Source organism: Paenibacillus sp. FSL K6-1217, assembly GCF_045040735.1.
Lineage (GTDB): Bacteria > Bacillota > Bacilli > Paenibacillales > Paenibacillaceae > Paenibacillus_AQ.
Window position 1 is genome coordinate 6,106,811 of the sequence record NZ_CP150271.1, and the last position, 922,746, is coordinate 7,029,556.

The 922,746-nt window shown below is 53.7% G+C and carries 769 protein-coding genes, 6 tRNA genes, 5 pseudogenes, 1 CRISPR repeat array, 4 riboswitches and 2 other annotated features (2 of these 787 only partly in view); of the genes and pseudogenes, 568 read left to right on the top strand and 212 right to left on the bottom strand.

Translation table 11 applies throughout. The features are described 5' to 3' along the window. Positions 1 to 1,235 carry the end of a glycosyl hydrolase 2 galactose-binding domain-containing protein gene (locus MHH28_RS26965; protein WP_405107326.1) on the top strand. Its footprint begins 1,339 nt before the window's first position, so the window shows 1,235 of its 2,574 coding nt (coding positions 1,340-2,574); its start codon lies off the left edge, out of view; it ends in the stop codon at positions 1,233 to 1,235. 294 nt (positions 1,236 to 1,529) lie between these two features. Here MHH28_RS26965 and MHH28_RS26970 read toward each other — a convergent pair whose 3' ends face one another. Next, positions 1,530 to 2,447: a DsbA family protein gene (locus tag MHH28_RS26970; RefSeq protein WP_405107329.1), complete on the bottom strand. Its 918-nt coding sequence runs from the start codon at positions 2,445 to 2,447 to the stop codon at positions 1,530 to 1,532. A 178-nt stretch (positions 2,448 to 2,625) separates the two neighbouring features. Here MHH28_RS26970 and MHH28_RS26975 point away from each other — a divergent pair, with 178 nt between their 5' ends. The 13 genes from MHH28_RS26975 to MHH28_RS27035 all read left to right on the top strand — a co-directional run bounded on the left by MHH28_RS26975 (position 2,626) and on the right by MHH28_RS27035 (position 16,874). Then, on the top strand, positions 2,626 to 2,970 hold the full coding sequence (locus MHH28_RS26975) for a winged helix-turn-helix transcriptional regulator (RefSeq protein WP_405107332.1): 345 nt from the start codon (positions 2,626 to 2,628) through the stop codon (positions 2,968 to 2,970). 110 nt (positions 2,971 to 3,080) lie between these two features. After that, on the top strand, positions 3,081 to 3,575 hold the full coding sequence (locus tag MHH28_RS26980) for a CYTH domain-containing protein (RefSeq protein WP_405107335.1): 495 nt from the start codon (positions 3,081 to 3,083) through the stop codon (positions 3,573 to 3,575). A gap of 99 nt (positions 3,576 to 3,674) precedes the next feature. Continuing rightward, a complete protein-coding gene (gene thrC, locus MHH28_RS26985; protein ID WP_405107338.1) occupies positions 3,675 to 5,063 on the top strand; it encodes a threonine synthase in 1,389 nt (462 codons plus the stop codon). 1,019 nt (positions 5,064 to 6,082) lie between these two features. Beyond that, positions 6,083 to 7,069 carry a Gfo/Idh/MocA family protein gene (locus MHH28_RS26990; protein WP_405107340.1) on the top strand — a complete coding sequence of 329 codons (987 nt, stop codon included), beginning with the start codon at positions 6,083 to 6,085 and terminating at the stop codon, positions 7,067 to 7,069. Between the two features lie 51 nt (positions 7,070 to 7,120). Then, a complete protein-coding gene (locus MHH28_RS26995; protein ID WP_405107343.1) occupies positions 7,121 to 7,996 on the top strand; it encodes a radical SAM/SPASM domain-containing protein in 876 nt (291 codons plus the stop codon). Positions 7,997 to 8,114: 118 nt separating this feature from the next. Continuing rightward, a complete protein-coding gene (locus MHH28_RS27000; RefSeq protein WP_405107346.1) occupies positions 8,115 to 8,789 on the top strand; it encodes a response regulator transcription factor in 675 nt (224 codons plus the stop codon). Next, positions 8,786 to 10,153, top strand: a complete 1,368-nt coding sequence (locus MHH28_RS27005) for a sensor histidine kinase (protein ID WP_405107349.1) — start codon at positions 8,786 to 8,788, stop codon at positions 10,151 to 10,153. Before MHH28_RS27000 ends, MHH28_RS27005 begins: the two co-directional genes overlap by 4 nt. Positions 10,154 to 10,277: 124 nt before the next feature. Next, positions 10,278 to 11,216 (top strand): alpha/beta fold hydrolase, encoded by a 939-nt coding sequence (locus MHH28_RS27010; RefSeq protein WP_405107352.1) that lies wholly within the window; start codon positions 10,278 to 10,280, stop codon positions 11,214 to 11,216. Positions 11,217 to 11,357: 141 nt separating this feature from the next. After that, positions 11,358 to 13,508, top strand: coding sequence for a class I SAM-dependent methyltransferase (locus MHH28_RS27015; protein WP_405107354.1), 2,151 nt, complete (start codon positions 11,358 to 11,360; stop codon positions 13,506 to 13,508). Beyond that, a complete protein-coding gene (locus tag MHH28_RS27020) occupies positions 13,505 to 14,197 on the top strand; it encodes a response regulator transcription factor (RefSeq protein ID WP_405107357.1) in 693 nt (230 codons plus the stop codon). Before MHH28_RS27015 ends, MHH28_RS27020 begins: the two co-directional genes overlap by 4 nt. A gap of 94 nt (positions 14,198 to 14,291) precedes the next feature. Then, on the top strand, positions 14,292 to 15,215 hold the full coding sequence (locus MHH28_RS27025; RefSeq protein WP_405107358.1) for an ABC transporter ATP-binding protein: 924 nt from the start codon (positions 14,292 to 14,294) through the stop codon (positions 15,213 to 15,215). Beyond that, a complete protein-coding gene (locus MHH28_RS27030) occupies positions 15,208 to 15,945 on the top strand; it encodes an ABC transporter permease (protein ID WP_405107360.1) in 738 nt (245 codons plus the stop codon). The genes MHH28_RS27025 and MHH28_RS27030 overlap by 8 nt, the downstream gene beginning before the upstream one ends. A gap of 26 nt (positions 15,946 to 15,971) precedes the next feature. Beyond that, a complete protein-coding gene (locus tag MHH28_RS27035; protein WP_405107362.1) occupies positions 15,972 to 16,874 on the top strand; it encodes a sensor histidine kinase in 903 nt (300 codons plus the stop codon). 90 nt (positions 16,875 to 16,964) lie between these two features. Here MHH28_RS27035 and MHH28_RS27040 read toward each other — a convergent pair whose 3' ends face one another. Beyond that, on the bottom strand, positions 16,965 to 17,324 hold the full coding sequence (locus MHH28_RS27040; protein ID WP_405107365.1) for a nuclear transport factor 2 family protein: 360 nt from the start codon (positions 17,322 to 17,324) through the stop codon (positions 16,965 to 16,967). A 177-nt stretch (positions 17,325 to 17,501) separates the two neighbouring features. Further along, positions 17,502 to 18,419, bottom strand: a complete 918-nt coding sequence (locus tag MHH28_RS27045; protein WP_405107368.1) for a helix-turn-helix domain-containing protein — start codon at positions 18,417 to 18,419, stop codon at positions 17,502 to 17,504. A gap of 126 nt (positions 18,420 to 18,545) precedes the next feature. On the opposite strand from MHH28_RS27045, the gene yicI reads away from it, so the two are divergent. Together yicI and MHH28_RS27055 are read left to right on the top strand one after the other, a co-directional pair. After that, the gene (yicI, locus tag MHH28_RS27050; RefSeq protein ID WP_405107371.1) at positions 18,546 to 20,867 is read left to right on the top strand and encodes an alpha-xylosidase; all 2,322 of its coding nucleotides are present in this window, start codon (positions 18,546 to 18,548) and stop codon (positions 20,865 to 20,867) included. A gap of 553 nt (positions 20,868 to 21,420) precedes the next feature. Continuing rightward, the gene (locus MHH28_RS27055) at positions 21,421 to 22,614 is read left to right on the top strand and encodes an SGNH/GDSL hydrolase family protein (protein WP_405107373.1); all 1,194 of its coding nucleotides are present in this window, start codon (positions 21,421 to 21,423) and stop codon (positions 22,612 to 22,614) included. Here MHH28_RS27055 and MHH28_RS27060 read toward each other — a convergent pair. Next, positions 22,611 to 24,464 (bottom strand): helix-turn-helix domain-containing protein, encoded by a 1,854-nt coding sequence (locus MHH28_RS27060; RefSeq protein WP_405107376.1) that lies wholly within the window; start codon positions 24,462 to 24,464, stop codon positions 22,611 to 22,613. The genes MHH28_RS27055 and MHH28_RS27060 overlap by 4 nt on opposite strands. Continuing rightward, positions 24,461 to 26,299 (bottom strand): histidine kinase, encoded by a 1,839-nt coding sequence (locus tag MHH28_RS27065; protein WP_341187019.1) that lies wholly within the window; start codon positions 26,297 to 26,299, stop codon positions 24,461 to 24,463. The genes MHH28_RS27060 and MHH28_RS27065 overlap by 4 nt, the downstream gene beginning before the upstream one ends. Before the next feature lie 133 nt (positions 26,300 to 26,432). Between MHH28_RS27065 and MHH28_RS27070 the strand changes: the two genes are divergently transcribed. The 3 genes from MHH28_RS27070 to MHH28_RS27080 are packed head-to-tail and all read left to right on the top strand — an operon-like array spanning position 26,433 to position 29,511. Beyond that, entirely contained in the window at positions 26,433 to 27,314 is an 882-nt protein-coding gene (locus MHH28_RS27070; RefSeq protein ID WP_341187020.1) for a sugar ABC transporter permease, read from the top strand. Further along, positions 27,314 to 28,147, top strand: a complete 834-nt coding sequence (locus tag MHH28_RS27075) for a carbohydrate ABC transporter permease (protein WP_341187021.1) — start codon at positions 27,314 to 27,316, stop codon at positions 28,145 to 28,147. The genes MHH28_RS27070 and MHH28_RS27075 overlap by 1 nt, the downstream gene beginning before the upstream one ends. A 59-nt stretch (positions 28,148 to 28,206) precedes the next feature. Beyond that, positions 28,207 to 29,511, top strand: a complete 1,305-nt coding sequence (locus MHH28_RS27080; protein WP_341187022.1) for an extracellular solute-binding protein — start codon at positions 28,207 to 28,209, stop codon at positions 29,509 to 29,511. A gap of 197 nt (positions 29,512 to 29,708) precedes the next feature. Here the strand turns inward: MHH28_RS27080 and MHH28_RS27085 are convergent, their stop codons facing one another. Beyond that, complete coding sequence (locus MHH28_RS27085) at positions 29,709 to 30,548, bottom strand: AraC family transcriptional regulator (protein ID WP_341187024.1); 840 nt, start codon at positions 30,546 to 30,548, stop codon at positions 29,709 to 29,711. Positions 30,549 to 30,667: 119 nt separating this feature from the next. Here MHH28_RS27085 and MHH28_RS27090 point away from each other — a divergent pair, with 119 nt between their 5' ends. After that, positions 30,668 to 32,698 (top strand): beta-galactosidase, encoded by a 2,031-nt coding sequence (locus MHH28_RS27090; protein ID WP_405107382.1) that lies wholly within the window; start codon positions 30,668 to 30,670, stop codon positions 32,696 to 32,698. 220 nt (positions 32,699 to 32,918) lie between these two features. Here MHH28_RS27090 and MHH28_RS27095 read toward each other — a convergent pair whose 3' ends face one another. From MHH28_RS27095 to MHH28_RS27105, 3 genes are read right to left on the bottom strand one after another with little or no spacing between them, the layout of a single operon-like run. Further along, positions 32,919 to 34,103: a Ger(x)C family spore germination protein gene (locus tag MHH28_RS27095; protein WP_341187026.1), complete on the bottom strand. Its 1,185-nt coding sequence runs from the start codon at positions 34,101 to 34,103 to the stop codon at positions 32,919 to 32,921. Continuing rightward, entirely contained in the window at positions 34,096 to 35,199 is a 1,104-nt protein-coding gene (locus MHH28_RS27100; RefSeq protein WP_341187027.1) for a GerAB/ArcD/ProY family transporter, read from the bottom strand. Before MHH28_RS27100 ends, MHH28_RS27095 begins: the two co-directional genes overlap by 8 nt. Positions 35,200 to 35,227: 28 nt before the next feature. Beyond that, a complete protein-coding gene (locus MHH28_RS27105; RefSeq protein WP_405107385.1) occupies positions 35,228 to 36,895 on the bottom strand; it encodes a spore germination protein in 1,668 nt (555 codons plus the stop codon). A gap of 248 nt (positions 36,896 to 37,143) precedes the next feature. Between MHH28_RS27105 and MHH28_RS27110 the strand changes: the two genes are divergently transcribed. Beyond that, positions 37,144 to 37,701: a DUF1273 domain-containing protein gene (locus MHH28_RS27110; RefSeq protein WP_341187028.1), complete on the top strand. Its 558-nt coding sequence runs from the start codon at positions 37,144 to 37,146 to the stop codon at positions 37,699 to 37,701. A 109-nt stretch (positions 37,702 to 37,810) separates the two neighbouring features. On the opposite strand, the gene MHH28_RS27115 is transcribed toward MHH28_RS27110, so the two are convergent. After that, positions 37,811 to 39,268: an amidase family protein gene (locus MHH28_RS27115; RefSeq protein ID WP_341187029.1), complete on the bottom strand. Its 1,458-nt coding sequence runs from the start codon at positions 39,266 to 39,268 to the stop codon at positions 37,811 to 37,813. A gap of 210 nt (positions 39,269 to 39,478) precedes the next feature. Between MHH28_RS27115 and MHH28_RS27120 the strand changes: the two genes are divergently transcribed. Next, complete coding sequence (locus tag MHH28_RS27120) at positions 39,479 to 40,411, top strand: DUF6612 family protein (protein ID WP_341187030.1); 933 nt, start codon at positions 39,479 to 39,481, stop codon at positions 40,409 to 40,411. Between the two features lie 95 nt (positions 40,412 to 40,506). On the opposite strand, the gene MHH28_RS27125 is transcribed toward MHH28_RS27120, so the two are convergent. The 4 genes from MHH28_RS27125 to MHH28_RS27140 form a co-directional block, all read right to left on the bottom strand. Further along, positions 40,507 to 41,244, bottom strand: coding sequence for a hypothetical protein (locus MHH28_RS27125; protein WP_341187031.1), 738 nt, complete (start codon positions 41,242 to 41,244; stop codon positions 40,507 to 40,509). Between the two features lie 160 nt (positions 41,245 to 41,404). Continuing rightward, positions 41,405 to 41,920, bottom strand: a complete 516-nt coding sequence (locus tag MHH28_RS27130) for a hypothetical protein (protein WP_341187032.1) — start codon at positions 41,918 to 41,920, stop codon at positions 41,405 to 41,407. Between the two features lie 176 nt (positions 41,921 to 42,096). After that, on the bottom strand, positions 42,097 to 43,509 hold the full coding sequence (locus tag MHH28_RS27135) for a HAMP domain-containing sensor histidine kinase (protein ID WP_341187033.1): 1,413 nt from the start codon (positions 43,507 to 43,509) through the stop codon (positions 42,097 to 42,099). Beyond that, positions 43,497 to 44,177: a response regulator transcription factor gene (locus MHH28_RS27140; RefSeq protein ID WP_341187034.1), complete on the bottom strand. Its 681-nt coding sequence runs from the start codon at positions 44,175 to 44,177 to the stop codon at positions 43,497 to 43,499. The genes MHH28_RS27135 and MHH28_RS27140 overlap by 13 nt, the downstream gene beginning before the upstream one ends. Positions 44,178 to 44,322: 145 nt before the next feature. Between MHH28_RS27140 and MHH28_RS27145 the strand changes: the two genes are divergently transcribed. The 6 genes from MHH28_RS27145 to aroB all read left to right on the top strand — a co-directional run bounded on the left by MHH28_RS27145 (position 44,323) and on the right by aroB (position 50,946). Then, positions 44,323 to 45,039, top strand: coding sequence for a YceI family protein (locus tag MHH28_RS27145; RefSeq protein WP_341187035.1), 717 nt, complete (start codon positions 44,323 to 44,325; stop codon positions 45,037 to 45,039). A 148-nt stretch (positions 45,040 to 45,187) separates the two neighbouring features. Beyond that, positions 45,188 to 45,976, top strand: a complete 789-nt coding sequence (locus MHH28_RS27150) for a hypothetical protein (RefSeq protein ID WP_405117265.1) — start codon at positions 45,188 to 45,190, stop codon at positions 45,974 to 45,976. Between the two features lie 97 nt (positions 45,977 to 46,073). Beyond that, positions 46,074 to 47,072 (top strand): Gfo/Idh/MocA family protein, encoded by a 999-nt coding sequence (locus MHH28_RS27155; RefSeq protein ID WP_405107393.1) that lies wholly within the window; start codon positions 46,074 to 46,076, stop codon positions 47,070 to 47,072. A 36-nt stretch (positions 47,073 to 47,108) separates the two neighbouring features. Further along, positions 47,109 to 48,035 (top strand): ADP-ribosylglycohydrolase family protein, encoded by a 927-nt coding sequence (locus tag MHH28_RS27160; protein WP_341187038.1) that lies wholly within the window; start codon positions 47,109 to 47,111, stop codon positions 48,033 to 48,035. 801 nt (positions 48,036 to 48,836) lie between these two features. Beyond that, positions 48,837 to 49,721, top strand: coding sequence for a hypothetical protein (locus MHH28_RS27165; protein WP_405107396.1), 885 nt, complete (start codon positions 48,837 to 48,839; stop codon positions 49,719 to 49,721). Positions 49,722 to 49,800: 79 nt separating this feature from the next. Continuing rightward, a complete protein-coding gene (gene aroB, locus MHH28_RS27170; protein ID WP_405107399.1) occupies positions 49,801 to 50,946 on the top strand; it encodes a 3-dehydroquinate synthase in 1,146 nt (381 codons plus the stop codon). An 85-nt stretch (positions 50,947 to 51,031) separates the two neighbouring features. Here aroB and MHH28_RS27175 read toward each other — a convergent pair whose 3' ends face one another. Continuing rightward, entirely contained in the window at positions 51,032 to 51,835 is an 804-nt protein-coding gene (locus MHH28_RS27175; RefSeq protein WP_405117266.1) for a hypothetical protein, read from the bottom strand. 135 nt (positions 51,836 to 51,970) lie between these two features. On the opposite strand from MHH28_RS27175, the gene MHH28_RS27180 reads away from it, so the two are divergent. Beyond that, complete coding sequence (locus MHH28_RS27180) at positions 51,971 to 52,303, top strand: hypothetical protein (RefSeq protein ID WP_405107402.1); 333 nt, start codon at positions 51,971 to 51,973, stop codon at positions 52,301 to 52,303. Positions 52,304 to 52,736: 433 nt separating this feature from the next. Here the strand turns inward: MHH28_RS27180 and MHH28_RS27185 are convergent, their stop codons facing one another. Genes MHH28_RS27185 through MHH28_RS27195 form a run of 3 tightly spaced genes read right to left on the bottom strand, consistent with a single transcriptional unit; the run spans position 52,737 to position 55,661 of the window. Then, positions 52,737 to 54,536, bottom strand: coding sequence for a hypothetical protein (locus MHH28_RS27185; RefSeq protein WP_405107405.1), 1,800 nt, complete (start codon positions 54,534 to 54,536; stop codon positions 52,737 to 52,739). Between the two features lie 56 nt (positions 54,537 to 54,592). Then, positions 54,593 to 55,516 (bottom strand): hypothetical protein, encoded by a 924-nt coding sequence (locus tag MHH28_RS27190; protein WP_405107408.1) that lies wholly within the window; start codon positions 55,514 to 55,516, stop codon positions 54,593 to 54,595. After that, the gene (locus MHH28_RS27195) at positions 55,509 to 55,661 is read right to left on the bottom strand and encodes a hypothetical protein (RefSeq protein ID WP_155991665.1); all 153 of its coding nucleotides are present in this window, start codon (positions 55,659 to 55,661) and stop codon (positions 55,509 to 55,511) included. Before MHH28_RS27195 ends, MHH28_RS27190 begins: the two co-directional genes overlap by 8 nt. Before the next feature lie 244 nt (positions 55,662 to 55,905). On the opposite strand from MHH28_RS27195, the gene MHH28_RS27200 reads away from it, so the two are divergent. The 16 genes from MHH28_RS27200 (at position 55,906) to MHH28_RS27275 (ending at position 83,468) form a co-directional block, all read left to right on the top strand. After that, positions 55,906 to 57,726, top strand: a complete 1,821-nt coding sequence (locus MHH28_RS27200) for a vWA domain-containing protein (RefSeq protein WP_405107411.1) — start codon at positions 55,906 to 55,908, stop codon at positions 57,724 to 57,726. A gap of 86 nt (positions 57,727 to 57,812) precedes the next feature. Beyond that, a complete protein-coding gene (locus MHH28_RS27205) occupies positions 57,813 to 61,202 on the top strand; it encodes a tubulin-like doman-containing protein (protein ID WP_405107414.1) in 3,390 nt (1,129 codons plus the stop codon). 4 nt (positions 61,203 to 61,206) lie between these two features. Then, positions 61,207 to 63,633 (top strand): transcription initiation factor TFIID, encoded by a 2,427-nt coding sequence (locus tag MHH28_RS27210; protein WP_405107417.1) that lies wholly within the window; start codon positions 61,207 to 61,209, stop codon positions 63,631 to 63,633. A gap of 502 nt (positions 63,634 to 64,135) precedes the next feature. Beyond that, entirely contained in the window at positions 64,136 to 64,450 is a 315-nt protein-coding gene (locus MHH28_RS27215; RefSeq protein WP_340750738.1) for a helix-turn-helix domain-containing protein, read from the top strand. 5 nt (positions 64,451 to 64,455) lie between these two features. Next, positions 64,456 to 65,388: an IS3 family transposase gene (locus MHH28_RS27220; RefSeq protein ID WP_405107420.1), complete on the top strand. Its 933-nt coding sequence runs from the start codon at positions 64,456 to 64,458 to the stop codon at positions 65,386 to 65,388. Positions 65,389 to 65,735: 347 nt separating this feature from the next. After that, positions 65,736 to 67,007 (top strand): vWA domain-containing protein, encoded by a 1,272-nt coding sequence (locus MHH28_RS27225; protein ID WP_405107422.1) that lies wholly within the window; start codon positions 65,736 to 65,738, stop codon positions 67,005 to 67,007. A 30-nt stretch (positions 67,008 to 67,037) separates the two neighbouring features. Then, the gene (locus MHH28_RS27230; protein WP_405117267.1) at positions 67,038 to 67,673 is read left to right on the top strand and encodes a beta-mannanase; all 636 of its coding nucleotides are present in this window, start codon (positions 67,038 to 67,040) and stop codon (positions 67,671 to 67,673) included. 91 nt (positions 67,674 to 67,764) lie between these two features. Continuing rightward, entirely contained in the window at positions 67,765 to 69,027 is a 1,263-nt protein-coding gene (locus MHH28_RS27235) for a hypothetical protein (RefSeq protein WP_405107424.1), read from the top strand. Beyond that, positions 69,024 to 72,284, top strand: a complete 3,261-nt coding sequence (locus MHH28_RS27240; RefSeq protein WP_405107426.1) for a hypothetical protein — start codon at positions 69,024 to 69,026, stop codon at positions 72,282 to 72,284. Before MHH28_RS27235 ends, MHH28_RS27240 begins: the two co-directional genes overlap by 4 nt. Positions 72,285 to 73,087: 803 nt before the next feature. Continuing rightward, positions 73,088 to 73,286, top strand: a riboswitch (cobalamin riboswitch). Positions 73,287 to 73,479: 193 nt separating this feature from the next. Further along, positions 73,480 to 75,642, top strand: a complete 2,163-nt coding sequence (locus MHH28_RS27245; RefSeq protein WP_405107429.1) for an S-layer homology domain-containing protein — start codon at positions 73,480 to 73,482, stop codon at positions 75,640 to 75,642. 419 nt (positions 75,643 to 76,061) lie between these two features. After that, the gene (locus MHH28_RS27250) at positions 76,062 to 76,970 is read left to right on the top strand and encodes a DUF4430 domain-containing protein (RefSeq protein ID WP_405107432.1); all 909 of its coding nucleotides are present in this window, start codon (positions 76,062 to 76,064) and stop codon (positions 76,968 to 76,970) included. After that, a complete protein-coding gene (locus tag MHH28_RS27255) occupies positions 76,967 to 77,911 on the top strand; it encodes an energy-coupling factor transporter transmembrane component T (RefSeq protein WP_405107435.1) in 945 nt (314 codons plus the stop codon). Before MHH28_RS27250 ends, MHH28_RS27255 begins: the two co-directional genes overlap by 4 nt. Then, positions 77,827 to 79,551 (top strand): ABC transporter ATP-binding protein, encoded by a 1,725-nt coding sequence (locus MHH28_RS27260; protein ID WP_405107438.1) that lies wholly within the window; start codon positions 77,827 to 77,829, stop codon positions 79,549 to 79,551. The genes MHH28_RS27255 and MHH28_RS27260 overlap by 85 nt, the downstream gene beginning before the upstream one ends. Beyond that, entirely contained in the window at positions 79,524 to 80,210 is a 687-nt protein-coding gene (locus MHH28_RS27265) for an ECF transporter S component (RefSeq protein ID WP_405107441.1), read from the top strand. The genes MHH28_RS27260 and MHH28_RS27265 overlap by 28 nt, the downstream gene beginning before the upstream one ends. 191 nt (positions 80,211 to 80,401) lie before the next feature. Further along, positions 80,402 to 82,111 (top strand): methyl-accepting chemotaxis protein, encoded by a 1,710-nt coding sequence (locus MHH28_RS27270; protein ID WP_405107443.1) that lies wholly within the window; start codon positions 80,402 to 80,404, stop codon positions 82,109 to 82,111. Between the two features lie 226 nt (positions 82,112 to 82,337). Continuing rightward, positions 82,338 to 83,468, top strand: coding sequence for a TolB family protein (locus tag MHH28_RS27275; protein WP_405107446.1), 1,131 nt, complete (start codon positions 82,338 to 82,340; stop codon positions 83,466 to 83,468). A 202-nt stretch (positions 83,469 to 83,670) separates the two neighbouring features. Here MHH28_RS27275 and qoxD read toward each other — a convergent pair whose 3' ends face one another. Genes qoxD through qoxA form a run of 4 tightly spaced genes read right to left on the bottom strand, consistent with a single transcriptional unit; the run spans position 83,671 to position 87,569 of the window. Beyond that, positions 83,671 to 83,964, bottom strand: coding sequence for a cytochrome aa3 quinol oxidase subunit IV (qoxD, locus tag MHH28_RS27280; RefSeq protein WP_405107449.1), 294 nt, complete (start codon positions 83,962 to 83,964; stop codon positions 83,671 to 83,673). Position 83,965: 1 nt separating this feature from the next. Then, positions 83,966 to 84,562: a cytochrome (ubi)quinol oxidase subunit III gene (locus MHH28_RS27285; protein WP_405107452.1), complete on the bottom strand. Its 597-nt coding sequence runs from the start codon at positions 84,560 to 84,562 to the stop codon at positions 83,966 to 83,968. Continuing rightward, positions 84,559 to 86,508 carry a cytochrome aa3 quinol oxidase subunit I gene (qoxB, locus tag MHH28_RS27290; protein WP_076157033.1) on the bottom strand — a complete coding sequence of 650 codons (1,950 nt, stop codon included), beginning with the start codon at positions 86,506 to 86,508 and terminating at the stop codon, positions 84,559 to 84,561. The genes MHH28_RS27285 and qoxB overlap by 4 nt, the downstream gene beginning before the upstream one ends. 44 nt (positions 86,509 to 86,552) lie before the next feature. Then, on the bottom strand, positions 86,553 to 87,569 hold the full coding sequence (gene qoxA, locus MHH28_RS27295; RefSeq protein WP_405107456.1) for a cytochrome aa3 quinol oxidase subunit II: 1,017 nt from the start codon (positions 87,567 to 87,569) through the stop codon (positions 86,553 to 86,555). 529 nt (positions 87,570 to 88,098) lie between these two features. Between qoxA and MHH28_RS27300 the strand changes: the two genes are divergently transcribed. The 5 genes from MHH28_RS27300 to MHH28_RS27320 all read left to right on the top strand — a co-directional run bounded on the left by MHH28_RS27300 (position 88,099) and on the right by MHH28_RS27320 (position 93,363). After that, positions 88,099 to 89,214, top strand: coding sequence for a polysaccharide deacetylase family protein (locus tag MHH28_RS27300; RefSeq protein ID WP_405107459.1), 1,116 nt, complete (start codon positions 88,099 to 88,101; stop codon positions 89,212 to 89,214). 185 nt (positions 89,215 to 89,399) lie between these two features. Next, on the top strand, positions 89,400 to 89,789 hold the full coding sequence (locus tag MHH28_RS27305) for a GntR family transcriptional regulator (RefSeq protein ID WP_405107462.1): 390 nt from the start codon (positions 89,400 to 89,402) through the stop codon (positions 89,787 to 89,789). Further along, the gene (locus MHH28_RS27310; protein ID WP_405107465.1) at positions 89,782 to 90,684 is read left to right on the top strand and encodes an ABC transporter ATP-binding protein; all 903 of its coding nucleotides are present in this window, start codon (positions 89,782 to 89,784) and stop codon (positions 90,682 to 90,684) included. Before MHH28_RS27305 ends, MHH28_RS27310 begins: the two co-directional genes overlap by 8 nt. Continuing rightward, positions 90,638 to 92,668, top strand: coding sequence for a hypothetical protein (locus MHH28_RS27315; protein WP_405107468.1), 2,031 nt, complete (start codon positions 90,638 to 90,640; stop codon positions 92,666 to 92,668). Before MHH28_RS27310 ends, MHH28_RS27315 begins: the two co-directional genes overlap by 47 nt. 173 nt (positions 92,669 to 92,841) lie before the next feature. Further along, entirely contained in the window at positions 92,842 to 93,363 is a 522-nt protein-coding gene (locus MHH28_RS27320; protein WP_405107471.1) for a mismatch-specific DNA-glycosylase, read from the top strand. 832 nt (positions 93,364 to 94,195) lie between these two features. Here MHH28_RS27320 and MHH28_RS27325 read toward each other — a convergent pair. Further along, entirely contained in the window at positions 94,196 to 95,155 is a 960-nt protein-coding gene (locus tag MHH28_RS27325; protein ID WP_405117268.1) for an MraY family glycosyltransferase, read from the bottom strand. A 94-nt stretch (positions 95,156 to 95,249) separates the two neighbouring features. On the opposite strand from MHH28_RS27325, the gene MHH28_RS27330 reads away from it, so the two are divergent. Continuing rightward, positions 95,250 to 95,939, top strand: coding sequence for a YjjG family noncanonical pyrimidine nucleotidase (locus MHH28_RS27330; RefSeq protein ID WP_405117269.1), 690 nt, complete (start codon positions 95,250 to 95,252; stop codon positions 95,937 to 95,939). Between the two features lie 108 nt (positions 95,940 to 96,047). Next, positions 96,048 to 96,740: a hypothetical protein gene (locus MHH28_RS27335; protein ID WP_405107474.1), complete on the top strand. Its 693-nt coding sequence runs from the start codon at positions 96,048 to 96,050 to the stop codon at positions 96,738 to 96,740. A 105-nt stretch (positions 96,741 to 96,845) separates the two neighbouring features. Here the strand turns inward: MHH28_RS27335 and MHH28_RS27340 are convergent, their stop codons facing one another. Then, on the bottom strand, positions 96,846 to 97,829 hold the full coding sequence (locus tag MHH28_RS27340; protein ID WP_405107477.1) for a ring-cleaving dioxygenase: 984 nt from the start codon (positions 97,827 to 97,829) through the stop codon (positions 96,846 to 96,848). A 222-nt stretch (positions 97,830 to 98,051) separates the two neighbouring features. On the opposite strand from MHH28_RS27340, the gene MHH28_RS27345 reads away from it, so the two are divergent. From MHH28_RS27345 to MHH28_RS27370, 6 genes are all read left to right on the top strand, one after another. Continuing rightward, positions 98,052 to 98,888, top strand: coding sequence for an AAC(3) family N-acetyltransferase (locus MHH28_RS27345; protein ID WP_405107480.1), 837 nt, complete (start codon positions 98,052 to 98,054; stop codon positions 98,886 to 98,888). 88 nt (positions 98,889 to 98,976) lie between these two features. After that, a complete protein-coding gene (locus MHH28_RS27350) occupies positions 98,977 to 99,909 on the top strand; it encodes a manganese-dependent inorganic pyrophosphatase (RefSeq protein ID WP_405107483.1) in 933 nt (310 codons plus the stop codon). 159 nt (positions 99,910 to 100,068) lie between these two features. Next, on the top strand, positions 100,069 to 100,644 hold the full coding sequence (locus MHH28_RS27355; protein ID WP_405107486.1) for a hypothetical protein: 576 nt from the start codon (positions 100,069 to 100,071) through the stop codon (positions 100,642 to 100,644). A 22-nt stretch (positions 100,645 to 100,666) separates the two neighbouring features. Further along, positions 100,667 to 101,368, top strand: a complete 702-nt coding sequence (locus MHH28_RS27360) for a pirin family protein (protein ID WP_405107488.1) — start codon at positions 100,667 to 100,669, stop codon at positions 101,366 to 101,368. A 38-nt stretch (positions 101,369 to 101,406) separates the two neighbouring features. Further along, on the top strand, positions 101,407 to 101,736 hold the full coding sequence (locus MHH28_RS27365; protein WP_405107491.1) for a hypothetical protein: 330 nt from the start codon (positions 101,407 to 101,409) through the stop codon (positions 101,734 to 101,736). Between the two features lie 4 nt (positions 101,737 to 101,740). Continuing rightward, the gene (locus MHH28_RS27370) at positions 101,741 to 101,932 is read left to right on the top strand and encodes a hypothetical protein (protein ID WP_405107494.1); all 192 of its coding nucleotides are present in this window, start codon (positions 101,741 to 101,743) and stop codon (positions 101,930 to 101,932) included. A gap of 30 nt (positions 101,933 to 101,962) precedes the next feature. Here MHH28_RS27370 and MHH28_RS27375 read toward each other — a convergent pair whose 3' ends face one another. The 3 genes from MHH28_RS27375 to MHH28_RS27385 form a co-directional block, all read right to left on the bottom strand. Continuing rightward, positions 101,963 to 102,649, bottom strand: coding sequence for a peptidylprolyl isomerase (locus tag MHH28_RS27375; protein ID WP_405117270.1), 687 nt, complete (start codon positions 102,647 to 102,649; stop codon positions 101,963 to 101,965). 150 nt (positions 102,650 to 102,799) lie between these two features. Next, positions 102,800 to 104,113: a voltage-gated chloride channel family protein gene (locus MHH28_RS27380; RefSeq protein ID WP_405107497.1), complete on the bottom strand. Its 1,314-nt coding sequence runs from the start codon at positions 104,111 to 104,113 to the stop codon at positions 102,800 to 102,802. A 69-nt stretch (positions 104,114 to 104,182) separates the two neighbouring features. Then, a riboswitch (Fluoride riboswitch) is annotated at positions 104,183 to 104,244 on the bottom strand. A gap of 120 nt (positions 104,245 to 104,364) precedes the next feature. Further along, complete coding sequence (locus MHH28_RS27385) at positions 104,365 to 104,973, bottom strand: hypothetical protein (protein ID WP_405107500.1); 609 nt, start codon at positions 104,971 to 104,973, stop codon at positions 104,365 to 104,367. Positions 104,974 to 105,242: 269 nt separating this feature from the next. Between MHH28_RS27385 and MHH28_RS27390 the strand changes: the two genes are divergently transcribed. Beyond that, complete coding sequence (locus tag MHH28_RS27390) at positions 105,243 to 107,138, top strand: ATP-binding protein (protein ID WP_405107503.1); 1,896 nt, start codon at positions 105,243 to 105,245, stop codon at positions 107,136 to 107,138. A gap of 115 nt (positions 107,139 to 107,253) precedes the next feature. Next, entirely contained in the window at positions 107,254 to 109,164 is a 1,911-nt protein-coding gene (locus tag MHH28_RS27395; RefSeq protein WP_405107506.1) for an ATP-binding protein, read from the top strand. A gap of 18 nt (positions 109,165 to 109,182) precedes the next feature. Here MHH28_RS27395 and MHH28_RS27400 read toward each other — a convergent pair whose 3' ends face one another. Together MHH28_RS27400 and MHH28_RS27405 are read right to left on the bottom strand one after the other, a co-directional pair. Then, the gene (locus tag MHH28_RS27400) at positions 109,183 to 109,422 is read right to left on the bottom strand and encodes an NHLP leader peptide family RiPP precursor (protein WP_405107509.1); all 240 of its coding nucleotides are present in this window, start codon (positions 109,420 to 109,422) and stop codon (positions 109,183 to 109,185) included. An 83-nt stretch (positions 109,423 to 109,505) separates the two neighbouring features. Continuing rightward, positions 109,506 to 110,447, bottom strand: a complete 942-nt coding sequence (locus MHH28_RS27405; RefSeq protein WP_405107512.1) for a hypothetical protein — start codon at positions 110,445 to 110,447, stop codon at positions 109,506 to 109,508. A gap of 221 nt (positions 110,448 to 110,668) precedes the next feature. Here MHH28_RS27405 and MHH28_RS27410 point away from each other — a divergent pair, with 221 nt between their 5' ends. Both MHH28_RS27410 and MHH28_RS27415 read left to right on the top strand, forming a co-directional pair. Further along, positions 110,669 to 111,745 carry a Gfo/Idh/MocA family protein gene (locus tag MHH28_RS27410; RefSeq protein WP_405107515.1) on the top strand — a complete coding sequence of 359 codons (1,077 nt, stop codon included), beginning with the start codon at positions 110,669 to 110,671 and terminating at the stop codon, positions 111,743 to 111,745. A 359-nt stretch (positions 111,746 to 112,104) separates the two neighbouring features. Then, a complete protein-coding gene (locus tag MHH28_RS27415; protein ID WP_405107518.1) occupies positions 112,105 to 114,354 on the top strand; it encodes a glycoside hydrolase family 9 protein in 2,250 nt (749 codons plus the stop codon). Between the two features lie 217 nt (positions 114,355 to 114,571). Here MHH28_RS27415 and MHH28_RS27420 read toward each other — a convergent pair whose 3' ends face one another. Then, the gene (locus MHH28_RS27420; RefSeq protein WP_405107521.1) at positions 114,572 to 116,851 is read right to left on the bottom strand and encodes a helix-turn-helix domain-containing protein; all 2,280 of its coding nucleotides are present in this window, start codon (positions 116,849 to 116,851) and stop codon (positions 114,572 to 114,574) included. A gap of 313 nt (positions 116,852 to 117,164) precedes the next feature. Between MHH28_RS27420 and MHH28_RS27425 the strand changes: the two genes are divergently transcribed. The 4 genes from MHH28_RS27425 to MHH28_RS27440 are packed head-to-tail and all read left to right on the top strand — an operon-like array spanning position 117,165 to position 122,452. After that, positions 117,165 to 118,058 carry an ABC transporter permease subunit gene (locus tag MHH28_RS27425; protein WP_340944750.1) on the top strand — a complete coding sequence of 298 codons (894 nt, stop codon included), beginning with the start codon at positions 117,165 to 117,167 and terminating at the stop codon, positions 118,056 to 118,058. 16 nt (positions 118,059 to 118,074) lie between these two features. Continuing rightward, positions 118,075 to 118,941 carry a carbohydrate ABC transporter permease gene (locus tag MHH28_RS27430; RefSeq protein WP_405107524.1) on the top strand — a complete coding sequence of 289 codons (867 nt, stop codon included), beginning with the start codon at positions 118,075 to 118,077 and terminating at the stop codon, positions 118,939 to 118,941. A 40-nt stretch (positions 118,942 to 118,981) separates the two neighbouring features. Further along, the gene (locus MHH28_RS27435) at positions 118,982 to 120,547 is read left to right on the top strand and encodes an extracellular solute-binding protein (protein WP_405107527.1); all 1,566 of its coding nucleotides are present in this window, start codon (positions 118,982 to 118,984) and stop codon (positions 120,545 to 120,547) included. 24 nt (positions 120,548 to 120,571) lie between these two features. Next, positions 120,572 to 122,452, top strand: a complete 1,881-nt coding sequence (locus tag MHH28_RS27440; RefSeq protein WP_405107530.1) for a glycoside hydrolase family 20 zincin-like fold domain-containing protein — start codon at positions 120,572 to 120,574, stop codon at positions 122,450 to 122,452. 78 nt (positions 122,453 to 122,530) lie between these two features. Here MHH28_RS27440 and MHH28_RS27445 read toward each other — a convergent pair whose 3' ends face one another. Further along, positions 122,531 to 124,462 carry a beta-N-acetylhexosaminidase gene (locus MHH28_RS27445; protein ID WP_405107533.1) on the bottom strand — a complete coding sequence of 644 codons (1,932 nt, stop codon included), beginning with the start codon at positions 124,460 to 124,462 and terminating at the stop codon, positions 122,531 to 122,533. Positions 124,463 to 124,546: 84 nt separating this feature from the next. Here MHH28_RS27445 and MHH28_RS27450 point away from each other — a divergent pair, with 84 nt between their 5' ends. The 23 genes from MHH28_RS27450 to MHH28_RS27560 all read left to right on the top strand — a co-directional run bounded on the left by MHH28_RS27450 (position 124,547) and on the right by MHH28_RS27560 (position 155,639). After that, positions 124,547 to 125,401: an AraC family transcriptional regulator gene (locus MHH28_RS27450; protein WP_405107536.1), complete on the top strand. Its 855-nt coding sequence runs from the start codon at positions 124,547 to 124,549 to the stop codon at positions 125,399 to 125,401. An 843-nt stretch (positions 125,402 to 126,244) separates the two neighbouring features. After that, positions 126,245 to 127,690: a sensor histidine kinase gene (locus tag MHH28_RS27455; RefSeq protein ID WP_405107539.1), complete on the top strand. Its 1,446-nt coding sequence runs from the start codon at positions 126,245 to 126,247 to the stop codon at positions 127,688 to 127,690. A 23-nt stretch (positions 127,691 to 127,713) separates the two neighbouring features. After that, the gene (locus tag MHH28_RS27460) at positions 127,714 to 128,349 is read left to right on the top strand and encodes a response regulator transcription factor (RefSeq protein WP_173136668.1); all 636 of its coding nucleotides are present in this window, start codon (positions 127,714 to 127,716) and stop codon (positions 128,347 to 128,349) included. Between the two features lie 691 nt (positions 128,350 to 129,040). Further along, entirely contained in the window at positions 129,041 to 129,781 is a 741-nt protein-coding gene (locus MHH28_RS27465; protein WP_405107543.1) for a YveK family protein, read from the top strand. After that, positions 129,765 to 130,406: a CpsD/CapB family tyrosine-protein kinase gene (locus MHH28_RS27470; protein WP_405107546.1), complete on the top strand. Its 642-nt coding sequence runs from the start codon at positions 129,765 to 129,767 to the stop codon at positions 130,404 to 130,406. The genes MHH28_RS27465 and MHH28_RS27470 overlap by 17 nt, the downstream gene beginning before the upstream one ends. Before the next feature lie 46 nt (positions 130,407 to 130,452). After that, on the top strand, positions 130,453 to 131,343 hold the full coding sequence (galU, locus tag MHH28_RS27475) for a UTP--glucose-1-phosphate uridylyltransferase GalU (RefSeq protein WP_405107549.1): 891 nt from the start codon (positions 130,453 to 130,455) through the stop codon (positions 131,341 to 131,343). 78 nt (positions 131,344 to 131,421) lie between these two features. After that, positions 131,422 to 132,114, top strand: coding sequence for a sugar transferase (locus tag MHH28_RS27480; RefSeq protein WP_405107552.1), 693 nt, complete (start codon positions 131,422 to 131,424; stop codon positions 132,112 to 132,114). Between the two features lie 24 nt (positions 132,115 to 132,138). Then, complete coding sequence (locus MHH28_RS27485; protein ID WP_405107555.1) at positions 132,139 to 133,074, top strand: glycosyltransferase; 936 nt, start codon at positions 132,139 to 132,141, stop codon at positions 133,072 to 133,074. A gap of 14 nt (positions 133,075 to 133,088) precedes the next feature. Continuing rightward, on the top strand, positions 133,089 to 134,435 hold the full coding sequence (locus MHH28_RS27490; RefSeq protein ID WP_405107558.1) for an O-antigen ligase family protein: 1,347 nt from the start codon (positions 133,089 to 133,091) through the stop codon (positions 134,433 to 134,435). Then, the gene (locus tag MHH28_RS27495; protein WP_405107561.1) at positions 134,432 to 135,205 is read left to right on the top strand and encodes a WecB/TagA/CpsF family glycosyltransferase; all 774 of its coding nucleotides are present in this window, start codon (positions 134,432 to 134,434) and stop codon (positions 135,203 to 135,205) included. The genes MHH28_RS27490 and MHH28_RS27495 overlap by 4 nt, the downstream gene beginning before the upstream one ends. Positions 135,206 to 135,235: 30 nt before the next feature. After that, positions 135,236 to 136,735, top strand: coding sequence for an O-antigen ligase family protein (locus tag MHH28_RS27500; RefSeq protein WP_405107564.1), 1,500 nt, complete (start codon positions 135,236 to 135,238; stop codon positions 136,733 to 136,735). Next, a complete protein-coding gene (locus MHH28_RS27505) occupies positions 136,701 to 138,080 on the top strand; it encodes an oligosaccharide flippase family protein (protein WP_405107567.1) in 1,380 nt (459 codons plus the stop codon). Before MHH28_RS27500 ends, MHH28_RS27505 begins: the two co-directional genes overlap by 35 nt. 261 nt (positions 138,081 to 138,341) lie before the next feature. Next, a complete protein-coding gene (locus MHH28_RS27510) occupies positions 138,342 to 139,196 on the top strand; it encodes a glycosyltransferase family 2 protein (protein WP_405107570.1) in 855 nt (284 codons plus the stop codon). Then, on the top strand, positions 139,183 to 140,373 hold the full coding sequence (locus MHH28_RS27515; protein WP_405107572.1) for a glycosyltransferase family 4 protein: 1,191 nt from the start codon (positions 139,183 to 139,185) through the stop codon (positions 140,371 to 140,373). The genes MHH28_RS27510 and MHH28_RS27515 overlap by 14 nt, the downstream gene beginning before the upstream one ends. After that, positions 140,370 to 141,509, top strand: coding sequence for a glycosyltransferase family 4 protein (locus MHH28_RS27520; protein WP_076078990.1), 1,140 nt, complete (start codon positions 140,370 to 140,372; stop codon positions 141,507 to 141,509). The genes MHH28_RS27515 and MHH28_RS27520 overlap by 4 nt, the downstream gene beginning before the upstream one ends. Positions 141,510 to 141,610: 101 nt before the next feature. After that, positions 141,611 to 142,711, top strand: a complete 1,101-nt coding sequence (locus tag MHH28_RS27525) for a glycosyltransferase (protein ID WP_405107575.1) — start codon at positions 141,611 to 141,613, stop codon at positions 142,709 to 142,711. A gap of 4 nt (positions 142,712 to 142,715) precedes the next feature. Beyond that, positions 142,716 to 144,056 carry a UDP-glucose dehydrogenase family protein gene (locus MHH28_RS27530; RefSeq protein ID WP_405107578.1) on the top strand — a complete coding sequence of 447 codons (1,341 nt, stop codon included), beginning with the start codon at positions 142,716 to 142,718 and terminating at the stop codon, positions 144,054 to 144,056. Between the two features lie 821 nt (positions 144,057 to 144,877). Further along, positions 144,878 to 146,251, top strand: coding sequence for a sugar phosphate nucleotidyltransferase (locus MHH28_RS27535; protein ID WP_405107581.1), 1,374 nt, complete (start codon positions 144,878 to 144,880; stop codon positions 146,249 to 146,251). Between the two features lie 137 nt (positions 146,252 to 146,388). Continuing rightward, positions 146,389 to 146,469, top strand: a riboswitch (cyclic di-GMP riboswitch). Positions 146,470 to 146,483: 14 nt separating this feature from the next. Then, positions 146,484 to 148,829 carry a PA14 domain-containing protein gene (locus MHH28_RS27540; protein ID WP_405107584.1) on the top strand — a complete coding sequence of 782 codons (2,346 nt, stop codon included), beginning with the start codon at positions 146,484 to 146,486 and terminating at the stop codon, positions 148,827 to 148,829. A gap of 252 nt (positions 148,830 to 149,081) precedes the next feature. After that, positions 149,082 to 150,548: a glycosyl hydrolase gene (locus MHH28_RS27545; protein ID WP_405107587.1), complete on the top strand. Its 1,467-nt coding sequence runs from the start codon at positions 149,082 to 149,084 to the stop codon at positions 150,546 to 150,548. Between the two features lie 76 nt (positions 150,549 to 150,624). Further along, entirely contained in the window at positions 150,625 to 153,309 is a 2,685-nt protein-coding gene (locus MHH28_RS27550) for a discoidin domain-containing protein (RefSeq protein WP_405107589.1), read from the top strand. 161 nt (positions 153,310 to 153,470) lie between these two features. Continuing rightward, a complete protein-coding gene (locus tag MHH28_RS27555; RefSeq protein ID WP_405107592.1) occupies positions 153,471 to 154,949 on the top strand; it encodes a potassium/proton antiporter in 1,479 nt (492 codons plus the stop codon). Between the two features lie 234 nt (positions 154,950 to 155,183). Next, entirely contained in the window at positions 155,184 to 155,639 is a 456-nt protein-coding gene (locus MHH28_RS27560; protein WP_405107595.1) for a Dps family protein, read from the top strand. 83 nt (positions 155,640 to 155,722) lie between these two features. Here MHH28_RS27560 and MHH28_RS27565 read toward each other — a convergent pair whose 3' ends face one another. Then, a complete protein-coding gene (locus tag MHH28_RS27565) occupies positions 155,723 to 156,427 on the bottom strand; it encodes an AIM24 family protein (RefSeq protein ID WP_036723116.1) in 705 nt (234 codons plus the stop codon). Positions 156,428 to 156,439: 12 nt separating this feature from the next. After that, complete coding sequence (locus MHH28_RS27570; protein WP_405107598.1) at positions 156,440 to 156,928, bottom strand: hypothetical protein; 489 nt, start codon at positions 156,926 to 156,928, stop codon at positions 156,440 to 156,442. A gap of 216 nt (positions 156,929 to 157,144) precedes the next feature. On the opposite strand from MHH28_RS27570, the gene MHH28_RS27575 reads away from it, so the two are divergent. The 9 genes from MHH28_RS27575 to modB all read left to right on the top strand — a co-directional run bounded on the left by MHH28_RS27575 (position 157,145) and on the right by modB (position 163,480). Further along, a complete protein-coding gene (locus MHH28_RS27575; RefSeq protein WP_405107601.1) occupies positions 157,145 to 157,831 on the top strand; it encodes a M50 family metallopeptidase in 687 nt (228 codons plus the stop codon). A 187-nt stretch (positions 157,832 to 158,018) separates the two neighbouring features. Next, the gene (locus MHH28_RS27580) at positions 158,019 to 158,702 is read left to right on the top strand and encodes a hypothetical protein (protein ID WP_405107604.1); all 684 of its coding nucleotides are present in this window, start codon (positions 158,019 to 158,021) and stop codon (positions 158,700 to 158,702) included. Between the two features lie 233 nt (positions 158,703 to 158,935). After that, on the top strand, positions 158,936 to 159,901 hold the full coding sequence (locus MHH28_RS27585) for a helix-turn-helix transcriptional regulator (RefSeq protein ID WP_405107606.1): 966 nt from the start codon (positions 158,936 to 158,938) through the stop codon (positions 159,899 to 159,901). A gap of 265 nt (positions 159,902 to 160,166) precedes the next feature. After that, on the top strand, positions 160,167 to 160,721 hold the full coding sequence (locus MHH28_RS27590) for an RNA polymerase sigma factor (RefSeq protein ID WP_405107608.1): 555 nt from the start codon (positions 160,167 to 160,169) through the stop codon (positions 160,719 to 160,721). Next, positions 160,722 to 161,042, top strand: coding sequence for a hypothetical protein (locus tag MHH28_RS27595; protein WP_405107611.1), 321 nt, complete (start codon positions 160,722 to 160,724; stop codon positions 161,040 to 161,042). Continuing rightward, a complete protein-coding gene (locus MHH28_RS27600) occupies positions 161,020 to 161,397 on the top strand; it encodes a PLDc N-terminal domain-containing protein (RefSeq protein ID WP_405107613.1) in 378 nt (125 codons plus the stop codon). The genes MHH28_RS27595 and MHH28_RS27600 overlap by 23 nt, the downstream gene beginning before the upstream one ends. Before the next feature lie 19 nt (positions 161,398 to 161,416). Continuing rightward, entirely contained in the window at positions 161,417 to 161,797 is a 381-nt protein-coding gene (locus MHH28_RS27605) for a hypothetical protein (protein WP_405107615.1), read from the top strand. Between the two features lie 247 nt (positions 161,798 to 162,044). Continuing rightward, on the top strand, positions 162,045 to 162,788 hold the full coding sequence (modA, locus tag MHH28_RS27610) for a molybdate ABC transporter substrate-binding protein (protein ID WP_405117271.1): 744 nt from the start codon (positions 162,045 to 162,047) through the stop codon (positions 162,786 to 162,788). 29 nt (positions 162,789 to 162,817) lie between these two features. Then, entirely contained in the window at positions 162,818 to 163,480 is a 663-nt protein-coding gene (modB, locus tag MHH28_RS27615; RefSeq protein ID WP_405107618.1) for a molybdate ABC transporter permease subunit, read from the top strand. A gap of 83 nt (positions 163,481 to 163,563) precedes the next feature. On the opposite strand, the gene MHH28_RS27620 is transcribed toward modB, so the two are convergent. Both MHH28_RS27620 and MHH28_RS27625 read right to left on the bottom strand, forming a co-directional pair. Continuing rightward, complete coding sequence (locus MHH28_RS27620; RefSeq protein ID WP_405107620.1) at positions 163,564 to 165,180, bottom strand: helix-turn-helix domain-containing protein; 1,617 nt, start codon at positions 165,178 to 165,180, stop codon at positions 163,564 to 163,566. Then, complete coding sequence (locus MHH28_RS27625; protein ID WP_405107623.1) at positions 165,167 to 166,972, bottom strand: sensor histidine kinase; 1,806 nt, start codon at positions 166,970 to 166,972, stop codon at positions 165,167 to 165,169. Before MHH28_RS27625 ends, MHH28_RS27620 begins: the two co-directional genes overlap by 14 nt. A gap of 223 nt (positions 166,973 to 167,195) precedes the next feature. Between MHH28_RS27625 and MHH28_RS27630 the strand changes: the two genes are divergently transcribed. The 4 genes from MHH28_RS27630 (at position 167,196) to MHH28_RS27645 (ending at position 172,898) form a co-directional block, all read left to right on the top strand. After that, on the top strand, positions 167,196 to 168,761 hold the full coding sequence (locus MHH28_RS27630; protein ID WP_405107626.1) for an extracellular solute-binding protein: 1,566 nt from the start codon (positions 167,196 to 167,198) through the stop codon (positions 168,759 to 168,761). Positions 168,762 to 168,840: 79 nt separating this feature from the next. Continuing rightward, positions 168,841 to 169,749, top strand: coding sequence for an ABC transporter permease (locus MHH28_RS27635; RefSeq protein WP_405107629.1), 909 nt, complete (start codon positions 168,841 to 168,843; stop codon positions 169,747 to 169,749). 24 nt (positions 169,750 to 169,773) lie between these two features. Next, on the top strand, positions 169,774 to 170,643 hold the full coding sequence (locus MHH28_RS27640) for a carbohydrate ABC transporter permease (protein ID WP_209992080.1): 870 nt from the start codon (positions 169,774 to 169,776) through the stop codon (positions 170,641 to 170,643). Between the two features lie 20 nt (positions 170,644 to 170,663). Then, positions 170,664 to 172,898: an alginate lyase family protein gene (locus tag MHH28_RS27645; protein ID WP_405107632.1), complete on the top strand. Its 2,235-nt coding sequence runs from the start codon at positions 170,664 to 170,666 to the stop codon at positions 172,896 to 172,898. A 48-nt stretch (positions 172,899 to 172,946) separates the two neighbouring features. Here MHH28_RS27645 and MHH28_RS27650 read toward each other — a convergent pair whose 3' ends face one another. From MHH28_RS27650 to MHH28_RS27670, 5 genes are all read right to left on the bottom strand, one after another. Next, positions 172,947 to 173,738 carry a hypothetical protein gene (locus MHH28_RS27650; RefSeq protein ID WP_405107634.1) on the bottom strand — a complete coding sequence of 264 codons (792 nt, stop codon included), beginning with the start codon at positions 173,736 to 173,738 and terminating at the stop codon, positions 172,947 to 172,949. Then, a complete protein-coding gene (locus MHH28_RS27655) occupies positions 173,738 to 174,736 on the bottom strand; it encodes an ABC transporter substrate-binding protein (protein WP_405107637.1) in 999 nt (332 codons plus the stop codon). Before MHH28_RS27655 ends, MHH28_RS27650 begins: the two co-directional genes overlap by 1 nt. Before the next feature lie 81 nt (positions 174,737 to 174,817). Next, positions 174,818 to 176,455 carry an AraC family transcriptional regulator gene (locus tag MHH28_RS27660; RefSeq protein WP_405107640.1) on the bottom strand — a complete coding sequence of 546 codons (1,638 nt, stop codon included), beginning with the start codon at positions 176,453 to 176,455 and terminating at the stop codon, positions 174,818 to 174,820. A 117-nt stretch (positions 176,456 to 176,572) separates the two neighbouring features. After that, positions 176,573 to 177,595 (bottom strand): substrate-binding domain-containing protein, encoded by a 1,023-nt coding sequence (locus MHH28_RS27665; protein ID WP_405107643.1) that lies wholly within the window; start codon positions 177,593 to 177,595, stop codon positions 176,573 to 176,575. Positions 177,596 to 177,712: 117 nt separating this feature from the next. After that, on the bottom strand, positions 177,713 to 178,489 hold the full coding sequence (locus MHH28_RS27670; RefSeq protein WP_405107646.1) for a polysaccharide deacetylase family protein: 777 nt from the start codon (positions 178,487 to 178,489) through the stop codon (positions 177,713 to 177,715). A 191-nt stretch (positions 178,490 to 178,680) separates the two neighbouring features. Here MHH28_RS27670 and MHH28_RS27675 point away from each other — a divergent pair, with 191 nt between their 5' ends. The 3 genes from MHH28_RS27675 to MHH28_RS27685 all read left to right on the top strand — a co-directional run bounded on the left by MHH28_RS27675 (position 178,681) and on the right by MHH28_RS27685 (position 182,572). Next, the gene (locus MHH28_RS27675) at positions 178,681 to 180,090 is read left to right on the top strand and encodes a deoxyguanosinetriphosphate triphosphohydrolase family protein (protein WP_405107649.1); all 1,410 of its coding nucleotides are present in this window, start codon (positions 178,681 to 178,683) and stop codon (positions 180,088 to 180,090) included. A 199-nt stretch (positions 180,091 to 180,289) separates the two neighbouring features. Further along, a complete protein-coding gene (locus MHH28_RS27680; RefSeq protein ID WP_405107651.1) occupies positions 180,290 to 182,074 on the top strand; it encodes a methyl-accepting chemotaxis protein in 1,785 nt (594 codons plus the stop codon). A 339-nt stretch (positions 182,075 to 182,413) separates the two neighbouring features. Continuing rightward, positions 182,414 to 182,572 carry a hypothetical protein gene (locus MHH28_RS27685; RefSeq protein WP_405107654.1) on the top strand — a complete coding sequence of 53 codons (159 nt, stop codon included), beginning with the start codon at positions 182,414 to 182,416 and terminating at the stop codon, positions 182,570 to 182,572. Between the two features lie 432 nt (positions 182,573 to 183,004). Here MHH28_RS27685 and MHH28_RS27690 read toward each other — a convergent pair whose 3' ends face one another. Next, on the bottom strand, positions 183,005 to 183,961 hold the full coding sequence (locus tag MHH28_RS27690) for a D-2-hydroxyacid dehydrogenase (protein ID WP_405107657.1): 957 nt from the start codon (positions 183,959 to 183,961) through the stop codon (positions 183,005 to 183,007). Positions 183,962 to 184,051: 90 nt separating this feature from the next. On the opposite strand from MHH28_RS27690, the gene thpR reads away from it, so the two are divergent. Beyond that, positions 184,052 to 184,657: an RNA 2',3'-cyclic phosphodiesterase gene (thpR, locus tag MHH28_RS27695; RefSeq protein ID WP_405107659.1), complete on the top strand. Its 606-nt coding sequence runs from the start codon at positions 184,052 to 184,054 to the stop codon at positions 184,655 to 184,657. A gap of 83 nt (positions 184,658 to 184,740) precedes the next feature. Beyond that, a complete protein-coding gene (locus MHH28_RS27700) occupies positions 184,741 to 185,646 on the top strand; it encodes a cell wall hydrolase (protein WP_405107662.1) in 906 nt (301 codons plus the stop codon). Positions 185,647 to 185,850: 204 nt separating this feature from the next. Here MHH28_RS27700 and MHH28_RS27705 read toward each other — a convergent pair whose 3' ends face one another. After that, positions 185,851 to 187,053: an MGDG synthase family glycosyltransferase gene (locus MHH28_RS27705; protein ID WP_405107664.1), complete on the bottom strand. Its 1,203-nt coding sequence runs from the start codon at positions 187,051 to 187,053 to the stop codon at positions 185,851 to 185,853. Positions 187,054 to 187,363: 310 nt separating this feature from the next. Here MHH28_RS27705 and MHH28_RS27710 point away from each other — a divergent pair, with 310 nt between their 5' ends. The 5 genes from MHH28_RS27710 to MHH28_RS27730 all read left to right on the top strand — a co-directional run bounded on the left by MHH28_RS27710 (position 187,364) and on the right by MHH28_RS27730 (position 198,006). After that, positions 187,364 to 187,939, top strand: coding sequence for a TetR/AcrR family transcriptional regulator (locus tag MHH28_RS27710; RefSeq protein WP_405107667.1), 576 nt, complete (start codon positions 187,364 to 187,366; stop codon positions 187,937 to 187,939). 234 nt (positions 187,940 to 188,173) lie between these two features. After that, a complete protein-coding gene (locus tag MHH28_RS27715; protein WP_405107670.1) occupies positions 188,174 to 190,528 on the top strand; it encodes a YhgE/Pip family protein in 2,355 nt (784 codons plus the stop codon). Between the two features lie 375 nt (positions 190,529 to 190,903). Then, positions 190,904 to 195,499, top strand: coding sequence for a glutamate synthase large subunit (gltB, locus tag MHH28_RS27720; RefSeq protein WP_405107673.1), 4,596 nt, complete (start codon positions 190,904 to 190,906; stop codon positions 195,497 to 195,499). Between the two features lie 799 nt (positions 195,500 to 196,298). Beyond that, positions 196,299 to 197,225 (top strand): ABC transporter ATP-binding protein, encoded by a 927-nt coding sequence (locus MHH28_RS27725; RefSeq protein WP_405107676.1) that lies wholly within the window; start codon positions 196,299 to 196,301, stop codon positions 197,223 to 197,225. Then, positions 197,218 to 198,006: an ABC transporter permease gene (locus tag MHH28_RS27730; protein ID WP_405107679.1), complete on the top strand. Its 789-nt coding sequence runs from the start codon at positions 197,218 to 197,220 to the stop codon at positions 198,004 to 198,006. The genes MHH28_RS27725 and MHH28_RS27730 overlap by 8 nt, the downstream gene beginning before the upstream one ends. Positions 198,007 to 198,030: 24 nt before the next feature. Here the strand turns inward: MHH28_RS27730 and MHH28_RS27735 are convergent, their stop codons facing one another. Beyond that, entirely contained in the window at positions 198,031 to 198,480 is a 450-nt protein-coding gene (locus tag MHH28_RS27735; RefSeq protein ID WP_405107681.1) for a polymer-forming cytoskeletal protein, read from the bottom strand. A gap of 28 nt (positions 198,481 to 198,508) precedes the next feature. Then, positions 198,509 to 199,786 carry a M23 family metallopeptidase gene (locus tag MHH28_RS27740; protein WP_405107684.1) on the bottom strand — a complete coding sequence of 426 codons (1,278 nt, stop codon included), beginning with the start codon at positions 199,784 to 199,786 and terminating at the stop codon, positions 198,509 to 198,511. 276 nt (positions 199,787 to 200,062) lie between these two features. Here MHH28_RS27740 and cls point away from each other — a divergent pair, with 276 nt between their 5' ends. After that, on the top strand, positions 200,063 to 201,493 hold the full coding sequence (gene cls, locus MHH28_RS27745; RefSeq protein ID WP_405107687.1) for a cardiolipin synthase: 1,431 nt from the start codon (positions 200,063 to 200,065) through the stop codon (positions 201,491 to 201,493). 167 nt (positions 201,494 to 201,660) lie between these two features. Beyond that, positions 201,661 to 202,569 (top strand): YitT family protein, encoded by a 909-nt coding sequence (locus tag MHH28_RS27750; protein ID WP_036693693.1) that lies wholly within the window; start codon positions 201,661 to 201,663, stop codon positions 202,567 to 202,569. A gap of 175 nt (positions 202,570 to 202,744) precedes the next feature. Here the strand turns inward: MHH28_RS27750 and ligD are convergent, their stop codons facing one another. Further along, positions 202,745 to 203,641: a non-homologous end-joining DNA ligase gene (gene ligD / locus MHH28_RS27755; RefSeq protein WP_405107690.1), complete on the bottom strand. Its 897-nt coding sequence runs from the start codon at positions 203,639 to 203,641 to the stop codon at positions 202,745 to 202,747. Between the two features lie 188 nt (positions 203,642 to 203,829). On the opposite strand from ligD, the gene MHH28_RS27760 reads away from it, so the two are divergent. From MHH28_RS27760 to MHH28_RS27770, 3 genes are all read left to right on the top strand, one after another. Next, on the top strand, positions 203,830 to 204,405 hold the full coding sequence (locus MHH28_RS27760) for an RNA polymerase sigma factor (RefSeq protein ID WP_405117272.1): 576 nt from the start codon (positions 203,830 to 203,832) through the stop codon (positions 204,403 to 204,405). After that, positions 204,369 to 205,565 (top strand): hypothetical protein, encoded by a 1,197-nt coding sequence (locus MHH28_RS27765; protein ID WP_405107693.1) that lies wholly within the window; start codon positions 204,369 to 204,371, stop codon positions 205,563 to 205,565. Before MHH28_RS27760 ends, MHH28_RS27765 begins: the two co-directional genes overlap by 37 nt. A 162-nt stretch (positions 205,566 to 205,727) precedes the next feature. Then, positions 205,728 to 206,555, top strand: a complete 828-nt coding sequence (locus MHH28_RS27770; RefSeq protein ID WP_405107695.1) for a hypothetical protein — start codon at positions 205,728 to 205,730, stop codon at positions 206,553 to 206,555. Positions 206,556 to 206,921: 366 nt separating this feature from the next. Here MHH28_RS27770 and MHH28_RS27775 read toward each other — a convergent pair whose 3' ends face one another. After that, entirely contained in the window at positions 206,922 to 207,920 is a 999-nt protein-coding gene (locus MHH28_RS27775) for a DNA ligase (protein ID WP_405107698.1), read from the bottom strand. Continuing rightward, a complete protein-coding gene (locus tag MHH28_RS27780; RefSeq protein WP_405107701.1) occupies positions 207,913 to 208,893 on the bottom strand; it encodes a Ku protein in 981 nt (326 codons plus the stop codon). The genes MHH28_RS27775 and MHH28_RS27780 overlap by 8 nt, the downstream gene beginning before the upstream one ends. Before the next feature lie 141 nt (positions 208,894 to 209,034). Between MHH28_RS27780 and MHH28_RS27785 the strand changes: the two genes are divergently transcribed. From MHH28_RS27785 to MHH28_RS27820, 8 genes are all read left to right on the top strand, one after another. Beyond that, a complete protein-coding gene (locus MHH28_RS27785; protein WP_405107704.1) occupies positions 209,035 to 209,217 on the top strand; it encodes a hypothetical protein in 183 nt (60 codons plus the stop codon). Positions 209,218 to 209,231: 14 nt separating this feature from the next. Further along, positions 209,232 to 209,417 (top strand): H-type small acid-soluble spore protein, encoded by a 186-nt coding sequence (locus tag MHH28_RS27790; RefSeq protein ID WP_209993287.1) that lies wholly within the window; start codon positions 209,232 to 209,234, stop codon positions 209,415 to 209,417. A 255-nt stretch (positions 209,418 to 209,672) separates the two neighbouring features. Continuing rightward, positions 209,673 to 210,164, top strand: coding sequence for a tRNA (adenosine(37)-N6)-threonylcarbamoyltransferase complex ATPase subunit type 1 TsaE (gene tsaE, locus MHH28_RS27795; RefSeq protein WP_405107707.1), 492 nt, complete (start codon positions 209,673 to 209,675; stop codon positions 210,162 to 210,164). Further along, positions 210,161 to 211,003 carry a tRNA (adenosine(37)-N6)-threonylcarbamoyltransferase complex dimerization subunit type 1 TsaB gene (gene tsaB, locus MHH28_RS27800; RefSeq protein ID WP_405107710.1) on the top strand — a complete coding sequence of 281 codons (843 nt, stop codon included), beginning with the start codon at positions 210,161 to 210,163 and terminating at the stop codon, positions 211,001 to 211,003. The genes tsaE and tsaB overlap by 4 nt, the downstream gene beginning before the upstream one ends. Further along, complete coding sequence (gene rimI, locus MHH28_RS27805; protein ID WP_405107713.1) at positions 211,000 to 211,524, top strand: ribosomal protein S18-alanine N-acetyltransferase; 525 nt, start codon at positions 211,000 to 211,002, stop codon at positions 211,522 to 211,524. The genes tsaB and rimI overlap by 4 nt, the downstream gene beginning before the upstream one ends. Beyond that, positions 211,521 to 212,570, top strand: a complete 1,050-nt coding sequence (gene tsaD, locus MHH28_RS27810) for a tRNA (adenosine(37)-N6)-threonylcarbamoyltransferase complex transferase subunit TsaD (RefSeq protein ID WP_405107716.1) — start codon at positions 211,521 to 211,523, stop codon at positions 212,568 to 212,570. The genes rimI and tsaD overlap by 4 nt, the downstream gene beginning before the upstream one ends. 54 nt (positions 212,571 to 212,624) lie before the next feature. Then, positions 212,625 to 212,969, top strand: a binding site (T-box leader). A 47-nt stretch (positions 212,970 to 213,016) separates the two neighbouring features. Then, positions 213,017 to 213,308 (top strand) — a binding site (T-box leader). Positions 213,309 to 213,383: 75 nt separating this feature from the next. After that, positions 213,384 to 214,946: a 2-isopropylmalate synthase gene (locus MHH28_RS27815; protein ID WP_405107719.1), complete on the top strand. Its 1,563-nt coding sequence runs from the start codon at positions 213,384 to 213,386 to the stop codon at positions 214,944 to 214,946. A 271-nt stretch (positions 214,947 to 215,217) separates the two neighbouring features. Then, on the top strand, positions 215,218 to 215,475 hold the full coding sequence (locus MHH28_RS27820; protein WP_405107722.1) for a hypothetical protein: 258 nt from the start codon (positions 215,218 to 215,220) through the stop codon (positions 215,473 to 215,475). Between the two features lie 271 nt (positions 215,476 to 215,746). On the opposite strand, the gene MHH28_RS27825 is transcribed toward MHH28_RS27820, so the two are convergent. Beyond that, entirely contained in the window at positions 215,747 to 217,702 is a 1,956-nt protein-coding gene (locus MHH28_RS27825) for an ABC-F family ATP-binding cassette domain-containing protein (RefSeq protein WP_405107725.1), read from the bottom strand. Positions 217,703 to 217,918: 216 nt separating this feature from the next. Here MHH28_RS27825 and MHH28_RS27830 point away from each other — a divergent pair, with 216 nt between their 5' ends. From MHH28_RS27830 to groL, 7 genes are all read left to right on the top strand, one after another. Next, a complete protein-coding gene (locus MHH28_RS27830) occupies positions 217,919 to 218,581 on the top strand; it encodes a 5-formyltetrahydrofolate cyclo-ligase (protein WP_405107728.1) in 663 nt (220 codons plus the stop codon). After that, positions 218,572 to 219,048 (top strand): cyclic pyranopterin monophosphate synthase MoaC, encoded by a 477-nt coding sequence (gene moaC / locus MHH28_RS27835; RefSeq protein ID WP_405107731.1) that lies wholly within the window; start codon positions 218,572 to 218,574, stop codon positions 219,046 to 219,048. Before MHH28_RS27830 ends, moaC begins: the two co-directional genes overlap by 10 nt. Positions 219,049 to 219,140: 92 nt before the next feature. Then, the gene (locus MHH28_RS27840) at positions 219,141 to 219,626 is read left to right on the top strand and encodes a molybdenum cofactor biosynthesis protein B (protein WP_036693720.1); all 486 of its coding nucleotides are present in this window, start codon (positions 219,141 to 219,143) and stop codon (positions 219,624 to 219,626) included. Positions 219,627 to 219,760: 134 nt separating this feature from the next. Beyond that, a complete protein-coding gene (gene tatA / locus MHH28_RS27845; RefSeq protein WP_405107734.1) occupies positions 219,761 to 220,003 on the top strand; it encodes a twin-arginine translocase TatA/TatE family subunit in 243 nt (80 codons plus the stop codon). A 132-nt stretch (positions 220,004 to 220,135) separates the two neighbouring features. Next, positions 220,136 to 220,900: a twin-arginine translocase subunit TatC gene (gene tatC / locus MHH28_RS27850; RefSeq protein ID WP_076157173.1), complete on the top strand. Its 765-nt coding sequence runs from the start codon at positions 220,136 to 220,138 to the stop codon at positions 220,898 to 220,900. Positions 220,901 to 221,206: 306 nt separating this feature from the next. Further along, positions 221,207 to 221,488: a co-chaperone GroES gene (gene groES, locus MHH28_RS27855; protein WP_036723192.1), complete on the top strand. Its 282-nt coding sequence runs from the start codon at positions 221,207 to 221,209 to the stop codon at positions 221,486 to 221,488. A gap of 68 nt (positions 221,489 to 221,556) precedes the next feature. Then, positions 221,557 to 223,191, top strand: a complete 1,635-nt coding sequence (groL, locus tag MHH28_RS27860; protein WP_340756507.1) for a chaperonin GroEL — start codon at positions 221,557 to 221,559, stop codon at positions 223,189 to 223,191. Between the two features lie 157 nt (positions 223,192 to 223,348). Here groL and MHH28_RS27865 read toward each other — a convergent pair whose 3' ends face one another. Continuing rightward, positions 223,349 to 224,326, bottom strand: coding sequence for a tRNA dihydrouridine synthase (locus MHH28_RS27865; RefSeq protein ID WP_405107739.1), 978 nt, complete (start codon positions 224,324 to 224,326; stop codon positions 223,349 to 223,351). A gap of 273 nt (positions 224,327 to 224,599) precedes the next feature. Between MHH28_RS27865 and MHH28_RS27870 the strand changes: the two genes are divergently transcribed. The 10 genes from MHH28_RS27870 (at position 224,600) to MHH28_RS27915 (ending at position 243,727) form a co-directional block, all read left to right on the top strand. Beyond that, positions 224,600 to 226,246, top strand: a complete 1,647-nt coding sequence (locus MHH28_RS27870; RefSeq protein ID WP_405117274.1) for a clostripain-related cysteine peptidase — start codon at positions 224,600 to 224,602, stop codon at positions 226,244 to 226,246. 14 nt (positions 226,247 to 226,260) lie between these two features. After that, complete coding sequence (locus tag MHH28_RS27875) at positions 226,261 to 233,079, top strand: hypothetical protein (RefSeq protein WP_405107742.1); 6,819 nt, start codon at positions 226,261 to 226,263, stop codon at positions 233,077 to 233,079. Positions 233,080 to 233,082: 3 nt separating this feature from the next. Beyond that, positions 233,083 to 238,773, top strand: a complete 5,691-nt coding sequence (locus MHH28_RS27880; protein WP_405107745.1) for a hypothetical protein — start codon at positions 233,083 to 233,085, stop codon at positions 238,771 to 238,773. Continuing rightward, complete coding sequence (locus MHH28_RS27885; protein WP_405107748.1) at positions 238,770 to 240,383, top strand: S-layer homology domain-containing protein; 1,614 nt, start codon at positions 238,770 to 238,772, stop codon at positions 240,381 to 240,383. The genes MHH28_RS27880 and MHH28_RS27885 overlap by 4 nt, the downstream gene beginning before the upstream one ends. Before the next feature lie 270 nt (positions 240,384 to 240,653). Beyond that, positions 240,654 to 240,908 (top strand): hypothetical protein, encoded by a 255-nt coding sequence (locus MHH28_RS27890; RefSeq protein ID WP_405107751.1) that lies wholly within the window; start codon positions 240,654 to 240,656, stop codon positions 240,906 to 240,908. Then, positions 240,905 to 241,081 (top strand): hypothetical protein, encoded by a 177-nt coding sequence (locus MHH28_RS27895; RefSeq protein WP_209993309.1) that lies wholly within the window; start codon positions 240,905 to 240,907, stop codon positions 241,079 to 241,081. The genes MHH28_RS27890 and MHH28_RS27895 overlap by 4 nt, the downstream gene beginning before the upstream one ends. Then, positions 241,068 to 241,430: a hypothetical protein gene (locus tag MHH28_RS27900; protein ID WP_405107754.1), complete on the top strand. Its 363-nt coding sequence runs from the start codon at positions 241,068 to 241,070 to the stop codon at positions 241,428 to 241,430. Before MHH28_RS27895 ends, MHH28_RS27900 begins: the two co-directional genes overlap by 14 nt. Positions 241,431 to 241,574: 144 nt before the next feature. Further along, a complete protein-coding gene (gene msrA, locus MHH28_RS27905; RefSeq protein ID WP_405107757.1) occupies positions 241,575 to 242,531 on the top strand; it encodes a peptide-methionine (S)-S-oxide reductase MsrA in 957 nt (318 codons plus the stop codon). Between the two features lie 73 nt (positions 242,532 to 242,604). Beyond that, positions 242,605 to 243,336: a ZIP family metal transporter gene (locus MHH28_RS27910; protein WP_405107760.1), complete on the top strand. Its 732-nt coding sequence runs from the start codon at positions 242,605 to 242,607 to the stop codon at positions 243,334 to 243,336. Between the two features lie 94 nt (positions 243,337 to 243,430). Continuing rightward, on the top strand, positions 243,431 to 243,727 hold the full coding sequence (locus MHH28_RS27915) for a hypothetical protein (RefSeq protein WP_405107762.1): 297 nt from the start codon (positions 243,431 to 243,433) through the stop codon (positions 243,725 to 243,727). A 77-nt stretch (positions 243,728 to 243,804) separates the two neighbouring features. Here MHH28_RS27915 and MHH28_RS27920 read toward each other — a convergent pair whose 3' ends face one another. The 3 genes from MHH28_RS27920 to MHH28_RS27930 form a co-directional block, all read right to left on the bottom strand. Continuing rightward, positions 243,805 to 244,713, bottom strand: a complete 909-nt coding sequence (locus MHH28_RS27920) for an aldo/keto reductase (protein ID WP_405117275.1) — start codon at positions 244,711 to 244,713, stop codon at positions 243,805 to 243,807. A 219-nt stretch (positions 244,714 to 244,932) separates the two neighbouring features. Beyond that, positions 244,933 to 245,922 carry an aldo/keto reductase gene (locus MHH28_RS27925; protein WP_405107765.1) on the bottom strand — a complete coding sequence of 330 codons (990 nt, stop codon included), beginning with the start codon at positions 245,920 to 245,922 and terminating at the stop codon, positions 244,933 to 244,935. Between the two features lie 94 nt (positions 245,923 to 246,016). Next, the gene (locus tag MHH28_RS27930; protein ID WP_405107767.1) at positions 246,017 to 246,859 is read right to left on the bottom strand and encodes an AraC family transcriptional regulator; all 843 of its coding nucleotides are present in this window, start codon (positions 246,857 to 246,859) and stop codon (positions 246,017 to 246,019) included. Positions 246,860 to 247,127: 268 nt separating this feature from the next. Between MHH28_RS27930 and MHH28_RS27935 the strand changes: the two are divergent. The 4 genes and pseudogenes from MHH28_RS27935 to MHH28_RS27950 form a co-directional block, all read left to right on the top strand. Then, positions 247,128 to 247,622 (top strand): annotated as a pseudogene (locus MHH28_RS27935) (general stress protein); the annotation flags it as partial. An 863-nt stretch (positions 247,623 to 248,485) separates the two neighbouring features. Continuing rightward, a complete protein-coding gene (locus tag MHH28_RS27940; protein WP_405107770.1) occupies positions 248,486 to 248,857 on the top strand; it encodes a lactococcin 972 family bacteriocin in 372 nt (123 codons plus the stop codon). 93 nt (positions 248,858 to 248,950) lie between these two features. After that, entirely contained in the window at positions 248,951 to 251,173 is a 2,223-nt protein-coding gene (locus MHH28_RS27945; protein ID WP_405107773.1) for a DUF1430 domain-containing protein, read from the top strand. 4 nt (positions 251,174 to 251,177) lie between these two features. Next, the gene (locus MHH28_RS27950) at positions 251,178 to 251,819 is read left to right on the top strand and encodes an ABC transporter ATP-binding protein (protein ID WP_405107776.1); all 642 of its coding nucleotides are present in this window, start codon (positions 251,178 to 251,180) and stop codon (positions 251,817 to 251,819) included. A 71-nt stretch (positions 251,820 to 251,890) separates the two neighbouring features. On the opposite strand, the gene MHH28_RS27955 is transcribed toward MHH28_RS27950, so the two are convergent. Then, on the bottom strand, positions 251,891 to 252,841 hold the full coding sequence (locus MHH28_RS27955; RefSeq protein ID WP_405107778.1) for a DMT family transporter: 951 nt from the start codon (positions 252,839 to 252,841) through the stop codon (positions 251,891 to 251,893). 261 nt (positions 252,842 to 253,102) lie between these two features. Here MHH28_RS27955 and MHH28_RS27960 point away from each other — a divergent pair, with 261 nt between their 5' ends. Both MHH28_RS27960 and MHH28_RS27965 read left to right on the top strand, forming a co-directional pair. Next, positions 253,103 to 254,527, top strand: a complete 1,425-nt coding sequence (locus MHH28_RS27960; RefSeq protein WP_405107781.1) for a PLP-dependent aminotransferase family protein — start codon at positions 253,103 to 253,105, stop codon at positions 254,525 to 254,527. 64 nt (positions 254,528 to 254,591) lie between these two features. Further along, positions 254,592 to 255,290: a hypothetical protein gene (locus MHH28_RS27965; RefSeq protein ID WP_405107784.1), complete on the top strand. Its 699-nt coding sequence runs from the start codon at positions 254,592 to 254,594 to the stop codon at positions 255,288 to 255,290. A gap of 661 nt (positions 255,291 to 255,951) precedes the next feature. Here MHH28_RS27965 and cysC read toward each other — a convergent pair. The 9 genes from cysC to MHH28_RS28010 all read right to left on the bottom strand — a co-directional run bounded on the left by cysC (position 255,952) and on the right by MHH28_RS28010 (position 264,526). Further along, a complete protein-coding gene (gene cysC / locus MHH28_RS27970; protein ID WP_405107786.1) occupies positions 255,952 to 256,506 on the bottom strand; it encodes an adenylyl-sulfate kinase in 555 nt (184 codons plus the stop codon). Continuing rightward, on the bottom strand, positions 256,503 to 257,414 hold the full coding sequence (locus MHH28_RS27975; protein WP_405107789.1) for an STM4011 family radical SAM protein: 912 nt from the start codon (positions 257,412 to 257,414) through the stop codon (positions 256,503 to 256,505). Before MHH28_RS27975 ends, cysC begins: the two co-directional genes overlap by 4 nt. Then, positions 257,411 to 258,799 (bottom strand): STM4012 family radical SAM protein, encoded by a 1,389-nt coding sequence (locus MHH28_RS27980; protein ID WP_405107791.1) that lies wholly within the window; start codon positions 258,797 to 258,799, stop codon positions 257,411 to 257,413. Before MHH28_RS27980 ends, MHH28_RS27975 begins: the two co-directional genes overlap by 4 nt. Before the next feature lie 30 nt (positions 258,800 to 258,829). Continuing rightward, entirely contained in the window at positions 258,830 to 259,615 is a 786-nt protein-coding gene (locus tag MHH28_RS27985; protein ID WP_405107794.1) for an STM4013/SEN3800 family hydrolase, read from the bottom strand. A 15-nt stretch (positions 259,616 to 259,630) separates the two neighbouring features. Further along, positions 259,631 to 261,058, bottom strand: coding sequence for an STM4014 family protein (locus MHH28_RS27990; RefSeq protein WP_405107797.1), 1,428 nt, complete (start codon positions 261,056 to 261,058; stop codon positions 259,631 to 259,633). After that, a complete protein-coding gene (locus tag MHH28_RS27995) occupies positions 261,058 to 261,903 on the bottom strand; it encodes an STM4015 family protein (protein ID WP_405107800.1) in 846 nt (281 codons plus the stop codon). Before MHH28_RS27995 ends, MHH28_RS27990 begins: the two co-directional genes overlap by 1 nt. A gap of 253 nt (positions 261,904 to 262,156) precedes the next feature. Next, the gene (locus MHH28_RS28000; RefSeq protein ID WP_405107802.1) at positions 262,157 to 263,566 is read right to left on the bottom strand and encodes a nucleoside recognition domain-containing protein; all 1,410 of its coding nucleotides are present in this window, start codon (positions 263,564 to 263,566) and stop codon (positions 262,157 to 262,159) included. After that, complete coding sequence (locus MHH28_RS28005; protein WP_405107805.1) at positions 263,544 to 264,275, bottom strand: FeoB small GTPase domain-containing protein; 732 nt, start codon at positions 264,273 to 264,275, stop codon at positions 263,544 to 263,546. The genes MHH28_RS28000 and MHH28_RS28005 overlap by 23 nt, the downstream gene beginning before the upstream one ends. After that, positions 264,272 to 264,526 carry a ferrous iron transport protein A gene (locus MHH28_RS28010; protein WP_405107808.1) on the bottom strand — a complete coding sequence of 85 codons (255 nt, stop codon included), beginning with the start codon at positions 264,524 to 264,526 and terminating at the stop codon, positions 264,272 to 264,274. Before MHH28_RS28010 ends, MHH28_RS28005 begins: the two co-directional genes overlap by 4 nt. A gap of 258 nt (positions 264,527 to 264,784) precedes the next feature. Between MHH28_RS28010 and MHH28_RS28015 the strand changes: the two genes are divergently transcribed. Together MHH28_RS28015 and MHH28_RS28020 are read left to right on the top strand one after the other, a co-directional pair. After that, positions 264,785 to 264,955, top strand: coding sequence for an AraC family transcriptional regulator (locus MHH28_RS28015; RefSeq protein WP_405107811.1), 171 nt, complete (start codon positions 264,785 to 264,787; stop codon positions 264,953 to 264,955). A gap of 95 nt (positions 264,956 to 265,050) precedes the next feature. Then, positions 265,051 to 265,308, top strand: coding sequence for a hypothetical protein (locus MHH28_RS28020; RefSeq protein ID WP_405107813.1), 258 nt, complete (start codon positions 265,051 to 265,053; stop codon positions 265,306 to 265,308). 132 nt (positions 265,309 to 265,440) lie between these two features. On the opposite strand, the gene MHH28_RS28025 is transcribed toward MHH28_RS28020, so the two are convergent. The 6 genes from MHH28_RS28025 to MHH28_RS28050 all read right to left on the bottom strand — a co-directional run bounded on the left by MHH28_RS28025 (position 265,441) and on the right by MHH28_RS28050 (position 272,125). Then, entirely contained in the window at positions 265,441 to 266,547 is a 1,107-nt protein-coding gene (locus tag MHH28_RS28025) for an endospore germination permease (protein ID WP_405107816.1), read from the bottom strand. Positions 266,548 to 266,556: 9 nt separating this feature from the next. Further along, a complete protein-coding gene (locus tag MHH28_RS28030) occupies positions 266,557 to 266,790 on the bottom strand; it encodes a hypothetical protein (RefSeq protein ID WP_405107818.1) in 234 nt (77 codons plus the stop codon). 12 nt (positions 266,791 to 266,802) lie between these two features. Beyond that, positions 266,803 to 268,035, bottom strand: a complete 1,233-nt coding sequence (locus MHH28_RS28035; RefSeq protein ID WP_405107821.1) for a Ger(x)C family spore germination protein — start codon at positions 268,033 to 268,035, stop codon at positions 266,803 to 266,805. Further along, positions 268,032 to 269,135 carry an endospore germination permease gene (locus MHH28_RS28040; protein ID WP_405107824.1) on the bottom strand — a complete coding sequence of 368 codons (1,104 nt, stop codon included), beginning with the start codon at positions 269,133 to 269,135 and terminating at the stop codon, positions 268,032 to 268,034. The genes MHH28_RS28035 and MHH28_RS28040 overlap by 4 nt, the downstream gene beginning before the upstream one ends. Further along, a complete protein-coding gene (locus MHH28_RS28045) occupies positions 269,132 to 270,754 on the bottom strand; it encodes a spore germination protein (protein WP_405107827.1) in 1,623 nt (540 codons plus the stop codon). Before MHH28_RS28045 ends, MHH28_RS28040 begins: the two co-directional genes overlap by 4 nt. A 204-nt stretch (positions 270,755 to 270,958) precedes the next feature. After that, positions 270,959 to 272,125 (bottom strand): phosphodiester glycosidase family protein, encoded by a 1,167-nt coding sequence (locus MHH28_RS28050; RefSeq protein ID WP_405107830.1) that lies wholly within the window; start codon positions 272,123 to 272,125, stop codon positions 270,959 to 270,961. Positions 272,126 to 272,321: 196 nt separating this feature from the next. Between MHH28_RS28050 and MHH28_RS28055 the strand changes: the two genes are divergently transcribed. Beyond that, entirely contained in the window at positions 272,322 to 272,900 is a 579-nt protein-coding gene (locus MHH28_RS28055) for a histidine phosphatase family protein (RefSeq protein WP_405107832.1), read from the top strand. Between the two features lie 142 nt (positions 272,901 to 273,042). Beyond that, on the top strand, positions 273,043 to 273,933 hold the full coding sequence (locus MHH28_RS28060; RefSeq protein ID WP_405107835.1) for a diguanylate cyclase domain-containing protein: 891 nt from the start codon (positions 273,043 to 273,045) through the stop codon (positions 273,931 to 273,933). 176 nt (positions 273,934 to 274,109) lie between these two features. Here the strand turns inward: MHH28_RS28060 and MHH28_RS28065 are convergent, their stop codons facing one another. Beyond that, entirely contained in the window at positions 274,110 to 274,844 is a 735-nt protein-coding gene (locus MHH28_RS28065; RefSeq protein ID WP_405107838.1) for a glycerophosphodiester phosphodiesterase, read from the bottom strand. Positions 274,845 to 275,000: 156 nt separating this feature from the next. Beyond that, complete coding sequence (locus MHH28_RS28070) at positions 275,001 to 275,678, bottom strand: sensor domain-containing protein (protein WP_405107841.1); 678 nt, start codon at positions 275,676 to 275,678, stop codon at positions 275,001 to 275,003. Between the two features lie 351 nt (positions 275,679 to 276,029). Between MHH28_RS28070 and MHH28_RS28075 the strand changes: the two genes are divergently transcribed. Further along, on the top strand, positions 276,030 to 276,725 hold the full coding sequence (locus MHH28_RS28075) for a copper homeostasis protein CutC (protein WP_405107843.1): 696 nt from the start codon (positions 276,030 to 276,032) through the stop codon (positions 276,723 to 276,725). Here the strand turns inward: MHH28_RS28075 and MHH28_RS28080 are convergent. Both MHH28_RS28080 and MHH28_RS28085 read right to left on the bottom strand, forming a co-directional pair. After that, positions 276,722 to 278,413 carry a helix-turn-helix domain-containing protein gene (locus MHH28_RS28080; protein ID WP_405107846.1) on the bottom strand — a complete coding sequence of 564 codons (1,692 nt, stop codon included), beginning with the start codon at positions 278,411 to 278,413 and terminating at the stop codon, positions 276,722 to 276,724. The genes MHH28_RS28075 and MHH28_RS28080 overlap by 4 nt on opposite strands. Before the next feature lie 136 nt (positions 278,414 to 278,549). Then, on the bottom strand, positions 278,550 to 279,557 hold the full coding sequence (locus MHH28_RS28085) for an ABC transporter substrate-binding protein (protein ID WP_405107849.1): 1,008 nt from the start codon (positions 279,555 to 279,557) through the stop codon (positions 278,550 to 278,552). A gap of 264 nt (positions 279,558 to 279,821) precedes the next feature. Here MHH28_RS28085 and MHH28_RS28090 point away from each other — a divergent pair, with 264 nt between their 5' ends. After that, entirely contained in the window at positions 279,822 to 280,877 is a 1,056-nt protein-coding gene (locus MHH28_RS28090) for an SPFH domain-containing protein (RefSeq protein WP_405107852.1), read from the top strand. Further along, on the top strand, positions 280,874 to 281,857 hold the full coding sequence (locus tag MHH28_RS28095) for a sugar kinase (RefSeq protein WP_405107855.1): 984 nt from the start codon (positions 280,874 to 280,876) through the stop codon (positions 281,855 to 281,857). Before MHH28_RS28090 ends, MHH28_RS28095 begins: the two co-directional genes overlap by 4 nt. A 120-nt stretch (positions 281,858 to 281,977) precedes the next feature. On the opposite strand, the gene MHH28_RS28100 is transcribed toward MHH28_RS28095, so the two are convergent. After that, on the bottom strand, positions 281,978 to 282,577 hold the full coding sequence (locus MHH28_RS28100; RefSeq protein ID WP_405107857.1) for a hypothetical protein: 600 nt from the start codon (positions 282,575 to 282,577) through the stop codon (positions 281,978 to 281,980). 256 nt (positions 282,578 to 282,833) lie between these two features. Here MHH28_RS28100 and MHH28_RS28105 point away from each other — a divergent pair, with 256 nt between their 5' ends. The 7 genes from MHH28_RS28105 (at position 282,834) to MHH28_RS28135 (ending at position 289,019) form a co-directional block, all read left to right on the top strand. Beyond that, a complete protein-coding gene (locus MHH28_RS28105) occupies positions 282,834 to 283,739 on the top strand; it encodes a L,D-transpeptidase family protein (protein ID WP_405107860.1) in 906 nt (301 codons plus the stop codon). 357 nt (positions 283,740 to 284,096) lie between these two features. Further along, positions 284,097 to 284,459 carry a hypothetical protein gene (locus MHH28_RS28110; protein WP_405107863.1) on the top strand — a complete coding sequence of 121 codons (363 nt, stop codon included), beginning with the start codon at positions 284,097 to 284,099 and terminating at the stop codon, positions 284,457 to 284,459. A gap of 22 nt (positions 284,460 to 284,481) precedes the next feature. After that, positions 284,482 to 284,793, top strand: coding sequence for a hypothetical protein (locus MHH28_RS28115; RefSeq protein ID WP_405107866.1), 312 nt, complete (start codon positions 284,482 to 284,484; stop codon positions 284,791 to 284,793). A 116-nt stretch (positions 284,794 to 284,909) separates the two neighbouring features. Next, on the top strand, positions 284,910 to 285,662 hold the full coding sequence (locus MHH28_RS28120; protein WP_405107869.1) for a DUF4309 domain-containing protein: 753 nt from the start codon (positions 284,910 to 284,912) through the stop codon (positions 285,660 to 285,662). Between the two features lie 252 nt (positions 285,663 to 285,914). Then, the gene (locus MHH28_RS28125; RefSeq protein ID WP_405107872.1) at positions 285,915 to 287,069 is read left to right on the top strand and encodes a winged helix-turn-helix domain-containing protein; all 1,155 of its coding nucleotides are present in this window, start codon (positions 285,915 to 285,917) and stop codon (positions 287,067 to 287,069) included. A 79-nt stretch (positions 287,070 to 287,148) separates the two neighbouring features. Beyond that, the gene (locus MHH28_RS28130) at positions 287,149 to 288,429 is read left to right on the top strand and encodes an MFS transporter (RefSeq protein ID WP_405107874.1); all 1,281 of its coding nucleotides are present in this window, start codon (positions 287,149 to 287,151) and stop codon (positions 288,427 to 288,429) included. A 20-nt stretch (positions 288,430 to 288,449) separates the two neighbouring features. Beyond that, complete coding sequence (locus tag MHH28_RS28135) at positions 288,450 to 289,019, top strand: histidine phosphatase family protein (protein ID WP_405107877.1); 570 nt, start codon at positions 288,450 to 288,452, stop codon at positions 289,017 to 289,019. A gap of 437 nt (positions 289,020 to 289,456) precedes the next feature. Here MHH28_RS28135 and MHH28_RS28140 read toward each other — a convergent pair whose 3' ends face one another. After that, positions 289,457 to 289,765 carry a Dabb family protein gene (locus tag MHH28_RS28140; RefSeq protein WP_405107880.1) on the bottom strand — a complete coding sequence of 103 codons (309 nt, stop codon included), beginning with the start codon at positions 289,763 to 289,765 and terminating at the stop codon, positions 289,457 to 289,459. Between the two features lie 165 nt (positions 289,766 to 289,930). Between MHH28_RS28140 and MHH28_RS28145 the strand changes: the two genes are divergently transcribed. Then, the gene (locus tag MHH28_RS28145) at positions 289,931 to 290,779 is read left to right on the top strand and encodes a helix-turn-helix transcriptional regulator (protein WP_405107883.1); all 849 of its coding nucleotides are present in this window, start codon (positions 289,931 to 289,933) and stop codon (positions 290,777 to 290,779) included. Positions 290,780 to 291,012: 233 nt separating this feature from the next. Here the strand turns inward: MHH28_RS28145 and MHH28_RS28150 are convergent, their stop codons facing one another. From MHH28_RS28150 to MHH28_RS28160, 3 genes are all read right to left on the bottom strand, one after another. Continuing rightward, a complete protein-coding gene (locus tag MHH28_RS28150; RefSeq protein WP_405107884.1) occupies positions 291,013 to 291,786 on the bottom strand; it encodes a TatD family hydrolase in 774 nt (257 codons plus the stop codon). Between the two features lie 30 nt (positions 291,787 to 291,816). Continuing rightward, positions 291,817 to 292,938, bottom strand: coding sequence for a stalk domain-containing protein (locus tag MHH28_RS28155; RefSeq protein WP_405107887.1), 1,122 nt, complete (start codon positions 292,936 to 292,938; stop codon positions 291,817 to 291,819). 187 nt (positions 292,939 to 293,125) lie between these two features. Beyond that, complete coding sequence (locus MHH28_RS28160) at positions 293,126 to 293,701, bottom strand: TetR/AcrR family transcriptional regulator (protein ID WP_405107890.1); 576 nt, start codon at positions 293,699 to 293,701, stop codon at positions 293,126 to 293,128. A gap of 150 nt (positions 293,702 to 293,851) precedes the next feature. On the opposite strand from MHH28_RS28160, the gene MHH28_RS28165 reads away from it, so the two are divergent. From MHH28_RS28165 to MHH28_RS28205, 9 genes are all read left to right on the top strand, one after another. Continuing rightward, positions 293,852 to 295,072, top strand: coding sequence for an MFS transporter (locus MHH28_RS28165; RefSeq protein WP_405107894.1), 1,221 nt, complete (start codon positions 293,852 to 293,854; stop codon positions 295,070 to 295,072). Between the two features lie 365 nt (positions 295,073 to 295,437). After that, positions 295,438 to 296,520 (top strand): LolA family protein, encoded by a 1,083-nt coding sequence (locus MHH28_RS28170; RefSeq protein WP_405107897.1) that lies wholly within the window; start codon positions 295,438 to 295,440, stop codon positions 296,518 to 296,520. Between the two features lie 180 nt (positions 296,521 to 296,700). Then, the gene (gene alr, locus MHH28_RS28175) at positions 296,701 to 297,882 is read left to right on the top strand and encodes an alanine racemase (RefSeq protein ID WP_405107900.1); all 1,182 of its coding nucleotides are present in this window, start codon (positions 296,701 to 296,703) and stop codon (positions 297,880 to 297,882) included. A 211-nt stretch (positions 297,883 to 298,093) separates the two neighbouring features. Beyond that, positions 298,094 to 298,375, top strand: coding sequence for a CopG family ribbon-helix-helix protein (locus MHH28_RS28180; RefSeq protein ID WP_036697455.1), 282 nt, complete (start codon positions 298,094 to 298,096; stop codon positions 298,373 to 298,375). Between the two features lie 3 nt (positions 298,376 to 298,378). Then, complete coding sequence (locus MHH28_RS28185) at positions 298,379 to 298,729, top strand: type II toxin-antitoxin system PemK/MazF family toxin (protein ID WP_019913013.1); 351 nt, start codon at positions 298,379 to 298,381, stop codon at positions 298,727 to 298,729. A 112-nt stretch (positions 298,730 to 298,841) separates the two neighbouring features. Then, positions 298,842 to 299,531 carry a TetR/AcrR family transcriptional regulator gene (locus tag MHH28_RS28190; protein ID WP_405107904.1) on the top strand — a complete coding sequence of 230 codons (690 nt, stop codon included), beginning with the start codon at positions 298,842 to 298,844 and terminating at the stop codon, positions 299,529 to 299,531. Positions 299,532 to 299,603: 72 nt separating this feature from the next. After that, positions 299,604 to 300,815, top strand: coding sequence for an MFS transporter (locus MHH28_RS28195; protein ID WP_405107907.1), 1,212 nt, complete (start codon positions 299,604 to 299,606; stop codon positions 300,813 to 300,815). 237 nt (positions 300,816 to 301,052) lie between these two features. Beyond that, positions 301,053 to 303,215: a Tex family protein gene (locus tag MHH28_RS28200; RefSeq protein WP_405117277.1), complete on the top strand. Its 2,163-nt coding sequence runs from the start codon at positions 301,053 to 301,055 to the stop codon at positions 303,213 to 303,215. A gap of 386 nt (positions 303,216 to 303,601) precedes the next feature. Then, positions 303,602 to 304,516 (top strand): GNAT family N-acetyltransferase, encoded by a 915-nt coding sequence (locus tag MHH28_RS28205; RefSeq protein WP_405107910.1) that lies wholly within the window; start codon positions 303,602 to 303,604, stop codon positions 304,514 to 304,516. Positions 304,517 to 304,626: 110 nt separating this feature from the next. Here the strand turns inward: MHH28_RS28205 and MHH28_RS28210 are convergent, their stop codons facing one another. Then, complete coding sequence (locus MHH28_RS28210) at positions 304,627 to 305,598, bottom strand: S-layer homology domain-containing protein (protein WP_405107913.1); 972 nt, start codon at positions 305,596 to 305,598, stop codon at positions 304,627 to 304,629. 295 nt (positions 305,599 to 305,893) lie between these two features. Between MHH28_RS28210 and MHH28_RS28215 the strand changes: the two genes are divergently transcribed. From MHH28_RS28215 to MHH28_RS28230, 4 genes are read left to right on the top strand one after another with little or no spacing between them, the layout of a single operon-like run. Further along, complete coding sequence (locus MHH28_RS28215) at positions 305,894 to 307,528, top strand: ABC transporter substrate-binding protein (protein ID WP_405107915.1); 1,635 nt, start codon at positions 305,894 to 305,896, stop codon at positions 307,526 to 307,528. A gap of 28 nt (positions 307,529 to 307,556) precedes the next feature. Beyond that, on the top strand, positions 307,557 to 308,510 hold the full coding sequence (locus tag MHH28_RS28220) for an ABC transporter permease (protein ID WP_405107917.1): 954 nt from the start codon (positions 307,557 to 307,559) through the stop codon (positions 308,508 to 308,510). 12 nt (positions 308,511 to 308,522) lie between these two features. Further along, positions 308,523 to 309,452, top strand: coding sequence for a carbohydrate ABC transporter permease (locus MHH28_RS28225; RefSeq protein ID WP_405107920.1), 930 nt, complete (start codon positions 308,523 to 308,525; stop codon positions 309,450 to 309,452). Between the two features lie 55 nt (positions 309,453 to 309,507). Beyond that, a complete protein-coding gene (locus tag MHH28_RS28230) occupies positions 309,508 to 310,443 on the top strand; it encodes a helix-turn-helix domain-containing protein (protein ID WP_405107923.1) in 936 nt (311 codons plus the stop codon). Between the two features lie 305 nt (positions 310,444 to 310,748). Here the strand turns inward: MHH28_RS28230 and MHH28_RS28235 are convergent, their stop codons facing one another. Next, positions 310,749 to 311,744 carry an S-layer homology domain-containing protein gene (locus MHH28_RS28235; RefSeq protein WP_405107926.1) on the bottom strand — a complete coding sequence of 332 codons (996 nt, stop codon included), beginning with the start codon at positions 311,742 to 311,744 and terminating at the stop codon, positions 310,749 to 310,751. A gap of 77 nt (positions 311,745 to 311,821) precedes the next feature. Next, positions 311,822 to 312,661, bottom strand: a complete 840-nt coding sequence (locus tag MHH28_RS28240; RefSeq protein ID WP_405107929.1) for an aldo/keto reductase — start codon at positions 312,659 to 312,661, stop codon at positions 311,822 to 311,824. 940 nt (positions 312,662 to 313,601) lie between these two features. Between MHH28_RS28240 and MHH28_RS28245 the strand changes: the two genes are divergently transcribed. From MHH28_RS28245 to MHH28_RS28345, 21 genes are all read left to right on the top strand, one after another. Continuing rightward, entirely contained in the window at positions 313,602 to 314,345 is a 744-nt protein-coding gene (locus MHH28_RS28245) for a helix-turn-helix domain-containing protein (RefSeq protein ID WP_405117279.1), read from the top strand. A gap of 174 nt (positions 314,346 to 314,519) precedes the next feature. Continuing rightward, the gene (locus MHH28_RS28250) at positions 314,520 to 314,975 is read left to right on the top strand and encodes an SRPBCC family protein (protein WP_405107932.1); all 456 of its coding nucleotides are present in this window, start codon (positions 314,520 to 314,522) and stop codon (positions 314,973 to 314,975) included. A gap of 7 nt (positions 314,976 to 314,982) precedes the next feature. Beyond that, positions 314,983 to 316,305, top strand: a complete 1,323-nt coding sequence (locus tag MHH28_RS28255) for a beta-ketoacyl-[acyl-carrier-protein] synthase family protein (RefSeq protein WP_405107935.1) — start codon at positions 314,983 to 314,985, stop codon at positions 316,303 to 316,305. Next, on the top strand, positions 316,302 to 317,549 hold the full coding sequence (locus MHH28_RS28260) for a beta-ketoacyl-[acyl-carrier-protein] synthase family protein (protein ID WP_405107938.1): 1,248 nt from the start codon (positions 316,302 to 316,304) through the stop codon (positions 317,547 to 317,549). The genes MHH28_RS28255 and MHH28_RS28260 overlap by 4 nt, the downstream gene beginning before the upstream one ends. Positions 317,550 to 317,609: 60 nt before the next feature. Further along, entirely contained in the window at positions 317,610 to 317,828 is a 219-nt protein-coding gene (locus MHH28_RS28265; RefSeq protein WP_341149271.1) for a phosphopantetheine-binding protein, read from the top strand. Next, positions 317,825 to 318,205: a holo-ACP synthase gene (gene acpS / locus MHH28_RS28270; protein WP_341187244.1), complete on the top strand. Its 381-nt coding sequence runs from the start codon at positions 317,825 to 317,827 to the stop codon at positions 318,203 to 318,205. Before MHH28_RS28265 ends, acpS begins: the two co-directional genes overlap by 4 nt. Before the next feature lie 20 nt (positions 318,206 to 318,225). Further along, positions 318,226 to 319,425, top strand: coding sequence for an MFS transporter (locus MHH28_RS28275; protein WP_405107943.1), 1,200 nt, complete (start codon positions 318,226 to 318,228; stop codon positions 319,423 to 319,425). Between the two features lie 10 nt (positions 319,426 to 319,435). Next, on the top strand, positions 319,436 to 319,816 hold the full coding sequence (locus tag MHH28_RS28280) for a cupin domain-containing protein (protein ID WP_036697305.1): 381 nt from the start codon (positions 319,436 to 319,438) through the stop codon (positions 319,814 to 319,816). Positions 319,817 to 319,866: 50 nt separating this feature from the next. Further along, the gene (locus tag MHH28_RS28285) at positions 319,867 to 320,832 is read left to right on the top strand and encodes an amidohydrolase family protein (RefSeq protein ID WP_076161951.1); all 966 of its coding nucleotides are present in this window, start codon (positions 319,867 to 319,869) and stop codon (positions 320,830 to 320,832) included. A gap of 8 nt (positions 320,833 to 320,840) precedes the next feature. After that, positions 320,841 to 321,602: a cyclase family protein gene (locus MHH28_RS28290; RefSeq protein ID WP_405107948.1), complete on the top strand. Its 762-nt coding sequence runs from the start codon at positions 320,841 to 320,843 to the stop codon at positions 321,600 to 321,602. A 64-nt stretch (positions 321,603 to 321,666) separates the two neighbouring features. Beyond that, positions 321,667 to 321,975 (top strand): TIGR04076 family protein, encoded by a 309-nt coding sequence (locus tag MHH28_RS28295; protein WP_209878724.1) that lies wholly within the window; start codon positions 321,667 to 321,669, stop codon positions 321,973 to 321,975. A 16-nt stretch (positions 321,976 to 321,991) separates the two neighbouring features. Further along, positions 321,992 to 323,368 carry a radical SAM family heme chaperone HemW gene (hemW, locus tag MHH28_RS28300; RefSeq protein ID WP_405107950.1) on the top strand — a complete coding sequence of 459 codons (1,377 nt, stop codon included), beginning with the start codon at positions 321,992 to 321,994 and terminating at the stop codon, positions 323,366 to 323,368. Between the two features lie 14 nt (positions 323,369 to 323,382). Continuing rightward, positions 323,383 to 323,700: a carboxymuconolactone decarboxylase family protein gene (locus MHH28_RS28305; RefSeq protein ID WP_051493801.1), complete on the top strand. Its 318-nt coding sequence runs from the start codon at positions 323,383 to 323,385 to the stop codon at positions 323,698 to 323,700. Then, positions 323,690 to 325,069: a radical SAM family heme chaperone HemW gene (gene hemW / locus MHH28_RS28310; protein WP_405107954.1), complete on the top strand. Its 1,380-nt coding sequence runs from the start codon at positions 323,690 to 323,692 to the stop codon at positions 325,067 to 325,069. Before MHH28_RS28305 ends, hemW (MHH28_RS28310) begins: the two co-directional genes overlap by 11 nt. Next, positions 325,069 to 326,511 carry a U32 family peptidase gene (locus MHH28_RS28315; RefSeq protein WP_405107957.1) on the top strand — a complete coding sequence of 481 codons (1,443 nt, stop codon included), beginning with the start codon at positions 325,069 to 325,071 and terminating at the stop codon, positions 326,509 to 326,511. Before hemW (MHH28_RS28310) ends, MHH28_RS28315 begins: the two co-directional genes overlap by 1 nt. After that, positions 326,508 to 327,686 (top strand): flavodoxin family protein, encoded by a 1,179-nt coding sequence (locus tag MHH28_RS28320; RefSeq protein ID WP_405107960.1) that lies wholly within the window; start codon positions 326,508 to 326,510, stop codon positions 327,684 to 327,686. Before MHH28_RS28315 ends, MHH28_RS28320 begins: the two co-directional genes overlap by 4 nt. Before the next feature lie 39 nt (positions 327,687 to 327,725). Continuing rightward, on the top strand, positions 327,726 to 328,484 hold the full coding sequence (locus tag MHH28_RS28325; protein ID WP_405107962.1) for an alpha/beta fold hydrolase: 759 nt from the start codon (positions 327,726 to 327,728) through the stop codon (positions 328,482 to 328,484). Positions 328,485 to 328,486: 2 nt separating this feature from the next. Beyond that, on the top strand, positions 328,487 to 329,770 hold the full coding sequence (locus tag MHH28_RS28330) for a B12-binding domain-containing radical SAM protein (RefSeq protein ID WP_405107965.1): 1,284 nt from the start codon (positions 328,487 to 328,489) through the stop codon (positions 329,768 to 329,770). Between the two features lie 20 nt (positions 329,771 to 329,790). After that, positions 329,791 to 331,080 (top strand): B12-binding domain-containing radical SAM protein, encoded by a 1,290-nt coding sequence (locus MHH28_RS28335; RefSeq protein ID WP_405107968.1) that lies wholly within the window; start codon positions 329,791 to 329,793, stop codon positions 331,078 to 331,080. Positions 331,081 to 331,084: 4 nt separating this feature from the next. Beyond that, on the top strand, positions 331,085 to 332,383 hold the full coding sequence (hemW, locus tag MHH28_RS28340; protein ID WP_405107971.1) for a radical SAM family heme chaperone HemW: 1,299 nt from the start codon (positions 331,085 to 331,087) through the stop codon (positions 332,381 to 332,383). Between the two features lie 12 nt (positions 332,384 to 332,395). Next, the gene (locus MHH28_RS28345; protein ID WP_405107973.1) at positions 332,396 to 333,202 is read left to right on the top strand and encodes a hypothetical protein; all 807 of its coding nucleotides are present in this window, start codon (positions 332,396 to 332,398) and stop codon (positions 333,200 to 333,202) included. A 1,259-nt stretch (positions 333,203 to 334,461) separates the two neighbouring features. On the opposite strand, the gene MHH28_RS28350 is transcribed toward MHH28_RS28345, so the two are convergent. Continuing rightward, positions 334,462 to 335,370, bottom strand: a complete 909-nt coding sequence (locus tag MHH28_RS28350; RefSeq protein ID WP_405107976.1) for a ketopantoate reductase family protein — start codon at positions 335,368 to 335,370, stop codon at positions 334,462 to 334,464. Between the two features lie 148 nt (positions 335,371 to 335,518). Here MHH28_RS28350 and MHH28_RS28355 point away from each other — a divergent pair, with 148 nt between their 5' ends. The 14 genes from MHH28_RS28355 (at position 335,519) to MHH28_RS28420 (ending at position 346,188) form a co-directional block, all read left to right on the top strand. Next, entirely contained in the window at positions 335,519 to 336,070 is a 552-nt protein-coding gene (locus MHH28_RS28355) for a TetR/AcrR family transcriptional regulator (protein WP_405107978.1), read from the top strand. 505 nt (positions 336,071 to 336,575) lie between these two features. After that, the gene (locus tag MHH28_RS28360) at positions 336,576 to 336,995 is read left to right on the top strand and encodes a VOC family protein (RefSeq protein WP_405107981.1); all 420 of its coding nucleotides are present in this window, start codon (positions 336,576 to 336,578) and stop codon (positions 336,993 to 336,995) included. A gap of 12 nt (positions 336,996 to 337,007) precedes the next feature. Next, a complete protein-coding gene (locus tag MHH28_RS28365) occupies positions 337,008 to 337,466 on the top strand; it encodes a RidA family protein (RefSeq protein ID WP_405107984.1) in 459 nt (152 codons plus the stop codon). Positions 337,467 to 337,613: 147 nt separating this feature from the next. Continuing rightward, the gene (locus MHH28_RS28370) at positions 337,614 to 338,534 is read left to right on the top strand and encodes a helix-turn-helix transcriptional regulator (RefSeq protein WP_405107987.1); all 921 of its coding nucleotides are present in this window, start codon (positions 337,614 to 337,616) and stop codon (positions 338,532 to 338,534) included. A gap of 93 nt (positions 338,535 to 338,627) precedes the next feature. Next, positions 338,628 to 339,545, top strand: a complete 918-nt coding sequence (locus MHH28_RS28375; RefSeq protein ID WP_405107990.1) for a DUF2785 domain-containing protein — start codon at positions 338,628 to 338,630, stop codon at positions 339,543 to 339,545. Continuing rightward, positions 339,542 to 340,204, top strand: coding sequence for a Type 1 glutamine amidotransferase-like domain-containing protein (locus tag MHH28_RS28380; RefSeq protein WP_405107993.1), 663 nt, complete (start codon positions 339,542 to 339,544; stop codon positions 340,202 to 340,204). The genes MHH28_RS28375 and MHH28_RS28380 overlap by 4 nt, the downstream gene beginning before the upstream one ends. A 146-nt stretch (positions 340,205 to 340,350) precedes the next feature. Beyond that, positions 340,351 to 341,340, top strand: a complete 990-nt coding sequence (locus tag MHH28_RS28385) for an HD domain-containing protein (protein WP_405107996.1) — start codon at positions 340,351 to 340,353, stop codon at positions 341,338 to 341,340. A gap of 103 nt (positions 341,341 to 341,443) precedes the next feature. Further along, a complete protein-coding gene (locus tag MHH28_RS28390; RefSeq protein ID WP_405107999.1) occupies positions 341,444 to 341,929 on the top strand; it encodes a ferritin-like domain-containing protein in 486 nt (161 codons plus the stop codon). 1,063 nt (positions 341,930 to 342,992) lie between these two features. Then, a complete protein-coding gene (locus tag MHH28_RS28395) occupies positions 342,993 to 343,637 on the top strand; it encodes a hypothetical protein (RefSeq protein WP_405108002.1) in 645 nt (214 codons plus the stop codon). A 2-nt stretch (positions 343,638 to 343,639) separates the two neighbouring features. Then, entirely contained in the window at positions 343,640 to 344,164 is a 525-nt protein-coding gene (locus MHH28_RS28400; protein ID WP_405117281.1) for a GNAT family N-acetyltransferase, read from the top strand. Positions 344,165 to 344,443: 279 nt separating this feature from the next. After that, on the top strand, positions 344,444 to 344,752 hold the full coding sequence (locus tag MHH28_RS28405; protein ID WP_405108005.1) for a hypothetical protein: 309 nt from the start codon (positions 344,444 to 344,446) through the stop codon (positions 344,750 to 344,752). 72 nt (positions 344,753 to 344,824) lie between these two features. Beyond that, positions 344,825 to 345,205, top strand: a complete 381-nt coding sequence (locus MHH28_RS28410; protein WP_405108008.1) for a hypothetical protein — start codon at positions 344,825 to 344,827, stop codon at positions 345,203 to 345,205. 132 nt (positions 345,206 to 345,337) lie between these two features. Then, the gene (locus MHH28_RS28415) at positions 345,338 to 345,802 is read left to right on the top strand and encodes a GNAT family N-acetyltransferase (RefSeq protein WP_405108011.1); all 465 of its coding nucleotides are present in this window, start codon (positions 345,338 to 345,340) and stop codon (positions 345,800 to 345,802) included. A 155-nt stretch (positions 345,803 to 345,957) separates the two neighbouring features. After that, the gene (locus tag MHH28_RS28420) at positions 345,958 to 346,188 is read left to right on the top strand and encodes an HAD hydrolase-like protein (RefSeq protein WP_405108014.1); all 231 of its coding nucleotides are present in this window, start codon (positions 345,958 to 345,960) and stop codon (positions 346,186 to 346,188) included. A gap of 33 nt (positions 346,189 to 346,221) precedes the next feature. Here the strand turns inward: MHH28_RS28420 and MHH28_RS28425 are convergent, their stop codons facing one another. Both MHH28_RS28425 and MHH28_RS28430 read right to left on the bottom strand, forming a co-directional pair. Then, positions 346,222 to 347,130 carry a stalk domain-containing protein gene (locus tag MHH28_RS28425; RefSeq protein ID WP_405117283.1) on the bottom strand — a complete coding sequence of 303 codons (909 nt, stop codon included), beginning with the start codon at positions 347,128 to 347,130 and terminating at the stop codon, positions 346,222 to 346,224. 118 nt (positions 347,131 to 347,248) lie between these two features. Beyond that, entirely contained in the window at positions 347,249 to 348,016 is a 768-nt protein-coding gene (locus MHH28_RS28430; RefSeq protein WP_405108017.1) for a hypothetical protein, read from the bottom strand. Between the two features lie 361 nt (positions 348,017 to 348,377). Beyond that, positions 348,378 to 349,543: a CRISPR direct-repeat array (repeat unit 32 nt; unit sequence GTCGCACTCTATACGAGTGCGTGGATTGAAAT). A gap of 108 nt (positions 349,544 to 349,651) precedes the next feature. On the opposite strand from MHH28_RS28430, the gene MHH28_RS28435 reads away from it, so the two are divergent. Next, complete coding sequence (locus tag MHH28_RS28435; RefSeq protein WP_405108019.1) at positions 349,652 to 350,011, top strand: SH3 domain-containing protein; 360 nt, start codon at positions 349,652 to 349,654, stop codon at positions 350,009 to 350,011. Between the two features lie 70 nt (positions 350,012 to 350,081). Here the strand turns inward: MHH28_RS28435 and MHH28_RS28440 are convergent, their stop codons facing one another. Continuing rightward, on the bottom strand, positions 350,082 to 350,315 hold the full coding sequence (locus MHH28_RS28440) for a helix-turn-helix domain-containing protein (RefSeq protein WP_405108022.1): 234 nt from the start codon (positions 350,313 to 350,315) through the stop codon (positions 350,082 to 350,084). Between the two features lie 114 nt (positions 350,316 to 350,429). Here MHH28_RS28440 and MHH28_RS28445 point away from each other — a divergent pair, with 114 nt between their 5' ends. From MHH28_RS28445 to MHH28_RS28470, 6 genes are all read left to right on the top strand, one after another. Beyond that, the gene (locus MHH28_RS28445; protein WP_405108025.1) at positions 350,430 to 351,071 is read left to right on the top strand and encodes a hypothetical protein; all 642 of its coding nucleotides are present in this window, start codon (positions 350,430 to 350,432) and stop codon (positions 351,069 to 351,071) included. Between the two features lie 619 nt (positions 351,072 to 351,690). Further along, positions 351,691 to 353,961 (top strand): CRISPR-associated helicase Cas3', encoded by a 2,271-nt coding sequence (gene cas3, locus MHH28_RS28450; protein WP_405108028.1) that lies wholly within the window; start codon positions 351,691 to 351,693, stop codon positions 353,959 to 353,961. A gap of 41 nt (positions 353,962 to 354,002) precedes the next feature. Continuing rightward, on the top strand, positions 354,003 to 354,668 hold the full coding sequence (gene cas5c / locus MHH28_RS28455) for a type I-C CRISPR-associated protein Cas5c (protein WP_405108031.1): 666 nt from the start codon (positions 354,003 to 354,005) through the stop codon (positions 354,666 to 354,668). Between the two features lies 1 nt (position 354,669). Beyond that, positions 354,670 to 356,577, top strand: coding sequence for a type I-C CRISPR-associated protein Cas8c/Csd1 (gene cas8c / locus MHH28_RS28460; protein WP_405108034.1), 1,908 nt, complete (start codon positions 354,670 to 354,672; stop codon positions 356,575 to 356,577). After that, positions 356,577 to 357,440, top strand: coding sequence for a type I-C CRISPR-associated protein Cas7/Csd2 (cas7c, locus tag MHH28_RS28465; RefSeq protein WP_405108037.1), 864 nt, complete (start codon positions 356,577 to 356,579; stop codon positions 357,438 to 357,440). Before cas8c ends, cas7c begins: the two co-directional genes overlap by 1 nt. Positions 357,441 to 358,094: 654 nt before the next feature. Beyond that, positions 358,095 to 359,228 carry a GGDEF domain-containing protein gene (locus MHH28_RS28470; RefSeq protein WP_405108040.1) on the top strand — a complete coding sequence of 378 codons (1,134 nt, stop codon included), beginning with the start codon at positions 358,095 to 358,097 and terminating at the stop codon, positions 359,226 to 359,228. Between the two features lie 68 nt (positions 359,229 to 359,296). Here the strand turns inward: MHH28_RS28470 and MHH28_RS28475 are convergent, their stop codons facing one another. Further along, a complete protein-coding gene (locus MHH28_RS28475; RefSeq protein WP_405108043.1) occupies positions 359,297 to 359,869 on the bottom strand; it encodes a CGNR zinc finger domain-containing protein in 573 nt (190 codons plus the stop codon). Between the two features lie 172 nt (positions 359,870 to 360,041). On the opposite strand from MHH28_RS28475, the gene MHH28_RS28480 reads away from it, so the two are divergent. Both MHH28_RS28480 and MHH28_RS28485 read left to right on the top strand, forming a co-directional pair. Then, positions 360,042 to 360,536 (top strand): DinB family protein, encoded by a 495-nt coding sequence (locus MHH28_RS28480; RefSeq protein ID WP_405108046.1) that lies wholly within the window; start codon positions 360,042 to 360,044, stop codon positions 360,534 to 360,536. Between the two features lie 111 nt (positions 360,537 to 360,647). Next, complete coding sequence (locus tag MHH28_RS28485) at positions 360,648 to 360,818, top strand: hypothetical protein (RefSeq protein WP_200869223.1); 171 nt, start codon at positions 360,648 to 360,650, stop codon at positions 360,816 to 360,818. Positions 360,819 to 360,928: 110 nt separating this feature from the next. Here MHH28_RS28485 and cmpA read toward each other — a convergent pair whose 3' ends face one another. Next, positions 360,929 to 361,066 carry a cortex morphogenetic protein CmpA gene (gene cmpA, locus MHH28_RS28490; protein WP_405108050.1) on the bottom strand — a complete coding sequence of 46 codons (138 nt, stop codon included), beginning with the start codon at positions 361,064 to 361,066 and terminating at the stop codon, positions 360,929 to 360,931. Positions 361,067 to 361,185: 119 nt separating this feature from the next. Next, positions 361,186 to 361,545, bottom strand: coding sequence for a hydrolase/acyltransferase (locus MHH28_RS28495; protein WP_405108053.1), 360 nt, complete (start codon positions 361,543 to 361,545; stop codon positions 361,186 to 361,188). Positions 361,546 to 361,666: 121 nt separating this feature from the next. Here MHH28_RS28495 and MHH28_RS28500 point away from each other — a divergent pair, with 121 nt between their 5' ends. Next, entirely contained in the window at positions 361,667 to 362,152 is a 486-nt protein-coding gene (locus MHH28_RS28500) for a SprT family protein (protein ID WP_405108056.1), read from the top strand. Here MHH28_RS28500 and MHH28_RS28505 read toward each other — a convergent pair. After that, positions 362,149 to 362,790, bottom strand: coding sequence for a pentapeptide repeat-containing protein (locus MHH28_RS28505; protein ID WP_405108059.1), 642 nt, complete (start codon positions 362,788 to 362,790; stop codon positions 362,149 to 362,151). The two genes, MHH28_RS28500 and MHH28_RS28505, sit on opposite strands and share 4 nt — an antisense overlap. A 26-nt stretch (positions 362,791 to 362,816) precedes the next feature. Further along, positions 362,817 to 363,050, bottom strand: a complete 234-nt coding sequence (locus MHH28_RS28510) for an Lrp/AsnC ligand binding domain-containing protein (protein WP_405108062.1) — start codon at positions 363,048 to 363,050, stop codon at positions 362,817 to 362,819. 83 nt (positions 363,051 to 363,133) lie between these two features. Here MHH28_RS28510 and MHH28_RS28515 point away from each other — a divergent pair, with 83 nt between their 5' ends. The 6 genes from MHH28_RS28515 to MHH28_RS28540 all read left to right on the top strand — a co-directional run bounded on the left by MHH28_RS28515 (position 363,134) and on the right by MHH28_RS28540 (position 367,574). Further along, positions 363,134 to 363,886 (top strand): MBL fold metallo-hydrolase, encoded by a 753-nt coding sequence (locus MHH28_RS28515; protein WP_405117285.1) that lies wholly within the window; start codon positions 363,134 to 363,136, stop codon positions 363,884 to 363,886. Positions 363,887 to 364,011: 125 nt separating this feature from the next. Beyond that, positions 364,012 to 364,087 (top strand) — tRNA-Asn (locus MHH28_RS28520). A 6-nt stretch (positions 364,088 to 364,093) separates the two neighbouring features. Then, a tRNA-Ser gene (locus tag MHH28_RS28525) sits at positions 364,094 to 364,182 on the top strand. A 320-nt stretch (positions 364,183 to 364,502) separates the two neighbouring features. Continuing rightward, complete coding sequence (locus tag MHH28_RS28530) at positions 364,503 to 365,507, top strand: Gfo/Idh/MocA family protein (RefSeq protein ID WP_405108065.1); 1,005 nt, start codon at positions 364,503 to 364,505, stop codon at positions 365,505 to 365,507. Between the two features lie 48 nt (positions 365,508 to 365,555). Beyond that, positions 365,556 to 366,479, top strand: a complete 924-nt coding sequence (locus MHH28_RS28535; RefSeq protein WP_405108068.1) for a helix-turn-helix domain-containing protein — start codon at positions 365,556 to 365,558, stop codon at positions 366,477 to 366,479. A 12-nt stretch (positions 366,480 to 366,491) separates the two neighbouring features. Continuing rightward, on the top strand, positions 366,492 to 367,574 hold the full coding sequence (locus tag MHH28_RS28540; protein ID WP_405108070.1) for a Gfo/Idh/MocA family protein: 1,083 nt from the start codon (positions 366,492 to 366,494) through the stop codon (positions 367,572 to 367,574). A gap of 358 nt (positions 367,575 to 367,932) precedes the next feature. On the opposite strand, the gene MHH28_RS28545 is transcribed toward MHH28_RS28540, so the two are convergent. Next, entirely contained in the window at positions 367,933 to 368,763 is an 831-nt protein-coding gene (locus MHH28_RS28545; protein WP_405108073.1) for a type II CAAX prenyl endopeptidase Rce1 family protein, read from the bottom strand. A gap of 549 nt (positions 368,764 to 369,312) precedes the next feature. Between MHH28_RS28545 and MHH28_RS28550 the strand changes: the two genes are divergently transcribed. From MHH28_RS28550 to MHH28_RS28615, 14 genes are all read left to right on the top strand, one after another. After that, positions 369,313 to 370,218 carry a branched-chain amino acid ABC transporter permease gene (locus MHH28_RS28550; RefSeq protein ID WP_405117286.1) on the top strand — a complete coding sequence of 302 codons (906 nt, stop codon included), beginning with the start codon at positions 369,313 to 369,315 and terminating at the stop codon, positions 370,216 to 370,218. An 11-nt stretch (positions 370,219 to 370,229) separates the two neighbouring features. Continuing rightward, complete coding sequence (locus tag MHH28_RS28555; RefSeq protein ID WP_405108076.1) at positions 370,230 to 371,198, top strand: branched-chain amino acid ABC transporter permease; 969 nt, start codon at positions 370,230 to 370,232, stop codon at positions 371,196 to 371,198. After that, positions 371,167 to 371,949 (top strand): ABC transporter ATP-binding protein, encoded by a 783-nt coding sequence (locus MHH28_RS28560; RefSeq protein ID WP_405108079.1) that lies wholly within the window; start codon positions 371,167 to 371,169, stop codon positions 371,947 to 371,949. The genes MHH28_RS28555 and MHH28_RS28560 overlap by 32 nt, the downstream gene beginning before the upstream one ends. Positions 371,950 to 371,953: 4 nt before the next feature. Then, the gene (locus tag MHH28_RS28565; protein WP_405108082.1) at positions 371,954 to 372,655 is read left to right on the top strand and encodes an ABC transporter ATP-binding protein; all 702 of its coding nucleotides are present in this window, start codon (positions 371,954 to 371,956) and stop codon (positions 372,653 to 372,655) included. Positions 372,656 to 372,731: 76 nt separating this feature from the next. Continuing rightward, positions 372,732 to 373,928: an ABC transporter substrate-binding protein gene (locus MHH28_RS28570; protein WP_405108085.1), complete on the top strand. Its 1,197-nt coding sequence runs from the start codon at positions 372,732 to 372,734 to the stop codon at positions 373,926 to 373,928. 50 nt (positions 373,929 to 373,978) lie between these two features. Then, positions 373,979 to 375,112: an alanine dehydrogenase gene (gene ald, locus MHH28_RS28575; RefSeq protein WP_405108088.1), complete on the top strand. Its 1,134-nt coding sequence runs from the start codon at positions 373,979 to 373,981 to the stop codon at positions 375,110 to 375,112. Between the two features lie 141 nt (positions 375,113 to 375,253). Further along, a tRNA-Glu gene (locus tag MHH28_RS28580) sits at positions 375,254 to 375,328 on the top strand. 4 nt (positions 375,329 to 375,332) lie between these two features. Further along, a tRNA-Leu gene (locus MHH28_RS28585) sits at positions 375,333 to 375,415 on the top strand. A gap of 114 nt (positions 375,416 to 375,529) precedes the next feature. After that, the gene (locus MHH28_RS28590; RefSeq protein ID WP_405108091.1) at positions 375,530 to 375,802 is read left to right on the top strand and encodes a hypothetical protein; all 273 of its coding nucleotides are present in this window, start codon (positions 375,530 to 375,532) and stop codon (positions 375,800 to 375,802) included. 173 nt (positions 375,803 to 375,975) lie between these two features. Beyond that, positions 375,976 to 377,520 (top strand): response regulator, encoded by a 1,545-nt coding sequence (locus MHH28_RS28595; RefSeq protein ID WP_405108093.1) that lies wholly within the window; start codon positions 375,976 to 375,978, stop codon positions 377,518 to 377,520. 2 nt (positions 377,521 to 377,522) lie between these two features. Beyond that, positions 377,523 to 379,253: a sensor histidine kinase gene (locus MHH28_RS28600; RefSeq protein WP_405108096.1), complete on the top strand. Its 1,731-nt coding sequence runs from the start codon at positions 377,523 to 377,525 to the stop codon at positions 379,251 to 379,253. A 144-nt stretch (positions 379,254 to 379,397) separates the two neighbouring features. Then, positions 379,398 to 380,744, top strand: a complete 1,347-nt coding sequence (locus tag MHH28_RS28605; RefSeq protein ID WP_405108099.1) for an ABC transporter substrate-binding protein — start codon at positions 379,398 to 379,400, stop codon at positions 380,742 to 380,744. Continuing rightward, positions 380,744 to 381,676, top strand: coding sequence for a carbohydrate ABC transporter permease (locus tag MHH28_RS28610; RefSeq protein WP_405108101.1), 933 nt, complete (start codon positions 380,744 to 380,746; stop codon positions 381,674 to 381,676). Before MHH28_RS28605 ends, MHH28_RS28610 begins: the two co-directional genes overlap by 1 nt. Further along, a complete protein-coding gene (locus MHH28_RS28615) occupies positions 381,673 to 382,485 on the top strand; it encodes a carbohydrate ABC transporter permease (protein ID WP_405108103.1) in 813 nt (270 codons plus the stop codon). The genes MHH28_RS28610 and MHH28_RS28615 overlap by 4 nt, the downstream gene beginning before the upstream one ends. A 216-nt stretch (positions 382,486 to 382,701) precedes the next feature. Here MHH28_RS28615 and MHH28_RS28620 read toward each other — a convergent pair whose 3' ends face one another. Continuing rightward, a complete protein-coding gene (locus tag MHH28_RS28620; protein WP_405117288.1) occupies positions 382,702 to 382,899 on the bottom strand; it encodes an XRE family transcriptional regulator in 198 nt (65 codons plus the stop codon). A 147-nt stretch (positions 382,900 to 383,046) separates the two neighbouring features. Between MHH28_RS28620 and MHH28_RS28625 the strand changes: the two genes are divergently transcribed. Together MHH28_RS28625 and MHH28_RS28630 are read left to right on the top strand one after the other, a co-directional pair. Next, positions 383,047 to 383,409, top strand: coding sequence for a helix-turn-helix domain-containing protein (locus tag MHH28_RS28625; RefSeq protein ID WP_405117290.1), 363 nt, complete (start codon positions 383,047 to 383,049; stop codon positions 383,407 to 383,409). 87 nt (positions 383,410 to 383,496) lie between these two features. Further along, a tRNA-Leu gene (locus MHH28_RS28630) sits at positions 383,497 to 383,579 on the top strand. 151 nt (positions 383,580 to 383,730) lie between these two features. On the opposite strand, the gene MHH28_RS28635 is transcribed toward MHH28_RS28630, so the two are convergent. Beyond that, the gene (locus tag MHH28_RS28635; protein ID WP_405108106.1) at positions 383,731 to 384,210 is read right to left on the bottom strand and encodes a glutathione peroxidase; all 480 of its coding nucleotides are present in this window, start codon (positions 384,208 to 384,210) and stop codon (positions 383,731 to 383,733) included. 187 nt (positions 384,211 to 384,397) lie between these two features. Between MHH28_RS28635 and MHH28_RS28640 the strand changes: the two genes are divergently transcribed. The 13 genes from MHH28_RS28640 (at position 384,398) to MHH28_RS28700 (ending at position 396,796) form a co-directional block, all read left to right on the top strand. Beyond that, positions 384,398 to 384,817 (top strand): organic hydroperoxide resistance protein, encoded by a 420-nt coding sequence (locus MHH28_RS28640; protein ID WP_405117292.1) that lies wholly within the window; start codon positions 384,398 to 384,400, stop codon positions 384,815 to 384,817. A 279-nt stretch (positions 384,818 to 385,096) separates the two neighbouring features. Next, a complete protein-coding gene (locus MHH28_RS28645; RefSeq protein ID WP_405117294.1) occupies positions 385,097 to 385,375 on the top strand; it encodes a hypothetical protein in 279 nt (92 codons plus the stop codon). Between the two features lie 127 nt (positions 385,376 to 385,502). Beyond that, the gene (locus MHH28_RS28650; RefSeq protein WP_405117295.1) at positions 385,503 to 385,901 is read left to right on the top strand and encodes a thiol-disulfide oxidoreductase DCC family protein; all 399 of its coding nucleotides are present in this window, start codon (positions 385,503 to 385,505) and stop codon (positions 385,899 to 385,901) included. 195 nt (positions 385,902 to 386,096) lie between these two features. Further along, positions 386,097 to 387,257 (top strand): hypothetical protein, encoded by a 1,161-nt coding sequence (locus MHH28_RS28655; RefSeq protein WP_405108109.1) that lies wholly within the window; start codon positions 386,097 to 386,099, stop codon positions 387,255 to 387,257. Beyond that, positions 387,254 to 388,525, top strand: a complete 1,272-nt coding sequence (locus MHH28_RS28660; protein WP_405108112.1) for a CpaF family protein — start codon at positions 387,254 to 387,256, stop codon at positions 388,523 to 388,525. Before MHH28_RS28655 ends, MHH28_RS28660 begins: the two co-directional genes overlap by 4 nt. Positions 388,526 to 388,578: 53 nt before the next feature. After that, positions 388,579 to 389,379 (top strand): type II secretion system F family protein, encoded by an 801-nt coding sequence (locus MHH28_RS28665; protein WP_405108115.1) that lies wholly within the window; start codon positions 388,579 to 388,581, stop codon positions 389,377 to 389,379. A gap of 18 nt (positions 389,380 to 389,397) precedes the next feature. Beyond that, complete coding sequence (locus tag MHH28_RS28670; protein ID WP_405108118.1) at positions 389,398 to 390,270, top strand: type II secretion system F family protein; 873 nt, start codon at positions 389,398 to 389,400, stop codon at positions 390,268 to 390,270. Positions 390,271 to 390,283: 13 nt separating this feature from the next. Beyond that, positions 390,284 to 390,472: a Flp1 family type IVb pilin gene (locus MHH28_RS28675; protein ID WP_405108121.1), complete on the top strand. Its 189-nt coding sequence runs from the start codon at positions 390,284 to 390,286 to the stop codon at positions 390,470 to 390,472. After that, positions 390,469 to 391,134 (top strand): TadE/TadG family type IV pilus assembly protein, encoded by a 666-nt coding sequence (locus tag MHH28_RS28680; protein ID WP_405108124.1) that lies wholly within the window; start codon positions 390,469 to 390,471, stop codon positions 391,132 to 391,134. The genes MHH28_RS28675 and MHH28_RS28680 overlap by 4 nt, the downstream gene beginning before the upstream one ends. A 202-nt stretch (positions 391,135 to 391,336) precedes the next feature. Beyond that, positions 391,337 to 393,496 carry a hypothetical protein gene (locus MHH28_RS28685; RefSeq protein WP_405108126.1) on the top strand — a complete coding sequence of 720 codons (2,160 nt, stop codon included), beginning with the start codon at positions 391,337 to 391,339 and terminating at the stop codon, positions 393,494 to 393,496. Between the two features lie 14 nt (positions 393,497 to 393,510). After that, the gene (locus tag MHH28_RS28690; protein ID WP_405108129.1) at positions 393,511 to 394,512 is read left to right on the top strand and encodes a TadE/TadG family type IV pilus assembly protein; all 1,002 of its coding nucleotides are present in this window, start codon (positions 393,511 to 393,513) and stop codon (positions 394,510 to 394,512) included. Positions 394,513 to 394,537: 25 nt separating this feature from the next. Next, positions 394,538 to 395,047: a prepilin peptidase gene (locus MHH28_RS28695; protein ID WP_405108132.1), complete on the top strand. Its 510-nt coding sequence runs from the start codon at positions 394,538 to 394,540 to the stop codon at positions 395,045 to 395,047. A 39-nt stretch (positions 395,048 to 395,086) separates the two neighbouring features. Beyond that, a complete protein-coding gene (locus MHH28_RS28700; protein ID WP_405108135.1) occupies positions 395,087 to 396,796 on the top strand; it encodes a DUF6382 domain-containing protein in 1,710 nt (569 codons plus the stop codon). Between the two features lie 41 nt (positions 396,797 to 396,837). Here MHH28_RS28700 and MHH28_RS28705 read toward each other — a convergent pair whose 3' ends face one another. Next, positions 396,838 to 397,740 (bottom strand): TIGR01777 family oxidoreductase, encoded by a 903-nt coding sequence (locus tag MHH28_RS28705; RefSeq protein WP_405108137.1) that lies wholly within the window; start codon positions 397,738 to 397,740, stop codon positions 396,838 to 396,840. A 50-nt stretch (positions 397,741 to 397,790) separates the two neighbouring features. Beyond that, entirely contained in the window at positions 397,791 to 398,255 is a 465-nt protein-coding gene (locus MHH28_RS28710) for a DUF2621 domain-containing protein (RefSeq protein ID WP_405117297.1), read from the bottom strand. A gap of 172 nt (positions 398,256 to 398,427) precedes the next feature. On the opposite strand from MHH28_RS28710, the gene MHH28_RS28715 reads away from it, so the two are divergent. From MHH28_RS28715 to MHH28_RS28780, 14 genes are all read left to right on the top strand, one after another. Then, positions 398,428 to 399,555 carry a deoxyribonuclease IV gene (locus MHH28_RS28715; RefSeq protein ID WP_405108140.1) on the top strand — a complete coding sequence of 376 codons (1,128 nt, stop codon included), beginning with the start codon at positions 398,428 to 398,430 and terminating at the stop codon, positions 399,553 to 399,555. Positions 399,556 to 399,600: 45 nt separating this feature from the next. Next, complete coding sequence (gene purU / locus MHH28_RS28720; RefSeq protein WP_405108143.1) at positions 399,601 to 400,497, top strand: formyltetrahydrofolate deformylase; 897 nt, start codon at positions 399,601 to 399,603, stop codon at positions 400,495 to 400,497. Between the two features lie 277 nt (positions 400,498 to 400,774). After that, positions 400,775 to 401,563 carry an SAF domain-containing protein gene (locus tag MHH28_RS28725; RefSeq protein WP_405108146.1) on the top strand — a complete coding sequence of 263 codons (789 nt, stop codon included), beginning with the start codon at positions 400,775 to 400,777 and terminating at the stop codon, positions 401,561 to 401,563. A gap of 32 nt (positions 401,564 to 401,595) precedes the next feature. Then, the gene (locus MHH28_RS28730) at positions 401,596 to 402,660 is read left to right on the top strand and encodes a hypothetical protein (RefSeq protein WP_405108148.1); all 1,065 of its coding nucleotides are present in this window, start codon (positions 401,596 to 401,598) and stop codon (positions 402,658 to 402,660) included. Then, positions 402,657 to 404,231, top strand: a complete 1,575-nt coding sequence (locus tag MHH28_RS28735) for an ATPase, T2SS/T4P/T4SS family (protein WP_405108151.1) — start codon at positions 402,657 to 402,659, stop codon at positions 404,229 to 404,231. The genes MHH28_RS28730 and MHH28_RS28735 overlap by 4 nt, the downstream gene beginning before the upstream one ends. Before the next feature lie 15 nt (positions 404,232 to 404,246). Next, positions 404,247 to 405,296, top strand: a complete 1,050-nt coding sequence (locus MHH28_RS28740) for a hypothetical protein (protein WP_405108154.1) — start codon at positions 404,247 to 404,249, stop codon at positions 405,294 to 405,296. A gap of 11 nt (positions 405,297 to 405,307) precedes the next feature. After that, complete coding sequence (locus tag MHH28_RS28745) at positions 405,308 to 406,177, top strand: hypothetical protein (protein WP_405108156.1); 870 nt, start codon at positions 405,308 to 405,310, stop codon at positions 406,175 to 406,177. A 100-nt stretch (positions 406,178 to 406,277) separates the two neighbouring features. Then, positions 406,278 to 406,487, top strand: coding sequence for a hypothetical protein (locus MHH28_RS28750; RefSeq protein ID WP_342548621.1), 210 nt, complete (start codon positions 406,278 to 406,280; stop codon positions 406,485 to 406,487). Positions 406,488 to 406,492: 5 nt separating this feature from the next. Beyond that, positions 406,493 to 406,636, top strand: a complete 144-nt coding sequence (locus MHH28_RS28755; protein WP_155991580.1) for a hypothetical protein — start codon at positions 406,493 to 406,495, stop codon at positions 406,634 to 406,636. 15 nt (positions 406,637 to 406,651) lie between these two features. Beyond that, positions 406,652 to 407,032: a hypothetical protein gene (locus MHH28_RS28760; protein WP_339254249.1), complete on the top strand. Its 381-nt coding sequence runs from the start codon at positions 406,652 to 406,654 to the stop codon at positions 407,030 to 407,032. Between the two features lie 20 nt (positions 407,033 to 407,052). Further along, a complete protein-coding gene (locus tag MHH28_RS28765; protein ID WP_405108161.1) occupies positions 407,053 to 407,550 on the top strand; it encodes a hypothetical protein in 498 nt (165 codons plus the stop codon). A 121-nt stretch (positions 407,551 to 407,671) separates the two neighbouring features. Further along, entirely contained in the window at positions 407,672 to 408,271 is a 600-nt protein-coding gene (locus MHH28_RS28770; RefSeq protein WP_405108164.1) for a hypothetical protein, read from the top strand. A 133-nt stretch (positions 408,272 to 408,404) separates the two neighbouring features. Further along, positions 408,405 to 410,558 (top strand): hypothetical protein, encoded by a 2,154-nt coding sequence (locus tag MHH28_RS28775; RefSeq protein WP_405108167.1) that lies wholly within the window; start codon positions 408,405 to 408,407, stop codon positions 410,556 to 410,558. Between the two features lie 737 nt (positions 410,559 to 411,295). Then, entirely contained in the window at positions 411,296 to 414,451 is a 3,156-nt protein-coding gene (locus tag MHH28_RS28780) for a hypothetical protein (RefSeq protein WP_405108170.1), read from the top strand. A gap of 100 nt (positions 414,452 to 414,551) precedes the next feature. On the opposite strand, the gene MHH28_RS28785 is transcribed toward MHH28_RS28780, so the two are convergent. Then, positions 414,552 to 415,169: a hypothetical protein gene (locus MHH28_RS28785; RefSeq protein WP_405108173.1), complete on the bottom strand. Its 618-nt coding sequence runs from the start codon at positions 415,167 to 415,169 to the stop codon at positions 414,552 to 414,554. A 330-nt stretch (positions 415,170 to 415,499) separates the two neighbouring features. Here MHH28_RS28785 and tkt point away from each other — a divergent pair, with 330 nt between their 5' ends. Further along, the gene (gene tkt / locus MHH28_RS28790; protein ID WP_405108176.1) at positions 415,500 to 417,551 is read left to right on the top strand and encodes a transketolase; all 2,052 of its coding nucleotides are present in this window, start codon (positions 415,500 to 415,502) and stop codon (positions 417,549 to 417,551) included. A gap of 135 nt (positions 417,552 to 417,686) precedes the next feature. Beyond that, positions 417,687 to 418,004 carry a pyrimidine/purine nucleoside phosphorylase gene (locus tag MHH28_RS28795; RefSeq protein ID WP_405108179.1) on the top strand — a complete coding sequence of 106 codons (318 nt, stop codon included), beginning with the start codon at positions 417,687 to 417,689 and terminating at the stop codon, positions 418,002 to 418,004. A 106-nt stretch (positions 418,005 to 418,110) separates the two neighbouring features. Here the strand turns inward: MHH28_RS28795 and MHH28_RS28800 are convergent, their stop codons facing one another. The 4 genes from MHH28_RS28800 to MHH28_RS28815 all read right to left on the bottom strand — a co-directional run bounded on the left by MHH28_RS28800 (position 418,111) and on the right by MHH28_RS28815 (position 421,872). Continuing rightward, positions 418,111 to 418,902 (bottom strand): ABC transporter permease, encoded by a 792-nt coding sequence (locus MHH28_RS28800; RefSeq protein ID WP_405108182.1) that lies wholly within the window; start codon positions 418,900 to 418,902, stop codon positions 418,111 to 418,113. Positions 418,903 to 418,911: 9 nt separating this feature from the next. Continuing rightward, positions 418,912 to 419,742, bottom strand: a complete 831-nt coding sequence (locus MHH28_RS28805; protein WP_405108184.1) for an ABC transporter permease — start codon at positions 419,740 to 419,742, stop codon at positions 418,912 to 418,914. A 19-nt stretch (positions 419,743 to 419,761) separates the two neighbouring features. Beyond that, complete coding sequence (locus tag MHH28_RS28810) at positions 419,762 to 420,577, bottom strand: ATP-binding cassette domain-containing protein (RefSeq protein ID WP_405108187.1); 816 nt, start codon at positions 420,575 to 420,577, stop codon at positions 419,762 to 419,764. Between the two features lie 389 nt (positions 420,578 to 420,966). Then, complete coding sequence (locus MHH28_RS28815) at positions 420,967 to 421,872, bottom strand: NAD(P)-dependent oxidoreductase (RefSeq protein WP_405108190.1); 906 nt, start codon at positions 421,870 to 421,872, stop codon at positions 420,967 to 420,969. A 284-nt stretch (positions 421,873 to 422,156) separates the two neighbouring features. Here MHH28_RS28815 and MHH28_RS28820 point away from each other — a divergent pair, with 284 nt between their 5' ends. The 3 genes from MHH28_RS28820 (at position 422,157) to MHH28_RS28830 (ending at position 424,856) form a co-directional block, all read left to right on the top strand. After that, entirely contained in the window at positions 422,157 to 423,512 is a 1,356-nt protein-coding gene (locus MHH28_RS28820) for a glucose-6-phosphate isomerase (RefSeq protein WP_405108193.1), read from the top strand. 126 nt (positions 423,513 to 423,638) lie between these two features. Continuing rightward, positions 423,639 to 424,271, top strand: coding sequence for a YigZ family protein (locus tag MHH28_RS28825; protein WP_405117299.1), 633 nt, complete (start codon positions 423,639 to 423,641; stop codon positions 424,269 to 424,271). A gap of 3 nt (positions 424,272 to 424,274) precedes the next feature. Next, on the top strand, positions 424,275 to 424,856 hold the full coding sequence (locus MHH28_RS28830; RefSeq protein ID WP_405108196.1) for a TetR/AcrR family transcriptional regulator: 582 nt from the start codon (positions 424,275 to 424,277) through the stop codon (positions 424,854 to 424,856). A 143-nt stretch (positions 424,857 to 424,999) separates the two neighbouring features. Here the strand turns inward: MHH28_RS28830 and MHH28_RS28835 are convergent, their stop codons facing one another. Continuing rightward, positions 425,000 to 425,401: a secondary thiamine-phosphate synthase enzyme YjbQ gene (locus MHH28_RS28835; protein WP_405117301.1), complete on the bottom strand. Its 402-nt coding sequence runs from the start codon at positions 425,399 to 425,401 to the stop codon at positions 425,000 to 425,002. A gap of 194 nt (positions 425,402 to 425,595) precedes the next feature. On the opposite strand from MHH28_RS28835, the gene cysT reads away from it, so the two are divergent. The 7 genes from cysT (at position 425,596) to MHH28_RS28870 (ending at position 432,957) form a co-directional block, all read left to right on the top strand. Further along, positions 425,596 to 426,411, top strand: a complete 816-nt coding sequence (cysT, locus tag MHH28_RS28840; RefSeq protein WP_405108198.1) for a sulfate ABC transporter permease subunit CysT — start codon at positions 425,596 to 425,598, stop codon at positions 426,409 to 426,411. After that, the gene (locus tag MHH28_RS28845) at positions 426,408 to 427,205 is read left to right on the top strand and encodes a sulfate ABC transporter permease subunit (RefSeq protein WP_405108201.1); all 798 of its coding nucleotides are present in this window, start codon (positions 426,408 to 426,410) and stop codon (positions 427,203 to 427,205) included. The genes cysT and MHH28_RS28845 overlap by 4 nt, the downstream gene beginning before the upstream one ends. A gap of 2 nt (positions 427,206 to 427,207) precedes the next feature. Beyond that, the gene (locus MHH28_RS28850; RefSeq protein WP_405108204.1) at positions 427,208 to 428,272 is read left to right on the top strand and encodes a sulfate/molybdate ABC transporter ATP-binding protein; all 1,065 of its coding nucleotides are present in this window, start codon (positions 427,208 to 427,210) and stop codon (positions 428,270 to 428,272) included. 30 nt (positions 428,273 to 428,302) lie between these two features. Further along, on the top strand, positions 428,303 to 429,376 hold the full coding sequence (locus MHH28_RS28855) for a sulfate ABC transporter substrate-binding protein (protein ID WP_405108206.1): 1,074 nt from the start codon (positions 428,303 to 428,305) through the stop codon (positions 429,374 to 429,376). Positions 429,377 to 429,579: 203 nt separating this feature from the next. Further along, positions 429,580 to 430,362, top strand: coding sequence for an MBL fold metallo-hydrolase (locus tag MHH28_RS28860; protein ID WP_405108209.1), 783 nt, complete (start codon positions 429,580 to 429,582; stop codon positions 430,360 to 430,362). Between the two features lie 89 nt (positions 430,363 to 430,451). Continuing rightward, a complete protein-coding gene (locus MHH28_RS28865) occupies positions 430,452 to 430,799 on the top strand; it encodes a VOC family protein (RefSeq protein WP_405108212.1) in 348 nt (115 codons plus the stop codon). 394 nt (positions 430,800 to 431,193) lie between these two features. Then, a complete protein-coding gene (locus MHH28_RS28870) occupies positions 431,194 to 432,957 on the top strand; it encodes an ABC transporter ATP-binding protein (protein ID WP_405108215.1) in 1,764 nt (587 codons plus the stop codon). A gap of 4 nt (positions 432,958 to 432,961) precedes the next feature. On the opposite strand, the gene MHH28_RS28875 is transcribed toward MHH28_RS28870, so the two are convergent. Both MHH28_RS28875 and MHH28_RS28880 read right to left on the bottom strand, forming a co-directional pair. Beyond that, positions 432,962 to 433,318, bottom strand: a complete 357-nt coding sequence (locus tag MHH28_RS28875; RefSeq protein ID WP_405108217.1) for a hypothetical protein — start codon at positions 433,316 to 433,318, stop codon at positions 432,962 to 432,964. 106 nt (positions 433,319 to 433,424) lie between these two features. Next, a complete protein-coding gene (locus tag MHH28_RS28880) occupies positions 433,425 to 434,237 on the bottom strand; it encodes a Cof-type HAD-IIB family hydrolase (RefSeq protein ID WP_405108220.1) in 813 nt (270 codons plus the stop codon). Between the two features lie 388 nt (positions 434,238 to 434,625). Here MHH28_RS28880 and MHH28_RS28885 point away from each other — a divergent pair, with 388 nt between their 5' ends. Next, on the top strand, positions 434,626 to 435,336 hold the full coding sequence (locus MHH28_RS28885; protein WP_405108223.1) for a metal-dependent hydrolase: 711 nt from the start codon (positions 434,626 to 434,628) through the stop codon (positions 435,334 to 435,336). A 90-nt stretch (positions 435,337 to 435,426) separates the two neighbouring features. On the opposite strand, the gene MHH28_RS28890 is transcribed toward MHH28_RS28885, so the two are convergent. After that, complete coding sequence (locus tag MHH28_RS28890) at positions 435,427 to 436,431, bottom strand: lipoate--protein ligase (RefSeq protein ID WP_405108226.1); 1,005 nt, start codon at positions 436,429 to 436,431, stop codon at positions 435,427 to 435,429. Between the two features lie 742 nt (positions 436,432 to 437,173). Between MHH28_RS28890 and cobD the strand changes: the two genes are divergently transcribed. The 13 genes from cobD (at position 437,174) to MHH28_RS28955 (ending at position 450,986) form a co-directional block, all read left to right on the top strand. Then, entirely contained in the window at positions 437,174 to 438,265 is a 1,092-nt protein-coding gene (cobD, locus tag MHH28_RS28895) for a threonine-phosphate decarboxylase CobD (protein ID WP_405108229.1), read from the top strand. A gap of 249 nt (positions 438,266 to 438,514) precedes the next feature. Continuing rightward, entirely contained in the window at positions 438,515 to 439,588 is a 1,074-nt protein-coding gene (locus tag MHH28_RS28900) for an adenosylcobinamide amidohydrolase (RefSeq protein ID WP_405108232.1), read from the top strand. Positions 439,589 to 439,628: 40 nt separating this feature from the next. Continuing rightward, entirely contained in the window at positions 439,629 to 440,594 is a 966-nt protein-coding gene (cbiB, locus tag MHH28_RS28905) for an adenosylcobinamide-phosphate synthase CbiB (RefSeq protein WP_405108236.1), read from the top strand. Between the two features lie 5 nt (positions 440,595 to 440,599). After that, the gene (locus MHH28_RS28910) at positions 440,600 to 441,364 is read left to right on the top strand and encodes a histidine phosphatase family protein (RefSeq protein ID WP_405108239.1); all 765 of its coding nucleotides are present in this window, start codon (positions 440,600 to 440,602) and stop codon (positions 441,362 to 441,364) included. 12 nt (positions 441,365 to 441,376) lie between these two features. Beyond that, positions 441,377 to 441,586 carry a hypothetical protein gene (locus tag MHH28_RS28915; protein ID WP_405108242.1) on the top strand — a complete coding sequence of 70 codons (210 nt, stop codon included), beginning with the start codon at positions 441,377 to 441,379 and terminating at the stop codon, positions 441,584 to 441,586. 409 nt (positions 441,587 to 441,995) lie between these two features. Beyond that, complete coding sequence (locus tag MHH28_RS28920) at positions 441,996 to 443,456, top strand: PLP-dependent aminotransferase family protein (protein WP_405108245.1); 1,461 nt, start codon at positions 441,996 to 441,998, stop codon at positions 443,454 to 443,456. 9 nt (positions 443,457 to 443,465) lie between these two features. Next, entirely contained in the window at positions 443,466 to 444,506 is a 1,041-nt protein-coding gene (locus MHH28_RS28925) for a D-alanine--D-alanine ligase (RefSeq protein WP_405108248.1), read from the top strand. 5 nt (positions 444,507 to 444,511) lie between these two features. Continuing rightward, positions 444,512 to 445,759 carry a pyridoxal phosphate-dependent aminotransferase gene (locus MHH28_RS28930; protein WP_405117303.1) on the top strand — a complete coding sequence of 416 codons (1,248 nt, stop codon included), beginning with the start codon at positions 444,512 to 444,514 and terminating at the stop codon, positions 445,757 to 445,759. Positions 445,760 to 446,473: 714 nt separating this feature from the next. Then, a complete protein-coding gene (gene cobT, locus MHH28_RS28935) occupies positions 446,474 to 447,535 on the top strand; it encodes a nicotinate-nucleotide--dimethylbenzimidazole phosphoribosyltransferase (protein WP_405108251.1) in 1,062 nt (353 codons plus the stop codon). Beyond that, positions 447,532 to 448,089: a bifunctional adenosylcobinamide kinase/adenosylcobinamide-phosphate guanylyltransferase gene (gene cobU / locus MHH28_RS28940; RefSeq protein WP_405108254.1), complete on the top strand. Its 558-nt coding sequence runs from the start codon at positions 447,532 to 447,534 to the stop codon at positions 448,087 to 448,089. The genes cobT and cobU overlap by 4 nt, the downstream gene beginning before the upstream one ends. Before the next feature lie 2 nt (positions 448,090 to 448,091). Next, the gene (gene cobS, locus MHH28_RS28945) at positions 448,092 to 448,898 is read left to right on the top strand and encodes an adenosylcobinamide-GDP ribazoletransferase (protein ID WP_405117304.1); all 807 of its coding nucleotides are present in this window, start codon (positions 448,092 to 448,094) and stop codon (positions 448,896 to 448,898) included. A gap of 142 nt (positions 448,899 to 449,040) precedes the next feature. Next, positions 449,041 to 450,657 (top strand): cobyric acid synthase, encoded by a 1,617-nt coding sequence (locus MHH28_RS28950; RefSeq protein ID WP_405108257.1) that lies wholly within the window; start codon positions 449,041 to 449,043, stop codon positions 450,655 to 450,657. Between the two features lie 2 nt (positions 450,658 to 450,659). After that, positions 450,660 to 450,986: a YnfA family protein gene (locus tag MHH28_RS28955; RefSeq protein ID WP_405108260.1), complete on the top strand. Its 327-nt coding sequence runs from the start codon at positions 450,660 to 450,662 to the stop codon at positions 450,984 to 450,986. 170 nt (positions 450,987 to 451,156) lie between these two features. On the opposite strand, the gene MHH28_RS28960 is transcribed toward MHH28_RS28955, so the two are convergent. Continuing rightward, positions 451,157 to 452,767 (bottom strand): methyl-accepting chemotaxis protein, encoded by a 1,611-nt coding sequence (locus MHH28_RS28960; RefSeq protein ID WP_405108263.1) that lies wholly within the window; start codon positions 452,765 to 452,767, stop codon positions 451,157 to 451,159. A gap of 379 nt (positions 452,768 to 453,146) precedes the next feature. On the opposite strand from MHH28_RS28960, the gene MHH28_RS28965 reads away from it, so the two are divergent. After that, the gene (locus tag MHH28_RS28965) at positions 453,147 to 453,854 is read left to right on the top strand and encodes a queuosine precursor transporter (protein WP_405108266.1); all 708 of its coding nucleotides are present in this window, start codon (positions 453,147 to 453,149) and stop codon (positions 453,852 to 453,854) included. A gap of 121 nt (positions 453,855 to 453,975) precedes the next feature. Here the strand turns inward: MHH28_RS28965 and MHH28_RS28970 are convergent, their stop codons facing one another. Continuing rightward, the gene (locus MHH28_RS28970; protein WP_405108270.1) at positions 453,976 to 455,070 is read right to left on the bottom strand and encodes a M24 family metallopeptidase; all 1,095 of its coding nucleotides are present in this window, start codon (positions 455,068 to 455,070) and stop codon (positions 453,976 to 453,978) included. A 173-nt stretch (positions 455,071 to 455,243) separates the two neighbouring features. Between MHH28_RS28970 and MHH28_RS28975 the strand changes: the two genes are divergently transcribed. The 3 genes from MHH28_RS28975 (at position 455,244) to MHH28_RS28985 (ending at position 458,032) form a co-directional block, all read left to right on the top strand. Beyond that, entirely contained in the window at positions 455,244 to 456,449 is a 1,206-nt protein-coding gene (locus MHH28_RS28975) for a PQQ-dependent sugar dehydrogenase (protein WP_405108273.1), read from the top strand. 133 nt (positions 456,450 to 456,582) lie between these two features. Next, on the top strand, positions 456,583 to 457,425 hold the full coding sequence (locus tag MHH28_RS28980; RefSeq protein WP_405108275.1) for an SDR family oxidoreductase: 843 nt from the start codon (positions 456,583 to 456,585) through the stop codon (positions 457,423 to 457,425). A 103-nt stretch (positions 457,426 to 457,528) separates the two neighbouring features. Beyond that, on the top strand, positions 457,529 to 458,032 hold the full coding sequence (locus MHH28_RS28985) for a GNAT family N-acetyltransferase (protein ID WP_405108278.1): 504 nt from the start codon (positions 457,529 to 457,531) through the stop codon (positions 458,030 to 458,032). Positions 458,033 to 458,067: 35 nt separating this feature from the next. On the opposite strand, the gene MHH28_RS28990 is transcribed toward MHH28_RS28985, so the two are convergent. Beyond that, positions 458,068 to 458,421, bottom strand: a complete 354-nt coding sequence (locus MHH28_RS28990; protein WP_405108281.1) for a winged helix-turn-helix transcriptional regulator — start codon at positions 458,419 to 458,421, stop codon at positions 458,068 to 458,070. Positions 458,422 to 458,512: 91 nt separating this feature from the next. On the opposite strand from MHH28_RS28990, the gene MHH28_RS28995 reads away from it, so the two are divergent. The 8 genes from MHH28_RS28995 (at position 458,513) to MHH28_RS29030 (ending at position 466,098) form a co-directional block, all read left to right on the top strand. After that, the gene (locus MHH28_RS28995) at positions 458,513 to 458,773 is read left to right on the top strand and encodes a YqkE family protein (RefSeq protein WP_405108284.1); all 261 of its coding nucleotides are present in this window, start codon (positions 458,513 to 458,515) and stop codon (positions 458,771 to 458,773) included. A gap of 403 nt (positions 458,774 to 459,176) precedes the next feature. Further along, positions 459,177 to 460,616, top strand: a complete 1,440-nt coding sequence (locus MHH28_RS29000) for an RtcB family protein (RefSeq protein ID WP_405108287.1) — start codon at positions 459,177 to 459,179, stop codon at positions 460,614 to 460,616. A 2-nt stretch (positions 460,617 to 460,618) separates the two neighbouring features. Beyond that, the gene (locus tag MHH28_RS29005) at positions 460,619 to 461,905 is read left to right on the top strand and encodes an AAA family ATPase (protein ID WP_405108290.1); all 1,287 of its coding nucleotides are present in this window, start codon (positions 460,619 to 460,621) and stop codon (positions 461,903 to 461,905) included. 422 nt (positions 461,906 to 462,327) lie between these two features. After that, positions 462,328 to 462,831, top strand: a complete 504-nt coding sequence (locus MHH28_RS29010; RefSeq protein WP_405108293.1) for a sigma-70 family RNA polymerase sigma factor — start codon at positions 462,328 to 462,330, stop codon at positions 462,829 to 462,831. Next, on the top strand, positions 462,824 to 464,047 hold the full coding sequence (locus tag MHH28_RS29015; protein WP_405108296.1) for an anti-sigma factor: 1,224 nt from the start codon (positions 462,824 to 462,826) through the stop codon (positions 464,045 to 464,047). The genes MHH28_RS29010 and MHH28_RS29015 overlap by 8 nt, the downstream gene beginning before the upstream one ends. Before the next feature lie 334 nt (positions 464,048 to 464,381). After that, positions 464,382 to 464,888: a metallophosphoesterase family protein gene (locus MHH28_RS29020; RefSeq protein ID WP_405108299.1), complete on the top strand. Its 507-nt coding sequence runs from the start codon at positions 464,382 to 464,384 to the stop codon at positions 464,886 to 464,888. A 12-nt stretch (positions 464,889 to 464,900) separates the two neighbouring features. After that, positions 464,901 to 465,362 carry a GNAT family N-acetyltransferase gene (locus tag MHH28_RS29025; RefSeq protein ID WP_405108302.1) on the top strand — a complete coding sequence of 154 codons (462 nt, stop codon included), beginning with the start codon at positions 464,901 to 464,903 and terminating at the stop codon, positions 465,360 to 465,362. Between the two features lie 22 nt (positions 465,363 to 465,384). Next, the gene (locus tag MHH28_RS29030; RefSeq protein ID WP_405108305.1) at positions 465,385 to 466,098 is read left to right on the top strand and encodes an HAD family hydrolase; all 714 of its coding nucleotides are present in this window, start codon (positions 465,385 to 465,387) and stop codon (positions 466,096 to 466,098) included. Positions 466,099 to 466,391: 293 nt separating this feature from the next. Here MHH28_RS29030 and MHH28_RS29035 read toward each other — a convergent pair whose 3' ends face one another. Further along, on the bottom strand, positions 466,392 to 467,501 hold the full coding sequence (locus MHH28_RS29035) for an FAD:protein FMN transferase (RefSeq protein ID WP_405108308.1): 1,110 nt from the start codon (positions 467,499 to 467,501) through the stop codon (positions 466,392 to 466,394). A 164-nt stretch (positions 467,502 to 467,665) separates the two neighbouring features. Here MHH28_RS29035 and MHH28_RS29040 point away from each other — a divergent pair, with 164 nt between their 5' ends. Then, positions 467,666 to 468,238, top strand: coding sequence for a TetR/AcrR family transcriptional regulator (locus tag MHH28_RS29040; protein ID WP_405108311.1), 573 nt, complete (start codon positions 467,666 to 467,668; stop codon positions 468,236 to 468,238). A 245-nt stretch (positions 468,239 to 468,483) separates the two neighbouring features. Next, a complete protein-coding gene (locus MHH28_RS29045; protein ID WP_405117305.1) occupies positions 468,484 to 470,238 on the top strand; it encodes an SGNH/GDSL hydrolase family protein in 1,755 nt (584 codons plus the stop codon). Between the two features lie 141 nt (positions 470,239 to 470,379). Here the strand turns inward: MHH28_RS29045 and MHH28_RS29050 are convergent, their stop codons facing one another. Beyond that, a complete protein-coding gene (locus tag MHH28_RS29050; protein WP_405108314.1) occupies positions 470,380 to 471,312 on the bottom strand; it encodes a glycosyltransferase family 2 protein in 933 nt (310 codons plus the stop codon). A 326-nt stretch (positions 471,313 to 471,638) separates the two neighbouring features. Between MHH28_RS29050 and MHH28_RS29055 the strand changes: the two genes are divergently transcribed. Further along, entirely contained in the window at positions 471,639 to 472,361 is a 723-nt protein-coding gene (locus MHH28_RS29055) for a DsbA family oxidoreductase (protein WP_405108317.1), read from the top strand. 627 nt (positions 472,362 to 472,988) lie between these two features. Here MHH28_RS29055 and MHH28_RS29060 read toward each other — a convergent pair. The 8 genes from MHH28_RS29060 to MHH28_RS29095 all read right to left on the bottom strand — a co-directional run bounded on the left by MHH28_RS29060 (position 472,989) and on the right by MHH28_RS29095 (position 481,074). Then, entirely contained in the window at positions 472,989 to 474,569 is a 1,581-nt protein-coding gene (locus MHH28_RS29060) for an oleate hydratase (RefSeq protein WP_405108320.1), read from the bottom strand. Between the two features lie 302 nt (positions 474,570 to 474,871). Further along, on the bottom strand, positions 474,872 to 475,267 hold the full coding sequence (locus tag MHH28_RS29065) for a hypothetical protein (RefSeq protein ID WP_405108323.1): 396 nt from the start codon (positions 475,265 to 475,267) through the stop codon (positions 474,872 to 474,874). A 24-nt stretch (positions 475,268 to 475,291) separates the two neighbouring features. Beyond that, on the bottom strand, positions 475,292 to 475,807 hold the full coding sequence (locus MHH28_RS29070) for a hypothetical protein (RefSeq protein ID WP_405108326.1): 516 nt from the start codon (positions 475,805 to 475,807) through the stop codon (positions 475,292 to 475,294). Positions 475,808 to 475,870: 63 nt separating this feature from the next. Then, the gene (locus tag MHH28_RS29075) at positions 475,871 to 476,842 is read right to left on the bottom strand and encodes an RluA family pseudouridine synthase (protein WP_405108328.1); all 972 of its coding nucleotides are present in this window, start codon (positions 476,840 to 476,842) and stop codon (positions 475,871 to 475,873) included. 83 nt (positions 476,843 to 476,925) lie between these two features. Further along, entirely contained in the window at positions 476,926 to 477,111 is a 186-nt protein-coding gene (locus tag MHH28_RS29080; RefSeq protein ID WP_405108331.1) for a CLC_0170 family protein, read from the bottom strand. A gap of 39 nt (positions 477,112 to 477,150) precedes the next feature. Next, a complete protein-coding gene (locus MHH28_RS29085; protein WP_405108334.1) occupies positions 477,151 to 478,377 on the bottom strand; it encodes a Ger(x)C family spore germination protein in 1,227 nt (408 codons plus the stop codon). Then, positions 478,374 to 479,480, bottom strand: a complete 1,107-nt coding sequence (locus MHH28_RS29090) for an endospore germination permease (protein ID WP_405108336.1) — start codon at positions 479,478 to 479,480, stop codon at positions 478,374 to 478,376. The genes MHH28_RS29085 and MHH28_RS29090 overlap by 4 nt, the downstream gene beginning before the upstream one ends. Further along, complete coding sequence (locus tag MHH28_RS29095; protein ID WP_405108338.1) at positions 479,464 to 481,074, bottom strand: spore germination protein; 1,611 nt, start codon at positions 481,072 to 481,074, stop codon at positions 479,464 to 479,466. The genes MHH28_RS29090 and MHH28_RS29095 overlap by 17 nt, the downstream gene beginning before the upstream one ends. 187 nt (positions 481,075 to 481,261) lie before the next feature. Between MHH28_RS29095 and recQ the strand changes: the two genes are divergently transcribed. The 6 genes from recQ (at position 481,262) to MHH28_RS29125 (ending at position 487,759) form a co-directional block, all read left to right on the top strand. After that, a complete protein-coding gene (gene recQ, locus MHH28_RS29100; RefSeq protein WP_405108341.1) occupies positions 481,262 to 483,088 on the top strand; it encodes a DNA helicase RecQ in 1,827 nt (608 codons plus the stop codon). 15 nt (positions 483,089 to 483,103) lie between these two features. After that, positions 483,104 to 485,128, top strand: a complete 2,025-nt coding sequence (locus MHH28_RS29105) for a B12-binding domain-containing radical SAM protein (protein WP_405108344.1) — start codon at positions 483,104 to 483,106, stop codon at positions 485,126 to 485,128. 131 nt (positions 485,129 to 485,259) lie between these two features. Next, positions 485,260 to 485,793, top strand: a complete 534-nt coding sequence (locus MHH28_RS29110) for a GNAT family N-acetyltransferase (RefSeq protein WP_405108347.1) — start codon at positions 485,260 to 485,262, stop codon at positions 485,791 to 485,793. Continuing rightward, entirely contained in the window at positions 485,786 to 486,034 is a 249-nt protein-coding gene (locus MHH28_RS29115; protein WP_405108350.1) for a nucleotidyltransferase family protein, read from the top strand. The genes MHH28_RS29110 and MHH28_RS29115 overlap by 8 nt, the downstream gene beginning before the upstream one ends. 27 nt (positions 486,035 to 486,061) lie before the next feature. Continuing rightward, a complete protein-coding gene (locus MHH28_RS29120; RefSeq protein ID WP_405108353.1) occupies positions 486,062 to 486,598 on the top strand; it encodes a histidine phosphatase family protein in 537 nt (178 codons plus the stop codon). A 294-nt stretch (positions 486,599 to 486,892) separates the two neighbouring features. After that, positions 486,893 to 487,759: a hypothetical protein gene (locus tag MHH28_RS29125; RefSeq protein ID WP_405108355.1), complete on the top strand. Its 867-nt coding sequence runs from the start codon at positions 486,893 to 486,895 to the stop codon at positions 487,757 to 487,759. Between the two features lie 400 nt (positions 487,760 to 488,159). Here MHH28_RS29125 and MHH28_RS29130 read toward each other — a convergent pair whose 3' ends face one another. From MHH28_RS29130 to MHH28_RS29145, 4 genes are all read right to left on the bottom strand, one after another. Then, on the bottom strand, positions 488,160 to 489,122 hold the full coding sequence (locus tag MHH28_RS29130) for an alpha/beta fold hydrolase (RefSeq protein WP_405108358.1): 963 nt from the start codon (positions 489,120 to 489,122) through the stop codon (positions 488,160 to 488,162). A gap of 107 nt (positions 489,123 to 489,229) precedes the next feature. Next, positions 489,230 to 490,198, bottom strand: a complete 969-nt coding sequence (locus tag MHH28_RS29135) for a type I phosphomannose isomerase catalytic subunit (protein ID WP_405108361.1) — start codon at positions 490,196 to 490,198, stop codon at positions 489,230 to 489,232. Between the two features lie 79 nt (positions 490,199 to 490,277). Then, positions 490,278 to 490,874 carry a class I SAM-dependent methyltransferase gene (locus MHH28_RS29140; protein ID WP_405108364.1) on the bottom strand — a complete coding sequence of 199 codons (597 nt, stop codon included), beginning with the start codon at positions 490,872 to 490,874 and terminating at the stop codon, positions 490,278 to 490,280. Beyond that, positions 490,874 to 491,830: a TIGR01212 family radical SAM protein gene (locus MHH28_RS29145; RefSeq protein WP_209879751.1), complete on the bottom strand. Its 957-nt coding sequence runs from the start codon at positions 491,828 to 491,830 to the stop codon at positions 490,874 to 490,876. Before MHH28_RS29145 ends, MHH28_RS29140 begins: the two co-directional genes overlap by 1 nt. A 244-nt stretch (positions 491,831 to 492,074) precedes the next feature. Here MHH28_RS29145 and MHH28_RS29150 point away from each other — a divergent pair, with 244 nt between their 5' ends. Both MHH28_RS29150 and trmB read left to right on the top strand, forming a co-directional pair. Then, positions 492,075 to 492,257: a hypothetical protein gene (locus MHH28_RS29150; protein WP_405108368.1), complete on the top strand. Its 183-nt coding sequence runs from the start codon at positions 492,075 to 492,077 to the stop codon at positions 492,255 to 492,257. 203 nt (positions 492,258 to 492,460) lie between these two features. Beyond that, positions 492,461 to 493,177 (top strand): tRNA (guanosine(46)-N7)-methyltransferase TrmB, encoded by a 717-nt coding sequence (gene trmB, locus MHH28_RS29155; RefSeq protein WP_076160578.1) that lies wholly within the window; start codon positions 492,461 to 492,463, stop codon positions 493,175 to 493,177. On the opposite strand, the gene MHH28_RS29160 is transcribed toward trmB, so the two are convergent. Beyond that, positions 493,174 to 493,428, bottom strand: a complete 255-nt coding sequence (locus tag MHH28_RS29160; protein ID WP_405108372.1) for a hypothetical protein — start codon at positions 493,426 to 493,428, stop codon at positions 493,174 to 493,176. The two genes, trmB and MHH28_RS29160, sit on opposite strands and share 4 nt — an antisense overlap. A gap of 64 nt (positions 493,429 to 493,492) precedes the next feature. Further along, positions 493,493 to 494,020: a phosphatase PAP2 family protein gene (locus tag MHH28_RS29165; protein WP_405108375.1), complete on the bottom strand. Its 528-nt coding sequence runs from the start codon at positions 494,018 to 494,020 to the stop codon at positions 493,493 to 493,495. A gap of 424 nt (positions 494,021 to 494,444) precedes the next feature. Here MHH28_RS29165 and MHH28_RS29170 point away from each other — a divergent pair, with 424 nt between their 5' ends. From MHH28_RS29170 to rplT, 4 genes are all read left to right on the top strand, one after another. After that, entirely contained in the window at positions 494,445 to 495,686 is a 1,242-nt protein-coding gene (locus MHH28_RS29170; RefSeq protein ID WP_405108378.1) for a glycosyltransferase family 2 protein, read from the top strand. A gap of 285 nt (positions 495,687 to 495,971) precedes the next feature. Further along, entirely contained in the window at positions 495,972 to 496,469 is a 498-nt protein-coding gene (gene infC / locus MHH28_RS29175; protein WP_405108381.1) for a translation initiation factor IF-3, read from the top strand. A 57-nt stretch (positions 496,470 to 496,526) separates the two neighbouring features. Next, positions 496,527 to 496,727 carry a 50S ribosomal protein L35 gene (gene rpmI / locus MHH28_RS29180; RefSeq protein ID WP_036696104.1) on the top strand — a complete coding sequence of 67 codons (201 nt, stop codon included), beginning with the start codon at positions 496,527 to 496,529 and terminating at the stop codon, positions 496,725 to 496,727. A gap of 31 nt (positions 496,728 to 496,758) precedes the next feature. Further along, positions 496,759 to 497,118, top strand: coding sequence for a 50S ribosomal protein L20 (gene rplT / locus MHH28_RS29185; protein ID WP_036649386.1), 360 nt, complete (start codon positions 496,759 to 496,761; stop codon positions 497,116 to 497,118). Positions 497,119 to 497,202: 84 nt separating this feature from the next. Here the strand turns inward: rplT and MHH28_RS29190 are convergent, their stop codons facing one another. Then, a complete protein-coding gene (locus MHH28_RS29190; protein WP_405108386.1) occupies positions 497,203 to 497,745 on the bottom strand; it encodes an acyl-CoA thioesterase in 543 nt (180 codons plus the stop codon). 307 nt (positions 497,746 to 498,052) lie between these two features. Between MHH28_RS29190 and MHH28_RS29195 the strand changes: the two genes are divergently transcribed. The 5 genes from MHH28_RS29195 (at position 498,053) to MHH28_RS29215 (ending at position 503,419) form a co-directional block, all read left to right on the top strand. Beyond that, on the top strand, positions 498,053 to 499,135 hold the full coding sequence (locus tag MHH28_RS29195) for a BMP family protein (RefSeq protein WP_405108389.1): 1,083 nt from the start codon (positions 498,053 to 498,055) through the stop codon (positions 499,133 to 499,135). A gap of 180 nt (positions 499,136 to 499,315) precedes the next feature. Further along, complete coding sequence (locus tag MHH28_RS29200; RefSeq protein WP_405108392.1) at positions 499,316 to 500,854, top strand: ABC transporter ATP-binding protein; 1,539 nt, start codon at positions 499,316 to 499,318, stop codon at positions 500,852 to 500,854. Continuing rightward, positions 500,847 to 501,923, top strand: coding sequence for an ABC transporter permease (locus tag MHH28_RS29205; protein ID WP_405108395.1), 1,077 nt, complete (start codon positions 500,847 to 500,849; stop codon positions 501,921 to 501,923). The genes MHH28_RS29200 and MHH28_RS29205 overlap by 8 nt, the downstream gene beginning before the upstream one ends. Continuing rightward, positions 501,924 to 502,880 carry an ABC transporter permease gene (locus MHH28_RS29210; RefSeq protein ID WP_405108398.1) on the top strand — a complete coding sequence of 319 codons (957 nt, stop codon included), beginning with the start codon at positions 501,924 to 501,926 and terminating at the stop codon, positions 502,878 to 502,880. Between the two features lie 182 nt (positions 502,881 to 503,062). Continuing rightward, a complete protein-coding gene (locus MHH28_RS29215) occupies positions 503,063 to 503,419 on the top strand; it encodes a hypothetical protein (protein ID WP_405108401.1) in 357 nt (118 codons plus the stop codon). Positions 503,420 to 503,441: 22 nt separating this feature from the next. On the opposite strand, the gene MHH28_RS29220 is transcribed toward MHH28_RS29215, so the two are convergent. Further along, positions 503,442 to 503,888 carry a GNAT family N-acetyltransferase gene (locus MHH28_RS29220; protein ID WP_405108403.1) on the bottom strand — a complete coding sequence of 149 codons (447 nt, stop codon included), beginning with the start codon at positions 503,886 to 503,888 and terminating at the stop codon, positions 503,442 to 503,444. Positions 503,889 to 504,509: 621 nt separating this feature from the next. On the opposite strand from MHH28_RS29220, the gene ilvB (MHH28_RS29225) reads away from it, so the two are divergent. From ilvB (MHH28_RS29225) to MHH28_RS29240, 4 genes are all read left to right on the top strand, one after another. After that, positions 504,510 to 506,261: a biosynthetic-type acetolactate synthase large subunit gene (gene ilvB / locus MHH28_RS29225; protein WP_341187466.1), complete on the top strand. Its 1,752-nt coding sequence runs from the start codon at positions 504,510 to 504,512 to the stop codon at positions 506,259 to 506,261. Positions 506,262 to 506,266: 5 nt separating this feature from the next. After that, positions 506,267 to 506,746 carry an acetolactate synthase small subunit gene (ilvN, locus tag MHH28_RS29230; protein WP_405108407.1) on the top strand — a complete coding sequence of 160 codons (480 nt, stop codon included), beginning with the start codon at positions 506,267 to 506,269 and terminating at the stop codon, positions 506,744 to 506,746. A gap of 186 nt (positions 506,747 to 506,932) precedes the next feature. Next, positions 506,933 to 507,925, top strand: a complete 993-nt coding sequence (gene ilvC / locus MHH28_RS29235; RefSeq protein WP_405108410.1) for a ketol-acid reductoisomerase — start codon at positions 506,933 to 506,935, stop codon at positions 507,923 to 507,925. A gap of 109 nt (positions 507,926 to 508,034) precedes the next feature. Next, positions 508,035 to 509,576, top strand: coding sequence for a 2-isopropylmalate synthase (locus MHH28_RS29240; protein WP_405108412.1), 1,542 nt, complete (start codon positions 508,035 to 508,037; stop codon positions 509,574 to 509,576). Positions 509,577 to 509,650: 74 nt separating this feature from the next. On the opposite strand, the pseudogene MHH28_RS29245 reads toward MHH28_RS29240, so the two are convergent. Continuing rightward, positions 509,651 to 510,616: pseudogene (locus MHH28_RS29245) on the bottom strand (IS3 family transposase); the annotation flags it as partial. Then, positions 510,526 to 510,828 carry a transposase gene (locus MHH28_RS29250; protein ID WP_405108415.1) on the bottom strand — a complete coding sequence of 101 codons (303 nt, stop codon included), beginning with the start codon at positions 510,826 to 510,828 and terminating at the stop codon, positions 510,526 to 510,528. The pseudogene MHH28_RS29245 and the gene MHH28_RS29250, both read right to left, overlap by 91 nt. Before the next feature lie 400 nt (positions 510,829 to 511,228). Here MHH28_RS29250 and MHH28_RS29255 point away from each other — a divergent pair, with 400 nt between their 5' ends. Beyond that, positions 511,229 to 516,190, top strand: coding sequence for a SpaA isopeptide-forming pilin-related protein (locus MHH28_RS29255; RefSeq protein ID WP_405108417.1), 4,962 nt, complete (start codon positions 511,229 to 511,231; stop codon positions 516,188 to 516,190). A gap of 157 nt (positions 516,191 to 516,347) precedes the next feature. Here the strand turns inward: MHH28_RS29255 and MHH28_RS29260 are convergent, their stop codons facing one another. Then, positions 516,348 to 517,496 carry a response regulator gene (locus MHH28_RS29260; RefSeq protein WP_405108420.1) on the bottom strand — a complete coding sequence of 383 codons (1,149 nt, stop codon included), beginning with the start codon at positions 517,494 to 517,496 and terminating at the stop codon, positions 516,348 to 516,350. A gap of 300 nt (positions 517,497 to 517,796) precedes the next feature. On the opposite strand from MHH28_RS29260, the gene MHH28_RS29265 reads away from it, so the two are divergent. From MHH28_RS29265 to MHH28_RS29280, 4 genes are all read left to right on the top strand, one after another. Continuing rightward, the gene (locus MHH28_RS29265) at positions 517,797 to 518,339 is read left to right on the top strand and encodes an RNA polymerase sigma factor (RefSeq protein WP_405108423.1); all 543 of its coding nucleotides are present in this window, start codon (positions 517,797 to 517,799) and stop codon (positions 518,337 to 518,339) included. Further along, complete coding sequence (locus MHH28_RS29270) at positions 518,336 to 518,806, top strand: anti-sigma factor family protein (protein ID WP_405108426.1); 471 nt, start codon at positions 518,336 to 518,338, stop codon at positions 518,804 to 518,806. Before MHH28_RS29265 ends, MHH28_RS29270 begins: the two co-directional genes overlap by 4 nt. A 63-nt stretch (positions 518,807 to 518,869) precedes the next feature. Continuing rightward, the gene (locus tag MHH28_RS29275) at positions 518,870 to 519,370 is read left to right on the top strand and encodes a hypothetical protein (protein ID WP_405108428.1); all 501 of its coding nucleotides are present in this window, start codon (positions 518,870 to 518,872) and stop codon (positions 519,368 to 519,370) included. Positions 519,371 to 519,386: 16 nt separating this feature from the next. Further along, a complete protein-coding gene (locus MHH28_RS29280) occupies positions 519,387 to 520,478 on the top strand; it encodes a LiaF transmembrane domain-containing protein (protein ID WP_405108430.1) in 1,092 nt (363 codons plus the stop codon). Between the two features lie 87 nt (positions 520,479 to 520,565). Here MHH28_RS29280 and MHH28_RS29285 read toward each other — a convergent pair whose 3' ends face one another. Then, the gene (locus MHH28_RS29285; protein ID WP_405108433.1) at positions 520,566 to 521,546 is read right to left on the bottom strand and encodes an aldo/keto reductase; all 981 of its coding nucleotides are present in this window, start codon (positions 521,544 to 521,546) and stop codon (positions 520,566 to 520,568) included. Positions 521,547 to 521,775: 229 nt separating this feature from the next. On the opposite strand from MHH28_RS29285, the gene leuB reads away from it, so the two are divergent. From leuB to MHH28_RS29310, 5 genes are all read left to right on the top strand, one after another. Continuing rightward, positions 521,776 to 522,858, top strand: a complete 1,083-nt coding sequence (leuB, locus tag MHH28_RS29290; RefSeq protein ID WP_405108435.1) for a 3-isopropylmalate dehydrogenase — start codon at positions 521,776 to 521,778, stop codon at positions 522,856 to 522,858. A 336-nt stretch (positions 522,859 to 523,194) separates the two neighbouring features. Then, positions 523,195 to 523,734, top strand: a complete 540-nt coding sequence (locus MHH28_RS29295; protein WP_036727686.1) for a peroxiredoxin — start codon at positions 523,195 to 523,197, stop codon at positions 523,732 to 523,734. A 223-nt stretch (positions 523,735 to 523,957) separates the two neighbouring features. Continuing rightward, complete coding sequence (locus tag MHH28_RS29300; protein WP_405108438.1) at positions 523,958 to 524,365, top strand: hypothetical protein; 408 nt, start codon at positions 523,958 to 523,960, stop codon at positions 524,363 to 524,365. A gap of 333 nt (positions 524,366 to 524,698) precedes the next feature. Continuing rightward, positions 524,699 to 525,802, top strand: coding sequence for an ATP-binding protein (locus MHH28_RS29305; RefSeq protein ID WP_405108441.1), 1,104 nt, complete (start codon positions 524,699 to 524,701; stop codon positions 525,800 to 525,802). 130 nt (positions 525,803 to 525,932) lie between these two features. After that, positions 525,933 to 527,465: a leucyl aminopeptidase gene (locus tag MHH28_RS29310; RefSeq protein WP_405108443.1), complete on the top strand. Its 1,533-nt coding sequence runs from the start codon at positions 525,933 to 525,935 to the stop codon at positions 527,463 to 527,465. 127 nt (positions 527,466 to 527,592) lie between these two features. Here MHH28_RS29310 and MHH28_RS29315 read toward each other — a convergent pair whose 3' ends face one another. The 4 genes from MHH28_RS29315 to MHH28_RS29330 form a co-directional block, all read right to left on the bottom strand. Next, a complete protein-coding gene (locus tag MHH28_RS29315) occupies positions 527,593 to 527,724 on the bottom strand; it encodes a hypothetical protein (protein WP_256707444.1) in 132 nt (43 codons plus the stop codon). A gap of 111 nt (positions 527,725 to 527,835) precedes the next feature. Beyond that, positions 527,836 to 528,018: a FeoB-associated Cys-rich membrane protein gene (locus tag MHH28_RS29320; protein ID WP_405108445.1), complete on the bottom strand. Its 183-nt coding sequence runs from the start codon at positions 528,016 to 528,018 to the stop codon at positions 527,836 to 527,838. A 43-nt stretch (positions 528,019 to 528,061) separates the two neighbouring features. Beyond that, positions 528,062 to 530,074 carry a ferrous iron transport protein B gene (gene feoB / locus MHH28_RS29325; protein ID WP_405108448.1) on the bottom strand — a complete coding sequence of 671 codons (2,013 nt, stop codon included), beginning with the start codon at positions 530,072 to 530,074 and terminating at the stop codon, positions 528,062 to 528,064. Further along, the gene (locus tag MHH28_RS29330) at positions 530,071 to 530,313 is read right to left on the bottom strand and encodes a FeoA family protein (protein ID WP_339222940.1); all 243 of its coding nucleotides are present in this window, start codon (positions 530,311 to 530,313) and stop codon (positions 530,071 to 530,073) included. The genes feoB and MHH28_RS29330 overlap by 4 nt, the downstream gene beginning before the upstream one ends. Positions 530,314 to 530,531: 218 nt before the next feature. On the opposite strand from MHH28_RS29330, the gene MHH28_RS29335 reads away from it, so the two are divergent. From MHH28_RS29335 to MHH28_RS29345, 3 genes are all read left to right on the top strand, one after another. Continuing rightward, positions 530,532 to 531,491 carry an aldolase catalytic domain-containing protein gene (locus MHH28_RS29335; protein ID WP_405108451.1) on the top strand — a complete coding sequence of 320 codons (960 nt, stop codon included), beginning with the start codon at positions 530,532 to 530,534 and terminating at the stop codon, positions 531,489 to 531,491. 187 nt (positions 531,492 to 531,678) lie between these two features. Next, positions 531,679 to 533,802 (top strand): putative bifunctional diguanylate cyclase/phosphodiesterase, encoded by a 2,124-nt coding sequence (locus MHH28_RS29340; protein WP_405108453.1) that lies wholly within the window; start codon positions 531,679 to 531,681, stop codon positions 533,800 to 533,802. 78 nt (positions 533,803 to 533,880) lie between these two features. Next, a tRNA-Gly gene (locus MHH28_RS29345) sits at positions 533,881 to 533,954 on the top strand. A gap of 277 nt (positions 533,955 to 534,231) precedes the next feature. Here MHH28_RS29345 and MHH28_RS29350 read toward each other — a convergent pair. After that, positions 534,232 to 535,587: a dipeptidase gene (locus MHH28_RS29350; RefSeq protein WP_405108456.1), complete on the bottom strand. Its 1,356-nt coding sequence runs from the start codon at positions 535,585 to 535,587 to the stop codon at positions 534,232 to 534,234. 299 nt (positions 535,588 to 535,886) lie between these two features. Here MHH28_RS29350 and MHH28_RS29355 point away from each other — a divergent pair, with 299 nt between their 5' ends. The 3 genes from MHH28_RS29355 to MHH28_RS29365 all read left to right on the top strand — a co-directional run bounded on the left by MHH28_RS29355 (position 535,887) and on the right by MHH28_RS29365 (position 537,882). Next, positions 535,887 to 536,855, top strand: a complete 969-nt coding sequence (locus tag MHH28_RS29355; RefSeq protein WP_405108459.1) for a TRM11 family SAM-dependent methyltransferase — start codon at positions 535,887 to 535,889, stop codon at positions 536,853 to 536,855. A gap of 51 nt (positions 536,856 to 536,906) precedes the next feature. After that, positions 536,907 to 537,524: an NUDIX hydrolase gene (locus tag MHH28_RS29360; protein WP_405108462.1), complete on the top strand. Its 618-nt coding sequence runs from the start codon at positions 536,907 to 536,909 to the stop codon at positions 537,522 to 537,524. A gap of 202 nt (positions 537,525 to 537,726) precedes the next feature. Continuing rightward, complete coding sequence (locus MHH28_RS29365; RefSeq protein WP_405108465.1) at positions 537,727 to 537,882, top strand: hypothetical protein; 156 nt, start codon at positions 537,727 to 537,729, stop codon at positions 537,880 to 537,882. Positions 537,883 to 537,979: 97 nt separating this feature from the next. Here MHH28_RS29365 and MHH28_RS29370 read toward each other — a convergent pair whose 3' ends face one another. Further along, complete coding sequence (locus tag MHH28_RS29370; RefSeq protein WP_405108468.1) at positions 537,980 to 538,408, bottom strand: ASCH domain-containing protein; 429 nt, start codon at positions 538,406 to 538,408, stop codon at positions 537,980 to 537,982. Between the two features lie 83 nt (positions 538,409 to 538,491). Continuing rightward, the gene (abc-f, locus tag MHH28_RS29375; protein ID WP_405108471.1) at positions 538,492 to 540,447 is read right to left on the bottom strand and encodes a ribosomal protection-like ABC-F family protein; all 1,956 of its coding nucleotides are present in this window, start codon (positions 540,445 to 540,447) and stop codon (positions 538,492 to 538,494) included. Between the two features lie 456 nt (positions 540,448 to 540,903). On the opposite strand from abc-f, the gene MHH28_RS29380 reads away from it, so the two are divergent. The 16 genes from MHH28_RS29380 (at position 540,904) to MHH28_RS29455 (ending at position 561,291) form a co-directional block, all read left to right on the top strand. Further along, on the top strand, positions 540,904 to 541,281 hold the full coding sequence (locus MHH28_RS29380) for a PH domain-containing protein (RefSeq protein WP_405108474.1): 378 nt from the start codon (positions 540,904 to 540,906) through the stop codon (positions 541,279 to 541,281). Between the two features lie 182 nt (positions 541,282 to 541,463). Next, on the top strand, positions 541,464 to 543,041 hold the full coding sequence (gene ggt / locus MHH28_RS29385; RefSeq protein ID WP_405108477.1) for a gamma-glutamyltransferase: 1,578 nt from the start codon (positions 541,464 to 541,466) through the stop codon (positions 543,039 to 543,041). A gap of 488 nt (positions 543,042 to 543,529) precedes the next feature. Next, positions 543,530 to 544,909 carry an amidase family protein gene (locus MHH28_RS29390; protein ID WP_405108479.1) on the top strand — a complete coding sequence of 460 codons (1,380 nt, stop codon included), beginning with the start codon at positions 543,530 to 543,532 and terminating at the stop codon, positions 544,907 to 544,909. 504 nt (positions 544,910 to 545,413) lie between these two features. Then, a complete protein-coding gene (locus tag MHH28_RS29395; RefSeq protein WP_405108481.1) occupies positions 545,414 to 546,988 on the top strand; it encodes a PucR family transcriptional regulator in 1,575 nt (524 codons plus the stop codon). 45 nt (positions 546,989 to 547,033) lie between these two features. After that, positions 547,034 to 547,663 (top strand): NTP transferase domain-containing protein, encoded by a 630-nt coding sequence (locus MHH28_RS29400; protein ID WP_405108484.1) that lies wholly within the window; start codon positions 547,034 to 547,036, stop codon positions 547,661 to 547,663. A gap of 211 nt (positions 547,664 to 547,874) precedes the next feature. Continuing rightward, entirely contained in the window at positions 547,875 to 549,050 is a 1,176-nt protein-coding gene (locus MHH28_RS29405; protein WP_405108486.1) for a BMP family ABC transporter substrate-binding protein, read from the top strand. Between the two features lie 105 nt (positions 549,051 to 549,155). Further along, positions 549,156 to 550,688, top strand: a complete 1,533-nt coding sequence (locus MHH28_RS29410) for an ABC transporter ATP-binding protein (RefSeq protein WP_405108489.1) — start codon at positions 549,156 to 549,158, stop codon at positions 550,686 to 550,688. Continuing rightward, positions 550,685 to 551,800, top strand: a complete 1,116-nt coding sequence (locus MHH28_RS29415; RefSeq protein ID WP_405108492.1) for an ABC transporter permease — start codon at positions 550,685 to 550,687, stop codon at positions 551,798 to 551,800. The genes MHH28_RS29410 and MHH28_RS29415 overlap by 4 nt, the downstream gene beginning before the upstream one ends. A gap of 30 nt (positions 551,801 to 551,830) precedes the next feature. Continuing rightward, complete coding sequence (locus tag MHH28_RS29420; protein ID WP_405108494.1) at positions 551,831 to 552,760, top strand: ABC transporter permease; 930 nt, start codon at positions 551,831 to 551,833, stop codon at positions 552,758 to 552,760. A 52-nt stretch (positions 552,761 to 552,812) separates the two neighbouring features. Further along, the gene (uraD, locus tag MHH28_RS29425) at positions 552,813 to 553,331 is read left to right on the top strand and encodes a 2-oxo-4-hydroxy-4-carboxy-5-ureidoimidazoline decarboxylase (protein ID WP_405108497.1); all 519 of its coding nucleotides are present in this window, start codon (positions 552,813 to 552,815) and stop codon (positions 553,329 to 553,331) included. A 48-nt stretch (positions 553,332 to 553,379) separates the two neighbouring features. Then, positions 553,380 to 553,766, top strand: coding sequence for a hydroxyisourate hydrolase (gene uraH, locus MHH28_RS29430; RefSeq protein ID WP_405117307.1), 387 nt, complete (start codon positions 553,380 to 553,382; stop codon positions 553,764 to 553,766). Between the two features lie 62 nt (positions 553,767 to 553,828). Then, complete coding sequence (gene allB, locus MHH28_RS29435; protein ID WP_405108500.1) at positions 553,829 to 555,226, top strand: allantoinase AllB; 1,398 nt, start codon at positions 553,829 to 553,831, stop codon at positions 555,224 to 555,226. Then, the gene (locus tag MHH28_RS29440) at positions 555,223 to 556,581 is read left to right on the top strand and encodes a Zn-dependent hydrolase (RefSeq protein WP_405108503.1); all 1,359 of its coding nucleotides are present in this window, start codon (positions 555,223 to 555,225) and stop codon (positions 556,579 to 556,581) included. Before allB ends, MHH28_RS29440 begins: the two co-directional genes overlap by 4 nt. Before the next feature lie 248 nt (positions 556,582 to 556,829). Then, positions 556,830 to 558,062 (top strand): pyridoxal-phosphate-dependent aminotransferase family protein, encoded by a 1,233-nt coding sequence (locus MHH28_RS29445; RefSeq protein ID WP_405108506.1) that lies wholly within the window; start codon positions 556,830 to 556,832, stop codon positions 558,060 to 558,062. Between the two features lie 370 nt (positions 558,063 to 558,432). After that, positions 558,433 to 560,241: an adenine deaminase gene (locus tag MHH28_RS29450; RefSeq protein WP_405117308.1), complete on the top strand. Its 1,809-nt coding sequence runs from the start codon at positions 558,433 to 558,435 to the stop codon at positions 560,239 to 560,241. A 621-nt stretch (positions 560,242 to 560,862) separates the two neighbouring features. Further along, the gene (locus MHH28_RS29455) at positions 560,863 to 561,291 is read left to right on the top strand and encodes an IDEAL domain-containing protein (protein WP_405108509.1); all 429 of its coding nucleotides are present in this window, start codon (positions 560,863 to 560,865) and stop codon (positions 561,289 to 561,291) included. A 64-nt stretch (positions 561,292 to 561,355) separates the two neighbouring features. On the opposite strand, the gene hemH is transcribed toward MHH28_RS29455, so the two are convergent. Further along, the gene (gene hemH / locus MHH28_RS29460) at positions 561,356 to 562,384 is read right to left on the bottom strand and encodes a ferrochelatase (RefSeq protein ID WP_405108512.1); all 1,029 of its coding nucleotides are present in this window, start codon (positions 562,382 to 562,384) and stop codon (positions 561,356 to 561,358) included. A gap of 485 nt (positions 562,385 to 562,869) precedes the next feature. Here hemH and MHH28_RS29465 point away from each other — a divergent pair, with 485 nt between their 5' ends. Both MHH28_RS29465 and MHH28_RS29470 read left to right on the top strand, forming a co-directional pair. Beyond that, positions 562,870 to 565,191: an FMN-binding protein gene (locus MHH28_RS29465; protein WP_405108514.1), complete on the top strand. Its 2,322-nt coding sequence runs from the start codon at positions 562,870 to 562,872 to the stop codon at positions 565,189 to 565,191. Positions 565,192 to 565,510: 319 nt separating this feature from the next. Further along, the gene (locus MHH28_RS29470) at positions 565,511 to 566,467 is read left to right on the top strand and encodes a 3'-5' exoribonuclease YhaM family protein (RefSeq protein WP_405108517.1); all 957 of its coding nucleotides are present in this window, start codon (positions 565,511 to 565,513) and stop codon (positions 566,465 to 566,467) included. 180 nt (positions 566,468 to 566,647) lie between these two features. Here the strand turns inward: MHH28_RS29470 and MHH28_RS29475 are convergent, their stop codons facing one another. Next, positions 566,648 to 568,039 carry a TerD family protein gene (locus tag MHH28_RS29475; protein WP_405108520.1) on the bottom strand — a complete coding sequence of 464 codons (1,392 nt, stop codon included), beginning with the start codon at positions 568,037 to 568,039 and terminating at the stop codon, positions 566,648 to 566,650. Between the two features lie 144 nt (positions 568,040 to 568,183). On the opposite strand from MHH28_RS29475, the pseudogene MHH28_RS29480 reads away from it, so the two are divergent. Both MHH28_RS29480 and MHH28_RS29485 read left to right on the top strand, forming a co-directional pair. Then, positions 568,184 to 568,705: pseudogene (locus tag MHH28_RS29480) on the top strand (TerD family protein); the annotation flags it as partial. Positions 568,706 to 568,912: 207 nt separating this feature from the next. Beyond that, positions 568,913 to 569,578 carry a vWA domain-containing protein gene (locus tag MHH28_RS29485; RefSeq protein WP_405117309.1) on the top strand — a complete coding sequence of 222 codons (666 nt, stop codon included), beginning with the start codon at positions 568,913 to 568,915 and terminating at the stop codon, positions 569,576 to 569,578. Positions 569,579 to 570,421: 843 nt separating this feature from the next. Here MHH28_RS29485 and MHH28_RS29490 read toward each other — a convergent pair. Next, a complete protein-coding gene (locus MHH28_RS29490) occupies positions 570,422 to 570,988 on the bottom strand; it encodes a GNAT family N-acetyltransferase (protein ID WP_405108523.1) in 567 nt (188 codons plus the stop codon). A 297-nt stretch (positions 570,989 to 571,285) separates the two neighbouring features. Here MHH28_RS29490 and MHH28_RS29495 point away from each other — a divergent pair, with 297 nt between their 5' ends. The 10 genes from MHH28_RS29495 to MHH28_RS29540 all read left to right on the top strand — a co-directional run bounded on the left by MHH28_RS29495 (position 571,286) and on the right by MHH28_RS29540 (position 581,085). Further along, positions 571,286 to 572,173 (top strand): LysR family transcriptional regulator, encoded by an 888-nt coding sequence (locus MHH28_RS29495; RefSeq protein WP_405108526.1) that lies wholly within the window; start codon positions 571,286 to 571,288, stop codon positions 572,171 to 572,173. A 122-nt stretch (positions 572,174 to 572,295) separates the two neighbouring features. Then, entirely contained in the window at positions 572,296 to 573,165 is an 870-nt protein-coding gene (locus MHH28_RS29500) for a transporter substrate-binding domain-containing protein (protein WP_405108529.1), read from the top strand. A gap of 34 nt (positions 573,166 to 573,199) precedes the next feature. Then, positions 573,200 to 573,982, top strand: coding sequence for an amino acid ABC transporter permease (locus MHH28_RS29505; RefSeq protein ID WP_405108532.1), 783 nt, complete (start codon positions 573,200 to 573,202; stop codon positions 573,980 to 573,982). Then, a complete protein-coding gene (locus MHH28_RS29510; protein WP_405108535.1) occupies positions 573,982 to 574,692 on the top strand; it encodes an amino acid ABC transporter permease in 711 nt (236 codons plus the stop codon). The genes MHH28_RS29505 and MHH28_RS29510 overlap by 1 nt, the downstream gene beginning before the upstream one ends. Beyond that, positions 574,689 to 575,441 carry an amino acid ABC transporter ATP-binding protein gene (locus MHH28_RS29515; protein WP_405108537.1) on the top strand — a complete coding sequence of 251 codons (753 nt, stop codon included), beginning with the start codon at positions 574,689 to 574,691 and terminating at the stop codon, positions 575,439 to 575,441. The genes MHH28_RS29510 and MHH28_RS29515 overlap by 4 nt, the downstream gene beginning before the upstream one ends. An 11-nt stretch (positions 575,442 to 575,452) precedes the next feature. Further along, positions 575,453 to 576,469 carry an LLM class flavin-dependent oxidoreductase gene (locus MHH28_RS29520; RefSeq protein WP_405108540.1) on the top strand — a complete coding sequence of 339 codons (1,017 nt, stop codon included), beginning with the start codon at positions 575,453 to 575,455 and terminating at the stop codon, positions 576,467 to 576,469. A 41-nt stretch (positions 576,470 to 576,510) separates the two neighbouring features. After that, the gene (locus MHH28_RS29525; RefSeq protein WP_405108543.1) at positions 576,511 to 577,710 is read left to right on the top strand and encodes an amidohydrolase; all 1,200 of its coding nucleotides are present in this window, start codon (positions 576,511 to 576,513) and stop codon (positions 577,708 to 577,710) included. Next, complete coding sequence (gene solA, locus MHH28_RS29530; RefSeq protein ID WP_405117310.1) at positions 577,703 to 578,851, top strand: N-methyl-L-tryptophan oxidase; 1,149 nt, start codon at positions 577,703 to 577,705, stop codon at positions 578,849 to 578,851. The genes MHH28_RS29525 and solA overlap by 8 nt, the downstream gene beginning before the upstream one ends. Before the next feature lie 325 nt (positions 578,852 to 579,176). Then, a complete protein-coding gene (locus tag MHH28_RS29535; protein ID WP_405108546.1) occupies positions 579,177 to 579,692 on the top strand; it encodes a DinB family protein in 516 nt (171 codons plus the stop codon). A 55-nt stretch (positions 579,693 to 579,747) separates the two neighbouring features. Further along, on the top strand, positions 579,748 to 581,085 hold the full coding sequence (locus MHH28_RS29540) for an LLM class flavin-dependent oxidoreductase (RefSeq protein ID WP_405108549.1): 1,338 nt from the start codon (positions 579,748 to 579,750) through the stop codon (positions 581,083 to 581,085). Positions 581,086 to 581,205: 120 nt separating this feature from the next. On the opposite strand, the gene MHH28_RS29545 is transcribed toward MHH28_RS29540, so the two are convergent. Then, positions 581,206 to 581,871, bottom strand: coding sequence for a PspA/IM30 family protein (locus tag MHH28_RS29545; RefSeq protein ID WP_405108551.1), 666 nt, complete (start codon positions 581,869 to 581,871; stop codon positions 581,206 to 581,208). Positions 581,872 to 581,938: 67 nt separating this feature from the next. Further along, the gene (locus MHH28_RS29550; protein ID WP_405108554.1) at positions 581,939 to 582,160 is read right to left on the bottom strand and encodes a PspC domain-containing protein; all 222 of its coding nucleotides are present in this window, start codon (positions 582,158 to 582,160) and stop codon (positions 581,939 to 581,941) included. A 300-nt stretch (positions 582,161 to 582,460) separates the two neighbouring features. Between MHH28_RS29550 and MHH28_RS29555 the strand changes: the two genes are divergently transcribed. Continuing rightward, positions 582,461 to 583,090 carry a YfbR-like 5'-deoxynucleotidase gene (locus MHH28_RS29555; protein WP_341346890.1) on the top strand — a complete coding sequence of 210 codons (630 nt, stop codon included), beginning with the start codon at positions 582,461 to 582,463 and terminating at the stop codon, positions 583,088 to 583,090. Here the strand turns inward: MHH28_RS29555 and MHH28_RS29560 are convergent. Beyond that, positions 583,065 to 583,709 carry a CPBP family intramembrane glutamic endopeptidase gene (locus tag MHH28_RS29560; protein ID WP_405108557.1) on the bottom strand — a complete coding sequence of 215 codons (645 nt, stop codon included), beginning with the start codon at positions 583,707 to 583,709 and terminating at the stop codon, positions 583,065 to 583,067. The genes MHH28_RS29555 and MHH28_RS29560 overlap by 26 nt on opposite strands. A 67-nt stretch (positions 583,710 to 583,776) precedes the next feature. Between MHH28_RS29560 and MHH28_RS29565 the strand changes: the two genes are divergently transcribed. Continuing rightward, the gene (locus MHH28_RS29565; protein ID WP_405108560.1) at positions 583,777 to 584,343 is read left to right on the top strand and encodes a hypothetical protein; all 567 of its coding nucleotides are present in this window, start codon (positions 583,777 to 583,779) and stop codon (positions 584,341 to 584,343) included. Positions 584,344 to 584,378: 35 nt separating this feature from the next. Here the strand turns inward: MHH28_RS29565 and MHH28_RS29570 are convergent, their stop codons facing one another. From MHH28_RS29570 to MHH28_RS29595, 6 genes are all read right to left on the bottom strand, one after another. After that, positions 584,379 to 585,074 (bottom strand): response regulator transcription factor, encoded by a 696-nt coding sequence (locus MHH28_RS29570; protein WP_405108563.1) that lies wholly within the window; start codon positions 585,072 to 585,074, stop codon positions 584,379 to 584,381. Beyond that, complete coding sequence (locus MHH28_RS29575; RefSeq protein ID WP_405108565.1) at positions 585,071 to 586,513, bottom strand: sensor histidine kinase; 1,443 nt, start codon at positions 586,511 to 586,513, stop codon at positions 585,071 to 585,073. Before MHH28_RS29575 ends, MHH28_RS29570 begins: the two co-directional genes overlap by 4 nt. Positions 586,514 to 586,584: 71 nt before the next feature. Further along, entirely contained in the window at positions 586,585 to 587,757 is a 1,173-nt protein-coding gene (locus MHH28_RS29580; protein WP_405108568.1) for an ABC transporter permease, read from the bottom strand. Then, positions 587,754 to 588,449, bottom strand: coding sequence for an ABC transporter ATP-binding protein (locus MHH28_RS29585; protein WP_405108570.1), 696 nt, complete (start codon positions 588,447 to 588,449; stop codon positions 587,754 to 587,756). Before MHH28_RS29585 ends, MHH28_RS29580 begins: the two co-directional genes overlap by 4 nt. Next, a complete protein-coding gene (locus MHH28_RS29590) occupies positions 588,446 to 589,642 on the bottom strand; it encodes an efflux RND transporter periplasmic adaptor subunit (protein ID WP_405108572.1) in 1,197 nt (398 codons plus the stop codon). The genes MHH28_RS29585 and MHH28_RS29590 overlap by 4 nt, the downstream gene beginning before the upstream one ends. Next, on the bottom strand, positions 589,639 to 592,197 hold the full coding sequence (locus tag MHH28_RS29595; protein ID WP_405108575.1) for a hypothetical protein: 2,559 nt from the start codon (positions 592,195 to 592,197) through the stop codon (positions 589,639 to 589,641). The genes MHH28_RS29590 and MHH28_RS29595 overlap by 4 nt, the downstream gene beginning before the upstream one ends. A gap of 296 nt (positions 592,198 to 592,493) precedes the next feature. Here MHH28_RS29595 and MHH28_RS29600 point away from each other — a divergent pair, with 296 nt between their 5' ends. Together MHH28_RS29600 and sigK are read left to right on the top strand one after the other, a co-directional pair. Beyond that, on the top strand, positions 592,494 to 593,303 hold the full coding sequence (locus MHH28_RS29600) for a protein phosphatase 2C domain-containing protein (protein ID WP_405108577.1): 810 nt from the start codon (positions 592,494 to 592,496) through the stop codon (positions 593,301 to 593,303). Positions 593,304 to 593,441: 138 nt separating this feature from the next. Continuing rightward, the gene (gene sigK, locus MHH28_RS29605) at positions 593,442 to 594,143 is read left to right on the top strand and encodes an RNA polymerase sporulation sigma factor SigK (RefSeq protein ID WP_036691086.1); all 702 of its coding nucleotides are present in this window, start codon (positions 593,442 to 593,444) and stop codon (positions 594,141 to 594,143) included. Between the two features lie 195 nt (positions 594,144 to 594,338). On the opposite strand, the gene MHH28_RS29610 is transcribed toward sigK, so the two are convergent. Beyond that, entirely contained in the window at positions 594,339 to 594,566 is a 228-nt protein-coding gene (locus tag MHH28_RS29610; protein WP_405117311.1) for a TetR family transcriptional regulator C-terminal domain-containing protein, read from the bottom strand. Positions 594,567 to 594,808: 242 nt separating this feature from the next. Beyond that, on the bottom strand, positions 594,809 to 595,630 hold the full coding sequence (locus tag MHH28_RS29615; protein WP_405108581.1) for an AraC family transcriptional regulator: 822 nt from the start codon (positions 595,628 to 595,630) through the stop codon (positions 594,809 to 594,811). Positions 595,631 to 595,810: 180 nt separating this feature from the next. Here MHH28_RS29615 and MHH28_RS29620 point away from each other — a divergent pair, with 180 nt between their 5' ends. From MHH28_RS29620 to MHH28_RS29660, 9 genes and pseudogenes are all read left to right on the top strand, one after another. Beyond that, complete coding sequence (locus MHH28_RS29620) at positions 595,811 to 597,994, top strand: alpha-galactosidase (RefSeq protein ID WP_405108583.1); 2,184 nt, start codon at positions 595,811 to 595,813, stop codon at positions 597,992 to 597,994. Between the two features lie 101 nt (positions 597,995 to 598,095). After that, positions 598,096 to 599,880: a sensor histidine kinase gene (locus MHH28_RS29625; protein WP_405108586.1), complete on the top strand. Its 1,785-nt coding sequence runs from the start codon at positions 598,096 to 598,098 to the stop codon at positions 599,878 to 599,880. Beyond that, complete coding sequence (locus MHH28_RS29630) at positions 599,873 to 601,417, top strand: response regulator (RefSeq protein ID WP_405108589.1); 1,545 nt, start codon at positions 599,873 to 599,875, stop codon at positions 601,415 to 601,417. Before MHH28_RS29625 ends, MHH28_RS29630 begins: the two co-directional genes overlap by 8 nt. 85 nt (positions 601,418 to 601,502) lie before the next feature. Continuing rightward, positions 601,503 to 602,459 carry an ABC transporter permease gene (locus MHH28_RS29635; RefSeq protein WP_405108592.1) on the top strand — a complete coding sequence of 319 codons (957 nt, stop codon included), beginning with the start codon at positions 601,503 to 601,505 and terminating at the stop codon, positions 602,457 to 602,459. A gap of 78 nt (positions 602,460 to 602,537) precedes the next feature. Beyond that, the gene (locus MHH28_RS29640) at positions 602,538 to 603,374 is read left to right on the top strand and encodes a carbohydrate ABC transporter permease (RefSeq protein ID WP_405108595.1); all 837 of its coding nucleotides are present in this window, start codon (positions 602,538 to 602,540) and stop codon (positions 603,372 to 603,374) included. A 49-nt stretch (positions 603,375 to 603,423) separates the two neighbouring features. Beyond that, positions 603,424 to 605,127: an ABC transporter substrate-binding protein gene (locus MHH28_RS29645; RefSeq protein WP_405108598.1), complete on the top strand. Its 1,704-nt coding sequence runs from the start codon at positions 603,424 to 603,426 to the stop codon at positions 605,125 to 605,127. A 173-nt stretch (positions 605,128 to 605,300) separates the two neighbouring features. Beyond that, the gene (locus MHH28_RS29650) at positions 605,301 to 608,846 is read left to right on the top strand and encodes a glycosyl hydrolase (RefSeq protein WP_405108601.1); all 3,546 of its coding nucleotides are present in this window, start codon (positions 605,301 to 605,303) and stop codon (positions 608,844 to 608,846) included. 82 nt (positions 608,847 to 608,928) lie between these two features. After that, the gene (locus MHH28_RS29655; protein WP_405108604.1) at positions 608,929 to 609,903 is read left to right on the top strand and encodes a glycosyl hydrolase; all 975 of its coding nucleotides are present in this window, start codon (positions 608,929 to 608,931) and stop codon (positions 609,901 to 609,903) included. Positions 609,904 to 610,033: 130 nt separating this feature from the next. Further along, positions 610,034 to 610,171 (top strand): annotated as a pseudogene (locus MHH28_RS29660) (sigma factor-like helix-turn-helix DNA-binding protein); the annotation flags it as partial. A gap of 30 nt (positions 610,172 to 610,201) precedes the next feature. Here MHH28_RS29660 and MHH28_RS29665 read toward each other — a convergent pair. After that, entirely contained in the window at positions 610,202 to 611,065 is an 864-nt protein-coding gene (locus tag MHH28_RS29665; RefSeq protein ID WP_405108607.1) for a helix-turn-helix domain-containing protein, read from the bottom strand. A gap of 139 nt (positions 611,066 to 611,204) precedes the next feature. Between MHH28_RS29665 and MHH28_RS29670 the strand changes: the two genes are divergently transcribed. From MHH28_RS29670 to MHH28_RS29725, 12 genes are all read left to right on the top strand, one after another. After that, positions 611,205 to 614,288: a glycoside hydrolase family 2 TIM barrel-domain containing protein gene (locus MHH28_RS29670; RefSeq protein ID WP_405108609.1), complete on the top strand. Its 3,084-nt coding sequence runs from the start codon at positions 611,205 to 611,207 to the stop codon at positions 614,286 to 614,288. Positions 614,289 to 614,506: 218 nt separating this feature from the next. Beyond that, on the top strand, positions 614,507 to 616,303 hold the full coding sequence (locus tag MHH28_RS29675; RefSeq protein ID WP_405117312.1) for a sensor histidine kinase: 1,797 nt from the start codon (positions 614,507 to 614,509) through the stop codon (positions 616,301 to 616,303). 39 nt (positions 616,304 to 616,342) lie between these two features. Beyond that, entirely contained in the window at positions 616,343 to 617,950 is a 1,608-nt protein-coding gene (locus MHH28_RS29680; RefSeq protein ID WP_405108612.1) for a response regulator, read from the top strand. A gap of 367 nt (positions 617,951 to 618,317) precedes the next feature. Then, a complete protein-coding gene (locus MHH28_RS29685) occupies positions 618,318 to 619,505 on the top strand; it encodes an ABC transporter substrate-binding protein (RefSeq protein WP_405108615.1) in 1,188 nt (395 codons plus the stop codon). 74 nt (positions 619,506 to 619,579) lie between these two features. After that, positions 619,580 to 620,464: a carbohydrate ABC transporter permease gene (locus MHH28_RS29690; RefSeq protein WP_405108618.1), complete on the top strand. Its 885-nt coding sequence runs from the start codon at positions 619,580 to 619,582 to the stop codon at positions 620,462 to 620,464. 82 nt (positions 620,465 to 620,546) lie between these two features. Further along, positions 620,547 to 621,293, top strand: a complete 747-nt coding sequence (locus tag MHH28_RS29695; protein ID WP_405108620.1) for a carbohydrate ABC transporter permease — start codon at positions 620,547 to 620,549, stop codon at positions 621,291 to 621,293. Between the two features lie 54 nt (positions 621,294 to 621,347). Beyond that, positions 621,348 to 626,906 carry a sugar-binding protein gene (locus tag MHH28_RS29700; RefSeq protein ID WP_405108623.1) on the top strand — a complete coding sequence of 1,853 codons (5,559 nt, stop codon included), beginning with the start codon at positions 621,348 to 621,350 and terminating at the stop codon, positions 626,904 to 626,906. A gap of 55 nt (positions 626,907 to 626,961) precedes the next feature. Further along, positions 626,962 to 628,005, top strand: coding sequence for an S-layer homology domain-containing protein (locus MHH28_RS29705; RefSeq protein WP_405108626.1), 1,044 nt, complete (start codon positions 626,962 to 626,964; stop codon positions 628,003 to 628,005). A gap of 501 nt (positions 628,006 to 628,506) precedes the next feature. Then, on the top strand, positions 628,507 to 628,824 hold the full coding sequence (locus tag MHH28_RS29710; RefSeq protein WP_405117313.1) for a PH domain-containing protein: 318 nt from the start codon (positions 628,507 to 628,509) through the stop codon (positions 628,822 to 628,824). 16 nt (positions 628,825 to 628,840) lie between these two features. Next, positions 628,841 to 630,250, top strand: a complete 1,410-nt coding sequence (locus MHH28_RS29715) for a PH domain-containing protein (protein WP_405108629.1) — start codon at positions 628,841 to 628,843, stop codon at positions 630,248 to 630,250. 117 nt (positions 630,251 to 630,367) lie between these two features. Beyond that, on the top strand, positions 630,368 to 630,670 hold the full coding sequence (locus tag MHH28_RS29720) for a hypothetical protein (RefSeq protein ID WP_405108630.1): 303 nt from the start codon (positions 630,368 to 630,370) through the stop codon (positions 630,668 to 630,670). A gap of 582 nt (positions 630,671 to 631,252) precedes the next feature. Next, entirely contained in the window at positions 631,253 to 631,702 is a 450-nt protein-coding gene (locus MHH28_RS29725; protein ID WP_405108632.1) for a hypothetical protein, read from the top strand. Between the two features lie 48 nt (positions 631,703 to 631,750). Here MHH28_RS29725 and MHH28_RS29730 read toward each other — a convergent pair whose 3' ends face one another. Genes MHH28_RS29730 through MHH28_RS29750 form a run of 5 tightly spaced genes read right to left on the bottom strand, consistent with a single transcriptional unit; the run spans position 631,751 to position 637,216 of the window. Then, positions 631,751 to 632,761, bottom strand: a complete 1,011-nt coding sequence (locus MHH28_RS29730) for a glycoside hydrolase family 130 protein (protein WP_405108635.1) — start codon at positions 632,759 to 632,761, stop codon at positions 631,751 to 631,753. A 36-nt stretch (positions 632,762 to 632,797) separates the two neighbouring features. Next, positions 632,798 to 633,748: a DUF1861 family protein gene (locus tag MHH28_RS29735; RefSeq protein WP_405108638.1), complete on the bottom strand. Its 951-nt coding sequence runs from the start codon at positions 633,746 to 633,748 to the stop codon at positions 632,798 to 632,800. A 33-nt stretch (positions 633,749 to 633,781) separates the two neighbouring features. Next, positions 633,782 to 635,329 (bottom strand): extracellular solute-binding protein, encoded by a 1,548-nt coding sequence (locus MHH28_RS29740; RefSeq protein WP_405108640.1) that lies wholly within the window; start codon positions 635,327 to 635,329, stop codon positions 633,782 to 633,784. Between the two features lie 60 nt (positions 635,330 to 635,389). Next, positions 635,390 to 636,262: a carbohydrate ABC transporter permease gene (locus tag MHH28_RS29745; RefSeq protein WP_405108643.1), complete on the bottom strand. Its 873-nt coding sequence runs from the start codon at positions 636,260 to 636,262 to the stop codon at positions 635,390 to 635,392. Between the two features lie 18 nt (positions 636,263 to 636,280). Next, positions 636,281 to 637,216, bottom strand: a complete 936-nt coding sequence (locus tag MHH28_RS29750; protein ID WP_405108646.1) for an ABC transporter permease — start codon at positions 637,214 to 637,216, stop codon at positions 636,281 to 636,283. Positions 637,217 to 637,436: 220 nt separating this feature from the next. Here MHH28_RS29750 and MHH28_RS29755 point away from each other — a divergent pair, with 220 nt between their 5' ends. Further along, positions 637,437 to 639,761: a helix-turn-helix domain-containing protein gene (locus tag MHH28_RS29755; RefSeq protein WP_405108649.1), complete on the top strand. Its 2,325-nt coding sequence runs from the start codon at positions 637,437 to 637,439 to the stop codon at positions 639,759 to 639,761. A gap of 271 nt (positions 639,762 to 640,032) precedes the next feature. On the opposite strand, the gene MHH28_RS29760 is transcribed toward MHH28_RS29755, so the two are convergent. From MHH28_RS29760 to MHH28_RS29780, 5 genes are all read right to left on the bottom strand, one after another. After that, positions 640,033 to 640,749 carry an ABC transporter permease gene (locus MHH28_RS29760; RefSeq protein WP_405108652.1) on the bottom strand — a complete coding sequence of 239 codons (717 nt, stop codon included), beginning with the start codon at positions 640,747 to 640,749 and terminating at the stop codon, positions 640,033 to 640,035. Further along, entirely contained in the window at positions 640,749 to 641,699 is a 951-nt protein-coding gene (locus MHH28_RS29765) for an ABC transporter ATP-binding protein (RefSeq protein ID WP_405108655.1), read from the bottom strand. The genes MHH28_RS29760 and MHH28_RS29765 overlap by 1 nt, the downstream gene beginning before the upstream one ends. 125 nt (positions 641,700 to 641,824) lie before the next feature. Beyond that, positions 641,825 to 642,868 carry an ATP-binding protein gene (locus MHH28_RS29770; protein WP_405108657.1) on the bottom strand — a complete coding sequence of 348 codons (1,044 nt, stop codon included), beginning with the start codon at positions 642,866 to 642,868 and terminating at the stop codon, positions 641,825 to 641,827. 1 nt (position 642,869) lies between these two features. Then, entirely contained in the window at positions 642,870 to 643,565 is a 696-nt protein-coding gene (locus tag MHH28_RS29775) for a response regulator transcription factor (RefSeq protein WP_405108660.1), read from the bottom strand. 168 nt (positions 643,566 to 643,733) lie between these two features. Continuing rightward, complete coding sequence (locus MHH28_RS29780) at positions 643,734 to 646,853, bottom strand: amidase family protein (RefSeq protein WP_405108663.1); 3,120 nt, start codon at positions 646,851 to 646,853, stop codon at positions 643,734 to 643,736. Positions 646,854 to 647,262: 409 nt separating this feature from the next. Here MHH28_RS29780 and sbnA point away from each other — a divergent pair, with 409 nt between their 5' ends. From sbnA to MHH28_RS29835, 11 genes are read left to right on the top strand one after another with little or no spacing between them, the layout of a single operon-like run. Next, positions 647,263 to 648,234 (top strand): 2,3-diaminopropionate biosynthesis protein SbnA, encoded by a 972-nt coding sequence (gene sbnA, locus MHH28_RS29785; RefSeq protein WP_405108666.1) that lies wholly within the window; start codon positions 647,263 to 647,265, stop codon positions 648,232 to 648,234. Between the two features lie 6 nt (positions 648,235 to 648,240). Continuing rightward, positions 648,241 to 649,368: a glycoside hydrolase family 88 protein gene (locus MHH28_RS29790; protein WP_405108669.1), complete on the top strand. Its 1,128-nt coding sequence runs from the start codon at positions 648,241 to 648,243 to the stop codon at positions 649,366 to 649,368. Beyond that, complete coding sequence (locus MHH28_RS29795) at positions 649,365 to 649,637, top strand: hypothetical protein (protein ID WP_405108672.1); 273 nt, start codon at positions 649,365 to 649,367, stop codon at positions 649,635 to 649,637. The genes MHH28_RS29790 and MHH28_RS29795 overlap by 4 nt, the downstream gene beginning before the upstream one ends. Further along, on the top strand, positions 649,634 to 650,362 hold the full coding sequence (locus tag MHH28_RS29800; protein ID WP_405108675.1) for an HpcH/HpaI aldolase/citrate lyase family protein: 729 nt from the start codon (positions 649,634 to 649,636) through the stop codon (positions 650,360 to 650,362). Before MHH28_RS29795 ends, MHH28_RS29800 begins: the two co-directional genes overlap by 4 nt. 9 nt (positions 650,363 to 650,371) lie before the next feature. Beyond that, on the top strand, positions 650,372 to 651,610 hold the full coding sequence (locus MHH28_RS29805) for a hypothetical protein (RefSeq protein WP_405108678.1): 1,239 nt from the start codon (positions 650,372 to 650,374) through the stop codon (positions 651,608 to 651,610). Continuing rightward, positions 651,610 to 652,542, top strand: coding sequence for a triphosphoribosyl-dephospho-CoA synthase (locus tag MHH28_RS29810; RefSeq protein ID WP_405108681.1), 933 nt, complete (start codon positions 651,610 to 651,612; stop codon positions 652,540 to 652,542). The genes MHH28_RS29805 and MHH28_RS29810 overlap by 1 nt, the downstream gene beginning before the upstream one ends. Next, the gene (gene citX, locus MHH28_RS29815; protein ID WP_405108684.1) at positions 652,505 to 653,020 is read left to right on the top strand and encodes a citrate lyase holo-[acyl-carrier protein] synthase; all 516 of its coding nucleotides are present in this window, start codon (positions 652,505 to 652,507) and stop codon (positions 653,018 to 653,020) included. Before MHH28_RS29810 ends, citX begins: the two co-directional genes overlap by 38 nt. Then, a complete protein-coding gene (locus MHH28_RS29820; RefSeq protein ID WP_405108687.1) occupies positions 653,017 to 654,255 on the top strand; it encodes an MFS transporter in 1,239 nt (412 codons plus the stop codon). Before citX ends, MHH28_RS29820 begins: the two co-directional genes overlap by 4 nt. Next, positions 654,243 to 655,430: an ATP-grasp domain-containing protein gene (locus MHH28_RS29825; protein WP_405108690.1), complete on the top strand. Its 1,188-nt coding sequence runs from the start codon at positions 654,243 to 654,245 to the stop codon at positions 655,428 to 655,430. The genes MHH28_RS29820 and MHH28_RS29825 overlap by 13 nt, the downstream gene beginning before the upstream one ends. 15 nt (positions 655,431 to 655,445) lie before the next feature. Then, a complete protein-coding gene (locus tag MHH28_RS29830) occupies positions 655,446 to 656,687 on the top strand; it encodes an ATP-grasp domain-containing protein (RefSeq protein WP_405108693.1) in 1,242 nt (413 codons plus the stop codon). A 12-nt stretch (positions 656,688 to 656,699) separates the two neighbouring features. Beyond that, positions 656,700 to 657,674, top strand: coding sequence for a 2,3-diaminopropionate biosynthesis protein SbnB (locus tag MHH28_RS29835; protein WP_405108696.1), 975 nt, complete (start codon positions 656,700 to 656,702; stop codon positions 657,672 to 657,674). A gap of 125 nt (positions 657,675 to 657,799) precedes the next feature. On the opposite strand, the gene MHH28_RS29840 is transcribed toward MHH28_RS29835, so the two are convergent. Both MHH28_RS29840 and MHH28_RS29845 read right to left on the bottom strand, forming a co-directional pair. After that, on the bottom strand, positions 657,800 to 658,006 hold the full coding sequence (locus MHH28_RS29840) for a hypothetical protein (RefSeq protein WP_405108699.1): 207 nt from the start codon (positions 658,004 to 658,006) through the stop codon (positions 657,800 to 657,802). 103 nt (positions 658,007 to 658,109) lie between these two features. Further along, positions 658,110 to 658,499 (bottom strand): MerR family transcriptional regulator, encoded by a 390-nt coding sequence (locus MHH28_RS29845; protein ID WP_405108701.1) that lies wholly within the window; start codon positions 658,497 to 658,499, stop codon positions 658,110 to 658,112. A gap of 108 nt (positions 658,500 to 658,607) precedes the next feature. Here MHH28_RS29845 and MHH28_RS29850 point away from each other — a divergent pair, with 108 nt between their 5' ends. Then, on the top strand, positions 658,608 to 659,657 hold the full coding sequence (locus MHH28_RS29850) for an NAD(P)-dependent alcohol dehydrogenase (RefSeq protein ID WP_405108704.1): 1,050 nt from the start codon (positions 658,608 to 658,610) through the stop codon (positions 659,655 to 659,657). Positions 659,658 to 659,764: 107 nt separating this feature from the next. On the opposite strand, the gene MHH28_RS29855 is transcribed toward MHH28_RS29850, so the two are convergent. After that, positions 659,765 to 661,045 carry a glycoside hydrolase family 27 protein gene (locus tag MHH28_RS29855; protein WP_405108707.1) on the bottom strand — a complete coding sequence of 427 codons (1,281 nt, stop codon included), beginning with the start codon at positions 661,043 to 661,045 and terminating at the stop codon, positions 659,765 to 659,767. Between the two features lie 108 nt (positions 661,046 to 661,153). Beyond that, positions 661,154 to 662,035, bottom strand: a complete 882-nt coding sequence (locus MHH28_RS29860; RefSeq protein WP_405108710.1) for a helix-turn-helix domain-containing protein — start codon at positions 662,033 to 662,035, stop codon at positions 661,154 to 661,156. A gap of 175 nt (positions 662,036 to 662,210) precedes the next feature. On the opposite strand from MHH28_RS29860, the gene MHH28_RS29865 reads away from it, so the two are divergent. Further along, complete coding sequence (locus tag MHH28_RS29865; protein WP_405108713.1) at positions 662,211 to 663,278, top strand: GDSL-type esterase/lipase family protein; 1,068 nt, start codon at positions 662,211 to 662,213, stop codon at positions 663,276 to 663,278. Between the two features lie 7 nt (positions 663,279 to 663,285). Here the strand turns inward: MHH28_RS29865 and MHH28_RS29870 are convergent, their stop codons facing one another. Continuing rightward, positions 663,286 to 665,208, bottom strand: coding sequence for an ATP-dependent DNA helicase (locus MHH28_RS29870; RefSeq protein ID WP_405108716.1), 1,923 nt, complete (start codon positions 665,206 to 665,208; stop codon positions 663,286 to 663,288). Between the two features lie 282 nt (positions 665,209 to 665,490). Between MHH28_RS29870 and MHH28_RS29875 the strand changes: the two genes are divergently transcribed. The 3 genes from MHH28_RS29875 (at position 665,491) to MHH28_RS29885 (ending at position 673,865) form a co-directional block, all read left to right on the top strand. Next, the gene (locus MHH28_RS29875) at positions 665,491 to 666,780 is read left to right on the top strand and encodes a DUF1963 domain-containing protein (RefSeq protein ID WP_405108719.1); all 1,290 of its coding nucleotides are present in this window, start codon (positions 665,491 to 665,493) and stop codon (positions 666,778 to 666,780) included. 88 nt (positions 666,781 to 666,868) lie between these two features. Next, positions 666,869 to 668,071, top strand: a complete 1,203-nt coding sequence (locus tag MHH28_RS29880) for an ATP-binding protein (protein WP_405108722.1) — start codon at positions 666,869 to 666,871, stop codon at positions 668,069 to 668,071. Positions 668,072 to 668,156: 85 nt separating this feature from the next. Next, entirely contained in the window at positions 668,157 to 673,865 is a 5,709-nt protein-coding gene (locus MHH28_RS29885) for a HAMP domain-containing protein (protein WP_405108725.1), read from the top strand. A gap of 105 nt (positions 673,866 to 673,970) precedes the next feature. Here MHH28_RS29885 and MHH28_RS29890 read toward each other — a convergent pair whose 3' ends face one another. Beyond that, positions 673,971 to 675,011 (bottom strand): LacI family DNA-binding transcriptional regulator, encoded by a 1,041-nt coding sequence (locus MHH28_RS29890; protein ID WP_405117315.1) that lies wholly within the window; start codon positions 675,009 to 675,011, stop codon positions 673,971 to 673,973. A 322-nt stretch (positions 675,012 to 675,333) separates the two neighbouring features. On the opposite strand from MHH28_RS29890, the gene MHH28_RS29895 reads away from it, so the two are divergent. Continuing rightward, positions 675,334 to 676,866 carry a DUF5605 domain-containing protein gene (locus tag MHH28_RS29895; protein ID WP_405108728.1) on the top strand — a complete coding sequence of 511 codons (1,533 nt, stop codon included), beginning with the start codon at positions 675,334 to 675,336 and terminating at the stop codon, positions 676,864 to 676,866. 1 nt (position 676,867) lies between these two features. Beyond that, positions 676,868 to 677,911 carry a Gfo/Idh/MocA family protein gene (locus MHH28_RS29900; protein WP_405108731.1) on the top strand — a complete coding sequence of 348 codons (1,044 nt, stop codon included), beginning with the start codon at positions 676,868 to 676,870 and terminating at the stop codon, positions 677,909 to 677,911. Positions 677,912 to 678,618: 707 nt separating this feature from the next. Here the strand turns inward: MHH28_RS29900 and MHH28_RS29905 are convergent. The 3 genes from MHH28_RS29905 to MHH28_RS29915 form a co-directional block, all read right to left on the bottom strand. Then, a complete protein-coding gene (locus MHH28_RS29905; RefSeq protein WP_405117317.1) occupies positions 678,619 to 679,491 on the bottom strand; it encodes an IS3 family transposase in 873 nt (290 codons plus the stop codon). Next, the gene (locus MHH28_RS29910) at positions 679,488 to 679,784 is read right to left on the bottom strand and encodes a transposase (protein WP_405105070.1); all 297 of its coding nucleotides are present in this window, start codon (positions 679,782 to 679,784) and stop codon (positions 679,488 to 679,490) included. Before MHH28_RS29910 ends, MHH28_RS29905 begins: the two co-directional genes overlap by 4 nt. A 409-nt stretch (positions 679,785 to 680,193) precedes the next feature. Beyond that, positions 680,194 to 681,936 carry a dipeptide ABC transporter ATP-binding protein gene (locus MHH28_RS29915; protein WP_405108734.1) on the bottom strand — a complete coding sequence of 581 codons (1,743 nt, stop codon included), beginning with the start codon at positions 681,934 to 681,936 and terminating at the stop codon, positions 680,194 to 680,196. Positions 681,937 to 682,065: 129 nt separating this feature from the next. On the opposite strand from MHH28_RS29915, the gene MHH28_RS29920 reads away from it, so the two are divergent. From MHH28_RS29920 to MHH28_RS29935, 4 genes are all read left to right on the top strand, one after another. Beyond that, complete coding sequence (locus tag MHH28_RS29920) at positions 682,066 to 683,505, top strand: ABC transporter permease (protein ID WP_405108737.1); 1,440 nt, start codon at positions 682,066 to 682,068, stop codon at positions 683,503 to 683,505. A 15-nt stretch (positions 683,506 to 683,520) separates the two neighbouring features. Next, positions 683,521 to 685,029 (top strand): ABC transporter permease, encoded by a 1,509-nt coding sequence (locus MHH28_RS29925; RefSeq protein WP_405108740.1) that lies wholly within the window; start codon positions 683,521 to 683,523, stop codon positions 685,027 to 685,029. A 79-nt stretch (positions 685,030 to 685,108) separates the two neighbouring features. Further along, positions 685,109 to 686,950 (top strand): ABC transporter substrate-binding protein, encoded by a 1,842-nt coding sequence (locus MHH28_RS29930; protein WP_405108743.1) that lies wholly within the window; start codon positions 685,109 to 685,111, stop codon positions 686,948 to 686,950. A 171-nt stretch (positions 686,951 to 687,121) separates the two neighbouring features. Further along, entirely contained in the window at positions 687,122 to 687,787 is a 666-nt protein-coding gene (locus tag MHH28_RS29935) for a serine/threonine protein kinase (RefSeq protein ID WP_405117318.1), read from the top strand. A gap of 65 nt (positions 687,788 to 687,852) precedes the next feature. Here MHH28_RS29935 and MHH28_RS29940 read toward each other — a convergent pair whose 3' ends face one another. Beyond that, complete coding sequence (locus MHH28_RS29940; protein ID WP_405108746.1) at positions 687,853 to 688,749, bottom strand: helix-turn-helix domain-containing protein; 897 nt, start codon at positions 688,747 to 688,749, stop codon at positions 687,853 to 687,855. A gap of 657 nt (positions 688,750 to 689,406) precedes the next feature. On the opposite strand from MHH28_RS29940, the gene MHH28_RS29945 reads away from it, so the two are divergent. The 5 genes from MHH28_RS29945 to MHH28_RS29965 all read left to right on the top strand — a co-directional run bounded on the left by MHH28_RS29945 (position 689,407) and on the right by MHH28_RS29965 (position 696,742). Further along, positions 689,407 to 692,889, top strand: coding sequence for a DUF5107 domain-containing protein (locus tag MHH28_RS29945; RefSeq protein ID WP_405108749.1), 3,483 nt, complete (start codon positions 689,407 to 689,409; stop codon positions 692,887 to 692,889). 21 nt (positions 692,890 to 692,910) lie between these two features. Beyond that, complete coding sequence (locus MHH28_RS29950; RefSeq protein ID WP_405108752.1) at positions 692,911 to 694,746, top strand: glycoside hydrolase family 2 protein; 1,836 nt, start codon at positions 692,911 to 692,913, stop codon at positions 694,744 to 694,746. A 1-nt stretch (position 694,747) separates the two neighbouring features. Then, a complete protein-coding gene (locus tag MHH28_RS29955; protein WP_405108755.1) occupies positions 694,748 to 694,888 on the top strand; it encodes a hypothetical protein in 141 nt (46 codons plus the stop codon). Between the two features lie 28 nt (positions 694,889 to 694,916). Further along, positions 694,917 to 696,203, top strand: coding sequence for a cellulase-like family protein (locus tag MHH28_RS29960; protein WP_405108758.1), 1,287 nt, complete (start codon positions 694,917 to 694,919; stop codon positions 696,201 to 696,203). A gap of 143 nt (positions 696,204 to 696,346) precedes the next feature. After that, positions 696,347 to 696,742 (top strand): DUF488 domain-containing protein, encoded by a 396-nt coding sequence (locus tag MHH28_RS29965; protein ID WP_405108761.1) that lies wholly within the window; start codon positions 696,347 to 696,349, stop codon positions 696,740 to 696,742. A 70-nt stretch (positions 696,743 to 696,812) separates the two neighbouring features. Here MHH28_RS29965 and hmpA read toward each other — a convergent pair whose 3' ends face one another. Beyond that, positions 696,813 to 697,994, bottom strand: a complete 1,182-nt coding sequence (hmpA, locus tag MHH28_RS29970) for an NO-inducible flavohemoprotein (RefSeq protein WP_405117320.1) — start codon at positions 697,992 to 697,994, stop codon at positions 696,813 to 696,815. A 495-nt stretch (positions 697,995 to 698,489) separates the two neighbouring features. On the opposite strand from hmpA, the gene MHH28_RS29975 reads away from it, so the two are divergent. Next, positions 698,490 to 698,978 carry an RrF2 family transcriptional regulator gene (locus MHH28_RS29975; protein WP_405108764.1) on the top strand — a complete coding sequence of 163 codons (489 nt, stop codon included), beginning with the start codon at positions 698,490 to 698,492 and terminating at the stop codon, positions 698,976 to 698,978. Here the strand turns inward: MHH28_RS29975 and MHH28_RS29980 are convergent. After that, positions 698,935 to 699,351 carry a hemerythrin domain-containing protein gene (locus MHH28_RS29980; RefSeq protein ID WP_405108767.1) on the bottom strand — a complete coding sequence of 139 codons (417 nt, stop codon included), beginning with the start codon at positions 699,349 to 699,351 and terminating at the stop codon, positions 698,935 to 698,937. The genes MHH28_RS29975 and MHH28_RS29980 overlap by 44 nt on opposite strands. 312 nt (positions 699,352 to 699,663) lie before the next feature. Between MHH28_RS29980 and MHH28_RS29985 the strand changes: the two genes are divergently transcribed. The 12 genes from MHH28_RS29985 to ilvB (MHH28_RS30040) all read left to right on the top strand — a co-directional run bounded on the left by MHH28_RS29985 (position 699,664) and on the right by ilvB (MHH28_RS30040) (position 714,827). After that, positions 699,664 to 703,338: a nitrate reductase subunit alpha gene (locus MHH28_RS29985; protein WP_405108770.1), complete on the top strand. Its 3,675-nt coding sequence runs from the start codon at positions 699,664 to 699,666 to the stop codon at positions 703,336 to 703,338. After that, entirely contained in the window at positions 703,328 to 704,899 is a 1,572-nt protein-coding gene (narH, locus tag MHH28_RS29990) for a nitrate reductase subunit beta (protein WP_405108773.1), read from the top strand. Before MHH28_RS29985 ends, narH begins: the two co-directional genes overlap by 11 nt. Next, positions 704,892 to 705,458 (top strand): nitrate reductase molybdenum cofactor assembly chaperone, encoded by a 567-nt coding sequence (narJ, locus tag MHH28_RS29995; protein WP_405108776.1) that lies wholly within the window; start codon positions 704,892 to 704,894, stop codon positions 705,456 to 705,458. Before narH ends, narJ begins: the two co-directional genes overlap by 8 nt. After that, positions 705,455 to 706,141 carry a respiratory nitrate reductase subunit gamma gene (narI, locus tag MHH28_RS30000; protein ID WP_405108779.1) on the top strand — a complete coding sequence of 229 codons (687 nt, stop codon included), beginning with the start codon at positions 705,455 to 705,457 and terminating at the stop codon, positions 706,139 to 706,141. The genes narJ and narI overlap by 4 nt, the downstream gene beginning before the upstream one ends. A gap of 53 nt (positions 706,142 to 706,194) precedes the next feature. Further along, positions 706,195 to 706,653 carry a GAF domain-containing protein gene (locus MHH28_RS30005; protein WP_405108782.1) on the top strand — a complete coding sequence of 153 codons (459 nt, stop codon included), beginning with the start codon at positions 706,195 to 706,197 and terminating at the stop codon, positions 706,651 to 706,653. Then, a complete protein-coding gene (locus MHH28_RS30010; protein WP_405108785.1) occupies positions 706,653 to 707,696 on the top strand; it encodes an ATP-binding protein in 1,044 nt (347 codons plus the stop codon). Before MHH28_RS30005 ends, MHH28_RS30010 begins: the two co-directional genes overlap by 1 nt. A gap of 28 nt (positions 707,697 to 707,724) precedes the next feature. Continuing rightward, positions 707,725 to 708,372, top strand: coding sequence for a response regulator (locus MHH28_RS30015; RefSeq protein WP_405108788.1), 648 nt, complete (start codon positions 707,725 to 707,727; stop codon positions 708,370 to 708,372). A 23-nt stretch (positions 708,373 to 708,395) separates the two neighbouring features. After that, entirely contained in the window at positions 708,396 to 708,923 is a 528-nt protein-coding gene (locus MHH28_RS30020) for a hemerythrin domain-containing protein (protein ID WP_405108791.1), read from the top strand. 366 nt (positions 708,924 to 709,289) lie between these two features. After that, entirely contained in the window at positions 709,290 to 710,780 is a 1,491-nt protein-coding gene (locus MHH28_RS30025) for an MFS transporter (RefSeq protein WP_405108794.1), read from the top strand. Positions 710,781 to 710,792: 12 nt separating this feature from the next. Beyond that, positions 710,793 to 712,073 (top strand): gephyrin-like molybdotransferase Glp, encoded by a 1,281-nt coding sequence (gene glp, locus MHH28_RS30030; protein WP_405108797.1) that lies wholly within the window; start codon positions 710,793 to 710,795, stop codon positions 712,071 to 712,073. Between the two features lie 32 nt (positions 712,074 to 712,105). Continuing rightward, positions 712,106 to 713,122, top strand: a complete 1,017-nt coding sequence (moaA, locus tag MHH28_RS30035; protein ID WP_405108800.1) for a GTP 3',8-cyclase MoaA — start codon at positions 712,106 to 712,108, stop codon at positions 713,120 to 713,122. A 28-nt stretch (positions 713,123 to 713,150) separates the two neighbouring features. After that, positions 713,151 to 714,827 carry a biosynthetic-type acetolactate synthase large subunit gene (gene ilvB / locus MHH28_RS30040; RefSeq protein WP_405108803.1) on the top strand — a complete coding sequence of 559 codons (1,677 nt, stop codon included), beginning with the start codon at positions 713,151 to 713,153 and terminating at the stop codon, positions 714,825 to 714,827. An 86-nt stretch (positions 714,828 to 714,913) separates the two neighbouring features. Here the strand turns inward: ilvB (MHH28_RS30040) and MHH28_RS30045 are convergent, their stop codons facing one another. After that, positions 714,914 to 715,627 carry a YwiC-like family protein gene (locus tag MHH28_RS30045; RefSeq protein WP_405108806.1) on the bottom strand — a complete coding sequence of 238 codons (714 nt, stop codon included), beginning with the start codon at positions 715,625 to 715,627 and terminating at the stop codon, positions 714,914 to 714,916. Positions 715,628 to 715,825: 198 nt separating this feature from the next. Here MHH28_RS30045 and mobB point away from each other — a divergent pair, with 198 nt between their 5' ends. The 14 genes and pseudogenes from mobB to MHH28_RS30115 all read left to right on the top strand — a co-directional run bounded on the left by mobB (position 715,826) and on the right by MHH28_RS30115 (position 730,201). Further along, positions 715,826 to 716,392, top strand: coding sequence for a molybdopterin-guanine dinucleotide biosynthesis protein B (gene mobB / locus MHH28_RS30050; protein ID WP_405117321.1), 567 nt, complete (start codon positions 715,826 to 715,828; stop codon positions 716,390 to 716,392). 24 nt (positions 716,393 to 716,416) lie between these two features. Beyond that, positions 716,417 to 716,863: pseudogene (locus tag MHH28_RS30055) on the top strand (molybdenum cofactor guanylyltransferase); the annotation flags it as partial. Positions 716,864 to 717,028: 165 nt separating this feature from the next. After that, complete coding sequence (locus MHH28_RS30060) at positions 717,029 to 717,514, top strand: molybdenum cofactor biosynthesis protein MoaE (protein ID WP_405117322.1); 486 nt, start codon at positions 717,029 to 717,031, stop codon at positions 717,512 to 717,514. An 18-nt stretch (positions 717,515 to 717,532) separates the two neighbouring features. After that, positions 717,533 to 718,240, top strand: coding sequence for a DNA alkylation repair protein (locus MHH28_RS30065; protein ID WP_405108809.1), 708 nt, complete (start codon positions 717,533 to 717,535; stop codon positions 718,238 to 718,240). 106 nt (positions 718,241 to 718,346) lie between these two features. Further along, the gene (locus tag MHH28_RS30070) at positions 718,347 to 718,838 is read left to right on the top strand and encodes a pyridoxamine 5'-phosphate oxidase family protein (RefSeq protein WP_405108812.1); all 492 of its coding nucleotides are present in this window, start codon (positions 718,347 to 718,349) and stop codon (positions 718,836 to 718,838) included. Between the two features lie 173 nt (positions 718,839 to 719,011). Then, a complete protein-coding gene (locus MHH28_RS30075; RefSeq protein ID WP_405108815.1) occupies positions 719,012 to 719,566 on the top strand; it encodes an RNA polymerase sigma factor in 555 nt (184 codons plus the stop codon). Then, positions 719,548 to 720,696 (top strand): DUF4367 domain-containing protein, encoded by a 1,149-nt coding sequence (locus tag MHH28_RS30080; protein ID WP_405108818.1) that lies wholly within the window; start codon positions 719,548 to 719,550, stop codon positions 720,694 to 720,696. Before MHH28_RS30075 ends, MHH28_RS30080 begins: the two co-directional genes overlap by 19 nt. A 315-nt stretch (positions 720,697 to 721,011) precedes the next feature. Next, complete coding sequence (locus MHH28_RS30085) at positions 721,012 to 722,361, top strand: extracellular solute-binding protein (protein WP_341187592.1); 1,350 nt, start codon at positions 721,012 to 721,014, stop codon at positions 722,359 to 722,361. 280 nt (positions 722,362 to 722,641) lie between these two features. Next, the gene (locus MHH28_RS30090) at positions 722,642 to 723,604 is read left to right on the top strand and encodes a carbohydrate ABC transporter permease (RefSeq protein ID WP_405108823.1); all 963 of its coding nucleotides are present in this window, start codon (positions 722,642 to 722,644) and stop codon (positions 723,602 to 723,604) included. Next, positions 723,601 to 724,446 (top strand): carbohydrate ABC transporter permease, encoded by an 846-nt coding sequence (locus tag MHH28_RS30095; RefSeq protein WP_341187594.1) that lies wholly within the window; start codon positions 723,601 to 723,603, stop codon positions 724,444 to 724,446. The genes MHH28_RS30090 and MHH28_RS30095 overlap by 4 nt, the downstream gene beginning before the upstream one ends. A 102-nt stretch (positions 724,447 to 724,548) precedes the next feature. Next, on the top strand, positions 724,549 to 726,312 hold the full coding sequence (locus MHH28_RS30100; RefSeq protein WP_405108827.1) for a sensor histidine kinase: 1,764 nt from the start codon (positions 724,549 to 724,551) through the stop codon (positions 726,310 to 726,312). A 43-nt stretch (positions 726,313 to 726,355) separates the two neighbouring features. After that, positions 726,356 to 727,960, top strand: a complete 1,605-nt coding sequence (locus tag MHH28_RS30105; protein WP_341188099.1) for a response regulator transcription factor — start codon at positions 726,356 to 726,358, stop codon at positions 727,958 to 727,960. A gap of 28 nt (positions 727,961 to 727,988) precedes the next feature. Continuing rightward, on the top strand, positions 727,989 to 729,155 hold the full coding sequence (locus MHH28_RS30110) for a Gfo/Idh/MocA family protein (RefSeq protein WP_405108829.1): 1,167 nt from the start codon (positions 727,989 to 727,991) through the stop codon (positions 729,153 to 729,155). 365 nt (positions 729,156 to 729,520) lie between these two features. Next, positions 729,521 to 730,201 (top strand): hypothetical protein, encoded by a 681-nt coding sequence (locus MHH28_RS30115; RefSeq protein WP_405108832.1) that lies wholly within the window; start codon positions 729,521 to 729,523, stop codon positions 730,199 to 730,201. Positions 730,202 to 730,649: 448 nt separating this feature from the next. Here MHH28_RS30115 and MHH28_RS30120 read toward each other — a convergent pair whose 3' ends face one another. Both MHH28_RS30120 and MHH28_RS30125 read right to left on the bottom strand, forming a co-directional pair. Continuing rightward, positions 730,650 to 731,702: an ATP-binding protein gene (locus tag MHH28_RS30120; protein WP_405108835.1), complete on the bottom strand. Its 1,053-nt coding sequence runs from the start codon at positions 731,700 to 731,702 to the stop codon at positions 730,650 to 730,652. Next, positions 731,699 to 732,373 carry a response regulator transcription factor gene (locus tag MHH28_RS30125; protein ID WP_405108838.1) on the bottom strand — a complete coding sequence of 225 codons (675 nt, stop codon included), beginning with the start codon at positions 732,371 to 732,373 and terminating at the stop codon, positions 731,699 to 731,701. The genes MHH28_RS30120 and MHH28_RS30125 overlap by 4 nt, the downstream gene beginning before the upstream one ends. A 241-nt stretch (positions 732,374 to 732,614) precedes the next feature. Between MHH28_RS30125 and MHH28_RS30130 the strand changes: the two genes are divergently transcribed. Continuing rightward, positions 732,615 to 734,993, top strand: a complete 2,379-nt coding sequence (locus MHH28_RS30130) for an ATP-binding cassette domain-containing protein (RefSeq protein ID WP_405108841.1) — start codon at positions 732,615 to 732,617, stop codon at positions 734,991 to 734,993. A 188-nt stretch (positions 734,994 to 735,181) separates the two neighbouring features. After that, positions 735,182 to 735,523, top strand: a complete 342-nt coding sequence (locus MHH28_RS30135) for a hypothetical protein (RefSeq protein WP_405108844.1) — start codon at positions 735,182 to 735,184, stop codon at positions 735,521 to 735,523. Positions 735,524 to 735,567: 44 nt separating this feature from the next. On the opposite strand, the gene MHH28_RS30140 is transcribed toward MHH28_RS30135, so the two are convergent. Then, positions 735,568 to 735,858, bottom strand: coding sequence for a hypothetical protein (locus MHH28_RS30140; RefSeq protein ID WP_405108847.1), 291 nt, complete (start codon positions 735,856 to 735,858; stop codon positions 735,568 to 735,570). A 159-nt stretch (positions 735,859 to 736,017) separates the two neighbouring features. Then, a complete protein-coding gene (locus tag MHH28_RS30145; protein ID WP_405117324.1) occupies positions 736,018 to 737,448 on the bottom strand; it encodes a DHA2 family efflux MFS transporter permease subunit in 1,431 nt (476 codons plus the stop codon). A gap of 299 nt (positions 737,449 to 737,747) precedes the next feature. Here MHH28_RS30145 and MHH28_RS30150 point away from each other — a divergent pair, with 299 nt between their 5' ends. From MHH28_RS30150 to MHH28_RS30165, 4 genes are all read left to right on the top strand, one after another. Then, on the top strand, positions 737,748 to 738,329 hold the full coding sequence (locus MHH28_RS30150; RefSeq protein WP_405108850.1) for a TetR/AcrR family transcriptional regulator: 582 nt from the start codon (positions 737,748 to 737,750) through the stop codon (positions 738,327 to 738,329). A gap of 115 nt (positions 738,330 to 738,444) precedes the next feature. Continuing rightward, positions 738,445 to 739,272 (top strand): metallophosphoesterase family protein, encoded by an 828-nt coding sequence (locus MHH28_RS30155; RefSeq protein ID WP_405108853.1) that lies wholly within the window; start codon positions 738,445 to 738,447, stop codon positions 739,270 to 739,272. Positions 739,273 to 739,419: 147 nt separating this feature from the next. Continuing rightward, positions 739,420 to 739,881, top strand: a complete 462-nt coding sequence (locus MHH28_RS30160; protein ID WP_405108855.1) for a VOC family protein — start codon at positions 739,420 to 739,422, stop codon at positions 739,879 to 739,881. Positions 739,882 to 739,922: 41 nt separating this feature from the next. Further along, positions 739,923 to 740,621, top strand: a complete 699-nt coding sequence (locus tag MHH28_RS30165; RefSeq protein WP_405108858.1) for an SDR family oxidoreductase — start codon at positions 739,923 to 739,925, stop codon at positions 740,619 to 740,621. Positions 740,622 to 740,649: 28 nt separating this feature from the next. Here the strand turns inward: MHH28_RS30165 and MHH28_RS30170 are convergent, their stop codons facing one another. After that, positions 740,650 to 741,861 (bottom strand): sugar efflux transporter, encoded by a 1,212-nt coding sequence (locus MHH28_RS30170; protein WP_405108861.1) that lies wholly within the window; start codon positions 741,859 to 741,861, stop codon positions 740,650 to 740,652. A 275-nt stretch (positions 741,862 to 742,136) separates the two neighbouring features. Between MHH28_RS30170 and MHH28_RS30175 the strand changes: the two genes are divergently transcribed. Next, positions 742,137 to 744,959 (top strand): glycoside hydrolase family 3 C-terminal domain-containing protein, encoded by a 2,823-nt coding sequence (locus tag MHH28_RS30175; RefSeq protein WP_405108864.1) that lies wholly within the window; start codon positions 742,137 to 742,139, stop codon positions 744,957 to 744,959. Between the two features lie 442 nt (positions 744,960 to 745,401). Here MHH28_RS30175 and MHH28_RS30180 read toward each other — a convergent pair whose 3' ends face one another. Both MHH28_RS30180 and MHH28_RS30185 read right to left on the bottom strand, forming a co-directional pair. Further along, positions 745,402 to 745,791: a hypothetical protein gene (locus MHH28_RS30180; RefSeq protein WP_405108867.1), complete on the bottom strand. Its 390-nt coding sequence runs from the start codon at positions 745,789 to 745,791 to the stop codon at positions 745,402 to 745,404. Between the two features lie 43 nt (positions 745,792 to 745,834). Beyond that, positions 745,835 to 746,746 carry a helix-turn-helix transcriptional regulator gene (locus MHH28_RS30185; RefSeq protein WP_405108870.1) on the bottom strand — a complete coding sequence of 304 codons (912 nt, stop codon included), beginning with the start codon at positions 746,744 to 746,746 and terminating at the stop codon, positions 745,835 to 745,837. Positions 746,747 to 746,929: 183 nt separating this feature from the next. Between MHH28_RS30185 and MHH28_RS30190 the strand changes: the two genes are divergently transcribed. After that, positions 746,930 to 750,082 (top strand): alpha-mannosidase, encoded by a 3,153-nt coding sequence (locus MHH28_RS30190; protein ID WP_405108873.1) that lies wholly within the window; start codon positions 746,930 to 746,932, stop codon positions 750,080 to 750,082. After that, positions 750,073 to 751,212, top strand: coding sequence for a glycoside hydrolase family 105 protein (locus MHH28_RS30195; RefSeq protein ID WP_405108876.1), 1,140 nt, complete (start codon positions 750,073 to 750,075; stop codon positions 751,210 to 751,212). The genes MHH28_RS30190 and MHH28_RS30195 overlap by 10 nt, the downstream gene beginning before the upstream one ends. A gap of 445 nt (positions 751,213 to 751,657) precedes the next feature. On the opposite strand, the gene MHH28_RS30200 is transcribed toward MHH28_RS30195, so the two are convergent. The 7 genes from MHH28_RS30200 to MHH28_RS30230 form a co-directional block, all read right to left on the bottom strand. Further along, positions 751,658 to 752,011: a hypothetical protein gene (locus tag MHH28_RS30200; RefSeq protein WP_405108878.1), complete on the bottom strand. Its 354-nt coding sequence runs from the start codon at positions 752,009 to 752,011 to the stop codon at positions 751,658 to 751,660. A gap of 1 nt (position 752,012) precedes the next feature. Next, positions 752,013 to 752,942, bottom strand: a complete 930-nt coding sequence (locus tag MHH28_RS30205) for a phosphotransferase enzyme family protein (RefSeq protein WP_405108881.1) — start codon at positions 752,940 to 752,942, stop codon at positions 752,013 to 752,015. A gap of 76 nt (positions 752,943 to 753,018) precedes the next feature. Continuing rightward, on the bottom strand, positions 753,019 to 753,471 hold the full coding sequence (locus MHH28_RS30210; RefSeq protein WP_405108883.1) for a GNAT family N-acetyltransferase: 453 nt from the start codon (positions 753,469 to 753,471) through the stop codon (positions 753,019 to 753,021). 37 nt (positions 753,472 to 753,508) lie between these two features. Next, positions 753,509 to 753,964 (bottom strand): DinB family protein, encoded by a 456-nt coding sequence (locus MHH28_RS30215; protein ID WP_405108886.1) that lies wholly within the window; start codon positions 753,962 to 753,964, stop codon positions 753,509 to 753,511. Positions 753,965 to 754,027: 63 nt separating this feature from the next. Further along, positions 754,028 to 754,540 (bottom strand): GrpB family protein, encoded by a 513-nt coding sequence (locus MHH28_RS30220; protein WP_405108889.1) that lies wholly within the window; start codon positions 754,538 to 754,540, stop codon positions 754,028 to 754,030. Between the two features lie 46 nt (positions 754,541 to 754,586). After that, positions 754,587 to 755,453, bottom strand: coding sequence for an alpha/beta hydrolase family protein (locus tag MHH28_RS30225; protein WP_405117326.1), 867 nt, complete (start codon positions 755,451 to 755,453; stop codon positions 754,587 to 754,589). A 180-nt stretch (positions 755,454 to 755,633) separates the two neighbouring features. Continuing rightward, the gene (locus MHH28_RS30230) at positions 755,634 to 756,620 is read right to left on the bottom strand and encodes an alpha/beta fold hydrolase (protein ID WP_405108892.1); all 987 of its coding nucleotides are present in this window, start codon (positions 756,618 to 756,620) and stop codon (positions 755,634 to 755,636) included. A gap of 192 nt (positions 756,621 to 756,812) precedes the next feature. Here MHH28_RS30230 and iolG point away from each other — a divergent pair, with 192 nt between their 5' ends. The 18 genes from iolG (at position 756,813) to MHH28_RS30320 (ending at position 782,782) form a co-directional block, all read left to right on the top strand. Further along, entirely contained in the window at positions 756,813 to 757,865 is a 1,053-nt protein-coding gene (iolG, locus tag MHH28_RS30235) for an inositol 2-dehydrogenase (RefSeq protein WP_405108895.1), read from the top strand. 39 nt (positions 757,866 to 757,904) lie between these two features. Beyond that, positions 757,905 to 758,735, top strand: a complete 831-nt coding sequence (iolB, locus tag MHH28_RS30240) for a 5-deoxy-glucuronate isomerase (RefSeq protein ID WP_405108897.1) — start codon at positions 757,905 to 757,907, stop codon at positions 758,733 to 758,735. Between the two features lie 265 nt (positions 758,736 to 759,000). Next, positions 759,001 to 760,014, top strand: coding sequence for a LacI family DNA-binding transcriptional regulator (locus tag MHH28_RS30245; protein WP_405108900.1), 1,014 nt, complete (start codon positions 759,001 to 759,003; stop codon positions 760,012 to 760,014). Positions 760,015 to 760,887: 873 nt separating this feature from the next. Continuing rightward, positions 760,888 to 761,898, top strand: coding sequence for a 5-dehydro-2-deoxygluconokinase (iolC, locus tag MHH28_RS30250; RefSeq protein ID WP_405108903.1), 1,011 nt, complete (start codon positions 760,888 to 760,890; stop codon positions 761,896 to 761,898). A 49-nt stretch (positions 761,899 to 761,947) separates the two neighbouring features. After that, positions 761,948 to 763,408, top strand: a complete 1,461-nt coding sequence (locus tag MHH28_RS30255; protein ID WP_405108906.1) for a CoA-acylating methylmalonate-semialdehyde dehydrogenase — start codon at positions 761,948 to 761,950, stop codon at positions 763,406 to 763,408. Positions 763,409 to 763,431: 23 nt separating this feature from the next. After that, a complete protein-coding gene (gene iolD, locus MHH28_RS30260; RefSeq protein WP_405108909.1) occupies positions 763,432 to 765,456 on the top strand; it encodes a 3D-(3,5/4)-trihydroxycyclohexane-1,2-dione acylhydrolase (decyclizing) in 2,025 nt (674 codons plus the stop codon). 82 nt (positions 765,457 to 765,538) lie between these two features. Continuing rightward, a complete protein-coding gene (iolE, locus tag MHH28_RS30265) occupies positions 765,539 to 766,435 on the top strand; it encodes a myo-inosose-2 dehydratase (protein WP_405117327.1) in 897 nt (298 codons plus the stop codon). A gap of 612 nt (positions 766,436 to 767,047) precedes the next feature. Further along, positions 767,048 to 769,315 (top strand): AraC family transcriptional regulator, encoded by a 2,268-nt coding sequence (locus tag MHH28_RS30270; RefSeq protein ID WP_405108912.1) that lies wholly within the window; start codon positions 767,048 to 767,050, stop codon positions 769,313 to 769,315. Positions 769,316 to 769,724: 409 nt separating this feature from the next. Further along, positions 769,725 to 771,338, top strand: a complete 1,614-nt coding sequence (locus tag MHH28_RS30275; RefSeq protein WP_405108914.1) for an extracellular solute-binding protein — start codon at positions 769,725 to 769,727, stop codon at positions 771,336 to 771,338. Positions 771,339 to 771,476: 138 nt separating this feature from the next. After that, positions 771,477 to 772,316 carry an ABC transporter permease gene (locus tag MHH28_RS30280; RefSeq protein WP_405117328.1) on the top strand — a complete coding sequence of 280 codons (840 nt, stop codon included), beginning with the start codon at positions 771,477 to 771,479 and terminating at the stop codon, positions 772,314 to 772,316. 25 nt (positions 772,317 to 772,341) lie between these two features. Next, the gene (locus MHH28_RS30285; protein WP_405108917.1) at positions 772,342 to 773,214 is read left to right on the top strand and encodes a carbohydrate ABC transporter permease; all 873 of its coding nucleotides are present in this window, start codon (positions 772,342 to 772,344) and stop codon (positions 773,212 to 773,214) included. Positions 773,215 to 773,251: 37 nt separating this feature from the next. Further along, positions 773,252 to 774,196, top strand: coding sequence for a sugar phosphate isomerase/epimerase family protein (locus tag MHH28_RS30290; RefSeq protein ID WP_405108920.1), 945 nt, complete (start codon positions 773,252 to 773,254; stop codon positions 774,194 to 774,196). A gap of 61 nt (positions 774,197 to 774,257) precedes the next feature. Next, positions 774,258 to 775,997 carry a hypothetical protein gene (locus tag MHH28_RS30295; RefSeq protein WP_405108923.1) on the top strand — a complete coding sequence of 580 codons (1,740 nt, stop codon included), beginning with the start codon at positions 774,258 to 774,260 and terminating at the stop codon, positions 775,995 to 775,997. A gap of 478 nt (positions 775,998 to 776,475) precedes the next feature. Further along, the gene (locus MHH28_RS30300; protein WP_405108926.1) at positions 776,476 to 777,852 is read left to right on the top strand and encodes a radical SAM protein; all 1,377 of its coding nucleotides are present in this window, start codon (positions 776,476 to 776,478) and stop codon (positions 777,850 to 777,852) included. Positions 777,853 to 777,928: 76 nt separating this feature from the next. Further along, positions 777,929 to 778,063, top strand: coding sequence for a hypothetical protein (locus tag MHH28_RS30305; protein ID WP_341187632.1), 135 nt, complete (start codon positions 777,929 to 777,931; stop codon positions 778,061 to 778,063). Positions 778,064 to 778,138: 75 nt separating this feature from the next. After that, on the top strand, positions 778,139 to 779,509 hold the full coding sequence (locus MHH28_RS30310) for a radical SAM protein (RefSeq protein ID WP_405108930.1): 1,371 nt from the start codon (positions 778,139 to 778,141) through the stop codon (positions 779,507 to 779,509). Between the two features lie 28 nt (positions 779,510 to 779,537). After that, the gene (locus MHH28_RS30315; protein ID WP_405108933.1) at positions 779,538 to 781,493 is read left to right on the top strand and encodes a B12-binding domain-containing radical SAM protein; all 1,956 of its coding nucleotides are present in this window, start codon (positions 779,538 to 779,540) and stop codon (positions 781,491 to 781,493) included. A 41-nt stretch (positions 781,494 to 781,534) separates the two neighbouring features. After that, positions 781,535 to 782,782 (top strand): MFS transporter, encoded by a 1,248-nt coding sequence (locus tag MHH28_RS30320; protein ID WP_405117329.1) that lies wholly within the window; start codon positions 781,535 to 781,537, stop codon positions 782,780 to 782,782. Positions 782,783 to 782,943: 161 nt separating this feature from the next. Here the strand turns inward: MHH28_RS30320 and MHH28_RS30325 are convergent, their stop codons facing one another. Both MHH28_RS30325 and MHH28_RS30330 read right to left on the bottom strand, forming a co-directional pair. Beyond that, positions 782,944 to 783,252, bottom strand: a complete 309-nt coding sequence (locus MHH28_RS30325; RefSeq protein WP_405108936.1) for a hypothetical protein — start codon at positions 783,250 to 783,252, stop codon at positions 782,944 to 782,946. A gap of 158 nt (positions 783,253 to 783,410) precedes the next feature. After that, on the bottom strand, positions 783,411 to 784,718 hold the full coding sequence (locus MHH28_RS30330; protein ID WP_405108939.1) for a helix-turn-helix domain-containing protein: 1,308 nt from the start codon (positions 784,716 to 784,718) through the stop codon (positions 783,411 to 783,413). 119 nt (positions 784,719 to 784,837) lie between these two features. Between MHH28_RS30330 and MHH28_RS30335 the strand changes: the two genes are divergently transcribed. The 8 genes from MHH28_RS30335 to MHH28_RS30370 all read left to right on the top strand — a co-directional run bounded on the left by MHH28_RS30335 (position 784,838) and on the right by MHH28_RS30370 (position 794,675). Beyond that, the gene (locus MHH28_RS30335; RefSeq protein ID WP_405108941.1) at positions 784,838 to 787,117 is read left to right on the top strand and encodes a glycoside hydrolase family 3 C-terminal domain-containing protein; all 2,280 of its coding nucleotides are present in this window, start codon (positions 784,838 to 784,840) and stop codon (positions 787,115 to 787,117) included. Positions 787,118 to 787,234: 117 nt separating this feature from the next. After that, a riboswitch (guanidine-I (ykkC/yxkD leader) is annotated at positions 787,235 to 787,348 on the top strand. Between the two features lie 58 nt (positions 787,349 to 787,406). Continuing rightward, positions 787,407 to 787,766 (top strand): DMT family transporter, encoded by a 360-nt coding sequence (locus MHH28_RS30340; RefSeq protein ID WP_405108944.1) that lies wholly within the window; start codon positions 787,407 to 787,409, stop codon positions 787,764 to 787,766. Position 787,767: 1 nt separating this feature from the next. Continuing rightward, the gene (locus MHH28_RS30345; RefSeq protein WP_405108947.1) at positions 787,768 to 788,082 is read left to right on the top strand and encodes a DMT family transporter; all 315 of its coding nucleotides are present in this window, start codon (positions 787,768 to 787,770) and stop codon (positions 788,080 to 788,082) included. 111 nt (positions 788,083 to 788,193) lie between these two features. Beyond that, positions 788,194 to 789,057, top strand: a complete 864-nt coding sequence (locus MHH28_RS30350) for an aldo/keto reductase (RefSeq protein WP_405108950.1) — start codon at positions 788,194 to 788,196, stop codon at positions 789,055 to 789,057. A gap of 410 nt (positions 789,058 to 789,467) precedes the next feature. Beyond that, on the top strand, positions 789,468 to 790,907 hold the full coding sequence (locus MHH28_RS30355) for a PTS mannitol transporter subunit IICB (protein WP_405108953.1): 1,440 nt from the start codon (positions 789,468 to 789,470) through the stop codon (positions 790,905 to 790,907). Between the two features lie 105 nt (positions 790,908 to 791,012). Next, on the top strand, positions 791,013 to 793,079 hold the full coding sequence (locus MHH28_RS30360) for a BglG family transcription antiterminator (RefSeq protein ID WP_405108956.1): 2,067 nt from the start codon (positions 791,013 to 791,015) through the stop codon (positions 793,077 to 793,079). 16 nt (positions 793,080 to 793,095) lie between these two features. Further along, complete coding sequence (locus MHH28_RS30365) at positions 793,096 to 793,530, top strand: PTS sugar transporter subunit IIA (protein ID WP_341019648.1); 435 nt, start codon at positions 793,096 to 793,098, stop codon at positions 793,528 to 793,530. After that, positions 793,530 to 794,675: a mannitol-1-phosphate 5-dehydrogenase gene (locus tag MHH28_RS30370; RefSeq protein WP_405117330.1), complete on the top strand. Its 1,146-nt coding sequence runs from the start codon at positions 793,530 to 793,532 to the stop codon at positions 794,673 to 794,675. The genes MHH28_RS30365 and MHH28_RS30370 overlap by 1 nt, the downstream gene beginning before the upstream one ends. Positions 794,676 to 794,783: 108 nt before the next feature. Here the strand turns inward: MHH28_RS30370 and MHH28_RS30375 are convergent, their stop codons facing one another. Beyond that, the gene (locus MHH28_RS30375) at positions 794,784 to 795,857 is read right to left on the bottom strand and encodes a M42 family metallopeptidase (protein ID WP_405108958.1); all 1,074 of its coding nucleotides are present in this window, start codon (positions 795,855 to 795,857) and stop codon (positions 794,784 to 794,786) included. Between the two features lie 148 nt (positions 795,858 to 796,005). On the opposite strand from MHH28_RS30375, the gene MHH28_RS30380 reads away from it, so the two are divergent. The 17 genes from MHH28_RS30380 to MHH28_RS30460 all read left to right on the top strand — a co-directional run bounded on the left by MHH28_RS30380 (position 796,006) and on the right by MHH28_RS30460 (position 809,799). Further along, entirely contained in the window at positions 796,006 to 796,182 is a 177-nt protein-coding gene (locus MHH28_RS30380) for a hypothetical protein (protein WP_405108961.1), read from the top strand. Between the two features lie 133 nt (positions 796,183 to 796,315). Further along, complete coding sequence (spoVAC, locus tag MHH28_RS30385; RefSeq protein WP_340026770.1) at positions 796,316 to 796,813, top strand: stage V sporulation protein AC; 498 nt, start codon at positions 796,316 to 796,318, stop codon at positions 796,811 to 796,813. Between the two features lie 3 nt (positions 796,814 to 796,816). Then, positions 796,817 to 797,851 (top strand): stage V sporulation protein AD, encoded by a 1,035-nt coding sequence (gene spoVAD / locus MHH28_RS30390; protein WP_405108965.1) that lies wholly within the window; start codon positions 796,817 to 796,819, stop codon positions 797,849 to 797,851. Next, entirely contained in the window at positions 797,848 to 798,198 is a 351-nt protein-coding gene (gene spoVAE, locus MHH28_RS30395; protein WP_036697920.1) for a stage V sporulation protein AE, read from the top strand. The genes spoVAD and spoVAE overlap by 4 nt, the downstream gene beginning before the upstream one ends. Positions 798,199 to 798,420: 222 nt before the next feature. Then, a complete protein-coding gene (locus MHH28_RS30400) occupies positions 798,421 to 799,377 on the top strand; it encodes an AAA family ATPase (protein WP_405108968.1) in 957 nt (318 codons plus the stop codon). Between the two features lies 1 nt (position 799,378). Then, a complete protein-coding gene (locus MHH28_RS30405; protein WP_405108971.1) occupies positions 799,379 to 800,629 on the top strand; it encodes a DUF58 domain-containing protein in 1,251 nt (416 codons plus the stop codon). Beyond that, positions 800,626 to 802,869: a transglutaminase family protein gene (locus MHH28_RS30410; RefSeq protein WP_405108974.1), complete on the top strand. Its 2,244-nt coding sequence runs from the start codon at positions 800,626 to 800,628 to the stop codon at positions 802,867 to 802,869. The genes MHH28_RS30405 and MHH28_RS30410 overlap by 4 nt, the downstream gene beginning before the upstream one ends. Positions 802,870 to 802,962: 93 nt before the next feature. Continuing rightward, positions 802,963 to 803,487, top strand: coding sequence for a YqeG family HAD IIIA-type phosphatase (locus MHH28_RS30415; protein WP_405108977.1), 525 nt, complete (start codon positions 802,963 to 802,965; stop codon positions 803,485 to 803,487). Between the two features lie 8 nt (positions 803,488 to 803,495). Continuing rightward, a complete protein-coding gene (gene yqeH, locus MHH28_RS30420) occupies positions 803,496 to 804,617 on the top strand; it encodes a ribosome biogenesis GTPase YqeH (RefSeq protein WP_405117331.1) in 1,122 nt (373 codons plus the stop codon). Positions 804,618 to 804,638: 21 nt separating this feature from the next. Further along, on the top strand, positions 804,639 to 805,517 hold the full coding sequence (gene aroE / locus MHH28_RS30425) for a shikimate dehydrogenase (protein WP_405108980.1): 879 nt from the start codon (positions 804,639 to 804,641) through the stop codon (positions 805,515 to 805,517). Positions 805,518 to 805,568: 51 nt separating this feature from the next. Next, positions 805,569 to 805,862, top strand: a complete 294-nt coding sequence (yhbY, locus tag MHH28_RS30430) for a ribosome assembly RNA-binding protein YhbY (RefSeq protein ID WP_036697934.1) — start codon at positions 805,569 to 805,571, stop codon at positions 805,860 to 805,862. Positions 805,863 to 805,874: 12 nt separating this feature from the next. After that, entirely contained in the window at positions 805,875 to 806,465 is a 591-nt protein-coding gene (locus MHH28_RS30435) for a nicotinate-nucleotide adenylyltransferase (RefSeq protein WP_405108984.1), read from the top strand. Beyond that, positions 806,449 to 807,027, top strand: coding sequence for a bis(5'-nucleosyl)-tetraphosphatase (symmetrical) YqeK (gene yqeK, locus MHH28_RS30440; RefSeq protein WP_405108988.1), 579 nt, complete (start codon positions 806,449 to 806,451; stop codon positions 807,025 to 807,027). Before MHH28_RS30435 ends, yqeK begins: the two co-directional genes overlap by 17 nt. After that, entirely contained in the window at positions 807,024 to 807,371 is a 348-nt protein-coding gene (gene rsfS, locus MHH28_RS30445; protein ID WP_405108991.1) for a ribosome silencing factor, read from the top strand. The genes yqeK and rsfS overlap by 4 nt, the downstream gene beginning before the upstream one ends. Continuing rightward, positions 807,368 to 808,291, top strand: coding sequence for a S1 RNA-binding domain-containing protein (locus tag MHH28_RS30450; protein ID WP_405108994.1), 924 nt, complete (start codon positions 807,368 to 807,370; stop codon positions 808,289 to 808,291). Before rsfS ends, MHH28_RS30450 begins: the two co-directional genes overlap by 4 nt. Before the next feature lie 22 nt (positions 808,292 to 808,313). Next, on the top strand, positions 808,314 to 809,084 hold the full coding sequence (locus tag MHH28_RS30455) for a class I SAM-dependent DNA methyltransferase (RefSeq protein WP_405117333.1): 771 nt from the start codon (positions 808,314 to 808,316) through the stop codon (positions 809,082 to 809,084). 319 nt (positions 809,085 to 809,403) lie between these two features. Next, complete coding sequence (locus tag MHH28_RS30460) at positions 809,404 to 809,799, top strand: hypothetical protein (protein WP_405108997.1); 396 nt, start codon at positions 809,404 to 809,406, stop codon at positions 809,797 to 809,799. Between the two features lie 73 nt (positions 809,800 to 809,872). On the opposite strand, the gene MHH28_RS30465 is transcribed toward MHH28_RS30460, so the two are convergent. Both MHH28_RS30465 and MHH28_RS30470 read right to left on the bottom strand, forming a co-directional pair. Next, a complete protein-coding gene (locus MHH28_RS30465; RefSeq protein WP_036697952.1) occupies positions 809,873 to 810,031 on the bottom strand; it encodes a hypothetical protein in 159 nt (52 codons plus the stop codon). Between the two features lie 118 nt (positions 810,032 to 810,149). Continuing rightward, complete coding sequence (locus MHH28_RS30470) at positions 810,150 to 811,109, bottom strand: ArsR/SmtB family transcription factor (protein WP_405108999.1); 960 nt, start codon at positions 811,107 to 811,109, stop codon at positions 810,150 to 810,152. Positions 811,110 to 811,570: 461 nt separating this feature from the next. Here MHH28_RS30470 and MHH28_RS30475 point away from each other — a divergent pair, with 461 nt between their 5' ends. From MHH28_RS30475 to MHH28_RS30510, 8 genes are all read left to right on the top strand, one after another. Beyond that, on the top strand, positions 811,571 to 812,968 hold the full coding sequence (locus MHH28_RS30475) for a sugar ABC transporter substrate-binding protein (RefSeq protein ID WP_341187654.1): 1,398 nt from the start codon (positions 811,571 to 811,573) through the stop codon (positions 812,966 to 812,968). A gap of 189 nt (positions 812,969 to 813,157) precedes the next feature. Continuing rightward, on the top strand, positions 813,158 to 814,048 hold the full coding sequence (locus MHH28_RS30480; protein ID WP_076155493.1) for a carbohydrate ABC transporter permease: 891 nt from the start codon (positions 813,158 to 813,160) through the stop codon (positions 814,046 to 814,048). Between the two features lie 24 nt (positions 814,049 to 814,072). Continuing rightward, positions 814,073 to 814,909 carry a carbohydrate ABC transporter permease gene (locus MHH28_RS30485; RefSeq protein WP_076155496.1) on the top strand — a complete coding sequence of 279 codons (837 nt, stop codon included), beginning with the start codon at positions 814,073 to 814,075 and terminating at the stop codon, positions 814,907 to 814,909. 31 nt (positions 814,910 to 814,940) lie between these two features. After that, on the top strand, positions 814,941 to 815,909 hold the full coding sequence (locus tag MHH28_RS30490; protein ID WP_405109004.1) for a family 43 glycosylhydrolase: 969 nt from the start codon (positions 814,941 to 814,943) through the stop codon (positions 815,907 to 815,909). 283 nt (positions 815,910 to 816,192) lie between these two features. Next, positions 816,193 to 816,786 carry an RNA polymerase sigma factor gene (locus MHH28_RS30495; RefSeq protein ID WP_036725686.1) on the top strand — a complete coding sequence of 198 codons (594 nt, stop codon included), beginning with the start codon at positions 816,193 to 816,195 and terminating at the stop codon, positions 816,784 to 816,786. Continuing rightward, a complete protein-coding gene (locus MHH28_RS30500) occupies positions 816,743 to 817,672 on the top strand; it encodes a hypothetical protein (RefSeq protein ID WP_405109008.1) in 930 nt (309 codons plus the stop codon). Before MHH28_RS30495 ends, MHH28_RS30500 begins: the two co-directional genes overlap by 44 nt. Before the next feature lie 142 nt (positions 817,673 to 817,814). Continuing rightward, positions 817,815 to 818,117: a transposase gene (locus MHH28_RS30505; protein WP_405109010.1), complete on the top strand. Its 303-nt coding sequence runs from the start codon at positions 817,815 to 817,817 to the stop codon at positions 818,115 to 818,117. Then, on the top strand, positions 818,039 to 818,806 hold the full coding sequence (locus MHH28_RS30510) for an IS3 family transposase (protein WP_405117334.1): 768 nt from the start codon (positions 818,039 to 818,041) through the stop codon (positions 818,804 to 818,806). The genes MHH28_RS30505 and MHH28_RS30510 overlap by 79 nt, the downstream gene beginning before the upstream one ends. Positions 818,807 to 818,905: 99 nt before the next feature. Here the strand turns inward: MHH28_RS30510 and MHH28_RS30515 are convergent, their stop codons facing one another. The 9 genes from MHH28_RS30515 to MHH28_RS30555 form a co-directional block, all read right to left on the bottom strand. Then, positions 818,906 to 820,213 carry a DUF4179 domain-containing protein gene (locus MHH28_RS30515; protein WP_405109013.1) on the bottom strand — a complete coding sequence of 436 codons (1,308 nt, stop codon included), beginning with the start codon at positions 820,211 to 820,213 and terminating at the stop codon, positions 818,906 to 818,908. Next, entirely contained in the window at positions 820,152 to 820,748 is a 597-nt protein-coding gene (locus MHH28_RS30520; RefSeq protein ID WP_405109016.1) for a sigma-70 family RNA polymerase sigma factor, read from the bottom strand. Before MHH28_RS30520 ends, MHH28_RS30515 begins: the two co-directional genes overlap by 62 nt. Before the next feature lie 166 nt (positions 820,749 to 820,914). Next, a complete protein-coding gene (locus MHH28_RS30525) occupies positions 820,915 to 821,523 on the bottom strand; it encodes a helix-turn-helix domain-containing protein (protein ID WP_405109019.1) in 609 nt (202 codons plus the stop codon). Beyond that, the gene (locus tag MHH28_RS30530) at positions 821,442 to 821,771 is read right to left on the bottom strand and encodes an AraC family ligand binding domain-containing protein (protein ID WP_405109021.1); all 330 of its coding nucleotides are present in this window, start codon (positions 821,769 to 821,771) and stop codon (positions 821,442 to 821,444) included. The genes MHH28_RS30525 and MHH28_RS30530 overlap by 82 nt, the downstream gene beginning before the upstream one ends. 85 nt (positions 821,772 to 821,856) lie before the next feature. Next, entirely contained in the window at positions 821,857 to 823,938 is a 2,082-nt protein-coding gene (locus MHH28_RS30535) for a serine hydrolase domain-containing protein (protein WP_405109024.1), read from the bottom strand. A gap of 193 nt (positions 823,939 to 824,131) precedes the next feature. Further along, a complete protein-coding gene (locus MHH28_RS30540) occupies positions 824,132 to 824,704 on the bottom strand; it encodes a hypothetical protein (protein ID WP_405109027.1) in 573 nt (190 codons plus the stop codon). A gap of 56 nt (positions 824,705 to 824,760) precedes the next feature. Further along, a complete protein-coding gene (locus MHH28_RS30545) occupies positions 824,761 to 825,033 on the bottom strand; it encodes a hypothetical protein (protein WP_405109031.1) in 273 nt (90 codons plus the stop codon). Between the two features lie 80 nt (positions 825,034 to 825,113). Further along, positions 825,114 to 827,711 carry a beta-L-arabinofuranosidase domain-containing protein gene (locus MHH28_RS30550; RefSeq protein ID WP_405109034.1) on the bottom strand — a complete coding sequence of 866 codons (2,598 nt, stop codon included), beginning with the start codon at positions 827,709 to 827,711 and terminating at the stop codon, positions 825,114 to 825,116. Positions 827,712 to 827,944: 233 nt separating this feature from the next. Beyond that, on the bottom strand, positions 827,945 to 828,472 hold the full coding sequence (locus tag MHH28_RS30555) for a hypothetical protein (RefSeq protein ID WP_405109037.1): 528 nt from the start codon (positions 828,470 to 828,472) through the stop codon (positions 827,945 to 827,947). 278 nt (positions 828,473 to 828,750) lie between these two features. Between MHH28_RS30555 and MHH28_RS30560 the strand changes: the two genes are divergently transcribed. The 5 genes from MHH28_RS30560 to MHH28_RS30580 all read left to right on the top strand — a co-directional run bounded on the left by MHH28_RS30560 (position 828,751) and on the right by MHH28_RS30580 (position 836,503). Next, the gene (locus MHH28_RS30560) at positions 828,751 to 830,181 is read left to right on the top strand and encodes a transcriptional regulator (RefSeq protein ID WP_405109040.1); all 1,431 of its coding nucleotides are present in this window, start codon (positions 828,751 to 828,753) and stop codon (positions 830,179 to 830,181) included. 247 nt (positions 830,182 to 830,428) lie between these two features. Beyond that, positions 830,429 to 832,033, top strand: a complete 1,605-nt coding sequence (locus MHH28_RS30565) for an ATP-binding protein (protein WP_405109043.1) — start codon at positions 830,429 to 830,431, stop codon at positions 832,031 to 832,033. Between the two features lie 258 nt (positions 832,034 to 832,291). Further along, positions 832,292 to 834,058 (top strand): sensor histidine kinase, encoded by a 1,767-nt coding sequence (locus tag MHH28_RS30570; protein ID WP_405109046.1) that lies wholly within the window; start codon positions 832,292 to 832,294, stop codon positions 834,056 to 834,058. Then, positions 834,045 to 835,676 (top strand): response regulator, encoded by a 1,632-nt coding sequence (locus tag MHH28_RS30575; RefSeq protein ID WP_405109048.1) that lies wholly within the window; start codon positions 834,045 to 834,047, stop codon positions 835,674 to 835,676. The genes MHH28_RS30570 and MHH28_RS30575 overlap by 14 nt, the downstream gene beginning before the upstream one ends. 113 nt (positions 835,677 to 835,789) lie before the next feature. Continuing rightward, on the top strand, positions 835,790 to 836,503 hold the full coding sequence (locus MHH28_RS30580; protein WP_405109051.1) for a helix-turn-helix domain-containing protein: 714 nt from the start codon (positions 835,790 to 835,792) through the stop codon (positions 836,501 to 836,503). On the opposite strand, the gene MHH28_RS30585 is transcribed toward MHH28_RS30580, so the two are convergent. Beyond that, complete coding sequence (locus MHH28_RS30585) at positions 836,490 to 837,998, bottom strand: FAD-dependent oxidoreductase (protein ID WP_405117335.1); 1,509 nt, start codon at positions 837,996 to 837,998, stop codon at positions 836,490 to 836,492. The two genes, MHH28_RS30580 and MHH28_RS30585, sit on opposite strands and share 14 nt — an antisense overlap. 235 nt (positions 837,999 to 838,233) lie before the next feature. On the opposite strand from MHH28_RS30585, the gene MHH28_RS30590 reads away from it, so the two are divergent. The 15 genes from MHH28_RS30590 to MHH28_RS30660 all read left to right on the top strand — a co-directional run bounded on the left by MHH28_RS30590 (position 838,234) and on the right by MHH28_RS30660 (position 858,850). Next, positions 838,234 to 839,457 carry a hypothetical protein gene (locus MHH28_RS30590; protein ID WP_405109054.1) on the top strand — a complete coding sequence of 408 codons (1,224 nt, stop codon included), beginning with the start codon at positions 838,234 to 838,236 and terminating at the stop codon, positions 839,455 to 839,457. 144 nt (positions 839,458 to 839,601) lie between these two features. Beyond that, on the top strand, positions 839,602 to 841,014 hold the full coding sequence (locus MHH28_RS30595; RefSeq protein WP_405109056.1) for an ABC transporter substrate-binding protein: 1,413 nt from the start codon (positions 839,602 to 839,604) through the stop codon (positions 841,012 to 841,014). A gap of 67 nt (positions 841,015 to 841,081) precedes the next feature. Continuing rightward, positions 841,082 to 841,981: a carbohydrate ABC transporter permease gene (locus MHH28_RS30600; protein WP_405109059.1), complete on the top strand. Its 900-nt coding sequence runs from the start codon at positions 841,082 to 841,084 to the stop codon at positions 841,979 to 841,981. A 16-nt stretch (positions 841,982 to 841,997) separates the two neighbouring features. Continuing rightward, positions 841,998 to 842,897, top strand: coding sequence for a carbohydrate ABC transporter permease (locus MHH28_RS30605; protein ID WP_405109061.1), 900 nt, complete (start codon positions 841,998 to 842,000; stop codon positions 842,895 to 842,897). A 36-nt stretch (positions 842,898 to 842,933) separates the two neighbouring features. Next, positions 842,934 to 843,944, top strand: coding sequence for a glycoside hydrolase family 130 protein (locus tag MHH28_RS30610; RefSeq protein ID WP_405109064.1), 1,011 nt, complete (start codon positions 842,934 to 842,936; stop codon positions 843,942 to 843,944). A 28-nt stretch (positions 843,945 to 843,972) separates the two neighbouring features. Beyond that, a complete protein-coding gene (locus MHH28_RS30615) occupies positions 843,973 to 845,361 on the top strand; it encodes an FAD-dependent oxidoreductase (protein ID WP_405109067.1) in 1,389 nt (462 codons plus the stop codon). A gap of 23 nt (positions 845,362 to 845,384) precedes the next feature. Beyond that, the gene (locus MHH28_RS30620; protein WP_405109070.1) at positions 845,385 to 846,455 is read left to right on the top strand and encodes an SGNH/GDSL hydrolase family protein; all 1,071 of its coding nucleotides are present in this window, start codon (positions 845,385 to 845,387) and stop codon (positions 846,453 to 846,455) included. 33 nt (positions 846,456 to 846,488) lie between these two features. Further along, entirely contained in the window at positions 846,489 to 846,761 is a 273-nt protein-coding gene (locus MHH28_RS30625) for a hypothetical protein (RefSeq protein ID WP_405109072.1), read from the top strand. Between the two features lie 785 nt (positions 846,762 to 847,546). Further along, positions 847,547 to 849,355 (top strand): sensor histidine kinase, encoded by a 1,809-nt coding sequence (locus MHH28_RS30630; protein WP_405109075.1) that lies wholly within the window; start codon positions 847,547 to 847,549, stop codon positions 849,353 to 849,355. Positions 849,356 to 849,357: 2 nt separating this feature from the next. After that, positions 849,358 to 851,007, top strand: coding sequence for a response regulator (locus MHH28_RS30635; RefSeq protein WP_405109078.1), 1,650 nt, complete (start codon positions 849,358 to 849,360; stop codon positions 851,005 to 851,007). A gap of 202 nt (positions 851,008 to 851,209) precedes the next feature. Next, positions 851,210 to 852,598 carry an ABC transporter substrate-binding protein gene (locus MHH28_RS30640; protein WP_405109081.1) on the top strand — a complete coding sequence of 463 codons (1,389 nt, stop codon included), beginning with the start codon at positions 851,210 to 851,212 and terminating at the stop codon, positions 852,596 to 852,598. Between the two features lie 105 nt (positions 852,599 to 852,703). Further along, the gene (locus MHH28_RS30645; protein ID WP_405109084.1) at positions 852,704 to 853,606 is read left to right on the top strand and encodes a carbohydrate ABC transporter permease; all 903 of its coding nucleotides are present in this window, start codon (positions 852,704 to 852,706) and stop codon (positions 853,604 to 853,606) included. 14 nt (positions 853,607 to 853,620) lie between these two features. Continuing rightward, complete coding sequence (locus MHH28_RS30650; protein ID WP_405109087.1) at positions 853,621 to 854,457, top strand: carbohydrate ABC transporter permease; 837 nt, start codon at positions 853,621 to 853,623, stop codon at positions 854,455 to 854,457. A gap of 66 nt (positions 854,458 to 854,523) precedes the next feature. After that, positions 854,524 to 855,525: a glycoside hydrolase family 130 protein gene (locus MHH28_RS30655; RefSeq protein ID WP_405109090.1), complete on the top strand. Its 1,002-nt coding sequence runs from the start codon at positions 854,524 to 854,526 to the stop codon at positions 855,523 to 855,525. 7 nt (positions 855,526 to 855,532) lie between these two features. Beyond that, positions 855,533 to 858,850 (top strand): glycosyl hydrolase, encoded by a 3,318-nt coding sequence (locus MHH28_RS30660; protein ID WP_405109093.1) that lies wholly within the window; start codon positions 855,533 to 855,535, stop codon positions 858,848 to 858,850. Between the two features lie 619 nt (positions 858,851 to 859,469). Here the strand turns inward: MHH28_RS30660 and MHH28_RS30665 are convergent. Next, positions 859,470 to 860,675 carry an ROK family protein gene (locus tag MHH28_RS30665; RefSeq protein WP_405109096.1) on the bottom strand — a complete coding sequence of 402 codons (1,206 nt, stop codon included), beginning with the start codon at positions 860,673 to 860,675 and terminating at the stop codon, positions 859,470 to 859,472. Between the two features lie 208 nt (positions 860,676 to 860,883). After that, the gene (locus MHH28_RS30670; protein ID WP_405109099.1) at positions 860,884 to 861,339 is read right to left on the bottom strand and encodes a CBS domain-containing protein; all 456 of its coding nucleotides are present in this window, start codon (positions 861,337 to 861,339) and stop codon (positions 860,884 to 860,886) included. Between the two features lie 119 nt (positions 861,340 to 861,458). Here MHH28_RS30670 and MHH28_RS30675 point away from each other — a divergent pair, with 119 nt between their 5' ends. Both MHH28_RS30675 and MHH28_RS30680 read left to right on the top strand, forming a co-directional pair. Then, on the top strand, positions 861,459 to 861,893 hold the full coding sequence (locus tag MHH28_RS30675; protein ID WP_405109102.1) for a MarR family winged helix-turn-helix transcriptional regulator: 435 nt from the start codon (positions 861,459 to 861,461) through the stop codon (positions 861,891 to 861,893). 70 nt (positions 861,894 to 861,963) lie between these two features. Next, a complete protein-coding gene (locus tag MHH28_RS30680) occupies positions 861,964 to 862,431 on the top strand; it encodes a MarR family winged helix-turn-helix transcriptional regulator (RefSeq protein ID WP_405109104.1) in 468 nt (155 codons plus the stop codon). Between the two features lie 87 nt (positions 862,432 to 862,518). Here MHH28_RS30680 and MHH28_RS30685 read toward each other — a convergent pair whose 3' ends face one another. Then, complete coding sequence (locus tag MHH28_RS30685; protein WP_405109107.1) at positions 862,519 to 864,153, bottom strand: MDR family MFS transporter; 1,635 nt, start codon at positions 864,151 to 864,153, stop codon at positions 862,519 to 862,521. Between the two features lie 340 nt (positions 864,154 to 864,493). On the opposite strand from MHH28_RS30685, the gene MHH28_RS30690 reads away from it, so the two are divergent. The 11 genes from MHH28_RS30690 (at position 864,494) to MHH28_RS30740 (ending at position 888,466) form a co-directional block, all read left to right on the top strand. After that, entirely contained in the window at positions 864,494 to 864,862 is a 369-nt protein-coding gene (locus MHH28_RS30690) for a MarR family winged helix-turn-helix transcriptional regulator (protein WP_405109109.1), read from the top strand. A gap of 370 nt (positions 864,863 to 865,232) precedes the next feature. Beyond that, positions 865,233 to 869,159, top strand: a complete 3,927-nt coding sequence (locus MHH28_RS30695; protein ID WP_405109112.1) for a X2-like carbohydrate binding domain-containing protein — start codon at positions 865,233 to 865,235, stop codon at positions 869,157 to 869,159. Positions 869,160 to 869,416: 257 nt separating this feature from the next. Next, positions 869,417 to 871,705 (top strand): helix-turn-helix domain-containing protein, encoded by a 2,289-nt coding sequence (locus MHH28_RS30700; protein ID WP_405109115.1) that lies wholly within the window; start codon positions 869,417 to 869,419, stop codon positions 871,703 to 871,705. 392 nt (positions 871,706 to 872,097) lie between these two features. Next, complete coding sequence (locus MHH28_RS30705) at positions 872,098 to 872,982, top strand: ABC transporter permease (protein WP_405109118.1); 885 nt, start codon at positions 872,098 to 872,100, stop codon at positions 872,980 to 872,982. Positions 872,983 to 872,997: 15 nt separating this feature from the next. Beyond that, the gene (locus MHH28_RS30710) at positions 872,998 to 873,903 is read left to right on the top strand and encodes a carbohydrate ABC transporter permease (protein ID WP_405109121.1); all 906 of its coding nucleotides are present in this window, start codon (positions 872,998 to 873,000) and stop codon (positions 873,901 to 873,903) included. 92 nt (positions 873,904 to 873,995) lie between these two features. Continuing rightward, entirely contained in the window at positions 873,996 to 875,675 is a 1,680-nt protein-coding gene (locus tag MHH28_RS30715; protein WP_405109124.1) for an ABC transporter substrate-binding protein, read from the top strand. 154 nt (positions 875,676 to 875,829) lie between these two features. Then, positions 875,830 to 877,014 (top strand): SGNH/GDSL hydrolase family protein, encoded by a 1,185-nt coding sequence (locus MHH28_RS30720; protein ID WP_405109126.1) that lies wholly within the window; start codon positions 875,830 to 875,832, stop codon positions 877,012 to 877,014. 224 nt (positions 877,015 to 877,238) lie between these two features. Next, complete coding sequence (locus tag MHH28_RS30725; RefSeq protein ID WP_405109129.1) at positions 877,239 to 879,308, top strand: alpha-galactosidase; 2,070 nt, start codon at positions 877,239 to 877,241, stop codon at positions 879,306 to 879,308. A gap of 3 nt (positions 879,309 to 879,311) precedes the next feature. Next, the gene (locus tag MHH28_RS30730) at positions 879,312 to 881,663 is read left to right on the top strand and encodes a glycosyl hydrolase family 95 catalytic domain-containing protein (protein WP_405109132.1); all 2,352 of its coding nucleotides are present in this window, start codon (positions 879,312 to 879,314) and stop codon (positions 881,661 to 881,663) included. Between the two features lie 214 nt (positions 881,664 to 881,877). Then, positions 881,878 to 883,416 carry a response regulator gene (locus MHH28_RS30735; protein ID WP_405109135.1) on the top strand — a complete coding sequence of 513 codons (1,539 nt, stop codon included), beginning with the start codon at positions 881,878 to 881,880 and terminating at the stop codon, positions 883,414 to 883,416. Positions 883,417 to 883,546: 130 nt separating this feature from the next. Beyond that, entirely contained in the window at positions 883,547 to 888,466 is a 4,920-nt protein-coding gene (locus MHH28_RS30740) for an S-layer homology domain-containing protein (RefSeq protein ID WP_405109138.1), read from the top strand. Positions 888,467 to 888,909: 443 nt separating this feature from the next. On the opposite strand, the gene MHH28_RS30745 is transcribed toward MHH28_RS30740, so the two are convergent. Then, positions 888,910 to 890,664: a sensor histidine kinase gene (locus MHH28_RS30745; RefSeq protein WP_405109140.1), complete on the bottom strand. Its 1,755-nt coding sequence runs from the start codon at positions 890,662 to 890,664 to the stop codon at positions 888,910 to 888,912. 362 nt (positions 890,665 to 891,026) lie between these two features. Here MHH28_RS30745 and MHH28_RS30750 point away from each other — a divergent pair, with 362 nt between their 5' ends. From MHH28_RS30750 to MHH28_RS30760, 3 genes are all read left to right on the top strand, one after another. After that, entirely contained in the window at positions 891,027 to 891,839 is an 813-nt protein-coding gene (locus MHH28_RS30750; protein WP_405109143.1) for an ABC transporter permease, read from the top strand. Positions 891,840 to 891,866: 27 nt separating this feature from the next. Continuing rightward, complete coding sequence (locus MHH28_RS30755; RefSeq protein ID WP_405109146.1) at positions 891,867 to 892,757, top strand: carbohydrate ABC transporter permease; 891 nt, start codon at positions 891,867 to 891,869, stop codon at positions 892,755 to 892,757. Between the two features lie 99 nt (positions 892,758 to 892,856). Beyond that, positions 892,857 to 894,488, top strand: a complete 1,632-nt coding sequence (locus tag MHH28_RS30760) for an extracellular solute-binding protein (protein ID WP_405109149.1) — start codon at positions 892,857 to 892,859, stop codon at positions 894,486 to 894,488. 126 nt (positions 894,489 to 894,614) lie between these two features. Here the strand turns inward: MHH28_RS30760 and MHH28_RS30765 are convergent, their stop codons facing one another. Continuing rightward, on the bottom strand, positions 894,615 to 897,239 hold the full coding sequence (locus MHH28_RS30765; protein WP_405109152.1) for a glycosyl hydrolase family 95 catalytic domain-containing protein: 2,625 nt from the start codon (positions 897,237 to 897,239) through the stop codon (positions 894,615 to 894,617). A gap of 314 nt (positions 897,240 to 897,553) precedes the next feature. Between MHH28_RS30765 and MHH28_RS30770 the strand changes: the two genes are divergently transcribed. Further along, entirely contained in the window at positions 897,554 to 898,417 is an 864-nt protein-coding gene (locus tag MHH28_RS30770) for a helix-turn-helix domain-containing protein (protein ID WP_405109155.1), read from the top strand. Between the two features lie 100 nt (positions 898,418 to 898,517). Here MHH28_RS30770 and MHH28_RS30775 read toward each other — a convergent pair whose 3' ends face one another. Both MHH28_RS30775 and MHH28_RS30780 read right to left on the bottom strand, forming a co-directional pair. Continuing rightward, complete coding sequence (locus MHH28_RS30775; protein WP_405109157.1) at positions 898,518 to 900,023, bottom strand: amidase; 1,506 nt, start codon at positions 900,021 to 900,023, stop codon at positions 898,518 to 898,520. A gap of 104 nt (positions 900,024 to 900,127) precedes the next feature. Further along, entirely contained in the window at positions 900,128 to 900,709 is a 582-nt protein-coding gene (locus tag MHH28_RS30780; protein WP_405109160.1) for a TIGR00730 family Rossman fold protein, read from the bottom strand. A gap of 580 nt (positions 900,710 to 901,289) precedes the next feature. Between MHH28_RS30780 and tyrS the strand changes: the two genes are divergently transcribed. Beyond that, positions 901,290 to 902,549: a tyrosine--tRNA ligase gene (gene tyrS / locus MHH28_RS30785; RefSeq protein WP_405117337.1), complete on the top strand. Its 1,260-nt coding sequence runs from the start codon at positions 901,290 to 901,292 to the stop codon at positions 902,547 to 902,549. 498 nt (positions 902,550 to 903,047) lie between these two features. On the opposite strand, the gene MHH28_RS30790 is transcribed toward tyrS, so the two are convergent. Beyond that, complete coding sequence (locus tag MHH28_RS30790) at positions 903,048 to 903,536, bottom strand: YfbM family protein (RefSeq protein WP_405109162.1); 489 nt, start codon at positions 903,534 to 903,536, stop codon at positions 903,048 to 903,050. Positions 903,537 to 903,578: 42 nt separating this feature from the next. After that, positions 903,579 to 903,764 (bottom strand): hypothetical protein, encoded by a 186-nt coding sequence (locus MHH28_RS30795; RefSeq protein ID WP_405109165.1) that lies wholly within the window; start codon positions 903,762 to 903,764, stop codon positions 903,579 to 903,581. A 221-nt stretch (positions 903,765 to 903,985) separates the two neighbouring features. Between MHH28_RS30795 and MHH28_RS30800 the strand changes: the two genes are divergently transcribed. The 3 genes from MHH28_RS30800 (at position 903,986) to MHH28_RS30810 (ending at position 906,499) form a co-directional block, all read left to right on the top strand. After that, positions 903,986 to 905,017 (top strand): FIST signal transduction protein, encoded by a 1,032-nt coding sequence (locus tag MHH28_RS30800; RefSeq protein WP_405109167.1) that lies wholly within the window; start codon positions 903,986 to 903,988, stop codon positions 905,015 to 905,017. Positions 905,018 to 905,187: 170 nt separating this feature from the next. Next, a complete protein-coding gene (locus MHH28_RS30805; RefSeq protein WP_405109170.1) occupies positions 905,188 to 906,207 on the top strand; it encodes a methyl-accepting chemotaxis protein in 1,020 nt (339 codons plus the stop codon). A 70-nt stretch (positions 906,208 to 906,277) separates the two neighbouring features. Then, complete coding sequence (locus MHH28_RS30810) at positions 906,278 to 906,499, top strand: hypothetical protein (protein WP_405109172.1); 222 nt, start codon at positions 906,278 to 906,280, stop codon at positions 906,497 to 906,499. 132 nt (positions 906,500 to 906,631) lie between these two features. Here the strand turns inward: MHH28_RS30810 and MHH28_RS30815 are convergent, their stop codons facing one another. Then, a complete protein-coding gene (locus MHH28_RS30815; RefSeq protein ID WP_405109175.1) occupies positions 906,632 to 908,623 on the bottom strand; it encodes a beta-galactosidase in 1,992 nt (663 codons plus the stop codon). Positions 908,624 to 909,107: 484 nt separating this feature from the next. Between MHH28_RS30815 and MHH28_RS30820 the strand changes: the two genes are divergently transcribed. The 9 genes from MHH28_RS30820 to MHH28_RS30860 form a co-directional block, all read left to right on the top strand. Then, a complete protein-coding gene (locus MHH28_RS30820; protein ID WP_405109178.1) occupies positions 909,108 to 910,079 on the top strand; it encodes an ABC transporter permease in 972 nt (323 codons plus the stop codon). A gap of 16 nt (positions 910,080 to 910,095) precedes the next feature. Then, entirely contained in the window at positions 910,096 to 910,980 is an 885-nt protein-coding gene (locus tag MHH28_RS30825; RefSeq protein WP_405109180.1) for a carbohydrate ABC transporter permease, read from the top strand. Positions 910,981 to 911,016: 36 nt separating this feature from the next. Further along, a complete protein-coding gene (locus MHH28_RS30830; RefSeq protein WP_405117339.1) occupies positions 911,017 to 912,624 on the top strand; it encodes an extracellular solute-binding protein in 1,608 nt (535 codons plus the stop codon). A gap of 90 nt (positions 912,625 to 912,714) precedes the next feature. Then, the gene (locus MHH28_RS30835) at positions 912,715 to 915,072 is read left to right on the top strand and encodes an AraC family transcriptional regulator (RefSeq protein ID WP_405117341.1); all 2,358 of its coding nucleotides are present in this window, start codon (positions 912,715 to 912,717) and stop codon (positions 915,070 to 915,072) included. Positions 915,073 to 915,200: 128 nt separating this feature from the next. Continuing rightward, on the top strand, positions 915,201 to 918,041 hold the full coding sequence (locus tag MHH28_RS30840; RefSeq protein WP_405109183.1) for a hypothetical protein: 2,841 nt from the start codon (positions 915,201 to 915,203) through the stop codon (positions 918,039 to 918,041). Further along, positions 918,038 to 918,733 (top strand): DUF1961 family protein, encoded by a 696-nt coding sequence (locus tag MHH28_RS30845; RefSeq protein ID WP_405109185.1) that lies wholly within the window; start codon positions 918,038 to 918,040, stop codon positions 918,731 to 918,733. Before MHH28_RS30840 ends, MHH28_RS30845 begins: the two co-directional genes overlap by 4 nt. 3 nt (positions 918,734 to 918,736) lie before the next feature. After that, entirely contained in the window at positions 918,737 to 918,883 is a 147-nt protein-coding gene (locus MHH28_RS30850; protein WP_405109188.1) for a hypothetical protein, read from the top strand. 118 nt (positions 918,884 to 919,001) lie between these two features. Beyond that, a complete protein-coding gene (locus MHH28_RS30855; RefSeq protein ID WP_405117342.1) occupies positions 919,002 to 920,198 on the top strand; it encodes a hypothetical protein in 1,197 nt (398 codons plus the stop codon). Next, positions 920,195 to 922,746: the 5' portion of a glycoside hydrolase family 105 protein gene (locus MHH28_RS30860; RefSeq protein ID WP_405109191.1), read on the top strand. The gene runs 109 nt beyond the window's last position; 2,552 of the gene's 2,661 nt are visible here — the first part of the coding sequence; the start codon lies at positions 920,195 to 920,197; the stop codon falls past the right edge of the window. The genes MHH28_RS30855 and MHH28_RS30860 overlap by 4 nt, the downstream gene beginning before the upstream one ends.

Here is a 922,746-nt window from a genome sequence, read left to right on the forward strand (position 1 = left end):
GCTGGAAGGAGAAGCTGAATGCTGAGATTCGCCAGAGCTTATGGACTGCCTATGAGGAAATCTTCCACCGGATTCTGCCGGAAGCTGTGGCCGCGAACCATCCGGGTATGGATTACTGGCCATCCTCGCCGCTGCGCGAACTCACAGGTGGTCAGGATCAGCATGCCACGCGGATTATGGGTGACGGAGATATCCACTATTGGGGCGTCTGGCACGCCAAGGAGCCGTTCGAGAACTATAATCTCAAGGTAGGCCGCTTCATGAGCGAATACGGCTTCCAGTCCTTCCCGGAGCTGAAGTCGGTGCTGAGCTATGCAGAGGAAGCGGAGCTGGCGCTGGAATCAAAGGTCATGCTGGCCCATCAGAAGAATGGAGCGGGCAATCAGCTGATTAAGGAGTATATGGATATGTATCTGCCGCAGCCGAAGGATTTCCGGGGCTTCCTGTACATGAGCCAGGTGCTTCAGGCCGAGGCGATCCGCATGGCTATGGAGAGTCACCGCCGTAACAAGCCTTATTGCATGGGCACGCTGTACTGGCAGATGAATGACTGTTGGCCGGTAGCTTCCTGGGCGGGCATGGATTATTACGGGCGCTGGAAGGCGTTGCAATATACGGTGCGCCGCAGCTTCCAAGAGGTGCTGTTGTCTGTAGACAGCACGGATGAGGAGAGCGTCAAGGTCTATGGGGTGTCTGACCGGCGGGAGGCATTGGACGCAGAGCTGGTTCTGCGGCTGCATGATATCAGCGGCCTATTGCTGCGCGAATGGTCACAGCCGGTAACCCTTGCTGCGGATTCATCGGCTGTGCTCTTCACACTGCCGCTGGCCGAAGTGTTGGAGGGCCGCGAACCGGCTCAGGTGCTGCTGATAGCTTCCCTGCTGGAGAGCGGGCAGGTGATCGAGCAGGGGCCGGAGACAAGGCAAGTGCTGGAGCGCAAGGAGCATTACTTCGCAGCTGCCAAGGATATTCCGCTGCGCCAGCCGGTTATTACCGTGACCGAGGTGCCGGGAAGCGGCGGCAAGAGCTTCACGCTGAGCAGCGATGTGCTGGCGCGGGGCGTGCACTTGACTGTAGAAGAAGAGGGCATCTTCTCCGATAATTACTTCGATCTGCTGCCGGGCGAGCCGAAGACGGTCGGTTTCCTGCTCAGAAGCAGCGGCAATGGAGGGGGCGACTTTATTCCGGCAGCTCCGACGGGGCTTGTAATCCGCTCGATGGCGGATTATATGTAGGAATAGGCTTGGCGGACTGACATGACCTTATTATTCATATACTGTCCTGATTTCTGCTCTTGCGGACTCAGCGGCCCTTATTGTCTTCCGGACTGGCCGTTTCAGGGCGAAATCGCAAGCATAAGGGCTCCTGAGTCCGTGTGATTGGGCAAAAGCGGCTATTTACGCGGAATAGCGGATTTTCAGTCCGCATGGGCATCATGCTTCGGTATATGGGCATTATGATTCAGTATCATCCAACAAACAGCGGTCCTCCGATGACGGGGGACCGCTGTTTGTTGGATACGGCCGTCTTCAGGCCGGTTCAATGTACATCTCACCCAGGATCTGCCGGGTGCGGTAAGAATGCTCTGGAAGCGCAGCGGCGGTGAAGGCCTCCACTTGCTCTTGCCCGATATCGTACATGGCCTCGATTTCTCTGGCGAAGAGAAGCTGTCCTTCGGCCAGCAGCTCCGGCATAGCCGGGAGAGCAGCAGGAACAAGCGGTTCCGTGATAAGCTGCTGTAAGGCGTCTACGTAGTTTTGCAGGGTACGGGACCCGACAAGCTTGACTCCTTGGTTCTCTTCATTGACCATGATCAGGGTCGGGAAGCCGCGTACGCCGAGCTGGGCCACCTTCTGGAAATCTGCCTCCAGCAGCTCCTGCGCCGCTTCCAGACCTGCGGCCTGAACGATCTCTTCACCGGGTAATCCAAGGCTGTTAACGATATCGGTGAGCACCTGATCTTCTCCGATATTCCGGTTGAAGACGAAGACAGCTTCTCTGGCACGCCGCAAGTAGGCGTGTTCCTTCCCCGGATGGCTGTTCTGAATGACCTTGAACACCCGGGAGGGCGGATAAGAGGACATGACCGGGTTGTTCAGCCATAGGGTGCCGTCAATAGGCATACGGTAATGCTCGCCGACTTCCTTCCAGTGTCCCGCTACATCGGCTGGCTGCTGTATTCCATTCGCCTTGTCAGCGAAGCCGTTCCAGCCAGCCAACAATCCGCCCATAAGGAGCTGTACTTTGAAGTATTGACCGTATTGGCGGATGAACCGGTTCAGGGTAGGCTCGATCGCCCAGCAGTGTGAACAGATCGGATCCGTCGCATAATAGAGTGTAATTGCGGGCTGCTGCTGCGCATTGAAATCTATCATTTGTGTATGTTCTTCCTCGCTGACCCCGCAGACACCTGTCTTCAGGTCACAGATCATAGGATTGGTATTCATATATTGTTTACCTCACTTTCTTTTATAGAATATAAAAAGCGCTGAAACGGTACCGCCTGTTAAAAGGACGACAAAGCCGTTTCCACTTGTAGTATGATTATAATATCTGGGAGCAGATTAACAAGTACTATTGTTTTTAATACCTGGTATACTATTTATACTATTGGAGGAATTCCTGATGAAATATGAGATTGACTTAACACAGATGTGCCCCGCTACCTTTGCTTTTCAGGTTATCGGCGGGAAGTGGAATCTGCCTATCCTGGCTTTGCTGAGCGAAGGCGGGCCGATCCGCTATAACGAATTAAAAAGAAGGCTGCACGGCATCACCGGAACAACGTTAACGAACAGTCTTAAGGATCTCATCGATTACGGGATTATCCATCGTGAGCAATATCATGAGGTACCGCCGCGCGTCGAGTATTCCCTTACCCCCTCCGGGCAGGAATTGGTTCCGCTAATTGAAGAGATTGTAGCCTGGGGAGCCAATAATATACATGCACCGGGCGCGCGGAAGGGATAGCCATTTTTTCCCCGAGAATCTGTTGACTCCGGTTGACTTGCACAGGACCCGCCCCTATGATGATAAATAATATGTAACATCAACGCTCGCACACAGAGGAGAGAAACAGCATGGCTATGGAGATTGAACGCAAATTCCTGCTGCCGGAATACCCGGAGAAGCTGATTGAAGCAGGACAGCTGAAGGTGCTGACCCGTCACAGTATTGACCAGACGTATCTTGCCATTGAGGACGGGCAGGAGCTGCGGGTGCGGAAGATCACCGATCTGGACACCGGCGAGGTTACTTATACGCATACGTTCAAGGATGGCAAGGGCATCAGCCGCCAGGAGATTGAATATTTCATTTCCGCAGGCATCTATAACCAGATGATTGAGGCTGTGAAGGCGGTCCCGCTGGTCAAAACCCGTGTTACAGGTGTATGGAACGGTACAACAGTGGAGATTGATCTCTACACCCAGCTGGAGCTTACGGTACTTGAGGTTGAGTTCGATTCGCTGGAGGAAGCGGAAGCCTTCGCGGCCCCGGAGTGGTTCGGCCAGGATGTCAGCACAGAGAAGAAGTACAGTAACAAAACCGTCTGGAAAGAGCTTCAGGGCAAATAGCCCCGGGAAGCCTTAATCGCACAGAATCAGCGGACTTTAACGCGTAAACGTGGTACTATGTAGAGTAACTAAAGAGGGGTTCAGGAGGATGAGACGGGTATGGAGTATATAAGCACAAGAGGCAAGGTAGCAGCCAGAGGCTTTATTGATACGGTTCTGATGGGGCTGGCGGATGACGGCGGGTTGATGGTGCCGGCTGAGATTCCGGTGATTTCCCCGGAGAAGCTGGAGGCTTGGAGAAGTCTGAGCTTCCAGGAGCTGTTCCTTGAGATTTTCTCTTACTATACCAATGATGAAATTCCCCATGAGGATCTGCGCGCGATGGTCTACACCAGCTACGGCAACTTCCGCGCTCCGGAAGTAACGCCGCTGCACCAGGTGAACGATTCCCTGTACGTGCTGGAGCTGTTCCATGGGCCGACGTTTGCCTTCAAGGATGTGGCGCTGCAGTTCATGGGTGAGCTGTATTCCTATATTGCCAAGGTGCGGGGCGAAATTATCCATATTCTCGGGGCGACCTCCGGCGATACCGGTGCTGCGGCCATTCAGGGCGTGCGCGGCAAGGAAGGCATCAAGATCTGTATTCTTCATCCGCACGGCAAGGTCAGCAAGGTGCAGGAGCTGCAAATGACCACGGTTGATGACAGCAATGTGCTGAACCTGTCCGTAGAGGGTAACTTCGACGACTGCCAGAAGATTATCAAGGAGCTGTTCGCCGACCTCGACTTCAAGGGGCGGTATCACCTGCGGGCGATTAACTCGATTAATTTCGTGCGCATTCTGGCCCAGACGGTCTATTACTTCTATGCGTATCTGCAGCTTCCGGCGAGCGATCAGAAGAAGGTGAATATCAGCGTGCCTTCGGGCAACTTCGGCAATATTTTCTCAGGCTTCCTGGCGCAGAAAATGGGTCTGCCGATCCACAAGCTGATCATCGCCACCAATGAGAATAACATCCTCGAACGGTTCGTGTTAACCGGCGAGTACAAGCCTGGCAGCTTCACGGGCACCTATAGCCCGTCCATGGATATTCAGGTGGCCAGCAACTTCGAACGCTATCTGTATTATCTGCTGGATGAGGATGCGGAGAAGCTGTCCGGGTACATGGCCGCCTTGCAGAGCGAGGGCGCGATTAAGTTGGATGGCGAGCTGCTGGACCGGGTACAGAAGGATTTCTCCGCGCTGGGTGTGAAGAACGCACAGTGTCTGGAGATGATCGGCAAGTACCAGCAGGAATCCGGCTATCTGCTTGACCCGCATACGGCGTGCGGCGTAGCGGCTTATGAGAAGTTCAGCGCAGCGGATGAGACAAGCATTGCCTTCGCTACAGCACATCCGGCCAAGTTCGACGAGGCGATTGCCTTGACCGGCATCAAGCAGGAGTTCCCGGCGCCGATCGCCGCCCTGTTCGAGCAGCCGCAGCATCAGGTTGTGGTCGATCATGATAAGGCGGAGATTGTCCGCCAGCTTGTGGCTTTTTACGGTTAAAATAGGGTGCGGGTCCAGTTAGGCCCGCGCAGGATATAGACAGCCCCCGCCGGGATGAGCGGGGGCTGTTTGCTGCAGCTTGTATTGTGGGACACTGGATAGTGGGCGCGCTGTTCGCTGTAGCTCGTATTGTGGGATACTGGAATAGTACGCGCGCTGTCCGGTTGTAGCGCATCAGATGTGAATTTGTGAGAACGACGTTAAGCAATCGCTGACTGGGGGGTGCTGTGCCCACTACCAGTGCTCTCTGCTCATTGCTCACCGCTCACCGCCCACTGCCCACTGCCCACTGCCTACTGCCCACTGCGCCTAACCTGCTTCCACCAGCTGGGTGATTGCATTTTGTGCAATAGAAAGTCTCCAAAACACCTTTAAAATCGATTCTAATGTATTTGATACAGCTGATTTATGGGAGAAGGCCTGCTACAGGCCCAAACTCCGAATTCTGTTGTACGAAATACAGCAGAATGGCAAAATGGGAGCTTTACACCGGATTCTATTGTACAAAGTACAATTGCAGGCACTGCTGTGGGGAATGCAAGGCTAGGTTGGATTGGAGTGGCCCGGCTGTGGGGAATGCAAGGCTAGGTTGGACTGGAGTGTGCCCGGCTGTGGGGTATGCAAGGCCAGGTTAGAGTGGAACAGCTCTGCGGGAGTATATGCATGGCTCCACTGTGGGGGATGATTCCGCCAGTGATTAATGCATAGCCCCCAGCAGGTAACGGCTGGATGAATGGCCTCATGGTCCGAGGGGCGTTGGACGAATCAAGGTGAATCCTATGCTTATCCTAAGGTGCTTTTTTTCACAAGCGAAATCTAGCGGAATTTGTCGGAAATTACGGTATATAAGTGGACAACCCTATCATGGAATGAGAAAATAACAGTTATAGCTTAACTTTCAAGTGGAAACGGCTTTGCCGTCATTTTAAAGGACGGTACCGTTTCGGCGAGAAAAAGAAGGATAATGTATAGCGTGAAACATATAAATTCTTATATTTTGAAAAAGGACGGGATCATTCATGACTATTCGTTTCGGGGTTGTAGGGACTAACTGGATTACAGACCGCTTTGTGCAGGCGGGACTTGAGAATGAGGAGTTTCTGCTCACGGCCGTATATTCCCGCACAGCGGAGAAGGGACAGGCTTTTGCCGCAAAGTATGCGGGAGCTTCGATCTATACGGATCTGGAGGAGATGGTATCCAGCGCTGAGGTGGACGCGGTCTATATCGCCAGCCCCAACTCGATGCATGCGGAGCAGTCATTGATCTGTCTGAACCACGGCAAGCATGTAATCTGTGAGAAGCCGGCGGCCTCCAACAGCAGGGAGCTGAAGGCGATGATTGAAGCAGCGCGCAGCAATGATGTGCTGTTCATGGAAGCGATGAAATCCACGTTCATGCCGAATTTCGGCGTGATCCGGGATAACCTATATAAGCTGGGTCAAGTACGGCGGTATTTCGCCGGCTATTGTCAATACTCCTCAAGATATGATGCCTACCGGCAGGGGACGATCCTTAATGCCTTCAATCCGGAGTATTCCAACGGTTCGCTGATGGATCTAGGCATCTATTGCTTATATCCGATGGTGGCGTTGTTCGGCAAGCCGGATTCGGTGAAGGCCGTAGGGCTGATGCTCGCTTCGGGAGTGGACGGGGAAGGCAGTATGGTCATGCGCTACCCGGACATGGATGCGGTGGTTATGCATTCCAAGATTGCCGATTCGTATCTGCCCGCCGAGATTCAAGGCGAGAACGGAACGATGGTGATCGACAAGATCAACCAGCCGTATCAGGTCAAAATCCACTACCGCGACGGAACCGTCGAGGAGCTTACGCTGCCGCAGGTGTTCGAGCCCATGTATTATGAGGTACAGGAGTTCATTCATCTGCTGAAAAGCGGACAGCGGGAGAGCGCGACCAACAGCCACGCCAATTCCCTGGCGGTTGCGGAGCTGATGGAAGAGGCGAGAGCCCAGATCGGGCTTCGTTATGCCTCGGATCTGTAGCTATACGGGCAGACACAGCCTGCATCATTCATGTGAAATGGGGAGCGGAACTTGAAGACGTTCAAAAAGGTATACATTGAGATCACAAGCGTCTGCAACCTGGCCTGCAGCTTCTGTCCGCCCACGGAGCGGCAGAAGAATTTCATGAAGCTGGAGACGTTTGACAAGATCCTAGATGAGATCAAACCGCATAGCAATCATATCTATCTTCATGTCAAAGGCGAGCCGCTGCTGCATCCGAAGCTGGGCGAGCTGCTGGATGCAGCGCATGCCAAGGGCTTCAAGGTCAACATTACGACCAACGGCACGCTGATCCGTAAGGCAGGACCGAAGCTGCTTGGCAAGCCGGCGCTGCGGCAGATGAACTTCTCGCTGCACAGCTTCGACGGCCATGCAGGCTCGGAGAACCGCGAGGGCTATCTCGCGGAGATCATCCAGTTCGTCCGGGAGATCTCCGCGAGCGGCGTCATTGTTTCGTTCCGGCTCTGGAACCTGACGGAGGACAACCGGACGAATCTGGAGAAGCAGCGCAACCGCGAGACGCTGGCGCTGCTGGAAGAGGCCTTCGGACTCGACTACAGGATTGAGGAGAAGGTCGTGCCCGGCAGCGGGGTGAAGATTGCTCCGCGCGTATATCTGAACCAGGATCATGAGTTCAGATGGCCGGCGCTGCATGAGCCGGAGGATGACGGCAAGGGCTTCTGCCATGCGCTGCGCAGCCAGGCGGCGGTCCTGGTGGACGGCACCGTTGTGCCGTGCTGTCTGGATGGCGAAGGGGTGATCAACCTCGGCAATATTCATGAGCAGCCGTTCTCCGAGATTGTCGAGGGGGAACGGGCGAATAATCTGTTCTACGGCTTCTCGCGCCGGGAAGCGGTTGAAGAACTATGCCGTAAATGCGGCTACCGGCAGCGCTTCGGCACCTAGCCCTGGCAGAATGCCGGGGTGGGTGCCGGACCAGGTGCATACCGGCAAGGCTGCGGGGTGAGACTGTAGGTAGATATAACCAGACCATACAGCCGGAACATACGAAAAGAGGGAATCGATGCCTACTATACTTGTTGCAGACGACGATGCGAATATCCGCGAGCTTGTCTGCCTATTTCTGCGCAATGACGGATTCGACACCGCCGAAGCGGCAGACGGCCAAGAGGCGCTGGCGGTCTATGCCAGAACGCAGGTTGATCTGGTCATTCTGGATATTATGATGCCGGTGATGGATGGCTGGGCGCTGTGCAAGGAGCTCCGCAGAGCGGACCCGGAGCTGCCGCTGTTGATGCTGACGGCAAAGGGTGAGACCTGGGAGAAGGTGAAGGGCTTCGAGCTGGGAACCGATGACTATCTGACCAAGCCCTTCGATCCGCTGGAGCTGACGGTCCGCGTCAGGTCTTTGCTGAAGCGCTCCGGGATCGGCAAGTCGCATACGATCCACATCGGGGAAGTAACGCTAGACCGGCAGACCTACAAGGTGATGAACGGGACAGAAGCGCTGTCTCTGCCGCTTAAGGAATTCGAACTGCTGTATAAGCTGGCGGGAACACCGGGGCAGGTCTATACCCGCGAGCAGCTGATCGACCAGATCTGGGGGATTGATTACTCGGGGGATGACCGGACGATCGATGTACATATCAAGCGCCTGCGTGAACGGTTTGCGGCTTCGCCGGATTTTCGGATCGAGACTGTACGCGGTCTGGGGTACCGGCTTGAGGTTAATGAATGATCAAGTCCTTATATACCCGTGTGGTCCTGACCTTTCTGGTCTCCGTCATCGGGGGGACGGTGATCTCCTTCAATCTGTCGATCTGGATATACAAAGATGAATTGAACGAGAATCTGCAGGTGCTCATGCTGCGCTTCGCACAAGATGTCGTACAGATCTATGATACCTTCCCGCTGAATGAAGCCGACAAGCTGGTATCGGGCCTGAAGCAGCTTGAGACCTACCATGTGCGGATTTATGATGAGAACGGCGGGGTCCGGTCTTATGGCGGGCCTGACAGTCTTAAGCTGGAGACCGTAACTAGGGGGCAAGTGGAGCAGGTGCTGGCCGGCGGCATCGTTAAGGTTAATCCGTCAGGCATCTCGGTCAGCCTCCTGGGACTGCAATTAACTACGGAGACGGGCACAGAAGCATTGTTCGTAGAGCCTGTCGGTCCCCCGTCTACCGAATTTGTGGTGAAATGGCTGCTGAATTTCGCGCTCTATTCGCTGGTATCCGGGAGCCTTGTGATTCTGGTGGCCGCGATGTTCCTGGTCCGCCCGATCAAGAAGCTGACCAATGCGACGCGTAAGATCGCAGCCGGAGACTTCAACGTGAAGCTGAATATCAAGCAGAACGGGGAGCTCGGCACCCTCGCGCGCAGCTTCGAGGAGATGACGCGTGATCTGCAGCAGCTGGAGCAGATGCGCCGTGAGTTCGTGTCGAATGTATCCCATGAGGTGCAGTCACCGCTCACCTCCATCTCGGGTTATGCCGTGGCGCTGAAGCAGATGAATATCCCTGAGAGCGAGCGCAGCCGCTATCTCGATATCATTATCGGTGAAGCCGAGCGGATGTCCAAGATGAGCGACAGTCTGCTGAAGCTGAGTCTGCTTGAATCGCAGTCCCAGCAGCTCCGGTTCACTGCCTTCAGCCTGGATGAACAGCTCCGGCGCGTAATTGTTGCCCTTCAGCCGCAATGGTCTGCCCGCCGTATTACCTTCGATCTTCAGCTGACGCCTGCCGTGCTGACGGCGGATTATGACCTGCTGAGCCAGGTATGGACGAACCTGCTGGGGAACAGCATCAAGTTCTCCGGCGATGGGGGAGTAATTAGTGTCCATACGAAGCAAGATAATAAAAGTGTGACCGTGCGTGTATCCGACACCGGCATCGGGATTGCCCCCGAGGACCAGAAGCGGATCTTCGAACGCTTCTTCAAGGCCGACCGCTCCCACAGCCGCAAGTATAACGGCAGCGGGATGGGATTGGCCATCGTGAAGCAGATCGTCCTGCTTCATCAAGGCGACATCCGGGTGGAGAGTGAGCTTGGCGCAGGCACAAGCTTCATCGTCACCCTGCCGCTTCAGGTGCCGGCAGAGTAGTCTTTTCTCCCTGTTCATTCTCCGTTCATATACCCGTCACGGGGAGTACATTTTCATTGTGTACACTATCCTTAGCAGTTGATTAATGCAGCACATTCGATTCATAAGGACAGGTGATTGTATAATGAAAAAAGGACTCAGAATCCTGCTTAAGTCTATAGCGGCGTTGATGATTGTAATCGTCCTGTTTTTTGCCGTAGTATTTGTTGTCAATATCATCAGCAGCAAATCGGAGCTGAAGAAGATTGAGCCCTACGGGCAGCTTGTGCCAGTCGATGGCAAGAAGATGAATGTATTCATCCAGGGAACGGGCCCGGAGACCGTGGTGCTGCTGACGGGGTATGGCACAGGTGCGCCTGCACTGGACTTCAAACCGCTGGTGGACGAGCTGTCTCCTAACTACAAAGTAGCTGTGGTGGAGCCGTTCGGCTATGGCTTAAGTGACCGGACCGATAAGGAACGGACTTCAGCGAATATTGTCAGTGAGATTCATGAAGCGCTGCAGCAGCTTGGAATCAAGCGTTACACGCTGATGGGACATTCCATCGCCGGAATCTACGGACTGGATTATGTGAACAAGTATAAGGATGAAGTGACGGCCTTTGTAGGAATCGACAGCAGTGTGCCCAACCAAGGGGGCTTGGACGATAAAATACCGGTGGGAACACTGAAGTTCCTCGACAAATCTGGTATCATGCGATTGCTCCAAAAGATAGGCGGCGACGCATATGCCGGGCTTTCGTTCGACGAACACACCAAGCAGCAGATGAAAATGATCGCCACCAAGAATTCAAACAATGACACTGTTGTGAATGAAATCGAGCATTTTAAGGAGAATTTCATTGCAGCCCAGTCGTTGACCTTCCCTAAAGAGCTTCCACTGCTGCTCTTCGTACAGTCGAATAATACCGATGTGGAGGGCTGGATGAAGCTGCATGAGGAGCAGGTGAAGGATTCGGTGTACGGTAAGCTTGTGCCGCTTGAAGGCGGTCATTATCTGCACCATACGCTGTCGAAAGAGATTGCCAGGGATTACAGGGAGTTCATGGCAGGCGTGAAATGATATAATTGAACAAGTGCTCTCCGCAGCCGCAGGCTTCTATCCAGAAGCTTGCGGTTTGTTCAATTCTGCGGCCCCACTGATTCAAACCCTGAGCACATGGGCTATTGTATATAGATTGTTATTACATAGGGAGGCATGCACATGCTGCAATCATTACAGGCTATAGAGGCATATCGTGAAGGAGGGTGGCCTGCCGGAGAAGGCTATCCGTGGCTGGAGTATATCGTGCAGGCGGAGCAGACGATTGTTAACCTGGAGCGGATAGAATCGCTGCAGGAGCTTGCGCAGCAGAATCCGGTGCTGGATTATGTGGAGCGGAGCCTGCGGGTGCTGGACAGTCTGCCGCTGTCCTATTGGATTAAGGAACTGGCCGAGGAGACGCTGATCTGGTCGGAGGCGGCTAAGGGCGGCACCCTCCGTCAGCGCCGGAGCTGGCAGGAAGAGAGCGTTAATATCTTCGTTCACAATATCGGGTCCGCGCAGCTATACCAGCGGTATGCAGACAGCGTTCTGCAGGAGGAGGCAGGCTCTGCGGAGAAGAGACGGGTCATACATACATTGATCGAGACCCACGGGCTCATTGGACAGCAAATCCGCGGCGAGGTTCCGCCCGCCGTCAATCTTCCGTTGTCCGGGCTGGTGGAGCAGGGCCTGCTGAGCGCCGGGGAGCTGGAGCGGCTGTTGTTCGCACTGAATCACTGCATCATTGCTGCGGTCTCCCCGGAGCTGTGGCAGGAGGTCCGCCTGCAGGTCATGGAGCTGATTGCTGTAATCGCCTCCGGGAATCTGCAGCCTGAGGTCCCGATGAAGGAGCGTCTGCGGAGAATGCGCGCCGGGTCCATTGCGCAGGGGGAGGATTACGAGACGGAGTGGGACCTGCTGGTGCAGGAGGGCTTCCTTCCGGGTGCGCTGGAGCTGCTCCAGCCCGCCACCTTCTGGTATGTGGAATCGGCGCTGCAGACCTTCTCGCTGGAGCAGTTCCTGAAGGTCATGAGTCTGGTGGCCGCCAGCGGCCCGCTGGAGTTAAGCCATCTGAGCTTCGAGGCGGTCATGAACAGTATTCATTATGACTATAAGGGCAGCAAGAAGATCAATGTATATAAGAAACGGATTATAGAGAAGTATCTCTCGGAGCTGAGCTGGGAGGAGATCTACAGCGGAGCGAAGCCTTCCGGCGGCAACCCGCATCTCACGCACCGTCTGCTGGGCAAGGAGCATCTGCCGGATACGCTGTTCTTCCATTTCGAATTCTCGGCGGCGGCGGAGAAGCTGATTGAGTTCTGCATGGAGGCCGAGAAATCGGCGCTGTATGAACGGGCCGTTCTGCTGCTGTTCGATCTGTTTGATCTGCGGCGGGATGCCTTCGACCGCTTCCATAACGAGGACACCTACTTGAGCCAGATGAATGATACGGCTGATTATAAGGCGGTGATTCTGGACTACGTCACCGGACGCAAGGTGCTGGACATCGGGCCGGGCGGCGGGGTGCTGCTCGATCTGATTGAGGAGCGGATGCCGGAGGTCGTGGCGGTGGGGATCGATATCTCCAGCAATGTGATTGAAGCGCTGCGCCAGCGCAAGCAGCGTGAAGACCGCCGATGGGAGGTACTGCAGGGGGATGCGCTGAACCTGAAGGAGGATATCGAGCCGGGCACGGTGGACACGGTGATCTTCTCCTCCATTCTGCATGAGCTGTATTCCTATGTGCCGCTGGACGGCCGGAAATTCAATCACAGCACCGTAGCGGCAGCCCTGAGCAGCGCCTTCGGGGTGCTGGCGGACGGCGGTACGATCATTATCCGCGACGGGATTATGAGCGAGCCGGAGGATCAGCAGCGCCGGGTACGGTTTCTGGAGGCGGACGGCATGGCGTGGCTGGAGCGGTACGCGAAGGATTTTGCCGGACGGAATATCCGTTATGAACCGCTTGGCGCACAGGAGGTTCTGATGCCGGTGAACGACGCTATGGAATTCCTCTACACCTACACCTGGGGGGAAGAGGCCTACATTCACGAGGTTCAGGAGCAGTTCGGCTACTTCACACCCTCGCAGTACGCCGCATTCATTGAGCAGACGCTGGGGGACCGGGCCAAGATTGAGGTCTTCCGTCATTACCTGCAGGAAGGATACACGGAGGCGCTACAGGACCGGGTTGAGATTATGGATGAGCACGGCGAGCCGGTGCCGCTGCCGGACAGTACCTGCTTTATCGTGATTCGTAAGGCAGACGGGACAACCGCTGCTCCCTCAGCACCTGCGACCGATCATGAGAACTGGAGGCAGCCGAAGTGAACAATGCGAATCTCAGTGTACTTGTGGTAGAAGATGATGCCGACATTAACCGCCTGCTGTGCCGTATGCTGACAAGTGAAGGACTGACGGCCGTGCCTGCATTCTCAGGGAGCGAAGCCTCCCTCCGAATGTCGCTTGAAGACTACCAATTGATCCTGATGGACCTGATGCTGCCGGGCATGACCGGCGAATCGCTGATTGCGCAGATCCGTGAACAGTCTACCGTACCCATTATTGTAATCTCTGCCAAAAGCACGCTGGAGGACAAAGTGGGCCTGCTGCGTCTGGGAGCCGACGACTACATCACCAAGCCCTTTGACCAGGAGGAGGTGATGGCCAGAGTGTCCGCGCAGCTCCGCCGGCTGCAATACGCACCGGCCGCAGGTCCTGACGGCGAGATGCTCAAGGTACGCGGGCTGGTCATGGACAAGCAGCGGCGGGAGGTAATGCTGGACGGCCAAGTCCTGGCTTTAACCAAATACGAATTTGAGCTTCTGGCGGTGCTTCTGTCGAGGCCTGATCACATTTTCTCCAAAAGCGAGCTGTACCGGCAAATCTGGCAGGGCACTTACCTTGGGGACGATAACACCATTAATGTACATATCAGCAATCTGCGTGCCAAATTTGCCGCAATCACGGAAGAGGAGTATATCCGTACCATTTGGGGCATCGGGTTCAAGCTGGTCTAGCGGATTTCTTTAAAGTTTCTTAAGACTTTGCTTAAAGCTTATTAAAAGTGTTCTTTATACAATGGAATTATCAAACGGCAAGGGAGTCATAACGATGATGCATTGTATATTGGAGATTAAGGCGCTCAATAAGACCTATCAGGAAGCTTACGCGCTCCGGGATATTAACCTGCAGATTGAATCAGGGGATATCGTGGCACTGATCGGTAAAAATGGCGCAGGCAAAACCACGCTGTTCAAATGTATCACAGAGCAGGTGTTTCCATCGAAAGGCACGATTGCGCTATACGGACACCAGGATGATGCCGGTCTGCGGAAGGGGCGCCGGAGCATCGGGGCGATGATTGAAGAGTCAGCGTTCTTCCCGGACTTCACGGCCAGGCAGAACCTGGAGTATTTCCGCCAGCAGAGGGGTCTGGCCGGTAAGGATTCCATTGATCAGGCGCTTAAGGATGTCAATCTGCTTCATGCCGCAAACAAGAAGTTCAAAGCCTTCTCCCTCGGGATGAAGCAGCGGCTGGGACTCGCGCTTGCGCTGATGACCCGCCCCGAGCTGCTGATTCTGGATGAACCGACCAATGGCCTTGACCCGGAGGGGAAGGCGGAGATCCGCCAGCTCCTGCAGACGCTGAATGAAGAGAAGAAGGTCACAATTCTCATCTCAAGTCACGTATTGTCTGAGCTGCAGAGTGTGGCCACGCGTTATATTTTCATGGACCAGGGGCGGATTGTGGAGCAATTGACAGCAGAAGAACTGCAGCACAAGACCCGGAAAAACGTGGAGATTGTGGTGGATGACAGCGGCAAAGCGTCCACCGCTCTGGAGAAGCATTTCCCGGGTATCCCTTACCGGATCCTGCCGGGACACCGGATTCTGCTCTCCGGCGGTATGGATAAGACCGATCAGCTCAACCGGGTGCTTCATGCCCAGGGCGTCAGCGTGTATTCCATTGCGGCCACCGGCGGGGATCTGGAAGAATACTACCTGGGTCTGCTGGGAGGTGAGCGTCATGCTTAATCTGATGAAAAGTGAGCAGTACCGTTTTGTCCGAACCAAGAACTATTATTATTACGGGCTGCTCTGTGCGGTGTTAATGGCCGGTGCTGCGGTGACGCTCACTGTTTTTCATCATTCTGATCCGGGTTTCCCCTATGGGAATGAGCGCTTCTTCTACCGCAATGTGCTGGCTATGATGCCGGTGTTATTCGCATTGCTTACGATTTTTACCGGAATCCTGATGGGGGATAACAAGCATGTGCTCAAAAATACCGTAGCCTATGGCTTCAGCAGGCGCTCGATCTACACCGCCAAGCTGCTGGTTACACTTGCCGGCTTCCTGCTGTTCGCGCTCGTTCTGGTCGGGATTTCTGTCCTGCTCGGCACGAGGCTGCTGCTGCGCAGCTATGAATATGCGCTTACTGAATACTGCAAGATACTGCTGGGTATGTTGCCTGTTATGATTGCCGGGGTAACCACCTACTTCTGCCTCACCGCTGTGATGAACAAGAATGCACAGGTAACTACCGTATTCCTGCTGATTTATTTCCTGCCCTACATGATTCTGGGCGCTCTGAAAGGCAAATATGTATGGGCGGCCTGGCTCCACAGCCATAGTCCGGCTTATTATTTGTTCAATGCCTATGATATGGGGACTTATCCCGCCTGGGAGCCTTGGATTACAGGAATGGTGTATACGCTGTTCTTTTATCAATTAGGGTTGTATCTGTTCAATAAAGAAGAGTTCTAACAGGTGCAGCTAAGGAGGGAGGACGTATGTATCTTGCTATAGTCATCATTGCCGCTCTAGCTGCTGCAGGTATACTCCTTGTGTATCTGCTGCAACGGCAGAGCATTATTCAAGTGCGGCGGCAATTGGCGGAGGCGGAGGCGTCATCCCGGCAGCACCTGCATGTCAAACTGCCTCTGCCTGGGAAGGAGATGGAGCGGCTTATCGTGGCTATTAACCGGCTGCTGGATCAGCGCCAGAAGGAGCGGGTACTTCACCGGTCGAGAGAGCTCACAGTGAAGGAAGAGATTGCCAATCTGTCCCATGATCTGCGGACTCCGCTGACGTCCATGCAGGGATATGCATATCTGCTGAAGGATCCCCTTGCTTCCGAGGCTGAACGGCAGCAATATATGGAGATCATCATGCATAAGATGGCGGTTATGAACAATATTGTAGAAGCGTTCTATGAATTGTCCAGTATAGACTCTGGGGACACTCCTTTGGACAGCCAGCCGGTCTATCTCTATAGTCTGCTGAGCGAAGTGATTCTGGCGTTTCATCCGGACCTTATGCAGAAGGGCATCGAGGTGCAGCTTCATCTGGATGAGAATGTCAAGTCCATCCCGCTGGATGAGAAAGCCATGATCCGCATCTTCTCCAATGTGCTCCAGAATGTGCTCCGTTACGGTAAAAACCGCTTGACCGTCTCCCTCTATACGGAACAGCAGCAGGTTAAGCTGAAGTTCGTTAATGAAACGGAGCATATCCGCGAGCAGGATCTGCCCAGGCTGTTCCAGCGGACGTACACCAGCGATCCTTCGCGGTCAAGCGGCCAGCTTGGTCTCGGTTTGGCCATTGTTAAGCAACTGGTGGAGAAGCAGGGAGGTACGATTGCCGCTGCTCTGGAGGGCGGAGAGTTTCAATTGTCCATAGCATTCGGGGAATAGAAGTGAAGGGAGCCGCTAGTCTGCGGCTCCCTTCGTGCGTAAATCTATCGGAATTCCAGATAGAAGTTGGTATAACCTGCAGTAGCGTTGCTACTTATCCTGCTGAAGTGTGATGTTTAAGGAGCTGATTTTGCCGCCTTGTACCTTGAATTCATGTCTGAACAACTGCGGGGCAGGGACGCGATTCTTATTGAATTCGCCCTCCATCTCAGCCGTCACCGCAATGCGGCCTCCGGCTTCCTCAATCTCCATAATGGTGAAGCGGACCTTGGCCGAGAATAGCTCGGATTCTCCCCAAGCCGCTATGGCTTCAGTGCCTTCGGCCGATTTCCCGTTATCCTTGACGGTAGCGCCGGGAGCGAACAATTCAATCAGAGCATCGGGCTGGTATTGGTTCACTGCATTGTAGAAATCCTGTACCTCAATTGGCAAGGTAACATGTTGATTCATGAATATCTGCCTCCTGTAAGTGGATTGGTGGGGGGACGGCTCGCTGCCCAGGCAGCTTGTCCCGGAATGAGCCATTAGGCTACCGCTGAAGCGGCAGGTGCCGTGGTCATCCTTACAGGGTACTTAAACGTATCCGCACATCCGTAAGCAGGCAATCGCAGGGGTCCGTGGACAAGCCTAAGGATAGAGCTGGCTCTGCCCGGCGTAAGGACCGGCATCCTTGCGGAATTCGGAAGGCGAGCAATTCATCATTTTGCGGAACACTTTGATGAAGTAGCTGACATTGTCGAAGCCGACATCCATGGCGATGTCGGAGATTTTGCGGTCCCCCTGCTTAAGCAGGGCTGCGGCCTGGCGGACCCGGTAGGAGTTGATGTAATCCACGGGCGTTTTGCGTGTCATGCTTTTGAAGAACCGGCAGAATTGCCCTTCGCTCATCGGAATCAGTCCGGACAGGTCGCGGGTACGAATCGGCTCCTGATAGTTGTCCTGAATATAGAGAATTACCCGTTTCAGACGGTCAATCTTCGTAGGTTCGGCACCCTCCGACTGGCTGTGGTTGACCGAACGTCCCGGCAGCGCAAGCTGTGAGAGCATAATGAGCAGGGTTCCTTTCATGAAGGCTTCGAATCCGGGCATTTGTTGGTCATATGCCTTCATCATGCTGTTCAGATGCAGCAGCAGCTCCGCCTGCCAGGGGACGGAAGGGATGAGGTGGCGCGGAAAGCTCTGGCGTTTCTCCTGAAGCGGCAGAATGATGCTCTGCTGGATGGTATCATATTGGGCGCTGGCCAGCAGGTCGGGGTGGAAGACAAGAGCGCAGAACCGGCAGGGTGCTTCCGTAAGCGCGTATGCGGCATGGATATCGCCCGATTCAATGAAGACCGCCTCACCGGGGCGAAGCGTGAAATAGTCTGTGTCCACCTGAAACAGAATTTCGCCTTCCAGCAGCAGGAAGAATTCGGCTTCCTCATGCCAGTGGGTATCCAGGACATGTGCTCCGGCGGGAAGGTCGATCCAGTAGGCAGCGAGGGGGAACATAACATCCCCGTGTTCGCGGTCTTCCTTGAGCAGGCGCTGCGAGGTACGGTCCATTAGGGGCCTCCTTATCAGATGACGTCAGAATAGTGTTATAAATGAGCTATATATTATTAGTTTTGAGCTTTTGTTATCGGTATAATGCAACTATATACACCAAATCGAAGGGTGGCAAGTGCACATATGAAATTTACAGACGGCTTATGGCTGGTTCGTGATGGAATTACAATCAATGGTGCAGTGCAGAACTATGTAGTAGAAAAAACAGAGGAAGGCCTGACTGCGGTTACGCAGACGACTCCAATTACAGGACGTTCGGCTACGCTTAACTCGACGCTGCTGACCGTGAAATTCCACTCCCCGCTTCCGGGCGTAGTAGGAGTTAAGATTATTCATAACGACGGCGTGATTGAGCGCGGGCCTTCGTTCGAGCTGACCGAGGGCACCGGCGATCATGTGGAAATCGAGGAGACGGAAGCGCAGACGGTGCTGATCAGCGGCGGACTCCGCGTAGTCATCAACAAGGGCACTCATTGGTCTGTAGATTTCTACCGCGGCGACGAGCGCATTACCGGCAGCGGTTACAAATCGATGGCCTATATCACGGATCAGGACGGCAACACCTTCATGCGTGAAGAGCTGGATCTGGGCGTGGGCGAATTCGTGTATGGTCTGGGCGAGCGCTTTACGGCTTTTGTCAAAAACGGCCAGGTGGTCGATCTGTGGAACAAGGATGGCGGGACAAGCTCCGAGCAGGCCTACAAGAACGTTCCGTTCTATGTAACAAGCAAGGGGTACGGTGTATTCGTGAACCAGCCGGAGCTGGTCTCGTATGAGATTGCATCCGAGAAGGTGAAGAAGGCCCAGTTCAGCGTAGCCGGAGAGAGTCTGGAATACTTCGTGATTGAAGGGCCGACGATTAAAGAGGTCATCACCAAATACACCTCCCTGACCGGCAAGCCTGCGCTTCCTCCGGCCTGGACCTTCGGCCTGTGGCTGACGACTTCGTTCACTACGGACTACGATGAAGCTACCGTTAACTCCTTCGTGGAAGGAATGGCGGAGCGCGATCTGCCGCTGCATGTGTTCCACTTCGACTGCTTCTGGATGCGCGAATATCAATGGACGGATTTCCAGTGGGATTCCCGCGTGTTCCCGGACCCGGTGGGCATGCTGAAGCGTCTGCACGACAAGGGGCTGAAGATCTGTGTCTGGATCAATTCTTATATCGGGCAGCGTTCTCCGCTGTTTGAAGAAGGCCGGAAGAACGGTTATCTGCTCAAAAAAGCCAACGGCGACGTCTATCAGACGGACCTCTGGCAGGCGGGCATGGGACTGGTGGACTTCACAAACCCTGCCGCTTGTGAATGGTATGCCGGTTACCTGCGCGACCTGGTAGATATGGGCGTAGACAGCTTCAAGACCGACTTCGGCGAACGGATTCCGACGGATGTTGTCTATTTCGACGGCTCCGATCCGTACAAGATGCACAACTATTATACCCAGTTGTATAACAAGGTAGTGTTCGAGGTGCTCGAAGAGAAGCTTGGAAAAAATGAAGCCGCCGTCTTCGCACGCTCCGCCACCGCCGGCGGGCAGCAGTTCCCGGTTCACTGGGGCGGCGACTGCTATGCCGACTATGAATCCATGGCAGAGAGCCTGCGCGGCGGCCTGTCGCTCGGCTTGTCCGGCTTCGGCTTCTGGAGCCATGACATTGGCGGATTCGAGAACACCGCTCCGGCGCATGTCTTCAAGCGCTGGCTGGCCTTCGGCCTGCTCTCCAGCCACAGCCGCCTGCACGGCAGCACCTCGTACCGGGTGCCTTGGGCTTATGACGATGAAGCTGTCGATGTGACCCGCTTCTTCACCAAGCTCAAATGCAGCCTGATGCCATACCTGTATGATGTAGCCGGACAGGCGCATGAGCAGGGCTGGGCTTCGATGCGGGCCATGGTGATGGAGTTCCCGGAAGATCCGACCTGTGAAGTGCTGGACCGCCAGTACATGCTGGGCGATTCCCTGCTGGTCGCTCCGATCTTCCAGGAGAACGGCGAAGTGAAGTATTACCTGCCGGCCGGCCGCTGGACACACCTGTTAAGCGGTGAGACCGTACAGGGCGGAGCGTGGCGCAAGGAGAAGCATGACTTCTTCAGCCTGCCGCTGTTCGTCCGCCAGAATTCCCTGCTTGCCGTGGGCAGCGAGGACAGCCGTCCGGATTATGATTTTGCAGACGGCGTGAAGTTCGGTCTGTACTCCCTGGAGGAGGGTACCGCTACAGCAGCGACTGTACGCGATATCCACGGCGCACCTGAGCTGAAGGTAGAAGCTGTACGCAGCGGCAGCACTGTAACCGTAACTGCTGAAGGCAGCGGCAAAGCGTTCACCTTCGCGGTGAAGGATCTCGGCGCTATCGCTTCCGTGGAGGGTGCGGAGCAGGTGGATGAGACTACGGTGAAAGTGGACGCTGGAGCGAAGTCCGTATCGTTCACAATTACGCTGAAGTAGGACACCCGCAAGACTGAATTAACAGACTCCAACACTGGCTTAGCCCATGGCTGTGCCTTTAAGTAACCAGGCTCTCTGATGACAGGGGACATTCGTCTCCTGGATCGGGGAGCTTTTTGGGGATTGGCGGCGGTGGGGGAGGATTGTTGTACGCAATGGCGCAAAATGGGCTAAATCCTGCAAGAAATGCAACATTCCCCTCAGCAGGATCAGGGCTATGGCGAAATGTTGTCAAAAATGCAGCATTTCAGTTTCTCAGAGCGAACAAGTGGCGAAATTGCTGCATTATCTGCAACATTGTACTAAAATAGTGGGTTTCACAGGCATCAGTGTTGCAGATAATGCAACATTAGTCGGGCAGGAGTCGGGGCAAAGTTTGGTCAAAGGCGAGCTACAGTCGGGAGGAAGCCGGGCAGAAGTTGGGCCAGTCGGGTCGAAGTCGTGTCAAAGTTGGGCCAAGTTAGTGTCGAGTTAAGTTTCTGTACAGCACCAGCCGCCCTACCCACCACCCATCAGCCAGAGAAGCAACATCAGAATAAAGGAGTCGATCACTATGAACAATATTGAGAACCGTTCAAGCGGAGTGCTGAGCCAGCCGGAGTTCAGCTCGGCCACCGCGCTGTCTACTGCCGCCAACTATATTATGAATTCACCGGAGCTGTTCACCCGTACATACCGCACCTATATCCGCTTGCGGGAGAATGGCTGTCTGACGCTGAAGTTCTGGCACAGCAATGCTGTGGATTCAACCTGGGACTTGGGCGTGGACGCCAATGCCAGCGAGCCGGGCGGGGAGTGGAGCATCGAAGCGGCGTATGTTGCCGATGGCGGAGCTATGCCGGACGGCAGCGTTGTGCCGGGGTCGCAGGTTCCGGTCACCTTTGGCGGCGACCTGTCGCGGCAGGTGAAGTCGGGAGAGCAGTTCTGGAGCGATGAGTTACTGCTGGAGCTGCCGGAGGGCCATCTGCTGGCCTTCACCTGGACCTTGAAGACAGCTGGTGCAGGCAAGTCATTCCCCTTCAATGTGGAGGGAATGCTGGTGTCCGGCTACGATGCGCCAGGCACTCTGGCTGCTCAGGAGTCGGCGTCCGGGTTCAGTGAATCGGACAAGCTGCAGGTCCTTCCAAGCTTCCTGGGGTACAAGAAGGACGTAACGAAGAAGCTGGTCTTCCTGGGCGACTCGATCACACAGGGGGTGCGGACCGCCAAGGATCAATATGCGCACTGGGCAGCGAGAATTGCGGAGGGGCTGGGAACACAGTTCGGACTGTGGAATATCGGCTCCGGCTGGGGCCGGGCCTACGATGTGGCCACGGATGGTCCCTGGCTGCACAAGGCGCAGCAGGGCGATGAAGTGCTGATCGTGCTGGGAGTGAATGATCTGGATATCGGCCAGCGCCCGGCAGATGAATTGCTGCGGGACCTGGCACACATCATCTCCAGGATCAAGGAAGCCCGGCCGGAGGCAGCGGTTATTCTCAGTACGGTGCCGCCGTTCAACTTCGAGGGCGGGGGGCGGGAGACTCATTGGCGCAAAGTAAATGATTGTATCCGCACGAGCCCTCCGGCTGGTGTGGACCGCGTGTTCGACATGGCTGCCGTGCTGTCTGTTCCGGCTCCCGCCGATCACAGAATCAAGCCGGAGTATATGAGCGACGAGTTCGACCCGCATCCGAACGGTGCCGCAGGCAAGGCGGTGGCGGATGCTTTTCTGGCATGGTACGGGGACGTCCACCAGAGTGCCTAATGCTCCGCCTGGCCCCGGTAGTCCTTCGGTGAATGGCCAGTCTGCTTCTTGAAGACCTTACTGAAGTATTTGACGTCGTGGAAGCCGACCATCTCCGAGATCTGGGCCAGCTTGAGGCCCGGATTCTGCATCAGCAGCTTGGCCTTCTCGATGCGGACGCTGACGATGTAGTCGGAGAAGTTGATGCCGTATTCCTGCTTGAACCGGCGTGAGACATATTCGCGGCTGACCTGGAATTTGCCGGCAACCTCCTGCAGGGAAAGATCCGACGGGTAGTTCTGCTCGATGTATTTAACGATCTCAGTCATCGGGTTCCGCTCTTTCTGCTGTCTGTCCGCCAGCGCCCGGGATAACTGCTGCATGAATGCAAGAGACCAGTCACGCCAGGCGAACAGGGAGAAGGAGTAGCCACTCGGCTGCGGAGAAGGGTTCTGCTGGTCGCCCTGCTCCAGCTCAGCCAGCACGCGAGCCGACTGGCTGCCCAGCGCTTCACGGACCAGCCGTGCGCGCAGCAGCAGCGCGTCCGCCTTCCAGGCGTTCAGCATCTGCGGGGTAACGACACCCCGGCGGCTAAGCTCCTGGGTCCAGTGCTGAGCCGCCGCGGTCAGGGCTTCGGGCGTCCCGCTGATGACCGCCATCCGCCAGTCCTCCTGGACATCGGCGAAGCTCAGCGGGCCTGCGGTCTCCCGCTTATCGCGCTGCTCCCTACCCGGCAGCGACCCCGCTCCTGTGCCTGTCAACCTGCCTGACATCGCGCCTGCGCCCGTGCCTGGCAACCCGCCTGACATCGCGCCTGCTCCTGTGCCTGTCAACCCGCTTGCCATCGCGCCTGCTCCCATGCCTGTCAACCCGCCTGACATCCCGCCCGTCAACACCTCCGTGCCTGTCAACCCGCCCGGCCCTATGTCCGCACTCCGGACGGATTCAGCGGCCGCATAATGGCAGTAATCCTCATGCCTAAGCAGATTCCGCCGCAGCAGGGCTTCGGCGGCTTCGGTGCGTCCTGCCGGCAGATGCGCGGGGAAGGCTCCCGGCGTGCTGATTCCGAAATGCATGCGGAACTGCAGCGTAAGGAAGATCCCCTGATTCATCCGGCTGATCAGCGAGGTGACGGATTCATGCGGCTCCCAGAGCAGGATGGCAATCTCCGGCGGACCGCCCCAATAGCGGAAGGCGATGCCGTTGCCTTGCTGCTGCAGAAATTCGTTGCAGATGTTCACAATGGCGTAGTAGAGCAGTTCGCTGTCGCCGCCGAAGCGCCGCAGCAGCGGATTATTGCCGCTGTCCGTCTGCACGAGGATCAGGCGCGAAGTCTTGATGTCCGGCGGAATGATGCCGTCATGGATCAGGCGGCGCAGCGAGGCCTCGGCGTTCACCCTGTCATCGATCAACGCGGAGAGCAGCTTCTCCCCGAAGATCGGCTTGATCTCATTCAGCCGCAGGCTCTGGCGCTGGCGGAGATTGCGTTCCGCCTCCTCGGCCCGCCAGGCGGATACCGCCTTGGATACCGCGCTGTTAATCATATCCGGCTCAATCGGCTTCAGGATATAATCGATGCCGCCGTGGCGGACGGTCTGGCGGACGAAGTCGAAATCATTATGCCCGCTGACCACAATGAATTTGGTGCTGCCTGCGAATTCATCGACCCAGGTCATCAGCTCCAGGCCGCTCCCCGACTCCATCATCATATCCATTATGACCAGCGCGGGCTTCTCCCGGCGGATCAGGGCGATGGCCTCGTTGCCGTTGCCGGCCTCCAGAATCTCCTCAATCTGATGGGCCTCCCAGTCCACCAGCAGGCGGACCGCCTTCCTGACTCTTGCTTCGTCGTCTACAATCAGTGCCTTCATATCCGTTCACTCTCCACTACGATATCGATTTCCAGGCGGATGATTACTCCGCCTTCCTTCAGATTATCCACCGTCAGCAGGGCATTATCCCCGCAGACCAGCCGCAGCCTGGCCAGCACATTCCCTAGGCCGATGCCCGCCCCCGGAGCATCGCGTCTGCTGTAGCTGTCCTGGCCGGCATTCTGGAGCAGCTCCCTTTCCTCAGCGGACCGGGGCTGCTCCAGCTCCTTGCGCAGCGCCTCCAGTCTGCCTGCCGGAATGGGGAGGCCATTGTTGGCGATGCTGATCTCCATCCGCTCCGGGGTTAACCCGGCCACACTAATCTCAATACATCCGTCCTGGCGGTCAAGCTGGAAGCCGTGCTTAAAATAATTCTCCACAATCGGCTGGAGAATCATCTTGGGCATCAGCGCCTGGAGCAGCGGCTCCTCCATATCGTAGCGGAAACTGAACTTATTCTCAAAACGCTCCTTTTGCAGCTCAATATACGCTTTGACATGGTCCAGTTCGTTCTGGACCGTCACGATCTTCTCATCATTGTACATGCTGTAGCGCATCATCTTGGCCAGCGCGGAGAGCAGGCCGTAGATCTGCGGCACCTTCAGCTCCAAGGCGAGCGTACCGATAATCTGCAGCGTGTTGTTCAGAAAATGCGGGTTAATCTGCGACTGCAGCGCCCTCAGCTCATTGGTCTTGTTCGACAGCTCCAGCCGGTACTCCCGCAGAATCAGATTGTTGATCGTGTCCATCATACTGCGGAAATGCTCGGTGACGACGCCGATTTCATCTTTTCCCGCCGGGCGGATATCGATCTCAAGATTCCCGGTCTGGACCTGATTCATGTACCGGGTCAGCTGCTTGATCGGGGCGGTGATCCGGAAGGAGACAAGAACGGTCAGGACAATGATCGTAATGAGCAGCAGGACCAGCAGTAACACGTTGATCCCCGCAGCCTCTTTGGCTTCCCGGAACAGATATGAGACAGGAATTTGCTTGACCAGCGTCCAGCTGAGGCCAATGCTGTCGATTTGCTGATAGATGAACACAGCGCCGTCCTGCTCGAAATACCCCTGGGTCCCGCTGCGGTCCGCGATCTGCCTGTTGTACCACGCTGCATCCAGCGGTTGGCCCAGAGCAGCGGTGTCCTGGCCGTAGACCAGTCTGCCGCTGCTGTCCAGCAGGTAGATCTGCTCCTGATCCCGCTCGTACAGCTGGTCCACAATATCACCGATTGCGGCCAGCTTGACATCAATCGACAGATAACCGAGGGCCTCTGAGGAGGGGATACGCTCAATCCGGCGGTGCATCGTAAAAACCGGCTCCGGCACGAACTGTGTTAACGGCAGGTTCAGCCCGTAAGCGTTGCTCAGATGCGTGCTTTGTACCTCCACCGGAGTGCTGCCCGTGACCCTCGATTCCCGGTATGGCGTATTTCTCAGCCAGCGCTTGGGCGTGGTATTGTCTGTAATCAATGTAGCTTTCGCGTCTTTCACACCATATAAGTACACCTGCGAGATATTCGGGAGCGAGGTGGAGATATAGCTGAGCGAGTTATAGATGGCGATATCGGAGGACAGGTCGTCATATCCTGCTTCAAGCAGCCGGTAAAAATCGCCGTCCGAATACACATTTAGCGACAGACGGTTGATCTCCTGGAGCAGGCTGTCGATGTTTTTGTAGCCCTGATAGAGCAGATTCTTGTTCTCTTCAACCGCCCGGTCCCTCAGTGACTTGGTGGTGTGGGAATAGCTGACATACATCGTAGCCATAATGCAGATTAAGGTGGGTACGAGCAGGAAGACGATCAGCTTCGTGCGGATACTGGTCCATTTCATGGGGCGGGTCACATCCAGGTCAATATTTTACACCCTAAAGATCACTTGCGTAGGTGTAAGCGGCTCTGCAAAAAACAGATAATATCTTTAGATCATAAACAAGTGAGTGAGTAAAAGAAAGGGGGGCCATAACATGCGCGGCAATAAATTGTCCCAGTTCGGTCAGCAGGTATTTTTCGTTGGCCCGGCATTATTGTTTTTTACCTTGATCATGATTATTCCGTTTCTGATGGGGATGTACTACTCCTTCACAGACTGGAACGGCGTATCAGGTAATGTGAGCTGGGTCGGCTTTGAGAATTTTAAAAGTATTTTTACGAATGATCGCGATTTCTGGTCATCCTTCTGGTTTACCGTGAGGTTCACCGTGCTGGGTGTGATATTGACCAACATAGTAGGCTTCTTCCTGGCCTATCTGCTGACCAAACCTTTGAAGACACGCAATATGCTCCGGACCATATTTTTCATGCCGAATGTGATCGGGGGTCTGCTGCTGGGGTTCATCTGGCAGTTCATCTTCATCAAAGGCTTCGCCACCATGGGTGACCTTACAGGCCTGTCCTTCTTCAACCTTCCCTGGCTCGGGGATGCGACCACCGGCTTCTGGGCGATTGTCATGGTATTCATCTGGCAGTCCTCCGGCTATCTGATGGTCATCTACATCGCTTCGCTCAGCAATGTCTCCAAGGAAGTGCTGGAAGCTGCCGAGATTGACGGCGCCTCGCGGATGCAGGTGCTGCGCAACATCATCTTGCCGCTGATTATGCCTGCGGTTACGATCGGACTGTTCCTGGCGATCTCCTGGTCCTTCAAGATGTTCGACCTGAACCTCTCGCTGACCAAAGGCGGACCGTTCAAATCGACGGAATCTGTAGCGATGAACATCTATAACGAAGCCTTCCTGAACAACCGTTATGGTCTGGGTACGGCAAAGGCGCTGTTATTCTTCCTCATTGTAGCGCTGATCACTGTCATTCAGGTCCGTATAACGAAGAGTAAGGAGGTAGAAGCTTAATGAATGCCAAGACCAAAAACAGATGGAATATCGGGATTGAAGTAATTATGATCCTGCTGGCGCTTCTGTTCCTCTCTCCGTTCTACTTCCTGCTGGCGAACTCGGTGAAATCCTTCGGCGAGATTCTGAGCGATGCGGCCAGCTGGCCGCAGAGCTTCATGTGGGAGAACTATGCGAATGCGTGGAAGCTGGCCCGGTTCTCCGAGGCCTTCCGCAACTCGCTGATCATTACGATCATCAGTGTAACGCTCATCTCGCTGTTCAGCGCGATGGCGGCGTACCGCATGGTGCGTGCCAATACCCGGTTCAACCAGATTCTGCTGCTGCTGATGGTAGCGGCGATGGTGGTTCCGTTCCAGACCATTATGATTCCGATCCTGAAGGTTGTGAATGTCCTGGGCGTGAACAACTCCTTCACAGGTCTCATTATCTCCCATCTGGGCCTCAGCATTCCGATGGCGATCTTCCTGTTCCACGGCTTCATCAAGTCGGTACCGCTGGAGATTGAAGAGGCGGCTACGGTGGATGGCTGCAACCCGATCTCGGCGTTCTTCCGGATTGTATTGCCCCTGCTGAAGCCGATGCTGATGACCATTATCGTGCTGAATGCGCTGGGGATCTGGAATGACTATCTGTTGCCGTCCCTGATTCTTCAGGCACCTGAACTGCGGACGATTCCGCTGGCGACCTTCTCCTTCTTCGGCCAATATACGAAGCAGTGGGATATGGCGCTTCCGGCCCTGACCATCGGGATTGCCCCAATCGTCATCTTCTATCTGTTCATGCAGCGTTACATTGTTGAGGGAATAGCGGCCGGCTCGGTGAAGGGTTAATTCACCGGGCTCCCGTTCCACATAAGAAGCAGTTAAATTATTCAAGGGGGAAATATCTAATGAAGAAGAAACATTCTGCACTGATGATGTCATCCGTAATGCTAATGTCAGTAGTGCTCGCGGCTTGCGGCGGCAATGCCGATAAGTCTGCCTCAAATAATACTTCGAATGGAAGCGCTGGCAACAGCGGAGCCGTGAAGACGGTTAAGATTTTCCAGTTCAAGACAGAGATTGTGGAAGGCCTCAATGAGCTGAAGGTGGAATTCGAGAAGGAGCATCCGAACATTAAGCTGGATATCCAGACGGTCGGCGGCGGCGCAGACTACGGTGCAGCCCTGAAGACGAAGTTCGCTTCCGGCGATGCTCCTGATATTTTCAGTAACGGCGGGTATGCCGAAATGGCACTGTGGGCAGACAAACTGGAAGACCTGTCTGACCAGCCTTGGGTGAAGGATCTGATTCCACTTGCAGCAGAGCCTATGACCAAGGACGGCAAAACCTACGGGATGCCAATGAACCTTGAAGGAATCGGTTATGTGTACAACAAGGACCTGTTCGCCAAGGCCGGGATTACAGAGACGCCCAAAACCATTTCACAGCTTGAAGAAGCAGCTAAAAAGCTGCAGGCGATTGGCGTAACTCCGTTCGGCAACGCCTATCAGGAATGGTGGCTGCTGGGGATTCAGGGGATTAGCGTAGCTTTTGCACAGCAGGATAATGTGGATGAATTCATCAAGGGCCTGAACGACGGAACTGCATCCATTGTAGGAAATGAGAAGTTCAAGGATTGGAGCAATCTGCTGAACCTGACGGTAAAATACGGCCAGAAGAATCCGCTGACCACCGATGCTAACACTCACCTGGCGCTGTTCGCCAAGGGCGAAACGGCTATGATGCAGGAAGGCAACTGGGCACAGACGCTGGTAGATAACATTACGCCGGACATGAACATCGGGATGTTCCCGATGCCAATCAACGACGATGCGGCGATGAACGATAAGCTGTCGGTGGGCGTTCCTGCGAACCTGGTAGTCAACAAGGAATCCGGCTCCAAGGAAGAAGCCAAGACGTTCCTGAACTGGCTGGTGACTTCGGATATGGGTAAAGAGTATATCGTTAAGAAATGGAAGTTCATTCCTGCGCTGTCGACCATTCCGGCAACCCCTGAAGATATCGGTCTCCTGGGTGCGGATGTCTGGAATTATGTAAAAGAAGACAAGGTATACGGACTGCAGGCGTCCAAATTCCCGGATGGTGTCACTCAGGAATTCGCCAGCTCCATTCAAGAGCTGATCGCCGGCAAAGTTGATGAAGCAGGCTGGGAAAAGAGTATGCAGGCTGCCTGGGATAAGCTGAAGAAATAACAAATAGATTCAAATGGATCGGCCCGGACGCTTCCGTCTATCTCTGCATATGAGGTGGGCGGGAGCGTTCTTTCCGGTTGGGCCCCGAAGCGGCGGACAGGTCAGGTGTTGCGGCGGAGCTGCGGAGCAAGAGCGGGAAGAGACGGGAGAGAGTAGAGATACCAGAGAGACGGGAGAGACGGGAGAGACGGCTATGGCTAGTGCAGCTTCCTGAACTGCTCCGGCGTGACCGCCGACTGCTTGCGGAAGGTGGCCACGAAATGGCTGACGTCGCGGAAGCCGACCTGCTGTGAGATGGCCTTGACGGTTAGCCCAGGCTTAGCAACCAGCAGCTCCTTGCTCTTGCGGATACGCAGCCGTACGAAATAAGCATAGGGCGAGAGGCCGAAGGTCTGCAGGAACAGGCTGTTCAGATATCTCCCGGACACCCCAAGCTGCGAAGCGAGATCGTTCAGGCCTATTTCGGGATCGCCGTAATGGTTGTCCATCCATTTCAGCAGCGGCTGCAGCTTGTCTACATTACGGGAGATCGCCGTGTTATTATGCAGCTGTCCGTATTTGTTCAGAGTCAGCAGGAACCGGTAGGCATCGCTGGATTCTCCCAGGCTGAACATGTCGCTTGAAGCATCGTGGCGGTCCAGCATCTCCTTCAGCATCATGCGCAGCGGAGCCTCACTCTCCCAGCGGTAGAACAGGCTGGTATTCATCCCGAGCGAATCCAGAATATACCGGGCTGAGGTCCCGCCGAAGGTGAGATAATAGGTGCGCCACGCCACCTCGGAGGAGAGAGATTCATAACGATGCGGTGTACCCGGCATCAGCAGAATGCCGCTGTCTCCGGTGAGGGTGAGCTTCTTATTGTCGAAGTGAATAATTCCTCCGCCGGATGCGGTCTGCAGCCAGTGATAGGTGTGATAGCCTTGCGGGCGGGAGACTTTCTCCTGATCGGGGTTATAGCCCATACTGTCTAGCGTAATGGGGAGCAACTGGCCGCTCTCCTGGGCGAATACGATTCTGCGGACGGCATCCACTGACATTGCTGCTTCACTCCTGTTGTTCCATATTATTATACTCAAATTCATTAATATTATATTTATAGTGACCCGGATAGATCTTAAAATAAGAATATACTTATACTATAAAGGATGTGCTAAGTGTGATCAACGAGAAGTTACCTAAGATATGGTACGGTGGAGATTATAACCCGGAGCAATGGGATGCCCCGGTATGGGCTGAGGACGAGCGGATGTTCAAGCTGGCGGGAATTGACGTTGCCACCATTAACGTGTTCTCCTGGGCGTTGATCCAGCCGTCTGAGGATACGTACGATTTCACCGGTCTGGATGAGTTAATCGACCGCTTATATAAGAATGGAACCTATGTATGTCTGGCTACCGGTACAGGTGCGCATCCGGCCTGGATGGCCCACCGTTATCCTGAGGTTACGCGCGTGGATGTCCAGGGCAGGAAGCGTAAATTCGGCGGACGCCACAACTCCAATCCGAACAGTGCAGTGTACCGCAAATATGCAACATTGCTGGCAGGCAAGCTGGCTGAACGCTATAAGGATCATCCGGGCCTGATGGCCTGGCATATCTCCAATGAATATGGCGGATATGATTACTCCGAGCAGTCCGAGGCTGCTTTCCGGGTCTGGCTGAAGAAGCGTTACGGTACGCTGGAAGCGCTCAACAGAGCCTGGAATACCCGGTTCTGGGGCCATACCTTCTATGATTGGGAGGAAATCGTAGTCCCGAATGAGCTTAGTGAAGAGTGGAACGGCAACCGGACGAACTTCCAGGGGATTTCCCTGGACTACCGCAGATTCATGTCGGATAGCCTGCTGGAATGCTATATCCTTGAGTATGAGGCCATTAAGCAGCACAGCACGGATATCCCGGTTACGACCAATCTGATGGGCTTCTACCCGGAGCTGGATTATTTCAAGTGGGCCAAATATCTCGATGTGATCTCCTGGGACAACTACCCGTCCCTGGACACGCCGGTCAGCCACACGGCCATGACGCATGATCTGATGCGCGGCCTGAAGAACGGCCAGCCGTTCATGCTGATGGAGCAGACGCCGAGCCAGCAGAACTGGCAGCCCTACAATACGCTGAAGCGTCCCGGCGTCATGCGCCTGTGGAGCTATCAGGCGGTAGCGCGCGGTGCAGACACCGTGCTGTTCTTCCAGCTCCGCAGGTCCATCGGAGCCTGCGAGAAGTATCACGGAGCGGTGATTGAGCATGTGGGGCATGAGCATACCCGGGTATTCCGTGAATGTGCCGAGCTTGGCCGGGAGCTGGAGCAGCTTGGCGATGAGCTGCTGGATGCACGCAGCGCGGCGCAGATCGGGATTATCTACGACTGGGAGAACCGGTGGGCTCTTGACCTCTCCAGCGGCCCGTCTGTTGCGCTGAATTATGTGAATGAGGTTCATAAATATTATGATGCGCTTTATCAGCAGAATATCGAAGCGGATATGATCGGCGTGGAAGAGGACCTGTCGAAATACAAGGTTGTCATTGCACCGGTGCTGTATATGGTGAAGCCGGGGTTTGCCGAGAAGGTCGAAGCCTTCGTTCAGGCCGGCGGAACCTTCATTACGACTTATTTCAGCGGCATAGTGAATGAGAATGATCTGGTCACGGTTGGCGGTTACCCTGGAGAGCTGCGCAAGGTTCTCGGCATCTGGGCAGAGGAGATCGACGCCCTGCTGCCGGGCATGAGCAACGAGATCGTGATGAACAAGGAATGGGGAGCACTGAACCGTTCCTATGGCTGTGATCTGCTCTGTGACCTGATTCATACCGAAGGCGCAGAAGTACTGGCCGAGTATGGCACTGACTTCTACAAAGGGATGCCGGCCCTGACTGTGAACAGCTTCGGCGCAGGCAAAGCCTATTATGTGGCCACAAGCCCCGATGCCGCCTTCCTGCGCGGATTCCTGGCTAACCTGTGCGGGGATAACGGCATTGCCCCGCTGGTCAGCGCACCGGAGGGGATCGAGTCTGTCCGGCGGGTGAAGGATGGCGTATCCTACCTGTTCCTGCTGAACCATACCGCCGGGGAGCTTAGTGCGGACATCGGCACCGGCGAACGGACCGATCTGCTTACCGGCCAGAAGTTCAGCGGTTCCACTGTAGTTCCCGGCCGTGGAGTGCTGATTTTGTCAGACAAACCGTAATTGGCTGCACCTACGTTAAAAAAGCAGCGATTCTCCCGTAATAGGAGAATCGCTGCTTTCTAGTTTCTGGTCCATTGCTGCTTGCTTCAATAGATTATGGGCGTACGAAAGTTGGGTCGTTGCCGGTTTGAAGAGACGAATAGACTCACTGAGTATAATTGAAGAACCTTTTTCCGTTCACGCAGCGTCCATCCAAGCGCTTAAGTTGATCTTGCTTGTGTTATGACGTAAAGGAACCGAAGTCCGTAATCTTCAAATCAACCTCAAGATGGATGGGAGTCCGGCTGAACACCTCATCCCAGTTATCCTCCAGCTTGCGCCATAGGGCGGGTTTCTGAATCTTGAGCATGCTTGAGAATCCGATGGCATCTGCTTTGTAATCGGACTGTACCTTGTGGAACAGGCTCTGCATCATCTGCTCCAGCCGTTTTTTGAACAGCTGTTCTGCTTTTTGGGGGAGATGAGTGGCCGCAGGGTATTCCTCGACGTTCCAGGTCTCACTTAGCCGTCCCTCCGTTGAAATCTTGACATCGAAGGACAGATGGTCATCGTCTACTTTGGCAGTGATTTTAGTTTTCATGGCCTTGAGTTCATAGGTTATCGGCTCATTGCTCCAATCATAGGTTTTGATGACACCGCTCTGCCCCCTGTTGGTCAGCCAGGACAGGCATTCGGTATCCTCCTGATTCAGCGCTCCCACCCAGCGCCCGGTACCTCCCTTGATCACCCCGGCTCCAGAGAATTCAACCTCGCCGTTCGCCGACACCAGGTTCTGCAGCGCATAACTGCGTTTGGAGTACATGAAGGAATCCAGCTTGGATAAAATAACCGGGTCGAGCACCTTGCTGGTTCTCTTCTGATTACGCAGCATATCTCTGATGTGAAAGGAAGGGATGACACTCTTTTGCTGGGAAATCATCGTATCCTCCGCCCGGCCCTGGCTGATGAATACCATCGTACTGGGGCGGATATCATTGTCCCGAAGCACAAAATCCATTAACTGGTTCATGCTCTGCTGCTTGAGCAGCTCGGTGGACACGACAATTACCTTGAGGTGATGCCCGATAATCGGCCGGTCACGCAGGATGGAGTACTGCCGGAAGATCTCCAGCACAGAGTCTCCGGTTCCTGTTACATTCAGATAAGGGGCTTGGTTGCTGTTCGTATTCTCTGCGCCACCTACCGAATTAGCCGGAACCACCTGAACCGTAGCTGTAATCTTATTCCGCTTGGTATAAGTCGCGCCTTGCTCCTCCAGCTTCTGCTCTGTGGGCGACAGCTCCGCACTATCCAGAGCCAGCCCTGAGTATAGGGCCAGATCCTCAATCTCCTTGCTGCTCCAGCAGGAGGTCTGTGTAGCAAGGATCAGCAGGCTGCACAGCAGTACCAGAATTCGTCTACACACGCTGCTTCAACCCCTTCGTCCGGATGAGCCACACTATCGAGAGCAGGACAGGCACGAGCAGGAACAGCACCGCGCCCATCCTGCCGATGGCATCCCCAAGTGCAAACAGGTCGCTTAAGGACTTCGGCACCATCGCCGAGATGAACAGGAGCGGAACCAAGGCATAAATAATCGGATGGACCTTAAGCTTGAAGATCTGTGAAATGCCCAGCGAGGCCTGGAAGAAGAAACTGCTGAAGTTGCAGAACATCTGCATCAGCCAGATGACCATGAACGGGAATTCCATCCGCTCGAAGAAAAATCCCGGCACCTCAAAGCTGCGCATCAGGTCGATGGTGGGCCAGGTGCTGGTTCTGGCGGAACCGATAGAAATCCCGCCGATGACTATAATAACAGTCAGGAGGTAGATTGCCGTCAGAATGGCCATCCCTCCAAGGATAGCTTTGACAGCTTGCTTAGGGTCCTGCATGAACGCTACGAGCGTCATAGTAACTTCGCAGCCCGTGAATACAAGCACTGTGGATTTCAGTCCTGCGAATACGGGAGCTACTCCATTGCCGAGTACAGGCCGCAGATGCTCGGGATCAAATATCCGCAGACTGAGCACGAAGGAGATCAGCAGAATCATAACACTGATCGGAAACACAATGGTATAGACACGGGCAATAGAATTGATTCCTCCGCATACCAGATAGGTGCTCAGCCAGAGGAAAGGCAGAATAACCGCCCAGATGGGGGTCCCTTCCAGCAGGAAGAACAGGGTGACCTCGGCCAGGGTGCGGATCTCAAAGCCGGCGATAGTGACGAAATACAGAATGAGCAGCAGGGACAAGATTCCACCGATGAACCGGCCGGTGAGCCGGCGGGAATACTGGAAGACGGTTTGCCCCGGGAACTGCTGGCTGATCTTCACCATGACAAGTACAGCGAGCATCACAATCGCTCCGCCCAGCAGGACGGAAATCCAGGCATCCGGAGTTTTGACACTCTCGCTTACACTGCGCGGTAGCGTGAGAATTCCCGCGCCCAGCAGCGTATTGTTCAAGAAAATGGCCGTTTGTGCAGCAGTGATTTTGTCATCAGTGCGTATGAACATGATACGTCCTCCTTACGCGCAGGCGCGGTTATGACTTTCGTTTGTTCTGCCGGGTCTTCATCATGAGAGGTCTGCGTTTCATCAGAGCCATCGGAGCGCGCAGGAACAGATCCTTCCAGTCACTGAGCCGGAAAGGGGAGATCGGCGACAGATAAGGTACGCCGAAGCTCTTGAGCTTGCTCAGATGGCAGCAGATCAGCAGGAAGAACAGAATGGTACCGTACATCCCCAGCACTGACGCAAACAGCATGCCAGCGAAGCGCAGCAGCCGCAGTGTGATCCCCGCGCTGTACATGGGAATGGAGAAGGAAGAGATGGCAGTCACGGCAACCACAATAACCAGGAACGGACTGACAATACCCGCCTGTACCGCAGCATCGCCGATAATCAGACCGCCGACGATCCCCATCGCCGGACCGATCGGCTTCGGCAGCCGGATACCGGCTTCGCGCAGGATCTCGATGGAGACCTCCAGAATCAGCACTTCAATCAGTGAAGGGAAGGGTACGCCCTGCCGGGTCTTGATGATCGTAATCGCAAGCTCCGTAGGAATCAGTCCCGGATGATAGGAGATGAACGAGATGTACAGGGCCGGAGCCAGCAAGGCAAGGAAGGAGGCGGCGAACCGCAGCATCCGCAGCAGGGTGCCCGGAAGCCAGCGCTCATAATAGTCTTCGGGCGACTGCAGGAGCATACTGAAGGTCACCGGTGCGATGAGCACGAAGGGCGTGCCGTCCAGCAGAATGGCAACCCGTCCTTCCAGCAGGGCGCTGATGACTCTGTCCGGCCGTTCTGTATTCTGGAGCTGCTGGAAGGGACTAAGATAATTATCCTCAATCAGCTGCTCGATATAACCGGATTCGGCCAGGAAATCAAAGTCGATTTTGCAGATCCGGTTCTGGACCTCCTCCAGCAGGTCGGGATTGACGATATCCTTCATATAGGCGAGCACAATGTCCCGTTCAATCGTGTTGCCTGCCCGGTAAGTTTTCATCTCAAGCTGATCGCTCAGGCCCTGGCGGCGGAGCATGGCCGTATTCTCGCTGAGCACCTCGGAGAAGCCCAGCCGGGGCCCGCGGAGCAGTGCTTCGGAGACTGGCTCGCCAATCGTGCGGTTAGCAGATCCGGGCAGCTCTATCAGGAGCCCGCAGGGCAGGCCTTCAATCAGCAGGCCGCCGTGTCCGAAGAGAAGAAGTTTATTGAAATTGTCTATAGCAGCCTCTTCCTTAAGCTCACTGAAGGGTAGCAGCCGGTCTGTAATGTCTGCGGAAGCCACAGGTCCGGCGGGCAGGCCGTACATCAGAAACTGCATAATCTTCATATTCAGCACCCGGTCATTCTGCATGCCGTTAATATGGATAAGCACAGCCCGGGCTCCGGCATTCGCAATCGTGAATTCTCTGAAATGCACATCGCTGTTGCCTCCGATGGCAGCCTTCACTGCAAGCAGGTCTGTATTATAGTTGCCGCTGAAGGAAGCCGGGCGTGGCGCGTCAGAATGCGCTGGAACCGGCGGCTGTGACTGGCGGGCGGTTTTGGTACCATAGCCAATCTGCCCCCGCCCGCTTCCTACGAACCGGTAGAGCGATCTATATATAAATCTAAGGAACAATGGAACAAGCAGAGCCGCACCCGCCTGTCCAAAGACTGCCCAGCCGGGTACAAACGATATAATGGTAGCGAACAGTGTGATCATCCCCAGCCGTAAGAATTGAACATCCGTGTTGACAGAATATCTGTGCTTATGAAGTTTCCCAAAGTTTAATTGATTTTACTCATTCTGGAGGAAAAAAGTTCTGGCAGAGACAGTTTGGGCGATTATCTATAAGCAGGGCGGCATATCAAAGTGAAGTAGAAGGATAATTGATAGAAGTGGTATATAATTCATAATAGAACAGGCTGTTTAAGGCAGCAGGAATGAAGCAATCAGGAAAGAGGCAGCGCATGAGAACCTTACTGGTCACAGGCTACCGGGCCCATGAGCTCGGCATTTATGACAGCAAGCACCCGGGCATTCCCTATATCAAAAAAGCACTCGCAAACCGGATTATCCCGCTGGTGGAGGACGGGCTGGAATGGGTCATCACTCCGGGACAATACGGTGTTGATCTGTGGGCTTGCGAGGTTGTGCTGGAGCTGAAGCAGCAATACCCGGGACTTAAGCTGGGTATTATCACCGCACATGCCTCACCGGAGGAGAAATGGAAGGAGGAGAAGCAGAATGAATACCGCCGGATTGTGGCCGGTGCCGACTACTACGGAGCCGTAAGCAATGCCCCCTATGACGGGAGCTGGCAGTTCAAGGCCAGAGATGATCTGCTGCTGCGCAAAAGCGACGGGATTCTGTTGTTCTACGACGAGGATGCAGCGGAGAGCAGTGCGAAATTCACCAAAGAGCGGGTCGTCAAGCTGCATGCCGAAGGCGATTATGAGCTGCACCTGATGCATGCCGAGGAGATTCAGAGCATTGCCGATGAAGAGAATCGGCATGATTATGATTGAGAAGGGGCTGCGCACCTGGGGCCTGTCCCGTGAAGGCAACAGGCATATGGGCATAGCCGCAGATTAGGCATTGTATCAAGAAGAATAGAGTACTTGGAATTGAAAGTGGTCAGATAAAGCTCTGGAGCGAAGGTGCCTTGCGCACCTTATAGTTCTGTTCGTAAGCGTAGGCCAGTCTGATAAGCACCGGTTCTTCATAGGCCCGGGCGGAGAAGGTTACGCCGAAGGGGGCGCCGGCTGAGGTATAGCCTGACGGCACCACGATGGACGGGTATCCGGCTCTTGATGTAATCCGGGCGCCGAAGTCGGCCGGGAACAGCAGGGCATCGAGCTGATGCTCGCGCATAGTGGCATCGATTCCCTGCTCCTTGCAGAGCCTGAGATCGGTCATCCGGTCACGCAGATATTGCGGCTCGGTGAAGGTGCCCGAGGTCGTAAGTTCGGCATCGAGCAGGGTAGCTTGCCCGAACTTCAGCGTCTCGGCCGGATGGGCATGATTGAAATCGATAATATCCTTCAGGGTGCGCATTGGGGCCCCCGGACCCAGGCGGGCGAGGTAGGCGTTCAGCGATGTTTTGAATTCATTCAGCACCACGGACGAATAGCTGATCTCCCGCGCCGTTGTAATCTCGGCCGGATCAATGATCGTGGCTCCAAGCTCCCGCATGCTCTCCACCGAGGCATTGAACAGCGCAAGCTGCTCCTCTGTCAGCTCCTCGAAATAATAATCCCGCGGAATTCCGATCCGTGCCCCCTGAAGCCCGCCCGCATCCAGGAAGAGGGTGTAATCCTCATGAACCTTACCTCTGTTCGTGCCCATGGCCGCATCGCCGGTATCCTGGCCGAGCAGCGCATTCAGCAGCAGGACGGCATCCCGTACGGTTCGTGCCATGGGCCCGGCGGTATCCTGTGTGCTGGACAGCGGCAGAATGCCGGAACGGCTGATCAGCCCAACCGTGGGCTTAATGCCGATAATGGAGCCAAGGTTGCCGGGGTTGAGGATGGAGCCGGAGGTTTCCGTTCCAACCGAGACCGTGCAGAAGTTGCAGGCCACCGCTACCGCAGACCCGGCGCTGGAGCCGCCTGTCGGAGTGGAGATATTGTATGGGTTAAGCACCTGGCCGCCCCTGGAGCTGTAGCCGGAGGGCATGCCGTTCGTCATGAAATTGGCGAATTCCGTCATGTTGGCTTTGCCCATAATGACAGCCCCGGCCTCGCGCAGCCTGCTGACGATGAAGGCATCCTCTCCTGCAAAAGAATCCGCTAAAGCGAGCGAGCCCGCGCTGGTATGCATGTTATCCCCGGTATTAATGTTATCCTTCAGCAGTACCGGTATACCATGCAGCGGACCGCGCGGGCCTTGATGCAGCCGCTCGGCATCCAGAGATTCAGCGATGAACAGCGCATCCGGATTAAGCTCCAGCACCGAGTTGACGGTCAGGCCGCTTTTGTCATGATCGGCTATCCGCTCCAGATACATCAGGACTAATTGTCTGGAGGTGATCTCCCCGGAATCCAGTGCAGCCCCAATCTCATCTATAGTAGCCTCTACGATTTCAAAACTCATGCGGGTCCACCTTCTTCCCTTTAGGATTTTGAAGTTTTCTTCCTCATCTAAGCACAGTTTTGCCTGTGTTGATAGTGTTCTTTTACCGCCCGGACAACCATGACTTTCGATGTAACTTTTAAACAGGTGATTAAAAGGGGGGCTCCTGTGGTTAAATACATCACAAGATTTAACAATACTACTTGCTGATATCATTAGGAGGAATCGAACTTGAAGAAATGGACTACGGTATTCATGGGTGTTATGCTATCTGCTGCCTTGGCTGGCTGCGGAAATAAAGAGGAGCTCAAACCATCAGAAGGGGCTGCCACCGCTCCAGCTTCAGCTGCTGCAACTACGGCTCCGGAGGCTTCTGCATCGGCAGCGCCGGCTGAACAGACATCAGACGGCGTTCCAACGGTGGAAGAACTGATCCAGAAGACGGCTGAAGCGGGAGCTGAGCTGAAGGGCTTCGCCATGGAGTCGCAGGTGAAGCAGAAGATTAAGATTAAACAAGGGGACCAGAATACAGAACAAGACACTGATATGACAATGAAATCCCAATACACCAAAGACCCGCTGCAAATGCATCAGGAAGTGGATATGAAGACCAGTCAAGGCGACCAGAAGATGGAGCAATATGTTACGGCTGACGGCTTCTATTCCCAGGTGGGCGGACAATGGATGAAGATGCCTTCTTCGATGACGGAGCAGGTCGTAACTGCCATGAAGCAGTCTGCAAGCCCTGAGAAGCAGCTGGAGCAATTCAAGGCGATCGCCGGGAAGACGAAGGTCACCGAGGATGGCGACAATTACCTGCTGGCCGCAGAGGTATCGGGCGATGATGTCAAAGAACTGGCGAAGACTTATATGAACCAGGGCGGCAGTTCCGATCCGCAGATGGCTGCCATGATGGAGCAGATGAACATCAAGAGCATGAATATCGCTTATGCGGTGGATAAGAAGACCTATTATCCAACCAAGACGGATGTGACCATGGTCATGGATATGACCAGCGGAGAGCAGACTGTATCGATTGATATGGATATGAAGGCGACTATCAGCGATCATAACAAGGTTACGGAAATCAAGATTCCGCAGGAAGTACTGGATGCCAAGGAATTTGAAATGCCGGCAGCACCGGCTGCCCCAACCACTCCGTAACAGGCATACCCAGCTGAATACAAGTGCAACACATGCAACCGGCGCTGCCGCCCCTACTAAGGACGGCAGCGCCGGTTTTGGTGTGCGTTGTCATTTTACAGATTAAACGAGTTGCTGATCATCCCAAAGGCTGCTCCGGCAATGACGGAGGTGATCAGCTTGTAGAAAATATATCCGGTCACAATATTGGCGATGGCAATCGGGTAAAAGGTGTCGATTCCCCGGCTGCCGCCTGTGTTCAGCGGATACTGAAACAGAACCGTATTCATGCTGATGAAGACGAACAGGAAGGCGAGCGCAAGCAGTGTGGTCGAGAAGGACAACAGGCTGACCGTGAGCGACAGGATCGCCAGCACCAGCAGCGCCACGGCCGGAACCAGCAGCGTCCCCAACCGGGTAATCAGCAATTTAAAGTCGAAGCTGACCTTCTCCAGCCGGAGTACGGCATAGACAGCTCCGCAAGCAACGGCAAGACCGGCTGCCGTTAACAGCAGCGGCTTCAGGAAGCCGGGGCCAAAGATGGCCGAGACATCCCATTTGATGAACAAGATGAGGAAATATAGAGCTGTCAGTAATGCGGTAAGTCCCATAGTGATCAGGCTGTTTATGAAATGGGCCGCAGGAATGTCCCTCATCGTACTGTAAGGGCGGGCAACGGCTCTCAGGTAGAAGCTCCAATACTGTTTGCCTACCGCCTGTGCCTGCTGTACACGTTCATCTTTGAGCAGGTTATTAAACTGCTCGGTTACCTTGCGCTGAGGCTGCGGTTGCCCAGGCTGGTTGTTTGGCCCCTCAGGATTTGTGAAGGGTGCTCCGCCTTCCGGATTGTTCATTGTGATTGATTCCTCCTTGTGAAATTTATGGAAAATGCCATTGGCTTTAGTATAAGGGGACTCACCGGTAAATTCTATAAATTTGCCGGAATATGCAGTAATGCACGCAAAAAAGCCCGTAAATCGCCGATAAGTGTCGATTTACGGACCTGAGCCCATTCTATTCCAGTGGTCCGTCCTCTACCCGGCCAAAGCCCTCTTCAGCCAGATATTCCTCCGCTTCTGCCGACGTCTCGAAGGCCATCTCCAGCTGTAGTCCGGCATAGAGATACCACAGATCCTCCTCGAATCTCAGGCTCAGCGTATGCCCATCCTCATTCTTCCACAGCGATTCAGCTTCCGCTCCGCCTGCCTGCGCTTTTTTCTTTCTTTTGGAAGGGGCAGGGGCCTGGGGAATGTACGTCAAGAGAGAAGTGATGGACGCATCCAGCAGCTCGCGCAGCGCCGCCTCCGAATAATCGCGGATATTGACCAGTCCCTTATCATCCGTCTCATAGCCCCGCAGCAGCCCGGCATAGACGAAGCCGTTCCCGTTAGGGTGAATATGCGAAGCCACCGTCTTCTTGTCATGGCGGCTCTGCTCCAGATGATAATTCACCCGTCCGAGCGAGACCTTCCGCGCCTCCAGCTGGGGATAGGAATCGAGTATTGCTAATTTCTGTTCAAAAGTAAGCATAGACAGCCTCCGGTTCACTTGAAATATAAAAATGTATAGGTTTCACGTTATACATTAGCCTTCTATTTCTCGCGGAAACGGTACCGTCCTTTAAAAGGAAGGTACCGTTTCCGCTTGTAGTCAGTTGATTATAGCATGCAGCGGGACAATGGACTACAGCGCCTCTCCCTGGCTTGTTACTCTGCCAGCGGCAGCCGCAGCACGAAGGAGCAGCCCTGCGGCGGGTTGCTGCCCAGCTCCAGACTGCCGCCCATGGCCTCGGCCAGCAGTCTGCTGAAGGTCAGGCCCAGCCCGAGTCCGCGGAGCAGGCTCTGCTTGTCCGAGCTCCGGTAGAAAGCCTCGAAGATCCGTTCCCGGCTGTCCGGATGGATGCCCGGCCCGTTATCCGTCACGGTGATCTCGGCTTGTCCCTGCGGCGTAACGGTAAGCGCAAGCTTCAATTGCAGCTTGCGGTCCGCTGTCTTCGCCTGCACACTGTTGCCAAGCAGATTCACGATAATCTGCTGGATGCGCAGCGGATCACCCCGCAGAAGGAGCGGGGCTTCCGGCAGATGAAGGATGGGCTCACAGACCTCCTCGCTCTGGGTCAGCATCCATTGATAGACAATCTCCTCCAGTAGCGGGGCCGCTGCAAGCTGATCATGCCGGACGGCAACCATGCCCGCTGTCAGCGCATTGTAGTCCAGCAGATCGGCGACCATATGCTGCAGCCGTTCGGTCTCAAGCAGAGCGATATCGAGGAATTCCCCGGCCTCCTCGCCTTCGACAACCCCCTCGCGTACCGCATGGAGCAGTCCTTTGATCGAGGTGACCGGAGTCTTAAGCTCATGGGACACGCCCGCCAGCATGATGGCCCGTGACTGCTCGAACTGCTGCAGCTTGCCCGCCATCTCCTGGAAGGAGACGAGCAGCTCGTGAATCTCGCGTTCCTTGGCCCCGGTCTCCAGCACGATATTATACTGGCCGCTGCTGATCTGCGCGGCGGCGGCCGCCACCCGCTGAACCGGCTTGGCCAGCTTGATCGACAACAGATAGATCGTCAGCCAGCTTAAGATAATCAGGAAGACGATGATGATGGAGAAGAAGGTGATCTCCTCCGTGGGGATGTGGCGCAGGGAGCGCTTGGACTGCATGACCAGCACTTGCCCCAGCGTGCCCTGGTCCCCCTGGATCTGCGCAGCAGCGGCTTTATATTCCGAAGTCCGCGAATCGGTCAGGCTATCATTGAGCTTGTACCGCATCTCCTCGTTTGTCATCGGGGGCTGGGAGTACAACAGCTCGCCTTCTGGTCCGGTGATGATTACGCACATCTCCTCAGTTACCTTGAAGAAGCGTTTGCGGTCCTCCACCAGCTTGTTCAGGCTTGGGGTAATGGCCAATTGACCGTCTGCGTCCACGCTGCGGTCAGCAATCTCCTGCGCCAGCAGGCCTGTCGTCTGCATCCGGTTGTTCATCGCCTCCTGCTGAATCCACCAGAAGGTGAACAGCGCCGTCAGCAGCAGCCCGATGCTGATGATCAGCAGATACCGCAGAGTCCAGTAAGTGAGAATGGAGGTGGTTTTCTTCTTGCTCTTATTTATGTTGTCCATAATTGATAGCCTGTTCCTCTCAGTGTGCGGATCTCGCCCTCACTGTCCGGCCAATGCGACAGTGCCTGGCGGAGTCTCTTGATGGACAGATCGACGGCCCGGTCGCTTCCCTCGTAATCCATCTCCCACACATGCTCCAGCAGCTGGTCGCGGGTGCAGATCTGATTCGGGCGCTCGGCCAGGAACAGCAGCACGGACATGTCGCGCGGGCTGAGGCTGACCTCCGCCCCGTTCAGAAAAATACTGCGCGCCGAGAAATCGATGAACAGGCTGCCGAAATGACGCTTGCGGCTGCCGTCCGACCACTGCGAGGGACGGCGCAGCACGGCGTTCACCCGTGCGACCACTTCCTCGGGAATGAAGGGCTTGGACATATAGTCGTCGGCTCCGCCATCCAGTCCCGCTAGCCGGTCGTTGATGCCGTCCCGGGCGGTGAGCATGATGACCGGGCAGCTGCTCTTCTCGCGGATCAGCCGCAGGAGCTGGAAGCCGTCCATCTCCGGCAGCATGATATCGAGCAGAACCAGCGAGGGCGGCGCTTCCTCGAAGGCTTCCAGGGCGCTCCGGCCGTCTGCGGCACGGGTAACGTGGAAGCCCGCTTTTCGCAGATACGCACTGAGCACCCTTGCGATAGCCTCTTCATCCTCAACGATTAGAATCGATTTCATGAGCTTCAGTCTCCTAGTTAAAATTACGACAATTCTATCATACTTGCGGGCCGGTGTGCTTTGACTTATTCCCGACATATTCCTTTGTTAGAATGGGAACCAAGCCAGACAGGCATAGAGATCATATTTAGGATGGAGGAATACGATGAAGAAGAAAACAATCGCCTTAGCCGCAGCTGTAGTGGTTATCGCAGGAGCTGTCACAGCATTCCTATTACTTAACAAGAGCCTTGGCAATAATGTGGAGATCGAATCGGTTATTCCTGCGCAGAGCCAGGGAACTGAGACCCAGAAGGCAGGAACTGCAAATGCGGCGGCAGCAACAGGTGCTGCGGTTACAGCAGAGCAGCTTAATGGTACCTGGACCATTGCCGACACCTCCAAGGTCTATTGGTCTGTAACCACATCCAAAGAAACGGTGAACTTCGTTGATCCGTCCGTGAAGGGGACCTGGAATGTGAACCTGGAGGATGCCAGCGCCATGAAGGGCGAGGGAACGGTAGAGATGAGTGCGCTGGATTCCGGCAACGGCCAGCGGGACGAGCATGTCAAGGGAACGGACTTCCTCTCAGTCACAGAGTTCCCGCAGTCCACCTTTGAAGTCAAATCGTTCTCGGAGCTTCCGAAGGAATGGACAGAGGGTACGGCGGTGCCGGTGAAGCTGGAGGGTACACTGATCGTCAAGGGTGTCCAGAAGGACGTAACTTTTGACTCGCAGGCCTTATATAGCGGCGGGCAGCTTATGCTGTCGGGTACAACCATGGTAACCTTTGAAGATTTCGGCATGAGCAATCCGCATTCGATCGTGCTGGATACCGAGAATAATCTTGAGGTCCGCCTGGAGCTTACATTAAGCAAATAAGATAAGGCTGTGGCCTTCATCATACGAGACTCTCCCTGTTACCGTGGATTCGCGGCTGGCGGGGAGAGTCTTTTGACGTTGCAAACTTTGTCTTAAGGGTTAAGTATAAGAGATACATAATCATTGATCAGGACGGAGGCTGATGAATTTGGACAAGAGAGCCACAACCATTCTGCAAAAATCTTTCTGGAGCGCGAACGGCTGGAAGGGGACATACGGTCCTTTTTCCGGTGAAGATTTCGACTATGCGAAGAGCAAGGGGGTTATGTTCGACCCCCTGACGATCACCCACGATGAGCTGGTGGAGAAGCTTCAGGAGCTGCACAGCGGAAGCGTGACCCGGGACAAGGTAGCGGCGGCCTTCCTGCACAGCCTGTCTACGCGGAAGGTGCATCTGCGGAGCGCCTTGTCCAGCTGGGCCTTGACCTCGGAGCTGCCTGTGCATGCCTACGCCCAGCCCCCGGCAGAGCAGCCAAGGTACAGCGGCTGTGCTGCCTGTGATGCCGGGCGGCTGATGTCTGACCCGCTCACCCATGAGGATCTGAATGTGCTCAATTTCGAGCGGGTCAAATGGGGCGGCATACGGCTCAATAAGCTGCTGTATTGCTGGCTGGATCTGGAGCTGTTCAGCCGGCAAGAGGAGGTGGAGGCTACTCCGCAGGATCTGCGTATTTTGCAGGATATGGCCGAAGCTGTTAAGCTTTGCGGCAGCAAGGATGGGGCACGGAAGCTGGAGAAGCTCTGGAAGGATATCTTCCCCTCGAACCGGCACGAACGGGATGTGATCATGGAGATCTGGGGCTATGCCGGTATACTGGTGCCGCAGGAGGAGCCGCGCCAGGGGCGGGGCGGAGGCAATGACTTCAATTCTGTAGCCAACTGGCGCGGGGAGGACGGTTACTCGCAGGAGCGGCTGCGGTTTCTGTTCGGGCTGTAATCCGGGGCAGATCGCTGCGGGCGGGAAGCGTGTACAGAGCAGAGAGATTTTGATAGAATCAGAGGGACCTGAGCTTCATTAAGAGGAGGATATATCAATGGCAGAAGATAACGCTTACACGATAAAATGGGGCATTCTCAGCACAGGCTGGATCGCCCACCAGTTCGCTACAGATCTGGCCCATGCCAGCAATGGCATAGCTTATGCCGTAGGCTCGCGCACGCAAGAGAGCGCGGATAAGTTCGCGGCGGATCATGGCATTCCTGTGGCATATGCCACCTACGAAGAGCTTGTGAGCGACCCGGAAGTGGACGCAGTATATATCGGAACACCGCATCCGATGCACAAGGAGAACGCGCTGCTGGCGCTGCGTGCAGGCAAAGCTGTGCTGTGCGAGAAGCCTTTTACCGTGAACAGTGGTGAGCTGGAGGAGGTAGTGGCCTATGCCCGGGAGCATAAGCTGTTCCTGATGGAAGCGATGTGGAGCCGGTATATTCCGGCTCATGTGAAGGTGAGGGAATGGCTGGCCGCCGGGCGCATCGGTGAGGTGAAGCTGGTGAAGGCAGACCTTGGGTTCCGTTCCGACTGGAAGCCGGAAGGACGCCTATTGAATCCGGCTCTCGGCGGGGGAGCGCTGCTGGATGTCGGCATCTATCCGGTCTCCTTCGCCTCGATGGTCCTCGGACCCCAGCCTGAATCTGTCGCCAGCACAGTCCATATCGGGGAGACCGGCGTGGATGAGCACTTCTCGCTGCTGTTGTCCTACGGGAATGGCGTAGCTGCTTCACTTAACGCAGGTATCCGCCTGAATCTGGACGATGAAGCCTATATTTATGGAACGGAAGGACGTATCGCAGTCAAAGGTACCCTGGTCAATCCGAAATCAGCCGAGCTCTACGTGAACGGCGAATTGGAGGAGACGTTCGAAGATGACCGCACCTCGGTCGGATACTGCTTCGAGGCGGAAGAGGTAGGCCGTTGTCTTCAGGCCGGACTGACCGAGAGCCCGGTGATGCCGCTGGATGAATCCGTAGCCCTGATGAAGCTGCTGGATGAAGTCCGGGCGCAGTGGGGACTGAAGTACCCCGGCGAATAAGTGCAGGCAGGAAGCTTCCGGGAAGGGGGAGAGCAAGTGACATTGACGAAGGACCGTTATCAGGGCTGCCTCCAGGGGCTGGCCGCCGGGGATGCGCTGGGAACAACTGTAGAGTTCCAGGCACCCGGAACCTTCAAGCTAATGACGGATATGGTCGGCGGCGGGGTATTCGCCTTGCAGCCGGGACAGTGGACGGACGACACCTCGATGGCGCTCTGTCTCGCAGAGAGTCTGCTTGCTGTGCAGGCCTTCGATCCGGCGGATCAGATGGAGCGTTATGTGAAGTGGTACCGCGAAGGCGCGCTCAGCAGTACCGGCCGGTGCTTCGATATCGGCAATGCGACGCGCGAGGCGCTGCACCGGTATGAAGCCAGCGGGGAGGCGTACAGCGGTTCAGAGGACCCGTTCTCTGCCGGAAACGGCTCGATTATGCGGCTGGCTCCGGTAGTCATGTACTACGCGGAGCAGCCCGCCGAGGCGATCCGCTATGCGGCAATGAGCTCAAGAACGACACACGGGGCCGCCGAGTGTCTTGCGGGCTGCCGCCTGCTCGCGGCGTATATTCTCGCCGGACTGCACGGGTGGAGCAAGCAGGAGATGCTGGCGCCGGATGCTTTTGGCGAATGGCTGGATGAGGATGATACCCTGACCCCGTCTATGCTGAACATCATGCAAGGCACCTACAAGATGAAGGAGCCGCCGCAGATCCAAGGCTCGGGCTATGTCGTGGAGTCGCTGGAGGCGGCGCTGTGGGCATTCCATAAGTCTGCCAGCTTCGCGGAAGGTGCGCTGCTCGCCGTGAATCTCGGCAATGACGCCGACACCACCGGTGCCATCTACGGCCAGATCGCCGGGGCGTACTATGGCCTCAGTGGCATTCCGGCGGAATGGAGCCGCAAGCTGGCAATGCGTGAGCTGATCAGCGACTATGCGGGGCGGCTGTTTACGGAGCGGGTGCAGTAAGCGGGAACTATAAGCTGCATGAGGCAGGCTGGATGCATGTGTTGAGCGCCCAGCCTGTTTGTTGTGCAGAGCGTGAGGTAGAGGTTGTGGTAGAGTATGAGGTTACGTTCGAAGCGTATATGGGAGACAAGTGTATTCTGTACAATTAAAACCGTTGAAAAAGCAGACTTTCCTCCTCTAATTGTAGTCTGTACAACTAAATTTGCCCGAATGGTTGAGAACCGGGGGATAGAGGTATTTTAGATGTACGAAATACAGCTAAGCCGCGATTCGATGGTACATCAGAGGATATAGTTGTACAGAATGCACTTAAGCTAACCGCTTGTACCTTAATGGGGGCATGAATGATGATATTAGGCAGATTCTGCACCCATCGCCGACTTCTACGCTTGAATTGAAAGTAGCCGATTGTATTTCCTGCAATAGAAAACGCATAGTTGATTGTGAAATGAGGTTCTGTTGTATTTCGTACAGTAGAATGTTGCGTAATGAGCGAAAAGTGGCCTTTATTCGACATTTTAATGTACCGAATTCAATAGAATCTATTTCGATGCCATTTTAGCAGCATTCCATTGTACAAAATACAGTTACTACTGTTCCAGCGCCTACAGCATACATATGACTGCCGCGGGAATGAGACACTTGTTATCTTTTTCGGAACAAGGCCGTCCATAGTAACCCATAATACAGTATGAGACAATCCAGACAGTAACCCTCCTAAATTATGTTATAATATTCCGGAAATATGTTCTGTGCGGTTGGTTGCAGGGAGCGGAAATTCTATGAGAGGGAGGGGAGCGTATGCTCTGGACGGCAAGTCTATCCAGTCTGCTGCTGAAGCCGGATAACCGGCAGCGGCACAGCGAATTACTTCAGGAGATCGCCAGCTACATAAGTACGCATATTCTGAATCACCCGCTGCTTGCTGAAGATTACGGGAATATCAGCATCCTGCTGGATGGATCAACGGCCTTGGGGATTGTGGACGACAGCTCGGATATCGATCTGATTCTGGTCTGCCGTGACGAACACTATGAGCCGATTACGAGCCGGTTTGAACAGGCCGGGCTGATCCCGGAGAGAAGCAGCTTGTTTGTAGATGTTCATCTGCCCAGCGGCAAAACAGGACACTACACCCTGCTCAAATTATCGGAGCTGGAGCAGGCGCTGGGGAAGGGACAACTGGACTGGCTGTGGAACGCAGCGGTCTGCTGTATCTATCATGACCCGCTGGACCTGAAAGGGTTGTTCGCGTATGCCGTTCCGCTTCCTCCAGAGCTTCTGATGAGCCTGCGGAGGAGAGCGTACATAGACCTTAGGAGTGCTGCTAAAAGCCTGGATAATCCCGTGCGCCGGGGAGAGGCTTTCCCGATTCTTTTTCAGGCGGTGGAGGTGTTTAAGCAGTCTTTACGTTGTGCCATCACGGTTGAGGGCTACCCCTATCCATATGACAAATGGCTTGTACAGGTAGCAGAGCAGCTTCCAGTAGGGAAAAGGGTGCTTGATTGCATGAAGGATTTCCGGCGCTACCTATCAGATGATCTGTCCTACGCGCCAATGTACCAGGAGGATAACAGCTTTGTGAAGATGGAGAAGCGGGTCCGACAGGTGCTGCTGGAGGAATTCCGCCTGCGCGGCGTAGATGAGCCATGGCTGGTGGAATGGTGGAAGTACTTCGAGGATTGACGGAAAAAGAAGCGCAGGAGAAATTTGGAACTGTAGGAGCTATACAGTCTATAGAAGATAGAAGAAAGGGGCTAAACCCGTGTCCAAGAGCTTTGAAGTGGTGCTTCGAAAAGTAGTCGATCACTCTTATCCTATTGAAATTGGTGAGCATCTGTTCAGTTCCCTAATCCGCGATTTGCAGCAAGGGTTGATAAAGGGAGTCAGCAAATATGCTATCATTACAGACTCTACGGTGGAGCCGTTGTATGGCCGCCCTTTACTGGAGCTGCTGCGGCGTGAGGGGTTCCAGGCGGACTTGTTCTCTTTTCCGGCGGGGGAGAGCTCGAAGACTCGTGAGACCAAGGCGCTGCTGGAGGACCAATTGCTAAGCCATGCCTACGGCAGGGATTGCTGTATTATTGCGGTGGGGGGCGGAGCGGTGACGGATCTGGCGGGTTTTGTGGCGGGAACCTTTGGCCGGGGAGTACCTTCTCTGAATTATGCTACCACCTTGCTGGCAGCAGCGGATGCCTCTGTTGGCGGCAAAACCGGCGTGAACACCCCTGTCGCTACCAACCTGATCGGCGTCTTTCACCAGCCCCGTAAAGTATACATAGACTTGGCTGCTTGGCGCACACTCCCGTCCCGTGAATTCAGAAGCGGTCTGGCCGAGACCATCAAGCACGCCTGTATGAGCGATGAGCAGTTCTTCAGCTACCTGGAAGCGAACATGGACAGAATTATTACAGAGGATGGGGAGCTGATCCTGGATGCCGAAGTGTGCGAGCATATTGCGCTGACGAACTGCCGGATCAAATATGAAGTGGTGGAGCAGGACGAGCATGAGCATAATCTGCGGCAGATTCTGAACCTGGGGCATACGGCAGGCCGGGCGCTTGAGGCGCTTAGCGGGTATCGGCTGATGCATGGCGAAGCCATTGCTGTGGGACTTGTCATCCAGGCGAGACTGGGGGCGAAGTACGGATATATGACGGAGGAAGAGGCTGATCGTGTAGCAGCTCTGCTGAAGAAGGCCGGTCTGCCGACAGAGATTCCTGAGGACATTACAAACCGGGCGCTCCTGGATAAGATGTACACGGACAAAAAAGTGCGCAACGGCCGCATCCGCTTCGTCTTCCAGGACGGTATCGGGGCGATGAAGCGTTTTGAGGACGGCTCTTATTCTGTTCCGGTAGAGGAGTCAGAGGTGATGGAGCTGCTGGAGGAGTTACGCGCAATCCATTAATCACTCTCGATTTCGTTTATGATGAACACGGGCCAACTCGATTTTCACTCTGCAAAAGTTGAGTTGGCCCATTCCATTCTCCTTGCTATAAATAAGCTCCAAAATAATACTCTACCTTCTCTTTCGCATAACGATCTATGCCAAGCCATGTATCTACGGATACAAAGTCCGTCCCTCTGCCGCGTTCAGGTCCAAGCCGTTCCTCAGAAGCTAATATACCTGCAAAACCCCATATCTCCATCATAGCATCCCGTTCATACTGGTTGGAGGATAATACATTCTTCCAACGCTTCTCTAATTTACGCGCGGAATCAGTCTCAGCGCAAGCATCCACCTCTGCCAGTAAACTTTTCAGAATCTGAACATCCTCAGAGGTCACCTCTACCGGCTCCTCCTTCGCTAGCAGTTCTATATCCATCCAGCAATAGAGGAGCCAATTTAAGCGGACACCACCCCATTTTACCCGTTCAAAATTTAAAATATTAATATCGGCATTATTCCATTCCTCATGAGTCATTAATTTATGATCGTTACAATAGAAGCAATGGCTGTAGCTGGCACGCTCCAAAAGCTTGTCACTATATTTATGCAGGGTAAGATTGCTGGTTAATGCATAGCTGGATAACCCGCTTCTCAGATGTACTTTTCTTGTGGATAAGCTATGTAAAAAGGCAGTAGCTACCCTGTCCTTCGTCACCTCATGCTCCAGCAAATGACGGATTCTCGACACACACTCATCATGCGTCATCGTCACAGGATCGAACATGACCCCTTTGCTTTTAGCATATTCAAACTCTTCTCCTGCAAAAGGCAGTCTTGACCCGGCAGGCTTCCATCCCTGTGCAGACCAAAACGTTTTGTTTAATATTTTTTTCGCTTTTGCGTCCATCATTTCCCTCCAATTCATTTAATTATGTTATATAGTATCATCGTGATCATTAATCTTTCAATATCAGGTGAACTGAATTCCGCCTCCTCCATTCTGGGTAATATAGAGCATGAGATCTTAGAAGGAGGGACGATCATGGGCAACCCGCTGAAGGAATTCAAGAACAGCATTGATGGCCTGAAGCAGTCGCTGGACGGTGTGAAGCAATCGGTGGACGGGCTGAAGGCGCCGGTAGATGAGTTCAAGACGAATGTGCAGGAGACGGTGGATGAAGCGAAGCTGAGATCGGACGGGGTGAAGTCAGAGCTTGGGCGGATGAAGCGGTCGGTCAAGGAGACCCAGGCGGTGCTCGGTGAGGTGAAGGAGACGCTTAGCGCATCAGCGGAGGTGCTGTACAAGAGGAAGCGATATCTAAGACTGTTCAGCCGCAAAAGAAAAAAGCAAACGGCCAAGGCCCGCCGTTTGTAACCCACACCTACTTGTGCGGGACATATTCCACGCGCTAAAAGAAAACGCAAGAGTCAGTGCGGGATCCATACCGCCTCAACTCTTGCGTCTTTGTGTTCCGGTCCATGCGGACTGGAGGGCCGCTATTTCAGCGGTTTATGCCTTTTCGCAAGCTACGCGGACTCAGATGTCCTTAATCCGCTCGTTTCGCCTTATTTTCAGCGTCAGTGCGCCTTTTAACGGCCTCTCAGTCCGCAGCGAGGCAGAAAAGTTGTCTTTTTGACCAAATAGGGTCCTCTCAGTCCGCGAAGCATCCAGTTGGCCGCCATCAGTCCACACCACGCCACACACCGCTCCACCACGCCACTCCTTGATGCCTCTCAGAAACGGTGCAACACCCGGCGATGACAACGCGGCCGTTCCTCAGTAGCCTGTGATCTTAGGATTCCGCACATCAAGGCGCCATCAGGCTTAAGCTCTGGGCGGAATCGACCACAAACACAGGCACAGACTGTACCCCAAGCTCCGTCTCCACCTCTCCGAATTCATTCCCGAACTGGCCGCTGACTGTGGCGGGGCCGGTAAACAGCGGCACCTCGCCCTGAAGCAGCAGATCACGCCCGTTCGCCCGGGCGACTGCTCTTCCAGAGGCGTCGATAGAGATCTCGCAGGACAGCATCACTTTCTCATAAGGGAACAGCTCAAGCTGTGTAGCATCTATAGGGGTGTAAGTGAACTCCTGATAGAGCTCCGAGAATTCATATGCCCCGTTCACTTGGCGGAAAATAGCGGTCTGGTCAGCAGCACCATTCGCCAGATCCGTGTTCATTACGCGGATGGAGCCATCCTCCGCCATTAGCTCATAGCTGCTGCCTGTGAAGCTGAACAGCCGGGAGATTCCCTCCGGCCGGATGGCATAGCCTGTGAAGATGCTGCGCCCATCGGTAGCAATACCGTTAGCCACAACTACGGGAACTTCAGAGTAAGCCGCCAGCGGCTCGTCAAAAGAAAGAGCGCTCAGCGCCGCCGCCTCAGGGATCACATCCCCGCTCCGGGTCGAGACCGTGCCGTCTCCGCTCATCTCGGCGTAGACCAGCTTGCCGCCAGCGTCTACTCCGGCTACGGCCACCTTGGCACCGTACTTGTCAGTGACGGAGGCGGTAAGGGAGTAGCTGCCCTGCACTTCGCCGCCCGGCAGCAGCCGGAGCGGCTCGGCCAGGTTCCAGGCCAGCGTTGCGGTTGCGGTCTCCCCGGAGGTATCCTGTACCGGGGCCAGCTCCGAATAGAGCCTGATGGCATCCGCATACCGGCCGCCGCGTACATGGCGCGTGCCCTCGCGCAGCAGCCGGGCGATGCTGCTGTCGATCTGCTTCAGCACCTTCGAGGAGGTGATGCCTGCTGATGCCGCGTAGCTGCGGTAGCGGGCGGCGTGTCCGGCGAAGGCCGCGGTGTGGTCACCGTCCAGGTCCTTGTTCAGGATCAGCGCGGCGCTCTTCTGAACCTGCTTGCCAAGCCAGGGTGCGGTATAGCTATGGCTCTTATAAGCTTCTTCCATAGAGAGGGCGCTGTCCAGCATAGGCCCGAAGCTTCCTGCTGCGGCCAGTGCCTGAAGTCTCGCAGTATCATAGGCCTTGAATCTCGCTGCCAGCAGCTTATCCTTGGCGGCAGTTCCCCCGTAATAGTCTGCCGGAATCTGCAGCAGGCTCCATTTGAGATTGTCCGTACTGCCGCTGTCCGCCCCCGAATCTGCCCCCTTAGAACCTGCGGCAAGTCCGGCCAGATACTCATCCTTGAACTGGCGGAACCCGGCTGTCATCTTGTCTGAGAGGCCTGAATCCGCCGAGAGCTGGCGATAATAGGCTTCATAGGGTCCGCCCGGGTTCATATACTTGCTCTTCAGACTGAGCAGGGAGGCATAGCTCTCCATAATCCCCGCGAAATCCTTGACAGTCAGCTGATCCTCCAGCGTTAAGGACAGCCGGCTTAGACTGCTGCGGATGCCCGTGATGGGAGCAAGCTCGGTTAGTCTTGCTGAAATTACTTCTTCTTGATAGCGAATTGCGTGATTGGCCGATGCCAGACGGTACCGGTTCTCGGCAGCGATAAGCTTCCCGGCAGCGTACAGTTCTCCGGCTTCCCGTACGTCCTGAATTTTGTTCTTTATCCCCAGAGCCTTCTGGCCCAGCGGGATCAGCATCAGGATACACAGAATGATCATAATATTCCGCAGGGTTATAGCCTGTTTGATCGTCATATAATATAGCCCCTTTATTCATATATAAGGATTAGAGCGGCAGTCTGCTTCTAACCTTATACTTCAGGGTCCCAGCGGTACTTAAGCTCACGGATCTCATCCACCTTGGCATCCAGGCCGTTCCACGGCTCATAAGGGTTCGCGGCAATCAGTCTGGATAAGCGCAGGAACCGGTCCTTGGGCAGCTCCTGCACATACCGGCCGATCATGCCGGAATAGAGCAGCGCGTAGCGTTTCATGCGGACAGCAGCACTGGCAACGGCGGTCATAATGACCAGCCCCCGGTCCATTTCGAGAATCTGCACCTCGTAATTCTTGACATAGCGCAGCGTGCGGTCTTTGATCAGCTCCGGCCGGACCCTGGCGATCTCGCCGATGTATTCAGCCAGCAGCGGCTCGAAGTCCTTCAGCAGCAGCTGCTCCAGCTCCAGCGTCATGTCCCTGCGCAGCTGGAAGCCGTGCAGCAGGGCGACACGCTGGCGGGAGATCCTGTCTCCGCGCAGCAGCACGGAGATCTCGCGCAGCTTCTCATAAGCGAGCACATCGTTCTCACGCAGTACCGTTACGGCTTCCTGACGGTTCAGCTCCAGATCTTCCTTGATGCTATAGATATTACGGCCAAGCAGTTTGTTCAGTGCGTACAGATTTTCGTTCTGCCGTACTTTCCGCTGCGTATAGTAGACCAGTCCGGCTAATACAAGACCGCCTGCACCGCACAGTACCATCTGCTGCAGATTCTGCCCGAAATAGATTCCGGCCAGGGTCAGCAGGAGAATAACGAGTAGCCGGGTCTGGACCTTGCGTCCGGCCAGAGATACTGCATACTTCTCCACCGGAGTCAGCGAGGCGCGGCCGCAGCGGGTGCAGCGTTCCTCGCCCAGCGCGGTGTAACGGTGGCAGCGGCGGCAGATGCGCAGCTTCTCGAAGGCGTAACGGGGAGCCTTGAAGGGACGGAAGATCACCGGTTTCTTTTTACTCACGGGCTGTATCTCCTCCGTTCAATGCTGCCAGCAGGCGCTCGTCGATATCCTCACGGGTGAGCGGCTTCCGCTGGCGGGAAGCATATAGAATGATCTGAATCACAGCATAGAGAAACGTTATCCCGAGTATGGCGTATGTAATCATGGAACTCTTCCTTTCTGCTCTGGTTACGGTCTTTTAATCAAATATTCAGGAATGCAGCGTATACTTAGAATAGTCTATCCGGCTCAGGATGGCGATTGCCACTAGCGGAAGTGCCGGTCCAGCGGTCACTATGTTGAAGTTTACAAGGTTTAATTATATCATAATGGCATGCTATTGACAGAATTTAGCTATGCGTTACGGATCTGCCATATCCGCCTAATTTCACACAAGAGGAGCCCTATTTATGCTTCGTACCGAACGTGATTACAGCAAGGCCAAGAATAGACTGCAGCGCATATTGCCTGTATTGCTCATGATCTTATGCATCACTGTATCTCCATATGCTGCTTCGCGAGCCAGCGCGGCTTCAGCCGCACCGTCACATATTGACGCTGTGCTGCTGATCGATGTCAGCAACTCGATGAACAAGAGCGACAAGAACAAGATAGCCAATGAAGCGATGAAGATGTTCATAGATATGCTGTCCACCCAAGGAGATAAGGTAGGCATTGTGGCCTACACCGATAAGGTACAGCGCGAGAAGGCGCTGCTCGGCATCAAATCCGCCGGCGACAAGGAGGATTTGAAGAATTTTATCGACGGGCTTAGCCGCGGACCCTACACAGACCTGGCGGTCGGGATGGAAGAGGCAGTGAAGGTGCTGGAGAACGGCAGCGATCCCGGCCATGAGCCAATGATTGTCATGCTGGCGGACGGCAACAATGACCTGAATGAAGCCAGCGGCCGGAAGCAGTCCGATTCCGACAAGGAGCTGAAGGCGGCAGTAGAGTCTGCCAAGCAGAAGGGGTATCCGGTATATACCATAGGGCTGAATGCGGACGGCAAGCTGAACAAGAATATTCTGGCCGGACTGTCCACCGAGACAGGCGGCAAGGCGTTCACCACGAATTCTGCCGATGATCTTCCGCAGATTCTCAGCGAGATTTTTGCCAGCCACTTGAAGCTGAAGGTGGTGCCGGTGCCGTCTATTACGGCAAACGGCGATTATCAGGACGTAACGGTGAACGTGCCGAACAGCAGCGTGCTGGAAGCGAATATCTCCATTATGTCCTCGAAGCCGGTGACGGCGAAGCTGAGCGATCCTTCCGGGAAGGAAGTCGCCATTCCCTCGGATAAGGTGCTGCTGTCGAAGTCGTCCACCTACACACTGATCAAGCTGCTCGCGCCGGAGCAGGGGGACTGGAAGCTCCAGGTCAAGGGCGTGCCCAAGGACAAAATCGACATTAATCTGGTGTTCAACTACGATCTGGAGCTGAAGCTGGATGCTCTCCCCTCCAAGTCTTACGGCAAAGGCGACAAGGTGGAGATCTCTTCTCATCTGTACAGCAACGGGGCGGAGGTAACGGAAGGCAGCCTGTATCAGGAGATGAAGGCGGTGCTGCTGGCGACCGATGTCGATACCGGCCAGGTGCAAGAGATTCCGCTAGACAATTCGGGTGCTGCGTTTAAGGGCACTTTTGAGATACAAGACAGTCATGAATATAAGCTGAAGGTCCGGGCCGAGGAGAGCAGCTTCTACCGCGAGAGCGACGAGCTGACCATCAACGCCAAGACGGGAACAGTGGCGACCACCCCGCCGTCAGCAGGCACTCCTGCGGGTGAAGAGCCAGCCGCTGAAGAGACCTCGAACACGCTGTACTATATCATAGGCGGAATTGTGCTGCTGCTGGCTGCTGCTGCCGCATTCTGGCTGCTGCGCAGCAAGGCTAACCGGGGGTTCGTCGGACAACTGGTAGTGGAAGTGGTGGACGGCAACACCGGAGAGAAAACCTATCCGCAGTACAAGAAGCTCGCCGCCTTCCGCGGCAAGTTCACTCTGCACCAGCTCCTGCAGCTTGCTCCTGAGCTTAAGGAGAGCGAAAAGCTGGTCTTCACCCCGGGAACCCATGACCGGCTCCTGCTGCGCGGGGGTGAAGGCCTGTCTGTAGAGCGTTCGGGGCGTGCCACCGATACTTCACGGGGTCTTGAGATGAAGAGCGGGGACCGGGTAACGGTCACTCTGCAGACGGTAGATAAGACGATTCTATTGGAATATTTGATCTGATAAGCAGACTAAGTGTATGCCGCTGAAGCGAGTTGTGCCATTGGATTCAGGACGCGTATGCTATCACAACTTTTGGGGGAGAACCTATGAAACCGGTAGTAAGAGAACATATTCAGCAGCTGGATGTATCGCTTGGCGGAGGGATCGTCAGCGACAAGATCAGAGTGGATACCATCGACAACCCGATCCTGATTATCGGGCTTGGCGGCACGGGCATCGATGCCCTCCTGCGGCTCAAATACCAGATTAACCGCCGCTTCAAGCTGCCCGAAGATCCATTGTCCAAGAAGAAGCGGGATAAGCCCGACAACGTGGAATTCCTGGCGTTCGAGACCAATGAACAGGACCGCGGCAAAAAATACAAGGGCATCGGCCTCGACCCGCAGAATGAATTCGTGCTGCTGGCCAATGCCGAGATTGGCGGGCTGCTGCAGAACCGCAGCATTCTGGATTCCTACATTACAGACTGGCTGTCGCCGGAGCTGAGTATTACTGACGGCATGAACGGGGCCGCCGGGGTGCGCCAGGCCGGACGCCTGCTGCTGTTCACGAAGATCAACCAGGTAGTTGCCGCCATCGACAAGAAGATCAAGACGCTGTCTGTCGGCACCAGCAAGAAGCTGATGGTCTTCCTGCTCACCGGACTGTCCGGCGGAACAGGCAGCGGGTCCTTCCTGGATATTGCCTATATCGTGCGCGGTATTATTGAACGCGACTACGGCGCAGCCGGGATTGACCGTGTCAATACGCTGGGGTATCTCTTCACACCGGACGTCAATCTGTCGAACAAGAGTCTCAGCGAGCATACCCGCGAGTATATCCGCAAGAACGGGTATGCCGCGCTCAAAGAGCTGGATTACTGGATGAATGTGGACAGCCGGGGCGAACGCTTCCAACAGAAGTATGGCAATATTCTGAGCGTAAATTCGCCGCTGCCTCCGTTCAATCTCTGCCATCTGATCTCCGCAACCAATACGGAGGGCAAGCTGCTGGAGAATGCCTACGATTACTGCATGAACGTGACGGCTGAGAATATCACCAACTTCATGGCCAGTGAAGAGAAGGCCTCCGGCGAGGAATTCGCCATCCATGACTATATCAGTAACATCCGCACCAACATCGCCCAGATGAACAAGACCTATCCTGCCAACTATGAATACAACATTATCGGGGCATCCTCGGCCGTACTGCCGATTGAAGAGATGACCACATACCTGGCCTACCGCCTCTTCGACAAAATGGACAAGATGTTCCATCACGCCCCGAATCAGGAGGATGTGGAGAAGATGGCGCGCAAGCTCGGCATCGATCTCGATACGATGATCAAGACGTTCGAATCCCGTGTGCCGGAGCCGCTGCCGGGCTATCAGAACAGCGAGCGTCTCAGCCATGCCAATGTGGTCAAGAATCAGGTTGTCAGCATGGATACGGAGCTGGAGCAGAACTTCCTGGCCCGTGCGCGTGAGGAATATATCAAATCCAAGAAGCAGCTTCCGGGCGAGATTGCCGGACGGTTCGGCGAAGAGCTGGAACGCATCTTCCTGCATCCCGAGCAGGGGCCGTTCTATGTGTCGCGGCTGCTCTACACAGAGAAGGGCTTCTGCATCCTGAAGCTGATCCAGTCTTATATTGAAGCGCTGCGCGAGAGCCTCTTGCGCCTGCCGCGCGATATTGAGACCGCACAGGAGAGTGCAGAGGATAAGCTGGGCGATGCGCGGAGCGCTTTTGTGTCCAAGGAGAAGAAGAAGAATGCCTACATTGAGGCCAAAATCAATGAATACTGGCTGCACGCCGATGTCGAGCGCACCGAGCAGATGATTCAGTTCTATGAGGATCTGTATGAGCTGCTGAACGAAGAGAACAGCCGGATCTACGGGGTATTCACCGAGATCCTGACCGCGCTCAGCTCGATCTTCGAGAAGAACGGCGACATTCTGATTAACGGCGAAGAGCAGGCAGACCACAAGGGCAACAAAACCTACTACTGGAATATCGTCAACGTGCCGGATATCTCTGCGACCATCTCCAAGGTCATGGACCAGAAGGACGGCGATGATCTCATCCGTGACTTCACGCGCGAGATGCTGAAGCATTCCGGGCGCTGGGTCAAGGAGCAGGAGATTGATATTGTCCGCTCCATCTCCGAGTTCCTCAGCGACAAGTTCGGGGATCTGATTACCCGTTCCATGGAGGATTTCCTGGTGATGAAGTACGGGCGGGATGAGCCGCTGGATAAGTTCGTAGAGCGGATTATTGCCGGACGTCTGGATGAGGATGCGGTGCCGATCTTCCACCTCAGCAACAGCTCCGGCAGTCTGCACTTCCCGTCCTGGGGCTTCGTCTCCGTGCCGGTGAAGGCGCCGGGGATTCTGAAGGGTGTACGGAATTATCAGAACAATGCGCTGGGCAAGTCGCAGTTCACCATTAAGGAGAGCGAAGTCAAGAACCGGATCTTCTGGCTGAATACACGCAACGGTGTACCGCTGTTCGTCTACACGCCGCTGCGGGTGTTCGAGGAGAATTATGAACGGACCATCCTGGATAAGGAAGGGATCGGCCGCCATCTGGTAATGACCGACAAGGACAACTGGACCTATCTGCCTTCGCCGATTCCGGAGAAGTCCTGGGGCGATACGTATGCCAATCCGCGGGTCCGTGAGTACAATGCCAGAGTGCGTGCAGACTTTGGCCGGGCGCTGGAGTCCGGTGTGATTATCGAGAAGGGTGTAGATGAGAATACCAGCAGCCGCTTCTTGGTGATCTTCACGAAGCCGCTGGATCTGGGCAAGCTGCTGGGTTCTTATGATCTGCAGCTGGATGCGCCGCGTCCGAATCTGGGTGAAGTGCGCAAGGCCGCTGAGGAGCTCAAAGCGCTCCGCACAGGAGGTCTTGAACGCGAAGCCGTGAAGGATATCTTCGGCAGCATTAATATGGAGATGGCCCAGGAGAACCTGATCCGTTCCCCGCAGCTCATTGCCCGTGTCCGTGAGGAACTGGCGAAATACGATGCGCTGGCGGCCAAATCTGCGGAACTGGAAGCACTGGTGCATCAGCATCTGGATGAAGACAAATGGCTGGACCAGTTCATTGAAGCATTGTACACCGATACGATCACCAAAAAAGGTGCGCTCTATGTCTACGACCGTGATGAGGACGAGGATGCCTGGGAGCCGTTCGCCAATCTAATGAAGGAACGCAGCTATGTGGAGTATGCGGTCTACCGCCATTTCCGTGAGCTCGATGAGAAGAGCCGCAGTCTGCTGCTGCGCAAGGCGGCGCGCCGGGCGGGAGAGATGACCGCAGCCGAGGATGTAACTCCGCTGCTGTATAAGCTGGAAGGGATGTATGTCTCCTTCCTGGAGGCGCGCGATACTCTGGAATATGAGCGGGTTGAGCATGCCAACGGTGATGAAATGTACGGCTTCTACAAGAGCCTGACCGGCAAGCTTGGCAGTATCCGCAGAAAGCTGAAGTAGGCCTATGATCAGAGATCAGGCCTTACAATATGCCGAGCAATACGCTGCCCAGGAGGAAGCGCAGCATCACAAGGGGGATGGGCGCAGCAGCATCCATTACCCTGCGTTGTTCCTGTTCCTGGGCGACAAAGTGACGCCTGCTATCGGTCCGGTGCTGGAACGCTGCCAGCGCAAATGGGACAATGCCGGCGGCGTCATGGCGCTGCATGCCGGTTCGCATAACGGCAGCGGCAGTACCCAGGAGAAGGAGGGAGTCCAGGGGCGGATCGGAAGCGGAAACAGCAGCGTCCATGAACGCGTGATGCACATGACCCTGCCGGATACGGCAGGGCGTGATCCGCGTACGGTCCGGCGTGAGCTGTACCGCGAATTTCATGAGGATAGCCAGTACTTGGCCGGAATGAACCGGACGCTGCGTCAATTAAGCAACAGCATAGCGGATTACGGGCGGCTGTATTCTTCTTTTGACGTCATCCATCTGTCCGTCATTACACGGGTCGATGACCCGCAGAATGTGCTGCTGCCGGAGATTATGCTGCTGGCCCGTGCGATTCTCAGCCAGTCGTTCAAGTCGGTGCAGACGGATCTCTATGCACTGATTAACGAACGTGAGCAGGGGGATAACTTCGGCTATTCCAGCTCGGTCGGGCTGGCTTTTCTGCGTGAGCTGGACGGGATGCAGGCGGCGGACTATGCCTTAAGCGCTCCGCTGCTGGTTACGGAGGAGGGACTGTCCATTCCTGTGGTACATGGCCCCTCGGCACTGTTCGACCTGGTCTATCTGCTCTCCGACAAGAATGAGCGCGGATTGATGTCAGTCCATGGAATGGACGACAATTATGAGATTATCGCCCACATCAGCCTGCTGAAGAACCGGGTCCGGCCTGCGGCCGATCAGGCCTCCGGGCACGGCGGCTACAATAATATGACGTTCAAAAGCGGCATCCGCGGCAGCACCGGAAGACAAGGCTACGCTTCTGCCGGGTTCTCGGCAGTACGGCGTCCGAATCGCCAGATCGCGCTGGCGGTGCTGTACCATGCGCTGCATTATCTGTCCGGGAAGCTGCGTGCAGACCATACCCGCAGCCTTAAGGAACGGCAGTCGCTGCTGGGTCTTGGAGCGGATACCCTGCGGGACCGCGCGGCGGAATTGCTGCCGGATGCGTCCGCTCTCGCGGAGATGACCGGGCTGATGAGCCACGGGCGTCCCTCCTATTCACAGCTCCGCATGCTGTCGCTGCGCGAGGCCGAGGAGCTGCTCTTCGGGGAAGGGGCGCAGGCCTACTTCCGCAGCAATTTTGCGGAGGTGTCCGCGAGAAGGGCGGCGGGCATTGATCCGGCCCGGGAGTGGGCCGGAGTGCTGGCTGCCGAGGAGGCGGGAACCTCTCCGGTCACCTTCTACCAGCTGGCGGAATGGACCAGTGAGAAGACAGGTGAGGGAGGCAGCGTACTGCAGGCCTTGCGCCAGCATATGGGCGGCCTGCGCTCCGCCCTGCTCTCGGCGCAGGAGGAGCTGGAGCGGCTCTATGCGGAGAGTGTGGAACGCCAGCCGTTCCAGAGGGTACCGCTGCTGGATAAGCGGACGGTACGCAATTTCATTCATTATCTGTTCGAGTCCGTCTACGGCAAGAAATATGAGATTCTGTTGCTGGAGAGCGAGCTGGCCCTCTGTCTCCGTTATGATGCTGCACTGGAGCAACTGCAGGAGGACAGCAGAGCGAAGGTTGCGGCGATGGAAGCATTGGAGCAGGAGCTGCAGCGAGTGGCTCTCGCCAGCATTGGCCGCAGCAAGGAGACCGTGGACCAGAACATCATGGAGTATTACCGCAGTGTGACGGATGAGGTGATGAAGGATATCGAGACCCGGCGCGGTGTGGGGATATTCTTCAGCGAGCGGTTCATGGGCAGCCTGTCCGGGCTGCTGCTGCGCGGGGGCGGCGAGGCGGTTGCCGAGCGGCTGATTGAGCTCTGCCGCCGGGAGGTGCTTACGGCGGAGCCGTTCACGCTTCCGTTCGAGGAAGAGCTGCTGCGGCGGGCCAATGTCGCAGCCGCCTACGAGAACCGGGACATCGTCTCCAAGGAGGAGCTGTTCAAGCAGCTCTACCGCAGTCTGGAGGAGGAGGCGGCGATGAATGTCCGCCTGTTCGAGTATACGCAGGAGCACCGGCATGAGGAGAAGTACTTCTTCGGGGACAGCTCCTCCGAATTCCTGCGGTATGCCTTCAGCTTCGATGAGACGACCCGCATCTACAGGCTGGGCTTCGTGGATGAGCAGCGCCGCAGCGGCGTGGAGAAGCTGAACCTGATGGGCGGCTTCCACCTGGAAGACCTGCTCTATTACCGCAACGGGAAGGTATACTACGAGACGTATGCCGGCAACGGCTACTCGCTGCACGGTCTGGAAGAGGAGCAGCTGCCGGAGATGAGATGAGTGGAGTGCTGATGAGCGGAGATGGGATTAGATGAGTGGAGTGCTATGACAAACTATTATTTTAGGTCAGGCTACCTCAGCCGGAGGATCAATAATTCGCGCGAGTTCGGCGGCTGACGGGGTGGCTGGTGAGAAGGGGAAATCCCTCTGATGCTGCTGAAGGTGGCAATAGCTCACCTGATTTCACCAAATGCCCGCCGAACCACCAAATGAGGAGCATTAGTGCACCTGAATTCGCCGAAAGTGCGCCAAACCACCAATTGAGGAGCATTAGTGCACCTGATTTCGCCGAAAGTGCGCCAAATGAGCAAATGAGGAGCATTAGTGCACCTGATTTCACCAAATGCCCGCCGAATCACCAAATGAGGAGCATTAGTGCACCTGAATTCGCCGAAAGTGCGCCAAACCACCAATTGAGGTGCATTAGCTCCACAGCCCCCTAATGAAGTTGGAGTCCTCCCCCACAAAAAGGTAGACTAGATACAGGAGGAGGATGAACACTATGGGACACCTAACGGGAACAAGAGAGAAGGCAGCGCAAGAGGTGTTATCTGGCATTAAGGCGGCGGTGGTTGCCCGAAAGTATGGGGTGACTCCGTCCACGGTGAATCAGTGGGTGAGGGATTACCGGGAAGCCCATGGAGAACAAGATCATCCGTACCCCCAGGAGCAGGTAGAGGAACTGAAGCGCCTGGTAGAGGTCGAGCAGAAATATGAGAAGGCGGTGAAGATGCTCGGTGAAAAGGAGTTAGAGATTGAGATTCTGCGTGAACTGCTAAAAAAGCCCACCCCTGCTTATCCGAAAAAATCGAGGTAGCCGAGATGTTCATTAAGCAGGGATATTCCGCAGCGTTGGTACTACGTCTCATCGGGCTCGCAGAGTCCACGTACTACGACCGTAAGAAACGCAAGTCACAGGATGCACAGGCCGTACTCCAGGGGCGCGGAAGACCCGTACCCGGCTACTCTCTGACCGAATCGGGAGAGAAGATTAGCGACGAGCAGATCCAGGAAATGCTCCTGGAACTGGTCGCTGGAGAAGAGCACGTGTACGGGTACAAGCTGCTGGCCAAGTGCTTGTGGAACCAGCACCAGCTGAGGCTCAATCACAAGAAAAGCTACCGGCTATGTCAGGCGCTGGAGATCCTGCAGCCCCAGCGTCACAAGCGCTTTAAGCATCCCCGGAAGCTGCCGGAGAACCGAGTCATTACCGGCCCGGGCCAGCTCTGGCAGATGGACATTAAATACGGATATGTGGCAGGACGGGACCGGCATTTCTTCGTTCTGAGCATTATCGATGTGTTTACCCGGGTCATCGTCGGTTATCACCGCGGATCGTCGTGTGAGGCCAAGCACGCCTGCCAGACGCTGGGACGCGCCATGGAGCAACACTGCGCCCCTGGCAGCGCGCGCCCGGTGATCCGCACCGACAACGGCCCCCAGTTCGTCAGCCATCTGTTTGGCGACATGTGTGAAAGCTGGGAAATGACCCATGAACGCATTCCGCCTCGAACGCCGGATTTAAATGCTTTTATTGAATCGTTCCACAGTAATATCGATCGGGATTTGTTCCGCAAAGAGGCCTTCGACACGTTCGAAGAGGCCTATGAAGCGGTGGACCGGTACATGGACTTTTACAACAACCGCAGAATGCATACGAGTCTTCGCAACATGCCGCCAGCTACCTTTGCGGAGTGGGTCCTGACCCTAGAAGACCGCTCCAGCTTCTTCTGGCCGAGAGAAAAAGCGAAATAAAGAGCAAGACTACGACAAGTACTGATTTTATATGGAGGACTCCGGGATAAGGGGGTCGCACCGTTAGTGCACCTGATTTCGCCGAAAGTGCGCCAAATGAGCAAATGAGGAGCATTAGTGCACCTGATTTCACCAAATGCCCGCCGAACCTCCAAGCGAGGAGCCATAATGCACCAGAATATCACCAGACGCTAACGGATATAAACAGGCGGATGAACAATAGCGGGTGTTTTTTGTACAAACAGGGTTCGTAGGACAATTCTCATTCATTCCGCTGCCGGAAGTGCACTAGAATGGAATGGGGATTCACATGATGATCAAGTTTTTCCCGGAAAGGATGGAGTTCAATGCAGCGAAAAATCAATCTGCTCCTGCTGCTGTTCAGTCTGCTCGGTGCCGGTGTAGCCTTTGTGCTCGGCGAGCTGCTGCTGGACCGCAGGCCGTATGATTTGCCCCAGATGGTGCTGGTCGGCATCTATTTTGCCATCGTGGCCTTATGTGTTGGAATAGGCGCTCTGGTGGCAGAGACGATCTCGCCCAAGCTGTGCGGGCAGTCCTGGAAGCTGCGTTACCTGGGCACCTCGTGGAAAATGTTCCCGCTGATGGTCGTGCTGCTGCTCGGCGTGGGAACGCTGACCGAGTTCGTGTATGAGCTGAACTTTGGCGGCAGCAAGCCGGTTAAGAATGTCGTCATGGTGATCGATGATTCCGGCAGCATGATGCAGAGCGACCCCTCGGACAGACGCTACGCGGCGGCCAAGGATCTGGTGCAGCAGCTCAAAAAAGACAACAAGGTGGCCGTAGTCACCTTCAGCAATGAGGCTTCCGTAGTCCAGCCGCTGCTCCCGCTCTCCAAAGCGGCGAACCGCGAGAAGGTGATGGAGGTCATCAGCAGTCTGAAGACCACCGAAGGCGGAACGAACATCAGCGGCGCGCTGGCCGAAGCGATGAAGGTGATTCACGAAGACGGCGCAGACCGCGGGGCAATGGTCATTCTTTTATCCGATGGCGTCAGCCAGTTCAATACCTCTACAGAGCTGACAGACTATGTGGAGCGGGGGATAAAAGTGAATACGATCGGGCTGGCCCTCGATGATCCGTCCGGCGCAAGTCTGTTGCAGAATATCGCCAGCGGCACCGGCGGACAGTATTATGATGTGGCAGATGCGAACCGGCTTGGCTACGTATTCCAGCAGATTTACGACCGCCTGGGAGACCGGACTCTGCTGACCGAGCGCAGCGACCAGACCGCAGATAGCCCTTATTATGCTGTGGTGCGTGTGCTGGCCCTGATGCTGCTCGGCACAGCGCTGGGTCTTGGGCTGGGAATCGTGTTCGATAACCGCCATCTGGCCCGAAGCTTCAGCATCGGGGGAGCGGTATCGGGACTCGTTGCGGGACTGATTCTGGAATCCGGTCTGAACGGCGACACGCTCTGGGACCCTATCACCCGGCTGGTGGCTCTGCTCGTTCTGGCGGCTATTCCAACCTTGTTCACGTATATCGTGCCTGTAGGGGAAGGTCGCCTGTCGCGCCGGGGAAGAGCTGCCGGAGCTGCCAATGCGCCTGCGGACAGTATTCAATCACCGCGCCGTAACCGCGGCAGCAAAGGGTTCTAAAGCCATATGCAGGGAAAGGGGCTGATTGCCATGAAGTTCGCCGAGGCTGATGCCGTAGCGCCGGTTATTGCCGAAGTTGTATCCAGAGTGGAGGACCGGTTCTGTACACTGCGCTGGCGCTGGCCGGATGGCGTACAGGCGGTATATATCCATAAGGCCTCTGCGGAGGCACCGGACCATCAGGAGCATCCGCCCCAGGGCATGAAGCTCTATACTCGTGAAGAATACAAAGCGAATAACGGCTACCGGGACCGGCTGGATGAGATCGGGATGGTGGCTTATACCATTTACGTACGGCTTAGTGAGAATGGGGAGACGCTGCTGGTCCGCCAGCAGGATGGCGGTAACCGGGCGCTCGTCAGTGCGGGCAAAGCGAGGATCTATTACGCGGTCCAGCACAAAAAAGGGTTATTCAGCAAGCTGAAAACCGTTCAGATGACGATCACTGCCGAGGTGCCGGTGCCGAAGGAAGTGCTCTGCTATGTCAAAAAGCGGGACGCGCATCCCTCCTCCAAGGAGGACGGCGCACGGTTCCCGTTCGTTCAGGACTTCGCCCCCGGGCGCAACCAGCTCCCGCCGATTGAGGTCGGCAAAGACGACTTCATCCGTATTTTTTTCACCGACGGGCGCAAGTATGGAGCGTATTATGAGCTGGTTCCCGAGTGAGCGGGAGCGGCAGTTCGAAGCCAGTTACGCAAGCTGCTCTATCAAGCCGCTCAATCCTGAGCGGAAGGCAAAGCTTTAAGGAGGATATGACATGTCTTTTTTTAGCCGTTTCATGAAAAAGAATCAGCCCGCAGCGAGGCCGCTGTATTACGATATTGTCTGCCCGTTCTGCTTCACGCGCTTTGAGCCGGAGGAAGTGGTGTTCCGGGCTATGCACAGCCGTGAGGATGATGAGAATTATGCACTTGGTGAGGATGATCTGCTGAATAAATACCGGGAGCGCTTCGGTCTCGATACGGTGGACGATATGGAAGCGATTCTGAATCCGGCAGATATCCCGGAAGAGTATCATCACTACACGGACCATGTGCTGACCGGCGTCACCGACCGCTATGGGGTGATGACCCGCAGACGGCTCTGTCCGTCCTGTCATAACGAGCTGCCTGTTACGGCGGGCAAGGTGCCAAGCAATATTATCTCCATTATCGGGGCTTCCCAGGTCGGGAAGTCTGTCTATATGACCTCGCTGATCCATACGCTCCAACATACGACAGCAGGGCATTTCGACGCAGCCTGTATGCCGCTGAATGCCGAGATCAGCCGCAAGTTCCGCACTCTGTATGAAGAGCCGCTGTTCGAGCGGGGTGATCTGCTGGCTTCTACCCAGAAGGAGAAGATGCAGGAGCCGTTTATTTTCCAGTTCGTGTTCAAGGATGAGTCCAAGCCCCCGCTGACACTGGTGTTCTTCGATGTGGCCGGGGAAGGAATGGTCGATCAGGATTACCTGGGCCTGCACGGCCAGCATATCAAGAACTCCGCAGGGATTCTGTTCATGGTCGATCCGCTGCAGATCCGCTCGGTCCGGGAGAAGATCCGCATCAACTTCGGTGACCGTCCGGGCGAGTGGGTATCGCAGTATGATGAGCCGCGCGATGTGGTGCTGACCATGTTCGGTGATTTCATCGCCTATCAGGAGAAGAGTAAGACCGAGATTCCGACCGCTGTCGTACTGGCCAAAAGCGATATGCTGCACTCCCTCAAGGATGAGGACGGCGACTACATTAAGTCGAACAGCAATGTGTTCAACAACTATGTGCACCGCAAAACGCTGAACCTGAATGAGTTCCATAACATTGACGGTGAAATCCGCCGCTTCATTGAGAAGGTGGACCGTCCGTTTAAGGATACGATGGATGTATATTTTGCCAATACCGGGTATTTCGCCGTGTCCGCGCTGGGCAGCAATCCGGTCAATCAGAAGGTGGAGGGTGTGGTCAGTCCGATCCGGGTCGATGAGCCGTTCATCTGGCTGCTGCACAAGCTGAATTATATTGAGGGGAGCGACGGGCCGTGAACAGATTGTCAGGGTCCATGATCACCCAGCAGATGTATACCCGCGAGCGCCGCGGCGTGTACCGGGCGACAGAGGGCTTCGATACGGTAGCGAAATCGGAGAGTCTCGACAACAATTTTGTCAAAAAAATTCTGCACCCCTTCTGCCTCTACGATGCCCCGGCTGAGCTTACGGCACGCGGTGAGAAGGATGAGGAGCAGTATCCCGCCGCGCTGCACCTGTTCCATACGGAGAGCAATGAGACCGTGATCGGTCAGAGCCGTTATCTGGCGGCGGATTTCACGGGGCAGCGGAGCGCTTTTTTTGCCCATAATTTCGTGGTGCCGCCTATCCGCTCGGAAGAGATTGTCGAGGGGTACGGGAGCTGGCTGCATGCGGGGTTTGCCCGTAGCTATGAGGGGGAGCCTGGCGGAACACTGCCTGAGCTGGGCTCTATTCCGGTGGAACACCGTGAACGTATAGAATCGGCAGACCCGGCAGACCCGCGTACAGTCCTGAGCGGCCTCGGGTTCACGGAAGAGCTGTTCAAAGCCCTGCTGCAGGCAGTAATGCTGTCCGTAGCCGGGAAGAAGAAGATTTATGTAGCGCTGGATGTGCCCATCAGTGAGTTGTCGCAGCGTGCGGTGGAGCTGACGGAGGTCCTCTACGCTTCATTGCCGTATGACTTCCGCCGCAGGCTGGGAGTGATCACTTATGCCAAAGAGCCGCAGAGCCGCAAATACATCCACCTGACCTTCGTGGAGAAGGGCTCGCTGCGTCCGGGTGACCGGAATATTGAGAAGGATTATATCTTCGATCTGGCCGGCTCCCGGATTCTGAATGCCGACTTCGGCGAGTCGCGGCAGATCTATGCCGATCTGGCCTGGAAGACGCTGGTAGAGAAGGGCGGAAGCCTCCGCGATTTCGCTAAGTTTGCCGATGCGCTGCTGCTAGGGGAGAGTGCGGACCGCAAGCTGTCGCTGGCGCTGTACAACGAGCTGGCGGTCTTTTATGAAATTGAGCAAGGCAACGAAGCCCTATATGCAGACAACAAGAATGCTATACTCGGCGGCCTGCTATCCTATCTGAAACCAGAGGGGAAGCTGGACTCGCGGGTGCGGCTGAATGATATGTTCCTGGAGCGGTTCGACCGCGAATATGATCTGATCCGTAAGAAGGGGATTCCGGCCGTGGAGATCCTGGAACAGTTCAAGGATTATTACGCACTGCCGGGCCACAATTACCGGGTGAAGATTGTCGATTACTTCATCAACGGGATGCTGAACTGCCAGTCCGGGGGCCGGGAGGATGTGCTGGCGGCGGCTTACGGGATTATTGAGAGCGATGCGGCACTTAGTGAGGCGTTCTTCAAAAAAGTGCTGTCGCAATCGCTCTTCCGCAGAGCGCTGTTCGAGCCGTATCTGGAATCCCGGCTGGCGGCGGCCGCCGGAACAGCGGATGTGCTCCGCATCGTGGGCCACTTCGGCCGGAGTCTTCCGGAGGTGCTGGAGCAGGCTGCGGTACGCGACACCTTCAAGGAATACCTGCTGGAGAAGCTGCAGCGGGAGCCTGATCCGGTAGCGGCGGTAACCGCCGTTCATGAAGCGGTCCAGCAGGCGGAGAAGCAGCGCCGCAGAGGCGGCGTACACCCGGAGGCCTTGTCTGTTATAGAGGAGCTGGGCACGGTTGCCGACCGCTTCCTGCTGAACCGGCTCTCGCTGGACGAGCTGACGATGGAGCAGCTGCTGGAGATATCGTTCCTGCGCTACCGGGACACGGCAGACTGGCAGCCGCCGCTCGACGCGATTGCGAAGCGCAAGGCGAATGCCCTGCGCGCGGCCTACCGCTGGTTCGGGGAGGAGTCGCCGGATGAGGAGATTTTTGCCGGACTGACGCCGCGTGAGCTGGACGATGTTCAGCTGCTGGGAGCGCGGTGGCTGAAGGAATCGCGGAGCCTGGAGCCGTTCGACCGGCTGCCGCTGGCCTTCTATCATAGCAGTGAACGTGAAGGCGGACCGCTGGATTACGATGCACTGCTGGATCTGGTGGCCCGTAAGGCTGGCAATGACAAGGAACTGGTCTACCGGTTCCTGGACTGGTCGCAGCATAGCTGGCTGTTCGCAAGCTCCGGCAAGAAGCTGTGGCCGAATTACAAGCGGGCCGTGCTGCGGTATTTCCTGAAGAGCGACCGCGAGGCGTTCAAGAACCGGGAATTCCGCAAAACCCATCTCGAGACAGCAACGCCTGCTATGCAGACTGTCTACAATGAAGCCCGCGCCCAGCTGGCTTCGCCGCTGGCGCGGTGGGTCAGCCGCAGCCGATTTCAAATCCTGATCTCAGGGAGCATCCTCGGGATCATTCTAATTGCGGCTGTCATCCTTATCAGCCAGCTTGGGGGGCGCGGTAAGGATATAGCCGCGCCGGTATCCAGCCCCAGCCCGCTTCCGGCAGTGACCGGAGAGGCCGCTGGAGCAGCCCCGGTCTCGGTCCGGCTTATCGGCGGTGACGCCGGAACCGGAGGAGATGCGGGGACTGGCGGGAACAGCGGCGGTGATGAGGGAACTGGCGGGAACAGCGGCGGTGATGAGGGAACTGGCGGGAACACGGAAGGCGGGACAGCGGGTAAGAACAACGGCGTGAAGCTGTTGTTCAGCTTCACCGACGCCGTAGAATGCTCCGCCTTCAAGCCGGAGCGGATCGGCGTGGAGTCCGGCAGCGGCGTTACGGACTACGAGGTTAAGGCAACGGTTAACAGTTGCCAGATTAGTGCAGGCGCCGGAGCGGACGGCGGTGCGAAGGGTGAGGGCGGCGCCGGAGTTGACGGCGGCGCGAAGATTGAAGGCGGCGCCGGAGCGGACGGCGGTGCGAAGGTTGAAGGCGGCGCCGGAGCGGACGGCGGTGCGAAGGTTGAAAGCGGCGCCGGAGCGGACGGCGGCGCGAAGGGTGAAGGCGGCGCCGGGGCGGACGGCGGCACGAAGGTTGAAGGCGGCGCCGGAGTTGACGGCGGCGCGAAGATTGAAGGCGGCGCCGGAGCGGACGGCGGCGCGGACAAGGGAGCCACCACCTCTCCGGCGGCGGCGGGGACTCCGTCACGCGTACACGAGGTGACGGTGGAGCTCGCAGCGGGCGCGAAGCTGGCGGCAGGTGATATGATCACCGCCGGACGCTACACGCTGAAGCTGCATGCAGACCCGGGCAGCGTCCCGGACGCTACCGCTACAGCGGCGCCTAGTGCGGAGCCATCCGCTTCCGCAAGCCCGGAAGCGGACGCGGAGTAAAGCCGCGGGGATAAGCGGACAGGCTGTCAGGCTTTCGTTCAAAGCGAACCTCCAGAGACAGGTGTATTCTGTACAACTAAAAACAGTGAAAAGCAAGACAAACCTCTCCCAACTGTATTCTATACAACTAAATTCGCACGAATAGGCGAAAACCCGTGTATAGAAGCATTTTAATTGCACGAAATACAGCTAAAAGGACATTTGCCAGTACATCAGACGGTTTAGTTGTACAGATTACATTTAAGCATACCGTTTGCACCTTAATCGGGGCATGCCATCCCTCAGCAAGCCACGGGTTAGTGCGCGGGTGTCGGTAAGCTACTCAACTGAACTTTATTTCGCTCTATTGCACTTTGTACACTAGAATCAGGTATATCGAGCTTGATATGGCGTTCTGTTGCATTTGGTACATTAGATTGTCCGGATTTGGCCTGGCTGAGGAGGAATTGGCGCAATCAATGGTATGAAATGCAATAGAATGCGTTTCCGGCTGCTTTTATACTAATTCTGATGTACATAATACAATCGGTCTTCTGCCAACGTCTCATAGGTGAGTCGATATGTCGAATAGCAGCAGAAGTGTGACTCCATAGTCCTGAATAGCAACATGTGCCGGGGAGCGGGTGTGTGCTGTTCAGGATTTTTTGGTGCGGGCTGGGCAGGGCCTGAGGTTAAGGTTAGCTGAGCTGTAATAGAAATAGCTTGTCTATAGACATACAGGGGAATAGTAGATATGATTGGTTCAGAATATTAAAATTTAATAAGCTTTGGGAAAAGGTGCGGATTTCCTTGGAGGCCTGGCGCTATCGCCATCAGATGCTGGCAGAGCTATGTCTAGGAGAGAAATCTGCTTAAAAGGGAAGCCCGGTGCAAGTCCGGCGCGGTCCCGCCACTGTAAATACGGAGCGACTCCTGAGAAGCCACTGTCTGTTCACTGGATGGGAAGGCAGGGGAAGCGGTGAAGTATGAGCCAGGAGACCTGCCTTTTTCGTTGTTGTTCCTATTCTTCGGGGGTAAGAATGTGGAAGCAGATGCTGAGGTCGACGAGAGCTGCAGGTATGAGAGCAATCACTCACTTCAGCCGCCCTGTGCCCGATTCTTCCCCGGCCGCCCTGCACAGGGCGGTCTTTAGGTTGCCGCGTGATTTGCGGAGGAAGCAGGATTCATCCATTCTATTTCAGGAAAGAGGTTAGTTATGAAGAACCATTCTTTATCATCCCGGCTCGCACGGCTGGGGCTTACTGTTATTATGCTGTTCGCTATGCTGGGAGCAGCCGTGGCCCCGGCAGGACAAGCTGCTGCACAGACAGACGGAGCTTCCGCACCAGCGGTAGCTGCTCTGCCCGCAGGTACGGCGGCCAGCGTAACCGATGCAGTCTATGCCACTGCCGAGTTAATACTGAAGAACGGAGTCCAGTCGGACTGGCAGGCCATTGGCCTTGCACAAGCGGGCTATAAGGTTCCTGCCAGCTATCTGAAGGCGCTTGAGGGCAAGGTAGCCGAGGCTAAGGGTGTTTTGGCCAGAGCTACGGACTATGCCCGGACCACGCTTGCCGTCAAGGCACTCGGCGGTGATCCGGCGAATGTGGCAGGCTATAACCTGATCGAGAAGCTGTACAATAACGATAAAATCACCGGCCAGACGCTGAATAATCCGGTCTATGCACTGCTGGCTCTGGATTCCGGCAGCTATACAATCCCGGCAAATGCGAAATGGACACCGGCCAAGCTGCTGGCTGAGATTCTGGCCAAGCAGAACCCGGATGGCGGCTTCACCCTGACTACGGGTGCGAGTGATCCGGATATGACCGCGATGGTGCTGACTGCACTGGCCGGACACCAGAAGGAAGCGGCAGTGAATGCTGCCGGTCAGCGGGCGGCAGCCTGGCTGGCTAAGGCACAGGACAAGAACGGCGGATATGGCGACAGCAGCGAGAGTGTAGCACAGGCTATCATTGCGCTGTCTTCCTTTGGCATTGATCCGGCGGGAGCGGAATATACCAAAGGCCAGATCAACCTGGTCAGCAAGCTGCTGAGCTTCAGCGCAGCAGGCGGCGGGTTCGCCCACACCGCAGGCGGCAGCTCGAATCCGCTCTCCACGGAGCAGGCGCTGGAGGCTTTGGTAGCGTACAAGCTGCTCGGTACAGGCGGTAAGCTCTTTGACTTCAGCAGCACCCCTGTAAAAAATCCTCAAGTGAATGTCTCGGTAACGATTGAAGGTCCGAATGCAACCTTGGCTGAAGGCAGCGTCTACGCTGGAAATGTGCTTAAGGCACTGGAAAAGACAGCAGCGGCCAAGCGCCTGGCCCTGGTCAATGAAGCAGGCAACTATGTGACGGGGATCGGCGGCGTGAGCGCGGGCGCTTTTGGCGGATATGACGGCTGGATGTATGTAGTCGCCCGCGGCGGAGCATGGATCTATCCAAGTGTAGGCATGGGCGAGTTCGCGCTGGAGGAGAATGACCGCATCGTAGTCTATTATGGCGGAGACAACACGCAGGTGGTAGATTCCATAACCGTTACTCCTGCGCAGCCGCAGCCAAAGCAAGATCTGAAGGTGCAGGTGAACCAGAAGAAGTGGGTATGGAATGAAGCTACCTTCACCTCCGATCCGGTAACCTCACCGGCAGCAGGCGTACAAGTGACCGTAGGGGGCAAAACGGCAGTTACAGATGCCGCAGGCCTGGCGGTTGTTGCCGGCGGTCTGCCAGCCAATAAATATACCTTGACGGTTACGGGCTATCTGAAGGATAAAACCCCGGCAATCGTCCGTCATACGGCCCCGGTAACGGTGGCTTCTGCTGCGGCGGACCGTCCGGCTTTTGGCGATGTGAAGTCGATCTCGCCTTGGGCGCTGGAGTCGGTATACACGGCATATGACCGTAAGCTGATGAATGGTGTGAGTAAGGGCAGTCTGGTATTTGCACCGAAAAAGAATATTACCCGCGCTGAATTTGCAGCGCTGCTGCTGCGCTTAACCGGCAACGAGCCGTCTGCGGCGGCTTCCGCTGCGGCCTTCAGTGATGTTAAGGCCGATGCATGGTATTATGGAACAGTGAACCGGGCGAAGGAACTGGGAATCATCAGCGGCGTGACGGGCAAGACGTTCAAACCGGACGGCCTGGTGACCCGGCAGGATATGGCTGTGATGATGGTCAGAGCTTTTAAGCTGGATGCGGCATCAGCCGGAGCCGGAGCAGGGAAGTTCAGCGATGAAGACCAGATTAGTGACTATGCCTTGTCTGCTGTCCGCACGGTGACAGGACTTGGATATATGAGCGGCACCGGCGGCGCCTTCGAGCCTTCTGCGGTTGTAACCCGTGAGATGGCCGCTGCTGTGGCGGTTAGATTGCCTTAGCTCTTAGTTCATAGTTGAGCAGGAAGCAGACTATATGCTGGAGCCGACGATAAGTGGATCAATGACAGCTAATTTGTTGGAATTTGCTGCGGATCGGGAGCTAGTTGGATAAACTACACTTATTCAAGCCCGAAGCTGCATAGTGTTGAGGTACGGGCAGAATTAAGTGTCATTAATCCAACTACATTCTGTGCAGCTGCGTAATACGGATGATTAAGTGTAGAAAATCCAACTAACGTACCAGCTCGGCTGAGCAGTTGTGAGTATAGGATTGCCATGCGTTGTTTGGCTCGTTGTACGGGCGAATTTGCTTGAAATTCGTTTAGATATGTGTTGAAAAGTAAGCTTAGGTGTATGGAGGAACGGGGAACAGGCTGACTGCCCCCGTTCTTTTCCCTTTTTGTGGAGGTGTGCAGGTAATGTTCAATCTATGCAAAACAAGCCGGGGAAGGCTGGCTCCGCTGCTTCTCCTGCTGATGGTATTGCTGCTCCCCGGCTGCTCTTCTTCGCAGCCGGAGCAGGCAGACGGCGGCCCGCAGCCGTCCGCCGGAACCCAGGCCGCGCAGACGCCGCGGCCTGGAGACGAAGCGGCTCCGCAGCCGGGAGCCGCTGAGGGCACTGCGATACCTTCCGCCACGGCGGAAGGTATCGCAGCTCCGGCGTCGCCAGGCGCAGCCGCGACGCAGCCTCCGGCGGGCGCAAGCGAGCCCGCCGCGCATGCCCCGGCGTCGCCAGGCGCAGCCGCGACGCAGCCTCCGGCGGGCACGGGCAAGCCCGCCGCGCGTGCATCGGCGTCGCCGGGCGCAGCCGCGACGCAGCCTCCGGCGGGCACGGGCAAGCCCGCCGCGCATGCCCCGGCGTCGCCGGGCACAGCCGCGACGCAGCCCCCGGCGGGCACGGGCAAGCCCGCCGCGCAGTCTCCGGCGGCCACAGCTAAGCCGCCTGCTGCCAAGCCGCATCCGGCGGCCACACCCAAGCCGGACAACGTGGTCACCCTCTCCATTACCGGAGATGAGGAGCATGGTGTGATTCTGGCCGCTGCCCCGTATGAGTTTGTGAAGGGCGAGAGTGTGCTGGAGCTGCTGAAGCGGATTACGCGGGGGCAGAAGATCCAGATGGAATATCAGGGCAGCAAGACGTTTGCTTATGTGGAAGGTATAGATAATTTGTACGAGAATGATCACGGGTCAGAGAGCGGCTGGATGTATAAGGTGAATGGAGAGTTTCCATCCAAGGCTGCGGGCAGCTGGATTGTAGAGCCGGGGGATACCATCGAGTGGCTGTATACGCTTGATCTCGGCAAAGACCTGGGGGCCAAAGCGCCATGAGCAGCGGCTTCCGTTCCATGCATCCTGTAGTAGCCCTGCTGTATTATGCAGGACTGCTGCTGTTCGCACTGCTGGTCTTCCATCCGTTATTTCTGGCTACGGAGATAGCCGGACTGCTGGCACTTCTGCTGCTGCAGGGCCAAGGGCGGCTGCTTGTGAGCGGCTTGCCTTTTATACTGCTGATGGCAGCTTCGGTGGCTTTGCTGAACCCGCTGTTCTCGCATAGAGGGGCGCATATTCTGTTCTACTGGCTGGATCAGCCCATTACACTGGAAGCTGTACTGTACGGACTGATGATGATGACCATGCTGCTTACCATTTTTATCTGGTTTGTATCCTATAATTACACGGTAACTACAGATAAATTCATGTATTTATTCGCGGGGGTTGCACCGAGAACGGCACTGCTGACGCTGATGGCCATCCGGTTCGTGCCGCTATTCCAGCGGCGTCTGCGCCAGATTACGCTGATCCAGCGTCTGCGCGGGGTGGATACCGGCACGGGAAGCCTTAAGACAAGAATGACAGACGGCATGACGCTGCTCAAAGTGCTGCTGACCTGGTCGCTGGAGGAAGCCCTGCAGACAGGGGATTCCATGACAGCTCGCGGTTACGGCAGCACCAGACGCAGCACCTATACGATATACAAGGCGGATCTGCAGGATAAGCTCGTTATGCTGCTGTTAACCGTTAGCGGTGTGGTTACACTGCTGTTCTGGGTGCAGGGCTACGGCAAGCTGGAGATCTATCCCCGGATGAGACGAATGGAATTCGGCTGGCAGGAGGCCGTAATGTACGGCAGCTTCTGCCTGTTCGTGCTGATTCCTGCGGGACTGGAAGGAAAGGAGAAATGGTTATGGAGATCCTCAAAGCACAACACGTATCCTTCCGATACCCTGAAGAAGACAGGGACACGCTCCATGAGCTATCGTTCATCATAAAAGAGGGGGAATTCGTCGTACTGTGCGGACCGTCCGGCAGCGGCAAAACCACCCTGCTGCGCCATCTGAAGCGGGAGCTTGCCCCGGTAGGTTCGATCAGCGGAAGCTTAACCTACAAAGGGCAGCCTCTGTCCGGGCTTCCGGCAGCGGTGGCCGCGGGAGAGATCGGGATGGTCTTCCAGAACCCGGATGCACAGATTGTCATGGATACGGTCTGGCATGAGCTGGCTTTCTCCATGGAGAATCTGGGGATACCGCCTGCTGTCATGCGGACCCGGCTGGCGGAGATCTGCGGCTTGTTCGGGCTGGAGCCGCTGCTCTACCGGCCGGTCCACGAGCTGTCAGGCGGACAAAAGCAGCTCCTGAACCTGGCCTCGGTGCTGCTGCTCCAGCCCAGAGTGCTGCTGCTTGATGAACCCACCTCCCAGCTTGATCCGGTTGCTGCGCGGGAATTCATTATGGCGCTGCAGCGGCTCAATGAGGAGATGGCGGTCACGGTGATTATCAGCGAACATAGGCTGGAGGAGGTGCTGCCGCTGGCTGACCGCGTGCTGATGCTGGAAGGCGGCAGGCTGCTTGCGGATGCCGCCCCCCGCCTGTTCGCCCGGCAGGCCGGCAGCGGAGCCCTGAGCCCGGCTGGGCGTTACCTGCCGGCCGCCTCGCGCCTCTATTTGTCGCTGTCGCCGGAAGCGCATTCGGCTGCGCCGGAGAATATTCCGCTGACCGTGCGCGAAGGCAGACGCTGGCTGCATTCTTTGCAAGCGTCTACGGCCGCTGCGACCGATTCCTGTCCCGCCGCAGGGGCGGATTCACCTGAATTGCCCGCCGGAGTGTCGTCCGTGAAGACCTCCTCAGAAGGACTCCAAGCTGCCGGAGCTGAGCCTCTGCTCACCTGCCGTGAAGTGAGCTTCCGCTATGAGAAGGAGAGCCGGGAGGTCCTGAAGAAGCTCTCGCTGACACTTAAGCAGGGGGAGTTCCTGGCAGTCATGGGCGGGAATGGTGCGGGCAAGTCCACGCTGCTGCATGTGCTGAACGGGCTGATGAAGCCGCAGCGCGGCAAAACTGAGCTGGCCAAGGGCAAGACAACCGGCCTGCTGGCGCAGAATCCGCTGCTCTATTTCAGCTTTGATACGGTGGCTGAGGAGCTGCAGCATATGGCAAGCTACGCCGGGTTATCTCCTGAGGCAGCAGCAAGCAGGATCGAAGCTTTGCTCGAAGTGTTCGAGCTCCGGGAGGTGCTGCAGAGTCATCCGCATGACCTCAGCGGCGGCCAGCAGCAGCAGACCGCTCTTGCCATGATGCTGCTGATGAAGCCGGATATTCTGCTGCTGGATGAGCCGACCAAGGGGCTTGATCCGGCTGCCAAAGACAGGCTGGCCGCCCTGCTTCAGCAATTGCGCATGCAGAGGATTAGTATCCTTATCGTGACGCATGATGTCGAGTTCGCGGCTAAGCATGCTACGCGCTGCGCACTCTTGTTTGACGGGGGGATTACGGCGGAGGGAACACCAGCTGAATTCTTCAGCAGCAATTACTTCTATACCACGGCAGTCAACCGGATAGTGCGGGACTGGCTGCCGCAGGCATTGACAATGGAGGATGTGATTCGTACATGGCCCGCTTCCGCTTACCGCTGCTGATAGCCCTGGGGTTATTCATTGCCGGGCTTGCGCTTACCGCAGCATTCACCGACCGGCATTATGTGCTGCTGAGTGTGGTATTGCTGCTGGCTGCCCTGCTGCCGCTGTTCATCCGTCTGGAGCGCCGTCCGCTACAGTCCCGTGAGCTGGTGCTGCTGGCTGTATTGTCCGCGATCGCTGCGGTCAGCCGGATTCCTTTTGCCGCGCTGCCGGGGGTGAAGCCGGTGTCGGCAGTGGTCATCCTCTCGGCCTATGTCTTCGGGGCAGAGGCGGGCTTCGTCATCGGGGCCGTCGCTGCACTGGTCTCCAATATGTATTTCGGGCAGGGGCCCTGGACGCCATGGCAGATGTTCGCGTGGGGCATGACCGGACTTACAGCCGGGTGGCTGCGGAGGAGCCGGCTGCTTAGCCGGCGGGCCGGACTTCTGGTCTTCGGCTTCATCTGGGGCTTCCTGTTCGGCTGGATTATGAATATCTGGGTCCTGCTCAGTCTGCCGGATGCCTTTAGCTGGCGGCTGGTTGCCGTTACGTTCGCCGCAAGCTTTTATTTCGATCTGGCCCATGCCTTGTCGAATGTGTTCTTCCTGGCTGTGCTGGCCGGAGGGTGGACCAAGGTGCTGCAGAGATTTCGCAAGAAGTACGGACTGCTTCAAGAGTGAACGGCGGCGGTCATCCAGGGGTTCAACGTAGTGCCGCCAGCGCTTCAAGAGTGGATTTTAAGTGCGACTTATATAAAACGATAAATTTCTTCTTTTTTCGACAAATTTCTTACAAGGGCCATCAACAATTCAATGTTATTCTCCGATAATTAAGGTTACAGCTAGATATCGAGAAGGCGGGATAACAGGAAATGAGACATCTGAAGATTAAGCATAAAATGATTGTACTGATCGCAGTGGTTATCCTTCTGCTGATCGGGATTGGAACCACAGGTATCCTGACGACAACCCGAATGGCTGAGAGGTCCGAAGAGACTTACCGGCAGAATCTGCAGCCTATTTATTTCGTAACGGAGATCCGCGGGAATAACCGGGCGATTGAGTCTTTTCTGCTGGAGGATCTGATTACTACGGATGACGCGAAGAAACAGGAGCTTAAGGCTAGAATTCAGGAGAACATCCAGACGAACAATGAGCTGATGGCCGAACTGAAGAAGATTGAATTTAACAATGACAAGATTGCCGCGTATGTGAACGAGTATTCCCTGCTGCTGCCGGATTACCGCTCACAGCGGGATAACATCATCCATCTGGCCGATAACAATCTGAACGATGAAGGGTACCAGGTGTATACGGGCCGGACCTTTAACGAGCTGCGTGACAAAATGGTCAGACTGCTTGAAGAGACCGCAGCGCTGTTCATCCAGGATGCGTCTGCCCATAATACACAGACCGTAGAGAGTGCCAGGAGCTCCGTTACGCTGAGCAGTGTGCTGATTACGCTGGCCTTGCTGCTCAGTATTGTCCTCAGTATCATCATCACACGGCTGATTACAAGACCGCTGAAGGAATTGCAGGGGCTGATGAAGCGGGCGGAAGCGGGAGATCTGACGGCCTCGGCCGCGTACCGGTCCAGGGATGAGATTGGCCAGATCAATACATCGTTTAATACCATGCTGGACGGCTTGAAAAATATGATGCGAGGCGTGTCGGAGAGCGCCGAGATTCTCTCGGCCTCCTCCCAGCAGATGAGTGCCAGTGCCGACCAGACCGCACACGCCTCACAGATGATCGCCGAGACCTCGGGCGAGATCGCCGCCGGATTCGATGAGCAGGCGGAGAGTATTGCACTGACTGCACAGTCTGTGCGGACGATGTCCTACGATATTGCCGAAGCCCGGCATAGCGGCAATGAAATGGCCCGCCTGATGGAGCAGGCCGCGTCCTCCACAGAACGCGGTGTGGATGCCGTAGAGCAGATTCTGGCCCAGATGCGGGAGATTGACTCCAGCGTCACGGAGAGCCGGCAGATTGTCGGCAACCTGGGCAGCCTGTCGGAAGAGATTAATACGATCATTACGACCATTAACGAGATAGCGACACAGACCAATCTGTTGTCCCTTAACGCTTCCATCGAAGCCGCCCGGGCGGGAGAGCATGGCCGTGGCTTCGCAGTTGTTGCCGGTGAGATCCGCAAGCTGGCGGAGGCTACCGGAACAAGCTCCCTGCGGATTACCGAGATCATTAACCATATCCGCCAGCAGACCGCCAGTGCCGTTGAATCGATGGAGCAGGGCTCCGAGATTGTCTCTCATGGCGTAGCGCAGAGCGAAGTGGTGTCGGCAGCCTTTACGGCGATCCAGACCTCCATTCAGGCCGCCAGTGAGCAGACAGAGCAGATTACAGAGGTCATCGGACATGTCGCGCAGGAATCGGAGGGAGTAGCCAAGTCGATGACGACGGTGAATGAAATCTCGCGCAAAGGTGCTGAAGACGTTCAGGGCACCAGCGAAGCGAGTCTGGAGCAGCTGACTGCGATGGGAGAGATGTCGTCCTCCGCACAGTACCTGGCTACCCTTGCCGAAGACCTGCAGAAGCATCTGGCCCGGTTCCGGCTGTAACAGCTATAACAGCTATAATCGTCACCACCCTGGCCCGATTCGGCCGGAGAACCCAGGAGATTCCCGGGCATCTTCTGCTGAGCCGGGCTTTTGAGCGTATAGCGGCGGGTGTGGGCTGCTACACTAAGCAACATGCAACAAATGCCATCCGGTTAACGTCATTAATGTAGCCCGGAGGCAAAATACGGGTATTAGTTAGCATTACCCTAAGGAGGATAATCCTGTAATGAATAATCGAACATGGAAGCTGGCAATAGCTCCAGCCTTGTTAATGGCACTTGCAGCTTGTAGCTCGAATCAGGGCAGCGCTCCGGCGGTCAGCCCCAGTCCGGGGATAACAGCGGCTCCCGTAGAAGCTTCTGCCCAGCCGACCGAAGGACCGAAGGTTACACCGGCACCTGCTGAAGCTGCGGATGTAACAGTAGGGGAAATTAAACAATATGAGAAGATAGCAATCTCCGACTGGAAGGACGATAATACGGTTGTCTTGTCCAAGGCGAACGATAAGCTGGGACCGATCAACTCGGGAGAGCTGAAGGGTTCCTATCCGCAGAGCCTGTATTTCTTCCATCTGGATACGGGCGAATTCGAATTAATTGCAGAGAAGGAGAAAATGATGCTGGGGGATGCCAAGCTGTCCGCCGATCAGTTGTTTCTGCTCTATAGTGAATTCTCCCTGGGTGATCCTGCCTACAATGTAATGGACCTGGGGTCCAAGAAGACCTTCACCATCAAGGGCGATACCATTGGTGGGGCCATGGGCGCCGAGTGGGCGGATAAGGATACGGTAGTGGGTCCAGCGTACAGCGGCGGTGCTTATACAGCCACTACTTCCATGAAGATTGCTCCGGTGGAGGGACTGGACGGGGAAGGCCTGATTGTTGTAAGACAAATCAAGGATAAGATCTACTATACTTCTAATTCCAGCAATGCCTTGCAGACCCTGGACCTGAATACCAAGGAGAAGGCTGCCTTGCCTATTGATCCTGCCGGCAACGTGATCCCTTCGCCGGATGAAGAACAAATGCTGGTCCTGCAATATAAGGAGAATACCCAGTCGCTGCTCCTCAGCGGCACGGACGGTAAGAATCCGCGGACCCTGGTGGAAGGGGCCGAGCTTGGGGCGATCTCGTGGTCCCCAGATCAGCGGCTGATTGCCTATAGTGTAGCTATTGAAGACAATGGTACAACGAAGAATACCTTATATGTCTACGATCTCTCCTCTGACAAGTCGGTCCAGATTGCGGAGAGCAACGGGACGATGACCACCTCATGGAGCCCCTCGGGCAAGCAGCTCGCTTATACGGAGCGAGATGACAGCGGCAGCAGCAGCAGTATAGTGCAGTTAAAATATTAAAAGCTCTTGTAGATTTTGAACTTGAACAGACCATGCCAGGGTGGAAGTGACGGAGGGGAAGTTCAAACATTCCCTGCAGTTACGACTACATCACAATGCTGAATTCAAAAAAAAGCGGTCCGTACCGGTAAATCTACCGGATACGGACCGCTTTTATTATAGATTACTAGAAGGAGCATAACGCCCCTCTGCTTCTTACATGCTAAGCATACCAGCCCCATACGAAGATGAACAGGGTGCCGAAGATCGTGACCAGAGCCACGAACATGGCGTATGCGATGTTGATATACAGTTCTTTCTTGGAATCGGCCGATTCTCCGATGTGCATGAACACAAACAGCTGCAAGGAAGCCTGGATCAGCGCTGTGATTAGCAGCACAACCATATTGGCAGTGGAGGATAGATCTCCGTAAATTACAATCAGTGCAGCGGCAGAGAGGACCAGAGAGGCTACATAACCCATCACATGCTTAATTGGGAATAGTTGCTTCATCATATCACATCAGTCCTTTCAGATAGACGAAGCTGAAGATAAAGATCCAGACGACGTCTAAGAAGTGCCAGAACAAGGAGAAGATGAACGTTTTGTTGGCGGTAGCGGGCGTAATGCCGCGCTTCCACAGCTGAATCATAATGCCGATTCCCCACAGCAGACCGAAGCTGACGTGAAGACCATGCGTTCCCAGCAAGATGAACAGACTGGAGAGGAAGCCGCTGGTCTGCAGAGTAGCTCCTTCATGCACATAAGTGAAGAACTCATCGATTTCGATGCCGACAAAAGCAAGACCCATCACCAGCGTAATCGCCATGAAGACCATCATTGCTTTCTTGTAGCCAAGCCGCATGGCATGGACGGCCAGACCGATGGTGAAGGAACTCGACAGCAGCAGGAAGGTCTCCATCAGCACCGGGCCGATCTCGAACAGCTCGCTGCCGCTCGGCCCGCTGGCGAAGCGGTTAACCATTACGAAATATACAGTGAACAGCGTAGCGAAGAGAGGGATCTCGGCTCCGAGAAAGACCCAGAAGCCGAAGATCTTGTTACTGTTCTCTTCCGTTGAATATTCGAGCGGCTTGGACGCATCTATTTTCATACAGTCTCACCCCGCATCAGTTTCTTTTCGGTAGCTGCAATCTCTTCTACAGGAATGTAGTAGCCCTGGTCCTTATCGAAGGACATGAAGGCCAGCACGACCAGAATTCCAATCCCCGAGACGATCGCCGGAATCCACATGCTGAAGACCAGGAAGAAGCCTAGGAAGAAGAAGACTACACCCAATATGAACGGTTTGCCGGTATTGCTTGGCATATGAATCTTGGTGTATTTGGTGTCTGTATACAGCGGAATATTCTCGTGCTTCGCAGACCATAGAGCATCGCGAGTCTCTACCTTAGGCACAATCGCAAAGTTGTAGAGCGGGATCGGGCTGTGTGTAGCCCATTCGAGCGTCCGGCCATCCCAAGGGTCGTTGGTCGTATCTCTCGGCATGTAACGTGTACTCCAGTAGATATTGTAGACCAGGATCACGAAGCCGATGGCGAGCCCGACAGCCCCGACGAAGCTCAGCATATTGAGCGGACCGAAGCCTGATTCCTCAGAGTACGTATACATACGCCGCGTCATTCCCATGAGACCCAGGAAGAACAGCGGGAAGAAGGTTACGTTAAAGGAAATGATGATCCACCAGAAGGCATGCTTGCCCAGCCGTTCGTTCAGGCGGAAGCCGAACACTTTAGGGAACCAATAGTGGAACCCGGCGATGACGGCGAATACGGCACCCGGAATCAGCACATAGTGGAAATGCGCAACCAGGAACATTGTGTTGTGGTACTGGTAATCGGCGCTGGCCATCGCCAACATGACGCCCGTTACCCCGCCGATCGTGAAGATCGGGATAAAGGCGAGCGTATAGAGCATCGGTGTCGTGAAGGTAATCCTGCCCTTTCGCAGGGTGAATAGCCAGTTGAATATTTTGACCCCGGTAGGTACCGCTATGGCCATCGTTGTGATCGAGAAGAAGCTGTTGACCATAGCACCTTGACCCATCGTATAGAAATGGTGCGCCCATACGAGGAAGGACAGGAGCGAGATGATCAGCATACTGAATACCATGGAGGTATAGCCGTACAGGTTCTTCTTCGAGAACGTGGCGATAATCTCGCTGTATATCCCGAAGGCCGGCAGTATAACGATATAGACCTCCGGATGTCCCCAGACCCAGAACAGGTTGGCCCAGAGCATATCCATCCCGCCGTTGGCCATCGTGAAGAACTGGGAGCCGAACAGGCGGTCGAACATCATCATCGCCAGTGCTACGGTAAGTACCGGGAAGGCGAAGACAATGATGACGTTGGTGATCAGTACGGACCAGGTGAACATTGGCATCTTCATCAGCGTCATGCCTGGTGCGCGCATCTTGAGAATCGTTACGATAAAGTTAACCCCGGTGATCAGCGTACCGATACCGGATATCTGCAAGGCCAGAGAGTAGTAGTTGTTACCTACGGTCGGGCTGAACTCAAGGCTTGCCAGCGGGAAGTAAGCGGACCAGCCCGCATCCGGTGAACCGCCGATGACGAAGGAAATGTTCAGCAGCATGGCACCCATGAAGAAGAGCCAGAAGCTGACGGCGTTCAGCCGCGGGAAGGCGACGTCACGTGCCCCGATCTGCAGCGGAATAATGACATTCATCAGACCGATGATGAACGGCATGGCCATGAACAGAATCATGATCAGACCGTGTGTAGTGAATACCTCATTGTAATGCTGCGCATCGAGGAATTTCATTTCCGGCGCAGCCGTCTGCAGACGCATCATCATCGCATCTACACCGCCGCGGAACAACATCAGCAGCGCCGCGAGGATGTACATGATCCCGATTTTTTTGTGGTCAACGGTGGTCAGCCATTCACGCCACAGGTATCCCCATTTCTTGAAATAGGTAAGCCCTACGAGAATCCCGATGGTTGCCAGCGCGATACTGATCATGGCCCCGTATATCAAGGGTTCGCCGTGAACCTTAAATTTGTCCAAATCCATTAGGGTAGCTCCTTTCAGTGTGTTGCATTAAGCTCTTCAGAGAGCTAGTGTCCTTCATGTGTGCTTTCATCCACAGGGGAGCTTGGCAGCGGCTGATCGACTTCCGGATCAGGCTTGCTGTCGAATTCCGTTCCGCTGGACGGCTCGGGAGACGGATGGATTTCCTTGTTATCCTGATGCTCCGGATTGCCGTTGTCCATATCCATCTCCTTGCCGCCGCCGCTCATATGCTCGCCGTGGTCTCCAGGAGGCGGGCTGAACTCCAGATGGGTGGAGGAATAGGTTTTGCGTCCGAGGTAGTCCGTGGCCAGCAGGCCCTTGAATTCTTCCTCAGTCAGCTTAGGTGCAGTTTCCTTCACTTCCTTCACCCAGTCCTCATAACCCTTATTACTGAGAACAAGCGCTTCGAATTCCATGTGGGCGAAGCCTTTACCGCTGAAGTTGGCATTCTTTCCGATATAAGAGCCTTCCGTATCAGCGGAGAGATGAAGCGTTGTCAGCATGTCGCTCATGGCGTACTTTTGACCAGCAAGCTGTGGAATCCACAGACTGGTAATGGTGCCGAATGAGTACATTCTGAATTCTACCGCACGATGCACCGGCATATTCACGTAGTTCACCGTCTCGATGCCTTCCTCAGGGTAGCTGAAATGCCATTTCCAGTTGGAAGAGGAGGCATAGATGACCAGCGGAGTCTGATCTTTATAGTCCGCAGCCACATTTTCCACTTCAGTGGTTGTTTTGACAGTTACAACGGACAGGAAGGCTACGATAATAATCGGGATGATAATCCAGATGGCCTCCAGTACCTTGTTGCCTTCCTCATGTTCAGGGATGTAGCCCTCATTACTCTTCTTCGCACGATATTTCACCAGTACAAAGATATACAGAATGTAGACAACAGCCAGAACCCCGAGCATAACAAGAATAGAGAGCAAGATGGTGTCAGATAACGTCCTTGCAGACGGCCCCTTCGGGTTCAGAACAGCGATTGAGCTGCATCCCGGCAGGAGAAGGATCAGGCTTAGAAACAAAGCGTATAACGGTCCCTTTTTCTTCATATAGAACTCCTTCCTTCAATACTACTTTTCATTCGCCGTTCATTAACGGGAGTACATTGATCTGTATCTATAGTAAGAACTACTTACCCATAATGCAAAATACATATTTTGTATAAACATATAAAATAGACCTTAAAAATGGCGAACAAGTTAAATATGTGTGATCAAATTGTTACAGCTGTCTAAGAGTATGATAAAGATCACTGTAGTGGCGCCCTTTAGCTAATTTTAAGGTTGTTCAATTTTTGTTCATAATTCCGATATTGTTATTAATTTTGTCACAATTATTCTGCGCCAAAAACCGCTAATTTAACCGCCCAACGCCTGGTGTGACAGCATTCGACGTTTATTGCGTTCTTTCTGAAAATACTGGCGCAACTTCATTTATCATTGCATAAGAGTAACAATTTCTTAGCTTGCGGTTACAATCTCTCAAATTACGTTAAAAGGTTATGTGATAAAGTGATAGACAAATATACATAGATTGGAGACTGCTGCTGTGCGTATCAAGAAAACTCTGCTTTTATTCATGTCTTTATTCCTAATGATGGGGCTTGTGCAGGTCCCGGCTAACGCCAAAGCTACTAGCACTACACTTAAACTCGGAGTCAACGATAAATTAAGTGCGATTGAAGCTGTATCCGTAAAAGGTACCTATTATGTACCGCTGCGCTCGCTGGCGGATGAACTGAAATGGACCCTCACCGGACTCAAGGAAGGCATTCACATATCCGGCGGAACCGGTTCGCTGACCCTTCTCAGCAAGGATGGAGGCGCGGTGCTGAAGGACGGCCAGACTGTGCCAATGAGTACTTTCCTGCAGGACGGCAAACTCATGGCTCCGCTGAAAGTCAGCGGCTACCTCGGGTATAGCATTTCCTATGCAGGAGATAAATATTTACTCCGTGTGAAGGACGGCTCGGCGCAGCTTACCGATGCGGCGTTTACCGATAAATATGCCGCTGAGCTGAAGCCGAAGGCTCCAGTGACTCCAGTCACTCCGGTTCAGCCCGCTGAGCCGGGCAAGCCTGGCCGGACCGTATACCTGACCTTTGACGATGGCCCGTCAGCTACAACTGGCCAGCTGCTGGATATCCTGGGCAAATATGATGTACAGGCGACCTTCTTCATGCTGGGGAACAACATGAACCAGCACCCCGCCCAGGTGAAGCGGACTGCGAAGGAAGGCCAAGGCTTAGCGCTGCATGGTGTGACTCACCGGCAGGAGAAGTTCTACGCCTCCCCTTCAGCGGCGCTTGCCGAGATGTCAGCGGCAAATGCGACACTGAAGAAGCTGACAGGGGTCAGCACCAGCCTGATCCGTACACCCTACGGAAGCAAGCCCTATTTCACCAAGTCCTTCCGCGATAAGGTCCTGACTCAGGGGTATCATCTCTGGGACTGGAATGTGGATTCCTATGACTGGAAATACAAACAGAACAGCGACAGAATCTATAACACCGTAATGGATCAGGTGAACAAGTTGAAGGCGTCCAAGACCAATCCGGTCATTCTGATGCATGATCAGAAGGCAACACTCAAGGTGCTGCCGCGTATTCTGGAGAAGCTGAAGAAGGATGGCTATACCTTCAAGCTCATTACGAAGGATATGGAGCCGCTTAATTTCTGGAAGGATAAACGCTGATTCGTAAGAGTTAATAGAGAAGAGCAAGCTGCGGGCTACCCTGCGGTCTTGCTCTTTTTTTGCGCTGAATCGAAATAACTTAAAAAGTTAATGATTGACATTAATCTTCAGCTGTATTAATAATAGTAGTACAGTTAATACACTATGATACTGCAGCCGGAGTATCAGATGAAAGGAGGACTGTCATGTTCGAGTTGGATGTACGCAGCCGCAAGCCGATCTATGAGCAGCTGACCGACAAGGTGAAAGAGTTGATTATGCATGGTATTCTGCGGGCGGATGAACAGCTGCCTTCGGTGCGGGCGTTATCCTCGCAGCTTACAGTCAATCCCAATACGATCCAGAAAGCCTACCGGGAGCTTGAGCGTGAGGGGTATATCTATTCACTGCAGGGCAAGGGCAACTTCATAGCCGCGCTGCAGCAGGGGCAGAGTGAGAGCAAACGGGCAGAGCTGAAGGAAGAACTGCTGCGGCTGATGGCAGAAGCAGTCTACCTTGGGTTCACGGAGACGGAGATCAGTTCCTTGTACCGCCAGGCGCTGGATATGAGAAGAGAGGAGAGCAGCCATGATTGAGATACGCGGAGTGAGCAAGATTTTTCAGGAGGAAAAGGCTGTGAACGGCCTCTCGCTGACGGTACCCAAAGGGGCTATCTACGGATTGCTGGGATCTAACGGGGCAGGCAAAACCACGCTTCTTAAGATGCTTGCGGGCATCTATCGTCCAGATAACGGGAATGTCAAGGTAGGCGGGCAGCCCGTCTATGAATCACCGGAGGTCAAGCGAAGTCTGTTCTTCATGCCGGACAGCCCGTACTTCTTCCCGCAGGCTACAATGAAAAGTATGGCGGAATTCTACCGCTCAATCTATACAGGGTGGAGTCAAAAAAGATACGAGGAGCTGGTTACAGTGTTCCGGCTCGATCCCCGGCGCAGACTCAGCCGCTTCTCCAAAGGGATGCAGCGGCAGGCCGCCTTCCTGCTGGCGCTTAGCTGCAAGCCGGATGCGCTGATTATGGACGAGCCGATCGACGGCCTGGACCCGGTGATGCGCCGCCAGATCAAGAATCTGCTGTTCCAGGAAGTCGCCGAGCGCGAGCTTACCGTGCTGATCTCTTCGCATAATCTGCGCGAGATTGAGGATCTGTGCGACCATGTTGGCATTATGCATGAGGGCCGGATGCTGGTGGAGAAGGATCTGGACGATCTGAAGGCCGACACGCACAAGATTCAGGTCGCTTTCCGTGACGTGCGTCATGCGGCGGCGCTGGAATCCAAGCTGCAGATTCTCCATCAGGAGCAGCGGGGAAGCGTGAGCCTGTACATTGTAAAAGGAGAGCGGGAGCGGATCAGTCAGGCTTTTCATGTCTATGACCCGTATGTGTATGACCTGCTTCCGCTGACGCTGGAGGAAATCTTTATTTATGAAATGGGGGATGCCGGTTATGACGCGCAGCCGATTATTCTGTAACAGCAGCATTATCCGCCAGAACCTGCGCCAGTATGGCTGGATAGGAATTTTGTACACACTTGCGCTCTTATTCATACTCTCGCTGCAACTGTTCATTAACGGAGAAGGGCTAAGGGAGCCTGTCGTATTAGAGGGACTATTCGATCTTGGCATGGACATTGCTGTAATTGTTATTCCTTTTCCGATCATCACCGGATTGTTCCTATCCCGTTACCTGCAGTCCAGAGGCTCCTCCGATCTGATGCACAGCCTCCCGCTGCGCCGCTCGCATCTGCTGTCTTCCTATATGCTGAGCGGTCTGCTTCTGCTGCTGCCGCCCATCTGGATTACAAGTGTGGTTACGATGCTGGTCCGCCCGCTGGAGGGCAATATGTATATCTATCACGGAGCGGAGGTCTGGCAGTGGTGCCTGACCCTTACTGTGCTGACCCTGTTCTTGTTTGCCTTCACTGTTTTTGTGGGCATATGTGTGGGGCAGACCGTCCTGCAGGGTGTGGTGATTATCATTTTGCTGGTTCTCCCGGCGGCAATCCTGACATTTATCGATATGCATCTGAGCAGATATTTGTACGGGTACCCGGATAGAATGGGTTCACGGACAGATACGACGGATTGGGCGCCGATGCTGCGGATTGTAGATATGTCCTACAAGCCTTTTAGCCATACTGAGCTGTGGGTCTATGCTCTCCTGACCGCTGCCTTCGTATCGCTGTCCTTCGTGCTGTACCGTAAGCGCCACAGTGAGAAGGCGAGCCATGCGATGGCCTTCACCTATTTCGATCCGCTGTTCAAAGCCGGGGTAATGCTCTGCAGCATGCTGCTTGCGCTCAGCTACTTCGGAAGTATCAAGCAGGGAACGGGCTGGATCATCGGCAGTGTCATTGCCGGAGGAATTATCGGCTACATCATAGTAGAGATGGTTCTCCGCAAAACCTGGCATATTCTGAACCGCAAGCTGCCGCTTGAATTGACAGTATACAGTATCCTGCTTGGATTGCTGATCTATGTTCCTGTATCGGGCTTGACCGGATATGAGACCCGGGTTCCGGCGAGTGATAAGGTAACTGCTGTATTCGCCGGTGGCAATTATGAAGACCTGATGCAACGCCCGTACGGCGCTCAGAACATTACACCTGCGGAAGAGGCTGATATCTACTCCAAGGACCCGAAATATATTGAAGCGGTAACTGCGCTACATCGTGCAATAGTCATAGCTAAGCCGGACCAGAAGAAGGGTCCTTGGAGTGAGTATTCTAAGACCCGGAATTTTACACTGGTGTACCGGCTGGAGAGCGGGCGGAAGCTATTGCGGACCTACAATGTTCCTATATTGGGCTACGAGCCGGAGCTGAAAGCGGTCATGGAGCATGAGGAATACAAGCGTGACAGGTATCTGATCAACCGGATGAATGAGAACATTGAGAGCTTCAGGCTGAATCACAGGAACAAGACAGTCGTCATTTCCGACCCGCAGGAAGTACTGGAATTCACGGCGCTTCTGAAACGGGAGATTCTTAATAAATCCTTTGAGGATGAGATCTCTGATCAACGGGAGAAGGCATCCATTCAAATCGTCTATAAACCGGATTCATCGCAGTTCCCGCAGAACTCCTATACGTATAACTGGAATCCTTCCTACAAGGAAATGACCGCCTGGTTGGAACAGAAGGGCTATGCGGATAAGCTCAAAGTTACAGCAAAGGACGTGGTATCCGCTGAGATGTTTAGAGATATCCATCATAGTGCTATCCCCTCCCGGCAGCTTTACAATGCGAACTCCCGTTTGCAACTGGCGCGCGATGAGAAGCGTTCCGTTATCATTACAGACAAGACCCTCTTGGATGATATTCTGCTGCACCAGCGTAAATTTACCAGCCAAGAGGGAAGGTATGTAATGCTGATAGAATATAAGAGCGGAAATAATGATTTTGTTTCACTGGACGAACAAGAGATGACGCCGGCACTTAAGGCCCTTCTTCCATAGTTTGCTTATCCTATTGAAGTGAATAACAGTCCAATCTATGCCCCTGATCACTGGTGAATTTCCTGTGCAGGGGCATTTCTCTGTTATACCCCGGGGACAAGCAGCGCTTAAATATGGGTTATATTAAGTGAAGGATATTGATTATAATGTGTTCTATGTAAGGAGGGACAGAAATGGAAGAGGTACAGGATCATCTGGATCACGGACTCCAGATTGTCTTCATCGGATTTAACCCCAGCATTCGCTCCGGGGAATTGGGGCATCACTATGCCAATCCGCGCAATAATTTCTGGCGCATACTGCATAAGTCCGGGCTGACGCCGCGGTTATATGAGGCCTCCGAGGACGGGGAGCTGTTAAAGCTGGGGTACGGATTCACCAACATCGTTGCCCGCCCCACCGTAGGCGCTGAAGATATCACCCGGGAGGAGTACGCCAAGGGCCGCGCGCTCCTGCGGGCCAAGCTGGAGGAATACCGCCCGGAGATTGCCTGCTTTGTCGGCAAGGGCGTGTACACAGAGTTCAGCCGCAGGACTACAGCCGCCTGGGGCTTCCAGGAAGGCATCGCCCCCGTGGTGGACGGCGTCCGGGAGTTCGTCGCCCCTTCATCCAGCGGGCTGGTCCGCATGCCGATGCCGGAGATCATCGGAATCTACTCGCAATTGCGTGACTTCACGCAGGAGCGGGAGCCTTAAGGCCAGGCCCGGGATCTGGTTCACGAGTAACCGGCCTGAATGTATGCGAAAAAGCGAATACAATGCTCAGTCGCGAGGGTGTGTAGGCCGATGTATGCGAAAACCGAATATAATATGCTGACGGGCGGAACGTGGACCAACTGTATGCGAAAAACCGAACACAATGCGCAGGTACGAGGGGAAGAGGGCCCAATGTATGCGGAAAACAGCATACATTTGCTAGCGTGCAGGCGTGTGACCCGAATGTATGCGGAAAACAGCATACATTTGCTGGCGTGCAGGCGTGTGACCCGAATGTATGCGGAAAACAGCATACATTGTGCTGGCGCGAAGGCGTGTGGCCTGAATGTATGCGAAAAACAGCATACATTTGCTGGAGAAGGTACGTGGTCCGAATGTATGCGAAAAACCTAACGCATGAGCTGACGCGAGGACGAAAGGGTGTGTGTAGGGCGGGGGTTGTGGTTATATTTCGCATCCGCTTAAACAGCGGAGAGAACGGAACGACCTGCGGAAAAGCGATAGCGTTCGCCTTTGTCTCCGGATTTTTACCGATTAGGGAAATAAATAAAATCTGGAGACAACAGCGCTTGTAACAACGGTCCGTTCGCGGAGCGTTCACCCAAGTGCCCGCGTTGATCCTGCTCAAAAGTAAAAGCCTAAGTAACCATTTCATGTGGAACAACGGTCCGTTCGCGGAGCGTCCACCCGAGCGTCCGCGTTGATCCTACTTGAACTAAAAGGCGTCCACCCCAGCGCCAAACTAAAAAGGCTGTCCCCGCAGCCATTTCATGACTTGTGGGAACAGCCCTTGTCATACATAGTAACTTCATTACGTCTGGATCAGCAGCAGGATGATGGAGGACAAGGACAGGCAGACGCTGACCAGATAGAGCACCCCAACCACCTGTCTCTGGTTCAGGCCGGCTTTGAGCAGGCGGTAATGAACCTGAGTGGCGTCAGCCTGATAGATGGCTTGTCCCTTCAGGAAGCGTCTGATGACGACAAAAATATTGTCGAAGATCGGTACGCCCAGCGCGAGAATCGGAATGAACAGCGACAACACCGTTGCCTGCTTGAAGGCGCCGTCCAGCGCAATCACAGCCAGAATGAAGCCGAGGAAGGTGGCGCCGGCGTCGCCCATGAAGATTTTGGCCGGAGCCTTGTTGAAGCGCAAGTAGGCCAGGGTCACCCCGATCAGCGAAATTGCCATGAAGGCTGAAGTGGATTGGCCCATCGTGAGCGCGACAACGAACAGCGTTACTGCCGATATCGCCGTCAGTCCGCCAGCCAGACCGTCCATGCCGTCAGAGAAATTAATGACCGTAGTGACGCCGAAGATCCAGATAATCGTCAGCAGGAACTGCAAAATAAACGGCAGTGAGATATAATCACCTGAGAACGGATTAATGAAGCCGGTAAACGCATTGCCGGAAAAGAAGACCAGAACGGCTGCGGCAATCTGTACGATGAATTTGGGCAGTGCAGGGAAATCCTTGCCCTTGGTTTTGTACCAGTCATCGATGGTTCCTATAGTCAGCAGAAGCACACCGCCAATGAACAGGGCAAGTGTCTCCAAGGTGAATTCACGTGCGAAGAGCAGATATGTAATGAAAAAACCTACGAATATGGCATAGCTAGCCGTAAGCGGGATGGGCTCCCTATGGATCTTGCGTTCAACATCTTCCCTCGGCCTGTCCACGAAATCCAGCCGGAAAGCGAGCCTGCCCAGAGGAGGAATCAGCAGATAAACGATAAAAAATGACACGAGAAAAGCTAAACCGTATAAAATGACAATCACCCCGTTGATTTTTTTAAGCCCTACCCCAGATTATATCGCAGAAGGATGTATGTTGTCGAACTACATAAGCGAGATGGAGGAAATGATGAAATACGATTGTATCTTATTTGATGCCGATGATACCCTGTTTGATTATGGAATGGCTGAGAGCCACGCCTTGAGCCATGCCTTCGCCCATTTCGGCCTGCCGACAGGCGCGCAGGAGTATGCCGCCAGCTACCAGGAGATCAACCATGCCTTATGGAAGGATTTCGAGCAGGGAAAAATCACCTCTGCCGCCCTGCGGGTGGAACGGTTCAACCGGCTGTTTGCCGCCCGGCAGCTCACGTTCAAGCCGGAGGAATTCAGTGAAGCGTATCTGCGCTTTCTGGGGGAGGGGACCTTCCTGATTCAGGGTGCAGCCGAGCTCTGCGGCGAGCTTGCCGGGTGCAGGCTGGCTGTGATTACGAACGGAATAAGTGATGTGCAGCATGCCCGGATTAAGGGCTCCCCGCTCAGCGAGGTATTCGAGGCGGTTATTGTATCGGAGGAGACGGGCTACCAGAAGCCGGAGACCGGGATCTTTGATTATGCTTTTGCGAAGCTTAACCTCTCGGATAGACGCCGGGTGCTGATCGTCGGGGATTCGCTGACCTCGGATATCCGGGGCGGGAACAACTACGGCATCGATACCTGCTGGTTCAATCCGCTGGGCAAGCCCGGTGATCCTGAAATATCGCCTACCTACGAAATCCGCAGTCTGGACGAACTGGTGGAGATAGTGAACCGCGCTTGAACGGGCCTGAATGAAGGCGGGCAGGTTGAAAGTTTCACTTCTGGGTTTAATATATAGGGACGCTACGTTTCTACTTTTTTAATAACAACATACGGGAGAGGATATTACATGAAGAAAAAATGGCTGATTGCCGCGGTTGTCACCGGCATGACCGTAACAGGCTCGGCAGGGGTATATGCGGGCACCAAGCTGCAGCAGATTAAGGCTTATCTGAACCACAGTCTGGGTATTGTGGTGGATGGCACTCCTTTTTGGATGAAGGACGGCAACGGCAAAACCCTGACGCCGATCACGTACGAAGGTCTCACCTACCTGCCGGTCCAGTCGATCGCCACGGTGCTGAAGGTGCCTATCAATTATGACTCGGTCAACTATAAAGTGAGAATCGGTGCAGGCAGTGCGGATATTCCTGCCCCTACGCCTGCTCCGGGAACCTCCACCGGCGGGGGGAATACAACTCCTGCTCCTGTAGTAGAGGGAACGGCTAGGCCGGTTAATCTGCCGAAGGATTTTCCGATTCCCCAGGATGCCATGATTGCGATCACTCTCGATACGGATGCTAACGGCCTCAAGAAGGTAGCGTTCACCTATTCAACACAGGAGACACTGGAGACCATGGGCTTCGTGTACAGTGAATATGCGCGGATTAAAACTCTGGATAATCCCTCGGAGTCAGTATCGGCCAGCAATGTCAAAATTTCCGGCAAACTCGGCGGGACAAGCCCTGTATCGATTACAGGCAAAGCCTCCACGACCCGGCCCGGCTTCAATCTCTTCACGATCACCTGGTCAGAGAGCTGAACTGAGCCTGTAAGGTAAGAGTTAAGCTGCTATGCAGGCTTGGCCAAACATAAAAACTCCGGCTTGCAAGTCAGCCGGAGTTTTTATGTGTAATTCACAATAAGCTTAGACTTGCGGGCGGGTATCCAGCGGCTTCAGGTGGGCCTCAATCTGTTCGCGCTTCGCTTCCAGGAACGGCGGCAGAGCCAGCGCCTCGCCCAGATGCTCGACCTCCTCATCCGTGGCGAATCCCGGTCCGTCCGTAGCCAGCTCGAACAGAATGCCGTTCGGCTCCCGGAAATACAGCGAGCGGAAGTAGAAGCGGTCCACGAAGCCCGAGTTCGGGAGCTGCACGCTGCGGATGCGTTCAATCCACTGCTTCAGCTCCTCTTCGTTATCGACGCGGAAGGCTACATGATGTACGCCGCCCCGTCCCAGTCGCTCCTGCGGGAGATCGCTGCGTTCCTCCAGATGGATCTCCGTGCCGGAGCCGCCTTCACCGGTCTCGAACACGAGAATGTCCGGCTGGCCCGCCACCGGAGAAGGATAACTGCCTGCGCGGCGGAAGCCGAGCAGGTCCTCCAGAATCAGGGCCGTATGTTCAGCGGTCTCAACCGTCAGATGTGCCGGTCCCAGCCCGACAATGGCATGCTCGGCCGGAACCGGGCTCTTGGCCCACGGCTTGCCTCCGGCCATGCCCTTGTTGTGCTCATCCGAGACGAGGATGAGGCGCTGGCCCTCGTGATCGGTGAAGGCCAGCGTCTTACGGCCGCCGCGTTCGGTGATCTCCTCATGCTCTACGCCGAGCAGCGTGAAGCGCTGTGTCCAGAAGAGCAGGGCATCATCTCCGGGAACGCGCAGGGAGAGCGCGGAGATGCTGTTGTTGCCATCACGGTTACGCCCGGCGTTAGGCAGCTCGAAGAAGGTAAGCTCCGTACCGGGATTCCCGGTCTCATCCCCGTAGAACAGGTGATAGACAGAGACGTCATCCTGGTTGACGGTCTTCTTGATCAAGCGGAGTCCGAGCACTTCTGTATAGAATTTGTAGTTTTCCGGTGCTTTGGCGGTAATGGCAGATACATGGTGAAGACCTTTTAATGTTAAACTCATGGGAATACCTCCTGGAATTTGGGGTGGTTGTTATATAAGACACACTTAAGAGTTGAACTTGAAGCTAGGTCGTCACTGCGGTGAACATTTGGAAAATTACTTATTAATATTAAGTTACTATAATTTTAATAGTAAATGAGTAATTTTGCAAGATGTATTTCAGGGTGTATTTCAAGATGCATTTCAAGCTGGTATTTATTATTCAGGAAAGCGGGGTTAATCATGCACACCAGATCAAGTCTGATGAAGCAGCTGGAGGGAATGGGAATCGATCCGCAGGGGACACTGCTGGTCCATTCCTCACTCAAAAGCATCGGTGAAGTCGAAGGGGGAGCGGATACTGTACTGGATGTTCTCTCAGAATATATGAAGGAGGGGCTGCTGGTCCTGCCCACCCATACCTGGTCGTATATCGATGCGCAGAATCCGCGCTTCTCCGTGCTGGAGTCGCCCTCCTGCGTCGGAATTCTGCCGGAGCTGTTCCGTAAGCGGCCGGGTGTGATCCGTTCCTGGCACCCCACGCATTCGGTGGCTGCGCTGGGCGCGGATGCAGCGTTGTTCACAGCCGGAGATGAGCGCTGGGATACGCCATGTGCACGCGGGTCGGTCTACGGCAAGCTGCTGGACCGGGGGGCGGAGATTATGCTGCTCGGGGTGGATCTGCGGAGAAATACGTTCATCCACGGAATTGAAGAATGGGTGGATATTCCCGGCCGGATGACGGACGGGCATGAGGCGCTCTATACCGTGACGCCGGAAGGCGGAGAGATCGCGGTTCCTTCGCGCAGGCACTGCGGACTGTCCTGGTCGCAGCATTTTTGGAAGGTGGAATCCGTGCTGGAGGATGGCGGGGCGCTGCGCAGGGGCAGCTTCGGCGATGCGGCGGTCATGCTCTGCGGCACCGCAGAGACCACCCGTATTCTGAGCGATATGCTCCGGGAGAACCCGGATCTGTTCTCGGATAACGAGCCGCTGTCCGGGGAGAGCGTGCCTGAGGCTCTGCCGAAGACGAAGCGGGGGCAACCCGAACAGGCAGTGCAGGGGTATACCCGGAGTTAATCCCAGGCCGGATATTTACAGGTCTCTGGCAGGTATCTATCAATGTATGGTATATTATTCTCACAAAAACATAGTAAGGAGATTGGAAATGACAAAAACTTTGATCTTTGGTCACAAAAACCCGGATACCGATACCATTTGTTCAGCAATTGCCTATGCGGCACTGAAGAAGGAACTGGGCTGGGATGCCGAGTCGGTCCGCCTTGGAGACATCAGCGGGGAAACGCAGTTTGCCCTCGACCACTTCGGGGTGGAAGCTCCGCGTCTGGTGGAGAACGTAGCCGCAGAAGCTGAACAAGTGATTCTGGTGGACCATAATGAACGCCAGCAAAGTGCGAATGATATCGATCAGGTCCGCGTGGTTGAGGTAATTGATCATCACCGGATTGCGAATTTTGAGACGGCCTACCCGCTGTATTACCGGGCTGAGCCGGTGGGCTGTACGGCTACTATTCTGAACAAGCTGTACAAAGAGAATGGTGTTGCCATTCCTAAGAACATCGCCGGTCTGATGCTGTCCGCTATCATTTCTGATTCCTTGCTGTTCAAATCGCCGACCTGCACGGAGCAGGATGTGGCTGCTGCGCGTGAGCTGGCGGCCCTTGCCGGAGTGGATGCCGAGAGCTATGGCCTGGACATGCTCAAAGCCGGTGCAGACCTGAGTGACAAGAGCATTGCCCAATTGATCTCCCTGGATGCCAAGGAATTCAAGATGGGTGAGTACAAGGTGGAGATTGCCCAGGTCAACGCTGTGGATGTGAATGATGTCCTGTCCAAACAGCCGGAGCTGGAAGCGGCTCTTACCGCTATCATTGACGACAAGGGACTTGATCTGTTCCTGTTCGTGGTTACCGATATCCTGAACAACGATTCCGTGGGTCTCGCCCTGGGCCGCGTAGCAGGCGCTGTGGAACAGGCCTACAATGTGAAGCTGGACGATAACAAGGCAGTGCTGAAGGGTGTAGTGTCCCGTAAATCACAGATTGTCCCGGTTCTTACCGAGACTATCGCCAAGCTGTAATTGCGGCTTCCGGTGTACCCGGAGCAAGAAGGTTGTACCGTGACCGGCTGTGCATTTCCTCAGGAAATTGTGCAGCCGGTTTTATTTTACAATTCACAGCAACTCCTTGCCGCCTGAAGGGTATAAACAGCATAGGACAATATAGGGAGGACGGGAATAATGGGGAAGATGCGCAAGCTGGCGATTTCAACACTGTGCCTGATGACGGTCTCGGGAGGAGGCCTGCTGTATGCTGCTGCCGGCAAAACAGATCTCTCATTCTATGTCAATAATATGCTGCTTAAGCAGCCGGCTATCTCCTCGGAAGGCGGGGTCTATGTACCTGTGGAGCAGCTTCCGGACAATATGCAGGCGATTGTATCCGTAGACGAGTCAGCAGGGACGGTCAAGATCTATAAGCCTAATGTGAACACGGTGCTGCTGGATGAGCAGGGCAAGATTTTCGGCAAAGTCAGAAGCGACTCCAGTAATACCTTCTCTGCCCTGGTGCAGGTGGATCACCTCAAGACGGATATCTCCGATCTGAAGATTACCATTACAGACCCGGCAGGCAAGACGGATGTTGTAGATAGCCAGCCGATTTCCGAGAAGAAGGACAGCTTCTGGTTCAAATCGGCAGCGTATAATTATAAGGTTACCGACAAGGGAAACTATATGATCCAGGTGTATTTCAAGGATGCTGCGTCCAAGAAATGGTTCATCGTGTCTGAACTGCAAATCTCAACCACTTCATAACAACCACAGGAGGCGATTTCCATTGATTACTATCTATCCTGCTGCGTCTGCGCACCAGTTCGATCTCGGCTGGCTGAAGGGCAGCCATCTATTCTCCTTCGGGGATTTCTATGATCCGGACAACACGGCCTTTGGGCCGATGCGGGTCTGTAACGATGATACGATTGCCCCGGGCAAAGGCTTCGGCGCCCACCCGCACAGTGACATGGAGATCGTCTCGATTGTGCTGTCCGGCGTGCTGCGTCATGAGGACAACCTGGGCAATGTCGCGCAGACGTCCTTCGGCGGCATTCAGCGGATGTCGGCGGGGACCGGCGCGATTCATACAGAGCACAACCCTTCGGACAGTGAGCCGGTCCGTCTGCTTCAGCTCTGGTTCATGCCCCGGACCCGGGGGACGGCCCCGTCCTATGCAACCGGACGCTTCGATCCGGTCAAGCTTGAAGGAAGCCTGCTTCCGGTCGTAGCGGCCGACGCCTCGGCGGAGGTTGTCGGTATTGCCCAGGACATGACGATTTATCTCGGGAAGGCCGGGGCGGGGGAACAGCTGGATTTCCGGCAGGAGCCGGGGCGGCGCAGCTTCGTGTATCTGGTCGAAGGACAGCTTACCCTGAACGGGGATGAGGTGCTGAAGCCGGGAGATTCGGCGAGAATTCAGGGCGTGGAGCGGCTGGAGCTGAAGGCGGATGAGAATATACTGGTCATGGTGATTGATCTGCCGTAATTCGGGAGGCAGGATACAGACATAGAGGAGGAACGCGAATGGCAGAACAGGAACGAGTGCTGGTAAAGCATTCCGTAACCGGACGTATGCTTGTAAACAGCATGGAGGGAGTAGGGTATACCTTCGATGAGCAGGGCGGACTGACCTTGATTACCCTGACGGATGTAGCGGAGGATAAGGGGGCTGCGGTGGTGGAGCTGAAGGCCGAGCTTAACGTATTCCGCTTCGAGGAGCCTGCGGACGGGCCTGTCATCAAGCACTGGTACTACGTAGGGGATAATCCTGTCACCTATGACGCGGACACCGGGCGCTTGATGATCGCGGTACAGTCCGAGATTGAATACCGTCCGGATCAATACTGGGCCTGAACCCTTGGCCAAGGTTGAGCATACCGTGGTGGAGGTGCAGCGCCTGCGGTTCGACGGGACAGCCGTCAGCCTGTTCGGACAATGGATCAAGTGGTTCCTGCTGACGTTGATTACGTTCGGGATAGACATAAGAATAGGCATGATACGCGAAGAGCCATCCTCCGGCAACAGGGAATGGCTCTTCGTGTTGTGTTGAATTCTCGCTGACGCTGGCGGCAAGAAGTTTCTATTGTACCTTCTGCGGCTCTGGATAAGTTACGCCAAGGGTATCGACCGTGACCTTCTTCATCACCGGCGGCACATCAGGACGGTCATTCTTGCCGCGCGGCAGACTGACGATGGCCTGGACCGCTTCGAGTCCTTCGGTAACCTTACCGAAGGCAGCGTAATCGCCGTCCAGGCTTGGATAAGCAGCGGCCATAATGAAGAACTGGGAGCCAGCAGAGTTCATATCGTGCTGTCCTCTCGCCATGGACAGCACGCCCTCTGTATGCAGCAGATTGTTGGTGAAGCCGTTATTATTGAATTCTCCTGCAATGCTGTAGTCCGGTCCGCCCATTCCTGTGCCATCCGGGTCCCCGCCCTGGATCATGAAGCCCGGAATGACCCGGTGGAAGATGGTTCCGTCATAGAATCCCTTCTGGATCAGGGAGATGAAGTTGTTGACCGTATTCGGGGCAACCTCGGGATACAGCTCGGCCTTAATGACAGCGCCGTTATCCATTTCAATCGTCACCACCGGATGGCTGGCCGTGGCGGAAGGCACGCCTTCTGTTGCGGGGGCGCTCTCCTGCGGTGCTGCTGTCGCTTCGCTGCCCGCCCCGGTAGTGCTGTTACCATTCCCGGCAGCATTGCCGGAATTCACGGGCTTATTGCCGCAGCCCGCCAGAATGACGAGCATCAGGCACATCATCGCAAGCAGGATGACGGGTTTTCTTGTTGTTGGCTTCACTTCGGAATCTCTCCTTTATTAACCTTGAATAATCTGGTGCCTACACCTTTGTATCATACCTTCTTTGTCCTTCTTCTGGCAAAGCCTGCTTGTGCGGCCTGCCGGGTTCCGCTACTTTGGTGCGGGCCGCTCTTTGGCGGCAGCGAGAGTCGTCCCCTCAGGAACCGGCAGCAAAGCGCTCTTGGAGATGCCGATCAGCTGGGAGCTATAGATGCCGCTGTGTCCGGAGAACAGATAGCTGATGATACAGGCGATGAACATATAGACCGCTCCGCCGGAGCCGAACAGCTCAATGCCCATAATGAAGCAGGCAAGCGGGGTGTTGGTGGCTCCGCAGAAGACGGCGATGAAGCCAAGCGAAGCCAGAAAAGGCCCGTATAGATGAAGCACTCCAGCCAGGCTGCTTCCCATAGAAGCTCCGATAGCGAACAGCGGCGTCACTTCGCCGCCCTGGAAGCCGGTCCCGAGGGTGAAGGCAGTGAAGATCAGCTTCCATAGAAAGGCGAAGGGCGACACGCCGTCTTCGAAGGAGCTGCTGATCAGCGGAAGGCCCAGCCCCAGATAATCTCTGGAGCCGGCTATGTAGACCAGGACGATAATGATCAGCCCGCCGGCGGCGCTTTTGAGCATCGGATTACGGATCAGGGCGGTGAAGCTCCGCTTCAGATAATGGGTAAGCTCACTGAACAGCAGGCTGCAGAGGCCGAACAGGACCGAGGCGATTATAACCTTGACCAGCACCAGTGCATCCATACCGGGGAAGCTATCCACTTGATAGTGGATATGGTGAACGCCCCATAAGCGGGAGGCGACAAGATCACCGGTGAAGCTGGCGGCAAAACAGGGCAGCAGCGCCCGATGGCTGATCAGCCCGATGGCGATGACCTCCAGGCCGAACACCGTTCCGGCCAGCGGGGTTCCGAAGATGGAGCCGAAGCCGCCGCTGATGCCGCACATCAGCAGGATTCGGCGGTCCAGCGGACCGATTCTGAGCCATCGCCCGAGGGCATCGGCCAGACTGCCGCCCATCTGCACAGCCGTGCCTTCGCGTCCGGCCGAACCGCCGAAGAGATGGGTAATTAGCGTCCCGCCCAGGACCAGCGGGGCCATGCGCAGCGGAATCGCTTCATTTCCCTGGCGGATCTGCTCCAGAATCAGATTGTTCCCCTTGATGCTGCTCTGGCCGTAACGCATATACATTCCGCTGACGAGTGCGCCTCCCGCCGGGAGCAGGAAGAGCAGCCAGGCATGCTCCAGTCTTACCCTGGTGACTGCGTTGAGACTGGCGAGGAACAGGGCCGAGGCACTGCCTGCCAGCAGTCCGACTATTCCCCCCAGAATCACCCATTTCACGAATGTACTCCAGAGCGCAAGCTGGCTCTGGCGCGCGGCCAGCGCTGCCCACTGTTCATACTTTCTTTTCATTATGGCTAGTGCCTCCCGTGCCCGATATAATACCCCTGAAATCAAAACAGACTCCTACCAGCGGAGTAACCACTGGTAGGAGTCATTAGCCCCGAAGGACGGTTAAGGCGAACTCCATCGCCGCAATCGAATGAAACTATCGTAAGTCGATTCTCTCCAAAAGTCAATACGGACCGCAGATAAACGCCCGGCAGGGCTGCTTCGTCCACGTATTAGCGTATATGCCCTTACAAAGGACCGCTTAGCCGTTTCTACTCGTCGCCGTTTGAGCCGTTCAGTACATCGGTACCGGGCATGGCGTCAGGGTCCGGAGAGACCGGGTCAACGCTGCTTCCTGGAACCAGGTCATCCGCATCCGGGACATCCTCCAGCGGAGCGGCTTCCTCCGCTTCCTCTGCCAGCTCCTCCCCGGAGTCGGCATAATCAATGGCACTTCCGGTTAATCCGGCCGCCCCGGCTGTATATATAGCATCCGACTCCAGCAGCTCATCCCGCTGCGGACCGGGGGTGGCGGCTGGAGGAGCCGGGCGGTCTGCCCGCGGTCCAAGCCCCGAATCCGGTGCATTCAGTCCGATATCGGCTGCCAGAATAGGGTCGCCCACAAGCGTCGGATCTGAGCCGTCATCCACTACACCGTCGAAATCGATAGGTGTAAAGTGGGCAGGGTCATGACTGGCCAGCGCGGATTCCAGCGGGCGGTTCCCGGCGTCTGAAGTCTCCTCACTGGGGCTTTGTTCAGTAATCGTGCCAAGCGGACGCAATTCTTCCAGCGGGATATCCTGCTCCGGGGAGACACCGCCCATTGTGGTATAACGCTCATATACAAAGTCGGCTTCCGTCTTATTGAATTCATTACCCATCGCCAATCAGCTCCCTTTGTTGTAAGTCTTCATCTTAATAGTACTTATAGTACAACTATACCCGTTTAAGCGGCGGCGAATCTTCCCGGCATCCGGGCAGCCGTTCTGATTAATATATTCATTCCCCCGGCAGAATAACCGGAAATGAAGAATTAACCGAGCGATTTCGAGGTTATTTGCAGGCTATGGCAGGTATAGTGCAAACGTTGTCGAAAATAAGAATCATATGGACTACATAAATACGACTATAGATTCACTGAGGTGCCACAATGAAGTTAGCATCAGCCAAAACAGCCGCAGTCTTTATTATGCTGCTGATTGTGATAACTATAATTCCACTGGGAATCGCCATGGAATGGGACGGACATACAGAAGCGGAAATTCCGGCCTGGGAGCTGAAGTGGGAGACAGGAACAACGGACGGCATAGAAGCTGCATCGGCATGGCCGGCTGCCGGATGGACACGGGTCCAGTCCGGGGATGCCAAGCCGCTTCCCCCATCCGGTACATCTTCCGCCTGGCTAAGGCTTACCTTGCCCCCTGGAGGGGCAACTCCCGCTATTCTGATCGATCAGGTATTTGGCGACAGCCTGAAAGCCTACATAGACAACCAGCTGATCTACGATTCCAGCGGGGATGGGGGATATAGCGGCAATAAGGTGCTGATTCCGCTTCCGGCACAAGACAGCACGAAGCCGCTCTATCTGTGGAATGCGGGCAGCGGGGAGTTTGGAATTGAGGGGGGCGTTAGGGTCGGCAGCTATAATAAGCTGCTGTCCTTTTATGTGAAGCAGGACCTGGTGGATGTGGTGCTCGGAGCAGCGATGATCTTCATGGCGGGAGCGTTATTGATCTGCCTGCTGTTTCTCAAGCCGCAGTTCTTCTACAGCGGATTCTTTCTGGCGCTTGTCATCCTGTCCTTCGGGGTGCTGCTGATTACCTATTCCCCGTTTCTGACCCTGATTCTAAGCAGCGGGGACCGTCTGAGGCAGATCTGCTTTGATCTGGCCATGTTTACGCTTATGCCCGCGTTCACGCTTTATTTTGAGCAGCTGTTTGGACCCGGCAAGCGGGGGCTCACTACCCGTGTGCGTAATTTTCAGCTGGCCTACTCCCTGTTCTGTGCTGCGGCACTTCTTCTGAATGCGGCACTTTCCTTCCGGCTGGACTCGCTGTATTCAGCTCTGACAATTAACGCAACCGGTGTACTTATGATTGCACAGTTTGTTTACCTGCTGAGTCTGGCGCTTTCTTATGCCCGCAGGGGCAATTCAGAGGCCATCCTGTTCACTGGCGGCTTCTCTGTATTTGCCCTGGTCTCCTTGGCCGAGCTGCTGCGCTACTTCCTCTCGATGGAGAGATATCACCTGTACTGGTGGAAATGGGGCATGGTGATATTCGTTCTGTCCCTGATCGCTATTCTGGGCAGACGGTTTGCGGGAAGCCATGAGAAGGCGCTGGAATACTCCAGGGAGCTGGAGAACTTCAATAATGAGCTGCAGCGTTCGGAGAAAATGGAAATTATCAGCGAGCTTGCCGCTTCGGTGGCTCATGAGGTGCGTAATCCGCTCCAGGTCACGCGCGGGTTCCTGCAGATTCTGGGCGAACGCTCCGGCAACAAGGAGAAGGAGTATCTGCAGATGGCCGTGGAGGAGCTGGACCGGGCCTCGGTGATCATTACCGATTTCCTGACCTTTGCGAAGCCGGGTGTGGATACCGTGGATGTATTCGAAGTCTCGGACGAGCTGAAGCATGTGTCGGGAATCCTGCTGCCGCTGGCTAATCTGCAGGGCGGTTCGATCGAGCTGCGTCTGCAGCAGGAGCTTCAAGTGACGGGCAGCCCGGCCAAGTTCAAGCAGGCATTTATTAATCTGATCAAGAACAGCATTGAATCGCTGCAGGAGGAGGGGCAGATTGTGGTAACAGCCTGGAGGACCGGCAGCTTGGTAATCATCAGCGTGAAGGATAACGGCGAGGGCATGAAGGTCAGTGAGCTGGCCCGGCTGGGAGAGCCGTACTACTCCAATAAGACCAAGGGCACGGGACTAGGCCTGATGGTCACCTTCCGTATTGTTGAAGCGATGAACGGCACCATTGAGTTCAACAGCCGCAAGGGCGAAGGGACCGAGGTGCTCATTAAATTGCCTGCCTCCACTGTGAATTAGAAAATATTTTTGTTTATTCCGTTTTTTTGAAGGGATGGGCGGAGTATGGGGCGAAATATTAACACTACAGAACTTTGTTCCTAAAACTTTCCTCTGAGGTGCTTGCATGTCTTTGATGGTCAAAAGTTTACATACAGCGTTGGTATTTGTTCTGCTCTGCTTAACCTGCGGCAGCCTTCTGGTGTCCGCCCAAAGCGTCTCCCCCGCCGGAGAGATCAGACATTGGCAGATGAAGTGGCAGGAGGGGCCGGATGATGGCGGGCGCAAGGCTCCGGTAACGGAGTCAGAGGGGTGGATGGAGGTGGAGGCGAAGGCCGAGATGCCTCAGAAGCCTCCCGGAGTATCGTCCGCCTGGATGAAGATTACTTTGCCTTCCTATCATTACGTGTCTCCCGCCCTCTATATTCAGACGATCTATGCGCTGCATGTGAAGGTGTATGTGGAGGACCGGATAATTTTTGAAGGGGACCGCGGCTTCATTATGGATAATTATTCCTTGCTTGTGCCGCTGGACATGCGGGATAACGGGAAGACGATCTATATCTGGACGCAGACACTCCAGGACCGGATCGGAATCAAAGAGCAGGTGATGCTCGGCGAGCACAGTATTCTTATCAAGGACTATATCAAAAACGGACTCATCGATGTGATTCTGGGCGGCGCTTTTATCTTTGTGGCGGCGGTTTTGTTTGTGTGCGCATTTTTCCTGAACAAGGAGTATTTCACGGTGGCGGCTTCGCTGTCCATTGTCATTGCCTCTACCGGCGTGCTGTCGGTAACTTACTCGCCCTTCACGTACACCTTCTACAGCTATATAGGCGGGATCAGTGTGTTTTTGTTCGATGTGGCGCTGTTGTCCCTGTTGCCTGCGTTGACCTTCCTGTTCGAGAAAATATTCGGCGGTGGCAAATACGGCATCATCCGCAGATTCTGTAAATTCCAGATGGCCTATTCGCTATTCTGCTGTGTCTTCCTCATTATTAATGCCCTCTCCGGGAGCCGGTTTCTGGAATTCTACTACTTCATCTCTACCAAAATAATCGGCATTATTATGATTCTTCAATTCATTCTGCTGATCGGCTGCGTAATCGTGTTCTCCCTGAAGCGCAATAAGGATGCGATTATCTTCGCATGCGGCTTCGGCACGGCTGCCCTAACCGGGATCTTGGAACTGCTATGGTATTATTTCAAACGCGGGAATTATGATCTCTTCTATTGGAAATGGGCGCTTGTTGTGTTCATTCTCTCGCTGATCGTGATTCTGGGGCGGCGGCTGGCACAGAACCACAGCCAAGTGGTGAAGTATTCGCAGGAGCTGGAGCTGTTCAACAACGAACTGCAGCGGTCGGAGAAAATGGAGATTATCAGCGAGCTGGCAGCCTCGGTAGCCCATGAGGTGCGCAATCCGCTTCAGGTGACCCGGGGGTTCCTCCAGCTGCTCAGCGAGAAGTCGAGCGGGGACGAGCGGAAATACCTGTCCATGGCGCTTAGTGAGCTGGACCGGGCGGCGAGCATTATCACTGATTTTCTGACTTTTGCCAAGCCGGAATTCGAACAGGTCTCCCTGCTCCATGTGAATGAGGAATTCATGCATATCCAGAGCATCCTGCTGCCTTTATGCCATTTGAACGGGGGCAAGATGATTCTGGAGGTTGAAGACGGACTGTGGGTCAAAGGGAATTCCTCGAAGTTCAAGCAGGCGATGATCAATATCATCAAGAACAGCATTGAATCCCTGGGGGAGGAAGGCACGATTCATCTGCTGGCCTACAGCCGGGGAGATAAGGTACATATTCATATTAAGGATAACGGGGCAGGTATGGAACCGGCTGTGCTTAGCCGCCTGGGCGAACCGTATTTCTCGTCCAACAAGACGAAGGGCACGGGGCTGGGGCTGATGGTTACCTTCCGTATTATTGAGGCGATGGAGGGTGAAATCCGCTTTATGAGCAAAAAAGGAGCCGGAACCGAGTCCATCACCATTCTGCCGATTGCAGAAGGACTGGACGATTCCAACTCCCGATAATAGTATGACTTAAGTATGCTACCAGGTGCCCATGGGGGTGATGCGTGTCTTCATTACCCCGGAAGAAGGGCTTGGGGGAATGACCAGGTAGAATTCATTCGAGCCTTCCTCAACGGTCTTCAGTGTAATGTTGTCAGGAAGGTTAATGCCCAGCGCTTCCTGAAGCGCTGCCTTCGGATCTGCAAGCAGTCTTTGTTTGAAAGCCGGGTCCTCCCATGCCTTCTGAATCACCTGATTCTTAAGAACTCCTACTGACAATACAATCACCCTTTCGAAATGGTTATAATTGCCTTTTTAGTATAGCATAGGCCATTCTATAATTCTATTGCTATTTGCATAAATTATGAGAGATTCGGCTGGGTGGACAGCCAGTAATCCAGCCCTCCGCCAAGCAGTATTTGCTTCTGTGCTTCAATGGTTTCAGCGATCTGCTGGAGGTTCTGCACGAGCACGAGATGGAAGGATACCAGCAGGGGCAGCTCTAAGGCGGCTTCCAGCAGTTTAAGGTGGTTGGCCTGGGCCGTCGCCGCATAATCCGCAAGTCCGCCTGATACATAGATGAAGTTCTTCACGGCTGCTTCGGTCAGCGGTTCTCCGGCAGCTATTCCGGTACTGGAGCGTGCCAGTGACAGCAGGCAGTTGTAGCTGCCGTCCTCCAGATCCTGCTCCCAATCTTCGTAGTCGTCAAGCAGCTGCAGGGTCAACAGCACAGTGTGAATCATCTCTTCGGCCTCGGGAATGGAGGAGGACTGGCCGGAGAGCAGCAGCGCAGCCGTGCTGCTGAGCTTAAGCGGGCTGGCCTTATGGGAGATACGGATACGGTCATTCAGGAAGTAATCGCTGCCGGCTTCACCGTTCACGCTGTCTGCCCACTCGCGGATGTAACGGCTGAAGCAGGGCCAGAAGGGAGAGTCCGCCGGGAACAGCGGAAGGCAGGTAGCCAGAAACTCGACATAGAGCAGATTGGCAAGCGGCAGCGTTTGCGCAGCCGAGGCCTCCGGGCTGTCCATCAGATCATCCTGGAGGAAGAAGTAGAGCATGAGGAAGATGTTACCTGCGGACATCCTGCGGGCGAGTTCAGGACTCAGGCTACAAGAGTCCTGGAGCCAGAAGGGCAGCAGGTAACAGATGTAATTCTTGTGGCTGTCCGGGTGGAACACGTTGAACTGATTGAGATACGACAGGCCGCGGGCATTAAGCGGCTCTGGAAACGCAGAGATCACCCTGCGGCTCTCCTCAAAGACCACACGGAGCTCGTCCTCATAAGCATGAAGCCAATCCATAGGCTTATCTCCTGTCAATTATGTATTGTCTTACTAACAATAGGTAAAAAGTGGGTATGTGACCTGATTATAATCCTACGTCCGTCCTATTTCAATCAAAATTTGGAAAGTAGGTCCGGGGAGGGTAATCGGGCTATTCTACCCACGAAAATTAGTGCTGGCGGGGCAGAGAAATAACAGAAATAGACCATAGTGAGTAATTACAGAAGGGGAGTGGGGTCATGGGAATCATCAGATTTGGTCTGGTGGGCGGAGGCTGGCGGGCAGAATTCTATCTGCGGATCGCCAAGGCCCTGCCTGAGCGCTTTGCTATTGCGGCCATGTACGTCCGCAATAAGGATAAAGCCGAAGAATTGAAGAGAATATGGGGAGTGGAAGTGTACACCTCGCTGGATCTATTTGTTGCAGCGGGCGGTTATTCCTTCGCAGTAATCTGCCTGAAGCGGGAGGCCGGCAAGGACTACATCCTAAGACTGGCGGCTGAAGGCATTCCGCTCCTGGCCGAGACGCCTCCGGCGCCGGATCTGGAACAGCTTCTTCAGCTATGGAATAAGCTGGACCGTTCAGCCGTTGTCCAGATTGCTGAGCAGTATATGTACCAGCCGATGCATGCAGCCAGAATCAGGCTAGTGCGTTCGGGACGACTCGGGAGAATCAGTCAGGCGCAGGTATCGGTGGCCCATGGCTATCACGGGATCAGCCTCATCCGCAAGCTGCTGGATGTCCGCTTCGAGAAGGCGGCTATCCGGGCTCAGAGCTTCGGTTCAGCTATTATGAAGGGGCCGCAGCGCAGCGGGCCTCCTCTTGCGGAGGAGCTGATTCAGACCGGGCAGACACTGGCTACCCTGGATTTCGGGGACCGGCTGGGGGTCTATGATTTCACCCGTGACCAGTATTTCTCCTGGATTCGGGCCTGCCGGCTGCTCGTCCGGGGAGAGCGCGGTGAGATCATGAATGATGAGATATCCTGGCTACAGAGTTATGACACTCCGGTCTACACTAAGCTGCGGCGGATAGATGCCGGTCATGGCGGCAATCTGGAAGGCCTGCATCTCCGGGGAATCATGGGGGAAGGGGAGTGGCTGTACCGCAATCCCTTTATTCCTGCCCGGCTTACGGATGAGGAGATTGCTATCGCCGAGTGTCTGGTTAGAATGCAGCAGCATGTAGAGGGCGGCCCTTCATTCTACAGTCTGGCGGAGGGCTGCCAGGACCAATACCTGGCCCTGCTCATGGAGCAGGCGGCGGCCAGCGGGGAGACGGTCCTGTCCGTTGCCCAGCCCTGGGCGGCGGAGTGACGTACAAAGAAACCTTTCCATGCTGGCGGAAAGGTTTCTTTGCTTGTTGTATAGGATGCAAGGTCATCACCTGCCTGAGGGGCTTCATAGCAGCATCACGGAAACGGTGAACTGACCCTATACACTTTGCCATTTATGTATTCATTTTCTTCGCTATCCGTAAAAAAGACGATATAAATAACATATGAGGATTTAATTGCCATGATAGGACTGGTTATAATGCAGGTACACCGCTCCAAGGCACAGCGGTGTACAGCCTGACATTTAAATGACTTCATGGAGGTGATTGGGTGAGGCGGGCGGCTTCATATAAATTACAGCACCTTGCACGTGAAAAATGAAAGGGCGTGTACAAAGATATGAATTCACCGGATTCGGTTCAAGCTAGTGTAAGCGGCATATTTATAAGGGTTAACCAGGTTGGATACAGTCCGGCTGCGGCTAAAATAGCCATCGTATTATCAAGCACGGGCTTGAGCGGAGTTAGATATGATGTGTTCAATTCAAACAACACCTCGGTATTGAACGGAACCATTACCACAGCCAGTAAAGGGAGCTGGGGTGACGCGGGTGGTGCAAATTGTGCTTATTCCTATGCTATAGATTTCAGTGCACTAACTACTGCCGGAAGCGGATATTATATAAAAATCAACGCCTATAAGTCCCCGGTCTTCGCTATAAGCAATTCGGTTTACAGCAGTCTGGCCGATCTGTCCATGCAGTTCTTCAAAGTGCAGCGGTGTGGAAATACCAGTCCGCAGGATCATGGCGTATGCCATATGACGGGAACGAACTCATCCATTGACGGAAAGCCGGATGGTGCTTCCGGCACCAAGGACTTTACCGGGGGCTGGCATGATGCCTCGGATTATATCAAATTTCTGAGCACCATCGGACATGTTACGGATGTGATGCTGACGACTTATATCCACCATCCGGAAGCTTTTCCTGCTCCCGGAGGCGCGGCCGGAGCATTGACGGAAGCGAAGGTAGGTCTTGATTTCATTCTCAAGCTGTGGGACAACACCAACCAGATTCTGTATATGGAAGTAGCCGACGGCCTGGACCATGATGTCGAGAATGATGATCTGGATTCCCGCAGCAAAACCTGGCCGCAAAATGACAATACGATCTATGGCGCGGCGCGTCCGGTGCATCCATGCCCTGCCGGTACAGGCGCAAACTTGGCCGGAAAAGCTGCAGCTGCCTTAGCACTAGGAGCTAAAATATGGGGAGATGCTGCCGGACCGGTCTATAATGCTGCATTAGCTGCCGGCTATTTGACTGCAGCCCAGCAGATCTACACTTGGGGGAAGACAAGGACGGGAATTGCTGGGGATGCGGACGGATTCTACGTGGATACGGACTATAAAGACGATATGGCCTGGGCGGCTGCCGAACTCTACCGGGCCACAGGTACCGCCGCCTATTTAACAGAAGCGAAATCGTTCTGTGACAGTGCGGGAGAATGGTACAACAAAAGTAACACAAGCCTCAACTGGTCCAGAGCCTATCACTGGGCAAACTATGAGGTCGCCTCCCTTGATCCGGCTTATAAGAATACTGCCGCAGGCCGGATGAATAATCATCTTAACCTGAAAAAGAATTATGCTGCCGGGCAATTCTGGAATACCAGCAGTGAACCCAAATGGGGTACGTATGAAGCCATGAGTAATAATGCGGTAGAAGCCATGATGTATCAGGAATTAACCGGAAATACCACATATGCGGTTCTGGCCCAGCAGCAGATTGATTTCATGCTGGGAAGGAATCCGTGGGGTGTTAGTAAGTTAAATGGTGCGGGTACCACCTGGTTTAAAAATCCCCGCCACCGTGTAACCACATTGAACCGTGTGAATAACCCGAATTATCAGCTCCGCGGAGCCTGGAGCGAGGGGTTTGAGACCAGCAGCCAGTACGCTGTAGACCAGCAGGACCCGCTGCTGGCCGGGCAGGAAGATCCGGGTATCGTGCAGTTCAATGACAACCGGATGATCTGGCATGATAACCGCAGAGATTATGCTACCAATGAGGTTACCATATCAGGCAATGCAGCGGGTATGGCGATGGTCGCCTTCATGGGAGGAGGCGCATCCTCAGGTGCACCAACCGACTATATTACCAATGGAGATGCCTATGTAAGAGACGGCACCTATGCGGCAACCAACTATGGAACAGCAGCAACAGTCGATGTAAAGGGAGATGCGGATGAGGGCTATAACCGGAAAGGGTTTGTAAGATTCGATCTTACCGGTCGTACGGGATCACCCGTTGCTTCTGCTCTCTTGAAGATGTACTGTAATGCCGTATCTGCGTCAACGCCTGTGAAGGTATACGGACTTACCGGCAGTGATGAATGGATAGAGTCGGGAACAGGAGGCATCACCTGGAACAATCAGCCGGGCAGTACAGGTGCAGTGCTGGTTGGAACAATTAATGTATCTACAGCCGGCTGGTACACTATCGATGTAACAGGTTTTGTGAATAGCCAGCTCGGCGGCGATAAGAAAATGACCTTCAAGCTGCAGGTTGAGAACAATAATGGTGCAACGATAAGCTTCAACAGCAAAGAAAACACAGCCAATAAACCGGTTCTGACTGTGAGTTAGGCAGGTGATTAATAGGAACCACAGAGAATCCGGACTGGAACGGAAGGCTGCTGAGCTTAGATCAGCAGCCTTTTCTTTGAAATATAAGAATTTATATGTTTCACACGATAAATTATCCTTCTATTTCTCGCTGAAACGGTACCGTCCTTTAAAAGGACGGCAAAGCCGTTTCCACTTGCGTGCGTATGGACCATCGAGGCATAGGAAGCGGACCGCCTCAAGGCCCGTCTTCCGCAGCGGGCAGTCCTCCGCTGGCATGGCTTTTGCGGTATTCGCCGGGAGTAAGGCCGGAGGCGCGTTTGAACATACGGATGAAGGAATTGACATTCAGGTAGCCGACCTGGAGTGCGATCTCCTGAATGCGCAGGTCGACGTTCATCAGCAGCTCCTTGGCATGGCTGATCCGCAGGTTGTTCAGATAGTCGCTGAAATTGATGCCTTGCTTCTCCTTGAAGAAGGTAGACAGATAGCCCGGACTCAGATTCAGCTTGTCTGCAACAAGATTCAGATTGATATTCTCTCCGTAGTGCTTATCCAGATAGTCCAGCATATAGGCAAGTACGGGGTCCCTGGTCTCGGATTTCGCCCGCATGGCGGCAAGGATCGGCCGGACCATTGCGTGAAGCCATTCCTTATACTGCCCGGTGGAATAGAAGCTCTCGAAGTTCTCCTTAAGAGCTGGCTGAATCAGTACAGCCTCCTCCAACCCCAGCTTCATTACCGTCTTGCCCGCCTGCTCCACCGCTCCCGCGGCAAAGGCCCGGAAATCTTCGGCCGCAGCGTCCTTCTGGTTCAACTGCTCCAGCTGTCTGGCCAGCCATCCCAGCACCGCTTCCTCATTGCCTGACAGCAGAAGGCCCGACAGCTCCTCCCCATGGGTTACCTTGACATGAAAGGAACGGGCCGATGAAGCGCGCGGCTCCACGATAATCTGGGTTTCTTCGTTCAGCCTGCGTTCTTTAAGCAGTGAGGAGAGAATCCCGTAAGCACCGGTAATCGGAGTCTCTCCGGAGTAGACAGGACTTACCGCGATGGTCAAATAAAAGGCGGGCTCCACCTCCAGCAGCTCCTTCAGAGTCTGGAGTGTCTGAAGAATAGCGCTCTGCGGTCCGCATTGGAACAGCAGCAGCAGGAGCTGGTTCTGCTCCGGCTGCACAGCCACTATATCCCCTTCGCTGCCCAGGAACAGGTGCTGGATCAGCTGCCACAGCATCAGGGTATCCTTCTCCGGGCTCTGGGACGGCTGCTTGAAGCTGAGCTTGAACAGCACGGCTGCATACGGCCGGTCTTCCGCTTGGGCATCCTCCAGATCCAGCAGATTGGGGTTCAGGGGGATGTTCTTAATTTTATGGGAGTAGGCGTACTGGCGCACCAGCGAATTTTTATGCTCCAGATCGGTCTGAATGAATTGGTTGGTCTCCAGAATACGGCTCATGCGGTCCCCGATGATAGCGAATTCCTTCACGCTGCTTAGCTTATCCGCGCCTGTACCCGACTTGCGCTCCAGTGCTGCAATCAGCCGCTGCAGCGGCCGGTTAAGACGGTAACTGAAGAACAGCGAAAACAGAATACTGGTGAGCACGGCGGCAGTCAGCAGGGCGGCCAGCAGCAGCTGCATCTGGCGCATTCCGGAAGTCACTGCAGCGGCTGGTGTAACCTGGACATAAGTGAATCCGGTGTGCCCGCCTTTTTGATAGAAATAATATTGGTCTCCGACCTGTTCATGGTAGCTGATGCTCCCGGAGATGTCGCCTAATGCCGGCCGGTCTGCCGAGGTGGAGAACAGCATGACGCCGTCTGCATCCAGAATATAGAACGGATTTGCGCTCCCATCCCCGTAAGCCGTGTGCAATTCGCGTGCATTCAGCATGACAATGCCATAGACCTCCTTATTGGGCAGAACCTGGGTGACCAGCGGCAGCAGCGACCCGAGCGGACGTGAGGAATTCACCGTACTCTCTATAAAATTAGCTGCAGGCAGGACCCTCATGTACTGATCCCCCATCGTCTGCCGCTTCCAATAATCCGGCGGATACTCCTTGCTGGCATAATATTTGGAGAACATATCGTTCATACTGCTGGTGCCGTCCTTTTCAAAAACATAATCCGCTTCTTTGAAATAGAGAATGAAATTCTCAATATGCAGGAACGGGTTGGAGTAGACGGTCGCCAGATCCGATTTGACCTCACGGACCACATCATAACGCCTGTTCTCGCGGACCTGGCTCAAGAGGCCCAGGTTGGCCGTCCATGTATGCGATTGGTTAAGGGCTAGAATGATGTTCTGTGTCAGCCGGAAATGATTCTCGTAGCTCAGGGCGGTCTGCTTGAGACCCAGCTCATTCTGGCGGACCATCTCCTGATAGACCTTCTTGCTCAGATATAGATGAGAGACAAGATTGAAAGAAGCCAACAGCAGGATAACGCTGAGAAAGCTCAGCATTAGCTTCACGAACAAGGCGTTGAAAGCAAATTTAAAGTCTGTTCTTCTGCGCATGATGGTCCCCCTTGCTATGGACATTCTTTTTATATCATCATAGCTCCCGAAAGCTCACACGGACAATATGCACTTTCTTCTTTTTATAAGCCGATTCTTAGAAAATCGCTAATCGGGCGATATGTAATATAACATGCTGATAGCGCTGTCACTGATTTTTTTTCTATAATTCAACCATAACTCCCGGCTTGAAAGGGGAAAAAAGCTAACATCACTACAGTATTTAGGGGGAATGCGTATGGGGCAAGCAAATGCACTGCCGGAGACAACCGCCGCGAGAAACCGGGACCGGCCGCAGCTGAGGGAACGGGTGATGAAGACCTGGAGAAGAAACAAATTATTATGGCTGCTGTTTCTTCCCTGTCTGCTGTATTATTTGATTTTCAAGTATCTGCCGATGTTCGGGCTGGTGATCACGTTTAAGGATTACAATCTGTTCAAGGGGATCTGGGCCAGCAACTGGGTGGGCTTCAAATATTACCGGATGTTTCTGGAGAACCCGGATTTCCTGCTGCTGATGAAGAATACCTTTCTACTTGGGTTATACCGGCTGGTATTCGGCTTTCCTGCCCCGATCCTGCTCGCGATTCTGCTGAATGAGGTAAGGAAGGCGTCCTTCAAACGCCTCGTGCAGACGGTAAGCTATCTTCCGCATTTCATCTCCAATGTCATTGTTGCCAGTATGGTGATTATGTTTCTCTCGCCAACGGGAGGGCTGATCAATAATCTGCTCGGCGGCCTTGGCATCGGGCCTGTTAACTTCATGAACGAGCCGGGTTTCTTCCGTATCATTTATGTACTCTCCGAAATCTGGCAGCATATCGGCTGGGAGACCATCATCTATCTGGCTGCGCTAACCGCCATTGATCCCCAGCTGTACGAAGCGGCAGAAATGGACGGAGCAGGCAGACTGCGGCGGATCTGGCATATTACGCTGCCGGGTATCTCTCCCGCGATTGTCATTACACTCATTCTGAATATCGGGCAGGTGCTGGAGATAGGCTTCGAGAAGGTCTTCTTGATGCAGAATCCGGCGATTTACGAAACTGCGGATATTATCAGCACTTATGTATACAGAGTCGGTATGCAGCAAGGTAATTTCAGCTACGGGGCTTCCATAGACCTATTCATGGGGATGATCAGTCTGGTCTTCATCTATAGTGCCAACTGGATCAGCCGCCGCATAAGTGAAACCAGTCTATGGTAGAAAAGAGGTGCTTATTATGAAATTCCGGATTAACCTGTTCAGTATAATCAATGGGATTGCGCTGCTGATGGTTGCGGTCGTTACGCTGTATCCGTTTATACACATGCTGGCGGTGTCGCTTAGCAGTGATTCTAATGTCATCCAGAATAAAGTGTCCATCTGGCCCAAGGGCTTTAACCTTGACATGTATAAAGTGGTACTGGAGGACTCCAAGATCTGGGCAGCTTACAAGAACACGATCGTCTACACCTTTACGGGTACACTGATCTCCCTGCTCATCACCTCCACGGGAGCTTACGCCTTGTCGCGGAGCGATATGGCGCTGCGCAAAAGCCTGACCATGCTGATTGTGGTCACCATGTTCTTCAGCGGCGGGATGATTCCCACCTTCCTCGTGGTCCGCTCTCTGAATCTGGTCGATACCGTATGGGGGATGGTGCTGCCGGGTGCGGTGAGCACCTGGAATCTGATTCTGATGCGCACGTTCTTCGCGGGCATTCCGAAGGAGCTGGAGGAGTCGGGGCGTATGGACGGATTGAATGACATCGGTATCTTTGCCCGTATCATCGTGCCCTTGTCCAAAGCTTCATTTGCGACGATTGCGCTCTTCTATGCGGTGAGTATGTGGAATAATTTCCTCGGCCCGCTCTTGTATCTGCGCTCCTCGGAGCTGTTCCCGCTGCAGGTACTGCTGCGCAATATGGTCCTTGCCGGCACCTCCAGCTCAGGAGATGTAACCGGTATTGGGGGGGATAATCAGATTGTTGAAGAATCGCTGAAATATGCGACGATTATGGTATCAACACTTCCGATTCTAGCCGTGTATCCGTTTATCCAGAAGTATTTCGTCCAAGGCGCAATGATTGGAGCCGTCAAAGGCTGACAACGAACAGTACAATTCATAGGAATGGGAGTGGCTTAATATGAGAAAATGGATGACTGCAAGTCTGCTTACCGTGATGGCATCGCTGCTTCTGTCCGGCTGCAGCGGCAACAATAAGAATGCAGCCGCGCCGGAAGCTGCTGTGCAGGAGGGCAGTGAAGGTTCGGGAAGTCCGTCTGCATTGCCGGTCAAGACCTTCACGGCGCTGCTGGACAACAATGCTACGTTTCCTTATTCGGAGTCCTGGCCGGTCTGGAGCTGGCTGAAGGAGAAGACCGGTGTCACCCTGAAGGTGCAGACGCCTTCCGGGGAGCTTGAAGAAAGCCTCAATCTGGCGATTGCCTCCAAAAACCTGCCGGACATCCTATATATGCCGAACCGTAAGGAATCTAACAAATTCGGCCAGCAAGGTGCTCTGGTGGATATCAAGGAGTATATGGACAAGATGCCGAACCTGAGCAAGTGGATCCAGCAGTATCCTGATGAAGCTAAGGCGGCGTTGTCCGCAGACGGGAAGATGTATATGTTCCCGAACCAGGGCTTCGGAGAGACGAACCGCTTAGTCTGGATGTACCGGAAGGATGTTTTTGACAAGGAAGGCTTGAAGGCGCCAACGACCTATAAGGAGCTTCATGAAGCTCTTCAGGTGCTGAAGGCGAAATATCCGGATAGCTTTCCGCTCTCCATCCGTTACGGGCAGAACCCCGATGAGCTGAATGCCAGCATGACGATAAACTTCGGGACCAGTGAGGGCGCATATTTTGATTTTAATAACAGTGAGTGGCATTACGGGCCAACGGAGCCCGCTTATAAGGAAATGCTCGGCATGTGGAAAAGCTTCTATGATGAAGGGTTAATTCCTCCGGATTTCCTCTCGCTGCAGACAAAGCAGTGGCAGGATATGGTATCTACCGGCAAGTCTTTTGTCACCGTCGATTATATCAGCCGGATTGATTTCTTCAACAATGCGATGCAGAAAGACAACCCTGAATACAACATGCAGTTCCTGGCTCCACCCGCAGGTCTGGCGGACGGCAAGCAGCTCAATCCTTATTTTCACTATCTGGAGAGCGGTCTGACAGTGGCTTCGACCTCGAAGCAGATTGAAGACATCATGGCCTATATGGATTTCTTCTATACAGAGGAAGGGCGTACACTTGCCAGCTGGGGCAAGGAGGGGGAGACCTATACCAAAGAAGGCGGTACGATCAAGTTCAAGCCGGAATACAGCGATGTGACCGAAATGCGCAAGCAGACCGGGCTGCAGACCAGCGGCACGTATACCTGGATCGACTTCAATGCCCATCTGTCGCTGTTCTCCGATAACCTGAAGCATGCTTATGAAGAAGCGGCCAAGTATGACCCGTCCGCCATGCAGCCCCGCCCGGCCTTCACCGAGGAGGAGAATGAAGTGATCTCGCTTACCGGGGAAGCGATCAACAAGCACCGGGATGAGAGCTTCGCCAAATTCGTCACCGGCTCCAGAAATCTGGCCGAATGGGATAAGTATGTGGAGGAAATGAACAATCTGGGCGTGGATAAGCTGGTAGGCGTATATAAGGAAGCTTACGACCGTATGCAGAAGGTGCAGCTGAGCGGGGAATGAAGCTGCAAGATAAGGAGGAGAGCCGTGTATAATTTACTGCCAGAACCGCAACAGTTGAAGCTTGAGGACGGAAGCGCTTTTCAGATCAATGACGGAGTATGGCTGAGTCTGATGATGGAGCAGGAGGAGCCAAGACTGGAGTGGCATTGCCGCCGTGCTTTTCCCGGGGCGAAGCTGGCCAGCTCCACAGAAGGCAGCGGCTATTCTCTGCTGCTGCACAGCGCGGCGGGAACGTCTGCTGGTGAGCGTCTGCAGAAAGGAGCGTTAGGAGGGGGCAGCGGTGAGAACGGCGTAGCGGGAGCCGGGCTAGTTGGAGTGCCGGAAGCGGAGCTTTCGCTGCTGGAAGGCCGGAAGGAGAGTTACCTGCTGGAGGTGTCTGAGCATCGCGTTCGCATCCGGGCTACGGATGCCGCCGGGCTGTATTACGGGCTCCAGACCTTGCTGCAGCTGAGGAATCCGCAGGGAGAAATCGCCGCAGTCACCATTATGGACTGGCCGGATACCCGTTTGCGTGCGATGAACTATGACCTCCGCCAGACCTTCTCGAAGCCGGAGCTGCTGGTCCGTTATTTGGCTGATTTCTCCAACTACAAGATCAATGCGGTCCTGATCGAATACGAAGACAAGTTTCCGTTCCGGAAGTATCCGGAGCTGACGCACCCGCAGCATGCGCTGAATCCGGAGCAGCTGGAGGCGCTGCTGGGCGCTGCGAAGGAGCATTTTATCGAGATTATTCCGCTTCAGCAGAGCTTCGGGCATCTGGAATATGTGCTTCGGCACGACCGTTGGCGGCATCTCCGGGAGACCGAGTCTTCCACCGGAGAAATCTGCCCGTCCCGTCCGGAATCCTATCAGCTCATTACGGATTTGCTGGAGGAGATGATGGAGGCTCATCCGGACTCCCCTTATATTCATCTAGGCTGTGATGAAGTGTATAGCTTGTGTGAGTGTGCGCAATGCCGGGAAGCCTTCGGCGGAATCCGGGAGCGGGCGTTCATCGCCTTTCTGAACCGGCTGATTGAATTCACTTCAAGCCGGGGCAGAACGCCGGTATTCTGGCATGACATGCTGGATAAATGCCCGCCTGAGGAACTGGCGAAGCTGGACCCGCGCAGTGTAGCGATGATCTGGATCTATAACGGCCGCAATATTGAAGCGGAGGTCTCAGGGCTTGCGGACAAATTTCGAGCTCTCGGCATTGAAGTGATGGGTGCACCGGCGGTCCGCAGCTTCGACTCGGCAGAGCATCAGAATTATCCCGTGCTGGATAACAGGACGGATAATCTGCGGCAGTGGGCTGAAGCAGCCGGTCGTCTCCACCTTGATTGCGTGGTGGCTACGAACTGGACCGGCCCGTTCAGTCTGGGAGTCCCTTACGGAATCTTTGAAACGACCTGGTATCCCATGCTGCTTCATGCTGAGCTGGTCTGGAACCGGAAGGCGGATACGGAGACTTTTATTGACCGTTTCCTGGAGCGGTTCCACGGCATTCCTGCCGGGAAGGCGCATGAGCTTCAGGGAAGGTACAGGCTGGAGGATTATTATAATCTGATCTGGAAGCTGGTTGATGAAGTCCGGCTCAACAAAGATGCAGCCGGACTGATTGCGGTGATGCATGATTTTGAAGATGCTACAGATCGTTCGCGGGCTATCCATAAATACGTCTACCGCTGGGAGATGTATCCCGGGGATGAGGCGGAATGGCAGTCTCTGCTGAACACTTATCAGCATAACCGCCGTGGGCGAGAGGCGGTCCGCCCGCGAATGACAGCAGCGTTGGAACAGTATCAGTCTCCCGATATGGCCGCTCATTTTGTAACCTCGCGTTTCTTTCTGCATGATTATCTGGAGCGGACCTTATACCGTGTGATGGGGCTTCATTTGGATCACTCAGCAACCAGTTGATGGAACTCTTCAAGCAGAGTCAACAGGACAAGTCTCCTAGTTAACAGCGGGGCTTGTTTTTTTGGCATGGAATGATGTTTACTCCACAGCCGCTCCACTCAGCTTAGCGGCAAGCGCAGCATATTCCCCCCGCAGGCGGACCAGCTTCGAGACACTTTGCTCCAGGCCGCCCAGCCGGTTGCGCCGGGTCCATAGCTGGCGGTACTGGTGGAGCAGCAGATCCAGGTCATGGATCAGCGCCTGGACCTGCGCTGCCTGGGGCTGCGAATCGGCTGCGGCGAGCTGCTGCTTGAGCCGGGTCAGCTGCACGGCATGCTTCACGAAGTGAATGCCGCTGCGCAGCTCCAGGATCACCAGCTCTGCATCGCTGCATTCCAGAACCGGCTGCTCAAGCCGGGCTTCAAGGCCAAGGATGTACTGCTCAAGCCTGTCAAGCTGCTCTACAGGCAGCTTCGTAGCCAGTTGCACATGCTCCAGATGGCTGCGCAGCAGCATAGACATCTCCGTGTCATTCGGGCGGACCGTGCCCGACTCCAGCTTATAGTAGTTCCCCAGATCTAGCAGCAATTGCCCGATGGTTTCTGAGCGGTCCTGGAAGACCGCCGTGTTCAGATAATGCGCCACATCCGCCTCCAGATTCCCCTCTACATTCCAGGCCAGTGCTGCCCCGTAGGCGAATCCGGCATAGCTGACCGGCAGCTGCTGCCAGTGGCCGAAATCACCCCAGTCGGTAATCAGGTAGCCGATAGCACCGTTTCTCTTGCCATGCACCGCAGCGCTGCGCAGATTGGCGAGCATGTTGTCGGTCCTGCCGGTGAGTGAGTTCCAGGAGCTGGTTCCCGGACAGACATAGAACGGGATGCCTGCTTCTTTGAATTTGCGGGTATCCGCTTCAAAAGGATGAGCCGCGCTGTACCCCCATTCCATGGCGATGATCTCCTTGGGCAGCCGGGGGATCAGCTCGGGATGCTGGATGATGATATCGCCCCAGAACTGCATGGTTTTGCCGCGCTGCTTGACCAGTTCGTGAATCTTCTGCAGGAAGGAGAGATATAGCTCGCCTTTGCCGGAAGACTCGGCCAGTGCCTGGCTTGCGCCAAGTCCCAGTTCATAGGTCTCATCACAGCCGACATTGAACATCTTCGAGCTGAAGTAAGGAAGGAGGTCATCGTACATCGTGCCCAGAAGCTTCAGCACCTCAGGCTCTTGCGTGTTGAAGGTTCCGGGATGCATAAACAGTCCGTCCGGGTATAAGTCGCTGTCATACATATGATCGGGGAGCATGAAGCCACCGGGGATCTCCGCCAGATGATTGAACTCCGGCCGGGTCAGCCAGCCCTCCATATGGCCGAAGCTGTTCTGGTTAGGCACCAGCTCAATGTAACGCTCGCGGCAGTAGGCATCCAGCAGCAGAATTTCATCGCCGGTCACCGGAGTCTCCAGCTCCCATACCTGCGGGAAGGACTCATAAGCGTACGGTGCTCCTTCTATATATAGCTGCAATTGATTCAGCTTCAGATCTGCCATGAGATCGATGATCCGGTACAGTGTATCCAGGGTGGGGATTTTGTTGCGGCTGATATCGAGCATGAGTCCTCTGGCCGTGAAATCCGGCTTATCTTCAATATGCAGATAAGGCAGATTCCGGCCGCACTGCTGCAGGAGCTGCTTCAGCGTTGCGGCTGCATAATAAGCGCCTTGCGGAGAACCGTAAGCGGCAGTGATGCCTTCTTCGTTAATGCGCAGCTCATAGGCCCCTTCTGTAAGCAGTGCGTTATAGCGGAAGGTACAAGCCGGAATGTTGGCAGGCCGCAGCCCAATGGACAGCGGCAGGCTGAGACGGATGACTCCGGAAGCCGTCTGCTGAAGCCTGCGGGCTGCGGGAAGCGCGGACACCTGGTCTTCACCGGCCAGCACAATGCGGCCCCGGGCGGGAAGCCGGAACAGACCTTCGGTTACCGTAATCTTGTGCGGCCGGGGAAAAAGCTGTAATTGAACAACATCAGACATAGCGTGGACACCTCTTATTCCTGTAGAATATGATCATCTTCATTACTAACTTATCACTCCTGAACACATGGAGGAATGCAATGTATGCTCAAGCTCATGGATTATATGATCAGTCCGTATCCTGTAAGGATTATTGACCCGAAGGTGGAGGCCGCAAGGCTGCGCCTGAAGTCGGTCCGCGTAGGTCAAGCCGGGCATCTGCCGGGAAGGACGCTGTATCGTACGGGTGTCACTTTTGAACACTGGGCACTTGTATATATAGTCGCGGGAGGCGGAACTTATACGGAGAACGGAGGACGAGAGCAGCAGGTGCGTGAGGGAAGCCTGTTTTTTTTCAGACCAGGCTGCAGCTACAGCTTCGGGCCCCCGCCTGGCGGGTATTGGGATGAATACTATATTAATTTCAGCGGAAGCCGGGTTACGGAATGGCTGGAGGCCGGAATGATTGCCGGTGGAGAGGTGACCCGGGGGTACAAGGCGGAAGGGCTGGAAGCGTCCTTTGAACAGGTGCTGGAGTACATGTCCGGAGGGATTCCCGGTGATGCGGACCGGGCTGCACTGCTGCTGGAAGAGATGCTGCTGGAATGCTCCCTGCAACTTCAGAGCGGCAGCCGCCAATGGCAGCAGGGGGCCATGCCGCTGATCCGCGAAGCGCTGAATGCCTGCATCTATGAGAAGCCGGATCTGCCGCAGATAGCCGAAGGCCTGCATCTCTCCATGTCTACCCTCCGCCGTACTGTGCGGCGGAACAGCGGCTACCCCCTGCACGAATATTTGCACCGGCTGAAGATGGCCGAGGCCAAGCATTTGCTGCTCAATACCTCCCTGCAGGTGCAGGAGATAGCGGGGATGCTTCATTATAGAGATAGTTTTTATTTCTCAAGGCTATTCAAAAAATATATGGGCCTCTCTCCACAGACCTGCCGCAATCACCTGTGACATAATAAACGACATATTTCTACTTTTTATCTTAAAATACCTCGAAAGAATGTCGTATTTTGCAGATTATTGTTGACACGCAGAAAAAGACAGTGCTATGCTTTAGATAATATTAGCAGTTCTAGAATAGTTCTTCTAGACTATGCCGGAGATGAGACTTTTGAGAGAGTATTACTGCATCAGTTGCCGCAGTCTCCATAAGGTGGAAGCACGCAGCCATACCTTACGTATTTTGTCCACCGGGTATCATATCGTTGGCGAACAACGCTATCAAATTTGTATATGCAATATGGCCAAGCAGCAGCAAGCCTTGCCGGCGGTGACCGAATAGACTGTGCCGTGTGAAATGACCCTGATGAGCGAAGACATACTGTCTTTTGAAGAGCCTGTCCCTGGTGGGAGAGGCTTTTTGTCTTACCCGGAGATGTGCTGGATAATTTTGCATACGCTATCATTTGGGGAGATGGATATAGTTGGTGCTTTTTTCATGAAAAAAGTATAATTATACCCATTTTATTTTCAAAGTAAACGCTATCATTAGAAATCGAAACTTGTTATTGTGATTTTTCTCATGTATGATGCTTTTAAACATAGCTTAGAATAAACTCGAATTTTCCACAAACTGGAGAATAGGGTGGTGGGATGAACATTAAACTAACAGTCGAAGACCGTACTATCGCCTTTTTCAGAATCTTTTCTTTGTCCCTCACATCGTTTATGTACCTCATAGTTCCTGCGGGGCCTTCCGTAATATACAAATCCCTACTCATCATTGTGTTATTCTTATTTGCCCAACTATTCCCGTACTATTACCGGAGGTTCCATGGAAGAGGCCGTACTCTAATGCTGCTGATCGGTATGGAGACGGCACTGATTGCGGTGTTGATGTTATTTACCGGAGGATACGATAGTCCTTTTAAGCTATACGTACTTAACCCTGTGCTGTTTGCTGCTGGGGCGCTCTCCTTTTATTTTGTCTGGATTCTGATCCTGGGCTATATTGCCATTGTGGCGGCATCCGGCTATACGGCTTCTGGTTTCCCCGGTCCTACCCTTGCTGAAATTATACTTGCCAACGGTAACCTGTTTCTAGCACTGGCTCTCGCGGTTATAGTTATGCAGATGGTTAAGGGGATAAAGCGGCAGCGGGAGGAAGCAAACGCGCGGACCAACGATACCATGGAACATATCAAATCGCTTTATCACATCGTGGAAACATCGAGCCAGCATGACTTCATGAATATTGGCCAAGTCATTACCGACTATGTGGTCAAGCTTACCAAGCTGGAGAAGGCCCTGTTCTGGTTCGCCAAAAAGAGCGGGGAGCCTGCTCCGCAGAGCCGCCAGACGGGCTGGCAGCAGGAAGAGGAGCGCTTTCTGTTCATGGAGCTGGAGAAGCATGAGCATGAATGGAGGCTGCAGCGTGAACCGGTCTTCAAGAGTATGCCGGGAATCGGCGACTTCCTGCTGATGCCGGTAAGAATGAGCACCAGGTTCGTCGGTATGATCGGCGTGAAGCTGGAAGCCTCGGAAGGGCTGGAGGGCCGCAGATGGTACATCCAGCAGCTGATGTTCCTGTCGGAGCTGAGTGCGATTATTCTTGAGCGCCATGAGCTGGGCGTGATCGAGAACCGGCTGATCATCACGAACGAGCAGAACCGGATCGCCGATGAGATGCACGACAGTGTCTCCCAGAGTCTGTTCGGCATCGTCTATGCGACCCATTCCCTGAAGCAGACCTGGCGCAAAATGTCTGAGCGGGAGCTGGAGGAGCAAATTGAGCTTATCCATGATTCAGCCACCAAGGTGGCCAAGGAGCTGCGGATTACAATCTACAGCCTCAGCTCCAAGAAGAGCGGCGGCCCGAGCTGGCTCGGGATGGTTCGCTCGCATCTGAAGAGCCTCTCCCGGCTTAACGATGTTGAGATTGAACTCAAAATAACGGGGGATGATTTCAGTCTCCCTTATCCTTACCACAAGGCACTCTTCCGGATTATCTCCGAAGCTACCGGCAATGCCATACGACATGGCGCTGCCAGCCGGGTGGATGTTGAACTGTCACTCAAGCCGAAATGGATCAGACTATCGATTGTCGACGATGGCGTCGGTTTCGATACGGACCTGATCTGGACTGAATCTGAGGATCACTCAGGTGGACTGGGAATGAAGAATATGCAATATCTGGCACAGTCCCTTGGAGGCGATTTCCAGTTGTCCAGCAGTGAGAATGCTGGGACCAGAATTTTAATCTCTATACCTGTCGGTGTGGCTGAACTGAAAAATGCATAAACTTTAGGCAGGAGGTCGTTCAAGTGAAAATCGTCATTGTTGATGATCACCCTTTGGTGAGAAGAGGATTGGCATCTGTAATCTCGATGCAGTCCAATCTGCAGTTTGCCGGCGAAGCAACGAATGGCCAGGAAGCTCTGCTCGTCATTGAGGAGATACAGCCTGATCTTGTGCTGATTGATCTGAAGCTTGCCGATGAATCGGGCCTGGATATTATCAAGGAAGCACGCGTACGCGGATTCTCATGCAAGTTCATCCTGCTTACGTCCTCAGCCAGCCGGGAAGATTTCCTGAAGGCGGAGGAAGTGCTGGTAGACGGTTACGTACTGAAGGAAGCACTGCCGGAGGAATTGCTGTTTGCGATTCAACTGGTGCATAAGGGCAGGAAGTATTATGATCCCGGGCTGATGGAAGACAAGATGCGGATGAGCGGCAATAGTCCTACGGATGAGCTGACACCCAAAGAGAAGGAAGTTCTGATTGAGCTGGGGCAGGGGGCTTGCAACCGCGAGATCGCTTCCCGCCTGTTCATCAGCGAATTCACCGTCAAGAAGCATGTCAGCCAGATTCTGGCGAAGCTGCAGGTGGCGGACCGGACACAGGCGGCACTGTATGCCAACGCTGTCGGGCTTACCAAATATGAGATGTCATACGATTAATAATTATCCCTATGAAGGATTCGGGGACGGAGCACGGACAATGTTGTCCGTGTTTTTTTGCGTTCCGGGAAATACGGAGTGGACCGGACACAGACCGGATGTATGCGAAAAACAGCATACATTATACTCGCAAGCGGTCACACGGCCCAAATGTATGCGAAAAACAGCATACATTGGACTCGCAAGCGGACACACGGCCCAAATGTATGCGAAAAACAGCATACATTGGACTCGCAAGCGGGCACACGGCCCAAACGTATGCGAAAAACAGCATACATTGGACTCGCAAGCGGGCACACGGCCCAAATGTATGCGAAAAACAGCATACATTATACTCGCAAGCGGGCCCACGGCCCAAATGTATGCGAAAAACAGCATACATTCTCCTCGCGCGGAATGCTGACACGAAGGTGCACCGGCATCCTTCACCCGGCTGGGTGATCTTTGTGTTTGGGCAAGTAAACACCTGAAGGAGGCAAGGCTCACCGAAGGTGTTAGCATTTTCCATGGATATGGTACTAAAGTATACCATCCACCCCCTCTGGCGGACCAATCGGAGTCACTCAAAAGTGAAGTGTAAAGTGATGCTAGGGGGCATGTGATAAATCCTGCGCATTGTTAGAATAAAAGCAAGACATCTGAAACTTTCATGATTGCTTTCAAAACGAACACAAGCGGAAGGAGGGTTACTGTGGAAAAGACGATTCTGGATTACATTAACCTGATAAAGAAAAAATTATGGTTAATCATGGTGTTTGTACTGATCTCCTGCGCCACCACCTTCTACGTCAGTAAAAACTTCGTTGCACCCGTCTACTCCGCCTCTGGACAGTTACTGGTCAACAACGTTGTAAATGTCCCCGAGAGCAACAATCTCAACGCACTGAACTTCAGTCTTAACCTCATCGAGAGCTATAAGGAAATCATGAAGTCGCCAACGATTATGAAGAGTGTTATCGCGGAGCACCCGGAGTTCGGTCTGACGGCGGGCCAGCTGGCTGCCAAGCTGCAGATCAAATCCTCGGACAAAAGCCAGGTGATTAATCTGAGCGTGGAGGATAAAGATTACGCTACCGCAGCTACGATTGTAAACGCGGTTTCGCAGACATTCATCCGCAGCCTGCCGGCTCTGATGAACCTGGATAATGTAACTTTCCTGACGCCGGCTGATCCTGCGGCACAGCCTCTGCCGGTCAACGGCGGGGTAACCATGAATATTCTCATCAGCTTCGTAGTGTCGCTGATGGCAGCAGTCGGAATCATCCTGCTGATGGAGACGCTGAACAGCACGCTGAGAAACGAGAAGGAAGCGGAATTCGACCTTGGCCTTCCGGTCATTGCCAGTATTCCAGCGATCCGCAAACGTGATTTCGGCAAAGCGGCGAATGACAAGGCAAGAGTAGGGGAGGGCAAATATGTTACGGCTGAATAGAAGTCTAATTACAGATATGAACCCGTCCTCGCATGTCTCAGAGTCCTTCCGCTCCCTGCGTACCTATATCCGCCAGCTCGGCTTGCTGAAGGGTACAGGCGGACAGGTGCTGCTCTTCACTTCAGCGGAGAGCGGCGAAGGCAAGACCACCATTCTCTCCAATCTGGCCGTATCCTTCGTTCAGGATGGCAAGAAGGTGGCGGTGGTGGATTGTAACCTGCGGAAGCCCGGCCTGCACAGCGTGTTCGATGTTGAGGGCAGCCAGGGACTGGCAGCGTACTTAAGCGGCTATGAGGAAGCCAAGGATGTTCTGGTGTACGGCAGCCTGGCGAATCTGGCGGTAATCCCTGCCGGAGTGAGCACGGTCAGCCCGCCGGATCTGCTCGGCAGCGAAAGAATGGCCGGGCTGCTTACGGAGCTGAAGGCCAGCTTCGATCTGGTTCTGCTGGATTCACCGCAGGCGGTGGATTACAGCGATGCACGGATTCTGGCCCCGCTCTCGGACGGGTTGATCATTGTAGCCAGACACGGCAGGACGAAGCGGGAAGCGCTCCGCAAGCTGAAAGGTCTCATGGAACAGACAGGTGTAAGGATTCTCGGGATTGCAATGAACCAGACCAAGTAGAACGCCGAACCGGCAATGTGAACGAAACTTTTGGGAGGTATGTGTGATGAAAAAGGTAAAAAAGGTAATTATCCCGGCGGCCGGGTTAGGCACACGTTTCCTTCCGGCTACCAAGGCGATGCCCAAGGAAATGCTGCCTATTATCAACAAACCGACGATTCAGTATATCGTGGAGGAGGCCATTGCCTCCGGGATCGAAGATATCATCATTGTAACCGGTAAGGGAAAGCGGGCGATTGAGGATCATTTCGACAATGCCTTCGAGCTTGAATCCAGGCTGCTGGAAGACGGTAAGCTGGAGCTGCTCAAAGAGGTGCAGCGCTCCTCCAAAGTGGAAATTCACTACATCCGGCAAAAGGAACCCAAGGGTCTCGGCCACGCCGTATGGTGTGCCAGACGGTTCATCGGCGATGAGCCGTTCGGCGTGATGCTCGGCGATGATATTGTCACCGGACAGGTCCCTTGCCTGAAGCAGCTGATCGACCAGTATGAGGAGACGCAGAATTCGGTCATCGGGGTGCAGGTCATTCCGGATGAATTCACGAACCGCTACGGGATTATCGAGCCGGATATGCAGGACGGAAAGCTCTACCGGGTGAACAATTTCGTAGAGAAGCCTCCGCTTGGAACAGCGCCTTCCAATCTGGCGATCATGGGCCGCTATGTATTTACCCCTAAGATCTTCAAGTATCTCGATCTTCAGGAGAAGGGCGCAGGCGGCGAGATTCAGCTGACGGATGCCATTCAGAAGCTGAACCAGAGCGAACGCGTCTACGCCTATAACTTCGACGGCACGAGATATGATGTCGGCGAACGGCTCGGTTATATTTTGACCACACTGGAATTTGCCCTTGCGAGCGAGGATTTACGCTATCAGGTCATGGATGCTATGGCAGAATGGCTGAACAAGGCGGGACAGACCACACTCAGCAGCTGAGAAGGTCCCCCGAAGCGATCGGCACAAGCCGGAGTCAAGAAGTAAGGCTGCATAAACCTTTACGAGAAATGAGGAGAGATGAGCATGCAAAAACTGCCGGAAGACTATGAGGCCGTCCTGCCGAAACTTTACATGCTGCATTCGGGTGAAGAAAGCAAGGGAATGGAATCCTATCTGGTCATGAAGCGGATCATCGACATCTTGTTCTCCGCTCTGGGGCTGCTGTTCCTGCTCCCGCTGTTCGCAGTGGTGGCTGTCCTGATTAAGCTGGAAGATCCGAAGGGCAAGGTGTTCTTCCGCCAGATGCGGGTCGGCAAGGACGAGAAATTGTTCCCCATGTACAAGTTCAGATCGATGGTGTCCAATGCCGAAGAGCTGAAGGCAAATCTAATGGCTTATAACGAAGTAAGCGGCGCGATGTTCAAGATCAAGAATGATCCCCGCATTACCCGGATTGGAAGATTCCTGCGCAAGACCAGTATTGATGAACTGCCGCAGCTCTGGAACGTGCTGATGGGGCATATGAGTCTGGTAGGTCCCCGTCCTCCGCTCGTTGAAGAGGTGGAGCAGTATACGGAATACGACAAACAGCGGCTGATGGTTACCCCGGGCTGCACCGGCTACTGGCAGGTGAATGCCAGAAACAGCGTCGGCTTCGACGAGATGGTTCAGCTCGATCTGACGTACATCCACATGCGCAGCACGATGCTGGATCTGAAGATTATTGTCAAGACCGGTCTGATGCTGCTCGGTTCCAAAAATGCTTATTAAAAATATGGAAATTAGGTGATGCCGATGTTTGTACACGGAGATGTACCTGAGATTTCCATTATCATCTGCACCTATAACCGGTCAGCTCTGCTGGTCAAGACTCTTCATTCGCTGCTGCCGCTGGAGAATTTGCACCAGGCCGAAATCATCGTTGTGGATAACCAGTCCACAGATGATACGGCGGCCGCCATTAAGGGGTTCATCAGGACCTATGGTGATGATATGGATATCCGTTATCTGCTGGAGCCGGTTCAAGGGCTGTCGGCCGCGCGGAACACAGGGATTTTGGCTTCCAAATCGCAGCTCATCGCGTTCCTGGATGATGATGCAATTCCTTGCCGGACCTGGATTACGACTATTGTCAGCACTTTTGCGGATAAGCCGGAGGTGATGGCTATGGGCGGCAAGATCGCTCCGATCTTCGAGAGCAAACGTCCGGACTGGCTGATCAAGCCGTTCGAGCTTCCTTACACGATTGTCGATCTGGGGGGCCGGATCAGAGAGTATCCGAAGCGGCTTCACCCTTGCGGTGCCAACATGGCGATGCGCAAGCCGGTGTTCGATATCAGCCTGTTCCCGCTGGAGCTGGGCCGCAAGGGCGACTCGCTGCTCTCGGGTGAAGAGACCTGGCTGTTCAGCCAGCTTCAGCAGGAGGGGCATTCGATTCTCTATCATCCCGAGATGGCCGTGGATCATTTCGTTCCGGCGAACCGTCTGACGGAGGACTGGATCATGAAGCGGTATTACAGCCAAGGCATATCGAACGCCATGAAAAGTGAAGGAATGAAGGGACACCTGCTGCTCCTGGGCAAGACAGGTGCCAAAGTGATTTACATTCTGGCAGATTCCGTTCTCGCCCGCAGTAAGGGAAGAAGACTGCTGAATAAGTGCCGGCTGGAGAGTATTCGCGGAACTCTCCATATGATTCTTAACCGGAAGAGGGAATCCGCAGCGGGGTGAGGGGAGGACGTGCGATGACCAATTTTGAGTGGGGCTCCAAAATAAATAGTCTGCCATACGGAATGCTCTATCTCGTAACTGCACTGTTCCTGGGAACAGCCGTCATCTTCCAGCCGGTCATCGCAGTCGCTGCCGTATTCTTCATTCTGCTGCTGGTTGCCTCCATATCACGCCCTGAGCTAATCAGCTATTTCGTTCTGCTGACCACGGCAGTCTCGATTAACTTCCTGTACAGCGGCAGTATGTTTGGTATTGAGATCCTGTCGCTCTACAAGCTGGTTATTCTGATGCTGCTCGTGCCGTGTATTCTGGTCAATGGCCTGAAGTTCAGGCTCAGCCCTCCCTTATGGGCGATGCTGGCTCTGATCCTGCTCACGTTCAGCTTCTCCATCTGGCTGCCGGAGATGAGCGCATCCATTGCAGTCAAAGCCTTCATCGGGCTGTCCCTGCCTTTCGTCCTGCTGCTGATCAACTGGAAGAAGGAAGTCGCCGAGAAGCAGATCCGGATCATTACCCTGCTGCCTCTGGTCAGCATGCTGATTGGCGTAGTGCTCCAGGCTGCGAATCTGCATTCACTTGTAGCCGTCGAGTTCACTGGCGCGGTGCGGGTGCAGGGGGCGAACATTCCGCCCCATCTGGCAATGCTGGCCTTCATGGGTGTGGCGATCGCGTTCATTGAGATCAAGCGCAGTCCGCAGTATACCCGGTTCAATTACATCATGCTGGGCCTGAATTTCTTCATTCTGGTGATCACAGGAACACGCGGCCCGATTCTCGCTCTGGTCCTGATGGTGCTCTATTACTTCTATGACATCTCCCGCGCTTTTCTGAAGGGCAAGAAGAAGTACCTGATCCCGCTGCTGTGCTCGCTGCTGGTCATCACCGCGGCGGTATACATGCAGCTCGACAACATCAAGAAGCGCTCCTTCGAACGGACGACCGAGACGGGAATTGACCTGTCGGGGCGGGCGGAGGCCTGGGAGTACTTCCTGAACAAGGCGGCGGATTCGCCGCTTGCGGGACGGGGGCTTGGGGCTGTGACGGTGGCGAATGACGGAACGCTCTACGGAGGGTTCGTGGTTCCGCATAACGAATATATCCGCTTCTACTATGACGGGGGATACTTCGGGGCCATCCTGCTGCTGCTGTCCTTGCTCGCTGTGTTTCTTATGGTATACAGAGTTCTTTTGCCGGCGGTCAAACCCTATTATCTGCTCTTTATTGCAGCATTTCTGATCTATTCTTTCACGGATAACACGCTGTCGACGGTCCAATTCATCATTCCGTTCTGTTGGTACCTGAACTGCCTGTATCGATCTTCACAGCTGGCCGATTCCCCACAAAAAGAAGTGATACGATGAACCAAGTGAACATGTTCGATGTCAATTTCGATAACTATGATTTCATGGACCTGCTGGATTACATCGACAGAACCATTCAGGAGAGGAACCAGTCCTATATCCTGACCTGTAATGTCGACCATGTAATCAAGCTGCGCAAGGACAAAGAGTTCCGGGAAGTGTATTCCGAAGCAGGCGCCGTGGTAGCGGACGGGATGCCGATCATCTGGGCGTCCAAGATGCTCGGCAAGCCGCTGAAGCAGAAGGTGTCCGGCGCTGACCTGTTCAGCCGCCTGGGCAATGCGTTCGAACAAAGGCAATACCGGTTGTTCTTCCTGGGTGCCGCCGAGGGTGTGGCGGAGCAGGCCACGAAGAATCTGAAGGCCGCCTTCCCGGGCATCAATGTAGTGGGCTGTTACTCTCCTTCCTACGGCTTTGAGCACAACGAAGAAGAGAATCAGCGGATTATCCAGATGCTGACCGAGAGCCAGCCTGACATTGTGTTCGTAGGGGTAGGCGCACCGAAGCAGGAGAAGTGGATCTATCGCCACTATACCTCTTATCAGGCGCCGGTCTCGATCGGCGTGGGCGCAACCTTTGACTTCCTGTCAGGCTCGGTGAAGCGGGCCCCGGATTTCATGCAGAGAACCGGCATGGAATGGCTCTGGAGGCTTAGCCAGGAGCCGGGCCGGCTATGGAAAAGATACCTTGTCGATGATGCCCAGTTCCTGGTGCTGCTGCTCAAGGAGCTGCGTAAACGGGGCAAGGTGAAGAACGGAAACAAAGATTGAAGCGAAGCGGCGAAAGACGGGAGGCAGGGAATGAAGATGCTAAGCAGAGATGAGAATAGTCTGAATCTTCCATCGGCACAAGCCGTGAAGTCGGCCGCAGTGATGACCCTGATCTGCGCCTTGGGGCTGGCCCTGCCATTGCTAATCGGTTTTGCCAGTGCGAACCTGAGCCCGTCGAACAGCCTGCAGGGCGTCATTCTGGCAGGCATCCTCTTTCCGGCATTCCTGCTGGCCCTGCTGAACCCGCGCCTGCTCATCCCGTATACCTTGCTGATCTGGGCGGTTGCCCCCGAGCTGCGGCGGATCGCAGACTGGTACGAAGGCGTGTATCACTCCGTCTCCCTGCTCAGTCTGGCTCCGCTGCTGACCGGAGCGACCCTGGCGATTCCGGTGCTGAGGGAAATTCACCGGATTCGCAAATCCTCCACCCGGATCATTCTGCTGTTCTCGATCGCACTGGCCTATGGCGCTTTGATTGGCCTGGCGAAGAACGGCATCGGCTCGGTATATGACCTGGCGAATTACATCGTACCGCTGCTGCTGATTCCGTTCTTCGCGGTAACGCCGTTTAAGCCGAAGGATATAGACCGGCTGCTGTATGCTTTTGCCAACATTGCCGTGCTGGTTGCGATCTACGGAATCGTGCAGTATCTGACCGTTCCTCCCTGGGACGCCTTCTGGATGCGGCATGCCGATATGATCTCGATCGGGACTCCGTATCCGCTGGAGATCCGGGTCTTCTCGACCCTGAACTCCCCGGGTCCGGCAGCAACCTTCCTGGTCTTCGCCCTGGTGCCGATGATTCTGGAGAAAAGATGGCAGGGCACGCTGCGCTGGCTCGGTGTTCTGCTCGTAGTGGTCTGCCTGCTGACTACGCTCGTCCGGTCCGCATGGCTGGTCCTGCTGGTGATGCTGCTGGTCTACATCGCTTCCTCTCCCTCCAAGGGCAAATGGAAGACCTTGCTCCAGCTGGTATTCGTGGCAGCCGCACTGTTCTGGATTGTTCCGAAGCTCCCCGGAGCAGAGGGGCTGGTGGCCCGGATGGAGACGCTGACCTCCGTACAGGAGGATCATTCCTACAAGGAACGCCTCAGCCTCTGGACCAACATGCTGCCCATGGTGGCAGGCAATCCGGTAGGGCAGGGGATCGGCAGTGTAGGCCAGGGCACGAAGCTCGCCAACGGCGGAGAGCTGGGGGAATACGGGAACATGGACAACGGCTTCATCGCGCTGCTGCTGACCTTCGGCGTACTCGGCGCCTTATTCTTCTTCGGGGCGCTCGGTGCGGTGATCAAAGAGATCGGCGTCCGAGTGACCCGCAGGAATGAGCTGCAGCCATACGCCAGGCTGGCGCTGGCGGCGTGGATGGGGGCTGTAGCCAGCCTGATATCGGATAACGGTTTTCCCGGTCTTAAGGGATATCTGATCTGGATGCTGATCGGACTTGGCCTTGGCGCCAAGGAGCTCACTCAAAGCAGAAAGAAGGGAATACCGCATGCAGCAGTCAAGCGCCAAATCACTACCCGCTAACCGGGTATGGTCCACCTTCCGGAGATTCACGAAGAGTAAGGACAATAGCTCGGCTGCTGTCAAAACGATGTTCGTCAGCGTGCTGATCCTGCTGGTCAATATGCTGACCGGCGTGCTGACCGCCCGTTATCTCGGCCCGACAGGCCGGGGGGAGCAGACCGCCATGGTGAACTGGTCGCAGTTCCTGGCGTTCAGTATGAGCTTCGGCATCCCCTCGGCGCTGATCTATAACGCCAAGAAGAATCCGCAGGAAGCCGGGGTGCTGTACCGGATTGCCCTGATGATCGGCCTTACGTTCGGAACCATCGCCATGACGGTCGGGATACTCGTGCTGCCTTATTGGCTGGGGTCCTTCAGTCATGAGGTAGTGGTCTTCGCCCAGTGGTCGATGATTCTCTGCCCGCTGATTGTAGTGTCGCAGATCAACAACGCAGCCTTCCAGTTCAGGGGGGACTACAAGACCTTCAACTGGATGCGGTATCTGGTGCCGCTGCTGACGCTGGGAGCCATCGGCATTCTGATCCTGACCGGATACATGAATCCTTATACAACTGCACTGGCCTATCTGGTTCCGTCCGTACCGCTGTTCATCGGGATGACCATCCTGCTGCTGCGGACCTATAAGGTCAAGCTCCGGGATTCCTACCGCAATTTCAAAAGATTGTTCACCTACGGTCTGGGCTCCTACGGGAACGACCTGCTCGGACAGTTCTCGGTATACATAGACCAGATCATCATTGCCGGACTGCTCAGACCGGCAGATCTGGGGCTCTATGCGGTAGCGGTAAGCCTGTCGCGTATGGTCAACTTCTTCGCCAATTCGATCACGGTGGTGCTCTTCCCGAAGGCCTCCGAGATGTCGAAGGACGAAGCGGTCGCCCTTACCTTCAAGGCTTTCCGGATCAGTACTACCTGTACTCTGCTTGGCGCAGTCTTCCTGATGCTGGTAGCGCCCTTTGTCATCCCGCTGCTCTACGGCAAGGATTTCAACACCGCGCTTACCGTGTTCCGCCTGCTGCTGCTGGAAGTGACCATCAGCGGCGGGACGCTGATTCTGGCCCAGGTATTCATGGCGCTGGGCAAGCCGAAGTTCGTATCCATCCTGCAGGGGGTCGGCCTGATCCTGGTGATTCCGCTGCTGTTCCTGCTGGTGCCGAAGTTCGGATTGTTCGGAGCCGGGGTAGCGATGCTCGCTTCAGCTGTATTACGGTTCCTGTTCATTATTCTTAATATCAAGTACAACCTGAAGGTGAAGCTGCCGCGGCTGCTCATTAACGCCCAGGACCTTCAGTGGATGAAGACGACGATGAATTCGTATATTCGCAAGAAACCTATGGATGTGTAGCAGTTAAGTAACTAGTTGTTTTGGCGAGCCGAGTACACGAGGCGAGCCCTTATCTGCTTAAAAAACCAAGGGACGGTGCTTGGAGAAGCGGAGAGAAAATTTGGAGCTGTAGGAGCGTTAGCGTCCGCCTTTGTTCTCTGATTTCACCCGCCATCAGCGGCTCAATCAAGGAAATCAGAGAACAACAGCGGCCGGAAGCCCAAACTTTTCTCGCAGCGACGACACACGCCGGACCCTACCAGGCAAAGGAGGATACCTATCATGGATTCAGTAACAAGCGTGCTTGGCGGCCGGGGCAGTTACCCGATCTCGGCGGTCATCATTGCCCAAGACGACGAAGTTCGGATCTCCAAAGCGATTCAGTCCTGCCGGTTATTCGCCGATGAGGTGGTCGTAATCGACGGAGGAAGCAAAGACGGGACAGTAGGGCTATCCGAGAGCCTGGGATGCCGGGTGTATGTCAACCCATGGCCCGGATATGCGAAGCAAAGGGAATTCGGAGTGGAACGCGCCATCCATGATTGGGTCTTCCTGATTGATACCGACGAAGTGGTCAGCGAGGAGCTGGGCCGGGATATCCTGGAGCGCAAGCCGGGGCTGACCGATGCTACAGTGGCGTTCTCACTGTACCGGATTGGTGATTTTCTCGGCAAATGGCTGGATAAGGGCGAGTATCTGGTGCGGCTGTATAACCGCAAGGAATACGGTATCCGCAATTCTCTGGTGCATGAGATGCCCGAGGTGTCCGAGGAGCGGACCGTGAAGCTGAATGGAACGCTGTGGCATCAAGGCTTCCGCAGCATCAACGATCATGTGGCCCGGTTCAACAAATACACCGATCTGGAAGCAGAGAGTGCGTTCGCCAGCGGCAAGCCGTTCAAGCTGAGTCATCTGCTGCTGCGTCCGCCGGCACGGTTCCTGCAGAAGTATTTCCTGCATGGCCTGTTCAAGAAAGGCATCTCGGGCTTCGCGGTATCCGTCTTCTGGGTGATGTATGAATTCATGGTCGGCTTCAAGCATTACGAATTGCACAGCGCAGGCAGGCTGGCCCGGCATAACGAAGCGGGCCAGGCCGAGAAGGAAAATAAGGGGGAGAGAAGCTATGTCGTACAATGACGGACTCAACATTATGACGACCGGCCTCAGCTGGCCCTCATTACAGCCCGGAGGACTGAATACCTATTTCAAATCCGTGTGTGAGCAGCTCTCCTCACGGAACCGGGTGCATGCCCTGATCTGCAGCCAGGAGACGCCGGAGACCCCGAAGGAACTGATCATCCACAATGCCGGTGATCCGAAGGAGACGATCTGGAAGCGCAAGGATGCCTTCCAGCGCAAGGCGGCCTCCCTGATGGGCGATGGCAGCGGGCGGATTGATATCCTCTACACCCACTTCGCGCCTTACGGCATCGGGCCGGCAATTGAAGCGAAGAAGCGGGGGATTCCGGTGGTGATGACCTTCCACGGGCCCTGGAACGAAGAGATGAAGATCGAAGGTCAAGGCATCAAGCATAAAGTCAAAACAACGATTGCCAAATCGATTGAACATAAGGCTTACAAGCTGGCGGACAAATTCATTGTCCTCAGCGATTACTTCCGTAATATGCTGCACGAGCTGCACGGCGTGCCCCTGCACAAGATTACCGTCATTCCCGGAGCGGCCAATGTCGAGCGGTTCACGCCCGCCACGAACCGGCTGGCGGTCCGCCGGACGCTGAATCTGCCGGAAGGCGCAACAACGGTCCTGACCGTCCGCAGACTGATGAACCGGATGGGGCTGCTGCAGCTGCTTGAAGCCTGGAAGCAGGTATCCGAGCGGTTCCCGAATGCGATTCTGCTGATCGGGGGCAAGGGTCCGCTGCGCGGGGAGCTGGAAGAGAAAATATCCGATTACGGGCTGGGCAACAAGGTCCGGCTGCTCGGCTACATTCCCGATCATGAGCTGGCTTCGTATTATCAGGCAGCCGACATGTTCGTGGTTCCTTCCCAGGCACTGGAAGGCTTCGGCCTGATCACCGTTGAAGCGCTGGCCTCCGGACTTCCGGTAATGGCAACACCTGTCGGCGGCAACAAGGAGATCCTTCAGGGCTTCCGCCCGGAGCTGCTGTTCAAGAGTGCAGCCAGCGACGATATGGCGGAAGGTATGATTCATATGCTGAGCAACCGCAAGCTGCTGCCGGGCCGGGAGGAATGCCGGAATCATGTGCTGGAGAAGTACACCTGGCAGCATGTAGGCGATCAAGTAGAGTCTGTATTCCTCGAAACCTTGGGAAAGGGTGTGAGCGTAGGATGATCAAAGTCGCTTATATCGACCACACCGCCAAATGGAGCGGAGGAGAGGTCGCCCTGTTCAACATCCTCACCAACATCGGTGAGCAGATTGAGCCGCTGGTCATCCTGGCGGAAGAGGGGACGCTTGCTGAACGCCTGCGGGAGAAGGGCATCGATGTCCGCATTATCCCGCTGGATGAGAGCATCCGCAGCCGCGGCCGCAATGCCGTGAACCTCGGCGCTCCGGCGGCAGCGATGAAGCTGCTGGCGTATGGCCGCAAGCTTGCCCCGCTGCTGAAGGAAGAGAAGGTGGATTGTGTGCATACCAATTCATTGAAATCGGCCTTCTACGGAGCAGTCGCTGCCAAAAAAGCGGGCGTGCCGCTGATCTGGCACATCCGGGACCACATCGGAGCGCCTTATCTGAAGCCGGTTGTCGCCAAGGCGATCCGGCTGCTGTCACGCCTGCTGCCGAACGGGGTCATTGCCAATTCCCATTCCACGCTGAATGCGCTGGAGCTGCCGCGCTCGAAGAAGACGCTGGTCGTCTACTCGGCGTTCGCCAAGGCGATCGGCGAAGGGATCGGCAAGCGGGATCAGAAGGACTTCAACGTCCTGCTGGTCGGACGGCTTGCCCACTGGAAGGGCCAGCATATTGTGCTGGAAGCGGCCAAGGCCTTCAAGCAGGACAGCCGGGTGAAGTTCTGGCTGGCCGGCGACGCCCTGTTCGGGGAAGAGGAATACAAGCAGGAATTAATTGCGCAGATGCAGCAGGGGGACATCACCAATGTCAGCCTGCTGGGTCATGTAGATGATATACAAGGACTCATGAACCAAGCGGATCTGTTGATCCATACGTCAATTACCCCTGAGCCGTTCGGCCAGGTCATCGTCGAAGGCATGGCAGCCGGACTGCCGGTAATTGCCTCCAATGAAGGCGGACCGGTAGAGATCGTGGTTCCTGGTGAGACAGGACTGCTGATCCAGCCGGGAGATGCTACTGTACTTGCAGACTCCATCACCTGGATGCTGAACCATCCCGAAGAGCGTAGACGGATGGCGGACAATGGAATGAGACGGGTGAAAGAGCATTTTGTCATCGAGAATACGGTCAAGGATATTGTCGCTTACTACAAAGGTCTGCTGGCAGTCACCTGACCTTCCCGCTCCATAATGCTTAAGGCTTGCATCATATCTGTCTCTAACCATGCGTGTACTGCTTAATGATGCTGCTCCATCAAACTTTGAGGATGATTCACATGAAAATTGCGATAGCGCACGATTATTTAATCCAGATGGGCGGGGCGGAACGGGTGGTGGAGGTTTTCCATCACATGTACCCGGAAGCTCCGATCTTCACAACGGTTTTTAACGGAAGCCGCCTGACCGATAACCTCAAAGACGCCGATATCCGGGCCTCCTGGCTGCAGAATATTCCGGGAGTGAAGCGTAATTTCAAAGGGGTGCTGCCGCTCTATCCCATGGCTGTCCGCGATTTGGACTTCAGCGGGTATGATATCGTTCTTAGCTCCAGCAGTGCTTTTATGAAAAGCATCCAGGTGCCCGAGTCCACCTTCCATCTGTGTTACTGCCATACCCCCATGCGCTTCGCCTGGGACTATGACACTTACATGGAACGGCAGTCGAATTCCGGATTGTTCAAAAGACTGCTCAAGGTGTATATGCAGCGGCTCAAGAACTGGGATCAGCGCACCTCCAAAAATGTCAACCAGTTCGTCGCCAACTCGTCTGTCGTGAAGACACGGATTCAGAATTATTACCACCGGGATTCCGATGTGATTTTCCCGCCGATCAATACGGCCCGCTTCTCCAGCTCCTCGACCATTGGAGATTATTATCTGATTGTCTCGCGGCTGGTCTCCTACAAGCGGATCGATCTGGCGGTGGAGGCGTTCAACCGTAACGGCCTGAAGCTGTATATTGTCGGGGACGGACCGGACCGGAAGCGTCTGGAAGGCATGGCCAAGGGGAATGTATCGTTCCTGGGCCGGCTGGAGGATGAGGAAGTCACGGGGCTGATGTCCCAGTGCCGGGCGTTTGTTTTTCCCGGGGAAGAGGATTTCGGTATTACGCCGCTGGAGGCGAATGCCGCAGGAAGGCCGGTCATCGCCTATCAGGCCGGAGGAGCGCTCGACACGATTATTCCTTACGTCAACGGCGTATTCTTCCAGCACCAGGAAGTTGATGATTTGCTTAAGGCCATTGATGAGGTGGAGTCCTATGCGTGGGATATCGACCAGATTATGGGCCATGCACGCAAATTCGATGAGCAGGCGTTTATGGTTCAGTTCAAGCAGTATGTGGAACAGGCCTACGTCAATTTCCTAAAAGGAGGATGAAAGTATGAAACTCGCAGTAATTGGTACCGGCTATGTAGGACTTGTATCAGGGGTGTGCTTTACCCTTAACGGAAATCATGTCATCTGTGTGGATAAGGATGAACAGAAGATCGAGAAGCTGAACCGGATGGAATCCCCGATCTATGAGCCGGGCATTGAGGCCCTGATCGAAATGAATCTGCGCGAGGGGCGGCTGAGCTTCTCCTCCGATCTTCAGGAGTCGGTCCGCCGTTCCGATATTGTCATTCTTGCTGTGGGTACCCCTTCACTGCCGGGCGGCGAAGCGGATCTGAGATATATCGAAGGGGCGGCTGCCGAGATTGCCCAGGCGATGGAAGGCTACAAGATCATTATGACCAAGTCGACCGTACCTGTCGGCACCAATGAGCGAATCCGCCAGCTGATCTCCTCCCTCACGAATCATCCCTTCGATATCGTCTCTGCGCCTGAATTCCTCCGCGAAGGCTCTGCGATCCGTGACACGCTTCATCCCGACCGGATTGTCATCGGACTCGATAACCCTGCGCTTGAGCCGACCATGCGCGAGCTTCATCAGGGGTTCACAGACAACGTATTCGTTACGGATATCCGCAGCGCCGAGATGATCAAGTATGCCTCCAATGCGTTTCTGGCGACGAAGATCTCGTTCATTAACGAAATTGCCAACATTTGTGAAAAAGTAGGAGCGGATGTCACCGAGGTGGCAGGCGGCATGGGGATGGACCGGAGAATCGGAGCTACCTTCCTGCAGGCCGGTATCGGCTATGGCGGCTCCTGCTTCCCGAAGGATACCAATGCGCTGATCCAGATTGCCGGCAACGTGGATTATGAGTTCAAGCTGCTCAAATCGGTCGTTGAAGTCAATAAAGGCCAGCGCTTCATGATTATCTCGAAGCTCCATGAATCGCTGGGCAGCCTGCGCGGCGCAGTCATCGGGATCTGGGGACTTGCCTTCAAGCCCAATACCGATGATGTCCGTGAGGCCCCGGCCCGCGAGATCGTCGAGGCGCTGGTTGCCGAAGGCGCCATCGTCAAGCTGTACGATCCGATTGCGGCCGATAACTTCCGCAAGGAATACGATCATCCGCAGCTCCACTGGTGCGGACTCGCAGAAGAGGCGGCCGAGGGCAGCGATGCCGTCTGCCTGCTGACCGACTGGAGCCAGTTCAAGGAGATCAACCTGCACCAGCTCGCCGGAACCATGCGCCGCCAGGTGCTGATTGACGGCCGTAATGTCTACACCAAGGAGCAGATCGAAGGCACCGGCCTGGAGTACATCTCCGTCGGCCGCCCGCAGATGGGTGGGCTTAGCGGCTTCTCCGCCAGCGTGGCTGGGGCGATCTAAGGCCGGCTCAGCCTTGCTGAACGCGCCACGCCGAAAGTCGGCTGGGCGGTGGATGAGAGGGATAGATCCCCTTGAATGTACCGAAAGCGGGCTGCACGGTGAAATGAAGAGCACAAGTGCACCTGAATCCCGGGAAAGTTGGCTAAACGAGCAAATGAGGAGCACAAGTGCACCTGAATCCCGGGAATGTTAGCTAAATGAGCAAATGAAGAGCACAAGTGCACCTGATTTCTCAAGTGTGGTTAACTAACTAGCTTCAGCCGCCGCTAACTTGAGCGGCGAGCCCTTGGCACAAGAGTCTTGAATTCCGGTCTTGAATCCTGATCTTGGATTCCATTGTCTTGGAACTCTTGGTTTCTCTAGCCGCTAACTCAGCGGAGACGCCTTGGAACAAGCGGCACTTAAGAGTCTTTGAGTCTTTGAGACTTTGAATCTTTCACCGCTGGAACAACAGCAGCGGCAACCAGGGTTTCAACTGCTGCCGCGCAAGCATAGCGGCAGCCCGGCCCTCCTTGCCGCTACAACAAGCGGCAATATCGGATCTTTAGCCGGGAGCTTCGCCTGCGGGCGAAGCGGATATAAAAAGTAAAGCCTGTTATGAAATGGAGTGGAGAGGAATTTTGGAGCTGTAGGAGCGTTAGCGTCCGCCATTGTCTCCGGATGTTATCTGCTGCAAGCAATATAATCAACAACATCTGGAGACAACAGCGGCCGTAAGCCCACAATTCCTTGCAGCGACCCTCATAACAGGCGGGATTTTAATTTACGATTCTCCCGCAATAAGAAATACCCAATAACAATACGATACGGAGGGTTCACATATGAAACTGGTACTTCTATCAGGCGGTTCCGGCAAGCGGCTGTGGCCGTTGTCCAATGATTCACGCTCCAAACAATTTCTGAAGGTGCTGGAAAGCCCGGCAGGTGAACCGGAATCGATGGTCCAACGGGTATGGAGACAGCTGGAGGAGACAGGAATGGCAGAGTCTTCTTATCTGGCGACCGGACGCAGCCAGGTGGAGATGATTCAGAGCCAGCTCGGCAGCGAAGTGCCGATCATCGTGGAGCCGGAGCGGCGGGATACCTTCCCGGCGATTGCGCTGACGGCCGCCTACCTGTATTCCATCGCTGGGGTTTCCCCGAGCGAGACCGTGGCGATTCTGCCGGTGGACCCTTACGTGGAATCCTCCTTTTTCGAAACCGTGCTGCAACTGGAGAACACCATGCTGGTGAGCGGGGCGAACCTGGCGCTGATGGGGGTAGTTCCCGAGCATGCCTCGGAGAAATATGGTTACATCATTCCGACGGGCGCAGATGCGGGAGCGAATGGCTACCTGCAGGTGAGCCACTTCCAGGAGAAGCCGGACCGCGTGCAGGCCGAGGAGCTGATCAGCCGGGGGGCACTGTGGAACTGCGGAGTATTCGCTTTCCGTCTGGGCTACCTGCTGGATATTCTGCAGCGCAAAGGGCTGCCGCTGAATTACGAGGAGCTCCAGAAGCAGTATAAGCTGCTGTCCTCGATCAGCTTCGATTACGAAGTGGTAGAGAAAGAGGAGAACATCGTGGTGCAGCCTTATGACGGGTTCTGGAAGGACCTGGGCACCTGGAACACCCTGACCGAGGAAATGACCAGCAACCATGTCGGCAAAGGCTTCATCACCGCTGACTCCGAGGGCACCTGCCTCATTAACGAGCTGGATATTCCGATCACGGTTATCGGGGCGAAGGACCTGATTATCGCGGCCAGCCCGGACGGCATTCTGGTGACACATAAGGCCGAGAGTCCGCGGATCAAGGAAGTGCTGAAGACCTTTGAACAACGGCCGATGTACGAAGAGCGCCGCTGGGGCCACTACAAGGTGATCGATTATGTGAAATATGATGAAGGCAACGAGGTACTGACCAAGCGGATTTTCATCAACGAGGGCAAAAATATCAGCTACCAGCTGCATCACAAGCGCTGTGAAATCTGGACTTTTGTCAGCGGTGAAGCAAGCATTGTGATTAACGAGAAGATGCACAACGTGAAGGCAGGGGATGTGGTAAGGATACCGGAAGGGACTAAGCATGCCATTCTTGCCCTTACAGATGTGGAGTTCATTGAGGTGCAGACAGGGTCTGAGCTGGTAGAGGAAGACAATATCCGTATTACTCTGGACTGGGAGGATATAGCTCTACATCAGTTCATTTCGTAGGTCTAACTTATCTATTTAACCAAATGTTACAATTTTAAATCAGGCACATAGAACTATTTTTTCGAGGAAATTCTCCATTACTATACATTAAATTTGCATATTGACGATATTTACGGTAAGAGGGATTGATCCTTCCAAAACGACAAAGGCAAACCTAATCGAAAGATAGGGACGCAAAGCTATAGGGCCTTCGCAAGAGTGGCAGCCTGGCTACCGAAAGGAAGAGAATATTGTGAAAACTTACCGTAAGTCTCGTTTGCTCCGCGCTGTGTTGTCGCTGGCCGTTGTATGGTCTGTTGTACCTGCGGGACTGGGAATCGCCCCGTCCACTGTCAAGGCTGCCTCCTCTATAGGAGCGCCAGTGAATCCGGGGGCCTCAGCCGAGGCGGTCGAGCTGCTGAACAATCTGTATGACATCACGGGAAATGGGATCATTACCGGGCAGCATGACTATTTCGAGAGTCCTGACGAATTAAGCAACAAGCTGAAGGGAACAAGCGGACAATACGCAGCACTGCACGGTTATGAGCTTGGAGCGATTGGCGGACAGACGGAGAGCGGAGTAGCCAAACAGCGCAAGAATATCGTCTGGAGTGCGACGAACTGGTCCAGAGCAGGCGGCATCGTTGCCATGACATTTCATCAGAACCTGCCGGGCACCAGATACGAATGGTCCAATGTGCAGAAGTCAATCAGCCAGGCACAGTTCAACAAATACGTAACTCCCGGCACCACGGAGTATAATGCGTTGATAACCGATCTTGATAAGGTAGCCGTCTCGCTTAAAAGCCTACGGGATGCCAAGGTTCCAATCCTGTGGAGACCGTACCATGAAATGAACGGCGGCTGGTTCTGGTGGGGCAAGAAAGACAACTTCACTGCACTATGGAATATTATGTATGACCGTTTCGTAAACGTTCATCAATTAAATAATCTGATTTGGGTATGGAACCCGAATGCGCCGAATGCCAACTCTGATCCCTATGCACGGACCTATCCGGGCGCGGACAGAGTGGATGTGCTGGCAGCAGATATATATAATAACGATTATTCGACAAAATATCATGATGATCTGACCAGCCTGGCTGGCGGTAAACCGATCGGCATCGGCGAGAACGGTGAAATGCCGAATATATCGAAGCTGAAGCTTTCCCAGCAGAATTACGTGTTTATGATGAACTGGGGCAAGATGCTCTATGAGAATAACAGCACGACAACGATCAAGAATTTCATGAATGACAGCTACACCCTGACCCGTGACCAATATAAGGCCTGGACTGCTCCGGTGGCGGTCCCTAAGCCAACCGCAACGCCATCACCAACACCAACACCAACACCAGTGCCAACGCCTACAGCAACACCAGTGCCAACGCCTACAGCAACACCAGTGCCAACGCCTACAGCAACACCGGCTCCAACCGCAACGCCAACTCCGGCTCCAACCGCCACGCCGATCCAGAAGCCGGACCCAACTCCCAGTGATACGGGGAATAAGCCTGCCAGGAACGGGCTGCTTGGAGAATACTTCAAGAACGTGACGCTCTCGGGGACCCCGGTTATGGTGCGGAGTGATGACGTCATCAGCTTCAATTGGCGTCAGGGTACGCCCAGTGCCGCACTCGGCGCAGATTACTTCTCCATCCGCTGGACCGGCCAGATCAAGCCGGCCTACAGTGAGACCTATCAGTTCTATACAACATCGGATGACGGTATCCGCCTGTGGGTGAACGGCACAGCGGTCATTGACAGCTGGGTCAAGCAGAGCGGAACGGCCCGTACCGGAAGCATAGCCTTGACTGCCGGGCAACTGTACGATATCAAGGTAGAGTATTATGAGAATGCAGGCGATGCGAATGTCCATCTGATGTGGCAGAGCCCAAGCCAGGTGAAGGGAACCGTGCCTGCAAGTGCGCTTTTCTTGGCAACAGGCAATCTATCCAACCCTGCTCCGGCTGCAACAGACGTACCGGCAGCTACAGCAGCTCCGACAACAACGCCGGCACCAGTAACGACACCAATGCCAACACCAGCGCTGACGCCAGTACCTGCACCAACGCCAACACCGGTGCCAACGCCGACAGCGGCTCCCGTTCCTTCTCCAACAGCAGCACCGGAGGAGCCTCCGGTTGTTGAAGCCCCTGCTGCCAATGGACTGTACGCGGAATACTTCAATAACATGACACTGTCGGGTGATCCCGCTGCAGTGCGCACCGATGCGGTGCTTGATTTCAACTGGCGCCAAGGCTCACCGGATGCCGCCCTCGGTATAGACTTCTTCTCTGTCCGCTGGAGCGGGAAGATTAAGCCGCTGTACACGGAGACGTATCAGATTTATACCAATTCCGATGACGGTATCCGCGTACGGGTTAACGGTGAGCTTGTAATTGACAGCTGGGTGAAGCAGAGCGGCACCGAACGCATGGGCAGTATCAGCCTGACCGCAGGCGAGCTGTATGATATTCAGGTAGAGTATTATGAGAATCAAGGGGATGCAAAAGCGCGTCTGATGTGGCAGAGTCCCAGCCAGGCCAAAGGAACGGTTCCGGCAAGCGCGCTGTTCCTCCCTTCCGCTTCCTAAGCTCATAAGGTCCGCAGCTGTGTTCATTATTGGCGCTGTTACTGGTTAAGACGTTACAATTATAAATCCTGTAAGCCACTCTTAATGGCCCTGCTTACCAGCAGGGCTACTAAGCTATAGACGACCATCCGGGAAGCGTAACCGCTCCGGGGTCTGCCGAAGCGGTGTGGCTGGAGAAAGGAGATTACATTGAACACTAACCGTAAGTACAGGCTATTTACAACTGTTTTTCCTCTTATCCTTATCCTTTCATTGCTTCCATGGGGGGAAGGGCGCAGTCTTCCGGCAGATGCCAAGGTTACCACACTGGCCGCCCCTGCCGCCGCTCCCATTAAGCCCATTAATCCTTCGGCCTCCAAGGAGGCTTCCGCACTGTTAAGCTATCTCCACGATCTCAGCGGCAAGGGGATGATATCCGGCCAGCATGATTACCTGGAGAGTCCCGATGAATTCAATAACAAGCTCAAAAATACAAGCGGCCAGCAAGCCGTTCTGCACGGATATGAGCTGGGAGCCATTGGCAACCAGTCCAAGGAGACGATCGCCAGGCAGCGGCAGGCTGTCGTGAACAGCGCCATCCGGTGGCATAAGGGCGGCGGCATTGTCGCCATGACCTTCCATCAGAATCTGCCGGGAACCGCGCCGATATGGACCAATGTGCAGAAGCCGCTTAGCCAGGATCAATTCAAGCAGTACGTCACTCCCGGAACTCCGCAGTACAAGGCTCTGGTTGCCGAGCTGGATGAAGTGGCGAAATATCTGGGCGAGCTGCGGGACGCCGGAGTTCCGGTGTTATGGCGTCCTTATCATGAGATGAACGGCGGCTGGTTCTGGTGGGGGCAGAAGGATGATTTCGCGAGGCTCTGGGATCTTGTGTATGACCGGATGGTGAATACGCATAAGCTGAACAATCTGCTGTGGGTATGGAATCCGAATGCCCCCAATAAGTCATCCGAGCCTTATGCTGCGTATTATCCCGGCACTGCCAAGGTGGATATTCTGGCCGCCGACATTTATGACAATGACTTCAAGCAGTCTTATTATGACAGCCTCCTGAAGCTTGCGGGCGGCAAACCGATAGGCATCGGGGAGAGCGGAGAGCTCCCAGACCCTGTAATCATGTCTCAACAACAAAGCAAATGGGTATATACGATGACATGGGGCAAGATGCTGGTTGAGAATAACCCGCCCCTCAAAATCCAAAGCTTCATGAACCATAAATACACAGTGTCCCGGGATGACTACAAGCTCGCCATGGGCATCAAAACGCAAGCCGCAGCGGCTATCAGCACAAAGAACGGTCTGAGAGGCCAGTATTATGGCAATATGGACCTGTCCGGCACACCGCTGCTTACCCGTAACGACAGTACCATTCAGTTCAACTGGCATGGAAATTCACCGGCATCCGGCCTTCCCAAGGATTCATTCTCGGTACGCTGGACCGGGACCCTTAAGCCTCTCTACAGTGAAAAGTATACATTCACCGCTTCTTCGGATGACGGCATCCGCGTCTATATCGGCGGCAAGCTCCTGATCGACAGCTGGAAGAATCAGAGCAGCGCCAGCAGGGAGGGCAGCATCACGCTCTCCGCGAATACCCCGTATGCTATCAAGGTAGAGTATTACGAGAACCGCGGGGATGCCAGCGTCAGTCTGATGTGGAGAAGCCAGAGCCAGAAGCAGATGATTGTTCCCCAGAGTGCGCTGACGCTTCCTTAAGGAAGCCTCGCAGAAGACGAAGCGTGACGTAAACCCGGTGTAGTACAGACCCCCGGAAGAAAGCGAGGACAAGGGAATGAGGAGTAGACTTCAAAAGAAACCCACTAAACACTTTCACCGCCTACTAAAATTTGCAGCACTGATCATCTTGATTCTGTTGTCCGTCTCTGTCTTCGGAGATGAGAGGACGAATGACGGCGAAGCGGACGTCGATCTGTCTTCATTGTCGGCGGCCAAGGATGCCGGTCCTGAGATGCCGGAAGGAACTCTTCTATGGAAGCTTGGCAAGCATGACGGCTCTGCCGCTGAGTTCAAGGCGGCGGGTTCAAACGGGGTGAAGGAGAGGCTCAGCATAGCTTCATCCACTGCGAGGTCGGCAGAGCTGAAATCGCTGCCCTCCGGCCTCCACGGGGAGACCAACCCGGAGCTGCGGATTCAGTATGAGCTGGATAAGATCCCGGAGCACGGGGTCTTATTTCGCGTCAGCATTATCGATGCGTACAAATCCGTACCCCAGATGAGCGTGTTCTCCAACCGCCAGCTCTCAGGCATCATTCAGATTGCCGGGATTGCCGGAACCGGCAGCAAATACGACTTCCGCAAATCCTATGAGCTGTACATCCCCAAAGAACAGCTCATCAGCGGCACCAACGAGCTGACGCTGCGGACGGCCCGGGGAATCTATTCCTCGGAGGCCGAGGATAAGTACAACTGGTGGACATGGGATAATCTCAGTCTGGAGGCGCTGAAATCTCCGATTAAGGAGCCGATTCACGGCAGCTATACGCTGACCGGGACGGTGGTGAACAACAAGCAGTTTTATTTTGACGAGGGTGCGGTTACCCATCTGCCCTATATTATGAAGTGGCTGGGCGTAGCCTATAGCGGCAATATTATGCGGACCAGCTGTGCCAGTGATGTGGGCCGCTCCTGTGAGAACATGGATGATTACTACAAGGTCCTGAAGGATTACAATATGCAGGCTGTAGCTCTCTATCTGTACACAGGAGATATCAAGCTTAAGGCGGACGGAACCCTGCCCGAGGAAGCCGAGAAGAAGCTGACGGATTATTTCCAGAAGTACAGCCCGTACTTCCAGTATTACGAGGTGGATAATGAACCGGGCCTGTTCAACCGTTCCAAAGCGGTCAATCTGGCTATAGCCGAGTGGCTGAACAGCAAGGGCAAGACGATCGCCCCGCATCTTAAGACGGTCGCACCCGGATGGGCCTACTGGCCGGGCTATAGCGAAGACTCCTGCGGCAACCAGAAGGGGGCGCTTAAGCAGTGTGGAGACCCGGACGGCTGGGAACGCGATCCGAAGCAGCGGGATGAGCTGGAGGCAGTAACGGATCTGACGAATGGCCATTCTTATGGCGATTCCTATATTTTTAGCCAAGGCGGAAGCTTCACGGAGAACCTGAAGACCTTCGGGGGATCGGTAGACGGCCTCAGCAAAAAAATGCTCGCCACCGAGTTCGGCACCTCGGACTCCCATGTGGATGCGTATCAATACGGGGCCAAAGAGCGGACCTCGGCGGTGTTTGACCGGATTATGCGGGCGCATCTCGGCTATGCCGATATGTTCGTGCAGCATGCCGCCTTCTTCAAGAATTTCAGCCTGTTCAAATACGGCTTCAACCTGGAGGATCATGATCCGGCTGCTACAGAGATCTACTACACCAAGGAAGGCGAAGACTCCCGCGTCAGTATCATGCGCAGGCTGGATCTGGCTTATGCCACACACGGCGCACCGCTGACCTACCAGATCAGCAATAAGGAGGCGTTGGCGGATAAGCTGGTCTACGTCAGGGCGGTGGACACCTCCACGCTTGAGCCGCTGGCGGGCAGCAAGGCGACATCCAACAAGGTGCTGGTGAACTTCGTCAATTTCGAGCGCACTGAGCAGACCGTTAAGGTTAAGGTAACCATGCCGAAGAAGACGGAGTACGAGGGAGAACGGTTCGGCAAGGGTGATACGTATGAAGAGGCCCGCAGTTATGTATCCGGCAGAGTCGCTGCGCCGGAGCTGGAATTCACCGAGACGCTGGCCCCGGGAGAAGGCGTACAGTACATTCTGGAGCCTTCCTCCGAGGTGGCGGATACCGCGCCCCGGGGCCTGAAGGCGACTGCCGTCAAGGGATTATCAATGCATCTGAACTGGCTGGAAGCCCCCGGAGCAAGCTATGAAGTGCTCCGGGCGGACGGCCCGGAGGAGAAGCTGAAGGTCATCGCTACAGCGGTGAAGGGCACGGAGTACAACGATAGCAAGCTGAAGGAAGGAACACTTTATACTTATGCTGTAAGAGTGTCGGGCTCTGGCGTAATGTCAGAGAAGACACAGATTACAGCAACCGGACTTGTCCCGCTGGACCGGGCAGACTGGAAAGTGACGTCCAGTGTTAATAAGGAGGCCTCCAATCCGGCAGGTGCCATTGACGGAGACCGGCGTACCCGCTGGGATACGGTCAAGCATCAGGCTTCGGGGGAGTACTTCCAGATTGATCTGGGCGCAGCACATACGGTAGAAGCTATAGATATGGATTATCCTTTATCGCCATATGACTATCCGCGCGGCTATACTGTTCAGGTATCCGATGATGCCAAGAGCTGGAGACAGGTCGCTTCGGGCAAAGGAGAGCTGGGAAAGACCAAAATCAGTTTTGCACCCGTGAAAACCCGGCATATCAAGATTATCCAGACGGGCTCCGGCGGCAACTATTGGTCCATTCAGGAGCTGCAGGTGTATTCAAGAGAATGAGGGACGGCATAATAACCTCCGTGGAATTCAGCCCACCGGGGTTTTTTTCTGTCCGGATATGAAGCATATAATTTCTTATCTTTGCATCATAAACATACTATAAATACAAATACATGGGGCCAAGGCGGATACCCGGCTCCGGGGAAGGTGTGAAACGGTTCATGACTCATCTTGCAGATCAAATCATCCTGCTGCTGGCGGCTTTGCTGCTGATCGCCGTGCTCTCCACCAAATTCTCCACCCGTTTTGGAATGCCGGCACTGGTCCTGTTTATTGCAGCCGGCATGGTACTCAGTCATTTCATTTATTTCAACAATGCTTCGCTTACGCAGATTGCCGGCATTTTTGCACTGGTGGTGATCCTGTTTGAGGGCGGCATGCAGACGAGCATGAAGGATATTCGCCCGATTCTGAAGCCGGCGTTGTCGCTGGCTACATTCGGAGTGCTGCTGACTGCGGTAATCGTCGGTATATTTGCCAAATTCGTGCTCGGTGTGCCCTGGGCGGAGAGCTTCCTGTTCGGGGCCATTGTCGGCTCCACCGATGCGGCGGCGGTCTTCTCCGTGCTTGGCGGCAAAAATATCGACAAACGGCTGACCTCGACACTTGAAGCCGAATCCGGCAGCAATGATCCGATGGCAGTATTCCTCACCGTGTCGCTGATTGAATGGGTGCAGCACCCGGATACAGCAGTATGGAGCCTGGTGCTGTCCTTCTTCTGGGAGATGGGGGTAGGACTGCTGGTGGGGATCATCATCGGCAAGCTGGCAGTGTATCTGATCAACCGGATTAATCTGGACTCCACCGGGCTGTATCCGGTCATGGCGGTCGGCTTCGCGGTTCTGACGTACGGGGTCTCGGCCATGGTACACAGCAGCGGACTGCTTGCCGTCTATGTCATGGGGCTGGTGCTGGGGAATTCCGAGCTGATGTACCACCGCACGATAATGAATTTCAATCATGGCTTTGCCTGGATGATGCAGATTGCCATGTTCATACTGCTCGGAATGCTGGTCTTTCCGCAGGAGCTGGCGGCTGTGGCCTGGCAGGGACTGCTGCTGTCGGTCATCCTGATGGTCGTAGCAAGACCGCTCGGCGTATTTATCAGCCTGTTCTGGTCCCGGTTCTCCTTCCGTGAAAAGACACTGATCTCCTGGGCCGGACTACGGGGAGCCGTCCCGATTGTCCTGGCGACCTACCCGCTGCTCGCGGGGCTGCCGCATGGCCGGCTGTTCTTCAATGTCGTATTCTTCGTTGTCCTGACCTCGGCCGTGATTCAGGGAACGACGATTTCGCCGCTGGCCTCGCGGCTGAGGCTGGTGGGCCGGGAGCAGGCGTCCCAGCCGTCCTTAATGGAGCTGGTCGCGCTCGGCAAGACCGATTCCGAATTCAACCATATCGGAATCAACCGGCAGATGCCGATCGCCGGGATGCAGATCGCAGAGATCGGTCTGCCGGATGACATCCTGTTCACGGCCATTATACGGAATAAGACCATTGTCACACCACATGGCAGCACGGTGATCGAGCCTGGGGATACGGTATATGTCCTTAGCCCCAAGAGCAAGCGGGAAGAGATGCGCGCCATTTTCCGGAGCGGGCCGGGACGGGAGGCAGAGACGGATATCCCTACGGTATAAGGGATATCCTACTGGAGATGTAATCGCCTCTTCCGCTTCAGGTGATTAATGTCAATCCATATGCACGTGCATAATTGTGATTCAAATTATAGGATTGGCCCCCGAAGGGGTGCTAGAATGTGTAGTACATCAATTAGATTGCAAAAAAGCAAAAAGTATGGTAAATTGTATATAGATTTAGAACGAGTCTAAATACAATAACTTATAAGATACACACTACGGGAGGTTATTTGAATGAGTACACAAGTCAACAGCCATACTGCACTATATGCTGCCCTGAACCGGCAGACCGCGAACTGGACTCTGCTGGGAGTGAAGCTGCATCACTACCACTGGTATGTCAGCGGAACGCAATTCTTCACGTTGCATGAGAAATTCGAAGAGCTGTACAACGAAGCAGCGGGTTACGTCGATGAGCTGGCTGAGCGGCTGCTCGCTATTGGCGGCAAGCCGGCTTCCACCATGGCAGAGTACCTGAAGCTCTCCAGCCTGAAGGAAGCTGCCGGCGGTGAGAGTGCGAAGGAAATGGTTACACAACTGGTGCAAGACCTGGCTGGTGTGGCTGAAGAGCTGAAGCAGGGCATCTCTTGCGCGGAGGAGGCCAGCGACCAGCCTACCGCCGACCTGCTGATCGGAATGCGGACAAGTGTAGAGAAGACAGCCTGGATGCTGAACGCTTATCTTGCGTAATTCATAGGACATATAGAAGAGCGCCCGCATGTGTTACACGGGCGCTCTTTGCTGTGACTGGATGCTTGGACTACAGCAGGGATCTACTTAATAAATACACCGCCGAAGGGCAGGGCTTCCCGCAGGAAGCGCTTGATAATGCCGTCTTCATTATTATCGCGCTCGAAGCGCCTGCTCTGGCGGCCGGCTTGGAACAGAACAGGCCCGTGACCGGTCATCTTCCAGTGATAGCTCATATGCTGGCTGGCGAGATGGTTGCCGTAGACTGTCAGCTCAAGCTTCGCATTCTCGGGGTAGGCGATGATACTGCCGGCATCGACATACAGCGGATCGAACGGATGCAGCTCGGCCTCGCAGACCGTGCCCTCCGTCAGAATACCGATACTGCCGCGGCCGGAGAATTTGACCTTGACGATATCCCGGGTAATCAGCATATTCTTCATGCTCAGCACCCTCGTCTGCATCGTGACTCCCTTGCTGTAGAAGAAGAGATGTCTGAAGTCGTAGAGCAGATCGCTTTTACTGTCGAGCTGGATGGTCTTGACCCGGTAGCCGGGCGGCAGCGCGGCTGTGAACCGGCAAGGGCCGGTCAGATCCGCACGGATCAGCTTGCGCTTGCGGTACATGCCCTTCACATCCATGAACCGGTCGGCCCGTCCCGCCGAAGGGCCCTGGTAGGCAATAATCTGCTGCGGATGCAGCACATGAACCTCTTCGTTCTCCTGAACGGTAAAAGCAACCGCCTGTCCGCTGCCGCTGTCGCCTTCATCCTGAATGTCTATGTTCATTCTTCATCCTCCTTAACGCAGCCGGTCGCTTCTTCTGGAACGGTGGCGCATCGTGAAGCGCAGCACCCGGATCAGCAGGAAGTACCCCAGGAGGAGAGCCAGCCCGGAGAGGACCGTCACCTTGATCCGGTTGAAATAATTCTCTCTCGCTGTCCGGTCGTTCTTCAGCTCGTCCACGACCTGGCTGAGCTGACGGTTCTGCTCCTGCAGAGCGGCATTCTGGGACTGATACGTCTGCATTTGCTGCAGGCTGTCCGTCAGCTGGTCCTTGGCTTCACCGAGATCCTCCTTCGTCTGCTGAAGCTCTTCTGCAGTCTTCTGATAACTCTCCTGCAGCTTGGTGACTTCTCCGGGAAGCTCCGAGAAGCTCTGTATTCCATTGTATATATCATTCAGATAATTGGCCTTGGCCTGGGGGGCAGACCAAGTGAGCGATAGGCCAAGTAGCAGCAGGGAAGAACCCAAAAGCCTCAGCATCACTCCTGTTACCCGTCTTTTCATAAGCTGATCACCACCTGTTAGAGCTAATTGTCTTCCTATTTTATCATAGCTGCCTGCCGTTTGGACAACCTGGACGGCTGTAGGCATCATTACCCTTCGCGTCCATGCAGAGAACCATACGGGTAATACAGTATGAAGACAGGGATGGTTCCCTTCATATTGAGTGTCGCTGCAAATTAACGTATACTGTGAACGGAAAGAAAGGGGCTGTATCCAATGAATCGATGGCTCAAAACACTGTTGTTCCTGGCAGGCTCCGCCCTGTTGACAAGGTTTATTCCGTTCTCCTCCTTATTCCGTAATCTGGATACGATGTTCCATGAATTCGGCCACGCTCTGATGACCCTGCTGCTCTCCGGCAACGTGCTGCGCATTGAGCTGTATTCCGATCACAGCGGTGTGACCTATTCGGCGATTGCTGCCGGAGGCAAGGCGATCCTGGTGTCACTGGCGGGTTATCCTCTGGCTTCCCTGTTCGCGTTGCTGCTCTTCTATTTCTATAGTAGAGATACGCAGCAATGGGGGCTGATTCTGGCCAGCGGGGTTGCGCTGATCATGCTTGTCCTGTACGTTCGGGGCGGCTTCGGGATGATCTGGCTGAGCGGCTTCATTCTGCTGAATGCTGCCATGCTGTTCCTCTGGCCGAAGGTCAGCAAGTACTACTATCTATTTCTTGCGTTCCTGACCCTGGAGGAGTCCGTGATGGGGACCTTATTCCTGGTATACGCTTCAGTCTTGACGCCTTCCCGGGCAGGGGACGCGGCGAATCTGGCCAGATTGACTATTTTACCGGCCGCCGTATGGTCTCTGCTGTTCTTTCTCTTCGCACTGCTGTGTGCAACCTGGGCCCTTGGGCTGTTCTTCCGGCACGAGAAGGCGGGCAGACGGGTGAGACTAAGGTAATGCGCAACACTTTGTTCGTCATAATTTGACAAAAGAATAGGCTTTCGTAAAGAGGCAATCACCTTTTGGGGGCGGTTGGCTCTTTTTTTGTCGATATTATAGGACCGAACATACATTCCATGACAAGGAGTTGTCCGCCAATATTGGTACATTAATAGAAGACCCAAAATAAGAAAGAGGTGGAAATATGCAAGCAAGTATTCAGACGTTGTTTACATGGAGCCAGGAGCGTATTTTGGCGGGCAGCGCAAAGAAAGTAGTGCTGCTCGTGGAGTGGAAAGGAATATCGCAAGGGGAGGATTTACGCAAGAAGAGCCGCAAGGTGGTAGCCCGGGATATAGAGTTGCGTATTTGGCTGGAAAGTCATGCCAAGGTAACAGGATGTTACGGCTGTAGTGCAGAAGAAGGAGAGGGGCGGTCAATGCTCCTGAAGCTCGGCAAAATCCATTCCGGGCAGCGCAGGTACATCGCCCTGGAATTCATGATGGCGGGTATGCCTGCAGGCATACATGAAGCCCTCTGGCTGCAGTGGCAATACAAGCAGCCTGCGGTGGAGCGTATCCGGGAGCTGCCGCTTAAGAAGCTGGGCATCGAATATTCCCATCATACCGACCTGCTGGGAGCCCGAAGCTGCTTTCATGTGGAGAAGCACCTGGCGCTGCTGCAGACAGAAGCGCTGCTCGCGGAGGCTCAGGAGGCCCGGATGAGGAACAAGCCGGAGGTGCCCTCTGACATTCTTCGCAGGCAGGCGGACGAGCTGCTGCTGATGGCTGCCCGCTCAGGGGATATGCAGCTGCTCAGAGAAGCGGAAGCGCTGTATAAAAGACTGGAGGCAGAGAATCTGCCGCTCTGCAGGGCGGGGATGAGATAATTACCGGGAAGCTGCGTAGATAGTACAAGAATTCCCCATACATAGGGCTTAAATATAGAACTTCATTCGGCGTAACAGATAAAGAAATGCGTAATATCTAAATGTGGTAACATAGTAAAATAGTTCTATTATATTTTCTTATCTCGGTTATTACATCCTTGGTTATAGATATATATAACTAGTTTATTTAAAAATAATGGGTCTATTTTACCATAAGTCAAGGAGAACTGAATATGACAGACCGATTGATCCGGCTGATGCGCATCATTACGCTAGTTCAAGCCAAACCGGGAATTCTGGCCCGTGAGCTGGCGGAACGATGCGGCAACAGCGAGAGAACGATTTATCGGGATATGGATGCGCTCAGTGCCATGCATATCCCCATCACTCATATGGGACATGGCAAGGGGTATGCTTTTATCGGGAATTTTGCGCTGTACCCCTTGGATTGGTCAGAAGAGGAAGAAGAGGCTTTTTCACAGTTGCGCAGTATTATGGCGGAGATCAAACCTTTGCTGCCCCCGAGCTTTGAAGACGCATACGAGAAAGTGATGGCGGCAGATTATAAGCGAAAGGCAGAGAGGGAAGAAACAATGGAGCGCACGAAAAAGGAAGCCGGACCAAACTGGACGGAAAAAAACAGATCTCCGGGAGATCAGCCCTTCTTTCTGACCGAAATTCTGGATGCCGTAATGAAGCAGAGAAGCATACAGGCTGACTACAGTGAGAATGCCTACGAAGAAAAAGGTATCCGAATTGATCCCTATTGCCTGGTCCCGCTAGAGAATCGTTTTCACCTGATTGGTTTTTGTCACCGCTTTGGGATTATCCGCACCTTTCATATTAACGGCTTCTCCAGTGTGAATCCGCTGGACAGGTGGTTCTCCAAAGATCAATTCGATCTGCAGTCCTTCATGGAGCAGAAGTGGTCCCTGGAACAGGATAGCCTGCAGGTTGAATTCAAAGTCAAATTCTCGCAGCGGATGATGGAGCGGCTGAAGCAGGAGGAGATGTTTGTGAAGCCGAGCAGGGTGGACCGCCAGAACCGCAGCCTGCATTTCAAAGTCAATGTGGAACAGGACATCGGCTTCGTTCATTGGATTATGAAATACAAGGAAGAGGCTGAGATTATGGAACCGCTCTACTACCGGGATGTGCTGAAGCAGCAATTGGAGAAATGGCTGTCGCTGTATAAATAACGGCGATATATTTCCGCTATTACGCCCTGCTATATTTATATAAAATTCATAGGATTAGTTGAATAGTTTTCCTGACCGGACATTTGACCTTCGTTCAATTTTTATGTACCAGGAACCGATCCGGCCCGTTGAGGCGGATTGGTTTTTTTGGCTTGCGTGGACCTAGTGGAATCATTTTTTGTAATAAACAGGAATTTGTTTGTGAAATTCCGAACAATATCCATAACACTTCGTAATGTAGGGTGAAAGGGCGGGCGGAGAACAGATGATGACCGACAAACAGCTCGTTGCTGGATGCAAGTCCGGTCAACATGAGCATCTTGAGCTTCTCATTGTCAGGTATAGGGATGATTTGTACCGGTTCTGCCGCCATCTTACCTTGAACCGGCAGGATGCGGAGGATCTGTTCCAGGAGGTATGGGTACGTGTGCTCCGCAAGCTGGCGAAGTATGATGTGGAGCGTCCCTTTAAGCCTTGGCTTTTCCAGGTGGCCTTCAATATGTACCGCGACCACTACCGGAAGTGGAAAAGCGTGTATGCCCTCTGGACATGGTTGTCCTCGGATGCAGAGCTTATTCAACTCAGAGATCCGGCTTCGCTGGCGGAAGAGGAGCTGCTGCGCCAAGAGGAGCACCGGTTACTGGAGGAATGCCTGCGGAGTCTGCCCAAACGTTATCTTGCCCCTCTTGTACTGTATTACTATGAGGAGTTCAGCTATGAGGGCATTGCGGATGTGCTGGGAATTCCCGTCGGAACCGTCAAATCCCGATTGAATCAAGGCAAGAAGCTGCTGCACAATCTAATGAAGGAGATGAACTAGTTGAAGGAGCCCAGAGACGAAGACCGGCTGCTGACTGAATATTTTAACCTGCCGCTTACGCCATCGCCAGAGCTTGTTTCTAATACGATTCAGCGGATACACGGGCGCAGAAGAATGGGAATCCTTTCCGGGTTAATGGTCCTGCAATGGCTGGTATTCCTGGTGCTTGGATTGTATTTCCTGGCCGGCCCGGCGGCTCTCCAGTGGAAGATCAGCATGGGGCTGCTGTTCATCCTGTCTCCAATGACCGCCGGAACCTTGCTTTTGTACTGTACGATGGGAGGCGGGGGAGGAGATTATGAAGGTTCACTTAACCGTTGAGAAAATTGTTTTTTGGGCGCTTACAGCTACCACTTTGTTAAGCTGTATTGCGCTGGGAGTTGTCATAAGCCCCTATATGGGCGATTTTGTGGAGGAGAATCAGATCTGGCTTATCGTGATGAGTCTGCTGGCCCTGCTGTTCCTGGGCCTCAATGTGCTAGTCGCAGTCTTCATTTATAAGGATGCCTCGCGGCGGCGGATGAATGCCTGGCTGTGGATGACGGCGGTCATCTATATTCCCAATTTCATTGGTCTGATCCTCTATTTCCTGGCAAGAAAACAGCATCCCATGCACGCTGCATCCGATGCAGGCCATAAGGGCAGCCGATGTCCGCACTGCGGCCATCTAATCTAAACCGGGGAGTGGTAAGAATATGAACAAGAAATGGATGACACTGGGGATCTTGATCATCATGGCGTCGGTGCTGCTGACCTCCTGCGACAAAAGAATAATGTTCGCCGGGTCCAGCACGAAGAGCAAAGTAAGCGCCTCTTACAAGTTTTTTACGGGCACAGAGGTGAAGAAGCTGAGTATGAAGAGCGGCGAAACGATCAGCATAGATTACAAATCCAAGGTCGAAGAAGGCCAGCTGTCCATGAAGGTGTATGGCCCGGACAATGAGGTATTGAAGGAGCTTGGAACCAATGAATCCGGTACGGAGAAGGTGGAAGCCGATAAGGACGGTAAATACCGGATTGAAATCAAGGGCGAGAAGACCAAGGGAAGCTTCAAGGTAGCCTTCAAGGTCGAATAACTGGAGAGAAGATGGTGTGAATAGCCAAACAACGGCCTCTTCCCTATACATGGGGCGGGGTTTTTTGTCGTGTGGATTAGGGGAATCCCTGATTTAATACTAATTATAACTAAACATATACAAACATAATCAAATGTATTGTATAATTCGGTTTAACTTACTAGAGTCTGATCAAATTATAAAGAGTTAGGATTGGGAGGTATGGAGGGTGTTGAAGAAGTGGTTGGCGGGATTACTGGTATTGCTTATGGTTGGGGGAGTGTCCGCAGGTTCAGCGGGAGACGTAGAGGCGGCAGCCAAGAAGACGGAGATTATTGTCTCCGCAGCGGCGAGTCTGCAGGATAGTCTGGACAAGATCGCGGTGCAGTATGAGAAGCAGCATCCTGGGATTAAGCTGGTATTCAATTACGGCGCCTCCGGTACGCTGCAGAAGCAGATTGAGCAGGGGGCTCCGGCTGATTTGTTCTTCTCGGCAGGCGATAAGCAGATGAACGCGCTGGTGGATAAAGGACTGGTCGGAGATCACAAGGCGCTGTTGAAGAACCAGTTGGTCGTAGTGGTGCCTTCGGATTCGAAGGCCAAGCTTACAACCATCACAGATCTTACCGGGCCAGCCTTCAAAAAGGTAGCCGTAGGCCAGCCGGAATCGGTACCAGCCGGACAATACGCCCAGCAATCCTTGACTGCGAAGAAGGTGTGGGATACGCTGCAAGGTAAGCTGGTCTTCGCCAAGGACGTCCGCCAGGTGCTCTCCTATGTGGAGACAGGCAATGCGGATGCCGGGTTCGTCTACAAGACGGACGCGTTAACCTCGAAGAAGGTGAAGATTGCCCTCACCATAGGCGGACATGTTCACAAGGCGATTAATTATCCGGTCGCCATCATTAAGGATTCCTCGCATCAGGCAGAAGCCGCAGCCTTCTACAGCTATGTGCAGACTGCCGCCGCAAGCTCGGTCTTTACAGGCTACGGCTTTCAATTGGCGAAATAAGTAACATCTATTAGATAGGGTGAAAAGAGATGGAGATCAATTGGCCCGATTTTTTCGCCCCGGTCTGGCTGTCCATCAAGATTGCGGTCTTAACCAGTGCGATCGTATTCCTGCTGGCCACGCTGGCTGCCCGGAAGATGGCGGGACGCCGGTTCTTCGGACACAGCCTGGTTGAGACGATCCTGCTGCTGCCGCTGGTACTGCCGCCTACCGTGGTCGGCTTCGTCCTGCTGGTAATCCTCGGGCGGCGCAGCTGGATCGGCAGGCTGTATGAACAGTTCACAGAGCAGACTATTCTATTCACCTGGGGAGCGGCGGTGATTGCCGCAGTCGTGGTAGCTTTTCCGCTGGTATACCGCACGGTCAAAGCGGGCTTCGAGGGGGTGGAGAAGGACCTGGAGGATGCTGCGCGTGCGCAGGGAGCCAGCGAGCTTCAGGTGCTGCGTTATGTTACGCTCCCGCTGGCCAGTCGTTCGCTGGCCGCCGGTTATGTCCTCGGCTTCGCCCGCGGGCTGGGTGAATTCGGGGCTACCATTATGGTGGCGGGAAATATCCCGGGACGCACCCAGACGGTGCCTACCGCAATCTATGTAGCGGTGGACGGAGGCAATATGACGCTGGCCTGGATGTGGGTAGGCTCAATCATTTTGATTTCCATGCTTATGCTGATGTTCGTGAACCGCCGTACCTGACGGCTTAGGTAAACAAAGGCAGCCCCCGTCCTCACTGGGATTTCCGGTGAGGGCGGGGGCTTTTCGGTAAACCGGGGACCAATTTATATGTTTTGGGTCCCCTGCCTGCGGTAATCGGAGGGGGAGACACCGGTCTCCTTTTTGAAGATCCGGTTGAAGGAGCGGTAATTCTCGAACCCGATGGATTCGGAGATTTCGAAGGTCTTATGATCGGTGGTGAGCAGCAGCAGCTTGGCCTGTTCAATCCGCAGGCGGGTCAGATATTGGACGAAGCTCTCGCCGACCGCTTTCTTGAACATGGAGCTGAAGTAAGGCACGCTGTAATTGATCGAAGCCGCCAGCTCCTCCAGCTTGTAGGGATAGCTGAGATCTTCGCGCATCTGCTGAATGATCCGTGTAATGGAGGCATCGATCTTCCGGCCGCCCTCCTGAAGCTGCTGGAGCTTGCGGAAATAATCGCAGGTGATCTCATGTACGGAGTTGAACGTCTGGCACAGCTCAATATGAACACGCAGCTCCGCTTCGAGGTCCGCCCCGCCTTCCGCCCCAATTACGTTATGGCTCATATCCAGGAAGACTCTCAGGTACAGGGACTTGATCTGCTCCGGGTCCCAGGCTTGCTCCATGGCCTGACGGTGCAGGGATTGGCGCTCCTGTTCCAGAGCGGCTGTGCTGAGATGCGGCTCCAGCAGCGCCTTCTTCAGCACCTTGCTCCAGAAGCGGCTCTGCGGCTCGGGAATCCGCTGGAAGCTGGAGAGCTGCCCCCACTCCCCGATCCCGATAAGCTCATTGCAGCGGTAAAAGAACGGATACGGTGCAGAAGCCAGCCGCTTCAGCGCCTCCGGCCGGTCCCCGAGTCCCTGTTCGAAGCTGCACAGCAGGGCGATGCAGCTCATCTTGAGATTCGCGGCAAAGGATTCCCGCACCTGCTCCAGGATCTGAGGGCGTCCGGTCTTCAAGGGATCGGTATAGAGGGACAGGAACCGCCCTTTGTCGAGGGCAATCACCTTATGCGGGCCTATGCTGCCGAGCAGCTCCTTCAGCACGTTCACCCCGGCGAATTGCCAGAGCTTCAGCTCCTCAAGCTGGTCGATGGGGAAGCGCAGGGAGTTGCGGTCCAGCTCCAGCAGCAGGGTCATGAAGCCTTGGCCGTGAAGCGGAAGCAGCGAGTCTTCCAGACTGCGCAGCCATTTGGCTTCGGCCCCCGGGCTGCGCAGCATGTCCAGGAACAGGCTCTGCTCGATCTCCACCTCGCTCAGGCGGACCTGCTGTTCCAGCTGCAGATAATTGTCTCTCGTCTCGCCGCGTGAATCCGCCAGAGCCGCCAGCTCCTCCATCGTCCGGGTCAACAGGCCCGGATCGGAGAGGCAGTCATCCTTAATCAGATAGGAGGCCGCCTTCAGATGAATGGCCTGCTGGGCATAGTGGAAGTCCTGATGGCAGGTCAGAATAATGATCTGCGGCGCACGGACCCCGCTCCGTTCAATCTCGCGCAGCATCTCCAGTCCGTTCATGCCCGGCATCGTAATGTCGGTGACGATCAGCTCCGGCTTATGCTTCAGGAATAGCTCCAGCCCGTCCCGGCCATCCTCGGCTTCGCCGACCAGGGTGAACAGATCGGCACGCTCTTCAATGAAATGGCGGAAGACGGTTCTTGCCGGAATCTCGTCCTCCACCAGGACAACTCTATAGTGATTCATGAGGTTCCTCCTTAATCAGAACGTTCCCGGACGGCAGCAGCATGCGAATCGTTAAGCCTTCGTTCGCAGCGCTGGTGAGCAGGATCTGTGTCTCTGCCCCGAACAGCAGCTTCATGCGCATCCAGACATTCTGCAGCCCGATGTTCTCCGTGGACTCTTCCTGCTGGAGATGGAGCTGCAGCTTCCGCAGCTCCGCCTCTTCCAGACCGATCCCGTCATCCTGGACTTGTACTATAATATGGCTCCCGCCGGGGCTTCTGAATACGCGTACACTGATATGCCCTTCCGGTGCCTTGCGCGGGAGAATGCCGTGGAACACGGAGTTCTCAATCAGCGGCTGCAGACCCAGCTTCGGAATCATCATGCCCCGCAGCGGCTCCTCAATCTCCGCCTCCAGATGGATCTGGCATTTGTAGCGCATATTGAGCAGCCCGACATAATCCGCCAGATAATCAAGCTCCTGCTGGAGCTGCACCGTCTGCTCGAAGTTCTCCATCGAATACCGCAGCAAGGCCACCAGCCGTCCCATCAGAGAGTTGATCTTCTCATAATCCTTCATCATGGCGAACATACGGATCGTATTAAGGGTATTGTACATGAAATGGGGGTTGATCTGCGATTGCAGTGCCCGAATCTCCAGCTTGCGCTTCAGATCCTCCGAATCATGCAGGTCTGCCAGCAGATCCTGAATGCGGACAGCCATGGTATTAAGCATCCGGCCCAGATCCCCGATCTCATTGTTCGCAAAATGGGTGACCCGGGCATCGAAGTTCCCTTTCTTCAGAGCATCGACCTGCCGCTTCACAGCCTGTAAGGGCCGGTAGAGCTGATAGCCGAAGCCGACCACGCACAGTGCTCCCAGACAGACCAGAATCAGCAGAAAATAAGTCACCGTCCGGCGGATGATCTCGGCGCTGGCCGTAAGCTCCTTGGACGGAATCTCCGAGAGGACGATCCACTTGTCGTAGGTGGAGGTCTGCTTGACAGAGACGATGGAGGAGCCTGCCGCGAACTGATCCGGGCGCTTCAGCTCCTTCCAGAGCTTCAGAATACCCTGCACCCGCTGCGTATCCTCCTGCTTCTCCAGCTTGCTGGTGGTGGCTATAGTCAGGCCGTCTTCCGTCAGCAGGGAGATGGAGCCCTTGCTCCCCAGCTGAATATTCTCAATCTGCTGCTGATATTGGCTGTTGTTCATGGAGATCAGCAGCACGCCCTTCAGGTCCTTATATAAATCGAAGGGGACGCGTGAGATATAATAGGTGGACGATTGAAGGATAGCTAGTTCAGGCAATGAGTGCTTGTCCAGAAAAAGATTCGGCCGTCCCGAAGCCAGATACGCTTCAATCAGCGGGCGGTACGGGGACTCCTCCAGCATGGCCGGGGCTTCCGTAGAGGAGAGGACTTCTCCTGTAACGGCTGAATAGACCTGCAGACCCTCCACGTTCCCGATGATGGCGGAGGCGCCGCTGAGCACCGAGATCAGATCCTTTTTGCGGACCACCTCTTCAAAATATTGGGCCGAAGGCGAGACCAGCGCACTCTGAATGGACGAGATCCGCGAGTATTGCTCGCTGAGCTCCCGCAGCCGGGTCATGGTTAATTCAATCCGGTCCACGACCTGATTGACGAGCTGGGCATTCAGGCGGTTCACCTGCTGCTCCACAGTCGTGCTGGATACGCTTACAGAGATGAAGGACAGCACAATCAGCGGAACCACCGAGATGGCGAACATGACCACAATCATCTTAATATAGAAGCTCCGCCGCAAAAAACTGATAAAGGGTGAGTTCATAGGTTCACATCCGTTAAGGGTTTTGGTACTTCGGATACCGGGCAGGCTATCCTATACAGATTATAGTACATTGGAGAACGTGGAGATACCTGCGGACCGGCAAATCTTAAAAATGGTGACACTTTGGCTGGAATCCGGCATGTTCTTAAACTCAGGCGTCTTCTATAATCCAAAGTGTAAGCACGATGTAAACGCAATCAATACAAGCAAATGGGGGATGACAATGAGTATCACGAGAAAGCTTGTACCGCTTGCAGCTTCAGCGGCATTGATGGTAACTGCACTTTCGGGCTGCGGCGGCGGTAACAATTCAGCGGCAGGCAGCACCACGGCACCGGAAGGCGGAACACAGAATGGTGCAGCCGGCAAACCGGCCAGCATCAAGGCAATGACCATTCTCTTCGGCAATCCGCCGGAGATGAATAACAACAAAGCGCTGGAGGACCTGGAGAAGCGCGGCAATGTCGATCTGAACGTAACCTTCGTGCCCTCCGAGGCCTACACGGACAAGCTCTCTGTGGCGGTATCCGCCGGAGATTCCTATGACCTGCTGCTGATGGATGGCGGGAAGGATGATAAATTCAACAACCTGGTGAAGATGGGTGCTTTTCATGACCTGACGCCTTACCTCACAAAGACCAAGAATATCAGCCAGATTGATGAGGTGGTCTGGAACGGTGCCAAGATTGACGGCAAATCCTACGGGATTCCCCGGCCGCGCGGTCTCTACGGCGGAGGCGAAGCCAATATCCTGATCCGTAAGGACTGGCTGGATAAATATAATCTGCCCGTTCCGAAGACAATCGATGAGCTGACGAACGCGCTTGCGGTGTTCAAGGAGAAGGACCCGGCCGGCGGCGGCAAAACCATTCCGTTCACGATCTACGGTTCAGACGGCGTGAACAGCCCGGGACCATTCTCGGGTGTCCTCCCGATCCAGTATGCCTTTGGCATTCCCAATGTGTGGAAGCTGGACGGAGACAGCGTGGTCCGTGATTTCCAGACTCCTGAATACAAAGCCTTCCTGGAGTGGCTGAGAGATTCCTGGAGCAAGGGCCTGATCGACAAGGATGCGCCGGTACTGAAGAACCAGGGGCAGGCGCGGAGTAAGTTCCTGGCGGGCACAGCCGGTGCTTTTGTCGGGAATGTCAGTGATATCGTGGAGACCAACGTGGAGAAGCTGAAGCAGACGGACCCGAAGGCCGAAATCGCGATTGTCGATGTGCTTGAAGGTGCGAATGGACAGAAGGGCGCTTCTGTACTCTCCGGGTACTACGGACTGTGGGCGATTCCAAGCTCCGTGCCGGAGGATAAGGTGCAGCAGATTGTAGATTTCCTTGATTTCACTGCCTCCGAGGAGAATGTAGCCTTCTCCAAAGCGGGAGTTACCGGCATTCATTCCAGCGATTTCAAGGATGGGGTAGCGGTGCAGACCGAGGAGCAGAAGAAGCAGTATGAGCTGGATAAGCCGAACAATTTCATCCTGGAGAACCGCGCAGATCCCTATGTGTACGCCAACTCCAAGGAGCCTGACATCCTGGCGCTGCAAAAGGCGACGCTCGATACGATCAGCAAGATCGGGGTGGAGAATCCGTTCCTCAGCTACAACTCACAGTACGCGAGCAAGAATCCGGACAGCTATAAGAAAATGAGTGCGGTCATGACGAAGTATGTGCTGGGCGAGGGAGCCTGGGAGGATGTGCAGAAGGAGATTGATACCTGGACTCAGGGACCGGGCGCGCAGATCACCAAGGAACTGCTGGACCAGTATAAAGCAGAGCATCAATAAATAACAGATTCACTATAAACAGAGGCAAAGGAGGGGGCTTTCCCTTTCTTTTGCCCATTTGGATAAGGAGGTTTAGCCTGTGCAGAGAGCTTTACGCCCCAAACGGTTTCATCAGCTATGGCCCTTTTACTTACTGGCAGCACCGGGTATTCTCTACTTTCTCACCTTTCATTACATCCCGATGACAGGACTCATTCTGGCCTTCAAGGAATACAGCCCGTTCAAGGGCATGATGAACAGCCCCTGGGTGGGGCTGGATAATTTCAGACAGTTTTTCGGAACCTCCGATTTCTATATGTTGCTGAAAAATACACTGCTGATCAGTCTGCTGAATCTGGTCATTTATTTTCCCTTCACCATCTTCCTGTCGCTGCTTCTGAATGAAGTACGGCTTAAGGTGTTCAAGCGTGTCTCGCAGACCATCGTATATCTGCCCCATTTTCTCTCCTGGGTCGTGATTTACGGGATTACGATTTCCTTCTTCGGACCTTCCGGCGTCATTAACCATTATCTCAGCCAGTGGTTCGACGGCAGCGCCAATTTCCTGGTCAGCAATGAATGGTTCCGGCCGCTGGTGATCTTCCAGTCGATCTGGAAGGATGCGGGCTGGGGCACGATTATCTTCCTGGCGGCGCTGGCGGGAATCAACCCCGAGCAGTATGAAGCGGCCAAGGTGGATGGAGCGAGCCGCCTGCAGAGCATCTGGCATATTACGCTCCCCGGGATCAAGGGGACCATCGTGATTCTGTTGCTGCTCCGTCTCGGCTCCTCCATGGACTCCAACTTCATGCAGATCTTCCTGATGACCAATAGCCTTAACCTGGATGTCTCCAATGTATTCGATCTGTTCGTCTACCACGTCGGTCTGGAGCAATTCAATTACAGCTTCGCGATTACGGTAGGCATGTTCAAATCCGTTGCCAGTCTGATCCTGGTCCTCGGGGCCAATTATGCGGCGAAGCTGCTTGGCGAGGAAGGCATATTCTAGAACAAGAACAGGAGTGGAGAGGTTATGAAGCTTAAGGCAACCTGGTTTGACACCATTATTGTAGTCATTATTTGCTTAATCAGCTTGCTGGTTATTCTGCCTTTTTTATATATTATCGCGGTCTCATTCAGTCCGCCGGGAGATTCGATGGCCGGGAATTTCTTCATCTGGCCCAAGCACTGGACACTGGATGCCTACAGCTATCTGTTGAATGCGAATACGTTCCTGACCTCTGTCAAGAACTCGGTTATTATCACGGCCATGGGGACGGTGCTCAGCCTGTTCGTCTCCATTACACTGGCCTATGCCCTGTCGAAGAAATTTCTGCCCGGCCGCCGGATCATGCTGCTGGTTATTTTCTTCACGATGATCTTTCACGGGGGCATGATTCCCAACTATCTGGTCGTCAAAAATCTGGGTCTGATCGATTCCTACTGGGCGGTAGTGCTTCCGGCAGCCTCCAGTGCGTTTAATATCATGGTCATCCGCTCCTTCTTCCAGAGCCTGCCCGAGAGTCTGGACGAAGCAGCCAGAATTGACGGGGCGGGGGAATTCAGGATTCTCTACTCGATCGTGCTGCCGCTGTCCAAGCCGATTATTGCCACCTTCACCCTGTTCTTCATGGTGCAGTTCTGGAATGAGTTCTTCTCGGCGGTAATCTACCTGAATGATACCTCACGCTGGCCGATTCAACCGCTCCTTCGGCAGATGGTGGCAATCAGCGCCTCCAATATCTCGGCAGAGGCAGCGGTGGATGCCTCGCTTGCGGCCAACCTTGGACCCAATGTCCAGAATGCGGCCATTCTCCTGGCGATGCTGCCTATTGTAATTGTGTACCCGTTCCTGCAAAAGTATTTTGCCAAGGGTGCCATGCTTGGTTCGATTAAGGAATAGACACTCAGGCGGAGAGATCCGTGAAGATAAAGGTGATGATTGAATTGACTATGGGTTATAAGGACCTGCGGCATAATCCCGCATACACGAAGCCGCAACTGCCGGACGGGGAATTCCTGCGCACGATGCTGGACTTGAACCGGCCAGAGCTTGCCGGTGTAGCTGCGATGCTGGGCAGAGGCGATGTCCCCGGCGCGCGGGATGCTTATTTAGAAGTGATTGCAGCGGGTAACAACGGAAGATATTACTTTGATGTGAAGGATGTTCCCAAGCTGCGGGCATACGCCGCCAGCCATTACAGCGGGGAGGAGGAGGCGCAGCAGGATATTGCCGAGGCGGACCGGATTGTGGAGGGGGATATTCCCCTGTTCAAAGGGAAGAGAGTGGTGTTCCGGCAGGGCAATTATGACTGGAACAGCTGGCTGTTCGACAGCTCGCAGTATCAGCTCCATCTGACCCGGTTCGTCTACGTGAAGCGCCTGTCCAGAGCCTATGCGCTGACCGGTGACGACAAATACGCCAGATGCTTCAATGATATGATCAGCCATTTCATTGACGATAATCCTATGCCGGTCGATGGTACATTCCGCGCGGAGCATTCGACCTGGGACCCCCTCTCGGTCGGTGTACGGATGTTCATGCTGCCGGAGGCTTTCATTACTTTCTTCGGCTCCCCCGCCTTCGAGCCTGAGGTGAAGCTGAAGCTGATCAAGTCGTTCCAGCAGCACGGGGAGTACGTCCGGAGTTACCATGCCAGCGGCGGGAATCATGTCTGCATGCAGCTCCGGGGGCTGATTCAGACGGCGCTGCTGCTGCCGGAGCTGAAGGATTCCGCCGCGTGGCTGGAATACGCCGGACGTAAGCTGCCGGGGTATATCCTTGAGAATGTCTACCCTGACGGGGTACAGTTCGAGGGCAGTCCGAATTACCACCTGATCGTCATGCGCGATCTGTATGAACTGGTAGCCTTGTACCAGAAGCTTGGCATCGATGCCGGAGAATACCGGGAGACGCTGGAGAAGATGTATGTCGTCGCAATGCATCTGCTGGCCCCGGACGGGCAGCTGGTTAAGTTCGGCGATACCGATGTTCAGGTCGTCAGCGAGCTGCGCAATGTCATGAGCCTGGGTGCTTACCTGTATCAGCGGGGGGACTTCAAAGCGCTGGGGCATGAGCGGCTGCCGTTCTCCCTGCTGTGGAGAATCGGGCCGGAGGCTGCGGCGGAGTATGCTCAGCTTAAGGCTGTAGAGTCTTCGGAGACGGCAGCCTGCTTCCCGGCAGGCGGTTATGTGACCTCCCGCTCGGGCTGGAGCCCAACCGACATGTACATGGCGATGCGGGCGGGCGTCGGCATCGGCGGGCATGCGCATTCCGATGCGCTCAGCCTGGTGCTCTACGCCGGAGGACGCGAGCTATTGGCGGATTCGGGTATGGGCTTGTTTGAGTGGAACAAGGAACGTAAATATACGGTCTCGACCCGGGCACATAACACTGTGGTTGTAGACGGGCAGGACCAGCATGTCCGCAGCTTCCACTGGAATACGCCGCCTACGGCGAGCTGCAGAATCTGGGATACCCAGTTCAATGAAGCGTATGACTACACCTTTGCGAGCCAGTACGGATATACCCGTTACGAAGATCCGGTGGTTCACTCCCGCAAGGTACTGTTCGTCAAGAACAGCTATTGGCTGATCGTGGACCTGTTCGAAGCGCAGGGAGAGCACCGCTATGAGCAGTACTTTCACCTGCCGTCAGGCGCAGCAGCCTACGACTCTCTAAGCGGGGAAGTTGTCTCGCAGCTGGAGGGGGCCAATCTGCTGCTGAAGCCGCTGCCTGCCGGGTTGGCTGCGGACCGGCTGACGCTGGAGCAGGGCCTGATCTTCAAGCAAGGTCACTACTATGAGAGTCCGGTCATGAAGCGTTCCCTTACCCTGACCGGCAGTGCAGCCATCGTCACTCTGGCGGTTCCGTTCGGGGCAGCGAAGCCGCAGGTGAGTGCAGAACGGCTGCCTGTACGGCAGCATGGAGAACTGCTCTCGGTGCAGGAGGCCACGGCGCTGCGTATCGTCATGGATGACCGGGTGGATGACATCTGCCTCTACCATAAGAGTGTCGATGTCACCAGCTACCTCGATCATACCGGCAATATTATCTCCGAAGCGCTGCTGCCCCGCAAGACGGAGCCGGAGGGCATCACGTTTGCCGGAAGCAGCTATAACAGGGATGTAATTGTCAATCGTAGTCCCAAAGAATAGCACAGCAGAAAAAAGCAACGCCCATCCTGAAACGGGGATGGGCGTTGCTTAAGTATCCAATATACGCCATCGCTCTTCCGGAGAGAGCTTGGGGCAGGTGCTGCAATACTCTTCGGCATCAGGCCCGATCCTGATCCGGTAGGCCAGGCAGCAATGCTTGCGCAGATAGAAGGGACGGCCTTGCAGCTTCGGATGCTCAACCTTGCGGAACCGCATGGATAATTCACCCGGCTTTCCCGGCTGAAGCAAAGTATTATAATCCTGGCCGATAATCCGGCCCCGATCCTCTGAGTCCCAAAGTTCCCTGTCCGTATCCAGCCGTCCATACAGGTCATGCAAATTATGCGCAACCAGCGACCACATGACTTTCTCCTTGGCCCCCGTATAACCTGATACAGCCTGGAACACCTGCCGCAGATGTGCCAAGAGGTGTTCCAGATAGTTGGAAAGGCAGGCTTGACGGACTTCAGGATTGTTACCAGGCAGTTTGTCCGTAGCTGCCGTCTCCGCTTCATAATGCATCATTCCTGCATCCGTTAGCCTGAACCGCAACGCGCCGGGCTGCAGAGAGAGCGGGGTATCGAAGAGAGTGATGGAGGCGGCCAGTCCCATGATCAACACCGAATACCTTTTGGCAAATAAAGTTCCGACCACAATTCCTCCAGGCTCTCCAAGCTGAACCGATTGCTGGCCGATGATTAACGGGAGCTTCGCTTCATCTAACAGATTATCTGTACTGTAAGGAAAAGATGAACTCCGGTTCTCCGTAACAGTCACGGCAAAATGCTGCTGCATGAAATTCTGTATCCACTGGCTGCCAAAAGGTACAACGCCACTCATTACTCTACCCATGCCATTATTTCATCTATAATCTCACCCCGGCCAATAACCCCCCAGCCCTTGAAGAGCCAAAAGGAATCGGTCTCATGGACCCTTCCTTCCTGTACGGCGGGGATGTTCTTCCAGAGCGCACTATTCTGCATGTTGTCCAAAAAATCACGGGCATTCGGGTCAGTCTCAAGGACGATAAAGTCTGCTCCCAGCTCCGGCGTTTTCTCCAAGGATAAATCTGCTCTTTGCTCTTCCGGCGTAAGTGCTGCAGGTTCAAATCCGAGATCCTGGTAGAGTAAAGCACTGGTCGGATGCCCTTTTTGTGCATACACCTGGAGCGTCTTTTCGCGTACACGGAGGTAGGCGAGTTTTTTGTTGTCCAGCGCTTTGATTTTTTCGCTGGCCTGGACCGTTTTCTGTTCCAGTTCAGCAATTTTTTCCTTCGCCAGTTCCGTCTTGTCATACATTTCCGCAATGGTTAGCAGATCCTTGGTCCAAAGGGAAGTATCGTCGCCATAATCAAGCCATTCATTTCCAAGAACGATGGTAGGGGCGATTTTGTTCAGTTGCTCATACATATTCTCGGCCGTCCGGCTCTCGATAAGAATCACATCCGGCTCAAGCAGGACAATGGCTTCCAGGTTGGGGTCATCCGCCGAACCTACACTTTGTACACCTTGCAGCTGGTCAGCAAGATAGGGAAGATAGTCTCCTCCGTACCGTACCTCTGTGTTCACACCGTAAGGCTTCTCTCCGATAGTAAGCAGATGATCTATGTACTCGGCTGAGAGCACAACGATCTTTTCGATGTTGGCCGGAATCACGGCTTCTCCCTTAAGATGGGTAATTGTGCGTGTGCCCGGTTCCGCAGCCGCCTGATCCCTGGTTTGCGAAGCGGAGGGACTCTGTTCTTCGGAGACCGGTTGTCCCGCTTTATTGCTGCAAGCGGCCAGTATCAGCAGCAGAACGGCAAGGAGCATGACCTGGATGGATTTCATTCGATTCATTTATTTCTTGTCTCCTTTGTGTAATAGATAATAATAATCATTATCATTATGATAGGAGATCGATCCATACTTTTCAATGGATTATAACCCTGTGTTGCCGTGGATAATTCTATCGTCCCGCCTGCCAATCCGGGAGGCAACATAGGACATGGCCCACTTTCTGCCCGAGGGTCCAAGTGTTTTGAACAACAGATCTCCGGCATCGAATACCCGGGACTGCTTCACTGCATCCAGTGAAGACCATTCTTTGGACGAGAGCAGTGCTTCCAGCCGTTGTCTCGATTCCAGGGTAGGGTCCGCAGCCAAAAAGATGGTTCCCGGGTTATACCGGGGAAGCTCATGAATCTGGAAATCCACTGCTCCCGTCTGCTCTGGGGTTGAGGGGGGCGGGCTTAGTCCAAGATCCTTGTATAGCAGAGTTCCTGTCTGATTGGAGGCACCGTACAGGCGGTAGAATTCAGAGCTGACTCTGATAAAAGAAACTGTGGGCAGCACATCCTGTGCTTCCAGCCGTGATCTAAGGAGGTGCTTCTGCTCTGCGTAGCGGTTCATCCAGTCGTCAGCCTGCTGCTCTCTGCCCAGAATACGGGACAACCGGGACAACTGCTGCTCCACATTATCGGTATGCTTAAGGATAACCGTAGGTGCGATGGACTCCAGCAACTCACCTGGTAACAGGCGGTCGCTCCCGATAATCAGATCAGGCCTCAACCGTGCCAGCTCCTCGTAATTCAACCGGGAACCGTTCAGGCGGACAATCTCCTGTTCCAGCACACCCGGCAGGAGAAGGGCATAATTTCTTGACACCCGCTCCCGGTAAGATAGCGCAGCCACCGGTGTCAGTCCAAGTGTCATCAGGTAGTCATCCAGTCCATAATATAGGACTGCGATACGGAGATGACTGTTTTTCAGATAGCTGGCCGGTGCCACCCCTTCCGATTTCTTGAACACCCGGCTGAAATAATGCTCGTCCTTGTAGCCCACTTCCTTGGCGATCTGCTTGACCCGTTCGGAGGAGAACAACAGCTGCTTGGCTTTTCTTATCCGTTCCTGCAGCAAATAAGCCATAGGTGTCTTTTCTGTATGCTGTTTGAAGGCTCTGATGAAATGATTGGTGCTTAGCCCTGCCATTAAAGCCAGTTGCCCGACTCTAAGCTCTTGGTTGTAGTTGTTCTTCATGTAGGCCAGCACAATGTCCATCCCGACGGCCTTGTCCTGCACAATCCGCTTACTTGGTTGAAGGAGCATCGCGAGCAGCCGCTGCAGCCGGTACTTTGCGCGCAGGATATCTTCCAGTCCGCAGGTACGGCCGGATACTGTCAGCTGATGCATGATCTCCGCAGCCTGTGGATGGCCGGATGCTTCGAGCTTCCCGCTAACCGGAAATACCGGAGGATGGAGCTCCTGGTGCTTGTGATCCTTACGAAGCTCTATACAGGAGAAGAAAATGATCATATAACGCAGCGGTTCTGTCGTCAGCGCTTTGCCTTCCACTGAAGTTTCGGGCAACAACAAAAAGAAATCTCCTTTATTCGCCGTAAGCAGCTCCCCATTTAGGATAATCTGCCCTTTACCTTCTGTTACATAACACAGGGCATGGTGGTGAAGAATCCTTCGGGGCAAAGACTCCCCCTCCGCAAATCTTCCGTAATAGCTGTGTACGCTGGGAAAAAACAAGCGCTCCAGCCTTAATGCTGTCTGCGGTATTGTGGGTAACATGCGTTCCTCCTCGTTCGGCCGGGAAAATAGCAGCTGCTATTTTCGGCAGCAAAGATAGCAATTGAAGGGACGTCCCGGCGGCAAGCTCGCAACCGGACGTCCCTTTGGTGTCTATTTCTATGTCTCGTAGATAATAGTGCCCGTCTCGCTCAGGTCATAGCTGTGGATCGAGCTTAGCTCACTGCGGAAGGCTTCGGAGCGCAAAATATCAAGAATGGCGTTAATCCACGGTTCATTCTCCGGCTTCTTCACCATGACCAGATCATAGCGCTCGCGGATCAGCGGAATGAAGTCGATGCCGTCAATGATTCTGGCGGCTTTCTCGGTGCCGATGCCCACATCTGCGCCGCCTCTTGCCACCAGGCTGGCCACAGCCAGATGGCTGTTCTCTTCACTGGTGTATCCATGTAAGCGGGCGGAGGGGATGCCATGCAGGCGCAGCTGTTCATCCAGCAGCACCCGTGCGCCGGAGCCGCGCTCACGGTTGATCAGCGTCAGCCCGTCCTGCCGGAGGTCACCCCAGCTGCGGATGCCCAGCGGATTGCCCTTCTGCACATAGAAGCCTGCGCTGCGCGTCAGCATATGCACCACAATATAGGAGAACCCTACGAGCAGCTTGCGGATATAGGGCAGATTATATTCGCCGCTGTCCCCGTCCAGCAGATGGGTGCTTACAATGTCGGACTCTCCCTGATACATGGCAATGAGGCTGTCCAGACTGCCCGCATAGGAACGGAGCGGGCGGGTGGACGGCAGGGTCCGCTCCAGATGGGTCGCCAGAATATCCAGCGACATATCCTGCCCGGTGATGACCACGTTCACGCCGCTGTTCTTCATGCTGTGCGGCGGCGGGGGGGCGAAGGCCTGATAAGGCGCGGCGAACGGGGCGTTCAGCTGCGGGAGCTGCGCCTGCGGCAGGGAAGCCGCCGTGAGCCCGCCCCCGGGCAGCGGTTGGGCATAGGCCCCGCTATTGCGGGAATTCTGCTTGTATTTCTCCAGATCAGAGAGGTCAACCCGCATCTGCTTGCCCACACGGTAGGAGGGCAGCTCGCCCTTTTTGATCAGATCGTAGACCTTGAGCTTGGAGATTTTGAGCAGCCGGGCGATTTCCTCGGTCGTATAGGAAGTATTCTCGGTCATAGATTTAATCCTCCTGGGGGATGGACTGCGGCAGATTCACAAATAACCCTATTATGATAGCTTTATTATGGTCAAGACTACCTTATTTCGTGAACCTGTGCAATCCGGGGAAGCCCCCTAATAAGTCATCTGCCGGTCCGTCTTCGCCTGCTGCACATCGGATAACCCAATCAGCTCCGAGACGGTGACGAACCGGAAGCCCTGCTTCTCCAGCTCGGGGAGAATAATCTTCAGCGCCTCCTTCGTCTGTGACGGTCCGTGGACATGGTCGTGGAACAGGACGATATCGCCGCTTTTGGCATTGCGGATCACTCTGCTTGAGATGTTCCACACGCCGGGCCGGTTCCAGTCGCGGGTATCCTGATGCCAGGACCAGAGCACGGGCTTCAGGCCCATGCTGTTGGACACATCGATTAGGGTCTCGTCATACATTCCGCCCGGCGGTCTGAACAGGCTGCTGTGTCTGCCGGAGATCTTCATAATCTCCTTCTCCGTCAGTGCAAGCTCCTTCTGGATCTGCTCCCCGGAGACGGGCTTTTTGAAATAGACATGATTATAGGTATGGTTCGCCAGCTCATGCCCTTCATTAATGACGCGTCTGGCGACATCGGGATAGGCGGCGATCCGTTTGCCAATTGCAAAAAATGTGCATTTCGCATGATACTCATGCAGAACCTCCAGAATGCTGTCCGTCTCCAGAGGGTCCGGGCCGTCATCGAAGGTCAGCGCAATCACCTTCTGGCTGGTGCGCACTTCCCAGATCATATCGCCCCGCTCTTCATAGTAGTAGCGGTTCTTTGCCTTGTTCGGACTGCCCAGGGCAAGGTCGGAAGGGCTGTGCATCAGCGCCAGTGCTGCAAGAACTGCGGCGGTTATTCGGGTGGCTGTTCTCATGGGTCTCCGGTTCACTCCACACTTGTTTTTATAAGCGGTCCTGCTGCTTAAGTCTTAGAATGCTCTATCCCCCTTGGTAACTATGCATTTGCCGCAGCCTATACGGCGAATTGCATTTTAGAGTGAAAGTTCCGGCGGAAATGACTTATAATAAGTTACTAAATACAGATCAAGGAATAGGGGCAGCGGAGATGACACTGATTGAACAAAGAGAGCATAGACAATATCCCGAAATCACGAAGCTGGAGACCTCCAGAGCCGCATATGAACGCGATTATTCGCGTCTGATCCATTCGCCGACCTTCCGCCGGCTGCAGGGCAAATCCCAGGTGTTCGGAGCCGGAACCGGTGATTACTACCGGACGCGCCTGACCCATTCGCTGGAGGTGGCACAGATCGCCCGTGAAGCGGCCAAGAGCCTGCTGCGTTCGTACCCTGAGGTCGAGACGGCAGCGGCGCAGAATCCGGGACTGGTGATTGACCCCGAGGTCGTGGAATGTGCGGCCATCGCCCATGATTTCGGCCATCCGCCCTTCGGGCATAAGGGAGAGGAAGTGCTGGATAATCTGCTTGAGAAGCTGGTGACCCGCAAGACGGTGGAGGCGGTCGCCAAGTCCGGGGCAGGTCCCGTTCAGCAGCAGACCATTCATGAGAGCATGAAGCGCAAATACGAGCATTTTGAAGGCAACGCCCACAACTTCCGCCTGATCATGTTCCTGGAGAAGCGCGAGAATATCGACGGCCTGAACCTCTCGGATGCGGTGCTGCTGGGCATTAACAAATATCCTTTTCCGGGGACGGTCCTGAAGAAGGGGATGTATCTGCATGAATGGGAGTATATCCACGAGATCCGCAGCCAGTGGGGGATTCCGGAAGGCAAAAAGACGCTGGAAGCGCAGCTGATGGACCTGTGTGACGATATTGCTTATTCGGCGCATGACCTGGAGGACGGCATCAAGGCCGGGAAGATTGAGGTGCACGAGCACTTCATGCATGACGACTACATCCAGCGGCTGATTGTGGAGAAAATCACTACACTTGAGGATGCCTTCTGGTCCGGCTGGAACAAGTCAGCGATCCGCTTCAAGGTGGAGGAGGTGCTGAATTCCTTCCTTCGGGTCTGGAAGGAGAAGATGCCGACCTGCGAGAACGACTATTCCCGCACCCGCCGTGAAGTCAAGGCGTATTGGGTCAGTACCTTTGTCGCCAGCCTCGGCGTGATTGAAGACGGGGACTGGAAGAAGGTCACCTTCATTAAGGAAGGCAGGGAGGATGAGGACATGCTGCGGACCGTCAGTGTGCTCAAAAGCTTCGCCTGGGTAACGATGATCCGCGATCTGCGCGTACAGCGCCTCCAGAAACGGAGCGAGTGGATCCTGCGGCGGCTATGGGAGGCATTCCTTGATCCTGAGACATCACGGAGTATCATCCCTTCAGACTGGCTGCAGCGCTTCGAGAAGGACCAGAAGTCGGCCAGACCGATCTGGACCTGGGAGCATATGGTGACTGATTATATCGCCGGAATGACCGATGCCTTTGCCGAGAAAATCTACAACGAGCTGTACGGGCTGAAGGTCGGTTCGATTTACGATCTGGATTAGACTTATATAGTAGGAACTTTATCTGTCGGCCCTTTGGGCTGGCAGGTAAAACCTTACAGCGTAAGAAACGTGTAAATTTTTAACCGCCTGTTGCCGACATAGTACATATAACCTATTTTTTTTGTTTTTTTATGAAAAATAAATGTAATCAGATGGAAAATGGTGAATCATCCAGATTATTTCAAGGGGGCACACAGGTGTGGGGATAGGTCAGCGACTGAAGGATTTGTTAGGAAAAGGGGGGGATGAAGCAGGCAGGAAGCAGCAGGCGAAGCTGTCCACGGGCAGAAGAGGCATCGGCTTCAAGATCGCCTTGGGGTATGCGGCTCTGGCAGTATTCGTTATGATCAGCGGCGGGGTTTCGCTCTATCAGATGAACAGCATGCAGAAGAACACCGGGAATGTCATTCATAACATCATTCCCGAGCTGAATAAAATTCACAATGTCAATTACCTCACAGAGCATGTTATGGCACTCAGCCTGCAGCATATCCTGAGTACTGACAGCGCGGACAAAAGCGCAATTGCGGAAGAGCGGTCCAAATTCATCAACGAAGTATCGGCTACCTTCAAGGAATATAAAGCCAATCTAAAAGGGGAAAAGGAGCTGGGACAATTAGAGTCGCTCGTCGGGAAATGGGCCGAGTTCTTGACGGTCAACAATCAGGCGATCCTGCTCAGCAGCTCCAATGACGAGAAACTGGCCCTGGAGGTATCGCAGAAGGGGATTGACGCTTTTAATTCCATGCAGGTAGATCTGGATGCGCTGGTAGCACACAGTCAGAAGGATGCTGAGAATGAGGGTGAAATCTCTGCGGAAATTTTCAACACCTCCGTGACGTTAAGTATTGTGACTGTGCTGGCTGCGCTTCTGGTGATTGGTTTGACTAACACGGTTATCCGTAAAACGATTATCAATCCGCTGAAAAGGGTAACTGCGCAGCTGCAGCAGATCTCCAGCGGGGATCTGACGGCGGAAGAGACGCTGATCCGCAACAAGGACGAGATTGGCCTGCTCGCCAAGACTGTAAATGAAACGAACCGCACACTGCTCGAAATGGTCAGCCAGATCCGAAATGTATCCACTATTATTTCGGAGCAGGGCGATGTGCTAATGCATACCATAGCCGAAACCAAGGAAGGCAGCAGCCAGATTGCGCTGACGATGGAAGAGCTGGCCTCAGCCTCCGGCAGCCAGGCCGAAGCAGCGGTGGATGCCTCCAAGGCGGTAGAGGAGTTAAATGCGTTAATCGAGAATTTTGCCGGCAGAGGCACGGATCTCTCCAATCATTCAGAGCAAGTGCGGCAAAAGGGTGAAAAGGGCCGGGCGCTCATGGAAAGCTCCGTGGCGCAGATGAACGAGATTGCCGAGACGGTCTCGCAGTCTATGGACACCGTAGAAGAGCTGAACCGCAAGAATGAAGGGATCTTCCATCTGGTGGGGGCCATCCGCAGCATCTCGGAGCAGACCCATCTGCTGGCGATCAATGCCGCCATTGAAGCCGCACGGGCCGGGGACAGCGGACGCGGCTTCGCGGTTGTCGCACAGGAGGTGCGTAAGCTGTCGGAGGATGTGCAGCGGACGGTCTCGGAGATTACCGAGATTACCCAGGGCATCCAGCTCGACTCCAGAACCATGGTAGAGCAGCTGCGCGGCGGGGTAGCCAAGACGGAGCAAGGCAGCCGGCAGATTGTCGAGACCGGGGATGCCCTGGCTGAGATCAACGGCTCGGTCCGCATGATGGCCGTGACTATCGACGAGATGGGCCAAGACCTGCAGCAAATGACCGGTGCCAGCGAGACCATGAACGAGTTCAGCCAGCATATCTCGGCACTCTCCCAGGAATCGGCGGCCGGTGTGGAAGAGACCTCTGCTTCAGCGCATGAGCAGCTCAGCTCGACCACCGCTGTAGCTAACGGCATCGCGGAGCTGAAGCTCCTGCTTACGGAGCTCCGGGAGTCGGTGACCCGATTTAAGGTGTGAGGGGGATAGATTGGACTAAAAGCTTCTCAATGGCGATGCCGCCCGTAACTGCGGTGATATTTGGACTTACGGCCGCTGTTGTTCCCGGATTCCTTGGATTGAACCGCAGTAGCGGTAGAAATCCGGGAACAAAGGCGGACGCTGCCGCTCCTACAGTTCCAAATATCCCCTCCGTTACTCTCATCTAATTGTGGTTACTTCAAGTTCAATCTATTTAGTGATGAAAGTATAACAAGAGCCTCTGCTTAGTTCAGCAGAGGCTCTTTATTGTGCGTGAATTCGTGAATTACTGAATGAACTGAATTGCTGAAATTAGTTGAACGAGTGTACGAGCTGAGCATGTATCGACATGTGGGTGCTGGTGATGCTGTTACTGATGCTGTTGCTGGTGCTAATACTGATGCTGTTGCTGTTGCTGGTGCTAATACTGATGTTGGTGCTGGTGCTGATGCTAATGAGTCCGCTTGGAATCCTGCACAATTTGCAACATTTACCTGATCAATATGAGCTGAATGAGAGATTGTTGCACAAATGTCAGCAATTCTTCTCCAGTTAGCAGATGAAGGGGACAATTCCTGCATTTCATGCAACAATCCGCTCGAATAGCCCAAATTGGCGATGCCCGAGTTGCAATATGTGCAACATTTGGCCGCAAGGGACCGTTAAAACTCTAAACTGTGAGTCTGCGAGGTAACTAAATTGCCATTACTCAACCAATCCACTAGCTCGCCAAGCAACGACGCACCAAGCTACGGCCTGCCAGCCGACCCACTAGCCCTCCAACCCGCCAAGCTACGGCCTGCCAGCCGACCCACTAGCCCGCCAACCCGGAAAGCTACGGCCTGCCAGTCGACCCACTAGCCCGCCAAGCTACGGCCAGCCAGCCAACCCCCCAGCTCTCCAACTCGCCAGCTCAGCCGCGAAAGCAACCTAATACTGGCGGCTGTAGTCTACCAGGTTGCGCGAAGGCTTGCCGGATTCCTGGTAGGCCTTCATGTTCTCAACGAAGATGTCCACTACCCGGTCGGCATAGCGGTCGGTTACCCCGGCACAGTGAGGGGTGATGATGACCTGCTCCATGCCCCAGAGCGGGTGATCCTCCGGCAGCGGCTCGGTCTCGAATACATCAAGGCCCGCCCCGGCCAGCTGGCCGCTGTTCAGTGCAGCGATCAGGTCGTCCGTATGAGTGGTCACTCCCCGGCCAATATTAATGTAGTATGCTCCCTGCTTGCAGGCGGAGAAGACTTCGGCATCGAACAGGCCGCGTGTCTCATCGGTGAGCGGCAGCGTGTTGACTACGAAGTCCGCCCCGCGGACGGAGTCCTTCAGCTCCCCGGTGGTGAAGATCTGGTCGAAGTTCTCCACCGGCCGGCCGGAGCGGCTGACGCCGACCGTTTTCATCCGAAAGGCTTTGGCTATCCGGGCGGTCTCGCTGCCGATGGCGCCGGTTCCGGCGATGACGATAGTCTTGCCGGTCAGCTCACTCTCCTGCCCGTCCGAGTGCCAGCGGCGGTTCTGCTGGTTGCGGATTGCCGTATGCATATTGCGTGTGAACATCAGCATGAAGCTGAGGATGACAGCGGTAATCGGCTCAGCATGCACACCGCTGGCGTTCGTCAGCAGGATCTCGCGTTCCTTCAAGGCGTCGAGCGGAAGCTTCTCTACTCCGGCGGACCAGGCTTGTACCCAGCGGAGCGGCGAGCCCTGCCGCAGCACAGTGTCACGGATGCCTTTGCCCCAGCCGATTATAATCTCTGCGCCGGAGAGCAGCTCCAGATCAGGGTTCCTGGAATCTCCAAGGGTAAGGGTGTACTCTTGTGCAGCGGCGCGGATCCGCTCCTGCTGAGCAGAGGACAGCTGCTGCATACAAACGATGGATTTAGTCATGTTGGTTCCCTCCTGTTCTACATTTCAGTAGAGAAATGGACGATAAGTATAGATAAGCATAACAAATCTGTCTGGAAAGGTGAAATACGTATGAGCCATTTGGACCCTGAGCAAGAAATAGAGCGCCTGTTTGTTGCGGTGCCGCTGCCGGATATGCTGCTTGAATATATGAAAAATGAGTCTGCCCGTGTGTCCTCTGTTCTTAATTTTGCGAGATGGACACATTTCCAAGATTTCCATATTACGCTGCAATTTCTTGGAGATACCCCCAGGGAACATATTCCAGCTCTGTACGAGGCCCTTCGGAAGGTCGCACAGTCAAGTAAAGGCTTTCAGCTGAAGCTCGGAGAATGGGGCACCTTCGGCCTGCCAGACTCGCCAAGAGTACTCTGGACGGGGGTTTCCGGCGAATTGGAGCCGCTGAAGGAGCTGCAGAATAAGGTGGTTTCAGCGACCCGGCCCTTAGGGTATACCCCGGAGATGCGAACGTACAATCCCCATTTGACAGTCGCCCGCAAATACCGGGGGAAAGATCCGTTTACGCTGGAGCAGCTGGAAAATATACGGATGGAGAGCCAGCCTCCGGGTCAGTTACTTCCAGACAAAGGCTGGACGGTAGATGCTTTTGTGGTGTATGCTACCAGGATGCATGCCATTCCTATGTATGAAATGACTGAAAAATTTACATTTTTCTAACTATAAAATCGACAAGAAAGTTTTCAAAGCTTCCATTTTCGGTTACATACAATAGGAATGTGCCGTAAAATAGGAGGTAAAACATGTTGATTTTCAAACAGAGCCGCTATATTGCGCTGCTGGTTGGTGTAATCCTAGTGTCTTTCTCAGCGATAAGTTTGATGAACCCCGAAGGATCTGCTGCTACCGGGGAGAATGTAATAGAAATGGGTAAGCTGAATTCTGCAAGCCATCAGTCTGTGGAGCAGCTTATTCCGCAAGCCGCATCCGTCCTGCACAGGACAAGCCATTCAACCGAAATGATGATTACGCCCATGCTCTACACCACAGCTGCCAAGCCGGCCCATACCTGGACCCGCACGGTGAGTGCTGGATGGTTAAGTCCCGAGAAGCTGCAGCTCAAGGATGCAGCCAAGAAGACTTCCATTCCGGCCAAACCTAAGGTAACTGTGGTGAAGGCATCGCCGCCAGCGGCGCCAGCGCCGAAGATCGCGGCAACGGGGACGAAGAGTGTTAAACCAGGCAAGGCTGTAACTCAGCAACATCCCCCCGCAACATTGTTCTTCTCCCGGACCAAGCTACTACCCAAGGAGCAGCAAGCTGAAGCTACCTGGAGCTACGCCGTATCCGGAGAAGACCTGCATCTGCTGCAAAAAATCGTCATGGCAGAGGCAGAAGGCGAACCGTACAAGGGCAAGGTGGCAGTTGCCAACGTTGTTCTAAACCGGCTGCGGTCAGCCAATTTTCCCGACACAATTAGAGAAGTTATCTATCAGAAAAGACAATTCAGTCCTGTGGCCAACGGGCGTCTTAAACGCGTGAAGCCGAATGCCGACAGTATTAAGGCTGTGAATGCAGCACTTATGGGGGTCAAAGAAGTTACGGATGATACGTATTTCTTCCTGTCCCTGACACTGGCACAGGATCTGACCGTGCATCATTCACGGACGCTGGCCAAGACGATCGGCAATCATACCTTTTATAAATAATATGGGTTCTTCCTTAAACCAAAAGATCTTATCCGCCAGAGGCTATACGTCTATTCAGTTACAGCTATTTGACGCAGCCGGAAGACACATCTGTACTGCTGGCTCCGATGCCTTGTCAGGCCCGCGGCGCGAAAAGAACCTCCAGCCCCATTTCTATGGGCTGGAGGTTCTTTTGCGTCTTCGTATGAATATCAGGAGAAGTGCTTAAGGGGTGACATAGACGGCTTCTTCACTACGCACCTTGGGCGGCGGCGGCTGGGCACTCCACGCCTCGGAGAAGACCGCTTCCGCAGCAGGCTTGCCCAGCATCTGAAGAATGATGGCGGCGCAGTGCTGCGGCTGCTGGAGGTCCGGAGAAGTCTTACGCTTCTGCGGTCCCCCGAATCCGGCATATTCGCTTAGGAGCATGGAGAACCATTTGTCCACGACTCCCGGATCAAGCATCTCTGCCAGTCCCAGCTCGACGAAATACTGGCTGTTCTTCTCTTCCTGTCCTGGAATGGCGTTATAGAACAGCATAGGGATGCCCTTGGCCTGGCCTTCCGTGCAGGTCATTCCGCCGGGCTTCGTAATCAGCAGATCGGAGGCATCCATCAGCTTGTTAATCTCACTGCTGTACCCGAGAATCCTTACGTTGGGATGGTTCAGCAGGGGGTTGCTCTCCATTTTGGCGATCGCCTTGTCGTTGCTGCCCATACAGAAAATAAGCTGGATCTCATCGATCCGGGCGGTGAGCGAGTTCATAATATCCTTGCCGAACATCAGACCCCAGCCGCCGCCCATGATAAGCGCGGTCGGGATGTCGGCGAGACCCAGCTCTTTGCGCAGCTTAGTCTTGCTATAGGACTCCCAGAATTTCGGATGCACCGGAATCCCGGTCACCGTTACCAGCTCGGAGGGGACGCCGCGTCCCGTAAGAATCGATTTGACCTTAGAAGTCGATACCAGATAACGGTTGGCTTCCGCATTCACCCAGCTTCCGTGGGCATCATAATCCGTAATCAGCGTATAGAACGGCACATCGAGCCCCTGGCGCTTCAGCCTGGAGATGACCGCAGCGGGAATCGGATGAGTGCAGATAATCAGATCCGGCCGCAGCTGCTCAATGACCTGGGAGGCATGGGTATAAAAAATCCGGTGAAGGGCCAGCTTGGTCAACCGGTTCAGCGATTTATGATATTGGGTCTTATACATCATGCCGACCAGCTTCGGCTGGCTGCTGACAGTTTTACGGTAAGCGGAAAGAATCCAAGGAGCGACCGTAGGATTCAGGAATTTCCCGAGCTCGAAGACCCGGCACTGAACATCGGGGTTCAGCAGTCGTATTCCTTCAGCCAGAGCATAGGCTGCCCCTGTATGGCCCGTGCCGAAGCCTTCCGAAAACAGCAGTACTCTTTTCTTTCGCATAAGTTCACCTGCAACTTTCCATTATAGATAGGTTTAATAGATATCTTCATTAGTCCACTGGAGTCCATTTTACGGTTATTCGCTTACCTGCTACTCCTAATATTATACTAGGGATTTTGCTTCTTTTCTCACATTATACAAATAAGACGTAAATAGAAAGTTAAAACACTGCAATAAAATAAAAAAAATTAAGCAAAGGTATTGCAATGGCATAGGCAAAGTGATAAAGTTGGTCTTGACCGAGTGACCGGATCAGTAAATTGGTCAGTATGAGAAGTGCAGGCAATCCTTAAGGAAAGGGAGTGTATGAATGGCTGTGGTAGATCGAAGGCAGCAGGTGCTGCAGGCGGCGACGAAGTCTTTTTCATTATTCGGCTATAAGGCAACAACAATGGATCAGGTCGCTAAGATTGCCAATGTCGGCAAAGGGACGATTTACACCTTTTTTACGAACAAGGAGCAGTTATTTGATGAAATCCTGCGGGACGTCATCACCGAGATGAAAATGATCGCCGAGCGGGAGATTAGGCGCGATAAGCCGTTTTTTGATAATCTGCACCGCGTGCTGGATGCCCTGCTGGAATTTCGCAGCGAACACGAGCTATTCATCAAGCTGTCCCAGGAGAGTCTGGATTTCGGAACGCCGCAGGCTGGTGAAGGACTCGACAAGATCGAGAGTGTGGTGCTTGAATATCTGGAACGGGAGGTGGAGCAGGCCATTCGCCAAGGGGAAATCAAACCCTGCGATCCCCAGATTGTGTCGGTGGTAATGTTCAGGCTATATATCGCGCTTACTGCTGAGCTGAGCAAGGTACATGTGCCGTTGACCAAAGAGCAGATTAAGCATTACTTTCATCTGTTTTTGGCAGAGGGGCTGTCACAGTAGAAGATAAGTCCGGTATAGGGATGGCGTCCTTTGCAGCTGCGCTTTCCCTGGTTAGGATCGGACGGGATGAGGCGGAAAGTTCTTCTGAACAGGATAGACCCATTTTTTTTGTCTTTGATTGACCGAATGAGGAAAACAGTCATCCAGTGTTACTGTAATATTCACGAAACTATCATTTCAAAGCAAGCAACGTACTTTCAAGAGAGAGCATATGATCATAAGGAGAGAACCAGAATGAAATCTTTATCCGTGTTTATGAAGGATCTTGGCGCGGTATTCAAGAATCCGAAGATGCGTATTTCCATGTTTGCCATTCTATTTATTCCTGTTCTGTACAGCGGATTGTTCCTGAAGGCATTCTGGGACCCTTACGGTAAAATGAACGAGCTTCCGGTAGCTGTTGTCAACCAGGATAAAGGTGCTGATTATGAAGGCACCAAGCTGAGCGCCGGAGAGGATCTGGTTGCAGAGCTGAAGAAGACGGACGGGTTCAAGTGGAATTTCGTCAGCCGGGAGCAGGCGGAAGCCGGACTTGCCGACAATACCTATTATATGGCGATTGTGGTCCCCGAAGACTTCTCGGCTAAGGCCACTACTCTGCTGGATGCAGATCCGCAGCCGGCCAAGATCATCTACGAGCCGAATGAAGGCTACAACTTCCTGGCGGGCCAGATTGGCGGCACGGCCGTGAAGGATATCAAGAGCAAGGTATCCGCCAAGATTACGGAAGCTTACACCAGTTCTGTGTTTGATAAAATCACCAAAATCGCAGACGGTCTGGGCGAAGCCGGAGACGGTGCGGCCAAGATTGCGGACGGCGCCACCAAGCTGGATGACGGCGCTCTGAAGCTGAAGGACAACCTGGTTGTCCTGACCGAAGGCACCGGCAAGCTGCTGGACGGTGTAGCGCCGCTTACCCAGGGCGTGAGTGATCTGAACAACGGAGCAGCCGCGCTGAAGACCGGCAGCAGCACGCTCGCCGGAGGACTGCAACAGCTGTCCGCAGCGCATAAGCAGCTGCAGGATGGGGTTACGCAGTCGGCAGCAGGCAGCAAGCAGCTGAATGCCGGACTGCAGAAGACAGCAGCCGGAACGGCTTCATTGCAGGCTGGAACACAGTCGGCTGTAGTCGGCACCGAGAAGCTGCAGACAGGTACGAAGGCGGTGGTTGACGGCAGCGCGAAGCTTGCTGCCGGATTAAGCTCCTCCGCCGAGGGCAGTGCGAAGCTTGAAGCCGGGCTTACGGCTTCGAAGGACGGCAGTGCGAAGACAGCAGCCGGAGCCAAGGCAGTAGCCGATGGGCTGCAGGCGCTGGCGAAGTCGAATCCGCAGCTGGCAGCGAGCCCTGAGGTGCAGAAGCTGGTGGCGGCAAGCGCGGCTGTAGCTGCGGGCACGGCGCAGCTGGACCAGGGCCAGCAGCAGCTCCTGAGCGGAGCTGCCGCCCTGAACAGCGGCCAGACGCAGCTGCTTGAAGGAGCGAATCAGCTGCACAGCGGTTCACAGCAGCTGGATGCAGGGGTAGGCCAGCTGCATGACGGAGCGCAGAAGCTCTACGCAGGCAGCACGCAGCTGCTGGATGGCCAGAAGCAGCTGGCAGCAGGTGCAGGCGCACTGGAGAACGGCGGCGCGAAGCTGGCCGCAGGCATGAAGCAGTTCGGCGCGAAGCTGGACGAAGCTGCAGCGGGCGGCGTGAAGCTGGCAGACGGCGGCCGGGCGCTTGAAGCCGGCACCACGAAACTGCTGGCTGGCGCAGGCAAGCTTGGTAGCGGCCTTAGCACGGTAGCCGATGGCTCGAAGAAGCTGAGTGACGGAGCAGGGCAACTGAAGGATGGCCTCGATGAGCTGAAGACAGGCTCCGGTGAGCTGGCAAGCAAGCTGGGCGATGCGGCTTCACAGACCCAATCGGTGAACAAGACCGACGGGCTGGTATCCATGTTCGCCCAGCCGGTACAGATCGAAGAAGTGAAGGTTAACAAGGTGCCTAACTACGGTACAGGATTCGCTCCTTACTTCCTGTCCCTCGGATTGTTCGTAGGTGCTCTGATCTGTACGATTGTTATCCCTATGCGTGATTCCGAAGTCATTGGAGCCAGCCGGTTCAACCGGTTCATGAGCCGTACCCTTACGTTCTCCATGATGAGTGTGCTTCAGGCACTGCTGGCTGTCCTGATCGTCTTGTATGGTCTCGGACTTGAAGTACAGAATGTACCTTTGTTCTACGCCTTCTCGTTCATTACCAGTCTGGCCTTCATGTGGATGATTCAAGCGATTGTTACTTGGCTGGATCAGCCGGGCCGCTTCGTAGTCATTCTGATTCTGATCTTCCAGTTGACTACAAGCGCAGGAACCTTCCCGTTGGAGCTGATTCCGGGCTGGATGAAGTTCTTTAATCCGCTGCTGCCGATGACTTACAGTGTCAAAGGCTTCAAGGCAGTAATCTCTACCGGAGACTTTGGCTCCATGTGGGCCGATGCAGGAACGCTTGGCGCTTATGGAATAATATTCCTGTCTCTTACCTTCACCTACTTCATGACCCGTGACCGCGGCAATGAAGCTGTGCTGAAAAGTGAACAAGTTTTGACTGTATAAAGCAACATTTTTCTTTGTACAACATACGGACCAGAAGCGCCTCCTTAGGGGGCGTTTTTGGTTTGTCTTTAAATATAAACGGCTAACGGAAGTGTCGTCTTCAGGGCGGGAAAAGGCTTGAAACGCTTTCAATGCATAAGCGCTTATTCGCCATTTATGCATAATTATGCATTCTACGGATTTTTTACGCTTCTACCCGCTAAAGCTGCGCTGCAAAAGCAAATGTTAATCAAGCTCATAAAAAAGTTTAAATTGCGCTGATGTCAGCACGATGATAAAATAATAACACCAATTCTGCCTGAATAATTATTAAGATTTTCCGCTGAAAAATTTTCCTGGAATTCCGTCTACTTTATAATAGAGAGGTTGCATGTGATGAAACACACTGAACTGCCCGGCAAACAGGGCCTTTATGATCCCCAGTTCGAAAAAGACGCTTGCGGCATGGGATTTGTCGCGCATATAAAAGGCAAGCCGTCCCATGATATTGTCAGTAATGCACTGACTATGCTCTTCAATATGGAGCACCGGGGAGGCCAGGGAAGCGAGCCGAACTCTGGAGACGGAGCCGGCATTATGCTCCAGATTCCTCACCGTTTCTTTGCCGGCGAAGCCGCGAAGCTGGGCTTTGAGCTTCCGCAGCAGGGCCATTATGGCGTGGGCATGATCTTTCTGTCTCATAACGAGGAGATCCGGGCCCGCCACGAGGCGCTTCTCAGCGAGATTATCGCTGAAGAGGGCCAGCAGGTACTCGGTTACCGCGATGTCCCGACCTTTGACGAAATGCTCGGCAAGACGGCCAAGGCTGCGAAGCCATATGTACGTCAGGTATTTATCGGCCGCTCGGAGGGAATCCAGGATGACCTGTCCTTCGAACGCAAGCTGTATGTGATCCGCAAACGGGCAGAGCTGGCGATCCGCTACGGCGGGGCAGAAGAGGGTGAATCCTTCTATGTGCCGAGTCTCTCCTGCAAGAAGATCGTGTACAAAGGCATGCTGACAACCGTACAAGTAGGACAGTTCTATATGGACCTTCAGGACGAAACTCTGGAATCGGCGATAGCGCTGGTCCACTCCCGCTTCAGTACCAACACCTTCCCGAGCTGGGAACGTGCCCACCCGTACCGCTTCATGATCCACAATGGTGAGATCAATACCCTTCGCGGCAATGTGAACTGGATGCATGCCCGCCAGTCGCTGTTCAAGAGTGAGATGTTCGGAGAAGACATCAGCAAGGTTAAGCCGGTAGTGAACCCGGACGGCTCCGATACTGCAATGTTCGATAATACCTTTGAATTCCTTTACCTGAGCGGACGCTCCCTGCCCCATGTGGCGATGATGATGGTTCCTGAGCCTTGGAGCAATCACGACAGTATGGACGAGAAGAAGAAAGCCTTCTATGAATACCACAGTACCCTGATGGAACCGTGGGACGGGCCTGCCGCAATGGGCTTCACCGACGGTGTGCAGATCGGGGCTGTCCTCGACCGTAACGGCTTGCGCCCTGCGCGTTACTATGTCACCAAAGATGATCTGATTATTCTCTCCTCTGAAGCGGGTGTCCTCGACATTCCGGCAGAAGATGTACTATACAAAGACCGGCTGAGACCGGGCCGCATGCTGCTCGTGGATACGAAGCAGGGACGGATTATCTCGGACGAAGAGGTAAAAGCCGAGATCGCCTCCGAACAGCCGTATCAAGAGTGGCTGGATGAGCATCTGATCGGCCTCGATCAGCTCCCGGATGCACCGGAGCTGCCGAATCCGAAGCATGATAATGTGCAGCAGCTGCAGCAGTCCTTCGGCTATACCTTCGAGGATCTGCGCAAGGTGCTGGAGCCTATGGCCTCCACAGGCGCCGAAGCTGTCGGTTCCATGGGTTACGATTCCCCGCTGGCGGTGCTGTCAGACCGTCCGCAGCGCCTGTACAATTACTTCAAGCAGATGTTCGCCCAGGTCACCAACCCGCCGATTGATGCCATCCGTGAAGAGCTGGTAACGTCTACGGCGACTACGATCGGGCCTGAACGCAACCTGCTGAAGGCGGAGCCGGAGAGCTGCCGGCAGATCTCGCTGGATTCTCCGATTCTCTCGAACGAGGATTTCGCCAAAATCCGCCATGTCCGCCGTGCGGGCTTCAAGTCGATGTCCATTCCGATTCTCTTCCCGGCGGAGCTGGGGGCAGAGGGGCTGCGAATTGCGCTTGACCGGATGAATGAGGCGGCAGACCGCGTCATGGCCAAGGGCCATAATATTCTTATTCTCTCCGACCGGGGGGTAGACCGTGAGAATGCGGCCATTCCGGCACTACTGGCAGTCTCAAGCCTGCATCACCATCTGATCCGCTCGGGAACCCGGACCAAGGTCAGCATTCTGCTGGAGTCCGGCGAACCGCGTGAAGTTCATCATTATGCGCTTCTGCTGGGGTATGGTGTCAGTGCGGTCAATCCTTACCTGGCCTTCGAGAGTCTGGATGACATGATCAGCCAGGGCCTGCTGCGCGGGATCTCGCATGAGAAGGCTGTGAAGAACTATATCAAGGCAGCTACGAAGAGTGTGGTCAAAATTCTGTCCAAAATGGGGATCTCCACCATTCAGTCCTATCGCGGCGCGCAGATATTTGAAGCAGTCGGCCTGAATTCGGAGTTCGTGGACCGTTACTTCACCTGGACGCCTTCACGGATCGGCGGGATTGGCCTTGCGGAAGTGGCTCAAGAAGCGCTTGCCAGCCATAACCGCGCCTTCACCGACAAGGACGGCAATGATAAGGTGCTGGACTCCGGCGGTGAATACCAATGGCGCAGCGACGGGGAAGAGCATCTGTTCAACCCGCAGACCATTCATCTGCTGCAGCACTCCGTGCGCAGCGGTGATTATGAGATGTACAAGAAGTATGCGGCGCTCGTTCAGGGCGAAAGCGAGAAGCACCAGACGCTGCGCTCGATGCTGCAATTCAAGAGCGTAGGTGCCCCGGTATCGCTGGATGAGGTAGAATCGGCTGAATCGATCATGAAACGCTTCAAGACCGGCGCGATGTCCTTCGGCTCGATCAGCAAGGAAGCGCATGAGACGCTGGCCATTGCGATGAACCGCATCGGCGGCAAGAGCAACACCGGTGAAGGCGGGGAAGATCCGGCGCGCTTCATTCCGGATGCTAACGGCGATTCCCGCCGCAGTGCGATCAAGCAGGTGGCCTCAGGACGGTTCGGCGTCACCTCGAACTATCTGGTCAATGCCGACGAGATTCAGATCAAGATGGCGCAGGGCGCCAAGCCGGGGGAAGGCGGACAGCTTCCGGGCCGCAAGGTGTACCCTTGGGTTGCAGAGGTCCGCGGTTCAACAGCAGGCGTGGGACTGATCTCGCCGCCGCCGCATCATGATATTTATTCCATCGAGGATCTGGCAGAGCTGATCTATGATCTGAAGAATGCCAATCCGCGTGCAAGTATTAACGTGAAGCTCGTCTCTGAAGTCGGAGTAGGTACCATTGCCGCAGGTGTGGCTAAGGGCCGCGCCGATATCATCCTGATCAGCGGTTATGACGGCGGTACCGGCGCTTCGCCGATGAACTCTATCCGTCATGCCGGACTGCCTTGGGAGCTGGGCCTGGCGGAGACTCACCAGACGCTCATGCTGAATAACCTGCGCGACCGTGTCGTGCTGGAGACTGACGGCAAGATGCTCAGCGGACGCGACCTCGCGGTAGCTGTCCTGCTGGGTGCCGAAGAATACGGCTTCGCTACTGCACCGCTGGTAGCCGTAGGCTGTATCATGATGCGTGTATGCCAGATGGACACCTGTCCGGTTGGCGTAGCTACCCAGAACCCTGAGCTTCGCAAGAACTTCATGGGTGATCCGCAGCATGTAGTGAACTTCATGACCTTCGTAGCGCAGGATCTGCGCGAGATTATGGCAGAGCTGGGCTTCCGGACCATTGAAGAGATGGTCGGCCGTACCGATTGTCTTGATGCGGTTAAGGCATCTGCGCACTGGAAGAAGAAGGGCGTCGATCTGAGCAGCCTGCTGCACATTCCGGCTATGCCGGAAGGAAGCACACGCTTCCGCAGCAAATTCCAGAACCACGGTCTGGAAGAGACCCTGGATATGACGCATCTGCTGGATATTGCTGCACCTGCGCTGGAATCCGGCACGGCAGTGGAAGCTTCCCTGCCGATCACGAACGTGAACCGTGCCGTGGGTACGATTCTCGGCAGTGAGCTGACGCGCAAATACGGCGCAGCCGGATTGCCGGACGATACGATCCGCCTGCATTTCACCGGATCAGCGGGACAGAGTCTGGGCGCATTCGTGCCGAAGGGCATCACGATTACAGTGGAAGGCGACTCGAATGACTATGTCGGCAAAGGGCTGTCCGGAGGCAAGCTGATTATCAGACCTTCGCACAAGGCTACCTTCGCGGCTGAAGATAATATTATCATCGGAAATACGGCGCTGTATGGAGCGACCGGCGGCGAAGCTTATGTGAGCGGCATTGCCGGTGAACGGTTTGCCGTCCGTAACTCCGGGGCGAATGTAGTTGTTGAAGGCGTGGGCGACCACGGCTGCGAATACATGACCGGCGGCCGTGTAGTTGTATTGGGCACCACGGGCCGTAACTTTGCAGCAGGGATGTCGGGCGGTATCGCATATGTATACGATCCTGACAACACCTTCATCAAACGCTGTAACCTGGAGATGGTGCTGCTGGAGCGTGTGGAGGAAGCGGACGAAATCGCTGAGCTGCATGCAATGATCAGTCGCCATACTGAGCTTACGGACAGTAACGCAGGCCGGGCAGTTCTGGATTCGTGGGATGAGGCCCTGCCGAAATTTGCCCGTGTCATTCCGAAGGATTACAAACGGATGCTGGAGCAGATCCGTAAGGTGGAGCAGAACGGCCTGACCGGCGAAGCTGCGCTGATGGCTGCCTTTGAAGCGAATATGCGTGAGCTTGCGCGTGTGGGCGGATAAGACTCTATATTTCATAAGTGATGTGCTCCGGCATTGCCGGAGCATGTCGCTAACCAGGAGGCCGTATCTTTCCATTATGGAAAGATACGGCCTCTCTTGTTCTTCTCTCTTTAGGAAATTATGATATCGTCTGAAGGTGATAAAGTATGCTTATCGTTGTCGATAATAAATGCTCCCTAATCCATCCGCAGGATGCTGGCGCTAGGACGCATGGGCCAATCTATGCGAAAAACAGCACACATTGTGCTGACGCGAGGGTGAACGGGGCAAATGTATGCGAAAAACAGCACACATTGTACTCACACGCAGGCGCGGGTCCCGGATGTATGTGAAAAACAGCATACATTGCGCTCGCACGAGGGGGATGGCCCGGATGTATGTGAAAAACAGCATACATTGCGCTCGCACGAGGGGGATGGCCCTAATGTATGCGAAAAACAGCACACGTTGTGCTATCCCGTTAACCCGTAAGGGTGATTTTGTGTAAAGCCGTTTCCGCTGGATTTCACTGCATTTCTTTCCTAATTTCAGGGAAAAGGGAAGGTGTGGTAAAATATATAAATGGTTGAAACGGGTTTTGGATATAACAATAAAGTGTAAGTAACGGAGGGGAAGTTTGGAACTGGAGGAGCGGAAGCGTCCGCCTTTGTCTCCCGATTTCTACTGCGAATAGCACTGTATATCAAGAAATCGGGAGACAACAGCGGCTGGAAGTCCAAACATTCTCCGCAGTTACGATGGACACTTTAATATTTATTTATGCCCGTTTCACACCAAACCGATGAAAGGAAGTGAAGTTATGCCGAATACGGCAGAAGTGGTAAAGCCTGTAGCCAGCCTGATGGGGGTCACCAAGAAGATCGGCTCCAAAACGCTGATCAGCGACTTGACACTCGACATTCCACCCGGGCAAATCTTCGGATTTCTGGGACCGAACGGAGCCGGTAAAACCACTACCATCCGTATGATGGTAGGACTTATCTCCATTAGCCGCGGGGATATCCTGATCTGCGGAAGAAGCATCAAGGACCATTTTGAAGAGGCCATCGCCAATGTGGGGGCCATCGTAGAGAATCCCGAAATGTACAAATTCCTTACCGGATATCAGAATCTTCGCCAGTATGCCCGCATGGTGCCCGGCGTGACCAAAGAGCGCATCAATGAAGTAGTGGAGCTGGTAGGACTTAGCCAACGCATCAATGACAGAGTCAAAACCTATTCCTTGGGGATGCGCCAGCGGCTGGGGGTGGCCCAGGCCCTGCTGCACCGGCCGAAGCTGCTGATTCTGGATGAGCCGACCAACGGACTCGACCCGCAGGGAATCCGCGAGCTGCGTGATTATCTGCGCAAGCTCTGCAGGGCCGAGGGGACAACCGTGTTTGTCTCCAGCCATCTGCTGTCCGAGATGGAGCTGATGTGCGATAGTGTGGCGATTATCCAGAACGGCCGCCTGATCGATGTGAAGCAGCTTAAGACTGTCGGGGATGCAGCGGTACCGGTGAGCCAGACCTTCTTCGAGGTAGATAACCCTGAGGCTGCGCTTGCGCAAATCGGCCAAGGCGTGATCATGGAAGGCGGAGTAGCTGTGGAAGCGGTCCGGGAAGATATTGCCGAGCTTAATGCGAAGCTGGTAGCTGCCGGAATTAAGGTCTACAGCATCAAGACGCTGTCCCGTTCGCTCGAAGATCAATTCTTGGAAATTACAGGAGGTGAAGGCATTGGGTGAGTTCGCTTCTCTCATACATAATGAGAATATCAAGATATTCAGACGTCTGCGGACATGGATTATGCTGTTTATTCTGGCGCTGATGAGCATGCTGTTTCCGGCGCTGGTTCATTTCACCACGAGTGGCAGTGATGTAATCGGGTTATGGGACAGCTTCCGGACTACTGTTACCATCGCATTTTTCCTGAATACCATCTTCACAGCTCTGGTGGCTGCCGACTCCGTTGCGGGCGAATTCACCTGGGGGACGATTAAGCTGCTGCTGATTCGCCCTTGGAGCCGCTCCAAGATTCTGCTCTCGAAATATATTTCGCTGGTCATCTTCAGCCTCGTCAGCACGGCGGTACTGATTGTATTTGGCTATGGCTCCGCCTTTATTTTCTCTTCCTCGGCGACTGGGATTACGGGGGATACGGTAATGAGCTGGGGGCAGGGAGAATATGTCTTCATGCTGATTCTGTGCAGCTATATAGAGCTGTTCCTGACAGCCGCCATTGCCTTCATGATCTCCAGTGTATTCCGTTCCAGCGGCCTTGCGATTGTGCTGTCGCTGTCCATCATGTTCACCAAGGATATCTTTATCGCCATCTTCAACCCGGAACGGTATGAGTGGGCGAACTATCTGATTTTTGCCCACATGAATCTTAGCAACTATCTGGTGTCGGATACCGGTCCCGGAGGAGCAACGCTGGGATTCGCCATTGCCGTACTGGCTGTGTATTATGTTATTTTCATGGCGGTATCCTGGATTGTGTTCCGTAAAAGGGATGTAGCAGCGTAAGCGTACAGGCCGAGAGCTTCCGGCTCATGCGCCCTCCAGCTTGCTCTGTTTGCCCTCTCTGCGTTTGCCTGCTGTCTTCTTGGCAGTGACCGTATGCAGCCCGCCCGCTGTCTCAGGGGCGGGCTGTTCGGTCATGGCTACAGCCCCGTTCAGCAGGCTGCCTTCCGTAATGGTCAGGGAAGCGGCGGCTATATTGCCGTGCAGCTGTCCCGTTCCGGTGAGAATCAGCTTCCGCTGGGCGGTTACGTCGCCATAGACCTTGCCGGCGATAATGATCTCCTGCGCCTCAATGCTGGAATGGACGGTGCCTTGCTCACCAACCGTCACGGTCCCCTCGCACAGAATCTCCCCGCTGAAGTTCCCTTCAATCCGCAGGTTCGTATCGCAATGCACTTTCCCTTCGAGTGTGCCGCCATGTCCGATCAGCGAGTCGGTTGACCTCAGTGAAGCACCCGGTTGACGTCTGTTCCACATTCCAGCATTCCTCCTCATATTCTTAATATTATGATGGCTTAACATAGTTGAGCGGATTCACCGGCGTGTTCTGCTTCACGACCTGGAAATGAAGATGGGGGCCTGTGCTGCGCCCGGTGCTGCCCAGCATACCGATCTGATCTCCTTTGCTGACCCGTTCGCCTGGGGAGACCGTCATCTGGTTCAAATGCATGTACCAGGTCTCCAGTCCGTTGTCATGCTTGATCACGATATATTTGCCCCGGGCTCCCATGTGTTCAGCGGAGGTAACCACACCGCCCAGTGCCGCGTATACCGCATCTCCGATATTTCCCGCAATATCAATCCCCGAATGATAAGCAGAGGTTCCCTTGAAAGGATCGGAGCGGTACCCGAAGCTGGAGGTGATGACCTTCGAGCCGGTTGGCCAGATCACCGCCCGGGCCAGCCGCTCTTGCTTCTCCTGCGCTTGCTTCGCTTGAACATCCGCTCTCGTCTTGTGCGCCTTCTCGGCCTGTGAAATCGTGCTGGAGATACTGCTGATCATCTCATCCAGTATGCCCTGGATCTCTTCGAAGTCGTCTCTGGTCTCCTCAACCAGCCTCTGCGGATCATTCTCATAGACGGCGACATACTCACCTCCGACCTGCGGATTGACAGTCCGGTGCAGTGCCTCGGTTGCAGCCCTGATCCGGAAGTTGACGACAGGCGATACGGCGGCAGTGACAGCTTCCGGCTGCTCCCGGATGAACGGGCCGGCGCTTAACCGGCTGACTTTGCCATAGGTTCCGGCGGCTGCGGCGCCGGTATCCGGCAAGTCTGCCACTGCGGTCTGGCTGCCCTGTGCGGAAGCTGCGGAAGTTGCTGTACCCGCGCTGTAAGTCTTGGCACCAGCATTATCAGGGCTGATACGCGCACTAGAATCAGCATCGCTGCCTGCGGAAGAAGAGGGGGTCTCCTTGTTGATCAGCGACTGCAGCTGCTCCTCCAGCTCCGTGACACTCTTCAGCTTGTCTTTGATGTTCTCCGCTTCCTCCGAGAGCTCGCTGACCTGGCCGCGTAGCTGCTGTAGTGCCTGATCCTTATCGGCAACCTTCAGCTCCATGCGGATATTGGTCAGCGATAGGGCGGCGGCTTCAGCCTCCAGCTCTGCGATTGACCGGGAGGCATGGATATGCATGGAGGTGACCAGACTGGAGAGGGACAGGGCGGCTGCAGCAGGCAATGCCAGAGCGAATGGCTTGGACATTTCGAGCTGCTTCACAGGCCGACCGGCCTCGCGCATAACGAGCAGCTTAATCTTTTGATGACGTGGCTGACTCTTCATAACGTCTCCTTACTGCGGCCATAGCAGCCGCTTGGTATGAACTGACTGATAGTATCTCTAAGTGGAATGGGCTTATCCGATGGGTCCTACTACTCTATGTATTCCATCACTAAGGTGAACATGACAACGGTTTACTTGAATAAAGAAGGAGACTTAAGGCAAAACCTGTAGTAGGCACAGGCGTCTGCCGCCGCAGAGACCTCATGAAAGTTATCAGTTACAGTCAGTGACAGCCAGAATAATAATAGTTCAATCCGTTAAACCAGGAGGCCGGGAATGAGGATATTTGCCGTTATTTTATGTCTTTTTATTGTGCAGCTTGCCATTATTATCGGCTTCGAATTCAGACGCCCGCAGCGGGCGGTTGCCTGGATATGCATCACGTTCTGCTGCCCTCCGCTGGGCCTGCTGTTCTACTATTTCCTGGGGCGCGATTACTGGCAGAGCCGCAAGCTCGGTAACAGATGCGTCTCCCTGCTGCGGGAGATCCGTATTCATGTAGCGGGCAAAATTCATTTGGTCAAAGAGGCGGAGGATACCGGGAATCCCGGATTTGCACACCGCTCTGAGCTGCTGCACCTGTTCTCGGGACTCGCGGACAGCCAGATTACAAGTCATAACCGGTGTGAGGTGCTCTCCAGCGCACAGGAAGCGTATAAGTCCATGCTGGAGGCGATGGAGCGCGCGCAGGAGCATATTCACATGGAATTTTATATTCTGCGGGATGACGGAATCGGGCGGCAGTTCCAGGAGCTGATGATCCGCAAGGTACGCCAAGGGGTGCGGGTGCGCCTGCTGTGTGATGGCCTGGGCAGCCATAAGCTGAGCCGGGGCTTTGTGAATACGCTGAAGAGTGCGGGGGTACAGGTTCACTTTTTTTTGCCGCCGCTGACTGCGCTGGCGGACCGCCGGTTCAACTACCGCAATCACCGGAAGATCCTTGTGGTGGACGGACTGACCGGGTTCACCGGAGGCATGAACATCGGCGATGATTACCTCGGCAAAAATCCGAAAATGGGCCACTGGCGGGATACGCATCTGCAGCTGGAAGGGGATGCTGTCTATCATCTGCAGCATGTGTTTCTCAAGGACTGGCGGCTGGCAGACGGTGATATTCTCAGCCATCCGCGCTTCTTTCCGGATCATGACTGCAGCGGAAGGGATGCCGTGCAGATTGTCGCCAGCGGCCCGGATGCGGCCATAGATGCCACCCAGGAGATGTATTTCGCTTCCATCTGCGCCGCCAGGCAGCGGATCTGGATGACCTCGCCGTATTTCATCCCCGACCCCGCGATTTGCAGAGCGCTGAAGAATGCGGTCCTTAGCGGGGTGGATGTAAGGATCATCATCCCGGCGAAGCCGGATAATAAGCTGGTCTATTATGCCACGCTGTCGTATCTGGAGAATCTGCAGGACGCCGGTGTGAAATTTTACCGTTATACCCAGGGGTTCATGCATGCCAAGGTCATGATTATCGACAGCCTGCTGGCTACGGTCGGCAGTGCCAATCTGGACATGCGCAGCTTTTATTCCAACTTTGAGCTGACGGCGGTGTTGCTCCGGCCGGAGATTATTACTGAGCTGGCTGAGGACTTCAGCAGAGACCTGGAGCAGAGTGAATTCATCGATCCGAAAAAGTTCCGGGAGCGCGGCCGTAATGTCAAACGGATAGAAAGTCTGTGTCAGCTCTTATCGCCGCTATTATGACAGAAAAGATGGCGGAAGCATCGATTATCGAAGGTTATATCAATTTACATGCGTTATTTGACCTTCCTTTATGATATAATGGAGATATAAGAAGAACAGGGGAGAAGGCACAACTGTACGTTCGCTTTCGTATGCTTCTTAGATACACTAATTATAGGGGGAGTTCTATGACTGTAAGCCAACATATCTTTACGAGTGAAGAACAGAAGAAGCCGCAGAAGTCCGGAGTTTTTAAGACGGCAAGATTGGCCCAGCGGATTGTGATGATTGTCATCGGAGCGGCCATGATGTCTGTTGCGCTTGAGATTTTTCTTGTTCCCAATAAGTTGATTGATGGCGGAATCACCGGTATTTCCATTATGTTGTCCCATATTTTCAATATACCGCTCGGTATTCTATTGACCCTGCTTAACCTGCCGTTCCTGGTTATCGGGTATAAGCAGATTGGTAAGACGTTTGCCTTATCTACGCTATTCGCTGTCATTGTAATGTCCATTGGTACCCAGTTGCTCCATCCTGTTCATCCTATTACAGTTGAGCCGCTGCTGGCAGCAGTATTCGGAGGGGTTATTCTCGGAGTTGGGGTTGGACTCGTTGTCCGTTATGGCGGATCGCTTGACGGTACGGAGATTGTAGCCATTCTTGTATCCAAGAGGCTTCCGTTCTCTGTAGGGGAAGTCGTTATGTTCTTCAACCTGTTTATTCTGTCCGGCGCAGGCTTTGTGTTCGGCTGGAATAATGCGATGTTCTCCCTGATTGCGTATTACATTGCTTTCAAACTGATCGATATTACACTTGAAGGCTTGGACCAGTCCAAGTCGGTATGGATTATCAGCGATAAATTCCGTGATATCGGCGAAGCTCTGACGGAGCGTCTGGGGCGCGGAGTGACTTATCTTGATGGTGAAGGCGGATTCTCCGGCGATAACAAGAAAGTGATCTTTGTAGTCATCACCCGCTTGGAAGAAGCGAAGCTTAAGTCGATTGTTGAGGATTGGGATTCCGACGCGTTCATCGCCATCGGCAATATCCATGATGTTAAGGGCGGCCGCTTCAAGAAAAAAGCAATTCATTAGCATTAGCGTCAACGGCTCAGCCGGAACGCTTTCGAAGGAAGGTATATTTACGAACGACAGATTAATCCATACGGTGGTCTTGACTTGCTGCGCCGTATTCCCATATATAATACCTTTCGTCCTGATTGAGGAGGAAGTCAGATAAGCCCGCAGCCTGAGAATGGCATTTGCGGGCTTATTGCTGTCCTGGGGGCAGCTTGGCAATAATTGCTTCGACTGGCTGAGGAGGAACCTTGGCAATCAGATCTCCTAACCGGCCGAGACGCTCCTCCATATTCAGCAGATTGAAATCTGTAGGCTTGACGTCCTGCTGAACCTCCTCCCACAGGAGGGGAGCGGAGACGGTAGCCAGCGGCCGGGCGCGCGGGGTGTAAGGGGCAGCGAGCGTTTTGCCGCCGTAATGCTGGAGATAATCGAAGTATATTTTATCCCCGCGATGTTTCTTCAGGCGCTCCAGGGTGAACAGATCGGGCCGCTTCTCGGTGACATAGCGGCCTACGAAATGACCGATCCGGCGCAGGTTATCGAAGGTTATACCGGGCGTAACCGGAACAATGATCTGTACCCCGGTGGCTCCCGAGGTTTTGGGAACCGAATCCAGCCCGAGCGATCTCAGCACCTCTCCCACCGCAGCGGTGGCTTCCATAATCCGCGGCTCGACTTCAAGCGAAGGGTCCAGGTCGATCATCCATTCGCAGGGCAGCGGACTGCCGGCATAATGGAGAGAGGGGTGGAATTCAAGCGCAGCCAGATTGCCCAGCCAGAGCAGCTCCGGCAGGCCCTGCAGAACAATATAGGTGATATTGTCCTGCACCGCCGTACGGACGAATTCCGGCAGCGGCTCCGGGGCGTTCTTCTGATAGAAGGACATTCCTGGGACGCCGTGGGGATAGCGGATCACCGTGAGCAGCCGGTCCTTGCAATAGCGCAGCAGGTAGGGGGAGAGGGCAGCCAGCTTTTGCAGATAGATCTGCTTGGTGATGCCCATCTCGGGCCAGAGCGGTTTATCGGGATTGGTGATGCTGATTTGCTGTCCATCTACGGTGATTGTGCCTTTAATGGCCGCTGGCATGGAGCTCCCCTCCTCAAGATCGTCTATTTCTGCCTAGTATTTGCCGTACTGCCGGTTTTCAGTCGGGATTCCGGTCCGGGATAAGGGCAGTTCACATATTTTTTTGCGCAAAATGTCCCTTTTGGCCCGGACAGGTGCTTATAAGGGTGTTAGCTAGAAGAGAGGAGCGTTTTACGATTTTGGATGAAATGGAACACCTCGTTGTCCGGGTTCAAAACGGCGAAGTGGAGCAGTACGGGCGGATCGTTGAAGATTTTCAGCAGCCGATGTATCGTTATTGCAGCCGTCTGCTAGGCAGCGGGACAGAGGCGGAGGATGCCGTACAGGAGATTCTGGTCAAAGCCTATCAAAATATCGGCCAGTATCGTCCGCTGGTCAGCTTCTCTTCATGGCTGTATAAAATCGCTTATCATCATTGCCTGGGGGTCATCCGCCAGCGCCAGCGGCAGGGCAGGCTGCTAAGGCTGCTGCGGCCGCAGACCTACGCGGAAAGCCCGGAGCAGCAGATGGACCGCTTCCTGTTCGATGAACCGCTCGCTGTAGCGCTGTCGCGGCTGAAGGCGGAGGAGCGGAACCTGCTGGTGCTGCGGATTTTTGAAGAGCAGAGCTTTGCCGAAATTGCCGTGATTCTGGGAAAGAATCAGGATGCGGTCAAAAAAAGGTACCGGCGCACGATTGTTAAGCTCACTAACCTGCTGCAATCGCAAAGAGAGGGGGAGGAATCACATTGGACGAGCACTTCACTGCTGAAGAAAAAAGGATAAGACGAATGGGAGCGGGCGAGGCTCCGGGCAGCATTGATGTCAAGTCATCCGTTATGGAGCGGGTACGGGCTATCCATGCACAGCGGCTTGCGTCCGAGGGCGGCGGAAATTCACCGGGGCAAGCGATGCCAGGAACGGTTACGCAGGCGTCTGTGATGATCAGGCAGCCAATACCTTCGCTGCGTCCTGCGGCACAGCGGGGCAGAAGGCTGGCCGCCGGACTCTGTGCTGCGGCGCTGCTGGGAATGGCGGGGTTCAGCGTTCTCCGCCATGTGACGGACCAGGAAACTACGGGTAAGGCGCTGCAACCGGACTTTGCGGTCATCCGGCAGACTGAAGGGCAGCCACTGGCCCTTAAGGACAGCAGCGGCAGAATTGTGGCACAGGTGAAGAAGGCAGAACTGAAGGTCTACACGCCGCCCTACATTGGCTCTAGCTCTGCACGGGAACGTTTCTTTAAGCTAAGGGAGCAATATGAACAACAGGCGCAAGCGAATTTACAGCCGGGAGAGACAGCGGCTTATTATGTAAATGACAGTGAATTGATTGCATTGATGAACGGGCTGGGTTATGGGGAACCGCTATTTTTCACTAGCAGAACGGTTACGTATACCAGCTACGCGCAGTTGTCGGCAGCCCGGGAGCGAACGGGCAAGTGGAGCTTTGCACTGCCGCCTGAGCGAATAGGCGGGTTACAGTTTGCCGGGGGCCGCTTGTTCGCAGAAACGCCCTCTGCGTTTGAGCCGGAGTACCGGGTGGTGCTGGAGGCATTGAAGGCCAAAACGGAAGCTGCTCCGGACGGAAACCCGCTGGCTGCAACTTTATGGCCCTTGGAAAAGATCGCAAGCGCCGAGGTGATCTATCAGGATGGCAGCCAGCAGCTGAAGCTTCAGTTATTCTGGAATAACGCAACAACAACCGGTCCTTCGCAAATTCACGCATCCCCCGGCCAAACGGCTGAACTATGGACCTACGAGGGTAAGGAGCTGCTGTTTATTCCCGGGGCAGGCACTGGGGAAGAAGAGAACGGGAGATTAGTAAGCAGACTGTACTGGTATGACAACGCCTATGGCGGGCTTGCTTCGATTACAGACCCGCCGGATAAGCAGCTTACCCGCGAACAATGGGAGAGCATTGCCGCCGGTATGGTGCATCATTGAGGGAATCAGTGCGCAGATCAAAGGTGTTCCAGGAGCCGCAAAGGCAAAGGGACATCTTTTTTTGTGCGAAAATCGGATACAAAGAAGTCCCTTTTTGGAGACTGGCGGCATTACAAGAGTGTTGCAGCAACAACACATTGATCCGAAGGGAAGGAATTAATCATGATTCAGTTTAAAAAAGCAGCCGCCGCCGCAGTATGCTTGTCCATACTACTCAGCATGCAGGGGGGAACGGCCGGAGCAACAGAGACGCTGCCTGATAAATTAAAAAATAAAAGCAACGGTATTCTGTGGGAAGAAACCGAAAACCCGGACAAGCCGTCTGGGCCATCCCTAATCAATGAATTGCTGGCCAAGGCGAACGAGCCTCCCTTGAAAACAGGTGAAATACGTGTCGTGTATGTGAATGATGCCAAAATCAACACGCTGGATAGCCTGAATATCAGTTATGTGCCGTTTAGTTATATGTCTGTAAGCAAAGCCGCGCAGAAATTATCGGCGATGGGCGGCGGTGTATTTATGGCTCCAGCTTTGCTCCCGAAAGATTATGTGCTGAAGGAGGCAATCATCAGCCCTGACATTCCTTTTTCTTATGAGGAAGAATATATGCAGCTGAGGGATAAACTCAAGCAGCAATCCACAGCAGCCAGTAAAAGGGTTGTCTCCAAAATGCTCCCTTGGAGCGGTCATGTCACGACGTTGACATACACCCGTAAGGGAGATGTGCTCAGCCTGCGCGACGAGCCTGCAAGCAAACTTCCAACTGGAATTACACTGGCCTTATTGCCGGGGGACAAGGATGAGCAGGTGCGGGTTAACGGGCAAGAGATGATGTTCACCTCCTTCGGGCCGCATCACGGCAACCTCAAATCGCAATTGCAGTGGAGCAGTGCGGACGGCAGCAGAGAGTACACATTAACGGATACCCGGAATACTGTGCAGAGCAAGGCCGAGTTGCTGAAGATTGCCGGCAGCCTGACTCCGCAATAGGCAGCTAGTAGACCATCAGAATTAAACAAGTGATTTCATTCCATAAATGCGGTAAGGGATGAAGCTGCATTCGTAGCGAAAAAACAGGGATAAGTGTATTTTGTGCAACTAAAAACAGTGAAACGGGTGGACTTCCTCGTCTAATTGTAGTCTGTACAACTAAATTTGTGCGTATTGGCGAAAATCCAGATATAGAGGCATTTTAATTGCACCAAATACAGCTAAACAGAGATTCGGCGGCACATCCGGGAATTTAGTTGTACAAATTGCAATTAAGCCTCCCCTTTGCAGCCTAATCGGGGCGAGGTAAACCCTCAGCAAGCCATTAGTTAAAGTAATTCTCACACGTTTAGATCTGATGAGGTACTAGAACCCCCTCTGGCTTAAAGAACAAGCATAGGCGGGCTGATCCACCTGCGCCTGAATTACAGGCTGGCGGAAGGTGCCGGAGGGATTCCACTCCAGGAAATGCAGCTTAAATACCAGCTCCGGCTTAATCCAGACGGAGCCTGAGCTGCGCTGCGGAAGTGCGGCAAACGGCATTTGCTCCGTAACCAGTCCGGGAATCCGGGCGGTCAGTGTCCGCCAGTCCTGGACGGTCATTTTGCCCGCCCCGGCATGTCCTATATAATGCAGCCTGCCGTTATCATCATACAGGCCGAAGAGCAGCGCATTGACGATGCCGTCCCGGAAGGTCACGCCGCCAGCGACAGCGGTGACATCAGAGATGATCTTAAGCTTCTGCCAGCGCTTGTCCTTGCCGCCCGGCGCATAAGTGCTGTCCAGATCCTTGCAGACGATCCCTTCCAGACTGCCTTGCCGGGCAGCGGTGAGCAACTGGGCGGGATCCGGGTAGCTGGGCACCTGCTGCACATGGGGATGGGGCAGCAGCATCTTCTTCAGCAGCTCCTGCCGCCGGGACAGCGGTTCGTCCAGCAACCAGATGCCGTCACAGTACAACATATCAAAAACCATATACAGCACCGGAACCTGCGGCTGCACGGCCCGGATCGCAGCCTCGTTCTTCAGGCTGTCCCGCCGCATGACTTCATGGAAGGAGGGCTTGCCGCCGCTGAGCGCAATGATCTCGCCGTCCAGAATGAAGGAGCCGGCCCGGCAATAGCTCTCCGGTCCGCCCAGCTCAGGATACTGGAGCGTGCGCCGGTTGCCCCGGCGGTTAATCAGTTCGGCATGGCTCCCATCGTAATAGGAGATCATCCGCACGCCGTCCCATTTGATCTCCGCGATCCACTGGCTGCCTGTGGGAAGCATGGAGGCCAGCACGGGCTCAAACGGAATGATGGACTTGAGCTGCAGGGAGCTGTCCAGCCCGGCGGCGGGTGCAGACGCCCGGCCCCTAGGCACCGGTGCCCTTGCTCTTCGCGCTCCGGCGCTTCGGCTTCGGGGCAATCACTGGAATCGGTCCGGTAGCTTCGTCGGCAACCGGAGCGGCGGTGGCTGAATCCCCATCTCCTGCGGCAGTAGCCTTGGCTGGACGTTTCTTCGCACCGGCGGCTGTCCGCGGCTTTGCCCCGCTGCCTCCCTTGGCGGGTCCGGGATCGGAAGGAATATGCTGTACAGCCTCGATACTGGCCTGGAGGGCGGCCATCAGGTCGATGACATTGTTCTCCTGGCGGGCTGGAGCAATATGGAACTCCTCCCCGGCAATCTTGTGCGTGATCAGATCAAGCATCCGCTGGCGGTAATCATCGGTATATTTGGCAGGCTCGAACGGGGTGGAGAGCTGTGAAATGAGCAGCTTCGCCATGTCCAGCTCTTTGTCGTTCACGCTGCCCGGCTCCGGCAGGCCCGGGACCTGCGATACCGGACGGACCTCGTCCGGGTAATAGATCGTCTCAATCGCCAGGCAGTCCGCCAGGACGCGGATGGCGGCCAGACTGCTTTTGGAGCGGATGGAGATCTTGGCAATACCGATCTTCCCGGTCTGACGCATAGCCTCCATCAGCAGCCGGTAAGCATTCGCACCTGCCTGATCGGGCGAGAGATAGTAGGTCTTCTGGAAATATATCGGGTCGATCTCCGTCAAATCCACGAAATCCAGAATGGTGATACTCTTGCTGCTCTCCTCGCTTAGCTGATCCAGCTCCTCCTTGTCGAACAGGACAAACTTGCCCTTCTCATATTCGTACCCCTTGCCGATCTCCTCCCAAGTGACTTCCTTGTCGCAGACAGGACATTTACGTACATATGACAGCGGACTGCCGCATTCTTTGTGGATGTAGCGCAGCGAGATATCTTTATCCTCCGTAGCGGAGAACATCTTGACCGGAACATGCACAAGCCCGAAGCTGATGGCCCCTTTCCAAACGGTATGCATGAGAATCGCCTCCTGATGGGTTATGGTATGGCTTAGTATGGGACGGCAGGGCTTTTTCTACCCGGATGCATGTTTTGCGAGCTGTGGGAAAAAATAAGGCTGCTCAGCATGCACAGACCTATCGCGTGAAGAGGAGGCATTATGGATAAGGAGCAGCACTACCACTGGAGTGATGCCTTGACGGAGCAGGATATTCCGGCAGAGGCGGTTCATTGGGACAATATCATTGCAGACCCGGAGGATGCCGGAGTGGATGAAGACGCTGGATTGCTGGATGCGGATGCAACGATTGGGGAGCTTCCGGCGGAAGAGGACGAGGAATAGGAGGCAGGAAGAGAATGGATATAACACGTGCCAAGGATATTTACGCTTCCAAGGACAAGATCGCAGTGCATCTCGACGGAGAGCCGGTCTGGATTGAGCATGTAGATTCCGATAACGGTATGGCAACGGTTCAAGTTGGCTCCCGGCCGACAAATACGCAGACTGTTGGCGTAGAGAGGCTGGAGGAGCAGGGGAAGTAGCCGGTGAGTACAAACAAGCCGGTAGGTATCCGGGTAAAATACTCATTGGAGCAGGCGTACTCTTGGTTGGTGTCTCAACCGCGGGGTACGCCTGCTTTTTTGCGGTCTGACCGTCTGCACTCGTTATGCTCAGGCCGGGGAGCAGGAATGGCCCTTTCTGACGGACAGTGGCTGTTGCGGTACAAGTAGCATACCGATATAATTAAAAGTATTGTTAACCGTTAAGGGATCTTCAAAAAGGTGGTAGTTGCAGCTTTGGACAATAATACACAAACGGTGTTTACATACCGTTCATTTAGCCTTCAGGATACGGAGGCACTTGCCGCCGCCATTGCTGCCGCGTCATCGGCGGGGATGGTCATCGGCCTTGACGGCGATTTAGGTGCGGGCAAAACCGCGTTCTCGCAGTGTTATGCGCGCCATTTGGGCGTGAAAGGCATTGTGAACAGTCCTACTTTTACCATTATCAAAGAGTATGAAGGACGTCTGCCGCTGTATCATATGGATGTATACCGGATTTCGCTGCAGGAAGCGGACGAGCTGGGGCTGGAAGAGTATTTCTATGGCCAGGGGGTAAGTCTGGTGGAATGGAGCCGAATCATTAAGGACCTGATGCCGGCGGGGCATCTCCATATAGAGCTGAAGACCACCGGCCCGGAGGAACGGGAGATCACGGTGACCGGAATCGGAGAGCCATACGGCGAAGTGTGCCGGATGCTGATCCAGAAGTGGGGTAAAGAAACATGACGAACTCGAAGAATGAGCCGCGCAAGCGGTTTTTGGCGCTGGATACATCAACGGCAGTGCTGGGAGTGGCCGTTACCGGCGGCGGGGAGCTGCTGCATGAGATCAATGCTTCCGGGGAGCGGAACCATTCGGTTCACCTGCTGCCTATTATTGAGCAGGCGCTCCAGGCCTCTGCCACTACAGCAGACAGAATCGGCGGAATCTCAGTCGGGATCGGCCCGGGCTCCTATACCGGTACGCGGATTGCCGTGACCGCAGCCAAGACGCTGGCCTGGGCCTGGAACGTTCCGGTTACCGGCGTATCCAGCCTGCATGCACTAGCCTGGGGCGCATACCATGCGGCTTCTGCGCAGCGGGAGCAAGACTCCAGCACTTCTGCGTCAGGCACAGCAGGCACAGCAGGAACAGACTGGATCATTCCGCTAATCGATGCCCGGCGGGGACAGGCGTACACCGCTGTATTCGCTGCGGACGGGGACAAGCCTCCCCGGCGGCTGGCGCCGGATGCCATCCGGCTGATGGCCGATTGGGTGCAGGAGCTGGCGGTGTGGCTGAAGGAAGCCGCAGACGCAGGTGACGGCAGCCTTCCGGGCACACTGTGGTTCGTAGGCGAGACGGCACTGCATGGAAGTGCGGATACGCTGGCTCCGTTGATCGAAGCTGCCAATGTCCAGGCCCTGCCTTATGAGCTGGAAGGACGCTGGACCGGATTCCTGGCGGAAGCGGGCATCTATGAAGAGAGCGGAGATCTGCATACGCTGATTCCCAACTATACGCAGCTCTCGGAGGCGGAGGCCAATCTGCGCCGCAGCAGCGAAGGGAGCCTGAATACACGATGATCGAACCGGAACGTAGACCAGCTCAGGGGGCTGAGCTTGTTTTTCGCATGATGCGGCTGGAAGATGTCCCTGAGATTCTTGTGATTGAACGGGAGGCCTTCACCATGCCTTGGACGGAGGAAGCCTTCCGCAACGAGCTGAGCCACAATCATTTTGCCAAATATATGGTGATGGAGCTGGAAGGGAAATTAATCGGCTACGCCGGAATGTGGGCCATTGTCGATGAGGCTCATGTGACCAATATTGCACTGCTGGAGGCATACCGGGGTCGGAAATGGGGCGAGCGGCTGCTGGACGAGCTGATGAAGACGGCGGCGTATCTGGGCATGCAGTCGATCACGCTTGAAGTACGGGTCTCCAATGAGGTGGCCCAGAATTTATACCGCAAAAAAGGCTTCAAGCCTGCCGGTACCCGCAAGGGCTATTATTCGGACAACCGCGAGGATGCGCTCATCATGTGGGCTGATCTGCCGGAGTACGGGGAGCAAGCTGTAACGGAAGGAAGCGTGGACTTGAAATGAAGACAGACACGGGCGCAAGGGAGCCTGTATTGATTCTGGCGATCGAAACCAGCTGTGACGAGACCTCTGTAGCTGTAGTGAAGGATGGTTGTGAGGTGTTGTCCAATATTATATCCAGCCAGATTGAGACCCACCGGGCATTCGGGGGGGTGGTCCCTGAAGTGGCCTCCCGCAAGCATGTCGAGGTGATTACGCTGGTCATTGAAGAAGCCTTGAGCGTAGCAGGCGTACGTCCGCAGGAGCTGACGGCAGTGGCGGTAACCCAGGGTCCGGGGCTGGTGGGGGCGCTGCTGGTGGGCGTCGTGGCTGCCAAAAGCCTCGCGCTGGCCTGGGGCAAGCCGCTCATCGGCACCCATCATATTGCCGGTCATATCTATGCCAACCGATTGGTCAAGGAATTGAAGTATCCGGGCATGACGCTGGTGGTGTCCGGGGGCCATACCGAGCTGGTGCATATGGAGCGGGAAGGCAGCTTCCGGATCATCGGGCGCACCCGTGACGATGCGGTCGGCGAAGCATACGACAAAGTGGCGCGGGCCCTGGGCTTCCCTTATCCGGGAGGGCCGCATGTGGACAAGCTTGCACATGAAGCGGAGGAAGCCTTTGCTCTGCCGCGGGTGTGGCTGGAGCCGGGCTCGTACGACTTCAGCTTCAGCGGCCTGAAGTCTGCGGTGCTGAACGCAGTGAATCAGAGCAAGATGAAGGGGCTGGTACCGGATGTCGCGGGCATTGCGCGCGGCTTCCAGGAGTCCGTAGTTGAAGTGCTGGTCGAGAAGGCGATCCGGGCTGTACGTGAATACCACGCGGAGCAGCTGCTGCTCTGCGGAGGGGTAGCGGCGAACAAGGGGCTGCGCGAAGCCCTGATCCGGCGCTGCGGGACAGAGGGGATTGAGCTGATTATCCCTCCTCCCGTGTATTGTACGGATAATGCGGCGATGATCGGTGCCGCAGCTTATGTGAAATGGAGACATGAAGGCGGGATTCCGCTGGATATGGTAGCCGATCCCGGCTATTCGCTGGAGAAATGGTCGGTATCTGCCTATTGACTTTTGCCGAAGCCGCCGGGTATAATCAGTTCAATTCAATTACTTTATATTTGAACAAACGCAATGATCGGAAGCAGTAAGGTCACTCCGGGATAAGAGAGCTGCGGGTAGGTGCGACGCAGTCGATGGAGACCTGAACTCGTCCGGGAGCGGAGCGGTGGAAGCAGGCAGCTCGTTGTAACAGGAGCACTGACCGGTGCAGGGTTTAAGCCGGTGGCCTTTCGTACACCGTTACGGTTAACCTCCGTGAGAGGGTGGTCAAGCAGGAATTACGGGATAGGAACTTTCCCGGAGCCTTGCAGGACATAGAGTGGGTATCGCAGGACAGCCGGAGCAAGTGGCTGAACCGGATATCAACAAGAGTGGTACCGCGACAGTGAACAGCCTGTCGTCTCTTGAATGAGACGGCAGGCTTTTTTGTGCGCTGATTCAGGCACGCATATGAACTACACGCAAGGATCGGGAGCAGTAGACGGCCAAGGTGAACAGAGAGCTGCGGGGAGGTGCGACGCAGACACCAGAGGCCGGCGAATCTCGCCCGTGAGCGGAGCAGCGGAAGGAGTTACAGGTACGCTGCTACGGATGTCCCCGTTACCGGACCCTTCAGATCTTCAGAGCTTCGGTTACCGGAGCAGGGAAATCTGATGCTAAGCTGGACGCAGCCAAGGCATCTATACATCATGGAGCCTATGCGTCAAAAAGAGTGGTACCGCGGAGGGTTGACCCCCCGTCTCTTTACAAGAGACGGGGGGTCTTTGTGCTTTTTTGGAGGCAGCCTTCCACTATATAAACCCAATTTGAGGAGGAATTACGATGATCATTCCGGTAAAGAAACGAATTCAGATTTTTGACACGACGCTGCGCGATGGCGAGCAGGCTCCGGGAGCCAGCCTAACCCCCGAACAAAAGATTATTCTGGCCGGCAAGCTGGCGGACCTGGGAGTGGATGTTATGGAGCCGGGCTTCCCCGTATCGAGTCCGGGAGATTTCGCAGCGGTGGAGACGATCTCCCGCAAGATTCAGGGCGTGGAGATCTGCGGCTTCGCGCGTGCAGTCCGGGGGGATATCGATGCTGCTGTACGGGCGACCCGGGATGCCGCGCGGCGGCGGATTCATCTGTTTATCTCCTCCTCAGATATTCACCTGCGCCATCAGCTGCGCATGAGCCGCCCTGAGGTTGTAGCGGTTGCCCGGGAGATGACGGCGTATGCCCGCCAATTCAGCGATGTGGTGGAGTTCACCGCGATGGATGCTGCTCGGACGGGGATCGACGATCTGATTGAGATGGTCGAAGCGGTGATTGAAGAGGGCGCGTCGATCATCAATCTGCCGGACACGGTAGGCTATGCGCTGCCGCAGGAATACGGGGAGATGTTCCGCCGTGTGCGGCTTGGAGCCCGGGGCGGCGACAAGGTCATCTACAGCGCCCACTGCCATAACGATCTGGGCCTCGCCGTAGCGAACAGCCTGGCGGCGATTGAAGGCGGCGCTACGCAGATTGAGGTTACGGTCAACGGAGTAGGTGAGCGGACCGGCAACTGTGCGCTGGAGGAGCTGGTCATGGCTCTGGAGACACGCGGAGACGCTATCGGCGCGGAGACCGGAATCGTGCTGGATAAGCTGTATGATACCTCGCGGATCATCAGCGGGGCGATGCATTTCCCGATTGCCTTCAACAAGCCGGTGGTCGGGCGCAACGCCTTCCAGCATGAATCCGGCATCCATCAGGACGGCCTGCTGAAGGACCGCAGCACCTACGAGATTATGGACCCGGAGCGGCTGGGTATCCCGCGCAGCATGATTATCCTTGGCAAGCACTCCGGCCGGCATGCGCTGAAGGACCGCGCCGCGAAGTACGGCATTGCCCTGGATTCGGTGGAGCTGGACGCGCTCTACGAATCCTTCAAGGAGAAGGCTGACCGCCAGAAGGCGGTCAGCGATGATGAGCTGCTGCGGATGGTCAGCAGCACCACGGGACAGGAGGCGCAGGTCTATGCGCTCGGCGAGGTCCAGGTCCTGGCGGGCAGCGCGCCGCGCCGTGTGGCCGCAGTGACGGTGCGCCACCTGAGAAGCGGCGCAGAGACGACCCAGACCAGCACCGGAGACGGTCCGCTGGAAGCAATCATTGCCGCGATCGGGCAAGGGATTGCCGAGGATATCCGCTTCGACGGGCTGGAGCTGCATTCCCTGGACAGCGGGGGCAATGCCCAGGCTGAGGCGGCCGTAATGGTGGAGTGGAAGGACACCAAGTTCCGGGGCACGGCCATCCATCACGATATTGTAATGGCCGCAGGCATTGCTTATATCGCCGCCTGCAACGCGGCGCTGCTGTCGGACTCGGAGGTGTCTTCGCCCGGCGCGGCGGTGAACAGCTAGAGCGGGGTTGTCCAAAGCATCAGGAGCACCAGCACCAGGAGCAGGTAGAGCGCCTTTGCTCTAACGCATCTTGCCAAGCCCGATTTTACGGACTTGGCAGATGCGTTTTTTTGAAGCCGGCGGGACAGGGGCATTGGAGGGGAGAGCGTTACCCGTCAAAGTAATCGTGCAAAGAGAGTACAGTTGGAGAAACGTAGCTTAATTTCCCGGTTTCTGAGATATATAACGAAGCAAGTGGAAAAACAGCATTTAATGGTGCTAATTGTGCCACATGAGCCGCAACTGTGATCTATTAAATGTAGTTTCTCCAACTGCTGTTGCCGTAGGGAACAATCTTGCTTTAGCAAGTGGAGAAAATCCATTTAATGAACAGAATAGCACCGCACCTGACTCGTACCTTGCCGAAACAGGTCATTCCGCCGCTGTCCTGTCTCTGAAATTTGAGCTTTATCCAGCAGAATTTTTGCCTCCTGCGGCATTTGTCAACCTGTGGACAACGTTATCCACATATTCCGCACGAGTTGTGTAAAAACCGTGTAAAATCAGCAATAACGCCTTTTTTCTGAACCCTATAAACAAGAGGTTATGCCCTGAAACAGAATTGTGAGAATTGTGGATAATGTGGATAATTCGGTGGATAAAAAGTCCTTGACAAGCAAAGTAGCCATTTTACGCATGAAAAAAGCCCCGAAGGGCTATTTTTAGGGGATAGTTATGCACGAAAACTGTGGATGAGGCTGTGGATAACTACATTTGAACAAATTGGAAACTGTTAAAAAAATTTTTGCGGCGTCTTCACATTATTCCTCAGCCAGTTTCTCCCATTCGCTAAATAAATCTCCCAGCTCGCGTTTTTTGTCCTTCAGCTCACTTTCATGCTCCTGAAGCGCCATATAATCCTGATACACCTCAGGTTTAGTCATTTCATGCTCAATCCCCGCGATGGCTTCCTCCAGCTTCGCGATATTCTCCTCGAGTTCAGAGATGCGGCGCTGGCGATTTCGTTCCTCACGCTTGGCCTGCTTGTCCGCCTCATAGGAGAGAGAGCTGCCTTTCTCTGCGGCTGTCGCTTCATTGTCGGTACTTCGGGAGGACTTGACGGCGGCAAGCTCGGCTTCCTCCTCGGCAATTGCTTTGAGCTCAAGCTTTTTCTCAATATAGTCGTCATAATTGCCCAGATACTGATCAATTCCGTCAGGGTGCAGCTCCAGTACGCGTTCAGCCATCTTGTTCAGGAAATAGCGGTCATGGGAAATGAACAGCAGGGTGCCTTCAAAATCGATCAGGGCCGATTCGAGCACTTCACGGCTGACGAGATCCAGATGGTTGGTAGGCTCATCGAGAATCAGCATATTGGCTCCCTGCAGCATCAGCTTGGACAAGGCTACCCGGGCCTTCTCGCCCCCGCTCAGTGCAGCCACCTTCTTAAGCACATCCTCGCCGCTGAACAAGAAATTGCCGAGAATCGTACGGATTCTGGCTTCCTCCAGCATCGGATATTCGCTCCACAGCTCCTCCAGCACGGTATTGCGCGGATTCAGCCGGGTCTGCTCCTGGTCATAGTAGGCAATCTTCACCTTGGTTCCCCAGTTCACGGTTCCGCGGGAAGGCTCACGGGTGCCGGTCATGCATTGCAGCAGAGTGGACTTCCCGATCCCGTTCGGCCCGATCAGCGCCGCTGTCTCGCCGCGCCGCAGCTCGAAGGAGGCATTGCGGAAGAGCGGCGCAGCCTCCGGACTGAAGGAGACAGCGACTTCCCGGACCTGGAGCACCTCCTTGCCGGACATGAAGTCAGGCTCGAAGGAGAAGCTGGCTTTCTTGAGGTCGCCCAGCGGCTTGTCGATGCGCTCCATCTTGTCGAGGGCCTTGCGGCGGCTCTGTGCCCGTTTGGTGGTGGAGGCCCGCACGATATTGCGCTGCACGAAATCCTCCATCCGCGAAATTTCGTCCTGCTGCTTCTCATACTGCTTCATCCGGATCTCGTATTCCGCAGCCTTCAGCTCCATATAACGGCTGTAATTGCCGGTATATCTGCGCGATTGGTGGCGCTCGATCTCCACGATGGTCGTCACCAGCCGGTCGAGGAAATACCGGTCATGGGAGACGACCAGGATGCCTCCGGCATAGCCGCGCAAATAATCCTCCAGCCAGGTGAGCGTCTCGATGTCCAGATGGTTGGTCGGCTCATCAAGCATGAGCAGATCAGGCGCTTGAAGCAGGATACGGGCCAGTGCCAGCCGTGTCTTCTGGCCTCCGCTTAACGTTGAGATGGGAGTATCGGGAGCGAACTCCCCGAAGCCCATCCCATGCAGCACGCTGCGGATCCGCGTATTCATCTCATAGCCGCCGTGATCCTTGAACCAGTCGGAGCGTCTGGCATAGCGCTCGAGCAGATCCTCATAACGCTTCGGATCTTCGGCAAGCGCCGGGTCGGCGATATCCGTCTCCAGCTGCCGCAGCTCGGCCTCGGCCTCCAGCAGCGGCGCAAATACCGCGAGCATCTCTTCCATTATCGTATTATCCGACTGCAGGCCGCTGTTCTGGGCCAGGTAACCAATCGTAGTCTCTTTGGACTTATGAATTTGTCCGCTGTCATAAGACATCTCACCCGCTAGAATCTGCAGGAAGGTAGATTTGCCTGCTCCGTTGACGCCGACAAGCCCGACTCTCTCCTTCTCGTTCACCATGAGGCTGATGCCGTCCAGCACGCTTTGTATACCGTATGATTTCGTAATTCCTGTCGCTTGAAGAAGCATTCTGATGAAACCTCCGCCCTTGCAAATTGGCCTTGGCGGCGTGCGCCCAGGCGATTGTCTATTCTTATTCTCCAGTTTACATGAAAAAGGTTAGGCGTGCGAGGTTCATTCTTCTAACAAGGGGAATGAATCAACCTTGGCGAACCAGTGAGAAGAGTGGTAAACTGAGCTTACAAACTATGATAAGCTAGGAACAAGTTAAGGAGGAGGCTGCCTATGCAGGACAGCAGCATGCCGCTTGCCGGGCGGAAGCGCGAGCTTCGCGCCGGGAATGCCGCGCTCCGGGATGCACTGCCCATGGAGGAGCGGGAGCTGTTATCTGCCCGGGTATGCGCTCATGCCTGGAGCTGGTTCTCACAGGCCGGCGCAGCGTCGCTTCTCGCTTATGCGCCGTTCCGCTCCGAGCTGGATTGCCGCCCGCTTCTTGCAGCGGCGTGGGCTGAGGGGCATCAAGTGCTGCTTCCCCGCGTCAACCGGGAGAGCGGAGGCTTAAGTCTGCATTCGATAAGCTCCTGGGATGAGCTTGTCCCTGGAGCCTACGGGATCATGGAGCCGGCAGCCGGGAGTGCTGTTCTGGCCGGCCCCTTCGCGGAAGCAGGCCGGAGCACAGGCTGGCCGGAAGCAGTTTTCGTACCCGGGCTGGCCTTTGACCGGCGGGGCGGGCGTCTCGGCTACGGACGCGGTTATTACGACCGCTTACGCGCTGCCCTTGAGGCTGGGGTTCCAGGGACAGCCGCCATGCCTATGTGGGTTGGTCTGGCCTACGGCCTCCAACTGGTACCCGAGGTACCGCTTGAAGAGCATGATGCCTTGATGGATCTGCTGATTACGGAGAACGGCATCTGGGATTGCCGGAAGGAGAGGGCTACATGGAATTAACTCATTTCAACGAGCAGGGCAGAGCCCGCATGGTGGATGTGAGCGACAAGGAAGTTACCAAGCGGACGGCGGCAGCCAGAAGCCGGGTGCATATGGCCCCGGAGACGCTTAGCGCCATTAAGGCGGGAACGATCCGCAAGGGCGATGTGCTTGCGGTAGCCCAGGTTGCAGGAATTATGGCGGCGAAGCAGACCTCCGGCTGGATTCCGATGTGTCACCCGCTGCCGCTTACCGGAGTAGATATCCGCTTCACGGATAACAGCTCAGATGAACTATATATAGAAGCAACCGTCAGCACCACCGGCAAGACCGGGGTGGAGATGGAGGCACTGACTGCCGTATCGGCAGCGGCGCTGACCGTATATGATATGTGCAAGGCGCTGCAGAAGGACATGATCATCGGACCTACGATGCTGGTGTCCAAGAGCGGCGGCAAGAATGGGGATTACGCGCTGGAAGCAGAATAGATGGCAGCAGGCAATGATACAGCCCAAAGCGCAGCGGCAGCTGCTTTTCAGCAGCCGGACATACATAGTACATAGAGAGGGAGGGACAACCTATGGCGTGGAAAACAGCAATCCTGACGGCCAGCGATAAAGGGGCCAGGGGCGAACGGGAAGACACGAGCGCCCAGGTGATTCGGGAGCTGGTGGAAGAGGAGCTGGGCGGCGAGATCATTGAATACCGGATCGTGCCCGATGAGCAGGATGAGATTATTGCTGCACTGATTGAGCTTACGGATTATTTCCAGGCGGATCTGGTGCTGACAACCGGCGGAACCGATCTGGCGATCCGCGATGTTACGCCGGAGGCGACGCGGCGGGTCATTGAACGTGAAGTGCCCGGACTCTCCGAGGCGATGCGCAGTACGGTGATGCAGAAGAACCGCGCAGCTATGCTGTTCCGGGGAATCTGCGGTATCCGCGGAAGAACCCTGATTGTCAATCTGCCCGGTACCCCGAAGGGGGTCCATGAGAATCTGGCGGCGATTATGGATCAGCTTCCGGAAGCTCTGTTAATGGTTACGGGACAATACCGCCAGTAATAAGACTCTCTTCACTTCGCTTTTGTCTAAATCGTTCAGGATAGACGATGGATGTGTGATATAAGTTATGGTATTATTATTTTATCGTTAACTATTGTCATGAACGGACAGAAGCATGGGAGGAGGAAACCGGAATGTTAGGTGGAATTGGCACACCCGGAATTATTTTGTTGGTTATCTTGGCACTGCTGCTCTTCGGTCCCAATAAGCTTCCTGAGCTGGGGCGGGCAGTCGGGCGTACCTTCCGTGAATTCAAGGACGGCGCGCGGGAGATTGTGAACGAGCCGGAACCGGCCAAGCGGAGCGAGGCACCTGCTCCTGCGGCTGTGCAGAGTACAGCATCAGAGCTTCCGCAGGACCGCCGTCTGCCGGAATAGTCTTTAGGTTTCCCATGCAGGGGCGTCTTTCCCAGGTCTGCTTCAGACCGGGGCGGCGCCCTTTTTTTCTCTAATTTATATAATTGAATTAGAACTGTGAATTTTCATATGTCAATTCGGGTGGTGTCAGTCATGTCTCTGGAAGCGGAAGAAATGTCCCTGGTCGATCATCTGACGGAGCTGCGCAGACGTCTTATCTACGTGCTGATTGTATTCGTGGCCGGACTTGTGCTGGGCTTATTCGTCGCCAAACCAATCTATCTGTACCTTATCAGCGCTGATGCTGCGCAAGGCTTTGTACTGCATGCGTTCTCCTTCTGGGACGGGATCGGGATGTATATGAAGATCGCCATGGCGGTCTCGCTGGTCTTCTCCGTGCCGTTTATTGCCTTCCAGCTATGGGCATTCATCAGTCCCGGCCTGCGTCCTGTGGAGCGGAGTGCTGCCCTGCGATATGTGCCTTATGTGTTTGTTTTGTTTATTGCCGGCATTGCTTTTGCCTATTACATAGTGTTCCCTATGGCCTTGTCCTTCACCATTTCGATTACGCGGAATATGGGGCTTGAAGAGACCTACGGCATCGCTGAATACTTCAACTTCCTGTTCAGTCTGGTGATTCCGCTGGCTCTGCTCTTCGAGCTGCCGCTGATTGTCATGTTCCTGACCAAGCTGAGGGTGCTGAATCCGCTGCGTCTGCGCAAGATGCGCCGTTATGCTTATTTCGCGCTTGTGTTCATTGCTGTGGTCATTACGCCGCCTGATTTCATCTCGGACTTTCTGGTGACAATTCCGCTGCTGGTGCTATATGAATTCAGCGTGTTTCTGTCCGCGTTCGTCTACCGCAGGCAATTGGCTGAGGACGCCAAGCGGGAGGCACGGTATGTGAAGGCAGATTGAATGGATGGGGGGCATAAATTGCCCCTTGGCGGATAGAATGTAGGAAAGTGTGTGCCGGACAAGCACTGAAACCATAATTTTGCAAAAAAACAAATACGATTTTACGTAAAAGGACTTGAAATCCGCCTTCAAGTTGAGTATCATAAAAATTGTTGTTAGCACTACAGAGGGTTGAGTGCTAACGCTGCGAGAAAACCGGGATTGGCCGCAGCAATATCCCTTCAGGGATGCTGATGGTGCAGATCCCCGCAGTTCAATCTATGTTTTCAAGGCAAAACACATAATTTCAAAGGAGGCTATTTTTTCATGATTAAACCACTAGGTGAACGCGTATTGGTAGAACCAAGCGAGCAACAGGAAACCACTTCTTTCGGGATCGTGCTTCCGGACTCTTCCAAAGAGAAGCCGCAAGAAGGAACTATTATCGCTGTAGGCAGCGGGGCTTTGAAAGACGGAGTCCGTGTAGCGCTGGAAGTGAAAGAAGGCGACCGTGTGCTTTTCTCGAAATATGCCGGAACTGAAATCAAATACGAAGGCAAAGAATATCTGATTATGAAAGAAAGCGACATCCACGCTATTCTTGACTAGTCTTGAACGTCTCTCATAATTCAGATTCAGAATACATTCACAAATTATATTAGGAGGTTAACTATACAATGGCAAAAGAAATTAAGTTCAGTGAAGATGCTCGCCGTGCAATGCTGCGCGGGGTTGATGCTTTGGCAAATGCAGTAAAAGTTACACTGGGTCCAAAAGGCCGCAACGTGGTGCTGGAGAAGAAATTCGGCAGCCCGCTGATCACTAACGATGGTGTGACCATCGCCAAAGAAATCGAACTGGAAGATGCTTTCGAGAACATGGGCGCACAGCTCGTGAAAGAAGTAGCTACCAAGACCAACGATGTAGCCGGTGACGGTACTACAACTGCAACGGTTCTGGCTCAGGCTATGATCCGCGAAGGTCTGAAGAACGTAACTGCAGGCGCTAACCCGATGGTTATGCGCAAAGGGATCGACAAAGCAGTTAAGGCTGCTGTCGCTGAACTGCAGAATATCGCTAAGCCGATTGTGGATTCCCAAGCGATCGCACAAGTAGCTGCAATCTCCGCTGCTGACGAAGAAGTGGGCCAACTGATTGCTGAAGCTATGGAAAAAGTGGGCAAGGACGGCGTAATCACCGTTGAAGAATCCCGCGGATTCCTGACTGAGCTTGAAGTGGTTGAAGGTATGCAGTTCGACCGCGGATACATTTCCCCGTACATGATCACGGATACGGACAAGATGGAAGCCGTTCTGGAGAACCCGTACATCCTGATCACAGACAAGAAAATCAGCAGCACTCAAGAAATTCTTCCGCTCTTGGAGAAGATCGTTCAACAGGCGCGTCCGCTGGTAATCATCGCTGAAGATATCGAAGGCGAAGCTCAGGCGATGCTGATCGTGAACAAACTGCGCGGAACCTTCAACGCTGTGGCTGTTAAGGCTCCTGGCTTCGGCGACCGCCGTGAAGCGATGCTGCAGGATATCGCTGCTCTGACAGGCGGCCAAGTGATCACTGAGAAGCTGGGTCTTGATCTCAAGAGCACTTCCATTGAGCAACTGGGTAATGCCCGTCAAGTGCGCGTAACCAAAGAAAACACTACAATCGTAGACGGAAGCGGCGACAAGGCGGACATCAATGCACGCGTTAGCCAAATCCGTTCCCAACTGGAAGAAACGACTTCCGAGTTCGACAAAGAAAAACTGCAGGAGCGTCTGGCGAAATTGGCTGGCGGCGTAGCCGTTGTCAAAGTCGGTGCTGCGACTGAAACTGAACTGAAAGAGCGTAAGCTGCGCATTGAAGATGCCCTGAACGCAACCCGCGCTGCGGTTGAAGAAGGTATCGTATCCGGTGGGGGTACAGCTCTTGTGAACGTATACGCTGCTGTAGCTGCTGTTGTGGCTGAAGGCGACGAAAGAACCGGCGTTAACCTGGTGCTGCGCGCACTGGAAGAGCCTGTTCGCACCATCGCTGCTAACGCAGGCCAGGAAGGTTCCGTTATCGTGGACCGCCTGAAAAAAGAAGCTATCGGCATCGGCTACAACGCTGCTACCGATGAGTGGGTTAACATGTTCGAAGCAGGGATCGTTGACCCTGCCAAGGTAACCCGTTACGCGCTGCAGAACGCAGCTTCCGTAGCTGCTATGTTCCTGACTACCGAAGCGGTTATCGCTGACAAGCCAGAGCCACCTAGTGCTGGCGGCGGAATGCCGGATATGGGCGGCATGGGCGGTATGGGTGGAATGATGTAATAAGGGTTACGAACCCTTATGCATCAAGGGTTTCCTGAGAAGGAAACACCGTTTGACCACATGATGCAAAAATAAGAGACTTCCTATGAGTTCATTGAACTTGTCGGAAGTCTCTTTTTCATGGCTTTAGAACGTGCCTAGTGCAGATGAATATTCTTCAATCTAATTCTTGATCTAGAAGAGGTTTTACTAAACGACGCACTTCGTCTGTTGAAGTGGATTCCATTAATTGGTCTCTTAGTTCGCCTGCGCCTCTAAATCCACGAACATAGATTTTGAAATAGCGAAGAAGTGGTCTAAATGAACGTGGCAAGGTTTCTGTCGAATATTTATCATGAAGATCCAACTGTAAAAGAAGTAACTTGAGAAAATCCTTCGCGCTATGTTCTTTAGAGTCTTTCTCAAAAGCAAATGGATTAGTGAAAATGCCGCGGCCAATCATGATACCATCAACGCCGTATTGTTCAACTATTTTTAATCCTGTTGCGCGGTCCGGAATATCTCCATTAACGGTTAACAACGTATTTGGGGCAATTTCATCGCGCAATTTTTTTATTTCAGGAATAAGTTCCCAGTGTGCAGCTACTTTACTCTTCTCTTTTTTGGTACGAAGGTGAATGGACAGATTCGCAATATCTTGTTTCAATATATGTCCTAACCAATCGCGCCACTCATCAATTTTAGAGTAACCTAATCTTGTTTTAACACTAACCGGCAATCCACCTGCTTTTGCTGCTTGAATAATTTCTGCTGCAACTTCAGGATAGTGTATTAATCCAGCCCCTTTTCCACTGGCTGCGGCGTTTTGTGCTGGGCATCCCATGTTTATATCGATACCACGAAAACCAAGTTTTTTCATATCAATACTCATCTGTTCAAAAAGTGCAGGTTTATTGCCCCAAATATGAGCGACAATCGGTTGCTCATCAGCTGTAAAAATTAACCGGCCACCTACATTTTCTTTTCCAACAGGATGACAATAATGTTCTGTACTTGTGAATTCTGTGAAAAATACGTCAGGTTTTGCAGCTTCACTAATGACGTGACGAAATACAATATCTGTGACGTCTTCCATTGGAGCTAATATAAAAAACGGTTTCGGTAAATCCAGCCAAAAGTTTGGTTCGTTACTCATATTATCTTCTCCTGTTGCAACATATAAAAACGATATAATCCATAGCAAAGTCTTTTACCCATCATACATAGACTAACACACTTTGTTAGGTGATGTGAATAAATTAGCTATCCTTAAAAGTCTGATCTCCTGGAGATCAGGCTCTTTTTGCTGTTTCCCGGAAGTGAGCGGCAAGCGCGAACTTAAAGATTTCTTTAACTTTCACACAGGGGTTAATCTGCCATGTTAGAGTAGTAGCTTAATAGGATTAATCAATTGAAGGGCCGGAACTTGATGACAAAAATCAGAGGTTTTATCATTTTTTTAGTCTTTCTTCTTGCAACAACTCCATCAACAGCAGCAACAGCGGCACAAAGCTCCAGCTATGCAGAAGCGCTTAACCACTTGGGATTGCTCAGTGGAACGGAGAATGGATATGAGCTGTCGCGGGTGCCTACCAGAGCAGAAGCCCTTGTAATGATGCTGCGTCTGTGGGGGAAGGAGAAAGAGGTCCTGAAAAGCACCTACAACAGTCCATTTACTGATACAGGGTGGGAAAGCCGCTACGTGTCGTATGCCTATACCAAGGGTGTAGTTAAAGGAATTGATGAATATAGTTTTGGCGGTAACCGGCCCGTCTCGCTTAACCAGTATTGTTCAATGGTTTTAAGGGTGCTCAGATATTCAGAAACAAAGGGCGACTTCACTTATGGAACCGCGGTTTCTTTCGCCTCAATAGTTCTAGGAATAGACCTTACCCAAGAACGCGAATTCAACCGGGGAACGCTTGCACAAATAAGCAGTTATGTTCTAAACACAAGACCCAAAAACCAGCTTGCAACACTAGGTCAAACCCTTAGTACAACAAATGTGTTCACCACGCAAGCTTTAAACGAGGCGAGGTCAATTTGGGAGCAGGATAAAAAGTTGATTGGAACGACGATTTTAATCTATGCAGTGGGTTCTGACCTTGAATCACAGCAAGGCCGGTTAACCGATGACTTGGAAGAAATTTTGCGTGGTCAGCCCAACCAGCATACAAAAATCCTGCTGCAAACAGGCGGAACGCTCAAATATCACAACAAATATATGACCGATGGAGCATCCGAACGCTTTGAAGTTAGTCTTGGACAGCTGCAAAAGCACGAAAGCCACATCCAAACCGCCGCATCAGACCCTAAAACACTAAAGGATTTTCTTGTATGGGGCAAAACCGTTGCACCAAATGATCGTTACATCCTGATTCTATGGGACCATGGGTATGGAACAATGGGCGGATTTGGCGCAGATGAGCTAAACGAACGAAAAACGATGAAGGTCTCGGAGCTTTCCAAAGCGATCGATTCAGCAGATATGTATTTCGACCTAATCGTCTTTGATGCCTGTCTTATGGGCACCGTTGAAACTGCCTATGCGCTTAGAAATCAGGGCAAATATCTCATAGCCTCTGAAGATTCTACCCCCGCAGCAGGCTTGTACTATACCACATGGATAGGTGCACTAGAACGAAACCCGCAGATCAGCACTGAAAGGATAGGGCGCTTAATTTTAGATTCCTTTACCCTTCATTCGGGGATGGAAGCTGAGATGCAAACAACCATGTCCATGCTGAAGCTTTCTCAGGCGGAATCCTTGGTCAAGGCCATAGAACATGCAGAATTTGATCTCTCCCTGACAGACCTTGCAAACCGCTCAGAGCTATTAGGCAAGAACGACGGGATATTCGATCAATATGATCTTATCGAGATCATGGGCCAATCCTCAGAAGTCACTGCTGCCGCCCAAGCCCTTGCCTTCGAAGTAAGAAATTCAGCAGGCTATAACCATCGTAATGGTGTAGCTGTATATGTCCCTAACAAAAAAATGGAACTCACACATCAAATGAAACAAGAGCTACAAGCCCTTGGTCTTAGCTCAAACTACATAGAAACGATTTTCTAACGAGGAGGTATTTTATGAAGAAGATTATAAGTTTGATGCTGGTATTTTCGCTTTTACTATCAGTAGCGCCTGTGTATGCGAATGTAGCAACAGAGTACACGTATGTGTTTGGTGTGAAAACAGGAGGCAACGAGAACGGTGGAACCGGTGATGATATTTATATGGGCGTAAGTACATATGAATCTGGAGCAAGCTCTGATCAAGCAGCCAATTTTGGCGGCGCTGCCGCTTGGTCTGATACACAACATACATTTAAATTGCAAAATACTCCACCGTGGAGAATGAACGAGCTCGTTTTTTGGCTGGTGGGCAGTGATGACTGGTACGGTGAGTCGGTGGTACTGTGGCTTCCTCAAATTGGGAGGAACATAAATCCAACACAGACGAAGACCATTCCAATATACTCATGGACAAAAGACCAGGGTAGACTGTATCGTGACATTTCGGACGTAACCAAAAGAAAATTCACCGATATGGGTGACGTTGATAAGCATGGAGGAGAGTTCTATCTGGATGCGAATTCGTCAGGCTCTGAACGTGCAGAGTGGGACAACTATGTCAGAGATCAATATGGTCACTATGACATTATGCAATATGAGGATGCTCCTGTCGTCAGCTATACCGTTTCGGACGACGCTGTGGGCAGGGATTGGCTGACATTCCAGGAACCGACAAAAACAAATACATTCCAGTTGGATATTGACCGCAAGAAGCTTTACGATCAGATGGTTGCCAAGGACAAAGCAGAGATTTCTCTGACCTATAGAGTGGCGCTGCTTGCCCAGTCTACCAATGCTGAGAGCCTCGGGGGAACCTTTGCCCATTCAAGCTCAGGAAATCCGGAAGTGAAAACCTATTTGACAACAAAGATAGGGCAAGCGGACTACTATTATAAAGATGTAACGTATACGTTCTATCGTAGTATATATAACCTCGGCAACCCCGATATCAATCAGACGGTTACCTATTCACCGAGCCAGGACAATCTATATCTCAACCGTAAATTCACAGATGTTAATATCACGGTTGAAGCGGTGTCCATCCATAAAAAAACTATGACGCAAGAAATTAAAACGGAGCTGATCACCAACCTCCAAGCCACGCCTGTGTTATATATTGGAAACAGTACGGAAACACCGCTTGCCAACCTTACCATGACCAAACTACAGGGCAATGACGGCAAACCAAACGGCAAGCTTCAGTTCACCGGAAAAGTCCCGCTGGATGTTAGCGCAGTGGAAAGCGAGGGCGTAAGGCTTCAGCTTGACAACGTCTCTACCCATCTAACGAAAAAAGGTCAGGCGCAGTCCTATTATTTGGAGAATCCCACTCCAGAATCACCGTCATCACAAAGCTTTTATTTCTCAACTCACAAAGTGGACACCAAAACCCCAACGGTAAGAGTGACTGACCAAACTGGAAATGACCTGACGGGGGCAGATTCCATTCAAGGCAACATCAAAAAGCTGCATGAATTCTATATGGTTGCCAGCGAAACACTCTATCCGGACGGAAATGTCGCCCACAGCGAGTCGAATCAAAACTATTTTAATTATGAGCTGTACAAGAAAACCGGTGATTCCTATGAACCGGCCATGACCCGAATAACAAACTTTGACGGTACAGGAAACAGAGCAAGAGTTACCGCACCTATTAACACGCAGGTTATCAATGGAGTCAGCATAAAACTAAGTCCAATCGATCGGGCGGAAGGCGAATTCAAGCTTCGGCTGTATGGATGGGATCAAGCTGACAATCCGCTTGGCGGAGATGCCGGATATGCAGAAATTGAAAATATCAAAATCGATAATCTGGCTCCGCGAGTGACCGTAAACGAAACGGTACACCCGCAAGATGCACAGCTTCGCAAAAGAAATGACTATAGCTTTGAAATGAACGACCTTGAGCAAAGCAATAACGGCTGGTCAAGAACTTATTATACCTTTATGAACGGGATTACGGCGCCGCCTGACACGCCAATCAATCAAATTAAAGCTGCCTCCGCAGAAATTGCTTCAACTCAAGGGCTGTGGGCATTCGTAGACTCAGAAGGTGATAGCACAACTGCCATTCTATCTATTCCAAAAGGGGACAACTTTGAGGGAACTCTCTATTATTTCACAGTAGACTCACTGGGGAACGATTCTAGAAACGAGCAAGCCTCAAGATACTATAAAAAACCTGTGAGTATTCTCAATGGAAATGTTACCGACACACTGATTACGGAGGATTCCAGTCTTCCAAAGCCGCATTTTGACATTAGCTTTGACGTAAGCAATCCAAACCTTGAAACGAGTTACCGGTGGATTTCTGATCCTGGCAATGACAAAAGCTTTACGCAAAAATTTAGAGTATACGAATCAAGCGATGATGTTGGTGCAGCTGAAAAAACTAATCTTGCCGGAACCAAAGTTTTGATGGACGGGAAATATATACTGGAATATCGTGTGAAAAATAAACAGTCTGGTAACACTGCCGAATTTTCACAAGTATACACGTATGACGCCTATTCCCCGGAGATTAAATATACCGCAATAAGTCAGCACGATCATTTCAAATCATCACAACAGTTTAACGTGAAAGTGACAGATCGCAGTGGAATTGCAAGTTCATATTACTATTTATCTAAGCCAGACTCAGAGCTCAGAATTGAAGATATGCCAAACTATCCGCTGACTCTGACACTGGACAGTGACAATATAGCCCAGGTTAATCAAACCTTGACCCTGACAGGACTTCCAACAGGTGCGTACAGCATTGTTGTTGTGGCCAAAGACCCGCATGGCAGAGAAAGCAAAAAGGTTTCCCCATACTTTGGCATGAGGTCAGAAGCTGCGATCATTGACACATTGAACTTTACTGAGCCAAAGACTTTAAACGGAATGGGTACAACAACGGATGGAACATATAGTGTCTATGCTGTCTTGAATGAACCGCATGTAGCATGGACTTCTGATAGCGCATTGAAATATCAAAAACCGGTATATTATGCAACAACGGACGGCATGCCAACAGATAACGGCGCTTTAGTTCCTGAGTTTACAGCGAGCAACAATTCCGGCGGGAATTATGCATTTACACTCGACACACCGGTTCCGCTTCAAGAAGGTGTCAACACCATCTACTTCCAGTTTGGACTCATCAATGCTCCTGCTGACGACAAACCTGAATTTTTAACAGAAGCAAAGCCGCTCACCATTCTTTATGATAGCCAGGCACCAACCTTTGAATTGCCGGACTATAGCACTATTCAGCCAACAAACGCATCCGTGACAGCAACAATCATCGCAAGTGATGCTGGCACAGGGATTAGCAAACTGACAGTTGCACCAGAGGATGCAGACAAAATCACGGTTTCTCCATATACAGACGGTGCATTCACAGTAACGGTAAGCGAAAACATCACAACAAAACTGATCCTGTCTGATGAGCTTGGAAATCGTGTTCTTGTTCCTATTTCCGTATCTAACATTGACCGGGCAGCTCCATCTGCGCTTGCTTCAAGTAACATCGTGACCAAAGGAGCAAGACAAGATGGTGTGGTTACAGTTGATGTCTCAGACAAGAACGATACAACCGTTTCATTCGCGCTTATTCAAGACCCGGCAGACAACCATATTCTAACCGAAGCGGACTATGCGTTGTTTCAATCAAGCCAATCCGTGGAAATGCAGAGTAGTCCGGTAATCATTAATGGCGCAGGCAATAAACAGAAAACCTACACCATTGACTTGAAGGGGCTTAGTGGAAGCTATGCCATTGGGGTCAAAGCCGTCGACACAGCAGGAAATGTGACTGAAAAAGTGTTCTTTGACTCAAAACTGGACCTGGTTGACGCGGGGGCAGCCATTGTAAGTGTCAGCGCCAACCCTAGAACCACAAAAACCACCGCAACGGTTAGCGTTTATTTTAACGTTCCAGTCACCGTGATGCCTAACGCACCTGTAGAGGGTGATGTTGTGGGTGAAATGGCAAGGTCGAACCTTCTGTATACAGGACTTTTAACAACATCCGCTAACTATGTAATGGACTATGAGGTTGTTATACAAAACAATAATACAATCAGCCTCTATATTCAGGACGAGGTTGGAAGGGATAGCGTTCTAGAATTCACACCTGATGTTAATTTCGTTACAGGATTTGACATTTCCGGTCATGTAGAGAAAAATGGTCAAACGCTCCAAAACGGCGGGTTCATATCCTATAACCAGGGCGATAAGCTTTACTATGTTGTCGTTCCGGAACCAAAGTATTCCGGACAATATTTCTTTGTTGAACATGCAGTGTTATCTGGATTAGAACTCAATACCGAGCTAAGTGTTCCTGACCCATCATTTACAGAAGCAGAAGGAAGAACAGCTTATTCAAAGCTGGTATTTGAAGCGCTAAGAGACGGCAAAACAACAAAATCAGCTTATTTCGAGTCATACACGGCAGAAGGTATGGAAGCTGACCGGATGGAAGATGAATATGTTGCCATTACAGTGGTTGACGAAACTGCACCAGCTGCAAAGGTGGACTATTCGATCACGGAGTCAACCAACCAGAGTGTTACCGCAACACTTTCTGTATATGACCCGGAAAGCGGGATTTTGAAACTTGAGCGTTCGTATGACGGCATAAGCTTTAGCCCCATTGAATCGATTGTTTCGCATACCGAAACCTTCGAGCAGAATGCAACGGTATATTTCAAAGTGACTAACAAAGCCGGAATAGCAACGGTACTGCCGGTCACAGTCTCGAATATTGATAAAACGCCAATTTCGCAAGACAAACACTACAAGGTTGAATACAGCTATGAGAACTATCTTGGGAACTGGGTTCCAATCAAAGAAGGAAAAGCCTATAGAAGGGTTATGGCAACGCTCAAGTTTATCGGAAGCGGAAAAACTCTTTCGATGACAAACAACAACGCAGCCTTCTCAAGGACTCTAACTGAGGATAATAACACCTTCACATTTGAGTTTAGGGATCAATCAGGCAACACAGGTTCTCATACGGTTAGCTATAACCAGTTTGATAATACCATTGGCCGAACATCCTATGTGTTATCCAATACGGCCAAGACGAACCAAAATATCTTTGCAACGATCACTTTAACGGATGATTCAGGTGAAATAGCATTCGCAGAGGTGAAGAAAGGCGATGTGGTTTATCCCTTCAAAGGGGAGCCGCTTGAGAATGAATATGTCGTTGAACTGGACAGCTCAGGAATTTACAATGTGACAGCCTATGACTACGCTGGAAACCGTTGGACGACTCCGATCACCGTCTCAAACATTAACAAAATAGTGCCAACTGCAATTGCAAAAACGTACAGCACGCCTTTAGCCACCATTACTGCACAAAGCGTGAATGTTGAGTTGACCCAGTTCAGCAAGGATATCAAAACGATTACAGTCACCGGTGTAGAACCTACCGGAAGCCTAACTGCCAACGATATCGTACATATCCCCGGCACAAAAGCTGTTCGGTTTAGAAAAAATGGTACAGTGTCCATGTTCTTTGTTGACGACTATGGCAACGAAGGACAGGAAGTGATTACCATATCGAATATTGTGTCCACACCGCCGCAAATCAAAGCCACTGCAACATTAGCTGAAGATAAGCTGAGCGTGAATGTAACCTTTGACCAAATCCGTGACAGTGACGGCGTTCCGCTGGACATTCTTAGAAAACTAACAGAGCTTACCGTTTCTTATCGTGGATATGAACATGCACTTCTAACTGAAGTGAAGGACGAGTCCGGCGATGCCCTGTCCTATAAAGAGGCAGTAATCAACGTTAAAACTAACGGAGAGCACGTCTTTCAAGTTAGGGACCAAACAGGCATCACGCAAAAAATTCTAGTAACGGTTGAAGGAATTGAAGTGGGCGGCCCAAGGGTTAAAGAAGTTCGCTGGACATACAAATATCTCGAAAAGAACCAAAGTGGTGAGTGGGTGGAAAAGGATCATCAAAACAAGATTGTTGTTGGTGTTGACACCTCTGGAAAAGAAGAAGGATATGTTGTGGGAATCGACAAGAACCCGGCAACAAACCAGAATGTGAATGTCACGGTAATCACGGATAAAGATGCTAAACTCGTGGGCGGAAACGATCCTTGGGAACAAGAGAAGTCAATGAACTATAGAGAAAATGGACTTTACAATTTTAACCTTGAAGGAAGAACAGGGACCTATACCTCGTATGGTGTTGACATTGGTCTAATCGACAAAACACCCCCTGTGCTAAAACTTAAAAATGGTGAAGAGCTAATCTTCATCGAAGGCATGACGCCTAAAAAAGATGCCTCCATTGCCTATGACAAGTCTAAGCTTCTAGACTTCGAAGCATGGGATATGGTTGCGGGTAAAAAGGTCGACCTGACGAACCGGGTCACCATAAGCTATGGAACTGGCGGGCGGGTGTTTAACCCTGACAACATCTTAGCAAATGAATTTGTTCGCTCGAACCCGTACTATATCGACTATACCGTAAGAGATGATGCAGGGAATCAAACCACCATTCGCCGGACCGTTCGCCTTGTGGGTCTTTATGACACCATAGCTCTTGTGAACGGCGTTATGCCAGACAGCTCAAATGCTGCGTCCGTTCTTGGAAACAAGGTTGAAATTTCATTGAAGAACTTTTCCGGGATCTCATATGCACGCTATGAAAAAGGTGTCTTAACACAAGGTCAGATGAAGACAAAAGGAACGGTCCTTCGGGAGAAAAGCGGAGTGTATACCCTCGATAATGTTACGAGCGGCTGGTACACCGTATATATCCAAACGGATAAACGCGACTATTTCAACATTCATGTATATGTCTCAAATCAAGGAGGGAAATAGGCAATGACGTTCTATAGAACAATGAAACGCAGCGTAGCTGCAGCTATTATTCTATCCATGCTTTTCACTTTTGCAAGTTTCCCTGTTCATGCTGACGCCAGTAATGCGGATTATTCCATTGCGAACGAATTTATGAAATATTCAATCAATTCAAAAACAGGTGGTTTCTCCATCGAAACCATTGATGGTCATCCACAAAAAGCGTTTGACAACAACCTTCCGCTTCTTTATAAGGAAGATACGGCAAGGAGCAATGGAACATCCTTCACAACCGTTCGTATCGACGGAAAGGATTTTATTTTCGGCCAGGAATATGGCTGGTTTGGGATCGATACCAAGCTTCATGAACCTGTCGTTTCAGAGCAAAACAGACTTTTAACCATTGCATGGGACATTAAGGGCTATACCATCACACAAAAGGTGTCCATTTCGGTAGACCCTAACAACTCAAGGACTGGAAACATTGGTATTTCATATGATGTGAAAAATAACAATGCCACAGCCGGAACGGTGGGGATTCGGCTTCTTTTAGACAACGCGCTTAGTTCAGAAATTGACGCACCTTATGTGTTGGTTGACCCGTCGCAACCGACAATCGTTGAAACCGAATATAGCGGTGACAGCCTTCCGCAGCAAATTAGATATGTTGATTCGCTTTCAGCTTCGAACAAGACGGCTTATGCCCTCTTGTCCGGCTGGAGCGGCAACAAGGATGTAAACGTTGATAAGGTGATTGTCGGGCACTGGATTAATCTTGCAAACACCAGATACGATTATACACCCAACCCTAGTGTTGACTTTACTAATTACTCCAACCAATATTTAGTTCCTGACACTGCAACGGCTTATTATTGGAATGAAAAATCAATTGAGCCGGGTCAAGTCAGAATTTCTGAAATGCTCTATGGTATCGGCAGCTTTGCTGAACAAACCAAAAAGGAGCATGTATCCATAGGGATCCACACTGAACAAGTATTACTTACTAACGACAAAAAAGCTTATGAAAACAATGGTGTTTTTAAAGCAAATGTAGTCATTGACAATAGTGTCTCAGGAGCAAAAGAACTTATAGAACCCATTGTGAAGCTTAGCCTCGAAGAGGGACTTGTGTTTGCAGCCACGAATACACGAGAATACACGGTGAAGATTTCGGGCGGTCTTAACATTGGAACGGTGTTTAATATTCCGGATGTTGACATTATTGCAGAGACACAGTCTATGATCACATCAAAACGTCTGGTCGTTTCGTTAAACGCCACAGAAATTATTGATGCTAGCACCAATAAAGTGGTTGACTATAGTGCAAACACAAACATTTTGATTCCTGCAGTGGAAGGAAAGCTCCCGGAAGTTTCAATGAAGCATGTTTTCCCGGCGGCAGTTTATTATGAAGGTGACAAAAACCTTACCGTTTCTGGCGATATGAAGGTTCTGATGGAGGCCCTTTCGGGAAGTGACGGATGGAGTCTGTACCTTGTTCCATCATCCAGCGCTGAGGCTGTTCTGATTGACAAAAGAAAAATAAGTTTTGTTGAGGAAGGTCAAACGCTTGCCTTCTCAACGAATCAGACGTTGGCGGTTGGAAAGTATGACATTGAATTTAGATTTACGAATCAACAGCTGATCGATGCCTTCGGTACAAAAATCCAAGCCACAACTAAAGTGGACGTCACCAATAAAATAGCGGATAAAAGTGCAAGCTACGGTATTGTTTCGCTAGTCCGATTCACAGACGCTGCAAACAACAGACAGTTATATGATTATATTAGTTTTACAAACGAAGATGTAATGAAGAAATTTATATCCGGCGGCGTGAAAAAAGATGGCATTCTTCACAAAGAAATAGCATTTGAAGAAAATAAAACAGAAATTCTGTTGACCCTTCGCGGAAAAATCAGGCTTATGGATACGGGTAAAGAAAAATATTACTCTGCCAGCAGAGCCGATGGCGATATTACCATCAACAGCATCCTGACCTATGACAGCAACGAAGCTCTTAAGATGACCGTTGACAAAAAGGGTGCAAAGCTAGAAGGCGATGGTACCGTCAAAGTGATCAACTCGATTAATATTTGGCATAATAAGTGGCATTTCGAAGCCAACAATGGAACTAAATATACCCTGGATCGGGAGGCTGTTGCTGAGAAGACTGCTCAAGCATTTGAACTTCAGCTCGGAGATGCCGGTTATATGCTGCAGAATATTGCAGGGTTCTTGATCAATATTAAATATGGTGTGATGACCCAGGACGATGATGATTTCGGAATCAGCTTTGGCGGAAGAATTTCAATGCCGTTAAAAGCTGCTGATCCATCTAAGGGTGAGGAGCATTATGATTATAAAGGCTCGCTAACAGCGAACGTTCAAGATGTTCTCTATGGAAGTAAAGACAGCAAAATTGGTTTTGTTGGCATTAACACAACACTGTCTGTAGCCCTGCCCAAAGATATATTAGGCCCGTTAGTAGGAAACGAAGCCGGTGTTAAGGCGGATATAACCATTAATACCATTGATGATATTTATAGCATTGATGCCGGTGTTTCCGTTACCATGCTGGAAGTAGAAGGGTCACTGGCACTGAAGAAGGTTCCTATTAACGAAGTTCCCAAGATGATGCTGGACAAGCTCACCTTCTTTTTAGCGCCAACTACAATGAAGGTTCCTGTGGTTGCACCTTATGTATTTATCACAGGCCTTGGCGGAGGAATTTCGAACCTTGCAGACACCGTTGCCGGTGAACCGGCAGGCGAACTTCCACCCCTCACCATCCACCTTCAAACAAGGCTTTTAATTAATGCCATTATTGTAGGTGACTTTAAGCTGGATGCGAAGCTATCCGGTCTTGCCATAGAAGGCAGCGGCCACTTGGAGAAAGACGAAGAGGGAAGGCTGCTTAATATTGGGGCGGGAATGAATGTTCAATGGATCTCGCCGTTTCAACTCAATGCCTTCGGCAGCATCAGTATTCATGCCGGAGCCATTCGTGGCGGTATAACGATTAAAATTACGGAAGATTATTTTTATGGTTATGTTTATGCAGGGCTGTTCATTCCAGACTCCATCCCGCTGCTTGGGGGTAAGGAGATCGCAGGAGTTGAGGCAGCAGTCTCATCTGACTTTGTGGGTGCAAACTTTAAGGTCATTGGGGTGAAGCTTGGCTTTATCTATTATTGGAACGGTGACCTAAGCTTTGGCGGGTCCATCGACCTCTCTTCAAGAGGAGATGCCGTTCACTATGTCCACTCGGAAGCGCTGGACGAGAGCGGCAATCTTGTGCCAACCACCATGATCTATGGAACGAATATGAGAAGACTGAGTACGGAGGCCATCGCTAAGACAAGGGCCGGGAATGGGGTTACAAAAGAGATTAACCCGGCAACAAAGGATGCACTTCTCTTTGAAATTCCACTTCGTGGTTTAATCAAGCCTTCTGCATCAGAAATCATTGTCACCAATCCAAATGGAAAAAGATTGACCATGGTTGAAGACGATAACAAGGGCAACGGAAACTATCTTGTTCAAGCTTTAGATGGCACTAACTATTTATACATTTCAGTCACTGATCCCTCTCTGATTGTTGGGGGGAACTGGTCCATTTCAGTTTCAACACCTGATGTTTATATAGACAACTTTGCAGTAAACAGTGTTGACTATATGCCAGAGCTTACAGGGATTAGTGCTTCTACTAGCAATAATACAAGCCGTGAACTTAACGTTTCCTGGACTACGGACAAGCAAAGCAAATATTCGGGTGCACTTAATGTCTATGTTACGAAAGACCCGTCCGTCATGAAAACCATCGAATCCGCTAATATTCAAGATACTTCATCATTAATTAGTATTGGCAACCTGGAGTTAGATGAAATTGAATCAGGTTCTCATGTGTTCACGCTTCCTGAGTCCTTCCCTGAAGGGAAATATCATGTGGTGGCAATGCTTGTTAACCATCAAGGCGGAATGAGCAAGAAAATCACTGCTTCAACATTCACTTTCAACAATCCATTGCTCCCTCAAAACCCTAAATCTGTGTCTGCGGTCTACAGCGGTGACGGTTATGTGAAGGTTGGCATAACGGGAAGCGACGAAACTGCAACACATTATCTCGTGGCGATCCAAGACGAGGATGGGGTTGAGGTCGAGAATTCCTTTGGTCAATTTAAAGTGGGCAGTGACATCATTCTAAAACCACTAGAAAACCAAACCAACCGGCCTCTATTAGAGGAAGGCAAGACTTATTATGTTAAAGTGCAGGCTGCTAGAATTGTGGAGTCTCCCCTGAAACAGGCGGAATATTATCGTTCAACCGAAGTTGCGTCATCGCCAAGCTTTGTTATGCCTTCAACGGCTAAACCTCAGCTTGTAAGCATTGAAACAAACGTTGACCGGTCGAAAGATCGCTATTACTTAAACACTGACCAATTAAAGGCGACGTACACCTTCGACAGACCTGTTAAAATGACCTTAAATCTTAACACCGAAGATAAAAACACGCCTCAAGAATTTAAGAAGGTCTGGTCATTTGAAGAAAAGCTTGAAGACGGCCAGCAGCTGGTGGACTTTACAGCGGTTGCCGAAAACCATGACACCCTCCAAGGCAGCCGCTCATCCGGGGCCATTGGATTCACTGTTGACACCAAAGCACCTGTGTTACTCCTTGATGAAGATGTTAAAACCAGCCTTGATAAGGAAAACGTGGATAACACCGTCAGCAATCAGGTTGTTTTTGTGGGCGCGGACTCCAGCTATAGCTTCCATGGCCTAACAGAGCCAACCGCAAGCTTAACGTTAGACGGCAGTTCAGACGGCATTGTTATCCGTCCTGACGGAACCTTCATTGTCAACCGCAAGGCCTCAAGTGAGGAACCGAACCAAACCCTGATGCTTACAGCGGTTGATGATGCCGGTAACGAAACGGTGGTTCCAGTGTATCTGGTGAATCGTGTTCTGTCAGAGTATGAAAGCATCAAACTAATCTCTGACCTGGAAGGCTCCGAGGATCAGCCTGATTCGATTGAGCTTGGTATAGGCGCGGCAACGGCGCTTTCTGTTAAAGCTCTCCGCACAGTTGAGGGCACCGTTCTAAAGGCAGAAGACGTTGTGTGGGACGTTCTTTATAATCAGAACATCATCAGACTCTCGCAAGACGGGACCATTGAAGCATTAGCTCCAGGCGAAACGGCCATCAAGGTTAGTTATAGACTGTCTGCCTTTGAAGGCCAGGACGGGAAGACGGTCTATAAAGAACTGTCAGACGTTATCAAAATCAAAGTAAAAGATTATGGTTACCGTTATGAGGTTCGTCAGACACAAGGGTTCTCGTTGTACACCATATACACTGAAATGAACATGGGTAAGGCAACGGTTGTGATTGGAGGCAACAAACAAACTCTGTTATATGACAATCTTAAGAAAGCCTATATTGGTGCTTCAAAGGAGCTTGTCACAGGCGAGCAATTAACAGCCAAGCTTGGTTTTGAACCAACGGTGAAATCTCCTGTTCTTCTGCGTGGAGATACCGATGGTAGTGGTGCTATGGATAAAGTTGACGTTCTGGCAACATTGAACGCTATTTTAGACAATATTTACAACGGTTTTAGTTCTGCAGAAAATTGGATGAGAGCTGATACAAACGGTGACGGCATTGTTGACATTGTAGATGCGCAGCTCACCCTAATGGAGGCACTTAAAAGATGATCAAATACTTAAAAATCATTTTGTGCATAATGCTTCTAGGGGCTGCCCTACCATCATATGCCTATGGCGCAAATGATGCTGCAGACCTTAGTTATCGTGTGGACATCAAAGTAACGGACAGCTCAGGTTCCTTGAAATCATCATTTGAAGTTGGAGATAAAATATTTGTTAAACTAAGTCTTTCCTATACGGGTGCCGGAAGGGCGCCTGTATATGGCTTTCAAGGAAAGCTGCAGTTTGATTCTTATGTACTCGACAATACCGCTGTGAATGTGGAAAAGGACATTTCAATGAAATATGCCGATGGTGCCATCAACTATGTCTATCTGGATATGACCGCCAACGGAAAAGAGGATTCCATACTGAAAAATATTGGAACGGCTGTATTTCAAGCTAAGAACAGCGGCACGTTCAGCATCTCTTCAAGCGGCTTCATTATAACGAACAAAGATGCGACACACCGGTACATTGAACCGGTTGAAGATGTGCAAATCATTGTGGGCACTGGAATAAAGGACCCCTCAAAATCTCTATTATATGAAGACATTGTTGCTGCAAAAGCTTTACTTGCTTCAGTTACTATTGCGGATAATCCCAAAAACATCTACTATCCGGATCATTGGTATCCGACAAAATCCGCTCAAAAATTGAGAGATGTGATTGCCGGGGCTGAGGCTGTTTTTAATAACAAGGATGCGCTGGCGTCCGAAATCACTGAAGCTATTGAAAAGCTTAGCATTGGTGTTTCCGATTTCGAGAACTCCAAAATTACCGGTCCGAAACGCTGGGCTGCTCCGGCTGGCAATACCACAGCCGATAAGACCGCAGTTGATCTTTACTATTCCGTCAAAGCTTCGGTTAAAGGCGGAAACGGCAAAATTGCCGAGGGCTTTGAAGTTCAAACCATTCGTGCCACAACCTCTGCCACCATCCGAATGATTCCGGATGGAGGATATGAAACCGAATATATCTTTGTCAACGGTGACAAATTGATAGGCTATGACATTTACACCATTCCAGAGGTTAGCCGTGACACCCTTGTGGTGGTTACCTTTGCGAAAAAAACGCCTTTTACAGATATAGCACATGACGATTGGTTCTATACGTCTGTAAGATATGTTTACAACAAGGGACTGTTCACGGGAACTTCTGAAACGGAATTCTCACCCTCCGGGAAGATGAGCCGAGCCATGCTGGCCACTGTAATCTATCGCATGGAGAATAAACCGGATGTTACATTTACCAATGTATTCTCAGATGTTCAAAGTGGCCGCTGGTATTCAGAGCCGGTGATTTGGGCCAATCAAAAGAGCATTGTTAACGGGTATGATAAGGGGAAATTTGCTCCCAATGATGCGATCACCCGTGAGCAAATTGCGGTTATGCTGCATAGATATGCCAAGGTTAAAGGTGTTGGCCTTCAAGCTAAAGCTTCAAGCCTGAGCTTCAAAGATGCCAATCAAATTTCAGGCTATGCCAAAGAGTCCATTAATTGGGCGGTGTCCAAGGGCATCATGAAGGGCAACACGGATTTGACTATAAATCCTTCTGGTCTTGCAACCAGAGCGGAGGTCGCCACTATGCTCGAAAGGTTTAATGAGCTGAATTGAATTTAGAATGAATACAAAACGAATACAAACCAAACTGACTTAGAGTTTTTCTTTGTCAGTTTGGTTTTCTTTATGTGAACTTTAATGAAGCTGCGGGGGACGCCGGGTCCTCCGTTTTTTTTGCTGCTCTACCCAATCAGAATGGCTATTGCTAGAGTAGATTAGCTTGAGGGGGATTCTATAAAGTGGCGGCAATGGACTGCGCCATATGTGGACAAGGGGGTAAGGCGCGAATCCGTTCCGATTACATGATGAAATGGGGGGATACAGATGGATTTCAGTGCATTGACTGGCCTTTTCGTGGATAACAACGGTTCAGTCGTACTGAATGTTCTGTTATCTACTGCCTTGATCTGGAGTGTTAAGCAAATTGCGAATAAAGAGAAAGTGATTCAGAATTATCAGAAACGCGATGAGGAGAATGAGAAGCAGCTTAGCGATTATAACCGTACACTGGTGAAGCTGCTGATTGAACGGGGAACCGCAGAGAAAAAACCTAATGATGAGGAGGTCGTCAACAAGTGAAGCTCCTCGATATCTTCCGCAAGCACGAGCTGAAGCCCAGCCGGGTCAAACAGGAAATTGAGACCCTGGGCCAAATTCAGGAGGCGTATGAATCCAATGATCTAGAGAGGCTTATTGATCTGCACCGTACCGGCTTAGGTAGAAGGGGAGATGATCTGCATGGACATTATTGACTTGATCCTGATCACACTGGAAATGATAGCCTTGATTGCTTTTACCGCGTATGTTATCCGTTACAGCAGGTATTTCATCGGTCGGGGCCCGCTGCGTACGTATAATTTGTATCTCCGCAGTGTGTGGGTTACGTATGGTGCGGTAGCGCTCCTGTGCCTCAATCTGCTGTGGGGAAGGCTGAACATTATCCTCGGATATAGCACTTCCGGCAGCTTGTCCAATATCATGCGGGAGTATGTGCTGGTGCTGACCCTTGTCATGCTCGTATTCGCAGGCTTGATGCACAGGGAGCTATGGGACAGCAACCATAGGCGCAAGACCGGCAGCGAAAGAAAGAAACTGAAATAGGCCACATTCCCCATCATTCCTCCCCCGATACCAGTCCACTGCCGCGATCATCTCTCTCAATGTGGAAAAGCATCGCCCTGACCATTTTGGACAAGCGGGATATTCAGATATAATAGTGGAAAAGCATGCAGGGAGGCGGTCTGTTTGACTTCGAATGATACGCTGCAGCTGGCGACCTTCGCCGGCGGCTGCTTCTGGTGTATGGTCAAGCCGTTCGATGAGCTGCCGGGCATCGTCTCGGTGGTGTCAGGTTATACGGGCGGACATACGGAGAGTCCGACCTATGAAGAAGTAGGGTCAGAAACTACCGGGCACCGGGAGGCGGTGCAGATTGTCTATGATCCGGAGCGGTTCCCGTATGAACGGCTGCTGGACATCTATTGGCAGCTGATTGATCCGTCAGATGACGGCGGGCAGTTCATGGACCGGGGGCATTCTTACGCTCCGGCGATCTTCGTTCATAATGAAGAGCAGCGGAAGCAGGCGGAGCTGTCGAAGGAGAGGCTGAAGGCCAGCAAGCGCTTCAAGGCGCCGATTGTGACGCCGATCCTGCCGGCTGCGCCGTTCTATCCGGCGGAGGCGGAGCATCAGCAGTATTACCGGACCCATCCGCTGGATTATAAGCTATATCAGAAGGGCTCGGGCCGTGACGACTTCACAGCGCTGCACTGGAACAGCCGTGAGGACAAGAAGCGGCTGCGGAGCCTGCTGACAGAGCTGCAATATGAGGTCACGCAGAACAAAGGCGTGGAGCCTGCCTACCAGAATGCATATTGGGACCACTTCGAGGAAGGCTTCTACACGGATGTGATCAGCGGTGATCCGCTGTTCAGCTCGGCCGACAAGTTCGACTCCGGCACAGGCTGGCCGAGCTTCACGGGTCCGCTGGAAGAGGGGATGATCCGGCGGGAAGCCGATTTTAGCGGCGGACAGGTGCGGACCGTGCTCCGCAGCAGACTGAGCGGAGCTTATCTGGGATATCTAACCTTTGACGGGCCGGAGCCTGCGAAGCAGCATTATCATATCTATTCTGCCGCCCTTCAGTTTGTCCCGCAGGCAGAGCTTGCGAGCAGAGGGCTGGGGCGGTATAAGAGACGTTAGAGCTTGGTTATATTTATAGCTGCCTTGAGCATATGCTTGATCTATAGTCCTGTCCACAAAAGGGGTTGAAGATTTGGCGGGTGCACTTTTAGGCAGCTTTTTGTCTGCAATGGCAACGGTGCTGGGTGTTATTCCTATTCTGTTTGTAAGGCGGCTGTCCGAGCTGTGGAAGGATGTGCTGGTGGCGTTCACCGCCGGGATCATGGTCTCTGCAAGCACCTTCGGGCTGATGCCGCAAGCGATCAAGGAATCCGGCATTATTGCCCTAACCTTGGGCCTGATTACCGGGGTGCTGCTGCTCGATCTGATCGAGAGCCATATTCCGCATATCGATGTGGAGAACAAGCCCGGCCTCAGCAATCTCGATTCCAAAGCGCTGCTCGTCATGATTGCGCTGTTCATTCATAATATCCCCGAAGGGCTCAGCACAGGCTTCAGCTATGCCAGCGAGCAGACAAGCCTCGGCCCGATGGTGGCGATAGCAATTGGCGCGCAAAATATGCCGGAAGGGCTGATTCTTGCGATTTTCCTTATGAATGCCCGCGCCACCCGGCGCAAGGCCCTGACGATAGCCGCGCTGACCGGGCTTATGGAGATGGTGTCGGCCGTGATCGGGTATTTTACAGCCAGCTATGTACAGAATGTGGTTGGATACGGACTGGCGTTCGCTGCCGGGGCGATGCTCTTTATCGTGTATAAGGAGCTGATCCCGGAGAGCCATGGCCACGGATTTGAACGGCCCTCGACGTATTCGTTTATCTTCGGGCTGCTGGCGATGGTCTATATTACGCAGTTTTTTGGCTAGGCTGCTTCGGTGGCGGTGTCATTTGCATCTGCCTGCCGCAGCAGCTATACTATAACGCAATCCCCGGTTCCTATGGAGAAGGAGTGATGACAGGATGGTTAGTCTGGAATGGGAAGCTGTATTATCCTTCGTATTATTGATTGCTTCATATCTGTGCTTATATCTGGCTCTTCACAAGCGGACGAACTTCGCCCGCTACAGCATGACGGTTCTCCTGATAGCCAGCGGAGCGCCGCTGGCGGTAATGCTGATTCTGGAGAGCAGAAGGGAAGCACTGGATGCCAATATCGGGCTGGGCATGGCGTTCCTGCTGACCTGGCTCATAACTGCACTGGTCTTTGTGGCTGCGCTGATCACGTGGATTGCTAAGGCAAGGAAGCGCGCCTCATAAGCCAAAAATAGAAGCTGTCCGGAAACTGTAATGTCTACAGTTTCCGGACAGCTTCTTTTGTTAGCCACAAGTCCGCCCTACACGTGCTGTGTATACCGTCCCGCCTTACTGGCCTCCCGTACTGCTTCAAGCTCCAGCGCAGAGAGCGGCTGCGAACGGGCAGCCGCAATATTCTGCCGCAGCTGCTCCAGGCTGCTGGCCCCAGGGATTACGGCGGCAACAGCCGGATCGGCCAGCGGATATTGCAGCGCGGTCTGCGTCAGCGTCCGGGTGAGGGTGGTCTGGCTCATTAGCTGCCCGTGCAGCTCCGCAAGTTCTATCTCTGTGTAGTCCAGATATGCCCGCTGGGCCTTACTGGAGCCGTGATCGGTCAGAATGCCGCTTGCCAGCGGCCCCCGTGCAATCAGGCTGATGCCCGCGCGGCCCAGCAGCGGAAGAACGCTCTCCTCCGGGCGTCTGTCGAGAATACTGTACTGGCTCATCACGCTGACGATGCCGGAGCGCTGCACATATTCCCGGATCACATTCGGCCGGATGGAGGAGATGCCGTAATGCCGGATTACCCCTTCCCGCTTCAGCTCCTCGAAGGCTTCAACCGTCTCGTCGATATCATCCTCCAGCGTTCCCCCGTGCAGTTGATAGAGATCGATATAGTCGGTCTGCAGCCTGAGCAGGCTCTCCTTCACAGCGGAGCGGATATAGGCCTTGGAGGCATCCCAGCTCCAGCCCTCTTTGCCGGGAATTCTGCGGTTGCCCACCTTGGTCGCCAGGATTACGTCCGCGCGGCGGTGCCGGACCGCCTGCCCGACAATCTCCTCATTGCGCCCCTCATCGTAGAGGTCAGCGGTATCGAGGAAGTTAATTCCCCGGTCTAGCGCCTCATGAATTATGGCGGTGGCCTGCGCTTCCTCTGTCCCCAGCGACATGCAGCCAAGTCCCATGGCACTTACGTCTAAATCGGATGTTCCCAAGCGGTTAGTCTTCATCAGATGTCCTTTCGTTACTGCAGTGATGGTTATCATTGAGTTCATTATAGCATTCAGGCACACCGTAAGCACTCGGGCAGGCTGCTTCAGGGCTCAATGGGTTAGGGGCTATCTGCACAAAAAAAGCAAGCCTACACCCCCGCAGGCGGGTAGCAGACTTGCCGTTATGATTATTGATCTGGGATCTGTAGGTTCGGCAGGTGCAGTATCTGCCCCGGCTTATCCGCGCAGAATCGTCTCAATCTGCTCCAGCTCTTCCGCGCTTAGCTCAGGCGCATTCAGTGAAGCTACGGCATCCTCGATCTGGCTGACCTTGCTGGCCCCGATCAGCGCAGAGGTCACCTTGCCGCCGCGCAGCACCCAGGATAAGGCGAGCTGGGACATCTTCTGCCCGCGTGCCGCTGCGATTTCGTTGAGCTTGCTCACTTTGGCGATCACCTCGGCAGTGATTTCCTTCTCCGAGAGGAAGACGCTCGGTCCGGCGGCGCGGGAATCTGCCGTGATGCCCTTCAGGTAGCGGTCGGTCAGAATCCCCTTTTGCAGCGGGGAGAAGGCGATGGTGCCGATGCCCTCTTCTTCCAGCACATCCTGCAGGCCGTCCTCGATCCAGCGCGACATCATCGAATAATTCGGCTGATGGATCAGGCAAGGCGTACCCAGGCGGCGGAGAATCTGCGCCGCTTCACGCGCTTCCTCCGGTCTGTAGTTCGAGATGCCAACATACAGCGCCTTGCCCTGGCGTACCAGCAGGTCGAGGGCGGACATGGTTTCTTCCAACGGCGTATTCGGGTCCGGACGGTGGTGGTAGTAGATGTCTACATAATCCAGTCCCAGCCGCTTCAGACTCTGATCCAGACTGGAGACCAGGTTCTTCTTGGAACCCCATTCCCCGTACGGGCCAGGCCACATATAATACCCGGCTTTGCTGGAGATGATCAGCTCGTCGCGGTAAGGGGCGAGATCCTTCTTCAGCATCCGGCCGAAGCTCTCTTCGGCAGAGCCGGCGGGCGGGCCGTAATTATTGGCGAGGTCGAAGTGGGTAATTCCCAGGTCAAAGGCCCGGCGGACCATAGCGCGGCCGTTCTCGAAGACATCATTGCCTCCGAAATTATGCCACAGCCCGAGAGAGATGGCCGGCAGCAGCAGGCCGCTGCGTCCGGTGCGGTTATATTTCATCGTGTCATAGCGTTCAGGACTGGCGATATACATATTGTTTTCCTCCTAAGTTTGAGTTTATCAGACTTCATACTTCTCTAATTGTAGCGGTTACACGCCATTAATCGTATGTCAGGATGGATGATTTTTATAGCACAATGTCCGTATCTGCATGGCGGAGCCGGTATTCTTTGGGCGAGCAGCCCTTCACCTTCTTGAACATCCGGGAGAAAAGCAAAGCATCCTGATACCCCACCGATTGCGAGATCTCCCCGATGGTGCAGCCGGTCTCCGTCAGCAGCTCGCAGGCCTTGGACATACGGAATTGGAGCAGATATTGCTGCGGCGGCAAGCCGAGCGTCCGCTTGAACAGCGCCGACATATATTTGCGGTCCAGCTTCAGGGAAGCGGACAGGCTCTCCATCGTCACATTCTCGGCATAGTGGGCTTGAAGGTAATGCAGACACTGCTCGACATAGACACTTCTGCTGCGCGGGGCCGGGCTGTCGGCAGCCGGGACCGTGCGCAGCAGCAGGGAGAAGAACTCATAGAGCATCACCTTAAGCGGCAGATCCAGCAGTTCCCCGCTGCTCCCCGTCTCAGATAATCTGGCAGACAGCGAGGGCATCAGCACCTGGTCCATCGGGAACACCGGCTGCTCCGGGGTAAGCGAGGTCCGTCCCAGCAGATAACCTGCCTCCTCCCCGGTAAAAGCAATCCAGGAATACAGCCAAGGGTCGTCCTGATCTGCGGCATAATGCGTTACCACATGCGGATAAGTTAGGAATGCCTGCCCTGCGTTCAATGTATGGGTGGCTTCACCGACGGTTACCTTGCCGGTTCCGGCGTGTATGAAGTGGACTTTGTACAGGCTGCGCACCCCGGGTCCGAACGAATGACCGGGTATACACTGCTCCTGGCCCCAGTAATGCAGATACAGGTCAGGATTGACCCGGTGGGGGCGATGGGCGTTATATTTGAATACAGTCATGCTTGCAGCCTCATTTCCTATAAGGATGATGACACTCATAATGAACATATACCTGTAGTATACCTCAGAAGGAGGAGGACCGGACAACCGCAAATAGTCCCATTGCCCCTACGGGCAATTTCCTGTTTCATAAATTTTTTTGCGGAACCCGGCTCAAGATCGAAAGTTACCAGTTTCGCGGAGGCGGGTTTGGTTAAGTAAGGGATGTGAAAGTAAAGCGAAAGTCAATAGATAACTACCTAAAATCAGCTACCAGGAGGGAATCGTTATGAATAAGAAAATTGTAGGTGTGTTCCATACCGAGCATGAAGCTTCACGGGCTATTGAAGACTTGAAGGCGCACGGCTTTCTGACAGAGGATATCTCAGTGATAGCGAGAAATAAACGCGATGTGGAAGCGATCAATGATGAGACCGGGACCAAAGTGCCGGAGGGCATGGCTTCCGGGGCGGCAACCGGGGGTATCCTTGGCGGTGTGACCGGACTGCTGGCAGGCATCGGCGCTCTGGCAATTCCGGGCATCGGGCCGATTATCGCAGCGGGGCCGATTGCAGCCACTCTGACCGGAGTAGCCGTAGGAGCGGGAACCGGCGGTCTGGTCGGCGGACTGATCGGACTGGGCATACCAGAGGATGAAGCTGCGAGCTATGACAACTATGTGGACGAAGGCCGCATTCTGGTCATGGTGGATGCAGATATCTCCCGCGAACAGGACGTATACACGGTATTCCGCAACCATAATTCGGCGAACGCTGACCGCTATATGAGGGATGCCGGCACTGCCGGTACGGCTGCGGATATGAACGCTCCTCGGGACTCCGTCACAGATGCGGTGGATGCGGCGTTCAATGGCTCGGGTCTGGAAGGCAGACATGATACCGGGCTGGACACAATGAATTCAGCCACAGAGCATGATCTCCCGGAGCGAAGAGCAGTGGAGGATATGAATCGGCCGGGAATGACAGGAGATCTGTATTCCGGCACGCGTAACGGCATCGACAAGACGCCGGATCATACCGCGGAACGCAGGCTCGCCGATCGGGAGGAACAGCAGGCCCAGGAAGCCGCCAGACAGGAAGGAGCCCGGCCCGGCAGCTTTGTTGATGAGAAGGCGAAGGATAACAGCGAGCTGCTCAGAAACCACGGGCGCACCCGTTAAGCGGAGAATGAACAGCGGGTGACGCATGGGCATAGAATGATGAAAGACAAGGGTTTCCCGAAGTCCTGCCGGACTTTAGGGAAGCCCTTGTTTTGTGATGTGATTCGTAACTGAACCGGGGAATTCGCTATTGTCTGATATAACATGAAATGATGTTTTTGCCCATGATTAGACACCAAAGTATTGAATAACAAAATTTGGTGTGTTAAGCTTGTTGAAAGGAAAAAATGGAATGATATAACATATCATTTCTTTTATTTATAATTTAGTTTTATTGATAATGAAAGGAGGTGAGAAGAACCATGACAAATATTAGACCGCCAAACATGGAAAAAAGGTTCCTATATACCCCCATATCTTGACCCTGAAAAAGTTTTGGACTGGGCGGATATCTAAGAACCTATGTAGCATTGTACATTCTAACTTTATCTGTGTAAACTCAAAAATTCATAAGGAGAGATTGATAAATGTTCAAAAAACATACATTAACTTCATTAGCAATAGTAGGAGTACTTACTTTAACATCCTTAACACCAGCCATGGCTGCGAGTATCAATGGAGCAACAAGTGGTTCAGTGAAATTAACCAATTCTCTGGTAACTCCGTTCGCAAGTACAAGTGTTGGCGGTGGAACTTGGAATTATGGTACTGAAAAAGTCGGAAATCAAAAACATGTATGGTCAATCTATGACCATGATGAGAAGTCGCATAAAGCTTCGACTAAACTAGGAAGTGAATCTCATACAAGTGGTTGGAAATATGCAAAAACCACAGCTAAATCCGAGATCTATGGTAATAAAAGCAGCACAGGCTATGCATACTGGGATGTCTATAAATAAATAGAATTTAGCTAAAAGTCATCATTAAATGATGTGATATTCCACTTTTGAAGTGGAGTATCACACATTTTTCTTATAAGGAGATTATTGAACTTGAAAAAAATATCCTTACTGTTTCTAGCAGCAGCATTTTTGTTTTCTTATTATACTGCATATCTTCGGACGGATTATGAAGAATTTGAGAAGGTTAAGAATATAGAACAAACTGTGGGCCAAGAATTTGTAATTCCGAATTTACCCGGACTTGCAAGTCCTGAGGAGGTTTACCCGATATTAGCTGCAGCAGCAGAGGCTTCCAAGGTGAATATTTTACGGGCCGGTATTAATTATAGAGAGAACGATGAAGTAGAAATTTTTAAATATATACTGCTAACAACCAGCACAGATCTTTTTAATCATTTTAAGCTTAACCAGGGAAGATATCTAACGATAGCAGATACTCAACATACTAATTTCTATTTGTCTACAGCTCATTTAGAAGGCAGTCATCAGATGGGTCAAATTAGAGATTTCGGAGATAACAACAGAATCAGCATAAAGCCGTTAAGATCATCTTATGATATTTTTCCTGTTCAAGGAACATACTATGCAGAAGTAGCTGACGACGAAGCTTTTAATGATTTTATAAACCTCTTTGTGAATAAGGCTAATGACTATTACAAAAAAAGTAATCTTCTTTTTACGGCTGAGGATTTTGTAACAGAATCAAATGGTGATGAAATGCACATGGTTACCTTTCCCTGGATCACCATTTTAACCTATTTAAGCTATGCAATTTATGGATGTGCAGTAGTTTTACTTATCTATTACTTGTTCAATGAGTCCAGAAGAATAGGAATATTGAAAATGCATGGCGTATCAAATATTCGTGTATGGTTTGTTCTGGTAGGAAAACTTATAACCTCTGTGTTTATATTTTCTGTAACCGTTTCTTTTCTTCTTGCTCTATTAGTAAAAAATACAACTTACATATTTATATACACAGTGATTTCTAACCAGCTTAAAGTTTTTCTTCTACTGATCATCCTTTCCCTAATTTCACATTTGTATATTATGAGGATTAAGATCATTAGTATTATCAAACATTACAAATACACCAATCCTATCTTTGTGTTGAATATGCTTATCAAGATTGGTTGTTCCATCCTTTTGGTCTTAGTAGGACTTTCAACATGGGCGGAATATACATCTATTAATGATAAGCAGCATGAACTAAAGAACTGGGAGCATAGTAAGGACTACGGAGTACTTTATCCGGTAAACAATGGCTATGACGGAGATAGAATATTTGGAAGGGATTCCTTATTCGAATTAACTTCGCATGATGAGCTTTATTTCTTGCTGAATAAGATGGGGGCCATATTAATAGAAACCCAAAGTTATGAGGAAGATCAGCTTCTTTTAGATAGAAATTGGAAAGGGATACGCTCTATAAAGGCAAACAATAACTACCTGCAAGAGTTTCCGGTTTTGGATATCTATAATAAGGCTGTGCAAATCTCTGAGGATACAAGCGATTGGGTATTGCTGGTGCCTGAAAAATATCGGGACAAGGAAGAAGAGATTGTAAGTTTCTTTCTACAAATGAGAAAAAATAATATGGGAAATGATCAGGAGTTTTACAAAAAAGTGATTCCTAATCGTATAAAAAATCAAAAAATTAATATCAAGTGGATTAGTAATAATCAAAAGATATTTAGTTTTAATCCGAAAGTATTTCCTTCTGAGCATAATGTGATAGTTGATCCCATTATTGAGGTTGTAACAGAGTATAACAGTGTGCTCACAGACAGAGATTCCATATTAGGCCGGGGACCGGGAGATCCGTTAAAAATAAAACTTATTAATAGAGATCCGCTGTTAACGTATAAAATGCTGGAGCCTAAGTTTAAGGAATTGAAGGTGGATGATAATTTAAAACACTTGGTTACGATTGATCAATATATTTTAGAGGAAATTTACCAAAAGCAAAATGCAATGAAGGAAAGCCTCCTTACTATTGTGGGACTGGTGTCAGGGTTCATATTGCTTACAACTCAGAATATTATAATTTATTTCAACAAAAACCAGCATAAGCTTATAGTCCGAAGATTATTTGGTACAGGCTTTTTCAGAACTTATAAGGAATATGTAATTTTATTCTCACTCGTATGGTTAGTTCAAATAGTGATTTGTAGTGTTGTGAATAGAGGAATTGAGCCAAGAATGCTTATAGTAGCAGTTATTCTTCTATTGTTCGATTTTATAGCTTCTTCCATAGCCATTTTGCTCATAGAAAAGAAAAACAAAGTAAAGGTTTTAAAGGGGGGGAATTAAAGAGATGAATACTATATGTGAACTTGTTGATATATGTAAAAAGTATAATAATCATAAAGTCATAGATAATATAAATATGACCGTCTCAAAAGGGGAGATGGTAGCTATTACGGGGAGAAGCGGTTCGGGGAAGACGACCCTATTGAATATCCTTGGGTTACTTGAAAAGCCTGATAGCGGCAGGATCAAATTGTTTGACGAGAAAGATCAGAGAATCGGTCCCCTCCGTAGAAACAGGCTTCTCCGGACAAAGATCTCGTATCTGTTTCAAAATTATGCATTAATTGATAATGAAACCGTTGAGTATAATTTGGAAATACCACTTATGTATTCTAAAGTAGGAAAGAAAGAAAAGCGGAAAATGAAAATGGATGTCCTTAAGCGGATGGGTCTAGAGATTGCACTTAAACAAAAGATACATGAACTTTCGGGTGGAGAGCAGCAAAGGGTGGCTATCGCAAGAATTCTATTAAAACCTTCCGAAATGATATTAGCTGATGAACCTACAGGCTCGCTCGATGCGGAGAACAGGAATGAGATCATGAGGATTCTAAAAGAGCTTAATGACGAAGGGAAAACGATTATAATCGTTACTCATGATCAATATGTTACTGAAAAATGCAGTAGAGTTATAAACTTGGAGTGAGAAAATAGCAGAACAGCCTGTATCCCTTTAAGTCGGGTGCAGGCTGTTTGTGCTCAGTGAAAGCGCAGCAGTTACTCCTGAACAAGGGGTTCAACGCTTGCTTTTGGCAGGACGGGTATTCCCGATTTAGGCTTGGTGAACAGCTGTTTGAGCGCCCCGGCATTCACAAAGATGGTTCCGGCAATAATAGTGAACACGCCCAGCAGCGTTACCCAGGTAACTGCTTCGTTATAGAACAGGAAGCCCACCCCGACGGCAATCGGCGGAGAGATATACAGCCAGGTGGATGGAAAAACCGGATTCGTCTTGGAGACGAGCCAGTAGAACAGGGTATGTCCGACCATGGAGCCGACAACAGTCAGGTAGAGCAGGGAACCTGCGGTCTTGAATGACAACAGGAAGGACGGATGCAGCGGCTCTGTGAACAGGGAGATGATGAACAGCAGCGCCCCGCCGTACATCATCTGGGCAGCGTTCAGAGCCACGGGGGACTCGGCGGAGAAGGTGGTGATTACTTTTTTGGAATAGATCGCCCCCGCCGCGTAGCAGAGTTCCCCAATCAGCACCACCACACAGCCGATCAGCCAGAGCGGAGTGACGTCAGCCGCCAGGCTGGGCAGCACCAGCAGTAGGACTCCAGTGAACCCGATAATACAGCCGAGCAGGGAGTAGGCGGGAGCTTTTTGGCGCATGAAGACCGTCTGCATCAGCAGAATCATCATCGGTCCGGTGGCTGACAATACGGCAGCAAGCCCGGAGGATACATATTGTTCCGCCCAATAGAGCGCGGCGAAGGTGCCGAAGGTCAGGGCTGCTCCCGTGAGCAGCATTTCCTTGCGCAGCAGCAGGGAGAAGCGGGCTTTGCCCCGCAGAACCATGAACAGGAACAACACCGCACCCGCCACGAAAAAACGCAGACCCGCAGAGAAGAATGGCGGCGCTCCGGCGTCTACGCCGATTTTGATGGCCAGGAAGGTAGTGCCGAAGATCAGACAGACAAGTGAATAAGCTAACAGAATCATGGTTCAGTTCCCCTTTGCGGTGGTGATGTGCCACCCTCTTACAAGATTTCAGTTAATCATAGCCTCATAGACACAGAACAGATTGGAGATAGTAGAACAGTTGCAGGAGGGAATGCTGTACAATAGGGCAAAGAGAAGTTAGCGGCTGGGTGTGCGCGGATGTGTAGAAGTCAGCAAGCGTCATAGGGAGCTGTGCCGAGTAAAGATTGAGCGATGGAGCGGGGGCGACCCCGGTATATGTTGCAGAAAGGCGGCAGGTTGATGAAAAAAATAGCGGGTGCCGAACAGAATAATCCCTTATTCCGCCAAGTCTATGAGTTCATGCTGAACCGGATGGAGCGCGGGGAGTGGAAGGCCGGTGATAAGCTGCCGTCAATCCGGCTGCTGGCGGAGGAGCTGGGGGTTCACCGGCTGACAGTGTTCAAGGCCTACCGTGCGCTGACCGAGAGCGGCAAGCTGTATGTCAAAGACAAATCCGGTTATTATGTGGCCCTGGGCAGCAGGCTGGACCCTACGGTGGACGAAGGGGCGGCAGTACCGGGGTATATGGTCAGGAGCCCGATGTCGGATATTCAGCGGATGCCGGTCACGTACCAGTTCTCTCAGGCCTTGATTGATCCGGGGCTGCTGCCGAACCTGTTCCTGTCCGATTATGTCAAAAAAGTATTCGATCTCTACCCGAAGGTCATGGGCACCTACTCCTCCGTGGAAGGGGATGAAGAGCTGCGTGTTACGCTGAGCAGCCACTTCGAGGAGCGGTATAAGCTCCAGCTGTCGGCCAGTGAGCTGCTGATTACCTCAGGCGCCCAGCAGGCAATCAATCTGATTGCCGGAATCATGCTCGGCCCGATGGATGTTGTGCTGGTGGAGCGGCCTACGTATAGTGTGGCGCTGGATATTTTCAAGCGGGCAGGGGCGCGGCTGGTAGCCGTGGAGATATCGCCGCAGGGCTATGATCTGGCGGCGGTGGAGGAGCTGATGTGCAAGGCTAGGCCGCGGATGTTCTATATTAACCCGACGCATCATAACCCGACGGGGTATACGGTTCCGGCGAAGCAGCGCAAGCTGCTGGTGGAGCTTGCGGAGCGCTACCGCTGCCTGCTCGTGGAGGATGATCCGTTCCGTGACATGTACTTCGGGGAAGAGCCGCCCCCGCCGGTCTTCGCCTATGATACGGAGGGCTGGGTCATGTATATCAGCAGCTTCAGCAAATATGTGGCTCCCGGCCTGCGGATCTGCGCTGTGGCCTGCCGTTATCCGTTCATGGAACGGCTGATCGCCGCTAAGTCCTTGGCGGACAATGGGACGCCGCTGCTGAATCAGAAGATTTTCCTGCATTATTACACCTCGCCGCGCTTACAGCAGCATCTCGGCAAGCTGCGGATTGCTCTTCAGGTGCACAAGGAGATCATGGAGGAGGAGCTCGCGGCCACCGGCTGGGAATGGACCACCCCGCAGGGCGGACTTAATCTGTGGGTTAAGCTGCCTGACAGTGTTCCGGTAACTACGCTGCTGGCCCGTTGCCTGGAGCAGTCCATCTCCTTCGTTCCCGGTGAGATCTGTGATCCGCTGGGGGAGATGAAGTCCTGGCTGCGCCTGAGCTACTCGTTCGCCAGTGAAGCATTGCTGCGCGAGGGCATGCGGCGTTTCACCGCCACTGCGCGGGAGATTGAGGCGGAAGAGTAGATTGCGGGGGATGTAACCTTTCTCCGGAAGTTACCGTCTGAGGGGTATGAGGAGGGGGATGATAATGGTAATGAAAAGGAAAATGCGGAGCGCCTGGTTAATGGTTCTCTGTGCGCTGATTGTCTTCATGACACTGCTGACTGTCCGCCCGCAGGTAACCTATGCCTGTTCTTGCGCAGTGTCTCCTTCACCGTTGGAGGCACTGGAGAAGAGTGAGGCTGTCTTTGAGGGAACGGTAGTAAGGGTTAAGGAGAAATTTAAGCTAATGAAGTCCAGCATGGACCCGGTGTCCGTAACCTTTCAAGTGGGAGCCCGGTGGAAGGGTGAACTGGGGGAGAAGGTTACTGTAACTACCGCACAGTCGGGGGCGAGCTGCGGCTTCGAATTCACCAAGGGTGAACGCTACATCGTATATGCAGGCAAAGAGGAAGCAGGGGATAAGGAAGGGACAGCTAAGCTTACAGTCAGCTTGTGCAGCCGGACCGCATTGTTCTCTGGTGCCCAGGACGATCTGAACGAGCTGGGCGCCGGAATGTCAGGGGGCTCGCCCACGGAGCCGCCCGGGAACGCTGATGATCAAGGGGCGGCCTCTGATAATAATCCAACATCAGATAACCACCCAGCCTCTGAAAATAACTCAATATCCGAGCCTGAAACCACATCAGCACCTTGGCTGCCATACGCCGGAGCCGGAGCAGGAATCGTAGTCCTGGGAGCCGCCGCAGTGATTCTCCTGCGCCGCCAATCTAACTCGCGGAAGTAATCTGGGTACCGGCGTAACTCCTGAATGAAGCGAACGCTAGCCCGCGATGAGCATAGGAAGGGCAGAAGTACACCTGAATATGCCGGATGCGGGCGAAACGAGCGAATGAGGTGCACTAGTGCACCCGAATTCAGCAGATGCGGGGCAAATGAACGAATGAGGTGCACTAGTGCCCCTGAATTCAGCGGATGCGGGCTAAATGAACGAATGAGATGCACTAGTGCCCCTGAATTCAGCGGATGCGCGCCAAATGAAGGAATGAGGTGCATTAGTGCACCCGAATTCAGCAGATGCGGGGCAAATGAAGGAATGAGGTGCACTAGTGCACCCGAATTCAGCGGATGCGGGGCAAATGAACGAATGAGGTGCATTAGTGCACCTGAATTCAGCGGATGCGGGGCAAATGAACGAATGAGGTGCATTAGTGCACCTGAATTCAGCGGATGCGGGGCAAATGAACGAATGAGGTGCACTAGTGCCCCTGAATTCAGCAGATGCGGGCCAAATGAACGAATGAGGTGCACTAGTGCCCCTGAATTCAGCAGACGCGGGGCAAACACATGAATAAGGAGCACTAGTGCACTCGAATTCCCCGAATACACGCCAAATAAACAAAGGAGGGGCACTATCGCCCCTCCTTATTCCGTATGCTCCTGTTCCATCATCGCCGATAAAGCCGGTGCTCCGTGAGCCAGCTAATCAGCTCTTCTGTGCATTGTTCCGGTGTACGCTCCGCAGTGTGCAGCGTCAGCTCCGGGTCAGCCGGAGCTTCATAAGGATCGGAGATTCCGGTGAAGGCCGGAAGCTCGCCGGAGCGGGCCTTGGCGTACAGCCCTTTGACATCCCTTGCCTCACAGACGGGAAGCGGGCAGTCCACATAGACCTCGACAAAGCCCGGCAATTCCTGCCGGGCATAGCTGCGCATGTCGGCGTATGGGCTGATTACCGAGACCACGGTGATCACACCATGCCGGTTCAGCATCCCGGCGAGGTAGACCGCCCTGCGGATGTTCTCGAACCGGTCCTCGCGGCTGAAGCCGAGACCCCGTCCCAGGCTGCGCCGCAGTTCATCGCCGTCCAGCCATTCCACCGCCTGTCCCTGCTCCCGGAGCCGGTCTGTGAGCAGTGCGGCAAGCGTAGACTTGCCCGCCCCGGACAGGCCGGTAAGCCATATCGTTATACCAGTAGGTGTATGGGCATGTACCTGAGCCGTCATTGCTCTGTCCTCCCGTCTCCGCGGCCAGCCGCCGATTGCAGGCTCAGGCTCCCTGCGCCGTAAGGAATACGCTCCAGCAGGCCGGAGCCGTAGATCTGCTCCAGGCCCAGCTCCGGCATATGAATATAGCCAATGTAGCAGTCGCAGACCTTCATGCGGCAGCTCCGCTGGGCAGCTAGTCCCTCCAGGCCGTCACGGTAGAGGTTGCCGATGACCGCGCGGTCCTTGTAGCAGCGCTTCACTAGCCCCGGCCCTTGCACATAGAACACGCTGTTGCCGGCATTACAGCTCGCGCCCAGGCTGTCGTAGTCCATCGCATTAATCTGGAAATGCGGATCGATGCCGCTAAGGAAGCTTATATCCTCCGGGGTATAATAATCCGGCTTGTCCTTGTAGGCGTTCACCCACAGGTAGACCTCCTCCGGCAGGACTGCGCGCAGCGAAGCAATGGCGTCAAAAGCTCCGCGTACCCCCACACTGCCCACACTGAAAGGAATGCCCTGCCGGTATACCTGCATACACTGTGCCAGGAACTTGTCCTCGCTTACCTGACCCGGATGATAGGTCGCCCAGAAGGCTGCCTTGGCCGGATTCAGTTCAGCGGTGAAATCAAGCCGGGCCGACAGATTGGTCTGGATGGCGACCTTGTCCACATGCTCCATATGGGACAGCGTAATCAGCGCCTCCCGGTACCAGCGGTGTGTCAAGCCCTCGCCATACGGATTGAAGAATATAGACAGGCGGTGGCCTGCGGCCCCCTGCTCCGCGGCCCAGCGGACGAAGGTCTCCAGACCTGCGCGGTCTTTGGCGAGGGTGGCGGCGCTGTCTTTGGTTTTGCCGAAGGGGCAGTAAGGACAGTCGTAGTTACAGGAAGAGAGGGAACCCCGGTAGTAGAGGACTGCCTTCATGGCAGGATGAACTCCTTCATCTGCTCGCGGATCTCGCCGGAGATGAACCAGTCCCCGATAGAATCGGAGTAGCCGAGGCCATCGGGAGTCAGCCGCAGAATGCCCTCATCATCCGTGGCGAACCCGCTCTGTACCATGAGTCCGAGCTCGGGGTGATCCTCCCATAGTGCAGTCCCGAACCGCTGGTTATAGTCCGCAATTGTCAGGCCTTCACTGTGCAGGATGGCTTTGAGAATGAACCGCCGTTTCTGCTCGTCCAAGCTCAGCACGATTCCATAATCGGCCGTATCATGACGCTCGGCGGCAACATAATCCGCGATGATGCTCTCCGTGGCCTTGCGGCTGACGCCGTAGCGGGAGGCATAGTGCACATGGCGGGTATAGGAACGCGCGCCGCAGCCGAGGCCGACCATCCCTTCCTCCTGGCAGCTGTAGTCGAGAATGTCCTTCCCGGTTCCCGCATCCGCCTTGGCAAACCTGCGCATGGAGTATTGGCGGTAGCCATGCTCTGCCAGCACTGCGCGGGCCGCTTCATAGCATTCATGACGGATGTCCAGTTGATTCACCAGATCGCCTGGCTTCACAATGGTATGCTCACGGGTGTAGAGTGGATAGAGGAAAATTTCCTCCGGTTCATGCAGCAGCGCCTGGTTCAGCGAATAGAGCCAGGAGTCCACCGTCTGCCCCGGGAGACCGTAGATCAAGTCCAGATTGAGGATGGGAAAATCAAACTGTCCCAGCAGCTCAAGCGCGCGGTACACCACCTCCGGGTCCTGCGGGCGGTAGATTGCAGCCGACTCGGCGGCCACGAAGCTCTGGATGCCCATGCTGACGCGGTCCACGGTATGCTCCCTCAGAATAGACAGCTTCTCCTCCGTCAGCGTCTCGGGTGAGGTCTCGACGGAAATGGAGACCGTGCTGAGGTCCACGCCCATAATATCCGTAGCGATGCCGAATAACCGGCGGAGATGCGCAGGCGCGAGCAGGCTGGGCGTTCCGCCGCCGATCGCGAAGCGCGCGTAAGGCTTGTGTCCGGTGAAGGCCGCCCACTGCCGGGCCTGCCGTTCCAGCGCATCCACATATTCGGCGTGGACATTCGCTCTTTTATCAGGCAGCGTGAACAGGTTGCAGAAGCCGCAGCGCGCGCCGCAGAACGGAATATGCATATATAAGAAAAAACTCTCCGCAGGCTCATCCCGCCACAGCTCCTCTAAAGGAAGGGGAGACGCGAACTCGCGGTAAGCGGTTTTGTGCGGATAAGAATAGAGATAATTGCGGTAGGGATGGGCTGTGATCTGCTCCGTCCATTGCTGAAGCTCCCCTGAAGAGAAGGGAGGTTGTCCGTCTTGGTTCGTGTGATGCAGAGATTGCCGGATGGACGTCATACGTTCTCCTTTCTTTTGCAGGTTGATAGATTATAGAAAGAATTCCCGGTACGGAACATTCCATACCGTGTCATGCGCCAGCCGGTGGCCCTGATAGCCGTCTTCGCCGTAAGCCGTGCCGTGATCCGAAAAAGCCAGACAGAACACCGGATTGCCCCGTGCGCGGAACGCATCGAACAGACGCCTCAGCTCCCCGTCGGCATACCGCAGCGCTGCGCGCTGGCTGTCTACGGAATCCTTGCGGGCACCCGGCAGGAACATATGGTTCGGGCCATGGATCGCCGAGACGTTCATGAACAGGAACAGCCGCTGATCCAGCGGTGTATTGCCGAGCAGCTTGAGCGCGTGGTTCACCTGATGCTCCGTCGAGCGCGGGTTCGTGACCCCGAAGGTCATCCGCCAGTAGCTCTGCTGGAAGTAGCCGGGGAGGACGCGGGCGAGGGGCACTTTTTTGCTGAAAAAGATCACGCCCCCGATACACACGGTCTGATAACCCGCCGCTGCCAGCCCCGACACCATATCCGGTGTATCGAACAGCCAGGTATGGGGATGGGTCTTCAGCCCGGTATTCCTGGAGTGGAACAGTCGCACATGCTCGGCCTTATTCGTGTTAGCCGGAGTGGGCAGGAAGCCGCCGAAGAAGGCATGATGGGCCGCATAAGTGAAGCTGCCGGGGGTATGCCGCTGCTCCCAGGAGCCGCTGCCGCACAGGTTGGGGCAATTCGCCTCCTCCAGCACAGCCGCATCGTAGCGCAGGGTATCGAGTGTAATCATTAAGATATCATGGGTGCCGACAACGGCATTCATATCGGTCATGGGGCCGGATTCCTCCTAAGACAACTGCTTCATTTCCCATTCGTAGGTGCTGCAGCCTTGGTATTCAACATCGTATAGCAAGTCGCCAAAAGGATTCACATCCGCCGTATACATCTGTCCGGAGCTTCCCGCCAGCACATCGATTCCCGCCACCGAACAATTCGGAAAAGCGGCCAGTGAAGCCTCCGCTGTCCGGCGTACCTCCGCTTGCTGCGCTTCGGTCAGCCCGGCCTCCGCCGGGGTCATCCGCCGGCTGCGCAGATGCAGATTCGTAATCGGGGTAGTGCTGACTCTGGCGACAGCATGGCAGGCTCTTCCTGCGACAACGAGCTGCCGGATGTCGAAGGAATGCCCGCTGATGCCGGGCTTCGGAATCCACTGCTCGGCATAAGCGCCGTGGCGGTAGAGCCAGTTAATGATTCCGGCAAGGCGGGCGGAATCCGTATAACGCTGGAGCTTGCCGGAATTATAATACACCGGGGGACGGGTGATATAGTTCTCGACCCCGATAGTGGTCACGGCCGACTCAGCCCCCGTTGCCGGGTTCAGCTGATAAGCAATCACGCCGGAAGCGGCGGAGCCGCTGGCCAGCTTGATGAACACGCGGTGCATCCGCTGCGAGAGCATCAGCTCGCGCAGGGAAGCGTAGTCCACGGGGGGATGTCCGCCGCTGCCGCGAAGCGGACGGGGAACAGAGACGCCGGCCTCAGCCAGAATCTGCTGGGTCCGGCGTTTGTCCGTCATGGCTGCAATCTCCGCCGGATCATTGGTCCAGCGGGAGGCGGGCAGGAGCTGCCCGGCCTCCTGCCGGAGCCGCGCCAGCAGGCGGCAGTAGCCGCGGAACCACTGGGACGGGTGATGCAGCACGCCTGGCAGCTCCTTCAAGGCTGAGGCCGTTTTGAAGCTTAGCGGCCTCAGGTCCGGCTGCAGCCCGAACGGGTGCAGCGAGTCGTCCGTGTCCGGCGCATCTGGTGCGCCCAGCGCGATAAGCGCCCGCTCCAGCGCGAAGCTGCCGCCGGGGGATTCCAGCCGCAGCAGCGGGGGGCACGCTGCTGCGGCTGGCTCCAGCGCGGAGTACGCGCTGAAGCTGCCGTCTGAAGCATCCGGCAGCAGGTGCTGCGGTTCCGCTGCGGTCTCCGGTGCGGAGTATCCTCCGCTGCTGCGGTCCATTGTAGCCGGCAGTGCCGGAACCTGCGTCCCGTTCAGCGCCGGCGGTTCCGGCATTGCGCCCCGGAGCTGCCGGCTCACCTGTTCCGGCAGCCCGGCAGCCTGCTGCTGCACAGCCAGCGTAAGCAGATCAGCCAGCGGCTGGCCCTCCAGCAGCCCGGCGTAGGGAATCAGCAGCGCCGGGGGCATCCCGAGGCGCGAGCGTGCCTGCTGGATACCGGCCGAGCGCCTGTCGCCGGGCTGGCAGAAGACAATCAGCGGGGCTGCGGGCTGCATTATTCTGTGATCGACGGATAACGCCAGTCGTCATCGTCATCGGCTTGCTGCTGGTCGCTGACATCGACCGGCAATCCGCTGTCCTTCAGCCGCTGCATCATCTCGTCAGACATGAAGTGATGGCTCAGGTTGATTAGCTTCAGTCCCTTGACCCGCTCGCTGGCGAGCAGCGCTTCAGCGCCGGTGTCGCTAAGCGTTCCCAGTGACATATCCAGGGTATGGAGCTGGTCCAGAATCGGCGCATCTGCCAGGGCTGCGGCAATTTCGTCCTGGATCTCACTGTTCTTGAGTCCAAGATAGGTTAGTTTAGGGAACTTCCCGGGCTCGATCAGCGGCAGAAGGTCCTCCAGCCCGCCGTCGAAGCCGTAATTGTCCACCCCGAGATAGAGTTCTAGCTTCTGCAGGTTAGGCAAAGTGGAAGCTGCGATATCCGCCAGCACATCCTTGCCGAGTCCGCCTGTAATAATAATCAGTTCTTCGAGCTTGTCGTGCTGCAGCTGGCTTAGCCGCAGACTGGTACCGCCCTGGATCGTCAATGACTGAAGCTCCGGATAGGCAGGGAGCAGCGGGGAGAGGTCACTCTGGGTGATCCACGAGATCTCACATTCCTCGTAGCTCATATCCCCGATGAACAGCTTACGCAGTGCCGGGAAGCTTGCGCTGTGCTTCACGAGCGCCTCGGCAACCTCCTCCGAGCTGTTCTCGTAGGCTTGTCCCCAGTCGCCAATCGTAAGGCTGGTCAGGCCGGCGGCCTCAGGGCTTCCGCTTAAGCGTTCAATCTCCGTCTCCATCCGCTTGCCTTCTTCAAATGCATCATAATCAATACTGAGCTTCACTGCTGTCATGAACAATCCCTCCCGGAAAATAGTAGCTTCCAAATCACCCTAACATGTAGTGAGAGGGAGAGTCAAATGGCAGAGGAACAGATGCCCCTATTTCCCCGTTAACGCCCGTAACCACGGGGGTGTACGGGTCAAATGTAATCGAAAAACCGATCACATTTGGCACGGCGGGGGGGGGGGGGGGGCCGCGAAGGATGCGCCACAGAGCGCAAAAAAGCACTATCCGCCCGTCCGGGAGAATAGTGCTCTGCATGATTTACACCCAGCCGAACAGCCGCGCCGCCGAGGCCACAGCGAAGGTTACGCCGATAGCGATAGCGAGCGGGATCACGGCGGAGAGTACGGCCCATTTCAGGCTTTTGGTCTCCTTGTAGATGTTCACGAGTGTGGTGCCGCAAGGATAGTGGAGCAGGGAGAACAGCATCATATTCAGCGCGGTCAGCCAGGTCCAGCCATGACTCAGGAAGATGTCCTTAATGCTGCCGAGACCCTCGATATCGACCATGGCCCCGGAGGACATATAGCCCATAAGCAGGATAGGCAGCACAATTTCGTTGGCGGGCAGGCCGAGGATGAAGGCCATGATAATGAAGCCGTCCATGCCGAGCAGCTGCGCGAACGGATCGAAGAACGCGGCCATATGATTAAGCACACTCTCGCCGCCGATGAACAGATTGCCGAGAATCCAGGTGATGATCCCTGCCGGAGCGGCCACGATGATGGCGCGGGTCAGCACATTGAGCGATTTCTCCTTCGAGGAGCGGACAATGGTCTTCCAGATCTGCGGGCGGCGGTAAGGCGGCAGCTCCAGGGTATAGTGGGTGGGGACACCGCGCAGCGCTGTTTTGGACATGACCCACGATACGCTCAGGGTGACGACAATTCCGACCAGCACGATGCCCATCAGCACCAGCGCCGTCGAGAAGGTACGCAGTGCCCCGGTGGTTGCCGCCCCGACCATGAACATGGAGGAGAGCAGGATAAGCGTAGGCCAGCGGCCATTGCACGGGACGAAGTTGTTGGTCAGAATGGCCAGCATCCGTTCGCGGGGCGATTCAATAATACGGGTGGACAGAATAGCGGCAGCGTTGCAGCCGAAGCCCATCGACATCGTCAAGGCCTGCTTGCCATGCCCCCCGGATTTCTTGAACAGGCGGTCCATATTAAAAGCGACCCGGGGCAGATACCCGAAATTCTCCAGCAGCGCGAATACCGGGAAGAAAATCATCATGGGCGGCAGCATAACGCTGATGACCCATGAGGTTCCGCGATACAGTCCCAGAACAAGGACGCCGTGCAGCCAGGCTGGCGCATGAACCGCCTCGAAGCCGGCGGTCAGATAGCCTTCGATCCAGCTGAAGAGGGAGGCAATCCAGCCGGAAGGGTAATTGGCTCCGGCAATGGTAATCCAGAATACCAGGCCAAGGCCGGCGAGCATAATGGGGAAGCCCCAGATTTTCGAGGTGACGATATTATCAAGCTTGTAGGTGCTGCCGAGCTTCTTCTTGTCGTGATAGGTGACGGCATCGCTGCAGATTCCGGCCGATACGCCATAGATTCCGCTGACGATCTCGTCGCGGACGGCCCCCTTGTCTGCCAGCTTCTTCGCGGTAGCGAGCAGGGAATCAAGCGGGTCTTGGCCGTTAATGGCATGCGGTGACTCCATGGCGGGCCACCTCCTTCGCTACAGATATATCCTTGCGTCCCATGTGGGCTTTGAGGGAAGCCAGCAGGCTGTGGTCACCGTCCAGCAGGCGCAGGGCAATCCAGCGTGCCGGATACCTGGCGCCGACTGTCTGTTCCACCATCGGGATCAGCTCGGCAATGCCTTGCTCAATCTCATCGTTATAGGTGATCTTCAGCGGATCCGCCTTGAATTCACCAGTAGCCACACGCTCAATCTGATCCAGCAGCTCTACAATGCCGATCCGGTTACGGGCCGAAATGGCCGTGACAGGCACCCCGAGGCGCTCCGCAATCCGCTTCAGATTAATATCAATGCCCAGCCGCTTGGCCTCATCGATCAGGTTGATGCAGACCACGGCGCGTCCCGTAATCTCCAGCACCTGCAGGGCCAGATTGAGGTTGCGCTCAAGCGACGTTGCATCCAGAACCACCAGCGTTACATCCGGCTCTTCAAAAATAATATAGTCCCGCGCCGCCTCTTCATCGGCGGAATTGGAGTAGAGCGAGTAAGTCCCGGGAAGGTCTACGGCCCGGTAAGTATGCTCCTTGTGGGTGAACCGCCCTTCGGCGGTGACTACGGTTTTGCCCGCCCAGTTGCCGGTGTGCTGGCGCATGCCGGTCAGCAGGTTGAACAGCGTGCTCTTACCCGTATTGGGATTGCCGGCAAAAGCGACAGTATACTCGCTCATCCTTCTCCGCCTCCAATCAATTCGCCGTAAATGAGGGAACTCTCTTCCCGCCGCAGGGCAATGGTCGTATTGCTGATCCGGTAAGCTGTAGGGTCGCCAAGCGGGCTGCGCCGCAGCACTTCTACGCTATTCCCGGCGACAAATCCGAGATCCAGCAGTCTTCTGCGCAGCACGCCCTGAACCTCGATGCCGCGGATACGCAGCGTGCTGCCGTTAGCAGCTTCAGACAATGGAATTACGGCTCCGGCCATAAGCTCGCCCCCTTTCGTATGAATAAGGAATGAATAGGTATAGTTATCCTTAAGTATGAAATATGCACTTGTACAGTATATTGTGCAGGGCATAGAATATTGCAGCCTGCCACAATATTAGTATATGTAAATAAATTTGTCCTTGCAACAATAATGTTTCCCTAGGGAAAGAAAAATAAAGCAAGATTAATCAAAAGTGTTTCCGGCATCTGCTATATACTTTGAGTTGTGGAGGGGGTGAGCGTCATTCACTATCAATTGATTCATAAGAGTATCGAATTTATTGAGCAGCATTTGGAAGAGGATTTGGATTTGGAGAAGGTGGCCAAGGCAGCGGGATTGTCCAAATATCATTTTCACCGGATTTTTCGTAAATATGTGAACAAAAATGTCCTTGAATATATCCGGGCCCGCCGAACTATAAGGTAGAGATCGATCCCCGCGTCTGCTATAAGACAAGTCCCTCCATGCATCTTCATTCCAATGAGGAGGCTACGCAGGACGACAATGGTTTTGGAACCTTGATGCAGCAGTTTCAGGCAAGAGAGTATCGGGGGAGACGGATGCGCTTCTCCGGGTTCGTAAGAACGGAGGATGTCTCCGGCTGGAGCGGTCTGTGGATGAGAGTGGATGATCATCAGCAGAATATGTTAGCTTTTGACAACATGCAGAAGCGGAGCATACAAGGAACCACGGAATGGAACCACTATGCTTGCGTCATGGATATTCCGTCCGAAGCCGATGTGATCAATATCGGAATTCTGCTGAGCGGAAGCGGATAGGTATGGCTGGGGGAATGTGAATTCGAGGAAGTAGGCAAGGATGTTCCCGTAACGGATGGCTCTACAGGTGCGGAGAAACTTCCGACCGGGCCGCAGAATCTGAAGTTCGACCAGCAGCCGGAGCACTCTGCTTCAAGCTGAACGCTGTAACCGGCCCCGCACCCAGATCGACAGTGCCAGCAGCAGCGGAATGGCGACCTGGAATACCGGGTCAAGCTTAAGGCTTGGCCCGAGGCCGATGGCGATATGCTGGGTGTAATCCCGTTCCAGGAATGAGGAGCCGTAGATGACTGCCCCCACAGGGAAGACCCACCATTTGGCCGTTTTGCCGGTCAGCTCTGCAAGAGCTTTTACGGAACAGAAGTAGAAGAGCATCATCTTGATCAGCAGTCCCAGGAAGAGCTGGATGGTGACCAGAATATCGAGCCGCTCGACAAATTTGAGGTTCGACAGCACCCGGACGGTTTTGAGAAAAGGCAGCTGGCTCACCCCCGCGATCGCCGGGCCGAGCACCGCCACATTCAGCGCGTTCATGAAGATCAGGAACGCGCTGATGAGCAGATAGGCGTTCACTGTGTATTTTACTGGCATCCCGGGCTTCTCCCATAACGTCCACAGCATCAGGAACACAATCATCTGCCCGAAGGGGAACGAGACGATCTCCGGCAGCGCCGCTTGCAGGACCGGCATCACCCCGCCCTCCATGACCGGCGCCAGACGGTGGAAATCAATCGCCCCCATGATGCCCAGCATCAGAATGAGCAGCAGGTAGAAGAAGAGCATGACCGGCAGCAGTACCTCCGGCAGCCTGAAGACCACCTCCGCCCCCTTCCAAATGGCATATAGGGCAAGCAGCACGAACACCAGCATCGTAACGCCCATCGGAGTTCTCGGCAGTAGGGTCATTGCCGTCAGCTCGCCGAGATCGCGGACATTGCGCATGGACTCATAGGCGAAATACAGGCTGTAGACCGCGCCGATGAATGCCCCCGGAGCGGTGCCGAAATGAGCTTTAAGCATACCGATCAGATCCGTGCCCGGAGACCGGTGCTGAATCCACATCAGCACAAGGAGCAGGGCGAAGCCCGCCGCTGAACCTGCACACATCGCCAGCCAGGAATCCTGCTTGGCGGTGCCCCCAAGCAGGAACAGCGGCGTGCTGCCGATTTCAAACAGCATAATCATGAACGCAATCTGCAGGGAAGAGACCTGTTCTTTGACCTGTTCTTTGTTCACCATGATGGCTTCTCAGCCTCCTAACCAATAGATAATGGCTCTGCCGACAGGCTGGAAGTATGCCGTATACAGGCTGCCAAGCGACAGATGAGGGGTATCGGTAATTCCGCACAGATTAAGATAAGCCCCATATCCCATAATGCAGCCAAGCAAGACCCGGCGCCGGCGGTGCCCTTCTCCGCGCAGCTTCGTCCACCCCCACCCGTAGGCAAGTACATAGAGCAGAACAGTAATTGCTATTTTCATAGATCCGCTCCTTTACTTCTGCTGGACGGACTTGAACGACTTATTGCTGAGTCCGGTCCGTTCCATCTCGATGGAGACCTGCGGGCGGATCTCAATCTCCCGAAACACGCTGTCCCAGCGCTTCTCCTTCTCAATCTGCTTCCAGCGCTTTGGATCGCTCCGGTGTATTCGTACGGCAAAACCCGTGACATCTGCCCCCAGCCGCTTGACCTCCGCCCAGGAGTTGTTCATCAGCTCCAGCACTCTCTGCTCCAGCGAAGCCTCCATTTCACGGATCGCCTTACCGTCGTTCAGATCCATGACACTGCCAAGCTCTGTCAGCACTCCGCTGCCCTTGACGTTAACCTCCATCACATAATGATCCTGGTCCCAGATAGGGCGGACAGTGGTGGCCGAATTCTGCAGGATGAATGAAGCGTCCAGCTCGTCGCTTGCCCCCGGCCGGGAGGGGAAGGCGATGGTGGCAGAATCAACATTATCGGTCAGAAAAGAAAGCCCGAAGGCCTGCTTCTGGCTAAGCCAGCCCGCGAAGGTATCCCCTTTGATAACGCCCAGCCTTCCCAGCGCCAGGCGCGAGGGCAGATCAGTAACCGCCGTCTCGCTGGTCTCATCCATCGTCCGGGAGCCGGTCAGCAGAATCTCCGGCAGCACCGCGCTTTTGGACTCGGAGGACAGCGCCATCGCCAGCTCATACAGGCGGGTTCCGGGATAGTAGGACAGGAGCTTCGATTCCTGTTCAATCATCAGCTGGATGCCGGCCCCCTGATTCTTGGTCATCTGCATCAGCTGATCCAGAATCATCCCGGCATCTCCCTGGGAGATGAACACAAATACCGTTTCTCTGGCATCCTGCTTGCGCAGGAACATATCAATCAGCTGGTTGATCCCGTGCCGGGCCAGGCTCTCGCCGATGACGGTAATTCTGGAGTGAGAGAAGAACATCTCCCGCGTGCTGGTCAGATTCGTCCGTTCAATGGCCTCCATAATCGTCCGTCCCTTGACAGTGAAGGTCAGGAAGGGCGGTGAGCTTGTGCTGCCTCCGCCGCTGCCGCCCATGCCGCTTGCGCCTGAGGAAGGATTAATCACCTGGTACGTTGCCTTCCACTGATTGTTCTCCCAGTCATAGGCGGAGCCGGAGGTAATGCCCAGCTCGTTAAGCTCCCGGTCATCCCAGCAGCCGGAGAGCAGCAGGGAGAGGAGCGGAAGGCAGAGCAGAAGACGCAGCAGCTTGCCCGGTTTGTTCATGTGTCCCACCCTTTCCGTCTCGATCTCGACTTCTTCACCCGGTTCAGCAAGACCGCGCCCAGCGGAACCAGTACATTGAACAGGAAGAAGACCACGAACCGTCCTTCCTTGTTGTAGACGTCCAGCTTGGCTGAGCTTTGCCAGGAGAACAGGCACTCCAGGGCAATGATCAGACCCAGCGCGCCAATGAAGGGCCGGCTGCTGCTGACCCGGAAGGTCTGCTTGAAGCACTCCACCGTCACGAACAGGAAGATCGCGAATTTGAGATAGATCGACAGCACCCAATACGAGATGAAGAGAATGTCCAGCTTCTCTATGAACCGGCCTATCCTCAGAATGCTGACAGTAGCGAATCCAGGGTAGGTACTGAGCTTAATGAATTCCGGGCCAAAGACCATCAGGGCTGTGATCAGGGAGAACATCATCAGTGTGGCAACGAACAGCAGTCCTGTCCAGCCGATAATCTTGGCCCGCTGCGGATATTGCAGGTAAGGCGCCAGGAACAGCAGTACCGCCACCTCAGACATCCATGCAGTCGGGGTCAGACTTGCCAGTGTGATCTCAGACAGACTGTGATCGAACATCGGCAGCAGATGATGCACATTCAGATCACTGTAGAGCCCGAACAGATACAGCGGTACGAAGAACAGATAGAGCAGAATCACCAGACTGTTCACTCTGGCAATCGCTTCAATGCCTTGCCTTACCATGTAAATGGTGATGAAGAGAATCAGCAGGACCAGCACGGTGACCGGGGTGTTGATCAGCACGTTCTCTTTCAGGAAATTGACGAACTCCCGCAGAATGGTTGCAGAGGTATCGAGGTAGAACTGGAGCATCAGCAGACCCAGGATCACAGCGGCTACAGGGGAGCTTTTCTCCCCCACCCACTCTAGAAAAGGAGCACCGTTGCTGCTCTGAATCACAGCCCCGACGATCCATGCAAACAGCATACCCGCCAGAGTGGATACAATAATCGCCAGCGGAGCGTCCTGCTCTGCATACGTGCTGATAATGATAGGCAGCACGACAGTGGCTGTCGGCAGGATGGTATTAACGACAAGCATGGCGGCTTGGGTGGTGCCGATTTTGCCATTCATGCTGGCCCCTCTTCCTGCCGCGTAGGCTGAACCGGTGATGGCTGAGCTGCGTCTTCGGCCGGCTTCGGCTTCTGGTTAGGGGCTTGTCTGCGGGTCTCCTCGCCCAGGTTGGTCTTAGGGCGCATATTCATGCTCCACAGCGGAACCCGGATGAAGATGTCCTTCAGATAACGCGGAATCATCGGCGCAACCGGAGACAGATAGGGCACGCCGAAGGAGCGCAGGCCCGCCATATGAATCAGCAGCACCATCAGGAAGGACATAATACCGAACAGACCGAGCGAGGCGGCGATGAACATCATCACGAAGCGGATCAGCCGGATGGAGTTGGCGATGGCCAGTGACGGAATTACGAAGTTCGAGATGGCGGTAAAAGAAACCACAATGACCATCGCCGCCGAGACCAGCCCGGCCTGAACGGCAGCCTGCCCCAGCACCAGCGCACCGACGATGGAGATGGCCGGCCCGATGGTGCGGGGCATACGTACCCCCGCTTCCCGCAGGACGTCGAAGGTCAGCTCCATCAGCAGCGCCTCTGCAAATGCAGGGAGCGGTACCCCTTCCCGCTGGGCAGCCAGACTGATCAAGAGCGTGGTCGGCAGCATCTCCTGGTGAAAGGTAGTCACGGCAATGTAGAGCGCAGGCAGCAGCATGGAGACGAAGAACGCACCATAGCGGATCAGCCGCAGGAAGGATGAAATATCATACCGCTGGTAGTAATCCTCACTGGATTGAAAAAAGTTAAAAAAGGTGGACGGGGCCAGCAGGGCAAAGGGAGTGCCGTCAATGATAATCCCGACCTGCCCTTCCAGAATGCCCCCGGCCATGGCGTCGGGACGTTCGGTATTCTGAATCGTGGGAAAAGGTGTCAGGCCGCCGTCCTGAATGAACTCTTCAATATAATTGCTCTCCAGAATGGCATCGGTATTGATGGCGTTCAGCCGGCGGCGGATTTCGGCCAGTACCTGTTCACTGGCGATCCCCTTCAGATAGACGAGGGCGATCCCGGTCCCGGTACGCTGGCCGATGGTATACTCCTCAATCCGCAGATCGGAGGTTTTCAGGCGGCGGCGCAGCATGGAGGTCCCGGTGCGCAGACTCTCCGTGAAGCCTTCCTTGGGCCCGCGGATCACCCCCTGGGAGGTCGGCTCATTGATGCTCCGTTTCTCCCAGCCGGAGGTGTCCGCGGCCAATGCGGCCGGAAGCCCCTCGAACAGAATCAGGGTATAGCCGTCAAAAAGCAGGGGCAGCAGCACCTCCAGGGTCCGGCCTTCCTTCACTCCCCCAACCGGTAGCATGCGATCCTTAATCAGGTTGAAGGCAGCTTCAGGGGTAACCGTGTCTCCGTTCAGCGTACTATTCTCCATGAACGACTGGAGTACCGTCTGGTTGACGGTATCCGTGTTGACCAGACCGTCAATATAGATGAAGGCCAGGGAAAGGGGATGCAGAGCTTCACTCTTATAATTGCGGATGACAATATCCGAGCTGCTGCCGATCCGGCGGCTAAGCTCCTGCAAATTAGCTTCAAGGGAGAGCTTCAGCGGGAGCGGTGCAGGCACGGAGGTTTCTACGGGATCTGAGGCGGTCTTGCGGCTCTTCTTGGGTTGTTGAGGCATCCTGGGCGCCCCTTTCTGCTGGAATCTGGATGTGTTGGTGTATTATCCCCCGTGTGCAGATTCCTTATTCTGCCTTAACCATGCGAATAGAAGAGACGCTGGAATTCACAACAAAGAAACTGCCTGTCAGGAATGGCAGCTTCACAGCATTCCGGCAAGGCAGTTTCATAGGGTTCATTCGTATTTGAATAGATCAGCTCTGCATTATTTAGTCTGAACGACCAGCGCGTTGCTGATCAGGCGTCCCGGCGTGGTCAGATACTTGCCATTGTAGTACAGGCCGCTGGAGGCGCCGCCATCCAGGTTCATCGCCTGATAGGCTCCGGCCTGCTTCATGATTTGCGCCAGCTGGGGGATGGTCGCCCCGCCGGAGGTCAGCAGAATCAGCTTATGGTCGCGGGTGATACCCAGGGCGCTGCGGGAGCCTCCGCCGGTCAGGATTTTCGGGTCCTTGAAGCCTTCGGCTGCCACATTCAGTGCGACCTTCCCGTTCACCAGCAGCCGTGGACCTGCCTGGAGTGCGCCGTGAACAGAACCAGCATCGAAGCGTGCCTTGAATTCGCTGCCTGGAATCAGCTCAGCCAGAAGGTTACTGTCATAGGCGAATACGGTCCGTTTGTCCCCGGAGCTGTTCTTCAGCATCTTGCCGCCGCTGATGATGTAACCGTAAGGGGTCTTGAAGGCGCCGTCGGTATAAGCGTTGAAGAATGTGCCGTTGATAGCAGCAGCGGCATTGCTGCGCTTGGCGATGCTGGCAAGAGCTTCGGTCTTGCCGACGGTATTGCCGGCCAGAACGGCATCCAGCTTCACTGAAGGATGCAGCAGGGATACCGTGACCGTCTGGACGCTGAAGGAGCGCCCGCCCACCCTGTAGGTATGATGTCCGCTGACTACAGCGGGCGAGCTGCTCTTGATCAGGGTGCCGTTCTGTACAGGTAAGGTGGCTGTCACAGCGGTGCCTGTATCAGCCCCGCTTGTCAGCGTAAGCGACCCGGCCTCCTTGTTCCACTGGAGCTGTATGCCGAGTGTCTGGCTTACAAGAGACAAGGGGACATAGGTAGTCCCGTTCTCACTGAAAGGCCGCATATTGTTGCTAACAGGCTTGCCGTTGACGGAAGCCCCGGGCTTGCCTGGAGTGAAGGTAATGGAATTCCCGCCGCGTGACATCTGAATCTGGCCGCCGGAAGCGGTGAGCACGGACTGGATACCGGCGAAGCCGTTCAGGAAGCGGAGCGGAATGAAGGAGTGATTGTCCTTGTCGACGTATACGGCAAGCTTGGCTTGAGGCGCCGCAGCGGCACCGGATTGCAGGGCTGGAAGAAGGACAGCCAACAGGCAGAAGGCGGTAAAGAGGGTGAGCATTTTTTTCATGATATACAAAATCTCCTTTAGGTTGTGGCAGTATAATCTGCAGGTTAGGATGAATCTGGAACAGACTCCAGAATGCAGCACTTGAGCTACCATCATATAATCGTCTCCCGTTACCGTCAATGGAGCATGCATCCAGTGGCGGGTTGGTTTATAATGGGATCACATTAGAATATCTACATATAAGGTGGTAGCGATCATGACAAGAATAGGCTTAATCCGGCACGGCAGCACACGCTGGAATCAGGAGGGCCGGGTACAGGGCCACACGGATAATCCTCTGGACGAGGAAGGCTTCCGGCAGGCCGGCGTGCTTGCGGAGCGGCTTAGCGGCGAAGCATGGGATTATATCTATTCAAGCGATTTGCTGCGGGCCAGACAGACGGCGGAGACCATCGCCGGAAGGCTGGGCATTCCGCTGGCCGGTCTCCTTCCGGGCATCCGGGAAATGAACGGCGGATTGATCGAAGGAACTACAGAGAGCGAGCGGATTGAGCGCTTCGGCAGCCAGTGGAAGACGATGGATATGAGGCTGGAGAGCCAGGAGCTGGCCCGCGAGCGGGGAGTCCGAACCATTGAGGAGCTTGCTTGTCGCCATCCCGGCAGCAATGTGCTGGTAGTCAGCCACGGGGCCATTCTGCGCAGTACACTGACCGGGCTTGTGCCGTCCCTTGACGTCAGCGTGCTGCTGAAGAACACCTCCATCACCTGTCTGGTCAAAGAAAATGACAGCTGGAGCTGTGAAATGTACAACAGCGCTGAGCATATCGACGCATAATACCATAACATTCCATCTCACTAAAGCGCAGGTTCTGCCGATAATATGCATAGTGCTGTTACTGAGCCCGGCTGCTTATGCCGGGTTGTTCAGAATATGTTCAGTCTGATCCTGTACAGTGGCGCTTGAAAGCTATAAATCTATGAATTCATTGACTGGTTTGAAGGAGGGCGTAAGAATCGTGGAAGAGGCCCGCAATTATATGCTGACGATTGTATCCATACTTATAGGAGTCCTGACCGTATATAGCACGCTCAGACTGACAAGGGATTTCGCCAGGCAACCGCAAAGAGCCCGGGCGGTCCGCTCGAGTCTGGTGGTGCTGGTCATCAGTGCCGGACTTTTCGGCATGCATCTGCTCGGCAGAAGAGCTTTGACCGGCTTCACTACGGAAGGCAGAAGCCTGCTGATCTCTCTGTCCCTGTACATGCTGACACTCGCAGGTATTCTATACCTGTTCCTGCGCATGCGCATGATCCTTGGGGAGCGTGAACAGCTCAAGGAATTGGCCTACCGGGATACGCTCACCGGCCTGCTGAACAAGAACGGCATGGATCATTTCTGGGACCACTGCAAATTGAGCGAGCAGCTTGCCGTATTATATCTGGACCTGAACCGGTTCAAATCGATTAACGATAGCCTAGGCCATCATACAGGGGATCTGTTACTGGAGGCCGTAGGCACCAGCCTGCAGCAGTTCACCTGCAAGGGCAAACGGCATATTTTCCGGGTAGGCGGAGATGAATTCGTCATTATCGCCAAGCGCTGCAGCCGCAAGGAGGCAGAGCAGCTTGCCCTTAAGGTTCTGGAGCGCATCACCCGTACCTATAAGCTGGAGAGCCAAGAATTATTCGTGTCCGCCAGTGTAGGCGTCACGATAAGCCAGGGCCGGATTGACCCGAAGCAGCTGCTTCAGGAGGCGGATTCCGCCATGTACAATGCCAAGCAACTGGGAAGCGGACGTTATGCCGTATACAAGCAGGAGAGCCGCATTCCTTCCGTGAAGTTGGTCAGCAGCTCAAGAGCACAATAAATGTTTGGTTCAACAATCCCTGGTGCGAAAAACCGAACACATTGTGCTGGTGCGTGCGTGGGCGGGATGTAAGCGAAAAACCGACTGAATCTCGAAGCCTAAAGTCCCACTTTGTGGGGCTTTTTTGACAATAGCGGCTGCGCCATCCTATGGACAGCGCAGCCGTGTTACATCATTCAGATGCCTCTGGCAGCCAAAAGCCCGGCCAGAACATCAGGATGATCGGTAATGATCCCCGCCACCTCTGCTTCGATTAATGCCTGCATCCGCTCGGGATCATTAACCGTCCACGGATGATAGACAACACCTTTCTCAGCAGCGGCATTCACGAACTCCGGCAGCACTGAGGAATGATGGGCATGCAGCGCATCCGCCTGCAAGGTAGCTGCGTAATTCCAAGGACGGTACAGCCCCTCCCCGTAGAGAATGCCCGTACGGATCTCCGGGGCCAGCGATTTGCAGTACGCCAGGGAGTAATGATTGAAGCTGGAGATCACCACCCGCTCGCTCATGCCTTGTTCCCGGACAGCGGCGATTACCTTCTCTTCCATGCCTGGATAGAGGAAGGTCCCGTTCTTCAGCTCTATATTAAGAATCGTCTCCCGGCCCTGCAGCAGATCCAGCAGCTCGTCCAGTGTCGGAATCCGTTCCCCTGTGAATTCAGGGCTGAACCAGGAGCCTGCGTCCACCTCCAGTACTTCACGAAGCGTCTTATCCTTCACATAACCGCTGCCTGAAGTGGTGCGGTTAAGACTCTCATCATGGATGACTACCACTGCTCCGTCACTGGTCATCTGTACGTCGGTCTCAATACCGGTTGCGCCAAGCTCAAGACCCTTGCGGAAGGCCGCCATTGTGTTCTCCGGGGCGGCAGCGGATGCGCCGCGATGCGCGAAATTAATGATGTTCATGTCGAGTAGTTCCCTCCATCTCTATGATGTAATGCAGCCCGAAGTATCCGGGCCCCTTATAGTATATTCCACAACATGACAAGAAACCCTGTCCCCATCATTAGAAAGGTCGGGTTTCTTGAATTTTACCGTGGTGCATTCCGAAGCTGTAAGAGGTCAGGTGTGTATGATTTCAAGCGGAATACTGGCAGCGGAGTTCATGTGTGTTCCTGAGACGGCTCTGATCCAGGCTGCATACAGACGTCCAAGACCCACAAGCAGCAGCGGCAGAATCAACAGCAGCACAAATCCGGTTCCGCATAGAACCCAGGAGCGTTCGTTCGAGGTTGTGTCAGAGAGGAAGAAGAAGAACTCCGGGTCCAGGATATTCAGATCATAGGAGAATACCGATGAACTGATTTTGTGGGCTACAGGCGACAGAAGAGCACTGAAGGCAACCACAGGCAGAACCAGCGCAAGCGTGAAGCCCAGAATACCTGCGGGCAGCTGGAGGAGGCTGTACAAGATTCCCCGGTACGACTCCCTTTCGCGGAGCTGGTGTCCTAATGTCCGCAGCCCCTCCCAACGGAAGGCGGATGCATGATCCGCTGTAACAGCGGGCTGCCCGCTTCCCCGGCGGCCGTTGCCGCTGGACCAGGCTTCAACGATCTTGTGTTCATGGGACAGCATGCTGCGGCACCAGGCTAAGGTCAGGGCCAGCAGAGGCAGACCCACCCATACAATAATCAGAGGCAGGCTTGCACACAGGCCTGTAACAGCAATTACGAAGGCAATAATTCCTTTGGGCAGAGAGAGGATCAGTATTTTCCACGCTTCTATACTTTGTCTTATCATTCAGGCCGCTCCATTCCGGATTTCCAAATTTCAACTTCTTCAGTATAGTGGCTTCATCCGGGGAACGCACTCTCCAAAAGGCGGGAAAAATCCTGGTCTCTGGTCCAGTGCTGTTTCTAGTTATTGGTGTTTGTAATAGATCACGGTGGCATCCATCCTTCACTACAGCAATCAATAAGGAGCTTAATTCCCCGATCAGCTCCGGGCTAAGCTCCTGAACGGAGATTATTCGTAATGAATGATTTATGCTCATCTGCACACATTCCTTCCTGCTATTTATTATGTTTCTCATTATACTAAGGGTAAGACGGTTTATAAGGATGACGACCAAGAAGGGGAGTAGGGCAAATTATGCTGTTAGAGGTTATAGCTACTACCGTAAGTGATGCGGTCCTGGCGGAGCGTTATGGTGCTGACCGGATTGAACTGATTACAGGAATAAGGGAAGGCGGATTAACGCCCAGTCTGGGACTGATTGAAGCGGTCCGGGAGAAGATCAGCCTTCCTGTGAGAGTGATGGTCAGGCCGCATGCACGCTCCTTCGTGTATGACGCAGCCGATACGGAGACGATGCTGCGCGATATCCGGCACATAGCCGGGGTAGGCGGGCTGTCTTTGGTTATGGGAATGCTCCGCCCGGACCGGACGATAGATGAAGAGCTGCTGAACCGGCTGCTGGAGCAGGCAGGGGGGATGGAGGTCACCTTCCACCGTGCGTTTGACGAGGTGCAGGACCAGCTTGAAGCCCTTGAGGTCTTGAAGCGGTATACGCAGATTACCGATATCCTGACCTCCGGCGGGACGGCTGCCGCCAATACGCCTGGCGGCATGGTGAGGCTCGCCGTACTGGAACGGCTGTCTGCCGGTTCTTCGCTCTCTATCCTGGCAGGCAGCGGCCTGAATGCCGCAGATCTGAAGGATTTCGTTATACGGACCGGAGTCCGCCGGGTACACTTTGGTTCGGCGGTCCGGGAGGATGGTGATCCGCTGAAGCCGATTGATCCGGAACGGCTCGAAGCCATCCGTACGCTGCTCAAGCCCTTTTAGAGGCCGAACAGCCGGGGCAGCAGCGTCAGCAGCCGTTCCCGGGTCAGCGCATCGCCGGAATTCCATTTGGCTCCATCCAGCATATAGGCATGACCCTGCTGTACGGCAGGCAGACTGCTCCAGATCTCCGTCTGCAGCAGCTCCTCCATGGCTTCCCGCGAATCCTCCCGCTCCGGAATCAGCATGAAGACACGGTCCCCCGCGTAGCCGTGCAGCATCGCGGGGTCCACCTCGCGGAACCCCAGGCCCTTGTCCAGAATATCCTTGATCTCCGCTGTCGGCTGCAGGCCGCCGGGGGCATACAGGGCCGTGGACAAGCCGGTCATTCCCATGGCGTATAGATGGTTGCCATGGTCATAGAACAGCGCCGAGGCTGTTTCACCCTGACGCAGCCCCCCGGCGTACAGACGCTGCCACATGGTGGCGTTCTTGGCATGGTAGGCTTGCAGCCAGACCTCAGCTTCGCGCTGCTTTCCGAGCCACTCCCCGAGAGTCCGCAGCCGCTGCTCCAGCGGTGCGAAGGAGTCGAAGGTGAGGGACGGCGCAATGCCGGATACCCCGCGGTAGACCTGTTCATCCGGGCTGGCGAGGATGATCAGGTCAGGGCGGACGGAGCGGGTCAGCTGCGGGTCCAGCGGAAATCCGACATGAGCGAGCTGCTTGACCCGGTGGCTATAGACGCTGCCCCGGGCGAATGCCTCATCGCCGCCCACAGGCTTCACCCCCAGCGCCAGCACATCGCCCAGTGTCTCCCCGTGGTAGACAACGCGCTTCGGACGCTCCGGGATGTCGACCGAATGTCCGGTCCAGTCCGTGACGGTAATCCGGGGCTGCTGCGACCGGGCATATTGCCCTGGAGTCACTCCCGTCTTCTGCCGGAAGCGGCGGCTGAAATAATATTCGTCGGAGAAGCCGGCCCGCCGGGCAATCTCGCGCAGCGGCTCGGCGGATTCAAGCAGATAAGTCTTCGAATGCGCGATGCGCAGATCGGTCAGATAGTCGAGCGGGCGCTGTCCGGTCAGCTTCTGGAAGATCGGAGTATATTGCCCGGGGGAGACGCCGGCCAGCTCTGCGAGCTGCTTCACCGTGATGCTCTCCCTATAATGATTCTGCATGAAGTGTATCGTGCTCTCCACCGATTGCGCCGGACTTGGCAGCTGGCGGGTGGAGTAGTTCTGTTCAAACAGCAGGAGCAGCAGCTCCTGGAAGCGGAGCTGTTGTCTGAAATGCTGGAGATCATCCCTGCTGTTAGGTTGCGCAAGGAGTTCTTCCGCCAGCCGGATCACTCTGGTGAAGGGGTGGAAGATCAGCTCTTTTTGTCCCGGGAGCAGTTCATCCAAGCACAGCTTAGGGGAATCCCCTGTAGTAACAGCGGCAAAAGTCAGCACATAGTAATAAAGCGTCAACTCCCGATTATCGAGACTATACGAGGTTCCGGGAGGCAGCAGACAGCACTTGTCCGCATGTACAGAGAGTGAGGTCTGCTCCGTGATACCGAGTTCACCGCGCCCGCCCGTAAACAGCAGAAGCGTATGCTGCTCTGCGGTCTGCACAGCCGATGAGGTGTCAGCGCTCTGAATCACCAGCTCAATGCTTTTTAACTGAAACAACAGGGAACGAAGTGGGACGGACGGGAGTGCAGACTGGTGGTCGTGGTCAGAGGGAAGGGCAGAGATAGGCTCGCGCAAGGTCGGCACTCCTTTCAGGCAGATTAGAATCAGGCTGTATTGAGAACGATTATCAATTAACAGTATTGTATATAAAATAAAGCAGCTTATCAACAGGCGTTGATAAGCTGCTTTTCAGTCTGCCCTGCCACCTGGACTATTGCTTGCCCAGCATGGCGGGAATCTCACCGAGCAGCCATTCTCTTGTGGTAGCATCACTGGAGGTCTTCATGATGTCCTGGGTGTAGACGAAGCCGTTTTTGACGGCAGGCAGGCTTGTCCACACCGCGCTTTCCAGCAGCTTGTCAGTGGATTGCTTAGCTTCTTCAGGTACAGGAGTCAGGAGGAAGATCCGGTCCCCGGCATATTCCCGGAGCACCTCCATCGAGATTTCCTTGAACCCCATCCCGGCGTCCAGCACTTGTTGAATGGCCGGGGTAGGCTTGAAGCCCTGTTCTTCGTACAGCACCTGCGAGAGGCCGGTGGCTGCCATTACAAACAGCCGGTTTCCCGGATAATAAGTGAAGACGGAGGCGGTCTCGCCGTCCTTCATGCCCGAGGATTTAAGCTGCGCCCACATCGCCTCTTCCTTCGCCGCATACTGAGCCAGCCAAGCCTCAGCTTCAGACTTTTTGCCCAAGATATCCCCGATTTCCAGCATCCGCTCCTTCAGCGGGGCGAAGGTATTGAAGATGATTGTTGGAGCAATTTTGGACAGAGCCTCGTAATCTGCTTCCTCAATGCCGGCATAGATGATCAGATCGGGCTGCAGCTCGACCGTTTTCTCCAGATTGATCGGGAACCCGACATCCTCCACGCCGCCCAGCTTGTCCTCGAATACCTGGCCCTCGCCCATGGAGAGCGGATAGCCGACGGCCTGTACACCGAGTGCTATCAGATCGCCGTATGTTTCCCCGGAGTAGATAATCCGCTGCGGATTCACAGGAATCTCAGCCGTATGGCCTTTGTAATCCTTATATGAACGGGTTGTAGCTAGAGCCGCGGCTGTTGTGGCCGAAGCTTCTGCAATAGCTTCCGCAGCAGGAGCAGCGGTAGTTGCCGGTGCCTGACTGGTCTGTTCCTTATTGGTGCTGCAGGCGAGCAGTAAGGTGCCCATCAGGAAGATGATGCACAGGATGGCTAAGGATTGTCGTGCCTTGTTCATGGTATGTATGCCTCCTAAAGGTAGTGTGATTACCAATAATGATAATCATTCTCGGTCAAGCCATCATAAATTATAGCCCGGCGTTACTCAATAGACAAAACTCAATGCAGGAATTGATTTTGTACAAAAAAAATTGCCCATCTTGTTAATAACATATTGATAATATCATCGAGGTCTGTTAAGATTATGTTAATAATAAATTAATAATAACAATAAGTTAATAACTTAGACGGCTCACAAATTAACCCTCAGGAGGTAATGACCATGTTCGGATTCCGGTTCGTGAAATTTCAGCCCAGTGAATATGTGCTTAAGGTGAAGAATGGCAAGGTAGTGCGTGAAGGGGTAGGGCTTTCTTTTCATTATTATGCGCCGACGACTTCGGTGGTTGTGGTGCCTGTCTCCTCGATAGATGTTCCATTCATGTTCGAAGAAATTACGGCAGACTATCAGACGGTAACCGTCCAGGGACAGCTGACCTACCGGATTGCCGATTACCGCAAGACCACGCAGATCCTTAACTACACCTATAATCTCAAAAAGAACACCTATCTCTCCGACGATCCGCACAAGCTGGCCCAGCGGGTGATCAATATCGCCAAGGTGCTGACGAAGAAGCAGCTCGGGCAGCTGCCGCTGAAGGAGGCCATCCAGTCCAGTGAACGTCTGGCCAAGACGATTACCCATGAAATCGGCCAGAGTGCGGAGATTGAGAAGCTGGGCATTGAGCTGATGGGCCTGTCCATCCTGGCGATTGTGCCGAATAAGGAGACGCTGCGGGCCTTGGAGGCGCAGGCCAGGGAGGAGATGCTCCGTAATGCGGATAATGCGCTCTATGAGCGCCGCAACGCTTCGATTGAGCAGGAGCGGCGGGTGAAGGAGAATGAGCTGAATACGGAGATTGCCGTTCAGACGAAGAAGAGACAGATGCGTGAGGCGCTGCTGGACTCCGACCGTTCAGCGAAGCAGAAGCAGAATGAGATGAAGGAAGAACAGCTGATTTTTGATACGGAGCTGGAGGAGAAGAAGCAGGCGCTGATTGAATTGGCGATAGCGAACAAGAGAGCCGAAGCGGATGCCAAGGCTTACGAGCTGACGGCGGTAATGAATTCGCTGCAAAATGTATCGCCTAACGTCCTGCAGGCACTGACGAATGTCGGCATGAACCCGGATAAGCTGATCGCCATTGCCTTCCAGGAGCTGGCGGAGAATGCCGGGAAGATCGGCCAGCTTAATATTACGCCTGATCTGCTCCAGGGAATCATGGCCGGTTCGTATGGCGGAGGGAACAATGCGGCAAAGGGAGGCAATGAACGATGAGCAGCCGGGGATCGGAGAACAAAATTATACTGATCAAGCGGAAGACACGCCTGGAGGAGCTGGTGGTCCGCTACAATACGATCCAGCAGGCCCAGTTCTATATTGAACGGCTGGGTGCCGACTTCAGCGACTACTTAAGCGAGGATTTCCAATACCGCAAAGCGGTGGAGACGGCGGTGACCGAGCTTAGCGCCATAGGCCGGCTCCAGGTGCTGGAGCGGCAGCATGTGCCGAACTTTATCTTCGGGGCACAGGATACCGTTGTGGTCCTGGGCCAGGACGGACTGGTCGCCAACACGCTGAAATACCTTCAGGAGCAGCCGCTGATCGGGGTGAATCCTGATCCGCTGCGCTGGGATGGCGTGCTCCTGCCCTTCAGGGTCAAGGAGCTGCGGCAAGTGGTGACGGAGGTGCTGCGCAGCCAGCGCCAGGTCCGTGAGGTGACACTGGCCAAGGTGGAGCTGAATGACGGCCAGAGCCTCTACGGGGTGAACGATCTGTTCATCGGGCGCCGGACCCATGTCTCGGCCCGGTATCAGCTGGAGCTGAACGGGCAGCTGGAGCAGCAGTCCTCCAGCGGCATCATTGTCTCGACCGGCATGGGCTCCACGGGCTGGCTCAAGAGTGTGCTCGCCGGAGCCGCAGGAATCGTCAGCCGTGCTGCGCAGATGCAGGCTACAGATGCTGAACGGACAGCTTCGCTCTCTTCGGAGATTGCCGCAGTCAGCACGGGCAGAGGGCTGGCCTGGGACCATCCGGAGCTGTATTTCACCGTGCGGGAGCCTTTTCCGAGCCGGACGACTTCAGCAGAGCTGGTATTCGGGAGAATCAGCAGCCGTCTGCCGCTGCGTATTACCTCACAGATGCCGGAGGATGGCGTGATTTTCAGCGATGGAGTGGAGAGCGATTATCTGGAGTTCAACTCCGGGGTGGAAGCGACGATTGGGCTCGCGGAGAAGACGGGCAGGCTGGTAGTCTAAACGATGCGCAGACCGACAGGGACTGCCCGCTATGCCAAAAGGGTTCTCTCAGCTTCCGCTGCTGCGGTCTGAGAGAACCCTTTTAAACGATAAACGAATGGCCTATGCTCCCCGCGCTACTTACTGGAAGCTTCGTCCCTGGTTCATTGGAGAGTTATAGGAGGAGCCTCCAGACATCGGTGTATGCATCGGTGTGTGCATCGGCTGGTGGTTGATCCCTGCGTTGATCGGGCTGTGCAGTGAGTTCACCGGCTGGCTGCTTGAAGTGAAGGACGGGCTGAACGATGAGTTATAACCTGCGCCCATTCCGCCCATACCTGTGCTCATTGCTCCCATACCTGTGCTCATTCCGCCCATATTAGAGTTCTGATTCACGGAGTTGAAGCCTTGAATGCCTGTACCAAAGCTCTGGTGCTCCGGATTCATTCTATGAATATCATTGGTATTGAAGCCGGGAGTCTGCGGGAACTGCTCCATCGCTCTGACCGACTGCGAGATCTGCTGCAGCTGCTGCATCGCGGTCTGATGGCCCTGAAGCGCCTGCTGGATCATCTGAATGGCCTTGCTGTTATGCTGGCTAAGCTCCTGGAGCTTGGCGGCATCCTGCTGCTCCTGCTGAAGAAGCTGCTGGTAATTCTGCGTTCCCTGCTGAGTTTGTGCCATCAACTGCTGAACGATTTGCTCGCATTCCCGGATCTGTGCAGATGAGTTGGTATTCAAAATTTTTGGCCTCCTTGATATGGGTGTTATGGTCATGCGGGCTTATTATCTCTGATGGGCTTGCCTAATATTCATGGTCCTGCGGGGACGGGAGACGCTTCGCACGGAACGGTTACAATTCTGCAAACGTTGCGTCAACCCGGGCGGGACAAGTTGATAAGAATAGGTACAGGCTGCTCTGCAACTATTGCGGCAAATGAACGTCTATGTAGAAAAGACAATCCAGGATCATCCATTACCCGGAGGTGGGGCAACCATGAATCAGCAGGAACAGGCTAACCGGATTCGAACGTATTTCCCGAAAAGTATCGCACTTACACTGGTATTTATTATGCTTTTGACCGCATGCTTCACAGGATCGGCGCAAGCGGCATCATCGTCCTCAGATCTGATCATCGTGAACAAAAAAACGAACAAACTGGCTTATTACAGCGATGGCAAGCTGGTGAAGATCTTCCCGGTCGCTACCGGCAAGACGAAGAGCCTGACGCCTGAAGGCAGCTTCCGGATGGTAGTCAAAATCAAGAACAGACCCTATTACAAGGATAAGATTCCCGGAGGCGATCCGGCCAATCCGTTGGGGGACCGCTGGCTGGGGCTGGAGGTAAATGATACTTACGGCACGACCTATGCCATTCACGGCAACAACAATGAATCTTCTATCGGTAAATATGTCAGCGCCGGATGCATCCGGATGCACAATGACGATATTCACTGGCTGTATCCGAAGATTAAGAAGAATACCCGGGTAATCATTACAACCTCCGGGCTTGAGATGGCGGGCATTGCCGAGAAGAACGGCTACCGGCTGGGGTCTACGATGATTGCGGGAGCTTTTGTCAAGGGCGGGAAGAAGCTGCCGGTGAAGAATTCCTTCCTGCTGGAGGATTCGCGGGTGTATATTCCACTGAGTGAATCCGTGAAGCTGCTGGGCGGAAGCCTGATGCAGGAGGCGGGAACCGGAGCGCTCATCATCACAGTAGGCAAGAATACCGCCGTTCACAAACCGCTCAGCACGAAGGCAAAAGTGAACGGCAAAACAGTAGAGATGCTTGCCTCCAAAAGTATAGACGGCCGCCTGTACATTCCGCTGGGCAGCCTAACGCCGCTGTTCGGCCTGCCGTTCACCTGGAATGCCGAAGAGGGAGCAGTAAAGCTGTAACGTAGCAGGACGCTGCGCTAGCTAAGGATTATCCAACCCATATGCCGCCATACACTGCGGCTCCAGAAGCCAGCCGATCTCGTTGATGGGCTGGCTTCAGTTTTAAGCGGGGAAGAGGAGTAACAGGATACAAAGAGAATGTAAGTAAGAGAGTGGTTCTATTCAGATCTGCCAAGGGAGGGACTGAAGATTAGAGTACGGATTATAGGCGGCTGCGGGAGCGGAAAGACATATATCGCCCGAAAATTAGCTCAAAGTTACGGAATTCCGTGCTATGAAACGGATAATTTTGTCTGGGATCGCAGGGACAATACCAAGAACTCCCCGGAGATACGGGATGCCAAGCTCGCGGAAGCTATGGATACGGAATCGTGGATTATAGAAGGCGTACACTACAAATGGGGAACGGACAGCTTCCGGCAAGCGGATCTGATTTTTCTGATTCAGCCTAAGGCTTATGTACAGGATGCACGGGTTATCAGCAGGTTCATGAAGACTAGGCTGGGGCTGGAGCAGGGAAATTATAAGCAGTCGTTCAAGTATCTCCGGGTCATGCTGCTGGAATGGAACCGCAGCTTCAGGAGGGAGAGTATTCCTGCGATTATGGCATTAACCGAAGAGTATCAGGCTAAGCGGATCATCGTGCAGCATAATCTTGAGATTTTGCAGCATGTGGGCAGGGTTGTGCAGGCAAAGCGGGCGCTGGAAACTCGTAATTAAATTCACTCAATAGGAGGACATTATGGGTAAAATGGCAACGTTTATTGTAGAGATGCTGCGGATGTTAATTCTGCTGGTGCTTACGCTGCTTGTGCTGGGGGGCGTGGAGCAGTGGGTATTCAAAATGTCATATGGAGAGGAAGGCTTCCTGTACACTGCCATGCCCGGTAATCTGCTGGTGTTCTTTGTGATGTACCGCAACTATTGGCAGTTCAAGGGCTGGTACCATTCGGAGAAGAACCGGAAGCTGAAGACGGGGTGGACCCGGGGGCTGCTTGCCGCTGCACTGCTGCTGATTCTGCTGCCGCTGGTTGTGCCGGAGTTACAGACATGATGGATTTCCCTTAACTTTAAGTTCATGCTATATAGCAACCTTTGTTACCATCCCGGCGTCAGAGGGGTACAGTTTAGACAAAAGAGGATGTTACCCATAACGAAGGAGATGGCATCATGATTACAACATTCAGAGCAAGCGTCGGCATTCTTATCCTTGGGGCGATGCTCAGCCTTACAGCCTGTAATTCCGGCAAAACGGAACCATCGTCAAGCAATACGGCTGCTGCTACAGCAACTGTGCAGCCCGGGGATAGCACTTCATCGGCAGCAGAAGGTGCGCAGGTAAGCGAATCGGATACAGATAACGGCGCTGCTGAGGGAGCAGAGCCGGTAACTGCTGACCCTGGAGCCGCCGCCGGAGCCACTACAGAGTCTACGGTCACTGAGGCTGCCGGGGCTGAAGCGGATACCGTGGCTCCCGCCACCCCGCAGGAGCGGAGCAAACAGCTGAAGGAACTGCTGGAGCTAGCCAAGCAGGGCAAGGTGCCCGGCGTCGAATATGCTGCGCATAGCGGGATGATCGATGAGGTAGAAGCAGCCTGGGGAGAACCGGATCTGAAGGAGTCGGCCGGTAAGGGAGTCTATTCCACCTACTCCAAGAGGAGTGTGGTATTTGGTTTTAACAAGGGGATGAAGATTTTTGATGTGCGCTCGAGCGCCCCGGATCTGCGTAACCTGACACTGGAGCAGATTGAAGAAGTGCTCGGGAAGCCGGATGCCACCACCGTGAATGGCGAGCATAACATCTATATTTATCAGGCCAACAAGCAGTATCAGCTCAAATTCATCATCCCGGAATCCACCGGGACTGTGGATCACATCTCCGTGTTCTCGGAGCAGGATTCCATTAATAATATGGCTGGGTAGTCAGCTCAGAGCATCTTAGAGTAACTATGCATCCCCTTGCAGCGACAACTGCAGGGGGATTGTTCCGTTTACAGGCATGTAATCGAAAAACCGATCACAATGGGACCGAAGGCGGCGCGTAGGCCAAATGTAATCGAAAAATCGCTGGTGCGTGAGCCAGGCCGCCTTAACCAGTTGCGAGTACTTAAATAAAGTCAACGCATGATGTATACTTTCTCTTATGAAAGAAATCAGAAGAAATGAGGCACGGCCATGCATCTGGAGCTGATCGCAAGTGAATATAAGGTATCCGCCGGAGGATTAACGGTAGAACTGCTGCCCAAGGAGTTCGCACTGCTGCAGTTTCTGTACCGTAACCGGGGGCGGACCTTCAGCCGGGAGCAGCTGCTGGATAAAGTATGGCCGATGGAGTATCCGGTGGAGCGGACGGTGGACGACCATATCTACAGGCTGCGCAAGAAGCTGAGGCCGTTAGGCGGGATCGACATTAAGACGATCCGCGGCTTCGGCTACAGTCTGACTATTCCCGGTAGTCTGGAGGGTGTGGCGGTGAATCCGGCAACGCATGACTCTGGGCTGCGGGAAACCATGCGCGAGGTCTTCTCGAAATTCCATGTGTACGGCCAGGGCAAATCGATGCTGACTTTGGCCCGCCAGCAGGACATCCTTGGCTATGAGCTGGACCCGCATTATGCGATGGTTGTTCATTTCGTACAGGGAGATCTGGAGTGGCTGATTCATACGGACGAGATTCCGCTGAAGGACCGGCTCTTTTACCTCAATTTGTTCTACTTCTTCACTGGCAATCCCAAGGAGAAGGTGGAATACGCCGAGCGCCTCATAGAGCGGAGTCTGCTGAACGCCCCTGAACAGCTGGAACTGGAGATTCTGACGATGCTGGATCTGTATACCCTGGCCGGCCGGCCGCAGCAGGCGCTGGAACGCCTGAAACGCACCTATCAGGTTATCGCAGGACCCGGGTTCGAGAACTTCATACCCGTCACGATGATTACGGAGCTGTTCATCCATCTTGTCGGGGGTGCCGGAGATGAAGAGCTGGAACGGCTGGATGAAGCCGTCAGCAAGATCTTGCGGGATAAGCCATTTTTGCGTGAGATTGGCAGCTATAAGGTGGTAAAAGGACTTTGGGCGCTGCGGCGGGAACAATGGGCAGAGGGGGACAAGCTGATCCAGGAGGGATTGCAGGTGATGGATATGTCGGGATTCGTGCCGCTGCGGCTATATTCGATCTACCGGATTCATCATTTCTGCCGCATGTTCCTGGCGGGAAGCTCCTTGGACCGCAAATATGAGAAACTGTTCATTACGGGGCTTGAAGCCTGCGGCCTGCCCCGGCTGGAGCAGACGCTTGAGGATCTGCTGCTGGGGCTGCCGGAAGCCCTCTGATATTTCTCTGACAATCCTCAGTTATCTTAAGATCATAGATGGATCATCTAAGATTACAGATAATCTGGAGGAATGTGAGATGGAGCTTTCAACCAAGCAGGGAACAAGCCTGCTGCATAACAAAACGTACATGCGGGTTTACACCGCATTCGCCACCGCCAGCTTCGGCGACTGGTTCGACGCGATAGCCATTCAGGTGCTGGTCGGCTACCGCTGGCAGGCCAGCCCGCTGATGCTGGCGCTCATACCGGTAGCGCTGGCACTGCCGAGCATTCTGCTCGGCTCGGTTGCCGGCGCGGCCGCCGACCGAATGAACAAGCTGAAGCTGATGCGTACCTGCGACCTGCTGACCGCGCTCTTGACCCTACTGGTGCTGTTCGCGCCGAGTATGGTCTGGCTGCTGCCGCTGCTGGCCCTGCGTTCCGCGCTGTCCACGCTGAATATGCCGGCCCAGCAGTCTCTGACCCGCAGTCTCGTGAGAGAAGACCAGTTGCTGCAAGCCTCATCACTCAACGGACTGGTCAACCAGGGCTCCAAAATCGCAGGTCCCTTGCTCGGAGGTCTGGCGCTCGCCTTCCTTACGCCGCAGTGGTGTATCCTGCTGAATGCCTTGCTGCGCGGCTGCTCCTATCTGTTGTTGTTGTCGATCAAAGATAACCGCACTGATGAAGCAGACAGTAAGCAGTCTGAAGCGCATGAAGGCAAAATTCCGCTTCTTACAATGTGGCGGGAAGGCTGGAGCTTTCTGCTGCGCAGCCGGCTGCTGCTGACCGCGATGTTATTCGGACTCGCCGGTGCACTGGTCATTCAGGTGGTTGATTTTCAGTTCACCAGTCTGTTCCGGATCTTCGCCCCGGAGCGGGAAGCGCTGCTGGGCTGGATGGTTGCCGCCACGGGAGCAGGAGCCGTGCTGATCATTCTGGTTCTGAACAAGCTGAGATCCGAAGACGGGTATGGCTGGAAGCTGGGCTTGGGGTATGTGCTGATTGGCGGGGCGATTGCGGCGCTGGGCCTGCTTCAGCCGGGGGCGTCAATTCTGTGGGTGCTGCTCATCGGCTTTGTGCTGGGGATCGGCAACGGCATGTTTATGGTGACGTTCAATTATTGTCTGCAAAAAGAAACCCCGCCGCACATGACCGGCCGAATCTTCGGCATTCAGAACACTGTACTCAGCGCGGTGCTGATTGTAGCGCCTCTGCTGGGCGGTGTGCTGGTTCAGTATGCGGGTCCGGCCCGTATATTTGTCAACATTGGTTTGCTGCTGTTGATTCTGGGGGGAGCGGGGCTGCTGCTTCAGCGCCAGCTCTGGCCGGTGGCAAGCAAGACGGCTGAGAGCGCCGTCCAGGGAGCGGTGCAATAGTAGAGACACAGGAGGAACGTATGACAACAACTTATATCTACATGGTAAGACACGGGGATTCCCTGCGGACCGGGGTGGATGAATGGACGCGCGGCCTGTCGCCCAAGGGGAAAGAGGATGCCCTGCGGGTCATGGAATGCCTGAAGGATGAAGGGATAGATGCGTTGTACAGCAGCCCGTATATCCGGGCGGTCGATACGATTGCGGATTTGGCGGATAAGCTTGAGCAGGAAATCATTCTGATCGATGATCTGAGAGAAAAGGTCTGGATGGAGGGTAACGAGCAGCTATCTGACGAAGACTTATACCAAGAACTCCAAAAGATGTACACTAATCCGGATTATGCCCTGCCGGGCGGGGAATCGAACCGGGAATGCCAGGCGCGGGCAGTGAAGGCGCTGCAGGACATTCTGCGGACCCATGAAGGGAAAAGAGTGGCCATTGGAACCCATGGTATGGTGATGTCCTTGATGCTGGGCCATTATTCCCCGGAATATGGTCTGGACTTCTTATTGCAGACGACCAAGCCGGATATTTATGTCATGGAGTTCAAAGAAGATGAAACATCTGTCCGGCGGATGCTTCTGTAAGATAAGGGGTAGAATAGTTATCGTTATTACAATAAAATGGTAAAATGAAGTGAGGAGTACAAGGAGGTCAGTATGAAAAATCCATTATTTCGAAGCTTAATTGTTGGACTAATATTTGCATGTGTTTATTCTGCCGTTCAGATTATCCGTGGGATGTATGTAACAAAGAACTATGTTCCAGACATTGTAGATAGGTATACGACGGTGGATTATTTGCAACACAAAATCACATTCGGGTATGAATATAGTCCATTAGGGAGAGTAATTGAATTCTCTGGTTTAATGCTACTTGGAATAATGGTCTACTTTACTTGGAGATTTTTGAGAATAGTCACTACTAAAAAGTGATAGTCATTACGCTAAAAGGTGACAATAACACAATAAATCCAAGAAGGCAGCCGACTCACGAGATCGGCTGCCTCTTTAGCTTATCTTGATCAGCTGGCCCCAAACGGATAATCAATAACGATGATTCCTTCAACAAATGGGCCTATGGATTGCAATAAATTTTGATGTAGCGGATGTTGAATGTAGTCCCGGCAAGCCTGCTGATTCTCAAAAGTAACTCTGATCCCCAGCGTAAACCCCTGTGTGTGCTCGATTTCCTCCGTTACGTTAATCCCCGAGCTAAGATCTACGATACCTGGAATTTCCCCCTTAAAATCATGCGCGCGTCTAACAGCGTCTTCTTGCTCTGCAATAGAAACATCAGGCTTAAATTTCAATAGCACCATATGCTCAAACATCTTAATCCCCCCAAGACTAATGTAAACTTGTCCTATCCATTCTTGCTCTTCTCCTATGGAGGACATAGACTAGTGTACATGAGCCTAACGAGGTTAGGGAGATATCTGGTTATCGTAGGATTGGGAATCCTACGTTCAAGAATAGATAGGAGGCATGAGGAGATTATGGGGGACAGACTGGACCGTTACGGGGAATTGTCTCGTTTTTTGCGCTTACGCCGTGAACGAATGACTCCTAAGCAAGCGGGTTTGCCGGAATCCGGACGCAGACGTACACCCGGACTTCGCCGCAGTGAGGTAGCCCTGCTGGCAGATGTAGGGTTGGATTGGTACACCTACTTGGAACAAGGGCGTCCTATCAACGTATCCGCTGACGTACTTGACCGAATATCAGAAGTGCTTCGGTTAGATGAAGCAGAACGCAGGCATCTGTACCATCTGGCTCGGAAGCAATTTCCCTTGATCAATACTCATCAACCCTCCAAGGTAACAGCGGAACTTCAACGTTTTTTGGATAGCCAAACTCTGTCACCTTCAAATGTCATGGATGCGCATATGAATATCATTGCCTGGAATGAAGCCTACTGTGCAATGAATGGGGATCTCGCGGCTATGTCGGAGAGTGAACGGAATTTCGTCTGGATGACGTTTACTTCTGCCCGTTTTCGCTACGTTAAGGGAGAGCAATGGGAAATGCATGCCAGGCGAATCGTTGCTACTTTCCATGCCAGATATGCGCGACACGGCGAAGACCCTTGGTGGTCTGAGCAGTTCGAGGCACTGTCCAAGGTTAGCAGTGAGTTTCGTGAATTTTGGGACTCTCATGAGATTCTCGATGCCATAGATGCTCCGAAGACGCTGCATTGTCCGAATCTCGGGAAATTGAATTTCGATCTTGTATCGTTTCAGTATTTGAACGACTCAAATTTGATCGTATCCATCCATGTTCCTCATCAAGACGGCACGGTGGAAAAAATGCAGCAGCTGTTAATTGATTATCGGGACCAGCGTTAAGGGCCCTAAGGGCAATTGGATTAGTTTGGTCGAAGCTAACATTCAGGGCTAGTTGTATTATGTACATTTAAAAACAGTCAAAAGGAAGGATTTCCACTTCTAACTGTAGTTGTACAACTAAATCTGCCCGAGTAGGTGAGCTCCCGGATAATGAGGCAGTTTAAATGTATGAATACACTTAAGCATTTCGCCTGCACTTTAATCAGGTCTGATGCTGTACTTAAGTAGAGTGGCTAGCCATATAGCCCATAGAATCGTTTTGTGTTGGCCGTCAGCAGGGCCTGGGCCTCTGGAACGGAATATCCATGCAGCGCCCCCCAGGCGGCGGCGACGTCATGCACCATGGCCGGATGGGTGGACCGCCCGGCGAAGGGACCTTCGAATGGCCAGGGGCCATCCGTCTCCGCCATGACCAGCTCCGGCGGATAGCGGCGTGCCAGCTCCTGAATCTCCGGTTCGTAGAGGAGGTCGGGAGTGAAGGAGATGAAGTAACCGCGGCTAATCATCCGCTCAACGGTAGCAGCAGGGCCCTTGAACCAGTGGAAGTGGGCCTGTGTAAGGCCATGCCGCTCAAGCAAATCGCAGACGGTCCATGCATCCTCGTAGACAGCATGCAGCACGACCGGCATGGCTAATTGGGCGGCAAGCCCGAGAAGTCTGTCAAGAAGCGCGAGATAGGGTTCCATCTCCCAGGCCCCGCCGCGTGCGATAGCTTCCGCCCGGGAGTAGTAGGGAAGGCCGATTTCACCAATAGCGGCCATACTATCCGCATGGTCAGTAATCCATTTCAGCAGCGCGTCCAGCTCATCCTCTGCAGGCAGCGGCTGCTCGGGATGGAAGCCGTAAGCCGGCTTCACCAGGCCGGGATATCTGGCTGCGAGCTCCCGGGTGCGCTTGCTGGAAGCGAGGTTCATGGAGACCGCGATCAGGGCCTCAATGCCTTGATCCTTCAGCCCCGCCAGCATGTGCTCCTCATATTGGTCAAGATGAATATGGGCATCAATCATTTGCAAGCCCCTCCTTCCGGCAACGGATGATTACTCCACAATGGCTTCACCCCGTTCATCCGGCTCAAAAGCAATAGACCCCAGCTCCATCCCCGCCTTGCCTGCCTTATATTCCAGCTTCAGGGTACCGACACTCTCGGTCATGCCGACCATTAAGCTGGTATCTGCGAGCAGCTTGTTATTCTCTACTGAGTAGTAGGTTACTGCGCCAATGGCCGCTTTGCTGCCGAAATACTTCAGGCCGTCCTCAGCGCGGTCCGGGAGTCTGAGCGTCACCTTGGACGGCTTGAGTCCTGTAAGCTCAAGCTTCAGCAGGACGTCCTTTTGATCCAGCACAATACTGGAGGAGACTGCTGCACGGGCGGCCTCGTCCGCAGCAGGCACGGAGAGCTCCTTTCCCTGCTCCGGCTTCACGACATGAACCTCCTGTGCAACCAGCGAGGTACCGGTGCCCAGGGTGAACACAACCGTAGCTTCCGGTTTGCCGTCCGAATCTACATCGGCATAGAAGAGCTGAGGGGGGTGCGAGTAGTCTCTGGATACGGTCCAGTTGAAGCGCTGCTGTTTCCCGTTCACTTCAAGAATGAATCCTTTGTAGGTATTGCCGTCCTTGAGCGCAGCGTACAGCTTCACCTTGGAATTATTCTCTGCAACGGCAAGGGGAGCTGCGGGGACTCTGACGGTTGTGCTAAGACTGCCCGGCGTAATGGTAACCCGGCTTCCTCCCGTTGTCAGTTCTGTAACAGCTCCCGTAAGGGAATCCAACGTAGCTGCCGCGATGTATACACGGCCTGCCTTCAGCAGCACAGGAGAGTCCAGATCCTCTTGGTATCCTCCGTCCGTTTGCGTATAAGTCACTTGCATGGAAGCGCTGCCGGGCGTAAGAATCGTCTTATCCCAGCCTGTGGATAGGGTAAGCTGCTTGAGGTTGTTATTCCATTGCAGCGTTATCGGGTAGTATTCCAGCAGCGCGCGGGCAGGTACGTATAATGTGCCGCCTGAAAGGAAGGGGGGAGTCCCGTGGAGAACGGCTTGTCCGTCCACAGCAAGGGATAGGGGAGCAGCAGCAGAATGAGCAATCTCTATGGATGAACCCGCCGCATGGCCTGCGAGGAGCAGGGCAATAGCGGCAGCGGTAATTAATTTTTTCATAAGATAACCTCCGGAGTCTGGAAATTCCAATCTCTTGTATTATAAATGAAAAACTCCGCCTGCGGGTCACGTTCTGTTAACAAAGATAAGACAAGCCTGTTACAGCCCTAGCTCAGTATTGCCCATCCCGCATTGTGCCTGGACAAATGCAAATTCCCATATCTTATATAGTAGTCTTGCAGGAGTCTCAAGCTTCAAGCGCCTGAAGGGCAAGCAGCACCAGGGATCTGACAGAGTCTGCGCTCATGTCGCCACCGGTCAGCAGCAGACGGTAAAAAATAGGGCCATAGATCAAGTCGATACAACTTCCGATATCGAGTCCCTGCTTCAGCTCCCCCCGGGCGATCCCCCGTTCAAAAAGCTTCCGGGCTTCCTCGCGGCGCGGGCCGAAATACCTGCTCCGGTATGCCTCCGCCAGTCCGGCATCGGATTGCCCTTCACCGATCAGCTCTGTAATGACTTTACCTTCCCGGCTGGTGAGGAACTGCGCGAGCGTCCCCGCATGAATTAGAATGTCCTCCTTGGCGGAACCGGTATCGGGGATCGGAAGTCTGGCGTTAGCAGCGTATAGATAACCGTCCATCACCACCGCCGCTTTATTCGGCCACCATTTATAGATCGTTGCCTTACTGACCTGGGCATGCTCCGCAATCTTCTCCACGGTAACTGCGCCGAAGCCGGTCTCCAGCAATAATTCATATGAAGCGTTCAGAATAGCGTTCTTGGCCTCGGTGTTGCGCGGGCGTCCTCTTTTTTTCTCCATGGTGATTCCTCCTATAAGAATGAACTCAACTATAATGGAGTATAACATAAAATTGCCTATTTACAATACTGAACGTTTAGTATATTATTTGTTCATAAGAATTAATGTACTTAGCGTTCAGTATTTAAAAAATGGAAGGTGGAGTTTCAAATGAAGGCTGAAGTTCCTGTGCAACAACAAACAGTATCCCCTGTTATCCAAAAGGCGGTCCCCGGCTGGATCACATTTCTGCTGGCCGTATCCTGTGGACTGATCGTGGCGAATCTCTATTATACCCAGACGCTGGTTGGGCCGATCGGGCAGGCGATTCATCTGTCGGCCGGAGCGACAGGGCTAATCGTTACGCTGACGCAGATCGGTTACGTAGCCGGACTGCTGTTCATTGTCCCGCTCAGCGATATTATTGAGAACCGCCGGCTGACTGTGATGTCGCTGATTCTGGTTGTGGCCGCCCTGGCGCTGTCCGTCCTGGCACCGAATGCACCGCTGTTCCTGGCCGCCTCCTTGCTGATCGGTCTGGGCTCGGTAGCAGCGCAGGTCCTGGTCCCCTATGCCTCTTATCTGGCCACAGAGGAAGATCGCGGCCGCGTAGTAGGCAATGTAATGAGCGGACTGCTGCTGGGCATTATGTTCGCCCGCCCGGTTGCCAGCTTCATAGCCGGACTCTGGGGCTGGCAGTCCATCTTCATAGTCTCGGCTGTCGTGACTGCGCTGTTGACACTGCTGCTAGCCCGTGTCCTGCCCGCCCGGAAGCCCGCTCCCGGCTTGAGATACGGACAATTGCTCCGCTCTCTGGGCACATTGCTCATGCATACGCCGGTGCTGCGGCGCCGCGCCTTATACCAAGCGAGCCTGTTCGGTGCCTTCAGTCTGTTCTGGACAACAGTTCCCATGTACTTGTCGGACTACTATCATCTCTCCCAGCAGGGTATCGCCCTGTTTGCCCTGGCTGGTGTAGGCGGAGCGGTTGCCGCTCCAATTGCGGGACGACTGGCTGACAAGGGCTGGACCCGGCTGCTGACCGGTGTTGGCATTTCGCTGGCCGCGGTATCCTTTATTTTGGCTTATGTGCTCCGGGATGATTCCAATCTTACCCTCGGTCTGCTGGTGCTGACAGCGATTCTGCTCGATATGAGCGTGTCCGGCAATCTGGTCTTGGGACAACGGGCGATCTACTCACTGGGCAATGAGACCCGGGGGCGGCTGAACGGCTTGTTCATGGCGATCTTCTTCATTGGAGGAGCGGTGGGATCATCCCTCGGGGGCTGGGCGTATGCTTACGGCGGCTGGAGTCTGACAACCCTGATCGGGCTGGCACTTCCGGTGCTGGCGCTGATCTACTTTTTGACCGAGAAGAAGGAGCATGCTTGAGAAAAGCAAACATGGCGTTCAGCAATAATCCGCATAGCCAGTAATTCCTATAAAAACTACAGTAGGCAGAGGAGCTTTTATCCTCTTGGAATAACAGCGTCCACAAGAATAATCAGAGCATCAGACTGCAACCCCGGAGCGTGGCGGGGAGTGCGGGCTGGTGCTTTTTGAAATGGTGTTTCTACTATATAAAAGGAAATAAGAGGAACCATACATAGATTGTTAGATTCGGGGGGGACAGGAGCGGTTCACGGCCGGTTGAATACTTCTCTTCAAGCTTGTCATGCCCGTCTGCATATTGAGGCCAAGTCCCTCATAGACATGTACTAATCAATGCATTCAAAACAGGTTAAGGGGATGATGTCATGCGCCGGATAACATGGGTACTCGCGATCATTATGAGCGTGGCCTTAGTATTGGCGGGGTGCGGGAAGAAGGATGCCGCCTCTGTGGTCAAGGATCTGAATCAAGTGTCTGACAAGCTGGAGAGCAAGCAGGGAGCTTATCAGGGCTCAGGCACGATGACCTTGTACACCGGGGAGCAGCCGCAGGATTACAAGGTGGAGGTATGGTACAAGAATCCTTCGTATTACCGGATCAGCCTGTCGAATGTCCAGAAGGATGTGAGACAGATTGTGCTGCGCAATGATGAGGGTGTCTTCGTACTGACCCCGAGCCTTGGCAAAAGCTTCCGCTTCCAGAGCGACTGGCCGGACAGCCAGGGTCAGGTATATCTGTATCAGACACTGCTGAAGGGGATTGTCTCCGATAACAACCGTCAGTTCGTGGAGGACGGGAATAATTATGTGTTCGAGGTCGCGGCGAACTATCAGAGCAGCGCGCTGGTCCGCCAGAAGATCTGGCTGGACAAAAAGACCTATGAGCCGAAGCAGGTGCAGGTATCGGATTCCGAAGCCAAGGTTGTAGTGAATGTGACCTTCGACAACTTCAAGTTCGATCCGGAATTCACTGCAGATTCCTTCGATATGCAGAAGAATATGGCCGCAGGAAGCCCTTCCGAGAACACGATGGCGGAAGTGGATCAAGAAGGCAATCCGGTGGTCTCTGAAGACGGCGGACAGACCGGTGAGCCGGTTACGGCAGAGATGGGCGACTTCGGGATCATTGAACCGGATTATATTCCGGCAGGCGTGAAGCTGAAGGACACCAACAAGATTGAAGGCAGCAAGGATCATGCGGTGCTGATCCGCTATGACGGCGTCTACCAGTATACGATTATGGAAGCCCGGCCGCTGGACCGTGCGGTATCGCTGGCTCCCGGAACACTGATCGATCTGGGCTTCACCGCAGGCCTGCTTAGCGGGGATGAGCAGCAGACACTGACCTGGATGAGCCAAGGTGTAGAGTACCGGATTACAAGCGCAAATCTGCCAGTTACGGAAATGATGCAAATAGCCGCTTCTATGGAGGAACAATCGGGTAAATAAAAATCAGTGGGCGGATACTGCGCAAGGTGGGAATCATTCCTCTACCCGCGGTATCCGTTTTTTGCCTACATCTGCCCACATTGACAGCGGCCTTCACGAGCATTACCATTGGCAGTAAGACTTCTGATCTGTGCGAACGAGGCAGAGATGTTTTACTACAATGTAAGAAGGTGACCTGAAGTGAAGGCAAGCTATCGGCCGACAGCAGCCGAGATTAACCTGGATGATTTGCGTGCCAATTACGAGGCCTTTCGCGGCGTATTGCCGCAGGAGACCAAGTTCATGGGATGCGTCAAAGGAAATGCGTATGGACATGGAGCTGTGGAAGTGACGCGGGAGCTGGAGCGGCTTGGAGCCGACTACGTCAGTGTTGCTTTTCTCGATGAGGCATTGGAGCTGCGTCAGGCGGGAATACTACTTCCTATCCTGGTGCTGGGCTACACCTCACCGGAAGGCATTGCCGTAGCCTGGGAGAACAATATTACCGTCACACTGTTCACACCGGAGGTACTGGACGCCGTAAGAGCGCTTCCTGTAGAGAAGGAACACCGGCTGAAGGTACACATCAAGATTGACAGCGGAATGGGAAGGCTGGGATTATTGCCGGAGAATGCGCCTGCATTCATCGCTGATGTGCATTCTGTGGCACAGGCGGAGCTGGAGGGCATGTTCACCCATTTTGCCAGAGCAGACGAGCACAACAAAAGCTATACACTTATGCAGCACCGACGGTTCATGAACGTGGCGGAGGCGCTTCGGGACATGGACATTACCATCCCGATCATACATACGGGCAATAGCGCTACGGCCATTGATACACCTCTACTATCCATTAACATGGTGCGTGTAGGCATAAGCTTGTACGGATTCTACCCCTCGGCTGAGGTGAACCGCGAGCTGGTGGCTCTACACCCGGTAATGACGCTGAAGACGCAGGCAGTATATGTCAAAACCCTGCCGCCTGACTCAGGCATCAGCTACGGCACCCGGTACTTCACGGCTGGCGATGAGATCATCGCTACGCTCCCCGTGGGGTATGCTGACGGATATTCCCGCATGCTAACAGGCAAAGCGGAGGTGCTAATACGCGGACGCCGCGTTCCAATCGTCGGAACCATCTGCATGGACCAGTGTATGGTATCACTCAAATCTTTCGCTCTAGAAGCGGAACAAATCAAAGCAGGCGAAGAGGTTGTACTCATCGGCCGCCAGGGCACCGAGTCGATCACGGCAGATGAACTGGCGCTCCATTTAGGGACGATCCACTACGAAGTAATCTGTATGCTGGCTCACCGGGTACCGCGCGTGTATGTACGCCAAGGTATGCTACCTAACCTCGTCAATCCCTTGCTGCAAGCCTAATACCCTGACCATGTACCTGGTACGGGAACTGAATATAAGGAACGTACCGTATAGAGCTTGTGACTTATAGTCTATACGAACCGCCATTTCTAGTTTATAATGGGATGCAGCATACTTGATATACTGGCGGCATATATTCCTTGTATAAAATTCCTTGTATATTGTAACACTGGAACACAAGGGCAGAAGGTTTGTGGGGGTGGAAGAGAAGGTGGCCAATTTGCAGAACACCAAAAGAATCATGATCAGCTTGCCCGATCATCTCTTGCAGGAAGTAGATGGGATCGTTCAACTGGAGAACTCTAACCGTAGTGAATTGATCAGGCAGGCCATGAAGCTGTACTTGAGCGATCGGAGAAAACGTACCATCCGCGAGTCGATGCAGCGGGGCTATATGGAAATGGCTAAGATTAATTTGACCATGGCATGCGAGGCTTTTCTCGCTGAGGAAGATGCAGACAGTACTCTTGGCCGCTTAGTAAGCGGGGTGTAAATATTGATTGTTAAACGCGGCGACGTTTTTTTTGCCGACCTTTCACCGGTTGTGGGTTCCGAGCAAGGCGGAGTAAGGCCGGTACTGGTCATTCAGAACGATATTGGCAATCGCTTCAGCCCGACTGTGATTGTAGCGGCTATCACTGCCCAGATCCAGAAGGCCAAGCTGCCGACGCATGTAGAGATTGATGCGGCTGCTCATGGCTTTGACCGGGATTCCGTCATTCTGCTGGAGCAGGTTCGTACCATTGACAAGCAACGCTTAACGGATAAGATCACCCACCTGGACGATGAGACCATGAAGCTGGTGGATGATTCGCTGCAAATCAGCCTCGGGCTGATTGATTTCTGAACCCTGCGGGGATATAACATCAATCATCGTAACAAAAGGCAGGCCGGATAGATTCCGGTGCTGCCTTTTTTGGCGTTCGTCCATATATACTTATTGATATACCGGAGGATAGATGAGTAGTGGCGGCGGGGGTTGTGCATGGTCACGACCGCATGATATAATTGGACCGATCGGTCGGTCTAGAGGAGGGGTAACGATTAAGGGACGTTCGGACGGAGAAGAAACGAAGAGCCGGATTCTGGAGCATGCCACCACATTATTTGCACAAAAGGGCTACGGCGCTGTAAGCATGAATGAGGTCTGCACAGCCGCGAAGGTCAGCAAGGGGAGTCTGTATCACCATTTTCCAAGCAAGGATGAATTGTTCCTGTGTGTGGTGGAAGAGGATACGCAGAAGTGGCTCTGTGAGTGGGAGGAGCTGCGGAGCGGGATCAGCGGAACGGAAGCCCGTCTATATGCGCTGGGAGATCACTATGCGAATGATATCCAGAATCCGCTGATTCATGCCCTGGAGGAATACGCCAGATCCCGCACGCTTTCGGAGGAGATACGCCAGCGCCTCTCGCAGATATTCGAATGGGTCACACAGGCCTGCCGTGAGCTGCTGCAAGAGGGAATGGATTCCGGTTATCTGGTCCAGGGTGACTTGGATAACTATGTAATCACATTCAGCGCTATGCTGGAAGGAATCAGCCGGGTCCATGAGATCACAGGCATGACCAATACCCCGGAGACGATAAGGGCATACTACCGTGCGGGAATTGAAATCCTGCTTCAGGGGATACGGTCCGCGAAAGATTGAGCAATAGACAGATATAAATGAATTACAACCGAAGCCTGCAGTGCGGCTCCGGGATATACGGAGGGAAACACCATGTCATTACTGTTAAGAAACCGGGGAGCGATGCTGCTCCTGATGATGAATATTTTTTTGGCGTTCACGGGGATTGGTCTGGTTGTCCCTATTATGCCTACGTACATGAACGAGCTGGGCATCGGCGGGAGTGTAGTCGGACTGCTGGTGGCGGCTTTCTCGCTGACGCAGCTGCTGGTCTCGCCCTTCGCCGGAAGACTGTCGGATAAGATGGGCCGCAAAAAAATAATCGTCGGCGGTCTGGCCGTATTCGCGTTCTCTGAGCTGTTGTTCGGGCTCGCGGACGCCACCTGGGTGCTGTTCGTATCAAGAATGCTTGGCGGGATCGGGGCCGCGATGATTATGCCTGCGGTTATGGCTTATGTGGCAGATACCACCTCCTCGGAGGAGCGGGCCAAGGGGATGGGCTTCATTAACGCGGCGATTACCACCGGCTTCATCATCGGGCCGGGAATCGGCGGCTATCTGGCCGAGCTTGGCATCCGCGTACCCTTCTTTGTCGCTGCGGGGGCTGCCGGCCTCGTTGCGGTTATTACCCTGCTGGTCCTTCCGGAATCGCGTTCGGCGGAGCTGCGGGAAGAAGCAAAAACACGGTCAGGCAATAACGATAGTCTAATCATGCAGCTCATGCGCTCTTATCGCGAGCCTTATTTCTTCGGCTTGATTATTGTATTCGTGCTGTCCTTCGGGCTGGCTAACTATGAGACGGTATTCGGACTGTTTGTAGATCATAAATTCGGGTTCACTCCGAAGGATATCGCGTTTGTCCTGACATTTGGCTCCATTGCCGGGGCCGTGGTGCAGGTTACAGCCTTCAGCTGGATTCTGAACAAATTCGGGGAGAGCCGGGTCATTTCCGCCTGCCTGCTGATTGCGGGCCTGTCGATCCTCCTGACGCTGTTCGTGCATGGCTTTGCCATGATTGTGTCTGTGACCTTTGTTGTATTCTTGGCGATGGATATTCTTCGCCCGGCTGTCGGCACCCAGCTCTCCAAGATGGCTGACGAATCGCAGCAGGGCCTGGTGATGGGGATGAATTCCGCTTATACGAGCCTTGGCAATATTGCCGGCCCGATTGTGGCGGGGGTCCTGTTCGACTTGGATATCAATTTCCCTTATGCGGTGGCTGCGCTGGTCTTGTTCCTCAGCTTCATGTTGTCGGTAGGCTATGCCAGACGTAGAAGAAGCAAAGAGGTTACTGTGGTGCGCTAACATTAGGGGAATGAACAGAATAACACTCAATGATACGGCTATGCTGTCCCGGAGGGGATGGTGTAGCCGCTTTTGTTTTTGTACGGGGCAGACTTTGGTCCTGCGGCAAACTGTGATAGTATTTCAGTAGAGAGCTATGAACTCAGACTGTGTATAGAAAGAGGGATCTACTTGAGCGTTGATACGAATCAGGCGGCGAAGGCGGCGGAGGATGCTGCTGCCCGTCAGGAGCAGGAACTGATACTTGCAGCGATTGCGAAGGAGCTGAGCATCAGTCTGAAGCAGGTTAGAACAACGGTGGGACTGCTCGATGAAGGCAACACCATTCCGTTCATCGCCAGATACCGCAAGGAAATGACGGGGGAGCTGGACGAGAACGTCCTCCGCGATGTGGAAGAACGGCTCGGTTATCTGCGTAATCTAGGTGACCGCAAGAAGGATGTCATCCGCAGCATCGAGGAGCAGGGCAAGCTTACGCCTGAGCTGCAGGCGAGCATCATGAAGGCGGTAAAGCTGCAGGAAGTGGAGGATCTGTACCGTCCGTTCAAGCAGAAGCGCAAGACACGGGCCAGTGTCGCCAAGGAACGGGGACTCGAACCGCTGGCGGATTGGGTCATGGAGCAGAGGCGCCAGGGGGTTCCGCTGCAAGAGGCTGCTGCATATATCGATGCTGAAAAGGGCGTAGAGAGTGCTGAGCTGGCGCTGCAAGGGGCAATGGATATCATTGCCGAGAATATTGCCGATGATCCGGCCATCCGTTCGTGGGTACGCCAATATACAGCGAGTCAGGGGATTCTGGTCTCCGAGGCCAAGGATGCCCAGCAGGAAAGTGTATACGAGAATTATTATGCGTACCGGGAGCCTGTGCACCGGATGCCGCCGCACCGTATTCTCGCGATCAACCGCGGGGAGCGGGAGAATATTCTTAAGGTCGGCATCGAGGTGGTGCCGGACAAGATTCATGCGTTCATCATCCGCAAGCTGGTGAAGGGGCCATCGCCGGTCAAGGAGCTGCTGGAAGCCGTGACAGAGGATGCCTACAAGCGGCTGATCGCGCCTTCCGTGGAGCGCGAGGTGCGCGGGGAGATGACCGAGAAGGGAGAGGCGCAGGCGATCTCCATCTTCTCGGGCAATCTGCGCAGCCTGCTGCTGCAGCCGCCGGTGAAGGGACGGCATGTTCTGGGCGTCGACCCGGCCTACCGCACTGGCTGCAAGCTGGCCGTTGTGGACGATACCGGCAAGCTGCTGGAGGTAGCGGTCACGTACCCGACGCCGCCGAACAACAAGAAGAAGGAAGCGGCGGCCAAGTTCAAGGAGCTGATTGCCAAGTATGGCATCCAGCTCATCGTCATCGGCAACGGCACCGGCTCGCGGGAGACGGAGCAGTTCACGGCCGAGGTTATTGCCGAGGTCGGTAACCCGGAGCTGGCCTACCTGATCGTTAACGAGGCAGGGGCCAGCGTGTATTCGGCCTCCAAGCTGGCGCAGGAGGAGTTCCCGGATCTGGATGTGGCGGAGCGCAGCGCCGCCTCGATCGCCCGCCGCGTGCAGGACCCGCTCGCGGAGCTGGTGAAGATTGATCCGAAGGCCATCGGTGTCGGGCAGTACCAGCATGATGTGTCGCAGAAGCATCTGGAGGAGAGCCTGAGGGGCGTCGTAGAGTCGGCGGTTAACCATGTCGGCGTCGACGTGAATACCGCTTCGGCTTCGCTGCTCTCCTATGTGGCAGGGGTGAATACGACGATTGCCAAGAATATTGTGAAGTTCCGCGAGGAGAACGGCAAGTTCACTACGCGCAAGGCGCTGCAGAAGGTGCCGCGCCTGGGCGCGAAATCCTACGAGCAGTGCATCGGCTTCCTGCGTATCCCCGGAGGGGACAATACGCTGGACCGTACGCCGATCCACCCGGAATCCTACGCGGTGGTTGACCGGTTGTTCCGCGAGCTGGGGCTGGATGTGAAGCAGCTCGGCAGCAAGGAAGTTGCAGAGCAGCTAAGCGCTCAGAACGCGGAAGAGCTGGCGGTGAAGCTGGAGGTTGGCGTGCCTACGCTGCGCGACATCCTGGAGAGCCTTCAGCGTCCGGGCCGCGACCCGCGCGAGGAGCTGCCGCTGCCCATCTTCCGCAAGGATGTGCTGAAGATGGAGGACCTGCTGCCCGGCATGGAGATGCAGGGCACGGTGCGCAACGTGATCGACTTCGGCGCCTTCGTCGATATCGGAATCAAGAACGACGGGCTGGTCCATATCTCCCAGCTCAGCGGCAGCTATGTGAAGCATCCGATGGATGTGGTCTCTGTCGGCGACAATGTCACCGTATGGGTACTCGGCGTCGATGTGAAGAAGGGCCGCGTCAGCCTGACGATGCGCCAGCCGCGCGAGGCGGCGGGCAGCGGGGAGTAGTAGTAGAGGACTTTACGGACTCAGCGGACCTTATTTGGCTGGAATCGGCGTTTTGCGGACCGTTGTGGACTCAGGAGCCGTTAATACAGGCTTCGTAGCCTGTAATTAGGCCTGACAGCCTCATTAGCGTCTTCTGTGTCCGCTTAGGCCGACAAAAGAGGCATTTCAGAGTGAATAACGGCCTCCTGGTCCGCAAAGTAACGGAGGAGCAAACAAGAGCTGTGCTTTCCTTTATCAGGAATGCACAGTTTTTTGTGTAGGCTAGGTTTATAAATTTGAGTTGGAGATTAAGCTAAGCAGTATAAAACAACTATAGTTATTCAAGAACGGAAGCTCCTTGCCCGGCGGTGTTATGATGGACAGAAACAGAAGGTGGCGGATGGTAATTGAGCAACAGAGTGATCCGGCAGTTTGAAGAGAGAGATATGGCGGCGCTTGGCGCGATGTATGCGCAGGTGTCAGCGCTGGAGGATGTGCTGTTCTGGTGGGTGGGGGATGAGAGCAACTGGGAGAATGTGTTCTGCGCCTTTGAAGAGAATCAGATGGTGGCCAAGGGCCAGCTACAGCTCTTCAATGTGGTGCCACCGGGACGCGCGGCGGAGAGTAAACACAAGATTTTCCTGAATCTGAAGACGTTGCCCGGACGGGAAAAGGATCTGGAGCTGCGTGACAGTGTCTACGCCCTTCTGCTGGAACGGGCACAGGTGCTGAAGCGTACGCTGCCCCCGGAATATGGGACCCTCCTGTGCACAGGCAATTATGCGGCGGAGGAGAGCTGTCATGTTTATTTCGCAGAGCATCTCGGTTACCTGCCGGATAGCCGCTTGTATACGCTTCAGCGCGATCTTCGTGAACCCATCCATGCGGTGGAGCTGGAGGAAGGCCTTGAATTGACCCATGCGCCTATGGATTCGCCGGAGCAGCGGGCGGCTTATCTGGAGCTGGAGGCGGAGATCTGGCCGGAGACCCCGCTCGGAATGGAGCGTCTGCTGGAATATCAGGAGCATCCGCACTGGACATCGATGGTCATGCTGGATGCAGGCCGGGTGGCGGGCAGTCTGATGGTCTGGCAGGAAGAGAAGCTTGGCATCATTGAGGATGTATTTGTCTGTAAGCCCTGGAGAAGAAAAGGCATCGCCAAGGCGCTGCTGAATCGTGCGTTGTCGTATCTTCAGGAGAAGGGGCTGGAGCAGGCGCAGCTGGTCGTACTGACCACGAATGATTCCGCCCTGTCTCTGTACCGTTCAGCCGGTTTCCAGACGGGGCGTCTGGAGATCAGATATTCTAAGGAGCTGGACTAACGAACGGCTCCCTGATTAATAGAGACTATACAATCACATCTCACAAAGAGCGCATCAGCCAGGTATCCGGCGGTGCGCTCTTTGTGATGCATCTAGTTAAGTGGAAGCTGTTACTTTAGCCCTCCGGAAGCAGCCGAGGTAGCCGAGCCCGGGGCAGCTTGGGCTACTGCGGTATAGCCTTCCGGCAGATAGGTGACGGCGGTACCTGCCGAGATGACCTGCGGATTCATGGACCCGGGCTTCGGTGAGGTCACCTTGAAGTAGATCACTGCGGTTTTGTCAGCGCCGAATTCAATCCGCTCAATAACCAGGCCGTACCCCGGGTTCGGCAGATTGGATACGGTCACCGTAGCTTTGTTGACACCAGCGGCGGCTTTGTCCAGTGTAACAGCGGCTTCGTAAGTGCTGGACGGAGCCGAAATGTTCTCATCCATCATAATCACTTCCTTCACGAATTTGGCGGCATCGTAGACCAGGACGGCAGCTTCTGCCCGGGTAACTGCTTCGTTCGGACGGAAGGTGTTATTCTTCTCCAGCGTGATCAGACCGGTGTTGAACAGAATTTGCAGACTGTTCATCTCCGCAGTGGATAGCTTGCCGCCGTCCGTAATGTTGGCATACATCTCCGTATACGCGAAGTCCCCTTTGTTCTGAAGCGCCTGAAGCAGCAATTGTGCGAACTGGACCCGTGTCATCACAGCATTAGGGTCAATAGACCGCTCCAGCGACAATCCGCTTTCTTTGGCCTTCAAGAATGCGGAGGCATACCAGGCGGTATTTTTTACGTTGTCAAAATAATCGCTGGCCTTCTTGCCGGAGGGGAGCTGCGGAGCAAGCTTCAGGCCGCTTACCATGAACTGCACACCTTGCGCATACGTAAGGCTGGACTTCGGCGCGAACTTGTCGCTGGTCACTCCATTAAGGATGCCCTCCTGATGAAGTGCATTGATCTTGGCTTCGGCCGCATGGCCCTTCAGATCTGAGAAAGCGGAAGCCGGTGACCCGATAGCTAAGGTTGCCGCCAGAATGCTGCAGGCCAGCGAGATTTTGGCCGTGCGCATCCGGGTTAATGTATTCTTCATTGTACCTCACCTCGTATCCTCTTAGATGGGATTCAGGAGCAAAAGGTTGCAGCCAATCACTCCATAGATGGAATTATTATTCTCTAACCCGGCAGCGGTGATTCCCTGTAATCCAAAACAATTCATCATGTGTCAATTTTCACCTACCGGAAGTCGAAAGTTAGCCTGATTTCAGGCACTTTCGCGGCCAAAAAGGTCAATATATGATGATTAAAAGGTAATATACGGTGAGACAGGGTGCAGCAGAGAAATTATAATAATGATAACGCTTTCGTGAAAAAGAGGGGGTAATCAAATGAGAAAAAAGAGTATTCTGGCCTTGGTCTTGGCAGGTTGTCTGGCAGGACTGTCACTCGCAGGCTGCAGCAGTAATGGGAACAGCCCGGATGCGGGAAATGACAGCAGCAACACGCCGGAGGGGAAGACGAAGCTGAAGGCGATTATCGTGAAGCATTCACTGACCAAAGATGTCACGCAAATGAAATGGCTCGCTGAAATCGAGGAGAAGGCCAATGTCGAAATTGAATGGCAGCAAATCTCTGCGGACTGGGACCAGAAGAAGAGTGCCCTGTTTGCCAGCGGCGAAATCCCGGACTTGCTGTTCAATGCGACCTCAAACTCTGATTTTGTCCAATTCAACGGGTTGTTCGAGGATCTGGGCCCGCTGATTGAGAAGAATGCCCCTAATATTCAAAAGATGTTCAGCGAGCACCCGGAATTGAAAACGCTTGCTACACAAATTGACGGAAAGCTCTACGGTACTCCGCGATACAAGGGCATCTGGCCCGGCTCCACCGCCTCCATGTTCATTAACAAAACCTGGCTCGATAATCTCGGCCTTCAGGTGCCAACGACCTGGGATGAGCTTGAAGCTGTGCTGATTGCCTTCCGTGACGGAGACCCCAATAAGAACGGGGACAAGACGGATGAGATTCCGATGGACTTCAACCCGATAGGCTGGGATTTCACGCCGAAGCTGCTGCTGGGCAGTCTGGGGCTGCCTCTGTCCAACGGGGCGAGCGACGGCTATTTCACGGAAGGGGCGCAGGTTAAGAACTTCTATGTGGATGAACGGTTCAAGACGCTCATGCAATTCCTGCAGAAGCTGTACAGCGAGAAGCTGATCAGCAAGGAAGTCGTCACGCAGGATTACTCCAAATACCAGTCTGTTGCCCGCGGGAATGGAGCGACTGCCAAGGTCGGGTTCACCTGGGGCTGGGAGACGGGAGACCGCTTCGGCAACGAGCTGAAGGATCAATATGTGACCCTGCCGCAGCTGAAGCAGCATGCGGACTCTACTAATGAGCTGTACTGGAGCAATGACTACTACTACCAGAATTACGGCTCCAATGCGGTGTCGGTCAGTGCCCGCTCCAAGAACAAGGAAGCCGCGATGCGGTTCATCGATGGTTTTTATGAGCCGGTTGTCAGCCTCCAGGTTCTGTTCGGCGGAATGAACGACACGGATAAAGGAATCAAGGATAACGGAGACGGCACGTATGCCATTCTTCCTCCGGCGGATGCCTCCCTGGACCCGGGCTCGTGGAAATGGACGAATTCGTTCGCAGATAACGGTCCGATGTACATTGCCGATGCGCTGAAGGACAAGGTGACGCTTGGCTCGGATATGCAGAATGTGCTGAAGGAGAAGGCTGTCTATGATGAGCTGCTGAATAAGGCGGACGAGAAGAGCAATGTCTATCCGCAGAACTTCATGAAGTACAGCACAGAGGACACCAACACGCTGGCTATGAATCAGGCGAACGTCAATAATATCACGGATCAAAAGTGGGCCAACTGGCTGACCACCAAGGTTGACATTGAGAAGGAATGGGCGGCGTATGTAGCCTCCGTCAATAGCTCCGGTCTTGAACAGAACCTGCAAATCCGCCAGAAGGCTTATGACGAATACCTCTCCACCTTGAAATAGTGGACTTGAATGGAAGGGGCGCTCCCAAATGAAACCAGCACAGACCACGGTGCCGCATCAGACGCTGCGCGGGAACGGATGGCTTCGTAGGCAAGCCGGGCATTATCAGCTATGGCTGATGGTGCTTCCTGCGGTTATTTATATCGCCATTTTCTGTTATGGTCCGATGTATGGCATCCAGCTTGCTTTCCGTGAATTTGATTTCAGCAAAGGGCTGACGGGCGGGGAATGGGCCGGGTTCAAATATTTCGAGCAGTATTTCAACAGCCCGATGTTCTGGCCTACGCTGCGGAATACGTTTATTATTGCTTTTTTCTCCATCCTGCTGGGCTTCCCGATGCCGATTCTGCTGGCGCTGGTGGTCAACTCGATCCGCAGCAACAGACGCAAGCGTATCCTGCAGACTACGGTGTATATGCCTTACTTCATTTCCACCGTTGTACTGGTCGCACTGCTGCAGATTATGCTGTCGCCTACCACCGGGCTGATCGACGGCTTCCTGAAGGCCCTGCACCTGATCCCTGCGGATACGAATCTGATTGGTGATCCCGGCGCCTTCGTTCCGGTGTATGTCATCTCTGCCATCTGGCAGGCCTGCGGCTGGAACAGCATTATCTTCATCGCCGCCCTGTCCTCGGTGGATGCGCAGCAGTATGACGCCGCCCGGATTGACGGGGCTAACCGCTGGCAGATCGTCTGGCACGTGGAGCTTCCGGCAATCCTGCCGACCATTATTATTTTATTGATTATGAATATGGGCAGCATACTGAGTGTAGGCTTCGAGAAGACTTTCCTGATGCAAAATAGTCTTAACAAGCCCGTCTCGGAGGTCATCTCCACGTATGTCTTCAATGTGGGCGTGAAATCCAACCAGTTCAGCTTCGGTTCAGCGGTCGGACTATTCAATACCCTGATCAACTTCACGTTCCTGATGCTGGCGAATGCACTGGCCAAAAAAACTTCAAAAATCAGTCTGATGTAAGGAGGGGATGGGATGTCAAGCAGTCAAGCCGCTCATTCGCAAAAGATCAAGCATTCGGGCGGCATCGCAGACAGGCTGTATACGCTGGTGGTTGCGGTCATAAGCATCGCAGCGTTCATCATGGTCGCGTACCCGCTGTATTTCATCATCATAGCTTCCGTCAGCAACTCCACTATGGTGAATCAGGGACAGGTCATTCTATGGCCCAAGGACATTAACCTGTACGGCTATGAGCAGATATTCAAGGACACCCGGATCTGGCAGGGGTATAAAAATACGATTATCTATACGGTGCTGGGCACGTTGCTCAATCTGCTGGTCACGCTCCCTGCGGCGTATGCCTTGTCCCAGCGGAAGTTCCGGGCGCGCAGGTTCATTATGCCGCTGTTCGTGGTCACGATGTATTTTGGCGGGGGAATGATTCCGACCTATCTGCTCATCCGTGATCTGAATCTGCTGAATACGCCCTGGGTAATGATTGTGAACGGCGCCATTAGCGTATACAATCTGATTATTACCAGAACCTTCTTCGAGACTTCTATACCGGAGGAGCTGCATGAAGCGGCTACCCTGGATGGCTGTTCGCACTTCCGTTACTTTATCTCGGTGGTGGTTCCGCTGTCCAAGGCGGTGATCTCCGTAATCACGCTCTACTATATGGTGGGTCACTGGAATGACTTCTTCAACGCCCTGCTCTATATCAATACGGACAGCTTACAGCCGCTGCAGATCGTCCTGCGCAATATTCTGTTATCCAATCAGGCGTTCGCGGGCGGAGCCGGATCAGGTGCCGGTGCCGGTGCGGGCAGCTATGCCCAGCAGTTCGCGGATCAGATCAAATATGCGGTCATTATCGTATCCACGGTGCCGGTGCTGATTATCTATCCGTTTATCCAGAAGTATTTCGAGAAGGGCGTAATGATCGGTGCGGTGAAGGGCTGAGCCGATTGCTGACGCTGCGGGCAGCATCCGGTGGGCCGGGAGGGAGTGAACTTCAGTGAAGAAAAGTCTTGAACTGCTGGATTCCATCGGTGAACCCGTATCTCAGGATATGAAGGAAAAGCTTATGCACGGCAGCAGACAATTCCGCATGAGCGTGCATGTGACCAAGGTACCCCCCATGAATAATCTGGTACTGTATTCCCACTGGCATGAAGAGCTGGAGCTGCTGTTCATGATCAAGGGCACGGCCAAGTTCCATGTGGGGCAGGAGAAGCTGGTCGTCCAGAGCGGAGAGGCGGTCTTCATTCAGCCCAATATGCTGCATTCGGCGATCCGGGTGGATCAGGAGGAGATTGTGTTCTGCGCGGTGCTGGTGCATTTCAATTTCCTCTCGAGCCTTGAAAATGACCAGATTCAGCAGCAGTATATCTTCCCGCTCTTCCTGGACAACCGGCGTTATCCGCTGCTGATCAGGCGGGAGCTGGAGGAGAGACTGCGGCTCATTCCACTGCTGGAGGAGGTGCGGGATCTCTATCAGCAGGAGGCGCACGGCTATGAGATGCTGATCAAGGCCAGGCTGCTAGAGATACTGTACCGGCTGGAAAAGTGTGCGGCCGAGCATCCGCCTACGGGGCTGCCCGGGCAGTTCCGGGGCGGCAACAGCTCCATACTGGCCAAAAAAACGCTGGCCTACGTCCAGCAGAATTACAGCAAGCGGATCACGCTCTCCGATATGGCGCAGCAGGTCAACATGAGCCCGTCGTACTTTTGCCGCTTCATGAAGAAGCAATTCGATCTGTCCCCAATGGACTTCCTGAACGAATACCGGATCTCGGAGGCAGTCAGCCTGCTGGAGACCACGGATAAGAAGATTATGGAGATCTCCGGCATGACCGGCTTCAGCAATGTGAACCGGTTCACGGAGATGTTCAAGAAGACCTACGGCTGCCGCCCGATGGATTACCGGAACCGGCTGCGGCAGAATAAGTAGGCGGAGCTGCTTAAGATTCGACTTGAAGCTGAGTTCGTCGCTGCGGTGAACATTTGGACTTCCGGCCGCTGTTGTCTCCCGATTTCCTGATCTAAACCGCTGCTCGCGGTAGAAATCGGGAGACAAAGGCGGTCGCTATCGCTCCTCCAGTTCCGAATTTCCCCTCCGCTTCTTTTTTGCTTTTCGTAAAAAATATTAATACTTCTATACAATTAATACTTCTATACAAAGCAGGAAAAAGCAGTTCCCGTATGGGAACTGCTTTTATCTGCTAGTAGTACAAGCCTTGATGGAAGGGGAACCTCTTACTTCGCTGGAGCCGAAGGCTCAAGCCAGCGTGAATCCATTACAGGCTCAGCGGTTGCGGTGTAGCCTTCAGGCAGGTAGGTGGATACCGTGCCTTTGGTAATGACTTGCGGATACATTTTATCCGGGTCAGGCAGGGTGACCTTGAAGAAGATCACTGCTTTGGTGGCACTGGTGAATTCGATACGCTCTACCGTCAGGCCGTAACCGGGGTTAGGCAGATTGTCAACGGTGATGGTGGCTTTGTTGACGCCTTCCGCGGCTTTGGCCAGGACTACATCAGAGACGTAATTGTTAGCCGGAACCGGCTCCGGCTCAGAAGGCTCATTGCCCGGGTTGGCCGGAGTGATCACCCGATCGGCGAACTCAGCGGCATCATGGATCATGACAGCGGCTTCAGCACGGGTAATCGCATCGGACGGGCGGAATTTGCCGTTATCCAGCGTGAGTACCTTCGTGTTCAAGAGCACCTGCAGGCTGTAATTCACCTCTGGAGAAAGCTTCTCGCCATCCTCAATCATGAAGAACATCTTAGTTACCGGGAAATTGCCCTTGCTCTGCAAGGCTTGTGTCAATAAATGAGCGAATTCCGCACGGGTCATCGGTGCATTCGGGTTGATATCCTTTGCCAGCGTCAGGCCGCTCTGCTTCGCAAGGGCGAAGGAGGAGGCGTACCAGGCATTATCTTTGACGTTGTCAAAGAGCTGGCTGGGCTTAGTATTGCTGTCGGTACCGGCTTTCGGTGCAAGCGACAATCCTTTGACAAGGAACTGTACGGCTTGCGCATTCGTTACTTTGGCGTTGGGGGCAAACAGGTCATTTGTAATTCCGTTAATTACACCGGCGCTATGCAGCGTATTGATCTTGGTTTCGGCTGAATTTCCCTTGAGGTCCGAAAAGGCAAATGCGGACGCTCCGAATGATAAACTGGCAGCCAGGATTCCGCACGCGATGCTCATTTTTTTTGCGTGCTTCGTTAGATTAGTTGGTCTCATTGTGCATCACCTCTATATACTAAGATGGTTATTTGAGGCGAAAGGTTGCAGTCGGCAGCAAAATAATACGAAAATAATTAGGACAACGGGATAAAACGGGTGCTCCACAGGTAAAATTTATTTTGCGGATCGACAAATCCTCTTTTATTCTGATCCAGGGCTGCGATTCTCTTCATCTCTTCATCGGAAAGGGAGAAGTCAAACAGCTCCAGATTTTGTTTCAGCCTTGCAGGAGTAACCGATTTCGGAATTACCGCGATGTCCCGCTCCAGGTTCCACCTCAGGATGACTTGCGCCGCTGTTTTATTATACTTGGCTGCCATTTCAGTGAGCACCGGGTGGGCAAGCATCTCCTGGTTACCGTGTCCAAACGGGCTCCATGCGACATGCTGGATACCATGCTGGCCCATGTAGTCATGAAGCGCTCCTTGCTGCAGCAGCGGGTTCGTCTGAATTTGATTCACTGCGGGGACAATCGATCCCTGCTGCATGACCATGTCCAGATGCTCCGGCTCAAAATTGGACACCCCGATCGCCCGGATCTTGCCCTCCTTGTATAAAGACTCCATGATCTTCCAGCTTTCCAGATAGTACTTGGCCGGCCAATGGATCAGGTAGAGATCAATGTAATCCGTCTGGAGCTTCTGCAAGCTCTCTTCAAAAGCCCGGCGCGTCTTTCTCCCCAGATCCGTACTCCAGACCTTCGTGGTAATGAAGATATCGCTTCGATCTACGCCTGACTTCCGGATGGCACTGGCGATCAGCTCCTCGTTGCGGTAAGCCGCCGCCGTATCCAGATGCCGGTATCCGTTCTGGAGCGCCCATACTAAAGCGTCTTCCTGATTGTCTTTGATATTGTACACACCCAGACCAACCTTCGGCATCTGGACTCCGTTATTCAATACGAAATGTTCCATTTGGCATCTTCCTTTCTTTTAGAGTTCTGATAACAATCCCTCTTGGTCAACGATTATAGCATAAGAAGGCAACTAATCATCATTGGGAAAGAAAATCGAGACGGATCTGGAATTGAAAGTAGCTAGTTGTATTTGCTGCAATAAAAAACTCATATTTGACCGTGAAATGTGATTCTATTGTATTTCGTACAGTAGAATATTGTATTTTGGGCGAAGAATGGCCTTTGGTCAACATTCTGTTGTATCGAATACAATAGATTCGATTTGGAGGCCTTTTATACAGCATTCTAATGTACAAAATACAGTTGCTACTGTTCCAGCGCCTTCAGCATTCGAATGACTGTTGCGTGAATGAGGTGGGGCTCGTTGCTGAGGACTGACCTTGCCCGATTAAGTTACCAGCAATATGCTCAAGTGTATTCTGTACAACTAAATCGTCTAATGTAGCGCCTAATTTCCATTGAGTTGTAAAACGTACACTTAAAATACCCTCTGCGCCAGATTTCCGCCGATATGTGTAGATTTAGTTGTACCAAATACAGTTAGAAGAAACAATCGTTCTTAAACACGGTTTTTAAGTGTACAGAATACAACTATCCCAGCTTGTAAGCGGGAAATTTGGAGCTGGAGGAGCGGTAGCGACCGCCTGAAAGCTTTCTGAAGGAAAGCTCGCTATCTACAGCATAAGCTTAGTTTGGATTTCTACCGCGAAGAGCGGTACTAATCAGGAAATCCAAACTGGGTAGCGTCCGGAAGTCCAAAAGTTCACCGCAGCGACGACGGTGCTTCATGTTTAACTCTGAAGTGCGTCTTATCTGATAAGAGTAAATCAGACGCATGCAATGCCGAACTTTTAACTTTTTAATTTTTTGAATAAGAAGCTATGATATTTTTCCTTTTTTATCCTAAAAAATACTATATTATAGAAAATGTAATCTTGGTGAAACCGGGCTTATCGGAGAAGAATGGGATTGGGGAGAAGTTCATGCGTGTTGCGCTGGTGTGTTGTGCAGATTCCACAGAGCCTTGTGAGGATTGCAGGTTCAAGAATATTCATTCTTTTTTTGCACAGGTGTACGGTTGTAAGGTATTGCATTTCAAGGACCTTGAAGCGCTGGTCGATATTGTGAAGGAGGGCCTCCGGCTCGATGGTGTGGTGATCAGCACCCCTGATTTCAACCCGGGATTCATTCATACGATGCAGCACCTGCAACAGATGCTTACGCTGAGAATATTCTTCATTGTGGAGGAGATCAGCGCGCAGGGCACCCCTGTCCCTTTTCCTTCCAATCATATCTACATCAGCAGCTTCGAACGATACGGCTTCCAGGAGGAATTATTCAGCCGTTTGCGTTGCTGGTTCGACGAAGGACTGGGCCTCCACACACACAATACCAGACAAATCAAGGATATTGCGCTTCATCTGCACACCAAATCCCTGAAGGTCGGAGAATTCGTCATTGAGCTCACCTGTAAAGAGTTCGAACTCCTGGACCTGCTGCTGGAATGCCAAGGCCAATATATCCCCACCGAGCAGATTCTGCACCAACTATGGGACAGGTATACTTCTCCTGAGATTGTGAGGCAGTACGTCTACAAGCTGAGGCACAAAATCGAAATCATCTCGGGAAGAAGCGACATTATCCTGTTCCGCCGGGGAATTGGATATTGCGTAAACCTTTGATCTGACAGATTCTTGTCAGGTCTTTTTTGATGCCCAAGTGATGGATGATGAGCTGCCGTTCTTTCCCATAAATAAATAATAACTGTAAATTAACGCAAGCTTAACAGCCGGGTTATGTCCCCTTCCGGGCTTTAGCGGTACGATGTCACTAATACGAATGGGGAGGCATATAGAGTGGCAACGATTCAGAACAGTATCTGGATTCACGCAGACCGGAGCACCGTATTTGAGCGGACCAACGATATTGCGCACTGGACAGACTTATTCACGGAATACCAGGAAACGCGGGTGCTGGAGCAGGGGGACGCCTACATCCGTTTTGAGCTGACGACACATCCCGAGGCGAACCGGCCTGCGCGCTCATGGGAATCGGAACGCTGGCTGGACCGGCCGAACTTCCGGATTACCGCAAGACGCCTTGCGCCGCTGCTGCCGTTCAGGCATATGAATCTGGAGTGGCTCTATGAGGAGCAGGGCGAGGGGACGTACATGACCTGGATTCAGGAGTTCGAGGTAGATCCTGCCAGCGGACTGACCGAGGAGCAGGTGGAGGCCCATCTGAACCGCACGACCAAGGAGCAAATGGCAGCCGTCAAGCACAATATCGAGAAGCAAACGGTTCGGAGCTGAGGGCTGAATGGAGAATGTGACGGGTAGAAGAGTTGTGATTACCGGAATGGGGCTGCTTACCCCGCTGGGAAATACGCTGGAGCAGTTCTGGAGGAACAGCCTGCAGGGCAAGGTAGGATATGACCGGCTGCAGGGCTATGAGCATATGGCTTTGAAAAGCCGGGTCACCGGCAAAATACCGGAGTTCGAGCATCTGGGCCGGACAGCCGATGAGGCGCAGCGTGCGGGCATGGGGCGGCCGGGTATTCTTGCGGTCAACGCCGCGATCAGGGCTGTTGCCGATGCCGGGCTGGAATTCACGAAGGAGCTGCGGGAGCGTTCCGGGGTCTGCATCGCCAATGCGATTGCCGATACCCCCTTCTCGGAGCAGACCTTCCTGCGGATGACAGAGGGAGGACAGGGGCCGATTGATCATGGGCTCTGTGAGGAGGATTTGTACCGCAAGGGCATGTTCTCTTATATTGCCTTCGAAGTGGCGCATGAGTTCGGGCTTCAGGGCGAGGCGCTGGTCATGTCCACGGGCTGTACGGGCGGCATTGATGCGGCCGGATATGGCTATGAGTCGATTATTGCCGGGGAACATGACGTAATGATCTGCGGCGCAGCAGAAGCACCGGTCAGCTCCATGACCATTTCCTCCTTCGATGCCATTGGTGCGTTGACCTCTAAGTTCAACGATGATCCGCAGCGGGCTTCGCGGCCGTTTGAGAAGAACCGCAGCGGCTTTGTTCTCAGTGAGGGCTGTGCTGTTGTGGTGCTGGAGGAGCTGGAGCATGCGCTCCGGCGGCAGGCGCCGATCTATGGCGAGGTGACCGGATTCGCAAGTACCAATAACGCTTTTCATATGACCGATCTGCCGCAGGACGGGGATGCGCTCAGTCTGACGATGAACGAGGCGCTGGGCCACGCGGGCCTGACAGCGGAGGACATTCAATATATCAACGCGCATGGAAGCTCGACTCCGCAGAATGATGCTTTTGAGACCGCTGCTTATAAAAGAACGTTCGGAGAGCACGCCTACTCCATCCCGATCAGCTCCACGAAATCGATGGTAGGACATCCGCTCTCAGCAGCGAGTGCCATTGAGATTGTACACTGCCTGCTGGCCTTGAACGAGGGATATATCCCGCCAACCGCGAATCTGGACGAGCCGGACCCGGCCTGTGATTTGAACTATGTACCGAAGCATGCGATACAGCGCGACCTGTACCATATTCTGACCAATGCCAGCGGATTCTCCGGCATTCACTCCGCCATGATCCTGGCAGCGAACGAATACAGTAATCAGGCGGGCAAGCTTCAGACTGAACAATGGATGTGCAGCCTATGAAGAATACAGTATTCGTAACCGGAGTAGGAATGGTGGGGCCGTGCGGGAATAGTGCCGGGGCCTTCTGGGAGGGACTCCTGAGCGGCCGCAATTATATGACTCCGCTCCAGCTTGAGCATACAACCGGAGCGGCCCCTCCCTTCGCGGGACAAGTCAGCGGGATGGAGCCGGAGCGGGTCATCTCGAAACGTCTGCTCAAGAAATGCTCCCGCTTCTCTGTGATGTCGATCCTGGCTGCGAAGGATGCCATGGATGATGCGCACTGGGAGCTGGATCAGATGAGCCGCGAGCGGATCGGCATCTTCGTCGGCAACAATTCCGGGGGCTGGGAGAGTGCCAGAAATGGCCTGCGTGTCCTGCACACCGAGGGGGCGCCCTTCATTGATCCGAATCTGGCGAGCAACTGGTTCCCGGCGGCGGCACAAGGGCATATGTCCCTCGCCTTCGGCATCAAAGGCTACAGCAAGACTGTGATCGCCGACCGGAGCAGCGGTCTGCTCGCCATTGCCTATGCGGCCAGAGCCATCCGCAGCGGGATCATCGATGCGGCTATCGTGGGCGGTGCCGAGACGCCGCTCGATCCGTGGGCGCTCTCCTTCTATAACACGGAGGGGCTGCTGAATCTGAAGGCGGATCGCCCGCAGACGGCATACCAGCCATTTGTGGAGTCGCGGAGCGGGATGACCCTGGCTGAAGGAGCCGCGTTCCTCTGCCTTGAATCGGAGCGCAGCCTTCAGAAGCGCGAGGCCTCCCGCCGGGTGAGGGCAAGCATCCAGGGCTTCGGTTTTACCAACGACGGTCAGGCCGCAGCCCCGCCTGAGGAGAGTGTAGCGCAGTGTGCCAGGGCGATCCGGCTGGCGGTCGGGCATTCGGAGACGCAGCCGGAGAGAATCGGCTATCTGTCGCTGGACGGGGCGGCCTCTGCCCGGGAAGACGGAATTGAATGCTCGGCCATTCAGGAGGTGTTCGGGAGCAGCGCAGCAGACAAGTGGGCGGGCTGCCCTAAGACCGTCTTCGGTAACACGGTTGGAGCGGCAGGGGCGTTCGATGTCGCACTGAGCGTGCTGGCCATGAATCAAGGGGAGCTGCCCGGTCTTCCGTATCTGGCGGAAGCGGTGCAGGACAATGGCTTGAACTTCGTTCCGGGGATCAGCAGCCGGACCGCTGTGGAGTCTTCGCTGATTATATCCAGAGGAAGGGGAGGTGTCTCTTCGGCACTGGTTGTGAACAAGGAAGAGCTCTGAACCGTGAATTGTTAAGCAAGAAGCGTAAGGCCTATTAACTCTAACGGGAGGGTGTATCTAATGGTATTCGAGAAGGTAAAAGCGATCATTGAGGATATTGGCATTGAGGAAGAAATTACGGAATCATCGCGGCTCTATGACGATCTGGCGTTGGATTCTACAGAGCTGGCGCTGGTCTCTACAGCACTATCCAAGGCTTTCGGCATCTTCATTGAGAGCCGGGTGCTCAAGACTTATTCTGTAGCGCAAGTGATGGAAGCCGTTGCCTTGAAGGCATGATCAGAGGAATCGGCATGGATCTGGTCAGCATCAGCTTCGTGGAGCAGATGCTGGCCAAGTGCGGTGAACTCTTCATCCAGCAGTACTATTCATTGGAAGAAAGGGAACTGTTCGCCTGTAAAAAAAGACATGCGGAACAGTTCCTGGCCGGCAGATTCGCCGCTAAAGAAGCGCTGCTGAAGGCCATCGGCACCGGAATGAACTGTGAGCTGGACTGGAATGAGCTGGAGTTCCTGAGCCTTCCCAGCGGCCAGCCCTATCTGGTCCGCAGCCGAAGACTGGAGTCTTATATACAGCAGCAGGAGAGCATCCACGTAAGCATTAGTCATCACGGTGATTATGCTGCTGCATTCATCATTATTGAGAGCAGTCAATGACTGTGAGGAGGACGAATCACATGAGCAACAACAAAATATTCACACTACTCGCCATCAACATTCTGCTTGTCTTCTCTATTATGGTCAGCATCTTCCCAATCGCACCCCTGATCAGCAGTGATCTCGGCATGACCTCCGGTGAGATTGGAACCATAGCGGGCATTGCCTCGCTGGTGATGACCTTTCTGTCCATTCCGTCTGGTGTCTTCGCAGACCGGTTCGGGCGGAAGAAGATTATTATCGCCTCCATGACATTATCGGCAGTGGCTGTATTTATGGTGGCTGCATCCCACGGAGTGCTGCTGTTCACGGCTGGTTGGCTGCTGTTCGGCTTCGCCAGAGGGTTCGTGTCCACGCCGATCTTCGCGGTGGTGATGGATGTGTGCAAGCCCGAGGAGCGGGGCCGGGCGATGGGTATTGTGTCCGGGGCGATTGGCGCCGGGTCGGTGCTGGGGTATGTGCTTAGCGGGCTGCTGAGTAATTATTTCGGCTGGCATACCTCCTTCGCGGTGCTGGCTTCACTGCTGCTGCTGTCTACGCTAGTTACCACAGTGCTGCTGCGGGAGACCGGAGTCAAGAATACAAGCCGTAGCATCGGGCAAGCCTTCAAAAGCTCCTTCAAATGGCTGGGCGTCCGCGAAATTCTGCTGGCAGGCATTGTGGGAACCCTGTGCTTCATGGTAGGTGTCTTCACTACCTTCCTGGTACCGTTCGCGGCTAAGGAACAGGATATCTCGCTGGTGCTGCTCAGCCTGCTGTTCATTCCGTATGAGGCGGTAGCCTCGTTCGGGGCGGTCTTCATCGGCTGGATCTCGGATAAGGTAGGCAGACATGCGCCCCTGATCTGGGCCCAATCGATCTGCGTGGGAGCGCTCGTGCTGCTGTATGCGCTGGACTTCAACCCCTGGCTGCTGACCTTCGGCTATGCGCTGATCGGGCTTACGGAAGGGCCGATTATTACCCTGGTCAACACGATTATTACGGATAAGGTCATCAAGATTAATCCGATGGAGATGGGTGCGGCCTTAGGAACCTTCCGGACCCTTCAGGGAGTCGGGATTGCGCTGGGGTCTACGCTTGGCGGATTCTTCTACAGCCGGATCGGAACGCATCCCAGCTATCTGGTGGCCGCCGGACTCATGGTGCTGACAATTCTGATCTCGCTGAGTCTGGGCAAAAAGGAAAAAGCAGGTGTCACCGAATATAAATCTGCGGGATAAGGGGTGCAGTATGAATCAGGTGAAAGTGAATACAGTGGTCCATATGGAGGAGGTGCCGGTGGTTCATGCCAGAGGCGGGCAGATGCGTGTGCTGGCGAGTCCGGTGACTGTCGGGTCCACCCAGCTGATCATGGGCCATGTTCTGCTTCAGCCGGGAGAAGAGATCAAGGAGCATCTTCATGATTACGGCGAAGAGAATGTCTTCGTGATCCGGGGCCGGGGAACGGCGGTCATCGAGGATATTCCGCATGCCATCCGGGAGAACAGCCTGTTCATTGCGCGGAAGGGTGAGCGGCACCGGGTCGTCAATGAGGGGCCGGGCGAGATGGAGCTGGTCTTCGCCACGGCGCCGCTGGCCCCGAGGCCGGAGATTGGGCACAGAGAGGTCTAGCCTCCCGGCCTTGCAATACCAATTCTAAGCAAAGTGGTGAGAAGACGAACGTGAAGAGCGATCTTGTAATTGTAGATACTCATGCCCATTTCGCCGTCAAGGAGAACAAAAGCCTGGAGCTTAGTCTGGCCGGGGCCGGGACGGTCCCGGATTACAAGAAGCAGAAGGGCTTCGATGACTTGCAGTATCTGAAGAAGATGGTGGGGGCCACGCAGGACGGCTTCGTCGATGACAACAATCTGCTGGAGGATTACCTGAACTGTATGGCCGAGAACCAGATTGCCATGAGCTGGGTGCATCAGCTCAGCTTCGAGGATGTCTACGGCTATGAGGTGCTGTCCAATGAGAAAATCGCCGAGGCGGTCCGCGCCCACCCCGACAAGCTGCGCGGCTTCGCCAGCGTCAATCCCTACAAAGGGAAGGAGGCGCTGGCGGAGCTGGATTATGCCATTAAGACACTGGGCATGCAGGGCTTCAAGCTGAACCCCAATGATTACGGGGGCTTCGTCCTGAATGACCGGGAGCTGCTGTACCCGCTGTATGAACGGTGCAGCGAGCTGGGAATTCCGGTCAGCGTGCATACCGGGATTACGCCGGGCAGTATTTTTCGGATGAAGCATAACTACCCGATTCTGCTCGATGATGTGGCGGTGGATTTTCCCGACCTGACCTTGATTGTGGAGCATATGGGCCATCCCTGGAATGACCTGTGCTATTACATGGTCGGCCGGCACGACAATATGTATGTGACCATCACGGCGGTAGCCAATATCCTGATCCACAACAACCCGAAGGTATTCCGGATGGAGCTGGCCAAGATGATCTCGGTCTGCGGCAGCCACAAGATCCTCTGGGGCTCGGATTGGACAGTTACCCCGAACATTGCCGAGGTGCTGAATTACATGCAAAAGGTAGTGATTCCGCTGCCTATGAAGCTGATGATGGGGGTGAAGGAGATCAAGCGGGAGGATGTCCAGAACATCCTGGGGCGTAACGCACTCAGAATTATGAAGTAGGTGAGGACATGACAGTTCAGTTCATTGATTTAAGTGTGCCGATGGAGCAGAATCCGGGCGAGCTGGCCCCGTACGGGTTCGAGCAGACCGGACATCAGGAGGGGGCAGACCGCTTTGCCCGCCAATTCGACGGGAGCCGGAAGGACTTTCCGGGCGAAGAGTTCCTGAACATGGAGATGATCACCGCGTCCACGCATACCGGGACCCACTTCGATGCCCCCCTGCACTTCGGCTCCATGAGCGAGGGAGAGCCGGCAGCGTCCATTGACGAGGTCCCGCTGGAATGGTGCTTTGGCGACGGGGTGGTACTGGATTTCACCCATAAGCAAGCAGGAGAATCCATCGGGCAACAGGATATTGAACAGGCGCTTGAGCGAATCGGGTATACACTGAAGCCGCTGGATATTGTGCTGATCCGCACAGGTGCGGACCGGCATTGGGGGACCCCGAGGTACCTCACGGATTATCCGGGCATGAGCAGGGAGGCTACGGCATTCCTGACCGGGCAAGGCATCCGGCTGATGGGCATTGACAGCTACGGCTTCGACCGTCCGTTCAAGCATATGATCAGCGATTATAAGCGGACCGGGGATAACGCCTATCTGTTCCCCGCCCATTTCTGGGGACGGGAACAGACCTATTGCCACATGGAACGGCTGGCGAATCTGGACCGGATTCCGGTGGCGTACGGGTTCAAGATCGCTTGTTTTCCGATCAAGATCAGGCAGGCCGGTGCGGCCTGGGTACGGGCAGTAGCCATTATTGAGTAGCGTATTAGTGTGTAAGTGAAACGAATCACATACCAATCACATATTCCATGAGGAGGAAATACGGATGAATTATGAATTTGAACTTAAGGTGACAGGCGTTAAAGGGCATTGCCGGGCAGGGCATAAGGAAGGGGATGTCATGAAGGTCTCCCCGCTGAACGCTGGCAATCTGTGCGGAACGGCATTTCATGCGGTCTTCCCGATGCTGCTGGCGCTGAACATGGATGCGAAGCTGCCGTGGGACCCGGAAGGCAATATTGTACACTCGGCTTGCCCGGATATGCGCAACCAGATGACCATGGAGATCCGCCGTATTCCGGTGGAGCCATCGGAAGATTCCCCATATGCGGGCCGGATGCTGCAATCCAAATGAAGGGGGAGCGCACCATATGAGCAGAGCGAAGCAATATGTTGAATTGTTCAAGGAGAGAGATTCGATCTGTGTCTCGCATTATCCTGTGCCTGTCTCTCAGCACGAAGAATCTGAAGTAAGGTCGCTGATGGAGCTGGAGCAGGTGAATACCAAGGATACGCCGGTGGCTCTATATCTGCATATTCCCTTTTGCGATGCCACCTGCTCGTTCTGCCCGTTTAACCGTTATCTGAAGCGGCAGGATCAGGTGGACCGCTACCTGGCTGCTGTCCGGCAGGAGATTGACAGGTATGCGGGAACGCCGTTTGGCAGCAGCATTACCGTCTCCTCCATTAATCTCGGCGGCGGAACGCCCTCCTGCCTGTCCTCGGAAGAGCTGACCGGGGTCCTGCAATACATCAAGCAGGCCTTCCGCGTGGAAGAGGATGCGATGATCTTCATCGAAGGCAACCCGCGGAATTTCACGGCTGACAAGCTGGAGGCCTTGGCCTTGCAGGGCTTGAACCGGATAAGCGTGGGGGTGCAGACCTTCCAGGAAGAGCTTGCCGAAGTGCTGGGGCTGTACCACAGTGTCGAGGATTCATTCGCGTTAGTGAAGAATGCGCGTAACAGCGGCATTGAGAATGTTGGCATTGACCTGATGTACAATCTGCCGGGCCAGACGCTGGATCAATGGCGGGCGGATATTCTCACCTCCATTGAGCAGGACATTGATCATATCTGCGTGATTTCCTTCTGTGTGGTGCCGCATACGCAGATCGCCTCGCGTATAGCGGACGGGAAGATTCCGGGCATCGGGGATGTCTACCGGGAGATTGAGCTGTATTCCATCGCCAAGGAGATGCTGCTGGAAGCCGGATATGAGCAGTACAGCGTGATTGATTTCGCCAAGCCGGGCAAGACGGACCGCCACGCCACCCTGTACTTCTCGGAGCAGTCGCATATGATCGGCATCGGCGCGGCTGCTTTTGGCATCATTAACGGCTATATGTATATCAACAGCGGCAATCTGAATGAATATATGACCCGCGTGCAGGACGGGCTGCTCCCGGTCAATTGCGGGGAGAAGGCCGATGAGCGGGAGCTGGCGCACGGGGCCATGGCCAAGGGTCTGCGGATGCTGTCCGTTAACCGTGCCGGGTTCGTGAAGATGTTCGGGCAAGAGCCGGAGGAGCTGTTCCCGGAGACGATCGAACGTCTGGTGCAGGACGGGCTGCTGATTCAGGATGCGGAAGGGATTCGGCTGACGGAGGACGGTATTATATGGGGCAACAATGTGAGCAAGCAATTTTTCTCCGCCAAATATGCGGATTATGGGCTTCAACACCGGATGAAGCTGGCCAAGGGACGCCCGGTGCAATCGGTACATTCGGTACAATCGGTACAATCATAAGGAGGGTATAGCTGATGAGCGATATGTTGATGAGAGTTAATCCGCAGGTGGGGAACGCTTTTGAGAGCATGTGCAAGTCGATTGAGGACACGGGGACACTTGACCCCAAGGTGCGGGAATTGATCCGGCTGGCTTGCGTGGTTACAGACCGTTCTGCCTACGGCATCCGGTTGCATGCAATGAAGGCTTATGAGCTAGGGGCGAGCGCGGAGGAAGTGACGGAGACGGTGATGAATTGTCTGCCTGTGGCAGGTATTGAGGCGGTCTCTTCCGGTCTGGCTGCGGCCTTGTCGGCAGTGGAAGCTAAGCGGGGTGTTCATCATGTCGGTTAAGACCACGGCCTACGAACGCTTCTATAACGTCTATCCTCATAGAGATCCAATCTGTGTGTCCCACTATCCGAACCCTGTGACCGAGGTTGCCCCCGCTGATATCTATGGAACGATGGGCCTTGGCGGCCAGCCTCTGGCGAATAATGTGGGCGCAGTCTATGTGCATGTTCCCTTCTGCGCTTCGGTCTGCATCTTCTGTCCCTTCAACAAGATGGCCTATCAGGAAAAGCAGGTCGAGCAGTACATGGAGGCCGTCAAGGCCGAAATCGGCATCTACGCCTCATCCCCGTATGGTTCGCAGTCCACGATCAGCGCGGTGACGTTCGGGGGCGGAACGCCTTCGGCCCTGTCTGCCGAGCGGATGGTCGAGATGCTGAAGAGCGTCCAGGCGAATTACCGGGTGACACCGGATGCGCAGATCTCGTTCGAGGGCAGTCCGGCAACCTTGACACTGGAGAAAATGCAGGCCATCCGCGCCCAAGGGGCGAACCGGATCAGCATCGGCATCCAGACCTTCAACGATAAGATGGGGCATCATCTGCGGATGAGCCATGATTCCCGGCGGGCCTTCGAGGTGCTGGAGGAAGCGAAGGAAGCGGGCTTCGAGAATATCGGCATTGATCTGATGTACAACCTGCCTGAGCAGACGATGGAGGAATGGCTGGAGGATGTCCGTACGGCGGTGCGTCTCGGCATCGACCATATCACGGTATTCTCTCTGTGTGTAGTCCCGTTCACTGCGCTGTTCAAAATGATCAAGGAAGGCAAAATCCCGCCTACCGGCAGTGTCGAGCTGGAAGTGGATATGTATCTGGAAGCCAAGCGGCTGCTCCAGGAAGAGGGCTATGTCCAGTACAGCGTGTGGGATTTCGCCAAGCCGGGCTTCGAGGACCGGCATGTTCTCTTGTACTATACCCAGCAGAAGGATCTGTTCGCACACGGCCCGGCGGCCTTCGGATATGTCAACAAGCTGATGTATATCAATCAGGGGGATATCCAGGAGTACAGCGACCGGCTCCAGCAGCAGTTCCTGTCCGTCTTCATCGCCAGCCAGGCCGATGATCTGGAAGCGATGCACGGCATGATGGCCAAGGGCCTGCGGATGCTGTCGGTGAAGCGGAAGGATTTCAGCGGAATGTTCGGATTTCAGCCGGAGGAGGTCTTCGGTCAGACGATCGATGAATTGGTAGCCAAAGGCCTGCTGGAAACGGATGAGCATGAGATCCGCCTGTCGGAGAGAGGCATTGTCTGGGGCAACAACGTCTGCAAGGAATTCTTCTCGGAAGCGAACCAGCAGACCTTCGAGAGCCGTGTGAAGCTGGCACGCGGACAAAAGCCGGCTGAAGCTGCCGGAGAGGAGCTGAAGTGATGAAGCTGTCTGTCGGTACCAACTTCGATGACCGGTTGCCCATCCTGCTGAAGGATTCGCATGTGGATATCTTCTACGGCAAGCTATCCTCTGATCTGGTGGGCGGCGGGAGACCGACCTTCGCGCTGCCAACGATTGACCGGGCGAGGGTGGAAGAGCATGTGAAGCTCCTTCATGCCTATGGCTTCAAGTTCAATTATCTGCTGAATGCCACTTGTCTGGATAACCTGGAGACCACGAAGGACTTCCATTACCGCCTGCGCGAGCTGCTGGAATGGATCGGCACCCTGCAGCCGGAATATGTGACCGTATCCCTCCCGATGCTGATTGATATGGTGCGCACCGCACTGCCCGATGTGAAGATCAGCCTGTCCACCTTCGCCAATGTGAATACGCTGCGGCAGGCACAGTATTTCGAGGAAAAGGGCGTCAGCGAGATTACCCTGCCCGAGAGCCGGAACCGTGATTTCGCCTTCCTGGAGAGCCTGCGCAAGAATACCCGCTGCGAGTATCAGCTCATTGCGACCAATGACTGTATGCTGGATTGCCCGATGCGCCACAATCATGCGAACTTCCAGAGCCATGCCTCGCAGTGCAATCATGTAACGGAGGGCTTCGCGCTGGATTATTATATGCTGCGCTGTACGGAGCGCAAGCTCCAGCATCCCGAGGAGCTGCTGAAGTCGCAGTGGATTCGCCCGGAGGATATGCATATCTATGAGGAGCTGGGCTATCACAAGTTCAAGCTGACCGAGCGGATGAAGACTACTGAGAAGATTGCGGCTACCGCGCAGTCCTATTCGCAGCGGAAGTATCAGGGGAACCTGCTGAGCCTGCTTAATTCGCGGATGGCAGAGGCGGACTTCGAAATGCCCAACTTCTCGAAGAATATCAAGGAGGAGTTCGCTCCGTCCGAGAAAATGAGACAGGTCTACCGCCTGCTGTTCAGCTTCCAGGCCAGCATCGACAACGAGAGCCTGGAAGGCTTCCTGGAGGGCTTCCGCTCGAAGCGCTGCGACCGGATGGACTGTGACAAGTGCGGATACTGTGCCGAATGGGCCAGCCGGACGGTGTCCATGGCGAAGCCCGGGGACGAGGCGCTGAAGGAATTCGAGCAGCTGTTCGCAGCGCTGGCTTCGGGAAGCTTCTTCGATTCAGCGGCCGGAGGAATGAAGGTGGCCTGGAGCGCGGAAGGCGAGAGTCTGTTCGACGCGGTCATCGGGCGCAAGCCGGAATTCATCCGTGATATGGCGAGCCCTGAGATTCGCAAGAAAGCCGAGGAGCTGGCCGCAGCGCGCGGAAGCGCCCAGGTCGTAAGACATGATGTCGCCAAGGCGAACGTGCTGTGTACCCCGGCTGACTTCCGGATGTTCGCGCTTAGCGATCTGCGGTCGCTGGGCTTCGATACGGCTGAGCTGGACTTAGAGGAGGCGGCCGGATGAAGAAGATCATCGGGCTCGCCGGGTCCATGAAGAAGCGCCACAGCTCCAGTGAATACCTGCTCTCTGTTGCGCTTGAAGCCGCAGCGGAGCAGGGGGTGCAGACAGAGCTGCTGCGGCTGAATGATTACAACATTCTGCCCTGCGACGGCTGCGGCAACTGCATGAACGGCAAGCACTGCCACCTGCTGAAGGACCCGGAGGACCAGTTGACGGAGCTGTACGATAAGCTGAAGGAGGCGGACGGCTTCGTCTTCGCCTCCCCGGTCTATGCGCTCTCGCTTCCGGCCGTCTGGAAGAACTGGATCGACCGCTGTGAGCCTTGCAGTGACGAGGATCTGGACTTCGAGTACTACAATTATGACCGGGTAGCCGGGGTGAAGGGCAAAGCATTTAAGGGCAAGGTCGCCGGACAGATTGTTGTCGCAGCGGGACCGGGGCATGAATGGGCGCTGGCCTCGCTGATGCCTTGCTTCACAGCGATTAAGCTGTCGATGATTGCCAGCGCAGGCATCAGCCTGATTGAATATGACGGCCAGCCGGGCATCCGCAAGCGCTCCTGGAGCAAGCCGATTGAAGAAGCGGAGGAGGCCAAGATGATGGCCCGGGCTGTCGGGATGCGTGTAGCCTCCTCCCTGGGCTTCTCTTACTTCGACCTTCCCGGGCAGGCGGGAGGGGGGCAGGTGAACGGTGAGCCGGGGGAGAGCCACGGGCAGGGGCAAGGGCTGGCGAGCCTGGAGCAGAGCGAAGCCTGGTCTGCCTTCACGGTGCAGGACGTCCGGGATGAACAGATCACGCTTGGCGAGCTGGCAGAGGAGCGGCCGCGCATCTTCGTCATCGGTGATCAGCAGGCCAGCATCCGCTGCGGGCCGCTGCTGGAGCAGCTGAAGCGGCAGTTCGGCGGGAGCGCAGTCTGTGCGCTGATTGCGAGGGTGGGGCAGCTCCCCCACTTCATCACCCATGAATTCGTGAAGGAGAAGACAAGCCAGACGGTTCCGGGCTTCGAGCTGTATTATGACTGGGAGGATAAGCTGGCCTCGCGCTGTTTTCTGGCGCCCGGACAGCCTGCCATTCTGGTAGGCCGAAGCCGCAGGGAATGGCGGCTGTTTGCAGTAGATGAAGCGGAAGGCCGGGATATAGACCGGGTTGTGGACTATCTGGAGGAAGCCGTCGTATGAGCGGCCCGGCCGGGAAGTTCAAGGAAGGAACCAAACGATATGTTGAAAACTAAAGGTACACCTTTATTTTACAGCCGGCAGGGTGCCGGGGAGCCCGTGCTGTGTCTGCACGGCAACCGGGACTCTTCGCTCGTCTTCGGGGACCTGGCCCGGGCGCTGGAGCCTCATTATCAGGTGCTGCGCGCGGACTTGCGCGGACACGGCCAGTCGGAATACTCCGGTCCGGCCTTCACCCTGGAGGATATGGTCGATGATATTCTCAGGCTGCTGGATGAACAGGGGCTGAAGCAGGTCACGATTGTCGGGCATTCCCTGGGCAGCACGCTTGCGCTGCTGCTGTCCGCCCGTGAGCCGGACCGGGTGAAGCGATTGGTGCTGATGGGGGCCGCCGCTACCTTTGCGGTCCCGTTCAAGCGGCCGGATCACGGGGAAGAGATCACGCCGGATGCTGTGCGGCGGACGAATGCGGCGGCGGTTCCGTATTTTTTCACCGCAGGCCATGAGGAGGTTCAGCATCAGATTCTGGAGGGCTGGTCCCGGCTGCCTGCCGCGACCCACCGTCTGATGATTCAGATCAAGCATCCCGATCTCCGGCCGATCCTCCAGGGTATCACGCAGAGAACGCTGATCATAAGCGGGGAAGAGGACCGGATTACGCCGCTGCACAAGGCCCTGGAGCTGAACCGGTACCTGCCGGATTCCCGGATGCATTCGGTTCCAGGCGCGGGACACTTTATGTTTCTTGAGAAGAGTGAAGACGTAGCCGCTGCCATGCTTGCCTTCCTCAAGGGGGAGTGAATATGGGCAGAGTGCTGCTGATCTCGGCGAATACGGAGAAGCGGCCGCCTGTATTCCCGCTGGGTCTTAGCTATATTCACGCCAGTCTTGTCGCTTCCGGCTGGGAGGCAGGCATGCTGGATATGACCCAGCTGGAGTATAACCGGGAGACCGTTACGGATTACCTCAATGCCTATATGCCGGATTATGTCGGTCTATCCATCCGCAACCTCGATAACTGCTGCATGCAGTACCCCCGGAGCTTCGTGGACCAGGTCTGTGCGATGGTCGATTGGGTCCGGGGATGGAACTGTACCGTCCGCATTATTCTGGGAGGGGCGGGCTTCTCGCTTCTGCCCCGGCAGTGGCTGCAGGAGACAGGAGCAGATTACGGCATTGTCGGAGACGGCTGTGACAGTATCGTGGAGCTTCTGGGCCAGCTGGAAGCGGGGCAGATGCCGTCCGCAGTGAGCGGGCTGATGTTCAGAACAAGGTCCGGGGAATGGAATTACTGGTCGCCGTATGCGCCGGAGCAGCTGGATCAGGAGTATTTCCCGAGCCGCAGCGGATTTCTGCACAGCTATGATGTAGAGCGGAAGGTCCGTCATAATGTATTGACCAAAAGAGGCTGTGCGCTAAGCTGCACCTATTGCGCTTACCCGTCACTGGAGGGCCGGGCGGTCCGCCTGCGCTCACCGGAGGGGGTGGCCGATGAGATTGAGCAGATGGCGCTGCAGTATGACATCGGTTCATTTGACTTCGTGGACAGTGTGTTCAACTATCCGCTGGAGCATGCCGAAGAAATCTGCCGTGAGCTGATCAAGCGCACGCTTTCGTTATCCTGGGGCTGCTTCCTGAATCCGAGGTTCTTCACGGAAGCATTCGCCGGGCTGCTTAAGCAGGCCGGGTGTACAGAGGTGGAGTTCGGGATTGATTCCGGCAGCGATATCTGCCTCAGATCCTTCAAGAAGAATTTCCGGCAGGGCGAGATCCGCAAGGTGGTCCAGCTCTGCCGCAGCCAGGAGCTGGACTTCAGCTTCTGCCTCCTGATCGGAGGGCCGGAGGAGACGCCGGAGACCCTACGGGAGACGCTGGATCTGATGGAGGAGCTTGCGGTTCAGCGTATCTTCGGCTTGTTCGGCATCCGTATTCTGCCGTCCACTGATATGTATAGCTATGTGGGTTCACCGGAGCCGGATGATCTGCTGCATCCGAAGTTCTTCATGTCCCCGCAGCTGAGTCTGGAGCAGGCGAACCGCATCTGTGCTCCGTACCGGGAGCGTAACCCGGACTGGATGTTCATTTGAAGGAAGACAGGGTGGAGCGAATGATGAGAATACTGGTAGTGTCTACGAATACCCTGCTTCGGCCGATGCCGGTTCTTCCTGTCGGGGCGGGGATGGTCTACTCGGCCCTCACGGCTGCCGGATTTAGCACCCGTTTTCTGGATCTGGCCTTCGTAGCTGAACCGCTGCAGGCGCTCCGCGAGGAGCTGCGGGTCACCGGAGCGGATCTGATCTGCCTCTCGGTGCGCAACATCGATAACCAGGTGATTCAGCAGCCGGAGAGCTATTTTGCTTTTATACAGGAAGTCATGCAGGTATGCCGTACTTGCAGTTCAGCCAAGGTAATGCTTGGCGGGGCTGCAATGCTGGTGATGCCACTGGAGCTGGTGCAGGAGCTGGGGGCGGACTACGGAATCAAGGGGAGCGGAGGCGAAGCGGAAGCGGTGCGGCTGGCCCGCGAGATAGAACAGGAGAAGGCCCCTGAGACGGGTACGGTACGTAATGCAGATCCAGCCTATCATCCGGTGTACAGCCGGATTCCGCCGAAGTCGCTGTTCGCTCCGCAGTATTTTATCCCCAATCCCCGCATCAAAAAAGCCTCGATGGGCTATCAGGCCTCCAGAGGCTGCAGCCGGCACTGCATCTATTGCTCGGAGGGCTACATGAATTCCGGTGCCTGCCGGATTCCTGCGGAGCAGTTCAGCGAAGATATGAAGATTCTGGAGACCGATTATCAGGTGCATAATATTACTTTTGTAGACGGAGTGTTCAATCATGAGGTGGAGGAGACGGTGGAGTTCTGCCGGCTGATCGGCCGCACCAGCCCTTCGCTGGAATGGAGCTGCGCGCTGACTCCGGCCCATGTTACAGAGGACCTGATCCGCTCGCTCAAGGAGACCGGCTGCCGCTTCGTGGATATCGGGGCCGACTCGGGTTCACGGCAGATGCTCCGGCGGATGGGCAAGCAGTTCACCCCGGAGCAGCTGGTTGAGCTGGGACGCCTGCTGGAGCAGTATCAGCTTCCCTACTCGGTATCGCTGCTGTTCGGCGGCCCGGGGGAGAATGAAGAGACGGTGCAGGAGACGGTGCAACGGGTCAATCAGATGAATCCTGTCTATATTCTGGCAAGTCAAGGCATCCGCGTCTATCCGCATACCGCACTCTACAACATCGCTCTGCAAGAGCAGGTAATCCATCCATCGGATAACCTGCTGTTTCCGGCCTACTATCAGTCCAAGGATTATAGCGCTGACCTGCTAACCGATGCTCTGTCCGCTTCACGCCATATTTATAAGGATATGCTTATGAATTCAATTGGAGGAAGGACTTGATAGAATGAACAAGCCTGTATATCCGTTCCGTGAGATCGGGATCGGACATTATCCCATGGGGAACACTCCGGTGTCTCCGGAGGACAGCAAGCACCTGCCGTCCCTGATGAACCTGAATCAAGCTGCGGCAAGCTCCAAGCTGGCCTATGTACATATTCCGTTCTGCGATTCCATCTGCCCGTTCTGCCCGTACCCGAAGGCATTCAACGAGCAGGGAGCCCGCCAGGAATATCTGACTGCGCTGTTCCGCGAGCTGGAGATGTACGGGGAGACGCCGCAGATCCGCAACTGCTCGGTGGAGGCGCTCTACATCGGCGGCGGGACGCCCAGCGTACTGGATGAGGAAGAGATCACCGCTCTATTCAAGCAGCTCCAGGCCACGCTTCCCCTGCACAGCGTTGAAGAAATCACGTTCGAAGGCAATCCCGCCTCGTTCACCGCTGCCAAGCTGAAGCTGCTTCAGGCGCTTGGGGTGAACCGGATCAGTCTCGGGGTGCAGACCTTCAACGATGAGCTGGGCAGACGCCTCGGGCTGCTTCAGACGGGTGAGGATTCCCTGCGCAGTATTCAGGATTCCAGAGCAGCCGGGATCACCAATGTCAGCCTGGACCTGATGTACAATCTGCCGGGCCAGACGATGGAGGAATGGCTGGAGGATCTGGCGAAGGTAGTAGAGCTGGACATTGGCCATGTCACACTATTTCCGCTGAAGATCATCCCCGGCTTCGGTCTGGCTAAGCGCATTGCCAGCGGCGAGCTTCCGGCCTGCGGCGGTCTTGAGCTGGAACAGCAGATGTATGTGGAGGCTTGCCGTTATCTGGAGTCGCAGGGCTATTCGGTGGAATCGACTTATGATTTCGTACGGCCGGGAGGCCATCATGTGTATAGCCGCAAGCATTTCGACGATTACCTGGACCTGCTCTCGGTGGGGCTGGGGGCGTTCGGCGATGTGGGCGGCTATGCCTACCAGAATGTTAAATTACTCCCTGAATATGTGAAAAAAGTTACATCCGGCGACCTTCCCATTGCTTTAGGCTACGAAGTGAAGGCAGAGGATCTGCCCAACCAGTTCCTGGCGATGGGCCTGCGCCGTACGGCGGTTGACCGCCAGCAGTTCCGCCGCAAATTCGGCGTTTTCCCGGAGGAGCATTTCCCGGAGCTGTTCGATAAGTTCGTCAAGGAAGGGCTGGTGGAGATCCGTGAGGATACCATCGCGCTGACGCGTTTCCACGGGTTGTTCTGGGGCAATAATGTATGTAAGGAGTTCTGCGAGGAACAGATCAAGATGGCTTTTCCAAAATAATGGAGGGGTACTATGAACAGCAAAGTAACCAAAAACGTCTTCTATGAGGATCTTCAGGAGGCCGGGAAGTTCGGGGAGCTGGAGCAGCGTCTCATGGGCGAGTCGAACCTGCCGGGACCCCGGGCGAATCTGGGCGCAGCTTCCACCTTCGCGGATGCTTTCGCGTCGGATTGGGTGGCCAGCGAAGCCTGGGAGCTGCTTATGCAGTGGACCGGCAAGACGGAAGCCGAAGCGCCGACGGATGATCCCCGCGAGTTCCTGCCGTTCTGCGCACTCCAGGCAATGGGCAGCTATTACCGCTATGCGGAACCTGCCCGCCAGGAGATCATTCTGGAGCGTTGCCGGGCGGCGATGAATGACGCCCGCTGGCGGATGCGCGAGGCGGCAGCAATGGCGCTGCAGCGCATCGGGGAGCAGGACTTCAGCGCGCTCCGCGCCTTGTTCGATGGCATGAAAGGCACGGCCAACGCGCTGGAGCAGCGGGCATTCGTCGCCGCCCTGGCCCACCCGCCGATGCTGAAGGAGCAGGCCAATGTCCTGTATGCGCTGGAGCTGTCCGAGGAGATCCTGGACCAGATTGCCGCCGGACAGACCCGCTACGGTGCGGAAGAATTCCGTGTCCTGTCCAAAGGTCTGGAGTACGCCCTTAGTGTCTTCGTAGAACGCGCCCCCGAAGCCGGCTTCAAGATGCTCGCCAAGTTCGCGGTAACCGATGACAAGCGGATGCAGAAGATCGTAAAGTCCAACCTCGGTAAAGCCCGCCTGGCCAAGAAATTCAGCCAGGATGTGGAGCGCATTCAGGTGTTGATGAATGCCTGATGGGGGTAGCGGGGAGGTGAGTGATGCGGCCTCGTGGTGGATTGGAGGTGCAGCGTATTGCTCCTGGGAAATATGCCCTTAGAGAGAGCGAATCCGTCTTAGTCCACCCAAGTCTGCTCCTCCATGCTCCTTCGCGGACCTGAGGGCCGTTATTTTTAAACAAACATTGTTTTTTGCCGCTAGGCGGACTGTGGTGCGCTTATTGTCTCTCTGCGAGGCATTTTCTGGTGGCATATCCATCAATAACGGCCCTGTAGTCCGCGAATGCTGGAAAAGTTGGATTTTTCGCGGAATAAGGGCCTCTGAGTCCTCTTGGGAGAGCGAGAGAGAGCACCGTGCTGAGGGCCTAGTCAAGTAAAGGTAACAGAGATAGTCGGCCTGCATACTAAAGTATGCGGTCCGGCTTATTTGCAGTGTGTTGTAAGACCCCGGCCGATACCGTGTGGAGACAATTTAGGATTATGCAGAATATGGCCGAAGAGGTACAATAGAAACAAAGAGCCGGTGCGAATGCCAAGCTTCCATGAAATCCCCGGGCGTTTCGCACCTCAGAATTTGTCGAAACTCTCAGGAATCAAGGGAGTACTTGAATAGTCAAGCGTGGACAGATACCTTTTCGAGATTGGAACAAAGGGATATATAGTGTATGTATAGGGAAAAAGCATAGGTTATGCTGTTTTCCGCTGTCGCACTCTACGTGAGTGCGTGGATTGAAATAACATCATCAAGCCCTGCGAAGATAATCTGGTTGTCGCACTCTACGTGAGTGCGTGGATTGAAATTTCATCTCCGCCACATCCCGCATCACCTTAAGATCCGTCGCACTCCGTGTGAGTGCGTGAATTGAAATCCATAAAACGGTAAAAAGCTATGAAGTGAGCCGGAAGTCGCACTCCGTGTGAGTGCGTGGATTAAAATTCCCCGTGGTTCGACATGCCGGACTACCGTATGAAGGTCGCACTCTGTGTGAGTGTGTGGATTGAAATAGCTCGGAAGAGAAGGCGAAGCTGGCCGGACTAACTTCGCACTCCGTATGGAGTGTGTGGATTGAAATTTGGGATTACGTGCATCCTGCCAGCCGGCATACACCGTCGCACTCCGTATGGAGTGCGTGGATTGAAATGCACCAAAAAGGCCGACCGCTATGCGACCGACCAAGTCCACACTCTGTGTGGAGTGAGTGGATTGAACTCCAGAATTATTCTGTTTCGATAAATATCTTAAACCCTTCCTATCCTGATACATCTGCTTTGTATTTTTCAGTTTTCCAAAGCCGCAGTAAGACGCGGCAAAGGTACACCTAGCCTTTGCGCTTCCCGTACAACTTCAAGTATCGCAAAACCTGCTTTACTATTGTTGTATTCCATGAAAAGGCGCGGCAAGCTACCCTTTGCAAAAACCAGCTTGTTAAAAAGCGTGCCGAGCAGTGCCGGCGGGATCTTAGTCAACAGCAGAGAAGTCATATCAGCGTTTCCGCCTCTGGCTTTTATTACAGGGATAATCTCCCTCATATTCCTGCCAACATTTGCGAAGGACTGGCTATCATTCATGAGTGCCGCAAAACTTCCCAGTCTCAACACCTCGGTTTCCATTGCTGCATTCATCGCGAAGTGATTCCATAGCCAGCTTTGCATGTCCTTGATCCAGTTAATTTTAAAATGGGCACTTTCAAATAGCGCTTTGACCAGGTTGTTAATAGGTTCAGTGCCTGCCCGTGGCTGTTCCAGAAACAGCATTTTTAAAAAGCCGCCTCTAAGCCTGTTGTCCTCAATGCCACCGCCGCCTCCCGGGAACCCAAAGACCACATTGTCCATAGACAGGGGTGAGATCGATGATTTCAAATCCTGCCAAAGGTTATTGAAGATGAGAACAGGCGTGCTCCCAGCAGTAGTCGATAATAGTTGTGTTGCTGCCGGAAGCTGCTCCGTGTTGACACTCACAATAATGAGATCATAATTTGGTCGAATCTCTTCGTGTAATTTGACGTTCCAGCTTTCTTGGATAAGCTGCTTCCCTCTTCTTGCGTCCCACATTTCAAGCTCGATGCTGCTGCCGAAGGCTTCTTTTCTTCCTGGTCTAACGTAGAACTCCACGGTGTGCCCTGCCTGTTCAAAAGCCCAAGCATATTGGGTCGATATAACACCTCTGCCGAAGAATAAAATTCTCATATTAGCCTCCTGAGCCTATATATTAATCCTTGTTGATAATCCAACAACGTGTTGTATAATGTCATTGTATAGGTCCGCTATAGGACCATCAACCATCAGATTTTTAAGATCTGTCGTATAATCGATGAACAGAAACTGGAGGCCAATAATGAATAAGCAACCTGAAATTACGGATAAAACAAGGCAAACTTTTATTAATGTATTCTGCGATTTATATAGCCAGAAACCAATTGAAAAAATAACCATCCAAGAGATCGCGAAACTATCAGGATATAACCGTAGCACCTTTTATCAATACTTTACGGATATCTATGAGTTGTTGGACTACGTGGAAGAGCGTGTCTTTACATCCATTAAAGAGGAAATGGCAACCGGAGAGTTCTCCACTCATTCTTTCCAAGACGCACTGCAATGCCTGGAAAATGCAGAGGAGATTTCAGTTCTGAAAGCCCTCTTGGGCGACTATGGTTCTGTTCATTTCATTGAACGTCTGAAAAGAGAAATTCCCTTGGAGAGATTGATTGTGGACCTTCCGGCAGATGAAGCATTAGCACCGTATATCATTGAGTTTTACATATCCACACTAATGTCGATGTTTCGCCTTTGGATACGGAATGACAAAGATCTGTCGTCGGAAGAATTGGTCAAGCTGGTAGATACCCTGTTTACAAACGGGATTGGGACTACGGTGATTCCTTAATGTTTTAAGATATCGCTTATTCGAAACCGATAGGTTGAAAAAACTTAGAGGATAGGATGCCATGAAAGCGTTAAAATTCATGTACTATCAATTTATAAGGGAACCGCTATGGTTTAAAGTTTTTATATCTTTGACTTTACTTGCTTCTATTCTCTTTAGCAGTTCATTGTTTTCGAATTATGTCTATTCTAATATTATTGCCAAGCTAGCGGCCGCAATCTTCTTTTGCTCTTACGGAATCAAAATGCGCAGGAACCGTCAAATTTCTGTTATTTTCTTTGCGCTAACTGTTCTGAGTATTATTCTGGCACTTATCCAATTCTCAGAACTAAACTAAACCAATAGCAGCAAGTACCAAAAATGAAAGGTCATGAATTTACACATGCAGAGTTAAGGAAGAGACTCAAAGGTTCGACGAGGGTTTAACCGCTATGGTGGATGGCCGGTTTACCGATAATGAGAAGACTTGGAGCACTCAAACGAATGGCTGTAATGAGCCTAACAAATGATTCAGTCCATTGTACATATTGCTTTGGTCGTAAACGATTATGATGAAGCCATAGAATTTTATACAAAAAAGTTGAATTTCACAGTAGTAGAAGATACGTATCAGCCGGAGCAGGATAAACGGTGGGTGGTGATTTCGCCTCCTGGCTCTGTGGGGACTACGATCTTGCTTGCCAAGGCGTCCAAACCTGAACAAGAGCAATTTGTCGGTAACCAAACGGGTGGGCGGGTATTTCTGTTCCTGAACACCGATGACTTTTGGAGAGATTATAAGGACATGGTCTCCAAGGGCATTGAATTTGTTAGAGAGCCCCAAGATCAATCTTACGGAAAAGTAGCTGTCTTTAAAGATTTATACGGGAATTTGTGGGATCTGCTGGAGTTGAATGAGGATCATCCGATTGCTAAACGTAAGTGAGGAGATTGAAAAATGACTGAACAAACAGTGGCTAGTAAAATAGCAACATTAGGCATCGTTATCCCCCATGCAAGCGAACCCGCAGCTAAATACGCAAACTTTGTAAAAGTAAACGGGTTATTGTTCGTTTCAGGTAAAGGACCTACGGGGACGCCTAAAGGTAAGTTAGGTCAAGAGTATACCACCGCAGAAGGTTATCAGTTTGCACGACAAACGGGGATTGAAATTTTGGCTGTACTACAAACAGCTTTAGATACACTGGATAAAGTAAAACGAGTGGTTAAAATTCAGGGCTTTGTTAATGCGGTCGCCAGTTTTGAAGAGCATCATAAAGTGCTTAATGGTTGTTCTGATCTGATGCTGGATGTTTTCGGAGAAAAAGGTATCCATGCCCGTTCAGTCTTTGGAGCTGTTTCGGTTAGAGACAATCTTCCCATTATCATTGATTCAATATTTGAGGTTGAGGAGTAAGGGAGGCCGCTGTACGATATTCCCGAGCAGAGCTCGACAGGAACATCCAACGGTGCCCTGCTCAGCTACTATTTGAAGATATCCATTTGGTTGCTAACCATATCCCACCCAGAGGAGGAAGACGCGACTTAGCGTCACACACCAATCATGCGAGTCAACCGATTACTCTCCATGCTGCTGATCATCTCTGGTCAAGGTACGGTAACGGGCAAGGAGCTTGCTGAGCATTTCGAGGTATCCTTGCGGACGATCTACCGGGATATTGAGCAAATCAGCGAAGCCGGCATACCGGTTGCAGCGACCAGCGGCAAGGGCGGAGGATACTATATTATGGACAGCTATAATGTGAGCAATCTCTTTCTTAATGGGGATGAAGCTCATACGTTTGTAGCTGTAATGAAGAATTTACACGGCTTGTTTGGCCGGAACGAAGCTTTTAACGACATCCTGCTGAAGGTTGAACATACCTATAAGCGGGACTCCAATCAGGATAAACTGACTCTGGATTTGTCCCATTTCAGCATGGAGCAGGAGATTAAGGAGTACCTCGGGATCATAAGTGAGGCCATCACGGAGAATAGGCTGCTGGTGTTCGATTACATTAACCGGGATATGGAATACCTGGAGCGAACAGTCGAGCCGGGCTGGATTGACTTTCGTCACGGCCATTGGTATGTGATCGGCTTCTGCCGGGTCAGAAACGACTACCGCAGATTCAAGCTTGTGCGGATCAGGCAATTGGAGTTGGGGATGTCATTTGCCAAAAGAGATTTGCTGGATGCGCGGATTGCCGAGGTCATTGAACACAATTATTCGCAGGCGGGCATACAGGTTGTGTTGAGATTCACTTCGCGAATTGGCGCGCAGCTTACCGAGTATTTCGGGAAAGAGAAGATTAACCGGAATGAAGATGGCTTCTATCTCGTTACGGATACTTTTCCTCATGAGGAGGGTCTGTTGAAATTCATTCTAAGCTTCGGCAGGGAGTGCGAGCTGTTGGAGCCTCGGGGATTACGGGCCGAGCTGCAGCAATATATGCAAAATATGCTTTTATCCTACAATGACTGACGCCCTGGTGTCAGTCATTGTGTTTTATAGTAGGGATATTGACGGGAGAAATACATACCGCCGCTATAACTAGGTTAGGAGTGAAGCGATTAGATGAAAGCCTGCATTTTGGACGAAAATATCAATGAATGGGGTACGAAGGACACACGGACAGAACTGATACACAAGCTGCACAGATTGGAGGAAGAACAGTATATCCTGCGAGAGGGAGAAAGCTTCCAAGACTTCACCGATCTGATGCTGATGCATATTGGTGACCCGGAGCCTGAGCTTCGTGAGCATATTTACTCTACCTTTTACATATGGCTGAAGCGCGATAATAAGCTCACAGATGAGGAAATGCGGCATCTATTAACTGTCTTGATGGACGACCAGCATTTGTTCTACCGGATAGGAAGCGAGGGCGACCACAGTGTGCTCACCAGGGCATTCGCGGTTTTGCCTATCGCTCTTATTATGCAGCGGGACAGGATTCATCCGTTCTTGACGCCAAAAGACTTCCAGTATCTAAAGCAGTCGTTGCTACGCTACTACCAGGAGGAGAAGGATCTGCGCGGTTATCTGGCAGCCGAAGGCTGGGCTCATGCCGCAGCTCACGGGGCAGATGCCCTGGAGGAGCTGATCCGCTATAAGGAAAGTGATATTGCGGTGCAGCATGAGGTGCTTAAGGCGATTACAGGGATGCTGCATAACGGCGTCCGGATTTTTGACGAGGAGGAAGATGAACGTATGGCTAGTGTTGTGGACACGATGATCTGCGAAACCCTGCTTCCGCAGCAGGAGATTGCCGACTGGATTCATAGCTTGTCGCAGTGCATGGAATGGCCGGATACACGCGCACAAAGAGTCGCCAGAGTGAATGGGAAAAATATCGTGCGCAGCCTGTATTTCAGAACGATTGCCCGGAATGACGGGAATTATCTTACTCTCACCAGCGCCATGCTGACGGCTGAAGCTCAATTAAACTGCTTTAACGAGGCAAATCATACATATGGAGGTAACGAAGCATGAGTACTCACTATTATTTCAGTTGGTTTAATGGCATTTTGCCAGAGGGGCTGATGCAATGGTTGCAGGAGGATATTCAAGACAGACAATCGCTTGTTATGATTAGCGCTCAACCGTCTGATTTTGATGATGAGCAGATTAACTTTGAGGATATAACAGAATGGACATGGCTCCATCAGGCTAATCTTATGTTTGATGAGTCTCATTACATCGATTACCGCATGCAGAAGGAAGAGGCCCGGCAATGGATTCAGAACGCGTCGGTCATTTTTTTATGCGGAGGAGATCCTGTTCAGCAGAACGATTTTTTGGCGGAATATGAATTAACAGATGTGATTAAGAACAGTGCAGCCGTGATCTTGGGGGCCAGCGCCGGTTCGTTGAACATGTCTGCCAAATGGGTAACCTCGCATAATGCCGCTCATTCAGTGGAAATAGATACAATTCAGGATGGGTTGGGCTTTAATTCGTTTGCCTATGAATCACACTCGCAACGCGACTATGCCTCGTTCGTCCAAGGCTACCTGTTTCCCTTATCGGAGGAGATTGATGTATATGCGGCAGAGCAGGAGAGTGCGATTCGTGTAAAAGACGGCAAAATCGAAATAATGGGTCCGGTCTATTTAATATCCCGCTCGAAGATTCAGAAAATAAGTGTATGATTACCGAATAGTACCCGATTGCGTGACCAATTATTATGTGTTTGAAATACAGTTGGAGCTGTTTCGGTTAGAGACAATCTTCCAATCATCATTGATTCAATATTTGAGGTTGAAGAATAACGGAGAACCCAGGAGGAACCATTGGAATGGACTTTCGGTTAAGACTTGATGGTGCGTTAGACGAAATATATGAACCGCTGTGGCAGTTACGGATTCAGCTCACCGATGAAGAAAAAGCGCTGCTCCGAAGCAAAAAGGTGCGGCGGCTTCATTACATTCGGCATGGAGGAGCTTCTTTCATCAATACCCACCATACCTACAGCCGCCTACAGCATACGTTAGGTGTATTTGCGCTTACAGCGCATTTTGAGCCGGATAATCATACGTTGCGGGCAGCTGCATTGCTGCATGATATCGGGCATGCGCCTTTCAGTCATACACTAGAATCTCTTCCAGGCGTCGATCATCACGAATGGACGCGGGAGGCCGTGTTCTCTGAGGAGATCGTTGACATCCTAGCCCGTGCAAATATTCGTACATCAGAGGTTATGGACTATATAGATGGATCAAAGCGAAGCCTATTGAGGAACAAGGACGGGGTTCTTCATGCAGATCACCTGGACTCCTTGCTCAGAAGTGCATTTGTCGGCGGTTATCAGACCATATCTACTGGTGAACTTTTAGAAGTGATGAGCTATACAAATGAAAATCTCCAGTTCACACTGGAAGCTGGTGAGCGTGTCACCGGACTCATTTGGGAAGAAGCTCGTTTACAAACTTCGCCTGCTAACATCGGCGTAAACGCGATCATGAGGAGGCTGGTTAGCCGCTTAGTACATAAGGACGCATTCGAAGCAGCGAAGTTGCCAATCATGACAGATACGCATATCGAGCAGTTGCTTTATAGTGGTCCAGACACACGGGAAGAGTATGAGAAGTTGCTCATGGAATCATGGCGAATTCACGTGTCGCGGGAAAAGCCTGCTTTTCCAGTGGAAACGGCAGTACTGAGTAAGCTCTATCTCGCAATGCCGCTCATCCAAGGTGTTGTAATCACTGATATTTCGCAAGACTGCCTCGCTACGATCAACCAACTTACAGAGCTGCTAGGCACATACTACGTTTGGTGGGAGTGAAAGTATAGGAAATGTGCATCAAACCTTTCTCGAATAATCACACTCTGGGCTTCTGTGCATATAATTGTTGAGGTGAATATTTGCATTTCTGGAGGTTTAGCTCATGCATAGGATGTATCCTTATCCGTATTGGTTTAGAGCACAATTCGTCCCCGTTTGGGCCACTACAACACAAGAAGCACTTGAATTAATGAGGAATGCCGTACAAGGCGAACGAAATGATGAACTTTTTTATGATCAACTCATCAAACTGGCTCCGAACCAAGAACAAATTGACGTGATTACCTCTATCCGGAATGATGAAAGAGGACATAATCAAATGTTTCGGCAAATGTATAGGGAATTAACAGGACATGAAGTAACAGGAGTTAGCAACGAAGCTCCGGATAATGTTAATTCTTATATTGCCGGGTTGCAACAAGCCTTCCAAGGTGAATTATCTGCTGTAGAGAAATATCGAAAGATATGGTTCGGTCTTCCATACGGTATTTACAAGGATACTCTGTATGGCATTATTCTGGATGAGCAAAAACATGCGGCTAAATATAACAATCTCCTGATACAAAACCTAGCTGCAAATCAGTCCTGATCCTACGCATGGATAGGTCTCTTCTCTCACAGGGAGAGAAGGGGCCTCTTTGCTGATTAATACGCGTCTAGTTTTCACTGGCCGTATCTGGTGTAGAATACATAAAAAATTCCCTTTCTGTTACGCCCTATCTTCGTACTGCGCAACAACCCATAATAATTTTCGTGGAAACCAATACATTTATTAGGTAAAATATTGTGGAGGTGATTTTTATTTTTGAAAAATATATGGGTTTGTTCGCATTTCTGGCAATTATCTTTTTAGTAATAATATTTAATAAGTTTTTATTATGGTGGATAAAGGCTACCCTAGTGGCTTATTATTCTGTAATTTCTTATTTTTTTATTACGATTAGAAATAAAATTGATAGAGCATATGAGAGTCTTCTTCCAGTACAGATGCATATTGGGATAAAAATTCAAGCTGGTTTAATACGATGCAATCTTTGTTATTCTTTCCAACGTTAATATTTCTTCTTTTTGTTTATTACAAATGGTTTAAAGGCGTTAGAAGTAAGCAAGCTGAATTTTGGGTTATATTAAGCTGCATTCCAACTGCTATTATTATTTTGTTCTTTGCTTTTATGTTTTCTTTTTCATACGGGTACAGACCATGAGGATTGTACCTTTTTATTGCGCTATATGCGTCAAAAGTTCACTAGTCCACTCTTGGCAGAGTACATAAACTGAATTTTCCCTCTCAGTAACTTTAAATAAAATTTTCCATTCCATCTATAACAGAGTGCCCAGAACGTCATATTGAGCTTGCTGAATAGGTTAAAGATAAGTGGCCAAATGTAAAGAAGGTGGTCCTTCCAAAAATTGATGAAAGTTTATCGGCTGAAGCTAGCACGAGACTATAAAGTAATTTATCGCAACATGATTTGTTCCTATCAAACATGGTGTGCTATATGCGTAAGGAGAATACTACATTGATACTACTCAGATCCAAAAGGATCAAAATCATCACCTTTTCTACCATTCTGATATTCGCTCTTGTCGTACTAATCTTGTATTTGAGTTATGCGAAGCAAACAAATGCTGTATTAGTCAAATACTCTAGAATGAACCAAATTGCTCCTAATGTATTCGTTGAACCTGAAATCAATGAGAGTGAAAAAGCAGAACTAATCCATTTTGTTCAAACATCTTCTGCGAAAATTAATCTACTTTTTGGTCCAAAAGAATCGGCCCCTGTTGTAATCTATGCAAAATCAAAAAAGGCTTTGGATAATTATGCGGATTCTGATATTGGACAAACTTATTATTATCCATGGAATAACTACATTGTTGTCGGCTCAAGGGGTTATAACGAGAATGTTATTGCTCATGAATTCACCCATGCAGAATTAAGAAAGAGGCTCAAAAACAGCAGCAAAGTGCCAGTATGGTTTGATGAGGGGCTAGCCGCTATGGTCGATGGCCGATTTACAGATAATGAAAAAACTTGGAAAATCCAAACGAAAGACGGCAAAGAATCAATAAATTTCGACCTATTGGACTCCCACTCTGCATTCCAGCCTAATGCTCAAAGTCGTATGAACTATGAACTGGCGTGTTATGAGGTTTCGAGGTGGTATGAAATTGTGGGTACTCCTGGTCTATTAAAGCTGTTGGATTCTCTGAATGAAGGTGAAGAATTTATTAAGGTGTATAAAGGGATCGAAAGTAACATGAGTGATGAAGCTAGAGGAGGTAATTTATATTGAGTATGCAGTATAGAAAATTAGCGATTGAAGATTGTGCACTAATAAATGATATAAATCCTTCACAATACATAAATAATGCATGGAGAGAAGTTGATGGAAAACGCCAGTTAGTCAAAATCAATTATCAAGATTCTGACTGGGCTAATGGTTATGAACACCACTTCAATAGTCTAAAAGCAACTATTTCAAGTAACGGTGAAGCGGTTGGTGCCTTTGATGAAAATAACAAATTAATAGGGTTCGCAACATTAAATCGTGAGTTCTTTGGTGAAAATTATAAATACGTTTTATTAGACCAGTTATTTATTTCATTGGAGCATAGGAATAAAGGAATTGGTAAAAAGCTATTCTTAATAATCGCAGAAAGAGCTAAAGTGTGGAAAGCAGATAAAATATATATTTGTGCTGGTTCTGCCGAGGAGACGGTTGCATTTTATTTTGCAATTGGCTGTAAAGAGACGGTAGAAATAAATAAGAAACTATACGAAAACGATCCAAATGATTATCAATTAGAGTTTCTGCTTTAGTGGGAAAGTAGTCTATTCAACTAACGAGAAACATTGTTTCATCTACACAGCGGCAGTTTATGACTCTGTTTTTCGTTCGGAACTGCCGTGATAGGTTGAATTTTTTCACCGTACTATCCCGCTCTTACGGAGCAGTATACGTCAAAAGTTTATCCTTACTCTGGATATGTTACTTTCAGGAAAATGAGGTGTCTATATTGGGCTCTAGGATAATGCATTACTGTATTACTGTGCAACTTGCAGAGAAGTTGAAAATCAACTCAGAGTTTTTACATCTCGGTGGACTTGCTCCAGATGCTATTGGTTCTAACGATCAATCAAAAGACGATATTAAACGCAAAGCTAATTCACCACTTTAAATTAACTAAATGCAAACTGACGATTGAACAAAATGAAATGGACGTAATTGATATGCATGCATTATCTGGTGTTATCCATCAATTTGAAGCTGATTTTATAGCTGACCCTATTGCGGAACATTCACCGTTGGGACTATATACTTTTGAAGATATTCTCTCTTATATCGATCGTTCAGTTAAGGAAACAGTTAGTAGATTAGAAGAAATTCATTGGGAGACAAGGATCTAAGTAATACGTTGAGTTCAACAACATAGCGTTAATTTACAATGAAACCTTTACTTCAATGGGGGCTTTCCTACGGTGAAAACTCAAATCAGAAACCTAACCATCCAAGACCAGCCTTTTGTATATTGGCTTGTGGGTGGTCCTCGCTTCACATTAAATATTTCACCCAAAGAAGATAAAACTACAAAAATCACACTCATTTTCGAAGCTGCTCCACCAGAGGAAGAACACCACACCTTTTGGGAGTTTTATGATATTTCAGCATATAAAGATAACTACCATATCATCATTCATCTTGGGAACCCGAGACATATTTCAGAGATTATTCTTTACTTACAACAGGAAAAACCAGAGTTGTGGCTCAAAGGAAAGCACCATACTATAGAAAACGCTTGGGAGTTGTTGCAAGCTATGGGTTACTCCGATATGGAGCCCATTTGGATTAAGCATTGGTAGTTGTTTTGTGTGGCGAGCAAGCCCCCAAGTTCGGGCAGTGTAATTCAGTTATATTCAACTTCTACCTGGTTTTTAAAGATGTCAGTTTGTATAATTATTCCATATACGGCCAGCCAAGAGGAGAAGTGAATTATGTACATTCAGACAGAACGGCTCAACATTACTGCTTTTAACCAAGAAAATTACATAAAAGTATCAGAAACATATTCTATTAGAAATCATATCATTAACTATTTGGATAAGCTAAAAGGGGAACCTGAATTGTTAGGCTGGGGTGCTTGGTTTGTAACCTTAACGGATAACCATCAAATTATCGGTGACATTGGCTACAAGGGGAAGCCCAATCAAGGAATTGTAGAAGTTGGATTTGGCCTTATTCCTGAAATGCATAATAAGGGTATAGCCACTGAGTCGGTAGGAGCTATTATAGAATGGGCCTTATCATCAAAAAAAGTCCAAAAAATTGTGGCCGAGTGCCTTAACGATAACATTCCGTCTATCAGAGTCCTGGAGAAATTGAATTTTACACGAACCGGAATAGAGAACGGAATGATTAACTGGGAATTGGTAAAGGATCAATCTCTACACTCACACTAAGAGTCTGATATTCAAACCATAACGCTCATGATATAATCCCAAAAAAGGGAGGAGTGCGTTGAGCGGGTTCATAATCGTTGTTCTTATTTTTATTATAATTTTTGGAGTATTCAGGAAAAAGAGGTGAGTCCGCTTTGACTCTTCAAGCTGTATTTGTGGGTGATACCCGGTGTGCGGTGATTGGCGATGTGGGTTCAATCGATATGCTTGCAGCGGCAGCAGTGGAGGCCAGAAGGATTTTGGTAAAGACGGGCTGGGGGATGCAGTCTTTGGATAAATACCGTCACCTGTGGTATGAGCAGGCAGCACCAGATTATATTGCAAAGGACCTCCTGGATGCGGCAAAATGGTTGGTAGACACAATAAAGCGGACAACGCCTGGATAGAGCTACGTTGTCCGCTTTTTCAATGACAATGGGTTAAGGCTTCACCTCTCCCGGAATCTCAAAAAACACCTCGGAATTCATATCCTTCATTCCCAAAGTAGTCTCGTTCCCGTTAGGATCAATGAATCCATAACCCGCTGCTCCAATATGTCCCATGAAATGGTAAAATACGACCCGGCCCGTTAGTTTGGGGAGTGTGCCGTCCTGGTTGGTAATTTGGTAAGGTTTGAAGAACAGGCCGCTTGCCGCTTTAACCTTCCAGTCGAAGGTGGCGGTCCACTTGACTTCGCTATGGTCCCCCACAACCTCGTAGTAGGAAATACTGTTACCCCCGGATAGGAAAAATTGGTCAGCCCTTCCCTCCGGAAAATAGTAATCGAAAGTGCCTCCCTCTACGCCACCCACTTCAAATTGTTCAAGCGCGCTAACTCTCGGTAATTTCAGGGCTGCGGTCCGGGCTTCAGCCAGATTGGTGGAGGCTAATTGCTGTTTAAGCTCTTCACTGGGCTTGGAAGCGACGAAAACAATTCGCTGCTTGGGATTCCATAAGACATATGCCCCGGTGGATTCAGCCATGAAGCGTAAGGGGACCATAACCCGCCCTTTTCGGATGACCGAAGCGGCTTCGAGTTTCACTTTCTGATTGCCGATCTTTGCAGTCTGTTGGCCTGCCACTAAGGTGACGGTCTGTCCGTCTCGGGTAAGCGTGACTGTTTTCGTGGCGTTGTTCCATTGGATGGAGCTGCCGGGTATTTTTTGGGCCACCTGCAGGGGGACCATCGTCGTGCCACTCGTGATATACGGGGCCACATCTGTATCCACAAACGAGTTGTTCATCGAGATCTGAATGGCAGATGAAGCGGCTGAAGCCGTTCCCGTTAAGGCACTTCCAGTGAATAGCAGCGACGCGATAAGCCACCCGGCAACGCCTTTTTTCAACATTGAGTTCACTAATGTAAATCCTCCTTGTTCCAAATTATGTTTTATTCTTCCTGTGGATTTAGACGCAAGAGGGGACATAAGGTTGCTAGGATGGAGGAGATCTTTTCGCATAAACTTGTTATATATCTTCGGAGTTAAAATCCTTGAGCCGGACTAATTTCTTTTTTCCCTGATTGCCTTTGGTCGTGGTTGTCTGTCCTTGTTCGTCTGTTCTCCGCTTAACAAATTGCCCGGTCAAATAATTAATATCATTCTCATCCGCCTGCTCCATGGTTACAGCACCTGTGAAATAGGTTCCGCTCGTGGAGCCGATCAGAAACCAATCCTGATCCTGATACCGAAATCTGTATTTGTTGTACCATCTCCAGTTGCTGCCCCCATAATCGCTGACCAGAACAGACCCCCGATCAATGGTTATGCTCTCAAAAGGATCGCCCCATATTCCACCCTCATCTGCTTGCAAAATGACATGATCGGCGATGATGGAGAGGGTGTATGTGTTATTTTTGCCGCCAAAAGCGATTAATAGGGATCGCGGTGATGCCTCTCCCTTGACCGAATTTTTCTCAATGACCATTGCAAGATCTGAAATCCCGTCTTTATTTAAGTCGCCTTTGGCGAGGGCTTTCTCTCCCAGGTATGGCTCCAAAATATGCCACCCGGCCGGAATCAAGGCATTCATGCTCTGTGCTTTAGGCACTGGCGTTGGGGAGGGGGCAGCCCTTGGTGATGGGGTGTGGGAAGGAGTCGGTTTACTGGATGGGGCTAGGGTGTGAGATGGAGTTGCTTTTGACACCTGAGCTTGGAGTGCATAAGTATCCTTACACCCCATTAGGTAACTTAAAAGTGCAATAGCACTGATAGATGTTAATATATATTTTTTCATTGAATTCGATTCCCCTTCTCCTTAAGGTATGTAGCCTAATGTTGACCTTTACCACTACCAGTATATCGAATGGCCTAGTGCATATGAAACGCCGCACATACAACAAAAAAACTACAATATTGAGAGATTTATCGTTATGCAGAATGGCTTGCGATGGATTAAAATAGAAGGAGAGGGCCGGTGCGAATGCCAAGCTCCCATGAAATCCCTGGGGGTTTCGCACCTCAGAGTTTGTCGAAAGTTTATAAATATGAGGGTATTCTTTAGAAGTCAAGGGTGGTTGTATATCTTTTAAAGAATAGAATTAGGGGACAGATAGTGAATTAATACGGGAAAAGCATGGGTTACGCTTTTTTCCGCTGTCGCACTCTATACGAGTGCGTGGATTGAAATATTAAACAGGGCTATGAGTATCTTAAGACGTTGCGTCGCACTCTATACGAGTGCGTGGATTGAAATATATATGATTGTCGATCCTGTAGAACGTGCAAAGTCGCACTCTATACGAGTGCGTGGATTGAAATCAATAGTAGAGATAACCAACATCTACCGATTGACGTCGCACTCTATACGAGTGCGTGGATTGAAATGGCGATGAATGCGGCATCGGCCGGGTCCGGTGCATGTCGCACTCTATACGAGTGCGTGGATTGAAATTGATCAAACCGGAACTGCTGGAAGATACGATTGTCGCACTCTATACGAGTGCGTGGATTTAAATAAACACCGCCTAACGGACACGCTATCAGACGAACGTCGCACTCTATACGAGTGCGTGGATTGAAATATCAACGATCCACCAGAGGCTGCACTGGAACAGGGTCGCACTCTATACGAGTGCGTGGATTGAAATGGACTACAACAAGGACAAGACAGTGGCAGAGAAAGTCGCACTCTATACGAGTGCGTGGATTGAAATGCGATATACTTTTTATAGACCACCACGCCGCCAAGTCGCACTCTATACGAGTGCGTGGATTGAAATACCTCCAAATTTATCCTTGAAGAACATATCTAACTTTCGCACTCTATACGAGTGCGTGGATTGAAATTCGACCGCGACCTCTAACGCCTTATGCGCGGGAACCGTCGCACTCTATACGAGTGCGTGGATTGAAATAATTCTAGCCCGTAGTATCTTGGACAACGTTGTAAGCGTCGCACTCTATTCGAGTGCGTGGATTGAAATAGCGGGGCGAGATGCTCCACGATTTCCGACTCATGTCGCACTCTACACGAGTGCGTGGATTGAAATTCTGCCGTGCTGGTGGATGAAGGTCAACGGCAACCTCGTCGCACTCTACACGAGTGCGTGGATTGAAATTCCCAGATCATATCTGCTGGGCTCATGGTTTCTACGTCGCACTCTACACGAGTGCGTGGATTGAAATGGGATGGACAAGGGGACAGCGGAGAAGATTGCCAGCGTCGCACTCTACACGAGTGCGTGGATTGAAATGGGATGGACAAGGGGACAGCGGAGAAGATTGCCAGCGTCGTACTCTACACGAGTGCGTGGATTGAAATTTTGGTAACTGTCATTGGAAAAATGACCAAGGAGTCGCACTCCGTATGGAGTGTGGCCTGAAGTAAATACCGGTCTTACACACAAAATGAGAATGGAGGTATCCTAGCTTGCAACGATACACCGTAATCAAAGCTCATACATCTACTTATCCTGATCCAATCATCCTGCAAAAAGGTCAAGAAGTTTGGTATGGCAGGGAGGATACCCAATTTCCAAATTGGATTTTTTGTAAATCAGTCTCTACTAACAAAGAAGGGTGGGTGCCGAAGCAGATTTTAACTTCTCCAGATAGCCATGATATTGCAAAAGTGATCGAAGATTATTCCGCCCATGAACTGACAGTTACTCAAGGGGAGATACTGTGGGGGTTAAAGCACTTAAACGATTGGACTTACTGTAAAACGGATAATAACGAATACGGTTGGGTCCCAGCCTTTTGTTTATCTGACTTACACGAATCTGGTTAGCTCCATCTTATAAATAAAAGCACTGGATATCTGCGCAGCCGCAGGACTCAGTGCTTTTTTTAATCCTATCCTATTCCTTCCGGCGTACCTCAAATAAATCGTTAGGGCTGACTTCAAAATAGAGGCAAAGCTTCATGATTAATTCTGCTGATATTTTCTTTTTATCCATGTTGGTGTTATGCACTAATTCCATTATGGTCGTTCTCCGGTGGCCGATTTCATTGGACAATTTTAGTACTGAGATATTGTGTGTCTTTAAAATTTGGTCGAGTTTACAGTGCAGTGTATATTTATCAAATTCCATGGGGACCTCCTAATAATAATGATTGCACTTTCATAGTGCATGATGTATATTATTGATATAGAAGTTGAACTTTAAACGTGCAGTTTCTGGAGGTAATCAAATGGAGGTTGCTCTATGTCCAAACGTCGCCCTCGCAAACATAATACTCAAGCTATTCTGGACATATCCCGGAAAAATTTGGTGTGGCCAGAGCTAAATGGATTACGGGATACGATCCACTACTATCATTTGACTGATGCGCTGGGACGTAAATGGCAGACAATTGGTTGTCATGTTACGGATGCGATTAAGGTTTTTAAAATGGGAGCGTATCCACCCTGGACAATTATTATTGAAGAGGCACCTGATACCCCTGACCTAACAGCTCGAGAGTTGGTAGCGATTCTTAACTGTGATGACAAAGCGTTAGTTAATGACATGAAAATTATTTTAAATACACCAGTAAGATGCAGTCAGTTTATAAATACGATTGTTAACGTTAATCATTATAGCATTTTTACAGTGTTATATGACCTGAAAAATGAGTATCTACTAAATGATCCAATACCCAATCTTGACTTTGAGACTCTGTATAAAATAAACCCGATTGAAGCCTTATCCCGATTGTACTTGGAAAATGTAGATACATTGGATTATTGGTATTGGGTGCAAGCTGGAGGTTCGGCTGAGTTAGCTGTAAGTTTCAGATCCGAGAATCCTACGCTAAGTTTTATACAAGCTATCGAAAAGGCCGAGCGGAGGAACAATAATCCATAGACTACTGAAGCTAGTAGTGAGCTAATTAGTTTGCAGAAAATAAGTGGTGGAGTAAGATAGAAGGGAGGGCTGGTGCGAATGCCAAGCTCCCATGAAATTCCCGGGAGATTCGCACCTCAGAATTTGTCGAAACTCTAACATTGAGCGAATGTACTTGGAAGGTCAAGAGTGGACTGATACTTTTTCAAGAATTGAGTTTGGATAAAGATAGTGAATTAATACGGAATAAGCATAGGTTATGCTGTTTTCCGCTGTCGCACTCTATACGAGTGCGTGGATTGAAATTATAGTCAGCGGCATGAGTTGAATCACTTCAAGATCGTACTCCATGTGAGTGCGTGGATTAACCGTGATACCACACAAAAAGAAGCTAGTTCCAGACTACTCTGGACTAGCTTCTTTTTTTAGAATATTTAACCACAAGTTTCAATCCACGCATCCTTTGGGAGCGACTAAGCACTTCATTTATATTATATGGAGTACTCCCAGGATGCAATACGTAGAGTGTGGTATATTTAGGATCATTTTGGATTTTTTTGTATACAACCCATCAGAAATGAGTTAAAATATAAATATGTATTTAATTTTTAATCACAAGAAGTTAAGAAAGAGGTGAATAATGTACTACGCCCACAGCACAGATTCTGCAAATAAAAGTGAGTGGCAGTTATTATTGAATCATCTAAATGAAGTGGCCCAATTAACAGCTAAATTTGCTAGTCAATTTGGAATGGAGAAATGGGGTTACATAGCCGGTTATCTCCATGATCTTGGGAAGTATTCTGATGAATTTCAAAGCAGGCTTGATGGATCAAGTAGAAGAGTGGATCATTCCACGGCAGGAGCAAGAGAAATCATTAAGGCTGCTGGTTCTAATCAACGCTTGGCTGTAATCTTATCCTACATCATTGCTGGTCATCATAGCGGCTTACCAAACTATGGGACAATTTCGGGAGCGGATTCTTGCCTTGCGCGCAGACTGGTAAAAGATTTGGATGATTATAGTGCAGCTTTTCGTGAGGTCAAAATTCCGGCACTGCCAGCACAGTTTTCGTTGCAGCCGGGAATATCATCATCTTTTCAGATGTCTTTTCTTACTCGAATGCTTTTTTCTTGCCTGGTCGATGCAGATACTTTGAATACAGAACGCTTCTTAAACCCGGATCAAGCGGATAAGAGAGGAGTAGCTGCCAATTTTCCCGTTTTACTTAAGCGCTTTCAGGATTATATGGCGAAGAGATTCCCTAAGCCTGGTAGTCAAATTGATTATTTGCGGACAGAAATATTCAATGAGTGTATAGGCAAAGCCTCACAACCCCGTGGCCTATTCTCATTAACCTTACCTACCGGCAGTGGTAAAACGTTGATCTCGCTGGGCTTTGCATTGGGACATGCAGTGCAGCATAAGGAATTGGAACGAATCATATACGCAATTCCTCATACCAACATAATCGAGCAAAACGCTGCTATTTTCCGTGATGTATTAGGGGAAGAGGTTGTGCTGGAGCATCATTCCAATGTCCACCATGACACGGATGAGTCGGAAGAATTAATAAAAGAAGAGCAGGAAGTGCGTAGGCTCCGTGATACGAGAAGGCTTTCTGAAGAGAATTGGGACATACCTGTTATCGTGACGACAAATGTGCAGTTTTTTGAATCACTGTTCTCTCACAAGCGTTCCCAGACCCGAAAGCTGCATAACCTTACGAACAGCGTTATCGTGCTGGATGAGGCACAGATGATGAATGGAGCTTTTTTCAAACCTTGTATGTACGCACTGGAGGAGCTTGTTCGGAATTATGGGTGTACTGTGATTATGTGTACTGCAACACAACCGCCAGCTTCGGAAATTTTGAATCACCCCCGTATGAAGCAGCAAATTAATGTTAAGGAAATTGTGACTCACCCGGAATTACGCTTCAGACAGTTCGAACGTGTAAAAGTATGCAGCCGCGGAATTGTAAGTCTTGACGGCTTAGTTGAAGAACTGAAAGGTTTGCCTCAAGCATTGTGCATTGTTAATACCCGTAAGACCGCGCGTGAACTATTTGAGACTTTGCAGCATATACAGTCACGATCCGCTAATACACTTGAGGGAATGTATCACTTAAGTGCGAGAATGTGTCCTAGACACAGAATGGCTATATTATATAAGGTCCGTCAACGCCTTGAGTCTGGTCAGCCTTGTCTCTTAATTAGCACGCAATTAATTGAAGCAGGAGTAGATGTAGATTTCCCGGAGGTTTACCGTGAGTTAGCTGGACTTGATTCAGTTGCTCAGGCGGCTGGACGATGTAACCGGAATGGGAAATTATCTCATGGAAAAGTACATGTGTTTGAACTGGGGCAGGGACTACCTGCGGGTTGGATGAGTTTAACGGGCAATATAGCTAGAACTATTCTTAAAGATAGTTTGGAAGAAGGGCTTGATCCGTTATCCGTCTCAGCAGTTGAGCGGTATTTTGCCGAACTTTCTTATTTTCAGCACATCGGAAACAGAGACTCTACGGACGGCAAGGAGATTATCGCCAAGATTGAAAGAAACGGTAGACAGCTCGCTTTTCCTTTTGCTGAGATCGGCCGGGAATTCCGGATGATTGATGAGCAGATGGAGCCGGTCATCATTCCCTTTAAGACTGAAGAGGAAAAGCTTGTGGAGGATAATAGCGCTGCATTCTCGATTCTGCTTAAGCGTCTTCGCCATGCTCCTCAATTAAGTAGAGAACTTGTGAGGAAACTTCAGCCTTATACGGTTCAACTATATGAACAGGAATATGAGGCTTTTAAGCAAGCGGGGGAACTTACAGAGATTAGCCCGGGGATCAGAATGCTAGAACATCCTGATTTATGGTACAGCCAGCAGATAGGAGTCAAGCCTTACTTTGCTTAGTGTGCAAGTAAGCTACCTTAATAGCTAACGGAGGTGAACATATGGGATATGGTATTAAGCTCCATGTTTGGGGGGACTATGCATGTTTCACGCGCCCGGAAATGAAGGCTGAGCGAGTCAGTTATGATGTCATCACTCCGTCTGCAGCTCGAGGTATTCTCGAGAGCCTTCACTGGAAGCCGGCTATCCGGTGGGTGGTCGACCGTATTCATGTACTGAACGAAATTAAATTTGAATCCATTCGCCGCAATGAGACAGAATCTAAACTATCAGCTGCTATTGTTAAGTCAGCTATGAACGGCAAAACAAGCAATGTTCGTCAGAATGTGATGGAGGAACGGCAACAGCGGATGACCTTAATGCTAAAGCAGGTCGGATATATTATAGAGGCACACTTTGAGATGACCTCAAAATCGGGAGCTATGGACACTCCTCAGAAGCACTATAATATTTTTCTCCGTCGTGCGCGTTTAGGACAAGTGTTTCAACAACCCTACTTAGGTTGTCGGGAGTTCCCTGCCAATTTTCAATTAATTGAAAACGGACAAGCCATGCCTATTACTTATTATGCCGGGACTGGAGAACGAGATTTGCAGTGGATGCTCTGGGATCTCGATTACGAAGCTAGTATGGAGGCAAAGTTTTTCCGTGCTGTAATGAATGCAGGAATTATTGACGTACCGGATTTGAGTAAAGGAGGGAAATAAGATGATCACCCAGTCTCTTTATGAGCGTTATCTAAAGCTCTCTCAAGATCCGGCTTCAGGTATGGCTCCACCTGGTTTCAGCACGGACAAGATCTCTTTTGTGCTGGAGCTTGCTAAAGATGGCCGACCGCTGCGTATTTTGGATATCCGTGATAACAGAGGCCAAAGGCCTTTGTCAATTTCAATGGATGTACCGGAGCATGGAGCACGCTCAAGCGGGGTAAAGCCTTACTTTTTATCGGATAAAGCAGAATATATTTTTGGTCTGATTGAAAAAAACGGAGTTCGTTCCACATCGCTCAAGAAATTTGAGGCCAGCCGCGAGTTGCACCGTTCTCTACTCAATGGGTGTGTTTCACCTGATGGCCTTGCAGTCTTGAATTTTTTTGAACGTTGGAATCCTGAAGAACCTGAAGGTGATGAATTCTTTCAACTGAGTTTGAACAAAGCGCTATCTGGAACAGATAATAACTTTATCTTTAAGCTGCAAGGAAGCGATCCCTTCGTACATCAGACATCTGAAATAATAACTATCTGGACCAGCTCTCAAAGAGAAGACAAGAAGGGAACCGTCTATGGAACCTGTCTGATCTCCGGTGAGGCTAATCGTCCCATTGCGCGTACTCATGAGATCAAGATCAAAGGGGTCGCAGATGCTCAATCAATGGGAGCTAGTTTAGTTTCTTTTAATTTTCCTGCACTCCAATCGTATGGTAAAGAACAAAGTTATAACGCACCAGTAAGCGAAGAGGCAGCCGCCGGATATGCTAAAGCTTTAAACCATCTGCTTGCCTCAAGGGAGAACCGGCTGCGGGGCGTAGGTGATATGACAGTTGTCTTCTGGGCAGACCGTCAGTCAGGGCAAGGAAAAGAATGGGTTGCTCAAGAGGAAATGTTCGGAACCTTCTTTGATAACGAACCGGATGAACAACTGAAGGAGGATTTGCAGGGTACTGAACAGCTTAAGGATATAATGCTTCGTGTTCGCAGTGGTATAGAAGTGTCGGAAAATATGTTGCCTGCTCCGCAAGCACTGTTCACTGTACTGGGGCTATCGCCGAATGTTGCCCGTCTGGCTGTTCGTTATTTCTGGCAGGGTACTTTTGATTCGCTTTTTGTACGATTGTCACAGCATTCCGCAGACATGGCTATGAGTCGTCCTGGGGATAAATCTCCTGTGCTGCCCAGTCTTTATCGGGTTATGCGGGAAACGGTCCACGCAAATATGGATTCAGGCAAAATGAAAAAGGCAACCGCTGCTATGGCTGGTGCATGGTTTCGTTCTGTACTTCAAGGCAATGCCTATCCATATTCAGTATTTGCAGCAATTATCGGTCGTATAAGGGTGGATGGAAGAATATCACCTTATGGTGAATCAGCAGGAAGTGCATGGGTTCGGGCATCAGTCATTAAGGCGTATTTGCAGCGTTATGCACGGATTAATAACAATGATGTGCTGAGAGGAGCACTGACGATGGGACTTAATGAGAATAATGAGACACAAACCGTAGCCTATAGACTTGGCAGATTATTCGCTGTTCTGGAACGGGCGCAGATCGAAGCCTCAGGGGGGTACGGAAAATTAAATACGACGATTAAAGATCGGTACTTTTCCTCTGCTTCTACTACTCCATTGGCGGTATTTCCGAATTTAATCCGTCTGGCGCAGGCACACATCTCTAATCCAAAGGCAAAGTTCGGAAAGTTCAGAGACCGGGATATCGGTGAGGTGTTATCCGGCGTCCCTAAATTTCCAACCCATTTAAATCTTGAAGAGCAAGGTTTGTTTATTCTTGGATACTACCATCAAGCGCAACATACTGGTAGTAAAACAAGCGGAATTGAATCAGGCTCTGAAACGGGTGCCACTACTACATTAAACAAGGATAAGAAAGGTGAGGATGAATAATGAGTACGCCTATTAACCGCCATGAATTTACGATCTTTTTCGATGTTAAGAATGGCAATCCGAACGGAGATCCTGATGCCGGTAATATGCCGAGAATTGATCCGGAGACAGGGCACGGAATCGTAACAGATGTATGTCTTAAGCGCAAAATCCGCAACTATGTAGAAGTAACAAAAAACGGACAAGAAGGCCATAATATTTATGTATCTGAAGGCGCGGTACTCAATGAACAACATCGTCAAGCCTATAGAGCTTTGCGCGAAGAGGATACAGATAAATTGAAGGAGTTGAAGCCTGCGGATAAAGCAGAGAGTTATAAACTTACCCGCTGGATGTGTAATAACTTTTTTGACGTTCGTACATTTGGGGCGGTCATGACCACTAAAATTAACTGCGGACAAGTTCGCGGTCCTGTACAGTTTACTTTCGCAAGAAGTATTGACCCAGTATTCTCTCAAGAGCTAACCATAACCCGCCAAGCTGTTACTCAAGAGGGAACTGACAAGGAGCGGGAGATGGGACGCAAGCATATCATCCCCTACGGACTTTATAGAATGGATGGTTATATCTCGGGGCATTTGGCTCAACAGACAAACTTTACTTCCGATGATCTGGAACTGCTATGGGCTGCGATTGAGAACATGTTTGAATATGATCGCTCTGCCTCCCGTGGACAGATGGCACTTCGCAAATTGATTATTTTTGAACATAGCTCAGTCTTGGGGAATGCGCCTGCTCACAAGCTGTTTGAACGTATTCATGCAGAAAGTGTTCTTGGAGTAGCTGCGAGAGATTATAAGGATTACCTTATCACGATTGATCGTTCCGAGTTGCCTGAAGGGGTAAATATGATTGAGAGATAGAATTGTTGGACAAAGAGGGTCTAATGCTTAAGCGTTGCTGCTTACCCGTCATTTGCGTAATGATCTGGATGAGTATCCTCCGTTCCTGTGGAAGTAGGTGTAATCGATGCTAGTGCTAATCACTTATGATGTAAGTACAACCAGCTGATGTCGCTCCTCATCTAGGAGCGTGGATTGAAATCTGATCTGGAAAGACTTCCGGGGAGTTGCCATAAAGTCGCTCCTCATGTAGGAGCGTGGATTGAAATTCAAACAGCAGGATTGCGAACTCCTCCCCGCCATAGTCGCTCCTCGTGCAGGAGCGTGGATTGAAATCGGATGAAGCCTGGCTTCGCGATCGGCGCGTCGGCCTAGCTCCTCATGTAGAAGTGTGTATTAAAAGAGGGGGGATCGGCACTATCACAGGTATGGTCTGGCCCCTCCTTATGTACGAGCATGGATTGAAATCACACAAAGAATAATCGCCCTCATACCAACACCTGCCCACAAACTCCCAACCCACACGTTCTTTCGCCCCGATACTTCACCAATCCTACTAACCCTCCCCCACCCCCCGTACATATCCCACAAGTGAGTATCCGACCCGGCCCCTGGCATGTTAAAATAGGAGGAATGTGTTCATCCAATGTGTGAAACCAATCGGGGGGGCAGCAGGTGAAAGAGTGGAGATTAAGAGATTTCATGGGCCCTTCGGAGACTTCTGCACACCGGCAGGCGAAGTGGGTCAAGAGGTTCCTTTATACGTATTGGCTGGTGATCGCTCTGCATTTCCTGGCCCAGCTTGGGTCTTTCATATGTTTGCCGTATCCCATGGGAGCGCATGAGTTCTACTATGATGTGCTGCTCTATCCGACCTTGCTGATGAGTGCGGTGGTGGGGATTACGCAGCTTGTGGATGTTGTGGCGCCGAAATATTCTTTCGTGCTGCTGTTTGTGGCGGGGACGATTATCGCGATGATGATCATTCACCTGAATATGGATATAAGAATCATTGGGGCGTTGATGCTGTTGCCGATTATGGCGTCGGCGATCTTTTTTCGGCTGGATCTGACCTTATTCACGTCAGGCCTACAGGCGGCTGCTTTCTTCATTCTCTACCGCTGGGATGACTGGTTCAAGTATTACCTCACCGACTTTGACCTGATTGCGATCCCGCTCTTCCTGCTGGTTGGCACGCTGGTGGCAGGGATTATCATCATTAACGGGCGCGAATTGGCGAGCGATCTGGAAGCTACCTTAACGGCCAAGCAGGATCTGATGATTGAGAACGCGGTGATCCGCAAGCTGTCTACCACCGATGCGCTGACAGGACTGTATAACCATATCTCTTTTCACGAATTCTATGAAAAAGCGCTGGAATACGGCAGCCAGGGTGCCCCGTTCCATCTTGCGCTGGTGGATATCGATAATTTCAAGCAAATTAACGATAAATATGGACACCGTACGGGGGATCTGGTGCTGGCCCGGGTCGCGCAGATCATCAAGGACCATCTCTCTCCCGCAGACATTGCTGCCCGCTACGGCGGCGAGGAATTTGCGGTGTTGCTGTTCGAGAAGAGCTTCGAGGAGGCTTACACCCTCATGGATTGGATTCGCGACCAGCTCTCGGAGACGCTCCATGAAGAGATGGAGCATGGGGTAGTGACTGTCAGCATTGGCCTCAAGAGCTATACCGAAGGCGCCACCAAAGAAGCGCTCTTCGAAGAAGTCGATCATCTGCTCTATACCGCCAAGCATTCCGGCAAAAATACTACGCTGACCCCGCTGACGCAGCGGAACGCTGTGTAGTCAAATTGGTCTCACCTGGTAACCTGCTTACGCTGCCGATGATTCATCCGCCGCCTCCGGTAACACGCTTACTCCTTCGAAGGCTCACCCTCCGCTGCTTTCTGCCGTGCCCGGAACCGCCGCACCTTCATCAGATTCCCGCACAGCTTGTCGTCGCAGTACCGCTTCGAGCGGTTGCGGGTATCGTCGTAATAGACCCAGAGACAGTCGGGATTCCCGCAGATGCGGAAGCGTGAAGGCTCCTTCTCCAGTACCGCGGCTGCAAAAGAGGCGGCAATCTCCGCCATGATCTGCCCCCAGTCCGCTCCCTGCGGCTGGAGGGAGATCCCGGCTTCGCCTGCGGATGTCCAGACCACCTGCCGCACAACGGGCCCGTTGCCCATATATACATTGAGCTGCTCCAGCAGAGCTGTAGCCGGAGGCTCTCCTGCGACCAGCCGCTGCAGCTCGTCCCACAACAATCTGCGCAGCTCCTTCAGCTGCTCCAGCTCCTCCGGGAGAAGAGGGCCTACCGCCGGCAGCTTCTGCTCCACCAGCCATTGCTCCAGCCACTCCGGTTCTTCGAGCCGGTCCTCGTCCTTGCTCCGGTCGCTGGTCCGCCAATCCCGCCAATAGCTGTTCATGAAATCTACCCACAGCAAGCCGCATCGCTCCTTTCACGTTATCTTTGTCTTGATTGTAACAGTTAAAAATAAGTTATGCTAGTTACTTGATGCACTCCGCCAAATATGTTACATTGCTCATGTAACTGTTATTCGGTTTGTTAAGTCGTTACGTGATCATGAACACCCACTAATTGCAGGAGGGATACAGATGGAAAACAAAATCAGCGATGTTCTATTGGAGAATTGGGATTATGTAATGGATGTAGAGGATTGGCAGCCGCCGCTTGGCGCTGCGCTGGAGGGCGTGAACAGTGAGCAGGCCAGCTGGAAGCCGGAAGGGGCTGCGGGCAATTCCATCTGGGAGAATGTTAATCACCTGACTTATTATAAGGAGCGTCTGCTGCGCAAGCTTAAGGGGCTGGAGAAATTGCCTGACCTGGAGAGCAATGACGCCACGTTCACCGTAACCGGGAGTGGGGAAGAGGACTGGAATCAGGCCGTTGCCAAGCTGAAGTCGGTCCATGCCTCGCTGCGCGAGATTATTGTGGCTCTGGAAGAAGGCGCTTATGAATGGGGCGGCTCCGGGCATGCGCCGGGCGAAGAGGTGATGAGCCTGATTCTGCATGATGCCTATCATACGGGACAGATTGTGCTGGTCCGTAAGCTACAGGGCTCCTGGCCGGGCACACGCCGTTTCGATTAAGCAGCCAGTCAGATTTTACAAGTGATCTGTTCCTCTGCGGCTCTGTTTCAGCTCCAAATCCCCGGGTTAATGGAAGACATACAACTAACCCCAAGGGAGGAGAGATTGAGGATGGAGCCGAATTACAAGGACAGAAGTGTTGAGGTTGAACGGACAGAGGTGCACCGCAAATCGGATTCCAGTCTGGTCGCATCCACCTTCATTAAATATGCAGCCTACATTATTATCACCTTCGGAGTATTGTTCTTCCTGGTGAAATACGTATTCCCGATGTTCAAATAATCCGGCAGCCGAGTGCAGACCCGGACGGATTTACGCCAAAAAGCCACGATACCTCTATAGGGAATCGTGGCTTTTTGTTAAAAAATAAGAATTTCACTTGCATCACCTGGTTATACATTCTTCTGGATCATTTCCTCTGGATCGGCGGTATTCCGGTAAAAGAACCAGCATTCATTCAGCAGTCTGATCTGACGGCAGTCCTTCTTGAAGTAGGCCTTCATGAGCTGTTGGCGAAGCCATTGTGGCAAGGGTACCCCTCCTCTGCATGCTTCCTGTGTATAGATAGCATATGGGGGAATACGCCCAAAGGTGCACGGTTAGTTTCGGTCATCCAAGCAGTAATTCTCATGGCCGCCCGGAAGCGGCGCTACTGCACCCGTTCTTCCTCTTCTTCATACCATTGTTCAAGCTGGGCCTGGAGCGCCCGGATTTCGGTCAGCAGGGAGATCAGCGGATACTCCTTCTCCTGAATGGAGGCAAAAGCACGCTCCAGCCGGTTAATATACGCCAGCCCGGATTCCAGGTGATGCTCTTCGCGCAGCAGCTCCAGATTGTCACATTCGGCTACAGCCAGCGGCAGCCCGGGAACATTCTCGGCGGTTAATTTGTCGATTTCTTTATTCAGGCGCAGATTGAGGGCGCTTAGCTGGTAAGCATACTCCTCCGGCATCTCCACGAATTGCAGTTCCAGACCCTGCTGCATAATTACGTACCGCATTCTCGGCATCTTTTCATTCTCCCTCCGAACTTGTCTTCCTTCTTGACAGTGTAGCCCATGGGCAAGTTACAATTCAAGTAGAGATGTTATTTCCTTATGGAGAGGACCGTGAAGGAACGCGATGACGAGTATGAGCAACGAAGAACTGCAGCAGTGGATCGAGCAGGTGTCGCTGAACAGCTTTGGCGTGCCTTTCCGGCATACAGCGAGCTTTAACAGCAGACTTACGACAACCGGCGGACGATATTTTACCAAGAGCCATAATATAGAGATCAATCCCCAGCAGCTGGCGATGTACGGACGGGAGGAGACGGAGAAGATCATCAAGCATGAGCTCTGTCACTACCACCTGCATCTGGCGAAGCGGGGGTATATGCACCGGGATGCCGATTTCAAAATACTGCTGGCCCGCGTCGGCGGCAGCCGCTATTGTCAGACCCTGCCGGGAGCCAAGGCCCGCAAGCCGCAGCCTTACCGGTATAAGCTGGTGTGCATCACGTGTGCCACTGAATATCTGCGCAAGCGCCGGGCCGATCCCGGGCGGTACCGCTGCGGTAAATGCTCCGGCAAGCTCAAATTGGTTGCGCTGGAGGCAGGCGCGGGTCCAGCTACTTAATCTTTGATGACCAGACCGAGTAGTCCGGCAAAAGAAGCCGCCTGCTCCGCAGAGATCACGCAGCCCTCCAGATCCTGAAGATCCACCAGGAGGCCGGTGAACTCGCAGTCGCTAAGGTCAACACCCTTCAGCTTGCATCCGGCCAGCGTGGCCTGCTCCAGATTGCATTCCGAGAAATACAGGCCGTTCAGGCTGGACTGGTAATAATCCGCGCTGGCCAGCGAGCTGCGCTCGAAGGAGACTCCTTTGAAATTGGCAAAACGGAACACCGCGAACTCCCCGAGGCATCCGGTAACCGACACATTTTGAAGCCGCGCTCTAGAGAAATTGGTGCCAGTTAAGCGGCAATCCCTGAACTCGGTCCGGTGGATGAAGGCGTCGCTGAAGTCTACATTGGACAGGTCGCAATGATCGAAGACCACATCGGTGAGCTCAATGCGCTCCAGCGAGGATTCGGTGATGGTGACGTTTTTGAAAATGGTTTTATCGAAGGCTACCCGGGTAGCCTCCTGATATTCAATGAGCGCCCCTTCAATGAGGCAGCGGCTGAATTCATCTTTTGAAGCAAGGGTGTAAATGTCCTGCGGCGTAAGTAGCCCGGGATCTGGGATTCTGGGTGGTTCTATCTTGTTATTCATGAAGGCCTCCTTGGCAAATCTTATCCTTATTTGATCTGGCCCATGTCCAGGTTAACCCGGTAATTGCCATACTTCAGCAGTTCGTCCAAAAAAGCGGTCAGCGCCTCCTGATCCACAGTACGCACCCGCATCCAATAACATCCCTCCCCGCTGATGCGGTACAGCTCGGTGACACTCTCATGGTCCTTGATGAGATAGGGGGCATTTTCTGCAATTCCTTTCCGGGTGAAAGCATATCGTAAGAATCTCTTTCTCGGCACAATGTCTTCTCATCCAAGAGTGATTTATACTTATTGTATCAGAATTTGAACTTAAGGAAGACATCCGGGAAGAGGTGCATATGATGAGAATAAAGCTGATCCGCCACGCCACCCTATGGCTGGAATATGGCGGCGCAACGTTTCTGATCGATCCGATGTTGAGTGGGCAGGGGGTGAATCCGCCGATTATGAATTCGGGCGATGACCGCCGGAATCCGCTGGTGCCTTTGCCGGGGCCGGTGCAGCAGTGGCTGGAGCCGGATGCTGTACTGGTGACACATCTGCATCCGGATCACTGGGATCAAGCAGCGGCAGAGCAGTTGTCTAAGGACCTGCCGGTGTATTGCCAGGAAGGCGACGGGGAGACCCTTACAGCCCAAGGCTATCAGCGTGTTACAGAGATTAAGGACGGCGGCTCTGTGTCCTTCGGCGGAGTAACTCTGATACGTACAGGCGGGCATCACGGAACAGGGGAGATTGGAGAGCGGATGGGCAAGGTCTCCGGCTTCGTTTTCCGGGCGGAAGGTGAACCTGTGCTGTACCTGGCAGGGGATACGATCTGGTGCGAAGAGGTCCAAGAAGTGATAGCAGGGCAGGCACCCGAGGTGATTATTGTCAATGCCGGAGGTGCCAGCTTCCTGAGCGGAGGACCCATTACCATGAACGAACAGGATGTTATCGAGGTGTGCCATGCCGCTCCGGCCGCTTCGGTGATTGCTGTGCATATGGATACAATTAATCACTGCCATGTGACGAGGGAACTATTGAAGCAACGCCTTGAACAGGAGGGCTTACTGGGCCGCGTGGCTGTTCCGCTGGATGGAGAGTGGGTCTGACATAAGCGACACCTATAGGGATACCCTACAGATAGGTAGAGTTTGTAAACGATCTCACAATCTCTCTCGCCCCGCTTGACTAACCTGTAGAATCATGATAAATTAATCCTTGTTCATGTTAATGTTCCCTGATAGCTCAGTTGGTAGAGCACTCGACTGTTAATCGAGTTGTCACAGGTTCGAGTCCTGTTCGGGGAGCCATTACTTGGAGAGATACCCAAGTGGCTATAAGGGGACCCTCTGCTAAGGGGTTAGACTGCGTAAGCGGTGCGAGGGTTCGAATCCCTCTCTCTCCGTTTTGAAATACTTCGTTGCCAGGGATGAGGACCCTAAGCGGTTCGTTGGAGCATAAGCTTCGTTAGGAACTCTTCGCAATCTCTCGCGTAGCGAGAGTATCCCTCTCTCTCCGTTCTTCAATTAATACATAAGGAGCTCATATTGAGCTCCTTTTTTGCGTTCATCCAGCGGGAGCGGGCAGATTCTCTGAACGATATGATTTTCCTTGCAGATGTCGTAATTTCATATACTAGATGTCGCATTTATCTACTAAAAATCCTGTCTATTATGTGATACTTTATAGGTGATGTCAGAATAATGTATATGGAGGTGCAGGCGAATGAGCATTAGGATTGGCAAGATCAGCTTTTGGCATGTACATGCTTGGGATTATACGAAGCAGGCTCAGGAGCACGGCGATACGGAAATCGCTGCGGTGTGGGACGAGGATGCGGAGCGGGGCAGGAAGGCGGCAGAGAGCTTGAATGTCCCATTTTGTGATTCTTTGAATGACTTGCTTGCCCGGGAGGATATAGATGCCGTTATTGTCGATGCGCCAACCCATATGCACCGGGAGGTCATGATTGCGGCGGCCAGAGCAGGCAAGCATATCTTCACCGAAAAGGTGGTAGCTGCAACGCTGAGTGAGGTTAATGATATCCTCTCTGAGGTCGAGGCTCATGGCGTGAAGCTAACCGTGTCCCTGCCGCGGCTAAATGACGGTTATACGTTATCGGTTCAAGACATTCTAAGCCAGGGACTGCTGGGGCAGATTACGTATGTCAGAGTCCGCTTATCCCATAACGGTGCAACGGCCAACTGGCTTCCAGAGCATTTCTATAGCCTTGAGCAATGCCAGGGCGGGGCGTTGATTGATCTGGGATGTCATCCCATGTACCTGACCAGACTGTTCCTGGGTCAAGAGGTGACCGGGGTAAGCGCGAACTTCGGATATGTGACGGGCAAGGAAGTGGAAGACAACGCTGTAGCGACGCTCTATACCGATTCGGGAGCTATCGGTGTGGTAGAAGCCGGTTTCGTGAATAGTTACTCCCCCTTCACCATCGAAGTGCATGGGACGGAAGGGACCCTATTATATGGAACGCCTGAAGACAAGCTGCTCGTCAGAAGTACGAAAGCGGCAGATCAAGGGGCTGCCTGGAACGATACGCCTGTGCTGGCCAATCGGGACAGCGCTTTCCAGCAGTGGGTGGCCCACATCCAGGAGAACACGCTTGCTTCTGACAATATTCAAGCGGCAACGGAGCTTACCCGCTTAATGGAGGCGGCGAATCTCTCGGCGAAGGCAGGACGGGTGGTCCGGTTAGCCGAATTGAAGTCTTAATTTGATTACTTATCCGGGTACAGAGCGCAGCTTAAGCAGGAGGTTAACATGAGCCCTTTTCCCTTCGAGATTATGTTTGAGAAGATGGATCTGCTGGAAAGACTGGATATTTCCATCCTGTGGGGACATTATGAAATTTCCGTTCTCCGGTTTCATTTGACCTCTTTTCCGCCGGGGAAGGTCATTGATTTCCATAACCATGCGGAGTTTGAATTTCATTTCATCCCGCGGGGCAAGGGAACGGTTATTCTTGGCGATCAGCAGTATCCCTTATCGGAGGGAATGCTCTATTTGACCGGACCGGGAGTCATGCACCGTCAGGAAGCGGATGCGGAGGAGTCGATGGAGGAGTTATGTCTGCATGTCAATATTGCGGAGAAGCAGAGAGACGATGCAGATCCATGGGAGGTTGCGGAAGCAGAGGAATGTGTGGAGAAGCTGAAGAGGCTGCCGCTGATCCCTGCGCAGGATTATCACAGGGCGATGAAGTGTTTTCTGGAAGCCTATGAGGCCTGTGACGGCAAGCTTGCGGGATATTACACTTCTATCAAGCATCTGGTGATCAGTATTTTGCTGAAGGTAACCAGAGCCTATGATGCAGGCGGGATGGGAGCTGCGGCACCCGTACGGGATATGGTGACCTACCGCTATCAATATGCCGTTCAGTACATGGAAGCGAATTATTCAGCAGCCGTGACGCTGGAGAATGTGGCGGAGAAGCTGAATATCAGCGCAAGGCAGCTGCAGCGGATCTTCAAGCAGATCCATCCGGATCAAACCTTCAGCCGGATTCTTGAAGAGATCCGGTTGCAGGCGGTATGCAGCAAGCTTGAAGCCAGCAACCTGTCGATCGAACACATCGCGGAGTCCGAAGGGTTCACCACTGCAACCTATCTGCATTCGGTATTCCGCAAGCGGCTGGGCATGACCCCGGCGGCATACCGCAAGGCCCGAAAATTACATGAACAGTGAGGATGAGAGACTATGAGCAAAGTGTATCGTGTTGGAGTTATCGGCTGTGGAGGAATTGCGAACGGGAAGCATCTGCCTGCCTTAAGCAGACAGGATAAGGTTCAAGTAGTGGCCTTTTGCGATATTATCAAGGAACGGGCTGAGAAGGCTGCTGAACAATACGGCAGTGCGGATGCTGCTGTCTATACGGATTACCAGGAATTATTGCAGGATGCTTCTATTGATATTGTTCATGTTCTTACTCCGAATGATGCGCACGCGGATATATCCATTGCTGCACTGGAAGCGGGTAAGCATGTGATGTGTGAGAAGCCCATGGCCAAAACAGCAGCGGATGCCAAACGTATGGCTGAAGCGGCGAAACGTACCGGCAAGAAGCTGACCATAGGGTATGACAACCGGTTCCGGCAAGACAGCTTGTATCTGAAAAAAGTCTGCGAAGCAGGCGAGCTCGGCCATATCTATTATGCGAAAGCGCATGCCATCCGCCGCAGAGCGGTCCCTACCTGGGGGGTATTCCTGGATGAGGAGAAGCAGGGGGGCGGCCCGCTTATTGATATCGGAACCCATGCGCTGGATCTGACGCTCTGGATGATGGATAACTACAAACCGAAGGTTGTGCTGGGAACCAAATACCACGAGCTCTCCCAAAAAGAAGATGCTGCCAACGCCTGGGGACCCTGGGACCCGAAGAAATTCACCGTGGAAGACTCTGCGTTCGGGATGATTGTGATGGAGAACGGCGCAACGATTACGCTGGAGGCGAGCTGGGCGCTGAATTCGCTGGATGTGGATGAAGCCAAGTGCAGCTTAAGCGGAACCGAAGCGGGGGCGGACATGAAGAATGGTCTCAGAATTAACGGGGAGAAGCATAGCAAGCTATACACGAATGAGATTGAGCTTGGTGCCGGAGGAGTAGCCTTCTATGAAGGCAAGGAAGAGAAATCTACGGATATAGAATTAAGAAAATGGATCGAAGCCATCGAGCAGGATAAGGACCCGGTCGTGACTCCTGAACAGGCGTATGTGGTCTCCCGGATTCTGGAGGCAATCTATGAATCGGCCCAGACGGGAAAGGCTGTATATTTGGACTAGGCGGTCATTGCCCGAGTCAATTCTCAGATTTCGTAAAAGCTTCAAATGTTAAAAAAGCAGCGATTCTCTTATGGGAGAATTGCTGCTTTCTGTTTTTAGTCCCTTGATGCTTGGACGATTTCTTTTTTGTGTTAAAAAAATGTGTTTTCGCATCCCGCTTAAACAGCGGAGAGGACGAAACGATTGTGTAAAAGCGATAGCGGTCGCCTTGTTCTCCGGATTTTCACCGCCAAGGGGAATGAAAAAAATCTGGAGAACACAGCGATTGGAACAACGTTTCGTTCGCGGAGCGTCCACCCAAGTACTCACGTTGATCCTGCTCAAAAAAAGGGCTGTCTGTTTTTTGCCGTACTGTCATTTACAACCGTGCATCCTTTACGAACGCAGATCTTCTGTAGAAGATCCATGCGGCGATCACGAGCGTAGCAGCCACCAGTATCCCCGATTCCCCCGTCCAGAGATAAGCGTTCTTCCCGCTGTTGAACCGGTCGAAAGCATCCTGAATGATCGCATTCCATGAGGCGTGGAGCAGAACCGCCGGCCATATGCTCCCTGTGCTTAAGCGCAATAGACTAATAATGATGCTAAATGAGCTGATGGTTACCATGAACAGTACGATGGATAAGGCCAGAGAGGGGCCGGAATAGTAGTTGCCGATTAGGATCGCCGGGATATGCCACGCGCCCCAGATCAGTCCGCTCATTAGAATAGGTTTCGGGACGCGGGCCTGGATGAGCCGGGTCAGCATGTATCCTCTCCAGCCTAACTCTTCTCCGGCACTGCTGATGATCCCCATCGCGGTCCCGATGGACATTTGAATAAGGATAGCCCCGACTAGCGAACCAGCAACATTGCCGCCTGGGCCGGTATATTCCGTCAGTCCTGTGATCCAGGCGCTCCCGTAGGCCAATAAGCCCACCGCTACCGGCAACAATAAGATGAACGGAATCACCCTGAGCGTGCGCCGTCCCCCGAAGCTCAGGGAGATATCAGCGAAGCCCTCCCGCAGCAGGATACGGGTGAGTATGGAGGAGATCCCGGGCGCCCACATCAGCAGCAAACCATATACTGGTGCTACAGTTAGGGCCAATATGTAACTAATCGCTGTAAGAGGAATAAGGATCAGGAAGAAGATTAGCAACCCTTTCCTGGCAGATTGGACGTTCTCCTTTTTGTCAATGGTGCTCATTTCAATTCCACTCCTTTACATGTGTGTGATGCTTGGTAGAGTATAGCAACGAACGAGAAGGAGAGGAACAACCCGGAGCCCAGCAGGCCGCTGGGACCTTGGCCCAGTAACCAGCGAGACTGTAGGCGTAGGGGGAGAGTTTTATACGCTTAAGTCTGACCTCCACCACCGCACACTGCCGGTTCAATCCGTTACCCCTTTAATTAATTGAAGGGATGATGCTGTAAAGAGACAAATGTTATATTAATTCCGCAGAAAAAAAGTATTGTATAAGAAAAGGAAACAACTTCTAAAACGTCCCTGCTTAAAAATCCTCTGTTTTTCTCCTGTTTTCTACATGATTTTTAAAAACCTACAGAAGTCTATCAAATCCTACATATATCATGTTATGTAATATAACACCAATTATTGAATTTTGTATTAATTACCACAAAAATTAGTGACGTTCCTTAGACCTTGTGTTAATATAAATGACATCATAATCCAAGAAAAGAGAAGCGGCACAGAGAAAGGGGTATACAAGATGAATATGGAGAGAAGGGGATGGCGATGGAGTACTTCATTCAGCAACTAATCAACGGAATTTCCGTAGGCAGCATTTACGCTCTGATCGCCCTTGGTTACACAATGGTATACGGTATCATCAAGCTGATTAATTTTGCACATGGTGATGTATTTATGGTAGGGTCGTTCATCGGCCTGTACAGTGCCAAATACCTGGCGAATGCCGGATTGCCGCCTATCGTTGTACTGCTCGTGTCGCTGATCATCTCGATGGCCATCAGTGCATTGCTCGGGATCAGCATCGAACGTCTGGCCTATAAGCCGCTGCGCAAGTCCACCCGGATTGCCGCGCTGATTACAGCGATCGGCGTATCCTTCCTGCTCGAATATACCGGAGTCTTGATCCTAGGGCCGCAGGCCAAGGGCTTCCCGGATATTATGGATAAGAAGCAGTATCACCTCTTCGGATCTTCCATCCAGGTTGAATCCAATCAGATCATGATTCTTGTAACAACGATAATACTTATGCTTGTGCTGCGATATATCGTGCGTTACACCCGAACGGGCAAAGCCATGCGGGCCGTATCCTTCGATGTAGAAGCGGCGCGGCTGATGGGCATCAACGTTGACCGCACCATTTCAGCCACCTTCGCCATCGGTTCAGCACTGGCCGCGGCGGCGGGCGTGATTTTCGGAATGACGTACAATTCGGTTGATCCGCTCATGGGCGTCATGCCCGGGCTGAAGGCTTTTGTCGCGGCAGTGCTTGGCGGGATTGGCAGTATTCCGGGTGCGCTGGTCGGCGGATTGCTGCTGGGAACAGTGGAGACAGAGATCTCCTCGCTCGGGTTCTCCTCCTGGCGTGACGGCGTAGCCTTTGCGGTACTGATTCTTATCCTTATCTTCAGACCATCCGGACTGTTCGGCAAGAATGTCCGGGAGAAAGTGTAGGGGAAGCTGCCGTGAAAAAGATAAATAAAAAGTTCTGGCTGGGCATCCTTGCTGCCCTTGCGTTCTATGGAATCGTGAAAGTTCTTCTAACAACGGGAATGCTCAGTGATGTGAATCAGTCTATGCTACTGCTCATCGGGGTTAACATCATGCTGGCCGTCTCGCTGAACCTGATTACCGGGATTACCGGGCAGTTCTCCATAGGCCATGCCGGGTTCATGTCGGTGGGTGCGTATACTTCGGCGATCCTTACCCTTGACTACAATGTGCCGTTCATTCCTGCGATTCTTGCGGGCGGACTCCTGGCAGCGGTGTTCGGCGTATTGATCGGAATGCCTACGCTCCGGCTTAACGGGGACTATCTGGCTATTGCCACACTGGGCTTCGGTGAGATTATCCGCATTATTATGCTGAATACGGAATATGTCGGCGGTGCTTCAGGGCTCAGCGGGATTCCGGCCAAGACCACCTGGACCCTGCTCTTCTTCTTCACTCTGCTCTCGGTGGTGCTGATTAATAACTTCATCCGATCTACTCACGGCCGGGCCTGCCTTGCGATCCGCGAGAATGAGATTGCCGCTGAGGCGATGGGGATTAACACGACACGCTACAAAATCATCGCCTTCACCATCGGTGCACTGTTTGCCGGTATGGCGGGCGGCCTGTCGGCCCATACGTTCTATGTGATTACGCCGGGCAGCTTCAACTTCTTGAAGTCTTTTGAAATCATCGTCATGGTGGTTCTCGGGGGGCTGGGCAGTACGGCGGGCTCTATCGTGGGTGCGGTGTTCGTTACCCTGCTGTACACCTACTTACGCGAATTTCCGGAATGGCGCATGATTATCTACTCGATAGTGCTCATTCTGATGATGATCTTTCGTCCAAGCGGCCTGCTTGGCGTAAGCAAATTCTCACTAGGCAAGTTTGGTAAAAAGGAGGCGAAGGCAAATGACGCAATCGAGAGCAGCGGTACTCCTTGATGTGAAAGCGGCCAGCCGGGCCTTCGGCGGACTGAAGGCGGTCAGCGGGGTATCTCTTCATATTGATAAAGGCGAGCTGATCGGCCTGATCGGGCCCAACGGTGCAGGTAAAACCACACTGTTCAACCTGTTGACCGGAGTGTACCCGCCATCGTCGGGCAGCATTCTTTTGAATAATGAGTCTATCGGCGGGATGAAGCCCTACAAGATCAATCATAAAGGCGCTGCGCGTACGTTCCAGAACATCCGCCTGTTCACGGCTATGACGGTGCTGGAGAACGTTAAGATTGCCTTCCATCAGCATGCGAAGCACTCGTTGTTCTCTTCGATGCTACGTCTGCCGAAGCATTTCCAGGGGGAAGAGGAGATTACCCGCAAGGCGATAAATATTCTCTCCATCTTCAATCTGGCCGATCAGAGGGACGAGGTAGCCAGCAACCTGAGCTATGGCAATCAGCGGCGGCTGGAGATTGCCCGGGCGCTTGCGGCCGGACCCAAGCTGCTGCTGCTCGATGAGCCGGCAGCCGGGATGAACCCGAATGAGACACGAGACCTGATGAATCTGATCGCCTGGATTCGGGAGGAGTTCGACCTGACCGTTCTGCTGATCGAGCATGATATGTCACTGGTAATGGGGGTCTGTAACCGGATCTACGTGCTGGACCGCGGAATCCTGATCGCTGACGGAACGCCGGCGGAGATCCGCAACAATCCGAAGGTCATCGAAGCGTATCTGGGACAGGAGGCGTAGCGCCATGCTTACAGTACAAGGAATTAATGTCTATTACGGAGCGATTCATGCCTTGAAGGAGCTCAGCATCACCGTGAAGCAGGGGGAGATCGTGACCTTGATCGGGGCCAACGGTGCCGGCAAGTCTACGCTGCTCAAGACGCTTTCGGGGCTACTGAAGCCTAAGACAGGAAGTATTGAATTCCTCAATAAATCAATAACGAATCAAAGTGTACAGGTGATTGTCAAAGAAGGGCTGATCCATTGTCCCGAAGGACGGCGCGTATTCGCTAATATGTCGGTCGAGGAGAATCTCGAATTAGGCGCTTATCTGCAGGATGGAAGCAGCTTGGCTGCTGACTTCGAGAAGGTGTACAACACCTTCCCGCGATTGCTGGAGCGCAAGAAGCAGCAGGCTGGAACCTTGTCCGGCGGGGAGCAGCAGATGCTGGCGATGGGGCGGGCCATGATGGGCCACCCGAAGCTGCTGCTGCTAGATGAACCGTCAATGGGGCTGGCGCCGCTGCTGGTCCAGGATATTTTCACAATCATCAAGGAAGTCAACGATGCCGGAACCACTGTCTTGCTGGTCGAGCAGAATGCCCACCAGGCGCTCAAAATCGCTAACCGCGCCTATGTCCTGGAGACAGGCCGGGTAGTGCTTGAAGGGGATGCCAAGGAATTGGCCGACTCTGATGAGATCAAAATGGCTTATCTCGGGCACTAAGCAGGGGGATCCATCCTACAGCAGCATCACAGAAACACCATATATATACTAAATAATCAGGAGGCTGGGAGAAACTATGAAGAAAATTGGGGCCATGATCTTGTCGGCAGTATTGACTGCGGTATTAGCATCCGGCTGTGGCAACAGCACAGAGAACAGCGGTAACTCGGCAAGCGGCGGCAACACGGCCGGAGGCACCATCAAAATCGGGGCTGACCTTGAGCTCACAGGCGGTCAGGTTTCTTTCGGCGACTCCGCCTCCAAGGGTGCGAAGCTGGCGGTGGACCAGATCAACGCCGCAGGCGGTGTACTCGGCAAGCAGCTTGAGCTGGTCATCGCCGATAATGCCTCGAAGTCTGAAGAAGCCACCCAGGCGGCACAGAAGCTGATCACCAATGACAAGGTCGTCACCATCATCGGCGCAACCACTTCGACGAACACGCTGGGGATCGTTCCGGTGGCAACGGAGAAAAAAATCCCGCTCGTCTCGGTAGGCGCCACCAATCCAAAGGTTACTGTGGATGAGCGCAGCGGCAATGTCAATGAATACGTGTTCCGCGCGGCGTTCATCGATCCGTTCCAGGGTGAGGTAATGGCTAACTTTGCACTCGATTCCCTAAAGTCCAAAACCGCTGTCATCTATACCGATACTTCGTCTGACTACTCCAAGGGGCTGCAGAAGTTCTTCGAAGAGACCTTCAAGGCCAAGGGCGGCGAGGTGCTGAGCCAGGAGTCCTACCAGCAGAAGGATTCTGACTTCAAAGCAGTTCTGACCCGGATCAAAGCAGCGAACCCGGATGTGATCTACCTGCCTGGTTATTATGAAGAAGTAGGTAAAATTGTGAAGCAGGCCCGTGAAATGGGCATCACGGTTCCATTCCTGGGCGGCGATGGCTGGGATTCCCCGCAGCTGGCGGAAATCGCCGGTGCCAAAGCGCTGGAGAACACGTTCATGTCCAATCACTATTCGCCTGAAGATACTGCTCCTGAAGTAACCAGCTTCGTGGACGCCTACAAAGCGGCGAACGGCGGAGCGGTTCCTGACGGTATGGCTGCCCTGGGCTATGATGCCCTGAAGCTGGTGGCCGATGCGATCACCCGTGCCGGTGAAGCTGATCCGGCCAAGATTACCGAAGCGCTGGCAGCGACTAAGGATCTGCAGCTCGCTACAGGCTTAATCACCTTCAACGACAAGCATGACCCGGTCAAAGCCGCCGTTGTCCTGAAATTCGTTGACGGGAAGCAAACCTTTGAGACCAAGGTTAACCCTTAAGAGGCTCATTCGCATATAATAGGAGTGAGAAGATCTAGGGAGGAATCGGCATGATTATTGGCGTACCCGCAGAAATTAAGAATAATGAGAACCGCGTCGCCATCACCCCGGCAGGGGTGGAGGCGCTGCGGAAGGCAGGTCATGAAGTGCTGCTTCAGCGCGCTGCCGGTACCGGCAGCGGCTTCGAGGACCGCGAATATTCGGATAAAGGCGCAGTGGTTCTGGATACGGCTGCGGAGATCTGGCGCAAGGCAGAGATGATTATCAAAGTGAAGGAGCCGCTGCCGGAGGAATACGGTTATTTCCGCAAAGGGCTGATTCTGTTCACCTACCTGCATCTGGCACCGGAAGCGGAGCTGACTAAGGCGCTGGTGGAGAGCGGTGTGACCGCTGTGGGATATGAGACCATTCAGCTTGAGGACGGCTCGCTGCCGCTGCTGATTCCGATGAGTGAGGTCGCCGGACGGATGGCGGTGCAGATCGGTGCCGGGCTACTGGAGAAGCCGCATGGCGGCAAGGGTGTTCTGCTGGGCGGTGTACCTGGCGTACAGCCGGGGGAGGTCGTCATTGTAGGCGGCGGAATTGTCGGCACCAATGCGGCGAAGATTGCCCTCGGCATGGGCGCGCGCGTTACGGTACTGGATCTGAATGCAGACCGTCTGCGTGCGCTGGATGATATTTTTGGCGGACGGCTGGTGACTGTGATGTCGGATTCCTATCATCTGGAACAGGCGGTACGCCGGGCCGATCTGCTGATCGGGGCGGTGCTGATTCCCGGTGCCCGTGCTCCGAAGCTAGTCACAGAAGATATGGTGAAGCAGATGGAAGCTGGCTCTGTCATTGTGGACGTTGCGATTGATCAGGGCGGTTCGATTGAGACCATTGACCGGATCACCACACATGAGAATCCGACTTATGTGAAGCATGGCGTGGTCCATTACGCTGTAGCCAACATGCCCGGAGCGGTCGCCCGGACCTCCACACTGGCACTGACCAATGTTACGATTCCCTACGCGCTCCAGATTGCCAACCGGGGTATCCGTGAGGCTGCGGTGAATAATGCAGCACTTGCGCGCGGCCTGAATGTGGTAGCTGGACAGGTGACCAATGCTGCGGTGGCCGGGAGCCTGGGGTATGAATATGCAGATGGAATCCAGGTGCTGGCTGAGGGCGGGGAGAACTGATCTTAAGAGGGGAGAAGCAGAGGCTGCACACTGCTGTTCTCCCCGTATTTTCCGGGAAATGTGGCCTTCAAAAAAAGGCTTGTCAAATGGATTAAGGTTTGATATACTCATTTTTGTTGTCACAAAGAAAAAACTACATTTGGCTCGTTGGTCAAGGGGTTAAGACACCTCCCTTTCACGGAGGTAACATGGGTTCGAATCCCATACGAGTCACCAATATGCGGTAGTGGTGGAATGGCAGACACGCTATCTTGAGGGGGTAGTGGGTGTATACCCGTGGAGGTTCGAGTCCTCTCTACCGCATACGATGTAAGTGAGCAGGAACTCCTGATATTCGGGAGTTCCTGTTTTTTTGTATAGTTCTATTAATTATGGAGAAACTAGTAGAAAACACCTTGCGGGAGGTAGTCTACTATAATGAATTACTCCGAGATTTATAGTCTTCACATTCAGCTGCTTAAAGCTTATGCTGCCAATAACAATGGAGGATACTCGGCTTATCAGCGAGAGATCAATCATTACAGGGATCAGCTGCGTTATGCGGAGGATATCGTGCAGCGGATTTTTGTGTTAAACCAGTTGGTGAAATTACATGAGAAAGAGCGGGAAGATATGATGAAGTGGTGTACAGAGCAGTACTTCTCAAGGACACACGATTATAACGAATCACCGGACGGGAATATTGGCTAATTCCTTCCGGTGATTTTTTTGTGTATATCAGGCCGGGCTAATCCGCGTACATTCCGGTTCCCGTTGAACTGAAGCGGCTCCCCGTCAGGGAAGCCCTTCCATTGACAGCGCCTCCATGTTCCGTTATACCTGCATATATATCAGAATTCGACAGGGACGGGGGAAGTTCTACCATGAATTCATTCATTTCAGTCATGCTGGTGGACGATGAGCCGCTTGCACTTGATCATGTATACCATTCAGTTCCGTGGGAGGAAAACGGCTTCCAGGTGGTTGCCCGGGCGACCAGCGGACGCATGGCACTGCGGATGTTCGAGGAGCTTCAGCCGCAGATTGTCATCACCGACATCTCCATGTCGCCGATGGACGGCTTGGAGCTGGGACGGCATGTTGTCCAGCTTGCCCCGCGGACCCGGCTGATCTTCCTGACCGCTTATCGTGACTTCGACTATGCCCGTCAGGCGCTGGAGCTGCGCGCGGCCCATTATCTGCTTAAGCATGAGATCAGCCGGGGCCGCCTGCTGGAACCCTTGAAGGTGCTGAAGGAAGGGCTGGCAGCGGAAGCCGCCGAGGAGCAAGGGCAGGGACATGCGCTCCATATTCTGCTGAAGGATATGCTGGCCGGCAAGTATCAGGCTCCTGCAGGCAATCAGGAATCCAGTCTGCATCGCCTTGTTGCAGAGTATCGGCAGGGTCAGCCCGGACTGCTGTATTTCGAGCTGGGGGCTGCAATGAAGCTGGACGGCAGCCGGAGGAATACGCGCAGTACTCCAGCCCTCGTATGGAAGAAGATCGAAGAGGAGATCCGTCTTCAGTCAAGCGGTCTGGAGGAGCTTCAACTGCTGGAGATGGATGAAGGCGGATACATCGTGCTGCTGAGGTTATCCTCATCGAGCAGTCTGCTGCTCCAGCACTACAATATGCGGCAGGTGGCAGCGCAGCTGCTGGCCTGTCTGGAGACCGCTTATGATGGGGAGCTTCCCAGAGTGATCCTGTCCGCAGGCAGTGGCGCGGAGCTGCCGGACCGCAGATATGCGGCGATGAGGCAGGCGTATGATTATTCGGTGTTTTTGCCGCCCGGTGCGGTATTTCTGCTGGAGCAGGCCGCTTCACCCAGAGAAGTAACAAGTATCGCCCTTGAGGTCAGACAATACCTGCTATCCCCCGAACGGAGTCTGCTGGAACGGCTGAAGAGCGGTCTGGAGCAGATCGCCGCACAGGCTTATCTGGCAGATTTGCGCGCCGTCATGGGTGAGATCGGCAGCGAATGCCGCAAGGACGGAAGCGCCAGGGCGGACCAGGAGCTTGGCACCGACGCGCGGCAAATCGTTAACAGCCTGTACCGGATTCTCGAAGACGGTATGCAGCAGCGGCAGAGCCAGAAGCAGTATTCCCGCTGGGTGAACAAGGCGATGGAGTATGTTGCCGGGAATTACGCCGATCCCGACCTGTCTCTGGAGACGGTTGCAGGCCATCTGCAGATCAGCAGCATCCATCTGCGGACCACCTTCAAGCGTGAGACGGGCCAGTCCCTGCTGGATTACACAACGGAATACCGGATCAGGCTGGCGAAGCAGCTTTTGCAGACTGGTGAGTATAAGATCTACGAGGTATCGGAGAAGGTAGGGTACAAAACCAGCCAATACTTCAGCCAGGTATTCAAAAAAACCACAGGCTTGCAGCCGAAGGACTTCCAGCAGCAGAGGGGCAGCGAATAGCGATGCGAAAAATTAAGAATAAAATTCTCGGCAGCGTTATTCTCATTGTTACCCTGTCTGTAACGGCGATCAGTGCACTGGCGTATGAGCAGTTCTCTTCCATTCTTGAAGCGCAGGCACTTCGTGAGGATACTATCCATCTGGAGCAGACCACGAATCAGATGAATCACCTGATTGACGATGTGCAGAAATATGCCGCCAATATGGTCAACGATGAGCTGCTTCAACAGTTCGCGGCAAGGCTGAAATACCCCTCAACCTATGACGAGCTCAGTGCGTACCGGGATGTGGTCACTCAGCTGACCAAATTCAATGTGCTGCGTGACTACCTTGAGAGCTCGGCCATCGTCCGCTCTGATGGGAAGATCTTCTGGTCCTCGCTGTATATTGACCCGTATTTTGAACGGCTGCTGCAAGAGGACTGGTATCAGGATGCCTTGAAGAACAATGCCAAAAGCGGGTTCACAGCCCCCCATCTGATCCAGGACCCCGAGAGTAAAAAAATTGTCAGCTTCTTTATCCGCTTCGATCCCGAGTATGGCGGAGTGCTGCTGCTGAATATTGATTACGCTGCGTTCGAGAGCCTGTTCCAGTATTTAGGCCAGTCCTTCGACCAGGTAGCCTGGATCGGCCCGGATCATTCATTGCTCTACCAGCAAGGCACCGCTACAGAGCTTCCTGCCCACACGCTGAGCCCAGACGGCCCGGATGTTCAAGTGATCAAGCATGACAAGGGGTATTATCTGGCCAGCGCTTTTGAGAAATCGGACTGGTCTGTCTCCACGTTCACCTCAAATGACCGGTTCTATGCATGGGTGGGTTATATTGTCCGCTACTGGGCCATCTTCCTCGGCTTGTGTCTGGTGCTCTGCTTCCTGTTGTTCCTTCCAATTATCTCGAATATTATCCGGCCGATCCTGCAAATGACCAAAGCGATGAAGCAGGTGTCCATGGGCAACTATAATGTTCAGCTCTCCTTCCGCAGCAATGATGAGCTGTCTGTGCTGAAGAATGGCTTTGAGACGATGCTTGGTGATATTGAGCGGCAGATGAGCGAGAAGGTGGAGCAGGAGCGCTGGAAGCGTAAAATGACCGCAGAGCTGCTGTTCGCCCAGATCAACCCCCATTTTATCTACAATACCCTGAACACCGTGGTGTATTTGGCCCGCAAAAAGAATTACACAGCGATTGAAGAAATGGTGGAATCCTTCATTGGCATTCTGCATGATGCGGTCAATATCGGTGATGCCGGGCTGTATATCACAGTCGGGCAGGAGATGAGCATTATCAATCACTTCGTCACGATTCAGAAGTACAGATATGCAGACCGGTTCGAGGTAGTCTGGAGCGTAGAAGACGAAGCGAAGGGAGACTATATTCCGAAAAGCCTGATTCAGCCGCTGGTGGAAAATGCTATTTTTCATGGGTTTTCAGAGAAAGAGACTGTGGGCCGTATAGAGATCATTATCCGCAAGCGCAGCGGAAGGCTGCTGGTCTCGGTCAGAGATGACGGCTGCGGCATGAGCCAGGAGAAAGCCCGGTCTATTATGAAGGGAACCCTGCCTCCCGCGCGGCTGCCATCAGGGGCGATGAAACAGATTGGGCTATGGAATATCCGGGAACGCATCGAGTATTTGTACGGGCAGGAAGGCCGTCTGGTGATCCGTTCCAGTGAGCAGGGGGGCACCAAGGTCACTGTTCTCCTGCCCGCAGGGCAGCAAGCGTCAGAATGAAATACACTATCATTATTTATACAAAATCATCGGATCGTCTAATTGTTGGGTGATCCCTTCAAGCTTATAGTACTACTATGCAGACGGACGGAAGACACAACAGGAACCGCCCGCTGTTACAACAGAGGCAAGGGGGATCTTAATTTGCACAATCTATTCAGTAAAAAATCATCGGTGATCGCGCTTGTTCTAACCTTATGCTTCACCTTGGTGCTGGCCGGCTGCGGCAATGGGAACAACAGCTCTTCCGGCGACGCCAACAGTTCCAAGGGTCCGGCTAACTCCAGCGATCCTGCGGGCGCTTCCGGTAAATTGACCGTATGGGGCTGGGACAAGGCCTGGTTCGAAGGCACCGGAGCGAAGTTCAACGAGAAGTTCCCGAATATCAAGCTGGAGTTCGTCGAAGTCTCGGCTGGGGATTATCTGAAAAAAATCCAGACCTCCATCGCTGCCGGCTCCGGGCTGCCGGATATTATCTGGGGAGAGGCGGCCTTCCGCGGCGCTCTGTATGAGCTTAACGTACTGCAAAGCCTGTCCGAGGAGCCCTACAAATTCGATACCTCCAATCTGCTCGACTTCGAGCTTCCGCTGCTGACGAACAGCAAAGGAGAGCTTGTCGGTCTGGAGCAATCCGGCTCGCCCGGAGCAATGGCCTATAAGCGTGATCTGGCTAAACAATACCTCGGAACCGATGATCCGGATGCATTGACCGCCATGTTCACCGACTGGGATGCCTTTATTGCCAAGGGCAAGGAAGTCTATGAGAAAAGCGGCGGCAAGACCTTCATGCTGGGAAGCCTGATGGATGCGTATACTATCCTCTCCAACCAGGGGACCACTGCGGTGGTAGACGGAACGAAGGTGAATACCCAAGAGCTGCTTAGGATCTTCACTCAGCTGCAATCGATCCGCGACAATCACACTGAGGGCAAGCTGGCGATGTGGTCGCCGACCTGGAATGCTTCGTACTCGCAAGACAATGTAATCTTTTATCCGGCGGCGAACTGGTCTCCAGAATTCGTAATTAAGCCTAATGATAAGGCCAGCAATGGCCGCTGGGGTCTCATGGTGCCTCCGGAAGGCGGATTTCCATACGGCGGGACGACCATTGGCATCTGGAAAGACAGCAAGAATAAAGATGCGGCCTGGACCTATCTCAACTGGCTGCTGGGCACGGATGAAGGCGCTGAAGCCAACTTTGCCGTTTCCGATTATATTTTGCCCCTGAAATCCTTCTTCAAGGATACCTCCAAGCTGTCCTCCGGGGCGGATGAATATTTCGGCGGACAGGATCTCGGGAAGTTCTGGGTGGAGAAGGTCTTCCCGAACATGAAGTCCAAAGCGGTGACCAAATACGATCAGGATATATACAGCTCGTCGGAGCTGGTGCTGCAGGTCATGGCACAGGACAACAGCTTCGATGCCAAGCAGGCGCTGGATAAGTGGGAAGAGCAGCTGAAGAAGAATCACCCTGAGCTGACATTTGAATAATGATGCAGAAATCTAAAGGAATCAGCAGCAAAAATAAATGGCCGTACCTGTTCATTACTCCCTATTTCTTATCCTATGCCGTACTGAGCCTGTTCCCGATCCTGTTCACCCTATACATCAGTCTTACAGACTGGGACTTGTACGGTAACCGGAATTTTATCGGACTTAGCAATTACACACAGTTATTTTTCCATGATGCCTTCTTCTGGAAATCACTGCTCAATGTCATGATCTTCATGGCGGTATACCTTCCGGCCCTTGTCCTGATGGGGATGCTGGTGGCCAGCCTTATCGAGAGTAAGCTGATCCGCCGCAAAACCTTTTTCCGGCTCAGCGTATTCAGTGCCTATATGACGACGCCGGTCGCGGTCGGGATTATCTTCTCTCTGTTATTCGACTGGCAGGGCGGATTCTTCAATAATATGCTGATGGAGCTGGGCCTCATTCAGGAGAAGATCAATTGGCTGGGCTCGGCCAGTTCCTCCCGCTGGGTAGTGATTCTGATGGTATTCTGGAAAAACCTCGGGTATTTCGTGATGTTCTACACGGCGGGAATGGCCAGTATCGATACTTCCATCTACGAGGCCGCAGTGATTGACGGTGCATCCTCCAAAGATGTGTTCACGCGCATCACCATTCCACTGCTGAAGCCGATCAACCTGTTCCTGATTATTACCTCTATTATTAGCGGCTTACAGCTGGTGGAGGAACCGATGCTGCTGTTCAGCGGCTGGGCTTCCGGCTCCAATATGGTAGGAGGGCCTGACGGCTCGACCTTCACACCGATCTGGTACATGTTCGATGCTTCCTTCAACGGCAGTGCGTTCAAGTATGGTAAAGGGGCAGCCATCGCTTACGGCACCTTCCTGTTCATAGCCTTATTCTCGGTGGTTGGCATGAAATGGATCAACAGGGACGGTGACGATAAATGAGAGCAAAGAAGTTCTTTACCGTATTGCTGCTTAGTCTGATCGCTATCGCGTTCCTGTTCCCGTTCTATATGATGATTGTGATGGGAACCTATTATTCCGAAGACTTGTTCAAGCAGCTGCCGATTCTGCCCAGCGGGTATTTGCTGGAGAACCTGAAGACGATCATGTCGGCCAGCTTCCTGCGGAATTACTGGAACAGCTTCTATGTTGCTGTGTTGTTCACTCTGGTGACAGTCGGGGTCGCCTCGATTACCGGGTTTGCTTTTGCCAAATATGAATTTAAGGGTAAAAAGGCGCTGTATGGCTTCATTCTGCTCACGATGATGATCCCCGGCCACCTGGGGCTGATTGCCTATGTGATGGAGATGAAGTGGTTCCACCTGAACAACACCCATGCGCCGCTGATTCTGGCCGGACTGAATAATGCCTTCGGCGTATTCTTCATGACCCAGTTCATCCGTTCCTCCGTCCCGACGGAAGTCATTGAAAGCGCAAGAATCGACGGCTGCTCGGAGCCTGGGATTCTGACCAGAATCGTGATTCCTTTTCTGATGCCGGCGATCAGTACTCTGGGGCTCATCTCGTTCCTCGGGTCGTGGAATGGTTATCTGCTGCCGCTGGTCACAATCAACAAGCCCGAGCTGTACACGCTGCCGCTGGGCATCGCCAATCTGTCTACGGTCTTCCGTACGGATTATTCAGCCAGTATTCTGGGGCTTACGCTGGGTACGCTGCCGCTGATTATCCTCTTCCTGTTCGGCTCGAAGACCTTGGTCAGAGGACTTACCGGCGGGGCGGTCAAGGGCTGAGTTCACTGAATTAGGTAAGTACACCGACAGAACAATAAAGAAACCTCTCTTGTGGTGAAATGGAGTACGCACAGCCATTTCGCGGGAGAGGTTTCTTATTGTATGGAATAGAGCGGGCGCGAAAAGAAGGATTTTGCCAGGAACAGGTGGAATTAGTGCAACAGGAAGAATATTGCGGGACGGCTCACACAGGGAGAGCTGCTGCTTCAACTGGAACTAAGATGGAGGCAGGTTCAACAGCTCTGCGACTTGACGGCGGTATCTGTCTGCCTTGCGTGTACCGTGAATCAGGTTGGACAGCCGATAGGGTGGGATGTCATGTAATTCACAGAATTTCTTCTGATCCAAGTGCAGTTCTGCCAGACGCTGTTTAATGGCCCAGCCGAAGGCAGTAATGGGGCGTTTGCTGTTCAGATTGCTCACCTCGTATCGACTATCCAGCCGCTATGATATAAAATAGGTAAAGATATAATAATAGTTAATTATATACTTTTTTACGTCATTTTACAATAAAAAATAACGTTTTTACGTATTAATTTTCTGTCAGGAGGCGTTTGGGTGATGCAGACCATATACGAACGAATTGAACTTTTGATTAAAAAGCAAGGAATGACGAAGAAATCCTTCTGTGCGCAGCTGGGAATCAGCACTGGCAATATGGGAGACTGGAAGCGCGGTAAATCTACGCCTGGTACGCATAAGCTGATTGAGATCGCCGCCTTTTTCCATGTCAGCCTGGATTGGCTGATTCTGGGCAAACAGCCCCAGACGATTCAGGAAAGCGGCGAGGATTATTTTTTTGGCCAAATGCGGCAATTGAATTGCCACACGGAGGAGCTGCAGCCGGAAGAAAAGAACTTTATTAAGGAATATCTGGCCTTCACCAAATACCGCAAGGATCAGGACACAAGCGAAAATTCTTGAGCGGGCGTCTTTACTTTTGAGTGCAACCGATTTATAATATTGAATGTTGGCCTCAAACAATGCATGAACATCAGTTAGACACACCGCGCGGTAGTGGTGGAATGGCAGACACGCTATCTTGAGGGGGTAGTGGGTGTATACCCGTGGAGGTTCGAGTCCTCTCTACCGCATATATTTCATGGAAGCTGAGATCCTTGTGAATTCAAGGGTTTCGGCTTTTTTTGACTCCAAAAAACACCCTTCGTCCGGAATGTATCCGGGAATGAAGGGTGTTTAGTATTTTAGCGTATATAAGCGTTGCAGGAAAATATTGAACCCGCTCTAGCGCAGCAGCTTCTCAATATCCTCTTCGATCTTGTCCGGCGTAGTCTGCGGGGAGAACCGCTTCAGCACGCGGCCTTCCTGGTCCACCAGGAATTTGGTGAAGTTCCATTTAATACTCTTCGAGCCGAGTACGCCCGGTGCTTCTTTGGACAAATATTTGAACAAGGGATGGGCATCGTCGCCATTGACATTGATTTTCTCGTACATGGGGAAGGACACACCGTAATTGATCTCGCAGAACTCGGCAATATCCTCGCTCTCACCCGGCTCCTGTCCGGCAAACTGGTTGCTGGGAAATCCGAGAATCTCGAAGCCGCGGTCTTTGAATTTATCGTACACTTCCTGGAGACCCTTATATTGCGGGGTAAGTCCGCACTTGCTGGCTGTATTCACGACGAGCAGAACCTTGCCTTTGTACTTGGACAGTGATTCTTCCTGACCCCGCAGGGTGTTGGCTTCATAATCATAGACACTCATGAATGATTCCTCCCGAACATTGATTTATCACAATTTAATTGTACACTATTCACCGCCGGAAGCAAGTTTTTAAAAAGAGAATAATGTGCCCAATCGTTTCAAAAATGCGGGGTTGTTTAAGTTAAGGGTAAGTGTTCTTACAAAATTTGTGTTAAAAAGGAGAGAGTTAAAGATGAGTACATTGAAACTGAAACCTCTATATACAGCTACAGCCAAGGTTCGCGGAGGCCGAGAAGGTTCGGTGGAATCGTCCGACGGAGCGCTGAAGCATGATCTCAAAATCCCGAAGGAGCTTGGAGGTCCGGGAGGTGCAGGCACGAATCCGGAGCAGCTCTTCGCGGCGGGCTATGGCGCTTGCTATGAGAGTGCGCTCGCCAATATTGCCCGTAAAGAAGGCGTAAAACTCCAGGATGTTGAGATTACCTCGAATGTGCTGATCGGCAAGGACGAGAGTGATGGAGGCTTCAAGTTAGCTGTGAAGCTGGATGTGAAGCTGGCGGGCATCGAGCGTTCTGTAGCAGAGGACCTGGCCAAGAAAGCCCATGATTTCTGCCCGTACTCCAAGGCGACCCGCGGTAATATCGAGGTTGAACTGAACGTTCTGTAGAGATAGATAGAGATGTTCGATTGAACAGCATGGTTATCGGTGAGACCAGACATTGAATGTCTGGTCTCACATTACGTTGAGCGCAGAAACACGGGTAGGAATGGACAAAGCTGGGAATAATGGCTAAATAGAGTCGGAGAAGGCCGGAAGTGCGGTAAATAGCGTGCAGGAGCTTGTACTTTGGTTGACATCACCCCGGAAATTCTTTAATATGTCTAAGTATCTGTTAATGTCGCGCGTGCTATTAACTACCAAAAATTTAAATAATGGGTGATGAAGATGTCTTACAGACCGAGTATTACGAATGTGACCAAAGCCAGCAGCAATGATAAGGAAGGATTGTACGAGTTCATTATCAAACTTGCTGACGGAACGGAGTGCCGCGCGTTCTACAATCGGTTTCCGGAATGGAAAATGACGAACATCAGCCGCCTGCTCAAGACTCCTTGTCCGGTATGCCGCAAAGATTTCATCTGCAAATGCATGGAATCCTTCACCGCTGATTTCGAAGAGCAAATGACCGGGAACGAGTGGATTAACAAGGCAATTGCTGAATAATTAGACGAACGGACGTTGTAGGCGCGGGAGCTATCCCGCGTTTTTTGTTTTTTCTCAAAAGGGGATATGAATGTTACACTATGCTTAAGAGGAAGGGGGCGGTGATGTGGCTGAGGAGCGGGGGGAAATGCAGGGACAATCGATTGTGCTGATTGATGGAGTCTGTCATCTGTGCCAGGGGATCGTCCGGTTCATTATTCCGCGTGATCCCAAGGCACACTTCAAATTTGCTTCCTTGCAGAGTGAAGCGGCCCGGGAGCTGCTTAAGGCAGGCGGCCTGCCGGAGCAGCAGTTAGATACTGTGGTGCTGATCCAGAACGGCAAGTATTATACGAAATCGGCTGCCGTGCTGCGGATTGCCCGCAAACTCCGGTTCCCGTGGCCGGCTGCGTATGCGTTCATTCTGATTCCGGGACCGCTGCGCAATGCCCTCTACAAAGTTGTGGCCAGGAACCGCTACCGCTGGTTCGGCCGGGATGAGCAGTGCCTGCTGCCGACACCGGACATGAAGCGGAGATTTCTGTAGGCGGCAAGGGGGATTCTGAGGGATTCTCTCAAATAGTGGTGAAAAAGTTATTGCCGACCTCTTATATATATGCTACTATAGCAGTAAATTACAGGAACAGTAACGGAAGCACCGTTCAATGACCGTATTCACGGTTATTGGCGGTGCTTTTTTGCTGTTCTTTTTCCCATGTATTCAAGAGAGGAGGAGGATTTCATGACGGCAAGAATCGTGCTTGCAGTCCGGGAGAGCCAGTATATTGAACCACTGCTGCATTATCTGCATCATAGCGAATACGGTGAGCTGCTGCGGATTACGGCTTTCAGCAGACTGGACGCTTTTATGGAATTTATGACCGGCGGCGAGCTGCCGGATGCGGTTGCCGCGGACCCGTCTTTCATTGAAGCCTGGCTGGTGAAAGGAAGAAGCACGGTTCCCTGGGCAGTGTTAAGCGAGGGCGGAGAATTATCGAATGGCCGGGATCTGGCCGGGGGGAGGCATATTGCCAAGTATCAGGCACTGCCGTCGCTGCTGGAAGCGATTCTCCAGCTAAGTGATCTGAAGCGGGTTCGTACGGCCGCTTTGCCTAAGGAACCCACGCTGCTGCTCGGAGTCGTCTCGGCAAGCGGCGGCAGCGGCAAAACAACGGTAGCGCTGAACATGGCGAAGCAGCTTGGCGCGATTGGCCTGTCCGTATTCTACCTGAACCTGGAGAGTGTGGACAGCAGCGGCTTCATCCTGCGGATGCCGGGCAGTCATGTTCCCGGTCTGGAGCGGCTGTTATATGAGCTTAAGGCCGGTGGGACAGAGCCTAAGGGGGGAAGGGCAAAACCGAAATGGGGTGATTATGTCTTCAGACATGACAGTCTGCGCTGTGATGCCTTCCGTCCGGTGGAGAACTTCAAGGAGATGCTCCAGATGTCCCGGCAGGACACGCTGGAGCTACTGGAGGGGCTGGCCGGGGCAGGAAGCTATGATGTGGTTATTGTGGACACGGGAGCCATTGAGGAGGAGCGGGCGCAGGCTGTCTTGAACAGATGCGGCATCCTGCTGTGGGTACTGAAGAGTGAGCAGGTCAGTATCCGCAAGACCGAGCGCTGGATCGGTTATATGGCAAGTCCGCACTCCGGCATGCAGCCGGAGGTCATGGACAAGAACAGGTTCGTGATGAACGGCAGCACCGGAGCTGAGAGTGAAGCACCGCCAACGGCGGCACTTCCGCTGGATGCTGTACTGCCTTATATTCCGTCCTGGGGGTTACAGCATTACGGAGAGCTCTGCCTGAGCTCTCCCCAATTCACCGAAGGTGTTCAGCAGCTCTGCAGAGCCATCGTAGAGCCTGAATTGCCTGGGGTGTTCACCGGAATTCCGGTATGAATGAAGAGATGTTCCGTGCCCTGCGCAGCGACATCCGGGCAGGGCTGGATGTTACCTCGGTCATCGGGAACGATGAGCTAGCCGCTTTTATAGAACGGATTATTCTGGAGCGGGAACACCTGCGCCTTCTGACCGCTCAGGAGAAGCACGAGCTGGTGAAGAAGCTGTTCGATTCCTTCCGCGGATTGGATATTCTCCAGCCGCTGGTGGATAATCCGGCCATCACGGAGATTATGATCAACAGCCACGAGGAGATCTTTATAGAGGAAGAGGGCATGATCCGCAGGCTGCCGCTGGCTTTTGAATCGGGTAGCAGGCTGGAGGATATCATCCAGATTATCGTCTCCGGCGTCAACCGTGTGGTCAATGAATCCTCGCCGATTGTGGATGCGCGGCTGCAGGACGGCTCGCGTGTCAATATCGTCCTGCCGCCTGCGGCGCTGAAGGGTCCGGCCATGACCATCCGCAAATTCCCGGAGACTCCGATGACGATGGAGGAGCTGGTGAGGCGTGAAGCACTCTCGGAGGAAGCGGCTGAGCTGCTGCGGATTCTGGTGGCAGCCAAATATAATATTTTCATCAGCGGCGGTACAGGCTCGGGGAAGACGACCTTCCTGAATGCCCTGTCACAGTTCATCCCGCCGCAGGAGCGGGTCATTACGGTGGAGGATTCGGCAGAGCTGCAGATCGTTACGGTTCCGAACCTGGTCTCCCTGGAGACCCGGAATGCCAACACGGAGGGGCGGGGCGAGATCACCATCCGCGACCTGATCCGCACTTCGCTGCGGATGCGGCCGAACCGTATTGTCGTTGGCGAGGTGCGGGGAGCTGAATGTCTGGATATGTTGCAGGCGATGAATACCGGACATGACGGTTCGTTGTCAACGGGCCATTCGAACAGTGCGCTGGACATGCTCAGCCGCCTGGAGACTATGGTGCTTAGCGCCGCTGATCTGCCGGTAACGGTTGTCCGCCAGCAGATTAGCTCAGCGATTGATATATTCGTGCATCTGTCGAGGCTGCGTGACCGTTCACGCCGGGTGATGGAGATCAGTGAAGTCTCCGGTATCCGCAGCGGCGAAGTGGTACTGAATCCGCTATACGAATTCCGGGAAAGGGGCGAACAGGATGGCAGGGTGCAGGGCAGGCTTGAGGTCTGCGGCAACCCGCTCCTCCATACGCTCAAGCTGCGAATGGCCGGAATCCCTGATTATCCCTTGCAGCAATATGAGGGGATAGGCACTGCGAAGGAGGTGAATGTACCCTGAATATTGTGAAGAAGCGGGATGGGCAGCCCACCATAGGCAGGAGAATAGGGTTCATGAAGAGGACACCGCCAGAGCTGCCGGGTGGCGCAACTGCAGCGGGAGAGCAGGCGTTGCTGCCGGATTATACCGTATATGAGCTGACCTCCCTGCAAAGAATGCTGGTCACTTTGGGTGCCGGGCTCCTGTTGTTTGGTGTTGGTTACCTGTTCTATCACCGGCTGCTCCTGGCGGCACTGCTTGTCCCCGGAAGCGCCTATGGGCCGAAGCTGCTGCGTGAATATCTGCTGCAACGCCGCCGGGCTGCGCTGAATCTGCAATTCAAGCAGATGCTGTTCTCGCTCTCTTCGTCGCTCTCCGCCGGACGTTCGGTGGAGAATGCCTTCCGTGAGGCCGTGCAGGATCTGCGGATGCTTGACCCGGAGGGTGCAAGTGACATGATTTCCGAGCTGAATATCATCTGTGCCCGGATGGAGAACGGGGAGCCGATTGAGGATGCGCTGTATGAATTCAGCAAAAGAGCTGGGATGGAGGATGTGGAGCGCTTCGCGGATGTGTTCATGGTCTGCAAGCGTACAGGCGGGGATCTGGTTGAGATCGTACGCCGCACCTCATCCATCATTGGCGAGAAGCTGGATATCCAGCAGGATATAGCAGTGAGCATTGCCCAGAAGAAATTCGAGGCCAAGGCGCTGCTGGTCTCCCCGCTGATGATGGTGATGTTCATGAGTCTAAGCGCCGGGGACTATATGGAACCTATGTACACTGGTGCAGGAATAGCGGTGTCGACACTGGCGCTGATTGCGCTGTTCCTCTGTTATCTCTGGACGAATAAGATCATGGATATTCCGCTGTGAAGGAGGGGAGTGAAGGAGATGTCATTGATCTGCGGTGCAATTCTGCTCCTGCTTGCAGCAGGCTGGCTCATATTGAGGATGAGATGCGGAAGCCGTTATGCTGCACTGCGGGCGCTGCCGATGGAAGGCCTGCGGCTGCGGCGGCTGGGTGAGCCTCTATTGTTACTGGTAGAGAAGGGCCGAATCGCCAGTTATCTCCCCTCCGTGATGTTTCGGATACAGCGCTCGCTGCAGCGGATCTATGGTATGCGCAACAGTGCAGAACGGACCTTGCTGTTCATGGGGGAGATGCTTAGCTACAGCTGGCTGCTTGCCGCAGGCGGAAGTGCGCTGACCATGCTTACGGGAGAGCAGGCGGGAATAATCCTCGGAGGGCTCTTGGCAGTTGCACTCCCGGTGGCGATGGCTAGCGACTTGCACAAAAAGGTACGTGTGCGGGAGCAGAATATTATGCTGGAGCTTCCCGAGCTGCTGAACAGTATTGTTCTGCTGGTCGGCGCGGGTGAGACGGTTCAGCGGGCGATTGTCCGTTGTGTGAACAGCCGTCAAGGGGACAGTGCCCATCCGCTCTATGCTGAATTAATGAAGATGACGGCTGAATGGGATGGCGGCTACTCCTTCCAGCAGGCGTTCGAGAACTTCAGTAAGCGCTGTGCTGTGCAGGAGGTCTCCATCTTCACAACTACGGTGCTGCTTAATTACCGCAGAGGCGGGGCCGACTTTGTTCTGTCACTGCGGGATCTGTCGCGGATGCTCTGGGAGAAGCGGAAGGCAATCAGCCGCACACGCGGGGAACAGGCATCGTCGAAGCTGGTTTTTCCGATGGTGGTAATCTTCCTGATTGTGATTGTGCTGGTGGGAACACCGGCAATTATGATGTTAAAAATGTAGGAGGTAGAGGCGTATGTTAACACAGATGGCAGAAGGAGCAAGAAGCTTTTGGAAAGAGGATGAGGGGCTGGGAACACTGGAGATGATCCTGATCATTGCCGTACTGATTGCGGTTGTTCTGGTATTCCGCGAGGAGATTGTGAAGGTGGTTAAGGATCTGATTGGCACGGCCGGAGATAAGAGTCAGGAAGTCTTTGAGTGATTCCGCTGCGGGAGGATGAGGGTAGCTTCACTATCGAGTCTTCGCTCCTGCTGCCGATCCTTATGGGGATTACTATGGTGCTGCTGTTCTTCTCCTTGTATAGCTATCAGAAGTCGATGCTGCTGCAGATTGCTTCAGCTACTGCGGAGCGGGCTGCTTATAACTGGGAGAATAGTAACCGGGCGACTAGCGGGGAATTCCAAACGGGAAATGTTGATCCGCTGTACTGGAGAATCGGTGAGGATGGACTATTGGCTTCGCTATTCGGTTCAGGAGCAGAGAATGGAAGTACAGCTATTACACTGCCTGGTAATGCAGAAGAAGGAGGACCCCTGCCGGTTGTGAAGCTGCGCCGGGCATCACAGATGGTACCTGCCGGATTACCGGGAGAAATGAGCTATGTCTACGGATTCACTGGTCGCAGAATCAGTACGGAGTTGAAGAAGGTACTACATCTGCCTGTTCTGGACGATCTGTTGGCGGATGGGGCGATACCTGAGGTCTATGCCCGCTCCTACGTTACGGAGCCAGTTGAATTCATAAGAACGGTGGATCTCATGCGGTACTACGGGTCGAAGTTCAAGCAGCATTCCTCCGGCGGCAAGGAGAGCACCGGCATGGAGAAGAAGCAGGCAGCCCTGATGCTGGACAAGCTGAAGTAAGAGCTGCCGGTGAAGGGGCATCCAGTGCCGGGGTTGTTGAGGGAACGAGGGTAAGGGGGAAGTTCGGATGCGTATTTTCAGTCACAGCAGGTTCTTAAGCAAGTATCCCGGCCGGAGCCGCTGCTTGTATCGCAGATCTATATTCAGATCTATATATAGATGTTTTCGCTCAGCGGAAGGTTCGGTATCGGTCTTTCTTATTATGGTGCTGGCGTTTGTATTTCTTTTTAATGCAGTGCTGATTGATTACGCGCGAATTGCGGCGGTGAATGTGCAGGAGGAACGGCTGGCAAGGGCTGCTATCCGCTCGGTAATGTCTGCTTATGACATTGAGCTGCGCGAGAACTACGGCTTATTCGCCTTCGGCGGCGGTGACGGCAATCAACTGCTGTCGAAGGTGCTTAACGACAATCTGTACGAGAGCGGACGGGGCGATGCCTTCAATCTCCTGCCCGTGATGGTAGATTCCTCTTCACTGGACTGGAGCCGCCCGCTCGGCAGCTACGAAGTTTTCCGGCGGCAGATCATCGAAGAGATGAAATACAAAGCGCCGGTTGATTTCGCCCTGGAGCTGGCAGGCAAGCTTAAGCCGTTATCGGCGGCGATGACTGAGGCTTCACGCACAACCGAGATACTGGGGGACTTGCAGCCCTTATATGATCAGCGCGAGGAAGCGCTGGATCTCATGCTGCAGAAGCGTAAGGAAGCTGCTGAGAGTGCGCAGAACCTGCAGAAGCTGCTGATGAATCCTCCGGGGGACAGTATTCCGGCGCGTTCGCTCGCATCCTTGGCCGCAGCCTCCGATATCCCGGCGATGTACGGGGATTATGTGAACAAATACTATGATGATTATTACCGTCCGCCCAAGACATGGCCAAAGTACACAGCGGTTCTATCGCAGTATCAGGTTCAGATTGTTGAAATAACAGGCAAGATACCGGGAGTTCTGGCTGATTTCCAGGAGAGAAACGGCCGTCTGCTGGATGCGGCAGACGCCGCACTTGAGCAGGTGAAGGCACTGAACCTTCAGATGCAGAGTGTGCTTGATCAGGCGGATGCGGATGCCAATGCGGCGGGGGAGGATCCTGCCCGTAAATGGGACATTCCCGACACGGCCGGAGAGCTTAGCTCAGCGCCTCTTAAGAAGCTGAGAGAACAGGTGGAGGGACTGATTCTTCCTCAGGCAGAGCTTAGTGAGATGGGCAATAACATCGGGGTGCAGCGAAGCGCCGCGCTTCCCATGGAGCCGCTGGTCTCCGGTTTGCCAGCTGTATTGAGCACAGCATCCGGGCTGTATGCCGACTATTCTCTTATGAGTGCAAGTGTTCTTAATGCTTCCCGGGCAGTCAACGGCTATATTAGCAGCTACGGGCAACACGGTGCTGTTATAGCGCAGGAAGCGGCACAGATAGAGAGCCGCCGCACTGCGGACAGCCAGCGCAAGCAGATAGAAGGGCAGGCCAAGAAGAAGCTTGGCGATGCCATGAAGCTGCTGGATCAGATTCGTGCTCTGGGAAGCAGCGCCCAGGAAGCAATGGAGCAATATGGTAGTCTGCGCGAATACTACGAGGAGAATGTCGCATTTAACGAGGGTCTTGAGCAGGAGCCGGGGGCTGCCGTGAATTATGGTGATCAATACGCTGCGGGCAAATCGTCCATGAAAGATATGGACGGGATATATGCAGAAGTGGGCAGTGTGCTGTCAGGTGCCAGAGACCGGTTATACCAGACAGAGTATTCTGCGATGTATTTCCGGCATTTCGATCTATCTGCGTTAACCTCCCTGGCTTCCGGGTCTGCTGAAGGATTCGGTGAGCAGCTGGGAGAACAGCTGAAGCCGCAGGCACAGGAGCTGGAATATATTTTGTACGGATTCAATAATCCTGCAGGCAATGTGGCAGCGGCTTACGGCGAGATCTTTGCTCTGCGGCTGGCTGTGCGGACGATGGAAGGCCTGATTGAGAAATCAGGTATGGGCAATCCGCTTGTCGTTCTGGCTGCTGCACTGCTATACGGCATTGAACAGGCAATCCAGGATATGATACAGCTCTGCAGCAAGGGGGAGATTCCCTTATCCAAATATATGACTGCGCAGCTCACTTATCGTGACTATCTCCGGCTGTTCCTCCTGCTGCATGGGGGAGGCGAAGCACAGCTGGCCCGGATGCTTGCGCTGATCCGCCTTACTACCGGTATTAATCCGATAGAGAAGTATACATATGCCTCTGCCGAGCTCACGATGGGGATGCAGCTTTGGTTTCTGCCGGGTGTAGTGAAGCTGGTGAATTACAGTGCCGGACTGCCAGGTGATGTGCGGGGCAAAGTTTATTTCAGAAAAACAGCGGCGGACTTTTCTTACTGAAGGGGGACGGTGTAATGAAGCGCTGGCTGAGGAAACCGCCGGACCCTCACGATAAAGGCAGCATGGTTGTGGAGGCTGCACTGATTCTGCCTGTATTCCTGTTATTTGTTCTGTTCCTTATCTTCATTATCCAAATGACTGTGTATTCGACAGCGCTGCAGAGCACGGCTTCTGACACTGTCAAAATAATCTCAACCCATATGTATCCTGCGGCTCTGGCAATGGAGCAGCACGAGGGGGAAGGTGGCGGCGGGGGAGATGAAGCCAAAGAAGCAGGTGAAGCTGAGCACTCAGATGATGCGGACTCCTCCGACATCTGGAGCATTCCGCGGCTGTCGATAACGCAGTGGAGTGAGGACTACGTGGAGAAGCTTCCGCAGCCTATGGAGTCCTGGGTCAAGTCTGTTGTCCGGGAGGGGGAAGGGCCGCTGCAGAAGGTGCAGGCGGGAGCCTCTGAGGCGGCGCTGGATCTGGTGCTCAAGCCGATGCTGCGGCCGTATCTCTCCTCGGATCTGCTTGAATACAGCAGGATTCATGTATCCAAGGTCACTGTACCCGATCTGAGAAAAGGGACGCATCCGTATTTCGGCATGGTAGTCAGCTATGAGCTGCCTATGCGGGTCCCGTTCCTGAATGAAAAAATCGTGCTGGAGGCCAGCGCAGTTGAACGCTTATGGGTCGGCAACACCGATGCTTCCGGGGAAGGAAATCCGGTTGAAACTCCAAAAGATGACGGAACCATTGTAATCCTGGAGAAGCCAAATCCGGGTGTGGCGAATCACCAGGGCATTATCAGGGTGAAGGTGCCTCCCGGAGCTTCGGCCAATCTGTCGATCTTCTACAAGAGCGGCCAGAGTACTGCCAAGTACCTGGGCTGGAAGCAGGCGGATGAGCACGGGTACATCGAATGGGAATGGAAGATCGGCGTGAATACTACGCCGGGTACTTGGCCCTTTGTGGTTAGTCTGGCTGATGGAACTACGCTTCAGGCGACTTTTACTGTAGTGAAAAAATAAAAGAGCAGAGAAAAGAGGCGCACGGATGACGGAATGGGCGTTATGGGGCTGCCTGCCGTTCCTGACAGCGGCATTATTCACAGATATACGCTGGATGAGAATTCCTAACTGGATTACAATGCCTGCTTTGATGGGCGGGCTGCTCCTGCAGTGGATTATCAATGGCTGGCAGGGGCTGCTGTTTTCACTTTGCGGCGGCGGAGCAGGCTTCCTGCTTCTGCTGATTATGTATTTTATCGGAGCGGTGGGGGCCGGCGATGTGAAGCTCTTTGCTGCCATCGGTGCTTGGACCGGAGTGCTTTTCTCGCTTCAGGTCATTGTCTATTCAGTACTCTTAGGGGCGGTTGTAGGCTGGATTATCATTTTCTACAGGAGAGAGACAGGGCGCAGGCTGCGCAGCATGATTAGCAGAACAGCCGGGTTCCTGCTGCTCCGCAATGCAAGTTCGGCCTCAGGCCGGGAGGGGGAGCTGCTCCGGTTTCCTTTTATGCTGGCCGTGTTCCCGGGCTTCATCTGTGCTTTTATTTATTTCTGACTTAACGCTAATCGTGGACAGACTGGGAGGTGAAGAGACTTGTTTGGACTGGAACGGGATTTCATCCAGCAGGACGGAATAACGATGCTGCTGGGCAGATCCGGAGGACTCCGCGCAGGTGAGCTGAATATGGTGCAGGCCCGGATGCTGATGACCAGCGGGATACCGCATCATTTACGGCTGCTGCTTAGAGAAATAGATCTGCAGGTTACGCTGGAATACACAGTTGCAAGACGTAAAATGCTGGGAGCGCTGCTTAAGAGCGGGAAGCTGAGCATGACGGAATTCTTCGGGCTGATGCTGCAGATCGCTGCCGGGATGGAGGAGGGACAGCTGTATATGCTGCGTACAGAGCAGTATGCGCTTCATGAGGACTTTATCTTTATCGAAGGTACGCTCAGCAGCGGCAAGGTCTTCCTGACCTATATTCCGCTGGAACTCACAGAGCTCGCACCGAAGCCGGGAGAAGCCTTGAAATCGCTGATCATGGTCTTCATGGGAGCGATTCAGGAGTTAACGGGTGACGGGATTCAGCGGCTGCTGCAATATTGCGGGGAAGAAGCCTTTAGTCCGGCTGGACTGAAAGGGCTGCTCGCGGAAATGCTGACGGAGGTTACACCCCATAAGGCCAATTTTGAAGGGATGGAGGCTGCATATATAAGTCCGATGGCCGGTGCAGGCACTTCTGCTGCTGTGCCAGCAATGAGGATAGACTGGGCGCAGCCTCCGGCCCGCAGGCTGGAGGAACCGGGAAGGGAGCGACCGGCGGCCGCAGCGTTTCCCCGTGTACATGGAGATAAGGAGACACAGCCTTCCGGTTCGATGCTTAATCCCACGCCTTGGATGAGCGGTACGCCGCCACTGAAGCGGAAGGATGGATTATCAGGAGTTCAGGCATTAGCGGATACAACACAGAGAGCCGTTCAGGCTGCGGACAAGCAGAGTCCTTACAGGACGTATATATTGCTGGGGGCCGTGCTAGGAGATGCATTACTATGGAAGTTTCTCTATCTGAATGATCCCCGGACACTGTGGCTGGCAGTATGTGCTGCGGGAACTCTGATACTTGCGGCTGTGTGCTGGCTGGTGTGGAGCGGAAGGCTGGCTTGGGGCGAAGCAGAGGAAGAGGTGGATGCGCTGGAGGAGGGGCGGGATGATTATAGCAGCACCGCCCGAAACCGTAAGCTGAGAAGCGAGCTGGAGTGGGATTTCGGCAGGAATCCGGTAGATCAGCGTCCACCTGCACCGGTCTTCACCCCTTCGGTTCAAGCAGCTGATGCGGGAGTGAGCGGGTTCATGGCCAAACCGGCCGGCAGACAACAGGCTCCGCCGGCGATGGCCGGGAGCAGTCCGCAGAAGAGGGAAGCGGCACCGGCTACAGCGCTGCTGACGCGGGAACCTGCTCAGAGCACAGGGAGCGGGCTTCCCCAGGCCTCAAGGGCGGTGCCTTATCTGGAAAGAAGTGATCCGGATGACGGCGGAGCTCCCGAGAGAATTGAACTGAACCGGCCCAGCTTCATTATTGGACGTTCCGCTGAAGTGGCACAGTACATCGAGAAATCGGAAGGAGCTTCACGGGTCCATGCCGAGATCTCCAGAGCCTCAGGAGGATACATTCTGAAGGATCTGGACTCCAGGAATGGTACGCTGCTTGCTGGCGAAGCGATGGTTCCCTATAAAGAATATCCGCTGACCGAAGGCACGGTGTTCACCATTGTTAAGGGAACCTACACCTTTCACACAGCATGACAGAGGTAGTGAGGCGCGTGTAAAGATGGGATTGCAACAATCTACTGGTTTTTCAGTTGCTCCAGTGCGGGCTGCAGCGTGGGATAGGTGAAGGTGAAGCCGTGGTTGATGGCTTTGGAAGGAAGCACACGCTGCCCTTCCAGCAGAATCTCTGACAGCTCGCCTACAGCGGTCTTCAACAGAAACGCCGGTAAGGGGAACCAATGGGGCCGGTGGTAGACTTTGCCGATCATCCGTCCGAACTGTTCATTGGTGACCGGCTGTGGAGCGGTGGCATTAACGGGACCCTCTATCTCGGGATGAAGAATGCAGAATTCGATCAGCCGCACGATATCGGTAAGGTGAATCCAGGACATCCACTGCTTGCCGGTGCCGATTTTGCCGCCGAAGCCAAGCGAGTAAGGCAGCTTCATTTTGGGAAAAGCACCGCTCTCATTGCCGAGCACAATTCCTGTGCGCAGCTTGACCAAACGGATGCCGGTATAGGCTTCATCTGCAGCCTCTTCCCAGGTCTTGACGACCTCAGAAGGGAAATCGACAACCCGGGTCTCGGAAGCTTCAGTATAGGTATCCTGCACGGATGTACCATAAATAGCGACTGCTGAGGACTGGACGATCACGCGGGGTTTATGCTGAAGTGATTTCAGCAGCTTCCCGGCAGCGGTAACGGTTTCAAGACGCGATTCCATAATCGCCTGCTTCCCCTTAGGGGTCCAGCGCTGACTGAGTGAAGCTCCGGCAAGATTAATCACAGCATCTGCGCCTTCTGCCGCTTCAGGGCTGGTGGCCAGACTGTCCCAGGTAAGATAGCTAAGAGCCGGATGCACCAGCTTATTCTCGGGATTCTTACGGCCGACACTGATGATCTGATGTCCGCTGTGCAGCCAATATTCGGTAAGCTCGCTGCCGATGAATCCGCTGCCTCCGCAAATGATATATTTCATAGGGATGTCTCCTGTTCTGGACGCCCGATAGTGAAGTAACTTAATATATTTTATTTGACCAGATGCTTGTAAGGCGCGTAGTCGATGCCATTCTTCTCCAGGAAGGTGATCAGGAACTTGTTGTCACGCCGGGGCGTGGCGATAATATAGCCTTGGATACAGTGCTCACGGGTAACCTCCGGTGCATGGCTCTCCACAGCAAGCTTGCCGATCTCGGCAGCGATGGAGTGCTTGGCAATATCGCGGAACGGGCTGGGCACCGGCTGTACAAGCTGATCCAGAAAAGACTTCATCTCGTCGCTCCACAGCGGACGGCTGCGTTCCACCCAGTAATTCTGCCAGTCCAGCTTGGATTTGCCGTCAGCCTTGGGCAGCACCTTCAGAAATTTGCGGAACATAAAATAGCCGCCGATGCACATACAGCCCAGCAGTAAAAAGGTCCAAAATGCGATGGAATTCATAAACCAGTTGCTTGGTCCTGTGGATAATAAGCTTGAGGGTACATGGAAATGCATGAGTACACCGCCTTTGACAGTGATGATTATCACTTTCGTTTTGCTTATCTTGAGTATAGCGTATTTCCCTAGGTTTGCGAAGCCGAAGCAGCCTTACGGGGCTTGTCTAGATTTATTCTTCCGATCACGGTAGAATAAGGGTTAATTCGTGAAGGAAAGAGGGAAATTAAGCATGCTGAAAATAGGTTCACATGTGTCCTGCGCGGACAAGGGTCTCCTGAGCGCGGCCAATGAAGCAAATGAGTACGGATCTACCTCGTTTATGATATATACGGGGGCGCCGCAAAATACGCGCCGCAAGCCGATTGAGTCGATGTTCCCCGAGGAAGGCAAGCAGACTATGCGGGAGAATGGTGTCGCGGAGATTGTAGTTCACGCTCCTTACATTATTAACCTGGGCTCTTATAAGGAGAATACCTACCAATTGGCAGTAGACTTCCTGCAGGAGGAGATCCGCCGGACCCATGCACTTGAGGTCAAGCATATTGTCCTGCATCCGGGCGCATTTACCGATAAGGATTCCGACTATGGCATTCAGCGCATTGCAGACGGCCTGAATGAGGTGCTGGGCGGTACGAATGAGACCGATGTGCACATCGCACTGGAGACCATGGCTGGTAAAGGCACAGAGATTGGGCGCACCTTCGAAGAGCTTGCCTCGATTATAGATAAGGTCGAGCATCAGGAGCGGCTGTCCATTTGTCTGGATACCTGTCATATCCATGACGCCGGATACGATATCGTGAATGATCTGGATGGGGTGCTGAAGAAGTTCGATGATACCATCGGCCTGGAACGGCTCGGCGTTATCCATATTAATGACAGCAAGAACCCGCGCGGAGCGGGCAAAGACCGTCATACACCGATTGGCTCAGGCTACATAGGATTCGAGACGATCAACAATGTAGTCCATCATGAAGCACTCGCAGGTCTGCCGTTTATTCTGGAGACGCCTTGGATTGGCAAGGACGCCAAGAAGCTCCGTCCCATGTATGAAGTAGAAATCGCCCTGCTGCGCGGCAATGTCGCTGAACGCTTCGGAGCGGAATTTCTGCAGGAGCTGGAAGAGCTGCATGCTTTTTTTGCCAAGCAGGAGCTGGATTCACGCCGTTATGTGCTGGATGTGTGGGAGCTGCTGAAGAATGACGCCAAGGCCAAAAAAGCAGATCCCCGTGAACCGCTGGAGCGTCTCTATGATCAAGTCATAGCCGCCGGATTATTCCCTCAGCTTAGTGAGGAAGCCGTTAATCACCGGCTGATCGCCTGGCTGGCAGGCAAACAGCTGCTTGTGAAGGCATAGACCCACATAGATAACGTAAGCAGATGAGAGGATGAACGGAGAACTATGGAATTACATGTGAAGAGAGACCATTCAACAGGCAGACCCTATCCGGAGAGGGCACGTATGCTCATTTCCTGTCCGGACGGACCGGGGATTGTAGCGGCGGTATCGCATTTTTTGTATCAGCATGGCGCGAACATCGTGCAGTCGGACCAATATACGATGGACCCGGACGGCGGGATGTTCTTCATGAGAGTTGAGTTTGACCTGCCTAAGCTGGATGAGCGGCTGGAAGAGGTACGTTCCATCTTCGGCGGTGTTGCCGAGCGCTTCAAGATGAACTGGCAGATCTTCAAGGTGAGCCATAAGAAGCGGCTGGCGATCTTCGTCTCCAAGGAGGACCATTGTCTGGTGGAGCTGCTCTGGCAGTGGCAGGCGGGCGATCTGGATGCAGATATTGCTCTGGTGGTCAGCAACCACACCGATATGCAGGCTTATGTGGAATCCTTCGGCATTCCGTTCCATCATATTCCGGTCACCGCAGACACGAAGGCTGAAGCTGAAGCGCGTCAACTGGAGGTCATCGGTGAGGATATTGATGTAATTATACTGGCCCGGTATATGCAGATAATCTCCCCTTCATTCATCGAGCATTACCGGCACCGGATCATCAACATCCATCATTCGTTCCTGCCTGCCTTCGTCGGCGGCAAGCCGTACGCCCAGGCCTATCAGCGCGGCGTCAAGATCATCGGGGCGACCGCCCATTACGTGACCGAGGAGCTGGACGGCGGGCCGATTATCGAGCAGGACGTTCAGCGGGTCAGCCACAGCGATGATGTGAATGAACTGAAGCGTATTGGACGTACGATTGAGCGGGTGGTTCTGGCCCGTGCCGTCAAATGGCATATTGAAGACAGAATCCTCGTGCACCACAACAAAACAGTAGTATTTAATTAATCACCCTAGTCTTGCAGTTAATCGTTACAACCACTCCGGTAAAAGTCAGCACTCCTGCGTAACGCAGGGGGATAAAGAACATCGTTCCGGCCTGGCTTTTACCGGCATTCATCTTCAGCGGGAGCTTCCCGCAGCCTCAGGCTTCACAACCTCACAAGGATAATCTAATACACTTCTCAACCACTAAGGTAAAAAAGCATTTTACCGGCATTTTGGACATAGGCGCCAAGATGTATTTTGCTATGTGCAGAAATCACATTCAAAGGGGGTAAAGGGCTTGTCAACAAAGCGCGGACGTCTATTAAAACGCAATTATTTCTTCGCCGGACTTATCTTGCTTATCGGCTTCGGCGGACTGCTCGGTTATGATCTGTACTTCAAGCCTTATGTATTGTCACAGACCGTTGTCAAAATCAAGGTGGACGGCGGAAGCTTCCTGCCGAAGAATCATGAGCTGACAGCGGAGAATCTCTATCTGGATTCGGTACAGACCAAAGACATCCCGGCAGGGGTTGTCCGTAGTCTGGAGCAGGTGGAAGGGAAAATTACGAATGTCAATCTGACGGATGGCAGTATTCTGACCGAGTCGCTGGTGGATGTAAGTGAGCTGGAGCCACAGCAGGACGAAGGGATTTTCCCTATTCCCAAAGACGCGATCTATGCCATCAACGGTTCCCTCCGCAGCAGGGATAAGGTAGACATCTATCTGGTCGAAGGAGACTCGCCTGCAAAAGAACGCAGGGGATATAGTCCGGCTGCTGCTGCATCTTCACCTGTAACTGTTCCTGGAGGAGGAAATGCCTCAGGTGCTTCTTCTTTACTGGAAGCAGAGGTTCCGCCGGAGGTACCGGCCCGCAAAGTATTCTTAAGCGGAGTGACTGTAAACTATGTCCGTACGGAAGACAACAACGATGTACTCGACTCGGAGAACGGCAACAACAATAACCGGTTTACTTCGACCGGGAAGGTAGCAACGCCGGAGCTGAAGCTGAAGAAGAGCGACGGTGAGCTGCTGGGAGCTTATCTTGAGCAGGGCAAGAAGCTGTGGATTGTAAGGGTGGAGTAGAAGAGTTAGATAGAAGGGAGGAGGAATGAGCCTTGAGAATATTCAGTCTGGGCATAGATCAGCTGACCATCAATGAGATTAAGCTGGCGGGCTTCACCGTTATTGCACAGAGTGTGCTGCCGGAGCCTAAGCATGCCGGAGGGCATCTATTAATGGTGACGAGCGAACAGGTGCCGGTAGCAAAATTAAGAGAGCTGAGAGGGAGGTACCCGGACTCTTCGATTGTGTACATCTATCTGCAAAAAGGGGTGCGGGGTTACCAGTCTATACATATGCAATGTGAGAGTCTGGGTATAAGCTTCATGCCCCCGCGTTCAACCTCAGCGGCAATCATCGATAAGCTGCGCTTTATGCTGGAGGATGAGCACAAGGAAAGCGGTAATGTGGTAGGCTTTTTCGGCTCCGGGCCGGGTATCGGCTGTACGAGTATTGCCAAGCTGTTCGCCAGGAGGATTGCTGCTTCGGGACTGCGGGTGATTGTGCTGGGTCTCGACCTGTATGATCCGGGCTATGACCGGAAGACGGCGGTTAGTCTGGACAAGTTGCGGCCGCGGATGACCGGCAAAATGCTGCATGATGAGGATTTCAGCGGCCTGGTGCAGCAGGAAGGCTATGCCTATCTGCCCGGCAACTTCGATTATCTAAGCGCGCAGGATTATCAGGAGGAGGAGATAGAATATCTGCTGGCAAGAGCCAGTGAAAGTGCCGATGTGGTGATTGCAGATTTCGGGTCGATTCCCGAGAGCGCCGCATGGTATGTGGGGATGCAGAAGTCCGCACTGCGTATGATCGTCACCCATCCACGGCACGAATACAGGCTGCAGCCCCTGATGGAGCTGGCCGGGCATATGGACCTGCATCCGCAGGACTTCCAGTGGATAATCAACCGCAGCAATGTGGAAGAGCTGACCTCACCGAAGAATCTGGCCCTGCGTTTTGGCAGCGAGCTTCTGCTGGAGCTGCCGTATTATCCATCTTTTCCCGAGAGCCTGCCGCTGGGCAAAAAAGAGCTTCAGCAAGTGGACGATAAAGTCCACGCACTGCTAGTATCACTGGGCCTCGCCCACGAAACGCGCAAGAAAGGGATATTTCAATGAGTAACAACAGAGATGAAGGCTTGCTGCTACAGCAGAAGCGTGTGCTGACCGGATGGACTCCGCTGGACCCTGAGCAGGGAAGGCGGCTGGATCAGCAGGACGAGAGCTTGCAAGGGGTGCCTGAAATCACGGAGGGAACGGAGAACAGACGGCTATTCTCGCTGAAGCAGAGCCTACTGCGTACCCGTAAGCCCGGCAAAGAGGACTTCTATAGCTTCCTGCACACCATGAAAAGTGAAATGAACGCCGGGCTGGAGCGTGAGGATGACGGCTATTTTGAACTCAATGCGAAGGCGCTTGTCGGTGATCCGCAGGCGGTCAGCTTTTTCATGAACGAGATTGAGAAATATCTGCGCCGGACCCCGTTTACCGGAAAAGTGCCGGAGGCTTACCGCACAGCCGCTGAAGCGCTGTTTCATGAATGGAAGGGCTTCGGCCCCGCCTACCGCTGGTTCACAGATCGTGCCTATAGCGAATCTACCGGACTTCAGATGATCGGGCGGCAAATTTTTTATAACCATCAAGGCAGGTTCGTGGCGTATCCCTATGAGATGCCTTCGCTGGACCGGGTGGAGCAGCTTAAGCGTTCTCTCCTGAAAAGTGACCCGGGCAAGAAGCTGAACAAGGATAATCCTTCCGTTGAATTCAAAATGGATGATCCTCTCTGGCCCGGCCGGTTCATCCGTCTAGCCATCTGGGTCTCACCGCGGGTCTGGGAGGGCTTCACTACTATCTCGCTCCGGCGGCAGGTCGTAGAATTTCTGGACCTGGATGATCAGGCCGGCACGGAATGTATTCCTGCGGAAGCGATTGATCTGATCCGTGCACTTACCGGAACATTTCGCAACACGATTATTGCCGGCGCGGTAGGCTCAGGCAAAACCACTTTTGCCAACACGATTGTCGGCGAGCAGCTGCTCGGCTCTTCCTCCTGCATGGGTGTCGTGATGATTGAGAAGCACCCGGAGTCGATTTTACCGTATCAGATCAAGGGCCACCGGATCATTCCCATCCAGGCATCCAATGAGGAATTGATGGAGGTCGGAGTAGAGTCGCTGCGGCATGATCCGAACATTCTCTATATGACGGAGATGCGTTATAACGAGTGGGAATTTTATCTGTGGAGCGGCGAGAAGGGCTATGACGGCATTACGGGTACCTTTCATACTGTAGATTCGGAGGATATTCCGTATCAGGGGGCGTTCGCTGTATCTACGCGGATTGGCGGCAGTCTGAAGGGGCATTTAATCTCAGCGCTGAAATCCTGTGAGCTGGTGTTTATTCTGGAGAGTGTCCCGGACGGCAAGAAGCGGCTCGCCCGGATCTCTGAGGTCTTTTATGAAGAGGACAGTAATTCGGTCTTCGCCAATGATCTGATGCGCTGGGAACCGGAGCAGGCGGGCTGGACCTATAATGACAAACTGACTCAAGCGCTGATTGTGAAGATGAAGAAGAAGAATGCCAGAGCGGCACGGATGCTGCTGCAAGAGCTTGGACATCTCGCTGCACAGAAGCCGATGACTGACCCGCTGAAGGAAAGTCTGAAGTCCAAAATCGTGTTGAACGAATGAGAGGAGGGGGAACCTGTGGAACTGCTGTTCTACATCATCCAGTTTGTGCTTCACCTGCTCGTTGCCGGCGGACTCTGGCTGCTGGTCAAGCCGCTGATTGAGCGGCATTTATGGCAGTGGGGACAAAAGCTGGACTTACGGATGAATCTGCGGATGAGCCTGTTTGGCAAGAAGGTCAGTAGCGCGAAGCGGAAAATGTGGCTGTACCGCCATCTGGATGATCTGCTGTATTTTGCCCACAAGCGGTACGAGCCGGGCATCAGTGTGCTGCGCTTTATCACCCGTTCGGGCATGCTGTTCCTTGGGGTGTTCCTATCGAGTCTGCTGACTCTCAGAGAGCTGCCGGGGCAGCTGAGCTTCAGCAATCCTTTTCTGGAAGGCATGGTTCTGAATGACGGAGCACCTGTGCAGCATGCCTGGCGGCTTCCGCTGTTCCTGGCGGTTCTCTCGGCCTGCATTCCTTATCTGCGGATGAGATATACCTACGCCCAGCGGAAGGTGCGGGGCAGCTACGATCTGCTCGATGTGATCAAAATCGCCACCAAATTCACGCATTTATCTGCGGATTCCATTTTATCCAAGACCAGTGACTTGCTGCCGGGAGAGAATGTGCTCAAGACTCCATTAAGGCTGCTGGGGACAGCGTTCGCTGGCTATAGCAATGAACGGGAGCTGAATGAGGAAGCGGGGCGTTTTGCCGGAGCGATTGGAACAACCTTTGCGGTGGAATTCGTATCAGACCTGCTCTATTGCGAGAAGGAGGGCACCCGTTATCTCAAAAGCTCACTCATGACGCTCAACCGCTCCATGGAACTGCAACGGGAGACCATTTTGACGGTAAAAGCCAGCAGCAGGGATGCGATCAGCTTAGGACTGTACGGTAATCTGATTGTGCTGGTGTCTTCTGTGGGAACGTTCATGTACATGCTGAAGCCGGATGTATATTTCAAATTACAGTTCGAGACAACGATTGGACTTACATTTATGATGGTGATCATTACGGGCCTATTCATCTCGTTCATGATCAGTACCATCCTCGCCAGACCCAGACTGGACTACCATTAAGGTGATGAATGATGGATAGATTACTACTTTTAATAGCTGTAACAGGTATTGTGTATCTTGCCTTACTGGTCTTTGTCAGCAGCAGCAGCCGTCAGGAACGCTATGTGCTCCGTCTGGGCCAGCAGTGGAAGGCCTTCGGGGAACGGGTGCAAAATGAGCGGCTGCAGCAATTGCTGGGCCAGAGCGGACTCTCCATTTCAGCGGCCAAAATCACTCTGTTCCGCTATTCGGCGGCCCTCCTCTATCTGCTGGTTCAGGCAACGGGAGACTTCGTACGATCAGAACCTATATCAATATACGATCCTCTGATTGCCCTGCTGATTCTGGTGATTACCAGTCCGCAGCGGGTTCTGCCGTTTGGCTGGCTGCTGAGCTGGCTGCATCAGAAGACACTGATCCAAAAAGACGGAGAGCTGATCTCCTTCATCCGCCTCTATGAGAACAACCGGCTGCGCAAGCGGGGCTATGTGGAATTTGGAGCTTTCTGTGCCGGGACGGCCAACCATTTCAGTTACATCCGCCAGGATCTGTACGAGCTGTCGGAGCGGGCGGTGGACGAGGGGACGGAGCGGGCAATCGAATGGTTTTGCAGCAAATTCCCGGAGAACCATACGTTTATCAACGATATCCGCTCGATTCTGCTTGCGACAGAAGGAATGGACGATGACCATGAAGCAGCGAAGTATCTGCAGGAGCAGGGCAAAATCATTACCAAAATCTCAAGTGACCAGTATCTGAAGAAGTGGTCCTTTATCGGGGACATTTCTACGATCATCAATGTTGTTCCGTCAATCGCTACCTTTCTGATGATTGTCTCGCTGGCCATGCAGTACATTATGCTGATCAAAGGGAACTTTAACGGCGTAGGGATGTTCCAATGAACTCTTTATGCAGGCTGGCAGCAAGAAAATAAACGAAGTGAAATTTTTGTTATATTCAAGAATCATTTTAAAATATACAATCAAAAGGGAGATATTAACAATGAAAAAAGACGCTATTTCGACTGGTTTGTTTATCGCTATCGGGTTCCTATGTGTGGCTATCGTAATTGCTGTATTGATTCCTGTGGTACGGGACGTAATTGATAAAGCGGATGACAACAGACCTGAAATCCCGAAGGTTAGTCTGATTCAGCCTGCAGATTCTGTAGAAGCGGCAGTAACGTACACAATCGCTGGCCCTTTGGTTTAATTGAGATGAAGAAGGACTCGATTTCCGTCGCGCTGTTTCTGGCTATTGGTTTTGTGATTGCCGGGATTTTTATCGCTGGGGCTACAAGCATTATCGGCGGCAGCCAGGATGATATTATCACCCATGTCAAAGCTGTCGAGAAGTATTAAAAGGAGGCGCTGCGTTTGAAGGCAACCGTCCTCCGGGCCTTGTTCATGTGGCTGGTGCTGTTCATTATCCTGCAGCCGATTTTTACGTACATTGATTATCTGCTCGATCTGCAGGTCAAGGCCAACACTTCTTATATTACGCAAAAGGCAGCGACAGAAGGGATGGTCACTGCCTCTATGAAGGCTGAGGTCATTTCGAATCTGAAAGCTGTAGGATTTCCCGAAGGCTCGATTAAGATAACCAGCGGAACAGAAGTGATCCTAGAGCGCAAACAGCGGATTGATGTGTATGTGACCGCGCCGCGGGTGAACCTGTTCCCCTACAATTTCTCCGGTGTATCCCAGCCGACACAGTATTATGGACATGGCTCGATCATGAGTGAATATCTCGATTAATTAAGGGATGAAGCTAACCTATGGATTATATTATCAAGCTGGCCTTTGTCCTGTTGATCTTTATTTATTCCTGGTTTTTTCAGATTCAGAACCAGGAGTGGGACCAGGTGCGCAGCATGCTTAAGGATGCCAACAATATGGCTGTCCATGATGCATCACAGGAGTTGAACGAAGCAGCGAGGGCCCAAGGCCGTCTGGTCATTGATCCCGCTGAGGCCTATGCCACCTTCCGCCACACCCTGCAGAGTAATCTGGGACTGGATGACGGCTTATCCCCCATAGCGGGGAGCCGGCTTCAGGCTCAAGTGAAGATCGTCAAGTTCGACATCGTGGATGAAGCAACAGGTACTACTTTTCCAATGCTCTATGAGGACAGTACTTACGGTATCACCAAATACATACAAGGTCCTTCAGTCATTGCAGTGATTCAAATGCAGCACCCGGTGCTGATCTCCAGAACCAAGGTTCAAGAGGCCATCACTGTGCCCGCAGTACAGGAATACAAATTTAATATGTAAATCAGGATGAATGCGGCCTTGTTGGCTCAGGTCGCCCTCTGATCAAGCTGAATCGAAATGATAATCCTGCCCCGAGGCGAGCCTTAGCAGGCCGAATTAACTAACTTAAGGAGTGATTCACATGAAGAAAACGATTATGAAAGCATTGGTAGCGACTGCGCTGTTTTCCAGTTCTATTTTAGGTCAAGTCGGATCTGCAGAAGCAGCTGCCGCGGCTAAGCCAGCGGCCCCGATTATGAGAGATAACCTTGCTAAGTATGGGTTGGTGAAGGATGTGGAGTTGCCGGTAACAGTGACTGCCGGTGGGCTGAGCTATACGCTGGAGAAGATTATGATCTTTGATGCGAAGTCAAAGGATGCTCAGGCGTTGGCTAAACAATATGGTTATGACCTGGATGGTGCTCAGTATTTTATTTGGACAAAGATTACTGTGGAAAATAAGGGCGGTAACGTTGTTCAAAGAAACATTAAAGATTTGAGTGCCAAGTGGCGTTTGAATTTCGGGGATTTGTCTAAAGGGGAAGCGTCTGCAGCTATGCCAGGTAAGCTGGATGATTCCGTAAACAATAAAGACGCTTTGTGGACATGGGTATTAAAGCCAGGACAAAAACTCAGTACGTATCAAGGATTTCGTTATACGGGTGATATTAACTACTTTAAACTGAGCGTAGATTGCAAAGGTCAATTTGTCTCAAAATACATTGTAGAGCCGAAAGCTTAGGGACCAGCCAATGAAAAATAAGAAACTATGGATTACTGCTCTTATTGTCATATGCTTAATTCTTGTACCGACAGTGATCTATTCTGCACAAGCAGAAGGGGCTAAACAAGGTAGCGTCAGCGTACCGGTTACTATGGGTTTAACCGGATCAGGAAATAGTGCCAAGACATTTTATCTGGATCTGCCCAGCGGGGTTACAGGCCCCGCGATTAAGGCAGGGACACTGAAATATTCAGGAAACAACAGTGTGGTAGGGGCCCCCACTATGGAGAATGGGAAGATCAAGGTTACGCTGAAGGGGAACGTGAAGGATGAGACCTTTCCTGTGAAGGGGACAAAGAGTGGATTTGAAGATCCTTTTGAGAGCACTCCCGGAAACTCCATCTGGCGTTATGCAGATGGACGACGCTGGCAAATCAACGATTACAAAGAAGACAAGGGGTACAACGTAAGCTACAACAAAAACGCAGAAGATTACGGAACGCCATCTGCAGTACCACCTAAAACGACGGTTTCGACGAAGTCTGATCCTGTAAATCCTAGTGCAGCAACCTGGTATAAGCAAGATCAGACTCAGGTTCCATATAGTAGTGTGATTCAATCGAGCATCCAGCTTCATCCGCGCGAATTAAAAGATGATCCGGGAAGTGTCAGTATTAAGAACGGTAAATTTATAATCACATATACAGTACCCTCCAAATATAGAATAGTGGAAGAAGTATCGGAAGGGTTTGGAAGAGGGGGACACGCCAAAGGTTGGCTCTACTACGTGACACTCCCATACTACTTCAATGCTGAAGCCAAAGTCACATCCTACAGCTACGCCGGAACGGTCACCTTTGATTACGCCCCACCTGACCAAGCTACGCTAAACGGAACGGCCACCCTTGAGAAGCCAAGCCCGAACCCGATCAAGCTGGAAGGCAGCAAGGTCGATGTGAAGATTAACGTTAAAGGCGAACTGCTGGGTTACACAAATTCCTCTAACATCGAGGAATGGGTATTTTATGCCCGCGAAAAGGATGGGTCAGCCAAGGCTGACATGAAGAAAGAATTTGGCAAAATGCTCACCGCATCCAAAAGCTTCGACTTCCAGATCCCGGCCAGCCGGGTGACCAGTGACAGCTTCAAGCAGGATTACGCACTGACGGTGATCATTCGGTTCAAGAATCCTGTGGTTACCAAGTCCGGCTCGATAACCTCCTTGGAACAGAAAATGGAAGTCTCGGCTGGGGTGTACAAGAAGGACAACCCCATTACCTATCCATCCATACCGGGTACGCCGAGCAAGCCGGAAGGCAAGCCACCAATTGCCCGGATCAGCGCACCCAAGTACGTTAAGGCGGGTTCTGACATGATGGTCTACGGGGGAACTTCTTCTGATCCGGACGGATACATTACCGACTATGCCTGGGGAACTCCTGGAGCAGAGGGCGGGATTGAAAATACAGCCAGAGGCTATGTGTGGTACACACGGGATAAGGTCGGACAGACATTCCCCATAATGCTTACCGTCGTCGATAATGACGGGCTGATCGGGAGCACCAGCACCGAGGTAACGGTCATTGAGCCGACCCCATCCGCCAGCCTGGAGATCAGCGGGTCACTGAAGCAGAACCGGAAAACCACGCTCATCAACAGCAGTACGAGCCCAAACCGATTCCCGATCATTAAGTCCAAGACCCAGGTCACGATCAGCGCAGTCAGCGGCGGGACCAATGCGGATATCAAATACAGCGGCAGTCTGGCCGAGCTGGAGAGCAAGGACGTTCTTTTCCGGAAGCCTGGCAAATACAAAGCGACTATTCACGTAGAGAATACAGCCGGCTATGGTGCAGATGGGGAGATCACGTTCGATATTGCACCGGATGAAGTCCCAAGTGTGTATTTTGACGTTGCCCAAAAAATGTATCGGGACCCGGAGAAGGGGAATAGAGCGATTATCCAAATTACGGACAGGTCCTTTTCCACAGACAAGGATATCTTGAACCGTCGAATCTGGGAGTATCGGTACGACTCCAATAATGATGGGCGGTTTACCGATGAGAATTGGGAGATCTTCAATAATGGAAATGAGATTAATCCTAAGCTGGAATTGACTCAGGTGGGGAGATATGAGATCCGGTTGACGGTCTTTGAAGAGTTTGGCCAGCCGACGATCGAGGATTATGTAACGGAAGCGGACCGGCGCTCTGCAGACTCCTATACCGATCCGATCAAGCAAGCACTGGTGGAGCGGACGGTAGACATAGACAATCGCGCACCGGAAGTCGATTGGGACGTATAAGGGGAGGCAGATAGACATTGAAGATATTCAAGAGAAGTATTATTTTGCTTATGGCCTATTTGCTGCTCATTCCCGCACTGCCACAGCCTGCAGTCGAGCTGACAGGGTTGGTTAGTACAGTGCAGGCTGCAGAGGACAATTTCATTTATTATCGGGATATAGTGTTTGAAGCCGGGCGAGGGGGACATGGCAATCAGGATGATAAGGTTGTTATCGACTTCCCAGCTCTGAAGGTGACCAATCTTAAGTTTAATAAAACGACCAAAAGAATGACCTATGATATTGTTCCAGGCTCTAACTTGCATGTCACCTATACAACGGGAAGACCTGACGGTGGCGGATACACTGAGCCAATGGAAATCGAAATGTGTAGTTCCGTATATACCAAAGAGGCGTACCAGTATGAAATAAATAGACAGGATTATGGTCGGGACGAATGGTGGTCCTGTAATGATCCTAGAACACCTGACTATTATGGTATGTATTATAACTGGTCAGCAGATTGGGGAGTCTTACACATTAATGCAGTAGCCTCTCCTGGATTTTACATGCCTGCAGTTCTTGATTTAGATATGTCCAACATACGGAACTTAATGGCGAACACCTATCCTAATGAATATGCACAAGGATATAACTATTATCAGCCATATGAATACACTCCAGGACTAGATAAAGATCCAGAAATGTTGCGGTTTAGAGTGCTGGCTAAGACAAAAACTTACTGGTGGTCACCGTACATGACTAGAGTTGCAGAATTGATACCCAATTATGCCCCTAGCCTGTCCGTAGGAACAGCAAATGGAATTACCCTGGTTAATGCTCCGGGCCTCAGCGGAATCAACATCGAGGGGTATGTCAGCGATCCAGACAACGAGGACGTTACCGTCACGGCCGAGATTCCTGGTGTCTTTTACAAGAAGACGGTGGTCCCTCAAGCCAAGATGTCCAAACCATTCAATATCCCACTGGATGTGCTGCAAGACTCGATACCGCCGGGAACCTACACGATGAACATCACAGCCTCCGACCCGTCGGGGATGACCGCAAAGGCTGCGCTTACGATCAATGTCAGACAGCAGATGAGGAACAAGTCCTTTGTCCTGGTTAATACCCCCGTAGAAACCAGAACGAAATTCTTTGACTCGGAATGGGACCCTAAACGGGAAGAGCGGTACAGATTTGATCATGATCCGTATTTCTTTGACAATTCGATGGGGATCATCTGGGATTCCGGATTATGGCGAAGTTCACCCTACACGACCTTCCCGTATAGCGGTTCCTACGTGGCCACGTTCCAGGGTCGCGACAATCCCAAGGATGACGACCGGTTCGATGTGTACCGGAAATGGAGCCGGAATAACCTATCTTCGATGACCTTCCACGTACACCGCAAGCCGATAGCCCTGTTTAGTGCCAGGCTGTCGGGCGGATGGCTGCAGATCACTGACAGCTCATACGATTTGGATCATGTCACTGCCTCCAATAAAGGGATCATGGACTGGCAATGGCAATATAAGAAAACGGAGGGACAAGTCTGGACGGATGGATATCCGCCGGCACAGCTGCCGACCAATGACCAGTATGATATCCGGCTAAGAGTGCGGGACATCGATGGCGAGAACGGGGTTGGTGTCTGGAGTGACTGGTCACAGCAAACGGTGGGTGCGGCCGGCAATCTGCCGCCGGTAGCGCTGTTTACCGTAGAGCCCAACATTGTATCGTACCGTAAGGCTTCCACCATCACTGATAAGTCCTTCGACCCGGATAATGATCCACTCGATGTGTATAACTGGACGGTGATCAAAGATGGCTGGCAGCAGGTCTGGAGCCATTCGGGCGGTGCGGCGGTGCCGCCGAATATCGCAGCCTATGGCGTGGGGACGTATCAGTTAACCCTTCAGGTCCATGATAACCGCGGGCTATGGTCGCAGCCCTACAGCCAAACGGTACAAGTCCTGAATCACCCGCCGGCAGCTGCCTTCAATATGCCGGTGGAAGTGTACCGGGATACGGTCATAACCATGGAGAATATGACACCGGATCCGGATGAGGATGGAGATGGGTTAAGCTATGCGTGGAATGCACGCATCAATAGCAGTCCCTATTATTACGCCGGGGGCAACCGAAACCAGGTCATGACCATCCGGGATCTGATCGCACGTAGCGGGATTTCACAGCAACAAGCCATTTCAGATGGCTGGGAAATGCGCCTGACAGCCTCGGACGGGTCGCTTTCCTCGAATGCTACACGAATGTTCAAGGTCCTAAACCATGTGCCTACGGCAGCCATTAATGGGCCTGCCACGGCGTATCAGTTTGATACAAAGCAGTATACATCGTCTGATCAGGATGAAGATCCATCCGACGTGGCCAGTCTTCAGTATTTCTGGAAGGTAACTGACAGCGACAGCACTACCAAGTTGTATAAGACGCCGAGCATCGAAATCAGCTTCCCGGAACCGGGGATATACACTCTGGAACATTGGGCAGTGGACCAGATCGGAGCTAAGTCAAATATTGAGTCACTCAAAGTGAATGTAATTAAGAACGAGGCCCCGTCCATGACGATTACTTCTCCTCCGGGTACAGCCGCGAGCCCAACGGTCCTGGATGCAGAAAAGCAGGGGGACCCGTTGATTCAGTGGACCTACTCTGACCCGGAGAATGATCCGCAGGAAAAGTACAGGCTAGAATTTTTTGCGAAAGACGGGTTGTTGGTCAAAACGTTAGAGAATACAGATGGAGGCGGATCGATCCGCCAATATCAAGTGCCAAACCCAACATTCAATCGCTTCGAGTATTTCACCGTATTGGGGCGGGCGTATTCCAAAGGTTCCTGGTCCGAGGTATCCAATGAGAAATCGTTCATCATCGACAACCCGCCAAAGCCAGGCTTCACCTTAACTACAGATACGGGAAAAGATGCCACAAAGGTAGCGGTCTACCGGACGGATGTGCTGAACATTAAGAGCACGGCAACAGATGAAGATATCCCGAAAGGGGACAGCATCAGGTATCAGTATTTCTTGAAACCGGCAGCCGGTGCAGAAGGGCTGGTAAGTACAAAAAATGATTTCGCCAAGCAGTTTACTACTAACGGTGTCTTTACGTATAGGCAGCTGGTCACGGATTCTCTGGGACTATACAGAGAACTGTCCCATAGCATTACCGTGCTGAATCGGTTACCTAAGGTCATGATTACCTATCCGACAAGTGATAGCCCCAACAAGCCTACGATTGCCAGCACGCTGACACCGATCATCAAGTGGGATTATCAGGATGAGGACGGCGATCTGCAGCAGCGCTTCAAGGTTCGAATCATCGATCTGGCCACCGGTGCGATTAAGGTGCAATCCGGTGACCAGGCATCAAGTTCAAAACAATGGAAGGTACCGGATGGAGCCTTAGCAGAGTACGAAAAATATGCTGTTGAAGTTGAGGTCTTCGATGGATTTGATTGGAGTGTTGTGTCCGCAAGAAAGTACTTTATGATTAATCTGCTTAGCATCAAGGGGGCTGTCCGGCACACGGAGGAGTGGAATGGCAACCGTCAGGCATATAATATGAAGCAGAGCGGCTCGCCTGAAAGTCCGCGGGGGTACAGTGTCTATTGGGCAGGCGAGAAATTTGTGCTGCAGGGGACAGCTACCGGATTGCCGGATACCGTGCAAGTCACAATGACTGGAGGATATACGGCTGCGCTGAGTCCAACCGGGAGCGACAAGACCATGTGGACAGGGGAGCTGGCCGATCCATCGTTCGAACAGTTGCCGGATGGTCCGGTTACTTTTACCTTTACCGCTACCAATGAGTATCAGACCAAGGTGGATACCGTGGCGGTAACGATTCTCGGAGATTGGACAGAATATTATCAGAGTCATCGTGTAAAATAGTGCGGGACGCAAGTCCTTGTGTTCCCGGTAGGTTCCTAGCTTTCACCCGGCATCAAGCGGACCGAGGGTGATCGTTCAGACGATCCCCTCGGTCCGTTCTTCATGTAGCCGCAGCTGTGGCTGCAAAATCTGCTGGAACAGGGGGTTGGGGGTTATGTAGACTGGAATCCCGGAGGGTCGCAGTATCGCTCCGGTGCATATAGTAGGAGAGTTTGCCGCTGAATATTTTGTGGGCGCATAGCGATAAAGCGAAATCCTCCGGGGTCACGAAGCAGGAGGGCTTGGCTACGGGATGAACGGCGGTTTCCTCAAATACAGAGGCGACGAACTGGGAGCAGAAAAAAGCATTTTCGCGGTCAATGCGGATGTTCAACAATACACCGACCAAGCCGAGCAGGTGATATTTATAACGCTCCTGATTCTGCATCATGCCCTGGACATGGTTATACATCGTATCATACTCTTCCGCACTGACTCTAAGCTGGTAGATGGCGCAGTCTGCACTGCTGTAGAACGGATGGATGAAGTTCTCGTGGATGAGTCCGGCGATAAACGGGTTGTACACTTTTTTCCGGCCGAAGCTGTAGACCTCACGCAGTTCACTGTCAAAAGCAATGGAGGCGTGATTCAGCTCCGCTTTGGTGAACCATTTAATAATTCCGCTGAAGGCCGTACCTGTTCCGGTCAGCACAATATAAATATCTCTGTTTGCAGTCATCTTCTGAATTCCTTTCTGCTGGAAGTTATGGATAATCCGGCTAAAATTCCGCTGAGGTACTTCCATCTTACTGTATAAACCCGCTTTGTAAAACAAACTTTAGTCTTAAATGGGACCTAGACTTAAGGCTAAGTCTCTCAATCCTCTGCGGCATCCTCCAGAATTGTTCCGAAACACGGCAAAGCTGGCAAAAGAGTGCATAGACCGGGAGGAAGCCGCTAATTATAAGCTGTCTGGAACTGCGGCCTGTAAAAACAATTGGAAATGCTTCCACTTCCGTGATACAATAATAGTCAAAATGACATTCTTGATTCGAGGAGGATTATTGTAATGACTGAACAAGCAAAAAAAGATCAAGCCATTGATAAAAAAGAAAACTCGACGGTGGACAACCTGGCCATCACGACGATTCGTACACTTGCTATTGATGCTATTGAAAAAGCAAATTCCGGACACCCCGGCATGCCGATGGGCTCCGCACCGATGGGATACCAACTGTTCGCCAAGACGATGAATCATAACCCGGATCATCCGACTTGGGTGAACCGTGACCGCTTCGTATTGTCTGCCGGACACGGCTCCATGCTGCTCTACAGCTTGCTGCACCTCAGCGGCTATGATCTGCCCATGGAAGAATTGAAGCAATTCCGCCAATGGGGCAGCTTGACCCCAGGACATCCGGAATTCGGGCACACTGCCGGTGTAGATGCGACAACCGGTCCGCTCGGACAAGGTATCGGTATGGCTGTAGGTATGGCGATGGCTGAAGCTCAGCTGGGTGCCACTTACAATAAAGACGAACATAATGTGATTGACCATTATACGTACGCTATCTGCGGCGACGGCGATTTGATGGAAGGGATTTCTTCCGAGTCTGCTTCGCTTGCCGGACACCTAAAGCTGGGCAAACTGATCGTAATGTACGATTCCAATGATATCTCCCTCGACGGTAAGCTGAACCTCGCATTCTCCGAGAATGTAGCTAAGCGTTTTGAAGCTTACGGCTGGCAGGTTCTGCGTGTAGAAGACGGAAACGATCTTCCTGCACTGGCTAAGGCCCTAGAAGAGGCTCAGGCAGACAGCAGCAAGCCGACACTGATCGAAGTGAAGACTGTTATCGGCTACGGCAGCCCGAACAAACAAGGTAAGGGCGGACACGGCGGTACTCACGGCTCCCCGCTGGGCGCTGATGAAACGAAGCTGACGAAGGAATACTACAAATGGGTATATGAAGAAGACTTCTATGTACCGGATGAAGTCCGTGCCAGCTTCGCTGAAGTGAAGGCCAAAGGGATCGCCGCCAACAAAGCATGGGATGAGAAATTTGCAGCCTACAAAAAAGCATATCCAGAACTGGCTGCACAGCTCGAAACTGCACTGAGCGGTGAGCTTCCTGCTGGCTGGGATGCCAATCTGCCATTCTACAAAGCAGAAGACAAAGCCGTATCCACCCGTGTGGCTTCCGGTAATGCACTGAACGGCTTGACTGGCGGCATCCCGCAGCTGGTTGGGGGTTCTGCCGACCTGGAGAGCTCGACTATGACGCACTTGAACGGTCTGTCCCAGTTCACCTCCGAATCCTATGACGGCCGTAATATCTACTTCGGCGTACGTGAATTCGGTATGGCCGCAGCCATGAACGGGATTGCCCTGCACAGCGGACTCAAGGTATTTGGCGGTACGTTCTTCGTATTCACAGATTACCTGCGCCCGGCTGTCCGTCTCGCTTCCATCATGAAGCTGCCGGTCACTTATGTGCTTACCCATGACAGTATTGCTGTCGGTGAAGACGGTCCTACCCATGAGCCGATTGAACAGCTTGCTTCCCTGCGTATCATTCCGGGTCTTACGGTGATTCGTCCGGCAGACGGCAATGAGACCTCCGCTGCTTGGGCTTATGCCATGGAGAATACCTCAAATCCGGTAGCCCTGGTACTGACCCGTCAGAACCTGCCGATCCTGGCTGGAACGGTAGACGGTGTGCGCGATAACATCAAACGCGGCGGTTATGTGGTCTCTGACTCCAAGAACGGTACTCCGCAGGCACAGATCATTGCTACAGGCTCTGAAGTTCAACTGGCGGTTAAGGCTCAGGCTGCGCTTGCCGAAGAAGGCATTGATGTTCGTGTCATCAGCTTGCCGAGCTGGGATTTGTTCGAGAAGCAGGATAAAGCGTACCGCGATTCCGTTATCCTGCCTGAAGTGAAGGCCCGTCTGGCGATCGAAATGGCGCAATCCTTCGGCTGGGAACGTTATACAGGCGATCAGGGCGACATTCTGGGAATCACTACCTTCGGCGCTTCTGCCCCTGGCGACACCGTAATCAGAGAATACGGCTTCACTGTAGAAAATGTAGTCAGCCGCGTAAAAGCCCTGCTATAATAGACGGATCTAACAAGTGGAAACGGCTTTGCCGTCCTTTCTAAAGGACGGTACCGTTTCAGCGAGAAATAGAAGGATAATTTATCGTGTGAAACCTATAAATTCTTATATTTGAACAAAGGGGAGAATAAGCAAATGAGTCAGTTCACCAATGCGACTATTCAAAAAGCAGCCAATATTTACTACGATGGAAAAGTGACCAGCCGTACAGTTACTCTGGAAGACGGCACTAAGGTGACACTCGGCATTATGCTGCCCGGCGTATACGAATTCGGCACAGATGGCCCCGAGACCATGGAGATTCTCTCCGGCAAGCTGAAGGTGCTGCTGCCCGGCACTGAGGTGTGGAACGACATTGACGGAGCGGAGACATTCCATGTTCCCGGCAACTCCAAATTTGCTCTGGAAGTATTCGCTTTAACTGATTATTGCTGTTCTTACCCGATTGTATAAAATAAAACGGTAGATACAAAAAGTACCCCTGAGGATTGAACATCCCGGGGTGCTTTTTGTGTTGTCAGCTTTCTTGTGAACCTGCAGAATGCGGAGTGACCGGGAGTCAGCTCCCGGTGCTCTTGTAATGCCTTACGCCGATGCGCCAGACCAGCAGGGAGAGTCCAAGGAATGCAGCTCCGGCAGGAAGGGAGAGGAAGCCAAGCCACTGGGGATAATCCCAGCCGCAGACGGTAGCCGCCGGGTAGAAGCTGATGAACAGCACCGGCAGTATGAAGCTGAACACAGATTTCAGGGCCCGCGGCATATAGGGCTCCGGGCAGCGGGTGATCTGGTAGCTGGCATTGGTCAGCAGATAAATCCAGTCCAGCCCTTTGATGGTGAAAAAAGCGAGTCCTGAGGTCAGCACGAATACTCCGCAGTACATCAGGCATCCTCCTGCCAGCCCCATTAACAGAATGCCGAGCCTGCCGGGTGTCAGCGGGACGCCGAGTTGTCCAAGCGCCCAGCCTGCTGCACAGATGCCAGTAACCGGCCGGATCAGCCGGTGCAGATGGAATCTGGAGGCGGCAACCTGGACGAACAGGGAACTGGGGCGGAGCAGCAGCCGGTCGAAATCGCCTGAGCGCAGCAGATGCCACGGGAAATAATCGAAGCCGCGGCATAGACTTTCGGCGAGTCCGAAGGAAGCCACAGCCAGTGAGTATACCAGAATGATATGGGCAACAGTCCATTCGCCGATGTTGCCAAAGCGGGAGAACAGCAGGACGGTGGCAATGGGATCTGATACCACAACGGTTAGTACCTGAATCAGCATCAGCCACCAGCCCTTATACTCCATGCCGGATAGCAGATGCATCCGCAGATATTTGAAATAGATTTTACCCTCAGCGATCATACGGTTGTCTCACCCTCCCTGGACGATAATGCTGTTCAGCCTGCGCTTCATGATGATCCGGCCCGCCGCAATGAAGATGATGGTCCAGAGGAGCTGCAAGCCTATGCCCGGCAAAGCGGCGGGAGGAGCCATCGTTCCTATATACAACTGCAACGGGATATCTGCGAACCCTCCAAACGGCTGAAGGTACAGGAAGGTCTGCATGAAATCAGGCCATAGCCGCAGGGGAAGATAGGTGCCTGACAGAATACCGCTCACTAATAAAAGCATATAGGTAGGCCCGTCACCCCAGGTGATGTTCAAGCGGATAGAGGTTACAAGCATGGCAAATGCCGAGCAAAGTACAAACGCCATGACCACTGAGAGAAGAAAACAGAATAGCGCGGATAGCGATGCCGGACTGCCCAGCGCATATCCGGCAGGCATCAGCAGACCGGCAGTCACGGTGGCCAGACCCCGAATCCAAGAGGTGCCGAGCTTGCCGGCCGAGCTTTTGACGAACCAGTGAGTGTAGAGGTTCATGGGCCGGCATAGCTCGATACCGACATCGCCGTTGTTGATTTTGCCCAAAATCTCGCTGTCGATGCTCAGGCTTTGCAGCACAAATAGACCCTGGGCCAGCCACACATAGGATATCGTCTGCGGAAGACTCAATCCGTTATTGTTCCATGAGCCGTTCTCGCTGTATGTATAGAACACGGTGAACAGCACACATTCCATAAGCGCCCAGAACACGCCGACCATCGTGCCTGATATTGCGGAAATGCGGTATTGCAGCCCTTCGGCCATTCGGATCCGGAAGAGGGAACCGCAGGCCCTGAATGTATTTCTGAAATTCATCTTGCACCTCCTGCTGGGCTTAATTCAAAGCCAAATCGTTGTACATGGCGGCAATCATCGCATCTGTGTTAACCTTCATCACGACCTCAGGCGCATATTTTTTCTGTAGACCGGCGAGTTTTCCGTCATAGAGCAGCTGGCCGTGCCCGATCACCATAACCCGCTCACATAAGGCCTCGATATCGTCCATGTCGTGCGTGGTCAGCAGCATCGTAACCCCGTACTTACGGTTCTCTTCCTTCAAAAAATTGCGCAGCGCCAGCTTGGATACCGCATCAAGTCCGATGGTCGGCTCATCCAAAAACAGAATTTTCGGCCGGTGCAGCAGCGACGCCACCAGCTCACAGCGCATCCGCTGCCCCAGTGAAAGCTGTCTCACCGGTGTCCTTAACAGCGCTTCCACACCAAGAGTTGCCGTTAATTCCGATAGTCTAATTCTGTAGTCTCCAGGGGGAATCGCATAAATATCCTTCAGTACATCAAAAGAATCCGCCACCGGAACATCCCACCACAGCTGTGAACGCTGGCCGAAGACAACGCCGATCCTAGACACATGCTCTACGCGGTGCTTCCAGGGAACCTTGCCCAGGATGGTACATTCTCCGCTGTCCGGAGTCAGAATACCGCTCATCACCTTAACGGAGGTCGATTTACCGGCACCGTTAGGGCCGATATAACCTACCAGTTCACCTTCTTCAATGTCAAAACCGATACCGCCGAGTGCCTCCACCTGTGTTACATTCCGCATAAAGGCTCCTTTCAGCAGCCCCCATTTTCCTTCGGGCCGTTTATACACCTTGAAGCTTTTGCGGATATCTCTGAGTCTGATTTGCATTCCAGTCGCCTCCTTCGTGCAGAAGATCATACCATTATGGGTGAAGAGGCGGACAGCAGTGCAGAGTGTCTCCTTAATCCTTGGCTGCCAGCCCGGAGGGGGGAATCATTTATTTTCTCCGTTTTCCATAAAAATGCTTGTTATGTTGACATTTCTGTGCTATATTACTTTTATAGTTAACGCAAGGAAACTGGATGTTTTTTTGTATACGTACCTCAAATACAACCTTTAACGTACCGGTGATGACAATCGCCGGTATTTTTGCGTTATCATTCCCCATTCCCCAATCTCCAATTAAGGCGGACTTGCGCACAAGAAAAAGAGCGCAGCCGATATTACCCGGCTGCGCTCTGCTTCTGCATTCTTTTATGTTCAGTTTCAAAGGGGTTCTACTCCGTGTCCGCTGGACCGCCGCCGATCTTGCGGCCGATCCAGTCCTCGTAGGATTTCACCACGGCGGACAGGTCCTCGTCGCCGTAGCCGTGGTTGAAGCCTGCCTGGAACATGCTCTTGGCTACGCCGAGCATAGGGGAAGGCACGCCTGTGGAGTCACTGAGCGAGGACGCCAGCTTGAGATCCTTAAGCATCAGGGCCAGGGAGAACTGGTTGCTGAAATCATTATCGATGATCTTCTGGCCCTTCAGCTCGGCCTGCTTGCTGCCGGCTGATCCGTTCTTCACCAGCTCCAGGAACTTGTCGGCGGGCACCCCGGATTTCACAGCGATGGAGAAGCCCTCGGCGAGTGCGACATTGTGAATGCCGACCATGGCATTGTGAGCCAGCTTGGCTACAGCGCCGCTGCCGTTAGCGCCCATATGCAGCAGCAGCCGGCCCATGGAGTCGAAGAGATCGCGGTGCTTCTCAATCAGCTCGGCATGTCCGCCGACCATGAAGACCAGTGTGCCGTCGATGGCTGCCGGCTTGCTGCCAGTTACAGGGGCATCCAGGAAGCTGCCGCCCCGTGCTTCTACTTCAGTAGCGATCTCTTGTGCAAGGCCGGGAGAGATGGTGCTGGAATCAATCACCGTTGTGCCCGGCTGAAGGGTGGCGAGAATGCCCTGGTCACCGTAGAAGACTTCACGGATCGAATCATCGTTGCTGATCATGGTGATAATAACATCCTTGCCTTCCGCAGCCGCCTGCGGAGTAGCGGCGGTCTTCGCGCCTTCCTGTTCCAGAGGTTTGCATTTCTCTGCTGTGCGGTTGTACACCGTAACCTCGAAGCCGCTGCGCAGCAGGTTCGACGCCATAGGCGCTCCCATCGTACCGAGTCCGATAAAGCCGATCTGTTTCATGTCATTTCCACCTTTGCTCTCTTGAGATCATATTCTCTTCCGGGATCATATTTATAGAAACCAAGTTTGTCTTTCATTCTATCAGAAGGCACTGGGATCTTCCACAGAACAGGATTCCGGTTCTGCACAGTAACCGTTTCCATGAAACTTTTGCAGAGAGGGCCCCTTAGCCGGGGATATGCCTTAAGACCTTGCCAGTCAAGGCAAATTAAAGTATTCTAGATTATAATGTTGCAACACACGGTGTCAAATCTAAAGAGATAAACAGGAGGCTACCATTACCGATGTCCAAGAAGATTAATTTTGACTACACCAAAGCCCTTTCCTTCTTCAGCCAGACCGAGATTGACTACTTCGCCGCTCCGGTGAAGCTGGCCCACGAACAGCTGCATAACAAGAGCGGAGCCGGCTCCGATTACCTGGGCTGGATTGATCTCCCTACAGCGTATGACAAGGAAGAATTCGCCCGTATTCAGCAGGCTGCCAAGAAGATTCAGAGTGATTCCGAAGTGCTGATCGTGATCGGCATCGGCGGTTCCTATCTGGGTGCACGCGCCGCCATTGAGGCGCTTTCGCATTCCTTCTACAATAACTTGTCCGCAGACAAGCGCAAGACTCCTGAGGTTTATTTTGCAGGAAATAACATCAGCTCTACCTACATCACGCATCTGCTTGATCTGGTAGAAGGCAAAGACTTCTCCGTGAACGTAATCTCCAAATCCGGTACAACTACAGAGCCGGCGATTGCCTTCCGTATCTTCCGCGCAGCACTGGAGAAGAAATACGGCAAGGAAGAAGCACGCAAACGGATCTACGCCACAACAGACAAGGAGAAGGGCGCACTAAAGAAGCTGGCTAATGAAGAAGGCTATGAGTCGTTCATTATTCCTGATGATGTAGGCGGACGTTATTCCGTACTGACACCGGTAGGCCTTCTGCCTATCGCTGTAGCGGGAATTAACATTGAAGAAATGATGCAGGGGGCCGCAGCCGCAGCCGATGAATTCAACAATCCCGATGTGGCTACGAACCAAAGCTATCAATATGCTGCAGTACGTAATGCGCTCTACCGCAAAGGCAAAACGACAGAAATCCTCGTGAACTACGAGCCTTCCCTGCACTTTGTCTCTGAATGGTGGAAGCAGCTGTACGGCGAAAGTGAAGGCAAGGACTTCAAGGGAATCTATCCGTCCTCGGTAGACTTCTCAACAGATCTGCACTCCATGGGCCAGTTCATTCAGGAGGGTAACCGCAACATCTTCGAGACGGTTATTCAAGTGGAGAAGGTACAGCACCATGTAACGATCGAGAATGATCCGGATGATCTGGACGGCCTCAACTTCCTGACCGGCCAGACGATGGACTTCGTGAACAAGAAGGCGTTCCAGGGAACCATGCTGGCGCATACGGACGGACAGGTGCCGAACCTGATCGTTACCATTCCTGACCAGACTCCTTATACCTTCGGCTATCTGGTGTACTTCTTCGAGAAGGCCTGCGGCATCAGCGGATACCTGTTGGGTGTGAATCCGTTCGACCAGCCGGGTGTTGAAGCCTACAAGAAGAACATGTTCGCACTGCTGGGCAAACCAGGCTACGAGAAAGAAAAGGCAGAGCTGGAAGCCAGACTGACTGAATAGTAAGACTCTAACTGCAGATCATTCATACTACAAGCAAGTCATAGGGAGCAGTCCATAGGTAACCACTACCAGGGCTGCTCCTGATATATATCAAGTTATCACATGAAGATTAAGGAATGGACAATAATGCTGGAACAATACCGTACGGTACGTACTCCCGGCTCGCGGGAGGTCGTAATCCGTAAGTCACGTTTCATCGGGCATGTCATGCCGGTGGAGAACGAGGAAGAAGCTGTGCAATTTATCGATTCGATCAAGAAGCAGCACTGGAATGCGACGCATAACTGCTCTGCTTATATGATCGGGGAGAGGGATGAGATCCAGAGACAGTCGGATGACGGGGAACCGAGTGGAACGGCCGGGAAACCGATTTTGGAAGTAATCCGCAGCCAACAGGTGAAGAATGTCGCTATTGTAGTTACCCGTTATTTCGGAGGCATTATGCTGGGTGCAGGCGGGCTGATCCGGGCGTATACCGATGGCGCTGTACTGGCGCTTGAGGCCGGAGAGGTTATTACACGTGTGCTTAGACGGGAGGTATTCGTAGAAATCGGGTACACTTGGCTGGGCAAGGTGGAGAACGCTCTGCGGAGCAGGAATATCCAGACCGGAGAGACTTTGTTTACGGATAAAGTTACGCTGCTGTGTCTTCCGCGCAATGATGAAGGTGACGCATTTATCGCATGGATAACCGATCTTACGGAGGGGCAATCCCTCGTTACGGAAGGGCGGCGGCTTTACTACAGCGAAGGGGAATAGATTATGGCAAGAAGAGCAGTGGAACAGGAGTTGTCGAGAGAAAGAATTCTGGAGGCGGCGAGGCATCTTTTCATCACCAAAGGGTACCGTGCCATTTCGATGCGCAGCATTGGTCAGCACCTGGGTTACAGCCACGGCTCCCTGTATTACCATTTCAAAGAGAAGGCCGAACTCTTCTACGCCATTGTAGTGGAGGATTTCAATCATGTGGCTTCGCTGCTGAATGAAGCGATGAACACTCCGCCTGAAGAGGGAATGACCAGGGTGGAGCAGCTGATTATGGAGTTCATCCGGTTCGGGCTGGACCATCCGTATCAATATGAGATCATGTTCATGATCCGCGACGAAGAGCTGCTGGCTTATTGCCGGGCAGAGCAGGGCCGATGTTTCGAATTATTTGCAAGCATTGTCCGCCGTCATATGAAGGAAGAGGGATATGTATCGGAGGATTGGCAGAAAGTGCCGCTGACCTTATTCTTATCTGCCCACGGATTTATTTCGTATTATATTCAGGATAAAGTGTTGTTCGAAGATGTGAAGCAAGCTGCCCTGACGCATGTCAAGGTATTAAGCCGCAGTTTATAAGAGCTGTTTTTTTTAACAGCTCGCACTTTAGAGCGTTGCATTGGTATAACTTTGCTTGGTGAAAGTGTTACAGGAACTATATATTTTAAAGGGAGCAGCTTCGCGGTACATGCGCAGCTGCTCTTCTACAAGGGCAGGCGGTGCTATCCTTCCATGATTTTGAGGTGGCACTGGCGTTGCCTCGGACCATCGAACTCACAGAAATAGATACCCTGCCACCGGCCCAGCAGAATGGCCCCTTCATGAATAATGAGGGTCTGGGAAGGACCGGCCGTAATGGATTTCAAGTGCGAAGCTGTATTGCCCTCGGCATGGCGGTATTTGGGATGCTCCCAGGGATAGACCTCATCCAGACGCATCAATACATCACGCTTCACATCAGGATCGGCGTTCTCGTTGATCGCAATCCCTGCGGTGGTGTGCGGGCAATAGACAATCAGCAGTCCGTTAAGTACTCCGCTATTCTTCACATAAGCCTGAACCTCACGGGTAATATCCCGCATTTCATCCCGTTTGCTGGTGGTGATCTCCATAGTATGCGGCATCATGAATAGCCCCTCTCTGATTTGGATGTAACGAGTGCTACTTATACTTTAACCCAAAACTTAACAAAGTAATTGACGGCAGCAAGCGGTATTTGGTAAAGTAGGAATAACTTTAAACCAAGTATATTAATAGGAATAATCAAACCTTAAAGTCGAGTATACCGACCGGTTATCCGGAGGTGGGAGGTTGACCATTGAATTCGCTGATCAGGCACAAGGGCTGGACCTGGGGATTTAGATCAACAGTTGTGCTGTATTTCGTTATTCTGATTGTGCTGCCGATCCTTGGGGTCTATTACAATTCATTCTCATCAGGGCTAGGAAGCTTCACTGAAAGTGTGAGTGATCCGATTGCCTGGAAGTCGGTTCTACTAACACTTAAGCTGGCGGTTATTGCAGCTCTTACCAATGTGCTGCTGGGTACGATGATCGCCTGGGTCCTTATCCGCTATAAGTTCCGGGGCAGAGCGCTGCTGAACAGCCTTGTCGATCTCCCGTTTGCTCTGCCTACTGCGGTCGGGGGACTGATGATTCTGCTGCTGCTGGGTCCGGGCAGCCTGATCGGGGGGCTTGCGGAATCTCTGGGGTTCACGATTGTTTTTCACCAGCCTGCGATTGTGATTGCCATGGTCTTCGTTACCTTCCCCTTCGTCATCCGCGCGGTGCAGCCGCTGCTGGAGGAGCTGGATGCTTCGGAAGAAGAGGCAGCCTATACGATGGGAGCGAAGCCGGGCCGGGTCTTCCTTCAAGTCATTCTTCCGTCTATGGCGCCTGGCATGATCGGCGGCGGGATGCTGGCTTTCTCGCGGGCGCTCGCTGAATTCGGTGCGGTTGTTCTCGTGGCGGGCAATATTCCGGGACGTACGCTGGTGTCTTCCGTTTTTATTTTTGGAGAGGTCGAAAGTGACAATCCGGCGGGAGCCGCCGCAGTGTCGGTCATTCTGCTGACCTTATCCTTCCTGATTCTCTGGCTGATCAGCCTTATGCAGATGCGGGGGCGAAGATCATGAGAAGATTGTGGATCGGGCTGACCTATCTCGTGTTCTTCGTGCTGATTGCTGCTCCCCTTGGCAGGATGACAATTGGGGCCTTCAGCGAAGGCTGGAGCGGCTTCTGGAATGCTCTGACCCGGCCGGAGGCGGTGCATGCGCTGCTGATGACCGGATACGTTGTGGTCGTTGTGACGCTGCTGAATACGCTGTTTGGCATCATGACAGCCCTGTATCTGGTGCGGGCGAACTGGCTGGGGCGGCGTCTGAAAAGCCTGCTGAACAGTATCGTGGATCTGCCTTATGCGGTATCGCCGGTGATCGGCGGGCTGATGATCGTATTGCTGCTGGGGCCGGACAGTGCGCTGGGTGCCTTATTTGAGCAAATCGGAGTGAAGATTGTATATGCTTTTCCGGGCATGGTGATTGCTACTCTGTTCGTGACGTTCCCGCTGATGGTGCGCGAGGTGATGCCGGTGCTGCAGGAGATCGGGTCCCAGCAGGAAGAGGCTGCGTCCACACTCGGCGCTTATGGCTGGACGACCTTCTGGAAGGTGACCTGGCCGTCCATCCGCTGGGCGGTAATCTACGGAGTAATCCTGACAGTTGCCCGTTCGCTGGGTGAATTCGGTGCGGTGCTGGTCGTCTCAGGCAATATTATGAACCGGACCCAGACGGCGACCACACTGGTGTATCAGGATGTCGAGAATTTCAATGTTACGGCTGCGGGCGGGCTAGCGCTGGTGCTGGCCGCATTCTCCGCAGGGCTGCTTCTGCTTATGGAATGGAGCAAGAGAAGAAAGGGAGGGCACTGATTATGCATGTAGAGGTGCGGGGACTCGATAAGCATTTTGGCGATTTTCATGCGGTGAAGGATGTTCATTTCGGCATTACCAAAGGCCATCTGATCGGGCTGCTCGGCCCAAGCGGCGGCGGCAAAACCTCCATCCTGCGGATGCTGGCGGGACTGGAAGCGCCGGACAGCGGCGAGATTATTTTCCACGGCAGGGCGGTGAACCATCTTCCCCCGCAGGAGCGCGAGATCGGCTTCGTCTTCCAGAACTATGCGTTGTTCAAGCATATGACAGTGTTCGAGAATATCGCCTTCGGACTGAAGGTCAAGAAGGTGAACAAATCTGCAATCCGTGAGCGTGTGACCGAGCTGGTGGAGCTTACCGGACTGAAGGGCTTCGAGAACCGGTATCCGCATCAGCTGTCCGGGGGGCAGCGCCAGCGGGTGGCTTTTGCCCGGGCGCTGGCACCTGAGCCGCAGCTGCTGCTGCTGGATGAACCGTTCGCCGCGATTGATGCAAAGATCCGCCAGGAGCTGCGTTCCTGGCTGCGGGAGCTGATCGAACGTGTCGGAATTACCTCGATCTTCGTCACCCACGACCAGGATGAGGCGATTGAAGTGGCGGATGAGATTATGATCATTAACCAGGGACGGCTGGAGCAGAAGGGGACACCCTGGGATATCTATAAGGAGCCGAAGACACCGTTCGTGGCGACCTTCATCGGGGAATCCACGCTGATTGAGAGTGCTTCCGAGCTGAAGGGCTTCGAGGGAGCGGGCGGCGGTAAGCCGACCAAGGCGCTGATCCGTCCGGAATATATTGAGGTGGGCCATCTGCATGAATTCAAAATAGCTTCGGCCACGGAGCAGGGGGTTGTGAAGCATCTGCATTTCCGCGGCAGTGAATGGCTGGTGGAGGTGGAGATCAATGGACATAAGCTGGTCACCTACCGCTCTCTGGAGAAAGAAACGCTGTCTCCAGGCCAGGAAATATCTGTACTGGTACACCGCGCCTACCTGTTCAATGAGGAACGTAGCTGGATTCAGGAGAATGGGCTGAAGAAAGATCCGATGCCTGTATTTATCTAAAAAATAAATGATGTGGGATGTGTCGCCGGTATGAGGCTTATCAGAAGGAGCAGACCACTGCACGGATGGCTGACGGTCTTAATGCTGGCGGTGTTCGCCCTTACCGCAGCCGGATGCGTGAATAAGCAGCAGGCTGCGGGAGAAGCAGGCGGACCGCCGCAGGGAGATCTAACGCTTGTGGTAGGTGCCTACAGCGTGGTGAAGGATGCCATGGGCGAAATTCTCCCCATGTTCGCGGAGAAATGGAAGACGGACACCGGTCAGACTATCGTATTTCAGCAGTCCTATGAGGCTTCCGGGACCCAGGCCCGGGCGATTGCCGGCGGTTTCGAGGCGGATGTCACGCTGTTGGCGATGGAAGGCGATATCGGGAAGCTGGTCAAGGCGGGCCTTGTTGAGAAGGACTGGAAGAAGCGCGGCGGTGAGGCAGGGATGGTGACGCGGTCGGTTGTGGCCCTGGGAATGCGGGAAGGCAATCCGAAGGGAATTCATGATTTTGCCGATCTGGCGAAGCCGGGGGTGAAGGTGCTCTACCCTAATCCGAAGACCTCCGGCGGTGCCCAGTGGGACATCAACGCCATCTATGGGGCAGGTCTGAAGCGTTCTGAGGAGCAGGAGGGGGCGAAGGACCCTGCGGCTGCCAAGGGCTTCCTGGAGAGCATACACGCCAATGTCGAATCTCTGGATAAAAGCGGGCGGGCCTCCATGGCTGCCTTCGAGTACGGCGTAGGCGATGTCATCGTCACTTATGAGAATGAGCTGCTGGCGCGGATTGCGGAGGGCGTGAAGTATGAGGTGGTCATCCCCCGGAATACGATCCTGATCGAGAATCCCGCTGCGGTGGTGGACAAATATGTAGATGAGCGCGGTACCCGTAAGGCAGCAGAAGCACTGGTGGATTATCTGACTACGCCGGAGGCGCAGGAGGTCTTCGCCAAGTTCGGCTTCCGTCCTGTGAATCAGCAGGTCTATGCGGAGCATGAGCGCGAGTATCCGGTTCCTGCCGGGCTGTTCGACATCAGCTATCTTGGCGGCTGGGAAGAAGTCCGCACCACGTTATACTCCAAGCGGGGCATCTGGTATCAGGTGCTGGCCGGAATCTAGGCGGCTAGATCAAGCGGAGTGCGGGTAGATGACACCTGTCAGGTGTGCAGTACGAAGGATAATGAGAGCTGTTCTGCGGCCGGATTCAGGCTGAAGGACGGCTCTTTGCTTGTCTTACGGCGCCGGGGTGCAAAGGACCGGCTGCTGTTCTATAATGAACTGACGGATACACGAGAGAAAAGACGATGAGGGAGAGCAGGCATATGGATACATTAGTGTTCCTCGGAACTGGGGATGCCATGGGGGTACCCCGGGTCTACTGTGATTGTGAGACCTGCACGGAAGCCAGAACTACCGGGCGCAATAACCGCCTGCGTTCTTCTGTGCTTATAGATAACGGAGCCGGATTCCTGGCGATTGACTGCGGACCGGACTGGCGGCGGCAGATGGAGCTGCAGGGGCACCGCAGCATGGAGCGCCTGCTGGTGACGCATGCGCATTTCGACCATATCGGCGGGCTGCCGGAATGGGCGGACAGCTGCCGCTGGATGGGTTTCCGGGGCGAGCTGTATGCTCCGGCGGAGGTTATTCCCGTGATCCAGCGGCAATACCCGTGGCTCACCGCACATATCGACATGATTCCCTGCGATGACGGCATCACTCTGGATGGCTGGCAGGTTACAACGTGGCGGGTCAACCATGGCAAGAATGGCTATTCCTACGCCTACAGGCTGGAGAAGGGGGAGTATGTCTGGGTGTACTGCCCGGATTCGATCTCCCTGAGCGCGGAGGAGACCAGACGTATGCATGGAGCGGACCTGCTGGTGCTGGGAACCAGCTTTTATTACGAGTCAGCAGAATTGTCCACCCGCTCCGTGTACGATATGACCGAAGCCGCCGACCTGCTGGAGACCGTTCAGCCGCGCCGTGCAGTCTACACGCATATGTCACATGACATCAATCTGGAGCAGGATTATATTCTGCCCGAGAAGGTTACGCTTGCCGTAACGGGGATGAGGCTTCCGCTGTACCGGGAGGAGATCTGAGCAGCATAGTAGTGCGGGACCTGTGTGTGTCACTTAGGATGTGTGCAATTTGAAGCAGTGAGTTGGATTCCTGAGAGGAGCTGGTTGTAATGATCAAAGGTTTCGGAGGCGTTTTCTGGAGAACCAGAAATCTTGAAGCGGTGAAGAAATGGTACAGTGAGGCGCTGAAGCTTGAAATCGACAGTTGGAACGGGACTGTAATCAGACCCGGGTCAGGCAATGAGACCATCTTGTCCTTCTTCACTGAGCAGGACTCTTATTTCCCGGCAGAGCAACAGGTGATGTTGAATTTCCAGGTCCATGATCTGGACGAGGTTATCAAGCATCTGGAGCAGATAGGCGTACCGCTTGCCAAGAACAAAGAGAGTAGCGAATTCGGACAATTTGTTTGGATTACAGATCCTGACGGGCGGCTGGTTGAGCTTTGGGAGAAATAAAGCCGGTCCGTCACCATGACAGAAGTTTATACTCCTTGTCATCCGACGATTCACGCACAGCCATATCGATTTGAAATACGCTCCTCATAGAGTAGACAGGTTTGATTACTGCTGCTGTATGGGGAGTTTTTATTATGCTTTTCAGCCCCAAGACCGACATAGGAATCCGCCCTCCGCCGCTGTGTCCCTTGCCTGGGGTCTAGTAAACTAGAGCCATCGGAGCCGCAGAGAGGGAGTCCACGACGGGGCCGGCTTCCAGTTTTATGAATATGATGCGTATATTTCTTTATTTTCAAATAGGGAAGGAGGTACTATACTATAACGATCTGCCAGTCGGTTAGAGGAATAAATTGCTAATGCTGCGGGTGCGGAATTCTAAAGAGGAGCTGGTGATGTGAAGAAGAAAGGTGCTTTTGCCAGATTAAGTACATACATGCTTAGACATAAGCTGATTTATGCCGTATTGCTCTTGGTAACGTTATTCAGTATTGTACTCGATCTTACGATGGCCTGGTTCCTTGCCCGGATTACGGATGCGGCTGTCCGGCTGGATGTGGAGGCATTCAAGGGACTTGCCTGGTTCGGGATTCTATTCTTAGTGGTCGCGGGATTTAATACCTTCGTCAGCGTGTATCTCAAGACCAATATATCGGCCAAAATCAGAAATGAACTGCGCCAGGACATGATGGGACATACGCTGGCCTTGCCGCAGTCTTATTTCGACCGCAATCATTCCGGTGATTTGTTGTCCCGGTTCACGAATGACAATCAGTCGGTGGGGGAAGCCTGCGGGCAGGTGATGCTGGATCTGCTGCGCAACCCGCTGCTGGCTATCGCCTCCTTTGCTTATCTGCTCTATATTAACTGGTTGCTGGCGCTGATCTGCCTGTCCGTCGGGCCGCTGCTGTTCCTGACCGGTAAAATCTTCGGCAATGCGATGCGCATCAACAGTGTGCGGGTGCAGGAAAGAATGAGCCGGACGACGGCTTTTCTGAACGATATCCTGGGCAGCAGCATGGTGTTCAAAGCCTTCTCGATGGAGCGCAGGCTGCAGAAGCAATATGCGGGCTACAGTGAAGACATTGCTTCAGGGGAGAAAAAGAAAGCGAGAATCGAAGGAGCAACCGGAGCAATCTCCTCCTTGCTGGGGAATCTGACCTTCCTGCTGGCTCTGGTGATTGCCGGATGGTTCGTGGCGAATGGAAGACTTGAGGTCGGGGCGATGATCGCCTTCATTCAGTTGATGAATTATCTGGTTGGGCCGTTCTCGTCCCTGCCGGGCCTGGTCGCTTCCATGCAGCAGTCGCTGGGTGCGGCAGAGCGGATCTTCGAGGTGATGGATGCTCCTGCCGAGGTTGCAGTGTTGCCTGAGATCCGGGCGGATCTGCCGGGGTTCGGGGAGCTTCGGCTCGCAGAGGTGTCATTTGGTTATCCGGGCAGTGAGAAGCAGAGCCTGAACCAGGTCAGTCTGGAGCTAACGCGCGGACAGCAAATGGCCGTGGTAGGGCCGAGCGGCGGCGGGAAATCCACCCTGTTCAAGCTGCTGCTTGGGTTCTATCAGCCGGGTGCGGGTGAGGTTGCGATCAACGGCCGCCCAATTAGCGGAATACCGCTTGCCGAGCTGCGCAGCTATTTCGCCTATGTGCCTCAGGAGTCGGGCCTGTATTCCGGCAGCATCCGGGACAATATTGAGAGCGGCAAGCCCGGTGCGTCAGACGAAGAGATTGTCGAGGCGCTGCGGCAGGCGAATGCGTATGAGTTCGTGACGGAGCTGCCGGAAGGCATACATACGGATATCGGCGAGCATGGCTCCCGGTTGTCCGGCGGGCAGAGACAGCGTCTGTCCATTGCCCGGGCAATGCTGAAGAATGCGCCGATTCTGCTGCTGGATGAAGCTACGGCGGCCCTCGACAATGAGTCGGAGCGAATGGTCCAGCAGGCCATCCGTAAGCTCATGAAGGATAAGACTACACTTGTGATCGCCCACCGGCTCTCCACGATCCAGAATGCCGATGTCATCCTGGTGATGGAGAACGGGGAGATTGTTGAGCGGGGCGGGCATGAGGAGCTGCTCGCGGCAGAAGGACGGTACTCGGATCTGTATCATTCCCAGCTGGAGCAGGAGGCGGAGGAGGAATTGTTAACCCCTATAGCCTAGCCTGCTAGAGAGTGTCTATTGCCTGGATGACCAGTCCCAGTGCCTTGAGTCTTCTTGCCAAAAGCGTCCGCTGTGGACTGCCAGCCTTAGACTTGGCGTAACTGGATTCTACGGATGGGGTTAACCCGAGCAGAACATGGCGGGCTTCTGCCAGCTCGGCAGGGGGATAAGAGAGCGGCTTCTGATTCCAGACGTTCTCCAGCACAGCTAACCCGATGTGCATGGCATTCAAGCGTTTCTGAACCAGAGTCGTATTGGAGCCGCTGTGCGTCATCTGGGTTAAGGCGCTCTCAAGCTTACGGATGGTCGATTGCATAGAAGCTATGGATTGCAGTTGTTCCTCATTTGATATCTCTTCCATGAAGGATCTTCCTTTCTTCCCGAGTTATACAATTATAAATGGGTGGCGCACCGCAGTTCAATGGTTGAATGAACTGCGGGCTGCCACCCTTTTGTGTAAGGATCACTTATACTTCTTGGCCTGCGTTAAGAATGAATTTATCAATGGCGTACTTCACGCCGTCCTCATTGTTGCTGAGGGTAACGAAATCGGCAATTTCCTTAAGCGCAGGAATGGCATTCGCCATCGCCACACCAAGACCCGCAGCTTCAAGCATCTCATGATCGTTCCAGGAATCGCCGACAGCCATCGTCTCGGACAGCTCGCAGCCAAAGTGTGCGGCCAGGAATTCCAGCGCCAGCCCCTTGGTGCCTTCATGATGCATAATCTCCAGGAAATGCGGCTTGGACTTCGTAATATGAACCGAATCGCCGAGCAGGCTGCGCAGGATCGGGGACAGCTCATCGAGGAAATCGGGATCGTCGATAATGAGCATTTTTGGTGTTTTTTGCGGGACCAGCTTGGCTTCCCAGTCCGGCTCGATATAGTACTGTGTTCCGTTCAGAGTCGAGTAGTCAATCAGCTTCTGGTTCTCTTCCCGGGCGTACAGCTTGTCGTCAATGTAAGTCTGGAGGTGCAGATCATGCTCTACACAATACTGGAAAAGCTTGCGCACCGCGTCCTGCGGCACATAACGCTCATAGAGTACCTCTTCATCGAGCAGGTTCTTCACCAGCGCCCCCTGATAAGTGATGATCGGCACATTCAGTCCGGTCTGACGGGCAATCGCCTGGGCGGAAGCATAAGCGCGTCCGGTAGCGAGGGTGACTACCACGCCTGCGGCTACAGCCTGCTCCAGCGCAGTTTGCGTGGCTGGCGTGACTTCCTTATCGTCATTAATCAGGGTGTCGTCAATATCAATGGCAATCAATTTGTACATGTGGGTTCTCTCCTAAGGGTAGGTTGTAGTCCGGCTGTCCGCTGAAGCTTCTATAGGAAGGGTGACGGAAGCACGGCTCTCTGTCTGTAGCAATGGAACGGAATAACGTTATGTCTGGTAAAAGGGTCCGAGGATTCCGGCTCTGCCCTCCGCCTGTGTCCCGGAGGCACGGTGGAGCGGTTGAGTTGTCCAAATTGTATCCTAAATCGGGTGGCACGACAAGCCGGAGCTGCGCTGTTTCCAGCAGGAGACCAATGGGCTTGGCCCGGCCGGCGATTATAGTCTGGACAAAAAAGGAAAGCCTTGGTATACTTCGGTAACCGCACACCTGTTCTTATTTCGAGGCATCCAGAATCATTATACTCTCATCTGAAGGAGCGGATTCACCATGATGGGCAAATCCCATTTAGTTATCAGCACCGGGGTTACCCTGTCCGCCATGAGCTTGCTGGGGCATGCGATCACCCTTCCGGCTGTCGCCGTTGCCGTGGTCAGCTCGCTGCTGCCCGATATCGACGAGCCGAATTCCATGCTGGTACGCAAGGCCGTGCCGGAGTTTTTGCTGCGTATCCTGCAGGTCGCGCTGATCGGAGCAGGCATTTATCTTTATTTTGCCGGGATAGCGGAGCCGCCCTGGAATATCGCACTGGCGCTGCTGGTCGGCAGCGTATCCTTCCTGCCAAGCCGCAGGCTGCGGCATCTGGTGATGCTGCTGATTGCGCTGGGCTTGTTCGCTTTTGCCGATGCCTATGATCCATGGAACTATATCGCCGCCTGTATCCTGGTCGTAGCCTCGGTAGTTCCGCACAGGGGAATCACACATACGCTGTATGCCGTTGCCGGATGGGGTGCGCTGCTGTACTTCGTCTCCCTTGACATGAATGACGGCGGCAGTCTGTGGATTGCCGGAAGCCTGTCCTACGGGCTGCATCTGCTCGCTGATTCCCTGACCCAGCGCGGGATCACCCCGCTGCCGCCCATTCCGCTGAAGCTGCGGCTGAAGCTGATGAGCACCGGCACGAAGAAGGGCCATGCGGTGGAGAAGGTATGCGTGATGCTTACGCTGGCGCTGGTTGTGTATGCGTTTGTGCTTGTATAGCAACAACACCCAATAACCCTCAAGCACACCAAGACAAAGAACCCCACTAGCTCTGCGCAGGATGCGGCAGGTTAGCGGGGTTCTTTTAAGCTATTCCTCCAGAAACACGAGTCCGATGAAGTCCTCCGGCTCAATGCGGCCGAAGTAATGCTTCAGATCGAGATCAGCCAGCGCCTGACGGACCTCGGCTTCCTCATATCGCTTGCCGCGCAGCGCGTTCTCCACATCTGCCACATCGCCTACACCGAAGAAGTCCCCGTAGATTTTGATCTCCCGGATGACCGAATCTTCAATATCCATGCGGATATCCACGAGGCCTGCCGGGAATTTGCGGGTGTGTTTGACATTGCTTTTCGGCGAGAGACCGTAGTTCCAGTCCCAGTTCTGGTAATGTTCCTTGGAGATTTCATTGATCCGCACCCAGTCGTCCATGGTCAGCTTGTACTGCGGCACCTCAGCGGCCTCCATCCCGAAGATCGAGCGCAGCAGACCCTCACGGAATTGTTCGATCGTCAGATCGGGATTGCCCAGCAGCTCCTTAATATTGGCGACCCGGCTGCGGACGGACTTGGTGCTCTTCGATTTGAACTTCTCGGGATTCACGTTCAGGGAAGCCTGGACATCATCCAGATTCAGATCGAACATCAGGGTGCCGTGGCTGAACATGCGTCCGCGTGTGGAGAACTGGGCGTTGCCGGAGATTTTCTGCTCCCCGACCTGAAGATCATTGCGTCCGCTCAGCTCGGCGTTCACACCCATAGACTGCAGATAGTCGATGACCGGCTGCGTGAATTTGAGGAAATTATGGAAGGACTGGCCGTCATCCTTGGTAATGAAGCTGAAGTTGAGATTGCCGAGATCATGATACACCGCGCCGCCGCCGGACAACCGCCGTACGACCTGGATGTTATGCTCCTTCACGTACTCCTGGTTGATCTCCTCGATCGTATTCTGGTGCTTGCCGATAATGATCGACGGGCTGTTGATATAGAAGAGCAGGTAGCTCTCGTCCATCGGCAGGTTTTTGAGCGCAAATTCCTCAATGGCCAGATTGATCGATGCGTCTGTAATTCCGGTATTATCGATAAAAAGCATTCGTGATTCCTCCGCGTGACCATAGTAAACTGCTGTACTTATTCTAAACTAAAAGAGAGATTTCTACAAAAGCGACGGGAATGGCGGGTGGAGGGGTGGGTGGAAGCTGAAGGGTCGGTGGGGGAGGGAGTAGAGTAGATAGGTGGCGGGAGAAGGAGTAGAGTAAATAATTAGTGGGAGAGGGAGTAGAGTAGATAAGTTGGCGGGAGAGATTAAGCAGATGAGGTGCGTAAAGCAGCCAGCAGTTAGTTAGCGGTTAGATGTATTTCATACAATTATAAAATGGAGAATTCTCCGTCCGGGCGGCTTAACTGCATTTTGTACAATAGTTGGGCAGGGAATGGCTGGTTTTTGCAAAAAGGCGGTTTTTAGCTGCAAAAATGCAATTAAAACGCCTGAATGGTTAATTTCGCTCACTTTAGTTGTACAGAGTGCAGTTAGGGATTACGCGTAGGGCAGTTGCAGCAGGGTTTGAGGGATAATCTTGTTGATTATCGGCCTCCAGCAGGGAAGCGGGCGATATAGCATTGACGGATTTCCTGCAATCGGCCAATAATTGGGAGAACGGCGATAGAGCTGTTGGTTAGTGAAGTTAGTTAGTGAGACTTATATTGAAGTCAAGTACATGACATAGCATTGATAGATTATGAATAGTGTGGACAGGGAGGATATGTATGATGGGGAAATATGGACAGGGAGGATATAAGTATGCTTGAAAAATATGGACACGGAGGATATACATATGCTTGAAAAATACGGTCACGGCGGTGATCTGCTGACCGCTGCCGAGCTATATGGGGAGAGCAGCGCCGGGTTCCTGGACTTCAGCGCCAATATTAACCCGCTGGGTCCGCCGCCGGGTGTGCTGGCACTGCTGCGGGATGCGGTCTCTGCAATCACCGCCTACCCCGATCCGGGGCACCGCAGGCTGAAGGCACTGCTGGCGGAGGACCTGGGCCTCGGCACGGAGTGGATTACCGTGGCGAACGGGGCGGCAGAGTCGATGGCGCTGCTGCTGCTGGCGGTAGCGCCGCGCCGGGTGGGCATCGTCGAGCCGTGCTTCTCCGAGTACCGCCAGCTCGCGGAGCAGTTCGGCGCGGAGGTCTTGTCTGTTCAGGGGACAGCCAAAGAGGACTACCGGGCGTCCCTGGACGCTATATCCGGCCTGCTGGAGCAGGTCGATCTGCTGTTCCTCGGCCAGCCGAACAACCCGAACGGCGTCCAGTATCCGCTGGACGCGCTGCGGCAGCTCGCGCAGCAGGCGGAGGCCTGCGGGACGGTGCTTGCGGTGGATGAAGCGTTCATCGACTTCATCCCCGAGGCGGACCGGCAATCCCTGCTGCCGGAGCTTGGGGCTTACCGTCATACGGTGCTGGTGCGCTCGATGACGAAGTTCTTTGCCATTCCGGGGCTGCGGCTGGGCTTCACCGCCGCGCATCCGGCGCTTGCCGCGGCCATGACCGGCAAGCAGGTGACCTGGAGCGTGAACGGCCTGGCGCTGCTGGCCGGGGAAGCCTGCCTGCGCTGCGGCGAGGGCTACGGGCAGGAGACGCGCGCGCTGATCGCAGCCGAGCGGCAGCGGCTGCGGGAGGGCCTGCTTAAGCTCGGCTGCGGCGTGCCGCCAGGCGAAGCGAACTTCCTGCTGCTGCGGCTGCCCGCTCCGTGGAGCGCGCAGGAGATGCAGCAGCGGCTGGGTGCGGGCGGCATCCTCGTCCGCAGCTGCGCGATGTACCCCGGGCTTGAGCCGGGGCATATCCGCGTCGCGGTCAAGGGCCGCGCGGACAATGACCGTCTGCTGCGGCAGATGGGGGAGCTGCTTCGGGCGGGGCTATAAGGGGAAGAAGGTAGCCGGGTTCAAACGGAAGTGTAAGCTCGATTCTCTCGCGGATTGACTTCTTATGTAAGCAAGAGAATGCAAACCACTAAAAAAACATTCTGTGGAACTTATACAGCATAGAAAAGTGTACACGGCTAGAATTAGGCGAATACAGAAGGCGGGAACAGCACGAGCTTGGCTTAAGCAGCGTTGGCGTCAAGGAATGGAACTAGAAACAGAGTTACTGGGTGAAGGAGACGATGCAAAATGGAAGTAATACAAGTGAAGCTGCCTTTTAATCTTGCCGGTGGAGTGAAGGCATACCGCAGTAAGGTGTGGCCCGGGCTGGTGTTGGAATGGCGGGAAGGCCATTTGCTGCTTGAGCTGCCGTCCGAAGCGGATAGTATATCAAGTGCGGTATATGGCGGAGGAGCGGGGCGCTTACAACGGGCGGTGAACCAATACGTCAGCCGGGACTATGAATGCAGCAATCCGGTAGAGGATATGAAGAATAAGCTGCTGGAATGGGGCTATCCGCTGGAGGGCTGCGCCGGGCTGATGACGGCGGTCCCGCTGGAACACGCTGCCGTAGCTGAAGAAGATATAGGCTCAGCGGGGATTGTCTGCTGCGTAACCGCAGCAGCAGGCAACGCTGCCCGGGCCGGGTCAGAGCGCAGCGTGCTGGCGGCCTACCGTCCGGGGACGATCAACATCATGCTCGGCATCAACGGCTGGCTGTCCCAGTCAGCTATGGTCAACGCTGTCATGACGGCAACAGAAGCGAAGGCGGCGGCGCTGGCGGATCTTGGTGTCATGGATGCCGAGAATGGTCTCATTGCCACCGGGACGACTACGGATGCTATTGTGCTTGCGGTGAGCGGAAGCCGCGGTTACGCTGCGGAGCATGTGTATGCCGGGACGGCGACCGACCTCGGCGGAGCCATCGGCAGACTGGTGTACAGCGCGGTGACGGAGAGCCTGCGTTCAGTGAAGGCAGCGCAATCCGCGAGCAGAGCACGCGCGGAAGAATCACAGGCTGCACACGGAGTACAAGTGGAAGGATCGCAGGTTGCGGACGGAGTACAAGCGGAAGGATCGCAGGCTGCGGACGGAGTAGAAGCGGAAGGCTCACAGGTTGCGCACGGAGTACAAGCGGAAGAATCGCAGGCTGCGGACGGAGTAGAAGCGGAAGGCTCACAGGCTGCGCACGGAGTAGAAGCGGAAGGATCACAGGCTGCACGCGGAGTACAAGTGGAAGAATCGCAGGCTGCGCTCGGAGTACACGCGGAAGCGCCACAGCCTGTTCAGCCCCGTATCTCTAAGAACGGCGGCCGGGAATGACGAACACGGACTGCTATACACAGCGGCGGGGTGAACCAAGTTGAAGCTTGCAATCATCCTGCTCTCTGCCTATATTGTTGACCGGGTGATCGGCGATCCGCGCAACCTGCCCCATCCGGTTATTTACATCGGGATGGCAATTACTGCGGTTGAGCGGCTGATCCGCCGCTTCGCCGGCACCCGTCATGCCCTGAAGCGGGTGGGGATTCTCCTGCCGCTGGTGGTGGCGGGCGGTGCATGGGGATTGACTGCGCTGCTTGTCATGCTGCTCGCCCGCCTGTCTCCCTGGCTGGCTGGGATTGCCGAGATATGGCTGATCTCGACTACCATCGCCTCCAAAGGACTGAAGGACGCAGGCATGGCCGTATACGCCGAGCTGCGTAAGGGAGATATCCCCGCCGCCCGCCGGGCGCTGGGGATGATTGTCGGCCGGGATACAGCTCACCTCGACAGCCCGGAGATTGTGCGCGGCACGGTCGAGACGGTGGCGGAGAATATCGTCGATGCGATCATCTCGCCGCTGTTCTTCGCCCTGCTGGGCGGAGCGCCGCTGGCCATGGCCTACCGGGCGGTGAACACGCTGGATTCCATGGTCGGCTACAAGAACGATAAATACCGCGACCTCGGCTGGGCATCGGCCCGCCTGGATGATGTCGCCAACTACATACCGGCGCGGATGACCGCGCTGCTCTTAACCTTATGTGCTGCACTTCTGCGGCTGGACTGGCGGAGATGCTGGCGCACGGTGCGCCGGGATGCCCGCCTGCATCCCAGCCCGAACAGCGGTTACCCGGAATCTGCAGTGGCCGGAGCACTAGGCATCCGGCTCGGCGGGGAGAATGTGTACCATGGAGTCACTTCCTTCCGCGCTTACATGGGTGATCCGCTGCGGACGATGGAGCCGGGTGATATTATCGTAACCTCGCGGTTGATGATGTGGGCTTCGGCTATATTTGTCTGCATCTGTGCAGCTGTTTCCCTGCTCTGGCACGGGATGGGGGGCTGAGCGGAATGGAGAAGGTTCAAGCAGGGCGCGCGGAGGATTCTTCTCCGGCTGTCCAGGAAGCCCAGGAAGCTCAGAAAGCTAAGAATATGCAGGAAACTCGGGAAGCGCAGGTAGCTCCAAAGTTGCAGAGCACCCGGTCACCACTGGCTCAACCTGATCAACCGGAGCTGGAACTGGTGTTAGTCCGTCACGGCTACACGCAATGGAATAAGGAACACCGTTATTTGGGGAGGACCGATGTACCGCTTGCACCAGGGGAGACGGAGCGGTTGCAGCAGTTGCGGACACAAGTGCCGCTTACCGGGGAATTCCGCCGCGTCTATTGCAGCGACCTGCGTAGATGCCGGGAGACTCTGGCAGCCTTGGTTCCGCATCTGAAGCCGCAGGCAGTCTATGATGCCCGGCTGCGGGAGATGGACTTTGGAGCGTGGGAAGGCTGCACCTATGAGCAACTGAAGGATAACCCGTTGTACCGGAGCTGGATTGACAACCCGGAGGCGGCAACAACGCCGGGAGGGGAGGCGTGGGCACAATTCGCCGCCCGTATCGATCATTTCTGGACGGAGCTTCAGCAGGAGGCGGAGGCTCCCGCAGTAACCCGTATATTACTGGTAACCCATGGCGGCGTCATCCGGCAGCTGCTGGCACGGATGATCGGAGGCGTGACCTTCTATACCGCAGCGGCACCGGCTCCAGGTGAGGTTACGGTTCTGCGCCTGCGGAGGGATGGAGGAAGCTGGCACATGGCAGCGGGGAATGTTGACGGGTGAAACGGATGAACGATGGCGCAACCGCTAACGCTAACGCTGATGAACACATTAATGGAAAATGCTGATTACTCTAGTGATACGCCAGCACTAACCCAAATACTGATGATTACGCCCAAACGCCAACAGGTGATTGCACTTTGTACATCAGATTGGTCTGAAAAATGCACCAAAACCCGTTCTGCTGTATTTCGTGCAACTGATGATCAGCAATTGGCCTCATAACGGGCGAAATCCAAATTTCTAATGTACATAATGCAGCAGAACACGAAAAAACGCTAATATACGCTTATCTGATTGTACAAAATACAACAGAACACCCAGGGGAGCGTCTAAATGGTGTCTCGGGCATACTCTATAATCGCAACCCATTTGTGTCCGCCCACATTAGGTATTTCCGTTCACGGAGGACACTTGTAGCAGCATAGATGGCAAGTCTGGTCCCCGAGAGCCTGCAGCCTCACATCAGGTATTCCCGTTACCGGCAGGCGGAGGAGAAGCGTATAAGCGCCATTAGCACCACATTCCCGCCCCTCATCACCCCTCAGAACCACACCCGGCAGAAAATCCCGGGGCTGTGGTTCTTTTTTTACGGCAGCGACTGTGCCATGATAGCTATGGAGGCGATCACAGGATGTTTAAGGATTTCAAGCTCATTGCCGGGCGTCCGGTATCGATCCAGGTGAAGGATTATATGAAGCATCTCATCATCAAAAGCGCGCTCCAGGGCGGGCAGAAGCTGCCCTCGACACGCGAGCTCAGCAGCCTGCTGAAGGTCAGCCGGAACTCGGTGATTTCAGCGTATGAGGGGCTTGAAGATGACGGCTTCGCCTACACGGTACAGGGCCAGGGCAGCTATGTCTCCCCCGGCGCAGCGGCCCGCAGCGGCCAGGAGGCCGCGCCATGGACGATGGACTGGAAAGCGCGGCTCAGCGGCCAGGCGCTGCTCGCGGAGGAGCTGGACATTATGAAGCGGGGGATACGCGCGGAGAAGGGAACGATTTCTTTTACCAGTATCGCCCCGGATGAGCGTCTCTTCGAGCTGGACCATGTCCGTAGAGCGTTCCTTGAGCGGATGTCCGTAGAGGGCAATGTTCTGCTGAACTATGGATATGCCAAGGGCTACAAGCCATTAATAGATTATCTTAAGCAATATATGGAGCATAAAGGCGTGGATCTGAGCGGGAAGGATCTGCTGATTACGAACGGGTTCACGGAGGGCTTCGACCTGGTGCTGTCGGCTCTCGGCAAGCGGCACGGCGCGGTCCTCTGCGAGAATCCGACCCATCATACAGCGATCAAAAATCTGAAGCTGCACGGCTTCGGCATTCACGGCATCACGATGGAGCGGGACGGCATCCACCTGGGCGAGCTGGAGCGGGCGCTGAAGGAGCGGGAGTATGACTGTGCGTATCTGGTCCCTTCCTATCACAACCCCACCGGCATCGTCATGTCCCCCGAGAAAAGACAAGGTCTCATGAAGCTGGTGCAGCAATACAACGTGCCGGTGATTGAGGACGGGTTCAACGAGGAGCTGCGTTATTCGGGTGCCCATGTGGCTCCGTTAATTGCAGCGGCGGGCGGCGGGAACGGTGTGGTGTATCTCGGCAGCTTTTCCAAGGTGCTGTTCCCCGGACTGCGGGTCGGCTGGGTGCTGGCGGATCAGGAGCTGATCTATTATCTGGAGAGCGTTAAGCGGGCAAGGACCATTCATACCTCGACGCTCGACCAGTCCATATTGTATCAATACCTGCTGGGCGGCAATCTGGAGAAATATCTCAAAAAAGCCCGGCTGGAGTATAAACGCAAATACGAGCTGACCCTGGCCTGCTGCAAGGAGCAGCTTCCGTATGCCTCTTTGTCGGGTGATGGCGGGCTACATCTGTTTGTAACGTTCGCGGAGGGCTTCAGCACAAGGGAATTGCTTGCGGCGTGCCATGCGCAGGGGGTTATTTTTACGGCGGGAGATATCTTCTTCACCGATGGTGCGGGGCAGAACACGCTGCGGCTGGGCTTCTCCAGAGTGGCGGATGCGGATATCGTGCGGGGCATTGCCATTATAGGTAAGACAGCACGAACATTAATGGGAGAATGAGGTGCGGATATGCTAAGAGTAGGTGTGATTATGGGCGGGGTATCGTCCGAATATGAGGTGTCGCTGAAGACCGGCAGAGAGATGCTGAAGGCGCTTGATCCGGCAAAATATAAAGGGATTCCGGTACACATCACCTCACGCAAAGAGCTGCTGGAGGGGACAGCGGATCTGGACTTCGCTCTGCTCGCCCTACATGGGACTTACGGAGAGGACGGCACGGTGCAAGGAGCCCTGGAGACACTCGGCATTCCGTATTCCGGGAGCGGGGTGCTCGCAAGCAGCTTGTGCATGGATAAAGGGTTGGCCAAGACAATCATCCGCAGCAAAAGCATTCCGACACCCGACTGGCTGTGCTGGGACAGCATGGACGACTATGCCCCGGAAGCGGTGGAACGGCTTGGTTATCCGGTGATGGTGAAGCCGAATTCTGGCGGATCAAGCATCGGCATGACCAAAGTGAATGACCCGCAGGAGCTGCGGGGAGCGGTGGAGAAGGCTTTTGCCTGTGCTGCTGAGGGGGCGGTACTGATTGAACGCTACATCTCAGGGCAGGAGATTACCTGCTCCATCCTGGGGGGAGAGATGCTGCCGGTCATCGGGATTCAGTCGCTGGGTGCGGATTGGTTCGATTATAATGCCAAATACGAGCATGGCGGGGCTGAGGAACGGATCATCCGGCTGCCGGATGCGTTACAGGAACAGGTGCGGACGGCGGCATTAACCTGCTACCGGGCGCTCAAGTGCGCAGTGTATGCACGGGTGGATATGCTGGTGAAGAATGGCATCCCTTATGTGCTGGAGGTGAATACCCTGCCCGGGATGACGGCAACCAGCCTGATGCCCCAGAGTGCAGAGGCGGCCGGTATGGACTTCAGCAGCCTGCTGGATGAGATTATCAGTGGATCACTGCGGGAGTGCGGGATGCTGCAAGGTGCATCTCGGGAGGGCGAGGGGACGGCTGGGGATGCGGATGCAATGTTGAAGCGCAAGGAGCAAGTCCAGGAAGCGCAGCAAGCCCAATACGCAGAGAGCGGAGGTGTCCGGTTATGAACGCTATGAGACGAGACAATGCTGCCTTGCCTCTTGATAGAGGCAACAGTACCATGCACAGCCAGATCATTAATCCGCGTTTACAGGAGATTCCACCTTCGGGTATCCGGGCTTTTTTTGATCTGGCTGCGGGTAACAACAATGTTATATCACTCGGGGTGGGCGAGCCGGACTTTGCTACTCCCGAGCAGGTAAGAGCTGCCTGCATCCGTGCGCTGGAGCGTGGAGAGACCGGGTATACCTCGAACAGCGGACTGCCGGAGCTGCGGGAGGAGATATCCGGCTATATGCAGACCGGCTTCGGATTGGCTTACGATCCTGCGGATGAAATCCTGGTCACGGTGGGAAGCAGTGAAGCGTTGGACCTGGCGCTGCGCGCCTTCATGGCCCCCGGGGACGAGATTCTGATCCCTTCTCCGGGTTATGTGGCCTATGCGCCTATCGCTTATCTGAACGGCGGGACGCTGGCACCGGTGGAGACAACGGCCGAGGGAGGCTTTAAGCTCACTGCCGAAGCGCTGCGCAAGGCCGTAACACCGCGGACGAAGCTGCTGATGGTTAATTTTCCAAACAATCCTACAGGTGCGGTTATGACTTACGAGGACTGGCTGCCAATCGCTGAAGTGGTGAAGGAGCATGGCCTTATCGTCATCTCCGATGAGATTTATGCCGAGCTGACCTACGACAGTAAGCATGTAAGCATCGCTTCCCTGCCCGGGATGCAGGAGCGGACAGTGGTGATCAGCGGGTTCTCGAAGGCTTTTGCCATGACGGGCTGGCGGGTGGGTTATGCCTGCGGGAACCGTGAACTGCTCGCGGCTATGCTCAAAATCCATCAATACACCGCTATGTGCGCACCCCTGCCGGGACAGATTGCTGCGGTTGAGGCGCTGCGCAGTGCGCTCCCGGATATGGAGCGGATGAAGGCGTGCTTTAAAGAACGCCGCTCGCTGCTGGTGGAGGGTCTGCGGGCCGCCGGGTTGTCCTGCCATATGCCGCAGGGGGCCTTCTATGCCTTCGCTTCAATCGCCCGTACAGGCATGGGATCAGAGGAGTTCGCTCTGAGGCTGCTGAAGGAGGCTGGTGTTGCCGTGGTTCCGGGCCATGTGTTCGGAACTTGCGGGGAAGGCTATATCCGCTGCTCCTACGCCGCGTCTACGGCGAAGCTGACCGAAGCGCTGGAGCGGCTGGAAGACTTCATGAAGGTGACAATGTTGCATAGTGCAGCAGATAAAAATGTAATTGTAAGTTGATTTCATATCCCCTATAATCCTAACAGGAAGAAATAGGGAGATTATAACGGCACTCGGCCCGCCGCCGGATCAGAAAGCCCCCTACTTTATTGCAGGGGGCTTTTGGGCTGTGCCAGCCAGGGGGACAGCTGGGCGGCCGGAGAGGTTGCTGGTAGCTAACCACCAGGTAATTGTGGCGCGATGCAGGCTGGTGGGGGAATGAGAGAGAGAAATCCCTTTGATCCTACAGTACTGAGATGTACAAGTGCACCTGATTTCAGCGAAATGGGGTTCGGCGGTCGAATGGGGAGCATTAGTGCACCTGAATTCGGCGAAATAGGGTTCGACGGTCGAATGAGGAGCATTAGTGCATCTGATTTTGGCGAAAAGGGGATCGACGGTCGAATGGGGAGCATTAGTGCACCTGAATTTAGCTATCTTAACCTACGATGCGCTGCACCACTCCACCACACCCGCCTACACCCGCACACTGCATACTTGTACGCTCCATGCTGGTACACTGCGCCGCCTCCACAGCGGCACTTTGACTAATTTATCTTACTCCAGACTGGCTATACCCTTCCTCTAGTCGCTAATGAGTAGCATGGCCTGCAACACTTGCGAATTTAAGCTTCAACGGCAGTTGGACAACTTCAACGTAACCAGAGCAGCAGACACAGATGTATTCTTGCAGCGGGAGTCCGCTTCCGCACTATCATATAGGAGGCATTACTAATGATCTCAGCCATTCAAGAAGTAACCGGACGGATTGCTCCGCCTGACGAAAAAGCGACCCTGCGCGCCGTACTCCGCCTGAACAGTCTGACCAAGCCGCCCGGAAGCCTCGGGCGGTTGGAGGCGCTGGCTGTCCGGCTGGCCGGAATCTCCAAAGTCGAGCAGCCCTGCTACGGCAAACGAACGGTAGTGGTTATGGCTGCGGACCATGGGGTCTGCTGCGAAGGCGTCAGCGCTTTTCCGCAGGAGGTCACCATACAGATGGCCTATAACTTCCTCAGCGGCGGAGCAGCCGTGAATGTGCTGGCCCGCCAGGGCGGTGCAGAGGTGCAGTTCGTGGACATCGGGATCAACGGCGATATCGTCCACCCGCAGCTGATTAACCGCAAGGTCCGCCGCGGCACAGACAACATGGCAGCAGGCCCGGCCATGAGCCGCGAGGATGCGCTGCGCGCGATTCTGGCCGGAGTTCATGTGGCGCAGGAGGCGGTGCAGAACGGGACGGAGATTTTGATTACCGGTGAGATGGGCATCGGGAATACGACAGCCAGTGCGGCAGTACTCTGCGCAATGGAAGGGATTCCGGCAGAGACAGCGGCTGGAAGGGGGACAGGCATCGACGATGCGCGGATGCAGCACAAGATCTCGGTGATCGAACGTGCCCTCCGGGTGAATGAACCGAATCCGGCAGATCCTATCGATGTGCTCTCCAAGGTCGGGGGGCTGGAGATCGCCGGGCTGGCCGGGCTGATTCTTGGAGCGGCCTCCCTGCGCATTCCGGTTATTCTTGACGGCTTCATCTCCGGGGCGGCAGCCCTGATCGCCCGGGCACTGGCACCGCAATCTACAGCGTACATGATCGCTTCCCATGTCTCCGGTGAGCAGGGCCATAAGCTGATGCTGGACCGTCTTGGGCTGGAAGCGCTGCTGGATATGGGCCTGCGGCTGGGCGAAGGCACCGGGGGCGCGCTGTGTCTGCATTTCATTGAAGCGGTCTGCCGGATTATGCGGGAGATGGCGACCTTCGAGAGTGCAGGCGTCTCCGGATCGGAGAGCGTATGAGCATTCTGGTCACGGGCGGGGCCCGCAGCGGCAAAAGCGGCTTCGCCGAGCGTCTGACCCGCAAGCTGGCTGACTCGCAGCAGGCTGTCTACGTCGCGACCGGACAGGCTTTTGATGAGGAAATGGAGGCGCGGATTGCCTTACACCGGCAGCAGCGGCAGGCGGACGGCTTCCGGTGGGAGACACTGGAGGAGCCGCTTAAGCTCGCAGCGCTGCTGGAGCGCCTCTCCGGCAGCGGGCAGACTGTGCTGGTGGACTGCCTGACGCTCTGGCTGTCGAATCAGCTGCTGGCTGTGGAAGAGCGGAAGGACAGGCAAGAATTAGTAGAGGCTGCAATTGCCGGATTGGAGCTGGCAGTCTCCGGCTTCGAGGGAACGCTGATTCTGGTCACGAATGAAGTGGGTGGCGGCATTGTACCTGAATATGCGCTGGGGCGGCTGTACCGTGATTTAGCCGGGAGGATGAACGCGCGGCTGGCTGCCCGGTGCGGGCAGGTATTTCTGGTGACCGCCGGAATCCCGGTTGAGCTGAGAAGCCGGGAGTATCTCCTGTGAGTATGCGGGGAAATGCCGCTGCTGCGTTTCAGTTCCTGACGCGGTTTCCGGTCAGGACCAGCGCAGAGTTCTCGCCGGAGCTGCTGCGTGCGAGCGTGGTCCATTATCCGCTCGTGGGTGCGGCCATCGGGCTTAGCACCGCACTTGGCGCCGCAGCAGCCAGTTGGTTGCTGCCTTCCTGGCCTGCCGCTGTAGTCACCCTTATCCTGTGGGTGGGGCTGACCGGCGGGCTGCATCTGGACGGCTGGATGGACAGCGCCGATGCGCTGCTCAGCTACCGCTCCAGAGAGCGGATGCTGGAGATCATGAAGGACAGCCGTGTCGGTGCAATGGGTGTGCTGGCCTGCGTGCTGCTCCTGCTGCTGAAGGCCTCGCTGCTGGCGGCCTGGCTCGAAGGCGGCAGCTTCAGCCTGCTGCCGCTGCTCTTGCTGCCGCCGGTCTGGGGCCGCTGGTACATGGTGCGGGCGATGGCCCGCTATCCCCTGGCCCGCGGCAATGAAGGGCTGGCCGCCACCTTCGGCGGGCTGCCTGCCCGGCAGGAGCGGCGCGCGTTCCTCAGCGCCGCGCTGCTGACGCTGGCCGCTGCCGCTGTGCCACTGGCGCTGGGCGCGGGCAGCGGGGACGTGCCGCTGCTGGCTGCGGCGGCCCTCCTGGCGCCGCTGGCTGCGGTAGCCTGCGGCACGCTCGCGGCGCGGCGGATTGGCAGCCGGCTCGGCGGGCTCACCGGCGATGTCTACGGCGCGCTCGGCGAGCTGCTGGAGACGGTGGTCCTGCTTGTGCTGGTATTAGTCCAGCACAACCTGCTGTAGCGCGGCTCGCCTGCTGGCTCGCCCGCGCCCTGCCCTACCGTGCTGCGCCCGCCAAGCCGCAAGCACCCAGCTCTAACGCACCAGTCCCACCATGCTGCCCCGCCGTCAACTCCGGCAGCAGCAAATAGCGAGGAGGATCAACATGAAAGATACATACGCAGCAGACCCAATAGCCGGCCGGGCTGCCACTGGAGCGGTGCTGATGATCCAGGGCACCGCCTCCGATGTCGGCAAAAGCCTGGTTACCGCCGCTATCGGGCGGATTATGACCCGGGACGGCTACCGTACCGCCCCGTTTAAGTCGCAAAATATGGCGCTGAATTCCTATGTCACAGCGGACGGGAAGGAAATCGGCCGCGCCCAGGGGATGCAGGCGGAAGCCTTCGGCATTACGGCAACCAGCGATATGAATCCGATTCTGCTGAAGCCCTCCGGGGAGATGAGCGCGCAGATCGTCGTGCACGGGGTGCCGCATGCGGCACTCAGCGCGCGGGAATACCGCGAGAAGTTCCTGCCCGAAGCCAAAGGGACCGTAATGGATGCACTGGGCCGTCTGCGGGAGGCTTATGATATTGTGCTGATGGAAGGCGCGGGCAGTCCGGCGGAGATCAATCTCAAAAGCCGGGATATCGTCAATATGAACCTGGCCGGATGGGCGGATGCGCCGGTGCTGCTGGTCGCCGACATTGACCGGGGCGGGGTCTTCGCCTTCATCGTCGGCACACTTGCGCTGCTGGAGCCGCATGAACGCGCCCGGGTCAAGGGCTTCATCATCAATAAATTCCGCGGGGATGTCTCTCTGCTGCAGCCCGGACTGGACTGGCTGGAGGAGCACACAGGCATTCCGGTGCTGGGGGTGCTGCCGTTCCTGCCGCAGCTGCGGATCGAGGCAGAGGATTCCGTAGTACTGGACGGAACGTCCGGCCGCCACCGGGAGGATTCCGCGAAGGAGCTTGATATCGCGGTCATCCGTTATCCGCGGATCTCCAACTTCACCGACTTCGATCCGCTGGAGGACGAACCGGATGCTGCCGTGCGTTACGTACAGTCAGCCGATGAGCTGGGCACACCGGATGTAATTATCCTGCCGGGCACGAAGAACACGGCTGCTGATCTGCAATACCTGCGGGAGCAGGGGTTCCCGGCCGCCATCGGGCGTGCGCTGGAGCAGGGCACGCAGCAGCTTGCCGGAATCTGCGGCGGGTACCAGATGCTGGGCCTGAAGCTGCTTGATCCGCATGCCGTAGAGAGTGCGGAGCCGGGGGAGAGTGAAGGGCTGGGGTATCTGCCGCTCTCGACGGCTTTTCTACAGCACAAAACTACGGTGCGTGTGAGCGGCGGGCTGGCTGCGGATCACCCCCTGCGGTTAAGCGCCTCAGCTACTGGCACAACACCGGAGGAGTTGCCTGTTGCCGGGTATGAGATCCACATGGGAACGACAACGAACCATGATCCGTCTTCCGTTCTTAGTCTGTTTACACTAGCCACACCGGAAGGACAGGCTGTGCCGGAGGGGTGGGGGACCCGGGACGGCAGAGTCTGGGGCAGCTATCTGCACGGGCTGTTCCATAATGACGGGCTGCGCCGGAGCTGGCTGAACGGACTGCGCAGATCCAAGGGACTGGCACCGCTAACTGCGACCTTCTCGGCCGCTGCGCTTCGTGAGCAGGAATTCGACCGGCTGGCAGATGCCGTAGAGTCCCACCTGAATATGGCTGCTGTATATGCAATCATGGGCCTGCCGGCAGGGGGAGAATAGCGATGCTGCTTGCAGTGCTGCTGTTTGTCGTAGCGGGTCTCGCTGAGATCGGCGGCGGATATCTCGTCTGGCTCTGGCTGCGGGAATCGCGTCCGCTATGGTATGGATTAGCAGGCTCGGTTATCCTGATTGCCTATGGTATAATACCGACTCTACAGAAGTTCCCTTCGTTTGGCCGGGTGTACGCTGCTTATGGCGGAGTATTCATCATTCTGGCTGTCCTGTGGGGCTGGCTGGTGGACCGCAAGACGCCGGATCTCTACGACTGGATCGGAGCCGGTATCTGCGTCATCGGGGTCTCCGTCATTTTATGGGCGCCCAGGCACTGAACAATAACCGGCACTTTTCCAAAAAAAAGCAGTTCCAAAGGCCACAGAGCCTCGGGAACTGCTTTTTCACTTAAAAAGCTGGAATTACCGAAAAGAGAGAATTCACCCGAAAACAACTAAATCCTGCATCACGCTCCCGCAATTAGCGACCGGACGCTCCGGAGGCAGCCTTAAATCTTAAACTGCTGAGCGGCCTTTTGCAGCTGTACAGCCTGCTGGTAGAGATGCTCCACGGTCTGGGCGTGGCCTTCCAGCTCCTCATGCTGGCGTGCCGAATTATCGGCAAGCGTGTCTGCATTCTGCTGCGACTTGGCGGTAATCTGCGCTGTTTCCTCTACAGAGGCACTGACTTCCTCAGTGCCTGCCGAGATCTGCTGTGTAGCCGCAGAGACGGACTGGATGCTGTGATTGATGCTCTGAATGAGGATCAGCAGGTGGTTGAAGGCATGGCCGGCTTCGACCACCTTATTCATCCCGGAAGCCACTTCAGCATTGACATGGTTCATTTCGGATACAGATTGGTTCATATCCTCCTGCAGACTGAGCAAGAACTCGCGGATCTGCTCATTGGATTCCTTGGACTGCTCGGAAAGCTTGCGCACTTCTCCGGCAACGACCGCGAACCCCCGGCCATGCTCACCCGCACGGGCGGCTTCAATGGAAGCATTGAGCGACAGCATCTGAATCTGCTTGGTAATCTCGGTAATGCCTTGCACGACCTCCCCGATCATCAGCGAGCGTTCGTTCATCAAGCGGAACTGCTCCAGCGACTGTTCGGAGGCCTGCTCTACCTGGCGCATCTGCTCCACTGCACTCTGGGCAATATCGTTGCCGCTCTGGGCTTCGGTGGAAGCCTCGCTGATCTGCTCGGTGACCTCACCGGCGGCGGAGGCAATATGCTGGATGCCCATATTGATCTCATCCATGGCGCGGGAGTTATCCCTTGCGCTGCCGGCAATCATAGTGCTGCCCTTGCCGATCTCCTCCACAGAGGCCGCCGAATGTTCGGCCATCTCATTCAGGATCTGGACACGCGCCTTCAGATCATTGGAATCGGCGACTACTGTCCCGGAGGTATCCAGCACATGCCCGATCATTTCCTTCAGCCGCTCGCTCATGATGCGGAAGCTCTCGGAGAGCTGTCCGACTTCATCGGTACCCCCCAGGGTAAGCGCCTCAGTGAAGTCGCCTCCCGCCAGCTTGTTGCTGTAGGCGGCAAGCTTGGTGATCGGGCGGGTAATTCTGCGGCTCATGAAGCCTGCGGCAGTGACACCTACCACCAGCGCCAGCAGGGTAATTCCTGCGCTTGTCCACAGGATGCTGCTCATCTTGTCTTTGACGAAGTCCATATCGGCGCTTGCGGCCACAATCATGGTTGTTCCGGGAACACCAACATAGGCACTTTTATGTATACCATGGCTATCACTATAAATTTCACTAAGTCCGGTCTTTCCTTTGGAGGCCTGCTCCATGGCAGGCGATACTTCGATGGCTTCATCCGGCTGGAGCTTGGCGCCGTGATCTGCGGTCAGAACAGTGGCCTGGCCATCCTTCAGGTTGATGAGGAAGAGGGTATCCACATCCAGCTTTTTACGCTTGTCCTCCAAATAGAATTCGACATTGGTCCTGGCCTGCTCGTTCTTGTTCAGGGTCTGCTGCGCACTGGTGGCATTCAGGTTCTTATAGGTATCCTGGGCGGCAGCGGTCAGAGACTTGTCGATCTGCGGGATGACATAGCTGTTAATGGTGCCGATGGATATCGTGTAGAAGCTGATACTCAACGTGAGGGAAGTGAGTAGCAAAACGGCAAACAGCAACAGCGTAAACTTGCGGCTAATTGATTTTTTGAAACCAAACATGGCATTCGCTCCTTTTCCGTGAAACGCTTCTTAATCTCCCTATTCTATAGAATTAACCTCAGGTTGAATAGTGAAAAAATGCTATATGCCGCATTATTTTCAGAAAAAATTTGAATATTTAACGACTCAATCACCAATTCGCCAAAAAGAAGCAGCAAAATGCTGTGTTTCTGAAAATTTAAAATTTCATAGCGTGTAAGCTTTGAATGTGATAGAGTAGTAATGTTTTGTATCTTGACAACTGTGATCCGCGGTTCGTAACCATCCCGCGTAACCAAAACTAGGAGGAATACCAGGCATTATGTTTAATTTGTTGTGGGGCGTTTGTTTTGTTGTCGTTAATTTTGGTTTTTTTCTGCTGTGCTACCGCTTGTTCGGTAAAAAAGGGCTCTACGCCTGGGTCGGCATGGCTACTGTAGTCGCCAATATCCAGGTCGCCAAGACGATTGCAATGCCGTTCGATATTGTGATGACGCTGGGCAATACGATGTATGTCACCCTGTATATGACCAGTGACCTGCTGAACGAGAAATATGGACGAAAAGAAGCGCGAAGTGCGGTGTGGTTCGGTTTCTTCACGCTGCTGATGACTACAGTCATTATGCAGATGGTGCTTGTGTTCAAGCCGCAGGAGACGGACATTGCCCAATCCGCGCTGGAGACGATATTCGGCCTGATGCCGAGACTGGCGCTGGGCAGTCTTACCGCTTATTTTATCAGCCAGTTCCTGGATGTACGGCTCTACGCCTGGATACGGAAGTATTACAGCAGCTCTAAGCAGCTGTGGATCCGCTCGAACGGCAGCACGATGATCAGCTCCTTTGTCGATACGCTGATCTTCTGCACGATTGCTTTTGCCGGAACCTATGACATGAAGGTATGGACCGAGATTCTGCTGACCACCTACCTGTCCAAGTTCATCCTCACGGCCGCCGGTACGCCTGTGCTGTATCTGGGCCGTTCTTTCACATTTGCCGAAGAAGAGCAGAAGGCCGTCATCCGGGAGTAAGCCTCCCGACAATTAAAGCCCCAGCCCCCGGAGATCCGGGAGACTGGGGCTTTTCGTGTGGTGTGATATATAGTAGGCTCGGGCGCTAACTTGAAGCCTCCCGAACACGCAGGCGGAATTACTACAGGGTAAGCACTGTCCATTCCTTGGGGAAGCTGGTCAGCGTCTGCGGACCTTCTGCGGTGACCAGCACATCATCCTCAATGCGCACACCGCCGAGACCCGGCACATAAATTCCCGGCTCTACGGTGAAGACGTTGCCGTTCTGGATGACATCCGTATTCAGCCCGTGCAGCGAAGGATACTCGTGGGTGTCCATCCCCAGCCCGTGTCCGACACGGTGCATGAAGTACTGCCCGTAACCGGCGGCTTCAATTACGTCACGTGCTGCCTTGTCGACAGAGCCGAAGGAGGCTCCGGCGACGGAGGCGGCAATGCCCGCTTCATTGGCGGCAAGCACAGCATTATAGATATCGAGCAGTCTGCTGTCCACTTCACCCACCGCGAACGTGCGGGTAATATCGGAAGCGTAGCCTCCGGCATACACACCGAGGTCGAACATAAGCAGATCGCCCGGCTGAATAAGGCGTTCGCCCGGCACGCCGTGCGGCAGGGCCGTGTTCGGGCCGGACAGCACCATCGTGTCGAAGGAGGGGCCGGAGGCACCGACCTTCTTCATCAGATACTCCAGCTCGGCCACCAGCTCAATCTCGCTGACCCCGGATTTGACATGCGCCAGACCTTGGCGGAGAACCTCCTCCACCAGCTCGGCGGCATGCTTCATGATACGCACTTCCTCCGGGGTCTTGACCGCGCGCATCGCCCGGAGCAGAGGGCCGACATCCTGGTAGGAACCGGCGGCGACCGCTTCTGCGAGGAGCTCATACCGGCTGACGGAGAAGTGTTCCTTCTCGATGCCAATGCTGCCCGGACTAACACTGCCGAAGCGTGACTTCAGCAGAGCGTACGGGTTGTCCGTGTCGCTGTGTGTCAGAATCGTCTTCACTGAGGAGGCGGCATGCGCGGCTTCGGCGTCCAGCGCCGGAACGATCAGCACCGGTTCTTCGCCCCGGATCAGCAGCAGGCCGAGAAAACGTTCATGCGGGTTGCTGGCAAAGCCCGTCAGATAGTACACATGCTTAGGATCGGTTACGAGCAGGGCATCCAGCTTACCGGCCGCCATGTCCTGCTCCAGTTGTTGCAGAGCTGCATTCATTTCAATAGTTCCCCTTTCGTCTACACGCTTGAACAGCAATGCTCCCATTATAATTCAAAATCCTGGAGCCTGCACATCCTGCTAACGTATAGCCTGCGGAGTTTAAGGGCGGGAAGCGCAGGGTAATAGTTGCCACAATCAGGAGCTGACCATTCCCTAAGGAGGTTATAGCTATGTCTGAAACAAGAAAAAGACTTCTCTCCTGTACCCTTATGCGGTGCGGAACCGTGGCCCTGTTCATAGGCCTGTTGTCGGCTTGCAGCTCTACTGCTGAACAGACGACTGGCGGGAGTCCGCAGTCTAACTCGCAATCTGCCGGTACTACCGCTGCCGGAGCGGAACCGCCGGGATCACCGGATATACCTTATACTGCCCAGACCCTGGCCAGCGGGCTGGAGGTTCCTTGGGAGATTGCATTCGCTCCCGGCGGGCGGATGTTCATTACCGAGCGGACAGGCAGCCTGCGCGTTATAGAGAACGGCAAGCTGCGCGAGGCTCCGCTGCTGAAGCTCTCTGATCCTTCGGTCAGCGATGGGGAAGGCGGCTTGCTGGGTCTCGCGCTTGATCCTCAATTTGAGCGTAACGGACGGGCTTATCTCTATCACACTTACCGCACCGAAGAGGGCGGGACGGCGAACCGGGTGCTGCGGATCATAGTTGGAAGCAGCACAGCAGAGATCGACCGCGTCCTGCTGGATAACATACCGGGCGACACGAATCATAACGGCGGACGGATTAAGATTGGGCTGGACGGGAATTTGTATATCACGACAGGTGACCGCTATGAGCCGGAGCTGGCGCAGGACAAGAATAGTCCGGGCGGCAAAATCCTGCGGATTACGACCAGCGGCTCCATCCCCGAAGATAACCCGTGGCCCGGATCGCCGGTCTACAGCATGGGCCACCGCAATGCGCAGGGGCTGGCCTGGCAGCCGGAGAGCGGGGTGCTGTACAGCTCCGAGCATGGACAATCCAGCCATGATGAGCTGAATATTATCGAGGCCGGAGCCAATTATGGCTGGCCGCTGATCGAAGGCGATGAGACCGAAGACGGCCAGCCCAAGCTTGTGACTCCGCTGGTTCACAGCGGGAAGGAGACCTGGGCTCCGTCAGGAATGACCTTCATTACGCAGGGACCCTGGACCGGCGAGCTGCTGGTCGCAAGTCTGGCCGGACAGCAGCTCTTAAGGGTGTCGCTGCCGTCAGCGGGCGGAACACCTTCGATTAGCAGCCTGTTCAAGGAGAAGTATGGGCGAATCCGCAATGTGGCGGAAGGCCCGGACGGGACCCTGTATCTAATGACCAACAACCGCGACGGCAGAGGCGACCCGCAGGCGCAGGATGATCAGCTGATTGCGCTCCGGCCGGACTGGAAGTGAAGAATTGGCAGGTCTTTGACTATGTTAACCCTCTGAAATGATGTAACATGAGCTTAGCGCATATACTCGGATATGGAGTAAGGCTAGGCCGGTGCTTAAGCTGTGCCGGACGGCGAGGAAGGGGAGGATATCCATGCAAGGCAAAACCGTGCTGATCACCGGTGCGAACTCCGGGATGGGGCTGGCTACAACCGTAGAAATGGCCCGCAGGGGAGCAACTGTCATTATGGCCTGCCGCAGCCTTAAGCGGGGAGAAGAGGCACTTGCCAAAGCAGTGCGGCAGAGCGGCTCCAGCCAGATCCGGCTGATGCTGTGCGATCTCGCTTCCTTCGATAGCATTCGTGCTTTTGCCGGGGAGTTCACTGCCGAATATCCGGTACTGGATGTTCTGATCAATAACGCCGGGGTGGTCGCGCTGAAGCGCGAGCTGACAGCAGACGGATACGAGCTGGATCTGGGCGTGAATCATCTGGGCCATTTCCTGCTGACCCACCTGCTGCTGGATAACCTGAAGGCAGCTGAACAGGGCCGGATTGTTGTCGTGGCTTCGGGAGCGTATAAGCTTGGCAAGCTGTATCTGGAGGATCATACCTTGTCCCGCGGTTTCAATCCGGCCAAGGCGTATGCCCGCTCAAAGCTGGCGAATATTCTGTTCACCCGTGAGCTGGCTGCGCGCCTGAAGGATAGCAGGGTTACTGTGAACTGTCTGCATCCGGGCGCGGTGGGGACCAGTATCGGGGTGAACCGGGAGACCGGCTTCGGGCAAGGTGTGCTGAAGCTGCTGTCCCGCTTCTTCCTGACGCCTGAGCAGGGGGCAGATACGGCCATTCTGCTGGCAACTGCGCCTGAGCTTGGCAGAGTAAGCGGGCAATACTATTACCGCCGCAAGATTAAGGAACTGACGCCGCGGGCGGAGGATACAGAATCGGCAGCACGGTTATGGAAGTGGAGTCTGGAGCAGACGGGGCTTGAGTAGTGTTGTTTCAGTAGTGCTGAAACTCTGAACTGCTGCGTAAGAAGACCGGCTTGGAGTATAATTACTGCAATGGGCTCATACCACAATTAGGAGGACTTATAGGATGGATTGGCAGGCTTACAGCATAGAGGATGCAGTAATTGAGGATTTGGAAGACATTGTGGAGATCTATAATTCGACGGTTGCCGGAAGAATGGTGACTGCGGATCTTGAGCAGGTAGAGGTGGAGGACCGGGTGAATTGGTTCCATGAGCATAACAGCCACCACCGGCCGCTGTGGGTAATGAGACAGGGCGGCGAGATTGCGGCCTGGTTCAGTTTCCAGTCGTTCTACGGGCGTCCAGCCTACAATGGAACAGCAGAGATCAGTGTCTATGTTAATGAGAAATTCCGCGGCAGCGGTGCCGGAAGTATTCTGCTGACCAAGGCGCTGGAGGAATGTCCGCGCCTCGGCCTGCAGAATCTGGTCGGATTTGTATTCGGCCATAACGAGCCCAGTCTTGCCCTGCTGCGGAAGTTCGAATTCAAGGAGTGGGGGCTTCTGCCGGGCGTTGCGGTGCTTGACGGCATCCCGCGCGATCTGGTAATCATCGGCCGTAAGCTCTGAATGTATAATAGGCTATTATAGAAATCAGGTATGCATTATTGAGGCTGGTGAGGAGCGCTGGAGGCGGAACGGCATTCCTCTTCCGTGATCCAGGATTCCGACCAGACCTGGAGATCGCGGATGACCGATTCCAGCGCCCGCCCTTTGCCTGTAAGTGAATATTGGATACGGACGGGGGTCTCAGGGAACACCTCGCGCAGCACAATGCCTTCCTGTTCCAGCTCCTTCAGCCGTTCGGACAGCAGTCTGCCGCTGACAGGCAGCGAAGCCTCGATCTCTCCGAAGCGCTGGGGCCCCTGCAAAAGCTGATAGATGATTAAGCCCGTCCAGCGTCTGCTGATAATATCCATGCTTTTTTGTAATCTTGGACATAACTCTGTGGATTTCATTAGGCTCACCTCTTACTGTACATTATAAACGAAAAGGCCTGTGGCTAAAACAAATTTGAACGAAAAGCACGGCCTGAAAGGATGATTTCCCTTGGCTAAAAAGAAGAAAAATACCCCGGCACCGCGTCCTGCGGCAACGGATGCTCCGGCAACCCTCAAAGACATGCTCAGCCGCGAGGTACTGGATAAGCTGAAGGCGCAGTCCGATGCGCTGAAGGCCGAAGAGCAAGGCAAGAAGGACGCGGCTCTGAAGGCGGCGGAGGACAAACGCAAGGCGGAGCAGAAACGGCTGGAGAATGATTTCGGCCATCTGCTGGAGAACAGCAATCAGGACTGGTCCAAATTTAAATAAAATTAAACTTTACCAGAATAAGGGTTGACAATCTGCAGCAAGGCCATATATTATTGGGTTTATCATTTAGAGAAGGGAGGCTGAGAGGTCATGATTGGAACGAATGAACGGAACAGACAGCAGGAACGCATGACAACCGCATATGTACGATCTGATCTCAACGCCTTCGTCCGGAAGACATAATGTGCAGGGTTTTGCCGCTGATGTCTGAACTGAATAGAGGTGTGCTTTGAACGGGTGCTAGCTTCAACGGGAAGCTGCACTTAGCGCGCCGGGAGCCGCATGATCAGAACTGGTCTGCGGCTCTTTTTGTGTACCTGGAAACCGGAAATACACTGAACTACCTAATGGAACCAAGCCATAAATCAAACCTGAGAGGAAATGAAAAATAGATATGAACAGCATGAAGCAGCAAGCGGAAGAGATGTCCCGCTATAAACATGAGGTTGCCCTTCCGGGCGGTGATCTCAAGATCTACGCCAGTGAGCAGTTATTCGGCACGCTGGATTACAAGGTCCTGGAAATGGCTAATAATAATCTGCAGATTCCAAATATCGAATATATGAGTTATACCCCGGATGTGCATGTAGGCGTCGGAACCTGCATCGGCACTACTGCCGTCTGGGATGCCGGATCAGGCTATGTGTCGCCGTCCATTGTGGGCAGCGATATCGGCTGCGGTATGCGGGTACATCTGACCAACCTGCATGCGGATGATCTGCGTGAAGTGAAGCTGCGCCGCAAGCTGGTCCGCGCCATTGAGAAGTATCTGCCGATGGAGGCCCAGCAGCGCGGCCACTATAACGATATCCGGCTGGAGAATATCGTACGTAAGGGTCTGCACGGCCTGCCGAACAAATATATCCCGGACAGCTACACGCCGAAGAAATCGAGCGCGCTGTCACATGTGGAGATCAGCAAGCTCGGCTTCGATGAAGAGATTCTGAATGAGCTGCCGGACATGGCCTGGCACCGGGGCCACCGCCAGCTCGGGACCCTTGGCGGCGGCAACCATTTCGTGGAGATCCAGGCGATTGAGATCGCGGAGGAGCAGCGGGAGGTGGCGGAAGCCTGGGGGTTTCAGGACGGGCAGATTGCCGTCATGATCCACTCCGGCTCCCGGGCCTGGGGAGGCATGGTCAATCAGTTCTGCACTCCGGCCTTCGCCAAGGTCATGGGCCAGCTGGGGCTGGGCAGCGCCGACCCGCGCCTGATCTATGCGCCCCTTGCACATCCGCAGGCTCAGCGTTATGTGAATCTGATGTACTCGGCGCTGAACTATGCGGTGGTGAACCGCCATCTGATTGCGTATGGAGTCCGTGAGGGCTTCCGTGATGTCTTCGGCACGAAGTGCGAGCTGCGCACCCTCTACGATCTGATGCACAATTACGCCTGGGAAGAGCAGACCTCCTCGGGCAGCAAGTTCGTGCACCGTAAGGGGGCCACCCGTGCCCTGCCCGCCGGGCATGACGATAATCCGCGCCCCTATGCAGCGACCGGACATCCGGCGCTGATTCCCGGCTCGATGGGCACCGCGTCCTATATCATGGTCGGCCAGCCCGGAGGGGAAGAGAATTATTATTCCATCTGCCACGGTGCAGGCCGTATCCGCTCCCGCTCGGCCACGAAGCGGCTGGTGACTGTCGATGAATTCTCGCAGTCGATGAAGGTGGGAACGGCAGATGAGATCGTGGTGAACCAGCATTCCCTGGAATCTATTATTGACGAATCTCCCCAAGCCTATAAGAATGTAGATGAGATCATAGAAAGCGTTACGGGGGCCGGCCTGGCTGCCGTTGTGGCCAAGTGCAAGCCGCTCGCAGCGATAAAGGGGACGAAATAAGGATGGAGCAGGAGAATAAGAAACCGGCTGTAATCTATGAATATGATGAAGAGAAAGCCGGAATTATCAAAGGCTATGACGTATACGCCCGTCTGGTGGATGGTATTCTTGAAGCCCTCTACACTAGATACGGTGTCCGTTATGAGCTGTATGCCAGCGATGACCCCAACAGCGAGTACTGGAAGCTGCTGGAGAACGATGTGCAGAGCGGCAATGCCGGGGTGGAGCATGTGGCGCGGATTTTTGACAGGCTGGAGGACCGGACCTTCGTGTTCGATGATGAGAAGGAGCAGCCGGAGTACCATATTCATCTGTCGGTCCGCAATAACGTGCTCGCTTATCCGGCGATGGGCATTGCGCTGGCCCGGGTTCCGGTGTTTCAGGAGAACGGGATTAACTTTCAGGATTATGTGTTTGCCGCATCGGATGCGCAATTGCAGTTCTTCCTTGGCAATGTGCGTACCCGGCAGCGGGAGCAGAATATCAACAAGGTGACGGTGTTCACCGACCGGCGCAACGGGATCTCCCGGGAGGATGAGCCGATTACGCGTGCTGTGAGACGGGAAGAAGTGATTTTGGATGCGGGTATCAAAAAAGAGATCTACCGCTCGCTCGACCAGTTCTTCGACAGCGACCGCAGCTTCTATGTCACCTATGATATCCCGTACAAGCGGGGTATTCTGCTCTACGGGCATCCGGGCAACGGCAAGACCACCCTGGTCAAATCCATAGCCGGAAGCGTGCCGGGACCGGTGCTCTACTGGCAGATTACGGAGTATACGAGCAGCGAATCGGTGAATGAGGTGTTCGAGGCGGCAGCCCGGCTGGCACCGATGGTACTGGTGATAGAGGACATCGATTCCATGCCGCAGGAGGTCCGCTCCTTCTTCCTGAACACGCTGGACGGGGCCACTTCCAAGGAGGGCATCTTCCTGATCGGCACCACCAATTACCCGGATAAAATCGACCCCGGTCTCATGAACCGCGCCGGGCGCTTCGACCGGGCCTATGAGATCAAGATGCCGGGCGAGGCGCTGCGACTCGAATATCTGGAGCTGCGCGGCTTCTCCGCCTTCGCAGGCGAGGAAGGCACAGCCACGGCTGCGCGTCTGACCGGGGATTTCTCCCTGACCCAGCTCGGCGAGCTGTATGTCAGTGCCGCGCTGGAATGGCATGAGAATGGCACGGCCGATGTGGAGGCTCTGGTACGCGGCATGCGCGGTGAGCTGGACAAGGGCCGCAAACGGGAATGGATGAAGGATGCATCGTCCAGTATCGGCTTTTATTGAACCGCCGGGGAACGCAGACGGAATAGCAAGTACTTGAGGGAGCCGTGAGGCTCCCTTTTGTTGCTGAATGTCTGGAAAATGATGGCGGGGAGGTGCTTTGGCCGAATGTATGTTGAAAACAACATACAATGTGCTTGGACGCAGGCATGTGGCCCAAATGTATGTGGAAAACAGTATACATTGTGCTGGCACGCAGACATATGGCCCGAATGTATGTTGAAAACAACATACATTGTGCTCGTACGCAGGCATATGGCCCGAATGTATGCGGAAAACAACATACATTGTGCTGGTGCTAAGGTAATTACATATGGTTTCACATCTTAGGACGAACTTGTTTAGGTTTCAAAGTATGAAAGAAATTTCATGCAGAAGTGTAACTTTTCGCGGACTCATTCGTGGTTAGGGTAAGGGGGGAGGAGATGGAGCCGAATTCGCTGGATGAACTATATGAACTTTATGTTGCCGACATCTACCGTTATCTGCGCTCCCTCTGCCAGGACCATCATGCGGCCGAAGATTTGATGCAGGAGACCTTTTACCGCGCGTATCTGTATCTGGAGGATTGCCGGGAGGAGCGGATCAAGCCGTGGCTGTTCCGGGTCGCGTATAATGCCTTCATCGATTACACGCGCAAGGAGAAGCGGAGTGTGGCGAAGGAAGCCGGATATTTCAGCACCCTGCCCGACCCCGAGACTACGGAGGGCACCTTGCTCAGGCAGGAACGCTGGGAGGAAGCAGCCCGGGCGATCAGCCTGTTGCCGGAAGGGCAGCGCCATGCGCTGCTGCTGCACGATGTGCACGGGCTGAGCTATAAGGAAGCCGCTGACATTATGGATGTGGGCCTTTCCCAATACAAGATACTCGTATTCCGCGCCAGGCAGAAGCTGCGTGAGGCGGATCGAAGGAGGAATGAGCATGAGTGAGGAGTTCAAAGCGAAGCTGCGCCAATACAGCGAGGGTACACTCCCGGAGGAAGAGCGTGAGGAGATGGAGCGTGAGCTGGCGAAGCTTGAGGCGTATCAGTTGTATCTGGAGGAGCAGATGGAGCAGGAGGAGCAGAACAAGCAACAGGAGCAGGCAAATGGGCCGTGGAAATGGATGGACTGGACAGGGGGAGCAGCATCCGGGATGCCGCAGGACAAGAAGAAAAATAAGCGAGAGAAGAAAATTATCCGCCGCGGCAAATGGAAAGCACGAATCACCAACACGCTTACTGTATTTTCGGCTTTTCTGATTTTTACGGTCATTAGCAGTATTATCACAGTAGTGTTCTACAACACCGGAGACCGCGGCGACACTTACAGAGATGTGGTGTCCTCGGCGATTGCCGTTACCCGCCCTAACACCGCGGTAAATCTTTCATCGGATGCACATTATTTTTTCCGGATGGAGTTATCCGGGAATGTGTTGAAGCAGGTGGGCAACGAGAGAATTCAGGTCGGGAATTATACGCAGAATTTTCTTCTGGGACTGGCCAATCTAGGGAAGTTTAACTGGATAGATGAGCAGATTGGTTCAGGAAAAACTTTCTATTATCCGTCTGCGGAGGGGACTGCCGGGGGAGGGGATGACAATGATCAGTGGAAGAGGCTTGCGAAGCTTCCTGAAGGTACGGTTGCCGAGGCGTATCTGTCGCTGGGCCATTTATATACTACAGATGAGCTGCTGAAGCAGCTGGAGCCGCTGAACCTTCAGCCTGTCTGGTTTGGTGCAGATGCCGGACCTGCGACGAGGAATAACGATGTGGTCGTATACCCGCTTGGCTTCCCCTATCAGCCTATGTGGCATAAGGATGATATGGAGATTTTAAAAGTCAGCACCGAAAAAACAGGCTGGTTCGGGTCGACATCCACCACCAGCAAAAGGTCGCCTTCCGTTGAAGCGTATGGGAGCGGTGCGCTGCGGGATGCTAATTTCATCAAAACCCTTAAGCTGTTGCAGCAGCATCGGACACTCGCGGACAGAGCGGTGCATATCGATCAGTTAGACACCTCCGTGGCCTATCTGGAGCAGAACGGGGTGAAGCTCTATGGAGCCGTTGTCACCGGACCGGTCAAGGAACTGCTGAAGCTGCGCGAAGCCCAGTGGGTCAGTCACATACAGGTGGGCGAGGTCCGGCTGTGGAACTGGGGGGAGTGAGAATTACAATGCGGAGAGGGCCGGGAACCGCTGTGTACAGCGCTTCCCGGCCCTGTACCAGTGAAATCAGATTGCGGTGACCTGCAGCTTCAATTTATGCGATTCGGCGGAAGTCAAGAACGGGCCTGGAAATCACCTTGCCGGGCAAGGAGAAGCGGTAGCGGAGGCCAGGCCTCCTGCTTGCATTCCCTCTTCAGGGCATCGTACAATGAGAGAACGTAAACTTGGGATTTGAACATGAAATGGCTGAGAGTCGCAGTTTACAGCGCTTCTCGGCCATTGTGTTTTTTGGAATGCCGGGTAGGATGACAATAGGAATGAGGAGTGGATGCAGATGAAGATTGGAGTGGTCTCGGATACACATCTCTCAAGCAGGGCCAAGGGCTTGCCGTCCGTGCTTATACAAGAATTCCGCCAGGTGGATATCATTCTGCATTTGGGCGACTGGGTGTCGCCGGAGATTTATGACATGCTGGCCGAGCTTGCGCCGGTAGAGGGGATTGCCGGGAACAACGATGGTTATGAGATTATTGAGCGCTTCGGCGAGAGTAAGATCCTTACGCTGGAAGGCATGCGCATCGGAATGATTCACGGACACGCACCGTATTCCCGCAAGGGAACGGATGGCAATGCGCTGCTGGCCTTTGAAGGCCAGGATGTGGACTGTATTCTCTTCGGCCATTCCCATCAGCCGCTGATGCGCCGGGAGAACGGGATTCTGCTGTTCAATCCGGGCTCGCCTACGGACAAACGCCGGGAGAAGCAGTATTCGTTCGGCCTGATGGATATTGAGGACGGGAAGATTACGGCCCGTCATGTCTTTTACGATTCCAGGGAATAAGGGGGCGCAGCTATGCTGAATTTTCGCTTTGAACGGGCGGGTCTTGAGGATGTGGAGGAGCTTGCACCGGTATTTGATGAATACCGCAGCTTCTACGGCCAAGCCCCGGACAGGGAGGCTGCCCGGGAGTTCCTGCGGGCGAGGCTGGAGAACGGGGAGTCCGCCTTGTTCATGGCGGCTGCTGGTGAAGGTGAAGACAGGCAGATTTATGGTCTGGCTCAGCTCTACCCCTCCTTCTCTTCCATCACAGTCCAGCCGGTATGGATTCTGAACGATCTGTTCGTAACGAAGGAGCAGCGCGGACAGGGACTTGGCTCACTGCTGCTAGAGGGTGTGAAGGGCTTCGCGCAGGGTGCAGGAGCCAAAGGCCTGACGCTGTCCACCATGATAGACAACACAGGCGCCCAGCGTTTATATGAAGCCCACGGATACGTGCGGGACGAGAGCTTTTTCACTTATCATTTATATTTCTGAGGCGATAGTTAGGAGCGTTAATGTGGCAGAGACAAGCGGTAAGCTGGCTATATTTTTTGATCTGGATGATACGCTGTATGACCATCTGGTCCCCTTCAGGGAAGCCGTTCGTGAGGTGCTGGCACCTGATGAGGACAAGCTGGACTATGCAGAACTATTCTATACCGTCCGGCATCATAGTGACCTGCTGTGGCCGAAGTATCTGAGCGGGGAGCTTGAGCTGGAGGAGACGAGGGTGATGCGGCTGGAGCTGGCTTTTGCCGAGTATGGCTTGCCAGTGACCCGGGAGCAGGCAGAGCGGATACAGGCATCCTATATTGCCCGCCAGTATACGATTGAGATGATCGAAGGCGTGGCGGAGCAGCTTCAGCGGTTCATTAGCCTGGGGCACCCGGTAGGCATTATCACCAACGGCCCGCTGGAGCACCAGACGGGCAAGCTGCGCGGGCTGGGCATCGACAAGCTCATTCCGCAGGAGATGATCTTCATCTCGGACGCTGTAGGTCTGGCCAAGCCGGACCCGGCGATCTTCGCCCATGTCAATAAGATGACGGGAACCACACCGGAGAACAGCCTCTATGTAGGCGATACCTGGGCGAATGATGTCGTAGGTGCGCTTGCCGCCGGCTGGAAGGTCTGCTGGTATAATCCGCGCGGGCGGCAGCCGGGGACGAGTCACACACCGAGTTATATTTTCACGAGTTATAAGGAGTTCAGTGAGCTGCCGCTGGTGTGAGAATTGAGTGGTTACAAGGCGCGTTCAATCCTACAACAAAAGGTGCCCTCCATTATGGAAGGCACCTTTTAATTTTTTGTCTAGGAAATCATGCGGAAAACCGAAAAAAATGGGTGCTGCTGCACCGAGGGATGGGCCCCGTGCTTCACAGTCAGTAACAGTAATAGAGGAATCCTGCAATATGTGCAACAATTCTCTATACTGCGGCCGGTGAGAGAATGCATCAGCATCCTACACCCGTTAGGGAGATTTTGTCCTTCCTGCACAGTCAGCACCAAACACTCCGAATACAGTTAGTCCGCGAATTGGTACGTCGAATCGGTCAGATTCAGCCGCTTCTTCAGCTCAGAGGTGGCATAGATCTTGTTGTCGTCCGTAATGAAGAAGGCCTCAACCTTCTCGGGCAGTGCTTCGAGATATTTCATGCCATCTTCCAGGCCCATGAGGAACACACCGGTGGAAAGGGCGTCCGCGTCTGTTGCGCTAGGGCTCATGATGGTAATGCTCTTCAGCCCGTTCTGGGACGGGAAGCCGGTACGCGGGTCCAGGATATGATGGTAACGCACCCCGTCCTGCATGAAGAAGCGCTCATATACCCCGGACGCATCAACTACCTCATCGGTAACCTTAATGGTACCGAGCTGGCTGCCGCGGCTCTGGTCGGGGTCCTGCAGGCCGATATTCCACTGGGAACCATTTGGCTTGCTGCCAAGGGCGATAATGCTGCTGCCGCCGAGATTGATCATAGCGCTGTTCAGGCCTTTAGACTTGAGATAGTCGGCGATCCGGTCAGCCGCATAACCCTTGCCGATCCCGCCCATATCCAGTACCATGCCTTCTTTGGCCAGCTTAACGGTCTTCGCAGCCTCATCTACAATAACATCCTTGTAGTTGGTCAGGCTCCGGGCCTTATCAATAGCCGCCTGATCAGGCACATGATCCCCGCCTTCACCGATTGCCCAGAGATCCACAAGCGGTCCGACCGTCGGATCGTACAGCCCGTCCATTTCCTCGGCATATTTAAGGGAGAGCTTCACAATATCCAGCGTTTCATCGGACACGGCAACGGCTTCTTTACCGGCTGCCTGATTCACAGCGTATAATTCCCCGTTCGTCTTGGTCCGGCTGAACTCGATGTCCATCCGTTCCAGCATGGCCTGAATGTCGTCCATATTCTTCTGCTCCACCGTATCGCCGAACACCTTGATATTCACAACCGTATCATAAATATAGAACGTCTGCTCCAGGGACTTCGTATCGCCGGTTCCCGTCGCAGCCGGGCTGTCTTCACTCTTGTTGCCCACGGTAAGCCAGATTACCACAGCCGCAGCGATAACAAGGACGAGCGCAGCCAGAATGACAACGGTTTTTTTGCTCTTAGCTGTTTTTTTGATTTCAGACATATTCCACCATCCATACAATTAGTTTCGTGGTTGCATCTTTACTATCATACCCCAGAAAGAACGGGAATGGATACTGATTTGATGACATTTTATGCGCAAGCGCGGCTTGCCGAAGGGGAAGGCTTGTGATATTTTCAAAATATAACAATAAAGGAGTATGACCTATGTCTATTGACCGTAAAGCGTTAATCCTGCAGGCAGCAACCCTGTCCTTTGTACAATTTGGCTATAAGGCTACGACGATGGATCAGGTATCCAGAATCGCTAATGTGGGCAAAGGCACGATCTATACCTTTTTCAAAACCAAGGAAGAGCTGTTCGAGGAAATTCTGGACAAGGCTACCTCCGAACTAACATCGGTGATGAACCGTGTGGCTGCGCAACAAACGACCTTCGTGCATAAGCTGCTCAATCTGCTGGACTCTATTCTGGAATTCCGCCTGGACCATGAGCTGTTCGTGAAGCTGGCCCAAGAGGTGCGTGACATCGGTACAGCCCAGGCACTCGAAGGAGTGAAGCGGATGGAGGGCTACGCGCTGGACTTCTTGCAGCAGCAGATCGAGGCGGCAATCGGGAGCGGAGAAGTGAAGCCGTGCGATGCCAGTGTGGCGGCGTTTATGATTCTGCGTATGTATCTGGCGCTGACCACGGAATGGAACAGATCCCATGAGCCGCTGGATCGGGACAAGATCAAAGAGCATATGATTCTGTTCATCTCTGCCGGAATTCTGCGATAGTCCCGTGTGGTTCCGCTGAGCCGGAATGCGCAAGCCGGGTATATAGAGGCCAACTGGCGAATAGTTGTAATAATGAAACAGAGCTTCAGATGTACGTTGAGCTGCTCCAGCACCCCGGGCTATAATGAAAGCGTGAAGCAAGACTATTATGGTGCAGCTGAAGTCAGGACAGGGCATGGCGGCGGGTGAGAGTGTCCTTCTCCTGGCAGGTGAGAGCGCCTTCAGACAAAGTGAGGCTGATGGATATGGAAGAGGTTAACAGCGGTATCGGACTTAACAGTCCAGAGGGGCCGGCGGCACCCCAAGATCCGGCGGATCGCCGTGACGGCTTCTTCGTCATGTTCGAGACGGCGATTGAGGCAACCGCCATGGCGGAAGGCAAGCCCGCGCAAGAGGTTTATCTGGAAGGCAATTATCTGACCGATAAGGCTAAATACATAGGCGGGGTCAACGATGAGCAGATGCTGGCGATGCTAAGAGACTGGAGCGGCTTCCGGCAGCTGGTGCACAGCATCGGAGTGTCCGTGAAGACGGCGGAAGAAGGGACAGCGGTCACTTTTCTCATGCAGAATTGGGGCAGAACCAGCAAATACGAGACAGGCACACAGCTTCGTGTCTCCTGCCCGGGCGATGGAACGGAAATCATTGTGAAGCTGGATGAGGTTGACTGGTCTGAGGAGGATGTGGCTCCCGGCAAATACGCCTTCGAGTTCAGCAAGGAGGGCGAACTGGCGACAGCGAGCATCGTCCTCTACCTGAATGACGGGTACACGGCGCCTGAGCTGACAGCTGAACCTCCGGTAGACTTCGATTCGTCCGCTTACCATGGGATGATTGCGAAGTCCCTGCTCCATGCGGGCAATAACCGGCGGATGAAGCGGGCGATGGACAAGGCTGCGAACGGTGAAGATGTGACCATTGCTTATATTGGCGGGTCGATCACACAGGGGGCTGGAGCCAAGCCGATCCATACGGAATGCTATGCTTATCAGTCGTACTTGAGATTTAAGGAGCTGTTCGGCAAGGACGGAGGAGAGAATATTCATTTCATCAAGGCCGGGGTTGGCGGGACGCCCTCCGAGCTGGGGATGATCCGCTATGAGCGGGATGTGCTGAGGGATGGCGCAGCCGCTCCTGACATCGTAGTGGTGGAATTTGCCGTGAATGATGAAGGGGACGAGACGAAAGGCAACTGCTTCGAGAGCCTCTGCCTCAAAATCCTGTCTGCCGAAAACCAGCCAGCCGTCATCCTGCTGTTCAGTGTCTTCGTGAATGACTGGAATCTGCAGGACCGCCTCTCCCCGGTAGGCAGACGCTATAATCTCCCGATGGTCAGTGTCAAAGATGCAGTAACAGAGCAGTTCCGGCTGAGCAAGGCTGAAGGGAATATCATCTCCAAACGGCAATTCTTCTACGACATTTATCACCCCACGAATGACGGGCACCGCGTAATGGCGGACTCTCTGGGCTATCTGTTCTCCGAAACCGCCCGGACGGAAATGGATGAAGCGGAGGAGGATACGCTGACGGGACCGCCTGTGCTGGGCAATGATTTTGCCGATGTACGGCTTCTGGACCGCAGAAGTGACCTTGGCAGCGCAGGTACTGCGATTGTTATTGAAGCCGGTGGCTTCCACGGAACGGATGAGGAGCTGCAGCAGGTGGAGATGGATGCTAATCCATTCGGTACTCCACAATTCCCGCATAACTGGATGCATACGGCTGCGTCAGGCGGGGATAGCTTCAGGCTGACCCTATTCAGCAGGAATCTGATCCTGGTCTTCAAGGATTCGGGCAGCCCGGATGTCGGCAAGGCGGAGGTCTATGTGGACGGCCAGCTGGTTCTGACGGCAGATCCGCATGTGAATAGCTGGACGCATTGCAACGCTGTGATTCTGTACAAGAATGAGCAGAGCCAGGAGCATATCGTGGAGATTAAGATGGCGCCGGAGGACCAGGACAAGTGTTTCACCATCCTGGGCTTTGGCTATACCGCTTAAGAATAGAGTGAGCGGTAAAAGGGTGTCCCCGGGGCAGCGTGAAGCTGCTTGCGGGGGCACCCTTTTTGTACCGTCCCTGAACAAGGCGGCATAAGCGTTGCCACTTGTGATGCAGGACTTCTGCGGCAGCGCAGCCATCGCCTAGTCGAGCATAAATTCCCTGTATTTATTCTTGCGGGGATTAAGCACGAACAGAATGCCGCTGGCGTAGCCCGAGACGGCATTGAAATTCCGTTTCAGGGTAGCTTTTGCGGTCAGATAAGTCAATGTCCAGAGCAGGGCCGCATAATTCTTCACGGGTGCTTTGCGCAGATTCAGCAGATAATAATGATTGACTGCAGTCGCCCGGGCGACCCGGCCTGCCTTGTCACGGGAGCTGGGCGATTCATGGTGCTTGATCTTCAGCTCCGGGTTAATTACCAGCTTGCCGTATCTGCCCGCCAGATGGCACATGTAGATATCGTCCGCCACCGCGTAACTGGTCATCCAGGGGTAAGGCTTCATATCCTGCAGCGCCGAGCTGCGGAAGGACATATTACAGCCATGGAAGAAATCCGTCTCAAAAATATTCTCCGTCTCCCCCCACAAGAGAAGAGACCCGGCCAGTGTGCTTGCCGACAGTCTGCCCGGGGAAGCCGACATTTGACAGGTCAGCCTGCCGAGCAGCTTGCCCGATCTGCTGCTGGAGAGACCCTTGGCGATGCCGCCGACTCCGACAATGGACGGATCTGAAGCATAGGTATCCAGCATCCGGCGGATATATAGCGGATCGTCCAGCTCCGCATCATCATCGAAGCTGAGCAGAATCTCACCGTCGATAAGCCCGAGGGCTTCGTAGCGGGAGAGCCAGACGCCGGGCTTGGTTTTACGGTAATAGCGCAGCTTGGCATCCGGGAGACGTCCAAGCACCCTGCGGAAATACTCGAGTACCTGCTCTTCCATCTCGCCGTCGTCCACAATCAGCAGTTCGATGGAGACATGCTCCAGCCCGGTCTGTGCGCCGATGGATTCAATGCAGAGGGTCAGATCGTTAATCCGGTTACGCGTGGGAATGACTATAGACAGGTCATGCATGCCGCTGACTCCTTTCGGGACGCCATAGACCGTCCGCTTTGAATTAGAAATTTGAATTAGAGAATTGTATTAAGATTTGAATTAGAGATTTTTTATTGATACGGTAAGCCTTAGTTGTTCTAATTTTACCTGCCGGGGAGGGCGGGCGTATATACCTCTTTCGTTTACTTTTCTCCGGGAAGTTTACTGAGAGCTGGGGATAAGGGAATTCAGAGAACATCAGAGAACAGTGGGAGTTCAAAAAGTTTGTTTGTAATTTTCGGTTTTTAACTATATAATAGTAAGTAGTTGATTGATGATACTATTACCCTTCAGGAGGAATTCACATGAGAATTGATATATGGTCAGATTACGCTTGCCCATTCTGCTACATCGGTAAAAGACGGCTGGAGCACGCGCTGAGCCAGTTCCCGGATCGCGATAAGGTGGAGGTCGTGTTCCGCAGCTTCCAGCTCGACCCGAATGCCCGTAAGGACGAAACTAGAGATATCCATGAGCTGCTGGCTGGCAAATACGGCATGACCCGCGAGAAGGCCCAGGCTATGAACGCACAGCTGGCAGAGCAGGCGCAGGATGTGGGTCTGGAGTTTAATTTTGATACGATCCGCTCGACGAATACCTTCGACGCTCACCGCTTGAGCCACTATGCTGCGGCTGAAGGCAAAGCCCCGCAGCTGACCGAACGGCTGCTGCGTGCGTACTTCACCGATTCTCTGAATCTGGGTGACCGTCAGGTTCTGGCTGAGCTGGCTGCCGAGGTTGGACTGGATCAGGCCAAGGTTGCCGCCGTGCTGGACAGTGAGGCATATGGTGACAAGGTCCATGCAGATATTGAGCAAGCCCGGCAGCTGAATATTACCGGCGTGCCGTTCTTTGTCTTCAACAATAAATATGCGGTGTCCGGCGCACAGCCGGGTCCGGTATTCACAGAAGTGCTGGACACGGTATGGGCGGAGGAGCAGAATACACCGGTGCTCCAGGTAGTCGGCAAGCCGGAGTCCAAGGCTGCGGCTGCGGACGGCTGCGATGACGGTTCCTGCAGCATCTGATAGCGATCAGTGGCAGGCTTCAGGTAAGCGTTGCAGCGTTCTGCGCCGGCACGAACGAGTCTGGTTACGGACTACAGTTCCGCTAATTGCGCCAAAATGCTGTTTGGGGCGGCCTGCCGGACTCAGAGGACGTTATGCAGAGGTTTTGGAAGCGAAATTGCAGAATATTCGGCACTTAAGCGCACTGGAGTCCGCAATGCTACAGCAAAAGATGATTTGGTACAAATAAGCGCACCGGAGTCCGGATTAACGTGCTACCTCCAGTCAGGAAGCTTCGGCTGACCCGAACAGGCTGGAAAGTATGGCATACCTGCCGCAACTGGCCCTTCCGCGCAAGTCTGCAACATGGACGCACGAAACCCCCGCCGCATGAAATACATGCAGCGGGGTTTTTGGTGTTTATAGAGACCACAGGCCTGGAGCGGGAACCCGAACGCAACGTGATAACACGAATGCGAGTGACCCAAATGTGTGCGAGAAACCGAACACAATTGGGCAGTTGTGTTGGCCAGTTGGCCACCATGGTGTACATGCGTGAAGCCAGCTGCCAGTCCGCATTGAGCCCGCCGTTCTCAGATGGCGGGATCAACGTCCGGGCGGGCACACTGTCACAGTTGAATCATTCCTTTACCGGAACGAGGTCACCAGACTGGAAAACAGTGTGCGGACATCGTTCTGATATGCATTGATCGGCTCTACCGGACGGTTCAGGCCGAACAGGGTGTAGACGGCGATGCGGGCGGCACGGACTGAATATTCTTCCGTGAAAACGATATCGTCCGGGATCTCGCAGTATTGGCCGATAAAGGCCAGGTTGGTTGAGCCTTCAGGCACCACCCGCGGCCGGTCGCTGTTCAGGCGCGGCATGAACTGGGAGGTGATATACGGCATCATGCAGGGAATACAGTTGGCGGTAGCCATGATCTCTTCCTTATGCTCTGTGAAGTGCAGATGTCCGATCAGCTCCTCCATAATCTCCTGGCCGGTACAGTCGCCCATTTTTTTGTGCACATAATCGCCGACCTTGTCCGGGTACAGGCCATATCCCCAGAAGACCCTGACATGCTCCGGCTGGTTGCGGAAATGCGGCTGGAAGGCCAGCACGACAGACATCAGCCAGCTGGAATCCTTGAAGGTCACCAGTGCGCCGGTTCCGGCCCGGTTGCGGGTGAACTTCTCCATAAGATCGAAGAACTTCGAGTCCTGGAAGGTCACCGTGAAGGATTCCCATTTGGATTCGTCCGCATGATCGTCGAAGGAAGAAGGATTGCCGAGACCCGGCTTCTTCGCGGCGATCGTCTCCCACAGCTTCCATGAGCTGCCCTTACCGTTCATCCCGGGAGCGGAGGTCATCGATCCGAGGCTTGCGCCTTCGGTCATCGAGCCGTTCGTCACAATCACACGGTCGCCTTCATGAATCTGGATCGTGTCCTCCACGCCATCGCGGACGACCTTCATCGCTGTTACAGTAATGCCGTCGCCTTCTTTGAATTCGAGATCGGTTACGGTACATTTCAAGGTGAAATCTACGCCCAGCGGCTCCAGATATTGATGCAGCGGCAGAATGATGGAATCATATTGGTTATATGGGGTACGGGTTACGCCTTCAAGCGTTTGAATTCTAGGGAACTCGTGCATGAAGCGGAGCATATAACGCTTGAACTCAACCGCACTATGCCAAGGCTGGAAGGCAAAGGTGGTTGCCCACATGTACCAGAAGTTCGTCGTGAAGAAATGCGGTCCGAACCAGTCGTTAATCCGCAAGGTGCCCATGGCTGGCTCCGGCGTAATGACCAGCTTGCCCAGTGCCAGGCGGTCTGCCATATCGAAGCCCATTGAGGTGACATCCTGAACCTCACCCTTGCTGTTGATCAGCCGTGCCTGGCCGCGGGTCGGATTGGACTCGTCGAATTGAACGATTTCTTCCCGCAGCGTCATACCCGGCTGGTCAATGGACGGAATGGTACTTAATAGCTCCCACAGGTTCTCATAGGTCTCATCGTTCAGCATCCGGCCGCCGCGAATGACATATCCATGCTCTGCATCGCCGGCACCGTCATTGCTGCCGCCAAGGATCTTCATCTCTTCAATAATGTGAATGTTTTGTCCGGGAAAATTGCAGTCTCTGACCAGATAGGCCGCACCCGCAAGCGATGCAATACCACCGCCTACGAAATACACCTGCTCGTTACCGTACTCTTTTTTCACTGATTACCGCCTCCATAGGTTTGCTTGATTGCTGGACCTGAACCGAGTGTAATCCAGTCCCGCCCAGGAGGGTATAATCAAAAGTCCGGATCTGTATAAAATTTGGCCATATGGCGCAAGGTGTGTCATTCTTGGACGTAAAATAACCCCGCAAAGCGGGGCATTTGCCTTGAAATATAAGAATTTATATGTTTCACATGATGAATTTTCCTTCTATTTCTCGCTGAAACGGTACCGTCCTTTAAAAGGACGGCAAAGCCGTTTCCACTTGGTGTGTATTCAGATGTCCTGCGGGGAAGGGGTCAGCGTGTACGCAAATAGTGTACCAGCAGCCGGATGCCTTCGGCGATCAGCCCCAGAGCGAAGCCGCCTGCTGTAAACAGGCCGAAGGAAAGAAAACCTGCAAGATCTTCCCAGCCCGACATCTCACGGTAGGTGTATATGTACATCAGGAAGGTCCCCGCCACAACTCCTGCGGTGGAGAAGCTCCATACAAGTTGCGCACCCAACCAGCCGAACCCGTTGACTATACCGGAGATTACGAGGGCAAGAATGGCCCAGCGTAAGCTAAGAATAAGACTCACACCATCGCCTAACCACAGGAACCGGTGTAGAATCAGCAGCAGCCACAGGACCAGCGCGTAACCGGCAGACCATGCCAGCCAGCGGCCCGTCCGGGTAGGAGGCAGAAAGTTCATTATCAGCTCACCTCGCGAATAGCGTTATACCTCCTCCAGCTCCTCCGCACTTTGCAGCAGAAACTTCAGGAGGTTCGGAAGATCTTCCATTTGCTCTTCGGTAATTTGCCGTTTGAATTGCAGTTCCACACAGTTATTGTACGTATCGTACGTCTGGCCATAGCGGAAGCTGAGCGATTGCACAGGCTGGAATTCAGGACCCCAAATGTGGGTCAGAATCTCTTCAATGGCCGGACACTGTTCATTCACATCTTCTATCTCCATATAAAAGCGTAAGAAAAGACTGCACCCCGGATCGCTCCCCGGCGTCTCCAGAATTTCATCACCCAGGTCCTTCACTGAGGACTGGAGCAGAATTTCGGAGGTCACCTTGCGGCCTTCGGTCAGCTTAAACGCAAGGCTGAATTCGCGCGACATCAGCGCGAGATTAAGCAGGTCGGACCGGTCTGTTACTACAAGGATTCCGTCCAGATTATCGTAGTCGTAGATCTGATTCTCCAGGGCGATTTTGATATTGTCGAAGACAGTAGGGTGGAACAAGAGCGGCACCTTCTATCGTTTTTCTCTATTGTACCATGATCTGCGGGCCCTTCCGGCTAGGATTCAGTTCGTGGGTGCAGGGGCCGTATATTTCAGGAAAGTCTTAGGAATGGCGCTCTCAAAGGTCAGGATCTCCCCGGATGTTGGATGAACGAACGAGAGCACGCGGGCATGCAGCCCGAGACGGCCGACCGCCTTGGTCTCTGCGCCGTATTTCTTGTCCCCGGCGATCGGATGCCCGATGTCCGACATGTGGACACGGATCTGATTCTTCCGTCCGGTCTCCAGATGTACCTCCAGCAGGGAGAAATGGCGGTTCGCCTGAATCAGCTTATAGCGGGTTACGGCATGCAGGCCGTCTCCCTCATGCGGACTGGAGTACATCTTCAGCGTGGAGGTCTCCTTCAGCCAGGAGCTGATTGTGCCTTCGGATTTCTTGACCGCGCCCTCCACCAGCGCCACGTAGGAGCGTTCCTTGACGGTTTCCTTCCAGCTGTTCTGAAGCTGCTGCTGAATCGCCTCGCTTTTGGCAAACATCATAACGCCCGAGGTGTCGCGGTCCAGCCGGTGCACCACATAGACGCGGTTCTTCGGATTGCTTAGGCGGACATGCTCCATCAGCTGGCGGTAAGCCGTCAGCTCATTGTCTTCTCCGGTAGCGATGGAGAGGAGGCCCGCATCCTTCTGGATCACGATGATATCATCATCCTCATGGACAATGGTCAGCCCGAGCAGCTCTTTAGCCTCAGCTGGCTTCTCCTGGTCAACCGTTACGGTCTGGCCGGGATGGAGCGGATGATTATGCTTGGTCACCGGCTTGCCGTTCACAGCAACCTGTCCGCGGGAGAGCATGGATTTGATTGAGTTGCGCCCCCGGTTCGTAATCGTCTTCAGCAGAAAAGCAAGCAGCTCCGCAGGCTCGGCTACCGTGTAGGATTTGGGTGCAGCTGCCGGCTTGGCCGAGGCTCCGGATCTTGCACCCTGTTTATGGTTAGGGGTTCTGTTCCCCTGATTTCTGGTTCTTCTTGTATTCATGACCGCATTCTCCGTCCTTTAAGTAGGTTACTCCTCAATATACCATGGGCCGTGAAGAAATACTACGAAGGGGGCGGGGGCGGCTAGACATAGAGGAGCAGGCCGATACAGATCAACAGGGAGAGGAGGAGATAGCTCCAGGCCAGTACCCTTGCGTACTTTTTCTCCCGCAGCCAGTCCCGGTTACTGTAAATTCTGATATCTACGACCAGCAGGAGCATAGCCGAGAACAACAGCATCCCGGCGAGGCTTCCCAGCAAACGGATCATACGCTTCCTCCTTCGGCGGATATTGGTTTGGGCTGGCGCTTACTTATGCTTGAGGCCCACTCTGCGGATATGCAGGGTCAGTCTGATATCTACACCAACGCTGCTGTACAGGCTCTCCCAGTCGTTTTTACCGTGGATATGCTCTCTCCAGTAGGCGGGATGATGGCTTCTGATCCGTTCGCCCATGCCAAATATGTCGGAGTGGTCCTGCTGGGTCTGCTTCACCAGACCGGTCAGCACGTTCTGAATCTGCTGCTCGAAATCCTGCTCTATCTCCCGCAGCTTCTGCGGAGAATTGACGGGAACCTCACTGCTGTAATGCTCGTCCAAATCCCCCTCCAGGAAAATCTGATAGGACATATAGGGCTTGCCGTCCTTAATATAGCTCCGGGTCCGGGTGAACCGTTCATTGATCTGGGTCATGACAATCCCGAGCTCCCGGGTACGGAGCAGCGTGGAGTAGCCGCCGGGGTCCATTCCCTGCATCGCCATGAAGCCGCCTATCTCTATCGGGGCAGTCCTGCCCGCCATTCGGCCGCCGCTGAAATAAGCCAGTCCTGCAATCAGGATATTATCCTTGTTACGCAGTCCCACATAGGGCAGATAAGCACTTTGTCCCCACTTGGAATCCGCTGACCAGAAGGTGCCGATATAATCCCGGGGGAACTTGCCGGAGGAGACCGACTTCTCCATCATGGACAAAATATACAGGGTGGGCACACGCTGCAGCGGCGGATTCACATCCATGAAGGCTGAAGCGCGGCCCTCGGAGACAAGCAGCCAGGTTCTCCGCCGGATTTCCGGGTTGCGCCGCAGATAATCGTTCAGCTCGGCCAGACTGCCCTTGGCGATCTCCTCGCTGATGATGATGATCCGCAGATGGACCAGATAACGCGGGTCGGCAATCTGCTGCTGCAGATTATTCATGGCGTCATCAAGGGAGATGCCGCGCACGCTGACCACCCAGACGGGACTGGTCTTGCCTTCCCCTGCACTGCCGCCGCCGGTGCCGGGGCCAAGCGGAACCCTGCCCGGGACGGCAATCTGGGCGGTGACGCTGATCATCTCGGTAGGCAGATCATTATCATGGATGTGCGTGACTCTGTCCTCTTGTTGCGTATCATCTGCCGGGACCTTATCAATCGATAAGCCGAGAACGAGCGCCCGGTCCTCAATCTCCACCTGATCCCAGCATCCGCTGAGCAGCGGGGCGGCTATGGCCAGCAGCAGGAGCAGGGCGAGTGTACGCGGAAGCTGTATATTCATGAGGCCACCTTCTTCCCGGGACGTCTGAGCAGATAGACTGTCCATAACAGCAGCGGATAGCCGAACATCAGAATCATGCCGGCATTGCCCAGGTGAAGGGCCCACTGGTAGGATTCGAATATATTGGAGGGCAGCATGGCCAGGATGAAGATCACCGGCAGCAGGACCGTGGAGGCCATCCGCTGGTCGCGGAAGCGCAGCAGTTTGTGCAGCAGATAGGCAGACAGGTAATAAGTGGTATAGATTGTCGTGTAGACTGAGATCACCCAGATAATAATGAACAGCGCATCCAGCCGTTCCAGGAATCCCTCGCCAAAAGCCGTGGCACGGGCCATCTCCAGGGTGGGGTAGATCAGCAGCTTGGTCTCTTCGGCACCGAACACCCCTACAGAGGCAACGACGATCAGCACGTAGATGGCCCCGGATATGAAGATGGCCCAGGCTCCCGCACGGACGGCATGCCCCGGCTTCTCCATGAATGGAATCAGCAGCACGATGACGAAGGAGCTCTGGAACAGATAGGTGGCCTCCCGCGCCCCTTTCCAGAACTGGAGGCTGGGATTCATCAGGACAGGCTGCAGATTGAGCATATCCACATTTTTGAGCGAGATCAGAATGGTGACCAGAATAGAGCCGACAATCAGCGGCAGATAGAAGAAGTGGATATAAGAGAACTTCACAACATTGCGCCTGGAGGACAGCAGACTGATGAGCAGCATCAGGAAGATGGTTGCTTCGATCGGTGTTTTTTTGTACAGCACGGTTGTGGCGACATCCCCGAATTGGCGTACGGTGAGACCGGTGAGTACAATGAACAGCAGCATAATCACCACAGTGAAAATAGCAGCAAGCTGGCGTCCGATCAGGCGGCGGCTGAACACAAACAGCGTCTCCTGTGGGAACCGCTGGCACAGGGAGGCCAGCAGCCAGTAGCTGATGAAGGAGAACAGCACACCGCAGAACGCGACAAGCGGAGCGCTGCTGTTGCCTGCTTCCGTCATATAGCGCGGGAAGCTGAGGATGCCGACTCCGATAATGGTGCTGCTGATCACGGCTGCGGCCCGCAGGGTTGTAATCTGGCGCGGATTATTCACGGGTCTCATCTCCCTGTCTGAGAATCTGGTCAATCTCTTCGGATGGAACGCTGCGCGGCAGCCTGTCCGTATCCCGGGCATGCAGGAAGCTGGGGCGGCGGCGCATCCACCAGAGCGGCACCCGCACCAGCGTATCCTTCAGATCACGCCATTTGCCCGGAATATACGGCGACATGTAAGGGACTCCGAAGGATTCCAGGTACAGCAGATGGTTCAGAATCAGAATTGTACCGGTCATGACCCCGTAGAGGCCGAACATACCGGCAAGGAAGATCAGCGGGAAACGCAGCATCCGCAGGGCAATAGCCGCATTGTAGGCGGGGGTGGCGAACGAGCCGATGGTCGTCAGGGCCACAATCACTACAGTGATCGGGCTGGCAAGCCCCGCGCCCACCGCCGCCTGTCCGATGACGAGGACGCCTACAATCGACAAGGCACCGCCGATCATCTGCGGCAGCCGGATCGTCGCTTCCCGCAGCACTTCCATGGATACCTCCATGATCAGCACCTCCAGGACCGCCGGAAACGGCACACCCGCCCGGCCTCCCGAGATCGCCACAGCGAAATCCGTAGGCAGCAGCTCGGGGTTGAACGAGATTACAGAGACATATAGTGCCGGGAAAAACAGTGAGCTGGCCAACGCAATCAGCCGGATGATCCGGATTAGACTGCCCATAATGAAGCGTTCCGTATAATCATCTACCGTCTGGAAGAATTGGTTGAAGAGGGCGGGAACAATCAGGGCAAACGGTGAGCCATCAACTAGAATGGCGACCCTGCCTTCCAGAAGGGCGGCTACAGTCTTGTCCGGCCGCTCGGTGCTCTGAACCTGAGGGAAGGGGGAGAGCGGCTGGTCTTCGATGAACTGTTCGATGTATCCGGCATCAAGGATGCCGTCGGTATGAATCAGCGAGATCCGGCGCATGACTTCAGCCACCAGAGCGCTGTCTGTGATGCTGTCTATATAGCATAGCGCCACCCTTGACTGGGTACGCTCTCCGAGCGGACTGATCTCAATCCGGAAGTCGGTACTCTGCAGCCGGTAGCGCAGCAGCGAGAGGTTGTTCTCCAGCTTCTCCACATAGCCTTCACGGGGCCCGCGGATGACCTGCTCCGTCTGCGGCTGCTCGACTCCGCGCATCTCAATCTGGCGCATCTCCATGCGGAGTGCCTCGGGAACCCCGTCAATCAGCAGAATCAGCTCGCCCTTCACGGCTGCCTGGGGGAGTGCAGACAGATCGGCAGTCGTGGTACCCTGAGTGACCTGAACGGCTGTACTCCAGATATAATGAATCATTCCGCTCTTATCCTCCGGCACCACAGGCTGCCCCGGCGGCGGGGCCATTAGCGGTTTCAGCACATGCTCGCGCACCTGCTCCATATTCACGAGTGAGGAGAAGAAGAGCATGGCGGCAGGATAAGCCCCGAAGAGCAGGAAGTTGCGTACGACCAGGTCCCCGTTCTCCCCGAGTCTGGCCTGAAGCTCCGGCAGATCGGTCTTCAGCTTTCCTGTCAGCCTGCTGCTGCTGGGCGGCTCCGGCTCTGCCGGAGAAGCCTGTTGCTTATGTATGTAGGAGGCATATTTATCTTTCCAGTCTTGCAAACAGGCGTCCTCCTTAATAGGGCAGATGGATGAATCTATATAAAGTGTTGCTTGATCGTACGGTTTTTATGTAATTTCTATACGGCAGGCCCGGAACGAGTGCCAGAATATCTGCTTCTGGCGGTTGCTTGGCAGCCGGTTGCCCGGTAAACTAAAAGGTAGAAAGTCTTAAGGAGTATGAAGAGCTATGGAGATGCAAGGAACATTAATGGAGCAGGCCCAGGCCGAGCTGCAAAAATATTACGGTTATCCCGATTTTCGCGAGGGCCAGAAAAAAATCGTGAACAATCTGCTGGAAGGCCGCGATACGCTTGGCATTCTGCCAACCGGAGGCGGCAAATCCATCTGTTATCAGGTTCCGGCGCTGCTGCAGCCGGGGCTTACCCTGGTGGTCTCCCCGCTGATCTCCCTGATGAAGGATCAGGTGGATGCTCTTACAACAGCAGGGATTCCGGCGGCTTATATCAACAGCACCCTGAGCGGCAAGGAAGTGAATGAACGCATCCGCGCCGCCCGCCGCGGCGAGCTGAAGCTGCTCTATGTGGCTCCCGAGCGCCTGGAGCTGGACTGGTTCCGCCTGGAGATGGCGGGACTGAACATCTCCTGCGTAGCGGTCGATGAGGCACACTGCGTCTCGCAGTGGGGCCATGACTTCCGCACCAGCTACCTGGCGGTCTCTCCGTTCGTAGAAGAGCTGCCGCAGCGTCCGATTCTGGCCGCCTTCACCGCTACGGCAACCCCGGAGGTCATGGAGGACATGGTCCGGCTGCTGCGCCTGCGCGATCCGGGCGTCTTCATGACTGGACTTGGCCGCGACAATCTGGCGATGTCCGTGCTGCGCGGAGAGAACAAGCGCGAGTTCGTGCTGGATTATGCGGCGCAGCATGCCCATCAGCCGGGCATCGTCTATGCCGCCACCCGCAAAGAGGTGGATGATCTCTATCAGCGCCTCCAGGCCGCAGGCGTTACCGCCGGGCGCTATCATGCCGGAATGAATGACCAGGAGCGGGCGGACAGCCAGGAAGGCTTCCTCTATGATGATATCCGCGTCATGGTCGCCACGAATGCCTTCGGGATGGGGATCGACAAGTCCAACGTGCGTTATGTCATCCATTACAATATGCCGAAGAACATGGAGGCTTACGTCCAGGAGGCTGGCCGTGCCGGCCGTGACGGGGAGCCGAGCGATTGCATTCTGCTGTTCAGTGCGCAGGACATTATGACGCAGAAGTTCCTGATTGAGCAGAACCCGCAGGACCCGGAACGCAAAGCCAACGAATACCGTAAGCTCCAGCAGATGATCGAATACTGCTACACGACCCGCTGCCTGCGCAGTGCGCAGCTCGACTATTTCGGGGAGAGTCATGACGATGACCACTGCGGAATCTGCAGCTCCTGTACCGACGAGCGTGAGCTGGTGGATATCACCGTAGAAGCGCAGAAAATCTTCTCCTGCATCCACCGGATGCGGGAGCGTTACGGCGTGGCCCTGGTCTCATCCGTGCTGAAGGGCTCGCGTAACCAGAAGGTGCTGCAATACGGCTTCGAGAAGCTGCCGACCCACGGCGCCATGTCCAGCCGCAGCGAGAAGGAGATTACCGAGATCATCAACATGCTGGTCTCGGAGGGGTATCTGGCCTTGTCCGAAGGCCAGTATCCGGTGGTCCGGCTGCAGCCGCTGGCAGCCGAGGTGCTGCGCGGCCAGCGTCAGGTGCATCAGCGCGTGGCCCGCACGCTGGTTACCTCCGGCACGCGGGACCGCAGCCGCTCGCGCGACACTTCGCCGTCAGCGGTCAACGAGACGGTGTTCGAGCAATTGCGGCTGATCCGCCGGGAGCTGGCGGGCCGCGAGCATGTGCCGTCGTACATCATTTTCAATGATGCGACGCTGCGCGAGATGAGCGTGGTTTGTCCGCAGACCGAAGCGGAGATGCTGAGGGTGAAGGGTGTCGGTGAGGTCAAGTACCGGAAGTACGGCAAGGCCTTCCTGGAGTTTTTTCAAAATGACATGTAAAGAAGGTTATAGGGCATGAGAATCATCCTGGCCACATTAAATGCCAAATATATTCATACGTCGCTGGCGATCCGGCTGCTGAAGGCGTATAGCGAGCATGAGTTCGAGGATATCCTTTTGGCGGAATATACTATCAAAGATCCCGCGATGAATATCGTGTCTGACCTCTTTCAGAAGCAGCCGGATGTGATTGGCTTCTCCTGTTACATCTGGAACATCGAGGAGACGATCAAGCTGATCGGTATCCTGAAGCAGGTAATGCCCGAAGTGAAGATTGTGCTGGGCGGGCCGGAGGTATCCTATGAGCCGCTGTACTGGATGAAGCGGGAGCCTGGAGTTGACTTCGTTGTGAACGGTGACGGGGAGGAGACCTTCCACCATCTGCTGCAGGAGATCCGGGATGAGCACAAGTACCATTTCGTATACGGGGCTGCTTACCGCAAGGGCGAGGAACTGATCGTCAACCCTCCCCGTCCCAAAAGCGATCTCAACACCCTGCCGACCCCGCACCGCTTCCCGGAGGATCTGCCGGAGCTGAGCAAGCGGATTGTGTATTTTGAGACCAGCCGGGGCTGTCCCTTCAACTGCCAGTTCTGCCTGTCCAGCATTGAGGTGGGCGTACGTTATTACGATATTGAACGGGTCAAATCCGATCTGCTCTATCTGATTGAAGGCGGGGCCAAGGTAATCAAGTTCCTGGACCGTACTTTCAATATCAACCGCAATTATGCGATGGAGATGTTCCAGTTCCTGATCGACAATCATCAGGGCTGCGTGTTCCAGTTCGAGATTACCGCCGACATTATGCGTCCCGAGGTGCTGGATTTCCTGGCACAGAACGCCCCTCCGGGCGTCTTCCGCTTCGAGATCGGCGTTCAGTCCACGAATGATGAGACGAATGAGCTGGTCAAGCGCCGCCAGAACTTCACCAAGCTGTCGCGCACCGTGATGAAGATCAAGGCCAGCGGCAACATCGACCAGCATCTTGATCTGATTGCCGGATTGCCGATGGAGGATTACGCCACCTTCCGCAAGACCTTCAATGACGTCTTCGCCATGGAGCCGGAGGAGCTGCAACTCGGGTTCCTCAAAATGCTGCGCGGCACCGGGCTGCGCGCCCAGGCTGCCAAATACGACTATACGTATATGGAGCATGCGCCATACGAGATTCTCAGCAGCCATGTCATGCCGTTCGCCGATATTATCCGGCTCAAGCGGCTGGAGGATGTGCTGGAGAAATACTGGAACAGCCAGCGGCTGGCCCATTCGGTCAAGTATCTGATCCGTCATGTCTTCCCGTCCCCGTTCGACTTCTTCCAGGAGTTTGGCGACTACTGGGAAGAGCGCGGCTGGCAGAAGATCGGGCATCAGCTGGAGGATCTGTTCACCCGGCTGCATAACTTCCTGACGGACAGAGGCACGGATTCCATGGACATTGTCACTGGCCTGATGAAGCTGGACTACTTCCTCGCCCATAAGTACAAGCCGCGCAAGATCTGGTGGGACGATGTGCTTGATAAAGCAGAGTGGACGAAGCACCTGAAGCAGATTGCGGAGCAGCCGGAGCGGGTCTCGGCCAAGCTGGCCGAGGCCGGGCATAGCGAGCGGGAGCTGCAAAAGTTCATCATGCTCGATGTGCTGCCGTTCCGTCTAACGCCGGTGCTGGATTCGATCAGCGGGCTGCGCTATGACGGTTTGGCTGGAGCTGAGAGTGGGGATGAGGCGGGGATGCAGGCTGAAGCCGGGAACGGGAACGGGAACGGGAACGGGAACGGGAACGGGAACGGGAACGGGAACGGGCGGGAGATACTCGCGGCGGTTACAACAGCGGCCCCGGCAGAACGCGGGGGAGCTGGAACGGGCGGCGCGGCCGCTGCTGAGGCAGATCTGCTGCCTTCTGTGGCAGCAGTGGCCGATGGTGTGCCAGCGGCGGCCCTTAATGATCCGCACCCTGGTGCAGGTGATGGCCGCACGCTGCTGGTCGTCCTATATCAGCAGGATAAGAGCCAGCGGGCGCAGTATTATGCGCTGCCTTTATAGGGAAGAGTAACGGGATCTCACCCGGGCATCGGCCAAATGTAATCGAAAAACCGACCACATTTGGCGCTGCGTAGGTGCGTGGTCCGATGTAATCGAGCTAATCTATCTGTTATCAATTGGAGGATGTACAGATGAGTCAGGATCAGCACATATCATTGCTTAGGTACGGGGGCAAGCAGGAGGAACATTACAGGAGCCAGCTGCTGAGCTTTCGGCTTCCTGCGGAGCAGGAACAGTTCACCGGACTGCCGGAGGAGACGCTCCAGGACCTCAGGGAGGATAGCGGTAAAGCTGGAGTGATTATTGCTCACGAAGAACGAGCGGTGGGCTTCTTCATCCTCCATACCGGTGAAGGCATCTCCAATTTCTATCCAGACCATACCGGTGCGGTTCTGCTGCGCGCTTTCCTGATGGACTACGCCAGCCAGGGTCGTGGGTTCGCCAAAGCAGCGATGTTGCTGTTGCCGGATTTTGTCCGCCGCCACTACCCTGAGGCCCGGCAGATTGTGCTGGCTGTGAATGAACGCAATACTGCCGCCAGCCAGCTATATCTCCGCGCCGGATTTCAGGATCATGGTCTGCGGCGCAGTGGGACCAAGGGAACACAGCTGATTTTGCAATATGGGCTATCCGCTGAGCCTGTTGAGGTTTCTGCTGATGTATGAGGGGGATGTACTGCTTAACTGTCTTACAGAACTATTCACCCTCAATACACTGCTAATGGATATTTTCAAGCGTGCCCAAGGCTTGGCCCCGTTTCCGTACTACATTGGTGCAGGATGCCTGGAGGATTTATTTCAATTAATTCTACGGCCCAACAAAGCACTGATCAGCGAGAAGATCTACGAAGCGAAGACACAGAAATGGAAGTCGAAATGGCCGGAGCTTACAGTCGTTCCTTGGTAGAATATATGTACAGTTGGGGGAATATAAGTGACGCAATTTTATCTTATCCGCCATGGTGAACCGCAGTGGGATGTTAACGAGCAGTACAAGTTGAAGGGGCATGGCCGGGACCTGGTTCCTCTTACCTCTGCAGGAGCTAAACAGGTGTCTCTGGCAGCAAGGGATGAGCGTCTTAGAGATGCTGAACTGATCGTCTCTTCTCCGTACACACGTGCTCTTCAGACCGCTGCAATTTTATCCAAGGAATTAGGCTTGGACATAAGGATTGAATTCGACCTCAGAGAATGGCAACCCGACTTAACTTTTGAATATGATTCATTGGAGCGGCTGGCAGAGCTGGGGAGTGATTACGATGCTCATCATGGAGTCTATCCTCCTGGGGAAACTAAACTGTGGGAATCTAAGGAACTGCTGAGGAACCGTGTGGAGAAGGTGATTGACCAATATTTGGGCTTCCAAAAGGTGATTATCACCGGACACGGTATGGCTTTTCGAACCTTGGTAGGAGAAAAAGCAGAAATTCCACATGCCTCAATCAGTGAGTATACTAGAGTGAACACCTAATTGTATTTATCCTTCTCCAGTGTTACGATCAATAAAGAGATGCCAGTAAAGGAGCATAAACACTATCATGTGGATTACTCTGTAAGTGTGAATGAACTGAAGGACGGGCCGGCAATAGTGGAGATCACTATGCTATTAGGCATGTCTTTCTGTCAACTTACAGGGTATGCAGGGTGAATGGTTCGTATACCGGCTTCTGCGGATACCTAGGGTATCTTTTTTTGTTGCCGGAAATAGCATCTCTATGGCTCTTAACCTGCTTATCCTCCTAATGAGTGAATGGGGGAACGATATATGAAACAACCGAAATTAGTCTTAATCGAGGGTCTGCCCGGCTTCGGGAAGTCCACAGCGGCACAGCTGGTTTACGAAATTCTTACGGAGATGAATATGGGCGCTCAGCTTGTCCTGGAAGGGAATCTGGATCATCCCGCTGATTATGAGGGGGTAGCTTGCCTTACCCAAGCAGAATATGATGAGCTGTCGAGAATCTGCGGCGGTAATTCGGGGGAAGTATTAAGCGCGCACACTACCTGTCAAGACAACAATTATCTGGTCGGATACCGGAAAATAATAAATGCTTACGGTCCTCTCCTTCCGAAGGAATGGATGGACAGATTGACCCGGAAGGATGTATATGAACTGCCGCTGGCTCAGCACAGGAAGCTGATTACAGCAAGGTGGAGGCAGTTTACGGAGAGTGCCTTACGGGGGCCGGATACGTATGTGTTTGATTGCTGTTTTATTCAGAATCCTGTGACTATGGGGATGATCAGGCACGATGCAGCCGAGGAGTACATGATAAGCTACATTCAGGAGCTGGAGGCCATTATTAAGCCATTGAACCCGCTGCTGATTGTTATTGAACAGGACGATCTGGAGCTGGCTTTCCGCAAAGCTGTCCGCGAGAGACCCCTGGAGTGGTCAGAAGGGTTCATCCAATATTACACCTCACAGGGATATGGCCTGAGGCAGGGACACCGGGGCTTAGAAGGTACGCTGGAGGTGCTTAAGAGCAGAAGGAAGCTGGAAGATAACATATATAACCTGTTAAGCTTGAATAAGATAAAAGTAAATAATTCTGCATATGCGCTGGAGGCCTATAAGCAAGTTTTAAAGGATAGGCTGGCCGCCTGGTGTAATCCCCCTGCAGGTTCTTAGCACGCACAATATAAAGAGAGGCATCCCGTATCTGACGGAGTGCCTCTCTTTGGTTAAGAGATAGAATTTCTATGTTTCACACGACAACTTATCCTTCTATTTCCTGCTGAAACGGTACCGCTCTTTAAAAGGACGGTGCTTACAACCGAATACAATGGCTGGTGCAAGGCATATGGACCAAATGTATGTGGAAAACAGCATACATTACGCTCGCAAGCAGGCACACGGCCAGAATGTATGTGAAAAACAGCATACATTGTGCTCACAAGTAGGTATATAGACCAAATGTATGTGAAAAACAGCATACATTATGCTCGTAAGCAGGCACACGGCCCAAATATATGTGAAAAACAGCATACATTGTGTTCTATGCCATTGAACCTGGTGGGGATTGTAAAAACTAATCTGCCGTAGGCTGAAGCCGCATGGATTCGTCAGGCAGGTGGCGGGCGAGCCAGTCCAGCACATCGGCAGTGACTTCATCGCGGTTGACCTCGTTCAGCATCTCATGCCGGCCTCCCGGATATAGCTTGCACTCCACATCCTGAAGCCCCTGCTTCCGGTATAACTCAGCCAGACGCTTCACCCCTTGACCATTCGATCCCACAGGGTCCTTCTCACCCGCGAACAGGTAGACCGGCTTGTCGCTGCATAGATGCTGAAGAGTGGACCTGGTATGAAGCTCCCGCAGCATATGGAAAAAATCACGGAAGAAGCGGGTGGTGCAGATCGCCCCGCAGTACGGGTCGGCGATGAAATGGTCGACTTCCTCCGGGTCGCTGCTGAGCCAGTCAAAAGCCGTCCGGACCGGAGAAAAGGAACGGTTATACATGCCGAAGACCATTCCGTTCAGCAGGACGCTCCGGTGGTGGTCTCCCTGCAGCCGTAACTGAACCGCCGAGAGGGATTCCGCGAGCCCCAGCATGCTCCGGGGACCATTGGTGCCGCTGAGGATGAAGCCGCTGTAGATCTCATGTCCTTCCTCACACATCAGCTTCTGGGCCAGAAACGAGCCCATACTGTGCGCGAACAGGTAGATGGGCACATGCTCATGCCGGGAGCAGGCGAGCTCTGCCAGCTGGAGCAGATTGCGCCGCATCCAGTAGAAGCCGTTCTCCCCGCTGTCGCCGAGCAGATTGACTCTTCCGGCGGTAAGGCCGTGCCCCCGGTGGTCATTGGCATACACAGCATAACCGGCAGCGGTGAGCGCCGAGGCAAACCGGGCATAGCGCGCAGCCGTCTCACACATCCCGTGCGCAATCTGCACAATTCCCCGGATCTCTCCTCCGGTGTCCGGCAGCCATTCATAGACATGGATGTGCACACCCACCGGATCGGTCATCTTGAAGGTGTTCTCGATCATCGCCTGTCCTCCCGAAAGTTAAGTTCAGCAATCCTGCGTAAGACTACTTGGTTAAACTTCACCCACCCGGATACAGCTATGCATGAATGAATGCACGGCGTCTCTGCTTAAGGCAGATAAGAGCGCAGCACTGTGGACTGTCCTTCAATGCTGTATGCGCCAAGGCTGGAAGGGAGCAGATAGCATTCGCCAGCCGCATAAGGCTGAGAACCGCCTTCCCAGATCAGGTGGCCGCTGCCTTCGCAGATCACTAGAATGGTGAAGCTGTCGTCGCTAGTGGCAAGCTGCCATTCACCAGCCACCACACCTTTTTCAACAATGAAATAGGGAGAGGAGGCAATTTGCAGCCATTCACCGGCCACGGCACCATCCGTCTTCATCGAAGTCGCGCCTGCTCCCTCATAAGCGGTAACATTCAGCGAATCCTCAATATGCAGCTCGCGCGGCTTCCCGTCCAGACCCGGACGGTCATAATCGTAAATCCGGTATGTAGTGTCAGAGTTCTGCTGGATTTCCGCTACAACGACACCTGCGCACAAGGCATGAACAGTCCCTGCGGGGATATAAAAAGAGTCTCCGGCCGCTACAGTCACTTCCTGCAGGCTGTCCATCACCGTTCCGTTCTCCAGCGCGTCCTGCAGCATCTCGCGGGTTACGCCTTCCTTCAGGCCATAGATGATTTTGGCGCCCGGCTTCGCGTCCAGCACGTACCACATTTCGGTTTTGCCCAGCTCGCCCTTAGGCAGTCCGGCATAATCATCCGTAGGGTGCACCTGCACGGAGAGGTTGTCATTGCAATCCAGCAGCTTGATCAGCAGCGGGAATCTGCCGCCTTCTTCCGTAATACCCTTGCTGCCGAACCACTCGTGCCCGAACTGCTCACGGATGGCATCCAGGCCTTGTCCTGCCAGTTCGCCGTTGACTACAGTGGAGGTACCGTTCGGATGATCGGCAATCATCCAGCCTTCGCCGATATGCCCTTCCGGCAGATCCAGGCCGAATTTCTCCAGCGCCCGGCCTCCCCAGACACGTTCTTTGAATTCCGGCTGAAATTTCAGAGGATATGGTTTCGTCATTACAACATCTTCCTTCCTGATAATAGAATGATCATTCGTTTAAAGGGTGTGAACAAGTGGCGGCCGCCATCACCTGTGCTCAGCTTCTTTTCTTCTCAACAGCTACAACATACGGGGCAGACTCGCGCTGAAGCTGCCGGTATAAGATCGTCTGCGCGTCTTGCTGGGCCAGTCCGGCGGCCCAGGCTTCGACCGCAGCGGCTTCGCGGCCGCCGCCTTCATGGCCGGGATACAGCACGGCCGTGATGATCCCGCCCGGGCGAAGCAGCGCAAGCGCCGCCTCCAGCGCGGCCAGCGTGCTTTCAGGCTCGGTGATGATGGTCTTGTCGGCATCGCCTGCGGGCAGATAGCCGAGGTTGAACATCACCGCCGAGACCGTTCCGCGCCAGTCCGGCGGAACGGCTTCAGCCATCGCTGCATGGCTCTGCTGCAGCAGGGTTACGGGAGCGAGCGCGGCCGGCGCTTCCTCCCGGGCCAGCCGCAGGCGCTCACCGGCAAGCGCCAGCGCCGCGTGCTGGATGTCGAACCCGTACACCCCGCCGCGCGGCCCGGCCGCCTTGGCGAGGAACAGGGTGTCGCTACCTGTGCCTACGGTCGCGTCGATGGCCCGTCCGCCCGACGAGAGCCGCTCAGCGGTCAGCTTATGGGCGAAGCTAAGGACAGACAGGAAGCCCATCAGCCCTTCCTCCAGTACTTACCCTGCCAGGTGTCCCTGGCAACCAGTTCCTGGTCAATGGCATTCAGCACTTCCCATTTCTTGAGGCTCCACATCGGGCCGATCAGGGCATCTCGCGGGGCATCGCCGGTCAGCCGGTGGACGATCATGTCCGGCGGCAGAATTTCCAGCGAGTCAGCGATGAGCTTCACATATTCATCCTGCTCCAGGAAACGGAGCAGCCCGGCTTCGTACTGCTTCACCATTGGCGTTTTGCGCATGAGGTGGAGCAGGTGGATTTTGATCCCCTGAACCCCCATATTCGCTACAGCGGCTACAGTCTCCAGCATCATCTCATGCGTTTCCTGCGGAAGCCCGTGAATGATATGGGTACACACCCGGATGCCGTGACGGCGGAGCTTCGCAACAGCTTCAGTATAGCAGGCGGTATCATGCGCGCGGTTAATCAGATCCGAAGTGGACTGATGAATGGTCTGAAGCCCCATTTCCACCCATAGATAGGTGCGCTGGTTCAGCTCCGCGAGATACTCCACTACATCATCCGGCAGGCAGTCGGGGCGGGTGGCAATGGCGAGGCCGACAACCCCGGGCTGCTGCAGAATGACTTCATAATATTCCCTTAGCTCCTCGACAGGAGCATACGTATTGGTATAGGCCTGGAAGTAGCCGATATATTTGGCGTTCGGCCATTTCTGATGCTGGCGGTCGCGGATATGGTTGAACTGGGTGACCAGGTCATCCCGGCGGCTTCCGGCGAAATCGCCGGACCCTCTGGCACTGCAGAACGTACAGCCTCCTTTGGCGATGGAACCGTCACGGTTCGGACAGGTGAAGCCCGCATCGAGCATGACCTTGAACACCTTGGTATCCATCTGCCCGCGCATTTCGTAGTTCCAGGTATGGAACCGTTTATCCCCCCACAGAAGCGGAGAGGAGGCCTGTAGAAGATTAGACATGTGCAGCTCCTTTCATTAACCTTCCCATTGTATCAAAAATCCGTGATGAACGTAACAATCCCTCCCGGAATTCTGTCAAAAAAAAGCTGAAAATAGGCCGTGAATTCATGCGAACCGGCTTGAAAATGCTTACACCTTATGTTATATTTAAAGTGTAAAAAAGCCGCTGCAGCAACCACAATCACATATTTGAATTCATAATTTCGTGTCGTCCGGTCCATACTAAACCTTAGAGGTGATAACGATGAATTCTCCAACGGTATTTGCTGATAACAAAGGTTCGATTGATGTGCAGCTGACTCCCGATGAAGCTCTCGCCCTGACAGGCGTAGAATTCAACGGCAACCACAAGATCAAGACAGAAGCGCAGCGGAAGATCCGCAGTGCGTTCGAGAAGTCGTTTGATTTCAATGCCCCGGTGAAATAGATCAGAGTCCGCTGAAGCCTGCGGAACGCATTTCCAAATACAACACCAAGGAATTTTCGACCAGTCATTTAAGGCTGGACGGAAGTTCCTTTTCTTTTTGCCTGAAATTCCTTTACTTTTGCCGGTAAGTTCGGCACAATATTGCAAGTGGCAGTTATCCTATTCACAGATAAGGCAATAAGAGATAAGCGGAGGAGTACCTAATGCGTTTACGCGGAAGAAAAGGAATACGTGAAAGTCTTGAGGAGCAGACCGATCTGGTCATCCTGGAACCACGCAGCCTGAAGGGGCGCTGGTCCGAATTGTTCGGCAATGACCACCCGATCCATGTAGAATTCGGAATGGGCAAGGGCCAGTTTATCAGTCAAATGAGCTTCAAATACCCGGAGATTAATTTCATCGGCGTGGATATGTATGACGAGCTGGTACGGCGCGCAGCCGAGAAGGCCCGGAATGTATGGGAGCCGGCAGGTGAAGAGACACCGCCGAATGTGAGAGTGGCCCTGGCCAATATCGATTACGCGGAGGAAGTGTTCGCTCCCGGAGAGCTGGAGCGGATCTATCTGAATTTCAGCGATCCCTGGCCAAAAAGCAAGCATGCCCGCCGCCGCCTGACACATCCGCGTTTTCTGGACAAATACCGCGGGCTACTCAGTCCGCTCGGCGAAATCCATTTGAAGACGGATTCCCGCAGCCTGTTTGAATTCTCGCTTAATGCCTTTGCCGACTATGGTCTGCAGATGAAGAATATTTCCCTTGACCTGCATGAGGGCGGCGTGATCAACGAAGAGCATGTCATGACCGAATACGAGACCAAGTTCTATGGACGGGGCGTGAACATTCACCGCTGCGAGGCGATTGTCGGGGATGAGGCACTGAAGCAGTATCAGGCCACCCGCCTGGACAAGTACCGCCTCTAGGCTCCGCTCCGGGCAGCTTCAGCCCGCCCGGCAGCTGAACTGTAAGCTTGCAGCAAAAGGCAGTCCGGTTCATTCATTCCGGACTGCCTTTTGCAGTACTTGCCTGATTCCTCCTGTTCTGCGCGCGGTTTATCCAGCATATCAATAATGCTTTGGGCGCTTTGCAGCGGGTTGTACCCGGAGATGGCTTCCAGATGGGCGATCCGCTTCGCCCGCACATCCCCGTGATCCTTAAGTAGCTGCTTCACCATATTCTGGGCATGCGTATAAAATAAGCGGTGCAGGGCAAGTGTGGTAAGACGCTTGTGCCATGTATCATATCCACAGGGCAAGTGTACCGGCTGCGACTCCTGAGCCAATGACCGCCCCTGCGAGGACATCAGACGGATAGTGCAGCCCCAGGTAGATCCGGGAGAAGCCGACGGTGCAGGCCAGAGGAAGCAGGGCTGCAGTCAGGACAGGATAGGCTATCATATAAGGAACCGTTGAGGCAAAGATAGCGGTAGTATGGCCTGAAGGAAAAGAATGATCCTTCAGCGGATTGCGGAACGTATGGGTGTCCGGCAGGGCCAGATAAGGCCGCAGGCGCGGGTACAGCTTCTTAGCGATAGCGACAGGCACGTGGCTTATCGCCAGCGCAGCAAGTGCTTGCAGTCCTGTAGTTCTCCATGGCTGCGGGCACACTGCCCAGACCAGAAGATTGATGCCAATCGCGCTTGTTGCACCTCCGAGATGAGTGAGGTAGAAGAGCCAGAAGTTCAGAAACGGATTGTGCATCCGTCCGTTAATCCATTGAAACAGTCGCTGCTCCAGGAGATGCAGTTTCTTGAATAAAGGTCTCATGTCATGTCCCTCCGATAGTCCGGCTAAAAGAGTTCTGGCGCAGCTTAAGCAGCAGATTTTACAATCTGAAGCTGTCTTTATCATACTTTTTTAAGGAAGCCCGTTCAAGAAAAAGCTCAGGTCCGCTCGAAAAATGTCTCTTTTGACTTCGGAGCCCCAAAGCGTCTACAATGATTCAAGCAGGAAGATCGCGTTTATAAGGTAACAGAGAAATAAGGAGCCAGCCAGTACACTGGAATCCATATTCATATCTTGTGAGACGTGACATAACACAATCGGAATCCTGCCCGAAACTAAGGGGAAATTTTTGTCTACAGTAAGGGATGAGCAAAAAGGGTCAGATAGAACGTTAACAAAACGTTAACAAGCAGAGAGAGAGAGAAAAAGAACATCAAGACTTGGAAAAAGGGGGCATCAAAAGATCATGACAGACGCATTGTTTGTTTCGCTCCAAGTGATCTTGGCGGCAATTGCAGTTTATCAGTTTGGGTTCTCACTGTTTGGACTGCGCAAGAACAAGAGCAAGGTTAAGTATGCACCGCAAAAGTCATTTGCCGTGCTGGTTGCCGCGCATAACGAAGAAGAAGTGGTCGGAGCACTGATGGAAAACCTGAAGCAGCTTAATTATCCCCAGGAACTGTACGATGTATTTGTCATCTGTGACAATTGCACGGACAATACAGCTGCAATCGTACGTGAGCACGGCATGAATGCCTGTGTGCGTACCAACGCTAACCTGCGCGGAAAAGGCTATGCCATCGAGTGGATGCTTAAGGAACTGTGGGCGCTGCCCCGTCAGTACGACGCTGTTGTCATGTTCGATGCCGACAACCTCGCACATACGGAGTTCCTGACAGAGATGAATAACGATCTATGTTCAGGTGGACGGGTTATTCAAGGCTACATCGATACGAAGAACCCGGAGGATTCCTGGATCACTGCTGCTTACGGCGTATCCTACTGGTACATCAACCGGCTGTGGCAGCTGTCGCGCCATAATCTGAAGATGGCCAATTTCCTCGGCGGAACCGGAATGTGCTTTGAGACGAACCTGCTCAAGGAAATGGGCTGGGGCGCAACCAGTCTGGTTGAGGATTTGGAATTTACTATGCGCAGCGCCTCTAAGGGCGTGTACCCAAGATTTAATTATGACGCCAAAGTATTCGATGAGAAGCCGCTTACGTTCAAGGCTTCCTCCAGACAGCGTCTGCGCTGGATGCAGGGGCACTTCACCGTGGCCCGCCGTTATTTCTTCCCGCTGCTGTGGCAGGGGATTAAGGAACGCAGCCTGACGAAGTTCGACCTGGCACTGTACGGAGCGAATGTATACATTGTACTGCTTACGTTCCTGCTGACTGCTGTAATGTTTGTAGACAACGTATTGTTCGATGGTCCGAATATCGCCAATATTTACGGACATCTGCCGCTGTGGCTCGGGTACTTTGCCGTAGGAGCCAACATCCTGACCTTCCTGCTGGCCATGGTGCTGGAGCGGGTGAAGTTCAAGAAGGTCTACCTGTACCTGCTGCTGTTCCCGGTCTATCTGCTCTCGTGGTATCCCATTACGTTCTATGCGTTCTTCACGCAGAACAACAAGCAGTGGAGTCATACCAAGCATACGCGCGTAGTCCGGCTTGAAGAAGTGCAGAGCAAGCAGGTGTCATAATCTGCATTGCAAATTAATAATTTCAGAAGATGTTGACATCTTCGGTATGATAATGTATAGTATTCAAGTGTGCAAAACATAGGGATTGCAAGCAGAAGCACCGGCTTCTCACCTGAACGGCTAAATTGCCGACTGGTTTTGATCTCAATGCTTTATGAATGGTTATAATTCATGAACGTTGATCAAACGGGGTGTCGGGGAATTACCGGCATCCCTTTTTTATGGAGAACCGTAATATATTATCTGAAAACTATTCGGAGGTGGAGGATTATCAGTAAGGAACATATGATCAATGATGAAATTCGTGCCAAAGAGGTTCGGCTGGTCGGAGCAGAGGGTGAACAAATCGGGATCAAGCCGATCCGCGAGGCGTTACAAATGGCGATCGATCTTAATCTGGATTTAGTCAACGTAGCACCACAGGCGAAGCCGCCGGTATGCCGCATCATGGATTACGGCAAGTTCCGTTATGAAACGCAGAAGAAAGAGAAGGAAGCGCGCAAGAACCAGAAGATCGTTGATCTTAAGGAAGTCTGGTTCCGGGCTAACATTGAAGAACATGATTATCAGACCAAGTTCCGCAATGTAATCAAGTTCCTGGGTGAAGGCGATAAAGTGAAGTGCTCCGTTCGTTTCCGCGGACGTGAGATTACCCACGCTAGCATCGGCCAGAAGATCCTGGAGCGCGTGAAGACCGAAGTGGAAGAAATCGCTGTTGTTGAGCGCCAGCCTAAGCTGGAAGGCCGCAGCATGATTATGATTCTGGCTCCGAAGGCCCAATAATCCTGGAGTCACTTGCACAGCAAATTGGCGCCGCATAATATTCAAGGAGGAAACATCATGCCTAAAATGAAAACACATAGCAGCCTGAAAGGCCGCTTCAAGATCACTGGAACTGGTAAAGTACTGCGTTACAAAGCTCACAAGAACCACTTGCTGTCCCACAAGTCGAAACGCGCAAAACGCGTATTGAACGGCAATCCGGTAATGGCCCCTGGGGATGTAAGACGTTTGAAACAAGGACTCGCTAACTTGAAATAGTTAATCACACATTTTTGGGAGGTTTATTAATATGGCAAGAGTTAAGGGCGGATTTGTAGTTCGTCGTAGACATAAAAAAGTATTGAAGCTGGCAAAAGGTTACTTCGGCTCCAAGCACCGCATTTTCAAAACAGCTAAAGAGCAAGTAATGAAATCGATGGTTTACGCTTATCGTGACCGTCGCCAGACGAAACGTAACTTCCGCAGACTCTGGATCGTTCGTATCAATGCCGCAGCCCGGTTGAACGGTCTTTCTTATAGCAAGCTTGTATACGGCCTGAAATTGGCTGGCGTAGAAGTAAACCGTAAGATGCTGGCTGATCTGGCAGTGAACGATTTGAACGCATTCAACTCCCTGGCTGTTGTTGCCAAAGAGAAGATCAACGCGTAAGATGATATAAACCGAAAAGCACCGCCTGCGGGTTCTCCCGTGTGACGGTGCTTTTTTGTGCGGCGGGAACGGGCTGGTTCGCGGTTATTCCCAGTATTTCGTTGTGCTAAGCATGGCAGCGAGCTTCTTGCTGCTGGTGCGTCTTAGCTTGCGGAGGGCGGACCGTTCGTCCGCAGACTCGCAGATCAGCTTCTCTTCATCGGTCTGGGCCACAACGGCCGGAACAGGAGCTGTAGTGCCGTCTTCATTCATGGCTACAAAGGTCAGGAAGGAAGTGGCGGCAACGGCGCGTTCGCCGGTATACAGATTCTCCGAGATGATCTTGACGAATACCTCGATGCTGGTGCGCCCGGTCCAGGAGACGAAGGACTCGAAGCAGACGGAATCCGTAGGCCGGATCGGCAGGAGGAAGTCTACAGAGTCAGCCGAGGCAGTTACCACGTTGACCCGGCAGTGGCGCATAGCCGAGATGGAGGCCACTTCATCAATGGTGCTCATCAGCTTGCCGCCGAACAGCGTTTTGTGATTGTTCACATCATTCGGGAAGACACGGCCGGTTTTGAATACGCGGGACTCATGACAGTATTTGAATTCGGGTGCAGCTTGTGGTGTGTGTTCTTGTTCCATTTTCAGTAACTCCCTTTGCGTACAAGATGTAATCATACATGATAATAGAAAAGCCCTCCCTGTGCAATAATAATGTTAATGCACCTGGAGCCATAAGATACAATTTGAGGTTTTCTAACATCTAACGGACATATAGGTAACGGCTTGTGTCAAGGTAAGCGATTTCTTGTTGAAAAATGCAAATTATTATTGACCTGAGGTCATTAATAGACTGGATTTTAGCTTTTTTTGCAGGTATAATTTGTACTAATGGTATGTCCAAGCAGAACACAGAAGACATCCAATTTTCTAAGGGGGATCACTTTCGATGAAGAAGTTTTACCAACTATCTTTGGTTATGGTTATGGCCTTCACTGTCATTCTGGCAGGATGCGGTAACAATAACAGCGCTAATTCCGGCTCCAATGGGGGAACAGCAACAACCGCACCATCAGACGCAGCAGCAACAGAAGCACCGGCATCCACAGAGGCGCCTAAGACTGTCAAGCTTGGTCTCGTAACTGACGTAGGCGGAGTTAACGATAAGTCCTTTAACCAGTCTTCTTGGGAAGCACTGCAAGCTATGGAGAAGGAATTCGGAGCAGAGATCAAATATCTGCAGAGTAAATCTAATGCAGACTACGAGCCTAACCTTAACCAGTTCGTTAAAGGCGGCTATGATCTGACTTGGGGAATCGGCTTCGACCTTGGCGATGCTGTACTGAAGGTTGCCAAAGAGAACCCGAATGCCAACCTTGCGATCATCGACAGTGTAGTGGACGCCCCTAACGTTGAATCTGTAACCTTTGCTGAGAACGAAGGCTCCTTCCTGGTTGGTGTGGTTGCAGGTTTGACAACCAAAACCAACAAAGTCGGTTTCATTGGCGGTATGGAAAGCCCGGTTATCAAACGTTTCGAAGTGGGCTTCAAAGCCGGCGTAGAAGCGGTTAACCCTAAAGCAACTGTGAAAATCACTTATGCAGGGGCTTATGATAAGCCGGATACCGGTAAGTCTTTGGCAGCAACATTGTATAATGATGGCAACGACATCATCTTCCCTGCTGCAGGCGCAACAGGCAACGGTGTATTTAACGAAGCGAAATCCCGCAACAAAGCCGGCGGTTCCAAAGTATGGGTTATCGGCGTTGACAAAGACCAATCCCTGGAATTCGGCGATGATGTAACGCTGACTTCTATGATCAAGCGTGTTGACGAAGCGGTTAAGAAGGTTTCCCAGCAAGTGGTTGACGGAACATTCAAAGGCGGCACTACAACGGTTCTTAGTCTGAAAGACAACGGCGTAGGCCTTCCTGAAACATCCAAAGCCAACGTTTCTGCTGATATTCTGGCTAAGGTTGACGAATACAGTAAACAAATCATCGATGGAACAATTGTTGTTCCTTCCAAGTAATCCATTGCATCACCTTTACCCCGAATTAAAATAACAAGGGAGCAGGGCCGGTTCATGTACTGGCCTTGTTCTCTGTTACAACATTAGTTATAGACAATCACAACTGTACCGTCCTGTCTGGGGCGGTACAGCCGTGTCTTGAAGGCAATATTATATATATTCTGTGATGAGGGTGATTCCATGAGTGCTGCGGCTCCTGTCGTAGAGTTGAAGCAAATCACAAAACGCTTTCCCGGTATCGTTGCGAACGACTCCATTAGTCTGACGCTGGAAAAAGGGGAGATTCATGCGTTGCTGGGTGAGAACGGGGCAGGCAAATCGACCTTAATGAATATCGTATTCGGACTGTACCAGCCCGATGAAGGCAGCATCGAAATCGACGGGAAACCGGTTATTATTGATAATCCCAATAAGGCTATTGAGCTTGGCATTGGGATGGTTCACCAGCATTTCAAGCTTGTTGATCCTTTTACGGTGACTGAGAACATTGTTCTGGGCATGGAACCGAAAAAAGGTCTTAAAATTGACTATAAATCCGCTGCGGATCAGGTACGTAAGCTATCGGAGCAATACGGGCTTCAAGTCAATCCAAATGCCAAAATTCATGACATTTCGGTGGGCATGCAGCAACGGGTAGAAATTATGAAAACCCTGTACCGCGGAGCGGATATACTTATATTCGACGAGCCTACCGCTGTACTTACGCCGCAGGAGATTACCGAACTGATGGCGATTATGAAGCGGCTCGTTGCAGAAGGTAAATCCATTATTCTTATCACACATAAGCTGAAAGAAATCATGCAGATTTCCGACCGTGTCACCATTATCCGGCGCGGTAAGGTAATAGATACAGTAAATACCGCTGAGACCAATCCCAATGAGCTGGCTGAGAAAATGGTCGGACGCGGTGTTACGTTCAAGGTGGACAAGCAGATGCCTCATATTGGCGACAGCATCCTTAAGCTGTCCAATGTCAGCAGCAAGAGCAAGGATGGCGTACCTGTCCTGAATGGCCTGAGCTTTGAGGTCAAGGCTGGTGAGATTCTCGGAATCGCCGGAGTGGACGGTAACGGCCAGAGTGAGTTGATTCAGGCAATTACCGGTCTGCGCAAGATTGACTCGGGTTCGATCCAGGTCTCCGGCAAGGAGATTGCCAATCTGTCACCGCGTAAGGTATCTGAAATGAATGTATCCCACATCCCCGAGGACCGTCACAAGCATGGTCTGGTACTAGACTTCACCGTGAGCGAGAATATGGTTCTGGAGACGTATTATAAGAGTCCTTACAATCAGAACGGATTCTTGAACACAGATGTGATTAATCGGCATGCGGAAGATCTGGTGAGACAGTTCGATGTGCGTACGCCTTCCATAGAGAACAAGGCCCGGTCCTTATCCGGCGGTAATCAACAAAAAGCGATTATTGCGCGGGAAATAGACAAGAATCCGACTCTTCTGATTGCGGCACAGCCAACCCGCGGTCTGGATGTTGGAGCGATTGAGTTTGTACAGAAGCAGCTGATTGCCCAGCGTGACCAAGGCAAGGCTGTGCTGCTGATTTCTTTTGAGCTGGATGAGATTATGAATGTGTCCGACCGGATTGCCGTTATCTATGAAGGGCAGATTGTCGGAGAAGTATTCCCGCAGGATACGAATGACCAGGAACTGGGTCTGATGATGGCGGGCAGTCTGAAGCGGGGAGGCCATGCGGATGTCTAGACTCAGAAAAATATTCGCAACAGACAGCTATATCGTTCCGCTTGTTGCGATTCTGCTGGGGTTCCTGGTTGGTGCTATAGTCATGCTGATTGGCGGTTATGATCCTATTGCAGCCTACTCTGCGCTGTTCAAGCGTGTGTTCGGCAGCCCTTATGATTTCGGTGAAGCGATCCGTGAAATGACTCCGCTGATGCTGACAGGTCTGGCCGTAGCCTTCGCCTTCCGCTCAGGGATGTTTAACATTGGTGCGGACGGGCAGGTCATGATCGGGATGACGGCTGCGTCTGTTGTTGGCATTAAGCTTGGCGGGGTATTGCCAGCCTTCCTGCTGGTTCCGCTTGCGGTCATTGCAGCCGCTGTGTGCGGCGGGCTATGGGCGGGGATTGCCGGCTATCTGAAGGCCAAGCGCGGAATTAATGAAGTTATCACAACGATTATGTTGAACTGGATTGCGCTGTTCCTGTCGAATTATATTGTCCGGACGTTCCTGCTGCTCGAAGGGCAGAACCGGTCAGAGGATAATCCGGCTTCTCTCTCCATGACCTTCCTCTTCTCCACCTTCGATAATGCCCGCTTGCACTGGGGAACTGTGATTGCCCTGGCGGCAGCCACCTTCTTCTATGTCTATCTGTGGAAGACCAAGCAAGGGTACGAGATGCGTGCAGTAGGTCTGAATCCGCATGCTGCTGAGTATGCAGGAATGAATGTTGGACGTAATGTAGTGAAGGCCATGTTCATCAGCGGCGTATTCGCAGGACTCGCAGGCGCTGGCGAAGTACTGGGCGTATTCCATTATCAATCGGTATTTGCAGCTTCACCTGGTTATGGATTCGACGGTATCGCTGTTGCCTTGCTTGGATTAACTCATCCGCTGGGTGTCATTCTTGCTGCCATTCTCTACGGAACGCTGACGTATGGCTCGGCAGGCATGAGCTTTGGTGCGGATGTGCCGCCGGAGCTGATCCGTATTGTAATCGGTTCGATCATATTCTTCATTGCTGCGCAAGGCATTGTGCGTTGGGTGCTCAAACCGTTTTACTTCAAGCGCAAGAAAGAGAAGGTGTTATAGATGGACTTCGTAGTCTTAGGCCAACTGCTCAATACGACGCTTGTTTTTTCCACAGCGCTAATATTTGCCTCTCTCGGCGGCATCTTCTCTGAACGATCCGGTGTCGTGAACATCGGGCTTGAAGGCTTGATGATGTTTGGTGCCTTTGCAGCTGCCGTAGGCGGCTATTATGCTCAAGATGCAGGCATGGGCGAATGGGCTCCTTGGGTCGGTGTGCTTTGTGCCATGGCTGTAGGCGTAATCGGTTCACTGATCCATGCAGTAGCTGCGATTACCTTCAAGGCTGACCAGACGATAAGCGGTACGGTTATTAACTTCCTGGCCGCAGGCAGCACCCTGTACATGGTTAAGCTGTTCTTCGAAGGCTCAGGCGAAACTCCGCTGATCGACGGCTTCAGTAAAATGGCAATTCCTGGACTCTCCAAGATTCCGGTTATCGGAGAAGGAATATTCAACTCATATCCCACCACCTATTTAGCGATTATATTAGTAATCGTCATTTATTTCGTCCTGTTCAAAACTCCGTTTGGGCTCCGGCTGCGCGCGGTTGGTGAACATCCGAGTGCGGCTGACACCCTGGGGGTTAACGTTAACAAGATGAGATATATCGGCGTCATGCTGAGCGGACTGCTGGCGGGTATCGGCGGAGCCACCATTACGTTGACCACTACCGGTACGTTTGCCCATAATACGATCTCGGGTCAAGGCTTCATTGCCATTGCGGCGATGATCTTCGGGAAGTGGAACCCGCTTGGTGCGTTCGGAGCAGCTGTATTCTTCGGTTTCTCCCAGGCGATCCGCAACTATGTACAATTGTTTGAATGGTCCAAGAACATTCCGCAAGAGTTCATCTTCATGATTCCTTATGTGTTAACCATTATCGTACTGGTGAGTGCAGTGGGCCGTTCCTCGGCGCCCAAGGCGCTTGGTGAACCTTACGACCCAAGCAAACGCTAGAGCTACCGGCGTCCCATACCTGGTACTTAACAGAACAGAGCGCATTTCCGGTTTTTTCGGGAATGCGCTTTTTGTATTACAGGGTAGAAGCCGATACATTACAGCCCGAAGCCGGGCAGATGTACAGGCAAATACCGGGTGAGGCGAATAGACTGTTAAGAAACTTAAGGAGGAGAGATATTATGGCACAGCCGGTTACGAAAAAACAAGTAATCAACCTGATTGGGAAACATATTGTGGCGGTAAAAAAAGACGGGTCCAAAGTGACGGGCAAGTTGGTCCGCATCTCAGGCAACCGGCTTATCCTGCAGCGCGTCAGTGGTAAGAAAGTACAAACCAAGGCACTGATTCCGCTCGTGTTGTTTGATTTGCTGGCAGTCGGCACGGCCCCTTACGGTTACGGCGGAGGCTACGGCTATGGAGGCGCTCCATATGGGGGCGGTTACGGGTACGGTTACGGGCATGGTCCTGTTCCCGGTCCGTATGGCGGCTATGGCCCCGGTCCTGGTTACGGGATTCCGCCCATTGGATTCTTTTAAGTTATAGAGCTTGCCTGCTTCATCAGAGGAACTGTTTTTCAAGCTCATAGCAGTAATTTTGCGGTTGATAACGGGCTACGCTGTAGCCCAGTTTTTCATAAAAGGACAGACCGGCGGTATTTCCGGTATCTACAGAGACCTTCGCTCTATGGCATGCACGGGATAGTGCAAACCGCTCCGCCCTGTCCATAAGCATATTTCCGTACCGCTTACGCCTTGCACCTGGAGCAATAGCGAGCATATCGATGTATAATAAATCGCCATGCAGCAGGAAATGCACGAATCCCAGCGGATCACTGTCGTAGTCGGGACAAGCAACAAGTGTGACTCCCTGTCCCAGGCGGCGGGGCAGATCCTTCCTGACCTGATTAATGATCGTCTGCGGAAGATGGGATAACGGGACAAGCTGTTTTTCAATCAAGTCATAAATAATCGTGTCATCCTGCCTGGGTCTGCGGTAACGAATCATAAATACTGCCCCCTTCCACGCATTGTCGTACATCATATGCCCCCGGTGGTGTGGGCGTTCCGGCAAGAATAGAACAACATTTTATGAAGAATTTAATGTATAACCCGCAGATGGGTATTGACTAACCGTGTGAGGAATCATATAATGTGTCTAAACATTTAACGAGCATACATGTATCGGCAATGATGAGGACGAAGTTTTAAGGGCTCTTTTGTTCAGAGAGTGAGAGGAATTGCTGCAACCTCCACCAGAATCCCTTATATACGAGCTCACCTCGGAGCTGTTTCCCTGAAAGGTCCATCAGCAAGAGCGGTGGAATTATTAGGGGGAATCGTTTGGTCCGCGTTAGGGACTTCAGGTTACGAAGATTTGGGCCCTGCCTACATCGATGGATTTTTGTATCCTGATAAGGCATTTCATCGCGAGATGTAATGCAAACATGGGTGGTACCACGGAAGCTAAACCTTTCGTCCCTCACGCGCTTCTTCTGCGCGTGGGAGGCGAAAGGTTTTTTTGTTGAATAGGGAGAAAATACGGCCTGTTCGCTAATATTAAGGGTTGTTGATAAGGGCGTCCTGTCATTTGAATAATGCATGTGAATGATCGAAGGGAGGAATACTGATGAGCGCGCAATTACCGGAAGAAGTGCGGTCGATAGAGCAGTTACGTGAGAAATGGAAAAATCCAGAGGTGGTGTCGGGTTCCGAAGTCCTCTTGCGGAGTCTTGTACTGGAAGGTGTAGATACTGTATTTGGATATCCCGGCGGGGCTGTACTCTATATCTATGATGCTCTGTATGGATTCGACGATTTCAATCATATTCTGACCCGCCATGAGCAGGGAGCGATCCATGCGGCTGACGGGTATGCCAGAGCAAGCGGTAAGGTTGGCGTATGTATTGCTACTTCAGGTCCGGGAGCAACCAATCTGGTGACGGGAATCGCTACAGCTTTTATGGATTCGGTTCCGCTGGTGGTCATCACCGGTAACGTATTCTCCAGCCTGATCGGTACAGATGCTTTCCAGGAAGCGGATATTACCGGGATTACGATGCCGATTACGAAGCACAGCTATCTGGTGCGGGATGTTGAGGACCTGCCGCGTATTATTCATGAAGCCTTCCATATTGCGAATACAGGACGTAAAGGTCCGGTACTGATCGATATTCCGAAAGATGTATCAGCGGCGATGACATTGTTCACTCCGGCAGAACAGCAGGGAGTTAACCTTCGCGGCTACAATCCGCGCACGGTTCCCAATAAGCTGCAGCTGGATAAGCTGGTGAAGGCTATCGATGCAGCGGAGCGTCCGATTATTATTGCAGGCGGCGGAGTTATCTACTCTGGAGCGCATGAGTCTATGTATGAATTCGTGAAACGCACGGAGATTCCAATTACAACTACATTGCTGGGCTTGGGGTGTTACCCGAGCGGCGAAGAGTTATGGATGGGAATGCCGGGGATGCATGGCACGTACACAGCCAATAATGCCATTCAGCAATGCGATCTGCTGATTAACATCGGTGCCCGGTTCGATGACCGCGTAACGGGCAAGCTGGACGGCTTCGCTCCCAAAGCGAAGATCGTGCATATCGATATTGATCCGGCCGAGATCGGCAAGAATGTTGCCACTGATATCCCCATTGTGGGCGATGTGAAGACTGTTCTGGAAATGCTGATCCCGGATGTGAAGCGCGCCTCGAAGGCCGATGCCTGGAGAACACAGATTGCCCAGTGGAAGCTGGACCAGCCGTACCGGTACAAGGATTCGGAGACAGAGCTGAAGCCGCAATGGGTTATCCAGATGATTAATGACACCACTAATGGTGAAGCGATTGTGACTACAGACGTAGGCCAGCATCAGATGTGGGCTGCCCAATATTACAAGTTCAACCATCCGCGTTCATGGATTACTTCGGGGGGGCTTGGAACTATGGGCTTCGGTTTCCCGTCGGCGATTGGGGCGCAAATGGCACATCCGCAGCGGCTCGTAGTCTCCATTAATGGTGACGGCGGCATGCAGATGTGTTCCCAGGAGCTTGCCATCTGTGCGATCAATAAGATTCCGGTCAAAATTGTTGTCATCAACAATCAGGTGCTCGGAATGGTCCGCCAGTGGCAGAACCTGATCTATGAGAAGCGTTACAGCTATACCGATCTGGCCGGCAGCCCGGACTTTGTGAAGCTGGCTGAGGCTTATGGGGTGAAGGGCCTGCGGGCAACGAACAAGGAAGAAGCCGGAGCCGCCTGGAAAGAAGCCATGGAAACACCTGGACCCGTCCTGGTAGAATTCGTTGTCCCGAAAGACGAGAATGTCTACCCGATGGTAACCCAAGGGTCTACCATTGATCAAATGCTGATGGGGGATGAATAACAGTGATGAGACATACGATTGCTGTGCTTGTAAATGACCAGCCTGGCGTGCTGCAGCGGGTATCCGGATTATTCGGCCGCCGCGGCTTCAATATTGAGAGTATTACGGTGGGACAATCCGAAGAAGCCGGATTGTCCCGGATGGTTATCGTAACACTGGGTGACCAGCATACTCTGGAGCAGATTGAGAAGCAGCTGTACAAGCTGATTGATGTCATTAAGGTGGTTGATCTTGGGGCAAAACCAATGGTTGCCCGGGAGCTGGCACTGATTAAGGTGAAGGCCGAGCCGTCTGAGCGGCCTGAGATTATGGGCGTCGTGGAGACCTTCCGTGCCTCGGTAGTAGATATCGGTACGGCAAGCCTGCTGGTGCAGGTAGTCGGAGATACAACCAAAATCGATGCAATGATTGAGCTGCTGAAGCCTTATGGCATCAAGGAGCTGTCCCGGACCGGAGTAACCGCAATGATCCGCGGGAACGCCTGATCATCACATTTTACAGCTTTAACGGATTACTGCTTGCGTGCATTAATTTATAAGATTAGTTTAGACTTGCCCGCGAAAGAGCGGGGGCTTGAGGAGCGCGTCATTATATAGTAAGACTAATAAGCAACGTGTTCTTGAAGCACCCGCTCTTTACGATGGGTCCCAAATTAAAGGAGGATTTTGACAATGGCAGTTACAACGTACTATGAACAGGATGCAGAGCTTAGCGTATTGAAGGGAAAGACAATTGCAGTAATCGGGTACGGTAGCCAAGGACATGCCCAGGCACAGAACCTGCGTGACAGTGGTCTTCAGGTGGTTATCGGTCTGCGTGAAGGCAAATCTTTCGAAACTGCCAAGAATGACGGCTTTGAAGTATTGTCTGTGGCAGATGCAGTATCCCGTGCAGATGTGGTGCAAATCCTTATGCCGGACGAAACACAGGCATCCGTATATAAGAACGATATCGAACCGAACCTTAAGAATGGCGCGGCTCTGATGTTCTCCCACGGTTTCAATGTACATTTCGGACAAATTGTCGCTCCTAAGGATGCCGATGTGCTGCTGGTAGCTCCTAAATCCCCGGGACACATGGTTCGCCGTACTTATGTGGAAGGCTTCGGCGTTCCCGGCCTGATCGCTATTGAACAGGATGCCACCGGCAATGCCAAGGCTATTGGTCTGGCATATGCCAAAGGTATCGGCTGTACCCGCGCGGGAGTTATCGAAACTTCCTTCCGTGAAGAGACAGAAACGGATCTGTTCGGTGAACAGGCTGTTCTCTGCGGAGGTGTGTCCGAACTGATCAAGGCTGGTTTCGAGACATTGACTGAAGCCGGATATGCGCCTGAGATGGCTTACTTCGAGTGCTTGCATGAGCTGAAGCTGATCGTTGACATGGTATATGAAGGCGGATTGTCCAGCATGCGCGATTCCATCAGTAACACTGCGGAATACGGTGACTATGTAACTGGACCACGCATCATTACCGCTGAAACTAAGAAAGCGATGAAAGAAGTCCTTTCCGACATTCAACAAGGTAAATTCGCCCGCGACTTTATCTTGGAGAACCAATCCGGCCGTGCCTTCCTGACCGCTACCCGCCGCAATGAAGCCGCTCATCCGGTAGAAGTAGTCGGCAGCCAGCTGCGTGAAATGATGCACTGGATCAAGAAATAAAATCATATACTTCAGAATACAAGTAACCATAGTGTGATTCTCAGATGCGGCCGTAATTTTGCGAGCCGCATTTTGAGGGTTTATGGACAATCTTCAGGAGGTGCTCAGCATGCGGAAAATTTATGTGTTCGACACGACGCTGCGTGACGGGGAGCAGTCGCCGGGTGTGAACCTCAATACGCGTGAGAAGGTAGAAATCGCTTACCAGCTGGAGAAGCTGGGAATTGACCGGATGGAGGCAGGCTTTCCAGCCGCTTCGCCGGGAGATCTGGCTGCGGTGAACGCAGTGGCCAGAGCGGTCAAGAACGTCACCGTAATCGGTCTGTCCCGTTCCAGAGAGAGCGATATTGATGCGGTCAAGGAAGCGCTGCAGGGGGCACAGGACCCATGCATTCATATTTTCCTGGCTACATCGCCGATACACCGTCAGCATAAGCTGCGTATGGATAAGTCACAGGTGCTGGAAACGGCGCAGTCGGCGATCCGCTATGCCAAGAAGTATTTCCCCAAGCTGGAGTTCTCACTGGAGGACGCCGGCCGTACCGAGCGTGAATTCATGGCTGAAATGGTGGCGATGGCGATCCGTGAGGGGGCGAATGTGGTGAATATTCCGGATACGGTCGGTTATCTGAATCCGGCGGAATACGGGGCCATCTTCAAATTCCTGAAGGATACTGTGCCGGATATCGAGCGGGTACAGCTTAGCGCCCATTGTCATAATGATCTGGGGATGGCTACGGCCAATACCCTGGCTGCCATTCAAAATGGTGCAGACCAGATTGAAGGCACGATCAACGGGATCGGGGAGCGTGCCGGTAATACAGCGATTGAAGAGGTGGCCTTGGCGCTTGAGACCCGCAGTGAGTATTTTGACGCCAAGACCTCTCTGGTGCTGTCCGAAATATCCCGTACCAGCCGCCTCGTCAGCAAGCTGACAGGGATGGTTGTACCGGGCAACAAGGCGATTGTCGGCGCCAATGCCTTCGCTCATGAATCCGGGATTCATCAGGATGGCATGCTGAAGGAGAAAACGACCTACGAGATTATGACACCGGAAACCATCGGCCTCAAAGAAAGCAAGCTGGTGCTCGGCAAGCATTCGGGCCGTCACGCCTTCCGCGACAAGCTCAGTGATCTGGGATATGACGTCTCTGAGGAAGAGGTAAATGCAGCTTTTACCAAGTTCAAGGATCTGGCGGATAAGAAAAAGGAAGTCTCGGATGAGGATATCCTTGCGCTCCTGGAAGAAAAGCTGGTCGATACGCCGGAGACTTTCAGCCTGCAAACGATCTATGTTACGTATGGTAATGAAGCTACGCCAACGGCCAAAGTTATTATTAACGGCCAGGAGCCACAGCCGATTGTGGCGGTTGCCGAAGGCAACGGATCGGTAGACGCGATCTACAATGCCATTGATCAGGCTACAGGGGAAGAGGTCACACTTGGGGATTACTCGATCAAAGCCGTCAGCCGGGGTAAGGATGCGCAGGGTGAGGTGCATGTCGTGCTCTCGCAAGGCGAGGTAGCTGCGCAGGGCCGCGGCCTCAGCACCGATATCCTGGAAGCAAGTGCCAGAGCCTACCTGGATGCACTGAACAAGCTGATTGAGAAGCGCAAGACGTACACCAAGCGGGAGCATGCCAATCTGTAATTAAACTAATGAAAAGAAGCTTCACCGGACGAGTATGATGGTCATCCCCCTGTCAAGTAGACAGATGAAAAAAGCTAAGCAGCCAGCGCGTGCCGATACTCAATCGGCGCGCGCTGTTTAAGTTTCGCCTGAAAACGTTGGTAATTATAAAAGTAGATATAATCTTCAACCGCTTGATGAATCTCTGCTTCTGACTTACACTGGTGAAGGTACAACTTTTCTGTCTTCAGATGCGAAAAGAAGGATTCGATGCAGGCGTTATCCAGGCAGGTTGCTTTGCGAGAGTGGCTGCCCTTGACGCTGAATGCCTCTAATCGTGTGTTGTACGCCTGAGACGTGTACTGAAAGCCTTGGTCCGAATGGAGCACGGCCTCAGACACGTCTCTTTTTCGTGTCCACTGTTCAATGGTATCCAGGACGAGGTTTACGTCGTTACGCTCCGAGATCTGCCAAGCTACAATCTCATTGTTAAAGAGGTCCTGAATAGCGGACAGATAATAAAAGCGGGTGCCGTCTGAGATATACGTGATGTCCGTTACTAGCTTCTGCTGAGGTGCTGTCGCATGAAACTTACGCTTTAATCGGTTCGGATAGACCACGGAAGGAGCAGAGCCAGCACGACTCCTTTTCTTGCGAATGACGGACTGGATCGACAGCTCTTTCATGAGCCGCCATACCTTCTTGTGGTTGACGAGGTAGCCCGCCTCCCACAGGGCTGCCCGCATTCGGGGGTACCCGAAATAGGGATGAGCCAGGTGAATAGCCACCATATGCTCCTTAATGGCGTGCTCTTGCTCATGGGTATCCATTCGTCGAGCCTGTGTACCTCGCCACTTGTAGTAATTTGCCCGCGATACACCTGCAATGGTTAATAGTCGGGTGACGCCATGCTGGTCACGTAGTTCTTCGATGACGGCGTATTTGTCTTGTAGTCCAAGCTTTCCTCCATTTACAGATTTGGATACCGCTTTTTTAAGTAGTCCACCTGTGCCTTTAAGTAATCTCGTTCTTCTTCGATACTGGCAAATGTAGAACGTGGACGTCCTTTTAAAGGGCTTGTTGCCCCTTTTCGTGTATCGAGTGGCTCTCCATTCCGATATTTCTTTACCCATACTTTAAGCTGAGTACAGTTCGCAATCCCCAACCTGTCGGAGACGACCTTGTAGCTCTCACCTCCTGTAAAATAGGCTTGAATAGCCTCTGTCTTGAATTCCTCTGTGTACGATTGATATACTTGTCCCTTTTTGGCCATACAAAAATCCCCTCCAAGTTCACTCATCTCCTCATGTTAACACATGAGGTTTTTTACGAGTGTCTACTTGAAGGGGATAATACCAATGATTTGTCCGGGGACAGCTTCTTTTTTTTGTTCAAAAATCTGCTGAAATTTTTTTTCGTCAGAGCATTCAAGCTTAGAATCCAGCATGGGGTGAAATGAAACAAGTTTTTGAATGAAAAGAATGAACAAGATGAGTCAGAAAAATGAAAAATAGTTCACAATCCAGTATGGATTCCTCATATTCTGCGTTTGAAACAGATTTTTTGTCGATAAAAATATTTTATTTTTGAGTTATCTATGATTTATCTCATAATCTGTTCAGAAATTGTTCAGAGGCAGGAAGTAGAGTTACGGAAGTACAGTAAACGCGAAATTGAAGGCCCACATACATATTAGCGACAGGGGGACGATCGGGAATAAGGAAGCGGACTGGGTGAATGGCGAAGCTGGAATGTTCATTAAGCAGAAAGAGAGAGGGTATAACAATATGAAAAGAAAGACGATAGGCGCCTGGTTGGTTGTAGTAATGCTGATTACACAGTTTGCCAACGGTTTCGGATTCATGACGAAGGTTAAGGCGGATGGGACGGATAATATCATCACCAGTGTTACTATGGCCGTGTATGAGAATGGCACACAGGTCACGGATAACGTGTACAAACTGGATTCTGAGGTTAAAGTAGGGTTGACCTTCCAGCTTCCAGTTATAGACCCTGAGACTGGAGCTCATGGCTATAAGGATGGGGATACGTTCGTATATCAGTTGCCTTACCAGTTAGCCATCGACCAATCTTACACGGGCGACTTGGTATACAGTGGTGTAGCATCGGGGAAAATCGGAACGTACAAAGTCGGTACCGACAACAAAGTGGTGCTTACGTTCAATAAAGATATCGAAGGCTTGTTTAATGTAGGCGGTACTTTTAATGTAACGTCCAAACTTAGTTCCACCAAAGTCACTGGCACCACGACTCAGGAACTGCTATTCCCGGTTGCCGGGAATCTGAATAATACGATTGTAATCAAAGTCCATCCTAAGGGCGGCACCAGCATTATTAAGGACGGGATTCCACAGCCGCAAAAATATAATCCGTCCAGCATCCTCTGGACCGTTGATGTGAACACGGTGCAGGATGAAGTATACAAAGCGGTCGTTACTGACCCTATTCCGGCAGGCTTGGAGCTGGATGCAAGTTCAATCAAAGTCTATAAGCTTACGGTTGATGTTCAGGGTAAAGTGACTCATCAAGCAGAGATCAATTCGGATCAATATGATGCTTCAGGAAGCACAGTAAGCAACTTGAATCTGAAGTTCAACAATACGATTACTGAGGCGTATCGGGTGAACTTCTCGACCAAGATTACAGATGCATCGGTCAAAAAATTCACTAATACCGCTACGCTTACTGGTGAGGGAATCACTAAGGATTCTTCTAAAGACGTTGATATTGTGCGCGGAGTTCCGTTGAAGAAGACTGCGGGAAGTTTCGATCCCGCGACTGAAACGATTCCTTGGGAAATTCAATTCAACTATAATGAACAGGCCATTACATCTGCGAATGCTGTATTAATGGATTATTTCAACGACACCCAGGTACTGGTTGAAGATTCATTTGTCGTATACAAAATTCAATTGGATCAGGATGGGCAAGAAGTAGGAAGCGGTACTCCAATTGTGAAGGGAACCGATTACACTCTAACCTCGCCTTTGACCGACATAAAAGATAAGACCGGGTTCAAACTGCAATTTAACAACGATATCAATACTGCATATAAAATTAAATATAAAACCAAAGTCAAAGATCGTGTATACGGATATACGGAAACCATCCGCAATGATGTGACCTACAACGGCGAGACCAAATGGGCTACACGTGATATTAACCAGCGCATCGTGGAGAAAAAGGTCGCTGATGTAGACTATTTGAACAAGACGGTAAAATGGACCGTCTATGTAAACCAAGATTCTAGAGTGATGAACAATCTGGTGCTGACGGATACCTTTGATAATGGCGGATTGAAATTAATCGAGCCGATCAATATTACTTTGACACCAGCTATGAACAGCGCAGATTATACGATTACACCAAACGGTTCGAGTTATGCCAAGGGTGACGGGTTTACCATCACATTCTCGAAGCCTATCAATAAGCCGTTTACGGTAACGTATACGACTAGTTTTGACTATTACAAATTGAGTGGTGCAACCAGCTTCAAAAACACCGCACAGCTCGATTGGAAGGATGCTAACGGTGATGATCATTCCATTAAGGATGATGCAACCTTTGATCCGCGGTCTGAAGTCAAAAACAACGGTAAGAAAACAGGTTCATACGATGTAAAGACCAAACAGCTTACATGGACAGTAAGAGCCAACTATAACAAGCGGGATCTGGCAGCAGGGGCTACGCTGGTGGATACAATTCCCGCAGGCCAGAAAGCAACTAGTGTAACTGCAGTAGTCTATAAATTTGATTACAAAGAGAATGGAGATCCTGTTAGAGGTGCTGTGATAGACGCTTCGAAATACGAACTGAACGTCACAGACAAACAACTTACCGTGAAATTCAAAGAGAAGGTCGATTATGCCTTCGAAGTGGTCTTCAGCACGGAGTTCATTAGCGGGGATGTTAACAAAGGGACTGTAAAGAATACAGCCATCTTATATGACAAGGACAACAAGAATGTATCAGAGCCCCTTGAAGCAACAGTAACGATTCCTAAAGGCGGCGAATATGTAGCTAAGGGCGTAACTCAGGATAGCAATGACCAGACGCTCCTGAACTGGAAAGTGGTCATCAATGCCAACCAATCAGTTGTCAAAGACGTAAAACTGGAAGATAATCCTAGCACAAATCAGGTGCTGCTGCCGGGCAGCTTCCATCTCTTTGAGACCACTGTTGATAGTGATGGGAAGGCAGTAACTCCTAAGCCAGAGAACGAGTTGAAACGGGATGTTGATTACACCCTTACCTTCAAAACGAGCACAGATGGGAAAGAAAGCTTTGAGCTGGTCTTCCTGAACCCGAACCCGATCAGCAAGCCGTACATTCTAGCTTATCAGTCGGTTGTGACTGAGGCGGGAAATAATGTACAGCTGAAAAATGCCATCTCGTTTAGCGGTGTTGGTGTAGACAAGATTTCTAAACCTGTTACATCCGAGAAAAGCATTAAAATTGTAGACACTTCCGGTACAGGAAGCGGCGTTACAGGCGCGCTAACCGTAACCAAGACCAATCAGGCCGGCGATGAAAAGCTTAAAGGTGCCGAGTTCGCACTCTCACGGGTGATTGGAACGGAACTGAAGGAGACTCAAAAACAGACTTCTTCAGCAGACGGAAAGCTGACTTTTGAAAATCTCAAGGCTGGTAAGTACGTACTGAAAGAAACTAAAGCTCCGGCAGGCTACTCGCTGGACAGCACCGAGCATAAAGTAACAATTAATTCGTCCACGCCTGTGCTGCTTACCATCAAGAATGATTTCTTCGGTTCACTCAAGCTGACTAAAGTGGATGTGAATGATTCCAAGAAGAAGCTGGAAGGCGCAGTATTTGAACTGTTTGACTCCATGAACGCACTAGTAGGAACGAAAACAACTGATGTCAACGGTGAGTTGGTATTCACCAAACTTAAAGGCGGGGAGTATACCCTGAAAGAGAAAACTGCCCCTGCCGGTTATGTCCTGGAAACCAAAGTCATTAATGTGACCATTGATCCATCTCAAGAGAAAATTGTTACAGTGACTAACGCACTGATTCCTGCCGAAGTCTTCGGCTCGCTCAAGGTAACTAAGGTTGCTGAGCAGGATGCCAGCAAGAAGCTGGAAGGCGCAGAATTCGGACTGTATGATTCCGCTAAGAAGCTTGTGGCAAATGGAAAAACAGACACTAACGGTGTATTGGAATTCAAATCGCTGAAGCTCGGATCATACACACTGAAGGAGCTTGCTGCCCCTGCCGGTTATGTTCTGGATGCAACAGAGTATCCTGTAACGATTGATTCCGGCGTACAAAAGGTGCTCTCGCCTATCACGAACAAACTGATTCCAGCCGAAGTCTTTGGTTCACTCAAGCTGACTAAGGTGGCTGAGCAGGATGCCAGCAAGAAGCTGGAAGGCGCAGAATTCGGACTGTATGATTCTGCCAAGAAATTAGTGGCAAGTGGTAAAACAGACGCTAACGGCGAATTGGAATTCAAATCGCTGAAGCTCGGAACATACACACTGAAGGAGCTTACTGCCCCTGCCGGTTATGTTCTGGATGCAACAGAGCATCCTGTAACGATTGATTCCGGCGTACAAAAGGTGCTGTCACCTATCACGAACAAACTGATTCCAGCCGAAGTCTTTGGTTCACTCAAGCTGACTAAGGTTGATGAGGAGGATACGAACAAGAAGCTTGCAGGCGCAGAGTTCGGGCTGTATGATTCTGCCAAGAAGCTCATTGTAAGCGGCAAAACAGATGTAAATGGGGAACTGGTATTCACTTCCCTGAAGTTCGGAACATACACCCTTAAGGAAATTACAGCTCCAGCAGGTTATGTTCTGGATGCCACAGAGCATCCTGTAACGATCGATTCAGGCGTGCAAAAAGTGTTGTCGCCGATTAGTAACAAAAAAGTGACTACACCGCCGACAGAACCGACAGCAACACCGACGCCAACAGCAACGCCGACAGCAACACCAACACCAGTTACAGAACCAACAGCAACACCAGTACCAACATCACCGCCGGTGTACTACACACCGACACCTGGACCATCAAGCATTCCTGGGGTTGTCGGTACACCGACGCCGACACCATCGGTAACGCCAGCGCCAACAGTGACTCCGGCTGCTTCTAGTACGCCTGGAGCAACAGTAACACCAGGGGTAACGCCAGCAGCAACACCGGCCCAGCCTGGAACGGTCAGCACTCCAACGCCGCAAGCCACTCAGGTGACTACAGTTGAGGAAGTGCCTATCGAAGGCGAGATTCCGCTGGGAGGTATTCCTAGCATCGGCGACGAGCCGGCGCATGGTACGGTAGTCATTACACCGGACGGCAAATGGGTATATACACCAGACCCAGGCTACACCGGCAAGGATAAATTCACTATTGTCGTTACAGATGAAGACGGCAATGAGGAAGAGATTACGATTGAAGTTGGAGTCGATGAAGTGCCTAAGGGCACGGTTTCAGAACCGACTGACAAAGGCAACAACAACAACGGACTTCCGGGCCAGCTTCCACAGACCGGAGAAGAAAGTCCTCTCCCGCTGTATCTGACTGGCGGCGGATTGATTATTCTGGGAGCGGTACTGGCCAGAAGATTTAATGCCCGCAAGAAAATGTAGGAGAGTGCCTCATCAGCGATTAACAAGCTGACAAGGCAGTATACACAAAGACACCCGCAGCAGGCTGCGGGTGTCTTTGCTTTTATAAATAATTAGAATGGATTAAAAGTACCGTCCTTTACAAAGGACAGCATAGCTTGGTTCTGCGTATGGACAATTACATGCTTCGGAGGTTAAGATGCTTCCACTCCTCATACCAGCGCTTAATGCTCGCGGGCGGCTTCACGCCGAGCTCCCGGTTCAGTAATTCCGTCAGAGTATGATATTGTTCCTCTACAGCTGAGCGCTCTCCTATGCTGTCGTAGACCTTCATCAGGCCCAGATGCCCCTGTTCGAAATAAGGCTGGAGCTGCACCACCCTCTGGTACACGGTTACCGCTTCCGGTATCCGGCCGCTGCTGACATAGAATTCGGCGATATTCATGGCGTGATGCAGCCAGATGGTCCGCAGGCGCTGCCGTTCCCCTTCTGCCCAGAGGTAATCGTAATCGTTCAGATAGTCGCCCGAATAGAATTCGAATAACCGCTGATGCTCCTCATAGTTGTCCTTATTGATGGCATCCTGGGTAAGAATGCCCTTCTCCCATTCGTAGCTGTCAATCAGCAGGCTGCCGGTCTCCAGGGTGTAGCCTTCTCCTCCGCTGGCATTGCTGATCTGCAGATCGATCTCTGCCTGCTTCAGGCATTGCCGAACCTGATAAATCGTTGTATAAAGATGAGTGGAGGCCTTTTTGAGATTGAAATCGGGCCACAGCAGATCGGTCAGGGTATCTTTGCTCACGAACCGGTTGCGGTTATGGAATAAATAAGCGAATAATTCCTGTGCCTTGGAGGTGCGCCAGCGGATATTGGGAAGCGGCTGGCCGCCCCGTTCGAATCTTAAAGACTGGAAGCTGCGGATCATAATCGTCTGCGCAGGCTTGCTGGAATCCTCCTGGGCCTGACTGACACGCTCCTCCAGCCGTTCAATGGTCTTCAGCAGACGGCCCCGCTGTACAGGCTTAAGAATATAGTCAAGCGCATACAGCTCGAACGCTTCAATCGCATAGCTGTTATGGGCAGTCACAAATACGATGCTTGCCTGCGGGCATAACCTTTGCATGGCTTCTGCAGCCTGGACGCCATTCATCTCAGGCATATCAATGTCGAGGAAAATCACATCAGGGCGGAGCTGTGAAGCTGCACGGACCGCCTCGGAAGGATCGGTATAAGCAGCGATTACATTTATGGTTGTCAGTTCCTCCAGCATCATTTTCAGCTTCATGAGAGCAAGCCGTTCATCATCTACCAGCAAGGCCTGAATCATTTCTATCCCACCACTTCATTAAGGAATGTTGTCTTGTCGTAAGCTGTTAAGCTGTATTTTACCGTATTATGCCGCAGATTGAACAGAATTTGGGAAATTATTTTCTGATCGGATCGAGCAGGGAAGTAAAATCTATAATGTAAGGGTAATTCGACAAGGAGGCGGGTTCTCCTTCCTTGAGCATATTGGAGCGGTTATTTTTAACGGAAATGCTGCTATTCCAAAAAAAATTAAAAAACATGCAGGGGAACCTTAAAGCCGGGCGTCTAACGTTATGTAACTGAAGGAGGGAAGAAAGACTTGGAAGAGACGGAGTGGATCAGTGCTGTGCTGAGCGGGGAGCATCAGGCCTTCGGGAATCTGGTAACCCGTTATCAGGGCATGGTATATAGCGTATGCATCAAAATTACCGGAGAAGCCGAGTCTGCCAAGGATATGGCTCAGGAAGTCTTCATCAAAGCCTATAAAGCCCTTCCCACCTTCAGGGGACAGTCTTCCTTCTCCACCTGGCTGTACCGGATCGCTTACCGCACCTGTCTGGACTGGAAACGGGCCAACGACCGGGAATGGCGGCACCGGAGTGCAGCGGATTACACAGAGAATGACTGGGTGACCTCACAGACACCTGAACAGGCAGTGCTCCGCAAGGAGGCCTCCCAGGAACTGGGTGAGAACCTGAATAGTCTGGCGGAACCGTACCGGTCGGTTGTGCAGCTGTACTATTTTCAGCGTCACTCGTATCAGGAGATTGCTGAGCAAAAAGGAATTTCGGTTAAAACGGTTGAATCGCAGCTCTATCGGGCCAGACAGATGATGCGCAAAAGCGGGGAGGAATGGCGATGAATTGTTCAACAGTAAAAGAGTGGATGCCGCATTATATAGATGGACAGTTGTCACCTGAGGCCCAGCAGGCCATTCATCTGCACGCCCAGACCTGTCCCGGCTGCGCGGAATGGCTGGAGGAGGCGCGTGAACTTGCGGCGATGTGGAGCGGGATGGAAGCCGCACTCAACCTTAACGGAGAGGAACCCGTGTTGCCGCATGACTTCCCGGATCTGACCGGGGAGGTTATGGCTAAGATCGGCCAGCTGGAGAGCGGGCGCAGAGAACGGGTAGTGAAATCAACCATGTCCAGACGGCGCACAACCCGGGGAACCTCCTGGATGCATTACGGCGTGGCGGTCGGTCTGACATTTCTCTTGCTGCAGCTTGGCGTATTCGAGAATTTGGCCTACGGCATCACTGAAATTAACGGGCATATGTCCACTTCGGTCAGCTCCTGGTTCGGTCCGCAAGGGAACAACAAATAAACTAATCAATACCGGCTTTGCCGGCTATCTATTATTGCTACAAAACTTATGGGAGGGTAATCTATGATTAAGAAAAGACGCTGGCTCACGTTTCTCCTGGCTATGGTTCCGGGACTGGGCCACATGTATCTGGGCTTTAAAAAAATGGGCCTGGAGTATATGATTGGAGCATCGCTCTGTATTATATTCATTCCGTCCATGCCTGCTGTATTTCCGTTCGCGCTTGCTGCGCTCTGGTTCTATCAATTATTCGATGCGCTGCAAAAGGCGGCTTGGATGAAGGTATCGGCTGCCGAGCATGAGCGGATGATGTTCCATCCGGATAGCTTTGGCGCACCTTGGACGATGGGCATGACTGCACCTCCGATGTACCCGCATGATGATGTGAATCCGGTGTGGGTCGGTATAGGATGTGTTATAGCAGGCATCCTGCTGCTGCTCATCACTGCATTTCCCGCTCTGTGGGACCTGCTCAACGATATGAACATCGGGGCGATTCTGCTGTCGCTTGCCCTGATCGGCTATGGATTCAGAATGCTGAAGAATAATTCAAAAGTATCGTGAAATGGGGAATTAAAGGATGGGGAGATGGAAAATCGGCAGCTTTACCGCCGCAATAGGGTGCATTATAGTAGGGGTTATTGTAGTCATGGCCCAGTACGGTGTAATCACTTACGATGTACTGGGTTATATCTGGCCGGCTCTGCTGATCCTGTTCGGCCTGGAGATGCTGCTCAGGCTCTTCATTAAATCCGATGTCAAGAGCCGCGTAAGCGGCTGGGCCGTTCTACTGATCCTCGTACTTGTCGCGGCAAGCGGGGCACAGACGGTGCTGGCGGGGGGCTCACTGAGCAGTATCTTCGGCAATACCAAGCTGGTGCCGGTGAACGGGAAGACAGAAGTGCAGCAGGATATTAAGAATGTGCGGATTGATTTGCCCCAGGGTAAGGTTAAGCTTCAGGGCGTGGAAGGGAACACGCTGACGTATGAAGGCAAGCTGGAGCTGCCGGGCAGTACAGACAATGAAGCGGCAAGTGCCCTGGAGCGTAAATGGAAGGTAACGACCGAAGGCGACACGCTTGTGATGAAGCTGGAGGGAGATTCAGGCTGGCTCTCCAACATCCAGATCGGCTTCAATAACAATGCGCCCTATCTGAATGTCAGCATTCCGCAGAATCTGGCCGCCCAGGTGGAGACCAGTGACGGCTCCATTGAAGCCGGGGGGCTGGCGGCAGGCATCAGTGTGGATACGAGCAACGGAACCATGGATATCCATGACGTCTCCGGCGGTGTGAAGGCTCATACCAGTAACGGCACGCTAACAGTACAGAATGTACAGGGCGGAGCAGACCTGGTTAGCTCGAACGGTGCAATTACGCTGGGGAATATTGACGGCGCCGTGTCTGCCAGAAGCAGCAACGGCAAGATTACAGTCCATTCAGCAATCACGGGGAAGTGGGAGCTGAAGTCCAGCAACGGCAAGATTGTTGCCAGTCTTCCGGCAGTAACGGATGCCAAGATCACGGCAGATACCAGCAACGGATCGCTTAAAGGCAATGTGGACTGGGGCGGCGGCGATGAGGATCACGGAACGGTTGTACTTGGCAAAGGGACCCATGAGGTATCCTTATCAACCAGCAATGGTTCAATAACCGTGGATACGGCACAATAATGAATGGAACAAAGAGCTGTTGACCGCAAAGAAATTGCGGAGCAACAGCTCTTATTTGTAGGAAGAGACGAAGGTACAGGGAGCTTCTTACCAGGCATAGGCCTTCGGGGCCGCACCGCCGGGTCCGGGGAAAATCTCGTCCAGACGTTTCAGCACAGACTCGTCCAGAACGACCTCCAGGCTGCGCAGTGCGCTCTCGAACTGCTCCAGCGTACGCGGTCCGATAATCGGAGCCGTTACGGCAGGGTTCGCGAGCAGCCAGGCCAAAGCGATATTATCCTGCGGCTCGCCCAGCTCCAGGCTCAGCTCAGCAAAGGCCTCAAGCTGCTGCTTGTGCTGCTCCACACGCTCTGCGTTGCCGCCGCTGCGGCTGCCCTCGATCTTCTTCAGCGCGTTGCGGCCCAGCAGCCCTCCATCCAGCGGACTCCACGGAATAATGCCGAGGCCCAGATGCTGCGCGGCAGGCAGAACCTCAAGCTCCGGCAGACGGCAGGTCAGACTGTATTTATGCTGTTCCGATACCAGTCCAAGGAACCCGCGTGCCTTCGCTTCCTGCTGGGCAACGGCAATATCCCAGCCGGCGAAGTTGCTGGAGCCGGTGTAGCCGATCTTGCCTTGGCTGACAGCAAGCTCGAAGGCGCCCCACAGCTCGTCCCAGGACACGTTACGGTCGATATGGTGCATCTGGTAGAGTTCGATGTGATCGGTCTGCAGACGCTGCAGAGAGCCTTCCAGATGACGGCGGATAATGTAGGAAGAGAGGCCGCCTTCATCGTTGGGTCCATCCAGCTTGTCGCTCATCGCCCCGTAGACCTTGGTCGCCAGGACAACCTTCTCACGGCGTCCGCCGCCCTGCTTGAACCAGCGGCCGATAATGGTCTCGGTCAGGCCCGAGTTCTCGCCCCATCCATACACATTGGCGGTATCGAAAAATTGGACTCCCGCGTCCAGCGCCGCATCCATAATGCGGAAGGCCTCCTTCTCATCAGTGATGGGACCAAAGTTCATCGTCCCCAGACAGAGGCGGCTTACCTTCATACCAGACTTGCCGAGCTTCGCGTATTGCATCTTAAGATCACTCCCTCTTCCATATGATTAGAGATCCGATAAGTTTGAACTGCCCATTAATTGTAATCAATTGGCGGGACAAGGGCAAATCCGCACTCTGCTCCGCTTATAGGCTATATCTATGAACGTGATAGAATCTATATCTTTGTCCTTTGCCCTCCGTTATGATACAACAATATACAGAAGAACTATGTCTGCGACCAGCAGGACTACCTAAGGAGTGACAGGAATGAGCGAGGTCAAAAAAATCGCCGTAATTGCCGGGGACGGTATCGGACCAGAAGTTGTAGCTGAAGCGGAAAAGGTATTGAAAAGAACGGAAGAGCTGTTCGGGTATACATTTGAAACGGAGCATGCCCTGTTCGGCGGGATCGCCATTGATGAACGCGGAACTCCGCTGCCTGAGGATACACTGGACATCTGCCGCAGCGCTGATGCTGTGTTGCTTGGAGCCGTAGGCGGACCGAAATGGGATAACAATCCGAAGGAGCTGCGTCCGGAGACCGGACTTCTGGGTATCCGCAAGGCGCTTGGTCTATTCTCCAATCTGCGTCCGGCGGTAGTCTTCGATTGCCTTAAGGATGCTTCGACGCTGAAGCCGGAAGTACTGGAAGGTACGGACCTGATGGTAGTGCGTGAACTGACAGGTGGGATCTACTTCGGGGACAAGCTGCGCCGTCAAGGCGAGCATGGGGAAGAAGCGGTAGATACTTGTGTCTACAATGTCATGGAGGTTGAGCGGATCGTACGCCAGGCGTTCGAGATTGCCGGGAAGCGCCGGGGGAAGCTGGCGAGTGTCGACAAAGCCAATGTACTGGAGACTTCCCGTCTGTGGCGTGAAGTGGTGAACAGACTGGCGCCGGAATATCCGCAGGTTGAGGTTGAGCATGTGCTGGTGGATAACTGTGCCATGCAGCTGCTGCGCCGTCCTTCGAGCTTCGATGTCATCGTGACCGAGAATATGTTCGGCGATATCCTGAGTGATGAAGCAGCGATGCTGACAGGCTCCATTGGCATGCTGGCCTCCGCTTCGCTGGGAGAAGGCAGCTACGGCCTGTATGAGCCGGTTCACGGCTCTGCGCCTGATATTGCCGGTCAAGGGCTGGCGAACCCGATCGCCACGATCCTGTCGCTTGCGCTGATGTTCCGCATGACCTTCGGCTACGAGAAAGCCGCCGCTGCCATTGAAGCTGCAGTTGCGGAGGTGCTGGATGCCGGTCACCGGACGAGTGATATCGCAGTCGATAAGAGCAAGGCGATCAGCACCGCGGAGATGGGTGACCTGATCGTGGCCGCTATCCGTACAGCCTAGTTCTACCACATCTGTCCCTTTTGACGCAGAACAAGTGGAAACGGCATTGCCGTCCTTTTAAAGGACGGTACCGTTTCAGCGAGAAATAGAAGGATAATGTATAGCGTGAAACCTATACATTCTTCTATTTTGAAGAAAAACTTCACAAAATGTTGCTTATTTATAATTATTATAAAAAAGTAATCAGTGTAATATTGACTTTGATTTTGTACGATGATAACATTTGGTCTGTACCATTAAGAATGTTACCATCCCTTAAAATCAAGAAAAGCATATTGCATCCGGCATCGGCCCGGTAGCTGTTTTTCTTACATAATCAAAAGGAGGATTTAAGCAATGGCAGAACGTTTGGTAGGTAAACCCGCTCCTGACTTCTTCATGGAGACAGTAACAGGCGACGGTAAGGATTTCGGTAAGGTAAGCTTGTCCGACTATCGCGGCAAATGGCTTGTATTCTTCTTCTATCCGCTTGATTTCACCTTCGTATGTCCAACAGAAATTACAGCGTTGAGTGATGCAGCTGCTGATTTCGCAGAGCTGGATACAGAAATTCTCGGTGTGAGCATTGACTCCATCCATAGCCACAAGGCTTGGTTGTCTACACCTAAGGATATGAACGGTCTTGGCCAGATCAACTTCCCGCTGGCTTCTGACATCACGAAGAAGGTTGCCAGCGATTACGGCGTCCTGATCGAAGAAGAGGGCATTGCGCTGCGCGGACTCTTCATCATTGATCCAGAAGGTGAACTGAAGTATCAGGTTGTTAACCACAATGATGTAGGCCGCAGTGTTGAAGAGACATTGCGTGTGCTGCAGGCTCTCCAATCCGGCGGGCTGTGCGCTATGAACTGGAAACCGGGCGACAAGAACCTGTAAGCTTCCGGGCCTCATCAGCCGCGATCTTTGATATACTAAGAGGACCTCCTTGCGGGAAGTATTATTCCCTTCAAGGAGGTTTTTTGTAAACATTAGGCTACACGTTTGAAAATGGGCATAAAGGTTAATATATAGCTTGTAAGGGGAGGAATCTCTCCCGTTGTTTTGTAATATAATAATAGGAATTCAAATCAACGACAACACTCAAGGAGGGTGAACAAAAATGAGCTTTTGCTGTGGAGCGAGTATGGTTGGAACGAAGGGGACCCTAAAGCATTATCGCACGCAAGTCCATAATGTTCCCCTGCTTTTTTGTCCGGTATGCCACCGGGTAGAGGTACACTACAAAGTCGAAAATGAATATGAAATTCTGGCGGAATATGCCCATGGCGACGGCGTCACGGATGTGGATTTCCAGGATTATGTGATGGAGGAAGAGGAAGCGATCTTCGAGAACGTCATCAATATGGAGAGCGAAGACCCGCTTGCTATCGTGCGCAGCCAGATCGACATGTCGCTGGACCTGCTGGCTATTGCGAAACAGATCGGCGACTCCAAATGGGAACGTGAGCTGAAGAAGCGCCTGGCTGTTATGAGCCAGCGGCGTCACCGGCTCCAGCAGAAGGCTTAAATAACCACCTTGATACTGCCTCCATCAGGTTATAAATTAGTGAGCTCCCGCCTACTGGCGGGGGCTCTTTTCAATGTATTTGCAGGAAACAAATCATTCCCAGCCTATTAAATGTGTCTTTAGAATCATTTTATGAATATTTTTGCCATTCGACAGATTCTCTGATTGCGTTGTCTTCTTCTCTTGGATATGATTGGAATATAGTTGAAACGGTTGGATAATACAATACGATTTTCGAATGTTCTGGCGGCTTCGTCATATACTCAGATACATAGTAATTTGATGTCGCTTAAGCGTCTTCGTCAATTGCAGTAAAAGGGGGAACTTCGTATCGTGATAAGCCAATATCAGGAAAGCTTGCTTTTATCGGCAAGAACGTTTCAATCTGGTCCAATGGATACAACATTCGAGGATGTGCTGGAGCACATCGACAGCGGGATTCTGCTTTTTGATGATGAAGGGGTACTGACTTTCGTCAACAAGCAGATGTACGGCATTCTGGAGCTTAACCGTCATTCTCTTCTGGGCTGCACACTGCATCATCTGTTATCCCATTTTCAGCTCAGCCGGTTCAAGAAGAAGCAGGTCTTGCGGAGTTATCGTGAAATGGTGCTCAAAGGTAAGCCAAGCTATGAATTCGTAGATGAATATGGACGGTACTGGCGCGCTTCTCTCAGCAGCGGAGAGGAAATGAAGGGCAGCTACCTGTTCACACTCAAAGAGATCTCTGATTATAAGCTGATCGAACAGACCGCCTACCAGAATGACAGCCTGGCCATGCTGGGCCGGTTATCAGCCTCCATTGCCCATGAGATCCGCAATCCGCTGACAGCGATCCGGGGCTTCATTCAACTCCTTCATCCCCATCTGCATCTGCTAGGCAAAGAGGAATATGCGAAGATTATATTGGCGGAGATTGACCGCGCTAATGACATTATTCATGAATTTCTGACTTCCTCCAAGCCTTCTGTACCGCAGGTCGGCTTGATTCCTGTCGCTGCCCTGCTGAAGGAAGTGGTCCTGCTGACAGAGAGCGAGGCCTTGATGAAGGGCTGCCAGATTAATCTGCAGGTGCTTCAGGAGGATCTGTTCATCTCGGGAGATATTAAGCAAATGAAGCAGGTTGTGCTTAACATGATCAGAAATGCCATGGAAGCGATCGCCGAACGGGAGGATGATTCCATGGGCAGAGTAGAGGTCGGGGCGCGCAAAGAAGGGACAGAGGTGCGCATCTTCATCTCTGACAATGGCAAGGGGATGGATATCTGCACGCTCGACAGACTGTTCAATCCGTTCTTCACCACAAAGGAGAATGGAACGGGACTCGGGCTCTCCGTGAGTGACCGCATTATTAAGAATCATGGCGGCTGCATCTCGGTCAGCAGCAGGCTGAATGAAGGAACAAGGTTCGTCATTTCGCTTCCGCTTATTCATTAATACTTCTTCTAAGCCTGGTGTTCTCGGTGGAGTGCATACGGGGTATAATTAATATGTAAGGGCTGATTCCTGCAATGCACGGTCAAGTGCGGGAGATCAGCCTTATCTGCGTCTGTCGGAGGGATGAGGTTTGATTTTTGAATGGAGCAGTGAGGCCGGGACAGCCCCGCCGCAAGGAGATGTGCGATGTCTAATCATCTCGGAGGCGCAGGCACAGGGAGAAGGACTTGCTGCGGACTGGGCCGCGAGAGTCCGCTTATTGTCCGCAGCGGGGCTGTTCAGCGGTAAGCAGGGGCAAGTGTATGTCTTGCCCGTAATGGACCCGCCGGAGCAGCCTGTGGTCATTCTGGCCGGATGCGGAAAGGGCCAGATGGGTATGCCTGAGCTGCGGCAGCTGATGGCGCAGACCGCCAGAGCTGCTTACAGGCTGAAGGCTGCTACGCTCGTTGTGCAGATCCCGGCTGCACTGGGCGGACCGGCCGGGGCGCTGATGGCGGAGCAGGCCGGGCAGGCCATCGCGGAAGGGCTAGTCCTGGGATCATACCGCAGGAGACAATATAAGTTGGAGCAAGCGTTCTATGCAGGTCTGGATACAGTACAGCTGCGCATGGAACGTAAGAGCGAAGCAGCGGAAGAGGAAGCCTGGAGACAGGGAATCAAGCGGGGCCAGGCCTTGGGGGAGGCTGCCAACCTTGCCCGTGATCTGACCAACCGTCCGGGGAATCTGCTGACTCCTTCGGGTCTTGCGGTGGCCGCTATTGAGATCGCTGAACGGCACGGGCTTCCGGCTGAAGTGCTGGATGAACGTGAACTGGAGCTTAAGGGAATGGGCGGACTGCTCGCGGTAGGCCACGGAAGCGTGAATCCTCCCCGCATGATTGTCATCCGTTATCAGGGGACCAGTCAGTGGGAGAACGCAGTTGCCATTGTCGGCAAAGGAATAACCTTCGATACCGGGGGCATCTCCCTGAAGCGGGCAGCCGGCATGGAGAGCATGTTCAGTGATATGGCCGGGGCCGCAGCCGTCCTGGCGGTTATGGATGCGCTGGGGCATTTGCGCCCCAAGGTCAATGTGGTCATGCTGATTCCGGCGGCTGAGAATATGCCGGCGGCGAATGCTTTTAAACCGGGTGATATTATTACTTCCCTCAGTGGAAGAACGATCGAGATTATCAATACCGATGCGGAAGGCCGGATCATTCTGGGGGACGCGCTTACTTACGCCCGGCAGTGGGGGGCACAGCGGATCATTGACGTAGCCACGCTGACAGGGGCTGTAGCGTCCATTCTGGGCGATGTGGCTACAGGGGCTGTTACCAATGACCAAGCATTCCTGGAAGAGATTCTGGTGGCCTCCAGGCTGTCCGGGGAGCAGATCTGGCCGTTGCCCGTCTATCCTGAATTCCGGGAGCTGCTGACCAGCGAGGTTGCCGATCTCCGCAATGCTGCCGGAAGATATGGAGCTGCCAGCACGGCGGGGCTGTTCATTGGAGAATTCGCCGAAGGGCTGCCGTGGGTGCATCTTGATATTGCCGGCACAGCCTTTCTGTCTGCGGAACGGGGAGTGAATCCCAAGGGGGCCACGGGCGTAATGGTCCGCACCTTGCTGGAATACCTGCTACGCGCTGCGGCTGAGCCGGATAACTTCTCCGCAGAAACCTAGCCGGGCGCTGAAGCAACCCTGGCCCGAATCGTATGAACAGTCAAACAGCCGCAGGTCCTCAGTTTCCTGAGACCTGCGGCTGTTTGTGGAATTGGGGTCTTGATCCGTATAACAGACGGATGGCAGCCTATTTACGGGCTTTCATCTGAGCGGTCAGGGATTGGACGCCATTCATAATTTTATCGCGGGTATTCTTATTCTTCAGCAAGTAGGCGGCTCCCAAGGCTACCGTTGTAAACAAAGTCTTCTTGGTGTTCATGGTCATTCCTCCTTGGCTATAGTCTGTTTGTAAAAGCTTATAACTAACATACCCGCATGCCGAGGTTTCTAAACGAAAGAATACTAAGTCTGTATCAGCCAGAGCCGCATCCTAGCGCTTGCTGCCCATGGTTGCACTGCCGCAGGACAGAGGTGAATCCATCGCTGCTGCGGGGCAGGTCTTGCCCTTGTCACAGCCGGCACAGGCCCCTTGCTTGCCCTTCTGCACATGACGGTAGATCATCCAGCCGGAGTATCCGAATATTAGCGTTACAATCACAATATTAACGATCATTGCTCTCTTCGCTTCCTCTCAATATAAGTTGGACTTGCCGGGGCTACGACCATCCGAGCAGACGTCCTCCTTGATAGATCACCAGTGACACCGCATAGGCCAATACCAGGGAGTAACCCATGGAGAAGAATGTCCATTTCCAGGAGGCAGTCTCCTTCTTGATCACGCCGACAGTGGCCAGGCAGGGAATGTAGAGCAGGATAAAGGCCATGAAGCTGATCGAGCTGAGCGGCGTAAAGACTGAAGCAATCTGACCTTCCAGTCCCGCTGCATCCGGGGCATGATAGATGATGTTCATGGTGGAGACCACCACCTCCTTAGCGAGGAAGCCGGGCACCAGGGTAGAGCCGGCCTGCCACGTTCCGAAGCCGAGCGGTTGCAGCAGCGGGGCGATGAAGCCGCCGAATTTAGCCAGGAAGGAATGATCCATGTCTACATTGAAGCCGCCGGGACCGGCGTAGGACATCAGCCAGATCAGGACCGAGCCGGCCAGGATGATGGTCCCTGCTTTGCGCAGGAAGCCTTTGCCCTTCTCCCAGGTGCTGCGGCCCAGTGTCTTCAATTGCGGCATCCGGTACGGAGGCAGCTCGATAATGAAGATAGACGTCTCATTCTTGAACAGGTGCTTGGAGAAGAACTTACACAGAATCAGGGCAAATACAACCCCCATGACATACATGGAGAGCACAGCTGTGGCCTGCTGGGCAGGGAAGAAGACCGCTGCGAACAGCAGATATACCGGCAGCCTGGCCGAACAGGACATCAGCGGCATAAGCAGTGTCGTCAGCAGCCGGTCCTTGGGCTGTTCAATGCTCCGGGCAGCCATAATCGCCGGTACGTTGCAGCCGAAGCCGATAATGAACGGAATGAAGGCCTTGCCGTTCAGTCCCATCCGTTCCATCGTGCTGTCCATCAGCAGGCAGACACGGGCCATATAGCCGGAATCCTCCAGGAAGGAGATCATCAGGAACAGGATGAATATCTGCGGGACAAATACAAGCACGCCGCCCACCCCGCCGATCAGCCCATCCACGATCAGAGCGTGCGTGAATTCCGAAGCCCCGATCGTCTGCAGCAGCGAATTCGTCCAATCGCTGAGCTGGCCGCCGATGAAGCCATCCAAGAGATCCGACAACGGCCCGCCGATCCAGTCAAAGGTCGTTTTGAACATGGCATACATGAAGACGATGAACAGGGGGAGTCCGAGAAAACGGTGGGTGAGGATGGAATCCAGACGTTCGGTCAGATTATGCGGTTTTTGCCCAGTAGAGTCTATAGCGTCAGCGCATACCTTGCGGATGTAGTCCATGCGCACCGAGCGAATCCACTGGGGAAGGGTCAGGGCGAGCTTCTCCTGCTGCAGCCGGGTCTGGCAGGCCTCTGCCATCAGCAGCAAGCCGGAAATATCCATCCGCTTCTTGAGCAAGTCCAGGATTACCGGGTTCTGCTCCATCAGCTGCAGAGCCACCCAGCGGAGGTTAGGCAGACCTGAGATCTGCTGTAAATGCGTAACAATGGAGGCTATAGCTTCTTCAGCGGTTTCGCCATAATTCAGCTTGAAGGTTACAGGCGGGATATGGGACGGCTGCTCCAGCACGCTCAGCACCTGACTGGTTCCTTTGCCTGTCCGGGCGATCAGCGGCAGCACGGGAATGCCGAGCCTGTCCTTAAGGATGTCGGGGTTCACCTGAATACCGCGTGCCTTGGCGACATCCGTCATATTGAGACCCAGGATTGTCGGCTTGCCGTATTCGAGCAGTTGCAGGGTAAGCAGCAGGTTCCGTTCCAATTGCGAGGCGTCAACTATATTGATAAGGGCTTCAGGGGTTTCTTCGATCAGATATTGTGCGGCTACGCCCTCATCGCGGGAGAGGGGGTGAAGAGAGTAGATTCCGGGCAAATCGATCAGCTTGCCGGCTCCGTTCTTCAGACTGCCGATTTTTTTCTCAACCGTAACGCCTGCCCAGTTCCCTACGTATTCGTAGGAAGAAGTCAGGGTATTGAACAGCGAGGTTTTCCCGGTGTTGGGATTCCCCACAAGTGCGATAGAGCTCATGAGACCTTCACCTCTATCATAGATGCTTCCTTCCGCCGGATAGCAAATAGCTGACCGTTGCATTCAAGCGTAATCGGACCCATGAAAGGCCCTTTGCCCTTGAGCCGGATCATTACACCCTCAGATACTCCCAGATCAGCCAGACGGCGGCGCAAGATAGGGTTCATGCCTTCGATTCTTTGAATGGAGCCGGTGGAGCCTGGTTGCAGACGCAGCAAGGAGCAGGATGTTAAAGCCATTGTTATCCCTCCGAAAGAGACTGATAATCAATCTCAATGATTTCTTGTAATGTAGCATTTTATTGTCAATTATTCTGTGATTAATGTCATTGCTTCTGTTCGCGAAAATGGATATGGAGATTGCTGAAATTTTCTTTACAATATCTTCTTCATTAAAGTATGATTGAACGATAATATAAGCATAGTACTTAAGAGATACCCCGAAGGGAGAACAGACTGTGAAGACTAATCATAGTAAAATTGTCGATTGTACCATCCGTGATGGGGGATTGGTGAATAACTGGGATTTCAGTGTTGAATTTGTTCAGAAATTATATGCCGGACTGAATGAAGCCGGTGTTGATTATATGGAAATCGGGTATAAGAACTCGCCGAAGCTGCTCAAAGGGGCAGAGGGTGCAGGCCCTTGGCGCTTTTTGAATGATGATTTCCTGCGTAAGGTGATTCCGCAAAAAGGGCATACGAAGCTGTCGGCTCTGGTCGATATCGGCCGTGTAGACGAGAATGATATTCTGCCCCGCAGCGAGAGCATGCTCGATCTGATCCGCGTGGCCTGCTACAGCAAGGATGTGGACAAGGCCCTCCAGCTGGTGCAGACGTTCCATGACCTGGGCTATGAGACGACTATCAATATTATGGCTCTGTCCAATGTGATGGAGAATGAGCTGCTGGAAGCCTTCGAGCAGATCCGCGAGAGCGTGGTTGATGTGGTCTATATCGTGGATTCTTACGGCAGCCTGGATCATAATGACTTTCATTACCTGGTAGAGAAGTTCAAGACGCATTTGCCGGAGAAGCGGCTCGGTGTGCATACCCACAACAATCTTCAATTGGCCTTCTCCAATACGCTGATTGCAGCCGAGAAGGGGGTAGAACTGCTGGACGCTTCCTGTTATGGAATGGGCCGCGCCGCAGGCAACTGTCCTACAGAGCTGCTGGTAACCCATCTGAAGAATACGAATTATACGCTCCGTCCTGTTCTGGATATCGTTGAGAACCTGATGATCCCCCTGCGGGAGAAGGAAGAGTGGGGCTATATCATTCCGTATATGATTACAGGAACGCTGGATGAGCATCCCCGCTCGGCTATGGCGCTGCGATCTTCGGCCGATAAAGATAAGGCGGTTGACTTCTATGACAAACTGACAACACCTGAGGTCAATTTCGGGGACAAATAACCGTCTGGTAGGAGAAAGCACTGGCCTCTATTTGTAGGCAGGTGCTTTTTTTCTGCCGGAGCCGCCTCCTTGCAATATTGTAGGTGATCAATGTAACTTTACGGAGCCGTCTGGCCGATATTTATACATAGGACATCATACACATCCATCTGATTTTATAGATATTATTTTTAGACGCGAGGGACTTATGAGACAAGAAGAGAGAAAGACGATTCATGCGGCTATTCTAGGGGCTGCGCTGTTCCTTCTGATTCAGATTTTTCGTACACCGCTGGGCCAAATAGAGGACAAGGATTTGCTTATGGCGCTTTATCTTATTTTGGGCTGCTGCACGGTGTCGTTCGGGTTTGCGATTTTTGCCCAGGGCTGGCTGCTGTTCGCCAATAGTTTATCCAGGGCCAGGCTGTACACCTCCGCATTGTTTCTGGGAGTGAGCATCTTCGACTTCCTTCATGTGCTCGGGTTTGTAGGTATTCCCGGAATCACCTCGTATATCAGCCCGGGGCAGTCTTTATGGCTCCTGACGTTCTCCCGGCTGGCCAGTGCACTGGGGATTATGCTTATCTTCAGCAGGGCAGACCAGCCCGTAGGAACCGGCGGCAAGGGGAAGGTGTACAGGAATTCTTTTGTGGTCATTCTGCTGTGTTTGGCTGTGTTTGGCCTCGGCAACCTGATTGTCTCCGGGCTGGCGGACGAACCACGGGCAGAAACAACCAGAGATCTGATGAATATGGCAATCCTGTTCGTCTATTTGCTGGGCGCTGCGATTATTATCTATCCGGGCAAAAATGAGAAGTCGGCTTCTCTGCTGATTATTATCCGTTCCCTGGTATTCTTCTCGCTGGGCCAGGTCTTCTTCATGAATCTGTTCAGTGTCGGAGAGCTGGATTATCTCTTCGGGATGCTCAGCAGCGCAGCGGCGTATTATCTTCTGCTGACCGGAGTCTACAGGTTGACGATTGAGGAGCCGTTCCAGGAGAGCCAGCAGGCGGAAGCGCGGATTAATTATCTGGCGTACCACGATGAGCTGACAGGCCTTCCGAACAGACGCCGCCTGATGCAGCGTATGGAAGAGGTGGTGCACCAGAGCGAGCAGGACAAAAGCCGCGGCTTCGCCGGCCTGGTCATTATGAACATCAACCATTTCAAGAATATCAATGACTCCCTTGGCCATTATGCAGGAGATCTGCTGCTGCAGCTGGTCGCCCGCCGGATTGGGGACGAGGTCAGAGTCAATGAAGAGCTGTACAGCATGGGGGCGGACGAGTTTGCTTTTCTGATGACGGAGCGGACGGGTCTGGAGAATTGTCTGGTCCGGGCGGGAGAGCTGCTGCGCCTGTTCGAGACACCGGTAGGCCTGGAGTCGGGCGAATACCATATCTCGCTGAGTATGGGGGTAAGCATTTATCCCGGGGATGGAGATACGGCAGAACAGCTGATACAGAATGCGGATACAGCGGTGCACAATGCCAAGGAGCAGGGGGTGGAGATCCGCCGCTATATTCCGGCCATGCAGATGAAGGCGAAGGAACGCCTCAAGCTGGAGAACGATCTGCGCCGTGCGCTGGAGCGGGGGGAGTTCTATCTGGTCTATCAGCCCCAGGTCCTGCTGGAGACAGAAGAGATTGTCGGCATGGAGGCGCTGCTGCGCTGGAACCATCCCAAACGCGGCTTGGTCTCTCCGGTGGATTTCATTCCTATCGCCGAAGAGAGCGGGCTAATTGTTCCCATTGGGGAATGGGTGCTTAAGACGGCTTGTATGCAGAATAAAATGTGGCAGGATGCCGGCTATCATCCGATTTGTGTGTCGATTAACCTCTCGATGCGCCAGTTCCTGCAGCCCAATCTGGCCGGCAAGATTGATGCCATCCTGAAGGACATCGGTCTCGATCCCTGCTATGTGGATTTGGAGATTACCGAGAGTATGACCCTGGACAAGGAGACCGCCTTCGACCAGCTGAACCGTCTCAAAAGACTTGGCGTGTGCATCAGCATTGATGATTTCGGCACAGGCTACAGCTCGCTGCATTATCTGAAGAATATGCCGATTGACCGCCTGAAGATCGACCGTTCCTTCGTATCCGATGTCATGGAGGACAGCAACAATGCGGCGATTGTCTCAACGATTACCTCGATGGCCCACCATTTGAAGCTCAAGGTCACCGCCGAAGGCGTGGAGAACAAGGAGCAGCTGCACTTTCTGCGCCAGCAGCATTGCCATGAGGCCCAAGGGTATCTGTTCAGCAAGCCGGTGAAGGCGGCGGAGTTTGAACTGTCCTTCCTGAAGCCACTGCTGGAAATACCGTCATAACCTCCGGGTTCCGAAGCTAATAGGGTTGCAATTTATTCATAGTGATGCTACAATGTTTCTTGTACTCGTTTTTGAGTTGCGGGTGTAGTTCAATGGTAGAACTTCAGCCTTCCAAGCTGATAGCGTGGGTTCGATTCCCATCACCCGCTCCATATTTAACTTCCGAAATCCTTGTCCGCAAGGGTTTTTTTGTTGTGTAGGAAACTATAGTCTAATGCTGCTGTGGAGAGGGTGTGTGTTGGACTAAATGTATATGGAAAACAGCATACATTGTGCTCGCAATCAGGCGCACGGCCTAATGTATGTCAAAAACAGCATACATTGTGCTGGTGTGAGAGTGAGAGGCCGGATTTATGCAAAACAAACAAAAAGCAGCCAGGCCCCCGATCCTTCGGGGGCCTGGCTGTATTAAGTGTCAGTAAAGAGTGATTAGACGGTCTTCAGGAACTCGACAAGGGTCAGCAGACCCTTGTCGAAGTTCTCCAGGTTGAAATGCTCGTCCGGCGCGTGCAGGTTCTCGTCATCGAGTCCGAAGCCCATCAGGACGACCGGCGCCTTCAGGATGCGGGAGAAGCTCTCCATGATCGGGATGGAGCCGCCGTCTTTGGTGAAGAGAGCGCGGGTGCCGTAGACCTTGCCGTAAGCATCGGCAGCGGTCTGCAGAATCGGGTGCGACGGATCGATGTTGAAGGCGCGTGCCTTCTCCATCTGCTTCACTTGAACCTTGGCGCCCTGCTGAATATTGGCCTTCAGATGAGCTTCAACGGCATCCAGGATGTGCTGCGGGTCCTGGTCGCCGACCAGGCGGCAGGTAATCTTGGCATGGGCTTCCTTCGGGATTACCGTCTTGCTGCCTTCGCCTTGGAAGCCGCCGTATACGCCGTTCAGCTCCAGTGTCGGACGCGCGCCGACCCGTTCCACGAAGGTGTAGCCTTCTTCGCCGTACAATTGCTCCAGGCCGAGGGCGGTCCGGATTTTGTCTTCATCCACGCCCTGCTTGGCGAACTCTTCGCGCAGCAGCGGGGACAGGGCAGGCACGCCTTCGTAGAAGCCTTCTACCGATACGCGGCCCTTGTCATCGTGCAGAGTGCTGAGCAGCGAGACCAGCGCATGCAGCGCATTGGGAACGCCGCCGCCGTAGGAGCCGGAGTGCAGATCGGTCAAGGCGGTGTTCACTGTGATTTCCATTGAGCACAGGCCGCGGAGTCCGGTGCAGATGGCCGGGCGTCCGCGTTCCAGCAGGGAAGTGTCCGAGACGAGGACGGCATCTGCCGCGAGCTTGTCCTGGTTGGCTTCCAGGAAGGGCGGCAGGTTGACGCTGCCGATCTCCTCTTCGCCTTCGATGCAGAGCTTGATGTTGACCGGCAGAGTGCCCTCCTGCTTGAGGATAGCCTCGATGGCTTTGATATGCATGAATACCTGGCCTTTGTCGTCTGTAGCACCGCGCGCATACAGCTTGCCGTCACGGATCTCCGGTTCAAACGGAGGCGTAGTCCACAGGTTCAGCGGATCAACCGGCTGCACATCATAATGTCCGTAGACCAGGATGGTCGGCTTGCCGGGGGCATGCAGGTAATCGGCGTAGATGACCGGATGACCGGCTGTAGGGTGCAGCTCGATATTCTCAAGTCCCGCACGCTTCAGGGTATCTACCAGCCAGCCGGCAGCGGTGTTGATATCTTCCTTGTGGCTGGACAGCGCTGAAATGCTGGGGATCGCCAGCCATTGCTTGAGTTCGGAGAGCTGGGCTTCGCGCTCAGCCTGAAAATAAGTTTCGTATGACATTGTGGGTATGTACCTCCTTGGAATTCGCTGCTTAATACCACAGCTACCCGTATTATGCGGCGAAAGGCATAACGGAGGGTCTCTGCGGCTCAGGTTCGGCAGTGTAATGCATTCATTATACTGGAGATATCCCGAGGGATCAAAAAAGGATTGTCCCAGCCCTTCATCAAAGGGCGGCCGGAGGTGCGTAGCTTGCGGAACAGTTCCTTGCAGGCTGTTGATTACTGGCAGTAACCGTGATAGACTTACTTAGTTTAAGCAAAGGAACCGCCGAGCGCGGCGGAAGCGACAGGAGCGAAATGGAAGTGTCAGCGAATATACCTGTAAGTGACGAACCGTTATATATATATACTTATGCCCATTCACCGGATGAGACCTCGTTATGCGGGATGGAGCTGCGCTGCCTGTTCGGCCGCGAGATTCCTCCGGCTATATTTGCAAGCGGGGTTCAGGTGGATGTCAGCCGCAGTCCTTTTATGAAAGAGCGGATTGATGTGATGTACGAAGGAGACACGCTGCCGGAGATCTACAAGCAAACTGAGCAGGTAGAGGTTACGGGGCGGAGCTTCAAGGTTATTTTTGTGAAGACCAATGATCTGGCTCCTGAGCATAAAATCGAATACGGTGAGCGCAGATTAATTGAGCGGGAAATCGGCATGCGGATTGAGGGAGAGGCGGATGTGAACCATCCGGAGCTGGTGTACGGGATTGTAACACTCGGCGGACGCTGGTACTTCGGTGCTTATCATAAGAACAATGCAACCTGGTTCCGGCAGATGAAAAAGCCCCGCAGCTACTCCATAGCGCTCAGCACACGGGTAGCCCGGGCAGCGGTCAATATGGCGGTTCCCCGCATACCCGGTGTGAGAATGATCGATCCCTGCTGCGGAATAGGAACGGTAATGGTAGAGGCGCTCTCGATGGGAATCGATGTCGTCGGCCGTGATATTAACCCGCTCATTGCGGCCGGTGCGCGGACGAATATCGCCCATTTCGGCTTCGAGAGCGAAGTGACACTCGGGGATATTGCAGACATAGAGGAGCATTACGATGCGGCCATCGTGGATATGCCCTATAATTTGTATTCACGGATTACCCCTGAAGAGCAGTTTGCGATTCTAAGTCATACGCGGCGGATTGCGGATAGAGTTGTCATTGTGGCAATTGAGGCTGTGGATGAGATGATTGCTGCGGCCGGTTTTACGATTGTAGACCGTTGTGTAGCGCGAAAAGGTGCGTTCTCCCGTCATTTGATGCTTTGCGAGTAGGGCGACTGGAAGAAATAGCGTAAGCTAAATCCGAGTGAAGGCGGTGTGCTTGTGGAACCGAAATGGTTAACCTGGGCCAAAGAAATTCAAGGGATTGCCCAGACCGGGCTGACGTATGCCAAGGATGTATATGATATTGAGCGTTATCAGGCGCTGCGCGAGCTGAGCGTGGATATTCTGGCGAACTATACGTATGAGAGCAAGGAGCGTATCCGGCTCTCCTTCGCGGGCGAGGACGGGTATAGCACACCTAAGGTAGATATCCGGGGAGTTATTTTTCAGGATGATAAAATTCTGCTCGTACACGAGAAGCTCGACGGAAAATGGGCACTGCCCGGAGGGTGGGCAGACATCGGCCTGTCACCAAGTGAGGTGGCTGTCAAAGAGATTGCCGAGGAATCCGGCTATCAGGCGGAAGCGGTCCGTCTGCTTGCCGTACTGGATAAGAAGTTCCATCAGCATCCGCCGGAGCCGTACCATGTCTACAAAATGTTCATTCTCTGCCGGATTACCGGAGGGGAAGCGGCGGGCGGTGTGGAGACGAGCGCTGCGGCCTTTTTTGCCGAGAATGAATTACCTGAGTTGTCTGAAGAGCGTAACACGGCGGAGCAACTGCACACTCTGTTTCAATATTTACATCATCCCGAAAAGGCAGTAATATTGGACTAAAGAACTGCATATAATAGATAACCAAGAGTGTATATAAGTTTTCGAGATACATTTTTTGGTTAATGTTATTTATGTAAGCCTTTACAAAAATATTCCGCTGAGCCTTTATATCTAAAAAAATGTTCGGAATTGCATCTTTTTGGGCCTGGCGGTCTACATTTTTTCCTCTGCTTTGACGATAAGAATTTTAGGAGGGGATCACATGGAACAAGAAGAGCTAAGACTTCCGCTTGCGCAAGAGGGATTATCCAGGCCCGTAGAAGGCAATATCGCCACCGGCCTCGTATGGGGTGTCCTGATCAGTATTCCCTTATGGATCTCGTTGATTGGCTGGATGATGGGGATCTGGAAATTCTAAGTCCCGTCCGCAGCCACTGTCATATATCCCAATGAACTGCACATATACAATGAAGGCTGCCTCTTCGAAGCGAAGAAGCAGCCTTTTTATGCTGAAATTACAATTCGTTGTTAATATCCACCAGCCGGAAGGTCTCGCAGACCACCCTCATCTCCGGGTCGAAGGGCTTGCCCTCACGCTGCAGCTCCCTGGTGAAAAACACTTCATGCTCGTAGCGCCAGGATTCAAGGCTGCGGTCATCTTCCCCTTCCGAATAGGCAAATTCAGCCGTTACCTCAGCGAACGGAACGACCTCCACCTTCGTCGTCTCGATGATCGCACGCGGCTGCCCCTGACTGTCCAACAGGATGGACAACCCGCCTGCAAAAGGCATGGCCAGCCCCTGCGCTTCAATCAGCTCATAATTCTGTGCAGTTCCGGTCTTGATTCCGCTCAGCACCAGCTCCAGCAGTTCATCTGCCAGCCGGGGATTGTCGCCGAACGCCCAGGCGCTGTCGAATTTGTCCGCCGCCTCTGGATGATTCACAAGATAACTCTCCCAATATTTCGTAATTTCCGGGGTTAATGTCATTACGGTCACCTCTATCTTAGATTTAGTGTGTCTACCATTCACATATCCGCTTCGTTTAACCAGCCGCTGTACAGCTCATCGAGCTTCTGCTGCGCGGTATCTCTCATTCCTTGCAGCTCTGCCAGCTTCTCCGCATTGCTGGACAGCTGCGGGTCCAGCATTTCGGCATCGATCCGGGCGAGCCTGGACTCCGCCTCAGCGATGTCCTGCTCCCATGAAGCGGTCATACTGGGCTTGCGGCTCGGACCGGCAGCGGCGGATGGTGATGTCTCTGCCCGCCCGTTTACCGGTCGGGGCTTGCCGGTGCTGCCCGCATGAGTTTCCGGCGTCATCGCCGCCTGCCGCTCCAAGGCTGCGGCTTGTTCGGCCTGCTTCTCCTTATAATATTCGTAGTTGCCGGAGAAGGAGGCGAAACGTCCGCCGTCAATATGCCAAAGCTTGCCGAAGCAGCAGTTGATGAAATAACGGTCATGGGATACCGCCAGCACGGTGCCGGGGAACTCCTCCAGCGCTTCCTCCAGCGCCTCGCGGGAATCGATATCCAGATGGTTGGTCGGCTCATCCAGAATCAGCAGATTCGGCCTCTTGTGCATCAGGACCGCGAAGCGCAGCCGGGTCCATTCGCCTCCCGAGAGATTGGTGATGCTCTTGAAGACATCGCTGCCGTAGAAGAGGAAGCGGGCGAGCTGGCCGCGGGCTTCGCCTTCTTCAAGTCCGGCCTCCTCGCGGAAATACCGCAGCACGGTGTGGCCGTTATTCTCCGGCACAGCTTCCTGGGACAGATAACCGGCCACGGCTCTGGAAGCGAGCGTACAGCTTCCGCTGTCCGGGGCTTCCTGGCCGAGGATGATCTTCAGCAGGGTACTTTTGCCTGCTCCGTTGCCGCCGATCAGTGCCGTGGTCTCGCCGTATCTTAGAATATCACTGGCGGCCGAGAAGAGCCTGCGCTCGCCGTAAGACTTGCTGATCCGGTCCAGGATGACGACCTGGTTGCCGGTCCGGTCCTCCTGCTGAAGCTGCAGATCCATGGACTTCCGCTCCAGGATCGGGCGTTTGACCTTGACCATCCGGTCCAGCGCCTTCTGCATGGACGCCGCACGGCGGTGGAAGGAAGGGTTCGGCGGATTGGAGCGGTTGCCCCATTCAATCAGCCTTTTGATACTCTCCTGCATCTGCTTGATCTTCTTCTGCTGCTCCTGATAGTCGGCAAATTGCTGAAGCAGCCGGGCTTCCTTCTCTACCTGATAGCCGCTGTAGTTCGTATGGAAGGTGAAAGCCTCCCCGTCTTCAATCTCGATGACCTTCTTCACCACGGCATCGAGGAAATAACGGTCATGGGAGATAGCCAGCACCGTGCCATCATAGCTCTGGAGGAATTGCTCCAGCCACTCGATAGCCTCCATGTCCAGATGGTTGGTCGGCTCATCAAGCAGTAGGATGTCGGGACGGCGCAGCAGCAGCTCGGCCAGCCCCACCTTGGTCTTCTCGCCGCCGGAGAGGGAAGAGAAGCGGCGGTCATACTGCTCTGTTCCGATCCCAAGCCCTGTGGCTACGCGCTGTATCGAGGCTTCCAGCTCATAGCCGCCTGCGGCCTCGAACTTCTCCTGGAGGGTGCCGTATTCCTTAAGCAGCCGGTTCCAGGCCTGCTCGTCTTCGCCCGCCCCGGAAGAGGACATCTCCTGCTCTAACTCCCGCAGACGGCGCTGCCAGCCGAGCTGCTCTGCGAAGCTGCGCTGGAGGACGGCATAGACCGTCTCGTTGTCGTTCACCTCCTGAATCTGGGCAAGCAGGCCAATGATGCTGCCCCGGCGGATGGAGAGCTGCCCTTGATCCGGGCGTTCTTCACCGCTCAGCAGGTGGAAGAGGGTGGTTTTGCCGCAGCCGTTGCGGCCGATCAGGCCGATTTTTTCGCCTTGGCGGATATCGAAGGTGACATCGCTCAGGACGAGCTGGGCACCGTGGTATTTTTGGATATTTTGACATGAGATAATCATCGTTAGGCTCCTTTTATTAGAATGCCCTCTGCTCCACCGCTTCTGGTAATCCGAATTATCCGGTCATAAGCACATAAAAAAGCCGCAGGGAAATTTCCCTGCGGCCTGAGAATTCTTCGGGTTAAGACAACCGTAGAAGTGTAGGCGAGAAAGGCATTTCACAATGTTGTAGTGTTATTGAGTTCGTGTAAATGGACAGACTTCTCCCGTTGTCCGATTTAGCATGAACGATGCCAGCCATAATATTAATCAGCCGGCTGCTAACACTGTTGGTCCGATTGTGATCCATTCTCCTACACCTCCTTTTTGATAAATGTAAAGCTAGTGTACCCAAAAATCCCGGAATAAGCAAGGGAGAATTGTTCGCACTGAGACATAAATGCATGGTTCGGCAAGTAGTATGGAGTGTGGCGAAGGGGCGTTGCCCCCATATTGGCTGCGGAAAAGAGGAGAGCTATGGCGATTTTTAACGGATTGTTAGGCAATGCTACCCAGGTGGAGCTGGGGGAGGTACAGCGGGAATATGGACGGATTCTGGCTCCGCATGAAAAGATTGAGCGCGCCTATAAGCTGGTCCGTGACATGTTTATTTTCACAGACAAACGGCTGATTCTTGTAGACAAGCAGGGCATGACCGGCAAGAAAACCGAATATCACTCCGTTCCCTACAAAAGCATCTCCCATTACTCGGTGGAGACGGCGGGGCATTTCGACCTGGATGCGGAGCTGTGCCTGTATATCTCGGGCGCGGGACTGCCGCTGAAGAAAACCTTCAACAAATCCGTCGATATTTATGAGGTGCAGGCTGTGCTGTCGCAATACATCCTGAAATAAGGGGATGTTGATGTGTGAAAAGGCCCGCTCCGCATCGTCTGCTTCTGTCCTAAAGTTTGTGCATGGCTCACAAAATAAGCGGCGGCACATGTATGGTCCCGCTGAGGCCGTTGACAGGGGCTCCGGGCGTGCTGTTAAATGACACTAACTTAAGCGGCAGGGAAGGGAGGCGGGGGTGGCCTATGAGCAGAGGACCTGTAATCGGAACGAAAACGATGGTGGTCAGCCCGCACTATCTGGCCTCGGCGGCGGGCGCGCAAGTTTTGGCCAAAGGCGGCAACGCCTATGATGCGGCCGTTGCAGTCAGCGCGGCGCTGGCTGTGGTCTATCCGCATATGACCGGGCTCGGCGGCGACGCCTTCTGGCTATGCTACAGCGCCGGCGAAGGGCGTGTGCGGGCCTACAACGGCAGCGGACGCTCAGGCTACGCCGTCCGCCGGGACTGCTATGCCGGGGAGGAAGCTATTCCCCGGCGGGGGGTGCGCAGCGCCATTACGGTGCCCGGAATGGCGGATAGCTGGTCAGCCGTCCAGCGGGAGTATGGACGGCTGACCCTGGCCGAGGTGCTGGAGCCGGCTATCGGCTACAGCGCCGGGGGTTTTCCGCTGTCGCCGGATCAACACAGCGGCAGCGTTCTGGCCGGAGCCGCGCTGTCGCCCGAAGCGGCGGCGGTCTATCTTCCCGGCGGCCGGATTCCGGCGGCGGGAGAGCGGTTTGTACAGCGGCAGCTGGCCGGGACGCTGCGGCTGCTTGCGGCGGGAGGCCGGGATGCTTTTTATAAAGGGAGCATTGCGGAAGAAATCTGTGACTACATGCGCGCTTCCGGCGGTTACTTGACCCGCGATGATTTCGCGGACCACCAGGGCAGCTGGGAAGAGCCGCTCCAGACAGAGTACCATGGGCATACCGTCTATCAGGTTCCGCCGAACTCACAGGGCTTCACGGCGCTCCTAGCGCTTAATATCCTGGAGCATTCTGACTTCGCGGAGATCAGGCACGGCTCCTATGAGTATTATCATCTGCTGGTGGAGGCGCTGAAGCTGAGCTTCCGTGACCGCGACCAGGTGCTCACTGACCCGGACTTCAGCAGCATTCCGCTGGACCGCCTGCTGGGTAAGCCCTATGCAGCACAGCTTGCGGGCGGGATCTCTGCCCGTAAGGCGCTTGCTTTCAGCAGCGAACCGGTCGGCCGGGATACGGCGTATGCGGCTGTGGTGGATGAAGAGGGCAACGCGGTGTCGTTCATCCAGAGTCTGTATTTCGAATTCGGGTCAGGGGTGGTAGCCGGGAATACGGGGATTCTGCTCCAGAACCGCGGGTCTTTTTTCTCACTTGACCCTGCCCATGTCAATACGCTGGAGCCGCATAAGCGCACCTTCCACACTTTGATGCCGGCGATGGCCTGCCGGGAGGGGAAGCCGGCTTATCTCTATGGCACACAGGGCGGTGAAGGGCAGCCGCAGACACAGACCCTGCTGCTCACGCGCATGCTTCACTACGGGATGGACCCGCAGACGGCAGTAAGCGAACCCCGCTTCGTCTGGGGCAGAACCTGGGGGGAGCCGACCCAGGAGCTGAGGATCGAGAACCGGGTGGCGGAAGCAGTGCGGGCAGAGCTGGCGGAAGCGGGCCATCTTGTCCGTGAGGCAGAGAGCTATGACGGGGTGATGGGGCATGCCCACGCCATCTCGATTGATGGTAATGGCTACCGCAGTGGGGGGACGGACCCTCGCTCTGACGGGGTAGCTATCGGGTGGTAGGCGGTTAGAGTATGGCTGGGAGAGAAGAAGACAGGAAGATAGGGAGATAGGGAGATAGGAAGACATGGAAGACAGGAAGACTAATAGAGCATCAGATTTCAACTTGTGAAAATTACTTTAACTAATCGCTTGCGGAAGGTTTGGCGCGGCCCTATCAGAGTGCAAGGGGTCAGCTTAATTGTAATCTGTACAACTAAATCCTCGAATGTGCCGCCGAATCTCCGTTTAGCTGTATTTCGTACAATTAAAATACCTCTGTACTTGAATTTTCGCCCATTCGGGCAGATTTAGTTGTACAGAGTACAGTTAGAAAAGGAAAACTTGTCTTTTCACGGTGTTTAGATGTACAAAATACAACTATCGCCGAATTCTCGGCTTAAACGCAGCTTCATCCCTTACTTGCTCTACTAGAAGAGGAGAAGGCAGAGTGATTAAGGGGATAAGGATAGAATAATCCGGTTGGTCCGGGAGGGAGAGGGTGGAGCGGCATGGTTCTTAATAATCGGCACGGTGCATTCCTTGCCCCGGAGCTTGAGGTTCCCGGCAGCGGATACGGGGTATTGCACGGTCTGACCTTCACGGTAAAAGATGTCTTTGCGGTGGCGGGGCACCGTTCTTCCGCCGGTAACCCGGACTGGCTGCGCAGTCATGAAACGGCGGCAGTCCATGCAGAGGTTGTGCGCAGGCTGCTGGAAGCCGGAGCTACGCTGCGGGGGGCTGCCCATACGGATGAGCTGATGTACAGCCTTGGCGGAGAGAACTATCATTACGGCACCCCGGTGAATCCGCACGGGGAGAACCGGATTCCCGGCGGCTCATCCAGCGGATCTGCGGTGGCGGTGGCTTCGGGAAGCGTAGATTTCGCCCTCGGTACGGATACGGGCGGCTCTATCCGGGTTCCTTCGGCTTATTGCGGTGTATTCGGCTATCGTCCGACCCACGGGGCGGTATCCCTGGAGGGGGTTATTCCGCTGGCCCCGGCTTTTGACACGGTGGGCTGGATCGCGGGAAGCACGGAGCTACTGCTGAAGGTGGGGCGCGTTCTGCTTGAGGCTACGGACAGTGGCGGAGTTGCCTGTGACGGGGAGAACAGGAAAAAGGCGGGCGATCTGCTCGAAATTGCGGACAGAGGCGGAGATGCCTGTGACGGGGAGAACAGGAAGAAGGTGGGCGATTTGCTCGGGTCTGCGGACGGCGTCGTAGTTGCCCAGGGCATGGAGAATAGCATGAAGCAGAGCAGTGGCGAGTCGGTTGAAGAGTCCGGCGCAGACCTCAGGCTGTCCCGGATGTTCATCTCCCCGGAATGCTGGGCACTCACGGAACCGGACTGCATAGGCTATCTGAAGCAGGGGCTGGACAAGCTTCAGGCAGGCGCCTCCTTGCAGGCTGATGAAGCCGTGATTGCCCCAGAGGGCTTGAAGACCTTGATGGACGCCTTCCGCGAGTTGCAGGGTGCCGAGATCTGGGCAACCCATGGGGAGTGGATCGGGCGGGAGCAGCCGGTCTTCGGGCCGGATATTGCCGCCCGGTTCGCTTGGGCGGCGGGGCTGGCCGGGGCGGATCACAGCCCGTCCGCTATGCTGCGCAGCCGGATCACTCGGCGGCTGCGGGCGCTGCTCGGGAAGGACGGCTGTCTCGTCCTTCCGACTGTGCCGGGTCCGGCCCCGCTGCGCGGCGCCGGACCCGGGCAGCTGGAGCGGAGCCGCAGCAGCGCCATGATGCTCAGCTGCCTGGCCGGACTGGCCGGACTGCCGCAGGTTACGCTGCCGGTGCCCGGCCCCGGCGGACTGCCGCTGGGATTGTCCATCATCGGCGGGCAAGGACAAGATCTCAGACTCCTGTCCTGGATACAGGAGGTATGGAAGTAGGAAGTCATAGCCCTGGTTCTCTGTACTAAGAGAACCAGGGCTATTTGCTGATTGCTCAGTGTATGCGGAAAACAGCATCCAATGTGCCATTACTGGGGGAGCGGGCCATATGTATGCTAAAAACCGAACACATTTGGCCGATGCGGGGTGAGCGGGCAGGATGTATGCGAAAAACAGCATAAAATCAGTAGATACAGGGTGAGTGGTCCAGATGTATGCGGAAAACAGCATACATTGGGCAACTGCGAGGGATGTGGGCCAGATGTATGCGGAAAACAGAATACATCCGGCAACTGCGAAGATACGTGGGCCATATGCAGCTTCATGAGACCAAAACAGAGTCGCTGCCGTCATTAATGTAATGTTAACTAACACAAATAATCCTATCTATAACTTTTCTCTTTCCAACAGCGGTTATTTTATCTATAATGTTACATAAAGTAACATATGAATCGAATGGATCTACAATGAACCTATTATGAAGATACAGAAGGAGGGGTGGCCATGCATCTTACGGTGGAAGAAGCGTTGTCCATTTATCCTTTATCCGAAGCTAAGCTTATCGCCGGTTCCAAGGGGAAGCACAGGATTGTGAAATCGATCAATGTAATGGATGCTCCCGATATCTCGGACTGGATCAAGGAAGGGGAAATGCTGCTGACCACAGCCTATCTGATCAAGGATAGTCCGGGGGATGCCTCGGCACTGGTGCAGATGCTGAACCGGCGCGGGTCAGCGGGTCTGGGCATTAAGCTGGGCCGGTTCTGGGAGGCTGTGCCGCCGCCCTTGATTGCGGAAGCGGAGCAGCTGAATTTCCCGCTGATCGAGCTGCCGTTCCAGTTCACCTTCTCCGACCAGATGAACGGCTTGTTCCGCGCGGAGCTGTCGCGCAGCGTCAGTGCCTTGCAGAGCATGATGGAGAAGCAGCGGCTGCTGATGCGTCTCGCCTTGCGTTCCGGGCGCAGCCGTCCGCTGCTCGATTCCGTCTCCGGGATCATCGGTTATCCGCTGGCGGTAACCAACAACCGGGGGATGGTAGTCTTCAACAACTCGGGATACGGCGAGAGTGAGCTGCTGGAAGGCTGGCCCTGGCAGCCCCGCAATCAGCGCATCCGGCTCGGCGGGGGTACCGGCTACCGGATTCCGCTGCTGCAAGCGGGGATATGCCTGGGCTACCTTCATTATTACGATATTGATCCTCTGCTGCTGCCTGTGGAAGAAAGCTTGTTCGTACAAGGGGCCGAGCTGATTTCTTATCATATTCATAGCGGGCTGGAGGATTATTTCGAGCAGGCCGGACACCGGGAATTCAGCGGGCTGCTGCGGCGGTTCCTGAAGGACGGGCTGAAATATGCAGAGCTGGCGCAGGCAGCGCTCCGGCTGGAGATTACGCTGCTTCAGTCCCCTTTCCAGCTGCTGCTTACCGATGTGCCCGCTGCGGGAGAAGCCCGGCAGGGAGAGCTGCTGCGGCTGAAGGAGGAGTATTCGGAGCATCCGGCGCTGCAAGGGCAGCAGGCGATTCACTTCCTTGTGGAGGAGGGGCTGCTGTCGCTGTATCCGGCCGGTACGCATCAGCCGGAGTCCTTCCGGGCGCTGATACAGGAATGCTTTGACAACCTGAAGTTCGATAAGGGGGATTATCCGCAGGCTGCTGTCAGCAGCGTGAAGCTGAAGCCGGAAGGGCTGAAGGAAGCTTTTGCCGAGATTAAGGAATGTATGGGGATGGCCCGGCAATGGGGCGCGCACGGAAATGTGGTGCATTACCGCCAGCTGGAGCTGGATCTGCTGCTGAGCAAGATTCCGGCAGAGACCATGGAACGTTACTACAACGGCAGTCTCCGTGGACTGCTTAGCCGGGAACCGGAATATGTTAAGGAGATGCTCCACACGCTGGAGGTCTATCTGGAGAATGACGGCCATGTGAACGAGACGGCCAAGAAGCTGTTTATTCACCGCAATACGGCCACTTACCGGATGGAGAAGCTCAGCGAGCTGCTGGATGTCGATTTCAAAAAAATCAATGATCTCATGAAGCTGAAGCTGGTATTCCTGTTCCGCCGCATGCTGGAGCGAGAATAACCGTCTTCCTTTCAGCGGATTGCCCAAAAAAAGGAGTGGAGAACAATGAAGGTGGCCGGAATCTTTTTGGCAGCAGGCCGCAGTAATGGAGCAAGGGCCTCGGAAGGTTCTCTGAACAGGGCGGGCGCGGGCTCAGCCGGTGCGGCGATGCTCAGTGAGCTGGAGACCTGCGGGCTTGCGCCGCTGGTTGTGGTGGTCCGTGCGGATGATCCGCTTAGCTGGCTGCCGCCTGCCGGACAGGGGGAGAATATGCGGCGGATTGAGACTTGTCTGACGGCCCATCTGGGCCTGTCCTTTTCACTGCGCTGCGGCTTGAATGCTGTAGCTTCGCTCCGGCCGGATGCGGTGGTCATTGCGGCGGCGGATCAGCCGTTTGTAGCGGCGGCTCAGATCCGCCGGTTGATCCAAGTGTATGAGCAGCACCCGGAGCTTGAATATGTCACAAGTGCACAGGAAGGGCTGCTCATGCCGCCTGCCCTGTTCGCCAGTTCGCTGTTCGGCGGACTGCAGGAGCTGGATGAGGAAGAGGGCATATCCGCCATTATGCGGACTGAGGAGTATAAGGGGATTATCCTGCCGGAAGAGCCTGTTCAGCCGTTTGCAGAGGCAGGGCCGCCAGAGAGCTTCGGGGAGTTCCGCAGAGAATGGAGCATGCGGGGCGGTAATAGACAGTGAAATCATTCGTCTTCACAATTATGTGAGGTTATATTACGCAGTTTACACTTTGTTGGAGATGTCTTCATGCATGAAGCACAAAACCGGCGCCGCTTCTTATCTGAAAATCCAAAGCTATGTTATATAAATTTACGTAGCTGCTGCTCCTCAGTATAGTAGAGATACATTAATGGCTGTAGCCATTAGAAGAGATATCTGGAGGAGGAGAATTATGAAACGAAGGGGTCAGGCATTCAAATTCAGCGTCATCATGATGTTCCTGCTGGCGGTGGTTCTGACGGGGTGTGCGAAGAATAATACGGGGTCTGATTCAGGCACGGCAGCAACGGCAGCGCCTGCGGCGGAGAGTACACCGGCGGGCAGCGGGGCAGCGGCCACGACAGAGCCGGCAACGGAGAAGCCAACGGTTGCTTTTGTCTATATCGGGCCTCCGGGTGACGGCGGGTATACGTATCAGCATGACCAGGGGCGTCTGTATATGGAGAAGGAGCTTGGGATCAAGGCGGATTTCGTAGAAAATGTACCGGAAAGCGCCGATGCCGAGCGGATCATCACCGAGCTTGCGCAAAACCATGACATCGTGTTCACCACCAGCTTCGGCTATATGGATTTCACCTTGAACGTGGCCGGCAAATTCCCTAACGTGAAGTTCCTGCATGCCTCCGGCTACAAGACAGCCGAGAACATGGGCACCTACTTCGGCAAAAACTATCAGGCAAGTTATCTGTCCGGGATCGCGGCAGGCAAAATGACGAAGAAAAATCATCTCGGCTATGTGGGAGCCTTCCCGATCAGCGAGGTGATCTATAATCTGAACGCCTTCACGCTGGGCGCACAGAGCGTCAACCCGGCGGTGAAGGTGGATGTGGTGTGGACGAATACCTGGTATGACCCTGCCACGGAACGTCAGGCGGCAATCAGCCTGCTCGACAAAGGGGCGGATGTCCTGCTGGCGTATCAGGATTCACCGGCTACCCTTCAGGCTGCGGCGGAACGGGGAGCTTTTGCCGGAGGAAACGACTCGGATATGAGCAAGTATGCACCGGATAACTACTTAACCAATCCTGTATGGAACTGGGGCCCTTATTATGTAAAAGCTGTTCAGTCCGTGATGGACGGAACCTGGAAAAGCGAGCAGTATTCCGGCGATATGGCGGACGGCATGGTGGAGCTTGCCCCCTTCGGCAACAAGGTTCCCGAGGATGTGAAGCAGCTGGTGGAAGAGGCCAAGGCCAAAATCATCAGCGGCGGGCTGGAGGTATTTACCGGACCTATCTCAGATAACAAGGGTAATGTAACTGTTGCGGACGGCCAGAAGCTGACGCTGGAAGAGGTGCTTGGCATGAACTGGCTGGTCAAGGGCGTCGAAGGCACCATCCCGCAATAAGAGCAGCTACATCTTCATACAGCACAGCCTTACGGGTGGGGCGGGTTCCGGATGTCGGAGCCTTCCCCACCTGTACTATAACTACCCTGAAAGGAGCGTATCACCATGCACGACCCTTCGGTTGAAATGCGCGGGATAGTGAAGAGATTCGGTGCTGTAACGGCCAGCGATCAGGTTGATTTTTCGGCGAATGCGGGGGAGATTCACGCGCTGCTCGGGGAGAACGGGGCAGGGAAAAGCACAGTCATGAGCATGCTGTCAGGAGTGTACCGGGCGGACGCAGGAGATATTCTCCTGCACGGCAAACCGGCCAGAATCCGTTCTCCGAAGGATGCGGCACTCCTTGGTGTAGGCATGGTCTTTCAGAACTTCAGACTGGTGCAGAGCCTTACGGCGGCGGAGAATATCGTGCTTGGCGAAAAGTCGTCTTTCTGGCGCGGCAGCAGGTGGATGAAGCATAAGCATGAAGAGATAGAGGCGCTAGCAGAACAGTTTGGCTTGAAATTTCCCGTAGACCGGCCAATCTGGCAGCTGTCTGTCGGCGAGCAGCAGCGCGTTGAGATTGTCAAGACGCTCTACCGGGGGGCAGACATCATCATTCTGGATGAGCCGACCTCGGTGCTGACGCCGGGGGAGGCAGAACAGCTCTTCGGGACCCTTCAGGTGATGAAGCAGGCGGGCAAGACGGTGATCCTGACCACGCATAAAATGAAGGAGGTCATGGCCTCCTCGGACCGGATCTCCGTCATGCGCAAGGGGAAAATGATTGCTTCGCTGATCACGGGCGAGACGGATGAGCTGGAGCTGGCCCGGCTCATGGTAGGCCGGGAGGTGACGATCAGCCGCCAGGAGCGCGAAGCGACTGCCGGAGAGCCGCTACTGATCGTCCGTGATCTGGAGGTGGCTGCGGATCATGGCCGCAAGGCGCTGGATGCCCTGTCGCTTACCGTCCATGAAGGCGAGATTGTGGGCGTGGCCGGAGTCGCAGGCAACGGGCAGAAGGAGCTGGCGGAGGTATTGACAGGACTTCGGGCGTGGAGGACAGGCGAGATCCGGTTTGACGGCAATCCTGTAAAAACAGCTTCGGTAAGAGGAGCCATCGATGCAGGCATCTCGCATGTGCCGGAGAACCGGATGAAGAGCGGCCTTGCCGGACGGCTGGGCTCTGTTGACAATCTGCTGTTCAAGTCTTACCGCAGCGGGGAGCATTCCCGGTTCGGCTTCCTGAAGGCGGCCAGGAACCGCTCCTGGTCGCAGGAGCTGGTCCGCCGCTTCAATGTGAAGACACCTGAGCTGGATACTCCCGTGCAGCAATTATCCGGCGGGAATCAGCAGAAGCTGCTGTTCGCCCGTGAGGTCAGCCACCGTCCGAAGCTGATGGTGGCCGTGCATCCGACACAAGGGCTGGATGTCGGCGCAGCGGCAGGGGTGCATGAGCTGCTGATGGAGCTGCGCAGCTCCGGCAGCGGGGTGCTGCTGATCTCCGAGGATCTGGATGAGCTGCTGCAGTTATCCGACCGCATTCTGGTGATCTACGGCGGTTCAATTATAGGCGAGAGCGATCATGAGCAAGCGGACCGGGAGCGTATCGGCCTGATGATGGCGGGTATCCGGGGCAGGGAGGGAAGTGCCGTATGAGTCCGAAGCCTGGTAGTGAATCTGCAATGCTGACGCCCCTGGCGGGCCGCAGAGGAAGGTGGTACGCCCTCAGGCTGGAATATGATTCAAGCCGCACCCGCTCCCCGTGGTGGACGCCTATCCTGTCCGTTGTGCTGGCGCTCTTGCTCTGTGCGGTATTCATCGCCGCCAATGGAATGAGTCCGCTGGTCGTCTATGAGAAAATGTTTCGCGGAGCCTTCGGCACCTCCTACGGCTTCACAGAAACCATGGTCAAGGCTATCCCGCTGCTGCTCTGCGGGCTAGGCATTGCTGTGGCTTACCGGATCTCCGTGTGGAATATCGGGGCGGAGGGCCAGCTCACAGTAGGCGCTATGGCGGCTACGGCGGTAACGATCTATTTCCCTGACCTGTCTTCCTTCTGGTCCATCACGCTGATGCTGGTTTTCGGTACAGCAGCCGGAGCATTGTGGGGTCTGATGACGGCGGTGCCGCGAACCCATTTCGGAGTCAATGAGCTGATCACCTCTCTGATGCTGAATTATGTGGCCCTGCTGGCTCTGGATTATGTAGTGTTCGGCCCCTGGAAGGACCCGAAGGGATTCAACTTCCCGGGATCGCCGATGTTCACCGCTGCACAGTCCTTGCCGGTGCTTGGGAGCACCCGGCTGCATATCGGGCTGGTCTTCGGCCTCGTGGCCGTGCTGATCTATTATCTGATGATCCGCTTCACCCGCTGGGGCTACGAGCTGCGCCTGATCGGCGCCAATTCTACGGCGGCCCGTTATGCGGGAATCCATATCAAGAAGCATATCATCATCGTCATGCTGATCAGCGGCGGTCTTGCCGGGATTGCCGGCATGGCAGAGGTGTCCGGGGTTACCCATAAGCTGATGCAGGGGATCTCCCCGGGCTATGGCTATACGGCGATCATCGTAGCGTGGCTTGCCAAGCTGAATCCGCTGGGCCTGATTGTGACTTCGATCCTGTTCGGCGGCCTGATTGTGGGCGGCTACAGTGTCCAGACGATCGGATTGCCTTCGTCCATATCGGAAATGCTGCAGGGCGCGATCCTGTTCTTCCTGATTGCCGGCGACATGATTCACCGGTTCCGCATCCGCCGGAGCGCATAACAGCATTCTCGTACAGGAGGGAGTTCACTCATGGATTTCACTACACAGTTATTAATCGCCGCCATCTCTGCCGGAACACCGCTGCTGCTGGCTACCCTGGGCGGCATTCTCACCGAGCGGGCCGGCATCATCCAGCTTGGTGCGGAGGGGCTGATGCTGATGGGGGCGGTGACGACTTGCATTGTCTACATCCGCAGCGGGAATCTGATCCTGGCGCTGCTCTCTGCAGTAGCCATTACAGCCCTGCTGGGCATGGTTCATTCGTTCTTATGTGTCACGCTCCGGGCGAATCAGACGATGTCGGGCTTGGCCATGACGCTGTTTGGCAGCGGCCTTAGCGCTTATGTGGGCAAGCCGATCAGCGGCATTCCGCTTCCCGGCAGCTTGCCCAAGCTGGATCTGGAGATCCTGAAGCCGGTGCCGGTGCTCGGGGAGCTTTTTGGCAGGCTCGATATGCTGACCTGGTTCAGTCTTCTGCTCGTCCTTGTCCTGCATCTGCTAATTCACCATACCTCGTGGGGGCTGCATCTGCGGGCAGTCGGCGACAATCCGGCTACTGCGGACGTCATGGGGATTCGTGTGCAGCTGATCCGTTACTGCTATGTTACTGCCGGAGCTGCGCTGATTGGGCTAGCCGGTGCGGATATGGTGCTGGCGTATGCGCCGACCTGGAATGAAGGGCTGACCGCCGGGCGGGGCTGGATCGCCGTGGGGCTGGTGATTTTCGCCAGATGGAATCCGCTGCGCGCTCTCTTCTGCGCTTACTTCTTCGGAGCGCTCGACTCCCTGGGTTTCCGTATTCAGCTGCTGGGAAGCGCGGTTCCGTCCTATTTTCTGAAAATGATTCCTTACGTCGTAACCATTCTCGTATTGATGTATCTGGGATACCGCAACCGCAACAAGCCCTCCGGTACGCCGGAATCACTGGGAACGCCTTATATCCGGGAACAGCGGTTCTAAGCTGGAGTGGCGCGGGCGGTAATATGCAAATTAGAGGGAAGGAGGCTGGCCTATGAATATACCGGCGGACCGGTTAACTCTGGAGCAGATTAACTCAATGGCAAAAACAGACTTTGTGGAACATCTCGGCGGCATCTTCGAGCATTCGCCTTGGGTAGCAGAGGGGGTGTACAGCAGGCGTCCGTTCGATTCGGTGCAGGAGCTGCATGCTGCCATGATGGAGACAGCACGGCATGCGGAGCCGGGCCAGGTGCTGGCGCTGCTGAGAGCTCACCCGGATCTGGCGACAAGACTTGCGGTCAGTCCGCTGTCAGCGGCTGAGCAGCGGGGGGCCGGACTGGACCGGCTGACACCGGAGGAATTCGTGCAGCTTACCGGGCTGAACGCCGCCTATACAGCGAAATTCCGCTTCCCCTTCATCTTCGCCGTGCGGGGCAAAACGAAAGAAGAGATCCTTAGCGCCATCGGTGAGCGGGTGGGCCGTTCGCTTGAGGAGGAGCAAAAGCAGGCGCTGCTGGAGATTGGTGCGATTACCCGTTTTCGGCTGGAGGATCTGCTGGGGGCGGAATAGAGGCAGCTCACTGCATATTATAGGAGGAAGGTGACGCATTTGTCTGGAATGAACGGACGGCTGACAACCCATGTGCTAGATCTGTCACAGGGGAAGCCTGCGGCGGGCTTGTCGCTTCAGCTCTGGCGGCTGGATGCCGGAGGGTCTGTGCTGCTGCGTGAGGCGGTGACGAATGAGGACGGCAGGCTGGACGCTCCGCTGCTGGCGGGAGAAGAGTTGCAGGCCGGAAGCTATGAGCTGCTATTTATGGCCGGTGATTATTTCCGGGGCGCTCAGGCTGGTGCGGGAGAACCGGAGGCTGAGGAGGGAGCGGGCGCTGTAATCCCGTTCCTGGACCAGATTCCGATCCGCTTCAATATGCCGGACCCCTCTGCCCATTACCATGTACCGCTGCTGGTTGCACCTGGAGGATACAGCACTTATCGCGGGAGTTAACTCGGCAGTTAAGTGTACCGCTGCATCTAATCTTAAGCCAATAGACCGGAGGTGGGCCTATCATGAAGGAAGAAGGTTACGAGCTTATCATCAGGAACGGACAGGTGGTCCTGCCCGGAGATGTCCGCAGGCTTGAGATCGGGGTGAAGGATGGCAGAATCGCTGCGCTGGGCGAAGCCTTACAGGCATCGTCCGAGACCAGAATTCTGGATGCGGAAGGCCAATATGTGCTGCCCGGCATGATCGACATGCATGTTCACTTCAATGAGCCTGCGCTCGGTCACTGGGAGGGCTTCCGCAGCGGGTCGGCTGCTCTTGCGGCCGGCGGCTGCACCTGTTATGCGGATATGCCGCTGAACGGGAATCCGCCGACGGTGAATCTGGAGGCGCTCCGGTTGAAGGCGGATGCCGCAGCCGGGAACTCGGTCGTGGATTATGTGCTGTGGGGCGGCCTTGTGCCCGGCAATCTGGAGGAGCTGGAGGGACTGGCGGCAGCGGGTGTTACCGGATTCAAGGCGTTCATCTCGAATCCCGGCGGTGAAGGCGAGGGCCGGTTCCGTGAGGTGGACGATGATACCCTGTATCAGGGGATGCTTCGGATCGCCGCAACCGGCGGGATTCTCGCCCTGCATGCGGAGAGCGAAGCGATAACCTCGGCGCTGGGGGCGGCGGCACTGCGCGCCGGGCGCAGCAGTGCGCGGGATTTTGCGGCTTCGCGCCCTCCGCAAGCGGAGCTGGAGGCTGTAGCCAAGGCGCTGCTGTACAGTGAGCGGACCGGCTGCAAGCTGCATTTCGTCCATATCAGCACAGCGGCAGCCCTGGAGCTGATTCATGAGGCCAAGCTGCGCGGCCTGGATGTGACCGCAGAGACCTGTCCCCATTATCTCATTCTGGATGAAGACAGCATGGAGACCCTCGGGCCGCTGGCCAAATGCGCGCCGCCCCTGCGCAGCAGCAAGGAGCGGGAACGGCTGTGGGCGGCACTGGCTGCGGGCTGGATGGATCTGGTCGCCTCCGATCATTCCCCCTGTCCTCCCGCATTGAAACTGGCCCCCGGGCTGTCCTTCATGGAAGCGTGGGGCGGGATCTCGGGTGCCCAGAGCAGTCTGGAACTAATGTTCCATGAAGGCGTTCATGTGCGCGGCCTGCCGGTTACGCAGATATCGGCACTGCTGTCCGGTGCGCCTGCCCGGCGGTTCGGGCTGGACGGGAGCAAGGGCTCTATCGCTCCGGGGCTGGATGCCGATCTGGTGCTGCTTGATCCTGATGCAGCCTATACGCTGCGTGCCGAGGATCTGTTGTACCGCCACCGGCATAGTCCCTATGTCGGAATGACCTTATCCTGCAAGGTAACGGCAACCATCTGCCGGGGCAATGTTGTCTATACAGCCGCAGAAGGTATCGCCAATGGCAGCGGAGGGGAATGGCTGCGGATCAAGCACAGCCAGCCGGGGCTATGAAGCCGCCGGTCCCGCAGGTCCCGGCCGGGGAGCTGCTGAAGCTGCTGGATGAACTCGCAGCCTTCAGCGCTCCTGGGCCCGGAGTTACCCGGCTGCTGTATACGCCGGAGTGGTACGGGGTTCAGCATTTTTTGCAGGAGAGAATGGCTGGACTCGGGCTTGAAGTCCGGATGGATCAGGTGGGCAATGTCTATGGCACACTGGCCGGTACACAGGTGAGCGATAAGGTTATCCTGACCGGCTCGCATATCGACACGGTGGTGAACGGCGGACGGTATGACGGCGCTTATGGAGTGGCGGCTGCCGTAACCGCGCTGCATTATCTTCTGGAGACCTTCGGTCCGCCGCTGCGGACGCTTGCGGTGGTGTCCTTCTGCGAGGAAGAGGGCAGCCGCTTCCCGCTGACGTTCTGGGGCTCGGGGAATGTGACCGGGCTATACAGCGGCGGGGAATACCTAGACTGCGCAGATGCTGAAGGGGTCACGTTGGGGGCAGCGATGGCGGCTTGCGGTTTGGGAGGGAAGGATGAGGCAGCAACTGAAGCGGCGGCTGGAGCGGAGGGAAGCGGCAGATTAGCGGATGTTAGGTCAGAAGCCGGAGGGGAAGCTGGATCAGAAGCTGGAGAGGTGAGAGGCCGCTGGGGCAAAGGGAGTCCTGAACGCAGCGAAATCGCCGCTTATGTCGAGCTGCATATTGAACAGGGAATTATTCTGGAACGGACCTCCCGGAGAATCGGGGTTGTGGAGGCCATTGCCGGACAGCGGCGGTATCTTGTCAGGGTCGGCGGGACGGCTAATCATGCAGGGACTACGCCGATGGGGTTAAGGCAGGATGCACTGGCCGGGAGTGCGGAGATGCTGCTGGCGGTGGAGCGGTCCGCCCTGGCGGAGGGTGATCCTCTGGTAGCCACGACCGGACGGCTCGAAGTCTATCCGGGTACATCCAATGTGATCCCCGGGGAAGTGCAGTTCACGCTGGATATCCGGCATAGCGAAGCCGGGAGACTGGAGCGCTTCTGCACAGCGCTCCTGGCGGAGTTCGCAGAGCTTGGCCGCAGGCGCGGCCTGACGCTTGAGACAGAGCTGCTGCTGGAGACCGCTCCTGCCCACATGGATCAGGAGCTGCGCGCGGCACTTGAAGAGATCTGCCTCAGGCAGGGAAAATCCTGCCTGAGCATGGTCAGCGGTGCGGGGCATGACGCCCAGTTGTTCGCCCCGCGCTGCCCGTCCGCGATGATCTTCGTGCCCAGCCGGGGCGGGATCAGCCATTCTCCCGCGGAGTACACCTCCCCGGAGGATCTCGCTGCCGGACTGGAAGTGCTGACGGCTATATTATATGGATTAGCTTATGAATAAGAAGCACTAAAAAATTAACAAAAAGCAAAAAGAAGCGGAGGGGAAATTTGGAACTGTAGGAGCGATAGCGTCCGCCTTTGTCACCGGATTTCCACCGCGAAAAGCGGCACAAATCAAGAAATCTGGTGACAACAGCGGCCGGAAGTCCAAATGTTCACCGCAGCGACGACGAGGCTTAGAGTAGTAATCTTAAGTGCATTTTAAATAATAGTGAGCTCTGATCGTTGGAAGTCTGGAGGGAGAGAATCATGAAGCGGTACGAAGATTTGTCGCCGTCCTTGCGGTGCATTATGACCCCCGGCCCTGTGGAGGTTGATCCGCGTGTGCTGCGGGCGATGTCTTATCCGGTGCTGGGACAATTCGATCCTGAATTCACCGGGATCATGAACGAGACGATGGAAATGCTGCGTGAGCTGTTCGCTACCAGAAATCAGTGGGCCTATCCGGTAGACGGGACTTCACGTTCCGGCATCGAGGCGGTGATGGTCAGCCTGATTGCGCCGGGGGACCGGGTGCTGGTGCCGGTCTTTGGCCGTTTCGGCCATTTGCTCCATGAGATTGCCGAACGCTGCGGCGCTGAGGTGCTTACGATTGAACAGACCTGGGGCCATGTCTTTCCGCCGGAGGAGGTAATTGCAGCTATACGGAGCTTCAAGCCGGATGTGGTGGCGATAGTTCACGGCGAAACCTCTACAGGCCGTGTGCAGCCGCTGGCCGAGATCGGGCGGGCCTGCCGGGAGCAGGATGCGCTGCTGATTGTGGACGCGGTGGCAACGATCGGCGGAGTGCCGGTAGAGACGGATGCCTGGATGCTGGATGCCGTGGTCGGCGGAACGCAAAAATGCCTGTCCATCCCTTCGGGCATGGCCCCGGTTACGTACAATGACCGGGCTGAGGCCAAGCTGCAGAAGCGCAAGCAGATAGAGCGCGGGCTTAGAACTGGCGCAGGCAGCGCCAGTGAGCTGCCGGTGGTGCGCAGTAATTATTTCGACCTGGGCATGCTCCAGGATTACTGGAGTCCCCGGCGGCTCAATCACCATACGGAGATGACCTCTATGCTCTACGCCCTGCGGGAAGGTCTGAGGCTGGTGCTGGAGGAAGGCCTGGAGGCCCGGCATTCCCGGCACAGATTCCATGAGCGGGCCCTTATTGCCGGTCTGTCAGCCATGGGGCTTGTACTGTACGGGGATGCGGAGAGCAAGCTGGCGGTAGTCACCTGTGTGCTCATTCCGGCGGGCATAGACGGGGAAGCTGTCCGTTCCATGCTGCTGGACCGTTTCGGCATTGAGATCGCCAGCTCCTTCGGGCCGTTACAGGGCCTGATCTGGCGGATCGGTACCATGGGCTTCAGCTGCCGTGAGAATAATGTGCTGCGTCTGCTTGGCGCGCTGGAGGCTGTGCTTATCCGCCATGGATACGCAGTGCCTGCCGGAGCGGGCGTCCAGGCGGCACTTGACGTATATGAATCAAAAGTAAGATAATCATACAATGCGATTTGTTCAATAACGGCTTGCACCCCCTTTAGGGGTGTCAGGGCCGTTTTTGCTAAAAAGATAAGAATAAATAACAAAATTATATAAATTGAACTTAAGCATTTAAGTTAAGGGAGAAGTGGCGGAGGAGAATTTTGGAACTGTAGGAGCGATAGCGTCCGCCTGAAAGCTTTCTGAAGGAAAGCTCGCATCGTAAGCATCAGCTAGTCGCCGGATTTCAACCGCTAGCAGCGGTTTCATCAAGAAATCTGTAGACAACAGCGGCCGGAAGTCCAAAACTTCTCTGGAGTCACGGCTCATCCTAAAACATCAAAGTCATTAGTTCAATTTATATAATTACCGGGAGGGAGTGCACATGATGACTTATACACGACAACCATTGGCCGAATGCGTACCGGAGCTAGTAGCTACAGCCCGGGGAGACCGGCCGGCAACACTGGTCATTACAGGCGGCAAGCTGGTCAATGTATGCTCCGGGGAGATTCTGGACGGCATGTCCGTAGCTGTACAGGGCGGGCGTATTGCCTATGTCGGCAAGGACGTCTCCCATACGATCGGGGAGTATACGCAGGTTATTGACGCAGCTGGCAAATACATCGCTCCCGGCCTGATTGACGGACACTGCCATATCGAGAGCACTCAATTGACGGTGACGGAGTTCGCCCGTGCTGTGCTGCCGCTGGGGACGACCGGAGGCTTTTTCGATGCCCATGAGATTGCCAATGTCTTCGGGCTTAAGGGCATCAAGCTGATGCTGGACGAGATGCGGGGCACCCCGCTGGCTGCCTATATGCAGGTGGCTTCCTGTGTACCTTCAGCAGGTGCGGAATTCGAGACGACCGGCGCGTCCATCGGGCCGGAGGAAGTGGCGGAAGCCTACACCTGGGGCGAGGATGTGATTGCGCTCGGCGAAGTCATGAATTTCCCGGGTGTGGTCTACGGCGATGAGAAGATGCTTGGAGAGATTCAGGCGACCCTGCGTGCGGGGCGATATGTTGACGGGCATTTCACCTGGCCTTCGGATGACTGGAGACTTCCGGTCTATGCCGCAGCAGGGGTAACCGGTGATCATGAGTGTGTGACAGCGGAGGATGTCATCGAACGCGTACGTCTGGGGATGTATGCCAAAATGCGCCGCGGCTCCGCCTGGCATGATGTCGCCAAAACCATCACCGCCCATACCGAGCACGGTCTGGACCCGCGCCGGATGATGCTGGTGACGGATGACCGCAGCTCCGAATCGCTGCGGGATGAGGGGCATATGGATTTTGTGGTCCGCCACGCGATCGCCCAGGGCGTGAAGCCGGTCACGGCTTTTCAGATGGCAACGATCAACACAGCCGAGCGTTTCGGCGTAGCCCGTGATATCGGCTCCATCACCCCGGGCTCCTGTGCGGATATCATTCTGCTGGACGGGAACCTGGCCGATGTTCATGTGGTCCTGACGATTGCGGCTGGCGTTGTCGTAGCCGAGAACGGAAGTATGAAGGCTAAGCTGAGTCCATACACGTACCCGGATGAAGTGCTGGCCTCCGTGCATCTGCCGCAGCCTCCGGTTCCTGCAGACTTCGTGATTCACGCGCCCATTGAGGAAGGTGTTCTGGCCACGCGGGTCATCCGGGTCATTGAGAATCATGTGGAGACCGGCGAGCTGATCATGAGTCTGCCGGTGGCTGATTCGCAGCTGGTGGTCCGTGACGGCCTGTGCAAAATCGCTGTTCTGGAGCGGCACAAGGGAACCGGCAACAAATCCGTTGGGGTTGTGCAGGGCATCGGCTTCCGCGAGCCTGCGGCCATAGCGATGACGGTAGCTCACGACAGCCATAATGTGCTGGTCATCGGCAATGAGGATGGACTGATGGCGCAGGCGGCTAACGCCGTGGCGGAAGCGCAAGGCGGTGTTGCGGTGATTACCGCTGCCGGGACCACCTTGTTCCCATTGGCGATTGCCGGACTGATGTCCGCAGAGCCGTTTGAGATTGCCGCCGCGCAGTCCGCTGCCATCAGCACAGCGCTATATGACGCGGGCTGTACGCTGAACTATGCTTTTATGACGCTGTCCCTGCTGGCGCTGGCGGTCATCCCGACACTGCGGATCTCCGATAAGGGCCTGGTGCGGATCTCCCCGGAAGAGGGAATTCAACTGGTGCCGCTGTTCGTTAGCTAAGGCAGAGGAACACCATACCGGGGGAAGGTACAGTCATATCTTAATATGGAGCCATTCAGTCTTTTGCAGACTGGATGGCTTTTTTGTTGTAGAGGGAACTATAGTTTCCTACTGTTGTGGACAAGGTGTGTGTAAGGTAAAGGGCCATATGGATCGAATGTATGTGAAAAACAGCATACATTGTGCTCGCATGGAGGCGCAGGCCCGAATGTATGCGAAAACCAGTATACATTATGCTGGTGCGAAGGTGCATGGCCCAAATGTATGCCAAAAACAGCATACATTGTCTACCACGCAGGCGCATGGATCGAATGTATGTGAAAAACAGCATACATTGTGCTGGCGTGAAGGTAATCCTTTTCATCCGTTAGGATGGCTTTTTTTGTTCGTGTGTGGCAACCCAGTTGAAAAAAAAGAAATTAATTAACCGATTTTTCACGGCGTGAAACAGAAAATTTTAAACTTTTAATTAAAAAGCATTAACTATAGGTGCGGAAAAGACGATAATACTTGTAAATTAGTTAAAATTATTGTCGAATCATGAATTTGCAGCATATACAGATAGTCCGAATATGAGAAACGGGGTGCATGAGAATGATGAGATTAGAAACAGAGGACATCTTGAATATCACCAGAAAGCAAATTGCCGGTATTTTTAAAATGGAGCCGGTTGAACTGAAATTTGTCAATGATTTTCAGGGTGAGCAGTATCTGCTGACCAACGATAAACTGCATCTCAGCAACCAGCATTATTGGGCTAAGGTCATGGATTGTGTGTTCGAGAGCCATGTCAGACCGGTTCTGATGTGTGAGGTACTCTACTTCCTGCGCAATGAGTTTCTGGAGAGTGATATCAAGCTGATGTTCTCCTATGATTTTGCGGAGGGTTCGGAGGGGGAAGCGACGGCTTCGGCAGAAATCAGCTTCAAGGATTCGCCGGATCTGCAGCCTGATGAGATTGCCGAATTGATTGATTTTGCTCTGACTTTGCAGGATAAGCAGTGGTTCGAGGAACTGACTGCCCAATATAAACAGCTTACTGTAAGATAGTCATCACTCAACTAAGCCGTCCGGTTCACAGGAGGAAGATACCTGTAGACCGGGCGGCTTATTATTATTCTACGGCGCGGGGGTGCCAGCCCCGGGCTGTGCCGCTTACCAGTTCTGCGAGGAAGCTGATCCATTCTTCCGTGTCATTGAGGCAAGGGGCTACTTCGAGCCTCTCAGCGCTCCCGCCACCTGTGGCGAAGAGTTCCCGGCCTTCTACGGCCAGCTCATGCAGCGTTTCGAGGCAGTCTGTGACAAGTCCGGGTGAGAAAATCAGCGGCCGCCGGATTCCGCGCCCGTTAAGCTCCTTCAGCGTATCGGCAGTGGACGGACCCACCCAGGTCTCCGGCCCGAAGCGGGACTGGAAGGAGAGCTGCCAGCGATCCGGGGTCCAGCCCATAGCTTCAGCTAGCAGACGGCCGGTCTCCCGGCACTGCTGCGGATAGGGATCGCCGGTCTCGGCATAGCGGCGGGGAATGCCGTGGAAGGAAAGGACATAATAATCCGGCTCTTCGCTCATTCCTTGGATCTGCCGCTGCAATAAAGATTGCATGGCTGCGATATAGCCGGGCGCATCATGGTAGGCTTCTACGAACCGAAGTGCCGGTACGAAGCGCTTGGATACCTGCCCGTAGCGGCTGTGCCGTCCGAGGGCCGCGAAGCTTGCAGCTTCATAGACGGATGCTGTTGTAGTCGAGGAATACTGCGGGAATAAGGGCAGGACAATAATGCGGGTCACTCCTGAAGCTTCCAGCTTGCGGAAGGCTTCAGCCATGCCGGGTGTGCTGTAAGCAAGCCCCAGCTCGACCTGATAGCTGCTGCCCAGCAGGGTCTGGAGGGCTGCCTGCTGGGCTCTGGAGTGGACCAGCAGAGGTGAGCCCTCTTCCATCCAGATCTCCTGGTACAGCTTCGCGGACCGGCGGGGACGGGTGCGCAGAATAATGCCGCGCAGCAGCGGCTGCCAGAGCAGCGGATGATAATCAATGATTCTGCGGTCAGACAGAAACCGCTTAAGATAGGGACGGACCGCCTTGGCGCTGGGGGCGTCAGGAGTTCCGATCTGAGCAAGAATCACGCCTATACTCGACTGATTCATAAGCAGTTGTTGCTCCTTTCTCTGAACATGACATCATTCAAAACTATCATAGTTAAGCACTAACACACAATATAATATATCGCATGGCTATCATATGAAGGAGGATATGGGAGATTATGAGAGGCAGGAGAAATATATATTTTGTGTTATTGCAAAAAAGTGATGTTTCTTATAGGGTGTGTGATTTTCTACACAGAGAAAAGAGTTTCAATTTTGTTACCATCAAGCCAGAAATATTGACCAGCAGCTTGAAGTCCACTTATGTGAAATAATTCACTCTACTATGTGAATTGTTTCACCTTTTGAAAGATTGTATATATAGATGCAACTTTTCTTACACGGGCTGGGCCGAGCAGGAATGAAGAAAGGAGTGGGTAACGTTCAGGAGGAGTCGGCTGCTCCTCGTCATCAGAAGGAAGTGAATGGAACCAACCGGTTTGAAAACGCTACATAATACTGGGGATATACTAAAGGAGAATACGCATTTGAAAAAACTAATTTCTTTGACTGTAAGCGCAGCCTTGCTGCTCGCGCCGTTAGCCTACACGATTAACGCACCGGCCTTGAACCTGAAGGTGGATGCGGTTTCAGCAGCCTCGGAAGAAGCGCCGGCAGCGACTGCTAAACCAGCTCCGAAGGCGACAGCCAAACCTGCAGCCACCCCGAAAGCAACAGCCAAACCGGCGGCGACTCCGAAGGCAACAGCCAAACCGGCAGCCACTCCGAAGGCAACAGCCAAACCGGCAGCCACCCCGAAGGCAACAGCCAAACCGGCAGCCACCCCGAAGGCGACAGCCAAACCTGCTGCAACAGCTAAAGCAACCGCTAAGCCAGCAGCAACTGCTGCACCGGCAGCATCCGCCAAGGCTTCTGCGAAGCCTTTAGCAAGCGCTAAGCCAGCGGCCACAGCCACACCAGTTACTGTGCACCAAGCTGTATATCAGGACGGAGTATATGTTGCCTATGGAGATGCGTATTCCAAAGGGACAGAGGGTGCGAAGGTAACGATTAAAGACGGCAAGATCGCCGATATCGAGCTGCTCCGCACCAGTCCGAAGATCATTGACCGCAATGCCCGTGAGAATTACAGCGGCGTATGGGTGGCTTACGGTCTGATGAAAGACAGACTGATGGGCAAAACCAGAGACGGCGCGGCTGCAGTTGACGCTGTATCCGGCGCAACCCGCACCAGCGAAGGCTGGAAGCTGTCCGTAGACAGAGCTTTTGAGCGATCGCTGGAGCACCAAGCGGCAGACGCGACTTATTTCAGCGGCGTCCATATGGGTGTAGACCCTGAGGCCAAATACGCAGTGTTTGCTACCTATGAAGCCAACAAGCTGACTGCAGTTAAACTGTATCCGCTGAGCGCTACCGGAGACTTCGTGGATGAGAAGACGTATACGGCTGAACAGACTGCGGCCATTGCAGCAATCACCCCTGCACTGCTTGCCAAAGGTGCAGGAGCGCAGCCGGTAGCCGGTTTCGAGGCTGAGACCAAATCCGCAGTGAACGCCTTCTGGGACGCCGAACAGAATGCCAGCATCAACAATAAGGCTGCTTATGTTGACGGATTCTACTCTTCCTACGGTACTGCAAGAAGCGTAGGCGTGGAGAGAGCGGATATTGTGATCCGCAACGGCAAGCTGGTGGATGTGAAGCTGTTCAGACTTGGCAACAACCTGATTGACAGAGGGACAACCGCCTATGCGGAGGTTGTGAAGGCCAATGCTCCGATGACAGCCAAATTGCTGGCGAACGGCTCTTATATTGCCAATTATAATGAGAAGGTTGACGGGATTTCCGGAGCCACCGAGAGCAGCCACGGCTGGAATCAGGCGGTAGAGCGGGCATTCGAGAAAGCCTTGAAGACTCCGGGTGAAGGCCAAACCTTCGACGGTAAATTTGCCGGTGTGGATAATCAGTCCAAGGTTATGCTGCTGGTTGATATCGAGGCTGACCAGGTGACGGGCATCAAGCTGAGCCTGTTCGGAGCAGACGGCAAGCTGGTTGCAGACGACAAGCGTACCGAAGAGCAGAAATCACTGGTGGATAAGCTGACCGCAGGACTGCTCGCAAGCGGTGTGCAGGCTGCTGACATCACCGGACAGGAAGCCTTGTCGGCTGCCGCGAAGGCAGCGCTGACCGATGCTTTGACCAATGCGTCCAAAGTGCAAGGTACTTATAAAGACGGCACCTTCACCGCTTACGGAGATGCTTATGATAAAGGCACCAACCAAGCAGACGTCACGCTGCGTAACGGCAAGATCGTAAATGTAGCCCTTTCCCGTGTAGGCATGAACATGGTGGATCTGGGCAAAGCCGCTTATGCCGAGGTTCAAAAAGCAATTCCGGTGCTGACCGCAAGCTTCCTGGCCGCAGGGACAAGAGAAGGTGCGCAAGAGGTCGATGCTGTATCCGGCGCTACGAGCAGCAGCAATGCGCTGAAGGCAGCGGTTGACCGGGCTTATGGTAAAGCGGAAATTACGGAAACGGATAAGGCCGCGTACTTCGACGGGATTTTCATCGGTGCAAGTGTGGATAAGACTGTAAATGTTATGGTTACTACTAAGTATAATGTTCCTGTGACTATGGCTGTGTACTACCTGGATGATAAGGGTAAAGTAAGATATAATCTCACGGATGATGAGCTGCTGGTGAAATACGAGATCGAGAATACCTCGAACGGCAAAGGACTGCATAAGTACGGATACCGTGCAGCAGCCTTCGGAGCGAATGATGCCCAGAAAGCCATCTCCGCCAAAGCGGTAGAAGCAATCAAAGCAGCGCTCGAAACCGCCGGCAAATAACAGAATTCATTCACTAAGGGTTGTCTTTGGCCGTGCAAATGGCCGGGGCAGCCCTTTTTTCAAAATATAAGAATTTTATATGTTGCACACGGTAACTTATCCTTCTATTTCTCGCTGAAACGAATACCGTCCTTTAAAAGACCGGCAAAGCCGTTTCCACTTGAGCTTCGATATTGGGGGTACGGCCGGAAACGGGACATAAATAGCAATGCCAATCGTATAGTAATTTAAAGGGATTTGGGAAGGGAGTGTCAAACCTCTAATATACACACTAATATATACAGCAGGCTCAGGCCTGTAAGTCATAGGAGGCTTCACAATGACATTAATCAAACAGCTAGCCCCGCAGGATGAATTCACCGGCTTCTATCTGCTTCGAGAACTGGTGCTGAAACAGACGAACGGGACTCCTCCCAAGGATTATTTCGATATTGTACTCGGTGATGCCAGCGGCCAGATTTCGGCGAAATACTGGGACGTTAGCGTAACGGATAAAGAGACTTTTTTCCCGATGGCGCTGGTGAAGGTCCGGGGACTGGCTCATACGTACCGCGAGAAGCTTCAGGTCAAAATCACCAAGCTCAGACTGGTCGATGAATCCGACGGAGTGTCGCTGACCGACTTCATCCGCTCGGCCCCGGTGCGTCCTGTGGACCTGGTCCATACGATCAAGAACGAGATGGCCAGCATAACCGACCCGGAGATTGCAGCGATTGTTAATTTCTGTGTCGGGAAGGTCGAGGAGAAGCTGATGCATTATCCGGCGGCCAAGACCCACCACCATGCGTATTTCGCGGGACTTGCCTATCATATGGTCCGTATGCTGGAGATTGGGGATTTCCTGTGCAGGCAGCGCCCGTTCCTGAATCCTGATCTGATGAGAGCGGGGATTATCCTCCATGATATCGCCAAGCCGGAAGAGATGATCTCGCAGTACGGCATTGTGTCGGACTATAGTGTGAAGGGCAAGCTGATCGGGCATATTTCCATGGCCTCCAGCTGGATTACCGAAGCGGCAATCCGCACCGGCATTGATCTGGAATCCGAGAAAATCCTGGCGCTTCAGCATCTGGTGTTATCCCATCATAACCTGGGGGAGTGGGGCAGCCCGGTCCAGCCGCAGACGGCTGAAGCGGTGGCCCTGCATCATATCGATGCGATGGATGCTAAGCTGCAAATGGTGGAGGACGCCCTTGATACCACCCCTGAGACGGAGGAATGGACGCCGTTCATTAGAGGACTGGAGAATAAGGCCGTCTACCGCATGAAGCTATAACGATCAAGACCCTTGTATCGCTGAAAATAAAGCAATCCCCCCATCCCGTAATTGCGGTTTGGGGGGATTGCTCTATTTGTGATCTAGCGGGCCAGTATGCGGGCCCGATGTAAGCGAAAAACCGAATACATTCGGCTAGCGGACCGGTATATGGGCCCGATGTTCAGGCAGAAACCAGCATCATTCACCCGTTAGGTGATTATGCTCAGGACCTTCAGCCTCCGCTGCTGCTGCGGATTCAGCCTGTGCCTTCGCGGCGCTGCCTGCCTCCAGGCCGTAATGGCTGCATAGGGCGGTAAGATCGCCCGGCAGCTGTTCTCCTACAGCAGCAAACCTCCATTTGTCCTTATAGCGGTAGAACTCACCGATAACGACGGCCATACCCGGCGTTATGTCCTGGCCGAAGGGGAATACGGCCAGTCTGACCCCCGTCCGGGAATCAATCAGTGATACGGAAGCGTTCCTGACCGGACCCGGATTCCTGTTACTGCATACCTCCGCAGCCGTAAAGGCCAGCGCAATCCGTGTTATGGCCGCAGGCAGACGGTTTAACTGAAGATACAGATGTCCCATGTGCGCAGCAGGCTTGGAGCAGAAGACAGAGCCGCTGGGGTCTTCCATATTCCCATAGAAGACAAGCTCCCGCTCTTGCTCACAGCGGCCGCTCTCCCGGAGCAGAAAGGCAACGGTCTCCGGCTGGCTCACTTCCGGGTGCGAAGCCGGAGCATCCCAATCCACAGCGGCAAGGAGCCTGGAAGCGCTGAGCTTGTCGCCGATATCGACGCGCTGCCCCCGCACCAGCATGGGGACAGCCGCAGCCCCGGCGGCTGGCGGGGCTGCGGCCACTTGGCCGCCGGGTGAAGCCGCTGGCGCTTCGCCAGGTGCCTGTCCGGCCACCGTTTCGCTTACCGGTAATCCCGGGTTAACATCGACCGCAGGTTCAGCATCGTCTGCCTTCTTCCGGACGGACTGCTTCTTCGCGGCCTTCTTAGGCGCCGCTTTGAACGGTGTATATCCGCCGTCATACATCGTCCCGGCCTTGTAGCCGTGGCTGCCGGCCAACAGCAGGGGATCAAATTCCTGCCACTGCTCCATTAATTTCAGCAGAATCAGGGCCGCCGCTCTGGCGTCATCCAGCGCATCATGGTGCTTCAGGCGGATGCCGAAATGCTGCGAGATGATATTCAGCTTATGGGAGGGCAGCTCCTGGAGCATTTTTTTGCCGAGCAGGTAGGTGCATAAGTATTGAAAATCGGGATAGCCAAGGGACGAGTCGTCCAGGCAATACCGCAGTACGCTCATATCGAAGGCGGCATTATGCGCGATGACAATCTCGCCTTGCAGCAGCGGCTTCAGGGTAGGCCATAGCTCAGCGAAGGTAGGCTTGCCCCTAACCATAGAGGGCGTAATGCCATGAATGGCGATGTTCATCCCGTCGAACCGCTGCCGCGGATCAATCAGCCAGTCGTATTCCGCTGTAATCACACCTGCCCTAACCTGGACAAGCCCGAGTGCGCAAGCGCTGGTGCGGCTGGAATTGGCCGTCTCAAAGTCTATTGCTGTGTAATCCATCTGGTAGAGCCCCTATCTATCATCTAATACCCTCCATATTATAGGAGCATAGCCAGAAATACAATGCGTTCAGGTTGTGCAAGACTGCGCCAATCGGGTATACCTTATCTATGAACTTCTGGAATAGACTGCGATGAAGAGGAGATGAGAGATTTGCAGCTGTCAAAAGGACAAAAGGCTGATATCACCAAAGGAAGACAGGTTCACGAGATATCCATCCAGCTTAGTTGGAACACGCAGACTAGCGGAGTGGGAGTCGATGCGGCAGCCTTTCTGCTGTCGGAGCGGAACCGGTGTGAACGGGATGAGGATTTTATTTTCTACGGGAATCCGGTGTCGGGGGAAGGGGCGGTAGCGCATTCTGCAGAGGGGGAGAACGGGGCGGAACTGTCGGTATCGTTATCTAAAATACCCCAGCATTATGCCCGCATCGCGGTAACCTTGACGATCTATGAGGGCGAGCAGCGCAACCAGCAGATGAAAGATCTTTCCGGCTTGCAGCTGCGGCTGATCGACCGCAAGAATCATGAAGAATTATACCGCTTCGAGTATGGAGCGGATCTGTTGGAGGAGACCGCCGTCGTAGCCGGGGAGCTGTACCGCCATCAGGGGGAGTGGAAGTTCAGCGCAATCGGCAGCGGGTATAACGGGGGACTGGCTGCGCTGTGCAGAAGCTACGGGCTTGAGGTGGAACAGCCGTCCGGGAACGAAGCGGCAGCGGCGGCTGAGGTGGTGGAGCGGGCAGCTGCGGTAGTGGAGCAGACACCTAAGGTAGTGGAGCAGACGCCTGGGTTAGTGGAGCGGACACCTCAAGTGGTGAATAAGACCCCGGAGGTAATCCGTCAGCCCGAGGCGCAGCCTCCGGTGAATGTGTTGTCTTCGATTAATCTGCGCAAAAAGATTGTGGAGCTCACTCTGGTCAAAAAACAGCTCACCGGTGTAACTGCAAGAGTAGGTATCGTGCTGGACATCACCGGCTCTATGCGCAGTCTTTATGCCCGGGGAGTGGTGCAGGAGGTGGTGGAACGCATCCTCGCCGTCGCCAGCAAGTTCGATGATAACGGCTCCCTGGATGTGTGGGTCTATGATACGGAATTCAGCAGACTTCCGCCGGTTACCGAGCAGGAGCTTGGCAGCTATGTCCTCACTCATATTATGAACAATGACTCGATTCATAAATTCGGGCGCAATAACGAACCGCCGGTCATGAACGATGTCATTGCGAAATACACGAAGGAGGAGCCGGATTCGACCCCGGTGTTCATTATCTTCATCAATGACGGCGGCGTTGTGAAGCTGACCCGCAAGGTTATTATGGCGGCCTCCACCCTCCCGGTCTTCTGGCAGTTTGTAGGGATCGGCGACTCCGATTTCGAGGTGCTGAAGCAGCTCGACACGATGAGCGGCAGGCTGGTGGATAACGCAAGCTTCATCCATCTGGACCGCATTGAGGACGTATCCGATGAGGAGCTATATGACCAGCTGCTGAATGAGTTCCCGCAATGGCTGAAGGCCGCGAAGGCGAAGCGGATTCTGTAGCAGTGTTCACAGGGAAGCGTGGAACAACCGCTCAGTAGCAGCATTCATATGGAGTGGTTGTTCCAAATTCTGAAGCGGCAAACACAATAAGCTGTGGTGCCACCGTACATTATCAGCAATCATATGGAGTGGTGGTGCCCCGCTCTGAAGCGGCAATCACAATAAGTTGTGGTGCCACCGTACATTAGCGGCATTCACATTGAGTCATGGTGCCACGCTCTGAAGCGGCAATCACAATAAGTTGTGGTGCCACCGTACATTAGCAGCATTCGCATTGAGGTGTGCTATCCCGGTCTGTGAGGGCATTTATATGGGGCTATGTTTGCCCCTTACTGCAGCCGGATTGCAGTGCAACGCGAGAAATGTTGCATGTTTTGCAGCTTTGATTCCCGGATACTAAGGCGTCCAAGGGGATTGTTGCAACAAATGCAGGAATTGCCCCGTTAAACCGCCCGAAGGAGGAGAAATGCTGACTTTTAGACAACATTTTGGAATTTTGGTGCGGATAAGGAGGGGATTGTTGTCTTTTTGGCAGGATTTTTGCAATTTCCCGGCTCAAGCATCCAACCCCACGGGTCCTAGCCCCCCAGCTCAAATTGCCCGGCCCAAACGGAGCCCTAGAGCGCTCCGCTGAATCACCGTGATAAGCCGTAATAAGCCGAAATAAACAGTATAAATCCGTAATAAGCCAAAGTAAGCCGTAACAAGCCCAGCTAAGCCGTGGTAAGCCGTAACAAGCCCTGCTAAGCCCTGCTAAGCCGTGATAAGCCGTAACAAGCCCTGCTAAGCCGTGATAAGCCGTAACGATCGATAAGCCCTAATAAGCCGTGATAAAAGGACAGCTTAGCCAGTTATTCTGGCTGTAGAGTTGGGCTTCGCCTGTGGACTGGCAGAGGCAGGCAGCTCCAGGCGATAGCCTTTGACCAGAGTATCCCCGTTCTTCAGATCCGTCTCATAAGCCCGCTTGAAGCCCAAGCCCTCATACAGCCTGATCGCGGAGGCCATCATATCCGAGGTATGAAGGTTCAAGCTGGCTGCCCCCAGCGCAATGGACCTTCCTGCGGCTTCGCGGATCAGAAGTCTGGCCACCCCGCGCCCCCGAACTGCCGGAGATACGGCAAGCAGACGGATGATCGGCGTATGGATGCCCAGCTCCGTCCTGCCGTAAGCTGCCTCTGAGGAGGTGAACAGCAGCACGCTGCCTACAATTTGTCCGTCCAGCTCCGCTACAATCCGCGAGACCGGTGCATCGCCGTGAACGGAGCTGAGAATAGAATCCCGGTACTCCGCCCAGAACGGCCCGGGTAGCACGGCTGCATATTCGCTGTAGGCTTCGAGCAAGACTCCGGCAATGGCTTCACGGTCCGAAGCTGCGGCTTCACGGATTACAATTTCTGCTGAGTGATTCATCGGTTGCCTCCTGTTCAGTAATGGGATGTGCCGTTATTATAATTTATAAATCCGATGAGTATAAGTGGGAATTAATGATTTCGATTAATACATAGGAAAATTCTATCTGACTTTGTGCGGTATAAAATCAAAAAATCTGCCGGCCACAGCGGCTGAAAGTCCAGAACTTCTCTGGAGTCACGCCTGAACCCAAATAAGTGATGCCCGTCAGTTGACAAAAAAATAGCTACTGCATAAGATTAATTCACTGTTAATCGATTGGAATAGTTAAGTTATCGATAGAGGAGGGGATTCCGGATGAATATCGAGAATATTGAGGCTTTTGTCTACATTAATCACTACGGAAGCTTCAACAAAGCAGCAGATGTGCTCTACATCTCGCAGCCGACAGTGACGGCCCGTATCCAGTCGCTGGAACGGGAGCTGGACTGCAAAGTATTCGACCGACTCGGCAAGCAGATTAACCTGACGGATAAAGGCCGCCAGTTCCTCCCCTATGCACAGCAGATTCTGCAGGTCTATCAGAACGGCAGGCATCAGATTCAATCCAAAGGCCAAATCCCCGGCGAACTGAGAATCGGCAGCACCGTATCGGTCTCCAATTATCTGATGCCCCATCTTCTGCTGCATTTGAAGCGGCGATATCCCCACCTCCGTATGAAGCTGACGACTGCCCCTACCGAAGCATTGATTGAGAAGCTGAAGGCGAAGGAGATCGATCTTGCTTTTATCCGTAAGGTCGTGAATCCGTCCATTCAGTCGTTTCCTTTCTGTGAAGACCCCATCTCGCTGTATGTGTACGCCGCTCACCCGCTGGCCCGTAAGGGCCGTGCTTCCATTCAGGAGATCTCTGACGAGACCCTGGTATTCTTCGAATGCGGCTCGCTCGACTGGATGCGCCTGCACCGTGTGTTCCAGAGTATGGAGCAGCCGCCGGGCATTGTGTATCAGGTGGATAACCTGGAGACAGCCAAGAAGCTGGTGCTGAAGCAAGCCGGAATCTGCTTCCTTCCAGCCTTGAGTGTGCAGGAGGAGGAAGAGGCGGGTACGCTGGTAAGGGTGGATATCGCGGAGACCGAAGGCATCTCCCTACGGACCAGCCTGATCTCGCTGAACGGGGAGAATGCGGAATTCCTCGACACCCTGCTGGAGTTGGGGACGGGGACCCTGAGCAAGCTGAATTGACTTCTTGTATAACCATATTAAGAAACTCTATTAGCGCATGGCCACATGCAGTGATAAAGTTAATTGCATATAATCACCACTAAACAGATAGGGATTATCTAAATTGAAAAGGGGCTTGAGATATGAACAAGACGATAACGTTCGCATCCACACTGGTACTAACGCTGCTGATCGCCGGCTGCGGCAACAATAACAGCGCAAATAGCGGCAAGGTGGCGGAAGCAGCATCTCCGAATAGTGCGGAGTCCACGGCTGCTGCCGAGCCGGCTAAGGTGACCAAGATCGTGGTTGGCACCGGGACTGCTTTTCCCAATGTGTGCTTCATCGATGAGAACGGCAAGCTTACCGGGTTCGATGTAGAGCTGCTGAAGGAGATTGACAAGCGCCTGCCGGAGTATGAGTTTGAATTCCAGACGATGGATTTCAGCAATCTGCTGCTGAGTCTGGAGACGAAGAAGATTGACCTGGTGGCCCATGTCATGGAGAAGAACCCGGAGCGGGAGCAGAAGTACTCTTTTAACAAGGAAGCTTATGCCCACTGGAGAAACCGCATCGTAGTAGCCAAAGGCAACACTTCCATCCAGACACTAGACGACTTGAAGGGGAAGAAGGTGCTGACCGGTGCGACCAGCGCACAAGCGCAAATTCTGGAGAACTATAACAAGGAGCACGGTGCGGATTCGATCCAAATTGTCTATCAGAACGGTGCCGCCAACGATACGGTCAGCCAGATTGATTCAGGCCGGGTGGATGCTACCCTTGCTGCAGATTTCGTATTGCCGATCATTGACCCGCAGAGCAAGCTGCAGGCGGTGGGTCCCGAGCTGTCCTCTGCTGATATTCTGTATGTGCTGCGTAAGGATGATGCCTCTTCGCAGAAGCTGTCGGAGGCCATTGACGGAGTGGTCAAGGAGCTGAAGACAGACGGCACGCTGGGCAAAATAAGCACAGAGTGGCTTGGGGCGGACGTCACTACCTCATCGGTTCAATAATGCATAGGTTCGCGCAGCGGAAAGGAGGTGCAGGATGGGTGCACCGTTTGATCTAGGTTATGTCTTCTCGTTCCTGCCCAAGCTGCTGACTACGCTAAGCACCACGCTGCTGATCGTAGCCTGTTCGCTGCTCGCAGGGATGATTGTCGGATTTATCGTTGCGCTTCCCCGCCTGTATAAGGTGCCGGTCCTGAAGACCTGCGCTGAGGTGTACATTTCTTTTTTCAGAGGGACGCCGATTCTGATTCAATTATTCCTGTTCTATTACGGTCTGCCTGAGGTGCTGAAGCTGGTGAATCTGGATATGACGCGGACTCCGGTGCTGGTGTTCGTGATTCTGACCTATGGGCTGCATACCGGGGCCTTCATGTCAGAGATGATCCGCGCTTCGGTAACGGCTGTCGATAAAGGCCAGGTCGAAGCGGCTTATGCTACGGGGATGACCTCTTATCAGGCTTTTACCCGTATTGTGCTGCCTCAGGCACTGGGAATTGCGATTCCCGTCTTCTCGAACCTGGTCATAGCGCTGCTGAAGGATACTTCGCTGGCGTTCACGCTTGGGGTGATGGAGATGACGGGCAAGGCCCAGACCCTGGGCAGTGCGACCCAGCATTTCATTGAGACGTATATTGCGCTTGCACTCATCTATCTCGTAATCAGCTTGTGCATTGAGAAGCTGCTGCTGGTGGCCGAGCGTCGGTTACTCCGGCATGAAGCCCAGGATAGCCCGGCGAAGAAGCGGTTCACTCTGCAGCGAAAAGCGTCCTACCGCACGATTGTCGCGGATATTGGAGCGGGTAAGGGAGGCGGTGCGTAATGAAGCTGGACCCATCTTTTATCTGGACGGCGTTTGTGCAAATTCTGGGAGCCATTCCTACGACGCTGTATATTACGGTTGTGTCGGTATTGGCAGGCTTCGTGATCGGTACTGTCGTGGCACTGATCCGGATCTATAGAATCCCCGGGCTGTATCCGCTGGCCGTAGGGTATGTCACGTTCATCCGCGGTACCCCGATGCTGACGCATCTGCTGCTGATCTATTTCGGGCTGCCGATGATCATCGACGGGCTTGCCGCACAGTTCGGCTGGAGCTTCCGCTCGGTATCGATCCCGATGATCGGCTTCGCCTATATTTCCTTCTCCATTACGGCGGGGGCCTATATGTCCGAGGTGGTGCGTTCCGGTCTGCTGGCGGTGGACCGCGGTCAGCTCGAAGCGGCCCATTCCATAGGAATGAGCACTACGCAGGCGCTGCGGCGGATTGTGTTCCCCCAGGCGCTGGCGGCGAGCCTGCCGAATCTGTCGAATTCCGTGATCGGAATGCTGCACGGGTCTACGCTTGCTTTTACCGTATCGGTGGTCGATATCAATGCCCAGGCGCAGATTGTCGCTTCAACCAACTGGAAGTTCTTCGAGGCTTACCTGGCGGCGGCGCTGATCTTCTGGGGACTGACGTTCCTGATCGAGCGGGCAACTGCCGTCATTGAAAGACGGATCAATCTGTATAACCGGGGGGGAGTCGCATGATTAAGCTGTCACAGCTATCGAAGTCGTTCGGGCGCCATCAGGTGCTGAACCAGATTGATCTGGAGGTGTCCAAGGGGGAGGTGGTTGTCATTCTCGGCCCCAGCGGCTCCGGCAAAACAACCCTGCTGCGCTGCGTGAATGTTCTGGAGAAGCCCAGCGGCGGCGAAATCTCGATCGGGGAGTTCAAGCTGGACTTCCGGCATGCCCGCAAGAAGGAGATTCACCAGCTGCGGCAAAAGACGGCCATGGTCTTCCAGCAATACAACCTGTTCCGGCACAAAACCGCGCTGGAGAATGTGATGGAGGGCCTTCTGATCGTGAAGAAGCTGCCGAAGGAGGCAGCGAGAGAGAAGAGTGTCGCCCTGCTGGAGAAGGTCGGACTCGGCGCCAAGCTGGATGCTTATCCGAGCCAGCTCTCCGGCGGCCAGCAGCAGCGGGTCGGGATTGCCCGGGCGCTCGCCCTGGAGCCGGAGGTCATCCTCTTCGACGAACCCACCTCGGCACTGGACCCGGAGCTGGTGGGCGAAGTGCTTGCGTTGATCCGCAAGATCGCCAAGGAAGGCATCACGATGATTGTGGTGACGCATGAGATGGGCTTTGCCCGCGATGTGGCGAATCATGTGGTATTTATGGACGGCGGAGTGATTGTCGAGGAGGGCACGCCCACGGAAGTATTCAACCACCCGCGTGAAGAACGAACGAAGCAGTTCCTGAAGCGGATTACGCCGGAGCTGAACTATTCCATCTAGGAGGCATATCTATGGCAATTACAATCAGCGTACTCGACCAAAGCCCGATCTATCCGGGGGAGACACCGGAAGAGGCTTTTGCACATACGGTCAGGCTGGCGCAGCTGTCGGAACGCCTCGGCTTCCGCCGCTTCTGGGTATCCGAGCATCATGATTCCGAGCAGGTAGCCGGTTCTTCCCCCGAGGTGCTGATCTCGCACCTGCTGGCCAAGACGGAGCGGATCCGCATCGGCTCCGGCGGAATTATGCTCCAGCATTACAGCCCGTATAAGGTGGCTGAGAATTTCAATGTGCTGGCTTCGCTGGCTCCGGGACGGGTGGACCTCGGCGTCGGACGCGCTCCCGGCGGCCTGCCGCGCAGCACACAGGCCTTGCAGCAGGGAGGCGGCGAAGCCGCTTCATTAACGGACAAAATCACGGAGCTGGAGAAATATGTGCATAACCGGCTGGAGGCGGAGCATCCGCTGCACGGGCTGAAGGCAGGCCCGCTCCCCGCAACCCCGCCGGAGCTGTATGTGCTTGGCGCCAGTGTCGCCAGCGCCGAGATCGCGGCCGGATTGGGATTGCCGTATGTGTTCTCCCTGTTTATCGGCGGCGATCAGGCTGTTGCTCTAGAGGCGGTGCGGGCTTATCGCAGCGGCTTCAATGGAAGCGGCGGGAAGGAGCCGCAGGTCATTATTGCGCTGGCTGTCATCGTGGCCGATACGGAAGAGGAGGCCGGAGAATTGGCTGGAGCGCATAAGCTGATCCGCATACGCTTCGCCAGCGGCAAGATTTTGACCCTGGCGAGCCGGGAGCAGGCTGAGGAGTTCACCCGCCAGAGTGAGGAAGCCTACACGCTGGAGGAGCGGGAGCCTGAGATTACCAAGGGGACGAAGGAGAGCGTCCGGGAGCAACTGCTGGCATTGGCCGCCGCTTCCGGCGTAGAGGAGTTCATCGTCACCACTAACGTGCAGCCCTTCGGCAAGCGGCAGCGTTCCTTCGAGCTGCTGAGCGAGGCGCTGGCCGAAGTGCCGGCGGAGGCATAGCCCAGTGAAGACATCTGGTTAACAAGCAAGGAGGCCCGCTAATGACAAATTCAGCCACGGAATCTGCGGCACAGGAAGTACATTCGTTATCGTTCAAGGAGCGCCTGGTTGAAATCAGGCGTCATCTGCACCGGCACCCGGAGCTGTCAGGGGAAGAAGTGGAAACTAGCGTGTATATCACCTCACTGCTGAAGCAGGCGGGTGTGAAGATAGTAGATTACGGACTGAAGACTGGAGTGATTGCCGAGATCAGTGGCCAGCACGGAGGTCCGGTGATTGCCCTGAGGGCGGACATCGATGCCCTGCCGATCCAGGAAGAGACGGGGCTGTCCTATGCTTCGGAGGTTCCCGGCAGGATGCATGCCTGCGGGCATGACTTCCACACGGCAGCGCTGCTTGGGGCTATTTATCAGCTCAAGGAGCAGGAAGACAGCCTCAAGGGGTCGGTGCGCTTCCTGTTCCAGCCTGCCGAGGAGAAGGCGAAGGGGGCGCAGCAGATCATCGCCGCCGGAGGGCTGGATCAGGTCCGCGCAGTAATCGGCATGCACAATAAGCCGGATCTGCCGGTAGGGACCCTTGGCATCAAGGCCGGTCCGCTGATGGCGGCCGCAGACGGCTTCGCTGTCAGTATCCGGGGCTTCGGCTCCCATGCCGCCGTGCCGGAGGCCGGAATAGACCCCATCGTGGCAGCTTCCCATATTGTAACGGCGCTGCAGTCCATCGTCAGCCGGAATGTGGGCAGCCTGAGCAGCGCTGTAATCAGCGTTACGCAGATCCACAGTGGCAATTCGTGGAACATCATCCCGGACTCAGCGGTGCTGGAGGGGACCATCCGTTCCTTCGATGAGGCCGTGCGCGGCAGGGTACTGAAGCGGTTCGAAGAGGTCGTTACAGGTGTGGCCGCTGCGCTTGGTGCAGAAGCGAGCGTGCGCTGGATCGGCGGGCCGCCGCCGGTCATCAACGATGCGCTGCTGGCCCGGCTTGGAGAAGAGACGGCTGCGAACCTGGGCTACACTTCCGTGCAGCCGATGCCTTCACCGGCCGGGGAGGACTTCGCCTTCTATCAGCAGGCGGTTCCCGGATTATTCGTCTTTACCGGCACAGCCGGAAGCCGGGAATGGCATCATCCTGCGTTCGAGCTGGACGAAGCGGCACTGCCGGTAGGCGCGGGGTTCTTCAGCGGTCTGGCGGTCCGCGTACTTGAGCATCTCTCGGCTGAAGGGGGTGCAGATCATCGCTGACCCTCCCGTATATGATGTGATTATTGCCGGTGCAGGCTCCATGGGCATGAGCGCAGGCTATCATCTGGCCCAGCGCGGCGTGAAGACGCTGCTAATCGATGCCTTTGATCCGCCGCATACCGAAGGAAGCCATCACGGGGAGACCCGGCTGATCCGGCATGCCTACAGCGGCGATCCTGCCTACATTGACCTGGCGCTCCGCGCCCAGGTGCTGTGGGAAGAGGCGGAAGCAGAGAGTGGGACGGAGCTGCTTGTCCCTGCGGGCGTGCTCAATCTGGCGGACAGTCGCGTGTATTCCTTCGCCGGACGCCATGCGGAAGCGCGGAAGCGGAAGGTGCGGACCGAGCAGCTGGATGCGGCGGAAATCCGCCGCCGCTGGCCGGCCCTGACCCTCCCAGACTCCTTCGAGGCCATGTATGAGCCGGAGGCCGGTTACCTGTACAGTGAGAGGTGCATTACAGCGTACCGGCAGCTTGCGCTTGCTCATGGTGCGGAGCTGCTGACGAATACGCCTGTGCTGAAGGTGACGGCCCGCGAAGGGAGTGTCACCGTTCATACGAAGAACGGCGATTACCATGGAGCTGCTGCTATTCTCAGCGCCGGTGCCTGGTTCAGCTCATTGTCGCCCTTCGTCAGCCTGCCCATTAGAGCCGTACGCAAGGTAGTAGGCTGGTTCGGGAGTACGCCTGACTTCGACGCCGGGAGATTCCCCGGGTTCACGCTTGGTTCTGAGGAAGGCGGGTTCTACGGCTTCCCTGCTATCAGCGGGGCAGGGCTGAAGATTGGCCGCCACGACACCGGCGAAGAGTGGAAGACCGGTGAACCGCCGGTACCCTTCGGCAGCCTGGAGAGTGATGAGGGCGACCTGCGCTGTGTGCTCGAAGCTTATATGCCCGGCGCTGCCGGGAAGCTGCTGAAGGGTTCTGTCTGCAAGTACGAGCATACACCGGATGAGGATTTCATCATCGACCGCCATCCGGCTTACAGCCATGTGCTGCTGGCCGGAGGCTTCTCGGGCCATGGCTTCAAATTCTCCAGCGTGGTTGGAGAGATTCTCGCGGACATGGCTGTGCAGGGACACACCGGGCAGAATATAGCTCCGTTTGCGTTGTCGCGCTTCAATAGTAACGCACATATTTGAGATAGTAGTGTAGCTAAGTTTAGCCCTGTAGCTCGTGTAACACGCATCAACTAAGGCATATTAACATCCTCCCACTTAGGGATAGTTGTAGAATGTACACTTAAAAACAGCAAAAAGGCGTATATGTATCGTCTAATTGTAGTCTGTACAACTAAATTTGCCCGAATGGGTGAGTATGGATGGAAAATGATATTTTAAATGTACAAAATGCAATTAAAAGGATAATGGGTTGTGAATCAGAAGCTTTAGTTGTACAAAGTGCAACTGAGCATATCCCATCAGCGGGTAACAACGATAATTCAAACCAATACTGGAGGGAATCGCAATGAGCAGTGTGAGTGTGGAGCTGGACGGCTACTTGAATACGCATGGGCAATTGGTCCAGGCGGTGGAAGGCTTATCAGATGAACAGCTGAGGTGGAAGGCGGAGCCGTCAAGCTGGAGCGTGACCGAGGTGCTGGCGCATTTGGCGGATCACAGTATTGTGGTCTCCTTCCGTATCCGTGATATTCTGGCGGATACGAAGGTGCAGCTCCCGGCATTCCAGCAGGATGCGTGGGTCAGCGGACAGCATAGTAACCAGGGGCAGGCCGCAGACAGCCTGGAGCTGTTCCGCAGCCTGCTGCATTACAACAGCCTGCTGCTGGGAAGGCTGAGCCCCGCAGAATGGGAGAAAAGCGGGATTAACTTCAAAGGCGAGCCGGTGCGGATTACCGATATTGTCCGCAGCTTCACCGCCCATGTGCAGAATCATCTGGCCCAGATTGAACGGGTGAAACGGGGAGCACAGGCGGGGCAAGCAGAGCAAGCTAATCATGCATCGCAGCAAGCGGCTCTGTAGGAATAATGTCATGAGGAACCAAGCGGACTGAATACCCATTCGAGGAGGAATGAACATGACGACACCAAGACAATTGAAGCTGGGAGCACTGCTGCACGGCGTGGGGGGAAGCACCTCCATGTGGCGGCATCCCGATGCACAGCCGGATGCGAGTGTGAATTTTGAGCTATACAAGGAGTGGGTACGCAAGGCGGAAGAAGGCAAGCTGGACCTGATCTTCATTGCAGACGGTCTGTTCATCAATGAGAAGTCGATCCCGCACTTCCTGAACCGCTTCGAGCCACTGACGATTCTTAGTGCATTGGCGGCGGTCAGCAGCCGGATTGGTCTGGTCGGGACCTTGTCCACCTCTTACAGTGAACCGTTCACGGTAGCCCGGCAATTCGGCTCACTCGATGTGATCAGCGGCGGACGGGCCGGGTGGAATGTAGTGACTTCACCGCTCGAAGGCTCTGCGCTCAATTACAGTAAGAAGGAGCATCCGGATCATGGCAAGCGGTACCGCATTGCGGCCGAATATCTGGAGGTGGCGCGCGGGCTGTGGGATTCCTGGGAGGATGACGCTTTTGTGCGGAACAAGGAGACGGGCGTCTTCTTCGACAAGGATAAGCTGCACACGCTGGATCATCAAGGCGAGTTCTTCTCAGTGAAGGGACCGCTGAATATCGCCCGCTCGAAGCAGGGGCAGCCGGTGATTTTCCAGGCAGGCTCCTCGGAGGTCGGCAAGGATTATGCCTCAAGTGTGGCGGATGCGATCTTCACGGGCCATGACAGCCTGGAGTCCGCACAGGAATTCTATAAGGATGTGAAAAGCCGGGTAGCTTCTTTCGGGCGCAATCCCGATGAAGTGCTGATCTTCCCCGGCATAGCACCGATTCTGGGGGCTACCCCGGAGGAGGCGGAGCGCAAATACCAGGAGGTTGCCGGGCTGGTGACGATAGAGAATGCGCTGAACTATCTGGGAAGGTTCTTCGAGCATCATGATTTCTCGCAGTATCCGCTGGATGAGCCGTTCCCGGATCTGGGCGATCTGGGCCGAAATAGCTTCCAGAGCGGAACAGATAAGATTAAGAAGGACGCCAAAGAGCAGGGCTTAACCCTGCGGCAGGTCGCCTTACAGTCGGCTACACCGCGCAGCAGCTTCATCGGTACGCCGGAGCAGGTGGCCGATCAGCTTCAGGCCTGGTTCGAGGGCGGGGCCGCCGACGGCTTCATGCTGGCCGCCGCCGTACCGCACGGCCTGGAGGAATTCGTGGATCAGGTGGTTCCGATTCTACAGGAGCGCGGACTGTTCCGTACCGAATACGAGAGCGATACGCTGCGGGGCAATCTCGGCTTGCCGGTTCCACAGAACCGTTATACCAAGGCTTCTGAACCAGCGGGACAGGTGTGAGTCAGGTGCGTTCCAGCAGACGTTGATGGCGTACAGGATGATTCAACAGCACAACAAAAAGGATGCCATCCCTATGAAAAGGGAGGCATCCTTTTTGCAATTACGGACGATACCGTCAGCTTACTTCCGGTTACGGAGGCGTTCCAGCTCGGCTTCCACCGCGCTATTGATGGAAGATTCATGAGCCGCTGCTGCCAGCCCGGCTTGCTCGGCCATTGCTTCCTGCATGGCGATCTTGTCTTCCATCCGTTCGAATCCGCGCGCTGCGGAACCGGCATTCAGCACCTGGCCGAAGTTGCCTGCATAAGAACCTGTGTTGCTTGCCTCAGCCGCTTGCTTGATCTCCGCAGCTTTGCGGGCACGTTCAGCCAGTTCAGCCCGTTTGGCCTTGAGACGTTTCTGTTCTTCCTTGACACCAGCCAGCTGTACTTCGAGGGAAGCCAGCGTAGCCTGGGTCTCCTGCAGTCCGGCGGTGCATTCTTGTCCGCTCTCCGTGTAACGGAGCTTAGCCATTACCGCCAAGCGGGCAGCAGGTTCATTACCCTCGCTCATGAATTGGACCGCTTCTGCTTCACTGCGCTCTGCGAGCACCTTGTATTCGTAGATCCGGCGTTCCAGCACACTGGCTGCTGCCTTAAGTTCACGCTGTTTGCTTTCGGCAGTACCAATCTTGTCCTCCAGGTCCCGCAGGTATTGACCGGTCAGCAGGATCGGATCTTCCAGTTTGTTCAGTCCTTCATGAATAGCGGCCTTAGTTAGTGTAGTGATTCTTTGGAATATGCTCATAATAATGATCTCCTTTATATGTGGGTTTAGTTGGTTTGGTTATTTTGGCAAGGGGCATCGCAAGTAATTAGTAGTTATTGAAGCCGTCATCGAAGCCGCCGTAGGATTCCTGGGGAACAATAAGGCTGCCGATGATATAGAGAAAAACTACAGTGCCGAAGCTGAATATCGTAGCGATAGCAACAATCAATCTTACAAGGGTCGCATCCACTTTGAAATAGCGCGCCAGTCCTCCGCATAAACCTGTGAGTTTCTTGTCTGTTAGGGAGCGGGTTAATTTTTTATTCATAATAAATCTTCCTCTCATATTAGATGACCGCCGGTGTGGCGTGTTCATTTCCGTTGTCTATGTATGTATTGTACGAATTTATCCTTCCTGGCAAAACAGCCTGCAGACTGTTCTTTGTTCCAGACCTTAGTCGGGGATGAGGACCGCAATAGGACGGGGAGAGGCCGGGAAATAACGTTAGAGGTGCGCAGCAGCAAGGATTTTACACAATCGGGTCCTGCGGTTCATCCGGGGTTAACACTGGCGGTTTAAACTGTAGTCTAGCGGAACCTAACTTACACACACGGGAGGACGGGCTTCATGGGAATCCACAAGTATTTCCGGTCACTGAATGAGCTGGAACGCATTATCCGCTGCCCGGGCAAATTCAAATTCGAGGAGCATAGCGTTGCGGCCCATTCCTGGAAGGTCGTACAATACGCGAAGACGCTGGCGGATATTGAAGAGAAGCACGGCGCGGTGATCGACTGGAAGAAGCTGTACGAGATTACGAGCAGCCATGATTATGGAGAGATTTTTATCGGGGATATCAAAACACCGGTGAAGCACTCCTCGCTCCAGCTCAGGTCACTGATCCAGCAGGTGGAGGAGGGCATGATCGACAATTTCATCAAGGAGCATATTCCGGACGAATTCAAAAGCATCTTCTACCAGCAGCTCCGCGAGGGCAAGGATGAGTCGCTGGAGGGACTGATTCTGGAGGTTGCGGATAAGATGGATCAGGTGTATGAGGCATTCGCCGAGCTGCAGAGAGGGAACACGGAGAAGGAATTCGTGGTGATGTACCGCAATGCGCTGATCAAGATCAAGCATATTGACCTGAAGTGCGTGGAGTACTTCCTGGCAGAAATTCTGCCGGATATGGTGAACGAGGAGACGCTGTCTCCGATTGATATTAAGAGAATTACGGAAGAGGCGCTGGCTCTGTAGATGAGCTGTGGCTCTTTTTTTGAACCCAGACAGCCGATCCGTTAAAAGCAATATGCAGCGGAATCGTCAGCAAGAGCGACTCCGTAACCTGCGCGAACAGCCCGAAAAAGATCCCTCCGCTCAGCGCGAACAGCATAAACCGGACACTCTCGCGGTTCAGCCGGTAATACTGCAAATGCGACACAGCGAACAGGAAGGCTGTAAGGAGAATAGCGCCGCTGATATCGATGATTCCCGTTGCATGGAGTTGCCCAAGACCCGGATGCTGCGCGAGAATGGGCAGAACCAGCCCCCGGAAAGCAATCTCTTCAAAGATCGGGAAGCACAGCACGAAGTTGACTGTATTATAAGTGCCCGCTGCATTATAGCCGGAGGATCGGGAGATGATCAGGTTCACAAGCAGTATGATAAGGAACAGCGGAAGCACTCTCATCACCTGATGTGGCATGCCAAACGTATAGCTGTCATTCCAGAGAACGCTTCCAGCAATCATCGCAGCTCCCCAATAATAAATCGTATACCGCACCTGTGTTTTAGCGACCAGCCCGAGAATCCGCTCGATGATCCGGTAGGAAAAAGACAGCAGTACAGCAATAGCACATAACTTCAGTAATAGCATGAATGTTAATCCTCCTGAGACGGTGAAAGTGTTATACTAAAGGAAAAATAAGGATGGTGCATTACTGTTGCAGTACTTCAATCTTATACCCATTTCCAATACGCTTGTCTGGTTCAGCGTTCTGCTACTGATCGTATGGATCGTAGACTTCGTACAAGGCGGGTCCCTGGAGCCGCTTCAAGCGGTTAGCCTTCGGGAGCGGACCAAGTCTATTCTTGCGGATATTCTGATCTTTGCCGCCTTGAACAGCTTGCTTATGTATGTCGTTCATCCCATGGATAATCTGTTGCTGATCTCGCTGGCTGCTGCTGGACTGCTTGTTACATACTACTTGTCTTCAAAAGCGTTCAGGAAGCGCTTACCTTCCCGGCCTTGGATCTTGCTGATCCACGTTTTGCTCGGCGCCAGCTTCTACCTGCTGTTCGGTATGCTGTTAATGAGCAAGCTGGTCGTCACCTATAACCTTAACATGACAAAACAGTTTGATATACTCTTTTTTGTCTATGGCCAGGACCGGCCGGTGGTGTATGGTATATTGCTGATTATGGCCGTGCTGTATTTCGTGATCGGGAAGCTGTTGATGCGGCCTCTGTATAGCTGGTACAGAGCGGTTTATTACGGAGGCTCCAAATAGCCCCCGGACCATACGAGTGGCCGGAGGCTGCTTAGCTACACCTGAAAACGATATCCCGCTCCCCATACGGTCTGAATGTATTTCGGGTTGCCGGGGTCCTGCTCGATCTTGTCGCGCAGCCTGTTGATATGGACGGCTACAGTGGCGTTATCCCCCATGGCATCGAAGCCCCAGATCCGCTCATACAGGGAATCCCGGCTGAAGACGATATCCGCATTGACAATCAGGAAGTGCAGCAGGTCGAATTCCTTCTTCTTCAGCTCCAGTTCCCGGCCGTGCAGATAGGCTCTGTGGGATAAGGTATGGATGATGAACGGACCGCTCTCGATCCGGCTGCTCTCCGCGCTGCTGCCGCTCATGCCTTTAAGACGGGCATACTGAGCCAGATTGGATTTGACCCGGGCCACTAGTTCACCTGGTGAAAAAGGCTTGACGATATAATCATCGGCCCCAAGCCCCAGGCCACGGATCTTGTCGATATCCTCCTGCTTGGCCGTGACCATAAGGATAGGAATGTCTAGCTGGCTCCGCAGCTTACGGCACACCGAGAAGCCGTCTTCTCCAGGCAGCATCAGATCGAGTAGAATAAGCTGGAATTCCCCTGTTAGCGCCAGCTCAAGCCCGGTGATGCCATCCTCGGCAACCTCCACCGTGAAATCATTAATTTCCAGATAATCCCTTTCGATTGCTGCAATTGCACTATCATCTTCAATGATCAATACTTTGGTCATAGCAAGGCCCCTTTATCCAGCACTGGCAGTGTGACAATGATGCACAAGCCCCCTGCGGGAGAGGGCTGCGCCTGAATACTTCCGCCCATCCGGCTGACAGCTTTGGCTGTTATGGCAAGCCCCAAGCCGCTGCCTTTGGTCGGGTTATTGCGCGAAGGATCGCTGCGGTAGAACACATCAAACAGCTTATCGAGTGCATTCTCCGGCACGCCGGGTCCGTTATCCTCCAGATAGATGAACGCATTGCTTCCCTGTACTTCGGTACGGATGGTTACCTGGACACGCTCCTTGAGCTTGTATTTCCAGCTGTTCTCCAGAATGTTGAATACCATGCTGCTGAGCTGCGCCGGATCGGCGAAGATATGCACATCCGCAGCAAGTCCCGCAATGACTACGTCCAGCCCTTTGTCCCGGTACTCTTCGGCCATAGCTTTAATTAGGGAGAGCAGCTCCTGATTGACCTCCAGTATCTCGGGCTCGTATGGATAATCGCCCAGGTCCATTTTGGAGAAAAGAAAGATCTTGTTCACCATCCGGTCAATATCCTCCGCCTTGGTCTTGATCATGGTGATATATTTCTTCTGGGATTCAGGAGTTGCGGCCACCCCATCCAGCAGCCCTTCCGAGTACGCCCGGACAGAGGTCAGCGGGGAACGGAGATCATGCGATATCCCGGCAAGCAGCTCCTTGCGGCTCTCCTCCTGCCTCTGGATCAGGCGCTGGGATTCCTTGAGGCGTATAGCCATGTCATTGAAATCCTCACAGACAGGAGTGAATTCATCCTTGTTCCCGTACTGAATTCTGACATCCAGATTACCGTCCCGGATCTGGTGCACTCCGTCTGCCAGGGTATCCAGAGGCTGCTTGATCCGCTTGAATACAAACCGGGTAAGAAATTGATTCGTTACAAAAACCGCAGAGATGATCCCCAGCGTGATCAGAATCAGGAAGGTAACCATCGCCGGAGTGACTCGTTCGTCTGTATAGTCCGAGGCCCTGCCGATAATGCTGACAGTATAAGTGCTGCCCTTAACCCGGATCTGTTCAGCATAGACCTCCTTATTCGAGGTAGAAGCGAACCCTTGTCCATCCATGGCGCTGACAATCTGCAGCAGCTTCTCTGTCTCCGGGGTCTCCTTAAAATTGAAGCTGATCAGCCTTGCCGCGGAATCGTAAACGGCCAGACTCATGTCCTCCGGCTTCAATATCTCTTCGATCTGGCGGCTTAGCTCAGCCTGCTTCTGCGCCCCCTCGTTGTTCAGCAGCTTCGCGGACAACTGAATCAGATCATCGTAGCCGGTATAGAACGGGCTCTGCTTATCATGCTTCGATACCTTGAACAGGAGGGACACGCTAACAAAAGCAATGAACAAGGAAATACAGACGGGGATTACAATCATTAGGATATTGGAGATGAATAAGCGCCGCTTAATGGTCATAACCGGTTCCTTCCTGCTGGCATTTTATCGTGCTTAATCATTCCATCATACCATCCGTTGCAGCAGCACGGCTAATCAGTGCGCAGAGCGTAGATCGGCCGGAGTCTGGCTGCTTTATTGGCGGGCAGGATGCCGAAGAACACACCGATAAAGAGCGAGAAGAGGAATGAAATGCTCACCATGTTCCAGGCATAGCCAACCTGAAGGGCGGTCAATTGGCCGGCCAGCCAGGTTAGCCCTAATCCCGCTCCGATTCCGAGGATTCCGCCCATGGTACTGAGCACCGTTGACTCAATGATGAATTGCAGCAGAATATCTATCTTTTTAGCGCCGATAGCTTTGCGTATGCCGATCTCCCGGGTGCGTTCGTTCACCGAAATAATCATAATGTTCATAATGCCGATTCCGCCAACGAAGAGTGAGATTCCGGCGATTCCAGCGAGGGCAAGGGACAGGGTGCCGGAGGTTTTCTTCAGCGTATCCAGCATTTGTTTGGAATCGAACACACTGTAGGCATCCTTGGCACGGAGGAACTTGCGGTCCAGAATCTGTCCGATAGCTGTCTTCACAGACGCTACATCCTTGTCGCTCAAGGCGGTGACGGTAAAAGTCTGAATTCCCTTGCTCTGAAGCAGCCGCTCGGAGGTGGATAAGGGAATGAGAATCTTCTTATCATTTGACCCGCTGAGTGAGGTTCCCTTCGTCTGGAGTAAGCCTACAATCTGGAAGGAGGTGCCGTTCAGCTGGATTTCACGGCCTACGGGGTTGTCTGCACCAAACAGCTTCTTCGCCGTCTCGGTTCCGATCAAGGCAGCCTTCTGCCGGTATTCATTATCGATATCAAGCAGGAAGCGGCCGGACTGCACATGAAAGTTCTGTACCTTCTCATAGCTTGGGGTGATGCCTTCAAGCGAGACATTGGTATGGAGGTTATGATATTTGGCGGTTACATTGCTGCTGATCGTAGGCGATACCTGATCTACCCCGGGAACCCGGCTGAATCCGGCAACCTCCTCAGCCGTGAGGGAAGTGACCGCCCCCCGTCCGGTAATCATGACCGTGAGCTGATTCGTGCCAAGGTCGCTGAACTGGCTGGTGATCTGACCCGTAACTCCCTGCCCCACCGAGACCAGCAGGATGACCGAGGATACTCCGATGACAATGCCCAGCATGGTGAGGAAGGAACGGACCTTATTGCCGACGATACTCATTACCGCCATCCGGATACTCTGAGCAAGAATCATTGGTCATTTCTCCGATCTTCAACCAAATGGCCGTCCTGAATCCGGATGACCCGCTTCGCTTGTTCCGCAACGCCCAGGTCATGTGTGATGACAATAATGGTATGTCCCTGTTCATTCAGTTTTTTGACCATGTGCATGACCTCTTCTCCAGTCTTGGAATCGAGTGCGCCGGTAGGCTCATCTGCCAGCAGAATGGGAGGATTGCCGGCAAGTGCTCTGGCGATGGCAACCCGCTGCTGCTGGCCTCCGGACAGCTCACTCGGACGGTGGTGCATCCGCTCCTGCAGGCCGACCTTCTCCAGGGCGGCAGCGGCCAGCGTTCTTCGCTCCCGTTGTGACAAGCCCCGGTAGACCAGGGGCAGTTCGACATTCTGGACAGCGGATAACTTAGGGAGCAGGTTGAAGTTCTGGAAGATGAAGCCTATTTTCTCATTACGGATCCGGGCCAGCCGGTTATCGGATAATCTGCGGACATCTTGTCCATCCAGAGAATAACTCCCTTCATTCGGGATATCCAGGCAGCCGATCATGTTCATCAAGGTGGATTTTCCAGATCCTGAAGGGCCGATGATAGCAACGAATTCGCCGTGATGGATCTCAAAAGAGATATCCTTCAGCACCGTCATCTGTTCCTTAGCCATCATGTATCCGTGGACCATATGCTCAATCCGGATCAGGGGCTCTGTATTCATTGTGGCCCTCCTCCGTCACCGCCGCTGTTACCGAAGCCGCCTTCGTCACCACCGCCCATATCGAACATACCCGGAGCTGCGGGAGCAGGCGTACTGGCAGCAATAATGGTTGGGACAATGACCTTTTCCCCTTCGCGCAGACCACGGACGATTTCGATCCGGCTCTCATCATGCACACCTACAGTGACAGGCTTCAGTTGAACGGGCGGAGGTGTGGCAGGGCTTCCTGTGGCGGAGCTGCCCTTGGGCGAGGGGGTCTGCTCCGGAACGGAGTCCTGCACTTGAACATAATACTTGTTATCCTTTTGGGTCACAGACTCGACGGGAAGCAGCAGAACCTGGTTCTTCTGTTCAATAGTAACGACTCCTTGTGCTGACATACCGGCTCTGGCTCCGGTGGAGTCCGTGAGCAGAAGGGTCACTTCAAAGACGGAGACTCCGTTAGTCACCGTTCCTTCATCCGCAATCCGCGTGACCTTGGCCGGGTAGACCTCAGCGGGCAGCGCGTCCATCTTAATGGCTGCGGACATCCCTGGCTTAATCTTGGGGATATCCAGTTCGTCAATTTTAATCGTAGCGCTCAGATGCTTGTAGTCCGTTATGGAGAAGACCTCGGCACCTTTAGTCACCATCCCCCCTGAGGAGGCGCTGATCTTGGTCACCGTTCCATCCATCGGCGCTGTCAGGGAAGCGGGCGGGATATGATCCTTCTTGAGTGCTTCAAGCTCGGTCAAAGTGGCTGTAATGGTATCCTTGGTTCTCTCGATGGCCAGCTTCGCCGCATCAATGTCGGTTAAGGCCGCGCCGTCCATGATTAGCTTCTTATACTGGTCTTGTTTCTCCAGCAGGTCATTCTGCGATTGCTTGAGCGTATTCTGCTGGATTCTTACGTTACTGGCTACATTGGCTCCCTCATAGGTCAGCAGGATCTGACCCTTCTTGACTTGTTCATTCTCTTTAACGAGAACCTTGGCTACATTTCCTGTGTCCCTGGCATATACGATCGTAGTATTCGTGGCCTTCACGGTGCCGGAGCCTTTGACGGTTACAGATATATCGCCCTTGGTCACTACAGTAGTCTGAGCGGCAGGAGGGCTATCCTGCGTGTTCTTATCCGGCCACAAGCTATAGACAACAATTCCAGCAGTGACAATGACTGCGGCTGACAGCCCTAAGGTTTTTTTGATGTTCATAGCGATCCTCCGCTATCCGGATTTGCCGCGTTTTTCGGGGCAGTGGGGATCTCAGGGGCTTTGGCCGCAGGGGTATAAGTCAGGCTGTAGCTCTGGCTGCCCAGGATAATCCGCTCTCCCTGGAACTCGTCATAGAGAGTTACCAGGAATTTGCCGCTGCGCAGCGTTTTATAGGCATTGCTTGTAAGGGTCATGGAATAGGTCAGGAATTTCCCTGTCACCAGATCCGTCCCGGGCGTGAGCGTTCTCTCTTGTGTCTGGCCGAGAGGATCGGTAAGCTGCACGACCAGCTTATGCGCATTAGCGCCCATATCATACTGGTTGTCCTTGGCAAGCGTGTACGTCAGGTTGACATTCAGCGTATCCTGGCCCTCCGACACAGCGCCTGTGGCCTGAGTAACCGTGAACGTATAAGGGAATAATGGCACTCCGCTGCCAAGAGTGGCTAGCGCAGCCGGAGTCTGAATATGAAGAGTGAGTGCCTTAGGATTAATATAGGCGGTCGGCGTTCCGTCCGGCGCTGTCAGCTTGTTCTCGCTAACCCCTTCTCCCGCGAAAAGTGTCAGCTGCGAGGCATCGATGCTTGCAGGCAGCTTGCTCCATACACTCACCAGACTTTTGCCCTTGGGTCCTGACGCTAGTGCAGATTGGCTGACTTCTGCCTCATAATAGGTATTGTCCGGTGTCTTATAATAGGCCACAAGTCTGGACAGCTCTGCCCTCCGGGCTTCAAGACTGCTCACTTCAAGCTCAGTATACAGAATGTTCTGGTTTGCTCCGGGATAGAGGAGGGTCCGGCGCTCTTTAACCTCCGCCCGCTTGCCTGCAGTATCGATCTTGAAGGTGGCGTTATCACCTGCGGCAGACATGCCCGGAACAACTTGCTGTGTTTTTAGGGAGAGGAACGGCTCTGTGGTGTCACCTGTCCCGCCATTTAGTCCGATACGGAGCTGGTCCAGAGATTGCTCATAGGGGAGCTTGCCGATCACATAATACACAGCGCTTGCTCCTGCGGCTAGCTGCTGGCCGGAGGCGGCTGCAACGACTTGAACCGGAGCGTCCAAGGCGGTCTGCCCTGCATGGATCGTCCCTGTAAAAGCAGGGAGGGTTACTGCCGCATCCCTGGCATTACGGATACGAATGGTGCCGACAAGCAAATCCTCAGTTGTCCACGGCATACGCTGCACTGACTCCAGTGTGGCACCGAAGGTTCCGAAGCTGTTATCGAGGATGTACTCCGAAGCAACGGAGTTGGTCATCTCTAAGGAATAGGGAATCTTGTATATAGCTGCAGGGAAGATTGTCTTGCCTTCTGCGGCAGGCTCCACCATCTGGAGCTTCAGCGTACTCTGGTTCACATTCAGCGGCACTTCGGCTGAGAATTGCAGGGTCTTCTCCTCAAGCGGCTTCAAGGTGAGGCTGGCCAGCGCTTTGCTGTTGACCGGGAAGGAGTAGCCTTCCTTGGCGGTTACAGAGAGTTCATAGGCTGGCAGAGTAACCGCCTTGTTGCCGGCATTCCTGATGCGCAGCTTAAGTGTCCATAGTGCCTTCTCGCCTGTTGAGGATACGGATGCCTGCTTCAGCTGTGTCTCAATGGTATTGCTGCTCACCCCGAATTTCTTCACCGCGTAAGCATTCACCTCAAGAGTTGGATGGCTTGCTTCCGGGAGGCGGAAGGAGACTACCGGCAGATCCGTCTTCAGCCCTGCATTCTCCCCGGTGATCAGCAGCGACATATGGGTGGTCGGTATGTAAGCCGGGAGCTCTGCCAGATAAAAGACTTTCTTATTCTCACCGGACTGCACCTTGTAATCGCGGCTGGTACTGTCAAGCGTCAGCTCAAACGCGGAGCCGCCGGAGGATTCGAGGAATACCCGGTGGCTGGGTGCAGCGAGTACCTTGGCTCCTTGATTCGTCAGGCTCAGAGCAACCTTGGCATAGATTTTATGATTGAAGCTGAAGATTTGCAGGCTCTCGGGCTTCAGGCTAACTGGAAGGTTGCTGACCGTAATCTGCTTGCTAAGACTCTGCTGCACATAAGGGGTATAAGCGGCAGGGACCGTGAAGCTGCCCAGCTTCTTCTGGTAATCAGAGCCGCTGAAGTCGAAGCCGAACAGCGAGATGGAGAGGCCTGGGAGAGAAGCCGTCTTGTTGACGTTCACATAGTAGGTGACGGTTAGCTGCTCCTTGGGGGCAACCTCCAGCTTGCTTTTATCCTCGGGAATGGGGCTGCTCTTCAGCGATGCTCCCGCAGGGGTGGTAATCTTGGAAAAGACGTTGAACAGCTTATAGGTGCTGCTGCTTGTATTGCTGTACACCAGAGTATAGGTCAGACTGTTGCCGCCATCGGCCTTGGCTAATTGCACATCGGTCAGTCTCACACTGACCCCGGCCTGGACAGTAACCGGCGGTAATTGTGCCAAGGTGCCGGTATTCTTCTGCTGCGTCTTACTTGCCGTAACGCTGCTTGGCGCCGCAGATGCTGATAACGCCAGGTGCTGGCTGGCGATGATCATTCCTAGTACCAGAGCGGCACAGGCACGGTAATTCTTCATTTCATTCCCTCCCAACATTCATCATCCGATTGACGGCTTAAGGCAGCCGCTAGAAGATGTTTCCTATCTTACGGGAAAGGATTAACACAGGGATAAATAAACGGGGGGAGAAGCAGGGGAAAAGATAAATAGGAGTTAAACTTTTTATAAACTGCCGGCCCCTATGCGAGTCTGTGCTACCTCTGCGGACTGTAGCTTCATTATGAAGAGTGGCTTGGAGCAGGCTGACAGAACACTGGAGGATCATTATAATAGTAGAAACATAAAAGCCGGCAAGCCGGAATAGGAGGATCGGGATGGAACAGACATGGAATAAATTCAGCTGGATAGGCAGTGAGGAGTTGTATCTGGATCATCCGGCAACATCGAGAATGAACAGGATGATTATCGGCCGGTACGGCGGGAATACAGCGGCAGGTGCCGATAAGAATGAAGATGGAGTATATGTATTAAGCGAGCCGGATGGCGGCTGGGAGTTCGCGATGCTCCTGGATGCGCACCATACGGCGGAAAGTGCTGAACTGCTGGTCCGCACGATCAACGGTGAAGCAGGTGAAATCATCAGGCTTCTGTCGCTGCCGGTTCAGCAGGCGTTCCGGGAACTGGAGGCTCATTTTCTGTCTATTTTTCAGTCTGAGGCGTTCCTCGGCCAGTGTAGGCAGGTAACGGGAGAGACGGCGTGTCTGTTCTGTGTGCGGATGGAGAATTACCTCTGGTGGCTCTCGGTGGGGGATAATTCGCTGTATCTGCTGCATCCCGAGCTGGCGGCCCGCGGGCAGTATGCGCTGGGCCAGCGCAATTACTACGAGTGGATTGGCTTCGTCAACACCTTCGCCCAGCCCGTCCCTTGTTACTCCTCAGGCATCCGTGAGCTGCGGCAGGGGCGCAACGTGATCGTGATGACCACGGACGGTCTGCTGGAGGTGGGCGCACGGCTGATGGAGGACCCGGGCAGGCTGTATGAAGCTTTTACAGGTAGAGAGGATCTGGAGGAATGTGTGGCGGAAGCATTGACAATGGTGCATGCACAGCTTGGGCGGGACAGCGCAACGGTGGTGGCTTGGAGTTATGATAATGGCAAGGCGGGTGCGATGCCGAGTGACTAGGCGGGTGTAGGAAGCCCGTACCTATTTTTCCCGTACATGCACTTCTAGGCACCTACCCACATACAATAAAAGGACCATGAACCCGTTGTTCTCCTAACTGATCGGTTTCATTGTACATGTGCGGGAGGTGTCGCCAAGTTGCCTGGAATCATAAGCACGATTGCGCTGCTGATCAAAGAATTGACGCTGTTGGTATCCTACGTAAGGAACAACGCTTTTCCCCAGCCTCTATCGGAGCAGGATGAGAGCAAATACTTAGGCATGATGGCCGAGGGAGATGCCAAGGCACGGAACCTGCTGATTGAGCATAACCTGCGGCTGGTTGCCCATATAGTGAAGAAATTCGACAACACCGGTGAAGACATGGAGGACCTGATCTCCATCGGCACCATTGGACTGATCAAGGCCATCGAGAGCTACCGCCCGAACAAGGGAACGAAGCTGGCTACTTTTGCGGCTCGTTGTATAGAGAATGAGATATTGATGCATCTCCGTTCGCTGAAAAAAACCCGCAAGGACGTATCCCTCCACGATCCGATTGGGACGGATAAAGAGGGAAACGAGATCACCCTGATCGATATCCTCGGCTCTGAGGCCGACGATGTGATTAAGGAAGTGGATCTTAAGATCGAGAAAAGTAAGATCTATCGGAATCTGGATATCCTGGATGACCGGGAGAAGGAAGTTGTGGTCGGGCGGTTTGGGCTTGATACAGGCGGGGAAGAGCGGACGCAGCGTGAGATTGCGAAGGAACTGGGGATCTCGCGGAGCTATGTGTCGCGGATTGAGAAGAGGGCGCTCATGAAGCTGTATCATGAGTTTTATAAGGTGAAGCGGTGAGAGTATAGGGTCTGTCTTTTGACAGGCTCTTTTTTGTCGAAATTTAACCGTTTAGGGCAAAAGAATTATGTGAAAAGTCGGCAGCAGAAAAATCAAGAAATGCTTTAGTTGGCCTTCGGCTGCTTGTATCATCAGATGCTCGACTTCACGTACGGGTCTTGTTACACTTCGGGTGATCAAATATAAACGAATAATTTAGGCCTTTATACCATATAAAGCAACATTTATTGCATCTTTAAATAAAACCTGCAGTTCCTCTGTATTATAACCAAAAATAGGAGCAATACTTAGATTGGAAACGAGATTATAGAGAATAATGCTGACATTATCGATATCAATATCTTTAGCGAATTCTCCGGTTTTTGTGCCTTCTAACAGTAACAACCGAATGATGTTAACTGGATTTGCCGAGCTTGATAGTATTACGCTAAACTAGTTCAAGGTATAAAGTGTAAGCGCTTAACATCCCTATAGATATTAGAATTGCCGTTCTGATTAAAGAAGCCAGAAGCTTTACGATGAGTTTTGTAAGGCGAAGCGGTAGAAATTGTTGAAGGAGACCTGTGCGCAGGTCTCTTTTTAAAATACTTTCTGTCCAGAAAAATGTAGGTGGATATAAACTTAGCCCCTACGGTTCTCCGGAAATCCGCTGTTGAAGAGGCGGGTTAGATCCGCAATTCAGACCGGTAATGCTTGGGGGAGACTCCCTTTACTTTTTTAAACATTTTAGAGAACAGTAAGGCGTCGTAGTAACCAACAGACCTAGAAATGTCGGCAATGGAAAGCTCGGCGTTTGCCATCATTTCGCATGCCTTATTCATTCTATGGCGAATGAGATACTCCTGAATGCTTAGTTGCATATTCTGTTTGAACAACGAACACAAATAGCTTCGATTGAGTCCGATAAATCGGGCAATATCCTCAACGGTAAACTTATAAGGATAATTCATTTCTATAAAGTTCCTAACTTTCTCAACGTAAATTTCTGTCCTTGATTCCATATACTCCGGGGAAGCCACCGGACTGGACTCAATCAGAAGTGACAGCAATAAATAAAGCAAGCCGGTCAGCCTGGTTTCCCGGGCTTTGCCTAATCCTCCCGATTCAATCATCATCTGTAAGTACTGTTCAATCCTATTATCCTGGTCATAGCAGAAGATAGGGGAGCTCTTCGATAGACCTGCTTGCTTAAGAAGCGGTTCCGCAGATGTCCCTTCAAACCCAAACCAACAATAAGACCAAGGGTTTGCGGTTCCAGCCTGATAGTACGTGATCATATCAGCACATATTAAAAAGCCTTGTCCTCTCCGCAGTTCATAACGGACACCGCCAACCTCGAAGAATCCTTCCCCATCCAAGACATAGTGGAGTAAATAGTGACTCCTTACCGCCGGCCCGAAGAAGTGACCCGGCAGGCAATCCTCATTACCAAACTGATTAAGATGTAATCCCGTATGCTGTTTACTGCGGGGCAAATATTCAATCACAGTAAAACTCCTTTTAATTTATTATCCAGCATTATAACATGTTTAGTAATCATCAAGCTATGTACTAAATATGCACAATTAGTATATCCTTTTAGGGGCAAGCACCATTAAGTTAAAGGGTAATCAAGTATTACACCATGAATATATAGAGTGTGCTTATCAGAAGAGGGGAGTTTGGTCATGGGCATCATCGTTCAAGAACAAGCAGGACTGTTTCATCTGCAGTCATTGGGTATGAGTTATATCATTCAAATTATAGACGGGTACCCGGTACATATCTATTGGGGAAGCCAAATGAATCACCGGGAGCCTATGTCCGATATGCTTATCCATACCCCGGATACAGCCGGATTAGACCGCTTGCCGCAAGAATACCCGCAATACGGAAGCGGAGACTTCCGCAATCCGGCGTATCAGGTTGAGCTTGTAGATGGAACACGTATTACAGAATTAACATACACGGGTTATCGGGTGACTAAGGGGAAGCCGTCTCTGACCGGTCTTCCGGCCGTATATACCGAAGATAAGGCTGAGGCGGAGACGCTAGAGTTGGAATTGACCGATGCGTATTCAAGTCTTAAAGTAACATTGTATTACAGTATCTTCGCGGACCGGAATGTGATCGTTCGCTCGGCCCATTTCTGCAATACAGGCGGACAGAAGTTACGGCTTCGCCGTGCCTTGAGTGCAAGCGTCGACTTTCCAGGCCAACGGGATTTAGAGATGATGTATCTTTCCGGCGCCTGGGCCAGGGAAGGAAATATTACCCGTAAACCGCTTCATCAAGGAGAGACCCGGATCGACAGTAAAAGAGGCATGAGCAGCCACCAATTTAATCCTTTTGCCGCTTTGGTCACTCCCGAAACGACGGAAGGTCAAGGTGAAGCTTTCGGATTCAGTCTTGTTTATAGCGGCGGCTTTGAGGCGGATGCCGAAGTTGATTCCTTTGGCTCTATCCGGTTCAGTATTGGCATCAATTCCTTTGATTTCGCATGGCTGCTTAGTCCCGGTGAAAGCTTTCAGACACCGGAAACGGTCATGGTCTATTCTGGAGAAGGACTGGGGGAGATGTCGCGGACGTATCATCGTCTGTATCGCACCCGGCTATGCCGGGGAAAACACCGGGATGAAGAACGTCCTGTTCTAGTCAATAACTGGGAGGCTACCTATTTTGACTTTAATGCGGACAAGCTGGTATCCATAGCGGAAGAAGGGGCGAAGCTGGGTGTCGAGCTGTTTGTGCTGGATGACGGCTGGTTCGGTAAACGGGATTCAGACAATTCCTCCTTGGGAGACTGGTTCGAGGATCGCCGGAAGCTTCCCGGCGGATTGGCCGATGTTGCAAAACGTATTAACGGACTGGGACTAAAGTTCGGGCTCTGGGTTGAACCGGAGATGATCTCTCCGGATAGCGAGCTATACCGCAAGCATCCGGACTGGTGCCTTCATGTCCCGGGACGCAGACGCAGCGAAGCCAGATGGCAGCTGGTTCTGGATTACACCCGCCAAGAGGTGCGCGATTATATTTTTGACTCGCTTTCCGCTATATTTTCGGGTGTTCCTGTTTCTTATGTGAAGTGGGACATGAACCGGTGCCTGACGGAGATCGGTTCTGCAGAATTGCCGCCGGAACGGCAAGCAGAAACCGCCCACCGCTATGTTCTTGGTTTGTATGAGCTGTTAGAACGTATTACACAGGCGTTTCCGGATATTCTTTTCGAGAGCTGCTCCAGCGGAGGAGGCCGCTTCGATCCGGGTATGCTCTACTACATGCCGCAAACCTGGACTAGTGACAATACGGACGCGGCGGAACGGCTGAAGATTCAATTCGGCACCAGTCTGGTTTATCCCGTAAGCGCAATCGGGGCTCATGTATCGGCCGTACCGAACCATCAGGTTGGAAGAATAACTCCGCTTGAATTTAGAGGCAATGTTGCTATGTCCGGAAATTTTGGATACGAATTGGATTTGACGAAATTCACTGACGAAGACAAGGAAACGGTCCGGCGCCAGATCGTTACCTACAAAGAAGTTCGCGGCTTAGTACAAAAAGGGGATTTGTACCGTCTAAAAAGTCCTTTTGAAGGAAATCAGTCAGCTTGGATGTTTGTATCCGAGGACAAGAAGGAAGCCTTGGTCTACTATTTCCAAGTTACAGCAGTGCCGAACGCACCCCGGAGTTATCTGCAGCTGGCCGGTCTTCAACCCGAATTCGGATATGAAGTTCTGCCGGAATACAGCGGTTCTAGGTCAATTTATGGGGGAGACCGACTGATGAAGTTGGGACTGCCCCTGTCCTATCAACAGAAGGACTATGAAAGCGGCTGGTTCAGAGTCCGGGCTACAGATATGCTGAGGGATTGACTGCAATTCATTCATCATAATTTCGAATAATGACTGCCCCTTTCCTATATGAGAAGGGGCATTTTGCGTGAAGCGGCCTATGCGGCCCGGGAGGATGAGCGATGTTTTTTTTCCGCATGATGAACGATATGAAAATGAAAAAGAAATTGGCCCTTACCTTTATCTCTGCCGCCGTACTTCCTTTGGTGTTATCCGGTCTGTTCTTAACCGGGAAGCTTCGGGAGATTGTCATCAAAAATGCCTTGACCCAAATTTCTAACAATGTGGAGCGTGTTCAAAAACGGACGGAAGAGCTGCTTAAGGTGCCGCTGGATATTTCTTACCGGCTGACGGTTGATAACAGGATGAAAAAAGTAGCCACTCAAAAATACGAGAATTACGCTGATGTTATTCAAGCCTACCGGGAGTATACGGATATCAGGGACTATATTCAACTGTACAAGGAGATATCCGGCATTCGTGTGTACGTCGGGAATCCGAAGGCGCTCAATAACTGGGAGTTCATTCAACCGGATGAGAGGATTATGGCAAAAACCTGGTATAAAGAAGCCATAGAACAAAAAGGGCTTGCAGGTTGGAATCTGATCAGAGACGAACAAAGCGGATCAGAACAGCTCAGCCTGATCCGCTCGTTTTCGGCTGACTCGCTTGGACGTAAGGGCGTTCTGACTATTAACATAGACCAACGGCAATTAAGCTCTATTCTGGATCAGGAATCCTTCACCACGATGATTGTGGATAACAAACACCGGATTGTCGGCTCTAATGAGGCCGGTTATTTGGGGAGGGAATTATCAAAAATGGATGTAGACCAACAGATTCTATCCGGACAAGAGGGAAGTTACGATACGGTAATCAACGGCAGAGACTCTAAAGTAGTTGTTGCCAGCCTGGAACCCGAGAACAGCTGGAACGGGCTTCGCATTATTTCGATTTTCACTTATTCAGACATGATGAGGGATGCCAACCGGGTCATTCGCCTTGGGGCCATTGTAATAGCGGCTAGCCTGATTTTTGCAGTGGTGCTTATCTATGCTTTTGCATCTCTGTTATCGGGGAGGCTTCTTCGTTTAAGCAAGCATATGTCCAAGGTAGGGTCTGGCTCATGGGAGGCTTACCTCCATATTGATGGTAAAGATGAAGTGGGACTCTTGTCCAAGCAGTTTAATTCGCTTATTAGAAGTGTACATGAACTGGTTCAGGAGGTTCAGGAAACGAATAATCAAAAGATTCTGGTAGAGCAGAGACAGAATGAGATGCGATTCAAGATGCTGGCGAGTCAGATCAATCCACACTTTCTTTTTAATTCTTTGGAGTCGATCCGCATGGAGGCTCATATACGCAAGCAGGATGATCTCGCGGAAGCGGTATGGCTTCTCAGTACGCTTCTGCGCAGAAGTCTGGAGGCCGGTAACGGAAGTATTCCTCTTTGCCAGGAGCTTGAGCGAGTACGCTGTTATCTTGATATGCAGAAGTTCCGGTATGAAGACCGCTTGGAATATCACTTAGTGTCCGATCCTGATTTGGATACCATGCCAGTCCCTCCGTTAATGATCCAACCGTTGGTGGAGAACTCCATCATCCATGGTCTGGATAACCGCGAAGAGGGAGTAAAGGTTTGGGTTGAAATAAGCAGGTTCCCGAAGGGGGCCCGGATTAAAGTGAGTGACAATGGAGCAGGCATCCTACCGGAACGGCTTGAGAGTATCCGGGCGGAGCTTACCGAATCCATACATGAGCAGGAGAGCGAGAGGATTGGCATTCGAAACGTGAACGACCGGCTTGTGCTGCTGTACGGCAGGACGAGTGCCCTGAACATTGAGAGCACGCCCGGACAAGGCACTGTCATTACATTTTATATTCCTGGAGGTGTAGCTGTTGATTAAGGTCGTTATCGTGGACGATGAGCCAAAACTCAGGCAAGGCCTGCAGACGCTAATTCCATGGGGCAGCCTGGGTTATACCGTTGTGGCTGCCGCAGGCAACGGCAGAGAAGCCTTAAAGATCATTAAGAAGGAAGCTCCGGAAGTCGTTGTAGCAGATATCCGGATGCCCGTTATGGATGGTTTGCAGCTCATTGAGCATTTAAGAGCCGCTGGTCATAACACGCAATGTATTATTTTGAGCGGATATGCGGATTTTGAGTATGCCAAGCAAGCAATTAAATACGGTGTGGCCGGATACCTGCTTAAACCGGTGAATATCGGTGAAATGTCAGCTACTTTACAACTTGTGAGGGAACGGATTGAAGAGGAAGAACGTAAGCGGACAAGTCTTCAGACAGAGACGCCCGACCGGGACTTATACCTGCATCGTCTGCTGGTCCCTCAGGTGAAGCCGGGAGAAACGATAAGGCTTGGTATAGGACAAAGTGATCTATTATGGAGCAGCTACGAAGTCGTGGTTATTGTTCCGCGTGTTCCGGAAGCGGAACTGCCGGATGCGTTGAACCGACTGGCGACAGGGCTTAAGGCCCTGGCAGAGGAGCGGAACATGGGGGCTGTAACCGTCATATCTCCCCATGTGGTGCTTCTGCTCAATGCGCCGCTACGCGGATCGCAGCGGCGCGACAACCTGTACGGCGAGATCCGTAATATTGCTGCCGGAATCCCGTTTATTGCGGCAACCGGGGGGGCTGTCACCGAAGCCGGACGTATCTGCAATGCTTATTCGAAAGCCAGAGAAGCAGCGAAGCTGTCTTTTTTCAGTGATAGAGAGGGTCTCCTGAAGCCGGATTATCCTCCTGTCTGCCCGCAGGTATCTGCCGGTTTAACAGAAGGAAGCAATGAAGAGTATATGAGGGATTTAATCCTCCGCCTGTATTATTGTCTGAATGTAGGGAATAAGGCCATGGTAACGCAGCTGCTAAATGAGGCGGCAGCGATGTATTGCGGGCAGCAGCAAGATGAGAATCACGTTAAACAAGCCTTCTTCTTTCTTTGCAATGGAATCATTCATAAGCTTGCCGCCGCTTCCCGTTTAGAAGGGAGAGAGTCGGAGAAGGTCTCACATTTCTTGAACGGAATCTATCATCATGACCGATTACAACAGCTAATAGAAGAGATCCGCCGCTTTCTTCTGGATTTCGTGGAAGAATCTGATACACAGGGCAAAGAGCATGAATTCAAGAGAATGCTCGACTTTATTCATAAGCATTATGCGGAAGACTTGAAATTATCTACATTGGCCGGCTTGCTGAACTATAGCACCCCTTATTTGGGTCAGTTGTTCAGAATGAAGACCGGAGAGTATTTTAACACCTATCTGGACAAAGTCCGTATCCGCAAATCCAAAGAACTGCTGGCCCAAGGAATGAAAGTGTATGAGGTGGCAGAGCAAGTAGGTTACACGAACGTAAATTATTTTTTCAGCAAATTTAAAAAATATGTAGGCCGATCGCCGTCGGACTATAAGAATCCATAATTTCTAGATGATTTTTCCCGAAATCATTGGTATAGGAACCCCCTCCTCTCTAATTTATGATAGTGATGAAGAGAGGGGAGGAAGTATGAAAACAATAACGTTGAATACGGAAAACGTATACACAAAAAGAAAAAAGAGTGTTTGGAGGGAGTTAGGAAATCAGAAGTATCTTTACTACATGTCAGTACCTTTTGTACTTTGGGTGTTTGTGTTCCAGTACTTGCCTTTGTGGGGCTGGACGATGGCCTTCCAAAAATATAGACCCGGAGTGAGTTTTTTTGAACAAAAGTGGGTGGGCTTTGAGCACTTTCGTACCTTGTTCAAGGATGACCATTTTTATCAGGTGCTGCGCAATACGCTGGCTATGAGCTTTATGGGGCTGATCGCCGGTTTTATCGTGCCGGTCGTTTTTGCACTGCTCCTTAATGAGGTTCGTGTTCAGGCATTGAAGAGGTTCGTCCAGACCGTTTCCTATCTTCCGCATTTTGTTTCCTGGGTAGTCGCTGCAGGGATTGTTACCAAAATGCTTTCAACGGACGGCGGAATTGTAAACGATATCCTTCTTGGCCTGAACCTTATTGATCAACCGATTCAGTTTATGGCACAGGGAAACTTATTCTGGGGAATCGTGACCGGTTCAGATATATGGAAGGAAACAGGATGGAACGCCATTATATACCTTGCTGCCATTTCTGGGATTGGCCCGGAATTATACGAAGCGGCCAGGGTGGACGGCGCGAGCCGTCTCCGGCAAATGTGGCATATTACGTTGCCTGGCATCCGGCCGACCATCATCGTTCTTTTAATTATGTCGATTGGCCATTTACTGGGTACGGGGTTTGAAAAGCAGTTTCTGCTGGGAAATCACCTCGTTATTGATTACTCTGAAGTGCTGGATTTGTATGCGCTTAATTATGGTTTGGCTATGGGCAGATACTCCTTCGGAACGGCAATCAACATTTTCAACTCGGTGATAAGCCTGATTCTATTGTTTGCTGCCAATGGTATATTTAAGCGGTTTACTAACGAAAGCATCATGTAGAGAGAGGAGGGGATTCCAATCAGACACCGTTCGAAAGCACCACAGGACCGGATACTGGCATTCGTAGTTTATCTGTCCATGATTGTGGTAACCGTACTTACGATATATCCATTCTTAAACGTACTGGCCATTTCGCTTAACCATTCAGTAGATACCGTCCGGGGTGGGATTACCATCTGGCCGCGGGAGTTCACTCTGGATAACTATAGTCTGATTTTCACTTATGGAAGTTTAATAACCGGATTTAAAATATCTGTACTGCGGACGCTTATTGGTACTATAGCAGGTCTGATCAGCGGTTCAATGCTTGCTTACACACTTGCGCGAAATGATTTTCAGGCGAGGAGATTTATATCCATCTTTCTGGCGGTTACCATGTACATCTCCGGCGGTCTGATTCCGGGTTTTATCCTGATGAGAGATTTGAACCTGATCGGTACCTTTGCGGTGTACATTCTGCCGGGACTTGTAAGCGCCTTTAATGTCTTCGTGATCCGTTCCTTCATTGATGGATTGCCGTATGCGCTGCAGGAGTCAGCGAAGCTGGACGGAGCTAACGACTTTACGATTTACTGGCGTGTTATTTTGCCGCTGTGTAAGCCTGCCTTGGCTACTGTAGCCCTTTTTCTCGCGGTAGGACAATGGAACTCCTGGTTCGACACGTATTTGTTCAACGGGTCGGACGAAGCTTTGACAACGCTGCAGTATGAGTTAATGAAAATTCTGCAAAGCACAACCACAAGTGCAACGAATTCCCAGGACGCGGCGAATATGGCTGAGCGGATGTCACAAATTTCGCCGGAATCCGTCAAAATGGCCATCACAATTGTCGTCACTGTGCCCATTCTTATCGTCTATCCCTTCCTGCAAAAGTATTTTGTCAAAGGAATGACGCTTGGAGCTGTTAAGAGTTAGATTGTTCTTATACCAATAGCATTTATCCATTATCTAGGGGGTTAGCTTCATGAAGCCAGATAAAAAAGGACTGATACTGTCTTCCGTACTTGCGCTGACTTTAGCGACAACACTTGCGGGTTGCGGAGGAACTAACGGCTCCATTACCGGAGAGGACAGTAACAAGGAAGGTGCTTCCGGTTCTGATTTAAAGCCCGTCACGCTTACTTATTTTTCCGAGGACAGCAGTACCAACTGGAATAACATGCGGGATGAAGTAGGTAAGGTTATTGCCGAAAAAACCGGTGTGACACTGGATGCCGAGTTTGCCGTGGGTGATCCGGTTCAAAAAATGTCGCTGATTGCGGCAACAGGAAATTATCCTGATTTGATCGCCGCAAAGGCGGATGTCGGCAAGCTTGTTGACGCCGGAGCTGTGCTCGATTTAACGGAATTAATCGACAAGCATGCCCCTCATATCAAAAAAATGCTTGGTGATAAGCTAGTCCGGACCAAGTACAGCTTAGATGACCAGGCAATCTATGCGGTCCCAACCTGGTCCTCCGTAGATGAGAAGAAGTTTAAAGCCGACGGAGGCTTTGAACTGCAGCACCGTGTTGTCAAAGAAGCCGGTTATCCTAAAATACGTACGGTAAAGGATTACGAAAAAGTTATCCAGGCGTATATCACCAAGCATCCGAAGGACGAAAACGGTAATAAAAATATCGGTCTTTCTCTGAACGGAGACGACTGGCATATGTACCAGGTTACCAATTCGGGATTTCAGACGACCGGAGGGCCGGATGACGGGGAATATTTCATTGATCAGGAAACCCATCAGGCAACGTATCATTTCCGCCGTCCGGAAGAAAAAGAGTATTTCCGCTGGTTGAATCACATGAACGATATCGGTCTGCTCGATCCGGAGAGCTTTGTGCAGAAGACCGACCAGTTCAAGGCGAAAGTCGCTTCCGGCCGGGTTCTTGGTTTGGCTGATCCGGAATGGGATTATGGAGATGCCCAAAATGCGCTAAAAGCTGCCGGGAAGTTGGATCAAACCTATGGTCATTATCCGGTCACGATGAGTGAGGAATACAAGGATACCAGCTTCTGGCCGGCAGGCTTTGACGGAGGATATGGTATTTCGATCTCAAGCAAGTGCAAGGACCCGGTTCGCGCTATTCAGTTCCTTGATTACCTTGCTTCGGAAGAAGGCCAAATCCTGAACAACTGGGGGATAGAAGGGAAACATTACACGGTCGAAAATGGTAAACGGATGGTTATTCCGGCTGTACAGGAACGCATGGATAACGACAACGCAGCCTTCCAAAAAGAATCTGGAGTAGGGCTCTACTGGAATATGATGGTCCATTATGGAGACGGTATTAAAGACTCAACCGGAAATTACTTTACCCGCAGTTACCCGGAGCAGCTGACCGCCAGTTACAGTGCACCGGAAAAGGAAACCTTGAAAGCTTACGGCGCCGATCATTGGAAAGATCTTTTCCCGTCAGAAGATGAATTTAAGCCCAGAGCTTATGGTGCGGCTTACACAATGTCACTCGCCAGCGACGATCCTGCTGTGATCCTGGGAGCCAAGATGAAGGATATCACCTGGAAGAGAATCCCTGAAGCCATTATGTCCAAGCCGGAAGAGTTCGATCGAATTTGGGATGCCTATATGGCAGATCTGGATAAGGCAGGAGTTAAGGACATGGAAGAAGCTTATACCATGCATATTCAAAACCGTATCAAGCTGTGGTCTACTAAGTAAATTGTGGATTAAGCGGGTTCGTTTCCGGCATGACAAGAGGGGAAACGAGCCCGTTGTTCTATAGAAAGAACTCATTAGACACAAACGAGTGGAGAGAGAAATCACAATTTTAATGTAAGCGGTTAACATTGTGGAAAAACCGTGCTGCAATTAATCTTCCGGGAGGAAAGCTGATGCGGTTAAACATCATAAGAAATCTGGTAGGCTCATTGTGTTGGATGATGTTGTTTTCTTTAGTAACAATAAACCTGGGGGTAGGCAATTCAGGGGCTGCTGCTGCTTCTAATATGATGGAGGAACGGCTGAATTATGAAGGGCCAACGAGTGTCATCAAAGCCACTTATGCGGATGCAGTGTTGAACGGTTACGGCATCGAAAAACGAGGTCCTGTCTATGAGGATCAAGACCGGCTTTACGACGGTGACGGCTATATTTCGTTCTTTTTCGCGGAGAATGCTTCTTCGGCGGAGGAGGCCGGAAATGCAACCTTTAAGGTGAACGCTACAGAGGCCGGATTATACAAGCTAAGCATAGGCTACTATATCCCCGAGGGCTACGGCGGAAAGGCAACCGGTATACAGGTTAACGGGACCGGCGCTGGAGAACTTATGCTGGATGCACCTGCGGCAGGAACTGTCAGGGCTGAGAAGATGGTCAGCAAAGTCCTGCTTAACGCTGGAGAAAATACAATTAAGGTTACACGGGGCTGGGGCTTTTACGGGATCGAGTTCATCCTGCTTGAACCGGCCAATGCCCAAGCGGCTGGAAACTTGCTTGAAGCAGAGGACGGTATGATGAGCGGCAGTGTATCCATAGGAGCCGAAGGGTCGGGATATTCGGGAGAAGGATACGCCGCCTTTCAGCAATCCGGATCACTGACTCTGAATTATAAAGCCCCTTCTGCCGGGATGTTTGATTTTCACATAGGGTATAGCTCGCCCAATGGCGAGAAGAAGACCAGTATTGTGTTGAACGGGAATGTCTCGGAAATTACCTTGCCAGAGACCGCCAGCTTTAAGGAGATTCCTGCAGGAAAAGCATGGATGAATAAAGGCGATAATGTCATTGAATTCCTGGCCAACTGGGGCTGGTATAATATCGACTATATTAAGCTTACGGCTGCAGCTACGGCTGAACGGCCTGAAGTTTCATCCACTCTGATTAATCCAAATGCAACTCCGGAAACCCGTGCGCTCATGAACTATTTGGATAACCAGTATGGTCAGAAAGTAATCTCGGGACAGCAAACGCTGGAGGATGCAGAATGGATCTTCCAGCAAACCGGGAAATATCCGGCGATACTTGCAACCGATGTAATGGACTACTCCCCCTCCCGTGCCGAGAAGGGGGCTACTTCAACCGAAGTTGAGAAAATGTTCGCTTGGCACAAGCGCGGCGGAATTGTATCGCTCTGCTGGCACTGGAACGCGCCGAAGGGGATTGGAGGAGAAGAGGCGGGGCATGAATGGTATAAAGGATTCTATACGGACTATACGACCTTTGATGTAGAGTATGCGCTCAACCATCCCGATTCCGAGGATTATCAGTTGCTTCTCCGTGATATTGATGCCATTGCGTTCCAGTTGAAACGGCTGCAGGATGCAGGAGTACCCCTGTTGTGGAGGCCGCTTCATGAGGCGGAGGGAGGTTGGTTCTGGTGGGGAGCAAAAGGGCCGGAACCGGCTAAACAGCTATGGAGATTGATGTATGACCGGATGACTAACCATCACCATTTGAATAACCTCATTTGGGTGTGGAACTCTGAGAAGACGGAGTGGTATCCGGGCGATGATATCGTGGATATTGCCAGTATTGATATTTATAACCCTGGAGGAGACTACAATCCCAGCATCGCAAAGTACGAAAGTCTGGTTTCACTGGTGAACAGCAGAAAGGTAATCGGACTGGCAGAAAACGGACCTATCCCTGATCCGGAAATGCTGCAGGCTTACAATGCACACTGGAGCTTTTTCACTACATGGACCGGCAGCTTTATTAAGGATGGAACTACGAACTCACCTGAACATTTAAAGAAGGTTTATACGCACGACTATGTTGTCACTCTTGACGAGCTTCCGGCTGATCTATATGCCTCACAAAAGTATGAGGCGGAGAAGGGAGAACTGTCCGGCCTGAAAGTAATGGATGAAGCGGACAGTTACTCCGGCGGCGGATATATTTCAGGCGCGGATGCCGAAGGCGGACAGCTAAGGATTAAGGCTGACGTGGCAGCCGGTGCTTATAACCTTACCATTCGTTACAAAACGGGCAATGGGCAAAAGAAGAACAGTATTTCTATTAACAATAACAAGGCGGTTGAATATACATTTGAGGGTACAGCAGAGTGGACCGACATGATAACCGGACCTTACACCCTGCCAAAAGGAGAGCAAACATTTGAGATCATAACCGGTCAAGGTGGAACGGATATTGATTATATCAAGTTAACGCGTGTTACACCTTCAGCTGAGAACATGACTGATTCTGTTACCGACAGCTCTGGAGGTATTAAAAAGGACGGGAACACAGCCAAGGCCCAAACACAGCATATCGAGGTGGAGGGCTCAGAGCTCATTTTCGTGCTGAGACAACAGATTAACAACTCAGCGGAGTCGCAGGTGTTCGTGATTAAAGCAGATAAAAGCGAGGCAAAAGAGATCAGGATCCCGGCATCGGCCCTCAAAGAGGCAGCCGCTATTGCGCCAAATGCGGTAATCCGAATCGAATGGGACACGAATTCTTACCATTTCCCGGTCGCCCTCATCAATATGGATGAAGTTGCGGACCGAATGGGAGTCAAGACTGCTGATATGAAGATCTCGATCCAGATAAGGAAGCTTAACAGCGGACAGGCCGGAGAGAGCATCATGCGGCCTAATGATATAGGAGTCCTCTTGGACCATGAGTGGTTTGAATTTAATGTCCTTGCTTATTCCGGTACACAATCATACGAGATCAATCATTTCGGCAGCCGATATGTATCCCATACGTTCACGATATCCCACCCCTCCGGCAGCGGATTGACAGCTTTGAGAGTGGATCCTCATACAGGAGAACTATCCTTTGTGCCCGCTCTAACTCAATCGGAGAATAACACGACGGTGATAACGATTAAACGTAACGGCAGCGGTATTTATACAATAGGCGAATTGAACCGGACATTTGACGATCTCAGCGGTCACTGGGCCAAGAGGGATATCGAATTCATGGCGAACCATTTGCTTGTTCATGGGATCGATGACCGTTACTTTGCCCCGGACCAGTTAATGACACGGGCTGAATTTACTGTGTTAATGGCAAGAGCGCTGGGTCTCAGTGCTTCTTCCCGGTCCACCGTTGAATTCTCCGATGTTTCTTTACACAAGTGGTATGCCGGGCCAATAGCGGCTGCCAGTGAGGCAGGTCTAGTCACTGGATATTCGGACGGTACATTCCGGCCGGACGCTTGGATTACGCGTGAGCAAATGGCAGTTCTCATTGTTCGTGCTGTAATGTTCACAGGGAACTCCATCGAAGTAGCGAAGGATGCCCCTGCACCCTTTCCTGATACTGCTTCCGTTAGCCATTGGGCCAAGGACAGTGTGGATAAGGCATTGAGCTCAGGACTTGTACAAGGGGTTAATCCTGATCAGTTTGCAGCCAAAGATTGGGCAGACCGCGCACAAGCTGCTGTCATGGTAAAGCGTCTGCTGATTTACTTGAACTTTATAAATGCCTAATTAATCGAATTCGGACACACGGCTGGATTGCTGCAAAAGGGCGGTTCCAGTCGTGTGAACTTAAATGAATGGAGTCCAGACAATGAATGAAACGATTCATGCAGCACCTTGCAATTCAAATGCGATTGATGAGGTGAAAAACGTACTAAGCTATTTAAGAGAACTGCCCGGCAAAGGGATTTTAACAGGCCAGCATACTCAAACCACCGTACAGAAAGAACTGAAATATATTGAAGAGGTGACCGGAAAGCTGCCGGCTCTTTGCGGATTTGAACTGCTTGCTTATTCCCCTAATATTAACTATGAGGATGCCGGCGAGGCTTGCTTGATAGAGGTGGAGGAAAATAAAAATACGCTGGATAATGCCTGGGATTGGGTGTTAAATAAACACGGTCTGATTACTTTTACCTGGCACTGGTTCTCACCCTTCGGCAGCCGGGATAAAGGCTTTTACACCGAACACACCACATTTGACGCGTCCCAGGCAGTGTTGGAAGGAACGGAAGAACACGCCAGGCTCATAGCGGACATGGACCATATGGCGGAACTGCTCAAGCCGTTCTGTGAGAAACGGATCCCCATTTTATGGCGTCCTTTTCACGAATCGGAGGGAGAGTGGTTTTGGTGGGGGGCTAAAGGCCCTGAGGTGGCCAAACAGCTGTACCGTATGATGTATCTGCGGTATACACATCATCATCGCTTGAACAATCTGATATGGGTTTGGAATTCACCGCTGCCCGAAGGGTATGTAGGCGACGATGTCTGTGATGTCATCTCTTTGGATACCTATCCGCCAAAACACACTCACACAGACTTGGAGGACGAGTATAACCGGCTTGTAAAAATCACCCCTGCGAACAAGCTGACCGCGCTTGGAGAGATTGGCGTTCTTCCGAGTATCCCGCGCCTGTCGGAGACGCATATTCCATGGGTATGGTATATGACATGGTCCAACGAGTTCGGGGCGACTGAAGAATGGACGACTAAAGAGGAGCTTCGGCATGCTTATGGGCATCCCTATTCCGTTACGTTGGATATGCTGCCGCGGCTGTATTAGGAAAACGGAGGTGACTGACATCATGTGTCCACAACCTCAAGAAATTCGGGCAACACCGGTGAAGACATGGAAGACCTGATCTCCATCGGCACGATCGGATTGATTAAGGCCATCTAGAGCTACCGCCCGCGAAGAGCGGACGCAGCGGGAGATCGCTAAGGACCTGGGGATCTCGCGGAGTTATGTGTCGCGGATTGAGAAGCGGGCGCTCATGAAGCTGTATCATGAGTTTTATAAAGTGAAAGGTAAACGCATAATCACAAGGTAATGTCCGTTAACAATAGCGCATTTATAATTTCTAAAGCAACTTGTCTGCGGATGAGTTGCTTTTTGTTTTACGAATATATCGTCCTGGAGATACCCCTTCTGACTTCGTGAATTGTTTGGTGAATGAATAGATATCCCCGTAACCAAGACTAACGGCTACGTGTTTGATGGGAAGTCCGGATAGCAGCATCATTTTTGCCTGTCTCATTAAATGCTCCGTGTGATATCGTTTAGGGGAAATCCCCATAGTATCTTTAAACAATTTTCGGAAGTTCTCGTAGCCCATATTCACGGCAGATGCCACTTCCTGAATATCAAAGTGAATATCATTGGAAACACTAATAAGCTCGCAGGCTTTTGTTATTTTACTTTCATTTTCATTGCTATGAGCATTATGAATGCTACTGTGTAATCTGATAATCAAATCCTGAGACTTCATTAGCAGGGAGGGAAGACTTTCATCTGTTGCACTTTTTAAGGCTTTCAGCAAGGAAACAAAATCAAAGAAAAAATCATTCGTATGCTGTGTCGATTGGACTTCCTTATCGGAATTAATAATTCCAAGTGTCCTTAAGTATGAATAGACAGGATACCCGACACTGATATAAAATTCGATCCACTTCCCATCCGGTTCAATTGCAGTAGAATGCAAACGTTCAGGTAGACGTTGAACAAGATCACCTGCCTGCATAGGAGTAACGGTACCGTCCGTAGAAATAAACGTTCCACTGCCTTGCAATACTACAAAACAGCTGTAATATCCTATCTTAAAATCAAATTGAGAACGCTCTGCTGATCTTTTCCGCATAAATCCGCAAGATAAAATACCCTGATTAAAATCTTTGCCGATACATCGGTAGATCACATCATTTTCATCAATGTCTTCAACATTCATGTATTCACACTCCTACCAAAATGGATAAATGAAATACCATACTCAACATTTAATATAAGGAATTTTCCTTCTATTATAGGGGTATCTACATTGAAAGATCAACCAATTAGAACAATCGATGGGAGTGTTATTGAAGCCAATGAAGCTAAGCAGAGATTGGGAAAATCAACATGTTACTCAAAAAAACCGTTATCCCATGCATGAGCCCTACGGAGTATACGAAACCGTTGAACAGGCTTTAAGCGGAGACCGGAGAAAGTCTAAATATGTGAAGAGCCTGAATGGAATGTGGAAGTTTAAAATGTTTGGGTCTCCCGATGAAGTAACGGATGAATTCTATAGTCCTGAACATGATGTTTCCCAGTGGGATCCTATTCCGGTTCCTTCCCATTGGGAGCTTTCGGGGTATGGAAAACCTGTATACACCAATATGCTGTATCCCTTTGTTCAAAAAGGAGAGGGTTCACATCACGAGATCCAACTCAAGAAGAATGAATACATTTTGAATCCGCCTCATGTGCCGGAGAGTAATCTTACCGGTTGTTACGTCCTAACGTTTGAAGTGGACGAACATTTTTACGAAAGGGATATATTTATCGATTTTGGAGGTGTAGAATCGTGTTTTTATCTATGGTTAAACGGCAAGCTGGTTGGTTATTCTCAGGATAGTAAGCTTAACGCTTCTTTCGATATCACGGATTACATTCAAAAGGGACAAAACCGTATAGCTGTTCAGGTTATGCGGTTTGGAGCCGGTACTTATCTGGAGGATCAGGATTACTGGCATCTCTCGGGGATCTACCGGGATGTTCTCCTTTATGCAAAACCACGTATGCGCATCCATGATTATAAGATCGAAACCCTCTTTTCAGGGAATTACAACAATGCCGAATTAAGCGTAAAGGTTCTACCTAATAATCAAGGGAATCGTTATGGTGAAGCCCATGTGAGGTTGTCCCTGTATGATAGCGATCAGCAATTAGTTACTGAGTTTGAAACGCCAAAGTTTGCGGACTGTGATTTTTACCTGCGAGAGAAATATGTAGCAAAGGTTACGAAAACCATTTCAAATCCTCAATTGTGGAGCGACGAGAACCCTTACCTCTATAAATTGGTGTTAGAAATGATTGATTGTTCTGGAAATGTAGTTGATATTGAGAGCGCGAATGTCGGCTTCCGTGAAGTGAATATCGATCGAAAAGGGGTCCTGAGAATTAATGGGAAGCGTCTCATTATTCGGGGAACCAATCTTCACGCCTTTTGTCCTGAAACAGGACGAGTCGTAACAACAGAATATATGCGTGAGCAAATCAAGGTCATGAAATCGCTGAATATCAATGCGGTAAGAACAAGTCACTATCCCCACGCCATCGAGTGGTATGACCTGTGTGATGAACTAGGCATTTACCTGGTGGATGAAGCCAATATTGAAACACACGGTCTTGGCGGCCAGTTAAGCGCATCCCCCCAATGGACACATGCGTATATGGAACGGGCTACACGGATGGTTCTGAGAGATAAAAATCATCCCTCCATTATTCTCTGGTCTCTGGGTAATGAATCCGGTTATGGAGCGAATCATGCTGCGATGTACGGCTGGATTAAGGAGTATGACAAAACAAGGTATGTGCAGTATGAGTCTCTGAATCCTCCGGCAAATATCTCCGATATTGTGGCGCCTATGTATCCTCAGAAAGATTGGATCTTGGATGTCATGGCTGATAGCGAAGATTTGCGTCCTTTTATTATGTGTGAATATGCGTATGCGAAAAGTAACAGTAACGGAAACTTTAAGGAATTTTGGGATCTCATTCATAAATTCCCGCGGTTTCAAGGAGGATTTATTTGGGATTTTCAGGATAAAGCGCTTGTTAAGCATGATAAGGACGGAAATAAAAAGTATGTCTATGGCGGGGCATTCCATGAAGAAGTTACTGATCCTGCTCCTGATATGTGCTTGAATGGTATTGTTTTCCCAGATCTAACGCTCAAGCCGGCTGCGCATGAAATAAAAAATGTACAATCTCCTATCCAAATGGATTACATGCCTGGGAATAATGGCTATCGAATTTATAATCATTACAGTCATCGGGATTTAAGCCATTTGAATATGACTTGGGAGCTGGTTTGCGATGGCAATGTGATGGAGAGCGGTAGTTTGCCTAAATATCACACAGCACCCGGTTCCGTTGATAAGCTTCAAGCGCCATACGATTCGTCTAAAGTCTCCGGGGAAGCTTTTCTTAATTTCTATGTTTATTTGGACGAGGACACCTTTTATTCTAAGAAGGGAACCTGTATTTATGCATGCCAGATAGAGATTAAGGATTCTGTGAATAAAGTGCATACCGGAGATATAGAAAAGGATAGCTTGAAGTATGATGAAACGGCAAACGAAATTCATATCTATAATGAAAATATAACGGTTCTTTTCTCGAAAGAAACCGCAGAGTTCATCTCTGTAAAATACAATCACAAGAATTATTTCACGGGAGGAACAAATAACTTCTATCGCCCTCCGACAGGAATTGATGCAGGTATTCATCTCGAATCGTCCAATTATGCAGATGAATGGAAAGCTCTCGGGCTCCATTCCAATGAGAAAGAAATCAAGAATATTCGGGTATTTGCAGCACCGGCTTCTGTTATCATTCAAGTTCATTGTATATATCATGGTTGCATTGAAACAAAAACCAATTATACCGTCGGCGGCAAAGGTATAGAAATCACAAATACAGTTGTGAACAATGCCCAGGTCGACACCCTTCCGAGAATTGGGCTAAGCTTTAAGTTCACTGATGCTTGGAAGAAGTTGAAATGGTATGGCCGCGGGCCATGGGAAAACTATGCGGATCGTAAATCTGCCGCATTCGTTGGAATATATGAGAGCACTGTAGAACAGCAGCACGTACCCTATATCTTACCGGTAGAATGCGGTGGTAAGGAGGATGTCCGGTATTTATATTTGTCATCCAAAGAACAAGAAGTGAAAGTATCGGCAGCGGGACATTTCCATTTTGATATTCATGGACACAGTATTGAGCAATATGACAACACCGCCTATGAAGACGAGCTGGGAAATTCAGATTCTGTTTATCTTAATATTGATTACAAACATGCAGGTCTTGGCGGAGATACCGGCTGGACCAAAAATATTCACGAGCCCTATCAAATTAAGAAAGGTGTCTATGTTTATACGGTAACTATAGAAATCATTTCTTAAGAAAAACTAATATGTAGGATAATAGCCTGTAGACTCACATTAGATATTTAAAAAGCGACTTGCCAACAGGGAAGTTGCTTTTTTTGTCAGGTCAAGTAGCTGAATTCATTCTAGAAAAAATATTTTAAAAATTAAGTTTTAACTGATGAGGAGTGCTATTATGACATACAAAGAAATATAGGATATCAATAGGGGAAAAGGAAGGAAGGCAGCGCGTGATGAAAGGGTTCTCGAGGTATATAGGCGGGATTTCGATTAAAAACAAAATATTCATCTCGAATGTATTAATCATTATCGTATTTATTTCAACTCAGTCGTACTTTGCCAACACGATTTCACAGAAGGCCATTATTGAGAAAGAGATCAATAATTCATCCCGGGAGCTTGTGCTTATCAAAAACAACCTTCAAACCTTGGTATCTACAATTGAAGATTATTCAAAAATTCTGGCCAGCGATTATCGTTTGCAGAACGTGCTTTATAACGACTTATTATTAAATAATGAGGAGAATGCGGGCAAGCCGGCTGAGGGTTTAAATAACCTTTCGATGAAAAAAACACTTTCAGAGACGATCAGCAATATTGTGGAGCCTAACACAAGAATCAAAGCGGTAAGCATCCTCACCGCGAATCATCACTGGGTGGACGTCGGGTTTGCTGATAACGCCTATGCTTCACGCATATTCGGTGACGGTTATGGAGCGGAGGATCGTTACTATTTACCCATTTGGACAGGCTTGATGAAATTCGGATTTTTGTATGAAGGGGAAGACAGCGTATTTGCGGTTTCCAAAACGGTCATTCACAAAGATACCGGTAAAACGATTGGCCGAATTTTTTTGTACGTGAAAGAAACGACGATTGCCTCGATTTACGAGGAAGAGGAAAATAAGGGCGGGGAATTTTATATCGTCGATTCCGCCGGCCAAATTATTTCCTCACAGAATAAAGCCAAGTTGTACCGGGATTTCAAGGAAGCCGTCTCCATAAGCATTCCTGAGAATGGTAAAGACACAACCTTTACCCAGGGTAGCGGAAATGAAGAAATGTTGATATTCACCCATCGCTTCGAACCATTGAAATGGACAATTGTAAGCGCTATCCCGATGAAGAATATTTCTTCAGGCCGGAAAGAAATCAATCAACTGATTCTCGGGGTCGGTGCAGCATGTTTGCTGCTGGCATTAATTGTGTCCTTCCTGCTGTCACGGTCGATCACACGGCACATCTTCCAGCTGGCCAAGACAATGAGACAAATCCGGTCCGGACAGATGCAAGTCAGAAGCCCCTATCAATCCAAAGACGAGATCGGGTATTTAAGCGAGGGCTTCAATAACTTAATGGATCGCATAGAGGTGCTTATGGCCGAAAACGTTGAGAAACAAAGGACAAAGGCGGAGATAGAATTCAAATTGCTGCAATCGCAAGTGAAGCCTCATTTTTTGTACAATACGGTTGAAACCATTATTTCGCTCATTAAGCTGGGTTTGGGGAAGCAAGCCATACAGGCAGCCCAATACATGGCGAATTTCTATAAGATCTCGTTAAGCAAAGGTGACGATATCATACCGATAGGTGACGAGATGCGTTTAACGGAAAGCTATTTGGAAATTCAACAGCTGCGTTATGTGGAATATATGGAGTATACGATGGAAATTGACAATGAAATTTTGTCCTATTCCATACCGAAGCTGACCTTGCAGCCCATCGTCGAGAATGCGATCTATCACGGATTGAAGCTCAAACAGGAAAAAGGAATCATACGCATTTCAGGAAAACAAAGCGGAGACCATCTGGAAATTGAAATTTATGATAACGGCGCCGGGATGCACAAGGAGCAGATCAAGGCGATTATGGATGGGACCAGCGTTCCTGATGAAATTAACGGATTTGGGATCAGAAGCGTATCCAACCGGATAAGGATGCTGTACGGGGAAAGATACGGACTGCGGGTTGAAAGCGATTACGGCGTTTATACGAAAATTATAATCGTGCTGCCACTCCGTTATCATTAATCCGCAAAATAAGGAGTGAACAGAATAGGAGGAAAGACCATGTACAAAGTGCTTATCGTCGATGATGAATATTACTTCAGGCAAGCCTTGAAGATTTCGCTGCCATGGAGTGAACTGGGCTTTCAAATTGCGGGGGAAGCCAAAAACGGGGCGGAAGCGCTGGAGCAGATGACCGTGTTAGAGCCTGATGTTGTGCTGGTCGATATGAATATGCCGATTATGGATGGATTGGAGTTCATACACAAAGCCAAGGAGCGCGACCAGACAACTAAATTTCTGGTGTTGTCAGGCCACAGCGAGTTCGTGTATGCCAGACAGGCCGTGCAATTAGGCGTTGTTAATTACGTGCTGAAACCCATCAACGAAGAAGAACTCCAAAGCTCCTTATTAGATATAAAGGAACTTATACGAACGGAGCGTCTGGGCAAGCTTGAATTGGACGATTTAAGAAGGCAGGCGAGCGAAGGCTTGTCTGTCCTGAAGGAGCAAGTGCTGAACGGTTGGCTGCAGGGCAAGGCTATCTCTAGAGCACCTTCCGAATGGGATCGATTAAATGATTTGGGAATAACGCTCGAAGGGCTGCATTATCGGGTGATTGTTGTCGACCTGGATTCAAGCGATGAGAGGAATCTTGAGGAGGGCATGCAGATTCGCCAAGCCAAGTTACTAGAAATCGCTCAAAATGATATGCAAAGTGCCTTTCAATGTGTAGACTGTCACGACCAGGATGCCCGTCTGGTTCTAATCATCGGATCGTCTGACGGCTCCTTCAACAAGCTGGAAACGATTTGCGAACGTATTCGATTAAACGTGCAGGACAATTTGGACTGTACGGTAACGATCGGCTTAGGGAATGGTTACGACAAGTTTGAGTCGGTTTCGGTGTCGTACAAGGAAGCGTTAATCGCCTTGAAGCATCGGTTTGTCTGGGGAGGTAACAAGGTATTCGCACATTCCCAGGTAGCGGAATCCGGGATAAAGGTTGGGTTATTCTCGGTGGACAAAAGAAGCAGCTTGCTGATGCACATGCGAATCGGAAACCAGGCCGAGACGGCAGAATGGCTCTCGAATTTTTTTTATGATACCCGCGTTAAAAATGCAACTATGGAAATGCTGCTTCTCGCCGGAATCGAAATCGTATCCACCTGCCTGGAATTTTTGTCCGAAGCCTCGCAAACCTTTGAAGACGTCTTTCTGAATACGACACAGCCCGATATGATACAACACGTTCAGCGGATGAAAACTTTCAACGAGCTGGAGGACTGGATACGTGTATTAGTTCTAAAGACCATGGATCATGTGCATAGCCGCAAACCCAATAGAGCCGTCAAAGTCATAGAGGCGGTCAAAACGTATATTTCGGGGCACTATGGCAACGATGAATTACGAATCGAGGATATCGCAAGAAGCGTTCATATGAACTATAATCATCTCTGCTTCGTGTTCAAAAAAGAAACAACCTTCACGATCAATGACTACCTGACCGAAATACGGATGACTAAAGCAAAAGAACTTTTTGATCAGGGAGAGAAGATTATTCAAGATGTAGCGAACCGGGTGGGTTATGCGGACGCCAATTATTTCAGTAAATGCTTCAAAAAATATATGGGAATCACGCCCAGCAAATATGTGAATCAAAGCCGGTAGCCTATTCAGACGTTAGAGGGAAAGTGAAAACTTTGCCTTTATCGTCTATTTTTTTGCCGTTAATTTTACTGCTGGCCCGAGAATAATCTCTGTACTAAGTGTGGGAAGATTCGTAAAATGATCACAAGATTGATAACGCTTTCAATATCAATCCGATATCCGCTTCGCTAAATAGGGGAGGTAAACAATGAAAAAGAGGTCGAAGGCAGCAGCTATGTTCCTTATGGCAAGTATTTTTCTGGTTTCATCGGCATGCAGCAGTGGGAATGAACCAAGTTCCAGCCAGTCATCCGACAATCCGTCACCCTCGGCAGTAAGTACGGAGGATAACAAGAATGAAGCGAAGACGGACGGCAAAAAAATCAAGATGAGAGTCATAACGCTTACGACCGACGAGAACCGCAACAACATTATGGACAAATTCATCAAACCGAATATTGCTGCAGCGTTTCCTAATCTTGAAATTGAGTTTGAGCCCGGCGGGGGCGGCGAGGAAATGGCAAACAAATTGAAGACGTTGAATGCTTCCGGGGATATGCCGGACGTATTCTGGAATGATGCCGGCTTCTTTACGCCATTGAAGAGCACAGGCAGCATTCTGGATCTGTCACCTTATATTTCCAAAGACGGTTTCTTGGACAAATACGCGGTGCCTGATGCGTTAAAGCATGTCGATAACGGGATCTACAGCTTGTCTTCCGGAGCGGACACGTATTTTACCCCTGTTATCTTCTATCACAAAGACATGTTCGAGGAAGCGGGGGTTCAAGTGCCAACTACGTTCGACGAGCTGATTCAAATCTCGAAGACGCTCAAGAGCAAGGGCATGGTACCGGCTGTGACTCCGGGCAAGGACGGATGGGGGCCGAAGCTCTTTATGCTGCAGCAAATGATTCAAATCGGTGATCCGCAGGCGATGGCCGACCTTGTCAGCAACAAAACGGACTTCAACAATCCTTCCGTCAAGGAAGGTGCAGCTCGCATCGAAACGCTGGTCAAGGAAGGCGTGTTCCCGGACGGTATTTCCAATTTGGATTACGGTCCGGCGATGGAAATGTTTACGTCCAAAAAGGCGGCTATGTTATGGATGTTTACTTGGGAGCTGCCAAATCTCGCAAAAGACGAAACGGTTGACTTCTTCCCGTTTCCAAGCGCCAGCGATAAATATAGCCCTGCAGAGAACGTACAGTTCTGGGGTTCTCCGCTTAACGGTTATGCGGTCAACGGCAAAACGGAACACCCGGAAGAGGCTGTCAAGCTTGCTGAATTTCTAGCCATGGCGGATGCGTTATACTTTGAATCTCTCGGTGCTCCTATATCTTTACAGACAGGCAACCAGGCAATGGACAGGAGCCCGCTTATGCAGAAGTTCGTTGACTGGTACAATCCGATTCCGAATAAAATCGCGTCATGGGCACTTAATTCGCTAGATTCGAGGACGTCTGCCGAAATGTCTACGCAGGGAGCGAATTTATTAACGGGCGAGTACGCAGCCGAAGATTTTAATGTGGCGATGAACAAGATCTGGAGCGAAAATACGTGGTTTGACAAATAAAAGGAAATAACTGCTAAATCCCCTTCGGATAGATCCAAGGGGGTTTAGACACAAATTAAATGGTGGAGAGAGCGATGAACAAGTACTTTAGCACCAAAGTATCCATATTCGTGTTTGCTTTCCCTGCATTGCTGCTGTTTACCGTATTCTGCGTATACCCTTTGCTGCCGGAGATCTGGGTGAGCCTGCATAAGCATGACGGGTTTAGAAATTTGGGTTTTGTGGGTTTGAATAATTACAAAGAAGTGATGGCTACCTCATCCTTTTGGACCGCTCACAAAAATACGTATCTCATTGTAGCCATTTCATTATTGCTGGGGCTGCCCTTGTCGATGATGCTTGCGTTTTTTATGGATGCTCAGACACCTAGGTTTCGCCGATTTTTCAAGACGGTGGCGATGTTTCCGGCTATCTTGTCGGTCACGGTTGTTGCCCAGATTTGGGTGGCGTTCTACGAACCGAATTGGGGTTTACTGAACAAGATTCTCGATTCGTTAGGGCTGCATTCCTGGACGCATTCGTGGTTAACGGAAAAGAAAACGGTAATGCCCAGCATTGGAGTGACCTTCCTATGGCAATATATTGGACTGAACGCGTTGCTGTTCTATACAGGAATCAAGACCATACCCAAGAGTTACTATGAAGCGGCATTAATCGACGGCGCTAATTATATTCAAGTATGCTTAAGAATTACGATCCCCTTGCTGCAGAATGTAATCAAATACGTACTTATTCTGTCAACATTAGGCTCAATGGCATTTTATTCGCATGTACGAGTCATGACGGCAGGAGGCCCGGGAGACCTCTCCAGGACGGTCATCTACCAGATGTATTATACGGCGTTTGATACTTCCGAATTTGGCAAAGGTAATGCGATCGCCGTTATTTTTATTCTGGAATGCCTTTTGATCTCCTTTATCATTCAAAGGTACGTTGCCAGAGAAAAACTGGAGTTTTAAGCTGGGGGGGAGCTTTCTGAAATTATTAAGCCGAGTGTTTTGGGTAGCTATGGGATGCACATTTCTATTTCCCTTGTACTGGATGGTAACGATGTCATTGAAGTCCAAAAGTGAAGCTTACGACAATCCTTTTGGATTACCGTCTTCCTTGGACTGGCTGAACTTCAGCGAAGCGCTGTCCAAGTATCATTTTTATACGTATTTCGAGAACAGCGTGATTTATACTACAGGCACAATTGCCATTACGTTGACAACGGGCAGCATGCTTGCTTATTGTCTCAGCCGTATGCAATGGAGATTCAATTCGGCAATGTTGTTTTATGTATCTATGGGTTTAATTGTCCCGATCGAAGTAGTCGTTATTCCGTTATTCCAGCTGGTTAAATGGATGCATATCAAAAATAGTTATTTGGGTCTTATCTTGCCGTATTCCGGCTTCGCCATCGCTTCCTGCGTACTGATGCTGTATGCCTTTTTCCGTTCTCTGCCTAAGGAGCTGGAAGAAGCGTCATGCATAGATGGAGCGAATGTCTATCAAACGTATCTTAAAATCATATTTCCAATCGTAATGCCAGCGCTCGTGACGCAATGTGTTCTGATATTTATTCGAATCTGGAACGAATTTCCGCTTGCATTTATTATTGCTTCCAAGGATCAATTCCGGCCGCTTACAGTCGGGTTGCTTGGTTTCTTCATTAATGTGGGAGTTACGGATTGGGGGCCGATCGGCGCGAGTATGCTGCTGTCCAGCCTGCCCATGATCATCGTTTATTTAATAGGCAACGAAAAGATCGAAAATGCGTTAACTGCAGGTGCAATTCTGAAGTAAGAATGTGAAGTGGGAGAAGGGACATCTGATAAGTGATCCAAGAGGGGGATGGAAATGCGAAGAAGAGCATTAATATGGATTCTGACTTTGATCATGGTAATTCCCATGCTGCAATTCTCAGGCCTGGTAGTCTCGGCTGACGGTGCGCCAAGTGTAACGATCTACGTGGCTACAAATGGCAATGATAACACAGGAGATGGAACACAAGGAAAGCCGTATAAAACGCTTGCTAAGGCAAAGGCAGCAGTAAGGACTCTGCCTAAGACCGGCGGTGATATCGTCGTTCAAATTGCGGATGGATACTATTCGCTTGATGAAACGCTGGTTTTTGACAAGGATGATTCCGGAAGTGCAAGCAGCACGATTCGCTATGAGGCGGCGCCGGGTGCGAAGCCGGTAATCAGCGCCGGTGAAATGCTGGAAAAAGGCGTATGGACCGAAGCGGTTGGCCTTACCCAGACTGGCGGCTTAAAGGCGTATAAAACGACCCTTAACCGGAGCGATAAGTTGCGGATGATCTATGTAAACGATAAAGGCGCTACCATGACGCTGAGCCCGCAAATCGGTTCAGCCAACAGAACCGTCACCGGCACCCCTACAGCCAGCTTTACCGCTGCCAATAACCCCTGGGCATGGCAGAACGGCAGCAATATTCGGGCGGCTATCGTATTCGATGCCAGCGTAGGTCTGAGTACGGCAACGAAAAACCCCCAAAACATCGAAGCCGAAAGTATCGGCGGTTCTACCGCCAGGTGGTCGCGGCCGTTTGTCACCTTCGCATCAATCGAACAGGCGCCGGCAGAGAGCAACAAGCCCGGCGGTGTTATGCTCCGTTTCCAGATGCCATATGGTGCGATTTCACAGTCTTTGAGTAATAACACGCAATACAATCCAGGTAACAATCAAGTCATCCGCAACGCTTTCGAGTTCTTCAACAAACGCGGAGATTTCTATTTCGACCAGGCGGAGAGCACGCTTTATTACATCCCGCTTGCAGGCGAGGATATTAATACCGCTGATGTGGTCATCCCCAGACTTGAGACAGTCCTCGACATACAAGGGGATCCTGTTGGAGACCGGTTAAACCCAGTCCAGGGCTCGGATGATGGACGTGTCAAAAATATAACCTTCAACGGGCTGAAGTTTGCCCATACCGACTACAAGCTGTATGAACTGACGGGCACTTATACTCTTAGCGACGGAACCGGTCCGGTAACAACCCGTTCCCGCGGTTATGCGTCCGTTCAGGGCTCTATCGTGAACACAGCTTACTTCCCCGGCAGCATAAACTGGCATGAGACCTTCTACCGGGGCTATGACATACCGCCGGCAGCGGTCATGATCAACGGGGCGAGGAATATCAAGGTGCTGAACGGTGAGATCGGACTTACCGGATTTAATGGTATCCATGTGGAGAACGATGTCAAGGATATCGAAGTCACGGGCAACTATATCGTAGATACGCTCGCTTCCGGCGTTGTAATCGGACATCCACAGCATATCTATGAGAACGATGAGCCGATTAAGCATGAGTCCAGTGTGTCGGTCTCTGGTACGCCAATAAGGAACTGGGCCGGTGTTAATAAGGAAAAATTCAAGGCAGGTACTGAAGCTGTGCCGGAAAATATTTATATCACAAATAACTTTTTGTACAGAAACTGCTACGGATTCCCGGGCGCCAACTCACTAACCTCTTTCTACACTACGAACATGCAGGTACTGCACAACTTCCTGTATGATTCTACTTACGGCGCGATGAGCATTGGCTGGGGCTGGGACGAATACGATGGTTTCGGCTTTACCGCCCAAGGTACCAACAAGACCGGCGGCCCTTATCAGGGTACGCATGAAACGAGCATCGCAAGATCTCCAGTAATCTCTACGACCTCCAGGAATAACAAAATAAACTATAACAGGGTAGAGGAAATTTGCACGGTAGTTAACGACTCCGGGGCGATCTACTCCTTGGGACGACAGGGTGATCCGGGGAATTTGCCGGGCGGAGGGACATGGGACACCATCAACAATCTGACCAATAACCCTGTCACCGACAAGACTAGTAACTGGCATTCTGACAACTGGACGAATTTCACCGAGATGAACTACAACTTCCTTAACCCGAATCCAACGGACAAACCCACGACCTCTAACAACTGGACAAACGGATTTCATCCCGACGAAGGCAGCACGTTCATCAAGATGATAGGCAATGTCGTGCAGTCAAAGCTCTCACATGCCGCCGGACAGAGCCGTCTTTTTGAATTTAACAACTGGAAGCGTAAAAGCGACATGATTGCTATCGACGGATACGTGGACGGGAATAACAACCAGAATGGCGCCCCCAGGACTACTTACGACAATTACAAAAGCGAAGCCCGCATTTGGCCCGTTGCAGGCAACGAAATCGTTCTGAATTCGGGTCTTACCAACGAATACACACATATGATCCCAAGAAGCCTCATTGCCGATACCGAGTTTGAACTGGCTTCCAATGTCATCATGGGTGCAAGCGGTGAAAAGCTGAGCCGCAGAGGTCTGCTTAAGGCGGAAGACACGGTTTGGCTGGCACCCGCGAACACAACTGCCTTTAAAGAAGGCGCTACGATGACAAAAGCTGCCGGCAATGAAAAAACAATCAACACTCCATCTGCCGCAGGACAATACAAACTATTTATATTATATGGAGACGGGAGAGAAACAGCCACTTCCAAGTATACGGTATACGTTGACGCGAGCGAGCCGGCAACCAATGTGGTGGATGGGAAAAGCTACGAAGTTTCAGCCATAAGGCCGCTTAAACTAACTTTGAGTGATGAATACACCTTCACGCTTAACGGCAAGCCCGTGGCGGATGGTTACGAAATCCGTACCGAAGGAACCTGGACCCTGGTAGGCAGCACTACGAAGCCTGAAATAACCTTCAACTTTACCACCACAGTATCGGTGGCAAACAAGCTGCTCCCGGCTGATGTGTCCGTAGCCCCCGGCGGGACCGTCAGATTTGCCTACGATTTGGACGACGCGGCCCAAAAGATATGGATTTCTTCGTCGAGCGGCGGACATTTTGATGGAGGCGATGATGAAACCGTAGCCTCCGGCGACGCGCTCGGAATGACCGCGCCCATGGTGCCCGGTCCGTACATTATTTTTGTGCTGGCGAAAGACGGCGAAGTTCGAAGCCAGTCGCACGCTCGTGTTGTGGTGAGAGATGTAACGCCTGCCGATATTCCCAGAAATGGTCTTGATTTATGGCTCAAGGGCGATGAGGGCGTGGAAATGGATAGCAGTGGCAACGTGACGGCGTGGACAAATATGGGGAACATCCCGGCGAAGCTTGTCCCGGCAAACGTCCCCGGAAGCGGCGGCGATAATCTTGGAACACCTGACGGGAATCCCAAGCTAAAGAAAGATGTTTACGACTATGTAGAATTCGCCGCGAACTCGAAGCCGTTAAAGGCTGCTGGCTTTAAAGACTATAACGGCAGTACACAGATGACAATATATACACTGGTTAGACCAACGACAATAGCCAATAACTCCAGCGACCAAAATGGTCTTGTTTATTTCGGATTGAACGAGGCTTACCAGACTTGGGCCGCCAACGACGGTTGGAGCGGTATTAGTCTCGGGGTAGGAACAAACCGGGTTAACGTCCGCTTTGGTAATGCGGATGGCAGTGTATCGGGTGGCGGGCAACAATTTACAACAACAGCCACTGATGATCTGGTCAGCGTCCGGGCGCAGCTAAACGGAAGCAATAGAGCAGTTTATGTTAATAACAACGTCATCGGCACTCCCGGAACCAACGCTAAGGCCCTTTTGGGGAACAGACCGGATCTGAGCGTAGGTTACACGATGGCGGCTGCAACCCCCCACCGCTTCATGGGCAGAGTCTTGCAGATTCTCATCTACGACAGGGTGCTGACCACTGATGAAATCACGAAAGTAGAAACGTATTTTAACGAGGTGAAAGCCGGCCGCGGCGGGTCCGCGAACCCCGTGGTTCCAAAGGTTGACACAACCTTGCTGACCGCCTTGATCGAGGCCGCGGGTAACAAGGAAAAAACGATGTATACAAGTGATTCATGGAACGCTTTTGCAGGCGCATTACGTGAGGCCAAAGCTGCTGCCGCCAATGAGGAGATCTCGCAGACAGCAGCGGATCATTCATATTACGCGCTGCGTGACGCAATCAAAGGGCTTCAACTGTTATCTGGCGGAGTTACAACCGCTGTATACGGTACGCCTGTTCTCGGCGGCTCCGAGCTCGACCCGCTCTGGAATACGACCGTCACGCTGCCGATCCTTAAGCATCTGACAATGGTGAACGGTCCGGCGGATGGTTCCGCTAAAGTGCTATGGGACGATTCTAACCTGTATGTTCTGGTGCGTGTAAAAGACCCTGTGCTGAACAGCAGCAGCAGCGACGCGCATGAGAAGGATTCGGTCGAGATCTTTGTAGATGAGACCAACAGTAAACAAACCTCGTACGGCCCGGGTATGGGACAATACCGTACTAACTATCTTAATGAGAAAAGCTTTAATCCAGGCAGTGTCAGTGCGGGTTTTGAGTCTTTTGCCAAAGTTGTGGATGGCGGTTATTACATTGAAACCAAGATTCCATTTAAAGCTGGTGCGCCTGCGGCTGATCATGTAATCGGATTTGATGTGCAGATCAATGACGCAAAAGCAACGGGTGGCCGTCAGGACATTATCATGTGGCACGATGTGTCCGGACAGTCCTATAATAACGGTTCACAATGGGGTGAGGTTAGACTTGTGAAAGAGATCAGCGGTCAAGAAGGCAGCACGTTGCTGACCGGACCGGGAACCGTTGAAGGCGGCAACAATTTTGATGTTGAATTCAGCTTGGCGCATGCTGGAACAGATGTCAAAGCGCTGGATATTACGCTTAATTATGATGCGGATAAGCTGGAATTCATATCAATGGAATCGCTTCAGCAGGATTTCAAGCTGGTTGGTGAAGTGAATGAAGCCGGCAAGCTTAGAACCATCGGGACTACTATTGGAAATACAGATATGACCAAGGGATTGATTAAGCTTAAGTTCAGAGCGGTTGCAGCGGATAATCCGCAGAGCGCTTCCATTCGCGTCACTCAGTTAACGGTTGCGAATGGCGCAGGCCAAGAATCAGATTGGGCGGGTGCAACGCACACAGTCCGAATTAATAACATGGATAAGTCGGGCTTGCTGCTTCTGATTGCTGAAGCGCAAAGTACGCATGATGCAGCCGTTGAAGGCGTATCTCCTGGCCAGTATCCATTAGGCTCAAAAGCAACTCTACAGGCAGCTATTGATACCGCTCAAGCGGTGGCTTCGGCTCAGGAAGTAAGCCAGGCAGGAATTGAAGAGGCGACATTGAAGCTGCACGCAGCTCTGCAAAGCTTCAAGGGTTCAATGATTAAATCCATCGAAGGAGATTACAATAACGACAGCAGAGTAAGTGTTGGTGACCTTGCAATTATTGCATCCGCTTATGGTAAAAATAATCAAGATCCAAATTGGAATAAGTACAGAGCGTTGGATTTGAATGGCGACGGTATGATTGACATCGTGGATATCTCCATTCTGGCCCGTAAAATTCTGAATTAATTATATGTGGAAATAAGGAGATATCGAAAGGATGGGAATTCGCTTGAAATATCGGGTGAAATATCGGGTTGGAATGATGCTTCTAGCTGCTTGGTTCATACTTTCCCTGCTGCCGGTGTACGTAATGGCCAAGGACGCCTCCTATAGCTTATCGGTCTCCAATTCTACGTCCATTAAGGGAAATCAAGTTGTCGTGACGGTGACGGGATCGGATCTTACCGATGTCTATGGCTTCGAAATCAATTTGAAGTACGATACAAACCTTCTATTGTACAAAAAAAGTGAAAGCTTGCTGCCAGGGTTCTCCGTCCCGCTTACTCCTGCAGATGGTCTTGTCGTGTTCGCTCATACGAAGGTTGGCAAGGTCGCCGGTCTATCGGGAAAAGCCGAGCTCGCAGCCATTACGTTTGAAGTCATTGGAAAGAATACGAAGAAGCCGACAGTAGAATTAACACGTGTGAAGCTTGTGAAAAGCGATCTTACGGATACGGTTGTCAAGCCGGGAACGAAAGCAGACATCGCGGTGCAAGCAGCGGGAAATACCGTAACATTCAAGGATATTGCTAATCATTGGGCCAAAGAAGGGATAGAACGCGCTGCCAGTATGGGGTTTGTAAACGGCTTCGGGGATGGGACGTTCCGTCCGGATGTGAGGATCACACGCGCAGAGTTCGTGGTTATGACCGCGAGGGCGTTTGATTTCGAAGCGAAAGGCGCGATGCCGCTAAATTTCAGGGATGTAGATACGATCCCGGTCTGGGCAAGGGATTACATCGCGGAAGCGGAGCAGACTGGCCTGATTAAAGGCTACGCCGATGGCAGCTTCCGTCCGAACCAATGGATTAGCAGGTCCGAAATGGCTGTCTTGATCATGAGGCTGTATGACGGTGAGCTTCATTCGAACGAACCGGTCTCATTTGCCGATAAGCAGCATATTAAGCCATGGGCGCTGCCATCCGTTGCTTCCGCGGTAGATTTGGGAATCATTAAGGGCAAGAATGGTAATCGTTTCGCTCCTAATGATCCTGCTACTCGGGCTGAAGCGCTGATTATGCTGCTTCGTCTGATGGATGCAAAAGTGAAACTTGATATCCAGTAATCATTTGTGAGCACAAAGCTGGCTACTTTTGCGGCAAGGCAAGATGTATAGAGAATAAATTCTAATGCACTTACGCTCGCTGAAAAAAACGCAAAGACGTATCTCTCCAGAGGGCACTCATGAAGCTGTATCATGAGTTTTATAAGGTGAAGCGGTGAGAGTATAGGGTCTGTCTTTTGACAGGCTCTTTTTTGTGGAAATTTAACCGAATAGTGCAAAAGAATTATGTAAAAGTCGGATTATCATGTTAAACATTTGAAATCAGATGTTATAATTTGTATGATTATAGTCCTGTTGGTATTAACGCTACGATAGGAGTTGACAGAGTTGGAACAAATGCTTCATCCGAATGTGATCCGGTATTGGCAAATCGAGTATGCAATATATATTCTCAAAAGGATTCTCATCTGCATTATCCCGTTCATTATACAGGTAATTTGGTTGCCTGCCTGGAGCTGGTTAACTATAGTTTCTTGTTTGGGAATCTCGTTTTTTCTCATTATGGGGGTTATCTTCATTGGTTATGGTGTCCATAAAAAATATTCCCGAAGAAGCTATCTGCTAGGTGATGATGAAATTATGATCCGCTGGGGGAACGTCTGGTCGGATAAGTCCTCCATTATTCCACTTAGCCGGGTGCAGCATGTGGATCAAGAACAAGACATGATTGCCAAACGGCTGGGCCTGTCCGAGTTAACGATAACAACGGCAGGAGATGATCACTATATTGTAGGATTGACTGAAGAGGATGCTGTTCAGCTGCGCAGACAAATTATAGAATTATCCAAATTAGTGAACGAGGATGCTTATTATGATTAAGCGGCAACATCCGATTATGGTCATCTATAAGATATACAGTCAAATCCGCTATTCAATTATTCCGATTGCTGCGCTTCTATATAATGAGATCCGTGGAGGAACCGGGCAGCAGCCAGGTTGGGTATACAACCTAGCCATTATCTACGGCATTATGGCAGGCTCTTGGTCGATCCTTGCTTGGTATAGAGAAACCTATCAATTGGATTCTAGCGTGCTGCATATTACCAGAGGTGTTTTTACCGTATCACAGCGAACGATCCCACTCATAAAAATCACTAATATAAAGATCGAGCAAAGTTGGATATACAGGCTGCTTGGGATTGCTAATGTCGAGCTTCAGACGAGTGACTCCAATGCTTCTGCCGATGCTCGCTTGGTTACATCCAGCAAAATGGCAGAGTCACTCAAGAAATCACTTGGCCATAGCGAACGCCGGAATGTGAATACTTCTTCTAAAGAACATCATGTGACCCAAAAAGAAATCCTGATGCTGTCCATGAGTTCGAATACGTTCTGGCTGGGATTGCCTATCACGGTCGCGGTTATTCAACAATTCTGGAGCTGGTTATCCCCTGAGCCAGAAGAGGAACAAGCCAGCTTCGTGGAATTATTTAAGAGGGAGACTTGGAGCGGGATCACTTTAAGTGACAGTATTAAAGTTTCACTGATATTGGGAGCTTTTCTGGTGAGCTGTGCGTTGATTACTTGGCTCTTCTCTCTAGGGACGGCACAATTACGGTATAAAAGCTGGCAACTATCAAGATCCGGGGATGTGCTTTCCATTCATTATGGTAGCTTGGAGCGTAAATCGGTCCAGTTTCAGGTAAAGCGTATCCAATCCCTGCGGATCAAAGATCTGATGTTTGGGCGTTTGTATGGATATGCCTCCGTATATATAGACTGCGTTGGATATTCAGGGGAACGGAAAGTTAAATTGCTCATCCCCTCAATCCGTACATCGGAATTAACAGAAGTACTCGGCCGGATGCTTCCTGAGTTCCAATTGCAAGCTCCCGAGCGGGCAATACACCGAAACGCGAAATTTGCTGCTGCTACTCCTGTTCTCTTAATGCTAGTAATAGGCATCATTGCTGGTTCTTATTTTACCTTATGGTTTTTATTAATGATTTCGTTTCTTTATATCGTTTATAGATACATAACATACAGCTATGCTAATACGAAATGGGAATGCACTGCAAATTTGTTCGTATTACGTAAAGCCGGTTTCAATCAGACAACCGTGTATCTTTTGCGCGAATCCGTAGAATCCATAAGTATCAGACAATCCTCCTGGCAGAAATTATTTCATATTTATCAATTGAAAATGGAGATAGATTCTCCTGCGAACTTTCGGGAATATCTTATGTCGGGGGTCACCTATCCGGACTACGAGGAGATTCTGAGATGGTATAAGAATAAGAGTTGAATTAAAGGCGGTGAGTTACTCTTGAAGGTATACTTAAAAAAGGGCACGGATGGTCAAATCGAGAATCATAATTCTTATGCACCCTTAAGAATTTAGAAATCTGGATGGAGGATAAAAATGTCCGATCATAAACTGAAAAGTTATTTGAGGGTTCATAAGTATTCTCAACCCTCTGATATTGAAAAGGGGAAAATCAAAAAAGAAATCAATAATTATTTAAAATATACGAAAAAATCAAAACAATTGACAAAAAACATGATTCGCAATCTGAACTATAACAATAATGCAGAAGATGTGAACGATGAGTTAATTGATGAATCTATTATTGAAGCAAACTTAATTGCAGAATCGGAAAATGGAAATGCTAAGACACATAAAAATCGATTAAAGCAACTGAATAAATACGAGGAATTTGATTGAGTAGAATGTGACTTGTCTGTGGATGAGTCGTTTTCTTGTTAGGACATGGTTCACTGGGCTGTTTGTTTACATCAAGAAGGCCTTCCCTTTCGGGATGGCCTTTCCTTTACACTTGTAACTCCTCTTACTTCCCACTCTCCAGCAATCTCGCCACCATAGTAGCGAACTGCCGCTAGATGAAGTAACCCTCGTTAAAGCATCAGCCGTTTGAAACGGAATTACTCCTGAAGCAATAACAGATAACGCAATGGAAGTAGCTATAACTTGCCTCTTAGTTCTACGCAGACGTTTCAACTTACTTATGTAGGCAATCTCCCTTTCCTTTATGTGTATTATTAATTGTGTTAAGAAATATAAAATTGTATATTAATTCAGTAATGAATAATATGAAATTGAACTATTTAGAGATTTTAACAAAGGAAAGTTGCTAAGAATATTATGATTGATGAAATATATGGAAATTTAATGGCGTTTTATATAATGTGTTATGTTATTTATATATTCTTCTAGTAGATTATGGAATATGCTACAATATTTCAAACAGGATTCTTGCCTGTTCATGACAATCAAAGGAGATTTATAATGAAGCGCTTTCGCTGGAGCATTGCTGTTTATTTCGTGCTATTCGTGTTTGTCTTATTCGTATTATTCAACGACTATTCACCCATCTTGATTGTAGTGGGCGCTGTGGCGGTACAGGCAACGTATAAGGCTGCTTACGGATGGTACCGTAAAGACATGGCTGCTGTTCAGGAAGCTGTCCCGTATATCCGCCATGCTGATTACCGGGCGTACTATGAAGCGGCTCTGTTACTGGAGGGCGGGGAAAGCGCCCGGGCGCGGGAACATTTGAGGTCAATCCGGAAGCCGTGGATGAGATTAGTAGTGCTTGCAGAAATTGAACGCAAAGCCGGCAACAGCGAGCTTGCGGTCAAGTATGCAAGGGAAGCGGTAGAGGCTTCGAGAGGCGTTCAGCGTTATGTGTTATATAAGGAGTACGAAAGAACATTACCGCAAGCGGTTGAAGCATAGTTTGAAAAAACGGGTATCATCCTTATTCAAGGATGATACCCGCTTGTTTTACTGCCCCAAACAAAGCCTGATCAAATCGTCCACATGTGCCGTAGCCAGGCACTCCACGGTGTCGGCAGCGCCGTAATAGATTTTCACTTCGCCGTCGTCCTCCAGGATCATACCGCCGGGGAAGATAACGTCATTGCGGAAGCCGCCGTCTGTTTCGTAGGGGGCTTCAGGAGCGAGCAGCGGCGATGCGCTCATCCCGAGAATTTTCTTGGGATTGTTCAGGTCAAGCAGCATAATACCTGCGGTGTACCGCTTCTTCCAGGACTTCTCCCAGCCGTTCTTCCCTCTGGCGGGATCGATATCCACGGCATGGAAGGTGGTGAGCCAGCCCTTATCCGTCTTCACCGGCGGCGCTGCCGGACCGATCTTGTCATTGGCGAACGGTACCTGCTCCACCGACAGCAACAGATCTGAACGACCCCAATAGACCAGATCCGGCGACTCCGCGATCCAGGTGTCGAACCGGTCCAAGCCTCCGCGGCTGTATACGGTGAACGGCCGTTCCAGCCGTACATAGTTGCCGTTGATCTTCTCCGGGAACAGCACCATATTTCGCAGGTCCGGCGTAGACAGGCTCAATATTTCGAAGGATTCAAAGTCATCCGTTACGGCGATCCCGCCCCGGATACCATGCCGTGTATCCACAGCGAAGCACATATAGCAGCGGCCGCCGATCACCGTCAGACGCGGATCGTATGCACGCACAACCTCTTCGTCGTGCAGCTTGAACACCGGCTTGGGCCCCGCCGTCCAGTGAATGCCGTCTTCACTGAAAGCGATACCCAGATCCGTTGTATTAGTCGGTTCAAGGGTCAGCTTCTCCAGTGAGCCATAGTCATTGCGGAATACCATAACATACCGGCCATTGAACTTAGCCACTCCCGCGTTGAACACAAGTGCGGTGGGATAAGGGACCCGGGCCGCATCCAGCACTGGGTTGGCCGGATGACGGCGGATGAGCGGGCTTGAGGCCAAAGCTCCTATGACAGGTGTATTTGCATGATTCATCGTTTGAATATCCTCCTTGTGAGTACGAACTGTGTTCTAGACAATGCGTCCATAGGGTGCGAACGGATAATCGATTGTAATACGCCCGGCCTGGCAATCCCCGACGCCGCTGTACAGATCAGCCTTGCCGTCCTCCCGCATCACGATCCCCGAAGAGAAGACGCAATCAGCCAAATACGGTGCCTTGGCGGGTCCGGGCGGATAGCAGGAACGGCTGCCAATCAAATGCAGGTCATGGGATTCCCGGGTGACGGGATCGAATATGAAGGCCATATTCAAATATACCTTGATCTCCTGGTTATTCTCATCCTTATGCTGATAACAAATATGGCCGATAATTCCGATCTTGCCAGTGTCCAGCAGATACGCCTGATTGACACCTCCCCATTCGCCTGCCCCAAAAATACCATGAATGTAAGGTGCCTGCTCAATGACCTCTGCAGTCAAGTCTTCCAGCTTGTCAATAACTGTGAAGCCAATCATGGATTCGCTGCCATATTGGCCTCTCATCTCGTGGTTTCGGGGACGTGAGAAGACGCCAATCTTGCCGTCCGGCAGTGGAACAAGGCGGATATCTTTCATTTTGTTAGGGCCGGTAGTAAAGTAGTACAAATCGTGGAGGTCAGTCCCCCGGTAAAAATATCCGAAAAACGTGCTGTATTTGCCGCTTTGATATTGCACATGCGTCCCGCCCAGGATAAGCTCAGCACCGATTTCACTGATGAACGGGTCCTCCAGCGTATAGATCATGCTATTATCTACTACGGTCCATTCATCCTGACTTGTCTCCTCGAACAGGCGGACCCAGGAGCGGGCCCATTCTTCGCGGCGTTCTACCCGGCCGAACAAGTAACGTTTCCCATCCCGTTCAAAAGGAATCGAAATATTATAGACATCCAACCCTTCTACGTTTTTAAATGTTAAGGTTGCGCTTTCATAAACGGTTTTTGTGGCTTCGAATTCTTTTTGTTGCTGTTGCAGGTTCAAAATTTCCCCACTCCTTTATTCTAGCAGCTCTTTTTATTGAAGAGAAGCTTGATATTCTTTGAACTGCTTTTGGTACTCCGCCACGACCTTGTCCAGACCCGCCTTCTTCATTTTATCCAGTGCTTCGGGGAAGGCCTGATCGTAGTCCAGAACCCCCATATAGATCGGAGTGATGCTGGCTGAAGCTTCCGAGAGAATATTGGTATATTCGGTTCTTACATTCGTTGGATCAAAAATAAAGTTGGCCGCAATACTATTGACCGCCTTGGGATTTGGCTCAAATAAGACTTTGTTATTGTCAGGAATACTGTTCTCCGGGTCAAAGCGCATAAAGTTCACATTCCCGTTCTGTGAATCGGAGCCCCTGTACCTTGGATTATTATTGTTATCCGGATCTTTGATCGGCTTTAAGCCTTTATCGCCATCTTTGGTGTAGTGCTCGCCCTTTATGCCATATTGAACCAGATCATAATTATCCTGGCTGGCCAGCATCCAATCCATAAATTTAACGGCGGCCTCCGGATGTTTGCTGTTCACCGGTACGGCATTTCCGTTCTTGAAGGACAGGGGACGCAGATATTCCTTCTCCGGGTTAAACCAGACCACTCCGATATCGTCTACTGTGGCTTCGGGATTATATTTCTGCAGTCCATTCAAGCTTCCGCCGGTTCCCAGACGTACGAACCACTCCCCGCTGTCGAGCTGGGCATCTACCTGCTCCTGCTTCATAACTAAAATATCTGGATTCGTAATTCCTTTGCTGTACAGCTCGTTCATGAAAGCGGCATCCTTCTTGAATTCGTCAGTCTCAATCCAGGATTTGACCTCTCCGTTCTGATTGACATAGAAGAACTTATCCTTAACCGTGAACGGGAAGGTATCATAGCTCCGGTGCAGGATAGAAGTATGCAGGGAGATCGGGTCAAAATCTGCCCGGGTGCCCAGGTAAGGCTTGTTTTTGCCCTTCCAGTTCTTCATTACCGTCTCCCAGGCGCTAATCAATTCAGCCGGAGTTGCGGGCTCTTTCAGATTGTTCTCGCGCAGAATGTCGCGGCGGATATTGAATTGTCCCTCACTTGCCATTTCAACCCAATAGGAGGGGACGATATAATACTTTCCGCCGATGGTGGCGCCGCTAAAGATATCCTCCGGAATATGCTTTTTCAGGTTGGGCCCATACTTGTCAATCTCCTCCGAGATATCTGCCAGGGCACCCCGGGTATAGTAGTTGGAGAACGGAGTGCGGTCCTGCATGACATGGAACAGATCGAAATCATCGCCGGTGGACAGCATCAGGTTCAGCTTCTGGTCCCACGCATCCCAGGGGATGAAGATTTTCTCCACGGCAACGCCGACACCGTCGGCAGCCAGCTTTTCATTGACCTTTTGGTACACCTTTTGGTAATCCTTGGGCTCGGTGCCGGGAACCACGTATTTGATCCGGACGACCTCAGCATTAGAGGATGAACTATTGCTTTCCCCGTTTGCGGCAGGGCTGGCATTATCGGATGCTTGGCCGCAACCGATCAGGGTAGACAGGGCAAGCACAACAGCTAACAGAGTTGCGTAGTGTTTTTTCATGAATAATACGGACCTCCTCTTATATAATGTCTTATTTATGTGAACCCCTTAGGGACGACATCAGCCTTTAACTGAACCTATAACGAGTCCTTTCACGAAGTACTTTTGCAGATACGGGTAGAGGAAGACGATCGGCCCGATCGTCACGATGGCTGTCGCCATCTTGACCGACTCCGAAGGAAGCGTAACGCCGCTTGTTCCGGCCAGCATGGCCATCTCGTTCAGCATACTGATCTCCGATTGCATCTGAAGCAGCATGAATTGCAGCGGGTACAAATCCTTCGTGTCAATCAGCATAATCGCATTCCACCAGTTGTTCCAATAATCCAGTCCATAGAAGAGGGCAATCGTTGCCAGTACCGGTTTACATAACGGAAGATAGATCTTGAAGGCAATGACAATATCACTTGCTCCGTCTATGGTGGCTGATTCTCTCAGCGAGTCTGGAATGCCGTTCATGAAATTGCGTACCAGAAAGAGGTTGAACGGGCTGAACAGCAGCGACGGAATAATCAGAGCGAGAATATTATTGGTTAATCCGAGCGACCGGTTCATCAGATACCAGGGCACAATGCCGGCGGTAAAGATCATCGTGATAAAAAAGTACAGGGCCAGCAGATTGCGGTGCTGCACATTTTTGTTCGCCAGGGTATAGCCTGCCATAGAAGTAATCAGAATAGCCAGCGCAGTACCGACAACCGTGACAAAGATCGAAATGCCGTAGCTCTGAATGACTTGGGAGCCGCCCGTGAAGATCAGCTTATAGGCATACAGGGAGAATTTCTCCGGAAAAAGGCTGTAGCCGTTCTTAAGAATAGCATCCTCATCCGTGATGGAGATCATCAGCACCAGCAGCATCGGAAGCAGGCACAGCGCCGAATACACCGCCGTCAGCGTGTACATGATCGTCTTGCTGATTGAGATTTTTTTCATATAGACTCCTCCCCGGATTTAATATAATGCGCCATCCTTAAAGAACTTGCGGGTAATGGCATTGGTCCCAAAGACAAGGATAAATCCGATGACCGACTGGAACAGTCCAACAGCCATGGCTTCGGAGGGGTCACCGATCTGACGCAAGGAACGGAATACATACGTATCAATGATATCCGTGGTCGAGTAGAGCGTGCCGTTGTCCCCGATGAGCGCATAGATCATCCCGAAATCACCGTACATAATTTTGCCGACCGAGAGCATTGTCAGGATAATCACCGTTGGCATCATCAGCGGCAGCGTAATGCGCAGGCACATCTGCCAGCGGTTCGCCCCATCAATCTCGGCTGCTTCATACAAAGTCTCGTCGATGCCGGTAATGGTCGCCAAGTAGATAATGGCACTCATACCGGCTCCCTTCCACACATGCATAATGGTAAGAATGGCCGGCCAGGACTGTGCCTCGGTATACCAGTTGACGGAGGACATCCCGAGCTGATTCAGCAGTTGGTTCACAATTCCCATATCCATGGAGAACAGCGCATACAGCACATAGCTAATGACGATCCATGAGATGAAATTCGGGAATAACATCAGGGACTGGCTGATCTTCACAAACAGCTTCTTGCGCAGTTCGTTTAGAACCAGTGAGATGGCCAGCGCCATCAGCGTACCGAAAATAATAAAGAGTAAATTTAAGTAAATGGTGTTAAAGGTGACCGTAAGCGCTTTGTTGGACTTGAAGAAAAACTCAAAGTTTTTGAGTCCCACCCATTCGCTGTGGAATATTCCCTTTGTATAATTGAAACGCTGGAAGGCAATGACCATATAGGGATACGTCATATAGCCGAAAATAAAAGTGTAGGCCATTGCCGGCAGAACCAACAAATAGGATGTACCATTCCTGCGGATGTCGGACAGTAGGCTCCATCCGGGACGCCGTTTTTTTCTCATTCCTGTTCCCCCCATTTGTTATAATGACTGCTGCCTTGATTCCAGATTAGCCATAGCCTCACAAAGTGTCTATTTTAAAAGTTGGCAAACGCTTTCAATTTTGCTCAAAAGGCTTTCAAAAAAACGGAATGGCTTTCACTTTCGCCTGATTCAGTACCTTTTCGGCCCAAAATGTACTATAGTTTAGAGATGATAACGGGCAGCATTGGGGGAATTCAGCATGCGGGCAACCATCAACCGGCTTGTTCGATACAAGGCCTTTCAAAAACTCACCATCTCATATTTCCTTCTCGTTCTTCTAACCGTAAGCCTGCTCTCAAGCGTCCTCTTCTCCCTATTCTCCAGAAGCGCCATCAAGGAGATCGAACGTAATTCCCGGGCGATGTTATCCCAGATTACTTACGCCTCCGATGTAGTCTATAATCAGGTCGTAACGATAGGAAATACATTGCTGATTCAACCGGAGATCCTTTCCTTTCTGGATGAGACGGTGGAGAACAAGGTAAGCAATTATCATATTTTTCAGCAGATCGAACAAATTACCAACGTGAACCCTTATATCCACAGTATCGGAATCCACCGGCCTTCTACAGGAACTACCATTGATACCGCCGGGCTTCCGTTCGACGCTTCGCTCACCGCTCTAAGCAAGAAGCAGTATATGGAGTTCTATCCGCGCAGCCTGAAGGTGGCGGGCCGCAACAACGGGAAATCACTACAGTTCCTGACCTTCTTGCTGTACCCGAATTTCTCCTACCAGACCACAGGCAATCCGCTAATCTATATCAATGTGGAGGAGCAGTCGATTCTGACGACCATCCGCAAGATCAGCAAAGCGGACGCCGCTAATAATATTTTTGTAATCAATAATGAAGGTAAGGTGCTGTCTCATACCGATTCCAATCTGTTTCTGGATGATTTGTCTGAGGAAGAGTACGTGCGGACGATATTAATTGAGAACCAAGAGGAGAACAGCTTCACCACAACCATCGCAAACCAAAAGAATCTGGTCACTTATGTAAAGTCAGAGCAGCTGGACTGGTATTTTGTAAGCGTTTCACCTTATTCCGAGCTCATCTCCGACATCGACCAGCTCCGGGGGATTACGCTGCTGGTGACAGCCGGAATTGTACTCGCCGGTCTATTGCTCTCTGTCCTGTTGACCTCAAGCATGAATAGACCCTTATCGGCGCTGCTGGAAAAAGTTATGCCTGCCCCGGCCACACCCGCATCCGGCCTGGCGCTTATAGATGAGTACAAGATGGTGAACGAAGTGTTCCAATCCTATCATGAACGCGAGAAATCGATGCAGTTCGTCATCAGCCATTCTTCCCGGACGGTCCGTGAGCATTATCTGCATGCCCTGCTGCGAGGTCATTCCCTGGAGGACTCGGCCTCCAGCGAAATAATTAAGGAGATCGGAGAGGAGGTTGCGGGGCCGTTCTTCGGCGTGCTGGTGTTCAAGATCAATGAGCTTGAGCCGGCAGGGGAGAGGGTAGAGGGGAAACAGCAGTCCCTGCTGCGCTTCGCGCTTGGAAATATCGCCAATGAGCTGCTGGACCATATCGGCCCGTGTGATGTCCTCATTATGGGAGGGAGCGAGGCCGTCGCCGTCCTTCAATACACGACAAACCAGCCTCCTGAGGAGCTGGGGCCTGCCTTGCGGAATATTCAAAGCTTCCTGAGCCGCTACTTCAAGGTGACCGTATCCATAGGGATAGGAGATATATGCTTTGGCAAGGGGAATATTCCGTCCTCGTATACTTCAGCGCAGCAGTATGTGAAATACCGGCTAATCTATGGAAAAGAAGCGATTCTGGATGCGGTAGCTACACGCCACCATGTGCTTACGGCCCTCAGTTATCCCGGCACCTGCGAGAAGAAGCTGATTGATGCGGTGCAGGACGGCAAGCCGGAGCCTATCGTTAGCGCCATCGAAGAGTTCATAGCTACCCTATCCGGCGGCTCCGTTCATCAGGTCATCACCTTCAGCAGCCAGCTCATGTTGTCTCTGCTTAAAGCCTTTGACTATTTACAGCAGGTGCCGGATGCTAACTTCAATGATTACCTGCAGGCGGTAACCGATATTGAACGGGCTGAAGATTTGACGGAGATCAAAGACATCTTCAACCGCTATTGCCGCAACATTAGCACATTAATTGAAGACAGAAATCACTGGCTGAATGCGCAGAAGCATAATATTCTCATTGAAAAAGTACAGAATTACATCCACGAGCATTATGCCGAGCCTAACATCTCCCTCGATCTGGTGTCGAGTATCGCCGGGCTGTCACCTAGCTACTTAGGGAAACTGTTCAAAGCAGCGACCTCACAATCTTTCAGTGAATACTTGAACAACACCCGGCTGGAGCAAGCGAAAGAGCTGCTGGCTTCTACCCCGGACACTGCGGCCAGGATCAGTGAAGCGGTAGGGATACACAACATCACGTACTTCTCCACCTTGTTCAAGAAAAAGTACGGGCTGACCCCTTCGGCCTTCCGCGAGCAGGAGGCGGTGAAGAGTAATAGGAGTGATGACAAGTGAGCAGGATCAACGTGAGAACTTGGATGGACGCTGCGCGAACGGACCGTTGTTCCAATCGCTGTTGTCCCCAGATTTTATTGATTCTCCTTAACGGTGAAAATCCGGGGACAAAGGCGACCGCTGCCGCTTTTCCACAATCGTTCCGTCCTCTCCGCTGTTTAAGCGGGATACCAAAAAACTTTTACAACAAAACCTTCAGAATCTGGCTCGTCAGCAGAATATATATAATCGGGACAGTCGCATTCGTATGATCTGAGACGATCCGGTCCGCTTAAGGCTGCTCCGCATATCTCCACCAGGCAAAGGTTCCGGCAATTCCGATGATCCCCGTATACGCAAGAATGATGATACTGCTCAGGTGCAGAGACCCCGTGCTTTGAAATACCGATGGAATGGTCCAAGGGAAATAGGGTGCAAATCCGAAGGAGGCGAGCACATTGGAGAGAATGACGATGATCAGGATGAGTCCCAGCGGGGCCAGGTAGCCCTTAGTCACATTAGCCAAAAGAACGCTTGGTGCGGTCACAAAAATGTACAATAGCGAGGTGATCAGGAACTTAAAGAACAGACTCCAGATGAATGCAGCGGACCCGCCTGCTACGCCCAGGATGGCGCCTACGGCAAAACCTACGGCAAACATATAGATGGAAAGTAACAGGCACCATGCTAAGATGACCAGGAATTTGGACAATACAATTTTGGCTCTGGAAATGGGCTTGGCCAGTAAATCCTTAATGGTCCGATCCGAAAACTCCCGTCCGAAGACCCAGGCCGCCACAAAGGTGTACCCGATCAATCCCAGCGGGGCAAGTGTCTCCAGCAATCCGGTTAAATACGCTTCCCAGGTAACACCGCCGGCGGCACTGGATAATACATTTCCGACGCCCATCATAATGGGCCCGAAGCCTAGAACCAGGAACATAATCCAAAACACATTAGAGCGGATAATCTTGCGGATTTCACAATGTAACACGGACAGAATATTCATTATTTCATCCCCCTGTTGATTCCGATGGTACGGAGAAAGTAGCCTTCCAAGTCTTCTGTAACGACCCGGAGCGACGTTGGCGGCTGATTGGATTGAACCAGCAGTTCAGCCAGCCGTTCAGGATGATCTGCCGCGTGCTCATTAGTTAGTTTGATATAGCCGTCCGAGGTATCCTCGAAGGCATAGCCATGCTCTTCAAGCACCTTCTTTAGGGCAGGCTTGTTCCGCCCGTTGACCACTAAGCTTTTCTGTAAGGATTGCTCCAGCTTATCCATGGCGACCTCTTGCACCAGCCGGCCGCCGTGAATAATGCCAATCCGTGTGGACACCTTCGAGAGCTCCTCTAACAGATGGCTGGATATAAACACCGTGATGCCGAAATTGTGCGCCAGATTAAATAACATATTCCGTATCTCCGCCACCCCAGCGGGATCAAGGCCATTGATCGGCTCGTCCAGGATTAGAATCTGCGGATTGTGAATCATCGCTTTGGCAAGTCCCAGACGCTGCTTATTTCCGAGTGAGAGATGCTTTGCTTTTTTCTTTTTGTGCGGCTCCAGCCCCAGCTTATAGATGACCTGATGCACAGCATCCGGGTCCGGCAACCCTTGCATACGCCGTGCGATATCCAGATTCTCCGTTACAGTCAGATCCGGATAAAAGGTAGCCTCCTCCAAATATCCGACGTTGCTCCATAATTTAGAGTTTCCGGCATCGACCTTCTCACCTAACATATAAAGCTTGCCGGAAGTAGGCTTAAGCATCGCCAGGAGCATCTTGATCGTCGTTGTCTTCCCGGCGCCGTTAAGTCCCAGGAATCCGTAGATCTCACCACGGCTTACCTCCAGCGACAGATTGTTTAATATGGTGTAGTCGCCAAACCTTTTGTGCACTCCGTCAATTTGGATAGCGGGTGTGCCGCCGGGTGTTTTCTTTGATATCATACTCATTCTTCCTCCGACCTCCTGTTTGTCCGGTTCCAGTGACTGTTGTGTTCTTCTACAACGTATTGTCACATCCAAACATGAAGCTTCGGTAAAAGAAAAATAAATAGATATAAAGAGAATATAAAAAATTATAAAGGAAGACTGAATCTGATCCCCAGACCGCCATATTCGGAGGGGAAGGCCACAATTTCGCCCCCGTGATGTTCAATAATCGATTTACAGCTGGCCAGCCCGAGACCAAGTCCGCCCTTTTGGATCTGCCGCGATGGATCTACCGTGAAGAATTTAAGGAACAGGGAGGACATATCCTTATCCGGCACGCCAATCCCATTATCCTCAATCTGGAAATAGGCATGATGCTCCCGCAGATATCCGCTCATATACACCTTCAGCTCATTCTTTCCACCATATCGAACGGCATTGCTGAAAAGGTTGCCGAACACCCGGCGGAGCATCGGTTCATTAACCGTCAGCCAAATGCTGTCCGTGAAGGAATGGCGGCAGGTCAGTTCAATATCAAGTCCCGCCAGCTCGTACTCATATTCAAAAGCAATTTCTGCAAATAGTTTGGTTGCTTTTACAGGCCCTGCCACCATCGATTCCAGCTCCAGTTTCTCTTTGGTGAAGCTGGAGAAATCATTGAGGAGCTCAACCATATATGCGGACTTCCGTTGAATCAATTCGTAATATTCCTGCTTTTCGGTTTCGGGTAAGTCCCCATGTGTAGCCAGCAGTTCAGTGAAACCATTGATCGAGGTCAGGGGTGTTTTGAGATCGTGAGCGATCGCTGCAATCATATCGGTCTGCTCTCTCTGGGCGAGTTGAAGCCTGTGCTCCATCTTGTTGAAGTGCTTATAGAGCTCGCCGATCTCGTCATTTCTCTTCGAAGCCAGCGGAGGCAGGGGATGGACAACATTGACTTCGCCCAGCCGGGCATTCAGACGCTGGATGGGCTTCTCAATGCTTTTATAAATATAGATGATCAGAATAAAAAATATGCAACCGGCGATGGCAAAGATGGGCAGCAGCAATGCGATATATCGTGAGTCCAGCAAGGTGGTGCGTATAGGGGAATATACGGCAAAGACAAACTTCAAGTAGAGTCCAATAGAGAACATAAGAAGCAGCAGCATCAGCAGGAATAAGAGGGGAAGCTTTATTTTCAGTTTCATCCTATGACTCTCTTTCCGTATATTTATAGCCTATGCCCCAGATGGTTGTAATAAAGTTATGTTCTGGACCCAGTTTCTTGCGGATATTCTTGATATGGACTGTTACGGTATTGATCTCCCCGTATTCGTCTCCCCAGATGTTCTCATAGATCTGCTCCCGGCTCAGTACTTGGTTGGGGTGACGCATTAGAATAGACAGAATTTGAAATTCCTTCGCGGATAAGTCGAGCTTGCGGCCGTGCAGGAAGGCTTCGAACGTTTTATCGTTTAAACGGAGCGGAGCATCCGCCTTTTCGTTACCGGGACTAAGCTCATCCCACTCTTTGTGCAGCCTGTCCAATTTGCGGAAGTGGGCTTTAATCCTGGAGGCCAGCTCCTGAATACTGAAAGGTTTGGTCATGTAGTCATCGGCTCCGATTTCGAGACCGACAATTTTATCAATATCCTGATCACGCGCACTTAATAACAGAATGGGAACATTATAAGAGGACCGGATCGTCCGGCAGACATCCAGCCCGCTCATATCAGGCATCACTACATCCAGAACGATGAAATCAATGTGGTGATCATCAACGGCAGCCAGGGCTTCTCTCCCGGAGCTGGCCGTGATGACGGCAAATTGCTCGTACCTGAGACTCTTGGTGATGAGTTTTACAATTTCTTGATCATCGTCTACAACTAATATTGTTTTTGGCATTGGACTACCTCCCGGAAGCAAACAGACCTGAACTAAATCATAATTTCTTATTCTGGTTAATGCAAACTTTTGCGCGTCGCTTGCTTGGACGGAGCGGGTATGGGTTTCACAGGTAAAAGCCATCCCTTTCGGGATGGCCTGTTCTGTAATCTTGAAATTGTGCTTTCATTACTTCACAGTTTCCAGTAATCTGGAGACCATCGCGGCGAACTCTGCCCGGGTAATATCTTGTCCAGGTTTAAATGTACTGTCTTCGTATCCTTTGATGATATTATTCGATGCGAGTGCATCAATGGAAGTATAGTACCATGCCTCTTTTTTAACATCTTTGAATGTTGTATTTCCGGTACCCGTCAGCTTGAAGGCCCGGGTGATTAGCGTTGCTAGTTCACTGCGGCTAATCTTATCGTTCGGACGGAAGGTTCCATCGCTATATCCGTTCATCAAGCCTGATCGGGCCGCTGCGCCGATATACTTATTGGCCCAATGCGCCGCGGATACATCAGTGAAGGTACTGGCTTGTCCTTCAAGTCCCATGTACGTTGTAATGACCTTAATGGCTTCGGCCCGGGTCAAGCCTGAATCCGGACGGAAGGTTCCATCGGCATAACCCGTTAGTAAGCCTTTGGAAATCAGCAGGTCAATGCTTGCCCGAGCCCAATGATTCAGTGTATCTGTGAAGCTGACCACTACCGGCTTAGGTGTTGGTGTGGTTGTTTCTGCTGGTACTGGTGTTGCTGTAGGAGCCGGTGTAGCTGTAGGTGTAGGCGTTGGTGTTGCCGGTGGAGTCACGGTACCTCCTCCAGGACTTGGATTGCCTGGTTCATTATCTGTTGGATCTGGAGTAGTAGGGTTTGGAACATATGGGAGTGCTGGAGCAAAGGCGGTAAGCAGTCTGGCTTGACTTTGTTGCTCAAGCGCATAGCCCATACCCAGAACTTTGGCATCATCCCAAGCTCTGCCCACAAGCTGCATCGAGATCGAATAACCGCTGTCGTTCGTGCCTACAGGAACCACTACCGTAGGGAGACCTACATTAGACGTTAATACTCCTGTGTTACGGTCCGAGCTTAACTGAGAGGCAGAGGCGTCATTGTTATATACGTCACTGATAAATCCTGCATACACAATAGCATCCACGCCATTCTCGTCCATCCAGCCTTTGATGACTTCCTTATAGTCCGTTCTATACTTGATGTAATCCTGTACCGCCTGTTCCGTCATCCGCGTAGGCGCAGTATATCCTCTTTGATTATAGATAAGCACCTTATCGGAAGCGAGCACACTTGCTCCATCCGCATAAGGGAAGGCTTTATGAAGCTCGATATAGCGCGCCCAGCCTTCTGTAGAGCCGTTAATGCCTGAAGGACGGGCAGGGGCTGCCGGCATTTTCGACATTTCAACCATTTCCGCTCCCGCAGCCTGAAGCTCTGAGAACTTATTTTTTACGGCTGATCCGGTATCATCATCAGCATAACTGGAGACAAAGGATGAGGAGATAAATCCGATTTTCTTTCCTTTCAGTGCACTGGCATCCAGAGATTCCTTCCAGTTCACCGGACGCTTATGATCGGCATCAGCCGTCACGGTGAAAATATCCTGCGGGTCAGTGCCGGTTGTAGCATTCAGCATAATGGCCAGGTCCGTTACGGTCTTGGCGATGGGACCCGCATAATCCTGTCCCCAAGTGAGCGGCAGTACGCCTGTCGTACTCGCCATGCCGTCTGTCCCACGGAAGCTTTTCAAGCTGGCGCCTGTCGTAGGGGCATAGAGAGAGACTCCTGTCTGCGAGCCCATGGCAGCTGCTGCAAAATCAGCGGCAACCGATACGGCCGATCCGCCGCTGGAGCCAAAAGAGGTTTTGGAGGGATAGAGCGCATTCCATGTCTGCATCCAGCCACTTTCACTGAAGCTTCCGCTATTGGCAAACTCCGAAGTATTGACTTTACCAATGATGACAGCGCCGGCTTCCCGCAGCTTATTCACCTGGAAGGCATCGGATTCAGGCCGCCAGCCTTCAAGCGCTTTGCTGCCGCCCGTAGTAGGCATATCCTTCGTATCATAGATATCTTTGATCGCAATCGGAATCCCCAGCAGATCTCCAGTCGCGCCTTGGGCGCGGGCCTCGTCAGCAGCTCTAGCTTGAGCCAGCGCAGTTTCGGATACATGCAGGAAGGCGTGGAATCCGAGTTGCCCCTCATCGTATACCTTGATTCGATCCAAATAAGCTTGAGTAATTTGTACAGAAGTAGTCTTGCCGCTAATCATATCCTGCTGCATGTCAGCAATGGATTTATTCTTAACATCATATGGGGAGGAGGTTATGAATGCTTTGGCTGCAGGAGCACCTGGAATCACCAGGCTATCACCAGTATTAAGTCCCCCGATAGAAGAGATATCCCAGTTACTGATGGAACGGATCTGCGCAGGGGTTAGTCCGGATACATCCAACTGGCTATTCAGTCCATTTAGCATAGTAACCAGCTTGCTCAGCCCTGCTTCGCCCGCTTCTCCAACCTGTACATAATGGACCAGGGATTTCGACTCGCCCGGTTGCATATTTAAGGTATTAATGAATCCGTAGAAATTCGCTTCATTTCCCGACTTGGCTAATGGTGTGGTGAATGGATTCTGCTGCTGATTGCCTAGACCGGTTAAGCCATTGGCGAATGGATGGGGAGACCCGACGGCAACGCCCAGCGGCTTATTATCTTTAGCAGTGCTGTCGACAACAATCCATGAATCATCCGTAGTTACATCCAAGTCCTCCGAATAAGTTGCCTTGACTACAGAAGCATTCGCCGCTGTCCCATACCCGAGAGAGCCGCCGAACGATACATCTACCTGTACAGCTATATCATTCTTATTTGTAAAAGTATCAAAGAATCTCGTTCTATTATTGATGGTATCAATATACACATCGCGGGTAACCGTTACATTGCCCAGATTTACAGATTGACTCGAAGTGAATCTATTCACGCCATCGTATTTCAGGTCAAACCCGCGCATCATTTGTCCATTCATCAGCGAGGCGGAAGGCGAGGATACTTTAACGAAGATATTACCGAAGCCTTGCACTTGTGTAGTGCCGACGGTACGTAAACTTCCGGTGTCCAGGCTGGGAGCAAAAGCATCGTGAATCTCCCATACAGTGCCGCTTGATGAAGTCACCCTTGTTAAAGCATCGGCGGTTTGAAACGGAATCACTGCCGAAGCGATAACAGATAACGCAATGGAAGTAGCTACAACTTGCCTCTTCGTTCTACGCAGACGTTTTAACTTACTCATATGGGCAATCTCCTCTTCCTCTATGTATATTATTTAATATGTTAGGAAATATAACACTGTATATTAATTCAGTCAATGAATAAAATAGATTTAAACTATTTTTAGAGTTTGTAACAAAGGATATTACTATATTTATAATAATTTGTGATATTAATGTTAATTTAAAGATAGATTAAGTAACATTTAGTGTTATTTATTATTGTGGATAATCTCTCTGTGATGCGATAGAAATGCATAAGGAAGATAATAAAAATCTAAGGTTATGAATTTTTATAGAAAATTTGAATCAAAGTGATAAAAATTTTTAATATATTTACATTTATTAGGATAAAAGAGTATGATGCTCACATGTAATTATTTTACTTTTTATTGAAAAATCTATGAGAATATTCCTTGGGAGGTGATAGGTTTGATCTATGACAATGTGCTGCAATTGATTGGGAACACACCTATTGTTAAATTGAATTACCTTCCGGAGCCGCAGGGGGCGCAGGTATTCATTAAGCTGGAGGGACTTAACCCCGGCGGCAGCATGAAGGACCGTACGGCACTCTACATTATCAGCCGGGCGGAGGCAGCGGGACAACTCAAGCCCGGCGGCACAATAGTTGAATCTTCCTCCGGGAATCTGGCGATCGGTCTGGCGCTTGTGGCCCGGCAGAAAGGGTACAAGCTGATTTGTGTGGTCGATCCCAAAATCAGCCTAGTCAATCTCAGCATTATTCAGGCTTATGGCGCGGAGACGGTAATGGTGGAACAGGCTGATGAGTATGGCAACTATCTTAGAGCCCGCCTGGACAAGGTACAGGATCTCGTCAAGCAACTGGGAGCATTCTGGCCTAATCAGTATAATAATCCCGGCAATCCGGAAGCGCACATACAAACTACCTCACGGGAGATCTATGAAGCGTTCGGCCAGGAGCTTCACTGGGCGGTGATTCCCGCAGGGACTTGCGGCTTAATCACCGGTTGCAGCCTGGGACTGAAAGAACATATTCCGCATATCCAAATAATGGCTGTGGATGCAGCCGGCTCCGTTACCTTCGGAATGCCGCCGGGTGTCAGGCATCAGATTGGCATTGGTTCAGCTAGAGTGCCGGGTAATATGCGAAGAGAGCTGTATGACGAAATTATTCATGTCTCGGATGCAGAGGCCTTCTCCACCACCCGCAGACTGGTTAAGGAAGAGGGGCTGCTGGTCGGCGGCTCGGCAGGGGCGGCGGTGTTTGCGGCCCTTAAGCTTGCGCGGCGTTTGCCCGGCAGGGACAAAGTGCTTGCGATTCTGCCTGACCGTGGAGACCGGTACTATAATACTATTTTCTCGGATGAATGGCTGGAGAAGAACGGAATTGAACTGGGGAAGAGCACTGTGAAAATATGATCGGGGGTGCTGGAGATTACCGTTTCCACACGTAATGAGGTTATCGACCGTGCAGTCAGACAGACCCGAAGGCAGCTGGCCAAGCTTGCTTCTATGCCGCCCTCCGGTGAGATTGAGTTTCCCTATGTTACTAACAAAGGGCGATACATGATGGAAGATAAGTGGTCTTCCGGATTTTTCATTGGACTCCTCTACCGTCTCTGCCAGTTGACCGGCGATCCTCTCTATATCAAGGCGGCTGACCGCTTAATCGGCAGGATTGAGCCTTATAAGAATCAGGGGGATTATCAGGATATTGGCTTCCTGTTCTATTATTCTTATGCGCTTGGATACAATCTGACTGGTCAGGAAGAATACAGGAAGGTTGCGCTTGAGGCTGCTGACAATCTCTTCGCTGCCCGTCTCCCGGGCGGTTATCTGGAATGCAATTGGCTGCCCGAGGGGAAGCGCTACGCAGGCGTTGACAGTATGATGAACATCCGGTTGTGGCTGTGGGCTTACCGGGTAACCGGTGAGGAACGCTACCGCGCCGCTGCCGCCCGGTCCGCGCAGATTACAAGTGCTGCGCTGATGAGGGAAGACGGCTTCACTTACGAATATATGAGAATGGATGCCGCTACGGGAGCCCCGGAGCAGCCCTACAACAAGAACGCTAAATTCAGCTCAGAATCGGTGTGGGCCAGAGGCCATACATGGGCACTCTATGGAGCGGTTCAAATGTATATATTGGGCCATGAAGAGGGGTGGAGAACAAAGGTTAAGAAGCTCTCTGAATTCTACTTATCCCATGTCTGTACGGATGGTGTTCCGGCCTGGGATCTGATGCTGTCCGGTGAGGATACAGCGATGAGGGATGCTTCGGCTGCTGCGATTGCCTGCTCTGCATTCTATCAGTTTGCCGCAGCCTTAAGCCCTGAAGATCCCTTACGCCAGCCATTCCGGCAAGAGGCAGAGCGGATACTGGATACTTTGACTTCTGCGGAATATGCTCCTTCCGATCCGGAGCATGAGGGAGTGCTGGTGCACGCCAGCACTCCGCTGCATGTCGTTCAAGCCGCAGGAGAATCCCAGATCTGGGGCGATTATTTTCTGCTGGAGTCTCTATATTACTCATTGGAGGTCGGTTCTAAGTGAATGTCAGTGCCGGATCGATAGAATCTAGCGATATTAAAATTGTCATCGAGGAAGGTCATGCTGCAATGCAATGTATGAATATGGTCCCTGAGCTTACAGACCGCCAAGTCTATGAGTATGTCGTTCCGATTCTGAAGCAGTATGGCTTGGCGGACCTGTCTCCGCAGATCTGGTTCAATGGAGCCAACGAGTGGGTGGTCCGCAGCCGCTGCGAAGCCTTGACATGCATGTTGAACGCTGCCGTTGAGCGGGAGGAGGTTACGGGATGAATCAGGCTGCCGAACAGCAAGTGTATTTCTATGTTCCGGGATACAAACCGAATTACATAGAGTACGCTATGACCTTCTATCCTATGAATATTATTCTCTGTCTGGAAGATGGTACGCCGGAGGAGAAGAAGCTTGAGGCAAGATATGTGGTCAAACATGCACTGCAAGCCTTCCCGGATTCGGAGCATACGCTGATTGTCCGCATTAACAGCGTGCATACGGCCCATTGGGAGCAGGATCTGGAGGAGATCGTGCCGGAGCGCCCTGCCCGAATCCGCCTGCCCATGGTCCGAACGGCAGGGGATTTACGGCAAGTGGAACACAAGGTACAGGATATTATACAAAAGTGCAGCTTGAACTATTCTCCAAGCTATGAAGTCATGATCGAATGCTGCGAGGCTATTGCCAATCTGGGAGAGATTCACCAGGCCAGCCGGAATATTTATGCTTTTACCTTTGGAGGAACGGATTATTTTAATGACTGTGCGGCAAAGGGGCTTGTGGACCCGGCCCTGGAGGTCCGGAAGGCCAAACAAAAGCTGGGGGAGTACTGCCGCAGAGTTAGCCTTCAATGCTTTGACACCACATATATGGCTTTTCGTGATCTGGAAGGATTCCGCAAGGATTGTCTGCTCTCCAGGGAATATGGCTTTACGGGGCGTTCCGTAATCCATCCAGACCAGGTTGCCGTCGTCCAAGAGATTTACGGAATTTCAATAGCGTAGGAGGCTGTTATGTTCACAACATACCGATTGGAATTGCCTGATCCTGTGACGCTGAATAAGCTGCAAATCCCTGTTTTCACCCATATGTTCCTGCAAAATGTATCCGCCCATAAGGTGCAGGTCGATCCGATTCAAGGGAAGCGCATCAGCGTCACTTATTTATCCGCCTATCCCAGAGGGCAAATTGAACAGGAAGTCGCGAGTTTTCTGGAACGGTTCGTCCCGAAGCATCTGGAGGATTCCTTATCATCTGATGAAGTACAGGAGCCTGCGCTGAATGTAGTTGAACTGCATGAACCTCCATTAGAGCATCTGTGTTCCTGCTGCACGCCGGGCAACCATCTGAATATCTCAGACGGCCTGCTGGAGCAGGGGTGGCTGACGTTATTGAAGAATCAGGAGCTAGCCTACCATCGTCCGATCATCCGGCTGCTGGAGTATTTTGACCAGAGTTATGTTGATTATGTCGGCCGGAGGATCGGGGATTGTCAGGAACGGCAGTATTCGGTCTTGTTGCCTGCTTCGTTCGCCGAGAAGATGAATTACTTCCATAGCGCACCGATGCATTTGCTGCTGGCCACCCATTTAAGCCATGATCAGGAGACAATGAAATCCTTCGCTGCAGACGTATCCGCTAATAACGGCAAGCTTCCGCAGGACTCCGGCCCCTATCTGGAGACGCCGCCCTATCTCCTGCAATCCGCACCCTGCTATAAGGTCTATATGGAAATGGAGGACCGTGAGCTTGAGGACAACACCGCATTTGTGCTCAAGGGCCAGTCCTTCCGCAATGAGGGCAAACGCGTCTACCTGCTGGAACGGCTGCTGAATTTCACCATGCGGGAATTCGTCTTTCTGGGCACGCCTGACTATGTCACCCGGATGCGTGACTTGACCTTACAGTGGACCATTGAATGGATGGAAGAAGTGGGGCTGAAGGGCGAGTGTGCCTTGGCCAATGATCCCTTCTTCCTCCCGGGTAAGGTTAAGCAGAATTTCAAAGTGCCCAACCATGTGAAATACGAGGTTCGAGCGGATATTCCGTATAAAAACGACACGATTTCTATTGCTTCCTATGACACGCACGGCGATTTTTTTGCGAAGACCTTCAACTTCGGGCTGAAGGACAACTCCGAGACATGGTCGGGCTGCATCGGGCTTGGCCTCGAACGGGTGGTCTGGAGCTTCCTCCAGCAGTATGGACTGGATCATAGCAACTGGCCTGGGGCGATCCCGGAGAGCGTATAATGACAGCTTCGCCGCAAGCTGCCCCCGGCTGGATTGCCGAAACGATGACCTACAGTGTACTGGCCGAGGCAGTGAGCTGGCCTTCTCCCGGACTGGTCTCCGCCGTCAGCACGGGATGTCACGGGGATATGGATATCTACACTTTTCTGAGAAGCGCACTCCGCATTCAGCCCTATTACCAGGAAGCAGCCCGTCTGGGCATAGAAGAATCCGCGGGCAGAACTGCCCGGGAAGATTTGTTTAGTAGGCTCCAGAAGACCGGACAGCGTGCAGAGGCTGACATGCTAAGGGCTACCGGGGGAGTGAATACCCATAAAGGAACGATCTTCCTAGGGCTCATTCTATGCGCGGCTGCCGGAATGGCTTGCCGGGGCGAGGCTGTTGCAGCAGACCCAAGCGGGATCTGCCGGTTGGCCGGAAGGCTGGCTGAGTATCCGCTGCGGACACAATTGGCGGATATTCTGGAAGAGACGCACAATGCAAGCACAGGCGCACGTGCGTTCAGGGAATGGGGAATCAGAGGCATACGGGGTGAGGTCATCGACAGATTTCCGTCTATTATTCAGAAGGGGCTGCCATCCTTCCGTGAGGCGCTTGATCAAGGAGCGGACCTGCGGACAGCACAGATCCATTGTCTGCTTTCATTGATGGCTGTCGTAGAGGACACAACCCTTCTGAACCGTGAGTTCGACAGGACAAGAATCAGTTATACCCAGTCTTGTGCCCTTGAGGCATTGGACCGCGGGAGTTTGTTCACCGCTGCGGGCAGGGACTACATCCGCACCATGGAGGAAGACTTCCGGCTTCGGTCCTTGTCCCCCGGCGGATCTGCCGATTTGCTGGCCATGACGCTTGCTTTGCATTTATGGACTGAGAATCAAGGGAGGAAAGAGTGTGGCGAACGATTCCGCTGCGTCAGCAATACTTCGTGACCGGGAGCGCCTTCAGGAGCTAAGAGCGGCCAGGTATCCGTCAGCAGGCTCGCTGCTGCAGGTTACGATGAATATTCCGGGACCCGTTAAGAAGCTGGATATTACCTATGAATTATTCGATCTCTGTATGGATGCCTTACAGGAAGCTCTGGCGTCTGCAGCGTATAAGATCCTTCTGCTGGAACGGATAGATATGATGCTTGGTCCGGTTGCTTATCTTCAGGGATCTGCGGATGCGGCGGCATTGAAGCTGTTCTGTCTGTCCTTGGAACAAGAACATCCGCTCAGCGCGTATTGGGACATGGATATTTATAATTCATCGGGACAAGCGGTAAGCAGGAAGGAACTGGGGGCCCCTCCACGCCGCTGCTATCTGTGTGGCGAGCCTGCTAAAGTGTGCGGATTCATGCGGCGCCATTCGCCGGAGGAATTAATCGGGCATATGGCTGCTGACCTGACAGCCTACACACTGACATGAGAGTTCTCAAACAGTTAAAGGTGCCCCGGCCGGTATTGTCCATTTGTCTGAATACTCTGGTTACCCATCTTGGCTTCTACGCCATGACGGCAGTATTAACGGTCTATCTGACTCAGGTCAAAGGAATGCCTCTTTCGGTTACCGCTGTAGTGACCATGATCTTCACCGTGTCATACCGCAGTGCGAGGTTCCTTACCGGCCCCTTGCTGGACAATATAGACCCGTTCAAGTGCATGTGGGCCGGCTGCTTTTTAACAGGAGTCTCTCTGGCAATGGCCGATTTCTGGCAGTCTCCGGTGTTGATTACTATACAGCTTGTAATTGCAGGGATCGGCTACTCTGTAAGAGGCCTATCCTCCAAGGCTTCTTTATCGTTCGTGGGGAGTAAGGACGGCCACTCCCTGTTTTATTTTGCGAATTCCAATATGTATACGAACGGTGCAGCCATTGCCGGGCCTTTAATCGGCTCTTTACTGCTGACGGGCTCCTTGAAGAGCTTCACATTGTCCTTTGTTGGAGGGTTTTATATTTTGGGAGCCATCCTGCTCAGTATCTTCCCGCCCGGGTGCAGTCTGCAGGGCCGGGAACGGAAGCCGGTAAGCTTCTGGAAAGGCTATCAGACCGTTTTGCTCGATAAAAGCTTCCGTAAAGTACTGTTGTTCAATATGATCGGCTGCTTTTTCTTTACTCAATTGTTTAATTCATTCCCTTATTTGATTGGCACCTATTCTGACGCACCGGAAAAGCTGGGAAGTCTTCTTATGCTGAACGGAATCCTGGTGGTGCTGTTTCAGATTCCAATCGGGCGCTGGATGAATACCTTTTTATCGGGGAAACGTGAGGGATACCGGCTGCTGCTGGCTTTTCTATTATTCGGTACTTCTTTTTCATTAAATGCTATAGTCGATTCTATCGGGGGCTACTATGTATTTGTCGCGTTGTTCACCATTGCCGAAATGTTATTTATACCTGCAATAGATGCATTTGTATCTAACGCCGCCCATCCAGATTTGCGTATCACATATTTCAGTGTCATTGGATTGTCAACAGCCCTTGGAGAAGGAATCGGTGTATATACCGGGCTGCAATTGATACATATGTGGAGCTTGTACGGGAAGCTGTCTTACTTCTGGTTATCATTAGCACTTCTGTCCGGGCTCTCTCTTGTACTGTATGTAACGTTGAACCGGTCACCCGTTCATAACAAGGAGGAAGGGAAACTATGGCGATATTAATTCTGAATCAGAGGAGACGGGCCTTTGCTCCTTATCTGACCTGGCTGGAAGACCTGGACGAAGAAGTCTATCTGTACACTTCCTCAGCATATGGTGAGACAAAGGAGCCTTATGCCCTTGTGCAGGTGTTCAATAACTGGGTGACCAATGACCGGGTAGAGATCGATGCGATAAGATTGTATGAGGAGCATCCTTACCGTCTGGTTATAGCCCTCGATGAGAGTGATCTGATTCGTGCAGCGCGTCTGCGCGAACGGCTGAACTTACCCGGACAACGGCTCGGCAGTGCTATGGCGTACAGGGATAAGGCGATGATGAAAAGTCTGGCCAGCCAGCATGTGTCATGCCCGGCGTTCCGCAGGCTGGCCTCGCCGCTGCACTTGTACGATTTCGTGCTGGAACATGGCTTACCGGTTGTTGTGAAACCGGTTGACGGCATGGGCTCCATGAATACGCACGTTATAAGGACCCCGGAGCAACTGGATGAGGTATGGGAACGCGGGCTTGGCGGCGGACTTATGGTTGAAGCCTACGTTGAAGGTGAGATGTATGAAATCGATGGACTCATGATGGGGCAGGAGATCCGGTTTGCTTCCATCGGCAAATATTCTTGCCAACCGCTTGAGATCCTCGGGAAGGAATGTTTTGTTGAATTGCTAAGCCCCGAAGATCCGATCTTTCAACGGCTGGTCCAGGAAGTCCAACAAGTGATCGAAGCCTTGCCTTCACCGGGAATATCCACCTTTCATTGTGAATGGTTCCATACCCGGGAGGATGAATGGGTGCTATGCGAAATTGCCAGCCGAACCGCAGGCGGACGGATCAGCGAATGCATTAGTGCCATGTATGGTATTAATCTGAACCGGGAGTGGGTACGGGGACAGTGCGGCTTGCCGCTGACATTGCCGGCTTCAAATCCGCCGCAGGTAGCGGGGGTATATTTAATGCCGAAACGTCCGGGGAGGGTGAAGCGGATTCCCGGGAGCCTGCCCTTTGAATGGGTGACGGAATATGTTCCCCGCGTGAAGGCAGGTGAACAATTGGACGCTGCCCATTCCAGTGTGGATGCCGTGATGACCGTAATCATCGTCGGCGAGAATTCGGTGTCACTGCAAGCCAGGCTTGCAGAGCTGCTGCTGTATCTGGAGAGAGAAGTACAAATTTCGCCTGCCTGAAGGAGGTTGCATACAATGAAGCATCTGTTATTGGTAGAAAGCAATGAATCTATCGCAGGTATCCAGGCCTGCAAGGAGATGGGGTATACCGTCACTTTGCTAACCCAGAATATTCAGCATTATCTGAAAGGCCAGCCGCTGGAGTCTCATCCGCTTCACTTGGTTGATTACATACATGAAGCAGACACCTTTAGTGAAGAGGCTGTGGTTGATTTTGTCAAAGGGTACCATCAAGCGCATCCTTTGACCGGAGTAATGTCTTTTGCGGAATTCTATGTGGTTCAGGCAACGGCTGCTGCCCATGCGATTGGTGTGCCGACCATGCATCCGCTGGCCTCCAAGAATGCCCGGAATAAATATAAATCCAGAGAACTATGCCTCCAGCACGGTGTTCCGGTTCCCGGCTCCATGCTGGCAAGCAGCGTAGAAGAAGCCTGCCGGCATGCTGATCTAATGGGCTACCCCTGCATCCTTAAACCGTGTGACGGGGCGATGAGCATTGGCGTGGTCTTCGTTAACCATGAGAGAGAATTGCGGCAGGCTTACGACAGCTATGTGAACAACCGTAATTTCGGGCGTAATCTCTATGGAAGTATGGATGTGCTCATTGAGGAATATGCAGCCGGGCCTCTGGTCAGTGTGGAGATGGTCACTTATCAAGGGCAGGATCATCTGATCGGGATTACAGACCGCCGTCTGGTAGGATTCCCCTACTTTGTAGAGACTGGAGCCAGCTTCCCGGTTCGGCTAAGCAATGAGGCGGAGATTGTTGAGGTGGTACGCCGGGGACTCCGTGCGCTTGGGGTTGACTTTGGTCCCACGCATACAGAGGTTGCTCTCACTCCTGAAGGTCCCAAGATAATTGAATTCAATCCCCGGATGGTAGGCGGACCTGTCCCGGAGATGATTAAATATGCAACTGGCATTGACCTGCCGCGCGAAGTGCTCCGTATGCACATGGGTGAAGAACCGGATTTGACACGGGTGGTCTCACGCGGAGCCGCTTCACGGGAATTCTGTGCGCCGGTTGACGGCAGACTGATCGAAGTTACCGGGCTGAACGAACTAGAGGGGCGTTCGGATATTCTGAGATCACATTTCATTGCAGCCGGACGCGAGGTGTCCTTTCCGAAATCTAATTTTGACTGGATCGGCAGAGTTATGGTTGGAGCAGACGATGCTGAGCAGGCCGAACAGAAATGCAGCGAAATACAGAAGTTGATCGGCTTGCATATTGCAGCCAGACCTATAAGCTGAGGAGGCTTGACCGTGTTATATCTGACAACCAAAAACCTGGAGCAAATGAATCTTCCCTGGCACCTGTGCATAGATACTATAAGGAGAACCGTGCAAGTGATGGCAACGCAAGAATTCTCCCAACCCATCAAACCGTATTTACTGTTTGATAAAGATCCAAGCAGCCGTATTATTGCCATGCCCGCTTATGTGGGCGGAGGTATCGGTATGGCAGGCATCAAGTGGATTGCCAGTTTTCCCGGTAACCATAACAGGCAGCTTCCCCGTGCCCACTCGGTTACTATCCTTAATGATCCCGGCAGCGGGAAGCCCCTGGCTATCATCAACAGTCCGCTTATCTCCGGGATTCGTACGGCATCGGTTAGTGGACTGATGATCCAGGAATACGGGAAGGCGCACCCTTTTGCCGATAAAATTATTGCCGGTATTGTCGGGTTCGGGCCTATCGGTCAACTGCATCTGTCAATGCTGACCCAGCTGCTTGGAGACCGGCTGGAGGAGATTCGGATCTTCGATCAGAACCCGGATGCCCTGCATCCTATTCCGGAAGAGCTGAGGACAAGGATACGGCCTGTTGATTCATGGGAGGAAGCCTACGAAGAGGCAGATATCTTCATTACCTGTACCATTTCCAGCTCCGGTTATATTGACCGCAAGCCCAAAGAACAGAGTCTGCTGCTGAACGTGTCTCTCCGCGACTTCACTCCGGCTATCTTAAGCTACACCTCTGCTATTGTTGTCGATGACTGGGACGAAGTGTGCCGTGCGAATACGGATATTGAACATATGCATAATCAAAGAGGGCTGCGGAGGGAGGACACGGTGTCTATAGTCGAGGTAGTCTGCGGCAACGGGCTGGCGAAATTCCCGCAGGAGGAAGCGGTCATGTTCAATCCGATGGGAATGGCTGCATTTGATATTGCCATAGGGTCACTATATTATCATGAAGCGCTGAAATTCGGGTGTGGTCAGGAGCTCGACGAATAGCGGCAGGATCAGCTAGGTCAGCATGGTCAGAAGATCAGCAAGATCAGAAGATCAGCACAACAAATAGCCGGGCCGGATGAGAGATCCTCTTGTCCGGCCCGGCTATTTGTTGTCTCGTAGTTAGACTAAGGATTCTTGCGGTGCTGCTTCGCTTCCGAATCTGGTGCAAGGCCGGGAGCTGCTACTTCCGGGTCATTCCCCAGCACGGCGCCTACGATCTCATCCAGCTTGTCTGTTTCAGATTGACCGTCCGGCGGACTGGATTCGCCCTCAGGGATCGGGTGGACACCTGCGGTGCGTCCGTCGAGCGGTGCTTTTTTATCATCCTTCATCTGTAAAACTCCCTTCTAAATGCAGATTCGGTCTTAGGATGTGTCTGCGATAGCCGTTCTATGTAACGATAACCGCAGCAGGGGCTGGTGAACCATACGGTTGTTATGACGGGTGTATCATTTCGGTACTCTTTTCCAGGGCGGTCTTATAATAGCGGCATTTATGTTCTATGACTTCCATCGTTTTTCTTAATTCTTCCATCTGTGCTTCTACGGAAGCCTTCCGCTCCAGGAACATATCGTATCGGCGCTGCAAGGTGGCATCTCCTTCGGAGCACCATTCAATGAAATGCTTAATTTCTTTGATCGGCATCCCGGAGGCCTTCAGGCATTCAATAATCCGCAGGGCCTCCATGTCGGAAGGCTTGAATACACGTTTGCCGCCGGGAGCTCTCTCTATAGAAGGGAGCAGGCCCTCTTTGTCATAGTAACGCAGCGTATGCGGGGTCATGTTGAAATGCGCTGCGGCTTCGCTTATGGAGTAAGTCTTCATCTTAGTTCTCCTGTTCTGAATATTTCTAGCTTGACTTAGAGTTAACTTTAAGGAATATTATAAGCTTTGTAAAGCTAGTCTACTATTCTATTGAAAAGAGGTCTCCCAATGATACAAGTTAACGCACGCGCTACATTCAGTCAGGAAGGCCCGTTCAAGCTGACTACGATTGAGCGCCGGGAACTACTGCCGCAGGATATTCTGATTGAGATTAAATACGCCGGGATCTGCCATTCCGACATTCATACCGCCCGCGGGGAGTGGGGGCCGGCGAAATATCCGCTGGTTCCGGGGCATGAGATTGCAGGTGTTGTCAGCCGGATCGGTTCTGGAGTTACGAAATATGCTGTCGGTGACCGTGTCGGAGTAGGCTGCATGGTGGACTCCTGCGGGGAGTGCAGCAGCTGCCGTAAGGGCGAGGAGCAGTATTGCCTGGAGGGGAACACCGGAACCTATGGAGCCATTGACCGCTACGGGCAATATACGCAAGGCGGATATTCCACACATATCGTTGTTACTGAAGACTTCGTGGTGCGGATTCCCGACAACCTTCCGCTTGACGCTGCCGCACCGCTGCTGTGTGCCGGAATCACCACCTACTCACCACTGCGCCACTGGGGAGCTGCTCCCGGTAAAAAGGTAGCTGTAGTCGGTCTGGGCGGACTTGGGCATATGGGCGTGAAAATTGCCCATGCCATGGGAGCCGAGGTTACGGTGTTATCCCAATCCCTGAAGAAGAAGGATGACGGCCTGCAATTGGGGGCAGATCATTATTATGCAACCAGTGATCCGGAGACATTCAAGCAGCTGGCCGGTTCATTCGATCTGATCATCAATACGGTCAGCGCGCAGGTTAATATCGATGCCTTCCTTTCACTTCTGGCACTGGACGGGACCTTGGTTAATGTTGGCGCACCCGCTGATCCATTGGCAGTTAATGCCTTCTCGCTGATCGGCCACCGCCGCTCGTTCGCCGGTTCGATGATTGGCGGAATACGCGAGACGCAGGAAATGCTTGATTTTTGCGCGAAACATCAGATTGCTTCCGAGATCGAAGTGATTTCGGCTGACCAGATCGACGAAGCCTGGGAGCGTGTGCTGGCCTCTGATGTGCGCTACCGGTTTGTGATTGATATCAGCACGATGGGGCAGGCATAAGCTGTTAGAGGAGCCAGTCCCTTCTCAATAGTGTCAAAAAGAAACAGCCAGCAGGAATGGAATCACTCCATTCCTGCTGGCTGTTAGTATGTCTGCTTAGCTTCTCTCTACAAGAAGCTATACAACCGTACCCCATGCGCGGGCACGGTGGTTTGCAGCACGCCGCCGCTAAGCTCGGCAGGCGTCTGGCTCCACAGCTCCGTGCCGGACGCCGCGCCGCTTAGGCCGATCTCTTCGAGGGCCAGGGTAACGGACAGAGGGCTGTTGCCAATGTTGAAGACGGCCGCATAGCGTGTGCCATCGTCATGAGCGGCAGTCCAGACGATCAGCTCGTCCCGGCAGAGTGCTTCCTTGGCGCTGTGGCTCTCGCGGTGCATGCGCAGCACCTCGCGGTTGGTGAGCAGCGACAGCGTCCAGTCGTCGTTGTCCCGCAGCTCGCCGCCGAAGATCAGCGGCGAACGGAAAATACTCCACAGCGACATCATCGTCAGCTGCTCGTCCCGGGTGAAGCGGGTCCAGCGGTCATCCCCGCCGCCGTCCACGGAACGGATGCCGATATGGCCGAGCGGCAGCATATCACAATCCGGCCAGGAGCCGGGCTGCGGGACGCCCTGCCAGCTGCGGCAGCGGCTGAACATGTCGAGCAGCAGCTCCCAGCGGTCCCAGAAGTCATCGGTCACGCGCCACATGTTGGCGTGTTCAGTGAAGTGCTGCTTATACTCCACCGGAGCGGGTCCGGGGGAGAGGCTGAGCACCATCGGGCGTCCGCAATTCTCGATCGCCCGGGAGATCAGGGCAATCTCCGGCAGATGGGTATCGTAGAGCCTGGAGGCTGCGATATCATCCACTTTTACCAGATCGACTCCCCACTGTGCGTACAGCTCGAAGAGCGAATTATAGTAAGCCTGGGCACCTTCCTTAGAAGCATCGACACCGTACATATCGGTATTCCACGGGCAGATGGAGTTGGTATGGGCAATCTCGCGGGCGGTTGCGTCCGTGCCCAGAACTGGAGTACCAGCATGAGCCGCCTGGCGCGGAATGCCGCGCATGATATGAATGCCGAACTTCAGTCCCAGGCTGTGGACATAGTCAGCCAGCGGCTTGAAGCCCTGGCCGCCCGCTGCTGAAGGGAAGCGGTTCTCGGCAGGCATCAGCCGGGAGTATTCATCCATGATCAGCGGGACGAAGGGGCGGTACAGAGAGGACACGGCACCAGGCTCATACCACTGGATGTCCACGGTGATATAGCTCCAGCCGAAGTCTTTGAGATGCTCGGCCATATATTCCGCATTGCCGCGGATTTCCGCTTCTGTTACGGCTGCGCCGTAGCAATCCCAGCTGTTCCAGCCCAGCGGCGGGGTAGGTGCTGTAAGTTCATGATTCATTGTAACTCTCCTCTACAGATGGATTATTGCTCCTCATATGTCCATCTTAATCAAGGGGAATCCCAATATCTATAGTAATCTTACGAGTGGAATAGCACTATATTGCGCTTAATCAAAAAACAGCCGGCGGTAAGTCAAGCTCTCATCCCCGCTGCGGAAATCGCCCGGTGTCAGTCCGGTCAGGCTGCGGAATGCCTTGATGAAATAGCTTCCGCTGGAGTAGCCGATCTGCCGGGCAATCGCTTCAATGCTTAGGCTGCTCCCTCGGAGCAGCTCCATGGCCTTCTCCGTACGGACCCGGGTCAGATAAGCGCCGGGGGTTAAGCCGGTGCTGGCCGAGAAACGGCGGATCAGGTGGTATTTGGACAGGGAGACATGCTCCGACAGCTGGTCGATGCTGACCATCTGTGCGTAATGCTGCTCGATGAATTCGGCAGCGCGCCTGATATTCTCTGACCAGTTGTCCCTGTCGCGCAGCGTAGCTGCCTGCATACGGGTCAATTCGGTCACGAATTGATAGACGCTGGAAGAGGCGATCAGCGGATCGGAGATTCTGCCCGCTGCGGCATCCATTACAATCATCCGGGCCAGCCGGACAGGTGTACAATCTGCGGGTAGCCGGGGAACCTCGCCTGCTTCACGCAGGAATCTGCGCCAGTGGGGCAGGATCAGGCTTGGGCGCAGCAACAGGAACAGGAACTCCCAGGGCTCCGTCGCATCCGCCGGGTAGTAATAGCGGTGGGGGCCGGGAATTTCCGCCAGTAAGGCCTGCCCGGCCCGGACCCGGTAGGTCCGGTTCTCCGACTCGAACACCCCCTCGCCGGAGAGGGTGTACTGGAACAGCAGCAGCGGGCCGTCGCTGCGCTCCATACCGTCCCAGCGGTAAGCGGGATCGGAGACGGAATCATAACCGGCTGCGAACAATACGCACAGCTGCAGCTCCTTATCTTCGGCAAAGCGAAAGCCGTAAGTCCCTCTGGAGATGTCCATGGATAGCCTCCTTTTTTCAAAATAGAATGTATATGTTTCCACTTGACAAGTACTTAGTATCTTACCATACCACCCAGAGCAGCTACATAAGAAGAACTGCTGAACAATCTTCATTGATAATATAAAGCGCCTTTGTTAATGTTACCAATAGAAACCGGAGAAGGAAGGTTATGGAATGTCTCAGATGCAAACGTATAGACCGACAGCTAACCATGTCAGAATCATTGGGCGGACCCACTGGATGGGGGAGGTACTATGGCTGGCGCTCTCAGGCGGCGGGGTGGAATTCTCTTTCTACGGGCGAGCGGCCCGGATAACCCTGCAAGGCGATGATATCGCTGCAACCGGCAATAATCTGGCCCGGATCGGGATCAGTGTTAACGGTATACGGGTGATTGATGATCAGGTGGACCAGCCGCGCAAAACATATACCGTGTTCGAAAGCGATACCGAGCAGGAGGTTACTATAAGAATTACGAAGCTGTCTGAGGCGGCGATGTCAACGGTTGGCATTGGGGAGATCGCGGTGGAGGCTGCGGAGGGAATCAGGCCAACGCCGCGCCAATTACATACGGTTGAATTCATCGGCGATTCCATTACCTGCGGGTATGGTGTGGATGATGAAGAGGCGCTGCATGCTTTTTCTACGGCTACAGAAGATGTGACGAAGGCTTACGCCTACCTGACTGCAGAGCAGCTTGGAGCGGATTACAGCATGGTGTGTTACAGCGGATACGGCATTATTACCGGCTATACGGAGAATGACCAGAAGCTGACCACCCATCTTCTGCCCGATTACTATGAGAAGGTAGGCAAGTCGGAAGGAAGGTTCGGCGGCAGTCTGCTGCCCCAGGAGGTGCCTTGGGAGTTCAGCAGATTCACGCCGGAGCTGATCGTCATTAATCTGGGAACGAACGATGATTCTTACACCAAGGAGGACCCCGTCAAGCAGGCGGATTATGCAGAGAACTATGTCGCTTTTCTCCAAAAAGTCACACAGAATAATCCCCATTCTACGATCCTATGTACGCTGGGAATCATGGGGGACAGGCTGTATCCTTACCTGGAGCAGGCGGTGGACCGCTATTCCCGGGAAACCGGCGACAGCAGGATCTCGGTGATGAAGTTCGAGGTGCAGCGCGAAGAGGACGGCTACGCCGTTGACTTCCACCCTTCCCAGGTGACGCACCGCAAGGCGGCAGACAGACTAACGGCTGAGATTCGGAGACTGATGAAGTGGTGATTGCCGGTCACCGATGAATCCCTTTCTCACGCACGAACTTCTCCAGCACCCCGAACTCCTCCGTCACCTTGGTGAACGGCAGGGCGGCAAGGACCTGCTCCCGGTACGGGTTGCGGGCTCCGGCCGACAGGCGGGAATCCAGAATACTGAGCACCCCGAGGTCCGTCTCGCTGCGGATCAGACGCCCGGTGCCTTGTCTTAAGCGCAGCAGCATGTCCGGTACGTAGACCTCCATGAGCGGATTTGCCGCCTGTGCGGCTTTGTACTCATAGACTGGATCGGCGGGAACCGGGAACGGCAGCCGGAAGACGATCAGATGTGACAGATCCGCCCCCTCGATATTCACACCTTCCCAGAACACACCGGTACTCAGCAGCACGCCCTTGCTCGCCCGGAATTCAGCGATTACCCCGTCCTGGGACGAGCCCTCCCGCTGCATGTGCAGCGCCCAGTTCAGTTTCTCCGCACTCAGCTTCTTGTGAATGTACTTCATATCCTCTTTGGCCGAAAAAAGCACCAGGGCCCGCCCGTCCGTTACATTGCATAGCCGCAGCAGCTCCTTATACGCCGCTTCCAGATAAGCTTCCCGGTTGTTATGGTTATAGTAAGGGACGTCCTTGGCAATATACATCATCGTATGGTTGTCATAATCGAACGGTGAAGCCTGACGCTCCATATACTCTCCTCTGTAGCCCAGCGACCGGGTCAGATAAGCGTATTGTTCCTCCAGCGTATCGCCGGACTGGCTGAGGGTTGCGGAGGTCAGGATGACAGAGCTTTTCCCGTTAAAAAGACTGTATTTCAGGAATTGGCTGATTCCCTTGGGGCAGATGCTGACGGTGGCTTCTCCCCGGGGCTGGCTGGCCCAGAGCAGGTAGTTGTCCACCGTCCCGGCAAGCACCTGGAAGAGGTCAATCATTCCGTTTACCGCTTCGAACGTATTGTCGATCTCCCGCTCATGCCGGGAAGTCAGAACCGAGAGACTGAGGCGGAACTCCTGCAAGACCTGTACTCCCCGCTCTAGCGGAACCCCGGTGATCTCCGATACTTTAATCCGGTCAGTGTCCTGCTTGGCCGTGTGCAGCAGGTCCGCTTCGATCTGTCTGAACAGCTCTTTGGCACAGCGTCTGACGAATTCGCAGGACTTCATCAGGCTGCGGTCCGCCGATTGCTTGAATAGAAGCTGCATGGCGTCCTCCAGCACCCGGGAGATCCGCCGGAAGGTGAATTCTAGTGTCTGGGCATCCCGGACCTTGGCCTCCAGATTATGCGCTTCATCTATAATGATCAGCGCGGGGCGTTCTGCGATCAGGCCCTTGGTGCCTTCCTTTTTCTTGATCAGGTCACGGATCAGCAGGTCCTGATTCACGATGATGAAGTCCATCTCGCCCGGAGCGGCATTGATCTTGGCCCGCATGTCATAGAAGGTGCAGGTATGCTTGTAGTGGCAGTGCTCGAACTTGCAATCCGTCACACACACGTTAGACCACAAGGCGTCACTGACCCCGCCCTTCAGATCTGCCCGTTCGTTAATTTCTGCATTCAGGATACGCTCTGCCAGTATAGTGGGCGGGGAGTCCGGCTCCCCGGACGGGAACAGCTCCGCTGCCCGGTACCGGCAGGCATATTGCCCCATGCCCTTGCCGACTACAGAGCGGACCATCGAGAAGCCGAGGCGGCTGCCGATGAACCGCAGATCCTTATGGATCTGTTCGGAGAGCTGGATGGACGAGGTGGCGATAATAACAGGCTGGCGCGAGAGCTGGTTAATGAGCAGGCCGGGAATCAGGTAGGCGAAGGATTTGCCGATGCCGACACCGGCTTCAATCATCGCATTCCGGCCATGGACATAAGCGTCAGCAATATCCAGCGACATATCCTGCTGGCCCAGCCGTTCGGTGAGTCCGAGCCGCTTGAACCGGTCATACATCCGGAAGATGGCATTGACCAGAGCAGGCTCGGCGTCTTTGGCAGGCTCCTTCTTCTGTAATTTGTAGAGATCATTTAACCAGCTGATGACGACCGCCCCTTTTCTGTGTCAATGTTAGTCTTGTCCTGCATGGAATACGGCAGAGGTTGTTATTATCTTAGATGGCGGGCGAACAGTCAAGGGTCGGAGTGGAATCCGTCTGCTGGCATCCCCAAAGTCCGTTATCTTATAATGGGAGTAAAATCATAGTCTGCGTACTGATCACGAAGGGAGAGAGAGGATATGAGTGAACGTCTGCCTTGTCAGACCCCAGGCTGCACGGGAACGATTCTTCCTGCAACTGCGCTGAAGACCGGTGGCATCTGTATGCCCTGCTACCAGCAGAAGAAAGCGATGGAGAAACAGGCATATATTGAACAGAACCGCAAAGAGGTGAACAGGTATGCCGGTATCCATGATCCGGTTGAAATTCTCACCATTATGCACAGCCCGCGAAAGCCTGATCCGCTGATCAAGGAAGTACCTTACCCCCGGACCGCACAGGAGCTGTATCGCGGGCTGACGGAGGAAGAAAGGGAACGGATGGAGAGCTACGCCGTCCATCTATTGGAAGAGGAAGAGGATGTGGATCAGGCGGAGATGATTCTGGTGTCCCTCCTCTGCTTCACGGATACGCGGCTTGGGCCGGGCCTGGACAGCTTTCTTCGAACCGAGAATTATAATCCTCCGATTCTCTTCAAGGATGCAGACGCGCAGATCCGGGACCGGCTTATTGCTCAGGTGGAGTCCGATCCGGCGAACCGCAATCTTCTGCTGTTGGCGCTGGCCTGGATTGGCGATGAAGAGGTGGTCAGGCTGTTCGCGGCATGGCGGCAGTCCCCGCCGGAGTGGGCATCCACGTTATATCAGGCGCCCGAGACGTATGCCCGTGAAGCGGGCTGGGAGCTGGATGCCGGAGGAGGCAAAAGGCAGCTGTATCATCCCGAATGTTATCCCTTCCTGGTAAGCAGAGAAGACACTCCGGAAATGCCCGGTGCTCCGGCGGCCGTTCAAATGCTCCGGACAGGAACGGACACCTGTCCTTGGTGCGGAGGCGGGCTGACCGTCTTATTCGACTACGATTTGCAGCATCCGCAGACAGGGTTCATGGAGCTTCCCGGCAAGCGTCTGCGCATCGCAGCATGTATGCACTGCAGCTGTTATGGCACCCTATATATGAAGGCCGATCTGGAGGGCGGCTATGTATGGAGTGAATATAATACGGTTCCTGAATATCTGCCTGACAATACCGGAGGACCGGCGTTCAATACATGGCATAGGATGCAGCTGTCGGAACAGCCGGCAGGCACTTTTGAGAGTGCACACTGGATTTTGGAAGCACCGGCCTCGCAGATCGGAGGGCATCCGGCTTGGATTCAGGATGCGGACTATCCGGTGTGTCCCTGCTGCTCAAGGACGATGACATTCGCGGCGCAAGCGGATATGGGCCAGGTGGCGGAGGACGAGGGAATCTATTATTCTTTTCTGTGCAGAGAGTGTCTGATTACAGCGGTGAATTACCAGCAGACCTGAGTTTCGGGTGCGGAGAATTTGGGTATATAAGCTATATTTTCGAAATATAAACGCAAGGCAAGCCACAACCTGGAAAGCGAGGGTTCTCATGGATTTTCCAGTCAATATCCTGCTTGTAGACGATCATCCCGAGAACCTGCTTGCCATTGAGGCTGTTCTCCGCGATGAGCCTTACCGGTTGTTTCGGGCCTATTCCGGTATTGAGGCTTTGCGCTGCTTGCTGGAAGAGGAATTCGCCGTCATTGTGATGGATGTGCAAATGCCGGGGATGGACGGGCTGGAGACGGCGCGCCTTATCCGTACCCGGGAGAAGAATCATGTGGTGCCGATTATTTTCATGTCCGCCAACAGTACTACGATGGAGGATATCTTCGCCGGCTACTCTGTCGGTGCGATGGATTACATGACGAAGCCCTTCGTCCCGCAGCTGTTCAAGTCCAAGATTGAGGGTTACGTCAGCATGTATGAGGCGAACAAGACGCTGCAGCTCCAGAGCGAAATGCTGAAGCAGCAGGCGCGGGAGCTGGAGAAGACGAACCAGGAGCTGCGCGAAGCGAAGGAGACGGCGGAGATTGCCTCCCGGGTGAAATCGGAATTCCTGGCCATGATGAGCCATGAGATCCGCACTCCGCTGAACGGGATCATCGGGATGTCTGATCTGCTGCTCGCTTCGGATCTGCCGGACGAATACACTGAAATGGCCGGGATTATCCACACGAGCAGCAATGCCCTTCTGTCAGTGATCAACCCCATTCTCGATTATTCCAAGCTGGAATCCGGGAAGCTGGTGGTGGAAGAAGCGCCGTTCTCCCTTCAAGACTGCCTGAACGAGACCATAGCCCTGTTCACCGCCAGGACGCGTGAGCAGAAGCTCGACATGGTGGTAGTAATCGATCCTGCCGTACCGCCTGATCTGGTGGGGGATGTGAACCGCCTCCGCCAGGTGCTGAATAATCTGGTAGGCAACGCCGTAAAGTTCACCGATGCAGGCAGTGTATACATAATGGTTAACAAGCTGGAGGGACCGCCGGAGAAGCTCATGCTTGAATTCACGATCAGAGACACCGGAATCGGGATTCCCCCGGATCAAATCGGTGAGCTGTTCCAGCCCTTCTCCCAGCTCGATGCCTCTACCACACGCAGGTTCGAAGGCACGGGGCTGGGCTTATCGATCAGCAAAGCGCTGGTGGAGCTGATGGGCGGAAGCATCCGGGTAGAGCCGTCGGATGAACCGGGGGCTACGTTTGTTTTTACCATTGCCGTTCATGAATATCAGGGACCGGGGATGTAGAGGTTCATCGCCAGGCCGGTCAGGCTGGAAGTTAAACAACAGGTCATGCAAAAATACGTGCTGAATAAGGGGCAGGGTTGATATTATGAGCGATGACAACCAAATCAAAGAAAACCAGGGCGACGGGATAGACGCCGGTGAACTGCTGAGCGCCTTGATGGCGATGAAGAAGGGGGATTTCTCCCGCCGGATGCCGTATGACCGGACGGGAATTGCCGGTAAGGTAGCGGATACATTCAACGAGATTATGGATATTCAGGAGAGCCTGGTGAATGAGGTTCAGACGGTGGCCAGAGTGGTCGGCAAGGAAGGGAACCTGTCCAGACGGTTCGTGCAGAAGAATCTGGGCGGGTCCTGGGAGACGGTTACCGATTCCTTGAACGGGCTGGTCATTGATCTGATTCAGCCGACCAGCGAGATGGTCCGGGTGATTAACGCCGTAGCCAAAGGCGATCTGTCCCAGCAGGTGGAGCTGGCGATCGAAGGACGGCCGCTCACCGGCGAGTTCCAGCGTACCGCAAGCAATATTAATATGATGGTCAACCAGCTCAGCACATTCGCCTCCGAGGTGACCCGCGTGGCACGTGAGGTCGGGACTGAGGGAATCCTGGGCGGTCAGGCTGATGTGAAGGGAGTCTCCGGCACGTGGAAGGATCTGACCGACAGCGTGAATTATATGGCGACGAATCTGACGGATCAGGTGCGCAATATTGCAGCGGTGACTACGGCCGTGGCGAACGGCGATCTGTCGAAGCAGATTACGGTCAATGCGCGGGGCGAAATTATGGAGCTGAAGAACACGATCAACACGATGGTGGATCAGCTCTCGATGTTCGCCTCCGAGGTGACCCGTGTGGCGCGTGAGGTTGGAACCGAAGGCAAGCTGGGCGGACAGGCTGATGTGAAGGATGTCTCCGGCACCTGGCGGGATTTGACCGAGAGCGTCAACTACATGGCGTCCAACCTGACCAATCAGGTGCGGAACATCGCGGTGGTGACCACGGCGGTCGCCAATGGAGATCTGTCGAAGAAGATTACCGCCGATGTGCAGGGCGAAATTCTGGAGCTGAAGAACACGATCAATACGATGGTCGATCAGCTATCGACCTTTGCCTCCGAGGTGACCCGGATGGCGCGCGAGGTCGGTACGGAAGGGATTCTCGGCGGGCAGGCCGATGTCAAGGGAGTGTCCGGCACCTGGCGGGATTTGACCGAAAGCGTCAACTATATGGCGTCTAACTTAACGAATCAGGTGCGCAATATCGCGGAGGTCACTACAGCGGTGGCGAAGGGCGACTTGTCGAAGACGATTACCGTCGATGCGAAGGGCGAGATTCTGGAGCTGAAAAGCACGATTAACATCATGGTGGATCAGCTTAGCAACTTCGCCTCCGAGGTCACGCGCGTAGCCCGCGAGGTATCTACGGAAGGGATTCTCGGCGGACAAGCCGATGTCAAGGGGGTCTCCGGCACCTGGAAGGACCTGACGGACAGCGTGAACTTCATGGCTGGCACGCTGACGGATCAGGTGCGCAATATCGCCGAAGTGACGACAGCCGTGGCGAAGGGGGACTTGTCCAAGCAGATTACCGTGAATGCGACCGGCGAGATCCTGGAGCTGAAGAACACCATCAACACCATGGTGGAGCAGTTGTCGATCTTTGCTTCCGAGGTCACGCGTGTGGCGCGTGAGGTCGGCACCGAAGGGATGCTCGGCGGACAGGCGCAGGTGAAGGGCGTGGCCGGGACCTGGCGGGATTTGACCGAGAGCGTCAACTACATGGCGTCCAATCTGACCAATCAGGTGCGCAACATTGCGGTGGTAACGACAGCGGTAGCGAACGGGGATCTGTCCAAGAAAATCACTGCCGATGTGCAGGGTGAAATTCTGGAGCTGAAGAACACGATCAATACGATGGTCGACCAGCTCTCCATGTTCTCCTCCGAGGTGACGCGCGTCGCACGCGAGGTCGGTACAGACGGCAAGCTCGGCGGACAGGCGCAGGTGAAAGGAGTCGGCGGCACCTGGAAGGACCTGACCGAAGGCGTGAATAACATGGCCCGGAATCTGACGGACCAGGTGCGTAATATTGCAGACGTTACAACAGCGGTAGCGAAGGGCGACCTGTCCAAGAAGATTACCGTAGACGTCAAGGGTGAGATTCTGGAGCTGAAGAATACGATCAACACGATGGTGGACCAGCTCTCGATCTTCGCCTCCGAGGTCACGCGTGTCGCGCGCGAGGTGGGCACGGACGGCAAGCTGGGCGCACAAGCCGAGGTGAAGGACGTCTCCGGCACCTGGAAGGATCTGACCGATACGGTGAACTTCATGGCGAGCAACCTGACGATTCAGATGCGCAACATCGCCGGTGTAACCACAGCAGTAGCGAACGGGGATTTGTCCAAGAAGATTACAGTGGATGTCAAAGGCGAATTGCTTGAGCTGAAGAACACGATCAATACGATGGTGGATCAGCTGAATTCGTTCGCCTCCGAAGTGACGCGTGTAGCAAGCGAGGTCGGCACGGACGGCAAGCTGGGCGGACAAGCCCAGGTGCGCGGTGTCGGGGGCATCTGGAAGGATCTGACCGACAACGTGAATATCATGGCGACCAATCTGACCGATCAGGTGCGCGGCATCGCCAAGGTCGTGACGGCGGTGGCGAACGGTAATCTGAAGCAGAAGCTGACGGTTGAGGCCAAGGGCGAGATTGCCGAGCTGACGGATACGATCAATAACATGATCGAGACGCTGGCCACCTTCGCCGATCAGGTCACTACCGTGGCACGCGAGGTGGGAGCTGAAGGGAAGCTGGGCGGACAGGCCAGCGTGCCGGGGGCTGCGGGGACCTGGCGTGATCTGACGGATAACGTCAACTACATGGCGAGTACGCTGACCACGCAGGTGCGGGCCATCACCAATGTGGCCACAGCCGTGACCAACGGCGATCTGTCCCGGGCGATTGATGTATCCGCCTCCGGGGAGGTTGCCACGCTGAAGGATAACATCAACGAGATGATCCGTAACCTGAAGGAGACGACCCGTATCAACACGGAACAGGATTGGCTGAAGACCAACCTGGCCAAGTTCTCGCGGATGCTCCAGGGCCAGCGCGATTTGTATGCGGTCAGCCGTATGATCCTGTCGGAGCTGGCTCCGCTGGTATCGATGCAGCATGGTGTCTTCTACATTAATGAACCCTCCGGCGGGGAAGCCGTCCTGAAGCTGTTCGCCAGCTATGCGTATCAGAACCGCAAGCATCTGGCGAATGAATTCCGGGCCGGGCAAGGACTGGTCGGCCAGTGCCTGATCGAGAAGCAGCGGATTCTCCTGACCAACGTGCCGGGCGATTATGTGATGATCTCGTCCGCGCTGGGCGAAGCGACGCCGCTCAATATTATTTTGCTGCCGATCATCTTCGAGGACCAGGTGCTGGCGATTCTGGAGCTGGCGACCTTCCGGCCTTACAGCGATATCGATATCGCCTTCCTGGATCAGCTTACCGAATCCATCGGCAGTGTGATTAACACGATGCAGGCGAACCAGCGTACGGAGGAGCTGCTGATTCAATCCCAGTCGCTCACCGAGGAGCTGCAGAAGCAGCAGCTGGAGCTGCGGAGCACGAATGACGAGCTGGAGGATAAGGCGAAGCTGCTGGTGCTGCAGAAGGCAGAGGTGGAGAGCAAGAACCACGAGGTGGAGGTAGCCAAGCGTTACCTGGAGGAGAAGGCGGAGCAGCTTGCCCTTACCTCCAAGTACAAATCCGAATTCCTGGCCAACATGTCCCATGAGCTGCGGACGCCGCTGAATTCCCTGCTGCTCCTGGCAGAACAGCTGGCCGAGAACCCGGATGAGAACCTGCATGAGCTTCAAGTGAAGTTCGCTAAGACGATTCAGGATTCCGGGCTGGAGCTGCTGAACCTGATCAATGATATTCTTGATCTGTCCAAAATCGAATCCGGCACGATCACGCCGGATTTCAGCGAAGTCTCGCTGTCGGAGCTGACGGACGGGCTGGACCGTACCTTCCGCCATATGGTGGATGCCAAGAAGCTCGACTACCGGATCAAGATTGATCCCGGCGTGCCGTCCAGCATCTCAACGGACTCCAAGCGTCTGCTGCAAATCCTGAAGAACCTGCTGTCGAACGCCTTCAAGTTCACCGAGCAGGGACAGATCATGCTGCAGATCCGCAAAGCGGCCGATGGGTGGCACCCGGACAATGAGTCGCTGGAGCGGGCCACCACGGTAATCTGCTTCTCGGTTAGCGATACGGGAATCGGTATACCGGCGGAGAAGCAGCAGATTATCTTCGAAGCGTTCCAGCAGGCGGACGGCAGCACGAACCGGGAATACGGCGGAACAGGTCTGGGACTGGCCATCTCCCGTGAGATTGCCGAGATGCTTGGCGGAGAGATCAGCCTGTACAGCGAAGTGGGCAAGGGAAGTGTGTTTAACCTGTACCTGCCGACAGAAGCGGAATTCACCGAGCCGGAGCTTCCGAAGGCCCATGTTCCGGAGGTCATTGATATCACCCCGGCCAAACGCAGAAGCAGCCTGGTCAAGCCGGAAGAGGAGACCTTCGTGGATGACCGTGATCAGATTGAACCGGGAGACCGCGTGTTCCTGATCGTTGAGGATGACCAGAAGTTCAATGAGATCATTCTGGGGATGCTTCACAAAAAAGGAATCAAAGCCGTTATCGCCACCAGCGGCTGGGATGTCCTGGAGCTGGTTCAGAAATACCAGCCGGCGGCCATCACGCTGGATCTGCATCTTGGCGGAGATACGGACGGCTGGCTGGTGCTTCAGCAGCTCAAGAATGATATCGGGGTACGGCATATTCCGGTCTGCGTAATGACCGTAGATGAGGATGAGGTGCTGCTGCTGCAGAAGGGGGCCTACGATTACTTCCGCAAGCCCGTAACCAATGAGGAGCTGGAGAATGCGCTGGACCGGCTGAACCAGTTCGCGGACCACACCACGGCCCAACTGCTGGTCGCCGTCCAGGATGAACAGGAGCGCAAGCGTATAGCAGAGCTGCTGGACAACCCGGATCTTACGCTAACCGCCGTAGAGACCGGGCGTAAAGCCTTGAACCAGTTGAACAGCAAGACATTCGATGCTATCGTGCTGGACAGCAGCCTGGCGGATATGAAGCTGATCCGGTTCCTCCGGGAGATGTACAAGAACGCCAGGAACAAAAGAATCCCTGTCCTGGTGCAGATGAACCGCAAGCTGACGCCGGAGGAAGAAACGGAATGGGACGAGCTGGCGAAGATGGCAGTGCTCAAAGAGGTGAAGTCGGATGTCCAGCTGATCGATGAAACGACCCTCGCCCTGCACCGCAAGGCGGATAACCTGCCGCCGCTCTCCAGAGACAAGCTGGTGAAGCTGTATCAATCGGATGAGATGATCGAGTATAAAAAGGTGCTTGTAGTGGATGATGATATCCGCAACATCTTCGCACTCACCTCCATTCTGGAGCGCCATCAGATGAAGGTGATCCCTGCGGAGAATGGCCAGGATGCGATCACGCTGCTGGAGCAGACGCCTGATATCGAGATTGTCCTGATGGACATCATGATGCCGGGAATGGACGGCTACGAGACGACCCGGGCGATCCGGGAGAAGCCGGAATGGAGGGATCTCCCGATTCTTGCGCTTACAGCCAAGGCGATGAAGGGGGACCGGGAGCTGTGCCTGGAAGCAGGCTGCTCCGATTATATTACCAAGCCGGTGAACAGCGGACAGCTGTTATCGATGATGCGTACCTGGCTGGACCAATAGAGCAAGACGAATAGAGCAGTGGTATGCAGACAGGAACAGGAGCCAACCCATTATCCGCGATCAGGCGGTTAGGGCTGGCTCCTGTTTTTTGGTCGTGAATGTAGCTTACTGATCCTCAGAGAGTTCAAGCTGCCGGCAGGAAGCCCGCTCGATGAAGAGGGTGTCGATTTTGACCTTGGTGCAGACTGCGGGCTGCCGGAGCAGAGAGGCGGTGAACAGATCGACCGCCCATGCGGCCATCCGTTCCTTCTCCACATGAACCGTTGTCAGCTCCGGGGCTACAATCTGCGATTCGTTGATATTATCGAAGCCGATGACGGACACATCCTCCGGGATGGAGAAGCCCAGATCGCCGAGCGCCTTGATCGCGCTGATAGCGATGTAGTCACATTCACAGAAGAAGGCGGTGGGAAAAGGCTGGCCGCTGTCCTTAAGGCGCTGGAGCTTGTCCCGTAACGGCCCCTGGGAGGAAAACAGGGTTGGTGGCACCTCCAGCAGGCTGCTCCGGGGGATCTCCACCTGAGCCTCCGCCATGGCGGCCATGAATCCGCGCTGCCGTTCCCCGAAGTTATGAATCCGCTCCTCGGATGCGATATAACCGATTCTCCGGTGCCCGTGAGTAGTCAAATAGGTGCCTGCCTGATAAGCGCCCATATAATTATTGATCTCCACAAAATGGACAGGCAGCGCATCGAAGCAGGTGTCCAGCACGATCAGGCCGGGCAGCTTGTCCGCGATATCGGCTATTCTGGCTGCATCCAGGCTGGTGCCGAGAAGAATGACCCCGCTGGCCGGCTCCTCCGTCACCGATTGAATGCCCTGCTCATAGTGCTTCTCTTCAATCACGGAGAAAATCAAACTGTAGCCTGCCATCCGGCAGCGTTCCTCGATATGATGAATCAGCTCCCGGAAAAAGGGCTGCTGATAATATTCCTCATGAACCAGTCCGGCATTGGTGAACACCAGAAACCGCAATGTGGCCGCGTTCGCCTCGGCGGCGGCCGCTCTTCCCCTGCCGGTATATCCATAGGTCTCCGCAAGCCGCAGGATTCGTTCCCGGGTCTCCGCTCCGACCCCCGGCTTCCCGTTCAGCGCCAGCGAAACGGCCCCTTTGGAGACCCCGGCCAGCCGGGCAAGCTCCTCCATATTCAATGACAAAACCTCCATTTAACACAGCTCAAGTATGTTTAGTGTAAGGGAAGGGAGTGGATTTAGCAATGAACCTGAAAAGAACGGTTTTTGTTTAGTTGTGTTTAGTTATATTGACAGGTAACCGAAGCAATGATGAAGCAATAATTACGATGAAATAAGAATATTGACGATGCTTTACAGGTGTTGTAGGATGGCCTTAGGTAAGATGCGCAGTCAATTTTTAATAGTTTTTGTTTATTTTTGTTTAGTTGTTAAGTTGTTTAATGATAAGTTGCTATTGTATATCTGAGGGTTCATACAGAAGGGAGCAGGACTTATGGGTGATCAGAAGGAAGCGGGACAGGCTTCTGCATTTCAGGGGAGGGTCTCCGTATCGGTGCCGGATCAGACTTCCCGGTGGGACGTATGTGAAATTGTACTGCATGGAGGCCCTGCCGGGGGCAATCCGTTTACGGAGGTAGCAGTGCAGGCGGAATTTTCGATGGGAGAACACTCGGTTCGGGTTCTGGGCTTCTATGACGGGGAAGGCGTATACCGCATCCGCTTCATGCCGGAGCATCAGGGGAAGTGGACATTCCGGACGAGCAGTAATGAGCCTGCGCTCCATGAGCTTGAAGGGGAGCTGGAATGCACGGCTGCTGCGGGCGGGAATCACGGTCCGGTCCGGGTGCGGAATACCTTTCATTTTGCCTATGCGGACGGGACGCCGTATCTTCCGGTCGGCACGACCTGCTACGCCTGGACCCATCAGGGCGATGAGATGGAGCGGCAGACGCTGGAGACCCTGAAAGCGTCTTCTTTTAACAAAATAAGAATGTGCGTGTTCCCGAAATCCTACTCCTATAACGAGAATGAACCGGAGTACTATCCCTATGAAGGCTCGGTCCAGGCAGGCTGGGACTACAGCCGGTTCAATCCGGCGTTCTTCCGGCATCTGGAGGAGCGGATTGCGGATCTGGGGGAGCTTGGCATCGAGGCCGACCTGATTCTGTTCCACCCGTATGACCGCTGGGGCTTCGCAGATATGGGCAAGGAGGCGGATGACCGCTATCTCCGGTACCTTGTTGCCAGACTCTCGGCGTACCGCCATGTCTGGTGGTCGCTGGCCAACGAATATGATTTCATGAGAAACAAGACACTTGCCGATTGGGAGAGATATGCCCACATTGTAACGTCGTATGATCCTTACGGGCACTTGATCTCTAACCACAACGGTATTGCCTTTTATGATTATAGCCAGCCCTGGGTTACCCATTGCAGCATCCAGCGGGTGGATGCCTACAAGACCTCCGAGAATACGGACGAGTGGAGAACACGCTGGAATAAGCCTGTTGTAATCGATGAATGTGCCTACGAGGGCAATGTGGAGCATGGCTGGGGGAATATTACCGGGGAAGAGATGGTCCGCCGGTTCTGGGAAGGTGCGGTCCGGGGAGGGTATGTCGGACACGGCGAAACCTATCTTCACCCGGAGGATAAGCTCTGGTGGGCCAAGGGCGGGCGGCTCTATGGCACGAGCCCTGAGCGGATTGCTTTTCTGCGGCGTGTTATGGAGGAAGGGCCTTCAGCGGGGCTGAACCCGCTGCCTTCGGATTGGGATCTGCCCAGAGCCGGGGTGGAGGATGAATATTATCTGTATTATTTCGGGTTTAACCGGCCGATGTTCCGCCAGTTCACGATGAACCCGGAGTTCCGCTACAAGGTGGAGCTGCTGGATACCTGGAACATGACGGTGGAACTGCTTGCGGGCAGCTATCAGGGAACCTTCAGGGTCGATCTTCCGGGACGGACCTATATGGCGGTGAGAATGACGCGCCTGCACGATGAGCATGACTTGGAGGCTAAATAGGATGTGGAAGATTGGTATAGTGGGTGCCGGGTATTGGTCAGACAAGCATTTGCAGGCATGGCAGCGTATCCCCGGCGTTCAGATTCAAGGCCTGTGCGACCTGGATTCGGTTAAGCTGCACAGTAAGGGTGAGGCGTACGGGATTCCCCGGGACATGCTGTACTCCACGCTGGAAGAGATGCTGTCTTCTGCGGAGCTGGATGTAGTGGATATTATTACTGCGCCGGATACCCATCCCGAGCTGGTTGGACTGGCCGCACAGGCCGGGAAGCATATCATGTGCCAAAAGCCTTTTGCCCGTTCCATGGAGGAAGCCCGTGAGATGGTGGAAACCGCGCGTGCTGCGGGCGTCCGGCTGATGGTCACCGAGAACTGGCGCTGGCTGCAGCCGATTCAGGCTATCCGCAAGCTATTGGATGAGGGAGCGGCAGGACGGCTCCAGACGATCCGCTATATCCACACGGATTATTATTCACCGCGGTTTGCCCCGGAGAATGAGCTGCCGCAGCCGTTCTTCCGGGAGATGCCGAAGCTGCTGTTCTATGAGATGGGGGTTCACTGGTACGATACGTGGCGCTTCCTGTTCGGGGAGCCTAAGCGGCTATATGCGGAGACCCGGCGGGTCAGTCCTTTTATTGCGGGGGAGGATGCCGGTCTCATTACCCTCGGCTACGAGGATTATATGGGCCTCATGGATATGAGCTGGGCCACCCGGCAGAATCTGCCGGGCAGGCTTGCTCTGCCTGTGCTGCCAGACCACAAGGAGCAGCTGATTATTGAAGGCGATCAGGCAACGATCAAGCTGTACAGCAGCGGTACGCTTAGTCTGATCGATAACAGCGGGCTGGAGACTGTCGTTTCGGAGGATAACGGCCTTGATTTTGAAGAGAGCCATTACCGCCTGCAGTCGCACTTCATTGAATGTCTGAACACTGGTAGGGAATTCCAGACAAGCGGAGAAGATAATCTGAAGACGCTGGAGCTTGTATTCGGGACATACCGAAGTGCGGAGGAGCATGAGGTCATTCATTTGGGGCAGCCCTGACGCGGCAACCTCTTCATTCCGTAGGCGAACAGGCTTGCGGGCAGAGGGAATATAGCGGTATCGGATCCACCGGCGGAGTGGGGAAGCTGAGGGAGTAATGGGAATGAGGAGCATTAGTGCACCCGAATTGGCTGAAAGTGGATGGTAGGCGGAAATGAGGAGCATTAGTGCACCCGAATTGGCTGAAAGCGGGCGGTAGGCGGAAATGATGGGCATTAGTGCACCTGAATTGGCTGAAAGTGGGCGGTAGGCGGAAATGAGGAGCACAAGTGCACCTGAATTCCCGGAAAGTTGGCTAAGTGAGCGAATGAGGAGCACAAGTGCACCCAAATTGGCTGAAAGTGGATGGTAGGCGGAAATGAGGGGCATTTGTGCACCTGAAATGGCTGAAAGTGGATGGTAGGCGGAAATGAGGGGCATTTGTGCACCTGAAATGGCTGAAAGTGGGCGGTAGGCGGAAATGAGGAGCATTAGTGCACCTGAATTGGCTGAAAGCGGGCGGTAGGCGGAAATGAGGGGCATTAGTGCACCTGAATTCCCGGAAAGTTGGCTAAGTGAGCGAATGAGGAGCACAAGTGCACTCGAATTGGCTGAAAATGGATGGTAGGCGGAAATGAGGAGCATTAGTGCACCCGAATTGGCTGAAAGTGGATGGTAGGCGGAAACGAGGAGCATTAGTGGACTCCTGTCAAGAAAGTAGACAGCAACTACATCGTTTTTCGCTTAAATGTGGCTGCAAACTGAACCGGAGAAACGTAACCCAGCGCCCCATGGATTCGTTTGCGGTTGTAGAAAAATTCAATGTACTGGAAGATGGCATCATACGCCTGTTGCTTCGTTTTAAATCGATGCCAGTACACCAACTCTTTTTTTAAAAGGCTGTGAAACGATTCGATACAGGCGTTATCATAACAGTTTCCTTTGCGGCTCATGCTTGCAGTCATCTGGTACGTCTTGAGGCGTTCCCGGTAGTCGGCAGAGGCGTACTGGGAGCCCCGATCCGAATGATGAATCAAGCCCTTCCCGGGGCGTTTCGCCTGATAGGCAGCGTCCAGAGCGTCTTGTACGAGGTCAGTGGTCATTCGGTCGCTAAGCCGCCAGCCGACAATCTCCCGGGTACACAGGTCCAGCACGCTCGCCAAGTACATCCGTCCTTCCCGGCAGGGAATGTAGGTGATATCCGCCACCCACGTCTGGTTCGGCTTTTCCGTGTGAAATTGCTGGTTTAACAGGTTGGGGGCAATGGGTAACGGATGGTTGGAGTCGGTGGTGCATACCCGAAATCGTTTCGCGACACAAGAGCGCAGACCGAGTTCCTTCATATACTTTCCTACGGTGCGTTCACTGACCCGGTGCCCTTCACGTTCGAGGAGAACCTTGATTTTGGGACTGCCATAGCGACCCTTAGAGTCATGGAAATGATAGGCTATCCGCTTTAATAGCAACGCTTTGCGGGTGGATTGAGGGCTGGGCTTCGCTGTTCTCCATTTGTAATACCCGCTCCGGGACACCTGAAAGACACGGCACATCTTCTCCACAGGGAACTCGGAGCGATGATCTTCAATAAACTGAAATCTCAGTTCTTTGGGTTGCTGAAGATGTGCACTGCTTTTTTTAGGATGGCCATCTCTTCGGTCAGGTCTGCAAGCTGCTCTTCCCGCTCCTTCAGTTGACGTTCCAGCTCTCTGTACTTATCTGGAGTCACGATGGGCTCATCCTGAAACTGCCGGTACTGTCCCAGCCATTTATGCAACGTTTTGGCGGGGATGTCCAGCTCCAGGGCCAGTTCCGCCACCGATTTCGTCTGTTCCTGGATGTACTTGACGGTCTGTCTTTTGTAGTCTTCATTGTAGCTTCTCCGTGTTCCACTCATGGGGACACCTCCTCGTTAAACTAATTATCTCTATTCTCTTAACGGGTGTCCACGGTTAACACTAACAGCATAGTGCACCCGAATTGGCTGAAAGTGGATGGTAGGCGGAAACGAGGGGTATTAGTGCACCTGAAATGGCTGAAAGTGGGCGGTAGGCGGAAATGAGGGGCATTTGTGCACCTGAAATGGCTGAAAGTGGGCGGTAGGCGGAAATGAGGGGCATTAGTGCACCCGAATTGGCTGAAAGCGGGCGGTACGCGGAAATGAGGAGCATTAGTGCACCTGAATTGGCTGAAAGCGGGCGGTGAGCGGAATGAGGGGCACAAGTGCCCCTCAATTGCTCTTAGCGTTGAAGTCCTGCATCCTCGGCCTTTATCCTTAAGCCCTTATCCCCTCAGTCCTCGCCCCCTCAGCCCGCTGGTATAGCGACCCAGTGGCCTTTTGAGATCTCGACCAGACTGGACTGGTCGAGATTGTATTTGTCACCGCCGCCGCTGCTTTGCTCCTCCAGGAGCACCCGCTTCTTCGCCGCTTCGACCTTCGGATCGGGCACAGGAATGGCAGCCAAGAGTGACTTCGTGTATTCATGCTGCGGATTGGTGTAGAGCTCCTCGCTCTCGGCCAGCTCGACAATCCGGCCATTGTACATGACGGCCACCCGGTCGCTGATGTGCTTGACCATGGACAGGTCATGGGCAATGAACAGGTAGGTCAGACCGAGCCGCTGCTGCAGCTCCTCCAGCAGCTTCACGACCTGCGCCTGGATGGACATATCCAGCGCGGACAGCGGTTCATCGCAGACGATGAACCTTGGCTCAACCGCCAGCGCGCGGGCGATGCCAATCCGCTGCCGCTGGCCGCCGGAGAATTCATGCGGGTAGCGGATGGCGAATGCCGGGTCCAGCCCGACCAGATCCAGCAGCTCCTCGACCCGCTTCTTCCGCTCCTTCTTGCTGCCGGCCAGCTGGTGGACATCCAAGGCTTCACCGATGATATCCATGACCTTGAAGCGCGGATTCAAGGATGCGTACGGGTCCTGGAAGATCATCTGCATATGGCGCCGCATGATCTTCATCTCCTGGGTATTGAGCCGGTTCACCGCCATGCCCTGGAACAGCACATCGCCGCCGGTCGGCTCATGCAGCCGGAGAATGGAACGCCCGGTCGTGGACTTCCCGCTGCCGGATTCACCGACCATGCCAAGGGTCTCTCCTTCGCGGATATGGAAGCTGATGTCATTGACCGCACGCAGCACCCGGCCCTTGCCCAGGTTGAAATGCTGTTTCAACGACCTTACTTCCAGCAGCGGCTGTCTGCCCTCACCCTGAATAATGAGGCCTGGCGGCTTGGGCTTCTTCTTCTCGTCCAGCCGGGGCAACGCATTCAGCAGCCGCTGTGTATACGGATGCTGCGGGCGGGCGAAGATGTCCTCCGTGCTGCCTGTCTCCACAATCTCCCCGTCCTTCATAACCGCCACTCGGTCACACATCCCGGCAACGACGCCCAGATCATGGGTGATCAGGATGATGGAGGTGCCCAGGCGCTGCTGCATATGCTTCATCAGATTCAGAATCTGCGCCTGAATCGTCACATCCAGTGCGGTAGTCGGCTCGTCTGCAATAAGCAGCGCCGGCTGGCAGACCAGCGCGATAGCGATCATGACCCGCTGGCGCATCCCGCCCGAGAATTCATGCGGATACTGCTGGTAGCGCAGTTCGCTGTCACGGATGCCGACCTGCTTCAGCATCTCGAGTGCTTCCTGCTTCGCAGCTCTGCGGGACAGCTTGCGGTGCTTAATCAGGCTCTCGCTGATCTGCTCGCCGATGCGGATGGTAGGGTTCAGGGAGCTCATCGGGTCCTGAAAGATCATCCCGATCTCCCGCCCGCGGATATTCTCCATCTGCTTCTCCGATTTATCCGCCAGGTTATCGCCCAGGAAGACAATCTCCCCATCCTTCATAAGTGCGGGCGGGGAAGGCAGCAGTCTCATGATGGAGCGGGCGGTGACGCTCTTGCCGCTGCCCGATTCACCAACGATTCCGAGGGTTTCCCCTTTATAGACTTCAAAGCTTACGCCGCGTACAGCGGCACGCCCTTCATCATGGCTCTGGAAAGAGATGTGCAGATTATTGACTGTCAAAATCGGGTCCATGGTTCCACCTGCCACTTTTCTAGTAATTTTAAATATCTCAACTTGACTTTAAGCTACTCTATTAATAAAATATACCTTATCTATCGGAATAGTACAAATTGAAATTGGAAGATAAGGAGGACAGGTCCTATGGAGGCGGCAAAAAGTGGGGGCATGCCTATTGCAGAGGCCATAGGCGATTCGTACAGCAAACTGCTGCAGAACGCCTCATACCGTTATTTCGCCCTGATCCTCGGCGCGCCTGTGAATCTGTTCACGCTGCTCGTCCACCGTGCCCGTAAGGCCGGAGATGTTCATACTTCCGTCCTGCGGGAGACCCGGGAGGAGCTGCTGGCTTCAGGGCTTCAAGAGAAGCTGCATTCGGATTTCAAGGCGCAGCTGCACAGTAAGGCCAGCTTCTTCGGGGAGAAGCTTACGGAAGCCGGACTTGAGGCAGAGGCGCAGAAGCTGACGGCAGAACGGTTCGAGAGTGTGGCTGCCGAGCGGGCAGACCGCAGGCTGCAGGAGCAGGGGCTGGCCCGCTCAACGTTCATTCACACCTTTCGGACCCTGCTGCATCATCCGTTATTTTTACCGTTATCGTTCATTCCCGGACTGCCGCTATATCTGTTGATCTGGCTCTATAGCAGCCCGTATCTCAAATACATATTTGAAAGATTGGTTATGACGGTATTTGTTATTTTCGGAGTGGCAGTGCTTGTATTTACTATATTATATATCTCACCATTCGATCCAGCGGTCAATATTCTCGGCCAGACGGCTACCGATGCCCAGATCGTCGAATTCAACAGGGTATACGGGCTGGATCAGCCGTATCTGGTGCAGCTATGGGACAATGTCAAAGGGATAGCGATGTTCGATCTCGGCAAATCTTTTGCGGGGAACGAAGAGATTGTGTCGGCCATCGGCCGCAAATTCCCGGTTACGCTGGAGCTGACGCTGTTCTCCCTGCTGATGGCTGTGATCATTGCCATTCCCATCGGGATTATCTCGGCAGCACGGCCCAACTCCTGGTTCGATTATACCTTCATGCTGATTGCCTTAATCGGCTTGTCGATCCCTAGCTTCTGGCAAGGGCTGGTCTTCATCCTCGGCTTCTCCATCAAGCTGCAATGGCTGCCGGCGACATTCAATCCGGGGAACTGGATGACCTTCATTATGCCGGTGGTGGTCCTCGGGACGGGGCTCACGGCGGCGATTGCCCGGATGACCCGGGCGTCCACCCTGGAGGTTATCCATGAAGATTACATTATCACAGCCACGGCCAAGGGCCTCAGCAAACGCAAGGTGCTGCTGAAGCATGCCGTACGTAATGCACTGATCCCGATTGTCACGGTCATCGGCCTGCAATTCGGCGCGATGCTCGGCGGGGCTGCCGTAACCGAGAAAGTATTCAACATCAGCGGACTCGGCAGCTATATCGTCGATAAGCAGTTTATCCCTGACATTCCGGCCATTATGGGCGGGGTGGTCTATACGGCCATTACCATTTCCTTAATCAATGCATTGATCGATATTCTATACGCTTTTGTGGACCCGCGAATCCGGTCCCGGATGAAACAATACTGATAGCAGGTGACATTCATGGTTAACACTAACGCTGACCGGCGCGCAGCACAGCTTAGACTCACGGCCTCCCCGGATTACCGGCAGGCAGGCTTTGCCTGGGTGGGGTCGCTTATTATCACACTGGTCCTGCTGCTGAGCAGCTATGACTGGGAGAGCCAGGCCATCAAGCCTTATATAGGAATGGCCGCTATGGCCTATGGATTCTTCACGCTGCTACAGGTGCTGGTTACGCTGCTGATCCGCAGAGATCTGATCGCCCATGGAGAGATCCGCAGCCGAACCCGGGCTTTGGGCTATGTCCAGCTCCTCAGCCTTATGACCGGCAATGTATTCCTGGTGACGGCAGCCCTCCAGCTGATCCGTAAGCGCAAGTCACCGGAGTACACGCTGGCCGTGTACACGCTGCTGACGCAGCTAGGGGTGATTGCCGTCTCGGCCTTGAACCTCTACAAGCCATACGTTGCGGACACCTTCCTCACAGGAATGTTCATCCTGCTGGCGGTAGCCGCGTTCCATCTGCTTGTGGTCGTGCTGACCGCCAGATTCGTCCGCCGCCGCCAGATTCCCCGGAGGATGGCCTGGGCAGCGTATCCGCTGCTCCTCACCTCGCTGACCGGTAATTTGTTCGCGCTGGCACTGGGCATTATTCTGCTGGTCCGAATCCGTAACCGGGACAACCCGGCCGTGGCCGGATGGGAGGATGTGCTGGAGCGGCTGACCCGTAACACGACAGCGATGCTGGGACTGCTGTTCATCGCTTTCCTGTTCTCCGTCTCTGTATGCAGTTATGTCACCTTCGATTACGGCATGGCGGTAGACAACAATTATTCGCTGATTCTGCAGAAGCCGTCCCTGGCGTATCCGCTGGGCACGGACAATTTCGGCCGCTGCCTGTTTACACGGATTATTTTCGGGGCGCGGATCTCCCTGATTGTCGGGGTGATGTCTACGGTTCTCCCGCTGTTATTAGGTGGCGTGCTGGGAGCGGTATCCGGCTATTACGGACGTTATACCGACAACATCATCATGCGTGCGCTGGATGTGCTGTATGCCATTCCGGGCATTCTGCTGGCGATTGCGATTATTGCCGCCTTCGGCGCCAATACGGTCAATCTGATTCTGGCGCTCAGCGTCGGGGCTATCCCGACCTATGCCCGGACGATGCGGGCGAGTGTGCTTCAGGTCTCCACCTATGAATACGTAGATGCCGCGCGGGCCTTCGGCTCCAGCCATTCAGCGATTATCTTCAAGCATATCGTTCCGAATTCACTGGCTCCGATGATTGTCAAGGCGACCTTAACCATCGGCGGCGCGGTCATATCCACGAGCAGCCTCAGCTTTCTGGGTCTGGGGATCGAACCGCATATCCCGGAATGGGGCAATATTCTCAAGCTGGGCAGCACGTACCTGGAGACCAACTCCTATCTGGCGATTTTCCCGGGACTGGCGATTATTGCACTGGTGTTGTCGTTCAACTTCTTCGGCGACGGACTGCGCGATGCGCTTGATCCCAAGATGGATTAACCGCAGCTTCGGAAAATGCGTCTTAAGCCGACGTTTTTCATAGAGAAACTATATATATACCACTGGGGAGGAAATTGTAATGAAAACAAAATCTACACTGGTTCTGCTGCTGACGCTGGTTCTGATCCTTAGCGGATGCTCCGTAGCAACCAAATCGAATACAGCCGGAAAGACGGCTGAACCGGCTTCCTCGGAAGCACCGGCCTCAGCGCCTGCGGGCGACGGCACACCGGTCAATATTGAAGTGCTTGGCATGAGCAGCAATGAGTCTGACATGAACATTGTCCGGGATCAGCTCACCAAGAACGGATTCAACGTCAAGCTGAATGTCCAGCCTGATTACGCCAGCTTCAAGGCCCAGGAGGATGCAGGCAACTATGATGTCTCCCTCTCCGGCTGGACAACCGTTACCGGGAACCCCGATTATGCGGTAAGATCGCTGTTCACCACCGGCGGGGATTACAGTATCCAGTCCGATGCCGAGCTGGATGCCCTGATTAACAAGGCCGCTGCCCAGACGCCGGAAGAATATGTGCAGACATACAAGGATTTCGAGCAGCGCCTCGTCTTCGATGAAGCCCGCATTGCTCCGCTGTATATCTCCATGAAGAGCCAGGCGGTCAACAAAGAGGTGCTCAAACCCGACTCGGTAAGACTGTCCAAATCCCGGGCACTGGCCTGGGAGGACATCGATTTCGTGGACCAGGCGAAACGGGCGACCACTCCGCTGATTCTCGCACAGGCACTCTCCAACCTGACGTCCCTGGACCCGATCAAGGGCAATGACGGCTCGATCAACCAGCTTAATACGAATATGTATGTGCGCCTGGTCAATCTGACAGATGATGACAAGATCACCTCTGACGCTTCGCTGTCCCGCAACTATAGCATTGCAGACGGCAACCAGGACTACTATTTCATTCTCCGGGATGATATTAATTTCGCCAAGATCGATAACAAAAAAGCTGTAGATACCGGCGAACGTGTCGGCGGCGACGATGTCGTGTTCTCCCTGGACCGGGCCAAGAACAAGGATTCTGTGCCGGATCACCGTACGTACAGCCTGCATGAGCATATTAAGACGGTTGAGGTATTCACGGACCTGAACGCCCTGGGCTCCATCAAGCAGGCAGGCGGCAAGGGAACCGTTAAGGAAGCGCTGGAGCAAGGCCTGGAAGCGCCGATCTCAGGGCTTGTGAGCGACAAGAAGCAGGCTGACAACAAGCAGGGAAAATATCAGGTGATCAAGCTGACGACAACCGAGCCTTTTCCGCAGGTGCTGAACTATCTGGCCCACCAATCCGCCGGGATTGTCTCCAAGAAGCAGGTTGAGAGCATCAACACCTATGATGTTGCCAAGTTCGATGTGAACAAGGACATCCCTTACGGTGACCAGAATACGGTAACGGAAGGCGCCAAATACGACAATAAGCTGTATGCCAGCGGTCCTTACATCCTGTCTTATAAGAATGACTATGAAGGAGTCTTCCTCAAGAACCCTGCCTATCAAAAAGGTACAGACAACGAAGCGCTGATCAATCAGGTGAACGTACGCTTTATTGCCGACGCTGACAGCACCCTGTCTGCCCTGCGCAGCGGTGAAATCCATGTCTACTATGGCGTGCCTGAGACGAAATATGAGGTGGTGGAAGGCGACAGCAAGCTGCAGCTCAAGAGCATTCCGAGCAACGCCATGAGCTACCTGCTGTTCAACACGAAGAACCGGGATGTGGCAAGCAGCGTGGATCTCCGCAAGGCGGTGCTCTACTCCATCAATCAGGATGAGATTCTGGCCTTCTATAACGGGAAAAAAATCAAGGCAGTCTCCACCCTCAGCCCGCTGATCGACACCGGAAATGAGCTGAAGGCCGATCCGGCCAAGGTTAAGGAATTCCTGGCCGCTTATCAGGCTGCGAAGTAATAGGCTTAAGCGGGCTGGATGCAGCTTAGCTCAGTGCAAAATTCAGAAAGAACCGGGCAGAGATGCCCGGTTCTTTTTGTATTCAGCGGACAGAGATTAGCTGATCTCTGCTTTTTGGCGTACACTAAGCTTACTAGAATCATAACTGAATGGAGCTGCGGGGTGAGAAGGATGGACAAGCTGCTGGAGCAGATCACGGGCGAGCTGCTGGGACAGGTTAGGATAGAGAGCGTGAATCCGCTGGAGCCGGTGAAGGTCAGCGGTGTGCCCGGGCCCTGGCAGGTACTCGGAACCGGGAATTACGCGGCTGTCTTCTGCCGTCAGGGGGCTGAGGCATACGCAGTGAAGATCTATGCGCCGGGCAGGCCGGGGATTGAGGAGGAAACAGAGGTGTACCGCCGCCTCGGGCAGCATCCGGCTTTCTCGGAATGCTATTATGCCGGAGCGGATTTTCTGGTCCTCAAAAGGCTGGGAGGCGTCACCTTCTACGATTCCATGCAACGCGGGATTCTCATTACCGGACAGGCCATTGAAGACATTGACGACGCGCTTCAGTATGCCAGGACCCGGGGACTGCGCCCGCATGATATCCACGCCAAGAATGTCATGCTCCGGGACGGCCGGGGACTGATTGTCGATGTTTCCGATTTCCTGAAGGATGACGATTGCAGCATGTGGGAGGACTACAAGCGGATGTATTACCGGCTGTACCGGCCGGTGGCCTCCCGCCGCGTATTTCCGGTTCCCCGTCTGATCCTGGAGACGGTCCGCAGAGGATACCGGTTCTGGCGGCGGCGGAAGCAGGGGCGGAGCGGATTCACTCTTTTCCGAAAATGACAGAGGCTGGTAGATTAAAGCCTGCAGCCTGCGGTACGGATAAGAAAAGCGGCTCCGGTCCGGCTTCAGCCCTTCGGAATTCTGCGGTAACTGGAGGGAGAGAACCCCGAAATCTTCTTGAACAGCCGGGAGAAATAATAAGGGTCGTTGATCCCTACGGCGGAGCCGACCTCCTTAATGCTGAGTTCGGTAAGATCGAGCAGATGGCCTGCCCGCTGGATTTTGAGCCGCAGGAAATACTCGATCGGGGAGACCCCGGTCTCGGCGTTGAAGATATAGATCAGATGCTGCTTCGACACGCCGGCATGCTTCGCCAGCTCAGGCAAGGTGAGTGTGCTGTTTAGCCGTCCGTTCATATACTGGATTGCCTGTTCCAGATAGGTCTCCCGCTTCTTCTCCTGAGCCGACTTCCCGGTATTGAGGCCAATCCCGGAGAGCAGTTGTCTAACCGTCTGGGCGATATGCACATGGGTAGCCAGGGCATAGGTCCGCTCAGCCAGCAGCTCATAGGCAGGGACGAACCATTCGATGATCCGGGCCTTGCCGCTCGGGGCTAGGGCGAGGGGGACACCGGATAATCCGAACAGCTTCACCAGCCGATCCGCGTGATTTCCTTTGAAATGAAACCAGTAAATGCTCCATGGCTCCTCCTGCATGGCCCCGTACCGGTGCGGTGTGCCTGGAGGAATAATCATCATGTCCCCCGGCTGCAGGGTCATCGGCTCCCCGTGGTTCAGCTCCACCCAGCCCTGCCCCGCTTCACACAAGATCAAGATATGCGAGGGGCTGCCTTCCAGCCGTTCCCTGAAATGATACCGGGCATTCGGGAAGTAACCAATGTCCGTAATGAACAAGGAGGCGGTCAGCTCCTCCTGCTCCAACTCCTTCATCCAGTACTCCGGCAGCACGTACAGCTTCTCCTCCTCGAATCCTTCCGGCTTGCGGATATTACCATCATTCATGCCGCTTCCCCTCCCGATAGATCGTATATAAACCACACGTTAGACTCTGGCCCAACAACTAACTTTCCAATCCCTGCCCGCCGACACCAGCACATTCATCCGAAGGCCTAGAACAGGATAGCCGCTTGCAAAGTGGAATTGAGATTTTATGGAGCTGTAGAGGCTGAATAGAGGAAATGCTGAGATGCTGAGAATGTTGCAATGCTGAGATGGTTCGGTGCTGGGATGCTGGAATGCTGAGATGCTTCGGCGTTGAGATGCTAAGATGATGAAAATGTTGCACATTTTGCAATTTTGACTCCCGGATAAGGGGTGGCAGAGTGGATTGTTGCACAAAATGCAGGAATTTCCCCGTTTGGCCGCCGGAAGGAGGACAGATGTTGCTTTTTGTGCAACATTTCCGGTTTATGGCTGAATTCAGAGACGGAATGTTGCATTATGGGCAGGATTTAGGCAAAGAGCAATCCGATCACAAACAGCGGCTGATCCCCAACCCCAACCAGCGGCCGAGAAAGTGTATATTCACTGCAGTGACGCCCGAAATCTAAGCTTGCACAGAATAAGAATATAATCCATCACTTCCCGCATTTCGTCAATTGGAACCTTTCCGGCCAGAGGCTACAGTAGAAGTATCGAGTTAAGGGAGGCAGTGAAGGCATGGAGCGAGCAGCTAGTGGTTATACACCGGAGGTGGCCGGGAGTAACGCGGACAGCGCCGACAGAGCGAACAACACGCACAGCGCCGACAACACAGACCGGGTGCAGGTACGAGAGACCAGTGTGGTTATACCCACTTATGAGGCGGGTGCTGCTGATCCGAATCCTATGTTTCTGGAGAAAAGAGTCTATCAAGGCAGTTCAGGGCGTGTATACCCGCATCCTGTGATTGAGAGCATCTCGGATGTGAAGCGGGATAGAACGTACAAGCTGATTGTTCTGGAGAATGAATATCTCCGCATAGAGATCATGCCGGAGCTTGGAGGGCGGATCTACCGGGCGCTCGATAAGACGAATAATTATGATTTTATCTATTATAACCGAGTAATCAAGCCCGCGCTGGTCGGTCTGGCGGGCCCCTGGATCTCCGGGGGCATTGAGTTTAACTGGCCGCAGCATCACCGCCCGAATACATTCGGACCTGTAGAGTATAAATACGGGTCTGCTGCGGATGGAAGCGCTACCGTATGGGTGAGCGAGATTGACCGGATGTATGGGACGAAAGTAACGGCTGCATTCAGACTCTATCCAGGGAGAGCCTATCTGGAGGTTCAAGCCCAGTGCTACAACCGGACGCCGCAGCCGCAGACCTTCCTCTGGTGGGCCAATCCGGCGGTTGCGGTCAATGATCAGACGCAGTCTGTTTTTCCGCCTGATGTTACAGCCGTCTTCGATCACGGTAAAAGGGATGTATCGCGCTTCCCTATTGCGACCGGCACCTACTACAAACAGGATTATTCGGAAGGCGTGGACATCTCCCGCTATAAGAATATTCCGGTTCCGACCTCCTATATGGCCTACAAATCGGATTATAATTTCGTCGGCGGCTATGATCACGGAGTCCGGGCAGGGCTGCTGCATGTGGCCAATCATCATATCTCGCCGGGAAAGAAGCAATGGACCTGGGGGAACGGTAAGTTCGGCCAGGCCTGGGACCGCCAGTTGACTGACGAAGACGGGCCCTATATTGAACTTATGACAGGCGTGTACACCGATAATCAGCCTGACTTCACCTGGCTGCAGCCGTATGAGGAGAAGAGCTTCACCCAGTATTTCATGCCGTATAAGGGTATCGGTCTGGTGAAAAATGCCTCGGAAGACGCAGCGGTCAATCTGGAGGTTGACGCGGAATCCGCTCAGGCGGTGGTGAAAGTATATGTGACGTCACGCCTAGAACAGGGTGTTATCCGCTTAAGCGGAGCTGCTAGCGAGTATCTGCGGGAGACTATAGATCTGTCTCCGGCAGAGGCGATAGAGCGAACGGTTCAGCTGGACCATGGAGAGCAGGAGCATGACCTCAAGCTGACGGTCCATAGTGCAGAGGGCAGGCTGCTGGTCGCCTATCAGGCGAAGCGGCCGGAGATCGCGCGCATCCCTGAGGCGGCGAAGCCGCTGCCAGCGCCGGAAGAGCTGCGCTCAGCAGAGGAGCTGTATCTGGCGGGCCTGCATCTGGAGCAGTACCGGCATGCCACCTTTGAGCCGGAGGCCTATTATCTGGAAGGGCTGAAGCGGGACAGCGGGGATATCCGGCTGAATGTGGCGTATGGTACGCTGCTGCTCCGCCGCGGGCAATTCGTGCAGAGTGAGCCGCTCTTCCGCCGGGCCATTGAACGTCTGAGCTCGCGCAACCCTAACCCGTATGACAGTGAAGCTTATTATCAGCTGGGGGTGGCCCTGCGCGGCCAGAACCGCCTGGATGAGGCATTTGCCGCTTATTACAAAGCCGTATGGTCGGCAGCCTGGCAGGATGCGGGGTATTTCTCGCTCGCTCAGATTGCCTGCCGGAAGGGCCGCTATGCCGAGGCGCTGGAGCTGGCGGAGCGTGCGCTGATCCGCAATGCGCGTAATTATAAGGCGAGGAATCTCAAGTCCGCATTGCTCCGCAGACTTGGCCAGCCGGGGCGGGCGAAGGAATTCGCCAGCGGGACCATGCAGCTTGATCGAGCAGATTGCGGCGCCTATAACGAACTGGCTCTGGCCCTTGCAGCACTGGAGGACCCTGCCGGGGCAGAAGAGATGCTGACAGAATTAGAGCGGCTTATGCGTGGTGACGCACACAACTACCTTAATCTTATGGCGGATTATATGGACTGCGGACTATATGCGGAAGCTCTTGCCGTAGGGCAGAGGGCAGTCAAACACGGAGCATCCGAATCCGAAACTGAAACCGAATCCGTATCCGTCACCGAATCCGTCTATCCGATGCTGTATTATGCCCTTGGCGAAATATATGAGCGTACAGGACAAGCCGGGCAAGCACGGGAGGCCCGCCGCAAGGGACAAGCAGCCCGTCCGCTGTACTGCTTCCCGAACACCCTGTCCGAGCTGGAATGGCTGTTAAGCGCCGTCCGGGCGAATCCTTTTGACGACAAGGCCCATTATTATCTCGGCAATCTCTATTATGACAAAAAGCGGCCGGCGGAAGCGGCGGCGAGCTGGGAGCGTTCGCGTGAACTGAGAGGGGATTTCGCCATCGTTCACCGTAATCTGGCGCTGGCCTATTACAACAAGCAGAACAATCCTGAGGCGGCGCTCGCTTCACTGGAGCAGGCCTTCGCCTGTGCGCCGCAGGATGCGCGCATTCTGTATGAGCTGGACCAGCTGCGCAAGAAGCTCGCGTGGTCTGCCGGGGAACGCCTGCGTGATCTTGAAGCACAGCGCGGTCTGGTGGAGCAGCGGGATGATCTGTATATCGAATATGTGACGCTGCTTAACGATCTGGAGCGTTATGAAGAGGCGGCCAAGGCATTAAGTTTGCGTAATTTCCATCCCTGGGAGGGCGGAGAGGGCAAGGTCACCGGGCAATACAAATTCGCCCATGCCGGGCTTGGCCGACAGGCGCTGGAGAACGAACGATACGAGGCCGCGCTGGAGCATTTCCGGCTGGCACTGGTCTACCCGCTTAATCTGGGCGAGGGCAGGCTGGAGGGGGCGCAGGAGAATAATATCTATTATGACCTTGGCAGGGTATACGAAGGACTTCAGCGCGGACAAGAGGCTGTCCACTGCTTCGGGTTGGCTTCACAAGGTCTGGCTGAGCCGGCAAGCGCAGTGTTCTACAATGACCAGCCGCCGGAGATGATTTTCTACCAGGGGCTGGCCTGGCTCAAGCTTCAGAATCCCAGGGAGGCAAAACGCCGCTTCAATATATTGATCGATTATGCCGAGCGTCATCTCTTCGACGATATCAAGCTGGACTATTTCGCCGTATCGCTGCCGGATTTCCGGGTCTTTGAAGATGACCTCAACCGGCGCAATGTCATTCATTGCCGCTATATGCGGGGCCTCGGTCTTCTCGGGCTGGGCCGGTATGAAGCAGCGGTAGCGGAGCTGGATGCAGCCCTTGCCTTGGACCCCAATCATCAAGGAGCCGGAGTTCACAGACGGATGGCCGGCGGTGCCCTGAACCGGGGACAGCTCTGAGCAGAAGGAGGACAACATAGTATGCATACAACAGGACGGCATAGGATTAGTATGGACGAAGGCTGGCGCTTTCAAGCGGATACAGCAGGTATAGGGGATCGTGAGGAATGGCAGACCGCAGGCTTGCCTGCTCCACGGCAGGTTGCGGTTCCGCATACTTGGAATGTGGAGGAAGGTCTGGAGGAGCACCGGGGGGCCGGGTGGTATGAGTATAGTATCAGCATTCCTGAGGAGTGGAGCGTCAGCCGGTTCCGGCTGCATTTTGAAGCCGTCTATCGTGATGCGGTGGTCTGGGTCAACGGCCAGAGGGCCGGTTCGCATGTCAACTCGGGCTATACTGCATTTGAGCTGGAAGTGACCGCGCAGATACTGTACGGCAAGGAGAACCGGATTACGGTAAAAGCGGATAATTCCCCGGCCGCTCAGGCGCTCCCGCAAGGCCGCAGCTTCGACTGGGCGGACGATGGGGGGATCATCCGGCCTGTTCAGCTTATAGTAACCGGGCAAACGGCCGTCAAGCATACCCGCGTCTCCCCGGAAGTCCGGTTTGGACCAGCGGGCCAGCAGGCGTCGGGCCGGTTACTGGCAGAAGTGCAGCTATGCGGACCCTCTGCTTCAGCGACTATAGGGGCCGTGATCTTCAAGGACGGTGCACCCATATGGGAGGATCACCGCCTCCTGCCACCGCAATCCGGGACCTGGCAGCTTGCAGGGATGGAGTGGCTCCCGGTGGACTTATGGCATTTCGATCATCCGCATCTCTATCAGCTTCAGCTCACCCTCCGGGAGGCCGGACAGCTTCATGATGAAGTGAGCGTGAATTTCGGTTTCCGTGAGCTTGTGGTCAAGGGGCATGAGCTATGGTTGAACCGCGAGCCAGTCCGCCTGATGGGGGTAGAATGGATGCCGGGTTCGAGTCCGGCGGTTGGCATGGCCGAGAAGCGGGAGGATCTTGGCGCGATGCTGGAGCGGCTCAAGGAGGCGAACGCTGTGATCACCCGCTTCCACTGGCAGCAGGGCCATGAACTGCTGGACTGGTGCGACCGCAACGGAATACTTGTGCAGGAGGAAATCCCGCATTGGCAGCAGCCGGAGGAGCCGGATCAGCAGACGTTGGCGTTAGCCTTATCCCAGGCGGAGGAGATGGTCAGGGACCATTCCCATCATCCGTGTATTATCGCCTGGGGAATGGGGAACGAGCTGAATGGGCAGTCGGAGACCACTCGGCGGTATATGGAGCAGCTCAAGCAGGAGATCGGCAAGCTGGATTCCCGGCGGCTGATCAACTATGTGAGCAACACGATTCATTTGCAGCCGGGCAGCGATGCTACGGGGGCCGGGGACCTGCTGATGTGGAATGATTATATCGGAACCTGGCACGGCGAGCTGGATGAGCATGAGGTTATTAGGCAGATCATTGCCGATTGCCCGGACAAGCCGGTGGTGGTGGCTGAATATGGCCTGTGCGAGCCAGTGTACGAGGGCGGAGACCCTAGAAGAACTGCAATTCTTATGCACAAAACAGAGCTCTACCGCCAGTATCCCCAATTCGCCGCTCTGATCTTTTTCAGTCTGAATGATTATCGCACGCAAATGGGAGAAGACGGGCAGGGGAGATGGAAGCAAAGGGTGCATGGTGTGGTGGATGTGCATAACCGGGTGAAGCCTTCTTTTGCAGCGTTGCGTGAGATCTCTTCACCGCTCCTGCTGACAGAAGCCCCAGCACGGACCGGAACGGAGCTTGAAGTCACCCTGAAATGCCGGAAGGATATTCCCAGCTATGCCGTCCGGGGCTATTATGTAAGAGTGTCTGTTAGATGGCGCAGAGGAAGCGGCACAGGTACAGGTGATTCCTGATATGCAGCCCGGAGATGTCCGTACCTTGAACCTCAAGCTGCCTGCCGCTCCTGTACCGGAGCTAACGCTAACCGTCTGCCGTCCTAATGGCTTCAGCGTGCTGGAGCTGGAATTGGAATTGGGCCCGTACTTGAATCAGTAATTCAACCGAATCCTAAGGAGTGACAAAAATGGATGCAGTACTGAGCAGGCTACCGCGCAAGCTTACCCTCACCATGTGGGATTTCTCCTGGTATACGATGACCTTGCCGGGCGAGCCTTATCATGATCTGGCGGCAAGATGCAAGGAAGCGGCGGACAGAGGGTACAACACCATCCGGATCTGCGCCATGCCGTTCCTGTTGTTCACAGCAGAAGGCAGACGCCCCGGGCCGCTGCACTTCGGCAGTCTGGGGCAAGTGGGCCAGCGGACACGCTGGTATAACTGCCGCGGCGGCGCCGAGCTGGACGGACATGCGCATCTGCTGGAGCTGTTCAGACAGGCCAAGGCACATGGGCTCTATATTATGCTGTCTTCCTGGGAATATCAGCAGAGTCCCAGCTTCCTGGCCTATCCCGCGCTGCGGGATGAGCTGGCCGCTATCCCGCCCGGGGAACGGTTCATGACCCTGGCCCGGTCGATGGACCAGCTTATCCGGTTCATCAAGGCGGAAGGCTTCGCCGGTCAGATTGTCTATGCCGAGCTGCACAATGAAGTGGAGTTCGGGCAGCTTACCGCCGTAGGTGTCGAACAGGGCATCGGCGAAGCGGATACGCCGGGATTGTTGGAAGCCATGCAGCCTTATATTGAGGAAGCAGTGGGTTATCTCCGGGAACAGCATCCCGATGTTCTGATCACGGCCAGCTATACACTGAACGAAGCTTATCCGAAGGCCTATGTCGCCCGAAATCTGCAGGTGGCCCACTATCATCTCTACCTCAAAGGCGTGCTGAATGAGCTTATGGACGCAGCGGGTTTGAATCATGAGGAGCTGCCTTTTCCGAATGCTTTTGTCCGGTCTATGCTGAGGGAAGACGCTCCGCCCTTCGGGGAATGGACCCTGCCTGCGGGGCAGAAGTGGCGGATGGAGGGCAATCCGGTCGGGATGAAGCTGATCTATCTGCATGATTGGGCCGATCCGGATCTATGGGATCTCTACCTGTATGACCGTTACGGAGCCCACAAGCTGGCGATGCTGCAAAAAGCGGACATACGGCTGGAAGAAGCGCAGGAGTGGGCTGCTCACTCGGGCCTGCCCGTGGTCATCGGCGAAGGCTATGTCGGCTATACCCCGCTGCATGCAGGCTTCGAGGAAGGTCCGGTCGGCAAGTTCATTGCCGAATATGCACTGCGCAAGGGGATGGCGCTGGGCTTCTGGGGCATGACGTTATGCTCCAACTGTGCACCGCATCATCCGTTCTGGCAGGATATTGCCTGGCAGCAGCGCTGGAACCGGTACATTCTTGAAGCGGAATAGCGGAATAGCGTTGGCACCCCGGTAGCACGCTACCTGTGGTCCGGCGTCCGTGCAGGCGGGGCTGCCAGTCGTAGACGGCAGGCTTTGCCCCCGTGGTATATGTTATATTAATGGTACTTTGAGGTGAGCAGGAGGGATGCGGCATGGGAGAACTATCCGGCGGCAAGGCTGCTGATGCATCGTACTCTATAGGTCTGAAGCGAATCTATGAGCCTGCGGACCCCGCAGACGGCTACCGGATTCTGGTGGACCGGCTGTGGGCGCGCGGAGTGACGAAGGAGCAGGCGGCCATTGACGAGTGGATGAAGGATATCGCTCCAAGCCCGGCGCTGCGCCGGTGGTTCGGCCACCTGCCGGAGCGGTTCACGGCATTCAAGGAACGGTATACCAGGGAGCTGGAGGAGAACCCGGCATGCGCAGGGCTTGCGGAATCGATCCGGGAGCGGGCACTTGAACAGAAGGTCACGCTGGTCTATGCGGCGAAGGACCCTGTCCATAACCATGCGAACGTCCTCCAAGAATGGCTGATTTCCCGCTGAAAAAGCACACGGGCCTCCTCCGAATCGGTTAGAATTCGGCAGGAGGCCCGTGCGCTTTTAGATGAACAATCTACGCGTTGCTTAGCTGCAGGGCCGGTCCGAAGAACTCATAATGAATCTGAGCCTCGGTCATTCCGAGCTTCCGCAGTTCACCAATCATGGCTTCCATAAAAGGAACGGGCCCGCACACATAAGCTTCACCGGTAACATCTATATAGCTCTTCAGAATTTCGCCTGTAATTACGCCATCCGGCCCGCCGGAGAAGAAGGTTCTGGTCTTGACGTTGCTCAGCGCCGCCGCATGCTTCTCAATATCCTTTCCGAAGGCAGCGAGCGATTCGTTTCGTGCAGAGTGGAGGAAGACAACCGGCCGGTCCGGTGTTACATTAGCCACAGTCTCAAGCATGCTCATCATGGGGGTGATGCCTACGCCGCCCGAGATGAACGCTACAGGGGTGGTTAGGGAAGTGTCCAGCAGGAACTCACCGGCAGGGGCGCTCACCTCAACGGTATCGCCCTCATTCACCCCGTTATGAAGATAGACAGACACCACACCATTCGGGTCATTCGTCTCCTCGCGTTTCACTGAAATGCGGAATTCATCCGGCTTCGGCGCTTGGGATAGGCTGTACTGGCGGATCATGGTGTACTTTTCTCCAGGGATCAGCACGCGGACAGAGATGTATTGGCCGGGTTTATAGTCTGGTACATTCGAGCCATCGGCCGGCTTCAGGTAGAAGGAGGTAATGCTGCCGCTCTCCTGAACCTTACGAACCACGGTAAAAGGCTTGAAGAAGTTCCAGCCGTTGTCCTGCTCCCGCGCTTCCTTGTACATGCTGTCTTCCACGCCGATGAACGCATCGGCAATGACGCCGTAGGCCGCTTCCCAGGCAGTGAGGATCTCATCGGTAGCTGCATCGCCCAGCACTTCCTTGATCGCTTTCAGCAGAAATTCACCGACAATCGGGTAATGCTCCGGCTTGATGCCGAGACTGACATGCTTGTGGGCGATCTGAACTACCGCCGGGAGTATATTCTCAAGGTTGTCTATATGGACAGCCGCTGCGTAGACCGCATTAGCCAGTGCCGCCTGCTGGCGGCCTTGCGCCTGATTGGCATGGTTGAACACATTCAGCAGTTCCGGGTGGGCCTCGAACAGATTTTTGTAGAACACTGTTGTAATAGTAGTGCCGTGTTCCGCCAGGACGGGCGCGGTGGATTTGACAATGTCACGAGCTTGCTTAGATAAAATATCAATCATCCCCTCTCCATATAGTACAAAATTAATATATACGGTTTTGAAGATAAAAGATATATTTAAAATACCACTTTAACAAATTAGACAAAGAATATGATAAAATTTGTAATAAATATCACTTACATATGGAATGTTGTGCGTAGGTTGGTTTACACTTGCTTGTTACAGAGGCCGGGTTCTTCTTCAGCTCTTCTTCGCTTATCGGCTGTTCCTGTCCAGTGGCTAAGCCGGAATGTAAGGTGGCGTGGTATAGTTGGATAGCGGACAAGCGGATTCGAGGGGGGCGGGTAATAGGTGGATTTTCTCCACTTGCTGATCTACAGAAGAGTCCTGGCGGGACAACAGCTGGATTAACAGCACTTAAATAATCACAATTCTTCCAAAGAGGCCAAACCGGCATTATATAGATGCTGTTTTCCCACTTGATTTGGTATAATCGGCAGGAATCCGTTGACTGCATTGCATTTGTAAACAGAATGGAGCATCACTATGAGGCTGACATTATATACCGACTACTCCCTGCGAATCCTCATGTATCTTGGAGCGAAGCAGCGGGAAGAGCTGACCACTATACAGGATATCTCCAGCGCCTACGGCATCTCCAAGAATCATCTGATGAAGGTGTCGCATGAACTCGGCAAGGCGGGTTATATCGAAACGGTAAGAGGGCGAGGGGGAGGAATCAGGCTTGCGCTTGTGCCGGAGAAGATCAATATCGGGGAGGTCGTGCGCCGGATGGAGGATGATTTCTATCTCGTGGAATGCTTCAATCCCTCAGGCGGCAGCTGTCCGATCTCTCCGGTGTGCAGACTGAAGGGCGTGCTGGGCAAGGCCCTGCACGCCTATCTCCAGGTACTGGGCGAGTACACGCTTCAGGACCTGCTCTTGAACAAAGATGATCTGCGTGCCATCCTGCAGGAGAGCAGCGGCGGGGCTACTCCCCGAACAGAAGACGCTCTTCATCCCGGCTATGAATAGCGTTCACCACCAGCAGGGCGTGGAACTGGTGCAGCACCTCTGAGGTGAGGCCGTCTTCGGCGAGCGTGCTTTTGACATCCTGCACGATGATCCGCAGCAGCTCATGATCCCGCTTCAGCCGGACCACAGCATCCGATAGATGCGGCTTCTTCCCGGTCATCTCCTGGTAGAAGCCGTCTTCCTCCGCATCGGCATGGCTGAGAATCCGCGTCTCCCAGTACTCAATTAAGTGGTCAGCCGCCTGGCGGGCCACCTCCACTTCCTGAAGCGCCAGCAGCTCTTCCACTTCTTCTGTCTTGGCTACAGCGCCGGAGAGTCCGCCCTGATGTATGGCATGATGGGCGTGCAGCTGGCGCAGTGAGGGTCCTGACATTCTTCTTCATCCTCCCGTATGATAACAATCTTATACGTATCTACTGGTCAGTATAGCATACAGTTCTGCCATGGGATTCCCGCTAGGAACTTCCCCCTAAGATAAAGAGGGAAGTCCCTAATGGAACTCCCCGTCCGGCGCAGCAGCGCAGAATCACAGCTTTTCTCCTCAGCGGGAAAGGCTTTTTTGCTGCGGGATGAAGTCGAGGGAATTCCCGAGGTTCAATAGGTGTTTCCCTAATGGGAAGCGCGGCCGGGTAGACCCATAATGAGATTAATTGAATAGATTCGTACAAAGGAGTGTTCTGGACAGATGAAGAAGAAATTCGGCCTTAACTTTTTTAAGCCGGTGGAGAGCTATTCCGGGAACTGGTCCATTCTTGAAGAGAAAAATAGAGATTGGGAGAACATGTACCGCCAGCGCTGGTCTCACGATAAAGTAGTCCGCACCACCCATGGGGTCAACTGTACAGGCTCCTGCAGCTGGAAGGTATTCGTGAAGAACGGGATCATCACCTGGGAGAACCAGCAGATCGATTATCCTTCCTGCGGACCGGATATGCCGGAGTTCGAGCCGCGCGGCTGTCCGCGCGGAGCTACCTTCTCCTGGTATGAATACAGCCCGCTGCGCGTGAAGTATCCGTATATCAGAGGCAAGCTATGGCGGCTGTGGCAGACGGCGCTCCAGGAGCATGACAATTATGTCGATGCCTGGGCAAGTATCGTGGAAGATCCCGAGAAGGCCAGCCTGTATAAGAAGGCACGCGGCAAGGGCGGCCATGTCCGGGTAGCCTGGGACGACGCACTGCGGCTGATCGCGGCACAACTGATCTATACGATCCGTAAATACGGCCCCGACCGGATCGCCGGGTTCACCCCGATTCCGGCCATGTCGATGGTCAGCTACGCTTCCGGGGCACGGTTCATCTCGCTCCTGGGCGGTCAGATGCTCAGCTTCTATGACTGGTATGCCGATCTTCCGCCGGCTTCCCCGCAGATCTGGGGCGAGCAGACGGATGTCCCGGAATCCTCGGACTGGTACAACGCCGGTTACCTGATGATGTGGGGCTCGAACGTGCCGCTGACCCGGACGCCGGATGCCCACTTCATGACCGAAGTGCGGTACAAAGGCACCAAGGTCGTGTCGGTCGCCCCGGATCTCGCCGAGAACGTGAAGTTCGCCGACAATTGGCTGGCTCCGAACCCCGGCTCGGACGCGGCGCTTGCCCAGGCGATGACGCATGTCATCCTGCAGGAGTTCTATCAGGAACGCCAGGAGCCGATGTTCCTGAATTATGCGAAGCAATACACCGATATGCCGTTCCTGATTCTGCTTGATCCGCATGAGGACAGCCTGAAGGGCGGACGCTTCCTGCGGGCCAGTGATCTGGGCGATGCTTCCCCGCATTCGGACTGGAAGCCGGTGATCTTCGATGAAGCCACAGGGGAGATGATCGTGCCGAACGGGACGATGGGTCAGCGCTGGGAGGAAGGCAAGAAGTGGAACCTGATTCTGGAGCGGGAGGACGGCAGCAAGGTGGAGCCAGCCCTGACGATTGAAGGCCACGGGGAAGAATGGACGGAAATCGTGTTCCCGTACTTCGACAATGCCGGCAACGGCACCTTCAGCCGGATCATTCCGGCCCGGAAGATGAAGCTTGCGGACGGCACGGAACGTTATGTCGCCACCGTATACGATCTGATGATGAGTCAATATGGCATTAAGCGCAGAGACAGTCTGCTGAACGCCAAGGGGTATGAGGATGAATTGTCCCACTACACTCCGGCCTGGCAAGAGAAGATTACCACAGTCAAAGCAAGTGTTGTTGTGCAGATTGCCCGTGAGTTCGCCCAGAACTCCATTGAGACCGGAGGGCGCTCCATGATTATCATGGGCGCAGGCATCAACCACTGGTTCAACAGCGATACCATCTACCGTTCGATTCTGAATCTGGTGGTGCTGACCGCTTCCCAGGGCGTCAACGGCGGCGGCTGGGCGCATTATGTCGGCCAGGAGAAATGCCGTCCGATTGAAGGCTGGTCCACGGTTGCCTTTGCCAAGGACTGGCAGGGTCCAGCGCGGCAGCAGAATGCAACCTCCTTCTTCTATTTTGCCACCGAGCAGTGGCGTTATGAGGAGAGCGGCACGGATTCCCTGAAATCGCCGACCGGCGGGGATGTTGCTTACCAGCACCCGGCAGATTACAACGTACTGGCTGCGCGTCTTGGCTGGCTGCCGTCCTTCCCGCAATTCAACAAGAACAGCCTGTTGTTCGCCGAGGAAGCGGCGCAGCAAGGCAAGAAGACGAATGCGGAGATTATCGGCCATGCCGTAGAAGAGATTACATCGCGGAAGACGCGGTTTGCTATAGAAGATCCCGGCGCCCCAGAGAACTTCCCGCGCTCGCTGTTCATCTGGCGCTCGAACCTGATCTCAAGCTCCGCTAAGGGACAGGAATACTTCATGAAGCATCTGCTCGGAGCGTCCGATGGTCTGCTGGCTGAACCGAATGAGGAGCAGAAGCCGGAGGAGATTGTCTGGCGGGAGGATGTGGAAGGCAAGCTCGATCTGATGGTGGCGCTGGATTTCCGGATGACAACTACGCCGCTGTATGCCGATGTAGTCCTGCCTGCCGCAACCTGGTATGAGAAAACAGATCTGTCGTCCACCGACATGCATCCGTTCGTCCATCCGTTCAATCCGGCTGTGAATCCGCTGTGGGAATCCCGTTCGGACTGGGATATCTACCGCCAGCTCTCGGAGGTATTCTCCGATATGGCGAAATCGCAGCTGCCCGGCGTCTATAAGGATGTAGTGATGTCCCCGCTGGGCCATGACTCCATCAGCGAAATCTCACAGCCGATGGGTCTGGTCAAGGATTGGACCAAGGGCGAAGTGCCGGCCATTCCGGGTAAAACCATGCCGAACTTCACCATTGTCGAGCGGGATTACACGCAGATTCATCATAAATACAGCTCGCTTGGACCGAATCTGGCTACCGGCAAAACAGGCGCACACGGCGTCAGCTTCTCGGTTGCCGAAGAGTACGAAGAGCTAAAGAAGATCAGCGGTGTGCATTACGACGAAACGATCCGGAACGGACTGCCGAAGCTGCAGACGGCCCGCCAGGCAGCAGATGCCATTCTGCATCTGTCTTCCGCCACCAACGGCCGCGTCTCCCAGAAGGCTTATGCATCCGCCGAGCAGGATCACGGGGTCGAGCTGCGGGATATTTCAGCAGACCGGGCCGCCGAGAAGATTACCTTCCAGAGCATTACCGCACAGCCGCGTGAGGTCATTCCGACACCGGTATTCAGCGGCTCGAATAAGCAAGGCCGCCGGTATTCGCCGTTCACTACGAATATTGAGCGTCTCGTTCCGTTCCGTACCCTGACCGGCAGACAGCATTTCTATATTGACCATGAGATCTTCCAGCAGTTCGGCGAAGCGCTGCCGGTCTATAAGCCGACCCTGCCGCCAATGGTCTTCGGGCCGCGCGACAAGGCCGTGAAGGGCGGAACAGATGCGCTGGTTCTGAGATACCTGACGCCACACGGCAAATGGAATATCCACTCGACCTACCAGGATAACCAGCACATGCTGACCTTGTTCCGGGGCGGTCCGACGGTATGGATCAATAACGAGGATGCGGCGGCTCATGACATAGCGGACAACGACTGGCTTGAGGTCTATAACCGGAACGGTGTGGTAACTGCACGCGCCGTAGTCAGCCACCGGATGCCGAGAGGCACCATGTTCATGTACCACGCCCAGGATAAGCATATTCAAGTGCCGGGCTCCGAGATTACGGATACGCGCGGCGGCAGCCACAATGCGCCAACCCGGATTCATCTGAAGCCTACCCAGATGGTCGGCGGATATGCACAGCTCAGCTACGGCTTCAACTACTACGGTCCGATCGGCAACCAGCGTGATGTCTACGTAGCCGTTCGCAAAATGAAGGAGGTCAACTGGCTTGAAAATTAAAGCGCAAGTGGCAATGGTAATGAATCTGGATAAATGCATCGGCTGCCACACCTGCAGCGTCACCTGTAAGACAACGTGGACGAACCGCAAGGGTGCGGAATATATGTGGTTCAACAATGTGGAGACGAAGCCGGGCATCGGCTATCCGAAGCGCTGGGAAGACCAGGAGTTGTACAAGGGCGGCTGGCAGCTGCGCAAGGGGAAGCTTGAGCTGAAATCCGGGAACAAGCTGTCCAAGATCGCGCTCGGCAAAATCTTCTACAACCCCGATATGCCGGAAATGAAGGATTATTATGAGCCGTGGACATACAACTATGAGCATCTGACCAACGCCGGGGAGCAGAAGCATTCCCCGGTAGCACGGGCCCACTCTGCTGTAACCGGCGAGAAGATGGATCTGGAATGGGGACCAAACTGGGAGGATGATCTGGCAGGTGCGCATGTGACCGGCCCGCTGGACCCGAACATTCAGAAGATCGAAGAAGAGATCAAGTTCAACTTCGAGAAATCCTTCATGATCTATTTGCCTCGTCTGTGCGAACACTGCTTGAACCCGAGCTGTGTGGCTTCCTGTCCATCTGGAGCGATGTACAAGCGGGATGAGGACGGTATTGTGCTGGTGGACCAGGAGGCTTGCCGTGGCTGGAGATACTGCATGACCGGCTGTCCCTACAAGAAGGTATACTTCAACTGGCAGACGAACAAGGCGGAGAAATGCACGTTCTGCTTCCCGCGTGTGGAGGCAGGTCTGCCAACCGTATGCTCCGAGACCTGTACGGGCCGTATCCGTTATCTGGGTGTGCTGCTATATGACGCCGACAAGGTTCTGGAAGCAGCGTCTACCCCGGATGAGCAGGATCTGTACAAGGCGCAATGCGATCTGTTCCTGAATCCGCATGATCCAGAGGTTAGAGCCCAGGCAAGACGGGATGGCATCTCCGAGGACTGGTTGGAGGCTGCCCAGAACTCACCGGTCTACAAGCTGGCCATTGAGCATAAGCTGGCCTTCCCGCTTCACCCGGAATACCGGACCCTGCCGATGGTATGGTATGTACCGCCGCTTAGCCCGATCATGAACTACTTTGAGGGCAAGGATTCACTCAAGAATCCCGATATGATCTTCCCGGCCATCGAAGAGATGCGCACGCCTATTCAATATCTGGCGAATATGCTGACAGCTGGCGATACGGAGACTGTGAAGGAAGCCTTGCAGCGGATGGCGATGATGCGCTCTTACATGCGCGCCCAGTCGACCGGCCAGGAATTCGATCTTAGCCGTCTGGACCGTGTCGGAATGACGGCGCAGCAGACCGAGGAGATGTACCGCCTGCTGGCGATTGCCAAATATGAGGACCGCTTCGTGATCCCGACCTCCCACAAGGAGCAGCACATGAACCCTTACCGCGCGCAAGGCGCGGCTGGCTATGGCAGCGACATGGGCGGCTCGGGCTTCGGCTCCGGCTGTGACGGCTGCGGACCGGCCAGCCCTTCCGGCGACACCATGAAGACCGGCAAGGAGATGTATGAAGAGAATTTCTACGGGGGGATCTGGCGTGATTGATCTGAACAAACTGCATCAATACAAGGAGTCCTTCGGTTATTTCGCCTTGCAGCTTATGTACCCGGAGAAGCTGGATTTCCATCCGGCTTTTCTGGAAGAGGCGTTTGACCCTGCTCACCCGGGATATGCCCACGTGCAGACGTACTGGAAGCACATGCAGAGCTTCAGCCTGGAAGAGATTCAGGAGAACTATGCGGCTACGTTTGATTTTCAGAAGGACTGTGCACTCTACATGACCTACTTCAAATTCGAGGATGCCAAGGAACGCGGGCAAATGCTCGCCAAGCTGAAGCTGCTGTACGAAATGTTCGGCCTTGTCATGCCGGAGAGCGAGCTGCCCGATTATTTGCCGCTGATGTGTGAATTCATCTATGCTGCACAGTGGCAGGACGTCCCCGGCGCGCCGGAGAACTTCCGTATGCTGATGGCGATTCTGGAGGATGGTACGTATCATCTGGTTAAGGCGCTGGAGCAGCGGGAAAGTCCTTATTTTCACCTGGTTAAAGGGTTGCGGGAAACCTTCAAAGCTAGTGCGGAACAGGAGGCCCTGAGTCAATGAATATGGCGGGTCAATTTTTATGGGTAATCTTCCCTTATATGTGTATGGTGGTGTTTATAGGCGGTCATATCGCCCGCTACCGCAAGGATCAATTCAACTGGACAGCCAAATCCAGTGAATTCATTGAGAAAAAACAGCTGAAATTCGGCAGCATTCTGTTCCACCTCGGCATTATGCCGGTCATTCTGGGCCACATCGGCGGACTCGCCGTGCCTAAGTCCTGGCTGGAGGCTGTCGGTGTCAGCGACCATATGTACCATATCGGCGCCGTATACATCGGCGGGATCTTCGGTGCGGCCACCCTGCTCGGGATGCTGATTCTGACCTCGCGGCGCTTCACGCTGAAGAACGTCCGCCGGCTCAGCAGCGCGTCCGATCTGATTGTCAACTCGCTCCTGCTGTTCATTGTGTTCATGGGGATGTACTCCACGATTGTCACCAATGCGGTACAGCCTGAGTTCGACTACCGGGATACGATCTCGGTCTGGTTCCGCGGCTTGTTCATGTTCCGTCCGGACCCGTCGCTGATGAGCGGAGTGCCGTTCTCCTTCAAGCTTCACATCCTGTCAGGGTTCGCGATCTTTGCTTTCTGGCCGTTCACCCGGCTGGTTCACGTATGGAGTGTTCCGTTGAATTATGTAGGCAGAAGTTATATCCTATACAGAAGAAATAAATCAAATTAACGGAAGAGAGCAGCGTGGACTTCTTTCCCTGTTCGATCCGAGGAGAGAAAGCGATGATGAATAAGGTGGATTACCAGACCCGGATTGACCAGATCCGTGCGGCGCTGGGATATGACTTCATGTCGCTGGCGTTCGCCGAGCCGGCGGAGTATGACTACGCGATCCGCTGGAAATATGCTTCAGGCAATATAAGTGACCGCTACAAACGGATTGTGCTGCAATCCGGCAGAGGGATTGCAGGTATCGTGTTCAAGACCGGCAAGCCGTTCTTAATCCCTTCTGTGAAGCTCATGGTGAAGCCCGATAGCCTGTTCAATTACCCCATCACCAAGTTGGAGAATCTGAACAGCATCGGGGCGGTGCCGATGTGGAATGATGCCCGCGTGGCAGGCGTGCTTCTGGGCGGCTTCAGAGGTGACCGGCAGGTGACCGCTGATATGCTGCATGAGCTGGAAGAGACGGCACGGGGCGGCATCGGAGACTTGAACGGGAAGGAATTGTTGCTCAGTTGATGATACCCGGAACAGACTTACGCAGTGAGCTGATGACGAAGCTGTTCGAGAACAGCTCGGAGGCAATGTTCTTTTTTGACCGGCAAGGGAAAGCCCTGGCGATGAATCCGGCTGCCGAGACGATTGTCGACAAGGATATTCTGAAGCAGCTGTATCAGGGGAACCCAGAAGCGCTCTGCGGGACCTGCCGGGGATATACCAGCGAGACGGAGCTGCGCACCTGCCTGAATTGTTATTTTCATACCCCGGACTCGGAGGAGTTCACCTCGTATCAGGTCTATCTGGAGACCAGGGACAAGGGGATAGTCCCTTATGCAGCCACCTTTCACACTATAGATGAAGAGAATGGAATCCGGGTCTTCATGCTCAGGGATTTAACGAGACAGTTCAAGACGCAAGAGAAGTTCTACCAGAACAAGATGATGAAGCATATTATTGAAGCCCAGGAGAATGAACGCAAGCGGATCTCCCGTGAACTCCATGACAGCGTTGCGCAAGAGCTGATGAGTGCCGTGATTGATCTGCGTGTGCTGAAATATATGACCGCTGATGACGGACTGCTCAAAAAAGTGAAGCAAACGGAAGTGTCCATGACCCGTCTGCTGAGCGATATCCGTAACCTGTCGGTGGAGCTCCGGCCGGCTGCCCTGGATGATTTCGGTCTGGAGGCGGCCTTCCGCTCGCACTTCAAGCGGGTGGAACAGACGTATGGCCTGGTGATTGAATATGAGTCCCGGCTGTCCGAGAAGCGGTACGGGAGCGAGATTGAGACGGTCATGTACCGGGTATGCCAGGAAGCGGTGCTGAATGCACTGAAGTATGCCCAGGTCGACAGTGTCAAGGTATCGCTGACCGAGAACGACGGCATGCTCCAGCTGCTGATTCAGGATGAAGGGATCGGCTTCCATCTGGGCGATGAGCCTGCCGGAACAGGCTTGGGCTTGTTCGGGATGCAGGAGCGGGCGGAGTTGGTGGGCGGAACCTTCAGTGTGGAATCAGAGACCGGCAAGGGGACCCGGATTATGCTGCAGGTCCCCGTATGATGGGCCCGAGGAAAGGAATGAGCTTCTGATGAAGATCGTCATTGCAGACGACCATGCGATCGTGCGCAGCGGATTCTCGATGATTCTTAATTTTCAGGATGATATAGAAGTGATTGGAGCGGCGGCCGACGGCAGGGAAGCTTATACGATGGTCGCCAAGCTCCGCCCGGATATTCTGATCATGGATTTAAGCATGCCTCCGGGAGAAAGCGGGCTGACCGCGACCGGCAAGATCAAAGAAGATTACCCTGATACCCGGATCCTGATTCTGACGATGCATGACGATGATGAGTATCTCTTCCATGTCCTGAAGAACGGGGCCTCTGGGTATGTGCTCAAGAGTGCGCCGGACGAGGAGCTGCTGTTGGCCATCCGGACCATCTATGAGGGCGGGACTTATATTCATCCCAAGATGGCTACCTCGCTGGTCCGCGAGTTCATTAAGCAGGACAAGACCGGCGGGACCGAGGATCTGTTCGAGCTGCTGTCTAAGCGGGAGCTGGAGATTCTGCCGCTCATTGCCAAGGGATACGGGAATAAAGAGATTGCAGAGAAGCTCTATATTTCCGTGAAGACCGTGGAGGCCCATAAGGCCAAGATTATGGAGAAGCTTAACCTTAAGAGCCGGCCCGAGCTGGTCGAATACGCTTTGAGGAAAAAAATGCTGGATTTCTGACCGGCCACTGGAGGGTTAGCCGTATGCCGGAACATACAGGCCTTAAGTTCACGTTGCCCGCGATGCGCATTCTTGAGAATGAACACCGCTATTTATCTTTTCTGATGGAGGAATGGCATGCCATTGTCCTCTGGTTTGAACAGGAGCAGCTTACGCTGGAAGAGGCCAGGACACAGCTTCAGAAGCTGCGCCGGGCGGTGCAGGAGTTCATGGTTCCGCTGAAGAAGCATACCGATAAGGAAGAGACGTATTTCTTCCCGCTGCTGGGCCGGTATATCGGCTTCGACCAGGGCCCGCTGGCTGGCATTCAGGAGGAGCACCGCGAGATTGACGGGTACATCGGGCATTTCCTGCATCATTCGGAGGGAGACATCGGGCAGATGCCGCTTGAGGCGATTCGCGCTGCGGTGCGGGATGCGGGGGAGGCCTTCGAGGTGCTGACCGTCCATTTTGTCAAAGAAGAGACCGTGATCTTCCCGATGGGCGAGAACCAGCTGAGTCCGAAGGACAAGAAACTGCTAGGTGAACAGTTAAATACGCTGATTACGTGAGTATGATGATATTAGATGGCTATGATAAGGCTGCTCCAGCTTGGGGCAGTTTTTTTGGTGTTTTTTATTATGAGTATAGTGGATTCGCCGGATAAGGCGGTGAAAGACACGTGGGAGCATGTCCCGAGAAATACCCCGCTTAGCGGGGCTATTTTTTACAAGAATTTATATGTTTTGGGGTCCCCGCAAAGTACCTGAGTCATCACCTACGCTAAAGCCCCACTTTGTGGGGTTATTTCAGGGTTTACCCTGTCAGGGAAAGGGGACTCCCCTATATCTGGGCCGGGGAACGGCGGATACAATGAGTACAGGAAGTATCGTAACAGGATAGCATCACAAGAAAAAAACGGCGAAAAGGTGAAACGAATGATTAAAAAAATGCAATTGCCGCTGCAAACCTTAAACTTGATTACCGGATTCATGGTGTGGGTGATTATCTCTTCCCTGATGCCATTTATCTCGGAGGATATCAGCATCCCTCCCGGGCGGCTGGCGATGGTTACGGCCATTCCGGTAGTGCTTGGCTCGATTCTGAGAATTCCGCTGGGCTACTATGCGAATATTCTGGGGGCGCGGATTATTTTTATGTCCAGCTTCATTCTGCTGCTGTTCCCGGTCTACTTCATCAGTGAAGCGTCCACGGTTACCCATCTGATTATCGGAGGCCTGTTCCTGGGTGTCGGCGGCGCGGTCTTCTCCGTAGGGGTTACCTCTCTGCCGAAGTACTATCCCAAGGAGAAGCACGGTCTGGTTAACGGTATCTATGGAATCGGGAATCTCGGCACAGCGGTGACAACCTTCTCGGCGCCTATCCTGGCAGCACAGTTCGGCTGGGCGAACGCAGTCAAAATGTATCTAATCCTGCTGCTGGTATTTATCGCCCTCAACTTCTTCTTCGGGGACCGTCAGGAGCCTAAGCTCCGCACTCCGATTATTGAACAGATCAGGGGCGTGTCCAGGAACGAGAAGCTCTGGCTGTTCTCCCTGTTTTATTTCATTACCTTTGGCTCCTTCGTAGCTTTTACCATTTATCTGCCGAATTTTCTGGTATCCAGTTTTGGTCTGGAAAAAGTGGACGCCGGGATGCGCACCGCCGGCTTCATCGCGGTCGCGACCTTCTTCCGTCCGATCGGCGGCTGGCTGGCCGACAAGTTCCAGCCATTGTTCCTGCTTATTTTCACCTTCAGTGTATACACGGTGGCTGCCATTATTCTGGCTTTCATGCCGGACATGGGTCTGTATACGGCAGGCTGCCTGGCGATTGCGGTAAGTGCCGGACTCGGGAACGGTGTTATTTTCAAGCTGGTGCCGCTGTACTTCAACAAGCAGGCTGGGATTGCCAACGGGATTGTGTCGATGATGGGCGGTCTGGGCGGATTCTTCCCTCCGATTATGCTATCCGTGATTCATGCGGCAACCGGACAATATTCTATCGGCTTCATGCTCTTGTCCCAGGTGGCGCTGGCCAGTCTGGTACTCGTGGTGTGGCTGTACTTCCAGGACCGGCTGGCCCTTACCTCTGAGGTGTTCAATTCTACCGGCCAGGGGATTCTCGTTACGGATGTGTCCGGCCACATTAAGACGGTCAATCCGGCCTTCACGAAGCTCACCGGCTATACCGAAGAAGAGGTGCTGGGCAAACAGCCGAGCCTGCTGAAATCCGGCCGCCAGCCTAAGGACTTTTACCGCGTGATGTGGGGTGAGGTCAAGGCCAAGGGCATGTGGCAGGGCGAGATCTGGAACAAGCGCAAGAACGGGGAAGAATACCTGCAGTGGCTGAATATCAGCGCGGTGAAGGATGAGACCGGTGAAGATGTCCGCTATGTAGGCACCTTCAGCGACATTACGCAGAAATAAACGGGTGAGCGGATGATCATTCCGGCACCCGGTGAGGAGCAGATGAAGGTGGAGAAGACCAGAACTCCGGTTACTGTAGCGGAAGCGGTGCTGCGGGTAACCGGAAGAGTATGCCGCACAGGTACGGAGACCATTCCGCTTCATGCAAGCTATGGACGTATTCTGGCTGAGCCGCTCACGGCAACCCATGATGTACCGCATTTCACCCGTTCCCCGTATGACGGCTATGCCATAGCTTCGGCAGATTCGGCCGGTGCTTCCGGGAGTAACCGGGTCAGCTTCACGGTGGTGGATCATATCGGCGCAGGGGAAGTGTCGCAGGCAGTAATCGGACGCGGCGAAGCGGTCCGGCTGATGACGGGGGCGGCGCTGCCGGCCGGAGCGGATGCGGTAGTCATGTTTGAGCAAGCGGTCCAGGCGGGGCAGACATTTACGATCCGTAAGGCATTTGCGCCGCAGGAGAATTTGTCTCTGCAAGGGGAGGATATGCAGGCGGGCGAAACGGTTATTCCGGCAGGCTGCTTCATTCATCCCGGAGTGGTGGCGCTGCTCGCTACCTTCGGCTACGGGGAGGTTAAGGCAGGGAAGCGGCCGGTGGTGGGGATTCTGTCTACGGGCACCGAGCTGCTGGCGGTAACAGACCCGCTCGTACCCGGCAAAATTCGCAACAGCAACGGGCCGATGATTGCCGCCCAGCTCGCCCGGATGGGCATTCCGTACCGGATCTATGATACGGCGGCGGATCGGCTGGAGGAATGCCTGCACACAGTCCGGCAGGCGCTCGCAGAGACCGACTGTCTGGTCACAACAGGCGGAGTGTCAGTGGGGGATTATGACTACTTGCCGGAGATTTACAAGCGCCTCGGAGCCGATGTATTGTTCAATAAGGTGGCGATGCGTCCCGGCAGCGTGACTACAGTGGCAGTGGCCGGGGATCAGTTCCTGTTCGGACTATCCGGCAACCCGTCAGCGTGCTTCACGGGCTTTGAGCTGTTCGTAAGACCTGCGCTGCTTAAAATGATGGGGGCGGACAATTTGTATCTGCCGCGGACAACCGCCGTGCTGGCGGAGGATTTCGCCAAAGCGAACCCGTTCACAAGGTTTATCCGGGCAGTATATGACGGCACTACGGTACGTCCGGCCGGCTTCAATAAATCGAATGCCGTCTCCTCCATCGCACGCGGCAATTCACTGTTAGTGCTGCCGGGCGGAACTAGAGGCTACGCCGCAGGAGATAAAGTGGATGTCCTGCTGCTCGGGGTGGAAGAGGGCATGAATGATTGGGTACTGTAAGGCTAAGTGTACGGGAAGGGAGATAGACGCACATGAATCATCATCCACTACAAGATCAGCTGCGGCGGCCTATCCATGATTTGCGGATTTCGGTCACGGACCGATGCAATTTCCGCTGCTCCTACTGCATGCCGAAGGAGATATTCGGTGACGACTATGCTTTTCTTCCATCCAGTGAGCTGCTTACCTTCGAAGAGATTAGCCGGCTGGCGGGGCTGTTCGTCTCACTTGGCGTAAGCAAGATCCGTCTGACCGGGGGCGAGCCGCTGATGCGGCCTAACCTGCCGGAGCTGGTTGCCCGAATTTCTGCCATTCCCGGTGTCAAGGATATGGGACTGACGACGAACGGGGCTCTGCTGGGCGGACAGGCAGCGCCGCTGTATGCTGCGGGCCTGCGCAGGCTGAATGTCAGCCTGGATGCGCTGGACCCGGAGCTGTTCGGCAGAATGAACGGGCGCGGCTTCAAGCCGGGAAGCATTCTCCAGGCTATTAATCAGGCGGCAGCCGCCGGGTTCGAGGTCAAGGTGAATATGGTCGTCCAGCGGGGCGTGAATGAATCGGAGATTCTTCCGATGGCCGCCTACTTCAAGGAACGGAAGATCACGCTGCGCTACATCGAGTTCATGGATGTCGGCAACGATAACGGCTGGAGCTACGATAAAGTTGTGACCAAGGCCGAAATTCTGGAGCGGCTGCAAGCCAGATATATGCTGACACCGCTTGAGCAGAATTACAGCGGCGAGGTCGCGCAGCGCTACGGCTATCTTGGCAGTACGGCCCAGGTCGGCTTCATCACTTCCGTGTCGGAATCCTTCTGTTCCACCTGCTCGCGTGCCCGGCTGTCTTCTGACGGCAAGCTGTATACCTGCCTGTTTGCCTCCAGCGGTTTTGACCTTAGGGCCATGCTGCGCGGAGGGGCTGGCGATGAAGAGCTGCTGGCAGCAATTAAGCAGGTATGGGAGCAGCGCGGTGACCGTTATTCCGATGAGCGGACGGAAGAGACCCGCAGAAGCAAGGCCAAGATCGGCATGTCCTATATTGGAGGATAATTCGCATGACCAGGGGAGAAGTGTACCTATGAACGGAGCAGAACTGCTGATTGAGATGCTGATTGAGAAAAAGGTAGAGACATTGTTTGGCTACCCCGGCGGTGCAGTATTGCCTCTATATGATGCTCTGTATGATAATGACCGGATTCAGCATGTACTGGTCCGCCACGAACAGGCTGCGGTTCACGCTGCAGACGGATATGCCAGAGTAACGGGACGTCCGGGGGTAGCGCTGGTAACCAGCGGTCCTGGAGCCACCAATGCAGTAACCGGAATTGCTACTGCGTTCATGGATTCTGTTCCGTTAATTGTGCTTACCGGCCAGGTAGCCACTGACCTTATTGGTCTGGATAGCTTTCAGGAAGTGGATATCTACGGAATGACGATGCCGGTTACGAAGCACAATTATATCGTCAGAGACATTGCCGAGCTTCCCCGAATCGTCCACGAAGCATTCCATGTAGCGGTCACGGGAAGACCGGGCCCCGTCTTGATCGATCTGCCGAAGAATGTCATGAATGCGGAGTTCATTCCTGTCAGCGGACCGGCTGAGCCTTGCTCTACGCCGGTGATCCGGGGATACGAGCCGAATCCGTCCATTGATCCAGCGGATATTCTGCTTGCGGCAGAGCGGCTGAGCCGTGCAGAGCGGCCGCTGGTACTGGTCGGCGGAGGCTGCATGCAGGGAGAGACCCCTGCACTCTTGCGGGAATTCGCGGAGCGGCATCGCTTCCCCGTAGCGGGTACGCTGATGGGGATCGGGGCTTTCCCTTCCGGGCATCCCCTGCATCTGGGAATGGTCGGGATGCATGGAACGGTGGCGGCCAACCGTGCGCTGCAAGGCGCCGATGTTATGTTATGTCTCGGGGTACGGTTCAGCGACCGGGTAACGGGCAAGCGGAAGGCATTCTCGCCGGGATCGTATAAAATCCAAGTGGATCTGGATACCTCAGAGCTGAACAAGAATATCCCTGTGGAGCTTGCGGTGACCGGCTCTTGTGAGGAGCTGCTCAGAGGGATACAGGAACAGGTACATACAGCAGAGCATCCGGCTTGGGATGAACAGATTCTGGCCTGGCGTCAGCGCAAGCCGAAGCAGGGCCGGGAACAAGGCGCTAAGCTGACCCCTCAGGAAGTTATTCGCGCCCTCCAAGAGGCCACCGCAGGCGATGCGGTGATTGCCACGGATGTCGGCCAGCATCAGATCTGGACGGCTACGCATTATGAATTCTCGGAAGCCCGCTCCTTCCTGACCTCCGGCGGGCTGGGAACGATGGGGTACGGCCTGCCTGCTGCGATTGGGGCGGCCGTTGCTTTTCCTGACCGCGATGTGGTGTGTATTACAGGGGACGGAAGCTTCCAGATGAATATGCAGGAGATCATGACCGCCGTGGATCACGGCCTGAATGTCAAGGTGGCAATCTTCAAGAACGGGTATCTGGGGATGGTACGGCAATGGCAGCAGCTGTTTCTGGGCCGGCGTTATTCCTCGGTGCGGATCAGCTCGCCGGATTTCGTTGCCTTAGCCAAGTCTTTCGGCGCCCACGGGTTCCGGGCACGAACGCTAGCTGAAGCGGAGCAGATTATTGAACAGGCTCTGCATACGGAAGGGCTGGTTGTGATGGAATTTGATATCACCGAGGAGGATAATGTCTATCCCATTGTGCCGCCGGGCTCAAGCAATCAGGATATGATCGTAGAATAAGCTGGCAGACCTGAAGGAAGCTCCTCTCGCGCAGACTAGCGAAGGAGCTTCCTGGTTTTTGTCCAAATACAAGCATTGTAGTTCTCCTAGAAATACAGCACCAGCACAGACACATATAACATGACAGAGAAGCCGATCTCGATGATTCCCGTGCGCTTCGCCGTAATTCCTGTCCTCGGCAGAATGGCTGCCCGCAGCAGCAGAACCAGCAGCGGGACCAGCAGCGAAGGAAACAGGAACAGCCCGGCTGCCGCGAACAGCAGATGATACAGCACGGAGCCGTAATAGAAGCGGAGATTGTTCCGCTCGCGGATGACGGTTTTGACATAGAATGCGGTTCCGGTAAAGTACAGCACCGCCAGCACGAACAGTTCGTTCACAGCCCGCCAGCTCTCCCCCTGCCCCACATAGAAGACCGGATATATCACCAGGCAGAACGCCACGATAGCAGAAATGTCATTAAGCAGGGCGCGTTCATTCTTGGTCCGGGCATAATAGAGGTTCACAGCGAACAGCGGCAGGAGCAGCAGCACGAACCCCAGCAGCACAGGCTGGACAATCACCAGATAGAGCGCGAACGGAAGCAGCAGTATCCCGTATAGCTTAAGCGGCCGGGCATACCGTGCGAACTTCCGGGTCTTCACCCCCTGCAAGAGCGGGAAGCTGAACAGATAGATCAGCAGCCAGCAGATAAACAGCGGAATATGTATGAACTGCCCCTTGGATGCGGCGACGCCCAGCAGAAAAGGGAGAACGAGCATCGCCCAGGCGCCGTGCTGGTTGGGGATGTATTTTTTCATGCGGCCATAGACCTCCTTCGTAGATATATCATGGCATGTAAGCTGCCAGACTCTTTAACTATACTTGCATCCGGCGGGGAATGCTGGTGATTTGAAGCACAGTGGCACCTGTCAGTCGATTAGGCGGGGAATGGGAAGCGGCCGGAATAGTGTATAATCGAAAATAGATCTTCAAGCGAAGGAGCAGACACCGTGACTATGGAATCTCAGCATGCGGCGGTACAGCGTCCAGTTCCTGTACTGCAAATCGTCGGATACAAGAACAGCGGCAAAACAACCCTCGCCTGCCGGTTAATCCACGCCCTGTCTGCGCAGGGCCTGCGGGTCGGCTCTGCCAAGCATGATGCCCACCAGTTCCGGCTGGATGATCCGGGCACGGATAGCAGCAAGCATCTCCTGCACGGTGCAGTGGAGACTGTATTGTCCTCGCCGGAGGCGACCAGGGTGATGCGCAGATCCGCGACTTCACTGGGAGACATCGCCGAGTCGATGCGCGGCAGGGTGGATCTGGTGATTGCCGAAGGGTTCAAAGGGGCGGATTATCCCAAGATCGCCTTGATTCGATGTACTGAGGACCAGATCACGCTGCAAAAGGAAGCAACGAACATACGCCTGTGGTTAACCTGGGAAGAGGCTGTGGAACCGCAGAGGGCAGATCCGCAATCTCTGGTCAGCCCGGAGGCTGTCCCGGTATTGCCTCTGAAGGATCAGGCGCTTGCGGATCAGGCGGTTATCGCGCTGGCGTTCTCTCTGCTTCAGCCTTAAATTCTATTACAGGAGGTGCCCTCGGTGCTGACAGGAATTATACTGGCGGGCGGGCAGAACTCCCGCATGCTGGGCCGGAATAAAGCCCTCCTGATCTATCAGGGGGAACCGTTCATTGTCCGGCAGGTGAGAGAGATGCAGACCCTCTGCTCCAACGTGATTGTGGTTACGAACGATCCTACCCCGTATCTGGAACGCCTTCCATCGGGTATTCGATATATACCGGATGTCTATGCAGGGCATGGGCCGCTGAGCGGGTTCCATGCTGCTTTTGCCAATGTGCAGACAGACTATGCCTGGGTGGTGAGCTGTGACAGCCCCGGTATATCCGCTCCGGCCGCCGCCTGGATGCTTGCCCGGCTTGAGGCAGGCGGTTATGATGCCATTCTGCCCGTGATAGACGGCAAGCATCAGATGCTGCATGGCGTATACCGGCCGCACCGGATGTTGCCGGAGATTACAGCAAGACTGGAGAACCGGGAGTACCGGCTGGCTGGCTTATTAGAATCGCTGCACTGGTTAGGCGTGGAACGGGACGAGCTTGCTGGTGCGGGGTTAGAAGAGGATTTCGCAGCAGATATAGATACACCGGAGCAATATGAGCAGCTGCTGCATCTATCGAAGGGAAGTGAGCGAATGGGCCATTCGTTATTTGAAATTACAGAGTCCATGATTATACCCGCAGAGGTATCGAATAAAGTTGTGCGCAGAGAAGCCGGGGCGATTACCTTATTCATTGGCACGGTGCGTGAGTTCACACAAGGGAAGAGAACCCTGTATCTTGAATATGAAGCGTATCCGTCCATGGCTGTAACCCAGCTGAAGCGTATCGGGCAGGAAGTGCAGGAGCGCTGGCCGGATACGAAGGTTGCGGTTACACACCGGGTAGGTAAGCTTGAGATTACCGATATCGCCGTTGTGATCGCAGTATCCTCACCCCACCGTAAGGCTGCTTATGAGGCGAATGAATACGTGATTGAGCGGATCAAACAAATCGTCCCCATCTGGAAAAAAGAAACCGGCGAGGACGGCAAAGCGTGGATCGGCGATCAGCTGAATCAGAACGTCTATCCCGAGGGCCGTCCGCTGCTGCCGGATATTCCGGCGGATGATGAGAGGTAACTAAAGGAGGAACGTTCAATGAATGCAGAACAGGTCATGCAGGAGCTTGAAGCGCTCGGCAAGGAGCGGACCAAGAAGATGTATGCCGGCAATGGCGCACGGGAACCGCTGTTTGGCGTGGCTACCGGCGCAATGAAGCCGATTTTCAAACAAACCGGAATCAATCAGCCGCTGGCTGAAGAGCTATATGCCACCGGCAATTATGATGCGATGTATTTTGCCGGGATCATTGCCGACCCGAACGGGATGACAGAGTCGGACTATAACCGGTGGATGGACGGAGCTTACTTCTATATGCTGTCTGACTTCGTGGTCGCTGTAACGCTGGCTGAAGCGGATATTGCCCAGCAGATCGCCGATGAGTGGATCAGGAGCGGAGAGGACCTCAGAATGTCGGCAGGCTGGAGCTGTTATTGCTGGCTGCTGGGAAGCCGCCCGGATCAGGAATTCTCGCGGGACAAGCTGGCTGGTATGCTGGAGCTGGCGGGCCGGACCATTCATGAGTCCCCGGAGCGCACCCGGTATTCGATGAACAACTTCATGTATACGGTAGCCGTGTCCTATTCACCGCTTCATGATCTGGCGTGCAAGACAGCCAGGCAGGTGGGGCCGGTAGAGGTGGACAAGGACAAGCCGAAGAGCAAATTCATTAACGCTTACGATAATATTCTGAAGGCTGTGGACAAAGGACGGATCGGGTTCAAGCGCAAGCACGTACGCTGCTGATCTCCCGGATTTCACCGATACCGGTAATACTTCGCCGCTTCTGGTTAATAAATGCTATGCGTTTGGATAACCTATCTCCTATCCCGGAAGAAAAGAGGCGGTTAAGATGTCAACTACACACCATAGTCACGAGGAAGCCGTTGAGACGGTCCGCAAGCTGATCAAGGGTATTGATATGGCTATGCTTACCACAATTTCGGAGGAGGGGCTGGTCTCCCGGCCCATGAAGACGCAAGAGGTCGAATTCGACGGGGATCTGTGGTTCCTGACCAAGAAGGATACCAGCAAGTTCGGGGAGATTCTGTATGACCCGCGCGTCAATGTCGTGTATGCCGATAAATCCTATGTCTCCATCCGTGGAACGGCAGAGATTGTAACCGATGTGAACAAGAAGAAGGAATTCTGGAATGCGGGATACGAGGCGTTCCTGAAGACCGGCTATAATGACCCCGATGTGATTCTGATCAAGGTCCATGCCGAAGCAGCGGAATACTGGAAGAGCGGCAACCTGGCCGAGAAGGCGGTATACATGTTCAAGCGGATGACGGGCCAGGACACTGACAAGCTGAATCTCAATCAGACGGTTGAGCTGGAGTAGATTAGAATAGAATAGACAATCCGGTAAACAGTACGGCATTAGGGAGATCAACAGGGATGGATATGTTGGTCTCTTTTTGCTGCGTGGGGCCACAGGAAAATAAATGTCACGTTACATACGCCTCATGTGTTATATCAGTATGAATAACAGAATGGAACCGAAAGGAGATTATCGTGGACTCTACCGAAGAGAAAATTAAGAGAATACAGGCTGGAGAGGCCCACCTGTTCTCAGATATTATCAGGCTGTACCAGCACCGGATCTATCTCTACTGCTACCGGCTGCTCAATAACAGGGAAGAGGCGGAAGACGCCGTGCAGGACGTCCTGATCAAGGCTTACCAGAATATCGGAAAGTACAAGCCGCAGGCCTTCACTTCATGGCTCTACAAAATTGCTTATCACCACTGCCTGAACCAGCTCCGGCGGCAGAAGTTCCAGTCTCAGATACGGAAGCTGCTCCGGCAGGAGGTTACGGCGAAGAGCGCCGAGCAGGTGGTGGAGAACCGCCTGTTCAGCGGGCCGGTCGCTGCCGCCCTGGAGAAGCTTAAAGTGGAGGAGCGGAATTTGCTGATTCTGCGGATCTTCGAGGACAAGTCATTTGCGGAGATTGGCGAGATTCTGGGTGTGAGTACAGAAGCGGCACGAAAGAGATATGAACGGACCCGTGTCAAGCTGAAAATCGTCATGGAGAGAAAGGAGGAGCAGCTATGGGCAAGAGTGAATTGACAACGGAAGAGCGGTTCTTGAAGGAGGGAGACTTGGCTGGCGGCATCCCGCCTGTAGACGTCCATGATCCTGTGATGCACAAGCTCGGTCTGGCGGCCATCTTGCCTGTTGAGGGCGAGAGTGCCTTGCTGCAGACACTCCCGCCAAGGGGAGGGGCTCCTAAAGTGATGCGCAGAGTGGAGACAGAAGCTTCGCTGGGGGCGGGCCGGAAGAGCTTCCTGCGGAGTCCTGCGAAGGGCTGGGTGGCGGCACTCCTTGTGCTGGTCTTGCTGGGCGGCGGATATATCCAGTTCTCCGGTGAACTGGGAGAGTGGGCCGGAGCTAAATTCCAGTACAGGGTACTGCCGTACAAACCGATCCCCTTAACGAATTCTGGTGCCATGATTGTGAAGTCTAAATACCCGCTAACCCCCGGCAAGGGCCTGCCCCAGGAGACAAAGCCAAGCAAGGAAGATGAACTTTTCCAATTAAAATTTAAAAAGGGCTACAATACTATAGAGAAGCTGTTTCCCGGAGAATATGCTACTTTTGTAGTCAAAGGCGGAGGCGAGAAGGAAGAATCTCTTCTTGGCCTGCACTGCCCGCCGATTATGTTAAAGGACTATTCCGTATATAACACCACTGTGGAGAAGTACAAGGCTCCGGGATTGAACAAATCTGAGTATCTGCCGGACGGTTATGTATTGGAGCAGGCGATCATCATTCCCTCATTCATCAAGATAGACGAAGTCGTGCAGCCTACAGGTGAGAATGAGATTGACCTTGGAGATAAGTTCCGGATGGTTTGGAGAAAAGAAAAGCCTGAGAACATTGCCTATAATTCATCTCTCTTGGTGTACAAAAAGGGTAAGATTAATGTGAAAATCAGTGCCTCGCGTTTTGATGAATCCAAACCGGCAGAAAGCCTGATGTGGACCAAAACGACCAAGGTAGAGAACATTGAGATTGGCGGCAAGCAGCTTATTTATCTCGAAACGTCCAGCAACGAGGACATTGATTTAGGCTTTAAGAACAGACTGGTCTGGGCTGACCCGGAAGCGAAGATCATCTATAATCTGTCAGTCGTACAGGAGAAATCGGAGCTGACCAAGGATGAGATCATCCGCATTGCTGCCAGTATGATGAAGTAGGTATATCATTCTATATTGTCCAGGGCTGCTCCTTATCTAAGATAAGGGGGTGGCTCTGGCGTTTTTGTTAGCTAATGTATGTGAAAAACTGGGCAGGGGCGAGGGTGAGATGGCGAATGTAATCGAAAAACCGATTACAATAGGCCAGCACAGGCGGATAAAATATAGAAAAGTGAGTGAGCCGTTCATGCGGCAGAGTGATTTTTTCGTGAGATTTTATAAGAATTCGTGCATTGCTCTCCTATGAACTTCCAACCCGGCTTGTTACTATAGCAATATAGCAAGAGAATACAGATGCATACAGGAGGGTTCAAGATGTTGAAATGGAAGCGTTCTCTTTCGGTCCTGGCGATGACAGCGATATTAGGTACACTGGCTGCCTGCGGCGGCGGAGGGAATAAAGTAAACAATGCAGGAGGGGCTACAGAAGCACCCGCCGGCACCAATGCGGCTGCAACGGCAGCTGCAACTGAAGCGCCAAGCACCAATGAACCGGTCAAGTTGCGGATTATGTGGTGGGGCTCCCAGCCGCGTCACGAAGCTACCTTGGCGGCACTGGAATTGTACACGAAGAACAATCCGAATGTAACCTTCGAGCCGGAATATTCCGGGATGGACGGTTATCTGGATAAATTATCCACGCAGGCTGCGGCCAACAACGCACCCGATGTGGTTCAGCTTGACCCGGGCTGGATGCCGGACTGGATGGCCCGCCAGCAATTGGCCGACCTGGCTCCTGAGGTCGATGTAAGCAAATTCGATACGAAGCTGCTGTCAGGCGGCCAATTGGACGGCAAGCAGTATGCCGTTCCGCTCGGCTCGGTGGCCTTCGGTATGGTATATGATAAAGCCGCTATGGATAAGCTGGGGATTGCGAATCCGGCCAACGGCTGGACCTGGGATGAGTTCTTCGCCCTGGCGAAGGAATCCAAGTCCAAGCTGCCGAAGGGACAGTATTTCACCCTCGACTATGCAGGGAACTATTTCATGTACTCGGCATATCAGTATGCCAGAGGCAAAGGGCAGGTCATCACGGATGACGGCCACTTCAACGTGGATGAAGCCACCTATCTGGACTGGACCCGCAAGTTCGAAGAGCTCCGCAAGGAAGGGCTTGTTCCTCCGGCGGATGTGAATGCCTCCGATAAGGAAAATGATCCGCAAATGGATCTGCTCGCAGCAGGCAAGGTACTGTTCCGTTACAGCTTCTCCAACAATCTGGGAACCTGGGACAGCATTAAGCCAGGAGCCTACGCACTTGTAACCATGCCGCGTGCCGAAGAGGCCGGCGGCTGGCTGAAGCCGTCGATGTACATGGCGGTGTCCAAGAATTCCAAGCATGCCGAAGAAGCCAAGAAATTCATCAACTGGTTCGTGAATGATGCTGAAGCGGCCAAGATTACCCAGACCTTCCGTGGCCTCCCGGCCAACAAGGATAACGCCGCTCTGCTGGAAGCTAATATGAGCGATCTGGATAAGGTAGGCTTGGCTCTGCTCCGTGCTACGGAGCCGGATGGCCAGACCTGGTCGGCCGGAGCCGGCGGCTGGACGAACTTCGTGGACAAAGACTGGGTACTGGTCCGCGATCAGCTCAGCTTCGGTAAATCCACACCGGAAGAGGCGTTCAAGCAGCTGAAGGAAGCCTCGCTATCCTACGAGAAATAAGGTATGAACTGAAAGCCCGGGACAGCAATGTTCCGGGCTTTATCTTTTTAAAAGATAAGAATTTATATGCTTCACGCTATAATTATCCTTATCTTTCTCGCTGAAACGGTACCGTCCTTAAAAGGACGGTATTGCCGTTTCCACTTGGAACGCGGTTATACTCGTGTCTTCGAATTAATCGTTATATTTTGAAAGAATTCGAGCATTGCCCTCCTTTAGCCGGAGTGTGGACCAATACTATACTTAAGCTATACAAATTGACCACAAGAGGTGACCACAGATGAACCGCTCCACAACCACTTTAGCCCAAGCCTCGCCAGCGCCCAAAAAAAGCTCTTATTTCAAAAGCCGGTGGAATGCTCCGCTTGCAGGCTATTTGTTTATTTCGCCCTGGCTGATCGGGTTCCTGGCCCTGACGGCGTATCCGTTGTTCTTATCGCTGTACTATTCGTTTACCGACTACACCCTGATGCAGCCGATGAAATGGATCGGGTCCCGCAATTACGAACGGATTTTCACCGCAGACCCCAAATTCATTCAATCCGCCAAAGTCACGGTCATGTACGTGCTGGCCTCTGTGCCTCTTAAACTAATTGCGGCCCTGCTCGTGGCCATGATTCTCAGCAGAGCGGTCAGAGGGATCAGCGTGTACCGCACAGCGATCTATTTCCCTTCACTGATCGGCGGAAGTATCGGGGTATCGCTGCTCTGGCGCAACATCTTCGGAGTAGACGGGATTTTCAACAAGCTGATTGCTGTCTTTGGCATCGAGGGGAAAAGCTGGATCACCAACCCGGATACCGCGCTTAGCACACTGATTCTGCTCACGGTCTGGCAATTCGGCTCCACCATGGTTATCTTCCTGGCAGGGCTGAAGCAGATTCCCAATGACTTGTATGAAGCTTCCTCGGTAGACGGGGCGAACAAGTTCATTCAATTCTTCCGCATTACACTGCCTATGCTGTCGCCGATTCTCTACTTCAATCTGATCATGGCCGTGATCAACGCCTTCCAGATGTTCACCTCGGCCTTTGTGATTACGAATGGCGGACCGATGAACGCTACATACGTGTACGCTATGTATTTGTATGAACGGGCCTTCAGCCGGTACGAGCTGGGCTACGCTTCTGCACTGGCCTGGATTATGCTGGTCGCCATCGTAGCTGCAACGCTGCTGATCTCCTACACCTCGAAATATTGGGTATTCTATGAGACTGACACTGGAGGGAAAAAACGCAAATGACAACTCTGAATTGGAAGCCTGCACTCCGGCATGTGTTCATGATTCTCTTCAGCTTCATCATGGTCTATCCGATTGTCTGGTGGGTCGGCGCCTCGCTGAAGGATAGTACGGAGCTGAGTTCACCGGGAATCTTCCCGTCCGTCCCGCAATGGGAGAATTTCACCAAGGGCTGGAACTCGGTTCCCGGACACACGTTCACCGATTTCTACCTCAACACCTTCTGGCTTGAAATTATGGTGCTGATCGCAACGCTGCTATCCTGTACGCTGGTCGCTTTCGGGTTCGCAAGACTGGATTTTCCGCTCAAGAAATTCTGGTTCTCGATTCTGATGCTGACGCTGATGATGCCGGGCCAGGTACTGATCATTCCCCAGTACGCCTTGTTCCATCAGCTGGGCTGGGTCAACACGTATTTGCCGTTTGTCGTTCCCCATCTGCTGGCGGGCGGGGCCGGCGGGAGCTTCTTCGTCTTCCTGCTGATCCAGTTCATCCGCGGTGTGCCCAAGGAGCTGGATGAATCGGCCAAAATCGACGGCTGCTCCTGGTTCGGGATTTTCTGGAGAGTGGTTATGCCGCTGGCCTTCCCGGCGGTCGTTACGGTGACCATCTTCTGCTTCCTGTGGAACTGGGATGACTTCCTGGGACATCTCCTCTACATCAACACGGTTGACAAATACACGGTGGGTCTCGCGCTGCGCATGATCAATGACTCCCAGTCTGCAGCTGAGTGGGGCCAGCTTCTGGCCATGTCGCTTGTCTCTATTGTTCCGGCAACGCTTGTGTTCACCTTCCTGCAGAAGTATTTCGTGGACGGGATTGCTACAACAGGCATAAAGGGATAAGATTTAAAAAAAACATCCGTCCGATAACGGTAAAGCGCCTGAGCCTTATTCGACGCTTTACCGTTTATTTCTTGTGAACCGGAGGCGAAGGAAGGGGATCATTTGACCAATCCTTTTAAAAAGTACAGGATCGACCGTCTGTTTTTTCACAGCTTTGCCATTATTCTTATTCTGGTAATTGCAGTTACGGCTTGGACCAGCTACAGCAATTCCTCCAAAGCCCTTGTGCAGACGACCTCCCATTATCAGCAGCGGCTGCTGGATGAACTGAATAATGAAATTACCACCCGGCTGGATATGATTGAGCAGATCTCACTGTCTACCTCACGGGACAACGAGCTGACGACCTTTCTGCTGAACCGGCAGGATGATTTCGAGCGGTACCGCAAGCGTGTAAGCGTTGAGAGTGCGCTCGGCAATCTGACCTATGCCATTCCGTTGATTCAGGGGATTGACCTGTATATGGATGAACCGATGCCGAGCGACGGCCAGAGCTATATCCAGTTCCGGAATATTCGCGATTTGGATAAGCAGCCCTGGGCCAGGAATCTGGTGAAAAGCGATTTCGCCTGGTCGGGGGAACATTCCATTCCCAGCGTACAGGGGGAGATTCCGGTTCTAAGCTTCGCCAGAAAGGTAATGAACGAGAACGATTATCTCGGAGTGCTGGTCGTCCATATTAAGGCCAAGGAGATTCGTGCGCTGCTGACCGGCAACTCCGCCGGGTCGAACCGGATCATGGCGGACAGCGGGGGGAAGCAGATTCTGAGCATCGGGGAGACACTGGAGCAGAACGAATGGTCTAAATGGATCGACCTCAAGAGCAACAAATCCGGCTATGTTCATATTCCCGGCGACAAGGATTCGGGCAATACCCTGCTCGTCTATTCCAGAATGGACAACTCCATATGGACGCTGCTCGAATTCACCTCCTGGAAACAGATTACCGCAAGCAGTCTCGAACTGGCGGAATGGATCGGACTGATCGGGATTGGAGCGATTCTGCTGGTCCTGCTGCTGACGCATTATCTGAGCAAGCAGTTTACCAAGCCGATCAAGCAGCTTGTAAGCGCTATGAAGATGTATTCTGTGGGGGGGCATAGGGAGGAGCTGCCTATAGATTACGAGAATGAATTCGGATATTTATTCTCCGGCTACCGCAAGCAGACCGATCGTATCGAGGAGCTGTATCTGTCGCTGGAGCGGCGGTATGAGCAGCAGCGCAAAGCGGAGATTGAGGCCTTGCAGGCCAATATCAATCCTCATTTTCTGTACAATATGCTGGATCAGCTCAACTGGATGGCGATTGAGGCCGGACAGGATGAGCTGAGCCGGATACTGGAGCTGATGGGCCAGATGTTCAGGATCGGCTTATCCAACGGTGCAAGCTTCATCATGGTGTCGGAAGAATTGCAGCACATCCAGTGTTATCTGGAGATCCAGCAGCTCCGCTGGGGCGACGGCCTGGAGTACACCATCAATGTGGAGCCGGAGCTTCTGGAGGCTTACCTTCCCAAGCTCACCCTGCAGCCTTTTGTGGAGAACTCCATTGTACACGGATTCAATAAACAACGCAGCGGACAGGTCACCATCCGCTTGACTAAGATTGAGGAGACACTGCAGATTATAATTGATGATAACGGGGCCGGCCTGAAGCAGCCGGAGGCGCGGCCGCAGAGGCGGCACACCGGCGGTTATGGCATACGGAATGTGAGAGAGCGGATTGCCGGATATTTCGGAAATGACTACGGGGTTACGCTGAAGGAACGTGAAGAGGGAGGGACCCGGGTAGAGATTGTTCTACCGCTGCTCAGAGAGGCTCCGGCACAGATACTGACTGCTTCTCTCGCCGTGAAGGAAGGCTGAATGCGGCTGCTGCGGGCCAGAGAAGCTTAAGGAGGCAGACATGATGTGGAAGATCGCTATTGTTGACGATGAGCGCCAGGTACTTCAGGGGATGAAGCGGGCGATTCCATGGGAGGAGCTGGATGCAGAGTGGGCCGGTGAGGCGCTTAACGGGGAAGACGGTCTGGCGATGATCCGCGAAGCCAGCCCGGACATTGTAATCACCGATATCTACATGCCGGTGATGAGCGGCCTGGAGATGATGGAGCAATTAAGGAACGAGGGCTTCAAGGGCAAAATTATTATTTTGAGCGGATACTCAGACTTTGAGCATGCCAGACAAGCCCTCCGGCTTCAGGTCAGTGACTATGTCTCCAAGCCGATCAGTCTGCCTACGCTTAGAACGATCCTTCATAAGGTGATCGCGGAGCTAATCAGAGAGCAGGAGAAGGTGATCCGGCAAGGCGAGCTGGAGCTGAAAATGATGCTGTACGAGCCTTTTGTCGAGAAGGAGTGGGTCCGGTCCGCAGCGGTCGGCACCCTGGAGCCTTCGTACCGGAACAATTCCCATCTTCCGCCTTCGTACCATTACTGGCTGGAGGGCAGGCATGCGACTATCGGGATTGAGCTGATCCGCGATGACCGGGCCAGCTCCTTCTCGGTCTCGGACTGGAATCTGCTGCGCTTCGCGGTCAGCAATATTGCCTGTGAGGTCACACGCAAGCATTACGCCAATATGGAATACACCGAGCTGAACAGCTACAGGGCTCTGCTGATTATTCACCCCGAAGCTGAATGCACACAGCAGCTGGAGGAGCTGGGAATCCGGCTGGTCGACAGCATCCACTCGTATCTCAGGCTGGTGGTCCGCATAGGTATAGGGGGACTGAAGGATACGTGGACGAAGATTCCCGAATCGACGGAGGAGGCGTTCCGGGCGATGGATCACGGGGCCTTGCGGATCAGCCCGGCCTATGAGGTGTACTGCTACCGGGAGAGCCACAGCAGCGGGCAGGACCGTGGAGTTCTTTTCCCGGTGAAGTTCTCTTACAAGCTGGCCGCTGCGATGAAGGCTTCACAGGAGACGGAGGCGCAGCAGCTTGTACACGGATACATTACCGAGCTGCAAGCGCAGCAAGGGGTCTCTGCCAGCTACGTGCAGATGCTAGGGAGCGAGCTATGGGGTATTATCACCTACTCCCTGTATGAGTCGGGCTTCGTGCTTGATGATCTGTTCACCAATGACCAGATTGCCCAGGAGATCGGCAACCTGGCCATACCTGACCAGCTGGCTGGCTGGTTGTCCGCCAAAATCACAGCGATCTGCGCCAGCCGCCAATGGAAGGGCAGCAGCAAGCACCGGCAGGTCGTTGATTTCATGACCAACTACATTCATGAGCATTATGCCGAGGAGCTTACGCTGGCTGATCTGTCGGATAAGGTATTCATCTCCCGCAATCATCTGTCGATTATCTTCAAGAACATCACCGGGGAGACCTTCAACAACTACCTGACCCGGGTACGGATTGAGAAGGCCAGGGAGCTGTTAATGGAGCGCAATATGCTGGTCTATGAGGTGGCGGAGAGGGTTGGCTACAAGAACATTCCTTATTTCAGCACGCTATTCAAGAAGATCACCGGCATGAATCCTACCGAGCTGATCAAATGATGACACATATAATCCACCAGAGACAAGTATGATGGTAGAAGCCGCGATGACGAAGCAGGGAATTGCGGCTGAGCCGCACCAACATCAATGTGTCATCAAGGAGGACAGGAATATGCCCGTTAACTTCAGCATTATCGGCGGAGCGGGATTCCGCGCACAGTATTATTTACGAATTGCCCGGTTCATGCCGGACCGGTTTCGGGTTGGCGGCCTTGTGGTCAGGGACCGGGCTGAGGGACAGGAGATAGAAGCAGCGTGGGGCGTTCAGACGTACCGCTCCTTTGACGAGCTGCTGCAGAATGAGGACCCGGATTTCGCAGTGGTCTCTGTCAGCGGCGGAGCGGCCATGAACTATTTGTACCGCCTGGCGGAGATTGGCCTGCCGGCGCTGGCAGAGACACCGCCTGCCTCCAGTCTGGAAGAGCTGGAGCAGCTGCACAAGGAGCTGACTGTACACGGGGCCTGGATACAAGTCGCAGAGCAGTACCCGTACCATCCTGTTCAAGAGGCGCGGCTGTCGCTGATCCGCTCCGGCAGGCTGGGCAGAATCACCGAAGCGTCCGTCTCCGTATCCCATCTGTATCACGGGGCAAGTCTGATGCGCAGGATGCTCGGCATCGGGTTCGAGGAGGCCGTCATCCGGGGGATGCGGTTCGACTCCCGCTGGGTTGGCGGACCAACCCGCAGCGGTCCTCCGGCAGAAGACAAGCTGATCCCGCTGCACAGGGATCTGGCTTGGCTGGATTTCGGAGACCGGCTGGGCATATACGATTTCACCAAGGACCAGCACCGCTCCTGGACGCGCTCGAATCACCTTAGCGTGCGCGGCGAACGCGGAGAGATCTTCGACAACCGGGTGCTGATCCAGCAGGATAATCTGGTGCCTCTGCAACTGGAACTGAAGCGGATCAACCGAGGGGAGCAGGAGAATGCTGAAGGCTATTACCTCCAAGGGATTATTTGCGGAGAGCAGTGGCTCTACACGAATCCGTTCATCCCTGCCCGGCTGTATGATGATGAGCTCGCCATTGCGTCCTGTCTGGACAAGATGGCCCTCTATTCCGCTGGCGGCCCCGGCTTCTACGGGCTGGAGGAAGCCTCGCAGGATGTATACCTCGGCAAGATGATCGAGAAGGCCATAGAGTCCGGCGAAGCCATAAGAACAGAGCGGATGTGCTGGTCGGAGGGGAAGTAGGAGTTGACATGCGGTAGTTGTAAGTGCTGGTCGGAGGGGAAGTAGGGTGACGTGCGGTAGCCGGAAGTGCTGCTGGCTGGTGTGCGTTACGGCTTGGGTTACATGGCTCACATTTTGCTTTGCGTTGCAATCTGAACTATTACTCCAGGAGTGGAAATTCTCATTGACGGTGGCTGTAAGCCAGTACTATAATTTTACAAACGGATGAAGCACATCCCGTACCCTGATTGATCGGGTGCGGGATTTTTTGTGCGTGGATATGCCAGTAACTTAGTTTGTTATGCCTACGGAAGCGAATGGACAGGTGTTGAGGATCAAGCACAGTTTGCGGGGAGACGTATGATTTTGCAGAGGAGGAATAGGGAATGGGATTTGCTGAAGAGCATGACAGATGGCTGGAATATCATAAGAAACGCAGGACAGGGGAGCGTCTGGACCGGCTGGAGCGGGGGCACCGTCACGGGGAGCAGATGTTTGTGGAGAGAGTGTGGTGGCCGATTTTCGGTAACATGAACGATCTGCATCCTGAGTATGAGGTGGCAGACTGGCGGGGCAGGCCGTATTTTGTGGATTTTGTGTGGAAGCCGGGAGAGGTTAAGTTCGCTATTGAGATCAAGGGATATGGGCCGCATGTTCAGAACACGGACCGCACCCGTTACCGCCAGGAGCTGAACCGGGAGACTTACTTGCAGATTGCAGGATACCGTGTCATCGCCATTCCATACGATGATCTGGAGTCCGCACCGGAGCAGACCATCTCCCTGCTGAAAGCTTTGCTAACCCCATGTTTGTTGAAAACCCGTTCTGAGGGGAGTGGCCAATTTTCGAGGATAGAGCGCGATATCTTGCGGATTGCGAGCCGGATGAATGGGATGATACGGCCGGTGGATGTGGTGAAGCAAATGGGGATCAATCGGAGGACAGCGATAAAGCACCTAACTACTCTATGTGACAAAGATAAATTCAAACCAGTGTTGACGCCTGAGAGTAACCGGATCTGCCGCTATGAGCTTGTTCAAAGTATGATGGATTCCGAGATATGGTAGGCATTTCGGCTGAGAGCGGGCATTGGGCGGAAATGAGGAGCACTAGTGCACCTGAATTGGCCCAAAGCGGACGCATGGCGGAAATCAGGTGCAGAAATGCACCTGAATTAGCCAAAAACGGGCGCATGGTGGAAATCAGGTGCAGAAGTGCACCTGAATTAGCCAAAAGTGAGCGGTAGGCGGAAATCAGGAGCAGAAGTGCACCTGAATTGGCCGAAAGCGGGCGGTAGGCGGAAATCAGGAGCAGAAGTGCACCTGAATTAGCCAAAAGCGGGCGGTAGGCGGAAATCAGGTGCAGAAGTGCACCTGAATTAGCCAAAAGTGAGCGGTAGGCGGAAATCAGGAGCAGAAGTGCACCTGAATTAGCCAAAAGCGGACGCACGGCGGAAATCAGGAGCAGAAGTGCACCTGAATCGGCCGAATGTGGGCCGCAAGCTATCGCGCGGGCCTAATGTGTTAACCCGCCGCTCCCCGGCAGCTTGACCGTGAATGCCGAGCCCTGGCCGGGCTCGCTGCGCACCTCAATGGTGCCTTTGCTCAGGCTGATGATGCGCGCGGCCAGCGGCAGGCCGAGGCCGTTGCCGCCGGCTGCGCGGGCGGGGTCGCCCTGATAGAATTTCTCGAAGATGTGCTTGCGCACCTTCGGGGTCATCCCGATTCCGTTGTCAGCGATGACCACGGAGATCCAGGTCCCGTCCGCATGGAGCGCGACCGAGATCGTTCCGCCCTCCGGCGTGAACTTGATCGCATTGCCGAGCACATTCAGCCACACCTGCATCATCAGCTCTTCATTGCCGTAATAGCGCTGCTCTGCCAGCTCAATATTCAGATTGAGCTGCTTGGCGGACCAGAGCGATTCCAGCAGTAGCAGAGCCTGGCGAAGCTGCTCATCCAGCTTGTATTCAGCCAGCTCTGTGAGCATCTCCTGATTCTCCAGCTTGGAGATTTTGAGGATATTGCCGGACAGATTGGACAGCTGCCGCGAGCTCTCGATAATCATCCCGGTGTATTCGTCATGCTCTTCCCTGCTCAGATTCTCCTCCTGCAGCAGCATGGCATACCCTTCGATCGCTGCAATGGGCGTCTTGAATTCGTGAGACACATTCACTACGAAGTCATTGCGCAGGGTCTCGATGCTGCGCAGCTCCTGAACCATCAGGTTGAAGTGATGGGCCACCTCACTGATCTCATTGACCCGGTGTGACTCATTCAGGTAGATGTCGAAGTTGCCGCCGGCAATCTCTTTGGCTGCGCGGCTGAAGTCTGCAATCGGGGCCAGAATTTTTTTGCCTACCAGAACAGTGATCGTGGTTCCGACGACCAGGCTGAACAGCATCATCGTCAGAACGGGAGGAAACGGATTGCCGTGCTCCCTGGTATGGTTGCCCAGCCGGTAATACAGGAAGGCTATGACTCCCAGGATCAAGACAAAGGACAGAATGATCACGAACACCATCGAGACGAAATACCACCATAAGCCTCTGTTTTTCCCCTGGATCATCCCCGCTTCACCGCCTTGTAGCCCAGTCCCCGGACGGTAACGATCTCGAAGTCGGCACTCTCCCTGAAGCGCTCCCGCAGCCGGTTAATATGGACGACCACCGTATGCTCATCGGATTCGGAGTCCATTCCCCAGATTTCATCCATGAGCTGGTGCTTGGTGAAGATCTTATTCGGATAAGAGATCATTTTATAGAGGAGATAGAATTCCTTCTGCGGCAGCACGATGCTCGCCGGCCCCTGAATTACCGTTAACGTATCGTAGTCCAGCACGGTGTCGCCCCATTCGATTTTGCGCTCACTGATGATTCTGGCCCGGCGCAGCAGTGCTCCGACACGCAGGATCATCTCATTCACATTGACCGGCTTAACCATATAATCATCGATGCCAACGAGGAAGCCCTGCTGCTTATCGGCAAACTGCTCCCGCGCCGTCACCATCAGAACCGGAAGCTGGCTATTGTTGTCCCGAAGCGTCCGCGTCAGCTCGAAGCCGTCCATCCGGGGCATCATAATATCGCAGATGATCAGATCAATATATTCCTTATCCAGCACCTCCAGCGCATCCTCGCCGTTCATTGCGGGCATCGCGCGGTAGCCGTGCCGGGTCAGTACAGTACAGAAGAGCTGCCGCAGCTTGGCGTCATCCTCCACTACAAGAATAGTAAACATAGGGTCTCCTCCCGGAACGTTTCCATGTAATAGAACGTAAAGCTTGTGTATATAGGTTATGCGTTCCCCGCCATGTACCGGAGCAGGGGTTATTTCAGTATAACTCATGAAGATCAACTTAATCTCAACCGGGAGTTTAGGTTTAGTTTATATTGGGCGATTATACTGGGAGACAGCAGGACAGAAATCACATAGCTCATATAGAGAACCAGAGTACAGGAATGGAAAGGGAGACTGCATTATGCTGCAACTAAAAAACATCACCAAGAGCTACAAGACCGGCGAATTTACTCAGGTCGCACTGGATAAAGTGAATCTCAATTTCAGGGAAAGTGAGTTCGTTGCCATTCTGGGACAGAGCGGCTCGGGCAAGACCACGCTGCTGAACATCATCGGCGGGCTGGATCAGTACGACAGCGGAGAGCTGATCATCAACAGCCAGTCGACCGAGCGCTTCAAGGACAGCGAGTGGGATGCGTACCGCAATAATAGTGTCGGCTTTATTTTTCAGAGTTATAATCTGATCTCGCACCTGAGCATTACGGATAACGTGGAGATGGGGATGACACTAAGCGGGGTGGCTCCGGCAGAGAAACACCGCAAGGCGCTGGAGGTGCTGGAGAAGGTCGGCCTTAAGGATCATGTGCACAAAAAGCCGAATCAGCTCTCTGGCGGACAGATGCAGCGTGTGGCGATTGCCCGTGCGCTGGCGAACAACCCCGATATTATCCTGGCCGATGAGCCTACCGGGGCCCTGGATTCGGAGACCAGTGAGCAGATCATGGAGCTGATCAAGACCATCGCCGAGGATAAGCTCGTCATCATGGTTACCCATAACCCTGAGCTGGCGGAGAATTATGCGGACCGCGTCATCCGCTTCTCGGACGGTCATGCGATCTCAGACAGCAACCCGCTGGCAACGCAGAAGACCTCAAGCGCTTATAAGCTGAAGCAGACCAGCATGAGCTTCTTCACCGCCCTGAAATTATCCGGCAAAAATATTGCCACCAAAAAATGGCGCACGGGATTGACCGCTTTTGCCTCCAGTATCGGAATTATCGGTATTGCCCTGATCCTGTCCCTGTCCAACGGCTTCGACAAGCAGATCAGCTCCTACGAGACCGGGGCCTTATCCAACTTCCCGATCTCCATCAACCAGACGGCGGTTAATCTGCAGAATGCCGGGCCTCCCGGCAAGGAGAGCACGGACCTTACCTCCTACACTGAAGAGAAAAAGCTTTTTCCGTATGACCCGACGCTGAATTCAGCCATGCATGTGAATGTGCTGACCAAGGAGTATATGAAGTATCTGGAAGGGATCGATCCCAAGTGGATTGACGGTATCTCTTACACCCGCAGTGTGAATATGAACTGGCTCGTGAAGGACGGGGACAAGGCGGCAGCGCTGGATAAAAGCAAGATTACTGTAGCCCCGTACCCAAGCAAACAGGGCAGTGATTCGGGAAGCTACCTGGAGCAGTATTATGATCTGCTGGAGGGCAAATTCCCGGCCGAGAAGACGGATCTGGTGCTTATCGTGGATCAATACAACCGTCTGACCAATGCGGCAGTGGATGCGCTCGGGCTGGACTATGAAGCCAAGAGCATCAACCTGAGCGATCTGGTCGGAACGCAGCTGAAGCTGGTCATGAACAATGACTACTATAAAAAGAACGGCGGACAGTTCGTTGTCAATGCAGCCGGAGGGAATCTGATTGACCTGTATAATAGCCCCAAGGCAGTAACGCTTAACATTGTAGGTGTGCTGCGCGGGCAGGAAGGGTCGAGAATCTCCACGCTGTCACCCGGTCTGGTCTATTCAGATGAGCTGGCCGCTTCCTTCATTGCCGATGCGCAGAAGTCCGAGATTGTTCTCGCCCAGGAGAAGGCGGATATCAATGTGTTGACGGGGCAAGGGCTGTCGGATGGCCTCACCACCGGAACGGGTCCAAGCGGCCCGATGGGCGGGTCCATGATGAATGCGGGACAGACAGCCGCCGCCGGTATGGCTTCTTCCACCAAGGAGAATGCCCTTGCAGCGCTGGGGGCCACGGAGATTCCAAGTGCAGTCTCGCTGTATCCGATTGATTTCAGTGCCAAGGAATCCGTAAATGCCTATCTGGACAAATGGAATGAAGGAAAAGCGGCAGAGGATCAGGTGCAGTACACCGATCTGGCGGCGATTGTAACTAATATTTCAGGCGGAATTATGGACGGGATTACGATGGTGCTGGTTGCTTTTGCGGCGATTTCCCTGGTGGTATCTCTGATCATGATTGCGATTATTACTTATATTTCCGTGATGGAGCGTACGAAGGAGATCGGCGTATTGCGTGCACTGGGTGCCCGCAAGAAGGATATTACGCGGGTGTTCAATGCCGAGACGTTCATTATCGGGGCTTGCTCGGGGATTCTGGGCATCGGCATCACCTATCTGCTGACCATCCCGGTCAATGCCATCCTCTACAACCTGACGGAGCTGAAAAATGTCGCCCAGCTGAATCCGCTCCATGCGCTCATTCTTGGCGTGATCAGCGTCCTGCTGACGATGCTCGGAGGAGCTATACCGGCCAAGATGGCGGCGAAGAAGGACCCGGTGACTGCCCTGCGCAGTGAATAACCAGGCCTGGTCCACATCTGTCTGAATGACATACGAGATAACGAAGAATCAAAGGAATCCGTTCCTTTGGTTCTTTTTGCATTCTATTTCTACATGATAAATTGCTATAGATCACAGACGAACAGGGAGATTGTGGGATATAATAACAGGAAATAGCATTATGAAATTATGTACCCGGGAGGGATCCAATGAAGACCAGAGGAATATTGCAGGTCCTTGCAGTTTTTCTGCTGCTGGCGGCTGTCATTACCTTGCACGATGTAATGGAGAATCAGCTTCTGAGAATCTTGTTAACGCTGGCCATAGCGGTAGCGGCCGCCTATGGCGTATCCAAGAGCAGTCTTCAGAAGCAGGTATCCGGCAGAACCATGACGATAGGAGTAGTGTCACTGCTGGTATTCACTTGCATGTACCATGTTCTACTGTCTGTAGCGCTGAAGCAGAGCGTATTCGCTAATGACTTTTGGATTTTCATGTGTGTAATTTACCTGTTAGTCTGGATGCGTGCCCGGCTAAGCCCCTCAAGATAACGGCAGACGCTTACTTTGAAAGTAGCCGGAGCAGCCGTCTGGGATTACTCCGCAGAGGGCAACTGGGCGCGTAAGGTTTTCTTTTTGTTAATCTCCTTGGACAGCTCTAACTGCTGCTGGGAGATTTTTTTGAGTTCGGCCTGCAGCTTGGTGATGCGACTCATTTTACTGCTGAGTGAGCTTGGGGATGAGCTTAGCTTGCAGTCTTGTTCCAGCTGGTTCATCTTGAGCTGGGTCTTGCGGGTCTTCTTCTGCAGCTCGGCAATACCGGCTTCCATCTCTGCGATCTCCTGGTTTAAACGTTCCAGCACCGGTCTTGTGAAATTAATAGCCATTCGGGCACCTCTTACTTTTCTATATAATAAGCATTCAGGATATCATTGTACTATAAGCGCTACGTATATGCGAGATGCGCAAGAAGACCCATGGAGTGTGCTCCACGGGTCTTCTTCTGTATGCAATCTATGAAATAGCAAAGCATGCAGGCGCTTTCGTTAGACTTCTTTAGCAACGACGATCTTCTGTTGCAGGGCCGGTTCCTTGGCCTGCCCCACCTGCTTGATGAAGAAGGAGAGAATCAGCCCGATTATGCCGATGCCAACAATGACCAGATAGGAGTCGTTGATGCCCTGGATGGAGGCTTCCATCACCATATGCTGCTGTGTTTCGCCGGCTGTGCCGCCGCCCGCCATGATATCCTGGAAGTGCGTGGCGGTACGGCTGGTCATTACCGTCACGAGCAGGGAAGTGCCTACGGCACCGGCTACTTGTCTTACCGTATTAGAAATCGCGGTACCGTGGGAGTTCAGCCTGGAGGGCAGCTGATTCAGCCCGAGAGTCTGAATCGGCATCAGCAGCAGGGCCATTCCGATCCGGCGGCCGGTAGACATGAGCATCAGATAGACATAGCTTGTCGAGTCTGTCAGATTCACGAAGCTCAGCGTAGCCAGAATAGTGATCGTGAGGCCGATAATGGACAGCCATTTCGCTCCGAAGCGGTCGAACAGCTTGCCGGTAACCGGCATGAGCGCCCCCATGATCACTGCGCCGGGAAGCAGCAGCAGACCGGATTCCATAGCGGTGAAGCCGCGGGCATTCTGCAGATAGAGCGGCAGCAGCATCATATCCGCATACATCACAATCGTAACCGCCACACTGATGACGGTGGTCAAGGAGAACATATTATATTTGAAGGCCCGCAGATCCAGCAGCGGACTGTCCGAAACAAGCTGCTTCCAGACAAACAAGCCTAAGGAAATCACGCCTGCGGCCAGCGACAACAGCACCTCTGCACTGGACCAGCCAGCGCTGGCTGCCCGGCTGAAGCCGTAGAGCAGAGTGCCGAATCCGATGGTGGACAGGATCACGCTGGTGAAGTCGATTTTGGGAAAAGAACGCTCGGCTACATTTTTCAGATACATAAAGCCGCAGACAATCACAATCCCGGTGAGCGGAAGCATGCCGTAGAACATGGTCTCCCAGGAATACCGCTCCATAATATATCCGGCCAGCGTAGGACCGATAGCCGGGGCGAAGATAATGGCCAGCCCGACCATCCCCATGGCGGCTCCTCTTTTCTCACGCGGGAACAGGGTCAAAATAACCTGGGTGAGCAGCGGCATAATAATCCCGGCACCGGCAGCCTGAATCATCCGGCCGGTAAGCAGCACCGGAAAGCTGCCTGCGAGGGCGGATACGGCCGTACCCGCGAAGAAAATGAACATCGAGGCCTGGAACAGCTCACGTGTCGTGAAGCGCTGCATCAGGTAAGCCGTAATGGGAATAAGCACACCGTTAACCAGCATATAGCCTGTAGTCAGCCACTGGGCTGTTGCCGCCGTAATATTGAAGTCATGCATCAACTCCGGTGTCGCAACACTCATGATGGTCTGATTCAGTGTAGCCAGAAAGGCACCCAGAATCATTACGAACAGAATAGGTCCCTTGGGAATGGACGGGATTTCCTGGCTTGCTGTCTTGTTACTCACTATTCTCCATCCTTTCAAACTTCCAACTCATGGACTAAATTTACAATGTGTCGTATAGTTTACAATGTATAAAGTAGATTATAAATGAAAAATTCATGTAATCAAGCAACGATTTTCGGGAAAATGTAAATTAGTTTACACTTAAAGTGTATATGTAGTGTATGTAGCTGAAAAACGACACATTAGACTAAAATTGTAGCCTGCTCTTGGGCAGCAGCAGATTGGAGAGCACAGAAATGACTAATCCCTCCCAGCGGACTGATCCGCGTATCCTTCGTACACGCCAATTCCTTAAAGAGGCTCTGATTGAGCTGATGGAAGAGATGAGCATTGAGAAAATCACCGTCAACCGTCTTGCGCAGCGGGCCCAAATTAACCGTGTGACCTTCTATCTACATTACCGGGATATCCCGGATATGCTGGAGAAAATGGCGGATGATATGGGCGAGGAGGTTCTGGAAGTGGTGAGAGACTCTGCGGACTCTGCGGAGGCTGCACAAGAAGAGAAATGGCCGATGCTGGAGCGCCTGCTTGTGCATATTGCAGAGAACGCCAAATTCTACAAAGTCGTACTTACGTCGCGGAAGAGTACAATTTTTACCGACCGGCTGTTTAAGCTGATGGCGGACATTATTTCGGCACGGGTGGAGAGCAGGGTGACCGTGCAGGACGCTTCCGAGGTAACGGTACAGAAGGACATCGCAGTGTGGTACGGCTCGGCGGCGCTCATCGGTACCATCATCGCCTGGCTTCGGGAGGATATGCCGTATACGCCCCAATATCTGGCCAAGCAGATTACTTCACTGCGCGCGAATTAATTGCCGGTAGCATTCCCGGACGGATTCATAAGGTCCAAGAGCAGCCAATTCCTCCAGCATATAAATAGTAGGGACTACTATGTTCTGAATTTTATGGAGGATGAGGTGGGCGGAGATGAAGAGACGGGCAAGACGGGCATGGAAGCGGGGGCTTCACGCCAAGCGGCAGGCTGTACCCGGAGTGAAGCGCAGAATCAAGCCGCAGACAGTTGAATTTGCAGTGTTTGGCGACAGCCATGTGGGCTACGGCAACAGCTTAAGCATGTTTAGGAGTCTTTTGCCCAAGGCGGTGAACAGCGGAAACAAACGGTTTATCATTTTCGGGGGGGATAACACCCAGGCAAGAGCGTATCATGGGAATAACGCTAACAGGTATTACAAGGAATTCAAGGACACAGTGACCGCCACGCTCGGAAGTATTCCGTATAAGGCTTCTATAGGGAATTGGGAGGCCAGCACAAGGTCCTTGTTCAACGAGTACTTAGGAGCGGCGGCCGGAGAGATGAATTTCCCGGGAACCCAGGGCAAGGTGAGATATGTATGGCTGGATTGCGCACTGGGCCAGTTCACACCGGTCAGCCTCAATCTGCTGCGGAATCTGGATGACAGGTATTTCTATATTATTGATTTCCATTGGCCGCTGCGGGTGCATGGGATTACCGTGGATTCCAGCCATGTGCTCAGCGCCGCAGAGTCCACCAAGTTCTTCACGGCCATTCCGGCAAAAGCCAGAGAAAAGGTGCTGGCGATCTTCACTCACCATGGGCATACATTCTACCAGAAGCTGAACAACATCTATCCGGGGTACCCCAAGACCAAATTCTTCGTCACCGGCTGCTCCGGGGACTACAAATGCAATCCCGGCGGGAATATGGGTTACTATAACGCAACAATAACCAGCAGCGGATCAGGCTATAGGGTCGAGGCTTATATCGCGAACTGAGGAGCTAAGTGAATGACGTATAGCGGCGGGAGAGTGTCGTGGAGACATTCTCTTTATTTATGTGCGGGCGTCCCGGCAGTGAACTTGACAGCCCTTTCATGAGTTGGTTATGGTTGTCTAGTCAGCAGATAAAGGAGGCGGAACAGAATGTCAGGATTACTTGGAAATCACTTTATGACACAGATTGGGATTCTGGTTCATGATATCGAAAAGGTGAGTCAGGCGTATGCGGACTTCTTCGGACTGGACAAGCCTCAGATCAGCATCACGGACACAGCAGACATTGCCCGGACGGAGTATAACGGCGGGGCGAGTGAGGCGCGGGCGAAGCTTGCATTTTTTGACATGGGTTCCTTGCAGCTGGAATTGATTGAACCGGACCATCAGCCGAGCACCTGGCGGGATTACCTGAATGAGCACGGGGAAGGGGTTCACCATATTGCGTTCGTGGTCGAAGGCATGAAGGACAAGCTGATGCTGCTTGAAGGCAAGGGATTCCCGCTCCAGCAGAAGGGTGAATATACGGGCGGAAGGTATGCTTATGTGGATACATTCAAGGAATTGAAGGTGATGCTGGAATTGCTGGAGAACGACAACACTGGGCAATGACAAAGTAACAACAATAGAATTACGACAGGAGGAACGATACAATGAATATTCTAATTACGGGGGCTGGACGCGGACTGGGTCTTGAGCTGACGGCGGCTGCGCTGGAGCGTGGACATGCTGTTATTGCCGGGGTACGTGATCCGGCGCGCGGGCAGGCAGCATTAGCTGATCTGGCGGCAGTATATGGGGATAAGCTGACTCTCGTGACACTTGATGTGACGGACGAGCCCGGAATAGCAGCGCTTGCTGCCAGCCTGACAGAGCAGGCCCGGACACTCGGCGCGATCATCAATAATGCCGCCGTGCTGAATGCCACGGACACTGCGCTTGAAGCGCTGGACATGGACGAGATGCAGCGGGCTATCGATACCAATCTGTATGGGCCGATGCGGGTAGTCAAGCACCTCTTGCCGCTGCTGACCGGGCCGGATGCTTCGATCATTAATATCTCATCAGAGGCAGGCAGTATCACCAATGCTTACCCGGGTAGCTATCCGTATACCATCTCCAAGACCGCACTCAATATGTTCACGCAGAAGCTCCATGTCACGCTGAAGGACCGCGGCATCCATGTGCTCAGCGTCCATCCCGGCTGGATGCCTACCGATATGGGCGGAGCGAAGGCACCGCTTGACCCGCGCATTAGCGCCGATGGCATTCTAGATCTGATCGAGAAGAGAACCGGGCCGCAGGGTCATTTCCGGTTCGTGGATTACACAGGAAAGGATATGGAGATATAGGTATACCCCGGACGAACTGGTCCAGAGATTAAGAGGCGAGCGGAGTTGTAGTCTTCTCGTCCGGTGAGCGGCGGGGCCAGAGCAGCAGTCCCAGTGAGCAGACGACCAGAACCACGCAGAGCAGGTAGGAGTGGCGGTAACCTAACCACTGGGCTGCGGCTCCTCCCGCCAGGCTTCCGGCCAGTCTGCCGATGGTTGTAGCATTGGTGTACAGCGTAGAGGCATAGCCGGGAAGGTCCGGCAGCAGATCCTGAATATAGCTGATGCCAATCGCAGAGATTACAGCGACAAAAAAAGCCAGCAGCACCTGTCCGGCGATGAGTTGCCATAGCTCACCTACTCCGATTACCAGCGCATAATAGATTCCCCCCATTGCCATTCCCCAGCCCAGCAGCACCTTGCTGTCGTATTTGGCTGACAACAGCCCCAGCACCAGCATGAACGGAATCTCCATTAACGCGCAGATACTGGCCACCGAGGCTACATTCTGTGTAGTGCCTCCCAGCGTATTGACAATGAACAAGGAGATATTCAGATTATTGGCCCAGTGTCCGGTATAGAGCAGGGTCAGGATGAGAAAAGGAACCAGGACCCTGGCGCTACGTTGCACCCCGGCCAGTTGCTGAACCTGCCGCTCGGGCTGCAGCTTAGCCGCTGAAGGCCGTACGAAGCTGAACACCAGCAGGGCATTGAGCAGGAAGATCAGCGTGGTCGACGAGAAAATTCCCTGAAATCCGAAGCGGCTCAGAAGCGCGGCTCCAACCAGCGGACCGCTGATGAAGCCAAGGGAGAACATCGAGCGCAGGGCCGAGTTGGCCAAGGCATGATCAGGAGAGCTGCCGGCGCTCACAGCTTCTCTGGCGCTGGCGAATAATTGCGGCATCGCCGGGGCACCGGCTGCGGTGAATAGGGTCATATAGGCCAGCAGCGCGTAGAAATCATGAATGAATATGTATCCGGCAAAAGCAACCGCATTGAACATCATACAGATCACCATCAGCCTGCGGCGGTTCAGCCCGGCGTCGGAGCGTTTGGCAATGAGCATGCTTAGGGCTACCCCGCTAAGGAGGGTCACCGCTGTGAAAATGCCGAAGGTTCCGGCGGAAACGCCAAGTTCTTCTGTGAAGTAGACCGCCAGGAATGGAGCGCTGATAGAGATGGCCATCCCCTGGAACAGCATGCAGAGCAGGAATATAGGATAGCTTGGAATGAGGAGCAGAGCATAGGTTCTTTTGAGCATAGAGTGTGTGTACTTCCTTTCGGCATCGCTCGTAGTCTTATCTTTGATTTAATTATAGTATAACGTCAATAGTATACGATGTGTCTGATTAGCATCTAACCCATACAGAATCCCTAATAATGAACTGGTTTTTGGGCCAATTGTTCAGGTGTTATTGTACGTGAGAATCTTCTAAGATGGAGGAGGATAGGACAGCCGGGCGGTGCGGAGCAAAAGGACGTTTGGCTTGGCTGGAGATGAAACCGTTATCATGAAGAATGAAGGAGAGATTATATATGGACGCTGCCACATATCCTTTTAGACAATTGGAATTGCCATTAAATGAACGTGTTCAGGATCTGCTCTCCAGGCTGACGCTGGATGAGAAGGTCAGCCTGATGCCGCAATACCAGGCGGCCATTGAGCGGCTGGGTGTAGGCGGTTACAAGCATGGGACAGAGGGAGCGCATGGGATCTCATGGCTGGGCAAAGCCACCTCGTACCCGCAGCCCAGCGGGCTTGCCTGTACCTGGAACCCGGCGCTGCTGCAGAGAATCGGCTCCGCGATCGGGGATGAGGCCAGAGCCTTCTACCGCAAGAATCCCACTGTCAACGGCTTAACCCTGTGGGCACCGACGGTGGATATGGAACGGGACCCGCGCTGGGGAAGAACAGAGGAAGCCTACGGGGAAGACCCGGAGCTGACAGGCCGATTGAGTACAGCGCTTGTCCAGGGAATTCAGGGCGATCATCCGGTGTATTTGAAGGCGGTAGCGACCCTGAAGCATTTCCTTGGCAACAATAACGAGATCGACCGGGGCGTGGCTTCGTCCAGTATCGACCCGCGCAATATGCGCGAATATTATCTGGAAGCCTTCAAGCCTGCCTTCAAGGAAGGCGGCGCACAATCCATGATGACCGCCTACAATTCCGTGAACGGCGTGCCGGTTATCCTCCATCCGGCGGTGAAGGAGATTGTGAAGGGCGAATGGGAGATGGACGGGTTCATTGTCAGCGATGCCGGCGACCTGTTCGGGATTGTGAAGGACCATAAGTATTATGATTCCTTCGCCCAGTCCATGGCGGAGTCGATCAAGAATGGCATTGACAGTGTGACCGAAGAGACGGAGGAGACGATTAAGGTTATTCATGAAGCGCTCCGTGAGGGGCTGCTGACCGAGGAGGATCTGGACCGGGCGCTGGCGAACACCTTCCGCATCCGCTTCCGGCTCGGTGAGTTCGACCCGGAGGAGGGCAACCCGTATGCGAAGATAGATGACTCGGTCATTCTTAGTACAGCTCATGGCGAGCTGTCGCTTGAAGCGGCGAAGGAATCCATCGTGCTGCTGAAGAACGACAACGCAGCCCTTCCGCTGAATGCAGCCGCATTGTCCAAGGTGGCTGTGATCGGCCCGCTGGGGGACGAAGCGTTCAGGGACTGGTATTCCGGTACGCTGCCGTATGCGGTTACCCCGCTTCAGGGAATCACCAAGAAGCTGGCAGGCAAGCAAGTCATCTTCGAGAGCGGAGACGACCGGATCATTCTCACCTCCGCTGCCAGCGGTCAGGCAGTGGGAATTACCGGTGAGGACGGACGGCTCGCGGTGCTGCATGATCAGCCGGAGCGCGGGGAGCTATTCCGCCATACGGCTTGGGGCTGGACAGCCCATACCCTGGAATCCGCCAGCCGGGGGCAATATGTTACCCTGACAGATGACGGCACACTGACCGCTTCCGCCGATGAAATCTATGGCTGGTATGTGAAGGAATCGCTGAACCTGGTCCAGGAAGGCGAAGAGGCAATCAGCCTGCGGACCTGGAACAATCAGCCACTGGTTATCAGTGCTGAGGACGGAACCCTTCGCGCTGCAGAAGAGGAACCCTCTTCCGCAGCACGTATCTTCCATAAGAAGCTGGTAGTGAACGGTGTAGAAGCAGCAGTAGAAGCGGCCCGGGCTGCTGAGGTTGCCGTCGTATTCGTCGGTAACCATCCGCTCCTGAACGGCAAGGAGGAGATTGACCGGCCGGATATTATCTTGCCCGCAGAGCAGGAGAATCTGGTGAAGGCCGTCTATGCGGCCAATCCGAACACCGTTGTGGTGATCGTCGGCAGCTATCCGATTTCCTCCACTTGGATCGATGAGCATATTCCGGCCGTGCTGTACACCTCGCACAGCGGACAGGAGCTGGGCCATGCAGTCGTAGATGTCCTGTTCGGGGATTACAGCCCGTCCGGCAAACTGAATATGACCTGGTACCGCAGCGTCAGCCAGCTGCCTGAATTCATGGACTACGATATTATCAAGGGCAAACGAACCTACATGTACTTCGACGGTGAACCGCTCTATCCGTTCGGTCACGGTCTGAGCTATGCGCAGGTGGACTATAACAAGCTGTCCCTGGCAGCAGAGGAAGTGCAGCAGGACGGCACGATCAATCTGAGCGTAGAGCTTGAGAACAGCGGCAGCGTTGACGGTGACGAGGTGGTCCAGCTCTATGTCCAGTGCCTGTCCACCCGGATCAGGCGTCCGCTTAAGCAGTTGAAGAGGTTTGACAAAATCCCGCTGGCTGCCGGACAGAAGCAGACGGTTACCTTCACCTTACCAGCCGCTGAGCTCTCCTTCTGGGATGTCAGCCGCGAACAGTACTGTGTGGAGGATGGGGAATACCGGCTCATGGTAGGCCGTTCCTCGGGAGATATCCGGCTGTCAGCCACAATCAGGGTGCAGGGTGACACAGTTCCGCCGCGTGATCTGTATGGTCCAGTGAAGGCTGAGAATTACGATGATTACGAAGCGGTATTCCTTGATGAATGCAAGGCAGGCGGTGCTGCGGTGCATCCGGTAAAAGAGGGGGCATGGATAGCCTTCCATAATGTCCGGTTGGCAGAGGGTGCCGCAGGCGTTGAAGTGCTGGTGTCCTCCGTGAAGGGCGGCAGCATTGAAATCCGTACTGGCAGTCCATCCGGCAAGCTGGCAGCTACGCTTGCGGTTCCGGCAGGCGGGGTTCAGCAGTGGCACAGCCAGTCTGCGATAGCGAATGTGGACGCCGGAACCACAGATGTGTATTTTGTCTTGCAGGGTGAGGTTCTGCTCAGCCGCATTCAATTTACGGTGTAACAAGAAGCAAACAGAGCAGCGTTTCTCCTGTAATGGGAGAAGCGCTGCTCTGCTGTATCCGGGTCTCGGATCAGTCTAGTACAGTGTCAGATTTAAAAGGGTGGATAAGCTTGTGAAACTCAGGGGTTCGTGTAATGAAACCCTATCCTCCCAAAAAATCTAACGGACCGAAAAGACCTTATTCCCACGAGAACGCCACCTTATGCAGCGTAACGGACTCAGGAGACCTTATCATCCTTCTACGAGTCGTTTTGGAGCTGAATTGGAGGGGATAAGGTCCTTGGGGTCCGTTAATCGCCCAAGTGACGACTTTCTTCCCGGATAAGAGCACCTCAGTCCGTTACGCTAAGCCAAACGCCCCTGAAGAACAAGGATCGCTTGGAAAAAGATGTAATTTGAAGGGGAATTGCGTCTGCTCCACTATTTTAAATCTGATAAGGTACTAGCTTAATTCATCCGTTATATCTGACCAGGTGGAATAAGCAGGCAGCTTCTGCAAGCCCCAATAATCCAGCAGCATCCGGATCACGCTGTCTCTGTCCTCTATCTGCCGGGAGAAATGCCTGAAGGACCCGTCGGGATAGCCGAGGCGTAATTCAACAACGATGCTGCGGGGAGTATGGCGGAGAGGGGCGGCCTGCATGTATAGACTTCCCTCTACCGGTGTACTGGGATCAATGACAATGAAATCATCTGGATCGTCCGCAAAGCCGTTAACGATATCGGTGATAAGCGAGGCTTCAATCTCGTAGTTTGCATAGGTTTCATATTGGGTGCTGATTGTATACATGACACCGCTGCTGTGATCTGAGCTGGAGTTTGCCGTTTCCATGTTTCATGTTCCTCCTCAAAATTTAGTTTGGGATAGCATCCACTCAATACGAACTCAAAGACGAAGCTCCGCCGGGCGGCCCTTGCTCCTTGCGGAACGTGGAGGGAGACATGCCGCTCTGCTTGTTGAAGATACGGTTGAACTGGGAGAAGCTGTTGAAGCCGCATTGTCCGGCGATGTCGGAGATCTTGTGCCGGGTATGGAGCAGGAGCTGCTGGGCTTTGCGGACACGGGTCATCTGGATGTATTCGGTTAAGGTGAAGCCGGTGACGGATCTGAACTGGTGCGATAAATAATAAGGGCTGATATAGAATTCCTTGGAGATTGAATCCAGGGACAGCTCGCTGCTGTAATGGCTGTGAATATGAGCGGTGATCGAATAGATTTTTTGCATCATCGCGTTGCCGATCTCCTCCAGCACGTAAGCGTTCTTGTCAGACTGCTGGGAGAGACTGCACAGGAACTGCTGGAACAGGCTGTGAATCAGCACCGGATTCAGCGGCGAAGCGCTGCGGGACAAGGTGTAAATGGCATTGAGCGGCTCGAATACAGCACTGCGCAGTCCGCCCGTGAAGCGGTATATCGGAACTTTCTCGGCGAACGGCTGGAGCATCGCATTGTAAGCGGTCTCAAATCCCGGTACATTCCCGGGCAGGTTGAAGTCGATAATCAGCCGCTTATGCGGCGGACCTGCGGGATACTGGGTCATATGCAGCCGGTACGGAGCGAGCAGAACAATATCATATTGCCGGAGGGCATGCATATTGCCTTCTATAATATGGGTAGCGCTGGAATCCAGCAGAATATGAATCTCATAAAAGTTATGATCGTGCTGAAACTCCATATTGATGTCGTGAGAGCGCTGATCGTAGTCAAAATAATAAAACAGCGGATCAGCCGGCGTATTGATCCTTATGCTGTACCCTTGCTCGTACAACAGGTCGTTTTCAAGCATAGCCTCGCTCCTCTCTCTTGCCGTTATACTAAAAGACGTCAAGATATTTCCACCTGTATATTATAGGCCCGAAAAAGCAAAATATGCAATGAATAGAGCAGAATACAGCAAAAGTTGGGTAGTTTTTGAAGCGGAAGGTTTGCTATAGTGACGATATGAGAGCGGATGCAGGGAGTGATAGGGATGTTTTTTACAGAAGAAAAGCTGATTAAGCGCCAGGCAGAAGTGGAGAAGTACAGATATCTTAAGGTTCAGGAGCTTACAGAGTTCGCGTTCGCTGAGGACGAGGAAGGGGCTAACGGTGTATACCCGAAGGAGGTCTCCTTCGATGGTATCATCCGGCTTCAGGAGCATTGGCGCGGGCGGGACCGTTACATCTGGCTGCGCACGGAGGTTGTACTGCCGCCTAGTCAGGCAGGCTTCAAAATTGCCGGCAGATTTGATTTTGGCAAAACAGGGGACTTCAATAACTCCGGCTTCGAATCGCTGCTGTTTGTGAACGGATCGCCTTATCAGGGCGTAGATAACAATCATAGAGAGGTAATCTTCGGTGATGAGTGGGGAGGACAGACGGTAGAGCTGGCCTTCCGGCTGTGGTCAGGACTTGAGGGCGGCGGAGTGCCCAGAATTCAGGAGCATCGGCTCAGCGAAGCATTCATCGGCTATTTGGACGAGGGCATTGATGATCTGTTCTATATGTCGAAGGCGGCGCTCGACACCTTCCGTTACCTCGGCAGAGACCAGCCGGAGAAGCAGTGGCTGCTAAGAGCGCTGAACGAAGCCTTCCGTCTGATCGACTGGTCGGAGCCGGGCTCGCCGGAGCATACCGCTTCGCTGTACCAGGCAGGCGCCAGTCTGAATCAGGCGATAGAGGCGATGCCGCAGACTTTTGACGTAACGCTTACGGCTGTAGGCCATACGCATATTGATGTTGCATGGCTGTGGCGACTTAAGCATACCCGTGAAAAGACAGCCCGTTCCTTCTCCACCGTACTGCGGCTGATGGAGGAGTTCCCGGAGTACCAGTTCCTCCAGACGCAGCCTCAATTGTACGCTTATCTGGAGCAGGATTACCCGGAGCTGTTCGGGCGGATCAAAGGGAAGGTGAAGGAAGGCCGCTGGGAAGCGGAAGGGGCGATGTGGCTGGAGTCGGATTGTAATATCCCGTCCGGTGAGTCGCTGGTCCGCCAGATTATGCTGGGCAAGCACTATCTCCGTGAACAATTCGGCGTAGAGAGCAAATACCTGTGGCTCCCGGATGTCTTCGGCTACAGCTGGGCGCTGCCGCAGATTCTGCGCAAATCGGGCATCGACACGTTCATGACGACCAAAATCAGCTGGAACCAGTTCAACCGGATGCCGCATGACACCTTCTGGTGGCGCGGGATGGACGGCTCGGAGGTGCTGACGCATTTCATCACGACCTCCGAGAAGGACGGGGCGGAATACACCTATAACGGACGGATGACGGCGGGGCTGCTGCGCGGGATCTGGAATTCCTATCAGGATAAGGAGATCAACGATCACCTGATGTTTGCATACGGCTGGGGTGACGGGGGCGGCGGACCGACGCGGGAGATGCTGGAGCTTCGCCGGCGCTTCGACAAGCTTCCGGGTATTCCGAAGATTGAGATGGGCAGTGCCGGGGAGTATTTCACCGGACTGCATGAACGGATCGGGAAGACGGAGGCGTTCGTACACACCTGGAACGGGGAGCTGTATTTCGAATGCCACCGGGGCACGTATACCTCACAAGCCCGCAATAAGAAATATAACCGCCGCCTGGAGCTGCTGCTGCGCGATGCCGAGTGGCTGCATACACTGATGGGTGTAAGACAGGGGAATCTTGACACTGCTTATCCTGCAGATGAGCTGACGGGGATCTGGAAGATTCTGCTGCGCAACCAGTTCCATGACATTATCCCCGGTTCGTCGATTGCGGAGGTATACGAGGACAGTGACGCTGAATATGCGGAAGGCGAGGCACGTTCACTGGCTCTGATTCAGGGAGTGGTCCAGGAAGAGGCTGAGGGCAGGTTCACTCTGCTGAACAGCTCGAACTGGAACCGCCCGCGTTATGCGCTGCTTCCGCAAGCTGACGGAGATTATCATGACGCTGACGGGAACCGGCTGTGGCAGCAGCGGACGGCAGACGGGCACATGCTGGTCTATGTTCCGTCTGTGCCTGTACTGGGCACGGCGGTGCTGAAGGTTGTACGCGGACAAGCAGGCAACGGCGCTCAGGAGACGCAGATTCAGCCGCTTGCTGCCCTATCCGGCAACATGCTGAGCACACCGCTTGTGGAAGTGGTGTGGAATGAGCAGGGCCACTTCACTTCGATGATTGACCGGAAGAGCGGCCGTGAGCTGCTGGCACCAGGACAACGCGGGAATGTGCTACAGGTGTTCGAGGATAAGCCGCTGGACTTTGAAGCGTGGGATATCGATATTTTCTATCAGGAAAAAATGACCGAGATCTCGCAGCTGACCGGATGTGAGCTGACCGAGAATGGTCCGCTGCGGGCGGTGCTGCGTATGACCTGGACCTATCACCGCACAGCGGTTACCCAGGATATCATCTTCTACCGTGATACTGTGCGGGTTGACTTCCATACTGAGCTGGATTGGCACGGACATAACCAGCTGCTGAAGGTTGCTTTCCCGGTGGACATTCATGCGCTGGAAGCTACCTATGATATTCAGTTCGGCAATGTGAAGCGTCCTACGCACTGGAACACGAGCTGGGATTACGCCCGCTTCGAGACTGTAGGCCATCAGTGGGCGGATATCAGCGAGAAGGGGTATGGCATTGCGCTGCTTAATGACTGCAAATACGGCTACGATATCAAGGATAGCGAGCTCCGGCTGACGCTGCTGAAATCGGCGGTGCATCCCGATCCGCAGCAGGATCAGGGGCATCATGAATTTACGTATGCCCTGTACCCGCATACCGGTGATTTCGTTGAAGGCAGGGTAGTCCAGGAGGCGTGGGAGCTGAATCATCCGCTGCGCAGTGTCGCAGGTGAGCTGGAAGGGAACCCGCTGCTCTATGTTGACGGCGCACATGTGACCGTGGATGCTATCAAACGTTCAGAGGACGGCAGTGATGTAGTGCTGCGGCTGCATGAATATGCCGGTTCCCGGACGCAGGTCTCTATAGACAGCGCTTACGAGATTGCCTCCTGGCAGGAATGCAACCTGATGGAGGAGCCGCTGGGAGACTGGCAGGAAGCAGAGGAGCTGAGCTTCCAGATGAAGCCGTATGAGATCAGAACGTTCAGAATCAAGCTGCGCGGTACGCATGCAGAAGAGGGGGGGTATGGACAGTGGAAGTAACAGGGAAGCAGGCGGCAGGGCACAGCGTGTTGAGCAGGGCAGAGGTCATGCGGAAGCTGAAGCTTGTCACAGATAAGCTGATGAAGCTGGACCGGCCGGACAACGAGGCAGAATTGCAGAACCTGGGGGAAGATGCGGAGCGCCGGGGGTATTTTGCCAGGGACTTCGGGATGGAAGAGTGGGATTGGCCGCAGGGCGTAGGGCTATATGGCCTGCAAAAGCTGGACCGGCTTCTGGCGGATGGCCGATACCAGGCGTACACCAAGCCGTGGATGGCCCGGCAGCTGGAGAAAGGCCTGCCGAGCCGGAACATCAATACGACCGCTCCGCTGCTGTCGCTGATGGAACTGGAGGAGGCCGGGGAGCTGAGCCTGGAATGGATGGAGTGGCTGATGCATGGCCTCCCCCGGACCCTGGAGCAAGGTTATCAGCATGTCACCACCGGTTCGCAGAAGCATGAAGTCTCACTTCATGAGAATGAGCTGTGGATTGATACGCTGTTCATGGCGATTCTGTTCACGGCCAAAATGGGCGTGAAGCATGACAATCCGCAGTGGCGGGAAACCTCGCTGCATCAATTGCTACTGCATATCAAATATCTGTATGACAAAAAAACCGGCCTGTTCTTCCACGGCTGGCACTGCGAGCAACGGCATAACTTCAGCGAAGCCTTCTGGTGCCGCGGCAACGGCTGGTTCACCCTCGGCCTGCCCGAGTATCTGGAGCTGATGCGCCCTTATCTGGCGGACGGAGTCTTCATGTACCTCCAGCAGATTATGCATGCCCAGGCAGAAGCCTTATTGGCTTGCCAGAGCGCGGACGGGCTGTGGCATACGCTGCTGGATGATCCAGCCAGCTACACCGAGACCTCCGGTTCGGCCGCCATTGCCGCTGGTATTCTAAGCGGTGTACGCAGCGGAATGCTGCCGGAGGCATTCGCCGAACCGGCGGTGAAGGCCATCCGGGCGGTGATGGACCGGATTGATGATGAAGGTACAGTGCTGGGCGTGTCGAGCGGTACACCCATCGGCGCAGCCAAAGAGGATTACACCAAGATTGTCATTGCCCCCATGGCCTACGGCCAGGCGATGGCGCTGGTTGCGCTGGGAGAAGCGCTGCATTACTGCTGAGGGGTAAACTCTGCTTAGGCGAGAAGAGTTGGAACAGGAAGTGGGCAGGTGACAGAAGCCAGCGGATCAGACAAGCGGCAGCCAAGGACGAATTGTCCGCGGCTGCCGCTTTTTTGCATAGAATTTATATATTTTGGGATCGCCGCAAAGTACCTGAGTCATCATCGAAGCTAAAGCGTGTACAACCGAATGCAATCGGCTGCTACAGCGGCCGCATAGCCCGAATGTATGCGGAAAACAGCATATATTGTGCTCACAGGCAGGAGCGTGGCCGAATGTATGCGGAAAACAGCATACATTGTGCTCACAGGCAGGCGCGTGGCCGAATGTATGTGGAAAACAGCATACGTTGTGCTCGCATACCGGTGCATGGCCCGAATGTATGTATGCGAAAAACAGCATACATTGTACTCACATGCAGGCACAGAGAAGAGGTCTGATTTCATCAGGTATCCAAGCCGTGGTCCTCATCGATGCACCAGTTGAATTCGCCGGCAATGGCCATCGCCAGAGCGGTTATGGCACGCTCCAATGGCTCATCAATCATCGCCGGCAGAATGACCTCGACCAGGTTCACCGCTTCAATCCCTTCCAGGGTATAGTAAGCGTAACTGCCATCCGCATTCGCAGCGATCCCCTTCAGCCCGACATGCGCGCCATGGAGCACTTTGGTGAATTGCAGCGGCCCTGTCTGCTCAAACTCCAGGATCCCGATGACAAATTGCTCAAGCACCTCCGTCTTTACGCTTTTGGCGTAATCAATGGAATGGATGCTAATGTAGTCATACACTTCACTCACCTCACGTATGCATGAACTCAATCTTGCTTCTGTACAGATTCAGAATTCGCACCTGCTCCTCGCTAAGCTCCTCGAAGTTCCAATACATATGCATCAGGTTGTACTCGAACAGCTCCTTCAGTCTCATGAACAGCGGCAGTTTTCTGGACATCTCAGCGGAGAGGGGATGCTCTTCCTTATATCCGTCCGTAATTGCCTTAGTTATCGTACGCTTATAGTCCATAAGGTTCTGTCCGCCCGCGAATGAGTACTCCAGCGCAGAATAGATCGGCACAGCTAAATCATAGGCATAATAATGCCGCTCGCAATCCTGAAAATCAATCATCGTCAGCGCAGAGTCACTGTCCACCAGGGTATTGTTCAGCCACAGGTCGCCGTGGATTAATCCGTAGTTCGCCTCATCTTTGGGCAGCATTCGGATCTGCTTGAGCACATCCTTCGCAATATCCCGTATGGCCCGCTCTTCAGCAGGAATGTACTTGAGAAAATCATATTCATCGTTATCATACCAGTGCGGAATCGGCTGGGCAGCTTCAGACTGCTGATATTCTTTGCTCACCTGATGCATTCTGCCTATTTGCTGTCCCAGGGTTCTGAGTATGGTTTTGTCCCATTTGGCGCGGGGCAGATGGATTCCCGCTGCCGCCCGGAACAAGACCACGGATTTCGCTTCTTCATCCAGCAGCAGGGTGCTGATAAGCGAATTCTGTTCAATAGGTACAACCTCCGGCACCCGTACGCCCCGGTTGAACAGATAAGTAGTCCAGTTCACTTCAGCTAATTGTTCTTCATAGGTCTTATAATTCGTAATTCGGGCGAAGAAGGTCCCCTTTTCCGAGTGGCAACGGTACATTTCATTGGTAACGGCCTCCATACTGGAGAGTTGAACAGGATAGGTGTTATTGAGAAATTGCAATATTTGTGCTTGCATAAGATGTGCTACCTCCCGCGATAATTACTGCAGCTGCGCTATCGTTCGTGAAGCTGTTCCGCAGCCCTGAACTGGCTTACAGATCTTGAGACAGGCGGATCATATCCACCACCTGCATGCCGTTCTCATAGATTTCTTCACTATAATGTCTGATGAAAAAATCCTTGTCGATCCCGGTGATCCGGAAGCCGCATTTCTGATATAGTGCAAGCTGGCCGATACTGGAGTTGCCTGTGCCTATCTCCAAAGTTTTGAAGCCGAGCCGTCTGGCTTCCTGAATGGCGTGATTCACCAGTTGCTTCCCGATTCCCTGGCTCTGGAACGCCTCATTCACTGCAATATTGACCAACTCGGCGGTCTCCGGTCTTGTAGGCAGTAACACATAGACTCCGACCACTTGTTGATCCTTCTCTGCGATGAAGCATTGCCCCCTCGCCACATAATCCTCAACCAGCTTCGGGGAAGGGTCGGCCAATAAAAGCAATTCGGTAGGTGCTTGTTCACCCGTATGTAATGCTCTGATCTCCATTTCTTATATCCGCTCCTTGTTCACCAGCAGTTGTAGGTTAAAGCCTTGAGAAGGCGATGTAATCCACAGGGGCAGGCTCAGCTTCTTGCATCCGCAGGGCCCGGTTAATCTGTCCCCGGTGATATTGCCCGTGTAAAAGCACCTGCAGCAGGATGTCCCGGACGGAGGTCTGGAACGAAGTTCCATTTTGGCTGCTATAGCTGATCATCTGATCCAGCCCGGACTCTTCCAGCCCATCGAGATAGGTACGGTATTGCTCAGCATTGTTTTCGAACAATCGCCGGATCGCAGTCAGGTCTTCCGCTTCCTCCCATAGCCAATATTGCATGCTGCTCTTGCCCTGCAAGCGTGACAGCCAGACTTGCTCCGCCACCGCCACATGCCGCACCAGCTTCAGAAGCTCTGCGTCCTTCGTATGACTCGCTTCGAGCGCGTCCAAAATCCGCCCGTCCGCCCAATACAGATGCTCCATCATGCGCATGATTGTCTTCATTGGAGTTCCTCCTTTTTTTTGGTCGCTTATAAGTGTAATTGCCCCGTAAGATTCACTGTGAACTCACTTCTTTTCTGCGAACCAAGAAAGTGCCTGTTGTTCCATAGTGCTCACAAATGATTTTTTGGCCGGGCCGTACTGGCTGGTATCCTCGAAGCGATCCGCTAATTCTTGCTTGAACTGACTGTATCTTGCCGCTTCTTCCGGATGCGCTCGCAAATAATCTCTAAATATAAGATGCCGCTCAATCTGGGGATGGTCTGCCTGATAACAATGAATGTGATGCGTCCTCGCCTCACCGCCCTTGCGGAATAGCCTTCTGCCGGGAATTCCCCATTCCCCACCTGCATCATATCCGAGCAGAGTCATCTTATCGTTATAAGAATCGATTCTGGCTATGTCTTTTACAATACACATCATATCAATCACGGGTTTGGCTTTCAGGCCTGGTACGGAGGTGCTTCCAAAGTGCTCGAAACGTACAATTTCATCTGTGAAAATAGTAGTTAAAAACTCAGCCTCCTGCTGATAAAGTCTGACCCAGTCTGGATTATAGTCGCTAAGTCTGATTTTCATACAAAATGCCCTCCCAGGTCAATGGATGTTTGGGCATCAATTCATGTTAGGTATCTGCAGGATCACCCTCTGAATTGATGGAAATGACGGTTTCGCTGAGCTGTGATGCTGCATTCGGAGGCAGATCCCTCTTATCAAATACCGCCTCCATGAATGCGGTTGCAGCTTCTGCGGTAACAGCATGAACGGGGACTGCGTGATAATCACTGTAATGGAGCGGAATGTCGGAAAAAGACATGTGCTGAGCCCCTTTTACCCGATAGAAATAGGCGTTGTTCAGAGAGTGGAAGGCATGGCGCTGCCCGGCGATATAATCGGATGCAATGGTCTCATTCATAGAGGCTGCCATCTCCCGGAACGCCGAAGCTTCTTGCCGCAGCAGCAGAACTGGAACAGAAGAGGGTTCGTCTTCCCGGCGTATGAGGTGAAAACTGGGATCGAGCAGGACAGCAGCCTTAATCCGCTGATCCTGCTTGGCGGCTTCCAGAGTGGCGGCACCTCCCAGCGAATGTCCCATGACAGCAACCTTATCCAGATCGAACAGCCCGGCAAGTTCTGTGTCGGAGCGGTTAAGCGTCTGAAGAACGGCCATAACTGCGGTTATAGATTGAACCCGGTTGTGGAGCAGACGGGACCAGCTGGTGTAGTCACTGCTCGCCAGCTCTGCCATTTCCGGTGCCTGCCCCAGATAGCTGCCGTCTGGAAATACGGTGAAGACAGATTCCTGCGGAGCGCTAATTGTAACTACCACGTAATCTTTGGAGACTAACTTGGAAATTACTCCGAGATACATATCGCGCTCTACACCGAATCCAGGGGAGAAGAGGATGACGGGATACCCTTCTGTTTTTGGAGCTAATGCCCCGCCTGTTGTTACACTGGCAATATTCAGGTTGTCCAGATCAACGCCCATCTCTGTCAAAAGCTTAGCCGCCTCAGCCTGACAAGGTGCGTACAAGTCGATACCATTCCCCGGTTCACCTCCGATCGTTGGATAAAAAATACTAATAACAAGTCTGGGACTTCTCTCCAGAACTCTTATGGATCTCCCGATCATGATAGCTCACCTTCCTTAATGGATATATATCCCTAATTAAATAGACGTCTGCTTGTCTGGTTGGTTGCGGTGATTATCTGTTAATAAACTGAGTATGGAATCAATCACAGCTTGCGGATCATGCAGTTGAATAGAATGCCAACTATCCGTGGCGATGATCTGCCGGGTTTGTCCAGTTAGCTGCAAGAGCTCCTGTTGCCCTCTTTTCCAATCGTCACTCTGCCCTCCGGCGGATAATACGATGACTGGTAATTCCGAATCTAAAGGCTCTGACTCTATTAACTGGAGGGCACTTTCTATAGTGCAGAGAGATTCCAGATAGGCCGCTTTATACGCATGATTTCGATATCCAAGTGTCTTCACTGTATGCTGAACTGGTGGAGGCAGCCGTTTGGCACCAATAGGTTGTTTTAATAGACGGGGCAACCCTATAGGGGAGAAAAGATAACCCATTCTTAGTCGTCTCAGGTGCCGCAGCCGCTCTTCATAACTGGTTTGAATAAAAGTGGATTCTATGAATCTTTGCTCATGTGTGGAGTCCACAAGAATAATCCCGGAGACCTCTTCAGGATACTTAGAAGCAAACAGCCGCATGATCATTCCGCCATAGGAGTGCCCTACAAGGATGTATGGGGGCTCTAATTCAAGCTGCATCAATAATTCCCGCAAATCACGAACATAACCTTCGCAAGTCGGCTCACTGATAGGTGTAGTGCTCCAACCGAACCCGGCCCGGTCATAGGAGAGGACCTTGGTATGTTTAGCTAATGCGGGCTGAACCAGCGACCAATCCAGAGCACAACCGCCCATTCCTGATTCTAATAGGATCGTTGGGAGATTACTGGTATTGCTGCCAGCAACAATCGCATGAAGATGGTGTGTTCCCACTGAGATCATTTCTCCTGGAGCCTTATATTTATGTAGAAGATATTTGGAAAGAGCGGCCTGAATCCCTGTGAGTGGAAGTCCGATCAGAGAAATAATTACACGGAGTAGGCTTTCGGTAAAATTAATTTTGCTCATAAGTCACCTCATTTGCTGTTCTATCTTAGATAATATAGGAATCAGTGGGGTGTTAAAGAGAAATCTGACCGTATTCATTTCCTATTTTATCTGATCTTTTTGAGAAAAAAATTTGCTTGAAGCTTTCCCGGGCATGAAGTATACTGTTCTCGGGAAGGTTAAGCGCTTACCCTCTGGGGAGGATAAGCGAACATGGTTAAATCGATTGTAGTTGGCATTATCGGCGCGGGGAGAATTGGCCGCCTGCACGCAGACAATCTGCGGGCAATGCCGTCCTATAAGCTGAAGTCCATTGCAGAGCCTATGATGAGTGAGGAATTGCTGGCCTGGGCAGAGAGCAGGGGGCTGGGCTCTGTTTTTGCTGCGGGTGAAGATATACTGAATGATCCTGAGATTGAAGCGGTGTTCATCTGTACGCCGACTGATACCCATGCGTCCTGGATTGAGCGTGCTGCACGTGCGGGCAAACATATCTTCTGCGAGAAGCCGATCAGCCTCTCATCGGAGGAGACCCAGCGGGCCTTGCAGGCTGCTGAGGACGCTGGCGTGATGCTGCAAGTCGGCTTCAACCGCCGGATGGACCCCAGTTTCCGCAAGCTGAAGCGGCTGGTTCAGTCCGGAGAGCTGGGGAATCCGCATATTGTCAAGATTACCTCGCGTGACCCGCAGCCTCCCGGTGAGGCTTATGTACGGTCTTCGGGCGGGATGTTCATGGATATGACGATTCATGATTTCGATATGGCCCGTTATCTGGTGGGCAGCGAAGTGGCTGAGGTCTACACCCGGGGGGCGAACCTGATTGATCCGATGTTCGGCCGTTGCGGGGATGTGGACACAGCCGTCATCACACTGACATTCGTGAACGGGGCGATCTGTGTGATTGACAACAGCCGGAAGGCTGTATATGGCTACGATCAACGGGTAGAGGTGTTCGGAACGCTGGGTTCTGCGACGGCTGACAACTGCCGTCCGACGACGGTGGAGGTATCCACTGCTACTTCGGTTACCCGCGATCAGCCGGAGCATTTCTTCCTGGAGCGATATAATCAGGCATTCACGGAGGAGATTGCGGCGTTTGCCCGTTCGGTACGGCTGGAGGAGCCGGTGATCTGCAGCGGCCGTGACGGTGAGGCGGCACAGCTCATCGCCGAAGCAGCCAGGGAATCGTATCTGAGCGGACTTCCGGTCAAGCTGTCTGCCGCTGCGGCTGCCGGAACAGGCGCCTCTGAACTGCAAGCCCTGTAAGCGGATACAGATTCTTAAGACAGAGGAGGATGAACGAAGATGTCTGATCTACTGATTAAGGCCGGAGCGCCGGATAAGGATGGCCGGGTGGCTGTGGTCAGCCCGGAGAGCGCCGGCTGGAAGTATGTCGGGTTCGAGGTATACCAAATGCAGGCCGGGGCTACCCTGAAGCGCGATAGCGGGGGGAACGAGATCTGCCTGGTGCTGCTGGCGGGCAAAGCAGATGTCCAGGTGAATGGCGAGCGGTTCGCCGGTATCGGCAAGCGCATGTCCGTTTTTGAAGATATGGCTCCTTACGCTGTATATGTTCCGGCGGGAGCGCATTATGAGGTAACCGCATTGACAGCGCTGGAGCTTGGAGTCTGCCTTGCTCCGGGCAGCGGCAAATATCCGGCACGGCTGATTACCCCGTCGGATGCGTCAATCGAGGACCGCGGCTATGGCAGCATGTCACGCAAAGTCGTGAATATTCTGCCCGAGCAGAGCGAAGCCGAGAGTCTGCTGGTGGTCGAGGTACGCACGGGCGGCGGCAATTGGTCCAGCTATCCGCCGCACAAGCATGACCAGGATAACCTGCCGGCGGAATCCTATCTGGAGGAGACCTACTATCACCGGGTCAATCCCGCCCACGGCTTCGTGGTGCAGCGGGTCTATAATGATGACCGCAGCCTTGACGAGACGATTGCTGTACCTGATAAAAGCATCGTGCTGGTGCCGGAGGGCTATCATCCTGTCTCAGCACCGCCGGGGTATGATTCGTATTATCTTAACGTGATGGCCGGACCGGTACGCACGTGGGTTTTTCATAATGATCCCGATCATGAGTGGCTGTTCAAGCCTGGGGCAGGTGCGCCTGCCGGGGAAGCGTGAACGAGTAGCGGGGGGAGATAGATAGAATATTTTTGGGCTTCCGCTTGGCGGAGGCCTTTTTCTGCCTCAGATGGATGGTGTCGGAGTTGGCTCCCGTGCGAAGTGCTGTATTTTCTGCAACCGGACCTGCATGAACTGGCTGAGCGGACCTGCGCAATACGGATAAACGAATCTCTGGCGGCACCCCACTGCATAGACACCGCCGGGCGACTTCCCTATAATCTAGTTATAAGAAGGCATGAACGCAAAGGCGGGCTTAATAACGATGAAACCTACGATCTATGATGTGGCACGGGAAGCAGGCGTCTCTATCGCTACGGTGTCCAAGGTATTGAATAAGAGCGGCCGGATCAGCGACAAGACGCGGGAAAAGGTAGGGCGGGTCATGGAGGAGCTGAACTACCAGCCGAGTCTGGTAGCTTCTGCCCTGACCAGCCGCCGGACGGGTACCATCGGGCTGATGATCCCCGATATTGCCAATCCTTTTTTTGCGGAGACGGCCCGGGGCATCGAGGATGTTGCCCAGGAGCAGGGCAGCGACTTAATCGTATGCAGTACAGACCGCAGCGATGAGAAGGCGGCCCGGTATATCTCGCTGCTGCTGCGCAAACGGGTGGATGGCCTGATTATTGCTTCTCATCCCGGGAATCCCGAGCTGATTCGCAGCATGGTGGCCGATCATGTGCCGCTCGTGCTGTTCTCAGCCGATATCCGTATGCTGGAGGGCAACAGCGTCACCGTCGATGATTACAAAGGCGGCTATCAGGCCACGGAGTATTTGCTGTCCCTCGGCCACCGCAGGCTGGGGGTCATTTCTGACAATCTGCCCGGGAGCAGGCTGCGGGTGGAAGGGTTCCTGGATGCGCTGAAGGCGGCGGGAATATCTTTTGACAATCCGGCGAATATGATCCACACCTCGGCTACGCTGGAGAACGGGCGCACGGCAGCAGCAGAGATGCTGAATCAGGCACAGGACATCCGTCCCACAGCCATCTTTGCCTGCAATGACCTACTGGCGATCGGGGTACTGAAGGAGGCGCGCAGTGCCGGTCTGTCCATTCCCCGCGATCTGTCTGTAGTGGGCTTCGACAATACGATGCTGGCAGAAATCTGCCATCCCTCGCTGACCAGTATCGCCCAGCCACTGCGCGAGATGACCGAGCAGGCGATGATTCTGTTGAATGAATCAATCAGCAACCCCACCAGCCCCAAGCGCAAAATCATGCTGATGCCCGAGCTGGTCATCCGCCATTCGACGGGCCCCGTTCCGCAACAATAAGAGGCCATAATGGAAGACCTGATCCGGCTGCGGCCGGGAGCGGGTCTTTTTTGCGTGCTGTTGCGGGGGGAAACGCGAGTGTGTGTAGGGATGTGGGCAGGAGGTATGTGAAAAACCGAGCAGCAATGAGCTGGAGCGTGGGTGCGTGGGGCCGATGTGTGCGGAAAACCGAACACAATGGGACGGTGCGCGGCGCGAGAGCTAAATGTAAGTGGAAAACCGAACACAATGTGCTGGTGGAAATCAGGGGCAGAAGTGCACCTGAATTAGTCAAAAGTGGGCGCACGGCGGAAATCAGGAGCAGAAGTGCACCTGAATTAGCCAACAGCGGGCGCACGGCGGAAATCAGGAGCAGAAGTACACCTGAATTAGCCAACAGCGGGTGCATGGCGGAAATCAGGAGCAGAAGTGCACCTGAATCGGCCGAAAGCCGGCCGCAAGCTAGCGCACGGGCCAAATGTAAGTGAAAAACCGAACAACAATGGGCTGGCTGAGCCTCTCCATTCAATTCCTTTCCCCGCTTGTTGAGATCGCTTTCAAATTGAGGATTGCCAAAAGTACACTTCTAAACTATACTAAAGTAGAAAATAAGGTTAAGCGCTTACCCTTCCCCCGAGAAGTAATAAATTCATCTGTTACGAATTGCATTTACAAGTGACCCAATGATCCAACCAAGCAATGATCCAAACTAACGATACTATATGCATTCATCACCAGCTCAACTATACCAATTCAACTATGGAAATGATCACTCCACACGCCAAGCGGCTGCTACAGCGGCGTATCACACTAACCTGTTAATTGTGCGATTTACAGCATTTTGTGTCACCGAATGTACTACCTTTTCCCTAGTTTGATCAAGGAGGCTTCACTATGAACGGTTTACAGTTCGACCCTGCCCGGCGGCTGGATTTAATCGCTGTTGGCCGGCTGTGTATTGATTTGAACGCCAATGAGACCGGGCGGCCGATGGAAGAGACGATGACCTTCACCAAATATGTCGGCGGCTCTCCGGCGAATATTATCATCGGAGCAGCGCGGCTCGGGATGCGTACCGGCTTCATCGGCAAACTGGCCGACGACCAGATGGGCAGGTTCATCCGCAGCTATCTGCAGAAGGATGGCATCGATGACAGCCAGGTCTGCGTGGACCGGACGGGTGCGGTGACGGGGCTGGCTTTTACCGAAATTAAGAGCCCGCAGGAATGCAGCATTCTGATGTACCGCGACCATGTGGCCGATCTGCTGCTGAACACAGAAGAGATCTCCGAGGCGTACATCGCCAGCTCCAAGGCGCTGCTCATCTCCGGTACGGCGCTGGCGCAGAGTCCTTCACGCGAAGCGGTGTTCCTGGCGCTGGAGTTCGCCCGCAAGCATAATGTGACCGTATTCTTCGATCTCGATTACCGCCCTTATACCTGGACATCAGCCGCTGAGACAGCGGTCTACTATAACCTCGCGGCCGAGAAAAGCCACTGCATCATCGGCACGCGCGAAGAATTCGACATGATGGAGAATCTGTATAATCTGGCAGGCGCCGATGATCAGGCGACGGCAGCGCGCTGGTTCTCACATCAGGCGGAGCTGGTGGTCATCAAGCACGGCGGCAGCGGCTCGATTGGCTATACAGCGGATGGGCAGAGCCACCGGAGCGGGATTTTCCCGGCTAAGGTGCTCAAGACGTTCGGCGCAGGCGATTCCTACGCGTCAGCCTTCATCCACAGTCTGATGAGCGGGCACAGTGTCAGTGAGGCGATGCGGCGCGGCAGTGCCTCGGCTTCGATTGTCATCTCCCGCCACAGCTGCTCCGATGCCATGCCAACCCTGGAAGAACTGGAAGAATTCCTGCGGACCAACGAAGAGGTTCCGGCAGGCGCACAATAAGCAATCTTAAGCAGCAGCTTAATATACAGAACCGAAGGAGTGGACGTAAATGACAGAGCAAACGGCACAAGTATTGAAAAACTATATCGGCGGGCAATGGGTAACAGCCGATACGGAGCAGACGGAGCCGGTAGTGAATCCGGCCACAGGTGAGCTGCTGGGCAGAACGCCGCTATCCGGCAGAGCCGATGTGGACCGGGCGGTGGCGGCGGCTAAGGCAGCTTTTGCAGGCTGGTCCGCAACACCGGTGCCGCGCAGAGCACGAATTCTGTTCAAATATCAGCAGCTGCTGGTCGAGAATTGGGAGAAGCTTGCGAAGATCATCACGCTGGAGAACGGCAAAAGCTTCAAAGAAGCCTACGGCGAGGTCCAGCGCGGCATTGAATGCGTAGAATTTGCAGCAGGCGCACCGACGCTGATGATGGGCCGCCAGCTGCCGGATATTGCAACTGGCATCGAGTCGGGCATGTACCGCTATCCGATTGGAGTGGTCGGCGGGATTACCCCGTTCAATTTCCCCATGATGGTGCCGTGCTGGATGTTCCCGCTGGCGATTGCCTGCGGCAACACCTTTGTGCTGAAGCCCTCCGAGCGGACACCGCTGCTGGCGGCCCGTCTTGCTGAACTGCTGGAGGAAGCCGGGCTGCCGAAGGGCGTGCTGAATGTGGTGAACGGGGCGCATGAGGTGGTGAACGGGCTGCTGGAGCACCCGGATGTGAAGGCGATATCTTTTGTCGGATCGCAGCCGGTGGCGGAATATGTGTACAAAAAAGGCACAGACCACCTGAAGCGCGTGCAAGCGCTGGCCGGAGCGAAGAACCACTCGATCGTGCTGGCGGACGCGAACCTGGAAGCCTCAGCCTCCCAGATTGTGAATGCGGCCTTCGGCTCTGCCGGGGAGCGCTGCATGGCCTGCTCGGTGGTAACGGTGCAGGAGGAAGTGGCCGATGAACTGATCTCCATCCTGCTGCGGGAATGCAACAGCATGACCATCGGGAATGGTCTGGAGGAGGATACGTTCCTGGGGCCGGTAATCCGTCAAGGCCACAAAGAACGGACGGTCAGCTACATTGAACAAGGTATTGCCGAAGGCGCGAAGCTGCTCAGGGATGGCCGTGAGGATGCGGCGGTGCAGGGAGAGGGGTACTTCATCGGGCCTACGCTGTTCGACGGGGTGACGGAGGAGATGAAGATCTGGCAGGAGGAGATTTTTGCGCCGGTGCTGTCGGTGATCCGGGTGAAGGATGTGGCCGAGGCAGTGGAGATTGCCAACCGCTCGCGGTTTGCGAACGGTGCTTGTATTTTCACGAATGATGGCGGGAAAGTCCGTTACTTCCGCGACCATATCGAATCCGGGATGCTGGGTGTCAATGTAGGCGTGCCTGCACCGATGGCGTTCTTCCCGTTCTCGGGCTGGAAGGATTCATTCTACGGCGATCTGCATGCGAACGGAAGCGACGGGGTGGAATTCTATACACGCAAAAAAGTGGTCACTGCCCGCTGGCAGTAGACAAGGCGAAGGGAGGACATGAAGTGGAACGTATCCGATTAACGACAGCGCAGGCGCTGGTTAAATTTCTGAATCAGCAATATGTGGATTACGGCGGCGGGCCGGAACGCTTCGTGCACGGGGTATTCACCGTGTTCGGGCATGGCAATGTACTCGGTCTGGGGCAGGCGCTGCAGGAGACGCCGGGAGAATTGATCGTGTATCAGGGACGCAATGAGCAAGGAATGGTTCACGCGGCCACCGCATTCGCCAAGCAGAGCCGCAGACGGAAGATCATGGCCTGTACCGCTTCGGTAGGGCCGGGGGCGGCCAATATGCTGACGGCTGCGGCAACGGCAACGGCGAATCAGATTCCTGTGCTGCTGCTGCCGGGGGATACTTTTGCCACCCGCCAGCCTGACCCGGTGCTGCAACAGATGGAGCATACGTATAATCTGTCGATCACGGTCAATGACGCCTTCAAGGCGGTCAGCAAATACTGGGACCGGGTCACCCGGCCGGAGCAGCTGATGTCCGCGATGCTGAACGCAATGCGGGTGCTGACCGATCCGGGAGATACCGGGGCAGTGACCATTGCGCTGCCGCAGGATGTGCAGGGCGAAGCCTGGGAGTATCCGGCTGATTTCTTCCGCAAGCGGATTCACCGGGTCATCCCCCGGCTGCCGCATCCGCAGGAGATCGCGGCGGCGGCTGAGCTGATCGCAAGCAAGCAGCGGCCGCTGCTGGTCTGCGGCGGAGGGGTCCGGTATGGGGATGCCGGAGCGGCGCTGCGCGCTTTTGCCGAGAAATTCGCCATTCCGTTCGGAGAGACCCAGGCGGGCAAAAGTGCAGTAGCCAGCAGCTTCGAGTATAACCTCGGCGGCATCGGCGTCACCGGCAACGGCTGCGCGAATGCGCTGGCCCCGGAGGCGGATCTGGTGATCGGTGTCGGCACCCGGTTTACGGACTTCACCACCGCCTCGAAGAGTCTGTTCAGCCATCCTGAGGTGGAATTCCTGACGCTGAACGCTTCGCCCTATCATGCGGCCAAGCTGGACGCGCTGGCGGTGGTCTGCGATGCTGCCGAAGGCTTGAACGCCTTAGCCGCAGCGCTGGAGGAGCGGGGATACCGCTCTGCGTATACGGATGAGATTGCCCGGGCGAAGAAGTCGTGGGCTGCGGAGAGAGAACGTCTGGCTGGGGTGGAGTATCCGGGGAATGCGGAGAATACCGGGCCAGCGGGCGGCGCGTCTGTGGAGAGTGTTGACGATAACGCCGCTGCTGGTATGCCGGGAGCGGACCGCTCTACCACGTCGTTCACGCCGGAGGTAGCCGGTCATCTCGATGAGAAGCTCCCGGAATATGCAGAGGTGCTTGGCACCTTGCTGACCCAGACGCAGGTGCTGGGGATTATTAATGAAGCCATTCCGCAGGATGCGATTGTCATCGGGGCCGCAGGCAGTCTGCCGGGAGATATGCAGCGGATGTGGAATTCCGAGGTGCCGGATACCTATCACATGGAATACGGCTTCTCGTGTATGGGCTATGAGATTGCCGGAGCGCTTGGCATCAAGCTGGCTGAGCCGGAGCGTGAAGTCTACGCGCTGGTCGGGGACGGCAGCTACCAGATGCTGCATTCCGAGCTGGTTACCAGCCTGCAGGAGAACCGGAAGATCAACGTTCTTCTGCTGGATAATGCAGGCTTCGGCTGCATCAATAACCTGCAGATGGAGCAGGGAATGGACAGCATAGCCACAGAATTCCGTTACCGTGAACCGGACGGCCAGCTCAGCGGTGACTTAATGCGGATCGATTATGCGGCGAGCGCAGCCGGATATGGAGTGCAGACCTTCCGTGCGTCTACAGTCGAGGAGCTTCATACGGCTCTGGCAGCAGCCCGTGAGTCGGAGCGCTCCACGCTGATTGACATCAAAGTGCTGCCGAAGACCATGACCCACGGCTATGGCGCCTGGTGGAATGTCGGGGTAGCGGAAGTGTCCGGCAAGGAAGCGGTGCAGGCGGCTTACAGCCGGAAGCGCAGCGGACTAGAGGCAGCCCGGAGCTACTGAGTGCGGAACAGGTGCAGAGTTCTGACATATGGATGTAAGAACTCTGCCATACATGGGATTGTGGAAGGGGTAGAACATGAGCATGTTCAGAGAAAATGCCGTCCGGCTGGCGATTGCTCCGATAGCCTGGACGAATGATGATATGCCTGAGCTGGGGGGCGGCAATACCTTTGAGCAGTGCATCAGCGAGATGGCACTTGCCGGGTATGAAGGCAGCGAGGTCGGCAATAAGTATCCGCGTTCCCCTGAGGTGCTGCGCAAGGCACTGGAGCTGCGTGGTCTGAGCATCGCCAGCGCCTGGTTCAGCGCCTTCCTGACGGTGCGTCCGTATGAGGAGACGGCGGAAGCCTTCCGGGCACACCGTGATTTCCTGCATGAGATGGGTGCCAAGGTCATTGTCGTATCCGAGCAGGGCCGAAGCATTCAGGGGCAGATGGACACGCCGCTGTTCGCTGACAAGCCGGTATTTACCGGGGCGGACTGGGCGGTGCTTGCGGATGGCCTGGGCGGACTGGGACGGCTTGCCGCAGAGAAGGGCATGACGCTGGTCTATCACCATCACATGGGCACCGGGGTGCAGACCGCAGCGGAGATTGCCCGGCTGATGGAGCTTACAGATCCAGACGAAGTGTCACTGCTGTACGATACGGGGCATCTGGCCTTCTCCGGCGAGAATCCGATGGAGGTGCTGAGTGAGCATCTGCCACGGATTAAGCATGTGCATCTGAAGGACATCCGGCCGGAGGTGGTCCAGCGGGTGAAGGCGGAGAAGCTTAGCTTCCTTCAAGCGGTAAAAGCGGGAGCCTTCACCGTACCGGGCGACGGCTGCATCGCATTCGGGGAGATTTTTGCCGAACTGGCCGCTTCGCCGTATACAGGCTGGTTCGTGGTCGAAGCGGAGCAGGACCCGGCGCTGGCCGACCCGCTGGAATATGCCATCAAGGCGCGGCGGTATATCCGGGATAGCAGCGGTTTGTAAGGGAAAGATAAGGCGGCACAGCCGTTTCTGCTTGCTTCCGGGTAGTGGTATGCGGGGGTGCACAGCTGCGGCTGTGCTCGCTCCGTTTTTTTCAAATGAATCCTGGCACAACAACAGTTGGAAAAAGAGCACTTAATCTAATCATATTGCATCCAAATTGCCATTATCGAAGATATTAAATGCTGTTTTTCCATTTGTTTGGGTATATACGGAGGAAATTGAATAATTAGGATACATTTATCCACCTGTGCGCCGGAGGTGGCAGCAAGGCGGAGCTAAGTGGGTTATAGAGGTAGTGCCGGAGTTGGTTGAAGGGTGGTTGCCGAGTGGTTCAAGACGTAGTTGCTGGGTGTATGTGGAGGCAAATACAGCTTGCACCAGCACAGGAGAATGGCGAGGAAGAGGCTTAGGGACAACTGGTTTTATCTGGTTGGCTGGACCCGGAGCGCATGTGCTATAATGGCAGGAATTCAAACGGCGGTCAGTTCTGTCCGTTGCACAGTTCAAATATGTCTGATGTCCAGGAATCGCCGCGTAGCAGCTTCGGACGGTGGTTGTTTGAAGCGGCCGGATGCGGCCTGGTATCCTGATGGTTGTGGAGGAGGTTGTCGAATGTTCCGATCCTGGTATCGCCGGTTGCTGCTGTCTTATTTTCCTATTTTTCTGCTGACGGTGACGATTCTGATCTTTGCCTCATTTGTATTTATTAATGATATTTCCCGGACGGAAACGAAGAAGGCAGACCGCATCTCCGCCAGCTATCTCAGGGATAGTGTGGACCGGACGATCAAGGAAGCCGAGCTGTCAGTGCTGGAGTCTGTGGAGCGGAGCGATGCCTACAAGCTCTATTTCAATAATCAGGAGGAGCCGGACAGAGGGACGGTCTATGCGATTGCCCAGAGTCTGCGCAATATGATGAAAGAATCCTCGTATATCCAGTCGGTCTATTTGTATGACCGTGTGCGTGGAAGCGTTTTAACGGATTCGGGGCTGAAGGAGCTGGAGGGGTTCGCCGACGAGGAATGGATCAAGGCCATGACCGCCGCTCCGGCAGTACCGGAAGGCTGGCAGCCGGTGAGGGATTATCATACGGATCTGTTCCAGCGGACAGACATTCGTGTGCTGACGACCAACAAAGCGATGCCGCTTCCCTTCGGCTCGGGGGGAATGCTGGTCATCAATATCAAAATGAGTGCCTTGGAGCAGCTTATCGACAGCATGGTCAACCAGCAGCTCTCGTTCATGACCATTCTGGACGGGAATGGCAACACTGTGTACCAGGCGCATTCTGATACGGAGGGTGCCGCTGGCGGCAAGGTGCTGAACACACTTAAGCTGGAGAGAAACGGCTGGACCTTCGCAAGCGGAATCAAGGCGGGGAATCTGTTCAGCTGGGTCTCTGTAATCTCCTATCTCTGGGTAGCGATTGCAGTGGGAACCGTGGTCTGTGCGGTATTGTATCTGATCTATGTGACCCGGCGCAACTATAAGCCAATCCAGGTGATTATGAACCGGATTGAAGGCCATCAGATCCGCATGATGGATCAGTCTACCGACAGGCCGGACGAGATGATGCTGATTGACGGCGTGCTGGAGGATCTGATCAACCACATGACCGATTATGATAAAAAAACCAGGGAGAACCTGCTGCTGCAGCGCAGCAAGCTGTTCACCGACCTGCTCAACAGCGAGCGGCTGGAGCAGGTGACCCGGCGGCTGGAGGAGCTGTCGCCGCTGACCGGTGCGAATGCTTCCTCACGCTTCATCGTTGTGCTTGGGGAGATTAACCGCTACGAGCAGGTCTTCGAGGACCGGTATACCCGCGGCGATCAGAACACGCTGAAGTTTGCCCTGATGAATGTGTTTCAGGAATTGGCGCGGAATGCGGAGCTGCAGGGTTGGGCAGAATGGGTGGGAACCGAACGTGCAGCGATCCTGTTCCTGGCCACCGGCACCGATCAGGAGATGGAGGCCAAGCTCCGGGTCTTCGCGGAGGATTGCCGCACCTGGGTCGAGCAGAATCTGCGGATCTCGCTCAGCTTCGGCATCGGCGCCGCAGCTGCCGGGCCGGCGATGATCCGCGAGTCTTACGCGGCCGCCGAATATGTCATGCAGCATAAGCTGCTGATTCATGAGGATATCGTGCTGGCCGGCAGCGGCAAAGCGCGCCAGCCGCTGCTGGAGACGTATAAATATCTGCAGATGATCGCGGAGTTCGTGAAGTACTTCCGCATGTCGAGCGGCCAATGGCGGGAGCAGCTGGAGCGGATTTTCGAGGCGTTTGAACAGGATTTCCTGAAGGACGAAGATATCCGTTCCCTGATCCAGGCTATGCTGCAGATGCTGAGCCGGGAAGTGGCGGTGATGTCCGAGCAGCTGCAGGACGAGCTGTCGGCGGAGAATGCCCAGGTCCGGCTGAAGCAGCTGGAGGAGGCCGAGGCGCTTCCGGAGGTGCAGACGATTCTATTCGAATATGTCACCGATTTGTTCCGCACCTATGTCTCTGCCAGCGAAACGAAGAGCTACCGGGCCATGGTCAATGAGATGAAGGATTATATCGAAGAGAATTTCACCAATCCCGATCTTTCACTGAAGCATCTGAGTGACCGGTTCCAGGTCTCCGGCAAATACGCCAGCTATCTGTTCAAGACGGAATTCAAAATGAAGTTCGTGGACTTTCTTACCGAGCTGCGGATGAAGGAAGCGCAGCAGCTGCTGGCGGAGACGGATTGTTCCCTCCAGGATATCGCGCTTCAGGTGGGGTATGCGAATGCCATTTCGTTCGGCAGAGTCTTCAAGCGGATTGCCGGCATCACGCCGGGCGATTACCGCTCTTCGAGACGCCGCGAAGCCGCCTCCAGACTGGAGCCGCAGGAGTAGAGGAAGCTGTTGCGATGAGGAATTCAGTGTGCCGGGGAAAACCAGGTGCACCAGCCGCATGACCGTAAGACCCGGGCCGCACCGCTTTTCGCAAACCTTGGAAAAAGGATAGCGAATAGCGTTGCGGCCTCTATTTTCGCCAATGTGAAAGCGGTTTATCGCACGAAAATGGTTGGTCTGATAAACCGGAAGTCCGAATTCAGGCGTGATTGCCCATCCGAAACAGGTTTATTGTCAGACCTCCAGACATTATGGAATACTGGGGGCATCCCGAAACAACAAGCAGCCTTGAACGCTGAGGGGAACACAGGCTTGAACGGGATCAGCAAATAGGAAGTACGGGCATCATCAAGCTCGGGGGTATCATGAAGTCACCATTATAGCCTGCTAAGGCGAGGGAGATGGAACAATGACAGTGAACGTAAACCAAAGAGTTCTGAAGAAGGCAATCGGCATCGGCTTGACCGCAGTAATGGGAGCTACTCTGCTTGCAGGCTGTTCCTCGGACGGTAAATCGAATTCGGCAGCCGGAGGTACAGACGCACCCGGGAAGAGCGCTGAACGCGTTACCTTGAAGGTGGAGATCTTCGACCGCGGCAAAACGCCGAAGCAATACACCATTACCAACAACTTCATGTCCCAGATGATTCAGAAAAATTTCGGTGATCCGAATAATATCAATGTAGAATTCGTCCCGGTGCAGCGTTCGGAGGAAGTGACCAAGCTGAACGTGCTGATGGCCAGCAATACGGATGTGCCGGATATTGTCTTCACTTATGATTCCAGTGTCTTCTACCGTTATGCCCAGCAGGGCGGGCTGACCGATGTGGGTTCCTTACTTGAGGAGCACGGCCAGACGCTGAAGAAATTCATCGGTGACGAGACGATGGCCTTCGGCCAGCTCGACGGCAAGCAGTTCGCCATCCCGGGTAAACGGGCGATTACAGGCCGCTATGCTTCATACATCCGCCAGGACTGGCTCGATAAGCTGAAGCTGCCGGTACCGAAGAACACTGATGAGCTGTACACTACTTTGAAAGCGTTTAAAGAGAAGGACCCGGGCGGTCTGGGCAGCAAAACCATTCCGATGGGCATGTCCCTCGGCTCGGCTCAGCTGGAGACCCTGATCTACTCCTTCATCAAGCCGATCAGCGGCGATCTTACTTACAGCCAGCGTTATGAGCTGCCGCTGCATGAGGGCTTCAAGGATGCGGCACAGTTCCTCAACAAGCTCTACAATGAAGGGCTGGTCAGCAAGGACTTCAGTTTGGATGAAGACAAAGCCCAGGTATCCAAGGACATTCAGAACGGCAACATCGGCTTCTGGTCCGAGGATGTGGATAGTATGTTCTATGCCGACGGCACGCTGGATAATCTCTACAAGAATGTGCCGGGCAGCAAGGTGCTGCCGGCGGATATCCTCACCAATGCCAAGGTGGACAATAAGTATATCAAATCCCGCTATGCCTCGAACGGCATGTACATCATGATCCCTAAGAGCAGCAAACGTGCGGTGGAAGCAGTGAAATACCTCGACTGGATGGCGAGCGGCAACAATCTGATCGATATCTACAACGGGGTTGAAGGCGAGAACTACGATCTGGTAGACGGCATCCCGGTCGTGAAGGCTGATGTTTCTCAGGAATTCCAGGACCGTCTGTTCACTTCCGGGGACACGGCGATTATCTCCAACGGCAAGAACCTCGGGGATCAGGCCACCAATGAGAAGGCCTGGATTCTGGGATTCCCTGCGAACAACCAGGAAGTACTGAAGCAGTCCATTGACATTGCGAACACGGATACCGTGGGTCCGATCGTCTTCGGCAAGCCGATTGAAGCAGAATCGAAATACGGCACTACGCTCAGCGACAAGCTTAACGTCATTATCGTGAAGACCGCGATGGCGAAGCCGGATCAGTTCGATGCAACCTTTGAGCAGGAAATGAAGGATTACATGTCTCTGGGCGGAGACAAGCTGAAGGCCGAGCTGGAGCAGGCGCTTACAGAGATTTCAGCCAAATAAACTAAAAAAAAGTGAAAACCGGGGGGAGCTGGCATGCTGCTCTGCCCGGTTTTTTCTCCATAGGAGGAGAGGAACTTGAGCAAAGCGTCTTACATCAGAAGGTACTGGCAACTATACGCGCTGCTTTCACTGCCCATTATGTATTTCCTGATTTTCCGATACGGTCCGATGTACGGGGTACAGATTGCCTTTAAGGATTTCAACCTGTTCCAGGGCATTAACGGCAGTGAGTGGATCGGCTTCGATGCGTTCCGCGAGGTCTTTGGCATGAAGGAGTTTTACAGCAGTCTGCGCAATACATTTTTACTCAATTTTCTGGATTTGGTAGTATCTTTCCCGGCCCCGATTATTCTGGCTATTATGCTCTATGAAGTGAAGTCTGTATGGTTCAAAAAAATATCGCAGACCCTCCTCTACATTCCCCACTTTATTTCCTGGGTGATTATCGGGGGTATCGTCTATCAATTGTTCGGCAACCAATCCGGTATGGTGAACGGTGTACTGGAGAGCATGGGGCTGAACCCCATTCCATTCCTGACCGAAAAAAATCCATGGCTGATTACTTACCTGTTCACTGGCGTCTGGCAAAGTGCCGGCTGGGGGACCATCCTGTATCTGGCGGCGCTTACCGGTGTCAACCGCGAGCTGTTCGAGGCTGCCGAGGTGGATGGAGCTACCCGGATGAAGAAGATCCGCTACATTACGCTGCCCAGTATCAAACCAACCATTATTACCCTGCTCATTCTCAACCTGGGGAAAATGGTCAGCATCGGCTTCGATCGTCCTTATATCATCGGGAATACGGCAGTACGTGAATACTCCGATGTGCTAAGTACTTTCGTCTACCGGATTGGTCTGGAATCGGGCCAGTATACGCTGGCAACGGTAGTTGGATTGTTCCAGGCGGTGGTTGGACTGGTATTCATCCTTGGTTCCAATTATATATCGAAAAAAGTGACCGGCGACGGCATTCTATGATTATACAGAAAGGAGGCGGAGTACGATGAGTGAACGCACCTCTAACCGGATATTCGATATTGTTAACGTTACCTTTATTGCGCTGTTCGTGCTGTTCTGCCTGGCTCCGTTTGTACATGTAATTGCGGTGTCCCTCAGCTCCACGCGGGCGATTACTTCCGGGGAAGTCACGATTTTCCCGATTGAATTGAACTGGAAGGCGTATGTGCAGGTCTTCACCGACAATGCGATGATCCGCTCGCTGATCTTCACCATTATCCTGACGGTTGCGACCACGGTATTATGCATGCTCTTCACTATTGCAGCCGCTTATCCGCTGACCAAGAGCAAGCTGAAGGGCCGCACTATGTTCATGTACGTCATCATCATCACCATGTTCTTCAGCGGCGGGATTATTCCTGAATACCTGCTGATCCGTGATCTCCATATGATCGATAGCGTGTGGTCGCTGATTCTGCCCGGTCTGGTCAGCCCGTTCAACCTGATTATCCTGATCTCCTTCTTCCGCAGCATCCCGCCGAGTCTGGAAGAATCGGCCGAGATTGACGGCAGCTCGCATATCCGCACCCTGCTCAAAATCGTTCTGCCGTTATCCATGCCGGTTATGGCTACACTCGCGCTCTTCTATGCGGTGGGCCGCTGGAACGGCTTCCAGGATTCCCTGATGTATATCAATAATCCCGATCTGTATCCGCTTCAGCTGAAGCTCTTCCAGATGGTTCAGAACAATATGATCACTGAACTGACGAATCTGGAGGGGGCAGCCCGTACCAAGCTGCCGCCGGAGAGCCTCAAGGCCGCTACGGTCGTCTTCGCTACCGTTCCGATTCTCGTAGTCTACCCATGGCTGCAGAAGTATTTCGTCAGCGGTGTTATGCTGGGAGCTGTGAAGGGCTGATTAGTACTACTTAGACGTTGCGAGAGGAGACACGGTCATGGAGGATAAGGGAGAATTCTCCTTCTCCACCTGCTGGAATATGAGACGACATTCTACAGGGGATGGATTGCTTAATGAGATCCGCGAGCTGGGATTCCGCAGAGTAGAGCTGAACTATAATGTAACGGAGGAAATGCTGGTTACGATCGAGCCGATGATTGAACGCGGGGAGATTAGTATATCAAGCGTGCATAATACGTTCCCCCATGTCCCGGACCCTGACTACGGCACCGATTCGGTCCTGCTGGGCTTCGAGGACAAGGAGAAGCGGAAGCGAGCGATAGACCTGCTGGTCCGCTCGGCAGAATATGCCCGGCGTTACGGCGGCGAAGCTGTGGTAGTGCATCCGGGCGAGGTACCGTTCCCTTATGATATCTCCGGGGAGCTGGAGCAGATCTACAGTGGGCAAGGCAGGGATTCGGCAGCTTACCGCAGCAAGTGGGCGGAGCTGATGGAGCGGCGTGAAGCGTACAGTGCAGGGTATGTGCAGACCATTATCGAGAGTCTGGACGAGGTGTGTAACCGCGCGGTGTCGAAGGGGCTGAATGTCCGCTTCGGCATCGAGACCCGCTCCAAGCCGCAGCAGATTCCGACGCTGGCGGAAGCTAAGACGATTATTAATGCCTTAAAGGGAGCGCCGGTCGGCATCTGGTATGACACAGGCCATGCCATCATGATGGATCGTCTGGGCCTGTATGACAGTATAGGAGAAATGGAAGGGCTGATGGATGATATTATCGGTGTCCATATTCATGAGACCCTCGGCCTCTCCGATCATTGGTGCCCTTATGTGAACAGCGGAGATCCGGATTTCTATGATGCCTATCTGCCGATGATTGAACGGGCGCAGGTCAAGGTGTATGAGCTGAAGGCTGCCTGCCGCCCGGAAGAGATTCATGAGAGCCACCGTCTGCTCACAGCCAAGCTGGCACGCAGGGGATAGGGCAGAAGACAGACTGGCGAGAGTTCGAGCTTGCCCGAGATTTCCGCAAGGAGGAAGCGCAATGTATAAGCAACTGGTGGATAGTAATGACAGAGCAGTAGAGCAGGGAATTCCCCGGCAGGTGCTGGATCAGAGCAACCTGTATTATGGAGGAACCCTTGATCCCCATACGGGGATTGCCTGGGTGAATCACACCACCGGCACCCCGACGGATATGTGTTATTGGGGTGCCGCTCTGGTGAACCCGGATTCCCGGTATTACCGGGATGAGGAGCTGCTGGACCGGCTGAAGCTGGCAACGGAGTTCGTGCTGCGCTTCCAGCATCAGGACGGCTCGATCTCCCCGGGCTGGACGAATTATCATTCTCCGCCGGATACGGCCTTCGTTGTGGTCGGCTACGCGCAGTTATACCAGCTGCTGGCGAAGCAGGAGTGGCCGCCGCTTCAGCCGGTGCTGGATAACATGCACCTGTTCTTGGAGCGGTCCCTGCCCGTTATGCTTACGGGCGGGGTTCATACCCCGAATCACCGCTGGGTAATGTGCGCGGCGCTTGGTTTTCTCTATGAGCTGTTCGGCAGAGAAGAAGCCCGGCAGCGGGCGGATGAATGGCTGGCGGAAGGCATGGATATTACACCGGACGGGGAGTGGACCGAGCGGAGCAACGGCATTTACAGCGCTGTAAGTGATATTATGCTGATCCATGCCGCCCGGCTGCTGGATAAGCCGGAGCTGCTGGACCCGGTGCGGCGGAACCTGCACATGATGGTCTACCTTGTCCACCCGTCCGGCGAGGTCGTGACCGATTATTCCGGGCGGCAGGATCTGGGGGTACTCCATGATCTGTCCCCTTATTATCTGCCGTATGCGATTCTTGCCCGTTCGGACAAGGATGCCGTGCTGGCGGGCATGGCGGAATGGGCTGGACGCTCCCTGTCGAATCCGGGTGTCTGCTCGGTGAACGCCCTGGTACGGATGCTGCTGGAGCCCGAGCTGCAACAGCCGCCGGAGGTTACAGCGGAGCTGCCTGTACAGTATGAACAGATCCTGAACGGTGAATTCCTGCGGGAGCGCTATCTGCAAAGAATGGAGTCGGCGGGTCACCAGGGGAAGATCTACCACAGCCGGCTCCATACCGACTTTGGGGCGCCTGTAGCACGGCTTAGAGACGGGGCAACCAGCGTGACACTGATCACGGAAACGCCGTCGTTCTTCGCGATGCGTCACGGCGCTGTAAGGCTGTTGGCCGTGCAGCTGAATACGAGCTTCTATCCCGGATTCGTGCCGATGCAGGAGATGACCCGGCTGCCGGAGGGCTACCTTCTGAAGGGTGTGCAGAAGAAGGGCTACTACGGTCCGGTGGAGGGTGCGCTGCTTCCGCCGGAAGCAGCTACAGAAGTAAGTCCATGGTATCTTTTGCCGCATCAGAGCCGGCCGCTGACCCATGAGCAGACGATGTCTGTGGAGACAGAGGTACACCGCACAGAGACGGGCTGGACGATCCGGCTGCACTGCGCGGAGCCTGCCCAGGTCCTGGCCCAGTTGTCCTTCAAATTCGGCTGGGAAGGCAACTTCACCTCAGGTGAGCTGCAGACGCTGGACGAGGACAACTTCCTATGGAGCGGAGGGCAGCTCCGGTACACTTATGGCGGAGACTGGATCGACCTGACGGGCGGCGAAATGGCACATCTCGGCAGAACAGCCCCGGAATCCGGTTCGCATAAGAACTACAAAACCGTGCAGGTTAACCTCGTGACCCCGTTCGATAAAACCTTCACGCTTACGCTGTCTCCCTCTACTTAGGGAGGAGCGCATATGGAAGTACTGTATAGACGCCAGCATCTGCGGATGCTGGCGTTTTTCGAGTGGAGATCCGGTCACGGTCGGCACAATGTGCATGAGGAGCATAAGTGCACCTGATTTCGGGAGAAGTGGGCGGAATGAGCGAATGAGGGGCATAAGTGCACCTGATTTCGGGAGAAGTGGGCGGAATGAGCGAATGAGGAGCATAAGTGCACCTGATTTCGGGAGAAGTAGGCGGAATGAGCGAATGAGGAGCATAAGTGCACCTGATTTCGGGAAAAGTGGACGGAATGCTTTGGGCTGGCTGCTGTAGCTCCGCAGATTGGAGGTTTTTTGCTAATCGCCTGTTTTTTTATCTCATTTATTAGATCAATTCCTATTATATGACTTTTTTCATAGTTTTCGATCAGGAAAAGATTTACATTATTTACAAGCTAGTTGAGTACAACTCTATCAGTCCCGGGGAGGACGAGGGCGTATGAGATTATCTAAGTATAATTTCAAATACAAATTAAACGATGATGTGCTGCTGATTATGAATACGCTAAGCGGGGCCGTGGATCTCGTTGAGCCGAAGGTAGCCCGCGCTCTTTTTAATGCAAGCTCTGATTCATTAGCCGACCTTGATCTGGAGACCAGAACCCTGCTTACGGGCAGAGGTTATCTTACGGATAAGAACGAAGAACAATTTGTACGGGAATCCCTGGATACTCTTTACCGCTCGCGCCCGGCCTTACACTTCACGATTTGCCCCACCTATAAATGCAATCTCGCCTGTCCCTACTGCTTCCAGTCCGGCATTCACCAGGACTCACCAACACTTACGCCTGCACAGATTCATGAGATGTTTCAAGCTATGGATCAAATGGTGCAGAAACAGCCTGATGCGGACGTCCAGTTCGAGCTTTTCGGCGGCGAGCCCTTCCTGGCCCGTAATCAATCCCTGGTAGAGCACATATTGCAGCAGGCGATCGAACGGAACTGGCCTATTCTCTCCATCACGAATGGAAGCGAGCTCGGTGCGTATTTCCCTTTTCTTCAGAAACATTCTGTGCATTTCCATCATATGCAGATCACCCTTGACGGCCCGAAGGAGATTCATGACCAGCTGCGAAAATACAGGGACAACAGCGGCAGCTTCGACCTGATTTGCGCGAACATTACTTTTCTCCTCGAGCATCAGATTCCCGTCACTGTGCGGATCAATACAGGCCGGGAGAACGTCCGGTATCTGCCGGAAATATTCGCCGGGTTCGAGCGGCTGCAGTGGACAAGCTCACCTGATTTTTCCTGCCAGATTGCTCCGATTAACGATAATTTCAATACAGGCAATGTTACCGGCTTTCAGCCTGAGTATGAGCTGCTGAAGCAGCTTCATTCGCTCTTTCCCGACTGGGAAGCCGCCCGCGCAAGATACAGGGTCAGCCTGGGATATTTCATGGAGAAGAAGCTGAGGATACTCCGCAAAGCTATTTTTGATACAGACGATGAGCACTACTATTTCGATTTATCCGGCTGCAGTGCTTCGAGGCTTCATAATCTCGTATTCGGTGCAGACGGGCTGTTGTATCCATGCGTCGAAACCGTGGGATTCCCGGATTATTCGATCGGGAGCTATCTTCAAGGGCTGCAATTAAATGAAGAAAAGTGGCAGAGATGGCACCGGGATATCGCAGTGAATGACAAATGCAGCCAGTGTAATCTTGCTCCTCTGTGCGGGGGCGGTTGTGTTCTGAAAGGAAGCAGTGAGGGTGAATTGAGAGAATTTGAAGCGAGCTGCAGCTTCACAAGGCAGTACTTGAAGGCTTATCTGGACCTTCACCGGAACCGTCTGCTTGAGAGCTACTACAAGTGAAGAGTGAGCATCATTCCCTTGATGTCAAGGCATCCGCCTTGTCATAGATATTCTCTTAGGAGAGGAGGTAATGTACATGAAATCACTGACGAAGAGCAAGGATCTCTGGACGAATCTCTCAGCCAAAGACCTTGAAGAAGTTACGGTTCCAATGGCCTGCTGCCAAAAAGCATCCATTCAAATCAACAACCCGACCAAAAAAGCCATCTAACAGCTCCTTATTATTGGACAATAGCGGGAAGCGCATGATTATGCCTTCCCGCTGTTCTTACCAGGGGGATAAATTATGTATATTTCCGATTATATTTTAACCTGCCGCTTAAGCAATGGCCGGCATCTGATCTTCAATTCGCTCTCAGGCGCGATGGATCTTGTGGAAGAGCATATCAGCCAATTCCTTCAAAAACAACCGTCTGCTATCAGCACGCTCTCTGCTCAAGAAGAGCAGTTTCTGATGGACAGAGGCTATCTTTATGAAGACCGGGCCGGGGAGCAAGCCCTGATCCGCCGATACAAAGAATACCTGGATCATCATAGCTCCGCTGAAATTTCATTTGTTTTCTGCCCGTCGATGACCTGTAATTTGAAATGTGTCTACTGCTTTGAACCCCAAGAGATCCGCTCCAGCAATGAACGAATGACCGAAGATCAGGTCCGCGCTGCCTTCCTGGCTATGGATCAAATGATGGACAAGCACCATTCGACTAAGCATCATTTTATTATTTTTGGCGGAGAACCGCTCCTTCCCCTGAATGATTCTGTTGTCAGGCTTATTCTCAGCCTGGCCCAGGAACGGGGGATTACAGGAACGATCATTTCAAATGGGGTCTTCCTGTCTCACTACCAGAACCTCCTGGAGCCTTATAAGGACATGATTAAGATCCAGCTTACGATTGACGGCCCCGAGGCCATTCATGACAAACGGCGGATTACTCACGCCAACCAGGGAACCTTCCGGAAAATAACAGAACAGATTGACGCCTTTCTGGAGCATCAATTCGACATTACAATTCGCGTCAATCTGGATGGTGAGAATATAGAGCATCTGAATGAGTTGCTGGATTTTTTCGGAGACAGGCATTGGAACACTTACTCTAACTTCTCGGTTACCCTGTCTCCTGTGGAGAATTATGCCGGGAATTCCACCCCGGGGCTGCTGCCCAATTACCAGCTTACTGAATCTATCAAAACGCATGTGCCAAATGACAAGCTCAAAAGGCTGAATACGACATTAAACAGTGACCTGACCAGACTCGCCTTGCCGTTTGAGAAGGTCCTGGATACCGGCATCGTTACGGATAACTATTTCCCTAATCTTTACTTTTGCGAGGCAGCCGGAGGAAAAACATTCACCTTCTCACCGGATGATCAGGTCTACCCGTGCACCAGCATCATCGGCGACAGGAAGTGGAGTCTCGGAACCTATTATCCGCAGCTCGAGCTGGATGAACAGAAGCTGGCGTTATGGCAAGGCCGTCATGTCTTGAATCAGCCAGCGTGCACAGCGTGCAATATCGCTTTTCTCTGCTCCGGGAATTGCCCTGTGCAAGCTGAACGGACCACCGGCTCGATCATGGGTTCCTACTGCGGAAATGTGAAGCGTGATCTTGACGATCATCTGGAGCTGCTGAATTCTTCGTTCGTGAGCTTAAGCTAATTCTTCTCTTACGGGAGGTGATTTGAACATGATCCAACTGATATGTCCGCCCTACAATGCTTCTGTGGATACCGTTGACCCTCCGCTCAACCTGCTGGTGCTGGGTGCTGCTCTTATTGACGCGGGCTATGCGGTCTGCCTAACAGACCTGGCTCTGCGTTATTCAGGCACCAGCCATTTTGATGCAGCCGCTCTCAACGATATTGCACAACTCATCATCCGTAAGCCATCCAGAGTTCTCGGGTTCACGGCGATGTGCGGCAATTATTCTATCGCGCTGAGGATTGCAGAGGAATGCAAGCGGCTGGACCCGGACAGAATCATCATTTTTGGCGGCCCCCATGCAAGCTTTGTAGCCGAAGAGACATTAACCTGGTTCCCGTCTATAGACTATATCGTGATTGGAGAAGGAGAACTGACGCTGCCGGAGCTAATTACCGCCCTGGAGTCCGGCCAGCCTCTTCATGGAGTAGATGGCTTGTGTTATCGCGCAGAGGGAACCGTCCACACCAATCCGCCGCGGCCGATCCTGAGGAACCTGGATGATACGCCGTTTCCCGCCTTCCACTTAATAGAGGATCTTTCCGCCTATTTCACTACCGCTGAGACCCGGTTTTTCCCGATTGAGGCGGGACGCGGCTGTCCCTTTCATTGCAGCTTTTGCAGCACTTCAACCTTTTTCTCACGGCAATACAGAACGAAAAGCCCTGCGCGGATCATTGCAGAAATGCGATACATCCGGGAACAGTGGGGAATTACCCATTTCAGCTTAACGCATGATAATTTCACGGTGAATCAGAAGTTTGTCAGACAATTCTGCCAGGAGTTGCTGGATTGCAGCGAGTCCTTCACCTGGAGCTGTTCCTCCCGTACCGACCATGTCAATCAAGAACTCTTCGAGGTTATGATGCAGGCTGGATGTAACGGTGTATTCTTCGGAATTGAGAGCGGCAGCCAATCCATCCAGCAGACAATCGGCAAAAAACTTAATTTGAATCAGGCCTATGAGCTGCTCCGGGAACTGCACCAGTCGGGTCTGTCATGTACAGTCTCCTTTATTACGGGATTTCCGGAAGAAACGGAAGAGGATCTCAATCAGACTCTGGATATGATCATCCGGCTGCTCTCTATTGGAATAGCGGATGTGCAGCTACATCAATTATCTCTTTTTCCCGGAACCCAATTGTATGAGGCGGAGAAGGACAGTCTAATTCTGGATGACCAGCTCTGGGGCGGCAATGATATGAACAGTGACTTCCAGCTATCCGCCATTGAGAAAAAATGGATTGCCAGCTACCCGCAAATTTTCAGCAACTATTACACCTTACATGCTGTGGATACACCTGCCCTGCACAGAATTAGAAAACTCTATTATCCGCTGGCCCATTCTTTCTTCCGCACCTTGTACTACCTGAACCATCTGGCTGGAGTTACCTATACCCGTACGATCGAGTTCATCTCTGCCAGGCTGGTTATGCCTGATGACATGCCGCAAGAAGCAGAACTCGCGGTCATTCTCGATGAGCTGATCCAAGGACTTGCGCCGGAAGCCGGGCTGATTCTCAAGGACTTCCTGTCTTATGAGCAGGCGGTAATGGAACTTATGCGGCAGAATGCAGATACTGCGGACAAGGCTGATATGAAGCCTGTGAGAATAATGCAGCCGTATTACTCCATCCCTGAGCTGAAGCTGCACAGCCCTCTGCCTGCTGATCTTCAGCTGGTGGAAGGACAGGAGGACTGGATTGTACTGGTGCTGGAGCATGCATCCGCTCTGGAAGGCCACGGGCGCTATGTCCGGATTATGAGCATGGATCATTTAAGTATTGCGATTCTTCAGCAAATGGAGAGTGGAGACAACTTCCAGACGGTTGTCCATCACCTGTCCTTGGAGAACCCCTTTGCCGCAAGCGAGAAAGAACGGGAGGAATGGATCGGCCGGGTGTACGACCATTTCTATAGGCATCAATTGCTGATTTCCTAGGGTGAAAATACCGGAAGAGAGGGGGCCTTTCCTTGTGGAGTATGCTGAAGAACGGCGTATTTCGCCGCTTATGGTGCACGCAGACTTTATCCTCTGTAGGCGATGAGATCCGCAATTGGGCCATCCTGTTTTGGGTATTTGCAGAGGCGGATCAAGCCGTCTTTTACCGGACGGCTCTTCTGTTTGCCCAGATGCTTCCTGTCTTCATCATGGCCCCTCTGGCCGGAACATGGGTAGACCGGCGGGATCCTAAGAAAGTGCTGCAGGCGACGCTCGTCATCCGGGCCTTAATGTCGTTTGTGCTAGCCGTATTAATAGGGCTAGAGCAGGTGCCTCTGTTGCTGGTTATGCTGGCCTTTACCTGCACAGTCCAACAGTTTTTTCAGCCCGCCATCAGTAAATTGACGGTCACAGCCGTGGATCATGAAGATTACGGAACAGCCAGTTCTTCGGTGAAGACGATAGATACGTTAATCAGTCTTGCCGGGCCTGCTATTGGAGCGTTTGTCTACCAATGGTGGGGAGCCTCCACTTCGTTGGTTGCGGACGGCTTTTGTTTTATCCTGGGCAGCCTGTGTATTCTGAATTTAAAGGCTAGACGTACCCCCTTGGCGGATCTCTCAGATTCCGCTCCTGCAACCTCTTTCTGGATGGATGTACTGGAGGGCTTCCGGTATATTCTCTCTTCTCCGCTCACCAAACGGTTATTTATTATGCTGTCAGTTATGGGGGTGTGCACCGGGGCTATCAATCTGTTGAACATTTATTTTGTGGTGAACGAGCTGCATTTAGACCAGAATTACTTGGCCTGGGCCAGCACGGCCGGCGGCATTGGCATGTTCGGGGGAGCGCTCGGCCTGAACCTGCTCGGGGCAAGATTCAAGAATTACATTCACATCAACATTTGGGGAGCAGGGGTCATGACCGTTGGACTATTGCTGCTCACGCTGTCCTTCGGCTCTTGGTCTATGCTGCTCAGCCGCGTCGTTATCGGAATCGGAATATCCCTGCTGAGCATCACGCTGTCAACCTTGTTAATGACCTATGTTCCAGAGCACCTGCTGGGCCGTGTCGGTTCCGTATTTGAAGGGGGGCCGCTGGCGACCAATATGGTGTCTTATGTTTTTTTCGGATGGCTGTATCTGTATACCGGCGCCAGACTGATCTTCGGCATCTCCTTCATGCTGTTCTGTATGGCGTTCCTGCTGGCCCTCAGCCTACAGTCCCTAATCTCTCCGTCCCGCAGAGTCCATGCCGAGCAGAAAGAGTTCATCGGTCATTCTCAGTAACAGCCTAACCCGGGATGCACCGGAGTGATGAGCGAATGAGGGGCATAAGTGCACGTTAGCCTACATAATAATTTAGCTTCTGTAAGCGCTTCCTGTAATCCATTTCACCACAAAAGCCTCCCAAGCTGCCGCTTCCTGGCAGTCCGGGAGGTACTATAATTCTAACCGTCAGTCTCCACCGCCCCCGGAATCACCGCCACCAGAATCTCCACCGCCAGAATCCCCGCCGCCGCCGAAATCCCCGCCTCCATGGCTGCCGTGACCGCCGCTGTCCCAGCCCCCGTGGCTGCCGTGATGATGATCATGTGAATGATTCCCGTGGTGATGCCCATGATGATGGCTGGCGCCGCTGTGCCCGTCCGTGCCTGGATGGATTTTGTGCGGGCTGTTTTCGTTGTAGCTGCCCGCATCGGCTCCGGTACCTGTGATGAAATAATGATCTCCCGAGTGAGAGCGGGTTCTATTGCCATAATTTTTGTGCCGCGCATTACGATTACTGCGATTAATAAACATCACCCCAACGAAGATCACTGCTCCTGCGAATAATAAGCTTCCCATCATGCAGAACCTCTCCTTTAACCAAATGTAGGATTGCCCTCATAGCAGAATCATACCATACTTCTGGAAACTACCTGGAATGCTGCTTGTATTGTCTCGGGGTGAGGCCGGTATATTTCTTGAACACCTTGGTGAAATAGCTCTGGTCGTTGAAATGCAGACGGGTAGCGATATCCGACAGCGTAATGCCGGGCAGCTCCATCAGCCGCTTGGCTTCATCGATCCGCTGCTGCTGGATGTAGTCGCTGATGGCGGTGCCGGTTTCTTTTTTGAACAGCTGGGACAGATAACTGGCACTCATTCCGCTATATTCAGCCAGCCTGCTGAGCGGAAGCTCTTCATACAGATGATTGTAAATATAATTCCGGCACCGGTCGGAGATGCGGGAATGCCTTGCGCTGCGGCTGCCCTCCACCTGATCGGCGAAGTCGCATAGAGCGGCCAGCATGGCGCTGTCCACCGCCGGAATATCACGCAGCTCCTCAATATGCTGGATATGGAAGTCGCTCAGAGTGTAGGCCACCTCCCAGAACAGCCCGCCTTCAATTGCTGCGCGGGTGGCCAGGGTGATGGAGGAGACGGCCAGGTTTTTTTTGCTGCGCAGCTGGCTCTTGCGGGACAACCGGCCGTAGCTCTCCTCGGCAAAAGAAGCAAAGGTCCGCAGCAGCCCAGCCTTGTCCCCGTTCGTGATATGGCGGAACATCTCACGTTCCTGCATGGGGTCATGGTGCAGCCATGTATGCTCGCGGCGGTAGGACAAATTCAGATCCTGGCTGTCGTCCGCTTGCGGTAACGGTTCCGCCAGCGTACCCGCCGCCAGCAGCAGCTCCGTTACGGACAACGCTTGCCCGGTAGCAAGCGTGTAGAGCAGGATCGCTGCATGATACCAGCGCATCCGGCCGATTACAGGCAGGCTGCTGTAATACTCCAGCCAGCTTGCCTGCTGCCCGTGCGGGATGTTGTGGTCACGCATCAGGCTGGCTGCATTATCACCCGACACGGGTGCGCTCAGCACCGGGCCGATGACGATGGCCCCGCCAGCGCTGCCTGCATCGGGAAGCTGGAGAATAATGAAATTCTCCAGGAAGCCGGTCATGTACAGACGCGGTAACACAGGCGCGGCCGCAGCAGCAGTCCCGCCCGCACCCGCGTTATGCGTCCCATCCGTTACCGCCGCGCTACGCCCGCGAACTAGCTCCATCACCTCAAGGGGGAGTCCGCCCGTTCCCTCTACAGAAGGCCGGTCAACGGCAACCTGTGCCAGCGCTACAAGGGGCGTGGCTGCTTCATCCAGCCACAGGACCGGGACCCGGTAAGCTTCGTAGATCAGCTTGCAGATGTACTGTATTCCTTCGTGGTTCAGCATAGGCTTCGGCATAGGCACTTCCCCCTCTTTTATCTGATTAGAATACCAAATTTCGAATGAGAATACCATAATTGGCCGGATGAGTCGTATAGAATGGAGTTAAGAAAACGCATTCTTAGGAGGACTTCATGATGGCAAAGGACATAACGGAGATTCGGAACCTCATTTCACAAATGACACTGGAAGAGAAGGCCGGACTCTGCTCCGGGCTGGATTTCTGGAACACCAAAAGCATTGAGCGTCTGGGCATTCCCTCAGTCATGGTAACGGACGGACCCCACGGGCTCCGCAAGCAGCAGGGCAGCGCGGACCATCTTGGATTGAACGACAGCGTACCGGCAACCTGTTTTCCGTCAGCGGCGGGACTTGCCTCCTCGTGGGACCGCGATCTGATCTTCCGGGTAGGCGAAGCGCTGGGGACGGAATGCCAGGTGGAGAATGTCGCCGTTCTGCTCGGACCGGGCAATAATATCAAGCGCTCTCCGCTCAATGGCCGGAACTTTGAATATTTCTCGGAGGACCCGTTCCTGGCCTCAGAGATGGCTACGAATCATGTGAAGGGTGTGCAGAGCCAGGGGGTTGGCACTTCCCTGAAACATTTTGCCGCGAATAATCAGGAGCACCGCCGCATGTCTGTAGATGCTGTTATTGACGAGCGGACGCTGCGTGAGATCTATCTCGCCAGCTTCGAAGGCACCGTGAAGCAGAGCCAGCCGTGGAGTGTAATGAGCTCCTATAACCAGGTGAACGGGGAGTATGCCTCCGAGAGCCACAAGCTGATGACCCGGGTGCTGCGCGAGGAATGGGGCTTCGAAGGGTTCGTCGTGTCCGACTGGGGAGCGGTCAATGAGCGCGTGCAAGCGCTGAAGGCGGGACTGGAGCTGGAGATGCCGTCAAGCGGCGGAATCGGCGATGCCAAGATTGTAGCTGCGGTGAACAGCGGTGAATTGGCGGTGGAGACGCTGGATCTCGCGGTAGAGCGGATGCTGGCCTTTATCTTCAAAAGTGTAGAAAACCGCAACCCGCAAGCGGTCTTCGATGCAGATAAGCATCATCAGCTTGCACGCGAAGTAGCCCGGGAGAGCATGGTGCTGCTGAAGAATGAAGGCGGGATTCTGCCCCTTGCTAAGAGCGGCCGGATTGCCGTGATCGGCGAATTCGCCAAGCAGCCGCGCTATCAGGGCGGCGGCAGCTCGCATGTGAATCCATCCCGGATGGATGATGCCTTCGAGGAATTGCAATCTGTTGCGGGGAATGCGGCCAGCTTCCTGTATGCGCAGGGCTACGAACTGGCCAGTGACGAGGTGAATGCTGAACTGCTTCGCGAAGCCCGGTATACAGCGGCCAAGGCGGATGCGGCCGTGCTGTTCCTGGGATTACCGGACCGTTACGAATCGGAAGGCTATGACCGCAGCCATCTGCAGCTTCCTGCCAGCCATAAGGCGCTGATTGAAGCGGTGGCCGAGGTCCAGAGCGAAATTATTGTAGTGCTGAGCAACGGCGCGCCGGTCGAGATGCCTTGGCTGCATCAGACGAAGGCGGTGCTTGAAGGATATCTCGGCGGCCAGGCCTTTGGCGGCGCAGTTGCGGACCTGCTCTTCGGCGAAGTAAGCCCGAGCGGAAAGCTGGCGGAGACCTTCCCTATGAAGCTGAGCGACAATCCGTCCTTCCTGAACTTCCCCGGTGAAGGCGATACCGTGGAGTACAAGGAAGGCTTGTTCGTAGGCTACCGTTATTATGACAAAAAAGAAATCGAGCCGCTGTTCCCCTTCGGCTTCGGCCTCAGCTACACCGAATTTGCATACAGCAACCTGCGGCTGGATCATACCCGCATTAAGGACACAGATACCGTTCAGGTATCGGTCACTGTCAAGAATACCGGCAGCAGAGCGGGCAAGGAGGTCGTGCAGCTCTATGTCAGCGATGTGGAGAGCAGCGTGATCCGTCCTCTGCAGGAGCTGAAGGGCTTCGGCAAGATTGAGCTGCAGCCGGGGGAAGAACGCGCCGTAACCTTCACACTGGATAAGCGCTCCTTCGCTTATTATAATGTTCAGCTGGCGGACTGGCATGTGGAGAGCGGTACGTTCCGCATTGCCGTGGGTTCATCCTCCCGGGATATCCGCCTCAGCGCAGAGGTGGAGGTAGAATCCACCGTGAAGCTGCCCGGCCGGTTCCACCGCAACACTACAGTTGGAGATGTGCTAGCCAATCCGCTGACCGCAGAGAAGGCGAAGGGCTTCGGCAGCGTGTTCGGGCTGGAGGATGCGCTTGGCGACAATCCGGAGATGTTCCTTGCCATGATGAAGTACATGCCGCTGCGTGCTATGATCGGCTTCGGCCAGGGCAAGTATACCGAGGCGGATCTGGAAGCGGATCTGCAGGAGCTGAACAGGCTGGCCGGACAGGAGTAGAACTTATTAGCCAAGCGGGAAGGCTGTATCCGGGTTCAGCTCCCGGTGTTCCGCTCGGCTACAGGGGTTGCATTCCGCAGCGTTATTTGCTACCATACGATGTAAGTTAATAAGCTGTTATTGGTTCTCTAGGGTTCCGCAGCGGGTTCTACACCGCTGGGCTGGTCCGAGGGAGAACGCACGGATGGAGAGATGTCCGTGTATACACGGAGGGACAAAAGCCCGGGAGGTATCGTCTGCATAGACGGTAACCTTCCGGGCTTATTTTATGAAACAGGAGGCAGGGGAAATGAAGAAAAGCACCAAGAGCTGGATCATGATTGCAGGCGCTGCCTGTTTTGAAGTGATATGGGTCATCGGCCTGAAGCACGCCTCCGCTCCATGGGAATGGGCGGTTACGGCAGCAGCCATATTGATCAGCTTCTACGCTCTCATCTGGGCCAGCGGCAGGCTGCCGGTAGGGACGGTATATGCTGTGTTTGTAGGGCTCGGAACAGCCGGTACCGTTCTTGCGGGCGGAATTCTGTTCAATGAACCGCTGCGGCCGCTCAAGCTGCTGCTGATTGGCCTGCTGCTGGCGGGCGTTATCGGCTTGAAGCTGGTTACTCCTGCTGAAGCCGAAGCTAAGCCGGAAGGGGAGCTGAACTGATATGGCATGGGTGATGCTGATTGCCGCCGGTATATGTGAGATGTTCGGGGTAGCCATGATCGGCAAGCTGCACAGGGACCGCAACTGGCAGTCTGTCTGCCTGTTGATCTTAGGCTTCGGGGCAAGCTTCCTGCTGCTGTCTCTGGCGATGGAGAGCCTGCCTATGGGGATTGCGTATGCGATCTGGACAGGGATTGGCGCGTCCGGGGCAGCGATTATGGGCATGTTGTTCTACGGTGAAGCACGGGATGTGAAGCGGATCGCCTGCATTGTAGTGATTCTGGGAGCTGTAGCGGGCCTTAAGCTGATCGGCTGAGCATTTCCGCTGAAACGTTACCGAGTTGGACACTTAGCGGATGTTTCACCGCACCGGATATGGTAAGTATAGTATGTAAGAACATTATTCTTATAAGGAGACTTATCACATATGAGCAGACCTGTATCTGAGACGATCCGCCTGAAGGACGGAGCTGTGCTGCCCAGACTGGGGCAGGGAACATGGAGGATTGGCGACCAGCCGGCGAACCGGGCTGAAGAGATTGCCGCCCTTCGCCAGGGGGTGGAGCTGGGCATGAATCTGATTGATACCGCCGAGATGTACGGGGACGGGCGCTCTGAGGAGCTGGTCGGTGAAGCGCTGCGGGGAATCCGCGACAGCGTATTCCTGGTCTCCAAGGTGTACCCGCACAATGCGGGCGGGACTAAGCTGATCAACAGCTGCGAAGCCAGCCTGAAGCGGCTCGGCACAGACCACCTGGACCTGTACCTGCTGCATTGGCGTGGCGATATTCCTCTGGAAGAGACTGTAGAGGGGATGGACGCACTGGTCGCTTCGGGTAAAATCGCCCGCTGGGGCGTATCCAACCTGGATACGCCAGATATGCAGGAGCTGCTGCGCATCCAGGGCGGCAATCACTGCGCCGTGAATCAAGTGCTCTATCATCTGGGCTCACGAGGGATTGAACACGAGCTGCTGCCTTGGCTGAGAGGACATAAGATTCCTGTCATGGCCTATTCTCCGCTGGCGCAGGCAGGAACACTGAGAAGAGGGCTGACCGAGAATGAAGCCGTGCAGCAGATTGCCCGGAATCATGAGGTCACCCCGCTCCAGGTTCTGCTGGCCTGGACCCTCCGTGACGGGGACATCATCGCTATTCCCAAGGCTGCCACCCGTGAGCATGTGAATGCGAACGCCGCTGCCGCCAAGCTTGTATTCACAGATGATGAGCTCTGGCAGCTCGACGATGCTTTTCCGCAGCCGTCATGGAAGGTTCCGCTGGATATGATTTGATCATACGTAATCGCTGCTGCATGGCACATAGCTGTCTCCGCTAAGGGGGCGGCTTTTTTGAAAGATAAGAATTTATATGTTTTGGGGTCCCCGCAAAGTACCTGAGTCACCACCTACGCTAAAGCCCCACTTTGTGGGGTTATTTTGTTGTAAAGCTAACTATAGATGATATTATACGTGAAGTTGTGCATTCTATGGAGAAGCTTGTAGGCCGAAGGGAGCAAGGCGGATACCGGACTTAAGTCTCTTGGCAGGAGCTCTTAAATGTTGTCAACAACGTTCATGCCGAAACCGTGTTTTCAATTTGGTGACAAAGAAAGCGCTTTGATTTACGATGTGTTCAAAGGGAAAACACCTTTCAGAATGCAGAACGGAAGGTTCCCGTTCATTACAATAAGGGGGCATCTTAAATGGCCACAACGGCAACGAAACAAGCTTCATCCGGCGGTGCAAGGGTGAAGGTTCAACAATTTGGTCGTCTGCTCAGCGGAATGGTTATGCCGAATATCGGCGCATTCATCGCTTGGGGGTTAATTACAGCATTATTCATTCCAACCGGCTGGTATCCCAATGAGAGCCTTGCAGCTCTGGTAGGTCCAATCATTACTTACCTGCTCCCGCTGCTGATCGGTTATACCGGTGGACAGATGGTTCACGGCAAACGCGGTGCTGTCATCGGCGCGCTGGTGACCATGGGGGTTATCGTAGGTACAACTATTCCAATGTTCCTGGGTGCCATGCTCGTCGGTCCGCTGGCCGCCTGGATCCTGAAGCAGTTCGACAGAGCTGTGGACGGCAAAATCAGAGCCGGGTTCGAGATGCTGGTCAACAACTTCTCGCTCGGGATCATCGGCGGCGCTTTGACGCTGGGAGCCTTAAAAGGCGTTGGACCGCTGGTTCAAGGGTTGACCGATATTTTGTCAAGCGGTGTGGAATTCCTGGTTAACCACAACCTGCTGCCGCTCATCAACATCATTATTGAGCCAGCCAAGGTATTGTTCTTGAACAATGCGATTAACCACGGCATCTTAACTCCTATTGCTTCAGAAGAATCTTTAAGAATAGGCAAGTCTATTCTTTACATGCTGGAATCGAATCCGGGTCCTGGTCTGGGTATCCTGCTGGCATACTGGCTGGCGGGCAAAGGCTCTGCCAAATCCTCCGCACCAGGCGCCATTATCATTCACTTCCTGGGCGGGATTCATGAGATCTACTTCCCTTACATCCTGATGAATCCGCGTCTGATTCTGGCAGTCATCGGCGGCGGGATGTCCGGTACATTTACCTTCCAGCTTCTTGGCGCAGGACTTACAGCGTCACCTTCTCCCGGCAGTATCTTTGCTTACTTCGCAATGACGCCTAAGGGCGGATATCTTCCAATGATTGCCGGGGTTGTCGTTGCTACCATCGTTTCGTTCCTGATCGCGGCTGTGCTTCTGAGATCTTCCAAGAAGATCGATGAGGAAGAGATGGATCTGGAAGCGGCAGAAGCCAGAATGAAAGATATGAAATCCGCCGGTACAGCAGCACAGACCGCTGCAACAGCAGCTGTAGCTTCCAATGTCCGTACTAAGGCTAATGTGAACAAAATTGTCTTCGCTTGTGATGCAGGAATGGGCTCCAGTGCAATGGGCGCTTCGGTCCTTCGAAAGAAACTGCAAAATGCCGGGGTGAATATCACGGTTACGAACTCTGCGGTGAGTGAAATTCCGGCGGACGCGGATATCGTAGTCACCCAGAAGACCCTTACCGACCGGGCGATTGCGAGCAATCCGAATGCCGAGCATATCTCGATCGATAACTTCTTGAAGAGTCCGAAATATGATGAGCTGGTAGAACGTTTGAAGTAAGTGGCATACGTGTAAAATCTAAGTATAGTTCTCGCTGAAACGGTGCCGTCCCTTAGAGGACGGCATAGCCGTTTCCACTTGATGTAAGGCGGAGGGTTAGCGGAAATGACGAAAATTACCGCCAGACAGCGCCAGATCCTTGGGCTTCTGCTCGAAGCCACCGGAGAGATTACCGCTGTGAAAATTGCCGAGGCTACCGGAGTAAGCGTAAGAACCGTACACCGGGAGATGGAGGATATAGAGTCTGCGCTTGAGAACTTTGGTCTTGATCTGATCAAGAAATCAGGCAAAGGCATCGGGTTGAGCGGCCCGGAGTCCGGTCTTGCGGAGCTGCGCCTGTTCCTGCGGGAAGAGAAGCCGGCGGATTATTCGGGAGAAGACCGCAAGGTATTTGAGCTATGCATCCTGCTGGAGGCGGAGGAGCCGGTGAAGCTGTTCACTCTTGCACATTCCCTTAAGGTTACAGTGGCCTCTATCAGCTATGACCTGGATGAACTGGAGCAATGGGTTCGCAAGTTCGGACTGGAGCTGGTCCGAAGGAGAGGCTACGGCGTTGAAATTACCGGAAGTGAGATTGACAAGCGCCGGGCGATTGGGCGGCTGGCTGCCGAGCATCTGGATCTGTCTGATCTGGTCGGCCACGGTTCTCAGGCTGAGAGCAATCCGGCTTTTCGTATTCTATTAACTACAGTCGGGAAGTCCAACCTCATGGAAGTGGAGAATACGCTGTGGGATATGGAATGGAAATGGACCGCAGAGCTGCCCGAAATTGTCTATATGGAAATGCTGCTGGCCCTTGCTGTCACGACCCGGCGGATTGAGCTTGGCCGGAGCATCGACAGCGGGGCGGATACAGGCTATTCCAGGGTGTCCGACCACCGCAACATTGCCGGAGCCGAGAGATTCGTACAGCAGCTCGCAGAGGTGCTTAGCCTTAAGATTCCCCGGGTTGAGGTTCTGTATATCGCCGGGCTGTTCGACCGGGTACAGGATTCCTTCTCCTCTACGGACTATGCCTATGGCGATATTGAATTGATGGAGATTGTCTACAAGCTGACGGAGAGTGTGGTCAAACGGACAGGGCTTCCCTTCCAGAGTGACCGCTCCCTGCGCGAGGGGCTGCTGGAGCATATTGATCCGGCGCTGAAGCGGATTCGGGAAGGTACGCGTATCCGCAACCCGCTGCTCGGCCCGATTCGCAGGGACTACGAATATCTGTTCAACATCGTCCGTGCGGCGGTTGGGGATATGGAGCTGGAGCTGGAAATCCCGGATGAAGAGATCGGATTTCTGGTCATGCATTTCGGAGCTTCCGCCGAGCGGCTGAGCCAGCTAAGGCGCAACGTAAGAGCGATTCTTGTCTGTGCCAGCGGACTAAGCTCCTCCCGTCTGCTCGCCACCCGGCTGACCAAGGAGATGCCGCAGATTGAGATTCTCGGCAACATCTCCTGGTATGAAGCTGCGCGCTTGCCGGATGAAGATTACGATCTGATTATCTCTACCATTGATCTGCCGATTGATAAGGAGCGTTATATCAAGATCAGCCCCCTGCTTACCGCCGAAGAGATCGAGAAGCTGCTGAGCTACATCCAGAATACGACGCTGCGGGAACGCGGGAAGGGGCTGTCCGGTGAACCGGATCATCCGGTGCGGGAGGAAGCTTCGCTTGAACGGCTACGGAGCTACAAGGGCATTCTGGATGAGATCGTGAGCCTGCTGGAGCGGTTCCGGTTCCATCCGATTGACAACAAGGGGATGGATCTGTCAGCGACCATAGTGGAAATGCTGGAGATGCTGAATGGACACGGCGTGGTCGGGGATGCCGCCATCGTGCTGGAGCGTCTGCTCGAACGGGAGCGGATGACCAGCCAGGTGATCCCGGACACAGCGCTGGCGCTTTTCCATACCCGAAGCAGCCATATCCACCTGTCATCACTGACTCTGTACCGGCTGCAGCAGCCGGTAATTCTGGAGGGGGACACAGAGGTCAGAGTCATTCTGCTCATGCTGGCTCCGCGCAGACTCTCCAAGGAGAGTCTGGAGGTGCTCAGCGAGATCAGCGCGCTGCTGCTCAATTCCGAGCTGGTGCAGTTGCTGGAGGAACGATCAGAGACTGAGATCCGGGGGTATTTGTCCACGGAGCTGCTTCATTTTTTCCAAAATAAATGTTGAAAGCGGGAGAAACCATATGAGTATACTGTCAGAAAACAAAGTGATTATGCACGGTGCCGCAAACGATAAATACGAGGCCATCAAGATGGCGGGCAAGCTGCTGGTCGATGCAGGGCATGTGACGGAAGAATATGTTCCCAAGATGCTGGAGCGCGAGGAAGTAGTGTCCACTTATATGGGCGGCGGCTTGGCTATCCCTCATGGTACCAAGGAAGCCCGGCCTTATATCAAATCGACTGGATTGTCTATTATCCGTTTCCCTGACGGGGTAGACTTCGGCGGCGATGAGCCGGCGTTCGTAGTTATCGGGATTGCAGCCGCAGGCGACGGGCATATGGAGGTTCTGACCAATGTGGCGATGATTTTCACGGAAGATGATGCCATTGACCGCGTGATGAACGCCCCTACAGCCGCAGACGTTATTGCAATCTTTGAAGGGGGCCTCGAGTGATGAAGGCGGTCCATTTCGGCGCAGGCAATATCGGCAGAGGGTTCATCGGGCTGCTGCTGTCGCAGGCGGGCTATGAGGTCACTTTTGTGGATGTGAATGAGGCGTTTGTCTCCCAGCTTCAAGAGCGCGGCGAATATCCGGTTACGATGGCCAGCGACGGTCAGGAGACGGTTATTGTCAAAAATGTAACGGCACTCAGCAGTGTTACTCATGGTGAAGAAGTTGCCGCTGCGATTGCCGAAGCCGATCTGGTGACCACCGCTGTCGGCGTGTCGATCCTGAAGCATATTGCCGGTACTGTGGCAGAGGGCATCCGCAGAAGAGTGGCCGTCTCTTCCGCGCCGCTGCATGTGATTGCCTGCGAGAATGCGATTGGCGGCAGTGCGCAGCTCAAGGAGCTGGTCTACGCGAAGCTGGATGAAGCTGCCCGTGCGAAGGCGGAAGCTTCCGTTGCTTTTCCTAACGCAGCAGTGGACCGGATCGTTCCGCTCCAGCAGCATGAGGACATTCTGAAGGTGGTCGTTGAGCCGTTCTACGAATGGGTGGTCGACGCCTCGCAGATGCTTCCGGGCTATACGCCGGTTGAAGGGGTGCATTACGTAGACAATCTGGAGCCTTACATTGAACGTAAGCTGTTCACGGTGAACACGGGCCACTGCTCTGCGGCATACCTTGGCTTCCTGGAAGGCTACGAGACCATTCAGCAGGCCATGGCAGATGAAGCCCTTACGGCGAAGGTTCGTGAGGTACTGGAGGAGACAGGTGCGGTGCTGGTCCAGAAGCATGGCTTCGATGATGCGGAACACAGCAAGTATATCGATAAAATCCTGGAACGCTTCCGTAATCCGGCGCTGACCGATGAGGTGTCCCGTGTCGGCCGTTCGCCGCTGCGCAAGCTGTCGCCAAGTGACCGTCTGGTATCCCCTGCAACGCAGGCGTATGACAGAGGGCTCAGCTACACGGCGCTGACGCGTTCCATGGCCGGTGCGCTGCTGTTCAAGGCGGCGGATGACCCGGAAGCGGTGGAGCTGCAAGCTGCAATCGCCGAGCTCGGCGCTGAAGCGGCGCTGACGAAATACACCGGACTTGCTGCGGATCATCCTATTCACCGGTCCGCAATGGAGCAGTACGCGAAGCTGAAATAAAAAAATAAAAATACAGCCGCAGGGAAAGCCTATAAGCTTATCCTGCGGCTGTTTGGGTTAGTCTGTGATTCTTAAAAGAGCTAAAGCCCCACTTTGTGGGGGGATTGATTAGCTGTTCTCAAGAATCGTCTGCAGTGTAGTACGGTCCAGCCCTTGCACGAGCTTGATCAGCAGCTCTTTGGCAGCCGCATAATCATCACTGTGAATGATTGAGGTTGCCGTGTGGATGTAGCGGGAGCAGATCCCGATCACTGCCGAAGGAATACCGATTCCGCTGACATGCACCTGCCCTGCATCCGTTCCTCCCTGGGAGACGAAATACTGGTATTTGATCTTATGGGTGTCGGCCGTATCCTGCACATATTCAATCAGCCCCCGGTGGGTAATCATCGTCGGGTCGAAGATACGCAGCAGCGCGCCCTGGCCCAGATGGCCGAAGGCCTGGCGGTCACCGGTCATATCGGCAGCGGCGCTGGCATCCAGCCCGAAGAAAATATCCGGGGCCAGCAGATTGGCCGCCGTCCGGGCCCCGCGCAGCCCGACCTCTTCCTGAACGGTAGCCCCGCAGTAGAGTGTATTCGGCAATGCCTGGCCGTGCAGTTCCTTCATTAATTCAATGGCTAGACCAACGCCGTAGCGGTTGTCCCATGCCTTGGCCATAATCTTCTTCGGATTGGCCAGCGGCGTGAACGGGCACACCGGCACGATCTGCTGTCCCGGAGCTACGCCGAAGCTCTGCGCCTCCTCGCGGCTGTCCGCGCCGATATCGATATACATCTTGCTGATCTCCCCGGCTTTGCCGCGTTCCTCTGCGCTCATCAGGTGGATGGGCGTGCTGCCGACCACGCCGTTCAGCGTCCCCTTCGGCGTAATGATCTGCAGCCGCTGTGAGGCCACGGCCGAAGCCAGCCACCCGCCCAGCGGAGTGAAGCGGATCATCCCGTTGTCCGTAATGCCGGTCACCATGAAGCCGACTTCATCGAAATGTCCGGCCACCATAATCTTGGGACCATTAGCTTCACCGCGCATTACGCCGAACAGGCTGCCAAGGCGGTCCTGTACGAATTCGTCCGTATAAGGCGTCATCGCCTCTTTGACATAGGCGCGCAGTTCACGCTCGAAGCCGGGGGCTGAGGGGAATTCTGTTAAGGTTTTGAACAATTCAAGTGTGTCTGTATTCATACATATCTCGCTCCTTTATGACATCTAGTATGAACACTCTTACGCCGCTTGTCCATGCCGGAAGGGCAAATGAACACAGTGGCTCCCGGTGCGAATACTATACGGTAAGGGCTCTGCAGGCAGGAGCCGGAGAAAGGAAGCGAGGAGAATGTGGCTCTCGGGGAGCGTAGCCCGGGCAGGCAGCCCGGTTCAATACCGCAAGGTGCCGGCCCGCAGGCAGAGCTTGCCCAGACGGTACCGCCGCCGGCACGGGCGGGAGAATGAGGCGGTGCTGATTCTGGTGCTGTTTATGCTGCTGATTGTTGTGCTGTTTTATTTTTCCTGAGCAGGAGGGACATAATGGAGCCGCCTGAAGTGAACAATAAGGAAAACTTAATTCCGCATGGCACGAAGGGACGGGAATCAGCATACCCGCTGCCCGTTCCCTTTCGTAGCTAACAGTTCAGGGGGTGTCTGCATTGCCGGCAAAAACAAAAAAGTCAGGCGTTAAACTGAACCTTGACGGTCTGACCCCGAAGTCTTATCAGGAATTGGCCAAGCCTTATGTACCGTCCCGTCCGGTATTCAAGAATTGTATCCGTGCCTTTCTGTCGGGAGGCCTCATCTGTGTGCTGGGACAAGGCATTCAGGAAGCGTTCATGGCGATATTCGATATGACCTCAAGAGAGGCGGCAAGCCCGACAGTAGCCATTCTGATTCTGCTCTCCGTCATACTAACCAGCTTCGGGGTGTATGACAAGCTCGCCCAGTGGTGCGGTGCAGGCTCAGCGGTGCCCGTTACAGGGTTCGCCAACAGCATGTGCTCTGCGGCCCTGGAACACCGGGCTGAAGGACTGGTGCTGGGTGTAGGCGGGAACATGTTCAAGCTGGCCGGATCGGTTATTGTGTTCGGTGTCGTTGCCGCTTTTATCGTTGGCGTAGTGTATGCCGTTATGGGCTGGGGAGGTGCACATTAAACGATGAAGCAGCTCGGCAGTCAGACCTGGGAATTTACAAATCGTCCGGTGATCCTCGGAACCGCCACTGTAGTTGGGCCTGAAGAGGGGGAAGGGCCGCTGGCCTCAAGCTTCGACTTCATCTTTGACACGCTGGAGATGGGCGAGAAGACATGGGAGAAGGCAGAGCGCGCCCTGTTTGAAAAAGCCTCCAAGCTCGCTCTGATGAATGCGAATCTGGATCAGGAGAAGCTGGAGTTCTTCGTCGGCGGGGATCTGATGAATCAGATCATCAGCAGCTCCTTCGCCGCGCGCAAGCTCGGCGTGCCGTATCTCGGCGTATTCGGAGCCTGCTCCACCTCGATGGAGAGTCTTGCCATCGCCTCCATGATTGTCGATTCCGGCGGCGGGAAGTATGCACTGGCAGGCACAGCCAGCCACAATTGTACGGTCGAGAAGCAGTTCCGCTATCCGACAGAATATGGCTCGCAAAAGCCGCCTACCGCCCAGTACACCGTTACAGGCTCAGGCTGCGCGGTAGTGGGTGTGAACGATGGAACGGTGAAAGGACCGTATGTGGTGTATGCAACTCTTGGGCGTATCATGGACCTGGGGCTGAAAGATCCGTTCAATATGGGAACAGCCATGGCCCCGGCTGCCGCCGATACGATCACGGCGCATTTCCGCGATACGGGGCTGTCGCCCGGTTATTATGACCTGATTGTTACAGGGGACCTGGCTTCCATCGGCTTGCCGATTGCCAAGGATCTGCTGGCCAAGGAAGGTATCCCGATGGAGGAGACGGTCTTCAATGACTGCGGCCTGATGATGTATGACCTGGACAAACAGAAATATGTCATTGCCGGGGGAAGCGGCGCGGGATGCTCAGCCACAGTAACCTACGGGCATATTATGGGCCGGATGAAGAAGGGTGAATTGAAGCGGGTATTAATCGTGGCGACTGGAGCGCTGCTCTCCCCGCTATCTTATCAGCAGGGCGAGAGTATTCCATGCGTGGCCCATGCGGTTGCCATTGAGAGCGGAGGTGAGGGAGCATGATTTATTTATGGGCTTTTCTGGTCGGGGGTGCGATATGCGTGATCGGCCAGCTGATGTTCGATGTACTGAAGCTGACTCCGGCCCATACCATGAGTACGCTGGTGGTGCTTGGTGCGGCAGCGGATGCCTTTGGCATCTATGACCCGCTGGTGAAATTCGCCGGAGCCGGGGCCAGTGTGCCCATTACCAGCTTCGGGAATTCCCTGGTCCACGGCGCACTGACAGAGCTGGAGCGCGATGGCTGGGTCGGTGTCGTCACCGGGATCTTCGATGTGACCAGCGCCGGGATTTCTTCGGCGATTGTCTTCTCGTTCCTGGCAGCGCTGGTCGTCCGGCCGAAGGGGTAAGTTACGGTGGATGGATCATAAATAGATATGTTGATTCAGGGATCGCCTAAGGCGGTCCCTTTTTATATGCAGGAGCCATAGTCCGCCTGATGGCGGGTTTCTTTTGGACAACTCCAGTATGCCGCTCTATAAATTCACTTGGCCTAACATGTACTTTGGGTACTCCTATCATGTAAAATGTATATATTACTGCTTATTCTGATATAGGAGGGTTTAACATACATGCCCGTACGTCAAGAATCTACGCAAATAATGAACGCTGTCCGCACTAATCTGGAATCCTGTATTCTCGGTAAAAGCTTTGAAATACAACTGCTGCTTACTGCGCTGTTAGCGGGCGGACATGTCTTGATTGAGGATGTCCCGGGGACCGGCAAAACCCAGCTGATCCGCGCGCTCTCCCGGTCGATGTCCGGTGAATACCGGCGCATTCAGTGCAACCCGGATATTCTTCCCAGTGATATTACCGGCGTATCCGTCTATCATCCGCGCGATGAGATGTTCCACTTCCGTCCGGGGCCGGTAATGACCAATATTCTGCTGGCCGATGAGATCAACCGCGCGACTACCAAGACCCAGTCCGCGCTCCTTGAGGTGATGGAAGAACGAAATGTTACGGTCGATGGAGAGACGTATCCCCTTCCGCATCCATTCATGCTCTGCGCGACTCAGAATCCGATAGATTTCGAGGGAACCTATACCCTTCCCGAAGCTCAGCTGGACCGCTTCATGCTGCGGATCAGCCTGGGCTACCCGGATGCCGATACCGAGAAGAATCTGCTGCTTACCCATCAGCAGGGCCAGCCGGTGGACCGGCTGACTCCCGTAACCAGCATGGAGACGATCGCTGCCATTCAGGAGGAGATCCGCGATGTGTTCATCAGCGAGCCGGTGCTGAACTACCTGCTGGATGTGGTCCGCCAGACGCGGGTGCATCCGCTGGTGCTGCTGGGCGCAAGCCCCCGGGCATCGTTATCGTTCATGATGGCCTGCAAGGCCTATGCTTTTCTCCAGGATCGGGATTATGTGTTGCCTGATGATGTGAAGACCCTGACCCCGTATACGCTGGGACACCGTATCCTGCTGCGGCCGGAATCACGCCTGGACAATGTCAGCATGGACTCCCTGCTGCAGAAGCTGCTTCAGAGCATTAACGTGCCTGTAACCATGAGGCAATAAGATGAGGGCCATCCTTACGCGGGCAGCCGCTGTGATTCAGCTGAGGAAGTTCATGGGCGTTCTGGCGGTGTGGGTCATCACACTCTTCTACGTGCTGTTTCAGGGCGGCAAAACCTCGTTCATGCTGTTCGTCATGGTCTCTGTTCTCATTCTGTACCTGTTCATTGGCGGTTTGGAAGGGGTCCGGCGGGCCAGAGGCACACGCAGCTTCTATTCCGAACAGGACAAGCCGGATCTGCTCTACGCCGGGGGCTATCTGCGGGTCAAGCTGGAAGTGACGATTCCGGGTTTTCTGCCCTTGCCCTACGTGATTGTAAGAGAAATTCTGAAGCGCCACAACGGAGAATCCTGGGTGTTCGAGGAGAGCCTGATTCCGAACATGGGCGGACGGGGCGAGCTGCTGTTCCAGACACCGCTGCTGGAGCGGGGCCGTTATTCTTTTGAGAATACGGATATTCTCAGCGAGGACATCTTCGGTCTGATGGAGCATAAGGGGACCTTCAAGGCAGAAGGCCAATTCCGGGTGATGCCCCGGGCGGTGGTGGTGCCGCGCTGGCAGCTGTATGAGCGCAAGGCGCGCCTGTCGGGGCCGCAGGTATCGCTGCTTCAATCCCGGCGCGAGACTACGCAGATTAACGGTGTGCGTGATTATGTCTACGGCGACCGGCTGACGCGCATTCACTGGAATGCAACGGCGAAGACCGGCGAGTGGAAATCCAAGGAGTTCGAGCATGAATCCGTTCCCAGAACCATTCTGGTGCTGGACGGCAGCTCCGGCGGTTATTATAACTCTGCACAATTTGAGCTGGCGGTCTCGATCACCGCTTCCCTTCTCGGCTTCGGCATCCGGGAGCGGATCGGCATCGGCCTGTGCTGTCTGGATAAGCATAATAAGGTGTTCAGTCCGGCGGAAGGCAATGCCGAGCGGCAAAAGATGATTCAGTATCTGATAGACATCAACGCGGAAGGCAAGGGGCCGCTGATCCAGAGACTGGAGAGTGTCCAGCGGATGTTCCCCAAGGGGTCGTATTTCGTACTGATCAGTCCGCAAAGCGGCAGGGTGGTGCTGGATACGCTGCGCTGGGCGGAGAACCGGGGGATGACCCCTTCCCATATTCATGTTCTTCATCCTTCCGGGAAATACCGGGCCGGAGAGTGGCAGAATATTCTGCACTCCCATGGAATGTCCGGACACAGCATCAGCACACTTCAGGAGCTTCCTGCGGTACTTGGAGGTGATTCTGTCCGATGAAGCACTGGTTTCAGGCCATAAGATCCTCTTGGCATCACGGGCTGACGCTGCTGTGGCTGAGCATTATCGCTATGCAGTGGGTCTCCTACACGGTGCCCTTCTGGCTGCAGGAGACCACCGTCTCGGTGGCGTTAACCCTGCTGGCCGTTACAGTTATTGAAATCATTTTTCCGTTCAAAAGAGTGTACCGCATTCTGCTGGAAGGCGCGGCAGTGGTATTTATTGTATACAACGTTATCACCAGTTACGAGATTTACATGCCCGATCCGCTACTGCCGGCATTTTTTGACCGCCTGCCCGGGTTAGTGGTATCGATGACTCCCTATCTCTGGTTTGTACTGGGAGCCTGGGCGCTGCTGCTTGTATCCGCCTGGTGGGTGAACGGCAAGGCGCGGATTCTGATGTTCGTCGCGGCGAATATCACAGCCTTCGCGGCGCTGGATTCATTCACGACAGCGGTAATGTGGCAGGAGGTCGCCTGGACGGTCTTTGCCGGTATGGGCTGGCTGGTCACGCGGCATCTGAGGAACTTCCAGGTTCATTATCCCCGGGGCTGGAGCTATATGCTGAGGTATCCTGTGAAGGTTGCCTTGAATATAGCGATTATTTTCTCGCTGGTCATCCTTGCGGGGGTTAACATGCCTGGCGTGCGTCCAACCTTGACCGACCCTTATACCGCCTGGCAAAAGTGGAACGGTAACGCCGTCTCTTCTAGACCCTCCTCCGGAAGCGGGGACAGTGAAAGCGGCGGGTCAGGGGCGAACGGGACGACCTCGGGCTATAGCCTGAACGATGACAACCTTGGCGGGGGCTTCAACTTCGATTACTCGCCGGTCATGCAGGTGACCTCCGATCTGCGCACCTATATGCGCGGCGAGATCCGCAGCGTGTATTCGGGAAAAGGCTGGACAGACGATGATACCTCCGGCCGGGGAGCGCATAACGAGGTACAGGTAGGCGAGCCGCTGGAACGCGCGGTGGCCCCCAAGACGGAGACGCGTACACTCAAGCAGACCGTCAAACTGCTTGGGGGGAACAGCTATCCGGTTCTGTTCGGCGGCTATTCGATCTCGGGCGTAGATTCGGTGGACGGGCAGGAACAGAGCAACGGCTTGTCCTGGCGGAGTAAAGACAGTGAGCTGCTGTGGAATCCCGGAGGCAAAACAAGGGCGTATCCGCAGACCTATGTGGTAACCTCGGAGGTGCCTATCGTTCCCCTGAAGGAACTGAGCGTGCAGACCTTCGAGCAGCTCTACGGGAACAAGAATATCGACCCGCAGTATCTTCAGCTCCCGGATAACTATCCCGAGCGGGTGAGTGCGCTGGCCAAGGAGATTACGGCGCGGGCGCAGACGCCTTACGAGAAGACGATCCTGCTGCAGCAGTATCTGCAGGCGACCTTCCCCTATACGAATCAGCCGGATACCTCCCGGGCCAGAAGCAAGGACATGGTCGAGAGCTTCCTGTTTGAGATCAGGGAAGGATACTGCGATTACTATTCCACAGCGCTTGTCACCATGGCGAGGTCACTGGATATACCGGCCCGCTGGGTGAAGGGCTATGCTCCCGGAGAGCAGGCCGAGATTCCGGACAGCGTAATGCTTCAGCAGGGCGCAACCGGTTATGTGAATAATAACTATACAATTACCAATGCAGACGCCCATTCCTGGGCCGAGATCTATTTCGGCGACTACGGATGGGTTCCTGTAGAAGCGACACCCGGCTTCGATGTTCCGGTGCTGACGCAGAGTGAGCAGGATGATCCGGTCCAGCCTGAAGTTCAGGAAGAGGAGCCGGAGGAGCTTGAACCGGCGGCAGCAGGCCAGAAGGACACAGATTCCGGCTTCCACGCCGGTACCTGGGCCGTGGCTGGAGCTGCGGCTGTACTTCTGCTCTGGACCCTATTCCTGATCTGGCAGCGCCGGCTGAGCCTGCGCTTCCTGATTACCCGTATGCGGATCGGGGGCCAGCCGACTCCGGCGCAAAAAGTTGTCGCCGAAACAGAGCGCTGGGTAAGGTATGCGCGCGGGAAGGGTATGCTGAAGAAAGAGCATGAAACCCTGCGCGAATCCGTGGCACGGTGGAGCCTGGAAAGGCCGCAATCTGCGGGCAGCCTTGCTGCACTGCTCAAGATGTTCGAGCGGGCGAATTACAGCCCTGAGGTTATTGAAGACAAAGACTGGCACAGCGTGTATACTGAAGCTTTGCGGCTGCGAAAAAGCATGAAGTCCGGCAAGTAATGCTCCCTGGTGACAGAATATTGCCGGACCTGGCTTTTTGCAGTCCTATCGAGCCGGGTTACAAGTTTCCTGTATGAAAATGAGGTGAAGGTATTGTTTGAAAGATTAGTCCCCAAGCTCAGGGTAAATACGGTGTTTGATATCGGTCTGGAGGAGCTGTACCGCCAAGGATACCGCGGAATCATAACCGATCTGGATAATACGCTGGTCGGCGCCAAGGCGCCGCTGGCTACTCCTGAGCTGCTGCTCTGGTTCGCGAAGGTGAAGGAGCTGGGCTTCAAGCTTGTGATTGTATCCAACAACAATATGGACCGGGTGTCGCGTTTTGCCACCCCGCTGAATATTGAATTCGTACATCAGGCCAAGAAGCCCAGCAATTCGCCGTTCCTGCGGGCGATGAAGCTGATGGAGCTGGGACCGGAGCAGACGATTGTGGTCGGCGACCAGATGCTTACCGATGTATACGGCGGCAACCGGCTGGGACTGTTCACGGTACTCGTGCTGCCGATCTCCGTCAAGGATGAAGGAATAGGTACAAGAATTAACCGCAGAGTGGAGCAGATTGCCTTGACCCGCCTGCGGAAGCAAGGATTGTGGCAAGAGGAGGATAAATCTTAATGAATGCAATGAACGAGGAAACGAAACGGCCGGAGCGATGCAGCGGCTGCGGGATTAAGCTCCAGAGCACGGACAAGGAGCTTCCCGGTTATATCCCGGAGGTCGCCTTCGAACGGGAGCCGGTGATTTGCCAGCGCTGCTTCCGGATCAAGAATTACAATGAGGCCTCTTCCGTGTCGGTGAATCAGGATGAATTCCTGAAGCTGTTAAGCGGAGTAGGGGAGAAGAATGCACTGGTGATCCATATCGTGGATCTGTTTGACTTCGAAGGCAGTCTGATTTCCGGGCTGCAGCGGTTTGTCGGCAATAATCAGGTCATTCTGGCCGTGAACAAGATCGATCTGCTGCCTAAGGTAACCAACTGGAACAGACTGCGCAACTGGATGCAGCAGCGCTGTAAGGAAGAGGGGCTGCGCACAGCGGAGATCGTACTGGTCAGCGCGAAGCGTAATCAGGGCTTCGACCGTCTGCTGGAAGCCGTTACCGAGCTGCGCGGCCAGCGTGATGTGTATGTCGTCGGAGCTACCAATGTAGGCAAGTCCACCTTGATTAACCGGCTGATCTCCGATTACAGCGACCTGGAAGAGGAGCTGACGACCTCCCGTTATCCGGGCACCACCCTCGATATGGTCAAAATCCCGCTGGATGACGGCCATTCCATCATTGATACGCCGGGTATCGTGTACCCGTGGCGGTACAGCGAGCTGGTGGAGCGCAAGGATCTGGGCGCAGTAATGCCCGAGAACCCGCTTAAGCCTGCGGTCTATCAGCTGAATGAAGGCCAGTCACTGTTCTTCGGCGGACTGGGACGCTTCGACTTCATCCAGGGGGAGCGCCAGTCCTTCACCTGCTTCATCAGCGGCACCCTGAAGATTCACCGCACGAAGCTGGAGCGGGCGGATTCCCTGTATCAGGACCACCGGGGCGAGCTGCTGTCTCCGCCGGGAACTGCCGACATGGACAAGCTGCCGCAGTGGCAGCGGCATGAATTCCGCATTGCCAGGAACAGTGAGACCGATCTGTTCATCTCCGGCCTGGGCTGGATCAAGGTGAACGGTACGGCCGGAGCGGTAGTCGCTGTCCATGTGCCGCGCGGCGTTAAGGTGCTTACCCGTCCTTCACTGATCTAATAGTACAGGAGGGCGACGATTATGACTGAGACAGGCAGGAACACACAGAGTCACCGGGAGCTTCTGCTGGGCGTAATGGGCGACCCGGTTGCCCAGTCCAAATCCCCGCTTATGCACGGGGCGGCGCTTCAGGCGCTTGGTCTCTCCGGCGCTTATGTGCCGCTGCACATCACGCCGGACAAGCTGGGCGATGCGGTGCAGGCGATACGGACCCTGGGCTTCCGGGGCGTGAATGTAACGATCCCGCATAAGGTTGCGGTGATGGAGTATCTGGACCGGCTGGATGCCAGCGCCGTGGATGTCGGCGCCGTCAATACCATCGTTAATGATAATGGGGTACTGACCGGATTCAATACGGACGGCATCGGATATGTCCGCTCTCTTAAGGCGGAGGCTGTACCGGACCTTGCGGGCACCCGCATTCTGGTGATTGGAGCCGGAGGTGCGGCAAGAGGCATCGTCTCGGCGCTGCTGAAGGAGCAGCCGGAGTCGGTTCTGATTGCCAACCGCAACGCGGAGCGGGCCCGTCAGCTGGCGGACAGCTTCGCCAGCAGAGGAGCCGTGGCCGGAGCGGGAATGGAGAGCGTTCCCTCCATTATCGGCGGCATGGATATCGTGATCAATACGACCTCGGTAGGCATGTATCCGCATATGGAGGATATGCCGGTCGATCCGGCCGGGCTGCATGAAGGCATGATTGTCAGCGATCTGATCTATAATCCGCTGCATACCCGGCTGCTTACGGAGAGCCTGAAGCGTGGCTGCACCATTCACGGCGGGCTGGGAATGTTCGTCTACCAGGGTGCTTACGCCCTGGAGTACTGGACGGGGCTTGTTGCTCCCGCTGAGATTATGCGGCAGACCATTGCGGATTGCCTCGGCCAGGTGCCGGGCAAATGATTTTCACTGAACAGGGTAATAATATATGTTAATTAAGGAGTTTTCACATTTATGTTAACAGGCAAACAAAAACGTTATCTGCGCTCTTTGGCCCACCATCTGGATGCTGTATTTCAGGTTGGCAAAGGCGGCGTAAACGATCATCTGATCCGTCACATTGAAGAAGCTATTGAGAAACGCGAGCTGATGAAGATCAGTGTACTGAATAACAACGCTGATGATCCCAAGGAAATTGGTGCCGCGCTTGCCGAGCAATCCGGTTCGGAGCTTGTTCAGGTTATCGGCAAGACCATCGTGCTGTACAAGGAATCACGTGACAACAAAACGATTGAGCTTCCAAGATAGGAGGTTGACCTCTTGAGAGTTGGGATAATGGGAGGAACCTTCGATCCTCTGCATATCGGCCATATGATGGCAGCAGAGACGGCGCGGGAGAGCTATGGTCTGCAGGAGGTCTGGTTCATGCCTTCGCATATTCCGCCTCATAAGCATGAGGCCGGGGCCACCGGTGAAGAGCGGCTGGCGATGGTGGAGGAAGCGGTGAAGAACCATCCTTCCTTCGGCATTCTCGATTGGGAAGTAGTCAGGGGCGGAGTGTCCTATACACTGGAGACGGTGATTGGTCTGCAGGAGGAATACCCGCAGCATGAGTTCTTTTTCATCGTAGGCGCGGATATGGTTCAGTATCTGCCCAAGTGGCAGGGAATCGAAGAGCTGGTGAAGCGGCTGACGTTCATCGGTGTCGGACGTCCGGGCACTCCGCTTGATCTGGGGCTGCTGCCGGAATTCATTGCCGGAAGAGTGCTGCTGGCGGATATGCCGCTGGTGGATATCTCTTCGACTATGCTCAGAGCCCGGGCCGCCGAAGGGAAGTCGATCCGCTATATGGTCCCGGATGCTGTGTATGAATATGTTCAAAGGAGTGGATTGTATGGAGTACAGCCGTGAAGCGCTGATTGAAGCGGTATCCGGCCAGATGCCGGACAAACGCTGGAAGCATACACTCGGTGTGATGGAGTCTGCTGTGAAGCTGGCGCAGCGCTACGGCGCTGACCCGCAGCGGGCCGAGACTGCAGCCATTCTGCATGATGTGGCCAAATATTGGCCGGTAGAACGGATGCGGGAGATCATTGAACAGAATGGATTATCCACAGAGCTTTTGAAATATGACAAGCAGCTATGGCATGCCGAGGTGGGCGCTTATACCGCCGAGCATGAGTATGGCATTCAGGATACTGAGGTACTGGACGCGATCCGATACCATACCTCGGGACGGGAGAATATGAGCCTGCTGGAGCGAATCGTCTGTCTGGCTGATTATATTGAGCCTGGACGGGATTTCCCCGGAGTCGAGGAGATCCGCAGGCTGGCGAAGTCCAGTCTGGAGGAAGGGCTGATTGCAGGTCTGGATTCCACGATCCGCGTGCTGCTGGAGAAGCGCCGGATCGTGTTTCCGCTTACGGTGCTGGCGCGTAACGATTTAGTAAGAACATTGGAGGATAAACGATGAGTGTACAATCAAGCAAGCTGCTGGAGCTGGCGTTAAACGCCGTCCAGGATAAAAAAGCAATGAATGTGGTGGCCCTCGATCTGCGCAGTGTGTCGCCGATCAGCGATTATTTCATTATCTGCCATGGTAATTCCGATACCCAGGTTCAGGCGATTGCCACTGAGGTGCGCAAGGTGGTCCATGAAGCTGGCGGGGTCATCAAAGGGATCGAAGGGATGGACGCGGCACGCTGGGTACTGATGGACCTTGGCGATGTTGTTGTCCATGTCTTCCACCGCGATGAACGTGAATACTACAATATTGAACGTCTGTGGTCAGATGCCAAGGTTGTGGAGACGGTATGAGTCTGATTGCAGGAACTACGGTTACGCTTGAAGTGATGCGGGAGGTATCCCCTTACGGATACTTCCTGAGCGCAGGCGACCAGGATATCATGCTTCATTACACCGAGCTTGTGGGCAGCAAGCCGAAGATCGGTGACAAGGTGGAGGTATTCCTCTTCTTCGATACCGAGGACCGTCCTGCCGCTACGATGAAGAAGCCTTATCTGACGCTCGGCGAGATGGCGCTGCTGGAAGTGGCCGATATTCATCCGCGGCTGGGCTGCTTCCTGGAGATGGGACTTGGACGGCAGCTGCTGCTGCCGCTCAGTGAGCTTCCCGAGCTGGTGGAGCTGCGTCCGCAGATCGGCGACAAGGTATTCGTGATTATGGAGCATGACAAGCAGGGGCGGCTGCGTGCCAAGCTGGCCGGAGAGCAGGAGCTTGCGCCGCTGGCCTTGCCTGCACCGGAATCCTGGCAGGGGCAGAGTGTCTCCGCCCGGGTGTACAAGCCGCTGCAGATGGGTACCTTCGTCTTAATAGACGCTGGTGTGCTCGGCTTCGGCGTCATCGGCATGGTCCATTCCTCGGAACGCACCCGCTTGCTGCGTCTGGGCGAAGTGATTGAGGCGCGCGTGGCGCATATCCGCGAGGATGGCCGCGTCAACCTCAGCATGGGCCACCGCAAGGAAGTGGGCCGTGATGTGGATTCGGCGGCCTTGCTGGACTTCCTGGCCTCCCGTCCGGGCGGCGGAATGCCATATTCGGATGCCACGCCTCCCGATATTATCAAGCAGCGCTTCGGCATCAGCAAATCCGCGTTCAAGCGTGCGCTCGGCAAGCTGATGAAGGAAGGGCTGGTTGTCCAGAAGGAGAGCTGGACCTATCTGGCTGCCCGCGAAGAGGAGCAGGCCGGGGCGGACAGCGATTCGGACAACCAATAGTATAGAGAAAGCGGTGGACGCAGTGTCTTCCTATGGCAAATTTGCTTATGTATACGATGAGCTTATGGCGGATATGCCGTATCCGGCTTGGCTGGACTTTGCCGAGACGGCATGGAGCAAATACGGCAAGCCGCGCACGGTAGCCGAACTTGGCTGCGGTACCGGCAGCCTGACAATTCCGCTGGCGGCGGCAGGCTATCACATGACGGGGATTGATCTCTCCTCGGATATGCTGTCCGTTGCCCAGCGCAAGCTGGAGCAGCAGCCGCAGGGACGGCGGTTTTTGCGGGAGGGCAGTGTCCTCTGGGTCAGACAGAACATGAAGGAATGGGAGCTGCCGGAGCAGGTGGATTCGGTCATATCCTTCTGTGACTGCCTGAATTATGTGCTGGAAGAGCAGGACATCCGACAGGTATTCTCCTGTACGTATGACGGGCTTAAGCCGGGCGGGACCTTCCTGTTCGATGTGCATCATCCGAACACGCTAATCCGCTATGAGGAAGAGCAGCCCTTCGTGCTGGACGAGCCGGAGGTATCCTACATCTGGACCTGTGAGCTGGATGCGCCGCGCCGGGAGATTGAGCACCACCTGTCCATCTTCGCCCGCGAAGAGGGCCGCCCGGATGTGTACCGCCGGTTCGAAGAGACCCATGCCCAGCGTGCCTATGACCCGGAGTGGATGAAGCAGGAGCTGCTGGCCGCCGGATTCAGCGATGTGTCGGTGTATGCGGACTTCAAGTGGACGTGTGCGGATGATTCCGCGGAGCGGCTGTTCTATGTGGCTGTGAAATGAAGCTGCTAAAGAGTTGGACTTGAAGCGTAATTGTCACTGCGGAGAACATTTGGACTTACGGCCGCTGTTGTCTGCAGATTTCTTGATTATATACCGCTATTCGCGGTAGAAATCCGCAGACAGCTGATGCTTCCGAAGCGAGCTTTCCTGCGGAAAGCTTTGAGGCGGACGCTACCCCTCCTACAGTTCCAAATTTCCCCTCCGTTCCTTTTTGCTTTTCGTTAAATTCTTTAGAGCTTCATATATGGTTGAGGTAGTATGGAGGTCCTTACCCGAAATTGGATAAGGGCCTTCTTTGATCTTGATATGGACCAAATGTATGCGAAATACCGAACACAATGTGCTGGTGGGAGGCGTATGGACCAATGTATGTGAAAAACAGCATACAATCGCCGCTGCTGAGGTACATGGACCAAATGTATGTGAAAAACAGCATACAATTGGAGCTGCTGAGGTACATGGACCAAATGTATGTGAAAAACAGCATACAATCGGAGCTGCTGAGGTACATGGACCAAATGTATGTGAAAAACAGCATACAATCGGAGCTGCTGAGGTACATGGACCAAATGTATGTGAAAAACAGCATACAATCGGTGCTACTGAGGTACATGGACCAAATGTATGTGAAAAACAGCATACATTCGGCGCAATGTGCTGGTGCGAAGGTGCGTGGAGCCAGGGCAATAGTGCCCTCCTTACAAAGGACGGCTAGCCGCTTCTGCTTGAATGAAATAGCAAGCCGGACCATATCCGAAGGATATGGCCCGGCCATCTTCCAAGCAGGCTTACCGGTGTTCGAACAAATCGATGGTGCCGAGTACAATATGCGCCAGACCAAATCCTAGAATGCCAGTTGCCGCGATCTTATATCTGCTCCCCAGAAAAGCTGCACTCGAAGCAGTAACTACGGTCCCCAGTACGGCTGGTATCAACCCTTCACGCATTCGAAACACTCCCTCACGGTAGTTTGAAAGACATTCGTTAGTGTGGGTTAAGGCCGGGACAATTATACTTCGAGTTTATGCCAGCGGCGGCGGGGAAGCGGCTGTCTGTTATAAACGGTCAATCGGCCACTCCCGCTATGGTCACCCGGCCGGAAGGGTCTTCGACCTCATGCACATTGTAGAGCACACGCGCCAGCAGATCCTGGCTGTAATTGCCGAAATGCTTGCCGTAGATGGTCAAGCCGCGCTTGTTGACCGGCTTGTCGGTGACGGCAATACGGAAGGTCAGCTCGCTCTTGTAATCCAGCTTAATGTCGTCCAAAGTGATGTCAGAGATGCGGCAGCCGTCAATGAAGCTGCCCTCCTGATTAATGCGGATCAGCTTCAGCATGCCATACTGGTTGAGATGGGGAGGCCACCAGTCCGGGTTGAAGGTGCCGCGCATGTCGCCGAAGTCCCCGGGGCTGGTCCAGAAGCCGATCTCGATGCCGTTCACATAGAAGTACAGATCCGAGGGGTAATTGTCGTTGAACCCGGGAGCCTCGGAGCCAATCTCCATGGAGAACTGGATTTCCCGGAAGGTCTGGTTGGCTTTGAGATAGTTGGGGATGCGGTACTCCAGGAAGCCTTCGGCCATCCAGATGATCTCAGAATCGATCCGTTGAGGATCGGCGAAGTAACGCGGCTCGTCGAAGTCCCCAATGATGCTGTCCTTGGTGGCCAGACCGCAGGTCGGAACAGCCTGATAATTACTGTAATGGCCCACCTGAATCTCGACCTCGTACAGATTATCCACATCCTTGCTCCGCAGATCCACCATCAGCTTATCCTTATTCAGGTAGCAGACCTTCTGAATTCCGTGCTTGCCTACGGCAGTATTAATCTCAATTAAGCCGCTCTCCTCCAGCTTCTTGATATGCATTGTAATCGCCCCGTTGCTGAGATTCAGCTTCTTGGCAATTTCGTTGAGATTCAGGGCCTGATTGGTCGCCAGCAGCTCAAGAATCTGGATGCGGATTTCCGAGCTGAGCGCCTTGAAGATATCAATCCCGCTCATCAGATCTTTAATATAAATCATATTTAGAATACCTTCTTCCACTGAGGTCATGAGAATCGAAACTATTTTATAAAATTATAAACTAACCCGCCCAAAAAGGAAAGTATCCTGCCTTTATTTGTAGAAAACGATTAAATTTAAGCTAAAAGTAAAAGTTAAGCTCTGTTTGTTTTATATAAACATGAATACTTAATGCACTATTAAGTCAATATTAAATGATTTTTTTCAGTAAAAAAGCAATAATTAACGTTTGATTTGAATAACTATAAAAAGATTTATACTTTTATATTTACACTCCACTTTATATATGCTATTTTATACCTGTAAGCGAATACATTCTATTGTTTCTCAATTATTTAATTAAAGTGTGAAACATAGCACAACATGCGGTAGCTTGAACTAACAGAGCCGGTGAGGTTCCCTAGTTCTTCTATATAGATTGTATCAATCGAGTTGCTCAGCAAATCCTAGGAGGGGTTACAGTGTTAAAGAAAAAGGGCTGGTTCACACTGCTGTCGTTAGTTCTGATGGTATCGGTTGTACTTACAGGCTGCGGCGGGAAGAACAATGCATCGTCCGGGGGCAATAGCGGAAGCGAAGCTACGGCGAATGCAGGCAGCAAGGATTCCAAGGAAACCAAGAATCTTACGTTCATGTTCCGCGGGGGAACCGATGAGCAGAAGGCTTATGAAGGTGTTGTGAAAAAATATGAAGCCGATCATCCGAACGTCAAGGTTAAGATCGTTGTGACTGCGGCAGATCAATATGCGACTAAGCTGAAAGCCTCTATTACGGGGAACAGCGTGCCGGACGTATTTTATTTTGAATCCGGCGACCTGAAGGCTTATGTGAACAGCGGCGTGCTGCTGGACCTGACCAGCTATGTGGAGAAGAACCCTAATATTGATTTGAATAACATCTGGAAATATGGCGTGGATCTGTACCGTTACGACGGCACCATGGCCGGACAAGGCAATTTGTACGGGATGCCTAAGGACGTAGGCCCGTTCGCACTCGGATATAACAAGACCATGTTCGAAGCTGCGGGTATCCCGCTGCCGGACAAAGACAAACCGTACACCTGGGATGAATTCATCAAAGTCGCTCAGCAGCTGACGATTGACAAGGACGGGGACGGTAAGCTGGATCAATTCGGCGCAGGCTTCAACGTGCAGTGGGCCTTGCCTTCCTTCGTCTGGAGTAACGGGGCGGACTGGCTGGATGCTACCAAGACCAAGGTTACCATTGATGATCCGAAGTTTATCGAAGCCCTGCAATTCTTCACTGACATGCAGCTTAAATACGGCATTACGCCGTCCACAGAACAAGCACAGACTCTGGATACCTACCAGCGCTGGATGAAAGGTGAAATGGCCTTCTTCCCTGTAGGTCCGTGGGATATGAGCACTTATGAGAAGCTGCCTTTCGATTATGATCTGATTCCTTATCCTGCCGGCTCCACAGGCAAATCCGCAACATGGACCGGCTCACTGGGTATCGGTGCCTCCGCCAAAACCAAGCATCCCGATGAAGCCGTGGATCTGATCAATTATCTGACAGCCTCTAAGGAGGGAATGGAAGCGCTGGTGAAGGCTAAGGTGCAAATCCCGAACCTGATGGATATGGCTAAGGAATGGGCCGCTGATACTACGACCAAACCGGCGAACAAGGAAGAATTCCTCCAGGTCGTGAATGAATACGGACGGGTGCTGCCCGGCCACTACACGTACAATGCTGAATGGTATAACCTGTTCTACACGGATATCCAGCCGGTACTTGACGGTAAGGTTACCCCGGAGGAATATGTGAAGGCGGAACAGCCGAAGATGCAGAAGCTGCTGGATAAAGCGGTCGAGCAAGAGGCGAAATCCAAGAAATAAGCGGTACACCGTTCTTATCTAGCATACAAAGTGATGCTCGGTCTCCTGTAACAGCGGGCCGGCATCACTTTATTCTGAGATGAACTTGTATATATTTTGGGGACCCCGCAAAGTATCTGAATACTACTCGGAGCTGATGCATCACTTTGTGGGGAAAGTTATAGACTATCCGAATTTGAGGTGATTCTAGTGAATGTTAAGTCCAATCTGTACCGCAAGGAGAAAATCTACGGATTTCTGTTTATCCTGCCTCCGCTGCTGGGACTGCTGATCTTTACGCTCTACCCGATGATTTATTCAATCTATGGCTCATTCACGGATTGGGATGGACTCGGCCAAATGAACTTCATCGGACTTAGCAACTTCAAGGATCTGTGGTCGGATGAGCTGTTCCATAAGGCCTTATTCAATACCTTGTTCATGATGCTTGGCATTCCGATCGGCATTACGCTGGCGCTGCTGCTGGCGCTTGGGCTTAACCGGGGAGTGCCCGGGACTACAGCATTCCGGGTCATCTATTATGTTCCGGTTATTTCTTCTTTGGCCGCAGTATCGATCATGTGGAACTGGGCCTATAACGGTGATTATGGTCTCGTCAACCAGTTCCTTGATCTCTTCGGGATCAGCGGGCCGAACTGGATGGCGAATAAATATACGGTTAAGCCGGCGCTGATCATTATGGCGGTATGGAAGGGCCTCGGTTATACAATGCTGCTCTATCTGGCGGCGCTGCAGAGTGTCTCCAGATCTTATTACGAAGCGGCGGAGCTGGATGGAGCGAACGGTTTCAAGTCCTTCTGGCATATCACCTGGCCGATGGTGCGCCCGGTAACGTTTTTCATCATCGTGACCAACATTATTGGAGGATCGCAAATTTTTACCGAGATGAACATTATGACCCCTACAGGCGGACCTGAATATGCTTCAGCCTCCGTGGTATTCTACATTTGGCAAAAAGCCTTCGGCAACTTCCAGATGGGCTATGCCTCTGCTATGGCGGTATTCCTCGGCGTGTTCATATTTGTTGTGACTCTTATCCAATTCCGAATGAACGAGAAGCAATCGTTCGATGTCGATTAACCGAAGAGGGAGGAGACCATAAATATGACGAGCAGAAGAAGAGTTACCCATAGCATTATTTTTGTTCTACTTTTAATCGGCGCGGTGTTCATGATCGGCCCGCTGCTCTGGATGCTGTCCACCTCATTCAAGGATAAGCAGGATGTGTTCGCCCTGCCTCCGGTGTGGATTCCGCGGCCGTTCCATTTCGATAAATACAGTGAGATCTGGGAGGCGGGACCGCTGCTGAGCGGGATCAAGAACAGCTTGATCATCGCCGTCACGGTAACGATCGTTGGTACGTTCACCTCCAGTCTTGCGGCGTTTTCCTTTGCTAAATTGCGGTTTCCCGGTAAAAATAAAATATTCCTGCTGATGCTCTCATCCCTGATGATTCCGTATCCGGCAGTCATGATTCCGCAGTTCTTCATGTTCTCGAAGCTGGGCTGGATTGACACGCTGCTGCCGCTGATTGTGCCGGGCTTATTCGGTAATATCGTCATGATCTTCTTCCTGCGGCAGTATCTGAGCAGTGTGCCGAATGCGATTATCGAAGCGGCCAAAATCGACGGAAGCTCGTATTTCCGCCTGTACAGCTCCATCACCTTCCCGCTGATCAAGCCGGCGGTGGCTGCACAGCTGATTCTGTGGTTCATGGGTATCTGGAACGACTACCTGTCTCCGATTATCTATCTGAATTCACCGGAGAAGCAGACCCTCCAGCTGGTTATCGCCAACTTCAATGCGACCTATGCGATCCAGACGGACTACCCGCTGATTATGGCGGCTTCGATTATTGCCCTGCTGCCGATGCTGATTATCTTCCTTGTTTTCCAAAAGCAAATTATTGAATCTGTTGCCATCTCTGGAGTGAAGGGCTGACAGAGACAAGACCATTAAAGGAGAAACCATAATGAATACAAATAGAGAGTACACTAACCCGCTTGTCGAACAGCGTGCAGATCCCTGGGTATACAAGCATACCGACGGCTATTACTATTTCACTGCTTCTGTGCCTGAATATGACCGGATTGAAGTCCGCAGAGCGTTAACGATTGAGGGGCTTCGGGAAGCACAGCCGGTAGTGGTCTGGCGCAAATATGAGAGCGGTCCGCTCAGCGCCAATATCTGGGCACCCGAAATCCATTACATGGACGGCAAATGGTATATTTACTTTGCGGCGGCCCAAACCACGGAGACGAAGGAAGGGCTGTTCGACCACCGGATGTACGCCTTGGAGAATACTTCAGCGAACCCGCTGGAAGGGGAGTGGACCGAGAAGGGGCAGGTGAGAACCGCCTGGGAATCCTTCGCCCTGGACGCTACAACGTTCGAGCATAGGGGCGTGCATTACTATGTATGGGCGCAAAAGGACCCGGAAATTGACGGGAACTCCAATCTGTATATCTCAGCCATGGAGAACGGCTGGACGCTTAAGGGTCCGCAGACGATGATCTCTTCGCCGCAGTATCCTTGGGAGGTCATCGGCTTCAAGGTAAACGAAGGGGCTGCCGTGCTGAAGCGGGGCGGCCGGATCTTCATGAGCTTCTCGGCCAGCGCCACCGATCATAACTATTGCCTGGGACTGCTTACCGCAGACGAGGACAGTGATCTGCTGGACGCCGCATCCTGGACCAAGCATCCCGAGCCGGTGTTCCAGACCAGTGAGGAGAACGGGCAGTACGGTCCGGGTCATAACAGCTTCACAGTGGACGAGAACGGCGAGGATGTGCTGATCTACCATGCCCGAAGTTATAAGGAGATCACCGGAGACCCGCTCTACGACCCCAACCGCCACACGCGTGCCAAGCGCCTGCGGTGGAACGCGGACGGCACGCCGGATTTCGGGGTGCCGGTGAAGGATAGCCTGAGCAAGTTCTGATTATAAGCGGAGATCCGGCAGCTCCGAAGCATTCAATGCATCAGGAACGCGGCTATTGCGGCGCTGCTTAAGCGGTTGACTCCCTAGAAATACACTATAATAGAGGTAGCCAAGGACATTATGATGATGTCTCTGGCTACCTCTATTTTTACATAGGTTCAGCCTGGAGAAGTTGACCTTGCGCGGATTTAACTTTATTAGCCGGGATGTCACATCAGGGCAGGGCTCATCCGTAGTACAGAATATAAAGAGTTCACAGGGACTTTAGGAAAGGGGTGGGAAAATGGATGAAACTGATCTGCAGCAGATCATCCCGGATATCCTCAACGGGGATACTGCTCAGTTTGAACAGATCATGCACCGGTATCAGAGACGGATTTTTTCGTATTGTTACCATATGTTAGGTCATTATACAGAAGCGGAGGATTGTACGCAGGAGGTATTTATTAAGACATTCCGGAAGTTAAGCCAATACAACCTGGAGAAGCCTTTTGAAGCCTGGTTGTATGCGATAGCCTCTAACTGCTGTATCGACACCATTCGTAAGCGAAGGTTAAGTAAATATCTTCCATTTCTGTATCGCAGCGATGAACAGAATCAGCATGTAGATCAAGCCATTGAGGATAACTATTACAATGAGCATGTTCTGCGGGCAATGTCCAAATTGACACCTGAGGAACGAAGCCTGCTGATTCTGCGATGTGTGGAAGATAAGGGCTATAAGGAAATCGGAGAAATTATGCAGCAAAACAGCAGCAGTCTCCGTAAGAAATTTGAACGCACGGCCGCTAAATTCAGAAAGTATCATGCTCATCTTACAGGAGGGATATCGGATGGATCACGACAGCAGTCAAGACCTCAGAACCATATTTCATAACGTCAAAGTTCCTGAGGCAGATGTAACGAAAGCTGTGATGAATATATTGGAGGATGAGAAAATGAATAAACGGGTTACCTTCTATTCTAAATATAAGCTGAGTACTCTTATCGTACTGGCATCACTGTTGTTAGCTTCATCAGCCTTTGCGGCTACACAGCTGATTACACTCACGAACAACAAAGGGGATGTAATCTATGAGGAAAAGAAATTCGAGGATTCAAATTTTCCGGATTATACGAAGGAAGAGCAGCGGCGCAGCTTAAAAGCACACGGTCTAGGACAAGACTTGCTGCAGCCGGGCCAAGCAGCAGCAATCTATATGGCAGGAGAGAATGCTGAGGGAGAGCTATACATCAGGAGAGGGTCAGCATCCGGGTTCTCGGATGCAGCTTCACTTCGCGATGAGCTGAAGCAGTCCGGCGCACTTATTTTTGATAGGCTGCAAGATCAATATGATTTTGTTACAGGTGCTCTGACCTATAATCCTGATCCGCTCACCGACCAGAAAGAAGCTGAATTGACAGAGCAATTAGCACAAGAAGCACGGGATTCCAAGGATGGATATGCTATGAGAATGCTTGATGTGTCTAAAGAGGGCTGGAGTATGATCGTTACGTATAAAGGGGAGGGACAAACGATTCTTGTTCAGCCGATGAAAATGAACGAGAAGTTAACGATACACCATTCTGAGGAGCCGTCAGCAGAGAGTATAACAGTCGATGGTGTTGAAATGTTGTACTCTTTATATACAAGCGGCAGTCAAGGGATTCGTTTCATTCAAAATATTCCTAACAGCGATTTCCACATCGTTTATTATATTGAGGCTACAAAGGGCGTTACCAAGGAGCAATTGCTTGAGATCGCCAAAGCTTATTTGCAGTAATCATCATCTGATCAGCGGATATAAAGCCTATAAAAACTTGAAGCCTTTAGCCCCACTGGGTATTATCCCCTTCAAGTAGACACTCGTAAAAAACCTCATGTGTTAACATGAGGAGATGAGTGAACTTGGAGGGGATTTTTGTATGGCCAAAAAGGGACAAGTATATCAATCGTACACAGAGGAATTCAAGACAGAGGCTATTCAAGCCTATTTTACAGGAGGTGAGAGCTACAAGGTCGTCTCCGACAGGTTGGGGATTGCGAACTGTACTCAGCTTAAAGTATGGGTAAAGAAATATCGGAATGGAGAGCCATTCGATACACGAAAAGGGGCAACAAGCCCTTTAAAAGGACGTCCACGTTCTACATTTGCCAGTATCGAAGAAGAACGAGATTACTTAAAGGCACAGGTGGACTACTTAAAAAAGCGGTATCCAAATCTGTAAATGGAGGAAAGCTTGGACTACAAGACAAATACGCCGTCATCGAAGAACTACGTGACCAGCATGGCGTCACCCGACTATTAACCATTGCAGGTGTATCGCGGGCAAATTACTACAAGTGGCGAGGTACACAGGCTCGACGAATGGATACCCATGAGCAAGAGCACGCCATTAAGGAGCATATGGTGGCTATTCACCTGGCTCATCCCTATTTCGGGTACCCCCGAATGCGGGCAGCCCTGTGGGAGGCGGGCTACCTCGTCAACCACAAGAAGGTATGGCGGCTCATGAAAGAGCTGTCGATCCAGTCCGTCATTCGCAAGAAAAGGAGTCGTGCTGGCTCTGCTCCTTCCGTGGTCTATCCGAACCGATTAAAGCGTAAGTTTCATGCGACAGCACCTCAGCAGAAGCTAATAACGGACATCACGTATATCTCAGACGGCACCCGCTTTTATTATCTGTCCGCTATTCAGGACCTCTTTAACAATGAGATTGTAGCTTGGCAGATCTCGGAGCGTAACGACGTAAACCTCGTCCTGGATACCATTGAACAGTGGACACGAAAAAGAGACGTGTCTGAGGCCGTACTCCATTCGGACCAAGGCTTTCAGTACACGTCTCAGGCGTACAACACACGATTAGAGGCATTCAGCGTCAAGGGCAGCCACTCTCGCAAAGCAACCTGCACTTGACAGGGGTATGACCAACTTGCAGCGTGGGGCTAAAGGTTTTTATTGGATTCTGATCAGCCGCTGCCATCATCGGCTAACTACGTTCCTGCACGAACTGTTTTATTTGTCCCCTAGAGGAACCGGAATAGTGTGTCTATAGAACTTAATATAGTGGAAGCCGTCCATCATCAGGAATTCAGGCTTCTCTGTGGTCTGGAAGGAATACGTACGCTCCCACAGGGTATTGCCGTTCTTGAGATCCCATGGGCGGGAGCCGGATATCGAAGTGACGGGAACGGCAGCTCCTCCGGCTTGAACAGCCAAAGTGTCCTTGTCCAGCATAGTGAACTCTTTCCCGGCGATCACAATATCATAGCCGTCAGCAGTCGGGGAGACGCTGCGGATCCAGAGCTTCTCCTGTCCGACCAGAACCGACCGGTCCGAAGGCGAGGCCAGCGGGATCGGCTGTCCGGCCTTCTGGTATCCGATGAAATTATCCAATACAAGTTCAACACTCTGCAGCTTGTCTGTTGGCAGCGTATCATATTCAATCAGAAACTCTGCTACCCCCGTTTTCTCATTCAGACCCGAACGCATCGACAACAAATCCACTTCTGTCCCATTCACATACAGCTTGGTTACAGCCTGGAATCTTGGATTTTCGCCATTGTCCATCTTATAATGTCCCTTCACGATGGTTGAGGTGGGGGATGCTGTAATGGAGTCATAATAGACAACTCCCTGATCCACCGGAACGCTTTGAGAGATATCTGCGACTAGCAGGCTTTTCATGGCAAGGTTCGGGTCATATTTGAAGGAGACAGGAAATTGAATTCTTTCTCCGGTGGTCAGCTTTGCATTGAGATTCACAGTCAAATTCCTGGAAAAAGGGCTGACCGGCTCAAATTTGTATACTCCTTCGAACCCGTTCATGTCCGGCTTGAAATCTCCGCTGCCTCCGGTAGGAGCAGAGTCCGTAAACAAGCCTTTAATATTGTTGAAGGAGTAATTGGAGAAGTCCGTCTCCTTAAACACCTGGCCGGGCGGATACTGTATACTGTAATGCATCAGCAGATTATTGTCGTCTGCGATCACATCTTTGATCGTGAAGATGGTCCCGTCCTTAAGGGTTGTGTTTTGGTTGACCGCTTGTCCGTAGCCCTGCTTAACCGCTTCAGCAAAGTTCAGTGTACTCAGATCACTTTGACTGAACAGCTTTCCGCCGTAATAAGCCAACACCGGATACTGATAGACGCCTACCGTCAGCAGCAGGGCGGCGGCAGTTGTGGCAACCCAGGTCCGTGCCCGTCCAGCCCGTGATTTCCGTCTAACCGGAGCCTGCTCCAGCGCCTTACGCAGTCTGCCCTCAAGTTCTGATGGCGTCATGGTCTGCTGATGCTCCTGTAATCTCTCCTCGATCGTTCTCATAACGGTCACCTCCAATCATGGCTTTTAGTTTCTGTATCCCCTGCGAGATTCTGGACTTGATTGTTCCCACCGGCGCTTCGGTGATATCGGCAATCGTCTGATACGGCAGATCGTGGACATAACGCAGCTCAATTGCTTCCCGCTGCCTGGGATTCAGATGTGCGAGCAGGACAGACAGATCCATTTCAGACTCGGTATCGCGGTAGGGGTTATCTGCAGTCCATGCCTCCATAGCAGGCTCCGGCGCTTCGTCCTCCTCCAGCGGAAGGAACCGGTTCTGGTTGCGGAGGACCGTTTTGCAGCGGTTGACCAGAATGGTTTTGCTCCAGCTGTAGAAGGCTTCGTGCTTCTTCAGTTGCTCCAGCTTCTCATAGAGCGTAACGATCATGTCCTCCATCACATCCATCGCGTCATGCTCATTCCTCATGTAGCTATAGGCAAGACGATAATAAGCGTCCTGTTCGGCTAGGATTAGTTCTAATAATGCTTCTTTGTTGCCTCGTTGTGCGGCTCTGACAAGACGGCTTATATTCATGTGCTCACCCCTTTCACAGATAAGAGTACGTAGCAGCCCGGAAAGTTCATTATGCTCATAAAAAAATCTCCACAGCCGCTTCCCGGGAAAAAACGGCCCCAGGAAAGCTGTGGAGAAGACAGGTGTAGCTTACGGATGCCTGCACATCCGGGAATGGAACAGCGCGTCACTCGTAGAACAGCAGGCGCTTGGCATAGGCGTTGCGGAACTCGGTGGGGGTGAGGCCGACGATTTTTTTGAACGACTTCATGAAATTATGGCAATCCTTATAGCCTAGCTGCAAGGAGACCTCACTGACATTCTGGTTGGTGTCGGTCAGCAGGAATTTCGCCAGCTCCATCTTCTGCTGCAGAATATACTGCTTCAGGGAGATCCCGGAGATGACGGTGAACAGATGGGAGAGATACTTCTCGTTATAGCCGAAATAGGCGGCGATCTGGGATACCTTAATATGCTCGCTGCGGCTCCATTTAATGTAGTCCACAATATCGTGGTAGAGCTGCTCCTGCTTCGTTCTTTTGAACGGATCGGCATCGGTAGGAAGGGTCTGGCTGTACAGCTCGCACAGAATAACGGTTGACATATAGTTGCCCAGCATTGTCTGATTGTAGCTCCGCACCGAATCCTGGAGCTGCTTCATCATCACGATGATTTTCTCCACATTCCGCAGGGTTCCGTATTGGGGCAGGTGAATCACATATTCTTCCAGCCCGGAGGTCTGCGGGGGTGCTCCGTAGTCGTCTGAATGCCGTTCGCAGCGTGAAAATGCAGCCAATAGAAGCTACAGTCCGAGGACTTGTACCCGTATTGTCTGGTAAGCGGCGGCAGCAGCAGATATTCGCCTTTGGAGACTACGAACTGCTGGTTGTCACCCGCCAGGTAGAGCACGCCTTCGGTCATGACAATCAGCTCATAATCCTGCAAAATCCGGCTTAAGTGAATCCACTCCGCCGAGGGGGCCACGAATTTGCCGGTCATCTCCAGATGTACCGGCTTATCCACAAGCAGCTTGAACGCAGTCATGTATGTGTCTCCTTCTATTCTGGCATTCATCCTGTTTATCGTAACGGAGCGCCTGCACAGAATCAAGGAGGAGCTGCAATATCTGTTATTTCAAGCCTTTCAAGCCTTTATGGTTCAGATGAATCCTGAACAGATCCCCTGCCTCGCCGCCGAAAACAATCTTTCCGCCTTCCGGGAGGATGACGGATGATGTATCCTTATTCACGATAGAGGAGTACACCATCGAACCTTGGTCATCGTATACGATCACCCCTCCACTGGCCGGAGTATCTACGCTCATGGTTGAAGCAGCCGATTTGGCATCAATCTTGAACCACACGGCATGGCCGCTATTCGCAATCGTACAGATCGAGGCATTTCCGCCGTAGATCGGGTTGATAACATCTTCACTGAGGTAGGACTGCCCGTCTATCATCAGATACTCTTGCTTGTTCTCGGTATGGAAGCTCAAATCGAAGGCATCTCTTCCGCTCATAGCCGGAATTTCAGCGGCATTTACAGCGGTATGTTCATCCACAATTCGGGTGCCGGATGCATAGCCATACTCACTGTCTACAGCAATAGTATAGGTTAGATCATTAGGGGTGAGATAGAGGAGGGAGTTGATCTTTTCATCCAATCCAATGTAGGTTTTAAGATTTCTTGCCTCCCACGCAGCTCTGGTGGCAGAAGGCAGAGGATTGGCATCCAGCTTCTGGTATTCATAGGCGACCATCGATGTGTGCCCGATGCCGGGTAATTCTACATAGGCTTTCAGCTTAAAATAAGTTAGTCCGTTTGACTGTTTCTCAAAGCTTATCGCTGTGGTGCCATCCTTGCTGGTGAATTGTCCTGCACCTGTATACACATAAGCTTGTGGAGGGATAACTCCTCCTTCGAGGGCGGGGAGCGAGATTTCCCCATTCTTAATCTCCACCTTCAACGTAGTGCCCACTGTGCCGTATAATCCGGCATACACAAGCTGATCTGCCGGCATGTTGACCTTGACAGAAGGTTCAAAGACAGGGCCTGGTATCCGCTTGCCGATCTTGCCGATGTCCTGCAGATAGGCCAGTAGAACGTTGGTGGCAAAAATACTGTTATACAGCGAATTTCCATTCGAGGACAGGACAGCAATCGAAATATGCTGTTCAGGCAGTGTAGTCAGAGCAGCATGATACAAGACAGTATCCCCGCCTTTGGACAAAGCCGGGATGCCATATTGATCAAACGGGGCCAGGCGGACGGCATCCCAGCCGAGTCCAAAGCTCACGCTGTTGGATTCCTCTGGCACCCAAATACCTTTTCTATATTCCGGACTTTGCATGGCGGCAGCCGATTGCCCGGATAACACATCGGGCCGCTTCCCGGTCAACACCTCCCCGAAAGCAGCCAGCTCTTCAGCCGTGGAGTATAGTCCGCCCGCGCCAATTACGTTGGTAGTCTCAACGGGCAAAGCCTGCTGTATTCCAGGGTAATAGGCTTTGGCTAGTCGTGCTCTGTCAAAGGTGCTAAGCGGCGTTTGGGTGGAGGTGAATTTCAGCGGCTGGTTGATCTTCTGATTCAGAAATCCGGTATAGCTTAAGCCGCTTACCCGTTCCACCAGGATCTCCAGCAGCTGGAATCCATCGTTGCAATACACGGAATATTCACCCGGTTTCGACTTCAGGCGCTCCGATTGCAGCCTCATTAATAATTCATCCCGATTGCCGGGGTCATTGTCATCGAACAAGATGCTATTGGCATAATGACTGCCGTAAAGACCTGAGGAGTGATTCATCAGCATGCGCGGCGTAATATCCTTATACCTCTCATCTGTCATGCTGAAATTCTTGATATAAGTGACAAGCGGCTGATCTATATCCACTTTGCCCGCATCCGCCAGCATCATCACTGCGGCCGTTACGTACATTTTGCTGACCGAGCCGATGCCGAACATGGTATCCTTCGTAATTGGAGCGTGGCTGGCTTGATCACGGACACCTGCGTTGCCGGATAAGACAATGCTTCCGTTGTCGATAATGGCATATTGTAAGCCGGTTACTCCATAGTCGGATACAATCGTCGATGCCAGCTTGCGGGCTTGCTCCGATGCAGTATCCTTGTGGGGCTGTGCTGAAGCTTGGTTCACGGGTAGAAAGGTGGTTATAAGCATGACACTCATCACGGCTGCACTTATTCTCTTCACTCTAACTTCCTCCTCGGCACCCTTTAGCGGACTTATCTGGGCTATAGTTCAGCATACCAGGCAGGAGGCGGGAGAAATACAACGATACCCTGAAACGTCAAAAGCAATCCCTAAACAACAGTTCGTCTAAGGGATTGCCCGTATCGCCTCATCCGGCAGCTTGCCGGGTGAGGCATATATAAGTCATAACGATTTATACATCTTCAACTTTATGCAGCGTCGTCCGGATATGCTCCAGCGCAGCCGCCGGATCATCTTGCCTGATGCACTCTTCGATATAGAGGTAGTGCTGGTTGGTATCGTGTATGATTCGTTTGACCGATTGGAAGCTGTGCACCATTTGGGCGTAACTGGCTTCCTGCTCGTTCATTTGCTGCTCCAGACGGGCATTCTCAAGCTTGAATTGAAGCTTATCAATCATCGTGTCCATTATGTAGATGATCATCACATTGATCACAAGAAATCCGATTGCGGAAATAAAGTAGTGGATGTTCATCTCCGTGTATAAGGTTAGGACGTTAAGCTGGTAGATGCTGATGAGAGGAATAAGTATTAATAGGATGTTGTAACGGTAAGGCAAGGAGAAGTTCCTGCGCCGGGTGATCAGCCGGATCACTTGGATAACCGCTAACATGATCATGAAGCTAAGCAGATTGGCCTGAAATAACAGGAACGTATGCTCTTCGTCTGTTACAGTAAGACTGGCTGTGTCAACCAAGTCCAGCATATAGAAGCAATAGGCCGAAATCATATTCACAATAGACATTAATACCGCATAGAGCACAGTAAATATAATCTTTGTTTTGAGTTCGGCATTGAAGACTAAAGACAAACTGAAGAGGCGGATAACACCAGAAGCGAAGAGACCACAAAAGAATCCGGAAGGGATAAATAAAGGTAACCAAGGACTCCGTAAACGGCAAAATAGATCCACTTCTTGCGCCTGCGGGCCGATCTGCCTAACACCGAGTTGAAATAATACATGATCTGAAACCCCAGAATAAGCTCAACAAACAATACGATGAACTCATTGCCAGCAGTCATAGCCTTGCGGCCCATTGGTTCATAAGGGGACTCCTCTCTGCCAGCAGTCACTCGGCCTTCCCCCTCAGTAATCCGGCCTTCCCGCCGCAGGCAGCGGCGGGAGGGCCGTTATTCACTGTGGTGACTTTTGATTATTCCTTGATTATAGTGACCTTATATTCCTGCACCGTCACATGATCCTCCGCCTTAACCGTGAGCTTCACCTCAGTACGGCGGTGCGGCAGCTTGATCTCGCGCGGGAGTGAATCCTCGATCAGAATCCCGTCTGCATAGACTAGGGCATTGTGATGGTGTGGTGTAACGTTCAGTTGTACACGGTCCGCAGCTTGCGGAACGCTCAGGCTATATGTGGTACTTCCGCTGCTGAAGGAGGTAGACAGTGTTCCTTCACTGAAGGCAAGCTGACGCAGTCCGGCATTGTGGTCATAACCGGTCATCATGCGCAGCAGATCGAAGATGCCATTTTCCTTCTCCGGAACCACAAATTTGACTTCCACCTCGCTCTTGCCGCCAATCGCCCCGGCAGGAATCAGATAACTCTGCTCATAGAAGCTGCGGGCTTCATCCGTATGCAGCACCTCGCTCGCAATCAGCTCCCCGTCTACATAAATCGCTATTTTCTTACCATTATTTCCTGAGAAATAAGTGACCGAGAGATAGTTGTCTGTACGCGGAGCGACCTTCATCCGGTAGCTGAACCAGCCGCCGTTCTCCGCTTTGCGGATGTTATACCCATCCCATGTAGCTACAGAGGTGTTCTCTCCCTCAATGCCGTGCTCCAGCTCATACTGGTCGTTGCCGACAGGCAGGCTGTCCAGTGTTGCGTCCTGCACACGCTGCCGGATTTTGCCCTCTAAAATATGCTTCTGCAGCTCAGCCGAATCGGCCTCCACCAGACTCCAGTAGATGCCGTAACGCTCACTATGCTGCTTATAATGCGGGGTGAAGACCAGCCGTTCATCCTCATCGGTTCCCCGCAGCGCAAAAGCCAGTTCATCCTGCTCCAGCCGCATGACGCGGTCCGCAAGCTGATCCAGCCACTCCTGCGGGCTCTCGTTCACTGTAGTGATGAAGTCCTTCACCAGCATGTTGCGGGTCGGCACACTGACAGCAACCCCTGTGGCGGATACAGACAGGTCGCTCTGGCCCAGAGCGGCGCTCAGCACCACCGGTCCGTATTTGAAGGCAACCACCTGGCGGGCATCCGGCAAATTGAAGGACGTCAGCTTCATCGGAAGCCGGAGCTGTAGCGTGTCGCCGTCTTGCCATACTCTGCCGATCACCATGTAACCTTCGCTAACCTCTGAGTTCACAGGCTGTCCGTTCAAGAGAAGCTCCGGCTCACCGGCCAGCCAGTCCGGCAGCCGAAGCTTCAGCGCCAGGGAATGAACCTGAGGCTGCAGCACGGATACAGTGAACTGTACACTATCACTATAAGGTAAATCTGCTGATTGTGACAGCTTCAGGCCATGCTCAGCAGCATTCAGAGTAGAGCTGAAATACTGGTTGACTACAATGCTGGACGCATCATGGAAGTACAGGCTGTCATTCAGCTTGGTGAAGCTCTCCATGCCTGTTCCCGTACAGCACCAGAAATGCTCGAACGGGGAGCTGTACACCTTGAAATACCCGGTCGCCATAGGCTGGAAATACATCGTCATCCCGGTATGCGGGTGCTGTGAAGAGACGATGGCATTCAGGTAGGTGTTCTCGTAGAAGTTGGCGTAACGGATGTCCCCCGTGATTTTGAACAGCTCGCGGGTCAGCTTGAGCATGTTGTAGGTGTTGCAGGTCTCCGCTGTGAAGTTGGAGCGTTCCCGGTCCAGCATATCCGGATCGCCGAAATGCTCCCATTCGCTGTTCCCGCCGGTGATGTAGCTGTGATGTTGGACCACCATCTCCCAGAACTGCACCGCCGCCTCCAGATAAAAGACCTCGCTCTCCCCGAGCGTCCGGTAACGGTTCAGCGCACCGAGGAACTTCGGAATCGTGGTGTTGGCATGCTTGCCCTTCAGAATATCTTTGCCTTCATGGACTGGAGTGAACAACGTCAGCTCGTCGAAGCTATGCGCGGCGCTTAAATGGCCTGCTTTTCCGGTAATTCTGTACAGGTCGTACAGGCAGTCATTCATCCCGCCGTATTCCACCGATAATACACGCTGATGAATCTCTTCAGACCAGGAGGCTGTGCGGCGGTATACCCAGTCTCCCAGCTTATCTGCAACTTCGTAAGCAGTCCTGCTGCCCGTGGCAGAGTAAGCGGCAGTAAGTCCGGCGATAATCTTGTGCATGGTATACCAGGGTACCCAGGCCGGCTGTTTATTCTCCACATTATCAAACAGCTGCTCACCGAACGCGGAGAGGTAACCGTTCTCATGCTGGCACAAGGCCAGCTCTTCCAGAAGGTAGTTCAGCCTGAGCGCCAGTCCGTCATCCCGGGTACAGGCATAGGCCTGGGACAGCGCTGACAGATAGTGGCCGAGCGTATGCCCGCGGATCTCCGTACTCTCCCAGCCGGGGTATTTCACGGCACGCTCCGGCAGTCCCCGGTTCTCGCGGAAGCCCGCCAGCAGGCGGTCCGGATCATAGCTGGTCAGATAATCGATCTCCTTGGCCGAAGCGTTTGCGATATACGGATCGGACACACGGACTTGGTCCATGCAGTACTCCTGGTACAACAGCTTGCCCTGAATCGGGGCCGCAGGGGGCTGCGGGGGTGTAATTGTCATTTTTGTATCCTCATTCCTATGGATGGTGTAGGGTTGATGTTGCGTAAATATCCTATGTTTAAGCTTATAGATAAAGGGCTTGGGGGTAAATAGTGATACGATTGAATATGTGTGAAAAGGTTAGATATGATTGCATTCCGTTCTGCGGGCCAGCGTGGGATTCAACTAAAAAAGCCACATCTGCTGCTGGAAGCAACAGTGTGGCTTGAGAGTTATAGAGTGAAATAGAATTCTTATGGAGTGTACTGCTGCACGATCGATACAATCTGTCCATTCTTGATCGTGAGGTGATAAGGCGAGCCGCTTAAATCGAATATATCGGTCTTGGCAAATTCATGAATGAACTGCTTCAGGGTGAGCGGCTCGTTCCAGTTGATATCCAGCTCTTCAAGGTTGCCGGTGTGGTCATAGATCTGCATGGCGACCTTGGCATCCGGGGCTACTGTGTAGGTATTCAGCGAGTCGCTGTCATTCACGATATAGTAGCCGTCCGGGGCACCGCCGATTTCGGCTGCGGATTCCGGCTCCCGCTGAGCGAAGACGGCATCGGCTGCGGCGCCTTCATACCATTCGATCTCATCCCCGGTGAGGGTCGTCTGACCGTCCCGGGTCTCTATGGAATGTATATACACGGTCAGATGCTGAGTAGAACTCTCACTCTTTGCATCTGCTGTTTTTATAGTCGTGCTTGCCGTAGTTACGAGGGAAAGGAACAACAGGACCAGTAGAGGAAGCAGGTAGACGTTTTTGTTTTTTAACATTATGAATTTCCCCCTTAATGTAAGATGACACGGCATGAGTCTACACCACCTATATACCCTGCCGGCACAATCTCAAACTTGTTTATACCCTAATAAACGTTGATTCTTCAGAAATGTTGCAAAACATTTTTCAATTGGGGATATATAACATTTATTCCGGCTTTGTCAACCACTTTTGAACCGTTCAAACTGGATTGACCTGCCTAATTAAGGGATTTATGATATAGGAATATCTGGGTTTTTACTAGAATATCTGGTTCTTGAGGGGCGGTATTGGTTTGCAACAACACACTACAATTCAAGCAGAACTGGCTGCTTTTCTTAGAAAAGGAGGCCAGACCATCAATCAGTTCGCAGGAATATCCGGTGTCAATTCGGGAACGCTCAGCAGCATTATTAATGGCAACCGTCCTATTGCCATGCAGCAGCTTGACCGGATTACCGCCGGGATGGGGCTTCCTGAAGGAGCATTTTATGAGCTATATATAGATGAATGTGTCGTTCATTCCGCGCCCGACTGGCGGCGGCTGGGTCCCTTCCTGCACCGCTGTGCGGAGCTGGACAAGCTGGAGTGTATCCGGCAGGTGGTTCAAATTATTATGGACAATATTACATACGCTCCGCTGCTGTATGATACGGCGGAGGAATTCTATGGTAAAGGCAAGCTTCAGGCAGCGGCGCTGCTGTATGAAGGGGTAGCCGACAGTGAGAAATATCAGCATTCGGAGCGGCTGGCCATGTGCCAGTACCGGCTGTTCACGATCCGGACCGGCCAGAGCCCGGAGGCGGATTTCCGCGCGGCGACCCGGTTCGAGTATTTCGTAGACCGTCTGGAGGAAATAGACCAGTTAGAGGCACTCAGGCAACTGGCGGATATCTATATTCGATTGCAGCACTGGGAGAAGGCCAGACTGCTGGCGGAGGGGCTGCATCACAAGACATCTATCCAGTATGAAATCAGATATTACAAAACCAGAAAGAAGAAGGAGCTGAGGCAGGCGTCCCGACCGCTTTGCTTCTATATACTGTATGCTTACTGGCTGCAGTCAAAGGTATGCGAGGAATCGGGCGAATATGAGCGGGCGCTGGAATATGTAAGCTTGTACTCTGAAATGAACTGGATTGTGGAGAAATCGGAAGAGGTTCAGCAGATCCGGGAGCAGTTCAGCAGGCTTGGTCTAGTCTATGCGTCTCTATACCGGCTGATGTGCGGTGAGCTTGAGCTTCTTCCCGAGGTTGTGGAATATATCGGCACCCCCGAGCTGGGAATGCTGGACGGGCTGCTTAAGGCAGTGCAGGCAGCGAACCGGTATGGCTGGGAGGTGGATGGGCTGATCAGCCGCTTCCAGCCGCTGCTTGCGCCGGAGAGCGCGGCCTTCGGGCAAGAGGAAGGGACTTCCGGCCGGGAGAAGGAGACGCCCGATCTATATCCGGTACTGTTCTATGAGCTGGCGGTGTACTCATTCAAGGCAGAGAAGGCGGGGCAGGCAGAGCAGAGACTCGAGCAGGGGCTGCACTATCTGTTCGGCAGCCTGGAGGCTTCGGCTGCCCTGGGCAGCACAGCCTGCGTGATCCGCTGTGTAAGATTATTCGAGCAATTCCGGCCGCATGCTTCAGCGGAGGACCGGGACCGGTATAAGCGTCTGATCAACAAAGTCCAGCTGGCCCACACCGGAGCGAAGCGGACCATAGAATCCCTGCGGGAGTAACGAAGCTGTTTACAGAATATATAATAAAGCTCCTCACAGACATAAGTAAACCCGGCTCCCAAGGCCAATTTCACTGACTTTAAGGCCGGGATTGCCCGGGTTTATCTTTTTCATCCCATCCCAATTCCTTCCTCAGCCTATTTTTGTGAATTTTGCAGGTTTTTGCTGTGTTTTTTCTGTTATGATAAGGACCAGTCAAGTTTATGGTAACATATTTAGGTTTTGGAAATGGGGTTCTGGAACGACGATGGAGATGAACGATACCGGCAGTTCGGCGATTCGCAATATAGAGGATGCCGCAGACCGGATGATAGAGCTGTTAAGCCAACTTTTCAAGTCAAACACGATTCTGATTTCGGTGCGTGGTGTAAGCTCAAATCCCCTGTTGCGGATGTTCAACCAGGAAGAGCTGTTGGGGCTGGATACAGATGGATCTGTGTTGTTTGATTCTATTGGCAGTCTGATCCTTCTGAATGACAATCGGCCGTTACTGGTCTCTGATACGCATAAACAGCCCGCGTCCCCTGCACTTGACTTCATTCACACACAGGGAGTACATTCGTTCATTGGCGTTCCTCTGCTCACTGAGGATGGCGAATCTCTGGGAACGATCTGCCTGCTGGACGCTGCCGGGCGGCATACGAAGGAAGACCTGGACCTCTTAGGCGCTATGGCTTATTTTTTCACCTATATTATGAACTTGGAACGGAAGCTTGAAGATTTGGAACAGCGGAGTCAATCGAAAATGGATCTGTTCGCCATGCTCAGCCATGAAATCCGCACCCCGATGAACGGTATTATCGGCATGACGGATCTGATGATGACGACTGAAATGAACGAGGAGCAGCAGTATTACATGGAGATCATTGAATCGAGTAATGCCAAGCTGCTGCAATTCCTGAACGATGTTCTGGATTTCAGCAAGATGGAAGCAGGCAAGCTGTTCATTGAAAAGGAACCGTTCGATATTATCACCGCATTGGAAGAGAGCGTCTATCTGTTCTCCACCAAGGCTTTTGAGAAAAACCTGGAGGTTATTCTGAATGTGGATTCAGAGATTCCCTTGTATGTTCTGGGGGATGCCCCCAAGATACGCCAGATCATCATGAATATCGTAAGCAACGCCCTGAAGTTCACCCACGCCGGGGAGATTTTGATTGAGCTGAAATCCTTGCCTGTTCACCGTGAAGAAATAGGGATTAGGATCACGGTTACGGATTCTGGTATAGGTATAGCGCAGGATAAGCTGAAGCTGCTGTTCAACAAATATACCCAGGTTCACCAGAGCAGCGAGCTGCATCATTACGGAGGTACCGGACTGGGGCTGGCCATCTGTAAACAGCTGGTGGAGCTGATGGGGGGAGAGATCTCTGCGGAAAGCCAGGAAGGGACAGGGACGAAGCTGGAAGTCACGCTGTATCTTGAGAAATATACAAGCCTGCCCTCGATTCCCTTCGAGAAGGATGTGCTTGCCGCAATTAAGATTCTGGTTGTGGATGATAATCAGACCAGTCTGCATGTCATCTCTTCAGTACTTGAGGACTGGAGTGTGGCAGTGTCTTCAGCCCAGACTGCCGGGGAAGCCCTGGAGATTCTGGCAGCAAATAACGATTATGATCTAATCCTTATGGACAAGGATATCTCAGGGACAGAAGCCACAGAGCTTGCCAAGCACATGCGCCAGCTTGCTCCGGGCAGGAAGCTGCCCGTCATTCTGCTTGCCCCCCTGGGAACGAATCTGGACGAGGAGACCAAAGCGCAGTTTGCCTCCATCATTATCAAGCCCATCCGCAAGGTGCATCTGCTTAATAACATCTTGGCTTTGCTGAAGCATAGTAAGCCGGAGTCCTGATAGCGCATACTCCTCCTGGTGTTCTGCAACCAGTGAGATATCCATAGCCATACTTAATATAGCCTGTTTGAAGCCGGTGCCTGCCGGAATTCAAACAGGCTATTTGGTGCAGGTGGAGAGGGAGACGGAGGGTTGCCCTGTACATACGGTAGATCCATGCTACGCATACGGTGAGTTCACTATTTCATGCGCTGCGTATTGTCGGACCGGGCGTTCAGGTGACATAATCGAAGAGCAGGCATCTGCACACAGGAAGGCGTGAAGGACTTGGACTATTTCCGGAAGCAATCGTTCCGCAGCAAATTAAAAACCGCATTCGTAGCCGTGATCCTCCTCTCCGTGCTCATGACCGGGGGACTGTCGTACTCCATCTCGGCGGCGATTCTGGAGAAGAATGCGCTGAAGCTCACTCAGGATACCGTGGTCAAATCCGCGCAGATTATCGACGAGAAGCTGAACAAGCTGATGCTGATTATGATGACCTTCATGATCAGCCAGCCTTTTCACGATATGATGAGGGATGTGGTCACCGGGGATACGGGCCGGTATTACACTCACCTGAACGATCTTGATAACGTTTTCTCGCAGGCGCGGATTGCCGAGCCGCTGATCCAGTCGATCTATGTGTCCACGCCGATCGGGGAGTTCTACCCTTCGTCCATGAACCGCAACCGCCTGACGGAATTCAAGGACACCTTCCTGTATGAGCGTATCGAACAGGAGAAGAAAAATACGTGGGTCGAAGGCCATGAGGATATGCTGTTCTCCGGGAAGGACCGGGTCATTTCACTGATTCTGGAGCCCATATTCGATACAGCGGTCCGCGGGGTCTATATCATTGTCAATATCCGTGAAGACGGCTTCCGCAAGCTGGTGAGCGGGGACACCGGCGGCGGGGCGCGCAGCTTCCTGCTGAACGCGGCAGGCAGTCCCGTCTATTCGGTGAAGGACCCGCTGGTCCGGCAGGCGGTGGAGGGCAGTGATCTGACCGGGATGATCAGCCGCAGCCGGGATCTCAGCAATACCTTCAAGCTGGGCGGCGAATCGTATCTGCTGAACTATGCGCATCTGGGCATTGCCGATTGGACGATGACCACGATTCAGTCCAAAGCCGGCGTGCTGAAGGATATGATCTATGTGAAATGGCTGCTTGTGGTGGTGGCCCTCGCGGCCTTCACCGTTACAATGATGGTATCAGGAGCTTTTACACGTTATCTGCTGGGTCCGCTGCAAGGCCTGATGAAGGTGATGAAGCGGGTGGAGAGCAACGATCTGACTGCCCGATTCGAGAGCGGAAGCGGGGACGAGCTGGCCCAGGTCGGCATGCGGTTCAACCAGATGCTGGAGCAGATCGTAGTGCTGATCGGGGAGGTCACACAGGCGCAGACCAATAAGCGCTCGGCAGAGATCAAGGCCTTGTCGGCGCAGATGGACCCCCATTTCTTGTACAACACGCTGAATACGATCTATTGGAAGCTGAATCTGAAGCAGGTGAAGCAGTCGCAGAGCATGGTTGTATCCCTGTCCCGGCTGTTCCAGCTCGGGCTGAACAAGGGGCAGGAGATCACGACGCTGTCCAAGGAGCTGGAGCATGTCCGCCAGTATCTGGAGCTCCAATGCAGCTGTTATGAAGGGCTGTTCCATTATGAGATCTATGTGGAGGATGAAGCGCTGGTTACCCTCCCGATTCCGCGCATTCTGCTTCAGCCGCTGGTGGAGAACAGCATTCTGCACGGCTTCCGCAACCGGGAGAGCGGGGGGCAGATCGATATCGAAGTCTTCGATGAGGGAGAACGCTGGTGTCTTAAGGTCCGCGACAACGGAGCGGGCATGGACGAGGAGGCGGTCCGTGCACTGTTCCGGCGGGAGTCGGAGAAGGGCTATGCCGTATCCAATCTGATCCGCAGGCTGCAGCTCTACTACGGGGACAGTGCAGCAATCCGGGTGGACAGCGAACCGGGCCGGGGGACGGCGGTTAGTATATCTTTACCGAAACGGGAGGAGCATCAGGATGGACGATCATAATGTAACCCTGTGTATCATTGATGATATTAAAAGCGTCGTGGAAGGCCTGGCCTGCATGAACTGGGCGGAGCACGGCATCCGGGTGGCAGGGACAGCGGCCAACGGTGAGGATGGGCTGGACCTGATCGCGGAGCTGCGTCCGGATCTGGTCATTACGGATATCCGTATGCCGAGGATGGACGGGCTGACCATGCTGCGTGCTGTACTGGAACGCCACCGGGACTGTAAAATCATTCTGGTCAGCGGCTATGCCGACTTTGAATATGCGCAGCAGGCGGTACAGCTCGGCGCATTCGACTTCGTGGTCAAACCGTTTACGGAAGAGGAGATCATGAAGGCGGTGCTGCGGGCGAAGTCGGAGATTATGGAGGAGCGTTCCAGACAGGATACCGTCCGGGAGATGGAGAACAAGCTGCGGGAGAGTCTGCCGGTGCTGCGGCAGGAATATTTCTCCCTGCTGGTCAGCCACAGAACGTCGTGGGAGCAGGCAGCGGCGCGCTGGGAATTCCTGAATATCGATCTGAAGCCGCAGGGGTTCGTGGTCATGCTGCTTGAGATCGATCACTTTCAGGAGCGGGCGGCCGAGCTGTCCATCCGCGAGGTGGAGCTGATCCGCTTCTCCCTGTTGAATATCACCCAGGAGACCATTGCCGAACATACACGCTGCGTGGTATTCCGCGCCAGGCTTAACCGCTATCTGGCGGTGATGAATGACAGTGGTCCGGCCAGTGCGGTGGAGATTGCCGAACGCTGCTGCAAGAACATTGAACAGTATACCAAGTTCACGGTTTCGGTCGGGGTGGGCGGCCGGGTGGAGGAGACCAGCGAGCTGCCGGATTCCTACCGCCAGGCGCACGGGGCACTGGCCCACCATCTGTTCACCGAGGGCAATGCGGCCATTATGTATGACGATATTCATCAGAATGGAAGCCAGGAGCCGCTGGCGCTGGAGTATAAGGATGAGCTGCTGCTGGCGCTGCGCTCCGGCAATGTCAGCCGGACAGGCTCAATCCTGTCAGCAATTGCTGAGACGCTGCAAAGCCTCATCTCCGGGCACAATCCCGATTATCTGCTCAGTCTCTATGAGGAGCTGGCCGCATCAGCGATCCGCACCTTCTACGAGCTGGTTCCCTACAGGGAGATTCAGCCGCTGATCCAGCGGTTCAGGACGGTACAGGGAACAGCGGGGATGCCGCTCGCTTCCCTGCAGCGGCTGCTGCTGGACCTGTGTACAGAAGGGGCCGCCCTGGTGCGGCGCAATAGCCTGTCCGAAGGACAGAAGGTCATTTATGAAGCGATAGACTATATCAGGGGCCGCTTGTCCGAGGATATCACTGTCGGTGAATGTGCGGCTCATGTTCATCTCAGTGCCAGCTATTTCTCCAGCCTGTTCAAAAAGGTGAGCGGGGTGACCGTTACCCAGCATATTACCGCAGAGCGCATTCACAGGGCCAAGCTGCTGCTGGTGGAAGGGGCACAGGTGCAGGAGGTGGCATCTGCTGTGGGGTATGAGGAGCGCAGATACTTCAGCGAGATGTTCAAGAAGATCACCGGACAGACGCCGTCGGAGTTCAGGGCGGGGTACCACCCGGACCGCCAGGAGGAGCCTTACCTGTGACAGCGTCCGATCCACGCCGGTGCAGCGTTCTTTATGCCAATTATTTCACACATACCCAGCCTCACTCTGTTCAGTATCAAGATGGGTTATCCTGCTATCTTTTCAGACTTCAGATGGAAGGGACCTGCCGCGCGCTGGTAGAAGGAAAGTACGAGACGATCATCCCCGGCGATCTGCTGATCTATGCTCCGGATCAGCCGTACGAGCTGATCGTCCAGCCCCGCAGCGCTCCGGGGTCAGGCGGAGTTCAGCCCGCCTCTGATTATTTCCTGATCGGCAGCGGGGACTGGCTCGACTCCTGGTGGCAGGACCGCAGGCTGCCGGCCCGGACGAATATCGGCTTTGACGATACGGTCATAACCTTATGGAAGCATATGGCCGGCGAGAAGAGGAAAGTGATGCAGCATCAGGAGGAGATGCTGGATTACCTGCTCAGAACGTTCTGCCTGACGCTGGAGCAGGTGATTCAGGCCAGAAGGCGCACCAAAGGGGCGGAGACCGCCTACAGGCTGAAGCAGTTCATTGACAATCATGCCCATGAACCGCTCAGCCTGGAGCAGATCTCCGCCTCCGCCGGGCTAAGTATATCCCGCGCTTCCAGCCTGTTCAAAGCCGCTTTTGGCCAATCGCCGTTCGCCTACTGTATTGATGTCAGGCTGAAGTCTGCCGGGCAGCAGGTGCTCTACAGCACACTTTCACTGGAGCAGGTTGCCGACAATACGGGTTTCCAGAGCTATGCCCATTTCTGCCGGATGTTCCGGGAACGGTATGGTGCTCCCCCGGGAGAGTACCGGCGCAGCTTCGGCTTCCGGTTCAATCCCGGGTGAGTCCGGTGGTGTACAGCACCTGATTGGATGTAAGGAGCAGGGCTTGCAGCTGTCCATACTCAACATTCTGAACGATGCCGTCCGCCTCAAGCGCCAGTACAGCAGCGGCTGCCGCCGATTGTCCCAGAATCATGAAGACCGGCTCCATCCGGATGGAGCCGTAGGCCGCGTGAGTGGCCGACAGGCATACCGGTACGATCAGATTGGTGCATTCGCTGCGCTTCGGCAGCATCGCCCGGTAGCTGATCGGGTAAGGTTCAGCCAACCGGATATAGAATCCGCCCTCTGTGCTCACATGCCCGTCTTCGTTCACATAATACTGCGTATGATGCGAGTCCATGGCGAAGGAGCCCATTCCGGCGGAATCCGGCACCAGGTGCTCCCGCCTTACATCATGCTCCGTCACCACATAATCTCCGGTCATTCTGCGGGATTCCCTGATATAGAGCTGGGATGGCCAGTGGCCGCTGTCCGTAAATTCATCGAGCGGCAGTCCCCACGGCTTATAGAATTCCCTGATCTCCTCCGGCACCTGCGGATGGTTCTGGATCGTCCAGACATACCCCTGCTGATAAATGCGGTGGGCCTCCCATATCTGTTCCCGCGCAGCATAATCCGCCTCCGGATAACTGTGGTTCATGCCGTTGTAATCTGTTGAAATGCCGCTGTTGTTATTGGAATCGGTCTTGTCCGCAGTGACCCGGTTCAGCTTGAAGAAGCGTGAGCGCTGCCCCTGTTCAATGGCCCGGAACAGAAGCTCATAATCGGCTTCGTTATAGCCCTCAGGCTTGCCGATCATCATGCGGTTGTCCGGATTGTCTGTCAGACACATACGGAAGTTATAGGCTTGCAGCTTACGGTCCCCCTCGCCAGCATCACCGCCGCGGTGCGCATTTACACGCGGGAGTAATCCGCTCGAAGGCACTCCTTTAATGACATAGGGGTCAATTCCCGGAGGGAGCTCATTTGCTTCAGGGCCGGGCTGAATGCCATTTAACGTCTCCCCATACTGTGCGTTCGGCTCCCGGCCGACCACATAGGACACGCCGGAATGGCCCATCAGATCTCCCTCGTAAGAGGCATCTATGAACATTTTACCGTGATAGACCTCCCCGGATTCCATGGTGATAGAGGTGATTCTTGCCCCTTGCCGGGTCACGCCGCCCTTCAGCTCAAGCCTCTCCCCGCAGATGACTTCAAGGTTATACTCCGCCACCCAGTCCTGCAGCACCTCAAGCGCGACCTTGGGCTCGAACAGCCAGCATGCCCCGTCCTGCGCATATTTCTGCGCGATCCGCTGGTAGAATTCCAGAGATAAGCCGCCGACAGCCTCCGTTATCCCCACATCCGTATCTCCCAGCCCTCCGCTGGTCATCCCTCCAATTCTCCGGCTCTGCTCGATGACTACCGCACTTTTGCCCATGATGGCTGCCTGAACAGCCGCTGCTATACCTGCTGCCGTTCCGCCGTATATGACAAGATCATACTGTTTCATCCGGTTCACTATACTCCTCCTCAACAACGATTTTGCCTGCAGAAATGATTATAAGCCGCTGACCGGACCCGCGTGAATGATGGATCTTCCTGTTTCATTTGACGGATCTTACTGTTTTGCCGGGAAGGGCGGTTTCAGGAAAAAAGTCTTTTGAATTCGCGGGTAGCCTATGATAAGTTGATTGCTGAAAAATGGAATATGCCTCTGAGTTCATGAGGTAAATCGGGAGGAACTTATGAAACCACAATTTCGCTATTTGGACAAACCGGCGCTTGAGCCTGTACCAGGCTGTGACTGGGCGGACAAAATGGTTCTGAATCCGGCTATCATTCAGGACCCGGACTCGAATGACATTCATATGCTCTTCCGGGCAACGGGCCCGTGGCCGCAGGCAAGAAGAGAGGGCTGCCATGATCCCTATCCGATTTTTTTGGGGTATGCGCGGAGCAGGGACGGGGGAGAGACATGGGAGGCAGACTTTGCAAGACCTGCTCTGGCTCCGGCTCTCGGGTACGAAGAGGATGAACTGTATATCACGGATATTTACGGAACAAGGGTGCGGAATTATGCCAACGGCTGTGTGGAAGACCCCCGTATCTTCTATATCGGGAACGAGCTGTATCTCACGGTAGCCTGCCGGGCCTTTCCCCCTGGCCCCTACTGGCTTAGCAGCCAGCAGCCTCCGGTTCAGACGCGCTTTGAATATGTCCCGGATTGGATCTTTGCGGAAAAGAGGACAGACCCGTTCATTCAATCGGCCCGGGCGAATGATACGGTCAGCGTTCTGTACAAGCTGAATTTGGCCAAGCTGAAAGAGGGGGAATATGAAGACGCTTTCGGGTATGTAGGCCCGCTTACCGAGGGGCATGTCAGCGATAACCGCGATGTGTTCCTGTTTCCTGAGAAGATGAGAATTGCAGGTAAATGGCAATATGTGATGCTGCACCGGCCGATGAATGGCCTTCCCTTTGCAGGCGGGGAAGAGGCGGGCAAGCCCTCCATATATCTGGCGGCGGCGGAATCGATTGCGGATTTTGCTTCACCTGCTGCAGTCCACCGGCTGCTGGCCAGCCCGCTGTTTGATTGGGAGGAGAACCGTGTGGGGGCAAGCTGGCCGCCGGTCGCCCTGGGGAATCAGGAGTGGCTGGTGGCTTACCACGCTAAGAAGAATGTGCAGTTTGGCTATACGCAGTCCTTCATGATCCTCAGGGAACAGGAGAATGATTTTCCGGTTATTATCCACCGCTGCTCCGAGCGTCTAATGTATGCGGAGCGGGATTGGGAGATGCCGGAGGATTATCCTACACCTTGTCTATTTACCACAGGAGGTATTGTCGTGGGGGAGGATTTAATTATGTCTTATGGCGCTGCGGATCAGAAGGCGGGTATCGCCTGGGTTCATTTTGCGGAATTAGTGGGGTACATCCGGAAATTTGATGAGAACGGCATCCTGCTGTAACAAGGAGCACGTCCGCTGCTGCCTGCCGCAAAGAATAGAATTCTGTCCCTCAAGAGTGAGTCTGCCGCACTCCTTTTGCGGGAGGGGTAACCTATAATAGAGAACGAGCTCACAATACAAATGTCAATCAAAGGGGTAGAACGTATGCAGAAAAAATGGTTGGGTCTCAGCCTGAGCCTCATGCTGGCCGCTGGAATTACCGGCTGCGGCGGGAACAATAACGGTAACGGTGCTACGGCGGAGGGAATACCCGGAGCGGCAACAACGAGTCCCACAGCTTCGGCCGCAGCAGCAACAGGCGAGCCGATACAGCTTAAATACTGGACCGATGACCGTCATGATCAGGAATATATCAAGGAATTGGTCAATAAGTTCAATGAGACGAACGGCGAGAATATCCAGGTGGAATTGACGGTCATGTCCGAGAATTACGCGCAGAGCGTTGACATTGCCTTCACCAGCAACCAGGCACCGGATATCCTCCGTCTGAAGAGCGGTAATACCCCCGAATTTGTCAAAAAAGGCTATCTCGCTCCGATTGACGGTTACCTGACCGATGAGATCAAAACGAAATTCGGCAGCCTGCTGATCGATGGTGTCAACCGTTTTGACGGCAAGGTGTATTCTTTGGCCAATACCGGTCTCACCCTGCGTCTGATCTACAATAAAGATCTCTTTGACAAAGCAGGCATCGCGAATCCTCCGGTCTCGCTGCAGGAAATGGTCGATGCTGCCAAGAAAATTACTGAAGCCGGCAAATCCGAGGGTGTCTACGGCTTCGCGCTGAACTTCAAAAGTCCGAAGGCGGCCTTTGACCGTTCGGTCCGCGAGATTCTCTCCTTGAGCGGCTATCAGGGCCTCGGTTTTGACTTGAAGACAGGCCAGTTTGACTTCGCACCTTATTCCCAGGTTATCGAGTATTTCAAGCAAATGTACGAGGACAGAAGTATTCTGCCGGGTGCGGAGACTCTGGATATCGACCCGCTGCGCGCCCAATTTGCCGCAGGTAAAATCGGCATGTACCTCAGCTTCTCGACGGAACCGGGTGTATACCAAGACCAGTTCCCCACAGAGATCAACTGGGCAGGTACGCTGGCCCCTACGCTGGACGGGCAGATTAAGGGAACCTCGGAGATCGTATCCGCCGGTACCTGGCTCGGGATCAGTGCGAAATCAGCGCATCAGGAGGCCGCCTGGAAATTCATGCAGTACATGTACGGCGACGATATTCTGAAGACGTATCATGAGAAGGGCTTCGGGATTGCTGTTGTGCCGAGCATTGTGGAGCAGGCCAAGAAGCCGGAAATTGGCGGTATGGAAGGCTTCCTGGTCGGCGAGCATGACTCTCTCTGGCCTGCTGTGCCGAACGTTACGCCGGAAGGCGCTACCTATGCGGATGCTTTTTTCAAATACATGCTCTCGGGCGGAGATGCCAAGGCCATTGCTGCTGATCTGAATACAAGATACAATGCCGCATTGTCCAAAGCAGTGGAGAAGGGCGAAGTTACCGTTACGCCTGACCCGGCATTTAATCCAATGAAGCCGCAGGGAGAATAACGGGTAGAAAGGGGCTTGTACGGGATTCCCGGATCAGCCCCTTTGCTTTCCCTGAAGGAGACCAATCATGATCTATAAATGGAAAAGACTTGGGGAGAATTCCCTGTTCCTTGCACCGAGCATCATACTGACGCTCACTCTCGGCATCTATCCTCTGATCTGGATGCTGCGCTATATGTTCTATGATTATGCCGGCTACGGCGAGGCACTGTTCATCGGGCTGGACAATTTCAGCCGGCTGCTGCGGGACAGCCTGTTCTGGGAATCGGTCCGCAATACCTTCATCTTTGCCGGAGGCAAGCTGCTGCTGACTCTGCCGCTGTCTCTGCTGCTGGCGGTCATTCTCAACGGCAGATTGCGCGGGTCGAATTTGCTCCGGGGCATTTATTTCATGCCGACGGTCATTAGTACTGCGGTCATCTCGGTTGTTTTTTATAACATCTTCAATTCCTATAACGGGATGGTTAACACGGTTCTGATGAAGTTGCATCTCGTCTCCCAGCCGGTTGACTGGCTCGGTCCGAAGCATGCGATGCTGACGGTTATTATCGTGGCGGTGTGGGGTGCAGTCGGGAACTATATGCTGCTCTTCCTCGCCGGGCTGCAGAGCATTCCGCAGGACCTGTACGAGAGCGCGTCCATCGACGGAGCGAACGCCGGAAGACGCTTCTGGAATATTACGCTTCCGATGCTGGCTCCGGTAGCCCAGATGGTCATTATGCTGGCGATTATCGCTTCCCTGAAGGGCTATGAGAGCATCATGGTCATCACCGAAGGCGGACCGATCGGCAAAACGGAAGTCATGTATCTCTATCTCTACAAGCTGCTATTCCCTGTATCCACCGGTTCACCGGTAACGCAGCAGCTCGGTTACGGCAGCGCCGTGGGCTTCGCCACCGCTGTGATTGTCGGAGCGGTAACCGGCCTGTATTTCTTCTTCAGCCGCAAAATGAACAAGGTGTATTAGGAGGCCCGATCATACTATGAATGAACATGTGATATCCAAACAGCCGGCGGGACAGCCGCAGACTGCCGACCGGCCAACCGGCTATGCCGGCAGAATAGCGGTCCGGACGCTTATGTGGCTGTTCCTGCTGACAACGGCGATCCTGACCTTGTTTCCGCTGCTGATGACGCTGACCGGCTCGCTGAAGACCGGGGCCGAGATGATGACCGGCGGTAGCCTGCTTCCGGCGAAGCTGCAATTCGCGAATTATGCGGAAGCCTGGAAACAGGCCAATTTTGCCCGGTATACCTGGAACAGTGCTTTTATGAGCGTGATGGTTACGGTCGGTACGCTGCTGGTTGCTTCGATGGCTGCCTATGTGGTAGACCGGCGTGATTTCCCCGGCAAAAGGATATTTGTAACAGTACAGGCGTCCATGATGTTCATTTCGGTAGGGGCCATTGTCCTGCGCCCGCAGTTCGACCTGATGGTTGCGCTGCATCTGAATACCACGCTGTGGGGAGTCATACTGATTCTGGTCAGCGCCCATTCCAGCACTTTTTTCATGCTGCAGGGCTTCTTCAAGGCGATTCCCCGGGAGCTGGACGAGGCGGCAATGGTGGACGGTTCCGGCTTCATCCGCACGTTCTTCCGTATCATTCTGCCGCTGCTGACTCCGGGACTTGGGGTTGCCGGACTCTTCGCCTTCCGCCATGCCTGGAACGAGTATATTCTGCCGCTGGTGTTCACGATGACCAATCCGAAGCTGCAGACGCTTACGGTCGGGCTGGCGAATCTCCGCTACGGCTCCTCTGCCGCGATGCAGATTCATCTGATGATGGCCGGGGCCTGCCTGTCGATCCTGCCGATGCTGCTGGCGTATATTCTGGCGAACAAGACGTTCATCCAGGTTACTGCCGGTTCGGTGAAGGGGTAGTACTAATCTTGTATGTGCAAAGGAGAATCTTTTACAATGAACGATCTAACGATAGGAAGACTTACCTCAAATCAGGTGATGGTCCGGCATCCGCGTAATCCGGTGTTGAAGCCTGCGGATGTTCCTTACGGACCCGCCATGGTATTCAATGCAGGCGTGGCCAAATTCAAAGGCAGATACGTAATGGTATTCCGCAATGATTACGGGGATGAGAGTAAGGAAATCGTTGCCCCTCATCATACAACCAATCTGGGGCTGGCGTTCAGCGATGACGGGGTAAACTGGGAGGTGCAGCCGGAGCCGTGCTGGTCCTGGCATGATGAGGAAGTGGTCCGGGTGTATGATCCGCGCCTGACCGTGATAGGGGAACGCTGTTATCTGTGCTTCGCGGTGGATACGCTGCACGGGCTGCGCGGCGGCATCGCCGTGACGGACGATTTCCGCTCCTTCGAGGTGCTGAGCCTGTCGCTGCCGGATAACCGCAATATGGTGCTGTTCCCGGAGAGAATCGGCGGCAGATATGTAAGGCTGGAGCGCCCGCTGCCCGTCTACAGCAGGGGCGGCCGGGACCGCTTCGACATGTGGATGAGCGATTCCCCCGACCTGAAGTACTGGGGGAATCATAAGCTGCTGCTGGCGGTCGAGCAGGTGGCTTACGCCAATGACAAGGTAGGTCCCGGTGCACCGCCGGTCAAGACGGACAAGGGCTGGCTGACTACCTTCCATGCCGTGGACCTTAACCGCAGCCGGGGCAAGAACGGCTGGGAGGACAGCTGGAAGAAGCGTTACACCGCCGGAATTATGCTGCTTGACCTTGAAGATCCCAGCCGGATCATCGGCCGGGCGGCGGCTCCGCTGCTTGCTCCCGAGGCGGTGTATGAGACTTCGGGGGGATTCCGCAATAATGTGATTTTTCCCGGCGGGATGATTCTGGAGGATTCGGGGGAGGTAAAAATTTATTACGGTGCTGCGGATACGGTGGAATGTCTGGCGACTGCGCATGTAGATGACCTGCTGCGGCTGTGTCTGGAGAACGGTTCTAACTAACAAAAACTGCCCTACTAAGGAGGACATTATGAATTACGGACATATCACGTTACCGGCTGCCAATGTGCTTGTCTCCCGCGAGGTGGATGTGCTGGTGATCGGCGGAGGGGCGGCAGGGATTGCCGCCGCCGTCTCCGCTGCCGAAGGCGGTGCGAGCACCATGATCGTGGAACAGCGGGGGTATCTGGGCGGAATGGGCACCGTTGCGCTTGTGCCTGCCTTCTGTCCCTACACGGATAAGGTCAAGCCGATTATCCGCGGCCTCGGCCTGAAGCTGATGGAGCGGATGAAGCAGGCCTGCGATCCGGGCTATCAGGAGGAATACCGGGAGTTGCTGGACTGGGTGCCGATTGATCCTGAGGTGCTGAAGCGGGTCTATGACGATGCTATTCTTGAGAGCGGCGTGACCCCGCTGTTTCATACCTTTGTCTATGATGTTGTGCGGTCCCCGGATGGGCAGACCATTGAAGGCGTAATTGTTGTCAACAAATCGGGGAGATCTTTCATCCGCTGCCGGTATATTATCGACTGCACGGGTGACGGGGACATCGCTGCCCTGTCGGGAGTCCCTTTCCAGAAAGGCGGCGGGGAAGGGGAGCTTCAGCCGGGCAGCATGTGTTATCTGCTGGCGAATGTGGACCGCAAGGCGTTCAGCCGCTTCCTGGAAGAGACGGGAGATACGGGGCAGCTGCACCGGACGGTTGAACGGGCAATGGCGGAAGGGGCGCTGCCGGAAGGCCGTAAGTCGATCTCCGGCCTGGCCTGGGTGAGTGATTATCTGGTCGGCGTTAACTTCGGCCATGTCTTCGGGGTGGACGGAACCAAGGCAGAGGAGCTTACACGTGGAGCCATCGAAGGCCGCCGGACGGTGCTGCGGCAGCTGGAATTCTTCCGCAAGTATGTGCCGGGCTTCGGGCAGGCGCATCTGGTGGCGAGCGGGGAGCAGCTTGGCATCCGCGAGACGCGGCGCATTCAAGGCGATTACATGCTGACTGTGGATGATTTCATTGCCGCGCGCTCCTTCCCGGATGATATCGCCCGCAATGCCTATTATATTGATATCCACTTGGCGACCAGCAAGAGCGATATGACCTTCAATCACCTGCCGCCGGGAGTCTCGCATGGGGTGCCTTACAGGATCATGCTTCCGGCAGGCATCCGCAATCTGTGGGTGGCGGGACGTTCCGTGTCTTCAGACCGGGCGGTGCAAGGCTCCCTGCGGGTCATGCCGAACTGCTTCTCGATGGGCCAGGCCTGCGGAACGGCAGCAGCCCTTGCGCTGCGGGACGGCGCGGATTCCCGCAGCATCTCGGTCCCTGAGCTTCAGCAGCGCCTGCTGGATCAGGAGGTGTGGCTGGGGGAGAATTTCATTCCGGGGGCAGCGGACCGGAATCCGGAAGCGGAACAAACGCAGTGAGGGATGAGAAGAACATGAATAGCATGAATAACATTAGGAACGTGAATAACGTGAATAACGTTAGGAACGTGAATAACGTGAATAACGTGAAAAAAATGAGGAACCTTCCTTTGCTGGAGGAGTGGTTCCACGGGGCGGTCTCGCTGGAGCACCGCCAGGAAGGAATTAAGCCCTGGCGTATTCCCTTCCGGGATTACGACTTGTATCCGCCGGACGGGATTGGCGGCAAGGCGGAGATCTGCTCCGGTATCCGGCTGCGGCTGGCCACCGCCTCCCGGACCGTGGCCCTGTCGTTCGGCCCGCTTGCGGATGCTGCGGCCTTCGACTGCATGGCTGGCGGGCGGCTGTTCCAGACGCTGCGGCTTGCAGCGGGCGATACGGAGGCCTTATTCACCGGCCTCCCGCCCGGAAGGAAGGAGCTGGAGATCTATCTGCCGCAGAATACCGGTCTTACGCTAAGCGGCCTGCGGATCGAAGAGGAAGCCGCCGCTGAACCGCTTGCAGATAAGCGGCCGCGCTGGGTAACCTACGGAAGCTCCATCACCCAGTGTGTGGCCGCCTCCAGCCCTTCGCGCACCTGGCCGGTCATTGCCGCCGCGGCATGCGGCTATCATCTGACCAATCTCGGCTTCTCCGGCAACTGCCTGATGGAGCCGATGGCAGGCCGGATGATCCGGGATTTGCCGGCGGAGCTGATTACCTTGTGCGTCGGAGTCAATATATACGGGGCGGCATCCTCCAGCCCGCGGATGTTCACGCCGCTGCTGATTGGCATGCTGGAGACGATCCGCGAGAAGCATAAGGAGACGCCGCTGGTTGTCATCTCCCCGACCTTCGGAACGGAGCGGGAGACGGAGGAGAACAAGCTCGGCTTCACCCTGCCGCTGATGCGCCGGGAGATTGCGGATACGGTGAAGCTGTTGCAGGCGCGGGGAGACCGCTATCTGCATTACATGGACGGTCTGGAATGGTTCGGCCCGGAGGACGGGGACCTGCTCACGGATGGCCTGCACCCCGGAGCCGAAGGCTACGAGCTGCTGGGCAGCCGTTTCGGCGGCAGACTTGCGGCCGCCCTTCAAGCGGCAAGGCAGTAGGGCTGCCTTGCCGGTACATCGTTGCGCGGATTCATGCGGCGAGTATGGCGGGTTGGAGCCAGTGATGAGGGGCAGCAACGTATCAGGCAGGGCGGCAGTAGCCTGCCAGTACATCGCGGCGCGGATTCATGCGGCGAGTATGGCGGGTTGGAGCCAGTGATGAGGGGCAGCAACGTATCAGGCAGGGCGGCAGTAGCCTGCCAGTACAACGCGGCGCGGATTCATGCGGCGAGTATAGCGGATTCGAGACTGATGAGGGCAGCAGCTACCCGGTTTATGGGGGGGCTGCTGCCCTCTCCGTTGTGATAGTTTGATCTGTTGCTGATAACGCAAACTTGGTGGTCTGGCGGACTGAGAGGACGCTATATCTCCCCAAAAGTCATTTTTGAGGCTGAAGCGGACTGAGAATCGCTTATCTTGCGGATTAGGACCGCAAATGAGGCCAATCGGTGCACTTAGCGGAATCTCAGTCCGCTTGCCCCGCGAATCGGTCCGATTTGGCCGAATAACGGAATGTCAGTCCGCGCCGCCAATGGTCGGGTTGGCTGGAGCTACCCGAATAGCGGGAGATCCCCCGCCAAGTACTCCCTGTGCCCCTCCGCACTCTGTCCCCCGCCGAATGCTCATGTCACCTCCGCACTCTATCCCCCACCAAGTACTCCCTGTGCCCCTCCGCACTCTGTCCCCCGCCGAATGCTCATGTCACCTCCGCACTCTATCCCCCACCAAGTACTCCCTGTGCCCCTACGCACTCTATCCCCCGCCGAATGCTCATGTCATCTCCGCACTCTATCCCCCCGCCAGGTACTCACTACGAACTTCCGCATCCGATAAGCTTCATCCTGTTCCGCCCTTCTGGAGTTTGGTTCATCGGCGGGGTGTTACGGCTGGGCTCCGGCATACTGTATGCGCAGGATAGCTGCTGCTTGTGAGCGAAATCAGCCAGCTTTTCCTTCATATTGGAAATGTGTGTCTGCAACGCAGATGAAGTAACCTACTGAATCTTTATTTGTTGACGTGCAAACAAAGTGGAGTAAGATGATACAAGTAAAGAATCATGACGGAGAACTGGTGCTGGAGAAGGAGGACCCATGAGTACATTCATAGCCTATTGCGGACGAGCCTGGCGGCAGCTTGCCGGCAGGTATTACCGGATATCGATCAAGCAGAGGATTCTGTTCGCTTTTATTGTTCTGATAACGCTGTCAATCAGCGCGATGGGCAGCTTCACGTATTGGATCGCTGCGCAGGAAATTGAGGATAATGCTTATGCCGGCAGCCAGGAGACAGTGAGCAAAACTACACAGCTGCTCGATTCCAGGCTGAACGATGTGGCCTTGTCCGTGCAGTCCCTGATGCTGAGCGATGCCTACCGGAAGATGATGATTGATGTGTTCAGCCACGAGGTGTCGAATTACTATGTGCATCTGTCCGATCTGCAATATGTGCTCTCCCAGGCAATGTTCAATCAGCCGATTATCGAGAATGTGCTGATTGTTACGCCGATTGGCGACTTCTATTCCACCACACAGATCCGCGCGAAGGACAGTTCATTCTATGGCTCGGAATTATATGATCTCAGCAAGGAGCAGCCGGGCGGCTATTGGGCCAAAGGGCATTATGACCGGTTATTTACGGGCAGCCAGCGGGTGGTCTCGTTCGTGGTCCGGGGAATCTATGAATATCCGTATACACCGATCAGCAATGTGTATATCGTGGTGAACATTAAGGAGAGCCGGATTGACGGCCTGCTGAATCAGGGCGGGGAGCAGCCCGGCCGCAATTATTACCTGCTCAGCGGAGAAGGGGACGCGGTGGTCGAGTCCCGCTGGCCGTTCCGCGGCAAGTTCCCCTGGAAGCCTAGGGTGCCGGAGGCCGGGGAAGAAGCAGCCTGGCAGGAGCATACCTACAAGTATGACGGCAAAGAGTATCTTCTGAATTACAAAAAATCGGAGGTCTCACCAGACTGGATCATCTCCGGCATGCAGTCGCGGGACCAGCTGCTGGGCAAGCTGCAGCGGGTGCAGCGTACAACGCTGTATGTAATCGGCGTCTTTCTGCTGACGACCTGGCTGATCTCCAATCAGCTGACTTCAGCCCTGCTGAGGCCGCTGTTCAAGCTCCGGCGGCTGATGCGCAGGGTGGAGGAGAATCAGCTTAGCGTGGTCTTCGAGAGCAGGTATGATGATGAGATTGCCCAGGTAGGCTACCAGTTCAACCGGATGATGTCGGAGATCAAGGAGCTGATTGAGGATGTGAAATCCAAGGAGAAGGACAAGCGGCATGCGGAGATCCGGGCGCTTACGGCGCAGATGGAGCCTCACTTCCTGTACAATACGCTGAATACGATCTACTGCAAATCGGTCATGGGCGAGAACGGCGATGTGAATGAGATGATTCTGGCGCTGTCGCAGATGTTCCAGCTCGGCCTCAGCGGCGGCAAGGATCTGATAACGCTTGCGGATGAGCTGTCCCATGTCCGGCAGTATTTCGCGATCCAGCAGAAGTGTTATGAAGATCTGTTTGAATATACCGTGAGTGTGGAAGAGGAGGAGCTGCTGGCCTGCCAGATTCCGAAGATCGTGCTGCAGCCGATTGTGGAGAACAGCATTCAGCACGGCTTCAGCGACCGGTCCGGGGGCGGACGGATTGATATTACAGTGGGCAGGGAACAGGGAATGCTGCATATTACCCTTACGGATAACGGGCGGGGGCTGGATGCGGCGAGCGTGAAGCAGCGAATGAACACCGCCCCCTTGTCACGAAAAGGCTACGCCCTGTTCAACATACGGCACCGGCTGACCTTGTATTACGGGGCTGACGCCCGCATGGAAGTAGACGGAGAACCGGGTAAGGGATCACGGACAGAGCTGTGGATTCCGCTATGGGAGGAGAGCTAAGGATGGAATATGAACAGGAGCAGGAACTGAAGCAGGGGGCGGGAAGGTTCAAGCTGTGCATCATCGACGATATCAAAAGTGTGACAGAGATGATCTCGCGCAAGCCGGATTGGCAGGCGTATGGCATTGAGGTGGCTGGCACGGCACTCGACGGTGAAGAGGGGCTGCGAATCATCCGTGAGAAGCGGCCTGATATTGTACTGACCGATATCCGGATGCCTAGAATGGACGGGCTGGAGATGACCCGGGCGATTCTGGAATCTCTGCCGGGATGCAAGATTATTATTCTTAGCGCCTATTCCGAGTTCGCCTATGCCCAGGAAGCCATCCGTCTGGGGGCGCTTGATTTCGTGAAAAAGCCTTTTGCCCTGGATGAGATTGTGAACGTGGTGCTGAAGGCGAAGGCGCTGTGCCTGCAGGAGCGGCAGGAGACAGCCAGACTTGCCGTGATGGAGCTCAGAATTAAAGAGAGTATGCCTATTCTCCGCCAGGAGTATCTGACCTTCCTGCTGCACCACCAGACCTCGGAGGCGGATGCCCGGTCCAGATGGGTGTATCTCGATATTCCACTGGAGCAGCATGATTTCTTCGTGTTCGTCGCAGAGATTGACCATTTCGCGGAGAAGCTGCAGAATCAGCCGGTACAGGAGGTCGAGCTGCTGCGGTTCAGCCTGTACAATATTCTTGAAGAGACCATCTCCGCCTGGACACGCGGCGTGATTATCCGTGAAGCCACAGACCGGTATGTCTGCATTATTAACGGCTCGGACCCGGGCCTTGCCGCGCAGATCACCGAGGCCTGCTGTACGAACGTAAGCACATTCTCGCGCCATACGATTTCGATCGGCATGGGGCTGGGGGTCACTTCGATTCATGAGCTGGCTGCTGCATACGGGCAGGCGCTCAGCGCGCTGGGGTATCACTTCTATACCGGCGGCAACGGTGTGTACAATTACGGCGATATCGAGAACAAGCCGCTGGCGCTTCACAGCTACTCTGCAGCCGCCGAACAGGAGCTGCTGTTCGCCCTGCGTTCCGGCAATACCGGCAAAAGCCTGCAGGTGCTGGATCAGCTCTTCGCCGAGCTGCTGGACAATGACCTTCTGCCCGAGCCGCGTTATGTCGAAAGCGTGGGCTATGAACTGAGCTTCCGGATCTGCCGTGTCATGCTGGAGCAGTTCCCTTATGAACAGGTAGAGCCGCTGGAGCGCGGTATTGAAGTTATGAAGAACCGGGCGCATCCTTCCCTGCAGGATATCCGCAGCCTGCTGGATGACCTGTGCCGGGCGGCCTGCTCTCTGGTGGAGGAAGCCCGTTCCGTGGAGTCCACGCGGATTATTCAACAGGCCAAGGCGTACATCCGGGATCATCTGCACACCAGCCTGTCGCTGGAGCAGGTCGCGAAGCAGATCAGCCTTAGCCAGGGCTATTTCTCCAACCTGTTCAAGAAGGTGGAAGGGGTGTCATTCCAGCAGTATGTCATGCATGAGAAGATGGAGAAGGCTAAGGCGATGCTGATTGGCGGCCAGCAGGTCCAGGAGATTGCCCAGGATCTCGGTTACGAGCACAGGCGTTACTTCAGCGAGGTATTCAAGAAGTACACGGGCATGACCCCGTCGGAGTTCAAGCTGCATTACCTTGGAAAAGAATAAGGATGACAAGGGAGGGATTCTCGCCATGGCGGAGGTCTGCTCCCTTTTGTGTATGGGGCGGCTTCAGGGGCCTCGGCGTCCCCGCAACTCCCGCAGAAACCTGCCCTTAATGTGGGCTTACCCGCCTTATGTGTAAGCGTTACCCCATCTATAATCAGGTTGTAAGTTAAATTAAGCAGCGATAAATAAGGGGGCACTACCAATGATGAAGCGTACGCTTACGACATCGTTAAGCCTGATTCTGGCACTTGGCCTGACAGCCTGCGGCAACGGTAATGGCAGCAATGGATCAGCAGACACCGGAGATGCGGCGAAAGGCAGTTCAGGCTCGGGCCAAAAAACTAAAATCAGCTACTGGACGGGCGACCGCCATGATGCCGATTTCGTGAAGGAGAAGGTTGCCGAGTTCAACAAGACCAACACCGACGGGATCGAGGTGGAGCTGGTCGTTAAGGGCGATGACTTCGACACGGCGCTGGATCTGTCCTTCCAGACCTCGGATGCGCCGGATGTGATCCGGGTGAAGGAGAATACCATCCAGACCTTCTACAAAAAGGGCTTCCTCGCCCCGATTGATGAATTCCTCACCGATGAGCTCAAAGCCAAGTTCCCGGCGATGCCGGATCTGAACGAATTCGACGGTGCGCGTTACAGTCTTCCGAACTATGGAACTACGATGCGCCTGGTGTATAACAAAGACTTGTTCGCCAAAGCAGGAATTGAGCATCCGCCAACTACACTGCAGGAGCTGGTGGATACAGCCAAGAAGCTGACGGAAGCGGGCAAGGCGGACGGTGCTTACGGCTTCGCACAGAATTTCAAAAATCCGTCCAGTGCGTTCGGGCGTTCGGCGCGGGTAATTGCGGAGATGAGCGGCTTCGGCGGCTTCGGGTATGACTTCAAGACTGCCCGTTATGACTTCAGCGGCTTCGAGCCTATCATCCAGGCGTTCAAGCAGATCAAGGATGACGGCAGCATGCTTCCGGGCGTGGAATCCCTCGATATCGATCCGCTGCGGGCACAGTTCGCGGAAGGCAAGATCGGAATGTATATGTCCTACTCCTCCGAGCCGGGCGTCTACAAGAATCAGTTCCCGGCCAAAATTGACTGGGCAGCAGCTCCGGTACCTACCATCGACGGCAAGGTGAAAGGCGCTTCCGGGTTCCTCGGCGGACAATGGCTGGGCCTTAGCTCGAAATCGGAGCATAAGGAAGCGGCATGGAAGTTCATGCAGTTCATGTATGATGACCAGGTACTGACCGAGTATCAGGAAAAAGGCTTCGGCATCTCCATGGTTCCCTCAATCAGTGCGGCAGCCAAAACCCCGGATGTAAACGGAATTGAAGGCTTCCTCCCGAACAAGAATGACGGGGTATGGCCGGTCTATCCAACCGTTGCGCCGGAAGGCATGAAGTCGGATGACGCCTTCTTCAAATACATGCTCAATGGCGGCGACCTGAAGGCGATCATCGCTGACCTCAACAAACGATATAATGCTGCGCTGGACAGCACAATTGCCAATGACGGGTTGAAGGCTGAGCCGGATGCCGGCTTCGATCCGGCTGGCCTGGGCGGCAAGTTCGCCAAATAAAAGGCAGGCTGAACACACAGATAGAGGTCATCACAGCGGGGATGGGGAAGCAGCTTTCTCCATCCTTCTGTATGACCGCAATGGAAAGGAGCCGGAAGAGACCCTATGAATAAAACGAAAAACGCCATATTTTCATACAGCTTTTTATTTCCAAGCGCCATTCTGACACTTGTGCTCGGAATCTACCCGATTGCCTGGGCATTCCGCTACATGTTCTATGACTATAAAGGCTACGGAGCAGCCCGGTTTACCGGTCTGGATAACTTCAGCCGCATTATGAAGGACACCCAGTTCTGGGATTCGGTTGTAAATACCTTTGTCTACGCAGGGGGCAAGCTGCTGATCACCATTCCGCTGGCGCTGCTGCTGGCCGCCATCCTGAACCGCGGGCTGCGGGGCAGACAGCTGCTGCGGGGGATTTTTTTCATGCCGACCGTCATCAGTACAGCCGTTATGGCCGTGGTCTTCTTCACGATATTCAATTCGTATAACGGAATTCTGAATCAGTTCCTGATCAAGTTCAATCTGTCCGATTCCGGCATTGACTGGCTGGGGCCGAAGTATGCGATGCTCACCGTCATTCTGGTGGCAGCGTGGGGGGCGGTCGGGAATTATATGCTGCTGTTCCTCGCCGGTCTGCAGAATATCCCCGAGGATGTGTATGAAGCCTCCTCCCTGGACGGCGCAGGCAGAGTCCAGCAATTCCGCTACGTGACGCTGCCGATGCTGGGTCCGGTCATGCAGATGGTTATCATGCTGGCGATCATTACGGCCTTGAAGGGCTACGAGAGCATCATGGTTCTAACCGAGGGCGGTCCCATTGGCAAGACAGAGGTGATGTTCCTGTATTTGTACAAATTATTCTTCCCTGTCGGCGGCGGCAGTGCAGCGGTTCAGGTGCAGGAGTTCGGCTACGGCAGTGCGGTCGCCTTCGTATCCGCGCTAATCGTAGGGATCATATCCATCGTCTATTTCTATGTATCCCGGCGAATGAATCAGACCGACTGAAGGAGAGACACGAGATGAGAATAAGAACCATACTGGGCAACACCATACTCTGGATATTTTTGCTTGCCTTTGCTTTTATCACCCTGATTCCGGTTGTCATTACTATACTGGGCTCCTTCAAAACGAATGCCGAGCTGACCACCGGGGCGACCTTCCTGCCAAACAGCTGGCACTTCTCGAACTATTCCGAAGCCTGGGAACAGGCCAATTTCTCCAGGTATACCCTGAACAGCCTGATCGTCTCCCTGACGGTGGTGGCGGGCACTTTGATTGTCTCCTCCATGGCTGCTTATGTGGTGGACCGGATGGATTTTTTCGGCAAAAAAATATATATCGGCCTGCAATCCTTCACCATGTTCGTTGCCGTGGGGGCGGTGGTGCTGCGTCCGCAATTCGATCTGATGGTCAAGCTTCATCTGCATAGCAGCCTCTGGGGGGTTATTCTGATCCTGATATCTGCGCATGCTTCGATCTTCTTCATCCTGCTCAGCTTCATGAAGGGAATTCCCAGGGAGCTGGATGAAGCGGCGCTGATTGACGGCAGTTCGCTGGGCAGGACCTTCTGGAGAATCATTCTGCCGCTGCTCGGACCGGGACTGGGCGTAGGTGCCTTGTTCACCTTCCGCGGTGCGTGGAATGAATATCTGCTGCCGCTGGTGTTCACTATGACCAAGCCGGAGCTGCAGACGCTGACTGTCGGCCTGGCGAATCTGAAATACGGGATTTCGGCGGCTTCCCAGACCCACTACATGATGGCGGGCGCCTGCTTGTCCATCCTGCCGATTCTCGTGGCCTATCTGTTTGCCAACAAGTCTTTTATGCAGATGACGGCAGGCTCCCTCAAGGGCTAATCACTGCCTGAGATCATCTGTATGAACTTATCCATATGCATTGTCCATTTCAAGGAGGTATACCCCATGACATTACAGGTTCCTGCGATTCTGCACTCTGCTCCGTTCATTCAGCGCTATCCGGGTAATCCGGTGCTGGATGCATCCAAGGTTCCCTATCCCACAGCACTTGTATTCAATGCCGGTGTAACGAAATTCAACGGTAAATACGTGATGATCTTCCGTAACGATTACGGCTCGCTGACCGAGCAGACGATCGAGCCGCATCACACGACCGATCTCGGCATTGCTTACAGCGATGACGGGTTGACCTGGACAGCCGGGCCGAAGCCGGTGTTCAAAATGCATGACGAAGAGATTATCCGCGCCTACGACCCGCGCTTGACTGTGATCGGCGGACGCTGCTATATGTGCTTTGCCGTAGATACGAAGCATGGCATCCGCGGCGGAATTGCCGTGACGGATGATCTGGAGCACTTCGAGGTGCTCAGCCTGTCTACACCGGACCTGCGCAATATGGTGCTGTTCCCGGAGTTGATCGGCGGCAAGTATGTCCGTCTGGAGCGCCCGTTCACGGTGTACAGCCGGGGGGGACAGGACCGCTTCGATGCCTGGATCTCCGAGTCCCCGGATCTGAAATACTGGGGCAACTCCAGCCTGCTGCTCGCGGTCGAGCATGTGCCGTTCGCCAATGACAAGGTCGGTCCGGCTGCGCCTCCGGTCCGGACCGATAAGGGCTGGCTGACCACCTTCCATGCGGTGGATATCGACCCGGGGAGAGGCAAGCACGGCTGGGAGCCCACCTGGAAGAAGCGGTATACGGCAGGCATCATGCTGCTGGATCTGGAAGATCCGCGTAAGGTTATCGGCATGGCCAAGCAGCCGCTGCTGGCCCCGGAGACGGAGTATGAGATTGAGGGGGGCTTCCGCAATCATGTTATTTTTCCGGGCGGGATGATTCTGGAGGATGACGGTGAGGTCAAAATCTACTACGGCTCTGCGGATACGATTGAATGCCTGGCAACGGCCCATGTGGATGATCTGATCCGCTATTGCCTGAAGGGCTAGGCTGGCGATGAGTAAGCTATGGGAGAAGCTGGCCAATCCTCCGGCAGAATACCGGTCTGCGCCGCTCTGGTCCTGGAATGACGAGCTGGAGCCGGCCGAGCTGGAGAGGCAGATCGGGGAGATGCATGCAGCCGGGATCGGCGGGTTCTTCATGCATGCCCGCGGCGGCCTGCAGACCCCGTATATGGGTGAAGCCTGGATGGAGGCCGTCCGGGTCTCCATCGCGAAGAGCCGGGAGCTGGGCATGAACGCCTGGTTCTATGATGAGAACGGCTGGCCGAGCGGCTTCGCGGACGGTGAGGTTCCGGCCAAAGGCGTTGCCTATCAGCAGAAGCTGCTGGCCTGGGAGAAGCCGCCGTTCCGTTATCCGGTGGACAGGGCCATTGCCAGCTATTCGCTTGAAGCAGCTTCCGGCGAGTACCGTCTGCTGCCGCCGGAAGAGAGCGGTGCTGCGGATCTTGCCCTGTATTATGAGGTGAATCCGTACTACACGGATACACTCAGCAAACAGGCCGTAGGCGAGTTCATTACAGCCGCCTACGAGCGGTACTGGAATGAATTCGGCCAGCTGGAGGCGGAAGGAGCCGCCGCCCTGCCGGGCATCTTCACAGATGAGCCGCAATTCGCCCGCGGCAGGCTGCCGTGGTCGTTCGAGCTGGAGGAAGCCTTCGCCGCACGCAGCGGCTATGCGGTGCAGGAGATTCTGCCTGCCCTGTTCTTCCCCCAACGCGGCGCGAACAAAGCGCGCTATGATTACTGGGGCACGGTGACCGCCATGTTCACCGAAGCCTACGCCAGGCAGATCGGCGATTTCTGCGCCGCCAAGGGCTGGGCGGCCACAGGCCATGTGGTCGATGAGCAGGAGCTGATGCATCAGGTGGCTTCCGTCGGCGATCCCATGGCCTTCTACGAATTTTTACAGATCCCCGGCTGTGACTGGCTGGGCCGGTTCGTAGGGGAGGAGCCGCTGGTGCCGAAGCAGGTCAGCTCGGCGGCCCGCCAGACCGGGAAGAAGCGGACGATTACGGAGAGCTTCGGCTGCTCCGGCTGGAATGTCAGCCTCCAGGATCTGAAGCGGATCGGGGAGTGGCAGTTCGTCCACGGCATCAATTTCCTCTGCCAGCATCTGCAGGGCTATTCGCTCCGCGGGCTGCGCAAGCGTGATTATCCGCCGTCGCTGTTCTATCAGCAGCCGTGGTGGAAGGATTACCGGGGCTTCAACGACTATTTCGCCCGGTTGTCGCTGATTCTGGCCGAAGGAACGGGCCATGCGGAAGTATTGCTGCTTCACCCGGTAAGGTCTGCGTGGCTGGCCCAATGCGGGGAGGATACTTCGGCTATTGTGCCTTATCATGAGGCTTTTGCACAGCTGACCCGCTGGCTCTGCCGGGCGCTCATCGAGCATGATTACGGCAGTGAGAGCATTATCGCCCGGCATGGCCGCGTAAGCGAAGGGCAGTTCATCGTCGGCGAGGCGGCATACCGCACCGTAATTATTCCGCCGAGCCTGACGGTGGACCGGGTAACGGCAGCGCTGCTGCAGGAATTCGTAGACCAGGGCGGACATCTGATCGCCTGCGGGTCTGCTCCGGCACTGGTGAACGGAGAGGACAGCGGGGACTTGGAACAGCTGCTCCAGCATGCCGTCCAGCCGGAATGGAATGCGGAAGCACTGTGCAGCGCGGTGACTGCAGTCTCGGCGCCCTTCGTGCAGATAACCGGCTCGGCAGGCAAGAAGCTTGCGTCCGATACGCTGAATGTACGGTCGGTCTCGCTGGCAGATTCCATGGTCTACTATATCGTCAATTCCGGAACGGAGAGCTGCGGCCATGTGAACATCGAGCTGCGCCAGCGGGGCCGCGTCTCGCTGATCGATCCGGAAACCGGGGGCATCACGGCGCTTGCCGGCGAACTTACAGCACAAGGCATCACGGTTAGCTTGCCGCTCTATGCAGCGCATTCCCTGCTGTTGAGGGTGGAGGCAGACGGGGCTGCGTGTGCCAGTGGGGGAGTAAGTGCAGGTGATGCTGCAGAGTTTGGCGGTGGGGATGATGCGGAATGTACGCGTGGTATGGAATATACGGAAGGCGCAGATAGTGAAGAATATGCAAATAATGAGTATGGGGCAGAGGGTGGAGAAGGTACTGAAGCTGTAGACGGTGGGCGTGGTGCTGGTGGTGGGGAAGTCACGGAATGTACAGAAGCTGTAGAAGGTGCGGAAGTTATGCGTGATGCAAGTGTTGCAGATGGTGGCGAGACTGTAGCATGCCGGGACATAGCAGAGCGGCGGGAACAGACGGACCTGCTTGAACTCGGTTCTGAATGGAGAGTTGCTGCCGCTGATCTGAACAGTCTGACACTGGATACGGCCCGGGTGCGGCAGGATGAGGGCGAGTGGTCCACCGAACAGCCGGTCATCTTTATTCAGGAGCAGCTGCTTGCGTATGGCCGGGCAGCGGCAATTGAGCTGGAGTTCCGCTTCGAGGCCGACTCCAGTCTGCTGGAGGTGCCGCAGCTCTATCTGGCCCTGGAGCAGCCGGGAGACCTGAGGCTTACGCTGAACGGACAGCCTTTGTCTACGGCGGATTGCGGCTGGTGGAGGGATATCTCCTTCCGCACTCTGCCCATCAATGGAAGGTTGGTTGCCGGAGAGAATATTCTGCACATGAGCACCCGGTTCAGCCCCAGCAGCGAACTGCTTGCCAAGCTGGAGAAAGCGAAGCAGTTTGAGACGGAGGGCAACAATCTTACGCTTGAGCAGGAGTTCGAGAGTATATATATTGTAGGCGCCTTCGGCGTGGAGTCTGCTGCGCCCTATACGTATGGCGAGCGGCGGGCCGTATTCACGGAAGGTCCGTTTAAGCTGACAGCGCAGCCCCGTAAGGTTCATTCCGATGATCTGGTTCCCCAGGGCTTCCCGTTCTTTGCCGGAACTATCGCACTTGAGCAGACTGTTCATATTCCTGAAGATACAGAGCTTCCGGAGGTCTGGTCCTTCCAGACTCCCCCGGATACAATAGTATCCCGGCTGTTCATCAACGGCAAGGAGGTGCGGACCTTCCTGTGGGAGCCGTTTACCGCCGCTATCTCCGGGTTGCTGCATGCCGGAGAGAACCGGATAAGGCTGGAATTGACCGGCAGCTGCCGCAACCTGCTGGGACCGCATCATCATCTAAAAGGCGAAGTCTATAAGGTGGGTCCCGACAGCTTCAAGGATAAGCCGGGCTGGACCGACAAAGACCTGGAGCCGGATACACAGGTCTATCAGGACCGGTACGCCTTTGTCCGCTTCGGATTATCTTCGGCACCTGTGCTCCGGGGCTAAGTACAGCAGGAAGTAACAAGACTAACAAACCACAAAATGAACGAACAAATCAACAAAATAAACAGACCAACAACAGAACAGACCAACAAACCAGTAACCAATAGACCAAACTAAACCAACCAATAGAACGAACAGAATGTAGAACACTAACAAAGCTGACAAAGAAAAAAAGAATACAAAGCAAGCGAAGCAACAAACCAACCAACAAACAAACCAACAAATAAACCAACAAAACCTGAAAAATAAACAAAACGAACACCTCCGGGCTCCCTGTTAAGCGGAATCCGGAGGTGTTTTTGTTTAGAAAATAAGATGTTGCTCCAATATTGTGGCTTCCTACAACACAGGTTTCATTCCCGGCCCGATGAGGCGGACTGACAGGACGCTATATCTCCCGAAAAGCCGTTTTTGAGGCTGAAGCGGACTGAGAATCGCTTATCTTGCAGATTAGAGGCGTAAATGAGGTCTATCGGCGCACTTAGCGGAATCTCAGTCCGCTTGCCCTGCCAATCGGTACAATTTGGCCGAATAGCGGATTTACAGTCCAATGCGGTACTGTGATTGCTAACGGGTCCGTGTGAACACCGGGCGCGGTAGCAGGCTTACCTGCAAGCCCCCCCTAGTTCGTCAACTGTTGCAACACCACGGCGCATGCACCGGTGGCGACCGAACGCTCCCCGAGTCTGCTGCGGGTGAAGCGGACGTTATACTGCTCGCGGTAATAGGTCCGCTCCAGGGCGACCCGGGTCGCCTCCAAATAGAAATCATCTGCCGCGAGGAACAGCGGGCCGCCGAGGATAACTTCCTCGGGGTGGAGGATATTGATCAGGTTCGCCAGTCCGATGCCGCAGTAGACGGCCATCTCCTGGAATAACCGGACGACTATAGGATCACGGGCATGAAGGGCCTCTATTAAATGGGCGAATTCCAGCTGCTCCGCACTCTCCGCCAGGCTGCGGAGCATAGCGCTGCTGCCCCGCTCCCAGGCTTCACGCGCCTGTCTCTCCAGGGTGCTTACAGACACATAGCTCTCCCACGCCCCGGCATTGCCGCCCGGTATATGCGGCGGCAGGCCTGAGCCTTCGATGATCATCTGCCCGACGGCCCCCTCGGTATCAATCATGCCATAGAGCAGCCGTCCATCGTTCATGATCGCGGAGCGCAGTCCGATTCCGGCATGGAGATAGAGAAGATGCTGCTGCATCCGGTTGCTGCTGGCCCAGTATTCGCCAAGCAGTGCCGTGTTGGCCCCATTATCCAGATAGACCGGCACCCCCAGACGCTGCTCCAGCTGCTCCTTGATATGTACCTGTGACCAGCCCTGCGCAGGGAAGCGGGCCGGATTCAGGATGACTCCGGCTGTGCGGTCCAGCGGACCGACCGCGCCGATGCCAAGTCCGGCGACCCGGCTAAGAGTGATGGAGGCTGCGTCAAGTAGCTGCAAGGCTTGTCTGTGGAGAGACTCCATTAGAAGCTCCGGGGTAAGTCCGGCATCCATGCTCCAGGTATACTCGCCCAGCAGCCGCAGATGAAAGTCGGTCAGCACAAGCTTGGCATGGGTACGGGATATCTCCAGTCCCAGCAGATAACCGTAAGACGGATTCGTCTCATAGAGGGTAGGGCGGCGTCCTCCGGTGGATTCACCGAAGCCGACTTCAACCAGAAGCTCCTGGGACAGCAATTCGTCCAAAATACGCGTTAAGGTGCTGATCGTCAGTCCGCTTTCATCCAGCAGGGTCTGCTTGGAGACGGTTCCGTGTGTTCTTACGGTGAGGTAGATTTCCCTGGCTTTGGGATTGGCGATGATTTCGTGAATAAGCAGCACAGACGATTCTCTCCTTATGACAAGACTAGACCTGATGAATAGACTACATCTGCTTCAACAATGACATAAAAAGCAGGGTGCCGCAACTATCACAGGAGAGCGTTCGCTTGCGCGTTATTCCGAACTTGCAGCCGCTGCCGGGGGAGAGATGCCGGGCAGCCCGGCAGCATATGAGGACAGGGTGCACTTGTGGAGGAGCTTATTCATACTAGAGCAGCGCCTTGAAGGAATGGCGGATCACATCGCCGCGGCTGATGATGCCGACCAGCACACGGTTACGTTCCACGGGCACTTTTTTGATCTGCTTTTTGCCGAGGATGGTGGCGATGACCTCGATGTCTTCTTCGGCATGCACAGTGATGACCTTCTTCTTGGCGATAGCCATTACGCTCAGACCCAGCAGCTTCTGCGCCCGTTCCTCGAACAGATCATTATCCCCGACGAACACGTTAATCTGGAAAAAAGAATCCACGATCAGATCCTCATGCCTGCCGATATAGCGCATAATATCCCCGTCACTCAAATAAGCGACAATCTCATTCCGGTCATTGACTACGGGCATGCCGCTGATCCGGTGGGCAATGCATTTCTCAATAAAAGTCCGTACGGTGTCCTCCTGCTTGACCTTGTACACCTGACGGATCATGAATTCATGGGCTTTCATACCGGTTCCCCCTGAAAATTAGCTTTTGCAGAAATAAGTTGTATCATGAAAGTATATACTTGTATTATACAAGTGAAAAGAGTAAAGTCAATGAATAAAAGAGAAGAGGGGCGCCCGGCATGGACAAACATTCAATTGAGACAATAGAGCTGGAAATGGCGGTTCTGTTCCGCCGTCTCACTTCAATTACCACGTTCAAAAAAATCGGCAATCTGGATCGTGCGGCCTACCTGCTGTTGCATCACATTGAATCTCGTGAGGGAACTGCCGGGATCAAGGCAATCTCCGATGAGTTTCAGTTGGATATTTCTACGGTCAGCCGGCAGGCGGCCTCACTGGAGAGTAAGGGGTTCATCACCCGGGTACCGGACCCTGTGGACGGGCGGGCCTATTCGCTGCAGATTACGGAGACGGGCCAAGCGAGTCTGGAGGAGAACCGGCAGGTCCGGCAGGAGATGATCGAACAACTGCTAAAGGGCTGGTCGGAGGAGGAGGGACATCTGTTCGGGGAGCTGCTGCAGAAGTTCAATGCAACTTTTCTGGAGGAGGAATGAACGGGGCGCCGTTTCTTGGGCGGCTGGTATGGGCTATACTTAGGGTCAGGGTGGAACAGGAGGTATACTAATGAATGAAGATAAATATGAACATATTGATGAACTAATGGAGGCCTTCCAGCAATTCGCCAGGATGAATTGGCGCAAGACAACCATCTGGGGGCTGAAGCCGAGTGAAATCCGTGTGCTGGTCGCAATCAAGAAGGGGATGGAGCAGGACGGCAGCAAGGGGCGGACCGTGTCCGATATCAGCAAGCTCCTCAAAGTAACCTCTCCGACGGTAACACAGATGGTGAACAGCCTGATTGCCCAGGGGTACGCTGTCCGCACGCCGGATAGCCAGGACCGCAGAATCAGCGACATTACCCTGACGGATAAGGGGGCGCATCTCGCAGATATGGCGGTGGCGAAATCCCGGGAGACCTTCCAGGGGATGATCGACCATCTCGGCAAAGAGCGGAGCGAGACCTTAAGCGAGCTGCTAAACGGGGTATACGAATATTTCGAGCAGCTGGACAGCCAGCAGAATGATATCTGACAAGAGGATGTATCCAAAAAGAGATGTCCGGCAGCGATAAGCTGTGCCGGACATCTCTTTTTTGTGAATAGATTAACCAGAAGCGGGTTAACGGGCCGCAGGCGAAGCATCCTTCCGCAGTTTGCTTCCCGCACTGTTTTCCTCAGCAGCAGCCACAGTTCTGGATTCGCTCGTACGCAGCGGAATCTCCCTCAGGAACATCACGAGCACAGCAGCGATCACGAGCAGCGCAGTACCGCTCAGGAACACGACAGTGAGGGAATCGCTCAACGCCCCGCGCAGCATCTCAATCAATTGATTGAAGAGCGGCCGGATCTGCTCCGGCAGCGTTGTATGCAGCTCCTTCAGCTTGGGCTGGTCAAGCAGCAGCTGCGGATTCATGAAGGCCGACAGCTGCTTCGCAGCTTCCGGGTCCACCTTGGACAGGTCAGGACCTTTGCCCGAGGACACTACAGCTTCCAGCTTATGCGTAAGTGTGGTGTTCATCACTGTACCCATAACAGCAATCCCGATCGTTCCGCCCAGGTTGCGGAATAACGTGTTGGTGGCTGTAGCGACACCCAGCATCTGCGGAGCCACGGCGTTCTGAACGGTCAGCGTGAATACCGGCATGGCCAGCCCGAGGCCGATCCCGAACACAATCATGCTGGCCACGGCCATGGCGATGCTGTTCATGAAGGCCATCATAATCATGGCCGCGACCATGAACGGCATCCCGATCATGGCGTAGCGCTTATATTTACCCGATTTGGAGATCCAGCGTCCGGCCAGTGTACTGAGCACAATCATCATCAGCGACATCGGCATGTTAATGAATCCTGAATTGGTCGGGGACACCCCTTCAACCCCCTGCACGAAGAACGGCAGATAGATCATGGCGCCCATCATGCCTGCGTTCATCAGGAAGCCGATAATCATCGAGAGAGTGACTATCGAATTCTTGAACAGGGAGAGCGGCAGCACCGGACTCTTGGCCTTGCGCTCAATCAGAATTAGGATGACAGCACCGGCAAGGGCGGCTGCGAACAGTCCCAGAATCTGTGGTGAACCCCACGCATATTTGGTGCCTGCCCAGGAGAAGCCGAGCAGCAGCGCAACAATACTGAGGGACAGGAAGAGGGAACCGGTATAGTCGATCGTCTCGGATGCGGCGCGTGTTCCCTTCGGGAACATTCTCCAGATCATGACGAATGCAACAATACCGAGCGGCAGGAAGATCCAGAAGATCCAGCGCCAGTCCATATGGTCTACCATGAATCCTCCGAGGGTCGGGCCGATTACGCTGGAGAATCCGAAGATGGCCATCATAACTCCCGTCCACTTGGCCCTTTCCCGGGGAGCGAACAAATCCCCCACGGCTGTTACGGTAGCCGACATCAGAATCCCGCCGCCGACGCCTTGTATCCCGCGGTAGGTGATCATCTGATAGATGTTGTTGGACAAGCCCGACAGGAAGGCCCCGATGATGAAAATAACAATCCCGGCCAGCAGGAACGGCTTGCGGCCGTAAATATCGGACAATTTGCCGACCAGCACAGTGGCAATGGTCGAGGTGAGCATATAGATGGTAATAACCCAGGTATAATGCTCAATTCCGCCCAGAATGGCAATAATCCGGGGCATCGCGGTTCCGACAATCGTCTGGTTGATCGCCGCGAAGAACATGGCTGCCATTAAGGCGATCATAATGGTCACTTTCTTTTTTTGGGTGAGATGCTCCATAGCGATACGCTCCTTTAATCCTGTACGTATTATAGTTTGGCAGGGTATAATAATCTAATTAGGTAGTCAAACTATCTTTTATGTATAATACACAACTATCCGGGTCAGCACAATAAATTTATTTTTTTCAGCTGGGAATGGCGGTTTGTATTGATTTTCACATATTAGGTAGGTAATCTTTATATTAATAGAACGGAGGTGTCTCATGAATATCCGGGACAGCCGGGAGAAGCAGCTGCTTCTCACACTGGAGAATCTAAAACGCTTAACCCCCCGCCAGCAGGGCATAAATGCTATACCGCATGGAGAATTTGTAACAATGTTTATCATACACACGGCAATGAAGAAACAGGAGGCGGATGAACAGGAACAGGGGTGCTTGTGCCCGGGACTGATGGTCTCCAGATTAAGCGAGCTGCTGCAGGTCAGCCGGCCGACGGCGTCGCAGACGGTCAGCACGCTGGAAGAGAAGGGCTACATCGAACGCGTAATGTCGGAAACCGACCGCAGGGTCATCTACATCTGTCTGACAGCCAAAGGCCAAGCGGTATTCGGCAGCCGGATGGACCGTTATTCGGATGTGCTGGGCGAGATCATTGCGAAGGTGGGCGAGGAGGAGATTGATCAGCTTATCTTAACCTGCGGCCGCCTGATGGAAGTGGTGAACGAAGTGCGGCCGCGCCAGCTGCTTAATCCTCCTCTGGATTAGCAGCATCATTCTAACGAATCTAATCTCCTTATACTAAAGAACCGTGAAGACCGCATGTGTGGTTTGCGCGGTTTTTTGACGTCAAATGGACGTGGAATGAATGAGGATGAGCCTTATTCCGGTACAAGACTACAGGAAATCTGGATGTCCCGCAGAGTATTGCCCCCTCTGAACAAGGGCAGCTGTACGCCGAACAACGCAGATGTACCTATCCAAGGATAGCGGGTACCCCCTATGATCAACACGTGGAAAGCGCTGTCATTCATTGCCGGATCATCATGATTAAGCACAGGGGCAGCAAAGAGGCTGCTGCGGTAAGAATGGAAAGCGCTTTATAATTTGCCGAGGGGAGCTGGGATATTTGAAGTCTTTGGCTAGGAAAACCGGTCTGTGCCTGCTGATGCTGATCATGGCAGCCGTACAAACCGGACTTGCAGGTACCAGGCAGAATGTGGCGGAGGCAGCGGACAAGGAACTGGCGCAGAAGCCGTACATGGGCTGGAGCAGCTTCAGTATGCAGGTGTATGAGCCTTCAGGAAACTGGATATCGGCGGACAGCATCAAGAAGCAGTCGGATGCCATGCATGAGAAGCTGCAGCAGCACGGCTATGAGTATATTAATATTGACGCAGGCTGGAACGGGAGTATGGATGAATACGGCAGACCTCTTCCAAGTACGGAGCGTTATCCGAAAGGGTTCCAGGAGGTCATTGATCATGTCCATAACAACGGGCAGAAGATCGGAATCTATCTGATCCCCGGCTTGTCCATCGATGCCTATAATCAGGACCTTGAAATCTATGGAACGGGCGGAACCTGCAGAGTACGGGACATTGCCGCACAGCCGCTGAAGATTGTGGATGCCTGGAATGCCTACAGCTATAAGATCGACTTCAGCAATCCCTGTGCGCAAAAATATGTGGATTCCATCGCCGATATGCTGGGTGACTGGGGCATTGACTTCGTCAAATTCGACAGTGTGACCCCGGGCTCGGGCATCAACAATCTGAGCCTGGACTCGCGCGGCGATGTGGAGGCCTGGTCCAAGGCCTTGGCCCGGCATGATATCTGGTTCGAGCTCTCCTGGGCGCTTGATCATAATTATGTGGACTTCTGGAAGAAATACGCGAACGGCTGGCGGATTCAGTGGGATGTAGAAGCCTACGACAGCAATGTAGGCCTGACGCAGTGGGCCAATATCGCCCGGCTGTTCCCGGATGCAGCCGTATGGTGGCGGGATGCCGGTCCGGGAGGGTGGAATGACTTCGATTCGCTGAATGTCGGTAACGGTGCAATGGATGGCCTGACCAAGGATGAACGGCAGACAGCGATGACCTTCTGGGCCGTGTCTGCCGCGCAGCTCTATATCGGCAACGATATGACCCGGCTTGATGACTACGGCCTGCAATTGCTGACGAATGACGAGGTCATCGCCGTCAACCAGTCCGGCCGTCCGGCCCATCCGGTATCATTGGATACCAAGCAGCAGGTCTGGTATGCGAATAACGGCGACGGCACCTACAATGTGGCGCTGTTCAATCTCGGCAGCCGCAGTGCGCCAGCCGGGGTCAAATGGAGTGACATCGGACTGGAAGGACCGGCGTCGGTCCGTGATCTGTGGAGCCATACGGAGCTGGGCACGTTCGAGGACGGGTACAGCGCAGGTACCCTTGAACCGCATGCCTCGCGGATGTTCAAGGTGACGGCCGGAGAGGGCACTTCGATCGTTAATGATGACGATACCGGGGTACGTTATACCGGATCATGGCAGCGTAACGGCGGGAAGGAGCAGATTCCGGGCAGCCAGGAACTGAATATCAGCCTCACAGCTTCCTCCCCGGCTTCGGGGGAGGAAGCGCCTGCGGAAGGCGGCAGCGGTGCAGAGCCGGGTGATCCGGGGCCGGGGGGAGGCGCTTCGGTTACGAGATCAGTCTATATCAATGACAGCAATCCCGGCATTACCTACAGCGGCTCCTGGTCATCTTCGGCAGACCGGCCTACCGGGGACCACCGGGCCGATGTGCATTATACCGAGCAGAACGGCGACTATTTCCAGTATACGTTCAGCGGTACAGGGATTGAGCTGCTGACGGAGAAGGACCCGGCACAAGGCGATATGCTGGTGTATCTGGACGATGCCGCCATTCCCGAACGGGTAAGCACATATACATCCGGGGACAAAGAAGCCCAGCAGGTTGTGTACAGCGCAGCAGGGCTGGCGGACGGTGAGCATACCCTGAAGGCAGTGAAGGACTCCGGCCAATTCATGCTGCTCGATGCGCTGCGGATTACGACAGATCCGCTGATGAGTCCGCTGGCAGGCAGCTTCGACAAGGCCGCCGGCAGCCAGGCCGATCTGGAGATTACGCTGGCAACGGGCAGCGACTCGCTGCTGGCCATCGGGAATAATGGTGCCGCCCTGGAGCCGGGCACGGACTATATAGCTGATGGCAACACTGTCCGCATCAGGAAGGAATACCTGTTGGACCTGCCCGCAGGCCAAGCGGAGCTGATGTTCACCTTCGACGGGGGAAGCAGCGAACGGTTTGCCCTGCAGATTACAGGGTCCTCTACCGTGCGGTATGAACAGATTAACAATGATGATCCGGGCATTACCTATAACGGATCATGGTCGCGCAGCACGGGCAGAGGCATGGGAGACTACAAGGATGATGTACAGTATACCGAGGTTAACGGTGATTCCTTCGAATACAGCTTCAACGGTACAGGGATCAGTCTGTATACGGAAACGGACAGCTCGCAGGGAGAAATGGATATCTTCATCGACGGAGAATTCAAGGAGACGGTAAGCGCCTATCATGACGGGCGGCTGGCCCAGCAGAAGCTGTACAGCATCTCCGGTCTTCCGGAAGGCCTTCATACGCTGCGGGCCGTGAAGAAGTCAGGGCGGTTCATGCTGCTGGATATGCTGAAGGTGGAGATTCCTGATCTGATTAATCCTGTAGAGGCCGTCTTCGACAAGGCAGCTGAGGCACAGAAGGATATAGAGATAACACTGCTCCGGCAGCCCGGGTTGTTTACAGGCATCCGCCAAGGCTCTAGCCTGCTGGTGGAGGGAAGGGACTATACTCTATCCGGCAGCAAGGTTACACTTATGAGTTCCTATCTGGCCCGGCAGCCGGAAGGAACGCTTGCACTGACCTTCGTGTTCGGCGGCGATTATCAGAACGATGTGCATTACACGGAGAAGGATGGCGACTATTTCGAATATGCTTTTACGGGCAGCGGAATTACCCTGGCGGGGCCGACAGGCCCGGAACTGGGGGATATCGAGCTGTATGTCGACGGCGTGCTGCGGCAGACCGTCAGCGCAGCCAGTGCGAACCGGCAGATCCTGCAGACGGTCGCTGTGATCTCCGCTCTGGATGCGGGCCCGCATGTGCTGAAGGCCGTGAAGAAATCAGGCGGCCTTATGCTGGCGGATCAGTTAAGAATTACCCTGCCCGCCGCTGACGGCGGTCCGGGCGAAACACCGGCTCCTGGCACAACACCGGCTCCTGGCACAACACCGGCGCCGGGCGAGACACCAGCTCCGGGCACAACACCGGAAGCTACAGCGACACCGCAACCCGCAGCGGAGTCCGGGGGCCATCCGGGTCCTGCGGCAACTGCGTCACCGGCAGTAACCGCGCCGCCTTCACCGGCTCCGTCCTCAGCAGCGGGTGATGCAACGGAGCGCCACATCGCGTACGCTCAAGGCTACCCCGGCGGCTTGTTCAAGCCGGACCAGAAGATTACGCGCGCCGAGATGGCGGCGCTGCTCTCGGCAGCTGTGCCGCTGAAGACTGGCGGCAAGGCGGCATCCTTCACTGATGTGACCGCCGGCCACTGGGCGGCGGCAGCTATTGCCGGTGCCGCCGAAGCCGGGCTGATGAAGGGCTACAGCGACGGCAGCTTCAGGCCCGGGCAGCTCATTACCCGTGCCGAGACGGCGAGTCTGGCATCCGCGCTGCTCCCGGCAGCTGCGGCCGCAGGCCGCGGGTTCACGGACACCGCCGGACACTGGGCGGCGGGAGCGATCCTGAAGGTGCAGGGTACCGGAGTCATGGGCGGCTACAGCGATGGCAGCTTCAAGCCCGGCCATCCGTTAACCCGGGCCGAGGCGGTTACGGTGATTAACCGGCTTACCGGCAGAGGACCGCTGCACGGCGTTGCTGTCTCCCTGTGGCGGGATGTTCCGCTCACCCACTGGGCTTACGGGGACATCATGGAGGCTTCGGTGAATCATGGCTGGAAGCCGGCAGACGGAGGCGGTGAGCAGTTCAGCGGCTCCTGATGATGTAAGTCCGGCTTGTGACAGATCGTATCCGTATGCATACCCTGCCGCACCCCGCGAATATTGCGCGGGGCGGCAGGGCTCTGCGGCGAATTCGGAATGGCTAATAAAAAGCAGTGATGCCCGCTGTGCATCGCTGCTTTTTATTACATTCCCGACTTTTGTGAAACGCCTGCCGCATCAAAGGCTTGACTGGAGAGCAATTTGTTTTAAGCTAATATCATGATAGCGCTGCCAATAGAGGGGAGAATCTTTTCATGCCCAAGTACTCCAAGGTGTTCCGCAGATTTCTGATCTCCTATCTGGTCATCTTAATCATTCCCAGCATTGGGGGCTACATGTCTTACAGTACTTCTATTTCCGTAACCCAATCCATTTCCATTGAGAACAGCGTCACCCAGCTGCAGAAAAGCCAGGAGCTTCTGGAGCGGCGCATGGCCGAGGTTGAAGGGCTCACCCGGCAGCTGGCGATCAACCAGGAGCTGAATGTACTGATGAGTGAACAGGGCAGGGATACCAATGTATTCGGTATCTGGAGAGCGATGCGCAATGTCCTGACCTTCGGGCAGACCAATGATTTTCTGCAGGACTATTATATTTATCTGGCCAATTACGATCTGGTGCTGACCGCCGGGTCTTCCTACCGCCCGGACCATTATTACGAGATTTACCATTATGCGGACCTCTCCCTGGAGGAGTGGAAGCAAGAGATTCTGGACCGCACGCACCGGAGTGAGATTAAGCCGCTGAGCGCTTTTGTCAGCAAAGGGACGCAGTCCTCGGTGATCACCTATATGCAGTCGCTGCCGCTGGACAGCTTCAATAACTCCTCGCCGGCTGTCGTAGTGGTTAACATTGACGAGAAAATCATTGCCAGTATGCTGTCAGGGCTGACTGGGCGTGACGGAGGCTGGGTGCATATCAGCGATGCTGACGGCAATACCCTCGTACTTCAGGGGCAGGATGATGCCTATGTGGAGAAACTGGCTGCGGACCCTTTTTTTGATGCGGATCAGGTAAGCCAGTTCTATAAGGATGATCTTGTCATTACGACCCGCTCCGCCACGAACGGCTGGGTGTATCAGGCAGGAATTCCACGCAGTGTGCTGATGGAGAACGCCAACAAAATTAAACATATGACCTGGATGATTACCGCCGGCGCCCTGTTCCTGGGTCTGCTGGCCGGGCTTGTCCTGGCCTACCGGAACAGTATGCCGATCAACCGGCTGCTGGCTGTAATGAAGGAGCAGTTCGGCAAGGAGGGCAGCCCGGAGCGCAATGAATTCGACTTCCTGAGCGGGAATATCGCCGATATGATCACCAAGAATAAGCTGCTGGAGACCGAGCTGACCCGCCAGCTGCCTGTGGTCCGGGATGCTTTTCTCAAACGGCTGATCGCCGGAGAGTTCGAATCCAGGGAAGAGATTGTCTCCGCAGCCGAACAGGCGGATATTGCTCTCGGGGAGGGAAGCGGATACGCCGTAATTCTGCAGATTAAGGGGTACTCCGGGATGGACAGCGTCGAAATTCTGAATGAGCTGAATGCGGCGCGGCTCCTGCTGAAGCAGACCTTCGCAGAGCTGGCGGGTCCGTTCCCGATGACCGATATAGGCTCCGACAAAATCGTCATTCTGTTCTTCTCAAGCACAGAGGACACTCCGGCCGGTCATGCAGCGGGGATGGAGCGCCTGATGGACCAGGGGGTGCAGCAGGTATTCGGGGAATACCGCATATCGGTGCAGGGCGGCATCGGGGAGTATTTCTCATCGGTCACAGAGGTCAGCGCCTCCTTCGAGCAGGCCAGACAAGCGCTGGAATATGCCGTGTACACGAACCATAAAGGAATCATGCGCCATCAGGAGGTGCAGATTGAGAATACGACCTACTATTACCCGCTGGAGACAGAGCAGCGTCTGATCAGCACGATCCGTGCCGGTGAGCTGGCTGAAGCTGTGCGGATCATCGACGCCACCTTTGCGCAGAATCTGGGCCCCCGCGAGCTGTCGATGGAGATGAAGCATCAGCTTATCGGGGAGATGAAGGGCACCTTCCTCAAGCTGCTCGATCAAAAAATCTTCATGGAATCCGCTCTCGGCGAGAGCGTCAAACGGCAGATTATCGACATCGGCACCTCGGAGCCGCTCGCCAGCATCCAGGCGGAATTCCTGGAGCTGACCGGAGAGCTGTGCGGATACATCACCGGCAAAAAAAAGGATGCACACACCCAGATCATCAAGCAGATCTACCAGTATACCGCAGAGATGTACGCCGATACCGAGCTGACCCTGTACCGTGTCGCCGAGCATGTGGAGCGCCCCGAGAAATATATCTCGCAGCTGTTCAAGGAGGTGACAGGTGTGAACTATTCGGATCATCTGATCAAGGTCAGAATGGATGAAGCGGCTGTTCTGCTGCGGGAGAGCCGGTACACGGTGGATGAGATCGCGGCCAGAGTCGGCTACAACAGCTCACATTCCTTCCGGCGGGCATTCAAACGGCTGACAGGCATCTCGCCCAGCACCTACAGACAATCGCATAGCGACTAGAAATGAACCGAATGCTCACGCTGAAACGGCTGCTGCTGTCCATTGTCCGGACGCACAGCCGTTTTGTTGTCAGAAGGCTGCGGATAGTGCACTGGCGGTTGCGGTTAGCAGACAGTACAGGCGGAATACGTACAAGGGATCGGCGGAATTAGGGATGTAAGCGTATGCAGTGGACCCCGGAAACCAGGTGAACTGTACGCAAAATACGGAAATGTACCTATTCAGGAGCTGCCGCCGGAACTTATGATCAAGGCGTGGAGAAAGCGCTATCACACAACGTAAATGCTGGCACAACTTTAGGGGGGATTCATCTGGAGAAGAAACTGATATTAAACCACAAGCCGGCGCCCCGCAGCAGGAGCCAGAGCTGGCTGTCAAACGCCGGGAAAAGCATGCTGAAGCACTGGCAGCTCCATCTGCTGGTTATTCCGCCTCTGCTGTTTTTTCTGATCTTCAAGTATTATCCGATGGCGAATGCGGTTCTGGCGTTCAAGGATTATAACGTGATCAAAGGCATTTGGGGCAGTCCATGGGTAGGCTTCAGGAACTTTGAACTCTTTTTCGAGAATCCGCTGTTCTGGACGCTGGTGAAAAATACGATTCTGCTGAGCGGCTTCCTGCTGCTGGCGGGGTTCCCGATTCCCATCCTGCTGGCACTGATGATCAACGAAATCCGCGGCGGGCGGTTCAAACGGTTCGTGCAGCTGGTCTCCTTCGCGCCTTACTTTATCTCAACGGTGGTCATGGTCTCCATTATCATGCTGTTTCTGGCCCCGCGCCTCGGCTTCGCCAATATCGCCCTGAATTTCTTCGGGCTGGACTCGGTGAATTTCCTTGGGGAGCCCGGCATGTTCCGCTCGATCTATGTCTGGTCCGATATTTGGCAGACCGCAGGCTACAGTGCCGTAATCTATCTGGCCGCCCTGGCCGGCATCGATCCTACGCTATATGAGGCCGCCAAGGTGGACGGAGCTTCACGGTTCCAAAAAATCCGCCACATCGACCTTCCGGGCATTGTACCGACAATTGTGATTATCCTGATCCTGAATGTGGGTAACGTGATGGCGATCGGCTTCGAAAAGGTATATCTGCTGCAGAATCCGCTGAATATCTCGAATTCCGAGATTATCGCTACCTATGTCTACCGGATCGGTCTGCTGAATGCCAATTACAGCTTCGCCACCGCAGTCGGCCTATTCAATTCCGTCATCAACCTGGTCCTGCTGCTTACCGTAAACGGCCTGGCCAAACGAATCACCAACAACAGCATCTGGTAGGAAAGGAGTGCTCGTATGGCCGCTTCATCAGCAGTTTCCCAGAAAATCAAAGAATCCACCGGTGACCGGATCTTCCTCACGGTGGTCTATACGGTGCTCATCCTTGTGGTGATTGCCGTGCTGTATCCGCTTATTTTCATTATCAGCAGCTCCATCAGCAGTCCGGCGGCGGTCACCTCCGGCCGGGTGTGGCTCTGGCCCGTGGATATTTCCTTCAAGGCGTTCCGGGTGTTGTTCAGCACGCATGAGATTGTGTCCGGCTACGCCAATTCAATATTCTATACGGCGGCGGGTACACTGATCAGCGTAACCCTGACGGTTATGATTGCTTATCCTTTGTCGCGGCGCGCGTTTTTTGGACGGAATGCGTTAATGCTGGTGATCACGTTCACGATGATCTTCAGCGGCGGGCTGATCCCCACCTATATGGTGGTCCGGCAGATGCACCTGATTGATACCCGCTGGGCGCTCCTGATCCCTAATGCCATCTGGGTGTGGCAGGTTATTATCGCCCGCTCCTTCTTCCAGGCTTCGATCCCGGAGGAGCTGCTGGAGGCCAGTGAGATTGACGGCTGCAGTGACATGCGGTTCATCCGCAGCGTGGTGCTTCCGTTATCCAAGCCGATCCTTGCGGTGCTGGTGCTGATGTACGCCGTGGGACAGTGGAACTCCTATTTCGACGCGCTGATCTATCTGAAGTCGGCGGACCTGTTCCCGCTTCAGCTCGTGCTGCGCAGCATCATTATCCAGAACAACAGTGCCGGAGCGATGGATGCGCTGGCGATGGTCGAACGGCAGCAGATGGCAGAGCTTCTGAAATATGCGCTGATCGTTGTGGCTACGCTGCCGGTGCTGGTCATCTATCCTTTTGTGCAGCGTTATTTCGTTCAAGGGATGCTGGTCGGGTCCGTCAAGGGCTAAGTCCGGCAGCTGCAAGTGCAAAGGGGGTGAGGCATCCGCCGGCAGCAAGACATATTCACCCTGTTCAACTCAAACAAAGGGAGTGATTGATTTTGAAGAAAAGCCTTATTAGTCTGTTCATGCTGGTAACGGTACTTACCGTGGTGATCAGCGGATGCTCGGGCAACAACACAGACAGCCCTTCGGGTGCCCAGGCCACGAGCGGAAATGCAGGAGGAAATACACCGGCGGCAACGGAGCCTGCTCAGGTCAGTGTCTTTGCGGTACAGGAATCGGGCATTGATATTCCGACCAATAAATTCACAGCCTTCCTGCAGGACAAATTCAAGATCAAGTTCGACTGGCAGATCAACCCGTCTGACGGGGCCAAGGAGAAGCGCCAAATCTCGCTGGCCAGCGGAGACTATCCCGACGCCTACCTGCTAACCTCTTATATTGATGAATTCTCCCAGGGCGATGTGCTGAAATACGGGCAGCAGGGCGTGCTTGTTCCGCTGAATGATCTGATTGAGCAGTATGCCCCGAACATCAAGGCCGCTATGGAAAAGACACCTGCGATGAAGACGCTCATTACGGCGCCGGACGGCAATATTTACGGGCTGGGCGCTTACACAGAGTGCTTCCACTGCTCCTATCCCAACAAGATGTGGATCAATACCGAATGGCTGAAGAAGCTGAATCTGGAGGAGCCGAAGACCACCGCTGAGTTCAAGCAGATGCTGGAAGCCTTCAAGACACAGGACCCGAACGGCAACGGCAAAGCGGATGAAGTGCCGCTGAGCGGCTCTACGGAAGACTTCGGTGTACGGATCATTCCTTATCTGATGAACAGCTTCGTCTATGACGATGACCGCAATTACCTCAATCTGACGCCGGACGGCAAGGTTGAATCGGCCGCCATCAAGCCGGAATGGAAAGAGGGCCTGACCTACATCAAGTCCCTGTTCGATGCCGGGCTGATTGATCCGGGGGCCTTCACCCAGAATGCCGAGGCGTTCAAAAAAATCGGTGAGAATGCCGATGCGGAGATCCTCGGCGCCGGTGCGGGCATGCACCCTGCCATCTTCGTTAACATTGATCCGGGCAACACCCGTTCGGCGCATTACAACCCGCTGGCTCCGCTCACCGGCCCTTCCGGAGCATCGTTCGCTACGCATGATGCAGGCGGTGTAACCTCGGGAGCCAAGTTTGTCATTACCAACAAAGCGAGTGAAGAAGCGAAGATCGCCCTGATTAAGATGGTGGATTATTTGTTCACACCGGAAGGCCAGACCAATGCGGCCAGCGGCATGAAGGGCATTGACTGGACTGACCCGGGCGAAGGCGATGTGGCCCTCGGTAAAGATTCCAAGCCGATGATCAAGCCGATTCCAATGAAGGAGGGCGAAGCGCCGCGCAATGCAGGCTGGAGCGGAATGGGGCACTTCTATATGCCGAAGGAATACCGCGACACCTTCGTTCAGGGAACGGATATCTATGCTTCCAACGGCTATGAGCGCAGACTCTATGATGCTACGCTGCTGTATCAGGGCCATGAACCGAAGGATCTGTTCCCGCTCTGGTCGATCTGGATTGACCCGGGCGACATCGACGAAGCCAGCATGCTGCAGACGAATCTCAGAAACTACATTGAGCAGAACGAGCTGCAGTTCATTACAGGCAACAAGGATCTGAACAAGGACTGGGATGCGTATGTGAAGGGGCTGAAGGACCTCAAGCTGGACCGCTACCTGGAGATTCTGCAAAAGGCTTATGATGTGTCAGCGAAATAAAGCTTGTCTGCGCGGAAACGCGGGCGGCCTGAGTGCTGTATAACGGATGCCGGCCTCCTTGGCCGGCATTGCTGTTTGCAGGTATGGAAGCAGAACTAAAGGACAAATAAAAAGGCATAAGGACGTATCCATTATGGCTTCTGGAGGGGAAATCATGAACAACCAGAACAGCGGCGGCAATCCCAGTATTACGCCGCGCCGGGGACTGCCCGGCCTGAGAGGCAAGCTTGCGGGGACTGCCCCTCTGACGGTTGCCTTTCTGGGCGGCTCGATTACAGAAGGGGCAGGCGCTTCGGATGCGGAATCTACCAGCTGGCGCGCCTTGACCGGAGCGTATCTGCAACAGCTGTACGCGGGTCATCCCGTGCGCTGCATCAATGCCGGAGTAGGCGGGACCACCTCCACCTTCGGTGCGCACCGGCTGCAGGAGCATGTGCTGCGGGAGGGGCCTGTGGATCTGCTGTTTGTCGAATTCAGCGTCAATGACGGGGAGGACCGGGAGGAATCCATCCGCGGGATGGAGGGAATTGTCCGCCAGTGCCGGCGCTTGTCGCCGCAGACGGAGCTGGTCTTCGTATACACGGCGGCCGACAAGAACCTGACCGGCTATAAGCCGTTCAACATCGCCGTGCATGAGGAGGTGGCCGCCTATTACGGCATCCCTTCCATTGACTGTGCGGCCAAAGTGTATACGATGATCCACACAGGAGAGCTGGACTGGAGGAAGTTCGCTCCGGACGGATACCATCCGCTGGATGCAGGGCACGCGCTGTATGCCGCCCTGGTGCAAGAGTTCTTGCAGCAGGCGGTTGCCCGTGCCCCCTGCCGGACGGCGGGAGTGACGGAAGCGGAGGAGACCGCGCTGCCGGATCACAGAGCCGAGGCAGAAGAGGAACTGCTGCTGCCGGCTCCGCTGGACATCCGGAATTATGAATACGGCAGACTGCTGGATTACAGCGGGGCCGCGTATTCCGCAGCCTTCTCCCCCCGGGAGCTGCTGCCGGAAGAGCCGCTGATGAATTGGCGGTTCTCTACCGCGCACGCCTGTACGGATGATCCGCAGGCGGAATTCAGCTTCACGGTGACCGGACAATGTGCGGGGCTGGTGCTGCTGTACGGCCCTGACTCGGGAATTGCGGAATATTCGCTGAACGGCGGACCCTACGCAGATATCAATCTGTTCGATGACTGGTGCCTGGAGGCTTACCGGCCGATCCTGGCGTTATTCCCGGTTCAAGCGGAGCGCGGGGTGCTGCGGATTACCGTCCGCAATACAGGACGCAGGGACAGCCGGAGCACCGGGACCGGCCTGCGGGTACTTAAGCTGCTCAGCAGCTAATGTGCCCGGCTCCGGGCGGGGATACCTGCTTGCGCTGGTAGCTGAAGAAGCTGCAGCAGAGCGGACTGAAGCAGCCGGAGGAAAATGCGTCAGATCGCGTTATGGATCGGAAGATCGCTGCATGGCAGCGGCAGGGTTCTGTTTTTATAATGAGATCAGACTTTGAGCGCAGGTCCGGGGATCTGCCGCCTGCAAGGTCCATAACGCATAATAGGAGGCAAATCATGCGAACGGACAGCCAAATTGCCATACAAGTGGAACTCAAAGACGGGGTTCTGGTCCATATAAATAATGGCCTGCTGGCGCTGGACATTGATCTGGCGGCGGGGGAGGCTGCCTGCACCGGCAGGAATTCCTCTGCAGTGAAAGGGATGCGCAGCGCATTCCGCTGGAACGGCCGGGAATATCATACCGGCAGCTATGAGAGCCATCAGCTGACGGAGCAGCATGGGATTCAGGACGGATTCGGCAAAGGTCTTCATCTGATCATCCTGCACGAATCAGCAGGGCTTCCGCAGCTGGAGCAGCATTTCTATATTTATGAGCAATCCGCATTTGTACTGCTGCAGAGCGTAATACTTAGTGATTCAGAGGTGAAGACGAACCGTCTGGCGGTTATTCAATCCGCAGAAGTGTCTCTGGGCGGGGAGTCCGGGCCGGCGGATGTGCGAGTGCTGCGTGTGCCTTTTGACAATGACAAGTGGGTCAGATATGCCGTGGAGAAGCCGCCGCTCCAGACAGAGAGCTACGAGGTAACCGCATTGTTCCGGCCGGACAGCCGGCGCGGGATGATCCTCGGGTCTGTCACCCATAAGGTATGGAAGACCGGAATTAAGGTGACAAGCGGCCAGGCCGGAGGAGCCCTGGAATTGGAGCTGTACGGCGGGGCCGCAGGCGAGATGACCCGTGATTTCCAGCCGCATGGATATGTCAAGGGGACGCGTGTAGAATCGCCGCTGGTCTGGCTCGGATTCTATGAGGATTACAGAGAAGGGCTGGAAGCTTACGGACAGGCCAACACCCGGATCGAAGCTCCGCTGCCATGGACAGGCGGTGTGCCGGTAGGCTGGAACAGCTGGTCTGCCGCAATGAGCAACCTGGATTATGATCTGTACACGGCAACCAGTGATTTCCTGAAACACAAAGTACAGCCGCTCGGATTCCATAACGGGAACACGCTGTATATCAACTTCGATGCTTTCTGGGACCAGCTGACACCGGCCGAAATGGCGGAAGCGCTGGACGTGGTGCGGAATAACGGACACAAGCCCGGCACCTACTGGACGCCCTTTGCCTTCTGGGGCAGCCCCGCCCAGTTCGGCATGGCTGTTGAAGGCACAGGCGGCAAATACACGTACGCCGATATCCTTCTGCGGGACAGTGAAGGGGAGGTTCTGCCGGATGTGGACGGCGGTCTGGCCATTGATCCGACACATCCGGGCGCCTTGCTGAGAATCGACTGGTTCACGGACAAATTCATCGCTGACGGATTTGAGTACATCAAGCTGGACTTCCTTGCGCATGGTGCATTGGAAGGGCAGCATTATGATCCGGAGATCACGACCGGGATTGCGGCTTATCATTACGGGATGTCGTACCTGCAGCGCAAGCTCTCGCCGGAAGCGGCTGGCCGGCCGTTCTTCATCAACCTGTCAATCGCTCCGCTGTTCCCGTACGCATTCGCGCACAGCCGCCGTGTATCCTGCGACGTCTTCGGCACACTTAAGGATACAGAGTACCTGCTTAACTCACTGACACACGGCTGGTGGATGAATAACACGTTATACCGTTATAACGATCCGGACCATTCGGTGTTGTATAAGAGCTTCAACCAGGAACCGACCGGCTGGCATGAGGGAAGAAGCCGGCTGACGGCTTCGGTCATTGCAGGAACGGTTCTGCTGCTTGGCGATGACTTCCGCAAGGAAGAAGCAGCCGGCCGGGCCGAAGCATGGCTTAGCAACAAGGAGATCATGCATGTGGCCCGGCTCGGAAGGACCTTCCGTCCGGTTGAAGGCGATCTGGGCGAGCGGGCTTCCGATGTCTTCGTGCTCGAAGCTGCGGAAGAGGGGGCCTGCTACCTGGCCGTATTCAACTTCGATGCTGCACAGCCTGCGCATAAGTCTGTCCCGCTTGCGCGTGCCGGACTGAATGCCGGGGCGGCTTACATTCTTCAGGATCTGTGGGAAGGCACGCAAGGGGAAGTGTCCGGTGGTGAGCTTTCCGTAACACTGGAACCGGCAGAATCGAGAATTTACAGGCTGATTGTAAAGACAGGACAGACAGGAGACTGAGGGATGAACGACTACAGACTGTGGTATTCGGCCCCGGCGGCGGGCTGGGCCCAGGGACTGCCTCTGGGCAACGGCAGATTAGGGGCGGTGGTGATGGCTGCTCCGCACCGTGAAGTGTGGAGCATGAGCGAGGTTACCTACTGGTCGGGGCAGACCGACCCGGCGCCGGCTTCCGGAGGAGGCAAGGCCGCACTGGAAGAGATGCGCCGGCATTTCTTCAGCGGGGATTACGAAGGAGGCGACCGTCTGGCCAAGCAGTATCTGCAGCCTGAGAAGCAGAATTTCGGCACGAACCTCGGATTATGCGAGGTGGTGATTGAATTCGCGGAGCAGGAGCAGGAGCAGGAGCAGGAGCAGGAACTGGAGGCAGAGGACGCAGGGCTCTTCCGCCGGGAGCTGGATCTGACGAATGCGGTAGCCGGAGCCGTGTATCAGGGTAAGAGTGCAGCGCTGCACCGTGAGGTCTTCGCCTCGCATGCCGGCAATCTGCTGGCTTCGAGGATCTGGAGCAGTCTGCCGGGCGGAGTGTCCTTTACACTGAGCCTGGTGAACGGAACGGAGTCGTTCACAGCGGCAGCCGTGGACGGCGGAACGCTGGAATTCAAGAGTCAGGCAACAGAGAATATACACAGCAACGGTGCCTGCGGGGTCCATGCCAAAGGTCTGGTCAAGGTGGCGGTATCCGGCGGTACAATTCATAGCGGGGACGGCCGGCTGACAGTCGCCGGAGCCGATGAGGCCCGGATTTACTTTGCCGTCAGCACCGATTACCGCCGTACAGATCCGGACTGGGAATCCGAGTGCCGCATCACACTTGAGCAGGCCATGGGCAAGGACTACGGGCTGCTGAGAGAAGAGCATATTGCCGATTACCGCCGGGAGTATGACAAGGTGGATCTTCAGCTGGGCCGCTCGGACCTGGCAGATCTCCCGACTGATCAGCGGATTGAGTCCCTGGCCCGGGGCGGCGGGGAGGACCCTCAGCTGTTCGCGCTGTTCCTGCAGTATGGACGGTATCTGACCATCGCCGGTTCACGGGCGGATTCACCGCTGCCGCTGCATCTGCAGGGCATCTGGAATGACGGGGAAGCCTGCCGGATGGGCTGGAGCTGCGACTATCATCTGGACGTTAACACACAGATGAATTATTATCCAACGGAGGTTACGAATCTGGGGGACAGCCATCTTCCGCTGATGCGCTACATTGCAGAGCTGGCCCGGGCTGGAAGACCGACCGCAAGCCTGCTGTATGGCAGCGGGGGCTGGGTCGCCCATGTCTTCTCCAATGTCTGGGGCTTCACACTTCCCGGCTGGGAGACTTCGTGGGGGCTGAATGTAACCGGCGGACTCTGGCTGGCCACCCATCTGATCCGGCATTATGAATACACCCTTGACTCTGAATTCCTGGAGCAGCAGGCTTATCCTGTACTTAAGGAGGCAGCGGCCTTCTACCTGGATTATATGTGTGTCCATCCCGAATACGGCTGGCTGGTTACCGGCCCGGCCAATTCGCCGGAGAACAGCTTCTACCCCGGTGATCCCGGTGAGGGGGCACAGCAGCTGTCCATGGGACCGACCATGGATCAGATTCTTGTCAGGGAGCTGTTCGAATTCTGCCTGATGTCGGCAGAACTGCTGGACAGGGACGAGGCGTTCCAGCGGATGCTGCGGACAGCCATATCCAAGCTTCCGCCGCTTCAGATCGGCAAGAAAGGGCAGCTCCAGGAATGGCTGGAGGACTATGAGGAAGCCCAGCCGGAGCATAGGCACCTGTCTCATCTGTTCGCGCTGTATCCCGGCAACGCGATTACTCCCGGCCGGACACCTGAGCTCAGCCGGGCAGCCCGCGTGACGCTGGAGAACCGGATGCTCCAGAATGAGCTGGAGGATGTGGAGTTCACCGCGGCTTTGTTCGGGCTTGGCTTCGCCAGGCTGCTTGACGGGGAGAAGGCCTATAAGCACATCTCCCACCTCATCGGCGGCCTGTGCTTCGATAATCTGTTCACCTACTCCAAATCGGGTATAGCCGGTGCGCAGAGCAATATCTTCGTGATCGACGGGAATTTCGGCGGCACGGCTGTCATTGCAGAGATGCTGCTGCAGAGCCATGCGGATGAGATTCATCTGCTTCCTGCGCTGCCTGCGGCATGGAGTACAGGAACGGTATCCGGGCTCCGGGCCAAGGGGAATGCCGAAGTGGATGCTTCCTGGGATAACGGCCGGCTGACAGCTGCCGGAATCCGCACCTTCTCCCCGGGGAGGGTGACGGTACGCTGGGGAGATCTCACCACCTCCTTCCTGGCAGAAGCTGGCGGAAGCTACCAATTGAACAGCCGGCTGGAGCTGTTAACATGAGACAGGCGGGGGCGAAGGCTGCCCCCGTTTTTTCGTCTGGACCAAGCTGGAAGCGCGGATAATCCTTTCCATCGACCATTACAGAGGATCAGCGGTATACTCCTAAATAACGAAGAATGCCTGAAAACGACTTTCATTGATTGGAACGATCGTTATCTGACCGGAAAAGAATATAATTGGAAGGGAAGCAGGCCACACAGAGGGGGGACTTTCGGTGTACAGTATTTTTCTGGTAGATGATGAAGCACTTGAACTTGAGACGCTGAGAGATTATATACGCTGGGAAGAGATGGGGATCTACGTTGTTGGCACCGCCGGCAATGGCAGGGAAGCGCTGGAGAAGATCGAGGCAACCCGGCCGGATATTGTGCTTACAGATGTGCAGATGCCCATGATGAACGGCATAGAGCTGGCCCGTACCCTTAACGAATGTTATGACTGGATGCAGGTCATGTTCTTAACCGGGCATGATGAATTCCAATATGTGAAATCCGCCCTCCATGCGGGAGCTGTCGGATATTTGCTTAAGCCGCTTGACCTGAGTGAAATTGAGAGCGTTATCACCAAAGTGAAGCAGCTCTGCGAGGAAGCGCGGATGAAGCTCCGTTCCATAGAGGCGGCCAAATCCAAGCTGCTCAAGGAGCTATCCTCTGAGAAAAAACCGGAGCTCGCCGCCGGACTTGCGAACAGCTTCAGCCAGCTGGCGCGCCTGCCGGAGACGACCCGTTATGCCCTGGCTTTATTCAGTGTTGATCCCAAGGAAGCAGCAGGGGAAGAGCAGAGTCTGGAGGATTGGATGAGCCGGCTGGAGGCTTATCTGGGTCATTTTTTCGCAATGAAGAATGTGGATACAGTCTTTGTGCCCTATAAGGAAGGGGAGATAGGGGTCTATATGGAAGCGGCGAAGCAGCCGGGCCACTATGCCTGGGAGGACCTCGCCGAGGCGATGCGCCGGGCGCTGGATTTCACAGTAACTGTTGCCGTCGGCGGACAGGAGTCGGCTCTCCCCCATATCCATGAGCTGTATGAACATACGCGTGTGATCCTGAACGAGCGCTTCTATGAGGGGGCGGGCAAAATCATTCATGGCGCGTCGGTCTGCGGCCGGTTCTACAGCGAGCATCTGCCGCCTTTTGAGCGCAAGGAATGGTTCGATACGATTAATCAGCTGGACTTCGGGCAGGCTGCACAGCAGCTCCACCGGTACTTCGGAGGATTGGCAACGCTGCGGGTCAGATCCAAAAATATCTGCGACTGGGCGATTGCTCTGACGGACGAACTGCTGGAGCTGCATGAGCCGGCTCCTGAAGGCTTCAAGCGTGCGGAGCTGTATCATTCCATCTATAATGCACTGACGCTGCATGAGATTGAGGATCTGATACTGGGTACGGCGGAAGCTGCCGTGAGCATGCTGGGTGAGCGTTTCATGGACAAGAATGCGAAGCTCGTCCACAAGGTCCGTACCGTAATTGACCAGCAGTACGATCTGCCGATTACGATCAACAGCCTGTCGGAGCAGGTGTATTTGTCGCCGAACTATTTACGGTCTATTTTCAAGGACAAGACGGGTATGACGATTCATGATTATCTGACACGCATCCGGCTGGGCAAGGCGAAGGAGCTGCTGGCAGACGGCTCGCTTAAGGTTCAGGATATTGCACAGCGTGTCGGTTATGAGAGCACGTCTTATTTTATCGCCTTGTTTGTGAAGAATCAGGGGGTCACTCCGAACGAGTTCCGCAAAAGCATGTGAGTGTAAGCAAAATAGATGAATTCCCTTATGAATTGTAAGATTGCGATATGGTGCATTCCCCTCCCGGTTTCTACAATTAGTCTGGAAAGCGATTACAAGAGCTATGGAGACAACCAAACGGAGGGATGTTATGCTTGGACAGTTTATGAAAAAGGGGTTGCTGTTACTTCTCATCATCTGCCTGGCGGGGGCCGGAGGCAGCCGGTTCATCAGGCCGGCATATGCAGAGGATGCGAATACCTATGAAGCTGAGGCTGAGGGGAATATTGTGAGCGGGAACGCTTCGATATCGGACAGTCCTGTGGCTTCCGGCGGCAAGAAGGTCGGGGGCATGTATCAGGGCAGCTCTCTGCAGTTCACGAATGTCAATGTCAGCGCGGCGGGAGAGTATACAATTACGGTGTACTATATCTCCGGCGATCCGCGGCCCTTCAATATCAGTGCCAACGGCGGAGCCAGACAGTTCGAGGAGCCGCCCAAGACAGCAGACTGGGGCACGGTGGGCACTTACGAGGTGACACTGCCGTTGAACGCCGGGGCCAACACCATCCTGATTGATGACAACAACTGGTATTCACCGGACATCGACAAGATCGTCATCGGCGGGTTGGCCCCGGCTGGTCCGGGTGAAGGGGAAGGCGACTGGACCAGTACTCTGCACGGAGCAGTGATTGAGGCCGAAGCGGCCGGGAATATCGTGACAGGCAATGCCAGGGTGGCAGACAGCAGTATCAGCTCCGGCGGCCAAAAGGTAACGGATCTGTACCAGAACAGCTCCCTGAAGTTCACGGATGTCACTGTTCCGGCAGCCGGAACCTATCTGATCCGGATATCTTATATTTCCGGCGATCCCCGGCCCGTATATATGCAGGTGAATCAGGGGCCGGACGAGATGATTGATCTGCCGAAGACATCCAGCTGGAATACGATCGGAACTTATGATGTAGAGGCGGTATTGCAAGCGGGCCTGAACACGATCACCTTCTCGGACCATAACGGGTATTCCCCGGATATGGACAAGATCGAAGTGATTCCGTTCACGCTCAGCTATGAAGCGGAAGCTCCAGGTAACGGGTTGACCGGCGAGGCACGGGTTTCGGACAGCCCGAATGCTTCCGGCGGCCAAAAGGTAGGTTATCTGAATGGCGGCAGCTCCCTGACCTTCAACAAGATAACCGCCCCGGTGACAGGGGAATACCGGGTTACGGTAGCCTATATTTCCGGCGACCCGCGCAGCTTCTATGTCCGGGCCAATGGCGGCGCCGAGCAGTATTATGAGCTGCCCAAGACTCCGGACTGGGATACCGTAGGCACGTATGAGCTTACACTGCCGCTGAATGTAGGCGAGAATACCATTACTTTTGCCGACGGCAACTGGTATGCGCCGGATATTGACCGGATTATCGTCGAGCCGGCGGCGAACACCGGGCCGGAGCAACCGGGTGAAGAGGATGACACTCTCGGGACAGCGGGAGAATCGCACAGCTACGGGACGATCACGGTTACGGATTATACCTACGGCCTGCTGGTAGCGGGCGGACCCTATGAGGTCTCCTTGAACACTAAGACCGGGTACACCGGTTACAGCTGGGCGGACGGACAGAAGCTGCAGGGAATCTACAGCAGCATTAAGCTCGGCGGCACTCTTATCGAGAGCAAGGGCTATGAGAGTCATGCCAGCGCCGGTGCGCCCGTAGAGATTCAGGACGGATTCGGCAAAGGAATTGAGCTGACGCTGGTCCATACCTCGGCGGGCCGGCCGGTGCTGAAGCAGGTGTACAAATTCTATGAGGATAAGGACTATTTCCTGACCCGCCTTGATGCAGTCAGCGATACGGCGGTTCAGACCAATTATATGTCGCCGGTTACCGTGAAGCGCGCAGGCGGGGTGGATATCGGTACCAGCGCAGAGAACCGCGTGCTGACGGTGCCTTTTGACAACGATGCCTGGATCCGCTATAAATCCCAGACCATGAACCGGGAGGATACCAGTTATGAGCTGACGGCAATATTCAATAACTCAACCCGCAGCGGACTGGTCCTCGGCTCCGTAACCCATGATACCTGGAAGACCGGCATTGACTGGAAGGGCTCGGCAGGCCGGCTCAATGAGCTTGCCGTCTATGGCGGTGCTTCCAGCGATGTGACCCGCGATAGCCAGCCTCACGGCAGCCTGACGGGTACAGAATTATCCTCGCCGCTGATTATGGTGGGCGGGTTCAGTGATTACCGTACCGGTCTTGAGGAATACGGCAAAGCCAATGCCATCATTGCGCCTCCCCTGGAGCTTAACCCGGCGCTGCCGCAGGGCGTGCCGGTCGGCTGGAACAGCTGGGGGGCTTATGAGAGCTCGCTGTCCTATCAGGACGTGGTGGATGTCTCCAACTACTTCAAGGAGCATCTGCAGAAGTTCAATAATAACGGCAATGTGTTCATCAACCTGGACTCTTACTGGGATAATCTGAATGATCAGCAGCTTGCAGAGGCCGTATCCGTCATCCAGGGAAACGGCCAGCATGCCGGGATCTATTGGGCACCGTTTGTATACTGGGGCAATAATATGAGCCAGCCGGTAGAAGGCACCAATAATCGGTATACGTATGGCGATATTGTCCTTAAGGACGCTGCGGGCCAGCCGCTGCCGACGCTGGACGGCGCCTATCCGCTGGATGTGACACATCCGGGAGCGCAAATGCGGATGGATTATTTCCTGGGCAAGTTCAAGAGCCTGGGCTTCAAATATATCAAATTGGATTTCCTGACCCACGGCTCTCTGGAAGGCCAGCATTATGACCCGGAAGTGACGACAGGAATCCAGGCCTACAATGAAGGAATGCGTTATGTTAATGAGCAGCTGGACGGAAGTATGTTCATCAGCGAATCGATTGCTCCGATCTTCCCGAGCCAATATGCGCACAGCCGCCGCATTTCGTGCGATACCTTCGGCAAGATCAATGAAACAGAATATATGCTGAATTCATTAACCTACGGCTTCTGGCAGAATGGAACAATCTATCCGTATACAGACCCCGACCATCTTGCACTCAGCCGTGCTTCCAGCCTGACGGAAGCGCGCAGCCGGATGAACTCGGGCGTGATTGCCGGAACGGTGCTGCTGGATTCGGATAATGTGAACGATGCCAAGGCACAGGAATACATGACGGCCTTGTACAGCAACACGGACGTTCTCCAGGTGGCCCTGAAGGGGCAAGCCTTCAAGCCGCTGGAAGGCAACACGAATGCCAATGCTGCGGATACCTTTGTGCTTAAGGACGGCAGTGATTATTATCTGGCCGTGTTCAACTATAGCGCGAGTGCTCCGGCGGACAAGACGGTGGATCTCGGCCGCGCCGGGCTGGATGCGGCGGAGACCTACACGCTGCAAGACCTGTGGACGGGAGAGACATCGTCCGTCACGGGTTCCTGGACGCTGGCGCTGCAGCCTGCGGAATCGAAATTAGTCAAGTTAACGGTGAGTCCGCAGCCGGTAACAGGGGTCTCCCTGGACAAGGCGGCGCTTACGCTTGCCGCCGGTGAAACGGGCAGGCTGACGGCTGCGGTAAGTCCGGAAGATGCAGCCAATCCTGCGGTAATCTGGGCTTCCAGTGATACGGCTGTAGCCACTGTAACCGATGGGACCGTCACCGCAGTTCATGCCGGTAAGGCTGCAATTACGGTGAAGACAGTGGACGGCGGATTCTCCGCCACGGCCGAAGTCACGGTCACAGCGGCAACAGGGGGAGGGCAGGAGAACCCGGGCAATCCTGAGAACCCGGGCGAACCCGGCAGCCCGGTTGATAATGGCAATAACGGAACTCCCGGCAGCCCGGAGGGCAATGGCAACAGCAGTGGCGGCAACAACGGCAACAACGGCAACAGCAATACCAATACCAATACCAATACAACCTCGGGCAGCATTGCCAACCCGGACGGTGCCGCCAGAACTCTGGCTCTCACGCCGGATATGCTCACACTGGACAGTGCCTCTGGACTAGCGGCGGTAGAGGTTAAGGGAGATGTGCAGGAGCTGCACCTGTCTTCCGCCGTAGTCCGCCAGCTGGCAGACCATACGCTGGAAGTGAAGTCGGGCCGGCTCTCACTCCAGATTCCGGCGGATCTGCTCCGCCAGCTGCAGAACCAGCTGCCGGAGCAGCAGCGTGAAGATAGCGTGATCTCGCTGAAGATGACGTCGCCCGGCAGTAAGGGAAATGCAGCGGTTGCCGCCGCTGCGGGAACCCTCGGCGCAGATATTGCCCTGAAGGGGGAGATCTATGGCTTCAGCCTGTCCGTTACCGCACAGACAGGCGCAATCGGAACGATCTCCGCGTTCAATCCTCCGGTCACGCTGAGCCTGGCGGCAGCGGAGGGCTTCGAGGTGAAGCGGGGAGGCCTCTACTCCATTGCCGATAACGGTAAGCTGGAATATATCAACGCCAAGTATGCCAATGGTGTACTGACGGCCAAGGTCAGCCGCGCCGGCACCTATGCCTTTCTGGAACTGGACCGGGCCTTTGCCGATGTTCCGGCCGCACATTGGGCCGGTCCTGTTATCGGGGAACTCACGGCGAAGCTGCTGATCCAAGGCACCGGCGCAGACAAGTTCGAGCCGGGACGGGCGGTTACACGTGCTGAATTCACCGCCATGCTCGTTCATTCCCTTGGACTGACGGCAGCAGGTGAATCAGGCTTCACGGATGTGGCACCGGATGCCTGGTATGCGGATGCGGTCTCTATTGCTCATAGCGCCGGTATCGTAAGCGGCAGAGCTGCGGCCCGATTCGAGCCGGGGGCACAGATCACCCGTGAGGAAATTGCGGTGATGCTGATGAAGGCTTATGAGCTGAAGAACGGCGCAGCACCGGCCGGAACAGCGGCTGCGGCTTTTGACGATATGAACCAGGTGTCTCCGTGGGCCAGAGCGTCAGTCAGAGAAGCAGCAGGGCTCAGACTGGTTCAAGGCCAACGGCCGGGACAGTTTGCCCCTCAGAGCGAGGCTACCCGGGCAGAGGCGGCCCAAGTGATCTATAACCTGCTATTCGCTGCCGAGTAAGCTTTATGCTAATGAAACAGGAGAGTCCAAGCGGCCATGAACGGCTGGCCGGGACTCTCCTGTTTGGCATGCCTGAAGGCGGTTGCGGCTTAACTGCACATCGTACAACTAAATTATCTGTTTTGCTGACAATCCTTCCTTTAATTGTATTTCGTGCAATTAAACTGCCCGATATAGGGCGGTTTAACCGATTCATGCAGATTTAGTTGTACAGACTGCAGTTAAAAGTTGTGCGGGCAGCCTTTTACCTTTTTTAATGGTACTAAATACAACTATAGCTGAGTTTTTGGGCCTTGGACCGGATACGCTTCTTCAACTGCCGGCCTTATAACCTTGCTATATAAGTTGAACTTTAGTTTTACATTGTGGCGTATGGCCGTAACTGCGGGGAATGCTTGGACTTCTGGCCTCGTATCGGCTGCGACGCCGCATGGGTTGCCGGACTATACCGCCTTTTGCGGCAGCCGGATTTGCACAACCGTACCGATGCCAAGCCGGCTGTATACTTTTACCCCGTAATACTCACCGAATTTAAGCTTAATCCGCCGGTCCACGTTCATAATGCCATACCCCCGGCCCGGCTTCTCTCCCATCAGCGACTGCAGCGTCTCCCGGCTCATGCCCATGCCGTCATCAATCACGGACAGGATGATGTCATTGTCCTGGGTGATGCCCTTGATATGGATGTTCAGCGGGTAATCCTGATTCCAGCAGGCATGAAGAACCGAGTTCTCGATAAAAGGCTGCAGGGTCAGCTTCACTGTAGAGTAGGGCAGGATCGCCTCATCAATCGTGTAGGTAATGTTCAGCTGTCCCTTGAAGCGGATCAGCTGGATGGCATTATAGCTCCGGGTGAGCCGGATCTCCTCATGGATGGTCAGGATGCTCTTTCCTTTGTTGAGCGATATCCGGTAGAACTTGGCCAGATTCTGCACCATATCCTGGATCTGGCTGTCCTGATGCTTAACTGCAAGGGAAGAGATGGAGCCAAGCGTATTGTACAGGAAATGAGGATTAATCTGGGCCTGCAGCAGGTCAAGCTCTGCTTCCTTGCCGAGCAGCTCTTTCCGGGACACCTCGCTAATGAGTCCGCTCAACCGGCCCGTCATCTGGTTGAAGGCAAAGTGCAGCTGGCCGATCTCATCATTCCCGAGCTGCTCTTCCCCGGGGGTATTGAAGTCGCCCCGCTCAATGCGCCGGACCATCCGGATTAAAGTCCGGATGCGGTTGCTGAACAACGACGCGGTAATATAGATAAGCAGCAGGGCTACGCCAATGAAGGCGAGCGAGATTGTGATAATGAGCTGTGACAAGGACCTGGCTTCTTTGATGATGCTATCGTAAGGGACAACCGACACGGTCTTCCAGCCGTTGGCGAGCGTGTTGTAGACGGCAAAAGCCTTCACCCCCTTATACAGGGTATCGAACCGGCCGGAAGCTTCCCTGGCGAACTGATGATTGAGCATCTCGGGCAGGCTGGTATCCAGAAGCTTCTTGTCGGCGGAAGACAGAATAATGCCCTCGTCATTGATGATGAAGATATCTTTGCCGCCGGCCTCCTTCTCCATCAGGGAATAGATGACCGATTCGGAGACACTGAAGACCAGCGTTCCGTAAGGATACTGGTTGCGGTTGTTGTTGAGCAGTCTGGCGAGCGTGAACATGGCGGGACTGTCTTCACTCTGCGGAGTGGTCAGATAGATGATATTGCCGTGGGACTGCTGCAGCTGCTTGTACAGCTCTGTATGCTGAACCTCGGGTGTAACGGGCTTGATATAGTAATTATCTTTGGGCAGCGAAGGGTTGTCGGAATAGATGAATGCGCTGTCAAAATCAGGATAAGCCGCCATTACTGTATCGATCCGGTTGCCGATGTACTTGTAGACGTCCAGATATGAAGGATCGTCCGCGTATTCCGCCGTCAGGTAGCTGGCCAGCCTGTCATCCAGATAGATCGAAGCGGAAATATGTTCATAGCTGTCCAGCTTATTCTCAAGATTCTTATTAATCTGCGCCGTAGAACTCATCATATTGATATAGATCTGTTCGGTGAGCTTGGATTTGGTCAGTTCATAGGAGAAATAGACCAGCAGCATCATGGGAATGATGGTGACCAGAACGAACACCAGGAATAATTTGGAGCGGAAGCTCAGGTCGACAAAAGGAAGATAAATATACTTTCTGTACAATTGACGCATCGGAGAAGCCCCTTCTTTACCGGTTATAGATTAGTTCATCATAGCAGACGGAATAATGAAATCCAATAATCGGATGTGCCGAAAACATCTTTAAAAAGCGCTATCATTCGGAGGATTGGAGTATAGATCGGACCCGGCTGCAGATTTAAGATGAATACATGAAGCTGAACGGAGAGATAGCCGGGTATGCTGCCGCAGAGGAAAAGGGAGGGAATTTGATGTATAAAGCAAGCGCTATCAAATCAGTCGGGGGCAATAGCCTGTGGAACAGGTTAAGGGAGCAGAAGTGGTTATTTGTGCTCATGCTGCCTGCCTTTATTGCGACATTGCTATTTTCTTATGGTCCTATGTTTGGGATGTACATGGCGTTTACGAATTACCAGCCGGGCGGAGGCACCTTTCTGCACCAGTTCTTCGGGGCCGAATTCGTGGGCTTCAAATGGCTTGAATATTTTTTTACCACCGGCGATTTCTACCGGATTATGCGCAATACGCTGGCGACAAGCCTGCTGACCCTGCTGTTCGGGTTCCCGGCTCCGATCATCCTGGCGCTTATGCTGAATGAAGCAAGGCAGGGATTCTTCAAACGTTTCGTACAGACGGTCTCCTACCTGCCGCATTTCATCTCCTGGGTTATCGCGGCCAACATTGTCATTACCATGCTTGCTTCGGACGGGATGTTCAATAATCTCCTGGTGCTGCTGGGAATTGTCAAGGAACCTGTCGCCTTCCTGCAGAATGGCCCCCTGTTCTGGTGGATTATCGCCTTGTCCAACATGTGGAAGGAAATGGGCTTCAGTGCCATCATGTATCTTGCTGCAATATCTGCGGTTAACCCGGAGTTATATGAAGCGGCAAGGGTTGACGGGGCCAGCCGGTTCCGGCAGATGTGGCATATTACGCTGCCTGCGCTGCGTCCAACCATTGTGATTCTGGGAATCCTGGCAGTCGGGGGCATTCTGAATGCGGGCTTCGAACAGCAATACCTGCTGCAAAATAACACTGTGCTCGAATATTCGGAGGTTATCGACATTTATGCGTACAAATACGGTCTGCAGAACAGCATGTTCTCTTACGGGGCTGCCGTGGGAATGTTCAAATCTGTTGTTGCCTTCGTCCTTGTTGTCATTGTGAACCGGATTTCCCGTAAAGTGAACGACCAGGCGTTGTTCTAAATACACCCATGGAGAGGAGCGGTTGTGATGATTTTAGATCGGTTCGGTGATCATATCTTCAAATTTGTTGTATATCTGATTCTTATCCTTGTCCTGCTGGTTACCTTCCTGCCCTTTTGGAATATTCTCGTTCTTTCCTTGAACAGCGCGGAGGATACCGTGAGGGGCGGCGTATACTTTTGGCCGAGAGTGCTTACCCTGGACAGCTATCATCAGATCCTGAAAGACAGCGAGATTATGAGCGGGTTATGGGTGACGGTCAAACGGACTGTGATTGGCGCCCCGCTGTCGGTACTCGTCATTACGATGCTGGCGTATCCGCTGAGCCGGAAGAATCTGGTAGGACGCAAGGGCTGGAATCTCTACTTCGTCTTTACCATGTATTTCGGCGGCGGCCTGATCCCGTATTATATGGTGCTCAAAGCGCTGAACATGATTGATACGTTCTCTGTATTTATTCTGCCGAGTCTGATGAATGTCTTCTATATGATCATTGTCCGTACGTTTATGGAGCAGCTGCCCGGTGAGATCGAAGAGTCGGCGAGGGTGGACGGGGCGAATGACCTGACGATTTTCTTCCGGATCGTGCTGCCGCTGACAACTCCTGTACTGGCGACAGTAGGCCTGTTTCAGGCCATTGGACATTGGAATTCCTGGTTCGACTCCTATGCGTTCACCTACCGTTCTGATCTGAAGACCCTTCAGGCCGTGCTTGTCAAAATACTGAGCCAGTTCCAGACCGGTGGAATGGTGTCGCAGACGCAAATGCTGGCCAACTCTGCCAAACGCAATGCGGTATCGAGTGATACGATCCGCATGGCAGCAACGATGGTGGCAACCCTGCCGATCGTCCTTGTGTATCCGTTCCTGCAGAAGTACTTTGTCAAGGGAATGACACTGGGGGCTGTAAAAAGTTAATATGGTTAAACAGATTCTGAAGGGAGGTGAGCGGAAGCTGTTGACTGGCTGCTTAATGAACGAATGAATTCTTATTTAATGGGAGGAATCAGGGTGTCAATGATCAATACAAACAAATGGATGAACGTGGGATTCTCTGCCGCACTTACTGCCGGACTGCTTGCCGGATGCGCTTCGGGTAACGGGAAAGATAATGCCGGTGCAGATCCGAATACAAATACAGCTGCAGGAGAAGAGACGAAGCAGGAGACGATTACGTTAACCTGGTTTGATGGCAATACCAAGGGGGAGCCGTTCACAGATGCAGTAGCCCAGGAAATTACGAAGCGGACCGGCATTCAAGTGTCTATTCAGCAGCCGACCGGAAATCCGACCGAGAAGCTTAGCCTGATGCTGGCCAGCGGCGATTATCCGGATGTGGTGGTCATGAGCCGCGGAGATGCTTCCCTGGATAAGTACATTACTAGCGGCGCGTTCATTCCGCTCGATGATTTAATAGAGAAATTCGGCCCGGACCTGAAGGCCATGTACGGCGACACCCTACAGAAGACCCGTTATAAAGACGGCAAGAACTATTATTTCGCGAACTGGTACGGCCTGGACAGCGATCCGGTGTTCGGGATGAATATCAGACAGAACCTGCTGGAGGAGCTGGCTCCGGACAAGGCAGACGGCACCACTCCGTTCACGACGGACGAATTCGAAGCCTTGCTCAAGAGCTTCAAGGCGAAGTACCCGACCATTGACGGCAAGGAATCAGTTCCAATGGCGATGAACGGTGAGAACATGGGTGCCATACTGGGAACGTTCAAGGGAATGTGGGGTCTCAAAACCTATTATGATAACAACGGAACGCTGCAGTATGATGTGAAGGACCCGAAGTACCGCGAGATGATGTTGTATATTAACCGTCTGTTCCGGGAAGGTCTGATTGAGAAGGAATTTGCCATCAGCAAGACCCAGACCTGGATTCAGAAGCTCGCTACAGGAGCAGTCTTCTCCACTCCGGCTGCCTACTGGGACCCGGGTAACGGAAACGCGGCGCTTAAGAAAGACGGCGGCGTGAAGAACCAGCTGTTTGCATACAAGGTAGTTGCGCCGGGTACCGATCCTGCCAAGACCACCTTTGGACCGCGGAGCTCGCTGGGCTGGGATGCCATTGGAATTACCAAGAACAACGAGCATCCGGAAGAAACAATGAAGCTGTTCAATTTCCTGGCCAGCGACGAAGGGCAGCATCTGCTGTTATGGGGTCTGGAAGGTCAGCACTACACCATGGTGGATGGCAAAAGACAGCCTGATCCGGCGTTCCTGCAGAGCTTCAAGGATAACTGGGATGATACGGTGAAAAAGAGCGGTGTCCGCAAATGGCTGTGGTTCATCAAGAACGGCCTGGACCCGAATGGCCAGCCTTACGATTTGGCTGTTAAGTATCAGCGCAGTGAAGGCGATGAGCTGGCGATCAAGAGCCTGGGGGATTCTGTATGGGATACAGCGGAATATGACAATCTCAATCCTGACGGCGGAACGCCCGAAGCGCTGACTGCCCAGAAGGTTAAGGATATTATGGACCAGAGCATTACAAGAACGATTATTGCGAATTCCGAGGAAGCGGCCAACGCCACCTTCGACAAGATGCTTGCCGATATGAAGAAGGCCGGGGATGAGAAAGTCGAGGAAATTATTAATCAGAAGTACAAAGAACGTATGGAGCTGTGGGCTTCCAACTGATCTTAACGGAGAATGGGTAAGAGAGGCTGAATAACGCTTCACGATTCCGTTGAAGGTGAGAGAAGCTTACCTCTGAAAGAAGAGTCTCCCTGCCCAAGGTGATGTGGGAGGGAGACTCTTTGTGCTCTACATAGCGCTTAATTTAGTGATGCGGATAATCTCTCCTGCCGTAGTCGGCAGCACGGTGAACGACTCGCCGATTGCCCTGGTGATCCCCCTGCCGGTTCTGCCGCCGAACCGCCGCACCCAGCCGGAAGTGCCGGTGCATACCGCGCCTGCTTCCCAAGGAATGTAGAACGATAGGGGGCCTCCCGCCTCGCTGGTAATCTCGATCCACTGTACCTCGCCCGCCTCGATGGCGGCGCTGACGAGGAAGCCGCCCACGGCGCGGAGGGTGCGGAACTCGGCTTGCTGATGTGACGGCCAGTTGGGGAAGAGCCGTACCGCTCCGTTATAGCTCTGGAGCAGGCACTCATTGATGACGGCCGGCAGCGCGAAATTCTCGAACCAGATGCCCATCCGCGACATGTAATTGAAGTCGTCTGTATCCGAGTAGCGTCCGCCGCTCATCAGCACCTTGTCTGTGCAGGTGCCGTTGGGCAGCAGGCAGTAGCGGATCTGCCGCTTGAACCGCTCCAGGTCCAGGATGCCGAGCCGGGCTCCGGCCAGGGGCTGGAACACCAGCTCATTGCCGCCCTCATTGAGATGATTGCGGTAAGTGTTAACCGCAATTTCATATTCTGCGGGCGGGGAATGCAGGCCGTGTTCCTCGCCGGGGAAGACTGTGGCCAGCGGAACCGGAACGTTGTAGACGGTCTCCGGGTCTTCGCCTGCCACAGATAGGAATACACGGCCCCCAGCGGATTCGGCCGAAGGATAAGCCGGGAAGTGATTCAGGATATCCTGCACATCTGCCAGCAGGTCCGCTTCTGCTTCATCCTCACCCAGAACGGCACAGGCGCTGAGGAAGGCCCGGAAGATAAATTTGGTCAGCGTCAGATCAAGCAGGCAGTCGCTGTTGCGGGCAAACCCCGGAGTGAGCTCATACAGCTCAGGCACCACTGTCGGATAAATATGATAGCTGCCGTCATCTCCGGGGCGGCTATTGGCTCCGGGACGCTTCATGTAGGCCGTCATGAACAGGACAGCTTCCTTCATGGGCGTGAAGGCGCGGCTGCGCAGGAATTCCTTATCCATGGAATAGAGATAATGCCACCATAGACTCTGCACCGTCCAGGGCGTCTCGCAGATCTCCCAGCCCCAATGCGGAACAGGGTAAGGCATCATCTGCATGTCTACCGGATAAGCGGAATGCGGGAAATAGGCGCCGGGCAGGCCGTAATAATCACGCGCCCACTTGCGGCTGACAGGCAGCACATGATCCACCATGTCGGCATAGGGCAGATGCTTCTCCAGATGGTTGCTGGAGAACGTCACCCAGAACGGCTGCTGCGTGTTGTAGTTCATATGATAGTCTCCGTGCCATTCCGCTCCGATGGAGCCGTAGCTCCAGTTGGCGAACAGGCCGGGGCAGGTGACCCCCGCCTTGACCGAGCAGTTCAGGAAGTAGAGATTGCGGTACCAGATCCGCTCCAGGAATCCATCCTCCAGGGCCACAAAGGAATGCCCCCAGTACTCCTGCCAGGCTTCCCGGGTCTGCGCCAGGGCGTAGTCATACTGCGAACGTGTCGGCTCATCCATAGTTCCAGTAGGGCTTGCTTCAGCAGCCATACCCTCAGCAGCGTCAGCCTTAGGTTCTGGTCCGGCATCATCTCCAAGCTCAGCCCCAGCCCCGGCACCGGGGTCAACTCTGAATGACTCTTCGCCATCAGCAGGCTCTCTGGTACGCACGCCAGCCTCCGCTAACTCTGCGGCGAAGCCTTCCCGCAATTCCACGCAGGCCAGGAAGCCGCCGGAATTCCCGGAAGTGTCCAGCCGTATGCCGTCACTGCCGATGGTGCCGTCTGCCCCCGGGAGCCGGAGTGCCAGCCGGAAGGCCTTATCCCGCTCATGCGGGATGTAAGGCGAAGCGGGAAACTCCAGATGCGGCAGGATTTGTGTAAAAGCCAGCGGTCCGGCTGCGCCCGCCGCCCATTGCGCCGGAGGGAACTCCTGCGGCGTCTTGGGATCGGGAATCAGCCTGGCCTCGTGAAATAGCGGGACCGGCGCGCCGGTTGCCGTATCAGTTACGGACATCCACAGCCGGTCCTGCTCCGCTTCCACAAACAACTCGAACACTGCCGGCTTACCGCCGATCAGGAAATCAACCGTACAGCGCCCCTCGCCTATGTAGACGGTATGGCCCAGCACCTCTGCCTTGCGCCGGTCATACCGGAGCAGCAGCGAGCCGCAGGGCATCGGGCGCGGATAGGGTTTGCTGTAATTGTCTCCCGCCATTTCGCAATACTCCCGGTACCACGGATTGTCCGTAAGCTGCCGGAGGTCCGGGGGCAGCGCGGCGAGCCGGTCGTACACTTCCTGGAAGGTCATAATCTCCTCTGCGTGATGCTCGGCAATCCGGATATCCCAGACATTATTGTGTCCGAAGTGCAGCATGACCGCGTCCGGCCGGGTAGTCGCTACCACACCCATTGCGCCGTTGCCCAGCAGCGCTCCCTCGAAGAAATCCGCCGCCGGGCCGCCGAAGGTAATATTATGCCGTCCGGCTCGTTCATGGGCATGCACCTTTCCTTTTCCCATAGAATCAGCTGCCGCCGGTAGTCCTGTTGCTCCTGCCGGTTGTTCTCTCATAGAAGTTATGCCTCCTGATCTGTAAGGTTTGGCTCTATACCTGTATAGCTTAGTAACCTGTATCCATCGTAGGCGATTCTCCCGGGAATGTATTTAGCGGAGCGTCCGTTTTTTGCACGATCGGCGGGTGAATTGGCGGCAGGTCTCACAGCCCGCCAGAATAGGGCAAAGGTACGCCCGCTGCCGCAAGTGTACCTTTACGCAGCCGCAACCCGCGGCTTATATTCAGGATGGACAGGGTCTTCCATAAGAGGTATCTATAGGATTTCAGAACAATGAGAGTACATTCATGTGGAGAGGGAGGGGAGACCTGTATGAAATTGTCCGCCATGCATCCCTATGTCTATCTGGCTACCCGTTATCCCTTTGCGGCCGGGCAATCCAGCTCTCCGCGAATCTGCTATATGAGCTCCGTCTACCTGATCAGCAGGGGATACGGGACGCTCATCACCGGCGGAGCGTCCATCCGGGTCCGTCCAGGAATGCTGATCCATCTTCCGCCCGGACAGCTTCATGAATGGCGTGCGGATGCTGCCGAACCGATGGTTCATCTATGCTGTTATTTTGACTGGCAGCATGTGGACCGGGAAGGACATTTCGACTGGGCCTGCCCGGTCTGTTATAAGCCGGAGCAGCTGCAGGAGGAGATGCTGGGTCCCCTTTTCCCGTACCCGCTTCCGTTATCCAGTGAGGTGGGGCTGCTGAGGGGATGGACAGAGAAGTTTCAGAGGTTCTATAAGGCAGGGGAGTTCGACAATGAGCAGACCTTTATCCGTAATCTCACCATCCAGCGTCATTTCCAGGAGTTCATTGATGATCTGCTGCACCTGCTGCTGAAGGGCCAGACGATGCCGGACCGGCGGATCAGCGTTCTGCTGGAGCAGATGGAACAGGATCTGCTGCATGATGTACCTAAGCCGCTGGAGGAGTACTACAGCCGTCTACAGCTGAGCAGGGGGCATTTCTTCGAGCTGTTCCGCACATCCACCGGGATTCCCCCCGTTGAGTACATGAACCGCTTCCGGATTAACCGGTCCAAGGAAGACCTGATGCATAGCCGGCTGAGTATCACTGAGATTGCCGCAAAATATCACTTCAGCTCACTCCATTACTACTCGCGCCTCTTCCGCCGCCAGACAGGCCAGACTCCCAGGGAGTTCCGGCAGCTCCGCCGGTGAACAGCGGTCCGGCCGGGCAGGACAAAGCAAAGGGCCACCGGCAGCTATATTCCACGCTGCACAGGCGGCCCTTATTATACACATATAGAAGCAGAACAGATCAGGCAAAACCCGGATTTCCCTTCATTCCCACCCACAGCGGGGATTGCTCCAGGCAGGCGGCCAGCTGGAGCAGCAGATCCTCGCGTCCTTTGGAGGCCATGACCTGGACGCCGATCGGCATTCCTTCTGCCGTAAGATGCACCGGCACGCTCATGGCGGGCTGACCGGTCAGATTAGCGAGCTGGGTGAAGGGCGTATAGGTCAGGCTCGGCTCGAACATTTCGTAGATCATCCGCCGCTGCGCGTCCTTCGGCAGCCCGCTGACCTGCATCAGCTCCGCTGTCTCCCCCGCGGTCTGGGTCAGCTCTCCGACCTTCGGGGCGGAGTCTGCATTAGCCGGGGTAATGTACAGGTCGAAGCGGTCCATCAGTGCCGCCATCTGCGCAGCGGCTACATCCCATTCGTGCAGACTGTGTACGAACTCTGCCGCCGAGACCTGCTTCCCGGCTTCGGCCAGCACCCAGGTGACAATATCCACTTCCTCTGCCTTAATGGCACGGCCCATGGCGCTCTCCAGGGAGAGGAACATGGCGGCTACTTCTCCGGCGTTCATCGTATAGTAATTGTCCATCAGCCGGACGCCGTTGACCGGGCTCAGCTTCTCTTCCACCTCATAGCCTTCGGCCTCCAGCCACTTGACGGTCTTCAGCACCGCCTTAACCGCCTCAGCGGATACCGGCGTGCCTACCGGCGAAGCGGTGGTGAAGGCGACCCGCAGCTTCCGCTGTGCAGGCTTCAGCAGATCCTCCAGATAGACGCCCGGATACAGCGGCGTCTGAAAAGCCGCTTCCGGCTGCACCACCTGCAGCAGGTCCAGCATCGCCGCACTGTCCCGCACCGAGCGGGTCAGTGCGAAATCAATCGACGCGCCCTGCCACTGGCGGCCGACCCCCGGGCCGACCGGCGTGCGTCCGCGCGTCGGCTTCAGCCCGAACAGGCCGGTGAACGAGGCCGGTATGCGGATGGAGCCGCCGCCGTCACTGGCTCCGGCGGCCGGTACGATGCCTGCGGCAACCGCTGCAGCCGCACCACCGCTGGAGCCGCCGGGTGAACAGGCGGGGTTCCAGGGATTGCGGGCCGGGCCGTGGAGGAGGGGCTCGGTGATATTTTTGAGCCCGAATTCCGGCGTATTCGTATGCCCCAGCGGAATGAAGCCGCCGCGCCGGATACGGGCCACATAGTTAGAGTCCCGCTTGGCGACATTGTCCTTCATCAGCAGAGCACCCGAGGTCAGCGGTTCGCCGCCGATCGACTGGGAGATATCCTTCAGCAGGAAGGGGACACCGGCGAACGGCCGGGTAGTGTCGCCCGAATCAAGTGGCATCTCCGCAGCCTCCTTCAGCGCGGCCTCCCGGCGGGTGCGTACCACCGCATTCAGCAGCGGATTCACCTCATCCATCCGGGCATAAGCGGCTTCCACAAGCTCACGCGCAGAGACCTCCCGTGCCTTAACTAGGGCGGCAAGCCCCAGCGCATCATAACCTGAATAAGCAGACAACGACATAGGTATAACCTCTTTCTGGCAGGAACAGGCAGGCTACTTAGCGGTCAGGCTATAGCTGCAGTCTCGCGCATAGTATATTGCGTTATAAGGAGGGCAGAGACTTTTCAAGTGCGCTCATCTGTAAGATATTGTTTCACTGGAGGCGGTGTATACTCTGCGAACTGCTGCAGAATGCCCTCCGGCGTGGTAGCGTTCAGCATGATGGAATGATGCTTCTCCTGCATGAATTGTTCCCGGGCCATGTTGCTGAACAGGGCAATCAGCGGATCATAATAATGATTCACATTAAGCAGTCCGCAGGGCTTCTGATGCAGTCCGAGCTGCGCCCAGGTGAAGATCTCGAAATACTCCTCCATCGTGCCCGGGCCGCCCGGCATAGCAATGAATCCGTCCGCCAGCTCAGACATCTTAAGCTTCCGTTCGTGCATGGAGTCTACCATAATCAGCTCCGTCAGGCGGGTATGCTCGATTTCCCTTTGCTTCAGAAAATGCGGCAGTACCCCGATCACCTGACCTCCCGCCTGCATCACGCTATCTGCAATAGCGCCCATCAAGCCTACAGTAGCTCCGCCATAGATCAGCGTAATGTTGCGTGCGGCAAGCTCCTTGCCGAGTAGAATAGCGGATTCCTTGAATACGGGCGAAGCCCCTTCGCTGGAACCGCAGAACACTGCGATACTCTTCATAAGCTGCTTACTCTCCTTTGCCTTAAGGTAATGTAGTGTGCTTCGAAGAACGGTTGTTTCCTCTACCTAATGTATCACGGATTCAGGTGCATGTAACATTTTTCTCGCTGCCGGAGCAGGCGGTTGAATTGCGGTGGTGCTCTGCATTGACAACCTTTTGCGGAGCGGCTATACTTTCTGTAATCTTATAGTTGGTATACGTTGAACGAGCCAGTAGCAGCCTTGTCCCTGTTCCCAGAGAGCCGGGGGTCGATGGAACCCGGTACACACAAGCGGACTGCGAATTACGCCTCGGGAGTATCTTGGGTAATGCCAAGCGGAGCTAAGCGAACGATAACTCGCCTGAGAGTGGTATGGACCTGCGTGCGGTATTAGGTCTGTGCAATTTGGGTGGTAACACGGTTAATACTAATCGTCCCTGTGTCTGAATAGACAAGGGGCGATTTTTTGTTGTCTGTGCGGTTTGCTGGCTGGGTGTGCGGCGGGCTTAAGCTTATGACTGATGCGGTTTGACTGCTGTTTTTTTTGGCGGATACCAAGGGATATAGAACAATCACTTATACAAAAGGGGCTGTACATGTTGAACATTATCGACGAGCTATTGTGGCGTGATGCCATTAACCAGCAGACAGATGCGGACGGACTGCGCGAATTGACGGAGAGTAAGGCCGTATCGCTGTATTGCGGCGTGGACCCTACCGGCAACAGCATGCATATCGGTCACCTGATTCCATTCATGGTGCTTCGGCGCTTCCAGCTGGCCGGCCACCGTCCTGTGATTCTGATCGGCGGCGCTACGGGAACCATCGGCGATCCGAGCGGACGCCAGAGCGAGCGCTCCCTGCAGACGCTGGAGCAGGTGCAGGAGAATGTGGATGCGCTGACGGCCCAGATGAAGAAGCTGTTCATGACCGACAGCGACAACCAGGTGCGGCTGGTCAATAACTACGACTGGACCAAGGACATGAATGTCATTGAATTCCTGCGCGATTTCGGCAAAAACTTCAGCATCAACACGATGCTCGCCAAGGATGTAGTCGCGAGCCGCCTCGACAGCGGGATCTCGTTCACCGAGTTCTCCTACCAGATCCTGCAATCGATTGACTACCTGCATCTGTATCAGCATGAGGATGTGCAGCTTCAGGTCGGCGGTTCCGACCAATGGGGCAATATTACCAGCGGCCTGGATCTAATCCGTAAAAAAGAAGGCAACGAAGCTAAAGCCTTTGGCCTGACCATCCCGCTTATGCTGAAGGCCGACGGCACCAAGTTCGGCAAAACCGCCGGCGGCGCCATCTGGCTCGATCCGAAGCAGACTACACCTTACGAGTTCTACCAGTTCTGGGCGAACACCGATGACCGCGATGTGGTCAAATACCTGAAGTACTTCACCTTCCTGAGCAAAGATGAGATCGAAGCACTGGAGGAGAAGGTAGCCACCGAGCCGCATAAACGTGAAGCGCAAAAAGCGCTGGCTGAGGAAATGACCCGCTTCGTACACAGCGAGGAGCTGCTGGAGCAGGCCAAGCGCATCAGCGCGGCGCTGTTCAGCGGCGATATCCGCTCCCTGACTGCGGATGAGATTGAAGAAGGCTTCAAGGAAATGCCGACCTTCACTGCGGGTACAGAGACCAAGAACATTGTAGACTGGCTGGTGGACCTGGGCGTTGAGCCGTCCAAGCGCCAGGCGCGTGAGGATATTACCAAAGGCGCAATCTCAATCAACGGGGAACGCGTGAACGAGCTGGAGACGGAGATTACAGCCGCAGATGCCATCGGCGGCAGGTTCATCATCGTCCGCAAGGGCAAGAAGAACTACAGCCTGGTGAAGCTGGTCTAACCGGAGACGGGCGGGGATTGCCACGAAGGTGGACATAGTTCGCCGGGTGTTGAGCAAGAGCTACAATGATACTAGGCCGGAACGAGGCTGATGGTGAGCTAGGTAAGATAGATGAGCTAGAGTAAGCTGATAATTAGCTAGGTGAGCTGGATGAGCTGGAGTAAGTTGATGATGAGCTAGAATGAGGTTGATATGAGCTAGGATGAGAATGGTGTTAAGTAACTGAGTGATTTGGCTATCCCGCTGTCAGTTGTGACGGGGATAGCCTTCTTTGGTTGTGCCGGAAGTACGCTGAAAGAGCCAGTTCAAGTGTATAAATCCCTCTAATCAACGCTGCTGCCGCGTGAACGATCCAATGAGGTGCACTAATGCACCTGAATTCGGCGTAAGCGGCCGAAACGAGCCAATGAGGTGCACTAATGCACCCGAATTCCGCGCAGCACCTCATCCGCTCTACCTCCCAGTGCAGCCCGCCATCAGGCGGGAGAGCTGTGCCCTTCAGAAGAGATAAAAGATAACTCCGTTGCCCGCAGCGACAGCCTGGCTGTAGAACCGCCGGATCTCGGTGAAGAACTGATGCAGGTAGTCAAAGAACGCATCCGCATCATCGTTAGACACCGTATCCGGGTCCAGCGGGTAGACCTCCTCCTTGAGCATGGTCCGGAAATCATACTGCTGGCGAAGCTGCGCTTCATCCAGCCCGGACATCGCTTCAAGCGCTTCGGCCACTTGTCCGGCACGCAGGCAGAATGCCCCGTATGCCCCGAACTCGATGCCTTGGTCGGAATGCAGCGGAACCACATATCCAAGCGGCGCAGGCCCGTCCGATATATCACCGCATAGCAGGTAGTGAATAGCCTCCCAGGTACGGTCGATATCCTGCCCCGGGTATTTGTCTATGTTCAAGCTCTCCAGCAGGGTGCTGCCTGCGGCAATTTGCTGCACAAGTTCATCTTTCATTGCAAAGTAATATCCGCGTATCGCCATTGTATCAGCCTTCCTTATATGGATTGGGATGGAGCTTTGTGCTTAATCCTCAAGCAGCGCAAGCTTGTCTTCAAGATCAGCAATCTGAAGCCGGAGGGCTTCTGCCCGGGGCTCGTCCTGTGCCTTCACTGCGGCTGCCAATTCATCGGCAGCTATGCCGATCTGATATTCCAGATAAGTGTAGTCGGATGCGGCGGCAGGGTGGGTGGAGCGTTGGGAGTAGGTCATGTGCCGAAGCCTCTTTTCTATGATCTGTGATATATTCATGATACAGGCTTTGCGGGAAGGTCTCAACCTTGTTCCATGGAACGCTGGCGAAGTCTGCGACATTGTTCATAGACAATGAACCCTGTTCTGGTTTTACCATAAGTAGTATTGAAAATGTTAGTGTAATTTTTCAGTAACAGTATGCGGGAGGAAGCTCCGCAAAGGAAGGTTTGGTATACATAATGATTGCTGTATCTTTTAACACCTTGGACGAGGCCAGGCACCATCTGGAGGAGCTGGACGGCAGCCGGGGGCTGGTGCTGTTCGCTGCGGCTGCGGCGGTCCGGGAATTGTCCCGTCATGCGCCTCTGCAGGCTGTACTGTGCTCAACCAAAGGGGAATATACTCCGCAGGGCTACCGCAGCGGCGTAATTACAGGATTTGAATACGAAGCCGGTATAGCAGACATTGTGGACATTCTGCATCCTCCCGTGCTTAGCTCAAGTACGCTGGAGGCAGCTTACCGCAAGGTCCTGGGCAATCCGAACGCTTTTCTGATGCTGCTCTGTGACGGCACAGGCGCGATGGAGGAGATGCTGCTCTCCTCGCTGTATTTCATGGACCCGCAATTTAAGGTGATCGGCGGCAGTGCAGCTGACGATGAGCGCGGCGAGACTTACATCTACATAGGAACCCGCCGGGTGCGGAACCTGGGGATATATTTCAATATGCCTGCCCGCACCGCCCTGATCAAAGAGAACATATATGTCCCTTCAGGGAAGACGATGCTGGTGACCGAAGCCGATGTATTCGGCAGAAGGGTCTATTCCTTCAACGGGCGGCCTGCGGCCGGGGAATACGCGCGTGTTCTGGGCGTGCCGGAGAAGGAGCTTCCGGAGAATTTTCTGAGCAGTCCGCTCGGCAAAAGATACGAGGACGATCTGATCATAGCCTCCCCGAAGGAGGTTCATCCGGACGGCTCTGTCACCTTTTACAGCCAGATTATGTCTAGTACTTATGTGGAGCTGCTGGGTTCAGCCGATCCGCTGGCGGTGCTGGAGGAGACGCTGGGCGGCAGTCCGTTCAAGCCCTCGTTTGTCCTCAATATTAACTGTACACTGCGGGACCAGCTGTTTACACGGGACGGTCTTTGGGAAGCTTTTGACGAGAGGATGCTCGGGTTCTGCGGCAACACTACAGGCTTCATCAGCTATGGAGAGCAATATTATACTAAGCATGCCAACCAGACTATGATTCTGCTGCTGGTTGAATAAGGGAGAGTTGAGATCGGATGCAGTGGTTAAGCAAACTACGCACAGCTTGGGGGACAACCCCCTCTGCCGGAGGCGTTCAAAGTCACAGTAACACTCAGAGCAATACAAGCGGGGCGGCGGAGAGGGGCAGGGCAGAGCGCGTAATCGCGGCTAAAGATATGACCGCAGCTATGGCAACGGTTAGAAAAGAGGATAAGCTCACAGTGGAGGGAGCAGGCGCTAACACACCTGTACCTCACAGCCATGACGATAGCGGCGGGCCGTCTGCATTCGCTTCAGGCGCTGTGTCTTACGGGGGACATGCCTATGCCCTGGCGGAGCAGATCCGTCTTGAGACCGGAGCCATCCTGAAGGAAGAGGCCCGGATGGTAGAGGAGTTCGAGGCCCTGCGGGCAGGCGGCGGCGAGCTGATCGGCCAAATCGGCGGGACCCAGCAGCTGCTGGAGCATTTGAAAGCCAACAGCGGCCAGACTGAAGATCTGATTAATGAGATGTACGGCAGCCTGTCTTATTCCTCCAACAAGATTGAATATGCCAAGGAAGCCAACATCCAGATCTCAGCGGAAATGCAGAAGGCTTCGGAGGTGTTCACTGAATTCGTAGCTCTGAATGAGGATCTGCGGCAGCACTTCCACAGCATTGAGCAGCTGGCCAAGGTCATCACGGATATTGCCGAGCAGACGAACCTGCTCTCGCTGAATGCGGCGATTGAGGCGGCCCGGGCCGGTGAGCATGGACGCGGCTTCGCTGTCGTCTCCACCGAGATCCGTAAGCTTGCCGACAGTACCCGCAGCCATGTGAAGGAGATTATGGGCTCACTCTCAGGAATGACCCAGGTGATGGAGCAGATCCACAGCAAGTCCGGGGACGGAACACTCGCGATGAACGAGACCACGGCGAAGATCGGCGAGTCCACCGTATATATGAATGAGATCGTAGTAGCTGAAGAACAGGTCTTCGAGCATCTGGAGAAAATCCAGGAGTCCCAGGAGAGCAGCATGGAGGATGTCGAACAGATCAACAGCGACCTGCTGCGCATTCTGGAGAAATCGGGCCAGGACTCCGACCAGTTCCGTATGCTGGTCCTCACGGTCCAGAAGAAGGCTGATCATTATCAGCAGTTGCTGAACCATCTACACCAGATCGGGCTGCTCCAGCAGGCGGAAGAAGCTGAGAAGACTGGCGTATAAGCAGATATGGTAAAAGGAAAAACACCCGGCGGCGGGAGAGGCTGCCGGGTGTTTTTGTGTTGCGCCCGGCATGGGCACAGGTAACACTCTTCCTCTTGCTGGAGAAACACCGCTAGTGGGGAGGGGGCCAGCCAGCCTAAGCGTGATGCGCCGTATGACTAGACAACTCGCGTATGATGCGGGAGGGAAGAAGTTGGATAAAGTCCACCTGTTGAGCGGCAACCGCCCTTTGCCAAAACAGCAATTGGATAAACAGCACTTAAATGAACCCAATTCCTCCAAACAGGCCTAAACGACCATAATTAGTTGTTGTTTATCCACTTGCTTCCGGAAATCCCTTGGGAATCAACAGAGCAAGCTGCGTTTTTCCACTTGTTTGCTGGGAGGCAGCGTTCTCCGCCATCGGCAGGAGGATTATGATTTGCTACTTCAGGGCAATCAGCCTGTATTCATAAGCGCCAAGCGGCAGCGGACCGGCGGGCACGGCGGTGCCGGTCAACACATCCTGCCCGCTGCGCGGCAGGGTGACGCTGCCTCCGAGACCATCCATGTTGACGAGTGTCCACAGGTCCCCGGCAGCGCCGCGTCTCGGGCAGACGATGGTGCCCGGCGTGACGTCGCTGCGCATAGAGACGCCTGCCCGGGCGGCGTAATGCTCAATCAGCGCGCACAGCTGCTTGTCACCCTCGCCGCCCGAGGGCAGCGAGCCGAGCATCACGATGGCTCCCCGGCCATAGGGCTGCTCGGTCAGGTAGGCCAGGCCAGGCGTCCGGCCTTCCGTAATGACGCCGGTCACGGAGGCTCCGCCCGGCAGCGGCTCGAAGACCGCGCTCCACAGGGACAGCGGTGCGGAGTGGCCGAAGGCCTCCCCGATGCTGCCGGTCCCTTCCATGGGGTAGACGAAGGTGGTCTTCACTCCGGCGAAGCGCTCCAGCTCCCCCAGCGCAGCATCTGTATGCAGCGTATGCTCGGCGGTGCGGCCTCCGCTGAGCGGGCCGGCGATCCAGATGCCGCCGGCTTCCGCGAAGGCGAGTGCCTTCTGCATATATTCCGGCGACAGATAATGGACAAAAGGCGTGAACAGCAGCTTGTAGCCGCTTAGATCGCCACCTTCCGGCAGCAGGTCACGATGAATGCCCAGGTCGAGAATCCGTCTGTAGAAGTCCCCCAGCAGGGAGCGGTAGTGGAGCTGCCGGTGCGGCTCCGTGGCCAGGAACGCCTTGGCCCGGTCTGAATACGTAATAGCCACCTCGGCCTGCACCGGCCGGGTATTCAGCATGTGCGGCTCGATCCGCTGCCTGGCGGCGGAAGCCTCGCGCACATTCTCATACCCGAGCGCTGGCTGGCCCCAGGCACTGATAATCGAGCTGTGCGTCTGCTCGCTGCCGGTGCGCTGCTGCCGCCACAGCCAATAGCAGAAGGCGCCTGCCCCCAGCGCGTAGGCGGACACAGCTTCAGCGGTGAGATAGCCGTCCGGGTGCGGCTCGCCGTAGCTGGTGAGCGATGCGGCATAGGCCGGGCCGGTCTCCATCAGCCAGAAATCCCGCCCGGGCTTCAGGCCGCGCCACAGATCACAGTTCAGCAGATAGGCATGTCTGTTGGCCTGGGAGGCATAGGTATCGAACGAAGCGAAGTCAAGCGTACGGAACAGCTGCTCATTGTCCAGATGAAAAGGCACGTTGCTATTATGCGTGATGGGAGCCGCCGAATAGCGGCGGATGACCGCCGCCTGTTCCCCTGCGAACTCCGTGACCATCTCCATCTGAAACAGCCGGTACTGGGTGACGAGTGATGAATTATGCAGAAAAGGCGTAGTCACCGGCTGCGGCACCTGGTCAAACCGCTGGTAGGTCTGGCTCCAGACACCGGTTCCCCATGCTGCGTTTAGCTCAAGGATGCTGCCGTAGCGGCTCTCAAGCCACTGATGCCACAAGGAGCGGCAGGCCCCGCACATGCATTCCGCCACATGCGCCTTCAGCTCATTGTCGAGCTGCCAGGCGACAAGGCCCGAAAGCTGCCCCAGCTCCCTTGCCAGCTGCTCCGAAATCAGAGCAGCCCGCTTGCGGAAATAGGGGTTATTCGTGCAGACATGCTGCCTGGACCCGTGGCTCATGACCGCGCCATCTGCCCGGACGAACAGGCGCTCCGGGTGCCCGTGGGTCAGCCAGACCGGCGGGGTGGCGGTCGGCGTACACATGACCGTGTCGATGCCATGATCATGCAGCTGCCGGATGTACTCAGCGAACGGCCGGACATCTATAACATTCTCCTCCGGCTCCAGCAGCGACCAGATGAATTCCCCCATCCGTACCAGATTAATGCCGGTCTCCTGCATGAGCTGAAGATCCTGCTGCCGCTCAGCCTCCCCCCACAGCTCAGGGTACCATGCAGCACCGTAATACAACTTTTGCTTCATCATTTTAACCTCCTGGAAAAAGCCCCACACGGGCTCTGTATGATCTTATCTTTCTATTCCCCATCCCTAAGCTATATAGTTTGAACTTGAAAACATAAATTTTGGGAGGAGTGGCGGAGGGGAATTTTGGAGCTGTAGGAGCGGTAGCGTCCGCCTTTGTCACCGGATTTCTACTGCGAACAGCAGTTTAGATCAAGAAATCTGGGGACAACAGCGGCCGGAAGCCCAAAACTTCTCTGGAGTCACGACTCTCCCAAAAATGAAATTATCATTTCAATCTATATAGTGTCCTCCCCCTACAATCAATAGTAAACTTTTGCCGGTTTTGGACTTTATTGCGGAAGCGGCGCTGAAGCCATACACAGCGCTGTCCAAAAAGTCCGATTGCCGGAAAAACACCCGCCAACCATAATAGAAAGCGCAGCCACGGTAATGTAGTGAAGTGTAGTAGCGAGGCTGCTTATCCATACGGAGGTGAATGTACATGAAGCAAGGAGCGGCATTGGGGGCAGCAGAGGTAAGCGCGGGTACAAGCTTCCGCCGCAGCAGGCGGGAGCAGCGCTTCAGACGTCTGAAGCGGGACAAATGGCTCTACATTCTGCTCAGCCCCGGACTCCTGTATTTCCTGCTGTTCAAATATGTGCCGATGTGGGGAGTGCTGCTCGCCTTCAAGGATTATCAGCCTTTTCTGGGCTTCTGGAAGAGCAGCTGGGTCGGCTTGGAGCATTTCCGCACGTTTTTTCAGAATCCTGATTTCTTCATGCTGCTGCGCAATACGCTGGTGCTGTCGCTGTATAATCTGGTGTTCTTTTTCCCGGCACCGATTATCCTGGCGCTGCTGCTCAATGAGATCCGGCTGTCCTTCTACAAAAGGACGGTTCAGACGCTGATCTATGTTCCCCACTTCATCTCTATGGTCATCGTCGCCAGTATCTCCTACGTGTTCCTTACGACACAGGGCGGCGCGGTCAACGAATTCCTCTACGCGGCCACCGGGCGCAAAATTGATTTTCTCGCCAATCCAGACTGGTTCCGTCCGATGATTATTCTGCAGACCATCTGGAAGGAATGCGGCTGGGGGACGATTATTTTCCTCGCTGCCCTGGCCGGTGTCGATGTGGAGCAATATGAAGCAGCCGTGGTGGACGGGGCCAGCCGCTGGCGCCAGACCTGGCATATTACGCTGCCTGCGATCCGCAGCACGATTGTCATTCTGCTGATTCTGCGGATGGGCACGATTCTGGATAACGGCTTCGAGCAGATCTATCTGATGATGAACGCGCTGAACCGCGAGGTGGCCGAGGTGTTCGATACCTATGTGTATGCGCTGGGGATCACCCAGGGGGCGTTCAGCTACAGCACCGCAGTCGGCTTGTTCAAATCGGTGATCGGGGTCGTGCTGGTGCTTGGCACCAACTGGCTCGCCAAGAAGTCGGGCGAATCAGGACTATATTGAAAAGGAGGCCAATTGTGTGGCTAAACGTTACCGCAGCGCCGGAGAGATCACCTTTGACGTCTTCAATTATGCAGTGCTGGGAGTGATCGGCATCGCGGCCATCCTGCCGTTCCTGTTTGTCGTCGCCGGTTCCTTCGCAACCGAGGCTGAAATTACGAAACGCGCGGTTTTCCTGGTTCCGACGACCATCTCGCTGGACGCCTACCGGTTCATTTTCTCCACGGATACCATTGTCCGCAGCATCGGGGTCTCGCTGTATGTGACGGTGATCGGGACGGCGGTTAATTTGTTCTTCACGGTCACCATGGCCTATCCGATGGCGAAGCGGTACCTGATGGGCCGCAATCTGATCCTCAATCTGGTGATCTTCACCATGCTGTTCGGGGGCGGGATGATTCCCACCTATCTGGTGATCCGTGAGTTACACCTGCTGGATACGCTGAATGCCTTAATTCTTCCGGGGGCGATCAGCGCCTTCAATCTGATTATCGTGAAGAACTTCTTCCAGGAGCTTCCGGCCGAGATGGAGGAGGCGGCCCGTATCGACGGCTGTACGGAGCTGGGGCTACTGTGGAGGATCGTGCTGCCGCTCTCGAAGCCGGTGCTGGCGACGTTCACCCTCTTTTATGCGGTCGGACACTGGAACAACTTCTTCTCGGCGCTGCTCTACATCAACGATCCGTCCAAATGGCCGCTGCAGGTGATGCTGCGCCAGATCGTCATGCTGTCCCAGTCGGCAGCGGGGGATCTCAGCTCGATGGACCCGAATTTCGTGCAGCCGCCGGAGCAGTCGATCAAAATGGCCGTCATCGTGGTCGGCACCCTGCCGATTATGTGCGTGTATCCGTTTCTGCAGAAGCATTTTGCCAAAGGGGTGATGCTGGGTTCAGTCAAAGGGTAACCGGTTAGTCAACATATAAAGGGAGGCCAAGTGATGATGAAGATGAAGCGGAGCCAAGGTTCACGGTCTGGGAAAAAAGGGTTGTTCACGCTGCTGGCTATGGTTATGATTCTAAGTGTATTGTCCGGCTGCGGCGGGAATGGAGAGAATGCGGGTGCGGGACAGAAGGAGCCTGCTGCTGACAGCGGGAAGGCGGACGATAGTGCTAAGGCCGGGAAGCCGCTTGCGCTGACACTGATGCTGCCGATTTTCAAAACCAATTATCCGAAGGACGGCAGTCCGGTCGCCGCCAAGCTGGAGGAGCTGACGAATACCAAAATCCACTTCGAATGGGTGCCGAATGCATCCTATGCCGACAAATTCAATATTACACTGGCTTCCGGCAAGCTGCCTGATATTATGTATGTAGGTGATGTGAAGGCGTCCAGCTTCGTCAATGCGGCAAGATCCGGCGCTTTCTGGGAAGTGGGACCGTATCTCAAGGATTATCCGAATCTCAGCGGGGCGAAGGAAGTGATTCTGAACAACTCGGCCATCGACGGCAAGAATTACGGAATCTACAGAGGGCGGGCGCTGGGACGCAATGGCGTGGTCTTCCGCAAGGACTGGATGGAGAAGCTCGGGCTTGAGAGCCCGCAGACCGTGGATGATTTCTATTCGATGCTAAAAGCGTTCAAGGAGCAGGACCCGGACGGCAACGGCCAGGCGGATACTTACGGCATGGTGCTGGTCAAGTGGACCGGCCAGTGGGCCAGCGGCTTCGATACGATGAAGCTGTGGTTCGGATCTCCGAACAAGTGGGGCGTGCAGGAGGGCAAGCTCGTGCCTGAGCATGAATACCCGGGATATTTGGAAGCGCTTAAATTCATGAAAAAGCTCTATGACGAGCAGCTGATTAACGCTGACTTCGCGGTGATGGACAGCTCCAAATGGAATGATCCGGTCGTCAACAACAAGGCCGGCGTCATAGTCGATGTGGTCGATAATGCGGCCCGGCTGGACGACAAGATTCATGCTGCTCTACAAAAGGAAGGCAAAGACGAGCCTGACCGCCATTATATGGATGTCATCGGCGGTGTGAAAGGCGCGGACGGCGCGCTGCATACCCTCCCGACCTCCGGCTTCTCCGGCATGCTGGCGATTCCGAAGTCTTCGGTCAAAACCGAGGAGGAACTGAAGCAAGTGCTGGCCTTCCTGGACCGGCTGAATGATGAGGATCTGCAGACGATGCTGAACTATGGGATTGAAGGCGCGCATTACAAGCTGGTAGACGGATATATCGAACGCTCCAGCGATACCGTTCTGCTGGAATCGGAAGTGGAAGGCCTGAACCAGATGCTGCCGTTCATTCCTGAGGACAAGGCGAAGCAGGTGAAGCAGACGCCGCTGCGGCTGAAGCAGACCGAGGTACAGAAGACGAATGAAGCGACGATTGTGACCAATCCGGCCGAAGCGCTGATCTCGTCAGTCTACACGCAAAAGGGCTCGCAGCTGGACAATGTAATCAACGATGCACGCATCAAATTCATTGTCGGCCAGATGGATGAGGCCGGTTTGAAGTCCGCCTTTGAGGTATGGCGGAAGACCGGCGGAGATGAGCTGGTGAAGGAAATGAATGAATTGTACGCTTCAGCGGGCAAGTAAAGTCCGGTCCTGCTCCAGTCTCCGGCCGGTCTGTGTCCGCTGCGGCTGCATAGCTGCAACTCTAAACTAAGGATTCGGCTGGTGAAACCAATGGAGAATGAAGCGGCAGGAGCACGGAACAGGTATACGCGAGGCCGGGCGGGGCGCAAGGGCCGTTATTACCGCAGTAATCTCATTATTGTGCTGACCGTCTCGTCCATTCCGGGGCTGATTATCGGGCTGCTGGTGTATTTCATGGCCGGGGGGAGTCTGGAGAAGGAGCTGCTCCGGATGCATAACCGGCAGATTGAGCAGCGGGCGGACAACATTAATGATCAATTGTCCAATCTGGAGCTGATGCTGGCCCACTGGGCATTCGATCCGAAGTTCGATTACGGGCTGAACCATATGGATTTCATCCGCAATCATGAACGGGCCTGGGATATCACGAAGACGCTGGTAGTCATGCAGGGTTCGAACTCCATGGTACGGCAGGTCGAGCTGTATCTGGCCGGCAAGCAGCCGGTGCGCTTCGGCACGGAGTACGGGACGCTGTCTGCGGAGGAGGAAGCGCTGTACGGGAAGCTGCTGAAGCAGGAGCGGAGCACGTACTGGGCAGAATGGGCTTTTGATCCGGAGAAGCCGGAGCTGAAGGAGCTGACCCTGGTGCATCACATTCCCGGCGGCAGCCGGGAGCCCTTCGGGGCGCTGCTGCTGCGGATGGATACGGAGAAGGTATCCGCGATGCTGCGGACCATGACCCCGTATAACACCGGGGAGGTCTTCATGCAGCAGAAGTCCGGCGGCCTGTTCATCTCGGGGGGCGGGATGGATGCGCCCACGCCGCTGGTTACGGCGCTCCAGGCAGCTATTACAGCCAGAGGCAGCCAGGCCAGCGGATCATTTCTGTACGACTGGGACGGGGTTACTTATGCGGTGACCTATGGTGATTTCTCGCGGATTGCCAGCGAGTGGCGGTATGTGTCGGCTTCGCCGATCTCCAGCGTAACCTCTCCGGTGGTCCGGCTGTCCCGGATCATTATCCTGGTCAGCTTGTCCGCCTTGCTGCTGGCGGCGGTCCTCTCCTGGATTGCTTCCCGGCGGATCTATTCGCCGGTCCGCCGCCTGCTCCAGACACTGCTCCCCGAGCATGCGGTCTCCGGGGACCGGGTAGATGAAATGACGCTGATCGAGCGGCACTGGCAGAACCTGCACGGGCAGCGTCACGCCCTCCAGTACACACTCTCGGAGCAGCTTCCGCACGTGCAGCAGAGCTTCCTGCACCAGCTGTTCCAGGGGGTTCTGTATGCCTATTCCGAACAGGATCTGCAGAGCCGGATGAAGCAGTATAAGTGGGACGTGGAGAACTGTACGTTCGTGGTGCTGTACATCCAGCTGACCGGCATCTCCAGCCTGGAGGCCAAATTCCGCAGCGGTGACGAGAGTCTGGTGTCATTCGCGGCCGTGAATATTACCTTAGAGCTTGCCCGGGAGCATTTCGGGCGGGCGGAGACCGTCAATCTGCATGACCTTACCTCCGGTATCCTGCTGATCGAGCCGGGCAGCGGCCCGGGCCCTGATCGTGTCGGCGCCTTCGGTGAAGAGCTGGCGGCTACCCTGAGCCGGATGCTCAAGCTTCAAGCTACAGTAGCGTACAGTGCAAGGATCGAGAGCATCTCCGCCATTCCGCGGGCGTTCGAGGCGGCGAAGCAGGCGGCCAGCCACCGGAGATATGGGGGCGGGAACCAGATCATCAGCCTGGAGCAGCTGGAGCGGGAGGGGCAGGGCACACCATTGCCGCAGTATTCGTTCGCACTTGAGCGCGGGCTGATTCAGGCGCTGCGGACCGGAGAAGCGGACGAAGCGGACCGGCTGCTGGAGGAATTCCTGGAGACGCTCTCCGCAGGCGGCGCGAAGGTAATTGACGTACAGCAGGGGATGCTGCATCTGCTCGGCGCGATCCTTCATGCGGTGCTGGAGGCCGGGATGTCCCCGGGCCAGCTGTTCGGCGGCAGGAATCTGTATGCCAGCCTCTCGCAGATCCATGAGCCGGGTCTGATCCTCTCCTGGTTCCGCACGCAGGTGACCGCCCCCTTCCTGAAGGAGCTCTGCGAGCGCTCCGACGCCGGGATAAGGCGGACGATTGATCAGGCGATGCTGTACATTCAGCAGCATTATATGGACAATATCTCGCTGGACAGCTGTGCGGATCATACAGGCACCAGCCCTTTTCTGCTCAGCAAGTCGTTCAAGCGGGTCACCGGGCAGAATTTCATCGATTATGTAACGGAACTCCGGCTCGCCAAGGCGAAGGAGCTGCTGCGTGACACGGATCTGAAGATGAACGATGTCGCCTTGCAGGTCGGCTATCAGCAGAGCTATTTCAACCGGATATTCAAAAAACAGGAGGACATCACTCCGACACGCTACCGTGAACTGAGCCGGCAGGAGGGGAATAAGGAGAACTGAACCCGCTGAGCGGGAACCGGCTCCAGAATGCCAGCGGCTCACTTCCGTGATTCCGGCACCCGCAGGCCTCTTGCTCCGGGAACGGTTCATTCGTCCGGGTGATGTCCCCCATAAGGAGATGACAGACAATGACCGCAATGTCCTCGGCCCTGCCGGTCCAGCTACGGTGGATGAAGCCGCCTGCTGCGGCTGCGGGGGTGACCTGGGGTGTCCCCTGGTCCAAGGGAGATCTGAAGCGCGGAGAACTGGCCGCGCTATGTCTTAAAGGGGCGGCAGAAGATTTCAGTCTGCCGCTGCAGAGCCGCCCGGCTGCGTATTGGCCGGACGGCAGCATCAAATGGTCTCTGCATTCTGCCGTATGCCCTGAAGGGAGTACGGCAGGATATACGCTGGAACGCTCCGCCGGGCTTAGCGTGGTGCCCGCAGCCTTCGAGATATCCGTGGAGGAGATGGAGGAGGCGTATATTGTCGATACAGGCAGCATCTTGTGCACCGTAGTCAAGCACGGCCCGGGCGTAATCTCCCGCATCATCCGCCGGGACACGGCGGATGCCGGGGGACCGGACGGCAATCGTAGATATTCTGGAGCTGCGGAGGCGGTTGAAGGTGCAGGGGCGGGTATGAATGCTGGCGTGAATGTTAGCACGGCGGTGGGTGAGCGTGCAGGTGCTGATGTGAATACAGGTGTGAGTGCGGGTACGCTTGTGTGCAGCGGAAGCGAACTGGTCTGTCTCCGCGAGCAGCGGGATATCCTCAGCGGAGAGCTGACGCTGCGGCAGGAGCGGTTCACCGGGGTGACGCTGAAGTCCAGCCTGGAAGAGCGGGGCCCGGTACGGGCTGTAATCCGGCTGGACGGCCGGCACAGAAGTACGAGGGGAGCCAGGGAATGGCTTCCTTATACTTTGCGGCTCTATTTCTATGCGGGGCTTGCGTCGATCCGGCTGGTGCATACCTTTCATTATGACGGCAACCCGCAGCAGGATTTCATCAAGGGGCTGGGCCTCCTGTTCAAGGTGCCGCTTAGCGGTCCACTGTACAACCGCCATGTCCGTCTGGCGGGCAGTGAAGGACTGTTCCGCGAATCCCCCAAGACGCTCCAGACCCGCAGAACCAAGGGTAAATATGCCGGTATGTTCGCCGGGCAGCTTGAGGGGCAGAGCCAGCACTTTGATCCGGTGAAGGATGCCTATTTCACCAGCCTGCTCCAGGATTCGGCGGTATGGGATGATTTCCGGCTGGTGCAGGATTCGTCTGAGCATTACACCGTTCATAAGCGGACCGGGCCGGACTGCACCTGGATTAAGGGAGCTGAAGGCCGGAGGGCCGGAGGGCTGGGCTATGTCGGCTGTGACGGCGGTGGCCTGGCTGCCGGAGTGAAGGATTTCTGGCAGAAGCACCCGTCCGGGCTGGAGATCAGCGGGACCTCCGGCGCAGAAGCAGCGTTAACGGTCTGGTTCTGGACGCCGGAGGCTCCGGCGATGGACCTGCGCCATTACGATACGAAGACGCATGTCGAGTCCTCCTATGAAGGCGCGGAGGAGCTGCGGGCCACCCCTTACGGCATCGCCAATACGAATGAGCTGACCTTGTGGTGTACCGCGCGGACACCGGATTCTGCGCAGCTTCAGCAGATGCAGCAGCAAGCGGATGAACCGCCGCTGCTGGTCTGTAAGCCGGAGTATTACCACCGCAGCCGGGCGTTTGGCCTCTGGAGCCTGCCGGACCGGAGCACCCCGGCCAAGGCGTACCTGGAGGAACGGCTGGAGGGGATCATCGGCTTTTACCAGAAGGAGATTGAACAGCGGAAGTGGTACGGCCTATGGGATTACGGCGACTTCATGCACAGCTATGATCCGGTCCGCCATGTCTGGAATTATGATCTGGGCGGCTGTGCCTGGCAGAATGCCGAGCTGGTGCCGAATATGTGGCTGTGGGTGAGCTTCCTGCGGACCGGACGCGCGGATATTTACCGCATGGCCGAAGCCATGACCCGGCATACCAGCGAGGTGGATGTGTATCATTTCGGGGAATATGCGGGCCTTGGCTCCCGGCATAATGTCGTGCACTGGGGCTGCGGCTGCAAGGAGGCGCGGATTGCCATGGCCGGACTGCACCGCTACTACTATTATCTGACCGGCGAGGAGCGGACCGGCGACATCATGGACAGTGTGAAGGACGCGGATTATTCCACGGTGACGCTGGACCCGATGCGGGCTTATTTTCCGAAGGATGAATTCAAGACGCATGTGCGGGTAGGACCGGACTGGGCCGCATTCAGCTCCAATTGGATGACCCGCTGGGAACGCTATGAGGATACAGCCTACCGCGACAAAATCCTAACAGGCATCGGCTGCATCAAAGCAGCCAATCTGCGGCTGATCTCCGGTCCAACCTATGGTTACGACCCCGTAACGGGAATTCTCAGTCCCATGGGCGACGATAACTGGGGCCGGCATCTGGCGATCTGCATGGGCGGGCCGCAGGTATGGTTCGAGCTGGCGATGATGCTGGAGGACCCGGAGTGGGAGGGGATGCTCGCCGAGTTCGGCGTCTTTTACAACCTGCCCCAGGAGGAGAAGGATGTGATTACCGGAGGAGCAATCAGTGGCAAGCTGCGGTTCGAGCACCCGGTGCTCAGTGTGGCTATTGCCGCCTATGGCGCATGGGTCAAGGATGACCGGGCTACGGCGGAACGTTGCTGGAGCATCCTGCTTGAGAATCCGTTCGGCAGTATCAATCTGCAGGCGGAGCAGAAGCAGGTGACTTCTATGGAAGCGCTGGATGAAGTGGATTGGATGAATACAAACGAAGCTTCGCAGTGGTCGCTGAATACGATCATTGCACTGGAGCTGATTGCCGAGTCTCTGCCTGCACGGGAGGCAGGAACGGGTGGGGGAGCTGGTGCAAAAGCTGGAGTCAATGTAAGGGACGGCGCCGGTGACGTTACCGGAAAGGAGGCGGCCCGATGACAGAGCAGCAGGCTAATGCAGGCATTCCTGAGGGCTGGCGGGAGATCTACCGCAATACGCTGGAAGGTCCCGCGCAGGTGGAGGGCTTCCGTATGGAGGGCGAGGGTGCAGTTACTTTTCCGCAAGGACGGCTAAGGCTGGAGAGCACGCGGGGGGCTGAGGAAGGACAGAAGGCGAACGTGGTTCTCTGGTGCCCTGAGGTTTTTCCGGCGGAGGTTGCCCTTTCCTGGAGGTTCCGCCCGCTGCGGGAGCCGGGGCTGGCGATTCTGTTCTTCGCGGCTGCCGGTGCCGGGGGCAAGGATCTGTTTGATCCGTCCCTGCCGGTCCGCACGGGCGAATATGACCAGTACCATCACGGTGAGATGGATGCTTATCATATTTCGTATTTTCGCCGGATGTGGCAGGAGGAGCGGGCTTTTCACACCTGTAATCTGCGCAAAAGCTACGGCTTCCACCTTGTCGCCCAAGGAGCTGATCCGCTCCCGGATACCGCTGATATGACGGAGGCCTACCGGATGCTGCTGGTGAAGCGGGGGTCTGATGTGACGTTTGCTGTCGGCGGGTTGCCGGTGCTGCACTGGGTGGATGACGGCTCTTCCTTCGGTCCGCTGCTGGGCGGAGGCCGGATCGGCTTCCGGCAAATGGCGCCGCTGATTGCAGAATACAGCGATCTGATCGTCTATGCTCCCTGAAGCTTGGGCGCGTTGCATTACATGAAGGCCTGCCGGGGACTGATGTTCTCGGCGGCAAGGAATTGGGTCTGCAATCCGGGAGCGGCTGCTGTCTGGCTGGAGGTTGACGGTACAGTCGTCGAGGTGCCCGGGGACAGACTGTGGATTTAGCCTGATGACAGAACAGGGATAGAGTGAAGGAGGAAGGATTGTGAAGCATACGGATCATACTCAAACGCTGCACCGGCTGGCCGGACTGGATATCTCCGCCGCCGGTCCAAGATGTAAAATGCTGCTCGGTGACCTGGACGGGGACGGCCGGGCTGAACTGCTGCTGGTGCAGCCGGATAACCGCCAGGATGTCCGTTATATTCCGCATCAGGTGCAGTGCCTGACAGCCTACAATCTGGACGGCCGCCTGCTGTGGCAGACGGGGAAGCCGGATTCGGGCGCGGGCAGCCAAGGCTCGGATTACCCGGCCCAGATCTTCGATATTGACGGTGACGGCGCTCTGGAGGTGCTGTGTGTAATGAAGGACCAGCTGCATATTCTGGAAGGGGCGACCGGCAAGGTAAAAGCGGTTCATCCGCTGCCGGCGAAGGAGGCTCATGACTGCATCATTATTGCTAATCTGTCAGGCGGCGACCGGCCTTCTGACATTATTCTCAAAGACCGCTACCATCAGCTGTGGGCGCTGGATCGGGACTTCCGGCTGCTCTGGACCCATCAGGGTAATGTGGGGCATTATCCCTGGGTGTTCGATCTGGACGGCGACGGGCGCGATGAGGTCATGGCCGGATATGACCTGCTGGACGCTGAGGGCAAGCGGCTATGGAGCTGCAAGGATCTGGACGATCACGCCGATTGCCTGTGGGTCGGCGATGTGAACGGAGACGGGGTACCGGAGCTGGTCATCGGCGGCAGTGTGACGGTGATGTACGACCGTAACGGACGCGAGCTATGGCGTTACGAAGGCTCTGTCGAGTCGCAGCATCTGGCACTCGGGCGATTCCGGCCCGACCTGCCCGGTCTACAGATTGCGGGCCTTGACCGTCTGGTCCGTGAGGATGACGGCAAGGGCCTGCGGGGCAAGGATGCCATGTTCCTGCTGGACCAATCAGGCCGGGAGTTATGGAAGGAAGAACGCACCACTGACGGCTGGCTGACCATCGTCGAAGCCGTCAGCCGGTTCTGGCCGGGTGCACCGGATTATATCCTGGCGTACCGCCGGGGGGAGGCTGTGCTTCCCGCACTGTATGACGGCCATATGAATATCGTTGCCGAATTCGCTGAGCAGGGCTACGCCGTGCACGGGGATCTGCTGGGCAGCGGAACCGAGCAGGTCATTATTTATACGGATGAGCTGGCCGCCGTCTATGCCGGTGAGCCGCTCCCGCTGCTGGCGGTTCATCCCGGGCAGCCGCTGCCCCAGCCCAAACGTCTGTACAGCTCCACCCTGTACCCCGGCGGTGAGGTGGTATTGTGAGGGGCGGCGGGGACGAGAAGGCGGTGTTGAGTGCCGAGGAAGGGCATGCCGCGAAGGGTGCTGCTGTGCAGGATGGTGTCTTGAGAGCGGGGTCTGTGAAGGGTGCTGCTGTGCAGGATGGTGTCTTGAGAGGGGGAGCTGTGAAGGGTGAGGTTGCGCAGGATGGTGTCTTGAGAGGGGAGTCTCTGAAGGGTGAGGTTGCGCAGAATTGTGCCTTGGGAGCAGGGTCGGTGGAGAGTGATGCTGCGCAGGCCAATGTTCCCGCCTATTTTGATCCGCGTCATTCCATCGTCCGTACCGCTGGAGATCATACAGAATCCATGCTGGCGGTTATAGCGAACCGCTATATTGGTGCGAACCCGCCGCAGCCTCCGGTCTACCGGGTGCATCTGGAGCACAGCTTTCCGCGGCTGGCGGATTGCCGGTATGAGATGAACCTGAAGGAGCGGCTGCCTGAGCTGCAAGACGGGGAATTTGTCTATGTCTGGGGGAAGCTGTGGAGCGATGCAGACAGCGAAGTACCGCTCGCTCTCAGCTGCTTCGGTCCGGTGACAGTCTATGTCAACGGGGTTGCCGTGTTCGCGTCCAATCTGAACGATGATGTGTTCCCGGACCGCAAGGCGTTCTTTCGTACCGGACTGAGGCCGGGCTGGAACCAGTTCCTGCTGGAATGCACCGCCGTCGGGACCGGCTGCGGCGGGATCTTCGGCACCGGCAGCGTGAAGGGAGCGCCGCTGCATTTCCTGGCCCCGACAGCCGAGCGCAGCGGCTGTGAGGGCTGGATCTACAGCGCGCCGCAGCAGAGCAGATGGACGCTGCTGCCGGAAGGCGGCGCTCCAGAGGGAGAGGCTGCGGCGCACCGCGTGGAGCCTTCGCAGCGCGGAAGTGTCCGCTGCGGCGAAGCCGCAGAGGCCGCCGAAGCTTCGCTGGCGGCCCGCTGTGTCTGGTATCCGGCGGCCGGGTGGCCGGATGACAAGGAAGCGGGCGGGAACCTCGCGCGTGTGCTCGGCGCGGTTCCCGGCGCGAAGGCGCTGGCCTGGAGCCGGCTGGCGGTGACGGCCCCCGGCGGAGCGGACGCCCGGCTGACTCTCCGCAGCCGGGATGTCCCGGCACTCCGGATCTATGTGGATGGCAGGCTTGCCGCCATCCAGCCCGAAGGGAATGCCGGGCTTGCGTGTGTGCTGCCGCTTGGCTTCGGCAGCCATGACCTGCTGGTCGAGGCCGTCTGCGGCGGTTCCGGCTGGGGCTTCGAGCTGGAAGCGGCTGCGGCTGGAAACGCAGAAGAGGCAGAGGTGAAGGTACAGGTGGAGACGGAGTCTGGCCGGGGGATTGCGGAAGCTTTACCACACTCCTATCCGCAGGGAAGCGTGAATAAGGGAGCTTGTGCCAGTGGAATCCGCAGCACAGTGAAGCTGGTGAGTCCTTATCCGGTGGACGGACAGAGCGGGCCATGGCTGTACCTGGGCCCTTTTCTGCAATCGGCAGTACCGCAGCCTATGGAGGCGGCTTCTATGGATAGTCCCTTCGGTGAAGGGGCGGAGGAATGCTTTTGGCGGGTGGACCGCCCGGGTGGAGTCGTCAGGCCGTATCTGGAGAGTGCGCTGTATGGACGCTGGAATTATCCGCTGGGTGTAACCCTCTATGGTCTGCTGCGTACCGGTCATACTCTGGGCGATCCCCACTATTCCGCTTATATCAGGGGTCATATCGGGCAGTGTACCCGGCTTCATGCGTATGCGCTATGGGACCGCAGCCGCTACGGTGCTCCGGGTATTAACCAGCAGCTGGCGCTCATGGACTCTCTGGATGATTGCGGCTCCTTCGGAGCGACGATGCTGGCCGCCCATGCCGAACAGCCGCTGCGCGGAGCGCCCGAAACAGCGGCGTATATCGCCCGCTACATTCATGAGACGCAGTCCCGTGATGAGGAGGGGGCGCTCTACCGTACACGGGGCACCACCGACTTCATGCAGGGAACGATGTGGTGCGATGATTTGTATATGAGCACTCCGTTCCTGAGCCGGTATTATCTGCTGACAGGAGATGCCGCTTATCTGGATGATGCGGTGTCACAATTCCGGCATTACCGTAACCGCCTGTTCCAGCCGGAGCTGGGCATTATGCATCATGTGTACGACTACAAATTCGGCAAGCCGAACGGTGTAGCCTGGGGCAGAGGCAACGGCTGGGTCCTGTTCTCGCTGACTGAGCTGCTGGAGGTACTGCCGGAGCAGCATCCGCAACGGGTAGAACTGCTGGATTATTACCGGCTGCTGTGCGAAGGGTATATACGGCTGCAGGATACCGCTGGATTATGGCATCAGGTCCTGACCGATCCCGGATCATATGCGGAGGCATCCTGTTCTTCGATGTTTGTGTATGCTTTTGCACGGGGTGTGCGCAGAGGCTGGCTGCCCGCACCTTATTCATATGCTGATGCAGCGCTGCGCGGCTGGACGGCGCTGGCCGAATACTGCATCGACTATCAAGGGAACGTCTACGGTGTCTGCCGGGGATCAGGCTATTCGTTCAACCCGCTATACTACAA

Excerpts from the sequence above, each read along its gene's own strand:
- MHH28_RS26970 (WP_405107329.1), bottom strand. The coding sequence starts at position 2,447 with ATGAATACCAATCCTATGATCTGTGACCTGAAGACAGGTGTCTGCGGG.
- MHH28_RS26975 (WP_405107332.1), top strand. The coding sequence starts at position 2,626 with ATGAAATATGAGATTGACTTAACACAGATGTGCCCCGCTACCTTTGCT.
- MHH28_RS26980 (WP_405107335.1), top strand. The coding sequence starts at position 3,081 with ATGGCTATGGAGATTGAACGCAAATTCCTGCTGCCGGAATACCCGGAG.
- thrC (WP_405107338.1), top strand. The coding sequence starts at position 3,675 with ATGGAGTATATAAGCACAAGAGGCAAGGTAGCAGCCAGAGGCTTTATT.
- MHH28_RS26990 (WP_405107340.1), top strand. The coding sequence starts at position 6,083 with ATGACTATTCGTTTCGGGGTTGTAGGGACTAACTGGATTACAGACCGC.
- MHH28_RS27000 (WP_405107346.1), top strand. The coding sequence starts at position 8,115 with ATGCCTACTATACTTGTTGCAGACGACGATGCGAATATCCGCGAGCTT.
- MHH28_RS27005 (WP_405107349.1), top strand. The coding sequence starts at position 8,786 with ATGATCAAGTCCTTATATACCCGTGTGGTCCTGACCTTTCTGGTCTCC.
- MHH28_RS27010 (WP_405107352.1), top strand. The coding sequence starts at position 10,278 with ATGAAAAAAGGACTCAGAATCCTGCTTAAGTCTATAGCGGCGTTGATG.
- MHH28_RS27015 (WP_405107354.1), top strand. The coding sequence starts at position 11,358 with ATGCTGCAATCATTACAGGCTATAGAGGCATATCGTGAAGGAGGGTGG.
- MHH28_RS27025 (WP_405107358.1), top strand. The coding sequence starts at position 14,292 with ATGATGCATTGTATATTGGAGATTAAGGCGCTCAATAAGACCTATCAG.
- MHH28_RS27030 (WP_405107360.1), top strand. The coding sequence starts at position 15,208 with ATGCTTAATCTGATGAAAAGTGAGCAGTACCGTTTTGTCCGAACCAAG.
- MHH28_RS27035 (WP_405107362.1), top strand. The coding sequence starts at position 15,972 with ATGTATCTTGCTATAGTCATCATTGCCGCTCTAGCTGCTGCAGGTATA.
- MHH28_RS27040 (WP_405107365.1), bottom strand. The coding sequence starts at position 17,324 with ATGAATCAACATGTTACCTTGCCAATTGAGGTACAGGATTTCTACAAT.
- MHH28_RS27045 (WP_405107368.1), bottom strand. The coding sequence starts at position 18,419 with ATGGACCGTACCTCGCAGCGCCTGCTCAAGGAAGACCGCGAACACGGG.
- yicI (WP_405107371.1), top strand. The coding sequence starts at position 18,546 with ATGAAATTTACAGACGGCTTATGGCTGGTTCGTGATGGAATTACAATC.
- MHH28_RS27055 (WP_405107373.1), top strand. The coding sequence starts at position 21,421 with ATGAACAATATTGAGAACCGTTCAAGCGGAGTGCTGAGCCAGCCGGAG.
- MHH28_RS27060 (WP_405107376.1), bottom strand. The coding sequence starts at position 24,464 with ATGAAGGCACTGATTGTAGACGACGAAGCAAGAGTCAGGAAGGCGGTC.
- MHH28_RS27065 (WP_341187019.1), bottom strand. The coding sequence starts at position 26,299 with ATGAAATGGACCAGTATCCGCACGAAGCTGATCGTCTTCCTGCTCGTA.
- MHH28_RS27070 (WP_341187020.1), top strand. The coding sequence starts at position 26,433 with ATGCGCGGCAATAAATTGTCCCAGTTCGGTCAGCAGGTATTTTTCGTT.
- MHH28_RS27075 (WP_341187021.1), top strand. The coding sequence starts at position 27,314 with ATGAATGCCAAGACCAAAAACAGATGGAATATCGGGATTGAAGTAATT.
- MHH28_RS27080 (WP_341187022.1), top strand. The coding sequence starts at position 28,207 with ATGAAGAAGAAACATTCTGCACTGATGATGTCATCCGTAATGCTAATG.
- MHH28_RS27085 (WP_341187024.1), bottom strand. The coding sequence starts at position 30,548 with ATGTCAGTGGATGCCGTCCGCAGAATCGTATTCGCCCAGGAGAGCGGC.
- MHH28_RS27100 (WP_341187027.1), bottom strand. The coding sequence starts at position 35,199 with ATGTTCATACGCACTGATGACAAAATCACTGCTGCACAAACGGCCATT.
- MHH28_RS27105 (WP_405107385.1), bottom strand. The coding sequence starts at position 36,895 with ATGATCACACTGTTCGCTACCATTATATCGTTTGTACCCGGCTGGGCA.
- MHH28_RS27110 (WP_341187028.1), top strand. The coding sequence starts at position 37,144 with ATGAGAACCTTACTGGTCACAGGCTACCGGGCCCATGAGCTCGGCATT.
- MHH28_RS27115 (WP_341187029.1), bottom strand. The coding sequence starts at position 39,268 with ATGAGTTTTGAAATCGTAGAGGCTACTATAGATGAGATTGGGGCTGCA.
- MHH28_RS27125 (WP_341187031.1), bottom strand. The coding sequence starts at position 41,244 with ATGAACAATCCGGAAGGCGGAGCACCCTTCACAAATCCTGAGGGGCCA.
- MHH28_RS27130 (WP_341187032.1), bottom strand. The coding sequence starts at position 41,920 with ATGCTTACTTTTGAACAGAAATTAGCAATACTCGATTCCTATCCCCAG.
- MHH28_RS27135 (WP_341187033.1), bottom strand. The coding sequence starts at position 43,509 with ATGGACAACATAAATAAGAGCAAGAAGAAAACCACCTCCATTCTCACT.
- MHH28_RS27140 (WP_341187034.1), bottom strand. The coding sequence starts at position 44,177 with ATGAAATCGATTCTAATCGTTGAGGATGAAGAGGCTATCGCAAGGGTG.
- MHH28_RS27145 (WP_341187035.1), top strand. The coding sequence starts at position 44,323 with ATGAAGAAGAAAACAATCGCCTTAGCCGCAGCTGTAGTGGTTATCGCA.
- MHH28_RS27155 (WP_405107393.1), top strand. The coding sequence starts at position 46,074 with ATGGCAGAAGATAACGCTTACACGATAAAATGGGGCATTCTCAGCACA.
- MHH28_RS27165 (WP_405107396.1), top strand. The coding sequence starts at position 48,837 with ATGCTCTGGACGGCAAGTCTATCCAGTCTGCTGCTGAAGCCGGATAAC.
- MHH28_RS27175 (WP_405117266.1), bottom strand. The coding sequence starts at position 51,835 with ATGGACGCAAAAGCGAAAAAAATATTAAACAAAACGTTTTGGTCTGCA.
- MHH28_RS27180 (WP_405107402.1), top strand. The coding sequence starts at position 51,971 with ATGGGCAACCCGCTGAAGGAATTCAAGAACAGCATTGATGGCCTGAAG.
- MHH28_RS27185 (WP_405107405.1), bottom strand. The coding sequence starts at position 54,536 with ATGACGATCAAACAGGCTATAACCCTGCGGAATATTATGATCATTCTG.
- MHH28_RS27195 (WP_155991665.1), bottom strand. The coding sequence starts at position 55,661 with ATGATTACATACGCCATACTCGGGATAACGTTTCTCTATGCTGTGATT.
- MHH28_RS27200 (WP_405107411.1), top strand. The coding sequence starts at position 55,906 with ATGCTTCGTACCGAACGTGATTACAGCAAGGCCAAGAATAGACTGCAG.
- MHH28_RS27205 (WP_405107414.1), top strand. The coding sequence starts at position 57,813 with ATGAAACCGGTAGTAAGAGAACATATTCAGCAGCTGGATGTATCGCTT.
- MHH28_RS27210 (WP_405107417.1), top strand. The coding sequence starts at position 61,207 with ATGATCAGAGATCAGGCCTTACAATATGCCGAGCAATACGCTGCCCAG.
- MHH28_RS27215 (WP_340750738.1), top strand. The coding sequence starts at position 64,136 with ATGGGACACCTAACGGGAACAAGAGAGAAGGCAGCGCAAGAGGTGTTA.
- MHH28_RS27220 (WP_405107420.1), top strand. The coding sequence starts at position 64,456 with ATGTTCATTAAGCAGGGATATTCCGCAGCGTTGGTACTACGTCTCATC.
- MHH28_RS27225 (WP_405107422.1), top strand. The coding sequence starts at position 65,736 with ATGCAGCGAAAAATCAATCTGCTCCTGCTGCTGTTCAGTCTGCTCGGT.
- MHH28_RS27230 (WP_405117267.1), top strand. The coding sequence starts at position 67,038 with ATGAAGTTCGCCGAGGCTGATGCCGTAGCGCCGGTTATTGCCGAAGTT.
- MHH28_RS27235 (WP_405107424.1), top strand. The coding sequence starts at position 67,765 with ATGTCTTTTTTTAGCCGTTTCATGAAAAAGAATCAGCCCGCAGCGAGG.
- MHH28_RS27245 (WP_405107429.1), top strand. The coding sequence starts at position 73,480 with ATGAAGAACCATTCTTTATCATCCCGGCTCGCACGGCTGGGGCTTACT.
- MHH28_RS27250 (WP_405107432.1), top strand. The coding sequence starts at position 76,062 with ATGTTCAATCTATGCAAAACAAGCCGGGGAAGGCTGGCTCCGCTGCTT.
- MHH28_RS27255 (WP_405107435.1), top strand. The coding sequence starts at position 76,967 with ATGAGCAGCGGCTTCCGTTCCATGCATCCTGTAGTAGCCCTGCTGTAT.
- MHH28_RS27260 (WP_405107438.1), top strand. The coding sequence starts at position 77,827 with ATGGAGATCCTCAAAGCACAACACGTATCCTTCCGATACCCTGAAGAA.
- MHH28_RS27265 (WP_405107441.1), top strand. The coding sequence starts at position 79,524 with ATGGCCCGCTTCCGCTTACCGCTGCTGATAGCCCTGGGGTTATTCATT.
- MHH28_RS27270 (WP_405107443.1), top strand. The coding sequence starts at position 80,402 with ATGAGACATCTGAAGATTAAGCATAAAATGATTGTACTGATCGCAGTG.
- MHH28_RS27275 (WP_405107446.1), top strand. The coding sequence starts at position 82,338 with ATGAATAATCGAACATGGAAGCTGGCAATAGCTCCAGCCTTGTTAATG.
- qoxD (WP_405107449.1), bottom strand. The coding sequence starts at position 83,964 with ATGATGAAGCAACTATTCCCAATTAAGCATGTGATGGGTTATGTAGCC.
- MHH28_RS27285 (WP_405107452.1), bottom strand. The coding sequence starts at position 84,562 with ATGAAAATAGATGCGTCCAAGCCGCTCGAATATTCAACGGAAGAGAAC.
- qoxB (WP_076157033.1), bottom strand. The coding sequence starts at position 86,508 with ATGGATTTGGACAAATTTAAGGTTCACGGCGAACCCTTGATATACGGG.
- qoxA (WP_405107456.1), bottom strand. The coding sequence starts at position 87,569 with ATGAAGAAAAAGGGACCGTTATACGCTTTGTTTCTAAGCCTGATCCTT.
- MHH28_RS27300 (WP_405107459.1), top strand. The coding sequence starts at position 88,099 with ATGTCTTTATTCCTAATGATGGGGCTTGTGCAGGTCCCGGCTAACGCC.
- MHH28_RS27305 (WP_405107462.1), top strand. The coding sequence starts at position 89,400 with ATGTTCGAGTTGGATGTACGCAGCCGCAAGCCGATCTATGAGCAGCTG.
- MHH28_RS27310 (WP_405107465.1), top strand. The coding sequence starts at position 89,782 with ATGATTGAGATACGCGGAGTGAGCAAGATTTTTCAGGAGGAAAAGGCT.
- MHH28_RS27315 (WP_405107468.1), top strand. The coding sequence starts at position 90,638 with ATGAAATGGGGGATGCCGGTTATGACGCGCAGCCGATTATTCTGTAAC.
- MHH28_RS27320 (WP_405107471.1), top strand. The coding sequence starts at position 92,842 with ATGGAAGAGGTACAGGATCATCTGGATCACGGACTCCAGATTGTCTTC.
- MHH28_RS27330 (WP_405117269.1), top strand. The coding sequence starts at position 95,250 with ATGAAATACGATTGTATCTTATTTGATGCCGATGATACCCTGTTTGAT.
- MHH28_RS27335 (WP_405107474.1), top strand. The coding sequence starts at position 96,048 with ATGAAGAAAAAATGGCTGATTGCCGCGGTTGTCACCGGCATGACCGTA.
- MHH28_RS27340 (WP_405107477.1), bottom strand. The coding sequence starts at position 97,829 with ATGAGTTTAACATTAAAAGGTCTTCACCATGTATCTGCCATTACCGCC.
- MHH28_RS27345 (WP_405107480.1), top strand. The coding sequence starts at position 98,052 with ATGCACACCAGATCAAGTCTGATGAAGCAGCTGGAGGGAATGGGAATC.
- MHH28_RS27350 (WP_405107483.1), top strand. The coding sequence starts at position 98,977 with ATGACAAAAACTTTGATCTTTGGTCACAAAAACCCGGATACCGATACC.
- MHH28_RS27355 (WP_405107486.1), top strand. The coding sequence starts at position 100,069 with ATGGGGAAGATGCGCAAGCTGGCGATTTCAACACTGTGCCTGATGACG.
- MHH28_RS27365 (WP_405107491.1), top strand. The coding sequence starts at position 101,407 with ATGGCAGAACAGGAACGAGTGCTGGTAAAGCATTCCGTAACCGGACGT.
- MHH28_RS27375 (WP_405117270.1), bottom strand. The coding sequence starts at position 102,649 with ATGATGTGCCTGATGCTCGTCATTCTGGCGGGCTGCGGCAATAAGCCC.
- MHH28_RS27380 (WP_405107497.1), bottom strand. The coding sequence starts at position 104,113 with ATGAAAAGAAAGTATGAACAGTGGGCAGCGCTGGCCGCGCGCCAGAGC.
- MHH28_RS27385 (WP_405107500.1), bottom strand. The coding sequence starts at position 104,973 with ATGGGTAATGAATTCAATAAGACGGAAGCCGACTTTGTATATGAGCGT.
- MHH28_RS27390 (WP_405107503.1), top strand. The coding sequence starts at position 105,243 with ATGAAGTTAGCATCAGCCAAAACAGCCGCAGTCTTTATTATGCTGCTG.
- MHH28_RS27395 (WP_405107506.1), top strand. The coding sequence starts at position 107,254 with ATGGTCAAAAGTTTACATACAGCGTTGGTATTTGTTCTGCTCTGCTTA.
- MHH28_RS27405 (WP_405107512.1), bottom strand. The coding sequence starts at position 110,447 with ATGGATTGGCTTCATGCTTATGAGGACGAGCTCCGTGTGGTCTTTGAG.
- MHH28_RS27410 (WP_405107515.1), top strand. The coding sequence starts at position 110,669 with ATGGGAATCATCAGATTTGGTCTGGTGGGCGGAGGCTGGCGGGCAGAA.
- MHH28_RS27415 (WP_405107518.1), top strand. The coding sequence starts at position 112,105 with ATGAATTCACCGGATTCGGTTCAAGCTAGTGTAAGCGGCATATTTATA.
- MHH28_RS27420 (WP_405107521.1), bottom strand. The coding sequence starts at position 116,851 with ATGCGCAGAAGAACAGACTTTAAATTTGCTTTCAACGCCTTGTTCGTG.
- MHH28_RS27425 (WP_340944750.1), top strand. The coding sequence starts at position 117,165 with ATGAAGACCTGGAGAAGAAACAAATTATTATGGCTGCTGTTTCTTCCC.
- MHH28_RS27430 (WP_405107524.1), top strand. The coding sequence starts at position 118,075 with ATGAAATTCCGGATTAACCTGTTCAGTATAATCAATGGGATTGCGCTG.
- MHH28_RS27435 (WP_405107527.1), top strand. The coding sequence starts at position 118,982 with ATGAGAAAATGGATGACTGCAAGTCTGCTTACCGTGATGGCATCGCTG.
- MHH28_RS27445 (WP_405107533.1), bottom strand. The coding sequence starts at position 124,462 with ATGTCTGATGTTGTTCAATTACAGCTTTTTCCCCGGCCGCACAAGATT.
- MHH28_RS27450 (WP_405107536.1), top strand. The coding sequence starts at position 124,547 with ATGCTCAAGCTCATGGATTATATGATCAGTCCGTATCCTGTAAGGATT.
- MHH28_RS27455 (WP_405107539.1), top strand. The coding sequence starts at position 126,245 with ATGCTGCTGATCGGTATGGAGACGGCACTGATTGCGGTGTTGATGTTA.
- MHH28_RS27470 (WP_405107546.1), top strand. The coding sequence starts at position 129,765 with ATGTTACGGCTGAATAGAAGTCTAATTACAGATATGAACCCGTCCTCG.
- galU (WP_405107549.1), top strand. The coding sequence starts at position 130,453 with ATGAAAAAGGTAAAAAAGGTAATTATCCCGGCGGCCGGGTTAGGCACA.
- MHH28_RS27480 (WP_405107552.1), top strand. The coding sequence starts at position 131,422 with ATGAGCATGCAAAAACTGCCGGAAGACTATGAGGCCGTCCTGCCGAAA.
- MHH28_RS27485 (WP_405107555.1), top strand. The coding sequence starts at position 132,139 with ATGTTTGTACACGGAGATGTACCTGAGATTTCCATTATCATCTGCACC.
- MHH28_RS27490 (WP_405107558.1), top strand. The coding sequence starts at position 133,089 with ATGACCAATTTTGAGTGGGGCTCCAAAATAAATAGTCTGCCATACGGA.
- MHH28_RS27495 (WP_405107561.1), top strand. The coding sequence starts at position 134,432 with ATGAACCAAGTGAACATGTTCGATGTCAATTTCGATAACTATGATTTC.
- MHH28_RS27500 (WP_405107564.1), top strand. The coding sequence starts at position 135,236 with ATGAAGATGCTAAGCAGAGATGAGAATAGTCTGAATCTTCCATCGGCA.
- MHH28_RS27505 (WP_405107567.1), top strand. The coding sequence starts at position 136,701 with ATGCAGCAGTCAAGCGCCAAATCACTACCCGCTAACCGGGTATGGTCC.
- MHH28_RS27510 (WP_405107570.1), top strand. The coding sequence starts at position 138,342 with ATGGATTCAGTAACAAGCGTGCTTGGCGGCCGGGGCAGTTACCCGATC.
- MHH28_RS27515 (WP_405107572.1), top strand. The coding sequence starts at position 139,183 with ATGTCGTACAATGACGGACTCAACATTATGACGACCGGCCTCAGCTGG.
- MHH28_RS27520 (WP_076078990.1), top strand. The coding sequence starts at position 140,370 with ATGATCAAAGTCGCTTATATCGACCACACCGCCAAATGGAGCGGAGGA.
- MHH28_RS27525 (WP_405107575.1), top strand. The coding sequence starts at position 141,611 with ATGAAAATTGCGATAGCGCACGATTATTTAATCCAGATGGGCGGGGCG.
- MHH28_RS27530 (WP_405107578.1), top strand. The coding sequence starts at position 142,716 with ATGAAACTCGCAGTAATTGGTACCGGCTATGTAGGACTTGTATCAGGG.
- MHH28_RS27535 (WP_405107581.1), top strand. The coding sequence starts at position 144,878 with ATGAAACTGGTACTTCTATCAGGCGGTTCCGGCAAGCGGCTGTGGCCG.
- MHH28_RS27550 (WP_405107589.1), top strand. The coding sequence starts at position 150,625 with ATGAGGAGTAGACTTCAAAAGAAACCCACTAAACACTTTCACCGCCTA.
- MHH28_RS27555 (WP_405107592.1), top strand. The coding sequence starts at position 153,471 with ATGACTCATCTTGCAGATCAAATCATCCTGCTGCTGGCGGCTTTGCTG.
- MHH28_RS27560 (WP_405107595.1), top strand. The coding sequence starts at position 155,184 with ATGAGTACACAAGTCAACAGCCATACTGCACTATATGCTGCCCTGAAC.
- MHH28_RS27565 (WP_036723116.1), bottom strand. The coding sequence starts at position 156,427 with ATGAACATAGACATTCAGGATGAAGGCGACAGCGGCAGCGGACAGGCG.
- MHH28_RS27570 (WP_405107598.1), bottom strand. The coding sequence starts at position 156,928 with ATGAAAAGACGGGTAACAGGAGTGATGCTGAGGCTTTTGGGTTCTTCC.
- MHH28_RS27575 (WP_405107601.1), top strand. The coding sequence starts at position 157,145 with ATGAATCGATGGCTCAAAACACTGTTGTTCCTGGCAGGCTCCGCCCTG.
- MHH28_RS27580 (WP_405107604.1), top strand. The coding sequence starts at position 158,019 with ATGCAAGCAAGTATTCAGACGTTGTTTACATGGAGCCAGGAGCGTATT.
- MHH28_RS27585 (WP_405107606.1), top strand. The coding sequence starts at position 158,936 with ATGACAGACCGATTGATCCGGCTGATGCGCATCATTACGCTAGTTCAA.
- MHH28_RS27590 (WP_405107608.1), top strand. The coding sequence starts at position 160,167 with ATGATGACCGACAAACAGCTCGTTGCTGGATGCAAGTCCGGTCAACAT.
- MHH28_RS27600 (WP_405107613.1), top strand. The coding sequence starts at position 161,020 with ATGAAGGTTCACTTAACCGTTGAGAAAATTGTTTTTTGGGCGCTTACA.
- MHH28_RS27605 (WP_405107615.1), top strand. The coding sequence starts at position 161,417 with ATGAACAAGAAATGGATGACACTGGGGATCTTGATCATCATGGCGTCG.
- modA (WP_405117271.1), top strand. The coding sequence starts at position 162,045 with ATGGTTGGGGGAGTGTCCGCAGGTTCAGCGGGAGACGTAGAGGCGGCA.
- modB (WP_405107618.1), top strand. The coding sequence starts at position 162,818 with ATGGAGATCAATTGGCCCGATTTTTTCGCCCCGGTCTGGCTGTCCATC.
- MHH28_RS27620 (WP_405107620.1), bottom strand. The coding sequence starts at position 165,180 with ATGAATCACTATAGAGTTGTCCTGGTGGAGGACGAGATTCCGGCAAGA.
- MHH28_RS27625 (WP_405107623.1), bottom strand. The coding sequence starts at position 166,972 with ATGAACTCACCCTTTATCAGTTTTTTGCGGCGGAGCTTCTATATTAAG.
- MHH28_RS27630 (WP_405107626.1), top strand. The coding sequence starts at position 167,196 with ATGAGTATCACGAGAAAGCTTGTACCGCTTGCAGCTTCAGCGGCATTG.
- MHH28_RS27640 (WP_209992080.1), top strand. The coding sequence starts at position 169,774 with ATGAAGCTTAAGGCAACCTGGTTTGACACCATTATTGTAGTCATTATT.
- MHH28_RS27650 (WP_405107634.1), bottom strand. The coding sequence starts at position 173,738 with ATGAGTGGCGTTGTACCTTTTGGCAGCCAGTGGATACAGAATTTCATG.
- MHH28_RS27655 (WP_405107637.1), bottom strand. The coding sequence starts at position 174,736 with ATGAATCGAATGAAATCCATCCAGGTCATGCTCCTTGCCGTTCTGCTG.
- MHH28_RS27660 (WP_405107640.1), bottom strand. The coding sequence starts at position 176,455 with ATGTTACCCACAATACCGCAGACAGCATTAAGGCTGGAGCGCTTGTTT.
- MHH28_RS27665 (WP_405107643.1), bottom strand. The coding sequence starts at position 177,595 with ATGACCGAGAATACTTCCTATACGACCGAGGAAATCGCCCGGCTGCTC.
- MHH28_RS27670 (WP_405107646.1), bottom strand. The coding sequence starts at position 178,489 with ATGAGAACAGCCACCCGAATAACCGCCGCAGTTCTTGCAGCACTGGCG.
- MHH28_RS27675 (WP_405107649.1), top strand. The coding sequence starts at position 178,681 with ATGACACTGATTGAACAAAGAGAGCATAGACAATATCCCGAAATCACG.
- MHH28_RS27685 (WP_405107654.1), top strand. The coding sequence starts at position 182,414 with ATGTATCGACATGTGGGTGCTGGTGATGCTGTTACTGATGCTGTTGCT.
- MHH28_RS27690 (WP_405107657.1), bottom strand. The coding sequence starts at position 183,961 with ATGACTAAATCCATCGTTTGTATGCAGCAGCTGTCCTCTGCTCAGCAG.
- thpR (WP_405107659.1), top strand. The coding sequence starts at position 184,052 with ATGAGCCATTTGGACCCTGAGCAAGAAATAGAGCGCCTGTTTGTTGCG.
- MHH28_RS27700 (WP_405107662.1), top strand. The coding sequence starts at position 184,741 with ATGTTGATTTTCAAACAGAGCCGCTATATTGCGCTGCTGGTTGGTGTA.
- MHH28_RS27705 (WP_405107664.1), bottom strand. The coding sequence starts at position 187,053 with ATGCGAAAGAAAAGAGTACTGCTGTTTTCGGAAGGCTTCGGCACGGGC.
- MHH28_RS27710 (WP_405107667.1), top strand. The coding sequence starts at position 187,364 with ATGGCTGTGGTAGATCGAAGGCAGCAGGTGCTGCAGGCGGCGACGAAG.
- MHH28_RS27715 (WP_405107670.1), top strand. The coding sequence starts at position 188,174 with ATGAAATCTTTATCCGTGTTTATGAAGGATCTTGGCGCGGTATTCAAG.
- gltB (WP_405107673.1), top strand. The coding sequence starts at position 190,904 with ATGAAACACACTGAACTGCCCGGCAAACAGGGCCTTTATGATCCCCAG.
- MHH28_RS27725 (WP_405107676.1), top strand. The coding sequence starts at position 196,299 with ATGCCGAATACGGCAGAAGTGGTAAAGCCTGTAGCCAGCCTGATGGGG.
- MHH28_RS27735 (WP_405107681.1), bottom strand. The coding sequence starts at position 198,480 with ATGTGGAACAGACGTCAACCGGGTGCTTCACTGAGGTCAACCGACTCG.
- MHH28_RS27740 (WP_405107684.1), bottom strand. The coding sequence starts at position 199,786 with ATGAAGAGTCAGCCACGTCATCAAAAGATTAAGCTGCTCGTTATGCGC.
- cls (WP_405107687.1), top strand. The coding sequence starts at position 200,063 with ATGAGGATATTTGCCGTTATTTTATGTCTTTTTATTGTGCAGCTTGCC.
- MHH28_RS27750 (WP_036693693.1), top strand. The coding sequence starts at position 201,661 with ATGACTGTAAGCCAACATATCTTTACGAGTGAAGAACAGAAGAAGCCG.
- ligD (WP_405107690.1), bottom strand. The coding sequence starts at position 203,641 with ATGCCAGCGGCCATTAAAGGCACAATCACCGTAGATGGACAGCAAATC.
- MHH28_RS27760 (WP_405117272.1), top strand. The coding sequence starts at position 203,830 with ATGGAACACCTCGTTGTCCGGGTTCAAAACGGCGAAGTGGAGCAGTAC.
- MHH28_RS27770 (WP_405107695.1), top strand. The coding sequence starts at position 205,728 with ATGATTCAGTTTAAAAAAGCAGCCGCCGCCGCAGTATGCTTGTCCATA.
- MHH28_RS27780 (WP_405107701.1), bottom strand. The coding sequence starts at position 208,893 with ATGCATACCGTTTGGAAAGGGGCCATCAGCTTCGGGCTTGTGCATGTT.
- MHH28_RS27785 (WP_405107704.1), top strand. The coding sequence starts at position 209,035 with ATGGATAAGGAGCAGCACTACCACTGGAGTGATGCCTTGACGGAGCAG.
- MHH28_RS27790 (WP_209993287.1), top strand. The coding sequence starts at position 209,232 with ATGGATATAACACGTGCCAAGGATATTTACGCTTCCAAGGACAAGATC.
- tsaB (WP_405107710.1), top strand. The coding sequence starts at position 210,161 with ATGACGAACTCGAAGAATGAGCCGCGCAAGCGGTTTTTGGCGCTGGAT.
- rimI (WP_405107713.1), top strand. The coding sequence starts at position 211,000 with ATGATCGAACCGGAACGTAGACCAGCTCAGGGGGCTGAGCTTGTTTTT.
- tsaD (WP_405107716.1), top strand. The coding sequence starts at position 211,521 with ATGAAGACAGACACGGGCGCAAGGGAGCCTGTATTGATTCTGGCGATC.
- MHH28_RS27815 (WP_405107719.1), top strand. The coding sequence starts at position 213,384 with ATGATCATTCCGGTAAAGAAACGAATTCAGATTTTTGACACGACGCTG.
- MHH28_RS27820 (WP_405107722.1), top strand. The coding sequence starts at position 215,218 with ATGAGCCGCAACTGTGATCTATTAAATGTAGTTTCTCCAACTGCTGTT.
- MHH28_RS27825 (WP_405107725.1), bottom strand. The coding sequence starts at position 217,702 with ATGCTTCTTCAAGCGACAGGAATTACGAAATCATACGGTATACAAAGC.
- MHH28_RS27830 (WP_405107728.1), top strand. The coding sequence starts at position 217,919 with ATGCAGGACAGCAGCATGCCGCTTGCCGGGCGGAAGCGCGAGCTTCGC.
- moaC (WP_405107731.1), top strand. The coding sequence starts at position 218,572 with ATGGAATTAACTCATTTCAACGAGCAGGGCAGAGCCCGCATGGTGGAT.
- MHH28_RS27840 (WP_036693720.1), top strand. The coding sequence starts at position 219,141 with ATGGCGTGGAAAACAGCAATCCTGACGGCCAGCGATAAAGGGGCCAGG.
- tatA (WP_405107734.1), top strand. The coding sequence starts at position 219,761 with ATGTTAGGTGGAATTGGCACACCCGGAATTATTTTGTTGGTTATCTTG.
- tatC (WP_076157173.1), top strand. The coding sequence starts at position 220,136 with ATGTCTCTGGAAGCGGAAGAAATGTCCCTGGTCGATCATCTGACGGAG.
- groES (WP_036723192.1), top strand. The coding sequence starts at position 221,207 with ATGATTAAACCACTAGGTGAACGCGTATTGGTAGAACCAAGCGAGCAA.
- groL (WP_340756507.1), top strand. The coding sequence starts at position 221,557 with ATGGCAAAAGAAATTAAGTTCAGTGAAGATGCTCGCCGTGCAATGCTG.
- MHH28_RS27865 (WP_405107739.1), bottom strand. The coding sequence starts at position 224,326 with ATGAGTAACGAACCAAACTTTTGGCTGGATTTACCGAAACCGTTTTTT.
- MHH28_RS27870 (WP_405117274.1), top strand. The coding sequence starts at position 224,600 with ATGACAAAAATCAGAGGTTTTATCATTTTTTTAGTCTTTCTTCTTGCA.
- MHH28_RS27875 (WP_405107742.1), top strand. The coding sequence starts at position 226,261 with ATGAAGAAGATTATAAGTTTGATGCTGGTATTTTCGCTTTTACTATCA.
- MHH28_RS27880 (WP_405107745.1), top strand. The coding sequence starts at position 233,083 with ATGACGTTCTATAGAACAATGAAACGCAGCGTAGCTGCAGCTATTATT.
- MHH28_RS27885 (WP_405107748.1), top strand. The coding sequence starts at position 238,770 with ATGATCAAATACTTAAAAATCATTTTGTGCATAATGCTTCTAGGGGCT.
- MHH28_RS27890 (WP_405107751.1), top strand. The coding sequence starts at position 240,654 with ATGGATTTCAGTGCATTGACTGGCCTTTTCGTGGATAACAACGGTTCA.
- MHH28_RS27900 (WP_405107754.1), top strand. The coding sequence starts at position 241,068 with ATGGACATTATTGACTTGATCCTGATCACACTGGAAATGATAGCCTTG.
- MHH28_RS27915 (WP_405107762.1), top strand. The coding sequence starts at position 243,431 with ATGGTTAGTCTGGAATGGGAAGCTGTATTATCCTTCGTATTATTGATT.
- MHH28_RS27920 (WP_405117275.1), bottom strand. The coding sequence starts at position 244,713 with ATGAAGACTAACCGCTTGGGAACATCCGATTTAGACGTAAGTGCCATG.
- MHH28_RS27925 (WP_405107765.1), bottom strand. The coding sequence starts at position 245,922 with ATGTATATCGCCAGTCCTGAACGCTATGACACGATGAAATATAACCGC.
- MHH28_RS27930 (WP_405107767.1), bottom strand. The coding sequence starts at position 246,859 with ATGACTGTATTCAAATATAACGCCCATCGCCCCCACCGGGTCAATCCT.
- MHH28_RS27940 (WP_405107770.1), top strand. The coding sequence starts at position 248,486 with ATGTTCAAAAAACATACATTAACTTCATTAGCAATAGTAGGAGTACTT.
- MHH28_RS27950 (WP_405107776.1), top strand. The coding sequence starts at position 251,178 with ATGAATACTATATGTGAACTTGTTGATATATGTAAAAAGTATAATAAT.
- MHH28_RS27955 (WP_405107778.1), bottom strand. The coding sequence starts at position 252,841 with ATGATTCTGTTAGCTTATTCACTTGTCTGTCTGATCTTCGGCACTACC.
- MHH28_RS27960 (WP_405107781.1), top strand. The coding sequence starts at position 253,103 with ATGAAAAAAATAGCGGGTGCCGAACAGAATAATCCCTTATTCCGCCAA.
- MHH28_RS27965 (WP_405107784.1), top strand. The coding sequence starts at position 254,592 with ATGGTAATGAAAAGGAAAATGCGGAGCGCCTGGTTAATGGTTCTCTGT.
- cysC (WP_405107786.1), bottom strand. The coding sequence starts at position 256,506 with ATGACGGCTCAGGTACATGCCCATACACCTACTGGTATAACGATATGG.
- MHH28_RS27975 (WP_405107789.1), bottom strand. The coding sequence starts at position 257,414 with ATGAAGGCAGTCCTCTACTACCGGGGTTCCCTCTCTTCCTGTAACTAC.
- MHH28_RS27980 (WP_405107791.1), bottom strand. The coding sequence starts at position 258,799 with ATGACGTCCATCCGGCAATCTCTGCATCACACGAACCAAGACGGACAA.
- MHH28_RS27985 (WP_405107794.1), bottom strand. The coding sequence starts at position 259,615 with ATGACCGATATGAATGCCGTTGTCGGCACCCATGATATCTTAATGATT.
- MHH28_RS27990 (WP_405107797.1), bottom strand. The coding sequence starts at position 261,058 with ATGCAGCCCGCAGCCCCGCTGATTGTCTTCTGCCAGCCCGGCGACAGG.
- MHH28_RS27995 (WP_405107800.1), bottom strand. The coding sequence starts at position 261,903 with ATGACAGCAGTGAAGCTCAGTATTGATTATGATGCATTTGAAGAAGGC.
- MHH28_RS28000 (WP_405107802.1), bottom strand. The coding sequence starts at position 263,566 with ATGGAGTCACCGCATGCCATTAACGGCCAAGACCCGCTTGATTCCCTG.
- MHH28_RS28005 (WP_405107805.1), bottom strand. The coding sequence starts at position 264,275 with ATGAGCGAGTATACTGTCGCTTTTGCCGGCAATCCCAATACGGGTAAG.
- MHH28_RS28010 (WP_405107808.1), bottom strand. The coding sequence starts at position 264,526 with ATGGCCGGAGCCGTAATTCCATTGTCTGAAGCTGCTAACGGCAGCACG.
- MHH28_RS28020 (WP_405107813.1), top strand. The coding sequence starts at position 265,051 with ATGCAGCAGTTTCAGGCAAGAGAGTATCGGGGGAGACGGATGCGCTTC.
- MHH28_RS28025 (WP_405107816.1), bottom strand. The coding sequence starts at position 266,547 with ATGGTGAACAAAGAACAGGTCAAAGAACAGGTCTCTTCCCTGCAGATT.
- MHH28_RS28030 (WP_405107818.1), bottom strand. The coding sequence starts at position 266,790 with ATGAAAATAGCAATTACTGTTCTGCTCTATGTACTTGCCTACGGGTGG.
- MHH28_RS28035 (WP_405107821.1), bottom strand. The coding sequence starts at position 268,035 with ATGAACAAACCGGGCAAGCTGCTGCGTCTTCTGCTCTGCCTTCCGCTC.
- MHH28_RS28040 (WP_405107824.1), bottom strand. The coding sequence starts at position 269,135 with ATGAATGGCAAAATCGGCACCACCCAAGCCGCCATGCTTGTCGTTAAT.
- MHH28_RS28045 (WP_405107827.1), bottom strand. The coding sequence starts at position 270,754 with ATGCCTCAACAACCCAAGAAGAGCCGCAAGACCGCCTCAGATCCCGTA.
- MHH28_RS28050 (WP_405107830.1), bottom strand. The coding sequence starts at position 272,125 with ATGAAAAAAATGCTCACCCTCTTTACCGCCTTCTGCCTGTTGGCTGTC.
- MHH28_RS28055 (WP_405107832.1), top strand. The coding sequence starts at position 272,322 with ATGACAAGAATAGGCTTAATCCGGCACGGCAGCACACGCTGGAATCAG.
- MHH28_RS28060 (WP_405107835.1), top strand. The coding sequence starts at position 273,043 with ATGAATTCATTGACTGGTTTGAAGGAGGGCGTAAGAATCGTGGAAGAG.
- MHH28_RS28065 (WP_405107838.1), bottom strand. The coding sequence starts at position 274,844 with ATGAACATCATTAATTTCGCGCATCGCGGCGCATCCGCTGCCGCCCCG.
- MHH28_RS28070 (WP_405107841.1), bottom strand. The coding sequence starts at position 275,678 with ATGATAAGACAAAGTATAGAAGCGTGGAAAATACTGATCCTCTCTCTG.
- MHH28_RS28075 (WP_405107843.1), top strand. The coding sequence starts at position 276,030 with ATGCTGTTAGAGGTTATAGCTACTACCGTAAGTGATGCGGTCCTGGCG.
- MHH28_RS28085 (WP_405107849.1), bottom strand. The coding sequence starts at position 279,557 with ATGAACAAGGCACGACAATCCTTAGCCATCCTGTGCATCATCTTCCTG.
- MHH28_RS28090 (WP_405107852.1), top strand. The coding sequence starts at position 279,822 with ATGTTCGGATTCCGGTTCGTGAAATTTCAGCCCAGTGAATATGTGCTT.
- MHH28_RS28095 (WP_405107855.1), top strand. The coding sequence starts at position 280,874 with ATGAGCAGCCGGGGATCGGAGAACAAAATTATACTGATCAAGCGGAAG.
- MHH28_RS28105 (WP_405107860.1), top strand. The coding sequence starts at position 282,834 with ATGAATCAGCAGGAACAGGCTAACCGGATTCGAACGTATTTCCCGAAA.
- MHH28_RS28110 (WP_405107863.1), top strand. The coding sequence starts at position 284,097 with ATGGATACGGAATCGTGGATTATAGAAGGCGTACACTACAAATGGGGA.
- MHH28_RS28115 (WP_405107866.1), top strand. The coding sequence starts at position 284,482 with ATGGGTAAAATGGCAACGTTTATTGTAGAGATGCTGCGGATGTTAATT.
- MHH28_RS28120 (WP_405107869.1), top strand. The coding sequence starts at position 284,910 with ATGATTACAACATTCAGAGCAAGCGTCGGCATTCTTATCCTTGGGGCG.
- MHH28_RS28125 (WP_405107872.1), top strand. The coding sequence starts at position 285,915 with ATGCATCTGGAGCTGATCGCAAGTGAATATAAGGTATCCGCCGGAGGA.
- MHH28_RS28130 (WP_405107874.1), top strand. The coding sequence starts at position 287,149 with ATGGAGCTTTCAACCAAGCAGGGAACAAGCCTGCTGCATAACAAAACG.
- MHH28_RS28135 (WP_405107877.1), top strand. The coding sequence starts at position 288,450 with ATGACAACAACTTATATCTACATGGTAAGACACGGGGATTCCCTGCGG.
- MHH28_RS28140 (WP_405107880.1), bottom strand. The coding sequence starts at position 289,765 with ATGTTTGAGCATATGGTGCTATTGAAATTTAAGCCTGATGTTTCTATT.
- MHH28_RS28145 (WP_405107883.1), top strand. The coding sequence starts at position 289,931 with ATGGGGGACAGACTGGACCGTTACGGGGAATTGTCTCGTTTTTTGCGC.
- MHH28_RS28150 (WP_405107884.1), bottom strand. The coding sequence starts at position 291,786 with ATGATTGATGCCCATATTCATCTTGACCAATATGAGGAGCACATGCTG.
- MHH28_RS28155 (WP_405107887.1), bottom strand. The coding sequence starts at position 292,938 with ATGAAAAAATTAATTACCGCTGCCGCTATTGCCCTGCTCCTCGCAGGC.
- MHH28_RS28160 (WP_405107890.1), bottom strand. The coding sequence starts at position 293,701 with ATGGAGAAAAAAAGAGGACGCCCGCGCAACACCGAGGCCAAGAACGCT.
- MHH28_RS28165 (WP_405107894.1), top strand. The coding sequence starts at position 293,852 with ATGAAGGCTGAAGTTCCTGTGCAACAACAAACAGTATCCCCTGTTATC.
- MHH28_RS28170 (WP_405107897.1), top strand. The coding sequence starts at position 295,438 with ATGCGCCGGATAACATGGGTACTCGCGATCATTATGAGCGTGGCCTTA.
- MHH28_RS28190 (WP_405107904.1), top strand. The coding sequence starts at position 298,842 with ATGAGTAGTGGCGGCGGGGGTTGTGCATGGTCACGACCGCATGATATA.
- MHH28_RS28195 (WP_405107907.1), top strand. The coding sequence starts at position 299,604 with ATGTCATTACTGTTAAGAAACCGGGGAGCGATGCTGCTCCTGATGATG.
- MHH28_RS28210 (WP_405107913.1), bottom strand. The coding sequence starts at position 305,598 with ATGAAGAATACATTAACCCGGATGCGCACGGCCAAAATCTCGCTGGCC.
- MHH28_RS28215 (WP_405107915.1), top strand. The coding sequence starts at position 305,894 with ATGAGAAAAAAGAGTATTCTGGCCTTGGTCTTGGCAGGTTGTCTGGCA.
- MHH28_RS28220 (WP_405107917.1), top strand. The coding sequence starts at position 307,557 with ATGAAACCAGCACAGACCACGGTGCCGCATCAGACGCTGCGCGGGAAC.
- MHH28_RS28225 (WP_405107920.1), top strand. The coding sequence starts at position 308,523 with ATGTCAAGCAGTCAAGCCGCTCATTCGCAAAAGATCAAGCATTCGGGC.
- MHH28_RS28235 (WP_405107926.1), bottom strand. The coding sequence starts at position 311,744 with ATGAGACCAACTAATCTAACGAAGCACGCAAAAAAAATGAGCATCGCG.
- MHH28_RS28240 (WP_405107929.1), bottom strand. The coding sequence starts at position 312,661 with ATGGAACATTTCGTATTGAATAACGGAGTCCAGATGCCGAAGGTTGGT.
- MHH28_RS28255 (WP_405107935.1), top strand. The coding sequence starts at position 314,983 with ATGGAGAATGTGACGGGTAGAAGAGTTGTGATTACCGGAATGGGGCTG.
- MHH28_RS28260 (WP_405107938.1), top strand. The coding sequence starts at position 316,302 with ATGAAGAATACAGTATTCGTAACCGGAGTAGGAATGGTGGGGCCGTGC.
- MHH28_RS28265 (WP_341149271.1), top strand. The coding sequence starts at position 317,610 with ATGGTATTCGAGAAGGTAAAAGCGATCATTGAGGATATTGGCATTGAG.
- acpS (WP_341187244.1), top strand. The coding sequence starts at position 317,825 with ATGATCAGAGGAATCGGCATGGATCTGGTCAGCATCAGCTTCGTGGAG.
- MHH28_RS28275 (WP_405107943.1), top strand. The coding sequence starts at position 318,226 with ATGAGCAACAACAAAATATTCACACTACTCGCCATCAACATTCTGCTT.
- MHH28_RS28280 (WP_036697305.1), top strand. The coding sequence starts at position 319,436 with ATGAATCAGGTGAAAGTGAATACAGTGGTCCATATGGAGGAGGTGCCG.
- MHH28_RS28290 (WP_405107948.1), top strand. The coding sequence starts at position 320,841 with ATGACAGTTCAGTTCATTGATTTAAGTGTGCCGATGGAGCAGAATCCG.
- MHH28_RS28295 (WP_209878724.1), top strand. The coding sequence starts at position 321,667 with ATGAATTATGAATTTGAACTTAAGGTGACAGGCGTTAAAGGGCATTGC.
- hemW (WP_405107950.1), top strand. The coding sequence starts at position 321,992 with ATGAGCAGAGCGAAGCAATATGTTGAATTGTTCAAGGAGAGAGATTCG.
- MHH28_RS28305 (WP_051493801.1), top strand. The coding sequence starts at position 323,383 with ATGAGCGATATGTTGATGAGAGTTAATCCGCAGGTGGGGAACGCTTTT.
- hemW (WP_405107954.1), top strand. The coding sequence starts at position 323,690 with ATGTCGGTTAAGACCACGGCCTACGAACGCTTCTATAACGTCTATCCT.
- MHH28_RS28315 (WP_405107957.1), top strand. The coding sequence starts at position 325,069 with ATGAAGCTGTCTGTCGGTACCAACTTCGATGACCGGTTGCCCATCCTG.
- MHH28_RS28320 (WP_405107960.1), top strand. The coding sequence starts at position 326,508 with ATGAAGAAGATCATCGGGCTCGCCGGGTCCATGAAGAAGCGCCACAGC.
- MHH28_RS28325 (WP_405107962.1), top strand. The coding sequence starts at position 327,726 with ATGTTGAAAACTAAAGGTACACCTTTATTTTACAGCCGGCAGGGTGCC.
- MHH28_RS28330 (WP_405107965.1), top strand. The coding sequence starts at position 328,487 with ATGGGCAGAGTGCTGCTGATCTCGGCGAATACGGAGAAGCGGCCGCCT.
- MHH28_RS28335 (WP_405107968.1), top strand. The coding sequence starts at position 329,791 with ATGATGAGAATACTGGTAGTGTCTACGAATACCCTGCTTCGGCCGATG.
- hemW (WP_405107971.1), top strand. The coding sequence starts at position 331,085 with ATGAACAAGCCTGTATATCCGTTCCGTGAGATCGGGATCGGACATTAT.
- MHH28_RS28345 (WP_405107973.1), top strand. The coding sequence starts at position 332,396 with ATGAACAGCAAAGTAACCAAAAACGTCTTCTATGAGGATCTTCAGGAG.
- MHH28_RS28350 (WP_405107976.1), bottom strand. The coding sequence starts at position 335,370 with ATGAGAATTTTATTCTTCGGCAGAGGTGTTATATCGACCCAATATGCT.
- MHH28_RS28355 (WP_405107978.1), top strand. The coding sequence starts at position 335,519 with ATGAATAAGCAACCTGAAATTACGGATAAAACAAGGCAAACTTTTATT.
- MHH28_RS28360 (WP_405107981.1), top strand. The coding sequence starts at position 336,576 with ATGATTCAGTCCATTGTACATATTGCTTTGGTCGTAAACGATTATGAT.
- MHH28_RS28365 (WP_405107984.1), top strand. The coding sequence starts at position 337,008 with ATGACTGAACAAACAGTGGCTAGTAAAATAGCAACATTAGGCATCGTT.
- MHH28_RS28370 (WP_405107987.1), top strand. The coding sequence starts at position 337,614 with ATGCGAGTCAACCGATTACTCTCCATGCTGCTGATCATCTCTGGTCAA.
- MHH28_RS28375 (WP_405107990.1), top strand. The coding sequence starts at position 338,628 with ATGAAAGCCTGCATTTTGGACGAAAATATCAATGAATGGGGTACGAAG.
- MHH28_RS28380 (WP_405107993.1), top strand. The coding sequence starts at position 339,542 with ATGAGTACTCACTATTATTTCAGTTGGTTTAATGGCATTTTGCCAGAG.
- MHH28_RS28385 (WP_405107996.1), top strand. The coding sequence starts at position 340,351 with ATGGACTTTCGGTTAAGACTTGATGGTGCGTTAGACGAAATATATGAA.
- MHH28_RS28390 (WP_405107999.1), top strand. The coding sequence starts at position 341,444 with ATGCATAGGATGTATCCTTATCCGTATTGGTTTAGAGCACAATTCGTC.
- MHH28_RS28395 (WP_405108002.1), top strand. The coding sequence starts at position 342,993 with ATGAACCAAATTGCTCCTAATGTATTCGTTGAACCTGAAATCAATGAG.
- MHH28_RS28400 (WP_405117281.1), top strand. The coding sequence starts at position 343,640 with ATGCAGTATAGAAAATTAGCGATTGAAGATTGTGCACTAATAAATGAT.
- MHH28_RS28415 (WP_405108011.1), top strand. The coding sequence starts at position 345,338 with ATGTACATTCAGACAGAACGGCTCAACATTACTGCTTTTAACCAAGAA.
- MHH28_RS28425 (WP_405117283.1), bottom strand. The coding sequence starts at position 347,130 with ATGTTGAAAAAAGGCGTTGCCGGGTGGCTTATCGCGTCGCTGCTATTC.
- MHH28_RS28430 (WP_405108017.1), bottom strand. The coding sequence starts at position 348,016 with ATGAAAAAATATATATTAACATCTATCAGTGCTATTGCACTTTTAAGT.
- MHH28_RS28440 (WP_405108022.1), bottom strand. The coding sequence starts at position 350,315 with ATGGAATTTGATAAATATACACTGCACTGTAAACTCGACCAAATTTTA.
- MHH28_RS28445 (WP_405108025.1), top strand. The coding sequence starts at position 350,430 with ATGTCCAAACGTCGCCCTCGCAAACATAATACTCAAGCTATTCTGGAC.
- cas3 (WP_405108028.1), top strand. The coding sequence starts at position 351,691 with ATGTACTACGCCCACAGCACAGATTCTGCAAATAAAAGTGAGTGGCAG.
- cas5c (WP_405108031.1), top strand. The coding sequence starts at position 354,003 with ATGGGATATGGTATTAAGCTCCATGTTTGGGGGGACTATGCATGTTTC.
- cas8c (WP_405108034.1), top strand. The coding sequence starts at position 354,670 with ATGATCACCCAGTCTCTTTATGAGCGTTATCTAAAGCTCTCTCAAGAT.
- cas7c (WP_405108037.1), top strand. The coding sequence starts at position 356,577 with ATGAGTACGCCTATTAACCGCCATGAATTTACGATCTTTTTCGATGTT.
- MHH28_RS28480 (WP_405108046.1), top strand. The coding sequence starts at position 360,042 with ATGGAAAACAAAATCAGCGATGTTCTATTGGAGAATTGGGATTATGTA.
- MHH28_RS28485 (WP_200869223.1), top strand. The coding sequence starts at position 360,648 with ATGGAGCCGAATTACAAGGACAGAAGTGTTGAGGTTGAACGGACAGAG.
- MHH28_RS28495 (WP_405108053.1), bottom strand. The coding sequence starts at position 361,545 with ATGCCGAGAATGCGGTACGTAATTATGCAGCAGGGTCTGGAACTGCAA.
- MHH28_RS28500 (WP_405108056.1), top strand. The coding sequence starts at position 361,667 with ATGAGCAACGAAGAACTGCAGCAGTGGATCGAGCAGGTGTCGCTGAAC.
- MHH28_RS28505 (WP_405108059.1), bottom strand. The coding sequence starts at position 362,790 with ATGAATAACAAGATAGAACCACCCAGAATCCCAGATCCCGGGCTACTT.
- MHH28_RS28515 (WP_405117285.1), top strand. The coding sequence starts at position 363,134 with ATGAGAATAAAGCTGATCCGCCACGCCACCCTATGGCTGGAATATGGC.
- MHH28_RS28530 (WP_405108065.1), top strand. The coding sequence starts at position 364,503 with ATGAGCATTAGGATTGGCAAGATCAGCTTTTGGCATGTACATGCTTGG.
- MHH28_RS28535 (WP_405108068.1), top strand. The coding sequence starts at position 365,556 with ATGAGCCCTTTTCCCTTCGAGATTATGTTTGAGAAGATGGATCTGCTG.
- MHH28_RS28540 (WP_405108070.1), top strand. The coding sequence starts at position 366,492 with ATGAGCAAAGTGTATCGTGTTGGAGTTATCGGCTGTGGAGGAATTGCG.
- MHH28_RS28545 (WP_405108073.1), bottom strand. The coding sequence starts at position 368,763 with ATGAGCACCATTGACAAAAAGGAGAACGTCCAATCTGCCAGGAAAGGG.
- MHH28_RS28550 (WP_405117286.1), top strand. The coding sequence starts at position 369,313 with ATGGAGTACTTCATTCAGCAACTAATCAACGGAATTTCCGTAGGCAGC.
- MHH28_RS28560 (WP_405108079.1), top strand. The coding sequence starts at position 371,167 with ATGACGCAATCGAGAGCAGCGGTACTCCTTGATGTGAAAGCGGCCAGC.
- MHH28_RS28565 (WP_405108082.1), top strand. The coding sequence starts at position 371,954 with ATGCTTACAGTACAAGGAATTAATGTCTATTACGGAGCGATTCATGCC.
- MHH28_RS28570 (WP_405108085.1), top strand. The coding sequence starts at position 372,732 with ATGAAGAAAATTGGGGCCATGATCTTGTCGGCAGTATTGACTGCGGTA.
- ald (WP_405108088.1), top strand. The coding sequence starts at position 373,979 with ATGATTATTGGCGTACCCGCAGAAATTAAGAATAATGAGAACCGCGTC.
- MHH28_RS28590 (WP_405108091.1), top strand. The coding sequence starts at position 375,530 with ATGAATTACTCCGAGATTTATAGTCTTCACATTCAGCTGCTTAAAGCT.
- MHH28_RS28595 (WP_405108093.1), top strand. The coding sequence starts at position 375,976 with ATGAATTCATTCATTTCAGTCATGCTGGTGGACGATGAGCCGCTTGCA.
- MHH28_RS28600 (WP_405108096.1), top strand. The coding sequence starts at position 377,523 with ATGCGAAAAATTAAGAATAAAATTCTCGGCAGCGTTATTCTCATTGTT.
- MHH28_RS28610 (WP_405108101.1), top strand. The coding sequence starts at position 380,744 with ATGATGCAGAAATCTAAAGGAATCAGCAGCAAAAATAAATGGCCGTAC.
- MHH28_RS28615 (WP_405108103.1), top strand. The coding sequence starts at position 381,673 with ATGAGAGCAAAGAAGTTCTTTACCGTATTGCTGCTTAGTCTGATCGCT.
- MHH28_RS28625 (WP_405117290.1), top strand. The coding sequence starts at position 383,047 with ATGCAGACCATATACGAACGAATTGAACTTTTGATTAAAAAGCAAGGA.
- MHH28_RS28635 (WP_405108106.1), bottom strand. The coding sequence starts at position 384,210 with ATGAGTGTCTATGATTATGAAGCCAACACCCTGCGGGGTCAGGAAGAA.
- MHH28_RS28645 (WP_405117294.1), top strand. The coding sequence starts at position 385,097 with ATGTCTTACAGACCGAGTATTACGAATGTGACCAAAGCCAGCAGCAAT.
- MHH28_RS28650 (WP_405117295.1), top strand. The coding sequence starts at position 385,503 with ATGCAGGGACAATCGATTGTGCTGATTGATGGAGTCTGTCATCTGTGC.
- MHH28_RS28655 (WP_405108109.1), top strand. The coding sequence starts at position 386,097 with ATGACGGCAAGAATCGTGCTTGCAGTCCGGGAGAGCCAGTATATTGAA.
- MHH28_RS28660 (WP_405108112.1), top strand. The coding sequence starts at position 387,254 with ATGAATGAAGAGATGTTCCGTGCCCTGCGCAGCGACATCCGGGCAGGG.
- MHH28_RS28665 (WP_405108115.1), top strand. The coding sequence starts at position 388,579 with ATGAAGAGGACACCGCCAGAGCTGCCGGGTGGCGCAACTGCAGCGGGA.
- MHH28_RS28670 (WP_405108118.1), top strand. The coding sequence starts at position 389,398 with ATGTCATTGATCTGCGGTGCAATTCTGCTCCTGCTTGCAGCAGGCTGG.
- MHH28_RS28675 (WP_405108121.1), top strand. The coding sequence starts at position 390,284 with ATGTTAACACAGATGGCAGAAGGAGCAAGAAGCTTTTGGAAAGAGGAT.
- MHH28_RS28685 (WP_405108126.1), top strand. The coding sequence starts at position 391,337 with ATGGTGCTGGCGTTTGTATTTCTTTTTAATGCAGTGCTGATTGATTAC.
- MHH28_RS28690 (WP_405108129.1), top strand. The coding sequence starts at position 393,511 with ATGAAGCGCTGGCTGAGGAAACCGCCGGACCCTCACGATAAAGGCAGC.
- MHH28_RS28695 (WP_405108132.1), top strand. The coding sequence starts at position 394,538 with ATGACGGAATGGGCGTTATGGGGCTGCCTGCCGTTCCTGACAGCGGCA.
- MHH28_RS28705 (WP_405108137.1), bottom strand. The coding sequence starts at position 397,740 with ATGAAATATATCATTTGCGGAGGCAGCGGATTCATCGGCAGCGAGCTT.
- MHH28_RS28710 (WP_405117297.1), bottom strand. The coding sequence starts at position 398,255 with ATGCATTTCCATGTACCCTCAAGCTTATTATCCACAGGACCAAGCAAC.
- MHH28_RS28715 (WP_405108140.1), top strand. The coding sequence starts at position 398,428 with ATGCTGAAAATAGGTTCACATGTGTCCTGCGCGGACAAGGGTCTCCTG.
- purU (WP_405108143.1), top strand. The coding sequence starts at position 399,601 with ATGGAATTACATGTGAAGAGAGACCATTCAACAGGCAGACCCTATCCG.
- MHH28_RS28735 (WP_405108151.1), top strand. The coding sequence starts at position 402,657 with ATGAGTAACAACAGAGATGAAGGCTTGCTGCTACAGCAGAAGCGTGTG.
- MHH28_RS28745 (WP_405108156.1), top strand. The coding sequence starts at position 405,308 with ATGGATAGATTACTACTTTTAATAGCTGTAACAGGTATTGTGTATCTT.
- MHH28_RS28750 (WP_342548621.1), top strand. The coding sequence starts at position 406,278 with ATGAAAAAAGACGCTATTTCGACTGGTTTGTTTATCGCTATCGGGTTC.
- MHH28_RS28755 (WP_155991580.1), top strand. The coding sequence starts at position 406,493 with ATGAAGAAGGACTCGATTTCCGTCGCGCTGTTTCTGGCTATTGGTTTT.
- MHH28_RS28765 (WP_405108161.1), top strand. The coding sequence starts at position 407,053 with ATGGATTATATTATCAAGCTGGCCTTTGTCCTGTTGATCTTTATTTAT.
- MHH28_RS28770 (WP_405108164.1), top strand. The coding sequence starts at position 407,672 with ATGAAGAAAACGATTATGAAAGCATTGGTAGCGACTGCGCTGTTTTCC.
- MHH28_RS28775 (WP_405108167.1), top strand. The coding sequence starts at position 408,405 with ATGGGTTTAACCGGATCAGGAAATAGTGCCAAGACATTTTATCTGGAT.
- MHH28_RS28780 (WP_405108170.1), top strand. The coding sequence starts at position 411,296 with ATGACTAGAGTTGCAGAATTGATACCCAATTATGCCCCTAGCCTGTCC.
- MHH28_RS28785 (WP_405108173.1), bottom strand. The coding sequence starts at position 415,169 with ATGACTGCAAACAGAGATATTTATATTGTGCTGACCGGAACAGGTACG.
- tkt (WP_405108176.1), top strand. The coding sequence starts at position 415,500 with ATGACTGAACAAGCAAAAAAAGATCAAGCCATTGATAAAAAAGAAAAC.
- MHH28_RS28795 (WP_405108179.1), top strand. The coding sequence starts at position 417,687 with ATGAGTCAGTTCACCAATGCGACTATTCAAAAAGCAGCCAATATTTAC.
- MHH28_RS28800 (WP_405108182.1), bottom strand. The coding sequence starts at position 418,902 with ATGATCGCTGAGGGTAAAATCTATTTCAAATATCTGCGGATGCATCTG.
- MHH28_RS28805 (WP_405108184.1), bottom strand. The coding sequence starts at position 419,742 with ATGAATTTCAGAAATACATTCAGGGCCTGCGGTTCCCTCTTCCGGATC.
- MHH28_RS28810 (WP_405108187.1), bottom strand. The coding sequence starts at position 420,577 with ATGCAAATCAGACTCAGAGATATCCGCAAAAGCTTCAAGGTGTATAAA.
- MHH28_RS28815 (WP_405108190.1), bottom strand. The coding sequence starts at position 421,872 with ATGAAACAGATCGGCTTTATCGGACTCGGTACGATGGGAGCGCCTATG.
- MHH28_RS28820 (WP_405108193.1), top strand. The coding sequence starts at position 422,157 with ATGTCCAAGAAGATTAATTTTGACTACACCAAAGCCCTTTCCTTCTTC.
- MHH28_RS28825 (WP_405117299.1), top strand. The coding sequence starts at position 423,639 with ATGCTGGAACAATACCGTACGGTACGTACTCCCGGCTCGCGGGAGGTC.
- MHH28_RS28830 (WP_405108196.1), top strand. The coding sequence starts at position 424,275 with ATGGCAAGAAGAGCAGTGGAACAGGAGTTGTCGAGAGAAAGAATTCTG.
- MHH28_RS28835 (WP_405117301.1), bottom strand. The coding sequence starts at position 425,401 with ATGCCGCATACTATGGAGATCACCACCAGCAAACGGGATGAAATGCGG.
- MHH28_RS28845 (WP_405108201.1), top strand. The coding sequence starts at position 426,408 with ATGAGAAGATTGTGGATCGGGCTGACCTATCTCGTGTTCTTCGTGCTG.
- MHH28_RS28850 (WP_405108204.1), top strand. The coding sequence starts at position 427,208 with ATGCATGTAGAGGTGCGGGGACTCGATAAGCATTTTGGCGATTTTCAT.
- MHH28_RS28855 (WP_405108206.1), top strand. The coding sequence starts at position 428,303 with ATGAGGCTTATCAGAAGGAGCAGACCACTGCACGGATGGCTGACGGTC.
- MHH28_RS28860 (WP_405108209.1), top strand. The coding sequence starts at position 429,580 with ATGGATACATTAGTGTTCCTCGGAACTGGGGATGCCATGGGGGTACCC.
- MHH28_RS28865 (WP_405108212.1), top strand. The coding sequence starts at position 430,452 with ATGATCAAAGGTTTCGGAGGCGTTTTCTGGAGAACCAGAAATCTTGAA.
- MHH28_RS28875 (WP_405108217.1), bottom strand. The coding sequence starts at position 433,318 with ATGGAAGAGATATCAAATGAGGAACAACTGCAATCCATAGCTTCTATG.
- MHH28_RS28880 (WP_405108220.1), bottom strand. The coding sequence starts at position 434,237 with ATGTACAAATTGATTGCCATTGATATTGACGACACCCTGATTAATGAC.
- MHH28_RS28885 (WP_405108223.1), top strand. The coding sequence starts at position 434,626 with ATGATGGGCAAATCCCATTTAGTTATCAGCACCGGGGTTACCCTGTCC.
- MHH28_RS28890 (WP_405108226.1), bottom strand. The coding sequence starts at position 436,431 with ATGCTTTTTATCGATAATACCGGAATTACAGACGCATCGATCAATCTG.
- cobD (WP_405108229.1), top strand. The coding sequence starts at position 437,174 with ATGCTTGAAAAATACGGTCACGGCGGTGATCTGCTGACCGCTGCCGAG.
- MHH28_RS28900 (WP_405108232.1), top strand. The coding sequence starts at position 438,515 with ATGGAAGTAATACAAGTGAAGCTGCCTTTTAATCTTGCCGGTGGAGTG.
- MHH28_RS28910 (WP_405108239.1), top strand. The coding sequence starts at position 440,600 with ATGGAGAAGGTTCAAGCAGGGCGCGCGGAGGATTCTTCTCCGGCTGTC.
- MHH28_RS28915 (WP_405108242.1), top strand. The coding sequence starts at position 441,377 with ATGGCGCAACCGCTAACGCTAACGCTGATGAACACATTAATGGAAAAT.
- MHH28_RS28920 (WP_405108245.1), top strand. The coding sequence starts at position 441,996 with ATGTTTAAGGATTTCAAGCTCATTGCCGGGCGTCCGGTATCGATCCAG.
- MHH28_RS28925 (WP_405108248.1), top strand. The coding sequence starts at position 443,466 with ATGCTAAGAGTAGGTGTGATTATGGGCGGGGTATCGTCCGAATATGAG.
- MHH28_RS28930 (WP_405117303.1), top strand. The coding sequence starts at position 444,512 with ATGAGACGAGACAATGCTGCCTTGCCTCTTGATAGAGGCAACAGTACC.
- cobT (WP_405108251.1), top strand. The coding sequence starts at position 446,474 with ATGATCTCAGCCATTCAAGAAGTAACCGGACGGATTGCTCCGCCTGAC.
- cobU (WP_405108254.1), top strand. The coding sequence starts at position 447,532 with ATGAGCATTCTGGTCACGGGCGGGGCCCGCAGCGGCAAAAGCGGCTTC.
- cobS (WP_405117304.1), top strand. The coding sequence starts at position 448,092 with ATGCGGGGAAATGCCGCTGCTGCGTTTCAGTTCCTGACGCGGTTTCCG.
- MHH28_RS28950 (WP_405108257.1), top strand. The coding sequence starts at position 449,041 with ATGAAAGATACATACGCAGCAGACCCAATAGCCGGCCGGGCTGCCACT.
- MHH28_RS28955 (WP_405108260.1), top strand. The coding sequence starts at position 450,660 with ATGCTGCTTGCAGTGCTGCTGTTTGTCGTAGCGGGTCTCGCTGAGATC.
- MHH28_RS28965 (WP_405108266.1), top strand. The coding sequence starts at position 453,147 with ATGTTTAATTTGTTGTGGGGCGTTTGTTTTGTTGTCGTTAATTTTGGT.
- MHH28_RS28970 (WP_405108270.1), bottom strand. The coding sequence starts at position 455,070 with ATGAATGCAGCTCTGCAACAACTGGAGCAGGACATGGCGGCCGGTAAG.
- MHH28_RS28975 (WP_405108273.1), top strand. The coding sequence starts at position 455,244 with ATGTCTGAAACAAGAAAAAGACTTCTCTCCTGTACCCTTATGCGGTGC.
- MHH28_RS28980 (WP_405108275.1), top strand. The coding sequence starts at position 456,583 with ATGCAAGGCAAAACCGTGCTGATCACCGGTGCGAACTCCGGGATGGGG.
- MHH28_RS28985 (WP_405108278.1), top strand. The coding sequence starts at position 457,529 with ATGGATTGGCAGGCTTACAGCATAGAGGATGCAGTAATTGAGGATTTG.
- MHH28_RS28990 (WP_405108281.1), bottom strand. The coding sequence starts at position 458,421 with ATGAAATCCACAGAGTTATGTCCAAGATTACAAAAAAGCATGGATATT.
- MHH28_RS29000 (WP_405108287.1), top strand. The coding sequence starts at position 459,177 with ATGAAGCAGCAAGCGGAAGAGATGTCCCGCTATAAACATGAGGTTGCC.
- MHH28_RS29005 (WP_405108290.1), top strand. The coding sequence starts at position 460,619 with ATGGAGCAGGAGAATAAGAAACCGGCTGTAATCTATGAATATGATGAA.
- MHH28_RS29010 (WP_405108293.1), top strand. The coding sequence starts at position 462,328 with ATGGAGCCGAATTCGCTGGATGAACTATATGAACTTTATGTTGCCGAC.
- MHH28_RS29015 (WP_405108296.1), top strand. The coding sequence starts at position 462,824 with ATGAGTGAGGAGTTCAAAGCGAAGCTGCGCCAATACAGCGAGGGTACA.
- MHH28_RS29020 (WP_405108299.1), top strand. The coding sequence starts at position 464,382 with ATGAAGATTGGAGTGGTCTCGGATACACATCTCTCAAGCAGGGCCAAG.
- MHH28_RS29025 (WP_405108302.1), top strand. The coding sequence starts at position 464,901 with ATGCTGAATTTTCGCTTTGAACGGGCGGGTCTTGAGGATGTGGAGGAG.
- MHH28_RS29035 (WP_405108308.1), bottom strand. The coding sequence starts at position 467,501 with ATGTCTGAAATCAAAAAAACAGCTAAGAGCAAAAAAACCGTTGTCATT.
- MHH28_RS29040 (WP_405108311.1), top strand. The coding sequence starts at position 467,666 with ATGTCTATTGACCGTAAAGCGTTAATCCTGCAGGCAGCAACCCTGTCC.
- MHH28_RS29045 (WP_405117305.1), top strand. The coding sequence starts at position 468,484 with ATGGAAGAGGTTAACAGCGGTATCGGACTTAACAGTCCAGAGGGGCCG.
- MHH28_RS29050 (WP_405108314.1), bottom strand. The coding sequence starts at position 471,312 with ATGCATGACCTGTCTATAGTCATTCCCACGCGTAACCGGATTAACGAT.
- MHH28_RS29055 (WP_405108317.1), top strand. The coding sequence starts at position 471,639 with ATGAGAATTGATATATGGTCAGATTACGCTTGCCCATTCTGCTACATC.
- MHH28_RS29065 (WP_405108323.1), bottom strand. The coding sequence starts at position 475,267 with ATGAACTTTCTGCCTCCTACCCGGACGGGCCGCTGGCTGGCATGGTCT.
- MHH28_RS29075 (WP_405108328.1), bottom strand. The coding sequence starts at position 476,842 with ATGAATACAAGAAGAACCAGAAATCAGGGGAACAGAACCCCTAACCAT.
- MHH28_RS29080 (WP_405108331.1), bottom strand. The coding sequence starts at position 477,111 with ATGATCCGTTTGCTGGGAAGCCTCGCCGGGATGCTGTTGTTCTCGGCT.
- MHH28_RS29085 (WP_405108334.1), bottom strand. The coding sequence starts at position 478,377 with ATGAATATACAGCTTCCGCGTACACTCGCCCTGCTCCTGCTGCTGGCC.
- MHH28_RS29090 (WP_405108336.1), bottom strand. The coding sequence starts at position 479,480 with ATGAGACCCGTGAATAATCCGCGCCAGATTACAACCCTGCGGGCCGCA.
- recQ (WP_405108341.1), top strand. The coding sequence starts at position 481,262 with ATGGAGATGCAAGGAACATTAATGGAGCAGGCCCAGGCCGAGCTGCAA.
- MHH28_RS29105 (WP_405108344.1), top strand. The coding sequence starts at position 483,104 with ATGAGAATCATCCTGGCCACATTAAATGCCAAATATATTCATACGTCG.
- MHH28_RS29110 (WP_405108347.1), top strand. The coding sequence starts at position 485,260 with ATGAGTCAGGATCAGCACATATCATTGCTTAGGTACGGGGGCAAGCAG.
- MHH28_RS29115 (WP_405108350.1), top strand. The coding sequence starts at position 485,786 with ATGTATGAGGGGGATGTACTGCTTAACTGTCTTACAGAACTATTCACC.
- MHH28_RS29125 (WP_405108355.1), top strand. The coding sequence starts at position 486,893 with ATGAAACAACCGAAATTAGTCTTAATCGAGGGTCTGCCCGGCTTCGGG.
- MHH28_RS29130 (WP_405108358.1), bottom strand. The coding sequence starts at position 489,122 with ATGATCGAGAACACCTTCAAGATGACCGATCCGGTGGGTGTGCACATC.
- MHH28_RS29135 (WP_405108361.1), bottom strand. The coding sequence starts at position 490,198 with ATGACGAAACCATATCCTCTGAAATTTCAGCCGGAATTCAAAGAACGT.
- MHH28_RS29140 (WP_405108364.1), bottom strand. The coding sequence starts at position 490,874 with ATGGGCTTCCTGTCTGTCCTTAGCTTCGCCCATAAGCTGACCGCTGAG.
- MHH28_RS29145 (WP_209879751.1), bottom strand. The coding sequence starts at position 491,830 with ATGTCTAATCTTCTACAGGCCTCCTCTCCGCTTCTGTGGGGGGATAAA.
- MHH28_RS29150 (WP_405108368.1), top strand. The coding sequence starts at position 492,075 with ATGAATTCTCCAACGGTATTTGCTGATAACAAAGGTTCGATTGATGTG.
- trmB (WP_076160578.1), top strand. The coding sequence starts at position 492,461 with ATGCGTTTACGCGGAAGAAAAGGAATACGTGAAAGTCTTGAGGAGCAG.
- MHH28_RS29160 (WP_405108372.1), bottom strand. The coding sequence starts at position 493,428 with ATGGTGAAGCAGCTACTTAAGGATCACGGGGATGTGCGGGCGAAGCGG.
- MHH28_RS29165 (WP_405108375.1), bottom strand. The coding sequence starts at position 494,020 with ATGAGACCTTTATTCAAGAAACTGCATCTCCTGGAGCAGCGACTGTTT.
- MHH28_RS29170 (WP_405108378.1), top strand. The coding sequence starts at position 494,445 with ATGACAGACGCATTGTTTGTTTCGCTCCAAGTGATCTTGGCGGCAATT.
- infC (WP_405108381.1), top strand. The coding sequence starts at position 495,972 with ATGATCAATGATGAAATTCGTGCCAAAGAGGTTCGGCTGGTCGGAGCA.
- rpmI (WP_036696104.1), top strand. The coding sequence starts at position 496,527 with ATGCCTAAAATGAAAACACATAGCAGCCTGAAAGGCCGCTTCAAGATC.
- rplT (WP_036649386.1), top strand. The coding sequence starts at position 496,759 with ATGGCAAGAGTTAAGGGCGGATTTGTAGTTCGTCGTAGACATAAAAAA.
- MHH28_RS29190 (WP_405108386.1), bottom strand. The coding sequence starts at position 497,745 with ATGGAACAAGAACACACACCACAAGCTGCACCCGAATTCAAATACTGT.
- MHH28_RS29195 (WP_405108389.1), top strand. The coding sequence starts at position 498,053 with ATGAAGAAGTTTTACCAACTATCTTTGGTTATGGTTATGGCCTTCACT.
- MHH28_RS29200 (WP_405108392.1), top strand. The coding sequence starts at position 499,316 with ATGAGTGCTGCGGCTCCTGTCGTAGAGTTGAAGCAAATCACAAAACGC.
- MHH28_RS29205 (WP_405108395.1), top strand. The coding sequence starts at position 500,847 with ATGTCTAGACTCAGAAAAATATTCGCAACAGACAGCTATATCGTTCCG.
- MHH28_RS29210 (WP_405108398.1), top strand. The coding sequence starts at position 501,924 with ATGGACTTCGTAGTCTTAGGCCAACTGCTCAATACGACGCTTGTTTTT.
- MHH28_RS29215 (WP_405108401.1), top strand. The coding sequence starts at position 503,063 with ATGGCACAGCCGGTTACGAAAAAACAAGTAATCAACCTGATTGGGAAA.
- MHH28_RS29220 (WP_405108403.1), bottom strand. The coding sequence starts at position 503,888 with ATGATTCGTTACCGCAGACCCAGGCAGGATGACACGATTATTTATGAC.
- ilvB (WP_341187466.1), top strand. The coding sequence starts at position 504,510 with ATGAGCGCGCAATTACCGGAAGAAGTGCGGTCGATAGAGCAGTTACGT.
- ilvN (WP_405108407.1), top strand. The coding sequence starts at position 506,267 with ATGAGACATACGATTGCTGTGCTTGTAAATGACCAGCCTGGCGTGCTG.
- ilvC (WP_405108410.1), top strand. The coding sequence starts at position 506,933 with ATGGCAGTTACAACGTACTATGAACAGGATGCAGAGCTTAGCGTATTG.
- MHH28_RS29240 (WP_405108412.1), top strand. The coding sequence starts at position 508,035 with ATGCGGAAAATTTATGTGTTCGACACGACGCTGCGTGACGGGGAGCAG.
- MHH28_RS29250 (WP_405108415.1), bottom strand. The coding sequence starts at position 510,828 with ATGGCCAAAAAGGGACAAGTATATCAATCGTACACAGAGGAATTCAAG.
- MHH28_RS29260 (WP_405108420.1), bottom strand. The coding sequence starts at position 517,496 with ATGATTCAGGCCTTGCTGGTAGATGATGAACGGCTTGCTCTCATGAAG.
- MHH28_RS29270 (WP_405108426.1), top strand. The coding sequence starts at position 518,336 with ATGAATTGTTCAACAGTAAAAGAGTGGATGCCGCATTATATAGATGGA.
- MHH28_RS29275 (WP_405108428.1), top strand. The coding sequence starts at position 518,870 with ATGATTAAGAAAAGACGCTGGCTCACGTTTCTCCTGGCTATGGTTCCG.
- MHH28_RS29280 (WP_405108430.1), top strand. The coding sequence starts at position 519,387 with ATGGGGAGATGGAAAATCGGCAGCTTTACCGCCGCAATAGGGTGCATT.
- MHH28_RS29285 (WP_405108433.1), bottom strand. The coding sequence starts at position 521,546 with ATGCAATACGCGAAGCTCGGCAAGTCTGGTATGAAGGTAAGCCGCCTC.
- leuB (WP_405108435.1), top strand. The coding sequence starts at position 521,776 with ATGAGCGAGGTCAAAAAAATCGCCGTAATTGCCGGGGACGGTATCGGA.
- MHH28_RS29295 (WP_036727686.1), top strand. The coding sequence starts at position 523,195 with ATGGCAGAACGTTTGGTAGGTAAACCCGCTCCTGACTTCTTCATGGAG.
- MHH28_RS29300 (WP_405108438.1), top strand. The coding sequence starts at position 523,958 with ATGAGCTTTTGCTGTGGAGCGAGTATGGTTGGAACGAAGGGGACCCTA.
- MHH28_RS29315 (WP_256707444.1), bottom strand. The coding sequence starts at position 527,724 with ATGAACACCAAGAAGACTTTGTTTACAACGGTAGCCTTGGGAGCCGCC.
- MHH28_RS29320 (WP_405108445.1), bottom strand. The coding sequence starts at position 528,018 with ATGATCGTTAATATTGTGATTGTAACGCTAATATTCGGATACTCCGGC.
- feoB (WP_405108448.1), bottom strand. The coding sequence starts at position 530,074 with ATGAGCTCTATCGCACTTGTGGGGAATCCCAACACCGGGAAAACCTCG.
- MHH28_RS29330 (WP_339222940.1), bottom strand. The coding sequence starts at position 530,313 with ATGGCTTTAACATCCTGCTCCTTGCTGCGTCTGCAACCAGGCTCCACC.
- MHH28_RS29340 (WP_405108453.1), top strand. The coding sequence starts at position 531,679 with ATGAGACAAGAAGAGAGAAAGACGATTCATGCGGCTATTCTAGGGGCT.
- MHH28_RS29350 (WP_405108456.1), bottom strand. The coding sequence starts at position 535,587 with ATGTCATACGAAACTTATTTTCAGGCTGAGCGCGAAGCCCAGCTCTCC.
- MHH28_RS29355 (WP_405108459.1), top strand. The coding sequence starts at position 535,887 with ATGGAAGTGTCAGCGAATATACCTGTAAGTGACGAACCGTTATATATA.
- MHH28_RS29365 (WP_405108465.1), top strand. The coding sequence starts at position 537,727 with ATGGAACAAGAAGAGCTAAGACTTCCGCTTGCGCAAGAGGGATTATCC.
- abc-f (WP_405108471.1), bottom strand. The coding sequence starts at position 540,447 with ATGATTATCTCATGTCAAAATATCCAAAAATACCACGGTGCCCAGCTC.
- MHH28_RS29380 (WP_405108474.1), top strand. The coding sequence starts at position 540,904 with ATGGCGATTTTTAACGGATTGTTAGGCAATGCTACCCAGGTGGAGCTG.
- ggt (WP_405108477.1), top strand. The coding sequence starts at position 541,464 with ATGAGCAGAGGACCTGTAATCGGAACGAAAACGATGGTGGTCAGCCCG.
- MHH28_RS29390 (WP_405108479.1), top strand. The coding sequence starts at position 543,530 with ATGGTTCTTAATAATCGGCACGGTGCATTCCTTGCCCCGGAGCTTGAG.
- MHH28_RS29395 (WP_405108481.1), top strand. The coding sequence starts at position 545,414 with ATGCATCTTACGGTGGAAGAAGCGTTGTCCATTTATCCTTTATCCGAA.
- MHH28_RS29400 (WP_405108484.1), top strand. The coding sequence starts at position 547,034 with ATGAAGGTGGCCGGAATCTTTTTGGCAGCAGGCCGCAGTAATGGAGCA.
- MHH28_RS29405 (WP_405108486.1), top strand. The coding sequence starts at position 547,875 with ATGAAACGAAGGGGTCAGGCATTCAAATTCAGCGTCATCATGATGTTC.
- MHH28_RS29410 (WP_405108489.1), top strand. The coding sequence starts at position 549,156 with ATGCACGACCCTTCGGTTGAAATGCGCGGGATAGTGAAGAGATTCGGT.
- MHH28_RS29415 (WP_405108492.1), top strand. The coding sequence starts at position 550,685 with ATGAGTCCGAAGCCTGGTAGTGAATCTGCAATGCTGACGCCCCTGGCG.
- MHH28_RS29420 (WP_405108494.1), top strand. The coding sequence starts at position 551,831 with ATGGATTTCACTACACAGTTATTAATCGCCGCCATCTCTGCCGGAACA.
- uraD (WP_405108497.1), top strand. The coding sequence starts at position 552,813 with ATGAATATACCGGCGGACCGGTTAACTCTGGAGCAGATTAACTCAATG.
- uraH (WP_405117307.1), top strand. The coding sequence starts at position 553,380 with ATGAACGGACGGCTGACAACCCATGTGCTAGATCTGTCACAGGGGAAG.
- allB (WP_405108500.1), top strand. The coding sequence starts at position 553,829 with ATGAAGGAAGAAGGTTACGAGCTTATCATCAGGAACGGACAGGTGGTC.
- MHH28_RS29440 (WP_405108503.1), top strand. The coding sequence starts at position 555,223 with ATGAAGCCGCCGGTCCCGCAGGTCCCGGCCGGGGAGCTGCTGAAGCTG.
- MHH28_RS29445 (WP_405108506.1), top strand. The coding sequence starts at position 556,830 with ATGAAGCGGTACGAAGATTTGTCGCCGTCCTTGCGGTGCATTATGACC.
- MHH28_RS29450 (WP_405117308.1), top strand. The coding sequence starts at position 558,433 with ATGACTTATACACGACAACCATTGGCCGAATGCGTACCGGAGCTAGTA.
- hemH (WP_405108512.1), bottom strand. The coding sequence starts at position 562,384 with ATGAATCAGTCGAGTATAGGCGTGATTCTTGCTCAGATCGGAACTCCT.
- MHH28_RS29470 (WP_405108517.1), top strand. The coding sequence starts at position 565,511 with ATGACATTAATCAAACAGCTAGCCCCGCAGGATGAATTCACCGGCTTC.
- MHH28_RS29475 (WP_405108520.1), bottom strand. The coding sequence starts at position 568,039 with ATGGATTACACAGCAATAGACTTTGAGACGGCCAATTCCAGCCGCACC.
- MHH28_RS29490 (WP_405108523.1), bottom strand. The coding sequence starts at position 570,988 with ATGAATCACTCAGCAGAAATTGTAATCCGTGAAGCCGCAGCTTCGGAC.
- MHH28_RS29495 (WP_405108526.1), top strand. The coding sequence starts at position 571,286 with ATGAATATCGAGAATATTGAGGCTTTTGTCTACATTAATCACTACGGA.
- MHH28_RS29500 (WP_405108529.1), top strand. The coding sequence starts at position 572,296 with ATGAACAAGACGATAACGTTCGCATCCACACTGGTACTAACGCTGCTG.
- MHH28_RS29505 (WP_405108532.1), top strand. The coding sequence starts at position 573,200 with ATGGGTGCACCGTTTGATCTAGGTTATGTCTTCTCGTTCCTGCCCAAG.
- MHH28_RS29510 (WP_405108535.1), top strand. The coding sequence starts at position 573,982 with ATGAAGCTGGACCCATCTTTTATCTGGACGGCGTTTGTGCAAATTCTG.
- MHH28_RS29515 (WP_405108537.1), top strand. The coding sequence starts at position 574,689 with ATGATTAAGCTGTCACAGCTATCGAAGTCGTTCGGGCGCCATCAGGTG.
- MHH28_RS29520 (WP_405108540.1), top strand. The coding sequence starts at position 575,453 with ATGGCAATTACAATCAGCGTACTCGACCAAAGCCCGATCTATCCGGGG.
- MHH28_RS29525 (WP_405108543.1), top strand. The coding sequence starts at position 576,511 with ATGACAAATTCAGCCACGGAATCTGCGGCACAGGAAGTACATTCGTTA.
- MHH28_RS29535 (WP_405108546.1), top strand. The coding sequence starts at position 579,177 with ATGAGCAGTGTGAGTGTGGAGCTGGACGGCTACTTGAATACGCATGGG.
- MHH28_RS29540 (WP_405108549.1), top strand. The coding sequence starts at position 579,748 with ATGACGACACCAAGACAATTGAAGCTGGGAGCACTGCTGCACGGCGTG.
- MHH28_RS29545 (WP_405108551.1), bottom strand. The coding sequence starts at position 581,871 with ATGAGCATATTCCAAAGAATCACTACACTAACTAAGGCCGCTATTCAT.
- MHH28_RS29550 (WP_405108554.1), bottom strand. The coding sequence starts at position 582,160 with ATGAATAAAAAATTAACCCGCTCCCTAACAGACAAGAAACTCACAGGT.
- MHH28_RS29555 (WP_341346890.1), top strand. The coding sequence starts at position 582,461 with ATGGGAATCCACAAGTATTTCCGGTCACTGAATGAGCTGGAACGCATT.
- MHH28_RS29560 (WP_405108557.1), bottom strand. The coding sequence starts at position 583,709 with ATGCTATTACTGAAGTTATGTGCTATTGCTGTACTGCTGTCTTTTTCC.
- MHH28_RS29570 (WP_405108563.1), bottom strand. The coding sequence starts at position 585,074 with ATGACCAAAGTATTGATCATTGAAGATGATAGTGCAATTGCAGCAATC.
- MHH28_RS29575 (WP_405108565.1), bottom strand. The coding sequence starts at position 586,513 with ATGACCATTAAGCGGCGCTTATTCATCTCCAATATCCTAATGATTGTA.
- MHH28_RS29580 (WP_405108568.1), bottom strand. The coding sequence starts at position 587,757 with ATGATTCTTGCTCAGAGTATCCGGATGGCGGTAATGAGTATCGTCGGC.
- MHH28_RS29585 (WP_405108570.1), bottom strand. The coding sequence starts at position 588,449 with ATGAATACAGAGCCCCTGATCCGGATTGAGCATATGGTCCACGGATAC.
- MHH28_RS29590 (WP_405108572.1), bottom strand. The coding sequence starts at position 589,642 with ATGAACATCAAAAAAACCTTAGGGCTGTCAGCCGCAGTCATTGTCACT.
- MHH28_RS29595 (WP_405108575.1), bottom strand. The coding sequence starts at position 592,197 with ATGAAGAATTACCGTGCCTGTGCCGCTCTGGTACTAGGAATGATCATC.
- MHH28_RS29600 (WP_405108577.1), top strand. The coding sequence starts at position 592,494 with ATGGAACAGACATGGAATAAATTCAGCTGGATAGGCAGTGAGGAGTTG.
- MHH28_RS29620 (WP_405108583.1), top strand. The coding sequence starts at position 595,811 with ATGGGCATCATCGTTCAAGAACAAGCAGGACTGTTTCATCTGCAGTCA.
- MHH28_RS29625 (WP_405108586.1), top strand. The coding sequence starts at position 598,096 with ATGTTTTTTTTCCGCATGATGAACGATATGAAAATGAAAAAGAAATTG.
- MHH28_RS29635 (WP_405108592.1), top strand. The coding sequence starts at position 601,503 with ATGAAAACAATAACGTTGAATACGGAAAACGTATACACAAAAAGAAAA.
- MHH28_RS29640 (WP_405108595.1), top strand. The coding sequence starts at position 602,538 with ATGATTGTGGTAACCGTACTTACGATATATCCATTCTTAAACGTACTG.
- MHH28_RS29645 (WP_405108598.1), top strand. The coding sequence starts at position 603,424 with ATGAAGCCAGATAAAAAAGGACTGATACTGTCTTCCGTACTTGCGCTG.
- MHH28_RS29650 (WP_405108601.1), top strand. The coding sequence starts at position 605,301 with ATGCGGTTAAACATCATAAGAAATCTGGTAGGCTCATTGTGTTGGATG.
- MHH28_RS29655 (WP_405108604.1), top strand. The coding sequence starts at position 608,929 with ATGAATGAAACGATTCATGCAGCACCTTGCAATTCAAATGCGATTGAT.
- MHH28_RS29665 (WP_405108607.1), bottom strand. The coding sequence starts at position 611,065 with ATGAATGTTGAAGACATTGATGAAAATGATGTGATCTACCGATGTATC.
- MHH28_RS29670 (WP_405108609.1), top strand. The coding sequence starts at position 611,205 with ATGAAGCTAAGCAGAGATTGGGAAAATCAACATGTTACTCAAAAAAAC.
- MHH28_RS29675 (WP_405117312.1), top strand. The coding sequence starts at position 614,507 with ATGAAAGGGTTCTCGAGGTATATAGGCGGGATTTCGATTAAAAACAAA.
- MHH28_RS29680 (WP_405108612.1), top strand. The coding sequence starts at position 616,343 with ATGTACAAAGTGCTTATCGTCGATGATGAATATTACTTCAGGCAAGCC.
- MHH28_RS29685 (WP_405108615.1), top strand. The coding sequence starts at position 618,318 with ATGAGAGTCATAACGCTTACGACCGACGAGAACCGCAACAACATTATG.
- MHH28_RS29690 (WP_405108618.1), top strand. The coding sequence starts at position 619,580 with ATGAACAAGTACTTTAGCACCAAAGTATCCATATTCGTGTTTGCTTTC.
- MHH28_RS29695 (WP_405108620.1), top strand. The coding sequence starts at position 620,547 with ATGGTAACGATGTCATTGAAGTCCAAAAGTGAAGCTTACGACAATCCT.
- MHH28_RS29700 (WP_405108623.1), top strand. The coding sequence starts at position 621,348 with ATGCGAAGAAGAGCATTAATATGGATTCTGACTTTGATCATGGTAATT.
- MHH28_RS29710 (WP_405117313.1), top strand. The coding sequence starts at position 628,507 with ATGGGGGTTATCTTCATTGGTTATGGTGTCCATAAAAAATATTCCCGA.
- MHH28_RS29715 (WP_405108629.1), top strand. The coding sequence starts at position 628,841 with ATGGTCATCTATAAGATATACAGTCAAATCCGCTATTCAATTATTCCG.
- MHH28_RS29720 (WP_405108630.1), top strand. The coding sequence starts at position 630,368 with ATGTCCGATCATAAACTGAAAAGTTATTTGAGGGTTCATAAGTATTCT.
- MHH28_RS29725 (WP_405108632.1), top strand. The coding sequence starts at position 631,253 with ATGAAGCGCTTTCGCTGGAGCATTGCTGTTTATTTCGTGCTATTCGTG.
- MHH28_RS29730 (WP_405108635.1), bottom strand. The coding sequence starts at position 632,761 with ATGAATCATGCAAATACACCTGTCATAGGAGCTTTGGCCTCAAGCCCG.
- MHH28_RS29740 (WP_405108640.1), bottom strand. The coding sequence starts at position 635,329 with ATGAAAAAACACTACGCAACTCTGTTAGCTGTTGTGCTTGCCCTGTCT.
- MHH28_RS29745 (WP_405108643.1), bottom strand. The coding sequence starts at position 636,262 with ATGAAAAAAATCTCAATCAGCAAGACGATCATGTACACGCTGACGGCG.
- MHH28_RS29750 (WP_405108646.1), bottom strand. The coding sequence starts at position 637,216 with ATGAGAAAAAAACGGCGTCCCGGATGGAGCCTACTGTCCGACATCCGC.
- MHH28_RS29755 (WP_405108649.1), top strand. The coding sequence starts at position 637,437 with ATGCGGGCAACCATCAACCGGCTTGTTCGATACAAGGCCTTTCAAAAA.
- MHH28_RS29760 (WP_405108652.1), bottom strand. The coding sequence starts at position 640,749 with ATGAATATTCTGTCCGTGTTACATTGTGAAATCCGCAAGATTATCCGC.
- MHH28_RS29765 (WP_405108655.1), bottom strand. The coding sequence starts at position 641,699 with ATGAGTATGATATCAAAGAAAACACCCGGCGGCACACCCGCTATCCAA.
- MHH28_RS29770 (WP_405108657.1), bottom strand. The coding sequence starts at position 642,868 with ATGAAACTGAAAATAAAGCTTCCCCTCTTATTCCTGCTGATGCTGCTG.
- MHH28_RS29775 (WP_405108660.1), bottom strand. The coding sequence starts at position 643,565 with ATGCCAAAAACAATATTAGTTGTAGACGATGATCAAGAAATTGTAAAA.
- MHH28_RS29780 (WP_405108663.1), bottom strand. The coding sequence starts at position 646,853 with ATGAGTAAGTTAAAACGTCTGCGTAGAACGAAGAGGCAAGTTGTAGCT.
- MHH28_RS29800 (WP_405108675.1), top strand. The coding sequence starts at position 649,634 with ATGAATCAGGCTGCCGAACAGCAAGTGTATTTCTATGTTCCGGGATAC.
- MHH28_RS29805 (WP_405108678.1), top strand. The coding sequence starts at position 650,372 with ATGTTCACAACATACCGATTGGAATTGCCTGATCCTGTGACGCTGAAT.
- MHH28_RS29810 (WP_405108681.1), top strand. The coding sequence starts at position 651,610 with ATGACAGCTTCGCCGCAAGCTGCCCCCGGCTGGATTGCCGAAACGATG.
- MHH28_RS29820 (WP_405108687.1), top strand. The coding sequence starts at position 653,017 with ATGAGAGTTCTCAAACAGTTAAAGGTGCCCCGGCCGGTATTGTCCATT.
- MHH28_RS29825 (WP_405108690.1), top strand. The coding sequence starts at position 654,243 with ATGGCGATATTAATTCTGAATCAGAGGAGACGGGCCTTTGCTCCTTAT.
- MHH28_RS29830 (WP_405108693.1), top strand. The coding sequence starts at position 655,446 with ATGAAGCATCTGTTATTGGTAGAAAGCAATGAATCTATCGCAGGTATC.
- MHH28_RS29840 (WP_405108699.1), bottom strand. The coding sequence starts at position 658,006 with ATGAAGGATGATAAAAAAGCACCGCTCGACGGACGCACCGCAGGTGTC.
- MHH28_RS29845 (WP_405108701.1), bottom strand. The coding sequence starts at position 658,499 with ATGAAGACTTACTCCATAAGCGAAGCCGCAGCGCATTTCAACATGACC.
- MHH28_RS29850 (WP_405108704.1), top strand. The coding sequence starts at position 658,608 with ATGATACAAGTTAACGCACGCGCTACATTCAGTCAGGAAGGCCCGTTC.
- MHH28_RS29855 (WP_405108707.1), bottom strand. The coding sequence starts at position 661,045 with ATGAATCATGAACTTACAGCACCTACCCCGCCGCTGGGCTGGAACAGC.
- MHH28_RS29860 (WP_405108710.1), bottom strand. The coding sequence starts at position 662,035 with ATGGACATCTCCAGAGGGACTTACGGCTTTCGCTTTGCCGAAGATAAG.
- MHH28_RS29865 (WP_405108713.1), top strand. The coding sequence starts at position 662,211 with ATGTCTCAGATGCAAACGTATAGACCGACAGCTAACCATGTCAGAATC.
- MHH28_RS29870 (WP_405108716.1), bottom strand. The coding sequence starts at position 665,208 with ATGTATGACCGGTTCAAGCGGCTCGGACTCACCGAACGGCTGGGCCAG.
- MHH28_RS29875 (WP_405108719.1), top strand. The coding sequence starts at position 665,491 with ATGAGTGAACGTCTGCCTTGTCAGACCCCAGGCTGCACGGGAACGATT.
- MHH28_RS29880 (WP_405108722.1), top strand. The coding sequence starts at position 666,869 with ATGGATTTTCCAGTCAATATCCTGCTTGTAGACGATCATCCCGAGAAC.
- MHH28_RS29885 (WP_405108725.1), top strand. The coding sequence starts at position 668,157 with ATGAGCGATGACAACCAAATCAAAGAAAACCAGGGCGACGGGATAGAC.
- MHH28_RS29890 (WP_405117315.1), bottom strand. The coding sequence starts at position 675,011 with ATGGAGGAGCTTGCCCGGCTGGCCGGGGTCTCCAAAGGGGCCGTTTCG.
- MHH28_RS29895 (WP_405108728.1), top strand. The coding sequence starts at position 675,334 with ATGGGTGATCAGAAGGAAGCGGGACAGGCTTCTGCATTTCAGGGGAGG.
- MHH28_RS29900 (WP_405108731.1), top strand. The coding sequence starts at position 676,868 with ATGTGGAAGATTGGTATAGTGGGTGCCGGGTATTGGTCAGACAAGCAT.
- MHH28_RS29910 (WP_405105070.1), bottom strand. The coding sequence starts at position 679,784 with ATGAGTGGAACACGGAGAAGCTACAATGAAGACTACAAAAGACAGACC.
- MHH28_RS29915 (WP_405108734.1), bottom strand. The coding sequence starts at position 681,936 with ATGGACCCGATTTTGACAGTCAATAATCTGCACATCTCTTTCCAGAGC.
- MHH28_RS29920 (WP_405108737.1), top strand. The coding sequence starts at position 682,066 with ATGGAGGCGGCAAAAAGTGGGGGCATGCCTATTGCAGAGGCCATAGGC.
- MHH28_RS29925 (WP_405108740.1), top strand. The coding sequence starts at position 683,521 with ATGGTTAACACTAACGCTGACCGGCGCGCAGCACAGCTTAGACTCACG.
- MHH28_RS29930 (WP_405108743.1), top strand. The coding sequence starts at position 685,109 with ATGAAAACAAAATCTACACTGGTTCTGCTGCTGACGCTGGTTCTGATC.
- MHH28_RS29935 (WP_405117318.1), top strand. The coding sequence starts at position 687,122 with ATGGACAAGCTGCTGGAGCAGATCACGGGCGAGCTGCTGGGACAGGTT.
- MHH28_RS29940 (WP_405108746.1), bottom strand. The coding sequence starts at position 688,749 with ATGAATGATGGTAATATCCGCAAGCCGGAAGGATTCGAGGAGGAGAAG.
- MHH28_RS29945 (WP_405108749.1), top strand. The coding sequence starts at position 689,407 with ATGGAGCGAGCAGCTAGTGGTTATACACCGGAGGTGGCCGGGAGTAAC.
- MHH28_RS29950 (WP_405108752.1), top strand. The coding sequence starts at position 692,911 with ATGCATACAACAGGACGGCATAGGATTAGTATGGACGAAGGCTGGCGC.
- MHH28_RS29955 (WP_405108755.1), top strand. The coding sequence starts at position 694,748 with ATGCAGCCCGGAGATGTCCGTACCTTGAACCTCAAGCTGCCTGCCGCT.
- MHH28_RS29960 (WP_405108758.1), top strand. The coding sequence starts at position 694,917 with ATGGATGCAGTACTGAGCAGGCTACCGCGCAAGCTTACCCTCACCATG.
- MHH28_RS29965 (WP_405108761.1), top strand. The coding sequence starts at position 696,347 with ATGGGAGAACTATCCGGCGGCAAGGCTGCTGATGCATCGTACTCTATA.
- MHH28_RS29975 (WP_405108764.1), top strand. The coding sequence starts at position 698,490 with ATGAGGCTGACATTATATACCGACTACTCCCTGCGAATCCTCATGTAT.
- MHH28_RS29980 (WP_405108767.1), bottom strand. The coding sequence starts at position 699,351 with ATGTCAGGACCCTCACTGCGCCAGCTGCACGCCCATCATGCCATACAT.
- MHH28_RS29985 (WP_405108770.1), top strand. The coding sequence starts at position 699,664 with ATGAAGAAGAAATTCGGCCTTAACTTTTTTAAGCCGGTGGAGAGCTAT.
- narI (WP_405108779.1), top strand. The coding sequence starts at position 705,455 with ATGAATATGGCGGGTCAATTTTTATGGGTAATCTTCCCTTATATGTGT.
- MHH28_RS30005 (WP_405108782.1), top strand. The coding sequence starts at position 706,195 with ATGATGAATAAGGTGGATTACCAGACCCGGATTGACCAGATCCGTGCG.
- MHH28_RS30010 (WP_405108785.1), top strand. The coding sequence starts at position 706,653 with ATGATACCCGGAACAGACTTACGCAGTGAGCTGATGACGAAGCTGTTC.
- MHH28_RS30015 (WP_405108788.1), top strand. The coding sequence starts at position 707,725 with ATGAAGATCGTCATTGCAGACGACCATGCGATCGTGCGCAGCGGATTC.
- MHH28_RS30020 (WP_405108791.1), top strand. The coding sequence starts at position 708,396 with ATGCCGGAACATACAGGCCTTAAGTTCACGTTGCCCGCGATGCGCATT.
- MHH28_RS30025 (WP_405108794.1), top strand. The coding sequence starts at position 709,290 with ATGATTAAAAAAATGCAATTGCCGCTGCAAACCTTAAACTTGATTACC.
- glp (WP_405108797.1), top strand. The coding sequence starts at position 710,793 with ATGATCATTCCGGCACCCGGTGAGGAGCAGATGAAGGTGGAGAAGACC.
- moaA (WP_405108800.1), top strand. The coding sequence starts at position 712,106 with ATGAATCATCATCCACTACAAGATCAGCTGCGGCGGCCTATCCATGAT.
- ilvB (WP_405108803.1), top strand. The coding sequence starts at position 713,151 with ATGAACGGAGCAGAACTGCTGATTGAGATGCTGATTGAGAAAAAGGTA.
- MHH28_RS30045 (WP_405108806.1), bottom strand. The coding sequence starts at position 715,627 with ATGAAAAAATACATCCCCAACCAGCACGGCGCCTGGGCGATGCTCGTT.
- mobB (WP_405117321.1), top strand. The coding sequence starts at position 715,826 with ATGGAATCTCAGCATGCGGCGGTACAGCGTCCAGTTCCTGTACTGCAA.
- MHH28_RS30060 (WP_405117322.1), top strand. The coding sequence starts at position 717,029 with ATGGGCCATTCGTTATTTGAAATTACAGAGTCCATGATTATACCCGCA.
- MHH28_RS30065 (WP_405108809.1), top strand. The coding sequence starts at position 717,533 with ATGAATGCAGAACAGGTCATGCAGGAGCTTGAAGCGCTCGGCAAGGAG.
- MHH28_RS30070 (WP_405108812.1), top strand. The coding sequence starts at position 718,347 with ATGTCAACTACACACCATAGTCACGAGGAAGCCGTTGAGACGGTCCGC.
- MHH28_RS30080 (WP_405108818.1), top strand. The coding sequence starts at position 719,548 with ATGGGCAAGAGTGAATTGACAACGGAAGAGCGGTTCTTGAAGGAGGGA.
- MHH28_RS30085 (WP_341187592.1), top strand. The coding sequence starts at position 721,012 with ATGTTGAAATGGAAGCGTTCTCTTTCGGTCCTGGCGATGACAGCGATA.
- MHH28_RS30090 (WP_405108823.1), top strand. The coding sequence starts at position 722,642 with ATGAACCGCTCCACAACCACTTTAGCCCAAGCCTCGCCAGCGCCCAAA.
- MHH28_RS30095 (WP_341187594.1), top strand. The coding sequence starts at position 723,601 with ATGACAACTCTGAATTGGAAGCCTGCACTCCGGCATGTGTTCATGATT.
- MHH28_RS30105 (WP_341188099.1), top strand. The coding sequence starts at position 726,356 with ATGTGGAAGATCGCTATTGTTGACGATGAGCGCCAGGTACTTCAGGGG.
- MHH28_RS30110 (WP_405108829.1), top strand. The coding sequence starts at position 727,989 with ATGATGGTAGAAGCCGCGATGACGAAGCAGGGAATTGCGGCTGAGCCG.
- MHH28_RS30115 (WP_405108832.1), top strand. The coding sequence starts at position 729,521 with ATGGGATTTGCTGAAGAGCATGACAGATGGCTGGAATATCATAAGAAA.
- MHH28_RS30120 (WP_405108835.1), bottom strand. The coding sequence starts at position 731,702 with ATGATCCAGGGGAAAAACAGAGGCTTATGGTGGTATTTCGTCTCGATG.
- MHH28_RS30125 (WP_405108838.1), bottom strand. The coding sequence starts at position 732,373 with ATGTTTACTATTCTTGTAGTGGAGGATGACGCCAAGCTGCGGCAGCTC.
- MHH28_RS30130 (WP_405108841.1), top strand. The coding sequence starts at position 732,615 with ATGCTGCAACTAAAAAACATCACCAAGAGCTACAAGACCGGCGAATTT.
- MHH28_RS30135 (WP_405108844.1), top strand. The coding sequence starts at position 735,182 with ATGAAGACCAGAGGAATATTGCAGGTCCTTGCAGTTTTTCTGCTGCTG.
- MHH28_RS30140 (WP_405108847.1), bottom strand. The coding sequence starts at position 735,858 with ATGGCTATTAATTTCACAAGACCGGTGCTGGAACGTTTAAACCAGGAG.
- MHH28_RS30145 (WP_405117324.1), bottom strand. The coding sequence starts at position 737,448 with ATGATTCTGGGTGCCTTTCTGGCTACACTGAATCAGACCATCATGAGT.
- MHH28_RS30150 (WP_405108850.1), top strand. The coding sequence starts at position 737,748 with ATGACTAATCCCTCCCAGCGGACTGATCCGCGTATCCTTCGTACACGC.
- MHH28_RS30155 (WP_405108853.1), top strand. The coding sequence starts at position 738,445 with ATGAAGAGACGGGCAAGACGGGCATGGAAGCGGGGGCTTCACGCCAAG.
- MHH28_RS30160 (WP_405108855.1), top strand. The coding sequence starts at position 739,420 with ATGTCAGGATTACTTGGAAATCACTTTATGACACAGATTGGGATTCTG.
- MHH28_RS30165 (WP_405108858.1), top strand. The coding sequence starts at position 739,923 with ATGAATATTCTAATTACGGGGGCTGGACGCGGACTGGGTCTTGAGCTG.
- MHH28_RS30170 (WP_405108861.1), bottom strand. The coding sequence starts at position 741,861 with ATGCTCAAAAGAACCTATGCTCTGCTCCTCATTCCAAGCTATCCTATA.
- MHH28_RS30175 (WP_405108864.1), top strand. The coding sequence starts at position 742,137 with ATGGACGCTGCCACATATCCTTTTAGACAATTGGAATTGCCATTAAAT.
- MHH28_RS30180 (WP_405108867.1), bottom strand. The coding sequence starts at position 745,791 with ATGGAAACGGCAAACTCCAGCTCAGATCACAGCAGCGGTGTCATGTAT.
- MHH28_RS30185 (WP_405108870.1), bottom strand. The coding sequence starts at position 746,746 with ATGCTTGAAAACGACCTGTTGTACGAGCAAGGGTACAGCATAAGGATC.
- MHH28_RS30190 (WP_405108873.1), top strand. The coding sequence starts at position 746,930 with ATGTTTTTTACAGAAGAAAAGCTGATTAAGCGCCAGGCAGAAGTGGAG.
- MHH28_RS30205 (WP_405108881.1), bottom strand. The coding sequence starts at position 752,942 with ATGCAAGCACAAATATTGCAATTTCTCAATAACACCTATCCTGTTCAA.
- MHH28_RS30210 (WP_405108883.1), bottom strand. The coding sequence starts at position 753,471 with ATGGAGATCAGAGCATTACATACGGGTGAACAAGCACCTACCGAATTG.
- MHH28_RS30215 (WP_405108886.1), bottom strand. The coding sequence starts at position 753,964 with ATGAAGACAATCATGCGCATGATGGAGCATCTGTATTGGGCGGACGGG.
- MHH28_RS30220 (WP_405108889.1), bottom strand. The coding sequence starts at position 754,540 with ATGAAAATCAGACTTAGCGACTATAATCCAGACTGGGTCAGACTTTAT.
- MHH28_RS30225 (WP_405117326.1), bottom strand. The coding sequence starts at position 755,453 with ATGGGCGTTGATCTGGACAACCTGAATATTGCCAGTGTAACAACAGGC.
- MHH28_RS30230 (WP_405108892.1), bottom strand. The coding sequence starts at position 756,620 with ATGAGCAAAATTAATTTTACCGAAAGCCTACTCCGTGTAATTATTTCT.
- iolG (WP_405108895.1), top strand. The coding sequence starts at position 756,813 with ATGGTTAAATCGATTGTAGTTGGCATTATCGGCGCGGGGAGAATTGGC.
- iolB (WP_405108897.1), top strand. The coding sequence starts at position 757,905 with ATGTCTGATCTACTGATTAAGGCCGGAGCGCCGGATAAGGATGGCCGG.
- MHH28_RS30245 (WP_405108900.1), top strand. The coding sequence starts at position 759,001 with ATGAAACCTACGATCTATGATGTGGCACGGGAAGCAGGCGTCTCTATC.
- iolC (WP_405108903.1), top strand. The coding sequence starts at position 760,888 with ATGAACGGTTTACAGTTCGACCCTGCCCGGCGGCTGGATTTAATCGCT.
- MHH28_RS30255 (WP_405108906.1), top strand. The coding sequence starts at position 761,948 with ATGACAGAGCAAACGGCACAAGTATTGAAAAACTATATCGGCGGGCAA.
- iolE (WP_405117327.1), top strand. The coding sequence starts at position 765,539 with ATGTTCAGAGAAAATGCCGTCCGGCTGGCGATTGCTCCGATAGCCTGG.
- MHH28_RS30270 (WP_405108912.1), top strand. The coding sequence starts at position 767,048 with ATGTTCCGATCCTGGTATCGCCGGTTGCTGCTGTCTTATTTTCCTATT.
- MHH28_RS30275 (WP_405108914.1), top strand. The coding sequence starts at position 769,725 with ATGACAGTGAACGTAAACCAAAGAGTTCTGAAGAAGGCAATCGGCATC.
- MHH28_RS30280 (WP_405117328.1), top strand. The coding sequence starts at position 771,477 with ATGTATTTCCTGATTTTCCGATACGGTCCGATGTACGGGGTACAGATT.
- MHH28_RS30285 (WP_405108917.1), top strand. The coding sequence starts at position 772,342 with ATGAGTGAACGCACCTCTAACCGGATATTCGATATTGTTAACGTTACC.
- MHH28_RS30290 (WP_405108920.1), top strand. The coding sequence starts at position 773,252 with ATGGAGGATAAGGGAGAATTCTCCTTCTCCACCTGCTGGAATATGAGA.
- MHH28_RS30295 (WP_405108923.1), top strand. The coding sequence starts at position 774,258 with ATGTATAAGCAACTGGTGGATAGTAATGACAGAGCAGTAGAGCAGGGA.
- MHH28_RS30300 (WP_405108926.1), top strand. The coding sequence starts at position 776,476 with ATGAGATTATCTAAGTATAATTTCAAATACAAATTAAACGATGATGTG.
- MHH28_RS30305 (WP_341187632.1), top strand. The coding sequence starts at position 777,929 with ATGAAATCACTGACGAAGAGCAAGGATCTCTGGACGAATCTCTCAGCC.
- MHH28_RS30310 (WP_405108930.1), top strand. The coding sequence starts at position 778,139 with ATGTATATTTCCGATTATATTTTAACCTGCCGCTTAAGCAATGGCCGG.
- MHH28_RS30315 (WP_405108933.1), top strand. The coding sequence starts at position 779,538 with ATGATCCAACTGATATGTCCGCCCTACAATGCTTCTGTGGATACCGTT.
- MHH28_RS30320 (WP_405117329.1), top strand. The coding sequence starts at position 781,535 with ATGCTGAAGAACGGCGTATTTCGCCGCTTATGGTGCACGCAGACTTTA.
- MHH28_RS30325 (WP_405108936.1), bottom strand. The coding sequence starts at position 783,252 with ATGGCAATAGAACCCGCTCTCACTCGGGAGATCATTATTTCATCACAG.
- MHH28_RS30330 (WP_405108939.1), bottom strand. The coding sequence starts at position 784,718 with ATGCCGAAGCCTATGCTGAACCACGAAGGAATACAGTACATCTGCAAG.
- MHH28_RS30335 (WP_405108941.1), top strand. The coding sequence starts at position 784,838 with ATGGCAAAGGACATAACGGAGATTCGGAACCTCATTTCACAAATGACA.
- MHH28_RS30340 (WP_405108944.1), top strand. The coding sequence starts at position 787,407 with ATGAAGAAAAGCACCAAGAGCTGGATCATGATTGCAGGCGCTGCCTGT.
- MHH28_RS30345 (WP_405108947.1), top strand. The coding sequence starts at position 787,768 with ATGGCATGGGTGATGCTGATTGCCGCCGGTATATGTGAGATGTTCGGG.
- MHH28_RS30350 (WP_405108950.1), top strand. The coding sequence starts at position 788,194 with ATGAGCAGACCTGTATCTGAGACGATCCGCCTGAAGGACGGAGCTGTG.
- MHH28_RS30355 (WP_405108953.1), top strand. The coding sequence starts at position 789,468 with ATGGCCACAACGGCAACGAAACAAGCTTCATCCGGCGGTGCAAGGGTG.
- MHH28_RS30360 (WP_405108956.1), top strand. The coding sequence starts at position 791,013 with ATGACGAAAATTACCGCCAGACAGCGCCAGATCCTTGGGCTTCTGCTC.
- MHH28_RS30365 (WP_341019648.1), top strand. The coding sequence starts at position 793,096 with ATGAGTATACTGTCAGAAAACAAAGTGATTATGCACGGTGCCGCAAAC.
- MHH28_RS30370 (WP_405117330.1), top strand. The coding sequence starts at position 793,530 with ATGAAGGCGGTCCATTTCGGCGCAGGCAATATCGGCAGAGGGTTCATC.
- MHH28_RS30375 (WP_405108958.1), bottom strand. The coding sequence starts at position 795,857 with ATGAATACAGACACACTTGAATTGTTCAAAACCTTAACAGAATTCCCC.
- MHH28_RS30380 (WP_405108961.1), top strand. The coding sequence starts at position 796,006 with ATGTGGCTCTCGGGGAGCGTAGCCCGGGCAGGCAGCCCGGTTCAATAC.
- spoVAD (WP_405108965.1), top strand. The coding sequence starts at position 796,817 with ATGAAGCAGCTCGGCAGTCAGACCTGGGAATTTACAAATCGTCCGGTG.
- spoVAE (WP_036697920.1), top strand. The coding sequence starts at position 797,848 with ATGATTTATTTATGGGCTTTTCTGGTCGGGGGTGCGATATGCGTGATC.
- MHH28_RS30400 (WP_405108968.1), top strand. The coding sequence starts at position 798,421 with ATGCCCGTACGTCAAGAATCTACGCAAATAATGAACGCTGTCCGCACT.
- MHH28_RS30405 (WP_405108971.1), top strand. The coding sequence starts at position 799,379 with ATGAGGGCCATCCTTACGCGGGCAGCCGCTGTGATTCAGCTGAGGAAG.
- MHH28_RS30410 (WP_405108974.1), top strand. The coding sequence starts at position 800,626 with ATGAAGCACTGGTTTCAGGCCATAAGATCCTCTTGGCATCACGGGCTG.
- yqeH (WP_405117331.1), top strand. The coding sequence starts at position 803,496 with ATGAACGAGGAAACGAAACGGCCGGAGCGATGCAGCGGCTGCGGGATT.
- aroE (WP_405108980.1), top strand. The coding sequence starts at position 804,639 with ATGACTGAGACAGGCAGGAACACACAGAGTCACCGGGAGCTTCTGCTG.
- yhbY (WP_036697934.1), top strand. The coding sequence starts at position 805,569 with ATGTTAACAGGCAAACAAAAACGTTATCTGCGCTCTTTGGCCCACCAT.
- yqeK (WP_405108988.1), top strand. The coding sequence starts at position 806,449 with ATGGAGTACAGCCGTGAAGCGCTGATTGAAGCGGTATCCGGCCAGATG.
- rsfS (WP_405108991.1), top strand. The coding sequence starts at position 807,024 with ATGAGTGTACAATCAAGCAAGCTGCTGGAGCTGGCGTTAAACGCCGTC.
- MHH28_RS30450 (WP_405108994.1), top strand. The coding sequence starts at position 807,368 with ATGAGTCTGATTGCAGGAACTACGGTTACGCTTGAAGTGATGCGGGAG.
- MHH28_RS30460 (WP_405108997.1), top strand. The coding sequence starts at position 809,404 with ATGCGAAATACCGAACACAATGTGCTGGTGGGAGGCGTATGGACCAAT.
- MHH28_RS30465 (WP_036697952.1), bottom strand. The coding sequence starts at position 810,031 with ATGCGTGAAGGGTTGATACCAGCCGTACTGGGGACCGTAGTTACTGCT.
- MHH28_RS30470 (WP_405108999.1), bottom strand. The coding sequence starts at position 811,109 with ATGATTTATATTAAAGATCTGATGAGCGGGATTGATATCTTCAAGGCG.
- MHH28_RS30485 (WP_076155496.1), top strand. The coding sequence starts at position 814,073 with ATGACGAGCAGAAGAAGAGTTACCCATAGCATTATTTTTGTTCTACTT.
- MHH28_RS30490 (WP_405109004.1), top strand. The coding sequence starts at position 814,941 with ATGAATACAAATAGAGAGTACACTAACCCGCTTGTCGAACAGCGTGCA.
- MHH28_RS30495 (WP_036725686.1), top strand. The coding sequence starts at position 816,193 with ATGGATGAAACTGATCTGCAGCAGATCATCCCGGATATCCTCAACGGG.
- MHH28_RS30500 (WP_405109008.1), top strand. The coding sequence starts at position 816,743 with ATGGATCACGACAGCAGTCAAGACCTCAGAACCATATTTCATAACGTC.
- MHH28_RS30505 (WP_405109010.1), top strand. The coding sequence starts at position 817,815 with ATGGCCAAAAAGGGACAAGTATATCAATCGTACACAGAGGAATTCAAG.
- MHH28_RS30515 (WP_405109013.1), bottom strand. The coding sequence starts at position 820,213 with ATGAGAACGATCGAGGAGAGATTACAGGAGCATCAGCAGACCATGACG.
- MHH28_RS30520 (WP_405109016.1), bottom strand. The coding sequence starts at position 820,748 with ATGAATATAAGCCGTCTTGTCAGAGCCGCACAACGAGGCAACAAAGAA.
- MHH28_RS30530 (WP_405109021.1), bottom strand. The coding sequence starts at position 821,771 with ATGACTGCGTTCAAGCTGCTTGTGGATAAGCCGGTACATCTGGAGATG.
- MHH28_RS30540 (WP_405109027.1), bottom strand. The coding sequence starts at position 824,704 with ATGTCTATTGTGAATATGATTTCGGCCTATTGCTTCTATATGCTGGAC.
- MHH28_RS30550 (WP_405109034.1), bottom strand. The coding sequence starts at position 827,711 with ATGACAATTACACCCCCGCAGCCCCCTGCGGCCCCGATTCAGGGCAAG.
- MHH28_RS30555 (WP_405109037.1), bottom strand. The coding sequence starts at position 828,472 with ATGTTAAAAAACAAAAACGTCTACCTGCTTCCTCTACTGGTCCTGTTG.
- MHH28_RS30565 (WP_405109043.1), top strand. The coding sequence starts at position 830,429 with ATGGAGATGAACGATACCGGCAGTTCGGCGATTCGCAATATAGAGGAT.
- MHH28_RS30575 (WP_405109048.1), top strand. The coding sequence starts at position 834,045 with ATGGACGATCATAATGTAACCCTGTGTATCATTGATGATATTAAAAGC.
- MHH28_RS30580 (WP_405109051.1), top strand. The coding sequence starts at position 835,790 with ATGGAAGGGACCTGCCGCGCGCTGGTAGAAGGAAAGTACGAGACGATC.
- MHH28_RS30585 (WP_405117335.1), bottom strand. The coding sequence starts at position 837,998 with ATGAAACAGTATGATCTTGTCATATACGGCGGAACGGCAGCAGGTATA.
- MHH28_RS30590 (WP_405109054.1), top strand. The coding sequence starts at position 838,234 with ATGAAACCACAATTTCGCTATTTGGACAAACCGGCGCTTGAGCCTGTA.
- MHH28_RS30595 (WP_405109056.1), top strand. The coding sequence starts at position 839,602 with ATGCAGAAAAAATGGTTGGGTCTCAGCCTGAGCCTCATGCTGGCCGCT.
- MHH28_RS30600 (WP_405109059.1), top strand. The coding sequence starts at position 841,082 with ATGATCTATAAATGGAAAAGACTTGGGGAGAATTCCCTGTTCCTTGCA.
- MHH28_RS30605 (WP_405109061.1), top strand. The coding sequence starts at position 841,998 with ATGAATGAACATGTGATATCCAAACAGCCGGCGGGACAGCCGCAGACT.
- MHH28_RS30610 (WP_405109064.1), top strand. The coding sequence starts at position 842,934 with ATGAACGATCTAACGATAGGAAGACTTACCTCAAATCAGGTGATGGTC.
- MHH28_RS30615 (WP_405109067.1), top strand. The coding sequence starts at position 843,973 with ATGAATTACGGACATATCACGTTACCGGCTGCCAATGTGCTTGTCTCC.
- MHH28_RS30620 (WP_405109070.1), top strand. The coding sequence starts at position 845,385 with ATGAATAACATTAGGAACGTGAATAACGTGAATAACGTTAGGAACGTG.
- MHH28_RS30625 (WP_405109072.1), top strand. The coding sequence starts at position 846,489 with ATGCGGCGAGTATGGCGGGTTGGAGCCAGTGATGAGGGGCAGCAACGT.
- MHH28_RS30630 (WP_405109075.1), top strand. The coding sequence starts at position 847,547 with ATGAGTACATTCATAGCCTATTGCGGACGAGCCTGGCGGCAGCTTGCC.
- MHH28_RS30635 (WP_405109078.1), top strand. The coding sequence starts at position 849,358 with ATGGAATATGAACAGGAGCAGGAACTGAAGCAGGGGGCGGGAAGGTTC.
- MHH28_RS30640 (WP_405109081.1), top strand. The coding sequence starts at position 851,210 with ATGATGAAGCGTACGCTTACGACATCGTTAAGCCTGATTCTGGCACTT.
- MHH28_RS30645 (WP_405109084.1), top strand. The coding sequence starts at position 852,704 with ATGAATAAAACGAAAAACGCCATATTTTCATACAGCTTTTTATTTCCA.
- MHH28_RS30650 (WP_405109087.1), top strand. The coding sequence starts at position 853,621 with ATGAGAATAAGAACCATACTGGGCAACACCATACTCTGGATATTTTTG.
- MHH28_RS30655 (WP_405109090.1), top strand. The coding sequence starts at position 854,524 with ATGACATTACAGGTTCCTGCGATTCTGCACTCTGCTCCGTTCATTCAG.
- MHH28_RS30660 (WP_405109093.1), top strand. The coding sequence starts at position 855,533 with ATGAGTAAGCTATGGGAGAAGCTGGCCAATCCTCCGGCAGAATACCGG.
- MHH28_RS30670 (WP_405109099.1), bottom strand. The coding sequence starts at position 861,339 with ATGAAAGCCCATGAATTCATGATCCGTCAGGTGTACAAGGTCAAGCAG.
- MHH28_RS30675 (WP_405109102.1), top strand. The coding sequence starts at position 861,459 with ATGGACAAACATTCAATTGAGACAATAGAGCTGGAAATGGCGGTTCTG.
- MHH28_RS30680 (WP_405109104.1), top strand. The coding sequence starts at position 861,964 with ATGAATGAAGATAAATATGAACATATTGATGAACTAATGGAGGCCTTC.
- MHH28_RS30685 (WP_405109107.1), bottom strand. The coding sequence starts at position 864,153 with ATGGAGCATCTCACCCAAAAAAAGAAAGTGACCATTATGATCGCCTTA.
- MHH28_RS30690 (WP_405109109.1), top strand. The coding sequence starts at position 864,494 with ATGAAGAAACAGGAGGCGGATGAACAGGAACAGGGGTGCTTGTGCCCG.
- MHH28_RS30700 (WP_405109115.1), top strand. The coding sequence starts at position 869,417 with ATGCCCAAGTACTCCAAGGTGTTCCGCAGATTTCTGATCTCCTATCTG.
- MHH28_RS30705 (WP_405109118.1), top strand. The coding sequence starts at position 872,098 with ATGCTGAAGCACTGGCAGCTCCATCTGCTGGTTATTCCGCCTCTGCTG.
- MHH28_RS30710 (WP_405109121.1), top strand. The coding sequence starts at position 872,998 with ATGGCCGCTTCATCAGCAGTTTCCCAGAAAATCAAAGAATCCACCGGT.
- MHH28_RS30720 (WP_405109126.1), top strand. The coding sequence starts at position 875,830 with ATGAACAACCAGAACAGCGGCGGCAATCCCAGTATTACGCCGCGCCGG.
- MHH28_RS30725 (WP_405109129.1), top strand. The coding sequence starts at position 877,239 with ATGCGAACGGACAGCCAAATTGCCATACAAGTGGAACTCAAAGACGGG.
- MHH28_RS30730 (WP_405109132.1), top strand. The coding sequence starts at position 879,312 with ATGAACGACTACAGACTGTGGTATTCGGCCCCGGCGGCGGGCTGGGCC.
- MHH28_RS30740 (WP_405109138.1), top strand. The coding sequence starts at position 883,547 with ATGCTTGGACAGTTTATGAAAAAGGGGTTGCTGTTACTTCTCATCATC.
- MHH28_RS30745 (WP_405109140.1), bottom strand. The coding sequence starts at position 890,664 with ATGCGTCAATTGTACAGAAAGTATATTTATCTTCCTTTTGTCGACCTG.
- MHH28_RS30750 (WP_405109143.1), top strand. The coding sequence starts at position 891,027 with ATGGCGTTTACGAATTACCAGCCGGGCGGAGGCACCTTTCTGCACCAG.
- MHH28_RS30755 (WP_405109146.1), top strand. The coding sequence starts at position 891,867 with ATGATTTTAGATCGGTTCGGTGATCATATCTTCAAATTTGTTGTATAT.
- MHH28_RS30760 (WP_405109149.1), top strand. The coding sequence starts at position 892,857 with ATGATCAATACAAACAAATGGATGAACGTGGGATTCTCTGCCGCACTT.
- MHH28_RS30765 (WP_405109152.1), bottom strand. The coding sequence starts at position 897,239 with ATGAGAGAACAACCGGCAGGAGCAACAGGACTACCGGCGGCAGCTGAT.
- MHH28_RS30770 (WP_405109155.1), top strand. The coding sequence starts at position 897,554 with ATGAAATTGTCCGCCATGCATCCCTATGTCTATCTGGCTACCCGTTAT.
- MHH28_RS30775 (WP_405109157.1), bottom strand. The coding sequence starts at position 900,023 with ATGTCGTTGTCTGCTTATTCAGGTTATGATGCGCTGGGGCTTGCCGCC.
- MHH28_RS30780 (WP_405109160.1), bottom strand. The coding sequence starts at position 900,709 with ATGAAGAGTATCGCAGTGTTCTGCGGTTCCAGCGAAGGGGCTTCGCCC.
- MHH28_RS30790 (WP_405109162.1), bottom strand. The coding sequence starts at position 903,536 with ATGGCGATACGCGGATATTACTTTGCAATGAAAGATGAACTTGTGCAG.
- MHH28_RS30795 (WP_405109165.1), bottom strand. The coding sequence starts at position 903,764 with ATGACCTACTCCCAACGCTCCACCCACCCTGCCGCCGCATCCGACTAC.
- MHH28_RS30800 (WP_405109167.1), top strand. The coding sequence starts at position 903,986 with ATGATTGCTGTATCTTTTAACACCTTGGACGAGGCCAGGCACCATCTG.
- MHH28_RS30805 (WP_405109170.1), top strand. The coding sequence starts at position 905,188 with ATGGCAACGGTTAGAAAAGAGGATAAGCTCACAGTGGAGGGAGCAGGC.
- MHH28_RS30810 (WP_405109172.1), top strand. The coding sequence starts at position 906,278 with ATGGGCACAGGTAACACTCTTCCTCTTGCTGGAGAAACACCGCTAGTG.
- MHH28_RS30815 (WP_405109175.1), bottom strand. The coding sequence starts at position 908,623 with ATGAAGCAAAAGTTGTATTACGGTGCTGCATGGTACCCTGAGCTGTGG.
- MHH28_RS30820 (WP_405109178.1), top strand. The coding sequence starts at position 909,108 with ATGAAGCAAGGAGCGGCATTGGGGGCAGCAGAGGTAAGCGCGGGTACA.
- MHH28_RS30830 (WP_405117339.1), top strand. The coding sequence starts at position 911,017 with ATGAAGATGAAGCGGAGCCAAGGTTCACGGTCTGGGAAAAAAGGGTTG.
- MHH28_RS30835 (WP_405117341.1), top strand. The coding sequence starts at position 912,715 with ATGGAGAATGAAGCGGCAGGAGCACGGAACAGGTATACGCGAGGCCGG.
- MHH28_RS30840 (WP_405109183.1), top strand. The coding sequence starts at position 915,201 with ATGACCGCAATGTCCTCGGCCCTGCCGGTCCAGCTACGGTGGATGAAG.
- MHH28_RS30845 (WP_405109185.1), top strand. The coding sequence starts at position 918,038 with ATGACAGAGCAGCAGGCTAATGCAGGCATTCCTGAGGGCTGGCGGGAG.
- MHH28_RS30855 (WP_405117342.1), top strand. The coding sequence starts at position 919,002 with ATGCTGCTCGGTGACCTGGACGGGGACGGCCGGGCTGAACTGCTGCTG.